This is a genomic window from Geodermatophilus sp. SMS 5-13, from assembly GCF_059428245.1.
This window is the reverse complement of the sequence record NZ_CP165729.1, coordinates 115344-1016322: the sequence shown is the minus strand read 5'-3', so window position 1 is coordinate 1016322 and position 900979 is coordinate 115344. Positions and strand designations below refer to the sequence as shown.

The following is a 900979-nucleotide window of genomic DNA, read 5'->3' as shown; positions in this document are numbered from 1 at the left end:
GCGGGTCAGGATGTTCAACCACATGGTGACGTTCCGCGGGTCGTCGGGCTGACCCACGCCATTCGCGTCGAAGCCGAGCTCGTAGATGCGCATGAAGGCGTCCATGACCGCGGTGAGCCACTTCGACCGGTCGAGTTCGACCGCGAGAGCACCGAGAGCCGTCAGCCGGTCAAGGACGACGGCGACGTCGTCGTCTCGCTGCTCCGATCGCAGGCGGGCGACCTCGCCGGGAGCGCGTAGCAAGAATCGACGCAGCGCGATGTCGTCGTCGGCGCGCAGCAACTCGACCGCGGCGGCATCGAACGTCTCTGCGTCCAGCTGCCACGTGAAGGCGCCCACCGGGCCACGGGAGACGCGTTGCCCGGCCTCCCCCGCGCTCAGGATCTCGCGGAGATCCTCACGCATCTCGCGGCGCCATTCCTCCCGACGGGTCGTAGCGAAGCGCTCGAGCCGATCGTCTGCATCCGCGCCGTTCCACCGGATGCTCGCTGTCCCGCGCCGGACGAACACCTCTCCGGGCCGGAACAGGGGCTTCCCGCCGCTGACGCCTTCAACGCGAAGTACCTCGAACCCTCGCGCCGCGGGGCCGATGTGGATCAACGCGAACGTGTGGCCGTCCACCGTGTGGACGCCGGACATCAAGGTCAGGGGTTCCGTCAGGTACTTCTGGACCTTCGACCGCAGGGTGGCTTCGTCGAAGAACTTCGCCCTCTGCGGATCCGCGAGACCGTCGGTGGGCTTGCCCTGGTCATCGGCGCCGATGACGACGTAGCCACCGAGCGGTTCGGCGCGCATGGCAGCCAGGTCCTTGACGAGTTCGACCACCTCATCGCTGTGGCTCAGGTCCAGCGTCGCCTTGAAGTCGAGGTCTGAGGACTCGTGTCCCTCACGTAGCAGCTCGCGGAGCTTCTCCTCGCTGGCGGTCGGCTCGACGACGAACACACGATGCCCTTCCCCCGCTGTCTTCGTCGGCGAAGTGCCGACCTCACGCATGCGCCGTCACAGTAAGTGATCCGACTGACGATCCGGGGCGGCATGGCGTAGCGGTGGTCACCTCCCTTCCTGCCGTTCTGCCAGCTCCGTCGCCGCGGCCGACGCGCGTATCAAGATCCGCTCCACGTGCGTCGGGGCGAGCGCGGCGTAGTCCAATCACCTCCGTTCCTGCCGTACTGCTGCCCCGACCCTGTGCGAGCTCGGTTCTGTGAAGTTGTGGCGCTCCGCTGGAGCGCGAGGTTCGAGCGGGCGAGCGGTTCACCGTCGGGCTCACCGCAGGCCGCACCAGACACCAGTCCGGGAGCTCAGGGGCGTGTCAATCGCCTGCCGCCGATCCCGAAGCAGGCGACCTACGGGCGAATGCAGCCCCCGCCGGCGCCGGCACCGATGACGGCGCGGATCGTCCGCCGCGGCCTCATCAGGTCGCCAGTCCCTCGGAGGTGCCGGCCTTGTCCGTGCTTCCCGTCCCGTCCGCCGTCCTGCGTCACGAGCCGTGGCATAAGGACCGCGTCGCCACCCTCTCGGACCGCGGGGTCCTGGCCCGGGCCGCGGCTCTGCTCGGCCTGCCCGCCGAGCAGCTGCCCCTCCCCCTGCGCTGGCAGCCCGTCCCCGGGCAGCTCGCCGTCCTGCGCACCACCGCGGAGGTGCTGCTCGCTCGCCTCGAGCAGACCACCGGGGCCTGCTCCGAGTGCGCCGAGACCGACCGGCGTCTGGACTGCGCCCGGGAGCTGGGCACGCTGGAGGCCCGGCTGGCCGCCCTGGCCCACGACGCGAAGCTGGTGCTCGGCTGGCTCGAGGAGACGCCCACGGCGGGGTGAAGCGACGGGTTGCGATCAGCCCACGCGCCTCAAGGGGTGACGCGGACGGGCTCGGGCCCGTTCGCGTCACCCGGCACCGCCGGTGCCGAGGACGTCGATCGGCACGGAGACGCCGATGACCAACGAACACCCCGCGGGTGCGGTTGCACCCGAACCGCTGCATGAGTACAAGCTGCGGAAGCTTCTGACGCGTCGTCAGAAGCTCGCAGATGCAGGCATCGAACTGCTCTGCCACGACCTGCCCGGGGCCGACCTCATCTGGCAGGCGGTCCACCAGGTCGAGGAACTGCTGCGCCGGGACTACCCCGAGGTCTGGGCGAAGTCGAACGCCGAATGGGTGGCCGCCGACGCCGCCCGGCTCCACACCGCGGACAAGCCGGCGCCGGAGGCCTGCTGGATCTGCCGGCAGCGGCAGTCACCCGACGCCGGGATCCGCCCGGCATCCTGACGAACACCATCACCGTGGCCCCTCCCGCAAGGGTGGGGCCACGGCGCGTCGTCGCCCCTCACGACCGCGCCGCCCGCGGTCGATTGACGGGAGGCGTCGTCTCGGGACCGGTACCAGGACCCGGCCGCACCGTGCGGCCCTTACGGTCCTGGAGCCGACCATGTTCTGCCTGCCTGAGCACCTCGCCGCGAAGCTGGCCCCGGAGGTCGCCGACTACATCCCCACGTTCGCCCCGCAGCGCCTGCTCACGAAGGCGCAGTGGGCGCGCTGCTGCGAGGCGGTGTGGACCTCGTGCGCGGCCACGCTGCCGCCCTCCCGCGAAGACGCCAAGACGCAGATGAGCGTCACCTGCGCGTTCCTGGCCTTCACCGACAAGGTCGTCGGGTCGGTCGACCTCACCGCGGTGCTCACCGAGGAGCTCATCGACCGCTTCATGGTCGACACCGAGGGCAAGGTCGACCGCCGGACTCGGCAGAACCGCCGCGGCCACCTGCGTCGCGCGCTCAAGGCGGCGGCCGGCGACGCTCCCCGCATCGCGCGCGGGAACGGCCCGACCGGCCCGGCGCCGTACACACAGGCCGAGCTGAGCAGGCTCGCCGCCGCCGCGGGAAGCCACCCGACGCTGGCCGGGGCGTTGGCCCGCGGCCTCGGCGCCGGGGTCGTGGTGCCCGCTGCCATCGGCACGCAGCCGCCCGAGGCGAGCACGCTGCGCACCGTCACCGGCGCCCTGACGATGGACGACCGGTGGACCGTCCTCGTGTCCGGGCTGGCGTTCAGCGAGGAGGAGTGGGCGCGAGCACGCGCCACCGCCGAGGCCGCCGGCGTCACGCTCACCGCCGCCCGGCTGCGCGCCACCTGGGTGGCCGCACAGCTGTCCGCGCCGCACCCGGTCGCACGGATCGCCCACACGTGCGGACTGACCCGCGCCGACCTCGACAACGCCGCCGGGCATCTGCCTCCGGTGGACCCCCAGGAGGCGCGGCGGCTGCTGCGCGGCTGACCTCTTCGCCACGGCGTCAGGGCCGGCCCGAGACGTTGTCTCGGGCCGGCCCTGACGCGTCTGTGACCTCGCACTTCGCCCCTGGTCGCCGGTGATTGCCGCCAGCAGATGTCCCCGCACGGTCCCGAGCCGCCGCCCCACCGGAGCGGCCGCCGCCCCGCCCCCGGAGCGGTCGCCCATCGAGGCATCGGAGACCGTCCATGTCCCCCCGCAAGATCAGCGCCGCCGAGGCCAAGCGGCAGCGCGCGCAGCTCAACGCCGAGCGCACCGCGCCGCCGACGCCGCTGCCGGACGAGTTCCTCGAGTGGCTGCGGACCGGCTACCGCCCGCAGGACTGCACCCTGCGGGCGCTGTGGCCGAACCCGCTGCTGCAGTTCGTCGAGCAGGTCCTGCTGCTGTCGAAGATCCGCGGCGAGGAGGCGCTGCGTAAGCACGTCACCCACCTGGCGCTCTACGGCGCCTGGCGCCACCAGCGCGGGCTGTCCCTCGACCCGCGGACGGCGATGAACCGCGGCGACGTCGACGAGTACGCCCGCACCGGCATGCCCGGCAGCAGCGAGAAGAGCCGCTCGGACCGCCGCTCCCGGCTGCGGGTGATCAGCGACCACCTCAACCCCGAGCAGGCCCCGAGCCAGGGCGTGGTGATCCCCCGCGAGGCGATCAAGCCGCCCTACACGGTCGTCGAGATGCAGGCGCTGGTGCGCGCCATCCAGGTTCAGCCGACCGAGGAGATGGTCCGGCGGCTGTGCCTGTGCGTCGGGCTCGGCGCCGGCGCCGGCATCGACAGCCCGGACCTGAAGCTGCTCGACACCACCTGCGTCACCGACCACGGCGACGACGGCATCTGCGTGCACGTGCCCGGGACGCACCCCCGCGAGGTCTGGGTGCGGCGCGACTACGAGCACCTGGTGCGCCGCGGCCTGCAGGGCCTGCGCGACGGGCAGCCACTGGTCGGCCGGGTGAAGACCCGCCGCAACGTCGCCGGCGCGATCTACGCCGACGCCGTCTTCCTCGGCTCGCTGCCGAAGCCGGAGCAGTCCCGGCTGCGCACCACCTGGCTGGCCACGCTGATGACCCGGCCGGTGCCCCTGGCGGTCATCCTCACCGCCGCTGGGCTCAAGAGCACCCGCACCCTGTTCGACCTGCTCCCCCACCTCGACGTCACCACCACCGGGTCCACCGGTGCGGCCGTGCTGCGCGACGGGGGTGCCCGGTGAGCACCACCGACATCGCGGAGACCATCACCGCCATCGAGCACGCGGCCTGGATCGTCGACAACGCCTACATCGAGCCCCGCCCGCAGGTCGACGAGTACGGCGTCCTCATCCCGCTCCTGGACCCCACGCCGAAGCGGCTGGCCATCGACGTCATCGAGGAGAAGATCCGCCCGGACAAGCGCGGCAGGAAGCCGGAGGGCCTGACCGTGCGGCTGTTCATGATCCTGCTCATCGTCGCCGCCCGGCAGGGCCGCATCTACGTCAGCGACCTGCACACCCTCGCCGCCGGCGGCCTGCCCGTGGAGATGCAGCGCGACCTCGGCATCCTGTACTGGACCAACAAGAACAGCACCCCGCAGCTGCGCCCGATCAGCGCCAAGCAGCTGTACACGATGGTCGACAACATCCGCGAGCACCTCGACGTCGACCCGGAGTTCAAGCTCACGCCCGAGCAGGAGGCCGAGCGGCTCGCGCTGCTCGACCAGATCAAGGATGCGTTCCTCTACGCCACCCACGTGCTGCCGCTGACCGGCACCTCGGTGGCCATCGACGAGAGCGGCGTCTGGTCGTGGATCAAGGGCGGCCGCAAGCCGGAGCACCTGCCCCTGGTCGACCCCACCGACGAGGACGCCAACCTCGCCGCGGAGAAGCGCGCCGAGCTGGAGAACGCCATCAGCAGCACGCTCACGCGCGATCCCGACGCCGACGAGGACGCCGTCCGCGCCGACGCCATCGACGCCGTCCCCGCCGCCGGCACCGACGAGGCGGCCCTCGACGAGGACGACCCCCACTTCGTCCCCGACACCCCCTTCGCGACCGGGGATCCCGCCGGCGGCGACGCCGCCGAGGAGGACAGCAACAACGGGCAGGACGGACAGCGGACGCCGAAGAAGCGCGGCAAGCGCTGCTGGTTCGCCGCCTGGGGCGTCAAGACGCACAAGACCGGCAAGCGCACCTCGTTCTACGGGTACTCGCTGCACGCCCTGGTCCGGGTGCCCGCGCTGGCCCGCAAGGGCCGGGCCAGCAAGGCCGAGCGCTACCGCGAGCCCAACCTGATCGAGGAGTTCGCCATCAGCGCGCCGGCCACCGACATCGTCGAGCCCAGCCTGGAGCTGGTGAAGAAGCGCCTGGCCCGCAACGCCCCCATCGAGGACCTGCTCGGCGACCGGCACTACAGCTACAAGAGGGCCGAGCGCTGGGCCCAGCCGCTCTGGCAGCTCAGGGTGCGCCCCGTGCTCGACCTGCGGGAGAACGACCACCGCCCGGTCGACTACGAGGGCGCGGTCATCCTCGCCGGCACGCCGCACTGCCAGCCGCCCCAGTCCCTGTGGCGGCTGCCGCGCCCGGGCAAGGGCGCGCCGAAGGAAGCGTTCGACGCCCACGCCGAGGCCATCGCCGAGCGTTAGCAGTACGCCCTCAAGCGGCACAAGACCGCCTGGTCGGGCAACGGCCGCGGACCCGGCGGCGACGGCACCACCCGCTGGCTGTGCCCCGCCGCGGCCGGCACCGTCGGCTGCCCGCGCCTCGAGGGCAGCGTCGAGGTGGCCCGCGCCAACGGACTGCCGATCATCACCCCGCCGGAGAGCGAGCTGAAGTTCTGCTCCGGCAAGCCGGTGACCATCGAGGCCGGCGCGCACATGAAGTACCAGCAGGAGCAGTACTGGGGCAGCCCCGAGTGGCTGCTGTCCTGGAACCGGCGCACCTACGTCGAGGGCGTCTTCGGCAACATGAAGAACTACGCCACCGGCAACATCCACCGCGGCTACATGCAGTTCACCGGCCGCACCCTGGTCACCCTCGGACTCACCGCCGCCGTCGTCGCCTACAACCTGCGAGAGCTGGAGAACTGGCACGCCCGGGCGAGTAAGCACTGCCCGGACAACCCGCTGCTCCGAACCTACGAGCAGCACCCGCTGCACCAGCCCACGAACTGGGTGCACGGCTTCACCATGTTCACCGCGGAGCAGCGCGCGCAGTGGGAGCTCGAGTGGCTCCGGGAGCGGACGCCGGCCGGCCAGGACGCCGACCTGCCCGCCGCGGCGTAGCCGCACCACCACGAGGAGGGGCCCGACCATCCGGTCGGGCCCCTCGCCGTTGCGAGGAGGCGTCTGCCAGGCCGTCCGGCAAGGGCGCACTCCGGGGCCGTCGGCACCGTGTCGCATACCGTCATCCCGTGGCCAGGGCCAAGCTGCTGCGTTCCGGGCATTGCCTCCATGACGCACATGACCGTTGCCCGCACTTCTCCGATGTCGATGTCGGCAGCGTGCGGCGTCCTCGTCCCAGAGCCGAGCACGCCTTGACCCTCTGCGAGTGCGACTGCCATGCCCCATGCCCGCTGACCGGTCGAGGCTCCGTGGCGCGCGGAGTCTGGCAGCAGCAGTGCACCTGTCCGGGGGCCGGCTCGGTCCGGGAGCGCCAGGCGCGAACTGACGAACGACGTCAGGAGGTGGCCGAGGTCGTTGCGGATGTCCGGCGGGAGGGGAACCTGACTCCAGACGAGGTAGAGACCAGGCTCCGTGCGGTCTATCTGCGTCATGGGGAGTCACCACCGCCTGGGCTGACGGGTTGGGCCAGAGTGGCGGCGGCCGGCACTGCGCGACCCGGCACCCGAACACCGCGACTGCTGTGGATGGGCACCCGTGCCGTCGCGCGCACCGTGCGGTGGGCGTGGACTCCCTCAAGCAGCAAGGACGCGGACAACCGCGCCGAAGCACGCAAGGTCTACCGAGCCGTCGGGGTCGTGGCGATGATCGCGGCGCTGCTGACGGCTGCTGCTGCACGGTCGTCGGGGTGGCGTCGCCTTTCCTCGGGCGCTGGCGCCGCGTTCGCCTGGCTCGCCGCGATCTGGGTCACGTCGCTGGGGACGGCCGTCATGCAAGTCGCGCGCTCCGCCGAGCTGCACACAGACCCCAACGGACGGAGCACCTCGCCCCCACCCTGACAGGCCGCTCGGGCCGTTCGGTGTGGCGCCCCGTCAGCACCCGCAGACGCATGTAGGGCCCGGTCTGACGACCGGGCCCTACATGGCTGAGCTGCAGGTTCTCCCCTGGCCAGATTCGGGGAAACGAATCCGGCTTTTCGGGGAGAACCCCTGGGTGGAGGTGGCGGGAATCGAACCCGCGTCCTACGACGCCAGTCCAGGGCTTCTCCGAGCGCAGTCCGCTGTGCCTCTGCTCGGCCCCACCGATCTCACGGACAAGTCGGTGTGACGGGCCCAGTCGCTGTGCGATGTCCCGTACGCGCCCGCGACCGGCACGCACGGTGAGTCATCTAGCTGATGCCAGGATCCGGATCGATGACGAACCCGGGCTGACAGACCCGCTTACGCTGCGTCAGGCAGCGAGAGCGAAGTCAGCGCGACTGGAGTCGGCGCTTGTGTTGTTTGCAACGCGTGGTTAACGAGCTCATCGTTGCCTTCCTCGGCTCGCTTCCCCTGGTCAAACGACCGCAGTCGAGACCATTCACCCCCTGTGTAGTTGTGCAGCCAGCATAACCGCGGCCGGCCGCCGGATGTTCCCCGCCGCGCGCGGCCAGGTGACGTGCTGGAGCGGCCGGGCTTCAGGGGCCCGCGCCGAGCTCGCGAGGCGTGGGGGGAAGGCCGGTCCTCAGATCCAGTCGCGGCGCTTGAAGACCAGGTACAGCGTCAGGCTCACCCCGAGCATCAGCACCAGGGCGAAGGGATAGCCCAGGTGCCAGTGCACCTCGGGCATGAAGTCGAAGTTCATCCCGTAGACCGTCCCGACCAGCGTCGGCGCGAACAGGATCGCCGCCCAGGCGGAGATCTTCTTGACCTCCTCGCCCTGCGCGATGCTCGCCTCGGTCAGCTCGCGGATCTCGTCGTTCTGCCGCTGCGCGACCAGCGTCGCGTTCACGGTCAGGATGTCGCGCAGCTGCAGCCGGAAGCCCTCGACGCGCTCGTTGACCTGGACGACGTGGTCGGCGACGTCGCGCAGGTAGCTGCGCAGCTCCTCGTCGACGCCGTACTTGTCGAACCCGGCGGTGATCGCGGCGAGGATGCCGGTCAGCGGCTGCGCCGCCCGCTGGAAGTCCAGCACCTCCTGGGACAGCTCGTAGATGCGCCGCGACACCCGCGGGTCCCCGCGGAACACCTCGGCCTCGATCTCGTCGATGTCGTTGGACAGGCCGTCGACCACCGGCCGGTACCCGTCGACGACGGCGTCGAGGATCGCGTAGAGCACCGCCTCGCTGCCCTTGGCCAGCAGGTCCGGCTCGCTCTCCAGCCGCCGGCGCACCCGCGACAGATCCGGCGACTCGCTGTGCCGGACGGTGATCGCGAACTCCTGGCCGAGGAAGAGGTGCAGCTCGCCGAACTCGACCTCCTCGAGCTCGTCGACGTAGCGGGCAGCCTTGAGGACGACGAACAGCGTGTCGCCGTACCGCTCGAACTTCGGCCGCTGGTGCGCCTTGATCGCGTCCTCGACCGCCAGCTCGGGCAGGTCGTACTGCTCGGCCAGCTCGCCGAGCTCCGCCGGCTCCGGCCGGTACAGACCGAGCCAGACCAGGCGGTCCTCCCCGTGCGCCAGCTCCTCCCGGCTGTCGGCCGCGGTCGCCGGCGTGGCCACGCGACGGCCGCCGGAGTAGACGGCGTTGTCGACGATCTTCGACGAGGCGCCACGCGGGTCCGCCGTCGTCACGGACACGGGCGGCGTCGGACGCGGCTCCACCCGCGGGCGGCGGGCCAGCGTGGAGAGGGCGGTCAGCGGAGTGCGGCGGTCGGCCATGACGGGCTCCCGGGACGACGCGGGGACGGGGGACGCCGGAGTGGTCCTCCCCCACGCCGACCCGGCGTCAGGCGGGGAGAACCTCGGGACTCGGACTGGGAGGCTCGCTGCGCATCGCTCGGCCCTCCCCTGTCGTCGCGGGCCTTCGTCGCGGAGGCCGTCGTCCATCGTGACACGCCGTGTCCAGCACGCCACCCCCCGGGCGGGTGAGCGCCCGTCAGCCGGCGACCTCGCCGTCCGGCGGCGGCACCCGCAGGGCGACGAGGAAGCGGGACACCATCGCGTACCCGGCGACCAGCGCGGTCAGCTCCACCACCTGCCGCTGGTCGAGGTGCTGCTGCACGGCGGCGAAGACGTCGTCGGGGACGTCGACCGCGCGGGTGGACGCGTCGGTGAACGCGAGGACGGCGGCCTGCGCGGGTGACCAGACCCGCTCGTCGCCCCCGGACCGCAGCACCCGCAGCTGCAGGCCGGCGAGCCCGGCGCGGCGACCGATCGGCTCGTGCGCCGCCCACTCGAACGCCGCGCCGTTGAGCACCGCCACCCGCAGGATCACCAGCTCGCGCAGGTCGGCCGGCAGCGTCGTCCCCGACCGCAGCGCGCCGAGCAGGGCGTTCCAGCCCTCGGCGACCGGCGGGCTGTGCAGCAGCAGCCGGTCCAGCGTGGAGAGCTCGCCGCCGCGGCGGGCCCGCACCAGCTCGGCGACCGGTCCCTCGCCGGAGGCCTCGGGCAGCCGCGGTGCGGTCATCAGCGCCCGGCGAGCAGACCGCTCGGGTAGGCGCCGGCCGCGACCAGCCGGGCGGAGAGCGCCTTGCCCAGTTCGACCACACGGGCGGTGCCCTCGGCGCCGAGGTGCTCCCAGGGCGCCGCCGACATCTCGTCGGTCTCCACCTCGATCTGCGCGCGCAGGGCCGCGCCGTCCGGCGTGAGCTGCCCGTCGGCGAGCAGCCCCCGCTCGGTCAGCGACGCCAGGGTGGCGGCCCACTCCTCGTCGCTCCAGCCGCGGGTCGCCTTGGCGCCGGACTCGGTGAACCCGCGGCCGGTGACCGTGTGCGTGATCAGCGCCTCGAGCCCGGTCAGCCCGGCGCGCAGCAGGGCGGCGAGGTGCCCGTCGCCGCGGTGCTCGCGCAGCAGCGTCGCGCCGTGCCACAGCACCAGCAGCGGCTCCTCCGGCCAGGGCAGGTCGGCGTGCCCGGCGTAGAGCGGCCGCGCCTCGGGAGTGAGCGCGCGGCACGCCTCGCGCACCAGCTCGCCCAGCTCGGCGACCTCCGCGGAGCCGGCCACGTCCGCGCCGAGCAGCCGGGTCAGCGACGCTCGCGCCGCCTCGAACCGGGCCGCCACCACCTGCTCGGGGGCGGCCAGCGTCCAGGCGCGTGGGATGTGCCGGGCGACCAGCGCCGGCGCGAAGTTGTAGAAGGTGGCCGCCACGACGCCGGGGCCGACCGCGCCCATCGGCGCCGCCCGCCCGGCGAAGTAGCACATCCGCCCGGGCCGCAGGCCCACCCCGGTCAGGTGCTCGTCGTGCTCGGGGGCGAAGTAGAGGTGGTTGTGCACCGGCTCCACGGCACGGTGGGCGCGGGCCACCACGCGCGGATCCAGGGCGGGGTGCTCGACGCTGACCATGCGCCGCACCCTAACTACGCGCGGACCGGCGGCAGGGCGCGGGCCCAGGAGACCTGGCTGCGCCGGGTGGTGAAGCCGAGGCCCTCGTAGAGGCGCAGCGCGCCGGTGACGTTGTCGCTGTCGACCTGCAGGCCGGCGATCCGGCAGTCCGAATCGGCGGCCACCCGCATCGACCGCACGATGGCCGCGCTCGCCAGCCCGCGGCCGCGCGCCTCGGGCAGCGTGCCGATCTGGCCGAAGTGGGCCTCGCGGACGCCGGTGGCGCGGGTGTCGGACTCGTAGACGTAGACCAGCGTGTAGGCGACGACGGCGCCGTCGGCGAGCGCGAGCATCGACAGGTCCGGCCGGAAGGCGCGCTGCCCGGTGAACATGACCTCCCACGAGGCCGGGTCGCGCTCGCTGGACCCGTGGTGCTGGGTGAACGCGGCGTTGTGCGCGCGGCGGACCTCGTCGTCGCGGTCCCAGGTGAACGGCACCAGGTCGACGCCGGAGACCGCCGGGACGTCGGGCAGGTCGGTGAGCGGGCGCTCCATCATGCGGTACCAGCGCACCGCGGTGAGCTCCGCGCGACGGGCCAGCGCCTCCAGCGACGGCATCGTGGTGGGGACGGCGACCGCCAGACGGGCCGACGCCTCGGGATGCCGCTCGGCGTGGAGCTCCGCACCCCGTTCGAGCTGCCACGCCAGGAGCGCCCGCCCGATGCCGCGGCCGCGGTGCGCCGGGTGCACCCGCCCCTCGAGGTGGACGGCGAAGGCGTCCCGGAACGTGGGCGGCGCGATCGCGGTGGCGTACCCGAGCAGGGCGCCGTCCTCTCCGTGCACCGCCAGCCCGTCGCGGCGCAGGTCGACCAGCTCGTTGACCCACCACTCGGTGAGGTCGTCGGCGTCGAAGTGCTCGCCGGTGTCGTCGGCCTCCTCGGCGGCCTCGAGCAGCGCGGCGACGGCGTCGACGTCGTCCGGGGTCAGCGGCCGCGAGGTCAGGCCCTCGGGCAGCGCGGGAGCGGTGGGCACGCGAGCGAGGCTAGGGACGCCGCCGTCCCCCGGCCACCGGATTGCTAGCCGCGGGTCCAGAGGCAGAACGGGTGGCCGGCGGGGTCGAGGTAGACCCGGACGCCGTCCTGCGGCTGGAACTCGGCCAGGCGGGCGCCGGCGGCCTCGGCCACGGCGCTCGCGGCAGCCAGGTCGTCGACCTCGATGTCGAGGTGCATCTGCATCTGCTGGTCGCCCGGGCCGGCCGGCCACGCCGGCGGCACGTGGTCGGGCTCCTCCTGGAACGACAGCCCCGGGCCGCCGCCGTCGGGGCGGAGGGTCACCCAGCCCTTCTCGGTCGACCCGAACGGCCAGTCGAGCAGCTCCTGGTAGAAGGTCGCCAGCGCGGCGGGGTCCGGCGTCCCCAGGACGGCGGAAGTGAGCGTGAACCGCGGCATCAGGACTCCACTCCGAACAGTCGGGCGCCGTTGCCCCACAGCACGGCGCGCAGCCACTCCTCCCCCAGGTCCAGCCGGTGCAGCGCCGCGAGCTGGTGCGCGTACGGGTAGGGGATGCTCGGGAAGTCGCTGCCCAGGAGCACCTTCTCGCGCAGCGCCGCCAGCCGCGACCGGTCGGCCGGATCGAACGGCATCAGCCGCTCGGTGAAGTCGGTGGCGAACATCGTCGTGTCCAGGTGCACCCGCTCGTAGCGCTCGGCGAGATCGAGGAACGCGCCGTACTCCGGCATGCCCAGGTGGGCGATCACCAGCCGCAGCCGCGGGTGCCGCTCGAGCAGCCCGGTCATCGGCTCGGGCCCGGTGTGCTCGCCGGCGAGCGGCCCCGAGCCGCAGTGGATCACCACCGGCGTCCCGGTCTCCTCCAGCCGCGTCCACACCGGCTCGAGGAGGGGGTGCCGCGGATCGAAGGCACCGACCTGCACGTGCACCTTGAACACCCGCGCGCCGCGGTCGAGCGCCTCGGCCACGTAGGCCGGCGCCTCCGGCTCCGGGTAGAACGTCGCGGACTGCAGCACCCGCTTGTCCCGCTGCGCGAACTCCGCGGACCAGTCGTTGAGCCAGGCGGACATCCCGGGCCTGTGCGCGTAGGGCAGCGTCGGGAAGGCCCGGACGCCGAGCTGCTCGAGCACCGCCAGCCGCTCGTCGTCGGGGATCGCGTAGGCGATCGGCCAGTGCGCCCCGTAGTGCGCCTCGGCGTCCTCGAAGAACTTCCACACCTTGGCCTGCACGCGGTCGGGCAGGAAGTGCACGTGCGCGTCGATCAGCCCGGGCAGCCCCAGCTCGCGCCAGTACCGCGGGACGTCGGCGTCGTCGGCCGGCGGCTGCACGCTCACAGCGTGACGACGACCTTGCCGCGCACGTGCCCCTCGGCCACCAGCCGGTGTGCGGCGGCCGTCTCCTCCAACGGGAAGGCGCGTGCGATCGGCACCCGCAGGTGGCCGGTGTCGGCCATGCGGGCCAGCTCGCCGAGGCCCTCGCCGTCGGGGTGGACGAACACGTAGGAGCCGAGGTGCTCCGTGATCGCGGTGTCGACGACGGAGGCCAGGCGGATGCCGCGCGGCGGGTCGACCTGCACCGCCTTCACCGCGTCGTGCATCGCCTCGCCGCCGACCAGGTCCAGCAGCGCGTCGACCGGCTCGGCCAGCTGCTCGCTCACCGGACCAGCCGTGTGGTCGAGGACCTCGGCGGCGCCCAGCGACCGCACGTAGCTCTCGTTCCGGGCGCTCGCCGTCGTCACCACCGTGGCGCCGAGCGCGACGGCGATCTGGATGGCGAACGTGCCCACCCCACCGGATCCCCGCGTGATCAGCACGCGGTCGCCCTCTTCGACGTTCAGGTGCCAGGTCAGCGCCTGGTAGGCCGTCAGCCCGGCCAGCGGCAGGGCCCCGGCCTCGGCGAAGGACAGCGACCCCGGTTTGGGCCCGATGCAGCGCTCCGGCACCGGCACGAGCTCGGCCGTGGCTCCCCACTGGACGTCGTCCCGACGGACGTAGGCCATGACCTCCGTGCCGGGTTCCCAGTTCCCGATCGCCGGGCCGGCGGCCTCGACGACGCCGGCCAGCTCCCAGCCGGGAACGATCGGGAAGTGGTGCGGGAACGCGCCGGCCAGCCGCCCGGCGCGGATCGCGAGGTCGACCGGGTTGACGCCGGCGGCCCGCGTGCGCACGAGCACGGTGTCCGGCCCGACCGGCGGCTCGGGCAGGTCGTCGCGCACGGTCAGGACGTCGACGTCCCCGAACCGGTCGTACGCGATGCCTCTCACCAGCGGGTCCCGATCACCGGCGGCCCTTGACGTAGCGGCCGAACGCCTTCTGGATCTCCCGGCGCGAGTCGCGCTCGGCGAGGTCCTGCCGCTTGTCGTAGGACTTCTTGCCGCGCGCGAGCGCCAGGGTGGCCTTGACCTTGCCGTCCTTGAAGTACAGGTCCAGCGGGACGAGCGTGAGCCCGCCCTCCTTGGTCTTGCCGATGAGCTTGTCGATCTCGGCCCGGTGCATGAGCACCTTGCGCTTGCGCCGCGGCGCGTGGTTGGTCCAGGTGCCCTGGGTGTACTCGGGGATGTGCACGTGCTGCAGCCAGACCTCGCCGTTGTCGACGGTGGCGAACCCGTCGACGAGCGAGGCCCGGCCGGCACGCAAGCTCTTCACCTCGGTGCCGGTGAGCACCAGGCCCACCTCATAGGTGTCGAGGATCGAGTAGTCGTGCCGCGCCTTCTTGTTCTGGGCGATCAGCTTCCGCCCCTGTTCACGCGGCATGACCCCAGGTTACCGAGGACGGCGTCCCGCTCGTTCAGCGCGGCAGGCTCTTCTGCACCTTCGACCAGGTCATCAGCACCGCGGACGTCGCTCCCCAGGCGGCCGTGCAGGCCAGCCAGAGCGGCGTGACGGCGACCGCGGTGGCCCGCTCCGCGGCGCTCACCGGCACTCCCCGCAGGGGCAGAGTCCGTGCCACAGGGTGCGCAACCGTTCGCGCATGTCTCGATCAGCCCTTTCCACGCCTTCGGGGAACGCCCGCTAACTACCCGCCAGTAATCCGGCTCACACACCGGTCTCGCGTGGTGATCAGGGTCACGAACGCAGTGTGGCGACACACCGTCGTCGGGACGGTGTGTCGCCACAGGGCGAAGCCGCTTCGTGCGGCAGTTCCCTACATGCGGACGTAGAGGCGCAGCGTCACGTAGGCGGCGATGCCGGCCAGGCCGACGCCGGCCGCGGCGATGATCGGGCTGATCGTCGCGATCGCCCCCCAGTCGACCGGCGGGATGATCCCGGCCTTGATCGGACCGGCGAGCGTCTTGTCGACGAAGAGGACCTTGGTGAGCACCAGCCCGCCCACGGCGAGCAGCGCGCCGATGAGCCCGGCGACGGCGGCCTCGAGGATGAACGGGAGCTGGGTGTACCAGCGGGAGGCGCCGACCAGCCGCATGATGTTGGTCTCGTTGCGCCGGTTGAAGGCCGCGAGCTGGATGGTGTTGGAGATCAGCAGCAACGCGGCCAGGGCTTGCACGACGGCCACCGCGATCGTCGCGTTGCGCGCGCCGTTGAGCAGGCTGAACAGCCGGTCGAGGAAGTCGCCCTCGTCGCGGACCTGGTCGACGCCGTTCTGCCCGTTGGGGAACTCCGCGGCGATGACCGAGTAGCGCTCGGGGTTGACCAGCTCCACGCGGAAGCTCTCCGGCAGCGCGTCCGGCGGCGTGTTCTGGACCAGCTCGGGCTGCTGGCTGAACTGCTGCTGGAAGCGCTGGTAGGCCTCGTCCTTGGACTCGTAGACGTAGCTGGCGACCTCGGGCGAGTCGTCGAGCTGGGCCGCGATCGCGTCCCGCTGCTCGTCGGTGACGCCGTCGGCCAGGAAGATGGAGACCTGCACCTTGTCGTAGTAGATCTCCTTCATGTCGGAGATCATCCCGGCGATCAAGAGGCCGGTGCCCATGAGCCCGAGGGAGATGGCCGTCGTCAGGATCATCGCGACCGTCATGGTCAGGTTGCGACGCAGCCCGGTGGCCACCTCGGAGAGCACGAAGTTGACGCGCATGGAATTCCTGTCGTAGGTGTCGCTCGGTGAGCGGGTGTCAGCGGCCCTGCACCTATCGGCCCACGCCGTAGACGCCGCGCGACTGGTCGCGCGCGATGACGCCGCCGTTGAGCTCGATGACGCGCCGGCGCATGGAGTCGACGATGTGGTAGTCGTGCGTCGCCATGATCACCGTGGTGCCGGTGCGGTTGATCCGCTCCAGCAGCAGCATGATGCCCTCGCTGGTCTCGGGGTCGAGGTTGCCGGTCGGCTCGTCGGCGAGCAGCACGAGCGGGCGGTTGACGAACGCGCGGGCGATCGCCACCCGCTGCTGCTCACCACCGGAGAGCTCGTGCGGCATGCGGCCGGCCTTGCCCTCGAGCCCGACCATCTCCAGCACCTCGGGGACGACGCGCTTGATGGTGCGCTGCGGCTTGTTGATCACCTCGAGCGCGAAGGCGACGTTCTCGGCCACGGTGCGGTTGCGCAGCAGGCGGAAGTCCTGGAAGACGCAGCCCATGGTGCGGCGCAGCTTGGGCACCTTCCACTTGCTCATGGTGTTGAGCGTCTGGCCGTTGACCGTGATCGTGCCCTTGGTGGGGTCGTCCTCCTTCAGCAGCAGCCGCAGGAAGGTCGACTTGCCCGAACCGGAGGACCCGATGAGGAAGACGAACTCGCCCTTCTCGATCTCGGTGGACACGTCATCGAGGGCCGGCCGTCCGCTGGCCGGGTAGAGCTTGGTGACGTGTTGCATTTCGATCACGAGGTTCCACGGTACCGGTCCCCCACCACTCGGCGCCGTGTACGCCACGGAACGCTCCGGAGGTGATTTTCCGAACCCCGTGATCAGCGGCCCGGAACGGTCAGGAGGCGGGCACGGTCTCCTGCTGACGGCGCCAGCGGATGCCGGCCTCGATGAAGGAATCGAGGTCGCCGTCCAGGACGGCGGTGGTGTTGCCGGTCTCCTGCTCGGTCCGCAGGTCCTTGACCATCTGGTAGGGGTGCAGCACGTAGGAGCGCATCTGGTTGCCCCAGCTGCTGCCCTCCCCCTTGAGGGCGTCCATCGCGGCCCGCTCCTCCTCCTGCCGCTTGGCCAGCAGCCGCGCCTGCAGCACGCGCATGGCGGCGGCACGGTTCTGGATCTGGCTCTTCTCGTTCTGGCAGGAGACGACGATGCCGGTGGGCAGGTGGGTGATCCGGACGGCGGAGTCGGTCGTGTTGACGCTCTGCCCACCCGGCCCGGAGGAGCGGAAGACGTCGATGCGGATCTCGTTCTCCGGGATCTCGACGTGGTCGAGCTGCTCGACGACCGGCAGCACCTCGACACCGGCGAACGACGTCTGCCGGCGGCCCTGGTTGTCGAACGGCGAGATCCGCACCAGCCGGTGGGTGCCCTGCTCGACCGAGAGCGTGCCGTAGGCGTAGGGGTGCTTGACCGCGAAGGTGGCCGACTTGATGCCGGCCTCCTCCGCGTAGGAGATGTCGTAGACCTCGACGGTGTACTTGTGCCGCTCGGCCCAGCGCAGGTACATGCGCATGAGCATCTCGGCGAAGTCGGCGGCGTCGACGCCCCCGGCCTCCGAGCGGATGGTCACCAGCGCCTCGCGGGAGTCGTACTCGCCGTTGAGCAGCGTGCGGACCTCGAGCTCGTCGATCTCCTTGCGCAGCCCCTCGAGCTCGCGGTCGGCCTCGGCGAGGCTGCCGGCGTCGCCCTCCTCCTCGGCCAGCTCGTGCAGGACGGCGGCGTCGTCCAGGCGGCGGCGCAGCTCCTCGACCCGGCGCAGGTCGCCCTGCAGGTAGGAGAGCTTCGAGGTCAGCGCCTGCGCCTTCTCGACGTCGTCCCAGAGGTCGGGGGCGGCGGCCTGCTGCTCCAGCTCGGCGATGTCGCGACGCAGCTTGTCGACGTCGAGGACCGCCTCGATCGACTTCAGGGTCGTGTCGAGTTCGTCCAGGGCGACGGAGAAGTCAGCGGCCACGTTCATCGAGGGTAGTCGCGCCTGCCGGAGTGGTCGTTGTGCGCTCAGTCGGCCGTCGAGGGCAACGGAAGGCCGACCGCGCGCACAACCCCGGTCGAGGTCAGCGTGCGGGGGATGCCGACAGCCGCGGCGCGCGGCGCCAGACCGACATCCAGCGCTCGAGCTCGTCGGCCGTCATCGGCCGGGCGATGTGGTAGCCCTGCGCGAAGGTGCAGCCGAGTTCCGCGGCGAGGGCGAGCTGCTCGGCGGTCTCCACGCCCTCGGCCAGCGTGCGCGCGCCGCAGGCGGCGGCCAGCCCGACGACGGCGGCGATCGCCGCGGCCGCCGAGCCACGGCGACCGGTGACGCCGGCGACGAGGCTGCGGTCGACCTTGATCACGCCGGTCGGGATGTTGATCAGCTGGCTGATCGAGGACCAACCGGCACCGAAGTCGTCGATGGAGACCTCGACCCCGCTGCGGCGCAGCGCGGCGAACTGCGCCGCGGCGCGCTCGGGATCGTCGGCGACCGAGGTCTCGGTCAGCTCGAGGATCAGCTGCTCGGGCGGCAGCGCCGCGGCGGCGAGCGCGCCGGCGACGTCGTCCACCAGCGTCCCCGTGGCGAAGTGGCTGGCGCTGACGTTGACGCCGGTGACCAGCTGCAGGCCCCGGCCGTTCCACTCGGCGGTCTGCCGGGCGGCCTCACCGAGCACCCAGCGCGCCAGCGGGGCGACGAGGTCCTGCCTTTCGGCGGCCGCCAGGAAGGCCCCCGGCGGCAGCAGGCCGCGTTCCGGGTGCTGCCAGCGGACCAGCGCCTCGACGCCGCTGCACTCGCCGGTGGGCAGGTACATGATCGGCTGGTAGTGCAGCACGAGCTGGCCGTCGTCGATGGCGTCGCGCAGCTCGGCGGCGAGCAGCGCCTTGTGCTCGGCGGCGTGCCGCAGGTCGGTGGTGAACAGCCGCACCCGGTTGCGCCCGGCCGCCTTGGCCGCGTACATCGCCAGGTCGGCGTCCCGGACCAGGTCGGTGGAGCGGACGGCGGGCGCGCCGTCGGAGCCGGTGGTGGCGATGCCGATGCTGGCGGTCAGCCGCGCGGTGCGCGTGCCGAGCGCGAACGGCTCCTCGAAGGCGCTCTGGAAGCGGGCCGCGAGCGCCTCGGCGCCGGCGGCGTCGCAGTCCCGGCAGAGGACGACGAACTCGTCGCCGCCGAGCCGGCCCACCGTGTCGCCGGCGCGGGTCCGGCCGGTCAGCCGCGCGGCCAGCTGGCGCAGCAGCTCGTCGCCGACCTCGTGCCCGAGCGAGTCGTTGACCTCCTTGAAGCCGTCGACGTCGAGGAAGAGGACGGCGACCGCGCCGCGGCCGCGCCGCTGCAGCTCCTCGTCGATCAGCTCGTGCAGGTGCGCGCGGTTGGGCAGCTCGGTGAGGTGGTCGTGGCGGGCCTGCCAGGCCGACGTCCGCTCGGCGTGCACCCGGCCGGTGATGTCGGTGTGCGTGACGACGATCTGCCCGGCCTCGTCGACCCGGGAGGCCTGCAGGTGGATCCAGCGGGCGCCGTCGGGCCGCGGCACCGCGTAGTCGACGGAGACGGCCCCGCGCTCGCCGCGGGAGAGCTCCCGCAGCGACTCGATCACCGAGCGGGTCGCGGCGTCGTCCCGCCGGCGCAGCGCCGTGTCGAAGTAGTTCTGCTCGACGTCCACGACGATCCGGTCGGAGGCGGGTCCCTCGGTCACGGCGCTCCAGGCCGCGTTGGCCAGCAGCACCGTGCCGTCGGCAGCCAGCAGCAGGGTCGGCGAGGGCAGCGCATCGAGCACCGCGTCGACCCGTACGGCCTGGTTCGCCGCTCGTGCTGGCACGCGCCCTCCCGAATCCGCGGAGCGTCGTCCCCGGCGCTCCTCTCCTGATCACCATCGGCCGGGGGCACCCGGTTGTTCAGTTCCGCCACGCGGTCGGCCCCGATCGGGTGAACCCCGACGGCGTGTCGGTCCGGGACGCGCGGCTCAGGCCTCCCGCGTCTCGGCGGCCAGCCACTCCAGATAGGCGGGGTTGCCGCCGACGACCGGCAGCGCGAGCACGCAGGGGACGTCGTAGGGATGCAGCTCACCGGCGCGGGCCACGATCGCCGGCACCAGCGCGCGGCGGGTGTGCAGCGCGACGCGGGCCTCCGCCTCGTCGTGGACGGCGCCCTGCCAGCGGTAGATCGAGCGGACCTCCCGGATCGTGTGCCCGCAGGCCGCCAGCCGCTCCTCGACCAGCGTGCGGGTGAACCCGGCCAGCCAGTCGACGTCGTCCGCGGTGACCACGACCTCGCAGAACTCCTCGCCGTCCACGCGGCGATCCTGCCGTGGGTGCAACGCCCGCACGTCGGGTAGGGCGCTGGCATGAGCGACTTCGTGACGATGAAGCTCGACGGCGAGGAGTACGTGCTGCGGCCCCGGGAGGGGCAGCTGCAGGTGGGCCGCCGGGTCGCGGGCGACGTGACCTGGCTCGACGAGGTCGACACCAGCGTCTTCCCCGACGCCGCCCGCAGCGCGATCGAGCGAGGCGACGCCTCCGACCCGTCGCTGCTGACCGCGCTGCGCGGCGTCGTCCAGGCCGAGGTGGAGCGCGGCGGCTGAGCCGCCGCGCCCCACCGGGGGGTCACCTCAGCTCGACGACGAGGTGCATGCCCATGACGGCGTGCGGGATGCCGGTCTCCTCGTCGGCGACGAAGCAGAGCAGCACGTAGGTGCCGCGCGGCAGGTCGTAGGTCACCTTGATCCGCTGGCCGGGCGAGACGACCTCGTTGCCGACGGTCGGCCGGCTGTTGTCGATGAACGCAGGCTCCGCCGCGCTCTCGCTCATGAGCGCCTTCGCCACGTCGTCGTCGTCCGTCCCCGCCTTCACCGGCTGCAGGATCATGAAGTGCGGCGTGTCGTCCCGGTTCTCGAACGAGTAGGTGCCCTCGTCCGGCCAGACGCGCGGGGCGCGGAAGCGTTCGTCCACGGTCCGCACGCGCACGTCGCTGCTGACGCCGCCGCGGCCGTGCCGGTCGCCGTCCCCGGTGACCGTGAGCGTCGAGGCCGGCACCGTGCCGCCGTTGTAGGTGGCCAGGTCGATCAGGTTGTAGGTGCCCGGCCGGAGCCTCGTCGTCACGACGAGCGGCGTGTTCCTGGCGACGTCGGCGAGCCCGTGGAAGGTGGCCTCGTCGTCGATCGCTCGCGTCGACGCCGCCGCCTTCTTCAGGTCCGAGCTGAACTGGTCGGCCAGGTCCTTGAAGAACTCGTCGAGCGTCGCGCCGCGATGCAGGCTGAACAGCTCGACCGCGCTGCCGTCCGTCCCGTTGGTCGTCGACACCTCGAACCGGATCGTGCCCTCCCGCACGGTCGCCTTCGTCCCGCCGTTCACGGTGACCGAGTCGCCGTCGCCCACCACTTCGACCGTCTGGATGTCCCCTCCGCGGTGGTTCCCGTCGTGGCCGTCGCCGTGGCCGTCGCCGTGCGCGAGCGCCGCGGGCGCGCCGGTGACGACGAAGGCGGTGGCGGTGATCAGGACGAGGGCATGACGGAGCGTTGCACGTCGCACGGGTGTTCCTCTCGCAGTCCGGACAGTTCGGATCCCCCGCTGCGCGATGCCGGCCGCGACTCAGCCGACGGCGCGGGCAGCATGACAGCGCTCCGCAACCGCCGGAACCCGGAGCGCACGGGGCGGTTCCGCTTCTCCGGCCGGTCGGGGCACCCTGTCCCTCGGCCAGTTCACAGCGCGACGGACCTGCGACTGCTACGGAACGCACGCGCGCGCTGACGTCAACGGTCGCGGAGCCGCCGCACGAACGCCAGCCCGGACCACGTCGCGTCGACCGCGCACACCTTGACGTCGACCAGCCCCTCGGCCAGGCCGAAGTCGCGGATCACGTTCTCGGTCAGGTCGGTCGGCACGCCGCTGCGCTTCTTGGGCCAGCACACCCACAGTCGCCCCGCCGTCTCCAGCCGCGGGACCAGCGCCGGCCAGCGGCTGCGCAGCCGGGCGGCGTCCGGGGCGAAGAGCAGGACGACGTCGTACGGCTCTCGGCCGGGGCGGCGGTGGCCGTCGAGCGGGACGTCGTCCGGTGCGCCGTCCAGCAGCACCCGGCTGCCGGCCTTGATGCCGAGCTTGGCCGGCAGCGGCGTGCCGCTGTAGCCCGCGGTCACGGCCGATCCGGCCAGAGCAGGCGCGCGGTGTCGTCCCAGGCCTCGAGCCCGCGGCCGCCGCCGAGGGCGATGCCGTCGAGCTCGAGGTCGGCGAGCAGCCCCCAGTGGTCGGAGGGCGCGGCCCGCGCGTCGCCCTTCAGCACCACCCGGGCCGAGCGGACGACGACCCGCGGCCGCCAGGTGAACGGCGAGCCGACGAAGACGTAGTCGATGCGGCGGGCGTGCTCCGGCTGGGCGAACACCGCAGCGGCGAACGGCGCGACGTAGGGGTTCGCCGACGACCACGTCGCGGGCTCGCCCTCCCCCGCCAGCGCGAAGGCGTCGGCCCACGAGGTGCTGCGGCCCTGCAGGCTCTGCAGCCCGGTGAGGAACCGGATGCTGGCGGCCTCCGGGGTCGCGTCGAAGTCGCCGGCCAGGATCGGCGGGTACTCGTCGCCGGCGGCGAGCGCGGTGAGCCCGGCGTCCAGGGCGACGACGGCGTCCTCGCGCAGCGCCTCCTGGTGCGGCCAGCCGCGGGCGGTCGTGGCCGAGCAGAACCAGAAGTGCGCCTCGCCCACGGCGACCCGGACGGCGAGCCCCACTCCCCCGTGCGGCAGCTCGATGACGCGCCGGCCGCGGACGGGATGCCGGGTGGCCACCGCGATCCCGGGGTCGCCGCGGTAGTCGCCGTCCCGGCGCTCGAAGACGACCTCGTAGCCGAGCGGGGCGAACAGCTCCTCGGCCTGGTTGCCCGACCCGGGGCCGGCGTCGACCTCCTGCAGGGCGATCAGGTCGGGCGCCAGCAGGCCGACCTCCTGACGCAGCAGCCGGGCCCGGACGTCGTAGGGGCCGCAGCGGGCCCAGATGTTCGCCTGGAGGACGCGCACCCCGCGCAACCTACGGGGTTCCGTCGTCCCGGATCGTGCCCAGTCCGGCGCTGGGGCAGAACGACGTCCGCGAGCCGACGCAGCTGAGGAACGCGGTCTCGCGCGCCTGGTAGGCCGTCTGCGCGGTGTTCCAGGAGCGGACGTGCCCGGCACCCTCGACGCGCACCTCCTCCACCAGGTTCGGGTGCGCCGCCCGCAGCTCGTCGCTGGTGGCGACCGGCACGGTGTCGTCGGCGGTGCCGTGGAAGACCAGCGCCGGCACGTGCAGCCAGTCGCCGGGCAGGTAGTCGACGGCGTCCCAGTCCAGGTCGTAGCGCCAGCCGGCGATCCACTCCGCCGTCGCGGTGAGGACGCCGGGGATCGGCGTCCCGAGGACCGGCAGCTCCCGCCGGCTCGCGCCGTAGGCGACGGCCGCCCGCAGGTCGAGCGCCGGCGCGTCCAGGACCACCCCGCTGACCAGCGCCGCGGACTCCGAGTGCGCCATGAACGACGCGACGATCGCGCCGCCCATCGACGCGCCGAACAGGACGACGCGCTCCGCCCCGTGGTCGACGGCGAACGCGACGGCCTGCTCGAGGTCGCGCCACTCGGTCGCGCCGTAGCCGTACCGGCCGCTCGGGTCGGCCGGCGCGTCGGGGTCGTTGCGGTAGCCGATGAGCAGCACCGGCATGCCGACCGAGATCGCCGGCCCGGCCGCCCGCAGCGGCTCCGTGCGCGAGGAGCCCTTGCCGTGCACCCCGATGAACCAGGTCGCCGTCGGCCCGTGGACGTACCAGGCGGGGCACTCGCCCCCGGCGCACGGGAAGGCGGCGTCCTCGTAGGAGATGCCGTAGGCGGCCCGCGGATCGGCCCAGACGTCGGCCTTCAGCGCCGCGGGGGTGCCCGGGCCGGGCGGCGTCCCGGTGGTGATCCCGAGCGTGCGGGTGACGCGGGCGCCGTCCTGCCCGCTCGGCTCGCCGCTCAGCACGCCGGCGCCGCCGGGCCAGACCAGGCCGTAGACGTCGCCGGTGAGCAGCGGGTCGGGGTCGGGGTCGCCGTCGGTCCGGCGCAGCACGACCGACGACCCGTCCAGTGACACGACGACGAGGTCGTAGTGCTGCGGCTCGTCCGCGTGGTCGGCGGCCAGCGCCTCCGTCTCGATCTGCCCGGCGTAGTACCAGCCGCCCCCACCCAGCAGGACGGCGACCAGCAGCACGAGCACGCCGAGGACGACGAGCAGCCGGCGCTGCCACCGCCGCAGGCGCGGGCGGACGGGCTCGCGGTGCAGGACGCCCTCGCTGACCATGGCGGCAACGTATGCGACGGCCCGTCAGGTGAAGGCCGCCTCCGAGATGCGCGTGTCAGCCCCGATCAGGCGCTGGGTACCCCTGCCAGGACGTTCCCCGTACCGCTGGTCCGCTCCGCCGGAGAGCCGTCGTGGGTGTACCGGACGGTGCGCCACTGACCGGGCGCCCAGGCCCGCATCATCAGCCCGTCCTCCGAGAGCGCGACCAGCGCCGCGCTCTCCGTGACCAGCAGGCCGGCTTCCACCAGCTCGTCCTCGCCACGCGCGTTCTGGATCGTCCACACCGGCATGCGCGCTCCCCCTGGGGTTGATGGAAGCAGGGGCCCCTGCTCGGCACCGATCCTCGAACCCAACCGAGCACGGTGAGTGATTTCAAGGGGGGTGCGGGCGTGCCGTCGCTGCATGTCAACGGAACGACGTGTACCGGAATCGGCGCAGGTCAGGCGAGCGCGAAGGCCTGCCGGTTGACGCGCGGCCGCCGCGTTCAGTAAGCAGCGCCCGAGCGCGGTCTCGGTATCCACGCGGCCTGCTCTCCCATGCATGGACTCGACGAGGAGGAACCGAATGGCCGGACGGGTAGAGGGAAAGGTCGCGTTCATCACCGGCGCGGCACGCAGCCAGGGCCGCAGCCACGCGGTGCGGTTGGCCCAGGAGGGGGCCGACATCATCGCCGTCGACATCGCCGGGCCGGTCCCGTCGATCCAGATGTACCCGCCGGCAACCGAGGAAGACCTCGAGGAGACCGTCCGTCAGGTCGAGGCGCTCGACCGCCGGATCGTCGCCACCAAGGCCGACGTCCGCGACAGCGGGGCGCTCAAGGCCGCGCTGGACGAGGGGATCGCGCAGCTGGGGCGGCTGGACATCGTGCTGGCCAACGCCGGGGTCTTCGAGCTCTCGCCGTCGCTGGAGCTCTCGGACGACGCGTGGCAGGAGATGCTCGACGTCAACCTGACCGGCGTGTGGAACACCTGCAAGGTCGCCCTGCCGCACCTGATCCAGAACGGCGGCGGGTCGATCGTGATCACCAGTTCGTCCGCCGGGCTCAAGGGGACGCCGAACACCATCCACTACACGACGGCGAAGCACGGCGTCATCGGCATCATGCGGACGCTGGCCAACGAGTTCGGCAAGCAGTCGATCCGGGTCAACACCGTGCACCCGACCGGCGTGGACACGGTCATGATCCAGAACCCGAAGGTCTGGGGGCTGTTCACGCCGGACGACCCCGAGCCGACCAAGGAGAAGTTCAGCGAGCTGTTCGAGACGCTGCACCCGCTGCCGGTCCCGTACGTGGAAGCGATCGACATCTCCAACGCGATCCTGTTCCTCGTCTCCGACGAGGCCCGGTACATCACCGGCGTGACCCTCCCGGTGGACGCCGGCTACACCGTCAGGTGAGCCGCCGGAGGGACGGGATGCACCCGCGCCCGTCCCTCCGTGCCGCCCCGGACGTCATCCGGCCACGCCCTCGACGACGCTCATCGGGGACGGCGTCAGCAGCACGCGCGTGAGGCGGTAACCCGCGGCCTCGACCCCCGGACCTCTGTGCCTTCGGCTGTTGTGCGACGCCCTTGGTGCCGATGACTGGCTTCGGCAGCCTCACGCGCTGTTCCTGACGCGTGGACATCCGACAGGGAGACCGAGATGACTGAGCCCACCGGCGGCGAGGACCGCCCGCAGCCGACCGGCGAACGGCCGTCGGCGCCGCCACCGCTGCCGGCAGAGCCACACGCGTCGGTTCCGCCACCGCCCGGCTACGGGTCCCCCGCCGCGGCTGCACAGGGCGCTGCAGCCCCACCCATGGGGCGATGGAAGGGGCTCGCCGCCGCGCTGGCCGTCGGCCTCGTCGTCGGCGGCGGCATCGGCGCCGGCACCTTCGCCGCCGTCAGCGACCCCAGCGAGAGCGACGAGTACCAGGAATTGGCCGCGCAGCTCAAAACGGCGCGCGGGCAGGACGCGACCAGGCCGTCCACCTCGGCGGCCCCATCCAGCAGCACGGCAGCGGATGATGATGAGCCGCAGCTCGCACAGGTGGGGCAGACCGTCAGCAACCAGGGCGTCACGCTCACCGTCACGAACGCTTTCCTCGCCGACACCATCGAGCTGAACGAGACAAATTACGCCGCGGGCTCGGGCTTCGAGGAGTACACGCCCACGCCTCCGGACGCTGGCGGCAAGTTCGTGGTCGTGCAGACCCACGTGCTCAACAACGCCCAGGTGAGCATGGACTTGACCTGCAGCTACCCCATCGCCACGACGGTCGTCGACACTCAGGACCGGCAGTTCGACACCATCGACAGCTTGTACAAGCTGCGGGGCAACCCCGAGTGCAACGACCAACTGCAGCCTGGGTTCGAGGCCGACATGACCTACGTCTACATGGTCCCAATCGACGCCCGGATCGTCGCCTTTGGCTTCGCCGACGCCACCGACTTCAGCAACCCGTCCGCCGACTACACCGGCGTCCAGCTCAACCTGTAGCAGCCGAGCTCCATCGGTCTGGCAGACCACCAACAGGCATTGGAAGGCGCCGGACCGGTTGTGGCAGTGCGCGGCCGGCCTCAGACGGCAACGCCCTCGACGACGCTCATCGGGGACGGCGTCAGCAGCACGCGCGTGAGGCGGTAACCCGCGGCCTCGAACAGCGACGCGTACTCGGCCTCGGTGCGCTCCCGGCCTCCGGTGAGGACCAGCATCGCGATGTCGAGCACCTTGCCGAAGTGCGGCTCGTCCCCCGGCGGCAAGATCGTCTCGACGACGACGAGCCGCCCTCCCGGCGCGGTCGCGGCGCGGCAGTTGCGCAGGATCTGCACGCACCGCTCGTCGTCCCAGTCGTGCAGCACCCAGGACAGGACGTAGGCGTCCCCGCCGGTCGGCACCTGCTCGAAGAAGTCGCCCGCGACCAGCTCGCAGCGCCCGTCGAGGGTCGCGGCCAGCGGGCTCGCCGCGGCCGCGGTGAGGACGTGCGGCAGGTCGAACAGGACGCCGCGCGCCTGGGGATGAGCGGCGAGCACGGTCGAGATGAGCGTGCCCGCGCCGCCGCCGACGTCCACGATGCGCCGCAGGCCGCGCCAGTCGTAGGTCTGCGCGGCGGCCAGCGTGGCCGCCCGGTTGTAGTCGCCCATCGCCCGGGCGAAGACGGCGCCCTGCTCGGGATGGGTGCCGAGGAAGTCGAACAGCGGTGCCCCGAAGACCCGCTCGAAGGCCGGCTGCTCGGTCGCGACGCTGTGCAGCACGTCGGTGAAGGCGCCGAACATGCCCTCGCTGTTCATGATCGTCCAGGCCCGCATCGACCCGGGGACGTCGCCGCGCAGGCAGTCCCCGACGTCGGTCAGCGCGAAGGTGCCCGGCTCGGACTCGGTGAGCACCCCGGCGGCGCCGAGGCAGCGCAGCACCCGGTAGAGCGCCCGGGGGTGGACGCCGGCCTCGGCGGCGAGGTCGTCGCTGGTGCGCGGCCCGGCGGCCAGCCGGTCGGGGACGGCGAGCGACGCGGCGACCGCCAGCGCCTTGGTGACGATGTAGCCGGTGCTCAGTTCCAGCACGCGGGCCTGCGGGGTGATGTCGACGGTGGTCATGGCCGCGAACGTAGGAGCGCCATGGGCCCGGTCTCCATGAGCAGAACCGCCTACTCGGCGGGCTCTGCCACCAGGTCCTGCTCGTGCGCGAACCGCGTGATGCCGGCCCGTCCGCGGATGCCGACCTTCTCGTAGATGTGGTTGATGTGGTTGTCCACGGTGCGCACCGAGATGCCGAGGGACCGCGCGATCTGCTTGGAGCTCTGGCCGGTGGCCACGCGGCGCAGCACGAGGACCTCGCGGTCGGTCAGCCGCGCCGGCCACTCCCCCCGCCTGCGCGGACGCCGGCCCGGCTCCGCGCTCGGGCGGGCGCCGGTGAGGAACTGCTCGATCTCGTCGACCACGCCGTCGATGTCCCCGACGAAGGGCAGGTGGTCCTCGCCGGGCAGCTCGACGAGCCGGGCGCCGGGGATGCCGTCGGCGATCACCCGCGCGCCCTCGATGCGGAAGACGCGGTCGCCGGTCCGGTGCAGGACCAGCGTCGGCACGCGGACGTGGGCCAGGTACGGCCGTACGTCGACGTCGGCGAGTTCCCGGACGATCGCCGCCGCCGTGCCGGGGCTGGCGGCCAGCCGCTGGTAGCGCGCCCACCAGTCGCGGAACCGGGGGTCGGCGAGGCGGCTCGGCGCGTTGTGGGCGAGCAGGAACGACGTCCCCCAGTGCGCCTCGATGTTGGCCACCGTCCGGTCGAGCGCCGCCGGGCTGGCGCCCCAGGGGTAGTCCGGCGCCCAGGTGACCCGCGGGAAGGCGCCGTAGAGGACGAGCGCCGTCGACCGGGTCGGCACCGTCGCGGCGAAGACCGTGCACGTCTGCCCGCTGCCGACGTCGCCACCCAGCAGCGCCGCGCGTTCGCACCCGGCGGCGTCCATGACCGCGGCGATGTCCCGGACGCCGGTCCCCAGCTCGTCCGGGCCGCCCACCGGCACCCGGTCGGAGAGCCCGACGCCGCGGCGGTCCATCATGATCAGCCGGGTGAAGGACGCCAGTCGCCGGCAGAACTTCGCGAAACCCGGGTCCTCCCAGATCGCCTCGACGTGCGAGACCCAGGGCGGCACGAACACGAGATCGCGCGGGCCGTCGCCCACCACCTGGTAGGCGAGGTGGACGTCGCTGCTGCGGGCGTACCTCGTCACGGGGCTGCGGACGCTCCCGGTCACGCTCACGCCGACCCCCGCGATCAGAACAGCCCGAGGTACTCGCGCTGCTCCCAGTCGGACACGTGGGCCAGGTACCGCTCGAACTCGCTGCGCTTGATGGCCGCGTACCAGTCGACGACCACGTCCCCGAGTGCCGCGCGGAACACGTCGTCGGTGGCGAGGGCCGCCACGGACTCGCCGAGGGAGCGCGGCAGCCGATCGGCGACGTCCTCGTACGGGTTCTCGGTCGCCGGCCGCAGCTCCCGCCGCCGGTTGACGCCGTCCATCCCCGCCACGAGCTGGGAGGCGACGTAGAGGTACGGGTTGGCCGACGGCTCCCCCGACCGGTTCTCCAGCCGGGTGGCCGGATCCCCGGCGCCGCCGACGACGCGCACCATGGCGCCCTTGTTGTCGAACGCCCAGGCGATCCGGTCGGGAGCGAGCGAGTACGGCTGGTAGCGCTTGTAGCCGTTGACCGTCGGCGTGCTGAAGGCGGTCGCGGCCGACGCGTGCTCGAGCAACCCTTCGAGGTAGGAGCGCCCGGTGAGCGACAGCGGCCCGGTGTCCTCGGGGTCGGGGACGAAGGAGGGCCGTCCGGTGTGCAGGCTGGTCAGCGACTGGTGCAGGTGCCAGCCGGTGGAGGCGGTGTCGGCGCCCTGCGGCCGCGACATGAAGGTGGCCAGGAACCCGTGGCGCCGGGCGATCTGCCGCACGGCGGTCCGGCAGAGGACCACCGCGTCCGCGGTGCGCGCGGCGTCCGCGGCGTCCATGGTGAGCTCGAACTGGCTGGGGCCGAACTCCAGCTCCAGCGACCGCAGCGGCAGGTCGAGCGCCACCAGGCCGTCGTGCAGCGCCTGGACCAGGACGTCGGCGCCGTCCAGGGTCTCCTCGTGCAGCAGCTGCGCCCCGGCGGTGGTCGGCAGCACCGCCGGTGCCCGGCCCGGGGCACCGGGACGCCCGGCGTCGGGGGCCTCCCCGGGAACCGCGCGGAAGACGTGGAACTCCAGCTCCGCTCCGACGGTCATCGCGTAGCCCCGCTCGGCCAGCGCACCCAGTTGCCGGCGGAGCAGGCTGCGGGTGCAGAACGGCACGGGTGCGCCGTCCGGGAAGTGCACGTCGCAGAGGATCCAGCCGGTCCGGGCCGCCCAGGGCAGCACCCGGAACGACGTCGGGTCGGGCACCAGGACGACGTCGCAGGCGCCGGTCAGCCCGCGGACGCCGACGCCCGGGTTCGCGGTGAACACCGGGAAGACCGACTTGCCCGAGGTGTCCTTCAGCAGCAGGGAGCTGGGCACGGTGAGGCCCGAGCGCATCGCGGCGGGCACGGAGGACCGGGTGAGGGTCTTGCCGCGGATGACGCCGTGGGCGTCGACGAAGCCGAACCGCACCATCTCCAGGCCGAGTTCGTCGATCACCCGCCGCATCTGGGCGGCCTGGGCGTACTGCGCCGCGCTCCACAGATCGTGCCGGTCGATGAAGCCGCCACGGTCCCCCTCGAGCAGCGGCCGGGCGCCGGCACCGCGGCCGCCCTCGGCGACCGGGCGCTCGTCGAGGTTAGGCATCGACGGTCACCTCCGTACTGGCCGAGCCGGCCCACGGTGAGGCGGCCCGGCGCTCCCGTTCGCGGTCGCGCCAGCGCTGCTGCCACCGCTCGCTGTCGGCGATCGTGTCCACGGCGGAGGGGCCGACGAGACGGGCGGCCGACTCCTCGTCCACGGGGCGGCCGGGCAGCGGCTTGCCCGCCTGGAAGGCGTCGATCGCGCTCAGCAGCAGCCGCCGGTTGGCCGTGATGGCCCGGTCGGAGACCCCCAGCCGCTCGACGGTGCGGTCCTGGATGCGGCCCACGCTCTCCGCGGCCCACTGGTCGTGGACGTTGATGTCGAGCCCCATGCCGGTGTAGGTCATCGACCGCTGCTCCTGCGGGTCGAACCCCCAGTCGTTCGCCCGGTTCCGGGTCGGGCGGTAGTCCGGCAGCGTGACGCCCTGAAGCCGCTGGGCCAGCAGCGTCTCGCGGTCGGTCTGCTGGGCGAAGTCGTAGAAGATCATGTACCAGTAGTGGTTCACGTCGTCGACGGGGACGTGCCACTGCGCGAAGACCTGGTCGTTCCCGAACGGCACCACGAACGCATTCGGGAACAGCAGGTTCGTGACCCGGACGTGCGTGATCTCGTCGGTGAGCTGACGGACGGCGAACACCCGCAGCCCGTGGTCCGCTCGCTCGACCTCGATGTCGGGTCGGTAGTGGTCCGCGACGAGCTTGGAGAGCTTCGCGCCGGTGCCCGCGACCTCCTCGCTGAACTGCTGGCCGTAGACCTCCCGCGGATCCTCGTCGAGGAACCGGTGCAGGAACGACACGTGGCTGGGGTCGATCCCGCCCTCGAGGCCCTGCAGCCAGTTGCACTCCCACAGCCCCTTGAACGCGAAGGTGTACTCCTCCGGGGCGGTGAAGCAGTCGTAGGCCGGGAACGGCGGGGGCTCGCCCGCGCCCAGATAGGCGAAGACGATCCCGTTGCGCTCCACGCACGGGTAGTGCGCGATCCGGATCTTCTCGTGGAAGCGGCTGTGCTCCGGCTCCGCCGGCTGCTCGAGGCAGCGCCCGTCCGCGGCGTAGAGCCAGCCGTGGTAGAGGCACCGCAGGCCGTCCTGCTCGAGGCGGCCGTAGGAGAGGTCCACCCCGCGGTGAGCGCAGAACCGGCTGATCAGACCCCAGCCCTCATGCCGGCGGAAGAGGACGAGATCCTCCCCGAGCAGGCGCACCGCCTTCACCGGCCGGGGCCCGGTCATCTCCGACACCAGGGCGGCGGGCTGCCAGTAGGCCCGCATCATGGCGCCCAGCGGCGTGCCGGGGCCGGTCCGGGTCAGCTTCTCGTTGTCCTCGCGCTTGAGCACGGAGGACCTCCCGCGGGGCTCGAGGGGATGCGCGGCTGCCCACCGCATCTTCGAGGACTCCGGCCCGCTGATCGAGGGGCTCGCGCGCGAGACGGCTTCAGCCGTCGATGTAACGGTCCCGCTCGACGACGAACTGGCCGGTGGCGGTGTTGGCGTCGATGAAGTCCGGGAGCAGCGGGATCCGCACGGTCACCGTGACGCAGACGCTGAACTCCTCCCCCGGCGTCAGCGCCGGCGCGTAGGAGCCGGCCGCGTCGCACCCGGCGCCTGCCGGTGCGTAGGCCACCCGGACGTCGGTGGCCTCCACCGACTGGTCCTCCACCGCCAGCTCCGCGGCGCGCTCGGCCCGCGCCCGGCCGGTCGCGACGTCCGGTGCGGTGCCGATCGCCCGCCCGGCCTCCCGCGCCGCCTCGGTCGAGGCGAACACCCCGCGCTGCACCGCCGAGAAGCCGGCCACGATGTAGACCAGCGGCACGAAGACCACCAGCGCGATGAACACGAACTCGACCAGCGCCGAGCCGGTCTCCTCGCGCAGCCGGTCGCGCGGCCGGCTCACGGCTGCTCCTTGACAGCGCGGCCGGCCGCCTCGAGCGGCAGCAGGTTGCCCAGCGCGGCGAACAGCGTCGGCACCGACCCGGAACAGCGCACCACCACCAGCGTCAGCCCGGTCGCGTCGACCTCCTGCGCCGACGTGCACGACAGCCCCTCGGCCGTCTGCACCGACGTCGCCCGCGCCACCACCTCGACCGTGCGCGCGGCCCCGAGCGCGGAGTCGACGTCGGCGTTGGCCGCGTAGCGGGCGCCCTCCTGCGCGCTCGCCGTCACCACGTTGCGCACGTGCACGTAGACCGCGACCTGCAGCACCGCGAGCAGCAGCGCCAGGATCAGCACCGAGACCAGCACGAAGTCGACGACGGCGCTGCCGCGCTCGCCGTCAGAAAGGACCCCTCTGCCCCCCGCCACTCGCAAGCTCGCGGCGGGACCCTGCAGAGGGGCCTCAGCCACCGCTCGTAACGGAGGAGAGCGCGTTCTGGACCGCGGACACGATCGCCTCGCGGAACGGGATGAGGATGGCCAGCACCAGCGCCGCCGTCATCACCGTGATCATGACCCAGCCCGGGACGTCGCCCCGCTCCGGATCGTCCCCGCGCACCCGTTCCGCCAGCGCCACCAGCGCCGCCCACAGCCCCCGCGTCATCTGTCTTCCTTCCTGTCGCGTCCGCGGGCTCACTGCGCCAGCGAGACGATGCTGATCAGCCCCGGGAACAGGGCGAAGAGAACGGTCACCGGCAGGATCAGGAAGACGACCGGGACCATCATCGCGATCTCCTTCCGCCCGCCGGCCTCGAGCAGCCGCCGCTTGCCGGCCTCCCGGACGTCGGCCGCCTGCGCCCGCAGCACCTCGGCCAGCGGGGTGCCGCGCTCCATCGCGACCAGGAGGCCGTCGATGAAGCGGGCGAGCGGCTCGAGCGACGTGCGATCGGCCACCTGCTGCAGCGCCTCGGTCAGCGGCACCCCGGCCCGCGCCCGGCCGAGCGCCGACCCGAGCTCGCGCGCCAGCTCGCCGCCCGACAGCCGGGTGACCCGTGCGATCGCCGCGCTCGGGCTCTCCCCCGCCGTGACCGCCAGCGCCAGCAGCTCGGCCACCACCGGGAACTCGGCGAGCAGCAGCTGCTCGCGCTTCTGGACCTGCTGGGTCAGCCACCAGTCGCGGCCGAGCACGCCGCCGACCAACCCCGCCACGCAGAGCAGGCCCGCGGACAGCACGTTGAGGCTGCCGGTCATCACCGAGCCGACGGTCGCGAGGACGGCGCCGCCGAGCAGTCCCAGGCCGCCCCACACGACCTGCTCGATGCGGAAGTCCTCGACGCTCGCCTCGCCGCCCAGGGCGTCGAGCCGGCGGCGCACCGCCGACCGGCCGCCGAGCACCCGGTCGACCAGCCGCGCCCCGTCACCGACGACCGGGCCGAAGATCCGCCGGACGGCGGTGAGCAGCCCGGGCTCGGTCGCGGTGCCCAGCAGCCGGGACGGCGGAGGCGTGTCGTGCACGTACGGGGCCAGCCGGTCGACCAGCCGCACCGACCGGAACGGCGGGGCGTAGGTCAGCACCAGCACGAAGCCGACCGCGGCCATGAGCCCCAGCAGCATCCCGACCACGCCGGCGCTCACTGCAGCACCCGCACGTCCTCGGGCAGCCGCCCGATCCGCAGCATCAGCCGGTAGGCCACCACGCACACCACGCCGCCGCCGACCAGCAGCGCCGTCCCCACGGGTGAGTCGTAGGCGGCGAGGGTCGTGGACTGGGTTGCCAGCAGGAGCAGCACGACCCAGGGTGCGGCGACCGCCAGACGGGCGGCCGACACGACCCAGCCCTGCCGGGTCTCCAGCTCGGCCCTGGCGCGGGCGTCCTCGCGCAGGAAGGTGGCGAGGGTGCGCAGCACGCGGCCGAGGTCGGTGCCGCCGACCTCCCGCGCGACCCGCAGCGTCTCGACGATGCGGTCGCCCACCGGGTCGGCGAGGTCGTCCTTGAGGTGGTCGAGGCATGGGCCGAACCGCCCGCTCGACCGGTACTCGCCGGCGAACCGCTCGAACGGCGGCCGCAACACCTCCGGCCCGCGGGTGGCCAGCGCGGACAGCGCCTCGGGCAGGGAGAGCCCGGCCCGCACCGCCGAGGCCAGGTTGTCGACCACCTCCGGCCAGACCTCGCGCAGGTCGGCGCGGCGCTTGCCGGCCAGCCGGCGGACCTGCGCGTACGGGAGTGCGAACCCGAAGACGCCGAAGATCAGGCTCACGGTGACGGTCCCCGTGGTGAGCAGGACGACGACCGTCGCGAGCAGGCCCAGCCCGATCTGCAGCGCGAGCAGCTGCGCGGCGTTGATGCCGGTCAGCCCGGCGGCGGCGAGCAGCTGCTCCCGGCGGCCGGGACGGCGGGGATCGGTGCGCCGCCGCGGCGCCCGCGATCCGCTGCGCCAGATCAGCAGCAAGCCGATGCCGAGCCCGAGGCCCAGGAGCGCACCGGTCATCGGAGCAGCCCGGCCAGGTCGAAACCGGCCGCGGCGAAGCGCTCGGGGTGCGGCGGATAGCCGTCCGCGCGGACCAGCCGGCCCTCACGGGACGTGAAGACGTCGGCGGTCTCGATGACGCCGCCCTCGGCCCGGCCGGGCAGCGCGACGATCTCCCGCACCCGCCGCCGTCCGTCGGCGTCGGTGCCGACGTGCACGACCAGGTCGACGCTGGCGGCCACCGTGGGGACGACGAACGCGGTGCCGATGTTCTCGCCGGCCAGCAGCGGCAGGGTGCACATCTTCACGATCGCCTCGCGCGCGCTGTTGGCGTGCAGCGTGCACATGCCGGGCAGGCCCGAGTTCAGGGCGATCAGCAGGTCGAGGCACTCCTCCTGGCGGACCTCGCCGACGACGATCCGCGACGGCCGCATCCGCAGCGCTTCCTTGACCAGCCGGCGCAGCGGGATCTCGCCGGCGCCCTCCAGGTTCGGCTGGCGGGTCTGCATGGCGACGACGTCAGGAAGCGGAACGCGCAGCTCGAAGACTTCTTCGGCGGTGATGACCCGCTCGCGGGCCGGGATCGCGGCGCAGAGGCAGTTGAGCAGCGTCGTCTTGCCGGCCTGCGTGCCGCCCGCGACCAGGATGTTCAGCCCGGCGGCGACCGCGGCCTCGAGGAACCGCGCCGCCTGGGCGGTCAGCGTGCCGAGCGCGACGAGCTCGTCGAGGTGGTGCGCCTGCAGCACGAACTTGCGGATGTTGACCGCCATGTGCCGGCGGGTGATGTCCGGGATCACGACATGGAGCCGGGAGCCGTCGGGCATCATCGCGTCGACGAAGGGCGTGGACATGTCGATCCGCCGACCGCTCGTGCGCAGCATCCGTTCGACCAGGTCGGCGAGCTCGCCGGGCTCGAGGATCGTCGTCGTCAGCTCCGACCGGCCGCGGCGGGCGACGAACACCCGGCCCGGCTCGTTGACCCAGATCTCCTCGATCTCCGGGTCGTCGAGGTAGCGCTGCAGCGGCCCGAACCCGGCCACCCGGTCGAGCACGTCCCGCACGACGGACTCGGCGTCGACGATCGGCGGCAGCGCCGAGGTCAGCGAACGTTCGGAGTAGTCGGCGACCACGTCGCGCACCAGCACGCGCACCGGCGCGGGGTCGGTGAACGGATCCAGGCCACGCCGGCGGATCAGCTCACGAACTTCGCCGTCCACGACGTCCAGCGCAGTCGGCACGGCACCCCCGTCGGCCTCGCACAGTCACCAAAGTCCCGGGGACTGTAAGAGAACGGAGCGGTTCGCGGACGGCCGCGCTCACGATCTGTGGACAACCCGACGCGAGGTCCACTCGATCAGGCGACCGCCGCACCGAGGTGCGCCTCAGGTGTGCGTCCCGGCCGGGGTCACACCCCTGAGGCGCCTCCCTGTGCGGCTGGGCTGCGTAGGTCTGCAGGTACTCGTGAGGTCCGATGACGGAGAGTTACCGTCGATCACCACGCGTGCGACGGCATCGCGAGAGGCCGGAGATTTCGGTACCGGATGACCTCAGCGGCTGGACCGGTCCCGTTCGGCTCTCGACAATGGCCGCCCGACGACATGGGCTGCCGGTCATCAGCGAGGACGGTACGTAATGGGGGAACTCGCAACGATCCTCGGCGCAGGGGCCGTCCTCCTTCTCCTGGTGGCGCTCCTCGGTGGCGGGTTCAAGGTCTTCCAGATCGAGATGGCGCACAGCGTGGGCGTGGCCACGCGCGCAGCTTGTCTGGTCATCTGTTTGGCTCTGGCGGCTGCCGCGGCGTACCTCGTCGTGCAAGAGCGGACCGACCGGCCCTCACCGGATCCGGTTGCGACCAGCACACCGGCGCCGACCATCGTGCCGACACCTCCGGCGTCCACCGTTTCCCGCTCGACTCCCCCGCCGACGACGATGCCGACCCCACCGAGCACGACCGTTCCTCTGCCAACGCCCTCGCCAGAATCGCCGGTGCAGTCGGCGGTCGGCTACATCGAGACAGGCGGTTTCGGGTCCGCGCTGGTCCGGGAGGCGCCCTCGGTGGGTTCCTCGAGCCTGGGTCAGATCCCCCACGGGACACTGGTGTACATCCTGTGCACTGCCCGCGGAGACCGGGTCACGTCTGCGGCGGGCGACGTGACGAGCGACCTGTGGGACTACGTCCCCTCCAGCACGTTCGCGCCGCGCGGCGGCTTCGTTGCCGACACGTGGGTGCTCACCGGCACCAACGACTCGACGATGCCCGACTGCAGCGCCTGCGGTTGCCTTGCGAACGCGTCCGGCCTCGAGGGTCTGGTCGGCGAGCCGACGCGCTGATCGACGCCGAACGCGCGGCGGGCTCACCATCTGCGGACGACGGCACGCCCGGTCCAGCGATCGCCGGGCCGAGATGCGCCTCAGGGGCGGATCCCGGTCGGGGTCACGTGCCTGAGGCGCATCTCGGCGGGGACTACGGCCCGCGGCTCAGAGGGTGTCGGCGAACCCCCTGATGTCGCGCACCGCCGCCTTGTACGACTCCGGCACGGCGGCCCGGAAGGACATGTCCGCCGCGTGCGTGAGCCCCAGGTTGATCCGCCCGACGACCGGCACGCCGGCGCGCTGCAGCAGCCGGAAGTAGGCGATGCCCTCGTCGCGCAGCGGGTCGAGCTCGTTGACCGAGACGACGTGCGGCGGCAGCCCCGCGACGTCGTCCTCGGTCGCGAAGTACGGCCAGGCCAGCGGGTTCTCGGCGTTCTCACCGGTCGGGTCGTAGACCGCGACGAGCATGTCCATCATCTCGCAGTTGATGTAGTGCCCGTCGTTCTCGACCATCGACGGCAGCTCCCGCAGCTTGCGCTCGCGGTCCCAGCCGTAGCCGCCGCTGATGTAGGGCACCATCGCGTAGACGCCGTCGATGTGGTCCAGCCGTCCCTCGCGCTTGGCCTTCAGGGTGGTGGCGATCACGAGGTTCGCCCCGCCCGACTCGCCCTGCAGCACGATCCGGGTGATGCCGAGCTCGTCGCGGTGCTCGTGCACCCAGTCCAGCGCGGTGCTGCAGTCGTCGAGGCCGGCCGGGAACGGGTTCGGGCCCTCGGCGGTCCACGCGTTCCGGAAGCCGACGGTGACGACGACCATGCCGGAGGCGGCGAGGTCCTCGCTCCAGCGGCGGTGCACCGCGTTGTGCGCCTCGAGAATCGCCATGCCACCGCCGTGGATGTAGATCGTGCAGGGCAGCGCCCCCTCGACCCCGGCCGGGCGGAACACGTGCAACGGGATGTCGTTGCCGTCGACGCCGCGCACCGATTCGGTGCGGTACTCGACGTCGGCGCGGACCTCGTCCGGCCAGTCGCTCGGCAGCGCGGCGTACAGGCCCTCGAAGCCGGCGTGCGAGGCCCCGACGAACTCGGCGACCTCCTCGGCCGAGGCGGTGCGGTCGAACGGCGGCGGGGCGGCGTGCCCGTCGAGGCCGAACGCGGCCAGCTGCGCCCGCAGGCCGGGATGCAGCCGGGGATCGGTGCGCAGCTCGACGTCCGGGTCGGCCAGGCGGCCCTCCTGTCGCGCCCGAAGCTCCTGCGTCGTCTCGCTCATGTTGTTCTCCCGGTGCGCCACGTTGCCTGAATGAGGCACGGGACTGTGGCCTGGGTCACGGACGCTGTCAAGGTGACCGGGAGGCGCTCCCCGTGCTGGGATCGCACGCGTGACGGAGACGGACGTCGAGGCGGCCAAGCGGGCCCGCGCCCAGCAGGTCTACGACCGGACGAGCACCCTGGCGACGGGCAACCTCATCGCGCAGGGCGCCAGCGGGCTCTTCGGCTTCGCGGCCAACCTGCTCGTCGACGCGGCCGCCGTCCCCTTCTACGCCCAGCTCTGGAACGAGATCCGCGGCATCTACGGCAAGGGCGAGATCACCGCCGAGGCCGTGAAGGTCTACCTCAAGCCGAACCTCGGCTTCCTGGCGCAGGACCTGCTGTGGGACAAGGTGGTCGGCTCGATCCCGATCATCGGCGTCCCGTTCAACATCGTCTTCGCCAAGGCGCTCACCTGGCGGCTCTGGGCCTGGTTCGGCCTGCTCTCGGCGATCGCGGACGACGACGACAGCGAGGCGCTCACCCGGGCGACGATGCAGCTGACCCGCGAGGTCCTGCCGTCGTCGCGCAGCATCTTCGACTTCGCCGCGCCGGACCGGGACGTCTTCGTGTCGTTCATCGCCTCGATCGACGGCCTGACCACGGACGACGTGCGCAGCCGCACCGAGCGTGCGCTGCAGGCACTGCGGGGCGAGTGATCGGAACCCTGTGACGCGGCGCTCCCACCCGGAAGGGGTAGGCGACCGCCGCAGCACGAAAGTTGCACATCGCAATGAGCCGTTGCCTGGCTGTAGTGAGAACAACGAGGTTCATCGACAGCGAAGCAGTGGAGAAGACGCGATGAGCGAGCACGACGCCAACCGGCCGGTGGAGACGTCGCAGGCCGACGTCACCCTGGTCACCCGCGGGATCACCGTCACCGCGGTCGTGGACGTGTCGAACGAGTTCGGCCTGGTGGTGCGGCCGGCCGGCGAGGGCTCGGCGTGGAAGACGTCGGTCACCACCGGCGACCCCGTCGAGGTGTTCTGGGTCGCCGGCAACGAGGAGCGGACCCTGCCGGCCAAGATGGTCGAGGTCGAGGACGGCGAGGAGCCGCGCTGGCACCTCGCCCCCACCGGCCCCGCCGAGCGCAGTCAGCGCCGCAAGGCCGTCCGCGCCCGCGTCGAACTGCCGGTCGTGATGCCGTGGGCGGACTCGCAGCTCACCGGCACGACCGTCGACCTCAGCGAGGCCGGCATGCGCGCGCTGATGGACGGCTGGGGACTGCCGCCGCAGGCCGGCACCCGCGTCGGCTTCACGATCTCCCTCGAGAACGCCTTCGTCGACCTGCACGGCGACATCGTCTGGGTGGTCGAGCGCGGGCCGAAGTGGCTGATGGCCGTGCAGTTCCACGACGTCCACGAGCGGGACGGCGACCGGCTGCGCAAGCGGGTCTTCGAGGCCCTGCGCGCCGAGCGCGCCGCCCAGGCGGTGAGCTAGTCCCCTACCGGGCGAGGGCGACGGCCGTGTAGATCCCGATGTTGAGCAGCACCAAGCTGCCGAAGAAGGCCGTGACCCCCGAGACGCGCGACCGCACGGCCGTCCGCTTGCTGCCCGGCCGCTGCTGCACCGTCATCCGGCTCCCCCTCGTCGACTTCCGTGGCCTGGCCACCGTCCGTCAGGGCTCGGCGTGGCGCCAAGCGCGGCACGGCACGCGACGGGCCGCGCCGGTGTGTCAGCAACTCCCCCCGACGTACCCGGTCACAGCGGGCCACGCCTCCGCCGGCGTCGTCGGCCAGTCGTAGATCGACACGCCCACCGCGCCCTGCTCGCCGGCCGCCCGCACCATGCCCGCGTAGTCGGCGGCGGTCTCGGCCGTGTCGAAGCCGCCCACGACCGCCACGACCGCGCACTGGTCGCCCAGGTGCGCGCGCAGCCGGGCGACGTTCTCGCCGACGTAGGTGTAGGCGTCGGTCCACTCCGGCTCCGCGCGGTTCGACCAGTACGCCATCGGCAGCCACACGTCGTAGACGTCGCCGATCTCCGCCCACGGGAAGTCCGGCCAGTACCCGGGGTTGAGCACGTCGGTCACCACCGGCGGCAGCACGATCGCCCCCAGGACGGCGTCCGGCGCGGCCTCCCGCAGCCGCCGCGAGAGCTCCACCAGCGCCGCGTTGCGCGGGCCCAGCTCGGCGTCCTCGGTGAACTCGATGTCCACCGCCACCGCGTCGAAGCCCTCGCCGGACGCGCGGAAGTCGAGCATCTCCCGCAGCCGCCGCAGGTCGCCGTCCACGTCGGTGAAGTGCGGCAGGTACCAGGCGACGACCTGCATCCCCCGCGCGTGCGCGCGGACGAGGAACTCCCCCAGCAGATCCGTGCTCAGCAGCCCGGGGAACCGCGGGTCGTCGGCGGCGGGCTGCAGGTAGAGGGTCCGCACGCCGGCGTCGGCCATCGCGTCGACGTCGGCCGGCACGACGGACGGCGCCGGACCGCCGAATTCACGCGTGAACCGGTACCGCGAGAGCCAGGTGCCGGCGCCCTCGTACGGCGACGGTGCGACCTCGGCCGCGCTCGGCGACGCCGGCGACGGGGTCGCGGACGTCTCGGAGGAGGCGCCGCGCGGCTCGCCCAGCGTCTCCGTGGTGACGAGGACGGCGCCGATGATCACCACCAGCACGGCGAGCAGCACCGGCCCGACGTGGCGCGCCCGCCGCCGATGCCGCCCCATGACCACCCCTGTCGCAGCATGGGGGCTCTACCCGTCCGGGGCAACGACGCGCCGCCGTCCCCACGGGGGACGGCGGCGTGTCCGCGGGTCAGGCGCCGGGGCGGGCACCGCCGATGAAGCCGGACCAGCGCATCGAGACGATGCGGACGGTCTTGCCGCTCTCGGGGGCCTCCAGGATGCGGCCGTCGCCGAGCCAGATGGCGACGTGGTAGATCGTCGACGGGTTGCCCGTGTTGCTGGCCCAGAAGACCAGGTCACCGCGCTGCAGGTTGCTGCGCGACACCTTCGGCAGGGCGCGGTACTGGTCGCGGCTGGTGCGCGGGATCGAGATCCCGGCCTGGTAGTAGGCGTAGCGGGTCAGCCCCGAGCAGTCGAAGCCGACGACGCCGGCGTCGATGCCCCACCCCATGCTGGGCCCGGACAGCGAGCCACCGCCCCAGGCGTAGCGGGTGCCGAGCCAGCGCTGCGCCGCGGCGATCGCGCCCTCGGCCCCGGACGACGGGGCCGGCGCGGCGGAGCCGCCGCCGGACGGCGCGGGGTCGGGCGTAGCCGTCGGCGTGGGGGCCGGGGCCGGGGCCGGGGCCGGGGCCGGCGCCGGGGCGGGCGCGGGCGTGGGCTCCGGCTCGTCGGCGACCGCCGCGGCAGCCGCGGCGGCCGCGGCGGCCTGCTCGCGGTCGTAGGCGTCGGCGGCGGAGCGCTCGCCCTGCAGGCCGGCCAGGGTGTCCTGGGCGGCGTCGAGCTGCGCCTCCAGCTGGGCCTGCTGCGTCTCGACGGCGGCGGCCTGTGCGCGGGCGTCGGTCTCCAGCGCGTTGGCCGAGTCGAGGGCGGCCGAGGCCTCCTGCTGCAGGGTGTCGGCGGCGGTGAGCGCGGTCCGCGCCGCGCCCTGGGCCTGCTCGGCCTGCTGCTCGACCTCGGTCACCCGGGTCAGGACGTCGGCGCGGTGGTCACCGGCGGCGTCGAGCAGGGCGGCGCGCTCGAGCATCTGCGCCGGGCTGCCCGAGCTGAGCAGGCCGGTCAGGCGCGAGCTCGTGCTGCCGGACATGTAGCTGTCGCGGGCGAAGGAGGCGACGTCGGACCGCGCGCCGGCCAGGTCGGCCTGGGCCTGCCGTGCGGCGTCGTCGGCGGCCGCGGCGGCGGTCCGGGCCGCCTCGTACTCGGCCTGCTTGGTCAGGAACGTGTCGAGTGCGATGTTGGCCTGCGCGTGCGCGGCCTCGACCTGCGCCTGCGCGGAGGCGATCTGCGCGGAGATCCGGCCGACCTCCGCGGCGGCGGCGTCGGCGGCCGTCTGGGCCTGGCGGAGCTCGCTGTCGGAGGGGTCCTTGGGGCGGGCCGCGGCCACACCGGGCGCGATCCCCAGCCCGACCAGGGTCGCCACGGCCACCCCGGTCGCGCGGGTCGCCCAGCGCAGGAGCCTGCGTCGTCCCGTTCCGTTCTCGACCGGCAGCCGCACCGAAACCGACTCCTTCGCGTTCGTTTCGCATTCCTCGTGAATGCGACAGGAAAGGAATCGACCCCGTCGGGTGAATGCTTGAGCAGTTTTTTCCGGGACAGGTCAATGGGAAATGCGCGATCCCCATGTCGACATGCGGATCGCGCATGCGGCGAATGGTCGTGATCCGAGGCGGAACACCCCGGTCGGATTCGGGACGGCGGAAGGCCCTCCCGGGGAACACCCGCCCGGCGTAGCGTGCCCGCCACCGGAGCCGTTCCGGCCCTCCGCGAGGGAGCGAGAGCCATGGCCGACAAGTCGCCCCACGACGCCCACTCCGCGAAGAAGTCGGGCAAGTCGCTCAAGGAGAAGCGCAGCGAGCGCAAGGAGAAGCAGCAGGTCGCCGCGCAGATGGAGCGACTGCTGCACCCGCGCGAGACGCCGCGTCGCTGACGGCGGTTACGCGCCGAAGGTGTTGTCGGGGCCCATCCGGCCCGCGTCGTCCTTTCCGCACACCGCGCACGAGCGGTAGCGCGCGCCACCTCCCCGTGCTCGGACGAACAGGCGAACTAGTGCCGCGTCAGGCATCCTTCGCCTCGGGCACCGGGCGGGACTCGGTTGCCGATGCCGACCGGTGTCGACTCGTGGCGGTATCGCGCGCCCATGAGACCACCGGGATCCGACACTCGGTGGCATCCGGCAGTCCACCGGCAGCAAGCCAACGACGGGGCGAAGGTCGGAAGCCGCGGCACTAGACGGGACCCCCGCCCCCGGCGCCGCCCATGAACCCGCCGGAGACGGAGTACCAGCCGCCGTGCTCCTTCCTGCACACCGCGCAGGCGACGTAGCGCCCGCCGTCCGGGGTGCTGAACGATCTCCAGTGGTGCCAGTGCAGGTAGTGGCAGCGGAACCGCTGACCGGCGGTGGTGGACCGCACGACGACGTCCTCGGACGAGGTGGACGAGCCGCCGAGCGCGGCCCGCAGCGCGAGGGCCTGGGACAGGACGCCGGTCGCGTGGCGGAGCTGGTCGGACACCGGCAGCCCGCACAGCTCCGCCACGAACTCCGCCTGGTACCGGCGCCGGTCCGCCGGGGTCGGCAGCAGCCGCGCGGCCAGTCCGACGGCCCACCGGGCGGCGGTCAGCGGGCGGGCGGGGGTGGCCATCCGGGCTCCTCGTCACACGCCGCCGGGCGGCATGTCACGGGGGTCGAGTCGCGTAGTCTCCTCGGGGGGCCGGGCGAACGGCTCGTCCTCACGGCCGCAGGACCGGCAGGTGCGGACCCACTGCCCGTCGGGCGCTCCGACGGTCGTCCACCGGTGCAGCCCCAGCCGGCACCGTAGGCGCCGTCGATCCGCGGGGGTCATGTCGGCTCAGCCAGCACCGGGGACGACCTGGATGGCCTTGTCCCAGCCCCCGTGGTCCTTGTGGCACACCGCGCAGGCGATGTAGCGCTCGCCGTCCGGTGTGCTGACCGGCTTCCAGTGGTGCCAGTGCATGTACCGGCAGCGGAACCGCTGGCCGGCGGTGGTGGTGCTCATCGCAGCCTCCTCGGACGGGTGGTGCGAACCGCCCAGCGCGGCGCGCAGGGCGAAGGCCTGGGACAGGACGCCGGCCGTGTGCGGGAACTGGGCGGATACCGGCAGCCCGTACAGCTCGGCGACGAACTCGCAGTAGTAGCGCTCGCGATCGGCGGAGGGCAGCGCGCGCACCGCGACGGCGATGCCCGAGCGCGTGCCGAGGACGGGGGGCCGGGGCGCGCTCACGTCTCCCCCAGCTGCGGACGCAACCCGAGCACCGGCGACGGGCGATGCGCCCGGGCCAGGGCCGCCTTCGCGGCCAGCAGGCCGTCGGCGGTGAGCCGGTAGTAGCGGCGCGGCGGGCGGCCCTCGGCCTGCGGGTCGATGTCCTCCCACCGGGAGGTCAGCCAGCCCACGCCCTCGAGCCGGGCCAGGATCGGGTGGATCGTGCCGCTGCGCAGCCCGGCCAGGTCCCCGATCTCGACGCCGTACAACTCGCGCTGGGCATGGTCCAGCAGCGCCTGCAGCACCAGCTGCGTCGGAATGGTCATCCGGGGCTCGGCCGCCATGGTCGAACTCTACCTAGCCCCCTAGGTAGAGAACAACCTTGGTTGGGGAGGCGAACTACCTTCGGGGCAGGACGGCGTCGATCAGGTGCGGGCCCGGCTCGGCGAGGGCCCGCCGCAGCTGGTCGGCGAGGTCCTCCCCCGTCTCCGCGCGGGTGGCCGGCACGCCCATCCCCTGCGCCAGCGCGACGAAGTCCAGGTCCGGCCCGCCGAGGTCCAGCAGCTGGGCAGCCCGCTTGCCGTCACCGGCGGCTCCGACCCGGGACAGCTCGTGCTCGAGGATCGCGTAGGAGCCGTTGTCGCAGACGATCGTCGTGACGTCGAGCTGCTCGCGGGCGTAGGTCCACAGCGCCGAGATCGTGTACATCGCGCTGCCGTCGGCCTGCAGGCCGATCACCGGCCGGCCGGGGCTGGCGACCGCCGCCCCCGCGGCCAGCGGCAGCCCGTCGCCGATCGCGCCGCCGGTCAGCGACAGCACGTCGTGCCGCGGCGCCCCGGCGGTCAGCTCGGCCAGCCCGACGCCGGAGGTGATCGCCTCGTCCACGACGATCGCGCCCTCGGGCAGCAGCGCGCCGAGCACCGCCGACAGCGAACGGGCGTCCAGTGGGCCGGTCGGCAGCTCGGGGCGCGAGGCCTCCAGCAGCCGCGGCTCCGCGTCCTCGGCGATCGCCTCCGCGAGCGCCTGCAGTCCGGCGACGGCGTTCTCCCCCGGCGCCGCGAGCACGTGCACGGTGCAGTCCTCGGGCACCGGGTGCCCGGGCAGCCCCGGATAGCCGAAGAAGTGCACCGGCGCCGGCGCGCCGGCCAGCACCAGGCGCCGGGTGCCGGCGAGCGCGGCCATCGCCATCTCCGGCGGGTACGGCAGCTTCGGCACGTCGGGCAGCCCGGCCCCGCGCGGCAGGCGGGACGGGAAGGTCTCGCAGAGCAGCCGCGCGCCGGTGCCGGCGGCGATCCGCGCGGCCGCGAGCTGCCCCTCCTCCCGCAGGGCGTCCCCGCCGAGGAAGAGCACCGCCGGTTCCCCCGACGTCAGCGCCGCGGCCGCCTCGCCGACCGCCTCGGGGGCCGGGAAGGAGGCGGGGTGCACCGGCACCGGGTCCGCCACGGCGGCGCCGTCCTCCCACGAGACGTCGGCCGGGAGGATCAGCGTGGCGACCCCGCCGGGCGCGGTCAGCGCGGCCGCCACGGCGTGGGCGGCGTCCGCGCCGACGTCGGCCGGCGTCAGCGACCGGTGCACCCAGGTGGAGAAGGTGCCGGCCACCGCGTCGATGTCGGACTCCAGCGGCGCGTCCAGCCGCTTGTGCGAGCGCGCGTGGTCGCCGACGACGTTGACCATCGGCGTGCGGCCGCGCCGGGCGTTGTGCAGGTTGGCCAGGCCGTTGCCCATGCCCGGCCCGAGGTGCAGCAGGGTCGCCGCGGGCCGCCCGGCCATCCGCGCGTAGCCGTCGGCGGCGCCGGTGGCCACGCCCTCGAACAGGGTCAGCACCCCGCGCATCTCAGGGACGTCGTCCAGCGCCGCGACGAAGTGCATCTCCGAGGTGCCGGGGTTGGCAAAGCAGACGTCGACCCCGGCGCCGACCAGCGTGCGGATGAGGGCGTGTGCCCCGTTCACGGCATCTCGGGCAGGCCGGCCTGCACCTCGTGCACCTCGTAGTGGTACATCGTCGCTCCGCCGGTGGCGAAGTTGGCGACGTCCTCGGCCGCCGCCCTGCCCTCGTTCGAGGCGAAGGCCTTGCCCATCGCCTCCTCGGACGGGAAGTCCAGCTCCACGGCCAGGTACGGCGCCGGCTGGGACGGGTCCAGCGGCTGCGCCCGCCCGACCGTCATCCGGACCAGGCCCGGCATCTCCATCGCCAGCGGCGTGTGGGTGTCGCGGTAGTAGTCGTCGAACGCCCCCGGGTCCTCCGGCTGGCCGTAGTTGACGACGACGCGATGCACCATGATCCGTACCTCCGTTGGTCGCGGGCGTTCTCCCTCGCGCCAGCCAAGCAGCCTCAGAACGTGAGCACCAGCCGGCCGCGGACCCCGCCGCGGGCGAGCAGCCGGTGCGCCTCGGCGGCCTCGGCCGCGGGGAACGTCTGCGCCACGCGCAGGGTCACGACGCCCTGCTCGGCCTGATGGCGCAGCCGGTCCAGCGCGGCCCGGTCCTGCGCCACGCGGCGGACCAGGGTCGGGAAGAACCGCAGGCCCCGCTGCCCGTCGCCGCGGTAGCCGCGCACCGTCGCCACCGCTCCCCCGTCGCGGACGGCGGGCAGCACCAGCGCGTCCTGCACCGAGCCGTCGGCCAGCCCGTCGACGCCGTCGGGGAACTCGGCGCGGATCCGCTCGGCGACGTCGTCCCCCCGCCGGACGACGACGTCGGCACCGAGGTCGCGCACCAGCTGCTCGTCGGCCTCGGCCGCGTCGGCGACCACGGTCAGGCCGTCGGCCTTGGCCAGCTGGACGACGTAGCCGCCGTACGCGCCGGCCGCGCCGGTCACCGCGAGCACCTGCCCCGGCTGCAGCGCCATGAGGTCGAGGGAGAACCGGGCGGTGAGGCCGTTCATCGGCAGCGTGGCGGCCTCGACGTCCGTCGCGTTCTTCGGCGAGCGGACGACGGAGTCCGCCGGCAGCACCAGGCTCTCCCGGTAACCGCCGTGCGCCCCGGTCGGGACGACGACGCCCATCACCGGCGCCCCGATCTCGAGGTCCGGCCGGTCGACGCCCTCGCCGATCTCGTCGAGCACACCGGCGGCGTCCATGCCCGGGACGAACGGCGGCTCCTTGACCGGGTCGCGCTCGGCGTAGGCGCCCTTCACCAGGTGGGTGTCGGTCGGGCTGACCGCCGCCGCCGTCACCCGCAGCCGCACCTGCCCGGGCCCGGCGTGCTCCTCCGGCACGTCGACGATGTGCAGGGCCTCCGGCCCGCCGAACTCGGTCACCCCGGCTGCGCGCATGCCGTCCTCTCTACCCGGTCACTCTGTGTGAGCTCGCTGTGTACAGAGAATGCACAGCCGCCCCCCGGCTTCACTCCAGCTCGCGCCACGACGGTGATCGTCATGCCACCGTTGCTGGAGAGCGCCGCCGTGCGCGCCGAGGACCCCTGCCCCCGGCGCCCCATCCTCGACGTGGTCGTCCCCGTGCACGACGAGGAGGCCGACCTCGAGCGGTGCCTGCGCCGGCTGCACGCCCACCTGTCCGGCCTGCCCTGGCCCTTCCGGATCACCGTCGCCGAGAACGCGAGCACCGACGGCACCCTGGCCGTGGCCGAGCGGATGGCCGCCGAGCTGCCCGGCGTCGAGGTGCGGGTGCTGCTCGAGCCCGGCCGCGGGCGGGCGCTGCGCGAGGTCTGGCTGGCCTCCGACGCCCCGGTGCTCGTCTACATGGACGTCGACCTGTCCACCGACCTGGCCGCGCTCCTGCCCCTGGTCGCGCCGCTGCTCAGCGGGCACTCCGACCTGGCGATCGGCACCCGGCTCTCCCGCTCGTCGCGGGTGGTCCGCGGGCTCAAGCGCGAGGTGATCAGCCGCGGCTACAACCTGCTGCTGCGCGGGGCGCTGGCCACCTCGCTGTCCGACGCGCAGTGCGGCTTCAAGGCGATCCGGGCCGACGTCGCGCACCGGCTGCTGCCGCTGGTCGAGGACACCGGCTGGTTCTTCGACACCGAGCTGCTGGTGCTGGCCGAGCGCGCCGGGCTGCGCATCCACGAGGTGCCGGTCGACTGGGTCGACGACCCCGACAGCCGGGTCGACATCGTCCGGACGGCGAAGGCCGACCTCGCCGGGATCGCCCGGATGCTGCGCGCGTTCGGCACCGGACGGCTGCCCGTGGCCGAGCTGCGCGCGCAGATCGGCCGCCAGCCGCTGCCCGACCCGGTGCCCGGCGTGCCGCCGGGTCTGCTGGCCCAGCTGCTCCGCTTCGCCGTCATCGGCGTGCTGTCCACCCTCGCCTACACGCTGCTGTTCCTACTGCTGCACCCCGCGCTGGGCGCGCAGGTCGCCAACTTCACGGCGCTGCTGCTCACCGCGATCGCGAACACCGCCGCCAACCGGCGGATCACCTTCGGCATCCGCGGCGGCTCCGGCGCCGCGGTGCACCACGCGCAGGGCCTGGTCGTGTTCAGCCTCGGCCTCGCGCTGACCAGCGGCTCGCTCGCCGTCCTGCACGCCGTCGCCCCGGGCGCGTCCCGGGCCGCGGAACTCCTGCTGCTCGTCGCCGCCAACGCCGTCGCGACGCTGCTGCGCTTCGTCCTCTTCCGCGGCTGGGTCTTCCGGCCGCGCCCCGCACCCACCCCTGCCGACGGCCCCCTGGCCGTCCTCGAGATGGAGACCGTTCGTTGACCACCACCCTGCCCGCCGCTCCCGCGGAACGCACCGCGCCGCCACCCGCGCCGCCCACTCCCCCGGCGAGGCCGTCCCGGGCGCGGCGGCTGGTCCGCGGCCGGGACGACGACCCGGGCTGGGTGCGCCCGGCGCTGCTCGGCCTGCTCGCGGCCGCCGGCGTGCTCTACCTGTGGGACCTGGGCGCCTCCGGCTGGGCGAACGCGTTCTACTCGGCGGCGGTGCAGGCCGGCTCGCAGAGCTGGGAGGCGTTCTTCTACGGCTCCTCCGACGCGGCCAACTCCATCACCGTCGACAAGCCGCCGGCGTCGCTGTGGGTGATGGCCCTGTCGGTGCGGCTGTTCGGGCTCTCGTCGTGGTCGATCCTGGTGCCGCAGGCGGTCATGGGCGTGGCCACGGTCGGCGTCCTCTACCTCGCCGTCCGCCGGGTGGCCGGGTACGGCCCGGCGCTGCTCGCCGGGGCGGCCATGGCGGTCACCCCGGTCGCCGCGCTGATGTTCCGGTTCAACAACCCGGACGCGCTGCTGGTCCTGCTCATGACGATCGCCGCCTACGGGGTGACCCGCGCCGTCGAGAAGGCGAGCCTGCGCTGGCTGGTCGCCGTCGGGGCGCTGATCGGGCTGGCGTTCCTGACCAAGACGCTGCAGGCGATGCTCGTCGTCCCCGGGTTCGCGCTGGTCTACCTGCTGACCGCGCCGACGACGTTCGGCAAGCGGATCGGGCACCTGCTCGCCGCCGGCGCCGCGCTGGTGGTCACCGGCGGCTGGTGGGTCGCGATCGTCGAACTGGTCCCCGCCTCGATGCGGCCCTACATCGGCGGCTCGCAGACCAACTCGGCGTGGGAGCTGATCTGGGGCTACAACGGCCTGGGCCGGCTGACCGGCGACGAGACCGGCAGCGTCGGCGGCGCAGGCGGCTGGGGCGAGACCGGCCTGACCCGGTTGTTCAGCGCGGAGATCGGCGGGCAGATCGCCTGGCTGCTGCCCGGGGCGCTGGCCCTGCTCGTCGCCGGGCTCGTCGCCGTCGGCCGGGCCCCGCGCACCGACCGCCGCCGGGCGGCGCTGCTGACCTGGGGGACCTGGCTGGTGGTCACCGGCCTGACGTTCAGCCTGATGGCCGGCATCTTCCACGCGTACTACACGGTGGCGCTGGCCCCGGCGATCGCCGCGCTGGTCGGCATCGGCGCCGGGCTGCTCTGGCAGCGCCGCTCGGCGGTCTGGCCGCGGATCGCGTTGGCGGTCGCGCTGGCCGGCACCGCCGTCTGGTCGTGGGTGCTGCTCGACCGGTCGGTGGACTTCCTGCCCTGGCTCAAGTGGGTGGTGCTCGTCGCCGGCGTGCTGGCCGCGCTCGGGCTGCTGGTCGTCGACCGCCTCGGCAGCGCCGTCGTGGCCGCCGTCCTCGCGGCCGGCATCGTGGCCGGGCTGGGCGGGCCGGCGGCCTACGCCGTCCAGACGGCGGGGACCGCGCACACCGGGTCGATCCCGAGCGCCGGGCCGTCGGTGGTCGGCGCGGGCTTCGGCCCGGGCGGGGGTGGGTTCCGCGGCGGTTTCGGTGCGCAGGCCGGCGGCACCCGGCCGTCGTTCGGGGGCGGCACCGGCGCCATGCCCACCCCGCCCACCGGCGGCACCGGCACCGCGCCCGGCGGGACGACCGGGTTCGGCGGCTTCGGCGGCTTCGGCGGCCTGCTCAGTGCCGGCAGCGTGAGCGACGAGATGGCTGCGGCCCTGTCGGAGGACGCGTCGTCCTACACCTGGGTGGCGGCGACGATCGGCGCGAACAACGCGGCCGGCTACCAGCTGGCCACCGAGTTGCCGGTCATGCCGATCGGCGGGTTCAACGGCAGCGACCCCTCGCCGACGCTGGCGCAGTTCCAGGCCTACGTCGAGGCCGGCCAGATCCACTGGTTCATCGGCGGCGGCGTGGGGATGCGCAGCGACAGCGGCAGCGACTCCGGCCAGGAGATCGCCGCGTGGGTGGAGGCGAACTTCACCTCGGTCACGGTCGACGGCGTCACGATGTACGACCTCACCCAGCCGGCGGCCTGAGTCCTGCCCGGGGACTTTCCGCGCGGAAAGTCCCCGGGCGGACGGGGTCAGCGCTTGAGGGCGTAGGTCTTGAGCAGGCCGCGGCTGATGATCGTCTTCTGGATCTCGCTGGTGCCCTCGCCGATGAGCAGGAACGGCGCCTCGCGCATGAGCCGCTCGATCTCGTACTCCTTGGAGTAGCCGTAGCCGCCGTGGATGCGGAACGCCTGGGTGGTCACCTCGGCGCAGTACTCGCTGGCCAGCAGCTTGGCCATGCCGGCCTCGACGTCGTTGCGCGAGCCGGAGTCCTTCAGCCGTGCGGCCCGCACCATCATCGCGTGCGCGGCCTCGACCTTGGTCGCCATCTCCGCCAGCTGGAAGGCGATCGCCTGGTGCTGGGCGATCGGCCGGCCGAAGGTCTCCCGCTGCTGGGCGTAGGCGATGGCCAGCTCGAAGGCCCGGATGGAGATGCCGCAGGCGCGGGCGGCGACGTTGACCCGGCCCACCTCGACGCCGTCCATCATCTGCGCGAAGCCGCGACCCGGGGTGCCGCCGAGGATGTCGTCGGCGGAGACGGCGAAGCCGTCGAACACCAGCTCGGTGGTGTCGACGCCCTTGTAGCCCATCTTGTCGATCTTGCCGGGGATGGTGAGCCCGGGGAGGACCTCGCCGAAGCCGGCGGGCTTCTCGATGAGGAAGGTGGTCAGGTTCTGGTGGGCCTTCTCGGCGCCCTCGTCGGTGCGCACCAGCGCCGCGACGAGCGTGGAGGACCCGCCGTTGGTCAGCCACATCTTCTGGCCGTCGATGACGTAGCCGCCGTCGGCCTGCCGGACCGCCTTGGTGCGGATGCCCGCCACGTCCGACCCCAGGCCCGGCTCCGACATGGAGAAGGCGCCGCGGACCTCGCCGGTGGCCATGCGCGGCAGCAGGCGCTCCTTCTGCTCCTGCGTGCCGTGCTGCAGCACCATGTAGGCGACGATGAAGTGGGTGTTGATCACGCCGGAGACGCTCATCCAGCCGCGGGCGATCTCCTCGACCACCAGCGCGTAGGTCAGCAGCGACTCGCCCAGGCCGCCGTACTCCTCGGGGATCGTCAGCCCGAAGATGCCCAGCTCCTTGAGCCCGTCGACGATCGCCTGCGGGTAGACGTCGCCGTGCTCGAGCTCCTGGGCGTTGGGGATGATCTCCTTGTCGACGAAGCTGCGGACGGTCGCCAGGATCTCCTGCTGGATGTCGGTCAGGTCGGCGGTCTGCGCCAGGCGGGTCATGCGGGCTCCTCCGGGGACTCCGGTGTCCGTGGGTTACCGGTGAAGTTACCGTCGCCCGGGTGAGCACCCGCTCCGCCCGCGTGGCGACGCTCCTCACGGCGGCCGCCGTCCTGCTGGCCGGCTGCACGGGCGACGGGTCCTCGTCGGAGCCGACCTCCGGATCGGCCGCCGAGACCTCCCCCGAGCCGGCCCCGGCGGAGGCCGAGGCCTCCGCGGAGGCCGCCGCCGATCCCGCCGACGCGACGGACGCGCCGAGCGCGGCGCTGTCGGTCGCGCTGCGTGCCGACGACCTGCCGGCCGGCTGGACCGTGCAGGCCAACCCCGTCCCGGACGGCGACCTGACCGACAACCCGAGCCTGACCGGCATCTGCGGCGGGACATTCCCCAGCGAGGCCGCCCGGACGGCGAAGTTCCCGGTGACCGGGGTGGATCCGGACGGCACGCCCGCCGTGGTCTCCGAGGCGATCAGCTACCGGTCGGCCGCCGACGCCGCGGGTGCGCTCGGCGAGCTGCGGGCGGCGTTCGCGGCCTGCCCCGCCGAGGACCGCACGATCGTCGACCCGCCCCCGCGCGTCGACGGGCTCGCGGAGGACTCCGTCGTGGTGGAGTACGAGCTGGCGTCCGGCGCCCGGCAGCAGGTGGTCGCGCAGGCGCGCGGCGCCGTCGTGTCGGTGCTGCTCGGCGAGGACCCCGCGGCGACCGCCGGCGCGGCGCAGTCCATCGCCGGGCGGCTCGCCGCACTGCCCCCCGCCGCGATCGGCCTGTGAGGCCGGAGGAGAGAGGAAGCGCGATGAGCGGACCTGGCTACGGCCCGCCGTCCGGACCGCCGGTCTACGGGCCGCCGCCGTCGTACGGACCGCCGCCCTACCCGGTCTACGGCCCGCCGACCAACGCGCTCGCCATCGCGGCCCTCGTCTGCGCGCTCACCATCGCCCCCGTCGGGCTGGCGCTGGGCATCGCCGCCCGCAGGCAGATCCGCCGCACCGGCGAGGGGGGCGACGGGCTGGCGCTGGCCGGGATCATCATCGGCGGCATCGTCACGGGCATCTTCGTGCTGATGATCGTCGTCCTGATCATCGCCTGGGTCGCCCTGCTCAACACCGGCTTCGGCCCCTGACCCGTGCTTTGTCGCGATGAAGCGCGCGTGCTTCATCGCGACAAAGCACGGGGGGTCACTCCTCCGGCGGGGTGAAGGACGACGTGCGCTGCATGCCTGCCGCGCGACCCTTGCCGGCGATGACCAGCGCCATCTTGCGGCTGGCCTCGTCGATCATCTCGTCGCCGAGCATCGCCGAGCCCTTCTTCCCGCCCGCCTCCGACGTCGACCACTCGTACGCGTCGAGGATCAGCTCGGCGTGGTCGTAGTCCTCCTGCGACGGCGCGTAGATCTCGTTGGCGGCGTCGATCTGGCCGGGGTGCAGCACCCACTTGCCGTCGAAGCCGAGTACCGCCGAGCGCTTGGCCACCTCGCGGAACGCGTCCACGTCGCGCACCTGCAGGAACGGGCCGTCGATGGCCTGCACGCCGCGCGCGCGGGCGGCCATGAGGATCTGCATGAGGATGTAGTGGAACGGGTCGCCCGGGTAGTCCGGGTGCAGGGCGCCGACGACCAGCGACTTCATGTTGATCGACGCCATGAAGTCGGCCGGGCCGAAGATGATCGTCTCGATCCGCGGGCTGGCGAACGCGATGTCGTTGACGTTGATCAGGCCCTGCGCCGTCTCGATCTGCGCCTCGATGCCGATCCGGCCGACCTCCAGGCCGTTGGCCTTCTCGATCTGGGTGAGCAGGAAGTCCAGCGCCCGCACCTGCGCGGCGTCGGCGACCTTCGGCAGCATGATGCAGTCGAGCTCGGCGCCGGCGCCCTCCACGACCTCGATCACGTCGCGGTAGGTCCACTCCGTCGTCCAGTCGTTGACCCGGACGACGCGGATCTTCTCGCCCCACCCGCCCTCGTTGAGCGCCGCGACGATGTTCTTGCGGGCGCCCGGCTTGGCCAGCGGCGCGCACGCGTCCTCGAGGTCGAGGAACACCTGGTCGGCGGGCAGGCCCTTGGCCTTCTCGAGGAACCGGGGGTTGCTCCCCGGGACGGCGAGGTTGGAACGGCGGGATCGGAGCTCGGCCACGGTGCCTCTTCTCGTGCAGACGACGGCGTCTTCAGCTACCGGAGGGTAGCGACGGTGCGTCGGCGGCCGCGCCGGGGAGTGAGCAACGCCTCAGGTGGCCGGCTCCACCAGGGTCGCAGGCCGGCTCGCCCGGACGACGAGCCCCACCCCCACGACCACGGCGGCCATCCCGGGCAGCGCGAGCAGCGGCGGCAGCTGCCGCAGCAGGACCAGCGCCACGATCAGCGAACCCGGCACCTCCAGCAGGACGGCGAGGCTGACCACCGTCGGCCCGACCGAGGAGAGCACCAGGTTGAGCAGCGTGTGCCCGAGGATCTGCGCGACGACGGTGATCGCGGCGATCAGCCACCAGTCGCGGGCGGAGAACCCGGTCAGCGGCACGCCGACGACCACCGCGGCCACGGCGACCGCCAGCGCGCACACCGAGTAGCAGGTGATCGTGTACGCCGAGGTCGCCAGCCGCTGCCGCGCCCGCGCGCCGGCGAGCACGTAGCCGCCCGCGCAGATCGCGCCCAGGGTGGCCAGGCCGTCGCCGGCCAGCGCCTCCAGGCTCACCGTGACGTCGACGCCGGCGATCAGCGCGGCCCCGACCACGGCCAGCACCAGCCCCCACCAGACCTGCGCGGGCAGCCGCACCCCGCTGATCCGCGCCGCCAGCGCGGTCCAGATCGGCGTCGTGGTGACCAGCGCGATCGAGGCGGCGACCGTCGTCATGGACAGGCTGGGCAGCCAGGCGGCGAAGTGCCCGGCCAGGAAGAGCCCGGCCACCACGGAACTGGTCAGGTCCCGCGGTCGCAGGCCGGCCAGCGTGCCCCGCTCGCGGGTGGCCAGCACCGGCAGCAGCAGCGCCGCGCCGGCGGCGTTGCGCCAGAAGGCGATGGCGAGGAACGGGGCGGCCACCAGCGCGGTCAGCGGCCCGGACAGGGAGATGCCGACCACCGCCACGCCCATGAGCGCGAACTCGCGGCCGCCGGGCCGGCGGACCGCCCAGGCGTCGGCCGCCGAGGTCAAGGCACCCGGATGCGGCCGCTCGCCACCGGCACCACCGCGCCCTGCACGGTCGCCGACTCCGCGCGGCCGGCGCTCGCCGTGACCGTGCAGGTGAGCACCGACGGGCGGCCCAGCTTCTCGCCCTGGCGGATCCCGTAGGACGACGTCCCGTCCGGGGCGACCAGGCCGGTGGCCACCAGCCAGACCCCCGCGCCGAGGGCGGCCGACCCGGTGGCCGGGTCCTCGCCCCACTCGAGGTCGTGCGCGAAGGCCCGGGCATAGGACGTCGCCGTCTCCGCCGTCCATGCGAAGACCACGACGCCCTCCCCGAGGCCGAGCCCGTCGAGCGCCGCGGGATCGGGCCGCGCCTCGTCCACGACCTCCGGGCGGACGGCGAGGAACGTCCACGGCAGCCCGCAGCCGGCGACGTGCGCCGGCAGCCCGACGGCGTCCGCGGCCGACAGCCCCATGGCCTCGGCGAGCGCGCCGGGGTCGGGGCCGTCCTCGAGGGTGGGCCGCCCGCCGGTCAGCGTCGCGCCGTCGTCGTCGACCGCGATCGGCAGGACGCCGGCGCCGCACTCCTGCCGCACCGTGCCCGCCTTCAGCCGCCCGGAGCGCACCAGCGTGTGCGCCGCCCCGACGCTCGGGTGCCCGGCGAAGGGCAGCTCCGCGAACGGCGTGAAGATCCGCACCTTGTAATCGGCGTCGTCCTCGGTGGGGCTCATGAGGAAGGACGTCTCCGAGAGGTGGAACTCGAAGGCGAGCGCCTGGCACTGCTCGGTGGTCAGCGCGTCGGCGTCGTAGACGACGGCCAGGGGGTTTCCGGCGTAGGCCCGCGGCGCGAACACGTCGACGACCTCGTACTCCAGGAACTCCGGGCTGCTCACGGCGCCGACGGTAGCCTTCGGCCGTGGCGACGGCGACGAGGGCGTACGTGTCCCGGCTCGCCGGGCTGACCGTCTTCGACCCCAACGGCGACCGGGTCGGCAAGGTCCGCGACGTCGTCGCCGCCCTCCGCGTCGGCACCGCGCCGCCCCGCGTGCTCGGCCTGGTCGTCGAGGTGGTCGCGCGCCGCCGCATCTTCGTGCCGATGGGCCGGGTCACCGGCATCGACCAGGGGGCGGTGCTGCTGGGGTCGGGGACGCTGAACCTCAAGCGCTTCGAGCAGCGCCGCGGCGAGACGCTCGTGCTCGGCGAGCTGCTCGACCGCGCCGTGTCCCTCCGCGAGTCCGGCAAGAAGGCGACCGTGGTCGACGCCGGCATCGAGCAGACCCGCACCGGCGACTGGCTGCTGACCCGGCTCGCCGTGCAGGAGCCCGGCCGGCTGGGCCGGCGCGGCCAGCTGCACCAGCTCGCCTGGGACGAGGTCGTCGGGCTCGCGCTGGACCCGGGCGGGCAGGGCGCCGAGACGCTGATCGCCACCTACCGCGAGCTCAACGCCGCCGACCTCGCGCACGCGCTGCAGGAGCTGCCGATCAAGCGCCGGCACGAGGTCGCCGAGGCGCTGGACGACGAGCGGCTGGCCGACGTCCTCGGGGAGCTGCCCGAGGCCGAGCAGATCGTTATCCTGGGCACGCTCAGCGAGAGCCGCGCGGCCGACGTCCTCGAGGAGATGGACCCGGACGACGCCGCCGACCTGCTGGCCGAGCTGTCCAACGTCGACCGCAACCGGCTGCTGGAGCTCATGGAGCCCGACGAGGCCGAACCGGTCCGCCAGCTGCTCAAGTACTCCGAGGACACCGCCGGCGGGATCATGACCAGCGAGCCGGTGATCCTCACCCCGGACGCGACGATCGCCGAGGCGCTGGCGCGGGTCCGCGACCCCGAGCTGACCCCGGCGCTGGCCAGCCAGGTCTACGTGTGCCGGCCGCCGTCGGCGACGCCGACCGGGCGCTACATCGGCCTGGCGCACATCCAGCGGTTGCTGCGCGAGCCGCCGTCGTCGCTGGTCAGCGGCGCGCTGGACGACCTCGACCCGCTGCGGCCCGAGGCGCCGCTGGCCGAGGTCACCCGCTACTTCGCCACCTACAACCTGGTGGCCGCGCCGGTGGTCGACCACCAGGGCCGCCTGGTAGGCGCGGTCAGCGTGGACGACGTCCTGGACCACCTGCTGCCCGACGACTGGCGGGAGCGGGCCCGCCGTGGCTGAGGGCCGGCGGCTCGACGTCCCGCGGGGTCACGCGCGCACGTTCGGCAACTTTCTTCGGCTCAACCCCGACGCGGTGGGCCGCTTCGCGGAGGCGATCGCCCGCTTCCTCGGAACCGGCAGCTTCCTCGCCGTCCAGACGATCATCGTGGTCGCCTGGATCGGGCTGAACGTCTTCGCCGTCCGGCTGCAGTGGGACCCCTACCCGTTCATCCTGCTCAACCTGGCCTTCTCCACCCAGGCCGCCTACGCCGCGCCGCTGATCCTGCTGGCGCAGAACCGGCAGGCCGACCGCGACCGGGTGCAGGCAGAGGAGGACCGGGCGCGGGCGGCCAGCACCCGCGCCGACACCGAGTACCTCGCGCGGGAGCTGGCCGCGCTGCGCGTGGCGATCGGCGAGCTGGCGACGCGCGACTTCATCCGCAGCGAGCTGGGCCGGCTGGAGGACCAGGCCGAGGAGCGGGAGAAGAAGGGGAAGAAGAAGAAGGAGAGGGACGCCGCTCAGCCGGTGCTGGCCGACCCGACGGCATAGCGGACGGCGGCCACCGGGTCGGGCGCGCGAGCCCGCGGGCTACCGTCGTCGTGCCGACCCCCGGGAGGCCGTCGATGAGCAGCAGCACCCCGCCGGCCTCGCCACCACCGCAGCTGGTCGCCGAGCCGGTGTCCTCCGCCCGCCTCGAGCTCGAGCCGCTGCGCATCTCGCACGCGGCCGAGGCGGCCCGCGCCTTTGCCGACGAGCGGCTGCACACCTTCACCGGCGGCTCGCCCGCGGACGAGGCCGCGCTGCGCGACCGCTACGCCCGGCAGCTGCGGGGCCACTCCGCCGACGGCCGGGCGACCTGGCTGAACTGGATGGTCCGCCGCCAGGACACCCGCGAGCTGGTCGGCACCGTGCAGGCGACGGTCACCGCGGACGCCGCGGACGTCGCCTGGGTGGTCTCGACCCCGCACCAGGGCTGCGGCTTCGCGCGGGAGGCGGCCGGCGCGATGACCGGCTGGCTGCGCGACCGGGGCGTCCGCAGCTTCACCGCGCACGTGCACCCGGACCACGCGGCGTCCTGCGCGGTCGCGCGGTCGCTGGGCTTCTCCCCCACCGACGTCGTCGTCGACGAGGAGACCCGGTGGACGGGTACGTGAGAACTGTCGGCAGGTGACCTCACAATCTCGGTGTCCGGAGCGTCTACCGGGCATGGAGACCACAACGATGAGCAGGACGCACACCGTGGTGCCCTCGCCGATCGGTCCGCTGACCCTGGTGGCCGAGGACGGCGCGCTGGTGCGGCTGGCCATGTCGCCGCCGTCGCGGTTCGTGGACGCCGAGATCGGCGAGCGCAGCGACGAAGGGTTCGGCGACGTCGTCCGCCAGCTCGGCGAGTACTTCGCCGGCGAGCGGACCGGCTTCGACCTGCCGCTGCGGCCGGTGGGCAGCGACTTCGAGCTGGCCGTGTGGGAGCAGCTGACCCACATCCCGTACGGCGAGACCCGCTCGTACGGGTACGTGGCCAAGGCGGTCGGCGAGCCGGGCGGCGCCCAGGCGGTGGGTGCGGCGAACGGCCGCAACCCGCTGGCGATCGTGGTGCCCTGCCACCGGGTGATCGGGGCCGACGGCAGCCTGGTCGGGTTCGGCGGCGGGCTGCCCCGCAAGCGGTTCCTGCTCGACCTGGAGCAGCGCGGCGACCGGCTGTTCTGACGTGCGCCTCGAGCCGTTCGAGGCGGTCGTGCGGCGGCACGGGCCGACGGTGCTGCGGGTCTGCCGCGCCGTCGTCGGCCCGGACGCCGCCGACGACGCCTGGTCCGAGACGTTCCTCGCCGCACTGCGCGCCTATCCCGACCTGCCGCCGGGCAGCAACGTGGAGGCGTGGCTGGTGACGATCGCCCACCGCAAGGCGGTCGACCAGCTGCGCGCCGCCGCCCGCCGCGCCGTCCCCGTCGCCGAGCTGCCGGAGGTGCCCAGCGCCCTCGGTCTGCCCGGCGACTCCGACGGGGAGCTGTGGGCGGCGCTGGCCGCGCTGCCCGACAAGCAGCGGCAGACCGTCGCCTACCACCACCTCGCGGGCCTGTCCTACGCCGAGGTCGCCGCCCTCGTCGGCGGCACCCCCGAGGCTGCCCGCCGCGCCGCCGCCGACGGCGTCGCCGCCCTGCGCCGCTCCTACCGAGGAGAGCTCCGATGACCCTGGACCACCTGACCGCGCGACTGGCGCTCGCGGCCGACGAGGCCGGCCTGCTCGACGTCGCCTTCACCACCCTCGACTCCCCCGTCGGCCCGCTGCTGCTCGCCGCGACCGACCAGGGGCTGGTGCGCGTGGCCTACGCCGCCGAGGACCACGACGCCGTCCTCCAGTCGCTGGCCGACCGGATCAGCCCGCGGGTGCTGCGCGCCCCGGCCCGGCTGGACGTCGCCGTCCGGCAGCTCGACGAGTACTTCGCCGGCCGGCGCACCGCCTTCGACCTGCCGCTGGACTTCCGGCTGTCGGCCGGCTTCCGCCGCGACGTCCTGACCCGGCTCCGCGAGGTCGGCTACGGGACGACGGCGAGCTACGCCGCGCTGGCCGCCGCCGCCGGCAGCCCGCGGGCGGTCCGCGCCGTCGGGACGGCGTGCGCCACCAACCCGCTGCCGGTCGTCGTCCCCTGCCACCGGGTGGTGCGCAGCGACGGCGCGCTCGGCAACTACGTGGGCGGGGTCGCGGCCAAGCGCACGCTGCTCACCCTGGAGGCGGCGGCATGAGGGACCGTGTGGACGCCCTCGACTGGGCCGCGCTGACCGCGGAGGTCGACGCGGCGGGCAGCGGGCAGACCGCGCCGGTGCTGACGCCGGAGGAGTGCCGGGAGATCACCGCGCTCTACGACGACGCGGGCCGGTTCCGGTCGACGATCGACATGGCCCGCTACCGGTTCGGCAGCGGCCAGTACCGCTACTTCGACCACCCGCTGCCCGACGTCGTCGCCGCGCTGCGCCAGGCCTTCTACCCGCACCTGCTGCCGATCGCGCGGGAGTGGGCGGCGCGGCTGGGGCGCCCGGCGCCGTGGCCCGACAGCCTCGAGGAGTGGCTGGACCTGTGCCACGAGGCCGGGCAGAAGAAGCCGACGCCGATCCTGCTGCGCTACGGCGCCGGCGACTGGAACGCCCTGCACCGCGACCTCTACGGCGACCTGGTGTTCCCGCTGCAGGTGGTCGTCGGCCTCGACGAGCCGGGCGTCGACCACACCGGCGGTGAGTTCCTCACCGTCGAGCAGCGCCCGCGCGCGCAGTCCCGTGGCTACGCGGCGACCCTGCGGCAGGGCTGCGGGATCGTGTTCACCACGCGGGAGCGGCCGGTGCGCTCGGCCCGCGGCTGGTCGGCGGCGCCGATGCGGCACGGGGTGAGCACCGTGCGCTCCGGTGTGCGCCACACCCTCGGCCTCGTCTTCCACGACGCGGCCTGAGCTGTGTACACGCTGCTCGGCGCCGACGGCCGGCCCTACCGGAGCGAGACCAGGGGAACGCTCGGCGGCAACTCGAAGCTGCGGATCTACGGGCATCTGGACTGCTGGAGCGCACTCGCTGCGCTGCCCAGGGGATACGCCACGATCCGCGTCTTCTTCGCCGACGAGGCCACCGCGATCGCGGCCGGCTACCGGCCGTGCGGCCACTGCATGCGTGCCGAGTACCGCGAGTGGAAGAGCCGTCAGCCCAGCACGCCGTAGAGGACGTCGAGGCCGCGGTCGGCCAGCCAGGTCATCGGCACGACAAGGAAGGCGCCCCACAGGCGGGTGCTGCGGTGCCGCGGCAGCAGCAAGATCAGCACCACGACGGTCAGGACGTCGACCAGGCCCTGCACGAGGTGCGGCCCCGACCAGTCCCCCGTCGCCCAGTACCAGAGCCGCTGCGCTCCCTCACCACCGAGGACGGTCCCTGCCGCCGCGGCGATCAGCACGCCGGGCAGCGGGCCGGCCCGCCGGGTCGCCCACTGCGCGGCGACGGCGGTGACCGGCACCGCCGTCCCCGAGAGCAGGAGCCACGCCCACAGCAGCCACGTCCAGCCGAAGCCGAGGACCAGCGCCGCCCACGCGTAGTAGGCGACGCTCATCGCGGCGAAGAAGACCGCCGACCGCGCCGCCGCGGCGAACGGGGTCGGCGCCTGCCGTCCGATCAGCGCCACCGCCAGCACCCACGCGGCCGGGTAGGTGCCGAGATCGGCGGCCCAGGTCCAGGAGGACTCGTCGGCCGCCTTCGCCGCGATCCCCGCCAGCGCACCGAGGACGGCGAGCAGCACGGTCGTCCGGCGCCGGACGAACGCGGCGGTTCCGGTGTTCATCGGGTCCGATGCTCGTTCCCGCGGCGCCGGAACGCGACGCCGACGCGCCGTACCGTCGCCGGGTGCCCGCATGGCAGCCGGAGCGCGTCGTCGACACGGCCCGTGCCGAGGCGCTCATCGGCACGGTCTTCCCGGCGCTGCGCAGGCTCCCGGTCACCCCGCTCGGCGAGGGCTGGGACAACACGGTGTTCGCCGTCGGCGGCGCGTGGGTCTTCCGCTTCCCGCGCCGCGCGATCGCGGTGCCCGGCTTTCGCCGCGAGCTCGCCGTCCTGCCCGTGCTGGCGCCGCGGCTGCCGCTGCCGGTCCCGACGCCGGTCTGGGTCGGCACGGACGAGGACCCGGTGGAACCGTGGCCGTTCGCCGGCGCCCGGCTGCTCCCGGGCACGGAGCTCGCCGATGCCGCCCTGCCCGACGCCGACCGGGTGCCGGCCGCCGTGGAGCTGGGCCGCTTCCTCCGGGTCCTGCACGATCCCGCCACCCGCGCCGGGATCGACGCCGCGCTCCCCGTGGACCCGCTGCACCGGGCGGAGCCGGCAGCGCGGGCCGAGCAGACCGACGCCGCGCTCGAGGAGCTGACCGCGCACGGCGCCTGGCCCGGCGACCCCGCGGTGCCGGACCTGCTCACCGAGGCGCGCCGGCTCGGCCCTCCGACCGGCGACGCGGTCCTGGTCCACGGCGACCTGCACGTGCGCCACCTGCTGGTCGACGCCGACGGCCGGCCCACCGGGGTCATCGACTGGGGCGACGTCTGCCTCGCCGACCCTGCCCTCGACCTCGCCCTGGCCTTCGCCGCCTTCTCGGGTGCCTCCCGCGCGGCCTTCCTCGACGCCTACGGCGAGGTCGACGCCGACCGGGAGCTGCGGGCCCGCGCGCTCGCCGTCCGGCTCTCCGCCCTGCTGGCCGGCTACGCGGCCGCCGACGGCCGCCCGGGACTGCTCGCCGAGGCCCTCGCCGGCCTGCGCCGCGCGGTGGGGTGACCGGTCAGCCGCCCCACAGCACGTGCACCAGCGCGCCGGTCGCCCCGGCGAGCAGGAGGACGAGGATGAACGGGGCCCGCAGCGCCAGCGCCACCGCGGCGACGGCGAGACCGGCCAGCCGGCCGTCCACCACCAGGTCGTGCCCCGAGGCGACCGCCTGGACGACGACCAGCGCGGCGAGCAGCGCGGCCGGCACGAAGTCGACGACGCGGGTCACCCACGGCTGCTCCACCCACGCCGCGGGCACGGAGAGCCCGGCCAGCTTGAGCAGGTAGCAGCCCAGCGACCCGGCGAGGACGACGGTCCACAGCACGCCGCCGCTCATGCCTGCTCCCCCGCCGGGCGCCGGGGCCGCCCGGCCAGCGCCACCGCGACAACCGCCGCGATCACCTGCACGCCCGGCGGGACGAACGGGGTGAGCACGAGGGCGACCACCGCGCCGCCGAGCGCGACCCGGCGCTGCACCGCGACCTCGGGGAACGGCGCGCGCAGCCGCGGCCACAGCAGGGCGAGGAAGGCGGCCGGGACGACGGCGTCGAGGGCCGCCTTGGCCGCTCCGCCGAGCGCCGCGGCACCGAGCGCGCCGACCAGCGTCGTCGCGTTCCACATCAGGAAGATCGAACCGCCGCCGACCAGGAAGGCCAGCCGGGCCAGCCCGCGGTCGGGCGCGGCGATGGCCAGCGCCGTCGTCTCGTCGATGACCCAGTGCGCCGTCCCGAACCGCCGGATCCCCCGCGGGGCCAGCAGCGGCAGCAGACGGACGCCGTAGACGGTGTTGCGGGTGCCGAGCAGCAGGGCGCTGCCGACCGCGGCCAGCGCGCTGCCGCCGGCGCCGAGCACGCCGACGAGCGCGAACTGCGAGGCGCCGGTGAACATCAGCAGCGACATCGCCGAGGCCTGCCAGGCGGACAGCCCGGCCGAGACGGCGGCCGCGCCGAACGCGGCGCCGTAGAGACCGACCGCCAGCCCCAGGCCGAGGGCGTCGCGCAGCGTCTCGGAACGGGAGCGGGCGGCGGAGGTCACTCAGCCGACACTAACCCGCCGATCACGCGGCGTCCGGCAGCGCGTCGTGCAACTGCGCGTGCAGGGCCTTGGCGGTGGCGAGGAGACCGTCGACGTCCTCCGACCCGGCCTGCGCCCGGTCCAGCAGCCGCACGGCCGCCGCGAACTCGCGGACGGCCACGACGCCGGGGGCGCTCGTCAGGGGGATCCCCGGCTCGGACCCGAGTGCGCCCGCCGCCCGCCGCGCGACCGCCGCCAGGGACAGCAGCGTCCGGCCGGTCGCGGTCCGGCTGTCGAAGGTGTCGGCGGCGTCGTCGGCCGCGACGGCGAGCGCGTCGTGCAGCAGCGCGCGGAGGAGCTCGGCGCTGGAGGCGGTGCCGGTGGTGGTCTCGCTGCGGATCATCGTCGTCGTCATGGCGACGACGATCGTTCTGAGGGGTGGCCCCTGGCATCGGGCGATCGGGCAGATCTCCGGTCGCCGCGGCACTCGGTCCGGGTAAGGGGGCACTGAGGGCCTCAGGCGGGCGGTGCGCAGCAGATCACCCCGCCGACCGGCGGCCGGTTCCGTCGGCGGCCGTACAGTGGCGGGTGATCAGGTCCGCGCCGGTCGCCGCAGGCGCACCGGGCACGGGCCCCGTCGAAGGAGACACACGCACTGATGTCGGACACGCTGACCGGCTCCCCGGCGCTCGACGCCGTCACCGCGGCCCTGGCCACCGTCCAGGACCCGGAGATCAACCGCCCGCTGACCGAGCTCGGCATGGTCAAGGACGTGCAGATCGGCGCCGACGGCACCGTCCGCGTCGAGGTGTACCTGACCGTCGCGGGCTGCCCGATGCGCGAGACGATCACCAACCGGGTGACCGAGGCCGTCTCCGCCGTCCCCGGGGTGACCTCGGTGCAGGTCGGCCTCGACGTGATGAGCGATGAGCAGCGCGCGGAGCTGCGCCGCACCGTCCGCGGCACGGACGCCGCCGACCCGGTGATCCCGTTCGCCCAGCCCGGCTCGCTCACCCGCGTCTACGCGGTCGCCTCCGGCAAGGGCGGCGTCGGCAAGTCCAGCGTCACCGTGAACCTCGCCGCCGCCCTGGCCAAGCGCGGGCTGTCGGTGGGCGTGGTGGACGCCGACATCTACGGCCACTCGGTGCCGCGCATGCTCGGCGTCGACGACCGGCCCACGCAGGTCGACAACATGATCATGCCGCCGCAGGCCCTGGGCGTGAAGGTGATCTCGATCGGCATGTTCACGCCCGGCAACACCCCGGTGGTGTGGCGCGGGCCGATGCTGCACCGCGCGCTGCAGCAGTTCCTCGCCGACGTCTGGTGGGGCGACCTCGACGTCCTCCTGCTCGACCTGCCGCCCGGCACCGGTGACGTCGCGATCTCCATCGCGCAGTTGCTGCCCAACGCCGAGATCCTCGTGGTGACGACACCGCAGCAGGCCGCCGCCGAGGTGGCCGAGCGGGCCGGCGCGATCGCCACGCAGACCCACCAGCAGGTGGTCGGCGTCATCGAGAACATGTCCTGGCTGGACCTGCCCGACGGCAGTCGCATGGAGATCTTCGGCTCCGGTGGCGGCGAGGCGGTCTCCGACGCGCTGACCCGCACGCTGGGTGCGCGGGTGCCGCTGCTCGGCCAGATCCCGCTCGACACCCGGCTGCGCGAGTCCGGCGACGCCGGCGCCCCGATCGTGCTCGCCGAGCCCGACTCCCCCGCGGCGCGGGCGCTGAGCACGATCGCCGACGGCCTGGCCACCCGCCAGCGCGGCCTCTCCGGAATGAGCCTGGGCCTGACCCCGGTTCGCCACTGAGAAAGGACCCGCCTGTCCCCCCGCACCTCGCAAGCTCGGCGGGGGCCCCTACAGGCGGGCCGCTCAGGTCGCGTCGACGTCGAAGGGCGGGGGCGTGCCGGCGTCGCGCGGCTTCGCCACGGCGGCGGCCACCGGGGCGCCGCTGGGCGCCGGCGGGGCGTCGTCGTCGGCCAGCAACTGCTCGCGGATGAACGTCCGCGGGTGGTATTTGCGCAGGTCGATGTCGCGGAGCTGGGCCAGCTCCTCGGGCATCGACTCGTTCATCTGCGCGCGGACCCCGGTGATGGCCTCGCGCACCTTCTTGATCCCCTGCGCCGCGTCCTTGGCCAGGGTGGGCAGCCGGTCCGGGCCGAAGATGAACAGCGCAGCGAGCGCGAGGACGACGATCTCGCCCCAGCCGATCGAGTCGAACACTCGCCCGCTCCCGTTCCGTCGTCCGTTCGCCGCCATCCAGGGTAGAGCCCCCTCCGGCTGAGGGCTGTCCCCCAATTCGGGCCGGTTCAGGCCTGGTCGAGCGTCGCCTCGAGCTTCTGCGACGAGCCGTTCCGGACCACCTCGACGCTGACCCGGTCGCCCGGCTTGTGCGCATCGATGGCGACGGTGAGCTCCTCGGAGCTGCCGACCGCCTGGTCGTCGACGGCGATGACGACGTCCTGCTCGCGGATGCCGGCCTCGGCGCCGGCGCCGTCGGGTTCGACGTTGAGCACCAGCGCGCCGTCCCGGGTGCCATCGGTGACCGACCGGGTGTTGATCCCGAGGGTGGCGTGCACGGCCGTGCCGGTGGAGATCAGCTGCTCGGAGATGGTGCGCACGGTGTCGATCGGGATCGCGAAGCCCAGGCCGATCGAGCCGCCGGTGGTGCCGTTGCCGCCCAGCGACGCGATCGCGGTGTTGATCCCGATGACCGCGCCCGAGCCGTCGACCAGCGCGCCGCCGGAGTTGCCCGGGTTGATGGGGGCGTCGGTCTGGATCGCGCTGATGACGGCGTTGGTGTCGCTGCCCTCACCGGAGAGGCGGACGGGGCGGTCCAGCGCGCTCACGATGCCGCTGGTCACCGTGCCGGCCAGGCCCAGCGGCGAGCCGATGGCGACCACCGGGTCGCCGACCACGACGGAGTCGGAGTCGCCCAGCGACGCGGTGACCAGGCCGGGCTTCTCGACCTTGAGGACGGCGATGTCGCTGGCCGGGTCGCGGCCGACGATGCGCGCCGCCGACCCGCTGCCGTCGGAGAACACCGCCCGGATCTCGGCGTCCTCGTTGCCGTCGGCGCCCGAGACCACGTGGTTGTTGGTGACGATGTAGCCGTTCTCGCCCTCGACGACGACGCCGGAGCCGGTGGCGCCGGAGTTGCCGAGCCGGACCTCGATGGAGACGACCGCCGGCATGATCCGCTCGGCGATGTCGGCGACCGAGCCCGGCTCGCGGCTGACCCCGGGGTCGACCTCCGACAGTTGCGTGCCGGGGGCGAGCAGCGGCTTCTCCGCGGCCTCGCGGGTGATGTACCAGCCCACGCCGCCGCCGATCGCGCCGACCAGCAGGACGGCGAGGACGATCAGCACGGAGAGCCGGATCGACAGGTCGCGCAGCCGGACCTTCCGGCGCCCCTGGGCGTCGACGACGATCGGCCCCTCCTGCTCCTCCTCGTCGTAGACGGCGGGGGCGCCGAGGCCGGCCGGCGAGTGCGGGTCGCGCCAGGGGTCGGAGGCCGCGTCGGGCTTCCACCAGGGACCGGCGGCGGTGCGCCGGCGGCCGGGGCGGCCACCAGGCGGCTCCTGCAGGCCGCGGCCCGGTCCGGACGGCGCGAACGCACGCAGCACCGCCTCCGGAGGCGGCGGCGGGGCCGGGCGCGCGGGCGGCACGGGGCGGTCGCCGGCGAAGCTGCCGGCCACGCTGGCCGGGCGGCCGAACGCCGCCTGCTGCGCGGGGCTCGGGTCGGGGACGGCGCTGCGGCGGGGGCTCAGCCGGTCGCCCGGCGCGTCGAAGGAGCCGGTCGCACCCTCGGGACGCCCGAAGACGTCGTCGTGCTCGTCCCCCGCCGGCCGGCGGTCCCCGGTGCTGCTCAGGGGGTCCCGCCCGGGGCGGACGCGGGCAGGTTCGCCTTGCCGAAGGTGAAGGCACGGACGACGGGCGGCACGACCTCAGTCTGCTCCTCGGGCGCCGTCGGCCGGGCGACCGGCCCGGACGGCGTGCCGCGGCCGGCACCCGTCGCGGGCAGGCTCAGGGCCAGCGCGGCGACACCGAGCCCCAGGCCGGCGAGCGTGCCGGTGACCCCGCGGCGCAGCCAGCGGGTGGTCGAGTCCGAGCGGTGCGGACGGTGCGGACGCAGCGAGTGCGACCACGAGCCCGCATCACCCGAGACGGTCAGCGAGTCCGGCCCCGCGGCCAGCGTCCCCGAGCCTCCGCTCCCGGGTACGTCGGTCGTGAAGGGGATCGCGCAGAGCCGGGAGAGCAGGTCCCCCGGGACGGCGACCTCCTGCGAGCGGTGCAGCGCCTCCTTGGCCTCGCGCTGCGCCTGCACCGCCATCCGGCAGAGCGCGCAGCCGGAGAGGTGCGCGGCGGCCCGCCGGGCGGGGCCGGGGGGCAGCTCGCCGTCGACGAGGGCGGCGATCGCCTCCTGTGCGAGGTGGCTCTCGGGAATGGTCATGCGGCGCCTCCCTCCACAGCGACGTCGTCCGCGGCGGGACGGCGGGGCGCCAGGTGGGCCAGCGCCTCGCGCAGCTGCACCCGCCCGCGGTGGATCCGGCTGCGCACCGTCCCGAGCTTGATGCCCAGCGTCGCCGCGATCTCCTCGTAGGTCAGCCCCTCGATGTCGCACAGGACCACGGCGACGCGGAACTCCGGCGAGAGCGCGTCCAGCGCGGCCTGGATCTGCGGATCGAGGTGGGTGTCGGCGTACACCTGCTCCGGGCTCGGCGTGCTGCCCGGCAGCCGCTCGGTGTCCTCGGGCAGCGCGTCGAACCGGATCCGCTGCCGGCGCCGCACCATGTCCAGGAACAGGTTCGTGGTGATCCGGTGCAGCCAGCCCTCGAACGTGCCCGGCGTGAACTCCGCCAGCGACCGGAACACCCGGACGAAGGTCTCCTGGGTGAGGTCCTCGGCGTCCTGCGCGTTGCCCGACAGCCGGTAGGCCAGCCGGTACACCCGCGCGGAGTGCTCGCGCACGACCTGCTCCCAGGTCGGGGCCACCCAGGCCTCGGGGACGGCGGGCTCGGACACGTCCTCAGGATCGCAGACGAGTGCCGTCCCGACGCCCTCCTCGGGCGCAGGGGTGGGCGATGCCGATCGGATCAGGCGCACATCGCCGTCAACGGACGGGGCCCGCGGGGGTGTTCCCGCCCACAGCAGACTCCCAGCCGGCTTCTGCCCGCACACCCGTCACGCCGCAACCCGATCACGACGTCGCCGCCCACTAACCTCGGCCGGTGATGAGCGCCGAGGGACCGCCGGTCAGCGCGGAGGCCGCCGCCTACGCCGACCGGTTCGCCACCGAGTCCCCGGCGATGCTGGCCACGCGGGCCCGGCTCGCACACCGCCCGGGCGCGGTGTCCGTCGAGCCCGCGGCCGGTGCCGCGCTCGCCGTCCTCGCCGCCCAGGGCCGCGCCCGCTCCGTCGTCTCGATCGGCGGCGGCGGGATCGCCGGGCTCTGGCTGCTCAAGGGCATGCGCCCCGACGGCGTCCTGACCGCGCTCGACGGCGATCCCGAGCAACTGCGCGCCGCCCGCACGGCCTTCGCCGAGGCCGCGATCCCGCAGGGCCGCACCCGGCTGATCTTCGGCACCCCCGGCGAGGTGCTCCCCCGCCTCTCCCCGGGCGCCTACGACCTGGTCTGCTGCGCCGGCGCCCCGCGGGAGTACCACGGCCACCTGCCGGCGCTGCTCGACCTCATCCGCACCGGCGGCAGCCTGGTCTGCCACGGGCTGCTGGCCGGCGGCCGGATCGCCGACCGGGCCGCACGCGATCCGCAGACGGTCGCCTGGCGGGAGCTGGCCCGCACCGTCCGCGAGGACGAGACCCTGCTCTCCGCCGTCCTGCCGGTCGGCAGCGGCCTGCTGGTGGCCACGAAAGTGAGCTGACTCGGCAGCGCCACATCCGTCGGCCCCGTCCAGGGACCCGCCCTGAGCTCGCGAAGGGTGGGGAGGACGGGTCCTTCTAGAGAACCGCGCGGACGCCCTTGCCGAGGACGGCGACCCCGCCGGCGGAGACGTGGTAGTTCTTCCGGTCGGCCTCGTGGTCCACCCCGATCCGCGCCCAGGCCGGGACGACGACGTTCTTGTCCAGGATCGCCCGCCGCACGTACGCGCCCTCGCCGATGACGACGCCGTCCATGAGCACGCTGTCCTCGACCCGGGCGCCGCGCTCGATCCGGACGCCCGGTGAGACGACGGAGTGGTGCACCGAGCCGCCGCCGATGATCGCGCCCGCGCTGACCATCGACTCCTCCGCGCGGCCGCCCAGCACGAACTTGGCCGGGGGCAGCTGCGGCGGAGAGGTCAGGATCGGCCAGCGGTCGTTGTAGAGGTTGAAGATCGGCGTCACGGACACGAGGTCCATGTGCGCGTCGAAGTAGGAGTCGATCGTCCCGACGTCGCGCCAGTAACCGTGGTCGCGCTCGGTGGCGCCCGGGACGATGTTGGTGGAGAAGTCGTAGACCCACGCCTCCCCGGCGTCGGCCAGCATCGGCATGATCGAGCCGCCCATGTCGTGCGCCGACGACTCGTCGGCGGCGTCGGCGCGCAGCGCCTCCAGCAGCGCGTCGGTGGTGAACACGTAGTTCCCCATGGAGGCGAAGCTCTCCTCCGGGGAGTCGGGCAGGCCGGGCGGGTCGGCCGGCTTTTCCAGGAATCCGCGCACCTTGCCCGCCGCGTCGGCGTCGATGACCCCGAACCCGGTCGCCTCGTGCCGCGGCACCCGCAGCCCGGCGATGGTCACGCCGGCCCCGGTCTGCAGGTGCTGGTCGATCATCTGGCCCGGGTCCATCCGGTACACGTGGTCGGCGCCGAAGACCATGACGATGTCCGGCCGGGCGTCGTAGATGAGGTTCAGGCTCTGGAAGATCGCGTCGGCGCTGCCGGTGTACCAGCGCGGGCCGAGCCGCTGCTGCGCCGGCACCGGGGTGATGTAGTTGCCCAGCAGCTGGGAGAGCCGCCAGGTCGTGGTGATGTGCCGGTCGAGGCTGTGGCTCTTGTACTGGGTGAGGACGGCGATCTGCCGGACCTCGGCGTTGACGAGGTTGGACAGCACGAAGTCGATGAGCCGGTAGTTGCCCCCGAAGGGGACCGCAGGCTTGGCCCGGTCCTGGGTCAGCGGGGCGAGCCGTTTGCCCTCACCACCCGCCAGGACGATGCCGAGCACTCGAGGACCGCCGCGCATGGTCGGCAACGTAGCCCGTCATCGCGCGATCCGTCCCGCTGGACCAGTGCCTTCCGCCCCCTAGGGTGACGCCGTGCGCATCGGGATCGTCACCAGGGAGTGGCCGCCGGACGTCTACGGCGGCGCCGGAGTCCACGTCGAGCAGCTCGTGGGGGCGATGCGCTCGCTGCCCGCGGGGCCCGACATCGACGTCCACTGCTTCGGCGGGCCCCGGCCGGACGCGGTGGGCCACGAGGTCCCGGCGAATCTCAAGGACGCCAACGGCGCCCTGCAGGCGGTGGGGATCGACGTGGAGATGGCCGCCGGGCTCGGCGATGTCGACCTCGTCCACTCCCACACCTGGTACGCCAACCTGGCCGGACAGCTCGCATCGCTGGTGCACGGCGTGCCCCACGTCGTCAGCGCGCACTCGCTGGAACCGCGGCGGCCGTGGAAGGCCGACCAGCTGGGCGGGGGCTACCGGCTGTCCTCCTGGGTGGAGCGGACCGCCTACCTCGCCGCCGACGCGGTGATCGCGGTCAGCCGTGGCATGCGCGACGACGTCCTCGCCGTCTACCCGGATCTCGACCCGGCACGGGTGCACGTGATCCACAACGGCGTCGACGCCGAGGCCTACAGGCCCGTCCACGACCCCGACGTCGTCCGCTCGCTCGGCGTCGACCCCGACCGGCCGTACGCGCTGTTCGTCGGCCGGATCACCCGGCAGAAGGGGCTGGTCCACCTGCTGGCCGCGGCCGAGCAGCTGCCGCCGGAGGCCGGGCAGCTGGTGCTGTGCGCCGGAGCCGCGGACACCCCGGCCGAGCGGCAGCAGGTCGCCGACGCCGTCGCCGAGCTGCAGGCCCGCCGGGGCGGGGTGGTGTGGATCGAGGCGATGCTGCCGCGCGAGCAGCTGGTGCCGCTGATCACCGGCGCCACGGTGTTCGTCGTCCCGTCGGTCTACGAACCGCTGGGCATCGTGAACCTCGAGGCCGCCGCCTGCGGCACCGCCGTCGTGGCCAGCGCGGTCGGCGGCATCCCCGAGGTGGTCGCCGACGGCACGACGGGCCTGCTGGTCCCCTACGACCCCGAGGACGTCGCCGGCTTCGAGGCAGGCCTCGCCGCCCGGATCGCCGAGCTGCTGGCCGATCCCACCCGAGCGGCGCAGATGGGGGCGGCCGGACGCGAGCGCGTGCTGAGCGAGTTCGGCTGGCCGGCGATCGCCCAGGAGACGGTCGGGTTGTACAGCGCCGTCCTGGAGGCTCGCGGTTAGTCGCGCGAAACCTCGCGAGGTTTCGCGCGACTAACCGCGGAACCGCACGACATCCCCCGGGCGGAGCTGAGCCGCGGCCGGCAGGTCGGCGGTGAGGACGACGGCGAGCACGGGGTAGCCGCCGGTCACCGGGTGGTCGGCGAGGAACAGCACCGGCGCGCCGTCGGGCGGCACCTGCATGGCGCCGGGCACCAGGCCCTCGCTCGGCAGCTCGTCGTCGCGGGCGCGCCCCAGCCGGGGGCCGGTGAGCCGGATGCCGACGCGGTCGCTGTCGGCGCTCACCGTCCACTCCGCGGTGACGAGCCGGGTCCACGCCTCGCCGGTCAGCCAGTCGCGCCGCGGGCCGGGCTGCACCCGCAGCACCGGGGACGCCGCCGGCGCGGGCACCGGCGCGACGTCGACCACGGGCTCCTCCCCCGCCTCCGCGCCGACCGCCACCAGGTCGCCGGCGGTCAGCGGCTCCGGACCCAGTCCGCTCAGCCGGTCGGTGCTGCGCGAGCCGAGCACCGGCGGCACGTCCACGCCGCCGCGAACGGCCAGGTACGAGCGCAGCCCGACGGCCGGCATCCCGAGCACCAGTTCCGCACCGGCGGGCACCGTCGTCGGCGCGTTCATCGACGCCGGGCGGCCGCCCACGGTGAGCGCGACCGGGGCGCCGGTGACCGCGACCAGCACCGTCCGCTCCGCCCGTGCCCGGAGACCGCCCGCGGTGACCTCGACGGTGGCCGCGCCGGGCAGGTTGCCGACCAGCCGGTTGGCCAGGTCGTGCGCCGCCCGGTCCGCGGCCCCGGAGCGCGGCACGCCGATGCCTGCCCAGCCGGTGCGCCCGGCGTCCTGCACGGTGGCCAGCGGGCCGGGCGCGAGGATCCGCAGCACGTCAGCGCACCTCCCGCAGGCGGACGCGCGTGCCAGGGCTCAGCAGCGCCGGCGGGTCCCGGTCGACGTCGAACAGGACGGCGTCGGTGCGGCCGACCAGCTGCCAGCCACCGGGCGAGGCGCGGGGGTAGGCGCCGGCGAACGGCCCGGCCAGGCCGACCGAGCCGGCGGGTACGCGGGTGCGCGGCGTGCTGCGGCGGGGCACGTGCAGGTGCTCGGGCAGCCCGCTGAGGTAGCCGAAGCCCGGTGCGAAGCCGCCGAAGGCCACCGTGAGCTCCACGCCGGTGAGCTCCTCCACCAGCCGGGGCACCGGCCGGCCGGTCAGCTCGGCCACGTCGGCGAGGTCGGGGCCGTCGAAGACCACCGGCAGCTCGATCGACCGGACCGCCCCGCCGCCGGCCGGCGCGGTCAGCGGCAGCCGGCGCAGCCGGGCGGTGTCGGTGTCGACCGGCGCGCGGTCGAGGAGCACCAGCACCGTGCGCGCCGCGGGGACCAGGTCGAGCTGACCGGGCAGCGGCTCGCGCTCCAGCGCGCCGCGGACGGCGGCGACCGCGTCCAGATCGCGGACCTCCACGAGCAGCGCGCGGTCCCCGCAGGGCAGCACGGTGATCCCGTCGTCCGCCGCCATGCCGCAATGATCCCGCCGCCGGCCGGGGACCGCCCCGCAGCGCCGGGCGCCGCCGGTTGGCGGACAATCGACGGGTGACCATCGCCGGACGGTTCGAGGACGCCCTGGTGGCGGCGACCGAGCCCGGCACGGAGGGCCCGGAGCTGCTCCCGATCCGGCTGGCGCGCGCCGTGGCCCGGATGCTGCCGGTGGACGGCGCCGGGATCAGCCTGACCGGTCAGCACGGACGGCGGATCCCGCTGGGCGCGAGCTCCGACGTCGCCGCCATCGCCGAGGGGCTGCAGTTCACGGTCGGCGCGGGACCGTGCATGACCGCGGCGCAGACCCGGGAGCCGGTGTTCGCGCTGACCGCCGACCTGCGGCGCCGGTGGCCGGCGTTCGCCGACCTGCTCGAGGAGCGGACGCCGTACTGCGCGGTGGTCGCCCTGCCGCTGCGCGAGGCGATCGCCGGCCTGGGGGCCATCGACCTCTTCTTCGCCCGCGAGGACGCCGTCGCCGAGCTCGACGTCTTCGAGGCCCTGGCCGTCGGTGACCTGGTGACCTCGGCGCTGTCGGAGACGGCGGTCTGGTCCGACTGGTCGCCGGCCAGCGGCCCGGCGTGGCTGCACGCCCCGTCCGCCCGGCGGCGGGCGGCGGTCTGGGAGGCGATGGGGACCGTCGCGCTGCACCTGGACGTCGACCCCGCCGAGGCCCTCGCCGTCCTCCGCGGCGCCGCCTACGCCTGCGGCCGCAGCGTGGACGACGTCGCCGCGGACGTGCTCGCCGGCCGGATGGAGCCCGCCGACCTCGACCCCCGGAGCAGCCGCCCCCAGAGCTGACCCGCCCTCCGCTCAGGCGGCGAACGGCCCGACCTGCAGGCCGGCGCGCTCGAGCGCGGTCCGCACGCCCCGCGCCAGCTCCACCGCGCCCGGGGTGTCGCCGTGCACGCAGACCGAGTCGACGGCGACGTCCACCGTCGTCCCGTCGACCGCCACCACGACGCCCTCGGCCGCCATCCGCACCGCCCGCTCGGCCACCGCGCGCGCGTCGTGCACCAGCGCGCCGGGCGAGCGCCGGGACACCAGCGTGCCCTCGGGCGTGTAGCCCCGGTCGGCGAAGCCCTCCGCCACGGTGCGCAGGCCGGCCGCCTCCGCCTTGCGCAGCAGCACCGAGCCGGGCAGGCCGAGGACGGGCAGCCCGCGGTCGTAGGCCGTGACGGCCTCGACCACCGCCTTCGCCTGCGCCTCGTGCGTGACGACGGCGTTGTAGAGCGCGCCGTGCGGCTTGAGGTAGCCGACGCGGCCGCCGCTCGCGCGGGCGATCCCGTCAAGGGCGGCCAGCTGGTAGAGCACGTCGTCGGCGAGCTCGGCGGGCGCGACGTCGATGAACCGGCGGCCGAAGCCGGCCAGGTCCCGGTAGGACACCTGCGCGCCGATCGCCACGCCCGCCGCGACGGCGCCCGCGCACACCCGGCGCATCGTCGACGGGTCGCCGGCGTGGAACCCGCAGGCGACGTTCGCGCTGGTGACGACGCCGAGCAGCGCGTCGTCGTCCCCGAGCCGCCAGACGCCGAACCCCTCTCCGAGGTCGGCGTTGAGATCGATGGCCCGGCCGTCGGATTCGGTCACCGGCGAAGTCTGGCACCGGGTGCGCGGTCGGCTCCTGTCGTGGGTATCCCCTGGCGCGACCCGACCGGAACCGGATCGAGGACCGTCATGACCAGTACGGACCAGGCGACCACGGCACGCAGCCCCCGGAAGGTGATCGTCGCCAGCCTGATCGGCACGTCGCTGGAGTGGTACGACTTCTTCCTCTACTCGACCGCCGCCGCCGTGGTGTTCAACCGGCTGTTCTTCCCCGACTTCGCCCCCGCGACGGGGACGCTGCTCGCCTTCACCACGGCTGCCGTCGGCTTCGTCGCGCGGCCGCTGGGCGGCATCGTCTTCGGGCACCTGGGCGACCGCCGCGGCCGCAAGCAGGTCCTGGTGATCACCCTGCTGATGATGGGCCTCGCCACGATGCTCATCGGCGCGTTGCCCACCTACGACGCGATCGGCATCGCCGCGCCGCTGCTGCTCGCGCTGCTGCGGTTCGTCCAGGGCCTCGGCCTCGGCGGTGAGTGGGGCGGCGCGGTGGTGATGACGCTCGAGCACGGCGCCGAGGACCGGCGCGGGCTCAACGCGAGCTGGCCGCAGGTCGGCGTCCCGATGGGCAACCTGCTGGCCGCCGGCATGCTCGGTCTGCTCGGCGCGGTGCTCAGCGAGGACGCGTTCCTGTCCTGGGGCTGGCGCATCCCGTTCCTGCTGTCGGGCCTGCTGGTGCTCGTCGGGCTGTGGATCCGGATGTCGGTGGCGGAGAGCCCGCTGTTCGCCGAGGTCGAGCGCGCCGGGGCGAAGGTGAAGTTGCCGCTGGTCGAGGTGGTCAAGCGCCATCCCCGCCAGCTGCTGGTGGCGATGGCCGCCCGCATCGGCACCGACGTCGCCTTCTACACCTTCACCGTCTACAGCCTGGTGTTCATCACCGACAGCGTCGGGCGGGAGCGCAGCGTCGGGCTGACCGCCGTCCTCGTCGGCTCGGCGTTCCAGCTGGTGCTGATCCCGCTGTTCGGCGCGCTGTCCGACCGGTTCGGGCGGCGGCCGGTCTACGCCGTCGGCGCGGTGGCGGCCGCGGCGTGGTCGTTCGCCCTGTTCCCGCTGCTGGAAAGCGCCTCGACGGTGCTCATCGTGTTCGCCGTGTCCGTCGCGCTGCTGACCCACGCGGCCATGTACGGGCCGCAGGCGTCGTTCATCGCCGAGCTGTTCAGCACCGAGCTGCGCTACAGCGGCGCGTCGATGGGCTACCAGCTCGCCGGGGTCCTGGGCGGCGGCATCGCGCCCATCGTGGCGATCGCGCTGGTCGACGCCACGGGCACCTCGTACGCCGTCTCCCTGTACGTGCTCGCCATGCTGCTGCTGACGCTGATCGCGCTGGCGGTCGCGCCGGAGACCTCGGCGCGGTCGCTGCGGCAGGACTCGCAGGTCGCCGCCACCACCCGCTGACCGGCCTCAGAGGAAGGCCGCGATCGTCGAGCCCAGCCAGCCGGCGACAGTGGAGAGCGGCCCGAGCAGCCCGGTCGCCGCCGTGGCGAGGGCACCGGCCGCGTAGAGGATCTTCGTCAGCCGCGAGACGTGCTCCGTCACGCGGTCCCGGTCGGGCTCCGGCCGGCTCATCTCGCGGTCGATCTCGCGGACCCGCGCCTGCGCCTCCTGCTGCACCGGACCCGGGAGATCGGTGCGCGCCAGCACGTCCCCGAGCTCGCCCACCGCCCGCCGGGCGTCGGCGAGCGCGACGAACTGGCCCGACTGCGGACCGGTGTAGAGCGTGCCCTCGACGTTGTTGATGTTGACCGCGTTCTGCGAGCCGATGTGCACGCGGACCTCCTCAGCGGTACCGGTACGGAGCGGGGAAGCGCTGCTCCACCTGCCGTCTGCGGGCGGTGGCCGTCACGTGCAGCACGATGCCGACGACGATGAGGACGGCGCCGGCGAACCCGGCGACGTAGCCGCCGAGCAGGACGGGGCCGAACAGGTCGATGTCGCCAGGGGCGGGCTCGGTCTGATTCGACACGGCGTCGTTGATGGTCGCGAGGAACGGCAGCAGCTTCGACAACACCGCGGCGAGACCGCCCACCAGCAGGATCAGGCCGAGCCAGACGAACCACCGTGCGCGGGTGCGGGTCGCCGCGACCTCGCGCAGGAAGCTCTCCCGCGCCTGGACGTACTGGATGTTGTCGCCCTCGTGGTTGTAGATCTCGTACGCGCTCTGGCTGGGCACGACCATGCCGGCCGGCGGCGGAGGGGGCGGGACGGCCCGTCCGCCGGACGGCGCAGCGGCGGGGTACGCCTGCGTCGCCGGGTGGCCGGCCCCCGGCGGGCCGTCGAGGCGCAGCCGCTGATGGCCGACCCCGATCAGCGCACCGCCGCCGACCTCCGTCGACCGGGTGATCCGCAGGCCGCCGACCGTGGTCCCGTTGGTGGAGCCGAGGTCGTGGACGAACCAGCGGTCGGCGATTCGGGAGAGCTCGGCGTGGTGCCAGCTCACGCCCCGGTCGTCCAGCGGCAGGTCGGCCTGCGGGTCCCGGCCGATCAGGAGCCGGTCCTTGCCGAGGACCACCGACCCCGCCGGCGTGCCGTCCGGCGCGAGCACGACCAGGCGCGACGCGAGAGTCTCCACCACGGGGCACCTCCCGGCGCGGGGATCGGGTCCCCGACGCTAGGGGCGCCCCCGGGAGGCGGCCCAGGGCCCTCCGGCTCTGACGGGCCGGGCAGGTCAGCCGGTCTGGCCGGTGTCCGCGTGCGCCACCCCGACCGGCTTGGACTCCGGCGAGCCACGCTGGCGCAGGTAGACCGAGAAGATCGCCATCGACCCGACGGCGAGCATCTCCGACTGCCAGTTCTGGAAGGACCGGTTCCAGAAGTCGGCCTCGACGAGGTAGCCGCCGAAGCTCACCGGGTCCTGCCGCTGGCCGATCTGCTCGCTGTTGAACGCGGCCCACCCGGCGACGGCCGAGGCGACCCAGGTCAGCAGGAACAGGGTGCCCATGAGCAGGCCCAGCGACCGGGAGAACAGCGTCGTCCGCCAGTTCCCCGCCTTGGCCCACCCGGGCGACTCCGCCTCGGCGTGCGGGCCGACCTTCTGCTCCTCGTCGGACTCCGTGCCCTCCTCGCCGGGCTGCTTCGACTCGGCCGAGCCCTTCTGCACGAGCCAGACCGTGGCGAAGATGTAGAGGAGGAACTGCAGGTACTCCGACTGCCAGTTCTCCATCACGTCGACCATGAAGGACGACGACGTCACGTAGTCCAGCAGCGAGACCGGCTCGAGGCCGTTCGCGATCTGCTGGGCGTTGAAGTCGGCGACCCCGGAGAGCGCCTGCCCGACCAGCGTGACCAGGAAGAGCGCCCCGAAGGCGAGGCTCAGCGCGTTGTTGCGGACGAAGCCGTAGCTCGGCTCCTTCGTGGTCACCGCCCGGTCACCCCTAGCACGAGGGCGTAGGCGATGCCCACGAGGATGATCACCAGGTAGGTCACGAAGACGGCACGGACGCCCTTCACGGCCCCTCCACCTCGCAGTCGTAGGGCGCCTCGCCCCGCGGCTCGCAACCGGCCGCGGTGACCCGCCAGCCGGCGTCGGTCTCGGTCAGGAAGACGGTCTCGCCGCCCAGCCGGACCTGCGCGTCACCGCCCCACACCTCGACCGCGGTCACCTCGCCGCCGGGCAGCGGCACCTGCGTCAGGGCGTTCTCGCACGGTGTCGACTCCTCGGACTCGAAGGCGGCCAGCGTCGCCGGCGCGAGCAGGCCGCAGCGGGCCTGCGGATCGCCGGCGGGGTCCTCGAACGTGGTGGCCACGCGCGCGACATCCGGCTCGGATGCGCTCGAGCACCCGGTCAGCAGGAGGGCGAGCACCGCGCCTGCGCCGAGGAGCGCCCCTCCCGGAACGAGTCCGGACCTTCGCGTGCGCACGGCCTCCTCCTCGGGTCGGCGGCCCAGGGAAGACCCGGTGCACCCGGCGGACCGCGCAGCGATCCCGGCCTGGGCTCGACCGGGCACCGCACCGCTACCCCCGGTTGCTCCCCCGGCAAACGATCATCACCCGGGCGGGCGACCCGACCGGCCGATCTACCGTGGCCGCGTGGCACGGGTCGTGGTCGTCGGCGCGGGGCTCGGCGGGCTCGCCGCGGCGGCCCGGCTGGCCGCGCTCGGTCACGCGGTCACCGTGCTGGAACAGGCCGTCGAGGTCGGCGGCAAGCTCGGCTGGTTCGCCCGCGACGGCCACGGCTTCGACACCGGGCCCAGCCTGCTCACCCTCCCCCAGCTCTACCGGGACCTGTTCGCCGCGACCGGCGCCCCGCTGGACGACGTCCTCGACCTCGTGCCGCTCGACCCGGCGGCCGAGCTGCGGTTCCCCGACGGCACCCGGCTGGTGGTGCCCGGCCGCCGCGCCGAGGTGTCCGCCGCGATGGACGCGGCGCTTGGCGCGGGCGCCGGCGTGCAGTGGGCCGCGCTGATGGCGCGCGCGGAGCGCATGTGGCGGGTCGCCGAGCAGCCGTTCCTGCGCGCGCCGCTGGCCGGGGCCGCGACCCTCGCCCGGCTGGCGCGCGATCCGCGCGACGTCGCCACCATCGCGCCCTGGCAGACGCTGCGCGGGCTCGGTTCGCGCTACCTGCGCCATCCCCATCTGCGCACGGTGCTCGACCGGTACGCCACCTACTCCGGCTCCGATCCGCGGCAGGCCCCGGCGGTGCTCGCCACGGTGCCGTACGTCGAGCAGGAGCACGGCTCCTGGTACGTGCGCGGCGGGCTGCGCCGGCTCGGCCTCGCGGTGGCCGATCGGGCCGCCGAGCGCGGCGCGGTCGTGCGGACGTCGTCGCCGGTGGCGTCGGTGGTCGCCGAGGGCGGCCGGGCGGCCGGCGTCCGGCTGGCCACCGGCGAGGTGGTTCCCGCCGACGTCGTCGTCTCCGCCGCCGACGCGACCGCCCTCTACCGCGACCTGCTGCCGGCCGACCGCCGCACCCGAGCGGTCCGCGCGGCGCTGGCCCGGTCGACGCCGTCGCTGTCGGGCTTCGTGCTGCTGCTGGCGCTGCGCGGGCGCACGCCGGGGCTCGCCCACCACACCGTGCTGTTCCCGGAGGACTACGACGCCGAGTTCGATGCCGTCTTCGGCGTGGGCGGCCCGCCGCGGCCGGTCGCCGACCCGACCGTCTACGTCAGCGCGCCCGACGACCCCGCCACCCGCCCGGACGACGACAGCGAGTCGTGGTTCGTGCTGGTGAACGCGCCGCGCCACGACCCGGACGGCGGGGTGGACTGGGACGCCCCCGGTCTGGCCGACGCCTGTGCCGCCCGGGTGCTCGACACGATGGCGCGGCGGGGCCTGGACGTGCGGGACCGGCTGCGCTGGTGCGTCGTCCGGACGCCGGCGGACCTGGCCCGCGACACCGGCAGCGTCGGGGGCGCCATCTACGGGACGTCGAGCAACGGCACCCGGGCGGCGTTCCTGCGCCCGGCCAACGCCTCCCCCGTCCCGGGCCTGTTCCTCGCCGGCGGCTCCGCCCACCCCGGCGGCGGCCTGCCGCTGGTCGCCCTGTCGGCCGAGATCGTCGCGGGGCTGATCGGCCGCGCCTGACCCCGCCCGGCCCTCCGGGAGACTCGGAGCCGTACAAGGTGGGCGCTATCTCTCGTAGACGAGCTCGCCTAGCATCGCAGCATCCCGCCCTCGGAGATGCATTTGGTTCTGGATTGTCGGCCGAAACGGCATGACCGTTTGGGCAACGAAGTCCATGACCGCACCGGCAGAAAGTTTCCAGATTTCAACTGGAAGCAGGTCCGGACCCCAGGTTGCGCAGAAAATCCCCCCCGTATTGCGACTTATTCGATACAAGTTGCCCTCATCAAGATGCGTGATCACGAAGTCAGCCAACGGCCCTGGTCGGTCACTGCACAGGTATTCACAAGGATCACCCTCCGCGGTTCTCGCGTCCTCCAGTTTGGGATTGGTGACGAGCGCATGGCCGAGCCCATCGGCCAGAATCAGTTCCTTGAGTCTGCCCTTGAGGAGGATGCTCTTCACCGGAGGTTGCAGGCGATCGGCCAGCCCCTGCGCGCGCAGCACAGCTTCGCGCGCCCGCGCCAGATCCTCGGGCAACGGGGCCGAGTGCACCAAGCCGCTCCCGATCTTCCGGATCTCGCTGAGCAGCGGGAGCCAGGCAATCCTGTTCCGCGTCGTGCGAGCCAGGACAGCCTGCACCCGCTCGAGCACGACATCGGTCGGCACGCTGTAGGCCTCCTGCACCTCGATTTCGCTATCGAGGGTTGCGAAGATGAAACTGCGATGCCGTCTGATCTTCGCGAAGTCCGACTGCAGGAGCATCCGGCGGCCATAGTCGACGGTGAATAGTGGATTCGCGCGGTGTACCGCCTTGATCTCATGGCCACCGCCGTCGACATCCACTGCATCCACCCCCTGGCGGGATGCGTTGGGGGTCAGGCCGCAACGTGTGGCGACGATCCATTGACTCAGCAGCCCCGGCCGAAGCAATTCAAGGTTCGGGTGAAGTCGCCTTCCGGCCTCGCGGGCTTCGAGGAGGTACATCCGAATCTCGTCCACGGCGGCGGAAAGGGGGAAGTTCGCCATGGATCGAACCTAATCGGACGACTGCGCATCGCACGCCCGCACGGCCTCGCACTCCCGAGTGCTGAGGCGGCGGGGGCCCTACTCACCGCCGTGCCGGTTCAGGGTGGTCCTGCGTCGCGTCGGCGGCGCCTGACAAGGTCACGAGGTGCGCACCGATCCGCCGAACTCCGGTTCCGAGCTCGAGCTGCTCAGCGGCTTCCTCGACTTCCTCCGCGAGACCGTGCTCCTGAAGACCGAGGGGCTGACCCGCGAGCAGCTCGCCCAGCCGCATGCGCCGTCGTCGCTGACCCTCGGCGGCCTGCTCAACCACCTGGCGCTGGTCGAGGACTGGTGGTTCCGGGTCAACGTCCTCGGCCTGCCGTACGTCGAGCCGTGGGCGGGCGTGGACTGGACCGCGGACCCCGACTTCGAGTTCCGCACCGCGGCCGATCTCGAACCGGAAGAATTGCGCGCCCGCTACAGGGAGGCGTGCGACCGGAGCCGCGAGGTGGTCGCGGGGGCCGAGAGCCTCGATCAGCCCACCGTGCAGCCACCGCGCGAGGGCGGCACCCGGAACCTCCGCTGGGTGCTGATCCACATGATCGAGGAGACCGGACGCCATGCCGGCCACGCGGATCTGCTCCGTGAGGCGATCGATGGAAGCACCGGCGAGTAGCGGCCTCAGCGGCCCGTCGTGCCCTTCCAGATCCCCTGCGCCGCGTCCTGGGAGCGCGGCGTCGCGCCCTTGGTGGCCACCTGGTTCAGCTGTCGCTCGATCTCCAGGTTCCGGGACCACCGGGCGCGGTGCATCTCGCCGCCGCGCAGTGGCGTTGCCCCGCGCTTGCGGGCGTCGCGGTCCAGTCACCAGGAGAGGAGGCCGATGCCGCCGAGGAACGCCGCCACGCCACCCCACACGATCCACACCATGTCGCGGATCCTGACAGTTCCGTAATCGCGGTGTCCATCACCGCCTCGCCACGGCCATGCTGGCGCGATGCCGGAGCCCATCGATCTCGCCGCCGTCCTCGCCACGTTCGCCGAGCCGTGGCAACCGCGCACGGTCGCCACGCTGAACGACTACGACGTCCGCGTCGTGCACACGCGTGGCGAGTTCACGCGGCACAGCCATCCGGAGACCGACGAGTTCTTCCTCGTCCTGCGCGGTTCGCTGACCATCCGGCTCGACGACGGCGACGTCGAGCTCGGTCCCGGCCAGGCCTACGTGGTCCCTCGCGGTGTCCCCCACCAACCGGTGTCCACGGACGGCGCCGAGGTGCTCCTGATCGAGCCCAGCGTGACCGTCAACACCGGTGACCGCCCGGGCGAGCTGACCGCGGAACGCCGTGTGGCCAGGTGAACGCCCCGCCGTCGCTGACTGAAGACCATTACGGACGATCAACGTCCCGATTACGCCGAGTGGCGACGCTTCGAGAAGAACTTCTCCCGTCAAGAACGCGGGCCCAGTGGCCCTGTTGGCGTCGGCCCCCTACAGGTGCTAATGGGACAACTTCCGCCCCTGGACCACCCAGGGGGCACACGAACACGTCGGGGGACCACATGCCGCAGGCCGTAATGCAGAACGCTCGGGGGCTCGAGGGCGCACGCGTGCTCATCGTCGACGACCACCGAACGTTCGCCGAGCTCCTCAGCGGCGCCCTGGCCTCGGCGGGCATGCAGCCCATCGGGACGGCGTCCTCGGCGGCCGAGGCGATCGCGATGGTGGAGCAGCTGCGCCCCGACGTGATCGTCATGGACATCGAGATGCCGCGCCAGGACGGGCTGGCCGCCACGCGCCGCATCCGCGAGGTCTGCCCCGAGGCGATCGTCGCCGTCGTGACCGCGCACCGTGACCCCGAGTGGGTCATGCGGGCGGCGCAGGCCGGCGCCTCGGCGTTCGTGCCCAAGGACGGCTCGCTCGTCGAGATGCTCGACGTGCTGCGCAACGTCCACGCCGGCCAGATGCTCGTCGCCCCCTCCGCCTTCGGCCGCACCGGTGCGTCGTCCGGGCCCGCCCCGCGCGACCCCGCCGTCCCGCAGCTGACCAAGCGCGAGCAGGAGGTGCTGGAGTACCTCGGTCAGGGCATGCAGGTGAAGGGCATTGCCCGTGTCCTCGGGATCACCCTGGAGACGTGCCGCGGCTACGTGAAGTCGCTGCACGCGAAGCTGGACGCGCGCTCCCAGCTGGAGGCCGTGGTCAAGGCCCAGCGCCTCGGCCTGCTCGACAAGCGGGACGCCTCCTGAGCTGAGGCCTCCTCAGGCACCACCTGCACGAGCGGCGCGCGTCCGGTACGGACGCGCGCCGCTCGTGCATGTCGGGACCGCCGCCCCCTGACACTCCGGGCGGTGTCGCGCCGATCCCCCAGCTTGTGGGGGGTGTCCACACCCCAGGTGGCGGCTGGAACGAGGCGCATCGCCCCGGCACAGTTGTCCGCAGCAACGAGCCCGTGACCGAGCGAGGGGAGCCCCGACATGGAGACAGCCGCCGTCGAGTTCTCGGCCGCTCGGGTCCGCGCCGCGCGGACCACGGCGCGGTGGTCGTGGACCGCGATCACGGCGCTCGCGGCGACGGGTGTGCTGTACCTGCTCGTCGCCGCCCGCCACATCGACCACAGCGCCGGGCTCCTCGGCCTCTTCCTGCTCGTGGCCGCCGGCCAGGTCGGCGCGGCCGGCCTGCTGTTCGTGCTCACCCGGCCCGGCCTGCGGCCGTCGACCGGTCTGCTGACCGCGGGCATCGCGGGCACCGTGATCCTCATCGGCTTCTACCTCGTCGCGCTGCGCACCGGCCTGCTCACCGACCTCGGCACGAGCGGTGCCGCCGCGGGGCAGCACGCCGGCCACGGGAGCGCGGCGCCGGCGGGCTCGGGTCTCCTCGATGCCGCCGTCCTCGCTCTCGAGGTCCTCACCGTGGTCGCGCTCACCGCCCTCCTCCCCCGCCCCTGGCGCGGCCGGGTGGTGGACGGCCTCTGCGCGCTCGGCGCGCTCACCTGGCTCCTGTGGCTCACCGGCGTGCTCGGTTGAGTCCTCCCCCCGGAACCCCGGGCTCGGCGGCCGTCCCCCCCGTGCGGTCGCCGGGCCCGGTCCGGGTTCTGCGGCGGGTCGGGACCGTCGTCCTGGTCCTGCTCATGCTGCTCGTGGTCGGCTCGGTCACCGGGGTGCTGCCCCTGCGGCTCGAACGCGTCGGCTCCGGCAGCATGGCCCCGACCATCACGCCGGGTGACCTGCTGATCGTCCGCGACTGGGGCGGCCCGCCCCAGCGGCGCGACGTCGTCACCGTCCCCGACCCCGACGGCGGCGCGCTCCTGGTCAAGCGGGTCGTCGCCGTGGGTGGCGACACGGTCGGCATCGAGGACGGCGTGCTGGTGGTGAACGGGACGCCGGTGTGCGAGGCCGCCATCGACCCCGCCCTGATCGACGGCGTGTTCTTCGGCCCGGTCGACGTCCCGCCGGGGCAGGTCTTCCTGCTGGGTGACAACCGGGGCGGATCCATCGACTCCCGCACCTTCGGGCCGGTCGCGGCGGCGGACGTGGAGGGCGAGGTCGTCGGCCGCGTCTGGCCGTCCCCGGGCTCCCTGCCCGACCCGCGCTGCTGAGCACGATCAGCTGCGGGCGGCGCCATAGCCGAGCAGCGCGGCGAGACCCAGCGCGCTGCGGGCCGCGTACGGCATGCGCCACAGCCCGCCGTGTACCGCGAGGTTCGCCTCGTCCTGCCACGGGTGCTCGTGCGCGGGACCGCCGTCCGTGTGCAGGTCGTGCACCAGCAGCGCGGCCATGAGCTCGTTGGACGTGGAGGGCTCGAACACCTCGACGCCGAACCGGTGCGCCCCGGCGTAGGCCGCGGCCAGCGCCCGGTTCTTGACCACCGAGCGGGTCCGCGTGGGCGGGGCGACGTTCATCGACACCGTCGTCCCGGCGGCCCGGGCTGTCGTCGCCCGCCAGCGCTGCAGCCGCTTGGCCAGCGCGTAGTTGGGGCCCTGCTGCGCCACCAGGACGTCGCTGATCCCCGGGTCGGCGCCGGGCACGTAGGCGCGGCGCAGCAACCGGCCGGCCGACAGCGTGCGCAGCGGCCGGCTGACCAGCTTGGCCCGCGCCGAGCGGCCGGCGTAGGCGGCGGCCGAGTGCGCCACCGCCGCCCCCGGGACGGCGAACACGTCGGTGGGCGTGGCGAGGAAGGCCAGCGCCAGCTCGGGGCGGTCCTGCTGCAGCCGCACGGTCAGCGCGTCGACCGCCATCGACACCCGCACGTTGGCGGCGCCGTCGGCGTAGACGTAGTTGCCGAGCACCGGCGTCCCGGGCAGGCCGGCGAGCCAGTCGCCGATCGCCGGCACCTCGGTGACCAGGTCGGCGCCGGCGTGCCCGGCCGCCTGCCGGTCGTCCGGATCGCCGCCGGACGTGACCGGCAGCAGCAGGGTGCCGGCGTTGCGCCGGGCGGTCTCGACCACCCGCTGCCACAGCGGCGGCCGGGGCAGGTCGACCCCGGCGACCCGCGCGCCCCAGCGCAGCAGCGAGGGCAGCGGGCCCATCTCCGCCCCGGCGCCGAGCACGACGACGGTGGTGTCCGGCAGCGCGAGCCACTCCGGGTGGGCGACGACCGCCCGCACCGCGTCGGCGGCCGAGGGCTCCAGCACCCCTGCCTCGACCCAGCGGTCGAGCCGGCGCAGCAGGTCGTCCCCGCGCAGCCGCCGCCCGGCGTAGGGCAGGGAGAACTCCTCCTCGCGCTCCCCGGTGCCGTGCACCTCGACGGTGCCCAGCGACCGCGGCGGCGGCGCGGTCGCCCAGCGGTCCAGCGGGACCTCGGCGTTCCCGGGCAGGGCCACGCACATCCGCGCGTGCAGCGAGGCGAGCCCCGCCGTGGCGATCGAGCGGGCGGCCTCCCCCGACGCCAGCCCGGCCTCGACGAGCCGGCGGAAGTGCACCAGGTAGCCGGACCGCCAGTTGGTCTCCTGCTCGGCGGCCAGCGCGCCCGCCGGGTCGACCGGGCGCAGCGCGTCGGCCACGACGGCGCGTCCCAGGGCGGCCGTGCTGCGCCGTCCGTCCGGGCCGGCGGGGAAGACGACGCCGCTGTCGTCGGTCATGACACTCCCTGTCCGTGCCGGCCCGCGCCGGCCGCGAAGCGGGCCGCGCCGGGCAGCGCGTCGACGGCGAGCGACCCGAGCGCCCGGCCGGTGCCGACGATCCGCGGCAGCCGCACGGTGCCGCCGTCGATGAGCGGCACGCCCCAGCGCCGGCAGTAGGCGCCGAACACCGCGCTCTCGTCGGCGATCCGCAGGTCGCACCAGAGCGCGAGCTCCAGCTCGCCGGCGACGGCGTGCCCGGCGATGGCGGCCTCGTCGTCGGCGTCGGCGTCGCGGCCACCCGTCAGGGCCCCGCGCCGAGCGTGCGAGGTGTGGGGGGAGGGGTGGTCCTTCTCCGCCCCGGACCGCTCGACCGTCACCGCGCCCATCAGCGCTCCAGGACCGACGGCGGCGGAGCCACCGGTGCGCCGGCCTCCAGCCACCGCACCAGCGTGCGGGCGCCGAACCCGGTGCCGCCCTTGACCACCTCGGCGTCGTCGGAGGCCGCGCGGGCGGGGCCGGCGACGTCCAGATGCGCCCACGGCAGGTCGCCGGCGAACGGCCGCAGGAACAGCGCCGCCGTCGTGCTGCCCGGGTTGCCGGGCGCGTTGTTCGCGTCGGCGACGTCGCTGTCGAGCAGGTCCCGGTGCTCCTCGGCCAGCGGCATGCGCCACAGCGCCTCGCCGGCGTGCGCGCCGGCGGTGGTCAGCGCGTCGGCGAGGCCGTCGGTGGTGGCGTACAGCCCGGCGGTCTTCGTGCCGAGCGCGATCTTCATGGCACCGGTGAGCGTGGCGACGTCGACCAGCGCCGTGGCGCCGAGCTCGAGGCGGGCGTAGGCCAGCCCGTCGGCGAGCACCATCCGCCCCTCGGCGTCGGTGTTGAGCACCTCGGTGGTCCGCCCGCCCACGTGCCGGACGACGTCGGCCGGCCGGTACGAGGAGCCGGACACCGCGTTCTCGGCGGCGGGGACGACGGCGGTGACCGCGACCGGCAGCCGCAGCCGCGCCGCGGCGTCGACGGCGGCGAGCACCGCGGCCCCGCCGGCCATGTCGGTCTTCATCTCCCGCATGCCGGCGTTGGGCTTGATCGAGATGCCGCCGGTGTCGAAGGTGATGCCCTTGCCGACCAGGACCGGGTGTTCCTCGCGCGCGCCGGCCGGCCGGTACGCGGCGACGATCACCCGCGGCGGCGTGGCCGAGCCGCCCCCGACGGCGAGGACGCCGCCGAAGCCGCCGGCCCGCAGGTCGTCGGGCTCGAGCACGGAGACCCGGACGTCGTCCAGGCCGGCCAGCCGCTCCCCCGCCTCGGCGGCCAGCCAGGCGGGGTTCTTCGTGTTGCTCGGGGTGTTGACCAGGTCGCGGGCCCACGCGACCGACTCGGCGGTCACCTGCCCGGCCCGCGCGGCGGCGGCGAGGTCACCGGCATCGGTGGCCACCACGGTGACGGTGTCCAGGCGCGGCGGGTGCGGCGTCGACGTCTCGCGGAACCGGTAGCCGGCCAGGAGGGCGGCCTCGACCGCGGCGCGCACCTCGTCGGCGCCGGCCGGCGCGACGCTGGTGTCGACCGGGAGCACCAGCCGGCGCGCGCCGTGCTCGGCGAGGGTCTGCGCGCGGCGGGCGGCGGCCGCGGCATACCCGCGCACGTCGGGCACCGTGCCGTCGCCGACGCCCACCGCGACCACGGTGCGCGGTCGGCGGCCGGGCACCGGGACGTCGGTGAGCCCGCCCGGCTTGCCGCCGTTGCCGGTGTCGGCCAGGACGCCCGCGAGGTAGTCGGCGCCGACCTCGGCCGGCAGCCATGCGGGCAGCGCGCCGCGGGCCCCGACCGGGACGGCCAGGACGTCGTCCCCGGTCAGCTCGGGGAGCGCGGCGAGGAGTTCGACCCGCGGCAACGGCGCGGCCCCGGTCGCCGGCGGTCTGCCGGCGGCCGGGGCCGTGTCGTCGTGCGCGGGGCTGCCCGGGGGCAGGCTCGCGGCGCTGGTCAGCTGGTCGCGCCCTTCAGTGCCTCGGACAGTGCGGCCGCCTCGTCCGGCGACAGCTCGACGACCAGGCGACCGCCGCCTTCGAGCGGTACGCGCATGACCAGCCCACGGCCCTCCTTGGTGACCTCGAGGGGACCTTCACCCGTGCGCGGCTTCATGGCCGCCATGCGTGCCTCCTTCGCCGGCCGTCCGCACTCTCCCGCAGGAGAGCGAACGGCATCCGTCGCTGCTGACCTCTCCGGTCAATGATCCCGTATCGCGAGCATCCGTCCAACACGAGCCCCCTCAGCGGGTGGCGCGGAAGCAGGTGGCGACGTGGTCGTCGACCATGCCGGTGGCCTGCATGAGGGCGTAGGCGGTCGTCGGGCCGACGAAGACGAAGCCCCGCCGCTTGAGCTCCTTGGCCATCGCGACCGACTCGGGGCTCGTCGCCGGGACGTCGGCGAGCGTGGCCGGGCGCGGGCGCGGGGCCGTGGGCGCGAACGACCACAGCAGGGCGTCGAGGCCCTCCGACAGCTGCTGCGCGGCCCGGGCGTTGCGGACCGCGGCGGCGATCTTGGCGCGGTTGCGCACGATGCCGGCGTCGGCCATCAGCCGCGCCTCGTCGTCCTCGGTGAACTCGGCGACCGCGTCGATGGCGAAGCCGGCGAACGCCGCCCGGAACGCCGGCCGCTTGCGCAGGATGGTGATCCAGGACAGCCCCGACTGGAACGCCTCCAGGCACACCCGCTCGTAGAGCGGGTCGTCGCCGTGCAGCGGCGTCCCCCACTCCTCGTCGTGGTAGGCCACGTACTCCGGCGTACTCGTGGCCCACCCGCAGCGCGCCGTCCCGTCGTCCACGGCGGGCACGCTAACCCGGGGCGGCGACAGAACCGTCCCGGCTACCGTTCCGGCTCGTGACGACGCTCGCCGAGGACACGCGGACGGCCGACCGCGCGCCGGTGGCCTGGGCGCCGCTGGCCGCCCTCTCGGCGGTGCTGACCGTGCTGCTGCTCGCCGTCGCCGGCCGCTACGGCTACCACCGCGACGAGCTGTACTTCCTCCGCGCCGGCCGGGAGGCGGCGTTCGGCTACGTCGACCAGCCGCCGCTGACCCCGCTGCTCGCGCACGCGATGGACGCGCTGGCCCCCGGGTCGCTGGTCGCGCTGCGGGCGCCCTCGGCGATCTCCGCCGGGCTGGTCGTGCTGCTCACCGGGCTGATCGCCCGCGAGTTCGGCGCCCGCCGGGCCGGTCAGCTGCTCGCCGCGGCGTCGGTGGGGGTCGGCGCGGTGTTCCTCGCCGTCGGCCACCTGCTGTCCACGACCACCCTCGACGTGCTCGCCTGGACGGCCCTGTCGTGGCTGCTCGTGCGGGCGTTCCGCGACGGCGGCGCGGTCTGGCTGGCCGCCGGCGCGGTCGGGGGTCTCGCGCTGCAGAACAAGACGTCGCCGGCGTTCCTGCTGGCCGGTGTGCTGGTGGGCGTGCTGGCGGTCGGGCCGCGGCACGTGTTCCGCTCCCCGTGGCCCTGGGCCGGCGCCGCGGCGGCCCTGCTGCTGTGGGCCCCGAACCTGGTCTGGCAGGCGGCACACGGCTGGCCGCTGCTGGACCTCGCGGGGGCGATCGCCGGCGGCAGCTCCGGGACCAGCGAGCCCTGGTACCTGTTCGTCCCGATGCAGCTGGTGCTGGTCAGCCCGCTGCTGGTGCCGGTGTGGGCGGCCGGCTGGTGGCGGCTGGCCCGCGACCCGGCGCTGCGGCCGTGGCGGGCGTTCGCCGTCGCCTACGCCGTCCTGACCGTGCTGTTCGTGGTCACCGGGGGCAAGCCGTACTACATCGCCGGGCTGTACCCGGTGCTGCTGGCCGCGGGGGCGGACCCGGTGCTGCGCTGGGCCGAACGCGGTGCCGGCGCGCTGCGCCGGCGGCTCGTCGGGGCCGCGCTCGTGCTGAGCCTGGCGATCGCCGCGTTCCTGTTCCTGCCGCTGGTGCCGGTGGCCGCGCTGCACGCCACCCCGGTGCTCGCGGTGAACTACGACGCGGGCGAGACGGTCGGCTGGCCGCGGTTCGCCGCGCAGGTCAGGGACGTGCGGGCGGACCTCCCGGCCGGCGAGCGGGTCGCCGTCCTCACCGCCAACTACGGGCAGGCCGGCGCCGTCGACCGCTTCGCGCCGGAGCTCGGCCCGGCCTACAGCGGGCACAACTCCTACGGGACCTGGGGGCCGCCGCCGGACGACGCCGCGACGCTGATCGTGGTCGGCTACGACCGCGCGACGCTGGAGCGGTGGTTCGGCGAGGTGCAGCCGGCCGGGCGGATCGACAACGGGGTCGACCTGGACAACGACGAGCAGCGCACGCCGCTGTGGATCGTGCGCGACCGGCTCGAGCCGTGGTCGGAGCTCTGGCCGCAGGTCCGCCGGATCGGTTAGGGCACGGGCGTCTCGACGGCGTCGGCGGCCGGCCTCGGCGCGCTGCGGCGAGTGGCGAGCACGCAGCCGACGAGCACCAGCGGCAGCCCGAGCGCGATGCCGAGCGTGAAGTCCTCGCCGAGCAGCAGCACCCCGAGGAGGACGGCGACCGCTGGGTTGACGAAGGTGATGACCAGCGCCCGCTGCGGCCCCACCTCGCGGATGAGCAGGAAGAAGACCGCGAGCGCGAGGGCGGTGCAGACGACGCCGAGGCCCGCGACCGCGAGCAGGGCCTTGGCCGGCGCGTGCACGGCCTCGTCGAGGTCCGGGATCGCGAACGGCGCGTAGACGATCCCGGTGACGGTGAGCGCGAGCGCGCTGGCCGCGACCCCCGGCACCTCCGGCAGCGCGTGGGTGACCACCATCGGCCCGGTCGCGTAGCCGACCACGACCACGGCGACCGCCACGATCGGCACCAGCTGCGCCCCGCTCACGTCCAGGCCCAGCAGGGCGACGATCCCCACGACGCCGAGCGCCATCCCGGCCAGCCGCACGGCGGTGAGCCGGTCCTCGTCCCCCGCGATCCGCCCGGCCGCCGCCGCGACGAACGGCGTCGTGGCGACGAGCAGCCCGGTCAGCGAGCTGGACAGCGACGTCTCCGCGTAGGAGAGCAGGAGCCACGGCACGGCCATCTCGAGCGCGGCGAAGAGCAGCAGCGCCTTCCAGTGCCGCAGCGCCGGGCGCAGCCAGCCCTTCGCGGCGGCCCACGGGAGCAGCAGGACGGCGCCGACGAGGCAGCGGCCGAAGACGACGAGCACCGGCGAGAGGTCGGTCACCGCGACCTTGATCAACAGGTACGGGATCCCCCAGATGACCGACATCGAGAGGAACAGCACCCAGCCACGGCGACTCACGGCCCGATCCTCCCAGCCGGGTCGGACGGTCAACGTTGCGCTCCCCTGCCCAAAACCGCTGGGATCGTGCCCATGGACCCCGAACAGCGGTTCGCCGCCCTGGTCGAGGCCCTCACCACACGGCCCGGGGTGGGGCCGCCCGGCGCCGGCGGACGGCGCGGGTTCGGGTCCGCCGCGCTGACCGTGGACGGCCACATCTTCGCGATGGTCGTGGGCGGCGGGCTGGTGCTGAAGCTGCCGCGGCACCGGGTCGAGGGGCTGGTCGCCGCGGGCACCGGGCTGCCGTTCGCCGCCGCCAACGGCACCCCGATGCGGGAGTGGGTGGCGCTGGACCACGGCACGCCGGAGTCCGACCTGGCCCTGGCGGAGGAGGCGCTGGCGTTCGTCCGCGGCTCGTAACGTGGGTTCGTGGACTGGTCCGCCTACGCCTCGTTCCTCGGCCTGGCGACGCTGCTCGTGCTCGTGCCGGGCGCGGACTTCGCCGTCGTCACTCGCAACGCCCTGGTGGGTGGCCGCGGGCGCGGCTGGTGGAGCGCGGTCGGCGTCACCACGTCCAACGTCGTCCAGGGCGCCGCGGCCGCGGCCGGGCTGGCCGCCGTCATCGTGCGGATCGAGCCGCTGTTCGAGGCGATCCGCTGGGCCGGGATCGCCTACCTGCTCTGGCTCGCCGTCCAGGCGCTGCGCTCGGCGGTCCGCGGCGAGTACCCAGCGGCGCCCGACCCCGAGGCCTCCCCCGGCCAGGCGTTCGCCGGCTGGCGGCAGGGGTTCCTCTCGAACATCACCAATCCGAAGGTGCTGGTGTTCTACCTGGCGGTGCTGCCCCAGTTCCTCGGCCCGGACGCGCCGCTGTGGACGCTGCTGCTGTTCGCGTTCACCCACGCCGTCGTCGGCCTGGTCTACCTGTTCGTCCTGGTCGCCGGCGTGCACCGGGCCCGCCGCTGGCTGGCCCGCCGGCGGGTGCGCCGGTCGCTGGACGCCGCGACCGGCGTGGCCCTGCTCGGCTTCTCCGCCCGCCTCGCCGTCGACTAGGGGACTTTCCGCGCCGAAAGTCCTTACTCGGGGCGGCTGAACATCCAGGCGGCGACGGCGAGCAGCAGGCCGCCGACGCCGGCGACGATCACCACGTCGAGCCAGACCGGCACCGTCCACGAGCCCCAGTGCAGGGCGACCGCGGCGCCGGCCTGCGGGTCGACGTAGTGCAGCACCAGCCGGCGCACCGCGTCGACGCCGTAGGTCACCGGGTTGACCAGCGCCAGGAAGTGCAGCCAGGCCGGCAGCGCGCTGCTGACCGGGAAGAACGCCCCCGACAGGAACATCAGCGGCGCCAGCAGCAGCTGCACCCGCGGCATGACGGTCTGGATCGACTGTACCCGCACCGCCAGCACCAGCCCGAACGCCGTGATCGAGAACGCGATGATGAACAGCAGCACGAGGCAGCCGATGAGCATCAGCGGCGCGTACGGCACCCCGACCAGGCCGGCCAGCGCCAGCAGGACGACCGACTGCAGCGTGGCCACGGTCGCGCCGCCGAGCGTCTTGCCCAGCACGATGCTGGTGCGGCTGACCGGGGCCACCAGCATCTCGCGGAGGAAGCCGAGCTCCCGGTCCCAGACGATCGAGATCGCCGAGAACACCGCGGTGAACATGACCGAGGTCGCGAGCACCCCGGGGAAGAGGAACGTCGAGTAGTCGGCGTCGCCGAACGCGTTGCCCGGGATCGAGGCGCCCAGCCCCTTGCCGAGCACGAACAGGAACAGCAGCGGCTGGGCGAAGCTGGACAGGATCCGCCCGCGGTCGGTGCGGAACCGGTAGAGCTCGCGCTGCCAGACGACCTTGGCCGCCCGCGCCTCGTGCCGCAGCCCGCGGGTCGCCACCCGCACCGGCGCGATCGTGGTCATCGCCGTCCCCCGAACATGAAAGCGGTCATGCGGTTCCCGGCGGCGGCCTGGCGGTCGGCCATCCGGGCGCCGGTGTAGGCCAGGAACACGTCGTCCAGCGTCGGCCGGGAGACGCTCACCGAGCGCACCGTCAGGCCGAGCTCGAACAGCCGGGGGACGAACTGCTCGCCGTCCGGGGTGAGGACGACGAGCGCGCCGCCCTCCCGGGTGGTCTCCACGCCGAGCCGCTCGCGGATCAGCGCCTCCGCGGCCTCGTCGTCCGTCGTCACCACGCGGACCCGGTCGTGCCCGACGCTGGCCTTGAGCGCCGAGGGCGTGTCGAGCGCACCGATCGTTCCCGCGTCGATGATCGCGATGCGGTCGCAGCGCTCGGCCTCGTCCATGTAGTGCGTGGTGAGGAAGACGGTGATCTCCTCCGCGGCGCGCAGCTGGTCGACGTAGCGCCACAGCGTCGCGCGGGACTCGGGGTCCAGGCCGATCGTCGGCTCGTCGAGGAAGAGCACGCGCGGGGAGTGCAGCAGGCCGCGGGCGATCTCCAGCCGGCGCTTCATGCCGCCGGAGAAGGTGCGCACCTTGGAGTCGCGACGGTCGGTCAGGCCGACCATCTCCAGGACGGCGTCGAGCCGCGGGCCGACGCTCGCCTTCGGCATGCCGTAGATCTCAGCGTGGAAGCGGAGGTTCTGCTCGGCGGTCAGGTAGTCGTCGAGCGTCGTCTCCTGGAAGACCAGCCCGATGTGCCGGCGCACCTCGGTCCGATCGCGGACGACGTCGAAGCCGGCCACCCGCGCCTCGCCGGCGGTCGGCTGCAGCAGGGTGCAGAGGATCTTGATGGTGGTGGACTTGCCCGCGCCGTTGGGGCCCAGGAACCCGAAGAGCTCCCCCGCCCGCACCGAGAGGTCGATGCCGCGCACGGCCTCCACCTCGTCGTAGGTCTTGACCAGGCCGCTCGCCTCCACCGCCGGCGGGCGGTCGACGGCTGCTTCCCCGGCAGGGATCCCTAACGCTGTTAGAGCCACTCCCGCAGCTTGCTCTAACACCGTTAGAGTGTCAACCGTGCCGATCACACGGAACGACGTCGTCCGCGCGGCGATCGAGGTGCTGGACGACGAGGGGCTGGCCGGGCTGACCCTGCGCGGTGTCGCGGCCCGGCTCGGCGTCAGCGCGCCTACGCTCTACTGGCACGTGAAGGACAAGCGGCACCTGCTCGACCTGGTGGCCGAGCAGGTCCTCGCCGAGGCGCCGGACAGCGCCCGCGCACCGCGCGAGGGCCAGTCGATCTGGGAGTGGCTGGCCGAGAGCACCCGCCTGCGCCGGGCGCTGCTGCTGGCGCACCGCGACAGCGTGCAGGTCGTCGCGGGCAACCGACCCACGGACGAGGGCCGGCCGGGCATCGAGCGGACCCTGGAGGTGCTGGTGGCGGCCGGCCTCGAGCCCGGGGAGGCGGTGCGGGTGCTCACCGCGCTGGGGTCGTTCCTGCTCGGCGACGCCCTGGAGACCCAGGCGGTGCGGGACCGCCCGCTCGAGGAGCTCCAGGACGGCGACCTGGGCCGCTTCCCGCTGCTGACCGCGGCCACCCGCACGGTCGGCGGGGACGACGAGCGGTTCGAGGAGGGGCTGCGGCTGTTCCTCGAGGGCCTGCAGGCGCGCCTCGACCGCCGCCGCGCAGTCGCCGCGACGCCGGTCGGCGAGATCGCCCCGGCCTGACCGGGATGCACGCAGACCCCCATGGGGAGGCGCCCTGGGCGATGCAACTGGTGGCGCACATCGAGAAGAGCGCCCCGCCGACCCGGACCGCCGTCTGCGCGGCCGCGGCGGTCGCCGTCGTCCGGTTGCTCGCCGACGACCGGGCCGGCCCGGGCGGTGAGTGGTTCCCGGAGGTCCGGCGGTGGACCGACGGGCGGATCCGCAAGCACTGCCGGCGAGCCCGGGGCGTGGCCTGGGAACGGCTGCGGAGGCTGCCGGGTGTCACCGCGGAGGTGGCCGGTGCCGAGGTCCGCGCGCTCGTGCCCACCTCGACCGACGAGATCCCCCGGGAGGTCGCGAAGCTGCAGCTGTCCGGCAGCGAGCTCGACGACCCGGAGGCGTGCCCGGCGGTCGATCCGGCGCCCGGCGGCCCCGTCGTGGTGTCGATCTGCCCGGAGCCGTTCCTGCCGCTGGGCAAGGCCGCCGCGGCCGCCGGGCACGCGGCGCAGGTGGCCGCGCTGCGGATGCCCGCGCACCGGCTGGCCGCCTGGTCGGACGCCGGCTTCCCGGTGGCGGTCGAGCACCCCGGCATCGCCCGGTGGGCACAGCTGCGCCCGTACGCGCCGGTGGAGATCCTCGACGCGGGATTCACCGAGGTGGCACCCGGGACCTGCACCGCGCTGGCCCGCTGGGCCTAGCCGACGGGGGTGCGCGTCACCGGGTCATCCGGCCCGGCCGCGACTACCGTCCGACCATGAGTGAGAACTCGCTCGCCGACGCCCACCGCCGCATCGCCGACGCCGAGCACCGCGTCGAACGGAAGATGCTCGACCAGGCCGCCGACGTGTCGGACCCGGCGGACATGCGGCAGCGCGCGCACGAGATCTCGGCGAACGCCCGGGACCACGAGAAGTCGGCGGAGCGCATCGACAGCCGCGATCAGGAGAGCGGCGGATGACCGCGCTGGAGGACGCGGCGGCCCTCGCCGCCCGCGAGCACGGTCTCACCGTGGTGGCCACGCTGCGCGCCGACGCCACCATCCACACCTCCGTGGTGAACGCCGGCCGGTTCGCGCACCCGCTCACCGGGCAGCCGGTGCTCGCGTTCGTCACCTACGGCCGGGTCAAGCTGGCCAACCTCCGCGCCCGCCCCCAGGTGACCCTGACCGTCCGGTCCGGATGGGAGTGGGTCGCCGTGGAGGGCCGGGCCGAGCTCGCCGGCCCCGACGACCCGCAGCCGTGGCTGACCGGCGCCGACCGCCTGCGGCTGCTGCTGCGTGACGTGTTCACCGCCGCCGGCGGGCAGCACGACGACTGGGCGGAGTACGACCGGGTCATGGCCGAGCAGCGGCGCACCGCCGTCCTGGTCGAGCCGGCCCGGGTCTACTCCAACCGGTAGCCGCCGGCGAACGCCGCGAAGCGGCGCAGCGAGAACCGCATCCCGGCCCGCATCCCCGGCTCGACCAGCGGCCAGCCGAGCCAGCCCAGCCGGCCGAGCGGCAGGTCGACCTGCTCGGTCCAGACGAACGTCGAGTGCGCCCCGTGCGGCCGCACCTCGAAGATGCCCGCCCCGCGCACCACGCGTCCGGTGTGGCGGACGTCGATCCGGGCGGGCGGCTCCCAGCGGACGATCTCCATGGTGTCGACGACGCCGAGCCGCCGGCGCCGCGGCAGCGGCAGGCCGGTGACGGCGACGAGCCGGCCGCCGACGCCCCGCGCCGGCCCGACCACCGGGCGGACGTCGGTCGCCACCATCCACTCGCCCTGCCGCGCCCAGTCGGTGAGCGCGGCCCACACCTGCGCCGGCGGGGCGTCGACGTCGACGCTCTCGGTCAGCTCAGGCATCGCTGCGCTCCTCGTCGGCCGGCGCGGCGTCGTCGGCGGTCTCCGGGGTGGGGGACGGCGCCTCCCCCAGCCGCGCCCGCAGCGCCGCCAGCTCGGTGTCGCGCTCGTCGAGCGTCTGGGCGAACTGGCCGAGCAGCCAGTCCACCTCGGTCATCCGGTAGCCGCGAAAGGCGACCGAGATGCGCAGCGCGCGGATGTCGTCGCCGACCACCGGCCGGTCGTCGGGCAGCTCGACCGGTGAGCGGTCCAGCTCGGCCGGCGGCTGGGTCTCGCCGCGGCCGAGCAGCACCGAGCCGACGAGGAAGAGCAGGCCCCCGACGAGGAGCACCCCGACGACGAAGAGCAGGAAGGACAGCACGTCAGCCCTCGACGGGCCCGCCGGCCGGCGGCTGGCCCGACCGGACCCCGTGGTTGCCGACCGGGGCACGCATACCGCCCCCGCTGTCGCCGGCGGCCTCGCGCTCGGCCTCGGCCTTCTGGATCACCCGCACCGCCTCGCCGACGTCGTCGGTGACGTGCAGCAGGTCGAGGTCCACCGGGCTGATCGTGCCGGTCTCGACCAGCGTCGTGCGGACCCAGTGGACCAGCCCGCCCCAGTACTCGGAGCCGTAGAGGATGACCGGGAACCGGGTGACCTTGCGGGTCTGCACCAGGGTCAGGGCCTCGAACAGCTCGTCGAGGGTGCCGAACCCGCCGGGCAGGATCACGAACGCCTGCGCGTACTTGACGAACATCGTCTTGCGCACGAAGAAGTAGCGGAACGAGATGCCGACGTCGACCCACTCGTTGAGCTCCTGCTCGAACGGCAGCTCGATGCCCAGGCCCACCGACAGGCCGCCGGCCTCCGACGCCCCGCGGTTGGCGGCCTCCATCGCGCCCGGCCCGCCGCCGGTGATCACGGCGTAACCGGCGTGCGCGAGCGCCGCGCCGAGGGCGACGCCGGCGCCGTAGTGCGGGTGGTCGCGCGGGGTGCGGGCGCTGCCGAAGACGCTGACCGCCCGGGGCAGCTCGGCGAGCAGGCCGAACCCCTCGACGAACTCGCTCTGGATGCGCAGGACGCGCCACGGGTCCGTGTGCACCCAGTCGGTCGGCCCGCGCCGGTCGAGCAGCCGCTGGTCGGTCGTCGTGCCCACGTAGGCCGGGTCCGGCTCACCACCGCGCAGCATGATCGGGCCGCGGTGGCGGGTCGGCCGGGGACGGCGGCCGTTCTCAGGGGGGTGGGTCATTCGGTGCTCCGGGACAGGTAGGCGGTCAGGGCGTCCTCGGCCGGCTGCAGGGCCGCGACGCGGACGGATTCCTCGCGGGTGTGGGCGAGCTGCGGATCCCCGGGGCCGTAGTTGACCGCCGGGATGCCGAAGGCGGCGAAGCGGGCGACGTCGGTCCAGCCGAGCTTGGCTCGCGCCGGCCGGCCGACGGCGGCGACGAACGCGGCCGCGGCGGGCTCGGCCAGCCCGGGCAGCGCGCCGCCGGCGTTGTCGGTCACGGTGAGGGTGGCGCCGGCGGCGAGGGCGTCGGCGAACACCTCCCGCACGTGCGCCTCGGCGGCGTCCTCGTCCCGGTCGGGGGCGTAGCGGAAGTTCACCGTCACCGAGCAGGCGTCGGGGATCACGTTGCCGGCCACCCCGCCCTCGATGCGCACCGCGTTGAGCCCCTCGCGGTAGGTGCAGCCGTCGATCTCGACCTCGCGCGCCTGGTACCCGGCGAGCGTGGCCAGGACGCCGGACGCCGCGTGGATCGCGTTGACCCCGAGCCAGCTGCGGGCGCTGTGCGCGCGCCGGCCGGTGAACTCGAGGACGGCGCGCATCGTCCCCTGGCAGCCGGCCTCGATCTCGCCGTCCGTGGGCTCGAGCAGGATCGCGAGGTCGCCGTAGAGCCAGCCCCTACGCTCCCGCGCCACCCGGCCCAGGCCGTTCTTGGCCGACTCGACCTCCTCGTTGTCGTAGAAGACGAACGTCAGGTCGTGCGCCGGCTCCGCCCCGGGGACGCCGAAGCGCGCGGCCAGCCGCAGCATCACCGCGTCGCCGGCCTTCATGTCGCTGGTGCCGCAGCCGAACAGCCGGTCGCCGTCGAGCGTGCTGGGCACGTTGTCGGCGATCGGCACGGTGTCCAGGTGCCCGGCGAGGACGACGCGGCCGGGCCGGTCGAGGTTGGTGCGGGCGAGCACGGCGTTGCCGACCCGCTCCACCTCCAGGCCGCCGAGCCCGCGCAGCGCCGCCTCGACCGCGTCGGCCAGGACGTCCTCGGTGCCGGACACCGAGGGGATGTCGACGAGGGCGCGGGTGAGCTCGAGGACGTCGGCGGACAGGTCCAGCTGCGGGTTCCCCACGACCGTCGAGCCTACGGGCGCGGTCCGGCTCCGGCCGGAGGTGGACACCGACGCCTCGGTAGCGTCGTGACCCGTGACGAACGCCGAACCGCAGCGCGCCCACGGGGTGGGCCTGGCCACCGTGACCGCCGACGGGACCGTCCTCGACGTCTGGTTCCCCTCACCCGCCCTCGACGCCGGCAACGGCAAGCCGGGCACGCACCAGATGGGCACCCTGGAGCTCGGCGGCGCCCTCGGACCCGACTACTCGGGTCTGGTGCGCAGCGACGAGGCCCGCGGGGTGCACGTGATCCCGGTGCAGACCACGATCGAGGACCTCGCCGCGCCGCCCGCGGACACCTACGACGTCTGGCTGCGGCTGCACCTGCTCTCGCACCGGCTGATCCGGCCGCACGGCGCGAACCTCGACGGCATCTTCGGCCTGCTCACCAACGTCGCGTGGACCAGTGCCGGCCCGGTGCTCGCCACGGAGGTCCAGCCCCGCGCCGCCGCGCTGCGCGCCGCGCACGGGTACGTGACCGTCTTCGGCGTCGACAAGTTCCCGCGGATGGTGGACTACGTCGTCCCCACCGGTGTGCGGATCGCCGACGGCGACCGGGTGCGGCTCGGCGCGCACCTCGCCGAGGGCACCACGGTCATGCACGAGGGCTTCGTCAACTTCAACGCCGGCACGCTCGGCCCGTCGATGGTCGAGGGGCGGATCAGCGCCGGCGTCGTCGTCGGGGCGGACAGCGACGTCGGCGGCGGCGCGTCGATCATGGGGACGCTGTCCGGCGGCGGCAAGGAGGTCGTCTCGATCGGCAGCGGCTGCCTGCTCGGCGCCAACGCCGGCGTCGGGATCTCCCTCGGCGACAAGTGCGTCGTCGAGGCCGGCTGCTACGTCACCGCCGGCTCCCGGGTCACGCTGCCCGACGGCTCGGTGGTGAAGGCCCGCGAGCTCTCCGGCCGCGACGGGCTGCTGTTCCGCCGCAACAGCGTCAGCGGCGCGCTCGAGGCGCTCCCCCGCGACGGCGACTGGGGCGCGCTGAACGCGGCCCTGCACGCGAACTGAGCGCGCGCTTTATCGCGATAAAGCGCGCGCAGGTCCTACGCTCGCCGCACCTTCGAGGCGGAGGGACGCCATGGCCGGGACGCAGACCAAGATCCTGCTGGACGAGTCGCAGCTGCCGACGCAGTGGTACAACGTCGTCCCCGATCTGCCGAGCCCGCCGCCCCCGCCGCTGCACCCGGGGACGCTGCAGCCGGTCGGGCCGGACGACCTGGCGCCGCTGTTCCCGATGGACCTGATCCTCCAGGAGGTCACCGGGGAGCGGTACGTGGACATCCCCGGCGAGGTGCTCGACGTCTACAAGCTGTGGCGGCCGTCGCCGCTGTTCCGCGCGCACCGGCTGGAGAAGGCGCTCGGGACGCCGGCCCGGATCTACTACAAGTACGAGGGCGTCTCGCCGGCGGGGTCGCACAAGCCGAACACGGCCGTGCCGCAGGCCTTCTACAACGCCAAGGCCGGCGTTCGGAAGCTGACCACGGAGACCGGCGCCGGTCAGTGGGGGACGGCGCTCGCCTTCGCCAGCGCGCTGTTCGACCTCGAGTGCGAGATCTGGATGGTCGGCGCCTCCTACGACCAGAAGCCGTACCGGCGCACGATGATGCAGACCTACGGCGCGCAGGTGCACCGCTCGCCCTCCGACCTCACGCAGGCCGGCAAGACGATCCGCGCCGACAACCCCGACCACCCCGGCTCGCTGGGCATCGCGATCAGCGAGGCGGTGGAGGTCGCCGCGCAGGAGCCGGACACGCGCTATGCGCTGGGCAGCGTGCTCAACCACGTCCTGCTGCACCAGACGGTCATCGGCGAGGAGGCGCTGCTGCAGCTGGCCGCGGTCGGCGAGCAGCCGGACCTGATCGTCGGCTGCACCGGCGGCGGCTCCAACTTCGGCGGGATGGCGTTCCCGTTCCTGCGGGAGAAGCTGGCCGGCCGGATGGCGCCGACGATCCGGGCGGTCGAGCCGTCGTCCTGCCCGTCGCTGACCCGCGGCGTGTACGCGTACGACTTCGGCGACACGGCCGGCATGACGCCGCTGCTCAAGATGCACACCCTGGGCCACCGGTTCATCCCGGACCCGATCCACGCCGGCGGCCTGCGCTACCACGGGATGTCCCCGCTGCTCTCGCACATCTACGAGCTCGGGCTGATCGAGGCGATCGCCGTGCCGCAGACCGAGTGCTTCGGGGCCGCGCTGCGGTTCGCGAAGACCGAGGGGATCGTGCCGGCCCCGGAGCCGACGCACGCGCTGGCGGCGTGCATCCGCGAGGCGCTGGCCTGTAAGGAGTCCGGCGAGGAGAAGGTCATCCTCACGGCGCTGTGCGGGCACGGCCACTTCGACCTGGCCGCCTACGACGCCTACCTCTCCGGCCGCATGGTCGACGAGGAGGTCCCCGACGAGCGCTTCGCCGGCGCCCTCGCCGAGCTCCCGCAGGTCCCCGCCGGCGCCTGAACGGTGCTTTATCGCGACAAAGCACGCGTGCTTTGTCGCGATAAAGCACGCTAGGCCGAGGGGGCGGGTTGCTCGGCGGGGACGTCGAGGTGCTCGAGCAGGGCGACGACGAACTCCTGCGGCCGCTCCACGTGCGGCGAGTGGCCGACCTCGGGGAAGACGACCTCCCGGTAGGACCCGCCGGCGGCCGCGTACCGGTCGAGCACGGCGCGGGTCTGGGCGATCATCGGCTGCGGCGGGAACTCCTCCGCGCCCGGCCAGCCCGGGACGGCGCCGACCGAGCCGAGGAAGGCCAGGTCGAAGACCGACGTGTCGGAGACGATCTGGTCGGCGTCCCCGCGCAGCCACAGCACCGGCGGCTTCTCGGCCAGCTCCACGATGCCCGAGAGGTCGAAGACGGTCGGCGCCATCGTGTTGAGCACGCCCCGCTCCCCCGGCGCCGCGCCCGGCCAGCTGTCCACCACCTGCGCGTCGCCCGGGTAGTGGTCGGCGCCGCACCGGGTCGTGTTCATCGACGCGACGAAGATGTCCTCGAGCTGCGGGTCGATCGGCAGGGAGCCGGGCGCCACGTAGAACGTCCGCAGGATCGACCGGGGGCTGGTCGGGCTCGCGTCCGTGCTGTCCCCCGCCTCCAGCGCCGCGACGAACTCCGGGTTGGCCGCGCCGCCGCCGGAGCCGCAGCCGGCCGGGTGCACGAGCCGTCCGTCCTCGCCCGCCGTCCCGCCGAAGCCGTACGGCGAGACCGGGGCCACCAGCGCCACCGAGGCGACCGTCGCCGGGTGGTCGAGCAGGTACTGGAGGACGACGCCCGCGCCCATGCTCCAGCCGACCAGGTGCACCCGGTCCAGGCCCAGGGTGTCGACGAGCGCGGCGACGTCGTCGGCCCAGTCGCGGACGCCGCGCCGGGCGTCGATCGGCAGCGGGTCGGTGCCGCCGTAGCCGCGCAGGTCGACGGCGAGCGCCCGCACCCGGCCGGTGTCGGCCAGCGCGAGCAGCGGCTGCTGCCAGAACAGCGAGGAGCTGACGTTGCCGTGGACGAAGAGGACCGCCTCCCCCGGACCGGAGAGCTCGGTGCCCTCGGCGGCGAGGACCTGCTGGGTCAGCCGGGGTGTCTCGACGCGGGTGGCGGTGATCCCGGGCAGCAGGTGGTCGGCCATGGCGGCTCCTCTTCTCGCAGGTCGGCGGCTCACCGTAACGATGACCGGCCCGCGGCGACAGCGACTCGTGTCCGGCACGACGTCCTCGGCTGACCGGGACTGACGGCCCCCGCACCTACAGTCGACGGTGATGAGCCCCGCACGCACGGTCGCCCGCCGGCCCGCAGCCCGGAGGACGACAGCGAGGCCCGGGGTCCGCCGCCGTCCGGTGCGCCGGCGATCGAAGGCATCGCGGTCGAAGGCATCGCGGTCGAAGGCATCGCGGTCGAAGGCATCGCGGTCGAAGGCGTCGCGGCTGAGCAAGCTGCGGCCGGCGCAGCTCTGGCCCGCGATCCTCGTGCTGCTCGTCGTCCTCGTCGGGTTGGCGTGGGACTCCGACGGGCAGGACGTCCCCGTGGCCACCGCCCAGTGCACCCTGCCGGCCACCGGCCTGACGCTGACCGGTGAGCAGATCGCCAACGCCCGGACCATCGCCCAGGTCGCCTACGACCGCGGGCTGCCCGAGCGGGCGGTGGTCATCGCGCTGGCGACGGCGATGCAGGAGTCGCGGCTGCGCAACCTCGACTACGGCGACCGCGACTCGCTCGGGCTGTTCCAGCAGCGGCCGTCGCAGGGCTGGGGCACGCCGGAGCAGGTGCAGGACCCCGCCTACGCGGCCGGGAAGTTCTACGACCACCTCGTGCAGATTCCTGATTGGCAGACCGGGGAACTCACCCGCATTGCCGACGGCGTTCAGCGCAGCGCGTTCCCCCTCGCCTACGCCAAGCACGAGGACATGGCCGTCGAGCTCGCGGCCGCGCTGGGCCACGACAACCTGCCCTGCGGCTGACCGACGCGGACGGGATGTGCGGTTACGCGGACAGGTCGGCGTCCAGCAGCCGCACTGCACCGGCACCGTCCCAGGCGGCGAGGCTCCCCGCCTCCCGGGCCAGGTCCTGTTCCGCGGTCGCGATCCTGAGCTCGAGGACGACGTCCTCGCCGCCCCGCCGCGCGGGACCCGTCGACAGCCGTCATCGCGGCGACCAACCCGGGCGGGACGACGCCCCCGCCGGTCACCTGCCCAGGCGCTCGACGGCCGCGTCGATCCGCTCGTCGGTGGCGGTCAGCGCCATGCGCACGTGCCTCGCGCCGGCCGCGCCGTAGAAGGTGCCGGGCGCCGCGACGATGCCCAGGCCGGCCAGCCAGTCGATCGTCGTCCAGCAGTCCTCGTCGCGGGTGACCCACAGGTACAGCCCGGCCTCGGAGTGGTCCACCCGGGAACCGGCCCGGCGGACGGCGGCCAGCAGCCGGGCCCGCCGCGCCCGGTAGCGCTCCTTCTGCTCCGCGACGTGCGCGTCGTCGGCCAGCGCGGCGGCCATCGCCTCCTGCACCGGCCCCGGGACGAGCAGCCCCAGGTGCCGGCGCACCTCCCAGACCCGCCGCACCAGCGCCGGGTCGCCCGACAGCAGCCCGCCGCGGTACCCCGCGGCGTTGGACTGCTTGGACAGCGAGTGCACGGCGAGCAGCCCGGCGTGGTCGTCGCCGGCGATCGACGGGTGCAGCAGCGACCGCGGCTCGACGTCCCAGCCGAGCGTCACGTAGCACTCGTCGGCCACGACCGGCACGCCGTGCGCGCGGCCCCAGGCGACCCAGGCGCGCAGCTGGTCGTCGGTCAGCACGCGGCCGTGCGGGTTGCCCGGCGAGTTGAGCCAGACGAGCACGACGCCGGTCGCGTCGTCCGGCGGCAGGTCGGTCCGGTGCGCGGCCAGCCCGGAGAGCACCGCGCCCACCTCGTAGGTCGGGTAGGCGACCTCCGGGATCAGCACCGTCCCGCTGCCGGACAGCCCCAGCAGCGTGGGCAGCAGCGCGACCAGCTCCTTGGAGCCGATCGTCGGGACGATCGAGGGATCGGGGCCGTGCGGGTCGGCGATCTGCACGCCGAGCCGCCGGCGCAGCCAGTCCGCCGCCGCCGTCCGCAGCGCCGTCGTGCCCAGCGCCGTCGGGTAGCCGGGCGAGTTCGCGCCGGCGGCCAGGGCCCGGGCCAGCACCGCGGGCGTGTCGTCGACCGGGGTGCCGATCGACAGGTCGACCACCCCACCCGGGTGCCGGGCCGCGCGGGCCCGCGCCTCGGTCAGGGCGTCCCAGGGGAAGTCGGGCAGCCGCCGCGCGGCCGCGCCGGCTTCAGCGGTGGTCAGTGCTCCTCGCCCTGCGGCGGCAGCGCCGCCACCAGCGGGTGGTCCTTGGCGATCTTGCCGGTCTTGGCGGCGCCGCCGGGGCTGCCCAGGTCGGAGAAGAACTCCACGTTGGCGTTGTAGAAGTCCTTCCACTTGTCCGGGACGTCGTCCTCGTAGTAGATGGCCTCCACAGGGCAGACCGGCTCGCAGGCGCCGCAGTCCACGCACTCGTCGGGGTGGATGTAGAGCATCCGGTCGCCTTCGTAGATGCAGTCCACCGGGCACTCGTCGATGCAGGCCTTGTCGAGGACGTCGACACAGGGCTGAGTGATGACGTAGGTCACGGTGGTTCCCTCCCGGGACGCGCGGGCAGCGACCGCCGGCCGCAGCCGCGATCAGGTTTGTCGCGGCAATAAGTATCACCTGCCGCGGACGGGCGAGCGCGACGCCCTCCCCCCGGGCCGGCTCTCCCCCGGAGGGGTGGTGCCGGGAGAACCGGCTCAAGCACCGCGGGCCGGTGCCGATCTCGCCAGCGTGACATCGGTCCAGGCTCGGCGGGCAGTGGGGACGCGGCCGCGCATCCCCGCGCCGCGCCCCGGCCTGCCGCCGCACCGGCCGTCCGGGCCCACCCCGCCCTACGACGCCCAGGCGGCGCTCGACCACGAGCTCGACCGGCTGAGGAGAGCGCTCGGCGCCTCCCGCGTCACGGTCTGGGTGCACGAGGCGACCACCGGCACGGCCGCTCCGTACCGCCTGTCGGTCTGCACCGGTGCCGACGTGGCCGACGACCCGCTGCTCCGGAACCCGGTCACGGTGTCGCGCTCGCCGTTCGTCTCCGCGGTGATCGACGGCCGCCGGCCGGTCGTCGTCCGCGCGGACGGTCGCCGGGCCGCCGACAGGGAGGCCGCCCGCCACGGCATCCGGTCCGCGCACGGCGAGCCGCTGATCCGCGACGGCGAGGTGGTCGGCGTCCTCACGATCGAGCCGGCCGCGGCTGCCTCTCCCACTCCCCTGCGCCAGGCCGTGCCGGGCATCGCGCTGGCCCTGACCGAGGCCTGGCGGCGGCGCACCGAGCGCCGCCGGCTGGACTCCGCCGAGGTCCTCCTCGGCCTGGTCGAGCGGGCCCACCAGGCGGACTCGATCGAGGACGTGCTGTCCGTCGCCTGCCGTCAGCTCGCCGAGCTCGGCGAGGTCGAGCGCGCCTGCGTCTTCCTGCTCGAGGACGGCCGGCTGGTCCCCCGCATGGCCGGCTACGCCGACGGTCGGCGGGACGAGGCGGAGTGGCAGACCTTCCGCACCGCCGCGGCTGCGCTGCCGCTGGCCGAGACCGTGCTGCGCAGCGGCGAGCCGACCGCCGCCGACCGCGACTCCGAGCTGCTCGCCGGGTGGTGGGCCGACACCTTCGACATCGCCTCCGCGCTCGCCGTGCCGCTGGGCCGCGCGCCCGACGTGGCCGGCGTCCTCACCCTGGACAGTCCCCGGCTGCGCCCCTTCTCCGAGGAGGTGCGCCGGATGGCCTCGGCCGCCGGCGCCTACCTCGGCGGCGTCCTCGAACAGGTCCGCACCAGCCGGTCCCGCACGGCCTCGCTGGCCACCGCCGAGGTGGTCCGCCAGCTCCTGGTCGACGGCGCGCACGCCACGAGCGTGCCGGAGGCCGCCGAGGTGCTGGCCCGGGCCGTCCAGGGGCTGGTGGGCACCGAGCGCAGCGCCGCCTACAAGGTCGACGCCGACGGCCTGATCGAGGACGTGCGCCACCTGGGCTGGCCCGACGCGCACAAGGAGGTCATCCGGCAGCGGGTGATCGGCAGCCCGGCGGCCGACGTCAAGCTCTGGCGGCACACCGTCGAGGAGCGGCTGCCGGTGTTCGTCGAGGACGCCGCGGCCAGCGACCTCATCGACCCCCGGCTGGCCGAGGCGCTGGACCTGAGGTCCTACGTGAGCATCCCGCTGCTGGCCGGCGACCGGCTCATGGGCCTGATCGTCACCGGCTCGACCACGGCGACGGGCACCTGGTCGCCGGAGCTCCGCGAGGCCGTCCGCCAGGTGACCCTCGAGGGCGCGCTGGTCGTGGAGAACGCGGTGCTGCGCGCGGTCGAGCGGCTGCGCCTGAAGCAGCTGGCCGACGAGGCGCACCACGACCCCCTGACCGGCCTGCCCAACCGCCGGAAGTTCATCGAGGAGCTGGAGCGCACCGTCTACGACGACGCGGCCCGCAGCTGCGCCGTCCTCATGGTCGACCTCGACCGCTTCAAGGAGATCAACGACAGCTTCGGGCACAGCGTCGGCGACGACCTGCTGTGCCTCGTCGGCCCGCGGCTGGAGAAGGCGCTGCAGCCCGGTGACCTGCTCGCCCGCATGGGTGGGGACGAGTTCGCCGTCCTCTTGCCGGACGCCGACAGCGCCCGGGCGCACGAGGTCGCCCACCGGCTCGGTGCCGCGCTGCGCGACGCCTTCGTCCTCGACGGGATGTCGCTGCACATCGACGCGAGCATCGGCATCGCGCTCTGCCCGGACCACGGCCGCGACCGGTCCCTGCTGCTGGCCCGCGCCGACACCGCCATGTACGCGGCCAAGCGCGACCGGCACGGCTTCGAGCTCTGGGCGCCCGACCGCACCCCGGACTCCCGCAACCGGCTCGAGACGCTGGAGCAGCTCCGGTCGGCGCTCGACACCGAGGAGCTGGTCCCCCACTACCAGCCCAAACTGGACCTGCGCACCGGCGCGGTGATCGGCGTCGAGGCGCTGGTGCGCTGGCAGCACCCGCGGCGCGGGCTGCTCACCCCCGACGTCTTCCTGCCCCTGGCCGAGCAGGCCGGGCTGATGCGCCGGCTCGCGCTGCGGGTCCTGGAGCGCTCCCTGTCGGACCTGCGGTCGTGGCGCGCGGCCGGCCACGAGCTGTCGGTCGCGGTCAACCTGTCGGTCTCCAACCTGCAGGACGTCGCCCTGCCCGACCAGGTGGCGATGCTCCTCGACAGCCTCGACGTCCCGGCCGAGGCGCTGACGCTGGAGATCACCGAGGACGTCCTCATGGCCGATGCCGCCCGCACCCAGCAGGTGCTCGACGGCCTGCGCCGGCTCGGTGTGCGGCTGTCCATCGACGACTACGGCACCGGCTACAGCTCGCTGGCCTACCTGCGGGCGCTGCCGGTCCACGAGCTCAAGCTCGACCGCAGCTTCGTCCGCAACCTCACCTCGGACCCGCGGGCGGCGGCGATCGTCCGCAGCACGCTGCAACTGTCCCGCGACCTCGGGATGACCATGGTCGTCGAGGGCGTGGAGGACGCCGACGCGCTCGCCGCGCTGTGCGCCTGGAACTGCGACATCGCGCAGGGCTTCCACGTGGCCCGGCCGATGCCCGCCGAGCAGTTCCTCGACTGGCTGACCGCCCGGTCCCTGCCGGCCGACCTGCACCGCTGAGGCACCATCCCCTCGTGCCGTCCGTCGGAGAGCTCGAGCGGATCTCCGCGGAGAGCTGGCGAGGTCTGGAGCAGCAGCGCTACGGCGACTGGCTGCTGCGCGCCGGCGGCGGCTTCACCGGCCGGGCGAACTCGGTGCTCGTCACCGGTGCGCCGCCGACCGCGCTGCCCGACGCGGTGGCCTCCGTGACCCGCTGGTACAGCGAGCGCGGGCTGCGGCCGCGCGCGCAGGTGCCGCTACCGGGAGCCGAGGCGGCCGATGCCGCGTTCGCCGCCGTGGGATGGTCCCGCGACGAGGACGTGCTGGTGCTGACCGCGCCGCTGGCCGGTTGGCCCGCGCCGGCGGTCGCCGTCGACCTGGCGCCCGAGCCGGACGACGCCTGGCTGACCGGCTACCGCTACCGCGGCTCGGCGCTGCCGCCGGTCGCCCGGGACGTGCTGCTCGCCGCGGAGGAACCGGCGTTCGCCGCCGTCCGCCTGGCTGCTCCGCCGGCGCCGCCGGCCGCCGTCGCCCGCGGCGTCGTCGTCGACGGCTGGCTCGTGGTGACCGCCGTGACCGTCGACGAGCGGCACCGCCGCCGCGGCCTGGCGACGGCGGTGATGGCCGCCCTCGCCGGGTGGGCGGCCGCGCGCGGCGGGCACTCGTGCCTGCTGCAGGTCACGACCTCGAACGCGCCGGCCCTGGCGCTCTACGACCGGCTCGGGTTCAGCGAGCACCACCGCTACCACTACCGGCTGGCGCCGTTGCCGTCCTGAACCGGCCGTGGCCGCGGCGCGGCCAGCACCCTGCCGACCGCGAACGCCGCCGCGACCACGCCGAGCCCCAGGAACGCCAGGCCGACGTACCCCAGCGCACCGGTCCCGACGACGACCAGGTCGCCCTCCGGGCGGCGCCGGGTCGCGGCGATCGCCACGGCCACCCACGCCAGGGCGGGCAGGACGGCGACCACGCGGGACCCCGACCAGCGGTACGCGGTGCGGACCACCAGCAGGTTGCCCACGACCGCGGCCGGCACCGAGACCGGGACCAGCACGCCGCCGACCCGCAAGGGCAGCCAGAACACCTCGACCAGAGCCAGCCAGGTGCCGACGACGAGGGCCGCGACGCCCCAGCCGGCGAGCCTGAGCAGCCTCATCCGGTCAGGCCGGCGAACAGGTCGTCCTCCCAGCCCTGCTCCCCCGGGCCGGCCGGGCCGCGCTCCCCCCGGACGAGCCGGTAGTACTCGGTGCCCAGCACCTCCTGGCCGAGGTTGTTGGACAGCGCGAAGAACGGCCCGTCGACGGTGATCTGGGTGGGGTGGGCGCGCAGGGCGGCGTCCTTGCGGCCCGCGTAGGCGCGGGCGTCGACGGCGGCGGTGATCGCCTCGTCGGAGACGACGAAGTCGACCTCCTCGATGTCGCCGAGGCCCTCGAACGGCGACGCCTCGCCGAGCGCGGCCATCGCCTCGATCCCCTTGCGCACCACCGAGCGGGGCAGGGCGCACCAGTAGACCTTGGCCACCTGCCACGGCTCGCCGAGCTCGGGGTGGAACGCCGGGTCCGCGGCGGCCTCGACCGCGCGCATCGCGACCCGGTGCGCCTGGATGTGGTCGGGGTGGCCGTAGCCGCCGTTCTCGTCGTAGGTGACGAGGACCTGCGGGCGCACCTCGCGGACGACGGCCACCGCGTGCGCCGCCGCCTCCTCGAGGTCGGCGTTCCAGAAGGCGCGCGGGTGCTGGTTGGCCGGCGTCCCCATCATCCCGGAGTCGCGGTAGCGGCCCGCCCCGCCCAGCCAGCGGTGGTCGGTCACGCCGAGCTCGGCCATCGCGGCGGAGAGCTCGCCGATCCGGTACCCGCCGAGCTGGTCGGCCTGGTCGGCAGCCAGCTGCGCCAGCTCGGGGACCAGCACCTCCCCCTCCTCACCCAGCGTGCAGGTGAGCAGGGTGACGCCGACGCCCTCGTCGACGTAGCGAGCCATGGTGGCGCCGTTGTTGATCGACTCGTCGTCCGGATGGGCGTGCACGAGGAGGATCCGCCGGTCTGAGATCACGCCGGCCATCTTGCTATGACACTGCGACCCTCCGGGTCGCAACCGCGGCCACGTGCCGTCCCCGGGTCGTGCGGAGCGCACCCCTCGAACCCGGCGGAAGCCCTCCGGGCCTCGCGCCGGGTCCGACGCGTCTCACAGGACCGTGAGGGTCGCCGCTCTCACAGGACCTTGATCGCCTCCGCGTAGTGGCAGGCGTTGGGGTGGCCGGCGCCGCGGTCCTCGAGCGCGGGCTCCTGGTTGATGCACAGCTCCCGCTCGCTGTCGCTGAGCACGTTGGCGAACTTCTGGCAGCGGGTGCGGAACCGGCAGCCGGACGGCGGGTTCGCCGGGCTGGGGACGTCGCCGCTGATGATGATCCGCTGGCGCTCCCGCTCACGGCGGGGGTCGGGCAGCGGGATCGCCGAGAGCAGCGCCTGCGTGTACGGGTGGGCCGGCCGCTCGAACAGCTCGTCCCGGCCGGCCACCTCGATGATCTTGCCGAGGTACATGACCGCGATCCGGTCGGAGATGTGCCGGACCACCGACAGGTCGTGCGCGATGAACAGGTAGGACAGGCCCAACTGGTCCCGGAGGTCCTCGAGCAGGTTGATGACGCCGGCCTGGATCGACACGTCGAGCGCGGAGACCGGCTCGTCGAGCACCAGCAGCTTCGGCTCGAGGGCCAGCGCCCGCGCGATGCCGATGCGTTGCCGCTGGCCGCCGGAGAACTCGGCCGGGTAGCGGTTGGTGTGCTCGGGGTTGAGGCCGACCTGCTCCACCAGCTGGCGCACCCGCTCGCGCAGCTCCTGGTCGTTCTTCGTGAGCCCGTGGATGATCAGCGGCTCGGCGACGATGTCGAACACCGGCAGCCGCGGGTTCAGTGAGGCGTACGGGTCCTGGAAGACGATCTGGATGTCACGCCGCAGCGGCCGCATCTCCTTGCGGCCCAGCCCCACGAGCTCGCGGCCCTCGAACTTCACCGAGCCGCCGGTGGCCGGCTGCAGGTTGAGGATCGCGCGGCCGGTCGTGGACTTGCCGCAACCGGACTCGCCGACCAGCCCGAGCACCTCACCGGGGTAGAGGTCGAGGTCCAGCCCGTCGACGGCGCGCACCGCCCCGACGGTGCGCTTGATCAGGCCGCCGCCCTTGATCGGGAAGTGCTTCTCCAGCCCGCGCACCGACAGGATCGGCTGGCCGTTGCTGTGCGGGGCAGCGGCGCGGTCTGCGGTGGGGGCACTCACGACTGGGTTCCCTTCGGGCTGACCACCGTGCCGGTCTCGTCGTCGGCGGCGGCGGTGGGCCCGGTCTGGTCGTCCGGCGGCGTGGTCCGGACGTCGGTGTCGCGGCCGCCCTCCGGCGCCGTCGTCGCCGCCTCGACCGGGTAGGCGTCGTCCCCGAGCAGCGTGTCGGCGCTGGTCTCGTCGAAGACCTCGGCGGCGTGGCCGTGCGCCTGCTCGACGATCTCGGTGCGGATGCACGCCGCGGTGTGCCCGCGGCCGACGTCGAACAGCGGCGGCTCGGCGGCGTCGCACTCGGGGATGTGCAGCGGGCAGCGGGGCGCGAACGGGCACCCCGGCGGCATGTTCACCAGGGACGGCGGCGAACCGACGATCGGGGTCAGCCGCTCCCGGCCCGTGCTGTCCAGGCGGGGCAGCGAGCCCAGCAGGCCGAGCGTGTACGGCATCCGCGGCTCGTAGTAGATCTCCTCCACGGTGCCGATCTCCACCGGCCGGCCGGCGTACATGACCAGCACGCGGTCGGCGACCCCGGCGACGACGCCGAGGTCGTGGGTGATCAGCACCATCGCGGCGCCGGTCTCCTCCAGCGCGGTGTCGAGCACCTCGAGGATCTGCGCCTGCACCGTCACGTCGAGCGCCGTCGTCGGCTCGTCGGCGATGATCACGTCCGGCTCGTTGGCCATCGCGATCGCGATCACGACGCGCTGGCGCATGCCGCCGGAGAACTCGTGCGGGAAGGACCGGATCCGGGCGGCGGCGTTCGGGATGCCGACCAGCTCGAGCAGCTCGACCGAGCGGGCCTCCGCCGCCTTGCGGGAGAGCCGCTTGTCGTGGACCCGCAGCGTCTCCTCGATCTGGTAGCCGACGCGGTACACCGGGTCCAGCGACGTCATCGGGTCCTGGAAGATCATCGAGACGCCCTTGCCGCGTACTCGCGACATCGCGGGGTCGGCCTGGCCGAGCAGCTCCTGGCCGCGGTAGCGCACCGAGCCGGTGATCTGCGCCGACGCCGGCAGCAGGCCCATGACGGCCAGCGACGTCACCGACTTGCCGGAGCCGGACTCGCCGACGATGCCGAGCACCTCGCCGGAGCGCAGCGTGTAGTCGACGCCGCGGACCGCGTGCACCAGGCCGTCCTGCGTCGGGAAGCTGACCCGCAGGTCGTTGACCTCCAGCAGCGGTGCGCTCGGGTCGAATCCGGGCAGGCTGTGCGCCCGCTCGGGCTGGAGGGTGCCGGTCGAGGTGGCACCCGCCGGGGCGGTGGTCATGGAGCCCCTTTCTCAGGCCCGCACGCGGCGGTTGCTCGGGTCGAAGGCGTCACGGATGCCGTCGCCGATCAGGTTGATCGACAGCACGATGATCAGCAGCGTGATGCCCGGGAAGTAGAACAGCCAGGGTCGCGTGCTCGCGGCCTGGACGCCGTCGGACACCAACCGGCCGAGGGAGGTCTGGTTGGCCCCGTTGACGCCGAAGCCGAGGTAGGTCAGCGACGCCTCCAGGATGATCGCGGTCGCCGCGGCCAGCGTCGTCCACACGATCAGCGACCCCAGGGCGTTCGGGATCAGGTGCTTGAAGATGATCCGGGAGCTGGACGCGCCCAGCGCGTGCGCCGCCTCGACGTACTCCTTCTCGCGCAGCGAGAGGAACTGGCTGCGGACGATCCGGGCGAGGTCAAGCCAGCCGAACAGGCCCAGGATGATGCCGACGCCCAGCGGCGTGCGCGCGCCCGGGAAGTTGCTGGCCACGACCAGCAGGACGACCAGCAGCGGCACGGTGAGGATCAGGTCGACGAACCGCATGAGCACACTGTCGACCCAGCGGCCGAAGTAGCCCGACAGCGCGCCGACCAGGACGCCGAGCGGCAGGGCGATCACCACGAAGAGCAGCACGATGAACATCGACCGCTGCACGCCCTGCATGAGTCCGGCGAGGACGTCGCGGCCGATCTCGTCGCTGCCCATGATGTAGCCGGCGGTGCCGGGCGGGACCGACTGCGCGTCGCGGTTCTGCGTCGCGTAGTCGACGCCGTGGATCACCGGGCCGAGGAACCCGAACAGCAGCATGATCACGAAGATCACGAGGCCGGTCATGCCGACCTTGTTGTGCAGGAAGTGGCGGATGACCTGCTGGCGCTGGCTGCGCGCCTGGACGGTGAACTCGCGGTCGACGCCGCCGGTCGGCGGGGTGCCGGCCTCGGCAGGCAGGGCCTGCGTGGCGGTGCTGGCCTGGGTGGTGGCCATGTCTCTCTTCTCTCTCGCGTGACCGGGCCGGTCAGGCCAGGCGGATCCGCGGATCGAGGACCGCGTAGAGGATGTCGGCGATCAGGTTGAACAGGACGATCACGGTGGCACTGACGATCAGCCAGCCCAGCACGACGTTGATGTCGTTGTTGGCGATGCCGTCCTCGAGCAGGTAGCGCCCCATCCCGTTCCAGACGAACACCCGCTCGGTGATGACCGCGGAGCCGAAGAGCGTGCCGATGCCGAGGGCGACCACGGTGGTCAGCGGGATCAGCGCGTTGCGCAGGCCGTGGCGGTACACGGTGCGCCGGTAGGTCAGGCCCTTGGCCCGCGCCAGGCGCATGTAGTCCGAGCCCAGGACGTCGAGCATCGACGCGCGCTGGAACCGGCTCCACGCAGCGAACGTCAGCAACGCGAGGCTCAGCGTCGGCAGCACGAGGTGCCCGAGCCGGTCGGTGAAGATCTCCCAGTCGCTGGTCGCGAACTGCTGGATGCCCGGTGTCTCCTCGCCGATCGTGTAGAGCACCTGCTGGCCGAACAACTGGTTGATCTTCACCGCCAGGAACTCCTTGAGCAGCGCGGCGAACCAGAAGGTCGGCAGCGCGATCAGGATGTAGGCGATGAAGGTGAAGACGTAGTCCGAGGGCTTGTACTGCCGCACGGCGCCGATGACGCCGACGATGACGGCCAGCAGGACGGCGAGGATCACGGCCGCGAGCATCATGCGGCTCGTCACGCCGGCCCGGGTGATCAGTTCGTCCCCGACGGGGGTGCCGTTCACGCTCGTGCCGAAGTCGCCGGTGACGACGCCGCGCAGCCAGTCCCAGTAGCGGACGAAGAACGGGTCGTTGAGACCCAGCTGGTTGGCGACGTTGTCCAGGAACTCCTGCGAGGGCGGCGGCTGCCGCTGGCGGTACTTCGACAGCGGGTCGAAGCTCGCCGCACACAGGGCGAAGACCAGGAGAGAGCTGGCCAGCAACACGAAGACGGATCCGATGATCCGTCGGATCGTGAAGAAGAACATCAGCGCACCTTACGTCGGGGGGGCGAACGTCCTCCGCGGATAGGTTCCCACCCCGGAGGTACCCCTGCAGATCGCGCGCGAGACCGGAGAAGTTCGCGCATCGAGGCGGAATCCGGGCCCTCGCACACCCCTGCCACAGCGGGGACGCGGAGGGAAGTGGGCAGACCGCGGCCCCCGGGGCGGAGCGCTCCGGGGGCCGCGGACGTGCTGGCTGCCGGACGGGCCGGCGGGGGTGGTCGAGCGCGCCGGCAGCGCGCCCGGCCACCTCATGTCACTGGGCCAGCGCCCACTTCTCCGCGTTCCAGAGCGGACCCGCCTGGCTGGCGTTGTCCTCGACGTTCTGGATCGTGTTCTGGTACGCGATGAAGGTCGGCTTCTGGTACAGCGGCAGGGTCGCCATCTGGTCCCACAGGGCCGTGTCGACCTGGTTCGCGAGGTCGGCGGACTTGTCGGGGTCGGGCTCCGACACCATCTGCGCCAGCAGCGTGTCGATCTCCGGGGTACCGGTCCGGGTGTAGTTCTGGCCCAGACCGTTGGCCGGCGAGTAGTAGATCGACTGGTTGCTGCCCACGAACGGGGAGGACACCCAGGCGAACAGCGCGGCCTGGAAGCCGCCGGCCACGAGGCTGGTCGGCTTGTCGACGTCGGCGAAGATGTCCGGGTTCGCGTTGAACGTGGCCTCGATGCCCGCCTTCTTGAGCTGCGGGATCATGACCTCGATCGTGGTCTGCCGGAGCGGGTTGTTCGCCGTGGTGTCGATCTGGATCTTCAGCGGCCCGCGCTGCGGGTGGGTGTAGATGCCGTCCGGGCCGAGCGTGTAGCCGGACTGCTCCAGGAGCGCCTTGGCCTGGTCGGTGTTCTGCTCCTTGTACTCCTCGGGAGCGTTGTCCTTGTACTGCGGCTGGTTGTTCACGTACAGCCGGTTGTCGAGGACCTGCGCGTCAGAGGAGAACTGGGCGACCGTCTGGTCGACGATCTCCTGCCGGTCGAGCGCCATCGCGAACGCCTTGCGGACGTTCGGGTCGGCCAGGTGCACGTCCTGGGTGTTGAAGTCCAGGTGCTCGAACGACAGACCGAAGGTGATGGTGCTGGTGACGTTCGGCTTCAGCCCGTCCACCTGGTCGACCAGGTCCAGCTGCGGCTGGGGGTAGATGACCCCGAGCTCCTGGTTCTGCAGACCCTGGACGGCGGTCGTGGGGTCGTTGCCGATGTTCTGGATGACCAGCTGGTCGAGGCTCGCCTTGTCGCCCCACCACTTCGGGTTCGGGGTCAGGACGACGACCTGGGCACCGGCGTCGATGTTCTTCTTCAGCAGCTGGAAGGGGCCGCCCGAGATGTCGCTGGGCAGGCCGTCGGTCACCGGCCAGCCGGCCGTCTCGGTCTCGCACTGCTTGACCGGGTCGGGGTCGGCCATCAGGTGCGCCGGGAGCAGCCCGGTGAAGAGGGCCTTCCAGTCGGCGTACGGCTCGGCGTAGGTGACGGTCACCGTCTTGCCGTCGTCCGAACCCTCGACCGAGGCGATGTTGGCGTAGCCGTTCGTCGACAGCAGCGAGGCGCAACCACCGTCGGCCGGGTCGGCGCTGCGCTGCGCGTTCCAGCTGTAGATGAAGTCGTCCGCGCTGATCGGCGTCCCGTCGCTCCAGACCGCGTCCGGGTTGATCTTGTACGTGTTGACCTGCGTCCCGCCGGTCGTGTCGAGCGTCGGCTCCTCGGCGAGGACGTTCCGGTCCCACTCCACCGAGAAGTCGGGCTGGACGTTGTAGGTCGACGGCAGGATGCGGGCGAGGATGTTGAACGTCGACGTCGCGTTGCCGGCAGAGATGTACGGGTAGAGGTTCTCCGGAAAGTCGGTGGACTCGCCGTAGATGACTCGGCCGCCCTGGGCCGAGCCACCCTCGTCCCCGCCGCCGCTGCCACCCCCACAGGCGGTCAGCGCCATCGCACCGGCGATGCCGGTGGCAATGAGCGCGGCGTAGCGCTTGCTCAACTTCACGTGCAATGCCTCCCTCGTCCCGCGCGCGCGGGGGGAACGGACTGGTCGGCCAGTCGCCGGGCCACGAGTACCCGGCGCTGACTCACTCGAAAGGCGCGCCGAGCAGGCAGAGGCCTGCTCCGCACGTCGGGGCGACCCTAGGCACGGCCTCGACGGAGCGTCCACGTCCGACACCGATTTGTGACCTGCACCCACAATCCGCCCCGCCTGCCTCAACTTCCGCTCGTGTCACGGGCGTGGAACGAGACCACTTCCTGCGCACACCCCCCAGCTCCGCAGACCTTTCAGCAGATCGCGGCGGCGGCTGCGTGTGTCGGCGCCGGATCGGGCGGGTAGCACAACGGCTCCGGCGGATCAGAGGAGGTCTCATCCGATGAGCGACAAGATCGAGAACAAGGCGCAGGAACTGGCCGGCCGGGCGAAGTCCGCAGCCGGCGCAGCCACCAACGACCGCGACCTTCAGGCCGAGGGCGAGAAGGACAAGACGGCCGGCAGCCTCAAGCAGGCCGGCGAAAAGGTGAAGGACGCCTTCAAGTAGGCCCTCGTCACTGACGAGCACGCGGAGGGCGCCGGTCCCGACCATGGGGGCCGGCGCCCTTTTCGGGCTATCCCCTGGGGTTTATCGCGATCAAGTACGCGCACTTTGTCGCGATCAAGTCCGGCTGAATCACCCGGGCGCGGACTCGGCGAGGAGAGCCCGGATCCGCGCGACGACGTCGTCCAGGTCTCTCAAGTCGGACGAACTGAGCCGCAGCACCCGCCAGCCCGCCGCGACGAGGTGCTCGTAGCGCGCGTCGTCCCTGCGGATCTGCAACTCGTCGAAGTGGTAGGCACCCTCGTACTCGACGATCACCTTCGCCTCGGGCCAGGCCAGGTCGACCTTGCCGAAGAAGACGCCGTCCTCGTACACGTGGAACTGCGGCACGGGGTGCGGCAGGCCCGCGAGATGGCAGGCGACGCGCACCTTCGACTCGGGCGGGCTCATCGCCCTGCCGTCCACCAGCGGAAGGACGGCCTGCGCCCTCTTGCTGCGCCACTGCCCGCGCCGTGTCGTGAACTCCAGCGCCAGCAGCGATTCGCTCAATTCGCCGTCGTTGAGCTGCGCATCCCGGAGCATTCCGTCGAGCATCGCCACCGCCGTCAGCGTGGTCTCCAGCGTGGCGACCTCCCACGCGGTACGCCGCGCGGTGGTGAGCCGGACGTCGTCGTCGCTGGTCCACAACTCATGCGGCCGAAGGTCCGTCCGGTGCACCTGAACGCCACGCGGTCCCGTCCAGCGGCAGTCACGGGGGACGACGACCAGGACCGGATCCGTCGCGGTGCTGAACGGCGCGCCGAACCAGGCGGCAGCCGACCGGCCGCCGATGGCGGCTTCGGGCGGCATGAGCAGGGCGGCGGCACGCGCCCTGAGCCGGTGGTCCTGGACCCCACCGGCCTCCGCGTACACGTTGTGCAGCAGGCGGCGGAACAGCCCGGAGTCCAACTGCCGCTTCGTGAACAGCCCCTCGGCCACGGCATGTGATCCGAGGAAAGGGCCTCCGTTGTAGTGGCGCGTCACCGCGGCACTGTGGCGCAACCCGGCGGCGCAACGATCGCGTCGTCCACAGGCGTGCTTTATCGCGATAAAGCACGCGCGCTTTATCGCGCGAAAGTGCCGTCAGGGGTGGGTGAGGAGGGACTTGACGGCGGGGAGGAGGGGGCGGTCGGCGGGGATCCACTCGAGGTCGTCGAGCTCGTCGGCGCGCACCCAGCGCAGCTCGGCGTGCTCGCGGGCCACCAGCTCTCCCCCGGCCAGCCGCGCCCACCAGACCCGCAGCGTGGAGGCGCCCGGTTCGCCGCCCGCGACGACGCCGTCCAGCAGCACCTCGCCGACGAACGCCTGAGGGACGACGTCGACGCCGAGCTCCTCGCCGATCTCGCGCACCAGCGCGGACAGGTCCGACTCCCCCGGCTCCACCTTGCCGCCCGGGAACTCCCAGCAGCCGTCGTACGGGCCGCCGGACCGCTGGGCGACGAGCACGCGGTCACCCTCCACGACCGCGGCACCGACCACCTGCACCACCTCGAGCGCGCGCCGTGCCGCGGCGGCCGCGTACAGGTCCAGGTGGGCCTGCATCGCCCGCAGGATCCGCCGGCGCAGCACCAGCTGGTCGACCAGCCCGCCGAGCGGTCCGCGCAGGCCGGTCTCCCAGTCCACCTGCTCGTCGACGAGCGTGCCGGCGCCGGTCGCGGAGAACCGCCGGGAGTGCGTCAGCCAGCCCCGCCCGCGCCGGACGGCGTAGACGTCGCGCTCCGGCCGGACCGACACGACCTCCTCGAGCGGGTCCGTCCAGGGCCGGCCGAGGGTGCGCGCCACGTCGAATGCGACGGTCAGCGGCGCCTCCACCAGAGTGGTGAAACGCAGCTGGAACACGGATGCACCTTCCCAGACAGGGCAGGATGGACCCGCAGCACCCGGGAGAAGGAGCACCGTGCGCATCACCGCCCGCGTCGACTACGCCGTCCGCGCCGCCCTCGAGCTGGCGGCGGTCGCACCCGACGCGCTGACGTGCGACCGGATCGCTACGGCGCAGAACATCCCGAACCGCTTCCTCCAGGCGATCCTCGGCGACCTGCAGCACGCCCGGCTGGTGACCAGCCAGCGCGGGCGCGAGGGCGGGTACCGGCTGGCGTTGCCGCCGGAGGAGATCTCCGTCGCCCGGGTCATGCGGGTGGAGCAGGGCTTCCTCGCCGACGTCCACGGGCAGCGACCGGAGGACGTCGAGTACCCCGGCGCGGCGGCGCCGCTGGCCCAGGTCTGGGTCGCCGCGCGGGAGGCCTACCGGCGGGTGCTCGACGAGGTCACGCTCGCCGACGTCGTCGCCGACAAGTTCCCCTCCCACGTCGCCGAGCTGATCGCGATGGAGAGCGCCTGGCGCTCGTTCGGCGACGCCGGCACCGGCTGACCGGCGGTTCCGGACCCTCAGGAACACTGGGCGCCATGTCCGACGGCGTCACCGTGTTCCTCACCGGCCTGTCCGGGGCCGGCAAGTCCACCATCGCCGACGCCCTCGTAGCGGATCTCGAGTCCGACGGCGTCCCGGTGACCGTGCTCGACGGCGACGTCGTCCGGACCCACCTGTCCAGCGAGCTGACCTTCTCCCGCGAGGACCGCGACCTCAACATCCGCCGCATCGGCTTCGTCGCCGGTGAGGTGGTCAAGCACGGCGGCACGGTCGTCGTCGCGGCGATCGCCCCCTACGAGCAGGCCCGCGAGGACGCGCGGAAGCTGGTCGAGCAGCACGGCCGGTTCGTCCTGGTGCACCTGTCGACCCCGCTCGAGGTCTGCGAGCAGCGCGACGTCAAGGGCCTCTACGCCAAGGCCCGCGCCGGCGAGCTGCCCGCCTTCACCGGGGTCAGCGACCCCTACGAGCCCCCGGCCCGCGCGGAGGTCACCATCGACACGTCGGTCATCCCGCTCGAGGAGTCGGTCGCCCGCATCCGGGCGGCGATGAACGGCGGAGTGAGCTGAACCACTCCGGCTGTGTTGCGCGAGTGTGACACCATGGAGCGCATGACGGACCGTGGCGCTCTGCTCGTCGCGCGTCTGCACATCGACTTGGCGCTCGTCTCCAGCGCCGTGTGTCGCGCTCCGCGCTGACACCGGTCCCCTCGCGCGACGCTGCGCACCCCGATCTGGCCCAAGCGCACCTCCCCGCCCGGGTTGCTGCCCCGTGCGCGGACGGCGCAGGAAGAAGTCCGACGTGACCACCCCACCCCGCACCAGCACCCGGCCCAAGCGCGGCGAGGGTCAGTGGGCCCTCGGCTACCGCGAACCGCTCAACCCCAACGAGCGGGTCAAGAAGGACTCCGACGGCCTCGACGTCCGCCAGCGGATCCTCGACATCTACGCGCACACCGGGTTCGACGGCATCGACCCGACCGACCTGCGCGGCCGGTTCCGCTGGATGGGCCTCTACACCCAGCGCGCCCAGGGCATCCCCGGCGGGAAGACGGCGACGCTCGAGCCGGAGGAGCTCGAGGACTCCTTCTTCATGATGCGGGTGCGCACCGACGGCGGCGCACTCTCGTCCGAGCAGCTGCGCACGGTCGCCGACATCAGCACGGAGTTCGGCCGCGACATCGCCGACGTCACCGACCGGCAGAACATCCAGCTGCACTGGATCCGCGTCGAGGACGTCCCCGAGATCTGGCGGCGGCTGTCCGCCGTCGGCCTGCAGACGACCGAGGCCTGCGGCGACACCCCCCGCGGCATGCTCAACTGCCCGCTCGCCGGCGTCCTCGCCGACGAGGTCGTCGACGCCAGCGAGGTGCTCGCCGAGACCGTCGCGAAGTACGTGGGCAGCCCCGAGTTCAGCAACCTGCCGCGCAAGTGGAAGACGTCGATGTCCGGCTGCCCGGACCTGTGCACCGAGCCGGAGATCGACGACGTCTCCTTCAACGGCGTGGTGAACGCCGACGGCGAGGTCGGCTACGACCTGTGGGTCGGCGGCGGCCTGTCGACCAACCCGAAGTTCGCGCAGCGGATCGGCGTCTTCGTCCGGCCCGATCAGGTCACCGACGTCTGGGCCGCGGTGACCAGCATCTTCCGCGACTACGGCTACCGCCGGCAGCGCAACCACGCGCGGATGAAGTTCCTCATGGCCGACTGGGGCCCGGAGAAGTTCCGGCAGGTGCTGCAGGACGAGTACCTCGGCTACGCGCTGCCCGACGGCCCGGCGGCCGCGGCGCCGAAGCACGACCAGCGCGACCACGTCGGCGTGCAGAAGCAGAAGGACGGCGCCAACGCGCTGGGCTTCGCCCTGCGCACCGGCCGGATCAGCGGCACCGTGTTGCGGCGCATCGCCGACCTCGCCGACCAGTACGCGCAGGGCCGGACCCGGACGACGACCCAGCAGAAGATGGTCATCCTCGACGTCCCCGACGAGAACGTCGAGCCGCTGATCGAGGCCCTGGCCCGGCACGACCTGCAGGTCCGCCCGAGCGCGTTCCGCCGCGGCACGATGGCCTGCACCGGCCTGGAGTTCTGCAAGCTCGCCATCGTCGAGACCAAGCAGCACGCCCAGGACCTCTACGCGGAGCTCGAGAAGCGGCTGCCCGACTTCGACACGCCGATCGGGATCAACGTCAACGGCTGCCCGAACAGCTGCGCCCGGTTCCAGACCGCCGACATCGGCTTCAAGGGCTCGATGGTCCGCGACGACGCCGGCGAGATGGTCGAGGGCTTCCAGGTGCACCTCGGCGGCCACCTCGGCGGTGCGGACGCCACGTTCGGTCGCAAGTTCCGCGGCCACAAGGTCACCAAGGCCGAGACGGCGGACTACTGCGAGCGGGTGCTGCGCGGCTACGTCGAGCGGCGCCAGGACGGCGAGTCGTTCGCCGCCTACGTCGCCCGCGCCGAGGAGGCCTGGTTGCTGTGAGCGAGGGTGCGCCGGAGGGAACGCGGCACCTGCCGGTGTTCTTCTGCCCCTACTGCGGTGACGAGGAGCTCGCGCCGCACGAGGAGCCCGGGGCCTGGCGCTGCAGCGCGTGCCTGCGTGCGTTCACCGTCCGCCTGATCGCGACAGGAGTGCAGCAAGGATGACGACCGCCGTCCGGCCGACGCCCGAGCTCGCCGACGAGGCCGATGCCCGTTTCGAGGGCATCGCCGACCCGGTCGAGCAGGCGCTCGCCGTCCTCACCTGGGCCGGGGAGACGTTCGACGAGGACTTCGCGATCACCTCGTCGATGGCCGACGGGCTGCTCGCCCACCTGGCCGGTACCGCGATCCCCGGCGTCAAGGTCGTCTTCCTCGACACCGGCTACCACTTCGCCGAGACCGTCGGTACCCGCGACTGGATCGCCAGCGCCCTGCCGATCACCCTCGTGAACGTCACGCCGCCGCAGACCGTCGCGGAGCAGGACGCCGAGTTCGGCGCGAAGCTGCACGACCGCGACCCCGACCTGTGCTGCTCGCTGCGCAAGGTGCAGCCGCTGGCCACCACCCTCGCCGGCTTCGCCGCCTGGGGATCGGGCGTCCGCCGCGACGAGTCCCCGACCCGCGCGGGCACCCGGCTGGTCGACTGGGACGCCAAGCGCGAGATGATCAAGGTCAACCCGCTCGCGGCCTGGACCCAGGACGACGTCGACGCCTACATCGAGCGCCACCAGGTGCCGGTGAACCCGCTGTTCGAGCTGGGCTACGGCTCCATCGGCTGCGCGCCCTGCACCCGCCCGGTCGCGCCCGGCGAGGACCCCCGCGCCGGGCGCTGGGCCGGCCGGAACAAGACCGAGTGCGGCCTGCACACCTGAGAAAGGACCCCGTACCCCTCACCCTTCGCAGGCTCAGGGTGAGCCTCCGGACGGGGCCGAAACCGCGGGACCCTGGAACGAGGCCGCCCCGGCACGGCACCATGGCCGCATGGCAACGCGCCTCTCCCCTGACGAGCTGTCGGCCGCCCTGCACGGTCTGCCGCTGTGGTCCGGCGACGGCGAGGGCATCCACCGCAGCGTCGAGCTGCCGAGCTTCCGGGACGCCGTCGCCGCGATCGGGTCGATCGCCGACGTCGCCGAGGAGCTCGACCACCACCCGGACGTCGACCTGCGCTGGCGCACGCTGCACCTGCACCTGGTCACCCACTCGGCCGGCGGGGTCACCGACAACGACCTGACGCTGGCCCGCCGGATCGACGAGCTGCTGCCGGGCTGAGGCCTAGAGGGGGCAGAACAGGTCGACCCGGTAGCCGTCGGGGTCGGCGACGGTGGCGTAGCGCTGACCCCACGGGGCGTCGAAGGGCTCGTGCACGACGCTGCCGCCCGCGCCGGCGGCCCGCCCGGCGGCGTCGTCCACCTCCCCCGGCGAGTCGAACAGCACGGCGAAGCCCGCGGTGTTGCCGGGCCGCGGCGGCTCGCCGTGCAGCCCCTCCAGCAGCGTGGCGGTGTCGATCATCAGCCGGACGCCGGCCTCGGCCTCGACGTGCTCGGTGTCGGCCTCCAGCGGCGGGAACCGGAAGCCGAGGCCCTCGTAGAACGCGACGGTGCGGGCCAGGTCGGTGGCGCTCACGGCCACGGCGGCGATCTGCATGACCGGGGTCTACACCCGCTCGGTGACAGGACGGCTCAGCTGCGGCACTCCACGTTGGTCAGCCCGCTGTCGGCACCGGATTCGGTGTTGTCGCAGGTGACGGTCGTGCTCTCCCGCATGCCTCGCGGGCCGGCGGCGTTGATGCCGTAGCCCGGCCCCTCGACGTGCGCGGTGTTGCCGCGGAAGACGTTGCCCCTCCCCCAGCCGTCGACCACCTCGTGCACCTGGAAACCGTCCTCGGGGCTGGTCGTGCCGACGTTGTCCTCGATGACCCAGCCGTTGCCCTTGACGTCGACCCAGGAGTCCCCTTCCACCATCCCGGCCCCGTCGAACCGGTTGCCGCGGACGACGCCGTCGCTGGTGCCCTCCTTGACGTCCACGGACTCCGCGGTCGTGGCGGCGATGTCGTTGCCCTCCACGAGGTTGCGGTCGCTGCGGTCGGGCCGGCACGCGGTGAGGTCGCACCAGTTGCTCTCGGCGCTGCCGACGTACACGCCCTCCCCGAACTTCGCCTTGCGCAGCCCGGTGTCGCGCACGGTGTTGCCGCGGACGACGTTGTCCGTGCTGCCCGTCCGCAGGTGGATCGCCTCGTCCCCCACCGACTGCACCAGCAGCCCCTCCACCAGGTTGCCCACCCCGGCGTCCACCATCAGCCCCTTCTGCCCGCCCGTGAGGGTGAGGCCGACGACCCGCCAGTGCGCGGCGCCGTCCAGGTGCAGCGTGTAGCCGCCGTCGACGTCCCCGCCGTCCAGCACCGCGCCGCGGCCCCCGCAGAGGGTGATCGGGGCGTCGGCCGTGCCCTGGGCCGTGCCGACGAACGTGCCGCGGTAGCGGCCGTCGGCCAGGTGGATGGTGGTCCCGGGGCGGGCCGCGGCGAGCGCCGCGACCAGGTCGTCGGCGGTGCGCACCTCCACCGCCCCGGTCGGCTCGCAGGTCGCGGGCGGCGGCGGGGGCGGTGCCGCGGTCGACGCGGACGGGCCGGCCGGCTGCCGGGACGGTCCGGACTCCGACGGGGAGGGCGCCGCGCCGGTCCCGCCGGGCCCGCAGGCGACGAGCAGCAGCAGGGCGACGGCGAGCGGGGCCAGACCCCGCGGCCCCCGGCTCATCCTCCGCCGCCTCCTCCGGACGCGGCCGGTGCGGCGGCTGCCCGCGGCACGAAGACCGGCGCCGCGCGCAGCTCGTCGGTGTAGGGCAGCGTGCCCGGCGCCGGCCGTCGCCGCCGGCCGCGCAGCGAGGCCAGCACCGGCACCAGCAGGACGACGACCCACAGCACCACCATGGGGTGCCGGGGGACGAAGCGGGACCAGTACACCCAGTCGTCCTCGTCCACCGTCCAGCGGTCGGTGTCGTTGCCGGCGACCCGGACCTCGGCGTCGCCGTCGAGCCGGTAGGTGTCCACCGCGGCCGGGCCGCGGCCGGTGACCGTGTTGGCGACGACCGAGGCGGCGGACGCGCCCGACACGGAGACGCCGTAGTGGGCGGCCGCCCGCACCTCGTTGGCCCGCACCGCTGCGTCGGCGTCCTGCAGCCGGATGGCGGTCCGGCCGCCGCCGATCCGGTTGCCCTCGAGCCGCGCGACGCCGTCCTGCAGGGAGATCCCGAAGCGGCGGGTGCCGTGCACCACCGTGTCGCGGACCGTGGTCGGGTGCCGGGTGCCCACCAGGACGACGCCGTCCCGGCCGCCGCGGACGGCGAGCCCGCTGATCGACACCGCGGAGCTCTGCACGATCCGCACCGCGGTGCGGCCGTTGCCCTCGGCCCGCCCGCCGGTGACGGTGAGCCCGCCGAAGATGCGGGTGGAGGCGCCGCCCGCGGACGGTCCCTCGGCGAGCGGCGCGCCGCTGAAGGAGATGCCGGACACCCCGTTGCGCGAGGCGTCGACGCCGGTCAGCCGCACGTCCTCGGAGCCGAGATCGGCCGAGACGCCGTAGCGGCCGTTGCCGGTCGCGCGGCCTCCGGTCACCTCGGTGCCGACGGTGCGGCGGTGCAGCGCCAGCCCGTCCACGGTGTTGTCGGTGAACGCGGAGCCGGTGATCGCCAGGCCGAGGGCGCCCGAGGCGAACACGCCGTAGTGGCCGCGCGCGAACGTCGACCCGTGCACCGAGCCGCTGGTGGCGGCGCGCGGGCTGCCCGTCCACGCCACCCCGCCGGTGCGGCCGGACCAGAAGCCGAGATCGCTCGCCTGCACGAAGTCCAGGGTCATGCTGCCGCCGGAGGTGCGCACGTAGGACCGCCCGTCCACGGGGCTCGGATCCGCGGTGGCCGGGCCCGGGCTCCAGCTGGTGATCCGCAGCGGGGCCCCGGACCCGCCGGCGAGGACCAGCGAGGCCTTCCAGGCGACCAGCGAGACGAACCGGCGGCCGTCGCTGCGCAGTCGCAGCGTGGTCCCCGGCGCGACGACCCGCAGGCTCGCGCCCGGGGCGACGAGGACGTGCCGGACCACGTCCACGCCCCCGTCTGGCGCGCGGACGGCGGCGCCGAGCGCCTCGAGATCGGCCAGCCCGTAGTCGCGGCCGATGGGCGTCAGCACCAGCGTGGCGTCCCGGCCGGCGCCGGCGGTGTACGGCGGTGCGCCGAACGGGACCGCGGCGACCAGGTCGAGCAACCGCCGGTCCTCCGCCTCCAGCAGGCGGCTCTGGCGCTCCGCCCGGACCCCGGCCAGGTCGTGGCGGAGGACGGCGAGGCGCGAACCCTGGGCGTGCGCGTCCGGCACGCGGTCGCCCGGCCGGGGACCGGCGGTCGTCGGCAGGACGGCGGCACCGCTGACGACGGCGGCGGTCAGCACGAGCAGGCAGCTCAGCGCGACGCGCGAGGGGGCCCGCGACCCGCTCACGAGGACACCGCCACGCCCTCGGCCCGGGCCGGCCCGGGCTCGAGGCTCGCCTCGTCCTGGCCCTCACCCCCGACGAGCGCCGAGCGCCGGGTGAGCCACCCCTGCCGGTTCATCGTGAACAGCGCGAACGTCTTGATCGGCAGGGCCACCAGCGCGATGACGACGACCACCACCGGCAGGAGGACGACGTCCGCGGGCTTGCGGCGCAGGTGCGAGAGGCTGCGGATCGCGCGGCCGATCAGCAGCCAGGCCCCGGCGAGGACCAGTCCGCGCACTCCGGCCGGGCCCGTTCCGGCCAGCACGACGTAGTAGATGGCGGCGAACATGGTCACCGGCGTGAAGAGGATCTGCAGCACCGTGACCTGGCTGACCAGGGGCACCTGCCACAGCCAGCCGTTCCAGGCGGCGGTCAGGTAGCACCGGTAGGAGTTGCGGCTCCAGCGCACCCGCTGCTTGCAGAACGCCCGGAACGTGTTCGGGAACATCGACATCGCCCGCGCGCTGCTCTGGTGCACCGTCCGGTAGCCGCTGGCCAGGACCAGCCAGGTCAGCCGGCCGTCGTCCCCGGCGATGCAGCGCCGGCCGAGGAAGAACTCGTGCTCCAGGTGCTCGAGCACCGGGACCACGGCGCTGCGCCGGTAGGCCGCCGTCCGGCCGGAGACGCAGACGACCGCGCCGGCCAGGCCCGTGGCCGGCACGTAGTCCAGGTACCGCAGGTCGATGATCCAGTCCGCCACCCGCCGCCACACGTTCCAACCCGGCCGGTAGACGTTCTGCCGGGTGCTGACCGCGCCCACCCGCGGGTCGGCGAACGGCATCTGGACGGCGGAGAGCAGGCCGGGCTGCCAGGCCGTGTCCGAGTCGCACAGCACGAGCACCTCGCCCCGGGCAGCGCGGATGCCGACCCCGAGTGCGGAGCGCTTGCCCCGGTGCGGGAAGACGATGACACGCAGCCGCGGGTCCACCCGGTCCCCGAGCCGGCGCGCTGCCTCCCGGTCCCCGACGTCCAGGACGACGATCACCTCGGTCGGCCGCTGGGCCAGCCAGGTGTCGAGGCAGCGCTCGAGGACCTCGGGGTCCTCCCGGAACGAGGGCACGACGACCGACGTCGTCGTCCGGAAGTCGTTCACCACCGACCGGTAGCGGTTGGACATCAGCTTGCGGATCAGCCAGATCGACCAGGACAGGATCCCGATGACACCGATCGGTACGAACAGGTGCCAGTCACGGGCGAAGGCGGACAACAGGTCGGACACCAGGCGCTCCCCCATCGGCGGACGCCGCCGCTGCCCCATCCCCCCGTTCCCTCGGGAAGCGACGCGCAGGCTCCGCGATACGTCTTCGTCTCGGCAACGGGTCGGGAGCGTAGAGGCAGGTCCGCGGCGCGGGCCACCGTTCCGGCCCTGGTCAGATCCCCTCCCGGCGGCCGCTCACGCTCAGCATGCCGACACGAGGGGGCCGCGGGTGACTCGTCGTGAGCGGCCCGGTACGGATTCAGGGCTGAACGGGAAGCTCCGGACGGCGCCGTCGGCGGACGGCGACGAGCAGCAGCAGACCCCAGAGCAGGAACCAGGGATCCCAGAGGAGCACGTGCCAGCGCAGCGCCCGGGGGGCCGCCGGCTCGCCGAGCAGGCCGGTCAGCGCGAGGCCGCCCAGGAGCATCTGGGCGCCCCCGTACAGGACCAGGACCACGCCGACGGCCCGTGCGGTGCGCTCCAGCACGAGCGCCGGCACCCGGGCGCCGAACGGCCGCACCAGCGCCAGAGCCAGCACCGCGCCGGCGACCTTGGCCAGCACGGTGACCAGTCCCAGCACTACGCCGGCCGCGCCGCCGCCGCGTGCCAGGCGCTCCGGTCCGCCGCCGACCGTGTCCAGCAGCGCCGTGCCGCCCGCCGACCAGTAGGCGCTGACCGCGGCGTAGGCGAACGCGAGCGCGGCCGCCGCGTAGGCGGGACCGCGGGCCGACCTCACCGCTCGACGGGCAGGACCAGCAGCCGGAACAGCCGGTCGGCCTCGGCGTCCGGGTCGTCGGTGAGCCCGGTGTGCACCGGTCCCGGCTGGACGACGGTGCTGCGCGGCGCGGTCAGCCAGCGGAACCGCGAGCCCAGCGCCTCCCGGCCCGCCGCGCCGGCGACCGGATCGGCGGCGCAGACGTCGGCCGCAGCCTGCAGCGCCCGCCCGATCGCGCCGGCGTCCGCCGTGGGGTCCAGCGCCCGGAGCCGGTCGGCGTCGAGGTGCACCCGCGAGCCCAGGTAGTCGCGCTGCCGGCAGTACACGAGGACGCCGGCGTTGAGCACCTCACCCCGCTCCACCCGCGGCACGACCCGCAGGACCGCGTACTCGAAGGTGTCCCTCACCGCTGGGTCACCCCCTCGGGCGGCGGCGGCCCGAGCCACCCCGGCCGGTTCTCCCCGCGCGGCGCCCGCCGCCGTCCCGCACCGCCGGCGCGGGCGGCGTCGAGCAGGCCGGGCAACCACGCATCACGGGCGCCCAGGCGGGCGAGCAGCTGCGCGACGTAGCGATCCCGCGGTCCCTCCTCGTCGAGCCAGTCGTCCGGAACCCGCGCGAGCACGTCCTCCAGCAGCGAACGGGTCACCCGACCGGCGAGCGCGTCGTCGGCCGCGGCGACGTCCGGCGAGCACTCGATCAGCGCGTGCTGCGTCGCGTCGTAGGGCCGCTCGACCGCGGCCGCGGCGCCCGGCCAGTGGTGGTGGAAGGTGAGCGCGGCGCCGTGGTCGATCAGGTACAGCGAGCCGTGCCAGAACAGCATGTTCGGGTTGCGCCAGGACCGGTCGACGTTGCCGATCAGCGCGTCCAGCCAGAGCACCTGCCCGGCCAGCGCCGGCTCGACCGACGCCACCCCGGCCTCGAAGTCCAGCGCGCCGGGCAGGTAGTCCAGGCCGAGGTTGCGGCCCGCGGAGCGCTGCATCAGCTCCTGCACCTCGACATCCGGCTCCCCCACGGCCAGCTCCGCGGCGACGTCGACGGTCACGAGCGCGGGCACGGGTAGGTCCAGCGCGCGGGCGAGCTCCCCGCAGACCACCTCGGCGACCAGCACCTTCACGCCCTGGCCCGCGGCCCGCCACTTGACCACGTAGGTGCCGAGGTCGTCGGCCTCCATGAGCCCCGGCAGCGAGCCACCCTCACGCAGCGGGGTGACGTAGCGGGTCGCGGTGACGTCGGGCAGCACAGTGCGCGAGACGTTACCGGGCAGGCAGGGGGCGGTCAGACGTCGCGCCGCTCGAGCAGCAGCGCGGCGAGCGCCCACGCCGCGAGCGCCCAGCCGCCGACGACGGCCAGCCCCACCGGCCAGGCGGTGCCCACGGCGAGGAAGGCGTCCTCGCCCACCCGCAGCGCGGGCAGCGCCTGCGAGGCGCGCTCGGCGCCCGCGATCGCCAGCACCGGCGGCAGCACGAACACCAGCGCCAGGCCGAGTCCGGTCCCGCCCGCGGTGGAGCGCAGCAGCGTCCCGAGCCCGACCGACAGGACGGCGACCAGCACGGCCCACACCACCTGCAGGAGCAGCTGCCGCAGCACGGCCGGCGCGGCCAGGTCGACCCCGCCCGGCACGGCGGTGAGCGTGCGCGCGGCCAGGCCGCACCCGGCGGCGGCGACGGCGGTGAGCAACCCGCACCAGCCGGCCACGACGGCGGTCTTCGCGACCAGCAGCCGGCCGCGCCGCGGCACGGCGGTGAACGACGCCACAGCCAGGCCTGTGGTGAACTCCCCGGCGCCGGCCAGCACCCCGAGGACGACGAGCACCAGTTGGGCGAAGCCGAAGCCGGTCAGTGCCCCGGAGACGGCGACCTCCGCGCTGGGCGCCCGGTCGGTGGTCGCCGCGGCCAGCCAGCCGAGCGTCAGCGCGACGAAGAGGTAGCCGCCCGCGCACCACCAGGTGGACGACAGCGAGCGCAGCTTCGTCCACTCGGCGGCGAGCAGCCTCATCGGGCCACCGCCCGGTACTCGACCTCGTCGCCGGTCAGCGCCAGATAGGCCGACTCCAGCGACGCGGTGACCTGGGTGAGCTCGTGCACGGGCACGCCGGCGGCGAAGGCCACCTCCCCGACCGCGGCCACCGCCATCCCCGAGACACGCAGCGCGCCGTCGTCCTCGAGGGCCACCTGCGCGCCCGACCGGGTCAGCGCGGCCGCGAGCAGCCGGGACCCCGGCGTGCGCACCCGGACGACCGCCCGCGCGCCGAGCAGCTCCTCGATCGGGACGTCGGCGAGCAGCCGCCCGCGGCCGACGACGACCAGGTGGTCGGCGGTGTCCTCCATCTCGCTCATGAGGTGGCTGGACACCAGCACGGTGCGCCCCTCCGCGGCGAGGTCGCGCAGCAGCTCGCGGACCCACCGGATGCCCTCGGGGTCCAGGCCGTTGACCGGCTCGTCGAGCAGCAGGACGTCGGGGTCGCCGAGCAGCGCCGCGGCGATGCCCAGCCGCTGGCCCATGCCGAGGGAGAAGCCGCCGACCTTCTCGTCGGCGACGTCGCCGAGCCCGACCAGGTCCAGCACGTCGTCGGCCCGGTGCCGCGGCAGCCCGTTGCTCTGCGCCAGCGCCAGCAGGTGCGCGTACGCCCGCCGCCGGGGGTGCCGGGCGCGCGGGTCGATCAGCACCCCGACCCGCCGCAGGGGCGAGTCCAGGTCGCGGTAGGGCACGCCCAGCACGGTCGCCGTCCCCGCCGTGGGCCGGGCGAGGCCGACGATGCAGCGCATCGTCGTCGTCTTGCCGGAGCCGTTCGGGCCGAGGAAACCGGTGACCCGGCCGGGCTCGATCCGGACCGAGAGGTCGTCGACGGCGACCCGCGCACCGTAGCGCTTGGTCAGGCCGTCGAGCTCGATCACCCCGACAGCATGGCCAGCGCGGCACCCGTTCCGTGTTCCGCCACGCGGGAGGGTCGTTTGTCCTGCTCACCACGTCGGGTAGCGCGGGCGGGACGCCGACAGCCGATTCCAGGAGTTGCCATGCCCCCCGCACGCCGTCCCGACCAGAAGGCCCCCGCAACGTTCAGCCCCACCGGGGTCGGTTACGAGGGCCCGAAGACCGGCCGAGACCCGCGCGAACAGGCGGGTGACGCCCTGACCACGCCGAACGGGGTGCGCATCCCCGACTCCGACCACTCGCTGAAGGCGGGCCCGCGCGGTCCGGTCCTGCTCGAGGACTTCCACCTGCGCGAGAAGATCATGCACTTCGACCACGAGCGGATCCCCGAGCGGGTGGTCCACGCCCGCGGCGCCGGAGCGCACGGCGTGTTCACCGCCAACGGCGCCGCGGCGAAGGTGACCCGGGCCGCCGTCCTGGCCGAGAAGGGCCTGCAGACGCCGGTCTTCGTGCGCTTCTCCACCGTGCTGGGCTCGCGCGGCTCGGCCGACACCGTGCGCGACACCCGCGGATTCGCGACGAAGTTCTACACCAAGGAGGGGACCTGGGACCTCGTCGGCAACAACATCCCGGTCTTCTTCATCCAGGACGCGATCAAGTTCCCCGACATCATCCATGCGGGCAAGCCGCACCCGGACGTCGAGATCCCGCAGGCGCAGTCGGCGCACGACACCTTCTGGGACTTCGTCACCCTCCACACCGAGGCCACCCACCACACGATCTGGAACATGAGCGACCGCGGCATCCCGCGCAGCTACCGGACGATGGAGGGCTTCGGCGTCCACACGTTCCGGCTGGTCAACGCCGACCGCGAGACCGTGCTGGTGAAGTTCCACTGGAAGCCCAAGCTCGGCGTGCACTCCCTGACCTGGGAGGAGGCGCAGATCGCCGCCGGCGTCGACCCCGACTTCCACCGCCGCGACCTCTACGAGGCGATCGAGGCCGGCGCGTTCCCCGAGTGGGACCTCGGCATCCAGGTCTTCCCCGACACCGAGGACGAGACCTTCGAGGGCATCGACCTGCTCGACCCGACCAAGATCGTGCCCGAGGAGCTCGCGCCGGTGCAGGTCATCGGCACGCTCGTGCTCAACGGCAACCCGACCAACTTCTTCGCCGAGACCGAGCAGGTCGCCTTCCACACCGGGCACCTGGTGCCCGGCATCGAGTCGACCAACGACCCGCTGCTGCAGGGCCGCAACTTCTCCTACCTCGACACCCAGCTCACCCGGCTGGGCGGGCCGAACTTCACCCAGATCCCGATCAACCGCCCACACGCGCCGGTCAACGACAACACCCGCGACGGCTTCCACCAGCACGCGGTGCACACCGGGCAGGCGCCGTACACGCCCAACTCGGTCGACGACGGCGCGCCGTTCCCGTCGGAGTGGCCGGATGCCGGGTACGTCAGCGTGCCCCGTCGGGTCGACGGGAACGTGGTCCGCGAGGCGCCCGCGTCGTTCGCCGACCACTTCTCGCAGCCGGCCATGTTCTACGCCAGCCTGACCTCGGTCGAGCAGCGGCACATCGCCGACGCGTACACCTTCGAGCTCGGCAAGTGCTACGAGCAGGCGATCAAGGAGCGCGCGCTCACCGTGCTGGCGCGGATCGACGCCGAGCTGTGCGCGGCGGTGGCCGCAGGGCTCGGGCTGCCGGCGCCGACGCCCGACGTCGCGGAGCACGGCGAGTCCCCGGCGCTGCGGCAGATCAAGCCGACGCCCTTCCCCATCGCCGGCCGCAAGGTCGGCGTCGTCGCCGGGCCGGGCGCCGACCTCGCCGGCATCGCCGACCTGCGCAAGGCGCTCGAGGCGGAGGGCGCGCAACTGCTGGTCATCGCCCCGCACGGCGGGCAGATCACGTCCGGCCGGAAGGTCGAGATCGTCGAGCGCACCTTCACCACCGGCCGCTCGATCGAGTTCGACGCGCTCGTGGTGGCCGACGGCGCCCCGAAGGACGGCGACTTCCGGGCGATCGTGATGCTGCAGGAGGCCTTCCGGCACCTGAAGGCGGTCGGCGCCTGGGGCGACGGCGTCGAGGTGCTCGCCGACGCCGGCATCCAGCCGGACTACCCGGGCGTGCTCACCGGCAGGAAGGCCAACGCCAAGCTGACCGCAGGGCTCGTCGCGGCGCTCGGCACCCACCGGGCCTGGGACCGCACCCCGCTGATCGCCGCCTCGATGATCCCGCCCGCGGCCTGATCGCCCGCGCGAGATCTGCACACTCGTCGTCATCAGCAACTGGTGCGCGCGAGTGTGCAGATCTCGGCGCGGCGAGAGGCAGGATCGTCGGCATGGACCGCGACCTGCCCGACTTCGCGACCGGGCTGGTCCGCGAGGCCGGCCGGGTGGCCGCGGCGCGCTTCGCCACGGGTAGCTCGGCGACGGAGAAGGACGACGGCACCGAGGTGACCCCGGTCGACATCGAGGTCGAGGAACTCCTGCGCGAGCGCATCGTCGACCGCTTCCCGCACGACGCGATCTACGCCGAGGAGGGCGGCGAGACCGCGGGGACCTCCGGCCGGCGGTGGGTGCTCGACCCGATCAACGGCACCAGCCTGTTCGTCCGCCGGATCCCGACCTTCAGCATCATGCTGGCGGTGGAGGACGGCGACGGCCCGGCGGTCGGCGTCATCGGCTCGCCCGTCGTCGACCAGGTGGTGCACGCCGGGCGCGGGCTCGGCTGCTGGCGTCAGCACGGCGACGCGGCACCGGAGCGGCTGCGGGTCAGCGCCACCGCGCGGCGGCGCGGCGCGACCGTGGAGACGCTGAACCAGGTCACGTGGTCCGAGGAGCTCGTCGTCGCGCTGCACCGGGAGCTGTTCGTGCTGCCCGCGATGGGCGGCGCCATCGACGTCGCCGCCGGGGTCACCGACGCGCAGGTCGTCGCCGGCTTCCCGATGGGCTACGAGGACCGCGCGCCGCTGCCGGTGATCATCGGGGAGGCGGGCGGGCGGGTCACCGACCTCAACGGCGACGACGTCCTCACCGGCGACGGCAGCGTGCTGGCGAGCAACGGGCTGCTGCACGACGGGCTGCTCGAACTGGTGGCCGGCGTCCCGCACGGACGCGACTTCCGCACCCACTTCGCCGGCGACGCCTAGCCTCGCGCGTGTGCCGCCGCTGACCACCCTGCACGTCTGGGGGGTGCCGGGCCGCGCGGTGCCCGGCGCGCTCCTGCGCATGGCCGCCGACCGGCGGCCGCTGCGCCGCGCGCCGGGGCTGCGGTTCGCCAAGCTGCTGGGGACGGGCAGCGGCCGGACGTTCACCCTGAGGGACGCCGAGCCGCGGCGCTGGGCGCTGCTCGCCGTGTGGGACGACGACGCCGCGGCGGACGCCTTCGCCGACGGTGACGTCGTCCGCCGGTGGCGCCGGCTCGCCGACGAGGAGTGGACGGCGCGGCTGCGCCCGCTCGCCGCCCGCGGCCGCTGGTCCCGGCGGGAGCCGTTCGGCCGGCCCGCACCGCAACGGTGGGACGGGCCGGTCGCCGCGCTCACCCGCGCCCGGCTCGTCCCGCGCGCGACGCTGCGCTTCTGGCGCGCCGTCCCGCCGGTGTCGGCCGACCTGCACCGGAGTCCCGGGCTGCGGCTCGCCCTCGGCGTCGGGGAGGCGCCGATCGGCCTGCAGGGCACCTTCAGCGTCTGGGAGTCGGCCGCCGCGCTGAACGCCTTCGCCTACGGCCGGGCGCCGCACGCCGCCGTGGTGGCGCGCACCGCGCGGGAGGGGTGGTACGCCGAGGAGCTCTTCGCCCGCTTCGGGGTGATCTCGTCGTCCGGCACGGTGACCGGGCGGGACCCGCTTCCGACAGGCTGTGACGGCTGGCCGGGAAAGATTCCGTCCCGCTGAGCGCGGAACTGCGCCGTCCTCTAACTTCGCGCCCTGTCGGGGGTCCGACCTCTCGCTGGAGCGGCCATGCATCGCAGAGCAGCAGTAGTGGCAACCATGACCCTGTCCGCCGTCCTCGTCCCCGGCGTCGCCGGCGCGCACGAGAGGGACGGGGACTTCACCCCCGGCGCGGTCGGGATCGGGGACCCGTACTTCCCCACCGACGGCAACGGCGGGTACGACGTCGAGCACTACGACATCGACGTCCGGTACGACCCCGCCACCGACCTGCTCACCGCGGTCACCACGATCGAGGCCGAGGCCACCCAGGACCTGTCGAGCTTCAACCTCGACTTCGACGGCCTGACCGTCCGGAGCATCACCGTGGACGGCCGGGACGCCACCTGGACCCGCGACGGCGACGAGCTGACCGTGACGCCCGAACGCGGCCTGCGCAACGGCAGGGACTTCGAGACCGAGGTCGCCTACGACGGCGTGCCGCAGACGATCAACGACGCCCTGGGCATCTCCGGCTTCATCCACACCGACGACGGCGCGATCGTCGCCGGCCAGCCCTACGTCGCCGCCACCTGGTTCCCCTCCAACGACCACCCGCGCGACGCCGCCTCGGTCTCGGTGACCGCGACCGTGCCCGCCGGCCTGGAGGCCGTCTCGAACGGCGAGCTGCGCGATCAGCGGTCCCGCGACGGGTGGACGACGTGGTCCTGGCGGGCGCGCGAGCCCATGGCCACCTACCTCGTGACCGTGGCCATCGGCCAGTTCGACCTGCGCGAGTACCGCGCCGACGGCATCCGCTTCTGGGACGCGGTCGACCCGGACCTGGCCACGCTGGACGTCAACCCGGACGAGGCCGCGGTCGCGCTGGCCGGACCGGTGGCCGACGCGTCGCTGGCCAAGCAGCCCGCGATCATCGACTTCCTGTCCGGCTTCTTCGGCCGGTACCCGTTCCGGTCGTCCGGCGCGATCGTCGATGACACGATCGACCTGCAGTTCGCGCTGGAGAACCAGACCCGGCCGGTCTACTCACCGCTGTTCTTCTTCGACCAGGTCTCCGGCGACACCGTGGTCGTGCACGAGCTGGCCCACCAGTGGGTCGGCGACCTGCTGCGCCTCGACTCCTGGCAGCACGTCTGGCTCAACGAGGGCTTCGCCACCTACACCGAGTGGCTGTGGCTCGAGCGGGAGGGGCTGTCCTCGCCGCAGCAGCAGTTCGACGACATCGCCGCCAACGCCCCGCCGGAGTTCTGGCAGCTCGCCATCGGCGACCCGGGCGCGGACGTCGGCAAGATCTTCGACATCGCGGTGTACTTCCGCGGCGCGATGACCCTGCAGGCGCTGCGCACCACGGTCGGCGACGACGCGTTCTTCGAGATCCTGCGGGAGTGGGTGGACACGCAGGCCGGCGGCACCGTCACCACCGACGAGTTCATCGCTCTGGCGGAGAAGATCTCCGGCCGGCAGCTGGACGACCTGTTCCACGTCTGGCTGTTCACCCCGGAGAAGCCCGCTGAGCTCGCCTGAGCCGGACGTGCCGGCGCCCCTCGAACCGGCATGGGGCGCCGGCACGCCGGGCCTGCTTCGGCTGCCCTCGGGGCGGGTGGTCCGTGGCCGCGGCCTGCGCCGGCCGCTGCCCGACGGCCCGCTCCCCCAGTTCGGCGTCTACCTGCTCGGCCGGGCGCCCGAGGTGGCGTGGGAGTCGGTCTGGGTGCGCTGGCCGGACTTCCGGCTGCCCACCGACCCGGCCGCGGCCCGGGCCGCGTTCGAGCAGGCCTGGGCGCGGGCGGCGACCGAGCGGGTCGAGGTGGCCTGCGGCGGAGGAGTCGGCCGCACCGGCACGGCGCTGGCCTGCCTCGCCGTGCTGGACGGCGTGCCGGCCGACGAGGCCGTGGCGTACGTGCGCGCCCACTACCACCCGCGCGCCGTCGAGACGCCGGGGCAGCGGCGGTTCGTCAGCGCCTTCGGCTGAGCGCGGCCGGCCCGGTGTCCGGGCGGCCGGTCAGGCCGACGGCCCGGCGGGGCGGCCCGCGGCGAGCACGGGCACGTCGTCGACGAACGGGATCTTGGTCGAGTACTGGTGGAACAGCTTGACCGCGTCGTCCAGGGAGAGGTGGCCGAACTCGAGCAGCGTGGACAGGCCCTCCAGCTCGGTCTTCGCCGCCTCCGCGGTCGTCAGCCGGTTGAGCGCCGCCTCGTGCGACTTGGCCAGGTTCGTCATCACCGCGGCGGCCACGGACACCAGGAGGGCCAGCAGGCACAGCGTCCGCCAGACGTAGGAGTCGCTCGACAGCCCGAAGATCTTCTGGACGCCCTCGGCGAAGGTCTCCCCGCCGACCGCCGGACCGACGGTGAACACCGCGGCCAGCGAGCTGAGCACGATGACGATGTTGGCCCGCCGGCGGATCCCGGGCCGGTTCTCCCGCAGGAACTGTGCGACGGACCCCCGCCGCGCCTCGATGCGCGCCAGCAGGTCCCGCCGCAGTTGGTCGTTCTCGTCCATGGTCGCCTCCCCCGCGGCAGCGTCCTCCTCGCGGGGAGACGGCGACAACCCGTTCCGGAACGTCACACACACCGGTGCACGGCGGCCCAGAACTCGTCGGGCTCGTCCTGCGCGCTGGTCATCATGCGCTGGGTCAGGAGGACGGCGGCCAGGTCGCGCGACGGGTCCACCCAGGCGCTGGTGCCGGTGCCGCCGTCCCAGCCCCACCGGCCCGGCGAGCGCCACGGCCGCACCCGTTCGGTGTCGACGCCGACCTGCAGCCCCCACGACCGGCCCCGGCCCAGGAACTCCCGGCCGGCCGCCCGCTGCTCGGGGCTCAGGGCGTCGCGGGTCATCGCGGCGGCCGACGCGGCGGAGAGCACCGGCCCGCCGCCGTCGGCCAGGGCGGACAGGAAGGCCAGCACCTCGGGTGCGGTGGAGACCAGCCCGCAGGACAGGCTCTCGAACCGCGGCCGCCCGGCGAGGACGCCCTCCGGTGGGTCGACGACGTCCAGCCCGCCGTCGGTCGGCCAGTACAGCGGGGGCAGCCGGTGCGGATCGACCGCGCGGAGACCGGTGTCGGCCAGCCCGAGGGGGCCGGTCACCTTGTCGGCGAGCAGGTCGGCGACGCTGCGGCCGGTCGCGCGGGCGAGCAGGACGGACAGGACGTCGCTGCAGGTGTGGTAGTTCCAGGTCTCCCCCGGCTGGCCGGACAGCGGCAGCTCCCCGAGCCGGGCCAGGTACTCGTCCGGCGGCAGCTCGGGCGGCAGCGCGCTCGGCCCCACCCCGCGGTCGTTCATCGCCTGCTCCAGCGGGCCGAGGCCGGACGCCCACCCCAGGCCCGCCGTGTTGGTGAGCAGGTGCCGGACGGTGATCGGCCGGACGGCGGGCACGGTCTCCTCCAGCGGCCCGCCCCGGCGGGCGGTCACCCGCGGCTCGGCCAGCTCCGGCAGCCACCCGCCGACGGCGTCGTCGAGGCCGAGCACGCCGTCCTCGACGAGGGCGAGGGTGAGCGCGCCGCCGAACGGCTTGGTCACCGAGGCGAGCCGGAACAGCGTGTCCGGCTCCATCGGGGCACGGCCGTCGACGGCGAGCTGCCCGCCGGCGAGCACCTCCGTGACCCCGTCGTGGCGCACCGCGGCGACGAAGCCGGGCAGCCGGCCGGAGTCGACCTGGGCCTGCAGGACGTCGGCCACCGGCCCGAACCTCCGCGTCATGCAGCAAGAGACCCCGCCGCCGCGCGGAACTCATCGCCCCGGCTCAGCCCGACGGCCCGAACCGCTCCACGCGGATGTCGTGGTCAGGCACGCCGACGTCGATCAGCAGCTGGCTGGCCGCCTCGGCGAAGCGCGCCGAGCCGCAGACGTAGGCGGTCCCCCCCGGCTCCCACAGCGACCGCAGCTCGTCGGCCATCAGCCGCGCCGCCGCCCGATCGCCGTAGGGCTCGCGGGTCAGCACGATCAGGGCGCCGGCGTCCATCAGCTCCATGGCGTAGGGCAGCTCGACCAGCGTCCGGCTGGAGACGGCGATGCGCAGCAGGTCGGTGCGGCCGAGCCGGCGAGCGTGGCGCAGCATCGCCAGGAGGGGCACGACCCCGGTGCCGCCGCCGACCAGCAGCGCCGGCGACTCGCCGTCCCAGACGAACCAGCCGCCGATCGGCCCGCGGACCTCCAGCTCGTCGCCGGGCCCGACCACGTCGGCCAGGTAGGTGGACACCTCGCCCTCGTCCAGCCGCTCCACGAACAGCTCCACCTGGGCGTCCCCGGGCGCGGACGCCACCGAGTAGGAGCGCTGCGCCCGGTAGCCGTCGTCAGCGGTCAGCCGGACCACGTAGTGCTGGCCGGCGAGGTGCTCGACCCGGTCCGGGACGTCGAGCCGCAGCTCCACCGTGCGCGGGATCGGGTGGCGCACGGTGGCGACGGTCGCCGTCCGCCAGCCCCCGCTGGGCGCCGACGGACGGGTCGGGAGCTCAGTCACCTTGGTACCTCTGCTCCCGCCACGGGTCGCCGCGGTCGTGGTACCCGTTCTGCTCCCAGAAGCCGGGCTGGTCCCGGTGCATCAGGGTCAGCTTGGTGACCCACTTGGCGCTCTTCCAGAAGTAGAGGTGCGGCACCAGCAGCCGCACCGGCCCGCCGTGCTCGATCGGCAGCGGCTTGCCGTCGAACTCCCAGACCACCCACGCCTTGCCGCCGGTGACGTCCTCGAGCGGGAGGTTGGTCGTGTAGCCGGTCTTCGACGTCGCCATGACGAAGTGCGCGTCGGGCAGCGGCTGCGCCGCCTCGAGCAGCGTGTCGACGCTGACCCCGGCGAACCAGGTGTCGAACTTCGACCAGGTGGTGACGCAGTGGATCGCGCCGCGGTACTCCGCGGGCGGCAGCGCGTGCGCCTCGTCCCAGGTCCACGTGCGGGACTGCGCCACCCCGCCGTCGACGGTGATGCTCCACGTCTCCGGGGCGATCCGGGGCGTCGGCTCGGCGGTCAGCACCGGCCAGTCGCGGCCGACGTCGTACTGGCCCGGCGGCAGCCGGGGGTCGCGCTCGCGCCGGCGGCCGAGGAAGCCGCGGGTGGTTCCGGCCATGTCGAGGGTCCTCCTCCGCGCCCGCGGGTCGAGGGACGGACGAACCCTAACGGTCGGAGGTGGGTAAGGGTGCCCTTATATGGGCTTGATCACCTCGTGTTGACATGGCCGCAACCCCTGCGGCGGCTTAGCGTGAGATCTCGTGGCAACGGTGACTTCTTCGGGCCAACGTCGGACCCCGAAGGTAGCGAAGACCAACTCGGTCGCGAAAAAGATCGTCATGGCGATCAGCGGCATCATCCTGGTGCTGTTCCTGATCGCGCACATGATCGGCAACCTGCACGTCTACCAGGGCCGGGCGGCATTCAACGACTACTCGCACTGGCTGCGGACCTTCGGGGAGCCGGCGCTCGGCTACCGCTGGTTCCTCACCATCCTGGAGGTCATCCTCCTCGTCGCCGTCGTGGCGCACATGTGGGCGGCGTTCACGTTGTGGCGGCAGGCCCGCGCGGCCCGCCCCGAGCGCTACGCGGTCAAGAAGTCGCTCACGCAGACCTACGCCTCGCGGACCATGCGCTGGGGCGGCGTGATCATCGCGCTGTTCGTCGTCTACCACCTCCTCGACCTGACCTGGGGCGTCGCCAACCTCGACGGCACCGACTCCACGCCGTACGACCGGCTGGTCGCGAGCTTCTCGAACGTGGTCCCGACGATCGTCTACGTGATCGCGCTGATCGCCCTCGGCTTCCACCTGCGGCACGGGATCTGGAGCGCCACGCAGACCCTCGGCCAGAGCAACCGCCGTCGAGAGAAGACGGTCAACGCCTTCGCGATCGCGTTCTCGGTGCTCCTCATCGCCGGCTACCTGATCGTGCCGTTCTCCGTGCTCTTCGGGCTCGTCGACTAAGGACCTCCATTGCCTCTCGATCTGTTCACCGTCGGCAACCCGATCGCCGACACCAAGGCGCCCACCGATGTGCCCATCGACGAGCGCTGGAGCGAGCGCCGCTTCCGCGGCCGCCTGGTCAACCCGGCCAACCGGCGCAAGCTGACCGTCATCGTCGTCGGCACCGGGCTGGCCGGCGGCTCCGCCGCCGCGACGCTCGGCGAGGCCGGCTACAAGGTCAAGTCGTTCTGGTACCAGGACAGCCCGCGCCGGGCGCACAGCGTCGCGGCACAGGGCGGCATCAACGCGGCGAAGAACTACCGCAACGACGGCGACAGCGTGCACCGGCTGTTCTACGACACGGTCAAGGGCGGGGACTTCCGCTCCCGCGAGAACAACGTGCACCGCCTGGCCGAGGTCAGCGTCAACATCATCGACCAGTGCGTCGCCCAGGGCGTCCCGTTCGCCCGCGAGTACGGCGGCCTGCTCGACAACCGCTCGTTCGGTGGCGCCCAGGTCTCGCGGACGTTCTACGCGCGCGGCCAGACGGGCCAGCAGCTGCTCTACGGCGCCTACCAGGCGCTGGAGCGGCAGATGGCGGCCGGCAACGTCGAGCAGTTCTCCCGCACGGAGATGCTGGACCTGATCATCGTCGACGGCCGGGCCCGCGGCATCGTCGCCCGCGACCTGGTCACCGGCGAGATCAGCACGCACTACGCGGACGCCGTCGTCCTGGCCACCGGTGGCTACGGCAACGTCTTCTACCTGTCGACGAACGCCAAGGGCTCCAACGCCACGGCGATCTGGCGGGCGCACAAGCGGGGGGCGCTGTTCGCCAACCCCTGCTACACGCAGATCCACCCGACCTGCATCCCGGTCAGCGGCGACTACCAGTCGAAGCTGACGCTGATGAGCGAGTCGCTGCGCAACGACGGCCGCGTGTGGGTGCCCAAGGAGCGCGGCGACACCCGCGACCCGCGGGACATCCCCGAGGGCGAGCGCGACTACTACCTCGAGCGGATCTACCCGGCGTTCGGCAACCTGGTCCCCCGCGACATCGCGTCCCGGCAGGCGAAGAACGTCTGCGACGAGGGCCGCGGCGTCGGCCCCAACGGCCTGGGCGTCTACCTCGACTTCGGCGAGGCGATGCAGCGGCTGGGCCGCACGGCCATCGAGGCCAAGTACGGCAACCTCTTCGACATGTACGCCCGGATCACCGGCGAGGACCCCTACGAGGTCCCGATGCGGATCTACCCGGCCGTGCACTACACGATGGGTGGCCTGTGGGTCGACTACGACCTGCAGTCGTCGATCCCGGGCATGTTCGTGATCGGTGAGGCGAACTTCTCCGACCACGGCGCCAACCGGCTGGGCGCCAGCGCGCTCATGCAGGGCCTCGCCGACGGCTACTTCGTGCTCCCGGCGACGATCAGCGACTACCTCGCCGATGGGCCGTTCGAGAAGGTCGACGACAGCCACCCGGCGGCCGCCGAGGCGATCGACGGGGTCAAGGCGCAGATCCACAAGCTGCTGACCATCGACGGCTCGCGCAGCGTGGCCTCGTTCCACCGCGAGCTCGGCCGGCTGATGTGGGACCTCTGCGGCATGGAGCGCTCCGAGGAGAGCCTGCGCAAGGCGCTGGACCGGATCCCCGAGCTCAAGCAGGAGTTCTGGACCAACGTCAAGGTCGTCGGCGACTGGAGCTCGTTCAACCAGAACCTCGAGCAGGCCGGCCGGGTCGCGGACTTCATCGAGCTCGCCGAGCTGATGTGCATCGACGCCCTGCACCGCAACGAGAGCTGCGGTGGGCACTTCCGCGCGGAGAGCCAGACGCCCGAGGGCGAGGCCCTGCGCGACGACGAGAACTTCGCCTACGTCGCGGCGTGGGAGTGGACGCCGGACGGCCAACCGCCGGTCCTGCACCGCGAAGCCCTCGAGTACGAGTACGTCCACCTCGCGCAGCGGAGCTACAAGTAATGAACCTGACCCTGAAGATCTGGCGGCAGAAGGGTCCGTCGGTCAAGGGCAACCTCGTCACCTACCAGGTCAGCGACATCTCCCCGGACATGTCGTTCCTGGAGATGCTCGACGTGCTCAACGAGAAGCTGATCATCGACGGCGACGACCCGGTCGCCTTCGACCACGACTGCCGCGAGGGCATCTGCGGCATGTGCGGCGTCATGATCAACGGCATGGCGCACGGTCCCGAGCAGACCACCACGTGCCAGCTGCACATGCGCTCGTTCAAGGACGGCGACACGATCGTCATCGAGCCCTGGCGGTCGCGGGCCTTCCCCGTGATCAAGGACCTCGCCGTCGACCGGCGGGCGTTCGACCGGATCATCCAGGCCGGGGGCTACATCAGCGCCCCGACCGGGACCGCGCCCGAGGCGCACTCGATCCTGGTGGACAAGAAGTCCGCGGACGCGGCCTTCGACGCCGCGACCTGCATCGGCTGCGGCGCCTGCGTGGCGGCCTGCCCGAACGGCTCGTCGATGCTGTTCACCGCGGCCAAGGTCACCCACCTCGGGCTGATGCCGCAGGGCCAGCCGGAGCGCAACGACCGGGTGGTCAACATGGTCGCCCAGCAGGACCGCGAGGGCTTCGGCGGGTGCACCAACATCGGCGAGTGCTCGGCGTCCTGCCCGAAGGGCATCTCGATGGAGACGATCTCCCGGCTCAACCACGACCTGCTCGGCGCCCTCCGCGCCGGCGCCCGTCCCAAGAGCTGAGAAGACGCCCGGTCGGGGGGCGGGGATCCTTCCGGGGTCCCCGCCCCCCTCGCGTTCGGCTACCCCGGGTGGCGCCCGCTGAGTTCAGTGTGCGAACCTAGGTGTCATGACGGCTGAGATCGCCCCCGACCTGTCCCCTACCGCGTGGGGCGAGGCCCGCTCGCGCACGGTGGCCTGGCACGACCCGCGGATCACCGCCGCCGGCGCCCTCGAGCGCTCGGGCCTGGAGACGCTGCAGGCGATCCGGGACGGCGAGCTCCCGCCGCCGCCGATCGCGCAGCTCATGCAGTTCGACATCGTCGACCTCGCCGAGGGCCGGGTCGAGTTCGCCTGCCGGGTCGACGAGTCGGTCTACAACCCGATCGGCGTCGTCCACGGCGGGCTCGTGTGCACGCTGCTCGACACCGTGGCCGGCTGCGCGGTGCACACGACGCTGCCGCAGGGGCTGGGCTACACGTCGATCGAGCTCAAGGTGAACTACCTGCGGCCGGTGCACGCGACCAGCGGTCCGCTGACCGCGATCGGCACCGTGGTCAAGCCCGGCCGCCGGGTCGCCTTCGCGGAGGGCGAGGTGCTCGACGCGGCCGGCCGCACGGTGGCGACGGCGTCCAGCTCGCTGCTGGTCTTCCCGATCCCGCAGCCCTGACCCCGGGCTCTCGGTACCGAATGCCCGTCAGGCCGACGGGACGACGGCGGCCGGCGAGTGCTCGGCCAGCCAGGCCCACAGCGCGTCCGGCGGCAGCGGCCGGCTGAGGTGGTAGCCCTGCACGATGTCGCAGCCGAGGAAGGTCAGGGCGTCCAGGGTGGCCTGGTCCTCGACCCCCTCGGCGACGAACGTCAGCCCCATCGCGTGGGCGAGCTGCAGCGTCGAGGTGACGATCGACTCCGCCCGCGGGCTCTCGGCCATCTCGCCGACGAAGGCCCGGTCGAGCTTCAGCTCCGTCACCGGCAGCCGGGCCAGGTAGGCGAGGCTGGAGTAGCCGGTGCCGTAGTCGTCGATGGCCACGCCGACACCGGCGTCCCGCAGCCGGGCGAGCACCCGCTCGGCCCGCTCGCGGTCGGCCATGAGCAGTCCCTCGGTCACCTCGAGGACCAGGACGCCGGACGGCACGCCGTGCGTGGCCAGCAGGCACGCGACCTCGTCGGGGAACTGCTCGTCGACCAGGTTGGAGGGGCTGACGTTGACCGCCACCGTCAGCCAGCGGCCGAGGTCCGCCCAGGCGCGGCACTGGGCCAGCGCCAGCTCGATGACCCGGGTGGTCAGGGGGCCCATGAGCCCGGCGGACTCCGCGAGCTCGATGAACTGGTCGGGGTAGACCAGGCCGCGGGCGGGGTGCTGCCAGCGCACCAGCGCCTCCACGCCGTCGACGGCGCCGGTGGCCAGCGCCAGCTTGGGCTGGTAGTGGAGGACGAGCTGGTCCTCGGCGATGGCCTGGCGCAGCTGGGCGACGTCCTCCAGCCGGTGCCGCCCGGAGCCGTCGCGGGCCTCGTCGTAGACGGCCGCGCCGGCGCGGCTGCCCTTGGCCGAGTACATCGCCAGATCGGCCAGCTGCAGCAGCTCCTCCGCCGTCGTCGCGTGGCCCGGGCCGACGGCGATGCCGAAGCTGGCGTCGACGGTCAGGCCCATCCCGCCGTGGCGGAACGGCCGCTGCAGCTCGCCGCGCAGCCGGCCGGCGAGGGCGAGCGCGCCGTCGGCGTCCAGGTCCTCGGCGAGGACGACGAACTCGTCGCCGCCGAGCCGGGCGAGCAGGTCGCTGGACCGCAGCAGGCCGGTCAGCCGTGGTCCGACCTGGCGGAGCACCGCGTCGCCGGCGGCGTGGCCAAGCGAGTCGTTGATCTCCTTGAACCGGTCGAGGTCGATGATCAGGACGGCGAGCGACTCCCCGCGGGCGAGCCGCTCGTCGGCGGCCGCGAGCGCCTCGTACACCGTGCGCCGGTTGGCCAGGCCGGTGAGCTCGTCGGTGCGGGCCTGCCGGCGGCTGTCGGCCAGGGCCCGCACGTCGCGGAAGGTGAGCGCCGTGCGCGCCAGCGCCGCCAGGACGGCGCCGAGCGCGAGCACGCCGGCCACCGGGTCGCCGCCGTTCTGGTAGCCGTGGAAGAGCAGCCCCAGCGCGGCGAAGGCGCAGGCGGCGGGGACGACGAGGGCGGTCATGCCGTCGGGCCGGCCGGGCTCCCCCTCGCCGGAGGGCAGGCACGCGGCGACGCCGAAGCAGACCAGCGCCAGCCCGTACCCGGCGTCCAGCGAGCCGGCCTGGTAACCGCCGTGCACGACGGCGTAGGCGAAGAGCGTGTCGGTCGCGGCGAAGAGCACCATGCCGCCGGCCAGCCACCACCAGCAGCCGCCCGCGGCGCGGCCGATGATGACCAGCGCACCGCCGACGAGGACCAGCAGCAGCAGGTCGGCGATCGGGTAGGCGGCGCCGGCCGCGACGACGGCGAAGCTGCCGCCGGTCAGGCGCAGCGAGGCGCCGAGGGCGAAGGCGGCCGCGAACGCCGCCGCGGTGAGTCCGGTGACCACGCCGTCCAGCAGCATGCTGGGGGTCAGCCGGCGCACGCGGGCGCGCAGCATCAGGAACACCGCGGCGTACGTCAGCGGGTAGAAGGCGATGAACCCCGCGTCGGACCAGGACGGGCGCGGGACGGTGGCCGCGCCGGCGTAGAGCACCTGGTAGACGACCGCCCCGCCCAGGTAGGCGGCCACGCCGGCGGCGAAGCAGAGCCAGGCGGCGCGGTCCTCGCCGGCCCGGCGCGCGCGCACCGCCAGGACGACGACCAGGCCCACCATGAACAGGATCTTGCCGCCGCCGGCCAGCAGCGCGACGACCCCCGTGGCGCCCAGCGCGGTGGCCAGCAGGCACAGCAGGTAGGTCCCGCCGAACGCGCCGGCGAGCGCGCGCACGCCGCGCAGCGACCGGTCGGCTTGCCGCCGCCGGCCGAGCCGTCGCCGGGGGACGCCGAACCGCATCAGGACCATGCGGACAGGGATCGGCCGCTCCCCCGCCCTCCTGCAGACCCCCCGGCCGCCGATTCCTCCCGAGGGGGGAGAACGGGCACCCGCCCCCGCCTCGCCCGGCAGGGTGACTCGTCGCGACGCCCTGCTGACACACAGCGTTGTGAGTGCGCTACTGAGCGTGCTGCCCAGGGAGTGGGTGGCATCTGCCCTCACGGAGAAAGCGCAGGCAAGTCCATGAAGTCCTCGACCGGAGTGCGGCCGTGAGCCGCAGGGGCCCCGGCCGCCGCACCGTGAGCGCGCTCGCCGCGCTCACCACCGGCACGCTGGCCTCCGTCGTGCTCGCGGGGCCCGCCCAGGCTGCCGATCCCGGCTACGACACGAGCGGTAAGGGGTCGCTCTACAACATCGCGCAGGTCGTCGGCGCCCACGGCTCCTACGCCGCCGGGTACACGGGCAAGGGGATCGGCGTCGCGCTGATCGACACCGGCGTCAGCGAGGTGCCGGGGCTCGACACCGGCAACGTCTGGCAGGGCCCGGACCTGTCCTTCGACAGCCAGTACCCCGAGCTGGCGCACCTGGACGCCTACGGGCACGGGACCCACCTGGCCTCGATCATCGCCGGGCGGGACCAGGCCGGGACGCCGGCGTCCTACCTCGACCCCACCCGGTTCACCGGCATCGCGCCGGACGCGACCCTGATCAGCCTGAAGGTCGGCGCCCACGACGGCGCCGTCGACGTCAGCCAGGTGATCGCGGCGATCGACTGGACCGTCGAGCACCGCAACGACCCGGGGCTGAACATCCGGGTCATCAACCTGTCCTACGGCACCGACTCGACGCAGGACCCGGCGGTCGACCCGCTGGCCTTCGCCGTCGAGAACGCCTGGAAGCACGGCATCGTCGTGGTCGCCGCCGGCGGCAACGACGGGTCGTCGATCTACTCCCTCGCCAACCCGGCCCGGGACCCGTACGTGGTCGCGGTGGGCGTCGACGACAGCAAGGGCACGGTCGACACCCGCGACGACGACGTCCCGGCCTGGGGCACCCGCGGGACCAACCAGCGCCACGTGGACGTCGTCGCGCCGGGCGTCTCCGTGGTGGGCCTGCGCGTGCCCGAGGGATTCGCCGACCAGGAGCACCCGGAGTCCCGCGTGGGCAGCCGGTTCGCCAAGGCGTCCGGCACCTCGCAGGCCGCGGCGGTGGTCAGCGGCGAGGTGGCGCTGCTCCTGCAGGAGAACCCCTCGCTCACCCCCGATCAGGTCAAGAAGAAGCTGATGACCACGGCCGAGTCCGTGCCGCGGGAGAGCGCGCAGTACCGCGGCAACGGGGTCGCCGATGCCCGGATCGCGCAGCTGACCGGCGACGGGGCGGCGCGCCAGTCCACGGCGTTCTTCGGCACCGGCACCGGCTCGCTGGAGGCGTCGCGCGGCTCGTCGCACGTCTCCGACGGCGTGGCGCCGATCTCCGGAGAGGTCGACGTCTTCGGCCACGCCTGGGACGGCGCGGCGTGGGCCGCGGCCACCGCGAACGAGACCGTCTGGGACGGCGGCACGTGGCGCGGCCTGCCGATGACCGGCAGCGGCTGGGACGGCCGGACCTGGCGCACCGCCGACTGGTCGGGCCACAGCTGGACCGGGCACAGCTGGACGGGCATGAGCTGGAGCGGGCACAGCTGGACCGGCATGAGCTGGAGTGGCCACAGCTGGACCGGCATGAGCTGGAGCGGCCACAGCTGGACCGGCATGAGCTGGACCGGCCACAGCTGGCGGACCGCGGATCTCGCGAGCGCCGCCTGGCAGTGAGGCGGCACCTCACCCCTCGGGGGTGACCGGGCATCGGCAGGGGCGGGGAGGACTACAGGTCCTCCCCGCCCCTGCCGTTGTCGTGCGGGAGGAGGTGGGGCCCGTGAGCGGTAGCAGCACGGTCGGACGGTTCGCCGTCCGGCGTCTCCGCCTGCGCCGGGAGCCCCTGCTCGTGCTGGCCACCACCGCCGCGCTGCTCCTGGTCGCCACGGCCACCGGCCGCCCGCTGCTCGACGCCGCCCCGTACCTGGCCGGCCTCCCGCTGCCGTGGTGGGCGCTGGCCGTCGCCTTCGCCGCCACCGAGATCTCGGTCGTGACGATCCAGATCAAGCGGGAGGGCCGGTCGATCTCGCTCAGCGAGCTGCCGCTGGTCCTCGGCCTGTTCTTCGCCTCGCCCCTCGCGCTGATCGCCGGGCGGTTCGTCGGCTCTGTGGTCGCGATGGTCCAGCGGCGCACGCCCGTCCTGAAGTCGACGTTCAACCTCGCCCTGTTCACCGCCGAGACGACGATCGCGCTGGCGCTCTTCCGGGCGCTGGCCCCGGAACCCGCCGACGGCGCCGGACCGGGCACCTGGGTGGCCGCCTACGCCGGGGCGCTGCTGGCCACGCTGTTCGGTGCGCTGGCCATCTGCCTGGTGATCGCCATCTTCGACGGGGGCGTGCGACCCCTCCGGCTGGTGCGCGACGTCTTCGCCGTCGGCCCGACCGCACCCATGGTCGTCACGGTCGCCCTCGTCGCCGTGGCCAGCCTCGCCGCGGACCCGGAGAGCGCCTGGCTGCTGATCGGGTTCGGCACCCTCCTCCTGGTGGCCTACCGCGGATACGCCGCGCTGGCCCACCGGCACCTCAACCTCGAGCGGCTCTACCGGTTCAGCCAGGCCGTGAGCAGCGCGCCCGAGATCGACGGCGTGCTGACCAGCGTGCTCGGCGAGGCCAAGGAGCTGCTGCGCTCCGAGCGCGCGTCGGTTGCATTCGTCTCCGAGGACGGCCACGTCGCCCGGGTGCGGCTGGGTGCCGGCAACCGGATCTTCCGCACCGAGGAGCCGTCCACGCCCGAGGACGCCTGGCTGACCCGGCGGGTCGTCGAGGACGGCGAGTCCCAGCTCCTCCCCCGCGGCACGAAAGATCCCGGCGCCCGGCGGCTGCTCGACCGGCACGCCATGCGCGAGGCCGTCGCGGTGCCGCTGCGCGGCGGCGCCGGCGTCATCGGCGTGCTGCTCGTGGCCGACCGGCTGGGCGACGTCCGCACCTACGACCAGGACGACGTCCTGCTGCTCGAGACCGTCGCCAACCACGCCAGCATCGCGCTGCGCAACGGCCAGCTGATCGGCCAGCTCCGCCACGACGCCCAGCACGACGCCCTGACCGGCCTGCCGAACCGGGTGTTCCTGACGCGCGGTCTCGCGGCGGCGCTCGACGAGGTCGCCACGGGCGCCACCGCCGGCGCCGCGGTCATGATCCTCGACCTCGACGAGTTCAAGGAGGTCAACGAGACCCTGGGCCACCAGCAGGGCGACCGGCTGCTCGTGGAGGTCGGGGCCCGGTTGACCACCGCCGTCGGCACGGCGGGCACCGTCGTCCGGCTCGGTGGCGACGAGTTCGCCGTCCTGGTGCCCGCGACCGCCGACGAGGACCGGGTCCTGCACATCGGCCGCCGCATGCTGCGGGCCCTGGAGCAGCCGATCGCGCTCGACGGCCTCGAGGTCGAGATCGGCGCGTCCGTCGGCGTGGCCCTCGCTCCCCTGCACGCCACCGACCCCTCGGCGCTGCTCAAGCGGGCGGACCGCGCGATGTACGACGCCAAGGTCTCGACCCGGCGGCTGCGGGTCTACGAGCCCGAACTCGACCACGAGAACCCGCGCCGGCTCACGCTCGTCTCCGCGCTGCGCACCGCCCTGCAGGACGGCGGCATCTCCGTGGTCGTCCAGCCCCAGGCCCGGCTCGCCACCGGCGAGGTGGTCGGCGGCGAGGCGCTGGTCCGCTGGACGCACCCGGAGCTGGGCCCGATCTCCCCCGACGAGTTCATCCCGGTCGCGGAGCGCAGCGGCCTGATCGGCCCGCTCACGACGCTGGTCCTCGACTCCGCGCTGGCCGCCTGCGCGCAGTGGCGCGCCGCCGGCGCCGACTTCGGCGTCGCGGTCAACCTCTCCGCACGCAGCCTGCACGACGCCGACCTGGTCGAGGAGGTCACCCGGCTGCTGCGCCGGCACGGCGTCCCCGCCGGCCGGCTGACCCTCGAGGTCACCGAGAGCTCGGTCATGGCCGACCCCACCCGCGCGGTCGCGCTGCTGCACGCGCTGCGCGACCGCGGCGTCCGCCTGTCCGTCGACGACTTCGGCACCGGCTACTCCTCGCTGTCCTACCTCAAGCGGCTCCCGGTGCACGAGGTGAAGATCGACCGAAGCTTCGTGAGCGGGCTGCGCGAGCAGGGCGAGGACGTCGGCATCGTCCGGGCCATCGTCGACCTCGGCCGGCACCTGGGCCTGGAGGTCGTCGCCGAGGGCGTCGAGGACGCCGACACCCACGAGATGCTGGTCGAGATGGGCTGCGACCTGGTGCAGGGCTGGCACCTGGCCCGGCCGATGCCGCCCGAGGAGTTCCTGCCGTGGCTGGCCACCCGCGCGCACACGGCAGGGCGGCGAGGCCTGCGCGTCGTCTGAACCCCGCCACGGCGCTCGGGCGTGCCAGCATGCGCGGGACCGTTCCGAGCGAGGGAGGCAGCCGTGGCGACCTGGGACGACGTCCGCCGTGCCTGCGCGGCGCTGCCCGAGACGAACGAGAGCCGCTCCGGCCAGGGCACCCGGCAGTGGCGGGTCAAGGACAAGCTGATCGTCTGGGAGCGCCCGCTGCGCCGCCGGGACCTGGAGGAACTCGGGGCCGACGCCCCCGATGGGCCGGTCCTGGGCGCGCGCGTGCCCGACGAGGGCGCGCAGCTCGCGCTGATCGCCGAGGAGCCGGGCGTCTACTTCACGACGTCCCACTTCGACGGCTACCCGGCGGTCCTCTGCCGGCTCGACGCGCTCGACCCCGCCGGGCTGGAGGAGCTGGTCAGTGAGGCCTGGGCCTGCCGGGCCCCGAAGCGGCTGCTCGCCCAGCACCGCCCCGGCGACTAGGTTTCGGCGCATCCACGACGGCCCTGGGGGCGCGATGGAGGTCCGGCTGCTCACCGCGGACGGCGTCCGCGCGGCCAAGCCCGGGGACCTCCCGGACCTGCTCGCCGCCGGGGCCGGCGTCGTGTGGGTCGACGTGCCGGACGGCGATCCGGACGCCGCCGCGGTGCTCACCGACGTCTTCGGGTTCCACCCCAAGGCCGTGGCCGACAGCCTGGGCCGCAGCCCGGTGCCGAAGGTGCACGTCTACGCCGACCACGTCTTCGTCGTCCTGCACGCGCCCGAGCCGGGGCGGGGCGGCCACATCCACTACGTCGAGCTCGACCAGTTCGTCAGCGAGCGGTACGTCGTCACCGTGCACGGGCCGGTGAACCCCGCCGTCCCGCCCGCGGCGATGCTGGTCGAGACCGAGGCGGTCGCGGCCCGCGTGGCGGGCGGCCGGTTCCGGCCGACCACGGGCCACCAGCTGTCCACCGCGATCGTCGCGGCGCTCACCGGGCGGATGCGCGAGCACGTCAGCGCCCGGACGGCGGAGGTGTGGCAGTTCGAGCAGCGGGTCACCGCCGACCACCTGGCCGATCCCGAGCAGTTCCTCGACGGGATGTTCCGGGTGCGGCACGGGCTGCTCAGCGTGCGGACCATGGCCGCGCAGAGCGCGGAGGTCTACGGCCGGATGCACGCGCTGGGCGTCTACGGCCCCGAGGGCCAGCGGCTGCTGGACGACAACGTCGACCAGTTCCGCCGGATCGCCACGATGGCCCGCAGCCAGGAGGACTACCTGCGCGGCGTGATCGAGTTCTACCAGACCCGCACCAACACCAAGATGACGATCGCGGCCGAGCGGCTGGCGGTCATCGCCGCGGTGACCCTGCCGATCACGGCGCTGTCCTCGGTCATGGGCATGAACGTGATCGTCAACAGCAGCACCCACTGGGCCACGCTGGCGGTCCTGCTGGTGATCATGGCGATCTCGTCGGTGCTGCTGCTGATCTGGGCCAAGCGCCACGGCTGGTGGTGACGAGCGCACTTTCGCGCGCGAAAGTGCGCGGGGTTTCGCGCGCGAAAGTGCGCGGGGTTTCGCGCGCGAAAGCGCGGGCCGCCGCGAGCTTGCGGAGATCTTGCGGCTTCCTCGCGGGCAGGCTGCGGTCCGGGGCCGAGAGTCCGATCTGCCGGCTGGCGCCCGCCGGGCGGCTCGGATCGACAAGGAGCACATCGGCATGCGGATCAATCGTCCCGGGCGGGCGCGCGCCGCCCGGAGGGTGGCCGGTTCGGTCGCCGTCCTCGGCGTGGCCGCCGCGGTGGCCGCCCTGAACACGTACGGCACCTTCACCGACAGCAGCAGCCCGGTGAACACCGACGTCGCGACCGGCGTGCTGTCCCTGTCGCTGGCCGACGGGAACGGCGCCACCGCGATCCAGCCCTTCCCGGGCGGCGGCCTCATGGCCGGCGACTCGGTGACCCAGCGGCTCGACCTGGTCAACGACGGCAGCACGGCCTTCGGCTCCGTCACGATGAGGATGACGGCGACCGTGTCGAGCATCCTCGACACCGACACGAACAGCGGCCTGCAGCTGTCCGTGAAGTCCTGCTCGGCGCCCTGGAGCGGCTCCGGCTCGTCGTGGTCGTGCGCCGGCACCCAGTCGTCGGTGTACGCCGGCCCGATCGTCATGTCCAAGGCCCTGGGCGGCGCGGCCAGCCTCGCCCCGGGTGGGGTCGACCACCTGCTGCTCACCGCCGGCCTGCCCGCTTCGGCCAACGGCGATGCCTTCCAGGGCAAGGCGAGCACTCTCAGCCTGGTCTTCGACGGGGTGCAGCGTGCCGGCGCCGGCCGCTGAGCGCGCGGAGGTCACGTACCTCGCGACGGTTCAGCTGCCCTACCGCGACGTGCGCAGCGCGACGCTCGGCCTGCGGGCGGAGCTGCGGCACCGGGTGTCGGTGGTCGGCGGCGGGGCTCCCGACTGGGACAGCCTGGTGCTCCGGGGCCCGGCTCCGGTGGTCGACGGCCGGGGACGGCGGTGGTTCGAGTACACCGCCACCGTCCGCGGCCCGGGGGGAGGGGAGGTCGCCGTCCCTCAGATCTGAGAGACGGCGGCGGCCACCGCGGCCAGGTGCCGCTCCTGGTCCGCGGGCGGCAGGAAGCTGGCCCGGAAGCTGTTCTCGGCCAGACGCCGGCGTGCCTCCGGCGTCAGGCCGAGGGCGCGGGTGACCGCCGCGACGTTGTCGTGCAGGTACCCGCCGAAGTAGGCCGGGTCGTCGGAGTTGACGGTGGCGACCAGGCCGGCGTCGAGCATCGCGCGCAGCGGGTGGTCGGCCAGCCGGTCGACGCAGCGCAGCGCCACGTTCGACAGCGGGCACACGGTGAGGGGCACCCGCTCCTCGCGAAGCCGGGCGACCAGCGACGGGTCCGCCATGCTGCGGATGCCGTGGTCGATCCGCTCGGCGCCGAGTCGGTCGAGCGCCGCGGTCACGTAGGACGGCGGCCCCTCCTCCCCGGCATGCGCCACCCGGTGCAGCCCCTCGTCGGCGGCCATCGCGAAGACCCGCTCGAACAGCTCGGGCGGGCGGCCGGCCTCGGCGCTGTCCAGGCCCACCCCGATCACCAGGTCGCGGTAGGGCAGCAGCCGCGGCAGCAGTGCCTCGGCCTCGGCCGGGTCCCGGTCCCGCAGGAAGCAGGCGATCAGCCGGGCGGACATCCCGTGCCGCTCCTCCGCCGTCCCGAACGCCTCCCCCAGCCCCTCGAGCACGACCTCCAGCGGCACCCCGCGGGCGAGGTGGGCCTGCGGGTCGACGAACACCTCGGCGTGCCGCACGCCCTGCGCCGCGGCGCGGGCCAGGTAGGCCTCGGCCAGGTCGGTGAAGTCCCCTGGCTCCCGCAGCACGGCCATGAGCTCGTAGTACAGGTCGAGGAACGACTGCAGGTCGGCGAAGTCGTAGGCGCGGCGCAGCTCGTCGAGGGAGTCGAAGCGCAGCCGCACGCGGTTGCGGGCGGCCAGGCGCAGCGCCAGCTCCGGCTCGAGGGTTCCCTCGATGTGCAGGTGCAGCTCGGCGGTCGGCAGCGGCGGGAGGTCGTCGGCGGGCACGGTCCGATCCTGGCTCACGTGGCGGCCGGTTCGGGCAGGCGCCGCACGTCCCGGACCGCCACGGCGAGCGCGGCGAGGGTGAACGCGACGCTGACCAGCAGGCCCCGCGCGTAGGCGGAGCCGTAGTCCGCCTCGCGGGCCGCCCCGCCGGGCGCGGCGCCGGCCACCGAGGCGTAGAACACCGCGCTGATGACGGCGGCGCCGACGGCGTTGCCGATCCGCTGCGAGGTCTGCAGCATGCCGCCGGCCGTCGACCCGCCGCGGACGTCCACCTCCGCGAGCGACAGCGCCTGGTTGGGCGTGATCACCGCGCCGCCGCCGAGCCCGGCGACGAACAGCGCCGGGGCCATGAACAGCGCGACGGAGCCCGCGTGGACGCTGCCGGCCGCGGAGGCGGCGATCAGCGCGGCGGCGCCCACCCCGAGCCCGAAGAGCACCAGGGCGGCGACGAGCACCCGCCCGCCGACGCGCGGCAGCAGCCGGCCGGCGATCGGTGCGGCCAGCGCCGACCCGACGGCGTAGGAGGAGGCGGTCAGGCCCGACTGCAGCGGGGTGAAGCCCAGCCCGTCCTGCAGGAACAGCGCCAGCACCAGCGGCGTCCCGGTGTAGGCGCAGAAGAACAGCACCGCAAGCACGACGCCGTCGGCGTAGGAGCGGATCCGGAACAGGTCCAGGTCGATCAGCGGGTGCCCGCGCCGCCGCGCCGGGCCGCGCTCCCACGCCACGAAGCCGGCGAGCACGGCCAGCGCGGGGACGACGAGGACGAACAGCCGCGCGTCGTGGCTCGCGTCGAACTCGACGACGGGGAACAGCAGCCCGAACACCCCGACGGCCAGCAGCGCCACGCCGGGCAGGTCGAGGGCGGGCGTGTGCGTCCGCGGCGGCGGATCGGGCAGCAGCCGCCGGCAGAGCAGGAACGCGACGACGCCGATGGGCACGTTGACGAGGAAGCACAGCCGCCAGCCGAACTGCTCGCCGCCGAGTGCGATGATCGCGCCGCCCACGACCGGCCCCGTCGCGGTGGCGATGCCCACCGCGGCACCGAGCGCCCCGAACGCCTTGCCCCGCTCGGCCGGCGCGAACAGCTGCTGGATCAGGCCGGACACCTGCGGGTTGAGCAGCCCGCCGGCCAGGCCCTGCAGCACCCGTGCGGCGAGCAGCACCCCGGTGGTCGGCGCCAGGCCGACGAGCGCACTGCACGAGACGAAGGCGCCGACACCCAGCAGCAGCATCCTCTTGCGGCCGCGGTCGTCGCCGAGCCGCCCGCCGATGATCGGCACCATGCCGAAGGCGAGGGCGTAGCCGGAGACGGTCCACTGCAGCTCGGCCGCGTCGGCGGACAGGCCGCGGCCGATCGAGGGCAGCGCGACGTTGACGATGCTGATGTCGAGCAGGGTCAGGAAGACCGCAGTGATGCACGCGGCGAGAGCCGGCCACCGGCGAGGATCGAGGTCGCCGGCAGCCGAGGTCACCGTTGCATCCTGCAACGCTTCCCTGTGCCGGCGGGGACGCCCCCGCCGGCCGGAGCCCTACAGGCGGACGTCGGCCAGGCGGCCCAGCCCGAGGTACTGCGGCCGGCCGGTCACCTCCTCGTCCGCCGACCGGGCGAGCGGGTCGGCGTCCGCGTAGGCGGCGAGGTCGTAGCCGGTCGCGTCGGCCAGGTCGCGGACGGCGATCTGGAACGTCCGGTAGGCCCCGAGCTCGAACCCCTCGACGGCCTCCGTGCGGTCCCGCTGCTCGAGCAGCTCCCGGATCAGGTCGCCCTGGCTGAGCAGGTAGGCGGTGGCGTGCAGCCCGGTGCCGTCGCCGTCCCGCATGACCACGAGCTTCCAGAACTCCCGCGGCACGAGGACGCCGGGCTTGATCTCGGGGTCGTCGTCCCGGACGACCGGGCCGGTGAACACGCACGCCCGGAACCCGTGGGTGCGGGCGCTGTCGAGGATGTAGTTCTCCAGCCCGAGCCACAGGTCCCTTCCCCGGTTCATCTCCTCGTGCTGCGGTGCGGCGTTGGTGTAGTGGAAGGTGTCGCCGTCCGCCCGGCGCACCAGGGCGGTGGCATCCGTCTGGCCGGCCGCGGCCGGGTCCCAGTTGGGGTCCTCCCGGCGGACCAGGTGCCCCCGGTCGATCTCCGGGTCGTCGTAGTCCGACTCGCGCAGCTGGCTGCCGGCCGGCAGCCGGCCGTCGGCGAACCAGCGGTCGTCCCCGCGCTTGATCCGCACCGAGGAGGCCCCGTCGATGTTGACCGCGGTCATGAGCGGCTGGCGCCGGCCGGTCGAGAACCGGACGCCGAAGTGCGTGTACCGCAGCTCGAAGGGCTGGTCGGGGCGCTCGTCGCTGGGCCGGGCGAGGTCGGCCAGGACGGCGCCGGGCAGGCCGGGCCACGGCGCGGCCAGGTCCTGGCCCAGGAAGGCCGGGTCGTAGCCGGACCGGTCGGCGAGCTGGTCCGGCGTGTGGACGCCGTCCGCCGCCTCGGTGTCGTCGCCCGGCCGCCGCGGCACCGGGACCACCGCCGGGCCCGTGCCCGCCAGCGCCGCCTTGAGGCTGCGCACGCCGACCGCGCTGTTCTCCACCCCGTAGACGCCGGCGAAGTGCAGCCCGACGACCCGCCCGGTGTCCAGCGAGATCAGCGGCGATCCGGAGTTGCCGCCGAGGCTGGTGCAGTCGTGCGTGAGCTCGGTGCCGGCGGACAGCGCCTGCATCACCCGGCCGGGCGCGAAGCGCTTCACGTCGAACAGGTCGTGGAAGTACTGCGCCTGGGCGTCGACGTCGTTGCGGCTGTCGAAGGCGGGGTAGCCGATGAGCGCCACGAGGTCCTCCACGCCGGCCTCGTCGTCGGCCAGCGGCAGGGGGTCGGGCAGCCCCTCCCCCACGATCCGCAGCAGCGCGACGTCGGGCGCCGTGTCGTCGGCCAGGTAGACGATCTCGCGGACGGCGAACGGGCGGGCGTCGGCGCGCAGCGACCCGACCTCCTCCTTGAAGTCGAGGTTCACGCCGTACCGGCTGCCGGTCGACGGCGAGCGCAGCAGCACCCCGCGGCCGTCGGCGGCGCGCCGGGCGACGAGCTTGGCGACGTGTCGGTTGGTGGCCACCACCCGGGAGTCGGCGTCGGTGCCGATCACCCAGCCGGTGCCGCCCCAGCTCATCCGGTGGTTGACGAACTCCACGCGGCCGACGGAGAGCACGTCGGCCTCCACGGCCTTGATCCGCGCGTCGGTCCCGGCCGGGAAGTCGGGCAGCGGCTCGAGCTCGACCGCGTCGTTGCGCACGAGCAGCGGCGGGCGGCCGACCCGCTGCACGATGGCCTCCAGGGCGTCGGTGGGGACGACGCTCTCCAGCGGCTCGCGGTCGGCCTGGAGCACGTCGGCCGCCTCGGGCGGGATCACGTCCCGGGCCGCGGCCGGCACCGTGCCCGCGGCGACGGCCGCCCGGACGGCCGCCTCCAGCGCGGGGTTGTTCGCCAGCCGGGCGCGGACGCCTTCCAGCCTGTCCTCGGCGATGGTCATGCGCGCTTCTCCTGTCCTCTACAGCTCCCGGTGGACCAGCAGGACGGCGAGGGGTGGGGCGAAGGCCGCGGGCACCCGGCGGCGCAGCAGGACGGCGGCGACGGCGGCCACGCCCTCCGGCACGGCCTCGCGCGCCGCGAGCAGCGCGCCGGGCAGCCGGCGGGCGATCCGCCCCGCCGGGTCGGGGCGGTCGTCCCCGGTCCAGGCGGCCAGCTGCTCCCGGCTCGCCGCCGTGGGGTCGCCGGCCGCCTCGAGCGCGACCAGCCGGTCGGCGAGGGTGACGTCGAGCGGGCGGGACCAGGCGTCCCACGTCGCCGGGGGCGGACCGTAGGACCACTGGCCCGCCACCGTCCGGCGCCAGCGCTCGGCGCTCTGCGCGATCAGCCGCAGGTCGGGATCGCGCAGCCGGAACGCCGCCGCGCCGGCCCACTCGGCGAACAGGCCGAGCGCGGCCAGGCCGTCGACCGGCTCGACCGGCTGGGCGGGGACGGCGGACGGCGGCGCGCCCGCCGGCGGCAGCCCGCCGAGCGCGGCGAGCCCGCGGTCGGCCGCGGTGGCGTGCCGCTCCGGCGCCGGGTCGCCGCGGACCCGGCCCAGGGTGACCGCCGCGTCGACGTAGGGCGTCAGGACCGCCAGCAGGCGGGCGGCCCCCGGCGGCGCGTCCGGCGACACCGGCCCGAGGCGGCGGGCGAGCCGCTCCCCCGCGGCGGCCAGCGCCGGCGCCACGCCGCCCTGCTCCAGCCAGGTCGCTGCAGCCGCGCCGACGGCGTCCGAGCCGTGCCACGCCGACGCCCGCGAGGACAGGCCCACCCGCCGCGCGGCGAACCCCAGCGCGCCGTCGCTGAGCTCGGAGCGCAGGCCGCAGTAGGCGACGTCCTGGACGACCCGGGCCAGCCGCTCGTCGCGGCCGAGCGCCCGGACGAAGGCGGCGAAGGTCAGCTCGGCCCGCATCTCCAGCCGGGGCGCGGCGAGGTGCGCCGGCAGGTCGGCGAGGTCGGCGTCGTCGGGGCGCGGCCGGTCGCGCTCGCCGAGCAGCCGCCGGGCCGCGGTCCACCGGCCGGCCCGCCACAGGAAGGCCAGCGCCGCGTCGGCCACCGCCGAGCGCGGCTCGAACTCCCGCCCGGCGACGGCGCGCTCGTACACGTAGCCGGCCTCCAGCCAGTCGCCCCGCTCCACGAGCGCGGCCAGCTCCGCCGCCGCATCGGGCACCGGCGCGCCGGCGGGCACCGGCCCGCCGCGGGCCAGGGAGGACCGCTCGCCGCGCGCCCGCCGGACGAGGTCCTGGGCCCGCGGCGGGAGGTCGGCGAGGCTGCGCGCATCGAACCGGCGCAGGACCGCGCGGTCGATCGCCGGCGGCGCCGTGTCCCGGCGCATCAGCTGCAGGCGGTGGTAGGCGGCCTCGACGGCGGCCCAGGACTCGGGGCGCCGGGCGAACCAGCGCGCGGCGGCCCGGTCGATCGCCGCGGCCTGCGCGGGCCGGCTCTCGTACACCTGCCGGAGCAGGAGCCGCCGGACCTCCGGGCGGTACCGGAGGAACCCCGTGGCGACGGGATCGGGGACGACCAGCCAGGTCTGCCCGGCCAGCTCCTCGAACAGCTCCGCGGCGCGACCGGCCTCGACCCGGCCCAGCCCGACGTGCGGTCCGACGACCTCGGCGAGCACCGCGGCGTCGAACCGCCGGACGACGAGGCCCGGGAGCAGCAGCCGGCGCACCCGCTCGTCGGCGAGCGAGGCGCGGGCCCAGCGGCCGAGCAGCGCGGCGTCCGGCCCGTCGTGCCGCGGCGCGGTGGCCGCGCCCATCTCCCGCGCCACGGTCGCGGCGACCTGCAGCAGCGACGGGTTGCCCCCGGCCGCCGTCCGGACGGCGGCGGAGCTCTCGGGCGCGACGTCGAGGGTGGCCAGCATCTCGTCGGCGCCCGCGTCGGGCAGGCCGCCGAGGTCGATCCGCCGCCCGATCCGCTGCGGAGCGCCGTCGAGGGCGTCGCCGCGGCCGGCCGCGAGGACGGCGACGGGGCGCAGGCCGAGCCGGACCAGGGCGTCGAGCCAGTCGAAGACGCGGGCCGGATGCGTCTCGCCGCGGGCGCGCAGGGCCTCCAGCGTGTCGAGGACGAGCAGCACCGGCCGGCCCGCGCCGCGCACCTGCTGCCCGATCGCCTGCCCCAGCCGGACCGGCAGCCGTTCGCGGGACCTGCCCTTCAGCCGCAGGGGGCCGGCCACGGGTGCCCCGGCCGCCGCCAGCCGGGCCTCGCGCAGCGCGTGCGTCTCCCGGCCGGTCTCCGCGGCCAGCTGCCGGGCCAGCTCGACGGTCAGGCCGGTCCGGTCCTGCGCGTCGAGCCCGGCGCGCTCGAAGTCCAGCCGCACGGCGAGCCAGCGCTGCGGCCCGGCGCGCGCCCGGCGGACCGCCTCCTCCAGCAGCGTGGACTTGCCGAGCCCGAGCGGTCCGCCGAGGAACAGCGCCCGGACCGGTGGGGCGAGCGCCGGCGTGTGCAGCCACGCCACGATCGCGGCCAGCTCGTCGTCCCGGCCGGCGACGCCCCCGGCGAGCAGGGTGCCGCGGCGCTCGTCGGCGTCCAGCCGGGCCAGCGCCGCGCGGACGTCGTCGAGCTGGTCGGCGGCCGGCGCCGGCGGGCCCGCCCGGTCGAGGGCGACCGCCAGGCGAGCGAGCGCGTCCCGCGGACCGCCCGCCGCGACGGTGCCCCGGACCGCGGGGGGCGCGAACGAGCCCGCGCCGACCAGGGCGTCGAGCAGCTCGCCGGTCTCGCCGTCCGCCGTCCCCAGGCCGCGGCGCCAGGCCACCGCGTCGGCGATGCCGCGCCGGTCCGCGACGTCCGCGAGGGCCCACCGCCGCTCCACCCCGCGCATGAGCCAGGCGCCCTGCCGGGTGTCGCAGACGCGGGCGAGCTGCGCGCTCAACTCGACCAGCCGGTCCGGATCCGGCAGGCCGCCCTGGACCGCGCGCAGCGCGTCGCCCGGGTCGAACACCCCCGAGAGCGCGGCGTAGTCGCGCAGCTCCCGCTCCTGGAGGTCGGGCGCCAGGCTGGTCATGCCGTGGCCCCGCGCTGCTGCCGCCACGCGCGCAGGTCCGCCCGCAGCGCCGTCACGACCGTCTCCACGTCCTCGGCCCGGTAGATGCCGTTGAACGAGGCCAGCGGCGTCAGCACCCGGTCGGCGATCGCGTCGAGGACCGCCGGGTTCGCCGGCCGGCCGGTGAGGTCGGCGTACGCACGGGTGAGGAAGTCGAGGACGGCGCCGCGCGGGAACCCGCCGAGGTACTCGACCACCAGCCCGGGCGGACCGGTGCCCGTGGCCGCGGACGGCGCGGCGAACTCCTGACCCGGCAGCGCGACGGTCTCGAACCCGGCCACGACCAGGCGCAGGTGCGGCTGCAGCAGCCCCGCCGCGACGAACCCGTCGAGCAGCAGGCGGGCGGGCTCGGACAGCGCGACCGAGGGGTTGTCGAAGAAGAACCACACGGTGCGGTCGGTGGCCGCGGCGGCCTCCTCGACCGCGGCGGCCAGCTGGCGGGCCCGGTCGCGCGCCGCGGTCTCCGGCGTGACCGGCCCGGGTCCGACCGGGTCCGGCAGCGGGTGCAGCGGCAGGCCCGCGGCGGCGACCCGGCGGCAGATCTCCCCGACGAGGTCGGTGACCAGCTCGTCGAACCCGATCCGCACGAGCGTGGAGCCGGCGCCGTGGCGGTGCAGCAGCTGCCCCAGCAGGTCGTGGGAGAACGCCAACCCCGTCGTCCCGCCCGCGACGTCGCGCCGCTTGAGCCGCAGGCCGCGGACCCGGCCGGTGACGGCACGGGCAGCCGCGACCGCCTCGAAGAAGAGGTCACGGCCCAGGACGAGGGCGCCGGTGTCGGTGCCGTCGAGCGACCACAGGGCCGTCGGGCCGGTGTCGGCCGCGACCAGCGGCTGCAGATCGGCCAGGAACCGGGACAGCGGGACCAGCCGCCCGCCGCCGTCCCACTTGCCCTGGTGCACGCCGGCCAGCTCCAGGGTGGCGCCGAAGCAGGCTCCCCCCGACGAGCCACCCCTGGTGGTGATGTCGTGCCGCCAGCGCGCGGTGACGTTGCGGATCTTGGTCAACTGCCCCATGCCGTAGCCGCGGTCCGCGCCGTCCGGGTAGTGGACCAGGAACAGCACGCTGTGCGTCGCCGTCGCCGGGGCCGTGGCGGGCAGCCCCGCGAAGCCCAGGTGCGCGGCGGCCGGCCGGCGCATGACCAGGACCGCGACGTCGTTGCGCCCCTCGACGTCGGTGTCCCGCCGCGGCGCCCGCCCGTCGTACTCGGCGTCCCCGCAGAAGGAGGCGAAGCACGGCGGGACGATCACGTCCTGCTCGGTGGAGTCGGCGAGGGCCACCCGGATCGACGGCGCCGGCTCCTGGGGTCCGCCGGGCGGGCCGACGGCGACGACGTGCCAGGCGGTGAGCACCAGGCTCGGCCCGATCAGGCAGCCGCTGCCGGCCACCGCGCCGTTGACCAGGACCCGGCAGCGGAACGACTGCGCCCGGGCGCTGAACACGGTGAACGTCGCGGGGTCGACGTGGTCGGCGAAGTCCGCCGTGTCCGGTGGGGTCAGCGGAACGCCCTGGCCCTGCAGCGAGGCGGCGAAGGCGTCGACCAGCAGGCGGTGCTGCAACTGCTCGAGCCAGAGCTCCGCGGGATCGCGGCCGAGGAGGTCGGCCGCGGCGGCCAGGCTGTCCGCCGTCAGCCGCGGACCGGCGCCGTCCTGGACCGCCGCGAGCGCCGCGCCGGCCTCCAGCGGGTGTCCCCGGATGGCCTCGGCCAGCTCGGCCTCGTCCCACATCCCCCGGCCCCGCCGATCACCCGACGGGAGGGCGAACGGTCGGCGCCATGGCAAATCGCCTCGATCCCCCAGCGATGAGGGCACACACTGTCCGCCCCCGCGCCGGGACGCGGAAGTGATTTGCGCGCGATCCGGAACCGATCGGGAACGCCCGGGCTCTTCATGATCACCTCGGGCCCGGCGCTGTCTCCGCGGACGGGAGGCACCGCTGAACCCGAGGTGATCATGAGGCGCTCAGGCGGGGTCGGTCATCGCCTGCGCGGTCAGGGTGACCGAGCGCAGCCGCTCCTCGGTCGTGGGCGACTGGTGGGCGACGATCAGCTCGTCGGCGTCGGCCAGCTTGGCGAAGCCCTCGAGGTGGTCCCGGACCTCCTCGGGGGTGCCGACCGCGCTGTAGGTCAGCATCTGCTCCACGTGCCGGCCGGCCGGCGACTCGAGCAGGAGGTCGGCCTCCTCGTCGGTGTAGGCGTGGTCGCGCCGCCCGAACAGCCCGGTCGCCCGGATCCGGCGGGTCTGCTGCAGCTGCCGCTGCGCGTCCTCGGTCGTGTCGGCGGCGAGGACGTTGACGCCGGCGATCACGTACGGCCGGTCCAGCTGCGCCGACGGCCGGAACTCCGCGCGGTAGGCGGAGACGGCGCGCTCGAGCATCGCGGGCGCGAAGTGCGAGGCGAACGCGTAGGGCAGGCCGAGGGCGGCGGCGAGGGTGGCGCCGAACATCGACGAGCCGAGGACGTAGAGCGGGACGCGCGAGCCCTTCCCGGGGATGGCGTCGACGCCGGGGACGCGGGTCTCGCCGGCGAGGTAGGCCTGCAGCTCGAGGACGTCCTGCGGGAAGCGGTCGGCCGAGCGGTCGTCGCGGCGCAGCGCGTACATCGTGTTCTGGTCGGAGCCCGGCGCCCGGCCGAGGCCGAGGTCGATCCGGCCCGGGTACATCGCGTCCAGGGTGCCGAACTGCTCGGCGATGGTCAGCGGCGAGTGGTTGGGCAGCATGACGCCGCCGGCGCCGAGCCGGATGCTGCGCGTGTGCGCGCCGACGTGGGCGATGAGCACGCTGGTCGCCGAGGAGGCGATGCTCGGCATGTTGTGGTGCTCGGCGTACCAGACCCGCGAGTACCCCGTCTCCTCCGCGCGCTGGGCCAGCGCGACGCTGGCCGCGATGCTCTCGTGCACGGTGCTGCCCCGGGCGATCGGGGCGAGGTCGAGGACGGACAGGGGGATGCGCATGAAAGATGCCTTTCCGAGGGGTTACCTCCTGGGCAACCCCTCGGAAAGGCATCCGCTTCCCGTGTGCGGTTCAGCCGACCCTGCGGGGCCTGCGCGGCCCGGCGTCCAGCCGGCCGCCGCGCAGCGCCACGACCCAGCCGACCAGGACGACGTTGGCGACCAGGTCCAGGCCCGCGCCGATGCGGGCGCCCAGCAGGTCGGTCTCGAGGCTCTTCTCGCGGGCCTCGGCGGGGTCGATGTGCAGCCCCGACCCGCCGTCGCCGGTGGCGTGGTTGGCGTGCTGGACCTCCACCAGCTCCGACTGGAACCGGTAGTCCATCGCCGCGCTGATGCCGACCTCGGCCGTGCCGATCAGCGCGGCGGCCGTGGCGATCAGCAGGGCCGCCGGCACGACCTTGCGGGCCGAGTGCAGCGCCGGTCCGAGGCGGCGCCGGGCGACGGTGAACGCGCCCAGCACCACGGCGAAGAAGACCGGCAGCGTGAGCGCCGTGATCTGCAGCCAGAAGAGGAACGGCCCCTGGGAGCGCTCGATCGCGCCGACCGCCCCCTGGACGGCGGTGAGCACGAACCCGTCGGCAGCGGCGAGGAGCACGGAGAGGACGGTGACCGTGCCCCACGGGACGGGCCGGGGGCCCGGCAGCGCTCGGGGGCGCTGCCGGATCGCCGGAACCGGCAGGGTCGCCGTCATCACACGATCTCCCAGCCGAACATCATCGCGTGGTCCTCGTGGGCCAGGTTGTGGCAGTGGGCCACGTAGGGCCCGACGAAGTCCCGGAAGCCGCGGTAGATGATCACCGACTCGCTCGGGTCGAGCGCGACGAGGTCCTCACGCGAGTAGTCGTCCGGATGCCCCGGGCTGCCGTTGCGCGCCGACACGTCCTTGCCGTTGCGCATCACGGTGCGGTGCTCCTCCATGTGCAGGTGGAAGGGGTGCACCCAGCCGCCGCCGCCGTTGCGGATCTCCCAGAGGTTGAAGCTGTTCTTCTTCGGCGTGGCCGGCAGCACCTTGCCCGCGGGGTTCTTCAGGCTGGTCGCGGGCTTGCTCGGGTCGAACGCCTGGCCGTTGATCAGCCACTCGGTCTCGCCACCGGCGCTGCCGCGCTGCACCTCGAAGACCAGCCGGTTGTCCAGCATCGACTTCCAGTTGCTCGGCAGCGGCGGCAGCTCGCGCAGCGGCGTGCCGTCGGTGACCGCGCTGTTGTCCTTCTCCTCCGCCGGCGGGTCGCCGTCGATGATGATCTTCATGAGCGGGACCTTGTACTGCGGGTCCGGGGAGAAGCGGGACGAGTTCGACCACATCCGGCCGGTCGGCATCTTCATGACGTTGGTGAGGTAGAGGACGTCGTCCTTGGTGGTGGGCGAGCCGTCCATGTACTGCGTGAAGTCCACGACCATCTCGCGGCGCTTGGCCGGCCACAGCTCGAACGAGTCACGGTTGAACGCGAACGGCACGAGCCCGCCGTCCGAGGCGACCTGCAGGAACCTCATGCACTGCTGGCCGTCGGGGATGCGGTACTGGCCCTGCAGGTCGTCGTCCTTCATGCCGAGGTCGCGGGCGGCGACCGGGCCCTTGCTCGACGTCATGAGCTTGAGCTCGTAGATGCGGGCGATCGAGCAGTCGAGGAACCGGAAGCGGTACTTGCGCCGCTTGACCCGCAGCGTCGGGTAGGCCGTGCCGTTGACGGTGAAGATGTCGCCGACGAAGCCGTGGTTCGGGAAGTGCTTGAAGAAGGTCTTGCCCCACCACTCCGGGTGCGCCTTGTTGCCCGACTCCGGGAAGTCGGAGTCGTGGAAGTCGTGGTGGGTGGTCACTCCGTCGTCGAGCCGGCAGTCGTAGAGGGCCAGCGGGATGTCGTACTTGACGTCGAAGGACCCGTCGGAGTTGTCCTTGCGGATGCCGGGCAGCCGCAGGCCCTTGGTCTCGTCGCCGGGGTCCAGCTTCGGGTCGTAGATCGGGTAGAGCCCGACCATGCCCTTGTAGACGTTCGAGCCGGTCTGGTCCATCCGGTGGTCGTGGAACCAGAAGAAGCTCTGCTTCTCCCGGTCGTCGCCCCCGGCCGGCCAGTTCAGGTACAGGTTGTCGCACCACATGCCGGGCCGGTAGCCCTCGTACTTCGGGCCCTTGCGCATCGAGTAGTGCGGGTTGCCGTCGCTCTCGGGAGCGGTGTGCCCGTTGTGCAGGTGGGTCAGGAACGAGTAGTCCGGGGTGCCGAAGTCCTGCCGGTCCAGGTTGAGCGGGTTCTCGTCCAGGTGGTTGGCGAAGCGCACCAGCGCCGGCTTGCCGTACTCGGCGTTGATCATCGGCCCCGGGAAGGTGCCGTTGAAGCCGTAGATCGTGCTCGGCGGCAGGTCGCGCAGCGTCCCCGCGGCGACCGGCTTGCCCGCCGGGTCGAACGACTGCGTCGGCTGCCCGGCGGAGTTGATGGGCAGCACCTTCGACTTGGTGAACGAGTGCGTGTTCACCCGAATGTCGATCTTGTAGACCAGCGGGTCGGGCGAGCCGACCAGCGGGTTCGAGGGCCAGATCTGGTGCTGCTCGTTGTTCAGCGAGGACTGCTGGCCCGGTCCGGAGCCCGGCGCGCCGCCGGGCAGGCCGGGGATCTCCGAGCTCGCGACCGGCGCGAGCGCCTTCGGGATCGGCAGGTCGTCCGTGAACGGCTCGAGGATCAGCGGGCTCGTCGGCCACACCTCGGTGTAGACGGAGTCGGCGATGGCGATGGACGCCGCGCCGAACACCCCGTCGGGAGAGAGCAGACCGCGCGCACCGAGGTTGGGCGCGAGGGCCGACCCGGCGGCGTAGAGGCCGACGGCGGCGGCGCCGGTCGCGCCGAACCGGAGGAACATCCGCCGGGAGACCTCGTGAGGGCTGAGCGCCTCGCGGGTGGTCGTGACGGTGGCGGCGGCGGTCTCCGTGACGGCCGTTCCGCGGAGGGTGTCGGAGCGCTTCACAGGGGCTCCCCTTTCGATTCCGCCCCGTGAGTGGGTCGAGGAAAGCGTTCCGCCCGGGCGTGTCGCGGGGCAGCCCGTCAACTGGGGGATGCCACACCCGAAAGTTGGGGAGGCCAACTGCATTACGCTCGACGCCGGTTGCGGACGGTCACCCGGCGGCTGTGCCGGCGCCCGGGGCGACGGCCGTCGCGGCCGCGAGGCGATCGGTCCGGAACGGTCACCGTGGGCCGGTCACGGACGGCCCGCGCCGCTCACAACCGGGAACGACAGCGGTCCCCGGGCAGCACTCGGCGCACCCGGCCTGCAGGCCGGGTGCGCCGAGGGACGAGGTCGACCGCGGAAGGGCCGCGCCGACCTCCTTCTGGTCGTGGACGTGGTTCTCGTCGTGGACGTCGAGCACGTGCCGGGCACGGTCAGCGTCGTGCCGTCGCTCAGGGGTCCCGCGATCAGGGCTCCCGGCGCCGGGGCGCGACGTCCAGCCGCCCGCCGCGCAGCGCCACGACCCAGCCGACCAGGACGACGTTGGCGACCAGGTCCAGGCCCGCGCCGATGCGGGCGCCCAGCAGGTCGGTCTCGAGGCTCTTCTCGCGCGCCTCGGCGGGGTCGATGTGCAGCCCCGACCCGCCGTCGCCGGTGGCGTGGTTGGCGTGCTGGACCTCCACCAGCTCCGACTGGAACCGGTAGTCCATCGCCGCGCTGATGCCGACCTCGGCCGTGCCGACCACGGTGGCGGCCGCGGCGACCAGCAACCCGGCACCCACCACTTTCCGGGCCGAGTGCAGCGCCGGCCCGAGGCGGCGCCGGGCGACGGTGAACGCGCCCAGCACCACGGCGAAGAACACCGGCAGGGTCAGCCCGGTGATCTGCAGCCAGAAGAGGAACGGCCCCTGGCTGCGCTCGATCGCGCCGACCGCGCCCTGGACGGCGACGAGCACGAACGCGTCCGCGGCGGCCAGCAGGACCGCCAGCGCGGTCACCGTCCCCCAGGGAAGGGGCCGGCGGCCCGGCAGCGCCGCAGAGCGCTGCCGGACCGCCGGAGTCGGCAGGGTCGCCGTCATCACACGATCTCCCAGCCGAACATCATCGCGTGGTCCTCGTGGGCCAGGTTGTGGCAGTGGGCCACGTACTGGCCGACGAAGTCACGGAAGCCGCGGTAGATGATCACCGACTCGCTCGGGTCGAGCGCGACGAGGTCCTCGCGGGACTTGTCGTCCGGGTGGCCCGGACTGTTCACCGTCACGTCCTGGCCGTTGCGCATGACCGTGCGGTGCTCCTCCATGTGCAGGTGGAAGGGGTGCACCCAGCCGCCGCCGCCGTTGCGGATCTCCCAGAGGTTGAAGCTGCCCTTCTTCTGGGTGGCGGGCAGCATCCGGCCCGCCGGGTTCTTCAGGCTGGTCGCCGGCTTGCTCGGGTCGAACGCCTGGCCGTTGATCAGCCACTCGGTCTCGCCACCGGCGCTGCCGCGCTGCACCTCGAAGATCAGCCGGTTGTCCATCAGGCTCTGCCAGTTCGGCGGCAGCGGCGGCAGCGGGCGCAGCTTCTTGCCGTCCGCGATGTCGCTGTCGTCGGGAGCCATCTCGGCGCCGTCGATGACGAACTTCAGGATCGGGACCTTGTACTGCGGGTCGGGCGAGAACCGGGGCGTGTTCGACCACATCCGACCGGTCGGCATCTTCGTGACGTTGGTCAGGTAGATCTCGTCACCGTCGCTGGTCGGCGAGCCGTCCTGGTACTTGGTGAAGTCGATGACCATCTCGCGGCGCTTGGCCGGCCACAGCTCGAAGGCGTCCCGCTCGAAGGCGAAGGGCAGGAGCCCGCCGTCCGAGGCGATCTGCAGGAACCTCATGCACTGCTGGCCGTCGGGAATGCGCCATTGCCCCTGCAGCTCGTCGTCGGCGTAGCCGAGGTCCTTGGCCGCCTTCGGGCCCTTCGTCGAGCTCAACAGCTTCAACGTGTAGATGCGGGCGATCGAGGCGTCGAGGAACCGGAAGCGGTACTTGCGCCGCTTGACCCGCAGGGTCGGGTAGGCGACCCCGTTGACGGTGAAGATGTCCCCGACGAAGCCGTGGTTGGGGAAGTGCTTGAAGAAGGTCTTGCCCCACCACTCCGGGTGCGCCTTGTTGCCCGACTCCGGGAAGTCGGTGTCGTGGAAGTCGTGGTGGGTGGTCACGCCGTCGTCGAGCCGGCAGTCGTAGAGGGCCAGCGGGATGTCGTACTCGACGTCGAAGGCGCCATCGGCGCGGTCGGTCCGCTTGCCCGGCAGGCGCAGGCCCTTGGTCTCGTCGCCCGGGTCCAGCTTCGGGTCGTAGATCGGGTAGAGCCCGACCATGCCCTTGTAGACGTTCGAGCCGGTCTGGTCCATCCGGTGGTCGTGGAACCAGAAGAAGCTCTGCTTCTCCCGGTCGTCGCCCCCGGCCGGCCAGTTCAGGTACAGGTTGTCGCACCACATGCCGGGCCGGTAGCCCTCGTACTTCGGGCCGTTGCGCATCGAGTAGTGCGGGTTGCCGTCGCTCTCGGGAGCGGTGTGCCCGTTGTGCAGGTGGGTCAGGAACGAGTAGTCCGGCGTGCCGAAGTCCTGCCGGTCATAGTTCCCCGGGTTCTCATCCAGCATGTTGTTGAACCGGACGAGAGCCGGCTTGCCGTACTCGGCGTTGATCATCGGGCCGGGGAACGTGCCGTTGAAGCCGTAGATGCAGCTCTCCGGCAGGTCGATGCCCTTGGTCGGGTCCACGGTGACCGCATTGCCGTTCGCGTCGAAGGCGTTGGTCGGCAGACCCGCGCTGGTGATCGGCAGCACCTTCGACTTGGTGAAGGAGTGGCCGGCGACCTTGATGTCGATCTTGTAGACGATCGGGTCGGGCGAGCCGACGCGAGGGTCGGTGGGCCAGATCTGGTGCTTCTCGTTGTTCAGCGAGCTCTGCTGGCCCGGTCCGGGGCCCGGAGTCTGCGCCCAGGACTTGAAGTCGGTGCTCGGCGCGAGGGCCTTGGGGACCGGCAGGTCGTCCTTGAACGGCTCGAGGATCAGCGGGCTCGTCGGCCACACCTCGGTGTAGACGGAGTCGGCGATGGCGATGGAGGCCGCGCCGAACACCCCGTCGGGCGAGAGCAGGCCTTGGCGGTCGAGGCCCGGCAGCAGGGCGTTCCCCGCGGCGTAGAGGCCGACGGCGGCAGCGCCGGTCGCCCCGACCCGGAGGAACATCCGCCGCGAGACCTCGTGGGCGCTCGGCAGCGCCTCGCGGGTGGTCGTGGTGGTCGCGGCGGCCTCCGCGGTGGCCGTTCCGCAGTCCAGGGTGTCGGAGCTCACGGGGCTCCCCTTTCGATCGCGCCTCGTGGGTGTCGGGGAAAAGGGTCTCCGGCCGGGCGTGTCGCGGGGCAGCCCGTCAAGTGGGGGATGGCACACCCGAAAGTTGGGGAGGCCAACGGCAGTCCGACCCGGTTCCGTCACCGACGGTCACCCAACCGCTCTGCAGCGCATCCGAGGACCGTCACCGAGGGCACGTCGTCCCGACCGGACGCCGCCGTTCTCCTTGCCGCAGGTTCCGGCCGGGACTAGCGTCCGCGCGCATCGCAGCGGGGGGCGGCCGCACCACGACCACTCGGGAGCACCCCATGCTGAGCGACAGCCGAGTCGAGGCGAACATCCCCGCGGCGGACCTCGGGCGCGCGCGGGACTTCTACGCGGACAAGCTGGGCCTCACCCCGGTCCACGAGTTCGACGGCGTCCAGCTGACCTACGAGACCGGCGGCGGCACGCGCTTCAACCTCTACCAGACCGAATACGCCGGGCAGGCCGGGCACACCATCGCGCAGTGGCACGTGGCCGACATCGAGGCCGAGGTGCGGGACCTGAAGGCCAAGGGGGTGGCGTTCGAGGTCTACGAGGGCATGCCGGGTGTCACGTGGGACGGCGAGATCGCCGCCCTGCCGGGCATGGGGAAGGCGGCCTGGTTCAAGGACAGCGAGGGCAACATCCTCTGCGTGGACCAGCCCGAGGCCTGAGGCGGACGACCCTGGCCGGTCGGTGTACGAATCCCCTTCCTCCCCCGTCTGGACAGGAGTAGACCTGCCGAGTCCGCGGGGGTCGGATACCGAGGGGGTAGCACGGTGAGGCAGACGTATCGAGCGCTGGCCGGGCTGATCGCGCTGGGGGTCGTGGTGCAAGCCGCAGCCATCGCTTTCGGCTGGTTCACCGCGATCAGCGACGTGGACGGCGGCCTGGTCATCGACCAGAACTACGAGGGCAACGGCGGCCACGCGCTGCACGGGATCATGGGCTTCTTCGTGATGCCCGCGCTCGGCCTGATCTTCCTGATCGTGGGGCTGGTGGCCGGCCGGGCGGTGCCGCACGGCCGCATGTGGGCCGCCATCGTGTTCGTCGCGATCATCGTCCAGGTCCTGCTGGCCATGTTCGCGTTCGGCGTCCCCGCCATCGGCGCCCTGCACGGGATCAACGCGCTGGTCATCCTGGGAACCGCGGGGCGCGCGGCGCAGCTGGCGAGCACCCCGGCCGCCGCGGTGGGCCAGCCTCAGGCCGGGACGTCGCTCCCTGTCTGACCGGCCCCGCCGCCGCTGGCGGCTGTACGTGCCGCTGGCCGTCGGCCTCCTCGTCCTGGGTGGGCTGGGCTGGTACTGGGCGGCGAGCCTGATCCCCTCGACCTACTCGGTCATGGACATGGGCTACGTCGACTCCGGTGGCGGGCCCGCGCACGCTCACAGTGCCGGCCGCAGCGTCGCGGAGCTGACCGGCCCGGAGACGGGCCGGCCGGACCTCGCCCTGGAGCTCGAGGCACGCCGGGGACCGGTGCGCCTGGCGAGCGGCGAGGTGGTGCAGGGCTACACGCTCAACGGCACGTCGCCGGGGCCGGCGCTGGAGGTCACCCAGGGTGACCTGGTCGAGGTCACGCTGGTCAACGTCGACGTCCCGGACGGCGTCACGCTGCACTGGCACGGCGTCGACGTCCCCAACGCCGACGACGGCGTCGCGGGGATCACCCAGGACGCCGTCGACCCCGGGGACAGCTACGTCTACCGGTTCGTCGCCGAGGACGCCGGCACGTACTGGTACCACTCGCACCAGGTCTCGCACGAGCAGGTGCGCGGCGGGCTGTTCGGCACCCTCGTCGTGCTGCCGCCGAACGGCGTCGGCGAGACCGACGTCGTCGCCCCGGTGCACACCTACAGCGGCCGGCGCACGCTGCGGGGCGGCACCGGGACGACGGAGGTCGACGCCGACGCGGGGACCGCCGTGCGCGTGCGCCTGGTCAACACCGACTACGGCCCCCTGCGGGCGTGGGTCAGCGGCTCGCCGTTCCGGGTGCTCGCCGTCGACGGGTCCGACCTGGTCGGGCCCACCGACCTCACCGACGAGGGCGTGGTGGTGACCGCCGGCGGGCGGGCGGACCTGCTGGTCACCGCGCCCGCCCGGGTCGACGTCGGCGGCAGCGCGGCGCTGGTGGTCGGCCCGCCGGGCACCGCGGTCGAGGCGCGCGCGGCGCCGTCCCGCCAGGTCGACCTGCTGGCGTACGGCACCCCGGCCGCACTCCCCTTCGACGCCGAACACCCGGACCGGCGCTTCCGCTACGACATCGGCCGCCGGATCGGCCTGCTCGACGGCCGGCCCGGGTTCTGGTGGACCATCAACGGCCACCTCTACCCGGACGTCCCGATGTTCCACGTCGAGGAGGGCGACGTCGTGCGGATGACCATCCGCAACGACAGCGGCGACGTCCACCCGATGCATCTGCACGGGCACCACGCGTTCGTGCTGTCCCGCGACGGCGTCCCGTCAACGGGCAGCCCGTGGGAGGTCGACTCGCTCAACGTCCTCGACGGGGAGACCTACGAGATCGCCTTCGTCGCGGACAACCCCGGTATCTGGGCCGACCACTGCCACAACCTCGAGCACGCCAGCGACGGGCTGGTGGCCCACCTCGCCTATGCCGGCGTCACCGAGCCCTTCCGGGTGGGGGACGACGCCGGGAACGACCCGGAGTGACGCCGGTCAGCCCCGCTGCTCGACCACCTCGGCGGTCACGATCGGGTGCTCGGAGGTGCTGTCGGACAGCGGCATCTCCCGGGCCACGTTGCCCTGCGCGGCAGCCTGCTCCGAGGCGGGGGCGGCCCGCTGCGCCGGCGTCCGGATCGGTGCCACCGGCAGGGCCGACGGCTCCGCGCGGCCCCACTCCGACTCGACGTCGGTGAGCAGGGCCTCCAGGTAGGCGCGCAGCTGCGTGCGGCAGGCCTGCGCGAACGCCTTGAGATAGGCGACCTGCTCCTCGAGCTGCTCGGTGGTGGCGCCGCGCTCGGGGGCACCGGCCGGCTCGGTGGTGGCGGGTGCGCCGACGCCGGACATGCGGGCGGCCTGCTCGTGCGCGGCCTGGATGATCGCGCCGGCGCTCTCCCGCGCCGTCCGGAGCGACTCCTCGTAGCGGGCCCGGGCGTCCGCGGTCATCTGGCGGCTGAAGTCCTCCGCCTCGGAGACGTACTGGTCGGCCGTCTGCTGGGCGGTGGCCAGCAGCTTCACGGCCTGGTCGCTCGGGGCCTCGTGAGTCACGGCCTCCTCGACCTGGTCCTGCAGCGCGCGCACCTGCGCGCGCAGGTCGCCCTTCTCGGCGTGCAGCAGGCTGACCTCCTGCGCCACCCGGTTGAGGAAGCGGTCGACCTCCTCCTCGTTGTACCCGGGACGCAGCATGGTGCCGCGGGAGAACTGGACGTTGTGCAGGTCGTTCGGGGAGATCCGGCGTCCCCGCTCGCCGGATCCGCGCTCGTTCGTGGTCATTCGGTCACGTCCCCTTCAACGTTGGGTCCCTGTCGACTGGCGGCGAACACCTCAGCGCGGATGCGCTCCCGTTTCAGGCCGTGCCCCACGAGCCGGGACTCCGTGTCCTCGACCATGGGCGCCGGCCCGGCGACGTAGACGTCCCGGCTCAGCCACGGGCCGTGCCGGAGAACGACGTCCCCGATGTCTCCGTGTTCGAGCGGTGACTCCTTGTCATCGGAGACAGCGTATGTGACGGACAACCACGGATGTTCCTGCACCATGCGGTCGAGGTCGGCCCGGTCGTAGAGCTGGTCCTCGATGCGGGCGCCGACGAACAGGTCCACGCGGCGGGCCGGGCCGTAGCGCGCGACCTGGTCGACCAGCGACTTGAGCGGCGCCAGCCCCATACCGCCGGCGACGAGCAGCAGGTCACGGTCGGATTCGTCGTCCATGCCGAGATGGCCGAGCGGCGGGCCGAGGCGCACCCAGTCCCCCACCCCCGCCTGACGCACGAGGGCCGAGCTGACCGGGCCGCCGTCCCGGGCCTTGATGTGCAGTTCGATCTGCCCGTCCGGGCGTGGCGCGTTGGCCGGCGAGTAGTAGCGCCAGAGCTTCGGCCGCAGCTCGGTCTCGATGGAGATCGACTGGCCGGCCGCGAAGGGCAGCTCCTTCTCCGGCCGCAGCCGGAGGACGGCGATGTCGAACGTCCGGCGCTCGTGCCCCACGATCTCGGCGTCCCACCAGGCCGGCTGGTCCTCCGCCGCCAGCGCCGCGTCGATCATGACCTTGGCGACCAGCTGGTAGGCCGCCGTCCAGTCCTGGGCGAGCTGGGGATTCCACTCCTCGTCGAAGTGCCGGAGCGTGGCCAGCAGGCTCTCGCCGACCGGGGGATAGTGCTCGGCGACCGTGCCGAACTTGCGGTGGTCGCGGCCGAGCGCCTGGAGCACCGGGATCACGCTGTCGAGGTCGTCGAGATAGTTCACGACGTCCCCCAGCGCCTGGAACAGCCGGTCCCGCTGGTGCGCCATCGAGACGGGGAACAGCCGCCGGGTCTCGGGGTGGGTCAGGAACAGGTGGGAGTAGAAGTACAGCGGGGCTTCGTCGCCGGCGGCCGCGGCCTTGGCGAAGTTGGCCCGCATCGCAGCGATGTCCACGCGGCAGAGCTCCTCCGGACGGCGGTCAGCAGGCCGCGCCGAGCGCGCGGACGAGGGCGTGCGGGGCGAGCCCCGGATGATCGCGGGCCCCGGCCCCGGCCGGCCCGCAGGTCTGCTTTCTGCGTGGTCGTTCGTCGGTCGACATCACCTGCTCCGCCTTCTCCCCCGTGATGTCGGTGGCCTCCACCCTGACATGGCGATCGAGATCTCACGACCTGAGCTGCGGGGACGACGGCGTGTCCGGCCGATGTCGGCAGGCAGCGGCCGGACTCAACCCGAGACCCGCGAGAAGGCATCCGGCGCTCTTCGTCAGATCGTGGCCGTGTGCCCCGGCCGCCGCAGGGCAGCCGTCCCGCATCATCGTTGGGCGCTGGCAGGAGGCCGCGCCGCAACATTTCTCCAAGGAGGACGCCGGTGCACATCCGTGCCTGCACACGGCGTCCGATCGTCGGCCGGCCCACCGCGCGACGCCGTCCCGCCGGCCGGGGCCGCCCGCTGTGGGTGCACTCCGGGACGCGCGCGGCGGCCGACCCCGGCGGCGACCGCGGCCTGGCCGACCCCGCGGCCGAGGACTTCCGCGACCACAGCTGGCGCGGCCCGATCCGCTAGGACGTGTCTGGCTCATCCCGCGGGCCCGCTGATGGGCGCGGTCACCAGCGGGACGCCGAAGCCGTCGAGGATCCGCACGGTCTCCGCGGCGCGGGAAGGCAGCGGGGCGACCCCCGCGCCGTCGACGAGCGGCACCGTGGCGGCGAGCGTGCCGTCCAGGAGGAGGACCTCGGCCCGAGCCCCGGCGCTCGGCCCGCTCACGACGAGGGAACCGGACAGGCGCAGGGCGAACACCCGGTCGAGCACCGCGGGTCCGGCCGGCGCGGGCCGGACCAGGGTGGAGTAGGTCGGCGGGCCGGGGGCGGACCGCGGGTCCGTCCGGTAGGTCGCGACGTAGGCGGTGGTGGCGCCCGAGGGGAACGTGCCACCCACGAGCAGCGCGCCCGGGGTGCTCAGGAGCAGGGTCAGGGCGATGTCGTCGGCGTTCGCGCCGTACTGCGCGGCCAGAACGCCGACGGCGAGGTCGAGCCGGCCGTCCGGGACGGCACCGCGCAGCCCGCGCGGATCGGCCGGCTGCACCGGGAAGGGCCGCTGGTCGCCGTCGGAGCGGTCGGTGAACTCCGGGGAGAACGGGGCGACGCCCCCGCCCGGCCGCAGCACGCGTACCGGCGGCGTCCCGAGCCGGCTCGCCAGCGGGTCCACGCGCACCGCGCCGGCGCCGTCCTCGCTGGGGACGTGCGCCCAGCGCTCCTGCGTCTGGCCGGACGCCGTGACCGTCCGCCCGGTCACGACCTCGATCTGGTCGCCGGGGAAGGACACCACCGTGACCACGGCGCTGGCCGCCTGGGAGGGGACGTCCCACAGCGCCAGCGGGTCGTGCGGCGCCACCTCCGCCGGTCTCGCGGCGAGCCGCATGTCGTCGGGCTCGGCGTTCTCGGGGCCGGTGAACCAGGCGTGGAACACCACCGCGCCCTCGGGGCGCGCGAGCAGCAGCGCGACCCGTCCCCCGGGGACGTCACCCGCGAAGGCGACCGTGCGGGTCCCGGCCGGCGGCTCCACCGGCTCGCTCGCCGGCGCCACGCCGGCCGGGTCGGACCACCCCCAGCTCAGCGCGGCGACGCCGGCCAGCCACCGCCGGTCCCCGGCCAGCGAGCCCCGTGCCGGCTGGTCGATCAGCGCGGCCCGGACGTCGGGGTGGTCCGGCTCCTCCGGGTGCGCGGCGGGCTCGGCCCGCCGAGGCTCGTCGACCCCGCCCCTCAGCAGCGGCACGGCGAGGAAGGGCAGCAGGACACCCAGGCCGGCGGCCACCAGCCACCGCCGGACACGCCGCTGCCGGCGGGCGTCGTCCCCGGGTCCCATGTGGTCCCCCGGACGCGGGTTCCGGCGGCGCTCAGGCCGACGGCAGGCCGCGGTCGCGTGGGAAGCCGAAGAAGCCCCGCTTCTTGATCAGCTCGGCCACCTCGGTCGGCACCTGCGACTCCCAGCCGGTGTCCTCGGTGGGGATCCGCCGGAGCACGTCCCGGCTGAGGATGGGCAGGAAGTCGGGCTTGTAGTTGTCCAGGCAGACGAAGCTGCCGCGGCGGTAGAGGTAGTCGAACAGCGGCCGCAGGTCGTCCGCGACCTCGACGGTGTCGACGGTGACGACGGCGTCGTCCCGGAGCATCGGGTAGACGAACAGCCGCAGGTCGTTCTTGAACAGCCGGCCGAAGCTCTCGAGGATGCCGCCGGGCAGGTCGGCGTGGTGCGACTCGTCGAACAGGCCGAGCAGGCTCGGGACCCCCATGACCATGCCGAGCCGGCCGTCGGTGCGCATGGCGAGGTAGGCCGCGAGCCGGTGGTAGGCGAGGAAGTCGCTGACCAGCACGGTCAGGCCGCACGCGGAGAGCAGGTCCGCGCGGGCCAGGAAGTCCTTGCGCGAGACCTCGCCCTCGGCCCGCAGGTTGGCCATGGTCAGCTCGGTGAGCAGCAGGACGTCGCGGCCGGCGACGGCGGGATCGGCCTCGAACTTCTCCCGGGCCGCCTCGAGCATGTCGATGTTGACGACGGTCGGCGGCCGGAAACTGCCCCGCTCGACCAGGATCGCCTTCTTGCGCAGCACCTCGCTGGGCTGGAGCACCTGACGGTCCGGCGCGAACATCGCCGCGCCGCTGAGCCCGAGCTGGACGAGCTTGAGCGCGAGCAGGCGGTTGTCGACCGCGCGGAACTCGATGCCGCGCATCTCGATCAGGTCGATCTCGATGCGGCCGGTGGTCAGCTGGTCGAGCAGGCTCTCGACGACGCGGTCGGGCTCGTGATGCTGGAAGAAGGCGCCGTGCAGCAGGTTGATCCCGACGACGCCGAGGGCCTCCTGCTGCTGCCCGGCATCGTCGTCGAGCATCCGCACGTGCAGGACGATCTGGCTCGGCTCGTCGCGCGGGTGGGACTGGAACTTCACGCCCATCCAGCCGTGGCACTCGTTGCCGCCGCGGTAGCTGCGGGCGACCACCGTGTCGGCGAACGCGAAGAAGGAGGTGTCGTCGCCGCGCTGGTCGCTCAGCCGCTCGAGGTTGAGCTCGAACTCGTGGTCGAGCATCGCCTGCAGCCGGCCCTTGGAGACGTAGCGGTCGGACTTGCCGTAGACGGCGTCGCTGACCGCCATGTCGTAGGCCGACATCGTCTTGGCGACCGTGCCCGCCGCGCCGCCCGCGCGGAAGAACCAGCGCGCGACCTCCTGACCGGCCCCGATCTCGGCGATCGTGCCGTACCAGCGCAGGTCGAGGTTGATCTGCAGCGCCTTCTGCAGGGTGTCGACGCCGGCGTCCATGCGGGCTCCCCTTCCGGTACCCCCGCGGGTGGCGCGGAGCCTAGTGCGAGGCGGTCGTCACCGCCCCCGGAGCGCGCGCCCGATCCGCCACCACGAGGCGCCGTCCGCCCGGGCTCGCGCGACGGACCTGCCGATCTCCCGGTCGAGCTTGCGCCGGACGGCCGTCCGGGCGGTGACCAGCTTCTCGATGCGGACGAGGGCACGCCGGCCCGGTTCCCGTCGGTTCACGGCGCCGCCTCCTCCCCGGCCGGAGCGGCCCGCCACGGAGCCCGCCACTCCGGGGCGTCCCACCCCTCGGTCCAGTAGATGGTCTCGCAGGAGACCCGGTCGCCGCGGAACTCCAGGATGTCGACGCCGAAGCCCCACGGCCCGTCGCCGTAGCGGACGCCGAACTCCGCGACCCAGACGTCGCCGGCGCCGCGGACCCGGCGCAGCTCGAGGTCGACCGACGGGGCGGGGTACTGCCGCCGCCACTCCTTGAAGTTGGGGACGCCCTCGAACCGCTCCCCCGACTGCGGGAACTCCAGCACGGCGTCGGGGGCGTAGATCTCGTGCGCGGCGTCCTGGTCGCCGGCCGCGCTCCGGTCGATGTAGTGCTGCAGGGCGGCTCGGACGGCTGCGGCCTCCATGACTCCCCCTACGGAACGGGGCGGTACCGGGCGAAAGTACCGCCGTCCGTGCCTCGCGAGAACGGTGCGCCGCGCCGCCGTCGCGGCACTACGGTCCGCCGGGTGACCCCGCCCCGCGAACGCCCGCCCCGGATCGCCGACGAACGGACCCAGCTGATCGGCTGGCTGGAGCTGCAGCGGGCGCTGGTGCCCTACAAGTGCGCCGGGCTCTCCGAGGAGGACGCGCACCGGGCGCTGCTGCCCACCTCGCCGCTGTTGACCGTCGCCGGGCTCGTGTCGCACCTGCGCTGGGTCGAGCACTGCTGGTTCGAGGTGGTCTTCCTGGGCCGGGGGGAGGAGGAGAACCCGCAGTTCGGGGACGTCGACGACGCCGACTTCATGGTCGACGACGTCCCGCTGGCCCGGCTGCTGGACGAGTACGCCGCGCAGTGCGCGGTGTCGAACGAGACGATCGCCGCCGCGTCGTTCGACGACGTCGGGCGGCATCCCGAGTACGGCGCCGAGACGCTGCGCTGGATGCTGCACCACATGCTCGAGGAGACGGCCCGGCACGTCGGGCACCTGGATCTCCTCCGCGAGCAATTGGACGGCACCAAGGGTTACTGGTGAGACGACGGCGTGGCCGACGCCACGACGCCGAGGTCCCCGGGGCGGGGCGGCGGTCACCCTAGAGTCGGTGCACCGCCGGCCCCGAGGGCCGCGCACCCCTTCCTCCCTCCGCGAGCGGCACTGTTGTGCCCTTGGTCGGCAGTCGACGACAGGAGCTCTCCGCGTGGCCCGGCACAGCGTCCAGCAGGTCCTGGCGGCAGCCAGGGCCGCCGACCCGCGGGTCGTCGCGCCGGCCCGCCCCGGCCGGGCACAGCCGCCCCGCCCCCTCTCGACGGGCAACCTGCTGGCCGACTGCGAGCGGTGGTGCCGCGACCACCTGGCGCCCCGGCCCACCCGGATGGGCGTGGTGGTGGAGCTGACGCGGACCAGGGCGCCGGAGCGGTAGGGATCACGCTGCGCCCGGAGCGCTGACCGCGGACAGCAGGAAGGCCCCGTAGCCCACGACCCGGCGGGGGTCCACGCCGACGTCGGCGGAGGTGGCCAGCCGCAGCGGTTCCACGGCGAGATCGCGTTCCGCGGCCAGGTGCAGCAGGCCGCGTAGCGGCCAGTACCCGCACGCGTCGTCCGGCCGGAGCGCGGACACGTCCCGGGCGAGGACGGCGGCGGCGGTGCGGTCGTCCCGTGCGCGGGCGGTCCGCTGGTCGAGGTAGTGGCTCAGATCGGTGGAGACGACGGCGACCGTGCCGGGCTCGAGCAGCCGGCCCAGCAGGGCCGCCACCGAGGACGGCGATGTGCGGCCGACCACGACGGGCAGCACGCGGACGTCCGGGTCCAGGCTGCGCTGGAGGAACGGAAGCTGGGTCTCCAGGGAGTGCTCGGGCGCGTGCGGGGCGTCGTTCACCGCGACGTCGGCGGACCCGGCGGCGACGGTTCTCGCGTCGTCGTCGATCCCCACCTCCCCCAGTGGGCCGGCCCAGGCGTCGACGCCGGGGACGGCCATCCCCTCCAGCGGCACGAAGTGCGCCGGCCCGAGGACGACGACGCGGGTGATCTCGTCGCGCCACGGGACGAGCTGCGCGTAGGCGTGTGCCGCCACCGCGCCGGAGTACTGGAAGCCGGCGTGCGGTGCGACGACCGCGGCCGGCCGGGCGCGGGGCTCCTCCGCCGGCACGTTGCCCAGCAGCTCGTCGACCAGGGCGGCGAGGGCGCCGGGGTCGGCGGGGTAGAACCGGCCGGCGACCGCGGGCGGGCGGACGCGCATGGCTCAGCTGCGGGCGAGGGACACCGGCAGCCGCCGGGCCCCCCACCGGCCGACCGGCCCGTCGAACCGCCCCGGGACGGCGGTGCCGCACGACCTGCAGCGCCCGTCGTCGGTGAGCCGGTAGCCGCCGATGACGTACCAGTCCCGCTCCACCACGGCCTGGCCGCAGCCGGGGCAGGTGGTCCGTCCGCCGTCGGCGTCGTGGACGTTGCCGGTGTAGACGAAGCGCAGGCCGTGGCGCAGCGCGATCCGGCGGGCCCGGGTCAGCGTCGACGGCGGGGTCGGCGGGACGTCGCGCATCTTGAAGTCCGGGTGGAACGCGGTGAAGTGCAGCGGCACGTCGAGGCCGAGGGCGGCGGCGATCCAGGCGCACTCGGCGTCGATCTCCTCGTCGGAGTCGTTGTGCCCCGGGATGAGCAGCGTGGTGATCTCGAACCACACGTCGGTCTCGTGCCGCAGGTGGGTGAGGGTGTCGAGCACCGGCTGCAGGTGGCCGGCGGAGATCCGGCGGTAGAAGTCCTCGGTGAACGCCTTGAGGTCGACGTTCGCGGCGTCGACGTGCGCGTACAGCTCCCGCCGGGCGGCGTCCCCGATGTAGCCGGCGGTCACGAGGACCGACCTGATGCCCCGGGCCCGGCAGGCGTCGGCGACGTCCACCGCGTACTCGAGGAAGATCGTGGGGTCGTTGTAGGTCATGGCGACGCTGCGGCAGCCGAGCCGCTCGGCGGCCTCGGCGATGTCGTCCGGGCCGGCCGCGTCGGCGAGCCGGTCGATCTCGCGGGACTTGGAGATGTCCCAGTTCTGGCAGAACCGGCAGGCGAGGTTGCAGCCGGCGGTGCCGAACGAGAGCACCGCGCTGCCGGGCAGGAAGTGGTTGAGCGGCTTCTTCTCGATCGGGTCGACGCAGAATCCGCTGGACCGCCCGTAGGAGGTCAGCACCACCTGGTCGGCGACGCGGCCGCGGACGAAGCACAGCCCGCGCTGGCCCTCGTGCAGCCGGCACTCCCGCGGGCAGACGTCGCACTGCACGCGACCGTCGTCCAGCCGGTGCCAGTGGCGACCCGGAACCGTGTACCCGTCGTCGAGGCTGATCTCGGTCATGGCACCCCCGGCCCTGAGTCCTCAGTGTGCGCCCGGGGCGCGTGCTCCGACCGGACCGACGGCGTCAGGCGCGGAGGTAGGTCAGGACGGCGAGCACGCGCCGGTTGCTGTCCGCCGCCTCGTGCAGGTCCAGCTTGGTGAAGACGCTGCGGACGTAGGCCTCCACCGTCTTGGGGCTGAGGAACAGGCGGTCGCAGATCGCCTGGTTGGAGCGCCCCTCCGCCATGACCGCCAGCACCTCGCGCTCGCGGGCGGAGAGGACGTCGAGCGGGTTGTCCGCCCGGCGCCGGCCGAGCAGTTGTGCGACGACCCCGGGGTCGATCACGACGCCGCCGCCGGCGATGCGCCGCAGGGCATCGGTCAGCTCGGTGGGATCGGTGACCCGTTCCTTGAGCAGGTAGCCGGCGCGGGACGCCCCCGACTCGATCAGCTGCATCGCGTAGTGCGGCTCGACGAAGGCGGAGAGCACGAGCACCCCGACCTCGGGGTGGCGGGTGGCGAGGGCCCGCGCGGCCTGCAGCCCCTCGGTCGTGTGCGTGGGCGGCATGCGGATGTCGACGACGACCGCGTCGGGCGGGTCGCGCTCCACGGCGTCGAGGAGCGACGCGGCGTCGCCGACCTGCGCGCTGACCTCGATGCCGGCGTCGGTCAGCAGCCGCGAGACGCCCGCCCGGAAGAGGGCCGCGTCATCGGCGACCATCACGCGCACGGCAGCGTCGCGGTCACTCGGGTGCCGCCGCCCCGCGGGCTGTGCACGTGCAACCGGCCACCGAGCGCGGCGACCCGGTCGGCCAGTCCGCGGAGCCCGGACCCGGTCGGGTCGGCGCCGCCGACACCGTCGTCGATCACCTCCACGCACAGCCCGCCGACGTCGTCGCGCACGTCGATGGCCACCGTCGTAGCGTTCGCGTGTTTGACCGCGTTGACCAGTGCCTCGGACGCGACGAAGTAGCAGGTCTGCTCGACCGGGCCGGGCCAGCGCCGGGCGGGCATCGCGCCGAGCGTCGCCGCGATCGGGGCGCGGTCGGCCAGGGAGGCCAGCGCCGGGCCCAGCCCGGCGTCGGTGAGCAGCACCGGGTAGATGCCACGGGCCAGCTCGCGCAGCTCGTCGAGCGCGCCGGCGAGCTCGGCGTTCGCCTCGTCCAGGAGTGCGACCACCTCCTCGGGCGAGGCCGCGCCGACCTGGCTGCGGGCCAGCCGGAGCGCGAGCGCGACGGTCACCAGCCGCTGCTGAGCGCCGTCGTGCAGGTCGCGCTCGACGCGGCGGCGCGCCGCGTCGGCGGCCTCGACGATGCGGGCCCGCGACGCGGAGACCTCGCGCAACTGGTTGCGGACCTCGGCGTGCAGCCGCTCGTTCTGCACGGCGAGACTCGCGCTGGCCGCGACCGCGGCCACGAGCTCGGGGTCCGAGGTGAGCGCGGGGTCGTGCCGGAGCACCGCGATCCGCTCGCCGTCCCGGTCCAGGTAGGTCACCGCCCGGCCGTCCACGGGTTCCACGACCACCGGGGCGCCGCGTGGGTCGACGAACGCCCCCCGCTCGGGCAGCCAGAAGGCCAGCTCCAGGGACGGGTCGTGCAGCGTGCGGGCGAGGATGCCGCGGAGCCGGGCGGGTTCGGGCACCCCCGCCCCCAGCTCCACGACGAGCCGGCCGACGGCGGAGCGGTCCAGCTGGCTGCGCAGCAGGCCGAGCAGCAGCGCCAGCGGCCACAGGACCAGGACGACCTGCGCCGACCAGGCGAAGACGACCCCGAGAGCGGGGGGCAGGAGCAGCAGGATCGCCGTCCGCTCCACCAGGATCGCCAGCACGATCACCGCTCCCCCGGCCACCGCGGGGCCCAGGCTCCGGCGCAGGGCGGGGCCGGCCGCGCGCCACCGTCCGAACACGATGGCCAGCACGGTCAGGAACAGCAGCACCACGACGCCCTGGACGGCGAGGTCGACGCCGGTCGGGGCGAACTCCCCGTTGGTCGGCAGGATCACCAGCCCGTTCGGGGGCGGCCCTTCCCCCAGCCCCCGGTCGGCGGAGAACACGGCGAGGAAGAACAGGTCCAGCGGGGCGGAGAGCAGGTAGCCGACGGTGACGACCACCCGTTCCACCGGGCCGTGCAGCCGCCCGTCGGGATAGGTCACCAGCAGGTGGACCAGGACGCTCAGGTACACCGAGCCGAGCAGGACGCCGACGACGAACGCCGGGTACACCGCGACCGCGACGACGTACCGGGCGAACCAGGCGAAGCCGAGCGCCACCATGAGCGCGCCGGTGCGGCTGCGCGGCCGGCCGGTCCACGCGACGGCGCCCATCGCGATGAACGACCAGCCGACTGCGAGACCGAGCACGAGGGTGGGCGGCAGCAGCTGGGCCGGGACGTCGTAGCCGCCCCACACCAGCGCGGCGGCCGCGGCTGCTCCGGCGACGAGAGCGGCCAGTCCGATCCACCAGCGGGCCCGCCGGCTCAGCGGGTGCACCCGTTCGCCCTCTCCGGACCGTCGATCACCTGCCACAGGGTCTCGCCGGAGAGCTCCGCCTTGGCGATGAATCCGCGCGCGCAGCTGGAGGCCACCCGGTGGCCGTAGTCGAGGCGGGCGCGGCTGGAGACGAGGACGACGATCGGCGCCTCCCCCCGGGCGGCGAGCTCCTCGGCGACCGCGAAGCCGTCCACGTCCGGGAGCTGCACGTCGAGGAGGACGACGTCGGGCGCCAGGTGTCGCACCGCGTCGAGCGCGTCGGCACCGCCGGCCGCCTCGCCCACGACCTGGAACCCGGCCAGGTCCAGCAGCCGGCGGGCCAGCGACCGGAAGGGCGCATGGTCGTCGACGATCAGGACCCGCGCGGCCATGGGTCGATGCTGGCACCGCTCCCGTACCGCGACTACGGGGACAGCCCCGTAGTCCCGCTCCAGGGATGGCCCGCTACCCAGCCCGCGGCCCGAGCGACAGCCTCGTCTCGTCCACTTCCCGTCCGCCGGAGGCCGTCATGACCTGGGTTCGCCACCACCGTCTCGCCGCGTTCTTCGTCCTGGCCTACGTGTTCGCCTGGGCGCCCTGGCCGCTCGCCGCCGCCGGTCTGATCCCGTACGGCTTCTCGTTCTTCGCCGGCGCTCCCCTGGTCGCGGCGATCGTGGTCATCGGGATCGCCGAGGGCCGTGCCGGCTACCGGGAGCTGCTGTCCCGGTTGCTGCGGTGGCGGGTCGGCTGGCCCTGGTACGTGGTCGCCATCGGGCTCCCCGTCGTCCTGGTCCTCGTCACCGGCCTGGTCAACGCGTGGTTCGGTGCGCCGGCCCTGGGCCTCGCCGCGATCGCCTGGACGGACGTGGCGCTCCTGCTGGCGCTGCGCCTGGTCGATCCCACGGACGGCGCTCTGGGCGAGGAGCCGGGCTGGCGCGGCTACGCCCTGCCCCACCTGCAGTCCCGGTGGTCGCCGATCGCCTCCGCCGCGGTGCTGGGCGTGCTGGCGGCCGGCTGGCACTTCCCGCTGGTGCCGCTGGGCAACCTGACGTGGATCGGGCTCCCGACCACCGTCGTCATCACGTTCCTGTACGTCTGGCTGTTCAACCGGACCCGCGGCAGCCTGCTCCCGGTCATGCTCTTCCACGCCAGCCAGGGGGCGCTCACCCACGGCATGCTCGGGTTCTCCGGCGCCGACGCCCGCCGGGCCGACCTGATCTACCTGGCCGTCGTGGCCCTCGCCGTTGCCGCCACGATGGTGTTCGACCGCAGCGCGTGGCGCACCGCGTCGCCGTCCGCCGTCGCCGCCGCGCGCGAGCCGGCCGCGGTCGCGGGAACGGGCGACGTCCGAGCCCGGTGACGACCCCGGCACGTGACCACCGCTCCCCGAGGGTCACCACGCGCCGCGCGCTCCCTGATCACGCGACGCATCGACTCCGGCCGGTGGGCGCCGGTGCCAGGGTGGGGGCCGCTCCCGTCGCACCGCGACGGGAGCGGCCCCTCAGGGGCGAGCGCATGCACGCCGGCGACCGTCCACCAGGACTCCGGCCGGAGGGGGCCCGGCCGGAGCGATGCGCACGGCGCGGTCGACGGCCCGCCGGGTGGCCCGGACGCCCGGCCCACCGCCCCCGCCCGAGAACGAGGTCCGGAGACCAGAAGGAGTCCACCCGATGACCGAGTTCCAGCGTGGCCGTGTCGCGGCGAACGGCCTGACCTTCGAGTACCTGGAGGCGGGTGACGGCCCGCTGGCGCTGTGCACCCACGGCTTCCCCGACACGCCGCACAGCTACCGCTACCTGCTGCCGGCCCTCGCCGAGGCCGGCTTCCACGCCGTCGCCCCGTTCATGCGCGGGTTCGCACCCACGGAGCTGCCGGCGGACCGCCACTACGTGCACACCGCCACGATGGTGGCCGATCACATCGCCCTCGGGCGGGAGCTCGGCGGCGGCCCCGACGCCCTCCTGGTCGCCCACGACTGGGGTGCGGTCGGCGCCTGGGGCGCGCTGAGCCGCGCACCCGACACCTTCGGCCGGGCGGTGATCCTCAACATCCCGCCGCTGGAGATCCTCGGCGAGAACTTCGGCACCTACGAGCAGATCAAGAAGAGCTTCTACTTCTGGTTCTTCCAGATGCAGCAGGTGATCGAGGACCGGCTCCGCCAGGACGACTGGGAGTTCATCCGGAAGGTCTGGAACGACTGGTCCCCCGGCTACCCCGCCGACGAGGACGTCGACCGCTTCGGGGAGGCCCTCTCCGACCCGGAGCACCTGCGCGCCGCGCTGGGCTACTACTGGTCGATCGCGGACCCGCCGCGGTACGGCACCCCGGAGTGGGCGGCCGAGCAGGGCGCGGCCTGGGGCGGCACCGTCCCCCAGCCCGTCCTCTACCTGCACGGCACCCGCGACGGCTGCCACGGGATGACGCAGGAGCAGGTCGAGCGCGTCCTCCAGTACTGCGGGCCCGGATCGGAGTCCGAGCTGATCGAGGGGGTCGGCCACTTCCTCATGCTGGAGAGGCCCGACGAGGTCAACGGGCGGATCACCCGCTGGCTGGAGCTGACCTCGGGGCGCGTCCTCGCCGGCGTCGGCGGATAGCCACCCATCGCCGCGACCGATCCCTGGCCGGTGCGCCGGGCGGGGATCGGTCGCCCGTGCCCTGGTGCTCGGGAACCGAGCGGCCGCGTCGCGCTGGACGGGCCGCGCCGTTGCCGCACAGAGCATGCTGTCCGGGTGCCGGAGATGCGCAGCGAGCGGACGGCGACCGGCGTCGGGCCCCCCGTCCCGGCCGCGGCCCCGGCGGTCGCGCCGCGGGAGTCGCGGCGCAGCGCCGCACAGCGGGTGCTCCGGCGGACCCTGGGCAACGCCTGGAACGACGACATCTTCAGCGAGTCGGCGTCCGCGGCGTTCTGGCAGACGCTCTCGGTGCCGCCCCTGCTGCTGGGGCTGTTCGGCACGCTGGGCTTCGTCGGGCGGGTGTTCGGCCCCGACACCGTGGAGGCGGTGCAGCGGTGGATCATCCAGCTCACCGGCGGCTTCTTCAGCGAGGAGGCCCTGGACCAGATCGTCGTCCCGACGGTGGCGGACATCCTGAACACGACCCAGGCGGGTGTGGTCTCGGTCGGGTTCTTCCTCTCGTTCTGGTTCGGGTCCTCGGCGATGGCCGCGTTCGTCGACGCCATCACGCGGGCGTGGGGCCAGTACGAGATCCGCAACCTCCTGTGGCAGCGCGTCCTCGCGGCGATCATGTACCTGGTCAGCCTGCTGACCGGGATCATCGCCATCCCGCTGCTGACCCTCGGCCCCGAACGGCTGTTGCCCGTGCTGCCGGACTCGTGGGAGCCCACGGTGCAGGCGGTCACGACCGCGCTCTACTCCCCGCTGACCGGCGTCGTCCTGCTCGTGGCGCTGACCACGCTGTACAAGGTGGCGCTGCCGCTCAAGCCGCCCTGGTACCGCGGCCTGCCCGGCGCCTTCCTGGCCGCGCTGGTCTTCTTCGCGGGAACGACCGGTCTGCGGCTCTACCTCGACTGGATCTCCTCCACCGGCTACACGTACGGCGCGCTCGGCGCGCCGATCGCCTTCCTGCTCGCGACGTTCTTCATCGGGTTCGCGATCATCCTCGGCGCGCACCTCAACGCCTCGATCCAGGCGCTGTGGCCGGCCCCGCTGCGCGACCGCCGGGGCCGGCGGGCGAGGTCCGGCCCGGGGACGCCGGCGCTGCGCCGGGCCGTCCGGGCGGACCCGGAGGCCGCCGCGGCGATGCTCGAAGAACTCGACTACACCGTCCAGCGACCCGCGCCGCCCCCCGACTGAACGGACGGCGCGGCATCATGGACCGCCTCTCAGCCGAGCCGCCGCGATCGGGGAGGACGCCATGAGGACAGCAACCGTCAGGTCGAGCGCCACCGGGGCCACCGCGACCGGAGCGGCGGCGACCGGGGCCCGCAGCGTCGTCTTCGCGGCCGTGGCGGCGTTCGCCTCCGCGGCCTCGGCCTTCGCCGCCGTGGCGATCTGGCACCTGGTGATCCGGAAGCTGGCGATCGGCCAGATGAAGGTGGACCGGCTCGAGATCGACGACCTCACCGTGCGCCGGCTGCACGTCCTCGAGCGGGAGTGACGGCGCGCCGCGTGCCGTGAGCGTCCCGCCGGAACCCCAGACGCGGTACGCGCGGCTCGGCGACGAGCGCATCGCCTACCAGGTCGTCGGCAGCGGGCCGCCCGACCTCGTCCTGTCGTCCGGGACGTTCAGCAGCATCGACCTGGACTGGGACGACCCGGAGCTGGTGGCCATGTACCACCGGATGAGCCGGTTCTGCCGGCTCATCCGGTTCGACCGCCGCGGGTCGGGCGTCTCGGACCCGCTTCCGCTGCACGCGCTGCCGCCGTGGGAGTCGTATCTGGAAGAGGTCCTCGCGGTCATGGACGCCGTCGGCACCCGGCGCGCGGCGGTCATGGGGGTGTGGGACGCCGGCCCGATGGCGGCGCTGTTCGCGGCCACGCGCCCCGACCGGACGAGCGCGCTGATCCTCGCGAACACCGCCGCGCGGGTCCTGAGTGCCGACGACTACCCGATCGGCACCACACCGGAGCGCGCCGCCGCCGTCGTCGACCAGGTGGTCGAGACCTGGGGCACCGAGGACCACGCGCACCTGCAGGTGCCCAGCCACGCCTCCGACGAGCACTTCCGCCGGTGGTTCGCGCGCTACACCCGAAGCATCGCCAGTCCGGGCGCGGTCCGGGCCTACCTGACGGCGATGCTCGACGCCGACGCCCGCCCGGCGCTGCGCAGCGTCCACGTGCCCACGCTGGTGCTGCACCGCAGCGACTACGCGATGTACCGCATCGAGCACGGCCGCTACCTCGCCGAGATCGTCGAGGGCGCGACATTCGTGGAGCTGCCGGGGCGCGACGGTCCACTGGCCTGGGAACACCCGGAGCTGGCGGTCGACGCCATCGAGGAGTTCCTCACCGGCGCGCTGCGCAGCACCGCGCCGGAGCGCGCGCTCACGACCATCGTCTTCACCGACATCGTCGGATCCACCGGGCTCGCCGACGCCCTCGGTGACGCGCGCTGGCGGCAACTGCTGGACCGGCACGACGAGACGGCGCGACGGGTGGTGGCGGCCTTCGGCGGCCGGCTGGTCGAGACCACCGGGGACGGCGTCCTGGCCACCTTCGACGGCCCGGGGCGCGCGGTCCGGGCGGTGCTGGCGCTGCGGGAGGACGTCGGCCGGCTCGGCCTGCAGATCCGGACCGGCGCGCACACCGGCGAGGTGGAACTGCGCGGCTCCCACGTCGGGGGCATCGCCGTCCACATCGCGGCCCGCGTCATGCAGGCGGCGGGCGCCGGCGAGATCCTCGTCTCCCGGACGGTGCGGGACATCCTGGTCGGATCGGGGCTGCACCTCGCCGAGCGCGGGCCGCACGCCCTCAAGGGCGTCCCGGACGAGTGGGAACTGTTCGCCGTCGAGCCGTGAGGCCCCCTCAGCCGAACTGCCGGTCGTAGTCCGGTCCCACGCCGGTCAGGACGGCGAGCGCGCGCGGGTGGCGGCCGGTGTTGCCGACGCTCCAGATGGACCGGTCCGCGTGCGGCCAGGCGTAGGCCGGGGCGCCGTCGTCCAGCAGGCCGGTCAGGCGCGGTTCACCCAGAGCGGCGGCCGAGAACGCGTACAGGTCCGGGAGCCGGGGCGCGATCACGCCGTAGTCGAGCGCGCGGGCGAGCGGCTGCTCCCGGGCGATCGCCTCCGCCAGCGGCATCCGCAGCGGGTAGTGGCTGGGGAAGGAGCGGCGCAGGTCGAGGAAGAGTCCGACGGTCGGTCCGCGCGGGTCGGCGAGCACCGGGCCGAGGAGGCGCAGCGGGCCGAGGGCGAGCCGCGGCCGGGCGACCAGCGCGTGGGTGTAGAGCACCCGCAGCAGCGCGACGTTCATCATGAACCGCTCCACCGGCAGCTCGTCCGCCGTCAACCGCTCGTGCTCGAGGTAGCCGGCCACGACGCTGGCGTTGTGGGCGCGGTACCAGGCCGCCGGCGCCGGGTCGCGGAGGAACCGCAGCCACAGTTCGACGCGGGCCGCGCTGGGCGTGCCCGGTGCGCCCCCGGCCAGCAGATCGGCCTCCACCTTGTCCCGCAGCAGCCGCTCGTTGACCGCCCGCCACCAGGGGCTGCCGGGCGGCTCGGCGTCCGGCGGCGCCAGCACACCCCGGGCGAGCGTCCAGCGCAGGAAGCCGAGCTCGGCCGGGGCGTACCGCCGTCGCGGTCCCGTGGCGCCCCGGTAGAACCGCGCCGCCAGCGCGTAGCGCGCCGCCGGCTCGTCGCGGACCTCGGCCACCCGCGCAGCCGCGGTCGCCGCCGCGTCGGCCATCGGCGTCAGAAGCGGTAGTGCAGGACGACGGTCCCCTTCCGGGACCAGGCCGTGCTGTGTGCCGAGAGCCGGTAGTAGAGACGCAGGCCCCGCGGGAACCGGTCGACCTCGGGTTCCCGGCTGAGCAGGATCTCCCTGACGAGGTGCAGCCCGGGGACCCACCGTTCGTGGGCGCGGGGGTCGTCGACGCCGGGGAACTGCACCAGGTCGGCGACCGACCTGGTGCCGCGGGAGCGCTTGGCCGCCCGGATGCCGAACCGGGTGTAGCTGTTGAAGACCATCTCCCCGCTCGGGAAGTGGCCGACCAGGCGCCTGAGCAGCGAGACCCACTCGTCCTGGGTCAGGAAGGCCATCAGCCCGTCGGCGACGATCACGGCCGGCCGGCCGGTGGGGACAGCGTCCAGCCAGTCGGCGTCCCGCACGTCCGCGGCCAGGGCGTGGGCGTGCGCACCCGCCGAGATCAGGCGCCGTCGCGCGTCGACGACCCCGGGGAGGTCGACGTCGTACCAGTCGACCGTCGAGGGCGGGGCGATGCGCAGCACGCGGGTGTCCAGGCCGGCACCCAGGTCGAGCCCGACGGCGTCCGGGTGCCGGGCCACGAACGCCGACGCCACCTCGTCGAGCTTCTTGGCCCGGACCGCGACGTTGAGGAGCAGGTTCGTGTCGATGTGCAGAGGGCCGTAGTCGTAGCCGAGGGTGCGGACGATCTCGTCGGCCGTGGCATCACCGAGGACGGGATGCGGCGAGCGGTTGTCGAGCGCCCGGCAGCAGAGCGTGAGGAACAGGCTGTCCTCGAGCGGCGTGAAGGCCGGCAGCGTCGTCCCCATCCGATCGGCCCTCCTGGTCAGGCGGCGGACCAGAGCACGACGACCGCGGCGACCGAGCCCACGATCGCCGCGCCGTAGCAGAGCACCGCGACGAGCCGCTTGTTCTTGATCTGCAGCCCGTCGTACAGCGTGTACCGGAAGCGGTGGGCGCTGTGCACCAGCATCAGCACGAACAGGCCGAGCAGGACCACGAAGGTCAGCGGGTGCCCGACGACGGCGCGCAGGTGGGCGTAGTCCAGATCGAGCCAGCCCAGCGGGACCAGCAGCCCGAACAGCAGCACCAGGATCGGGAGGAACACCGCGGCCAGCACCCCGCCGCCGCTGAACATCAGCCACACGAGCGGCTCGACCCTCCGCTTGCTCACCGGGTCACCAGCCAGAGCACGAACAGGGAGACCACGACCAGGCCGGTGTACTGCCCGGCGAGGATGTGGAAGTCCGGCACCTTCCGGCCGTCCAGCCGGACCTCCATCGCCTGCGGGGTGAGGGCGAACCAGGTCACCGTGTGCAGCAGCACGAAGACCAGCGCGAGGACGTTGAGGGCGATCACCCACGGTGCGGAAGCCCAGTCGAGGAAGCGCTGGTACGCCGCCTCGCCCTGGCCGACGGCGTAGATCAGCAGCAGCAGGTACACCACGAACCAGGCGATGAAGACGCTGCTCAGCTCGCGCAGCACGAAGACGAGGTAGGTGCGCTTCCGGGTCCACCACCAGGTCGAGACGCGCGGCCGGTAGAGGCGCAGATCGGTCATCGGGCGCCCCGCGGGAGCAGGAACGCCTTCACCGTCTGCAGCGCCGTCTTCAGCTTGTAGCGCTGGATGGCCGACGCCGGGTCCACGTGCTTGGGGCACACCCGCGTGCACTCGCCGACGAACGTGCAGCCCCAGACGCCCTCGTGCTCGATGAGGACGTCGAGCCGCTGCCGCCCGCCGTGATCGCGGGAGTCGAGGTCGTACCGCTCGGCGAGCGCGATGGCGGCCGGTCCGATGAACTCGGGGTCGAGGCCGTACACCGGGCAGGCGGAGTAGCAGAGCATGCAGTTGATGCACATGCTGAACTGCTTGTAGGCGTCCAGCTCCTCCGGTGTCTGGAGGTACTCGACGTCGGGCTCCACGTGCCGGTGCGGGTCGTCGTCCGGGCGGATGATCCACGGCTTGACCCGGGGCAGCTTCGCCATGAAGTCGGACAGGTCGACGACGAGGTCGCGCACCACGGGGAAGTTCGCGAGGGGCTCGATCGTGACCGGCCCCGGCGCGTAGTCGGACAGGAACGTCGCGCAGGTCAGCTTGGGCTCGCCCTCGACGTTCATGCCGCAGCTGCCGCAGATGCCCATGCGGCACGACCAGCGGAACGACAGCGTGGTGTCGACCTCGTTCTTCACGTGGTTGAGGCCGTCGAGGACCGTCCACTCCTTCCGCATCGGGACCTCGTACTCCTGCCAGTGCGGCTCGGAGTCGGTGTCGGGTCGGTACCTGGACACCCTCAGCCGGATGCTGTCCGCCATCGCTACCTGCCGTAGATCCGTTCACCCGGAGCCCACCGGGTGATGGTCACTGGGGCCCGCTCGACCCGCGACGTCCCGTCGGGATTGCGGTACACGAGCAGGTGGGTCAGGAAGCGTTCGTCGTCGCGGGCCGGGAAGTCGGTGCGCTGGTGCGCCCCACGGGACTCCTCCCGCTGCATCCCGGCCGTGAGGATGCACTCGCTGATGTCGAGCATGTTGGCCAGCTCCAGGGCGGCCAGGAGCTCGGTGTTGAAGGAGCGGCTGGTGTCCGCGAGGCCGACGTTCGCGACGCGCTCCTGCAGTGCGGCGAGGGTGTCGGAGCCCTTGGCCATCTCCGGTCCGGTCCGGAAGATGCCGGCGGCCTCCTCCATCGTGGCCTGCATGTCGTCGCGGATGGCGGCGATGCTCTCGGTGCCCGGTCCCTTGCCCAGCAGGTCGTGCTCGAGGCGGCGGACCTCGTCGTCGGCCTGGGCCTCGATGACGGACGGCGTCGTCCCCGCGGCGGAGGCGTACTCGGCCGCCGCCCGCCCGGCCCGGGCACCGAACACCAGGCACTCGGGCAGCGAGTTGGAGCCGAGGCGGTTGGCTCCGTTGATGCTCACGCACGCGGTCTCCCCCGCGGCGTACAGGCCGCCGAGCGGGGTCGCGCCGTCGATGTCGGTGGAGACCCCGCCCATCATGTAGTGCACCACCGGGCGGACGGGGATCAGCTCGTACACGGGGTCGATCCGCTCGTACTTCAGGCACAGCTCGCGCACGAAGGGCAGCTTCGTGTCGATGAGCTTCTCGCCGAGGTGGCGCAGGTCGAGGTGGACGACGTCCCCGTAGGGCGACTCGACGGTCCGGCCCTTCTCCATCTCGTGCACGAACGCCTGCGACAGGCGGTCGCGGGGGCCGAGCTCCATGCTGCGGAGCTGGGGCGCGTAGGTCGGCGTGCCCAGGTCGTAGTCCTGCAGGTAGCGGTAGCCGTCCTTGTTGAGCAGCCAGCCGCCCTCGGCTCGGGTGGCCTCCGTGATGAGGATGCCGGTGAACGGCAGGCCGGTCGGGTGGTACTGGACGAACTCCATGTCCTTGAGCGGCGCGCCCGCGCGGTAGGCCAGGGCCATGCCGTCGCCGGTGTTGATGCTGGCGTTCGTGGTGAACGGGAAGACCTTGCCGCAGCCGCCGGTGCAGAGGATGACCGACTTCGCGGTGATCGCCTGGATCCGCCCGCTCATCAGGCCGATCGCCACGACGCCGTGCACCCGGCCGTCGTCCACCAGCAGCCGGGTCACGAACTCCTCGTCGTACCGGCGGACCTCGCCGAACTTCAGCGAGGTCTGGAACAGCGTGTGCAGCATGTGGAAGCCGGTCTTGTCGGCGGCGAACCAGGTGCGCATCTTCTTCATGCCGCCGAACGCGCGGACGGCGACGCGCCCGTCCGGCCGCCGGCTCCACGGGCAGCCCCAGTGCTCGAGCTGCAAGAGCTCCTCCGGGGCCTCCCGGACGAAGGCCTCGATGGCGTCCTGGTCGCCCAGCCAGTCGCTGCCGGAGACCGTGTCGTAGCAGTGCTCCTCGAGGCTGTCGTCGTCGGCGATGACCCCGGCCGCGCCGCCCTCGGCCGAGACCGTGTGGCTGCGCATCGGGTAGACCTTCGAGATCACGGCCACGTCGAGCCGGGGGTTGGTCTCGGCGATGGCGATGGCGGCGCGCAGGCCTGCGCCGCCTCCTCCCACGATCAGGACGTCGTGCGTGGCGCGTATGACGCTGTCACTCACCTCGCCACTCCTCGTCCGCCAGAACCTTTCCGTTGTGGTGGACGACCATGCGGTGACAGCTGCCGTCGTGGAACTCTTCCCGGGCGCTCCGGCACCCGCAGGAGTACCGGAGTTCCTCGGTGATCAGACCCTCGTGGTCCTCGGTCAGGTACTTCTCGCCGCCGTGCGTGTGCCCGCACGGGGCGAGCCTTGGGTCAAACGGAGCCGCGACGGCACTCACGGCTCACCTCCCCTACTGCGCAGGGACAGTGACCTCCGACCAGCAGGACCGAGCGTGCCCCGCGCCGCCCGGATTGGGAAGGGCTGCCCCTCCGGTCGTCCCCGGGAGCGGCGTCTGCTCCAGAACCGCTCCTCAGGTCCCGGGCCGAGGCTGGAGAACCCTGGCGCCGAGGAGGTGGCAGGCCTGCAGGGCCAGCGCCAGGTCGAGCCGATGGCCGTCGATGGAGCCGCCTCGCTCCTCGAGCACCTTGCTGACCCGGTACTTCACGGTGTTGCGGTGCAGGACCAGCAACTCGGCGGTCCGCGAGTAGTTGTCGCCGGTCAGGAGGAAGACCCGGATCGTCTCGCGCAGGGCGGCGGTGTTCTCGTCGTCGACAGCCAGCCGTCCCAGCACCTCCGCCACCCACGCGCGGGTGCGTGGCAGATCGCCGGCCATGACGGCGACGATGGCGACGCCTTCGTCGCCCGAGGCCACCGCGGCGGGCAGCCTGTCCCCGGCCATGAGCGCGACCGACCTGGCTGCCTGCGCCTGTTCGTGGGTCCGCCGGAAACCTGCCTCCCCGAAGGCGGGCGGCCCGAGGGTCATCCGCGTCCGGCCGTTCCTGTCCGCGAAGGTCCGGACGGCGGTCAGGTCGAGCGACCGCGACCGAGTGCCGTCGGCAGCGGCCCGCATGGGCAACCAGGCCCACGCGGTGGAGCGGTCGACGGCGGTCACGAGGGGCGCCCGGGGGCACCCCAGGCTGCCGGCCAGCCGGCGCACGAAGCTCTCCAGTGCCTGGTGCTCGTGGACCGCGCTGTCCATCGGCATTCCGACGGGCGACGCCGGAGACGCCGTCCAGACGACGAGGCCGACGTGCCACTGGTCGAGCCGGTACCCGGTGCCCTCCTCGAAGCCGGCCGCGTCCACCTGCTGGCCGGCGATGACCGCATGGATGAGGGACGAGCGGACCGTCTCCTCGCTGGACAGCCACCGGGCCCGCTCGCGTTCGTACTCGCCGATCAGGTACTGGGTGATCCAGTCGATGTAGCGATGCAGCACCGCCGAGATCCGGTCCATCGCGAGCAGCCTCAGCTCCGGCGGATGCCCCCCGCGCTGCACCTCCGCGAAGCTGCGCTGGCGAAAGTTGTCCTGGCCCATGTGGTACGCGCGGATCAACGACGCCGCGGGGATGCCACGCTGCGCGAGCCGCAGGGCGTACTCCACCGCGGCCGTCGTGGGCCGCAGGTGCTCCACGGGGATGTTGTTCGCCAGGATGTGGATCAGCGTCTTGGTGTTGCCGTCGACGCTCGCCCCGAGCAGTTCCACCAGCCGCGGGTCGCCGTCGAGGTCGGTGATCTCCCGCGCCAGCAGGTCGCTCATCGTGCGCACGAGTTGCGGCTGGCCGGCGTCGAGCCGGCGAGCGGTCTCGGCAACGACCTGGAGGACCCGTTCCTCGGACAGGTCGTCGCCGTCCCGCGGAAGGGCCCCCAGGCCGCTGCTCATGACGCCTCGGTCAGCCCGCCCGGCCGCCCGGAGTGCCGGAGCCGACGAACCTCAGGGCCGAGCCGGCGGCGCCGTAGCCGCACATCCCGTGCACGCCCGGACCGGGCGGCGTGGCCGAGGAGCACAGGAACACGCCGGGCACTCCCGTGGCGTACGGATCGGCGGCGATCCGTGGCCGCATCGCCACCTGGAGCACGCTGTTGGCCCCCACGTTGATGTCCCCACCGACGTAGTTCGGGTTGTACCGCTCCATGTCCTCCACCGATCGGACATGGGTGCCCACGATCCGATCCCGGAAACCGGGCGCGAACCGTTCGATCTGCGCGGTGACGGCCTCGGTCGCGTCGCCGGTGAAGCCGTGGGGCACGTGCGCATAGGCGTAGAACGGATGGATGTTCCCGACCGACCGTGAGGGGTCGGCCAGGTACTGCTGACCGGCCAGCACGAACGGCCGCTCGGGCATCCGGCCCCGAGCCGTCGCCGCCTCGGCGGCGGCGATCTCCTCCCAGGTGCCCCCCAGGTGCAGCGTGCCCGCAGCCCGGGCGTGCTCGTTCGTCCACGGCACGCCGCCCTCGACCGCGTAGTCGACCTTGAACGCCGCCGGGCCGTACCGGTAGCGCCCGTAGGCCCGGGCGACGCGGCGCGGGAGGCGCTCGCCGAGGATCGACAGCGCCGCCTTCGGCGACACCGACAGCAGGACGACGTCCGGCTCGTCGAGCTCGGCGAGGTCGGTGACCGTCACGCCCGTCTCCACCTTGCCGCCGACGTCCTCCAGCATCGCGGCCATGGCGGTGGCGATCGCCTGCGATCCCCCGACGGCCACCGGCCAGCCCGCGGCGTGGCCGGCCGCGCCGAGCATGAGACCGATCGAGCTCGACAGCGGCGTCGACAGCGAGCCGAAGGCGTGCGCCGCGGCGCCGGCGAACAGGCCGCGCGCCTCCGGGGTCCGGAAGCGGCGCACCGTCCAGGACGCCGGCATGAGGGCCTGCACCCCGAACTCGGCCAGTGCGAGCGGGTGGCGCGGCACGTGCGCGACGGGCCGGAACACCTCGCCGGCGAGGACGTCGAAACGCTTCGCCGTCCGGCCGAAGATCCGGCGCCACGCGCGACCGTCCTCACCCAGCGCGTCCGCCGTCCGCTCGACGTCCCGCCACAGCGCGCCGGCGCTGCCGCCGTCCAGTGGATGGGCCAGCTGCACCTCCGGCTCCGCCCAGGCCAGCCCGTACCGCTCCAGCCCGAGCGAGGCGAGGAACGGGGAGGCCGCACCCGTCGGGTGGAACGCGGCGCAGTCGTCGTGCAGCAGGCCCGGCAGGATCCGCTCGGTGGTGCGGGTGCCGCCGCCGATCCGGTCGGCGGCCTCCAGCACCCGCACCTCGCAACCGGCCCGGGCGAGCCGGATGCCGGCAGCGAGCCCGTTGGGCCCGCTGCCGACGATCACGGCCGTCGTCATGCGCTCAGAGCCGCCGGGGTGCGCTGCTGGTCGTCGTCACCCGCGGGGGTGTACCCAGCCATGCGCCAGGTCACCGTGTGCGGGATCGGACCGTTGGGCAGCCACGGCTGCTCGGCGACGGCGTCGGCCACCTTCCAGTAGCCGCGCTCGACGACACCGAGGGCGGCGTCGATGACCTTGTACTGCTGCGTCGGCCTGTGGATCGGCTGCGACTCCACCCAGGTGATCACGCACTCCCCCGGCTCGAAGTTGCAGCGCTTCTGCACCGCCTGGATGGTCTGCTCGTTGTGCAGGTGGGCGTCGCCGAACTGCCAGCCCACCAGGGTCGTGCAGACGAACTCCGCCTCCCGGATGCGGTAGTTCTCCAGCCGGTCGAGGTGCCGCATCATCAGCGACATCAGGCCGCGGCCCTGGCTGTGCATGGTCCGCCAGGCCATCGCCTTCTGCATGAAGATCTCGGCGATGTCCTTGCCGAAGGCGCCGGCCAACTGGTCCACCTGGTTGGGGTTGTACTTCACGAGGTGGCGGTTGAGCTTGTCCTCGGCGTCGTCACCCCGGAAGGCCCAGGTCGCCGAGGCCCAGTTGCCCGCGTACTGCCGCATCGACGGCAGGAAGGACACCAGGTCGGGGCGCAGGTTGCCCAGGATCGGGAAGAAGACGAAGACGGCGAGGATCGGCAGCAGCAGCCACGGTGAGCTGATGTCGGTGACCGCGTAGCCGGAGCCGGCCGGGAAGGCGCCGAAGAGCCAGGCCGTCGCGAACATGAAGAAGACGTTCCACTCCAGCGGCACGGCCAGCGGGAAGGTCGAGGTGATGAAGATGTGGAACACGATCATCCCGACGATGGCCAGCCAGGTGATGGTCGCGTTGGGCGAGAAGAGCAGCACCAGGGGCAGGACCAGCTCGACGACGGTGCCGCCGATGTGCGCGAAGCCCCAGGCGACCTTCGAGGGCCGCAGGTCCCGCGGGAAGTCCTGGTAGAGCGCCCGCTTGAACGTCAGCGAGGTCAGCCACGGGGTGTTGCTCATCATCGGCGGGACCACGTTGGTGAAGTGGTGGCCGAACTTGGACACACCGGCGCCGACCCAGATGGTCACCATCGCGATCTTGGCGGCCAGGATCATGTCGACGTGGTTGGACAGGATCCCGAAGAAGAACATCACGGCGACGTACTGCTCCGACCGCGCGGCGAGGAAGACGACCTTGTCCCGCAGCCCCATGACGACGATCAGCGCCACGTAGGTCAGCAGCGCCCACTGGGGCAGCAGACCGGCGGTGCTGCCGGGCAGCGCCGCGGTGGGGACGCCGGGGCCGAGCAGCAGGACCAGCAGCGTGGCGACGATGACGCCGTAGAGGGCGACGTCGAAGGTCGTCCGCTCGTCGCCCTTGGTGAAGGGCACCTTGCCCGGCCACGGGGGCACGCGCAGCGTCTTCCGCCGGATCCAGTAGAGGCAACCGCCGATGAACGGCTTGAACTTGAAGGCCAGCGGGCCGGACGACGACGCGAAGCCGAGGATCTCGAACAGCACCGTCCAGACCATCAGCTTCTGGTAGACGATCGGCTCGCCCCACCAGGCGGCGAGGTCGGTGAAGCCGCCCAGGCCCGGAGTGGTCAGGCCGACGATCGCGAATCCACCGAGGATGTAGAGCAGCAGCTTGTAGACGTAGAGCATGTGGTTGCTCTTGGGGCCGCCGAAGCCGTAGTCCACCCAGTGGGTGGCGAGCATCCGCATGCGCTCCATGAACGGCATCGACTCGTACTGGGCCGGGTCCACCGGCGGCATGTCCGCGGTCTTCATTCCCACGGTCGGGGGTTCCTCTCTCGGTCGGTTGGGTCGCGTGTCAGGGCACGTCGGGATCGCCTCGTGTCGCCCGGTCGGGCGGCGAGGCGTGCGGGAAGGGGTGGGGACTGGCGGGGTGCGCCCGCTCAGGTGAGGACGAGCGCCTTGCGCAGCGTCGGCTTGTCGATCTTCCCGACGGGGTTCTTCGGCAGGCTGTCGACCAGGTCGATCTGCACGGGCACCTTGACCTTGGTCAGGTCACGCCGGCAGTGCTCCATGAGCTCGTCGGCGTCGACCTCGGCGCCGGGGTACGTGGTCACGTAGGCGACGGGCAGCTCGCCGTAGCGAGCGTCGGGCCGTCCGATGACCGCGGCCTCCAGCACCGCCGGGTGGGTGTGCAGGACCGACTCGATCTCCTTGGGGTACAGGTTCTCCCCACCACGGATGATCATGTCCTTGATGCGGTCGACGAGGGTCAGGTAGCCGTCCTCGTCGAGCCGGCCGACGTCGCCGGTGTGCAGCCAGCCGCCGGCCAGCGCCTTCTCGGTCTCCTCGGGGCGGTTGAGGTAGCCGAGCATCACCGTCGGGCCCTGGATGAGCACCTCGCCCTCCTCGCCCGTCGGCAGGAACCGTCCCTCGCTGTCGGCGATCGCGAGCCGCTGGCCGGGCAGCGCCGGGCCGACGGTGCCGAGCTTGCGGACGCCGTCGACGGGGTTGCACGCAGAGGCGCAGGTGCCCTCGGTGAGTCCGTAGCCCTCGACCAGCACGATGCCGAAGCGCCGCTCCACGGTCTCGAGCAGCTCGCGGGACACCGGGGCGGCGCCGCAGATGGCGAAACGCAGCGAGGAGACATCGGGTCGGACCGTCTCGGGCAGCTCCGCCAGCCGGGCGTAGATCGTGGGGACGGCGGAGAAGTAGGTGGGCCGGTAGCGCTCCACCGCCGCGAGGAACGGCTCGGGGGCGAACCGGGCGAGCACGGTCAGCTGCCCACCACGCAGCATCATCGCCAGGAAGCTGACGCAGATGGCGTTGACGTGGAACAACGGCAGCACCAGCAGGCAGTGGTCGTCGGCGGTCAGCCGGCAGTGGGTCGCCATCGAGCCGGCCATCGCCGCGAGCCGCTGGTGGTCGAGGAGCACGCCCTTGGGCCGGCCGGTCGAGCCGCTGGTGTAGATGATCAGGGCCAGGTCGTCGGCCGAGGTGACCGGCGCGGGGGCACCGCCGTCGGGCGTCGTGGCCAGCTCGTCCACGGCGATGGCCGGCCGGCCGCCGCTCGGCGCCTGCGGTCCCTCGTTGACCACCAGGACGGCACCGGAGTCGGTGATCTGGTAGTCGGCCTCGCTGGCGGTGAACACCGGGTTGATCGGCGTGACGGCGGCGCCGAGGCGCCAGGCGGCGAACAGCACGAGCAGCAGTTCGATCCGGTTGGGCAGCATGACCGCGACGACGTCCCCACGCCCGATGCCCTGCTCGGCCAGCTGAGCGGCGATGGCGGCGACCTGTCGGTCGACCTCGGCGTAGGTCAGTTCACGCCGGATATCGCGCAGGCACGGCCGGTCGGCATCGATCGGGGGACGCTGCCACGGGAGGTAGTCCAGGGACACGGTGCTCTCTTCTGCGGGATGCGGTCTTCGTCACCGACGACGCTAGAGAGACTTCCGTCACGCAACCATGTCGCTCCTGGACAGACCCTGCGGGGGCGTCTGTGCGTCATGCACAGCTCGGTGGCCGGTGCGTCACTGCCCGCGGGGGCCAGGCTGCGACGGCAGGAAGGGATCGTCGACGACCGGGGGAAGCCGGATGGGCCTGTTCCGCACCACGACGCCCGAGCAGCTCGCCGGCGCCCCGTTCACCTATCCCGAGGTGGGCGCCACGCGGTCCGCGCACCTGCCCGCGGGCTACGCGCACACCGAGCGGCGCGCCACGGTGGGCGTCGGCCGGACAGCCTGGGAGCGGGCGGTCGAGGCCGTGTTCGCGTGGCGAGCGCAGCGCGGCGCGGGACTGCGGGTGCGCGCGAGCGGCTCCGCCGCCACGCCGGGCACCGTCGTCCTGCTCACTGCGGGGCTGCCCGCCTTCGGCTACGACATCCCCTGCCGGGTGGTCTGGTCGGTGACCGAAGGGGCGGAGCAGGGATTTGCCTACGGCACCCTCCCCGGCCACCCGGTGCGCGGCGAGGAGTCCTTCGTCGTGGCCCTCGGTCCCGAGGACGACGTCGTCTTCACGGTGCGGGCCTTCTCCCGTCCGGCGACCGCCCTCTCACGCCTCGGCGGACCCGTCAGCCGGGCGGTGCAGTCGCTGGCCCTGGACCGCTACGTCGCCGCGATCCGCCGAGCCGCCGGCGAGGAGACCACCAACCGGTGAAGCGAGGTGCCACCCGCAGGGCTGCTCCGTAGCGTCGGTGATCACCCGTCCAGGCCGGACACCGGAGTGAGTAATGGCGTTCATGCTCGGCATCTTCGACTTGCTGGCATATGCGATACCGGGATCGCTCTACCTGACGACGTTCGCGTACGTGTCCGACCGGGCCGGCTGGATCGATGTCCCGGGCCTTCTCGGACTTCCCTCTCTGCTGCTGCTCACGGCCCTCGCCGTTGCGGCATTTCTGACGGGGCAGGCGTCGCACCCGCTCGGAATCATGGTCGACCGATTCAATCCCTTCGGCTCGAAGGAACCGTCGGAAGAGGCCAGGGAGGAGTTCCTTCGACGCAACGCCATCGCAAGCCGGCGCACATTCCTGCGACTGGATCCGTTCACGCTGCTCGCCGCGCTCGAGGCGGACGACCGGGAAGCCGCTGCTGACGTCTCCCGCCTGAGATCTGTCGGCCTGATGCTCAGTCGCTCGGTGCCGGCACTCGCACTGGGCACCGTGACAGCCGTCGTGGAGATCTTCACCGGCGGAGTTCCGCTGTTCGCCGGACTGACCGGTCTCGTCCTCGCCCTCGTCACCACGGGGTGCCTCTACCAGTCTGCGAAGTTCCGCAGGTGGGCAATCCTCAGGACGTACGAGTTGTCGTTCTGGAACGACGACCTGGACGAACGATTCCCGGATGAGAATTGATCGGCCAGACCGGCCGTTGGAGACTCTTCCCTCGCAGTCCGGCACCCGCAGGAGTTCCGGAGCTCCTCGGCGATCAGACCCTCGCGGTCCACGGTCAGGTACTTCTCGCCGCCGTGCGCATGCCCGCACGGCGCGAGCCTTGGGTCAAACCAGGAAGAGCGAGCGCTCCGCGCGGCCCGGTATGGGAAGGGCTGTCCGACTGGTGGTGGTCCCCCGCCGCGGCCCTACGGTGAGGCATGCGCGGCCGGCGGGGTTTGCTGATCGCAGTCGCGATGCTCGCCGCCTGCGACCAGACGCAGCAGTCAGGAGCCCGGCCAACCTCGGACGCGCCGGGCACGATCGACGTCGCCAGCCCAGCGTTCGCCGAAGGCGCGGCGATCCCGGAGGAATTCACCTGCCGCGGGTCCGGCGGCTCCCCGCCGCTGTCGTGGACCGGCCTGCCCGACGGAACCGGATCCGTCGCGCTGGTCGTGGACGATCCCGACGCACCGCGCGGCACCTTCATCCACTGGGTGCTGGTCGGGCTGTCGCCGGCGCCGCAGGAGCTGGCGGCGGGGACCGTGCCCGACGGAGCCGTCGAGGCCCGCAACAGCGGCGGTGGGGTGGGCTGGACCCCGCCCTGCCCTCCGAGCGGCACGCACCACTACTCGTTCACGGTGTACGCCCTGGACCGCCCCGTCGCGCTGTCGAGCGACGCGGACCCGGAGACGGCAGTGCGCTCCGTGCAGGACGCGGCCATCGCCCGCGGAACTCTCACCGGCATCGTCACCGCAGGCTGATCGCCCTCAGACGTTGAAGCGGAACTCCACGACGTCGCCGTCCTGCATGACGTACTCCTTGCCCTCCATGCGGACCCAGCCGCGGGACTTCGCCTCGGCCATCGAGCCGGCCTCGACGAGCTGGTCGAACGACACGATCTCGGCCTTGATGAAGCCGCGCTGGAAGTCGGTGTGGATCACGCCGGCGGCCTGCGGGGCGGTCGCGCCGATCGGGATTGTCCAGGCCCGCGACTCCTTGGGCCCCGCCGTCAGGTAGGTCTGCAGACCGAGGGTCGCGAACCCGACCCGCGCCAGCTGGTGCAGCCCGGGCTCGTCCTGACCGACGGCGGCCAGCAGCTCGGCGGCCTCCTCCTCGGGCAGCTCGGCGAGCTCGGCCTCGATCTTCGCGTCGAGCAGGATTGCCTCGGCCGGCGCCACCAGCTCGCGCAGCGACGCGATGGTCGCCTCGTCGGCCAACTCCTCCTCGTCGACGTTGAAGACGTAGAGGAACGGCTTGGTGGTCAACAGCGACAGCTCGCGCAGCGGCTCGAGGTCGATGCCGGCGGAGAACAGCGTCCGACCCTCGTTCAGGATCTGCTGCGCCTCGACCGCGGCCTTGTGCAGCGCCGCCCGCTCCTTGTCCTTGCGCGACTCCTTCTCCAGCCGCGGGACCGCCTTCTCCAGCGTCTGCAGGTCGGCGAGGATCAGCTCGGTGTTGATCGTCTCGATGTCGTCCTTCGGGCTCACCTTGCCCTCGACGTGGACGACATCCGGGTCGGTGAACACGCGGATGACCTGGCAGATCGCGTCGCTCTCGCGGATGTTGGCCAGGAACTTGTTGCCCAGCCCCTGACCCTCGCTGGCGCCGCGGACGATGCCGGCGATGTCCACGAACGACACCGTCGCCGGGATGATCTTCTGGCTGCCGAAGATGTCGGCGAGCCTCTGCAGCCGGCCGTCGGGGACGCCCACCACGCCGACGTTCGGCTCGATGGTCGCGAACGGGTAGTTCGCGGCCAGCACGTCGTTCTTGGTCAGCGCGTTGAACAGCGTCGACTTGCCGACGTTGGGCAGGCCGACGATCCCGATGGTGAGACTCACGGGAATCCAGCCTACGTGGCCTCCGCTCGGCGCCTCAGAACGTGCGCGGGTAGTACTCCCCCTCGCCCAGCGTGGCGATCTGCGACCGGAAGTCCGACTCGAACGGCCAGACGTCCTCCTCGCCCTCCACCGGGCCCTGCGCGAACCGGCCGGCGGGTCCGCCGATCCGCTCGTTGCTGACCAGCGAGTACGCCTGCCGCCGGTAGGTCCAGTTCTCCGGCTGGAGGCGGTGGCAGGCGTTGAAGTGGGCGATCGCACGCTCCCGCCGGCCGGTACGCGACAGGTGGTCGGCCAGCTCGAAGTGCGCGGCGGCCTCCGACACCGCCTTCGGCCGCGGCTGCGACCGGGCGACGACCTCGGACGGGCTCAGCGCGTACGCGCTGTCCACGCCCCGCTCGACCCAGTCCCGGATCGCGTCGGCGTAGGCGGCGCGGTCCTGACCGGTCCTGGTCAGGGTCCGCGTGTCGAGCGCGCCCTCCGGCGTCGGCGGCGCGGTCCTCGCCCGCCCGAGCCGGGGCATCGACTCGGCGATCGTCGTCGGCATGTGCGACTTCCCGTCCGGCCAGCCCGGCTCCGGCGGCCGCACGATCACCCCCTGCTCGTCGATCCAGATGACGTTCGGGATGTTGACGACGCCGAACAGCGCGTCCATGCGGTGCGTGGGATCGAGCAGCGACGGGTGTTCCGGCCGCGCCGCCTCGATGTGCGGCCGGGAGGCCTCGGGGCCGGAGAGCTCCAGCGAGACCGTGACCACCTCCAGGCCGCGAGGGTGCAGCTCGGCGCGCAGGGCCTGCCACCCGGGCAGGTCGAAGGCGCAGCCCTAGTAGGGCGCCCAGGCGACGAGGACGACCTTCTGCCCGCGCAGCGAGGAGAGGCGGAACTCTCGGCCGTCGAGTCCGTCGAGCACCAGCTCGGGGGCCTCCGCGGTGATCAAGGCCCGGTCGCCCAGCGATTCCGGCCCGAGCGCCCAGAGGCCGGTCTCCTCGTCGTGCACGAGGGCCATGCCCAGTCGCTCCGCCGTCCGTACGAGGTCGAAGCCGGAGCGCTCCAGCGGAACGCAGACCTCGGCCTTGCACGCGCCTTCCAGCTTGATCTGCCAGCCCGTGCCCGTCGCGAACCGCTCCGGAGAGACGTCGAGCGAGTCCAGGATCACCCGGGCGACCGTAGTCCACGGTGACGTCCGGAAACCGCCAGTCCTCCGTCGCTGGGCGGTGGCAGGCTGCTGCCGTGACCGAGGCCCTGGACCACGAGCGCTGCTACCGCGCGGTCGCCAGCCGCGACGCCCGGTTCGACGGCTGGTTCTTCACCGCGGTGCACACCACCGGCATCTACTGCCGCCCGTCCTGCCCGGCCCGCACCCCGCTGTCCCGCAACGTCTCCTTCTTCACCACCGCCGCCGCGGCGCAGGCGGCCGGGTTCCGCGCCTGCCGCCGCTGCCGGCCGGACGCCGCCCCGGGCTCACCCGAGTGGGACGTCCGCGCCGACGTCGTCGCCCGCGCCATGCGGCTGATCGCCGACGGCGAGGTCGAGCGCTCCGGCGTCCCCGGGCTGGCCGCGCGGCTCGGCTACTCCGAGCGGCAGCTGCACCGGCTGCTGGTCGGCGAGCTCGGCGTCGGCGCCCTCGCGCTGGCCCGCGCCCGCCGCGCGCAGACCGCCCGCGTGCTCATCGAGACCACCGACCTGCCCATGGCCGACGTCGCCTTCGCTGCCGGGTTCGCCAGCATCCGCCAGTTCAACGACACCGTCCGCGAGGTCTTCGCCGCGACGCCGACGACCCTGCGGCACAAGCGCCGCGGCGCCCCGGGCACCCCCGGCGAGCTCACCCTGCGGCTGGCCGCCCGCGCTCCCTACGACGCGGCCGAGGTGCTCCTCTTCCTGGGCGCGCACGCCGTCCCGGGCCTGGAGGAGTGGGACGGGACGACGTTCGCCCGCGTCCTCGACCTGCCCCACGGGCCCGCGGTGGTGCGTCTCTCCCCCGCCGACGGCTCGGCCGTCACCGCCCGGCTGCGGCTGACGTCGCTGCGGGACCTCGGCGCGGCGGTCACCCGCTGCCGCCGGATGCTCGATCTGGACGCCGACCCCGCCGCGGTGGACGACGTCCTCGGCGCCGACCCCGCGCTGGCCGGGCTGGTCGCGGGTGCCCCCGGCCGCCGCGTGCCGGCCTCCCCCGACGCCGCCGAGCTCGCGGTCCGCGCGGTGCTCGGCCAGCAGGTGTCGGTCGCCGGCGCCCGCACCCTCACCGCGCGGGTGCTGCGCGCGGCCGGCACCCCGCTCCCCGAGCCGGTCGGGACGCTCAGCCACGCCTTCCCCCGCGCCGACGCGCTGGCCGACGCCGATCTCACCGCCGTCGGGCTGACCGGCACCCGACGCCGCACCGTGCACGCGCTCGCCGCCGCCCTCGACCGCGGCGACGTCCCGCTCGACCCGGGCGCCGACCGGGCGGAGGCGGCCCGCGCGCTGGTCGCCGTCCCCGGCATCGGCCCGTGGACGGCGGCGCTCGTCGGCCTGCGCGGCCTCGCCGATCCCGACGTGTGGCTGCCCGGCGACCTGGCGCTGCGCCGCAGCCTGGCCGCGCTCGGCAGCTCCGACCGCGAGGCGGCGGGACGCTGGCGGCCGTGGCGCTCCTACGCGGTCATGCACCTCTGGGCGCTCGCCGTCCCCTCCCTGTTCACCCGTTCCGCCCTCCCGGAGAGCGCCTGATGACCGCCCGCCACGCCACCGTCGCCACCCCGCCCGGGCCGTTCACCGTCGTGGTCGCCGAGGACGACGTCGTCCTGGCCGCCGGGTGGACCGCGGACGTCGGCGACCTGCTGCCGGTGGTGCACCGCTCGCTGCGGCCGGCCGCCAGTGAGCGCGTCGCCCGGCTGCCCGTCCTCGACGCGGTCGAGGCCTTCCACGCCGGCGAGGTGACCGCCATCGACGACATCGCGGTCCGGCAGCGGTCGGGGCCGTTTCTGCAGGAGGCGTGGGAGGAGCTGCGCCGGATCCCGGCGGGGAGGCCGGCGACCTACGCCGCGTTCGCCGTCCGCTGCGGCCGGCCGACCGCGGTGCGCGCCGCCGCCAACGCCTGCGCGCGCAACGCCGCGGCGCTGTTCGTGCCCTGCCACCGGGTGCTCGGGTCCGACGGCGGCCTCGGCGGGTTCCGCTGGGGCACGCCGGTGAAGCGGTGGCTGCTCGACCACGAGGCCTCACACGGCGCAGCCTGACCGGAACTGTCGGTGGCGTCCGGCACCCTGCCGGACATGGACGCCGCCTCCCTGCTGCTCGGGCTCCTCTTGGGTGCGCTGCTGGCCACCGCGGCCACCCTCGGCGTCGTCGCGCTGCTCTCCCGCCGCCGCCCCGCCGAGGCCGGCCTCGAGCCGCTGCACGAGTCGCTGGACCACCTGCACCGGCTGCTCACCGGCATGGAGCGGGCGCGCGCCACCGCCCACGGCGAGCTGCGCGAGCAGATGGGCACCGTCGGGCACGCCTCGGCGCAGCTGAAGCAGGAGACGGCCGCGCTGGTCACCGCGCTGCGCACCCCGCACGTCCGCGGCCGGTGGGGCGAGGTGCAGCTGCGCCGCGTGGTCGAGGTCGCCGGCCTGCTCGAGCACTGCGACTTCGTCGAGCAGCCCGGGTCGACCAACGACGAAGGCGCCGGCGTCCGCCCCGACCTCGTCGTCACCCTCGCCGACGGGCGGCAGGTGATCGTCGACGCCAAGGTGCCGTTCACCGGCTACATCGAGGCCGTCCAGGCGCCCGACGAGGCGGTGCGCGTGCAGCGGGTGGCCGCGCACGCCCGGCAGCTGCGCGCGCACGTCGACGCGCTGTCGGCCCGCCGCTACCCGACCGCGTTCCGCCCGGCGGCGCCGTTCACCGTCCTGTTCGTCCCGTCCGACGGCTTCCTGACGACGGCGCTGGAGGCCGAGCCGGGGCTACTCGAGTACGGCTTCGCCCGGGACGTCGTCCTGGCGACGCCGAGCACGCTGCTGGCGCTGCTGCGCACCGTCGCCTACTCGTGGCGGCAGGAGCGGCTGGCCCGCGACGCCGACCAGGTGCTGGAGGTGGGCCGCCGGCTGCACGCGCGGCTGACCACGCTCTCCGGCCACCTCACCCGGCTCGGGGCCGCGCTCGGCTCGACGATGACGCGCTACAACGAGACCGTCGGCTCCTACGAGACCTCGGTGCTCGCCGCCGCCCGCCGCTTCGACGACCTCGGTGTGGGCGAGAAGCCGGTCCCCGAGCCCCAGCCGCTGGAGGCGACCGTGCGGGCGCTGCGGCCGGCCGACCCCGACCTGCTGCCGCCCTGCGAGGAGGACGCCCGCGACGGCACCCACGGCTGACGACTCCCCGCGGGGCACAACCCGAGCCTTCCACGCGTTGCACGGTCGGACTGCGGGTATCCGCAACTCTGTGGTCACCTGCCGTGTCGACTTCGGCACTTGTTGACAGGGCGACTCGGCCTCGGCGTCCCGCCGGGTCGCGGTCGGACTGGCTACCGTGACGAACCGGAACGGGGTGACCGCTCGGGTTGCCCGCGACGGGACGGGAGGGCGCCATGGCGGTGAACGCAGCCGACGCCTGGCAGCACAGCGGGGTGCCGGTCGGCCGGCCCTCCCGGGCACGCGCTGACCGCGCGATGGCCGCCGATCGACCTTCGCGTCCGCGCGGCGCCGTGCCGCCGCGTCCCCGGCCGGCCGACCGCTCCCGCGGCCGGGCCGACTACGCCGACGAGTCGCCGAAGTACTCCCGTCCGCCGGTGCCCCGCCGCTCGGCCGAGCCCGGCCGCCCCGTCCGCGCGAGCGACCGGGAGCGCTACGAGGACGAGCCGCGGGCCGTCGCCCGGCCGGCTCGGCGTCCCGCCCCGGCGGTGGAGGCCGGTGGCAGCAAGCTGCGCGGCGTCCTCGCCGTCGTCGCCGTCTTCCTCGTCACCCTGGCCGCGGCCGGCGCCGAATCGTTCCTGGCCACCGGCCTGGGCATGATCACCCTGGTGGCCCTGGTCGTCTCGACCGTGATCGCCGCCTTCGTGGTGCGCCGCCGCGACCTGCTCAGCGTCGTGGTGAGCCCGCCGCTGGTCTTCACCGCCGTCGCCGCCGTGAACATGATCGCGGCGCCGTCGGTGCACCTGTCCGGCGTCAAGGCGTTCGGGCTGCTGATGGTCACCCTGCTTGTCCAGGGCTTCCCGACCATGGCCGTGGCCACCGGCGCCGGGATCGTCGTCGCGCTCATCCGGCTCGCTGCCCGCCGCTGACCGCCTCGGCCGGCGCGCCGGCCAGCGTGTCCTCCCCCGCGCTCGCCGCGATGTGCTTCGCGGTGTCGACGTAGTGCCGGAAGCGGCAGACCCGACCGGACTCGTCGAACGTCCACAGGTGCAGCTCCTCGTCGGCGAACCGGCCGCCGCCCGGTAGCTCGAACGACGCGCGGATCTCGGCGACCACCTGCGGGCCCTCACCGATCAGGTCCAGCACCTCGAACTGCCGCGGCGTCCACGCGCCCACGATGGCGAAGAACCCGGCGACCTCGTCCCGCCCGCGCCGGGGCGTCATGTGGGGCACGCCCGCCCGCTGGACGAAGTTGTCGCTCCACTCCTCCCACGCCACGTCCTCGGTGAGCCGGTCGAGGATCGCCGGGACGTCGCCGCGCCCGAAGGCCGCGTAGATCTCGCCGACGGTCGTCTTGGTGCTGCTGGTCATGGGGATCGCCTCCGCTGGTCGGGATCGAGCGCGGGAAGCGTCGCGCCGGCCGGCGGGGTGGGCATCGGTCGTTCGACCTACACCGGCAGCAGCCCGTGCTCCATCGCGAAGACCGCCGCACCGGCGCGGGTCCGCCGTCCGGTCTTGTCGAAGACGTGCGCGAGGTGGTGACCGACCGTGCGGTCGGAGACACCGAGGTGCCCGGCGATCGCCCGGTTCGACAGCCCGCGCGCGGCCAGCCGCAGCACGTCCACCTCGCGGTCGGTGAGGTCACACGGCCAGGCCGACCGCGGGCGGGGCAGCCCCGCGCCGGCGACCACCGCGGCGCAGGCGTCGGCGTCCAGCCGGCCGGCCGCGGCCTCCGCGGTCAGCAGGCCGGCCGCCTCGGCCGGGGTGGCCGCCCGCCGGTGCGGGCGGCTCTCGGTCAGCGCCGCGAACACGTCGGCCGCGGCGAGCAGGCGTGCCGCCACCGGCAGCTCGGCGCCGCCCACCCCGCGGTGGTAGCCGCTGCCGTCGCAGCGCTCGTGGTGACCGGCCGCCACCCCGGCCAGCGGCGCGAGCCCGCTGCACCGGCGCAGGATCCGGTCGGTCCAGTACGGGTGCAGCCGCACCCGCTCGACGTCGGCCGCGCCGAGCGGCCCCGCCCGGTCCCACACCGCGCTCGACACCACCGCCCGGCCGAGGTCGTGCAGCAGCGCCGCGGCGCGCAAGGTCCGCCGCTCCTCCTCCGGCAGCCCCGCCGCCGCGGCGCCGGCGTCGGCCAGCTCGGCGACGTGCGCCGAGTGCCCCAGCAGGTGCCGGCCCTTGAGGTCGACGACGGCGGCCAGCGCCGAGCACAGCCGGTCCAGCTCGGCCTCCCCCAGCGCCGCGGCCGGCGCCGGCTCGACCGCGAGGACGGCGGCCAGCAGGTCCGGCACGTCGAGCACGGCCAGCAGCTCGTCGACCGAGCGCAGGAACGCCTCAGCGAGGTCCGGGTCGAGCTGGCCGCCGGCCCGCCGGCCCACCTCCGCGACCACCGCCGCCCGGCCCCCGTCGGCCGCGGCCAGCACGGCCTGCTCGGCGACGTGGACGACCCGCATCACCGGCGAGATCTCCCCGCCCCGCCGCCGCCCCGGCAGACCGCCGCCGTCCCACCGCTCGTAGACGTCGTCCAGCGCGTCGACGACGGCGTCCGCCAGGCCCAGCTGCCCGCCGAGCGCCCGGCTGGCCTCGCAGCCGCCGGCGCTGGCCCGCGGCCCCTCGGTCGGGGCGACCGACACGAAGCGGCGCGCCATGGCCACCTGCCGGCCGGGCACCCAGCTGCCGAAGTCGGCCAGCTGCGCGGCCAGGACGGCGGGGTCGCCGGGGTCGAGCCGACTGAACGCGGCCTCGAACGCGGTGTCGTCCTGGAACAGCGCCGCGTTCTCCGACGCGTGCGAGGTGCAGCCGATCGAGCGCAGCAGGGCGGTGTGGAACACGGCGGCGCGGTCGTGCTGGTCCAGGCCCAGCGTCCCCGCGAAGGCGGTGGCCAGCGCGCAGGTGCGCAGCCCCTTCTCGAACGGCAGCCCGGTGGCCAGGTCGGTGGTCAGCGAGAGCGCGGCGAAGACCTCGGTCACCCGGACCCGCGGCATGCGGGGAGGGTAGGCGGACCGGACGGCGCGCGGGGCCTCAGCCGGCGCGCCTCAGCCGGCGGTGCCGCGGCGGGGGCGCAGCTCGTGCGGCAGCGCGAACACCAGCCGCTCCTCGGCGGCCTTGACCGTCTCGACGTCGGGGTAGCCGCGTTCGGCCAGCCAGTCGAGCACCTCGCTGACCAGCACCTCGGGCACCGACGCGCCGCTGGTGACGCCGACGGTCGCGACGCCGTCGAGCCAGGCCGGGTCGATCTCGGTGGCGAAGTCGACCAGGTGGGCGTCCCGGGCGCCGGCCTCCAGCGCGACCTCGACCAGCCGCACCGAGTTCGACGAGTTCGTGGAGCCCACCACGATGACCAGGTCGCACTCGCCGGCCATCTGCTTGACCGCCTGCTGCCGGTTCTGCGTGGCGTAGCAGATGTCGTCGCTGGGTGGCGCCTGCAGCGTCGGGAACCGCTCGCGCAGCTGGTCGACGGTCGACAGCGTCTCGTCGACCGACAGCGTCGTCTGCGACAGCCAGACCACCTTGTCGGGGTCGCGCACCTGCACGTTCGCGACGTCGTCGGGGCCGTCCACCAGCTGGATGTGCTCGGGGGCCTCGCCGGAGGTGCCCTCGACCTCCTCGTGGCCGCGGTGGCCGATGAGCAGGATGTCGTAGTCGTCCTTGGCGAAGCGCTTGGCCTCGGAGTGCACCTTGGTGACCAGCGGGCAGGTGGCGTCGATCGTGCGCAGCTGCCGGTCGGCGGCCTCCTGGTGCACCGCCGGCGAGACGCCGTGGGCGCTGAAGACGACGACCGAGCCCTCGGGCACCTCATCGGTCTCGTCGACGAAGACCGCGCCGCGCCGCTCCAGGGTGGCGACCACGTGCTTGTTGTGGACGATCTGCTTGCGGACGTAGACCGGTGCCCCGTGGATCTCCAGGGCCCGCTCGACGGCGACCACCGCCCGGTCCACCCCGGCGCAGTACCCGCGCGGGTCGGCCAGCAGGACGCGTCCGCGCTGATCAGCCATGGCCCCCATGGTAAGTGGGGCGGCGGCCCGGCTCGCCGGACTGAGACGAGCGCCACGTAGGGGTGGATCGGCGGCTCCCGGGTGTGTCGCCCGCACGGTTGTGGGGCAGGGTGTGCGCATGTCCCGTGAGATCCCCCAGGTCGTCCGCGCCGCCGCCGGGCTGGCCGCCACCCTGCTCGACGAGACGCGCAAGCTGCCGCAGACGCTGCCCGGACTGCCGGTCCGGCTCGCCGGCCTCGCCATGCAGAAGGCGCTCTGGCTGCAGCAGCAGTACACGGGCCTGGTCGCCCGCGGCGACGAGCTGTTCACGGGGATCCGCGGCGAGGACGAGCCGGGCCTGGCCACCTTCGACGAGGACCTGCCCGTCGAGGAGACAACCGCGCGCGGCTTCCGCGCGTCCGCCTTCGACCGCGTCGAGGACCCGGTGACCGAGGAGGACCTGCTCTCCGGCCTGGCCGACGACGCCGCGGCCGAGACCGCCGTCCTCAGCACCGAGGACATCGCCGAGAGCGCCGACGGCGCCGAGGAGATCCTCGAGGAGCTCGCCATCGAGCAGCTCGTGGACGACGAGCTCGCGGGCCTCCCGCCGGAGCCGGCGCCCGCGGAGGTGGTCGCCGCCGTCGAGGACCTCACCGCCCAGGTCGACGCGGCCGGCCTCGCGGCCCCGGCCGAGGACGACGCCGCGGACGCCGCCGCCGTCGAGAACGCCCTGCTGGAGGCCGACGCGACCGAGGCCGCAGCCGAGCCCGGAGCCGCGGACGCCGGCGTCAGCACCCTGGTCGACGTCCCCACGCCGGACGGCGGGGTCACGACCGTCGAGGCCACCGTGACCGACGAGGGCGTGGCGGCGCCGGAGCCGGCCGTCGAGGCCACGGACGAGGGCGGGACGCCGGTCGCCGCGGCCACCGGCGTGCGCACCGACGTGGCAGAGTACGCCGGGCCCGCCGACGACGAGGGCACCGCCGGGTCGCAGGCCGCCGGCACCGCGCCGATCGAGGGCTACGACGGCTGGTCGATCGCCCAGCTGCGCGGCCGCCTCCGGGGCTACGCGCTCAGCACCGTGCAGGACCTCGTCGCCTACGAGGAGGCGACGCGCGCCCGCGAGCCCTACCTGCGGATGCTGCGCAACCGGCTGGAGAAGCTCCTCGAGCAGGCGGTCGAGTCCAGCCCGCTCGCCCCGCGCGGCGCCTGAGCCGTCGGGGGCGGATGGCACCCTCAGGGGCGTGACCGCTCCCTCCTCCCCCGAGGCGCCGTGGCCGGTGCGCACCGTCGCCCGCAAGGTGGCCGACTGGATCGGCCGGCTGGGCGAGGTGTGGGTCGAGGGCCAGGTCGCCCAGCTGTCCCGCCGCGGCGGCGCCGCGACGGTCTTCCTCACCCTGCGCGACCCGGCGGCCGACCTGTCCATCCCGGTGACCTGCGCGCGCGACGTGGCCGACCGGCCGGGGCTCGAGCTCTCCGAGGGCGCCCGGGTGATCGTGCGCGCCCGGCCGGACTACTACATCGCCCGCGGCTCGTTCAGCCTGCGGGCCACCGAGATCCGCGCCGTCGGCCTCGGCGAACTGCTCGCCCGCATCGAGCGGATCCGCCGGCTGCTCACCGCCGAGGGCCTGTTCGACGCCGCCCGCAAGCGGCCGCTGCCGTTCGCCCCGGCGGTCGTCGGCGTGATCACCGGCCGCGACAGCGCCGCGGAGCGCGACGTCGTGGTCACCGCGCGGCGACGGTGGCCGGCGATCCGGTTCGAGATGCACCACTGCCTGGTGCAGGGGCCGAGCGCGGCCGCGTCGGTCATCGACGGCCTGCAGCGGCTCGACCGCGATCCCGACGTCGAGGTCATCGTGATCGCCCGCGGCGGCGGCTCGGTCGAGGACCTGCTGCCGTTCTCCGACGAGGGGCTGGTGCGGGCGATCGCCGCCTGCCGCACGCCCGTGGTCACCGCAGTCGGGCACGAGACCGACACGACGCTGGTCGACCACGCCGCCGACGTCCGCGCCGCCACCCCCACCGACGCCGCGCACCGGATCGTGCCGGAGATCGGCGAGCAGCGGCGGCTGGTCGAGGGGCTGCGCGCCCGCGCCCGGCACCTGCTGGCCACCCGGCTGGAGCAGCAGGCGCGGTGGCTGGAGTCGGTGCGCAGCCGGCCGGTGCTCGCCGCCCCGGAGCGGCTGCTGCACGGCCGCGCCGACGACGTCGCCGCGCTGCGCGCCCGGGCCCGGCGCACCGTCACCCACCGGCTCGAGGGCGCCGAGCGCGACCTCGAGCACGCCCGCGCCCGGGTGGCCGCCCTCTCCCCCGCCGCGACCCTGCAGCGGGGCTACGCCGTCGTCCAGCGGGCCAACGGCGACCTCGTCCGCGATCCCGACGCCGTCGCCGACGGCGAGCGGCTGCGCGTGCGGGTCGCCGGCGGCCGGCTGCCCGTCCGCGTCGACCGCAGCACCGATGCCGACCGCAGCACCGATCAGGAGGAACCGTGAGCACGCCGGAGCCGACGCAGACCTACGAGCAGGCCCGCGAGGAGCTGGCCGAGGTGGTCCGCAAGCTGGAGGCGGGCGGGCTCACGCTCGAGGAGTCCCTGGCGCTGTGGGAGCGCGGCGAGGCGCTGGCGGAGCTGTGCCAGCACTGGCTCGACCGCGCCCGCGAGCGGCTGGCCGCCGCCCGCCCGGAGGACAGGCCGGAGTAGGTGCGCTCGGCGCGCGGCAGGTCAGCGGCGGACGGCGTCGACGAAGCCGAACACGCGGTCGCGGAGCTCGTTCGCTCGTTCCACCACGACCTCGGCCGGGTTCCGCTCCTGCAGCCACGGCGGGATCTCGGTCCGCACCCGGTGGGAGCACCGGAGGTCTGCGCACACGTAGGTGCCGACGGTGTTGCCGTTGCGGCCGGCGTCGCCCACCCGCTTGGCCGTGAACAGGGAGACGGCGTCCCCGGGCTGCGTCGTCTGGCACAGCAGGCACATGGCCGCCGTCCTGCTCGACATGCGGGTGTCGGCGGCGCGAAGGGCGATGCCCAGCGGCTCCTCGTCGATCTCCACCACGAGGTACCCGCGCAGCGGCGCCTTCGGGTCCCGCCAGCCCAGCACGTCCAGCTCGGCCCAGTCGAGGTCGTCGAAACCCTTCGGCAGGACCAGGGCCTTGGCCTCCCCGCGCGAGCAGTTGACGAGCGAGCGCCGCATCTCCAGCTCGGTCAGCGCGCGCACCGTGCCTCCCTTCTCCGCTCGTCCGGGGATCAGCCGGAGTAGGGACGCACCGCGCCGGCGACGGTCTCCAGCTCCGCGTCGGACGCCGAGCCGCTGATCACCACGGTCACGCCGTCGCGCTCGCGGGAGAGCACGGTCTCGGTGTCCCGCTCGTGCTGGCGGGTCGACCGGGTCCACGTCTCCCCGGCGATCTGCACGCTGCCCGCCTCGGTCGCGTCACCGAGCACCGCGGTGACGGCGTCGGCCCGCGGGTCGTCGCTGACGACGAAGCCGGCGAACTCGTCGGCCGGGGTCACGTAGCCGATCTGCAGGGTGACCGGGTCCCCCTCGCCGGCGTCGCCCGCGTCGGTGCGGGCGCTGGTCGCGACGTACCCGCCGGGCAGGTCGGTGGGTACCGGCAGCGGGTAGCTCGCCCGGTTCGCGGCGAGGCTCACCGTGCTGTCGAGGTTCTCCACCGGCTTCACCGGGTCGACGTCGGAGGTCTGCCGGAACGTCGTCCACGCGACCACGGCCAGCACGATGACGACCAGCGGCAGCAGCGACCGCAGCATGTTGGCGAAGGTGAACCGGGCCGACCGGTCCGTGGCGGGCGGCGCCTCGGTGGCCACCGCCCCTCCGTCGTCGAGGGTCGGTTGCGCGCGATCGTCCGTCGGGCCGTCTCCGGTCATGCCCCTAGGATCGCAGCACCCGGTGGACGGAACCTGGAGGTCCTGTGTCGCTGCCCGAATCGCTGGCCCCGAACCCCGCCGAGGGCTTTCGCGCGGACCGGCCCGCCCCCGACCGCAACCTCGCCCTCGAGCTGGTGCGCGTCACGGAGGCGGCCGCCATGGCCGCGGGCCGCTGGGTCGGCCGCGGGGACAAGAACGGCGGGGACGGCGCGGCCGTCGACGCCATGCGCGCCCTCATCGGAACGGTGAGCATGAACGGCGTCGTCGTCATCGGCGAGGGCGAGAAGGACCAGGCGCCGATGCTCTACAACGGCGAGCAGGTCGGTGACGGCCAGGGCCCGGAGTGCGACGTCGCCGTCGACCCGATCGACGGCACGACGCTCATGGCCAAGGGCATGCCGAACGCGATCGCCGTCATGGCGGTCGCCGACCGCGGCGCGATGTACGACCCGTCCGCCGTCTTCTACATGGACAAGATCGCCACCGGGCCGGCCGCCGCCGACGTCATCGACATCACCGCCCCGGTCGCCGAGAACATCCGCCGGGTGGCCCGGGCCAAGAACGGCTCCCCCGGCGACGTGACCGTCTGCATCCTCGACCGCCCGCGGCACGAGCAGCTGGTGCAGGAGGTGCGCGAGGCCGGCGCCCGCATCAAGTTCATCACCGACGGCGACGTCGCCGGGGCGATCGCCGCGGCCCGCGAGGGCACCGGCGTCGACCTGCTCATGGGCATCGGCGGCACGCCGGAAGGGATCATCGCCGCCTGCGCCCTGAAGTGCATGGGCGGTGCGCTGCAGGGCCGGCTGTGGCCCAAGGACGACGAGGAGCGGCACAAGGCGATCGACGCCGGACACGACCTCGACCGGGTGCTGTGCCTGGACGACCTGGTCCGCGGTGACGTCTTCTTCGTCGCCACCGGCATCACCGACGGCGAGCTGCTGCGCGGCGTGCAGTACCGCGCCGGCGGGTGCACCACGCAGTCGCTGGTCATGCGCTCGCGATCGGGCACGATCCGCCAGATCGACAGCCTGCACTCGCTGGCCAAGCTGCGCGCGTACTCCGCGGTGCAGTTCGACGCCACCGACCAGCTCGACTGAGCTCCACTGAGCTCGTCCCGCCGGGTCAGGCGGGCGGAGGCGGCGGACGCCGGTCGGCCAGCCGGTCGAGCAGCGCCCGCCACCGGCCGGCCGCCTCGCCGGGGGCCAGGCTGCGCAGCCGCAGGTCGCCGAAGACGCTGCGGCCCCGCACCTCGACGTGCGGCGTGCCGGCCAGCCGGGGTACGGCCGCCAGGTCGATCTTCCGGCTGCCGAAGACCGTCCACCCCTCGAGCACGGCGTCCACGCCCTCGGGGACGACGACGTCCACGTCGCCGAAGACGCTCCACAGCTCCAGCTCGATCCGCTCGGCGTCGGTCCGCAGGCCGCGCAGGTCGATCCGGACGTCGCCGAACACGCTCCCGGCCCGGCGCGGCACCGGGGACCCGCCGCCGATCCGGATGTCGCCGAAGAACTCCACCAGCGTCTCGGGGCCACGGGTGCCGACGAGCTCCCCGGCAGTCTGCGCCGGCAGGTCGGCCACGACGGGCTCGAGCTCGGCGGTGGTCCGCGCCGCGTAGGCGGCCTCGGCGCGCGTCCGGAACTCGTCGACGTCGATGCGCCCCTCCGCGAGCGCCCGCTCCAGGCGGGCCACCACCGCGTCGCGCTCGGCGTCCGAGGCCCGGATCCCGGCCTCCTGTCCCCGCTGCTCGGTCATCGGTCGCCTCCCGTGCCGGCCGGTGTTCCTCCGAGCAGCGTGGCACGACTCGCGGCGCAGGAACATGCCGCCGGTCCCGCGACGACGGACGGCCCGGCTCCTCGGAGGAGGAACCGGGCCGTCCGGGTGGTCGCAGCGGGGGTCAGCCCGGGAAGGCGTCGACGCAGAAGACCTGGGTGCCCTCGGGCTGGCGGCCGGCGCAGGTGTCGGCGTACCGGGTGTAGTTCTCCAGGGCCGGGTCGTCCTGGGTTCCCTGGAACAGGGCGTCGCAGGCCTGCATGACGCCCTCGTAGCAGGCCTGGGCGAACGCGTCCCAGGCCGGGTCGCCGCCGAGGTCGGTCGGGGGGATCGTGGCCGGCGGGATGTTCCCGGCGGGGGCGCTGGACTCGGTCTCCTCGGTGCTGGTCGAGGTCTCCTCGCTGCTGGGCGAGGAGGACGACGAGCTCGACGAACTGGTCGTCGTGGACGACGCCGTGGCGCTGCTCGCGGCCGGGGAGTTGTCGTCGCCGTTGCCGAGCAGCAGGAACAGCGCGACCCCGACGCCGGCCAGCACGAGCACGCCGGCGATGACCAGCGCGATGATCGTGCCCTTGTTGCTCTTCTGCGGCGGCTGACCGTAGGCGCCCGGCTGGCCGTAGGGCTGCCCGTACTGGCCGGGCGGGCCGTACTGCGGCTGCCCGTACTGCCCGTACTGGCCCGGCTGGCCGTACTGCGGCTGCCCGTACTGGCCCGGCTGGCCGTACTGCGGCTGCCCGTACTGACCGGGCTGGCCGTAGCCGCCCTGCTGGCCGTACTGCGGCTGGTCGTACTGGCCCGGCTGCCCGTACTGGCCGGGCTGGCCGTACTGCGGCTGCTGCCCGTACTGGCCGGGCGCGCCCGGCGGCGGGTACTGGCCCGGCTGCGGGAACTGCGTCGTGTCGTCCCGCTGCCCCTGGCCCGTGGACCCGAACTGCTCCGTCGGCTCGTCCTGCGGGGACTGCCCCCAGCCCTGCTGCCCCGGCTGCTGACCCGGCTGCTGACCCGAGGGGTCGTCACCGCCCTGCGGCGGGTACGGCGGCTGTGACATGGTCCGGATCTCCTCGGGTCGGGGTGTGCGGATGGTAGGTAGGTCACCCGACGCGGGTCAGCTTCCCCCTAGCGACGCATCCGGTGGGCGGCGTCGTGCGCGCCGCATCAGTCGCCCAGGTCGGTGCAGAGCGGAACGGTGTACTGCTTGACCCGGCCGCCGCAGGTCTGCGCATAGCCCTCGTAGTCCGACAGCGGCGGTGACTCGTAGAACAGGTCGTCGCAGCTCTGCAGGTCCCCGTCGAAGCAACCCTGTGCGTACTGGTCGAGCACCGGGTCCGGGCCGGGCACCGGCGGCACCGGGTCGGTCTGCTCCGCCTCGCCCGGCGGGTACGCCGACCAGCCGTAGTCCTCGGACAGCAGCCCGCCCATCGACTCCTCGAGTGAGCGCGTCATGCCCTCGCCGATCGACGTGCCGATCTCCTCGCCCATGCCGCGGGCCATCTCACGGCCGATGTCCTCCGCGCTGCTGAGGATGACCGCGCTGACGAGGAACGCCGCCGCGATCGCGCCGGCCAGGGCGCCACCCGCCCCCACCAGGACGAGGACCAGCCCTCGCCGGCGGCCGGGCGCAACCGGCGGGGCCGGGACGGCGGCAGGACCGGCCGGCGGCGCCCAGGACGGCGCCTGCCAGTACGGGGCGGGAGCCGGCGGGACGGCGTCGTACTCGGCGGGCTGGGGCCACCCCTGCGGGTACGCGTCGGGGGCGCCCGTGGGGGGCTGCGGCTCGGACATGGGCCCTCCAGGGCTCTCGGCGTCCGGCGGAGCGTAGGTGTCGCGCGCACCGCAACCCGGCAGCGCCGCCGGACCCGGTCCGTCCCGTGACCGAACGCCGGACCGGGCGTCGCTCTGACCCCATCGGCCCCAGGCGGTCAGTCCTCCAGATCGGTGCAGAAGGCCACGTCGAGCGGCTTCACCCGGCCGCCGCACGTCATCGCGTACTGCTCGTAGTCCGACATCGGGTCGGAGAGCTCGTACAGGTCGTCGCAGGCCTGCAGATCGCCGTCGTGGCAGCGGCCCGCGTAGCCGTCGAGCCCCGGGTCGTCGCCCAGCCCGGCCGGGTCGGACGGCGGCAGCGTGCTGGTCGGGACGGCGGTGAGCAGATCGCCCTGGCTCCGGCCCACGTTGATCCCGGCGATCACGACGACCGCGATCAGCGCGGCCGCGAGCAGCCCGCCCCCGACCACCCAGGCGACGGTCTTGCGGCTCGGGGAGCGGCGGCCGGACGGCGGCGGACCCCAGGGACCGGGCGTACCCCAGGGACCGGGCGGACCCCAGGTCGGCGGTGCCCCGTACGGCCAGGGCGGTCCGCCGTAGCCGTACGGCGCGGCCGGGGGCTGCGGGCCCGGCCAGGTCGGGCCGACGTCGCCGGACTCGTACGGCGGCGGCTGGGTCATGGTTCCTCCGGGGGCTGCGGGTCCGGCGCAGCGTAGGTGCCGGGAGCGCCGCATCCCGGCCGCGCCGCCGGGAGGCAGCCCCCGTCGCCGTCCGACCGGGGATCTAGGGTCGCTCCCGGAACACGGACACCACCCACACCACACGGGAGCGCAGCAATGGCCCAGCAGCCCGCCCCTTCGCAGGACGGCACGGAGTACCGCATCGAGCACGACTCCATGGGCGAGGTCCGGGTGCCGGCCTGGGCCAAGTGGCGGGCGCAGACCCAGCGGGCCGTCGAGAACTTCCCGATCTCGGGCACCCCGATCGAGCGCGAGCTGATCGCCGCGCTGGCCGCCATCAAGGGTGCGGCCGCCACCGTCAACGCCGACCTCGGCGTCCTCGACAAGGAGGTGGCCGCCGCCGTCTCAGACGCCGCCGCCGACGTCGCCTCCGGGACGTGGGACGAGCACTTCCCCATCGACGTCTTCCAGACCGGCTCCGGGACGTCGAGCAACATGAACACCAACGAGGTCATCGCGACGCTGGCCACCGAGGCGCTCGGCAAGCCCGTGCACCCGAACGACCACGTCAACGCCTCGCAGTCGTCCAACGACGTCTTCCCCTCGGCCATCCACGTCGCGACGACGCGGGCGATCGTGCGCGACCTCAACCCGGCCCTGCGCCACCTCGAGGCCTCGCTGTCGCGCAAGGCAGAGGAGTTCGCCGAGGTCGTCAAGAGCGGCCGCACCCACCTCATGGACGCCACCCCGGTGACCCTGGGCCAGGAGTTCGGCGGCTACGCGGCGACCGTCCGGTACGGCGTGGAACGGCTGGAGGCCTCGCTGCCCCGCATCGGCGAGCTCCCGCTGGGCGGCACCGCCGTCGGCACCGGGATCAACACCCCGCCCGGCTTCGCCGCGGCGATCATCGACACGCTCGCCGCCGAGTTGGACCTGCCGCTGTCGGAGGCGCGCAACCACTTCGAGGCGCAGAGCTCGCGCGACTCGCTCGTGGAGGCCTCCGGGCAGCTGCGCACCATCGCCGTCGGCCTGACGAAGATCGCCAACGACCTGCGCTGGATGGGCTCGGGCCCGCGCACCGGCCTGGGCGAGATCAACCTGCCCGACCTGCAGCCGGGCAGCTCGATCATGCCGGGCAAGGTGAACCCGGTGATCCCCGAGGCGACGATCCAGGTGGCCGCCCAGGTGATCGGCAACGACGCCGCGGTCGCCTTCGCCGGCACCACGGGCAGCTTCGAGCTGAACGTGACGCTGCCGCTCATCGCGCGCAACGTGCTCGAGTCCATCCGGCTGCTGGCCAACGTCAGCCGGATCCTGGCCGACCGCACCGTCGACGGGATCACCGCCAACGTGGAGCGCTGCCGCGAGCTGGCCGAGTCCTCGCCGTCCATCGTCACGCCGCTGAACAAGTACATCGGCTACGAGGAGGCGGCGAAGGTCGCCAAGCAGTCCCTGGCCGAGCAGAAGACCATCCGCCAGGTCGTGGTCGAACGCGGCTACGTCGAGCAGGGCAAGCTCACCGAGCAGCAGCTCGACGAGGCACTCGACGTCCTCTCCATGACCCATCCCTGACCCATCGGAGGCTGCGGAGCGCGGAAACCTCGCTCCGCAGCCTCCGATGGCGGGGGGCCGAGCCGCGCAGCCGCGGCGGGAGCAGTAGCGTCACAGGTTGATGAGCGAGACAGATGTAGCCCTGCGCTACCCCGGTGGAGAACTGCCCCTGCCCGTCGTGCGCGCCAGCGAGGGCGCCGACGGCATCGACACGAGCAAGCTGCTGTCGACGACCGGCCAGGTCGCCCTGGACATCGGCTTCGTCAACACGGCGTCCTGCACGTCGGCCATCACCTACATCGACGGGGACGCCGGGATCCTGCGGTATCGCGGCTATCCGATCGACCAGCTCGCCGAGCGGTCCAGCTTCCTGGAGGTCACCTACCTCCTGATCTTCGGCGAGCTGCCCACGGCCGACGAGCTGGAGGCCTTCGACCAGCGGATCCGCCGGCACACGCTGCTGCACGAGGACCTGAAGCAGTTCTTCAACGGGTTCCCGCGCGATGCGCACCCGATGCCGGTGCTGTCCTCGGCGGTCAGCGCGCTGTCGACCTTCTACCAGGACTCCCTCGACCCGTTCCACCAGGAGCAGGTCGAGCTGTCGACGGTGCGGCTGCTGGCCAAGCTGCCGACGATCGCGGCCTACGCCTACAAGAAGTCGGTGGGCCAGCCGTTCCTGTACCCGGACAACTCCTGCGGGCTGGTCGAGAACTTCCTGCGCATGACCTTCGGCTTCCCCGCGGAGCCCTACGAGGTCGACCCGGACATGGTCAAGGCGCTGGACATGCTCTTCGTCCTGCACGCCGACCACGAGCAGAACTGCTCGACGTCCACCGTCCGGCTGGTCGGCTCCTCGCAGGCCAACCTGTTCGCCTCGATCTCGGCCGGCATCAACGCCCTGTTCGGACCGCTGCACGGTGGCGCCAACCAGTCGGTGCTCGAGATGCTCGAGGCCATCCAGCGCGACGGTGGGGACATCCCGCGCTTCGTCGAGCGGGTGAAGAACAAGGAGCCCGGCGTCAAGCTGATGGGCTTCGGGCACCGGGTCTACAAGAACTACGACCCGCGCGCGGCGATCGTGAAGAAGACCGCCGACCAGATCCTCGGCAAGCTGGGCGGCAACAACGAGCTGCTCGACCTCGCCCAGCAGCTGGAGGAGATCGCGCTCAAGGACGACTACTTCGTCTCGCGCAAGCTCTACCCGAACGTCGACTTCTACACCGGCCTCATCTACCGGGCGATGGGCTTCCCGACCCGGATGTTCACCGTGCTGTTCGCGCTCGGCCGGCTGCCCGGCTGGATCGCGCAGTGGCGGGAGATGATCGCCGACCCGGCGACGAAGATCGGCCGGCCGCGCCAGCTCTACACCGGCGCGACCGAGCGCGACTACGTCGAGCTCGAGAAGCGCTAGATCCACCTGCTCGGGGCCGGCGTCGCGGACGCCGGCCCCGAGGCGCGTCCGCGCCCGTGTCCCCGCTGGTCGGGGGCCCTACGGTGGATGCGCCCGCGCATTCCTGGAGGACCGTCCATGGCCGAACCGCCCGCCGAGGACGTCCTCATGCTGCCGCCGATCCCGCTGGCGACCGGCAGCGTGCTGGAGCCCGAGGACGACGGGAAGCCGGTGCGGATCACCAAGCTCGAGTTCGTCGTCTCCACCGAGGACGGCGGCGAGCTGCGCATCCCGCTGGTCCACCGGCACGGCGCCTGGTGGGCGCCCTGACCTTCCTGTCCACCGATCGGGCGACATCGGCCGAGATTCACCCTCCCCCCATGGGGTGAGCGCCCCCCGCCTCCCCCTCCTGCGCCTCCCGCGCGACGTCGATGGACGGCTAGCGCTCCGCTGCGATCCGCGGCCGGAGCCGGCCAGTCCGGACGACGAGACCGCGGGGGGACGCTGTGCCTGGCACGCGCACGACCGCGCCCTCGGCCCGGAGCCGAGCCGCCACGTCCGGGACGGCGGGTCGGCCGGTCCTCTCCGCCGCCGAGGCGCAGGCGCTGCGCCGGCTGCTCGCGGAACGCGCGGCCGCCGAAGACCGTCCTGCTCCCGCTGCCGGCGGCCGACCGGTCTCCCGGCAGCCGGCCCGCCGCGCGTCCACCGCCCGCACCCCTGCCGCCCGCACGACCACCGCCCGGAAGCCCGCTGCCCGGAAGCCCGTCGCCCGCAAGCCCGTCGCCCGCAAGCCCACAGCCCGCAAGCCCACAGCCCGCAAGCCGCGGACCCGTGCCGCGCGCGAGGCCCGCAAGGCGCAGCGCCGGCTGACCCGCCGCCGCTGGGCCCGCCGCTTCCTCGTCACGGTGAGCGCGCTCGCCGTCCCCGCCGTCCTCGCGCTGCTGCTGCCGGCCGGCCCGCCCCCGCACGGCACCACCGGTCCCACCGACGCCACCTCGCTGGCCCTGACCGCGCAGACCACGCTGCTCGACGCCGCCGGCCGCTACCGGCAGCTGGAGCAGCAGGTCACCCAGCGTCGCGCCGAGCTGACCGCGGCCCGCACCGCCGAGGAGGAGGCCCGCGCCCGGGACGCCACCGAGCAGGCCGTTGTCGGCGGCTCCGCGGCGGACCTCTACCGCAGTTCGGCGACCGGCCGGTACCCGCTGCTGGGCCTGGACCTCACCCATCCCGACGCCACGGCCGGCACCCTCTACCGGCAGGCGCTGGCCGACCGCGCCGACGAGGCGCTCGAGGGCGCGGTCGTGCGCGCCGAGCGCAGTGACGCCGCCGCGGAGGCCGCCGCCGAGAACGTCGCCGACGCCGAGGCGGCCCTGCGCGCCGCCGAGCGCCGCGCGGCCGCGCAGCTGGCGCACGTGCGCACCCAGGTCGACGGCCTGAGCACCGAGGTGACGCTGACCCTCGCCGGGCTGAGCACCCCGGTCGCCGGACCGCAGCAGGACCGCAACGCCGCCGCCCTGCACCGCTGGCAGGACTACCTCGCCCGGCTCGACGCGGCCGGCATCGATCCGCCGTCCGCCCGTGAGCTCGCCGACCCCGGCAACCTGCCGGCCGGCTTCTCCGCCGCGCTGGACGACCAGGGCGAGCCCATCCCCGGCGTCGCGTGGGCGGTCATCGGCAGCAGCCCGGTCACCGTGCTGCCGGCCGAGACGGTCGCCGCGGTCAGCTCCGCGCTCTCTCAGCTCGGCAAGGGCTACGTCGCCGGCGCCACCGGCCCCGACACCTACGGCTGCGGCGGCTTCACCGCGGCCTCCTGGCTGCTCGCCGGCTACGCCGTGCCGGTCACCCCGGCCGAGCAGTGGTCCGCGGGCGCCGCCGTCCCCGTGGCGCAGCTGCAGGTGGGCGACCTCGTCGTCACCGACGGCGGCCAGGATGCCGGCATCTACCTCGGCGACGGCGAGATGGTCGGCGCCTCGGCCAGTGGCTTCTCGGTGGCGGTGCGCTCGCTCGGCGCCGACGTCCACGCGGTCCGGGTGACCCTGCCGTCGCCGGACCAGCCGAACGCGGCGCTGACCCCGGCCGCCGGCATGGGCGCGTGCGGTGCGCCGCTGCCGCCGCCGGGCATCGTGGACCCCGCGTGGGGCGGCTACGCCAACGGCCGGATCCCTGCGTCGGCGCTGTGCCGCCTCGGCGTGGCCGGGCACGTCCTGCGCTGCGACGCCGCGGCCTCCTACGCCGCGCTCAGCGACGCGTTCCGGGCCGCCTTCGGCACCCCGCTGTGCATCACGGACTCCTACCGGTCCTACGCCGCGCAGCTGGCCGCCTACCGGGCCAAGCCGCGCCTGGCCGCGTGGCCGGGCACGTCCAACCACGGCTGGGCGCTGGCGGTCGACCTGTGCGGCGGCGTGAACATCGCCGGGAGCCCCCAGTGGACCTGGATGCAGGCCAACGCCGGCCGCTTCGGCTTCGTCAACCCGCCCTGGGCCCGCCCGGGCGCGGAGAAGCCGGAGCCCTGGCACTGGGAGTTCGGCAACTTCGGCTAGGGCCAAAATGGCCATTTTGGCCCCCGGGGGTCACGCCCAGGGGAGGTCGGCGAGGGAGCGCCAGGGCAGGACCACGCGGGCCTCCCCCGTCTCCCCGGCCAGGCGCGCGGCGACACCGGCCCCGGCGCAGGCGACCGGACGGCGCGGCGTCACGACCACCGACATCTCGCGCAGGTCGAGCCCGGCGGCCGCGAGGCGCTCGATCATCCGCTCGGGGGCGACCAGCGCGGCCGTGGCCAGCAGCGGCGCCGTGGGGTGCGACCAGAGCCCGACCGGGCCCTCGATCCGCAGGTCGAGCTCCACGTCGTGCGCGCGGCCGGTCGCGGCCGACCGGGTCCGGTGCACGAGGGAGGCGTCGGCGGACGGCGACGGCGTCCACGGCACGAGCAGGTCCCCACGGCGGACGACGACGCGCCAGCCGACGGCGGTCTCGCGCGGGTCGGTCCAATCGAGGACGGCGATCCCGTCGGCGGCCGCGGCGGCGTCGGACACCGGCCGGTGCGCCACCCAGGTGGACAGCGCCGCGGCGAGGGCCTCCGGGGTCGCGCGGACGCCGGCGTCGGTCATGTCCGCGGCGAGGTCGGCCAGGTGTGCCCGCACCCGCCGCTCGCGCTCCTCGAGGACGACGACCGCCCGGTCGAGCACCGAGATCCGCAGCTCCGCGGTGGCGAGCTCCGGCAGGACGGCGTCGGCGGCCTCCCGCAGGTCCTCGACGCTCACCGGCTCGGCCCGCCGCCGCTGCAGCAGGCTCATCGAGGAGCGGCCGAAGGGGCTGCCCATCAGGCGGCTCCCCCGCCCAGCACCGACCGGAGCGCGTCGGGCAGGCCGGGGACGGCGAGCACGCTGGCCACCTCCGCGGCCGAGAGGCGGACGGCCAGCACGTCGGCGTCCCAGCCGGTGGCCAGGCGCACCCGGGCCGCCGACGCGGGCCAGACCGCGTCGCGGGCGGCGGCGACGTGCAGCTCGGTGAGCACGTCCTGGAGATGGATCGCGGCGACCGGGTGCACGGGGCAGGTGGCCAGCGCCTCGCCCACCGCGGCGGCCAGCTCGGCCCGGTGCGCGGCGGTCAGCCAGTGCGGCACGAGGACCGGGGGCAGCGACTCCTCGGCGGGCAGCGCGCTCATCGGCGCACCCCCTCCGGACGGCCCGTCGTCCCGGCTGCTGTGCAGCGGCTGGGAGTCGGGCGCGGTGTCACGGCTTGGATATCGGCAGTGGAGTGGCCCCATCGACCCGGGTCACGGGCGATTTCCGACAGCATCTGCGGCCGATTCCCGTAACCGCTCGGCTCGTCCGCGTCCGCGAACGCGATCGGGCCCCCTCCGAGGTTCCGGAGGGGGCCCGAGGGGCGCGGGGTGCGTGCGGCGTCAGTCGGACAGCTCGGCGAGCCGGGCCTTGAGCGCCTTCTCGACCCGGTCGGCGTAGACGTTCATGTTGCGCACCGAGGTGTTGAGCTCGGCCGACAGCTGGGTCTTGGTGCGCCCGCCCCAGGTGGTCAGGTACCAGGTGGCCCAGCCGAGCACGTTGGGCTGGCCGGCCCGCTGGTCGCGGCGGGCGTCCGGGTCCGGCGCGCAGGCGGCCGTGAGGGCGTGCGAGAGCAGCGTCTGCTCGGCCTCGCCCATGATCTCGTCGGGCGCCTCCGAGGAGTCCGGCAGCAGCACCTCGGTGGTGTCCGGGCCGCCGTCGAGCGACTGCAGGTTGCGCAGCCCGTTGAGGGTCGCCACGGTCTGCGAGTTGCGGCGCAGCGTCGCCACGCTCTGCCCCATGAACGCGGCCAGCTCCTTCTCGCTGGGCCGCCGCTGGTGCTCGGCGATGAAGGCCGCGATCGCCTTCTGCTGCTTGTGCTCGGTGTCCGCGGCGGTGCGGCCGTGGGCGTTGCGGCCCAGGTCGTGCACCCACTTGGACAGCTGCGTGGCGAGGAACGCCCCGAACGGGACGCCCTTGGCCTCGTCGTAGTGGCCGACCGCCTTGAGGACCCACTCGAAGACCTGCTGGCCCAGGTCGTCCGGGTCGGGCAGGTGCAGGCGGATCGTGCTCATGTTGCGCTGCAGCCGCTTGAGGCTGACCGGCCCGTAGTGCCGGCACAGGTCGGCGAGGAAGTCCGGCGGCAGGTCCCGCGGCGTCCGCCGGCGGACGTCGGTCTCCGCGCGCAGGCCCACGGTCGTGCAGCCGTGCCGCGCACACCAGGCCCGCACCCACTCGGCGAGGACCGAGGCCGACCCCGGGGCGCCGTCGACCCGGTAGAGGCCGTCGCCCTGGTCGTAGCTCACCGTCACGCCGTCGGGGGCGTCGTCCCGGAACTCCTCGAGCGGCAGCTCGCGGTCGGTGCGGAAGTGCACGCGGTCGCGGGGGGTGATCGGCGCCAGCGCCCACCCCTCGGCCTCCGGGATGCCTCCGAAGACGAGCGGGGCGCGGGTCGCGGTCGCGGACGTGGAACGGGACGGGGAGAGCGCACGATCGGACACCGGAACTCCTGGTACTGCGTGGGGAAGAAAGGAGGTGCGAGGAGAGACGGCGGTCAGGCCGGGATGCGCTCGGCGAGCAGCGCCTCGCGCGGAGCGGGCACCGGCTGCGCGGCGCCGCGGGCGGCCGTCTCCAGCAGGGCGGCCGCCGCGGCGCGCTCCTCGGCGCTCGGCTCGGCGGTGTAGACCGGCATGTGGTCGTACAGCGAGGTGAACATCGCGCTGACGAAGGCGTAGGCCTCCTGCGCCTGCGGCGAGAACTTGGCGATCGCGGTGCGCGGGCCCAGCTCGACGCCGACGGTGAGCCGCACGACCCGGTCGTCCTTGTTCACGCCGCTCACGGCGAAGGCGACCGACTCGTGCTCCGCGGCCAGCGCGGCCAGCGCCGCGAGGCACTTGCGGGTGGCGCCGCGGCGCGGCCTCAGCTGCACGTGCACGACCACGGTCTCGTTGTCGACCGCGACTGCGCTGTCCGTAACACTGCGTTGCATGGTGATCGCCCCCTGTTCCGTGCCTGGGGGAAATCTGCCGCATGAGGAGCCGGACACCGGCACAAGACTCGCCGTGTCCTACGCAGTTGTGAGGGGTCCGGTTCAGCAGGTCTTGCCCGTGTCGCACGACCATGGGGCCGACGACCGGGACGCGCTGGCGAAGCCTGCCAAACCTTCCGGACCCCGCGCCCGACATCTGTCAGGCGGAGGGCTGCTGCTCTGTCTCCGGGGCCGCAGGGGGCACGAAGGCGGCCAGCGCGCCGAGGGTGTCGGCGGTGACCTGGGCGGCCAGCAGGTTCGCCTCGGCGATCTGCCGGTAGACCTCCTCGCGGTGGATCGGCACCTCGCGGGGGGCCTTGAACCCCAGCCGCACCGTGCCGCCGCGGACCTCGACGACGTGCACCTCGATGTCGTCGCCGATGCGGATCGTCTCGCCGACGCTCCGGGTGAGTGTGAGCATCTGTTACCCCTCCATGGGTTGTGGTGGCCTCCTGGCACGGGCGGTTCGACCGCCCAGCATCGTTATCGGCGCAGGGGACGCCGGATCGGATGCCCCCCGTCGGCGAGCACGACCTGGCGGGCGCGGCCGGAGACGGGATTGATCACCACGGGAGCCCGGAGGTTCGCCGTGGCGGCGCCGACGTCCCCGCGGGGAACGGTCAGCAGGCAGTACAGCTGCGCGTCGGCGGGGTCCTCCAGGTCCAGCTCGGCGCAGACGGTCGGGGGCAGGGACGGGGCGTAGTCCGGGAAGAACGCGGCCGGGGGCACGGCCAGGAACCGCGGACCGTCGGGGTCGACCGACTGCAGCCAGAACAGCAGCCCGTCGGTCGCGGCGACCAGGGCGTAGTCGCGGTGGCGCGGGAAGCCGGGCAGCGGCTCGGACAGCCCGAGCACCACGACGGATGCGGGCAGGGTCGCGGCCGGCGCCAGGGTCATCGGGAGGCGTCCTGTTCGATCAGCGGAGGAAGTCGAGCAGCGTGGGCTGGACCACCTGGGCGGTGGCCTGCAGCGCGGCCTGGTAGCCGACCTGCTGCATCTGCAGCTCCATGATCGTCTTCGGCAGGTCGATGTCCTCGGTCGCGGAGAGCTGGCTCTTCAGGTTCAGCGCCTGACTGCTGTTCACCAGGCCGGCCGTCTCCAGGCGCGTCGCTCGCGTGCCGACGTCGGCGGCCGCGGCGAGCAGCCCGTCGATGACCGTGTCGAGGTTCTTCAGGTCGTCGGTGAGCGCCGTCGTGTCGTCGACGTGCGAGACGACCGCGTTGACGACGGAGAACAGGTCCTTGCCGCTGGCCGGGTCCCCGAACGCCTCCGGGCCGGTGATGTCCACGCGGATCGTCTCGACGTCGGAGATCCGCCGGGTGAGCGGGTGGACGGCGACCCCGCCGGCTCCGCCGACCCCGATGTAGCCGCCCGTCGCGTCGTACGCACGGGTGCCGGTGGTCACCCCACCGAACAGCGGCCGGCCCTGCACGACCTGGTTGGCCTGGCCGAGCATGCTCTCGCGGATGCCGCCGACCTCGGTCGCGATCGCCTGCTGAGACTGTTCCGACTGCGCGCCGCCGTTGAGCGCCTGGACCGTGAGGTCCCGGACCCGGCGGACCTGGGCGAGCATGTCCTGCAGCGCCGAGTCTGTCGCGTCGAGGAACGTCGTGCCGTCGGTGATGTTGCGGGCGTACTGGGCGTTGCCCGTGATCGCCTGCCGGGTCTGCAGCGAGGTGTTCGTGCCCGTCGGCGAGTCCGACGGCTTGCTGATCGTCTTGCCGGACGTGAGCTGCTGCTGCAGCTTGGCGACCGCCGACAGGTTGCTGTTGAGCCCCTGCAGGCTGGTCTGGACGACCGCGCGCTGGGTGATCCGCATCATCGTCTACGTCACCGCACCATGTTGATCAGCGTGTCGAGCATCGAGTTGATCGTCGAGACCAGCTGGCCGGCGGCGGCGTACCCGTGCTGGAACTGCAGCAGGTTGCTCATCTCCTCGTCGAGATTCACGCCGGAGACCGACTCCCGCGAGGCGTCCACCTGGCTGCTGATCACGCTCTGCGTGGTGAGCCGGTTGGCGGCCGTCGCGGCCTCGACCCCCAGCGAGACGATCATCTTCCGGTAGGTGGCGTCCGTGCCGGTCGACGTCAGACCGAGCTGGTAGATCCGGTCGGCGTTGGAGTTGTCCCCCGACGCGACGGTGCCCGTGCCGCCGGACGGGTCGGGCACCGGCGCGAGCGAGGCCGCCGCGAGCTTGCGCGGATCCGAGATCCGCATCGTCAGGTTGGCCGCGGTGATCTTCGTGAGGTCGACCGTCGCGGCGCCGCTGCCGTCGTCCAGGAGCGGACCTCCCGGGTTCCCGTAGTCGTCGTAGCCGTCGTCGTGGACGTCGTTGAGCTGGGTCGCGAGCTGCCGGGCCAGGCCGTCGATCGCCGTGCGGTACTGCGGGATGGTCGACGTCATCGCGGTGAGCTTGCCCTCGGCGGTACCGCCCGCCCGCACGAGCATGTTGCCGGGCGAGGTGGCGATCCGCGGCGGGTCGCCGGCCAGGTCGTCGGGGTCGCTGCTGCCGAGCAGGGCGAGCTTCAGGGTCGAGCCCCCGGAGACCAGCGTCGCCCCGCCGACGGCCAGGGTGATGGCGCCGTCCTCGGCCGGGCTCGAGGTCGCACCGACCTGCTGGGACAGCTTCAGGACCAGCACGTCGCGCTTGTCGGCCAGCTCGTTGCTCGGCAGGCCGGACTGGGTCGCCCGCCGGATCGCCACGTTGAGGTCGGCGATCGACTTCGCCGTCGCGTTCACGTCGTCGACCAGGGTCGAGAGGTGGTCGTAGTCGTCGGTCCACTGCTGGTCGAGCGCGGCCCGCGTGGTCCGCATGCCAGCAACGAGCGTCTCGGTGCGCTGCAGCACCTCGCTGCGCGCGCCCGGGTCGGTCGAGTTGTTGTGGACGTCGCCCCAGGCGGCCCACATGTCCGACAGCTGCGCCTGGATGCCGGTGTCCCCCGGCTCGCGGAGCGCCTGCTCGATCTGCGCGAGCGTGTCGTCGGCGGCGCTGAGGGCGGCGGTGGTCGCCTGCTCGGTCTGCGCCCGGCCCTCGAGGAAGGTGTCGCGGATCCGCGCGATCTTCTCGGCGCTGACACCCTCGCCGACGTTGTTGCTGACCGCGTAGGTCGCGGGGACGGCGGTGCCGCCGAGCGACTGCAGCTCGGCCCGCTGCCGGGAGTAGCCCTCGGTGTTGATGTTGGCGATGTTCTGGCCGGTGATGTCCAGCGCCCGCTGCTGGGCCCACAGCGCCGTCCGGGCCGTGTTCAGCCCGCTGAACGTCCCGCTCACAGGGCACCGTCCAGCGTGACCGCACGGGAGCCGCCGGTCTGCGCGCGGCCGGTCGACCCGTAGGTCCCGGCCGACGGCGTCCGCACCGAGAGGAGCGCGTCACCGAGCACGGCCATGCCACCCTCGATCAGCTCGCGGTTGGCGTCGGACAGGCTGCGCAGGTCGGTCACCAGGACCAGCAGCGCCTCGTGGTGTTTGGCGAACAGATCGTTCCACGGGGCCGGCGCCTTCTCGGCCAGCTGCCGCAGCGACGGGTTCGCGCCCAGGCCCAGGCGGACGGCGAGGGCCTCGGTGGCCGCCGCCCGCTCCACCTCCAGCGTGCGCAGCTGGTCGAGCACGATCTCGATCTCGTGCGCGATGCGTGCCAGCCACCGGGTCTTGCCCGTGAGGATCAGGTACTGCTTCTCCTCGGCCTTGAACAGCAGCAGGTCGAGCAGCTCCTGCTCGCGCCAGAGCAACGTCGACAGATGCTGGTAGTCCACGCTCTCCACCGCCTTCCTCTTCTCGCCTTGTCGACAGGGGCATCGGCATTCCCGCGGGAGGGCTCAAGCCGAAATCGCGACACGACCGGGTGAAGCACTCAAGGACCGGAGGAAATCTGCCGACGACGGTGCGATGGGCCGCCGAACATGCCGAGAGAGAACGGCGTGAGACCTGCACGTGCCCTGGTGACCGATCGCGCCGGCACCCGACCGCCGCATGACCAGCGGTCGGCCCGCGACGTCGACGCGCTCGTGACCGAGCACCTGCCCCTGGCGCACTTCGCGGTGAACGCGGTCGCGTCGAGGATCTCGCTGCCCGGTCACGTCAGCCGCGAGGACCTGATCTCCTGCGCCCAGGTGGCCCTGGTCGAGGTCGCCCGCCGCTTCGACCCCTCCGCCGGCGCGTCGTTCGCGACCTACGCGCTCGCCCGGCTGCAGGGAGCGGTGCTCGACGAGCTGCGCAGCGGGGACTGGGCCAGCCGCTCGGTCCGGGCCGCGGCCCGGCGCACCGACGCCGCCGCCGACGCCCTGGCCATCTCCCTGGGGCGGCCGCCGACGAAGGCCGAGCTGGCCGAGAGCCTCGGCGTCGCTCCCGGCGAGCTCGACGCCCTGCAGGTCGACGTCCACCGCGCCGTCATGGTGAGCATCGACGCCGACCACGGCGGCGAGAGCGGTTCCCTCGACATTCCCGACACCGGCGAGTCCCCGGAGCGGGCGCTGCTGCGCACAGAGCGCAGCCGGCATCTGCAGGACGCGATCCGCGCGCTCCCCGACCGGCTCGACGAGGTCATCGAGCGCAATTTCTTCGGTGACGAATCATTGACCGAGATAGCGGCCGATCTCGGGGTCACGCTCTCGCGGGTTTCACAGATGCGCGCGCGTGCTCTGGCGCTGCTGCACGCCGCGATGAGCGAGGTCTGGGAGGGCCGGCCGGTGCCGGCGGACGGCGGCGTGCGCGCCCGCAACCAGCAGCGCATGTACGTCGACCGCGTCGCCGGCCGGAGCCCCGCGTCGTCCCTTCCCCGCGCCCGTTCCCTGTGGCAGGGGTCGCCGGCCCACGCGGCCGCGCAACTCGCCTGAGGAAATCGAGAACTTTCGTCCCGTTCGCCTCAAGGACGAGTCCTCCCCGGCCGTAACCAGAGATGTAACACCCCGCAGCACGGATGCAGCGGGCTGAACAGGAAATGCCCCATCCAAGGAGGATCACCATGGGCATGAGCGTCAACACCAACGTTGCGGCGATGAACGCCTACCGCAACCTCTCGACGACGAACAGCTCGATGAGCAAGTCGCTGGAGCGGCTCTCCTCGGGCTTCCGCATCAACCGTGCCGCCGACGACGCTGCTGGGCTCGCGATCTCCGAGGGCCTGCGTTCGCAGATCGGCGGCCTGACCCAGGCCGTCCGCAACACCCAGGACGGCGTCAGCGTCGTCCAGACGGCTGAGGGTGCCCTGAGCACCACCACGTCGATCCTCCAGCGGATGCGTGACCTCTCTGTGCAGGCCTCCAACTCGGGCAGCCTGAACAGCGACGCCACCGCCAGCATCCAGAAGGAGATCGGCCAGCTGAAGGAGGAGCTGTCGCGCATCGCCAGCACCACCACCTTCAACGGCACGAAGCTGCTCGACGGCAAGTTCAACAGCGCGTTCCAGGTGGGTGCCAACGCCGGTGAGACCATCTCGGTCGCCATCGGCACGCCGGGCAAGGGCATGGACGCGCTGGGTCTCGGCGTCTCCGGCGTCGACGTCACGGGCACCAGTGGCCCGGCGGGGGTCGTCACCGGCGCCATCTCCGACGACCAGGGCGCCCCGACTGCGGGTAAGTCCGTCGTCGCCGGTGACTACAGCACGGCTGCCACGCTGGCCACCAACTTCGCCGCGCTCAAGGGCACCCTGTCGTACAACGGCAAGAGCCTGGACCTGTCGACGGTGGACTACACCGGCGCCAGCACGGCGGCGAACTACCTGGCCAAGGTGCAGACCGCCCTCGACGGTGCGTTCGGCGCGGGTGCCATCACGGCCACCACCACCGGTACCGCGAGCATCGACTTCACCGGCGCTGTTCCGGCGGTGAACTCGACGGCTGCGGACGCCGCTGCTCTGACCCCGACTTGGTCGAAGCAGTCCGGCGCCACGGCGGCCATCACGGCGATCGACACGGCCATCAAGACCGTGTCGGCTACCCGCGCCGACCTCGGTGCGAAGCAGAACCGCTTCGAGCACACCATCAACAACCTGAACGTTGCCATCGAGAACACCACCTCCTCGGAGTCGCGGATCCGCGACACCGACATGGCGTCCGAGATGACCAACTTCACTCGCGCCCAGGTCCTGACCCAGGCCGGCACCTCGATGCTGGCCCAGGCCAACCAGTCCACGCAGAGCATCCTCAAGCTGCTGGGCTGACCCTGAGCGAGTACCGCTAGCACCACCCGGTGAGGGGGGAGGCCCCGGCCTCCCCCCTCACTGCGTGCACCACCGATCCCGTCGAGAGAGAAGGAACCACGATGGCAGGCGTCAGCCTGGGTACCGGACTCACCTCCGGGATCGACTACAGCACCATGATCAGCCAGCTGATGCAGATCGAGGCCCGGCCGCAGGACCAGCTGAAGACCCAGCTGTCGGACACCAAGGAAGACGCCACGGCGTTCCGCGACATCAACAGCTCCTTCGCCGCCCTCGCCACAGCGGCGGAGGCACTGACGAAGCCCGCCACCTGGACCCCGGCGAAGGCGACCAGCTCGTCGTCGACCGTCTCCGCCACCGCGGCGAGCGGGGCGCTGAGCGGCAGCCTCTCCTTCACCGTCGACAAGCTCGCCACGTCGCACTCGGTCGTCACCGGCGCCAACTGGACCGCGTCCACCGACGCGTTCGGCCTCGGCTCACCGCTCACCCTCACGACCTCCGCCGGCTCGTTCACCATCACGCCGACCGACACCGACGCGAACGGCACGGTGTCCCTCGCCGAGGCGGCCAACGCCATCAACGCCGCCGGCAAGGGCGTCACCGCGACGCCGGTGAACACCGGATCCGGCTACCGGCTGCAGCTGACCTCGACGGGGACCGGCACGGCCAGCACCTTCAGCCTCACGTCCCCGACCATGCCGAGCGATACGTTCAGCACGCTGCGGGCCGGGCAGAACGCCGAGATCACGATCGGCGGCACCGGCGGCTACAAGGTGACCTCCGCGACGAACACCTTCGCCGGCGTCATGGACGGGACCACCTTCACCGTCAGCCAGGCGGGTACGACCGAGGTGACGATCGGCGTCGCCACGGACACCACGGCCATCACCGGCGCCGTGCAGTCGCTGGTGACCGCGGCCAACGCCGCGCTCGACAAGATCGCCGGCTACACCTACAGCAGCAGCACCGCAGCTCCGCTCAAGGGGAACTACAACCTGGTCAGCCTCAGCGGCCAGGTGCTCGAGGCCGTCTCCACCGCGGTCGGCAGCACCTCGGCCGGGCTCGCCGGCCTGCAGCTGACCAAGGACGGCCGGCTCACGTTCGACTCGGCGAAGTTCGCCGAGAAGCTCAAGTCCGACCCCGCCGCTGTGCAGAAGATCTTCAGCGGGACGGCGCTCGTGGGCACCGACAACGTGGCCAGCACCCCGGACGACGTCGTCGGTGTCGACGGCATCGGCGCGCGGCTCGCCGTCCTCGCCAACCGGGCCAGCGACGAGGCGACCGGTACGCTGATCAGCCTGGCCAAGGGGCAGGACACCCGGGCCGAGGACCTCCAGGACCAGATCGACGCCTGGGACCTGCGCCTGGAGCTGCGCGAGAAGACGCTCACGGCCCAGTTCTCCGCCATGGAAAGCGCGCTCGGGACACTGCAGAACCAGATGTCCTGGCTGAGCTCCCAGATCAGCTCGCTGCCGAAGTGGTCCTCGTCCTCCGACAGCTGATCACCCCCGCCCTCCCTTCGATCGACCCTCCGTCCCCCAGGAGACCCTGAACGATGAGCACCGCCTCCCTCCGCGCCCGCTACCTCGGCGACCGCATCGCCACCGCCTCGCCGCAGCAGCTGCTGGTGATGCTCTACGACCGGCTGGCGCTGGATCTGGAGCGTGGCGAGGACCTGTTGGTGCGCGGTGACCGCGAGGCCGCGCGGCAGCAGATCCAGCACGCGCAGGAGATCATCCTGGAGCTGCGCGCCACGCTGAAGGTCGAGGTCTGGGAGGGCGGGCCGCGGCTGGCCGCGCTCTACGCCTGGCTCGTCCAGGAGCTGATCCAGGCCAACCTCAAGGGCGACATCCGGCGCGTCCGCGACTGCCGCAAGGTCGTCGAGCCGCTGCGCGACGCGTGGCGCGAGGCGGCTGCTTCGCTGGCGGCCCTTCCGGCATGAGCGCCGAGCAGGCCGGGACCGTGGGACCGAGCACCTGGCACGAGGCCCTCGATGATCTCGAAGAGCAGGTGCTCGAGGCCGAGGAGACCCTCGCCCGCAGCCGCGCGCACGAGATCGCCGCGTGGGGACGGCGGAACACGGACTGGGTGCCACCGTCGGCGATCGGGCCTCTGCCGGACGAGCTGCGCGAGCGCGCCGCCCGCCTGCTCCAGCACCAGCTGGCCGTCGCCGAGCGGTTGATCGAGCGCATCACCCAGTCGCAACGCCAGCGCGAGGTCGCCGCGCGCATGTCCTTCGGGTCCGGCCGGCCGGTTGCCGCGTTCATCGACAAGGCCCTGTAGCCACTCCTCCCCCACACGGCAGTTCCGACGAGATCTGCACAGTGGTGGCCATCAGTCCCCTGATGCCCACCAGTGTGCAGATCTCGTTGCATTTCGGGCCCGGGAAGCCCTCGCCGGCTCACTGATCACACCCGCACCAGAGGCGCCCGGAGACAACTTCACCCCCTCGTGTGCCGCTCGCCTGGTCAGTCGGGCCCCCCGGGGTGCCGATAGGGAGAAGGCACGGACAGCAACGTCTCGCCACGGATCGGCGGACCCTGCGCCTGCGCGCTCGCGCGCGGGTGCCCATGCCGCGTATCCGGAGGTACCTCGTGTCGTCCTGCGCCTTCCGCCGGCGGTCCCGAACATGTTGATCGAGGACCGGACCATGACGGCGCTGCACAGCGCCCTCTCCGGCCTGGCCGCACGTCAGCGGGTCACCGCCGACAACATCGCCAACGTCAACACCCCGGGGTTCCTGGCCGGCCGCACCGACTTCGAGACCGCGCTGAAGGGCGCCGTCACCAGCGGCGACACCCCGTCGATCTCCGGCGGCACGGTCGCCCGGTCGCTGGAGCCGACCAACACCAACGGCAACAACGTGAACCTGGACAGCGAGACCGTCATCGCCACCGAGACCGGTCTGCGCTACCAGCTGGCCCTCAACGCGCTCGACGGCAAGTACACGCTGCTGCGCAACGCGCTGGCGACGAGCTGACATGGCGCTCTTCGACGCGATGAGCATCGCCGGCTCCGGCATGCTGGCGCACCGCAAGTGGCTGGACGCAGTCTCGGACAACATCTCGAACATCAACACCGTCTCGGCGACCAACGAGGACGCGTTCAAGGAGCGGTTCGTCGACGTCCAGGCGGTCGACTACGGCTCGGGCTCGGGCGGCGTGCGCGTGGCCGGGGTCGAGTTCGGCAGCGGCGAGGGCCGGATGGTGTACGAGCCCGACCACCCGCTGGCCGACGCGAACGGGTACGTGAAGTACCCGGACATCGACCTCGGTGACCAGATGACCGAGCTGATGATGGCCCAGCGCGGCTACCAGGCCAACGTCGCCGTCATCGAGCGGGCCAAGGACGCCTACACCGCTGCGCTGCAGCTCGGGAAGGGCTGACCGTGAGCTCGCCCATCCCCGGCATCTCCCTCGCCGGGTTCACCGGCGTGGCCGCGCCCAGCAGCGTCGGCAGCACCTCCGCGGCCTCGAGCAGCAGCGGCGCCGACTTCGCGTCGGTCCTCGCCTCGTCGCTCGACAAGCTGCAGGGTGCGCAGTCCACGGCGGACAACCTCGCCACGCAGGCCGCCACCGGCGATCTGCAGGACGTGCACGACTACATGATCGCGAGCAACGAGGCGTCACTGGCGACGCAGATGGTCGTCACGATCAAGAACCAGGCGGTTAACGCCTTCAACGAGATCATGAGGATGCAAGTCTGATGCCTGCTGCGCTCGCCGGGCCGTTGGCGCGGATCCGGTCCGTGCTCTCGACGATCAGTCTGGGGCAGAAGGTCGTCATCGGCCTGCTCGCCGTCGGGCTGATCCTCGGCGGGTTCTTCTTCTACAACTGGATCACGGCGCCGACGTACTCGCCGCTGTTCTCCAACCTGGCCTCCACCGACGCCTCGGCGATCGTCGACGAGCTCAACGCCCAGGGCGTCTCCTACGAGCTCACCGACGGCGGCGGCACGATCATGGTGCCCAACGACCAGGTCTACGACCTGCGCCTGTCCATGAGCGGCAAGGGGCTGCCGGCCGGCCAGGACACGGGGTACGCGCTGCTCGACGAGCAGGGCATCACCACCAGCGAGTTCCAGCAGCAGGTGACCTACCAGCGCGCCATCGAGGGCGAGCTGGCCAGCACGCTCGAGGCGATCGACGGGGTCAACACCGCGGTCGTCCACATCGCGCTGCCCAAGGACGAGGTCTTCGTCGAGGACCAGGGCAAGCCGACGGCGTCGGTGCTGCTCGACCTCGCCGCAGGCACCGACCTCACCGGCGAGCAGATCAACGCAGTCACGAACCTGGTCAGCTCGAGCATCGAGGGCATGGACCCGACCGACGTGACGGTCGCCGACTCCAGCGGCAAGGTGCTCTCCGCGGCCGGCACGGGGCTGACCGCCGCGGCCGGGGACCAGCGCTCGCAGATGGAGCAGGAGTACGAGAACCGGCTCGCCGCCAACGCGCAGAAGATCCTCGACCAGGTGCTGGGTCCCAACCGCGCCGTCGTCTCGGTGCGCGCCGACCTCGACCTCTCGCAGCGGCAGTCGACGTCGGAGACGCACACCTACAACCAGGGCACGCCGCCGGTCTCGGAGAGCACCTCCAAGGAGACCTACTCCGGCGACGGCACCGGCGTGGGCGGCGTGCTCGGGCCGGAGAACACCGCGGACGCCACCACCGGCAGCGGCAACTCCAGCTACGAGAAGCAGGAGTCGACGGTCAACAACTCCGTCGACACCACCACGACGACGACGCAGGAGGCCCCCGGGGCGATCAACCGGCTCACGGTCTCGGTGGTCATGGACGGCACCGTCGCCGGCAACCTCAACCAGCAGCAGGTCCAGTCCCTCATCGGCAACGCCGTGGGCCTGGACACCGCGCGCGGCGACGCGATCACGGTCGCCGCGATGCCGTTCGACACCACCGCCGCCGACCAGGCGGCCGCCGAGATCGCGGCCGCGAAGAAGGCCGAGCAGCAGGCCCAGATGTGGTCGCTGATCAAGACCGGCGGCATCGGCCTGGGCATCCTGCTGGTGATCCTGCTCGTCTGGCTGCGCTCGCGCCGCCGCGGCGAGGTCGAGGAGGAGTACGAGCCCCTCGAGCTCTCCGACGACATGCTCGCCGAGCTCGAGCGGCTGCGGGTGCAGAGCATCCGTGACGAGCCGCCGGTGATCGACACCGCCGCCCTCGAGCTGGAGGCCGCGGAGCGCCAGCGGGTGCGCGGCGAGATCTCCTCGATGGTCGCGGAGAAGCCCGACGAGGTCGCGGCCATGCTGCGCGGCTGGCTGTCCGAGTCCAAGTCAGGAGCGTCGGCGTGAGCCCGAACCAGAGCGGAGCGACCCGATGAGCATCGCGTCGGTGGAGCAGCTCGTCGGGCTGGGCGGCGGCGCGGCGAACCTGCCCGCGACCACCGCCCAGGTCACGCCGGCGCGGCCGGAGCTGCCCGGGCTGCGCAAGGCGGCGGTCTTCCTCGCCCAGATGACCAAGGAGGAGGCCGGCATCCTGCTGGCCAAGCTGCGGCCACGGGAGGTCGAGTCGCTCACCCGCGAGCTCATGCGGCTGAACGCGGTGGAGCCGGAGGACGTCGACGGCGTCCTCAACGAGTTCCACCAGATGATGACCGCGCAGCGCTTCGTCGGCCGCGGCGGTGTCGAGTTCGCCCGCGAGATCCTGGCCGCGGGGCTCGGCGAGGACAAGGCCGACGGCATCCTGTCGCGGCTCAACGTCGTCTACACCGAGGTGCCGTTCGCCTCGCTGCGCAATGCCGACGTCCGCCAGCTGGTCACCTTCCTCAAGGACGAGCACCCGCAGGTCATCGCCCTGGTCCTCGCCCACCTCACCGCGGCGCAGTCCGCCGAGGTGCTCTCCGGCTTCGCCCCGGAGCAGCAGGCCGAGGTGGCGCACCGCATCGCGACCATGGATCGCACGTCGCCGGAGATGGTGCGGCTGGTCGAGGAGGAGCTCGGCCGGCGGATGGGCTCGCTGCTCGCCCATCAGGACATGACCACCGTCGGCGGCGTGGAGACCCTGGTCGAGATCATCAACCGCTCGCCGCGGCCGACCGAGCGCTCCATCCTCGAGTGGCTGGACAGCACCGACCCGGAGCTGGCCGACCAGGTCCGCAGCCAGATGTTCGTGTTCGAGGACATCGTCACGATCGACGACCGCTCGCTGCAGCTGGTGCTGCGCGAGGTCGAGGCCAACGACCTGGCCACCGCGCTCAAGGGTGTCCGCCCCGACGTCCGGGACAAGGTCGTCCGCAACCTCTCCGAGCGCGCCGCCGAGAACCTGCTGGAGGAGATCGAGCTGCTCGGCCCGGTCCGCACCCGCACCGTCGAGGAGGCCCAGGCCAAGGTCGTCGGCGTCATCCGCACCCTCGAGGAGCAGGGCGTCCTGACCATCAGCCGCGGGGGCGACGATGACTTCGTCGCGTGAGGGTGCGCTGCTGCGCGGCGCCTCCGCGGCCAGGGCGGTGTCCTACCGGGACGTCATGCCGTACCAGGCCCCGGCTCCGGTCCAGGCTCCGGCTGCGTTCCCGGTCGCCGAGCTGCCCCGGGACTCCGGGCCGTCCCCCGAGAACCGGCGGACGACGATCCGCCGGGCGGCCGACCAGCCGGTGCCGCCGGAGACCCCGGCCGACGCGCCGGTCACCGGGCGGCCGTCGTTCCGGCTCGGCGACGTCTACGCCGAGGAGCTGGAGCGGCTGCGGCAGCAGGCGCACGCCGAGGGGTTCGCGGCCGGTCACGCCGAGGGGCTGACCGCTGCCGAGGAGGTCGTCGCGCAGGCCGAGCGGGCGGCCGCCGAGCGCCTGGCCGAGGTGCAGGCCCGCTGGGAGCGCCGGCTGGTGTCGGCGACCGCCGCGCTCGGCGCCGCGGTCACCCAGCTCGACCAGGCCGCGGTGCCGGTGGCCGAGGACATCCGCGAGTCGATCCTCTCCGCCGTCCTCACGCTGGTCGAGGACCTCCTCGGCCGGGAGCTGGCCCTGGCCGAGTCACCCGGCCTGGACGCCGTCCGCCGCGCGCTGACCCTCACGCCGACCGACAGCCCCGTCGTCGTCCGCGTGCACCCCGACGACCTGGCGGAGATCCCCGCCGAGGCGCTCGAGGCGCTCCCGGCGCACGTGTCGGTGCTGGGCGACCCGTCGGTCGAGCGGGCCGGGGCGGTCGCCGAGACCGGCCCGCAGCGCATCGACGCGCAGCTCGGTGCGGCGCTCGAGCGGGTCCAGGCGGTCCTCGCCGTATGAGTCTGGAGATCCTCCTGCCCCGGGCCCGGGCCGCGGCCCGGCCCCAGGTCACCGGCCAGGTGGTCGGCGCCATGGGCCTGACCCTCTCGGTGGACGGCGTCGTCGCGGCCGTCGGCGACCTCGTCGAGGTCAACCCCGGCGCCCCGCGCGCGCTGCTCGCCGAGGTGGTCGCGGTGGGCCGGGACAAGCTCACCTGCATGCCGCTGGGCGACCTCTCCGGCGTGCACGCCGGCGCCCCGGTGCGCAACACCGGCCGGCCGCTGCAGGTCCCGGTGGGCGCCGGGCTGCTGGGCCGGGTGCTCGACGGGCTCGGACGGCCGGTGGACGGCGGCCGCCCGCTGTCTGCCGGCGTCTCCTGGGTCGACCTGTCCAGCGAGACCCCGCACGCGCTGTCGCGGACGCGGGTGGACCAGCCGCTGACCTTCGGCGTCCGGGCGCTGGACACCCTCGTGCCCTGCGGCAAGGGCCAGCGGCTGGGCATCTTCGCCGGCTCCGGCGTGGGCAAGTCGACCCTGCTGGCGCAGATCACCCGCGGCACCGACGCCGACGTCCGGGTGATCGGGCTGATCGGCGAGCGCGGCCGCGAGGTGCGGGAGTTCCTCGAGGAGACCCTCGGCGAGGAGGGCATGGCCCGCACCGTCGTCGTCGTCGCCACCTCCGACGAGCCGCCGCTGGTGCGGCTCAAGGCCGCGTTCGTCGCGACCCGGATCGCGGAGGGCTTCCGCGACCAGGGCCTCGACGTGCTGTTGCTCATGGACTCGATCACCCGGACGGCGATGGCCCAGCGCGAGGTCGGGCTCTCCGCGGGCGAGCCGCCGGCCACCCGCGGCTACCCGCCGAGCGTCTTCGCGATGATGCCCAAGCTGCTGGAGAAGGCCGGCACCGGCGCGACCGGCTCGATCACCGGGCTCTACACCGTGCTGGTCGAGGGCGACGACCACAACGAGCCGATCGCGGACACCGCCCGCGGCATCCTCGACGGGCACATCGTGCTGACCCGAAAGCTCGCCACGACGGGGCACTTCCCCGCCATCGACGTCCTGGAGTCGATCTCCCGGGTCGCCGGCGCCGTGGTCGCGCCGGAGCGGATGGCCGACGCCCGCGAGGCCCGCCGGCTGATGGGCGCGCTGCGCGACGTCAAGGAGCTCATCGAGATCGGCGCCTACCAGGCCGGCAGCGACCCGACGGTCGACCGCGCCCGCGCGCTGGCCCCGGCGATCGACGCCTTCCTGCAGCAGCCGGTCGGTGACGGCACGCCCCCCGAGGAGTCCTGGGCGTGGCTGCACCGGATCGTGACCGGCCAGGCTGCGTAGTGGGCAAGCGTGCCGCCTTCCGGCTGCAGCCGGTCCTCGAGCTGCGCCGCACCCAGGAGCGCGCCGCGGCCGAGGCAGCCGCGCAGGCCATGAACGCCGCCGCAGAGGCCGACCGGCGCGCCACCGAGCGGGAGCAGTCCCTCGCCGGGGCCCGGCCGCCCGCCTCCGCGCCCCCCGGCGTCTTCCTCGCGTCCATGGCGCTGCTGCGCGTGGCCGCCGAGGACGCCGCCGCCCAGCGGGCCCTGGCCACGGCCACCGCCGAGCAGGCCGAACTGGTCCGCGCGCAGTGGACGGCGGCCGCGCAGCGGACCAAGGGGCTCGAGCGATTGAAGGATCGGCACGCCGAGGCGATCCGGTTGGCCGATCAGGCTGCCGAGGAGAGAGCCGTGGACGACCTCGTCACCGGCCGCGCCGGCCGCCCGCGCACCGGGGAGGTGCCGTGGACGGAGTGACCGCGGTGCAGTCCCGCATCGCCGAGATCCAGCAGCGCTTCGTGCTGCGCGCGCAGACGACGGCGAGCACCAACTGGGCGTCGGCGGCCGCGTCCGCCGGCCTGTCCGGCACCGACACGAGCTACGCGACCGGGACCGCCGGGACGGCGTCCGAGCAGGGCGTGGTCAGCGAGGCGATGAAGTACCTGGGCGTGCCGTACCTCTGGGGCGGCACCGACCCCTCGAAGGGCCTGGACTGCTCGGGCTTCACCCAGCTCGTCTACGGCAACCTCGGCATCGACCTGCCGCGGACCTCCTCGCAGCAGGCCACGTCCGGCCAGGCGGTCGCCTCGCTCGCCGACGCGCGCCCCGGCGACCTGGTCTTCTTCGACTACAGCTCCTCGCGGCCGGGCGTCGACCACGTCGGCATCTACCTCGGCGGCGGCAAGATGATCGCCGCGCCGCAGGAGGGCGAGACGGTCAAGGTGCAGGACGTCGGCACCCCGACGGTGATCCGCCGCGTCCTGCCCGCGTCGTCCTCCGCGTCGGCCACCGCCTCGAGCAGCGCGCTCGCGGGCGTCCCGTACGCGAACCTGTTCACCAGCGCCGCGGCGCGCTACGGCGTGGACGCCTCGGTGCTGGCCGCCGTTGCCTCCCAGGAGTCCGGCTTCGACTCCCAGGCGGTCTCCCCCGCGGGCGCCCAGGGCCTCATGCAGTTCATGCCGGCGACCGCCCAGGGCCTCGGGGTCAATGCCTTCGACCCGGCGTCGTCCGTCGACGGCGCCGCGCGTTACCTCGCGTCCCTCACCCAGCAGTTCGGCTCCACCGACCTCGCGCTGGCCGCCTACAACGCCGGCCCGGGCAACGTCAGCCGCTACGGCGGCATCCCGCCCTTCAGCGAGACCCAGAACTACGTCCGTGCCGTGATGAGCAAGGCGGAGGCCTACCGATGAGCGCTCCTGTGATTCCCGGCATGCCCGCGGTCCGGCCCGCGTCGACCCCCGCTCCCGGCGGGTCCGGGGCCGAGGGCTCCGCCGCGTTCGCCTCGGCCCTGGACGGCGCCCTCTCCGCCGGCCGCGAGACCGCCCCCGGCCGGGTCGTCAGCGAGGCCGCTCACCAGCGCAACGACGAGCGGGCCGCCGAGCGGGCCGCCAAGCCCACGCGCGGCCGCGCGGTCGGGCCGCGCGACGACCGGCCGGACGGTTCCGCCCACGCCGAGAAGGCGACCGACGAGACCGCCGCCGAGGACGAGGAGACGGCGACCGCGCCGGATCCGGTGACCGCCGCACCCGGCGCCGTGTGGGCGCTGCTGGTCCAGGGCGCGCTGAGCGCCGCCGCGCAGCCCGCGGTCGCCCCGAACCCGGTCGCCGGCACCCCCGTGGTCGGCGAGGTCGCTGCCACGGTCGCTCCGGCGGCCCCCGCGGTCACCGGCCTGCCGTCGGCCGCCGACCTCCCCGCGCCCGCCGCCCCGGCCGGTCCCCACCTCCCGGCCGCCGCGCCGGCAGCAGCCGCGGCCCCGACCGTCACCGCCGCGGTCCCGGTGCAGGCGGCCCCCGCCCCGGCAGCCGCCGCTCCGGCCGCTCCGGCGCCCTCGGCCGACGGCGCACCCCAGCCCGCCGACGCCGCGGCCGCGCTGGACGGCGTGCCGGTGGTGGTCACGACCGCGCCGGCGGCACCGGCCGCACCGGTCGCCGCGACGACGCCGGCCGCCGACGTGCAGGCAGCCGGCGCGACAGAGGACACCGCCGCCGCGGCGCCCGCGGAGCGCGCCACCGCGGTCGCCGAGGCCGACGGATCCCTGCCGACCTCCACGGGCGGGGGCTCGGAGCAGGCGCGGTCCGACGGCGACGGGTCCGCACCCGCCCCGGCTCAGGTCGTGGCGGCCGCGGCACCGGCCGCTCCCGCGACGGCGCCGACGGCGGCGGCGCCGGCACCGGCCGCCCCGGCCCAGCAGCCCGCGGTCAGCACCCAGGTCGCCCAGCCGGTCGCCGTCCTGGCCGGCCGGCCGGACGGCGCCCACACCATGACCGTGGTGCTGACGCCGGACGACCTCGGCCCGGTGCAGATCCAGGCGACCGTCAGCAACGGCACCGTCGACCTCACCCTGCACGGCTCCTCCGAGCACGGCCGGGCGGCGCTGCTCGACGCCCTGCCGGAGCTGCGCCGGGAGCTGCAGAGCGCCGGCGTCACGTGCTCCCGGCTCGACGTCTCGCGCGACACCGGCTCGTGGTCGGCGACGCAGCAGCAGACCGCCGGCCAGTCGCAGCAGGGCTCGCAGCAGCGCGGCGAGGGCCGGCCCGGCCCGTGGCTGCGCACGCCCGACCACGGTGAGGGCCGGCCGGTCCCCACCTCCACCTCGTCGTCCACGTCGACCGGCGTGGACGTGCGCGTCTGACACACGGAGACGACGAATGACAGCCCCGGTGAGCGGCACGAGCGCGGTCGCGACCAGCACCGCGACGTCCACGGTCAGCCGCGACGACCAGATGGACAAGGACACGTTCCTCAAGCTGCTGGTGGCGCAGATGCGCTACCAGGATCCGAGCAACCCGGCGGACACGACGCAGTTCATGTCCCAGACGGCCACCTTCACCCAGGTGGAGAAGCTCGAGCAGCTGGTCACGCAGAACGCCTCCCTGGTGGCGCTGCAGAAGTCGATGAGCGCCGGCTCGCTGGTCGGCCACACCGTGACCTACACCGACGACACCGGCGTCGAGCAGACCGGCAAGGTCACCTCCGTCGTCCTGGGCGACGACACCACCGAGTCCACGGCGACCATCGACGGCCAGTCGGTGCCCATGGGCCGGATCACCGAGGTCGCCTGACCTCCCCCCGCTCCCGTTCCCCGATCCGACCCGATAGAGGAGTTCCCTCCCATGCTCCGTTCGATGTTCTCGGCCATCTCCGGCCTGCGCGCCCACCAGACGAAGATGGACGTCGTCGGCAACAACATCGCCAACGTCAACACCGTCGGCTTCAAGAGCAGCAGCACTGTCTTCGAGGACACGCTCTCGCAGGTCCTGCGCAACGGCTCCGCCCCGACCGCGGACACCGCCGGCACCAACCCGGCCCAGGTGGGTCTCGGGGTCAAGGTCGCCAGCATCTCGACCAACTTCGGCCAGGGCTCGACGCAGAACACCGGCCGCTCGACCGACTTCATGATCAGCGGCGACGGCTTCTTCATGACCCAGTCCGGCAACGAGACGCTCTACACCCGCGCCGGCTCGTTCGACTTCGACGGGGTGGGCAACCTGACCACCCCGGACGGCGCGATCCTCCAGGGCTGGATGGCCAACGGCGGTGTCATCAACACCAACGGCCCGGTGGACGACCTGAAGATCCCCTACGGCCAGATCGTGGCGCCGGTCGCCACCACCGGCGGCGCCGCCGCGGGCAACCTGTCCGCCGAGGCGGTGTCGACCGACGCGCCGGTGCAGACCCAGGTCACGATGTACGACGCCCTCGGCAACGAGCACCAGATCAGCTACGTGTTCACCAAGGACGCCTCGCCGGCCACCACCTGGACGATGAAGGTGATGGAGGGCGCCACGCAGTACGGCACCAACCAGAGCCTCGACTTCAGCGCGACCGGCGTCATGACCACGCCGGCGGCCAAGCAGATCACCGGGCTCGCCGTGCCGTGGGGCACGGTGGACATCGACCTGACCAAGGTCACCCAGTACGGCGGCAAGAGCACGGTCACCGCGACCACCCCCGTGGACAGCGGGTCGGCCCTCGGCACGCTCGAGTCGTTCTCCCTGGGCAACGACGGCACGATCACCGGCATCTACTCCAACGGCCGCCGGGAGCCGATCGGTCAGCTGGCGCTGGCCACGTTCACCAACCCGAGCGGCCTGAGCAAGGCCGGCAACAGCTCCTACCGGGTGGGCGACAACTCCGGCAACCCGCTGGTCGGGGTCGCCGGGACCGGCGGCCGCGGCACGCTCACCGCCGGCGCCCTGGAGATGTCCAACGTGGATCTCTCCGAGGAGTTCACCGGCCTGATCGTCGCCCAGCGCGGCTTCCAGGCGAACAGCAAGGTCATCACGGCGTCCGACGAGATCCTGCAGGACCTGGTCAACCTCAAGCGCTAGCGGCACCGGCACCGATCCCCCGTCGGCGCCTGCCTCGGCCCCGTCCCGGGTCCCACCCTGAGCTTGCGAAGGGCTGGTGGCCCCGTCCAGAGGCTCGCCGCGAGCGTGCGAGCGGTGAGGAGGACGGGGTCCTTTCGAGGGGTCCTTCCACCGACGGCCCGGTCGCCCGCAAGGGCGCCGGGCCGTCCGGCGTCGCGGCGCGCGTGGCGGCGCGACCCGAATCCCGACGGGTGAACAGGCCGTTCGGCTCAAGCCTGGCCGGTTTCGAGCCGATACGGAGAGTGCTGTCCCTGCCCCACCGTCGGGGCCCAGTCCCCTGAGCGAAGGACCCACCGTGATCCGTGTGACGCGCCTCAACGGCGAGGGATTCGCGCTCAACCCCGACCTCATCGAGCGCGTCGAGGCGCACCCCGACACCGTGGCGTTCCTCGTGGACGGCACCAAGTACGTCGTGCGGGAGAGCGTCGAGGAAGTGCTGCAGGAGATCCGCGAGTACCGGGCGAGCATCCTCGCCACCTCCTACGAGATGGACCGCGGCGAGTACCGCACGTCGTCCTCCGACGGCCCGGCCACCGGCTCGTCCGTCGTCCCGTTCCCGACCCGAGAGGAGCGCTGATCCATGGATCCGGCGACTCTGATCGGCATCGCCCTCGCGATGGTCGCCCTCCTGGTCACCATGATCATGGAGGGCTCCAGCCCGATGGCGATCATCCTGCTGCCGCCGCTGATCCTGGTGTTCGGCGGCACGTTCGGCGCCGCGATCGCCGGCTCGGCCATGGCCGACGTCAAGAAGATGGGCGGCTGGTTCAAGCAGGCGCTGATGCCGGCGAAGGTGCCGCCGATCGCCGACCGCATCCAGACCCTGGTCAGCCTCGCGGAGAAGGCCCGCAAGGAGGGCCTGCTCGCGCTGGAGGCGCAGGTCAAGGAGATCGAGGACCCGTTCCTCAAGCGCGGCCTGCAGATGGGCATCGACGGCACCGACCCCGAGGAGCTGCGCGGCGTCCTCGAGAGCGAGATCGCCGCCAAGAAGGCCGAGGACAAGGTCGCCGCCAAGTTCTTCACCGCCATGGGCGGCTACGCGCCGACCGTCGGCATCATCGGCACCGTCGTCGGCCTGATCCACGTGCTCGAGAACCTCTCCAACCCCGAGTCCCTCGGCCCGTTGATCGCCGGTGCGTTCGTCGCCACCCTCTGGGGCGTGCTCTCGGCCAACATCTTCTGGCTGCCGATGGGCGCCAAGATCACGCGGATCAGTGACCTCCAGGCGGCCCAGATGGAGCTGCTGGTCGAGGGGATCACCGAGATCCAGGCCGGCACCAGCCCGCGCGCCGTCCGCATGAAGCTCACCTCCCTGGTGCCGCCGAGCGAGGTCAAGCAGCAGGAGGCGGCGTGAGTTCCGGCGGCCACGGCCGCCGGCGCAAGCGCAAGGGCCACGAGGAAGAGGAGCACGAGAACCACGAACGGTGGCTCGTCTCCTACGCGGACATGGTCACCCTGCTGATGTGCCTGTTCATCGTGCTGTTCGCGATGAGCCAGATCGACAAGGAGAAGTTCGCCGCGCTGGCCAGCGGCCTGTCGGCGAGCTTCGGTGCCCCGGTCAGCGCGATGGACACCAACGCCACCGGCTCCACGGACTCGGTGCTGGACGGCCTGCCGAACCCGGTGGACATCGCCGCGGGCGTCGGCCAGACGAAGACCTCCCAGGGGCTGTCCCAGGAGCAGGTCGACGCGGCCGCGGCTCAGGCGGCGCTGCAGCGGGCGGAGGCGATCGAGGCCGAGGCCACCACCGCCTACGACGAGCTCGCCGCCGCCCGTGACCGGATCGACGCCGCCCTGGCCGCGGCCGGCTACCCCGGTGCGGCGAAGTACGAGATCGACGAGCGCGGCCTGGTCGTGCACGTGGTCTCCGACGGCGTCCTCTACGACGCCGAGTCCGCGGCGCTGCGGGCCGACGGCGTGCGGGTGCTCAACGCGATCGCGCCGGAGCTCGTCGCGCTGCCCAACCAGATCCGGATCGAGGGCCACACCAACTCGATCCCGGTGACGCCGGGCGGCCCGTACCCGTCGAACTGGGAGCTCTCGACCGACCGCGCGACCGCCGTCGTCCGGTACCTGATCACCCGCGGACTGCCCGCGCCCCGGGTGTCGGCCACCGGCTACGCCGACACGCAGCCGCTGGTCCCGGACTCCGACCCGGCCTCGGTCACCGTCAACCGGCGCGTCGACGTCGTCGTCCTGTCCACCGCCTCCGCCGAGGCCAACGCACAGCTGGCGGCGCTCGACGCCGCGCACGGCAACTAGGAGAAGAAGACACATGGCAGACAAGTCCAAGTCCGAGGCCGAGGAGACCCCGGCCAAGGGCGGCAAGACGAAACTGCTGGCCGTCGTCGCCGTCCTGCTCGTCGCCGCCGGTGCGGCCGCCTACTTCTTCCTCTTCTCCGGCAGCGGGGAGGCGGAGGCCGCCGAGCCGGAGCCGGGCGAGGTCGTCGTCCTGGACCCGATCGCGGTCAACCTGGCCGGCGGCGGCTACCTCAAGATCGGCATCACGCTGCAGCTGACGGCCGATGCGGCGTCGGGCCACAGCGGCGGCGAGGTCGACGGGTCCAAGGCCCTCGACCTCGTCATCTCCTCGTTCTCCCAGGCCAACCCCGCCGACGTGACCGGCGCGCGGGACGCCCTCAAGGAGGCGCTCGAGAAGAAGATCGTCGACGCCTACGAGGAGGACGGTCACGAGATCGTCATGAGCGTCTACTACAACGAGTACGTCACCCAGTAGCGGTCGACCTCCTGCGCGAAGTGCCAGTTCCGGACGCCGGGACTGGCACTTCGCGCATGCGCTGGTCCCAGTAGTCACAGCCCTCCCGCGGGCCGACGGCAACAACCGCCAGCCGGTCAGGGTGCCCCCCTCCCCCGCCGATGAGGGGGGACGTGACCCGACCCGAGACCGGCGCCGCCTCCGGGGCAGGCCCGTTGTCCCAGGCCCTGGGGTCGCGGTCCCGCCGCAGCGAGCCCCGCACGTACGACTTCCGCCGGCCGACGAAGCTCTCCCGTGAGCACGTGCGGGTCCTGCAGATCGCGCAGGAGGCCTTCGCCCGCCAGGCGACCACGCACCTGACCTCGATGCTCCGGGCCGGCGCCCGCCTGGAGCTGGCCGGCATCGAGCAGTTCTCCTACGACGACTACATCGCCACGCTGCCCGAACCGGTCTACATCGCCACGTTCACGATCGAGCCGCTGGCCGGCAAGGGGATGCTCGCCTACCCCCTCGACATCGCCATGGCCACGGTCGACCACATGCTCGGCGGCTCCGGCACGGCCGAGCAGCCGAACCGGCCGATGACCGGCATGGAGAGCGCGATCCACGGCCACCTCCTGGACCGGCTGCTCCACGAGTTCGCGGCCTCCTTCGCGCACATCACGACCGTGCAGCCCGAGGTCGACAGCATCGAGTACAACCCGCAGCTGGCCCAGGCCGCGTCCGGGTCGGACACGGTCATGGTCGCCTCGTTCACGCTGGCCATCGGGCAGCGCGAGGGCCAGGCCACGCTCGTGCTGCCGTTCTCCTCGTTCGCGCCGGCGCTGAACAACGCCGCCTCGCCGCAGCTGTCGGAGTCGGCGCTGCGCAAGCGCAAACGGGCCCAGGAGGCCCTGGCCGCCCGCCTCAACCTCGTGCCGGTCGACGTCAGCGTGCGCTTCGCCCCGCTGACCGTCTCCTCGGAGGACCTGCTCTCCCTCGCCGTCGGTGACGTGCTGCTGCTGCGCCACCCGCGCGACAGCCCGCTCGAGGTCACCACGAACGACGTCACGTTCGCCTATGCGATCGCCAGCAACCACCGCCGCCGGCTGGCTGCCGCCATCGTCCCCACCCCCGCTGCTGCCGTGAAGGACACCGCATGACCGCCCCTCGCACCGCCGAGCACTCCGACTCCGAGACCGTCACCGCGGTGGTCTCGGCGGCCGCGCGTGCCGCCGCCGCGCTGGTGCCCGCGACCGCCGAGCTGGTGCCCGGCGCCCCGGTCAGCGACCCGGACACCGTCCCCCTGCCGCCCGCCGCCGCGTCGGCGATCACCGCGGGGCTCTCCGGCGAGGTCAGCGGGGACGTCGTCCTCGTGGTGTCGGCCGACGTCGTCGAGGCGCTGTCCAACTCCCCCGTCGGCCGGATGGACGTCGCCGCCGCCCTGCGCCCCGCGCTCGAGGCCGCCGCCGCGACGCTGGGCCGGGTCCGCGTCGCGTCCGAGCGGGTGGAGGAGCCGGTCGCCGCCCTCGACGGGCTCCGCGACAAGGGCATGTTCGTCGCCGTCCCCCTGCTGGCCGACGGCGAGCACCAGGCGACGTTCGCGCTGCAGGTGAACCTGCCCCGCCCCGCCACCGGCGGCCAGCGCGGCAGCCTGGACCTGCTGCGGCACGTGGCCATGGAGGTCACCGTCGAGATCGGCCGCACCCGGATGACCGTGCAGGAGCTGCTGTCCCTGCACCCCGGCGAGGTGGTCGAGCTCGACCGCGCGGCCAGCGCCCCGGCCGATCTGCTGGTCAACGGCACGCTGATCGCCCGCGGCGAGGTCGTCGTCGTGGACGAGGACTTCGGCCTGCGGATCAGCGAGATCGTCACGGACGCGGCCGAGGCCCTCTGAGATGACGTGGATGATCATCCGGCTGTTCCTGTCGCTGGCGTTCGTCGGCGGCGTCCTGTGGTTCGCCGCGCGCCTGGCCAAGAAGCGCGGCCTGGGCCAGGGCAACGGCCTGATCGAGGTCGTCGCCCGGCAGCGGATGGGGCGGTCCAGCACCGTCAACGTCGTCCGCATCGGCGACACCTGCCTGGTGGTCGGAGCCACGGAGGAGCAGGTCACCCTGCTCGCCGAGGTGGACGCCGAGACCGTCGAGGCCGCCGTCGGCGCGCGGCAGGCGGCCCGTCCGGCCCGGACTCCCGAGGACGGCGAGCAGCAGCCCGTCGCGCCGCCGCGGGTCGTGGCCCGGACGTCGTCCGGTGCGCTGAGCGGCACGGTGTTCGACCGCAACGGCTGGGGCTCGTTCGTCAGCGAACTGCGCGAGAAGACGGTCCGGCGCCCGTGAGCGAGCGTGCGAGCTCACGCATGAGCACAGCAGCGCTGGCGGTCACCTCGTGAGCGCGACCGGAACGCTGAACGCGTCCCGGCGTCCGCTGCTCACCCGGCGCCGGCTGGCGCTGGTCCTGCTGCTGACCCTGGCCGCCGTGGTGGTCGTGCTGCTGGTGGCCGGGCCCGCGCACGCGGCGCCGACCGACCCGGTGGCGCCCACGGCCCCGGCCGACCCGGCGGCCCCGGCCGTGGACGGTGGGGTGGACATCTCGGTCGGCGGGGGCAGCCCCAGCACGTCGATCACCCTGATCCTGGCGATCACGGTGCTGTCGGTGGCGCCGTCGGTGCTGCTGCTGTGCACCTCGTTCACCAAGATCGTCGTCGTCCTGTCGCTGGTCCGGAACGCCCTGGGCCTGGCCCAGTCGCCGCCGAACCAGGTCATGACCGGCATCGCCCTGTTCCTCACGCTGTTCGTGATGGGCCCGGTCTTCTCCGACATCAACGACGTGGCCGTGCAGCCCTACCTCAACGGCCAGGCGTCGGTCTCGCAGGCCTACGACGCCGGTGTGGTGCCGCTGCGGGAGTTCCTCCTCGACAACACCCGCGAGGACGAGCTCAAGCTGATGATCGGCCTGTCCGGCGAGGATGCACCCGCGAACAAGAGCGAGGTCAGCATGACCACGCTCATCCCGGCGTTCGTCCTGTCGGAGCTCAAGAGCGCCTTCATCATCGGGCTGGTCGTGTTCATCCCGTTCCTGGTGCTGGACATGCTGGTCAGCGCGGCGCTCATGGCGCTGGGCATGATGATGGTGCCGCCGGCGATCGTCTCGCTGCCGTTCAAGCTCCTGCTCTTCGTCATGGTCGACGGATGGGCGCTGATCACCACAGCGCTGGTCCATTCCTACGGAGCGGGGTAGCCATGAGCAACGCGAGAACGACGCGCGAGCGAGCATCGCAGGGAGCGCCAGCGACCGAGGAGCGGAACGAGCGCGGAGTCGAGCGATGAGTGACGCTGACGTCACCGAGATCGCGGCGCAGACGATGCTGCTCGCCGCCAAGGTCGCGGCGCCGGTCCTGATCACCGCGCTGCTGGTCGGCTTCCTGATCTCGCTGTTCCAGGCGGCGACCCAGATCCAGGAGCAGACGCTCTCGTTCGTGCCCAAGATGATCGCCGTCGCGATCGCCCTGCTCGTGTCCGGCAACTGGGTGCTCAACGAGATGGTGAGCTTCACCCACACGCTGTTCGACATGCTGCCGGCGCTGCTCGGCCGGACCTGACCGGCCGTGGACCTCTCGGTCCCCGCGGTCACCCTGGTCGGGCTGCTCCTGGCCACCGCTCGAGCCGCGGGCTTCGTGCTGCTCGCGCCGCCGTTCAACTCCCGCAGCATCCCGGCGGCGGTGAAGGGGGCGCTCGCCCTCGCCCTGTCCGTCGCGCTGCTGGACCGGGTGACCGCGGGGCTGCCGGCGTCGCCGTCGCCGGCCTTCGTCATCGTCGGCGCGGTCACCGAGGTGGCGATCGGCGCGGGCCTGGGCTTCATCGTCCAGTTGCTGTTCACCGCGGTGCAGATCGCCGGTGACCTGCTCGACCTCACCGGCGGCTTCTCGCTGCAGCCCGCCTACGACCCGCTGGCCATGACGATGACCAGCAACATCGGCCGGCTGCACTACATGCTGGCCACCACGCTGCTGTTCACCAGCGGCGGCCACCTGATGCTGGTGCGCGGCTTCGCGACGTCGTACCAGGGGCTGCCGGTCGGCGGCACCGTGCCGACCGACCAGCTGGCGTCGGTGCTCATGACGGCGCTGTCGATGATGTTCCTCGCCGCGCTGCAGATCGCCGGCCCGATGGTCGCCGTCCTGCTGCTGGCCGACGTGGCGCTGGCGCTGCTCAGCCGGGCCGCGCCCGCGCTGAACATCTTCTCGCTGGGCTTCCCGGTGAAGATCATGCTGACGCTCACGCTGCTGGGGCTGACCTTCCCGCTGCTGCCCCCGGCGCTGGACACCCTGATCGAGCACGCGACCCGCGCGATCGTCTCGCTGAAAGGCGGGTGACGCGTGGCCAAGGACGGCCCGGGTGGTGAGAAGACAGAGAAGCCCACTCCGAAGCGCCTCAAGGAGGCGCGCAAGGAAGGGCAGATCCCACGGACGCCGGAGCTCGGCACGTGGGCCGGCGTCGCGGCGGCCAGCGTGCTGCTGCCCATGCTGGTGAGCTCGGGATTCACCAAGGTGCAGGCGCTGTTCGTGCAGATCGGCGCGGTCGCCCAGCGACCCGAGGCGGCGGCGATCTCCACGCTGATGGGCGAGGCGCTCTCCGTCTTCCTCACCAGCCTGCTGCCCACCGCGCTCGGGCTCATGGCGGTCGGGTTCGCGACGTCGGCGGCGCAGGGCGGCGTCACCTTCGCGACGAAGGCGGTCAAGCCCAGCCTCAAGAAGCTCAACCCGCTGAACGGCATCAAGAAGATGTTCGGCGGCCAGGGCCTCTGGGAGGCGGCGAAGTCGCTGATCAAGACGGCGGCGCTCGCCGCGGTGGTCGGGGTGACCAGCGGGCGGGCGAAGGAGCTCGTCTCGTCGTCCGGGTCGCTGCCGCTGTCGTCGGTCGTGGCGACGTTCACCGACTGCGCCGTCCTGCTGATGCGCACCGTCGCGATCACCGGCCTGGTCATCGCGATCGCCGACTACATGATCGTGCGGCTCCGCACCATGAAGCAGCTCAAGATGAGCCGGTACGAGATCCAGCAGGAGCACAAGCAGTCCGAGGGCGACCCGCACATGAAGGCCCAGCGGCGCTCGATGCAGATGTCGATGTCGCGGAACCGGATGATGAGCGACGTCAAGGAGGCCGACGTCCTCCTGGTGAACCCGACGCACGTCGCCGTCGCCCTGAAGTACGAGGCGGACAAGGGCGCCCCCCGGGTGGTCGCCAAGGGCGCCGACGAGATCGCCAGCAAGCTGCGCGAGATCGCCACGGAGGCGCGCGTGCCGCTCGTGCAGGACATCCCGCTCGCCCGGGCGCTGCACGCCTCCTGCGAGATCGGCCAGGAGGTGCCGGCGCAGCTGTTCACCGCGGTCGCCCGGGTGCTGGCCTTCGTCATGCACCTGTCGGCGCGCGGCGTCGTCGGCGGCTTCCACCGGCCGGGGTTTGAAGCGCCGGACGTCGAGGACCTGCCCAAGGCGGGACGGCGGCGGACGGCCCCCGCGTGAGACACAAGCAGGGGGACGGCGGACTGGCAGAAGTAGCTGAATGATCCTGCGGTAGGTACCGGGGGCGTCGGCAACTGCCGATGTGTGCCGACGTGAGCCGAGTGTCGAAGGTCGCCGTGCCCATCGGCGTCGTGGCGATCGTGCTCATGCTCGTCGTCCCGCTGCCGGCGGCGGTGCTCGACCTGCTCATCGGCCTCAACATCACCGCGTCGCTGCTGATCCTGCTGGTCGCCATGCAGATCAAGCGGTCGCTGGACTTCGCCGTCTTCCCGTCGCTGATCCTCATCGCCACGCTGTTCCGGCTGGCGCTGAACGTGTCGTCGACGCGGCTGGTGCTCACCGACGGCTACGCCGGCAAGGTCATCGAGGCGTTCGGCCACTTCGTGATCGGCGGCTCGCTGATCGTCGGCCTCGTGATCTTCGTGATCCTGACGATCATCCAGTTCGTCGTCATCACCAATGGTGCCGGCCGCGTGGCCGAGGTCGGCGCCCGCTTCACCCTCGACGCCATGCCCGGCAAGCAGATGGCGATCGACGCCGACCTCAACGCCGGCCTGATCGACGAGAAGACGGCGCGCAGGCGGCGCACCGAGGTCACCTCCGAGGCCGACTTCTACGGCTCGATGGACGGCGCCTCGAAGTTCGTCAAGGGCGACGCGATCGCGGCGATCATCATCACGCTGATCAACCTGATCGGCGGGTTCGCGATCGGCGTCATGCAGAACGGCATCGCGCCCGCCGACGCCGTCACGACCTACTCGCTGCTGTCGGTCGGCGACGGCCTGGTCTCGCAGATCCCGGCGCTGCTCATCTCGACCGCGACCGGCATCATCGTCACCCGCTCGGCGTCCGAGAGCGACATGGGCAGCGACCTGCTCGGCCAGCTGGGCCGCTACAAGCAGCCGCTGCGCATCGCCGGCGGCGCGGCGGTGGCGCTGTGCCTGATCCCCGGTCTGCCGAAGCTGCCGTTCCTCATCGTCGGCGGGCTCTTCCTGATCATGGCGGCGCGCATGAAGGAGGCCCCGGTCGAGGACCCGGAGGCCGAGGCGCTGGCGCTGGCGGCCGAGAACGAGCCCAAGCCGGACTCGCCGGAGGCGATCGCCGAGAAGATGCGGGTCGACCCCCTCGAGCTGGAGGTCGCCTTCGACCTGGTCGACCTCGTCGACAGCTCCCGCGGCGGCGACCTGCTCGACCGGGTCAAGGCGCTGCGCCGGAAGGTCGCCATGGACACCGGCCTGGTCATCCCGCTGGTGCGCACCCGCGACAACCTGGACCTGCCGTCGTCGCAGTACGTCATCTGGCTCAACGGCGTCCCCGCGGCCAAGGGCCTGTCGCCCGCCGGCACCGTGCTGGCGATCGGCGACAACCTCGACGGGCTGCCCGGCAAGGCGACCCGCGAGCCGGTCTTCGGGCTGCCTGCCAAATGGGTGCCGATCGAGTTGCAGCGCCAGGCGGAGATGTCCGGCGCGACCGTCGTGGACCGCTCCTCGGTCATCACCACGCACCTGGCCGAGGTCGTCCGGCAGAACGCCGCCGACCTGCTCGGCCGCGAGGACGTCAAGCTGCTGGTCGAGATGATCCGCCGCTCGCACCCGATCGTCGTCGAGGAGCTCACCCCGGCACTGCTCACCCTGGGCGAGATCCAGCGGGTGCTGCACGCGCTGCTGGAGGAGAACGTCTCCATCCGCGACCTGGTGCGCATCTTCGAGGCGCTCTCGGTGCGGGCGAAGACCTCCACCGACCTCGACGGCCTGGTCGAGGCGGCCCGCTCGGCCCTCGGCTCGGCGATCAGCCAGCCCTACGTGACCGCCGACGAGCGGCTGCACGTCATGACCCTCGAGCCGGCCTTCGAGCAGCGGCTGCTGGAGTCGATCCGGCTGACCGACGGCGGCCAGGTGCTCGCTCTCGACGCCGGCACCGTGGACGCCCTCGTCCACGGCTGCTCCGGAATGCTGGAGGAGGCCGAGCGGTCGGGCCTCTCCCCCGTCCTGGTGTGCTCCCCGCAGGTGCGGGCCGCGCTGGCCCGCCTGGTGCGCCAGGTCCTGCCCAGGCTGCCGGTGATCTCCTACACCGAGGTGTCCCGGACAGCGCAGATCGAGTCGCTGGGAGTTGTGAGCGGTGCCGTTGCGATCCGTTGAGGCCGCCACGCGTGACGACGCGATCGCCGCGGCCCGTGAGCAGTTCGGGGCCACGGCGCGGGTCGTCGGCGTCCGGCGGGTGCGCTCGGGTGGGGTGCTCGGGTTCTTCGCGACCGAGCGCTACGTGGCCGAGGTCGACCCCGAGGTCCCGGCCCGCCCGGAGCGGACGGCGCCCGCCGCCGCCCCCGCCGCATCGCTGGAGGAGCGGGCCCGCGCGGCCGCCGAGTCCATCGCCCGGTTCACCGCGTCGCAGGACGACAAGGTCGACGAGCTCGCCGGTCTGCTCGCGCCGGAGTCCGCGGCCGAGCCGGTCCCGGTCTACACCCGCAGCGCCTTCCAGCGGGCCCCCACCGAGAGCGCCCGGAAGTCCGCCGCGGCCCCGGCCGCCAAGGCCGCCGCGAAGGCCACGCGCACGTTCACCCCGGAGCCGGTGACGGCGGTTCGTGAGTGGCCCACGGTGGAGACGGACGACGAGGGACCGGTGGTCTCCAGCACCGGCGAGTCGTCGTCCCCCTCCCCGTTCACCGCGGCCCTGGCCCGCATGGTGTCGGGTGACCGTGAGGTGCGTCAGGCGGTCCAGGACGCCCTGCAGGAGACCGCGGACGACCGCGGCGAGACCGAAACACCCCGACCGAACTGGGCGGCGATCGTCCGGGCGGCGGAGAAGTCAGCACAGCAGGGTGCGGCGCACCCGGAGGAGGAACCGGTGGACGAGCAGAACGAGCAGTCCCCGGACGTGCGCCCGATGGCCTTCCCGGCCTGGGCCGCGGAGCCTCCGGTGGCCGAGGTGGCCGAGGTGGCCGAGGCCGCGCTGCCGGCCGCCGAGGCCCCGTCGTCCTCCCCCCGCGAGGACGTCATCGCAGACATCCTGCGTGCCGCTCTCGCGCAGGGGCAGTCGGACGAGGCGCTGGCCGACATCCTGCGGACGGTGCTCGCGGGGTCGTCCCCCGCCGCGGCGTCGATCGCGTCGCCGGTGGACGTGCCGGTCGAGCTCGTGGCCGAGCTTGTGGCCGAGCCGCCGGCCGAGGTGCCGGCGGAGCTGCCCGCCTGGGACCCGGCGCCGGCCGCCGAGCCGCTGTGGGCGGACCCCGCTCCGGCCGAGCCGGTGTGGGCCGACGTCACGCCCGAGGCAGCGCCGCTGGACATCGCCGTCGACGAGCCGATCTTCGCCGAGGTCGTGCTCCACGAGCCGGCCGCGGCCGGCTCGGAGCCGGCACCCCTGGTCGTGGAGCCCCCGGTCGTGGAGCCCCCGGTCGTGGAGCCCCCGGTCGTCGAGGCCGTCGTCCCGGCGCCGGTCGAGCTCGTCGCCGAGCCGGTGGACGACGTCGCCGCCGAGGTGCCGATGGCAACCCTGGCCCGGACCGCCAGCGACCCCGCGCCGCTGCCCCTGGACGCCACGACGGTGATGCCCCCGCTGTCCCTGCTGCCGCCGCTGCCCTCGGCCGCCCGCCGCGGTGGGCTGCCGCCGGTGCCGCCGGCCGCGTCTCGCCCGGCCGTGCCGTCCCCCGCTGCCGCGTCCTCGCGGGCGTCCGCTCCGCTGACCGCGCCGATGGCGTCGTCGGCGCCCGCCACCCCGCTGGCCACCGTGGTCCGCCTGCCCTTCGCGCCGCTGCCCGACGTCGACTTCGTCGAGCCGGCGTCGACCGAGGTCGAGGAGACCGACGTGCCCGCACCCGCCCCCGCCGCCGAGCCGCTCGCCGCCGTCCCGGTCGTGGAGGAGCCCGTCGCGATCGGGGAGCCCGCCCCGGTGCCCGCCGTCCCCGCGCCGACCGGCGACGTGGCGGCCCGGCTGGTGTCCTTCGGCATCCCCGCCGACGTGCTGGGCGCGGACTTCGCCGCCGCGGCCGCCACACAGGGCACCTACGCCGCCCTGACCGCGGCCCTGGCCGGCCGGCTGCCCGTGGCGCCGGCCCTGCCGACGGGCCCCGGCGAGGTGCTGTTCCTGGTCGGCCCGGGCGTGGAGACCCTGCGCGCGGCCCGCTCGCTGGCGGCCTCGCTGCGGCTGGACCCCGAGCGCGTGCAGTGGGCGACCCGCGGCGACCTGGCCGCGCTGGCCCCGAAGGGCAGCCGGATGACCACCATCAAGGCGGCCATCGACCGGTGCCAGGACGCCGCCCGCGCCGGCACCATGACGATCGTCGCGGTGGACGCGCCGCTGCGGACCGACGCCTACTGGATGTCGCAGATGCTGGCGATCTGGGGGCCGTCGGCGGTGTGGGCGGTCGTCGAGGCCACCCGCAAGCCCGAGGACCTCGAGCAGTGGCTCGACGGGCTGCCCCGCGTCGACGCGCTGGTCGTGCAGGACGCCGACCTGTCCGCCGACCCGGCCGCCGTCCTCGCGCGGGTCGACACCCCCGTGGCCCTCCTCGACGGCGTCCCGGCGACGCCGCACCGCTGGGCCTCGCTGCTGTGCGAGCGGCTGGAGACGCTCGAGGCATGAGCCCGCTCCGCTGGGACGTCCTCGGGGTCGGGTTCCTGCTGGCCCTGCCGCTGCTGGCGTTGTACCTGCACGGGGACCTGACGGTCGAGGAGATGACCGGCCGCCTGCCGTGGTGCCTGGTCGCCGGGTACGTCGTCGTCGCCCTGCTGCGCTGGGCCGGACGGCCGCGCGACGTGGTCCCGGCCGCGGACATCGACCCCGCCGAGACCGAGCCCTCCCCCACCCTCTAGCCCCGGCGCTCTTGCGGTGTTGCTGCCGCTCCTGCGGTGTTGCACGACCGCAGGAGCGCGCAATGCACCGCAAGAGCGGTCGTCCACAGATGCGCCGGGAGCCGCGACCGCGGGGGCGCGCCGCGCGACGCTCGCGTCGTGACCGACCTGCTCCGCCGTTCCGATGCCCTCGCCGACGGGTGACCGACGGCGAACTCGCCCGGCTGGTGCGCCGCCGGGAGCTCACGCGACTCCAACGCGGCACCTACCTGCAGGACGCCGCGACCTTGGAGGGCGAGGCGCGGCACGTCGCGGTGGTCCGGGCGACGGTGGCCGGCCTGCGCGTGCCCGCGGTGGTCAGCCATGTCTCCGGCGCGGTGCTGCACGGTCTGCCGCTGTGGAAGGTGTCGCTCGGGCGGGTGCACGTCACCCGACGCCCACCGGCGCACGGCAGCGGTTCCGGGCGGGTGCACCTGCACGTCGCCCGCCTGCCCGACGACGAGGTCGCCTTCGCCGACGGCCGCAGCGAGACCCCGGGCGAGAGCCGCAGCCGCGTGCTCATGCACCGGCTTCGCCTGCCCGCACCAGATCTGCAGTTGGAGCTCTACCGGCCCGACGGCAGTGAGGTGGCCCGCTGCGACTTCGGCTGGCCCGAGCAGCGGACGGTGGCCGAATTCGGCGGACGGATCAAGTACGGGCGCCTGCTGCGCCCCGGGCAGGACCCGGGCGACGCCGTCTTCGAGGAGAAGCTGCGGGAGGAGGACGAGATCCGGGACCACGGCTGGAAGGTCGCCCGCTGGACCTGGCGCGAACTGGACAGCCCGCCGGTCATCGGCGACCGCCTGCGCCGGGCCTTCGCGCGCCGCTGACCGCACTCTTGCGGTCTTTCGCATGCTTCCGCGGTCGTGTGCAGCACCGCAGGAGCGTGTGGAAGACCGCAAGAGCGCAGGGGGCCGGCGCTACAGCGGGAGGTCCTCCAGCATCTCGGTGACCAGGGCGGCGATCGGCGAGCGCTCCGAGCGGGTGAGGGTCACGTGCGCGAACAGCGGGTGGCCCTTGAGCGCCTCGATGACCGCGGTGACGCCGTCGTGCCGGCCGACCCGCAGGTTGTCCCGCTGCGCCACGTCGTGGGTGAGCACCACCCGCGAGCCCGACCCCAACCGGGAGAGCACGGTCAGCAGGACGCCGCGCTCGAGGGACTGCGCCTCGTCGACGATCACGAACGAGTCGTGAAGCGAGCGACCACGGATGTGGGTCAGCGGCAGCACCTCGATCAGCCCGCGGTCGGCGATCTCGTCCAGCACCGCCGGGGAGACGAGCGCGCCGAGCGTGTCGTACACCGCCTGCGCCCAGGGTGACATCTTCTCGCCCTCGGTGCCCGGCAGGTACCCGAGCTCCTGCCCGCCCACGGCGTACAGCGGGCGGAAGATGACCACCTTCTTGTGCGCCCGCCGTTCCATCACCGACTCCAGGCCGGCGCAGATCGCCAGCGCCGACTTGCCGGTGCCGGCCCGACCGCCCAGCGAGACGATGCCGATCTCCGGGTCGAGCAGCAGGTCCAGCGCCACCCGCTGCTCGGCCGACCGCCCGTGCAGCCCGAACGCCTCGCGGTCGCCGCGGACCAGCCGCACCTGCTTGTCCGGCGTCACCCGCCCGAGCGCCGACCCGCGGGAGGAGAGCAGCACCAGCCCGGTGTGCGGCGGCAGCTCGGCGGCGCCCGGGACGAAGACCTCGCCGGACTCGTACAGCGCGTCGAGCTCGGCGTCCTCCAGGGACAGCTCGGCCATGCCGGTCCACCCGGCGTCGACGGCGTCAAGGACCCGGTACTCGTCGGTGTCCAGGCCGACCGCCGCCGCCTTGACCCGCAGCGGCACGTCCTTGGTGATCAGGCAGACGTCCCGGCCCTCGGCCCGCAGGTTGAGCGCCACGACCATGATCCGCGAGTCGTTGCTGTCGCTGCGGAACCCGGCCGGCAGGACGGCGGCGTCGCTGTGGTTCAGCTCGACGTGCAGCGTGCCGCCGGCGTCGCCGACCGGGACCGGCGCGTCGAGGCGGCCGTGCGCGACCCGCAGGTCGTCGAGGATCCGCAGCGCCTGACGGGCGAACCACCCGAGCTCCGGGTGGTGCCGCTTGTCCTCCAGCTCCCCGATCACGACGAGCGGGAGCACCACGTCGGAGTCGCCGAAGCGCAGCAGCGCGCCGGGGTCGGAGAGCAGGACGGAGGTGTCGAGGACGTACGTGCGGCGAGTACTCACGAGTCGACTCCCTGGGGCGCGTGCTGCGCCCCGGCTCGAAGGTGACCGGGACCCGGCACAGGGGCCGGGCACCGGCCCCCCTGGTCGACGAACGCGTCCGCACCAACCGGGCCTCCCGTGGACGGCGAGGTGTGCTCGCCCTCCAACGGCAAGGTAAGTCCGCCCACCGACAAGAGCGCCGTTCCGACCCGGAATGGAACACAACGTTCACCCGAAGGGGGCGCAACCGTCCCAGCAGACCCAGGCTGCTCAGCTGGATTCGCGCTTGAACCGCCGCACGCCGAACCCCCAGCCCAGCACCGCCAGGACGACGGTCAGGCCGAGCCCCCACCACGCCGTCGGGGTCGAGTAGTCGCCGGCGAAGAACGACCGCGCCCCCTCGACGATGTGCTTGAAGGGGTTGACGTCGCTGATCCCCTGCAGCCACCCCGGCGCGAGGCTCATCGGCAGCAGGATCCCCGACAGCAGCAGGATCGGGAACACGACCGCGTTGAGCAGCGGCGCGAACGCGTCCTCGCTCTTCAGCGTCAGGGCCAGCGCGTACGACACCGCCGAGAGCGCCGCCCCGAGCAGGGCGACCACCACCAGGGTCAGGACGACGCCGACGAACGGCGCGCGCAGCCCGAGCGGGATCGAGACCAGCACGAGCAGCGTGCCCTGCACCAGCAGGACGACGACGTCGCGCAGCACGCGGCCGAGCAGCAGCGCCGTCCGGCTGGCCGGGGTGACCCGCTGGCTCTCGATGACGCCGGCCCGCCACTCGGCGATCAGCCCGAAACCGACGAACAGCGCACCGAACATCCCGACCTGGATCAGGATCCCGGGCACGAAGATCTGGTAGGCGTTGCCCGTGCCCAGCGAGCCGGACAGCGGCTTGAGCAGCGGCCCGAACAGCAGGATGTAGAGCACCGGCTGGGTCAGGCCGATGACCACCCAGGTCGGGTTGCGCAGCGACAGCCGCATCGCGCGGGCGAAGATCGTCCAGGTGTCGCGAGCCACGCTGCTGCCCATCACGGGAAGGGTCATCGCAGGGCTCCTTCCGGTTCCGGGGCGGCGGCGGACGTCGGGGCGCCCTCCTCGCGCAGCGACCGCCCGGTCAGCTGCAGGAAGACGTCGTCCAGGCTGGGCCGTCGGCTCTCGATGCCGGCGACCTCGATCCCCGTGGTGTCCAGTTCGCGGACCAGGCGCACCAGCGCCGCGCCGCCGTTGGGCACCCGGCCGATGACCCGGTCGTCCTGCACCTGCGGCGCCTCCGCGCCGGGCAGCGCTCCGACCAGCCGGGCGACCTCGGCGGTCGAGGCGGGCTCCGCGACGGTGACGGTGAGGACGTCGCCGCCGACCCCGGACTTCAGCTGGTCCGGCGTCCCCGACGCGACGATGACGCCGTGGTCGATGACGAGGATCCGGTCGCAGAGGGCGTCGGCCTCGTCGAGGTAGTGGGTGGTGAGGAAGACCGTCGTCCCCCGCTCCTCCCGCAGCCCGCGGATGTGCTGCCACAGGTTGGCCCGCGCCTGCGGGTCGAGACCGGTCGTGGGCTCGTCCAGGAAGATCAGGCCGGGCTCGTGCACCAGCCCCATCACGATGTCGAGCCGGCGGCGCTGGCCGCCGGACATCGCCTTGGGCTTGCGGTCCCAGAGCCCCTCGAGGTCGAGCTCGGAGAACAGCCGCTGGCCTCGGGCGGTCGCGTCGGCGGTGCTCATGCCGTAGAGCCGGGCGTGGTCGACGACCTCCTCGCCGGCCAGCGCCTCGGGCTGGGTCGAGCCGCTCTGCGAGACGTAGCCGATGCGCCGGCGGACGCCGACCGGATCGGCCAGCAGGTCGCAGCCGGCCACGGTGGCGGTGCCGGCGGTGGGCACGAGCAGCGTCGTCAGCATGCGCAGGGTGGTGGTCTTGCCGGCGCCGTTGGGCCCCAGGAAGCCGACGATCTCGCCGGCCGCCACGTCGAGGTCCACGCCGTCGACGGCGCGCACCTCCTGCTTCTTCTTGCGGAACGTGCGGACGAGTCCGCGGGCGTGGATCACGCGCGCGAGTATTCAACTTTGACTAGAGGAGGGTCAAGGCGTTTTCCGGGCGGCACGTCGGCCAGGACGGCGGGCGGCCAGACGCCGGCGTCGGGGCGGTCCGGCGCCCCCTCCTCGCCCGCGAAGCGGTAGTGGCCGGCGTCGATGCGGGCGCACACGTCGCGCACCCAGGCCCGCTCGCCGGCCACCCACGCCCCGATGGCGTGGAACAGCTCGACGGTGCTGGCCGGCGCCATCCGCGACGACTCGACGCTGCGCACCGCCGACGCCATCCCCGACACCGTCGCCTCGAGCACGAGGTCCCGGGCGCGCAGCGCCTCCCGGACCTCCGCGCGGGGCAGGGTCGTGAAGAAGCACAGGCCGGCGAGCAGCCGGCCCGGGTCCCCGGGCTCGGGCTGACGCAGGGCGGTGCCGAGCAGCCGCTGGTACTCGACCTCGCCGTCGGCGGTGAGCCGGTAGGACACCGGGTCGCCGGGCAGCTCCTCGAGCAGGCCGTGCGCGGTCAGCGTCCGCAGCCCCGAGTAGATCGACCCCGGCTTGACGTGCGCCCAGTCCTCCACCTGCCAGCTCAGCAGCTCGCGGCGCAGCAGGTACCCGTGGACCGGCTGGAAGATCCGGACCGCCCCGAGCAGCAGCAGCCGCGTCGTCGACATGCGCCCACTGTGCCCCGCCGCAGCCTCCGCGGACAGCGGGCTCACTCCTCGCGGCGATCCCGGGGGACGTCGGGCCGCCACGGCAACTCGCGGGTCGGCGGCAGCTCCCGCCGCGGCTCCCGCGGCTCCCGGGGCCCGCGCGGCTCCGGCGGCCACGGCTCACCGGCGTCGCCCCTCCGGACGGCGGCACGCCCACCCCGCGGCCGGACGGCGACCAGCGCCCAGAGCCCGGGCACCAGCAGCACCGGCCACTGCAGCGCGAGGTCGCCGAGCCACAGCAGCAGGACGAGGAGCAGTCCGAACAGCCACGCCGCCGTCCACAGCCCCAGGACGCGGGCCTGCCGCGGAGTGCGCCGTGCCATGGGCTCAGGCGGCCCGCAGCTCGCCGGCCACCACGGCGGGCGTCAGCGGCTCGTCGAGCAGCCGGAGGAACCGGTCGGCCACCGGCTGGCCCGCCGGCCGGGCGGCCAGCCAGCGGGAGAGCAGGTCGAAGCCCTCGACGTAGGTGGAGATGTAGGCCCGCCACAGCGGATGGGTCAGGAAGCGCAGCTGCTGCCGCGCCCGCTCGGTGCTGACCAGCGACCACCGCTGGAGGAACGCCACCACGTCGTCGGCGTCGGCGCCGCGGTCGTGCAGCAGGATCGCGGCGTCCTGGCGGACCCGGTTCAGCGGCGCGGCGGCCGCGGTCACCCGCTCGGCGAGATCGCCGTCCAGGCGCAGACCCAGGTCGGCCAGGATCTCCGCCGCCCACGGCCCCCAGCCGTCGCCGACGGACGCCTCGACGCCGAGGTCGGCCAGCCCCTCGGCCATGAGGCACTCCGGGGTGTTGACGAGGAAGACGGTGTGCTCGGGCCGGTCGGCCAGCTCGACCAGGCCCATCTCCTTGCGGCAGTGCTCGGTGTGGTGACCGGGATAGGACTCGTGCGCCACCAGGTGCGGCAGCTGGCCGAGGCGGTGCGGCAGGTCGGCGTTGATCGCCACGCGGGAGCGGAAGGCGCCCTCGTAGTAGTTGAACCCGGACCACGGCTGGTCGGTGACGACCTCGTACTTGACGGTCTCGGCGTCCGGCAGGCCGTAGTCCAGCCGGACCCGGTCGCGCAGCGCGCTCGACAGCGCGAGCACGGCCTCCTCGAGGCGGTCCGGCGGGCACTCCTCCCGGCGGCGATGGACGGCGAAGCGCTCGGCCAGCGTGCCGCTGCCCGGCAGCAGCGCCTCGAGCTCGGCGTGCGCGGCCGCGTAGACGGCCGGATCGCCGAGCTCGACGTCGACCTGGAAGTAGGCGGCCACCTCGTCGAGGAAGGCGACCGGCTCGTCGCTCATCTTCCGCGCGGTGCACTCCAGGCCGGTCAGCTGCCCGCGGAGGAACGCCGTCCGATCGGCCGGCAGGTCGGCGGACTCGAGCTCGCGCAGCAGCCCGCGGGCCTGGTCGCGCAGGCCGTGCGGGGTCGGGGCCGGCTCGTCCACGACCTCGGCGCGGATCCGCGGATCGCCGGTGTAGGCGTCGACGAAGCCGGACTCCAGCCGGTCGAACCGCAGGCCCAGGCGAACGTACTCGAGGGGGACGTCGACCATGCCGCGAGTCTGTCAGCTCCCGAACCGGCGATGCCGTGCGGAGTAATCGCGCAGCGCCCGCAGGAAGTCCACCCGCCGGAAGTCGGGCCAGTAGACGTCGGTGAAGTAGAACTCCGCGTGTGCGGTCTGCCAGAGCAGGAAGCCGGACAGCCGCTGCTCGCCGCTGGTCCGGATGATCAGGTCGGGGTCCGGCTGTCCGCGCGTGTAGAGGTGCTCGGCGATGTGCTCGACGTCGAGGACCTCCACCAGCTCGTCGAGGCTGGTCCCGCGCTCGGCGTGCTCGGCCAGCAGGGAGCGGACCGCGTCGGCGATCTCCCGCCGTCCGCCGTAGCCGACGGCCAGGTTGACCGTCGCCCCCGGCCGGTCCCGGGTGAGCTCCTCGGCCTGCTTGAGGACGACGACCGTCTCGGCCGGCAGCAGCTCGAGGGCACCCACCGCCCGCAGGTTCCAGCGCCGGTGGACGGCGGAGAGGTCCTCGGCGACCCCCTCGATGATCCGCAGCAGCGGCAGCAGCTCCGGCTCGGCGCGGGAGAGGTTGTCGGTCGACAGCAGGAAGAGCGTGACGAGCTCGACGCCGGCCTCGTCGCACCAGCCGAGGAAGTCGACGATCTTGTCCGCGCCCACGCGGTGCCCGGCGTTGACGTCGTCCAGCCCGATCGAGCGGGCCCAGCGCCGGTTGCCGTCGATGATCACGCCGACGTGACGAGGGATGTCCGCGCCCTCGAGCGCCCCCGCGAGGCGCCGTTCGTAGACCCGGGTCAGTACGTCGCGGACCCTCTGGCGCGCCCCCACGAGGGGTCACAGTAGGCCCCACCCGGTCCGCTTCCCGGCATGCCCCGCGACCTCGGCGGATACCAGCGGCAGCCGGCAGGAAAGCTCACAGCCGGCTCATGGTGCCGACCGACCTACGGATCCGTAACCTCGGTGCATGAGCGCGCTCCCCCCCGACCAGGAACCCGTCCGGGTGGAGGCCGACGAGGCAGAACTCGAAGCTCCGCGCGCGCAGGCCGTGACCGCCGTCCTCGAGGAGGGCGAGCAGGTCCAGCAGACGTGGACCGCCGCCGACTTCGCCGACGACGACTGGGACCACCCCGACACCCGGCCGCGGCTGCGCGGCTGGCTGCACCTGTTCGCGTTCTTCGGCGCGATCGCCGCCGGGGCCGTGCTCATCCCGCTGGCCGCCGTGCTCGGCGCCCGGGCCGGCTTCTCCGTCGCGATCTACTGCCTGACGATCTGCGGGCTGTTCGGCACCAGCGCGCTCTACCACCGCCGCCGCTGGTCACCGCGCGGCTGGAAGATCATGAAACGGCTCGACCACTCGATGATCTTCCTGTTCATCGCCGGCACCTACACCCCGTTCTCGCTGCTGGCGGTCGACCAGCCGGCCGGCTACTGGGTGCTGGGCATCGTCTGGGTGGGTGCGCTGGCCGGGGTCACGCTCAAGCTCACCTGGCCCACCGCGCCGCGCTGGATCGGCGTCCCGCTCTACGTGGCGCTCGGCTGGGTCGCCGTCTTCGTGCTCACCGACATCCTGCACATCGCCGGGGTGACGTCGATGGTGCTGCTGGCGGCCGGCGGCGTCCTCTACACGCTGGGCGGCGTGGCCTACGCGATCAAGAAGCCCAACCCGTGGCCCGGCGTCTTCGGCTACCACGAGGTCTTCCACGCGATGACCATCGTCGCCGCGATCTGCCACTACATCGCCGTCTACTTCGCGATGTACAACAGCCCGTTCGTCGCCTGAGCTTTATCGCGACAAAGGACGCGTGCTTTATCGCGACAAAGCACGCGCGCTTTGTCGCGATGAAGCTCAGGTCCAGGGCGGGCGGGGGTCGCGGCGGGTCGACCACGTGCCGGCCCGGCGCCACACCCGGGCGACGACGTCGGCGTCCTCGTCGGTGACCAGGTTGCCCATGACCCGCAGCGCGATCGTCATCAGCACCCGCGAGCGCATGCCGACCGGCCCCGCCGCCGGCAGCAGCCGGGGCAGCGTGAGCAGTCCGGCCAGCCGGCGGGCGATCGAGAACGCCGCCCCGTAGTTGCGGCGCAGGGTCGCCGGCCACGCCCGCGACCAGTCCGCCTCGTCGAGCAGCCCGGCGAGGTCGCGGCCGGTCTCCAGGCCGTAGTCGATCCCCTCACCGTTGAGCGGGTTCACGCAGCCGGCCGCGTCGCCCACCAGCGCCCAGTTGCGCCCCGCGACCCCGGACACCGCGCCGCCCATCGGCAGCAGGGCGGACGCCGGCGCGCGGACGTCGCCGTCGAGCTGCCACTCCTCCCGGCGGGCCTCCGCGTAGGCCGCCATCAGCGCGCGCAACTGCACACCGGCGGGACGCTTCGCGGTCGCCAGCGTGCCCACGCCGATGTTCACCTCGCCGTCGCCGAGCGGGAACACCCAGCCGTAGCCGGACAGCAGCTCCCCGTCGACGCCCCGCAGCTCCAGGTGCGAGGAGATCCACTCGTCGTCGCTGCGGCCCGAGCGGATGTACCCCCGCGCCGCCACGCCGTACGCCGTGTCGCGGTGCCACTCGCGGCCGAGCACGCGGCCCAGCGGCGAGCGCGCGCCGTCGGCCACCACCAGCCGCTCGCAGCGGATCGTCGTCCGGACGCCGTCGCCCCGGTCGAGGACGACGCCGGTCACGCGGTCGCCGTCCCGCTCGACGTCGACGGCCCGCGCGCCCTCCACCGGGACGGCGCCGTCGGTCAGGGCCACCTCGCGGATCCGGGCGTCGAGCTCGGTGCGCGGCACCGCGCCGCCGTGGTCGGGCAGCGTGCCGCCGGGCCAGGGCAGCAGCAGCTCCTGGCCGAACCCGGCCGCGCGCAGGCCCCGGTTGCGGCCGCGCTTGCGCACCCACTCCCCCAGGCCCAGCAGGTCGAGCTCGGCGATCGCCCGCGGCGTCAGCCCGTCACCGCAGGCCTTGTCGCGCGGGAAGACCGCCGCGTCGGCCAGGACGACGTCGCGCCCGGCCCGCGCCGCCCAGGCCGCCGCGGCCGATCCGGCCGGCCCGGCGCCCACGACGAGGACGTCGGTCGAGGTCGGCTCGGCGGCACTGGCTGGCACGCGCCCCAGTGTCCCCGACGTTCAGCCGAACAGCGGGATCCGGTCGGCGAGAGCGCCCAGCTCGGCGCGGTCGGCATCCGACAGCGGCTCGCGCGCCGTCCGCAGGAGTGCCGGGTCGGCCATGCCCGGAGCGTGGCAGGTCAGCTCAGGTTCGGCCCGCGCGAGCGCACCTCCTCGACCGAGGCCATCGCGTCGCGCAGCTCGCCCAGCCACTCCTCGGCGTGCTGGCCGACCAGCCGGACCGCCCAGGCCAGCGCCTCGGAGCGGGAGCGCGCGACCCCGGCGTCGACCAGGGTGTCGAGGACCAGCCGCTCGGGCTGCCGGAGCCGGGTCATGACCGGCACCGACAGGTTGGTGAACACCTCCCGGGTGTCGCCGCAGACCGCGCCCCAGGCGACCGACCGGCCGTACCGCTCCTGGGCGGCGTCGTGGATCGCCATCCGCTGCTCGCGGGTCTCCTCCCGGAACCGCGCGATCCGGCCGGCGCGCGCGGCGGCCGGATCACCTTCGCCCGCCTCCGGCTCGGCCAGCGTGCCGAGCACGGTGATCTCGTCGCGGTCGATGACCAGCTCGACCGGCCCGGTGAACCACCCGTCGGGCAGCCGGCCGGCCAGCCATCCCGCGACCTCTGCCCGGTCGACCGGCGGCGACGCCTCGGCGCCGCGTCCGCGGCCGCCGAACCCGCGGCCCCGGCCGCCCCAGCCGCGGCCGAACTCCCGGCCGAACGGTCCCCCGGCGAATCGATGTGCGTGCATGACGCCCTCCCGGCATCCGTGCTGATTACACAGTTACACGGTAAGCCGGTCGGTGGCCGTCAGGAAGAAGCCATCGCTGCGCTCAGAGCGGACACATCCGTGACAGGCGCGGAGCAGACGAAGCCGCGGCACACGTACGCGGCCGGACGGCCGCCCACCAGCGGCCGGTCGGCGAGCAGCGGTACCCCCGGGGTGCCCGGCTCCCCGGCGACGACGACCGCGCCGGGACTGGTGGACGCCCGCGCCGCCGCGGCGAGCGCGTCCCGCTCCGGCCCGGCCGGCCCGCTGACCGCCACCTCCAGCGGCCCGGCGAGCAGCGCCTCCCCCACTGCCGCCGCCCAGCCCGCCGCCCGCGGTGCCCGCTCCACCAGCCGCGCCAGCCCGGCCAGCGCGGCCTCGCCCAGCTCCCGGTGGCGCGGCGAACCGGCGAGCGCGCCGTAGCCCACGGCGGCGCCCGCCGCGGCCGCGACGCCGGCGGGAGTCGGGCCGTCGGTCGGGTCGTAGGGCCGGTGCACCAGCGCCTCGGCGTCGGCGGCCGTGTCGTGCCAGCCCTCGGGGTCGACGAACTGCTCGGCGACGACGTCGAGCAGGTCGCCGGCCAGCTCCAGCCAGCGGCCCTCGGCGGTCGCCTGGTGCAGGGCGAGCAGCCCTTCGGCCAGGTCGCCGTAGTCCTCGAGCACGCCCGCCGGGGAACCGGCGACGCCGTCCCGGGAGACGCGGCGCAGCCGCCCGTCCACCCAGTGCGTCCCGGCGAGCAGCTCGGCGGCGCGGCGGGCGGCATCGATCGACTCCGCGGAGCCGGTGAGGACGCCGTGGTCGGCCAGCGCCGCGATGGCCAGCCCGTTCCAGGCGGTCACCACCTTGTCGTCGCGGGCCGGCTGCGGCCGCCGTCCCCGCGCCTCGAGCAGCCGGCGCCGGACGTCGGCCAGCCGGTCGACGTCCTCCGGGTCCGCGAGCAGCTGCAGCGTGGAGGCGCCGTGCTCGAAGGTGCCGGCGGCGGTCACCCGGAAGGCCTCGGCGGCCCACCCTCCGTCGTCCGCACCGAGCACCTCGACGAGCTGGTCCGGCGTCCACACGTAGGTGAGCCCCTCCACCCCGTCGGTGTCGGCGTCGAGCGCCGAGGCGAAGCCGCCCTCCCGGGTGGCGAGGTCGCGCAGCAGGAAGGCGGCGGTCTCGTCGGCGACGCGGCGGGCCCAGTGCTCGCCGGTCGCCCGCCACAGGTGCGTGCAGGCGCGCAGCAGCAGGGCGTTGTCGTAGAGCATCTTCTCGAAGTGCGGCACGACCCAGCCGGCGTCGACCGAGTACCGCGCGAAGCCGCCGGCGAGCTGGTCGTAGATGCCGCCGCGGGCCATCGCCTCGAGGGTGCCGCGTGCCATGCCCAGCGCGCGGTCGTCCCCGGTGCGGGCGGCGTGGCGGAGCAGGAACTCCAGCAGCATCGACGGCGGGAACTTCGGCGCGGTGTCGAAGCCGCCGGCGCGCCGGTCGTAGCTGCCCTGCAGCGCGTCCACCGCCGTGTCGAGCAGCTCCGCCGACAGGGGCGCGGGCTCGAGCTCGAGCCGGTTGGAGATCGCGGCGGCGACCCGGCCACCGGCGTCCTCGACCTGGTCGCGCTGGGTCCGCCAGGCGTCGGTCATCGCGGCGAGGAGCTGCCGGAAGGCGGGCATGCCGTGGGCCGGCCGGGGCGGGAAGTAGGTGCCGCAGTAGAAGGGCCGGCCGTCCGGGGTGGCGAAGACGGTCATCGGCCACCCGCCCTGCCCGGTGAGTGCCTGGGTGGCGGTCATGTAGACGTTGTCGACGTCCGGGCGCTCCTCGCGGTCGACCTTGACGCAGACGAAGTGCTCGTTCATCTGCGCGGCCGTCGCCGCGTCCTCGAACGACTCGTGCGCCATGACGTGGCACCAGTGGCAGGCCGCGTATCCCACACTCAGAAGGACAGGTACATCGCGGCGCCGCGCCTCCTCGAAGGCCTCGGGTCCCCACTCCCACCAGTCGACCGGATTTTCCGCGTGTTGCAGGAGGTAGGGGCTGGTGGCTGCGGCCAGACGGTTGGTCACGAGCAGCCCTCCTTCTCACGTCGACTCACAGAACCGGCGGCGCAGCCACCATGATTCGCTCACACCTGGCGCTCACACGAGCCGCCGCAGACAGGTGCTGGGTGCAGACTCCCAACTACCGCTGAACGCCCCGTTGTCAACCTCGCCGGCCACGAGTCGCGGACCGCTGCCGTAGCAGCAGCGAGGCAGCGACGTGGGCCGGAAGGCATCGACGCCCGACACACCGACGACGCTGACACCTGAGTCCAGGTCTGGTCCGGCCACAGCCGAGCAGCAGGCCCACACAGGCGGCCGTCCCCCGCACCAGCGGGAGCGGCCACCTGTCGTCCGTCAGCGGCGTCGTGCCGTCGGCGTGAGTGTGTGGTCGCCGTAGCTGTTGTCGTCCGGGTTGAGCGTCACCCCGGGGGCGACGAGCTTGTCGATGCGGTCGAGCACCTCCGTCGACAGCGCGATGTCCGCCGCCGGCAGGTAGGACTCCAACTGCTCCATCGTGCGCGGGCCGACGATCGCCGACGTGACGCCGGGGTGGTTGAGCACGAACGCGATCGCCATCTCGATGAGGCTGATGCCGGTCTGCTCGGCGAGCTGGGCGAGGTCCTCGACGATGTCGAGCTTGCGCTGGTTGGCGGGGCTACTCATGTCGAACCGGGCGCTGGGCCGGGCGGCCGACGTGGGCGTTCCGGCGGCGTCCTTGCGCCAGCGGCCGGACAACCAGCCGCCGGCCAGCGGGCTGTAGGTGAGCGTCCCCATGCCGTACCGCTGCGTGGTCGGCAGGACGTCCTCCTCGATGCCCCGGACGAGGATCGAGTACGGGGGTTGCTCGGTGACGAACCGCTCCAGGTGCCGCTCGCGGGAGGCCCACTGCGCCTCGACGATCTGCGAGCCCGAGTACGACGAGGAGCCGATGTAGCGGACCTTGCCCTGCCGGACCAGGTCGGTCAGCGCCCCGAGGGTCTCCTCGACGTCGGTGCTCGGGCTGGGCCGGTGCACCTGGTACAGGTCGATGTAGTCGGTGCCCAGCCGCCGCAGCGAGTTCTCGACCTCGCGGATGATCCAGCGGCGTGAACCGCCGCGTGAGTTGGGGTCCTCGCCCATCGGCATGAAGAACTTGGTGGCCAGGACGACGTCGTCGCGCCGGCCTTGCAGGGCCTCGCCGACGATCTCCTCTGAGACGCCGGCGGAGTAGACGTCGGCGGTGTCGACGAAGTTGATCCCGGCGTCGAGCGCCCGGTGGATGATGCGGATGGAGTCGGCGCGGTCGTCGTTGCCCCAGGGGCCGAACATCATCGCCCCGAGGCACAGGGGGCTGACCTGAACGCCGGTGCGGCCGAGCGGTCGGTACTGCATGGTGGCTCCTTCTTCCGGTGTGACGGAGTGCGGGCGGCGCCGCCGTCGGGCACCGCGCAGGCCAGTGGTCGACGGCTACCGCCGAGAACGACGTCCCGGCGGGCAGCCGTCGAACGCGGTCAGGGACGAACCAGCACCTTGAGCGCCTCGCGGGAGTCCATCGCCTTGTAGCCCGCAGGGACGTCGTCCAGACCGACGGTGCGGTCGAACACCCGGCCGGGCTCGATGCGGCCCTCGAGCACGTCGGGTAGCAGCTCCTCGATGTAGGAGCGCTGCGCCCCCGGGCCGCCGGTGAGGGTGATGTTGCGGCCGAACAGGTCGAAGCCGGCCGGCGCCTGGTCGTACTGCGGGACGCCGACCCGGCTGATCACGCCCCCGGCGCGTACGACGCCGCGGGCCTGCTCGTAGGCGGGCAGATGCCCGACGCACTCCAGGACGGCGGAGCTGCCGTGGCCACCGGTCAGCTCGCGGACCGCCGTGATGCCCTCCTCACCGCGGGCGGCGACGACGTCGGTGGCGCCGAACTCCCGGCCGAGGTCGGTGCGTGCCTGGTGGCGGCCCATGAGCACGATCTGCTCGGCGCCCAGCCGCTTGGCGGCCAGCGCGGCGAGCAGGCCGACGGCGCCGTCGCCGATGACCGTCACCGACGAGCCGGGGCCGACCTGGCCGCGCACGGCGGCGTGGTGGCCGGTGATCAGCACGTCGGACAGCGTGAGCAGCGAGGGCAGCAGCGCGGAGTCCTCGCCCACCGGGGCCTTGACCAGCGTGCCGTCGGCGAGCGGCACGCGGACCGCCTCGGCCTGCGCGGTGCGGAAGAAGCCGCCGTGCTCGCAGGAGGTCGACAGGCCCTCGCGGCAGAAGACGCAGGTGTTGTCGAAGTAGGCGAAGGGGGCGATGACGAAGTCGCCGCGGCGGATCGTGGCCACCTCGGAGCCGACCTCCTCGACCACGCCGATGAACTCGTGGCCCATCGGCGTGCCCTGGTCCGAGGTCGGCATCGAGTGGTAGGGGTGCAGGTCGCTGCCGCAGACGCAGGTGCGGACGACCCGGACCAGGGCGTCGGTGGGCTGTTCGACGACCGGGTCGGGCAGCTGCTCCACCCGCACGTCGCCGGCGCCGTACATCACTGTTGCTCGCACGAGGTCGTGCCTTTCTGTTCGGGGGTCGGGCTCCAGGCAACCCCGGGCCGCGGCGGCGCGGGAGTGCCTGTCGTTCGGGGTACTGGTAGTGCCCCCCGGGGCCGGTCAGCGGGCGAGGCGTGCCAGGTCGTCCTGCACCGCGGGCGGTTCCTCGGCGACCGGCGGCTGGGTGGCGGGGTCGCCGGCCGCGTCCAGCGCGCCGGCGGGGTCGGGCGTCAGAGCGCCGAACAGGCCGGACCAGTCCGTCGGGGCCGGGCCGGCCTCGGCGAACAGCTCGAAGGTCCGGCCGGCCGCGGTGTCGGTGAGCAGGCTGCGGACGAGGACCTCGGCGAGCTGGTCGCGGCCGATGCCGCCGTTGCCGGTGTCGGTCTGCTCGAGGACGAGCCGGTCGTCGCCGGCGCCGACGGCGTCGAACCAGCCCGGGCGGACGATCGTGTAGGGGGCGCCGCTGGCGCGGACCAGCCGTTCGGAGCGCCGCTTCCAGTCCAGCAGCTGGCCGGTGCTGCCGCCGTAGGCGCCGCGGCGGCTGACGCCGATGGAGGTCATCAGCGCGAGCCGGGGCGTGCGGCCGTCGAGGGCGTGCAGGACGGCGGCGACGCCGCCGTAGTCGATGCGGCGGGCGGCGTCGGGGCTGCCGTTGCCGCCGTGGGTGAACACGACGGCGTCGACGCCGGAGACGGCCGTGTGGAGGGTGTCGGGCTTCTCGAGGTCGCCGGGAACGAGGTCGGCGCCGGGCAGGAGCCGCTCGGCGCTGGCCGGGTCGCGGACGAGTGCGCGGACGTCGAGGCCGTGCCGCTGCGCGGCGGCGACGACCCGGCGGCCGATGCCGCCGGTGGCCCCGACGACGAGCACGGACGTGGGTGAGCTGGGCATGGGATCTCCTGGGGACGGCCGGAGCCGCTCGGTGGTGGGTGGGGTGGGCGGCGCGCCGTCAGTCGACGGGGTCGACGCCGGTGAGCCGGAGTTCTTCGAGGTCGATCCGGGTCTGCACGCGGCGCGCCACGGAGTCGTCGATGGCGCCCTCGCGGCGCAGCCGGAGCAGGACCTCGCGCTTGCGGTCCAGCAGGGCCAGGCGGAGCCGGCGGTACTCCTCGTCGCGGGCCAGCGGCGACGCCTCGGCGAGCGCCACCGGCTGGGGCACGGGCACGAGCCCGGCGGCCGCATCATCGTTGACGTCGGTCCGGACCGGACCGGACGTGCGGCGACGGTCGGCGTGGTTGGCCTCGACGATGCGCAGGTGCTCGGCGTAGTCGCGGCCGACCCGGTCGCGGACCTCGTCGCTGATGCCGTGCTCGTCGGCCAGCTCACCGATGGCGGTGACCGTGGTGGTGGTGAGCGCCCGCTCGGCCAGCTCCAGCTCATCGTCCAGGGCGGAATCCGCCGGCAGTCGCGCCCACCGCACCACGACCGGCAGCAGCGGGCCCTGGACCAGCAGCGTCAGGACGATGACCCCGGTGGTGACGAACACGATGTCGTCCCGCCCCGGGAAGGGTGCCCCGTTCTCCAGCGCCAGCGGCACCGACAGCGCGATGGCGAGCGAGACGGCGCCGCGGAACCCGGCGACCGCGCTGACCACGCGGGCCCGGTAGCTCATCCGCCGCGCCCGCTGGGAGGGCCGGCGGTCCAGCAGCCGGATCAGCGCGACGCTGAGGGTCTGGAAGACGAACCGGACGACCAGCAGCCCGACCCACACCGCCACCACGACCCCGAGCAGCCGGCCGACGTCGGCGATGCCCAGCTCCCGGACGACGACCTGCGCCTCCAGCCCGATGAGCACGAACAGCGCGCCGTTGAGCAGTTGCGCGCCCAGCGGCCAGGCCGACTCCGTCTGCCGGCGGGACGCCGCGGTGCTGATCCGCGCCGAGGCGTACCCGACGGCGAGGCCGGCGACGACGACGGCGAGCACGCCGGAAGCGCCGATCAGCTCCGCCAGGAGGTAGGCGACGAACGGGACGAGCAGCAGGCCGATGTTGATCGGCGTGGCATCGCGCAGCGGCCGGAGCAGCAGGTACGCCGCGCCTGCCACCGCAGCCCCGACGGCCAGCCCGCCGAGGTAGGACCGTGCGACGAGTCCGGTGACGTCGAGTGCGGTGTAGTCGCCGCCGACCGCGATCCCGACGGCGATGGCGTAGACCACGAGTGCGGTGCCGTCGTTGGTCAGGCTCTCGGCCTTGAGCAGCATGAAGTTGCGGTGCGGCAGGGTGCGCCCCAGCGCGGCGACGGCGGTGGCATCGGGCGGCGCCACGGCCGCTCCGAGCACCAACGCGGCAGCCCACGGGATGCCGAGGGCGTGCGCGATGCCGGCGACGGCGAAGGCGGTCGCGACCACCAACAGCGTGCTCATGATCATGATGCCCCGGAAGTCCCGCCGGATCGAGCGCAGGGACGTGGTCAGGCTCTCCCAGAAGAGCATCACCGGCAGGAAGATCAGCAGCACCATCTCCGGGTGCAGCTCGATGTGGCGCAGTTCGGGGACGAACCCCAGCGCGACCCCCAGCAGGAGCAGGAGCAGCGGGGTCGCCATCCGCAGGCGGGGTGCCAGCACCGTGCCAGCGAAGACCGCGGCGCCCAGCGTCACGGTGATCTCGAGGCCGTTCATGGCCTGCCCTCGGTTCCTGTCGTCGGTGTGCGGGCGCTGGCGGTCAGTGCCAGGTGGAGGCGACGGTCCCGGCCGCGACCCATGCGGTGCCGTCATGGGCGAAGGAGATGCGCAGCTGGAGCGGCCACGTGCCGGTCGCGCCCCAGATGGTGGCCGCCGCGCGCGTTCGCGCGGTGACCACCGGGGCCTCCCCGGACACGTCGACCGACACGTCGACGTCCTCCACGGAGTGGTAGGTCATCTGCCCGGACCGGACGTCGGAGAGCCACTCGGCCTTCGGCTGCCGGTAGCCGGTCATGTGGACCAGCGTGAAGTCCTCGGCCAGCAGCGCGCCGAGCGCGCCGGCGTCCCCGGCGACCATCGCCTGGCACTGCGCCGCGTAGTTGGCGAGGACGGCGTCGCGGATGCCGGTGGCGGTCTCGGTGTTGCCGTTGTCCACGCTCAGGCCTCGGGGATCTCGCGGCCGAAGTTCGCGCGGGTGATGTCGGCCGGCTCCGGCCCACCGCGTACTCCGGTGTCCAGGGCGTCGATGGCGGCGAGCTGCTCGCCGGTGAGCTCGAAGTCGAAGACGTCGAAGTTCTCCGCGATGCGGGACGGGGTGACCGACTTGGGGATCACCTGGCGGCCCTGCTGCAGGTGCCAACGCAGCATGACCTGCGCGGGCGTCTTGCCGTGCGCGGCCGCGATCTTGCCGATGGTCGGGTCCTGCAGCGTGCTGCCGTGCGAGCCGTCGCGGTAGAACGTGATGCCGCCGATCGGCGACCACGCCTGGGACAGGATCCCGTGCTCGGCATCGAGGTTGAGCAGCTGGGACTGCCGGAAGTACGGGTGCACCTCGATCTGGTTCACGGCGGGAACGACGGTCGTCTCGGCCAGCAGCCGGGTGAGGTGCTCGGGCATGAAGTTGGAGACCCCGATCGCCCGAACGTCACCGGCGGCCAGCAGCTTCTCCAGCGCCTTGTAGGCACCGATGGTCAGCTCGAACTCACCCGGCAGCGGCTGGTGCAGGATGAGCAGGTCGACCTGGTTGAGTCCCAGCTTCCCGGCGCTCTTGTCGAACGCGTGCAGCGTCTTGTCGTAGCCGTAGTCGCTGATCCAGATCTTGGTCTCGACGAAGACCTCCGACCGGTCGACGTCGGAGCGCCGGAGTGCCTCGCCGACCTCCCGTTCGTTGCCGTAGGCCGCGGCGGTGTCGATGTGCCGGTAGCCGACCTCCAGCGCGGTCTGCACGGCGGTGACCGTCTCATCCGGCGGGGTCTGGAAGACGCCGAACCCGACGGGCGGGATCTGCACGCCGTTGTTCAGGGTGAAGGAAGAGCTGCTCATGACTCCAGCCTCTGCCCGCTGACGCGGGCCTGGCAGTGCCTGTCGTTCGGGGTACTGGCAGTGCCCCCCGGCCGGTGCGTACCCATCAGGCGGCCGCCCGGACGGCCGGCCGCTCATCGGCGGTCGAGCGCTGCTCACGGTGGCTGCGGGCGGCCGGCACCAAGACGACGAGGACCACGAGCAGCGCCACGGCCAGCAGCACGCTGCCGGCGGTCAGCGCGGCGCCGACGTGCTCGGCCACGGCCGCCGGGCCGGTGAGGCCGGCACCCGCGCCGGCGACCGCGGACAGCACCGCCAGCCCGAGCGCCATCCCGAGCTGGTGGGCGGTGTTGACCAGCCCGGATGCGGCCCCGGCGTCGGTTGGGGCCACCCCGGCGATGCCCGAGCTGGTCAGCGGGGCGAACGCCAGGCCCTGCCCCACACCGACCAGCACCATCGGCAGCGCGACCGAGGTCAGGTAGCCCTCGCCGAGGCCGGCGCGGCTGAGCCACGCCATGCCGACCAGGGTCAGCAGGACGCCGGCGGCGAGCAGCACGGCGTCGGGCACCCGGGTGCGCAGCCGCGGGATCGCCAGCGCGACCCCGAAGTTGACCAGCGACATCGGCAGGAAGCCGAGGCCGGCCTGCAGCGGGGTGAAGCCGAGCGCGTCCTGCAGAAGCTGGGTGGTGAAGAAGAAGAAGCCGATCATCGCGCCCATGTAGAGCGCGCGGGCGGCGTAGGCGCCGCTGCGCTCCCGGCTGGCGAACAGCCGCAGCGGCATGACCGGCTGCGCCACCCGCGCCTCTGTGACGACGAGGGCGGCCAGCAGCACCACACCGACGACGAGGGCGGCGACAACCCGGGCCGAGCCCCAGCCGGCCTCGCCGGACTCGATGATCCCGAACACCAGCGCGCCCATGCCCAGCGTCGCGCACAGCGCGCCGACGATGTCGAAGCGGCCGCGCTGCCGCGGCGTCTCGGTCAGCACCGCGCGGGCGCCGACGATCATGGCGACCGCGATGGGCACGTTGACCAGGAACGCGGCCCGCCAGGAGATGAGGTCGGTGAGCGCGCCGCCGACCAGCAGGCCCAGGCTGGCGCCGATGCCGGCGGTGGCGGCGTACCAGGCGACCGCGCGGGTGCGCGCCTCGCCCTCGAAGTAGGCGGTGATCAGCGCGAGTGACGTCGGGGCGACGATCGCGGCACCGACGCCCTGCAGCGCGCGGGCGGCGATCATCCACCAGCCCGCCGGGGCCAGCCCGATCAGCAGCGACGCGGTGCCGAAGACGGCCAGCCCGATGACGAACAGGCGGCGCCGGCCGATGAGGTCCCCGGCCCGGGCACCGAGCAGCAGCAGGCCGCCGAAGACGAGCGTGTACGCGTCCTGCACCCAGGACAGGCCGGTGGGGCTCAGGTCCAGGCCGGCGCGGATGCTGGGCAGCCCGGTGAAGATCACCGAGTTGTCGAGCAGGATCATGAAGTAGCTGATCAGGATGATGGCCAGGATCGCGGCTGGCCTGCTGTTGCGGGGCACGTGACCAGTGCACGTCGCGCTGCTCGTGCGCGGGAGTCACGGTCGTTCCGGGTACTGGCAGTGCCTCCCAGCCCCGCCGGCGCCTGCCTACCGTGGAGCCGTGAGCAAGACCGACCTGAACGCGGAGATCCGCGACTTCCTGAGCACCCGGCGCGCCCGCATCACCCCGGAGCAGGCCGGACTGCCGGCCTACGGCGGCAACCGCCGGGTGAAGGGACTGCGCCGCGAGGAGGTCGCGATGCTCGCCGGCGTCTCGGTCGACTACTACGTCCGCATGGAGCGCGGCGGCCTCGGCGGCGCCTCCGAGAGCGTGCTCAACGCCCTGGCCGACGCCCTCCGCCTGGACGAGGCGGAGCGGACCCACCTGTTCGCCCTCGCCCGGGAGAGCGCGGCGCACGGCCGGTCGCGGATGCGCACCGCCCCGACCTCCGTCCGTCCGGGGATCCAGCAGGTGCTCGACGCGATGACCGACGCGCCGGCGTGGGTGCGCAACGGCAGGCACGACATCGTCGCGATGAACCAGCTCGCCCGGGCGCTCTACTCTCCCGTGCTCGCCGAGACCCGTCGTCCCGCCAACACCACACGCTTCGTCTACCTGCACCCGGAGCAGGCCCGGGAGTTCTTCGTCGACTACGACCGCATCGCCGACGACGCCGCCGCCATGCTGCGGCTGGAGGCATCCCTCCACCCACACGACAAGGCCCTCATCGCGCTGGTCGGGGAGCTCTCCACCCAGTCGGAGACCTTCCGCCGGCGGTGGGCCTCGCACGACGTCAAGTTCCACCGCAGCGGACAGAAGCGGCTGCGCCACCCCGTCGTCGGTCAGCTCGACCTCGACTTCGAGTCGATGCCGATCTCCTCGGCGCCCGGTCTCCAGCTCAACATCTACACCGCCGCGGCCGGCACGCCGTCCGCCGACGGGCTCAAGCTCCTCGCGTCCTGGGCGGCCTCCCAGGAGAACTTGCCCACCGAGGCCGCCGCGACGCCGGCGGGCTGACTCCCAGCAGTACGCACCGCCACCGACGAACCCACGAGTCCAACCCACGACTGTCTGAACGGGTCGGCGCGAGTCGTGACGCGACGACACCAACTGGCACGCTCATCCGGTGCGAGATGGGCTTCGACCTGCACGTTCAGGTGCCTTCGACACGAACCGGCACGCAGCGGCACGAGCCGTCAACGGCCCACCGACACATGGCACCAGTGGCAGGCGGCGTAGCCGATCGAGATCAGCAGCGGGACGTCGCGCTCGCGGGCTTCGGCGAAGGCCTCCTCCCCCCACTCCCGCCAGTCGACCGGGTTGTCCGCGTGCTGCAGCAGGTAGGGGCTCGTGGCGCCGGCGAGACGGTTCGGCATGCATCTGAGCTTCCCTCACCGGCCCACGCGCGAACGAGTGCAGATCCCGGCCTCGAGGACCGACACGACCTCAGTGCGGCGGGACCGGTGTCCCCGTGCGGGCGGCCTGGACGACGTCGTCGATGGCGTGTGCCGACTGCTGCGCGCCCCGCTCCTCGTCCAGCAGGCCGCCGTGGCCGGCGTCGCCGGTGCGGTGGCTGCTGTTGGTGGACAGGGCGGCCATCCGGTCCTGGGCGGCGTTCCAGGCTGCGTCCGACCCGTGCCCGGCGGCGGTGAGGACCACCAGCGGCGTGCCGCCGAGGGTGGACAGCCCCTGGGCTTGGCCGAGCAGCGCCGGCATGGTGGCGGATTCATCCACGGTGTTGCGCCAGCGGCGGGGGCTGCCGGCGAACGCCTTGTACTGGCTCGCCGCCGGTTCGGGCAGAGCCGACCAGAAGGACGTCGGGACCAGGCGTCCGACGCCGAGGCGCGCCAAGCTGGGCAGCACGGCAACCGGGCCGGGCGGGCCGGCGTGGGATGTGCCGGCGGCGGTCCGGTAGGGGTCTGTGGCGTCGAGCAGCACCATCCCGGCGACCTGCTCGGGGTAGCGGTCGGCGTAGACCATCGCGTAGTCCCCGCCGATCGAGTGCCCGACGAGCACGTACGGGCCGTCCTCGCCGGCGCGGTCCAGCAGTGTGTGCAGGTCGGCGGCGGCCTGCAGCCCGTCCTGCGCGTGCGGTGCGCCGTCGCTCCACCCCTGCCCGGCGCGGTCGTAGGCGCAGGTCCGGCTGGTACCGGCCACGGCCGGTGCTATCCGGGCCCAGCCCGCCGAGAACCCACCCAACCCGCTCATCAGCACGACCGTGGGGCCGCCGGAGCCGGTGCAGTCCAGGTGCAGCCGGTGGCCGCCGACGTCGTAGAGCCGACCCGGCATCGCGTAGCTGCGCTGATCGGAGGCCAGGCCGACGGTTTCGACGGCGCCGCCGACGGCCGCGGCGGCCATCACGGCCACCAGGGGGTAGAGCAGCCAGCGGCCGGTGCCCGAGGCCAGGGAGCGGCGCACCCGGACACCCGCCCACACGGCGAGCGCCATCAGCAACGGCGGCCACACCCAGCCGGCGGCGGTCAGCGCCTGGTCGTCCGGAGTCGTCACCAGAAGTCCCAGCCCGACCGCCCCGAGCGCGGCAGCCGGAACCCGAGCCCACCGCTGTGGCTGGGTCGTCATCCGGGTGGACAGCACCGCCAGCATCGCCCAGCCGGCCGCGAAGCCGAGCAGGGCCGAACCGGTGATGACGGGCTCAGGGCCGCCGCCGAACACCACCACGGGGAGAACGGCCGCCAGGACCGCCCCGGTCACCAGCGACACGGCGATGATCCGTCGGATGGGGCCGCGGCGGGATCCGCGCTCGGTGGTCGACACGGCCGCGGCGGCGGTCGGTGCGGTAGCGGTCATCGTGCGGCCCTCCTGGCCGGGTGGGGTGGACGGTCGGGGTTCGGCGCGGGCGGCGGCCGAGCCGCTCGACCCGGTCGGTTCGCCAGGTGCTCAGGAGAGGAGGGGGACGCCGGCCGCGATGGCCACGGCGATGAGGCCGGCCGCGACGAAGTCGACGGCGGCGCAGAACGGCGGCCACCAGCGGGTGTTGGCCACGAACTGGGTCCGGTGCTGCCAGAGGTCCTTGAGGCCGTGGCCGACCAGCCCGGCCACGATCAGCCAGGCCGACCCGGTCACCGCCGCCGCGGCGACGACCACGAAGACCGACGCGACGACGGTCTCGACGGCGAGGACGTGCCGGCGCCCGTCGGCCACGGCGAAGCCGATGTAGACCGCGGCGATCAGCGGGAGCCCGAGGGCGTAGACGGTCGCGGAGTCCAGCCAGAAGAAGGCCAGCGGCGAGGCGGCCTGAAGGACACCGAAGACGACGCCCCACGCCACGGGTGTGCGCAGGCCACGAACGGAGCGGGCTGGGACGGCGTTGACGGTGCTGGTCATGAGGGACTCCGGCTGGGGCGGTGGTGGGCCTCGCGGTCTGCGGTCGAGGGTCGATGCGGCCGGACATCCTCGGACCGGTGATGTCGCCGGGTGTGCTCACCGGATGGCCCGGCCGGAGATGCCTGCGCGCGGGTGACGTGGGCGGCGTCGTCGGCGACGAATCCGAGCAGCGCCGAGCCGCGGGTGTGCTGCCACGGCAGGCCGAGGAAGTACAGCCCGGGCACGTCGGTCACCCCGCGGGTGTGGACGACGCGGCCGTCCCGGACCAGGCCGGGGACGTCCAACCACGAGTAGTCGGGTCGGTAGCCGGTGGCCCAGACGACGACGGCCACCTCGCAGCTGCTGCCGTCGGCGAACCGCGCGATGCGACCGGCAGCGTCGACCATCCGCGGCCGGACCCGCACGCCGGTCCGTTGCAGGCTCCGGCGGCTGCTGCCGATGAGGAACTCGCGGGTCTGCATCCGCCGGCCGAGCCGGGACTCGGCGGTGACCCGCATCAGGCCCAGTCGGGTCAGCCACCAGAACAGGTCCCGGCCGAGCAGCCGCTGCGGCAGGGCCGGGTTGGCCGAGCCGACCGACAGCTCGACCGGCCGGGTCCGGGCCAGCTCCTCCGCGATCTGGAAGCCGGAGTTGCCGCCGCCGACGACCAGCGCCGGCCCCTCGGGGAGAGCATCGGGGCTGCGGTACTCGCTGCTGTGCACCTGGGTCACCGAGCCGTCCAGCCCGGCGGCGAGCGGCGGGACGAACGGATCCTGGAACGGTCCGGTGGCCACGATGACCTGCCGGGCGGTGTAGGTCCGATCGGCGGTGTCGAGCCGGAAGCCGCCGGCCGTGCGCTGTAGCCCGGTGACCCGCGCGTTCAACTTCACCGGCAGGTCGAAGTCGGCGGCGTAGTCGCGCAGGTACTCGGCGACCGCCTCCTTGCCCGGGTAGGTGCCGACCGGACCCGGGAACGGCCGGCCGGGCAGCGCGTCGTGCTCAGCCGGGGTGAACAGCCGCAGCGACTCCCACCGCGTGCGCCACGTGTGCCCGAGTTGTTCTGCCGCCTCCAGGACGAGGAACCGCATGCCTTGCCGGCGCAGGTGCCAGGCGGCGGCGAGACCGGCCTGGCCGCCGCCGACGACGACGACGTCGAACGGCTCGACCGCGGCGGTCATCGGGTCGCCCCCCGGTCCACGGTGAAGCTGAACATCATCCCGGAGTGCATGTGCTCGGCGATGTGGCAGTGCGCCATCCACAGGCCGGGGTTGGTGACGTCGAGCAGGATGTCGACGGTCTGCCCGGTCGGGACGAGCACGGTGTCCTTCCACACCAGGTTGGGCTCGGGCGCGCCGTCCCTGCTCAGGACGAGGAAGCGACCGGCGCCGTGGATGTGGAACGGGTGGTGCATCGGATGGTCCGAGTCCATCTCGTTGACCAGCCGGATCTTGACCCGCTGCCCGGCGGTGAACCGCCAGTCGACCGGCAGCCCGTCACGGCCGGCAGTGCGGTCCAGCAACTTCCAGCGCATCGTCTCCGTGGTCGTGGCCCGGTTCGTCTCGGCCATCTCGTCCTCCCACTCGATCCCGTCGGCAGTGGCGGAACCGTGATGGTGGGCGTGCGCGTGTTCGGCGTCGTGGCCGGCACGGGCGCCGGTCGGGGGCGCCACCAGCAGCTTCATGCCGCACTTCGGGCAGCGCCCGGGCCGGTCACTGACCACCTCGGGGTGCATCGGGCAGGCGTAGGTCAGCGGCCCGGCCGCAGCGGCGGCCGCCGAGTCGTCCATCTCGGCCACGATGGCGAGGACCTTGCCCGGCGGCCCGGTCAGCCACGGGTCGAGCTGCTCCCGCTCGGCGGTCAGTTCCGGCGCGGTGCGCAGCATCTCGAACCGATCGCTCAGCGGCGGCTCGGCTACCTGACCGCTGACGGTGATCGTCGCCAGCCGGTAGGTCCGGTTCGGCGTGTGGTGCTCCAGCGCGTACTCGTCCGCCCGGTCGAACAGCACGTCCACCACGGCCCGCTCGGAGGGCGCCAGCACCACGTCGGCGACGAACTCCTCATGCTCCATCCGGCCGCTGTCCCCGCCGACCAGCTTCATCCGGGCCCGGGGCACGTCGACCTTGAAGACGCGGCTGTTGGCGGTGTTGGTCAGCCACAGCCGAACGACCTCGCCGGTCCGCGCGGTGAACGCCGGAGCGGTCTCGCCGCCGGTGAGCATCACGTTGCCGTAGCGGCCCATCGCCGCGTAGTTGGTCTCGGTGCGGCTGAACGGGGCGATCACGCCGTCCTCGAGCAGCAGGTCGTCGAGGGTCAGCACGACGTCGCGGTGCGCCGGTGGCCAGTAGTCCGGCTCGGTCGGCTCGACCAGGATGCTGCCGTAGAGGCCCAGCTCCTGGGTGACGTCCTCGCGGATGTGCGGGTGGTACCAGTACAGGCCCGGGTCGGGGAACTGGACGCGATAGGTGAACTCCCCGGCCGGCGGGATCGGCGCCTGGGTCTCGTGCGGTACACCGTCGAAGCGGTTCTCCAGGCGTAGCCCGTGCCAGTGCACGGTGGTGTCGAGGTCGGTGTCGTTGCTGACGTGCACGACGACCTCGGAGCCCTGGCGCACCTTCAGCGTGGGGCCGGGGATCGAGCCGTTGTAGCCGAGCATGCGCACCGTGGCATCGCCCAGCCGTTTGGCGACCGGGCCGGGCCGCAGCTGGAGCTCGTCGCCCTCGTCGAGCTCGAGCACCTCCGGCCGGCTGGCCTCGGGCAGGTCGGTGATGTCGGTGGAGAAGAAGGCGGTGTCCACGGGAGGACCTCCCATTCGGGTGGGTGAGGGCTGCGGGGTGTCGTCGAGCGAGTCGGCGGCATAGCCGGCGACGGCGAGGGCCGCGATGAGAGCGGCGGGGGCGGCCGAGCCGCTGACCTGCACCGTCTGCGTGGCCAGGTCCGCCTGGAGGGCCCGCACACCGGGGACGTCGCTGATCCGGGCGCTGACCGCCCGCACGTCCCGCCGGGAGCGCATCCCCGGTACGCGGACCACGATCACGGCGCCTCCTCGTACAGGTCGGTCGGCTCCACCGTGGCGCCGGGCGCTGTCCGCGCGCTGTCCGCTCGCTGACCACGGCGATCCGGCGTCCGGTGCACGAGCTCGTTGTGCCGGCCGGGCCGCGCGGCCGAGAATCGCGGACTTCGGCGAGACGAACTCGTCCCTGGAGGCCGGCCATGCAGATCCGCGTCCTCGGGCCGGTCGAGGTCCTCGTCGACGGGCATGCTCGCCGGCTGCCTGGAGCCGGGGAGCGGGAACTGCTCGCGGTGCTGGCGCTCGCCGCCGGTCGCGTCGTCCCCGTGCCGGCCCTGATCGATGCGCTGTGGGGTGAGCAGCTGCCGGGTAATCCCGGCAATGCGTTGCAGGTGCGGGTGTCCAAGCTGCGCCGCGTCCTGACGGCCGCGGGCCTCGACGACGTGCTCCTCACCCGCCCGCCCGGCTACCTGCTCGACGTCGATCCGCGGTCCGTGGACGCGCTGCGCTTCGCCGATCTGGTCGCCGCGGCCCGGGCGGCCGTCGGCATCGACCCGGAGACGTCCGCCCGCCGCTACCGGGAGGCCCTGGCGTCGTGGCGGGGAAGCCCGCTGGCGGAGTTCGCCGGGACGAGGTGGGCCGGGCCGGAGGCGGCCCGGCTGACCCAGCTGCAGCTGGCGGCCCGGATGGAGCTCGTCGACCTGGAGCTGGCCGCGGGGCGGCACACCGACGTGCTCGGCGAGCTCGAGGCGCTCACCGCTGCCCATCCGCTCCACGAGCCGCTGCACGGCCGCCTGATGCTGGCGCTCTACCGCGCCGGCCGACAGGCCGACGCGCTGGCCGCCTACCAGCAGGCCCGTGCGGTGCTCGATGCCGAACTCGGTCTCACGCCCGGCGCGGAGCTGCGTGCTCTGCAGGAGGCGATCCTGCGCCAGGACCCCGATCTGCGGCCTCCCGCCCGGGCCGCAGCACCGGTCGAATCCCCGCCGTCAGCGCCGTCTCCGAGGCAAGCGGGGCGGCGACTGCCTCCCCGGCTGACGTCGTTCCTCGGCCGCGACGCGGACCTGCACCGGGTCAGCGAGCTGCTCGGCACCGCGCGGCTGGTCACCGTCACCGGCCCCGGCGGCGTCGGGAAGACCAGCCTCGCGCTGGAGGCCGCACGGGCCGCCGCCGACCGCTTCCACGACGGGGTCGCGTTCGTGCGGCTGGCCGGTGTCACTGATCCGGTCCAGGTTCCGCAGGCCGTGCTGGCCGCGCTGGAGATCCGGGACGTGGCCACGGCCACCGCGGAGGACCAGCTGCTCGGCCACCTGCGTGACCGCTCCCTCCTGCTCGTGCTCGACAACTGCGAACACCTCGCCGACGCCTGCGCGCTGCTCGCGGAGCAGTTGCTCGAGTCCTGCCCGCGTGTGCGGCTGTTGGCCACCAGCCGCGAGCCGCTCGCCGCCCGCGGGGAGGTCCAGAGCGCGGTCGATCCGCTGCCCGTCCCACTCCCGACGGCCGACGCGGCGGAGCTGACCGGGAGCGCCTCCGTCCGGCTCTTCCTCGACCGGGCGAGCGGCGTCCTGCCGGACTTCGAGCTCAGCGAGGCGAACCACTCCGCGGTCGCCGACGTCTGCCGGCACCTCGACGGCATGCCACTGGCCATCGAGCTCGCCGCCGCCCGCGTCGCGGCCCTGCCGCTCGCCGAGCTGGCCCGGCGGATGGGCGACCGCTTCGCGCTGCTGACCACCGGCCCGCGCACCGCGGAGGCCCGGCAGCGCACGCTGCGAGCCACCGTCGACTGGAGCTACCAGCTGCTGACCGACCCCGAGCGGGTGCTGCTGCAACGGCTGTCGGTGTTCCGGGGCAGCTGGACGCTCGACGCCGTGCAGGCCGTCGCCGGCGGCGAGCCGCTGGACCCTGCGGCTGTCGTGGACCTGCTCGGCCGGCTGGTCGACCGGTCGCTGGTCGTGGTCGACCGCACCGGCGTCCGCTACCACCTGCTGGAGACCATCCGGGAGTACGCCGCCGAGCGCCTGGCCGGATCCGGCGAAGCCCACCGGATCGCCCAGGCGCACGCCGGCTACCTCACCGACCTGGCCGAGCGGGCCGAGACGGAGCTGCGCGGCGACGGGCAGGCGCGGTGGCTCCCGCGGCTCGCGCTCGAGCGGAACGACATCGACGCCGCGCTGGCCTGGTGCACCGCGCACGCCCCCGATGAGCCGGACACCGGGCTGCGGCTGGTCGCCCCGCTGGGCTGGTACTGGTACTTCGCGACCCACCCGGACGGCGGCCGACGCGTCGCCGCGATGCTCGGCGCGGCATCCGGTGGCTCACCTGCGGCGCGGGCGCGGGCGCTGCAGGCGCTGGCCGTCGCCGGCCGGCCCGGCGCCTGCATCGTCCACCCCGACCCCGACTGCGCCACCGCGGCCGCGCAGAGCCGGGAGCTGTTCGCCGACCTCGGGGAGGAGTTCCGCGCCGCGCTGTCGGACACCCTGCTCGCCGTCGAGGCCATCGGCAGCGGCGCCGCGGCCGAGGCCTTCGCGCTCCTCGAGCGGGCCGACCGGCAGTTCGCCCGGGACGGCGACGCCTGGTGCGCCGCGCTGGCGGACTTCGTCCGTCTGGAGCTGCACGCCGGCACCGGCGACCTGGACGAGGCCACCGCCGTCGGTTCCCGGGCGCTGCTGGCCTTCCGCGCGCTCGGCGACCAGTGGGGAGTGTCAGCCATCCAGTTCCACCTCGGCATGGCCCTGCATCGCGCCGGCCGACTGGCGGAGGCGCTGGGCATGTACGAGGGCGCGCTCGCCAGCGTCCGTGATGTCGGCCCCGCGAACACCGTCCAGTACGCCCTGGCCGGCGCCGGGCACGTCACCCTGCTGCTCGGCGACGCCGACCGGGCCGCCGCGCTGTTCGCCGAGTCGCACGCCGTCGCCCGGCAGCTCGGCGCCGAGGGCAATCCGCGGGCTGCTGTGGGCGACGGGCTGCTCGCCCGCGAACGCGGCGACCTGGAGGCAGCGCGGCAGCGTTTCACCTTTGCGCAGCACCTGCTGGCCGGGCTGACCGAGCCGGAGTGGACCGCCGCCGCCCTGGTCGGCCTGGGTCACGTCGCCGAGGCCGACGGTGACCTCGCCAGCGCGGAGTTCTTCCACCGCCAGGCGTGGCGGACCGCGCCCGGGCACGCCGCCGCGCTGGAGGCACTGGCCTGCGTGTCCGTGGCCCGCGGCGACAGCACCGAGGCGGCGCGCTTGCTCGGCGCGGCCGAGGCCTGGCGCCGGCGGCGGCACCGGCCCGCCAACCGGCTGGACCGCGCCGACGCCGAGCGCGCCCTGCACGCCGCCCGCGCCGTCCTGGGCGGCGGGGAGTTCGACGAGGTCTACCGCGCCGGCGCGGCCCGGCCCGAAGCCGTCCTCGGCGACGCCGACCAGGTGCCCGCACGGCGCTGACCACCCCCGGGGGCGGCGGACTCCGACGACCTGCTCCCCTGCCCCGTGACGGCCCCGCAGCTCCAGGCCTCCGGTTCGGGGAGCAAGGCCTCCGCCGGGCGGGACCTTCGGTCGGTGCCCCGCCGGCGAGAGCGGCGCAGTCTCGAGAACGACCGCCGGCCCGGGATCGGCGGGGCACGGGAGCTGAGGCGATGGGCTGGTACGGCTGGAACCACATGAGCGGCTGGGGCTGGTTGGGGATGACCTCCGGCAGCGTGCTGGTCCTCGCGCTGCTCGCTCTCGGCGTCGTGCTGCTCGTCCGGGCACAGCGCCCGCCGGCCGAGCCGCGGTCGGCGGATCAGATCCTCGCCGAACGGTTCGCCCGGGGCGAGATCGACGAGGAGGAGTACCGGCGCCGGCGTGCAGCCCTCACGGAGCAGTCCACACCCTGAGGCAGCCCGGGGTCGTTCACCGCCGTCCTCGGGGCTACGCCTCCTCGGGCTCGCGCTCCTTGCGGCGCAGCAGCCACGACGTCACCCCGAGCAGGAGCACCAGCACACCGAGGACGCCGATCTCCGCGAGCCGCTGTGTGAACTCGTCGCCGCGCCCGATGACGCCGGCCGCCTCGACCGAGAGGACGACGATCTCCTTGATCGAGGCGATGATGCCGACGATGAGGAAGGGCTCGGCGACCAGCTCCCGCCGCTCCACCGTGGCGCGGACGGCGAAGAGCAGCTCGACGAAGATGAAGACGAGCAGCAGGATGTCGAGCGCCTCGAGCAGCGGCGCCTGCGAGAAGTCCGACAGCATGCCCAGCGTCGTCCGCGCCGCCAGCACCAGCAGGGCCAGCGCTCCCGCGAGCAGCAGGACGGCGATACCGGCGTAGACGACGTTCTCGGCGACCTCCAGGGCCCGCGTGCCTGCCCGCCCGAAGCCGGGCGGCGGTAGTCGCTTCTCCGGATCGTCGCGCCCGCGCTGGCCCACGGTGTGGATCTTCGTGCACCGGCGGTGCTGTGCGCGCGCCGGGCGCCGGCCGTCACCGACGGTGAGGCCCCGGTCGCCCTAGCGCGCGACAGGCAGGAGGGCAAGCAGCCACGCCGTAATCACTATCAGGAGATGCCAAGGGAATGCTCAGCAGTTCGTGATCTCGGTAACAACCTGCCTATATCCACGAGGAACGTGTCGGCGGATTCTGACGGCGGCGCCAACCACAGGAGGTCCGCCATGAGAACCCCTCTCCGCCTTCTCGTTCTCAGTCTGACGAGCGTGCTGGCCGCGCTCGCCCTCACCGTCCCCGCCCAGGCCGCCACGGACCCGTACTGCGGCATCACGTGGGGATCCCTCGACAAGAGCCGCTCCGCCGGTGGCGGGGGCTTCGTCGACGACGTCCGCGCGGGCCGGCACGCCTGCTACGACCGCCTGGTCATCGACGTCCACGGCACCCGCAGCTACGGCACCTGGCACGCGGGCTACGTCGACGAGGTGCTGGCCGACCCGTCCGGCCTGCCCGTGCCGCTGCGCGGCGGCGCGTTCCTGCAGATCTCCCTGCGCGCACCGACGTACACGCCCAGCGGCACGCTCACCTACGCCCCGGCCGACGACCGGCACCTGGTGAACGTCGCCGGCTTCCGCACCTTCCGCCAGGTCGCCCTCACCGGCTCGTTCGAGGGCGTGACGACCATCGCGCTGGGCGTGCGCGCCCGCCTGCCGTTCCGCGTGGTCGCGCTCACGGGCATCCCCGGCACGGCGAACGGCACCCGCGTCGTCCTCGACGTGGCGCACCACTGGTAACGCACTCCGACGGCGTCCCCGGGCTCGGTCCCGGGGACGCCTCCCCGGCGCACCCGCCGCGCCGACCCCCTCCTCCCTCCGCCTCCAGGAGCACACCGTGTCATCGATCAGCACCCGCCTCCGACTCCTCGTCGTGGCGCTGGCGACCCTGGCCGGGCTCGCCGTCGTCGCCCCCGCCCAGGCCGCCGCCCCGTACTGCGGCATCACCTGGGGCTCGCTGGCCAGGTCAACCGGCAGCTTCACCGACGCCGACATGGTCCACGGCGTCCGCGCGGGCCGGCACGCCTGCTACGACCGCCTGGTCATCGACCTGCGCGGCGAGGACACCAGGTTCAGTTCCTACGACGTCCGCTACGTCCGCGCCGTCACCGCCGACGGGTCGGGCGCCGTCGTCCCGCTGCGCGGCGGCGCCTTCCTGCAGGTGACGGTGGGCGCGCCGTCCTACGACGGCGACGGCCACCCGACCTTCGCCCCCGCGAACCGCCGCGAGGTGGTGCCGGTCGGCGGGTTCCGCACGTTCCGCCAGGTCGCCTGGGCCGGCTCCTTCGAGGGACGGACCGACTTCGGCCTCGGCGTCCGGGCCCGGCTGCCGTTCCGCGCCTTCGTCCTCCCCGGGGTGCCGCAGTCGGACGCCGGCCCACGCCTGGTCATCGACGTCGCGCACGCCTGGTAGGCCCGTTCCCCCGACGGCCGGTCACCCCTCGCGAGTGGCCGGCCGTCGACCGGTCAGCCCCGCGCGTCGGGGTCGGCCGGCCGGTCGTCCCGCGGCGGCTCGATCGCCCGCGGCGCCCGGCGCAGCGTGTCGAGCAGGTCCTGGCCCGGCTCCGGTCGCTCCTCGAACAGCTCCGCCGCGTCGTCCGGGACGACGACCTCCGGCCGGTCGAAGCTCGCCGGCACCCGCTTGAGGTGCCGGCTCATCGACTTGACGAGGAAGACCACGGCGATCAGCAGCAGCACGATGAGCAGCAGGCCCAGCGGACCGGCCTTGCCGACGTCCTCGGGCAGTTGCTTGTCGGCGGCGACGATGACCAGGTTCATCGCACTCCCACCTCGCTGCGGATCCCGGCGAACAGATCGTCCTCCGGCACCGGGGCGTCGACCAGGGACCGGGCCAGCTCGTAGTCCTCGGTCGGCCAGACCTGCTGCTGGACCTCCATCGGGCAGGCGAACCAGCGGCCGGTCGGGTCGATCTGGGTGGCGTGCGCGATGAGCGCCTCGTCGCGGACCGGGAAGTACTCGGCGCACGGCACGCGGGTGGTCACGCGGTGGGACACGTCGCGGGCCGGGTCCCAGTTCGCCAGCCACTCCTCGTACGGCGACTCCGCGCCGCTGGCGAGGATCGCCTCGTGCAGCGCCCGCGTGCGGTCGAGGGTGAAGCTCATGTGGTAGTAGAGCTTGCTCGGCTGCCAGGGCTCGCCCAGCTCGGGATAGCGGTCGGGATCGCCCGCGGCCTCGAAGGCGTGCACCGAGATCTCGTGGGTCCTGATGTGGTCCGGGTGCGGGTAACCGCCGCGCTCGTCGTAGGTCGTGATCACCTGCGGCCGGAACCGGCGGATCAGCGCGACCAGCGGCGCGGCCGCCTCCTCGAGCGGCACGAGGGCGAAGCAGCCCTCCGGCAGCGGCGGCAACGGGTCGCCCTCGGGCAGGCCGGAGTCGACGAAGCCGAGGAACTCCTGCTCGATGCCGAGGATCTCGCGGGCCCGCGCCATCTCCTCGACCCGGATCTGCGGGAGCCGCTCCCACACCTCGGGGCGGTCCATGGCCGGGTTGAGCACCGAGCCGCGCTCGCCGCCGGTGCAGGTCGCCACCAGCACGCGCGCGCCCTCGGCCACGTACTTGGCCATGGTGGCGGCGCCCTTGCTGGACTCGTCGTCGGGATGGGCGTGGACGGCGAGCAGGCGCAGCTGGTCGGGCGAGGTCACCCCGGCATTGTCCCCCGCCGCCGCGAGCGGGCGGCGGACCCCGCGCGGAGCCCGGCGGCCGCCGGCGCGCAAACCCCCTGTTCGAGTGCTCCGCCAGGGTGAAAGGTGGTACTCGTCACGGGTCGATCCGGTACGGTTCCGCATTCCACGGGTCGGGTCAGGACCGTGCATCCGACCGGATGACGGTGTTAGCTTGACCCGGATCGAACTTGAGGCCGTTCCCTTCGGGGGGCGGCTTCCCGACTTTCAGGAGTACCCCCACGTGTCCACCACTGACGAGCAGGACCAGGGCGTCTGGCTGACGCAGGAGGCCCACGACCGGCTGAAGGCCGAGCTCGACGAGTTGGTGGCCGCCCGCCCGGCCATGGCCGCGGAGATCAACGCCCGACGCGAGGAGGGCGATCTCCGGGAGAACGGCGGGTACCACGCCGCCAAGGACGAGCAGGGCAAGCAGGAGGCGCGCATCCGCCAGCTCACCGACCTGCTGCGCAAGGCCAAGGTCGGGAACGCGCCGACGACGGCCGACAAGGCGGTGACCGGCACCGTCATCACCATCCGGTTCCAGGGCGACGACGAGACCGAGAAGTTCCTGCTCGGCTCGCGCGAGATCGCCGGGACGACGGGCCTGACCGTCTACTCGCCCGAGTCGGCGCTCGGCTCGGCCATCCTGGGCGCCAAGCCGGGGGCGACGGTGACCTACCAGGCGCCGAACGGCCGCGACATCACCGTCGACGTCGTCGCCGTCGAGCCGTTCGTCCCCTGACGGGCAGGCGGGTGACCGGCATGGCCGGGCACGTCCGCTCGCGCCGGGCCGAGAACACCGCGTTCGTCTGCGGCCACTGCGCCGCGGACGTGCCGGCCAACACCGACGGGCACTACCGCAACCACTGCCCGTTCTGCCTGTGGTCGCGGCACGTCGACGACCTGCCCGGTGACCGCGCCAGCGAGTGCCGGGCGCTGATGGAGCCGATCGGGCTGGTCGAGAAGTCGGGCAAGGGCTGGCAGGTGGTGCACCGCTGCACGGCGTGCGGCCACCGCCAACCCAACCGGCTCGTCCGGGACGGCGACGCCCCCGACGACCTCGACCTGGTGCTGCAACTGCCCTGGTTGTAGGCCGCGGCGGCGGCTCTTGCCGTGATCTGCTCGCTTTCCAGGTCATGCAACACCGCAGGAGCACGTGAACGACCGCAGGAGCGGTGCCGAGCCCGCCGTCAGGCGACGGGGGCCAGTCCTCGTCTCCGCAGCAGGGGCGCGGGGTCGGCGTCGCGGCCGCGGACGGCGCGGAACGCGGCCAGCGGGTCCACCGAGCCGCCTCGGGAGAGCAGCCGCTCGCGGAAGGTGTCGCCGTTCTCGCGGCGCAGCCCGCCGTTCTCCTTGAACCACTCGACGGTGTCGGCGTCGAGCACCTCCGACCAGATGTAGCTGTAGTACCCGGCCGCGTAGCCCCCGGCGAAGATGTGCTGGAAGTACGTCGTCCGGTATCGCGGCGGCACGAGGTCGGAGGCGACGCCGGCCTTCTCCAGCGCGGCGCGTTCGAACTCGATCGGGTCGCCGATCTCGGTCTCCGGGGTGATCCGGTGCCAGGCCTGGTCGAGCAGCGTGGCGGCCAGGTACTCCAGGGTCGCGAAGCCCTCGCCCCACAGCGACGCCGCCTCGATGGCCTCGACCACGCTCGCCGGCAGCGGCTCCCCCGTCTCGACGTGGCGGGCGTAGTGGGCCAGCACCTGCGGCCAGCGCGCCCACATCTCGTTGACCTGGCTCGGGTACTCGACGAAGTCGCGCGGCACGCTGGTGCCGGCGAACCGCGGATAGGTCACCGCCGAGGACAGCCCGTGCAGCGCGTGGCCGAACTCGTGGAAGAGCGTGTTCACCTCGTCGAGGGTGAGCAGGGTGGGCTGGCCGGCCGCGGCCTTGGTGACGTTCAGGTTGTTCAGCACCACCGGCCGGGTGCCGAGCAGCCGCGACTGCGTGACGAAGGAACTCATCCAGGCGCCGCCACGCTTGCCCTCGCGGGCGAAGAAGTCGCCGAGGTACAGGCCGACCGCGGCGCCGTCGGCGTCGGTGACCTCCCAGACCCGGACGTCGGGGTGGTAGCCGGCCAGCTCGGGCCGCGGCGTGAACCGGTAGCCGTAGAGCCATTCCGCGGCGGCGAAGACACCGTCGACGAGCACCCGGTCCAGCTCGAAGTACGGCCGCAGCGCCGTAGTGTCGACGGCGTAGCGCTCGGCGCGCACCTGCTCGCTGTAGAACGCCCAGTCCCAGGCGGCCAGCTCGACGCCGTCGCGCGCGGCCGCCTCGGCCAGCGCCTCGGCCTCCGCCTCCGCGTTGGCGACCGACGGGCCGACCATCGACGTCAGCATGGTGTCGACCGCCTCGACCGTCTTCGCGGTCTGGTCGGCGACGACCAGGTCGGCGTGGGTGTCGAAGCCGAGCAGCCGGGCCCGCTCGGCCCGCAGCCGGGCCATCTGCGCGGCCACCGGCCGGTTGTCGTGCTCGCCGGAGGACGCCCGGGACACCGAGGCCTCGAATACCCGGCGGCGCAGCTCGCGGTTGCGCAGCTTGGCCAGCACCGGCTGGCCGGTGGGCAGCAGGAGGGTCAGCAGGTAGCCGTCCTGCCCGCGGTCGGCGGCGGCCCCCGCGGCGGCGGCGACCTCCTCGTCGTCCAGGCCGTCGAGCTCGGCGGCGTCCTCGACCCGCACGGCCGCGGCCTCGGTGGCGATCTGCAGGTTCTGACCGAACGTGGTCGACAGCGCGGACAGCTCCTGGTTGAGCTCGGTCAGCCGCGCCCGCCCGGCCTCGTCCAGCTGCGCGCCGGAGAGGACGAAGTCGAGGTGGTAGCGCTCGACAAGGCGGACCGCCTCGTCGTCCAGCCCTGCCTCGTGCCGCTGGGCGTGCACCGCGTCGATCCGGGCGAACAGCGCCGGGTCCAGCCGCAGCGCGTCGTTGTGCGCGGCCTCCAGCGGCGCGAGCTCACGCTCGATCTCCCGCAGCCGCGGCGTGGACAGCGACGAGGCGAGGTTGCCGAAGACCAGGGCGGCCCGGGTCAGCAGCTCACCGGACCGCTCCAGCGCGACGACGGTGTTCTCGAAGGACGGCGGCGCGTCGGAACCGACGATCGCGGCCACCTCCGCCCGCTGCGCGGCCATGCCGGCCAACAGCGCCTCTCGGCAGTGCTCCAGGGAGATGTCGGCGAACGGAGGGAGCCGGAACGGCAGGGACGACGGTGCGGCCAGCGGGTTGTCGGCGGGGAGGGCCGGCGCGGCGGTGGCGGAATGGGAGGCGCTCATCGGCGCCCATCCTCCGCCTCGGCGGCCTCACGGGTGCGCGGACCCCACCGGATCGCCGACACTGCCCCCCGTGCGGACCTACGCCGACGCCGTCGCCGGCCGGGTGCGCGACGTCCTCGGTCCGCGGCTGGTCGGCGTGTGGCTGGTCGGCTCCGCGGCCCTGGGCGACTTCGACCCGCGACGAAGCGACATCGACATCCAGGCAGTGGCCGACGGGCCGCTGCCGCTCGCCGAGCGCCGGGACCTGGCCGCGCGGCTGGCGCACGCGGCCCTGCCCGTTCCGGCCCGCGGACTGGAGTTCGTCCTGTACGCGGCCGGCGAACTGGCCGCCGAGGGCGGACCGCGCTTCCAGCTCAACCTCAACACCGGCCCGCGGATGGACGCACACGTGGCCTACGACGCCGCCGTGGACCCCGGTTTCTGGTTCACCATCGACGTCGACATCGCGCGCAACACGGCGGTGCCCCTGCTCGGGCCGCCGGCCGCCGACGTCTTCCCCGACCTGCCGCGGGAGCTGGTGGCGACCGCCGTCCTGCAGGGCCTGGACTGGTGGTCGGAGCACTCGGGAACCCCGACGCAGACGCTGCTCTCCGCCTGCCGCTCGTGGGCGTGGGCCACCGACGGCCGCTGGCGGTCCAAGAGCGACAGCGCCCGCTGGGCGATCGCCCGGCTGCCGGAGCCGGCCGGCGTCGAGGCGGCCCTGCGCCACCGTGCCGGTGAGGGCGCGCCACCCCCGAGCCGCGACGACGTCGAGACGGTCGTCGCCGCGGCCCGGGCGGCGCTTCAGCGGCTGGCTGTGCGCTGGTAGATCCGCACCGACAGCGGCACGAAGATCGCCAGCAGCAGCGCCATCCAGATGATCGTGTAGGTCACCGGGTGCTGCATCGGCCAGGCATCGGAGGTCTCCAGCCCCGGCGCGGTGTTGCCGAACAGCTCCCGCGTGGACTGCACGACCGCCGAGACCGGGTTCCAGTCGGCGAACGTCTTCAGCACCGGCGGGAAGTTGTTGGTCGGCACGAAGGTGTTGGCGATGAACGTCAGCGGGAAGATCACGATGAAGCTGGCGTTGTTCACCACCTCCGGCGTCCGGACCAGCAACCCGACCGTCGCCATCAGCCAGCTCATCGCGTAGGCGAACAGCAGCAGGAGCAGGAACCCGAGGGCCGCCTCCGGCACCGAGGAGTGGATCCGCCAGCCGACGATCAGTCCGGTGATCACCATGACGACGATCGAGACGGCGTTGAGCCCCACGTCGGCGCCGGTGCGGCCGACCAGCACCGCGGAGCGCGCCATCGGCAGCGACCGGAACCGGTCGATCAGCCCCTTCTGCAGGTCCTCGGCGAGGCTGTAGCCGGTGATCGTCGACCCGAAGATCACCGTCTGGGCCAGGATGCCCGGCAGCAGGAACTCGGCGTAGGAGATGCCCTGGAGCGGGATCGCGCTGCCGAAGACGTAGACGAACAGCAGCACGAACATGATCGGCGACAGCGTCGCGAAGACGAGCAGGTCGGGGACCCGCTTGACCTTGATCAGGTTGCGGCGGGTGATGGTCAGCCCATCGGAGACGGCCACGCCGAGGGAGGTCATCGCGCTGTTCCTTCCATGCCGACAGGTTCGGGTCGCGCCCCCCGGTCGCCGGCGCCGTCCTCGGCGGCGTGCCCGGTCAGGGTCAGGAAGACGTCGTCGAGGTCCGGACGGCGCAGCCCGACGTCGACCAGCTCGGCGTCGCTGCCCTCCAGCAGCCGCAGCGCCGCGGCGAGCACCTCGGCCCCGCCGCGCACCGGCAGGGTCAGCCGCCGGATCTGCTCGTCGATCTGCGGCTCGTCGACCCCCAGCGGCCGCAGCCGCTCGGCGACGTCGGGCAGCATCGCGGCACTGGTCACGGTGAACTCCAGCCGCTGACCGCCGACCTGCGCCTTGAGCTCGTCGGCGGTGCCGCGCGCGATGACGCGGCCGTGGTCGATGACCACCATGCGGTCGGCGAGCCGGTCGGCCTCCTCGAGGTACTGCGTGGTGAGCAGGATCGTCGTCCCGCCGTCGGCGAGGTCGGCGATGAACTCCCACATCGCGAGCCGGCTGCGCGGGTCGAGGCCGGTCGTCGGCTCGTCGAGGAAGAGCACCCGGGGACGGGCGATGAGCGAGGCGGCGATGTCCAGCCGCCGCCGCATGCCGCCCGAGTAGGTCTTGGCGGTGCGGTTCGCCGCGTCGGTGAGGTCGAAGCGCTCGAGCAGCTCCCCGGCCCGCTTCCGGGCCTCCCGCTTCGGCAGCCGGTAGAGCCGGCCGACCATCTCCAGGTTCTCCTGGCCGGTGAGGTACTCGTCGACCGCGGCGTACTGGCCGGTCAGCCCGATGGCGGCGCGCACCCGGTCGGCGTCGCGCACCACGTCCAGCCCCGTCACCTCCGCGCGCCCGGCGTCCGCGGTCAGCAGGGTGGTCAGGATGCGCACCACGGTGGTCTTGCCGGCCCCGTTCGGGCCCAGCAGGCCGAGGACGCTGCCCTCGGCGACGGTCAGGCTCACGCCGTCCAGTGCTGTCGTGTCGCCGAACCGCTTGACCAGGCCGTCGACGACGATCGCGTCGGTCATGACGTGCACGCTAGGGCCGAGGGGTGACGGTTTCCGACCGCATGTCGCCAGGGGCGTATCGCCAGATCCATGCCCTCAACGACCGCGCGGGACCGGCGAACTCATCGCCGCTCACTCCGGGGTCGGCGCGTAGCCGGCGCGCACCAGCGCCGCGGTCACCTCCGCGGCGTGGTCCGGCCCGCGCGTCTCCAGGACGACGAAGACCTCCACCTCGCCGACGTGCAGGCGCGCCCCGGTGCGCTCGTGCTCCACCTCGAGCACGTTGGCGCCGACGGCGGCCAGCTCGCTCAGCACCGCGGCCAGCGACCCCGGCCGGTCGGGCACCCGCAGCCGCAGGGAGAGGTAGCGCCCGGCCGCGGCCATGCCGTGCTGCACGACCTTGAGCAGGAGCACCGGGTCGATGTTGCCGCCGGAGATCACCGCGGTCACCGGTGGCGCGAAGGCCGTCGGATCGGCCAGGACGGCGGCGACCGCGGCCACCCCGGCCGGCTCGACGACCAGCTTGGCCCGCTCCAGGCAGAACAGCAGCGCGCGGGAGAGGTCCTCCTCGCTCACCGTGCGCACCTCGTCGACCAGGTCGCGGACGTGGGCGAAGGTCAGCTCGCCCGGCGCCGGGACGGCGATGCCGTCGGCCATGGTCGCCATCGACGACAGCGCCACCGGCCGGCCGGCGGCCAGCGAACCGGGGAACGCCGCGGCGCCCTCGGCCTGCACCGCCACCACCCGGACGTCGGGACGGCGGCTCTTCACCGCGGCCGCGATGCCGGACACCACTCCCCCGCCGCCGGCGCCGACGACCACCGTCGCCACGTCGGGGCACTGCTCGACGACCTCCAGGCCGACGGTGCCCTGACCGGCGATGACGTCCGCGTGCTCGAAGGGGTGGATGAACACCGCCCCGGTCCGCTCGGCGTGCTCGGCGGCGGCGACCAGCGGCTCGGCCAGTGTCTGCCCGAGCAGGTGGATCTCCGCCCCGTAGGACTTCGTCGCCGCGACCTTCGGCAGCGGCGCGGTCTCCGGCATGAACACCGTCGCCCGGGCGCCGAGCAGCTTCGCGGCCAGCGCCACGCCCTGGGCGTGGTTGCCGGCGCTGGCCGCGACGACGCCGCGGGCTCGCTCGTCGGCCGTCAGCCGGGCGATCCGGGTGTAGGCGCCGCGGATCTTGAACGAGCCGGTGCGCTGCAGGTTCTCGCACTTGAGCCAGACGGGGCCGCCGACGCGCTCGGCCAGCCCGCGCGAGTGCTCGAGCGGTGTCCGGCGGACGACCCCCTCGAGCAGCGCGGCCGCGGCCTCGACGTCGGCACCGCTGACCAGGGGGACCTCGGCAGTCGACACGCCGCCGATCCTCGCATCGACCGCGCGGCGGACCGGTGACCGGAGACACCTCCGGGTCGTACCGTGGCTGAGGTGACGGACCCCGTGCTGCAGCCGGCCACCTCTTCCCCCGCACCCACGACTCTCGGCGACCTCCGCGACAGCGGTGCCACCTACCGCACGGTCAAGGCCGAGATCCGCGCCAACCTGCTCGCCCGCCTGGGCGACGGCACGCCGAGCCTGCCGGGGATCGTCGGGTTCGAGGACACCGTCGTCCCCGAGATCGAGCGGGCTCTGATCGCCGGTCACGACGTCGTCCTGCTGGGTGAGCGCGGCCAGGGCAAGACCCGGCTGATCCGCACCCTCGTCGGCCTGCTCGACGAGTGGACGCCGGTCCTCCTCGGCAGCGAGCTCAACGAGCACCCCCTGCACCCGGTCTCGGTGTGGGGGCGCCGGCAGATCGCCGAGCACGGCGACGCCACCCCCGTCGGCTGGCTGCACCGCAGCGACCGGTTCGGCGAGAAGCTGGCCACGCCCGACACGAGCGTCGGCGACCTGATCGGCGACGTCGACCCGATCAAGGTCGCGGAGGGCCGCACGCTGGGCGACCCGGAGACCGTCCACTACGGCCTGGTGCCGCGCACCAACCGCGGCATCTTCAGCGTCAACGAGCTGCCCGACCTCGCCGAGCGGATCCAGGTCGCGCTGCTCAACGTGCTGGAGGAGCGCGACATCCAGATCCGCGGCTACCGGGTGCGGCTGCCGCTGGACCTGCTGCTCGTGGCCAGCTCCAACCCGGAGGACTACACCAACCGCGGGCGGATCATCACCCCGCTCAAGGACCGCTTCGGCGCCGAGGTGCGCACCCACTACCCGATCGAGCTCGCCGACGAGATCCGCCTGCTGCACCAGGAGGCGCTGGTGTCCTGGGGGACGACGCAGCTCGACACCCCGATCATCCCCGAGCACCTGGCCGAGATCGTCGCCCGCTTCGCCCGGCTGGTGCGGGAGTCCAGCCACGTCGACCAGCGCTCCGGCGTCAGCGCCCGGTTCGCCATCGCCGGCCTGGAGACGATCGCCGCCTCCGCCGTCCGCCGGGCCGCCGTCGCCGGGGAGACCCGGCCGGTCGCCCGGGTGGTCGACCTGCCGAGCATCGTCCCGGCCAGCCGGGGCAAGGTCGAGTTCGCCGACGCCGGGTCCGATCCGGACGACGAGCGCGAGCTGGAGGTGCTCGAGCACCTGCTCCGCCAGGCGACGGCGCAGACCTTCCGCGCCCGCTGCGCCGGGCTGGACCTCTCCGGGCTGCAGGAGCACTTCACCGGCGGGGAGACCGTCGAGTCCGGCGAGCTGGTGCCGGCGGCCGCGCTGCTCGGCCAGCTCGGCACCATCCCGAAGCTCGCCGAACTGCTCGGCCGGCTCGGCGTCCCGGAGGGCGAGCAGTCCGCCGAGCAGGCCGCGGCGGCCGTGGAGTTCGCGCTCGAGGGGCTGTACCTGACCCGCCGGCTGGCCAAGGACACCGACGGCGGCCGCACGGTGTACGGAGCCTGACGTGGCCATCCGGAGGGGCAACCGCGGCTACCGGTACGGGCGGTGGCACGGCGGCCCCGACCCGCTCGCCCCGCCGTACGACCTGGGCAACGCCGTCGACGAGATCGGCGACTCGGTGCTCGGCGGCAGCGGCGTCCGGGAGGCGCTGCGCGAGCTGCTGCGCCGGGGCATGCAGGGCCGCCGCGGCCTCGACGAGCTGCGCCGCTCGGTGCGCGACCGGCTGCGCCAGGCGCGCACTGCCGGCCGCATGGACGGCACCCTGCAGGAGGTCCGCGAGCTGCTGGACAAGGCCCTGACCGCCGAGCGGCGGGAGCTGTTCCCGGACCCGGACGACAGCGCGCGGCTGGCCGAGGCCGAGCTGGACGCGCTGCCCGACGACACCGCCGGCGCCGTCCGGGCGCTCAAGGACTATCCGTGGCGCTCGGACGAGGCCCGCCAGGCCTACGAGCAGATCCAGGACCTGCTGCGCCGCGAGGTGCTCGACAGCTCCTTCTCCTCGATGAAGCAGGCGCTGGAGAACGCCAGCGCGGAGGACATGCAGGCCGTCAAGGACATGGTCGCCGACCTGTCGAACCTCCTCGACGCGCACAACCGCGGCGAGGACACCGACGAGATGTTCCGCGACTTCATGGACAAGCACGGCCAGTTCTTCCCGGACAACCCGCAGAACATCGACGAGCTGATCGACTCGCTGGCCCGCCGGGCGGCCGCCCAGGAACGGATGATGGCCGGGATGTCGCCCGAGCAGCGGGCGGAGCTGGCCGACCTGATGGCCCAGACCATGCAGGACATGGGCCTGGCCAGCGAGATGGCGCACCTGCAGGACGCGCTCCGGCAGGCCCGCCCCGACCTGCCGTGGGGGCAGCGCGGCCAGGTGCCCGACGGCTCGCAGCAGCTGGGCCTGGGCGATGCCACGACCGCGGTGGCCGAGCTGGCCGACCTCGAGGCGCTGTCCAACCAGCTCTCGCAGGGCTACGCCGGCGCCTCGCTGGCCGACGTCGACGAGGAGCTGCTGCAGCGGGCGCTCGGCCGCGACTCCGTCGACGACCTCGCGGCGCTGCGCCAGCTGGAGCGCGAGCTGGAGCGGCAGGGCTACCTCAACCGGTCCGACGGGAAGCTGGAGCTCTCGCCCAAGGCGGTCCGCCGGCTCGGCGCCACCGCGCTGCGCCGGGTGTTCGCCAAGCTCACCGCCACCGGCCGCGGCGACCACGACGTCGCCGACGCCGGCGCCGCCGGGGAGCTGACCGGCAGCTCGCGGGAGTGGCGCTTCGGCGACGAGCAGCCGCTGGACGTCGTCCGGACGGTGAAGAACGCCGTCCTGCGCACCGCCGCCGAGCCCCGCGCGGAGGGCGACCGCGCGGTCAAGATCGCCGTCGACGACTTCGAGGTGGTCGAGACCGAGCGGCGCACCGGCGCCGCGGTCGCCCTGCTGGTCGACCTCTCCTACTCCATGGCGCTGCGCGGCACGTGGGGCGCGGCGAAGTCGACCGCGATGGCGCTGCACTCGCTGGTGACCACCCGGTTCCCGCAGGACGCCATCCAGATCATCGGCTTCTCCTCCACCGCCCAGGTGCTGCGGCCCGAGACGCTGGCCGAGCTGTCGGTGGACACCCTGCAGGGCACCAACCTGCAGCACGGTCTGATGCTCGCCCGCCGGTTCCTGGCCCATCACCGGGACGCCGAACCGGTGGTGCTGATCGTCACCGACGGCGAGCCGACCGCGCACCTGGAGGACGACGGGACGCCGTTCTTCTGCTGGCCGCCGATGCCCGAGACGATCGCCCGGACGGTGGCCGAGGTGGAGCGGGTGGCGCGCACCGGGGCGACGGTGAACGTCTTCGCGCTCGACCCCGACCCGGGGCTGGTGCACTTCGTCCACGACCTGACCCAGCGCGCGGGCGGGCGGGTCTTCCAGCCCGACAGCGAGCGGCTCGGCGAGTACGTCGTCGCCGACTATCTGCGCACCCGTCGGGGGCGCCGCGCCCGCTGAAGGGACACTGGGCGGGTGGGCTCCGAGGCGCTGACCGGCACGATCACGATCGAGAAGGTCGACGCCGCGGCCACCTACGCGCTGCGCATGCAGGAGCTCCGGGAGGGCCGGTCGCCGGAGATCGAGGAGGACGACGCGCCCTACACGCTGCACCTGGCCGCCCGCCTCGACGACGGCGGGATCGTCGGCGTCGTCCGCTTCCACCCGCGCGACTGCCCCTGGCGGGACACCGAGGGCTCCTGGCAGCTGCGCGGCATGGCCACCGATCCGCGGGTACGCGGCCACGGGGTCGGGCGGGCGCTGGTGGCCGAGGGGCTGATCCGGGTGTCGGCGACGTCCGGGCAGCTGGTGTGGTGCGACGCGCGCAAGGCCGCCGTCGGCTTCTACGAGCGGATCGGCTTCACGATCGTCACCGAGGAGTACGACCTGCGCCCGGTCGGCCCGCACCGCGGCATGCTCATCGAGCTCCCGATCCGCTGACGCCGGGCATGGGAAGCCACACATGCGTTTCGCGGCCGAAGACACACGTTTCGCTTCCCATGCCTAGGACGGGGCGGGGGCGTCGCCGCTGGAGGTGATCCCCGGGATCACCCCGGCGCGGAAGGCGTCGACGAAGAGCCGGTGGTCCTCCTGCGTCCGGCGCGCGTAGTCGTGCGCGAACCCGACCAGGTCGGCGAGGAACTCCTCGCGCCGCTCGCCGATCATCGCGGTGATCGCCTCCTCGGTCTGGAACGGCACCAGGTCGTGGTCGCTGTCGGCGTCACCGACGCAGTGCACCTTCGCCGTGGCGCGCCCGAGCTGCGCCATCACCGGGCGGATCTCGTGCGGCTCGGTGAGCTCCTCCCAGTCCAGGTCCAGCTCGTACGGCGAGAGCTCGGCGACGAAGAAGCCGGTGCCGTCGATCTCGGTGTGGCCGACGAACTGCGACGTGTGCGCCTGCAGCGCACGCTGGCTCAGCGCCGTCCGGTGCCCCTCGTGGTCGAAGTGCTCGCGGATCTCCGCATCGGTCACCACCCGGCTGGGGGCGGCGACGTTGCCCTGCTTCAGCGACAGGACGACGTCGTTCTCCAGCGCCTGGTCGTAGCCGTCGAGCAGCACGTTGTAGGCGGGCAGGCCGGCGCTGCCGATGCCGAAGCCGCCGGTGCCGACGACGTCCTTCACGTCGAAGGCCACGTCACGCCGCCGCGCGGGCGGGTACACCGTCTCCCGGTAGCGGTCGATCGCGGCGAGCACCTCCGCCCGCTCGTCGTCCTCGAGCCGGCGGTTGCGCGGGCTGTCGGCGAACCGGCGCTCGAACCGCTCGACGACCGTGAGCCGGTCGAGCAGGGCGATGCGGGTGCGGGCCGTCGTCTCGAGGATGGCGTCGTGCACCGCGCCCTCGGTGTTCTCCCGGACGAGGGCGAACGTCCGGTCGTCGGCGGAGCGGGTGAAGGCGGTCACCTGGTCCAGGTAGGAGGTGAGGTAGCCGCGCAGCAGGTCCTCGATGACGTCGTCGGACAGCGCCTTGCTCCAGGCCAGCAGCGCGAAGCTGGCGGCGAAGCGGCGCAGGTCCCAGCTGACGTGGCCGAGGTAGGCCTCGTCGAAGTCGTTGACGTCGAACACGATGCGGCCGGAGCCGTCCATGTAGGTGCCGAAGTTCTCCGCGTGCAGGTCACCCTGGATCCACACCCGCGACGTCCGCTCGTCGCTCCACGGATCGTCGAGCGTCGTCATGTCGGCGTAGAACAGGCAGGCCGACCCCCGGTAGAACGCGAACGGGTCGGCGGCCATCTTGCGGAACTTGGTGCGGAAGGCGTCCGCGTCGGCCCGCATGAGCTCGGCGAAGGCGTCCACCAGCACGTCCACGATCACCTGCGCGCGGTCGGACCCACTGTCGGGGGATACCGGTACCGAGGACGAGGACACAGAGTCACCGTAGGGGGCGGTTAGCCTGCGAGTCAGGTGATCGACCACCCGAGAAAGAGGACGGGGACAGGGTGACGCGGGCGAGCACAGCGCGACGGCTGGCGGCGGGGGCCGCATACGGCGGTGGCGGCGTCGGCCTGCTCGGCGCGGCGCTGCTGGGACTGCTGCGGGAGCAGGCCCGGTCGGCGCGCCGCAAGGTCGAGGCCCGCACCTCCAAGGACGACCCGCCCTCGGGGAACGGCCTCTACGGCCGCGGCCGCGGCAAGCCGCTCGTGTTCGCCGTCCTCGGGGACTCCAGCGCCGTGGGGCTGGGCGTGGAGCGGGCCGCCGAGACCCCGGGAGTGCTGGTCGCCGCGGCCCTGGCCGAGCTGGCCGAGCGCCCGGTGCGCCTGGTGCGGCTGGCCGTCTCCGGCGCGGTCTCCCGTGACCTGGACGACCAGGTCACCAAGGCCCTGGCCGAGCAGCCGGACGTCGCGGTGATCATGATCGGCGCGAACGACGTCACCAGCCGGACCAAGCCGGCGGTCTCGGTGCGGCACCTCGCCGACGCCGTCTCGCGGCTGGTCGAGGCCGGCTGCGAGGTCGTCGTCGCCACCTGCCCGGACCTCGGCACGATCCGGCCGATCGGCCAGCCGCTGCGGCTGCTGGCCCGCCGGTGGAGCCGCCAGATGGCGGCCGCGCAGACCATCGCCGTCGTCGCGGCCGGCGGGCGGACGGTGTCGCTGGGCTCGGTGCTCGGGCCCTCCTTCGCCTCCGACCGCACCCTGTTCAGCATCGACGAGTTCCACCCGAGCGCGGCCGGCTACGCCGCCGCGGCGGCGTGCCTGCTGCCCTCGATCGCCGACGCCGTCGGCGTCTGGCCCGCGGCCCCCGAGCGCGGGCTGCGGCCGCTGCGCCGCGAGACGGTCAAGCCGGTCGCCCAGGCCGCGGCGCGTGCGGCCAGCCGGCCGGGCACCGAGGTCCAGGCCACCGAGGTCCGCGGCTCCGACACCGGTCCGCGCGGGCCGTGGGCGCAGCTGCGCCGTCCCCGGCCGACCGAGATGCCCACGCCCGAGCAGGCGGAGGAGGCGGCCGAGGCCCCGATCGGGGGCTGAGGTCCCCGGCCCGGTCGCGTTACCCGGGAGTAGTTTCGCGGGTGTTCCGCCGTCCGGTGCTCCAGCGTCGGAGCCCGACCTTCTCGTGGAGGACCCCATGCCCGAAGCAGTCATCGTCGCGACCGCGCGTTCACCCATCGGTCGCGCGTTCAAGGGGTCGCTCAAGGACCTGCGGCCCGACGACCTCGCCGCCACCATCGTGCGGGCCGCGCTGGACAAGGTGCCCGCGCTCGACCCGGCCGACATCGACGACCTGATGCTCGGCTGCGGCCTGCCCGGCGGCGAGCAGGGCTTCAACATGGCGCGCGTCGTCAGCATCCTGCTCGGCTACGACCACCTGCCGGGGACGACGATCACCCGCTACTGCTCGTCCTCGCTGCAGACCACCCGCATGGCCATGCACGCGATCAAGGCCGGCGAGGGCGACGTCTTCATCTCCGCGGGCGTCGAGATGGTGTCCCGGTTCGTCAAGGGCAACTCGGACTCGCTGCCCGACACCCACAACCCCGCGTTCTCCGAGGCCGAGACCCGCGTGGCCAAGGTCGCCGAGAGCGGCGCCGACACGTGGACCGACCCGCGCGAGAACGGCGACGTCCCCAACGTCTACATCGCCATGGGGCAGACGGCCGAGAACCTGGCGCTGCTCAAGAACGTCTCCCGGCAGGAGATGGACGAGTTCGCCGTCCGCAGCCAGAACCTGGCCGAGGAGGCCATCAACAACGGCTTCTGGGAGCGGGAGATCACCCCGGTCACCGCGCCCGACGGCACCGTCGTCAGCACCGACGACGGCCCGCGCCCCGGCACCACGCTGGAGGGCATCTCCGCCCTCAAGGCCGCGTTCCGTCCCGACGGCCGGGTGACCGCCGGCAACGCCTGCCCGCTCAACGACGGCGCGGCCGCGGTGATCGTCATGAGCGACACCAAGGCCCGCGAGCTCGGCCTGACCCCGCTGGCGCGCATCGTCTCGACCGCGGTCACCGGCCTCTCGCCGGAGATCATGGGCTACGGCCCGGTGGCGGCGTCACAGCTCGCGCTGCAGCGGGCCGGCATGACCATCGACGACATCGACCTCGTGGAGATCAACGAGGCGTTCGCCGCGCAGGTGATCCCGAGCTACCGGGACCTGAACATCGACATCGACAAGCTGAACGTGCACGGCGGCGCGATCGCCGTGGGCCACCCGTTCGGCATGACCGGCGCCCGCATCACCGGCACGCTGATCAACGGTCTGCAGACCCGGGACAAGACGTTCGGCCTGGAGACCATGTGCGTCGGCGGCGGCCAGGGCATGGCGATGGTCATCGAGCGCCTGAGCTGAGCCCACCACCCGGGCTCCCGGTACGGAGAGCCCGGTCACTTCCGGAGCCGACGAACCGCTCCGGACATGACGGTGGCCCGGCCCCCTCGGGGGGACCGGGCCACTGTCGTGTGGAGCCGGGGTCAGGTCACTCGCGGAAGTAGCTGAGCAGCCGGAGGATCTCCAGGTACAGCCACACCACGGTGACCAGCAGGCCGAAGGCGATGTACCACGCGAACTTCGCCGGAGCGCCGCGGCGGATCGCCTCGTCGGCCATGTCGAAGTCGAGCAGCAGGCAGAACGCCGCCACGCCGATCACGACCAGGCTGAAGACGATCGCCAGCGTGCCGCCGTCGCGCAGGCCCAGGCCGTTGTCGGACCAGAAGTAGGCCACCCAGTTGGCCAGCGCCAGGACCAGGACGCCGACGAGCGCGCCGATGATCCACCGTGTGAGCTTCGGGGTCACCCGGATGGCACCGGTCTTGTAGACCACCAGCATGCCCGCGAAGACGCCGAGCGTGCCGATCACCGCCTGGATGACGATGCCCTCGTAGACGGTGTTGAAGGCCTCGCTGATCGCGCCGAGGAAGACACCCTCAGCGGCGGCGTAGGCCAGGGTGGCCGCCGGGTTGGCGATCATCTTGAAGGAGATGACCAGGCTGAGCACGAAGCCGACCAGGATCGCCGGGAGCGCCAGGCCCCAGCCGGTCGTGCCGGGCAGCGCCCAGATCCCCGCGGCGGCCAGGACGGTGACCAGGAAGGAGATCCCGGTCTTGGTGACGACGTCGTCCATCGTCATGTAGCGGGTCGCCGACTTGGCGTACGGCGACGGGGCTGCGTAGGGGTCGTACTGCGTGGGGGCGCCGTACTGAGGCGCCCCGTACTGCTGGGTGGCACCCCAGCCGCCGTACTGCCCGCTCCGGGTGGCGCTCTGGAAGCCGCGCCCGAAAGCCGGGTTGCTGCTGGGCATCGTCATCTCCTCGAAGGTGACTGGTCGGTCTGGGAGTCCACGGTGGCGGACTCCACGCGGTCAGGTCAACGCCCCGCGCCGCCTGCGCGTTCCCGGACGCCGGCGGTCACCCCGACGGGGGTGCACGTGCCCCCGGTCGGGTTCGAACCGACACTGGGACCCTTTTAAGGGGCCTGCCTCTGCCAGTTGGGCTACGGGGGCGGTGTGCGCACGGTAGCCCGGCGGACGGCGGCCGCCGCCGGCACCGGCCCGCCCTGCCGGGAACCGCCCGAGGAGCGACCTACCGTGTCGGGGAGTTCGCCGTCGTCCCCGGAGGTCCCATGCCGCGCACGCCCCACCCGCCGTCGGTCACGATCATCGGCGCCGGGTTCGGCGGGATCGGGATGGCCGTCCGGCTGCTGCAGGCCGGCGTCCGGGACGTCACGCTGCTCGAGCGGGCCGATCGCGTCGGCGGGGTGTGGGCGGCCAACAGCTATCCGGGCGCGGCCTGCGACGTCCCCGCGTCGCTGTACTCCTTCTCCTTCGCGCCCAGGACCGACTGGACCCGGCGCTACCCGCCGCAGGCGGAGATCCGGCAGTACCTGGAGGACACCGCCCGCCGGTTCGGCGTGCTCGAGCGGACCCGCTTCGGCACCGAGGTGGTCGGCGCCCGCTTCGACGACGCCCGCCGCCGGTGGGTGCTCACCCTCGCCGGCGGCGGCACGCTCGAGGCCGATGTCGTCGTCGCCGCCTGCGGCCAGCTCAGCCGCCCTGCCGTCCCGGCGATCGCGGGGCTGGAGACGTTCGCCGGCACCGCCTTCCACTCCTCGGCCTGGCGGCACGACCACGACCTGACCGGCCGCCGGGTAGCCGTCGTCGGGACCGGCGCGAGCGCGATCCAGTTCGTGCCGCACGTGGCCGAACGGGCCGCCGCGACGACGGTCTTCCAGCTCGACGCACCGCACGTGATCCCGAAGCCCGACCGGCCGTACGGCCCGCGGCTGCGGGCGGCGTTCCGGCGGGTCCCGGGGCTGCTGGCGCTCAACCGGGCCGCCACCTACGTGCAGTACGAGACGCGGGCACTCGGGTTCACCCGCTGGCCCGGCCTGATGACCCTGATCGACAGGCAGGCCCGGGCTCACCTGCGCCGTCAGGTGAGCGACCCCGCCAAGCGCGCGGCGCTGGCCCCGCAGGGGACGCCCGGCTGCAAGCGGATCCTGCTCTCCGACGACTACTACCCGGCCCTGGACCGCCCGTCGGTCGAGGTGGTGACGGCACCCCTCACCGCCATCGGACCGGGCGGGATCCGCACCGCCGACGGCCGCGAGCACCCGGTCGACACGATCGTCTGGGGCACCGGCTTCCGCGCGACCGATTTCCTCGTGCCGATGGCGGTGACCGGCCCCGGCGGGCGCGACCTGCGGCAGGCGTGGGCCAACGGCGCCGAGGCCTACCTCGGCGTCGCGGTGGCCGGCTTCCCGAACTTCTTCCTGCTCTACGGGCCCAACACCAACCTCGGCCACAACTCGATCGTCTACATGCTGGAGAGCCAGATCCGCTACGTCGTCCAGGCGGTGCGCCGGCTGGCCGAGGGCGCCGCGACGGTCGACGTCCGGCCCGAGGTGCAGCGCAGGTTCAACGACTGGGTGCAGGCGCGGATCCACGAGACGGTGTGGGACCGCGGCTGCTCGAGCTGGTACCGCACCGCCTCCGGCCGCAACACCAACAACTGGCCGGACTTCACCTTCGCCTACCGCGCCCGCACCCGTCGGTTCGACCCGGCCGACTACCGGATCGAGCCTCAGCCGGCCTGAGCGCGGGGCTCCGTGGCCTGCGGCGGCGGCGGCAGCGCACCCGGCCGGCCGGTGTTCGCGGCGGACACGAACTCGCGGCGCGGATCTTGCAGCTGGCCGAGGGAGACGACCTCCCGGCGGAACAGCAGTGCCATGGTCCAGTCGGCGACCACCCGGGCCTTGCGGTTGAACGTGGGCAGCCGGCTGACGTGGTAGGTGCGGTGCATGAACCAGGCCACGAAGCCCTTGAGCTTGATCCCGTAGACCTGGGCGACGCCCTTGTACAGGCCCAGGCTGGCCACCGAGCCCGCGTACTCGTGCCGGTAGGGCCGCGGCTCGGCACCGGAGAGGACGGCGACGATGTTGTCGGCCAGCTGCTTGGCCTGCCGGACGGCGTGCTGGGCGTTGGGCGCGGTGGTCGCGGACGGGTCGTCCTTGGTGACGTCCGGGACGGCGGCCAGGTCGCCGGCGGCCCAGGCGCCCTCCCGCCCGCGGACCTGCAGCGTCGGCTCGCACTCGATCCGGCCGCGGCCGTCGATCGGCAGGTCGGTCTCGGCCAGCATCGGGTTGGGCTTGGTGCCCGCCGTCCAGACGAGGGTGTCGCTGGCGAACTGCTCGCCGTCGGAGAGCCGGACCACGCTGTCGTCCGAGATCGACTCGAGCCGGGTGTTGAGCCGGACGTCGATGCCGCGCTCGGTAAGCTGCCGGACCGTCCACGCGGCCATGTCCAGATCGACCTCGGGCATGATCCGGCCCATCGCCTCGACCAGCACCCAGCGCATGTCGGCCGGCGACAGCCGCGGGTAGTAGTGCCGGATCGCGTACCGGGCCATGTCCTCGAGCTCGGCGAGCGCCTCGATGCCGGCGTAGCCCCCGCCGACGAAGGTGAAGGTGAGCGCCCGCCGGCGCACGGCCGGGTCGTCGGTCGAGCTCGCCGCGTCCAGCCGGCCCAGCACGTGGTTGCGCAGGTAGATGGCCTCACCGACGGTCTTGAACCCGATCCCCCGCTCGGCCAGGCCCGGGATCGGCAGCGTCCGGGCCACGGAGCCCGCGGCCATGACCAGGACGTCGTAGGAGAGGTCGAACTCCTTGCCGACCAGCGGGGCCACGTGCGCCTTCCGCTGGGCGTGGGACAGCCCGGTGACCGCGCCGGTGATCACCCGGCAGCGCGGCAGCGTGCGGCGCAGCGGCACAACGACGTGCCGGGGCTCCACCGAGCCGGCGGCCGCCTCGGGCAGGAACGGCTGGTAGGTCATGTGCGGCTGCGGGTCGACCACGACGATCTCGGCCCGCCCGTGGGAGAGCCGCTTCTGCAGCCGCAGAGCGGTGTAGAGGCCGACGTAGCCGCCGCCCACGACGAGGATCACCGGACGCTGCGCTGGCGCACCCATGCGGGGAGCGTAGGGGGCCCGGGCCCGGTCAGGCGACGGTCGCGGCCAACTCGGTGGCCCGGGACAGGACGGCGTCCAGCATCGGCTCGGTGAGCTTGCCGGTGAACGTGTTCTGCTGGCTGACGTGGTAGCTGCCCAGCAGGGTCAGCGGTCCGCGCGGGCCGGCCAGCTCCACCTCCACGCCGTGCCCGAACGCCGGCCGCGGCCGGGGCAGCGCGTAGCCGGCGGCGCCGAGGATCGGCCACAGCGCCGTCCACCCGAACCCGCCGAGGACGACGACGACCCGCAGCCGGGGCAGCAGCGCCAGCTCGCGGGCCAGCCACGGGGCGCAGGTGTCCCGCTCCTCCGGCGTCGGGGCGTTGGCCGGCGGCGCGCAGCGGACCGAGGCGGCCACCCGGACGTCGCTGAGCTCGAGCCCGTCTCCGATGTGCGTGGACGTCGGCTGGTTGGCCAGGCCCGCCCGCCACAGCGCGGCGAAGATCCAGTCGCCGCTGCGGTCGCCGGTGAACACCCGGCCGGTGCGGTTGCCGCCGTGCGCGGCTGGTGCGAGCCCGACGACGGCGATCCGCGCGTCGGGCGGGCCGAGCCCGGGCACCGGCCGGCCCCAGTAGTCCCAGTCGCGGAACGAGGCGCGCTTGACCCGCGCGACCTCCTCCCGCCAGGCGACCAGCCGCGGGCAGGCCCGGCAGCCGGAGACGCGGGCGTCGAGGACCGGCAGCTCGCGGGCGCCCGCCGCCGAGCGCACGACGCCCGCGGCGCTGCGCGTGACCGGGAAGCCGCCGGCGTCGAGCACCACGCCTCGAAGCAGACCACGACCGGCTTGACGACCTCGGCACGGGGTCGGCGATATTCGCTGCGTATGCGTCCGGCCGCATGCGATGGTCGGACGATTCAGCCGGCGCGCTTCGACGAGCCGCCGTGGTTGAGCTGAAGCGGTGTGCGGATCCGGCGCGTTCCCGACGAGGACATGCGCCGTTCCCGCACACTGCTGACCCTCCGGGCGCCCGGTTCAGCCGCGGGCGAGGCGCAGCGCGATGCCGTCGAGGATGTCGTGCTCGCTGACCACGACCTCGTCGATGGCGAAGGCGTCCATGATCACCCGCAGCACCAGCGCGCCGGCGCCGATGACGTCGACCCGGCCGGGGTGCATGACCGGCAGCGCCGCCCGGCGCTCGTGGGAGGCGGTGAGCAGGCCCGCGGTCACCGAGCGGACGGCGCCGACCGGGATCCGCGAGCCGTGGATGGCCACCGGGTCGTAGGCGGGCAGCTGCAGCGCCAGCGCGGCGACGGTGGTCACCGAGCCGGCCAGGCCGACCAGCGAGGCCGCGTCGGCGACCGGCACCTCGTCGACCACGACCGCCAGCGCAGCGCGGATGTCGGCCTCGGTGGCGCCGATCTCGTCGGCGGTCGGCGGGTCGCCGGCCAGGTGCCGCTCGGTGAGCCGCACGCAGCCGATGTCCACCGACCGGGCCGCCCGCACCCCGCTGGAGTCGCCGAGGACGAACTCGGTCGAGCCACCGCCGATGTCGACGACGAGGAACGGCGGCCGCGGCGGCGGGTTGCCGTGCGCCTGCGCCGCCTTGTCGAGGGAGGCGGTGGCGCCGAGGAAGGACAGCTCGGCCTCCTCCCGGCCCGGGACGACGTCGGGCTTCTGGCCGAGCGTGGCGACCACCATGTCCTCGAAGTCCGCCCGGTTGGCGGCGTCCCTGGTGGCGCTGGTGGCGACCATGCGGACGGCGGTGGCGCCCAGCTCGCGGCAGGTCTCGGTGTAGTCGGTGAGCACGCGGCGGGTGCGCTCGATCGCCTCCGGCGCCAGCCGGCCGGTGGCGTCGACGCCCTGCCCGAGCCGGACGATCTCCATCCGGCGGACGAGGTCGGTGTGCGGGCCGCCGTCCTCGGGGACGTCGGCGACCAGCAGGCGCAGCGAGTTGGTGCCGCAGTCGATCGCGGCGACCCGGGTCACTCGTCCTCCCGGGCGCAGGGGCCGTGCGCCCACCACTCCCCCATCTCGGCCACGGCGCGGTCGCCGATCGGGTTGACCCCGGAGCCGGCGGCGAGCGCGTGCCCGGCGAGGGCGTGCAGGCACTTGACCCGGTCGGGCATGCCGCCGGCGGTGGTGCGGGTGGGCAGCTCGCCGCGGGCGTCCCGCTCGGCGAGGTAGGCCTCGTGCGCGGCGCGGTAGCCCGCCGCCAGCTCCGGGTCGGTGGCCAGCTCCGCCTGCCACTCGCGCATCCGGCCGGCCGCCTCGAGCCGGCTGGCCGCCGCGGTCGCCCGCGGGCAGGTCAGGTAGTACAGCGTCGGGAACGGGGTGCCGTCCTCCAGCCGCGGCGACGTCTCGACCACGTCGGGCTGCCCGCAGGGGCAGCGGTGGGCGACGGTGACCAGGGCGCGGGGCGGCCGGCCGAGCTGGCGGGCCACGATCTCCCGCTCGGCGGGGGTGACGGGGGTGCGCTCAGCCACCGGACCCCGCAGGGTCGCCGTCGGCCGTCGCGAGGGACTCCATGAGCCCCTCGTACCACGGCGGCCGCTCGGCCGAACCGCTCTCGCCGGACGGCAGCGTGCCGGCGTCGCCCTCGACGGTGCGCCCGTCGACGACGACGACCAGCCGGTCGTCGGGCAGCACGAAGGTGAGCCGCTCGCGCGCCTCCCGGACGGTGTAGGCCGGGTCGGCCTGGCGTTCGAGCTGGTCCTGCAGCTCCTGCGCGCGCTGCTCGAGCCGGCTGCGCTCGGCGGCCAGCTCCACCAGCTGGGCCCGGCCGGCGAGGAACTGGCGGACCGGCCCGGCGAGGGTGAGCGCGAGCAGCAGCACGAGCGCGCCGAGCAGCACCGCCCGGCCGGTGAACAGCGGCCGGCGCCGGGCGGCGCCACTGCGCCCGGGCCGCCGTCCCGAGCGCCGCTGGCCCGGCCGGCTCGGCGCGGTGGAGCGGGCGCTGCGGACCGGGCCGGTGTGCACCGGCCCGGTCGCGCGGGAGACCCCCCGGCCGGCGGCCCGCCGGGCCGCAGGCGCCGCGCCGCGGCGGCCGCGGACGCTGCTCATCGGTGTCGTGGGCCCATCGGCGGATCGGACCTCACGCGTCGGGCGCGGCCAGCCGCGGGAAGGCCGCGGCACCGGCGTAGCGCGCGGCGTCGTCCAGCTCCTCCTCGATCCGCAGCAGCTGGTTGTACTTGGCCACCCGCTCGCTGCGCGCCGGGGCGCCGGTCTTGATCTGCCCGCAGTCGGTGGCCACCGCCAGGTCGGCGATCGTGGTGTCCTCGGTCTCGCCCGAGCGGTGGCTCATCATGCAGCGGTAGCCGTTGCGGTGCGCCAGGTTCACCGCGTCGAGGGTCTCGGTCAGGGTGCCGATCTGGTTGACCTTGACCAGCAGCGCGTTCGCCGCGCCCCGGGCGATGCCGTCGGCCAGGCGCGCGGGGTTGGTGACGAACAGGTCGTCGCCGACCAGCTGCACGCGCTCGCCGAGGGCGTCGGTCAGGGCGATCCAGCCGTCCCAGTCCTCCTCGGACAGCGGGTCCTCGATCGAGACGATCGGGTAGGCCTCGACCAGCCCGGTGTAGTACTCCGCCATCTCGGCCGACGACAGCTTCCTGCCCTCGAAGGCGTAGGCGCCGTCGGTGTGGAACTCGGTCGCGGCGACGTCGAGGGCGAAGACGACGTCGCGGCCGACGGAGTACCCGGCCTGCTCGACGGCGCGGCCGATGAGGTCCAGCGCCGCCCGGTTGCTCGACAGGTTCGGGGCGAAGCCGCCCTCGTCGCCGAGGCCGGTGGACAGCCCGTCCTTCTTCAGCACGGCCTTGAGCGCGTGGTAGGTCTCGGTGCCCATCGCCAGCGCCTCGGCGAAGGTCGCGGCGCCGATCGGGGCGATCATGAACTCCTGCACGTCGACGTTGCTGTCGGCGTGGGCGCCGCCGTTCAGGATGTTCATCATCGGCACCGGCAGCAGGTGCGCCGACGGGCCGCCGACGTAGCGGAACAGCGGCAGGGCGGCGGCGTCGGCCGCCGCCTTCGCCACGGCGAGGCTCACACCGAGGAGGGCGTTGGCGCCGAGCCGCGACTTGTCCGGCGTCCCGTCGAGGTCGATCAGGCGCTGGTCGATGAGCCGCTGCTCGCTGGCGTCATAGCCGACGAGCTCCGGGCCGATGACGTCGAGCACGCCGTCGACGGCCTTGGTCACCCCCTTGCCGCCGTAGCGCTCACCCCCGTCGCGCAGCTCCACGGCCTCGAAGGCGCCGGTCGAGGCGCCGCTGGGGACCGCCGCGCGGGCGATCGTCCCGTCGTCGAGGGCGACCTCGACCTCCACGGTGGGGTTTCCGCGCGAGTCGAGGATCTCCCGCGCGCCTACGGCGTCGATGCTGGGCACGAGTGGCAGCCTAGCCAGCCCGGCGGCCCGCCACCGCCAGCCGCGTCGAAGTGGATCGCCGCCTGCCACGATGGGCGGTGATGAGCACTCCCGCCGCGCCACCCCGGCCGCACCGGCGAGCCGCGGCCCAGCTGCTGCTCGGCTACCTGCCGCTGCTCACGGTGGGCGTCGTCCTGCTCGCCGTCCTGGCCGTGCGGCTGTCGGCGGCGCGGGAGCCGCTGGCCGCCGCCACCGCCACGGCGACCGCGAGCGTCGTGGACGCGGGGCAGCCGCCCGAGGGACGCGGCGTGTCGGTGACCTTCGAGGACGACGACGGTGCTCGGCGTGCAGGGGTGCTGGTGCTGCACGACCCGATCCAGGTCGAGGCCGGGCGCCAGGTCACCGTGCAGTACGACCCGGCCTCCCCCGCCGACGACACGGCGGTGTACGCCAACGGCGACGCCGCGCACCGCGCGGTCGAGGACGTGCTGTTCGGGATCGTCGCGACCCTGTTCGTCGTCCTGCTCGCCTCGCTGGTGACCGGGGTGCGGTTCCTCGCCCGCCGGCGGCTGCGCCGCGCCCCGCTCACCGACGCCACGGCCAGCCGGGTCGTCGTCCGCCAGGGGCTCGTCGTGCGCAGCTGGCTGGAGCTGGCCACCGCCCGCGGGGAGCGCTGGGTGCCCGTGCACTGGTCGCCGGAGCTCGCGGCGCTGGAGCCGGACAGCCCGATCGAGCTGCGCGGGGACGTCGCCGGGCGGGCGGTGCTGCCGGTGGTGGACGGCGCCGAGGTGTGGCCGTCGGGCCGGCTGCGGTCGCGGGCGCCGCGCGGCGAGCGCCGGGTGGCCGTGCCGGCCGACGCACCGACGCGGCCGGCGACCTGGGGCCGCCAGGTGCGCAGCGACCTCGTCGTGGTGTTCGCCGCGCCGCTGCTGGGGCTGCTCTGGGCCTACGTCGACGGCAGCGGGGTGGGAGGGTTCGTCTTCGCCACCGCGCTGTCGGCCGCCCTGCTGTTCTGGCTGGCCCAGCTGCTCGGCTCCGACCCGAGCCCGCCCGAGCGCCGGGGGCTCTAGCCCGGAGAACCGGCGGCGGCGTCCAGCTCGCCGGCGTAGCGGCGGACGGCCTCGCGCAGCGCGTCCTCGGCGTCCCAGCCGCGGCCGGTGGCGGCGACGACCAGGCCGAACAGCTGCTCGCCGAGCGCCTCCGGGCTGTCGACGGACAGCTCGGCCGGCGCCGGGGTGGGCAGCCCGGCGCGCCCGGCCCGGCGCACCAGGGCGGCGCCCCACGAGGCGGCCGGCTGCGAGCGGGAGACCCCCTCGGTCGGCGACCGGCGCTGCTTCTCGGCCTTCTTGATCTCCTCCCAGCCCGCCTCGACCTGCGCGACGTCGCGGGGGCCGGCGTCCCCGAAGACGTGCGGATGCCGGCGCACCAGCTTGTCGACCAGGTCGCCGGCGACGTCGTCGATGTCGAACCGCCGTCCCGGCCCGGCCTCGGCGCCGAGCCGGGCGTGGAAGACGACCTGCAGCAGCACGTCGCCGAGCTCCTCGCGCATCGCGGGGGCGTCGTCGTCGACGATCGCGTCGTAGGCCTCGTGCGCCTCCTCCAGCAGGTATCCGCGCAGGGAGGCGTGGGTCTGCTCGGCGTCCCACGGGCAGCCGCCGGGCGAGCGCAGGCGGTCCATCACCCGCACGACGTCGAGCAGCCGGGCGCCGGGCGGCTCGGGCGCCCCGGCCACGAGGGGGACGCCGGGCAGGTCGGCCAGCTCCGCCGCGGTGGCCAGGCACACGACGTCGTCCGGGCGGCCGAGGGCGGTCGCGGCGCCGTCGACGTCCTCGACCGGCACGTCCGCCGCCCGCAGCGCGTCCGCGGCCGCGGCGGCGCCGGGCAGCGCCAGCACCGGGCGGTCGCCCGTGACGGCGCGCCAGCCGGCCGGCGCGAGCAGCTCCGGCAGCCGCGCGCTGACCTCGACGACGAGCGCGACCGGCACGCCGATCAGCCCCCGGTCGTGCCCGACGGGGTGGCGGGCGCCCCGCTGCTCCCGGTGGAGTCGTCCTGGAGGATGTCCACGACGCCGTCCTCACCCTCGACGACGGCGTTCTCCTGCAGGACGCCGTAGCGCGGGTTGACCCGGACGTCGAGGTCGTCGCGGAAGTCCCGCACGGCCTTCTGCGCCTGGTCGTCGACGGCGGACTCGGCGGCGGCCTGCAGGTCCGGCCGGACGTCCTCGAACGACCGCACGGTGGCGTCGGCGACGAAGGTCACCACCACGCCTGCGCCCTGGACCGGCACGCTGAAGGCGCTGCCCGGCTGCGCGGCGCGCACCTGGTCGGCGACCACCGACGGGATCTGGTCGGCGCTGCGCGGCTCGGGCTGCGGCAGGGTGATCTGGCTGGGGAAGGCGGCGGCCGCTGCCGCGTAGCTCGCCGGGTCCGCCGTCAGCTGGGCCACCACGGCGTCGGCCGTGGCCTGGTCGGGCACGGCGATGAACCCGAGCGTGTACTGCTGGTACTGGTCGCGGTTCTGCTCGTACTGGTCGCGCAGCGCCGCCTCCGAGAGCGGGTCGTCCAGCCCCTCCGCCGCGGCGATCTTCTGCCGCACGAGCTGCTGGCGGACGTTCTCGAAGACGTCCTGGCGGGAGATGCCCTGGGCGGCCAGCTGGGCGTAGACGGTGTCCGGGTCGTTGCCGGCGAGCAGGGTGTCGATGCGGTCGCGCACCTCGTCGTCGGTGACGGTGACGTCCCAGTGGTCGGCGGCCGCCGCGTACACCTCCTCGCCCACGAGCAGGCCGAGGACCTGGCGGGCGAACGCGTCCTGGTCGTTCTCCGCGAACGTGGCGATGGCGTCGTCCTCGAGCCGGGTGTCGATCGCGGTCTGCAGCTCCGCGACGGTGATCGTCTCCTCGCCGACGTAGGCGGCGACGTTGGGCGAGGTCCGGCAGCCGGCCAGCCCCGCGACGGCGAGGACGGCGGCGGCCCCGGTCAGGACGATCCGGGGAACTCGACGCATGTGCACGCCGCGAGACTCCCACACGCGGTGTGGCGCGCCTCGCATGCACCGGGTGTTGCGGAGTGTGGGGGCGCAGGTTTCCTGCGCTCCCACACTCCGACTAGCTCGCGGCCTTGACCGGTTGCTCGAGGACCGAGGTGAGCAGCGCGTGCAGGTTCTCCAGCAGCGCGACGTCGCGCAGGGGGGTGCGCCGGTCCGAACCGACCGGCACCTTGAGCGAGATCGTCTCGACCGCCGCCTTGTAGGTCGCGCCGTCGGCCAGCCTGGCCAGCCGCATCTGCTTCGACTCCGGCAGCGGGACCGGCGAGATCCGGATGGCGCGGCCCTGCAGGGAGACCTCGGTGACCCCGAACTTCCGCATGGCCGCGCGGAAGCGGGCGACCGCCAGCAGGTTGAGCACCGGCGCCGGCGGGGCGCCGTAGCGGTCGGTGAGCTCGTCGAGCACGGCGGCGGCCTGGTCGTCGTCCTGGACCGAGGCGACCTTGCGGTAGGCCTCCATGCGCAGCCGCTCCCCCGGCACGTAGTCGTGCGGCAGGTGGGCGTCGACCGGCAGGTCGACCCGGACCTCCAGCGGCTCGGCCGGCGCCTCCTCGCCGCTGATCTGCGCGCGGTAGTCGGCGACCGCCTCGCCGACCAGCCGCACGTAGAGGTCGAAGCCGACCCCGGCGATGTGCCCGGACTGCTCACCGCCGAGCAGGTTGCCCGAGCCGCGGATCTCGAGGTCCTTCATCGCCACGGCCATGCCGGCGCCGAGGTCGGTGTTGTGCGCGATCGTGGTCAGCCGGTCGACCGAGGTCTCGGTCAGCGGCCGGGTGGGGTCGTAGGTGAAGTAGGCGTAGGCCCGCTCGCGGCCACGGCCGACGCGGCCGCGGATCTGGTGCAGCTGGGAGAGGCCGAAGGTGTCGGCGCGGTCGACGATCAGGGTGTTGGCGTTCGGGATGTCCAGGCCGGACTCGACGATCGTCGTCGCGACCAGGACGTCGTACTCCTTCTCCCAGAAGCCGACCATGATCCGCTCGAGCTCGTGCTCCTTCATCTGCCCGTGGCCGACCGCGACCCGCGCCTCGGGCACCAGGTTGCGGATCTTCGCCGCCGCCTTGTCGATCGACTGCACCCGGTTGTGGATGACGAACACCTGGCCGTCGCGCAGCAGCTCGCGGCGGATCGCGGCGGCCATCTGCTTGTCGTCCCACGCACCGACGTAGGTCAACACCGGGTGCCGCTCCTCCGGCGGGGTCAGGATCGTCGACATCTCCCGGATGCCGGTCAGCGACATCTCCAGCGTGCGCGGGATCGGCGTGGCCGACATCGACAGGACGTCGACCGCCGTCCGCATGGTCTTCAGGTACTCCTTGTGCTCGACCCCGAAGCGCTGCTCCTCGTCGACGATGACCAGCCCGAGGTCCTTGAACCGGGTGGTCGGCTGCAGCAGCCGGTGGGTGCCGACCAGGATGTCGACGGTCCCCGCGGCGAGCTCCTCGAGGATCTGCCGCGACTCGGCGTCGGACTGGAAGCGGGAGAGCACCCGCACCGTCACCGGGAACTGCGCGACCCGCTCGGAGAAGGTCTTGAAGTGCTGGTTGGCCAGCAGCGTCGTCGGCACCAGGACGGCGACCTGCTTGCCGTCCTGTACCGCCTTGAAAGCCGCCCGGACCGCGATCTCGGTCTTCCCGTAGCCGACGTCGCCGCAGATGATCCGGTCCATCGGCACCGGCTGCTGCATGTCCGCCTTGACCTCGTCGATGGCGGCGAGCTGGTCGGGGGTCTCGTGGAAGGGGAAGGCGTCCTCGAGCTCGCGCTGCCAGACGGTGTCGGGACCGAACACGTGGCCCTTGGTCGCCATCCGCGCCGAGTACAGCCGGATCAGCTCGGCGGCGATCTGCTTGACCGCCTTGCGGGCCTGGCCCTTGGTCTTCTGCCAGTCCGCGCCGCCGAGCTTGGACAGCGCCGGGGACTCCCCGCCGACGTAGCGGGTCAGCTGGTCGAGCGCGTCGGTGGGCACGAACAGCCGGTCCGGCGGCTGGTTCCGCTTGGACGGCGCGTACTCGACGATCAGGTAGTCGCGCTGCCCGCCGTTGACGGTGCGGCTGACCATCTCGACGTAGCGCCCGATGCCGTGGTGCTCGTGCACGACCAGGTCGCCGGGCTGCAGCTGCACCAGGTCGACGGCGTTGCGCCGCCGCGCGGGCATCTTGACCGCGTCGCGCATCGTCGTCCCGCGCGAGCCGGTGAGGTCGTGCTCGGTGAGCAGCGCCAGCCCGACGCCGGGGAAGGCGAAGCCGGTCTCCAGGTTGCCCTGGGTGACGTGGGTCAGGCCCGCGTCGGGGGCGGCGGCGATGTCGGGCACCAGCCGGACACCGAGGTCGGCCTCGGTGAACTGGTCGGCGGCACGCTGCGCGGGGCCGGGGCCGGCGAAGGTGACGACCACCCGCCAGCCGTCGCGGTGCCAGGCGCGCTGCTGCTCGACGGCCTTGCCCTGGTCGCCGTGGAAGCGTTCGACGGTGGTGGCGTCGAGGGTGACCTGCGTGTCGTCGTCCTCGGCCTGGAGGGTGAAGGCGCCCGTCGTCCACCACGGCAGGCCGCGGCCGCGGGCGGCGGCCTCGACCTCGGCCAGGTCGCGGAAGGACGACGCCCCGAGGTCCAGCGGCGCCTCGCCGGCCTCGGCCGCGGTGGCCCAGGACGCGGCGAGGAACTCCTCGGCGGTGCGCACGAGGTCGGCGGCGCGGCTGCGCACCCGCTCCGGATCGCAGACCAGCACGTGCGTGCCGCGGGGCACCAGGTCGGTGAGCAGGTCCATCCGCCCGGTGATCAGGGCCGGCGTCAGCGACTCCATCCCCTCGACGGCGATGCCCTCGGCCAGCTTGCCCAGGATCTCCAGCAGGCCGGGATGGAGGGCGGCCAGCGCGGCCGCGCGGGCGCGCACCTCGTCGGTGAGCAGCAGCTCGCGGCACGGCGGGGCCCACAGCCGGTCGGGCCGCTCGTCGAGGGAGCGCTGGTCGGCCGCGGAGAAGTAGCGCAGCTCGTCGACCTCGTCGCCCCAGAACTCGACGCGGACGGGGTGCGGCTCGGTCGGCGGGAAGACGTCGAGCAGGCCACCGCGGACGGCGAACTCACCGCGCTTCTCGACCAGCTCGACCCGGGTGTAGGCGGCGTCGACGAGCGCGCGGGCGACGTCGTCGAGCTCGGCGGCGTCGCCCGGCTTCAGCTCGACCGGGGTGAGGTCGCCCAGCCCGGGAGCGAGCGGCTGCAGCACGCTGCGCACGGGCGCGACGAGGACGTCGATGGTCCCGTTGGCGCCGGGATGGGTCAGGTCGCGCAGCACCGCCAGCCGGCGGCCGACGGTGTCGGCGCGGGGCGAGAGCCGCTCGTGCGGCAGGGTCTCCCAGGCGGGGAAGGTCTCCACCCGGCGCTGGGGCAGGAAGCAGCGCAGCGCGTCGGCGGTGGCGTCGGCGTCGCGCTCGCCGGCGGTGACGACGAGCACCGGCACGCCGGCGCCGGTGTCGGTCGCCGCCAGCGCCGCGGCGACCAGCGGCTGGACCGGCGGCGGTGCGGTGACGGCCAGCTCGGCGGCCCCGGCCGAGGCGACGACGCGCGCCATGCCGGGATCGGTGAGGACGACGTCCAGCACGCCGCGCAACGTCACGGGGATGTTCCTCCTGGGGTGGGGAGGCCGCGGCGCCGGACGCGGCGGGGGCCGGTTCCCAGGTTATCCCCGGGAACCGGCCCCCCGCCGTCCTCGGCGAAGGACCCCGCTGCCCCCCATGACTCGCAAGCGCGCCATGGGCCCCTGCAGCGGGGCCGCTGGTCAGGAGGTGAGGGCGCGGGCCACGCGGCCCACCGGCTCCTGGGCGTCGATGGCCACCAGCGCCTTGCGCAGGATCGTGCTCGAGGTGTGCATGGTGTACGGGAAGTACCGCACCTCGACGCCGACCGCGGCGAAGTCGAGCTCGAGCTTCTGCCCCTTGGGCGTCCCCCGCCAGTCGTCGCCCTTGAAGATCACGTCGAAGCCGACCTGGCGCCAGGTGTCGATCTTGTCGGGCACGACCTCGGCGTGCACGTCGTCCACGAAGCGCAGGTTGCGGACGATCTCCAGGCGCTCGGCCAGCGGGATCACCGGCAGCTTGCCCTTGCTCTGCAGCAGCATCTCGTCGGAGACGACCCCGACGATCAGCCGGTCGCAGTGCTCCTTGGCGTGCTTGAGGATGTTCAGGTGCCCGATGTGGAACAGGTCGTAGGCACCGGGCGCATACCCGATCACGGTCATTCTCGTTCTCCCCCGTTGCGTTCTGCGGTCCGCGCCGGCGGCACGCATCCACCTGACTGTGAGTGATGTCAGATGACGCCTGCAGACGCTCGACGGCTTTCCGACCAGGGAAATTACGGGAACAGAGGTGACGCAGGGTGAGGTTCGCCGGTCACTTCACCCGTTCGGATGCGGCTGCGGCAGGGGCCGGTGCCGTCGCCCGCCCCGAACGGGTGACCTCGCCCGCGGAACGTCCGGGAACGCCCTGTTCGGCCTCTAGCATCCGGAACTCGAGAGGCTCACGGACAGCGGGGGTGCCGGCCTCGGAGCACTGCTCCCGGCTGCCCTGTGACAGGCAGCATCGGGGACGGTTATGGAACTGACGGACTACCTTGCCGCGATTCGTCGCTACTGGCTCACCTGGGTCGGCATCACCGTGCTCGGCGTCGTCCTGGGCGCGGCCGCCTTCCAGCTGACGCCGCGCACCTACGAGGCGACGGCGCAGGTCTTCGTGTCGGTGTCGCCGTCGATCCCGAACAGCGCGCAGTTCGTCGCGCAGCGGGTCAAGACCTACCCCGACGTCGCCGTGAGCGCCGCCGTGCTCCGGCCGGTGATCGATCAGCTCGGCCTCGACGAGAGCCTCGCCGAGCTGCAGGGCCGGGTGGCCGCGGACGTCCCGGTGGACACCTCGCAGGTGCAGGTGACCGTGTCCGGCGGCGACCCGCGGGAGGCCGCGGAGATCGCCAACGCCGTCAGCGACGAGCTGACCGCCGTCGTGGAGGAGCTGGAGACGCCGTCGTCCGGCAACCGACCGGTGACGCTCACGGTGAGCGACCCGGCCTCGGTGCCGACCCACCCCGTCTCCCCCGTCGCGCTCTACGACCTCGGCCTGGGCCTGGCCGTGGGCCTGTTCCTGGGCCTGGCCGTGGCCGTCGTCCGCAGCCGCCTGGACACCACCGTGCACACCGAGCAGGACGTGCTCCGCGCCTGGGGCACCGAATCGGTCGTGGAGGTGCTCGCGCCGCGCCGCGGCCGGGCCCGCCGCAGCGCCCTGACCGGGCGGTCGGCCACCGAGCTGGCCCGCCGGCTGGAGTTCACCGCCGGGGGACGGCGGCTGCGCGTCGTCCTGGTCTCGCCCTCGCCGGCGGACAAGGCCGCGCCGCGCGCGCTGGCCGACGAGGTCGCCGGCGAGCTGAGCCGGCGCCGGCTGCCCACCACGGTCACCGGCCCGGAGGCCGCCGCCCGCGCGTCGGCGGAGGAGGGTCCCGGCGTCCAGCTCACGGTGGCCGACCCGCTCGCACCGCTGTCCTTCTGGCGCCAGGTGGCCGAGCACTACGACGGCGTGGTCCTGGTGGCCGCCGCCGGCCGGGTGGACGCCGCCGAGCTGCAGGAGATGCGCGTGCTGCTGCGCGCGACCGGCGTGCAGACCCTCGCCGTCGTCGTCACGCCGCGGCGCACCCGCCCGGCGCCGGCGGCCGCCCAACCCGTCGCGGCCGACCGGACGGCGGCCGCGGCGCCGGCGCCCCGCCCGGGCAACGCCCGGCCGGCGCGGGCCGAGGCCGGCGAGCCGGCGCGCACCGGCCGCTGACCGGAACGGGCGCCTAGGCACCTGTCCTGCGCATTCGGTGCGCCGCGACCGCTGCCGGCATCCCTCGACGGCCCCACTCTGGGCGACTCGGTGGCGACCCCGTCGAGATTCGCGGTCTCGTGGCTACCCGGCCCCGGAAGCCACGAGACCGCGCACCTCGCCGCGCGGACAGGGCGCCCCGAAGCGGCCCACCGTGGGACACCGCTTGGACCCCCGGCGATGCTCCGGCGGGAGCGCCGTCTCGAGGCGACGGAGGGCGCAGAGGCCGGGTTTCACACGCTGGAACCCGGCTCCAGCGCACTTCGTTCGCGTTGTCTCCGAGGCCGCCTGCAGGGACGCGTGTGGCGGCGCACAAGATCAGACAGGACGGGCCCTAGGCCGACCGGACCGGCGGGAAGACCTCGTCGACGTCGACGTTCATCGCGACCTCGCAGTCGCAGAAGCCGCCGTACTCCTCGAGGCCTGCGCGCAGCCGGGCCGGGTCCACGCCCTCCCGGACGGCCCAGGCGTCGGTCGCCGCACGGGTGAGGCCGCAGCCGTCGCTCGCCACGGCGGAGTCCACGTGCGCGAGCAGGGCCGTCAGCTGGCCCCGGTCCAGGGGCAGCCGAGCCGGCCCCGCAGCCCGCTCCGCCCAGTCCGTCGACGCCATCGCCTCGCCCCCTCCGATCCGGCCCGACGTCCTCATCGGCAGGCAGCGGGAAGGGTCGTACGGGCGGGTCACCGCCCCGCGGCCTCCAGCGGGCGGGCGGGCGCCTCCGGCGCGGAGCGCAGCTCGTCGGACAGCCGGTCGCGGGAGCCGCCCTCGGCCAGCAGCGACACCGCGAAGAAGGCCAGGAAGGCCGGTGTCGCGTCGAACAGGCCGCTCTCCAGCAGGCTGCGGCCGACCACGAACACGACGACGCCGAGGAACAGCACGCGGTGCGGGTGCGGGGCGCGCAGCGCACCGCGCAGCACCCAGAGCACCCAGCCGACCGCGACCAGCAGGCCCAGCACGCCGGCCTGCACCAGCAGGGACACCCAGCTGCTGTCCAGCGGCTGCTCGTTCCACCACTGGCCCTTGACCTCGATGATCTTCACCGACAGGCCGCCGCCGAACACCAGCTGCCAGCCCGTCTCCGCCCAGGTGGCGGCGGCCCGCCAGGCGATGAAGCGGGAGTCGAGGGTGCTGGTGCCGGTGCCGTCGCGCTCGGCGAACGAGGTCAGCACCCCGGTGCTCAGCACCGCGACCGCCCCGGCGGCCGCCACCACGAGGGCGCCGACGACGAGTCCCACACGGGCCCGGCGGATGTGCAGCGCCATCACGGCGATCGCGACGACCAGCATGAGCAGACCGGTCCGCGAGCCGGTGACCCAGATGACGCCCAGGGCCGCCACCGCGGCGCCGGTCCGCAGCCACCCGGCCTCACCGAGGACGGTGCGCCAGGCGACGTACAGGACGACGACGCCGGCCAGCAGGGCCAGCTCGTTCGGGCTCAGCGGCGGCACGCCCCCGGCCAGCCGCCCGGAGGACAGGGTGGGCGCCCCGGTCACCGCCGCGGCCAGCCCGACGGTGCCGCAGGCCAGCGCGAGCGCGGAGAACGCCTCGCCGACGGTGGCCGTCCGGAGGAGGAAGAAGACCGTCAGCGCCAGGACGGCCACGCGGACGCCGACCAGCCCACCGGCCGCCGGCGTGCCGTGGGTCAGCGCCCCGAACACCGAGCCGCCGAGCAGGGTGGCCAGCACCCACAGCGAGCCGGTGCCCAGCGCCCGCCGGGTCCCTGCCTGGGCGGCCAGGAACGCGATCAGCAGCGCCACGGCGGACAGGCCGCCCTTGGCCAGGACGACGGGGTCCAGCGAGCCCGAGAAGTACTGCGCACGGCGCCAGCCGACCGTGCTGGCCACGAGCAGGAACGCCACGAGGAGCTGTCCCAGCCGACCGGAGGGGAAGCCCGGCCGCATGCCGCCCCTGCCGGAGGCCTCGTTGGTCACGCCGCGGGATGCTACGGGCACGCGCCGTCCACGAGGGGCGAAACACGGGGAATATCAGGCTTACGGAGGACCGCGGCGGCGCACCGGGGGCGGAATGGCGAACTCCCCGCCATTCCTGTCCGTTCCCGCCCCTCTCGCGGTGGCGGTCGTCACGCCTCCCAGCCCTACCCGTTGGGGTCAATCGACGTTCCGAGCTGGCCATTCGCGGCTCTATCTTCGTCTTCGACGGGGAAATTCCTCGCGCCCGGACACACGTGGCACACCGCGCTCGGAGGAAGAGCAAACGATGTTCAACTCATGGATCGATCGAGCGGAAGAACTCTCCAGCGAATTCCGGGAGGCCCGTCCCTTCCCGCTGCTGGTCATCGATGACTTCCTCGACAACGCCGTCGCGGAGAGCCTGCTCGAGGAGTTCCCCGCGCCGGACGCGATGCCCAAGTCCCGCGACTACCTCTTCGGCGACAAGCACGAGCTGTCGAGCGTCGCCGAGCAGGGCCCCACCAGCAAGGCGTTCTACGACGCCCTGATGGGCGAGCGGTTCCAGAAGTTCATCAGCACGCTCACCGGGATCGACCTCTTCGTCGACCCGGCCTTCCACGGCGGCGGGTTCCACCAGAGCGGTGACGGCGGCTTCCTCGACACGCACGTCGACTTCAACATGCACCCGCTGCACCCGAACTGGCGGCGGACGCTGAACGTGCTCCTGTACCTGAACAAGGACTGGAAGGCCGAGTACGACGGCCGCCTGCTGATCAAGTCCAGCCCCGACGAGGAGCCCCGGGCCATCGAGCCGCTCTTCAACCGCGGCCTGATCATGGTGACCGACGACCACACCTACCACGGCTTCAAGAAGATGAGCCTCCCCCCGGGCGTGACCCGCAAGTCCATCGCGACCTACGCCTACGAGCTGGTGCCCGAGGGCAGCGTGGTGGCTCGCACCACCGGGTGGTCGCCGGAGGCGGCCGGTCCGCTGAAGCGGGTCTTCGCCCGGCACTACGACACGGCCGTGAAGGTCAAGACGAAGCTGTTCGGGAGCGCGACCGCCAACAACCGGTGACCGCGTCGCCTCCGGGGCCACGCCCCCGGCAGGCCTAGCCGCGACGGATCGGCCGGCGTCCCCTCCGGACGTCGGCCGATCCGCGTCCCGACGAGCGGCCGCCGACCGCCCTCGCACCACTCCCCCTCGCTGACGACCTTCCGGCGAGCACCGACACCGCGGCTGATTGGAGACTCGCTGTGGCCCTGCGGCGTTCCGGCCGGACCATCGCCGTCCACCCGCATGCCGACCTGTACGGCAGCGACCGGATGTTCCTCGAGAGCGTGGCCGCACTGGGTCCCGACGTCCTCGCGGTCGTGTCCAAGGACGGCCCGCTGGTCGACGCGCTGGAGCAGCGGTCGATCGCGCACGAGATCAAGGACTTTCCCGTTCTCCGCAAGGTCGATCTCAGGACGCCGCAGAAGGCAATGCGCTTCGTCCTCCACTTTCTCCGCTCGCTGGTCTCCTTGACGTCCTGGCTGCGCGCACACGACGCCGACGTCGTCTACGTGAGCACCATCGCCGCACCGGAATGGCTTTTCGCCGCACGGCTGAGCCGCGCCCGGGTCGTCTGCCACGTCCACGAGAGCGAACCGCAGATGTCCCGTCCCGCGAGCGCGCTGCTGCTGCTCCCGCTGCTCGCCGCGCACCGCGTCATCGCCAACAGCGAGGACACCCTCGCCTGGATCAGGGCGTCCCTCGGGAAGCGCCTGGGCCGTCGCACCCGGGTCATCCTCAACGGCGTGCGCGAACCCGACGGGACTCACGGCGTCCCGTCGCCGACCACCGCGCGCAGCCTCGTCGTCGTCGGCCGGCTGGCCGCCCGCAAGGGCCAGCACACGGCGATCTCGGCCCTCGCGCTGGTCCGGCGGGCGGGCTTCGACGTCACGCTCACCCTCGTCGGCGACAGCTATCCCGGCTACGAGGACCACGCCGACGCCTTGCGCGCCCTGGCGGTCCGCGAGCAGGTCGGGGAGAGCACCGTCTTCGCCGGCTTCCAGGACCCGGCGCCCTACGTCGCGGCGGCCGACGTCGTCCTGGTGCCGTCCCTGATCGAGCCGTTCGGGCTGGTCGCCGCCGAGGCGCTGCTCCTCGGCCGGCCGGTCGTCGCCTCGCGGGTCGGCGGTCTGCAGGAGGTCATCCGGGACGGCGAGACGGGGCTGCTCGTCGACCCGGAGGACCCGCGGGCCCTGGCCGACGCGATCGTCCGCCTGCTGTCCGATCCGGCAGGCGCCGCCGAGCTCGGGCGGGCCGGCCAGGCCGACGCCCGCGCCCGGTTCTCCATGGCGGCGTACTCGGCGCAGCTGTCGGACGCCGTGCTCGTGAAAAGCGCCGCACCGCTCGGCGGGTGAGGGCCGCGCACCCCGCCCGACCGCGATGAGTTCGGGCGGGGTCTGCAGTCCGTTCTGGTGACCGTCGTAGGACGCCGGGCGACGCCGCCCGGCGGAAGCTCCACGGAGGACACCATGACGACCACGCCGGACGCCCCGACCACCGCGCGGCCCGGCCGCCCGCCCGCCGTCGACCTGGCCACCTGGCAGGTCGCCCGGGACGAGCTCCTGGTCCGCGAGAAGGCCCACACCCACGAGGGCGACGCCATCGCGGCGGCCCGCCGCCGGCTGCCGATGGTGGAGCTGGACGGGACGGTCGAGGTGGTCGGACCCGACGGCCCGGTCCCCTTCGTGGACCTGTTCCAGGGCCGCGACGAGCTCGTGGTCTACCAGCACATGTGGTACGACGGCGCGCCGCACCAGGGGCAGTGCGAGGGCTGCACCACCACGGCCTGGCACGTGCAGGACGCGGCCTACCTCAACGCCCGCGGCGTCTCGTTCGCCGTCCTGACGACGGGCCCGTGGGAGGAGGTGGCCGCCTACGTCGAGTTCATGGGCTACCGCCAGCCCTGGTACTCGGTACGGGGCGTGGAGGCACCGAACGGCGTCGACCCGGGCCGCCTCGCCTGCTACCTGCGCGAGGGCGACCGCGTGTTCCTGACCTACTCCACGACCGGCCGGGGCAACGAGCGGGTCAACGCGTCCCTGGGCCTGCTCGACATGACGCCCTACGGCCGCGGGGAGGCGTGGGAGGACACGCCCGAGGGCTGGCCCGAGGGCGGCGCCGCGTGCTGGTCCTGGCGCTCGGACGCGGACGGCAACCCGACCTGGGGCCCGACCAGCCGCCCCGTGCCGCAGTGGACCCGCCCCGGCGCGACCCCCGTGGAGACCCTCGGCCGGCACGGCCACCACCACTGACGTCAGGCGGCTGCCGCGGTCACCGCCGGGACCGCCGTCGTCCCCCGCAGCATCGGCGAGAGCACGTGCCGGCGAACGGCCGCCGCGGTCAGCAGTGGCCCGGCCGCGAGCGCGAGCGGCGCCCAGGTCTGGCCTCCGTCGACGATGTGCACCAGGACGACGACCAGGACGAGCGCGGCGAACTCGAGCGACCGCAACGCCAGCACCCGCCGCTGCCGGCGGTGCACCGTGGCCAGGCCGCTGTAGGGCAGCAGGAAGGCGCCGGCCACGGCGTAGGCGCTCCAGCCGGCGACGGCGAGGATCGGCACGGGGTACTCGCCGCCGGTGAGCAGCGACTCCACGAGCGGCTGGAGGACGACGGCCAGGACGCCGATGCCCGCGACCGCACCGGCCAGGCCGAGCGCCACCCGGTCCGCCGCGCGGATCGCCTGGGCGACCGGCCGGTCGCGGGTGGCCACGTAGTGCGGCAGCAGGTAGGAGCCCAGGCCCGCGACGACCACGAGGGTCGGCGCGGTGTACACGCGGGCCGCCTCGAGCGGGCCGTACGCGGCCGCGCCCACGGCGAGGACGACGACCAGCCGCAGGCAGGTGAGCAGGCCGGGCCGGACGGTCTGCCCGGCCGCCCGCCAGACGCCGAAGGAGAGGACCGCCCGCAGGTCGGGCGAGCGCCACGGCCCGCGCGGCCGCTCCCCCGGGGAGGCGCAGCACCAGGCGACGACCGCGGCGGTGGTCTGCCCGGCGACCAGCGCGACGAGGAACGAGCTGAGCGTGAGCGGACCGCTCAGGGCCCACAGCAGCAGGGCGCCCAGGGAGAACACCAGGCTGGTGGCATCGACCGCGGGCAGCGACCAGAAGCGGCCGGTCGCCATGAGCAGCCGGCGCAGCACGTCCTCGACGACGTAGGCGGTCACCGCCACGGCGAGCACGAGGACCGTCCACGACGAGACGACCCCGGTGACCGCGGCGACCGCCGCGCCCAGGCCGCCGGCCCCGACGGCGACGACCACGGCCACGACGTGCAACCCGGCGCGCACGCCGCGCTCCTGGCGGTCGAGGACCGTGAGCGAGTCGCCGACCAGGCCGCTGGACACCGCGGTGACCAGGACCATCGCGCCGTAGATCAGGGAGAAGGTGGCCAGCCCCGCCGCCCCGAGGTAGCGCGCGGCGGCCACCTGCAGGACGAGGCCGGCCAGGGCCTGGGTCACCTGGCCGGCGACCGCGCCGGCGGCGGGCCGGCGCAGGAGGAAGCCCAGCCCGCGCGTCATGCCGATCATCCTCCCAGCGCGAAACCGCAGCTCAGCACGCTGAAGCCGGCGTCTCACCCGAAGATCCCCCCACCGCCGGGGCGGTGGGGGGATCGATCGGATCGGCGGACGACGTCAGGCGGCGGGCACGACGACCAGGTCGTCGAACCGCAGCGTCACTCCCGACGTCGCGCTGCCGGAGAGGTAGCCCAGGAGACCGACGGAGCCGGGCGCCTGCAGCGAGGCGGTCGTGTCCGTCCGCGTCAGCGTGGGCGTCGTGGGCTCCGGGGTGCCGGCCGGCCAGACGGTGACCGCCAGGTCGGTGGTCCCGGTGCCCCGGACGACGAAGCGGACGTTGAGCACCTCGCCGGTGGTGTACGCCTCGGGCAGGATCACGTTCGTCCCGATCTGGGTCTCGCTGGACGTCCCCGCCAGCCGGGTGACGGCGACGCCGATGCTGCCGTCGGCGAGCAGCCGCACGCGGGCCCGGTACTCCTGGTTCGTCCCGACCCGCCGGCCGACGAGGTAGACGTACGTGCCCGAGCCGCTCGGGGTCTGCGTCGAGGACAGGGACGCCGTCATGTCGACGTCGGTCCGCGACACGGCCCCGAGGTAGGACCCGGTGTTCGTGCCCGGGGTCATCGCGAAGACCGCCGTCCCCTCCGACACCGACTGCCGGGCGCCACCCGCGGAGACGGTCCAGGGACCACCCGCGTCGGCGATGCCGAGGCCCCCGGCCGCGGTCCGCTGGAAGGCATCGGCCGCGAGCACGGCGCCGGACACGTGCAGCGTCCGGCTGACCGTCGAGGTCGCGCCGTCGTCGTCGGTGACGGTCAGGACGACGGTGTAGTCGCCGTCCGCGGCGTACGCGTGGCTCGCCGTCCGCCCGCTGCCGGTCTCGCCGTCCCCGAACGCCCACGCGTAGGACGCGATCGCGCCGTCGGTGTCGACGGACCGCGCGGCGTCGAACGCCACCGTCCGGCCGGTGGCCGTGGCGTCGAACGCCGCGGTCGGCAGGACGTTCGGCGGGGGCGTCGTCGTCGTCACCAGCGCCGTCGTCGTCGCCGTGGCGCCGTCGTCGTCGGTCACGGTCAGCGTCACGGTCCAGGTGCCCGCCCGGCTGTAGGCGTGCGCCGGGGCGCGGCCGGTGCCGGTGGCGCCGTCGCCGAAGTTCCACGCGTAGGACGCGATCGTGCCGTCCTTGTCGGTGGAGGTGCCGGCGTCGAACGTCGCGTCGAGATCCTTGACCGAGGAGGCGAACGCCGCGGTCGGCGGGACGTTCGGGGCGGTGCCGGTGCTGCCCAGAACGTAGTGGTTGGCCAGCTGGGCGGCGCTCAGCGCGGTCGGGTAGACCGCCACCTCGTCGATGCGGCCGGTGAAGGTCGCCGAGGGGCCCCAGTTGATGTCCGACCCGATCCGCCAGTAGCCGGTCATCGCCTGACCGCGGGTGACGTCGGTGCGCGACGCGACCAGCTTCCCGTCGAGGTACAGGGCCATGCCCTTCGAGCTCAGCGTCGCCGCGACGTGGTGCCACTTGCCGTCGTTGTAGACGCCCGTGCTCTGGACCGTCCGGATGGCGCTCGGCCACACACCGAAGAACACGTGCCCGGCGGCGTCGAGGTAGATGTGCCGGTCGTAGTTGACGCTGGTCCCGGTCGGCTGCGTGCCGAAGCCGAGGATCCGCCCGCCGGTCTTCGACGTGGTCTGGAACCAGGCCTCCGCGGTGAACACCTGCGGGGCCGCGATGGCGGTCGAGATCGCGGCGCTCGCCGTGGCGGTGCCGTTGAAGGAGTACGCCGCGTCGGTGTCCCCGGCCAGTGCGCCGGCGGCGCCGCGGGTGACCCCGGCGGCCGGGACCAGGTCCGAGAGGCCGCCGTAGTCCACGGAGTTGCCGGACCGCTCGCCGAGGGTCCACTGGCCCACGGGCCCGTCAGCGCGGACCGCGTCGACGTACGGGCGGTCGGCGGCACCGGTGGCCACGGTGGCGCTCACCGACGCCGAGCTCGCCGTGTTGCCGAACGGGTCGGTGGCGGTCACCCGGTAGGTGTGCTCGCCGGCCGCGAGGCCGCTGTCGGTCAGCGTGACGGCCGGCCGCGTCCACCACTGCGAGGCGCGGACGGTCTCGAAGATCGGCGTCTTCGTGTCACCGTCGCGGTAGAGCCGGTAGGTGAGGTTCTCGTTGTCCCGGTCGGACGTCGTCGTCCACCGGATCCGGACGGCGCCGGCGCCGCTCGCGGACACCGTGGGCGCGTCGACGGGGTCCGGGCCGATCTTGTTCGGCGCGATCGTGGGCAGGGCGTAGCGGACCAGGCCCTGCTGGCCGACGCCGTTGACCCGCGGGAACTCGCCGCCGTAGGAGAGGTACTGGCCGGTGCCGGTCACGCTGAAGCCGGCCTGGAACTGGCCGGTGTACTCGCCCGGCGTCATCGTCGGCCACCACGGCAGCATGGTCGGGGCGGGCGTGTTCGCGATGAGCTTGCCGCCGAAGGTCGCCGTCCCGTTCCGGCCGGTCGCGGCCAGGGTGTAGGCGACCCCGAACTTGTGCACGCGTTCGGGGGTCTGCTCCGGGAAACCGCCGGCGTTGCCGCAGTTGTGCGCGTGCGAGGACACGTACAGGACCCCGGCCATCGGGAAGCTCGAGTAGCTGTCCCCACGGCAGTCGGAGAACCAGCGGGGCGTCCCGCCGGCGGCGGTCGCGATCCACGGGCCCTCGAAGTTGCCCGTGCCGCCGTAGTGGTACGTCGTGCCGTAGACCGTCGTCCCGTCGGTGTAGAGGCTCAGCACCGCGGCGTCGGCACCGTTGTTCGTGATGGTCTTGTTGACCGCGAACGGCAGGACCGCGCCCGTGGTCGCGTTGACGGCGGCCACGGCCGGGTTGACGGCCTTGTTGACGTAGTAGAACCGACCGCCGATGACGACCTGGGTGTTGTTGCTCGTCACGGCCAGGGCCAGCACCTCGTTGGCGCCGTTGACCGGTCCGTTGCCCGGGACCGGCGCCCACGACAGCAGCGCGCCGGTGGTGGCGTTGACCGCGGCCACGCGGGTGCGGCTGACCTTCCCCACGGCGCTGAAGGCGCCGCCGAAGTACACGGTCGTGTTGGTGGTGGCGATCGCCCGCACCATGCCGTTGATGCTGGGCGCGAACGTCGTGATCAGCGCGCCGGTGACGGCGTCGAAGGCCGCGAGCCGGTTGCGGATCACCCCGTTGGCCTGCGTGAAGTCACCACCGACGTAGATACGCTTGCCGTCGGGCGAGGCCTTGATGACGCGCACCTGGCCGTTGACGCTCGGCGCCCAGCCGGGGATCAGCACACCGGTGCGGATGTCGTAGGCCAGCAGGTTGTCGCGCACTGTCTCGTTCGTGCCGAGCGGCGCGCCCGCGGGGCGGGCACGGGTGAAGGAGCCGGCGACGTAGACGGTGTTGCCGACGGTGACCTGCGACCAGACGACCCCGTCGATCTGCACGGTGGGGAGCCCGTCGGCGGAGACCGTCGTGGGCGTCGTCGTGCTGGTCGGGTCGAGGGGCGCCGAGTCGGCCAGGGCCGCTGCCGGGACGGCGAGCTGGGCGCCGCCGACCAGGAGCAGGAGTCCGAGCAGACCGGCGACAGCGCGCCGGGCCGCGCTGGACGCGCGTGCGGGCATGGGTGTTTCCCCCGTGATTCATCGTTTACGAAGGCCGGAGCAGGCCGAGCAGAATCGATACTAAGAGTGACGAAATGAGGAAAGCCAGGGGTGAGGTGATCACCCGATACGGTGCTCGACCTGCGGCGCGGCCCGAACGGGTGGTCCGATCTGATCACTCACAGTGACTTTCATGGTGCCCGGTCGGACGACGCGGACCGGTCGGCGCGGCAGCCGGACGACGCCGTTCCCGGCCGCCTCGAGGGGCGGCCGGGAACGGCGTCGGAAGGGTCCGCGGTCAGCGGACGGGCGTCACCGACAGGCCGGTGAACCGCACCGCCAGCGGCGCCGTGGCGCTGCCGGACAGGTAGGCCGACAGGGCCGGTCCGCCCGGCGCCTGGAGTGCCGCCTCGGCGTCGGTCCGCGTCACCGTCGCGACGCCGGGCTCCGGCGAGCCGGCCGGCCACACCGCGGCCGCCAGCTGCGTCGTGCCGGTGCCGGAGACCTGGACGCGCACCGAGAGCGGCGTGCCCGGCGTGTAGGTGAGGCCGGGAACGGTCACCTCGCTGCCGATGACTGTCTCCGCGGACGTGCCGGCCAGCTTGGTCAGCGCGAGCCGCACCGAGCCGTCGGCCAGGAACCGCAGCCGGGCGCGGTACTCCAGGTTGGTCCCCACCCGACGGCCGGTGACGTACACCGAGGCTCCGCTCCCGGTCGGCGCCGCCGACAGCGAGAACGTGGTGAGCACGTCCGCGCTGGTCTCGGCGACCTGTCCCAGGTAGGAGCCGGTGATGTTGCCGGCCGCGTCCAGGCGCAGGGTGGCCTCACCCGGCGCCACCGACTGGCGGGTGGTGCCGTTGGACATCGTCCAGGCGCCGCCGACGTCGGCGGTGCCCAGGCCGCTGGCCACCGTCCGGTCGAACGCGTCCGAGGCGAGCACCACCGGGACGTAGATCGTCACGTCCTGGCCGCTCGTGCCGGTCGCGCCGTCGTCGTCGGTCACGGTCAGCGTGACCGTGTACGTGCCGTCGGCCGCGTAGGTGTGCGCCGCGGTCGTCCCGGTGCCGGTGGCGCCGTCACCGAAGTCCCAGCGGTAGGAGGCCACCGTGCCGTCCGGGTCGGCCGACGCGGCCGCGTCGAGGCTCACCGTCCGCTCGCTGACCGCGGTGGTGAACGACGCCGTGGGCAGCCGGTTGGCCACCACCGTCACCGGGACGGTCGTCGTGCCGGTCGCGCCCCGGTCGTCGGTGACGGCCAGCGTGACGGTGTACGTGCCCGCCGCGGCGTAGGTGTGTGCGGCGGTCTTCCCCGTCACGGTGGCGCCGTCGCCGAAGTTCCAGGCGTAGCTCGCCACCGTGCCGTCGAGGTCGACGGACGGCGACGCGTCGACCGCGAGGTCGAGGTCGTCGGTCACGGTGCCGAAGCGGGCCGTCGGGGCGACGTTCGCCGGCTTGCCGTTGCGGCCGAGGGTGGCGTGCGCCGCCACCTGCTGGGCCGACAGCACCGAGCCGTAGAGCGCCACCTCGTCGATCCGGCCGGTGAAGGTGCTGGCGCTGCTCGACATGCCGCGGTCGGCACCGACCCGGAAGTAGCCGTTGTAGGCCAGGCCCGAGGTGGTGTCCGCCCGCGACCCGACGAGCACGCCGTCGACGTAGAGCGCCATGCCGTTCGGGCCCATCGTCGCGGCGACGTGGTGCCACTTGCCGTCGCTGACGCTCGCGGTGCTGGTGACGAGGCGGTCCTGGGTGAAGATCCAGAGCACCGTCTGCTTGACGCCGAACACGATCCGGCCCTGACCGTCCAGGTAGACCTGGCGGTCGTAGGTGCTGCTGCTGCCGGTCCGCGCGTTGCCGAAGCCCATGATCCGCACGTTCTTGGAGCTGGTCTGGAACCAGGCCTCCTCGGTGAACGTGCCGGGCGCCGCCGTGGCGGTCGGCGTGGCCAGGCTCGCCGACGGGCTGCCGGTGAACGAGTAGGCGGTGTTCGCGTCGCCGGCCAGGGCGCCGGCGACGCCCTTGGTGACTCCGCTGCCGATCGTCAGCGCGGCGCCGCCGATGCTGTCGGCCGCCGTGGACCCGGAGGTCTCACCGAGCCGCCACTGGTTCGTGGCACGGTCGGCGCGGACGAGCTCCGGGTAGCTCTGCGCGGTGCCCGGGGCCGGGACGCCGGCGACCTCGACGGTGGCCGCGCCCGAGGTGACCGTGTTGCCGAACGGGTCGGTCGCGGTCACCACGTACCGGTGGGAGCCGCCGGTCAGGCCGGTGTCGGTGAACGTCATCGCGGGCGTCCTCCACCACATCGAGGCCTGCAGCGCGGTGTACACCGGCGTGGTCTCGCCGTCGCGGTAGACGCGGTAGGTGAGGTTCTCGTTGTCCTGGTCGCTGGTCGCCGTCCAGGTCAGCTTGGCGCTGCCCGGCCCCGCGGCCGTGACGACCGGGGTGAGCGCGTCGGAGGCGGCCGGGCCGACCTTGTCCGGGGCGATGTCCGGGACGGCGAAGCGGACGAGGCCCTGCTGCCCGACGCCGTTGACCCGCGGGAACTCACCGCCGTAGACGACGTACTTCCCGTTGCCGGTCACGCTCCAGCCGGCCTGGCCCTGGCCGGTGAACGTGCCGGGCGTGATGGTCGGGAACCACGCCAGGTTCGACCCGGACGGCGCGTTCAGGAAGTTGGAGCCCTTGAGCAGGTGCGTCTTCAGCGTGCCGGTCGGGGCCAGCGTGTAGGCGGTGCCGAACTTGTGCACCCGGGTGGGCTGCTCCGGGTAGCCGCCGATCGCCGCGCAGTCGTGGGTGTGGCTGGCCACGTAGACGACGCCGTCGGTGACGTAGCTCGAGTACGTGTCGCCACGGCACTCGTTGACCTCGACGATCGCGCCGCCGTCGGCCTTCGCGACGAAGGAGCCCTCGAGGTTGCCCGGGCCGTAGTAGTCGTAGCCCGTGCCGATCACCAGGTCGCCGGAGGTCGTCAGGCTGTAGATCGCCGAGTTGATGCCCTGGTTGGTGATCTTCTGGTTGGCCGCGAACGGCCGGGTCGCGCCGGTCACCGGGTCGAGCGCGGCGACACCGGTGGCCTTGACGCCGTTCATCGAGTCGAAGCGGCCGGCCGCGACGACCTGGCTGCCGTTCCCCGTCACGACGAGGGACATGACCTGGTCGCTGGTGGCCTTGTTGCCGTCGCTGTTGCCGGCGGTGGAGCCGACGCCAGGGACCGGCGCCCACGGCAGCAGGGCGCCGTCGGCCGCGCGGACGGCGGCCAGCCGGCTGCGGCTCACGCCGCCCACGGCGGTGATGCTGCCGCCCAGGTAGACGGTGTCGCCGGTGGCCGCGATCGCGCGCACCTGGCTCTGCATGTTCGGGTGCCAGGTGCTGAGCAGCGTGCCGCTGGCGGTGTCGAACGCCGCCACCCGCTTGCGGACCTGGCCGTCGACCTCGGTGAAGTCACCGGCCACGTAGACCCGCGAGCCGTCGGGCGAGGCCGTGACCGCGAGGACCTGGCCGTTGAGGTTCGGCGCGAACGAGGTGATCAGCTCACCGGTGCGGATGTCGTAGGCGAGCAGGTTGTACCGCGGCGTCTCGTTCGTGCCCGCGGCCGCGCCGGCCGGGCGGGCGGAGGTGAACGAGCCGCCGACGTAGACGGTGTTGCCGACGACGGCCTGCGCCCAGGCGACGCCGTCGATCTGCACGGTCGGCAGCGCGTCGGCCGCCACGGTGGGCGGCGTGGCCGCGGACGCGGTCAGCGGGCGCGAGTCGGCCTGCGCCACCCCGGGCAGGAGGGCCGTGGCGCCGGCGGCCATGAGCAGAGCTACGAACCCGGACAGGGCGCGCGTGGACCTGCGCGCCGGCAGTGCAGACATGGATGTTCCCCCGTGTAGTCCCCCATCGCCGGCCCGGCGAACCGGATCGACGCGTACTGAGAGTGACGATGACACGAAGATCGACCTCCCCGCACCACACGAACGGGCGAGGAACTGCGAGAATCCGCCGTTCGAGGGACCCACATCTCACTCTGCGTGGTGGTGCCCGGTGGCCGCACAACGCGAGGAGGCGGCACACCTGGGAAAGGTGTGCCGCCTCCTCGGGACGCGGTTCTCGGTGCCCGGACGGGCGATCAGCGCACCGGGCCGGTGAACAGCAGGAGCGGGGCGCCGGCCTGGTAGCCCACCTCGACGGTGACCGCGTCGCGGGCGTCGGAGGGCACCGTGAACACGTAGACGCCGTCGGCCGACCCGCCGGGAGCCACCATGTCGACGCCGAACGGCCGCTGCGACGGGTCGTCGAGCGGCGACGCCGGGGTCTTGTCCGCGCCGTAGTACATGTTCACGGCGGCGCCGGCCAGCGTGATCGGCTCCGCCGTCCCGTTCTCGACGTGCACGGTGACCCGGATGGCCGGCCCGGCGATGTTCCCCGGCCCGTTGGCGGTGCCCTGGACGGCCTCGATCCCGGTCAGGGTGGCGACGACGCCGTTGCCGACCGCGGCCGGGGAGTCGAGCGGGACCTCCGGCAGCGCCGCCGGCAGTTCGTCGACGTTCTCCGTCGGGCCCGTCGGGGTCGGCGTGGGCGGGTTGGGGACGACGCCGGTGTCGCGGGTCGCCGTGGTGCTCGCCGCGGCGGCGCCGTCCGCGGCCTCCGCCGTCCCCTCGTCGCGGTTGATCACCAGGAGCAGCGCCACGAGCGCGGCGGCCAGCACGACCGCGGCGCCGGCGAGCAGCAGACCCCGGCGGCGGCGGGCGCCGTCCGGCGCCGGGCCCTTGGTCGACGGGAGGGTCTTGGTCACTGCGGCCTTCTTCCCGGCGTCACCCGTACGGGCGCCGCCGTCGTCACTGGAGGTCATCGGGGCAGGCGGCCGATCTCGCGGAACCACTTGACGCAGGCGAGCAGCAGGTAGCCCGCCGTCGCCGCGAACAGCGCGGTGTAGACCGAGAAGAAGGCCAGGGGTGCGCCCATCAGCAGGAAGACGCAGCAGAGCAGCCCGTAGTCGGTGGGCACGACGAGCAGCGAGCGCAGCACGCTCGGCCGCTCCGCGGTGCGCTGGGCGCGGGTGACCGCCCCGTGCCGCTCGCGCAGCGCCTCGTTCAGCATCGTGGCGAAGAAGAGCACCGCCGCCACGACGCAGAAGCCGATCGGGACGAGCAGCCATGCCCCCCGGTCGACGGTCTGGAAGCGGTAGGCGCCGATGAGGACGGCGAGGTGCAGGCTCGAGATCTTGGCCGCGTCGATCATGTGGTCCAGCCACTCCCCCGCCGGCGAGCCGCCGCCGCGCAGCCGGGCCAGCTGGCCGTCGGCGGAGTCGAGGGCGTAGCCGAGCACCAGGCAGGCGGTCACCAGGACGCCGACCGGCCACGACGGGCGGACCAGCGCGACGAGCGCGATCGCGGTCGCGGTGAAGCACGCGCTGATGGCGGTGACCATGTTGGGCGTCAGCCGGGCGTGGAAGGCGAGAGCCGCGAGGACGCGGCCCAGCCTCCGGTTGACGAAGCGCGAGTAGGCCGGCGCCCCCTTGGTGCCCTTCTGCGCCGCGGACAGCCGCCGCAGGGTCTCGGGCAGCGTCTCGGTGACCGGTGCGACCGGCCGGGCGGTGGCGGTCACTGCTGCGCTCCACCGGAGGCCAGCCGCGGCTGCGGCAGCGTGAGCCGGCCGAGGTCCTCGACCGCCGGCGCCGGCGCGGGGACGAGCAGCTCCTCGAGCGGGACGACGTCGTCCTCGCGTCGCCGTCCGTCGGGCCGGCGCTTCGGGTAGGCGCGCGCGGCGAGCCGTTCCGCCAGGCGCTCGTAGCCGTCGGCAACGTCGTCCCAGTCGTAGCGGCCGGCGAGCACGCGGGCCACGGCCCCGGCCTCCACGACGGCGTCGGGCGCGGCCTCCGCCTCCTCCAGGCGGGCGGCGACGTCGCCCGCGTCGGCGAAGTACCAGCCGGCGTCGGCGGCGACCTCGCGGTTGAAGTCCACGTCGTAGGCGACGATCGCGCTGCCCGCGCCGAGCGCGCGCAGCAGGGAGGGGTTGGTCCCGCCGACGGAGTGCCCGTGCACGTAGGTGTAGGCGTGCGCGTACAGCTGGTCGAGCTGCACCTGGTCCCACACCCCGCCGAGGAAGCGCACGCGGTCGTCGGCCAGGCCGTGCACGCGGGCGGTGTACTCGTCGGCGTACGGAGCCGAGCCGACGACGACCAGCGGCTTGCGCGCCGCGCTACGGCGGTAGCCGTCGACGATGACGTCGACGTGGTTCTCCGGCTCGAACCGGGCCACCACGAGGTGGTAGCCGCCCGGCTCCAGGCCGAGCTCGGCCAGCCGGTCCGATCCGGGCGCGATCAGCGGCGCGCCGTAGGTCAGCAGCGTCGTGGGCGCGCCGAACTCGCGCCGGTAGTAGTCGGCGATCCCCTGCGCGTCGGCGATGAGGACGTCGGACCAGCGGACGGCCAGGCACTCCGCCGCCCGGTAGTAGCGCTGTCCGGCCGGGCCCCACTTCGCGCGCTTCCACTCCAGGCCGTCCACGTGAGTGGCGACGGGGATGCGGGCCAGGCGCAACGCCGGCAGGAGCGGGGAGTTGGCGGCGTTGAACACGAGGGCGGCGTCGGTGCGGTGCGCGAGCAGGTGCGCGATCGACAGCGCCGAGTGGCTGAGGGTCTCCAGCGCGCGCTTGCGGGCGGCCGGGAGGTGCACCAGCCGCATCCCGAGGTACTCGGCGGGGCGCTCGGTCTGCCCCGTCGTCGTCCGGCAGTACACGACGACGTCGTGCCCGCGGGCCACCAGGCGGCGGCCGACCTCCTCGACGGCGGTCTCGAAGCCGCCGTAGCGGGCGGGGACACCGCGTGTCCCGACCATGGCGATCCGCATCGTGCTCCCCGTCCGTTCGTCCGGCGCTACCGTCCGCGCCCGGCCGACCCGGGGTCGGGACCTCGAACGCCTGACCAGCGTGAGCGATGCGGTGCCGATACGACCCCGAACGCCAGGAGGGCGTCACCCCCGCGGGTGACGCCCTCCTGGAGCCGGTGACCGTCCGGTCAGTACGCACCGGAACGGCTCAGCACCGCCCGGCCGGTCTTCCAGAGAATCAGCAGGTCCAGCGACAAGGACCAGTTCTCGACGTAGCGGAGGTCCAGCCGGACCGCCTCGTCCCACGGCAGGTCGCTGCGGCCGGAGATCTGCCACAGCCCGGTCAGCCCGGGCTTGACCAGCAGGCGGCGGCGCACGGACGTGTCGTAGCGCGCGACCTCGCTGGGCAGCGGCGGCCGGGGACCCACGAGGGACATGGAGCCGCCGAGCACGTTGAACAGCTGCGGCAGCTCGTCGAGCGACAGCCGGCGCAGGACGCGGCCGACCGGCGTGATCCGGGGGTCCTCCCGCATCTTGAACAGCAGGCCGTCGGACTCGTTGCCGTTCCGCAGCGCCTCGAGCCGCCGGTCGGCGTCCGCCACCATGCTGCGGAACTTGATCATGCGGAAGGTGCGGCCGTGCACGCCGACCCGCTCCTGGTGGTAGAAGACCGGTCCCGGGCTGGAGAACCGCACCGCCGCCGCGATGGCGAGCAGCACCGGTGCCAGCAGGACGATCGCCAGCGCGGCCACCGACCGGTCGACCCCGACCTTGACGACCCGGCGCCACCCCTCGAACCGCGGCGCCTCGACCGCCAGCAGGGGCAGGCCCTCGAACGGCCGGATGTGCAGCCGCGGGCCGGCGACCTCGATCAGCCCCGGCGCGACGAGCAGCTCCAGCCCCGTGCCCTCCAGCTGCCAGGACAGGCGGCGCAGGTACTCCGCGGCGGTCTCGCTGGCCGACGTCACCGCGATCGTGTCGGCACCGTGGCGCACGGCCATGTCCACGACGTCGTCGAGCCCCGCGACCGGGAGGCCGGCGGAGTCCCGCACGGCGCGCTGGTCCGCCGGCGTCACGCAGGCCGCGACCACCCGCAGGCCGGCGTACGACGCCCGCTCCAGGCCCGCGACCAGGTCCAGGACCGCCCCGCCCCGGCCGACGACGACCACGCGCTTGGTGCAGTGCCCCCGGCCGCGCAGGCGTCCCAGGCCCTTGCGCGCGGCGAAGCGCAGCAGCACGGTGCCGAGGGCCAGCGCGGGCACGGCGACGGCGACCAGTGAGCGGGAGAGGTCCAGCCCGGCCGCGTAGGACAGGAAGCCGGCGGCGGCGAGCAGCAGCAGTCCCGCCCTGACGACGCGGCGGTACTCCTCGCTGCCGGTGCCGAACACGCGCTCGGAGTGCGCGCCGACGGCGGCGAGCAGCACCGGCCAGACGGCGACGAGCGCGCAGGACGCCCAGAACAGCACGCTCCCGACGGGCGCCTCGGCGTGGACGAGCAGGACGCCACCGGCCGCGGCCGCGGCGGCGAGGACCTCCAGCGCGATCAGCACGGCGCGGTAGCGGTCCACCCACGCGCGGCGCGGCGAGCGCCACGGGAACCCGAGGCGTTCGGCGCCCAGCTGCGACAGCGGCGCCGAGCGCAGTTCGGGGACGGCCGCCGTCCCCCGTTGTTCGACAAGCAATGTTCCCCCCGTTGCCGACGACTACTCACCGTGGTCGGAGCAGGCGCGGATCGCGGGGGCTGGGTCACCCGAAAGGACCCGACCAGCGACAACCGAGCCGCCTGCCAGGAAGAAACCTCACTGTGCGTGACGTGGCTGGTCAACCCGGAAGGGCCGTGTTCACCCTTCGGGGGCGGCGTGATCACCCGCGCGGGCAGCCGGTCAGGTGCGCGGGTGGACGTCGTTCTGGGCCGCCTCCAGGCCGCGGGCGAGCAGCAGCTCGGTGGCGTCGGCGGCCTCGGAGAGGAGGAACGGCAGTTCCTTGCGCTCGGTGGCGGAGAAGTCCTTGAGCACGAAGTCGGCGGGGTCCTGCCGGCCGGGTGGGCGGCCGATGCCCACGCGCACCCGCAGGTAGTCCTTGCTGCCGGCCGACCGGGTGATCGACCGCAGACCGTTGTGGCCGCCCTCGCCGCCCCCGCGCTTGAGCCGGACGCTGGCGAACGGGAGGTCGAGCTCGTCGTGCAGGACGACGAGGTCGGCCCGGTCGAGGTGGTGGTAGTCGAGCAGGCCGCGGACCGGACCGCCGGATTCGTTCATGTAGGTCGTCGGCCGGGCGAGGACGACGCGGCGCCCGGCCAGCCGGCCCTCGCCGGACAGCGCCCGGGCCCGTGCGCCCTTGCCGGGCGAGAGGCGGATGCCGGCGCGCTCGGCCAGCTCCTCGAGCACCATCACGCCGACGTTGTGCCGGTTGCCGGCGTAGCCGGGTCCGGGATTGCCGAGCCCGACGACCAGGAAGGGGCCCTCGGGCACGACGACGGGGGCGCCGGCCGTGCCGGCGCCCCCGCGGGTCCTGCTGTCGGTCAGCGCCAAGCCTCAGTTGTCGGCGGACTTCTCGGCCGACTCCATCGACTCGCCGCTGCCCTGGTCCTGCGGCTCGGGAACGACGTCGCCCTCGCCGGCGCCCTCGGCCGCGGCGTGCGACTCCTCGCGCTCGATGCCGGCCTCGGCCTCGGCCTCGGCGAGCTCGGCCTCGAGGGCCTCGGCGCTCTGCGCCGCCTGGAACGCGACGGCGACGGCGGCGCCGTCGGTCACCAGGGTGGCGCCGGACGGCAGCACGAGGTCCGCCGCAGTGATGCTGTCCTGGGCGGTCTTGCCGGTGACGTCGACCTCGATGGTCTCGGGGATGCGGGTCGCGTCGGCCTCGATGGAGACGGTGTTCAGCTCGTGCAGCACCAGCGTCTCCGGAGCCGCGTCGCCGACCACGTGGACGGGCACGTCGACGGTGACCTTCTCGCCGCGGCGGACGATGAGCAGGTCGGCGTGCTCGTGCTGGCGGGTCAGCGGGTCGCGCTGCACCGACTTGGTGAGCGCCAGCTGCTCCGTGCCGTCGAGGACGACGGTCAGCAGCGCGTTGGCCCCGCCGTTGCGCAGCGCCGCGGCGAACTCGCGGGCGGGCAGCGACAGGTGGACGACGTCCTGGCCGTGCCCGTAGAGGACGGCGGGGATGCGGCCCGCGCGACGGGTCCGGCGGGCGCTGCCCTTGCCGAACTCGGTGCGGGCCTCGGCGACGAGGCGGAAGTCAGCCACGGTGGTGTGCTCCTAGGTATCGGGTGTTCGGCGGTCCGGCGCAGGCGCGCGGCACACCATCAGGAGCACAGCACGTCGATCACGGAGCGCGGTACGAACCGCCTCCCTCGCCGGGCGACGCAACCAGGCTACCTCAGCGTCCTGGAACGCCGTCCCCGGGCTTTCGGTACCGCGGTACCGAAGGCCCGGAACTCAGCTGGCGCCGCCGAACAGACTCGTCACCGAGCCGTCCTCGAAGACCTCCTTGATCGCGCGCGCCAGGAGCGGGGCGATCGACAGGACGGTCAGCTTGTCGAACTGGCGGGACGGCTCGATCGGCAGCGTGTTCGTGACGATCACCTCGCTGACCCGGCTGTTCTTCAGCCGGTCGACCGCCGGGCCGGAGAGGACGCCGTGGGTGGCGGTGACGATCACGTCGGCCGCGCCGGCCTCGAACAGCGTCTCGGCGGCCTTCACGATCGTGCCGCCGGTGTCGATCATGTCGTCGACCAGGATGCAGACCCGGCCCTCGACCTCGCCGACGACGCGGTTGGCGACGACCTCGTTGGGCCGCATGGGGTCGCGGGTCTTGTGGATGAAGGCCAGCGGTACGCCGCCGAGCTTGTCGCTCCACCGCTCGGACACGCGGACGCGGCCGGAGTCGGGCGAGACGACGGTGAGGTCGTGGTCGCCCCACCGCTCCTTGACGTGGTCCACGAGCAGGTCGAGGGCGAAGAGGTGGTCGACCGGGCCGTCGAAGAAGCCCTGGATCTGCGCGGTGTGCAGGTCGACGGTCATCAGCCGGTCGGCGCCGGCGGTCTTGAACAGGTCGGCGACCAGGCGGGCGGAGATGGGCTCGCGGCCGCGGTGCTTCTTGTCCTGCCGGGCGTAGGGGAAGAACGGCGCGACGACGGTGATCCGCTTGGCCGACGCGCGCTTGAGCGCGTCGACCATGATCAGCTGCTCCATGAGCCAGGTGTTGATCGGCGCTGCGTGGCTCTGCACGACGAAGGCGTCGCAGCCGCGGACGGACTCCTCGAAGCGCACGAACAGCTCGCCGTTGGCGAACTCGTACGCGGCCGTGGGCGTGGTGGTCACGCCGAGGTGACCAGCGATCTCCTCGGTCAGCTCGGGATATGCCCGGCCGGAGAAGAGCATCAGGCTCTTGCTGGTCGTCTGCCGGATCGCGCTCATCGGCTGTTTCGCCCCTACTGGTCGTCCGTCGCGGAGCTCCCGGGCTCATCGGAGGTGGTCGCCCGGGAATCGGCCGCTGCCGCAGCCTCCGCCGCGGGCGTCCCGGCCCGTCGGCGGCTCACCCAGCCTGCCACATTTTGCTGCCGGGCCCGCGCCACACCCATGGCGCCCGGGGGGACGTCCTCGGTGATCACGGAGCCCGCCGCGGTGTACGCGCCGTCCCCGATGGTGACCGGCGCCACGAGCATCGTGTCGGAGCCGATGCGCACGTGGTCCCCGATGGTCGTGTGGTGCTTGTGCACTCCGTCGTAATTCACAAAAACAGTCGCGGCACCCACGTTCGCGCCGCGCCCGATGGTGGCGTCGCCGACGTAGGACAGGTGCGGCACCTTCGAGTCCTCGCCGACGTCGGCGTTCTTGGTCTCGACGAACGCGCCCACCTTGGCGCCCCGGCCCAGCCGGGTGCCCGGCCGCAGGTAGCTGAACGGGCCGACGGTCGCCTCCGGACCGATGACCGCGCCGGTGCAGTGCGAGCGGACGACGCTCGCCCCCTCCCCCACCTCGCAGTCGGTGAGCGTGCTGTCCGGACCGACCACGGCCCCGGCGGCGACGGAGGTGCGGCCGAGCAGCTGGACGCCCGGCTGGAGGACGGCGTCCGGCCCGACGGTCGCGGTGACGTCGACCCATGTCGTCGCGGGGTCGACGATCGTGACCCCCGAGACCATCAGCTCGTCCAGGACGCGGTCGTTGAGCGTGCGCCGGCGGGCGGCCAGCTCGCGCCGGTCGTTGCAGCCGAGCACGTCGGCCGGGTCCTCGGCGATGTGCCCGCCGACCCGGGCCCCGTCGCGGACCAGCAGCGCCAGGACGTCGGTCAGGTAGATCTCGCCCTGGTCGTTGTCGCCCTTCACCTCGCGCAGCGCGTCGCGGACGGCGGCGATGTCCCCGAGGTAGACGCCGGCGTTGACCTCGCGGATCTCGCGCTGGCGTTCGTCGGCGTCCCGCTCCTCGACGATCGCGCGCACGGCCCCGTCACGGTTGCGGACGATCCGCCCGAGACCCGTGGGGTCGTCCACCACGGCGGTGAGGACGGTCAGCGAGTTGCGGTCCTCCCGGTGGGTGGCCACGAGGTCGAGGACCGTGGCCTCGCGCAGCAGCGGCGCGTCGCCGTTGACGATGAGCGCGGCGCCCTCGATCCCGGAGAGCGCGTCCAGGCCGATCGCCGCGGCGTGCCCCGAACCCAGCTGCTGGTCCTGGAACACGGCCAGCGCCTCAGGAGCGATCTCGGCCAGGTGACGCTCGACCGCCTCGCGGCCGGCGCCCACGACGACCACCGTGCGCGTGGCACCCAGCGGCTCGGTGGCGGCGAGCACGTGGCCGAGCATCGAGCGGCCACCCAGGCTGTGCAGGACCTTCGGGGTGGCCGAACGCATGCGGGTGCCCTGGCCGGCGGCGAGGACGACGACGGCGGCCACGGCCGCCGGGGAGGACTGCGGGCTCACGGAACTGGGCGCCTTTCGAGCGATCGCGTGGTCGGCTGCGGCCGGGACGCCGTCCCGGCCGGCTCGCTGGTGGGACCTTCTCGCTGGTGGGACCTTCTCGCTGGTGGGATTTTCTCGCTGGTGGGACCTTCTCGCTGGGGGACTCGGACTCGAACCGAGACTTCCCGGCTCCAAAGGCCGGCGGGCTGCCGATTACCCCATCCCCCATCGACCGGCTCCGGACTGCGCCGCAACGGCCGGCGGGCGCCGGTTCTGCCCCGGCCCCCGCGACGAGCCTAGGGCCGCGCGCCGTCGGAGGCGCGGACGGTTGGAGAGTCCGAATGGCGGGCATCCCTACGGGCACGTAGGTTACGGCGACGTAGCTTTCTCCGGCAGCGGGTCTTCCGCGGCCGTCTCCCCGTCCCGCTCAGCACCTCGGAGGCCCCTTGTCTGCTCCCGCCCTCGACCGGCCCGCGACCCGCCCTCGGGTCGCCCGCGCGGTCGGCCCGGCCGCCCCGGACGCCGGTCTCCCGGCCAACGCCCTCGGCGCCGAGAAGGGCGCTGTCGAGCAGATCGCGCTCTACGTCTTCGTCCTCGTGCCCTTCCTCGCCCTGGCCGCGGTCGTGCCCGCGGTGTGGGGCTGGGGCCTGTCCTGGACCGACGTCACCCTGTTCGTCGTCTTCTACGCGGTCGCCTGCCTGGGCATCACCGTCGGCTACCACCGGTACTTCACGCACGGCTCGTTCAAGGCCCAGCGGGGCCTGCGGATCGCCCTGGCGATCGCCGGCTCCGTCGCCATCCAGGGGCCGGTCGTGCAGTGGGTGGCCGACCACCGGCGGCACCACGCGTTCTCCGACCGGGCCGGCGACCCGCACTCCCCCTGGCGCTACGGCGACGACCTGCGCGCGCTGACCAAGGGCATGTTCCACGCCCACATCGGCTGGCTGTTCGACCGCCGGCAGACCAACCCGGAGCGCTACGCCCCGGACCTGCTCAAGGACGCCGCGCTGCGCCGCACGAGCCGGCTGTTCATCCTCTGGGCCGGGATCGGGATCTTCCTGCCGGCGCTGATCGGCGGCCTGGTCACCATGAGCTGGACCGGCGCGTGGACGGCGTTCTTCTGGGCCGGTCTGGTCCGCGTGGCCCTGCTGCACCACGTGACCTGGTCGATCAACTCGATCTGCCACACCATCGGCTCGCGGCCGTTCGCCGCCCGCGACAGGTCGACCAACTTCTGGCCGCTGGCGATCCTGAGCGCGGGCGAGTCGTGGCACAACCTGCACCACGCCGACCCGACCTGCGCCCGTCACGGCGTGCTCCGCGGCCAGATCGACATCAGCGCGCGGACCATCTGGCTGTTCGAGAAGCTCGGCTGGGCCCGCGACGTGAAGTGGCCCGACCCGGTCCGGCTGGCGGCCAAGCGCCGGACCCCGGCCGAGGCCTGAGCGTCCCCGCCACTCCTCCGCCCGGGCGATCCGGCCCCCGCCGATCGCCCGGGCGGACCCCGTCGAGGGGCACGATGAGGACCATGACCAGCAGCGCAGGCCGGCCACGGGTCCGGATGACCGGTGCCCAGCGGCGCCAGCAGCTGCTCGACATCGGCCGCGAGCTGTTCGGCCAGCGGGGCTACGAGGCCACCTCCATCGAGGAGGTCGCCGCCCGCGCCGACGTCAGCAAGCCGGTCGTCTACGAGCACTTCGGCGGCAAGGAGGGGCTCTACGCCGTCGTCGTCGACCGCGAGATGCAGCTGCTCCTCGACCGGTTCGCCTCGGCGCTGTCCACGCCCGGCTCGCCCCGCGAGCTGCTGGAGCGGGCCGCGCTGGTGCTGCTGGACTACATCGAGGACGACACCGACGGGTTCCGCGTCCTCACCCGCGACTCCCCGGTCACCAGCGGGACGGGGACGTTCTCCTCGCTGATCGGCGAGGTGGCCCGCAAGGTCGAGCACATCCTCGGCGACCAGTTCGCCCACCGCGGCTACGACCCGCAGCTCGCCGAGCTCTACAGCCAGGCGCTGGTCGGCATGGTGGCGCTGGTCGGGCAGTGGTGGCTGGACACCCGGTCACCGGGCAAGCGCGAGGTCGCCGCGCACCTGGTGAACCTGGCCTACAACGGCCTCTCCCACCTCGACCCGTCCCCCGGCCTGGTGGAGGACCCCGCCGTCCCCTGACTGCGGCGCCACGGGGCGATGGAAGCGGTTCAGCCCACCAGGCGGGCGCCCGGCACGGGGCCGTGCACCACGCGCACCGTCCGGAAGACGCCCTCCCCGGACAGCGCCGCGGCCAGCCGGACGGCGGCGTCCTCGTCCTCGGCCAGCGCCGCGACGGTCGGCCCGGAGCCGCTGAGGAAGGCGGCCAGCGCCCCCGCGTCGGTCGACGCCCGCATCGCCCGCCGCAGCTCCGGGCGCAGCGCGACCGCGGGCGCCTCGAGGTCGTTGGCGAGCACGGCCGCCACGGCCGACGACGGGCCGCCGCTGAGCGCGGCGATGACCGGTTCCGGGGACGGCGTCTCCGTGCCGTCGGAGAGACGGCCGGTGGCCCGCAGCCGGTCCAGCTCCGCGTAGACCGCCGGCGTGGACAGCCCCTCCCGCGCGATGCCGAGCACCCAGTGCGTCTGCCGCCGGGCCAGCACGGGCGAGAGCCGCTCCCCGCGGCCGCTGCCGAGCGCGACCCCGCCGAGCAGGCTGAACGGGACGTCGCTGCCGAGCTGCGCGGCCAGGCCGGCCAGGTCGCCGCGGGTGGCGCCGGTGTTCCACAGCGCGTCGAGGGCGACCAGTGCGGCGGCGGCGTCCGCGCTGCCGCCGGCCAGTCCGGCCGCGGTCGGGATCGACTTCGCGATGTCGATCGAGGCGTGCGCCTTGACCCCGGCCTGCTCGGCCAAGAGGACGGCGGCCCGCCAGACCAGGTTGCGCCGGTCCGTGGGCACCCGGTCCACCGACGAGCCCGGCGCCGACCCCTCGCCGGCGACGCTCAGCGACAGACCCTCGCCGGGCCGGACGGTGATCGTGTCGAACAGCGACACGGCGAGGAAGACGGTCTGCAGGTCGTGGTAGCCGTCGGGCCGCAGCGGGCCGATGGACAGGTGGACGTTCACCTTCGCCGGTGCGCGGGCCACGACGGCGCCGCCCCCGGCGATGCGCCCCGGCCCTCCGGACGTCGACCAGCTCATGGCCGTTCATCCTGCGGCACGGGCGTGGCCGCGAGGCGGGCGAAATCCGTGACGGAGAGCTGTTCGCCCCGCATCGCGGGGTCGATCCCGGCCGCCCGCAGGCGCGCCTCGGCCGCCGCGGGGCTGCCCGCCCAGCGGGCGAGCGCGGCCCGCAGGCTCTTGCGGCGGGTGGCGAACGCGGCGTCGACGACGGCGAACGTCGCGGCCCGGTCACCGGGCGGGGGCGGACGACGGACCAGCGCCACCAGGCCGGAGTCGACATTGGGCTCGGGCCAGAACACCCGGCGGCCGATCGACCCCGCGCGGCGCACCTCGCCGTACCAGGCCGCCTTGACCGAGGGGACGCCGTAGGCCGCGCTCCCGGGCGCGGCGGCCAGCCGCTCGGCCACCTCCGCCTGCACGAGGACGAGCGCGCGCTCCACGGTCGGCAGCAGCTCGAGCAGGTGCAGCAGGACCGGCACGGCGACGTTGTACGGCAGGTTGGCCACCAGCGCGGTCGGCGGCGGGCCGGGCAGCTCCCGCACCCGCAGGGCATCGGCCTGCACGACGGTCAGCCGGTCGGCGAGCCCCGGCGCGCGCTCCGCGACGGTGTGCGGCAGCCGGTCGGCCAGGCGCGGATCGATCTCGACGGCGACCACGGCCGGCACCGCGGCCAGCAGCCCGAGGGTCAGCGAGCCGAGTCCCGGTCCGATCTCGAGGACGACGTCGTCCGGGCGCAGCTCGGCCGTGCGCACGATCCGCCGGATCGTGTTCGCGTCGTGCAGGAAGTTCTGCCCGAGCGTCTTGGTGGGTCGCAGCTCGAGCTGCCGGGCCAGGTCGCGGATCGCGGCCGGGCCCAGCAGCGCGTCGGGCTCCGGGGTGGTGCTCAGCGGGATCCGATCAGCCGTGCAGGCGGCTGCCGCAGGCCGGCCAGGGCGAGGTGCCGCGGGCGGCGTAGGTGCGCTCCCCGACGGCGATCTGCTGCTCCCGGGTGGCGAGGTCCGGCCGCGGGGCGAACTCGCCACCGCCGTAGGCGTTCCACGTCGAGACGTTGTACTGCAGGCCGCCGTAGTAGCCGTTGCCGGTGTTGATCGCCCAGTTGCCGCCGGCCTCGCACCGCGCCAGGGCGTCCCAGTTCAGCCCGCTCGTCGACGCGGGCGGGGCGGGGCGCTCCTTGGTGCCGACGGTGACCTGCTCGTCGACCGGCTGCTTCGTCACCGTCTGCGAGACCTGCTCCCGGCCGCTCTCGACACCGTCGGTGACGGTGACGCGGATGACCGTCGAGGTCTCGCCGTCCTCGCCCGGCTGGGTGACGGTCTCGTCGCCCTCGAACGCGTTGGGGTCCTCGGTCTCGGCCCGGCCGTGCGGGATCGGGGTGGTCTCGGTGACCTCGCTGACCTGCACGCGGAAGACCTGCAGGCGCATGTGGTCCAGCAGCGCCTGGGTCGGGTAGAGGCTCGTGCGGTCGGTCGGGCTCAGCGTGATGCCCTGCTCGGCGAGCAGGTCACCGGCCGTCGCGGCGGTGGTGGTCACCACGCGCTCCTGGCCGTCGGCGAGGAGCGTGACGTCCTTCGGCGTGGTGATCGACAGCTGCATGCCGTTCAGCGGCAGGCGCTCGCTGCGGCTGGCCGAGAGGACCAGGTCGTCGGCGCGGTAGCCCAGCTGCTCGAGCGCCTCGTCGACGGAGAGCGCGGTCACGTAGACCTGGCTGCTCACGCCGTCGACGGTCAGCTGCAGGGGCCGGGCCCGGTTGAGGACGACGGTGTCGCCGTCGGAGACCTCGGCGTCCTCGGCCGGCAGGACGACGTCGTGCGCGGCGGGCACCAGCCCCTCGTCCTCCAGGACCTCGCCGACGGTGCCGGCGTAGGTGCTGACCGAGCGGGCCTGCCCGTCGACGGTCAGGGTCAGCGACTTCTGGCCCAGGTAGTAGGCCACCGAGCCGCCGACGAGCCCTACGAGCACGAGGGCGAACAGGGCGAGCTGGAGAGGACGGCGCACGACACTTCCACGGGGTCAGGGAACCCGGGCAGGAGGGCCGCGGACCCGTCCGGAGACGGTCCGCCGCCGTGCTGGCCGATTCCAGGCCGCGCGCCACCGGGACGTGGAGTACCCGGTCGGTCGACGCCGCCCGGGTCGGTCTCCACCCCGGCTGTCAGTCACGACACGATAACGAACACGGTGCGAGGAGCAAGGTGCGTGCGCAGTCAACCAGAGGGCCGTCATGTCGCTATGTGGACGCGCCGACACGCAGTGTCACGGACGTGCCGGGTGATGCCGGTGGGACGGCTGCGCACGGTGAGTGTTCGCCGTGACCAAGCCCACAGTGTGGCCGCCCTCGCATCGGGGCAGCGGCGGCCGGCTGTCAGCCGGCGAGCGCGCGCTCGTTGGAGCGCACCGGGCGCAGCCAGGTGAGCAGGAAGCCGGCCACCGCGACACCGGCGGCCAGCGCGGAGAAGCCGCCGGCGACGAGGGCCACCGGCAGCAGGTCGAACCCCTCGGACACCCGGTCGCCGCGCTCGATGCCGGCCAGCAGCAGGAGCGCCCCCAGCGGCAGGAGCGCCAGCACGCTCGTGGCCGCGACGACCAGGTGGGCGGTCCAGGTGCGCAGCGCCTCGTCCACCGGCACGTCGGCGCCCTCGGCCGGCAGGGGGCGCAGGAGGATGCGCAGCAGCGCGATCTCGGCGAGCACCCAGACCGCGAGCGGCACCGTGAGGGCGACCCAGCCGACCGCATCGGCCAGGTGGTCGTCCCGCCACAGGACGACGGCCGTGACCACCTCGGCGACGACGACGGCGCGCATCGTCCACAGCAGCCACGCGGAGATCTGCTCGCCGCGGCGCGGCCGTCGGACCGGGGTCGCCGACTCCCAGCGCGGGCGCGGGCGGGTCGCCTCGGCCAGCACCACGCCGACGAGCAGGCCGATCGCCAGGGCCGGCACCCACAGGAAGACCGACGCCTCCGCGAACAGCACGATGCTGCCGACGATGCCCAGGACGCCGAGCAGGAGGCCCAGCCGGCGCACCCGCCGTCCGTGCTGCGCCTGACGCTGCAGCGTCGCCGTCCCCTTGGGGGTGGGGGCGGCGAACTCCACCGCGGCCACGGCTACCGCGCGGCGGCCGGCGGCCAGCCACCACCCCCGGGCGAGCAGCACACCGGGGACCAGCACGGCGATGAAGAGCACGACGGCGATGAGGCGGCCCACGGGACAAGTGTGCATCCCCTGACGCGGCGGAGGGACCGGAGTGCTCTCCACATCGCTCACGGCCGCCGCCGGCCGCGGGGGCCTATCCCTCCCAGGGGCCGAAGACGCGTTCCGCCGTGCTGGTCAGGGCCTCGCAGAGCGGCGCGAGCTCGACCCCGGTGACCTCGGCGAGCGCACGCACCGTGTGCGGCACCATCCGCGACGCGTTGGGCCGGCCGCGGTGCGGCATCGGGGTGAGGAACGGCGCATCGGTCTCCACCAGCAGCTGGTCGACCGGGGTGAGCGCCGCGGCCTCGCGCAGGTAGCCGGCGTTGCCGAACGTCAGGGTCCCGGCGAAGGAGAGGACGTAGCCCCGCTCCACACACGCCTGGGCGAAGCGCGCGTCCCCGGAGAAGCAGTGGAGGACGGTGTGCTCCGGGGCGCCCTCGTCCTCGAGCACCCGCAGGATCTCCTCGTGCGCGTCCCGGTCGTGGATGACCAGCGCGACCCCGCGGTCCTTGGCGATGCGGATGTGCGCGCGGAACGACGCCTCCTGCGCCGCCCACCCGTCCGGCCCGGTGCGGAAGCGGTCGAGGCCGGTCTCCCCCACCGCCCGCACCCGCGGCAGCGCGGCCAGCCGGTCGATCTCGGCCAGTGCGTCGTCCGTCGCCCGCCCGGCGCCGGCCTCGTTGGGGTGGACCGCGACGGCGGCGAGCACCGACGGGTGCCGGTCGGCCAGCGCCGCCGACCAGCGCGAGGAGGGGACGTCGACGCCGACCTGCACCAGCCGCGGGACGCCGACCGCGGCCGCCGCGGCGATCTCGGCCGCGATGGCGTCGTCGTCCGGCCAGCCCTCGTCACCGGCGCCGTGAGCCGGCCGCTCCCCCACGACGATGTCGAGGTGGGTGTGGCTGTCCAGGGCCGGGGACGGCAGCGGCTCCGGGGACGGCGGCGGCTCCCCGCGCCGGTTGGCGCGGGCCGCGGTCGAACGACTCATACCAGCGCCTCGCCTGCGCTCGGCGCCGGCATTCGCCGTCCGACTGCTGTCCCCCTTGGTGAGCTCGCGAGCTCGCTCACTTGGCCTCGGCCTCGAGACGGGCGAGCTCCTCCTCCACCACCGACTCGTCGAGCTTCTTGAACACCGGCGTCGGCGGCTGCAGCGGCGTCCCCGCCTCCAGGGGCCGGGAGGCCCACACCGCCTCGGCCGTGGCGTAGTCGCCGGTGATGATCGGGTACGGCGAGCCGTCGTCGAGGTCCGTGCTCTCCACCACCTGCGGGGCCGGCGACCACACCCCGGTGCCGCCGAGCAGCTCGTGCACCTGCTGGGCCGAGTGCGGCAGGAACGGGGTGAGCAGCGTGTTGCAGTCGCTGACCGCCTGCAGGGCGGTGTGCAGGACGGTGTCCCGGCGCGCCGGGTCCTCCTTGAGCTTCCAGGGCGCCTGGTCGGACAGGTACTTGTTCGCCTCGCCGACGACCCGCATCGCCTCGGTCGCCGCGGCCTTCTGCCGGTTGCGGGCGAGCAGGTCACCGACGGTCCCGAAGGCACCGGAGGTCGCCGCCAGCAGCGCGCGGTCGGCGTCGGTCAGCTCCCCCGGCGTCGGGACGGCGCCGACGTTCTTCGCCGCCATCGAGACGCTCCGGTTGACCAGGTTGCCCCAGCCGGCGACCAGCTCGTCGTTGTTGCGACGGCGGAACTCCGACCAGGTGAAGTCGGTGTCCTGGGTCTCCGGCCCGGCGACCGCGATGAAGTAGCGCAGCGCGTCGGCGTCGTAGCGGGCGAGGAAGTCGCGGACGTAGATGACCACCTGGCGGGAGGAGGAGAACTTGCGCCCCTCCATGGTCAGGAACTCGCTCGAGACCACCTCGGTCGGCAGGTTCAGCCGGCCGAGCGACCCCGGCGTCCCGCCCTTGTCACCCTCGCCGTTGTAGCCCTGCAGCTGCGCCGGCCAGATCTCGGCGTGGAAGACGATGTTGTCCTTGCCCATGAAGTAGTAGGCGCCGGCGTCCGGCGTCTGCCACCACTGCCGCCACGCGTCGGCGTCGCCGGACCGGCGGGCCCACTCGATCGACGCGGACAGGTAGCCGACCACGGCGTCGAACCACACGTAGATCCGCTTGTCCGGCCGGTCGATCCAGCCCTCGAGCGGCACCCGCACACCCCAGTCGATGTCGCGGGTGTAGCTGCGCGGCTTGAGGTCGTCGAGCAGGTTCTTGGCGAAGTTGAGCACGTTGGGCCGCCAGCCCTGGCGGCTGTCGAGCCAGTTGCCGAGGGACTTGGTGAACGCCGGCAGGTCGAGGAAGTAGTGCTCCTCCTCGACGAACTTCGGGGTCTCGCCGTTGATCCGGCTGACCGGGTTGATCAGGTCGGTGGGGTCGAGTTGGTTGCCGCAGTTGTCGCACTGGTCGCCGCGGGCGCCGTCGTAGCCGCAGATCGGGCAGGTGCCCTCGATGTAGCGGTCGGGCAGCGTGCGCCCGGTCGACGGGCTGATCGCGCCGAGCGTCGTCCTCGGGAAGACGTAGCCGTTCTTGAGCAGGCCGAGGAAGATCTCCTGGCTGATCGCGGCGTGGTTCTGCGTCGTCGTCCTGGTGAACAGGTCGTAGGACAGCCCGAGGCTGGCCAGGTCGCCCACGATGATCCGGTTGTTGCGATCGGCGATCTGGCGCGGCGTGACCCCCTCGGCGTCGGCCGCGACGGTGATCGGCGTCCCGTGCTCGTCGGTGCCGCTGACCATCAGCACCCGGTTGCCGGCCATCCGCTGGTAGCGGCTGAAGACGTCGGAGGGGACGCCGAAGCCGGAGACGTGGCCGATGTGCCGCGGGCCGTTGGCGTAGGGCCAGGCCACGGCGGTCAGGATGTGCCGCTCACTCACGGCACGAGCGTAGTGAGGCGCGTCGAGCGACTTCCGCTCAGTGCGTGCTGGAGGCGACGCTGCCGGGCGCGTCGGGGCCCGCCCCCACGGCCGGGGCGACCAGTGCGACGGCGCCCAGGGTCAGCGCGATCACGGCCAGCGTGGCCGTGCACAGGCCGCGGTGGGCGGCCACCGGGTCGGTGCGCCGCTCCCGCGGTCGGGGGCCGGCGGCGACCCAGGCCAGCGCGGTCGGCGACCCGGCGAGCAGCAGCTTCCCGGTCGGGACGGCGAGGGCGAGCAGCGCGACCGCGGGCAGGGGCAGCGCCGCCGGCAGGTAGCCGTCCAGGCGGGTGGTGAACAGGCCCACGAGGAGCAGCAGGCCGACCAGGGCCAGCTCGACGTAGGCGATCCAGGCGAAGATCCCGCGCCCGGCGCCGTCGACGAGGGTGGCCGCGCCGCCGGCGCAGCCGACGATCCAGCCGGCCAGGGTCAGCAGCACCAGCGCGACGACCGCGCCGGACGGCCGGTGCGGCGAGGTGAGGACGCCGTCCAGGCCGGTGAGCGCACCGGCGAGCAGGGCCACCGCCTCGACCACCCCGAGCGCGGCGGCGCCGACGACGGTGGCCGGCAGGCGGCGGACCGCCTCGGGCACCGCCACGCGCGGTTCGCGGACGTCGAGGGCACTGCTCGCCACGGGGAGCTCCTTGACCGGGGACTGCTGTCCCCGGTTGCGTCGGCGCTCCCCGCCAGACGCTGAACGGGCGCCCGGCGGGCCTCACCCCTCGGGGGGAGGTCAGGTGCGTGTGGACTCCCTGGCCTGCTCGTTGCCGGGCGCGAGCCGGCTGTGCCGCCAGCTGTAGAAGAAGTAGACGACCAGTCCGACCGCCATCCAGACGGCGAACCGCAGCCAGGTCTCGGCGGGCAGGTTGAGCATCAGCCACAGGCAGGCCAGGGCGGAGAGGATCGGCAGCACCGGCACCCCGGGCACGCGGAACGCGCGGTGCAGCTCGGGCCGGGTCCGGCGGAGGATGATCACGCCGATCGACACCAGGATGAACGCGAACAGCGTGCCGATGTTCACCAGCTCCGCCAGCGTCCCGAGCGGGACGAAGCCACCGAGCAGCGCGACGACGACGCCGGTCGCGATGGTGATCCGGTAGGGCGTGCCGTACTTCGGGTGCACCCGCCCGATCGGTCGCGGCAGCAACGAGTCGCGGCTCATCGCGAAGATGACCCGGGACTGGCCGAGCATCAGGATCATGACCACCGAGGTCAGCCCGGCCAGCGCACCGACGGAGATCAGGGCCGAGAGGAACGGCAGCCCGACGCTGCGGAACGCCTCGGCCAGGGGCGCGTCGGTGGACAGCTCGCGGTAGTTCTGCATGCCGACGACGACCAGCGAGACCGCGACGTAGAGCAGGGTGCAGATGGCCAGCGAGCCGAGGATGCCCCGCGGCACGTCCCGCTTGGGTTCCTTGGTCTCCTCCGCGGCCGTGGCCACGATGTCGAAGCCGATGAACGCGAAGAAGACGATCGCCGCTCCCGCGAAGATGCCGCCCACGCCGAACGTGCTCGGCGTGAAGCCCGCGAGGAGCTGGATCAGCGGCGCCGTCAGCCCGCTGCCCGACTCGCCGGACTCGGCCGGCGGGATGAAGGGCGAGTAGTTGTCGGCCTGGACGTAGAAGAAGCCGACCACGATCACCAGCAGCACGATGGCGACCTTGATCGCGACGATGATCCCGGTGACCCGCGACGAGAGCTTGATGCCGAGCACCAGCACGCCGGTCATGAGCAGCGCGATGAAGATGGCCGGGATGTTGACCGTGGCCGTCTCACCGGCGATCGACGTCGGCAGGGGGATGCCGAGGTCGCCGAGCAGCTGGTTGAGATAGCCCGACCAGCCGACCGACACGGTGGCGGCGCCGAGGGCGAGCTCGAGCACGAGGTCCCAGCCGATGATCCAGGCGATGAACTCCCCGAAGGTGGCGTAGGAGAACGTGTAGGCCGAGCCCGCGACCGGGACCGTCGAGGCGAACTCGGCGTAGCAGAGCGCCGCCAGCCCGCAGACGATGCCGGCGACGACGAAGGAGAGCGCGACGGCCGGTCCGGCCTGCTCCTTCGCCACCACGCCGGTGAGCACGAAGATGCCGGTCCCGATGATCACGCCGACGCCGAAGACGGTCAGGTCGAGCGCGGAGAGACCCTTCTTGAGCTGGTGCTCCGGTTCCTCGGTGTCCCGGATGCAGTCCTCGACGGACTTGATCCGGCGGTTCGCAGCGGTCACGGCGTCCCTCCCTCTTCCGGGTGCGTGATCGACTTCCCGGAAGGCGCCACGGCTAACCACATCCGGCGGACCTACGCTGACCGGGCCACACACCGCCCGTCGCCCGTGCCGCCGAGGAGGGACGCCGATGAGCACCACCGACTCCCCCGGCACGCCGCTGGGCCTGCCCCCGACCATGCGGCCGCGCCCGGCCGGCGCGTCCCGGCCGGCGCCGGGGCGCCGGGTCTCCGAGAGCACGATCGTCGACTGCGCCGTGTACGTCGACGGGCACCGCCAGCCGCACGTGTCACCGGACGACGCGCTGGCGGTGGCCGTGGACCGCGGCGGCTTCGTGTGGCTGGGCCTCTACGAGCCGACCCAGGCGGAGCTCGACGAGATCGCCGAGCGGTACGAGCTGCACCCGCTCGCGGTCGAGGACGCCGTCGAGGCGCACCAGCGGCCCAAGCTGGAGAGCTACGACGACGCGCTGTTCATGGTGCTCAAGACCGGCCGCTACATCGAGCACGAGCAGCTGACCGCGACCAGCGAGGTGGTCGACACCGGCGAGGTCATGGCCTTCCTGGGCCGGCACTACGTGATCACTGTCCGGCACGGGGAGCACAGCGGCCTGGCCGAGCTGCGCCGGCGGCTGGAGGACCAGCGGGAGCTGCTCTGCCTGGGCCCGTCCGCGGTGCTCTACGCCATCGCAGACCAGGTCATCGACAACTTCACCGACGTCGCCACCGCCGTCGAGGAGGACGTCGACGAGCTCGAGGCCTCGGTGTTCAGCCCCGAGCGCACCGACGACATCGGCCGGATCTACCAGCTCAAGCGCGAGCTCATGCAGCTGCGGCGGGCGGTGGCGCCGCTGGAGATCCCGCTGCAGCGGCTGGCCGAGCGACAGATCGACGTCGTCCCGGAGACGATGCGCTCGTACTTCCGCGACGTCCTGGACCACGCGCTGCGGGTGCGCGAGCAGGTGAACGGGCTGGACGAGCTGCTCTCGTCGATCCTGCAGGCCTCGCTGGCCCGCACGTCGCTGTCGGACAACGAGGACACGCGGAAGATCAGCGCGTGGGCCGCGATGATCGCCGTCCCGACCCTGATCACCGGCGTGTACGGGATGAACTTCCAGTTCATGCCGGAGCTGAGCTGGCGCTACGGCTATCCGGCGGTGCTGCTGCTCATCCTCGTCGTCTGCTCGGTCCTCTACCGCGGCTTCAAGCGCAACGGCTGGCTCTGAGCGCCGTCCTTGGGCGTCGTTGGTCACTTCCCGGGGTCTCCCGTCGCCACGAGACCCCGGGAAGTGACCAACGCGGGAGCCCTGTGGACGGCGTCAGCCCGAGAGGGACCCGGTGCGGGAGGGTGCCGCGGTGCCCGTCCCTGCGTCCGTCCCGCCGTCGCTGCGCAACAGCTTCTTCCGCGGGTCAGCGGCGATCCGAGCCGGCCTGCTCACCGCGGACCAGCTGCGCAGCAGTGCGTGGCGCCGCCTGTTCCGGGACGTGTACGTCGACGCGGCTGTGCCCGACGGTCATGCGCTGCGCGCTCGCGCCGCCGCGACGGTGCTCGTCCCCGGCGCGGTCGTCACCGGACTCAGCGCCGCCGTGCTGTGGGGCGTCGAGCTCGCCGGCGTCGAGGACGACGTCGAGCTGACTGTGCCGGCCGGCACGTCCCGGACGCGCGTTCACGGGCTGCGGGTCCGGCGCCGTGCGCTTCCCGAGGCCTGGCTGTCCCGGCGGCGTGGTGTCGCCGCGACCACGCCGGAGGCCACCGCCCTCGAAGTCGCCTCGCTGTTGCCGCTGGACGACGCCGTGGTGGCCGTCGACCGCATGCTGGCCTCGGGCATCGTGGATCTCGCCCCTCTGCGCGCGCTGTCCGTCCGCAGCACAGGGGCCGGCTCGGCCCAGAGGCAGGCGGTCTGCCGGCTCGCCGACGAACGGGCCGAGTCGCCGCAGGAGACCCGGCTTCGACTCCTCATCGGCCGCAGCAGTCTGCCGGCACCTGTCGCTCAGTTCGTCGTGCGGGACGGTGGCCGGCGGATCGCGCGGGTCGACCTCGCCTGGCCCGACCGCAAGGTGGCGCTGGAGTACGACGGGTTGTGGCGCGGCGAGCCGGGCCAGTTCGCCCGCGACCGACAGCGCCTCAACCGGCTGCACGCCGCCGGCTGGACCGTGGTCTTCGTGACCGCCGCCGACCTGCACCGCCCCGCCGAGATCCTCGCCAGGCTGACCGCCCTGCTCGTGGACTGAACTCAGGGAGCCTTGGAGCTGACGACGGCGTCGTAGACGGTGCGGCGGGGCAGACCCGTCCGGACGACGACGGCGCGGATCGCGTCCTTGCGCGTGGCACCGGCGGCCTCCTCGGCGGCCACCGCCGCGGCCAGTTCGGCGGCGCCCAGCTCCACCGGCGCCGGCACCGCACCGGCCACCACCAGCGTGATCTCACCGCGCACGCCGTCGGCAGCCCATGCGGCGAGCGAGTCCAGCGGGCCGCGGCGGATCTCCTCGTGCGTCTTGGTCAGCTCCCGGCAGACGGCGGCCTCGCGGTCGGCCCCGAACGCGTCCGACGCGTCCCGCAGCGCGTCGGCCAGCCGGTGCGGGGACTCGAAGAACACCATCGTGCGGCGCTCGTCGGCCAGCCCGGCCAGCCGCGACCGCCGTTCGCCGGCCCGGCGCGGCAGGAATCCCTCGAAGCAGAAGCGGTCGCAGGGCAGGCCGGACACCGCCAGCGCCGTCGTCACCGCGGACGGCCCCGGCACCGAGGTCACCGGAACGCCGGCCTCGATCGCCGCCCGCACCAGCGTGTAGCCCGGGTCCGAGACCGAGGGCATGCCGGCGTCGGTGAGCAGCAGCACCGTGGCGCCGTCGGTCAGCGCGCCCAGCAGGCCGGGCAGCCGCGCGCGCTCCACCGACTCGTGGAAGGTCACGATCCGCCCGGTCAGCGCGACGTCCAGGTCCGAGGCCAGCCGGTGCAGACGGCGGGTGTCCTCGACGGCCAGGACGTCGGCCTCGGCCATCGCCTGCCGCAGCCGGGGGCCGACGTCGCCGGGCTGCCCCAGCGGGGCACCCCCGAGAACGAGCCGTCCGGTCACGGACACGAGCCTGTCACGGCCGCGTCCTCAGCCCGTCCACCTACCCTGACCCGCATGGCCGTGCCGGTGGAGACAGCAGCGCCCGCGGCTGTCCCCGACACCGTCCGCACGCCGCCGCCCGCGCGCCGCTGGCCCCTGCCCCGCCCCCGCCGCGACCGCATCCCGCCGTTGCCGACCGACCGCCGGTCCTCCTGGCTGCTCGCGCTCGGGCTGGGCCTGCTCAGCCTCGTCGTCCGCCTGTGGGACATCAGCTACCCGAGCGACAAGCTCTTCGACGAGGCCTACTACCCGCCCGAGGCGCACGAGCTGCTGCGGTGGGGGTTCGAGTACAACCGCGGCTACACCTTCATCGTCCATCCGCCGCTCGGGAAATGGCTGATCGCGCTCGGCGAGGGCCTCTTGGACTACGACTCGCTGGGCTGGCGGTTCCCGTCGGCGGTGGCCGGCTCGATCGCCGTCGTCGTCCTGGTCCGGCTGACCCGGCGGCTGACCGGGTCGACCTGGCTCGGCCTGCTCGCGGGCCTGCTGCTGGCGCTGGACGGGTTCTCCTTCGTCCTGTCGCGCATCGGCCTGCTCGACATCTTCCTGCAGCTGTTCGTCGTCTCGGCGGTCGCCTGCCTCGTCGTCGACCGCGACAAGGTCCGGCAGCGGATCCGGGAGCGCGGGGCGGCGGTCGCCTTCCGGCTCGGCCCCCGCGGCTGGCGGATCGCCGCCGGGTTCCTCTTCGGCTGCGCCTGCGCGGTGAAGTGGAGCGGCATCTACTTCCTGGCCTTCTTCGCGGTCCTCTCGCTGTTCTGGGACCGCACCGCCTGGCGCGACGCCGGCGTCCGCCGCCCCACCCGCGCCGCCGCGCGGTACGGGCTGCCCGGCGCGCTCTGGGCCCTGGCCGTCCTGCCGGTGCTCACCTACGTGGCCAGCTTCACCGGCTGGTTCCTCGGCGAGACCAGCCAGGGCCGGCACTGGGCCGACCAGCACCCGGAGACCGACTTCCCGTTCGTCCCGGGCGCGCTGCGCTCGCTGTGGCACATGCACGGCGAGTGGTGGAGGTTCCACAACGGCCTGTCCAGCCCGCACCCGTGGGAGTCGGGGCCGTGGTCGTGGCTGGTCGACGGCCGGCCGATCCTGCTGTGGAACCCGCAGGGGCTGACCGACGGGTCCGGCGGGCAGATCGTCCGCTACATCCTCATGGTGGGGACGCCGACCCTCTGGTTCGCGTTCGCCCCCGCGATGCTGTGGCTGCTCTGGCGCATCGTGGCCCGCCGGGACTCCGCGGCGATCACCGCCGGGGTCGCGATCGCCGCCGGCTGGCTGACGTGGTTCCTCAACCCCGAGCGGACCATGTTCATCTTCTACATGGCACCGGCCCTGCCCTTCTTCGTGCTCGCGGTGACCCTCGCGCTGCAGGACCTGCTCGGCACCGGGCACCCCGAGGGCTGGCGCCGCCAGGCCGGGCTGGGCGCCGTGTGCCTCTACGTGGCGGTGGTCGCCGCCACCTTCGTGTTCTTCTACCCCGTGCTCACCGGCCAGCCGCTGTCGCGGGCCGACTGGCTGGCGCGGATGTGGTTCCCGTCCTGGTTCTGAAAGGACCCCCTTCCTCCCCACCCTTGGCAGGCTCAGGGCGGGCCCCTGGAAGGGGGCCGTTCCAGCATGTCCGCGCATCGGCTGGCGCCGATACATAGTTGGGTGTTACAACTGACGCCGTGGATCCGGAGGAACTCGCGGGACAGCTGGACGACGCCGTCGTCGCGCTGCGCTCGGCCACCCTGCCGCGGGCGGGGCTGAGCCTCACCGCGGCGGGCACCCTCGCCCGCCTGCAGCGCTCCGGCCCGGCCCGGCTCACCGAGCTGGCCGTCGCCGAGGGGATCACCCAGCCGTCGATGACCGCGCTCATCGGGCGGCTGGCCGACCAGGGGCTGGTGTCCCGTGCCGCGGATCCGCGGGACGGCCGCGCCGTCGTCCTCTCCCTCACGGCGGCGGGCGAGGCGCTCCTGGCGCAGCGGCGCGCCGAGCGCACCCGCCGCATCGCCGGCCCCCTGGCCGACCTGTCTCCCGCCGACCAGCGGCGCATCGCCGAGGCGCTGCCCGCACTCGTCCGTCTGGCCGACGCGCTGCGCCGGCCCCCCGTCCCTGTGGAGGTGTCGCGGTGAGCTCGGCTCAGAGCGCGAGCATGTTCAAGCAGCCCAAGGCCGTCTTCGCCGTCGCGTTCGCGTGCGTCGTCAGCTTCATGGGCATCGGCCTGGTCGACCCGATCCTGCCGGCGCTGTCGGTGCAGCTGCACGCGTCGCCGAGCCAGGTCAGTCTGCTGTTCACCAGCTACCTGGTGGTCACCGCGGTCGCGATGCTCGCGACCGGCTGGGTCTCCAGCCGCATCGGCCCGAAGCGCACCCTGATCACCGGCCTGGCGATCATCGTGGCCTTCTCCGCGCTGGCCGGTCTCTCCGGCTCGATCAGCGGCATCGTCGGCTTCCGCGCCGGCTGGGGGCTGGGGAACGCGCTGTTCATCGCCACCTCGCTCGCCGTGATCGTGGCCAGCGCGACCGGCGGCTTCGCCGGCGCGATCGTCCTCTACGAGGCCGCGCTCGGCCTCGGCATCGCCGCCGGTCCCCTGCTCGGCGGGCTGCTCGGCGACATCAGCTGGCGCGGCCCGTTCTTCGGTGTCGCCACGCTCATGGCGATCGCGCTGATCGCGACCGTCGTCCTGCTCGACCCGACCCCGAAGCCGGCGAAGCCCACGTCGCTCGGCGCCCCGCTCAAGGCGCTGCGGCACCGCAGCCTGCTGACCATGAGCCTGACCGCGGTGCTCTACAACTGGGGCTTCTTCACCATGCTCGGGTACGCGCCGTACCCGATGGAGCTCGACGCGGTCCAGCTCGGGTTCGTCTTCTTCGGCTGGGGCCTGCTCGTCGCGATCTTCTCGATCTTCGGCGCCCCGAAGCTGCAGGCCCGGTTCGGCACGGCGCCGTCCCTCTACGGCGCGCTCGGCTTCTTCGCCGTCCTCCTGCTGCTCATCGGGCTGTTCACCGACGTCCGCTGGGCGCTGATCGTGTGCGTGATCGCCTCCGGCATCGTCGTCGGCATCAACAACACACTCACCACGCAGGCGGTCATGCTGGTCGCCCCGGTCGAGCGGCCCGTCGCCTCGGCGGCCTACGGCTTCGTGCGCTTCATCGGCGGCGGCCTGGCGCCCTTCGCCGCCGGCAAGATGGTCGACGCCTGGAACATCCACGTGCCGTTCGTCGTCGGCGCGGTCGCGGTGGCGCTCGGCATCGCCGTGCTGGCCACCGGGCACCGCATGCTCACCCGCGCCGACGCCGCGATGGCCGCCGACGGGCACGGGACGCCGGACGACGAGATCGCCGGGGAGGTCGCCGACGAGTTCGGCGGCGCTCCGGGCGCCATCGACGACGAGCTGCACGTCGCCCGCTCCTGACGCGCGTCCGCCTTGCCGCCCCCATACGGTGGGCGGCGAGGCGGACGGCGGAAGGACGGCGATGACGAGCACGCAGGAGCGGCCGCGGGTGCTGACCGAGGTCGACGGCGACGTCTATCGGATCACCCTCGACCGGCCCGAGGCGGGCAACGCCCTCGACCCGGCGCTGGCCCACCAGCTGGCGCAGGCGCTGCGCGAGCGCCCCGAGGAGACCCGCACGGTGCTCCTGGTGGCCAACGGCAAGCGGTTCTGCGTCGGCGGCGACATCTCCTTCTTCGCCGGCGCGGAGGACCCCGGTGAGGCGGTCGGCCGGCTGGCGCACGACTGGCACGAGGTCGTCCGGCTGCTGATCAACACGCCCGTCCCGGTCGTCGCCGGCGTGCAGGGAGCGGTCGCGGGGGCCGCGGTCGGGCTGATCGGGGCGTGCGACATCGTCGTGTGCGCCCGCTCGACGAAGATCGCCCCTGCCTACGGCGGCCTCGGCTTCTCCCCCGACGGCGGCTCCTCCTGGGCGCTGACCCGGGCACTGGGGGCGCCCCGCGCGCTCGAGCTCATGCTGACGAACGGCTACCTGAACGCCGCTGAGGCGCACACGTTCGGCCTGGTCAGCCGCCTGGTGGAGGACGACGAGCTGCACGCCGAGGCGATCGCCCTGGCGCACCGGGTCGCCGCCGGCCCCGTCCGGGCGATGGTCCGCACCCGCGCGCTGGTCCGCAAGGCCGCCGTCCGGACGCTCGACGAGCAGCTGGACGACGAGGCGCGGCTGATCGCGGAGTCCGCCGCCGACCCGGAGGGCCGGGAGGGCGTGCGGGCGTTCCTCGAGAAGCGCACGCCCGACTTCCGCGGGGCGGTGTGATCGGAGGCCGCGCCCTGGGTGGCCGGGCAGTGGGGATGCCCTGCCCGGCCGCCCGGGGACAGGCCCCGCCGCGCGGTCAGGTGCGCCGGTCGGTGACCACGCCGGTGGCCGCGGTCCAGGTGATGTAGCCGCGCTCGAAGTTGGTCCGTCGGCCACCGGGGATCGCGAACTCGTCGCTGGTCGGGTAGCCGAGGTAGGACCGCTCCCAGCCCAGCTGCGACCAGCGGGTGCGGATCGCGCCGTGCACCTCGTGGGCGCCGGTGCGCGGCGTCCAGTAGACCGAGCCGGCCTCGAAGTGGTTGAAGTGGCCGACGCGGTCGGGCGCCGTCGTCTCGTTGCTGGTCGGGAAGCCGAGGACCCCGGACTCCCACCCGAGCGCCCCCCACTTCTGGTAGATCGCGCCGTAGACGCTGCGCGCCCCCAGCCCGGGCAGCCAGTAGATGCCCCCGTTCTGGAAGCTGTTGTAGCGCCCGCGGCCGTTGGGGGTGCCCAGCTCGTCGGTCTTCGGGTAGCCGTGCGGGCTGCGCTCGAAGCCCATCGCCTTCCACAGCGTGGCGATGTCCCCGTAGACGGCGTGGGCGCCGGTGGACGGCGACCAGTACACCGAGGCGTTCTGCAGGGCGAAGTGGTTGAAGCGGCCGACGCCGTCGGGGGTCGCCGTCTCGTCGGTGATCGGCTCCCCGAGCTTCACGTGGCCGCCCACGGCCAGGTAGTCGGTGAGGATCGAGCCGTGCACCTCGTGCGCCCCGGCCCGCGGTGACCAGTACAGCCGGCCCTTGGCGTAGGTCCGCCAGCGCACCGCGGCGTCCCCGGCCTCGGGCGCCGTGGGCGCGCCCAGCAGGGTGCGCAGCACCGGTTCCGCGTTGTACCGCCGGTCGATCGGCGTCAGGTACGTCGCGGTGAGGGTCAGGTCGGCGTCGGGCATCACCTGCGTGCGCTCGCGCGCCGCGCCGTCGCTCCACCGGTCGAAGGTGGCCACGTTGTCGGAGGCGGTCACCGGCGCGATCACGGACACCCGCGCGCCCGCGGTGACCTGCGCGGTGGCGCGCGCGGCTCCGTTGACGGTGATCGCGGCCGGCGTGCTGGCGGCGATCGTCAGCGTCCGCAGCCGCGGCGCGGCTGTGAAGGTCTGCTGCGTCCGGACGCCGGCGCTGTCGGTGGCGCTGACGTTGATCTGCAGCCGGGTGTCGTCGCCGTGGTCGTCGAACGGCCGGTCGAACGTCGGGCCGGTGAACGTCTCACCCGGGTGGTTGTGGCAGTAGCCGCCGCTGCAGTGCACCAGGACGACGCTCCAGGTGACGTCGAGCGGCCCGTCCTCGGCGTCGGTGGCCGTCGCGCTCGCCTGGACCGCCTCGCCGACGGCGAACTGCCGCGTGGCCGGCGGTGCGGTCAGGCTGATCACCGGCACGTTGTTGGCCGGCGCCACGGTGAACGTCGTCGTCCCGGTGGCGCCCTGGGCGTCGGTGACCGTGAGCCGGCCGGTCCGCACCGTCGCGTCCGGGTACTGGTGGGTCGCCTGCGCGCCGGTGGCCGTGGCGCCGTCCCCGAACTCCCACCGGTAGGTGAGCGCGTCGCCGTCCAGGTCGCTGGACCCCCGCCCGTCGAACGCGACCGTGCGGGTCGCCGGGTCGGTGGTGAAGACGGCGCCGGCGGTGGGCGCCCGGTTGCCGGCGGCGTAGCTCAGCCGCTTGAGCACGCTGCCGCCGATGTCGGCGTAGACGATGTCGCCGTTCGCCGGGTGGGCGGCGAACCGCACCGGCGCGCCGTTGCCGGTGCCGAAGCCGCCCGCCTCCGGCTGCCGGGTCAGCACGCCCTGGCTGTCGTAGCGCAGCGTGTAGACGCGGCCCGCGGCGTAGTCGCCGAAGAAGTAGGCGCCCTGGTACGCCGCCGGGTACGCCGACCCGGTGTAGACGATCCCGCCGGTGACGCTGGTGCCGAGCGGGCCGTGCACGTAGGTCCACAGCGGCGCGGAGTTGCCGACGCCCTGGCAGCCGGCGAGGTCCTTGTAGCCCGGGGTCTGGGTGTTGCCCTCCCAGCACGGCCAGCCGTAGCTCGCGCCGGGCCGGATCAGGTTCACCTCCTCCCAGGTGTTCCAGCCGACGTCACCGACGACCGGCCCTCCCGTCGTCGGGTCCAGGCTCAGGCGGAAGGGACTGCGGAAGCCGCTGGCGTACACCCGGCTCTTGAACGACGACGGGTTGGCGGCGTCGTAGAAGGGGTTCGACGGCACCCCGCGGCCGTCGGGGAGGACGTGCAGCAGCTTGCCGTAGCCGGTGTTGACGTCGAGGGCACGCAGCGCCAGCGGGTCGACGAAGCGGAAGTCGGAGCTGTCGCCGATGGAGACCCACAGCGTGCCGTCCTCGGCCGCGACGATGCCGGTGGTCGCGTGCACGTCGGAGCCGTTCGGCAGGTCCCAGATCACCCGCTCGGTGCCGATCCCGGTCGGCTCCGGTGCGCCGGTGACCGTCCAGGAGGACAGCCTCATCGTCCAGGCGTTGTTCACCAGCAGGGTGCGGGCGAGGTAGATCCGCTTGCTCGTCGCGTAGTCGGGGGCGACGGCGAGCCCGACCAGGCCGAGGTCCTGGGTGGTGACGACGGGCAGGGTGGCCAGCGTCCGCGGCGCGCCGGCCGCCGACACCCACGCCACGCGGCCGTTCTTGCCGATCGTGAAGTAGCTGCCGTCGGGCAGGAACGCGAAGTCGGTCAGCGTGTCGGTCTGCCCGGAGGGCATGTCCCGCACCGCGAACCCGGCCGGCAGGGCGGCCTGCGCCGTCGCAGGGACGACGACCATCGCCCCGAGGACGACGGCCGCGACCAGCCCGATGCGGAGCAGGCCCGCGCGCAGCAGACGGGGCATGCCCCGCCGGAAAGTTCCCCCGCTCGTGATCATGACGGCGGAGTGTGAGGGTGGTTACACAGCGCCACAAGTCACTGTGCGTCTCCCCCCGGAAATTCACCCGAGTCAGCGCCGGACGCCCCGCACATCATGACTCTGCGTAAGGGGTGGGACACCGTGTGACGACCGGAACGGCCAGGTGAGCGGCGGTGTCGTTCTAGACGGTGGACTCGTCGAGCGGGAGCGCCGTGAACCGCGCCTGCGCCTTGATGCCGACACTGTCCGTGACGGTGGCCCGGATCTCCAGCCGGGTTCCGGGCCCGTGGTCGTCGAACGGCCGGTCGAACGTCGGGCCGGTGAACGTCTCGCCCGGGTGCTCGTGGCAGTAGCCGCCGCTGCAGTGGATGAGGACGACGCTCCACGTCACCTCCAGGGCGCCGTCCTCCACGTCGGTCGCCGTGGCACTCGCCCGCACCGGCTCCCCGACCGCGAACCGGTGGTCGGCCGGGGGTGCGGTGAGCGTGATCACCGGGACGTGGTTGGCCGGGACCACCGTGAGGGTGGTCGTCCCCGTCGCGCCCTGCGCATCGGTGACCGTGAGCCGTGCCGTGAGCGGCGCGGTGCCGGGAGCGGCGTAGGCGTGGGTGGCCTTCACGCCGGTCCCCGTGGCGCCGTCACCGAAGTCCCAGGCGTAGGTGATCGCGTCGCCGTCGAGGTCCGAGGAACCGCTGCCGTCGAAGGTGACGGTGCGGGTGGCCGGGTCGCTGGTGGTGGTCGCATTCGCCGTGGGCGCCCGGTTGCCCGGGGCCGCGACCAGCCGCTTGAGCACCGCCCCGGCGATGTCGGCCCAGACGACGTCGCCGTTCTCGGGGTGCGCGGCGAACTTCACCGGCGCGCCGTTGTCGGTGCCGAAGCCGGCCGCCTCGGGCTCGCGGGTGAGCGCGCCGTCCGCGTCGTACCGCAGCGTGTAGACCCGCTGGGCGGAGTAGTCACCGAAGAAGTAGGCGCCCTGGTAGTCCGCCGGGTACGCCGTCCCGGTGTAGACGATGCCGCCGCTGACGCTGGTGCCGAGCGGGCCGTGGGGATAGGTCCACAGCGGCGTGGAGTTCTCGGCGCCCTGGCAGCCGGGCATCTCGGCGTACCCCGGCGTCGCGGTGTCGCCCTCCCAGCACGGCCAGCCGTAGCTGGCGCCCGGCCGGACCAGGTCGACCTCCTCCCAGCTGTTCCAGCCGACGTCGCCGACGATCGGCCGGCCGGTCGCCGGGTCGAGGCTCAGGCGGAACGGGCTGCGGAAGCCGCTGGCGTACACCCGGCTCTGCCACGACGCCGGGTCGGCGGGGTCGAAGAACGGGTTGGCCGGCACGCCCTGCCCGTCCGGCAGCACGTGCAGCAGCTTGCCGTATCCGGTGGCCGTGTCCAGCGCCCGCAGGGCCAGCGGGTCGGCGATGCGGAAGTCGGCGGCGTCCCCGGTCGACACCCACAGGGTTCCGTCCGGATCGGCCACGAGGCCGGTGATCTGGTGGACGTCGGAGGTCTGCGGGAGCTCCAGCAGCACCCGCTCGGCGTCGATGCCCGTGGGCTCGGGGGCTCCGGTCACGGCGAACGACGACACCCGGGTCATCCGGGCGCCGTTCACGTCCAGCGCACGGGCCAGGTAGATGCGCTTGCTGGTCGCGTAGTCGCTCGCGACGGCGACGCCGACCAGCCCGAGGTCCTGCTGCGTGGCCACCGGCAGCGTGGCCAGCGTCCGGGGGGCGCCCGCGGCCGAGACCCAGGCGACCCGGCCGTTCTTGCCGGTCGTGAAGTAGCTGCCGTCGGGCGCGAACGCGAAGTCGGTCAGCAGCTCGCTCTGCCCGCTGGGCATGTCCACGACGGCGAAGCCGGCGGGCAGGGCCGCCTGCGCCGTGCCCGGTGCTATCGCGATCCCTGTGACGACGACGACGGCGGCGACCAGCGCGCTCCGCAGCGACGACCTGACCGCACTCCCACGCTGGATCATTCCCCCTGGCACACCCATGGCGGGGCAGTTTTCGGGACGCCGACGGGGCGAAGCAAGGGACGACGCCGGACGCGAACGCCGGACGCGGAACACTCCGGCTCGTGCTGACCGAGGGTGCCGGTGCGCGTGCGCTCGGCCAGTCGCGGCGGACTGTGACGGAGCGGCACACATAAGTACCGTCACGGGGCCCCGACGCACGAACGCCGCCGGGGCGGAATGCCCCGACGGCGTCGGTGAGGTGCACGGGTGGAGCTGAGGGGATTTGAACCCCTGACCCCCTCGATGCGAACGAGGTGCGCTACCGGACTGCGCCACAGCCCCGCGACGGACAGATTACCCGTCGAGCGCTCGGGCGCCGCCACCGGGGCGGCGCCGGAGCGTCGGATCAGCCGTTGACCACCCGGGCGGGGCGGTACTCGTCGATGTCGGCGAAGCCGATGTCGTCGTCGTCCAGCCCGACGACGGCGCTGTGCTGCCAGCCGGCCGGCGCGGCCGTGCGGGCGGCGACGACGCGGCCCGGGCGCAGCGGGTGCACGGGGGCCAGCGGCAGGCTCGGGTGCGGCAGCGCCGGCAGCGCCTCCTGGGTGGCCGTGGCGTGCTCGGCCTCCGCGACGGCGGCGGCCCGTCGCTCGGCCGCCGCGGCCAGCCGGGCCTCGCGCGCCGCGGTCCGGGCGGCGCGGCGGGCGGCCATCCGCTCGCGGCGGGCGGCCTTCCGGAGCACCAGCACGTAACCGACGACGGCCAGGTCGAGCAGGGCCTGCGCCGGCCACATCCAGGAGCTGAGGAAGAGCGCTCCCGCGAGGGCCAGCAGGGCCGCGGCGACGAGCCCGCCCAGCACGCGCCGGCGCAGCTTGTGCACGTCGACCTTGAGCTCGCCGCTGGTGCGCAGGGCCTCGCGGTCGATCGTCACCCGCTCGGTCTCGGCCGAGACGACGTGGTTGGCCGTCCGCCGTCGCTGCAGCGTCCGCCCGGACGAGGCCGGCTCGCCGCGGCCGGCATGCGAATCACCGCGGGTCACCACCATCGGCACCAGCACGACGAACCACAGCACGACCAGAGCGGCGAGAAGCGCGCCCGATCCCATCCAGAACACCACCTGTCACACGAGTCACCGGCTTCGGCAGGTTAGGCAGCGAGATCACCCGAATCGGGGAGGCGCGCTGGAGTGTCGCGTGCGAGTTCTGGAACTGGTGTGACGACCGGCGCGGCGTGTCGACAAGAGGACACCGCCGGCGAGGGGTCAGCGTGGTAGGGACTCACGCCAGCGGGCGAGCACGCCGGCCGGCACGTCCTCGGCGAGGAGGGCGTAGGTGAGGTGATCGCGCCAGTCGCCGTCGATGTCCAGGTACCGGCGCAGCAGCCCCTCGCGGGAGAACCCGAGCCGCTCCACCAGCCGCTGGCTCGGCCCGTTCTCGGGTCGGATGTCGGCCTGCAGGCGGTGCAGCCCGACCGGGCCGAACGCGTGGTCGCAGACCAGGGCCACGGCGAGGGAGGCCATGCCGCGACCGGCCGCCTCGCGGTCGATCCAGTAGCCCAGGTGCCCCGAGCGCATGGCCCCGCGGACGATGTTGTCGACCGTCACCTGGCCGGCCAGCCGGCCCTCCACCCGGACGGCGAACGGCAGCGAGGTCCCCGCGCGGGCGCGGCGGGCCACCGCCCGGCGCATCGCCCGGTAGGCCCCCGGGGTGTGCCGCAGCCGCCAGGGCAGCGGCGCCGACGGCTCCCACGGCGTCAGCCAGTCCTCGTTGGCCAGCCGCAGCCGGGCCCACTCCGCGGCGTCCCGGCGGCGCAGCGGGTGCAGCTCCACCGGCCCCCAGGCCAGCCGTACCGGCCACCCCGGGTGCAGGACCGGATCGCTCATGGGCCCTCGGTCAGCCGCCGAGCAGCAGCGGCATGACCGTCACCAGCCCGCCGGGGGCGACCTCGGTGACGTCCTCGTCGACGACGATCAGGCAGTTGGCCCGCGCCATCCGGGCGAGCTGCGCCTCGCTGCCGTCGCCGACCGGCTCGACGACGTAGCCGCCGTCGGGGTGCCGCATGACGGTGCCGTGCAGGTACTGGCGGTAGCCCAGCGGCGACACCAGCTGCTGGGCCGAGATCGCCTGCACGGTGCGGCGGAAGAGCTGCCGCTTGCCGAGCATGAGCCGGATCGCCGGGCGCACGAACACCTCGAAGGACACCAGCGCCGACACCGGGTCGCCGGGCACGCAGATCACCGGGACGGAGTCGCGGCCGAGCCGGCCGAAGCCCTGCACGGGGCCGGGGTGCATCGCGATGGAGGTGAACGTCGTCGGGCCGAGCTCGGCGAGCACCTGCGGCACCTGGTCGAATCCGTCACCGGCGAAGGTGCCGGAGACGAGCACCAGGTCGCTGCGCAGCAACGCGCTCTCCAGCCGCTCGGTGAGCCGGTCCCGGTCGGTCGGCAGGATCCCGCCGCGGTAGGCGTCGGCGCCGGCGTCGCGCGCGGCCGCGGCCAGCGCGTAGGAGTTCACGTCGACGACCTGCCCGGGGGCGGGGTCGGTGCCGACGTCGACCAGCTCGCCCCCGGCGGAGAGGACGGTGATCCGCGGCCGCGGCCGCACGTGCACCCGGTCGCGGCCGACCGCGGCCAGCAGGCTGATCTGCGCCGGCCCGATCGGCGTGCCGACCTGGACGGCGGAGTCCCCCACGGCGACGTCGTCCCCCGCCCGGCGCACGTAGCTGCCCGACGGCGGCGCGGCGTGGACGGCCACCCGGACCTCGCCCTGGTCGGTCCACACCGCGGGGACGACGACGTCGGCGCCGGCCGGCAGCATCGCCCCGGCGGTCACCTTCTGCGCCAGGCCGGGCCCGATGGAGGCGGGCGCGCCGCTGCCCGCGGTGCTCTCCCCCACGACGGCCAGCTGCACCGGCGCCTCGAGCGTGGCGGTCGCGACGTCCTCGGCGCGGACGGCGTAACCGTCGAGGGCCGCCTGGTCGAAGGCCGGCAGCGCGCGCTGGCTGACCACGTCCTCGGCGCACAGCAGGCCCTGCGCGTCGAGCACCGCGAGCTCGATGGGGTCGACCTGCGGGGCGGCGGCGAGGATCTCGTCGAGGTGCCGCTCCACCGTCGGCACCTGCGGCGTCGCCGGCGCGGGCGGCGGCGAGGGGATGCGCTCGAGGTCGATCTGCGTGGTGTCGCGGAACGTCCCGGTCTCCGGCTCGGGGACGGCCTCCTGGACGGCGATGCCGTGCCGCAGGTCCATCTGCGACGTGTCGCGCCGCGACCCGAACCCCCCGCTCGTGCTGTCGTCCGTCATGCCCACGCGCTCGATGGTGCCCTCTGTCGCCCGCGCTCAGGCCGGCGACGCGCCATCGGCGGGCAGGTCGGCGACGAACTCGGTCAGCCACGCGCGCAGCGGCGGGCCCAGGTCGTCGCGCTCGCTGGCCAGCCGGATGACCGCCTTGAGGTAGTCCAGCCGGTCGCCGGTGTCGTAGCGCCGGCCGCTGAAGACGACGCCGTGCAGCGGCTCACCGCGCTCGACCAGCGTGGCCAGCGCGTCGGTGAGCTGGATCTCCCCGCCGCGGCCGGGCGAGGTGGTGCGCAGCACCTCGAAGATCTCCGGCGCGAGCACGTACCGGCCGATGATGGCCAGGCTGCTCGGCGCCTCCTCGACCGGCGGCTTCTCGACCAGGCCGGTGATCCGCACGACCTCGTCGCCCTCGCCGGTGTGCCCGCTCGGCTCGACGGCGACGGCGCCGTACTTGTCGATGTTCTCCCGGCCGACGTCGAGCAGGGCGATCACCGATCCGCCGTGCTCGGCCTGCACGGCGAGCATCTGCTCGAGCAGGTGGTCCCGGGCGTCGATCAGGTCGTCGCCCAGCAGGACGGCGAAGGGCTCGTCGCCGACGAACGCCGCGGCCTGCAGCACCGCGTGCCCGAGCCCCTTCGCCTCGCCCTGGCGGACGAAGTGGACCTGGGCGACCTCGGTGGACGCGTGGACGGCGGCGAGCCGGCCGGCGTCGCCCTTCTTCTCCAGCGCCGTCTCGAGCTCCGGCGTCCGGTCGAAGAAGTCCTCGATCGCGGACTTGTTGCGGCCGGTGACCATGAGCACCTCGCGCAGGTCGGCGCGCGCGGCCTCCTCGACGATGTACTGCAGCGCCGGGCGGTCGACCACCGGGAGCAGCTCCTTGGGCACGGCCTTGGTCGCCGGCAGGAAGCGGGTGCCCAGCCCGGCCACCGGGATGACCGCCTTGCGGGTCGGTCGGGAACTGGCAGTCGGCATGCAGGCAGCCTAACTAGGCTCCCGAAGTGATCACTCACGGCGAGCCGGTCGAGGCCAAGGCGGCGCTGCGGCAGCGACTCCTCTCCCGCCGCCGTGCCCGCACCCCGGCCGAACGCGCGGCGGCGGCGGCCGCGGTCAGCGCGGCGCTGCTGCGCGGCCTCGCCGGCACCCGCACGATGGCCGCGTTCGCGCCGGACGAGATCGAGCCGGGGTTCGGCCGGCTGCCGGCGGCCTACACGCAGCTCGGCGCGCGCGTGCTGCTGCCGATCACGCCGGCCGACGGCGAGGAGCTGTCGTGGGCGGTGGACACCGGCCGGCTCGCGCCGGGGCGCTACGGGCTGCTCGAGCCGGTCGGCCCGCGGCTGGGCCCGACCGCGATCGGAGCGGCGGAGGTCGTCGTCGTCCCGGCGCTGGCCGTGGACCGCGGCGGCGTCCGGCTCGGCCGCGGCGGCGGCTACTACGACCGCGCCCTCGTGCACGCCCGCGCGGACGCCGTCCTGGTGGCGGTGGTCTTCGACGACGAACTGGTCGACGCGCTGCCCGCCGAGACCCACGACCGCCGGGTGACGGCCGTCGTCACCCCGTCCGGAGGCTGGCAGGCGGTATCCCCGGGGCACTGAGACAGTGGACCGATCCACCCCCCGACGTCGTGGGAGGGGCTTGTGTCCCCGGAGATCGTCACCATCATCGGGCTCGTCGTGATCTTCGCGATCGCGTCGTTCCTGCCCATCAACATGGGGGCGCTGGCGTTCGTCGCCGCATTCCTCATAGGCACCCTGTCGGTGGGCCTGTCCACCGACGACATCCTCGGCGGCTTCCCCGCCGAGCTCGTGGTCACGCTGATCGGCGTCACCTACCTGTTCGCCATCGCCCAGAACAACGGCACCGTCGACCTGCTGGTCCGAGGCGCGGTCCGGATGGTCGGCGGCCACGTCGCGGCGATCCCCTGGATCATGTTCTTCGTCACCGCGCTGCTCACGGCGATCGGTGCGCTCTCCCCCGCCGCGGTCGCGATCATCGCGCCGATCGCGCTGACCTTCGCCGCGCGGCACGGGATCAACCCGCTGCTCATGGGCATGATGGTCATCCACGGCGCCCAGGGCGGCGGCTTCTCCCCGATCAGCGTCTACGGCGTCACGGTCAACACGATCGTCGAGGACGAGGGTCTGCCCGGCAGCCCGCTGGCCGTGTTCCTGGGCAGCCTGTTCTTCAACCTGGCGATCGCCGTGGTGCTGTTCGTCGTGCTCGGCGGCCGCAAGCTGCTGGGCCGCAAGGTCGGGGTCACCGCGGGCGTCGAGGCCGAGGCGGTGCACGCGGGGTCCGGCCCCGGCGTCCGCGGTTACGGCCCGGCGGCCGGCGCCGGCCCCGCGCCCGGTGCGGTCGTCGGTGGGGACGACGCCCCGCGCGCCGACAGCCCGCCGCCGGTCACGCCGGACCAGGTCATGACGCTGATCGGCCTGGCCGCCGTCGCCGTCCTCGCCCTGGCGTTCGACCTCGACATCGGCTTCGTCTCCATCACCGTCGCCACCGTCCTGGCGCTGTTCGCCGCGGCGCGCCACAAGGGCGCCGTGAGCCAGATCAGCTGGTCCACGGTGCTGCTCATCGCCGGCGTCCTGTCCTACGTCTTCGTGCTGCAGGAGGCGGGCACGATCGACTACGTCGGCGAGGCGGTCATCGGCCTCGGCGTCCCGCTGCTGATCGCCCTGCTGCTCTGCTACATCGGAGGGGTGGTGTCGGCCTTCGCGTCGTCGACCGCGATCATCGGGGTCGCCATCGCGCTGGCGGTGCCGTTCCTGCAGGCCGGGGACATCGGCGCCGTGGGCGTGGTGGTCGCCCTGTCAGTGGCCTCGACCATCGTCGACGTGAGCCCGTTCTCGACGAACGGCGCGCTGGTCCTGGCCAACGCGCAGGACGTCGACCGCGACCGCTTCTACAAGCAGATCCTGGCCTACGCGGGGATCGTCGTCGCCGTCGGGCCGATGCTGGCCTGGCTGGTGTTCGTCGTCGTCCCCAGCTGGCTCTAGACGATCGGAGACCCCGTGTCCGGACCCCTCGACGGCGTCCTCGTCGTCGATCTCACCCGCGCCCTCGCCGGGCCGCACGCCGCGATGATGCTCGGCGACCTCGGCGCGCGGGTGATCAAGGTGGAGAACCCCGGCGCCGGGGACGACACCCGCGGATGGGGTCCGCCGTTCGTCCAGCCCGAGGGCGGGGACCGGGAGTCGACGTACTTCCTGTCGGCCAACCGGAACAAGGAGTCGATCACCCTCGACCTCAAGGACGCCGGCGACAAGGCGCTGCTCACCGAGCTGCTGCGCCGCGCCGACGTGCTGCTGGAGAACTTCCGGCCCGGCACGCTGGCGCGCCTCGGCTTCGGCACCGACGTGCTGGCCGAGCTGAACCCGCGGCTGGTGACCCTGGCGATCAGCGGCTTCGGGCACGACGGCCCGGAGGGCGGCCGCGCCGGCTACGACCAGATCGCCCAGGGCGAGGGCGGGCTGATGTCGGTGACCGGCCCGGGCCCCGACGACCCGCAGCGGGTCGGCGTGCCGATCGGCGACCTGCTGGCCGGGATGTACGGCGCCTACGGCGTGCTCGCCGCGCTGCTCGAGCGCGAGCGCACCGGCCGCGGCCAGGTGGTGCGCACCTCGCTGCTCGCGGCGATCGTCGGCGTGCACGCCTTCCACGGGACGGCGTGGACGGTGGCCGGCCAGGTCGGCCGCGCGCAGGGCAACCACCACCCCTCGATCGCGCCGTACGGGCTGTTCCACTGCGCCGACGGCAGCGTGCAGGTGGCCTGCGCCAACGAGTCGCTGTGGCGGCGGCTGTGCGCCGAGTTCGGCTTCGACCCGGAGGCCCCGGGCATGGCCAGCAACGGCGAGCGCGTGGTCAACCGGCAGAAGGTGATCGACCTGCTCGAGGGCGCCTTCGCCTCGATCGCGGCCGAGGACCTGCTCGCCCGCCTCAACAAGGTCGGCATCCCGGCGGGCAAGGTCCGCACGATCGACGACGTCTACGCCTGGGACCAGACGGCGTCCCAGGGCCTGCTCCTCGACATCGAGCACGCGACGCTCGGCCCGCTGCGGATCCCCGGTCCCCCACTGCGGTTCTTCACCCCCGGTCCGGACGGCGAGCGCGAGACCACCCGCCGCGACCACCGGCCCCCGCCGGTGCTCGGCTCCTCGAACGAGGCGATCCGGGCGTGGCTCACCGACGGCGTGCCGCAGCCGGCCGAGGACGACGTCGAGGACGGGCACGCCACGTGACGACGGCGCGCCCGGCCCGTCTCGACGCACGGGCACTGCGGGACCTGGTGCTCGACCCGGGGTCCTGGACCTCGTGGGACACCCCGATCCAGCGCCGCGACGCCGACCCGGGGTACGCGAAGGACCTCGCCGAGGCCGCGGAGCGGACCCACCAGGACGAGGCGATCGTCACCGGCGAGGGCCGGCTGCGCGGCCGCCGGGTCGCGGTGATCGCGGGCGAGTTCGGCTTCCTGGCGGGCTCGATCGGTGTGGACGCCGCCGAGCGGCTGATCGCGGCGGTCGAGCGGGCGACCGAGGAGGGGCTCCCGCTGCTGGCCGCGCCGGTGTCGGGCGGGACGCGGATGCAGGAGGGCACCGTCGCCTTCCTGCAGATGGTCGGCATCACGGCCGCGATCGCCCGGCACAAGCAGGCGGGGCTGCCGTACCTGGTGTACCTGCGCAACCCGACGTTCGGCGGCGTGCTGGCGTCGTGGGGGTCGCTCGGGCACGTGACGATCGCCGAGCCGGGGGCGTCGATCGGGTTCCTGGGGGCGCGGGTGTACCAGGCGCTCTACGGCGAGCCGTTCCCCGAGGGCGTGCAGACCGCCGAGCACATGGCCGAGCGGGGGCTGCTCGACGCCGTCGTCCCGCACGAGGAGATCGGCGACGTCGCCGACCGCGCGCTGCGCGTGCTGGCCGCCCGGCAGACCTGGCACCTCGACGTGCGGGGCGCGGAGGGGCCGCGGCCGGAGGACGGCACCGACGCCGACGACCCCGAGGACCACCGCAGCGCGTGGGACGTGGTCACCGCCTCCCGCCGAGAGGACCGGCCGGGCGTGCGGCGGCTGCTGCGGACCGCCGCCACCGACGTCGTCGGCCTGTCGGGTACCGGCGCCGGGGAGAAGGACCCCGGACTGCTCCTGGCGCTGGCCCGCTTCGGCGGCGCGCCGTGCGTGGTGCTCGGGCAGGACCGGCGCGGGCAGTCGCTGTCGGCGCCGCTGGGCCCGGCGGCGCTGCGCGAGGCCCGCCGCGGCATGCACCTGGCCGAGGAGCTCCGGCTGCCGCTGGTCACGCTGATCGACACCCCCGGCGCCGCGCTCTCCCGCGAGGCCGAGGAGGGCGGGATGGCCGGCGAGATCGCCCGCTGCCTGCAGGAGCTGGTGATGCTCAAGGCGCCGACGCTGGCGGTGCTGCTGGGCCAGGGCACCGGGGGCGGCGCGCTGGCCCTCGTGCCGGCCGATCGGGTGCTGGCCGCCGCCAACGGCTGGCTCGGCCCGCTGCCGCCGGAGGGCGCGTCGGCGATCGTGCACCGCGACCTCGACCACGCCGGGCAGATGGCGCAGGAGCAGGGCGTGCGGGCCACCGACCTGTGGCGGGCCGGCATCGTCGACCGCGTCGTCCCCGAGCGTCCCGACGCCGCCGACGAGCCGGTGGAGTTCTGCGGCCGGCTGGGCCGGGTGCTCGGCGAGGAGCTGGCCGGCCTGCTCGGCCGCGACGACACCGAGCGCTTCCGCAGCCGGCTGCACCGCTACCGGCACCTCGGCCGCTGAGGAGCCGGTCCTACTCCTCCAGGTCCCGGCCGTGCTCGACGCGCAGGCTGTGGTCGGGGTCGAGCCGTTCGAGGACGGTCTCGAGCACCTCGCAGAGCGCCTCGGTCTGCTCGCCGGTGAGCGGATCGAACAGCGCCGTCCGGACGGCGTCGGCGTGCCCGGGTGCCACCGAGCGGACGACGTCCCACCCGGCGTCGGTCAGCACGGCGACGTTGCCGCGGCCGTCCTCGGCCGAGCGCTCCCGGCGCACCCAGCCGCGCTCCTCGAGCCGGGCGACGGTGTGCGAGAGCCGGCTCTGGGACTGGTTGGCCCGCCGGGCCAGGTCGCTCATCCGGCGGCTGCGCCCGGGCGCCTCCGACAGCATCGCCAGGACGACGTAGGCGGCGTGGGTCAGCCCCGCGTCGCGCTGCAACTGGGCGTCGAGCACCCGCGGCAGCAGCTCCGAGGCCGTCAACCAGGCGCGCCACGTGCGCTGCTGCTGCTCGTCGAGCCATCGCTGCGCCACGTCGCCGACGGTACCCGGCGGATCTTGGAGGCCGGGCGCACGACGTCACGCCGCAGCGCAATCGTTCGCATCCGCGCGGCCGGAACTCGAACCGCCCCTGCAACGGTCCCCACGCTTTCCGGAACGACCGTTACAGTTGCTAACGTTATGTGGAGTACCCGACCACGCAAGGTGAGCATCGTCGCCGCCGTGCTGCTGCTGGTGATCACCGGTGTCCTCACCTTCCTGACCTGGCGGGTCACCACCCACAGCGAGCAGCGGCTGCTCAGCCGGCAGGTCGCGCAGGTCGGGACGCTGCTCACCAACCAGGCGGCGGTCCTGCAGGTCCAGCTCGCCGACATCGCGCAGGTCGCGGTGAACACCCACGCCAACCCGGCGGCCTTCGCCCGGTTCGCCGGCCGCGAGCTGGAGGAGACCGGGCAGTCGCTGTCGCTGTGGCGGGCCGCCGACGGACAGGCCGAGCAGCTGGCCGTGCAGGGCGTCGAGCCGTGGCTGCCCGCCGACGGGGCCGGCGCGCTGGCCGCTCTGGAGCCGACCGGCGACCTGGTGATCCTGGGCATCCTGCCCGGCGAGCGGGATCGGCTGGCCTACGCGCTCATGCCGGCCGATGGCGACACCGACCTCGTCGTCTACGCGGAGTCCCCCCTTCCCGAGGGCCGGCGGATGGCCGTGCCGCCGAACTCCCCGGTGGCCGGGCTGGACCTCGCGCTCTACCTGGGCCGGACGACAGAGCCGGCGCGGCTGCTCCAGGCGACCGCGCCCACTCCGATCGACGGCGAGACCCGGCGCGCGACGGTGCCGTTCGGCACGAGCACGGTCACCATCGTCGCCACCTCGCCCACCCCCCTGGCCGGCGCGCTGTCGAGCGCCCTGCCGTGGATCGTGCTCGGCGCCGGCTGCGCCCTGGCCGTCGGAGGGGCCGCGACGGTCGAGTTCGTGTCGCGCCGGCGAGCGGTCGCCGAAGGGCTCGCCGAGGAGAACGCACGGCTCTACCGCCAGCAGCGCGGCATCTCCGGGACGCTGCAGCACGCGCTGCTGCCTGCCGTGCCCGCGCTGTGCGGGGTGGACGTCGCCGCCCGGTACGTCGCGGGCGTCGACGAGCTCGAGGTCGGCGGCGACTGGTACGACGTCATCGAGCAGCGGCCCGGCTGCTGCGTGTTCGTCGTCGGCGACATCTCCGGCCGGGGCCTGCCCGCGGCGACGACGATGGCCTCGCTGCGGTTCGCCGTGCGCGCCTACCTCGCCGAGGGGCACTGCATCGAGACCGTGCTGACCCGGCTGCGCTGCCTGCTCGACATCCACGTCGACCACCAGTTCGCCACCGTGCTGCTCGGCGAGCTCGACGTGACCGCGGGCCGGCTGCGCCTGGTGTCCGCCGGCCACTTCGGCCCGCTGCTGGTGACCGACGGCCGGGCCGAGTTGCTCGACTGCCCGGTCACACCGCCGATCGGGGTGCCGAGCACGACCCCGCCGGTCGTCACGACCGTGCACGTGCCGCAGCCGGCCACGCTGCTGGCGTTCACCGACGGCGCGGTCGAGCGCAGCGGCGAGGACATCGACACCGGCCTCGAGCGCCTGCGCTCCGCCGCGGCCGCGCGCGAGCACGAGTCGCTGGAGCCGATGCTCGACGGCCTGCTGAGCACGCTCACCGCCGACGGCCGGAAGGACGACACCGTCCTCCTCGGGCTGCGCTGGGCCCGCTGACCGGGCGCTGCTGACCGCCGGCGGATCAGCGGCCGGTGCGCTCGCGGTACCGGGCCGCGCGCTTGGCTGCCGCGGCCCGCTTGCGCTCGCTCTCCTGCTTCTGCCGCACCAGGGCACGCTGGTCGCGGTACGCCTGGGCGGTGCCCACCGGGTAGCCGGCCTTGACGACCCGGTTCTCGGCGGTCTCGGTCATGTAGGCCAGGGAGTAGATCATCGCCAGGAAGATGCCGCCGCCGGCCGCGGCGGCGCGCAGGCCCCACCCGGCCGGCAGCAGCGTCAGCACCAGCACGATCGGGATCGACATCTGCACGAAGGTGCGGGCGACGTGCCGCAACGCCCAGGTGCCGGTCGTGGTGTCGTAGAGCACCCAGCCGCGGTGGCGCCGGGGCAGCCGGCCGCCGAGGGCGTACCAGAGCCAGCGGTGCGGAGCCGGACGGACGATCGGCTCGGCCGGGACGCCGGGCTGCGCTTCGGGTTCCCCCATGACGACTCTCTCCTGGTCCGTGAGGCTCACATCCCCATGGTCCCCCAAGACGCTAGGGGCACCAAGGATTGGGGCACCAAATGTCAGCGGGCTCACACCTCAGGCGACGGTCGCCTCGGTGGTCGCGGCCGGGGCCCCCAGCGCCCGCTGCGAAGCGCCGATCACGCGGGTGAGCGCCCCCTGGAGGGCCATCAGCTCCTCCACGGGCATGCCGAGCCGTTCGACGATGCCGGCGGGGATCTGCTCGGCCTGCGCGCGCAGCGCCCTCCCCTTGTCGGTCAGGGCCAGCGCGAGGTTGCGCTGGTCCTTCGGGTCCCGCTCCCGCCGCAGCAGGCCGGCCGCCTCCAGCCGCTTGAGCAGCGGCGAGAGCGTGCCGGGGTCGAGTTGCAGCAGCACCGAGAGGTCCTTGACCGAGAGCGGCCCGTGCTGCCACAGCGCGAGCATCACCAGGTACTGCGGATGGGTCAGCCCCAGCGGCTCCAGCACCGGCCGGTAGACCGCGACCACGTTGCGAGCGGCCACGGAGAGGGCGAAGCACACCTGCCGCTCGAGGGCCAGCATGTCCTCGGACGCGACGGGCTGCGGGGTCGTCTCACCGGTCGTCACCACCTCAGCGTAGAACCCGTGGTGGCCCAAGCGTTGGCCCGCCAAGCAGAGCCACCCCGGGCTCAGGACGACGGGTCGCGGTCGGGATACCGGGCGCGGGCGAGCGCGTACACGCCGAAGGCGGCGAACCCGACCGCGACCCCGCCGAGCAGCCACGGCCCGCCCGGCGCGTCGACGATCGCGGTCATCGCACCGTCCAGACCGGTCGCTGTGGAGAGGTCGGCGGACGCGGCGGCCTGCCACAACAGCACCCCGACCAGACCGAAGGCGATGCCCTTCGCGGCGTAGCCGATCCGCCCGACCGTCTCGATCCACGGCTCGACGCTGTCGGGGGCGGTCGGCAGGTCGATGTCCTTCATGAATCCGCCGGTGAGCCCGCGGACCACGCTGTAGAGGCCGGCGGCGACCACCGCGACGGCGACGACCTCCACCAGCACGGTTCCGCCCGGGATCTGCAGCGTCCGTCCGGTGAGCGCGCGCAGCCGCTCGTCGGCCTCGTAGTCGAGCCCGACGGCGAACAGCAGCGCGGTGACCCCGAGGACGGCGTACACCGTGGCCTTGGCCAGGCACTTGGTGCAGACGAACGCCGTCCGCTTCCGGTGGGCGCGGTCGAACAGACCGCGCCACCACAGCAGCACCTCGCCGGCCTGCCAGAGGGCCAGCGCCAGCAGGCCGAGGCCGATGACCCACAGCAGCACCAGCCCGCCCGGTGAGTCCGCGACCGTCTGCAGCGCACCGGTCTGGTCGGCGTCGGTGCGGTCGGCGCCGCGCGCCAGCTGCAGCGCCAGCCAGCCGATGAGCAGGTGCATGACGCCGTAGGCGATCAGGCCGACCCGGGCCACCGCCTCGAGCACCGGGTGGTCGGTGACCTCGCGGGCGTGCTCGACCGCGCGATGCACGCGGTCGAACAGGGAGCGGGCGGCGGAGGTCACCGCACCGATCCTGCGGTACCGGGCGCGCGTCCGCATGTGGCGCGAGGTCGCTCGGCCCCGCCACCTGCGGCCGCAGCGACCGCCGACCGCTGGGGTCTCACCGCACCGTCACCCGCCGGGCCGGAATGCCGCCCCGCAGCAAGGCGTTCTTCTCACCGCGGACGTCATCCGCCGCACGCGTCACCCTCCCGAGGACGGCACGCCGGACACTCCCGTTTCGGGCGTGGACGAAGTGCACCGTGAGGGCGCATCATTGGCACTCGACAGGGACGAGTGCCAAACCAGGCTCACCCGACGAGGAGCGCAACCGCCGTGCCCACGTACCAGTACGTCTGCACCAACCCCGATGCCAAGCACGAGTTCGAGCTCGTGCAGTCGTTCACCGACGCGCCGGCCAGCGAGTGCCCGAGCTGCGGCAGCACGGTCCGGAAGGTCTACGGCTCCGTGGGCGTGGTGTTCAAGGGCTCCGGCTTCTACCGGACCGACAGCCGCGCCGGGGCGTCCTCGAGCAACGGCTCCTCGTCCTCGAGCAGCTCCTCGTCCTCGAGCGGCTCGTCGTCCGGCGGGTCCTCGGATTCCTCGAAGGCATCGTCGTCCTCCTCGACGTCGGGCAGCGCGGCGAAGGCCGCCAGCTGACCCTGCTCCCGCTCCACCGGTTCCGGCCCCGCGCTGTCCACAGCGCGGGGCCGGTTCCACAACCGGCGCCGTCCGCCGCCACGCCGCCCGCGGGGTGAGCACGCTGCGGGAGTGCTCCGCTTCCGCCGCCCCCGCTCCCCCGTCCACACGCTCCGGCGTGCCCTCGCGGCGCTGCTCGCGGCCGGCGCTCTCCTGCTCGCCCTGCGCTCGCCACCTCCGGCCGCCGTCGCCGGCCAGGCCACCGTCGCGGTCGCCGTCACCGCGGCCGACCTCCCGGCTGGCACACCGCTGGCCCTCTCGGACCTGACCGTGGCGCGGCTGCCGGCCGGTGCTGCACCCGCCGGCACCGTGGCCGACCCCGGCGAGCTCGTCGGCCGGCGCCTGGCCGGGAGCGTGCGTGCCGGCGAGCCGGTGACCGACGTGCGGCTCGTCGGGCCGGGCCTCACCGCGGGCCTGCCGGAAGGACAGGTGGCCGCGCCCGTCCGGCTGGCCGACCTCGCGGTCACCGGGCTGCTGCGCACCGGCGACCGGGTCGACGTGCTGGCGACCGCGCCCGACACGGAGCGCGCCGAGACGGTGGCCGCCCGGGCGCTGGTCCTGGCCGCGCCCCGCCCGCCGGCCGATCCCTCGGCCGCGGGTGACGACGCCGGCCTGCTGGTGCTCGCGGTGGACGCCGCGACGGCCGCCCGGCTGGCCGCGGTGGCCACCACCTCGACCCTGACGGTGAGCCTGCCGCCACCCTGACCGGCCCGTTGCCTGGCCGGGGCCGCCCCGATGTGGCTGGATGACCGGGTGCTCAAAGGCTTCAAGGACTTCCTGCTCCGCGGCAACGTCGTCGACCTCGCGGTCGCGGTCGTCATCGGCACCGCCTTCACCCTGGTGGTGAGCTCGTTCACCAACTCGTTTCTGACCCCGCTGATCGGACTGGTCACCGGCGGCGGCGAATTCGGCGGCACGTTCACCATCAACGGCCAGACGTTCACCTACGGCGCGTTCATCAGCCAGGTCATCACGTTCGTGCTGACCGCGGCGGTCGTGTACTTCGTCGTCGTGGTCCCGATGAAGACGCTCATGGAGCGGCGCAAGCGCGGCGAGGAACCCGGCCCGGTGGCGCCGACGCAGGTCGAGCTGCTGGTCGAGATCCGGGACCTGCTGCGTGCCCAGCAGGGCTCCGGACCCGGCCGGGATCCGTCCGGGCCGGGGACGACGGCCCTGCCCGGTCAGCTGTGAGCGGCGGTCAGTCGCTGCCCCAGTGCGGCGGCCGGTTCTCGAGGTAGCGCCGATCATCGTCGCGGGCGTCGTCCGGGCGCTCGCTCCAGCCGATGTCGGTGTCGTCGGGTGCCCGCGGCGGCGCGGAGCGCGCGGGTGCCGCCGGCCGCGGCTCCACGGGCTGGCCGAGGCCCTCGAGCACCTCCGCGCCGGGGAGCCTGGCGAGCAGCCGGCCGGGCACGGCGAGCTTGCTGCCGCGCGTCCCCGAGCCGATCACGACGAGCTCGGCGGCGGCCACGGCGGCGTCGACGAGCACCGGCCAGCCCTCCGGCAGCCCGATCGGCGTGATGCCGCCGTAGGCCATGCCGCTCTCGGCCACGGCGACGTCCTGCGGAGCGAACGAGGCCTTGCGGGCGTCCAGGTGCCGCCGCACCAGCCCGTTGACGTCGGCCCGGGTGGTCGCCAGCACGACGCAGGCGGCGAGGCTGGTCTGCCCGGCGCGGCGGGCGGCCACCACGACGCAGTTCGCCGAGGCGGTAGGCGGTACCCCGTAGGCGTCCATGAAGGCGGCGGTGTCGGCGAGCTCGTCGTCGATCTCGGCGACCCAGACCTCGCCGGGCAGCGCGGCCAGGGCCGCCGCGACGGGCGAGCCGAGCAGCTCGGGGTGGTCGGCGGCCGGCCGCCAGGACAGCGAGCCCAGCCGGGGCGCGGTCATCGGGCGGCGACGGGTCGGCGAGCGGCGACGGGTCGGCGAGCGGAGCGCATGCCCCGATCGTGCGGCACGCCGCGGCGTCGCCGCAGGCCGGGTGGCCGGATCGCTGCGCCGCGCGGCCGGGATCCGGCTGTCGCGCTCGGACCCCGTGTGGTCAGGATGGGGCCATGATCGGCCAGCTGCACTCCGTCGTCATCGACGCACCGGACGCCCACGCGCTCGCCACCTTCTACGCCGAACTGCTGGGCATGGAGGTCAACGGCTCCCCCGGCGACGACTGGGTGGTCGTCACCGGCGCCGGACACCGGCTGGCCTTCCAGCAGGCGCCGGACCTCAAGCCGCCGGACTGGCCCGATCCCGACCGCCCGCAGCAGTTCCACCTCGACGTCTTCGTCCGCGACATCGACGAGGCGGAGCCGAAGGCGCTCGCGCTGGGCGCGACGCGGCTGCCCGGCGAGGGCGGCGACTTCCGCGTCTACGCCGACCCGGTCGGGCACCCGTTCTGCCTGGTGTGGGATGCGGCGTGACCGTCGAGTTCCCCTCCCCCGACCTCGCCTCGGCCAGCCGGTTCGTCGCCGCCTCGGGCTTCGTGGTCACCGAGTTCACCGGCTCGCGCGTGGCCGGCCACCTCGACCTCGGCCCCGACCAGCACACGCCCTGGGGCGTCGTGCACGGCGGCGTCTACTGCACGGTCATCGAGTCCGCGGCGTCCATCGGCGCCAGCATGGCGGTGGCCGACCGCGGCCAGTTCGCGGTCGGCGTGAACAACCAGACCGACTTCATCCGCCCGGTCACCGAGGCACGGGTCGACGTCCTCGCCGAGCCGATCCAGCAGGGCCGGACCCTGCAGCTCTGGCTCGTGACGCTGACCCGCGCGGACGACGGCAAGATCGTCGCCCGCGGCCAGGTGCGGCTGCAGAACGTGCCGCTGCCGCAGTCGGCTCAGTAGGCGCGGGCGACGACGGCGAGGGCGCCGGGGCTGTCGTCGTCCGCCGGCAGGCCGCCGTCAGGCTGGACGAGGCAGCGGACGGTGACGCCGCGCTCGGCCAGCCGCGCCTCGCCGTCCGGCCCCAGCCGCGCCCACTCCATGCGCGCCCAGCCGTCCTGAGCGGCGGCCAGGGCGTCGTCGGGCGTGCGGACGTCGACGGTCCGGTCGGCGAGCCGGGCCCGTGCCTCCTCGAGCAGGCGCGCCTGGTCCTCGTCCAGCGCGCCGACCACGTCGTCGACGACGCTGGGCAGGGCCACCGGCGCCCGGGTGCCGGCGATCCGGCGGACCACGCTCGCCCGGCCGTCGGCGAGGTCGCGGGGGCCGAGGTCGACGCGCACCGGCACGCCCTTGAGCTCCCAGTCGACGGCCCGCCGTCCGAAGGGGACGTCGGCGCGGTCGTCGAGCTCGACCCGCACCCCGCGCGCCCGCAGGCCCTCGGCCACCGACCGCGCCGTATCGACGACGCCGTCGCCGGCCCGCGCGACCACGACCACCACCTGGACGGGCGCGAGCCGGGGCGGCAGGCGGAGCCCGGCGTCGTCCCCGTGGCCCATGATCAGGCCGCCGACCAGGCGGGTCGAGGAACCCCACGACGTCGTCCACGCGAGCCGCCGCTCGCCGTCGGCGGCGAGGAAGTCGATGTCGAAGGCCCGGGCGAAGTTCTGCCCGAGCTCGTGGCTGGTGCCCATCTGCAGCGCCTTGCCGTCGCGCATCATCGCCTCGCAGGTCAGCGTGTTCACCGCACCGGCGAACCGCTCCCGGCGCGTCTTGCGGCCGGCGACGACCGGAAGGGCCAGGACGTCCCGCATGAACGACGCGTAGACCTCGTGCAGGATCCGGCGCGCGTACGCCCGTGCCTCGTCCTCGGTGGCGTGCGCGGTGTGCCCTTCCTGCCACAGGAACTCGGTCGTGCGCAGGAAGATCCGCGGCCGCAGCTCCCACCGGACCACGTTGGCCCACTGGTTGAGCAGCAGCGGCAGGTCCCGGTGGCTCTGCACCCACCTGCCCATGTACTCGCCGACGACCGTCTCGCTGGTGGGGCGCACGACGGCCGGCACCTCGAGCTCCCGGCCGCCGGCGTGGGTCACCACGGCCAGCTCGGGGCTGAACCCCTCCACGTGCTCGGCCTCGCGGCGCAGGTACGGCTCGGGGATGAGCAGCGGGAAGTAGCAGTTGCGGGCGCCGGCCGCCGTGATCCGTCCGTCGATCTCCGCCTGGATCCGCTCCCAGATCGCGTACCCGTACGGCCGGATCACCATCGTCCCGCGCACCGGCCCGTTCTCGGCCAGCTGGGCCTTGGCGACGACGTCCTGGTACCAGCGCGGGAAGTCGGCGGACTGGCGCGCGAGAACGGTTGCCACGACGAGACGCTGCCACAGGGACGCGGCGCGGCACCCCCGGTTTTCAGCCGCGGCCGGGCACCTGCGCCGGGTCGAGGACGACGGTGAACAGCGCCCGCGGGTCCTGCAGGGTCGCACGAGGCCGGGCTGCGGAGCGCGGCACCACACGGTCCCAGCGGGCCGGCCGGCGGTGCGGCAGCAGCTCCCGCCCCTGGAACAGGTAGTCCCCGACGACCTCGCCGAGCAGCAGACCGGCGCCGTGCTCGATCGGCACGGCGACGGGGTCACCGGGGCGCATCTCGTCCAGGAACGCCGAGAGCTGGCGCAGGTCCTTGGCCGGCCGGCGCCCCGAGAGCTCCCTGGCCAGGGCGCGCAGCTCGGCCGGGGACAGCCCGGTCGCGTCGACGTCCACGCCCGACTGGGTGCCCAGGCCGACGACGCCGGCGGCCAGGCAGGCGCCCAGCTCGCCGTGCGCCCGCGGGCGCACCACCCACACCCGCACGCCGTCCGGCTCCGGCGCCACGGGGACGTCGTCCGGTTCCGGCCAGACGTAGGGCAGGTCGTCGGGCTCCGGACCGAAGCGCTCGGCGAAGCGCGCCCGGTAGAACTCGGGGTCCTTGGCCAGCAGGTTCGACCGGTGCGACCGGTGCAGCGCCTCGTCGCCGACCCAGGACGGCAGCAGCCCGGCGCCGGCCAGCTCCGTCTGCGAGCGGCCGTCCACCTCCGGCGCGAACTCGGCGATCGGCGCCGCGGTGGTGTCGGCGAAGCCGCGCTCGCGCCACACCCTGACCATCGCCAGGCCGTAGGCGACCAGCGCGGGGGTCCGGCCGCGCCACATGCGGACCGCCGGGTGCGACGCCCAGCCGTAGTCGGGCAGCTCGAGAGCACGCAGGATCTGGAGGGTCTCGACGCGCTGCTTGCCGAGACGCGGCGAGTCGAGCAGGCGGGCGCTCTCCTCGAAGTCGGCGACGGGGACGAAGGTCTGCATCGGCGACCATCCTCGCCGAGGCCGCCCCGGACCGCCGGTCGGTCAGGCGGCGGCGGCCAGCTGCCGGGCGAGCGCGGGCAGGACGTCGCCCAGCGGCGCGTCGAGGCGCACGTCGGCCCTGACGTCCCCGCGGGTGGGCCCGACGTTGACGATCGCGACCGGGATCCCCTGCTTCGCCGCGTGCAGCACGAACCGGTAGCCGCTCATGACGGTCAGCGAGGAGCCCAGGACGAGCAGGCAGCCGGCGTCGTCGACCAGCCGGAAGCAGCCGTCGACCCGGTCGCGCGGGACGGTCTCGCCGAAGAAGACGACGTCGGGCTTGAGCGGCCCGGACCCGCAGGCGAGGCAGTCGACCATCACGAACCCGTCGAGCACCTGGTCGGGCAGCTCGGCGTCGCCGTCCGGGTTGATCTCGTCGGTGCGCGGCCCGAAGTCCGGGTTCGCCGCGCGCAGCCGCTCGTCGAGGGCGGCCCGGCTCGCGACGTCCCCGCAGGCCAGGCAGATCGTGCGGTCCAGCCCGCCGTGCAGCTCGACCACGCCGCGGGCGCCCGCCGCCTGGTGCAGCCCGTCGACGTTCTGGGTGATGACGCCGGAGACCAGGCCGGCGAGCTCCAGCTCCGCGACCGCGCGGTGCCCGGCGTTGGGGCGCGCGCCCCGGATCTGCCGCCACCCCACGAAGCTGCGCGCCCAGTAGCGGTGCCGGCCGCGGGGATCGCGGGTGAACGTCTGGTACGTCATCGGCGTGTGCCGGCGCAGCGAGCCGGTGGCCCCCCGGTAGTCCGGGATTCCCGAGTCGGTCGACAGCCCGGCGCCGGAGAGGACGACGACATCGCCGTCGGCGACGAGCTCGGCCAGGGCGTCCAGGGCGTGCCCCGGAACGGCGCCCTCCCCGCTGCTCGGGAGGGCGGTCGGCGCGGCGGTCACCCCGCCATGGTCCCTCGCCGGCGGCCGCCGTGCCGGGAGCTCACGCCAGCTCGCGCTCCAGCCGGGTGAGCAGCTCGCCGTACACCCGGCGCAGCCCCTTCGGCGCGAAGGTGCGCTCGAAGAACCCGCCGATCCCGCCCGCCCCGTTCCAGGTCGTCCGCGCCCGTACGGTGGTCACCCCCGCGTCGGCGGGGCGGAGCGTCCAGGTGGTCACCATCGAGGAGTTCACGTCCCGCTCCACCACCGTCTCGGCGTCGGGCTCGGTGACCTCGACGAGCTGGTCGCGGACCCGCTTGGACGTGGCGGCGAAGCGCCAGTGCACGCGGGTGCCGGCGCCGGTGCCACCGGCCTCCACCCGGTAGTCGCTGAACTGCTCGGGCATGGCCCGGCGGCGGGCGCCCTCGTAGTCGGTCAGTGCGGCCCGGACCCGCTCGGCCGGTGCGCGGACGACGTGCTCGGTGGTGGCGACGACCTCGCTCATGGCCTCCAGTCTGCCGATCGCTCACCACGGAGCCCGACCGAGGGATCCCCAGTTGTCGCACGGCGCCGTGGCCCTGACCGACCCGGCGCACGGATCCGGTACCGGCTGCTCGGACCCGCCGGCGGTGCGAGCCGGTTTCCAGCGGTTGGTGAACAGCTCGCAGTCGAAGTGCGCGCCCCGGGCGATCTGCCGATCGATCAGGCTCATCGCCTCGGCGCCCGCCGGTCGCGCCGGCGCACCGCCATGCGCAGCGTCCCGTCACAGCCGAACGCGCTGACCATCCGGTGCACGTAGCAGAGCACGCACTCGCCGGGATGGGTGCTCATCGCCAGCGCGCCGGCCCGCCACTGCTCGAAGTCGTCGTCCATGCCGCCGGTCTACCGACGGAACAGGACGGCGGGCCGGCGCCCGTCCACAGCGGGGAGCGCCGTCCCCAGGTTCAGCAGCCGAGTTGCGCCGCGAGGTCCTCGACCGAGTCCGCGACCACGAGACCGGGGAGGTCGGGCGGCTCCTCGGCGACGCCGGTGCCCCACTCGTCCGGACGGCGAACGAACAGCGGCCGCAGCCCGACCTCGGCCGCCGCGCGCAGGTCGTCGGCGTGCGCGGCGCCCATCCCGACCTCCTCGGGGGCGCAGCCGAGCAGCTGGGCCGCGCGCCGGTAGACGCGCGGGTCGGGCTTGTAGCTCTCGGCGAGCTCCGCGGAGAGCACGGTGTCCACCCGCCAGCCGCCGTACCGGAGCAGGTCCACGAGCAGTGCCACGTGCCCGTTCGAGAGCGTCGCCGTGGCCAGCCGGGCGCGGAGCCGCTCCAGCCCCGGCGCGGAGTCCGGCCACGGCGGCAGCCGCCGCCAGGCCTGCACGAGCCGCTCCCGCTCGGCGGGCGGGAGGTCCACGCCGTGCCGGGCCAGGACGTCGTCCAGGGTCTCCCGCTGCAGCGCGTCGAGGTCCCGCCACACCGGCTCGCGTCGGGCCCGCGCCAGCGCCGGCGGATAGGCCCGCCGCCAGTCGTCGACCACGGCGGCCCAGTCGGCGACGGCACCGGTGCCCTCCGCCTCGGCGAGCACGCTCGACCGCCAGTCGACGAGCGTGCCGAAGACGTCGAACACCACCGCGCGCAGCTCCGCCACGACGCCACCTTGGCAGGGGAGAGTGGGCGAGGTCACCGCTCGGCCGGACGACGGCGGGGGTACCCAGGAGAGCGATGTCCGTTCTTCCCCTCCCCGCGCCCCTGTACGTCGACCGCTCCGGCTCCGGCCCGGCCCTGCTGCTCCTGCACGGCATGGGCAGCTCGCGCCGCGACTTCGCCGCCGTCGTCCCCCGCCTCCGACAGCACTTCGACGTCCTCGCGATGGACCTGCCCGGGTCCGGGAACTCGCGGCACCTCGACGAGCGGCCGACGGTCGCCGCGCAGGCCGACGCCGTCGAGCGGACCCTCGACGCGGAGAACGTCGGCACCGTGCACGTGCTCGGCAACTCACTCGGTGCGCGGATCGCCCTCGAGCTGGCGGTCCGCGGCCGCGCGCGCTCGGTGGTCGCCATCGCGCCGTCCGGCCTCAACGTCCCGCCGGAGCGCCTCTACCAGAGCGGGGGCATGGCGCTGGCCCGCGTCGCGATGCGATCCATCGCGCCGCTGATCGAGCCGCTCTCCCGCTCGGCGCTCGGCCGGACGGCCCTGCTCGCGCCGCTCAAGGCCAGCCCCTGGAGCACCAGCCGCGAGGAGGCGATCGGCGCCCGCGACGGGTTCGCAGACGCGCGCGACTACTGGCGGACCCTGTTCCACGGGCTGATGCTCGACGTGCCGCGCGGCCTGGACCGCATCGAGTGCCCGGTCACGCTGGTGCAGGGCACGGCGGACTGGGTCGCCTCCGGGCAGACCGTCCGCTACCTCCCGCTGATCCCCGGGTCCCGGTTCAGCCCGCTGCTCGCCGCCGGTCACGCCCCGCAGTCCGACCGGCCCCGCACGATCGTTCGGCTGGTCCAGGAGGCCGCCGCCCGCGCGGGTCAGGTGCCCGCCGGCGTCACGCCCGTGGCGACCCGGTGGTCAGCGTGACTCCTCGGCATTGAGGTACGAGCACCGGAAGCGGGCGTTCGCCATCGCCTCGGTGAACCGCGCCTCCCAGGCGGGGTCGGTCGCCGGGAACGTGTCGAACACCCGCTCCTCAAAGACGGCGGGGCGCCCGTCGAGCCCGGTGTAGCTGCGGCGCAGCAGGATCCGGGTCGTGCCGTCGACCTCGTCGTGGGCGGCCGTCCAGCGGGCATTGGCGATCTCGCCGGCCAGCCACGTCCGGTCCCGGAGCGGGAGCCGTGGGGTCGGCCCGCTGAGGACGCCGGGCTGCAGCACCCGCCAGGCCCCCCAGACCCCGAGCCCGAGCAGGCCGAGCACCAGCGCGATGAGCGCCAGCTGCATCAGCACGCCGCCGACGGTAGTTCGCCCGGCCGGGTTCCGGGGAGGACGGCGTCGCGATCGGGCAACGGCGACCGGCTACCCTCTGCGGCGTCCCCGACGGGCCCCACCCGCCGACGCCCTCGTAGCTCAGGGGATAGAGCAACCGCCTCCTAAGCGGTAGGCCGCAGGTTCGAATCCTGCCGGGGGCACCACACGGTGCTGCTCCGCCGGCCCGACGGCCCCGAGGCGGCACTTCATCGGGGGCCGGGCGTGGAGCAGGCGGTGGAGACCACCGGCCCTACGACGCCGGAGCGCGATGCGCGGCCGCAAGCCGGCGGGTCACGCCGGGGAGCCCGAGCTCGGCGGCAAGCCGGTCGGCGCGCTCCGCGTGGTCCCCATCGGCTCCGAGCAGGGCGAGCTGCAGGTGACTCTCTGCCTCCCACGTCCGCGCACCGAGCCGCCGGTGCACCGCCAGCGCCTGCTCCAGCCAGCCCTGCGCCTCCTCGCGACCCAGGGCAGCGGCGACGACGCCGGCCCACTGCGCGTTGCCGCCCATGAAGCACGCCAGGGAGCCGCCGACGCCGCAGCTGCCGGTGACCGGTCGCAGTTCCTCCAGCAGTTCCGCGCACAGTGCCCGGTTGCCCAGCCCTACCGCGGCAGTCGCCATCCCGCCGACGAAGAGTGGCCACAGGTAGGAGCGGTCCGCACGCCACGTGCCGGCCGCGACCACGGTGTCCAGGGTCCGGCGCGCGGCCTCGAGGTCGTCGGGGCCGCCCGCGAGGGCGAACAGGCCGGCGGCGAGGGCGGGTGCGTTCGCGGGGACACCGATCCAGCACCGGATGGCCTCGTCGGCGACCGCGCGGAGCAGGACCGGCTCGCCCCGGGCCCACGCCAGCGCCAGGCGGTGTCCGGTCCGGACGTTGATCGTGTCCGGCTCCGAGATCCGCTCACCCAGCGCACTGGCCGCGTCGATCAGCTGGCCGGCCTCGTCGAGTCGGCCGTCGATCAGGGCGAGGGTGGCCCGCCGGGTCATGGCCATGTAGTCGTACCGGGGCTGGCCGAAGCCGTCGGCGAGGGTGAGGTACTCGGCCAGGGTCGCCCGGAACGCCGCCGAGCCGTCCTCGAGCTGGGCGGTGGCGAGCAGCAGCAGCCCCTCGGCCTCTCGCTCCGAACTCCCCGTCCGCCGGGCGAGGTCGACGATCTCGGACGTCACCGCGATCCGCTCGGCGGCGCGACCGGGTGTCCAGAGGATGTCGTGGCGGGCCAGCAGTGCCGCGGCGAGGGTGGCCGGGTCGTCGTGCTCGCGGGCCAGGGCGAGGGCCTGCTCCGACAGCGGCCGCGCCCGCGCCCGGTGCTGCGGCACGGAGTGGCTCAGCTCCTGCGCGAGGCCCCCGGTGACCTGTGCCTCCAGCAGCGTGCCGGTCCCCTCCAGCGCCCTCCGGGATCTGTCGAGCAGCTCGACGACCGCGTCGTGCGGCATGGCGAACCGGGCACCGAGCCGCTGCACACCGAGGCCGACCGACCCGAGCCGCTGGGCGTCGCCGAGCGCGTCGGCCCGGCGTGCGGCGTCGGCCAGCAGGGCACGTGCCTGGGGCGGGTCTCCGGCCCGGGCACGGGCGTCGGCCTCCTCGACCAACAGATCGACGAGCGGTCCTCCGGCGGACGCGCTCCCGGAGTCCTCGATCGCGCGGCGGGCCCGAGCGAGGTGCGCGGCGGCCTCGGTGAAGCCCAGCCGGGCCAGTTCGGCTTCTGCCGCCGCCCTGGCCCAGCGGATCGCCCGATCCGGGCCGACCAGCGCGACCGCGGCGGCGCAGTGCCGGGCCAGGTCGGCCGGTTCGACGGGGATTCCGCGGGCGAGGCGGTGCTCGAGCGCGTCGGCCACCCGCTGGTGCACATTGATCCGCTGCGCGATCCCGAGCCGGAGGTAGATGGCCTCGCGGAACAGGTCGTGCGCGAGCAGGGTCCGGGTGCCTTCCGGATTTGTCACGAGGACGCCGGCCTGCAGGCCTTCGGCGATCCGGGCCACCACCGTGGCCGCATCGACCTCGCACACCTCCGCGAGCACGTCCGGCAGGAGCTCGTTGCCGGCCACCGCGGCGGCCTCGACCAGCTCGCGGCAGCCGCTGGAGAGCTGCTCCACGCGCCGGGCCACGAGGTCGTGCGCGGCCGCCGGCACGCCCCCGGACGGAGAGGCCGGATCGGCGAGCAGCTCCGCGAGCTGGCGGGCGAGGAACGGGTGACCCGCCGTGCGTCGGTGGACCTCGGCCCCCCAGCGCTCAGCCACATCGCGTCCGAGCGCGTCGGCGACGAGCTCGAACACCTCGTTCGACGACAACCCGTGCAGCTGCAGCTCCTCGCCGTGGACCCCGATCTTCGCCAGCGACCGGGCGGTGTCGGGGTCGAGCTCGTCCTGCCGGTATGCGCAGACGACCAGCAGCGGCACCGGCCGCGGGTTCTGCGTGACGAACTCCAGAAGCTGCAGCGACGACCCGTCGGCCCACTGCAGGTCGTCGAGCACGACGAGCACCGGCCGGTGGCGGGCCAGCCGGTCCAGGAAGCGGGCGACCGCGTCGAACAACCGCAGCCGTGCCGCGTCGGCGTCCTCCGGCGCACCGGCGCGGCCGGGAGGTTCGCCGGCGAGCTCGGGCAGGAGGCGGGCCAGCTCGGCGGTGTCGGCCCGGGCCGGCTTCCCGGCCGCCGGGCCCACGCCGGCGCGCAGCTGGCGCAGGGCCGCGGTCCAGGGCCAGAAGGCCGGCGTCCGCTCGGACTCGGCGCAGGTCCCCCACCCGACGAGCAGGCCGCTGCGGGCGGCCGCCACCCGGACCAGGGTCGTCTTGCCCATCCCGGCCGCGCCGGTCACGAGCGCGAGACGCGCGTACCCGTCCGCGACGTCCTCTGCGGCGGCGAGCAGGCGGGACAGCGCGTGCTCCCGGCCCACGAAGGTCCCTCCCATGGAGGTCCTCAACGGTGGGAACTGCCGGTCCATCCCGTCAGCGGCGAGCTGGTAGAGCTGCACCGGCTGCGGGATGTCCTTGAGCCGGTGCCAGCCCAGGTCCAGCAGCGACACGCCCGACGGCAGGTGGCCACGAAGGATGCGCTGCGTGGCCTCGGTCAGGACCACCTGGCCGCCGTGGGCCGCGGCGGCGACCCGCGCCGCCAGGTGGACGTCCAGCCCGACGTAACCGTCCTGGTGCCGCACCGGCTCGCCCGTGTGCAGGCCCATCCGGACACGCACCCGGCCACCCGCCGGCCACCCGTGGCCGCCGAGGGCCCGCTGGGCATCCACGACCGCGTGGACCGCGTCGCCGACGGAGGAGAAGACGACGAAGAACCCGTCGCCTTCCGTCGCGAGCTCGTGTCCCCGCCACCGCTCGAAGGCCCCGCGCAGGAGCGAGCGTTGCGTCGACAGAACGTCGGCGTAGCCGTCGCCCAGCCGCTGCAGCAGGGCCGTCGATCCCTCGATGTCGGTGAACAGCAGGGTGAGTGTCCCCGACGGAAGCCGCGGATCCACGACCCTCAGTATCGATCACCGGGACCCTGCAGAGCGCCGACGGCCGAGCGCGGAGGCAGGAATCCCGCCGACTCTCCGAGAGACGGTCGTCGTCCTCCTCTTCAGCTCGACCGCCTTCCTGCCGATCACCCGGTCAGGTGACGCAGGACCGCTGCGCCACCGCGCGCAACGGCGGGGAGGTGGGACGGCGATGCCGAAGGCTGCTCGCGGTCTCGCCGTGCCGCCGGGGACGGGGACGCCGCGAACCGGCCGCGGGGACCGCCCCGACGGTCACCGGCTCGCGCTGCTCGGGCACGCGGCCGCCCTCGCCGCCTGCTTCCTGGCGTTCGGCGTGGACCCGGTCCTGGGCTTCCTGGCCGGCGCGCTCAACGTCGTCTTCGCGCTGTACTTCTTCCGCCACCTGGCCTTCGCCGTCTGCGCCGCGCGCTGGGCGGGGTCGGACCTGCTGGCCGCCGACGTCGACCTGACCGGCTACGCACCGCCCGTCGCCGTCTTCGTCGGCTGCAAGAACGAGGAACTGGTCGTCGACGGGATGGTGACGGCGCTGCTCGCGCTGGACTACCCCGGGGACAAGCTCACGATCGTCGTCGTCGACGACGGCTCCGACGACCGCACCGGCGAGATCCTGGACCGCCGGGCGTCGGCGGACCCGCGGCTGCGGGTCCTGCACCGCCGCGCCGGGGCCGGCGGCGGGAAGTCGGGCGCGCTGAACGACGCCCTCGCCGGCGTGGACGCCGAGATCGTGCTCGTCTTCGACGCCGACCACGAACCCGATCCGCACGTGCTGCGCCGCCTGGTCCGGCACTTCCGCGATCCGCGGGTCGGCGCGGTGATGGGCCGCTGCATCATCCGCAACGGCCAGGAATCGACCATGGCGACGACGGTCTTCGTGGACTTCCTCTCCGGCTACCTGGTCAACGAGTACGGCCGGCAGGCCATGTTCGAGCTGCCCGCGTACGGCGGGGCCAACTGCGCGGTGCGCATGTCCACGCTGCGCGCGCTCGGCGGGTGGAACCCGCAGACGGTCACCGAGGACACCGACCTCACGCTCCGGGTGCTGCTGCGCGGCCAGCGGGTGCGCTACGACGTCTCCGCCGTCGACTACGAGGAAGCCGTCATCAGCGCGCAGCGCTTCTGGACGCAGCGCTACCGCTGGGCCCGGGGGCACCAGAAGTGCTTCCGCGACTACTGGAAGCCGATCCTGCGCTCGCCGCACCTCTCGCTGGTCGAGAAGGGCGAGTCGATGATGTTCCTGCTCGGCTACCACGTGCCCGTCCTGACCGGCATCGGCGTGCTGCTCAGCGTGCTCCGGGCCTTCGACATCGGGAACAGCCCGATCGTCGGCCTGCTGCCGCTGTCCATGCTGCTGTTCGTCGGCCCGCTCGCCGAGCTGTCGGTCGGCCTGCTCGTCGGCCGGGTGGAGCGCCGGGCGGCCTGGTCGCTGCTCGGGTTCCTGCCCGCCTTCGCGCTGTCGATCTGGATCACCACCCGCGCCTACCTGGACGGGATGCTGGGCCGGCCCTACACCTGGGTGAAGACCACCCGGTCCGGGTCCACCTCGACCGTCGTCCCGGCCGCGCCGCAGCCGGCAGGTGCCCGGTGAGCGGCCGGCACCGGCAGGGACGGCGGCTGCCGGGGGGCACCGGGAGCGGCCGGCGACGGCTGTCGGTGCTCGTGGAGCTGATCGCGGCGGCGGCCGTCTGCATCGTCGGCTACACCCTCGCCGCGCCGTGGTTCCAGGAGAACGAGGCCCGGTGGGTCGTGGGCGCGCTGCGCCTCGTCGGCGTCGACCAGGTGTCGGACGCGCTGGCCGGCCGGATCCTGATCTTCCGGGCGGACGGCGAGCTGCTCAACGCCGAGGTCACCGCCTCCTGCTCGGCCGTGCTGTCGGTGTTCGGCCTGACCGCGCTGACCCTCACGGTGCTGCGCAGCCGCCGGCTGCACGCGCTCGCGGGCCTCGCCGCCGCGATCGTCGGCGTCGTCGTCCTCAACGACCTCCGGCTGGCCGCCTCGACGCTCGCCGGGCTCTGGTGGGGGCACGGCGCGCTGGTCCTCTTCCACGACTGGGCCGGCACGCTCTGGACGTTCGCCTCCACGCTGGCCGGCTTCCTGCTCATGGTCTGCCTCACCCTGCCGGCGGCCGAGCGCGCCGAGCAGAACGTCGCCGGACACCACACCGCCCGCCGCCCGAGCAGCTGGGCCCGGCCCGGCCTGGGCTACCGGCTGCCCGATCTGGACGGCGTCACCCCCGGCCGACGGCGCCGCACGCTGACCAGCCTCGTGTACCGCTACCTCCTCCCCCGGCGGGTCTCCCGCCGGCTGGGCGCCCGCCGCGAGGCCGGCCGGATCGACTACCGGATCGGCCACCTGCCCGCCGAGGAACGGGTGGCCCGGGTGCGGGCGCTGGCCGGCGCCGGGCTGGGCGTGCACACGGCGACCCTGCTCGCGGTCGCCACCTACGAGCAGGACCCGCAGGTCCTCGACGCCCTGGCCGAGGCGGTCGCCGCCCGGCAGTGGGAGCCCGTCGTCAACGACCGGGTCGCCGCGCTGCGCCTGTGGGCCCGCGGCTGGCTGTTCCACCGGCCGTCGCCGGTGGCCGGATCGGCCGAGGACCTCGACCGGCGCTTCGCCGCGCTCGCCGCCGCGGTCGCGGCCGGTCCCGTGCCCACCGACCCCTCCCTCCCCTCCCGTCCGACTCCCGAGGATCCCCGATGACCCTGTCGCCGCCTCTTCCCCCGGCGCCGCTGCCCGCAACGTGGCCCGGCCGGCCCGCCGTCCTGGTCACCGGCGCCGGCGGCCCAGCCGGGATCGCGGTGGTGCGCCGGCTGCTCGCGCTCGGCGAGCGGGTCGTCGCCGTGGACGCCGACCCGGCCGCGGCCGGGCTCGCCCTTGCGGACGTCGGGCTCGTCGTCCCCCGCGCCGACTCCGCCGGCTTCCTCGACGCCCTCCTGCTCACCGCCACCGTGCACGGCGCCGACGCGCTCGTGGCGACAGTGGCCGAGGAGCTGCCCGCGCTGACCGCGGGCGCGGACCGGCTCGCCGCCGCCGGCGTGGCGACCTGGCTGCCGGATCTGCCGGCGGTCGACCTGTGCTGCGACAAGGCCGCGTTCGCCGTCCGCCTGCTGGCGGCGGGCGTGCCCTCCCCGGCCACGGCGCAGGACCCGGCCGGCGCCGCCGCGGTCCCCGGTCCGTGGATCGTCAAGCCGCGCTCCGGCCGCGGCAGCCGGGGCGTCCGGGCGCTGGACGACGCGGCGGCCGTCGCCCGCGCGCTCGCGGCGGATCCGTCCCTGATCGTCCAGCACCGGCTGGCCGGGCGGGAGTTCACCGCGGACGCGCTCGTCGCCCGCGACGGCCGGCTGCTCGCCGCCGTCCCGCGCTGGCGGGACGAGACGAAGGCCGGCATCTCGGTCAAGGGGACGACGTTCACCTCCCCCGCCGTCGTCGCGGTCGTGGGCGCCGCCCTGGCCGCGGTGGGCCTCACCGGGCCGGCCAACGTGCAGGGCTTCGTCGCCGGCGACGGCACCGCGACCGTCGTCGAGATCAACCCCCGGTTCTCCGGTGGCCTGCCGCTGACCCTCGCGGCCGGCGCCGACGTCGTCGCCACCTACCTGGCCGGCGTCCGCGACCCCCTCGCCCGGCTGCCCCAGCTGACGTTCCGCCCGGGCGTGCGGATGAGCCGCTACTTCGCCGAGACGTACTCGAGCGAGGACGGCGCCCCGGTGGCCGACCCCTGCGCGCCGGCGGCGGTGCTCGCATGACCCGCACCCGGCACGTGCTGGTCCCCTTCGGCACCCGCCCGGAGGTGGTCAAGCTGGCCCCGGTGGTCGCGGCCGTGGCCGCGGCCGGGCACGAGGTCACCGTGGTCGACACCGGCCAGCACACCGACCCGGCGCTGAGCTCCTCGCTGCAGGAGGCGCTGGGCCTGGCGGTGACGCACCGCTTCGCCCTGCCGCCGGAGCCCGCAGCCCGCGTCGGCGCGCTGCACGCCGACGCCGCGACCGCGGTGCAGAAGTTCACCCCCGACCTGGTGCTGGCTCTCGGCGACACCAACACCGTGCCGGCGTACGCCCTCGCCGCGCGGGCTGCGGGCGTGCCGTTCGCCCACGTCGAGGCCGGGCTGCGCAGCTTCAACGCCCGCAGCGTCGAGGAGGTGAACCGGCGCGTCGCGGCGGCGGTGGCCCAGCTGCACTTCGCGCCCACCGCCCGCGCCGCCGCCTTCCTCGCCACCGAGGGCGTGCCCGTCGACCGCGTGTTCGTCGTCGGGAACCCGGTCATCGACACCCTCGTCGACCGCGGCGTCCGGCCGGTGCCGGTGCCCGACCGGGCCGGCGTCCTGGTCACCGCGCACCGCCCGACCAACGTGGACGACCCCGTGCGGCTGGCCCGCCTGGTCGGCGTGGTCCGGCAGCTGGCCGACCGGATCGGCCCGGTCACCTTCCCCGTGCACCCGCGCACGGCCGCCCGGCTCGCGGCCGCCGGCCTCACCGACGACCTGGCCGGGCATCCCGGCGTCACGCTGACCGGACCGGCCGACTACGACACCCTGCTCACCACCCTCGCCGGCTCGCGGCTGGCCGTGACCGACTCGGGCGGCATCCAGGAGGAGGCGGCCTACCTCGGCGTCCCCGTCGTCGTCCTGCGCGGCTCCACCCCGCGCTGGGAGGGGGTCGAGGCCGGGACGACGACGCTGGCCGGGCTGGCCGACGACGGCGCCGCCGCCGCCGTGCTCGCCGCGGCCACCGCCCACACCGGCGCGGCCGCGCAGGCCCGGGCGGCGGCGACGCCCTGCCCCTACGGCGACGGCACGACCGGTGCGCGGATCGCCGCCGTCCTGAGCGACCCGGCCACCGACGCCCTGCTGGCCCTGCCCGAGCCGGACTTCACCGACGGGCGGCTCCCGTGGTGACCGCCCCGCCGGTCGGGGTGGTCGTCGACCTCGACGACACGCTCTACCCGCAGGCCGAGTACCTCGCCGGCGCCGCCGCCGCGGTCGCGCACGCGGCGGCCGAGGCCGGCCTGGACCGCGCGGCCGTGCACGCCGCGCTGGCCGCCGAGCTGGCCGCCGGCTCCGACACCGGCGGCACCATCGACCGCGCCCTGCTCGCCGCGGGCGTGCCCGACGCCGCCCTGCATGGTCTCGTGCCCGGTCTGGTGGCCGCGTTCACCGGGCACCGACCGCGGCACCTGGCGCTGTATCCCGGCGTCCGCACAGCCCTGGCGTCCCTGGCCGCCGCGGCACCGCTGGCCTGCCTGACCGACGGCAACCCGGCGATCCAGGCGGCGAAGCTGGCCGCGACGGGGCTGGGCGACCTCCTGGACGTCGTCGTCGTCACCGACGCGCTGGGCGGGCGGGCGCTGCGCAAGCCGCATCCCGCCGGCCTGCTCGCCGTCGCCGAGCGGCTCGGCGTCCCGGCCGACCGGCTGCTGGTGATCGGGGACCGTCCCGGCAAGGACGTCGCCGTCGCGGCGGCCGTGGGCGCCCGGTCGATCCGGGTCCGGCAGGGCGAGTACGCGACCGCACCCGACGAGCCGCGCGCGGACGCCGTGGTCGAGTCCTTCCCCGCAGCCGCGGCGCTGGCGCTGGCCGCGCTGGAGCAGGCGGGCGTGGCCACCGTCGTCTGACCCCTTCGGGTGAGCTGACCCCCGCGCGGCTCTCCAGCCGCGGCCGCGACGTGCCGATGCCGACCGCGACAGGAAGTGGACCGGCGGAACCCGAGGACACAGGTGGACGGCAGACGCAGCACCCCAGGGGTGTTCGGGCGACTCGCCCGCCACGCGGCGCTGGCGCTCGCCGTTCTGGCGGCGATCGTCGCCACCCCCGGCCTCGCGGCCGCCGTCCCCGGCCACGGCGACGTCGTCCCCGTGCTGGACTGCGTCACCCCCGACGGCCGCGGCGGCTTCACCGCCTGGCTCGGCTACCGGAACACCGGCACCGCGACCGAGCAGATCGGCTTCAGCTCGGACAACCGCATCACGCCGAGTCGCTACGACGGGGATCAGCCCACGAAGTTCAGGTCGGGGTCCCAGAGCCGCGTCTTCTCCCTCACCGTCACGAGCGGCAGCGTGACCTGGACGTTGGACGGCGACACGCTCACCGTGAGCGCCGCCGGCTCGCCCCGGTGCGGCGGCACCACGACCACCCCGACGCCGACCCCGGTTCCCGACCCCGGTTCGGTCACGCCGCTGGTCGACTGCATCGAGCGGGAGACCTCCTGGACCTACACCGCGGTCATCGGCTACTCGAGCACGTACAAGACCGCGGTGACCCTCCCGCTCGGCTCGGACAACTCCCTGCTGCTCTCCCAGGACGAGCCTCCGACCGTGTTCTCCCCCGGTGTCCACCACGGCGTGGCGAGCCTGTCGATCACGGCCCTCGGCGCGCTCTGGACGCTGGACGGGACGTCGCTGTACATCGCCCCAGGTCGCGCGCCCGAGTGCCCGGCCGAGACCACGATGCCCGCGGAGGGCAACGACACCGCCGCCGCGTTCGCGCTGGCCGGTGCCGCCGCCGTCGGCGCGCTGGTGGTCCGGCGCGCCCGTCGGCGGGCGAGCGGCGGCAAGACCACCACCTCATACCCGGAGGACGGGAATGCGTAGCGTGCTGGCCGTCGGGGCGCACCCCGACGACATCGAACTCGGCTGCGGGGCCACCCTGCTGGCGCATGCCGCCGCCGGTGACCGCGTCACCATGCTGGTCGTGACCGGCGGGGAGAACGGCCCCGGCGACGCCGGCCAGGTCAGCGGCCGCCGGACCGAGCAGATCTCGGCCGCCCGCACCCTCGGCGCCGCGCTGCGCTGGGGCGGGCTGCGCGACTGCGCGATCCCCAACGACAGCAGCACCGTCGCCCTCGTCGAGGAGGTCCTCCGGGACACCGACGCCGACCTGGTCTACGTCCACGCCCCCGAGGACAGCCACCAAGACCACCGCACGGTCGCGGCGGCCACCCTGGCCGCCGCCCGGCGGCTGCCGCGGGTCCTGCACTACCAGAGCCCGTCGACACTCACCTTCACGCCGAGCGTGTTCGTCGACGTCACCGCCCACCTCTCGGGCAAGCTGGCCGCCCTGCGCTGCCACGCCTCGCAGGTCGACCACTCCGCCATGGTGGAGCCCGACGCCGTCGTCGCCTCCGCGAGGCACTGGGGGGCGCACGCCCGCATCGGGTACGCGGAGGCCTTCTCGCCCACCCGGATGGTGCTCGACCTGGCCCCGGCGCCCGGCTCCGCGCGCGCCGTCCTCTCCACCCCCGACCGGCTGCCGCGGCTCGTGCCGCACGCCTGAGCGGCGGCCGACCCCGACCCACCTGGTCTCCGGCGGGAAGCGCCGGGCCGGGCTGCGGCGTTGCCGCCCACGGTGCCGCGAGGTGCGCGGCCCGCGGAGCGGAGGAGCAGCCCATGTCGATCGTCGTCACCGGCGCCACCGGCCACCTCGGCCGCCTCGTCGTCGAGGCCCTGCTGGCCCGCGGCGTCCCGGCTCAGGACATCGTCGCCACCGGCCGGCGCGTCGAGACGCTCGACGACCTCGCCGGGCGCGGCGTCGTCGTGCGGCGGGCCGACTACACAGACCCGGCGTCGCTGCGGGCCGCGTTCGAGGGCGCCGAGAAGCTGCTGCTCGTCTCCGGCAGCGAGGTGGGGCAGCGCGTCGCGCAGCACGGCAACGCCATCGCTGCGGCGAAGGACGCCGGCGTGCGCCTGATCGGCTACACGAGCATCGCGCACGCCGACTCCTCGGCCCTGCTGCTGGCCCGGGAGCACCGCGCCACCGAGGAGGCACTGGCCGCCTCGGGTGTGCCGCACGTGCTGCTGCGCAACAGCTGGTACCTGGAGAACTACACCGGCCAGCTCCCCGACTACCTCGAGAACGGCATCGTCGGCGCCGCGGGCAGCGGCCGGGTGAGCGCCGCGACCCGCGCCGACTACGCCGAGGCGGCCGCCGCCGTGCTCACCACCGAGGGGCACGAGGGCGCGGTCTACGAGCTCGGCGGCCGGGCGTTCACCATGGCCGAGCTGGCCGAGGCGGTGTCCGAGGCCACCGGCCGGACGGTCACCTACACCGACGTCCCCGTCGAGCGGTACCGGCAGAATCTCGTCGAGGCCGGCGTGCCCGAGGGCGCCGCGGCCGTGTACGCCGACGGCCAGCGAGGGGTGGCCGACGGCGAGCTGTTCGTCGAGGGCGGCGACCTGGAGAAGCTGATCGGCCGCGCGCCCACCTCGCCGGCCGAGGCCCTCGCCGCCGCAGTCGCCCAGCGCTGAGTCGTGGGCGCTCGTGCGCTGCGTGCGAGGAGCATGCAGCGCACGAGCGTCGGCCGGCACCAGAGGCCTCTCCGTCGTCCTGCCCCAGGCCGGCGCCCCGCGCCCGCGGCTTCGATGTGACCGAGGACTTCCGCCCCGGCGAGCCGCTCCGGTCCTGACGGAACGCAACCGTTCGCATACACAACGGGTAGGTGGGTGAACACGGACGGTTGACTTCGCTCGTGGCGGGGAACAGTCGCGACACCTGACACGTCGGTCTTGAACAACAGGGCCGACGAGCGGTGCCCGGGTTACCGTGCTCGGGCACACGTCCCGTCCCGGCAGCGGCGCCGGGCGACGGAAGGTGGACGAAGGACGATGGAGACGACTGTGGTCGACGTCCCCGAGCGGGGACGCTTCGAGATCCGGCTCGGCGACCGCGTGGTCGGCCTGGCGAGCTACCACATCGAGAACGGCACGATGACCCTGCCGCACACCGAGGTCGACCCGAGCGTGGGCGGCCGCGGCATCGGCACGGCGCTCGTGGCCGGTGTGCTCTCGGCCGCGCGCGAGCGCGGCCTGCACGTGCTCCCCTACTGCTCCTTCATCCGGCACTACATCCAGCGCCATCCCGAGGACGTCGACCTCGTCGCCGAGGACGACCGGCCGCACTTCGGCCTGGAGCCCGCCACCCGCTGACGGCGGGTTCGTCGCGCGCAACCTGATCCGACCCGGTGCCCGAGGGACACACGCTGCACCGCCTGGCCCGCCAGCAGACCACGCTGTTCGCCGGCCGTCCCGTGCACGTGACCAGCCCGCAGGGCCGGTTCGCCGCCGGCGCCGCGCTGCTCGACGGCCGGGTGCTCGACCGCGCCACCGCGCACGGCAAGCACCTGTTCGGCCACTTCGGCGGCGACGTGCTGCACGTGCACCTCGGCCTGTACGGGTCGTTCACCACCGGCGCCGGCGTCCCGCCGCCGGCCCGCGGCGCCCTGCGCATGCGGTGGGTGGCCGACGGCCCGGACGGCGCCGGCGTCTGGACCGACCTGCGCGGGGCCACCGTCTGCGAGGTGCTCCCCCGGCCCGAGGTCGCCGGCATCCTCGCCCGGCTGGGCCCGGACCCGCTGCGGCGCGGGGCGGACGGCGGCGCCGCGTTCCGCCGCATCTCCGCCAGCCGCACCGCCCTCGGGGCGCTGCTGATGGACCAGACGGTGCTCGCGGGCGTCGGCAACGTGTACCGCGCGGAGCTGCTGTTCCGGCACCGGGTCTCCCCGTTCCGCCCCGGCCGCGCCGTCGACGCCGACCTCTGGGCGCGGATGTGGACCGACCTGGTGGCCCTCATGCGGGCCGGCGTCCGGCTCGGGCGGATCGTGACCACGCTTCCCGCGGACCGCGCGCGGCGGCGGGGCGCGGTGGACCCGGCCGACGCGCACTACGTCTACCGGCGCACCGGGCTGCCCTGCCGGATCTGCGGGACCGAGCTGCGGACGGAGCTCATGGTGGGCCGCAACCTCTACTGGTGCCCGGTCTGCCAGGCCGTCTGACCGGCCGCCCGGCGCGCCCCCCAAAGGGGGTCGGTCAGGCCCTCGTACCGGCCGCTGCCGGACCGGATCCGTGTACCGTCCGAATCGATGAGACGAGCGCTGCGGGCACTGCTCGTCGCGGGGGCAACCGCCGTGGCCCTGGTCCTCGGCCTTCCCGCGACGAGCGCCTCCGCCGCGCCGTCGAACGGGGGCCACGACGTCTCCCACCCGCAGTGCGGCGACCCGCTGCCCACCGGCCAGGCCTTCGGGATCGTCGGGGTCAACGGCGGCCTCGCCACCACCGCGAACACCTGCCTGGCCACCCAGCTCCGCTGGGCCTGGCGCTCCTCGGGCGAGGTCGACGAGCAGCCGCCCGCGCAGGTCTACGTGAACACCGCCAACCCCGGCCAGGTCCGTGACGACGTGACCACCTGGCCCTCGTCGGGCAGCACCCCGTACGGCGCCTGCGACGGCCGCAACACGACCGCCTGCTCGTGGCAGTACGGCTGGGAGCGGGCCCGCACCTCGGTGGGCTCGATCTTCGTCCCGGCCGCGCAGGACGCGGGGGTGGACGAGGACCCCGCGCACTACACGTGGTGGCTCGACGTGGAGGACGCCAACACCTGGCAGTCCGGCTCCGCCGCCGCGCAGGCCCGCAACCGGGCGGCGCTCGAGGGCATGGCCGCCTACCTCAACGCCCGCGGCGCGGTGGTCGGCCTGTACGCCGTCCCGGCGCAGTGGCGGCAGATCACCGGCGCAGTGCCCGCGGAGAGCAACCTCTACGGGCTCGACAGCTGGCTGCCCGGGGCGAGCACGTTCTCCGGGGCGTCGGCGAACTGCCGGAGGGCGCCGCTGACGGCCGGGGGCCGGGTCACCCTCACCCAGTACGTCAGCGGCGGCGTCGACCGCAACCTCTCCTGCGGCTGACGGGCTACAGCGACCCCTTCTGCCCGTCCCCGGCCGGCACCGCGGTCAGCCGCCGGACGACCGGCGGGCCCTGGACCTTGCCGGCCAGCGCGGCCCCGAGCCCGGTGAGCGCCGGGGCCGAACCGTGCGCCCGCAGCGCCTCGGGGCTCTCCCAGCGCTCCACCATCCAGAACTCGCCGTCCCCCTCGTGCAGGGCGTAGAGCTCGCACCCGGGCTCCTCGTGCACCTGCGGGATCGTGCTGAGCAGGGCCTCGCGGACGGCGTCCTCCTCGCCGGGCTTGGGGGTGATGGTGGCGACGACGACGACCGGCACGGGAATCCTCCGAAGGTGGACGGGGCGAGGGGTGGCCTGGTGCACACCCACTGCGCCGGGTCAGGATGCCAGGCGTGACGAACGACGGCGCCGGACCCGCTCCCTCCGCCGACCGACCGCTGCGGGTCGCGGTCATCGGCGCCGGCCCGGCGGGCATCTACGCCGCCGACGCCCTGACCCGGCAGGACGACGTCCCGGTCGCGGTCGACCTGGTCGACCGGCTGCCCACCCCGTTCGGCCTGGTCCGGCACGGCATCGCGCCCGACCACCCGAAGATGCGGGCGATCCGCGAGACGCTGCACCGGTTCCTCGACCACCCGCGCGTGCGGTTCGTCGGCAACGTCGAGATAGGCCGCGACCTCACGCTGGACGAGCTGCGCCGGCACGTCGACGCGGTCGTCTACACCTACGGCTCGGCGCTGGACCGGCAGCTCGGCATCGACGGCGAGCACCTCGCCGGCAGCCTGGCCGCCACCGACCTGGTCGCCTGGTACTGCGGGCACCCGGACGCCGACCGGGCGCTGGTCGAGGACGCGGTGGCGCACGCGCGCTCCGTCGTCGTCATCGGGGTCGGCAACGTCGCGCTGGACGTCGCCCGGGTGATGGCCCGCACCGGTGAGGAGCTCGAGCCGACGGAGATGCCGCAGCACGTGCTGGACGCGCTGGCCGCGTCGCCGGTGCGGGAGGTGACGATCCTCGGCCGCCGCGGCCCGGCGCAGGCCGCGTTCACCACCCAGGAGCTGCGCGAGCTCGACGGGCTGGACGGCGCCACCGTGCTCGTGGATCCGAAGGACCTCGAGCTCGACCCCGACGCGGAGGAGCGCGCGCAGGCCGACCGGGTGGTCAGCCGCAACCTCGCGGTGCTGCGGGACTGGGCCGGCCACACCCTCGAGCCCGGCCGGATCCCGCTGCGGCTGCGGTTCTTCAGCCGGCCCGCCCGGATGCTCGGCACCGACCGGGTCGAGGCGATCGAGATCGAGCGGACCGCGGTGGACGGCGACGGGCGGGCCGTCGGCACCGGCGAGTTCGAGGTGCTGGCCGCCGACCTCGTCATCCGCTCGGTCGGCTACCGCGGGTGCCCGCTGCCGGGCCTGCCGCTCGACGAGCGCAGCGGCACCGTGCCCAACGTGGAGGGGCGGGTGCACCGCGACGGCGCGCCGTCGGCCGGCGAGTACGTCGCCGGCTGGATCAAGCGCGGCCCGACCGGCGTCGTCGGCACCAACAAGCACGACGCCCGCGAGACGGTCGCGCACCTGCTGGCCGACGCCGCCGACGGCACGCTGCGGGTCGGCGGGCCGGCCGACGACCTGGTGCAGACGCTGGTCGACCGCGGTGCCGAGCCGGTGCTGCTCGAGGACTGGCAGGCGATCGACGCCGCGGAGGTCGCGCTCGGGGCGACCCGCGGCCGGGCCCGGACGACGCTGCACGAGCGGGAGTCCCTGCTGGCCGCGGTGCGGGAGGCGGCCGCCCGCCCGAGGTAGTCGCCGTCCTGGCTCACCGCACCCGGCCGGCCCCGGCGGCGGCCACGAGGCCCTCGAACAGCCGCCGGTCGTCGCCCACCTCCGGGTGGCCCTGCACGCCGATGACGAAGCGGGCGCCGTCGAGCTCGGCGGCCTCGACGGTGCCGTCGTCCGCCCAGGCCACGGCGGACAGGCCGGCGCCGAGCCGCTCGACGGCCTGGTGGTGGTGGCAGGCCCAGGTGGCCTCGGTGCCGATCAGCCCGGCGAGCCGGCTCCCCGGCGCGATCCGCACGCGGTTGTCGCCGTAGACGCCGGGCGACGGCACGTGCGCGTCGGTGCCGACGACGTCCGGCAGGTGCTGCACCAGTGCGCCGCCGCACGCGACGGCCAGCAGCTGCAGCCCGCGGCAGACGGCGAGCACCGGCAGGTCGCGCTCCAGGGCGCCCGCCAGCAGGGCGAGCTCGGCGTCGTCGCGGTGCGGCTGGGCCGGGCCGGTGCGCGCCGCCCGGTCCGCGCCGTAGCGGGCCGGGTCGACGTCCGCGCCGCCGGCGAGGACGAGCGCGTCGAGCCGGTCGAGCACCTCGGCGTCGCCGGGCAGCGGAGGGAGGAGCACCGGGACGCCGCCGGCGGCGGACACCTGCCGCACGTAGTCGGCCGGCACCAGGACGGCGGGGCAGTTCCACACCCCCCACCGGGCGGTCTCCTGGTAGGTGGTGATCCCGACGACCGGGCGCGCGCTCACAGCGGCGTGACGTAGGCCCCGGAGATGCCGCCGTCGACCAGGAACGTCGACGCGGTGATGAACGAGGCGTCGTCGGAGGCGAGGAAGGCCGCCGCCGCGGCGATCTCCTCCGGCTCGGCGAACCGGCCCATCGGCACGTGCACCAGCCGGCGGGCGGCGCGCTCGGGGTCCTTCGCGAACAGCTCCTGCAGCAGCGGGGTGTTCACCGGGCCCGGGCACAGCGCGTTGACCCGCACGCCCTGCCGCGCGAACTGCACGCCGAGCTCCCGGCTCATCGCCAGCACCCCGCCCTTCGAGGCGGTGTAGGAGATCTGGCTGGTCGCCGCGCCAAGGACGGCGACGAACGAGGCCGTGTTGATGACCGAGCCGCCGCCGTGCTCGAGCAGATGCGCAATGCCGTACTTGCAGCACAGGTACACCGAGGTCAGGTTCACCTCCTGCACCCGGCGCCAGGCGTCCAGCTCGGTCTCCAGGATCGAGTCGTCGTCCGGCGGGGAGATGCCGGCGTTGTTGAACAGCACGTCCAGCCCGCCGAACCGCTCGATCGCGGCCGCGTACATGCCCTGGACGTCGTCGGCGTCGGTGACGTCGGCCCGCACGAACAGACCGCCGATCTCCTCGGCCAGCGCCGTCCCGCCGTCCTTGTCCAGGTCGGCCACGACGACGTGCGCCCCGTCGGCGGCGAACCGGCGGGCGCTGGCCCGGCCGATGCCGCTGGCCGCCCCCGTGATGACCGCGACCTTGCCCTCGAGCCGACCCGCCACCAGTCCTGCCTCTCAGTCCGGTCGCTTCACTCAGTCGCGAGGAAGACGTTCTTGACGTCGGTGAAGGAGTCCAGCGCATCCGGACCCAGCTCCCGACCCAGGCCCGACTGTTTCATCCCGCCGAACGGCGTCCAGTACCGCACCGACGAGTTGGAGTTCACCGAGAGGTTGCCGGCCTCCACCGCCCGGGCCACGCGGAGCGCCCGGCCGAGGTTCTCCGTCCAGATCGAGCCGGACAGCCCGTACTCGGTGTCGTTGGCCAGCCGGATCGCCTCGGCCTCGTCGTCGAACGGGACGACGGCGACGACCGGGCCGAAGATCTCCTCGCGCCAGGCCGGCGAGGCGGGGTCGACCGGCGCCAGCACGGTCGGCGGGAACCAGAAGCCGGGCCCCTCGGGCGCGCTGCCGCGGAAGGCCACCGGGGCGTCGTCCGGCACGTAGGCGGCCACGCGGTCGCGCTGCCCGGCGCTGATCAGCGGGCCCATCTCGCTGTCCTCCGAGCGCGGATCGGTCACCCTGAGGCCGGTGACCGCGCCCTCCAGCCGGGCCAGGAAGTCGTCGACCACCGACCGCTCGACCAGGATGCGCGACCGGGCGCAGCAGTCCTGCCCGGCGTTGTCGAAGACCGCGTACGGCGCCGCGGCGGCCGCCTTCGCCAGGTCGGCGTCGGCGAACACGATGTTCGCGCTCTTGCCACCGAGCTCCAGCGTCACCCGCTTCACCTGCTCGGCGCAGCCGGCCATGATCCGCTTGCCGACCTCGGTGGAGCCGGTGAAGCACACCTTGCGCACCGCGGGATGCGTGACGAACCGCCAGCCCACCACCGAGCCCTTGCCGGGCAGCACCTGGAAGACGCCGTCCGGGATGCCCGCCTCGCGGGCCAGCTCGGCCAGCCGCATCGCCGTCAGCGGGGTGAGCTCGGCGGGCTTGAGGACGACGGTGTTGCCTGCGGCCAGCGCGGGCGCGAACCCCCAGCCGGCGATCGGCATCGGGAAGTTCCACGGCACGATGATCCCGACGACGCCCAGCGGCTCGGCGAAGGTGACGTCGACCCCGCCGGCCACCGGGATCTGCCGGCCGGCCGCCCGCTCCGGCGCCGCCGAGTAGTAGGTCAGGACGTCGCGGACGTTGCCGGCCTCCCACCGCGCGTTGCCGATGGTGTGGCCGGAGTTGGCCACCTCCAGCTGGGCCAGCTCCTCGACGTGCGAGTCGACGAGGTCGGCGAAGCGGCGCAGCAGCCGGCCGCGGTCGCCCGGCGCCACCGCGCGCCAGGCGGGGAAGGCGGCCGCCGCCCGCTCGATGGCGGCGTCGGTCCGCTCGAGCGAGAACTCCTCGACGGTGGTGACGATCTCCGCGGTGGCCGGGTTGACGACGTCGAATGCAGTGCTCACAGGCGCTCGAATCCCCGCACTCTCTCCCAGTCGGTCACCGCGGCGTCGTACGCGGCGAGCTCGACCCGGGCGGCGTTGGTGTAGTGGTCGACGACATCGTCCCCGAACGCCGCCCGCGCCACCCCGCTCTTCTCGAACAGATCGGCCGCGTCGCGCAGCGTGGCCGGCACCCGCGGCTTGTCGGAGTCGTAGGCGTTGCCGGGGAAAGCGGCCTCGAGCGGCAGATCGTTCTCGATGCCGTGCAGCCCGGCGGCGAGCACCGCGGCCAGCGCCAGGTAGGGGTTGACGTCGCCGCCGGGCACCCGGTTCTCCACCCGCAGCGACGACCCGTGACCGATCACCCGCAGCGCGCAGGTGCGGTTGTCGAAGCCCCACGCGATCGCCGTCGGCGCGAAGCTACCCGCCGCGAACCGCTTGTAGGAGTTCACGTTCGGCGCCATGAGCAGCGTGAGCTCCTGCTGGCAGGCCAGCTGACCGGCGAGGAAGTGCTCGAACACCGGCGAGAAGCCGTGCGGCTCGTCCCCGGCGAACACCGGGGCGTCGTCGCCGTCACGCAGGCTGACGTGCAGGTGGCAGGAGTTGCCCTCACGCTCGTTGAACTTGGCCATGAAGGTCAGGCTCATCCCGGCCTCGGCCGCGATCTCCTTGGCGCCGTTCTTGTAGACGACGTGGTTGTCGGCGGTGCCGAGCGCGTCGCGGTAGCGGAAGGCGATCTCGTGCTGGCCGAGGTTGCACTCCCCCTTGGCCGACTCGACCGTCATCCCCGCCCCGGCCATGCCGTTGCGGATCGCGCGCAGCAGCGGTTCGACCCGCGCCGTGCCGAGCAGCGAGTAGTCCACGTTGTACTGGTTGGCCGGGGTCAGGTCGCGGTACGCCCGCGACCAGGCCTGCTCGTAGCTGTCCCGGAAGACGATGAACTCCAGTTCCGTGCCGGCCATCGCCGTCCACCCGTGCTCGGCGAGGCGGTCCAGCTGCCGGCGCAGGACCTGCCGCGGCGACGGCGCGACCGGGGCGCCGTCGAGCCACTCCAGGTCGCCGAGCAGCATCGCCGTCCCGGGTTGCCACGGCACCCGGCGCAGGGTGGCGAGGTCCGGGCGGACGGCGAAGTCCCCGTAGCCCTGCTCCCACGAGGAGATCGCGAACCCCTGGACGGTGTTCATGTCGACGTCGACGGCGAGCAGGTAGTTGCAGGCCTCGGTGCCGTGCGCGAGCACCTCGTCGAGGAAGAACCGCGCGTGGAACCGCTTGCCCTGCAGCCGGCCCTGCATGTCGGGGAGAGCGAGGACGACGGTGTCGACCTCGCCGCCGTCGACGAGCAGGGTGAGTTCCTCCGGCGTCACGCGGTCTCCTCCGCCAGCTCGATGTCCCGCTCGACCACGGCCAGCTCCTCCGCGGTGCCCTGGACCTTGGGCCCGGTGAACCAGTTCTTGGCCGAGACCGCCCACCAGATCCCGGCGAAGCCGAGCACCACGAGGACGGCGAGCGGTGTGTAGTTGAAGGTCGTCGCGTCGATCGGGTTCACGGTCGGCAGCATGAACAGGATCGTGATGAACACGACCCAGACGACGGCGATGGTGCCGATCGGCCGGCTCCAGCGGCCGAGGTGCCACGGCCCGCGCTGGAAGTCCTCCCCCGCGCGCAGCCGCAGGAAGGTGGGGATGACGTAGGCGATGTAGAGCCCGATGACCGCGATCGAGGTCACGGCCGTGTACGCGGTGGTGTTGAACAGGTAGGGCAGGCCGAGGATGAAGGCGCCACCGGCGGCGAGCCAGATGGCGTTGGTGGGCGTCCGGGTGCGGGGATTGATCCGGTGCCAGAACGCCGAGGCCGGCAGCGCGCCGTCCCGCGAGAACGCGTAGATCATCCGCGAGTTCGCCGTCACCGACGACATGCCGCAGAACAGCTGCGCCACGATGCAGATGAGCAGCAGCAGCTTGCCCCCGGTGAGCCCCACCGCGTCGATGAAGATCTGCGCCGGCGGGACGCCGGTGGAGGAGTCCAGGGCGCCCTGGTAGCTCTGGATCGCGAAGGTGACGCCGATGAGCAGGATCCAACCCGCGATCACCGAGACGACGATGGACATGACGATGCCCTTGGGGCCGGCGGTGTCGGCCGAGCGGGTCTCCTCGGTCATGTGCGCCGACGCGTCGTAGCCGGTCAGCGTGTACTGCGCCAGCAGCAGGCCCAGCAGGGCGACGTAGACGGTCGAGCCCCAGCCGGTGTTGTTGACGAACTCGGTGAAGACGAAGTCCGCGGACTGGTGCTGGTCGGGCACGATCGCGAGCACCCCGACGATCACGGCCACACCGATGACGTGCCACCACACGCTGATGTCGTTGAGCAGCGCGACCAGGCGCACGCCGAAGGTGTTGAGCAACCCGTGCAGCGCCAGGATCAGCCCGAACAGCAGGATCGTGTGCCACGGCCGGGCGTCGAAACCGAACTGCAGGTCGAGGAAGGCGTTGAGGAACAGGGCGGCGCCGAAGTCGATGCCGGCGGTCACCGCGACCTGGCCGAGGAAGTTGAACCAGCCGGTGAACCACGACCACGCCGCCGGGTTGCGCCGGGCCAGCTTGGCCGACCAGTAGTAGAGCCCGCCGGCGGTCGGATAGCTCGAGCAGACCTCGGCCATGGCCAGCCCGACCATCAGCACCATGATCCCGACGATCGGCCAGCCCCAGACGATCATCACCGGACCGCCCTGGTTCATCCCGACCCCGTACAGGGTCAGGCAGCCGGACAGGATCGAGATGATCGTGAACGACACGGCGAAGTTGGAGAAGCCGGACATGTGCCGGCGCAGCTCCTGGGCGTAGCCCAGCTGATGCAGGCGGGTCTCGTCGGTGCGGTCGGGCGGGGCCTGCCCGGCGGTCGTCTCGGCGGGAGTGCGCGGGTCCACGGCGTCGCCTTCCTCTGCGTCCGCCTGCCGGGGCGGACGCCGTCGAGAGGAAGGACGCCGCCCGTGAGCGCGGGCGGCCCGGTCGGCGGTGCCACAGCATGCGTCGGTGGCCAAGGGGGGACCCATTCACGTGCTGGACGCCGCCGGCTGTCAAGGGGAACGGCCCCGAGAGCGCAGGTCAGGCGAACGCGCGGAGCAGCTCCTCGGCGGTCTCGCGGCTGTCCGCGGCGACGAACCGGATCAGTCCCTCGGTGTCCGGGCGCAGCCGGACCTCGCCGCCGTCCGGGGTGAGCGCGACCCCGCCGGCCGCGGCGAGCAGCGCCAGTCCCCCGGCCACGTCGTGCACGTGCGCGCCGCTGCGGTCCAGGTCGTGCCAGGCCGCGGCCGAGCCGTCGGCCACGAGGCAGAGCTCGACCGCGGTGCAGCCGGTCACCCGCACCCGGCGCGCACTCGCCGGCACGGCGACCGCGTGCCCGCTGGGCGCGGACGGGACGACGACGGTGCTGCCCGCGCGCGGGCGCACCGGCAGCCCGTCGCGCCAGGCGCCCTCGCCGTCGGCCCACCAGCGCCGGCCCGAGGAGAGGTCGACCACCACGCCGGCCAGGGCGCGCCCGCCCTGCACCAGCCCCGCGGAGAACGCCCACGGCGGCAGCCCGGCCAGGAAGTTGCCGGTGCCGTCGAGCGGGTCGAGCACCGCCCACGGCGCGCCCTCGGGCACCCGCCGGTCGGTGCGCTCCTCGCTGAGCACCGGCACCCCGAGCTGCCCGATCACCTCCGCGGCGGCCACGTGCGCGGCCTCGTCGGCGGCGATCGAGGGGCTGCCGTCGGCCTTGACGCGGTCCTCGCCGGCGCCGCGGGCGAGGGCGACCGCCGTCTCGACGCGGGTGGCCGCGAGCGCCGCCAGGTGCAGGAACCGCCGTGCCACCGGGACGTCCGGCCCGGGCAGCGGCACCGGCACCACCCCGCGGCCCCCCGGCCGGTCGCGGACGCGGTCGCAGCCCCACGCCGCCGCGGTCGCGAGCACCGCGGGGGTGTCCGGCCCGATCCCCGAGGCGGCCAGCAGCACCGCCTCCGCGATGCCCTCCGCCGTCCACTGGCGGCGCAGCAGGACCGCCGAGTCGTCGTCCCCGACGAGGACGCGGTAGGCGGGATCGCTGACCGCCGGGGCCAGCGCCGCCGGGGCGAGCGCGAGGGACGCCGCCGCGCGGGACAGCCCCGGACCGCCGGTGGCGACCCGGTGCTCAGCCACTGTTGCGCAGGGCCGTGGCGATGCCGTTGATGGTCAGCTGGATGTTGCGGCGGGTCAGCTCGTCGTCGTCGCCCCCGCGGCGGCGGCGCAGCATCTCGACCTGCAGGTGGTGCAGCGGTTCCAGGTACGGGAACCGGTTGCGGATCGAGCGGGCCAGCGAGGGGTTGTCGGCGAGCAGCCGGTCGTCGCCGGTGACCGCCAGGAGCATCCGGGAGCTGCGCTCGTGCTCGGCGGTGATCTGGTCGAAGACGCGGTGCCGCAGCCGGCGGTCGGGCACCAGCTCGGCGTAGCGGGCGGCGAGCCCCAGGTCGGTCTTGGCCAGCACCATGCCCATGTTCGAGAGCACCGTCCGGAAGAACGGCCAGCACCGGTGCAGCTCCTGGAGGCGCGCCAGGCGGCCGTCGTCGCCGTCCACCCAGGATTCGAGCGCCGTGCCGGTGCCGTACCAGCCGGGGAGCATGATCCGCGCCTGCGACCAGCTGAACACCCACGGGATCGCGCGCAGGTCGGAGATCGAGTCGCCGGCCTTGCGCGACGGCGGCCGGCTGCCGATGTTCAGCTCGGACAGCTCCCCGATCGGCGTCGCCGCGCGGAACCAGTCGACGAAGCCCGGCGTCTCGTGCACCAGCGCGCGGTAGGCCCGCTGCGCGCGGGCGGCGAGGTCGTCGAACAGCGCGTAGGTGGCCTCGGCGTCGTCCCCCAGGCCCTCGATGTCGAGCAGCGTCGCCTCCAGGGTGGCCGCGACCATGGCCTCCAGGTTGCGGCGCGCGCGGTCGGGCTCGCCGTACTTGGCGGCGATGACCTCGCCCTGCTCGGTGAGCCGCAGCTGCCCCGCGACCGCGCCGGGCGGCTGGGCCCGGATCGCGTCGTAGCTGGGTCCGCCGCCGCGACCGACGGTGCCGCCGCGGCCGTGGAAGAGGCGCAGCCGGATGCCCTCGCGGCGGGCGACCTCGACCAGGGTCAGCTCGGCGCGGTAGAGCGCCCAGTTGGCGGCGAGGTAGCCGCCGTCCTTGTTGCTGTCGGAGTAGCCGAGCATGACCTCCTGCACGTCGCCGCGGGCGGCGACCAGGGCCCGGTAGAGCGGCTGGTCGAGGACGGCGGTCATCGTCGCGCCGGCGTGCTGCAGGTCCTCGATCGTCTCGAACAGCGGCGAGATGCCGACCGGGCAGGTGGGCCCGTCCTCGCCGTCCGGGTCGAGCAGGCCGACCTCCTTGAGCAGGACGGCGACCTCGAGGACGTCGCTGACCGACGCGCACATGCTGATCACGTAGTTCGGGACCGCCCGCGGGCCCAGCAGCGCGACCTGCGCGGCGGCCGCCTCGAGGACGTCGAGCTCCCCGCGCGCCTTCTCCGACAGCTCGGCGCCGGGGCGGACCAGCGGACGGCGCAGCCGCAGCTCGGCGGCGAGCAGCTCGACCCGCTGCTCCTCGCTCAGGGACGCGTAGTCGGGGGTGACGCCGGCCCAGGCGAGCAGTTCGGCGATCACCTCCTCGTGCACCTCGGCGTTCTGCCGCATGTCCAGCCCGCAGAGGTGGAAGCCGAACACCTCGACCGCCTCGCGCAGCCGGGCCAGCCGGTCGTCGGCGAGCGCGCCGGCGCCGTGGCTGCGCAGCGAGGTGTCGACGGTGTCGAGGTCGGCGCGCAGCTCCGCGGGGTCGTCGTAGGGCGCCAGCTCGACCTCCGGCTCCGGGCCGTGGATGTGCCCGACGGCCCGTTTCGCGGTCGCGGCGACGCGGGCGTGCACGCCGGTCAGCGCCCGCCGGTACGGCTCGTCGGCGCGGAACGGGGAGTCGTCGCGGCTGGCCTCGGCCAGGTGGTACAGCTCGCGGGTCGGCGTCACGAGCCGGTCGGACATCGACAGCTCGTTGCGGAGGGCGCCGGTCTCGGCGAGGTAGAAGCGCAGCGCCGTCTCGGCCTGGCGGGTGGTGGCCGTGCGGAGCGCGTCGGCGGTGACGAACGGGTTGCCGTCGCGATCGCCGCCGATCCACGAGCCCGGCAGCAGCATCGGCCGCCGGAACAGGCCGGCGTCGGGCCAGCGCTCGGTGAGCGCGCGCCGCAGCTCGGCGTTGATCGCGGGGATGACCTCGAACAGCGAGAGCTCGTAGTAGCGCAGCGCCTCGTCGATCTCGTCGCCCAGCCGCAGCCGGGAGAGCCGCAGCAGCGCCGTCTGCCACAGGGTGAGGACGGCGCGCCACAGCTCGGCCGACCACTCGTCGTCGGCCGCGTCGAGCGCCGCGCGGTCGCGCGCCCGGATCAGGTCGGCGACCTGCCGCTGCACCTGGGAGATGGTCTTGCGCCGGACCTCGGTCGGGTGGGCGGTGACCACCGGGCAGACCAGCGCCCCGGCGAGCTCGCGGGCCACCGTGTCGGCGTCGAGGTGGGCGTGGTCGAGCAGGCCGAAGGTGGCGGCCAGGCTGCCCTGCTGCGGCGGCGAGCCCTCGCGGCGGTGGAACCGGCGGCGCCGCTCGTGGTGGATGTCCTCGGCCAGGTTGGCCAGCAGGGAGAAGTGGCTGAAGGCGCGGATGACGTGGTTGGCCGAGCGGATGTCGAGGCCGTCCAGCCGCGCGGCCAGCTCGTCGCGCTCGACCTCGGAGCGGCGGATGCGGAACGCCTCGACACGGGTCGCCTCGACCAGCTCCAGGACGTCCTGGCCGGCCTGCTCGCCGATCACCTCGCCCAGCACGCGGCCGAGCAGCCGGATGTCGTCGCGCAGCGGGGCGTCGTCGGCACGGTCGTCGGAGGTGTCGCCGTTGTGGTGACGCAGGTCGGCGACGTCGACAGTTGCTTCGGACACCCGGGGATCATCCCCCGCACATGTGAACGGCTCATGTCGACGCCGGTCCACGCGACGAGATCTGCACAGTGGTCGCCTTCAGGGCCCTGAAGGCGACCACTGTGCAGATCTCGCCCGGTCTAGGGAGCCAGGGGGCCTTCGAACTGCTCCAGGGCGCGCAGGGCCAGGTCGTCACCGGCGGCCACGCCGAGGCGGAACTGCTCGACCGCGCCGTCGACGTCCCCGCGCTCGACGAGCAGCAGCCCCAGGTTGTGGTGGCAGAAGACGTCGCCGGCGCGGATGCCGGCGCGGTAGGCCTCCTCGGCCGCTTCCTCGTCGCCGAGCTCGTCGCAGTAGAGGTTGCCCAGCGGCAGCCAGGACTCGGTCTCCCCCAGCTTGGCGCCGTGCTCGAGCACCCGGCGGGCCTCGTCGGTGCGCCCGGTGTCGCGCAGCAGCCGGCCGAGGTCAGCCCGGGCCGAGGGGTAGTGCGCCGCGCCGGCCCGAAGGTCGGGCTCGAGGAGCGGGTCGAAGGACGTCGCCCAGCGCCAGCTCGCGACGACGGCCCCGGCGACGGGGTCGCCGAGCGCGGCGCCCCGCTCCGCGGCGACGAGGGCCTCCTCGCGCTCCCCCTGCTCGCGCAGCAGGAAGGCCAGGCCCAGCCAGCCGGTCGCGTCGCCGGACTCCCCGGCGCCGCGGTAGGCGCGCATGGCTCCGGCGAGGTCACCCAGCTCCTCGAGCACCAGCCCGAGGTTGCGCCAGGCGTCGGACTCCCCGGCGGCGAGCGCGGCCTGGTAGGCCTCGACCGCCTCCTCGCAGCGGCCCTGGGCGGCCAGCGCGTTGCCCAGGTTGAACAGACCGACCGAGTCGCCGAGCTCGGCGGCACGGCGGAAGCACAGCTCCGCGTCGCGCTGCCGGCCGGCCTCGGCCAGGTCGCAGCCCAGGTCGATGAGCTCGGCGGAGTCCCCGGAGGCCCGGAGCCGCCGGAGGCGCCGGTCCAGGTCCTCTCGCACGCAAGAGATCATCACCGGGCGAGCCGCCCGGCGGGACGGCTCAGCCGTCGACCTCACCCGATGGAGCGGGCACGGCGTCAGCTGCCGAAGGCCTCCCGCCAGGCCGGCATCAGCGTCGAGCGGCTCCACTCGAGGAACGGCGCCTGCTGGTCGCCGCCGATCTGGACCAGGGCCAGCTGGGTGAATCCGGCGTCCGCGTACTCCTTCGCCGCCTCGATCACGGCGTCGACGTCGTCCCCGCACGGGATGCTCTCGGCGACGTCCTCTTCCCTCACGAAGGACGACGCCGAGTCGAAGGCCGGCGGCCCGGGCAGCTCGGCGTTGACCTTCCAGCCGAGGCCGAACCAGCGGAACAGCGCGTGCGCCCGCTTGACCGCGGCGTCCTTGTCCGCGTCGTAGCAGACGGGCAGCTGCCCGACCCGCGGCTTCCCGGCGCCGCCGGCCGCGTCGAACATCTCCCCCAGCTCGCCCTTCGGCTCGACGGCGATCATGACGTCGGCCAGCTCGCCGGCGACCTCCGCCGACTGCTGCCCGCTGATCGCGATCCCGATCGGCACCCGCTGCTCCGGGAGGTCCCAGAGCTTGGCCGACTCGACGTCGAAGTGCTCGCCCCGGAAGTTGACGTAGCCGCCGTCGAACAGCTCGCGGATCACCCGGACCGCCTCGACGAACGCCTCCTGCCGGACGTCGGCGCCGGGCCAGCCGCCCCCGACGATGTGCTCGTTGAGGTTCTCGCCCGAGCCGAGGCCCAGGGTGAACCGGCCGCCGGAGAGCAGCTGCAGCGTCGCGGCCTGCTGGGCGACGACCGCCGGGTGGTAGCGGAACGTCGGGCAGGTCACGTAGGTCATCAGCGGGATGCGGTTGGTGGCCTGCGCGGCGGCGCCGAGGGTCACCCACGCGTTCGGCGAGTGGCCCATCTCGTCCAGCCACGGGAAGAAGTGGTCGCTGCTGACCGCGAAGTCGAAGCCGGCCTCCTCGGCGCCCACCACGTGGCGCACGAGGTCGGCCGGCCCCGCCTGCTCGGTCATCATCGTGTAGCCCAGCTGCATCGCCATGCCGCCCGGCTACCCCGGGCCGGCGGCGCACAACCGGGTCAGGCGCGCTCGGCCTGCAGCGCCTCCCGCATCTTGATCTTGCCGCCCGTGCGCAGCAGCGCCCCGGCGTACACCCGGCCGCCGAGCCGCACGATCAGCCCGATCGCCACGAGCATGAGGACGACGGCCACCACGACCTCCCACCACGCGGCCTCCCCCGCGGCCATGCGCACCGGCATGACCATCGGCGACAGACCCGGGATGAACGAGGTGACCGTGGCCAGCGTGCTGGTCGGGTTGCCGGCCGCCTGGATCGCGATGATGAAGCCGACGACCAGCAGGATCGTCGTCGGGGTCAGCACGCTGCCGAGGTCCTCCTGCCGGCTGACCAGCGAGGCCGCGACGGCGAAGATCGAGGCGTAGAGCGCGTAGCCGAGGATGAACCAGGCCACCACGGAGACGACCGTGCCGATCACCTGACCCGGGACGTCGACCACGTCGAAGGCGATCGCGCCGGCGACCCCGACGACCGCGAGCACCACGATCTGGACCAGCCCCAGGATGCCGAGGCCGAGGATCTTGCCGGCCAGGAGCTGCCAGGGCTTCATGGTCGCCAGCAGCAGCTCGACGACCCGGCTGGACTTCTCCTCGACCACGCCCTGCGCCACGAACTGGCCGAACAGGATCAGCAGGAAGTACAGGAAGCTGACCCCGACGACCGCGACGACGGTCGCCTGCGTGCGGTCCTCGGTGTCGGACTCGAGCGGGACGACGGCGACCCGCGGCGGCGGCTCCAGGGCCACGTTCGCCCGCTGCAGCTGGTCGGCCGTGGACAGCGCGGCGACGGCGCCCTGCACGAGCTGCTCCTCGGTGCCGCCCTCCTTCTCCACGATCAGCCGCGGGTCCGAGCCCTCGGGGTCGATCACCGCCGCGTCGACGTCGCCGTCGTCCACGGCCCTGCGCGCCGCGGCCTCCGATGCCAGCTCGCGCACCTCGACGTCGGTGCCGAGGACCTGCCCCTGCGCCACCAGCACCTGCTCGACGTTCCGGCTGCTGCCGACGACGCCGATCGTGCTGTTCGACCCGCCGCTGTTCACGATGACCTGGAAGACCATCGCGCCGATGATCAGGACCAGCAGCACGGCGGTGCTGATCAGGAAGTTCTTGTCGCGGAGCCGCGTGGAGATCTCGCGGCCGGCCACCAGGCGGACCAGCGTGGCGCTGCCCAGCTGCTTCGGCTCGCTCATGCGGCCACCCCCTGCGTCTGCGTCTGCACCGGCTCGGCGACCGCCTCGCGGAACAGCTCGACCAGGCTGGGTTCGCGCCAGGCGAAGTGGCTGACCCGGCCGGTCTTCAGCGCCGCGGCGAGCACCTCCTGGTCGTCGGTGCCCGGGTCGAGCTCGAGCAGGGTGTCGCCGCCCTGCTGCGAGACCACCCGCACGCCGGGCAGCCCCTCGGCCCAGCCCCGGTCGGCATCGGGGACGACGACGCGCAGCACCCGCCCGGCCTCCCGCCGGCGCAGCTCCTCCACCGTGCCGGAGGCCACCATGTGGCCGCGGGCGAGGATGCCGACCGAGTCGCACAGCCGCTCGACCAGGTCGAGCTGGTGGCTGGAGAAGAGCACCGGGACCCCGGCGCGGCACTGCTCGAGCAGCGCCTCGGCGAGGGAGTCGACGCCGACCGGGTCGAGGCCGGAGAACGGCTCGTCGAGGATGAGCACCTCGGGCCGGCTGACCAGCGCGGCGGCGAGCTGGACCCGCTGCTGGTTGCCCAGCGACAGCTTCTCCACGCGGTCGCCGCGGCGCTCCCCCAGCCCGAGCCGGCCCACCCACTCCTCGCTGGCGCGGGTGGCCGCGGCGGCGTCCAGCCCGTGCAGCCGGGCGAAGTAGGTGACCTGCTCGCCGACCCGCATCTTCGGATAGAGCCCGCGCTCCTCCGGCATGTAGCCGATCCGCCGCCGGGCCGCCTCGTCGAGCGGGCGCCCGCGCCAGCGGACCTCACCGGCGTCGGCCCGCGCCAAGCCCATCGCGATGCGCATCGTCGTCGTCTTGCCGGCGCCGTTGGCCCCGCAGAAGCCGAACATCGAGCCCGGCGGCACCGTGAAGCCGACGCCCTGGAGCACGGCGTTGTCGCCGTAGCTCTTGTACAACCCGTCGAACTCGAGCACCCGCGCTCCTCCGTCTCCGCTGTTCCGGCACGTGACCGTAGCTGGTCGCCGCGTCACTTTCCAGATCGGAAACTCGCGTGTCGGCAGAATTTCGAGGCGATACCGTGCCGGTGTGCGGGACGTCGGGACGCGGCTGCCTGCCGACTTCTGGCGGGTGTGCGTCGCCGCCGTCGTCTCGCACCTGGGCAGCGGCGCCTCCGGCACGGCGGCCGCGCTGCTCGCCGCGAGCCTGACCCGGGACCCCCGGGCGGTCGCCCTCGTCGGCGTCTGCGCGGGGCTGCCGTGGCTGCTGTTCGCACTGCACACCGGCGCCCTGGCCGACCGGTGGGACCGAAAGCGGGCGATGTGGCTGTGCGACCTGGCGTCGGCGGCGCAGTTCGCCGTCCTGGCGGTCACCGTCGTCACGGGCCGGGCGAATCTCTGGGTGTTGTGCGCGGTCACGTTCGGCACCGCCACCGTCTCCACGCTGTTCGACAGCGCCTCGCAGGCCGCGCTGCCCTCGCTCGTGCCGGCACCGCTGCTCGACCGGGCCAACAGCCGCTTCTACGCCGGCACCGTGCTCACCGGCTTCCTGATCGGCCCGCCGCTGGGCAGCTGGGCGTTCGGGGTGGCCCCGGCGCTGCCGTTCGGCCTGGACGCCGTCTCCTTCCTCGGGTCGGCCGCGCTGGTCGTCGGCGTCCGCGCGCGGATCCGCGCGACCGTGGAGGCGGCCGAGGACCGGGCCGGGATCACCCGGCAGATCGCCGTCGGCCTGCGCTGGCTGTGGCGGCACCGGCAGCTGCGCGCGCTGGTCGTGCTGCTGACGCTGTGGAACCTCGCGGAGAACGCGACGATCGCCGTCCTGGTGCTGTACGTCCTGGAGGTGCTGCACGTCGGGCCGTCCTTCTTCGGGCTGCTGCTCTCCGGGCTGGCGGTCGGCGGGCTGGCCGGGTCGGCCGCCGCGCCGGGGCTGCGCCGCCGTCTGGGCACCGGCGGGGTGATCGCGGGGACCGTCGTCCTCAGCGTCGTGGCCTACCTGGCGCTCGCCCTGACCACGACACCGTGGGTCGCGGTCGTGCTGCTCGGCCTGATCGGGTTCGCCGCGTTCGCGTTCAACGTCGTCTCGGCGTCGTACCGCGGCGAGGCGGTGCCCGACCACCTGCGCGGGCGGGTCTACAGCGCCTACCGATTCGCGACCTGGGGGGTCACGCCGATCGGGGCCGCGCTCGGCGGCCTGGTGGCCGCGGCGTTCGGGCTGCCGGCGGTGTTCGCCGCGACGGCGGCCGTGCTCGCCGTGGTCGCCGTCCTGACCCTGCCGTCGCTGACCAACGCCCGGCTGGCCCCGTAGCGCGCTGCGGTCGGCTGCGGTCTCATCAGGCCATGAGCGAGCGCAACGGTGTGGCGCAGCCGCCGTCGGGTGTCGGGCTGGACGGGCTGCGCCAGGCGGCGGCCGGCTGCCAGGCGTGCGAGCTGTGGGAGCCGGCGACGCAGACCGTCTTCGGGGAGGGGCCGGAGACCGCGCGGGTGGTGTTCGTGGGCGAGCAGCCCGGTGACCAGGAGGACCGCAAGGGCGAGCCGTTCGTCGGCCCGGCCGGCCGGCTGCTGGACAAGGCGCTGGCCGAGGCCGGCATCGAGCGGCGCGACGTCTACATCACCAACGCGGTGAAGCACTTCCGTTTCACGCCGACGCCCAAGCGCCGGATCCACCAGACGCCCGGCCCGGAGCACCTGCGCGCCTGCCGGCCGTGGCTGGAGGCCGAGTTCGAGGTGCTCAAGCCCGAGGTCGTCGTCTGCCTCGGCGCGACGGCGGCCAAGGCGCTGATCTCGCCGTCCTTCCGGATCACCAGGGACCGCGGGCAGCTGCTGCCCTGGACGCCACCCGGGTCGGCGGCGGAGGACGACGACGAGGACGCTCCGCACCAGGCGTGGATGCTCGCGACCACGCACCCGTCGGCGGTGCTGCGGACGCCGGACGATTCCCGCGGCGCCGCCTACGACGCCCTGGTCGCCGACCTCACCGTGGTCGCCGGCGCACTGGCCTGAGATTCGAGAAAGGACGAGCATGGACCGGCTCTACACGGCAGAGGCGACCGCCTACGGCGCGCGCACGGGGGCGGTGGTGACCTCCGACGAGCGGCTGGACCTGCAGCTGTCCCGGCCGGCCGACATGGGCGGGGACGACGGCCCGGGGACCAACCCCGAGCAGCTGTTCGCCGCGGGCTACGCCGCCTGCTTCCACAGCGCGATGCGGTACGCGGCGAAGGAGCTCGGCCTGCCGCCCGGCGCGATGGAGGGCTCGCACGTCACCGCGCGGGTGCACTTCCTCAAGGCGCCGCCGCTCGAGTTCAACCTGGCCGTCGAGCTCGAGCTCACCGCCCGCGGGCTGGACGCCGAGCAGGCGCGCGCCGTGATGGAGCGGACCCACCAGATCTGCCCCTACTCGCGGGCGACCTCCGGCAACATCGAGGTGCAGCTGCTGGTGGCGGAGCCCGCCGCGCCCTGAGCCCGTGGCGAGCGGAATGCGCCCTCGGCGCACATCGCCACACCCGGTGGATACCGCATCATGATCAACTCGGGTCCAGTGCTGCCTCCGGGACCGTGAGGCACCGCGGAACCCGAGGTGATCGTGGATGAGGCCGCCTACTGCGCCGAGCGGGAGGCGCGGAAGTAGCGGAACGACGGGACGACCAGAGCCACCACCAGCATCGCCAGGACGACGGCGATCCCGCCGGACACCATCGCGACGGTGACCGACGTGGCGCTGGCCAGCGCGCCGGCCCGCAGGTCGCCGAGCCGCGGGCCGCCGGCCACGACGACGATGAAGACGCCCTGCATCCGGCCGCGCATGTTCTCGGGCGCGGCCAGCTGCAGCATCGACGTCCGCAGGACGGCGCTGACCATGTCGGCGCCGCCGGCGACGGCGAGGCAGGCCACCGCCAGCCACAGCGCCGGGGCGAAGCCGAAGCCGATGATCGCGAAACCCCACACGACGATCGCGACGAGCACCACGGCCCCCTGGCGGTCGACCCGGGCCACCCAGCCCGAGGTGAGTCCGCTGAGCAGGGCGCCGATCGAGATGCCGGCGAACAGCCACCCGAGGCTGTTCGCCGAGTCCGCGAAGCGGGTGGCGGCCAGCTCGGGGAAGACCGCCTGCGGCCAGGCGAAGAACATCGCGCAGATGTCGACGACGAAGGTCATGAGCAGCACCGGCTGGGTGCGCAGGAAGGCGAAGCCCTCCCAGACGCCGCGCACCGCCGCCCCGATCCGCAGCGGCCCCGCGTCGCCGCCGGGCGGCAGCGGCGGCAGGCCGCGGAGCAGCAGCAGCGCGACCAGGAAGCCCACGGCGTCGACGGTGTAGGTGACGAACAGGCTGCCGGCGCCGATGAGCAGGCCGGCCAGCAGCGGACCGACGATGACCCCGACCTGCCGCACGGTCATGGCCAGCGCGTTCGCAGCGGCCACGCCCTGCGGCCCGACCAGCGCGGGGATCACCGCCCCGCGGGTCGGCTGGTTCACCGCGGCAAAGCCGCTGACCGCCGCGGTCAGCAGCCACAGGACGACGAGGTTCCCGTCGCCGGGCAGCGCCGCCTGCACCGCCAGTAGCGCACTGGTCACCGCGGCGCCGACCGAGGTGATCAGCATCAGCCGGCGGCGGTCCATGGCGTCGGCGATCGCGCCCCCGAGCAGGCCGAAGACGATCAGCGGCACGAGCGCCACGATCGAGGTCACGCCGACCAGCAGCGACGAGCCGGTCACCTGGTAGACCTGGTACGGGACGGCGACCAGCGTCATCTGCTGGCCGAGCATCGTCGCCGCCGTCCCCCAGAACAGCCGCCGGTAGTGCCGGTTGCGCAGCGGCGCCGTGTCGATCGCCCAGGCGCGCGGCCGGCGGGCCGGCTCGTGGCCCTGCTGCAGGTGCCCGCGCCGAGCGTGCGAGGTGTGGGGGGCAGCGGGGTCCTTGTTCACGGGGCGAGCCGCTGGACGATCCAGCCGCCGCCCTCGGCGTCGTCGCGGACGAAGCGCAGCCGGTCGTGCAGCCGGTCCGCACCGCCCTGCCAGAACTCGACCCGCTCGGGCACCAGGCGGTACCCGCCCCAGATCGGCGGCCGCGGCACCGGGCCGCCGGTGGTCTCCTCGTCGAGCAGCCGCACCCGGTCGGCGAGCTCCTCCCGCGAGTCGACGACGGTGGACTGAACGGAGGCGACCGCGGCCAGCTGCGCGCCGCGCGGGCGGGGGTTCCACAGGTCGTCGGAGGCCGCGTCGCCGACCCGCTCCACCCGGCCGGTCACCCGCACCTGCCGGTGCAGCGCGTGCCAGGGGAAGACCAGCGCGGCCCGCGGGTTGACCGCCAGCTGCGCACCCTTGGCCGAGGCGTAGCTGGTGACGAAGACGAACCCGTACTCGTCGTAGCCCTTCATCAGCACGATGCGGGCGTCGGGGGCGCCGTCGGCATCGGCGGTCGCGACGACCATGGCGTTGGGCTCGGGCAGCTCGGCGGCAACGGCGTCGGCGAACCAGCGGTCGAACTGCTCGACCCAGGTCGCGGCCAGCCCCTCCTCGCGCAGGCCGTCGGCGCCGGGCGAGCCGTAGTCGGTGCGCATGCGGGAGAGATCGGGCACGTCGCCATGCTGGCACCGCATCCGGCGCCGCGCCGCGCCGCGCGCACGTCACGGGCGGTGAGCACCCTCACACAGCGGGCCCGGATGGAATCAGCGCCGTTCCACGGCCTAGATTCCACCCAGTCGTGCGCGCACTTCGTCGCGCACATGTCCCGCGCGCAGAGGAGCATGCGAGATGGCCGACGACTTCGTACCCGGTCTCGAAGGCGTCATCGCCTTCGAGACCGAGATCGCCGAACCCGACAAGGACGGCGGCGCGCTCCGCTACCGCGGCGTCGACATCGAGGATCTCGTCGGCAAGATCACGTTCGGCAACGTATGGGCCCTGCTCGTCGACGGCAAGTTCGGCCCCGGCCTGCCGCCGGCCGAGCCGTTCCCGATCCCGGTGCACACCGGTGACGTCCGCGTCGACGTGCAGGCCGCGCTGGCGATGCTGACGCCGATCTGGGGCTACAAGCCGCTGCTGGACATCAGCGCCGAGGAGGCCCGCGAGGAGCTCGCGCGGGCCGCCGTCATGGCGCTGTCCTATGTCGCCCAGTCCGCCCGCGGGATCGGCGTCCCGGCCGTGCCGCAGCGGCGCATCGACGAGTGCAACACGATCGTCGAGCGGTTCATGACCCGCTGGCGGGGCGAGCCCGACCCCCGCCACGTCGCCGCCGTCGACGCCTACTGGACCTCCGCGGCCGAGCACGGCATGAACGCCTCGACGTTCACCGCCCGCGTCATCTCCTCCACCGGCGCCGACGTCGCCGCCGCGCTCTCCGGCGCGATCGGCGCCATGTCCGGCCCGCTGCACGGCGGCGCCCCCTCCCGCGTGCTGCACATGCTCGACGGCGTGGAGCAGGTCGGCGACGCCGAGAAGTACGTCAAGGACCTGCTGGACCGCAAGGAACGGCTGATGGGCTTCGGCCACCGCGTCTACCGCGCCGAGGACCCGCGCGCCCGCGTCCTGCGCAAGGCCGCGCAGGAGCTCGGCGCGCCGCGCTTCGACGCCGCCCTCGCGCTGGAGCAGGCCGCGCTCACGGAGCTGCGCGAGCGCCGTCCCGACCGGCCGATCGAGACCAACGTGGAGTTCTGGGCGGCGATCGTCCTCGACTTCGCCGAGGTGCCCAGCCACATGTTCACGTCGATGTTCACCTGCGCCCGCACCGCCGGCTGGTGCGCGCACATCCTGGAGCAGAAGAAGACCGGCCGCCTCGTGCGCCCGTCGGCCCGCTACATGGGCCCCGGCCCGCGCAAGCCCGAGGAGGTCGACGGCTTCGACTCGATCACCGTGAAGTCGATCACCGCCGCAGCACCCGCCTGAACCGTGCACTGACGTCTCGACGGCCCGGGTCCGCGCTCGCCGCGACCCGGGCCGTCGTCATTCGGCCCGACCACCCCGGAGAGAGGCACCGCCCGCATGACCATCCAGATCCCCGCCGAGCTCCTGCCCGCCGACGGACGGTTCGGCTGCGGTCCGTCCAAGGTCCGCCCCGAGGCCCTGCGGGCCCTGGCGGCCGACGGCGCCGCGTTCATGGGGACCTCGCACCGGCAGGCGCCGGTGAAGGGCCTCGTGCGGCAGGTCCGCGAGGGGCTCACCACGCTGTTCGACCTGCCCGAGGGCTACGAGGTGGTGCTGGGCAACGGCGGGACGACGGCGTTCTGGGACGCCGCGATCTTCGGCCTGATCCGCGACCGCAGCGCCTTCGGCACCTTCGGCGAGTTCTCGGCGAAGTTCGCCTCCGGTGCCGCCGAGGCGCCGTTCCTCACCGACCCGGTGATCGCCAAGGCCGAGCCCGGCACGCTGGCGCTGCCCAAGGCCGAGGCCGGCATCGACGTCTTCGGCTGGGCGCACAACGAGACCTCGACCGGCGTCATGGCCCCCGTCGTCCGCCCGGCCGACGCCGACGACGACGCGCTGGTGCTGATCGACGCGACCAGCGCCGCCGGCGGCCTGCCGGTCGACGTCGGGCAGACCGACGTCTACTACTTCGCGCCGCAGAAGAACTTCGGCGGTGACGGCGGGCTGTGGCTCGCGCTCATGTCGCCGGCCGCGCTGGCGCGGGTGGCCGAGATCAAGGCGTCGGGCCGCTGGATCCCCGGCTTCCTGGACCTGTCGATCGCGGTCGACAACTCGAGCAAGGACCAGACGTACAACACCCCCGCCGTGGGCACGCTGTTCCTGCTGGTAGACCAGATCCAGTGGCTGCTCGGCCTCGGCGGGCTCTCGGGCGCGGTGGAGCGGACCCGGGAGTCGTCGAGCCGGCTCTACCAGTGGGCGGAGAAGTCGGAGTACGCGACGCCGTTCGTCGCCGACCCGGCGCAGCGCTCCTACGTCGTCGGCACGGTCGACTTCGCCCAGGGCGTGGACGCCGCCGCGATCGCCAAGACCCTGCGCGCCAACGGCGTCGTCGACGTGGAGCCGTACCGCAAGCTCGGCCGCAACCAGCTGCGGGTGGGCATGTTCCCGGCCGTCGACCCCGACGACGTCAGCGCGCTGACCGCCTGCATCGACCACGTCGCCGAGCGCCTGTGAGCCGAGTGGATCCGTGGGCGTGACGCCCACGGATCCACTCCGCTACAGGAGCAGCCAGGTGTCCTTGAGCGCCTGGCCCGTGGGCTGCGTCGTGGGGGACGGCGCCACGCGGGTGAGCGGCGCCGGCAGGACGGCGGTGCCCGCGCGCCCGGTCACCGAGAACACCCGCAGGTCCACCGGCCGCGGCGACACGACGCCGTCGACCAGCGTCGGCGCGGTGGAGAGCTCGACCGGCTCCGCGGCGACGAACCGGTGCGGCGCCGCGGCGACCTCGGCCTGCAGCTGGGCCAGCTCCGCCGCCGAGCACTGCGGACCGGCGACCGCGCCGCCCCCGCCGTAGGCGCCGACCGGTGTCAGCACCAGCTCGTGCAGGCGGTCGCGGACCTCCGCCCACTGCGCGGGGTCGGCCAGCACCCAGGTGCGCACGGAGCCCACCAGCGGCTCCTCGCCCAGGTAGAAGCGGATCAGCCGCGGCACGACGGCGTACGTGGCCGGGTCGTCGGCGAGCGCGTTGCCGGGCACGTTGGCCAGCCCGAGCGTGCCGCTGCGCACCCCCTCGGCGAGCAGGGGCGCGAGCTGCGTGCCGGCCGGCGTCCGGTGGGCGGGCAGCTCGGCGTCGGCGAAGCGCCGGTACAGGACGTCGATCGGCAGCCGCCGGTCGTCGACGACCGCCTCGATGCCGCCGTCGGTCCGCGGCCAGAGGTCGGCGGCGCGGACCAGCGGGACGCCGAGCGCCTCGGCGAGCAGCCGGTGCTCGAACCAGGCGGGATCGGTCTCCCCCACCGTGAGGACGGCGGTGCGCGGGGCGCCCGGGCAGGCCGGCGGCGCCGCGTCGGCCAGCGCCGCCCGCAGCACCGGGACGGCGTCCCGCGGATCGGCGACGCGCACCCCGCCGGCGAACAGCTCGGGGACCGCCGCGCGGGCGCCGGCGCGGGCGGCCAGCGCGTAGCCGAGGCCGGCGGGCGCCCGGAGGTCGTCGGCGAGCACCGTCCAGCCGGTCGCGGTGCGCACCACGTCGGCGGCGGCGACGGTCGCCCGCGGCTGGCCGGGCCAGGCCAGCCCGACCGCCCCGGGATCGCGGCCGGGGCTGTGCGCGACCGCCCACGCCGGGAGGACGCCGGCGCGCACCACCTCGGGGTCGCGGTCGGCGTCGCCGCGGCGGCGGCCGGCTGGCCGGTAGGCGTCGGCGAGGAAGGCGAGGAGTGCCCGGTGCCGCTGCGCCACGCCCGCGGCCAGCTCCGCCCAGGCCGCGGCGTCGACCAGCCGCGGCACCGGGTCGATGGGCACCGGCCGGACCGACTGGCGGCCGTCGGCCCAGCCGGCGACGACCACGCCGCGGCGCTCCCGCTCGGCGGCCAGGGCGGCGGCCGCGGCGGTCAGCCCCGCCGTCCCCAGCCGGTCCAGCACCGACCCGAGGACGGTGTCGTCCTCGAAGACAGAACTCACAAGTGTCGATCGAACCAGGCCGCGACCCGATCGCTCAGCTCCACGAGGTGGTCACGTCCCACGATGGTGTGACCTTCACCCGGCAGGAGCAGCAGCTCGCTGGGGCCGCCGCGGGCCTGCAGCGCCTGGTGGGCCTGCACCGATTCGGCGACCGGCACGTTGGTGTCCCGGTCGCCGTGGCAGAGCAGCACCGGCGAGATGAGCCGGTCCAGGTGGGTCATCGGCGAGATCGCGGCCAGCATGTCGCGGTCGGCGACGGGGTCGCCGTACTCGGTGACCGAGGCCGCGGCCATCCACCGCTCGGTGCCGGCGAAGAAGCTGCGCAGGTCGCTCATCCCGGCCAGCGTCGCGCCGGCGGCGAACAGGTCCGGCCAGCGGGTCAGCGCCACCAGCGTGAGGTACCCGCCGTAGGACCAGCCGTGCGCGCCGACCCGGCCCGGCGCCGCGATGCCGGCGGTGATCAGGGCGTCGACGGTCGCCGGCACGTCGTCGAAGGACGCCTCCCGGGCGGGGCCGTCGTCGGCGGCCATGAATGCGCGGCCGGAGCCGCCGGAGCCGCGCACGTTCGGCGCGAAGACGGTGAACCCGGCCGCGACCAGCGACTGCGCGACCGGGGACCAGGCCGGGCGCTCCTGACCCTCGGGGCCGCCGTGGAAGCTGACCACCGTGCGGTTGGGCCCGCGGACGCCCTTCGGGACGTACAGCCAGCCGGAGAGCTCCAGGCCGTCGGCCGCCCGGTAGCGGTGCAGCACCGGCTCGACCAGCAGGTCGGGGTTGGGCCGGGGCGGCGAGGAGGGCAGCGGCCGGGGCACGCCGCCGTCCAGGGGCACCACCCACAGGGCCCGCGGCGCGCAGGGGCCGGTCAGCTCCGCGACCAGCGCGCTGCCGTCGGCGGCCAGCGACCAGCCCGGCATGACCGGCTCGGGCAGCGCCACCTCGCGCACGACCGCGCCGTCGGCCAGGGTGTGGATGCGCAGCTGGGTCGCCCCGTCGGCGGTCCAGACGGCGAGCACGGTGCCGTCGGCGCGCACGGCGTAGCCGTCGAGGTCGGCGTCCGGGCGGTACAGCAGCACCCGACCCTCGCCCGGCACGCCGTCCTCGGACAGCGGGACGGCGACCAGCCCGGCGCGGTCCGTTCCCGGCTCGCCCGGCAGCGACGCCCGGACGAAGACCGACCGGCCGTCGGGGCCGAACCGGCCGTCCTCGGAGGCGATGCCGCCCGGCGCGTCCAGCGGCAGCACCCGCCGCTGCTCGCCGGTGGCGACGTCGATGAGCACGACGTGCCGGAAGCCGCGCGGCCCCCGGCGGGCGAGCACCCAGCGCTCGTCGGCCGAGACCGAGGTGACGGCGAGGAAGCCGCCGCAGGCCAGCGTCCGGTGCGCGCCGCTCTCGGCGTCGACCAGGACGATGTCGGCGTCCGGGCCGTCCCCGGGCGCGAGGGAGCAGACGTAGTGCCCGGGGCGGGTCCAGCCGCCGGCGAAGACGGTGGCGAACGGGTCGGCGCCGGCGACCACCCGGTGGTCGGTGCCGTCGGGGCGCACCACGTGCAGCTCGGCGCAGATGGAGCCGCCGGGGCTGACCAGGTAGGCCAGCCAGGCCCCGTCGGGCGACCAGGCGACGGAGACGACCTCCTCGTCCGGGCCGGAGAGGACGGCCGGCGCCGTCTCCTGCCCGAGCAGCGCCGTCTCCAGGCGCGGCAGCCCGGAGCGGTCGCTCACGTAGGCGATCCGGTCGCCGTCGGGCGAGAGCGCCGGGCACCACGCGCCGGCGGCCCGGGCGATCTCGGTGACCGCGAGGCGCACCTCGGTGGAGAGGCCCTCGGCGGGGCCTCTGACGGGGCTCGTCCGGGGGTCGGTCAGGGGGCTGGCCATCGCAGTTCCTCGGCTCGGAGTTCTCGCATCCGCCCGCAGAGCGACGGGGAGAGCGGCAGGATTCCACGCCGGAGGCGTGACCCGGCTCACCCGGCGCCCGCCGTCGCCGCTGCCGTCCCAGCGTCCCCACCGCCCGTTTCCGACACGTGACATCCGGAGCGGACACGCGCCACGCCGGGCGTGCCTGCCGGACCGGGTCGCGCGGCGCGGATAGCCTCGGACCCCAGGTCTCTCTCCGGGGCCGTCCGCCGTCCCAGCAGGAGGTCGCCTTGCGCACGCTGCGCCTCGTGGCGCTCTCGGACGACGGCAGGAGCCTGATCCTGACCGCCGAGGGCGTCGACGGCTCCGACGAGGTCGAGCGGTTCGAGCTGCCGATCGACGAGCGGGTCCGCGCGGCCGCCCGTGGCGACGCCCGCCTCGGCGCGATCGAGGACCTCGGCAACACGCTGCCGCCGCGGGTCATCCAGGCCCGCATCCGCGCCGGCGAGACCCCCGAGCAGGTGGCCGAGGCCTCCGGCACGCGGGTCGAGCGGATCATGCGCTTCGCCCACCCGGTGCTGCAGGAGCGGGCGCGGGTCGCCGAGCAGGCCCGCGACTCCCGGGTGCGCCTGTCCGAGGGGACGACGACCACGTCCCTGGAGAAGTTCATGAGCGGCCGGCTGCGGCTGATCGGCGGCGACCTCGACGGCGTCCGCTGGGACGCCCACCGCACCGACGACGGCTCCTGGCTGGTCACCGCCGCGTGGAAGGCCGGCGGCAAGTCCGGCACCACCCTGTGGACCTACGACATCCCGGCCCGCACGGTCACCCCGCTCGACGCCGCGACGATGGACTTCGCCGAGGGCACCCGCCTGGTGCGCGTCGTCCCCGACGTGCCCGCCGGACCGCTGGGCGCCGCGCCCGCCGGCCGGCCGGTCACCGTCGTGCGCGACGAGGAGCCGCCCGCCCCCGCCCCCGCGCCTGCCTCGCCGCCCGCCCCGGCGGCGCGGGACGAGGACGACGACGAGCACGTGCGCGACGTCGTCCCGGCCGACGGCTCCCCCGCGGGCGACCCGTTCGACGAGGACCCCGAGCTCGCCGAGCACGACACCGTGGTGCTGGGCCGCTCCGGCGAGGACTCCGAGGACCCCCGCGCCCGCATCCCGGCGTGGGAGGACATCGTCTTCGGCGTCCGCCGCCACCGCTGAGGGACTTTCCGCACCGAAAGTCCCTCCGCGCGCATTTTCGAAACTCGTTCGCCAGCGTCAGTACCTCCGCCTAGCCTCGGGGCACCATGGCTGCCCCCTCCCCCGGCAGGCTCTCCGCCCTGCGCCGGCTGCTGCCGTTCGCCCGCCCGTACCGCGGGCTGATCTGGCTCACCTTCGGCTCGGCCCTTCTCGCGACGCTGGCGCAGCTGACCGTGCCGCTGGTCACCGCGGCCGTGGTCGACGGGCCGCTGGCCCGCGGTGACCGGGAGGGGCTGTGGCCGCTGCTGGCGCTCGCGCTGGTCTTCGGGGTGGCCGAGGCCGGACTGTTCTTCCTCCGTCGCTGGTCGATGGGCAAGAGCAGCCTGCGGCTCGAGCGCGACCTGCGCCAGGCGCTCTACGAGCGGCTGCAGCGGCTGCCGGTGGCCTTCCACGACCGGTGGGCGTCGGGCCAGCTGCTCTCCCGGGCGACCAGCGACATGTCCACGATCCGGCGATTCGTCGGCTTCGGCGCCGTCTTCCTCGCGGTCAACCTGATCACCTGCGCCGTCGTCCTGGTCCTGCTGTTGGTCAGCTACTGGCCGCTCGGCCTGGTCGTGCTGCTCACCACCGTGCCGCTCACCGTCGTCGGGCTGCGCTGGGAGAAGCGGTACAACACCGAGTCCCGCCGGGCGCAGGACCAGCAGGGCGAGCTGGCCACCGACGTCGAGGAGGCCGTACAGGGCATCCGCGTGGTCAAGTCGCTCGGCCGCAGCCGGCTGGTCTACGAGCGCTACGACGCCAAGGCCCGGCACATGCGCAAGCATCAGCTGGCCAAGGTGCGCACCCTGGCGCTGCTCTGGTGCATCTTCGAGTTCCACCCGCAGCTGACGCTGGCGATCATCCTGGTCGGCGGCGCGCTCGCGGTGAGCGGCGGCGCGATGACCGTCGGCGGCCTGGTCGGCTTCGTCGCCCTGTTCACCGTGCTGCTGTGGCCGATCCTGTCGCTGGGCTTCCTGCTCGCCATGGCGCAGGAGGCGGCCAGCGCCTGCGACCGTGTCGGTGAGCTGCTCGACGAGCCGATCACCGTCACCGACCGCCCCGGCGTGCGGCCGGCCGCGATCGGCCGCCCGGCGCGGCTGCGCTTCGAGGGCGTGGGCTTCGCCCACCCCGGCTCGCGCACGCCGGTGCTCGACGGCGTCGACCTCGACGTGGCCCCCGGCGAGACGGTCGCCCTCGTCGGCGCCACCGGCTCGGGCAAGACGACGCTGACCGCGCTGGTCCCGCGGCTCTTCGACGTGACCGCGGGGCGGGTCACCCTCGACGGCGTCGACGTCCGCGACCTGCCGCTCACCCAGCTGCGCCGCGTGGTCGCCACCGCCTTCGAGGACGCGACGCTGTTCTCGATGAGCGTCCGCGAGAACCTCACCCTGGGCCGGCCGGACGCGACGGACGACGAGGTCACCGAGGCGCTGGCCGTGGCCCAGGCCGCGTTCGTCCACGACCTGCCCTGGGGCCTGTCCACCCGGATCGGCGAGCAGGGGCTGTCGCTGTCCGGCGGCCAGCGGCAGCGGCTGGCGCTGGCGCGCGCGGTGCTCGGCCGCCCGTCGGTGCTGGTGCTCGACGACCCGCTCTCGGCGCTGGACGTGCACACCGAGGCGCTGGTCGAGGCGGCGCTGCGCGACGTCCTCGCGGGGACGACGGCGCTGGTGGTCGCCCACCGGCCCTCGACGGTGCTGCTCGCCGACCGCGTTGCCCTGCTCGAGGGCGGCCGGATCACCGCGGTCGGCAGCCACTCGGAGCTGCTCGCCGAGGTGCCCGCCTACCGCGACCTGCTGGCCCAGGAGAGCGAGCTGGCGGAGGTGCTGCCATGACCGCCGACCAGAGCTGGCGCGGCGTCGCCGCCGAGGACGACTTGAACCTCTCCGCCGGCGCCGGCCTGTTCCTGCGCGCCCGCTCCCGGCGGCTGCTGGGTGAGCTGGCCGCGCCGCACCGGCGGTCGCTGTGGGGGCTGCTGGCGACGATCACCACGCAGAACGTCGCCTGGCTGGCCGGGCCGTTCCTCGTCGGCGTCGGCATCGACGTCGCCGTCCCGGCCCTGGTGGACGGCGATCCCTGGCCGCTGGTGCTCATCGCCGGGGCGATGGCCGCGGCGGCCGTGGCCGACACCGTGCTGCGCTACGTCTTCATCACCTGGTCGGGCCGGGTGGGCCAGGCGGTGCTGCTCGAGCTGCGCCGGCGGGTGTTCCGGCACGTGCAGCGGCTGCCGCTGTCGTTCCACGAGCGCTACACCTCGGGCAAGACGATCAGCCGGCTCACCAGCGACGTCGAGGCGCTCTCCGAGCTGCTCGACGAGGGCCTGGACAACCTGCTCTCCGCGCTGTTCAGCGTGGTCGCCATCGGCGTCGTCCTCGTCGTGCTCGATCCGCCGCTCGGCCTGGTCGTGCTGCTCGGCTTCGCGCCGCTGTACTGGGTGGTGCGCTGGTTCCAGCGGCACTCCACGGCGGCCTACCGGCGCACCCGCGCGACGATCGCCGCGCTGATCGTGCAGTTCACCGAGACCTTCGGCGGGATCCGCGCCGTGCAGGCGTTCCGCCGCGAGCCGCGCAACGACCGGCTGCACGCGGCGCTCAACGAGGAGAACCGGCTGGCGCACGACCGGGCGTTCTGGCTGATCGCCGTCTTCGCGCCGGCGGTGACGCTGATCGGCAACCTGGTGACCGTCGCGGTGCTCGGCTACGGCTCGCTGCGGGTGCTCGACGGCAGCCTCGCCGTCGGCACGCTGGTCAGCTTCCTGCTCTACCTGCGCCGGTTCTTCGACCCGCTGCAGGACGTCGCGATGTTCTACAACTCCTACCAGTCGGCGACGGCGGCGCTGGAGAAGCTCTCCGGCGTCCTGGATGAGCAGCCGACCGTCCCCGAGCCGGCCGACCCGGTGCCCCTGCCCGAGCCGCGCGGCGAGCTGGTCTTCGACGGCGTGACGTTCGGCTACACCGAGCGCACCGTGCTGCCGCAGCTGGACCTGCACGTCCCGGCGGGGCAGACGGTCGCGCTGGTCGGTGCCACGGGCGCCGGCAAGTCGACGCTGGCCCGGCTCGCCGCGCGGTTCTACGACCCGGTCGACGGCCAGGTGCGGCTGGACGGCGTCCCGCTCGACCGGCTGGCCGACGCCGACCTGCGCCGCGCGGTGGTCATGGTGACCCAGGAGAGCTTCCTGTTCTCCGGCTCCGTCCGGGACAACATCGCGTTCGGCCGGCCTGAGGCGTCGCAGGAGGAGATCGAGGCCGCCGCCCGGGCGATCGGCGCGGACGCGTTCATCGGCGCGCTGCCCGAGGGCTACGACACCGACGTCAGCAAGCGCGGCGGGCGGCTGTCGGCCGGCCAGCGGCAGCTGGTCAGCTTCGCCCGTGCCTTCCTCGCCGACCCGGCGCTGCTCATCCTCGACGAGGCGACCAGCTCCCTCGACGTGCCGAGCGAGCGGCTGGTCCAGCGGGCGCTGCAGACCCTGCTGGCCGACCGGACGGCGCTGATCATCGCCCACCGGCTCTCGACGGTGGAGATCGCCGACCGGGTGCTGGTGATGGAGACGGGCCGGATCGTGGAGGACGGCTCGCCCGCCGAGCTCGTCGGCGGTCTCGGCCGGTTCGCCGATCTGCACCGTGCCTGGGCCGACAGCCTGGTCTGAACAGGCCACACTGCCCGTGACAGGGGAACGTGGCCGAGCGGATCGGAGTTGGTCAGGGCATGTCAGCGTCGGTGTCGATGCCGCTCGGCGGCGTCCAGGTCGGGTCCTACGACAGCTACGAGCAGGCACAGGCCGCGGTCGACTACCTCTCCGACGAGAAGTTCCCCGTGGAGAACGTGACCATCATCGGGTCCGACCTGCGGATGATCGAGAAGGTGACCGGCCGGCTCACGATGGGCCGGGCGGTCGCGGCCGGGGCCGCCGGCGGAGCCTGGTGGGGCCTGTTCGTCGGCCTGCTGCTGGGCATCTTCTCCAACAGCGGGTCGGCGTGGGTCGGGTCGGTCCTCACCGGGCTGGCCATCGGCCTGGTCTTCGGTGCGGTGTTCGGGGCGATGGGGTACGCCGCCACCCGCGGACGGCGGGACTTCACCAGCACCAGCCAGATCGTGGCCAGCCGCTACGACGTCATGTGCAACCCGGCGCACGCCGAGGACGCGCGGGCGATGCTCGCCCGCTTCTCGCTGCGCGGTTAGTCAGGCGCTCCCGAACCCGCCGGTGAACCGATCCGGCTGCATCGCCCCGCGGTGCGCCTCGGGATCGGCCTGCGGCGCGGTCACCCCGCGGGCCATCGCGCCCGGGTCGTTGAGCCGGGCGCCGCGGGCCTTCGCCCGGCGGTCGGAGAGCCACATCGCGGCCAGCACGACGGCGACGACGACCAGGACCCATCCCCAGAGCGGCATGCGCGCACGGTAGCGGCACGGAACCGTTCCGGCCAGAACCTCAGCGCAGCAGGCTGAACGCGATCGCCGCGGCCGCCGCGACGCCGAGGGAGTCGACGTCGGCCCGCATGGGGATCCGCGCCCGCACCCGCGCCGCGGTCTGCGCCTGCGCGGTGAGCCCCGGCCCCTCGGCGCCGAGCAGCACCGCCGTCCTCGGGTGGCGGCGGGGGTCGACGTCGGCCAGGTCGACGGCGTCGGCCGCGGGGGTGAGCGCCACGGTCAGGTAGCCGGCCTCGTGCAGCCGGCCGAGGTCGCCGGGCCAGTCCGGCAGGACGGCGAACGGCAGCGCCAGGACGTGTCCCATCGAGACCCGCACCGCCCGCCGGTACAGCGGATCGGCGCAGCGCGGGTCGAGCAGCAGGCCGTCGATGCCGAGCGCGACCGCCGAGCGCGCGATCGACCCCAGGTTCTCGGCGTCGTTGAGCGCCTCCAGCACGGCCAGCCGCCGCGGTGCCGCCGGGTCCGGCCCGGTCAGCAGCGCGCCGAGGTCGGCGGGGGGACGGCGGTCGGCCGACGCGAGCACGCCGCGGGTCAGCCGGAAGCCGATCACCTCCGACAGCACCCACTTGTCGGCCTCGTAGGCGGGGACGTCGTCCGCCAGGTCGAGCGCGGCCACCCGCCCGGGGACGCCGAAGACCGCGCGGACGCGGTACGGGGAGGCCAGCAGCCGTTGCACGGCCGGCACTCCCTCGACGATCACCGGCCCGGTGCCGCGCGGCGTCCCCGGCCGCCGGTCACCGGCGACGAGGTCGCGGAAGTCGGCCACCCGCGGATCGGCCGGATCGCTGATCAGGACGGGCGCGGGCACGCCGCCGATCATGCTCGACGGCCCCGTCCAGAGGCTCGCCCCGAGCGTGCGAGGGGTGAGGAGGACGGGGTCCTTCTTCAGATGAGTTCGACCTCGACCCTGGTGTCGGAGAACGTCGGGGCGTTGCCGAGGTCGGCGAAGACGAACGGGTTGACCGCGTTCACCGTCGACTGGTCCTTGGCGTTCTTGGGCCAGGCGCCCATCGGCGACATCACCACGCCGGGGGCGATCTCGTCGCTCACCCGCGACAGGACGACGAACTGCCCGCGGTCGTTGAACACCCGGACGTACTGCCCGTCGCCGATGCCCCGGTCCTCGGCGTCCCGAGGGTGGATGGTGAGCGCCGGCTCGCCCTGCACGCGCTTCTGGTAGGCCTGGTCGCCGGCGCTGGAGTTGAGGAAGGCGTGCGACTTCGGGGAGATCAGGTTGAGCCGGTAGGCGGTGTCGGCGGTCTCCCGGGGCGGGATGTAGTGCGGCAACGGGTCCACGACCCCGCCGGGCTGGAACTCGTTCGACCCCTGCCGGAACAGCGGGACGACGAAGTTCCCGGCCTGCTCCGCGACGGACGAGCGGAACTCCGTCTTCCCCGACGGGGTCGGGAAGTTGCCCTCCGCGTGCGGCGCGTACTCGTCCGCCGACGGCAGGTTCAGCCGCGCCCAGCCGGTCCGCCGCAGCGACTCGACGGTGATGCCCTGCATCGCCGGGGCGGTCCAGTCGAACGCCTCGGCCACCATCTCCTCGTCGCTGCGGGTGAAGCAGGGCTCGGTGAACCCCATCCGGGCGGCGAGCCGGCGGAACAGCTCGGTGTTGGGCACCGCCTCGCCCAGCGGCTCGATCGCCGGGGTGTTCAGCGAGACGTAGAAGTGGCCCCAGCTGAACATGATCTCCAGCTGCTCCAGCTGGGTGGTCGCGGGCAGCACGATGTCGGCGAAGCGGGCGGTGTCGGTCAGGAAGTGGTCGCTGACCACCGTGAACAGGTCCTCGCGCGCCAGCCCGGCGGCGACCTTCTCCTGCTCCGGGCAGACCACCATCGGGTTGGAGTTGTAGACCATCAGCGCGGTGATCGGCGGGTCCAGCCCGAGCTCGCCGGTCAGCGCCCGGCCGAGCAGGAACTGGTTGACGATCCGGGTGCCCGGGGTGGCCAGCTCCGGATGCATCAGCGCCGGCCAGTTGACCGGGAACGCCCACAGCGGCAGCTGCAGCAGGCCGCCGCCGACGTGCCGCCAGGCGCCGACGAGCGCGGGCAGGCAGGCGATGGACCGCACGGTCTGCCCGCCGCCGGCCTGGCGCTCGATCGCCACGCCGATGCGGATCATCGCCGGCTGGCTGGTCGCGTACTCGCGGGCGAGGGTGCGGATGTCCTCGACCGGGATGCCGGTCTCGCCCTCGGCCCACTCCGGCGGGTACTGCCGCACCCGCTCCGCCAGCTCCTCGTAGCCGGTGGTGTGGTCCCGGACGTAGGCCTCGTCGGTCAGCCCCTCGGTGATGATCACGTTCATCATGGCCAGCGCGAGGGCGCCGTCCGTCCCCGGCCGGATGGGAATGTGCCAGTCGGCCGCCTTCGCCGTGCGGTGCCGCAGCGGGTCGATCACCACGACCTTGGCCCCGCGGCGCTGGGCCTCCAGCACGAACGGCCACAGGTGCAGGTTCGTGGAGATCATGTTGCAGGCCCAGATGACGATGTAGCGGGAGTGCACCAGGCTCTCCGGGTCGACCCCCGCGGTGGCCCCCATGGTCATCGTGTACGCGGTGCAGGAGCCCGAGTCGCAGTAGGTGCGCTCGCTGATCGTGGCCCCGAGCTTGTTGAAGAACGGGTCGCCCACGTTGAGCCCGTTGAGGATCCCCTCGGTGCCCAGGTAGCTGACCGGCATGATCGCCTCGGCGCCGTGCGTGGCGATCGCCTCGCGGAAGCGGCCGGCGATCTCGTCCAGCGCGTCGTCCCACGAGATCCGCTCGAACCGGCCGCTGCCCTTCGGGCCGCTGCGCCGCATCGGGTACAGCAGCCGGTCGGGGCTGTAGACCTTGTCGACGTAGTTGTTGACCTTGACGCACAGCCCGCCCCGGGTGAAGGGGTGCTCCGGATCGCCGCGGACCTCCAGCGCCCGCCCGTCGGCGACCGTGACCAGCATGGCGCAGGTGTCGGGGCAGTCGTGGGGGCAGGCGGCCCGCACGGTCGAGGGGACGACCGGCAGTTCGGTGGCTGTCATCGCAGGGCTCCCGCAGCTGAGAGGGGACGGACGCCGGCGCGGGCAGCGTAGGTCCGCCGCCGCGGGCGCGAGCAGGGACCAAAGCCCTCGTTGACGGCCGCGAACAAACTCATCTAGCGTTGAGTTCATCGTCCGTTGAGTTATCCGGAGGTGCCCGTGGACAGCGCCGTCTCCGTCACCGACCTGGTCGTCGACCGCGGCGGCCGCCCGGTGCTGAAGGGCCTGTCGTTCACCGTCCCGGTGGGGCAGGTGAGCGGGCTGCTCGGCCCCAGCGGCAGCGGTAAGACGACGCTGATGCGCGCGGTCGTGGGCGTACAGAAGGTGCGCTCGGGGGAGGTCGCCGTCCTCGGCGAGCCCGCCGGGTCGCCGGGGCTGCGCGCCCGGGTCGGCTACGTCACCCAGGCCCCGAGCGTCTACGCCGACCTGACCGTCCGGGAGAACGTCCGCTACTTCGCCGCGCTCTACGGCATGGGCGCGCGGGAGGCCGACGCGGCGCTGCGGGACGTCGGCCTGGCCGACCACGCCGGGCAGCTCGTGCGCAACCTGTCCGGGGGCCAGATGGGCCGGGCGTCGCTGGCCTGCGCGCTGGTCGGCGCCCCCGAGCTGCTGGTCCTGGACGAGCCGACCGTCGGGCTGGACCCGGTGCTGCGGGTCGAGCTGTGGGAACGGTTCCACGCCCTGGCCGCCGTCGGGACGACGCTGCTCGTCTCCAGCCACGTCATGGACGAGGCCGCCCGCTGCGACCGGCTGCTGCTGCTCCGCGAGGGCGAGCTGCTCGCCGACTCCACGCCGGCGCGGCTGCGCGCCGACTCGGGCACCGACGACATGGAAGAGGCGTTCCTGTCGCTGATCCGCAACCGCGAGCAGGTAGGGATGAGCGGACAGGGGCGTGAGCATCGCAGCGAGGAACGAGCGAGGAGCGGAGCGCCCCGCGGGAGCGAGGAGGCACGAGCATGAGCACGCTCGCCCGCACCGACGTCGTCCAGCCCTCGGCGTTCAGCCCGCGGTTGACCGCGGCGACCACCGCGCGGGTGCTGCGGCAGCTGCGGCACGACCACCGCACGATCGCGATGATGCTGCTGCTGCCGAGCCTGCTGCTCGGGCTGCTCTACCTGCTGTGGCGCGACGTCCCCACCCCGCCCGGGGTGCCGAGCGTGTTCGACCAGGTCGGGCTCACGATGATCGCGATCTTCCCGTTCGTGGTGATGTTCCTGGTCACCAGCATCGCGATGCTCCGCGAGCGCACGTCCGGGACGCTCGAGCGGCTGCTCACCACGCCGCTGGCCCGGCTCGACCTGCTGCTGGGCTACGGGCTGGCGTTCGGCGTCATGGCGGCGCTGCAGGCCGGCATCACGGTGACCGTCGCGACCACGCTGTACGACCTGGACGTCGCGGGCTCGCTGTGGCTCGTCGTCCTGATCGCCGTCGTGGACGCCGTCCTCGGCGTCGCGCTGGGACTGCTCGCCAGCGCCTTCGCCCGCACCGAGTTCCAGGCCGTGCAGTTCATGCCGGTGATCGTGCTGCCGCAGTTCTTCCTGTGCGGGCTGCTCATCGCCCGCGCGGAGATGGCCGACTGGCTGCGCTACATCAGCGACGTCCTGCCGCTGACGTACGCGGTCGAGGCCCTGCAGGAGGTCGGCCGGTCGGCGGCGGAGACGGCGACGATGTGGAAGGACGTCGGCATCGTGGCCGGCGTCGCACTGCTCGCCCTCGCCCTCGGCGCGGCGACCCTGCGGAGGAGGACGAACTGAGCGCACCGCAGCGCCGGCGGGCGCTCCGGCCGACCGGCCGGCGCCCCGGCCATCCCGACACCCGCGAGACGGTGCTCGCCGCCGCCCGCGCCGCCTTCGCCGAGCGCGGCTTCGACGGTGCCACCATCCGCGGGATCGCGACCGCCGCCGGCGTCGACCCGGCGCTGGTGCACCACTACTTCGGCAACAAGGACCGGCTGTTCCTGGCCGCGGTGCAGGCGCCGGCCGATCCGGGCGAGCTCCTGCCCGAGGTCCTGGCCGGGGGCGAGGACGCGCTCGGCGAGAACCTGCTCCGCATGTTCCTGCGGCTCTGGGACGGGCCGATCCGCCCGGCCGGTCTGGCGCTCATCCGCTCGGCGGTCGGCAACCAGTGGACCGCCCGGCTGCTCCGCGAGTTCCTCGTCAGCCAGGTGCTGCGTCGCGTCGTCGGCACCCTCGACCTGCCGCAGGCCGAGCGGGACGCGCGCGGCGCCCTGGTCGCGTCGCAGCTGGTCGGCCTGGTCATGACCCGTTACGTGCTCGAGCTGGAGCCGATCGCCTCCGCGGAGCCCGCCGCCCTGGTCGAGGCGTACGCGCCGACGCTGCAGCGCTACCTCACCGGGGACGTCGCCCTCCCCGGGTGAGTGTCGTGTCCCGTCTGTGACCGCCAGCACCTAGAGTGCCGCCTCGATGACTGGTCAGGAAGGGTTCCGGTTCGCCGCTGACCCGCTGGCCGACCCCGTGTTCCGCACGCCCGGCACCGAACCGGCCGACGGCCCGGCGGCGGTCTGCAGGGACGTGGTCAAGACCTACCGGACGGCGACGGAGTCGGTGACCGCGCTGGACGGGGTCAGCCTGGCGATCCCGCGCGCGCGGGTGACCGTGGTGGTCGGCCCGTCGGGGTCGGGCAAGTCGTCGCTGCTGCGGCTGCTGGCCTGCGTCGACCGGCCGGACTCAGGCGAGGTGCGGGTGGCCGGCCGGCGGGTGGACACCCTGCGCGCGCGGGCCCGCCGCAAGCTCCGGCAGCAGCAGGTGGCCTACCTGTTCCAGCGGCCGGGCGAGAACCTGCTCCCCTACCTCGACGCCGTGGCGCAGGTGCGGCTGGCCGCGCAGCTACGCGGCGCCCGGGTGAGCGACGCCGCGGTGCACGAGCTGCTCGACCGGCTGGGGCTCGGCGCCCGGGCCGACCACCGGCCGGCGCAGCTCTCGGGCGGGGAGCAGCAGCGGCTGGCCGTGGCCTGCGGGGTGGTCGGCGACCCGGCCCTGGTGGTGGCCGACGAGCCGACCGCGGAGCTGGACACCGCGGCCGCCGAGCGGGTGCTCACCGCCATGGAGGACCTCACCGCCTCCGGCGTCGGGTTCGTGATCTCCTCGCACGACCCGCGGGTGATGGCGATCGCCGACGGCTTCGTCCGCCTCGACCACGGCCGGGTGGTGGAGGGATGAGCGAGCTTGCGAGCTCATCGACGGGCAGAGCAGCGGTGCCGCGACCGACAGCGACGAGCGCCAGCGAGGAGCTGTCATGAGCGGCTTCACCGGCGTCGCGCTGCGCAAGACGTTCACTCGCGGCACCGAGCCGGTGCACGCCCTCGACGGGGTCGACCTGCGGGTCGCCGCCGGGGAGCTGGTGGCGCTGGTCGGCCCGTCCGGATCGGGCAAGAGCACCCTGCTGGCGCTGCTGTGCGGGTGGGAGACCGCCGACTCCGGCACGCTGACCTACGCCGGGACACTGGCCGGGCGGCCACCGGCCACGCTGGGCTGGCCGGAGCTGGCCCTGGTGCCGCAGGCGCTCGGGCTGGTGCCCGACCTCTCGCTGGCCGACAACGTGCTGCTGCCGGCCCGGCTGCGCGGCGGCCTCGGCGACGTGACCGAGCGCGCCGGGCAGCTGCTCGCCGACTTCGGCCTCGGCCACCTCGCCGACCGCTATCCGCACCAGGCCTCCCTCGGCGAGCAGCAGCGGGTCGCCGTCGCCCGTGCGCTGCTGCTGCGCCCCGCCGTCCTGCTCGCCGACGAGCCGACCGCCCACCAGGACCGCGGCCACGCCGACGCCCTGCTCGACGCGCTCACCGCGCAGGCCCGGGCGGGCTCCGCGGTGCTCGTCGCCACGCACGACGAGATCGCCTGGTCGCACGCCGACCGCGTGCTCTCGATGCGCGACGGCCGGCTCACCGAGGGGGCGCCGGCATGAGGGGCTTGTGGCGGCTGCCCCCGTGGCGCCGCGCCCCGCTGCTCGGGCTGCGCTCCCCGGCCGCCGTCGTCGCCGTCCTGGTGACGACGGCGATCCTGGCCTGCGCGGTCGCCTCGGCCCCGCTGTTCCTCTCCTCCGCCCGCTCCGCCGCGCTGCAGGAACAGCTCGCCCCGCAGTGCGCCGAGGCCGGCTGGCCGCAGATCGGCACGGCCGTGGACCTGCCCGAGGCCATCGACCCGGCCGAGGTGCAGGACTTCATCGACGGCTACCGCCGGGCGTGGACCGGCCTGGGCTACCAGAGCGACCGGGTGCTGCTCGTGCAGCGGGCGATCGGCTCGGCCGGCAATCCGCAGCGCGGCATGATCGTCAACGACCCGGCCGGCGAGCGGATCACCCAGCCGGCCACCGTGATGTGGCGGCCGGACATCACCCGGCACGTCGAGGTCGTCGACTCCTCGGACACGGCCGGTGTCTGGCTGCCGGCCACCTACGCCGAGGACGCCCGCGCCTCGGTCGGCGACACGATCACCATGGGCGGCCGGCCCGTGGCGGTGGCCGGCATCTACACCGACCTCTTCGAGACCGATCCCGGGTCGTACTGGTGCGACTACGGCCGGCTCTACCTGAACCTGGCGTCGGCCAACACGCCCCCGCCCGCACTCGTGCTGGCCACCGACGAGGACACCTTCGCCCAGCTGGCCACGGCGGCCAGATCGGTCGAGGTGCGCGAGCAGATCCCGCTGGACGCCGGCACGCTGTCCTCGGCCGACGCCCGGCGCTGGGTGGACCGGCAGGAGCGCGCGCAGGCGGCCGCGCCCTTCCCCGACGTGGACTTCGCGCGGCTCAACGACAGCCTGCCGGAGGCGCTGGATCGCGCGGAGACGGTCGAGCGCGGGCTGCAGGGGCCGGTGCTGCCGGTGGCGATCGCGGGCGGGCTGCTGGCGCTGGTGCTGGTCGCCGCGGCCGGCAGCTTCTGGGCCGACCGCCGGGCCAACGAGGTCCGGCTGCTGGCCGCCCGCGGCGTGGGACCGGTCCCGCTGGCCGGCAAGGCCGCGCTGGAGCTGGCGCTGCCCGCGGTGGTGGGCACCGCGGTCGGCTGGGGCGTCTCCCGGCTGCTCATCGCGAGCCTGGGGCCGGCCGACGACCTCGACCCCGCGGCCACGACCACCGCCGTGTGGTCGGCGGTCGCCGCCTTCGTGGTCGGCCTGGCCTGCGCCGCGGCCGTGGCCGGGCTGCGCGCCCGCGGCACCGCCGAGCGGCCGCTGGGCGCGGCCCCCCGCTGGCCGGCGATGGTGCCCTGGGAGCTCGCCCTGCTGGTCGCCGCCGGCTGGTGCTGGGTGCTGCTGGAGAGCCGCGACGCGATCGTCGGCGATCACGGCGTCGCCCAGGTCAACGGGCTGCTCGTGGCCTTCCCGCTGCTCGGCATCGCCGGCGCCGCCGTCCTGCTCACCCGGCTGCTCACCCGCCTGCTGCCGGCGGTCCGGCGCCTCGCCGCCCGCCGCTCCCCCGCCGTGTTCCTGGCGGTCAACCGGCTGGCCGCGGCCCGCCTGGCGACGGCGACGCTGCTGGTCGCGGTCACCCTGCCGGTCGCCGTCCTCGGCTACACGGCGACGCTGACCTCGAGCAGCCAGCGGACGCTCGACGCGAAGGTCGGCGTGCAGGTCGGCGCCGAGCGGGCGGTGGTGACCGTCGCCCGGCTGTCGCGCGACGCGCGAACCGCGGCCGTCGGCACGGTGGTCGACCGCTACAAGGGCAGCGCCGCCGGCGCGGGCGGGGGCCGCGTCGAGGTGCAGGTGCTCGCCGTCGACCCGGCCACGTTCGCCGGCACCGCGTTCTGGGACGACAGCTTCGCCGAGGAGTCCCTCGACGACCTCGTCGCGGCGCTCTCCGGCCCCGAGGTCGACGGGCGGCTGCCGGTCGTCGCCGCCGGCCTGCCCGCCGGCGACCCCGGCCTGCGCCTCGGCAACCAGGAACTACCCGCCGACGTGGCCGCAACCGCCCGCGTGCTGCCCGGACGGCGGACCGCCGACCCGGTGGTGCTGGTCGCCGCCGACCGGCTGCCCGACATCCCCCGCAACGCCCACGCGGACCGGACGTCGGAGCTGTGGACCGACGTCCCGCGCGCGCAGGCGGTCGACGTGGCGACGGCGGCCGGCGCCACGGGGCCGCGGGTGATCGAGCCCGACGACGTCTTCACCACCGCCAACTTCCTCGGCATCACATGGACGTTCGGCTATCTGTCCGCGCTGGCCGTGTTCGTCGGCGTGATCGCGGTGGGCGGGCTGCTGCTCTACCTGGAGGCCCGCAGCCGCACCCGGGTCTCCGGCTACGTGATGGCCCGCCGGCTCGGGCTGTCGAAGGGCGCGCACCTGCGCTCGCTGGTCGTCGAGCTGGCCGGGGTGGCGCTCGCCGGCCTGGTGCTGGGCGCGGTGCTGGCCGCCGTCGCGGTCGCGGTCGTCTACCGGCGGCTGGACGTCGACCTGGTCCGCCCGCCGACGCCGCTGCTCGACGTCCCGTGGACCGCGGTCGGCTCCACCGCGCTGGCCGCCGTCGTGGTCGCCGTCCTGGCCGCCGCCTACGCCCAGCGCGCCGCCGACCGGGCCGACCCCGCCACAGTCCTCCGCGAGGACGCCTAGCGCGCTTTATCGCGACAAAGCACGCGTGCTTTGTCGCGATAAAGCGCACTCACCGGGGCAGGGGCGCGCGGGCGAGCTGACGGCTCTGGGCGACCAGCCGGCCGGTGGAGTCCCAGATCCGGTAGTCCTCGTCGAGCCAGCCGCCGGCGATCTCCCCCGCCCGCGCCTCGACCAGGCACCAGCCCGGTGCCGGCAGCGCTCGTACGAGCACCTGCAGCTGCACGGTCGGCGCCCACCCGAACTGGCCGATCCCCCAGCTGGTCGGGGGCAGCACGTCGGCGAACAGGATCAGCGCGAACGGATCGGGCGCGCCGCCGTCGGCCAGCCGCACCCACGCCCGCATGAGCGGCTCGCCGGACGGGCGGCCCACGGCCCAGCCCGCCGTCGCCGGGTCCATCCGCGTCTCCACCCGGTGGCGGATCCCGACCTCCGGCACGGGGTGCCCGCCGAGGTCCGCGCCCGCCTGGGCGACGAGGCAGTCCTCCGGGCCGGCGACGTCCGGCATCGGCGAGGAGTACACGGGGACGTCGTCGCCGAGGGTCGCCGTCGTCGCCTGGACGGCGAGCGTGGGCCCCTCGGCGGTCCCGAGGACGACGGAGGAGTGCGCCAGCGTGCGCCCGGCCGACCCCGGCGTGACCGTGAGCGTGGCGAGCCCCGGGCCGGTGGCGCGCAGGTAGCTCGCCGAGAGCGCGACCGGGTGCGGGTGCGGGCTGTCGAGCACCGCCGCGCGGGCGGCGACGGCGAGCAGGTAGCCGCCGTTGAGGATGCCGCCGCCGACGTCCCAGCCGGGGTCGAGGTCGGCGACCAGGCCACCGCCCTCGGCGCGGGTCACGGCGGTGGCGGCGTCGAAGTCGGGGCAGGAATCGGTCTGCGGCACGACGGCCAGGGTGCCAGGGTGATCGCCATGGAGTACACGCACCTCGGTCGCAGCGGCCTGTCGGTGTCCCGCCTGTGCCTGGGCACGATGAACTTCGGCTGGCAGACGCCCGAGGAGGAATCGCACGAGATCATGGATCGCGCGATCCAGGAGGGCATCAACTTCTTCGACACGGCCAACGTGTACGGCTTCTCCGAGGGCAAGGGCCGCACCGAGGAGGTCATCGGCACGTGGTTCGCCCAGGGCGGCGAGCGCCGGGAGAAGACGGTGCTGGCGACCAAGGTCTACGGCGGGATGTCGGACTGGCCCAACGACACCTTCCTCTCCGCCCGCAACATCGTCCGCGCCTGCGACGCCTCGCTGCGCCGGCTGCGGACCGACTGGATCGACCTCTACCAGTTCCACCACGTCGACCTGCGGACGCCGTGGGACGAGATCTGGCAGGCCTGCGAGACGCTGGTCGCCCAGGGCAAGGTGCTCTACGTCGGCTCCTCCAACCACGCCGGCTGGCAGCTCGCCGCGGCCAACGAGGCGGCGGCGCGGCGCAACTTCCAGGGCCTGGTCAGCGAGCAGTCCATCTACAACCTGCTCACCCGCCAGATCGAGCTGGAGGTGATCCCGGCGGCGGAGCACTACGGCGTCGGCATCATCCCGTGGAGCCCGCTGCACGGCGGCCTGCTCGCCGGCGCGCTGGAGCGCTCGGACGAGGGCAGCCGCCGCTACGAGGGCCGCGCCAAGCAGGACCTCGAGGACAACCGCCCGGCGCTGGAGCAGTACGAGACGCTGTGCCGGACCCTCGGCGAGAGCCCGGCGGACGTCGGCCTGGCCTGGCTGCTGCACCAGCCGGCCGTCACCGCCCCGATCGTGGGCCCGCGCACCATGGCGCAGCTGGAGGGCTCGCTGCACGCGCTCGACGTGACGCTGGACGCCGGGGCCCTCGAGCGGCTCGACGACATCTTCCCGGGCTACAAGCCGGCCCCCATGGAGTACGCCTGGTGAAGCCGGCGGCGCCTACGAGGCGATCGGCCAGGTGGCGACCGTCTCGTAGCGCGGCGTGGGGCCGAGGTGGCTGCGCAACAACAGCAGCTCGGGCACCGGCCAGTCCGGCCCCGCGTAGTCGGCGAGCCGATCGGTCAGCGCGCCGTCGGCCGGCCGCCCCGGGCGCCACCGGCCGATGGTGAGGTGGGCGCGGAAGGGCCGCTCCTCCACGGGCAGGCGCAGCGACCGGGCGGCGGCCGCCAGGCGCCCGGCCAGGTCGGTCAGCGGTCGCACGTCGCCCGTCAGCCCCGCCCAGGCGACCTGCGGACGGCGCCGGGATCCGAACCGCCCGCCCCCGGCCAGCCGCAGGGTCATCGCCGGGGTCGGCGCCACCGCCGGGCCCGCGGCCTCGATCAGCGGCGGCACGCGGTCGGCGGGCACGGTGCCCAGGAACAGCAGCGTCAGGTGCCAGCGGTCGGGGTCGGTCCAGCGGGGCTCACCGACCGCGCCGTGCAGCGGCCGCAGCGCCTCGGCCAGGTGCGCCCGGGCCTCCGGGGACGGGTCGACGGCGAAGAACAGCCGGGGATCGGCGGAGCTCAGCCGCGCACCACCAGACCGGCCCCCTCCAGGGCGGAGACCACCCGCAGGCGCTCGATGTCCCGCGGGATGCCGACAGGGGCGTCGGGCAGCGTGTGCGGGATCTCGAGCACCGCGGCCGCCTCCATGAGGACGGCGTCGTAGGCGCTCCACAGGGCCCGCCAGCGGACCAGCGGCGCCCCGGCCGGCACGAGGGCGAACTGACGGGAGAGCCGGCGCAGGTCGGCGGCGACGAGCTCGATGGGCCGGCCGGTCGGCGCGGGCGGCCGCTGCACGTGGTTGCCCCGCAGCACGAACCGGCGGCGGCGCGCGGCCCAGCGGCCGTGGAGCACGAAGCGGTCGAGCAGCGGCAGCTCGAACCAGAACATCGTGAGCAGGAGGAGGACCCCGAACGGCAGGAGAACGGCGGACATGCTCCCCTCCCGGTACGCAGGACGGCTGAGAAAGACGGTACCGCGCAGTGCGGCGGAACGGCGTCCGCGCAGGCGGGGATGGACATCGGCGGCTGATCGACGCTGAGATGCGCCCATGAGCCGACGCACCCGCCCGTGGCCGCCCGGCATGCCCTGCTGGGTGGACCTCACCGTGCCCGACGTCGCCGTCGCCCGGAGCTTCTACACCGCCGTCCTGGGCTGGACGCTCCAGGACACCGGCGAGGAGTTCGGCGGGTACGCCATCGCCCAGGTCGACGGCGCGGCCGCCGCGGGGATCGGCCCGCAGCAGCAGCCGGGTGCGCCGGCCGCCTGGACCCTCTACTTCGCCAGCGACGACGTCGACACGACGGCCGCCGCGATCACCGAGCACGGCGGCACGCTCCTCCTGCCGCCCGGCGACGTCGGTCCCCTGGGCCGGCTGTGCATCGCCGCCGACCCGTCCGGCGCCGTCTTCGGCGTCTGGCAGCACGGCGTGCACATCGGCGCGGGGGTCGTCAACGAGCCGGGCAGCGTCACCTGGGAGGACCTGCGCTCCACGGACCCGCAGGCGGCCAAGGCCTTCTACACGGCCGTGCTGGGCTGGACCACCCAGCCGTTCACGGCCGCCGGGCCCGACTACGACCTGTTCCACCTGCCCGGGGACGACGCCCCGATGGGCGGCGTCGGCGGGATGATGGGGGCGCCGGAGGGCACGCCGTCGCACTGGGTCGTCTACTTCGCGGTCGCCGACACCGACGCCGCGGTCGCCGCGGTCACCGCGAACGGCGGCACCGTGCTGATGAGCCCGATCGACACGTCCTTCGGCCGGATGGCCGCCGCGCGGGACCCGGCCGGGGCCGCGTTCTGGCTCGCCCAGACCGACGGGTCCGACCAGCCCGACCGCGGGGACTGATCGGTCAGCCGCCGGCGGCCCGGGCGCCGGGAGCCGACCCGGCCGCCGCCTCCTCGGCCGCCCGCAGCGACGCCGACGGCACCGCCGCCGCGACCGGCCGGCTCACGTGCAGCGCCAGCCGCGGCGGGGCGACGTGCGCCTCCAGCCGGACCCGCCGTCCCCGGGCCAGGTACAGCCCGGCGCCGCACCCGGCGACGACGACGAGGGCCCCGCCGAGCAGCAGCCCCCACGGCGCACCCAGGTGCTCGGAGACCCAGCCGATCAACGGGGCGCCCAGGGGGGTGCCGCCCATGAAGCACATGAAGTACAGGGCCATGACCCGGCCGCGCATCTGCGGGTCGGCGCCCAGCTGCACGTAGCTGTTCGCGGCGACGCTCAAGACCAGCGCGGACGCACCGGTGGGCACGAGCAGCACGGCGAACGAGGCGTAGGTCGGCATGAGGCCGGAGACGACCGTGAGCAGGCCGAAGACGATCGAGGAGATCACCAGGAAGCGCTGCCTCGGTCGCGCGCTTCGCCGGGTGGAGAGCAGCGCCCCGGACAGCGACCCGACGGCGAACGCGGTGGACAGCAGGCCGAAGTCCTGGGCGCCGAGCCCGAACTGCTCGCGGGCCATGAGCGCGATGGTGACCTGGTAGTTGAAGCCGAAGGTGCCGACGAGGAACACCAGCGCCATCGCCAGCACCAGGTCGCGGTGGGCCACGGTGTAGCGCACCCCCTCGCGCAGCTGGCCCTTCCTCCGGCCGACCGGCGCGCTGCGGCGCAGCTCCCCGGCCCGCATGCCGGCCAGCGCCGCGATCGTGAACGCGAAGCTGGCCGCGTTGACGAAGAACGCCGGGGCCGTGTTGCCCGACGAGGCGCCGATCACCAGACCGGCGACCGCCGGCCCGACCAGCCGGGCGCCGTTGAAGATCGTCGAGTTGAGGCTGACCGCGTTGGGCAGCAGCTCCGGGCCGACCATCTCCGACACGAACGCCTGGCGGACCGGCGCGTCGATCGCCGACACCGCGCCGAGCAGGCCGGCGAGCACGAAGACGTGCCACAGCGCGATGCCGCCGGTGGCCACCAGCAGGCCGAGCACCAGCGCGAGCACGCCCATGAGGAACTGCGTCACGAGCAGCACGCGGCGCTTGTCGTACCGGTCGCCGAGCACCCCGCCGTAGGCGGACAGCAGGAGCGAGGGGCCGAACTGCAGGGCGGTGATCAGGCCGAGCGCGATGCCGCTGTCGCCGGAGAGCTGCAGCACCAGCCAGTCCTGGCCGATGCGCTGCATCCAGGTACCGGTGTTGCTGACCAGGTTCGCCGAGGCGTACAGCCGGAAGTTGCGCACCCGGAGCGAGCGGAACACGCCGCCACCCGGCGCTCGGTCAGCGCTCGTCTACCTCACCCACTGGCCAGCTTGTCCATGATCACGGCCGCCTCGCGCAGCACCGTCCGCTCCTCCGCGGTCAGCTGCTGCAGCTGCCCCGACAGCCAGGCCTCGCGCGCCCGCGCCTCGCCCGCCAGCAGCTCGTCGGCCGCCGGCGTGAGCCCGATGACGACCTGCCGGCCGTCGGTCGGGTGCGGGGTGCGGGTGACCAGCCCCATACCCTCCAGCGCCACCACGACACGGGTCATGGACGGCGGCTGGACCCGCTCCTGCGCCGCCAGCTCGCCCGGGCTCATCGGCCCGTGCCGCTTCAGCGTCGAGAGCGCGGCCAGGTGGGTGAGGGTCACCGAGGTGTCGACCCGCTGGTTGCGCAGCCTGCGGGAGAGCCGCATGACGGCCAGGCGCAGGTCGTGAGCCAGCGCCGCGGTATCCAGCGTCGTCCGGCTCACGATCCTTAGCCTAACTCAGAAAATCTGCTGCAACGGCTCCAGCGCGAAGTAGATGACGAAGAGCACCGCGATCAGCCACATCAGCGGGTGGACGTCGCGCCGCCGGCCGGTGACCGAGCGCAGCAGCACGAAGCTGATGACGCCGGCGCCGATGCCGTTGGTGATCGAGTAGGTGAACGGCATCAGCGCGATCGTCAGGAACGCCGGGATCACCAGCGACAGGTCGTCCCAGACGAGGTGGCGGACCTGGGTGATCATCAGCGCGCCGACGATGACCAGCGCGGGCGCGGCGGCCTCCGACGGCACGATCTGCACCAGCGGGCTGAAGAACATCGCGACGAGGAACAGCACGCCGGTGACGACGCTGGCCAGGCCGGTGCGCGCGCCGTCGGCGACGCCGGACGCGCTCTCGATGTAGGTCGTGTTCGACGAGACGCTGGCCGCACCGCCGGCCGCGGCGGCGAGGGAGTCGATCAGCAGCACCGGCTGCGACTTCGGCAGGTTGCGGTCCTCGTCGAGCAGGTCGCCCTCGGCCCCGACGGCGGTGACCGTGCCGACGGTGTCGAAGAAGTCCGCGATCATGATCGAGAAGACGATGAGCAGGGCGGCGATGATGCCGATCCGCTCGAACCCGCCGAACAGCGAGAAGTTCCCGACGATCGACAGGTCCGGCGAGCTGACCACGTCGGAGGGCAGGGTCGGCACCTGCAGCGCCCAGCCGTGCGGGTTGGACCCATCGGGAGTGCGTGCGCCGATGTCGGCGATCGCCTCGACGACGATCGCCAGGATCGTCGTGACGACGATGCCGATCAGCAGCGCGCCCTTGACCCGGCGGACGACGAGCACGCTCATGAGCAGCAGGCCGACGATGAACACCAGCAGCGGCCAGCCGGCGAGCTGGCCGTTGACGCCGAAGCTGATCAGCGGGGTGCCCGGGCGGATCACGCCGGCGTCGGCCAGGCCGATGATCGTGAGGAAGAAGCCGATGCCGACCGCGATCGCGGTCTTCAGCTGCGGCGGGATCGCCTCGAACACGGCCTTCCGGAAGCCGGTGAGCACGAGCACCGTGATGAGCAGGCCCTCGAGGACGACCAGGCCCATGATCTCGGGCCAGGAGAGCTGGGTGGCCGCGTAGACGGCGACGATCGCGTTGATGCCGAGACCGGTGGCCAGCGCGAACGGGTAGCGGCCGACGACGCCCATGAGGATCGTCATCACGCCGGCGACCAGCGCGGTCACCGCGGCGACCGCCGGGAACGGCAGCGTGTTCCCGTCGATGTCGGCGCCGGACAGGATGATCGGGTTGAGCACCACGATGTAGGCCATCGTGAAGAAGGTGGTCAGCCCGCCGCGCGCCTCCCGGCCGACGGTGGAGCGCCGAGCCGTGATGCTGAAGTAGCGGTCCAGCCCGTTCTTGGGCCGGGCCCGGGGGCCTTCGCTGCGCCGAGGTGACTGCGGCGGGGCGTCCACCACATCGGCCGGGGTCCCGGTGTCGGCACCCGACGCGCGGACCTCCGTGGTGCGACGGGACTTCTCGGACATGACGGCGACTCCTGGGCGGCGGGGATCGAGCGGCGACAGCGTGCCACACCCTGGTTTCAGGCATGTGCGCTGGTGACCGAGCTGAGATCTAGGGTTTCCCACGTGCCCCGCCGTCCTCAGCAGCATGGTCCACAGCCGCGCGTCCCGCAGAAGCAGGCCCCGCCGCCGCTTCAGGTCGACACCGTCCGTGTCGTCCTGGCCGGGACGGCGCTGTGGTCGGTCGCCCTCGTCGTCCTGCTGCTGCTCGGCGACCGGGTGGACCCGCTGTGGACCTGGACCTGCGTCGCCGGCATCGGCCTCGCCGGCATCGGCCTGGCCATCATGCGGGCACAAGGGCAATTGCATCGTCGTCCTACCGGTCGACAACCGCGGCCAGGTGCCGTCCCCCCGACCAGCTGAGCCGCTGCTGCCGCGTCCCTCCTCGGGCCCCTCCGGGCCCCGCTCGTCGGTCGCAGCCGACGATGTCAGAGCACGTCGAAGTCGGCGGTGTCGTAGCGCGCCGACGTCACGACCTCGGTGGCGTCCTCCGCGACGAGGGTGGCCTGGCTGTGCGCGCCGCAGCCGTAGTCGACGGTGACCACGCGGCCGTCGGCCGGTGAGTAGGCGTTGCCGCAGGCGCCGAGGCGGCCGCGCAGCGAGCCCGCGAGGGGCAGCCAGAAGCCGCAGGTGCCGCAGGGGCCGGGGGCGTGCCGGGCCATGGCCGCGCGCGGCCCGAAGTCGCCGGCCGCCCAGCGGCCCGCAGCCTCGTTGCGGCCCTCGGCGGACATGACCCGCTCCCGGCCCAGACCGAGCTCGGCGGCCACGGCCTGCGCCTCGGGGTCCCGGGCGGCGTCGTCCTCGACCGCGTAGCTGGGCACCAGGCGCGGATCGTCCTCGGTGGAGGGCAGCACGTCACCGACGGAGAGGTCACCCGGGCGCAGCCGCTCGTGCCACGGCACCCAGGCGGGGGCGAGCAGCGCCTGCTCGCCCGGCAGGAGGACGACCTCGTCCACCGTCACCTCGTCGGCGCCGGGGACCCGGGCCAGCGTGACCGCCCAGTGCCAGCCCGTGTAGCCGGCCAGCCGGCTGGCGAAGCTGTGCGTGACCACCTCGCCCAGCGCCGCCGGCAGGTGCTCCCCGGTCGGCTCGCGGACGGCGCCGAGGTGCTCGCCGACCAGGTCCGGATCACCGGCGGTCTCGGCCGCCGTGGCACGGGCCTGCTCGACGGCGACCAGCAGCAGGTCACCGGATGCGACGTCGGCGGGCGGGAAGGAGTCGGGCACGCACCCATTGTCCCTGACGCGGCAACGACCTCGGCGCCCGCGCCCAGTTTCGTGGGGCACGATGGACCGGTGTCCGCTGATCGTTCTCCTGGTGCGCGCCGGCGGTCCGGCCTGCGCCGCCGCCCGGAGGACGAGCAGACCGGGCACATGGACACGACCCCGCTGCCGCTGCCGCAGTGGGCCGCCCAGCAGGGGCCGCCATCCGGCGGGTACCCCGGGAACGGTCAGGGCGGTTACGCCGCCACCGTGCCGGACGCCGCACCGCCGCCCCCACCTCCGCCGCGGGCGACCGTCACCCGTGTCGCCGCGGCCCGCACCCGCGAGCTGACCGGCGCGGCGGTCCGCCGCGTGCAGGCCGCCGGCCGGGCCGACGGCGCGGCCGAGAGCGGGCTCACCCAGCTGCTGTGGCTCAACGCCGTGCACATGGCCGGCGACGCGATGATCGCCGTCTCGCTGGCCGGCACCCTGTTCTTCGCCGCGGCCACCGACGCCCAGCGCGGCAACGTCGCCCTCTACCTGCTCGTGACGATGGCGCCGTTCGCCGTCCTGGCCCCGGTGATCGGCCCGGTGCTGGACCGGCTGCAGACCGGCCGGCGCTGGGCGCTCGCGGCCAGCACCATCGGGCGGGCCGTGCTGGCGCTGGTGATGGCGCGGCACTTCGACGACATCTGGCTGTACCCGGCCGCGCTCGGCGTCCTGGTGCTGTCCAAGGCGCACAACGTGCTGCGCGCGGCCGTGGTCCCGCGGGTGCTGCCCGCGGCCATGTCGCTGACGTCGGCGAACGCGCGGCAGTCGGTCTTCGGGCTGCTGACCGCGGGGGTGTTCGGCGGTCTGGGGGCCGGGATCGCCAAGCTCTTCGGCTTCGAGGTGGAGCTGTGGGCCACCGCGCTGGTCTTCGCGGTCGGCGGCGTGCTCGCCGTCCGCCTGCCCAAGCACGTCGACGTCCCCACCGGGGAGCTGCCGGCCGACGTCCTGACCACCGCTCCCCTGCCGGCCGGGCGGCGCCGCCGCCGGGTCAGCGCCACCGTCGTCCTGGGCCTGCGCGCGAACGCCGCGCTGCGCGGGCTGGGCGGGTTCCTGACGATCTTCTCGGCCTTCCTCGTCGAGGAGACGGTCGAGGGCGGCTGGCCGGCCACGCTCGCGCTCGGCGGCATCGCGGCGGCGGCCGGGATCGGCAGCGTCCTCGGCACGGGGATCGGCAGCCGGCTGCACGCGGTGAGCCCAGACCGGCTGGTGCTGATCTCCGCGGGCGCTGCGGCGGTGATCACGGTCGTCGCCGCGATCTTCTTCAGCCTGCCCATGGCCGCGCTGGTCGCGGGCGTCGCCGCGGTCACCAACGCCCTGGGCAAGGTCGCGCTCGACGCGATCATCCAGCGCGACGTCCCCGAGTCGCTGCGGGCGTCGGCCTTCGCCCGGTCGGAGACCTGGCTGCAGCTGGCGTGGGTGGCCGGCGGCGCGATCGGCATCGCGCTGCCGGCGATCGGCTGGCTCGGCTTCACCGTCGCCGCGGCGCTGCTGGTCCTCGCCGTCGGCCTGATGGTGTGGAGCCTCTACCGCGGGCGCAGCGGCCGGCCCGCTGAGGTCCGCCCGGACGCGCCGACCACGCCGCTGGACGAGCAGTGGGGCTGAGCCGCGCGACGGCTGCGGGCACGGTGCTCCTCGCGGTCCTGACCGGGTGCGGCCGCGATGCGCCGGCCGGGCCGCCCGACGTCACCGTGGACGTCAGCGGCCAGACCGTCGACCTGCGGCCCACGCAGTACTGTCTCGACGGCACCGGGCAGCGCTACGACGTCTCGCCGCCGATCATCGAGGTCTCCCCCGACACCACCATCACCCTCACCGTGCCCGACGAGCTCGCCGAGCGGGGCTGGAGCGTGCAGGTCTTCGACGAGAAGCTGGACCAGAAGCTCGGCGAGGTGGACGTCGACGAGGGCCAGGCGGTGTTCGACGAGATCAACTCGTCCGACGTCGTCCCCCCGGCGTTCTACCTGGTGGTCGTGGAGGACAAGGGCGGCGACTGCGGCCTGTTCACCGGCGCCTGGCCGGTCGGCTTCATCCGCGCCGGCGGCGAGGCCAGCGGCAGCACGACGCCGAGCCCGCCGGCCGGCTGACCGCCGTCAGTTCTCCAGGTCGGTGGCGACCGCCCGGAGCACCGCGGCGACCTTGCGCGACTCGGCGCGGTCGGGGTGCCGGCCCCGGCGCAGGCTGTTCGAGACGTCGTCGAGCAGCTTGATCAGGTCCTCGATGATCGGGACGAGCTCGTCGGGCTTCTTGCGGGACGCCGCCGCGTGCGTGGCCGCGACCGACGGCAGCGGGTCGAGCACCCGCACCTGCAGCGCCTGGTCGCCCCGCCGCCCGGCGACGATGCCGAACTCGACCCGCTGGCCGGGCTTGAGCTCGGTGGTGCCCGCGGGCAGGGCGTCCTTGTGCACGAAGACGTCCGGACCGTCCTCGCGGGACAGGAAGCCGAACCCCTTCTCCGGGTTGAACCACTTGACTCTGCCGGTGGGCACGTTGGATCCCTCAGTTCTCGGGGCGGTCCGGCGCTCGGCCGGAGGACGGCGCGGCGCGCCGGCCGCTCGCTCACAGGTTAGTCGCCGCCCCCGCCGCCCGGACCGAACCAGCGCCCGCCGACCTCACCCCGCGGTGAGTTCGGCGCCGACGAGTCCTGCGGTGTGGGGACGCGGCTCCAGGGGCCGAACTCGCGTCCCGGGGGTCCTGCAGGACCCCCGGAGGGCGAACTCGACCCCGGGAGCGGCGGACGAGTGCGGGGGATCGCATCCCGCCGCTGCGGACCGAGAGGTCTTGCGGCGCCTCGCACGCTCCTGCGGTCAGGCATCGCGGCAGAAGGGTGCAGAACACCGCAAGAGCCGGCGTCGAGGACTTCCGGAGGCGCCCCCGGGATCGGCGGGGAACCCTCAGCAGCCGGTGGCGGCCGGCTCGATGACGCCCAGCCGCTCGATGAGGATCAGGAAGACCGCGGCGAAGTCGTTCCCGGCCACCTCGCGGCGCACCCGCTCCCAGTCCACCTGCTCCCGCATGGCGCGGGCGACCGGGATGATCCGGCCGAAGTCGCAGTAGTGCTCCTCGAGGGCGAGCAGCTTGGTGACGACGATGTCCGTCGCCTCGAGCACCGGCATCTGCACCGACAGCACCGACAACGTCTCGGCGCGGTCGATGAGCTCGTTCTCGACCGGGTGGCCGCAGGTCCGCCAGATGACGTCGACGAAGGACCGCTCGCCGACGACCTTGGTGAGCCAGTCCTCGGCCGGGGGGACGACGTTCAGCCCCGCGTCGCCCAGCGCCTTCGTGGCCCGCTCCGCGTCCTCCTCGGCCACCAGGAAGTCGGCGTCGTGGTCGGGTTCGGGCGCACCGCGGACCCAGGCCGCGTAGCCACCGCACAGGGCGAAGGGCACTCCTTCCTGCTTGAGCGCGACGGCCGTTCGCTTGAGAAGGTCGCGGATCTCGTCCCGCTCCGATGGCTCCACGAACACCTGCTACCCCCGGCGGCTCGGCGGACGAACCTCGGGCGGTAGATCGCGTCCGGTCGGGGCACAGGAGGCGACGTGCGCATCGCGACCTTCAACATCCTGCACGGGCGCTCGCTGGACGACGGGCTGGTCGACTGCGACCGGCTCGCCGACGCGGTCAAGCAGATCGACGCCGACGTCCTCGGGCTGCAGGAGGTCGACCGCGACCAGCCGCGCTCCATGAACGCCGACCTCACCGCGGTGGCCGCCGAGGCGATGGGCGCCGTCGACTCGCAGTTCGTCGCGGCGCTGTCCGGGACGCCGGGCGGCACCTGGATGGCCGCGACCGGCGACGAGCAGCCCGGCTCGGCCAGCTACGGCATCGCGCTGCTGTCCCGCCTCCCGGTGGTGTCCTGGCGGGTGGTGCGGCTGCCGGCGCTGCGGGCGCGCGTGCCGATGTGGTTCAAGGGACGACGGCGGCCGATCATCGTCAGCGACGAGCCCCGGGTGGCGGTGGCCGCGGTGCTGGAGGGCCCCGACGGGCAGTTCACCGTGGCCAACACCCACCTGTCGTTCATGCCGGCCTGGAACGCGCTGCAGCTGCGCCGGCTGGTGCGCTCCCTCGCCGGCACGATCGAGCCGCTCGTGGTGATGGGCGACCTCAACATGGAGCCACGGCAGGCGACCCGGATCAGCGGCCTGCGATCGATCGCGGCTGCGGACACCTTCCCGCTCGACGAACCGCGCCGGCAGCTCGACCACGTGCTCGTCCGCGGACGGCTGCGGGCCACCGGCCCCGCCACCGCCCTGCGCCTGCCGCTGTCGGACCACCGCGCCCTCGTCGTCCCCGCGGCGGCCTCCTGAGCTGCGCCGACGCGCGCCCCGGGAGATCATGACCCGCATGGCGCGATGGTTCAGCCTGGCAGCCGCCGCGGTCCGCCTCGTCGGCGCGATCGTCGGCGCGGTGATCCTCGTCTACGCGGTCTTCGTGCTGTTCGAGGCGAACCCGGGCAACCCGCTGGTGGAGTTCACGCGGTCCTGGCGGGAGAACCTCGGCTGGTTCACCCTCGGCCTGTTCTCGACGGACACCCCGAAGATCGGCGAGGCGATCAACGCCGCGCTGGCCGCGCTGATCTACGTCGTCCTCGGCAGCCTGGTCTCGAAGCTGATCGTGCGCCTGTCCCCCGCCCCGAGGGCCACGACCCGGTCCTGACGCGCTTCATCGCGATGAAGCACGCGTGCTTCATCGCGATAAAGCGCCCTTCAGGCGTTCCGGACGGCGGCGGCGGACTGCAGGCCCAGCTCGTCCACCGACACCTGGCGCATCTCGACCTTGCGGATCTTGCCGGTGACCGTCATCGGGAACTCGTCGACGATCTTGACGTACCGCGGGATCTTGTAGTGGGCCAGCTTGCCGGTGCAGAACTCGCGCAGGCTCTCGGCGGTGAGCGGCTCGGCGCCCGGCCGCAGCCGCACCCAGGCCATGAGCTCCTCGCCGAAGCGCTCGTCGGGGACGCCGATGACCTGCGCGTCGACGATGTCGGGGTGGGTGTAGAGGAACTCCTCGATCTCCCGCGGGTACACGTTCTCCCCGCCGCGGATGACCATGTCCTTGATCCGGCCGACGATGTTCAGGTAGCCCTCGGCGTCCATGACCGCGAGGTCGCCGGTGTGCATCCAGCGCGCCCGGTCGATGACCTCGGCGGTCTTCTCGGGCTCGTTCCAGTAGCCGAGCATCACCGAGTAGCCGCGGGTGCAGAACTCGCCGGTCTCCCCGCGCGGGACGGTCAGCCCGGTCTCCGGGTCGACGACCTTCACCTCCAGGTGCGGGTGCACCCGCCCGACGGTCGAGGTGCGCCGGTCGAGGTCGTCGTCCGCCCCGGTCTGCGTGGAGACCGGCGACGTCTCGGTCATCCCGTAGCAGATGGTCACCTCCTCCATGTGCATCTCGGCGACCACCCGCTTCATCACCTCCACCGGGCACGGCGAGCCGGCCATGATCCCGGTCCGCAGCGACGAGAGGTCGTAGTCGCCGAAGGTGGGCAGGCCCAGCTCGGCGATGAACATCGTGGGGACGCCGTACAGCGAGGTGCACCGCTCGTCCTGCACCGCCTGCAGGGTCGCGGCCGGGTCGAAGCCGGGCGCCGGGATGACCGCGGTGGCCCCGTGCGAGGTGCACGCGAGGTTGCCCATGCCCATGCCGAAGCAGTGGTAGTAGGGCACCGGGATGCAGACCCGGTCGGCCTCGGTGTAGCCGCAGCCCTCACCCACGAAGAAGCCGTTGTTGAGCAGGTTGTGGTGCGTGAGCGTGGCGCCCTTCGGGAAGCCCGTCGTCCCCGAGGTGTACTGGATGTTGATCGGGTCGTCGGCCGACAGTTGCGTCTCGCGCTTGACCAGCAGCCCACGGTCGCCGGTGCGGCCGAGGGCCATCATCCGTTCCCACTCGGGGTCGCCGATGAAGAGCACCTCGCGCAGCTCCGGGCAGTCGCCGCGGACCTCGGCCACCATCGCGCGGTAGTTGCTGGTTTTGAACGACGGCGCGCTGACCAGCACCGAGATGCCCGCCTGCTTGAGCACGTAGGCCAGCTCGTGCGTGCGGTAGGCCGGGTTGATGTTGACCAGGATCGCGCCGAGCTTGGCCGTGCCGTACTGCACGAACGCCCACTCCGCGCAGTTGGGCGCCCAGATGCCCACCCGGTCACCCTTGTGCACGCCGAGGGCGTCCAGGCCGAGGGCACAGGCGTCGACCTCGTCGATCAGCTGCGGATACGTCCAGCGCCGCCCGGTGGCGCACTCGACCAGCGCCTCGTGGTCCCCCACCCGCGCTGCCGTCCGGTCCAGGTTGGCCCCGATCGTGTCCCCGAGCAGGGGAACCGTGGAGGTCCCGCTCGAGTAGGACGGCAACGCGGGTGCGGTCATGGTTACTCCCCTGCCATCAGTCCGGCGCGGTTGGGCTTGTCGGTCGGGTGCGCGTAGCGAAGCCGGTCGACCGGGATCGGAAAGGCGTGGTCCTCGCCGAACGGGGACAGCGGCCCCGCCGGCTCCGCGGTGAACTCGCTGACCGGCGGCCCGCCGGCCTCGTTGCGGCCCCAGGTGGGCTCGACCAGGTGCGGGTTCTTCGCCTTCTTCGCCATGTCGCCTCCGTGTGTCCGGCGCACCGAGCCGGTGCGCGCTCGGACACCATCTTCCCGCGCAGCGCACCACAACTGCAGGAGGACCGGTAGTCCCCTGCAACGTGGGTGTCACCTTCGGCGCGGAACCGTCCGGGCGCCGACCAGCGTGCCCAGTCCGTCGGCGGTGAGCACCCACTGGGTGCGGCCCACCGGCGCGGCGAGGATCTCCGCGCCGTCGAGCCGCTGGATCGCGCGGGTCCGCCAGATCGCGGTGCTCAGCAGCCGCAGCCGGACCTGTTCGTCGTCCGGGTCGAGCTCGTCGTAGCCCTCGGGCTCGAAGGCGACGATCGCCGGACCGGCGATGCGCAGCCGGCCGGTCCGCCAGGTCGTGCCGGTCAGCGCCCGCCGCCAGCGGGTGGTGCGCACCAGCGCGCCGGTCCCGGCGATCATCGCCGCGATCCCGAACAGGACGAGCGCGAGAACGGCGAACCCGAGGATCGAGTAGCTGCGGCCGGTGTTGTGCGCGACGGCGACGGTCGCGGTGCCGAGCACGACGCCGAGGACGACGGCCATGACGCCGCCGCCCAGCCACCGCAGGGCGCCGGCCTGGTGGGCGGCCAGCGCCGACGCGGTCTGCGGGTCCTCCGCGGCCGATCGCACCCCTCCATGCTGGCGCACGTCCGGGCGGCCCGGGGCGGCGCGGGGGACGACGACGTAGCGTGGACCGGATGTCCGCCGACGGCCCCGCCACGCTCGCCGCCTGGCTGCGCACCCGCAGCGACGAGCAGCTCTCGGCGCTGCTGGCCGCACGGCCCGACGTGGCCCGCCCCGCGCCGAGCGACGTCGTGGCGCTGGCCAGCCGCCTCGCCGTCCCCGTGTCGGTCGACCGCGCGCTCGACGAGCTGGACGCCGCCACGCTGCAGGTGCTCGACGTCGTCCTGCTGGCGCCCACCGACGGCGTGCCCGCCGACGAGCTGCCGGCCCGGCTGCCGGAGGTGCCCGACGACGTCCTCGAGGCGGCGGTGACGCGACTGACCGACGGCGCGCTGCTCTGGGGGGACGACGTCCTGCGGGCACCCGAGCCGGTGCGCCGCGCCGTCCGCTACCCGGCCGGGCTGGGCCGGCCCGCGACCGAGATGCGCCTGGTGCTGCCCGCGGACCTGCCGAAGGCGCTCGGCGAGCTGCCGGCCGACGAGCGGGCGGTGCTCGAGCGGCTGGCCGGCGACCGCCCGGTCGGCCACCTGCCGGACAGCCCCGGCAACGGGCAGGCGACCCCGGCCCGGCGGCTGCTGCAGCGCGGGCTGCTGGCCCGCATCGACGCCCTCAACGTCGAGCTGCCGCGGGAGATCGGCCTGGCCCTGCGCGGCCCGCGGCCGTACGGACCGCCGCGGCTGCGCCCGGAGCCGGCCGTCGTCACCCGCGACCCCGCGGTGGTCGACCGGTCGGCCGCCGGTGCGGCCCTGGAGACGATCGGCCGCATCGGTGAGCTGCTCACCGCCCTCGAGGAGGAGCCGGCCGGGCTGCTGCGCAGCGGCGGGCTCGGGGTCCGCGACCAGAAGCGGCTGGCCCGGACGCTGAAGGTCAGCGAGCCCGACGCGGGCTGGCTGCTGGAGCTGGCGCACGTCGCCGGGCTGCTCGACGTCGGCGGACCGCACCGCGACGAGTGGCTGCCCACCCGCGGCTACGACCTGTGGCGTGAGCTGGACCTGCCGGCCCGCTGGGCGGCACTGGCCGCCGGCTGGCTGACCAGCATCCGGCTGCCGTCGCTGGTCGGGCAGCGGGACATGGCCGGCAAGGCGGTCAACGCGCTCTCCCCCGACCTGGTGCGGCACACCGCCCCCGCGATCCGCCGTCCGACCCTGGCCGTCCTGGCCGAGTACCCGCCCGGGTCGGGGCTGGCGCCGGAGGACCTGGTGGAGCTGCTGCGCTGGCGGACCCCGCGGCGCGGCGACCGGCTGGCCCCGGTGCCCGACATGCTCACCGAGGCGGCCCGGCTGGGCGTCGTCGTGGGCGGCGTGCTCTCCACCGCCGGCCGCGGGCTGCTCAGCGACGGGGAGGACGGCGCGGCCGACGGCATGCGCGGCCGGCTGCCCGACCCGGTCGACCACGTGCTGGCCCAGCCGGACCTGTCCCTGGTCGCGCCCGGGCCGCTGGTGGCCGACCTCGCCGACACCCTCTCCGTGGTCGCCGACGTGGAGTCCTCCGGCGGCGCGACGGTGTTCCGGGTCTCGGAGTCGAGCGTGCGCCGGGCGCTGGACGCCGGGTGGTCGGCCGGCGACCTGCACGAGTTCTTCGCCCGCGCCTCGCGGACGCCGGTGCCGCAGTCTCTGGACTACCTCATCGACGACGTCGCCCGCCAGCACGGCCGGCTGCGGGTGGGCGCGATCGAGTGCTACGTGCGCTCCGACGACACGGGGCTGCTGTCGCAGGTGCTCAACGACCGGCGGACGGCGGCGGCCGAGCTGCGCCGCCTCGCGCCGGGGGTGCTGATCAGCCCGCTCGGCGCCGACGAGGTGCTGACGGTGCTGCGCGAGGCGGGCTACGCGCCGGCCGGGGAGTCCCCGGGTGGCGCCGTCCTGACCCGGCCCCCGGGCCGGCCGCGCGCGGCGGGCCGGCGCACCGGCACGGAGGCGCTCGCCGTCGGCCGCCCGCTGACGCCGGACGAACTGGCCACCACCGTGCGGGAGATCCGGGCCGGCGACGCCGCCCTGTCGGCCCGGCGCAGCGAGGCGGTGCGGCAGGTGCCCGGCGTGACCACGGCCGGCACCCTCGAACTGCTCTCCCGGGCCGTCCGCGAGGGCCGGCCGGTGTGGCTGGGCTACGTCGACGCGCAGGGCAGCGGCAGCCAGCGGGTGATCCGGCCGGTGTCGCTGGCCGGCGGCTTCCTGCAGGGGTTCGACGAGCGGCGCGGCGAGGCCCGCACCTTCGCCGTCCACCGGATCACCTCGGTGGCCCTGGTGGACGAGGACGCCTGAACTCCGCTACGGATCCAGGCGGCGGACCCGCCACACCACGCCGAGCGCGGGGTCGCCCGTCGGGCTCGGTTCGATGCGCTCCACGGGGAAGCCCTCGCGCTCGTAGAACGCGCCCGCGCGTTCGTTGGCGGCGAAGTGCTCGACGTAGAGCCGATCGACGTCCGCGGGGAGCTGGCCGATGAGGGCATCGAGCAGTCGCGGGCCCAGTCGTCGGCCGCGGTGCCGCGGGTGGAGGTAGAGCTTCCAGACCACGTGGTCGGGCCCGTAGTGGCCGCGCTGTCCCACGCCGACCACCTGCCCGTCGACCTCGGCGACCACCACCAGGCCTTCGGCCACCGCCGCGCCGACGTGGTCCTCGTTCCACCAGGTGCGGACCTGTGCCTCCGCGGCCGCCGCGCCGATCAGCGGCGCGTAGTGCGGCCCGACGTGCGCCTCGCCGAACCGGCAGATGGCCGCGACGTCGTCGTCCTCGGCGTCCCGCACGACCGGTTCGACTCCCGACGCCATCACACGCTCCCTCGGCGACCTCGGCCGATCTCTGACCAGCGCCTCATCGGGTCAGCAGCACCGCCAGGGCGACCAGCCCGAGGACCACGATCGCCGAGCGGAGGACCGCGGGCGGCAGGCGCCGGCCGAACCGGGCGCCGGTGTAGCCGCCCAGGATCGCGCCGCCCGCGACCAGCGCGGCCGCCTGCCAGTCCACGCGGTCGGTCGCCACCAGCACGTACGCGGCGGCGGCGACCGCGTTCACCGCGGTGGTCAGCACGTTCTTCACGGCGTTGAGCCGCTGCAGGGACTCCCGCAGGAGCAGGCCGAAGATGCCGATCTGCAGCACGCCCTGGCTGGCGGCGAAGTAGCCGCCGTACGTGCCGGTCGCGTAGGCCCCGGCCAGCAGGGCGGCCAGCCGGCCGGGACCGATCCTGGGCTCGCCGCCGTCGTCGCCGGCCCCCCGGCGCCGCGCCAGCGCCCGCTGCACCGCCGGCTGGACGGCGACCAGCACCACCGCCAGGCCGACGAGCACCGGCACGATCGCCTCGAAGGCCGACGCCGGGAGGTGCAGGAGGAGGAACGCGCCGGTCAGCGCCCCGAGCACCGACGCGGGCAGGAGCCGGACCAGCAGGCGCCGCTGCCCGCGGAGCTCGCGGCGGTAGCCGATCGCCCCGGTCAGGTTGCCCGGCACGAGGCCGAGCGAGTTGCTGACGGTCGCGGTCACCGGCGGCAGGCCCACGGCCAGCAGCACCGGGAAGGTGACCAGGGTGCCCGAGCCGACGACGGCGTTGATCCCGCCGGCGGCGAACCCGGCCGCCGCCACCGCCACCATCTGCCAGCCGGTCATGCGTCCATCGCGAAGCAGCCTCGCACAGCAGCCCGCCTCGTCTTCCGACCGCACCGACCTGCTCGTGGACTGCCCGGCATGCGGCTGACCGTCCGAGGCCGGGACGCTCGTTCGCCCACCCTCTCCGTGGTGGCCGACGTGGAGCTCGGCCGCGAGCCGCGAGACGGCGCACCGGCTCCGAGGCGCTCGCCGTCGGCCGCCCGCTGACGCCGGACGAGCTGGCCGGCGGCTTCCTGCAGGGGTTCGACGAGCGGCGCGGCGAGGGCCGCAGCTTCGCCGTCCACCGGACCACCTCGGTCGCCCTCGTCGACGAAGACGACGAGCTGCCGGCGGGCCACCACGGCTGTCAGCGCGGCCGGGCCGGCCACGCCGAGGATCGCCGTGCGCGGCTGGCCGGCAACGCGGCGCCGTCACGGCCGTCGGGCTGGACTGGGCCGACGACCCGGTCGTGCTGCTCGCCCCCAACGACCCGGCCGAGGCGGAGCGGTCGCTCGGCCGGTTCCCGGCGGACACCGCCACCCTGCTCGTGCTACGGGCGACCACCCGGATCGTTCCGGATGAGCTCGCCGTCACGGGCTGGGATGACGGGCCCTCGGGGCTCCAAGCGCATGAGGATCCGCGGGAACCCGCCCGCGACGGCGTCGGTGTCGGCCGCCTTGGTGAACCCGGCCTTCTCGAACAAGCTCCGGGTACCGACGAAGGCCATGGTCAGGTCGACCTTCCTGCCCTGGTCGTCGACCGGGTAGCCCTCCACGGCCGGGGCGCCGTTGGAGGCGGCGTAGCCGGCCGCTCCCCGGACCAGCTCGTGCGCGATGCCCCGGCCACGGTGACCCGGGCGCACGCGGACGCACCAGATCGACCACACGGGCAGGTCGTCGACGTGCGGGATCTTCGTCGAGCGCTCGAACGGCAGCTCCGACCGCGGCGCGACCGCCGCCCAGCCGACCACCTCGCCGTCGTCGTACCCGAGCACGCCGGGCGCCACCGGCCGGCAGGTGAGCTCGCGGACGTACTCGCCGCGCGCCGGCCCGACGAGTGCGCGGTTCGTCCGCGACTCGATCCCGATGGCCACCGGGGCAAGGTAGCGGAGGTCTCGGAACGGCTCCGATGAGAACCGCGGTCGGGCATCGTCTCCTCCACGACACCGTTTCCGGCAAGCGAGGAGCACCCACAGTGGGAGCCATCAAGGTGCACGAGTTCACCACCGTCGACGGGGTGGTCGACGTCCCGATGTGGACGGCCGACTACGGGTTCCCCGACGACCTGTCGGCCTCGATCGGTGCACTCACCGGCTCGTCGAAGGGCATCCTGCTCGGCCGCCGCACCTTCGAGATGTTCGCGCCGGCCTGGTCGACCCGGACCGTGGAGGACGACCCGGGCGCGTCCTTCTTCAACGACACCACGAAGTACGTGGTGTCCTCCACGCTGTCCGACGCCGAGGGCGTCTGGCGGAACTCGACAGTGGTCGGCTACGACGTCGACCGCCTGCGGGCGCTCAAGGACGAGGCCGGGGACCTGTACGTGAGCGGCAGTGCCACGCTGGTGCGGTCGCTGGTCGCCGACGGGCTGCTCGACGAGCTGCATCTGTACGTCTACCCCGTGGCGGTCGGGTCGGGGATCCGACTGTTCCCGGACGTCGGTCCGAAGACTCCGCTATCCCTGCTGGAGGTCGACCGGCTGAGCAACGGCGTGGCGCACCTGGTCTACGGTCCGGCGGCGTGAGCGACCCCTTCTCCGCCTTCCGGTCGGCCGTCGAGGCCGGCGAGATCGACGCCGCCGTCGCGCTGTTCGCCGAGGACGTCGTCTTCCACTCGCCCGTGGTGCACCCGCCCTATGTCGGGCGCGAGCCGTTGCGCGCCATCCTGCGCGCGGTCACCACGGTGTTCGAGGACTTCCGATACACCGCCTCGTACGGCGGGGACGACGGACACGTCCTGCGGTTCACCGCGCGGGTGGGCGAGCGGGATCTGGAGGGCGTGGACATCCTGCGGGCCTCCGACGGGGTGCTCACCGAGCTCACGGTGATGGTGCGGCCGTACTCCGCCGCTACCGCCCTGCGGGAACGCATGGCCGCCCTGCTGCAGTAGCGGCGCGGGCGGAAGGACCTGTCCGCGGGCGGCGTTACCTTGGGTGATCCGGCGCTCCCCTGCGCCCTCCCCCTTCCGGTCTGCCCCAGAGAGGCTTGCGCGTGTCAGACGGCCCGCTGATCGTCCAGTCGGACAAGACCCTGCTGCTCGAGGTCGACCACCCGCTGGCCCGCGAGTGCCGGGCGGCGATCGCCCCGTTCGCGGAGCTGGAGCGCTCCCCCGAGCACGTTCACACGTACCGGGTGACGCCGCTGGCGCTGTGGAACGCCCGCGCCGCCGGGCACGACGCCGAGCAGGTGGTCGACGCCCTCGTGCGCTACTCCCGCTACCCGGTGCCGCACGCGCTGCTGGTCGACGTCGCCGACACGATGGACCGCTTCGGCCGGCTCAGCCTGGCCAACAACCCGGTGCACGGCCTGGTGCTCACCACGTCCGACCGGGCGGTGCTGGAGGAGGTCATCCGCTCCAAGCGGGTCGCGCCGATGCTCGGGGTGCGCATCGACGAGGACACCGTCGTCGTCCACCCCTCGGAGCGCGGGCGGCTGAAGCAGGCGCTGCTGAAGATCGGCTGGCCGGCCGAGGACCTCGCCGGCTACGTCGACGGGCAGGCGCACCCGATCGAGCTGGACCAGACCGGCTGGCACCTGCGCGACTACCAGCAGGAGGCGGTCGAGGGCTTCTGGTCCGGCGGCTCCGGCGTCGTCGTCCTGCCGTGCGGTGCGGGCAAGACGCTGGTCGGCGCGGCGGCGATGGCCGAGGCGAAGGCGACCACGCTGATCCTGGTGACCAACACCGTCGCCGGCCGGCAGTGGAAGCGCGAGCTGATCGCCCGGACCTCGCTGACCGAGGAGGAGATCGGCGAGTACTCCGGCGAGCGCAAGGAGATCCGCCCGGTCACCATCGCGACCTACCAGGTGATGACCACCCGCCGGAAGGGCGAGTACCGGCACCTGGACCTGTTCGACGCGCAGGACTGGGGCCTGATCGTCTACGACGAGGTGCACCTGCTTCCGGCGCCGATCTTCCGGCTGACCGCCGACCTGCAGTCCCGGCGCCGGCTCGGGCTCACCGCCACCCTGGTGCGCGAGGACGGCCGCGAGGACGACGTCTTCTCCCTCATCGGGCCCAAGCGCTACGACGCGCCGTGGAAGGACATCGAGTCGCAGGGCTACATCGCCCCGGCCGAGTGCATCGAGGTCCGGGTCAGCCTGGACGACGACGAGCGGATGACCTACGCCGTCGCCGAGCCCGAGGAGCGCTACCGGATCGCGGCCACCGCGACGTCGAAGATGCCGGTGATCCGCCGGATCCTCGACCGCCACCCCGAGGAGCAGAAGCTGGTCATCGGCGCCTACCTCGACCAGCTCGAGGAGCTGGGCACCGCCCTCGACTGCCCGGTGATCCAGGGCTCGACCACCAACCGCGAGCGGGAGAAGCTGTTCGACCTTTTCCGCTCGGGCGAGCTGCGCACGCTGGTGGTGTCGAAGGTGGCGAACTTCTCGATCGACCTGCCGGAGGCGGCCGTCGCCGTCCAGGTGTCGGGGACGTTCGGCTCGCGCCAGGAGGAGGCGCAGCGGCTGGGCCGGGTGCTGCGGCCCAAGGCCGACGGCCGGCAGGCGCACTTCTACACCGTGGTCAGCCGCGACACCCTCGACGCCGAGTACGCCGCCCACCGGCAGCGCTTCCTCGCCGAGCAGGGCTACGCGTACACGATCGTCGACGCCGCCGACCTGGCCGGCCTGGGCGAGGTCAACGGCCCCGACTGGACCGACGAGCCCGCCGACTGAGCGGTCCCCGCGACGCTCGTGCGCTGCTTGCTGCGGTCAGCAGCGCACGAGCGTGCCGGGTGGGGACGGCGAGACCGGCGGGGCGTGACGGGGCGGTCCGGCACGGACGTGGGAATTGCCACACGCATTCGTCCGGGCTGAGGAAAACCGCAGGTCACGAGCGTGACCGAACGTCCCCATAGCCGACCCGGGCATGGCACGCCCGACCGCGGGCGGTTGGGCGTGTTGCTCCGGCGCCCCGCAGAATGGCTCCCGTCATGGGGAGTGCAGCACGAGCGGAGGCCTTCGGCCCGCAGACCACCAGCCGACCGCTCCGGGCCTGGCAGCAGGCCGCGCTCGAGCAGTACGAGGAGCACTCCCCCAAGGACTTCCTGGTCACCGCGACCCCGGGCGCCGGCAAGACGACGTTCGCGCTCACCCTGGCCGCCCGGCTGCTCTCCCGGCGCGAGGTCGCCCGGGTGATCGTGGTCTGCCCCACCGACCACCTGCGGCTGCAGTGGGCCGAGGCCGCCGACCGGATGGGCATCGTCCTCGACCCCAACCTCACCAACGCCGTCGGCCCGGTACGCGCCGGCACCCAGGGTTACGTGACCACCTACGCGCAGGTCGCCGGCAAGCCGATGCTGCACGCCGCGCGCGCCACCGCGGTCAAGACGCTGGTGATCCTCGACGAGGTGCACCACGCGGGTGACGGTCTGTCCTGGGGTGAGGCGGTCGAGGAGGCCTACGGCTTCGCCGCGCGCCGGCTGTGTCTGACCGGGACGCCGTTCCGCACGAAGCCCGACGAGCGCATCCCCTTCGTCCGCTACGAGGAGGACACCTTCGAGGGCGACGACGGCGAGGGCGGCGTCGGGCTGGTCAGCCGCGCCGACTACACCTACGGCTACAAGGAGGCGCTGGCCGACAACGTCGTCCGCCCGGTCGTCTTCGCCGCCTACACCGGCACCTCGCGCTGGCGGAACTCCGCCGGTGAGGTGGTCGCCGCCTCGCTCTCGGAGGCCGGCACCCGCTCGGTGGAGATGGCCGCCTGGCGAACGGCGCTGGACCCCAAGGGCCAGTGGGTGGCGCACGTGATCGCGGCGATGGACGACCGGATCACCCACCTGCGCGAGAACGGCATGCCCGACGCCGCCGGGCTGATCCTGGCCAGTGACCAGGACGACGCCCGCGCCTACGCGCGCATCGCCAAGCGGATCACCGGCAAGCCGCCGGAGCTGATCCTCTCCGACGACCCCAAGGCGTCGAAGAAGATCGAGCGGTTCGCCACCGGCTCGGCACGGATCGCGGTCTGCGTGCGCATGATCTCCGAGGGCGTCGACGTCCCGCGGGCCGCCGTCCTGGCCTGGATGACCTCCTACCGGACGCCGCTGTTCTTCGCGCAGGCCGTCGGCCGCGTCGTCCGCTCCCGGGCGGCGCACGAGACGGCGACGGTCTTCCTGCCGGCCGTCCGGCCGCTGTTGTCGCTGGCCGCCTCCATGGAGGAGCAGCGCAACCACGTCATGCCGCCGCCCAGGAGCCAGCCGGAGGAGGAGCTGGAGGCGCTGGACCTGCCGCCGCGGGAGCCGAAGGAGGGCGGCGCCAAGGAGTGGGAGGCCCTCGAGGCCGACGCCCGCTTCGCCCACGTGCTGCACAGCGGGACCGCGCACACCGGCGACGGCGCGGCCGTCGCACCGCTGGTGGCCGAGGAGGAGGAGTTCCTCGGCATCCCCGGCCTGCTCACGCCGGAGCAGACCGCATCCCTGCTGGCCAAGCGGGACGACGAGCTGCGGCTGCGGGTCGAGGCCGCCCGCCGGCTCGCCGACGACGACAACTTCATGATCGTCGAGGACCACCCGGAGGAGGACGACGCCGGCCGGTCCTGGCGGGACGCCGCCGAGCTGCGCCGGGAGATCAACCGGCTGGTGAGCCGGGTGTCGGCGAAGACGTCGACCCCGCACGCGGTGGTGCACACGCAACTGCGCCAGTCGGTGCCCGGGCCGCCGTCGGCCTCCGCGTCGGTCGACGTGCTGCGCGCCCGCCGCGAACGCCTCCGCACCATGTTGTGACCGGTGCTTGTGCTCTGCCCGGCATGCTGGGCAGAGCACAAGCACCCCCGGCAGACAGGGGCCACCCGGAGCGGCAGAACCAGGGACGGATCCGGGCGTTCCCCGATGCCGCGAGGCCGCCGCAACGACGACGCTTCTGGTCATGACAGCGATCCCCCCGGCCGTGGACCACCAGCCGACCGCCGAGCAGCCCCCGCCCGCCCCGACCCCGCGCCCGCAGCTGCGCCGCAGCAGCTCCGAGAAGATGCTCGGCGGTGTCTGCGGCGGCCTGGCCGAGTACAGCGGCGTCGACCCGCTGCTGTGGCGGGTCGGCTTCATCGGCCTCACCGTCGCCGGAGGCGCCGGCATCCTGATCTACCTGCTCCTGTGGGTGCTCATGCCGAGCGGACCCGCGGGCCCCGACGACCGCACCAACGTGCTCGACGAGTGGGTCGCGCGCCTGCACGACAAGCTCACCGGCAACCGGACGACGCCCGGCCGCTGAGCCCCGGCGGCCGGCTCAGGCCGGCGGCAGCAGCCCGCGCTGCGCGGCGATGGCCACCGCCTCGGTGCGGCCGCCGGCGTCGAGCTTGGCCAGGATGTTGCTCACGTGCACGCTGGCGGTCTTCTCGCTGATGAACAGCGCGGCGCCGATCTGGCGGTTGGTGCGCCCCTGCGCCAGCAGCGCCAGCACCTCGGCCTCCCGCGGCGTGAAGACCGCCGCCGGATCGACGGCGCGGCCGGCACCGGGCAGCCCCAGCTCCAGCCGGCCGCGGCGGGCGAGCCCCTCGACGCCCGAGCGGAGCGGGGCCGCCCCCAGCCGGACGGCGACCTCGTGCGCGGCCCGGAGCTCGGCCCCGGCGGCCTCGCGGTCGTCGGCGCCGAGCAGCGCCTCGGCCAGCCGCCAGCGTGAGCGGGCCTCCTCGTAGACGTGGCCGAGCCCGGCGAAGGCGTCGACCACCGCCTGCCACGCCTCGACCCCCGGCTTCCCGGTCAGCCGGGCCTCCTCCGCGGCGACCCGGAGCTGCCACGCCCGGCCCTCCGGCCCCACCAGGAAGCCGGCGGCGGTGTATGCGTCCACGGCCTCGGCGGCCAGGGCGCCCAGCCGTTCCCCGTCGGCCACCCGGCGATCGGCCGCGGCGGTGTCGCGGACCAGCCGGGCCGCCGCGGCGGCGTCGGCCGCGGCACCGAGCGCCATCGCGACCAGTCGGACGGCGGCCATCCGGTCGACCTTCCACAGCTCGGCCAGCCGCAGCACCGCCTCCTCGGTTCGCCGCACCGCCGTCTCGGCGTCCCCGGCCCACCCGGCGAGGTCGATCTCGGCAGCGGCCAGCGAGATCATCAGCATGACCTGGGTGCCGAGCCGCCCGCTCAGTGTCCGGGCCCACGCGATCCGGGCCTCGGTCGCGGGATCGCCCCGGCCGACCTGCACGAGCAGCCCGGCGGCGCGCACGTGGGCCGCCATCTCCGGCACGCGGGCCAGCTGGTCGGCGGCGGCCAGGCTGAGGTCCCAGTCGCCCGTCATGTAGCCGGCCACGACCTGCAGGTGCCGCAGCTCGGCGGCGTAGAACGACCACTCGACCCCGACGGCGCAGGCCCGCTCCACGGCCGCGGTGCTGCGCCGCAGGGTGTCGGCCAGGTCGCCGCCCTCGTAGGCGACGATCGCCTGGTTGAACAGCACCCGCATCTCGACGTCGAGGTCACCGGACCTTCGGGCGCGGGTCAGCGCCTCGGCGAGGCGGGCCTGCACCGCCGCGTAGTCGGCCTCGTCGCGGAAGCGCACCACCGACACCGCGGTGTCGGCCCACGCGCTGTCCAGGCCGAGGGCGTCGGCGGCCGCCAGCGCCTCCTCCGCGGCGGCGTCGGCCTCCGGCCCGCGGTCGACGTAGTAGGCGGCCCGGGCGTGCGTCGCGGCGGCCCAGGTCCGCTCCGGGCTGGGCGGCTCGGCGGGGACGAGCGCCATGGCCGCACTGCTCTCGCGGTAGGCGCCGGTGTGGTCGTCGACCCAGATCAGCGCCTGGGCGAACGTGTAGTGCACCCGCGCGCGGACCAGCGGGTCGCCGTCAGGGCCGAGCGTGTCGCGCGCGGCACGCAGGAGCGCGATGCCGCGGCTCAGGTCGCCGCCGGCCCGCGCCGCGGCGGCGGTCTCGATCAGCAGCGCGATCTGGCTCCGCCCGGCGCGCTCGGCGGCGTCCGGGACGGCGGACCAGAGGGCCAGCGCCGCCTCCAGCTGCTGCAGCTGCTCGGCCGGCGCCCCGGCCCGCTGCGCCTCTGCCGCCGCTTCCAGCGAGGCGGTCAGGGCGCCGGGCAGGTCGTTGCTCTCGCGGGCGTGGTGGGCACGCTCGGCCGCGGTGCCGGCGGACGGGTTCGCGGTCAGGTAGGCGGCCACGGCCGCGTGCAGCCGCACCCGTTCGCCGGGCAGCAGGTCGGCGAGCACGGCCTCGCGCAGCAGCGCGTGCCGGAAGCGGTAGCGGCCGCCGTCGGAGACCACGAGCAGGTGGTGGTGCACCGCCTCGGCCAGCGCGCCCTCCAGCTCGCCGGTGCCCAGCCCGCTGACGGCGGCCACGAGCTCGTGCCGCACCCGCCGGCCGGCCACCGCGGCGACCCGCAGCACCTGCTGCGCGGCCGGGCTGAGCAGCTCGACCCGGGCCAGCAGGACGTCGGTCAGGCCGAGGGGCAGGGTCTCCCCCTCCAGCCCCGCGGCCAGCAGCTCCTCGGCGTAGAACGCATTGCCCTCGGCGCGCGCGACGACGTCGTCGACGGCCGCCGAGTCGGCGCAGCCGGCCTCCGCGGCCAGCCGGCGCACGAGCTCCTCGACCGCCCCGTCGGGCAGCGGGGCGAGCTCCAGCCGCTCCACGCCGGGCAGCCGGACCAGCTCGGCCAGCAGCGGGCGCAGGGGGTGCCGGCGGTGCAGGTCGTCGGAGCGGTAGGAGGCGACGATCGCCACCCGCTCGTCGACCAGTCGGGCGAGCAGGTAGCGGAGCAGGTCGCGGCTGGACCGGTCGGCCCAGTGCAGGTCCTCCAGGACGACGAGCAGCGGGGCCGCCGCGGCCAGCTCCCCGAGGAGCGCCGCGACCGACTCGAACAGCTGCAGCCGGCCGTCGTCGACCGCCGGGCGCAGGCTGCGGTGCGGGATGCCGCGCCCGAAGTCCCCCGCGTCGGCGGACTCGGCGGAGACCACGCCCGGCCGGCCGGCCAGCAGGTCGGTCGGCGCGGGCAGGCCGGACGCCGCCGGCGCGAGCTCGGGGTCGGCGGCGACCGGCCGCAGCAGGTCGACGAACGGCAGGTAGGGCAGGCCGACGTCGCCCAGGTCCACGCAGTGCCCGGTGAGGACGCGGACGCCCCGCTCACCGGCGCGGGCGGCCAGCTCGTCGAGCAGCCGGGTCTTGCCGACACCGGCGTCGCCGGCCAGCAGGACGGCGGAGGGACGCCCGGCCGCGGCCCGGTCGACGTGCGCCAGCAGGTGGTCGAGCTCCTCGGCCCGGCCCACCAGAGGTCCGTCGTCCCATCGCGGCACGTCGAAGATCGTGGCACGACCTGCCGACAGGACGAGCCCCGCCAGGGGCTCGGCGACGGCGGTCAGAGCGACGGCCGGCGGCGAGGCAGCCAGCGGCGGCCGCGAGGTCGGCTGCCCGCCGCCTGGAGCAGCTCGCGGCGGTAGGCGAGTTCCGCCTCGAGGGCCGGGTTGCTGTAGTTCGACATCGTCTTCTCCTTCTCCGCTTCGGACGAGGAGAAGATTCGTGCTGAGGGGTGGCCCCCGGCATCGGTCGACCGGGCAGTCCTCGGCGACGCGGACCGGCTGAGTGCGCCTAAGGGGCCTCAGACGCCGGCTCGCGGTCACCCGTCCGGGTGTACCGCGCGTCCGCTCCGATTGGCCCTGGGTGCCGGGGGCATCCGCCGCTCCAGCGGCGACCGCCGCCGGTCCCGGCTGCCCGGGAACTGGACTGCGCCAGGGACCGCCACGAAGGGAGTCAGCATGCGACTCGGCACTGCGATCGTCCTGCTCGCGCTCGGAGCGATCCTGACATTCGCGCTGCGCGTCGACGTCAGCGGCATCGACCTGCAGGTCGTCGGGTGGATCCTCATGATCGCCGGAGCCCTGGGCATCGTCCTCGAGCTCGCCGTCTGGGGGCCTCGTCAGCGCCGGCGGGTCACCCGCACCGACGCCTACGGGCAGCCGCCCGCGGGCGGTCCGGTCCAGCGCACCACCACCGACGAGACGTACTGAGCGACCGGCACGGCACGACCGCCCCGTCCCCCGGGACGGGGCGGTCGTGCATCCGGGCGAGGAGTGTCAGCGCAGCTCGGTGCCGTTCGTCTCCCGCATGGTCAGGATGACGGAGAACGTGATGGCGGCGGCGATGGCGACGTACCAGAAGAACCACAGCGGGTGCCCGGCGTCGGACAGCCAGGTGATCACCAGCGGCGCGGTGCCGCCGAAGGTGGCGACCGTGAGGTTGTACCAGGCGCCGATGCCGGTGGCGCGCAGCTCGGTCGGGAACAGCTCGCTCATGATCGCCGGGGCCAGCGAGGCCATCAGGGCGTAGAGCCCGAGACCGGTGCAGAAGACGACGATCAGCGACAGCAGGTTGTCCCGGACGAGGAACGACAGCGGCACGATGAGCACCGCCATCGCACCGGACCAGACGAGCAGCTGGGGCTTGCGCCCGAACCGGTCGGAGAGCTTCCCGAACGGGTAGCACAGCGCGACGAACAGCGCCGTGCCGATCGAGAGCGCGACGAAGACGTCGGTCTTGTCGGCGTCCCGGAAGGAGATCGCGAAGGGCGTCAGCGCGCTGAAGAACGTGTAGTACGACAGCGTGTTGAGCAGCGTGAGGGCGACCAGCTGCAGCACGGCCTTCGGGTGGTGCTTGATCGTCTGCAGCAGCGGGTGCTTGGTCGCGCGGGCCTTCTCCGCGTTCTCCTCGAACTGCTCGGTCTCGGCCAGCGAGCGGCGCAGCCAGAGGCCGACCAGGCCGAGCAGGCCGCCGGCGAAGAACGCGATCCGCCAGCCGTAGCTCTCCAACTGGTCCTGGTCGAGCACGCTGGTCAGCAGCACGCCGAGCAGCGAAGCGGCCAGCAGCGACGAGCCCGTGGAGATGTAGAAGAACGAGGAATAGCGGCCGCGGTACTTCGGCGGCGCGATCTCACCCAGATAGGCCGACGCGTTGGAGACCTCGCCGCCCAGCGACATCCCCTGCGCGATGCGGGCGATCAGCAGCAGGATCGGCGCCAGCCAGCCGACCTGCTCGTACGTGGGCAGGATCGCGATGACCATCGACCCGCCGGCCATGAGCAGGATGGTCAGCAGCATCCCGGCCTTGCGGCCGCGCAGGTCGGCGAACCGGCCGAGCAGGATGCCGCCCAGCGGCCGGAAGAAGAAGGCCAGCGCATAGGTCGACGTCGCCCCGATCAGCGCCAGCGCCTCGTTCTCGGCCGGGAAGAACTGGCCGGCGAAGAAGACGACGAAGGTGGCGTAGACGGTCCAGTCGAACCACTCCACCGCGTTGCCGATGCTGGCCGAGACCAGCGTGCGTACAGGCAGCCGGTGCCGCTCGGTGTCGAGAGCTCGGCCCTGCCGGAGGGTGTCGGCCATGGTCGTCGGCCTTCCGTGGGGGGTGTCGGTTCCGTACGGAACTAACCCGGCCGAAGGCGTTGCACACACCAACGGCCCCGATTCCCTGCAGGGATCGGGGCCGTCCTGCCGTCGAGGCCCGGACCGGGTGCTGGCCGCCTCGCGGCGAGAAGCACAACGCGGCTCCAGCCCCCGACCGCGAGGCCGGGGCGGTATTCCGCGAAGGCGATAACCAATTGGCACCCGGGGGCACAGATCACCCGGTCCGGACGTCTTCGACCATACCCCGCTTGCGGCCACCGGGCGGCCCCGCTGCAGGGCCCGCTGCAGGGCCCGCCGCGAGCCTGCGAGCGGTGGGGGGCAGCGGGTCCTGCTAGTTGAAGCCGCGGTCGTCCTGTTTGAGCGCGGTGTCCACGGTGAGCGCCGAGGCGATGACCATGCTGGCCAGCGGCTCGGGCAGGCGGAAGTGCACGTGGACGACGTAGTTGTCGGCCGTCGTGAACAGCGTCCGGGCCACGCCCTCCCAGGTCTTCGTGATCCGCGCCACCTCGGTGCCGGCGGCGTCGATGATCGCGAAGTTCCACGCCCGCCAGTTCTCCGCCTGGATGGCGCCGACCAGCTGGCCGCCCGCCACCAGGTCGAAGCGGATCTTGCCGAACACGTTGGCCTGCACGATCTCGCCGACCGGCGAGCCGTCCGGCCGGGTCACGACCACCCGTGACTTGACCAGCTTGGCGGGGCGGGTCAGGACCAGCACCACGCCGCTCGCGTCCCGGACCTCGAGGCGGTGGGTCAGGAACTGGTCGAAGTCGGACACGAAGCGCAGCGCCTTCTTGATCGCGCTCTGGCCGACCTGGACCACCGCGCCGATCTGCTGCCCCTGCGCGTCGTACACCGCGTACTCGTTGGTCAGCTCGATCAGCTTGGTCCGCTGGCTGACCACGATCACCGGCTGCTCGTAGAGCGAGGCGCCCGAGTGCGCGACCGCCTGCTGGACGACGCCCGGTTGCGCGGCGGGCGAGTGGGACGGCGTCTGCTGCGGAGGCGGCGGGGGCGGAGCGGCGGGCGCCTGGACGTGCTCGGTCCAGCCCTGCCCGTTCCACCACCGGCTCCCTCCGCTGCCGGCGGGATCGGGGTACCAGCCCGGCGGGGGCGGCGGCTGCGTCACGGGCGCCACGCTAACCCGGCCGGGCGGGCGGCCGGGTCCGCACCGCCGCGGCCCGTCCGGTGGCCGTGCCACACTCCGCGCCGTGGCGGACCTGACGACGGCGGAGCAGCGGGCGCTCGACGCCGTCGACGAGGACTGGCTGGTCGACCGGCTGCGGCGGCTGGTCGCCGTCCCCTCGGTGGGCGGGACCGCCGCCGAGAGCGAGGCGCAGCACCTCGTCGGCGACTGGCTCGAGGAGCTCGGCTGCGACGTCGACCGCTGGCCGATCGACCTCGCCGCGGCCGCGACCGAGCCGGACGCTCCCGGGCAGGAGGTCGTGCGCACCGAGGCGTGGGGCGTCGTCGGCACCACGCAGGCGGACGGCGTCCCGGCGCTGGTCCTCGCCGGGCACACCGACGTCGTCCCGGCCGGGGACCGGGCGCTGTGGCCCGGCGACCCGTTCGACCCGCGGGTGGACCGCGCCGCCGTGCACGGGCGCGGCTCGTGCGACATGAAGGCCGGCGTCATCGCATCGCTGGGCGCGCTGGCCGCCGTCCGGACGGCGGGGCTGCGGCTGGCCCGGCCGGTCGCCGTGCACAGCGTGATCGGCGAGGAGGACGGCGGCCTCGGGGCGTGGGCGACGCTGCGCCGGGGGCACGGGGGCGAGGCCTGCGTGATCCCCGAGCCGACGGCCGGCGCGCTGGTGACGGCGAACGCCGGCGCGCTGACCTTCCGGCTGGAGGTGACCGGGCGCGCGGCGCACGCGGCCTACCGCGACGAGGGCGTGAGCGCGGTCGAGCTGTTCGCCGAGCTGCACGCCGAGCTCCGGGCGCTGGAGGCCGAGCGCCAGGTGGGCGCCGACCCGCGGTTCGGCGGCACCCGTCTCCCCTACGCGCTGTCGATCGGCAAGGTGTCGGCCGGCGACTGGGCGAGCTCGGTGCCCGACCGGCTGGTCGCCGAGGGCCGCTACGGCGTCGTCGTCGGGGAGCCGGTCGAGACCGCCCGCCGCACGTTCGAGCAGCGGGTCGCCGCGTTCTGCTCGGCGCACCCCTGGCTGGCCGAGCACCCGGTGCGCCTGACCTGGACCGGCGGCAGCTTCGCCAGCGGCCAGCTGCCCGCCGGGCATCCGCTGGCCGGCGACGTCCGGCGCGCGGTCCGGGACGCCGGCGCCTGCGACCCGGAGGAGAAGGCCATCTCCGCCGGAAGCGACCTGCGCCAGTACGCCGCGGCGGGCATCCCGACGCTGCACTACGGGCCGGGCGACCTGCGGCTGGCGCACGGACCGGACGAGCGGGTGCCGGTGGCCGACCTGGTCACGGTCGCCCGGGCGCTCGCGCTGCTGGCCGTGCGGACGGCGGGCGTGCGATGACCGTCCGGTTCGAGGACTGGGCGGCGCTGGCCGGGGACTCCCCCACCTCCCGCACCGAGTGGGCCGCTCTGGTCGAGGCCTGGAGCGAGCCGCACCGCCGCTACCACGACCTCGCGCACCTCGCGGCGGTGCTCGGCATCGTCGGGGAGCTGGCCGGGGCCGCGGCCGACCCCGACGCCGTCCGGCTGGCCGCCTGGTACCACGACGCCGTCTACGACCCGCAGCGCGATGACAACGAGCAGGTCAGCGCCGTCCGGGCGCGCGCCGGGCTGCGCGGGCTGGTGGACGACGCACGGATCGCCGAGGTGGAGCGGCTGGTGCTGCTCACGGCGGGCCACGACCCCGAGCCGGGGGACGCGAACGGCGCGGTCCTCTGCGACGCCGACCTCGCCGTCCTGGCCAGCCCGCCGGAGGCCTACGCGACGTACGCCTCGGCGGTCCGCGAGGAGTACCGGCACCTGTCCGACGAGGTGTTCACGGCGGGCCGGGCCGCCGTCCTCGAGCGGCTGCTGGCCCTGCCGGCGCTCTACCGGCTGCCGGCCGTGGCCGACCAGTGGACGGCGCGGGCGCGGGCGAACCTGACCGCGGAGCTCACCCTGCTGAGGGCTCGTGGTTCTTCTTCCGCCGCAGACCCGCCGCCCGCAGCCGGCTGAGCAGCTCGCGGGCGCCGACCGCCTGCGCACCGGCGGCGACCGCCACCTCGTAGAGCTCCTCGGGGATGTCGTAGTGGTCGCCCTGGAACGCCCGGCGCGGGATGCCGAGCTCGGCCGCGACGAACGCGTGCAGCTCCTCGTAGGAGACGTCGCTGACCAGGTGCGACCACTTCCGGCCCCGCCACGGCCACACCGGGGGGTCGATCAGCAGCGCCACGCGGGTCAGTCTGCCGTGCACCGGAGTCCGGCGAGCGAGGAAACCCCGTACGTCGGCCTCCGCTAGCGTCCCTGCGGTGACCGAGGAGATCCGCTGGGGCGTCGTGGGGCCGGGCCGCATCGCCGAGCGGCTGGTGCAGGACTTCGCCGTCGTCGACGGGGCCCGGGCGGTGGCGGTGGCGTCCCGGTCGTCGGCTCGCGCGGAGGACTTCGCCCGCCGGCACGGCCTGGAGCGGGCGCACGGCTCCTACGCCGCGATCCTCGCCGACCCCGACGTCGACGTCCTCTACATCGCGACGCCGCACGCCCAGCACCACGCCATCGCGCTCGGCGCCCTGCGCGCGGGCAAGGCGCTGCTCGTGGAGAAGGCCTTCACGGCGACCCTGGCCGGCGCGCAGGAGGTCGTCGACGTCGCCCGCGAGACCGGCGTCTTCGTCATGGAGGCGATGTGGACCCGCTTCCAGCCGGCGATCGTGCGGCTGCGCGAGCTGATCGCGGACGGCGCGATCGGCGAGGTCCGCGCGGTGCAGGCCGACCTCGGCGTGATCCGCGAGTACGAGCCGAGCGACCGGCTGTTCGACCTGACGCTCGGCGGCGGCGCGCTGCTCGACCTGGGCGTCTACGTGGTGAGCTTCGCGCAGATGCTGCTCGGCGCCCCGGCCACGGTCACCGCCACCGGGTCGCGGTTCGACAGCGGCGTCGACGCGGAGGCCGCGCTGCTGCTCGGCTGGGACGACGGCCGCAGCGCCGCCCTCACCACGTCGCTGCGCTTCGGCATGCCGGGGCAGGCGCGGGTGTTCGGGACGGCGGGCTGGATCGACGTCCTCCCCCGCTTCCACCACCCGGACACGATCGTGCTGCACCGCACCGGCGCCGAGCCCGAGACGATCGCCCGGCCGCACGTCGGCGACGGGTACGCGCACGAGCTGGTCGAGGTGACCGAGTGCGTGCGCGCCGGGGCGAGCGAGAGCGCGGTGATGCCGCTGGCGGACACTCTCGCCGTCCAGGCGGTGCTGGATGAGGCCGCCGCCCAGCTGGGCGTGCGGCACGCGGAGGACGCGGAGGCCTTACCCACCCGAGCAGGGACTTAAGTCCTCAAACGTTCAAGTTGGGTGGGGTGGCGGCCGATAGACGTGAGGCCGGTCACCTCGGGCCGGTTTCCGTCATCGCCCCTCCGGGGCCGGCCGCACAGGAGTACCGACATGTTCCTGCTCGAGGGGCTCGCCGCTGTCGCGGCCAAGATCGCATCCGCCTCCACCGTCGCCCAGATCGCCACCGGCGTGGGCATCACCGTCGCCGGCGTGACCGGCGCCGGCGCCGCGGGGGTCCTGCCGGGCGCCGTCCAGGACGGCGTCGCCGGCGCCGTGGAGGCCGTCTCCCCGTTCGACCTGCCGGACTCCGCCGACGACCGCGTCACCGGCGTCGACGACCACGCGCAGGAAGCGGAGACCGACGACTCGGGCCGGGACGGCGTCGACGACGTCCCCGGTGCCGACCCGACCCAGGTCCCCGTCGTGTCGCCGCCTGCCGCGCCGAGCACATCGCACGAGACCGAGTCCGAGTCCGAGACCGAGCACGGGGTCGAGGTCGAGGCCGGTGACGACGACGGCATCCATCAGCACCGCGGCGGCCGCACCGAGGAGCCCACGACGGCCGTGCGCACGGACAACTCCGGACCGGGCAGCGTGAACAGCGGCCGCGACCACGCCGAGGACGACGACCGCGCCGGCGCGACCGCCCCCTCCACCGTGGACACCCCCGAGGTCGAGGACGAGAGCGACGACGACGGCGGACGCCACGGCGGCAACTCCGGCTCCGGTTCCGACGACCGGACCGACGACTCCTCCCGCCACGGCGGCGGGGACGACGACTGACGTCCGCCCCGGTCGGACGGCGACCCGCTACGCGGCGGCCCAGGCCAGGCCCGAGGCCTGCTCCGGCGTCGGCACGCGGGTCGTCCTCCGGCCGGTGGCGTGCACCGCCTCGGCGAAGGCGACGGCGTCGATGACCGCCGCCCCGCCGGGGTCGTTGTTGAAGTACACGACGACGTCCTCCTCGTCGGTCCAGGTCGCGGCCAGCCGCTCGGCCCAGAGCCGCAGCGTCTCCGGCCGGTAGCGCGGCCACGGGTCCGCGACGCCGGTGTGCAGCCGCAGGTAGGCCCAGTCGGCGGTGCGCCACAGCGGGACGATCGGCTGCTCCTCGCGGTCGGCCCAGCACAGCGCCGCCCCGTAGCGCTCGAGCAGCGCGCGGATCTCGTCGGTCCACCAGCTGTCGTGGCGGGGCTCGACGGCCACGCGCACGCCGGGCGGGAACCGGGACAGGCACTCGCGCAGCAGGTCGGCGTCGGCGCGCAGGGTGGGCGGCAACTGCAGCAGGATCACGTCGAGCTTGGCGCCCAGACCGACCGCCCGCTCCATCAGCCGCGCCACCGGCTCCTCCGGCTCGCGCAGCCGCTTGATGTGGGTCAGGTAACGACTGGCCTTGACCGCCCAGCGGAAGTCCGGCGTGGTGCGCTCGCGCCACTTCTCGAAGGTCGCGCGCTCCGGCAGCCGGTAGAAGGCGTTGTTGCTCTCGACGGTCGCGAAGTGCTGGGTGTAGTGCTCGAGCCACAGCCGCTGGGGCAGCCGCTGCGGGTAGAAGCGGCCGCGCCAGTCGCGGTACTGCCACCCCGACGTCCCGATCAGCACGGTCACCGCGCCCGCCTACCCCGGTGTCAAGCCCACGACGCACGGCGACCCGGGACATGCCCCACTTTGGGGTGAACGGGTCCCCCACGCAACGGCTGCCTGTGAGCGGCCTGATAGCGGACCGTGTCTCCGGGCCTCCTCACCCGAGCGGGGCACCTAGCGGCTCGACTGCGGAGAAATCATGACTACGACACGACCGAGCAAGTACGGCGGTCGCGGAGGGGGGACTGCGGCTGCAGCTCCCTCCGCGTCGCCACAATCCCCACGCGGCAAGCGGGCACGCCGCGTCCTCCTCGCCGGCGCCCTCGCGGCCGCCTCGGCCACGAGTTCCTTCGTGCTGGCATCCCCGGCCGAGGCGGCCCCACCGGCGTTCCCCAACAACGTCGTGGTCTTCCCCGACCGCGACTTCGTCAGCGTCGAGGGCTTCCAGAACCGGGTCGGCCAGACGGCCACGCTCGAGGTGATCCGAGGCACCCAGGTCGTCGGCTCGGCGCAGGCCGTCGTCGCCGCCGGCGACGTGGCCTTCGAGGTCAACCACCCCGGCGGCGCCTGCTGGGGCGCCGGCACCGACCTCAAGGTGACCCCGAACATCGTGGCCGGAGACAAGGTGCAGATCCGCTTCGGCACCACCGTCCTCGGGGACACCGTCGTCCAGGACACGGCCGTCAACGCCGACGCGGTCCGGAGCGGGAACACCGTCACCGTCCGGGGCTACCTCAACGACGGCGTCAACGCCGCCCAGGTCGAGCAGCGCATCATCAACGCCGACCTGAAGGACACCTCCGTCGGCCGCCGCGACGTGCGCGCGGTGCCGGGCACCACCACGGACACCGGCTATACCTCGACCCTTGCCATCGACGAGGCCGCCAACACCTTCACGGCGACGTACAACTTCACGGGCCCGGACGCCGCGACGGTCGCCGACCTGGTCGCCAACGCCGACCTCGGCGAGCGGATGATGTCCTGGCAGGTGCAGGACGCCGCCGGCAACCGGCAGGGCCTGACCATCGCCGAGTTCGGCGAGCTCGGTGGTCCGGGCCTGGGCGGCTGCCCGGCCGGCCCGGCCGACGCGGCCGCTCCGGCGGGCACCTACTCCGCGGTCAAGTCGACCACGGACCCGACGAAGACGACGGTCTCCTGGACCCCGGCGACCGCCGTGCCCGGCGCGCAGGCCGTGACCGGCTACAGCGTTCTGGCCATCGAGCCCTCGGCGACCGCCGGCGGCCCGCAGGCCCAGACGGGTATCCGCCTGGGTGCGACGGCCACGAACACCACGCTCACCCTCGACCCGGCGAAGCAGTACCAGATCGAGGTCCGCTCGATCGCCGGCGGGCGGATGAGCGAGCCGTTCGCGGGCGGTGCGACCGCCGGCGGGACGGCCGGTCAGGACGGCGTCGGCCCGACGCTGACGACGACCCCTGCCCTCAACGGCAACACGGTGGTCAACGCCGCGAGCGTCAGCGTGGCTGGCTCGACGGACATCTACTACACGACGGACGGTACTGCCGTCCTGTCCGGTGACGTGCCGTCTGCCACCGCCAAGGTGTACGCGGGTCCGATCCCGATCACCGCGGCCAACACGCGGGTCAACATCCTCGGGTACGACGCCGCTGGGGACTTCAGCACCCTCACCGGCCTGGTCTCGCCGGCGCCTGCTGCTGCGGCTGCGGTCCCGGCCGACCTGAGGGTCGAGAGCACCAGCCCCGCGGGTGCCGACGCCGCCAACCCCCAGGGCAAGGTGAACCTCAGCTGGACCGGGGTCCAGGACGCCACGGACTACCGCGTGCAGGCCTGGACCGTGGTCGGGACGGGCGCGAGCGCGGTCGCCACGCGCGCGCCGCAGTTCGACAAGACCGTGACCACGTCCACCGCCGAGATCACCAACCTGCCCAAGAACCCCGACGGGCAGCGGTACCGGTTCCGGGTCGCCTCCCGGACGCCGGCGGCCACCACGTACTCGGGCAACTCGGCTCCCGTGGACGCGACGGTCACGGGTGACGCGGTCACCATCGACCTGGCCGACTACAAGACCGGCACCCAGTTCCGGATCCGCGGCACCGCCACCATCGTGGGTGCCACGATCACCGTCCTCCGGTCGAACGCGGCGGGCACCGCGCCGACCACGACGGTCCTCGGAACCGCTCCGGTCACGGCCGCCGCTCCGCCTGCGGTCGGTGGCGAGTGGGAGCTGCGTCTGCTGGCTCCGCTGCCCACCAACCCGGGCAAGGTGTTCATCAAGTCCAGCGAGGGCGGTGTCGCCGGTCCGTTCGACGTCACGGTCTCGTGACCGCCTCCCGGCCGGTCCGACGCCCCCGCCAGGGCTGAACCCGGCCGGGAAGCACCACAACTGAACAGCACCGAGGGCCCGTCACCGACCGGTGGCGGGCCCTCGGCGTGGCCGTGTGCTGAGGTCGGGTCATGACTGCGCCCGCCCGCTTCAAGGACCTCTGCCTCGACGCCCGTGACCACCAGGCGCTGGCCGACTGGTGGTGCGCGGCGCTGGGCTACGTCCGCCGCGAGGCCGACCGGCCGGCGACCGACCCGGTGGCGATCGAGGACCCGACCGGCGCCGGACCGGCTATCTGGTTCAACGCGGTGCCCGAGCCGAAGACGGTCAAGAACCGGCTGCACTTCGACGTCGACGGGGACCGCGACGCACTGCTGTCCGCGGGCGCCACGCTGGTGCGCGCGCAGGACGACGACATCGGCCGGGACGTGCTCGCCGACCCCGAGGGCAACGAGTTCTGCTGCTTCGCGCCCGACGAGGGTTGAGCCGCGCGGCCGACCGTCTGACCGGGCCACGGCGCGGCTCCACGGCCGCCGGGGCGGCTCGAGCCGCGCCCCGGAACGCCGACAGGGGCGGCCCGCTCGAAAGCGGACCGCCCCCGAAGGTGACGTTCTGGAACGGCCCCCTCGCAGGGCCCCGGGATGCGCGAAGCGGATTCCGGGGAGCGAGGGGGTCCTTTCTCAGAAGTCCATGCCGCCCATGCCGCCGTCGCCACCCGGAGCGGCCGCGGCGGCCTTCTCCGGCTTGTCGGCGACGACGGCCTCGGTGGTGAGGAAGAGACCGGCGATCGACGCGGCGTTCTGCAGCGCCGAGCGGGTCACCTTGGCCGGGTCGATGATGCCGCTGGAGACCATGTCCACGTACTCGCCGGAGGCGGCGTTGAGGCCCCAGCCGGTGTCGGAGTTGCGGACCTTCTCCACCACGACGCCACCCTCGAGGCCGGCGTTGACGGCGATCTGCTTCAGCGGGGCCTCGAGCGCGACGCGCACGATGTTGGCACCCGTCGCCTCGTCACCCTCGAGCTCGAGCTTGTCGAACGCGACGGCCGTGGCCTGCGCCAGGGCGACGCCACCACCGGCGACGATGCCCTCCTCGACGGCGGCCTTGGCGTTGCGCACCGCGTCCTCGATGCGGTGCTTGCGCTCCTTGAGCTCGACCTCGGTCGCCGCGCCGGCCTTGATGACGGCGACGCCGCCGGCCAGCTTGGCGAGCCGCTCCTGCAGCTTCTCGCGGTCGTAGTCGGAGTCCGACTTCTCGATCTCGGCGCGGATCTGGTTGACGCGACCCTGGATCTGGTCGGCGTCACCCGCACCCTCGATGATCGTCGTCTCGTCCTTGGTGGTGACGAACTTGCGCGCGCGGCCGAGCAGCGACAGGTCGGCGTTCTCGAGCTTGAGACCGACCTCCTCGCTGATGACCTGGCCACCGGTCAGGATCGCGATGTCCTGCAGCATGGCCTTGCGGCGGTCGCCGAAGCCCGGGGCCTTGACGGCGACGGACTTGAAGGTGCCGCGGATCTTGTTCACGACCAGGGTCGCCAGGGCCTCGCCCTCGACGTCCTCGGCGATGATCGCGAGCGGCTTGCCCGACTGCATGACCTTCTCCAGCAGCGGGAGCAGGTCCTTGACCGAGCTGATCTTGCTGTTGACGACCAGGATGTACGGGTCGTCGAGCACGGTCTCCATGCGCTCGGGGTCGGTGACGAAATAGGCCGACAGGTGCCCCTTGTCGAAGCGCATGCCCTCGGTGAGCTCGAGCTCCAGGCCGAAGGTGTTGCTCTCCTCGACCGTGATCACGCCCTCCTTGCCGACCTTGTCCATCGCCTCGGCAATGAGCTCACCGATGGCGGTGTCGGCGGCGGAGATCGACGCGGTCGCGGCGATCTGCTCCTTGGTCTCGACGTCCTTGGCGGTCGAGAGCAGGTACTCGGTGACCGACTCGACGGCCTTCTCGATGCCCTTCTTCAGCGACATCGGGTTGGCGCCGGCGGCGACGTTGCGCAGGCCCTCGCGGACGAGCGCCTGGGCGAGCACGGTGGCGGTGGTGGTGCCGTCACCCGCGACGTCGTCGGTCTTCTTCGCGACCTCCTTGACCAGCTCGGCGCCGATCTTCTCCCAGGGGTCCTCGAGCTCGATCTCCTTGGCGATGCTCACACCATCGTTGGTGATGGTGGGCGCGCCCCACTTCTTCTCGAGGACGACGTTGCGGCCCTTCGGACCGAGGGTCACCTTGACGGCGTCGGCGAGGGTGTTCATGCCCCGCTCGAGGCCGCGGCGCGCCTCTTCCTCGAAGGCGATCATCTTGGCCATGTGGTGGTGTCCTCCATGCATGGATCGCTGCACGGCCGGGCCGGCGCCCGCGACGGACGACACCTGCCGGCGTGGGCGCTCCGATGGCCCACGGACCGGTGCCTCACCGTTCCGACCATGATTGGCACTCGGAGACCCCGAGTGCCAGAAACGAGTTTGGCACTCGACCCTGCCGAGTGCAAGGAGAGGGTCTGAGAGACGCCTGAGAGAGGGACTCGGCCGGCCGACGAAAGCAGCGAGGCCCGGCTCCCTGGTGGGAACCGGGCCTCGCTGTGAATCGGTCTCAGGCGGTACGGACGGCGTCCGCCTGCGGCCCCTTCTCGCCCTGGACGACCTCGAAGGTGACCCGCTGGCCCTCGTCGAGGCTCTTGTAGCCGTCCATCTGGATGGCGGAGTAGTGGACGAAGACGTCCTGGCCGCCGTCGACGGCGATGAAGCCGAAGCCCTTCTCGGCGTTGAACCACTTCACGGTGCCCTGTGCCACGTGTGCTCCCACGTTTCGTGCGTGCGGACGATCCCCCCTCCGTGGAGAGATCGGGTTACTCGCTCTTCCGCCCGCAGAACACGCGCGTGGAACTCGAACCGCGCGAGACGGTACAGCACAGGACACGCCGAAAGCGCAACTCCACGCACGGCGAATAACCGGTTTCAGCAGGAATGTCGTCTCCGCGGGTGAACCGGTTCCCCGGAGACTACGCCCCTACCCGATGAGCCCCGCGGCCCGTACCGACTTCAGCGACGGGTCCACCCGGTGGGTGAACCCGACGACCGGCTCCAGCGGGTCGAGGGTCTTGAGCCCCTCCCCCGTGTTGAGGACGACGGTCTCCTTGGTCGGGTCCAGCCGCCCGTCGGCCACCAGCTGCTTGAGGACGGCGACCGTCACCCCGCCGGCGGTCTCGGCGAACACACCCGTGGTGCGGGCCAGGTCGCGGATGCCCTGGACGATCTCCTCGTCGCCGACCCGGCCGACCGAGCCGCCGGTGCGCCGGATGGCGTCGAGCGCGTACGGGCCGTCGGCGGGGTTGCCGATGTTGAGCGACTTCGCGATGCCGAACGGCTTGACCGGCTTGACGACGTCCCAGCCGTTCTCGAAGGCCGTGGCGATCGGGTCGCACCCGGCCGACTGCGCGCCGAAGACCGTCCACTCCGTCGCCTCGACGATGCCGGCCGCCGTCAGCTCGCGCCAGGCCTTGTCCACCTTGGTCAGCAGCGAGCCGGACGCCATCGGGATGACCACCTGGGCCGGGATGCGCCAGCCGAGCTGCTCGGCGATCTCGTAGCCCATCGTCTTGGAGCCCTCGGCGTAGTAGGGCCGCACGTTCTGGTTGACGAAGGCGGTGTCCTCGAACTCGTCGGTCTCGGCGAGCTCGCTGGTCAGCCGGTTCACGTCGTCGTAGGAGCCGTCGACGGCGACCAGGGTCTGGCCGTAGACCGCGGACTGCACGACCTTGCCCGGCTCGAGGTCGCTCGGGATGAAGACGAAGGACGGGATGCCGACGCGGGCGGCGTGCGCGGCGACCGAGTTGGCCAGGTTGCCGGTCGAGGCGGCGGCGATCTTCTGGTACCCGAGCTTCTTCGCGGCGGTGGCGGCCAGGCTGACCACGCGGTCCTTGAAGGAGTGGGTGGGGTTGGCGGAGTCGTCCTTGACCCACAGGCCGCCGGTGATGCCGAGCTCGGCGGCCAGCCGGTCGGCGCGGATCAGCGGGGTCATGCCCGGCTCGAGGGTCACCCGCTCGGCGGGGTCCTGGCCCACCGGCAGCAGCGGGGCGTAGCGCCAGATGCTCCGCGGGCCGGCCTCGATCTGCTCCCGCGTGACCGCCTTCATGATGTCGGGGTCGTAGTCGACCTCGAGCGGGCCGAAGCACTCGGCGCAGGCATGCTCGGCGATCAGGCCGAACGTCGCGCCGCAGTTGCGACAGACCAGGCCGCGCGCGGGATTGGCGGCGAAGGCGGGGGTGGGAGCGCTCAGGGTCATGCGACGACTACCTCCTCATCTTCCCCGCGACGGGCCGTCGAGCCGCGCGGGACGGAATTGGCACCTCCCCGCCTTGCTGGCGGCGGTTGCCGGGGCTTCACCGGGCCGTGTCCCTCTGCCCCTCTGGATGAGTGGAACGCCCCGACTGTACCCAGGTCGCCGGAGCGTTCCGGCGCGCGGTCAGGATGGCGGTGTGGTCACGGGGATCGTCTACACCGACATGGACGGCACGATGGTCGGCCCGCGGGGCTCGTTCTGGCACAACGCGGCGCGCGAGCTGACCGCCGAGCCGGCGACCGCGCTGCTCGAGCTGCACCGCGCGGGCGTGCCGCTCGTGCTGGTCAGCGGCCGCACCTACAACCAGCTGCTGGAGGCCGCGCGGCTGTTCGCCGCCGACGGGCTGATCGCCGAGCTCGGCGCGCTGGTGAGCTGGCAGACCGGCCGGGAGGTCGAGCTGCTGCCCGGCGAGCTGCCCGGGTGCTACGCCGGCCGCGCCCCGATCGAGGTGATGACCGAGCTCGGCATCGTCGAGCGGCTGCTGGCCGAGCATCCCGGTCTGCTCGAGTGGCACGAGCCGTGGCACGCCGACCACGCCGCCGACGCCATGCTCCGCGGCCGGATCGACCCGCTGGCCGTCGACGCGTGGCTCGCCGAGCAGGGCGCCGGCTGGCTGACGATCAAGGACAACGGCGCCATCCCGGCGTCGTCCCGGATGACGCTGGCGCCCGAGGCGCTGCCGCCGCGGGTCTACCACCTGATGCCCCGAGGCCTCTCCAAGGGCGCCGCGATCGCCTGGGACCTGAAGCGGCGCGGGATCGATCCGGCCGACGCCGTGGCGATCGGCGACAGCGCGAGCGACCTGGAGATGGCGCCCGCGGTCGGCCGGCTGTGGATCACCGCCAACGGCGCCGCCGTCCCCGGCATGGCCGAGCGGCTCGCCGCCGTCCCCAACGTCGAGGTGACCGACGCCCCCATGGGCGAGGGCTGGGCCCAGGCCGTCCGCGCCAGCCTCTAACGGCGTGGATTCGTGGGCGTCACGCCCACGAATCCACGCCGATCACGACGTGACGTCGCGGCGGGCGAAGTGCCGGAAGCCGAGGAAGGTGAAGACGGCGGCGTAGACCAGCGACTGGACGACGCCGCGGAACAGGTCACCGGAGTCGACCGGCGTCTGCAGCAGGTCGGTCCACGCGAACTCCTCCGCGGTCGGGAAGTAGTCGCGGATCGAGCCCAGCTGCTCGACCTGGTCGAGGATCGCGAAGACGAACATGGTGAACACCGCGCCGCCGACGGCCGCCAGCGGCGCGTCGGTGATCGTGGAGAACCAGAAGGCGAGCGTGCCGACGACGAGCAGGTGGACGGCGAGGTAGCCGACCATCCCGGCCAGCCGCAGCAGCCCGTCGCCCTGGTCGAGGGTGACCCCGACCGGGGTCTGGATGTCCTCGAAGCCGAACGCGACCCCGCCGGCGACCAGCGCGGTGAGCACCAGCACCACCAGCGCCCCGACCGAGAGCACCAGCGCGGCGTACCACTTCTGCCGGAGCAGCCGCATCCGCGGCACCGGGGTGGCCAGCGTGTAGCGCAGCGAGCCCCACTGCGCCTCGCTGGCCACGGTGTCGCCGAAGAACAGCGCGTAGACGACCACCAGGAAGAAGCTCGTCGTAGCGAAGAGCACGAACAGCGTGAAGTTCAGCCCGCTCGACGTGGCGACGTCGACCAGGTTGATCCGGCTGTTCTGCTGCGCGTCCTCGCTGGCGCCCAGCTGCAGCGCCGCGATGAGCACCAGCGGCAGCCCCACCATGAGGATCAGCACGCCGATGGTCCGGCGCCGCTTGAACTGCCGGCGCAGCTCCACCCACAGCCGCAGCGTGCGCTCCGGGCGGTAGCCGGCGACGGCCCCGGTCGGCTGGACGTGCTCGGTCGCGGTCACTGGACCGGCCCCTCTCCCACCAGTGCCAGGAACGCGTCCTCCAGCCGCCGCCGCGGCGTGAACTGCTCGACCGCGATGCCGTCGACGATCAGCGCGTGCAGGGCCGCGGCGCGGCTGGTGCCACCCAGGTCCGCGACCAGGCCCTCGTCGGTGCGCTCGGCGGTGACCCCGGGCAGGTCCGACAGGACGGTGATCGCACGGGCGGTGTCCTCGTCGTGCGCCAGGCCGATCAGCACCGCGCCCCCGGTGCCGACGATCTCCTCCACCGTGCCCTGTGCGATCTTCTGCCCCTTGGCCATGACCACGACGTGCGTGCAGGTCTGCTCGATCTCGGCGAGCAGGTGGCTGGACACGATCACCGTGCGGCCGGTCTGCGCGTAGGAGCGCAGCACCTCGCGCATGGCGTGGATCTGCGGCGGGTCGAGCCCGTTGGTCGGCTCGTCGAGGACCAGCAGGTCGGGCAGGCCCAGCATCGCCTGGGCGATGGCGACCCGCTGGCGCATGCCCTGGCTGTAGCGGCGCACGGGCCGGTCGATGGCCGCGCCGAGGCCGGCGACCTCGATCGCCTCCTCCATGTGCGCGTCCTCGGCGGGACGGCCGGTCGCGGCCCAGTACAGCCGCAGGTTGTCCCGCCCCGACAGGTGCGGCTGCAGACCGGTCCCCTCCACGAAGGAGCCGAGCCGCGACAGCACGGGGGCACCGGCGCCGGCGGCGTGGCCGAAGATCCGGATGGTGCCGGCCGTCGGCCTGATCAGCCCCATCAGCATGCGCAGGGACGTCGTCTTGCCGGCGCCGTTGGGTCCCAGCAGGCCGAGCACCTGGCCGCGGCGGACCTCGAAGGAGAGATCGCGGACGGCGACGAACTTGTCCTTGTAGGCCTTGGTGACGCCCTCGAAGCGCAGCGGCACGTCCTCGCCGTCCGGGTCGACCTCGGAGATGCGGCGTCGCCGGTACCGGCCCCACAGCAGCGCGGCGATCCAGCCGAGCAGGAGCAGGCCGACCACGACGGCGAGCAGCACCCACCAGCGCGACGAGCCCGCGGGGTCCTCGGTGTTGCCCGACACCTGCGGGAGGGAGAGGTCGGCGGCGGCGTCGCCGAGCCCGGCGGCCAGGCCCACCCCGTAGACGGTGGCGTCGGCGGGCAGCGCGTACGCCTGGTCGGTGGAGGAGACCACTACGCGCAGGGTGTGGCCGGCCTCGAACCGGTGGTCGATGGCCGGGAGCGTCACCGGGACGACGGTGGGCGCGGCCGGATCGGCGGACACGCCGGTCAGCGCGAGCGGCGCGACGAGCCCGGAGGGCAGCGTCATCGACCCGTCGGGGCCGACGTCGTAGAGCTTGGCGAACAGCGTCGCGGCGCCGGTCGGTGAGGTGACGGCGAGGTCGATCGCCGGCGCGCCGACCACCTCGACGGCCGCGTCGAGCGGCGCGCTGTCGAAGGCCGCGAACTGGCCCGGGATCTCCACGGTCTGCCCACCGAGCGCGCTGCCCAGGGCACCGAGCCCCGGCACCGTCGTGATCGCCGCGGGAGTGCCGCCGGCCGGGGTGACCAGCGGCTGGGTCGGCCCGCTCACCTGCACGGTGCTCCGCCGCGCCGGGTCGGCGCCGGCCAGCCCCGGATAGGCGTCGGCGACGACGGTCTGGCTGCCGCCCTGCACGAAGCCGCCGCCGGTGCCCCCGAGCCCGGTCGGCGCCGGGAACTCGAAGCCGGTGCCGGGGTCGGTGCCGCGGTCGGGGTCGCCGTCGGGCCGCAGGTACCAGTCGAACCAGCCGGCGATCTGCTCGCGCAGCCGCTCGGTGACCCGGTCGGAGGCGCCGGTGTCGTGGCCGCCGGCGTACCAGACCACCTTCACCGGCGTGCCGTTCGCGGCGATGCCGCGGGCGTTCGCGTCGGCCTGGCCCAGGCCGAACAGCGAGTCCTGGGTGCCCTGCACCAGGAGGGTCGGCGCGGTGATCCGGTCGAGCACCGACGCCGGGCTGCTGCGCTCGAGGACGGCGAGGATCTCCGGCGTCAGGGAGCCGCTGGCTGCGGCGACCTGGTAGGCGGCGCAGACGTCGGCGCGGAACCGGCCGCAGAGCAGTGCCTGCTGGACGGCCTGCGGGTCCACGGAGGCCGGGTCGACCTGCGGGATGCGCTGCGCCGCCCCGTCCGCGGCGGCGACGTCGTCCTCGCCGTCCCCGGTCAGCGCGCCCAGCAGCCCCGCCGAGCCCTCGCCGAAGAAGATGCCGGCCCACAGCCGCTTGTAGACACCGGACCCGGTGCCCTGCGGGACCGCCGCGACGGTCTGCGCGCCGCCCCCGGCCCCGGTCTGCGAGGGGAACAGCGCCGCGGTCAGCGAGTTCCAGGTGATCTGCGGCGCGATCGCGTCGACGCGGTCGTCGTAGGCGGCGCCGAGCAGGGACAGCGCTCCGCCGTAGGAGGCGCCCGCGACGCCCACCCGCGGGTCGCCGGCGCCGTCGGAGAGGACGTCGTCGCGCGCGGCCAGCCGGTCGATGAGCGTGGAGAGGTCGGCGACCTCGAAGCGGGGGTCGTCCAGCCCGATCTGGCCCGTGCTGCGCCCGAAGCCGCGGGCGGAGTAGGTCAGGACGACGAAGCCGCGGTCGGCCAGGAAGGTGGCGTCGTCGGCGACCGAGTCCTTGCTGCCCCCGAAGCCGTGCGCCAGGACGACCGCGGGCGCCGGGTCGTCCGCCGTCGCCGACGACGGGACGTAGAGGGTGGTGTCGAGCTCGACCGCGTCGGCTCCGGAGCCGGAGGGGACGCGGGCCTCCTCGGTCCGCACGTCGTCCGCGGCCGCGGCCGGCGCGGCCGGCACCAGGACGACCAGCGCCCCGGTGAGCAGCACCGCCAGCAGGGCGGCGAGGGACGGGCGGCCGCCGGATCGCGGGCGGGCAGGCCGCAACCCGCGGAGTCGACGCACGCAGCGGCCAACGGCCGGCGGCTGGGGCGTGTTCCGCGCGTGCGGGATCAGGGCTGCCAGTCTCCGGCCACGACGACGACCAGGCCAGGCGTGGGCTGGTCGGGCACCTCGAAGAAGCGCGGCGTCGGCCCGCCGGTGATCTGCGGGAACTGCTCGACCAGCTGCACCGCGGCCTGGCGCTGCGTCTCGTCGCCCTCGGTGAAGAACACCGTGGTGACGGGGACGTCGCCGCCGGTGTAGCCACCGGTCGCGGGGGCCTCCCAGCCGCCACCGGTGAACTGCTCGGCGACCCGGCCGGCCAGGCCGGTGACGTCGGTCGCGTTGAGCACGGTCACCGGGACGCGGACCGGCGTCGCCGGGGCTGCCGGCTCGACCGGCGCGGGCTGCACGTCCAGCGGCGGGAGCGTGGCGTCGGCGACCCCGCTGGGCGGCGCCGCGGCGCTGGTGCCCGCCGTCCCGCCGGACGCGGTCTCCTGCGTCTCCGGCGAGGTGAAGGAGTAGACGCCGAGGACGCCGAGCGCGACCACGGCGACGGCGACCAGGGCCATCACCAGGCGCTTGGGCGCCCCGCGGCCACCGGCGTCGTCCTTGCCGTCGAGGTAGTCGCGCGCGGTCAGCGTCTCGCCCTGGCGCCTGAGCTCCTTGCGGCGCTCGACGTCGACCGCCTGGCGCGCGGCGCGGTCGGCCGCCCGGCCACCGCGGACCTGCGTGGACGGGCCGGTGCCCGGGTCGGTCAGCGGGCCGCCGTCGGTCCTCGGCCCCGACGAGCGGTCACGGACCGGCTCGTCGTAGTAGTCCTCGCCGGTGTACGCCTCGTCGGCGTAGTCCTCGTCGGCCGCGTCGTCGTAGCCGTCGTAGGCGTAGTCGTAGTCGTCCTCGTCCACCCGGGCCCGGCCGCGGGAGATCTCCCGCTCGGGGATCGCCGACGTGGCCGGCGGTGCGGCGAGGCGCTGCTCGGCGGGCTCGGGGGTGGACCGGCTGGGCCGCGTCCAGTCGCCGTAGACGGGCCCGGACGGGTGGGTAACGCCCTGCCCCGGGCGCACGCCGGCGGCGAGCCCGGCGGCCAGCGCCGCCGAGACGGGCCGGGGCTGCGCGCGGACGCCGGCCGGACCGGTCGACCAGGGCGCGGAGCCCTCCTCGTCGCGCGCGGTGCGGGCGGGGGCGGGCTCGGCCTGGGTGGGCGGGCCGGAGTACGGGTCGGCCTCGGGCTGGGCCCGCCGGGAGACGGGCCGCTGGGGAACCGGCGCCGAGGGGTGGCCCTCCGGCAGGGACGGCGCCGGCGTCCGGGCGGACGAGGGCGCCGGCCGGGCGGAGCCGGCGAGCGGCAGCCCGGACGGCGGCGAGCCGGGCAGCGGGGTCTCGGCCAGCCGCTCGGGCGAGTACCTGTCCGGCTGCGCCTCGGGGGCGGCCACCGCGAAGGGGGCGACCGTGGTGTGCGGGGCCGCCGCCCGTCGCGGCGCCGCCGGAGGTACCGGTGGGCGGCGGGTGAGCGGTGCCGGCATCTCGGACGCACGGTCGTCGGGACCGGGCACACGCGGCAGGCGGGCGGACTCGTCCCCGAGCTCGCGGCGACGGTCCGCCCGACGCCGTCCCGGCGTGGTGGGGTGGTCGCTCAGCTCGGCATCCGCGGGCGCGCGCCGCTGGTTCTCGGGTACGTCGGTACGGCGACGACCCGGCACGGGAGTGCTCTCCCGGTCCGGTCCCCCGTCACTGCCTGGCGCGGCGTGCCTGCCCACGGTGAGCAAATCTAAACGGCCGGACCGCCGTTGCCCAGGATCTCCGGTGAACGACCGCGTCGCCGGGCGCTGCGCAGCCTCCGGAGGCGCCGGACGAGCAACGGATCGGCCTCGAGCGCGGCGGGTCGGTCGACCAGGGCGTTGAGGACCTGGTAGTAGCGGGTGGGCGTCACGCCGAACTGCTCGCGGATCGCCGTCTCCTTGGCACCCGCCGAGCGCCACCACTGCCGCTCGAAGGTGAGCATCTCGTGCTCGCGGCGGCTCAGCCCCGCGGGCGGTGGGGTCGTCTCCCCTGGACCCTCGACCCGTGGCGGGGAGACCACGGGGGCCGGGTCGGTGTTCATGGGTGGTGTTCTCCTGACCGGCGTCCACCGCCCCGAGCGGGGGCGGTGCGGATGGGCACGACGGTAGGCCGGAGGGCCGACACTTTCGACCCGGGACGGCGCGCCGGGCGTCAGACGGCGGCGGCCACCGGTTCGGCCGGGCGACGGCTCGCGGCCCGGGCGGCACGCAGGCTGTCGACGGTGAACACGCCCAGCGCCACCCAGACGATCACGAACCCGGCCAGGCGGGCCGGGGGCATCGGCTCGTGGCGGACGAAGACGCCGATCGCCAGCTGCATGAGCGGGGTCAGGTACTGCAGCAGCCCCACCGTCGACAGCGGGATGCGCCGGGTGGCAGCCGCGAACAGCAGCAGCGGGATCGCCGTCGCGACGCCGGAGCTCATCAGCAGCAGGAAGTGCCCCGCTCCCGCGCTGACCGCCGTCCCGTCGCCGGAGGCCTGCAGCACGCCGACGACGACGGCGGACGGGAGCGCGACGATCGCGGTCTCGACGAACAGGCCGGGCGCCGCCTCGACCTTCACCAGCTTCTTCATCAGCCCGTACAGGCCGAAGGTCGCCGCGAGCACCAGGGCGATCCAGGGCGGCCGGCCGTAGTCGACGGTGAGGACGACGACGGCGACCGCGGCGATGCCGACCGCCGTCCACTGCAGGGGACGCAGCCGCTCCGAGAACACGACCACGCCGAGCAGCACGCTGACCAGCGGGTTGATGAAGTAGCCGAGCGAGGTCTCGACGACGTGCCCGGAGTTGACGCCGTAGACGAAGACGAGCCAGTTGACCGCGATGAGCGCCGCGGCGCCGCCCAGGACGAGCAGGGTGCGGCGGTCCCGGACGGCGGCGCGCACGCGCGCCCAGCGGCGGACGGCGGTGAGCAGGACGGAGATGAACAGCAGCGACCAGAGCACCCGGTGCGCCACGATCTCGACGCCACCGGCCGGCTCGAGGAGCGGGAAGTAGAGCGGGAACACGCCCCAGAGGGCGTAGGCGGTGATGCCGGCGGCGACTCCGGTCCGGCGCTCGTCCACGCCCTGCACCGTACGCCGCCGCGCACGGGCGATTCGTTAGCCGGGCTGAGGATCCTCCGCGGTCAGGGGTGCTGGATGTAGTCGACCAGCGACGCCCGTTCGGACTCGAGCTCGTCCAGCCGAGCCTTGACGACGTCCCCGATCGAGACGATGCCGATCAGCCGGCCCCCGTCGACGACCGGCACGTGCCGGACCCGGTGGTCGGTCATGGTCTGGGCGAGCTCGTGCACGCTCGCGGTCGGCGGGCAGGTGTGCACCTCGGCGGTCATCACGCTCGACACCGGTTCGGCGAGCAACCCCGCCCCGCGCTCGTGCAGCCCGCGGGCGATGTCGCGCTCGCTGAGGATGCCGTCGATGCGCTCGCCGTCGGCGGAGACGACCAGCGCGCCGATGCCGTGCCCGGCGAGCAGGGCGAGCGCCGAGCGCACGCTCTCGCCCGCGTCGACGGTGGCCACGTCGTGGCCCTTGCGGCGCAGTACCTGGCTGATCTGCACGAGAACCTCCTCGCCACGTGCTGCGCAGTGTGGCCCCCGGCCTGGCTCGCGGCAACGCGTGTGCACCCGATCCGGGGACGGCCCGACAGGCCTACCGTCGTGGTGTGCGCACCCGGCACGGACGGCGACCCAACCCGCTGCAGTGGATCTGGTATGCCTTCGGCGGCGGGCTGCCGCGCGAGCTGGCGCCGTGGGTGCTCGCCGACACGACCGCCCGCACGTGGTGGCTGCGGCACATCGCGCGCGCCGTGGTGCAACTGCTGCCGCTGATGGTGATCTGCGTGGTCGCCGTCCCGGTGCCGCTGGCCTACCGGCTCAGCGCGGCCTTCGGCGGGCTGATCCTCGGCCTGCTCTTCTCGCTGGCGTTCATGACCGAGACCACCGAGCACCGGGTCGCCAAGGCCGGGTACGAGGCCGGCACGGCCGCCCGGCTCCGCGAGGAGCGGGCCGAGCGGGAGCGCGTCGAGCGCCTCTCGCCCTACCGCCGGGACGGCGCCGGCAGCTTCGACTAGTCCTCGACCCGGAAGCCGATCTTCAGCGTGACCTGGAAGTAGGCGACCGCGCCGTCGGCGACCTGGCCGCGGACCTCCTTGACCTCGAACCAGTCGATGTTGCGGACCGTCTGCGAGGCCTTGGTGATCGCGTTCTTGATGGCGTCGTCGATGGTGGTCCGGCTGCTGCCCACGATCTCGCTCAGCCGGTACACGTGGTCGGTCACGGGTCGCCTCCTCGCGTGCCCGCCGCCGGTCGGCAGCGCGGCGCCTGAGAGCCTGGCACGCCCGGCCACCGGCGGAAACCTGGAAAGAGAGCCGACGAGGGGACTCGAACCCCTAACCGCCCGATTACAAGTCGGGTGCGCTACCAATTGCGCCACGCCGGCGGGACATGGGAACAAGTCCCGGGACAAGGATAGGGACAACGCAGGGGACATCTCCGGGGCGTCCGCCGGAGATCGGCCCGGGCGTCGTGCGCCGCAACCCGACCGCGCCGCCGAGCGGGGCGCCCCTACCGGTCGCCCGGGGAGCCCGGATCCGAGTTGACCCGGATGGCGCGACGCGGTCCTCGCACCAGCCATCCGAAGACGGCGGGCCAGATCACCCACCAGACCACCGCACTCCAGGAGAACTCCCCCGCGCGCACGGTCATCCAGTACAGGCCGGCCGCGAGGACGCCGATCAGGCCGAGGAGCACGGCGATTCGTCCCGATCGCGAGTGGATCCGACGGCGCGCCTCGGTCTGCTCGATCAGCTGCCGGGCCCACTGCACTGCGGCCCGGCGCAGCCGCTCGTCGTCCAGCCGGCGCCCCCACGTCACCGCGGACTCCACCTGCGCCGTCTCCTGCGGTGTCAGGCCGAACTGGCGCATGGCGTCGCCCCACGGATCGGGATCGGCCCCTGGACGCAGCCGCGACCACACCCGACGGCTGCCCACCCACCAGGCCAGCAACGGCAGCCCCAGCAGGATCGCCACCACGACGATCACCGCACCGGTCACCGGCCCCCGCTCCCACCGGCCGGCAGTTCTGCCTGGAGTCGTCGCGCAACCCGGAGACGCCGCTCCGACCAGCGGTAGGCGGCCACCCCCTCGGCAGCCACGACGATCGCCACCATCCACACGCCCCAGGCGTTGTCGTTGGCGACGACCGCCGCCAACCCGATGACGCCGACACCGATGACGGCGAAGACCACGGCGAGCCACCGCTGGCTGTTCCACTCCTGCACCTCAGCGCGCAGTGCCCGCCGCCAGACGTCGGGATCGGCGTCGGGTGGAAGGACGCCTGACCTCATCGCCGGGGCGACCAGCTTCGACTGCCGGGCACGGACCTGAGCGGAGGGGCTCTGTGGAAGGCGGCCGCGGTCGACTGCTCGCCGGACCAGCCACATGGCCGGCGGCGCGAGTAGGGCCCATCCCAAGCCGTACACGGCCATCTCCGCCCATTTCCACGGCTCGCCACCCACGAGGCCACGCACCGCCTGGTTGATTCCTCCGACGAAGACCCCTGCGGCAACCCCGAGCATCAGCAGGAGGCCCCACCGCGGCCCCCGCCGCTCCTCGGTCACCGGGTGATCATCGAGACGACGCCGTCCGACCGCCACCGGTCAGCTGCTCGGTTCACCCAGCCGAGCGCGTGAGCGGGAGTCGGTGCGTCGTCGACCGACCGCTTCTGCCGCTATCGCTGCCACCGGCGCAGTGGTTCACCTCCTCTCGGGCACCGGGTCAGCTCGCGCGGCGGAGACACGACCGACATCGCTGCTCCCCCACCGGCGCGGCACATCACCTCCTTCGGTGCGCCGGTGCGAGCAGCGTGTCGGCGTCACCACGCCGCTACTGCGTTCGTCTCTGTTCAGTTCGTCGGAGCGGAGCCCCGTGGGCGGTGGCCGTCCAGCTCGCCTTCCTCGAGCCAACGGGCACCGTCCGACGCGCCCCTCGGTCGTCAATGGGCACCGTGACCCGCTCAACGTGCCCGCCGTCCGGCGGACCTGGTCCGCCCCTCAAAACTGCAGCGTCTAGCCTGCGAACAGGCTTCGGACGAGCGTGACGCGGCTACCCTCCGTCGCCGAGACCTCCGGGAGACGCACGATGACGAGCCCCGACGCGCGGGACGCGCCCGAGACGTCACGCATGCAGGACGCGGTGCGCCTGCTCCTGCTGATCGCGAACGCCTCGGAGGACCTGCCGTCTCCGCCTCCTGATGAGATCCCATCTGCTGCTGTGGCGGTCCTCCGCACCCAGGTAGTGCTGCAGAAGATGGACTTCTGGCTGCGCAACCCGGACTACCTGGCCGAGTTCCTGCTGGACCGATTCGAGGAGACCGGCGATCTCGCGTTCCGTGAACAGGCGCGCACCATCCTCAGCTCGGAGGAACCGGAGGTGCGCCGCTATCCGATGTTGCGCTACCGGTTCGGGGCCTACGAGCCGCTCGACGAGGCGCTCTCCGTACTGGCGGCCGCTGGCCTGGTCTTCCGCCGCCGCGAGGGGACTCCCGGCCACACCCGCCAGCACAACTACTACCTCACCGACACGGGGCGGTCCGTCGCGCGCGACATGCTCGCCGAGGTGCCCGAGCTGAAGTACTACGTCGACCGCGTGGAGCTGCTCGTCGAGCTCACCGGCGGCATCGGCCCCAGCGCCCTCAAGGACATGCAGTACGCGCAGCCGGAGTACGCCGACGCGGAGTGGCACAGCCGCATCCAGACGATCGCCCCGCGCGTGCGTGAGCGGCTGGCTGCCCTCGACGCGCAGGAGCAGGAGTCCTCATGACGATGAGCGCTTCGCACAGCGCGCTGGCGCAGCGGGTGGCCGCACGTACCGGTGTCCCCGCGTCGCACGTCGAGGGGGTCATGGCGACGCACGGTGTCGCCGCGGTATCGACACCAGCAGCGCGGCGGTCGATGCGCGTCCTGCGGCTGCGGATCACGGGCACGAAGGACGAGAGCGTCGGCGGAGGTGCGTTCGACCGGAGCTTCGTCTTCCCGGCCGGGATCTCGATGGTCGTCGGCTCGAACTTCGTGGGGAAGACGAGCGTCCTGGAGATCATCACCTGGTGTCTGCGGGGCGCCCCCCGCGAGCTGCAGCCCGACGTGGCGGCGTGGCTGGAGTCGGTGGAGTGCGACGTCGAGGTCAACGGTCGCGCCCTCGGGATCCGGCTGCGTCTGCATGCCGGCGATCTGGTCACCGGCACGGTGCACGAGGCGGCGACGGTCGAACAGCTCGACCGGGCGTTCGCCACGGCGCGGCCGCTGGTCAGCGCCTCTGCCCAAGCCGAGTACGCCGACGCCGTCCAGGGGCTCATGCTGGATCGGCTGAGCCTCGAACCGCTCCATGCACACGACAAGAAGAACGAGCTGACCCAGCGCCACGGCTGGCCGACGTACTTCGGCGCGATCTATCCCCCGGCCGGCGGCGACAAGATCCTGATCGGTGAGACGGCGATGGCCGGTCTCGCCGGCCGACTGCTGAAGGTCTTCCTCGACCTCCCCCGCGCCGCCGTGCTGACGCGGGTCCAGGCGGCCCGCGACGGGCTGCGGACGTCGCTGAAGAAGGTGGGGCTCCCGGGCCTCCCGGACCTGCAGGCCCGAGAGCAGACCGCGCTCACGACGGCTCGCTCCGCGCTGGCTGCGCTCCCGTCAGCATCGGCTCCATCGGCGACGGAGGCCGCTGACCGTGTGCGTACACTCGCCGCCCGCCTTGCCCGGGCCGACGAGCGGTGGGCACAGCTCGGACAGGCTTTCCGGCTGGCGAAGGCAGCACGGCAGGCCGATGAGCGTGCGCTGACCTCTCAGCGGGAGACCGTCGTCGCCGCGCAGTTGTTCCACGGCCTCAACCCCTCCAGCTGCCCCCGCTGCGAGGCGCCGGTCACCGAGGGCCGACGCGTCCGTGAGGACGCCGACCACGTGTGCGCGGTGTGCACGACCCCCTTGATCGGGGACGAGGACGAGGCGGCAGACCTCATCGCCGAACGGCAGGACGCCCTCACCGCATCGACCGCCGCGGAGACGGCTGCGCTCGCTGCCCTGGAGCAGGCGGAGACCGAGGTCAGCGACCTGACCGCCCAACTCGAGGCGGCACAGGCGCAGCTCGCCGCGGCAGAGGCTGCACGCCAGGTGGGCGATCGCGCCCGGCTGGAACTCGAGGTGGCTCGCGCCGAAGGTGCCCTGGCCGTCCTCGCCGAAGCCGACCCCAGATCGCTCAGCGACTCGGAGGAGGACGTCGGTGGTCTGCAGGGTGAGCGGCTGCTGGCCGTCCTCGAGGCTCTCGTAGCCGAACTCGAACAGGAACAGGCCGCAGAGTCGGAGGACCTGATCAAGGCGGTAGGCGACGAGATCGCCGAGCTCGCGCGCACCTTCGGCATGACGGCGGTGACCGGCGCGAAGATCCGGCTCAACGGAACCATGCTCGTCGACAAGGGCGGCGTGGCGGGCCAGACCTTCAGCAGTCAGAGCGCCGGCGGACGGCTGCGGCTGCGGATCGCCACGATCATCGCGCTGCTGCGCGTCGGGGCCCGCCGCGGAGTTGCGACCCACCCCGGCCTGCTGATGCTGGACAGCCTCCGTGCGGAGGAGGTTCAGGACGAGGACGCCCACGAGATCCTCGACGCCCTGATCGAGGTGGCCGCGCAGACGCCCGGGCTGCAGATCATCACGACGACCGCGGACCAGTCCCTGCCGGATGGACGGCTCGACGCCGACCATGTACTGCGGCCGGTCACCCCCAGCGCGCCGCTGTGGTGACCCGTCGTCGAGTCCTCCGAGCACACTCGTGACCGGCCCGGTGGCGCAGGCCCTGGTGACCGCCGAGACCGCCGGTGAGACGTGCGATGTGGCCAGCCTGGGCAGCCTCACCGACGTCGCGACCGAGCTCGTCCAGCTCGCCGACACGCCCCTTGCGCCTCTCGCGGCCGCGGCCCTCGTCGCGGCCATCTCCGACGGTGCGGACGCGTGGACCGCGGCCACGGTCGAGTTCGCGGCGCGCCTTCGGCAACAGACCAGCTACCTGGCCCTACGCGACAGCCTCGACGTGCTGCTCGACGACCCGATCGCCGCGAGGACGGTGGCCGCCCCGCTGCACACAGCGCTCCTCGAGGGGCACCGCACCAGCCTGGACCCCAACCCGCTTCTGGCGGCGGCCCACCTCGAGGGAGCCCTTCGGCTCGCCGTCGCCGGTGCCGTGACCCCATACCTGGTGCTGCACAGCCTCACGGACCTCGGGTCGGCCATGTCCGAGGACTACGTCGAACGGCTGCCGAAGTTGATCGGCGTCGCGCTGGACGCCTGGGACGACGACGCCACCCTGACGGCCCCGCTCACGCAGGCGCTGCACGTGCTGCAGGGCCTGGATGTTTCCGCAGCGGATGCCGCTCACGAGCTCGCCTGCGCCCGCATGCGCGCCGCGCTGCGGCAGACCGACGCGACAGCCGCGAGCGGTGGGCTCCTCGCAGCGGCCGATCAGTTCAGCGCGGCGTACTCCCTCGACGACACCCGGGATGACGCGGCCGCCTACGCGGCCGTCTGCACGGCTGTCGCCGCCTTCGGCGCAGCCGACACCGGCCCGCTCATGGAGGCCGTCGACGAGCTGGAGACCGTCATGCGGCGACGGAGTGCTTGGACACGGAACATGCACGAGCCGGCGTGGCGGAGACCCAAGCTGGACGCCGAAGTCGAGTGGCTCGGGATCGTGCTCGACCTGCGCCGCGCCGCCGCTCGACTGGCCGAGCCGAGCTGGCTCGAGGCGACCGCCGCCGTCGGCCACCTCGCCCGCGCTTACACGGCTGAACGGTCGACCACGCCGGCCGCGGGGCTCGCCGCGGTCGTGCGGCCGGCAATCGAGAACCCCGTCGCGGCCAACGCCGTCCTCCTCGACCAGCTGACGCGGACGATCGACGCCGACCGGCAACGGGAGGAGCCAATGCTCCCGCCGGCCGCCGAGCTGCTGCTGCACGCCGTGCGCGAGCACCGGCCCGCCGGCGCCGCGCGAGACCGAGACCTGCCCGGGGACACCGATGCGGAGGACGACGAAGCCCTCGACGTCCGAATCGACCGCTTCGCCCCCAGGCTCCGCGACGTGGACGCCGCCATCGCCCGCGCCTTCGCCAGGCAGGTCGATGACGAACAGCTCGCGCAGCTGGGCCGCGCCCTCACCGTCATGTTCGCCTCCGGCACGGCTGAACATCCAGCGCTCGGCCGGGTACGCGACGAGATCATCGAAGAGCTCTCCACCCACCCGGAGTTCGTCGGCGAGCCCCGCGCCGCCACGATTGCCCTGCTCGACCGCACCCTGACGTTTCTGCACGACCGGTACGAGCGCGCAGGCCCGTTCCTCCCAGGCCGGCCGAACATCCTGCGCCGCCTCAGCAAGGACGAGAAGCGGCCGAAGGAAGAAGACCTCCAGTGGGAGTTCTACTTCTGGCTGGCCAACTCCGAGACGTTCGCAGGACGGACCCAGTGCGAGGTGTCGCAGATCGCCGCCGGACGCGTCGACGTCATCGTCCGCGTCGGGGAGTTGAAGCTGGTGACCGAGGTCAAGCGTGAGCTCACCGATGCCGGCAGGGATTCGCTCGACCAGTACGTGCCTCAGTCCGCGGCCTACTCCGGGGCGAACGTGCCGTTCAGCCAACTGCTTGTCCTGGACCTTACCGACCACCCCGACGGCGTCCCGCGTCTGCGGGACCTTGCCTGGGTGAGGGAGCACAGAGCCCGCCCTGACGCCTCCCCGCAGCACGTCGTCGTCGCAGTCGTGGTCGGCAACCGGTCGACACCCCGTCAACTGTCCGACGCCCGCACGCCAGCGAGGAGGCGTCGCCCTGCTCGGGAGAGCGAGAGCCCCGAATCCGTCGTCGCAGCGGCGGACGATGACACCGCTGCAGGACAGCCCACACCGACGGTGTGAACGTCGTCGCGCTCAGGCGGGGACGGTCTGCCGGACGCCGGAGGTGCGGGTCTCGGCGAGGAGGTCCACGAGGTCGCCTTCCGTGAGGACCTCGATGCGATGGCCCTTCTCCCGCCAGTGCACGGCCTTCGCCGCCTTGCCGGTCCAGAAGTCCGCCGGGTCGTGACCCGTGAACCCGTCCCCGACGACCAGCATCGTCGTCCGCTTGTTGACGCCCTTCTCCACGACGGCGCCGCAGCGGGCGACGGCGTCCCAAGCGTCCTGTCGGCGGATGCTCAGCGCGCCGGTGAAGACCATGACCTGCCCGTACAGGGGGTGCTCCGGGTCGGCGTCGGCCGCGACGTCGGGCAGCTGCGGTCCCGTGTAGGTCGACGTGCCGCGGCAGCCGGCCCAGGCCGCGGCCTCCAGGCGGCCAGTGAGCACCTGCAGGCCGGCGAGCAGGTCGCCGAGGTTGTCGGCGCCCCGGCGGCGGGCGATGTCCAGGACGACATGCGCGCAGGCCAGCGCGTCCGAGCCCGCCTCGTGGTGCGCCGCGAGATCCACACCGCACTCGGCGGCCACCATCGGCAGCCGGTAGGAAATCAGGTCCAGCGCCCGCCGGGCCATGATCAACGAGCACGCGTAGTCGGTTGTGGGCCACTCCCGGTCGACAGCGACGCAGGCCTCGCGCAGCGCCCCGATGTCGAAGGCGGCGTTGTGCGCGACCAGCGGCAGCCCGCCGGTGAGCTCCAGCAGCTGGTCCAGCCGCTCGGCGAAAGTCGGCTGGTCGGCGACCATGTCGGGGGTGATGCCGTGCAGGCCGACGTTGATGCCGTCGAAGTGGTCCAGCCCCGCTGGGGGCCGGGTGAGCCACGAGTGGGCGGAGACGACGACGCCGTCACGGACGACGGCCGCGCCGATCGCGCAGATGGAGCCGCGCCGGGCGTTGGCGGTCTCGACGTCGATGGCTACGAAGTCCAGCCCGCCGGCAGCCGAGCCGGGTCCGTCCTCCAACGCCCGCCGGGGCGCCGGCAACAGCCCCGTCACGCCGCGACGCTCGGCGACGCGTCCCGGATGACGGCGGGCAGCGGCCGGTCGGCCGGGCCGCCGAGCTCGCGCATGTAGCTCCGCTTCAGCCGCTCGTCCTCAACCGCGTCCCAGGCCCGGCACAGGTCGTTGAGCCACCGGGCGATGCCCAGGGCGCGCCCGGTTCGGGGGTCACCGCCTGGCACATGCACGGCCTCGATGTCCAGCGGCTCGGGCAGAGTCGGCCACCGCGGTGCGGTCAGGTTCTTCTTCGTGGTGGCGGCCTCCTTGTAGGCGGCCTGCAGCTCGTCGCGGACGGCGATCACCGCGACTAGGGTCGCCTCGGGGTCGAGCACCCGTTCGGTGTCGACCTTGTGCTCCTTCAGCGCCATCTCGCCGTCGGCGGTGAACAGGGCGACGCGGGTCGCGGTCAGCGCCTGCAGCGTCTGCCCGCGATCGGCACCGTCGACTACCCACGCGCCGCTCAACCGGGACATCCCGGCGACGCGGGGGCCGAGGTCGACCCACCACACGACCGGAGCGCCGTCCATCGCGTCGACGATCGCCAGTACGGAACTGCCTGCGTTCACCATTTCCTCCCCCGCATGCGGTGACGCACGGTATCTCGGCCGTCACAGGAAATGTGTGAAGCGCCCTCCTCGGCGAATGCAGCCGGGAATGGTGCCAGCACGGTGCGCGCCGTCCGGGGACGTGTGGGCCCCGGTCCGGAGGCGATCTGTGGCACGCAGGATCACCGGCCTCCCGAACGGCGAGTACCGCGCTGTTCAGGGTCCGGCCGGCACGCTGGACGACGAACTCGCCCTCGCGCTGGAGCAGTGGCGCACGGCCGGGACGCACACCGACGGGACGCTCGCGCGGCTGACCGAGACGACCGCGGCGTTCGCACGGCGGCTGCACGCGCAGGGCATCGGGTCGTTCACTCAGGTGACCGCCGCGGACGCCGCGGCGTTCGTGGCGGCCCGTACCCGGCACGGCGCGGCGCCGGAGCTGGCCACCCGGCATGCGCGCCGCACGGCGGTGCGCACCCTGTTCCGCACGCTGCGCGGCCTCGGGCTGCACACCTCCGACCCGACGCTGGACCTGGTCCTCCCGCCGCGGGGCTTGCTCGTCGCCCGCCCGCTCACCGACGACGAGGTGGGCCTGTGCCGGGCAAGCGCCCAGATGGGCGCCGGAGCCCGGTCGCAGATGCGGGCCGTGGCGTGGGCGCTGGGCGAGGCCACCGCCCTGTCCAGCGAGGTCACGATGGTCCGCGTCCGGGACCTCGACGACCTGCACCGGCCCACCGCCGTCCAGCTGCCCGGGACCCGCGATCTCGATGGCCGCCGGGGTGAGCTGTCCGTCTGGGGTCGGCATGTGCTGCACCGGCGCGTCGTCACCCTGCTGGAGAGAGGCGCGACCGCCGACACGCTCCTGTGCTACGCCGGGTCGGCGCCGCCGGGCGGGGCGAAGGCGCAGGCCTCGGCGTGCAACGCGCTGCGCAACGTGCTTGCCTCGGCGGGCCTCGGCACCGAGCCGGACGTGCGGCCGGCGTCTCTGCGGCACTGGGCCGGCCGGCGCCTCTACGACCAGGGCGACCGGATCGAGCAGGTCGCCCGTGCGCTCGGGCATCGCAGCCTGGACATCACCGCCGCGCACATCGGCCTGGACTGGCGGGGCGCCCGATGAGCCGGCGCAGGGCCCGCAGCACCGGGCTCACGACGATCGAGCAGGTCCGGGCGGTGTTCCGGCTGCCGGCGCTGTACCAGCTCGGCGCCCTGGTGGAGCGGCGGCCGGTGGGCCGGCGCGCCGACTTCCCGCCGTACCTGCTGCTCGGCTACGGCGTGCTGGCCCGGGTGTTCCGCTCCGGCGCCCGGGTCGAGATCGAGCTCGCCCAGCCGGCGACGTGGTCGGTCATCGTCGACACCGTCGAGGAGATGCGCCGGGAGCGGCCGGACCTGGAGATCACCGCGCCTCCGCGGCGGGCGCCGGGCTGGGACGCCTACCGGTACGCCCGCAACCGGCGGTTCACCGCCGAGGGCGTGCTTGAGGAGCTGTGCGAGGAGTTCACCGAGCTCGCCGTCGTCCAGGCCCAGGACGCTGGACTGCTGCGGGCGGACGGCCCCGGATCGCTGTGCCACCCGGACCGCAGCCGCGTCGTCTACGGCGACGGGACCGTCGTCTCGCCGATGTACCGGCCACCGGCGGCCAAGCGCGTGAAGGACGAGAACGGCGAGACCCACACCGTCTACCTCGACGCCGACGGCAACCCGATCGACGCCCCGCGGAAGCGGTACGACCCGGACAGCGCCGAGCACCACGGCCACACCGGCCCTGTCCACGGGCAGTCGTTTGTCGGGCTGTACGTGCGCGGCGACAGGCCTCATGAGCGCGTCATGCTCGCCGTCGACCGGGTTCCCCGCCCCGGCGCCGAGGCCGACACCGCCGTCGCCCTCCTCAAGCGGCTGCACGCCGTCGCCGGCGCTGGCATCCAGGCGGTCGTCTACGACTCCGCACTGCGCGGGCGGCACATCACCGACCTCATGGAGAGCTGCGGCGTCGTGGTCATCAACCGCGTGCACGGCACCTCCCGCTCCCCCGGCCGCCGGCGCACCACTCCCGCCGCGGGCAACCCGCGCTGGTACGCCCTGGGCACCTGGGAGCACGACACCGGAGCCGGTCCGTGCCGGCACACCCTCGCCGCGGTGGACGGCGCGGTCAGCGAGGTCGGCCTGGACACCGAGGGCACCCCGGTCGTGCTCGCCAGGCTGGTGCGTCGGCAGGTGAAGCGGCCGCGGCGCAAGAACGGTCGCTATCACTTCACCGCCGGCTACACCGTCCCCTGCCCGGCCGGGGAGTTCCTCGCGTGGATCAGCCCGCATCCGCAGCACTCCGGCGACGGAGGCCGGCCCGACGCCGTCCGGCTGATCGCCGAGGGCGAGCCGGACTTCACGCGGTTGTTCCACCTGCGCAGCGACAGCGAGAGCCACAACAGCGGCTTCAAGCGCACCCTCCTGGTCGACCGCGCGGCCAGCCTCGGCGGCCGCCGCCAGCTCCTCGACTTCCTCAGCTACGGGCTCCTCACCAACGCCATCACCGCCCACCACGCCGCCTCCACGGCCGTGGTGCCCCTGCGCCGCGCCGCCTGAGCGACCGGCCCAACGGAAGGACGTGCCCATGTCCGCCCACGCCCCCCGCACCCTCGAGCAGGTCCTCGATCTGCCCGACGCCGCCGTCCTGCAGCTGCTCGCCGACCGGCTCCCCCGCCACGTCGCCGACACCGTCGACGGCCTGCACCGGCGCCCCACCGCGGTGCCGGAGGCCTCGCTGGCCCGGGCCCGCTACCTGCTGCTCCTCTTGGCGGCCGACCTGGACTCGCCCGCCTGCCCCGACTGCCACCCCGACCTGGACCCCGCGCTCGCCTGCGCCACCGAGCACGGCGCGCTGATCGCCCGCGCCCAGAACCAGGCCGACCGGGCCGGCCGACGGCTCGCCGACATCGTCGTCACCGGCACCACGAACCGCTGGGACTGAGCCGCTTGCGGGCCCGAGAGGCGCGGCGACGGTGCCGTCGCGAGCGGACATCCGCTCCGCGCCCCCGGCGCTCCCGCCGGCCACAGCGCCACCCAACGGAGGTACCGATGACCCACCCGCAGCTCGACTCCACCAACCGGCTGCGCCGCCACCAGCTGCTCGCCCACCGCGAGGAGCTCGCCACCGCAGCGGTCGAACACCTCGGCCACGACCTGCCCGGCGCCGACGTCCTGTTCCGCGCCGTCCACCTGGTCGAGGAGCTGATCCGCGTCGAGTTCCCGGCCACCTGGCAGGAGCACTACACCGAGTGGATCCACCGCGACGCCGACCGGCTGCACGGCCCCGACAGGCCCCGTCCTGACGCCTTCCGGGTCTGCCGTACGGCCGCCGCCGTCGCCTCGCGCAACGACGTCGCGCCGCCCTCTGCGGCCTGACCGCACCACCCACCTCGACGGGCCCCGGCATCCGCCGGGGCCCGTCGCCGTCTCCGGCGCGGGCTACCGCCGGCTGCGACTGCCCAGCGCGCGCACCTCCCGGACCGGTCCGGGACGTCCCATCCCGACGTCCCGAAGGACCGCACCGATGCACCGCCTCCGCAAGCCCTGGACCGGCGCCTGCCACATCCAGTTCACCGCCAGCAGCCCGGCCACGCCGTTCACGGTCGACGACCGGCCGACCCTGACCGACCTGCCGCTGCCCGGTCCGCGCCGCCAGAAAGAGGGCCGCGGCGGAGCCACCGCCCGCCTCGTCGTGCTCCGCACGATCATCCGCGGTCCGCTGCTGGCGGCCTTCGCCGCGGCGATCCCCTCGGCCAGCGGCGGGCGCCCCACGCCCCTGCCCGACCTGTACTGGGTGTTCTACGGCATCGCCATCCGCGAGTTCGCCAGCAACGACCAGCTCGACCAGGAACTGCCGCAGGTGTGGACCGAGATCCGCAAGGAGTTCTGGTTCGAGCACGGCATCCTGCTGCCCGACGCCGGGCCCAACGGCGAGATCCCCGGTGGCAGCGACAGCTACCGCGCCTGGCGCACGCGCCGCATCATCGCTCCCAAGAACAAGACGAGCCCGCTCCCCGACCTCGTCGGCAAGCTCACCGACGTCTCGATCCCGCTGGCCCTCGCCGTGCGCGCCGCCGAGGGCGGCGACGCACCCCGGGACCTCATCGACGCGCAGGTGTGGGACGTCGTCGCCATCGACGGCACCGTCCTCAACGCCCCCTCCGACGTCCGCGAGGTTCTCATCACCGACGAGAACGGCGAGGTCGTCGACCGCATCTACCCCGGCAGCCGCGCCAAGACCGGCAAGCCGCGGGTGCACCACGAGGTCACCCACGTCGCGAAGGAGCACGGCGCGCCCGACGGCCTATACAACGTCGTCGCCACGACGAAGGGCGAGGACAGCTACACCCGCGTCGTCCTCGGCGTCGACATCGGCCAGCCCCACGAGGGCGAGGCCCCGGTCGCGATGCGCGTCCTGCGCGGCATCTACGACCGCGCCGGCCACCAGTTCCCGGTGCTGGCCATCGACGGCGTCGGCAACCCCGGCATGTACCAGGACCTCCTCGCCGAGTACGGCGTCTACGTCGTCAACGCGCAGGCCGCCCGGAAGGGCCAGGCCCCCGAGGGGGGCCAGGACGCCGAGGGCCGGCCCCTGCCGGCCGCCGGCGCCAGCGTGCGGAACTACGGCGTCAAGGCCGGCCAGCCCAAGCACAGCTACGTGACCCCGCTGGACTCCGTGTGGCACGAGGTCGACGGGGAGGCCCATCAGCACCACCTCGTCGCCGACGACGGAGCGGTGTACGAGACCAACCGCGCCGCGACGCGCGGCAGCCGCGTCCTCAAGCTCGGGATGCTGACCCCGACCAGCGTGGAGCGCCGGCAGGAGCGCACCGGCGAGTTCTACCTGGTGCTCACCCTCACCGGCGTCTGCCAGCACGGCGACACCTTCACGACCGACCTGGAGCTGCGCTGGAAGACGCCCGGCAAGGACGGACGGGTGCCCTGGCGGTCGCTGGTCGCCAACGTGCGCGTGCTGCCCGAGGCCCTCACCGAGCGCTACGCGGCGACGTTCAGCAAGCGCAACCAGATCGAGTCGTTCTTCAGCTGGCTCGAGCGGCGGTTCCACGTCAAGGACCGGCACGCCAGCTGGGGCCGCGACGCCCAGCTGCTCGACCTGGTCTTCGCCGGGCTGCTGCACAACACCGAGACCTGGGCGCATCTGGCCTACCGGCACCCGGCGGTCGCCGCCGACCTCGCCCACACCCTCGCCGACCTGGACCGGGTTCCGGTCGACACCGCCGGGCTCGGTGCCTGACCGCAGGCGACTGCGCACCACGTAGGGGCTCCGAACGGTGAGCCGCGTCCTCCCGACGCGCCTCACCTTCGGAGCCCCTCGTGCTTACGCCCAGCGCCCACCGCTACGACCACCGCCTCCTGCTGTGCCGCACCGACCCCGCCATCGCTCCGCTGTCCCCCAGCGACCTCGACCCAGCCGTCGACGTCACCGCCGAGATGACCGGCGACCTCACCGCGACCCTGCCCGCGATCGCCGACATCTGGCAGCAGGTCAGCCCCGACCCCAACACCACCACCCAGATGCTCGGCGTCCTAGCCACCTTCACCGCTGCGGCGGTCGCCACTGGCGCCACCACCTGGCACGACGTGTCGACCGAGGCCATCACCCAGTTCATCCAGGCCCCGGGCCCCCACGCCGAAGACACCTGCCGGCTGCGCAAGAACGCCCTCCACGGCGCCGTCATCGCCCTGGACGATGCCGGAGTGCTCGACATCGACACCTTCAACCCGACCGCCGGCATCGACCCCGTGCCCGGCCAGATCCGCACCGACGAGCGCGGACGGCGACGCGGCAACCCTCAGCCCGTCAGGATCAGGAAGCCGGCCGCCGACAGCATCGCCGTGCGAGCCGCCACCCACGACGAGATCGTGATCGTGCGACTGGCCACCCGGCGCGCCGTCACCTCCCAGACCATCAACCTCCCGGCCGCCGCCGTCGCCATCTGCTCGTCTTCGGCGACCACGACCGAGGCCCCCCAGGTCCTCTGGGGACACGTGGACACCACCGGGGACGTCCCCCAGATCGCCCTCCCCGGCAGCCCCCTCGCCGCCGAGCCCAACGAGTCCCGCATCGCACCGCGCAACGTGGTTCTCGACTCGTGGAACGCCGAGGTGCTCACCGACTGGCACGCCGAGCGCCGCGCGAAGGACAAGCCCGGCAGGGCCTCGAACGTCGACCCCACGACGTCCGTCCTCTTCACCGGCAAGAAGCCGCTCGACAGCGACAGCGCGCAGAAGGCGGCCGACCAGCAGATCCGCAAGGCGTTCGCCATCGCCGACCTCGGCCGCGAGCTCGGTTTCTCTGCCGGCTCACTCCGGTTGTGGGCCGCCGCCCGCCACGTCACAGACGGGCCCAGCCTGTTCACCGGCGCCGACATCGCGGGTATCGACCCGTTCGTCCTGCACCGGAAGGTCATGCGGCCGTATGGACAGCGCTGAATGGCTCAGCCACCGCTACCGGAGCGGCCCGGTCAGGGACCGCCCCGCCGCGAAGGCGAACGTGGACCGCTGTTGAGCCGTACGGCTCGTCTTGGCCCCGTCTGCCAGCGCCACCCCACGACCCCGTAGCCACCCAAGACGACGAGGTTGAGCCAGTTGCCCCAGGGCCAGCGTCCCTCGGCCGCCGAGAACACGAGGAAGCCGACCAGGACTGCGCCGAAGGCGGCGTAGAGCACCACCAGCCACAGCGGGAGCAGCCGGCGTCCGCCTCCCGGTCCTGTCTGTCGCTCAGCCAGCTCCACGACGGCCGCCCGGAGCCGGTCATCCTGCAACTCACGGCCCCAGGTGGCAGCACGCTCCACCACGGGCACTTCACTCCCCCTGGAGTTCGTGACGCCGCTTCATCTCCAGGGGGACGTATGCGTCCGCCGCCGTCCGTGACCGTCGCCAAGACTGACGGCCACCAGCCCACCACGCGACCAGCGGGATGCCCACCAGCACGAGCACCGCTGCCGCGATCCCGATCACCACGACGAGATCTTGGCCGAGCCTCGTCGGCGTCGAAACTCGTAGGCCACGCCGTCGCCCGGACGTGTGGCCCTGCATGCAGCCGCACGTCGACACCGCCCAAGCCGAGTCCGGCCGCGTTCCACGTCACACGGATCCGCGTTCCACCGCTGAAGGCGGCGCGTCCCCAGACGGCTCAGGGCATCGGGCGGTGGACCTCGAGAAAGCGCAGGTCACTGGGGTTGTTCCCATACGCCACGCCGGCGGTACGTGAGGACTGGCCCCGAGGACAAGTCTAGGGATACCGCCGGGGACGTCTCCGCGGCGCAGTCCGACCGACTCTTGCGGTCTTGTGCGCGCTCCGGCGGCGTTGCACGACCGCACGAGCGGCAACGACACCGCAAGAGCGGCGGGTCAGGGGTGGCGCTCAGCGCAGGGCGACCTCGGCGAGCAGGTCGACCTGCGAGGGGTCGCTCACGGTCGGGTCGAGGATCAGCTCGTCCACCCCGGCCTCCTCGAACGCGGCGATGACGTCCCTGACCGCCTGGGGTGAGCGGTGCGCCGAGCCGGCGATCATCTCGGCGGTCTCAGGCCCGAAGACGCCGTAGTAGTCGCGCAGGTAGCCCCGCGACTGCTCCTCGGTGTCGCCGAGGGAGAAGTAGTTCAGCGCCACGATGCGGGGCGACCCGTCACGGCCGGCGTCGCGCCAGGCTGCGCGGAGGCGCTCCAGGAACGGCGGGAGCATCTGCGGCGGCGCGCCACCCGCCGTCCAGCCGACGCCGAACTCGACGGTGCGGCGGATCGCGGCGTCCGACGTCCCGCCGATCAGGATCGGCACTCCCCCGGTGAGCGCGTCCGGCACCACCGGACGTGAGTCCGCCAGGAGGGCTTCCCCGGCCAAGGCCCGCCGCAGGTCGGCCAGCTGCTGGTCGAACAGCCGTCCGCGGCTGCCGAAGTCGCGCCCGGTGAGGACGAAGTCGTCCTCGCGGGCGCCGACGGCCAGGCCCAGCGTCAGCCGGCCGCCGGTCAGCTCCTGCACCGAGGCGGCCTGCTTCGCGAGCTCCGCGGTGCTGCGCGTCGGCGCCAGGAGCACGTCGGTGACGAACCTGATCCGCTCGGTCACCGCCCCGGCGGCGGCGAAGACGGTCAGCTCCTCGAAACCCGGATACGCCACCCGCCCGATCGAGCCCAGGCTCGAGAAGCCGGCGGCCTCCGCTCGCCGCGCCCACTCGAGCAGCTGCGGGCCCGTGGTGCCACGGACGGTGTTCGGGATGCCGATGCCGATGTCCACCCTGCTGTCCTCTCGTCAGGTCGTGCTCGCCCAGCCGGACCACCGTCGGGCGGAGACCACGAGGAGCAGACCGGACGGCGGCTCCGCGCGGTACTGCGGGAACCGCTGGACGGGCGCGCGGATTCCGCGGTGATCCGGTCGACCCGTCAGCCCTGGGGCGCGGCAGGTGTCGCGACCGCCTCAGCGGTCGTGGCCGCCGTCGTCGCCGCGGAGTCGGTCGTCGCCGAGTCCGTCGCCGCGGAGTCGGTCGCCGCGGAATCCGTCGCCGCCGTGGCGGGCGACGGCTCGATCGCCGGGGGCGACGTCGGAGGGTCGGACGGCGGCGGCGTGGTCGGGTCGGACGGCGGCGTGGTCGGGTCGGACGGCGGCGTGGTCGGGTCGGACGGCGGTGGCGGAGGCGTCGTCGGCGGCGGCGGGGTGGTCGGATCGGGGGTCGTGGGCGCCGGCGTCGTCGGCGCCGGCGTCGTCGGATCGGGAGTCGCGGGCGCCGGGGCCGTCGGCGCAGGAGTCGTGGGGGCCGGCGTCGTGGCCGCCGGCGTGGTCGGCGCAGCCGGCGCGAGCGCCGGCGCGGGCAGGTCCTCGGCAGCGGCCGGCGGCGGCCCGGGGTTGGCCGGGGGCAACGCCGGGTCGGGTGGCTCGATCGTCGTGGGGATGACCGGTGGCGCCGTCCCCGCGTAGGTGGCGGCGAGGGTCAGGACCGTCGCCACGTAGCTGTCGGAGTGGTTGTAGGCCAGCACGGCGCGCGTCTGACCGGCCACCGAGGACAGGTCCCCACCGGCCCGGCAGAGGTAGGCCGCGGTCGCCGCGGCCGCGTCGTCGATGTCGAACGGGTCGCGCTGCCCGTCGCCGTCGCCGTCCCGGCCGTAGGAGGACCACGTGGAGGGGATGAACTGCATGGGGCCGACGGCGCGGTCGTAGACCGTGTCACGGTCCAGCCGGCCGCCGTCGGTGTCGCGGATGAGCGCGGTGCCGACGCCGTCCAGGGCGATCCCGATGATCGGCGGCGTCGAGCGTCCGTCGGTGCGCAGCTCGGCGCCGGCGAACCGTCCGTGGTTGGACTCCACGCGCCCGATCGCGGCAACCAGCGGCCAGGCGATGTGGCACGAGGCGGGAGCGGCCTCGGCGGCGTGCTGGTAGGCCGCGAGCGCGACCGACGGGATGCCGCTGGCGGCCAGCGGGGACACGGCCGCACTCGCGCTCGTGCTCGCCGCCGGTGATCCCACCACCGCCGACTCCGCCCCGACGGCGGTCGCCTCGGGGGCCCCCGCGGGGAACGGCTCAGCGCCCGTGGCGCGGGCGGGCGCATCGGCGGGCAGCGGCGTGGTCGGCCCGACGGAGGCAGCGGGTCCCCCGCGCGCGACGGCGAGCAGGGCGGCAACCGTGACACCGATGGCCAGCCGGCGCCGGAACGCCGCCAGCTCCTTGCGTGCCACCATCGACGCCGGCTCCGTCCGCGGGCCCGCCGCGATCCGTGCGGCGAGGGGTGCCCGGCGTCCTGGACCAGCCGGCTCCGGTTCCCACGCTAGGAAGCGGGTCCGGAAGCGGACACCCCCTCACGGGGGGCCGACCCCCACCCCATTCGACGGCCCCTCGCGGCCCGCGCTCAGCCGGTCTGACCCCCCGCGGCCTTGCCGCGCACGTAGCCGGCCGGGTCGCTGCCCGGCTGGGGGCCGTCGGCGAGCCAGCGCGCGAAACCCTCGGGATCGCGCCGCTCGAGCTCGTCCAGCGCCTCCTGGCGGCGGCGCACCAGGGACTCCCGCGCGGCCGGTTCGAGCCAGCCGGCCAGCGCGGCAGTGGTGCGCACCCACTCGCGGCCCAGGGCGGCGGTGGGCAGGTCCGACACCGGGGCGGTCAGCCGCGCGGCGCCCGGGTCGGGGCGCCCCGCCGGTGCCACCGGGGTGCCGTACCCGAGCCAGGTCGCCACCGGCCGTGGTGGCGCGACCGGGCGACCGCCGCCCGGGTCCGCCGGCGCCGACCGGCCCACGGCGGGCCGCGCCGTGCGCGAGCTGCGCAGCAACCACACGAGCAGCGCGACGACCGCCGCCGCGGCGCCCACCAGGACGGCGGCGAGGCCCCCACCGATGGCCGCGGTCCCGGCCACCACCATGAGCGCGCCGACCGTCCAGGCCCCCGCGCGTGCCGCGGCCGCGAGCGGTGGCGTCCGATCGGGCCCGGTCGTCTCGCGGGCCAGCCCCGCGGCCAGGCACGCGGCGACGGCGCCGGCGAGCACGACGGCGATCACCCCCGACGCGCCCAGGACCACACCCCCGGCGAGCGCGACGACGACGGCGCAGAGGATGCCGGCACCGAGAAGGAGCCGGGCGAACGGACCGCGAGTGGGCACGGGCAGCCTCCTGTGGGCAGGCCGGACACGAGTGATCCGCGGTCGCTCACGCCGCCGTCCGGATTTCCGTCCGATGGGTCGCTCCCGCGCTCAGATTCCGGCCCTACCCAGACCGCATGCGGCTTGCACTCACAGTCCGCTCTTCCGTCGAACGGCCCCGGCGAGCAGGCTTCTCCCGGAAGCCGACGCCGCTTCCGGCGCCGGACCTCGTTGCTGTGGGGGGTGCCCCGTGACGACCTCGACCTCGCCCGGTCCCGTCGACCGGAACGAGCCCTCCGCTCCGGCCGAGGCGCGGCCGGGCGCCGGTGGCCCCTCCGCCCGCGACGTCGTCGTCGGGGTGGACGGCAGCGAGGTCGCGATCTCGGCGGTGCGCTGGGCGGCCCGCGAGGCCGCCGCCCGCGGAGCACCGCTGCGGATCGTCCACGCGGCCGACTACCTCGGGGAGCCGGCGTCCCCCGGCGCGCCCCCGCCGGAACTGCCGCACGCCCGGCGGATCACCGCCGCCGCCTACACCGCCGCCCTGCACGCGGCGCCGGGGCTGACCGCCTCGACCGAGGTCGTCCCCGGTGAGCCGATCGCCGCGCTGCTCAAGGCCGCGGCGGCCGGCCAGCTGCTGGTCCTCGGCATCAACACCACCGGCGCGGCCGACGAGCTGGTGATGGCCCCGGTCGCGCAGCGGGTGGCGTCACGCTCCCCCCAGCCGGTCGTCGTCGTCCCGCGGTCGTGGCCCGACGCCGCGGACGACCGCCCCGTGGTCGCCGTCCTCGGGCTCGGCGACCCCGCGGAGGACGACGCAGTCGCCGCCTTCGCCGCGGCTGCCGCCCGGCGGGGCGGCCGGCCACTGTCGCTGCTGCAGACCCGCGACCACACCGCGGCGGACGACGACCGGGCCGGCCGGCTCGGCGACGTCGAGGTGCAGGAGGTCTCGATGCCGGGCGCCCCGGCCGTGGACCTGCTCGGCGTTGCCTGCCCGACGCCGCTCATGGTGCTGAGCACCGGGCACGGCGGCCGGTTCCACCGGGCGCTCGACGGCCTCCACCGCTGGCTGCTGCGTCACTGCACCTCGCCGATGGCCCTCGTCCCGGCGACCGGCCGCGCCGCCGACCGCGCCCCGGAGGAGGCGACGACCAGGGCCTGAGCCACGTCCAGCGGACTCACAGGTACCGCCCAGCACCAGATCAGCCCTCGCACCGACAGTAGGTGCAGAAACGTTCGGCCGGACGGCCGGGCAGAGGGAGGACTGGAGCAGTGACCGAGCACGGACACCCGGACACGTCCGGGCAGGACCCGCGGACCACCCCGGCCGGGACGCCCCCGGCGCAGCCGGCGTACGGGCAGCCGGCCGCGCACGAGGCGACCGCACACCCGGCGACCGAGCGCCCGACCGCCCCGACCGCCCCGGCGCAGCCGGGTGTCTGGCCGCCGCCGCAGGCGCACCAGCAGGTCCGTCCCCCGGCCGGCCAGGTCTTCGGCGTGCCGGCGTACCACGGCGCCGTCCCGCCCGGCGGCACCCTGCCGCCGTCCACGGGGCTGCCCACCGGCGCGCCCGGCTTCCCGCCCCCCACCGGCACCCTGCCGCCGCAGGCCCGCCGCTCCGGGCGGCTGCGGATCGGCATCGCCGGCCTGGTCGCCGGCGCGGTCATCGGCGGCGGCGCCGGAGCCGGCGTCGTGGCCCTCATGGACCAGCCGACCAACCCGACCTCGGCGGCCGCCGCCGCGCAGAGCGTCGTCATCAAGGACCCGGACTCCACGACGAGCGCCACCGCGGCCGCCGCCAAGGCCGCCCCCAGCGTGGTGACCATCTACGTCACCGGGTCCTCGGCCGCGGGCAGCGGCTCGGGCGTCGTCCTGACCGACGACGGATACGTGCTGACCAACAACCACGTGGTCACGCTCGAGGGCGAGGCCTCGAACGCCGACATCCAGGTGCGCACCGCCGACGGCACGCTCTACGACGCCACCGTCGTCGGCACCGACGCATCCAGCGACCTCGCCGTCGTCAAGCTGGACGGGGCCAGCGGGCTCACCCCGGCCACCTTCGCCAACTCCGACAAGGTGCAGGTCGGTGACCTCGCCGTCGCCATCGGCGCGCCGCTGGGCCTGGAGAACACCGTCACCGACGGCATCGTGAGCGCGACCAACCGCGCCGTGCAGACCGGCTCCAGCCAGAGCGACGCCACCGTGATCGACGCGATCCAGACCGACGCGGCGATCAACCCGGGCAACTCCGGCGGCGCGCTGGTCAACGCCGCGGGCGAGGTGGTCGGGATCAACACGGCGATCGCCTCGGTGGCCTCCTCCGACCTGCCGGGCCAGCAGTCCTCGCAGAGCGGCAACATCGGCGTCGGCTTCGCGATCCCGAGCGACACCGCCAAGCGGATCGCGACGGAGATCATCAAGACCGGCAAGGCCAACCACGCCGTCCTCGGGGTCAGCGCGCAGACCGCGACCGACGGGCAGAACACCGAGGTCGGCACGGGCGCCGAGGTCGTCCAGGTGCAGGCGGGTGGCGCGGCGGCCGACGCCGGGCTGCAGTCGGGTGACGTCATCACCGCGGTCGACGACCGGCCGGTGACCACGTCGACCGAGCTCACCGCCGCCGTCCGCAGCGCTCCCCCCGGCGAGAAGGTGACGCTGACCGTCCGCCGTGGCAGCGACACGACGACCGTGGACGTCACCCTCGGCACGTCGACCAGCTGATCCGGCTGCGTCGTCCCGACCGACGGCCCCGGCACCTGCCTCGCGCGGGGCCGGGGCCGTCGTGCGTCCCGGCAGCCCTCGGCCGCGGTGCCTAGGCTGGGGGAGGTGCCGGCTCTCCGACCGCTCGCGCCCCTGGCGGGCTCCCTCGACGATCCCCAGCGCGCCCGCGACCTCGCCCGCATGAAGCGGCTGGCCACCGGCCTGTTCCTGGTCGCGGCGGCCGTCTTCGTGGCCTGCGTGCTGATCGGCTCGGACGCCGGGGCGTGGGTCGGCTACGTCCGGGCCACCGCCGAGGCCTCGATGGTCGGCGCGCTGGCCGACTGGTTCGCCGTCACGGCCCTGTTCCGGCACCCCATGGGGCTGCCGATCCCGCACACCGCGATCATCCCGCGCAAGAAGGACCAGATCGGGGCCAGCCTGGGCACCTTCGTCCAGGAGAACTTCCTCACCCGCTCGGTCGTCGAGGACAAGCTGACGACGGTCGACGTCCCCGGCCGGCTCGGGGACTTCCTCGCCGCGCCGGGTCGCGCCGAGCGGCTGGCCGGCGACGCCGCTGCGGTGCTCACGGCGTTCACCGGCCTGTTGCGCGACGAGGAGCTGCAGCCGGCCGTGGCCGCGCTGGTCGACCGCAAGCTGCACGGCACCCCGGCCGCGCCGATCGTCGCCCGCGCGCTGGAGCTGGTGGTGGACGGCGACCGGCACCAGGAGGTCCTCTCGGTCGCGCTGCGCGGCCTGGCCCGCTTCCTCGAGGAGAACCGCGTCGTCTTCCGCGCCCAGCTCGGGGACGCCTCCCCCGCCTGGGTCCCGGACTGGGTGGACGACCGGCTGTTCACCAAGGTCTTCAACGGCGTCCAGCAGTTCCTCGAGGAGGTCGGCGCCGACCCCCAGCACGAGCTGCGCCGCGCCTACGACGCCCGGCTGCGGGTCTACATCCACGCGCTGCGCACCGATCCGTCGACCGCCGGGCGCGTGGAGGAGGTCAAGAAGGAGCTGCTCGAGCACCCCGCCGTCCGCCACTGGTCGGGCTCGCTGTGGAGCAACGCGAAGAACGCCGTCCTCGCGGCGGCCGCCGACCCGGACTCCGAGCTGCGCGCCCGGATGACCGGGATGATCGGCGAGCTGGCGCACAACCTGCAGACCGACCCCACCCTCCGGGAGCTCGTGCAGCGGCACGCGCACACCGTCGCCGGCTACCTCGTGGAGCGGTTCTCCGGCGACATCGCCGACCTGGTGGGGACGACGGTGGAGCGGTGGGACACCGAGGAGACCAGCCGGCGGATCGAGCTGCAGGTCGGCCGGGACCTGCAGTGGATCCGCGTCAACGGCACCGTCGTCGGCGGTCTCGCCGGCCTGCTGATCTACACGATCGCCCAGCTCATCGGCTGAGCGGAGGGCCACGGCGCGGAAAACGCGCCCGCGGCACTCCGCCTCAGCGCCGAACCTGGGCGGCCTGGTAGAGCGCGATGCCGGCGGCGACGCTGACGTTCAGCGACTCGGTGTCGCGCGAGATCGGGATGCGGACGACGACGTCGCAGCGCTCGCGCACCAGCCGGGACAGCCCCGCGCCCTCGGCGCCGACGACCAGCGCCACGGGGTCGGCGAAGCCGTCGTACTCGTGCAGCTCGACCTCGCCGTCGCCGGCCAGGCCCACGGTCATCAGCCCGGCGTCCTGGTAGCCGGCCAGCGCCCGCGCCAGGTTCACCGCCCGCGCGACCGGCAGCCGGGCGGCGGCGCCGGCGCTGGTCCGCCAGGCCGAGGCCGTCATGCCGACCGCCCGGCGCTGCGGCACGACGACACCGTGCGCGTCGAAGGCGGCCGCCGAGCGCACCACCGCGCCGAGGTTGCGCGGATCGGTGACGCCGTCCATGGCGACGATGAGCGGCGGCCGGCCGGAGTCGTGCGCCGCGGCGAGCAGGTCGTCGGGGTGCGCGTACTGGTAGGGCGGGACCTGCAGGCCGATGCCCTGGTGCAGGGCGCCGCCGGACATGCGGTCGAACTCGGCCTTGCCCACCTCGAGCAGCGGGAGCCCGCGGTCGGCGGCCAGGTGCAGCGCCTCGGTGATCCGCTCGTCGGTGCCGCCACGCGTCTCGCCGGTGACCACGTACAGCGCGGTGGCCGGGATCTCCGCGCGCAGCGCCTCGACCACCGGGTTGCGGCCGAGCAGCAGCTCCGGGGCCTCCTCGCCGCGCTGGCGCTGGCGGGCCCGGTCGGCCCGCTGCCGTGCCTCGGCCGCCGCCCGCCGCTGCGCGGGATGCCCCTTGCGCATCTCGGCCGGCGGCGTCGCCCCGCGGCCGGCCAGCGCCCGGCGGTTCTTGCCGCCGGTGCCGGCGGTGGCGCCCTTCTTGCCCGTTCCGCTGCGCGCGCCGCGGCGCTGGCTGTTCCCGGCCACCCACCCTCCCTCATGTACGTGCTAGATGGCATGACCATCGCACGTTGTCGGGAGCACCCCTATCCGGGGTGTCCAGTGCCTACGCCACGCCTGCGCGACCAGCCTGGACGTTGGTCACGTCCAACCGAACCCGCACCGCGCCATGCGTCCCGCCAGCATGATGCGCGCGGGGTCGGGCGATTCCGCATCATCAGGGAGTCAGCGGGCCAGCTCCCAGCGCGGCCCCTGCGGGGTGTCCTCGACGACCACGCCGAGGGCGGCGAGCTGGTCGCGGATCGCGTCGGCGGTGACGAAGTCCTTGCGGGCCCGCGCCGCCTGGCGCTGCTCGAGCGCGAGGGCGACCAGCCCGTCGGTCACCCCACCGAGCTTCTCGTCGCCTCCGCCCGCCCACTGCGGGTCGAGCGGATCCAGCCCGAGGACGGCGAGCATCGCCCGCACCGAGCCGAGCGCTCCGGCGACGGCGGCGTCGTCCCCCTCGGCGAGAGCCTTGTTGCCCGCGCGCACGGTCTCGTGGATCGCGGCGACGGCGGCGGGTGTGCCCAGGTCGTCGTCCATGGCCTGGGTGAACTCCGCGCAGAGGGTCCGCGCTCCGGCGTCCTCCCCCACCCGCTCGGCCGCGCGCCGCACGAAGGACTCCAGCCGCTGGTAGCCCGCGCCCGCCTCCTCCAGCGCGGCGTCGGTGAACTCGACCATCGAGCGGTAGTGCGGGGCGACCAGGTAGTACCGCAGCTCCACCGGGCGCACCCGCTTGACCACCTCGTCGATCAGCGCTGTGTTGCCCAGCGACTTGCTCATCTTCTCTCCGCCCAGGGTGACCCAGCCGTTGTGCAGCCAGTACCGGGCGAACCCGTCGCCGGCCGCCCGCGACTGCGCCTGCTCGTTCTCGTGGTGCGGGAAGCGCAGGTCCAGACCGCCGCCGTGGACGTCGAACTCCGGGCCCAGGTAGCGCTCGGCCATCGCCGAGCACTCCAGGTGCCAGCCGGGGCGGCCACGGCCCCACGGCGTCGCCCAGGACGCGGTCTCCGGTTCGCCGTCCTTGTGCCGCTTCCACAGCGCGAAGTCGCGCGGGTCGCGCTTGCGCTCGTCGCTGTCGGTGTCGGCGGCCGGCTGCAGGTCCGCCAGCCGCTGCCCGGTCAGCGCCCCGTACTCGGGGAACGAGCGGACGTCGAAGTAGACGTCGCCGTCGACGGCATAGGCGTGCCCGGCGTCGATCAGCCGCTGCATCATCTCGATCATGTCGGGCACGTGGCCGGTGGCGCGCGGCTCGTAGGTCGGCGGCCGCACCCCGAGGACGTCGTAGGCCCGCGTGGAGGCGCGCTCGTTCTCGTAGGCCCACGCCCACCAGGGCACGCCGTGCTCATCGGCCTTCGCGAGGATCTTGTCGTCGATGTCCGTGACGTTCCGGACGAGCGTGACGTCGAGGCCGTGCCCGTGCTCCAGCCACCGGCGCAGCACGTCGAAGACCAGCGCCGAGCGGACGTGGCCCACGTGGGGCGGCCCCTGGACGGTGAGCCCGCACACGTACATGGAGGCCCGCCCCGCACGCAGGGGCGTGAAGTCACGCACGGCACGCGCGGCCGTGTCGTACAGGCGGAGGCTCACCGCTCGGAGTCTACGGACGCCGTCCTGACCACCAGCGCGGTCGCCACCGCGGCCCGTCCCTCGCCGCGCCCGGTGAGCCCGAGCCCGTCGGTGGTCGTGGCGCTCACGCTGACCGGCGCACCCAGCGCGGCCGAGAGCGCCGCCTCCGCCTCGGCCCGCCGCGGACCCACCTTCGGCGTCGGCGCGATCAGCTGCACCGCCGCGTTGCCCACCCGCCAGCCCGCGGCCGCGAGGGTCTCCCGGACGTGCTCGAGGATCGCCACGCCGGACGAGCCGGCCCACCGGGGGTCGCCCGTGCCCAGCAGCCCCCCGATGTCACCCAGCCCCGCGGCGGAGAGCACGGCGTCGGTGAGCGCGTGCGCGGCGACGTCGCCGTCGGAGTGGCCGGCGCAGCCGTCGGCGCCGGGCCACTCCAGGCCGGCGAGGAAGCACGGACGGCCGGCCTCGATCGGGTGGACGTCCGTGCCGAGTCCGATACGGGGCAGGTCGGTCACCGGGTCACCTGCAGCTCGGCCAGCGCCAGGTCGTGCGGCACGGTCACCTTCGCGGCCCGCTCGTCGCCCTCGACGGTGTGCACCGGCACGCCCGCGGCGCGCACGACGGCGGCGTCGTCGGTGAGCTCGGCGTCGGCGGCCAGCGCGGCGTAGGCGGTGAGCAGGGTGGCCCGGTCGAACCCCTGCGGGGTCTGCACGCGGCGCAGCGGCGCCCGGGGGACGGCGTCGGTGATCAGGCCGTCGGCGTCCACCACGACGGTGGTGTCCACGACCGGCAGCACCGGGACGACGGCGCGCGCCCCGCGGGCCAGCGCGGCCAGCACGCGGGCCACGACGGCGGGCGGGGTGAGCGGCCGGGCGGCGTCGTGGACGAGGACGGCGTCGGCGCGCTCCCCCGCCGCGGCGAGCGCGGCGCGCACCGAGGCGGTCCGGGTGCTGCCGCCGGCGACGAGCCGGACGTCGCTCGGCAGAACGGCTGCGAAGGCGGCCTGCTCATCGGCCGGCGCCGCGACCACGACGTCGTCCACCCCGCCGTCGCGCAGGGTGTCGACCGCCCAGCAGACCAGGGCTCGGCCGGTCAGCGGAACGAGCGCCTTCGGGCGATCGGCCCCCAGACGCACACCACTCCCGGCCGCTGCGACGATGCCGACAGCGTGCACGGGAGTGGTCGGGAGGTGCGGTGCGAGCTCGCGGGCGAGCTCAGCTGGCGAGGACCTCGTCGAGCAGGACCTCGGCCTTGTCCTCGTTGGTGCCCTCGGCGAGCGCGAGCTCGCTGACCAGGATCTGGCGGGCCTTGGAGAGCATGCGCTTCTCGCCGGCGGACAGACCGCGGTCCTTGTCCCGGCGCCACAGGTCACGGACGACCTCGGCGACCTTGTTCACGTCACCGGAGGCGAGCTTCTCGAGGTTGGCCTTGTAGCGGCGCGACCAGTTGGTCGGCTCCTCGGTGTGCGGGGCGCGCAGGACCTCGAAGACCCGGTTCAGCCCCTCCTGACCGACGACGTCACGCACGCCGACGATCTCTGCGTTGTCGGCCGGTACGCGCACGGTCAGGTCGCCCTGAGCGACCTTCAGCACGAGGTAGGCCTTCTCTTCGCCCTTGATGACGCGCTTCTCGATCGCCTCGATGAGCGCCGCACCGTGGTGCGGGTAGACGACGGTCTCGCCGACAGTGAAGCCCATGTGTGTGTGACCCCTTTCGCTGCATCCAGACTATCACGGAAGACTGACGGGCGGTTCGGCCTCCGGCCGTAAATCTGCAGGTCAGAAGGCACATCAAGTGGTTGAGAGGGGTTGACACCGCGTGACCGATGTGCCTGCGGGGCGGCCACGGGCCCTGGCGACGGCACGCGGCCTGGTGCTCGCCACCCACGCCGGACCGGCCGGCGCGGTGACCGTGGTCGCGACGCTCCTGGCGGTCGCCGCCGGGGTCGGACCGGGTCGCACCGCCCTGCTCTGCCTGGCCGTCCTCGCAGGTCAGGCGTCGATCGGGTGGAGCAACGACTGGCTCGACGCAGACCGCGACCGGGCCGTCTCGCGGGCCGACAAGCCGGTCGTCCAGGGGGCGGTGAGCCCCCGGCTGCTGCGCTCGTGGGCCCTCGGCGGGGTGGCGCTCGCCGTCGTCCTGTCGCTCCTGCTGGGCGTCGTCCCCGGGGTCCTCCTGCTGCTGCTGGTCGTCAGCGGCTGGGCCTACAACGCGGGGCTGAAACGCACCGCGTTCTCGGGCGTGCCGTACCTCGTCGGGTTCGGCGCCCTCCCGGCGGGCGTGGTCGCCGCGGCGCCGGGGACGCCGGTCGCGCCCTGGTGGCTGGTCGGCGCGGGCGCGGTGCTCGGCGGCGCGGCCCACCTGGCCAACGTCGCCCCCGATCTCGAGGACGACCTGGCCACCGGGGTCCGCGGGCTGCCGCACCGGCTGGGGGCGACCGCCTCCGCCGTCCTGGGGGCGGTCCTGCTGGGGACGGCGTCCCTGCTGCTGGTGCTGGGGCCGCCCGGAACGCCGACGACGGCGGGCTGGGCCGGGTTGGTCCTGGCCCTGCCCGCCGTCGTCCTCGCGGCGCTGGCCGGGACGGCGCGCTGGCGCCGCCTGGCCTTTCCGGCGGTGATGCTGCTGACGGTGCTGGACGTCGTCCTGCTGCTCGCGGGTGGCGCCGCGGTCAGCTAGTAGGCGTCAGCGGTCGTTCCCGTGGCCGGAGTTGCCGTTGCCGCGGTTGTTCCCGTGGCCGGAGTTGCCGTTCCCACCCGCGTTGCCGTGGCCGTTGCCGGAGTTGCCCCGGACGGTCGTGGTGCCGGTCTCCTCCCGGGTCACCTCGGCCTCGGGCTCGGGCGTGTCATCGCCGGAGTCCTCGACCGGGGCCGTCCCCGACGTCTCCTCGTCGTCCCCGGGCCAGTGGATGTGCTTCTCGCGGGCGAAGCGGCTGATCGTCGCCCCGTTCGCGTACCCCTCCCGAGCCCCGGCGCTGACCCAGGCACCGAAGGTGGGGTAGCCGTCCGGGCCCGCCTCCCACTCCTCCAGGGACAGCTCGTCGTCGTCGGCCTCGTCCTCGGCCGGCGCCGGCTCCTCGACGGGCTCGGGGGCCTCGGCCACCGGCTCGGCGCCGCCGTCCTCCGTCGTGGCGGGCTCCTCGGCGGGCACCTCCTCGGCGGGCACCTCCTCGGTGGGCTCCTCCTCCTCGGCAGGAACGACGTCCGCCGGGTCGGTCGCCTGGACGCCGACCGTCTCGGCGACGGTCGCGAACCCGTGCTGCAGCGGGTCGGGGAGGACGCCGGCGGACCCGGCGCCGGTGAAGGCCACCAGGACGATGCCCGCGCCGGTGGCGGCCTGGGCCACCGCGCCGGCGGCGAGGAACTTGGCGATCAGGGCGGGGAAGAACATGGCGAAACGTCTCCGTCTCCGGTTCCGGGACCGCGACGGGTTCCCGGCCGTGGGGGCCGTCCTGGTGGACGGGCTCGACTGGTCGGCGAGAAGACCGTCGGCGAACAGGTCGGCGAGGGCGGCCGAGGGCCGCCCGGGCCGGTCCGCCGTCGCCCGGACCGCCTCGGTGAAGGCGGCCACGCCGTCGGACCGGCCTGCCACCCCCGTCGGGACGGACCGGCCGGCGAGGGCCGCCTCGAAGGCGTCCTCGACGGCTGCGTCGTCGGCTGCTCTGGTCATCTCGCCCCCGTCATCGCCGGGCGGGCCGGAAGGGGTGCGCCGCGCCGCGAACTTTCTTCCGGAAGCGTCTCGATGCGGTCCCGCAGGGTGCGCAGGCCGCGCCGCTGCAACGCCTTGACCGACCCCACGGAGCGGTCCATCACCTCCGCGACCTGCTCGACCGTGAGGTCGGCGAGGATGCGCAGCAGCAGCACCGACCGCTGGTCGGCCGGCAGCCCCGCGCAGAGCTCGTGCACGGTCGCGGCGCCGACCCGCAGCAGGACGTCGTCCTCCACGTCGCCACCCGCGAGCTCGACGAGGTCCCCGGGGTCGTCCGCGAGCTGCGGACGACGGCTGCGCCGCCGCCAGTCGTCGAGCAGCCGGCGGTGCGCGATGGTGAACACCCACGACCGCAGCCCGGCCTCGTCGCCGCTGAACCCGGCCAGGCCGGTGAAGACGCCGAGGAAGGTCTCGCTGGCCAGGTCGTCGGGCTCGACGGCGCCGTGCAGCCGCAGGTAGCCGGTCACCGCGGGCGCCAGGTCCCTGTAGAGCTGCTCGAACGCCCAGCCGGCGCCGGCCTGCGCGGCGGTCAGGACGTCGTCGAAGGCAGGCCCGATCGCCATCCGTCCCCCCTTGTCCGAGTCGTACCTCTCCCTTTCATCGGCGGGCCGGCACGGGAACTGGAGGACGGCGACGCGGCGGCCCTTCCCTGCGGGCGATGCCCGGAAGTCGACCGTTACGCTCGGCCCCATTCGGGAACTGATCCCGTCGTGCCACCGGCGACCGGTGGTCCGCACGTCCCTGGGAGGTCGACGGCTGTGAACCGCGCACTGCGCGCTGCCACGGTGGGTGTCCTGCTCTTCACGCCGGTGGCGCTCTCCGCGTGCAGCGCCGGCCAGGTCAACCAGACCTCGTCCCAGCTGCGCGACAAGGTCGGCCCCGAGGCGGTGGTCGGCGACCTCGAACTGCGCGCGGTGCAGCTCGCCTACCCGACCAGCGGCTCCTACTCGGCCGGGGACGACGCCGAGCTCAACATGGCCGTGGTCAACGACGGCACCGAGGACGACACCCTCACCGGGATCAGCGGCACCGGCTTCGAGCGCGTCCGCGTGACCGGCTCGCCCAGCGGCACGGGAGCGCCCGCCTCGCCGACCGCCACCACCTCCGCGGCGCCCGCCTCGCCCTCCGGCGGGCAGCGCCCCGTGAACATCACCGTGCCCGCCGAGTCGACGCTGTTCCTCGGCCAGAACGGCCCCACGGTGACCCTGGTCGGGCTGAGCGAGGACCTGACCCCCGCCCAGACGGTCGAGCTGACCTTCACCTTCGAGCGCGCCGGGGACGTGACCATGCAGGTGCCGGTCGCCGTCCCGTCGCGGGAGGTCGCGCGCGGCAGCGCGTTCAACTTCCACCAGGGGGAGAACGAGAGCAACGAGCCCGGCAACGAGGCCGCCGGCGGCGCCGCGGAGGAGACCGGCAGCAACGGCTGACGCCGTCCCCGCCGGGTCCCCGGAACTGTCGGACGCCGGCGTTACCGTCGGCGAGTGCCACCTGCCGGAGTGAAGTCCCGTCCCGCCCACCGCTGCACCGAGTGCGGCTACGGCTCGGCCAAGTGGGTCGGCCGCTGCCCCGAGTGCCAGGCCTGGGGCACGCTGCAGGAGGTCGGCGCCCCGGCGTCGCCGCTGCGGGCGGTGGCGGCCGGTCCGGTGTCCGCGCCGGCCCGCCCGATCGCCCAGGTCGACCTGGCCGAGGCGCGCGCCGTGCCCACCGGCATCGCCGAGTTCGACCGCGTGCTCGGCGGCGGGCTGGTGCCCGGTGCGGTGCTGCTCGTGGCCGGCGAGCCGGGCGTGGGCAAGTCGACCCTGCTGCTCGAGGTGGCGCACCGGGTCGCGGCCACCAACGGGCCGGCGCTGGTCGTGTCCGGCGAGGAGTCGGCGGCGCAGGTCCGGCTGAGGGCCGAGCGGATCGGCGCCCTGCACGAGCGGCTCTACCTCGCCGCGGAGACCGAGCTGTCCGCCGTCCTGGCGCACGTCGAGGACGTCAACCCGACGCTGCTGGTCCTCGACAGCGTGCAGACGGTGCGCTCCCCCGCCGTCGACGGCACCGACGGCGGGGCCACCCAGGTCCGCGCCGTGGCCAGCGGGCTGACCGGCGTCGCCAAGGCTCGCGGGATGACCACGATCCTGGTCGGGCACGTCACCAAGGACGGCGCGATCGCCGGCCCGCGGGCGCTCGAGCACCTGGTGGACGTCGTCATCTCCTTCGACGGCGAGCGGCACTCCACGCTGCGGCTGATCCGGGCGGCCAAGAACCGCTTCGGTCCGGCCGACGAGATCGGCTGCTTCGAGATCGGCGATGCCGGGGTCGTGGGCGTGCCCGACCCGTCGGCGCTGTTCGTGTCCCGCCGCGCCACCCCGGTGCCGGGCAGCTGCGTCACGGTCACCCTCGAGGGCAGCCGGCCGCTGCTGGCCGAGGTCCAGGCGCTGGTCGCGACCTCCGGCGGCGGCGGCTCGCCGCGCCGCGCGGTCAGCGGGCTGGACTCGCAGCGGGTCGCGATGGTCAACGCCGTCGTCGAGCGCCGGGGCGGGGTACGGCTGGCCGACGCCGACGTCTTCGCCGCCTCGGTGGGCGGCGTGCGCATCGCCGAGCCGGCCGCCGATCTCGCCCTCGCGCTGGCGATCGCCTCCGCGGCCAAGGACCGCCCGCTGCCCCAGGGCGTGGTCGCGCTCGGCGAGGTGGGGCTCTCCGGCGAGATCCGCCGGGTGGGCGGCACCGGCCGCCGGCTGGCCGAGGCCGCCCGGCAGGGCTACCGCGTCGCGCTGGTCCCCGAGGACGCCGGCACGGCGCCGCCCGGGATGCGGCTGATCGAGGTCCCGGACCTCGGCGCCGCCTTCGCCCGGCTGTTCTCCGACTGAATGCCATGAAGACGGGGGCCTCCCCCCGGATCACGCTTGCGGTGAGAGCCGGCAGGTGTGGCGGAAGGAGGCCCGGTCCTCATGTTGCACGTTGGGTTGGATCTGAGCAGGACTCGTTTGGATGTGCATGTCATGGACGAGGCGGGCGCGCCGTTGGCGGTGACCACCGCGGCGCCGGATGCCGGTGGGCTGGCCTCGCTGGCCCACCGGGTGGCAGAGATCGGCGGGCCGGTGGCGGCGGCGATCGAGTCGATGACCGGCGCCCGCTTCGTTCATGACCAGTTGGAGTGGCACGGCTGGGTGGTGCAGATCGCTGACGCGCTAAAGGTCAAGGGGTTCGCCCCGTTGGCCTGCAAGACCGACAAGATCGATGCCTGGGTGCTGGCCGAGCTGTCGCGGCGGGAGCTGGTGCCGGCGATCTGGCTGCCCACCCCCGGCATCCGGGCCGAGCGGGAACGGGCCCGCTGGCGGCTGCACCTGGTGCGCCACCGCACGGCGCTGAAGAACCGGATCCACGCCACCCTGCTGACCTTCGGCCATCCCTGCCCGGTCTCGGATCTGTTCGGCGCCGCCGGCCGGCGGTTGCTCGACAGCCTCGAGCTGCCCGAGCCGTGGGCCGCCGACGTGGCCGCCGCGCTGCGGCTGATCGATCTCCTCGACGGCGAGATCGCCGACTGCGAGGCGGCGCTGCGCCGGGCCGGTGCCGATCACCGGTATGTGCCGCTGCTGATGAGCGCACCGGGCATTGGCTGGGTGCTCGGCTACACCATCGCCGCCGAGATCGGCGACATCGGCCGGTTCGCCACACCGAAGAAGCTGGTCGGCTACACCGGTCTGTGCCCATCCGTCGATCAGTCCGGCGGGCACGACTGGCGCGGCGAGCTGGCCAAGAACGGCCCGAAGTATCTGCGCTGGGCGCTGATCGAGGCGGCCACCCACGCCGCCCGCCACCCGGTCTACGCCGAGCGCTATCAGCGCACCAAGACCCGCCTGGGCAAGCAGCGCGGGGCGAAGGTCGCCCGCGTCGACATCGCCCGCAGGCTCGCCGAGGCCATCTGGTGGATGCTCACCACCACCAAGCCCTTCGCTCCGGCAGGCGCCCCGCGCACGGCTCTGGCCGCCTAGACGGCCCACGACTGAGATGCGCCACCGGAGCGAAGCCCCTCCCATCCGGCCTGGTCCTCCCCATGAGGAGGCGATAGAGAGATGAGCCCGGCTCCCCGCTCACCCGAGCGCAGCCCGCCCGGCGCAAGGCCACTCGCCCTCTCCGGCGGCTCAGCGATCCTGCCACCGATTCGTCACGCCTCCAGGTCGTTCGTCCTCGCCGCTACGCGGCTGCGGGCGCTCCACCCGGACCCGCTCCTCACCGCCGGCGATCAACCCTTGCCGCGGAAAGGAACAGATGACTCAAGACCCACTTGACCCCGGCCCCCGTCTTCATAGAGAGCCGGCGCCGCGCGTTCCACGTCCGCAGGGTCCCGAGCCCGACTCCCTGCCGTTCGTGCACGTAGACTCAGCCGCCGCAACGTCTCGACCGTCAGGAGCGCTCGTGCCCGCCGCTGTGGACCCCGAGGCCGCTTTGCGCGAACTCCTCGGCCGCATCGCACCGGGGACCGCGCTGCGCGACGGGCTCGAGCGCATCCTCGCCGGCCGCACCGGCGCGCTGATCGTCCTCGGTTACGACCGCGTGGTCGAATCGCTGTGCACCGGCGGGTTCGCCCTCGACGTGGCGCTCTCGGCGACCCGGCTGCGCGAGCTGGCGAAGATGGACGGCGCGGTCATCGTCTCCTACGACGGCACCCGGATCGTCCGCGCGGGCGTGCACCTCATGCCCGACCCGACGATCCCCACCGAGGAGTCGGGCACCCGGCACCGCACCGCGGAGCGGGTGGCGATCCAGACCGGCTTCCCGGTGATCTCGGTCAGCCAGTCGATGCACATCATCTCGGTGTACGTGGCCGGCCGGCGGTACACCCTCGAGCACCCGACCACGATCCTGGCCCGCGCCAACCAGGCCCTGGCCGCGCTGGAGCGCTACAAGCTGCGCCTCGACGAGGTCGCCAGCACGCTGTCGGCGCTGGAGATCGAGGACCTGGTCACCGTCCGCGACGCCATGAGCGTCAGCCAGCGGCTGGAGATGGTCCGGCGGATCGCCGACGAGATCGAGGGCTTCGTCGTCGAGCTGGGCACCGACGGCCGGCTGCTGGCGCTGCAGCTGGACGAGATGCTCGCCGGCGTCGAGGAGGACCGCGGCCTGCTGGTCCGCGACTACCTGCCCGGCGGCGGCCGCCGTCCGCGGACGATCGACCAGGTGCTCACCGACCTGCGGGCGCTGTCGGCCACCGAGCTGCTCGACCTGTCGGCGGTCGCCCGCTGCTACGGCCTGCCGACGTCCCCCGACGCGCTGGACTCCCCGGTCAGCCCGCGCGGCTACCGGCTGCTGGCCCGCGTGCCGCGGCTGCCGGCGGGGATCATCGACCGGCTGGTCGACCACTTCGGCGGGCTGCAGAAGCTGCTGGCCGCCACCATCGAGGACCTGCTCGCCGTCGAGGGCGTCGGTGAGGCCCGGGCCCGCGGCATCCGCGAGGGGCTCTCCCGGCTGGCCGAGACCTCGATCCTCGACCGCTACAGCTAGCCGACCGTGAACGGGGCGTCGGGGCTGACCGCGGTGTCCAGCCGCCCCCGCAGCACATAGGCGCCCGGCGCGAGCGGCGCCCGGGGCGCGGTGCAGGTCGGCTCGCTGGACAGCCCGCCCCACACCACCGGGAACGTCACCACCTCACCGGGGGCGAGCGTACGCAGGTCGCTGCTGGTCTCCGGGAAGCAGTCGTTGCTGCCCCAGACCCGGGCGCCCGCGCCGTCGAGCAGCACGAGCTCCTGCAGCTGCTTGTCCAGCGCCCGCACGCACGGGACGGGCGAGATGTTGGTGACCGCCAGCTCGAAGGTGGGCTTTCCGCCGACCGGCGCGCTGCCCGGCGTCCGCACCTCCAGGCCGATCATGTCGTCGGTGCACGGGCCGCCCGGTGCCGGCGCCGGCGGCGCGGGCGGCGGGGTCTCGTCGGCCGGCGGAGCGGTCGTCGTCGCCGCGGTCGGCGTCCGGACGCCGGCCAGCGAGGGGAGCACCCGCTCCAGCGCGGGGACGGCGATCGTGGTGCCCGCCGGCCGGGTGGAAGACGCGGTCGCCGTCGCGTCGGTGAACCGTCCGGTGGCGACGGCCCAGCCGGTCCACCCCCCGCCGCCGACGACGGAGAGCAGGAGGGTGAGCACCAGTGCGCGTCGCCGCCAGTAGACGGCGGCCGGAAGCGGGCCGACCGGGTGCAACACGCCGGGAACGGTAACGGGCGCGCCGGATCGGACCGCTCCGGCACGCCGCTGCCGGGGAACGGCACACTGGACCGTCGTGGGCACACCGACGAGCGACACCGGCGAGGTCCTCGTCGACTGGTACGCCAACGCCGCGCGCGACCTGCCGTGGCGCCGGCCGGGCGTGGACGCCTGGGCGGTGCTGGTCAGCGAGGTGATGCTGCAGCAGACCCCGGTGGCCCGCGTGGAGCCGGTCTGGCGGGCGTGGACGGCGCAGTGGCCCACCCCCGCCGCGCTGGCCGCGGCGACGCCGGCGGAGGTGATCCGGGCGTGGGGGAAGCTGGGCTACCCGCGGCGCGCGCTGCGGCTGCGGGAGACGGCGGTCGCGCTCACCGAGCGGCACGGCGGCGTGGTGCCCGACGACGTGGCCGCGCTGGAAACGCTGCCCGGCATCGGCACCTACACGGCCCGGGCGGTGGCCTGCTTCGGGCACGGGCGCCCGCAGCCGGTGGTCGACACGAACGTGCGCCGGGTGCTGGCGCGGCTGGTGCACGGTCGCGCCGAGGCCGGCACCGCGCGCGCGAGCGACCTGGCCGACGTCGCCGCGCTGGCCCCGGCGGACCCGGCGCGGGCGGTGCGCTTCTCAGTCGCGGCCATGGAGCTCGGCGCGCTGGTCTGCGTGGCCGGGACGCCGCGGTGCGCCGTCTGCCCGGTGCGTGACCGCTGCGCCTGGCGGCTGGCCGGCTGTCCCCCGCACGAGGGGCCGCCGCGGCGGGTGCAGAAGTTCTCCGGCACCGACCGGCAGGTGCGCGGGCGGCTGCTGGACGTGCTGCGCGCGGCGGCGCACCCGGTGGAGGCGGCCGAGCTGGACGCCGCCTGGGACGACGCCGTCCAGCGGTCCCGCTGCCTGGACTCGCTGCTGGTCGACGGCCTGGTCGAGCAGACCCCCGACGGCCGGTTCGCCCTTCCGCAGAGTTGACCATCGGCGAATGGCTGCCCGACACGCCGGCAGGGGCAGCCACTCGCCGATGATCAACTCCGGAGACGGCAGAGGCCGCTCCACCCGGCGGGTGGAGCGGCCTCTGTGCGCGCCTATCGAGTCACTCGGCTGCCTTGGCGGCCGGGCCCTCCTCGTCGCCGCCCGAGAGGGCGACCGGCGGGGTGTCGGGCACGTCGATCGGCTTGGCCTCGCCGCGGAAGGTGAACTTCTGCTGCGCACCCTCGGCCTCGTCGACGTCCACCACCACGATCTGGCCGGCGGCCAGCTCGCCGTAGAGGATCTTCTCGCTCAGGGCGTCCTCGATCTCCCGCTGGATCGTCCGGCGCAGCGGCCGGGCGCCCAGCACCGGGTCGAAGCCGCGGTGGGCCAGCAGCTTCTTGGCCGGCTCGGTGACCTCGAGCGCCATGTCCTTGTTCGACAGCTGGCTCTCCACGCGGGCGAGCATCAGGTCGACGATCCGGATGATCTCCTGCTCGGTCAGCTGGTGGAACACCACGATGTCGTCGATGCGGTTGAGGAACTCGGGCCGGAAGTGCTGCTTGAGCTCGTCGTGGACCCGGGTCTTCATGCGCTCGTAGTTCGACTGCGTGTCGTTCCCGGCCTGGAAGCCGAGGCCGACCGCCTTCGAGATGTCCCGCGTACCGAGGTTGGTCGTGAGGATCAGGATCGTGTTCTTGAAGTCCACGATCCGGCCCTGACCGTCGGTGAGCCGGCCGTCTTCGAGCACCTGCAGGAGCGTGTTGAACACGTCCTGGTGGGCCTTCTCGATCTCGTCGAAGAGCACCACCGAGAACGGCTTGCGCCGCACCTTCTCGGTCAGCTGGCCGCCCTCGTCGTAACCGACGTAACCGGGAGGCGCACCGACGAGACGGGAAACGGTGAAGCGGTCGTGGAACTCGCCCATGTCGATCTGGATGAGCGCGTCGTCGTCACCGAAGAGGAAGCTCGCCAGCGCCTTCGCCAGTTCGGTCTTACCGACACCCGAGGGGCCGGCGAAGATGAACGAACCGCCCGGACGGCGCGGGTCCTTGAGGCCCGCACGCGTGCGCCGGATCGCCTGGCTGACGCTCTTGATGGCCTCTTCCTGGCCGATGATCCGCTTGTGGAGCTCGTCCTCCATGCGGAGCAGACGGGTCGTCTCCTCCTCGGTGAGCTTGAAGACGGGGATACCGGTCCAGTTGGCCAGAACCTCGGCGATCTGCTCGTCGTCGACCTCGGCGACGACGTCCATGTCGCCGGCCTTCCACTGCTTCTCGCGCTCGGCCTTCTCGCCCAGGAGCTGCTTCTCCTTGTCGCGCAGAGACGCGGCCTTCTCGAAGTCCTGCGCGTCGATCGCCGACTCCTTCTCGCGGCGGATGCCGGCGATCCGGTCGTCGAACTCGCGCAGGTCCGGCGGGGCGGTCATCCGCTTGATCCGCATCCGGGCACCGGCCTCGTCGATCAGGTCGATCGCCTTGTCCGGCAGGAAGCGGTCGGAGATGTACCGGTCGGCCAGCGTCGCGGCGGCGACCAGCGCGCCGTCGGTGATGCTGATCCGGTGGTGCGCCTCGTAGCGGTCGCGCAGGCCCTTGAGGATCTCGATCGTGTGGGTCAGCGTCGGCTCGCCCACCTGGATCGGCTGGAAGCGCCGCTCGAGGGCGGCGTCCTTCTCGAGGTGCTTGCGGTACTCGTCGAGCGTCGTGGCGCCGATGGTCTGCAGCTCGCCGCGGGCCAGCATCGGCTTGAGGATGCTGGCGGCGTCGATCGCGCCCTCCGCGGCACCGGCCCCGACGAGGGTGTGGATCTCGTCGATGAACAGGATGATGTCGCCGCGGGTGCGGATCTCCTTGAGGACCTTCTTCAGCCGCTCCTCGAAGTCACCGCGGTAGCGGGAACCGGCGACCAGCGCGCCCAGGTCGAGGGTGTAGAGCTGCTTGTCCTTCAGCGTCTCGGGCACCTCGCCCTTGACGATGGCCTGGGCCAGGCCCTCGACGACGGCGGTCTTGCCGACGCCGGGCTCGCCGATGAGGACCGGGTTGTTCTTGGTCCGCCGCGAGAGGACCTGCATGACCCGCTCGATCTCCTTGCCCCGCCCGATGACCGGGTCGAGCTTGGAGTCGCGGGCGGCCTGGGTCAGGTTGCGGCCGAACTGGTCGAGGACCAGCGAGGTGGACGGCGTGCCCTCGGCCGGGCCACCGGCCGCGGCCGGCTCCTTGCCCTGGTAGCCCGAGAGCAGCTGGATGACCTGCTGGCGGACGCGGTTGAGGTCGGCGCCCAGCTTCACGAGGACCTGGGCGGCGACGCCTTCGCCCTCGCGGATCAGGCCGAGCAGGATGTGCTCGGTGCCGATGTAGTTGTGGCCGAGCTGCAGCGCCTCGCGCAGGGACAGCTCGAGCACCTTCTTGGCGCGCGGGGTGAAGGGGATGTGCCCGGACGGGGCCTGCTGCCCCTGGCCGATGATCTCCTCCACCTGCTGGCGGACGCCCTCCAGCGAGATGCCGAGGGACTCGAGCGCCTTGGCCGCGACACCCTCACCCTCGTGGATCAGGCCCAGGAGGATGTGCTCGGTGCCGATGTAGTTGTGGTTGAGCATCCGGGCCTCTTCCTGGGCCAGGACGACGACTCGGCGGGCTCGGTCGGTGAACCGTTCGAACATCTGCTGCTTCTCCTCTGACCGGCTGGTCCGGCTCGTTCCTCCGGTTGCCCGTACGGAACATCCGACTGGAGTCGGCGCGCTGGCGCACCGGTCATTCCACTGTAGTCACGGACCACGCCGTCCCGTCGGCGGAAGCCCTGGGACGGTGGGTGGCTGTCCGGTTGAACCGATGCTGGCGCAGAGGTGTTCCACCCGTGTTACGCCGTCAGCGGACACGCCGCCGACGCGCCGGCCGCCGTCCATCCCCTCCCGCCCGCACCGCCTACCCCTCGGTAGGACGGCGACGGCCCGGCTCCCCCAGGGGGAACCGGGCCGAACCCGACCAGAAGGACCTCGTCCTTCTCACGACCCGCTTCGCGCGCCGTCAGCCTCGGGACGAGGCCGTCAGTGGGCGGCCTCGTAGGCCTCGACGACGCTGGCCGGGATGCGGCCGCGGTCGCTGACCTGGTGGCCGTTCTTGCGGGCCCAGTCGCGGATGGCACCGGCCTGCTCACGGTCCATGCGGCCGCCACCGGTGGCACGCGAGCGGCCCCCGCCCGAGGCGCGGCCGGCCGCGCGGCCCACCTTGCGCGCCGCCTGCACATAGCGCGAGAAGGCGTCGCGCATCTCCTGGGCGTTCTTGTCGGACAGGTCGATCTCGTAGTTGGTGCCGTCCAGGGCAAAGCTCACGGTCTCGTCCGCGGAGACGTTCTCGTCGAGGTCGTCGCTCAGGATGACCTGAACCTTGCGCGCCATTCGTTCCTCATTTCGTCGAGCCGCCCGGGCGGGGCCAAATTCACCCGGGTCGGATGCGGCTCATTCCACCACAACGGCCGACCATTTGACCAATGCCTGACGCGTGGCGTCACTTAGGAGAATGAAGATTCCGCCATCGGACGACGAGTTTCGGAACGCACAGCGTTCTCTCAGGTGGAAAGCGGGCGCACCAGAGGGAAGAGAATGGTCTCGCGGATGCCGAGCCCGGTCAGCGTCATCATCAGCCGGTCCATGCCCATGCCCATGCCACCGGTGGGCGGCATCCCGTACTCGAGCGCCTCGAGGAAGTCCTCGTCGAGCACCATCGCCTCGGGATCGCCGGCCGCGGCGAGCAACGCCTGCGCGCTGAACCGTTCCCGCTGCACCACCGGGTCGACGAGTTCGGAATAGGCGGTGGCGCGTTCCACGCCGCCGATGTACAGATCCCACTTCTCCGCGAGGCCCGGCGTGCTGCGGTGGGCCCGCGTGAGCGGCGAGGTGTCGACCGGATAGTCGACGACGAAGGTCGGCGACTGCAGCGTGGGCTGGACGAGCGCCTCGAAGATCTCCTCGACCACCTTGCCGGGCAGCCACGCGGGGTCGACGCCGACGTCGTGCCGCTCGGCGACGGCGCGCAGCTTCTCCACCGGTGTCTCCGGGGTGATCTCCTCCCCGACCGCCTCGGAGACGGCGGAGAACAGGGGGATCTGGGGCCAGACGCCCGAGAGGTCGACCTCGGTGCCGTCGTGGTGGCGCGCGACGTGGTCGCCGAACAGCGCGACCGAGCACTCCTGGATCAGCTCGCGGGTGAGCGTGGCCATCACCTGGTAGTCGGCGTAGGCCTCGTAGCACTCGAGCATCGCGAACTCGGGCGAGTGGGAGCTGTCGGCGCCCTCGTTGCGGAAGTTCCGGTTGATCTCGAACACCCGGTCGAGGCCGCCGACGATGCAGCGCTTGAGGAACAGCTCCGGCGCGATCCGCAGGTACAGGTCGAGGTCGAAGGCGTTCATGTGGGTGCGGAACGGCCGTGCCGCCGCCCCGCCGTGCACCGTCTGCAGCATCGGCGTCTCGACCTCGAGGTACCCGCGGGAGGTCAGCCCGGTCCGCAGCGTCCGCATGACCGTGGCGCGCTGGCGGACGGTCCGTCGCGCCTCGTCGCGGACGATCAGGTCGACGTAGCGGCGGCGGACCCGCAGCTCCTCGCTCATCGGCTTGTGCGCGACCGGCAGCGGCCGCAGCGCCTTGGCGGTGAGCTGCCAGCGGTCGGCGAACACCGAGAGCTCGCCGCGGCGCGACGTCCCGATCTCGCCCTCGACGAACACGTGGTCGCCGAGATCGACGTCGGCCTTCCACGCGGCCAGCGACTCCTCCCCCACGCGGTCGAGGGAGAGCATGACCTGCAGCTCGGCGTCGCCCTCGCGCAGCGTCGCGAAGCACAGCTTGCCGGTGTTGCGGACGAAGATCACCCGCCCGGTGACCCCGCCCCGCTCGCCGGTCATCGTGTCCGGCTCGAGGTCGGGGTGCTTCTCCCGGACCTCGGCCAGCGTGGCCGTGCGCGGCACCACCACGGGGTAGGGGTCGACACCGGCCTCGCGGAGCCGGTCGAGCTTGGCGCGGCGGACGCGCAGCTGTTCAGGAAGGTCGTCGCCGGGGGGTTCATCGGTCATGACGCCGCACAGCCTACGGGGAGGGCGGACGCCGTCCTGCCGCCTGATGCCGTTCGAAGGCCAGCCGCAGTCCGTGCACGGTGAGGTCGGGCTCGCGCTCGCCGATCGACCGGCAGCTGTCGACCACCACCGGCGAGAGCCCGCCGGTGGCGACGACGACCGGGGCGGCCCCGAACTGCGCGACGATCTCGGCCGCGATCCGGGCGACCAGCCCGTCGACCAGCCCGGCGAACCCGAGGACCAGCCCCGACTGCAGCGCGGCGACCGTGTTCTTCCCGATCGCCTGCGAGGGCACGGTGAGCTCGACCGAGCGCAGCTGGGCGGCCCGGTTGGCCAGCGCGTCCAGGCTCACCTCCACGCCGGGGGCCAGGGCGCCGCCGAGGAACTGCCCGTCCGGGCCGACGGCGTCCACGTTGGTGGAGGTGCCGAAGTCGACGACGACCACCGGCCGGCCGCGGCCGTCGGGCCAACGGCCGAACAGCTCGTGCGCGGCCAGCGCGGTGACCACGCGGTCGGCGCCCACCTCGCGCGGGTTGTCCACGTGCAGCGGCACGCCCGTGCGCACCCCCGGCCCGATCAGGACGACGGGCACGTCGAGGGAGTCCAGCAGCTGGCGCAGCACCGGCAGCAGCGCCGGCACGGTGGAGCAGGCGGCCACCCCGGTGACCTCGGTGTCGCGCAGCAGGCCGCGCCAGAGCATGCGCAGCTCGTCGGAGGTCGCCCGCGGCTGCGTCGTGACCCGCCAGCAGCCCACCCGCCGCGCGCCGTCGAAGGTCGCGAGGACGGTCTGGCTGTTGCCGACGTCGACGGTGAGGAGCACCGGTCACCCGGCCCGCAGGTCGAGGGCGAGGTCGAGGATCGGCGAGCTGTGCGTCAGCGCGCCGACGGACAGGTAGTCCACCCCCGTCTCGGCGACCTCGCGGGCGACGGCCAGGGTGAGGCCGCCGGTGGCCTCCAGCTCGGCCCGCCCGCCGACGAGCTCCACGACCTCGCGCAGGACGGCCGGGGGCATGTTGTCGCAGAGCAGGAAGTCGGCCCCGGCCTCGACGGCCTCCACCGCCTGCGCGGGGGTGTCGACCTCGACCTGCACGGTCACCCTCGGGGCGCGCTCGCGCACCGCGGCGACGGCGGCGGCCACGGACCCGGCGGCGGCGACGTGGTTGTCCTTGATCATCGCCACGTCGTAGAGGCCCATGCGCTTGTTCGCGCCGCCGCCGCAGCGGACGGCGTACTTCTCCAGCGGCCGCAGCCCCGGCGTCGTCTTGCGGGTGTCGAGGACCCGCGCCTTGGTGCCCTCGACCGCGTCCACCCAGGCGCGGGTGTGCGTGGCGATCCCGCTGGCCCGGCTGGCGATGTTCAGCGCGCTGCGCTCGGCGGCCAGCAGCGCCCGCACCGGGCCGCGGACGGTGAGCAGCACGTCGCCGCGGCGCACGCGGTCGCCGTCGGCGGCGACAGCGGTGAGCGTGGCGCCGGGCGCCAGCCGCAGGAACACCCGGGCGGCCACGGGCAGGCCGGCGACCACGCCGTCCGCCCGGGCCACCAGGTCGGCGGTGCCGAGCCGGCCGGCCGGGATGGTGGCCGAGCTGGTGACGTCGTGGGCGACGGCGAGGTCGGGCGGCCCGGGCAGCGGCGCGCCGCCGGTGAGGTCCTCGGCAAGGGTGCGCTCGACGAGCTCGGCCACCCAGGCCTCGGACAGGCCGGTGCCGGTGAGGTCCGCGGGGTCGCTCACCAGCCACCTCCGACGGGGGCGCCGACCGGGCGGCGGGCCAGCTGCAGCCGGCCGTCGTCGTCGAGGCGGACGTCGAGGTGCACCCGCCACGCCTCCTCGGTGCCTGGGTGGTCCTCGCGCCAGTGGCAGCCGCGGGTCTCCTCGCGGGCGGCCGCGGCGGCGGTCAGCGCGCTGGCGACGGTGAGCAGGTCGGTGGCCTCCCAGCTGTCGACGCCGGGCGGCAGCGGGCTCAGTCCCCCGGCCAGGGCGGCCAGGTCCGCGGTGGCCCGGCCCAGCCCGTCACCGTTGCGCAGCGCGCCGACGTGCTCGGACATCGTCCCGGTGACGCGGTCGCGGCCGGCCGCGTCCAGCAGCCCGGACGCCGACGGCTCCTCCGGGCGCGCCGGCTCGGGCGGCGGCAGCTCGCGGGCCAGCGAGTCGCCGATGCGCGCGGCGAAGACCAGCCCCTCCAGCAGCGAGTTGGAGGCCAGCCGGTTGGCCCCGTGCACGCCGGTGCACGCCGCCTCGCCGCACGCGTACAGGCCGGGCACCGTCGTGCGGCCGGACAGGTCGGTGGCCAGCCCGCCGGAGGCGTAGTGGGCGGCGGGGGTCACCGGGATCAGCTCGGTGACCGGGTCGATGCCGGCCGCGCGGCAGCTGGCCACGATCGTCGGGAACCGCTCGGTGAGACCCGGCACGTGCCGGGCGTCGAGCCAGACGTGCGGCACGCCGTCGCGCAGCTGGATCCGGGTGATCGCCTTGGCGACGACGTCGCGCGGCGCCAGCTCGGCCAGCGGGTGCACGCCCACCATGAACCGCTCGCCGGCGCCGTCGACCAGCACCGCGCCCTCGCCGCGCAGCGCCTCGCTGACCAGCGGCTGCTGCCCGCGCGCGCCCGGACCGCGGTACAGGGAGGTGGGGTGGAACTGCACGAACTCCAGGTCGGTGGCGACCGCGCCGGCACGCAGGCCGAGCGCGACGCCGTCCCCGGTGGAGACCGACGGGTTGGTGGTGGCCGCGTAGACCTGCCCCATGCCGCCGGTGGCCAGCACGACCGCGCGGGCGCGCACCGCGCCGACGCCGTCCGCACTGCCCTCCCCCAGCACGTGCAGGGTGACCCCGGCGGCGCGGCCGTCGGCGTCGCGGAGCAGGTCGAGCGCCATCGCGTGCTCGACGAGCGTGATGCCCGGGTCGGCCAGCACGGCGGTGCACAGCGCGCGCATCACCTCGGCGCCGGTCGCGTCGCCGCCGGCGTGCACGATCCGGTTCGCGGAGTGCCCGCCCTCGCGGGTGAGCAGCAGGTGGCCGAGGGAGTCGCGGTCGAAGGCGGCGCCCCAGCCGATCAGCTGGCGCAGCCGCTCCGGGCCCTCGTGCACCAGGGCGTCGACCGCGGCCGGCTCGCACAGGCCGACCCCGGCGACGAACGTGTCGCGAGCGTGCGCCTCCGGGCTGTCCGCGGGGTCGAGGACGGCGGCGATCCCGCCCTGCGCCCACCGGGTCGACCCGTCGTCCACCAGGACCTTGGTGACGACGGCGACCGACAGCCCGGCCGCCCGCGCGTGCAGGGCGACGCAGAGCCCGGCCACCCCGGAGCCCACGATGCAGACGTCCGCCGCCAGCTCCCAGCCGGGGGCGGGAGCGGCGAGCCGGAGAGGGAGGCCGGTCGCGGTGAGGGTTGTCACCCCTGAATCGTGTCGCCGCGGACCTGTCCCAGAACACCCGGAGACGGCGCGGCGGGGTCCCCGCCCAGCTCGACGATGCGGTTGGCGCCGTCGACGTGCACGACCTTGGGGAGGTAGCTCTTCGCCTCGGTCTCGTCCATGACGCCGTAGCTGATCATGATCACCAGGTCGCCGGGGTGGACGAGGTGCGCGGCGGCGCCGTTGATGCCGATCACGCCGCTGCCCCGCTCACCGGGGATGACGTAGGTCTCCAGGCGGGCGCCGTTGGTGACGTCGACGATGGCCACCTGCTCGCCGGGCAGCAGGTCGGCGGCGTCCAGCAGGTCCTCGTCGATGGTGACCGAGCCGACGTAGTGCAGGTCGGCCTGGGTCACCGTCGCGCGGTGGATCTTGGACTTGAGCATCGTGCGCATCATCGGTGGGCTCCGAGGGTGACGGGGGCGTTGTCGATCAGGCGGGTGCTGCCGGCGCGGGCGGCGACCAGCAGGCGGGCGGGGCCGGCGGCGGGCGCCGGGCCGAGGTCGGGGTCGGTGAGCTCGAGGTAGTCGAGGACCAGCCCGGGCGCGGTCGCGAGGACCTCGTGCGCCGCGGCGAGCACCGCCTCGGCGCCGTGCGGACCGGCGTCGGCGCCGGCACGCAGTGCTCGTGACAACGCCGCGGCGGTGGACCGCTCTTCCGCCGACAGGTAGCGGTTGCGGCTGGACAGCGCCATGCCGTCGTCCTCGCGGACCGTGGGGACGCCGACCACCTCGAGGCCGAGCGCGAGCTCCCGGGCCATGGCGCGGATCAGCGTCAGCTGCTGGTAGTCCTTCTCACCGAAGACGGCGACGTCGGGGCGGACCAGGCCGAAGAGCTTGGCCACGACGGTCAGCACGCCGGCGAAGTGCCCCGGCCGGACGGCGCCCTCGAGCAGGCCGCCGACCGGACCGGGCTGCACGGTCACGCCGAGCGACCCCGGCGGGTAGACCTCCTCGACCGGCGGGTGGAAGACGACGTCCGCGCCCTCCTCGGCCAGCGCGGCGAGGTCGGCGTCCCAGGTGCGCGGATAGCGGTCGAAGTCCTCCCCCGGCCCGAACTGGGTCGGGTTGACGAAGACCGAGACGACGACGCTGCCGCCGCGCTCCCTGGCGGCACGGACGAGGGTGCGGTGTCCCTCGTGCAGGGCGCCCATCGTCGGCACGAGCACCACCGGAGCCGGCAGCTGCGCGCGCAGCCGGGCGAGCTCCGCGGTGGACTCGGCGACGGCCGGGGTGGTGGTGAGGCTCACCGCGAGCTCGCGGTGTCGGCGGCGTCGTAGAGCAGGTCGAGCAGCGGAGCCGCCTCGTGCCGCTTGAGCCGGCCGGCGCCGAGCGCCCGCTCGGTGGTCCGCTGCGCCATGACGACGTAGGCGGCCACGGACGCGGGCGCGCGGTCGTTGAGCGTCTCGAGGTGGTCGGCGACGGTGCCGACGTCGCCGCGGCTGACCGGGCCGGTGAGCCCGCGGTCCCCGCGGCGCAGGCCGTTGTCCAGCGCCGCGGTGAGCAGCGGCGTCAGCACCCGCGCCGGCTCCTCGACGCCGGCCGAGCGCAGCAGGTCCGCCGCCTCGGCGACCAGCGTGACCAGGTGGTTGGCGCCGGTGACCAGCGCGGCGTGGTAGAGCCGCCGGTCCTCCTCGGCGACGTAGAACGGCTCGCCGCCCATCTCCAGCACGAGGGTCTCGGCGACGGCGCGGTGCTCGGGGCGGCTGGTGACGCCGAACGGGGCACCGACGAGCCGGTCGACGTCCTCGGGGGCGCCGGTGAAGGTCATCGCCGGGTGCAGCGCCAGCGGCAGCACGCCGGCGAGCTGTGCGGGCGCGAGCACGGCCAGCCCGTGTGCCCCGGACGTGTGGAAGGTCATCTGCCCGGGGCGCCAGACGCCGGTCTCGGCGAGGCCGGCGACCAGGCCGGGCAGGGTGTCGTCGGGCACCGCGAGGATCACGAGATCGCTGGCGGCGACCAGCTCGTCGGCGTGCAGCAGGGGGACGCCGGGCAGCAGGCGGGCGGCCCGCTCGGCGGAGGCGGTGGACAGGCCGGCGGCCGCGACGACGTCGTGGCCCGCGGCGGCGAGTGCGGCGCCGAGCACGGCTCCTACGCGGCCGGCACCGATGACGCCCACGCGGAGGCGGGCGGGAGCGGTGGCGGCGGGCGCGAGGCCGGCAGCGCGATGGGTCCTGCGGGCAGCAGGCATCGGTGCACCTCTCGTTCCAGTCCCTCGCGGGTACCGGACTCAGGGGCGGGTCCACGCCGTCGTGGACCTCGGTGGGCAGCGCTGGTCTCGCTGGGTGGTTCCGGCGCCGTCCCCGCTGCAACCCGGATGTGTCACGCGGGTGTGGCGCCGATGGCGAGTGTGTGACCACCGTGCGCCCCCCGCAACGGATCCGGAGTGTGGGGTGCCTCACCCTGGGGTGCGCACCTACGCTCCGCGCGGCGACGGGGCCGACGAAGGAGGATGCGTGTCCGCAGGCAAGCCCTCGATGGAGGGGCGCACCGCGCTGGTGACCGGCGGCAGCCGGGGCATCGGCCTGGCCATCGCCCGCAGCCTGGTCGACCGCGGTGCGCGGGTGGTGCTGACCGCCCGCAAGCCCGAGGTGCTGGCCGAGGCGGTGGAGGCGCTGGGCGGCGCGGAGGTGGCCGTGGCGGTGCCCGGTCACGCCGGCGACGCCGAGCACCGCGCCGCCGCCGTCCGCACGGCCGTGGAGACCTTCGGCAGCCTGGACATGCTCGTGGGCAACGTCGGCGTCAACCCGGTGTACGGGCCGGTCGTCGACCTGGACCTGGACACGTTCCGCAAGGTGCTGGACACCAACGTCGTCTCGTCGCTCGGCCTCGTGCAGGAGGCGTGGCGGGCGTGGATGGCCGAGCACGGCGGCTCGATCCTGATCGTCGCCTCGGTGGCCGGGCTGCGGTCGTCGGAGAACATCGCGGCCTACGGCGTCAGCAAGGCGGCGCTGATCAACCTCACCACCCAGCTGGCGGTGGAGCTCGGCCCGAAGGTCCGGGTCAACGCGGTGGCGCCGGCGGTGGTGAAGACCCGCTTCGCCGGCGCGCTCTACGAGGGCCGCGAGGCCGAGGTGGCCGCCAACTACCCGCTGAAGCGGCTCGGCGTCCCGGAGGACGTCGGCGAGGCCGCGGCCTACCTGCTGGGCGACGGCGCCGGGTGGATCACCGGGCAGACCCTGGTGATCGACGGCGGCGGCCTCTCCAAGGGGCCGCGCTGAACGCTCGGAGTGCGAGCGCGCAGGTTTCCTGCGCGCTCAGCCTCCGTTCTCGCCGAGGACGCGGGCCAGCACGTCGTCGGGCTCGTCGTCGTCGCGGTAGCGCCGCCGGCGCCGGCCGCCCGACGGCGGCTGGACCTCGCGGTCGGCGAGGATCTCGGCCAGCCGCTGGTGGCCGGCGGAATCGGCCTCCTCCTGCAGGAGTGCCGGCGTGGGCGTCGGGCGCGGGCGGGGCGAGGGCCGGGGGGACGGCGACGGCCGGACGATCGGCTCGTAGCTCGTCGCCGGGGTGGCCGGGCGCTCCTCGGTGTGGTCGTCGAGCGGCTCGTCGGTGCGGCGGCGGCGCTGCGGCACCGGCGGCAGCAGGTCGGCCGGCAGCGCGCCGGACCGGTCGTGCGGCGTCGCCACCTCCTGCCACGCCGGGGTCTCGCGCCACGCCGAGGTCTCGCGCCACGCGGGCGCCTCGTGCCGTGCCGGGGGCTCGTGCCGGGCGGGTGCCTCGTGCCCTGCCGGGACGTCGGCCGGTTCGGCGGCGGCGTGGCGGGAGTGGCGCGGCGTCACGTCCGCCGGCTCGACGAGGGCGCGGTCGGCCAGCCACTCCAGCGGCGTGGGCGGCGGTGGCGTGGGCCGGGCGGGAACCGGCGGCGTGCTCAACGCGGCGGCCGGCTGCTCCGCCGTCCAGGAGGCCGCCACGGGCCGGCTGCCGGGCGAGGGCAGCGGCCGGTCCACGCGCACCCGCTCGGCCTGCCGCGTCTCCGGCAGGTCGTCGAGGCGGACGGCGGGCCAGCCACCGGTCAGCTCCAGCGGCGGCCGGTCGTCCTCCCAGAGCGCCGGTGCCTCGACGGTGCGCGCGACCTCGGCGGGGCCGGAGTCGGCCGGCGTCCGGCTCGACTGGGTGCGCAGCAGGATCCGCTCGACCAGCATCTCGCCGTTGAGCTGCTCGGTGAGCTCGGTGCGCAGCCGGCCCATGTCGGCGCGCAGCTCGGTGAGCTGGGTGAGGTCCTCCCGGAGCGCGGAGAGCGAGGCGACGTCGGAGCGCAGCGCCGCGATCCCGGCCAGCTCGTCGCGCAGCGCGGACACCCGGGCGATCTCGTCGCGCAGCGACGACACGCGGGCGACCTCGTCCCGGAGCGCGGAGACGCGGGCGATCTCGTCGCGCAGCCCGGACAGGCCGGAGATCTCCTGGCGCAGCGCCGTGAGCTCCGCGCGCATCAACTGCTCGGTCTCGCGGCGCAGCTGGTTCTCCAGCTCGAGCTCGTACGCGCGGTGGGCCGCGGCCTCCCGGTCGAGCTCGTGCTCGTAGCTGCGCCGGATCTCCGCCTCGCGCGCGGCGACGGCCTGGGTCTCGGCGCGGCGCCGGCCGGCGAGGAAGGCGGCGAGCACGAACGCCCAGGCGGCCACGATGACGGCCAGCCGCAGGTGCTGCGGGTTGTCGGTCAGGAAGACGACGGCGGTGGCCGCCACCGCGAGGACGAAGCCGGCGACGAGGCCGTAGGTCCGCAGCGCCGAGGACGCCGGACCGTCCGTCCGGCGGTCCTTCGGGGCGGGGTGCCAGGCGACGTCGTCGTCCTGCTGCCCCCGCATGGTGACAGCGTAACGGCGGACAGTGATCTCGGCCGGGAGGAAGCGGCTCAGGGGCGAGCGGCGTCGGGCACAGTGACCGCATGTCGCTGTCCCTGCTCGACTGGCGCCGCCGGGTGACCGCCCTGTACGCCGCGGCCCGCTCGTCGGCCGATCCCGAGGCCGGCTGGCGCGCCTGGCGCGACGGCCGCGACGAGCTGTTCGCCACCCACCCGGACTCCCCGCTGGACGCCGCCGCGCGCCGCGGCTTCCCCGGCCTGCCGTTCGCGCCGTACGACCCGGCGCTGCGGTTCGAGGCGACGCTGGCGCCGGCCGCGCCGCGCCGGCTGGAACTGCCGACCGACGCCGACGGCGTCGTCCCCCTGGACCGGATCGGCACCGTCACGCTCGGGCCGCTGGGGTCGGTCGACGTCTGGTGGCTCGGCGGTTACGGCGGCGGGGTCTTCCTGCCGCTGCGCGACGGCAGCGCCGGACGGACGACGTACGGCGGCGGCCGCTACCTGCTGGACACGATCAAGGGCGCGGACCTGGGCGGGACCGGCGAGCGGCTGGTGGTCGACCTCAACTTCGCCTACCACCCGTCCTGCACCTACGACCCGCGGTGGTCCTGCCCGCTGGCGCCGGACGGGAACCGGACCACGGTCCCCGCCGACGCCGGCGAACAGTTGCCCCCCGGCGGCTGGTACTGACGCGGAGTGGATCCGTCGGCGTCACGCCGACGGATCCTCCGCGTCCGCGTCAGCCCTGGGCGAGGGCGCCGTCGGAGCTGAAGACCAGGCCGATCGAGACCTCGCCCTGCTGGATCGCCGCCTTGGTCAGCGGGCCACCGGCGTCGAACTCCTGGAAGCCCGCGAACTTCAGGCCGTAGGTCTCCTCCAGGCCGGGCTGGCACGCCGGCCGGGTCGGGCACTCACCGGGGCCGCCGAGGGTCAGCGACCCGTCGCCGCAGGCGTCGGCCAGCTCGGAGAGCGTCGTGACGCCGAGGTTGTCGGCGAAGTCCTTGGTGACGGCGAAGGCGTTCTGGTCCGCGGCCTCGGCCGGGTCACCGAAGACCAGCCCGACGCCCTCGGCCAGGGGCGTGAGGGCCGCGACCGTGGCGTCGACGTCCCCGGAGGCGACCTGGGTGGAGTCGTCGCCCTCGATGAACTCGGTGACCGTGGCCAGGTACTCGGGGAAGGCCTGGATCTCGCCGCGCTCGAGCGCCGGCAGGTACAGCTCGCGGTTGCCGACCGTCTGCACGGTGGCCTGGAAGCCGGCGGCGTTGAGCACGTCGGCGTAGACCGTGGCCAGCACCTGCGACTCGGTGAAGTCGGCGGCACCCACGACGACCGGGCCGCTGCCGCCGGTGACGCCGGAGTCGAGGCCCTTGTCGCTGACGAAGCCGGACGCGACGTCCGCGACGCTCTGCCGCTGGACGTCGACCGCGGCGTTCATCGCGATCAGGTCGTCGGTCGTGAGCACCGCGGAGACGGCGTTCAGCGAGTCGAGCAGAGCCGGGTTGGCCGCGGCCGCCGCGGCGTTGACCGCCGGGATGACGTTGTCGGCGTTCTGCAGGTGCTTGTCGTCCTCGAGCACGACCAGCTGGTCACCGGCCACCGGGGCGCAGGCGTCGCCCGCGGCGGTTCCGCCGGCGCTCTCGGTGCTGCCGCCGGTGCCGGAGGAGCCGGACTCGCCGCAGGCCGCCGTGGCGAGCACGGAAACCAGCGCGAGAGGGATGAGATACCGGGTGCGCGTACGCATGGGCCCGCCTTCTGTGTCCCGGGCGGCCCGGGTGCTGCCGCCACGCGTGTCTGGCGGGAGATGTCCCGCGGCGAACATCGAACCCCGCCCTCCTCCATCGAGGCAATGCGGGTCAGCAGCCTTTGCCGATCTGTTACGGGCTTCACAGCGGCACATCGGCCGCCGCCAGCTCCGGCGTTCCCGGAGCGGGACGGCGGCGCGCGGCCCACGGCCACCGCTTCTGCCCCGGGGCCAGGGCCCACGACAGCCCGGCCAGGACCAGCTCGGTGAGGATCGCGAGCGCGGCCACCAGGATCGCCCCGGCCAGGACGGCGCCGTAGTCCTGCTGGCGGAACCCGAGCGTGATGATCCGGCCGAGCCCGCCGCCGGCCACGAGCGCGGCCAGCGTCGCCGTCGCCACGACCTGCACCGCGGCGGTGCGCACGCCGGTCATCAGCAGCGGCGAGGCCAGCGGCAGCTCGACGCGCAGGGCCACCTGCCGGCCGCCGAACCCCATCGCGCGGGCAGCCTCGACCACGTCGCGGTCGACCCCGCGGTACCCGACGTAGGTGTTGGTGAGGATCGGCGGGATCGCGAAGACCGCGAGCGCGATCGTGGTCGCCGTCGGGCCGAACCCGATCGGCGTGACGGCGAAGAGGGTGAGCAGCGCGAGGGTCGGCACCGCGCGTGACACGTTGGACAGCGCCACCGTGAAGCCGCCACCGCGGCCGGTGTGCCCGAGCAGGACGCCCACCGGGATGGCGACCAGCATGGCGGCCAGCACGGCGAGCGCGGAGATCCGCAGGTGCTCGGCGAGCAGGTCGAGGATGCCGTTCGGGCGCGTCCAGTTGAACGGGTCGTTGAGGTAGACGAAGGCGTCGCTGAGGAGGTTCACGCGCGCACCCGGCTCGCCCAGGGGGTGAGCAGCCGCTCCACGCCGACCAGCAGCAGGTCGGCGAACAGCGCCAGCAGGACGCAGCCGACCGCGCCGGTCACGATCTCGGCGCGGTAGAAGTTGGCGGCGAAGCCCCCGGTGATCAGCTGGCCGAGGCCGCCGTGTCCCACGATCACGCCGACGGTCACCAGCGCGACCGTGGACACGGTGGCGACGCGGATGCCGGCCATGAAGGCGGGCAGCGCCAGCGGCACCTCCACCTGCCAGAACAAACGGGCCTGGCCGTAGCCCATCCCCCGCGCGGCCTCGCGCACGTCGGGGGGCACCGACTGCAGCCCGGCGAGGAAGTTGCGGACGAGGATGACCAGCGAGTAGAGCACCAGGCCGACCAGCACGGTCGTCGTCGTCAGCCCGGTGACCGGGGCGACGAAGGCGAACATCGCCAGGGACGGGATCGTGTAGATGACGGTCGACAGGCCGAGCACGGGGCCGGCCAGCCAGCGGCTGCGCCGGGCCAGCACGGCCAGCGGCAGCGCGATGACCGCCCCGAGCAGGACCGCGGAGACGGTCAGCCGCACGTGCTCGCCCAGGTAGCTCAGAATGGACGACCAGTTGTCCACGACGTAGGAAGGGTCGAACCACGGGTTCGGGGCGGCGTCGGCCGCCAGCACCGCGCTCAAGAACGGACGCTTCCCAGGAGGGGCACGACGTGGACGCTACTGCGCTGCCGGACGACGGCGCGACGGCGCGGAACGCCGGCTCCGCCCAGGAGATCCGGCTCGAGGGGGTCAGCAAGGTCTACCCGGACGGCACGGTCGGCGTCGCCGAGCTCGACCTGACCTTCGCCGCGGGCGAGCTGACCGTGCTGGTCGGGCCGTCGGGCTGCGGCAAGACGACGACGATGAAGATGATCAACCGGATCATCGAACCGTCGACCGGGCGGATCCTGCTCGGCGGCGAGGACGTCACCCGCGTCGACCCCGATCAGCTGCGCCGCCGCATCGGCTACGTCATCCAGAACGTCGGCCTGTTCCCCCACCAGACCGTGCGCACCAACGTGGCGACGGTGCCGCGCCTGCTCGGCTGGGACAAGCGGCGGACCCGCGAGCGGGTCGACGAGCTGCTCGACTCGGTCGGCCTCGACCCGGGCGTGTACGGCGACCGCTACCCCGCCCAGCTCTCGGGCGGGCAGCGGCAGCGGGCCGGCGTCGCGCGGGCGCTGGCCGCCGACCCGCCGGTGCTGCTGATGGACGAGCCGTTCTCCGCCGTCGACCCGATCGTGCGCGAGCGGCTGCAGTCGGAGTTCCTGCGGCTGCAGGCCGACGTCCGCAAGACGATCGTGTTCGTCACCCACGACATCGAGGAGGCGGTCCGGCTCGGCGACCGGATCGCGGTCATGAGCCAGGGCGGGCACGTCGAGCAGTTCGCCTCCCCCGCCGAGCTGCTCGGCCGGCCGGCCAGCCCGTTCGTGGCCGACTTCGTCGGCGCCGACCGCGGGCTCAAGCGGCTCGCGGTCACCGGCATCGACGTCGACGACCTCGAGCAGCCGCCGGTGCTGCGGGCGACCGACCGCCTTCCCGACGCCCGCGCAGCGCTGGAGCGGGCGGGCGCGCGCTGGGCCGTCGTCCTCGACGACCAGGGCACCCTGCACGGCTGGCTGTCGGCGGAGCGGGCGACCGGCGACGGCACGGTCGGCGCCGCGGCGCGGCGGATGGAGGCCTGGGTGCCGGTCGACGCGACGCTGAAGACGGCGTTCTCGACCATGCTGCAGCTGGAGGCGGGCTGGGTGGCCGTGCTGGACGGCGACCGGTTCTGCGGCGTGCTCACCCCGACCTCGCTGCACGCCGCCCTTCGCCGCTCCGTCGAGGGCGTCGAACCCGAGACCGCCGGCGCCGCCCTGTAGGGACTTTCCGCGCGGAAAGTCCCGCTACGCGTGCGGGGCGAGGGGCGGGGGGTCGTCGTCCCCGCCCGGGGGGACTCGGCAGACCGACTCGAGCCGCAGCGCCGCCCAGACCAGCGCGGCGGCCAGGACGACGCCCAGCACCGCCGCCAGCGTGTCGCCGCCGGCCGCCTGCAGCGAGCCGATCTCCGGGGCGACGTGCAGCAGCACGCCGGTCCAGATGCCGACGAAGACGGCGCCCACCCACGCGCTGGCCTGGGCCAGGACGGCGAGCCGGGCCACCAGCATCGGCTCGACCGGGCGGGTGGGTCCCGCGGTCCGCCCGGCCGCGGCCGTTCCGCGTCGCTGCGCCGACCGGGCCGCGCGCTCGGCGGCCAGCCGGGCGCCCAGCGTGCGGGCGCCGAGTGCCTCGGCGAGCGCGAGCACACCCAGCGGGACGCCGAGCCACCAGTCCAGCCGCGGCAGGTCGCCGTAGAAGGTGCGCACGAGCAGCCACGCCGCCACGGCCAGCCCGACCGCGGCGACGGCGAGGTCGCGCCGGTTCACCGGCTTCACTGCAGGTGCTCCCACGTCACGACGGCGGCGACGTCCTCGGGCGGCAGCTGGGCCAGCAGGTCGGCGACCTTCCCGTGCCCGGGCAGCTCCGCCGTCGGGTCCAGGGTCAGCCACGGCACCAGCACGAACGCCCGCTCGTGGGCCCGCGGGTGCGGGAGGGTGAGCGCCGGGTCGTCGGAGCGCACGGGAGCGCCGTCGTCCCCGGTCACCGCGACCACGTCGACGTCGAGCGTGCGGGCGCCCCAGCGGACCTCGCGGGTGCGCCCGGCGGCCTGCTCGAGCTCGTGCGCGCGGGCCAGCCAGCCGGCGGCGTCCCGCGGCCCCCGGACGATCGCGATCGCGTTGAGGTACGGCGGCTGCTCGACCGGCCCCCACGGCGGGGTCTCGTAGAGGACCGAGCGGGCGACCAGGCCGTCGGCCTTCAGGGCGGTGATCGCGTCCCGCAGGGTGGCGGCGCGATCACCGAGGTTGGCGCCCAGCGAGAGCACCGCGCGGGTCACGGCCGCACGCGGCGGATCGCCACCGTGACGTCGTCGAAGGGGACGCCGAGCTCGGCCTCGGGCTTGTGCACGGTGATCTCGACGGCGTCGACCAGCGGGTCGGCCAGGCAGACGTCGGCCAGCCGCTGGGCGAGGGTCTCGAGCAGGTCCACCGGCTCACCGGTGAGGACGGCGTGCAGCCGCTGCGCGAGCTCGGCGTAGTTGACCGTCTTCTCGAGGTCGTCACCGGCGGCAGCGGGCGCGGTGTCGACCTCCAGGACGGCGTCGACGCGGAAGGTCTGGCCGCGCTCCCGCTCCCAGTCGTACACGCCGTGGTGGGCGTGCGCCGAGATCCCGCGGACGGTGATGCGGTCAGGCATCGCGCACCGCCCGCACCGCGGCCACGACCCGCACCGCGTCGGCCGAGGCCGCGGCGTCGTGCACGCGCACGCCCCACGCCCCCGCCTCGGCGGCGAGCACCGTGGTGGCCAGGGTGGCGGCGTCCCGCTGCTCCGCGGGGCGCGGCTCGCCGCCCGGGCCGGCCAGCAGCCGGCCGAGGAACGTCTTGCGGGAGGCGCCGACGAGCACGGGCAGCCCCAGGGCGACGATGCGGTCGATGCCGGCCAGCAGCGCCCAGTTGTGCGGGGCGTTCTTGGCGAAGCCCAGGCCGGGGTCCAGCACCAGCTGGTCGGCGGCCACGCCGGCGGCCAGGGCGTCGTCCCGGCGGGCGGTGAGCTCGGCGCAGACCTCGGCGACGACGTCGTCGTAGTGCGCCTCCGCGTACATCCGCTTGCTGTGCCCGCGCCAGTGCATGAGCACCCAGGGCACCCCGGCGTCGGCGACCAGCTTGGCCATGCCCGAATCGGCCAGCCCGCCGCTGACGTCGTTGACCAGCACCGCCCCGGCGTCCAGCGCCGCCTCGGCGACCTCCGCGCGGGTGGTGTCGACGCTGACCCGCACGCCCGCCGACGCCAGCTCGGCGATGACCGGCAGGATCCGCCGGCACTCCTCGGCGCCGTCCACCCGGTCGGCGCCCGGGCGGGTGGACTCCCCGCCCACGTCGACGTAGTCGGCGCCGGCCGCGTGCATCTCCAGGCCGTGCGCCACGGCCGAGCCCGCGTCGGCGTAGCAGCCGCCGTCGGAGAAGGAGTCGGGGGTCACGTTCAGGACCCCCATGACCACGCAGTGGCCGGGGCGCGGCAGCTCGATGCGGGTCACCGGCCCAGCACGAGGCTCATCGCCTCGCTGCGGGTCGCCAGGTTCTCCCGGAAGATCCCCCGTACCGCGGAGGTCACGGTGCGCGCGCCGGGTTTGCGGATGCCGCGCATCGCCATGCACAGGTGCTCGGCCTCGATGACCACCAGCACCCCGCGCGGCTTGAGGACGTCGGCCAGCGCGTCGGCGATCTGCGAGGTCATCCGCTCCTGCACCTGCGGGCGGCGGGCGTAGACCTCGACCAGCCGGGCCAGCTTCGACAGCCCGGTCACCCGGCCGTCGTCCCCGGGGATGTAGCCGATGTGCGCCACCCCGTGGAACGGCACCAGGTGGTGCTCGCAGGTCGAGTACATCGGGATGTCCTTGACCAGCACGAGCTCGTCGTGGTCCTCGTCGAAGGTGGTCGAGAGGATCTCTCCCGGGTCCTGCCAGAGGCCGGCGAAGACCTCGGTGTACGCGCGGGCGACCCGCGCGGGGGTGTCCTTCAGCCCGGGGCGGTCGGGGTCCTCCCCCACCGCGATGAGCAGCTCGCGGATCGCCGCCTCGGCGCGTGGCCGGTCGACGCCCTTCAGCGCCCCCTCGATCCCCCCGTGCAGGTCTTCAGTCACCGCTGAACGGGTGCGCCGACGTCACCGACCGGGGAGGTGTCGTCACTGACGTGGCCGTTGCCGTTCTGCGCCGCCCGCTCGGCCGGCGTGAGCACCGGCGGGAGATCGGAGGGCGTGCGCTTGCCGAAGCCGCTGTACGGGGCGAGCGACGGACGCTTCTGGACCGGCGCGCAGATGCGGGCCATGTCCTCCTTGGACAGCGTCTCCTTCTCCATCAGCTCGAGCACGAGGTTGTCGAGCACCTGCCGGTACTCGACGAGGATCTCCCACGCCTCGTCGTGCGCGGCCTCGATCAGCGCCCGCACCTCGGAGTCGATGTCGGCGGCGACGGCCTCGGAGTAGTCGGGGTGCGAGCTCATGTCGCGGCCCAGGAACGGCTCGGTGTCGTCGCGGCCGTACTTCACCGCGCCGAGCTTGGCGCTCATGCCGTACTGCGTGACCATCGCCCGGGCCATCGCGGTGGCCTTCTCGATGTCGTTGCCGGCGCCGGTGGTGGGCTCGTGGAAGACCAGCTCCTCGGCCGCCCGGCCGCCCAGCGCGTAGGCCAGGGTGTCGATCATCTCCGAGCGGGTCTGGGTGTACTTGTCCTCGGTCGGCAGGACGAGCGTGTGCCCGAGCGAGCGGCCGCGCGGCAGGATCGTCACCTTGTGCACGGGGTCGAGGTTGGGCAGCGCGTGCGCCACCAGGGCGTGCCCGCCCTCGTGGTAGGCGGTGACCTTCTTCTCCTTCTCGCTCATCGCCCGCGTCTTGCGCTCGGGGCCGGCGATGACGCGGTCGATCGCCTCCTCGAGGGTGGCGTCGTCGATCAGCGAGCGGTTGTTGCGCGCGGTGAGCAGCGCGGCCTCGTTGAGCACGTTGGCCAGGTCCGCGCCGGTGAAGCCGGGGGTCCGGCGGGCGACGGTCCCGAGATCGACGTCCGGCGCGAGCGGCTTGCCCTTGGCGTGCACGGCGAGGACGGCCTTGCGGCCCTCGAGGTCGGGCCGGTCGACGGCGATCTGCCGGTCGAAGCGGCCGGGGCGCAGCAGCGCCGGGTCGAGGATGTCCGGCCGGTTCGTGGCGGCGATCATGATCACGCCGCCCTTGACGTCGAAGCCGTCCATCTCGACGAGCATCTGGTTGAGGGTCTGCTCGCGCTCGTCGTGCCCGCCGCCCATGCCGGCGCCGCGGTGCCGGCCGACGGCGTCGATCTCGTCGACGAAGATGATCGCCGGGGCGTTGTTCTTGGCCTGCTCGAACAGGTCGCGCACCCGGCTGGCGCCGACGCCGACGAACATCTCGACGAAGTCCGAGCCGGAGATCGAGAAGAACGGCACCCCGGCCTCGCCGGCCACCGCGCGGGCCAGCAGCGTCTTGCCGGTCCCGGGCGGGCCGAACAGCAGCACGCCCTTGGGGATCTTCGCGCCCACGGCCTGGAACTTGACCGGGTTCTGCAGGAAGTCCTTGATCTCGTGCAGTTCCTCGACGGCCTCGTCGGCGCCGGCGACGTCGGCGAACGTCGTCTTCGGGGTGTCCTTGCTGACCACCTTGGCCTTGGACTTGCCGAAGGCCATGACCCCGCGGCCGCCGCCCTGCATGGAGTTGAACAGCCAGAACAGCAGCAGGAGGAGGACGACGAACGGCAGGAAACTGACCAGGATCGAGACGAAGACGCTCTCCTGGGTCACGGTCGTGTCGAACTTCACGCCGTCGCCGTTGTCGGCGCCCGTGCCCGACACCACGTCGAAGATGTGCTCCGAGGCGCCGATCGGGTACGAGGAACTGATCTTGTCCGTGCCGTCGACCTCGTTCTTCAGATCGAGGTCGAGGGTCTGTTCCTTGTCGTTGATCGTCGCCGACTCGACGTTGCCCCTGTCGAACTGCTCGAGCGCCGTGGAGGTGGACACCTCCGTGTAGCCGCCGTTGCCGCGGAACAGGGACGAGAACGCGACCGCCAGGAGAACGACGAGCACGACCCAGAACCACACGGAGCGGAAGATCTTCTTACGTTCCATACACCGAGACCGGGCGGCCGGTCGCCCCGGCTGCCCGTCGACCCTCCTGATCGTCCGGGGACACCGCCGGCGACCCGGTCACCCCGGCGCGCGGCTCGGCGTCGTCGTGCTCGACGGTACACCGGGGATGCTGTGCATTCCCTGGTCACGAGCCGTCAACAAGCCCGAACGAATGAGGGTTGCCCGGTCGCGGGGCCCGGAGGGTCCCCGAGCGGTCCACGGCAGCGGCCGCAGCGGCTCCACGGCGGTCGGGACGGCCCCTGGCGGCGGTGTCGCCCGGAGGGCGACGATGTGATGGCGGTGGCGGCCGGTGGGCCGACGGATCACTGGGTGTAGACCTCGGGCCGCAGCGTCGCGATGTAGGGCAGGTCGCGGTAGCGCTCGGCGTAGTCCAGGCCGTAGCCGATCACGAACTCGTTCGGGATGTCGAAGCCCACGTACCGCACCGGCACCTCGACCTTGACCGCGTCGGGCTTGCGCAGCAGCGCGCAGACCTCGAGGGAGGCCGGCTGCCGGCCGCCGAGGTTCTTCAGCAGCCAGGACAGCGTCAGGCCGGAGTCGATGATGTCCTCGAGCACGAGCACGTGCTTGCCGGTGATGTCCCGGTCGAGGTCCTTGAGGATCCGGACGACGCCGGAGGAGCTGGTGGCCGACCCGTAGGAGGAGACGGCCATGAACTCCATCTGGGTGGGCAGCTGCAGGGCCCGGGCGAAGTCGCTCATGAACAGGACGGCGCCCTTGAGGACGCCGACCAGCAGGACCTCCTTGCCGGCGTAGTCGCGGGCGATCTCCTCCGCGAGCTCGGCGATCTTGCCCTGGATCTGCTGCTCGGTGAGCAGGACGTGGTCGATGTCGGGGCCGTAGCCGTGGTCGTTCCCCAGCGCTCCGGTCACGGTCGCAGGCTTCGTCACGGACGGTGCTCCTCGGGAGTGCGGCGGATCAGCCACCGCCGGCGGTCCGGGCGGGGCGCAGCACCAGCCTGCCAGACGCCCGGACCACTCCCGCACCGCCGGGTAGGTCGGCCCGGCCCTGGCCGCGCCAGGCCACGAGCAGCCGGTCGACCGCGTGCAGGTGGACGGCGTGCAGGTCGGCGACCCCGCCGGCGCGCAGCCACGAGCGCAGCACCCGCCGGCGCAGCGCGGCCGGCAGCGCGGCCGCGCCGGGCGCGTCGAGCCCGTCCGGTCCGGTCAGCCGGGCGCCCTCGGCCGCGGCGAGGTCGTCGAGCGCGTCGAGGTCCTCGCGCAGCAGCGCCGCGGTGCGGGCCAGCGCCGGCGCCACCCCGCCGCCGAGGACGTCCTCGAGCAGCGGCAGCGCCTCCCCGCGCAGCCGGGCGCGGGTGTAGGCGGGGTCGACGTTCCACGGGTCGTCCCACACGGGCAGCCCCTGGTCGGCGCAGGCCTGCCGGGTCGCGTCCCGGCGGACGCCGAGCAGCGGCCGCCACCAGATCTCCCGCTCCTCGACCATGCCGGCGATCGAGCGCGGCCCGGAGCCCCGGCCCAGGCCCAGCAGGACCGTCTCGGCCTGGTCGTCGAGGGTGTGCCCCAGCGCCACGCGGGCGCCGTGCTCGGCCGCGGCGGCCTCGAGCGCGGCGGTCCGGGCGGCGCGGGCGGCGGCCTCGGGTCCGCCGTCCGCGCCGACGTCGACGGTCCGGACGGCGACCGGCTCGAGCCCCAGCTTGCGCAGCAGGCCGGCCGTGGCCTCGGCCCGCTCGGCCGACCCCGGCTGCAGGCCGTGGTCGACCGTCACCGCCCCGGCCGGGACGCCGGCCCGCGGCGCCTCGAAGGCGATCGCGGCCGCCAGCGCGAGGGAGTCCGCTCCCCCGCTGCAGGCGACCAGCACCGGCCGGGCGGAGCGGGTCAGCCCCGGGCGGACGGCGGAGCGCAGCCGGGCGACCGCCGGGCTGGGCCCGCTCACGGGTTCAGGCGGTGATGGCGGGGCGGCCGAACACCCGGTCCACCCACTTCTCCGGCGCGGTGAGCTCGTCGATGAGCGGCAGGTTCGCCGGCCCCTCCCAGACCCGGTTGAAGCCCTCCATGCCGACCAGGTCGACCACGCCGCCGACGAAGTGCCGGCCGTCGGCGTACTGCTTCATCTTCTGCTCGAGGCCCAGCAGCCGGCGCAGCACGCGGTCGAACGGGCCCCGGCCCTTGCGCCGCTGGGCGAACCGCTTGCGCAGCGTCTTGACCGAGGGGACGACGTCCGGGCCGACGCCGTCCATCACGTACTCGGCGTGCCCCTCCACCAGGCTCATCGCGGCGGTGACCCGGTCGAGCACCTCGCGCTGGCGGGGGTCGCGGACCAGCGCCAGCAGCCCCTCGCTGTCGCCGTCACCGCCCCGGATGGCGTCGCCGAGGCTGCGCAGGACGTCGGCGAGCCGCTCCCGGAGCACGTCGGGGGTGAGGTCGGTCGCCTCGACGAACTCGGCGATCTGCGCCTCGAGGTGGGCCTTGAGCCACGGGAACGCGGTGAACTGCAACTGGTGGGTGACCTCGTGCAGGCACACCCACAGCCGGAAGTCGCTCGGGTCGACGCCCAGCTTGCGCTCGGCGTCGACGATGTTCGGCGCCACGAGCAGCAGCCGGCCGCCGGTGCCGAAGACCTCGTACTGGCCGAGCACCCGCGAGGACAGGAACGCGAGGATGCCGCCGGCCTGCACGCCGGTCGCACGCGCGCCGATCGCGGTGGCCAGCGGGCCCGGACGGGTGCCCTGCTTCTCGGCCAGGGCGTCGACCAGGGGGTTCAGCAGCGCGGCCATGCCCTTGGCGTTGGCGTCGATCCAGCCGGGCCGGTCGACGACGGCGACCTCGGGCACCGGGCCGCCCTCGGCCGGCTTCAGGCCGGTCAGCCCCTCGACGTGGGCGACCGCCCGCGCCGCGGCGTCGTGCAGCTCGCGGACGACGCTCTCTGCTTCTTCCCGGGTGGTCTCCGGGCCGGGACCGACCAGCTTGCGCGCGGTGCGACCGGCGAGATCCCAGTCGACCATCGAGGACGGGCTGCTCATCGCCTCACCGTACGCGGAAAGGCTGTCCCAACGCTTTGTGCGATCAGCGGCAGCCGCACTCCGCGAGGGCAGTGGCGACGTCGTCCAAAGCCGCCTCGGCGCTCTCGACGCTGCCGGCCGCCGCGTCGGCGAGGACGGCGAAGACCAGCAGCCGGCCGTCCTCGGTGACGACGGTGCCGGCGAGGCCGTTGACGTTCAGCAGCGTGCCGGTCTTGGCCCGGACGGCGCCCGGCGCGGTGGCCGGGTCGTCGTCCCCGCGGTCGGCGAGCGTGCCGTCGTAGCCGGCGACGGCCAGCCCCGACAGGATCGGCGCGGCCTCGGGCAGCGTGCCGTCGGCGGCGTCGGTGAGCAGCCCGGTCAGGAGGTCCACCGGCACGCGGTCGTCCTGGGACAGACCGCTGCCGTCGGAGAGCTGCACGCCGGTGGTGTCGACGCCGGCGTCCTCGAGCGCAGCGACGACCGCCTGCGCGGAGCCCTCGAAGGAGGCGGGCAGGTGCCGCGCGATGGCGACCTGGCGGGACAGGGCCTCGGCGAGCATGTTGTCCGACTGGGACAGCGCCTGCTCGACCAGCCGGGCGATCGACGCGGAGTGCACGGTGCCGAGGGTCTTCGCCTCGGCGGTGGCCGTCCCGAGGGAGATCGAGGCGCCCGAGGCGCCGAGGGCGTCGGCGAGGGCCGCGCCGGCGTCGATGCCGGGCTGGCCGCTGCGGGCGTCGGAGCCAGGGGTGACACGGGCGCCGTCGACGGCGGTGGCGGTGACCGGGGCGGCGTAGCTGGACGGGGCGTCGCCGGCCCCCCACCCGCTCGCGGTGAGCGGGCCGGTGTAGAGGGAGTTGTCGACGACGACGCTGGTGATCGGCGTCCCGGCGGGCACCGCGGCGAGCACCTGGGTGGCGAGGTCGGCCATCGTCGGGGCGCCCGGGTAGCTCTGCGACGGCGCGGTGCGCGACAGGGTCGGGTCGCCCCCGCCGACGAGGACCACCTCGCCGGGCGACGAGCCGGCGACGACCTTCGTCTCGAGGGTGTCGTCGGGGTCGAGCGTGGTCAGCGCGGCGACGCTGGTGAGCAGCTTGGCCGTCGAGGCCGGCGTGGACGGGGTGCTGCCCTCCTGGTCGAAGAGGGTGTCGCCGGTGGCCACGTCGACCACCCGGGCGGAGACGCCGGTGCCGAGCGCGACCGCGGACAGCAGCGGGGTCAGCTCGCCCTCCAGCGCCGTCGGGTCCGGCGCGGGGGCGTCGGACGACAGCGCGGCGAGGACCGGGGTGGCGTCCCCGAGGTCGGGCAGCTGCGCCTCGCCGGCGGCCGCGGCCACGGGCGTGGTGGCGTCGTCGTCCCCCGTCGTGACCAGGACCGTTGCCACGATCGCGAGGACCAGGACGAGCACGCCCAGACCCGCGACGATCAAGCGGCGACGGAACCTCGAGTAGTTCGCTGTGACGACGGTCGAACCGCTCGACGTGATGGTGCCCACCCCCCAGAAGGCGACCTCCGCCGATTGCGCGGGGTCGCCGTGGGCCACACTACGTGCGTGCAGTTCGACGTGACGATCGAAATCCCGAAGGGCCAGCGGAACAAGTACGAGCTGGACCATGCCACCGGACGCATCCGGCTCGACCGGATGCTGTTCACCTCGACCCGCTACCCGGCCGACTACGGGTACATCGAGCACACCCTCGGCCAGGACGGTGACCCGCTCGACGCCCTGGTGATCCTCGACGAGCCGACGTTCCCCGGGTGCCTGATCACCTGCCGGGCCATCGGCATGTTCCGGATGACCGACGAGAAGGGCGGGGACGACAAGGTCCTCTGCGTGCCGGCGACCGACCCGCGGATGGCCCACCTCACCGAAATCACCGACGTCCCCGAGTTCGACCGGCTGGAGATCCAGCACTTCTTCGAGACCTACAAGGACCTCGAGCCGGGCAAGTCGGTCGAGGGCGCGGAGTGGGTCGACCAGAAGTCCGCCGAGGAGGAGATCCGCGCGTCCCTGGAGCGCGCGAAGGAGCAGAACTACCACACCTGACCGGCGCTCCCCCGGCTCTGTCGGACCGCGCCGAGCGCACGCATGCGACGGCGGCGCCGCCCCTCCCCGGGGGGCGGCGCCGCCGTCGCGCGCGTTCAGGACGCGGTGCCGTGCTCCGGTGCCGGGGGCGCGAGACGGGTGCGCCGCCGCCCCGGTCCGGCCATAATCCGCTGACCGGTCGGGACGGCGTCCGGCACCGGTGGCGTATCTGGCCGCCACCGACCCCGCCGCGACGTGGCCGAGGGTGGTCGGGAGGTGGCGGCCCGTGCCTGATGCGAGGCCTGCGTGGCAGCGTGAGCGCAAGGAGATCGGCGACGACGTGCTCGCCCTGCTCGAGGCGTTCACCCGCCCGCGCGAGTCGCCGTCGGGCAACGGCCCGCCGCCGACGACGCTGAACAAGGCCGCCGAGGAGGTCGCCCGCCGGCCGCGCCCCGACGTGGCCGCCGAGCGCCAGCAGCTGCGCGCCCTCGGCCGGTACCTGGCCCCGGACACCGAGACCCGCGAACCGATCGAGCTGCACGGCAAGCCGGGGCGCCGCGGCACCTTCGCCACGCCGGAGGCGCTCCGCATGGCCCAGGCGGTCCGCCTCATCCGGCGCGGCCGGGAGCGCGAACTGGCGCGCCGTCGCGAGCTCGAGGACATCCAGCTGGTCAGCGCGGTCGACCAGCGGGTGCTGCGGATCGGCGGCCGGCAGTCGCACTACGAGCGCTTCCTCGGCGTGCTCGTCGGTCGCCTGCACACCCACTTCCCCTGGGTCCGGCTGGAGCTGCGGCTCGTCGCGGTCGACGGGACCGACGCCGACCTCGGCCGGCTGTTCCACGGCGGGCCGCCGGAGATCGACTACCTGCTGGTCGAGGACGACCACCCGGAGACCTGCTACGAGTACACGCTGCGCGTCGTGGGGACGGCGCCGGAGCTGGCGCGGCTCGGCGGCCGGGAGGGGCGGCCGGCGGACTGCCCCGCGCACCTGCTCGACAGCGAACCGCTGCTCGCCGCCCCGCCCGGGCACGCCTCCCGCGACCGCCTCGACCGCATCCTGCGCCGCAACGGGGTGTCCCCGGCGCGGGTCGTCGACGAGCCCAGCCCGCTCATGCGCTACGTCCGCGCCCTGGCCGGGGAGGGCTTCGCCGTCCTGTCCGACGAGTACAGCGCGGTCGGCAGGGCCGGCGCGGCCTTCCCCGCCCTGCTCGACTCCGGCCACCGCGCCACGCGGAGCGTCCGCCTGCTGGGCCGCGAGGAACTGCGGGGCGGCGTGCACAACGCCCTGCAGTGGGAGGTCACCCAACTGCGCTCCGAGGAGGCCGAGCAGGGCTGGGAGGGCCGCCCCGCCGCGCTGGGCTGAGCGGCGCCGCCGGCCGCCACCGGTGGGCCTGTGCCGGCCGGTCCGGTCGGCCGATTTGGCGGTCCGCCGCCGTCCTGGAGCCGTTCCGGATCCGCCGGTGCGCGTGGTCAGGTGGTCGGGTGAGACGGCTGGCTCTGGGGATGGCGGGCGCCGTGGTCCCGATGCTCGCACTGACCGCGTGCGCCGAGGAAGCGGCCCCGGCGCCCGCGGCCTCCAGCCAGGACTGCCCCCGCGTGGTCACCGCGCGGCTGGACGCGGATCAACCGGCGAAGCGGCACGACGTCTACCTGCCCGACGTCAGCAACAGCGGCGGCGCGAGCCTGCAGTCGCTGCGGCCGCAGCTCGAGGGCATCGTCACCGACGCCGTCCAGGGGCAGGCCAGCCTGACCGTCACCGTGATCGGCGACTCGGCGACCGACACCACGACGATCCTCGACTGCCCGGCTCTCGCGCCCCAGGTCAACGACGAGGACGCCCGCTCGCAGGTCACGAACAACCTGGTCACCGCGGTCACCGACGCGGTCCTGGCCGCCTATCCGGAGCGGGACCAGCGGCACGGGTCGGACCTCTACGGCGCGCTGATCGCCGAGAGCGACCGGCTGCCCGACGACGGCGTGCCGGTGCGGATCGTCAGCACGTCCGACGGCATGCAGGTCGGCTCCACCGACCTCCCGCTCGAGCTGCCCGGCGTGACGGTCGAGCTGTACGGGCTCGGCCGGCTCGCCGACCAGGGCCTGGACAGCGTCGCCGCCACCGCGCTGCGCGACACCTGGACGCAGCTGCTGGAGAAGGCCGGCGCCACCCCGGTCATCCGGTTCACCGCCTACGTCCCCGGTCAGGTGGGCCGGTGACCGGGCCGCCGCGCCCGCGGGCGCTGCCGGGCGAGGGGCGGACGGCGGCCGAGAACGCCGCCGGGTCCGCGGCCGTCGAGGGCTCGCTGCGCGCCCTGACCGCGCGGCTGGTGCCGCTGAGCCGTCGGGCCCGCCGCCGGCGGGGCCGGGTGGCCGCCTGGACGACGCCCACCGTGCAGTTCTACGCGGCGCTGGACAGCTCGGTGGAGGCCGCCCGCCGCGCCGACGCCCACCGAGACGAGACGCCGCCGCGGCCGACGCCGTGGTCGCTGCCCACGTTGCTGCTGGTCATGGCCGTGCTGACCGCCGGCGACTACCTCGGCGTCAACGCCATCCTGCGGGCGGCGAACCTGCCGGCGCGGGCCAGCTTCACCCTGCCGCTCGTCATCAGCGTGACGATCCTGGTCACGGCCAAGGTCCTGGCGCACTGGGACCTCGGCTCCGTCGTCCCCAAGCGGCAGGACGACGAGGACCGGCCGGCGGAGGACGCCGGACTGCCGGTCGTGGCGCCGCGCGGCGCGGCGGCGGGCGTGCGCCCCGGCGCCTACGAGGAGAACGAGCGCCGGCTGCAGGCGCTGGCCGGGCCGGTGGCGCGGCGCAAGCGGACGGTCCTGTACGCGGTGCTGCTGCTCACGCTGCTGGGCGTGATCGGCCTGATCGCCGGCCTGGGCGCGCTCGGCGGGCAGCTGTCGGGCAGCCTCGGTCTCAACGACGGCGAGCACGACACCCTGCTGCTGGTCTGCACGTTCGGCCTCACCTCCGGGATCGTGCTGCTCAACGTGTCCGCCGCCTTCGCGCTGGCCTACGGGCAGTACGTGCCCGGCTCGGCCGAGTACCGCGCCGCCGTCCGCAACGCGCTGGTCAAGCGGGCGTGGGTGCGGCTGCTCTGCCTGACCGCGCGGCCCGAGCGCGGCTCCCGCCGGCTGCTCGAGACGCTGCGCGCGGAGGGCGAGCGGGCCGACGTGCGGGCCGCCCTGGGGACCTCCGCGGGCCTGCAGGACGTCTTCGACCTCCAGCCGGCCCGTGAGTCGGTCGAGGCCGGCGAGCTGCTGGAGGACATGGTCGCGCGGGCGCGGGCGCAGACGCCGGCGGAGTTCGGCAGCGGCTACGACGACCGCGTCGACGGGCTCGGAGGGCACCTGCGGCGGGCCCCGGCGCAACCGCAGGACGCGGGCGTCGCATGACCCGCCGCGGGCGGCGGCGATGGGCGGCGAGCCTGTTCCGCCGCCTGGAGATGCACAGCCGCCACGGGGTGCCGACGGTGCGCCGGGTGCCCGTCCGGCGGGCCGCCCGGGTGCGCCGCGACCGCCGCGTCCCGGGCTGGTTGTTCCCGCTGCTCGCCGCGCTGCTCGCGCTGGGCACGCTCGCGGTGGTCTGGCCCTTCGACACCTCGCCCGAGGCCGCACCGGCCCGCCTCGGCGACGCCCAGCTCGGCGGCGACCGCGCCCTGACCGGCCGCGCCTGCGTCGTCCTGGCCTCCGACCTGTCCGGGTCGATGCGGCAGTTCGCCCAGGACCGGCGGGAGGCCCTGCACGACCTCGTCGACTTCTCCCGCCGCGTGCTGCGCCCGGACGACGTCGTGCTGGTCGTCACCTACGCCGACACGATGACCGTCGCGCTGCCGCCCACGCAGGTGGCCGACCTGCCGACCGGGGACCTCCCCGAGCCCGATCCCGGCAGCGACGGCACCGCGCTGACCCCGGTCCTCCAGGGGACGGCGGAGCTGCTGGCCGGGCAGCACTGCGCGGCCACCGGACTGGCCGGCGTCACCGACGGCCTGCTCCAGGACCACGCCGCCACCCTCGACGCCGCCGTCCGGGAGGCCGGGGTCGCCCAGGTGCACCTGCTCGTGCCCGGCGGCTCCGGACGCCCCGGACCGCTGAGCTCGCCGCTGCTCGACGACATCGCGGTCGGGCACTTCCGGCCCGGGGACACCGAGGAGCTGGGGCTGGCGTACGGCCGGCTGCTGGCCCTGCTGACCGGCCAGGAGCTGCGCGGGCGCTGACGCCTCATGCGCGGCGCGGCGGCCCCACGGACTCGCGCAGCCGCAGCGGCATGGCGACCCGGTGCTCGTCGCCGCCCGGCCCGTCCACGCCCAGCAGCAGGTCGACGGCGGTGGTGGCCAGCTCGCGGTGCGGGAGCGCGACGCTGGAGAGCGCCGGCTGCAGCCACACGGCGAGGTCGGAGTCGTCGAAGGAGATGACCGAGACGTCCTCGGGCACGCGGAACCCGCGCGCCGCCAGGGCCTGGTAGACGCCCAGCGCGACCCGGTCGTTGAAGGCGATGACCGCGGTGGGCCGCTCGCCCCCGTCCAGCAGCGCGCCGGCCTGCTCGAAGGCCGACTCCGGCCACCAGGCCGAGGACACGGTCCCGGCCAGCCGGACGCCGGCGGCGCCGAGCACCTCCTCGATGCCGCGCAGCCGCTCGACGGCGGCGATGACGTTCGGCGACGGCTCGCCGACGAGCCAGATGCCGTCCCGGTGACCGGCGGTGAGCAGCGCGCCTGCCGCGGAGCGGCCGGCGGCCACCTCGTCGGGGACGACCGAGGCCAGGCCGCTGCCCGGTGCCCGGCAGTTGAGCAGCACCACCCGCTCGTCGCGGAGCGCCTCGGGCAGCCGGACCTCGCGGGTGAAGAAGGTGGCGTAGAGGAACGCGTCGACGTGCCGGGCGAGCAGCTCCTCGACCAGCCGCTGCTCGAGGCCGGGGTCCTCGGCGGTCTCGCAGACGAACAGCAGGTGGCCGTGGGCGACGGCCGCGGTGAGCGATCCGTACACCAGGTCGCCGGCGTAGGCCTCGGTGGCCACCGCATCGGTGACCAGCCCGATCGTCCGGGTCACGTGGGTGCGCAGGCCGCGGGCCATCAGGTCGGGCCGGTACCGCATCTCGCCGGCAGCCCGCAGGACACGGCGCCGGGTGTCCTCGGCGATGCGCATCTCGCGGTCGCGGCCGGTGAGGACGTAGTGCGCCGTCGTCCGCGACGTCCCGGCCCGGTCGGCGACGTCCTGGAGGGTCACCCGTCCCGCCACGCGCGGAGTCTGGCACGCGGGCCGCCAGGAGGTTCCCGGCCGTTCCCCCGTTCGGGTTGACAGGCCTGGGTTGAGACCCTTCACTGTGCGCTGAATCCATCCAGCGACAGGTGCTTCGCCCCGATCCGAGCGGACGGACGAATCGACGATGAGCGAGCGGGTCACCTGGGAGACCTGTCCCCACTGCGGTCGCAGCGCGGCCGTCGGCTGGCTCGACGGGCGCGCCGTGGAGGTCGACTGCCCGGGCGGGTGCGCCCTGCCGTCGGCGGAGTTCGCCCGGGAGAAGGCGAAGGCCGAGGGCACGACGTCCTCCGTCGAGCGCTGGACCGCCGCCGTCGACAGGTGGCTGTAGGCGGCCCCCTCCCCGGTCAGGCGCCGACGTAGGCCGCGAGGTGCTCCCCGGTGAGGGTGGCGCGGGCGGCGACGAGGTCGGCCGGCGTCCCCTCGAAGACGACCCGGCCGCCGTCGTGGCCGGCGCCGGGGCCGAGGTCGATGATCCAGTCGGCGTGCGCCATGACCGCCTGGTGGTGCTCGATGACCAGCACCGACTTGCCGGAGTCGACCAGCCGGTCGAGCAGGCCGAGCAGCTGGCGGACGTCGGCGAGGTGCAGGCCGGTGGTCGGCTCGTCCAGGACGTAGACCCCGCCCTTCTCGCCCATGCGGGTGGCCAGCTTGAGCCGCTGGCGCTCGCCGCCGGACAGCGTGGTGAGCGGCTGGCCGATGGCGAGATAGCCGAGCCCGACGTCGGCGAGCCGCTCGAGGATCGCGTGCGCGGCGGGCGTGCGCGCCTCCCCGGCGCCGAAGAACTCCTCGGCCTCGGTGACCGGCATCGCGAGCACCTCGGCGATGTTGCGGCCGCCCAGCGTGTACTCCAGCACCGCCGCCTGGAACCGCTTCCCCTCGCACTCCTCGCAGGGGGACTCGACGGTGGCCATGACGCCGAGCTCGGTGAAGATGACGCCGGCCCCGTTGCAGCTGGGGCAGGCGCCCTCGGAGTTGGCGCTGAACAGCGCCGGCTTCACCCCGTTGGCCTTGGCGAACGCCTTGCGGATCGGCTCGAGCAGGCCGGTGTAGGTGGCGGGGTTGCTCCGTCGCGAGCCCTTGATCGCGCCCTGGTCGACGGTCACGACACCTTCGCGGTCGGCGACCGATCCCTGGATGAGGGAGCTCTTCCCCGACCCCGCGACGCCGGTGAGCACGACGAGCACGCCGAGCGGGATGTCGACGTCGACGTCCTGCAGGTTGTGCGTGCTCGCGCCGCGCACCTCCAGCCGGCCCTTCGCCGTCCGCACCGACGGCTTGAGCGAGGCCCGGTCGTCCAGGTGCCGGCCGGTGAGCGTGCCGCTGGTCCGCAGCTCCTCGACGGTGCCCTCGAAGACCACCTCGCCGCCGCCGGTGCCCGCCCCGGGGCCGAGGTCGACGACGTGGTCGGCGATGGCGATCGCCTCGGGCTTGTGCTCGACGACGAGCACGGTGTTGCCCTTGTCCCGCAGTTGCAGCAGCAGGTCGTTCATCCGCGCGATGTCGTGCGGGTGCAGCCCGATCGTCGGCTCGTCGAAGACGTAGGTGACGTCGGTGAGCGACGACCCGAGGTGGCGGATCATCTTGGTGCGCTGGGCCTCGCCTCCGGACAGCGTCCCCGCCGGCCGGTCGAGCGACAGGTAGCCGAGCCCGATCTCCTCGAACGAGTCCAGGAGGTGCCGCAGACCGGTCAGGAGCGGGGCGACCGACGGCTCGTCGAGCGCGTGGACCCACCCGGCCAGGTCGCTGATCTGCATCGCACAGAGGTCGGCGATGCTCCTGCCCTGGATCGTCGACGACCTGGCCTCCGGCGTCAGCCGCGTCCCGTCGCACTCGGGGCAGGTCTGGAACGTGATCGCGCGCTCCACGAAGGCACGGATGTGGGGCTGCATCGCCTCGAGGTCCTTGGAGAGCATCGACTTCTGGATCCTCGGGATGACGCCCTCGTAGGTCAGGTTGACGCCCTCGACCTTGATCTTGGTCGGTTCCTTGTAGAGGAGGTCGTCGATCTCCTTCTTCGTGTACCTGCCGATCGGCTTGTCCAGATCGAGGCCGATGCCGACGAAGAGGCGGCCGTACCACCCGTCCACGCTGTAGCCGGGCACGGTGAGCCCGCCCTCGCGCAGGGACTTCGACTCGTCGTACAACGCCGTGAGGTCGAAGTCGGAGACCGAGCCCATGCCCTCGCAGCGCGGACACATCCCGCCCATGTAGACCACGTCGCGCACCACGGCCTTCTCGACCCGGCCGCCGGCCTTCTCGGTGCTCATCACCCCGCTCGCCTTGCGCGTCGGGACGTTGAACGAGAACGCCGTGGGAGGACCGATGTGCGGCGTGCCGAGCCGGCTGAAGAGGATGCGCAGCATGGCGTTCGCGTCGGTCGCGGTGCCGACGGTGGAGCGCGGGTTGGCACCCATCCGCTCCTGGTCGACGAGGATCGCCGTCGTCAGGCCCTCGAGGAGGTCGACGTCCGGCCGCGACAGGGTCGGCATGAAGCCCTGCACGAAGGCGCTGTAGGTCTCGTTGATCAGCCGCTGCGACTCCGCGGCGATCGTGTCGAACACCAGCGAGCTCTTGCCCGAGCCGGAGACGCCGGTGAACACCGTCAGCCGGCGCTTCGGGAGCGCGATGCTGACGTCCTTGAGGTTGTTCTCGCGGGCGCCGTGCACGCGGATCAGGTCGTGGCTGTCAGCGAGGTGCTGCGTCGGCGCGTCCGGCTCGGTCCTCGTGGCCGTGCTCATCGGGCGGGTCTCCATGGTCGGCTGTCTACCTCATCGGCGGTGGCGGGGGCGAGCCCCGGGGAGCCGCCGGCGACGAGCCCCGGGAACGACGAAGCGGCCCCGCCCCTGGAGGGCGAAGCCGCTGGTCACCTGCGAGCCGCCTGTCGGAATCGAACCGACGACCTTCTCATTACGAGTGAGATGCTCTACCGACTGAGCTAAGGCGGCGGACGTGCTCGGACAGCCTACGGCACCCGCGCCGCCGACCGGTGCAGGGGCGCCGGCTCAGGCGGCGGGGAGTCGCAACGCGACGGTGAGCGCCTCCAGCGCCACCTGCGGCTTCACGTTCTGCTCGAGCGCCTCCCGGCAGGCCAGGATCGCGTCGATGCGGCGCAGCGCGCCCTCCGGGCCGAGCCGGCGGGCCAGCTCCTCGGCGTCGGCGCGCCGGTCGGGATGGCTGAGCGCGGGCGCCTGCTCGCCGGCCGCCGCGAGCACCAGCGCGTCCCGGTAGAGAGCGGCCAGGTCGACCAGTGCCCGGTCCAGCGAGTCGCGGCCGATCCGCGTGGCCCGGGACTTCTGCTTGCGCTCAAGCTCCTTGAGCGCGCCGGCGCCACCGCGGGTCGCCGCGGTGACGCCCGGGCCGCGGGCTCCGACGCCCAGGCTCGCCTTCATGGCCTCGGTCTCGGCGCTGTCGAGCGCCGCCGTGGCCGCGTCGGTCTCCTCCTTCGCCGACCCGACCAGCTCGTCGGCGGCGTCCAGGCAGGCCGACAGGGAGACCAGCGACCGCGGGATGTCGAGCACCGCCTTGCGCGCCAGCCGGGCGTCCTCGTCGCGGGACAGCCGGCGGGCGCGGCCGACGTGCCCACCGGAGGCCGCCGCGGCCCAGGCGGCGAGCGCCGGGTCGACGCCGTCGCGGCGCACGAGGACGTCGGCGACGGCGTCCACCGGCGGGGTACGCAGGCTGACCAGGCGGCAGCGGGACCGGATGGTGACCATCACGTCGTCCGGGTGCAGGCTCGGGACGCACAGCATCATGACCGTCCGCGTGGGCGGCTCCTCGATCATCTTGAGCACCGCGTTCGCCGCGTGCTCGGTCATCCGGTCGGCGTCCTCGACCAGCACGATCTGCCACCGGCCCTGCGACGGCGCCCGGCTGGCGCCCACGACCATCTCGCGGGCCTCCTTGGCCCCGATCGACAAGCCGTCCGGAACGATGATCTTCACGTCGGCGTGCGTACCGGCCAGCGCGGTGTGGCAGGCGTGGCAGTGCCCGCAGCCGTTGTCGGGGCACTGCAGGGCGGCGGCGAACGCGCGCGCGGCGACGCTGCGACCGGAGCCCGGCGGGCCGGTGAACAGCCAGGCGTGCGTCATGACCGCCGGGTCGGCCACCGCGGCGCGCAGCTCGGCGACGACCGCGGGCTGGCCGATGACCCGCGCCCAGACGTCCTCGGTGGCCTCGACGGTCGTCACGGGTGCAGCTGCGGGGTCGAGCCGGTCTGGGCGTGCGGATGGTGCGGAACGGCGCCGGCGACGTCGGCGTGCCCGTTGACGTCGGCCTTGGCCCGCCGCTGCCTGCCACCGGGCAGCGTCTGCAGCGGCAGGCCGGAGAGCAGCTCGGTGACCCGCACCCGGATCGCCGCGGCGAGCTCGTCGGGCGAGGACTGCGCGTCCAGCACCAGGTACCGGTCCGGCTCGGCCTCGGCGAGGGCGCGGAAGGTCTGCCGCACCCGCTGGTGGAAGTCCAGCGACTCCGACTCGAGCCGGTCGGCGGCCGCGCGCCCGCGCGCCCGGGCCAGCCCCACCTCCGGCGGGAGGTCGAGCAGCACCGTCAGGTCGGGCACCAGGCCCTGGGTCGCCCAGCGGGACAGGCCCCGGACGTCCTCCATCGGGATGGTCCGCCCGGCGCCCTGGTAGGCCAGCGAGCTGTCGACGAAGCGGTCGGTGATCACGACCTCGCCCGCGTCCAGCGCCGGCCGCAGCACGTCGTGCACGTGCTGGGCGCGGTCGGCGGCGTAGAGCAGCGCCTCCGAGCGCGGGGAGATCCCGGCGTGCGCGCGGTCGAGCACGATCGAGCGGATGCCCGCGCCGGAGGCCGTGGCACCCGGCTCGAAGGTGGCCCGCGCGACCAGCCCCTCGTGGGTCAGCCACTCCTGCAGCCGCTTGACCTGGGTCGACTTGCCCGCGCCCTCGCCACCCTCGAACGCGATGAGCACCCCGCCCTTGGCCAGCCGGCGGCGGGCGGTGGTGTCACGGCGCAGCGCGGTGACGACGTCCGCGACCAGCGGCACCGGCCGGCCGTCGTCCATCTGCCGGTAGGCGACGATCCCGACGCCGGCGGCGAGCAACCCGGCGACGAACAGCATGATCCGGTCGCCGGTGACCGCGAACGCCACCGCGCCCAGGTCGACGCCGTGCCGGCCGAACAGGCCCACCCCGAAGGGGACCACCGCCAGGCTGAGGATCAGCGCGGCCCGGACCAGCGACTGCACCAGGGCGAAGGTCCGGCCGCGGACGGCGTCGTCGATCTCGGTGCCGAGCAGCGTGAAGCCGGCGAGGTAGGCGATCCCGGCGAAGAAGCCCATCAGGACGACGAGCAGCAGCGAGATCCACAGCGTGAACGACCAGGACAGCAGCAGCAGGGCGACGCCGGCGCCGACGATGGCCACGCCGAACAGGCGCTCCCGGGAGAGGTCGCGGGCGATGCTCGGGCCGACGCCGATGCCCAGCCCCAGGCCGATGAAGACCGCGCCGAAGAGCAGGCCGTAGGCGGCGTCGCCACCGCCCAGGGACGCCGCGTACGCCTGCGCCGTGGCGATGACGACGCCCGCGGCCATGAAGGCGCCGGTGATGCCGATGACCAGCCCGCGGACCAGCCGGGTGTGCCCGGCGAAGGAGAGGCCGCTCTTCAGCGAGCCGAGGAAGCTCTCGGTCTTCACCTGCGCGCCGGCCTCGCGGCGGCCGCTGATCGAGGGCAGGTTCCAGATGACGACGGCGGCCACGAGGAACGTCAGCGCGTTGAGGTAGAGCGCGAGATCGGTCTCGGACAGCCACGGGAGCTGCATCGATCCGCCGAGCGAGGTCAGGACGGCGAACACGATCGCCGCCGCGACCGGCGTCAGCCCGTACGTGGTGACCAGCGAGAGCTGGTTGGCCGGCTCGATCTGGTCCTTGCGCAGCATGTTCGGGACGGCGGCATCCTTCGCCGGGATCCAGAACAGGCTGATCGCCTCGATGAGGAACTGGGCGACGAACAGCCAGATGAGGTTGTCGACCAGCGGGATCGAGGCGAACAGCCCGAACCGGAGGACGTCGGAGACCACCATCGTCTTGCGCCGGTCGAACCGGTCGGCGAACGCGCCGGCCAGCGGGCCGAGCAGGATCGCCGGCAGCAGCCGGAAGGCGAGGACGGCGCCCAGCGCGAAGTTCTGCAGCGCGAAGCTGTCCACCAGCGACGTGGCGGTCGCGGTGATCGCCAGCAGGCCCAGCCAGTCGCCGAAGCTGGAGAGCGCCATCGACTCCCAGAGCCGGCGGAAGTCGCGGACCCGGAGGACGGCGCGGACCTTCGCCGCCAGGCCGACCGCGCCGACGGCGTCGCCCGGGTGCAGCCCGTCGGCCGCGTCCCCGTCGTCCCCGGTGTCCGCGCGGGGCCGGTCGGCGCCGGGCGCCGGCTCGTCGGCCGACGCCTCGAGCTCCGCCACGGGGCTCGCGGTGTCCACGGGCACCGGCGTGCCGCCGTCCGGCAGACCGTCCGCGGGTACGACGGTCCGCGCGTCCGGCTGCGGCGACGGCCCCTCGGTGGGCGGCTGCGCCGGCGGGGGCGGGTCGGACCTGATCGGGGCTCCCGTGGGTCGGGGTGGTGGGCGGAGCTGGCCCTCGGCTGCCTCACGGTACCGGGCGGAGGTGACCGTTCCCCGAACTTCGTCACGCGACGGGGCGTCGGGCGCGACACATCGGAGGAGGCCGGCGCCGTGGGCGACTAGGGTCCCGGCCGGTGGACGCCTGGGACCCCTCGACCTACCTGCGCTTCGCCGACGAGCGGGCGCGGCCGTTCGCCGACCTGATCGCCCGGGTCCGCGCGACCGACCCGCGGGTGGTCGTCGACCTCGGCTGCGGCGAGGGCGCGCTGACCGCCTCCCTGGCGCAGCGGTGGCCCGGCGCGCGGGTCACGGGGATCGACTCCTCCCCCGAGATGCTCGCCGCGGCGGCCGCGCACGCGGTGCCGGGCCGGGTCGAGTTCGCCGCGGGCGACGTCCGGGAGTGGACGCCGGCCGAGCCGGTCGACGTGCTGCTCACCAACGCCGTCCTGCACTGGGTGCCGGGGCACGACCGGCTGCTCGCCCGGTGGGCCGGTGCGCTGGCCCCCGGGGGCGAGCTCGCCGTGCAGGTGCCCGGCAACTTCCGGGCGCCGACGCACGCGCTGCTGGCCGGGCTCTGCGCGGCGCCGCCCTGGGCGGACCGGATCGGCGACGCGGCCCCGCGACCGGACGCCGTCCTGGACCCGGCCGGCTACCTCGACGTCCTCACCGCCGCGGGGCTGACCGCCGACGTGTGGGAGACGACGTACCTGCACGTGCTGACCGGCGAGGACCCGGTGCTCGGCTGGGTGCGCGGCACCGTGCTGCGGCCGGTGCTGGCCCGGCTCGGGGACGACGACGCGGCGGAGCTGACCGCGGCCTACGCCGCTACGCTGCGCGCGGCCTACCCGCGGCGGGCGGACGGGACGACGCTGCTGCCCTTCCGGCGGGTCTTCGCCGTGGGGCGCCGACCCGGCTGATCAGGCGGGCACGAGCCGGTGCGCTGCCGTGACGTACGGCAGCTCGAGCTCCGCGCGGCCGCGGGTGTCGGGGTGGGTGGCGAGGAGCTCGCGGATCCGGCCCAGGAAGGCCTCGCGCGCGGGCCGGTCCATCGTCGCGACGTAGCTGCGGGTGGCGATGCCGGCGACCACCTGCTCCGGCGTCACGGTCTGCACGATGCGGGACTCCAGGTACTCGTCCCGCGCGCCCAGCTCCTCGGCGAACTGCGCGACGACGGTCTGGTCGGCCTCGTGACCGCGGGCCTCGTCGGCGAGCAGCTCGCCGAGCGCGCCCACCCAGGGCACGCGCTCGTCGCGGGTGTTCCAGATCAGCCCGACGACGCCGCCCGGCCGCAGCACCCGCCGCATCTCCCGGGCCGCGGGGGCGACGTCGAACCAGTGCGCCGCCTGGCCGGCCACGACGGCGTCGACGTCGCCGTCGGGCAGCGGGATCCGCTCGGCCGGGCCGACCTGCGCCACGACGTCGGGATGCCGCGCGGAGAGCTGGGCCAGCATCTGCGCCGACGGCTCCACGGCGACGACCTCGTGGCCCGCCGCGACCAGCCGCTCGGTGAGCAGCCCGGTGCCCGCGCCGAGGTCGAGCACCCGCCGTGGCGCGTCGCCGAGGAGGAAGCGCACCGCGTCGTCCGGGTAGCTGGGCCGCAGCGCCGCGTACTCGGCGGCGACCGAGCCGAACGAGCTGCGGCGGCTGTCCCAGCTGGCCGGGTCGAGGGACCCGGTCCCCGTCGGCCCGGCGCCGCCCATCAGCCCGCGTTCACCGGCTCGGCGGTCTTCTTCGCCGCCGCCTTCTTCGCGCCCGTCGTCTTGGCCGCGGTCTTCTTCGCCGTCTTCTTGGCGGCCTTCTTCTTGGTCGCCGGACCGCGGGCGCGCCGGTCGGCCAGCAGCTCGGCGGCGCGCTCGATGGTGATCGACTCGACGTCGTCGCCCTTGCGCAGGCTGGCGTTGGTCTCGCCGTCGGTCACGTACGGGCCGAAGCGGCCCTCGCGGACGGTGACCTGCCCCTGGGTGACCGGGTCGGGCCCGAGCTCCTTGAGCGGGGCCTTGGCCGCCGCCCGGCCGCGCTGCTTGGGCTGGGCGAAGATCGCCAGCGCCTCCTCCAGCGTGGTCGTGAACAGCGCGCCCTCGCTCGGCAGCGACCGGGAGTCGGTGCCCTTCTTCAGGTACGGCCCGTAGCGGCCGTTGAGCGCCTGAATCTCCTCGCCGTCCGGCGCCGAGCCGACGGTGCGGGGCAGGGTGAGCAGCTTCAGCGCGTCGTCGAGGGTCACCGTCTCCGGCGACATCGAGGAGAACAGGCTCGCCGTCCGCGGGCTGTCCTTGCTGCCCTCGGGCACGACCGTGGTGACGTACGGCCCGTACCGGCCGGCCTTGACCACGACGGGATGGCCGGACTCGGGGTCGGTGCCCAGCTCCCGGTCACCCGACGGCGCGGAGAGCAGCTCCTCCACCTTCTCGGTGGTCAGCTCGTCCGGCGGCAGGTCCTCGGGCACGCTGACGCGCGGACCGTCCTCGCCACCGGCCTGCAGGTACGGCCCGTACCGGCCGACCCGGACGACGACCGGCTCCGCGTTGGGACCGGTGGCGCGCAGCGGGATGGAGTTGATGCCGCGGGCGTCGATCTCCTCCAGGCGCTCGTTGATGACCTGCTTGAGCCCGCCGGAGGCGGCGATCCCGCCGGCGTGCCGGCCCTCGCCGCCGAAGTAGAACTCGGTCAGCCAGTCGACCCGGCCGAGGCTGCCGCTGGCGATCTCGTCGAGCTCGTTCTCCAGCGTGGCGGTGAACTCGTAGTCGACCAGGTCAGCGAAGTGCTGCTCCAGCAGGTTCACCACGGCGAACGCGATGAAGGAGGGCACGAGGGCCGCGCCCTTCTTCCACACGTACCCGCGGTCCTGGATGGTCTGCATGATCGAGGCGTACGTCGACGGACGGCCGATGCCGAGCTCCTCGAGCCGGGCGACCAGGCTCGGCTCGGTGTAGCGGGCCGGCGGGGTGGTCGTGTGCCCCTTGGGCTCGAGCTCGCGGGTGTCGAGGCGCTGGCCGCGCTCGACGCGGGGCAGGCGGCGCTCGGCATCGTCCCTGCCGGGCTCGTCGTCGCCGTTGGCCGCGCCCTCGTCGCGGGACTCGACGTAGGCCCGGAGGAAGCCCGGGAAGGTGATGGTGCGGCCGCTGGCGGTGAACTCGACCGCCTCGTCGGTGCTGCTGCGGCCGGCCAGCCGGATGCTGACGGTCTGGCCGACGGCGTCGGCCATCTGCGAGGCGATGGTGCGCTGCCAGACCAGCTCGTAGAGCCGGAACTCGTCGCGGGCCAGCTGGCCGGCGAGCTGGCCGGGCGTGCGGAAGTGGTCGCCGGCCGGGCGGATCGCCTCGTGCGCCTCCTGGGCGCCCTTGGCCTTCTTCGCGTAGCGCCGGGCCTCGGCCGGCACGTAGGCGTCGCCGTAGAGCTCGCGGGCCTGCTGCCGGGCGGCGTTGATCGCCTCGTTGGACAGGTTGGTCGAGTCGGTCCGCATGTAGGTGATGTGGCCGTTCTCGTACAGCCGCTGGGCCACCCGCATCGTCTGGGCCGAGGACCAGCCGAGCTTGCGGCCGGCCTCCATCTGCAGCGTGGAGGTGGTGAACGGCGCGTACGGGCGGCGGCGGTAGGGCTTCTCGTCGACCCGGCTGACGGTGACCTGGCGGCCCTCGAGCCGGGCGGCCAGGCCGCGGGCACCGGCCTCGTCGAGGTGGACGACGTCGCCGGTGACCCGGCCGGTGGCCGGGTCGAAGTCGCGGCCGGTGGCCACGCGGCTGTCGTCCACGCTCACCAGCCGGGCACGGACGGTCGTCGGCTCGCCCTCGTCGGAGCCGCTGCGCTGCTCGGCGACCGCGAAGGTGCCCTCCAGCGACCAGTAGTCGGCGGAGTGGAAGTTCATCCGCTCCCGCTCCCGCTCGACCACGATCCGGGTCGCGACCGACTGGACGCGACCGGCCGACAGCTTCGGCAGGACCTTCTTCCACAGCACCGGCGAGACCTCGTAGCCGTAGAGCCGGTCGAGGATCCGCCGGGTCTCCTGGGCGTCGACCAGCGCGGTGTCGAGATCGCGCGGGTTGGCCACGGCGCGGGCGATCGCCTCGGGGGTGATCTCGTGGAAGACCATCCGGCGGACCGGGACGCGCGGCTTGAGGGTGTCCACCAGGTGCCAGGCGATGGCCTCGCCCTCGCGGTCCTCGTCTGTCGCGAGGTAGACCTCGCTGGCGTCCTTGACCAGCGCCCGGAGCCGGCTGACCTGCTGCTTGCGGTCGGGGCTGACGACGTAGAGCGGCTCGAAGGCGTTGTCGACGTCGACGCCCAGCCGCGCCCACGAGGCGCCCTTGTGCTCGGCCGGCACGTCAGCGGCGTTCCGCGGGAGGTCGCGGATGTGCCCGACGCTGGCCTCGACCACGTAGCCGTTGCCCAGGTAGCCGGCGATCTTGCCGGCCTTGGTCGGGGACTCCACGATGACCAGCGGCTTGCCCCCGGCCACGGCGGAGCGCCGCCGGGTGGGCGTGCTCGACCCGGTGGCGGTCCCGGTCGCGGGCTTGCTGCCGTTCTTCGCGGTCCTGCTGGGCACGGTGCTCCTGTCGGTGGTGCTGGGGTGCGGGCGCCGGGCATGCCGACGGTCGCGGACGCCATCGCTGTACGCCCCTAGGCGGGCCACGGTAGGCCACGTCTCCGACGAACGTCCGGGTGCGGACACATCGTGGGCGTGCCGTCACCCTCAGAAGCGATTCCTCCGGGGCGCTGTTCCCGAAAGGGGTGAGACGGCGCGCCGTCCGCATCCGGCGGTTCACCGCGGCCCGGTGCCCGCCACGACCTCGCCCATCGCGCCGAGGGTCGGCCGGTCGAGGTCGAAGTAGTCCCAGTGCGCCGTCCAGGGGGCCACCGGCAGCTCGACCGCCCCGAACGCGTCGGCCCACGTGTTCTGCCCGTAGTAGCCGGACCACGAGATCGGATCGGCCAGGGAGGCCGCGTCGTACACCTGGGCCGCCTCCAGCCGGCCGGCGTCGCGGGTGAGCCCCGGGCTGCCGAGCAGGACGACGGCGTCGGCCGCCAGCTCCCCCTCCGCCCCCGCCGCCTCGTCGACGACCACGGTGCCGTAGCTGTGCGCGACGACCGTCGTGCGCGGGTCCGGGGCCGCGAGCGCCTGCCGGGCCGCGTCGAGCCCGTCCAGCGCGCCGTCCAGGGCCGCGCCACCGCGCTGCGCGTCGCCTCGCGTGAGGGTCGAGCGCAGCCCCTGCGGCGTCCGGTAGCCGATCCACGCCAGGGCCGCGACCGTCAGTCCCGGTGCCGCCGCCTCGGCCTCGGCGGCCAGGTCGCGGGCGTGTGCCACCTGACCGGTGAGATCGTCCTCGGGGGTGGTGAGGATGCCGGGCACCAGGACGCCGACCGCGTCGGCGGTGTCGAGATCACCCACGGCGAGCGCGACCAGGTCCTCGCCGGCGTCGAAGGTCCACAGCTGCACGTTCCGGCCGGCCTGCTCCTGGCGCGCGATTTCCTCGGTGACCACGGTGGCCAGCTCGCTGCCCGCGGAGAGCGCCGAGGCGAGCAGGAGCCGGTTCGCCCGGTCCCGCGCCCAGGCGGGGATGCCGTCGAGGGCGCCGACGAGGTCGGGCGCGGAGGTGATCGCGGCGCGCTGGTCGGCTGCCGAGAGCGCGGCCCACCGGCGCGCGACGCCGTCCGGCGGGAGCCCGACGGGCACCACGGGGACCACGACGGCGTCCGGGACGCGGCCCGCGAGCTCGGCGAAGTCGGCCGGCGGTCGCGCATCGACGACGCCGACGGGCAGCAGCGCGCGATCGGCGTCCTCCGCCGCGGCGCCCACGGCAGCTGCCGCCTCCATGGCCCGGGCGGCCAGCGCGCCCACCCGGGCCACGACCTCCGCCCGCTGCGCCACGGCGGCGACCTGGTCCGGCGCCATGGCCCGGGTGAGCTGCGGTGGCAGGACCCGGCCGTCGTCGTCGAGCGCGATGTCCTCGGCGGCGGCCAGGGCGAGGGCGGTGGCCGCCGCGTCCTGGGCGGCCTCGGCGGCCCCGAGGACGAGCCCGAACGCCGCGAGGGACTCGCCCAGGGCCGAGGACACGGCGGTGCTGACCGTGGACAGCTCGAGCAGGGCGCCGGTCGCGGTGCGGGCGGCCGGCCCGGACCAGACCTCCGCCGTCTCCAGGTCCCGGCCCACGGCCTCCACGTGGGCACGCCAGGCGGGCAGCCGGTCCGCGACGCCGTCGAGCGTGCTGATCGCGCTGCGCAGGAGCGCGACGTCCCAGTCCGCCACGGCGGACAGCGACGCGGCGCTCATCGCGCGATCGCCGTCGCGCCGAACGGGCCGGGGCCGACGCGCTGGGCGAGCGCGGTGTCGGCGTCCCGGTAGGCGACCACGGCCCGGGACAGCGTCGTGGCGACCGCGTCCGTCCGCTCCGCCAGGAGGCCGAGCAACCCGGCCCAGCCCTGCCCGGCGTCGCCGATCCGCTCGCCGTCCCGGCCGCCCAGGGACGCGGACAGCGACCGGGCCGAGGACGTGCAGAGCGGCCCCTCCGCCGACAGGGTCACGGACAGGCTGGCCAGCTCGGCGGCGAGCGCCGCTACGTGGTCGAGCTGGACGGAGATGAGCGCGGACATCCATGCCTCCCGGCGTCGGTCGGCGGTCCTCGACGGGACCGACGGCGGCGGACGCTAGGAGCGGGCGGGGACGGCGAGAGCGGCGCCGTCCACAACGGACGACGGCGTCCACAACCGACACCGGGACCCTCGGCCGGCGCGGTGCCGGCCCGAGGATCCCGGTGTGCGGATCAGGTGGACGCGATCAGGGCGCGGTCGCGGTCAGCGACTCCTGGCTGGAGCTCGGGGCGCCGCCGACGACCACGGACCGCCGCTTGGAGACGACGACGGCGCCGATGATGACCGCCACCGCCGCGAGGGCGATGACCGTGCGCACCGCGGTGTTGGCGTCGTCGCCCACCGACAGGCCCACGACCGCGGGCGCGATGAGCAGCGCCACCAGGTTCATCACCTTGATCAGCGGGTTGATCGCCGGGCCCGCGGTGTCCTTGAACGGGTCGCCGACGGTGTCGCCGATGACGGTGGCCGCGTGGGCCTCGCTGCCCTTACCGCCGTACGCGCCGTCCTCGACCATCTTCTTGGCGTTGTCCCACGCGCCGCCGGAGTTGGCGAGGAACACCGCCATGAGCGTGCCGGCCGCGATGGCACCCACCAGGTAGGCCGCCAGCGGGCCGAAGCCGAGCCCGAAGCCGACCGCGACCGGGGCCATGACGGCGAGCAGGCCGGGGGTGGCGAGCTCCCGCAGCGAGTCCTTCGTGCAGATGTCGACCACCGCGGAGTAGTCCGGCCGCTCGCTGTAGTCCATGATCCCGGGCCGTGTGCGGAACTGCTCCCGCACCTCGAAGACCACCCGGCCCGCCGCGCGCGAGACGGCGTTGATCGCCAGCCCGGAGAAGAGGAACACCACCGCGGCGCCGACGACCGCGCCCACGACGTTCTTCGGTGTGACGAGGCTGAAGGCGTCCCCGAGCGAGCTGCCGGCCTCGGTCAGCGCGGTGCGGATCTGCGCGTTGTAGGAGCCGAACAGCGCGGTGGCGGCGAGCACCGCCGTGGCGATCGCGATGCCCTTGGTGATCGCCTTGGTGGTGTTGCCGACCGCGTCGAGATCGGTGAGCGTCCGCGCGCCCTCCTCATCGAGGTCGCCCGACATCTCGGCGATGCCCTGCGCGTTGTCGCTGACCGGTCCGAAGGTGTCCATCGAGACGATGACACCGGCGGTGGTGAGCAGGCCGCAGCCGGCCAGCGCGACCGCGTAGAGCGCCGCGCCGCCGCCGATCAGGAAGGCGACGTAGACCGCGCCGCCGATGAGCAGCGCGGCGTAGACCGCCGACTCCAGCCCGAGCGAGATGCCCGAGAGGACCACGGTGGCCGGACCGGTCAGCGAGCTGCGGCTGACGTCGCGGACCGGCTTGCGGCTGGTCTCGGTGAAGTAGCCGGTGAGCATTTGGATCGCGACGGCCAGGACGATGCCGGTGAGCACCGAGAGGAAGCCGAGGACCTGCGGGCTGACGGCGAGGTCCTGCGCCTCGGAGACGCTGGGCAGCACCGTGAAGGAGGCGGCCGCGACCAGCAGCAGCGAGACGACGGCGGAGGTGAAGAAGCCGCGGTTGATCGGCGCCAGGCCGTTGCGGTCGGCCTTGCCGGGGTTGCTGGCGAGGATGCCGACGACGGAGGCCACGACGCCGATGGCGGCGACGGTGAGCGGGAAGACCATGCCGACGGCGCCGAAGAAGACCTGGCCGAGGATCAGCGCGGCCACCAGGGTCACCGCGTAGGACTCGAACAGGTCGGCGGCCATGCCGGCGCAGTCGCCGACGTTGTCGCCCACGTTGTCGGCGATCGTGGCGGCGTTGCGCGGGTCGTCCTCGGGGATGCCGGCCTCGACCTTGCCGACGAGGTCGGCGCCGACGTCGGCCGCCTTGGTGAAGATGCCGCCGCCGACGCGCATGAACATCGCGAGCAGCGCGCCGCCGAAGCCGAAGCCCTCGAGCACGACGGGGGCGGTCTCGTCGAACAGCAGCAGCGCGAGCGCGGCACCGAAGAGGCCGAGGCCGACGGTGATCATGCCGCAGACCCCGCCGGTGCGGTACGCGATGCGGAAGGCCGTGCGGTAGCCGCCGGTCCGCGCGGCCGCCGCGACCCGGACGTTGCCGCGGGTGGCCAGCGTCATGCCGATGAAACCGACCGTCGCCGAGAAGAGAGCGCCGATCAGGAAGAACACGGCCCGGCCGAGACGGGTGCCCCAGCCGCCCTCGGAGACGGGCAGGGCGACGAGGAGCAGGAAGACGATGACGGCGAAGACGCTCAGCGTCCTGAACTGCCGTCGCAGGTATGCCGCGGCGCCCTCCTGCACCGCCCGGGCGATGTCGCGCATCGTCTGCGTGCCCTGGTCGGCGGCGATGACCGCCCGTACCAGGAAGCCGGCGAAGGCGAGCGCTGCCAGGGCGACGACGAGGACGACGGCGACCAGCGCCATGTCCCCGCCGGACAGTGCACTGTCGGGCATGTGGTTCCTCCCAGCGTTCGGCAGCCGCCCGGCCCGCGCGCCGGGACGGCGAGGTCACGCCCAGTGCGCGCCGGAGGGCTCCGTCGACCAAGGGACGCCGCGTGATTGTAAGGGAGATCACACGCTGTACCGGAACCTGCGACGGTCTGTTGCCTTCATCACATCTCTGTCATCTCGGGGTGCTCGAATGTCGTCCGCGGGTGTGACAGTGGAGGCGTGACCACGCTCCACCCGGTCCGCCCGGCTCCCCCTCCCGGCGCGGACCCGGTTCTTCCCGGGGCGGACCTATTGGCGAGCCTTCTGGCCGGCACGTCCGAGGACGAACAGCCCGTCACGTACGTGCACCGGCTCCCGATGCGCCGCAGCGACTCCCGGCCCTGGCCCGACTGGGTGGACGCCGGCCTTCGTGCCCGGCTGATCGAGCGCGGCGTCCCGTCGCCCTGGCGCCACCAGGTCGAGGCCGCCCAGCTGGCGTGGGACGGCGCCCACGTCGTGGTCGCCACCGGGACGGCGTCCGGCAAGTCGCTGGCCTACCAGCTGCCCGCCCTCGCCCGGCTGGCCGCCGACCCCCGCGCCTGCGTGCTGTACCTGGCGCCCACCAAGGCGCTGGCCCGCGACCAGCTGGCGTCGGTGGCCGCCCTGGCCGACCCGTCGGTGCGGCCGGCGGCCTACGACGGCGACACCCCCGCCGAGGAGCGGGACTGGGTCCGGCGGCACTCACGCTGGATCGTCACCAACCCGGACATGCTGCACCGCGGGATCCTGCCGGCCCACCAGAGGTGGTCGAGCACGCTGCGGCGGCTGGCCTACGTCGTCGTCGACGAGTGCCACGCCTACCGCGGCGTGTTCGGCTCGCACGTCGGCCACGTGCTGCGCCGGCTGCGGCGGGTCTGCCGCCGCTACGGCACCGAGCCGGTGTTCGTGCTCGCGTCGGCGACCGTGGCCGATCCGGCGCAGGCGGCCACCCGGCTGGTCGGCGCTCCGGTCGCGGCGGTCACCGCCGACGGCTCGCCGCGGCCGGGCGCCACCTTCGCGCTGTGGGAGCCGCCGCTCACCGAGCGCACCGGCGAGCACGGCGCTCCGCTGCGCCGGTCCGCCGCCGCCGACGCGGCGACCCTGCTGGCCGACCTGGTGGAGCAGGGCGCCCGGACGCTGGCCTTCGTCCGCTCCCGACGAGGCGCCGAGTCGGTGGCCGACCAGGCCCGCCGGCTGCTGGCCGACCGGGGCCGGGCCGACCTGGTCCGCCGGGTCGACTCCTACCGCGGCGGCTACCTGCCCGAGGAGCGGCGCGAGCTGGAGCGGCTGCTGTCCTCCGGCGAGCTGCTAGGGGTGGCCACGACCAACGCGCTCGAGCTCGGCATCGACATCGCCGGCCTGGACGCGGTGGTGCTCGCCGGCTACCCGGGCACGCTCGCGTCGATGTGGCAGCAAGCCGGGCGGGCGGGGCGCGCCCAGCGGGAGTCGCTGGTCGTCTTCGTCGCCCGCGACGACCCGCTCGACCACTACCTGGCCCACCACCCGCGGGCGGTGTTCGGCCGGCCGATCGAGGCCACGGTCACCGACCCGGGCAACCCGTACGTGCTCGGGCCCCAGCTGTGCTGCGCCGCGGCGGAGCTGCCCCTGACCCCTGCGGACCTCCCCGACTTCGGCGGCCCCGCGGCCGAGGCGCAGCTCGAGGCGCTGGTCGCCGAGGGAGCGCTGCGGCGGCGGCCGACCGGCTGGTACTGGGCCGGCCGGGGGCGCCCCGACGTCGACATCCGCGGCAGCGGTCTGGAGCCGGTGTCGATCATCGAGGCGGGCACGGGCCGCCTCCTCGGCACCGTGGACGGCGACGCGGCACACACGACCGTGCACGCCGGCGCGCTCTACGTGCACCGCGGCGAGACCTACGTCGTCGACGAGCTCGACGTGGACGAGGCCATCGCCGTCGTCCACGCCGAGAGCCCGGAGTGGACGACGGTGGCGCGCGACGTCACCGACCTCTCCGTGGTCAGCACCGAGCGCACCCGGGCACTGGGCACGGTCACCGCGCACACCGGCGTGGTCGATGTGACCAACCAGGTCGTGGCCTACCAGCGCCGGCGGCTCGGTACCGGCGAGGTGCTGGCCGAGTTCCCGCTGGACCTGCCGCCGCGCCAGCTCCGCACCCGCGCCGTCTGGTTCACCCTCGACTCCCGAGCGGTGCAGCGGGCCGAGGTGGACGAGATCGCGCTGCCCGGCTCCCTGCACGCCGCCGAGCACGCGGCGATCGGCATCCTGCCGCTGCTGGCCACCTGCGACCGCTGGGACCTGGGTGGGCTGTCGACCGCGCTGCACCCGGACACCGGCGCGGCGACGATCTTCGTCTACGACGGCCATCCGGGCGGGGCCGGCTTCTCCGAGCGCGGATACGCCGTGCTGCGCGGTTGGTTGCAGGCGACGCGGGCGACGGTGGCCACCTGCGAGTGCGAGAGCGGCTGCCCCTCCTGCGTGCAGTCGCCCAAGTGCGGCAACGGCAACGACCCGCTGGACAAGACCGGGGCGGTGCGGGTGCTCGACGTCGTCCTGGACGAGCTGGCGACCGCCGAGCGAGAACCCGCCGGCGACACCGGAACCGTGCCAGACTCCCCCGCGCCACCGGACGCCGAGGACGAGGACGACCTGGTCTTCTGAGCCCGCGCCGCTCACCCCGCGCCCACCGGCCCGGCGCGGGCCCGCCCGGCCGCGCGGAACAGCCCGAGCGGGCCCAGGCGGACCGGCACGGCGACGGTGAGCTCGACGACGGCACCGCCGCCGACGGCGCAGGAGGTCAGCTGCGCCCCGTTGTCCGCGGCGGCGCGGGCGGCGGCGGCGCAGGCGACCGGCTCGCCCTGCGCCGCCACCAGCGCCGCCGCGAGGGCTGATAGGTCGGCCGCGGTCCCGGCCCGGTGGCGGGCGGTCACCGCGGCGCCGACGAGCACCGCGGCCAGGCCCACCGCGGCGAGCACGCCCGCGAGCGCGAGCACCCACACGGTCGCCGACCCTCGTTCGCGGTCACCGCGAACCCTCATGGCCCCGGCTCCGTGCCGGGCTCACGCTGCGCGACCGCGTCGGCGCGCACACCGATCCGCAGCGGGACCGGCCCGAGGGGCGCGACGTCGGCCGACACGGTCACCCGGACGGCGTCTCCGGCGCCGCCCACGTCGACGACGGCGCCGTCGGGCGCCGCCTCGGCCGCCAGTGCGGCGACGACGGCGGCCGGCTCACCCCGCGCCGTGGCCCGGGCGGCCTCGCGCGCGGCGTCGACGCAGCGCAGCTGCGCCCCGACCACGGTCACCGCCGCGACCGCCCCGGCGAGCACGAGCAGCAGGACCGGGAGGACCACCGCGGTCTCGGCGGTCACCATCCCGCGCTCCCCGCGCAGCCGGGTCAGCCGACCGGCCACGGTCAGGACAGCGTGGCCAGCGCCGACTCGACCAGGCGGCCGAGCGCGTCGACGATCGAGCCGCCGGTGACGACGCGGTACAGCACCGCCGCGAAGGCACAGGCGGCGACGGTTCCCACGGCGTACTCGGCGGTGCTCATGCCCGCCTCCCCGGTGGCACGGACACGCGCCCACCGCCGGGCGAGCGCACGGCCGAACCGGCGAATGGGTGCGGATCGGGTCTGTTCCACGGCTGCTCCTCGGTCGGGGCCCGCCTTCCGGGCCGTGCTCCCGACCTTCGCGATCCCGGAGCCGCCGTCCCAGCGCCCGCGGGGATCTGTGGAGTGCGCCACCGGCTGTGGACGGCGGCGTCACCGGAACACCTCCCCGGCGATGCCGAGGACCAGGGGCACCACGCCGAGGCAGACGAACGCAGGCAGGAAGCACAGGCCCAGCGGCGCCAGCACCCACACGCCCGCCCTGCGGACGTCGGCCTCGATCCGGCCGCGGGCGGCGGCCCGGCCGTCCGCGGCGAGAGCGCGCAACGCGGGCCCGACGGCCGAGCCGGACTCCCCCGCGCGCACCAGGACCCGGGCGAGCGGCACCACCTCGGCCGGGACGTCGGACCAGGCCCGGCGCGGCTCGGCGCCCAGCCGGTACAGCCCGGCGACGCCGCGCAGCACCCGGGCCAGCGGCTCGCCGACCGCCTCGGCGACGGCGCCCACCGCGACACCTACCGGCATCCCGGCGGCGAGGCAGACCGCGAGCAGGTCCGCGACCGCGGGCAGCTCCCGCTCGCGCGCGGCCCGCCGGTTCCGGTCGTCGGTGCGGTCGCCGCGCAGCATGCGCTCGCCGGCGAGCCCGACCGCGACCGCGGCCACCGCGCCGGCCAACCCGCCGACGAGCAGGCCCACCGCGCAGCCCGCGGCGCCCGCGAGCAGCCGGCGCTGCCAGGGCGCCCCGGCCGCCGGCACGCGGCCGGGGCTTCTCCCCCGCGGCGCCACCGCCGCCAGGCCCCGCGCCCGTGCGGTGGTCCGCGCCCCGGCCGGCGACCAGACGGCCAGGACGGCGGCGAGCGCCAGCAGCGCCGGCCAGCTCCCGCTCATCGGGCGGCCGGCGGGGCGTCCCGCGTGGCCCGCGCCACGAGCCGCCGCGACCACGTCACGCCGGCGACCTCCAGTCCCACGCCGGCGACGAGCAGGACCTGCCCCGTCCCGGTCGCCGTCAGCACGTGCCAGGGGTCGGCGCCGACCCCGCTGCCCATGGCGAGGCCGAGGACCGGGAGTCCGGCCAGCAGGGCGGCGCTCGCCCGCGGGGCCGCGACCGCCGAGCGCAGCTCGAGGCGGTGCCGCTGGCGGGCGCGCAGGTCGTCCTCCACCGCCGTGACCACGTCGGCCAGCGAGGCGCCGGTGCGCGCGCTGAGCCGCACGGCCGCCGCCAGCCGATCCAGGGCCTCGTCCACCGGGCCGGCGCGGGCACGCGCGCCGGCCGCGGGCTCCGGCGCCCGCACGGTGCGCAGCAGCGCGCGGCCCAGCTCCTCGTCCCCGCCCGAGCGCGCGGCCGCCGCCGCGGCCACCTCCGGCGGCATCCCGCTGCGCAGCTCCGCGGCGAGCACCCCGAGCGACTCCGTCACCGCGCTCGCGCGGGCGTCCTCCCGGGCACCGCGCCGGCGCCCTGCCCAGGATCGCGCCGCCAGTCCGGCGCAGCAGGCGGCCAGGACGGCGACCAGCGGAGTGCTCGCCGCGGCCGCGAGGGCCGCGGCGGCACCGGCCGCGAGCGCCGGCCCGCCCACGGGGCCGAGCTCCGGCACGGCGGGGAGCCGGCGCCGGGGCCGGCCCAGCCGCGCCCGGCGCAGGGCGGCGGGATCGGGCCACGCGAGGAGCCCCGCGGCCAGGCAGAGCAGGGCGGCGGTCACCGGTCGCCGCCCTGGTCGAGCAGGGTCCGCAGCGCCTCCCCGGCGGGGCACGGGCTCCCGTCGGCGCGCCAGCCCGGCTCGACGACCACCCGGTCGTCGGCGCGGTGGACCACGCCGATCTCCTCCACCCGCCGGCCGGCCGGTGTCCGCCGGACGTGCACGACGACCGACAGCCCGGCCGCGGCCTGGCTGTGCACGGCGGCCCGGTCCAGGCCCGCCGCCACGCCCAGCGCCTCGAGCCGGGCCGGGACCTCGGCCGGCCGGTTGGCGTGCAACGTGCCGCAGCCGCCGTCGTGGCCGGTGTTCAGGGCGGCCAGCAGATCGGTCACCTCGGCGCCCCGGACCTCCCCGACCACCAGCCGGTCCGGGCGCATCCGCAGCGCCTGGCGGACCAGGTCCCGCAGCGTGACCAGGCCCGCGCCCTCGACGTTGGGCGGACGGCTGAGCAGGCGGACGACGTGCGGGTGGGCCGGGCTGAGCTCGGCCGCGTCCTCGCAGAGCACCATCCGCTCCGCCGGGTCCACCAGGCCGAGCAGCGCCGAGAGCAGGGTCGTCTTCCCGGCGCCGGTGCCGCCGGTGACCAGGAAGGCATGCCGCCGGGCGACCAGCGCGCGCAGCAGCCGCTCGCTGTCGGCGGGGAACGCACCCGCCGCGGCGAGCGCGGCGAGGTCCGGCGTCACCCGGCGGAGCACCCGCAGCGACAGGCAGGTCCCGCTGCCCGAGACCGGGGGCAGGACGGCGTGCAACCGGGTGCCGTCGGGCAGGCCGGCGTCCACCCAGGGCGCCGCGTCGTCGAGCCGGCGCCCGGCGGCGGCCGCCAGCCGGACGGCGAGCCGGCGGACGGCGGCGTCGTCGGGGAACCGCAGCGGCGTGCGTTCCAGCCCGGCGCCGCGGTCGAGCCAGACCTGGTCGGGTCCGTTGACCAGCACGTCGGTGACGCCGGGCAGGCGGAGCAGCGGCTCCAGCGGCCCCGCCCCGGCCAGCTCGTCCACCGCGTCCCGGACCGCGCGCAGCACGTCGTGCTCGCCGAGGAGCCCCCCGGCCTCCTCGTGCACGAGCGCGGCGACGGCGGCCCGCGTCGGGATCCCCGTCTCGGTCGCCAGCCGGGCCCGGACCCGCTCGAGCAGCGGCAACCCGGTCACGCGACCGCCTCCCCGCGGCGGGGCAGCTGCGCCAGCAGCCGCCGGGCCAGGACACCGAGCGGCGCGCGCGCCGACACCAGCGGCGGCTCACCCCGTTCTCCCCGGGGCACGGCCGCCCGGTCGTGGCCGAGCTCGGCGAGCACCGGGCGGCCGACGGCGTGGGCGACGTCCTCGCGGGACAGGCCGCCGGGCACCGGCCGCGCCACGACGACTGCCGCGGACCACGGCGCCCCGGGCGCGAGCAGCAGCCGGGCGGCCGACGCCGCGCGCAGCCGCGCGGGGACGACGAGCACCGCCAGATCGGCCTCGGCCAGCACCGCCTCGGCGAGCGCCGGATCGCCGCGCGGCAGGTCGACGACGACCGGGGCGCCGGCCGCGCGGCCGGCGAGGGCGACCGCGGTCAGCGCCTCCGCCGGCAGGGGGACCGCCGTGTCCCGGGAGGCGGCGAGCACGTGCACCCCGTCGGTCTCCGGCAGCGACGCCAGCAGCGCGTCGCCGACCACGCGCCCGCGCAGCCCGGTCAGCTCGGGCCAGCGCAGCCCCTCCGCGTGCTCGGCGCCCAGCAGCAGGTCGAGGCCCCCGCCGCCCGCGTCGCCGTCGACGAGCAGGGCGCCGGGAGCCGCGGCGAGGGCCAGCGCGGCCGCGAGCGTGCTGGCGCCCGCGCCGCCGCAGCTGCCGCCCACGGCCACCAGCCAGCCGTGCTCCACCGGCGAGCGCACCGCCGCCGCGCACCGCGACAGCACCCACGCCTCGTCGGCCGGCAGCAGCGCCACCCGCTCGGCGCCGAGCTCCACCGCCGTCGCCCAGTCGGCCGCGGGCAGCTCGGCTCGGGACACGACCACCACCCCCGGGCGCCGCGGCAGCGCCTGCACCGCGGCGGTGGCGAGGACGTCGGCGCCGATCAGGACCAGCGGGGCGGCGCGCTGTGCACGGCGCAGCGCCGGTCCGCCGGTGGCCAGCTCGGCCTCGGCGCCGGCCGCGGCGAGCAGCCGCAGGAGGTCGTCGACGAGCCCCTCGTCGGCGCTCACGACGAGCGGCCGGGCGGAGCGGGGCGCGGGCGGGGACGGGCGAGACGCGGCGAAGGACACGCACCCACCCCACGGCGGCGCGGGCAACATCTGCCAGCGGCCGCCGGGATCTGTGGATGACCCGTTCGGGTGTGGACGGCGCGCGACCTGCGTCACAACCTGCGGATCCACTTACAGTCGTGCCTTGTGACCCGCGCTGCGGCGTTCTTCGACCTCGACAAGACGGTCATCGCCAAGTCCAGCACCCTGGCCTTCGGACGACCGTTCTTCCACGGTGGGCTGATCAACCGCCGCGCCGTCCTCAAGGCCGCCTACGCGCAGTTCGTCTTCTCGCTGCAGGGTGCCGACGCGCAGCAGATGGAGCGACTGCGGGCGCAGATCACCGCGCTCTGCACGGGCTGGGACGTTGCGACGGTGCACGACATCGTCGGCGAGACGCTGCACGACATCGTCGACCCGCTGATCTACGCCGAGGCCGCCGACCTGATCGAGGAGCACAAGGCGGCGGGCCGGGAGATCGTGATCGTCTCGAGCAGCGGCGCCGAGGTGGTCGAGCCGATCGGCGCGCTGCTCGGCGCCGACCGTGTCGTCGCGACCCGCATGGTGACGGTGGACGGCCGCTACACCGGCGAGATCGACTTCTACGCCTACGGCGAGAACAAGGCGGCGGCGCTGCGGGAGGTCGCGGCCGAGGGCGGTTTCGACCTGGCCGACTGCTACGCCTACAGCGACTCGATCACGGACCTGCCGATGCTGTCGGCCGTCGGCCACCCGACCGCGGTCAACCCCGACAAGGGCCTGCGCCGGGCGGCGCTCGACCGGGGCTGGCCGGTGCTGGAGTTCAGCCGGCCGGTGTCGATGCGCTCCCGGTTCTCCGTGCCCCCCGCGCCGGTCATGACCGGGGCCGCGGTGGGCGTCGGGGCCGCCGTCGTCGGATTGGCCTGGTACGCCCGGCACCGGGCACTGCGGCAGGGAGCGGCGACCGCCGAGCCCCGGCCCCTGCCCGGCCGCTGGCGGCGCCGCGGCGCCTGACGGCGCCCTCGTCAGACGCCCAGCCGCTCCCGGACGCCGTCGACCAGCGAGCGCACGCCCGAGACGGGCGTGAACGACCGCGCGGCCGCGGTCAGCGCGGCCTGCTCGTCGTCGGTCAGGGCGTTGTCGGCAGCGGCCGCGTTGAACTCCATCTGCTCGACGCTCGAGGCGCCGGGGATCACCACGACCCGCGGCAGGCCGATCAGCCAGGCCAGCGCGATCTGCGCGGGCCTGGCGTCGCGCGCCGCGGCCACGTCACGGAGGACGTCGAGCAGCGGCTGCACGCGGCGGAGGTTCTCGGTGCCGAAGAGCGGGTTGGCCGCCCGGACGCCGCCCGGCCGGTTGCCCGCGGAGTACCGGCCGCCGAGCAGGCCCTGCGCCAGGGGGCTGTAGGCGATGACGACGCGGCCCTCCCGCTCGGCGAAGGGCACCAGGTCGTCGAGCGGCCGGGAGGCGGCCAGCGAGAACTGCACCTGGTTGCTGATCACCGGCCGGCCGAGCGCCGCGTCGGCGGCCCGCCAGCGGGCCAGGGAGTAGTTGGAGACGCCCGCGGCGCCGATGCGGCCGGCGTCGAGCAGGTCCCGCATGCCCGGCATGGTCACCGAGTCGCGGATCAGCGGATTGGGCTGGTGTACCTGGTACAGCGGGATCCGGTCCAGGCCGAGCCGCCGGGCGCTGCCCGCCCACCGCTGCCGGACCACCGGCGGGAACGGCGCCACCGGGAAGATCTTGCTGGCGACGACGACCTCGCCGCGCTCGTCGGCGAGCGCCTCGCCGAGGATCCGCTCGCTGCGGCCGAAGGCGTAGATCTCGGCCGTGTCGAACAGCGTCACGCCGAGCTCCCGGGCGCGGCGGACGATCTCCTTCGCGCCGCGCTCGGCGTAGTTGTCGCCGTAGCCCCACTCACGGGAGCCGAACTGCCAGGTGCCCAGTCCGATCCGGCTGACCGGGCCCAGCCCGTCGACGTCGAGGTACCGCATGCGAGCAGTCTGCCGGGCTCAGCCGCGCAGGATCGCCTCGGCGATGGCCAGGCCCTCGACCGCGCCGTGCTCGGTCGCCCGGCAGCAGTGCACCAGCCAGCCGGCCAGCCCCTCGGGCTCACCCGAGCCGTAGCCGGCGAGGACCGCGGCGTAGGCGTCCCGGCCGAGCTCGGCGAAGCCCACCTCCGGCACCGACACCGCCTTGGGGTCCAGGCCGCGGGTGATGCCGGTCAGCCGGGCGGCGGCCCGGGCGACGACGCCGTCGGCGGCCCCGAACGGCGCCATCGCCGCCAGCTCGCCGTGCACGAGAGCGGCGACCAGCACCGCCGGGATCGTGGTCTGCACGGCGACCAGCCCGAACAGCCCCGCCAGCCGCGGGCCGGCGTGCGGGGCCGGCCGGCCCAGCGCCGACCGGTCGACCAGGTCGGCGGCCGCGAGCACGTGCAGCCGCGCGAGCACCTGCCCCGGCGCCCGCGGCCACGTCTCGACCATCGAGCCCAGCGCGACCGACACCCGCAACGCCCCCTGCACGACCGGGTCCTCGACCGCGCCCGCTCGCAGCTCGGCCAGCGGCACGTCCACGCCGTCGAGCGCGGCCGAGGCACGGGCGCCGCGCAGGGCCGACTCGGTGCTGACCTCCGCGGAGCGGTTGCGCATGAGCCGGTGCGCGAGCAGCCGGTCGATCGCGGCCCGGGCCGAGCCGGCGGCCTCCGTCACGCCGGGGAGCTCGATCAGGTGGGCCAGCGGGTCGGGTCCGCTCGGTCGGTCGGCGGACCGGGCGGCACCGGGCCGGACGGGGATGGTCACGGGGACGACGGTACGAAACGCGGGCGCACGCCTCCGCCGCGCCCTCGCCTACGCTCCGACCACGATGACCGGCCCGCTGACCCTGCTGCTCGTCCGCCACGGGCAGAGCGAGTGGAACGCCGCCGGCCGGATGCAGGGCCAGACGGCGCACGTGCCGCTGACCGCCCTGGGGCACGAACAGGCGGCGGCCGCCGCCCGCGAGCTGGCGGCGCTGCGCCCCGGCGCCCTGATCTCCAGCGACCTGCACCGGGCCGTCCAGACCGCCGAGCACTGCGCCCGGGCCACCGGCCTGCCGGTGACCACCACGCCGGCGCTGCGCGAGCAGGGCTACGGCGTCCTCGAGGGCCGCCCGTCTCGGGAGCTGTGGGACGTCGTCGACTGGACCGATCCGCACTGGGCGGCTGAGGGCGGTGAGAGCCTCGCCGGCCTGCACGCACGGGTGGCGGGCTACCTGCGCGAGCTGCGGGACCGGCCCCCCGCGGGGGTCGTCGCCCTCGTCACGCACGGCGACACCATCCGTGCGGCCCAGGCGGTCGCGGCCGGCCTGGGGCCGGAGGCGATGCCGGCGGTCACCCCGCACAACGGCACGGTCACCAGGCTGGAGTTGTGAGCAGGGTCCTGGTGCTCGGCGGCAGCCGGTCGGGCAAGTCGGCGCACGCGGAGTCGCTGCTCACCGGCGTCCCCGACGTCACCTACCTGGCCACCTCGGTCCGGGCGGACGGCGACGCCGAGTGGGCCGCGCGCGTCGCCGCGCACCGCGCCCGCCGCCCGGCCGGCTGGACGACGGTCGAGACGACCGCCCCCTCCGAGCTGCTGCGGGGCGGCACGATCCTCGTCGACAGCGTGACCACCTGGGTCGCCGCGCTCATGGACGAGACCGGGGTCTGGGCCGACGAGCCCGGCGCGCTCGACCGGTTGGCCGGCCGCTGCGACGCGCTGGTCAACGCGTGGGCGATGACACCGGCGCACGTGGTGGCGGTCAGCGACGAGGTCGGGCTCGGGGTCGTGCCCGAGACACGGTCGGGCCGGCTGTTCCGCGACACGCTCGGCGCGGTCAACCAGCGGCTGGCCGGCACCGCGGACGAGGTCTGGTTCGTCGTGGCCGGCCTGCCGCAGCGGCTGCGATGAGGTGGACCGGCCCGCTGGAGTCCGCCGCGCTGCTGACCGTGCTGCGGGTGCCGGCCGCTGCGGCGGCGAGCACCCGCGGCGTGCTGCCGTGGGCACCGCTGGTGGGGCTCGTCCTCGGGGCGGTCGCCACGGGCATCGGCGTCCTCGGCGCGCGGCTGGTCTCGCCGTTCGCCGGGGCGGTCCTGACCGTCGCCGTCCTCGCCGCCCTGACCCGCGGGCTGCACCTGGACGGCCTCGCCGACACCGCCGACGGGCTGGGCCCGCTTCGGGGCCGGGAGCGTGCGCTGGAGGTGATGCACCAGAGCGACATCGGCCCGTTCGGGGTGCTCACCGTGCTGCTCACGGTGTTGCTGCAGGTCGCCTGCCTGACCGTGCTCCTGCCGGGTCAGTGGGCCGCGCCGGTCACCGCCGTCGTCACGGCGCGGCTGGCCATGGCACGCACCGGCCTGCCGGGCACGCCGATGGCCGCCGGCTCCTCGCTCGGCCGTGCGGTCGCCGGCACGGTCTCCCCCGGCTGGCTGGCGGGGTGCGGTGTGGCGGCGGCGGTCGTGGCCGGTGCGCTGCAGTGGCTGGTCAGCGGCCCGGCGGACGCCGCCCGGCTGGTCGCCGCCGCCATCGCCGGGCTGCTCGCCGCCGAGGTGCTGAGGGCGCGCGCGTCCACCCGCCTCGGCGGGGTCACCGGCGACGTCATGGGTGCGATGGGTGAGGTCGCGGCGGCGGCCACGCTGCTGGTCGCCGCCGCCGTGGTGACCTGACCATCCGGCCCCCTGCAGGGTCCCGACGCGAGCCTGCGAGCGTTGGGGGGCAGGGGGTCCTTCTTCAGGAGGCCATTTCCTCGCAGGTCCGGCAGCGCAGCACGCCGACCGTGGGCTCCGTCCAGTCGCGGTGGGGCAGCGCGATCACGTTCGTGCCGCAGAGGGCGACGTCCTCGGCCGTGCGGAACAGGCGGGTGACGGCGTGGGCCACTCCCGCCGGCTTGTCGTCGGCGCGCACGCCGACGGCGGACGAGGCGCCGACCGCCACGATGCGCTTGGCGCCGGTCATGTACTTGCTTCTCACGATTACAGGGTGCCCCGATCGGGTGACAGTCCGCTATGACGAGCGCCATGTACCGCCGAATTCAGCGCCGGCCGCTCCGCGCTCAGGCGCGAGCCCCCGCGGGGGTGTCGCCGCCCTCGAGGTCTCCCTCGGTGTCGAGGTACGCCTGCTGCAGCTCGGCGAGCAGCGCAGGATCCGGTGCCGCCCACATGCGGCGGTCCGCCGCCTCGAGCAGCCGTTCGGCGATCCCGTGCAGCGCCCAGGGGTTGGCCCGCTCCAGGAACTCGCGGTTCTCCGGGTCGAGGACGTAGGTCTGCGTGAGCTTCTCGTACATCCAGTCGTCGACCACGCCGGTCGTCGCGTCGTAGCCGAACAGGTAGTCGACCGTCGCGGCGAGCTCGAAGGCGCCCTTGTAGCCGTGCCGGCGCATCGCGGCCAGCCACTTGGGGTTGACCACGCGCGCGCGGAACACCCGCGAGGTCTCCTCGGTCAGCGACCGCGTGCGCACCGACTCCGGGCGGGTCGAGTCGCCGATGTAGGCAGCCGGCGCGGAACCGGTCAGTGCCCGGACCGTCGCCACCATGCCGCCGTGGTACTGGAAGTAGTCGTCGGAGTCGGCGATGTCGTGCTCGCGGGTGTCGACGTTCTTCGCCGCGACCGCGATCCGCCGGTAGGCCGCCTCCATGTCCGGCCGCGCGGCCACCCCGTCCAGGTCGCGGCCGTACGCGTACCCGCCCCAGACCGCGTACACCTCGGCGAGGTCGGCGTCCCCGCGCCAGTTGCGGGAGTCGATCAGCGGCAGGATCCCGGCCCCGTACGCGCCCGGCTTCGAGCCGAACACCCGCGTGGTCGCCCGACGCCGGTCGCCGTGCGTCGCCAGGTCGGCGTCGACGTGGGCCCGCACGAAGTTCTGCTCCGAAGGCTCGTCCAGCCCGGCCACCAGGGTCACCGCGTCGTCCAGCATGGTCACCACGTGCGGGAAGGCGTCCCGGAAGAAGCCGCTGATCCGCACCGTGACGTCGATCCGCGGCCGGCCGAGCTCGTCGAGCGGGATGGGCTCCAGCCCGGTCACCCGCCGCGAGGCGTCGTCCCACACCGGCCGGACGCCGAGCAGCGCGAGCACCTCGGCGACGTCGTCGCCGGAGGTCCGCATCGCCGATGTCCCCCACACCGACAGCCCGACCGACGGCGGGTACTCCCCCGTGTCGGCCAGATAGCGCCCCACCAGCGACTCGGCCATCGCCTGACCGGTCTCCCACGCCAGCCGCGAGGGCACCGCGCGCGGGTCGACCGAGTAGAAGTTCCGCCCGGTCGGCAGCACGTTGACCAGCCCGCGCAGCGGCGAGCCGGACGGCCCGGCCGGGACGTAGCCGCCGGACAGGGCGTGCAGGACGGCGGTGAGCTCGTCGGTGGTGCGCTCCAGCCGCGGCACCACCTCGTCGACGGCGAACCGGAGGACGGCGGCGACCGCGTCGTCGGAACGCCCGAGCACCTCAACGACCACAGAGGGCACCGCGGACGACGTCCACCCGGCCGACTCCATCGCCGCTACCAGGGCGTGCGCCGTCGCCTCGACCGCGTCCGTGTCGACGCGGGAAGCGCCCTCCGGCAGGCCGAGCGCCTCCCGCAGCCCGGGCAGCGCGACCGAGCCGCCCCAGATCTGCCGCGCCCGCAGCATGGCCAGCACCAGGTCGACCCGGTCGGACCCGGTCGGCGGGACGCCGAGCACGTGCAGCCCGTCGCGGATCTGCGAGTCCTTGATCTCGCACAGCCACCCGTCGACGTGCAGCACGAGCTCGTCGAAGTGGTCGTCCTCGGGCCGCTCGTTCAGCCCCAGGTCGTGGTCGAGCTTGGCCGCCTGGATCAGCGTCCAGATCTGCGCCCGCACCGCCGGCAGCTTCGCCGGGTCCATCGCCGCGACGTTGGCGTGCTCGTCGAGCAGCTGCTCCAGCCGCGCGATGTCGCCGTAGGAGTCGGCGCGCGCCATCGGCGGCACCATGTGGTCGACCAGCGTGGCGTGCGCCCGCCGCTTGGCCTGCGAGCCCTCGCCCGGGTCGTTGACCAGGAACGGGTAGACCAGCGGCAGGTCGCCGCTCGCCGCGTCGGGCGCGCAGGAGGCGGAGAGGCCGACCGTCTTGCCGGGCAGCCACTCCATGTTCCCGTGCTTGCCCACGTGCACGACCGCGTGCGCGCCGAACTCCGACCGCAGCCACCAGTAGGCGGCCAGGTAGTGGTGCGAGGGCGGCAGGTCCGGGTCGTGGTAGATCGCGATCGGGTTCTCGCCGAAGCCGCGCGGCGGCTGCACCATCACCACGACGTTGCCGGCGCGGAGCGCGGCGAAGACGATCGCGTCGTCGTCCACGAACAGCGAGCCCGGCGGCTCGCCCCAGTGCGCCACCATCGCGTCGCGCAGGTCGGCGGGCAGCGTGTCGAAGAACGCGCGGTAGGACGCCGCCGGGATCCGCACCGGGTTCCCGGAGAGCTGCTCCGACGTGAGCCAGTCGGCGTCCTGCCCGCCGGCGGCGATCAGCGCGTGCACCAGGGCATCGCCGTCGAGATCGGCCACGCCCGGGAGAGCAGCAGGCCCGTCGAACGGGCCGATGTCGTAGCCCTCGCCGTGCATCGCGGCCAGCAGCCGGACGACGGACGCCGGGGTGTCCAGGCCGACGGCGTTGCCGATCCGCGCGTGCTTGGTCGGATAGGCCGACAGCATGAGCACGATCCGCCGCTCGGCCGGCGGCGTGGACCGCAGCCGGGCGTGCGCCACCGCCGTCCCGGCCACCCGCGCGGCCCGCTCGGGGTCGGCCACGTACGACGTCAGGCCGTCGGCGTCGGTCTCCTTGAACGAGAACGGCACGCTGATCAGCCGGCCGTCGAACTCGGGGATCGCGACCTGGTTGCCGACGTCGAGCGGCGAGAGGCCGTCGTCGTCGGCCAGCCACTCCGAGCGCGAGCGGGTGAGGCACAGGCCCTGGATCACCGGCACGTCCAGGGCCGCCAGTGCGCCGACGTCCCAGGCGCCGTCGTCCTCACCGGCCGACGCGGTGGCCGGACGCGAGCCGCCGGCGGCGAGCACGGTCACCACCAGCGCGTCGGCGGTGCGCAGGGTGTCGAGCAGCTCGTCGGGGACGCTGCGCAGCGAGTTCACGAACACCGGCAGCGCGCAGCCGCCGGCGTCCTCGATCGCCGAGCACAGCGCCTGGACGAAGGCGGTGTTCCCCGCGAGGTGGTGCGCCCGGTAGTAGAGGACGGCGATCCGCGGACCGGCGCCGGCCGACATGTGGTCCGGCACGCCCCAGTCCGGCGCGACCGCCGGCGGCTCGAAGCCCTCGCCGGTGAGCAGCACGGTGTCGGAGAGGAAGCGGTGCAGCTGCACCAGGTTCGCGGGGCCGCCCTGCGCCAGGTACCCGTGCGCCTCGGTCGCGACGCCCATCGGAACCGTGGACAGCGCCATCAGCTCGGCGTCCGGCAGCTGCTCCCCGCCCAGGACGACGACCGGCGCCGGGCCGGCCAGGAGCGGCGCGAGCAGTTCCTCGAACTGCCGCCGCACCCCGAGCAGCCGGACGACGACCAGCGCCGCCCCCTCGACCAGCGCCGCGATGCCGGCGTCGTCGAGCCGGGCGGGGTTGCCCAGCCGCCAGCCGGCGCCGCTGGCCCGCGCGGAGAGGAGGTCGGTGTCGCTGGTGGACAGCAGGGTGAACACGCGCTGGTCGCTCATCGCGGGCGACGGTAGTCGGGGCGGCCGGACGCCCAGGACACGGCCTTGGCCGGGGGCACCTTTAACCCCGGGCACCCGTCCGGACACTCCCAGGTGTGCGAGAGCTGAGGAGTGCCGGTGAGTGAGCGGGAGCAGCGCTTCGACCGGCTCTGGCGCGACCACGCCCGTCGTGGTGCGCTACGCCCGCCGGCACGTCCTGCCCGACGACGTCGAGGACGTCGTCGCCGAGACCGATCGAGCAGATGCTGACCTCGCTGCGGCAGGTGCCCCGCGACGACCCGCGTCTCGAGCGCTACGGCGAGAAGTGAGCGGCGCCCGCCGGGGCGTCAGGAGACCTGCACCAGGTCCAGCACGAAGACCAGCGTCGCCCCGCCGGGGATGGGGCCGGTCCCCTGGTCGCCGTAGCCGAGGTCGCTGGGGATGGTGACCATCCGGCGACCGCCGACGTGCATGCCCTCGAGGGCCTGCTCGAAGCCGGGGATGACCCGCCCGGCGCCGACGGGGACCGGCAACGTCTCGTCCGCGCCCCGGCTCCACGAGGAGTCGAACTCCTCGCCGGTCTCGTAGAAGGCCCCGACGTACTTCACCTCGGCCGTCGTCCCGTCGACGGCCTCCGCGCCGGTACCCACGACCACGTCGCTGATCACCAGGTCGCAGGGCGGCGGGGCGTCCGAGGCCGGCACGGTCGGGGCCACCGAGAGATCGTCGGACACCTCGGCCGGCGCCGGCTGCGTCGCCTCGCGGCTCTCGCACGCCTGCGCCGAGGCCGAGGAGGCCGCGCTCGATCCGGACTGCGCCGACCCGTCGTCCCCTCCGCCGCAGGCGGCCAGCGAGGCGGACAGGGCGAGGACGAGCAGCAGGCGCGGGGTGGTGCGGCGGTTCATGACAGGTCTCCTGTTCGACGTCCGCCCCAGCACAGCACAGCCCGCGTCGGCGTCAGGCACGGGTCGCGTCCAGCAGCTGCAGCAGCAGAAGGACCTCGTCCTCCCCACCCCTCGCAAGCTCGGGGCGGGTCCCGGGACGAGGCCGGGCGATGATGCCCATCCGGTGCACGCGGCGGAAGTCGCGGTAGACGAAGCCGTCGCGCGCCTTGGTGTCCTCGGTCACGCCCTCCGTGAGCGCGAGGTGCCAGGCGCCGTACTCGCCCCAGGAGTGGCTGGCCAGGTCGTCGTTCTCGTCCTCGGCGGTGGGCTGGACCCGGCCCCACTCGCTGCGCAGCACGTACCGCCGGGCCGCGATGAGCTCGCGCGCGTGCGCGACGCCGGCCTCGTTGACCAGGTACTTCGCCATGGGGTCAGTCCAGGAGCAACCGGTCCACCGCGTCGACCAGGAAGTCGACGTACTCGTCGAGCGACCAGCCGCGGACCCGCATCAGGTTGTCGGCCGGCACGTGGGAGAACAGCGCCCAGAAGATCTCGGTCGCCCGGTCGACGTCGAGGTCCGCGCGCAGCCACGGGGCGAAGGAGCCGATCAGCAGGCGGCCGTCCTGCAGCCGCCGTCGCTCGTACTCCGCCCAGGCCTCGGCGATCTCGGCGTCGCCGGCGGCCGCGTCGGCGAACACCCGGATCATCGGGATCGTCAGCGGCACGTAGGCCCGCGCCATCTCCCGCGCCGCGTCCAGCTTGGCCGCGCGGTCCGGCGCCTCGACCAGGCGGGTGAACCGGTCGCGCTGCCGGAGCGGGACCTCCTCGTCGTCGCCCACCACGGCCCGGTCGACGCAGGCGAGCAGCAGCGACGCCTTGCTGCCCTGCCCGAAGACGGTCTGCGCCGAGACCCCGGCCTCCGCGGCGACGTCCTTCATCGTCGTCGCCGCGTAGCCCTTGCCGAGGAAGCAGCGCCCCGCCGCGTCGAGCACGGCGGCCCGCGTCCGCTGCGCCTGCTCGGCCCGCAGCGGCGAGTTGTAGACCCTCTTGCCCGCCGTCACGGTTTCACTCTAGCATCGCGCTATTCGTTAGAGTGCTGATCTACTCAAAGGAGAGCAGTCGTGACCGCCGCCACCGCCCACCCGACCCAGCTGATGCTCGAGGGTCAGTACGCCGCACCGGAGGGCCCGGTCGACCTGGCCGGCATGTACCTGATGCACCGCGCCTTCCGGCGGGACCTGAACCTCTTCGCCGAGGTCGCCCCGGTCGTGCCGGCGTCCGACCGCGACCGGTGGCGGCGGATCGAGCGCCGCTTCGGCCTGTTCGCCTCCGTGCTGCACAAGCACCACCACGGTGAGGACGTCGGCCTGTGGCCGCTGCTGGCCGAGCGGGGCGCCGACGCCACCGTGCTCGACGCGCTGGAGGCGGAGCACAGCGTCATCGACCCGCTGCTGGCGTCGGTCACCGCGGACCTGCGCGCGCTGGCCGACGGCGCCGGCGACGAGTCCACTCGCGACCGCCTGGCGCGCACCGCCGCCGAGCTGCGCGACGCGCTGCTGGCGCACCTGGCGCACGAGGAGAGCGACGGGATGACGCTGGTGCAGCAGCACCTCACGCCGGAGGACTGGACGCGGCTCGACGAGGAGGTCTTCGCCAAGGACTACACCGCGCGCGAGATCCCGGCGGTGATCGGCTGGATCGCGTCGGGCTGCCCGACCGAGGCGCTGGGCCGCATGCCCGGCGCGAACCCGGCCCTGGTGCTGCTGGCCCGGGTCATGGCCCGCCGGTTCGACCGCCGCGAGGCCCGCATCTTCGGCGGTGTGCGGTGAGGACGACGCGCATCCTCACCGCCATCAACAAGGTCGGGGTCTTGGCCAAGTACGGCCCACAACTCCACGTCGCGATGCACCGGCGCTCCGGCGGCCGGCTGGTCCGGACCTTCCGCGGCGGCGACGTCGTCCTGCTGACCCACACCGGGCGCAGCTCGGGCCGGACCTTCACCACCCCGCTGCTCTACGTCCGGGACGGCGACGACCTCGTCGTGGCCGCCTCCAACGGCGGGCTCGACCGCGAGCCGCAGTGGTGGCTGAACCTGCAGGCCGATCCGCGCGGCGCCACGGAGATCGGCGGCCGGCGCACGGAGGTGGTCGCGGCCCAGGTGCCGGAGGCCGACCGGCAGCGGCTGTGGGATGCGCTCATGGCCAGGTGCCCGACCTACGACGACTACCAGGCCGTGGTGTCCCGGCGGATCTCGCTGGTCCGGCTCTCCCCGGTCGCGGCGGAACAGGCCGCCTAGCAGGACGCCTGCTTGCGCGTGACGGCGCCGTTCCGCAAGGTGGCGCCGTGCGCGAGCAGGGGACGACGTCGAGGACCAGCCTCCGCGCCGTCTTCGCCGGCCGCCGCGGCCGCCTGCTGGCCGCCCTCCTGCTGGCCGAGTTCGCCGCGGCCGTCCAGGGCATCGCGTACGCGACGGTGCTGCCGCTGGCGGCGCGCGAGCTCGACGGCGGGGCGCTCTACGGGGCGACCCTGTCCGCCGGCTTCCTGACCGGCATCGTCGTCCTGGCGGCCGGGCCCGGCGTGACGGCGCGGCTGCCCCCGCGGCAGAACCTCGCGCTCGCGACCGTGCTGTACGTCGCCGGCGTGGCCGTGTCCGCGACGGCGCCGGCGATGGGCTGGCTGCTCGCCGGCGGCGTCCTGCGGGGCGTCGCCGGAGGCCTGCTCGCCGCCTTCGGCCTGTCCGCGATCGGCGGGCTGTTCGAGGACGACGTCCGCCCGCGGGTGCTCTCCCTGTTCGCCCTGGTGTGGCTGCTGCCCTCGCTGGCCGGCCCGGCCGCGAACGCCGCGATCGCGGTGTGGGCCGGTTGGCGCTGGGCGATGGCCTGGCCGGTCGTCGTGGTCGTGGTGGCCCGGGTGCTCATCGGCCGCGACGCCGGATTGATCCCCGCGCCGTCCGGCCGCCGGGAGACCTCGCTCGGTCCGGGCCTGCTGGTCGCGGCCGGCCTGGCGGTGGCCTCGGCGGCGACCACCCGCGGCGCCTGGGGCGTGCCGCTGCTGGCCGCGGGCCTGCTCGTGGCCTGCGGCGCCGGGGTGCGGGTCCTGGCCCGGGCCACCGCCGACAGCCGGCGACGGACAGCCGTCGTCCTCTCCTTCGGCGGGCTGATCACGGCGTTCTTCGGCGGCGACGGGCTGATCCCGGTCGCCGTCGTCGAGGGGCTCGGGCGCGGTGTGGTCGCCGGGGCCGTGGCGCTCGGCGCGGGGTTGGTGGCGTGGTCGGTCACCGGGCTGCTGCCACCGGCGCCGGCCGGCCGCCGGCCCGACCGGAGCACCGTCGGCACGGTCCTGGTCGTCCTGGGCCTGCTCGCCGAGGCGCTGGCGCAGACCGGGCTCCTCGGGCCGACGGCGGCGCTGGTCCTCGCCGTGGTGGCCTGGGGCGTCGCCGGCTTCGGCATCGGCCTGGCCTATGCGCGGATGTCGGCGCAGGCGTTCGACGACCTCGACCCCGAGCGGGTCGCGGCGGTCGCCGGCGCCGTGGCGTTCGCCGAGACCGCGGCAGTGGTCGTGGGCTCGCTGCTCGGCGCGGGCAGCTACTCGCTGGCAACCGGCCTGGACGCCGATCCCGGGACCGGCATCACGGTCGGCTTCCTGCTGGTCGCCGCGGTCGGTGCGGCCGCCACGGCCCTGGCGGCCCGCAGGGGCTGACCTCAGGCGGCGCCGAGGGCGTCGGCCATCCGGTGGTGGACGGCGGCCTCGGCGGCGCGGCTCTGCCGCTCCAGGGTGCGGGCCAGCGCGCGGCGGGCCCAGCCGTTGGCCGGGGCCAGCTCCACCAGCCGCGTGAGGGTCTCCTCCGCGCGCCCCAGCTGGGCGGATCCGAAGTAGGCCCGCGCCAGCAGCTCGAGGGCGGCCTGGTTGGCCGGCTCGGCCTCGACCACCGCGGTCAGGATGCGGGCGGCCTCGGTCGGCTGCCCCATCGCCAGGAACAGGTCGGCGCGCAGGTACTCGGAGTGCAGGTCCAGCTCGAAGCTCGTGCTCACGCGGGGTGCAACGGCAGCGAGCGCCTCCGGCTTCCCGCCGGCGTCGGCCCGTGCCCTCCCCGACCGACGTAGCCTCGTCCCGCCATGACCGCTCCGCGCCTGCGCGCCGACGCCTGCCCCGGCGCGCTGCAGACCCACGCCGCCGCCGACGGCGCGCTCGCCCGCGTCCGCGTGCCCGGGGGCCGGCTCACCGCCGGGCAGCTTCGCGTGCTCGCGGCTGCGGCGCGCGAGCTGGGCGACGGGGCCCTGGAGATGACCAGCCGCGGCAACCTGCAGCTGCGCGGGCTGGCGGCCGGCGCCGAGCCCGAGCTGGGCGACCGGCTGGCCGCGGCGGGACTGCTGCCCAGCGCGACGCACGAGCGGGTCCGCAACGTGCTGGCCAGCACGCTGTCCGGCCGCGCCGGCGGGCTGGTCGACGTCCGGCCGTGGGTGGTCGCGTTCGACGAGGGGCTGCGGGCCGACCCGGCGCTGGCCGACCTGCCCGGCCGGTTCCTCGCCACCCTCGACGACGGCCGCGGCGACGTCTCCGGCCTCGGTGGGGACGTCGGCCTGCTCGCGCTGGCCGGCGGCTCGGTCGCGCTGCTGCTCGGCGGCGCCGACAGCGGCCTGCGCGCGGTCCCCGAGGACGCCGTCGACCTGCTGCTCGCCGCCACCCGGGCCTTCGCCGACGAGCGGGCCGCCCAGGGGGGCACCGCCTGGCGGCTGACCGAGCTGGACGACGGCCGAACCCGGGTGGCCGCCCGGCTCCACGGGCCCGTCGGCGAGAGGGTCGAGGTGCCGGCCGCCCCGGTGGTCGGACCGGTCGGGGCGGAGACACAGGGGGACGGGCGGATCGCGCTGATCGGCGTCGTCCCGCTCGGCCGGTTGAGCGCAGCACAGGCCGTCCTCCTCGCCCGGCTCGCCGACGAGGTGCAGGTGACCCCGTGGCGCAGCGTCGTCGTGCCCGACCTCGCCGAGGACGCCGTCGACGACGCCGCGGTCGACCTGCACCGCACCGGCATCGTCTTCGACGCCGGGAGCGCGTGGCTGCGGGTGAGCGCCTGCGCCGGCCGGCCCGGCTGCGCGAGGTCGCTCGCCGACGTCCGGGCCGACGCGGCCGCCGCCGTGGCCACCGGCACCCTCCCGGCCGGCGGCGCGCGGCAGCACTGGGCCGGGTGCGAGCGCCGCTGCGGCCGCCCCCGCGGGGACGTCGTCGACGTGGTCGCGACCGGCACCGGCTACCGCGTGGACTGAGCCACCGCCCGGCTCAACCCGCGTCGTCGTCGGGGTCGGGGAAGCGGGCGCCGGCCTCGATCGCCGTCCCCGGGTCCAGCCGGGCCGCGCGGCCGACCAGCGTGATGTCGCCGTCCCCGCCGACGGAGCAGCCCTTCCCCACGTCGACGCCGTCGTCCAGCACCGCCCGGGTGACCGTCGCGCCCGACCGCACCCGGACCCCGGGCAGCAGCACCGAGTCGACGACGGTGGCACCGGGCTCCACGACGACGCCCGGCGAGAGCACCGAGCCCCGCACCGCGCCGGCCACCCGGGTGCCGCCGGAGAGCAGGCTGTGCTCGACCTGCGCCCCGCGCAGGACCCGCCCCGCGCTGTGCCGGCCGCCGCGGGTGTGCACCGGCCAGCCGGGGTCGTCGAGGTCGAGCGGCGGCTCCTCGGCCAGGAAGTCCTGGTGCGCCGCCCAGTACGCCGGCACCGTGCCGACGTCGCGCCAGTACCCGTCGAGCGGGTACGCGCGCGCGGCGCCGTCCTCGGTCTGCGCCGGCAGCAGGTGGCTGCCGAGGTCCTCGAGGCCCTCCTCGCCGACGTCGGCGGCGAGCGCCTCCAGCCGGTCGAGCGTCGCCTCCGGCGAGAACACGAAGACCTCGTTGGTGGCGGTGGTCGTCGCCGGCTCGTCGGGCTTGTAGGCGTAGTCGACCACCCGGTCGCCCTCGACCCGCACGATGCCGTAGCGCGACGCGTCGTCGGCCGCGACCTCCGTGGTCACCATCGTGACCTCGCCGCCGGAACCCAGGTGCGCCTCGGCGACCTCGCGGTAGTCGAGCTTGTAGACGGCGTCGGCGCTGACCACCACCAGCGCGTCGGCACCGAACCCGCGGATCAGCTCGGCCTGCCGCCACAGCGAGTCCGCCGTCCCCTCGTTCCAGCCGCCGCGCTCGGTGCCCTGGTACGGCGGCAGCGTCATCAGCCCGCCGTAGGTGCGGTCGAGGTCCCACGGCCGGCCGTTGGCCAGGTGGTCCGACAGCGACGCCGGGTGGAACTGCACCGACACCCACGCGTCGGCGATCCGCGCGTGCTGGCAGTTGCTCATCGGGAAGTCGATCAGCCGGTAGACCCCGGCGAAGGGGACGGCGGGCTTGGCCCGGTGCTCGGTGAGCAGCTCGAGCCGGCCGCCTGCTCCGCCGGCGAGGACGAGGACGAGGATCCGGGGCAGCGCCATGCACCGCCGCTACCCGCGCCCCGCGCCACGTAGCCTCCCGTACCGATGTACGACTACGAGAAGGACGGCGCCGCGATCTACCGGCGCTCGTTCGCGACGATCCGCGCCGAGGCGGACCTCGCGGGCCTGCCCGAGGACGTCGCGCGCGTGGCGGTCCGCATGATCCACGCCTGCGGGCAGGTCGACCTCGTCGCCGACCTCGCCTTCTCCCCCGACGTCGTCCGCCGGGCACGCGAGGCCCTGGACGCCGGCGCGCCGGTGCTGTGCGACGCGGAGATGGTCGCCTCCGGCATCACCCGCCGCCGGCTGCCCAAGGACAACGACGTCGTCTGCACGCTGCACGACGAGCGGACCCCCGGGCTGGCCGCCTCGCTGGGCACCACCCGGACGGCGGCGGCGCTGGAGCTGTGGCGCGACCGGCTCGGCGGCGCCGTCGTCGCGATCGGCAACGCCCCCACCGCGCTGTTCCACCTGCTGGAGATGGTCGCGGCCGGCGCCCCGCGGCCGGCCGCCGTCCTCGGCATCCCGGTGGGGTTCGTCGGCGCCGTGGAGTCGAAGGAGGCGCTGGCCGCCTCCGACCTGCCGTTCCTCGTCGTGCGCGGGCGGCGCGGCGGTTCGGCCATGACCGCCGCGGCCGTGAACGCGATCGCGAGCGACGTCGAATGAGCGGCCGCCTCTACGGGGTGGGGCTGGGGCCCGGCGACCCCGAGCTGGTCACGGTCAAGGCCGCCCGGCTGATCGGCGCCGCCGACGTCGTCGCCTTCCACGCCGCGCGGCACGGCCGGTCGGTGGCACGGGCGCTGGCCTCGCCCTACCTGCGCGAGGGACAGATCGAGGAGCTGCTGGTCTACCCGGTCACCACCGAGACCACCGACCACCCCGGCGGCTACCAGGGCGCGATCGAGGAGTTCTACGCCGACGCCGCGGCCCGGCTGGCCGCGCACCTCGACGCCGGCCGCGACGTCGTCGTCCTGGCCGAGGGCGACCCGTTCTTCTACGGCTCCTACATGCACATGCACAAGCGGCTGGCGCACCGGTACCCGACCGAGGTCGTGCCCGGGGTGACCAGCGTCAGCGGGGCCGCGGCGGTGCTCGGCCGGCCCCTGGTCGAGCGCGACGAGGTGCTCACCGTGCTGCCCGGCACGCTCTCGTCCGAGGAGCTGGCGGAGTGGCTGGCGACGACGGATGCGGCCGCGGTGATGAAGCTCGGCCGCACGTTCCCCGCCGTGCGCGAGGCGTTCGAGGCCGCCGGCGTGCTGGACCGCGCCTTCTACGTCGAGCGCGCGACGACGGAGCAGCAGCGCGTGCTCCCCCTGGCCGACGTCGACCCCGCGACCGTGCCCTACTTCTCCCTCGCCCTGCTGCCCAGCCCGCTGACCGGGCCGCAGCCGCAGGCCGAGGAGCACGCTCCCGAGCCGCACGCCGGAGAGGTGGTCGTCGTCGGGCTGGGCCCGGGCCAGCGCTCGTGGACGACGCCGGAGGCCGCCGACGCGCTCGCGGCCGCCGACGACCTGGTCGGCTACGGCCCGTACCTGGACCGGGTGCCGGCCAATCCGCGGCAGACCCGCCACCCCAGCGACAACCGGGTGGAGGCCGAGCGGGCGGCGCACGCGCTGACCCTCGCGCAGGCCGGACGCCGGGTCGCCGTCGTCTCCAGCGGCGACCCGGGCGTCTTCGCGATGGCCGCGGCGGTGCTGGAGGTCGCCGAGCGGCCGGAGTTCGCCGGCGTCCGGGTGCGGGTGCTGCCCGGGCTGACCGCGGCCCAGGCGGTGGCCTCCCGGGTGGGCGCGCCGCTCGGCCACGACTTCGCCGTCCTGTCGCTGTCCGACGTCCGCAAGCCGTGGGAGGTCGTCGTCGAGCGGCTGCGCGCCGCGGCGTCGGCCGACCTGGTGCTCGCGCTGTACAACCCGCGGTCGAGGGCCCGCCCGCACCAGCTCGGCGAGGCGCAGAAGGTGCTGCTGGAGAACCGGTCGCCGGACACCGTGGTCGTCGTCGGCCGGGACGTCGGCGGGCCGGAGGAGGAGGTCGTGGTGACCACCCTCGGCGACCTCGACCCGGAGACCGTCGACATGCGCTGCCTGGTGCTCGTCGGCTCCTCGCGCACCCGCGTCGGCCCGTCCGGCGCCGTCTGGACCCCCCGCACCCACGAGTAGGAGGAGGGCCGCGGGGAAGGCACGCCGGGCGGCGGGAATGCGGGCGCCGTCGAGGGCCTTGGCGATGTCGTGCCGAGCCGCCGACTGTCCCGACCGGCCGCGTTCTGGTCGGTCGCCGTCCTGCTGGTGCTCATGCTCGCGGCGTCGGGTGTCCCGTCTCCGCTCTACCGCGTCTACCAGCAGGAGTTCGGCTTCAGCTCCGGCGTCCTGACGACGATCTTCGCGATCTACGCGTTCGCGCTGCTGGGCTCCCTGCTCGTCGTCGGCGGGCTGTCCGACCACGTGGGACGCCGCCCCGTCATCGCCGCCGCCTTCGCCCTCGAGGCGGTCGCGATGGCGCTGTTCCTCGCCGCGGACGGCGTCGGCTGGCTGCTCGCGGCCCGGGTCGTGCAGGGCCTGGCCACCGGAGCGCTGACCAGCGCCCTCGGCGCGTGGCTGCTCGACCTGCAGCGCGCCGAGCGGCCGCTCGCCCCCTTCATCAACGCCGCCTCCCCCGGCATCGGGCTGTCCCTCGGGGCGGTCGGTGCCGGGCTGCTCGTGCAGCTGGTCCCCTCCCCGACCGAGTGGGTGTTCGGGGCGCTGACCGCCGTCTTCGTCCTGGCCGTGCCCGGGGTCCTGCTCCTGCCGGAGTCCTCGCCGCGGGTGCCGGGCGCGCTCCGCTCGCTGCGGCCGCGGGTGGAGATCCCGCCGCGCAACCGGGCCCCCTTCCTGGTCGCGCTGCCGGTGGTGGTCGCCGCGTGGGCGCTCGGCGGGCTCTACGCCTCGCTCGGCCCGTCGCTGGTGGCCGAGGTCTTCGGCGTGGACAACCACGTCGTCGGCAGCCTGCTCATCCTGGCGCTCAACGGCACCGGCGTCTTCGGGTCGCTGGCCATGCGGTCGGTCGCGCCGGAGAAGGCGCTGGTCGCGGGCTCGCTGACCTTCGCCGTGGGCGTGGCCGGCACGGTCACCGCCGTCCTGGTGGGCTCGCTGGCGCTGCTGTTCGTGGCCGCCGTCGTCACCGGGTTCGGCTTCGGCGCCTCGTTCCTGGGCGCGATCGCGATGATCACGCACGGCGTGGAGCCCGGGCACCGGGCCGGCCTGCTGGCCGCCACGTTCGTCGTCGGCTATCTGGCGTTCAGCCTGCCGGCGATCGCCGCGGGCCTCGCGGTCAGCGGCATCGGGCTCGGGCGGACGACGGAGATCTACGGCGGCGTCGTCATCGTCCTGGCCCTGGTCGCCGCGGCCAGCGTCACCGTGCGCCTGCGCCGGGCCGGGACGTCCGCCGAGGAGTCCACCCCGGAGACCGAGCCGCTCGCCGCCTGAGCGGCTCCCGGGAGGCGGCCGCCGGATCTTGCGCGTTCCTTGCGGATCCGTCGTGGTGGCCCTGCGGTCGGGCGGTCATGGTCGGTGCTGTCGGCGGGAGACCCCGCCCGCACGGCCTGATCTGGAGACGATCGTGACCCTCGCCCTCGACCGGCCCGACCAGCTCGATCACCCGACCGCCCCCGCCGCGCCGCGGGTGCTGGTCGTCGACGACCACCGGACCTTCGCCGAACTGCTCTCCGGCGCCCTGGCGGCCGCGGGGATGGACGTGGTGGGGACGGCGCACTCCGCCGCTGAGGCCGTCACGACGGCCGAGGACCTCCAGCCGGACGTCGTGGTCATGGACATCCAGATGCCGCGGGAGGACGGGTTGTCCGCCACCCGCCGGCTGCGTCAGGTCGCGCCGGCCACCGTCGTCGCCGTGGTATCCGCGCACCGGGATCCGGAGTGGGTGGTCCGCGCGACGCAGGCGGGCGCGTCGGCCTTCATCCCGAAGGACGGCTCGCTGGCCGAGATGCTCGACATCATCTCCCGGGTGCGGGCCGGCCAGATGCTGGTCGCGCCGTCCACGTTCTCCGCCGCGCCGACCGCCGGTGCCCCCGTCGCGCCGGTCGACGAGATCCGGCCGCAGCTGACCCGCCGGGAGCAGGAGGTGCTCGACTGCCTGGGCCGCGGCATGCAGGTCAAGGGCATCGCCCGGATCCTCGGGATCACGCAGGAGACCTGCCGCGGCTACGTGAAGGGGCTGCACGCCAAGCTCGGCGCCCGCTCCCAGCTGGAGGCGGTGGTCAAGGCCCAGCAGCTCGGACTGCTGGGCACCGCCGCGGCCTGAGCGGGGCGACGGCCGTCAGCTGTAGGGGTTGGCCTTGAGCAGCCGGGCCAGGTGCGCGGCGTTCTCGGCCAGGGTCTGCGTGGCCTGGGCGACCGGCTCCGGCGTCTGCTCCACGTCGAGGTAGTCGACGCCCTGCATGGCCTCGCCGTTCCAGTACGTGACGCCCTGCGCCGGGATGGTGAAGCCGACGTCGGCGAGCGCCTGGAAGGCGTCGGCGCTGATGTGGTGCGCGCCGTCCTCGTTGCCGACGACGGCCACCACGGCGACCTTGCCGGCGATCAGCGGCCGGCCGGAGTCGTCGGTCTCCGACAGCTCGGCGTCCAGCCGCTCCAGCACGCCCTGGGCGATGCTGGTCATGTGGCCGACCCAGGTCGGCGTGGCGAGGACGAGGATGTCGGCGGCGAGCAGCTTCTCGCGGATCGCCGGCCACTCGTCGCCGTCCCCCATGTCGACCTCGACACCGGGCTTCACATCGTGGTCCACCACCCGGACCACCTCGTGCGACACCCCGAGCTCCCCGAGCGCGTCGAGCACCTCGCGCGCGAGCTTCTCGCTGCTGGACGGCGCCGGCGACGGCTTCAGGCTGCAGACGAGGGCGAGCGCGTGGAGGCTCGGGTTGTCTCTCATGCCGGGCGCTTGCCCATCCGGCCTCGGGTTCCACACATGGGGCCCGGCGACCCTTCCGCGGGCGCGCCCGGACGGTGACCATGGCCGCGACTCCCCCGGGGGGTGCGAGATGGCCGAGTTCCCTGACCGGCCGCGGGGACGGTTCCTCCTCGCGGTGATCGACGCCGGTGGCACCCTTCCGCCCGCCATGGGCCTGGCCGCGGAACTCGTCCGCCGGGGTCATTCGGTCCTGGTGCTCGGCGACCCGACCGCGGAGGCGTCGGCCCGGGCCGCCGGCTGCGGCTTCCGCTCGTGGCGGACGGCGCCACACCTCGACTCGATCGCCGAGCAGACCGCGCTGATCGCCGAGCTGGAGAGCGGCAACGGCCTGGCTCAGCTCCGCGCCGCCCGGGACCACTTCATCGTCGGCCCGGCCGCGGGCTTCGCGGCCGACGTGGTGGCCGCCGTGCGGGAACACCCGGTGGACGTGATCGTCTCCGACTCCCTGCCCGGGATGCTGATCGGCGCCCAGGCGACCGGCCGGCCCACGGCCGCGCTGATGGCCAACATCTACCTGCGCCCGACCCCGGGGCTGCCGGTGATGGCCTCGGGCTGGCTGCCGCCCCGCGGACCCCTCGGGCGGGCCCGGGACGCGGTCATCCGGGCCGCGATGCGGCGGCTGCTCCACCGGTTCCTGCGGGGCCTGAACCCGGTGCTCGCGGCCAACGGCCGACCGCCGGTCCGCGACATGTTCGAGCTGTTCGACCGCTGCGCCGAGGTGCTCGTCCTGACCAGCCCGTCGTTCGACTTCTCGTCGCCGCACATCCCGGCGAACGTGCACTTCGTCGGCCCGCAGCTCGACGACCCCGACTGGGCCGCCGGCGGCGACTGGCGCCCCGAGGGTGAGCTGCCGCTGGTCCTGGTGGCGACCAGCTCGGTGTTCCAGGACCAGGTCGACCTGCTCCGCCGCGTGGCCACGGCGCTCGGCGGGCTGCCGGTGCGGGCGGTGCTCACCACCGGCCGCGCGGTCGACCCGGCGGACGTCCCGGCTGCGGCCGACGTGCGGGTGGTCCGGGCCGCGCCGCACCGCGCGGTCCTCGCCGAGGCCGCCGCCGTCGTCACGCACGCCGGCCACGGCAGCGTGCTCAAGTCGCTGGCCGCCGGTGTGCCGCTGGTCTGCATCCCGATGGGCCGCGACCAGCGGGACAACACCGTCCGCGTGCTGCGCCTCGGCGCCGGCGTCCGGGTGGACAGGACGGCGCCGCCCGAGCGGATCGCCGCGGCCGTGCGCCGGGTGCTCGACGACCCGGCCTACGCCGAGGCGGCCCGGCGGTTCGCCGACGTCCTCGCGGTCGAGGCCAAGACCCGGCCGAGCGCCGCCGACCGCGTCGAGGCGCTGCTGCCCGGCTGACGGTCAGGACGCCGCCCGGCTCACCGCCGCGCAGAAACGGCGGTGGGCCTCGCCGGTCTGCGCCAGCGGCTCGAGCACCTCCTCGCGCGCCACCTCGGCGATCCGGTCGGTCAGCCGGCGCCGCGCCTGCCGGGCGCGCCGCCGGGCGCGGAGCAGCACGAACGGCCGCGCCACGAGCGCCACGAGCGCGCCGGCCAGGAGCCCGGCGCCGAGCAGCAGCGTCGGCACGGGCAGGCCCTGCACCCGGGGCAGCGGGACGACGTCGTCGAGCTGCAGCCAGCCGAGGACGACGAGCACGAGCAGCCACAGCGCCCCGGCCAGCGCGGCCAGGGCCAGCAGCCACTGCAGCCCGCCGACCGCGCGCTGCCAGAGCGGCACCCGGTCGGGCCCGAGGTCGGTGCCGGCCACCGCGCGGTCGAGCCGGTCGGCCAGCCGGCCCTCGCTGACCTCGAGGGTGCGCCGCAGGTCGTCGCGCCAGGCCTGCGGCAGGCCGTCGCCGGCCGCGGTCCGCTCCCGGCGAAGCGCCGCGGTCAGCGCCGCCTGCTGGACCGCGCCCGCCGGGGGCAGGGACGTCCGGGCGCGCTCGTCGCCCAGGTGCAGCCGCCGCAGCGGGTCGGGCCGCAGCCGGGCGGTCCAGCGCACCAGCGGCCAGCCGGTGCGCGCCGTCCCCTCGCGCCGCGCCGACCGCTCCACGGCGCCGACCACGGCGGGCACCCCGGCGGCGTCGGCGAGGGCGTCGGTCAGCCCGTCGCCGCCGTCCCGGCCGCCGCGGTCGGGGCTGTCGGGGTCGCAGTGCGCCGCCAACTCGGCGGCGACCCCGCGGACGTCGGCCGCCAGCCGGTCGGACGCGGCCCGGCGGGCCGCCACCCGGCGGGCGAGCTCGGCCCGCAGCTCCGCCAGCCCGCTGCCGGTCCGCGCCGAGGTGGGCTGCACCGGCGTCGCGGCGAGCCCCTCGGCGTCCAGCAGCCGGCGCAGGTCGGCGACGCACGCCTGCACGGCGGGCGGGTCGAGCCGGTCGGTCTGGTTGAGCACCACGAGCAGCACCCCGGCGTGCCCGGCGAGCGGGGCCAGGTAGCGCTCGTGGACGGCGGCGTCGGCGTACTTCTGCGGGTCGAGCACCCACACGAGGACGTCGACGAGCTCGACCAGCCGGTCGACCTCGAGGCGGTGCTCCAGCCGGACGCTGTCGTGGTCGGGGAGGTCCAGCAGCACCAGCCCGTCGAGCGCCGGATCGGGATCGGGGACCCGGTGCCGCCGCGGGACCTGCAGCCAGTCCAGCAGCCGGTCGCTGCCGTGCTCGCCCCACACCGAGGCGTGGGCCACCCCGGTGGTCGGCCGGCGCACCCCCGGGCTGCTCACCTCGGCCCCGGAGAGCTCGTTGAACAGCGTCGACTTGCCGCTGCCGGTCGCGCCGGCCAGCGCGACCACGGTGGCGTCGCCCAGCGCCTCGCGCGCCCCGGCCTTCGCCAGCAGCCGGCGGGCGGAGCCCAGCTCGGGCAGCTCCAGCCGGCCGTCGGCGACCTCGACCGCCTCCCGCAGGGCGGCCAGCCGGTCACCGAGCGACGGCTCCCGGCGGGCGAGCAGCCGGGTCACCGCTCCTCCCGCCGGGCGCCGGCAAGCGCGCGGGCCGCGGCGCGCAGCTCCCCCGCGCTGCCGGGTGGCGGGGCGGCGTCGTCCACCAGGACGTCGAACCGGTCCTGCTCGCCGCGCAGCAGCCGGTCGGTGCGGCCGTCGAGGTCCGAGCGGGCGCGCGCGGCCAGGCCGCGCACCGCCGCGTCGCCGAAGACGGCCTCCAGGACCCGCTGCCCGACCGCCGTCGTGCCGCCGGCGACGGCGACCTCCCCACCGGTCAGCCCGCCGGTCTGGGCGAAGATGCCGACCATCACGACCGCGCCGGCCCCGTTCACGCCCCACGACAGCGCGCGGGCCTTCGACCGCTTGCCGGCGCCCTCGGCCCGGACCAGCTCGAGCACGTGCCCCTGCCAGTCCCGGACCTCGTCGGCGGCCGCGTCGGCGAACTTCGGCGAGCAGCGGTCGAGCTCGCCCTCCCGGCCCGCGAGCAGGCCGGGCCCGCCGGGCAGCGTGCGCCAGCCGAGCACCGTGCGCTCGGCCGCCTCGTCGGCCTCGGCCCGCAGCAGCACCTCCACCCCCGACTCCAGCGCGTCCTGCAGCCCCGCCGCGGGCGTCGGCCGGCCGGTGAGCGCGGCCGTGGCCCGGTCCCGCAGCCGGCCCACCTGGCCCTGCAGGCTGCGCATCCACTCGCCGGTGCCCACGAACTCCTGCCAGCGGGCCAGCACCTCCCCGCGCAGCAGGCTGCCGTTGGCGACCCCCTCGGCCACCTCGGCCCGGGCCCGGTCGTAGGTGGTGGCGGCGGCGGCCCGCAGCGCGTCGGCGGCCGCGGCCTGCTCGTCCACGGCGGCGGCCACCCCGGCGACCCGCCCGTCCAGGCTCTCCAGCGCCCCGGCGAGGGTCTGGCGGACGACGGCGGCGCGCTGCTCCTGGTCGGCGGCCAGCCCGTGCAGCCAGGACCGGAGCGGGCCGAACTGTTCCTCGGGCAGCAGCCCGTCGACGAGCGGCCGTTCCTCGATCACGAACAGGGCCGCGGCCGCCAGGCCCGCGCGGCGCAGCATCCCCGCCAGGTCGTCGGCGACCTCGCGCACCGCCTCGGGCGGCACCCGGTCGAGCACGACGGCCAGCGCCGTCCCGCGTTCCTGGGCGGTCCGGAGCAGCTCCCACGGCACCGCGTCGGCGTACCGGGCGGCGGTGGTCACGAAGATCCACAGGTCGGCCGCGGCGAGCAACTGACCGGCGAGATCGCGGTTGGCCTCGACGACCGAGTCCACGTCGGGGGCGTCGACCAGCGCCAGGCCGGTCGGCAGCGCGTCACTCGTGACCAGGCGCAGGCCGCTGGTGCCGTCGCCGTCGGCACCGGTCGTGCGCGCCAGGTGGGGCAGCACGCGGTCGCCCGCGAAGGCGGCCCGGTCGGCCGGCGCGCACACCAGCACGGGTGCGCGGGTGGTGGGCCGCAGCACGCCGGCCGGGCTCACCGCCGTCCCCAGCAGGCTGTTGACCAGCGTCGACTTGCCCGCGCCGGTGGAGCCGCCGACGACGGTCAGCAGCGGCGCGTCCAGGTCGCGCAGCCGCGGCAGCAGGTAGTCGTCGATCTGGTCGACCACGGCACGGGCGGTCCGGAGCGCGGGATCCCGGCCGGCCGTGGCCAGCCGCAGGGGCGCCGCGGCGACGCGGTCCCGGAGGGCCTCGAGCGCATCGGGCAGGCGCGGGGCGGCGGACACGCCTGCCTTCCTGCCCCTCCGCGCCCCGGCTCACCCCTGGCGGACCTCCGCCAGCGCGGCGGGAACCTCCGCGGGGGTGGCGGCGACGAGCGCGCCGGCCTCCGCCAGCTCGCCCGGCGGGGCGGGGCCCCAGCCGGCGCCGATGCAGGGCAGCCCGTGCGCGGCGGCGCCCAGGACGTCGTGCGCCCGGTCGCCGACCAGCACCGGATCGCGCCCGCCGGGGTGCGCGGCCAGCGCGGCGCCGACCACCTGGTCCTTGTGCCGGACGGCGCCGTCCAGGGTCGCGCCGTGCACCGAGGCGAAGAACCGCAGCAGCCCGGTGTGCTCGAGCACGCGGACGGCGAAGGTCTCGGGCTTGCTGGTGGCGACGGCCAGCGTGGCGCTCGCGGCCAGCCGGCCCAGCAGCTCGGGGACGCCGTCGTACACGCGGACGTCGAGCAGCGCGCCGGCCGAGTAGTGCGCCCGGTAGGCGGCCACCGCCCGCGGGACGTCGGGCAGCGGCACGCCGAGGACCAGCGCGAACCCGTCCTGCAACGGCGGGCCGACCATCGCCGTGAGCTGCCGCTCGGTCGGGTCGGGCAGCCCGAGCCGCGCCGCCGCCACCCGCACCGACGCCCAGATGCCCGGCGTCGAGTCGACCAGCGTGCCGTCGAGGTCGAACAGGACCAGCCGATCCCCTTCCGCATCCGCCGGACAGCTGCTTGCATGAACTCTCAAGGACTCGGGCACGCCTGTTCCCTCTGGAGGACCGTCGAGATGACCCGCACCGCCGCCGCGCCCGCCGGCACGGCCACCAGCCAGCGCCCCCTGCAGGTCGCGGCGGCCCTGTCCCTGCTCGCGCTGCTCTGGCAGTTCGCCACGGCGGGGCAGCTGCTCGGCGGGTCCGACGTCCTCGGGGCGCACGGCGCCGGGGCGATCGCGCTGCACGTGACCACGGGCCTCCTGCTGGCCGCGACCGCGCTGCACTGGCGCCGCTCCCGGGGTCCGCTGTGGCCGGTCGCGCTGGCCGGGCTGGTGTTCGTCGCGACGTTCGTGCAGGCGGCGCTCGGCTCGGCCGCCGTCCTGGCGGCGCACGTGCCCGGGGCGATGCTGCTGACCGTCGGCACGGTGTGGCTCACGGTCTGGGCGTTCCGCGGGAGCCGCTCGGCCTGATCCCCAGCCACGCCAGCGCCTCGTCGACCGTCCCCACCACCGGCATCCCGGGCGGCAGCGGCGGCCGGCGCACCACGACCACCGGGATGCCCAGCTCGCGCGCGGCGGTCAGCTTCGCCTCGGTGAGGTGCCCGCCGGAGTCCTTGGTGACGACCACGTCCACGGCGTGCTCGCGCATCAGGGCGAGCTCCTCCTCCACCGTGAACGGCCCCCGCTCGAGGACGGCGGTGGTGCGCTCGGGCAGCGGCGGCTCCGGCGGGTCGACCGAGCGGACCAGCACCTCCTGGGTCAGCCCCGCGAAGGCGCCCAGGCCGGTGCGGCCGGTGGTGAGGAAGACGTGCGCGAAGCCGGCCACCGCCTCGGCGGCCGCCTCGAGCGAGTTCACCCACCGCCAGTCGTCCCCCGGCTGCGCGCGCCAGCCCGGCCGCTGCAGCCGGAGCACCGGCGTCCCGGTGGCCCTGCCCGCCTGCGCCGCGTGCGCGGTCATCGCGGCGGCGAACGGGTGCGTCGCGTCGACGACCGCCCGCACCGGGTCGGTCCGGAGCCAGTCGGCCAGCCCCTCCGCGCCGCCGAACCCGCCGATCCGCACCTCCCCCGGCGGCAGCACCGGGTGCGCCGTCCGGCCGGCCAGCGAGCTGAGGACGTCGACCCCCGCGGCGGTGAGCGCCTCGGCCAGCCGCCGGGCCTCCCCCGTGCCCCCCAGGAGCAGCACCTTCTCGGTCATGCCGGCCTCCCAGGCAGACTTCTCCCGTGACGGGCGGGCTGCGGTACGGGTGGACGACGGGCGCGTGCGCGACCGCCGCCGCCACCGCCGCGTACACCGCGCTGCTCACCGGCGAGTTCCCGGACCCGGTGCCGATCGACCTGCCGCGCGACAAGCACCCGTCGTTCGCGCTGGCCCGCGAGTTCCTGGGCGAGGGCACGGCCACCGCCGGCATCGTCAAGGACGCCGGCGACGACCCCGACGTCACCCACGGCGCGCTGGTGTCGGTGACCGTGACCCACGGCGCCCCGGGCAGCGGGGTGACGTTCCGCGCCGGGGAAGGCGTGGGCACGGTGACCAAGCCCGGGCTGCCGCTGGCCGTCGGGGAGCCGGCGATCAACCCGATGCCGCGGAGGTTCATCACCGAGCACGTGGCCGCGGTCGCCGCGCGGCACGGCGGCACGGGCGACGTCGTCGTCACCGTGTCGGTCGAGAACGGCGAGGAGCTCGCGCGCAAGACCTGGAACCCGCGGCTGGGCATCCTCGGCGGGCTGTCGATCCTCGGCACGACCGGCGTCGTCGTCCCCTACTCGTGCTCGTCGTGGATCGACTCGATCCGCCGCGGCATCGACGTCGCCCGCGCCGCCGGGCACACGCACGTCGCCGGGTGCACCGGGTCGACGTCGGAGCGCGTCGTCACCGAGCTGTACGGCCTGCCCGAGGACGCGCTGCTCGACATGGGCGACTTCGCCGGGGCGGTGCTGAAGTACCTGCGCCGGCATCCGGTGCCGCGGCTGACTGTCGCGGGCGGCATCGGCAAGCTGGCCAAGCTCGCCGACGGCCACCTCGACCTGCACTCCGGCCGCTCGCAGGTGTCCTTCGACTCGCTGGCGTCGCGGGTGCGCTCGGCCGGGGGCGCGGCCGAGCTGGTCGAGGGCGTGCGGACGGCGAACACCGCGCTCGACGCCCTGCAGCAGTGCACCGCGGCCGGCCTGCCCCTGGGCGACCTGGTGGCCACCGGCGCCCGCGAGACGGCGCTGGGCGTGCTGCGCGGCGCGCCGGTCGAGGTCGACGTCGTGGTCATCGACCGGGTGGGCGCCGTCGTCGGCCGCGCCTGAGTGGAGTCGCAGGAGCGCGGAAACCGTCATCGAGCCACTCCGCTACCGCGCGCGCGTGGTCGAGTAGAGGTGGCTGTCGGGGAACTGCGCGGCGGTCAGCACCGGGCCGACGATCACCACCGCTGTCCGCCGCACGCCGGCCTCCTGCACCTGTCCCGCGATGTCGGCGAGGGTGCCGCGCAGGACCAGCTCGTCGTCCCGGCTGGCCTTCGCCACCACCGCGACCGGGCAGTCGTCCCCGTAGTGGGCGGCCAGCTCCGGGGCCAGCTCGTCGAGCCGCTGCACCGCCAGGTGCAGCACCAGCGTCGCGCCGGTCGCGGCGTAGGCGGCCAGCGACTCCCCGGCCGGCATCGGCGTCGAGCGCGCCGACGTCCGGGTGAGGACGACGGTCTGCCCCACGCCGGGCACGGTCAGCTCGCGCTTGAGCGAGGCCGCCGCCGCCGCGAACGCGGGCACCCCCGGGACGACGTCGTAGGGCACGCCGGCGGCGTCCAGCCGGCGCATCTGCTCGGCCATCGCGCTGTAGACCGACGGATCCCCGGAGTGCAGCCGGGCGACGTCGAGGCCGGCCTCGTGCGCGGCGACCAGCTCGGCGGTGATCCGGTCGAGGTCCAGGTCGGCGGTGTCGACCAGGCGGGCGCCGGCCGGCGCGGTGTCGAGCAGCTCGCGGGGCACCAGCGCGCCGGCGTAGAGGCAGACCGGGGCGGCGGCGATGATCCGCGCCGCGCGGACCGTGATCAGGTCCGCCGCCCCCGGCCCCGCCCCGATGAAGTGGACGGTCACGGCGCCGCCACCCCCGTGCGCTTTCTCGCGATTAAGCACGCGCACTTGGGCGCGATGAAGTCCCCGCTCACCGGGTGACCGACCAGATGGTCACCGGCATCGCGGGCTTCCAGCCGGTGAAGCCGCCGATCGGCTCGGCGCGCTGCACCGCGACCCGCACCAGCTCGCCGCCGACGCGCGCGTGCCACGCGCCGAGCACCGCCTCGCTCTCCACGGTGACCGCGTTGGCGACCAGCCGGCCCCCCACCGGCAGCGCGTCCCAGCAGGCGTCCAGCAGCAGCGGCGTCGTCAGGCCGCCACCGACGAAGACGGCGTCGGGCGCCGGCAGCCGGGGCAGGACGTCGGGCGCGTGCCCGTGCACCACCCGCAGGTACGGCACGCCGAGCCGCGAGGCGTTGCGCACGATCCGCTCCGCCCGCTCCGCCGACGCCTCGACCGCGACGGCGCGGCAGGTCGGGTGCGCCCGCATCCACTCGATGCCGATCGAGCCCGCGCCCGCACCGACGTCCCACAGCAGCTGCCCCGGCACCGCCGCCAGCCGGGCGAGGGTGATCGCGCGGACCTCGGACTTGGTCAGCTGCCCGTCGGACTCGTAGGCGCCGTCCGGCAGCCCCGGCGTGGTCGGCAGCGGCATCGTGCCGCGCTCGGCGCGGCACTCGACCGCGGTCACCACCAGGGACGGCGCCGGCTGCGACCAGCCGGCCGCGGTGCCGGTCCGCACCTCCTCGTCCGGGCCGCCCAGCCCGCCGAGCACCGTGAGCACGCTCTGCCCGTAGCCGCGGGCGGCCAGCAGCGCGGCCACCTGGGCCGGGGTCCCGCCGTCCGAACCGAGGATCAGCAGCCGGCGGCCGGGCTGCACGTGCGGGTGCAGCAGCTCCAGCGGCCGGCCGACCAGGCTGACCACGTCCGTGTCCTCCACCGCCCAGCCGAGCCGGGCGCAGGCCAGCGACACCGACGACGGCGCCGGCAGCACCCGCACCCGCTCGTGCCCGAGCAGCCGGGTCAGCGTCGTGCCGATCCCGGAGAGCATCGGATCGCCGCTGGCCAGGACGACGACGGCGCGGTCGGCGTGGGCGTCGAACAGCCCGGGCAGCGCCTCGCTCATCGGCGAGGGCCACGGCACCCGCTCCGCGGACACCGACGGCGGGACCATGTCGAGCTGGCGGGTGCTGCCCATGAGCACCTCGGCCCGCTCCACCTCGGCGCGGGAGGCCGGCGACAGCCCGTCCCAGCCGTCGGCGCCGATGCCGACCACGACGACCGGCGTCCGGGAGACCGGGGTCTGCAGCAGCTCGCTCACGCCGGCAGCTCCCCCTCCGGCCCGGCCGCCTCGGCCAGCAGCTGCTCCCGCTGCGCCTCGGGCAGCCGGTCGACGTAGACGGTGCCCTCGAGGTGGTCCACCTCGTGCTGCAGGCAGCGCGCGGCCATCCCGGTGGCCTCGATGGTCACCGGCTGCCCCGACACGTCGACGCCGTCCACCCGGGCCCGGAAGGCGCGCGCCATCTCCGCGTACGGACCGGGCACCGACAGGCAACCCTCCTCGGTGACCTCCTCGGCGGGCTCGTCGCCGACCTGGCCCGGCAGGGTCAGCACGGGGTTGACGACGTAGCCGACGACGTCCTTGCCCTCGGCGTCCGGGCAGTCAATGACGAAGATCCGCGCGTCGACGCCGATCTGGTTGGCGGCCAGCCCCACCCCGTCGGCGGCGTGCATGCTCGCGAACATGTCCAGCACCAGCCGGCGCAGGTCGCGGTCGAAGTCGGTGACGGGCGCGCACGGCCGGTGCAGGACCGGATCGCTGCCGTAGGTCACGATCGGCCGGGCGGTGCCGTCGTAACGGCCGGGCAGGCGCATGTCCGCAGATCCTAGGGACGGCGCACCGGAGGGAGGTCGGCACGATGTCGACCGTGCGCTCCTCCACCGCGGCCGGGCTGGCCCTCGGCGCCGCCGCCGACCTGCTGCTCGCCGACCCCCGGCGCGGCCACCCGGTCGCCGGCTTCGGCACCGTGGCCGCCGTGCTGGAACGCCGGGTCTGGCGCGACTCCCGGGCGGCCGGCGCCGCCTACGCGGGCGGGCTGGTCACCGGCGCCGCCGTCCTCGGGCTCGCCCTCGACCGGGCCACCCGCCGCCGGCCGGCCGCGCGACTGCTCGTCACGGCCGCCGCCACGTGGACCGTGCTCGGCGGCACCTCCCTGGGCCGGGCGGCCGGCACCCTGCAGCGGCACCTGGCCGACGGCGACCTGGCCGCCGCCCGCGCGGCGCTGCCCACCCTCGCCGGCCGCGACCCCCGCGGGCTGGGCGAGGCGGAGCTGGCCCGCGCGACCATCGAGTCGGTCGCCGAGAACACCGCCGACGCCGCGGTCGGCCCGCTGGTCTGGGGCGCCGTCGCGGGGCTGCCGGGGCTGCTCGCCTACCGGGCGGCCAACACGCTCGACGCGATGGTCGGCCACCGCTCCCCGCGCTACGCGCGCTTCGGCTGGGCGGCAGCCCGCACGGACGACGTCCTCGGCTGGCTGCCCGCCCGGCTCACCGCCGCGCTCACCGTGCTCTGCGCTCCGCTGGCCGGCGGCTCGGCGGCCGGGGCGCTGCGCACCTGGCTGCGGGACGGCGCCGCGCATCCCAGCCCCAACGCCGGACGGTGCGAGGCAGCGACGGCCGGGGCGCTCGGCGTGCGGCTGGGCGGCCGCAACGTGTACGGCAGCCGCGTCGAGGAGCGCCCGGTGCTCGGCCGCGGGCGGGCGCCGGCGGCCGGCGACATCGGCCGCGCCGTCCGGCTCTCCCGCGCCGTGTGGGTGGTCGCGGCGGCGGTCGCCGCGGGGGCCGCTGCGATGCGCGGGAGCGCAGCGGAGCGCTGACTCGACGTAATCGGACGGTGACGGCTCGCTCGGACGGGCCGGAGTGCAATGTCCCGTTCCGTCCTGCCGTGCGCAACGGCGGGGGTGGACGTACGGTCCTCTCCATCGGAGCGACCGGCCCCGCGCGGGCCGGTGGATGCGCGATGTCGAAGCAACGGCAGCGAGCTCCCGTCGCCCAGGGCCGGCGCGCCTCTGACCAGGAGTTTCCCATGGTTTCACCGGCTCCGCCCCGTTCACGCACCGCGCGTCGCCCGCGTTCGGGCCTGTCCGGTATGACGGCCGCGCCGCCCCGGCCGGACGCCGTCCCCGCAGACCGCTCCGGACTGACCGGCCGGTACCGATTCGACACCCACACGAGGGCCTGGTGGTGGTCGCCGGAGATGTACGACCTGTTCGGGCTGTCCCCCGACGGCACGCACCCGTGCACCGAGCTGCTGCTGCAGTTCCAGCACCGCGAGGACCGCGCGCGCATGATCGCGGCGATCGACCGTGCGATCACCGGCCGGCCGTTCGCGCTCGAGACCCGCGTGCTCCGCTCCGACGGCACGCTGCGCGTGATGGTGCTGCTCGGTGAGCCCCGGCCGGGTGCCGACGGATCGGTGTCCGCCGTCGAGGGGGTCTGCGTCGACATCACGGGCGGGCGGCTCGTCCACGACGACGACATGGTCACCGCCCTGCAGACCGAGGTGAGCCAGCTGCGCACCGCGATGGCCAGCCGGGCGACGATCGAGCAGGCCAAGGGCATCCTCATGCTGCTGACCAACTGCAGCGACCAGGTCGCCTTCGAGCTGCTCACGCACATGTCCAGCCACACGCACCGCAAGGTGCGCGACGTCGCGCAGTCCATCACCGAATCGGCCGCGGGGCGCGCGCCGCTGCCCGACGACGTCCGCGCGATCCTGCGGGACGCCTGCCCACCGGCGCCGCGGCTGCACTGACCTCCCGGCGCGCCGCGCGGCCGGCGGACGGGCCGCGCGGCGGCGTCCCCGCCTGCGCCGCGGACCGCCGTGGGAACGCCCCGGAGCGGTTCGAGAGAATGCGCGCGCCGGGCGTTCCGGGGAGCTGCCGCTCCCGGCCGGACACCGCCGGCCCGAGGAGGAGAAGCGCCGCGTGTTCTACATCCTGGCCCGGTTCGTCATCCGGCCCCTGATCTGGCTGCTGTTCCGGCCGCACGTGACCGGCCGTGAGCACGTGCCGCTGACCGGCCCCGTCATCTTCGCCAGCAACCACCTGTCGTTCATCGACAGCATCGCGATCCCGACGATCGCGCCGCGCAAGGTGCACTACCTGGCCAAGGCCGAGTACTTCACCGGGCACGGGATCTCGGGCTGGTTCTCCCGCACGATGTTCAGCGCGCTCGGGGCGCTGCCCGTCGAGCGGGAGACGCACCGGGCCGCGCAGGCGGCGCTGGACACCGCGCTCGGCGTGCTCAAGGACGGCGAGGGGTTCGGCATCTACCCGGAGGGCACGCGGTCCCGTGACGGCCGGCTGGCGCGGGGCAAGACCGGCGTCGCCTGGCTGGCGCTGACCGCCGACTGCCCCGTCGTCCCGGTTGCCGTCGCGGGGACGGACAAGGTGCAGCCGGTCGGCGCGCGGTGGCCGCGGCTGCACCGCATCTCGGTGACCTTCGGCGAGCCGCTGACCTTTCCCGAGCAGCACGGCCAGGCCGGCAACGGCCGCGCCCGCCGGGTGGTGACCGACCGGATCATGTACGCGATCGCCGACCTGTCGGGGCAGGAGAAGGCCGGGTGGGGCACCCCCGCAGCACCAGCCGCGTGACGCGCGGCACCTTCCCCGTGATCATCGGCGGATGGCTGCCACCGGTCGGCGCGTCGCCGGCCACTCGCCGATGATCGACTCCGGTGGTCGTGCCGTGCTGGTCGCCGGGACGACGTCGGACGCCGGCAAGTCGGTGGTGACGGCGGGCATCTGCCGGTGGCTGGTGCGCCAGGGCGTCTCGGTGGCGCCGTTCAAGGCGCAGAACATGAGCAACAACTCCATGGTCACGCCCGCCGGCGCGGAGATCGGCCGGGCGCAGGTCATGCAGGCCGCGGCGGCGCGGGTCGAGCCCGAGGCGGCGATGAACCCGGTGCTGCTCAAGCCGGGCGGCGAGAACTCCAGCCAGGTCGTCGTCCTCGGCCGGCCGGTCGCCGACGTGACCGCGCTGTCCTACCGGCCGATGAAGGCCGGTCTGCTGGCGACCGTCCTCGACTGCCTCGCCGACCTGCGCGCCCGCTTCGACGTCGTGATCTGCGAGGGCGCGGGCTCCCCCACCGAGATCAACCTGCGCGACGACGACATCGCCAACATGGGCCTGGCCACGGCCGCGCGGCTGCCGGTGCTCGTGGTGGGCGACATCGACCGCGGCGGGCTGTTCCCGGCGCTCTACGGCACGGTCGCGCTGATGCCGCCGGCCGACCAGCGGCTGGTGGCCGGGTTCCTGGTGAACAAGTTCCGCGGCGACGTCCGGCTGCTGTCCCCCGGGCTCGATGCGCTCGCCGGGCTGACCGGCCGGCCGACGCTCGGCGTCCTCCCGTGGGTGCCGGGCCTCGACCTGGACGTCGAGGACTCCCTCGGCGTCGGGGCGGCGGCGCGGCCCGCCGGGCCGCCTCACGGCGAGGAGGTGCTGCGGGTCTCGGTGGCCCGGCTGCCGAGGCTGTCGAACTTCACCGACCTCGACGCGCTGGCCGCCGAACCGGGGGTGCTGGTCCGCTACGCGACCCGCCCGGAGGAGCTGGCCGACGCCGACCTCGTCGTCCTCCCCGGCACCCGCTCCACCGTGGCCGACCTGGCCTGGCTGCGCTCGACCGGCCTCGCCGACGCGGTGGCGCGGCGGGCGGCGTCCGGCGCTCCCGTGCTCGGGATCTGCGGCGGGCACCAGATGCTGGCCCGCACGATCACCGACGACGTCGAGTCCCGCGCCGGCACGGTGCCCGGGCTGGGTCTGCTGCCGGCCGACGTGCGCTTCGCGCCGGTCAAGACCCTCGGCCGGCCCACCGGTGCCGCGTTCGGGGAGCCGGTGCACGGCTACGAGATCCACCACGGCGTCGTCACGGTCGACGACGGCGCGGAGCCGTTCCTCGACGGTGCCCGCGCGGGCGCGGTGTTCGGGACGACGTGGCACGGGGCGCTGGAGAACGACGACTTCCGCCGCGCGTTCCTCACCGAGGTCGCCGCGCTGACCGGGCGCCGGTTCGTGTCCGCCCCGGGCACCGACTTCGCCGCCGTCCGCGAGGCGCGGCTGGACGCCCTCGGCGACCTGATCGCCGAGCACGCCGACACCGATGCGCTCTGGCGGCTGATCGAGGACGGCGCCCCCGCCGACCTGCCGCTGCTCCCGCCCGGCGCCGGCCGCTAGACCGGAGGCGCGGCCAGCCGCTCGCGGACGTCGTCCGGCCACGGCACGGCCGCGCCCTCGGCCACGCACACGTAGGTGTTGCGGACGACGCAGCAGACCCGCTCGCCGACGCGCACGGTGAACCGCGCGGTGGCGCTGGTGCGGCCGACCTTCTCGGTCTCGGCGTCGACGGTCACCGTGTCGCCCCAGCGGGCCGAGGAGCTCCAGTCCAGCGTGCTGGCCTTGACCACCGGCTCGATCCGGCGCTCGGAGAGCTCGGCCCAGGTGAGCTGCTGCGACGTCCACCAGCCGTTCGAGGCCTCGTCGGCCCAGGTGAGGTAGTGCGCGTTGAAGACGATGCCCTGCTGGTCGCACTCGACGTAGCGGACCGGGGAGCTCCAGACGATCGGCACGGCGCGAAGCTACCGTCAGCCCATGGACGTCGATGTGCTCGCCGGCTACCGCACCCCTTCCCAGCTGGTGCGGGACAAGGTGATCGACCACGTCGACCAGCACTGCCGGGCGTTCATCGAGCTCTCGCCGTTCGCGACGCTGGCCACGGCGGACGCCGACGGCTGGCCCGACGTCTCACCCCGCGGCGGCGACCCGGGCTTCGTCAAGGTCCTCGACCCGCACCGGCTGGCGCTGCCCGACCGGCCCGGCAACAACCGGGTCGACAGCCTGCGCAACCTGGCCGCCAACCCGCGCGCGGCCCTGCTGTTCTTCGTGCCCGGCATCGAGGAGACGCTGCGGGTCTTCGGGACGGCGTCGCTCGTGCCGGCCGACGCCGACGTGGACCTGACGGAGTTCGGCCGGGCGCCGCGGTCGGTGCTGGTGCTCGACGTGCGCCGGGCCTTCTTCCAGTGCGCCAAGGCGGTCATGCGCTCGGGGCTGTGGGACCCGTCGCGGCAGGTGCCGCGGTCGGCGTGGGCGCCGTTCGGCGAGGTGCTCAAGGACCACTGCCGGCTGACCACGCCGCTGCCCGACGACGCCACGATGCGTGCGGAGCTGGCCACGGAGCTGTGAGAACCGTCGCCGGGCTGCTCTACGGTGCGGCTCCATGGCGACGGATTTCCAGGTGGTCATCGACTGCGCCGCCCCGCACGAGCTCGCCGACTGGTGGGCCGAGGCGCTGGGCTGGACGGTCGAGGCGCAGGACGCGGCGTTCATCCGCCGGATGATCGAGGGCGGCCACGCGACCGAGGACCAGACGACGACGCACAAGGGCGCCCTGGTCTGGAAGGAGGGGGCGGCGATCAACTCGCCGGAGCCCGGGCGGCCGCGGGTGCTCTTCCAGCAGGTACCCGAGGGCAAGACGGTCAAGAACCGCATGCACCTGGACCTGCGCGTGGGCGCCGAGCACCGCGAGGCGGAGGTCGCCCGGCTGGTCGCCGCGGGCGCGACCGAGCTCTGGCGCGCCTCGCAGGGGCCGCACGAGTGGGCGACCCTCGCCGACCCGGAGGGCAACGAGTTCTGCATCTCGTGACGGCCCCCTGCAGGGTCCCGCCGCGGCCTGCGAGCGGTGGGGGCAGGGGGCCCTTCGCTAACTGGCGAGGAGATCCCGGGCCAGCTTGCGGTAGGCGACGGTGCGCTCGGTCATGAGCCGCACGCGTTCCCGCTGGGTGCGCCGCTCGCTGCCCAGGTAGCGCGCGTCCTCCACGAGCTGGAAGGCGGCGAGGACGCTCGCCTTCACCTCGCGGGTCCGCGGGGCGGCCGGTCGCACCGGTTCGGCCGAGTTCATGGAGCCCCCCTCTCCCGGGGAGCCGCGTCAAGACCACCCCGTGACTAGATGGTGCCCTCGTATCGGCAACTCCAAAACATGTCGTGACCATTTGGTACCTCAGTGTCACGTGAGTCTCGTGGGACGTGTCCGTACGGTGGGGCCATGGCGCGCGCGGGCTTCGGAGAGCGGCTCGGCCGGCTGGTGCGCAGCCTGGTGCGCCCGTCCGCCGGGGGGGCACGCCCGGTCCGCTCGGTCGAGCGCGGCCCGGCGACCGGGGACCGGATGGGCTACAGCCCGCGGGCCGACGGCGCTCCCGATCCCGGCGAGGTGGTCTGGGCGTGGGTGCCGTTCGACGAGGGCGACGGCCGCGGCAAGGACCGCCCGGTGCTCGTCATCGGCCGGCGCGGTGCCGACCTGCTCGCGCTCATGCTCACCAGCAAGGACCACGACCGGGACGCCGCCGACGAGGCCCGCTTCGGCCGCTACTGGACCGACATCGGCCGCGGCCCGTGGGATTCCCGCGGCCGGCCCAGCGAGGTGCGCCTGGACCGGTTGATCGTGCTGGACCCCGCCGGCGTCCGCCGGGAGGGCGCGGCGCTCGACCGGGTCCGCTTCGACCAGGTCGTCGCGGAGGCCCGGCGCGTCCAGGGCTGGTGACCGGCCTCACCACCCTTTCGCAGGCTCAGCGCCGGCCCCGGGACGGGGCCGTCAGAACGCGACCTGCCGGGCCAGCAGGCCGGTGCCGGTCCCGCGGCCGGCGACGACGCGGCAGAACTCGACGGCGTCCAGCTCGAGCTCGGGCCCGCCCGTCCCGGCGGACCACTCCCCGCCGGCCGGCCCGGTCAGCCGCAGGCGGTGGGGCTGCCCGTGCCGGGCGGCCCATTCGGCGACGACGCCGGCGACGATCCGCCCGTCGTGCTCGGCGGTGAGGTGCGGCTCCCGCCCGACGGCCCGGGCGATGTCGATGCGGTGCATCCAGGGGTCACGGGTGAGGACGACCCCGACGAGGAAGCCGAGCGTCCACCGCTCCCGCCGGCCGCCGACCACCTGCTTCTCCGGCAGCGGCAGCCGGCCGGCCCGGGCGAGCCGCCACCGCCCGCGCAGCGCCCGGGGAGCGAGCTCGGCGAACCGGCGCACGAGCTCCTCGGGGCTGTGCGCGGCCTCCTCGCGCACCTGGACCGCCGTCAGCGCGTCGACGCCACCACCCGCCCGCACGGCCGCGAGGTTCTGCCGGACGAGCCCCCGCAGGGTCGAGACCATCGCCAGCTCGCCCACGAGGTGGCCGGCCACGGCCCGCACGTCCCAGGCCGCGCAGTCGGTGGCTCTCGTCCAGTCCGCCGGCTCCAGCGCCCTGAGCTGGGCGAGGAAGCGGTCGTACTCCTCCGCGGCCAGGCGGTGGACGCGAGCCCGGTCGGGCGCGGGGAGGGTCAGGGTGGGAGGAGCGCTCATCGGTCGTGCCTCTCAGGAGGGCGCCCGTAGTGGGCCAGCCACATGGCGACCACGTCGGGCAGCGTGCGCGTGAAGGAACCGGTCTCGAACGGCTCGCCGGGTGCGTTGGCCAGCTGCTGGGTGATCACCCCGGTGGTGACCGCGGTGTAGGTCCGGAAGGCCAGGTCGAGGTCGGTGTCGGCCCGGAGCACCCCTCGGTCGCGCAGCCCGGCCATGCGGGCCCGACCCCACCCCGTCAGCTCGACGGCCGGCGCGTAGGCCTGCTCCGAGGGCGCGAATCCGGGCACCGGCCGCCAGAACATCAGCGGCGCGTAGGCCGGGTGCTCCACGGCCCAGCGGACGAACGCCGCGGCGTACGCGTGGGCCTCGGCCACCGGATCGGTCCCGTCGAAGCCGTCGGCCACGTTTCGCACGGCGTCGCCGAGCAGCCGCCAGCCGCGCTCGAACAGCACGTCGTAGAGGGCGTTCTTGCCGTCGAAGTAGACGTAGAGGGAGGGCGGCCGGATGCCCATCCGGCGGGCGACCTCGCCGAGCGTCAGGCCGGCGACGCCCTGGTCGGCCATCACCTCGACGGCGACGTCGAGCACCTGCTCGATCGTCTGCTGCCGCCGGTGGTGCCGGCGGTCGAGGTGGGCCGGTTGGACCATGCGCGGCAGTGTTCTCCTAAGGGTATTAGGAAGTCAATACGGTCATAGGTAATCGGTCGCGCGCCGGGACGGCGATCGGGCAGGATGGGCCGCGATGAACGCCGTCGACGTCTTCTGGGCCCTGCACTCCGACCTGCCGCGCGAGGGTGTCGGCTCGGACCCGACCACCCGCGCGCTGCTCGACCTGGCCCGGCCGCTGCCCGGCCGTCGCGCCCTGGACATCGCGTGCGGCCCGGGCCGCTCCGCGCTGGTGCTGGCCGAGGAGGGCCTGCGGGTCACCGCCGTCGACACCCACGAGCCGTTCCTCGACCGGCTCCGGGCCGCGGCCGCCGAGCGGAACCTGCCGATCACCGTCGAGCGCGTGTCGATGCGCGAGCTGCCGTACGCCGACGGCTCGTTCGACCTGCTGTGGTGCGAGGGCGCCGCCTACCTCATGGGCGTCGACGCGGCGCTGGCGGACTGGCGCCGGCTGCTCGCGCCCGGCGGGGCACTGGTGCTCACCGAGGTCGGCTGGACGACGCCGGCGCCGTCCCCCGAGGCGCGCGCGTTCTGGGCCGCCTACCCGGCGATGCGCGACGCGGCGGCCACCGCCGCCGCGGCCGAGGCGGCCGGCTACGAGGTGGTGGCCACCCGGCTGCTCCCGGACTCCGACTGGGAGGACGAGTACTACGGCCCGCTGGCCGCCCGCATCGACGCCTGGCCGGAGCCGGATCCCGAGACGGCCGCGGCGCTGGCGCGGAACCGGGCGGAGATCGACCTGCGCCGGGAACACCCGGGCGACTACGGCTACACCGGCTACGTGCTCCGGCGGGCGGGCTAGTTACGGCGCAGGTGGTAGACGCCGGTCTGCTCGGTCAGCGACTCGAGGTCGTACCGGTGCACCACCTTCGGGCCGCCGTGCAGGTGGACGTGGGTGATGGTCGGCAGGGGCTCGCCGTGCCGCGCCGCACGGATCTCCACGCGCCCGTCCAGCGGACCGCCGACGAAGAGCAGGACGGCGTCGTCGACGCCGACCTCGTCGGTTTCCCCTGCGTGCTCGGACAGCGCGGCCTCCTCCGAAACGGACCCGGACCAGCCAGCGTAGGCGCGTCACGCACCGCGGTCACGCGGATGCGGCGGTCCGCTACGCGTGCTTCCCGCCACGCAGCAGCCACCGGGCCAGCAGCGGCGCGGACAGCAGCATCACGTAGAGCCGCAGCACCTGGACGGCGAGCACGAAGGTGGCGTCGGCGCCGCTGTCGCTCGCCGTGGCGAGGACGGCGAACAGGCCACCCGGCGTCGTCGCCAGGTAGGCGTCGAGCTGCCCCACCCCCGCGGCGGGCGCGAGCACCGCGCCCAGCCCGGCGCACGCCGCGATCAGCCCGGCGATGATCGCCAGCGCGAGCGGCAGCGCCCGCCCGACCGTGCGCAGGCTCTCCCGGGTGAAGCTGACCCCCACCTGCAGGCCGATGACGAGGAACGCCGCATTCGCCACCAGGTCCGGCACCTCGGCGCCGCGGGAGAGGCCGGAGAGGTCCGCCACGGCGGCCACCAGCATCGGGCCGAGCAGCGCACCGACCGGGATCCGCGCGAGCCGGCCCAGGACGATGCCCACCCCGGCGCAGACGACGGTGAACAGCAGCCCGGCCGGCCAGCCGGGCCCGGCACCGGCGGCGGCCCCCTCGCCGAAGCCGGGCCTGGCGCCGTAGACCGCCGTCGCGGCCACCGGCATCAGGACGACGATGAGCAGCACCCGCAGGTACTGCAGGACGGCGACCATCCGCTGGTCGGCGCCCAGGTCGCGGGCCATCGCGGTGATCCCGGAGGCGCCGCCGGCGATCATGCTGAACGCGCCGGTCACCGGGCTGATCCCGCGCTGCAGCCGCAGCAGCTGCCCCGCGGCGACGCTGAGCAGGAGCGTCCCGACGGTCACCAGCAGGACCGGCAGCCAGTGCTCGCCGATCTCGGCCAGCGTGTCCAGGCGGACGAGCGCGCCGATGGTCACGCCGACCACCGCCTGCGCCCCGGTCATCGCCGGCCGCGGCACCTCGAGCCGGCCGGGGACGGCGAGCGCGCGCACCAGCCCGGCGAGCAGGCCACCGAAGAGGGCGGCCGACGGCACGTGCAGCAGGGACAGCAGCAGGCCTGCGAGCGCGCCGCCCGCGACGACGGCGGCCGCGTCGAGCAGCCGCCGTCCGTCCGTCACGCCGTCACTGTCCTCCTGCGACCGGCGTCACCCGCCGGTGATCCGGCGCAGCTCGGCCACGTGCGCGGCGAACGCCGTCCGCCCGGCCCTGGTCAGCACCAGGCTGGTGCGCTGGCGCGAGGCGATCGTCGCCTTGCGGACCTCGACGTAGCCGGCGTCCTCCAGCTGCTTGACGTGCTTGGAGAGCACCGAGTCGCTCACGCCCACGGCGTCCCGGACGGCGGCGAACTCCATCGTGTCGACGGCGGCGAGCAGGCCGCAGATCTGCAGCCGCGGCGGCGCGTGGACGACCGCGTCGAACCGCGGCTCGACGGCTGTCACAGCCCCTCGCGCAGCTCGGCGACGTAGATCCGGGAGAACCACCGGCTGATCAGCGCGATGCCCACTCCGAGGACGGCGCCGCCCACGACCATCGCCCCGTGCCACCCCAGCCCGTACTCGGCGCCGGCGGCCAGCGCCAGGACGACGCCGTAGAGCACGAACCACAGGTAGACCAGCTTGCGGGTGCGGCCCGGGCGCAGCCCGCTGACCCAGAAGCCGGTGATCCGCTCGTAGACCTTCCGCAGGCCGAACAGGCCCGCGAAGAAGAACGGCAGCACCGCGACGGTCACCCATGGATAGCCGAAGGAGTACGACGCGAGGAAGGCGAAGACCAGCAGCCCCAGGGCTGCGTCGTACCACCACGGCTGCATCGCGCGGTCGGCGATCGCGGCGCGGTCGGCCCGCAGGGCCTCGAGCTGGGCGACCGCGGCGGCGACGTCGTCTCTTTCCATAGCGGAAAGTGTGGCTATCGCTTTCCGTTCCGTCAAGTGACGGGGGCTGTCGGTGCGGCGAGGGCTCGTGGTCGAATGTGGCCGAACTGCGACGGCAGTGGAGGAAGCCGGTGGAACTCCGGCGCGGTCCCGCCACTGTGAGCCGGCCCCGCGCCGGTCAGCCAGGAACTCCCGCCGTCGCCTCCTGCCACCTCCGGGCGCGGACACCCGGGGAGAGGATGCGTGGTCGCACTTGATCTTTCCCTTCGGCGCCGTCGTCGGCATGGACGACATGCGGCTGGCGCTCCTGCTCAACGCCGTCTCCCCCGCTGTCGGCGGCGTGCTCGTCCGCGGCGAGAAGGGGACGGCGAAGTCGACGACGGTGCGCGCGCTGGCCGCCGTCCTGCCCCCGGTGGCCGTCGTCCCCGGGTGCCGCTTCGCCTGCGACCCGGCCGCGCCGGACCCCGCCTGCCCCGACGGCCCGCACGACGCCGGCGTGCCGGGGCCGACCCGGCCGGCCCGGCTGGTGGAGCTGCCGGTGGGCGCGTCGGAGGACCGCGTCGTCGGCTCGCTGGACCTCGAGCGGGCGCTGACCGAGGGGGTCAAGGCGTTCGAGCCGGGCCTGCTGGCCGCGGCGCACCGCGGCGTCCTCTACGTCGACGAGGTCAACCTGCTGCACGACCACCTGGTCGACCTGCTGCTCGACGCCGCCGCGCTGGGCACCGCCTACGTCGAGCGCGAGGGCGTCTCGGTCCGGCACGCCGCGCGGTTCCTGCTGGTCGGGACGATGAACCCGGAGGAGGGCGAGCTGCGCCCGCAGCTGCTCGACCGGTTCGGCCTGACCGTCGAGGTGGCCGCACCGCGGGACCCCGACGTCCGCGCCGAGGTGGTGCGCCGCCGGTTCGCCCACGACGCCGACCCCGCCGGGTTCGCCGCCGCCTGGGCGGCCGAGGAGGCGGCGCTGGCCGCGCGGATCGCCGAGGCCCGCGCCCGCCTGCCGCACGTCGTCCTCTCCGACGACGCGCTGCGGCAGGTGACCGCCGTGTGCGCCGCGTTCGACGTCGACGGGCTGCGCGCCGACCTGGTGACCGCCCGCGCGGCGATCGCGCACGCGGCGTGGTCCGGCCGCGACGCGGTGACCGAGGACGACGTCCGGGTGGCCGCCCGCCTGGCGCTGCCGCACCGGCGCCGGCGCAACCCCTTCGACGCCCCCGGTCTCGACGAGGACACCCTCGACCAGGCGCTCGAGGACTCCCGCCCCGAGGAGCCGGAACCGCCGGACGACGACGGTCCGGACGGCGACGCCCCGCCCCCACCCCCCGATGGAGTCGGAGAAGCGCAGGAACCGTCACCCAGCGACTCCGCTGAGCCGGCTCCGAACGCTCCCGCACCCGACCGCGCTGCCGTCGCCCCGGGCGAGCCCTTCCGCGCCCGCCGGCTCGAGGTGCCCGGCATCGGCGCGGGCGCGGCGGGCCGGCGGTCGAAGTCCCGCTCGGAGCGCGGCCGGGTCGTGGGGTCGCAGCGCCCCATCGGCACGGTCACGCGGCTGCACCTGACCGACACCGTCCGCGCCGCCGCGCCGCACCAGGTGGCCCGCGGCCGCAGCGGCCCGGGGCTGCGGATCCGGCGCGAGGACCTGCGGCAGGCCGCGCTGGAGGGCCGCGAGGGAAATCTCGTGCTGTTCGTCGTGGACGCGAGCGGGTCGATGGGGTCACGATCCCGCATGGCCGCGGTCAAGGGCGCCGTCCTGTCGCTGCTGCTGGACGCCTACCAGCGGCGCGACAAGGTCGGGCTGATCACCTTCCGCGGCGCCGGCGCCGAGCTCGCGCTGCCGCCGACCTGGTCGGTGGAGGCGGCGGCCGCGCGGCTGGCCGAGCTGCCCACCGGGGGCAAGACCCCGCTGGCCGCCGGGCTGCTGCGGGCGCACGAGACGCTGCGCGTCGAGCGGGTGCGCGATCCGCAGCGCCGTCCGCTGCTGGTCGTGGTCACCGACGGCCGGGCCACCGGCGCCCGCGGCGGCAGCCACCTGGCCGACGCGCACGCCGCCGCCGGGCTGCTGGCGGCGGCCGGCACCGCGGCCGTCGTCGTCGACTGCGAGTCCGGACCGGTCCGGCTGGGGCTGGCCGGCACGCTCGGCACCGCCCTCGGCGCGCCGACGCTGCGGCTCGAGGAGCTGGCGGCCGACGCGCTCGCGGCCACGGTGCGCACCGCGCGAAGGGCGGCATGAGCATGCCGAAGGGACAGGTGGCCGTCGTCCCGGACGACGGGCTCTCCACGCGGCAGCGGCGCAACCGGCCGCTCCTCGCCGTCCACACGGGCGAGATGAAGGGCAAGTCCACCGCTGCCTTCGGCATGGCGATGCGCGCGTGGAACCAGGGCTGGCCGATCGCGGTCTACCAGTTCGTCAAGAGCGCGAAGTGGAAGGTGGGCGAGGAGAACGCGCTCACCGCGCTGGGCCGGCTGCACGAGCAGACCGGCGAGGGCGGTCCGGTCGTGTGGCACAAGATGGGCAGCGGCTGGAGCTGGTCGCGCCGGCAGGGCACCGAGGTCGACCACGCCGCCGACGCCGCCGAGGGCTGGGCGCAGATCCGCCGCGACCTCGCCGCCGAGACGCACCGCTTCTACGTGCTCGACGAGTTCACCTACCCGATGAAGTGGGGCTGGGTGGACGTCGACGAGGTGGTTGCGACGCTGCGCGAGCGCCCCGGCAACCAGCACGTCGTCATCACCGGCCGCGACGCGCACCCGAAGCTGGTCGAGGCCGCCGACCTCGTGGTCGAGATGACCAAGGTCAAGCACCCGATGGACGCCGGCCAGAAGGGCCAGCGGGGGATCGAGTGGTGACGACGACGCCGCGCCCGACGGCCGACTGCGCAGTTGTGGTCGTCCGCGGCGGCGTGCCGGGGCGTGTCGGCGGGCGCAACTGCTCACTCGGCCGGAGCGCGTCGTGAACGTGCCGCGGGTCGTCCTGGCCGCGCCGTCCTCCGGCGCCGGCAAGACGTCGATCGCGACGGGACTGGTCGCCGCGCTGACCGCCCGCGGGCTGACGGTGAGCCCGCACAAGGTCGGCCCCGACTACATCGACCCCGGCTACGCCGGCCTCGCCGCCGGCCGGCCCGGCCGCAACCTCGACCCCTGGCTGGTCGGCGAGGAGCGGATCGCGCCCCTGCTGCTGCACGGCGCCCGGGGGACCGACGTCGCGGTCGTCGAGGGCGTCATGGGCCTGTTCGACGGGGCCTCGCACCCGAGCGTCGAGCCCGGCTTCGCCTCCACCGCGCACGTGGCGCAGCTGCTGGGCGCGCCGGTCGTGCTGGTCGTCGACGCGGCGAGCCAGGCCCGCAGCGTGGCCGCGCTGGTGCACGGATTCGCCACCTTCGAGCCGGGCGTGCGGATCGGCGGGGTGATCCTCAACCGGGTCGGCAGCGACCGGCACGAGGCGATCCTGCGCGACGCACTGGACGCCGCCGGCGTTCCGGTGCTCGGCGCGGTCCGCCGGCTGGAGGCACTCGGCACGCCGTCCCGCCACCTCGGCCTGGTCCCCGCCGCCGAGCGCACCGCCGAGGCGGTGCAGACCGTCCGCGCGCTCGCCGAGGTCGTGGCCTCGTCGGTCGACCTGGACGGCGTCCTGCGGCTGGCCCGCTCCGCCCCGGACCTGACCGCCGCGCCGTGGGACCCGGCCGCCGAGGTGACCGCAACAGCCGCCCGCCCGCGGATCGCCGTCGCCGGCGGCGCCGCGTTCACCTTCGGCTACGCCGAGCACGCCGAGCTGCTGGCGGCTGCCGGCGCCGAGGTCGTGCCGGTCGACCCGCTCACCGACGAGGCGCTCCCCGAGGGCACCACCGGACTGGTGATCGGCGGCGGGTTCCCCGAGGTCTACGCCGCGCAGCTGTCGGCCAACGAGCCACTGCGCGCCGACGTCGCCGCGCTGGCCGCGCGGGGCGGCGCGATCGCCGCCGAGTGCGCCGGCCTGCTCTACCTGGCCCGCAGCCTGGACGGCGTCCCGATGTGCGGCGTCCTCGACGCCGATGCCGCGATGACGCCGCGGCTGACCCTCGGCTACCGCGCCGCCGTCGCCCCCGCCGACTCGGCGCTCGCGCCGGCCGGCGCGCGGGTGCGCGGCCACGAGTTCCACCGGACGGTGTGCACGCCCGGCGCCGGGACCACGCCCGCGTGGCAGTGGTCCGCCGCCGGCCCCGAGGGGTTCGTCGCCCGCGGTGTGCACGCCTCCTACCTGCACCTGCACTGGGCGGGAAGCCCGGCGGTCGCCGAGCGGTTCGTCGCGGCCTGCGCCGCGGTGGGGAAGGAGATCGAGCGTGCACATCGCTGAGGGATTCCTGCCGCCCGCGCACGCGCTGGGCTGGACGATCGCCGCCGCACCGTTCGTCGCGCACGGCGCGCGGGCCGTGGTCAAGGAGGTGCGCGAGCACCCCGAGTCGACGCTGCTGCTCGGCGCGGCCGGGGCGTTCACCTTCGTGCTCAGCGCGATCAAGCTGCCGTCGGTGACCGGCAGCTCGAGCCATCCCACCGGCACCGGTGTCGGCGCCGTCCTGTTCCGACCACCCGTGATGGCGCTGCTCGGCACGATCGTGCTGCTGTTCCAGGCGCTGCTGCTGGCGCACGGCGGCATCACGACCCTGGGCGCCAACGCGTTCTCCATGGCGATCGTCGGGCCGTGGGCCGGGTACGGCTCCTACCGCCTGGTCCGGCGGCTCGGGGGCGGCCTGCTGCCCGGCGTGTTCGTCGCCTGCCTCGTCGCCGACCTGGCCACCTACGTGACGACGGCGCTGCAGCTGGCCTGGGCGCACCCCGACGCCGCGACCGGCTTCCTCGGCGCCGCGGTGAAGTTCCTCGGCGTCTTCGCGATCACCCAGATCCCGCTGGCGATCGGCGAGGGGCTGCTCGGCGTCCTGCTGTTCCGGGTGCTGCTCACCAACGCCCGGCCCGACCTGGAACGCCTCGGCGTCGTCCCCGCCGAGCCGGAGGAGGTCCGGTGAACCGCCGCCGGCTGGTCACGGCCCTGCTGGTCCTGGGCATCGTGGCGCTGTTCGCCGTCCCCCTGGCGCTCGACCGCGGCCGCTCGGACTTCACCGGCACGGACAACCAGGCGACCACGGTCATCGAGCAGAACGACCCCGGCTACACCCCCTGGTTCTCCTCGATCTTCGCGCCGACGTCGCCGTCGGTGGAGTCGGGACTGTTCGCGGTGCAGGCGGCGCTCGGCGGCGGCGTGCTCGGCTACGTGCTCGGCCGGCTGCGCGGCCGGCGCAAGGCCGAGGAGCAGCTGGAGAAGCTGGAGAAGAAGGACGCCGGGCCGTGACCGGGCTGGCGATCGACGACGCCGCGTGGGCGAGCGCGTGGCGGCGCCGCTCCCCCGGCGACAAGCTGCTGCTCTGCCTCGGCCTGGTGATCTGCGCGCTCGTCCTGCCGGTGTGGCCGGGCAGCGCGCTGATCGGCGTGGCCGCCGTGGCGCTGGCGCTCGGCCCGGCCCGGGTGCCCGCCCGGACCTACCTGCGCGCGGTCCGGCTGCCGTTCGCCTTCGTCGCGATCGGCACGGTGACGACCGTCGTCCGGGTGGACGGCGACGGCATCGGCTGGGCGCCGGACGCCGCGGCGCAGGCCGGCTCGCTGGTCGGCCACTCGCTCGCCGGCGGCGCCGCGGTGATGCTGCTGGCCACCACGACGCCGATGTCGGACCTGCTGCCCGCGCTGCGCCGGCTGCGGGTGCCGTCGGCCGTGATCGAGGTGGCGAGCCTGGTCTACCGGCTGCTGTTCGTGCTGCTGGAGAGCCTGCGCACGATCCGCGAGGCCCAGACGATGCGGATGGGCTACTCGTCGGTGCGCCGCTCGTACCGGTCGTCCGGGGCGCTGGCCGCCGCCGTGCTGACCCGCTCCTGGGACCGCGCCCGCCGGCTGCAGGAGGGGCTGGCCGGCCGCGGGCTGGACACGGGGCTACAGGTCCTGCCCGAGGCGCTGCCGTCGTCGAGGGGGTTCCTCGCCGCGACGGCGCTGGGGCTCGGCGCCGTGGTCGGCCTGAGCGTGGTGATCGCATGAGTCACCGGACGCTCGCCGCGCACGGCCTGGTCGCCGGCTACGAGCGCGGCCGCCGCGTCCTGGACGGCGCCTCGCTGCACATCCCCGCCGGACGCCGGCTGGCCATCCTCGGCGCCAACGGCTCCGGGAAGACGACGCTGCTGCGCTGCCTGTCCGGCGCGCTGCAGCCGACCGCCGGCGCGGTCAGCGTCGACGACGTCCCGCTGGAGCGCTCCCGCCGCGGCCTGCGCGCCCACCGCCAGGAGGTGCAGCTGGTCCTGCAGGACCCCGACGACCAGCTGTTCTCCGCATCGGTGGCGCAGGACGTCTCGTTCGGCCCGCTCAACCTCGGCCTGCCCGAGGAGGAGGTGCGGGAGCGGGTCGCCGAGGCGCTGCGGCTGCTCGCCGTCGACCACCTCGCCGGCCGCCCGACGCACCAGCTCTCCTACGGCGAGCGCAAGCGGGTCGCGATCGCCGGGGCGGTCGCCATGCGCCCGTGCGTGCTGCTGCTCGACGAGCCGACCGCCGGCCTCGACCCGTCGGCGGTGGCCGAGGCCCTGGCCGCGCTGCGCCGGCTGCAGGAGGCCGAGTCGACCGTCGTCATGAGCACGCACGACGTCGACCTGGCGCTCGCCTGGGCCGACGAGGTCGCCGTCGTCGTCGACCGGCAGGTCGTCCAGGGTCCGCCGCAGGAACTCCTCGGGGACGACGACCTGCTCGCCCGCGCCCGGCTGGACCGCCCGTGGGCGCTGACCGTCGGCGCGCGGCTGCGCGCGCTGGGCCTGCTGCGCGAGGGCGCGCTCCCCCGCGACGCGGCCGGGCTGCTCGCCGCCCTGCCGGAGCGGCCCGGGGTGACCGCGTGATCACCGTGGGCGTGGGGGCGTCCTCCGGTGTCACGGCCGAGGAGGTGCTCGCGGCGATCGACGCCGTCCTGCCCGCCGGGCGGACCGATGTCCAGCTGTCGACCCTGACGAGGCGGGCCCTCGAGCCGGGGATCATCGGCGCCGCCGCCGCGCGGGACTGGCCGCTGTTCGGCCACGACGCCGACGAGCTGGCCGCCGTCGCCGTGCAGGACCCGTCGTCGCTCGTCGCCGAGGCCGTCGGCACCGCGTCCGTGGCCGAGGCCGCCGCCCGCCTGAGCGGCGGCCGCCTGATCGTCGGCAAGACCGTGGTCGGCCGGGTCACGGTGGCGGTGGCCGCCTCGTGAGCGAGCTTGCGAGCGAACCAGTGGGCGCAGCGACCTTCGGGCCCCGGCCGACGAGCGCCAGCGAGGAGGTTGGGATAGAGCTGCACCACCACGGGGACGACGAGCTGGCGCCCGGCCTGGTCGACCTCGCGGTGAACGTCCGCGCCGGGACGCCGCCGGACTGGCTGCGCGCGGTGCTGCACGAGGCCGTCGACGCGGCCGCCGCCTACCCCGACGCCCGCCCGGCGCGGGCCGCGGTCGCCGCCGCGCACGGCCGCGACCCGGCCGAGGTGCTGCTCACCGCCGGCGCGGCCGAGGCGTTCGTGCTGCTCGCGCGGGCGCTGGCGCCGCGGCGCGCGATCGTCGTCCACCCGTCGTTCACCGAGCCCGAGGCCGCGCTGCGGGCGGCCGGCCTCCCGGTGGAGCGGCTGCTGCTGGAGCCGCCGCACTATCGGCTGCGCGACGTCCCCGAGGACGCCGACCTCGTCGTGCTGGGCAACCCGACCAACCCCACGTCCGTGCTGCACCCGCACGACGACGTCGCCGCGCTGGCCCGCCCGGGCCGCGTGCTGCTGGTCGACGAGGCGTTCGCCGACACCGTGCCGGGCGAGCCCGAGTCGCTGGCCGCCCGCAGCGACCTGCCCGGCCTGCTGGTGGTCCGCAGCCTGACCAAGACGTGGGGCCTGGCGGGGCTGCGGGTCGGCTACGCGCTCGGGCCGGCGGAGCTGATCGCCGCGCTGGCCGCCCAGCAGCCGCACTGGCCGGTGTCCACGCCCGCACTGGCCGCGCTGGTCGCCTGCACGACGCCCGCCGCCCGCGCCGAGGCCGAGGCCGCCGCGGTCGAGCTGGAGAGCGCGCGGAAGTCGCTGCTCGCCGTCCTGCCCGAGGGCGCCCGGGTCGTCGGCGAGCCGCGCTCGTCGTTCGTCCTGCTCCGGGTGCCGGACGGCGCGCGGGTGCGGTCCGAGCTGCGCGACGCCGGCTGGGCGGTCCGCCGCGGCGACACCTTCCCCGGGCTCTCGGCCGACCACCTGCGGGTCGCCGTCCGGGACCCCGAGACCTCGCGCGCGTTCGCCGCGGCGCTCACTGCGATCCTTGACCCTGCCCGCCGCCCCGAGGAGTTCCGCTGAGCACGCTGCTGGACCAGACCATCGCCGCCGTCCGCCCCCGGGACGCCGCTGCCGAGCGGGCCGCCCGCGAGCGCCTCGGCCGGATGACCAAGCCGCCGGGCTCGCTCGGCGTGCTGGAGGACGTCGCCGCGCAGCTCGCCGGCATCGCGGGCGCGTGCCCGCCGCCGCTGCCGGAGCCCGCGACCGTCGCCGTGTTCGCCGGCGACCACGGCGTGCACGCCCAGGGCGTCACGCACTGGCCGCAGGAGGTGACCGCGCAGATGGTCGCCAACTTCGCGGCCGGCGGCGCGGTCGTGAACGCCTTCGCCGCCCAGCTGGGGGCCGAGGTCGTCGTCGTGGACGTGGGCGTGGCCGGCGTCCTCGACCCCGCGCCCGGACTGCTGGACCGCAAGGTGCGCCCGGGCACCGCCGACCTCGCGATCGGCCCGGCGATGACCCTCGACGAGGCGCGGCGGGCGGTCGAGGTCGGCATCGAGGTGGCGACGACGCTGGCCGCCGGCTCCGGCTGTCTGATCACCGGCGACATGGGGATCACGAACACGACCGCGTCGGCAGCACTGATCTGCGCGTTCGCCGGCGCGTCGCCGGCCGAGGCGACCGGCCGCGGCACCGGCGTCGACGACCCGACGCTGGCCCGCAAGGTCGACGTCGTGGCCCGGGCCGTGGCGCGGGTGCCCTCCCGGCCGGCCACCCCGGAGGAGGCACTGGCCGCGCTCGCCGAGGTGGGCGGCCTGGAGCACGCCGCGCTCGCCGGCTTCGTGCTGGGCGCGGCCGCGGCACGGACGCCGGTGCTGCTGGACGGCGTCATCGCGGGCTCCGCCGCCCTCGTCGCCGGCGTGCTCTGCCCCGCCGCGCTCGACCACGCGCTGGCCGGGCACACGTCGGCGGAGCCGGGGCACTCGATCGCGCTGCGGACCCTCGGCCTGCGCCCGCTGCTGGGCCTGGATCTGCGGCTGGGCGAGGGCACCGGCGCGCTGCTGGCCCTGCCGCTGGCGCAGAGCGCCGCCCGGGCGCTGCGCGACGTGGCCACCTTCGACTCGGCCGGCGTGACCGAGAAGAGCTGATGAACGCCACACCCGTCGACCCGGCGTCCGGCGTCGTCTACCCCGTCGGCCTGCGGCTGCTCGGCCGGCGCGTGGTCGTCGTCGGCGGCGGACAGGTCGCGCACCGCCGGGTCGCCGGGCTGCTGGAGGCGCGGGCGCTGGTCACCGTCGTCGCGCCCGACGTGACGCCGGCGCTGGAGGCGCTCGTCGCCCCCGGCTCGATGACCTGGGTGCGCCGGCGGTACGAGCCGGGCGACCTCGACGGCGCCTGGTACGCGGTCGCCGCGACGAACGACCCGGCGGTGAACGCCGCGGTCGCCGCGGAGGCCGAGGCGCTGCGGATCTTCTGCGCCCGCGCCGACGACCGGTCCGCGTCGTCGGTCTGGACGCCCGCGGTCGGGCGGCAGGGCGACCTCGTCGTCGGAGTGCACGGCGGCGGCGACCCGCAGCGAGCGGTCGGGGTCCGCGACGCCGTCGTCGCCGGGCTGACCGACGGGTCGATCGCCGACCGCGCCGGCCGGCCCGGGCCCGAGGGCGGGCCGGGCTCGGTGGTGCTGGTCGGCGGCGGCCCGGGCGATCCGGGCCTGATCACGGTGCGCGGGCAGCAGGCGGTGTCGCAGGCCGACGTCGTCCTGGCCGACCACCTGGCGCCGCAGTCGCTCCTGGCCTCCCTGCCCGCGGACGTCGAGGTCATCGACGCCTCGAAGCTGCCCCGCGGGCGCTCGATGGCGCAGGAGCAGATCAACGAGCTGCTGATCGAGCACGCGCGGGCCGGCAAGCGCGTGGTGCGGCTCAAGGGCGGCGACCCGTTCGTGTTCGGCCGCGGCATGGAGGAGCTCGAGGCCTGCGTGGCGGCGGGCATCCCGGTCGAGGTGGTGCCCGGCGTGACGTCGGCGATCGGCGTCCCCGGGCTGGCCGGCGTCCCGGTGACCCACCGCGGGCTCACCCACGAGTTCGTCGTCGTCTCGGGGCACGTGCCGCCGGGGCACCCGCAGTCGCTGGTCGACTGGCCGTCGCTGGGCCGGCTGCGCGGCACCCTCGTCGTCCTGATGGGCGTCGACACCGCGCCGTCGATCGCGGCGGCGCTGATGGAGCACGGGCGGGCGCCGGACACGCCGGTCGCCGTCGTCACCGACGGCTCCACGCCGACCCAGCGGGTGGTCCGCACGACGCTGGACCGGCTCGCCAAGACGATGGCCGAGGAGGGCGTCCGCCCGCCCGCGGTGTGGGTGGTCGGCGACGTGGTCGCGCTGGCCGGCGCCGCCCGTCACGTTCCCGCGGGAACGTCCGACGACACCGAGGACGAGGACTAGCTGTATCAGGCAGCCTTCGCCCTGTCGTTGGCTCGCCACCGGCCCCGTGACGGCCGAACCGCACCGATGCCACCGGATGTCGGATCGTGGTGGTCTCGGGGGCGCGCGACACCACCACGAGTCGACACCCGGTGGCGTCGGCAACCGAGTCCCGCCGCCCCCGTGCCCAAGCACGGGTTGCCGGTCGCGGTACTAGCTGTATCGAGATGCGCCTGAGTGCTGTCATCCGGTCCGGGAGGCAGCACTGAGGCGAATCTCGGTTCCGCAGCTCAGACGACGGTCGCGGTCGAACAGCGCGCCTCCCGCGGCCTGCGCGTACCCGAGGACGACCGGTCCGCCTTGTCAGATGTTGGCGCCGTCCGGCGGCGGGCCCTCGGGCAGCGGCGCGGCGAAGCCGACGCCCTCGGCAGTCGGCGCGTCCATGCCGACGGTGTACGCCGTCATCGACAGCGAGCCGTAGGCGTAGCCGTCGACCAGCACGTCGGCCGGCGTGCCGGTCGCCCCGGCCACCCCCGCGACGTAGAGCAGCGGGATGAAGTGGTCGGGCGTCGGCACGGCCAGGTCGTAGTCGCGGTGCCCGTCGAGCCGGCCCAGCTCGGTCGGGTCGGTGAGCATGACCTCCTTGGCCGACTGGTCGAACCGCTGCGCCCAGTCGAAACCGGCGTCCGGCAGCGCCCGCGAGACACCGCCGAGGTTGTGCACCACGTTGCCGCTGCCGATCACCAGCACGCCGTCCTCCCGCAGCGGCGCCAGGGCCGCCCCGAGCTGGAGGTGGTAGTCGGTGGACTTGAGCGCGTTGATCGACAGCTGCACGACCGGGATGTCGGCGTCCGGGAAGGCGTGCATCAGCACCGACCAGGTGCCGTGGTCGATGCCCCAGCTGTCCAGGTCGGCGCCCACCCACGTCGGGTGCACGATGTCGGCGACCTCCTCGTAGAGCGAGGGCAGCCCGGGCGGCTCGTAGCGGACGTCGAACAGCTCGCGCGGGAAGCCGAAGAAGTCGTGGATGGTCCGCGGCCGCGGCATCGCCGTCAGCGCCGTCGCGTGCACGAACCAGTGCGCGGAGATCACCAGGATCGCCCGCGGCCGGGGCACGCTCTCGCCGAAGGCGCGCCAGGCCTGCGTGTACCGGTTCTTCTCCAGCGCGTTCATCGGGTTGCCGTGGCCGAAGAACGCGGCAGGCATGACGGTCATCGGAGCTCTCCCCCTACCTCGGTGCACTCCGGTCCCGACGGATCATCACCCTCCGGTCGCCGATGCGCGAGACCCGGAAACGAAACTGTCCGGATCCGCCCGCGTCGCCCCCTGGGTCACCCCGCGTTGCTGACCGGCGGCACCCGGCGCAGCAGCGGCGACAGCCACCGCGCCCCGGGGCCGGCCGACGCCGCGACATCCCCGGGGTTGGACAGCGCGCACGTCCCCAGCGACAGGCAGCCGCAGCCGATGCACGAGTCCAGCCCGTCGCGCAGCTGCACCAGCGCGGCGATCTGCGCGTCCAGCCGGTCCCGCCACCCGCTCGAGAGGCGGGCCCAGTCGCGGGCCGTCGGCGGCCGCCCCTCCGGCAGCGTCGCCAGCGCGTCCCGGATCTCGGCCAGCGACAGCCCCACGTTCTGCGCGGCCCGCACGAACGCCAGCCGGCGCAGCACCGACCGGGGATAACGGCGCGCGCCGCCGCCGGTGCGGGTCGCGGCGATCAGCCCCTGCTCCTCGTAGTAGCGCAGCGCGGAGGCGGCGACGCCCGACCGCGCGGACACCTGCCCGATCGTCAGCTCCACCGACAACCCCTTGACCTCAAGTCGGCTTGAGGTTCCACGGTAACCCCATGACCTCCACCGCACTGCTCACCGGCGCCTCCCGCGGCCTCGGACGAGCGCTCGCCGCCGCGCTCGTCGACCGCGGCTGGCGGCTGGTCGTGGACGGCCGGGACGCCGACCGGCTCGCCGCCGCCGTCGCCGGCCTCCCGCGGCCCGGGCTCGTCACCGCGATCCCCGGCGACGTCGCCGACCCCGCCCATCGCACCGCCCTCGCCGAGGCCGCGGGCGGGACGCTGGACCTGCTGGTCAACAACGCCAGCGACCTCGGCCCGAGCCCGCTGCCACCCCTGGCGCGGCTGGCCCCCGACGACCTCGCGCGCGTCCTCGCCGTCAACACCGTCGCCCCGCTGGCGCTGACCCAGCTGGTCCTGCCCGCCCTCGGCCCCGGGAGCCGCGTCCTCAACGTCAGCTCGGACGCCGCCGTCGAGGCCTACGAGGGCTGGGGCGGCTACGGCGCCAGCAAGGCCGCGCTGGACCAGCTGTCCGCCGTCCTCGCGGTCGAGCACCCGCGCTTGCGGATCTACGCGGTCGACCCCGGCGACATGAACACCGACATGCACCAGGCGGCCGAACCGGGCGAGGACCTCAGCGGCCTGCCGTCCCCGGAATCCGTCGTCCCCGCCCTGCTCCGCCTCGTGGACGACGACCTGCCCAGTGGCCGCTACCGCGCCGCCGACCTCGCGCCCGTGGCAACCCGATGAGCGTCGCGTTCACGCTCCCCCGCGACGCCGAGGCGACCGCTCCCCCGGAGTGGACCGGCACGCCACGGGACGGCGTCCGGCTCATGGCGGTCCGGCCGCGCGGGATCAGCTCGCACCTGTTCCGCGACTTGCCCGAGCTGCTGGAGCCCGGCGACCTGGTCGTCGTGAACACCTCGGCGACCCTGCCAGCGCGCCTGGACGCCACGCGGGCCGACGGCGTCGCCGTCCCCCTGCACGTCGCCGGCACGCTGGACGACGGGCACTGGGTGGTCGAGGTGCGCCGCCCGGACAACGACGGGCCGGACCTGCGGGTCGAGCCCGGCGCGGTCCTCGCGCTGCCCGGCGGCGTCCGGCTGCACCTCCTCGAAGGTCACCCCGTTCCCGGGCACCCGTCCCGCCTGTGGCGCGCCGGCCCGGAACCGGCCGTCGGGGCCGTCGAGCTGCTGGAACGCCACGGGCAGCCGATCCGGTACGGCTACCTGACCGGCAGCTTCCCGCTGTCGGCCTACCAGACCGTCTACGCCGCCGAGCCCGGCAGCGCCGAGATGGCCAGCGCCGGCCGGCCGTTCAGCGAGGCGGTGCTGGTCCGGCTGATGGCGCGGGGCGTGCCCGTCGTCCCGCTCGTGCTGCACGCCGGCGTCTCCAGCCCGGAGCTGCACGAGCCGCCCACCGCGGAGCGCTTCGCCGTCCCCGAGGTCACCGCGCGGCTGGTGAACAGCACGCGGCAGGCGGGACGGCGGGTGGTCGCCGTCGGCACGACCGTCACGCGGGCGCTGGAGACCGCCACGGACGACGACGGCGTCACCCGGCCCGCCGCCGGCTGGACCGACCTCGTGCTCGGCCCCGACCGCCCGGCCCGCGCGGTGACCGGGCTGATCACCGGCCTGCACGCGCCGGAGGCGAGCCACCTGCAGCTGCTGGAGGCCGTCGCCGGGCCGGACCTGGTGGCCGCCGCCTACCGCGCCGCCGTCGCCGGGCACTACCTCTGGCACGAGTTCGGCGACTCGATGCTCTTCCTGCCGTAGCCGTCCGCCATGCTGGGCGGCGATGAGCACGCACGAGGAGGCGCCCGGCGCGGAGGCGGTCCGCGAGCGGCTGCGCATGCTCGCCGAGGCGGCCGGCCAGCCGGTGCCGCGGCTCGTCGTCGGCCGGCCCCGCGCGCAGGAGCGGCCGCCCTCGGCCCACGAGGCGAACGGCGAGCGGACGGTCGTCGTCCCGCCGTCCCTGCTCACCGCCGACCCGGCCGGCCAGCTGTGGCACCTGGCCGCCTGCCTCGGCCGCTGGACGTCGCCGGTCCCGCGGCAGCGCCACCGCCTCGGCGGGATCCTTCTCGCCGTCCTGCTGGTCGCCTACGTGGTCCTGCTGTTCCTGCTGGCCCCGTCCGTGCCGTGGCTGTGGATCACCGTGCTGCTGCTCTACCCCGTGGGTGCCTGGACCCTGCGGTGGGAGCGGCAGGCCATGGAGGACGCCGGGCGGAGCGTCCTGGCGGCGGCGGGGCATCCGCCCGTCGAGGTGGCGCGGGCGGCGTTCGGCGACGAGCCCGACCCGCCGTTCCTCAAGCGGCTGCTCTCCGGCGAGCCCGCGCCCAGCAGCCGGATCGCCGCCGCGCAGGCCGACGCCGCCTGACGTTCACCCGACAGGAGCACGTCCCGGCCGGTTCCGGGCCGAGATGGTCCGGATCCGCCATGCTCCGCGGGATGGACGCGGCCGAGGAACCACCCGCCCAGCGCGTCCGGGCGGCCCCACCGCCGGATTGAGCGGTCACATCCGCTCGGCGGCGTCCTCGAGCAGGATCTGCCGCTCGGCCGGCGGGCGGTGTGGGCACGAGGTGCACATCGGCTCGTGCGGCACCCGGTAGAGCAGGCAGCACGACGCCCGCCGGGTGAACCGGGCGCCGGCGACGTCGACGTAGCGCGGCGCCGGCAGCGGCGCCCCGATCGCGGCGGCCAGCGGCCCGGCCAGCGCGGTCGCGGCGGGCACGTCGCCGCGCGCGCGGCCCAGCGCCAGCAGCCGGTTGGCCAGCGAGTCGGTGGCGATCGCCCACAGCGGCCGCTCGCGCAGGCCGCCGGCCTCGGCCACGGCGGCGATCACGGTCGCCAGCGACTCCCGCAGCCCGTCGGCCGGGTCCGCGGCGGCCGCCGACGACACCGCCGCCACCGGCAGCCCGCCGGAGAGCGTGAACAGCGTGGTGTCGGCCAGCCGGGCCGACAGCGGGCGCCCGGTCACCAGCCCGGCCAGCGGCGGCGTGAGCAGCACCGACGACGCCGAGTACCACCACACCGTCGCCAGCACCCGCCGGTCCTCGATCCCCTGCGGAACCGACCGGCGGTCCAGCACCGCCGCGGTCCAGGCGGCGTCGGCGAGCAGCGTCGCGGGCAGGCCGGCGGTGCCCGGCGGTGCGACGAGGCCGAGCGCCGCCGCTCCCGGCAGCCGTGCGGCGACGGCCGCCTGGGGATCGCTCACGAGCAGACAGTCTCGCTGAGGTTGCACGGGAGGACGCCGGGCGGGCCGGGGTCATACGGTGTGGTCGGTGTCATGTGGCAGGAAGCCATGTCGATGGAGGTAGCGCATGAGCGAGACGAGCGAAGCCGCGACCCGACGGTTCCCGCCGTCCGACGAGCTGGCCGCCCAGGCCAACGTGGGCCCGGACGTCTACGAGGACGCCGCCCGCGACCGGCTCGCGTTCTGGGAGCAGCAGGCCCGGCGGCTGACCTGGGACAAGGAGTGGGACCGGGTCCTCGACTGGGACAACCCGCCGTTCGCGAAGTGGTTCGTCGGCGGCCGGCTCAACGTCGCTTACAACTGCCTCGACCGGCACGTCGAGGCCGGGCACGGCGACCAGGTCGCCTACCACTGGGAGGGCGAGCCCGGCGACTCCCGGACGATCACCTACGCCCAGCTCAAGGACGAGGTCTGCAAGGCCGCCAACGCCCTGGTCGAGCTCGGCGTGCAGACCGGCGACCGGGTGGCCATCTACATGCCGATGCTCCCGGAGACGATCATCGCGATGCTGGCCTGCGCCCGCATCGGCGCCGTCCACATGGTCGTGTTCGGCGGCTTCTCGGCCGACGCCCTGGCCAGCCGGATCACCGACGCCGGCGCCGTCCTGGTGATCACCTCCGACGGCGGCTACCGCCGCGGCGCGCCCAGCGCGCTCAAGCCCGCCGTCGACGAGGCGCTCAAGCGCACCGAGGGCGTGCGCAACGTCGTCGTGGTCAAGCGGACCGGCCAGGACGTCGAGTGGAACGAGGGCCGCGACCTCTGGTGGGACGACGTCGTCGAGCGGCAGTCGGCCGAGCACACGCCCGAGGCGTTCGACGCCGAGCACCCGCTCTACATCATGTACACCTCGGGGACGACGGCGAAGCCCAAGGGCATCCTGCACACCTCCGGCGGCTACCTGACCCAGGTCGCCTACACGCACTGGGCGACCTTCGACCTCAAGCCCGACACCGACGTCTACTGGACCGCCGCCGACGTCGGCTGGGTCACCGGCCACAGCTACATCGTCTACGGGCCGCTGGCCAACCGGGCGACGTCGGTCATGTACGAGGGGACGCCGGAGACGCCGCACCGCGGCCGCTGGTGGGAGATCATCGACAAGTACAAGGTGTCGATCCTCTACACGGCGCCGACGACGATCCGCACGTTCATGAAGTGGGGCGAGGACGTCCCGGCCGGCTTCGACCTGTCGTCGCTGCGGGTCCTCGGCTCGGTCGGCGAGCCGATCAACCCCGAGGCCTGGCTCTGGTACCACGAGCACATCGGCCACGGCCGCTGCCCGATCGTGGACACCTGGTGGCAGACCGAGACCGGTGCGCACATGATCACGCCGCTGCCCGGCGTCACGACCCTCAAGCCGGGCTCGGCGCAGACGCCGTTCCCCGGGATCTCGGCCAAGGTCGTCGACGACGAGGGCAACGAGCTCGGCGACGACACCACCGGCCTGCTGGTGCTCACCGAGCCGTGGCCGTCGATGCTGCGCACCATCTGGGGCGACGACGACCGCTACGTCGACACCTACTGGTCGCGGTTCGGGAACAACGTCTACTTCGCCGGGGACGGCGCCAAGAAGGACGCCGACGGCGACATCTGGCTGCTCGGCCGGGTGGACGACGTCATGAACGTCTCCGGCCACCGGATCTCCACCACCGAGGTGGAGTCGGCGCTGGTCAGCCACAACGCGGTGGCCGAGGCAGCGGTCGTCGGCGCCAGCGACCCGACGACCGGGCAGGGCATCGTCGCGTTCTGCATCCTGCGTGGGGACGCCGTCGACTCCGGTGAGGACCTGGTCACGGAGCTGCGCCTGCACGTGCGCCGGGAGATCGGCCCGATCGCCAGCCCGCGCCAGATCATGGTCGTGCAGGAGCTGCCGAAGACGCGCTCGGGCAAGATCATGCGGCGCCTGCTGCGCGACATCGCCGAGAACCGGGAGCTCGGCGACGTCACCACGCTCACCGACTCCTCGGTCATGGACCTGATCAAGGAGAAGCTCCCCGGCTCGCCGTCCGAAGACTGAAGAACACCCCTCGCCCCCACCCCTCGCAGGCTCGCTGCGGGCCCCTGCGAGGGGCGGGGCGCGCGCGACCTGCGGGGATCGGGCACGATCATGCCCAGACCGTCATCGTCGAGGGAGGAGCCCGTCGTGGCCCACAGCGCAGCGTCCAGCCGGACCACCGGGGCCCAGGAGCCCTCCGTCGGCGCGCTCGTCCAGAGCGCGATGGCCGACATGTCCACGCTCGTGCGTGCCGAGATCGAGCTGGCCAAGACGGAGATGAGCAAGTCGGCGAAGAAGGCCGGTATCGGCGCCGGCGCCTTCGGCGCTGCCGGCGTGGTGGTGGCGTTCTCGGCGTTCTTCTTCGGCATCGCCTTCGCCGAGTTCCTCACCTGGCTCGGCCTCGAGCGCTGGATCTCCTACCTGATCGTCTGGTTCCTGCTGGTCCTCATCGGCGCGGCGGCCGCCCTGTTCGGCCGCCAGACGATCAAGAAGATCGAGAAGCCGGAGCGGACCATCGAGTCGCTGCGCGAGCTGCCCGAGGTCCTGCACCGCGAGGAGCCCGGCCGGCGCCGCCGCGACCTGCCGGTCGTCGCGCACGGTCAGGTCACCAAGCGCGACCCCGACAGCTACCTGGTCTGACGGGCCCGCCAGCCGCTGCCGGTGCCCACCCCGGACGACGTCCTCCCCGACGCCACCAGCGTCCTGCTGCCCGGGCCCTGGACCCACCGCGACATCTCGGCCAACGGCGTCCGACTGCACGCGGCCGAGGCCGGCGAGGGCCCGCTGGTCCTGCTGCTGCACGGCTTCCCGCAGTTCTGGTGGACGTGGCGGGCGCAGTTGGTCGGGCTCGCCGCGGCGGGGTTCCGGGTCGTCGCCCCCGACCTGCGCGGGTACGGGGCCAGCGACAAGCCGCCCCGCGGCTACGACCTGCCCAGCCTCTCCGCCGACGTGGCCGCGCTGGTCCGCGCGCTCGGCGAGCAGGACGCCGTCGTCGTCGGTCACGACTGGGGCGGGCTGCTCGCCTGGACGACGGCGGCGCTGCACCCGCGCAGCGTCCGGCGGCTGGTGGTCTGCTCGATGGCGCACCCGCGGCGGCTGCGGGCGGCGGTCGCCGACGGCGCCCAGCGCACGGCCCTGCGCCACGCGCTGCGCTTCCAGCTGCCCCGGCTGCCGGAGCGGCGGCTCACCCGGGCCGACGACGACCCGGTCGCCGAGCTGATGCGCCGCTGGGCCGGGCCCGCGTGGACGCACACCGCCGACTTCGCCGAGGCCGTCGGCCGCTACCGCGCGGCGGCCCGCATCCCGCAGGCCGCCTACGGCGCGATGGAGTACTACCGCTGGGCCGGCCGCTCCCAGCTGCGCCCGGACGGGCTGCGCTACGCCCGCCGGATGGCCGCCCCGATCTCGGCGCCCACGCTGCAACTGCACGGCGGCGCCGACCGGTACATCCTCCCGACCACCGCCGAGGGCTCCGGCCGCTACGTCGCCGGCGCCTACGAGTGGCGCACCCTGCCCGGCATCGGCCACTTCCTCCCGGAGGAGGCCCCCGACGAGGTCACCGCCGCGGTCGCCGCCTGGGCGAGGTGACCTGCTGCCTCGGGGGTCCTTCTACTCACAGGGGCCGGTGTCGGCGGGGCTCTGGTTCGTGGCGCCGCGGGTCGCGGCGTTGGCGACCTCGTCCGCGGTGAGGGCGTAGCCGGTGTTCGGGTCGTCGATCGCCGAGGCGAACACGACGCCGAGCACGCGCCCCTCCGGGTCGAACAGGGGTCCGCCGGAGTTGCCCGCGCGCACCTGGCCGTTGAGCGCGTAGACGTCGCGCACGACGGTCTGCTGGTTGCGGAAGTCGGGCCCGCTGATGTCGACCCGGTCGCGCACGCGCGCCGGGCCGACGAACAGGCCGCCGCCGCCCGGGTAACCCATGATGATCGCGTCGTCGCCGGTGTCGACGTCCTCCGCCGCGAAGGACAGCGGTACCTGCGGCAGCCCGGGCACGGCGAGGACGGCGATGTCGGTCTCCGGGTCGACGTAGACCGGCACCGCGTCGTAGTCCTCGCCCTCGGCCTCGACGACCGGGTTGGTCACGCCGGCCAGGACGTGCGCGTTGGTCATCACGCGGTCGTCGGCGTAGACGAACCCGGAGCCGTCGATCTGCCGCGAGCACGACGGCGCGACGCCGCTGATCTTCACCACCGACCCGGAGACGTGCTCGACGACGGGGCTGGCCTTCAGCGACGGGTCGGGCGCCTCGACCTGGCGGGCCTGCGTCGGGGTCAGCGGGTCGAGGACGTCGGGCAGGCCGCGGCGGTCGATGGCCTCGCGCAGGTTGTCGTAGACCGCGCGGACGCTGTCGGGCACGGCGGCGTCCACCGCCTGCACCAGTGCCGACTGCCGCACCTGGCTGGCCACCTGCGGGAACGGCGAGCTGGCCAGCGGCGTGGCGACCATCCACGCGACCAGCAGGACCGCGGCCGCGGACAGCACCGCCCCGGCCACCGCGTCGACCATCTTGGCCGGCTCCCAGGTGACCCGGCGGCGCACCGCCCGGCCGACCGCGCCGGCGAGCAACTGCCCGAGCAGGGCGCCGGCCAGCACCACGACCAACGCGACGAACACGCGGGTCACGCTCGAGCCGTTGATCCGGTCGGCCACCGGCCCGGACAGCTGCGCCCCCAGCACCGCGCCGCCGAAGAAGCCGAGGAAGGAGGCGGCCGAGACGATGAGCCCCTGCCGGAACCCGGAGAAGGCGAACAGCAGGGCCAGCGCGATGAGGATCAGATCGACGATCGACATGGCTCACCCACCGACTGTCATCGTGCCGACCTGGCCGAGCTGGGTGTGGAAGCTGCACTCGAACGGATAGTCGCCGGGCGCGGTGACGGTGAACTCGATCGTCTGCCGGTCGCCCGGCGCGAGCAGCGGGATCTCGGCGGGAATGGGCTCGGGAAGCGCGTCCGGGGTGAACCGGAAGTTGTGGGTCAGCTGGGCGGCCACGTTGATCACGGTCAGCCGGACCGGGCCCGGCTGCACGGTGAAGTGGTCGGGCGTGAACACGTAGTCGTCCTGGGTCTGCAGCGTGACCTCCTGGACGCCCTCGGCGTCCGTGGTCACCGTGCCGAGGTCCGCGGCCGTGGACGACGACGCGGCGGGCGAGCCCCCGCCGGTTCCGCCGCCGCAGCCGGACAGCACCCCTGCTGCCAGCACCACTCCGACCACGAATGCTCCGCTCCACCGCGCCGCCGGGCCCGGTCCCCCCAGAACCGTCATCGCGGGCCGACCGTACGCGTCGGCGGGCCGTCGGGTGCGGGGTCGGCGACCGTCGGCGCGGCGTCGTCCTCGTCACCGCCCTCGCCGAGCGTGCCCGGCAGGGCGGCCGAGCGGGCGCCGGGCTCGGGCAGCGGGCGGACGTCGTCCCGGTTCCAGGGCACGCCCAGCCCCGCCGCCTCGAGGATCGCGTCGAGCAGCCCGGCCGTGAAGCCCCAGACGACCATGTCGGCGACACCGAAGGCCGGGCCGATGTACCCGGACGGGTGCGACACCCGGAACCGGTTGGCCGGGTCCACCAGGTCGGCGAGCGGGACCCGCGCCACCCGGGCGACCTCCCGCGGGTCGCCCACGGTGACGTCGCGGGGGTCGTCCCACCACGCGACCACCGGGACGACGAGGTTGTCCGACGGCATCAGGTAGAGCTCCTGCAGCGTGGCCAGCACGCGGACGCCGTCCGGGTCGATGCCGGCCTCCTCCTCGGCCTCGCGCAGCGCCGTCTCGATCGGGTAGTCGTCCTCGGGATCGGCGCCGCCGCCGGGGAACGCCGGCTGCCCGGCGTGCCGGCGCAGCGCGGTGGACTTCTCGATCAGCAGCACGTCCGGGCCGGCCGGGCCCTCGCCGAACAGGATGAGCACCGCCGAGCGCCGGGCGGTGGCGCTCGGCCGGGGCGCGGCGTGCCGCAGCGGCAGGTCCACCGTGGCGTCGACCAGCCGCAGCAGGTAGTCCGGGACGCCGTCCCAGCCGTTCCCGCCGCTCACACCTGCACCCCGAGGTGCTCGGCGACCAGCGTGCGCAGCTCGTCGAGGGAGTCCACCGGCCCGACCTGGGTGTAGGTGATCGCGCCGTCGGCGTCGAGGAAGTAGGTGTAGGGCAGCGCGTTGAGCCCGAGCCCGGTCATCAGCTCCCCCTCGCCGTCGAAGGCGCTGGGAAAGCTCGCGCCGGCGTCGGCGGCGAACGAGGTGGCCTGCTCCGTGCCGTCCTTGCTCACGACGCCGACCACGGCCACCTGCCCGCCGGCGGTGTCGGCGAGCCGCTGCATCAGCGGCAGCTCCTCCCGGCACGGTGCGCACCAGCTCGCCCAGAGGTTGACCACGGTCGGGACGCCGGGGGCGCGGCCGAGGTCCAGCGTGCCGCCGCCCAGGCAGTCGAACGCCAGCGGCGGGAGCAGCTCGGCGCCGGCGGCGGCGGTGCCGGTCGGCTCGGGGCAGGGCAGCAGGTTCTCGCCGGCGGCGTCGGCCGGGTCGACGCCCCGGCCGGCCACCGGCGAGGGGGTGTCGGACGGGCCGCAGCCGGCCAGCAGCCCGGCCAGGAGGAGCGCCGCGAGCGCGGCCGAGCGCGGCCGGCTCATTCGGTGTCCGACGCGGCCGGGGACTTGACCAGCTTCAGCGCCAGCTCCGGGTCGGTGGGGCCGATGCCGTAGGAGGGGCACCACTGCGCGAGGCCGCAGGCGCCGCAGGCGGCCTTCTTGGCGTGGCAGACCCGCCGGCCGTGGAAGATCACGCGGTGGGAGAACATCGTCCACTCCCGCTTGGGGATCAGCTCGGCGATCTCCGCCTCGACCTTGACCGGGTCCTCCTCGGCGGTCCAGCCGAACCGCCGGACCAGCCGGCCGAAGTGCGTGTCGACGGTCAGCCCCGGGACGTCGAAGGCATTGCCCAGCACGACGTTGGCGGTCTTGCGCCCCACGCCCGGCAGCGTCACCAGGTCCCTCATCCGCCCGGGCACCTCGCCGTCGAACCGCTCGACCAGCGCCCGGGCGAGCCCCTGCACCGAGTTGGCCTTGGCCCGGAAGAAGCCGGTGGGCTTGAGGATCGTCTCCAGGTCCTCGCGGTCGGCGCCGGCGAGGGCGAACGCGTCCGGGTACTTGGCGAACAGGACCGGTGTGACCTTGTTCACCATCTTGTCCGTGGTCTGCGCGGAGAGCACGGTGGCGACCAGCAGCTCGAAGGCGTTGGTGAAGTCCAGCTCGCAGTGCGCGTCGGGGTGGATCACCGCGAGCTCGCGCGCCATGCGCCGCGCGCGCCGGGTGCGCGCCAGCGGCGTCTCGTCGGGGTCGAACGGCGATCCGCCAGGCAGGGCACCGCGGCCGGGACGGCGGACGGCGGCCGGACGGCCCCGCTGAGGGCGCGCGTAGACGGGCGTGGACACGCGGTCGAGGGTATGCGGACAGCCTGACATCGACCGGTCATGTCATCATCGAAGGCCGCTGGAGCCGCCGAGGCGTTCCCCGTCGGATGCGCGGGTATCCCTCCCCCGCAGACGAACCGGCCGAGGAGGTTCGCATGGTCGCCCTCATCGTCATCCTCTTCCCCCCGCTGCTGATCGCGTTCCTGCTCGTGATGGAGCGGGTCGAGGAGCCGCTGCGCCGTCCGGCCACCGGCCGCGAGGTCGACGAGTTCCTGTCGACGGCCACCCCCGGCGAGGTGGACACCCTGGCGACGTCGGGCATCCGGCGGGCGCTGAGCCGCTGGCGGCGGCGCCGCAGCAGCCGGGCGCGGAGATCCACGGCACCGCTCATCTGACCTGCGATGTGACGGCGAACACTCGCCCGTCGGGGGCATGTTCGGCCATCTCGAACGGGTGATGATCCGCACAGCCCCCTAGACTCACCCGTCGGACACGGATGCCGCGGGCGTCCGATCGAGAATTCGGTGTGAGAGGACGCGTAGTGGACGACGTGCTGGCCCAGTCCGGGCTCTTCCAGGGACTCGCGGAAGACGCGGTGGAGCCGGTCGCGAGCCGCCTGGAGACGCAGACGCTCCCGCGCGGCCGGGTGGTCTTCAACGAGGGCGAGCCGGGCGACAGCCTCTACATCGTCATGTCCGGCAAGATCAAGCTGTCCCGCCGCTCCCCCGACGGGCGGGAGAACGTGCTGGCGGTCATGGGCCCGTCCGACCAGTTCGGCGAGCTCTCGGTCTTCGACCCGGGCCCGCGGACGGCGACCGCCACCGCGGTGACCGACGTGAAGCTCGCGCGCATGCCCCAGTCGGTGCTGCGCCCGTGGATCGAGGCGCACCCCGAGGTCGGCGAGCGGCTGCTGCACGTGCTCGCCCGCCGGCTGCGCCGCACCAACGACTCGGTCGCCGACCTGATCTTCACCGACGTCCCGGGCCGCGTGGCCAAGGCGCTGCTGCAGATGGCCGACCGCTTCGGCAGCCGCGACGCCGAGGGCCTGCGGGTCCGCCACGACCTCACCCAGGAGGAGCTGGCCCAGCTGGTCGGCGCCTCCCGCGAGACGGTGAACAAGGCGCTGGCCGACTTCGTGCACCGCGGCTGGATCCAGCTGCAGGGCAAGTCGGTCGTCGTCCTCGACGAGGAGCGCCTGCGCCGCCGCGCGCGCTGACCCTCCGAACGCCTGAGGCCCGGAACCGCCGCGGTTCCGGGCCTCAGCCGTTCAACGCCGTCGCTCCACGTAGGCGGCCTACGCCTAGTGCGGGAGGGGCGTGACCAGACGGATCCGCGTGCCGTCGGGCAGCACCGCCCAGCGGCCGTCGGGGGTCTCCTCGAAGGTCGGGCTGATCGGGTGCAGCGGCTCCGGCGGCGACCCGGCGAGCGCGGCCGCGACGTCGGGGAACGGCTCCAGCTGACCGAGCGTGTGCTGCGTCGGCGGCAGCATCGGGCGGGTCCCGGACTCCGCCTCGGCCAGCGCCGCGGCCGGTGTCAGCCAGCTCGCCTCGTCGGCCTCGCCGGACACGTGCCGGGCCTCCTGGCCCACCGGCAGCGCGGCCGCGAAGAACTTCGTGTCGTAGCGCCGCGGCTCCACCGGCGGGGTGATCCAGTGCGCGAACGGGCGCAGCAGGTCCGAGCGCACCGCCAGCCCGCGCTCGGCCAGCAGCTCGGCGAGCGAGAGCTCCCGCGAGAGCAGCGCCTGGCGCCGCTCCTCCCAGTCGTCGCCCGAGACGTCCGGGACGACGTCGCTGCCGTCGGCCGAGCCGGCCAGCAGCACGCCGGCCTCCTCGAAGGTCTCCCGGACCGCGGCGCACACCAGCTCGCGCGCCATCCGCTCGTCGCAGCCGAACGCCGCCGCCCAGTCCGCCGGCGAGGGCCCGGCCCAGGCGATCTCGGTGTCGCCGTCCCGGTCATCGACGCCGCCGCCGGGGTAGGCGGTCATGCCGCCCGCGAACGGCATGCCCTTCGTGCGGCGCAGCAGGTAGACCTCGAGCCCAGGGGCACCGTCGCGCAGCAACAGGACCGTCGCCGCCTGCCGCGGCTCTGCCGTCATGCCTTCAGCTCGACCGTGAGCTCGACCTCGACGGGGCTGTTCATCGGCAGCTCCGCGACGCCGACGGCGCTGCGGGCGTGCTCGCCGGCCGGGCCGAAGATCTTGCCGAGCAGCTCGCTGGCGCCGTTGACCACCCGCGGCTGGCCGCTGAAACCCTCGGCGCTGGCCACGTAGCCGACGACCCGCACGATCCGCGCGATGGAGTCCAGGCCGACCAGGTCGTCGATGGCGGCCAGCGCGTTGAGGGCGCACAGCTTGGCGTCGGCCGCGGCGTCCTCGACCTCGACCGAGCCGCCGACCTTGCCGGTGCGACGCAGGCCGCCCTCGACGAAGGGCAGCTGGCCGCTGGTGAACACCAGCTGCCCGCTGCGCACGGCCGGCACGTAGGACGCGACCGGGGCGGCCACCGCGGGCAGCCGGATGCCGAGTTCGGTGAGCCGGGCGCGCCAGCTCTGCGCGCCGGAGTCCGAGGGGGTGGGGGCACTCATCGGGGCCTCAGTCCGTCGGGCGCTTGAGGTAGGCGACCAGCTGCTCGGCGCCGCCCGGGCCGGGGAGCACCGTCACCAGCTCCCACCCGTCGACGCCCCAGGAGTCGAGGATCGCCTTGGTGTTGTGGACCAGGAGCGGGATCGTGGCGTACTCCCACTTGCGCCGAACCGGTTCGCTCATGGCCAGGACGCTAGCGCCCGCACCTGGGGCGCGGCGTCTCCGGGTGCGCCTACCGGACGGGGCCGCGCGCGGGAGCTGCTCCTAGGCTGGGTGTCGTGAGCTCCGATCCCCTGCCCGTGCGCTGCCACGTGGTCACGGGCAAGGGCGGGACCGGCAAGACCACCGTCGCCGCCGCCCTGGCCCTCGCGCTGGCCGCCGAGGGACGCACCGTGCTGCTCATCGAGACGGAGGGGCGGCAGGGCATCGCGCAGCTGTTCGACACCCCGCCGCTGCCGTACGAGGAGCGACGGGTCGCGGTCACCCGCGGGGGCGGCGAGGTGAAGGCGCTGGCCATCGACGTCGAGGAGGCGCTCCTCGAATACCTCGACCTCTTCTACAACCTGCGGCGGGCGGGGCGGGCGCTGCGCAAGATGGGCGCGATCGACTTCGCGACGGCGATCGCGCCCGGCCTGCGCGACGTGCTGCTCACCGGCAAGATCAAGGAGGCGGTGACCCGCCGGCACGACGGGCGCCGGGTCTACGACGCCGTCGTCGTCGACGCGCCGCCCACCGGCCGGATCACCCGGTTCCTCAACGTGACCAACGAGATGGGCCAACTCGCCCGCTCCGGCCCGATCAAGACGCAGAGCGACGGCGTCATGGCCGTGCTGAAGTCGCCGCAGACGGCGGTGCACCTGGTGACCCTGCTGGAGGACATGCCGGTGCAGGAGACCGCCGACGCGATCGAGGAGCTGACCGCGGCCGGCCTGCCCGTCGGCAACGTGATCGTGAACATGGCGACCGAGCCGCTGCTGCCCGAGGCCGGCCTCGCCCCGGCCGCCGAGGGCCGGCTCACCGGCGCGGAGCTCGCCCCCGCGCTGCAGGCGGTGCACCTGCCGGGCGCGCTCGCCGACGCGCTGGCCGCCGAGGCGATCGAGCACGCGCAGCGCTGGGCCGCCCAGGACGCCCTGCGCGGGGACGTCGAGGCGCTGGGCCGGCCGGTGATCGAGCTGCCGCTGATGCCCGGCCCGATGGACGTCGGCTGCCTGTTCGAGCTGGCCGCGCGGCTGGAGCCGCACGTCCGCGCGAGGGCCGCGGCGTGACGCAGCCCGCGCCGATGGACCTCGACGCGCTCATCCGGGACCCCGCCACGCGCATCGTCGTCTGCTGCGGCGCCGGCGGCGTGGGCAAGACGACGACGTCGGCGGCGCTGGCGCTGGCCGCGGCGGAGGCCGGCCGCACCGTCGTCGTCCTCACCATCGACCCGGCCCGCCGGCTGGCGCAGTCACTCGGGCTGGTGGAGCTCGACAACGAGCCGCGCCGGGTCGACGTCCCGGGGGTGGACGGCGAGCTGCACGCGATGATGCTGGACATGAAGCGGACGTTCGACGACGTCGTGTCCGCCCACACCAGCCCCGAGCGGGCCCAGCAGATCTTCGAGAACCCCTTCTACCAGGCGCTGTCCTCGTCCTTCGCCGGGACGCAGGAGTACATGGCGATGGAGAAGCTGGGCCAGCTGCGGGCCACCGAGCAGTGGGACCTGATCATCGTCGACACTCCGCCGTCGCGGTCGGCGCTGGACTTCCTCGACGCCCCCAACCGGATGGGCCGCTTCCTCGACGGCACGATGATCCGGCTGCTGACGGCGCCGGCCCGTGCCGGCGGCCGGGCCGGGATGCGGCTGGTCGGCGCCGGCTTCATGGTGTTCAGCCGGATCATCTCCAAGATCCTCGGCGGCCAGCTGCTGCAGGACATCTCCGCGTTCGTCGCGGCGCTGGACACCATGTTCGGCGGCTTCCGGGAACGGGCCACGGCCACCTACGAGATGCTGCGCATGCCGGGGACGTCGTTCGTCGTCGTCGCCACGCCGGAGCCCGACGCGCTGCGCGAGGCCTCCTACTTCGTCGACCGGCTCTCCACGGAGGGCATGCCGCTGGCCGGGCTGGTGCTCAACCGCACGCACCCGCCGGCGACCATCGCGCTGTCGGCCACCCGCGCCGAGGCCGCCGCGGAGGAGGTCGTCGACGCCGGGGCCGCGGGCGCGAAGCTGGCTGCCGGAGCGCTGCGCGTGCACGCCGAGCGGATGACCCAGGCCGCGCGGGAGCAGCGGCTGGCCGACCGGTTCACCAGCGCCCACCCGGAGGTCGCCGTCCGGACCGTGCCGGCCGCCGCCGGCGACGTCCACGACGTGGACGGGCTGCGGGTCATGGGCGAGGAACTGACCGGCCCCGACGACGACACCCCGACCGGCACGCCGAGGACGCGAATCCTGCCCGCGCGCCGTCCCTGAGCGCGACCGCGTCCGAGCCGCGGGCCACGTACCCTGGCCTGCGATGTCGGATAATGCGCGATTCCGGACCAGGCTGCTCGCCAAGCTCGCCGGAACGATCGTCCTGGCCGGTGCCCTGCTCGCCGGCGTCCTGTTCCCGTGGATCGGCGGAACGGGCCTGGTGGCCCGCAACTCCGCCTCGCTGCTCGACGCGCTGCCCAGCGAGCTGACCGACCGGACACCGGCCGGCCCCAGCAAGGTGGTCGCCGCGGACGGCTCGCTGATCACGAACTTCTACACGAACAACCGGACGCCGGTGGCGAGCGACCAGATCGCCGACGTGATGAAGCAGGCGCTGGTCGACATCGAGGACTCGCGCTTCTACGAGCACAACGGCCTCGACGTCCAGGGCACCCTGCGCGCCCTGGTCACGAACGTGGCCGCGGGCTCGGTGCGGGAGGGCGGCTCGACGCTGACCCAGCAGCTGGTCAAGCAGACCCTGCTGCAGACCGCGGCGACGCCGGAGGAGCGGCGGGCGGCCACCGAGCAGACGCCGGGCCGCAAGCTGCGCGAGGCCCGGCTGGCCCTCGCCCTGGAGGAGAAGTACTCCAAGGAGGAGATCCTCACCCGGTATCTGAACATCGTGTACTTCGGTGAGGGCGCGTACGGCATCCAGGCCGCCGCGCAGCGCTACTTCAGCGTCAACGCGGCCGACCTGAACCTGCCGCAGGCGGCGATGCTGGCCGGCCTGGTGCAGAGCCCGACCAACGACGACCCGATCACCAACCCGGAGAACGCCAAGGCCCGGCGCGACCAGGTGCTGCAGCGGATGAACCGGCTCGGGCACATCGACGACAAGGAACTCGCCGACGCGACCGCCGCGCCGGTGCAGGTGATCGAGGGGCAGAGCCCGCCCAACGGCTGCATCGACGCCGCGGTCGGCGGCTTCTTCTGCGCCTACCTCAAGAGCTACCTGGTCAACACGCTGGGCCTCACCGACCAGCAGATCAACGACAGCGGGCTGACCATCCAGACCTCGCTGCGCCCCGACATGCAGGTCGCCGGCGACCAGGCGGTGCTCAACACGCTGCCGATGGGCGCGTCCCTGGCCGGCATGTACACCGCGGTCGAGCCCGGCACCGGGCACGTGCTGGCGATGAGCGTCAACCGCCGCTACGGCTGCGACGCGCAGGAGTGCGAGTCCGTCGTCCTCAACACCGCGGCCAGCCAGGGCTCGGGCTCGACGTACAAGGTGTTCACCGCGGCAGCCGCCCTCGAGGAGGGCTACTCGCAGTACTACACGCTGACGACCGGCAACCGGTACACGTCGCGGGTCTACAAGAACGGCGGCGGCGCCTACTCCGTCGAGAACGCCGGCAACTACCCGAGCACGCTGGACATGGTGCGGGCGCTGTACATGTCCTCCAACACGTACTTCGTGGCCCTGGAGGACGCCCTCGGCAGCGTCGAGAAGCCGGTGCGGATGGCCCAGCGGATGGGCCTGCACTCCATCGACGGGATCGCCGACCAGATCATCGACGAGGAGCGCGGGTCGTTCACCCTCGGCGCGGAGCCGACCAGCCCGCTGGACCTGGCCAGCGCCTACTCGACGCTGGCCGCCAGCGGCACCCAGTGCGACCCGACGCCGGTGGTGCAGATCCTCGACCGGTCGGGCCAGCCGCTCACCGACGACGACGGCAACCCGGTGATCACCGACGACAACTGCCACGCCGACGCGATCCCGAGCGGCGTGGCGACCACCCTGAACCAGATCCTCCGCAAGGACGTCGAGCCCGGGAACTCGGGCCAGACCGGTGCCCGTGCCTACGTGCCGGGGCACCAGATCGCCGGCAAGACCGGCACCTCGCAGAGCAACTTCTCGGCGGCCTTCGTCGGCTACACGCCCGAGTACACGGCCAGCGTCATGGTGCTCAACCCCAAGGAGAACCAGAACGTCGGCGGCTTCGGCGGCAACAAGCCGGCGACGATCTGGCACGACGCGATGGCGCCGATCCTCAACGCCGCCCCGACCGCGGACTTCCCGCCGGCCGACCAGACCGTCATGAACGGCAACACGCGCGTCGTGCCGAACTGCGGGTCGGTCAGCCGCTGCAAGTCGGTGCTGGAGTCGGCCGGGTTCCGCTACGACACCGCCGAGGTGGAGAGCGACGAGGAGGAGGGCACGTTCGTCGGCCTGAACCCGCCGTCGGGCTCGCGGGCCACGCAGGACCAGACGATCACCATCCAGGTCAGCGACGGCTCCGGCTTCGTGGCGGAGCCGGCCAACCCGGCGCCGCCCGCCGAGGGTGACAACTCCCAGGACGGCGATGCCGGCAACGGTCCCGGCACCGGCGGCGGCGACAACTCCGGTCCGGGCAACAACAACGACGGCGGTGGGGGCGGCGGGAACGGCTGACGGGCCGGTCCGCCGCAACGGTCAGCCGAAGCCGAGCTGGCGGCGCACCTCCGCCGCCACGCGTGAGCCCTCGGCCCGCCCCGCGACGGAGGCCTGCGCCGCGCCCATGACGCGGCCCATGTCCTTGATGCCGGACGCCCCGGTCTGCGTGATGACGTCGGCGACGAGCGCGGCGAGGTCGGCGTCCTCCATCTGCGCGGGCAGGTAGCCGGCGAGGACCTCTCCCTCGGCCCGTTCCCGGTCGGCCTGCTCGGCGCGGCCGGCCTCGGCGAAGGCGTCGGCGGCCTCACGCCGCTTCTTGGCCTCCCGCCGCAGCACCGCCTGCACCTCGTCGTCGCTGAGCTCCCGGGCCTCCTTGCCGGCGACCTCCTCGGCGCTGACCGCGGCCAGGGCCATGCGCAGCGTCGCGGTGCGCAGCTCGTCGCGGCTCTTCATCGCGGTGGTCAGGTCGGCGCGCAGCTGGTCCTTGAGCTCGGTCACGCTGCCAGCCTGGCACGGCACGTCCTGTGACGAGAGCCCGTACCCTGGGCTCTCGTGCGCTGGTACACCGCCCTGCCCTCCGCCGCCGTCGCCGCCGGGACGGCGACCGTCGCCTACGCGAGCCTCTACGAGCGCACCCGGTGGACGCTGCGCCGCTTCGACGTCCCGGTCCTCGCGCCCGGGTCTCGCCCGCTGTCGTTGCTGCACCTGTCCGACCTGCACATGACCGCCGGTCAGCGGGACAAGCAGGAGTGGGTCGCCGGGCTGGCCGAGCTGGAGCCGGACCTGGTCATCGACACCGGCGACAACCTGGCCGGCTTCGACGCGGTGGCGCCCACGCTCCGGGCACTGGACCCGCTGCTGGACCGGCCGGGCGCCTTCGTCACGTCGTCCAACGACTACTTCGCGCCCAGGCCGAAGAACCCCCTGAAGTACTTCAAGAAGAACCACAAGCGGGTGCACGGCGAGCGGCTGCCGTGGCGGGACCTCCGTGACGGGCTTGTCGAGCGCGGCTGGCTGAACCTGACCAACGCGCGCGGCGAGCTCACCGTCGACGGACGGCGGATCTCCTTCGCCGGGCTGGACGACCCGCACCTGAAGCTGGACCGCTACGAGCGCGTCGGCGGCCCCGCCGACCCGACGGCGGACCTGCGCATCGGCCTCGTGCACTCCCCCGAGCCGCGGGTGCTCGACCGCTTCGCCGCCGACGGCTACGACCTGCTGCTGTGCGGCCACACCCACGGCGGCCAGCTGCGGGTGCCGTTCTACGGGGCCCTGGTCACCAACTGCGGCATCGACCGCGACCGGGTGCGGTGGCTGCACCGCTGGGCCGAGCCGACGCAGAGCAACCCGAACGGCACCTGGCTGCACGTCTCGGCCGGCCTGGGCACCAGCCCCTACGCCCCCGTGCGCTTCGCCTGCCCGCCCGAGGCGACGCTGCTGACGCTGACCGCGCGGGAGTGCTGAGGCCCGCTGCCGGGTCCGCCGCAGCGGCGGGTTAGACTCGTCGAGCACCTCGGGGTGTGGCGCAGCTTGGTAGCGCGCGTCGTTCGGGACGACGAGGTCGCAGGTTCAAATCCTGTCACCCCGACTTGAGTGCTCAGGGGCCGCCGATGGCGGCCCCTGAGTCGTTCTACGAGGAGGAATGCGTGCCCGCCGTACCCGACGCCCCTGCCCTGTCCCCCGAGGTCACCGCGCGCTGGCAGGCGCGGTTCCGGGCGCCGCGGGTGAGCCTGCCGCAGTGGGCCGACGACGCGCCCGACCGCTGCCTCTACACCTCGGACGTGAGCGGCGTCGTCGAGCAGTACGCGTGGGACCGCGCCACCGGCACCCACCGCCAGGTCACCGACCGGCCCAACGGCACGCTGATCGGCACCATCTCCCCCGACGGCGAGACGATCTGGTGGTTCGCCGACACCGACGGCGACGAGTTCGGCACCTGGCGGACCCAGCCGTTCGCGGGCGGCCCGGACGCCGAGCCGCTGCCCGAGGTCGGCCCCGCCTACCCCGCCGGGCTGGAGATCGGCCGGTCCCTGGTGGCGGTGGGCCGCTCCACGGACGACGGCAGCGAGCTGTGGCTGGCGCCGTCCGCCGGCGCCGCCCGCGTGGTCTACCGGCACGAGGACCCCGCGTCGGTCGACGCCCTGACCCGGGACGACGAGCTGCTGGTCATCTCCCACTCCGAGCACGGCGACCCGCGCTACCCGGCGCTGCGCGTGCTGCGCACCGCGGACGACTCCGTCGTCGCCGACAAGTGGGACGGCGAGGGCCGCGGCCTGCACGCCCTGGAGTTCGGCCCGCTGCCCGGCGACCGCCGGCTGCTGGTCGGGCACGAGCGGCGCGGCCGCGAGGAGCTGCTGATCTGGGACCTCGCCACCGGCGAGGAGACCGAGCTCGCCCTGGACCTGCCCGGCGACGTGACCGCCGGGTGGTACCCGGACGGGTCGGCGCTGCTGGTCGGTCACGACTCGGCCGCCCGCAGCGAGCTCTACCGCTACGACCTGGCCGGCGGGACGCTGCTGCGCCTGGACACCCCGCAGGGCGTCGTGCGAGGCGCCACGGCGCGGCCGGACGGCACGGTGGAGCTCGCCTGGTCCTCGTCGGAGAGGCCACCGGTGATCCGCCGGGCCGACGGCCCCGTCGTCCTCTCGGTGTCCGAGGATGAGCCGCCGGCCGCCTACCCGGTCGAGGACCGCTGGGTGCCCGGCCCGGGCGGCGACGTGCACGCCCTGCTGGTCCGCCCGGAGGGGCCGGCGCCGTACGCGACGGCGTTCCTGGTGCACGGCGGTCCGGAGTCCCTCGACGACGACTCCTACCGCGCCCGGCGGGCGGCCTACGTCGACGCCGGCTACGCGGTCGTGCACGTGAACTACCGCGGCTCGGTCGGCTACGGCAGCGAGTGGCGCGACGCCCTCACCGGCCGGCCCGGGCTGACCGAGCTCGAGGACGTCGCCGCCGTCTACGACGCGCTGGTCGCCGAGGGCGTGGTCGACCCGGCCCGCGCGCTGCTCTCGGGCGGCTCCTGGGGCGGCTTCCTGACCCTGCTCGCGCTCGGCACGCAGCCCGAGCGGTGGGCGGCCGGCATCGCCGAGGTGCCGGTCGCGGACTACCTGGCCGCCTACGAGGACGAGATGGAGGGGCTGCGGGCCTACGACCGGGCGCTGTTCGGCGGCTCCCCCGACGACGTGCGCGACGTCTTCGTGCGGTCCTCCCCGATCACCTACGTCGAGAAGGTCGCCGCGCCCGTGCTCGTGGTGGCCGGGGCCAACGACCCGCGCTGCCCGATCCGGCAGATCGACAACTACCTCGGCGAGCTGGACCGGCTGGGCAAGCCGCACGAGGTGTACCGGTTCGACGCCGGCCACGGCTCGCTGGTCATCGAGGAGACGATCCGGCAGGTCGAGGTGGCGCTGTCGTTCGCGCTGAGGACGGTGCCGCCGACCCGCTGAGCCGTCGCACCGGCAGCACGGCCAGCAGGGCCAGCACGATGACCGCGTAGACGTCGTCGGCGAGCAGCCCGAGCAGCCCGTGCCGGTACCCCTGGCCCGGCACGCCCTCCACCCCGAACCACATCACCGACAGCCCGAACGCCAGGACGACGGCGAGCACGGCGACAGCCGCCCCGGCCCGCACCGGACGCTGCCGCGCCGGCACGACGCCGCGCACCGGCGTCCCGGCCGCCACGTCGACGAGGACGACGGCGGCCGGCAGCACCCAGTAGAGGTGGTGGGTCCAGGTGATCGGGCTGACCGCGCACGAGGCCAGGCCGACCAGGGTGAACGCGACGAGCTCGTCGCCGGCCCGGCAGGCCCGCACCGCGCGCCGCAGGGCGAACACGAGAACCGCTGCGGCGAGCACCGCCCACAGCGCCCGGTTCGGCTCGTCCGTGACGGTCGCCCGGGCCAGGACGCCGAGCAGGGACTGGTTGGTCTGCTTGCTGACCGGACCGACCCGGGAGTCGTCCCAGAGGTCCGCCGTCCAGTACGTCCAGGACGCCCGGCCGTCGGCGAGGAACCCGATCAGCGTGGCGGCGAGGAAGGTGCCGATCGCCGTGGCCGCGGGCCGCAGCCGCCGGGTCAGCAGCAGGTAGAGGACGAACAGGCCGGGGGCCACCTTCAGCGCCGCGGCCAGCCCGATGCCGACCCCGGCCCACGGCCGTCCGCGCTGCAGCGCCACGAGGTCGGTCAGGACCAGCCCGAGGATGAGCATGTTGATCTGCCCGTAGCCGAGGGTCTCCCGGATCGGCTCGAGCGCGAGGACCACCGGCACGGCCAGGGCCACGGTGAACGCCGGTGGCCAGCCGTGCCGGCGTGCGACGGGGACGAGCAGCACGGCCGTGATCACTGCGACGGCCACCAGGTTGGCGGTCAGGACCACCGCCACGGCCACCGTCAGCGGCACGAGGGCCAGCGGGACCATGACCAGCAGGGCGAACAGCGGATAGGTGAACCCGTACCGGGTGTCGCCCAGGCGGAAGTCGTAGAGCGGACGGTCGGCGAACCACCACTGCACCGAGCCGCGGTAGACGCGCAGATCGAAGAAGTCGTGCCAGACCGGGCGCTGCGAGACGTGGAAGACCACGAACCAGGCCGCGGCGGCCACGGCGGCGACGGCGAGAACCTGCAGCGCCGTCCGCACCAGGGCCGGCGTCCTCGTCTCGGACGGCGCGGCCCCGCTCATGCTCAGCGGGACTGCGCGACGAGCTCGGCGATCTGGACGGTGTTGAGCGCTGCGCCCTTGCGCAGGTTGTCGTTGCTGACGAACAGCGCCAGCCCGCGGCCGTCGGGCACGCCGGGGTCCTGGCGGATCCGGCCGACGTAGCTCGGGTCCTGGCCGGCGGCCTGCAGCGGGTTCGGCACGGTCGTGAGCTCCACTCCGGGCGCGCCGGTGAGCAGCTCGGTGGCCCGCTCGACCGACAGCGGCCGGGCGAACTCGACGTTGAGCGACAGCGAGTGGCCGGTGAAGACCGGCACGCGCACGCAGGTGCCCGACACGAGCAGCTCCGGGATGCCGAGGATCTTGCGGCTCTCGTTGCGGAGCTTCTGCTCCTCGTCGGTCTCGAAGCTGCCGTCGTCGACGAGCGAACCTGCCATCGGCAGCACGTTGAACGCGATCGGGCGGACGTACTTGACCGGCTCGGGGAAGGTGACGGCCGCGCCGTCGTGGGTGAGCTCGGTGGCCTTGTCGGCGACGGACCGCACCTGGGTGTCGAGCTCCTCGACGCCGGCCAGGCCGCTGCCGGAGACCGCCTGGTACGTGCTGGCGACGATCCGGGTCAGCTGCGCCTCGTCGTGCAGCGGCTTGAGCACCGGCATCGCGGCCATGGTCGTGCAGTTGGGGTTGGCGATGATGCCCTTGCGCATCTCGGCCAGGGCGTGCGGGTTGACCTCGGCGACGATCAGCGGGACGTCGGGGTCGCGCCGGAACGCGGAGCTGTTGTCGATGACGGTCACGCCGGCCTCGGCGAACCGCGGGGCCTGCACCTTCGAGGTGCTGGCGCCGGCCGAGAACAGCGCGACGTCCAGGCCGGTGGGGTCGGCGAGCGCGGCGTCCTCGACCTCGATCTCCCCACCGGCCCACGGCAGGGTGCTGCCGGCCGAGCGCGCGGAGGCGAAGAACCGCAGCTCGCTGACCGGGAAGTCCCGCTCGGCCAGGATCTGCCGCATCACGCCGCCGACCTGGCCGGTGGCGCCGACGACGCCGACCCGCAGCCCGTTGCCCCTGAAGATGCTCATCGTCCGGTCCCTCCGTAGACCACGGCCTCGACCTCGTCGGTGCCCAGGTCGAACGCGTCGTGCACCGCGCGGACCGCGACGTCGACGTCGGTGTCGCGGCAGACCACGGAGATGCGGATCTCCGAGGTGCTGATCAGCTCCAGGTTGACCCCCGCGTCGGCGAGCGCGCCGAAGAACTTCGCCGAGACGCCGGGGTGCGAGCGCATGCCCGCGCCGACCAGCGACACCTTGCCGATGTGCTGGTCGAAGCTCACGTCGGTGAAGCCGACGGTGTGCTTCACGTTCTCCAGCGCGGCGAGCGCGGCCGGGCCGTCGCTCTTGGGCAGCGTGAAGGAGATGTCGGCGAGCTTGCTGGCCTCGGCCGACACGTTCTGCACGATCATGTCGATGTTGATCTCGGCGTCGGCGAGCACACGGAAGATCTGCGCCGCCTCGCCTGGGCGGTCCGGCACGCCGTAGACGGTGATCTTGCCCTCGCTGCGGTCGTGCGCGACGCCGGTGATGATCGCCTGTTCCACCGAGAGGTCCTCCATCGAGCCGGTCACGATCGTGCCGGGGAGCTGGGAGTAGGAGCTGCGGACGTGCACCGGGATGCCGTACCTGCGGGCGTACTCGACGCAGCGGAGCATGAGCACCTTGGCGCCGGACGCGGCGAGCTCGAGCATCTCCTCGTAGGTGATGGTCGAAAGCCGCCGGGCGTTGGGGACGATCCGCGGGTCGGCGGTGAAGACGCCGTCGACGTCCGTGTAGATCTCGCAGACGTCGGCCTCGAGCGCCGCGGCGACCGCCACCGCGGTGGTGTCGGACCCGCCACGGCCGAGCGTGGTGATGTCCTTGGTGTCCTGGCTGACGCCCTGGAAGCCGGCCACGATGACGATCGAGCCCTCGTCGAGCGCCGAGCGCAGCCGGCCGGGGGTGACGTCGATGATCCGCGCCTTGCCGTGGCTGGACGTGGTGATCACGCCCGCCTGCGAGCCGGTGAACGAGCGCGCCTCGTAGCCGTGCGTGGAGATGGCGATGGCCAGCAGCGCCATCGAGATGCGCTCACCGGCCGTGAGGAGCATGTCGAGTTCGCGGCCGGGCGGGTCGTCGGTGATCTGGCTGGCCTGGTCGAGCAGCTCGTCGGTCGTGTCGCCCATGGCGGAGACCACGACGACGACGTCGTGGCCGTCCTTCTTGGCGCCCACGATCCGCTCGGCGACGCGCTTCATGTGCGCTGCGGAGGCGACGGACGAGCCGCCGTACTTCTGGACGACGAGAGCCACGGGTCAACAGGCTACCGTCGCCGCGTGCAGGATCCCGAGCAGTGGCTGCTCAGCGCCGAGGAGCGCGGCAACCCGGCGACGGGCATCCCGGCCTGGACGGCGGGCAACCTCGCCGAGCCGCTGATCCACGGCGCCGCCTACTTCGACCGGCTGGTCGAGGAGGTGGAAGCGCTCGGTCCCGGTGACCAGCTGTTCTTCACCGACTGGCGCGGCGATCCCGACGAGCGGCTACGCGCGGAGGGCCCGACCGTCGCCGAGCTGTTCACCGCTGCCAGCCGCCGCGGCGTGTGCGTCCGCGGCCTGGTGTGGCGGTCGCACTGGGACAAGCTGTCCTTCAGCAAGGAGGAGAACCGGGCGCTGGACAGCGAGATCGAGCACGGCGGCGGTGAGGTCCTGCTCGACCAGCGGGTGCGGCGCATGGGCAGCCACCACCAGAAGTTCGTCGTCCTGCGGCACGCGGGCGACCCGTCCCGCGACGTCGCGTTCGCCGGCGGGATCGATCTGTGCCACTCGCGCCGGGACGACGCCACGCACGCCGGCGATCCGCAGCCGCAACCGATGGCCCAGGCCTACGGGCCCACCCCGCCCTGGCACGACGTGCAGCTCGAGCTCCGCGGTCCGACGGTCGCGGTGCTGGACACGATCTTCCGCGAACGCTGGGACGACCCGGACAGTCCCGACTCCGACCACCCCCTCGCGTGGATCCGGGACCACTGGCGGCACGCCCGGCTGCGCGCCGATCCCCTGCCGCCGCAGCTCCCCCCGCCGCCGGAGTGCGGCCCGCACGTCGTCCAGCACCTGCGCACCTATCCGGCGATCCGACCCCGGTACGACTTCGCACCGGACGGCGAGCGGTCGGTGGCCCGCGGCTACTCGAAGGCAGTCGAGCGGGCGCGGCGGCTGATCTACCTCGAGGACCAGTACATGTGGTCGGCCGACGTCGCCCGGCTGTTCGCCAAGTCCCTGGCCGAGCACCCCGACCTGCACCTCGTCGTCGTCGTGCCGCGGGTGCCGGACCAGGACGGCGCGTTCGCCGAGCGGCCGCAGTACGTCGGGCGCTGGCAGGCGATCGAGATGTGCCGGCGCGCGGGACGGGACCGCGTGCACGTCTTCGACGTGGAGAACCACGAGGGCACGCCGGTGTACGTGCACGCCAAGGTCTGCGTCGTCGACGACGTCTGGGTCAGCGTCGGCAGCGACAACTTCAACCGGCGCTCCTGGACGCACGACAGCGAGCTGTCCTCCGCCGTCCTCGACACCACGCTGGACCTCCGTGAGCCCCGCGACCCGGCCGGCACCGGCGAGGGGGCGCGGGTGTTCGCCCGGAACCTGCGGCTCACGCTCGCCCGCGAGCACCTCGACCGCGACCCCGGCGGCAGTGAGGACGACGACCTGCTCGATCCGGCGCGGTTCGTCGCCGCCCTGAACGCGAGCGCCGACGCGCTGCGGGCGTGGCACGAGGGCGGCCGCCGCGGACCACGCCCACCCGGCCGGCTGCGCCCGCACAGCCCCGAACGGCTCTCGCTGCGCACCCGCGTCTGGGCCACGCCGATCTACCGGCTCTTCGACGACCCGGACGGCCGCCCCCTCCGGCTGCGCCTCAAGCGCGAGTTCTGAGCCCTTCCCCGCAGCCCGGCCGGAGGCCTCGCCCACCACCAGTTCCGGCCATGCTTGTGCTCTGCCCAGCATCGTGGGCAGAGCACAAGCATCGTCAGAACACTCCCTCGCGAGGCACCATCCACAGATCGGCGGGCGACCGCCCGCTCGCCCCCGCACTCCCCTGACGCTGTCCGGGTGCCGTTCTCCCTCTCCGGTGCGGTTCGCCGGATCCGACGCATCGCCGACCTCTCACAGCGGGAGCTGGCCGCTCGTCTCCGCGTCTCGAAGTCCGCCGTCGCGGCCGCGGAGAGCGGTGCGGGCGGCTTCGACGCGCGGGTCCTGGCTGCCGCGGCAGAGCTCGCCGGGCTGCGGCTCGCCTTGCTCGACGCAGCCGGCGTAGAGGTGACGGGTATGGCCGACGGTGCCGTGAGGGACCAGGCGGGACGCCGGTTCCCGGCCCACCTCGACACCCGTTACGGGGACCAGTACTGGTGGCACGGCGACGAGCGCTACAGCCGGGAGCAGCCCTGGTACACCTTCGACCGCGTCCGCGAGTGGCGCGATCTCCGGCGCGACCGTCTCGGCACACCGGGTGACCACCAGCTCCCCCAGCCCGGGGACTCGCCGCGGCAGCGCAGCGAGGCGCGTCGGCTGGCGGCGAAGCGCCGGCGGCGGGAGGAGCACCAGCGGCGGTGGGCCGCCGGTGAGCTGCGCGGGTGGCCGGAGTGGGTCTGCGCGTGCCCACCGGAGTGCGCCGAGCTGGACCTCGGCGAACGGCCGGTGCACGCCGCGGAGTGCCCATGTGGGTGCGACGTGGACTGACTCGCTGCTACCGTGGGGGCGTGCGCGGCAGCCTCCTGCTTACCCGCCGCGGCGAGGCCCTCTCCTAGGTCGGCCCCCTCGCCGCGGAGTCCGTGCGTTCCCGGCGCCTGCTGACCGCCCCACCGGAGCTGAGTCCAGCCCGCGCCTCAGAGGAGCCCAGACCGTGAGCAACCCCAGCACGCACCCGCACGTACGCAATGCGCAGCAGCCCTCGCGCATGCCGATCCACCGCTACGCGCCGTTCACCCCGATCGAGCTGCCGGACCGCACCTGGCCGACCCGCGTCACGACCGTCGCCCCGCGCTGGTGCGCCGTCGACCTCCGCGACGGCAACCAGGCACTGATCGACCCCATGACGCCCGACCGCAAGCGGCGCATGTTCGAGCTGCTGGTCCGCATGGGCTACAAGGAGATCGAGGTCGGTTTCCCGGCGGCCAGCCAGACCGACTACGACTTCATCCGCCAGCTGGTCGAGGAGGACCTGGTCCCCGACGACGTCACGGTCCAGGTCCTGACCCAGGCCCGCGACGAGCTGATCGAGCGGACCTTCGAGTCGCTGCGTGGCGCGAAGCAGGCGATCGTCCACCTCTACAACTCGACCAGCACGCTGCAGCGGCGGGTGGTCTTCAACTCCGACCGCGCCGGCATCGTCGACATCGCCGTCCACGGCGCGCAGCTGGTCCGCAAGCTGGCCGAGGACATGGGCGACACCGAGATCCGGTTCGAGTACTCCCCCGAGTCCTTCACCGGCACCGAGCTGGACTTCGCCGTCGAGGTCTGCAACGCCGTCACCGACGTGTGGGAGCCGACGGTCGACCGGCCGACGATCATCAACCTGCCGGCCACCGTCGAGATGGCCGAGCCGACCGTCTACGCCGACCAGATCGAGTGGATGCACCGCAACCTCGGCCGCCGCGACGCGGTCGTGCTGAGCCTGCACCCGCACAACGACCGCGGCACCGCCGTCGCCGCCGCCGAGCTGGGCTACCGCGCCGGCGCCGACCGCATCGAGGGCTGCCTGTTCGGCAACGGCGAGCGCACCGGCAACGTCGACCTGATCACCCTCGGCCTGAACCTGTTCAGCCAGGGCGTCGACCCGCAGATCGACTTCTCCGACATCGACGAGATCCGCCGCACCGTCGAGTACTGCAACCAGATCGGCGTCCACGAGCGGCACCCCTACGGCGGCGACCTGGTCTACACCGCCTTCTCCGGCTCGCACCAGGACGCGATCAACAAGGGCTTCAAGGCCCTGGAGGTCGACGCCGCGGCCACCGGCACGCCGGTCGACGACATGCCGTGGGCCGTGCCCTACCTGCCGATCGACCCCAAGGACGTCGGCCGCAGCTACGAGGCGGTCATCCGGGTGAACAGCCAGTCCGGCAAGGGCGGCGTCGCCTACATCATGAAGACCGAGCACCACCTCGACCTGCCGCGCCGGCTGCAGATCGAGTTCAGCGGCGTCATCCAGCGGCACACCGACGACGAGGGCGGCGAGGTGACCGCCCAGCAGATGTGGTCGGCCTTCAGCGCCGAGTACCTGCCCGACCCGGCGGCGCCGTGGGGCCGCTTCGCGCTGACCGGGCACCGGCACCGGGCGCACGGCGAGCAGCTCGACGAGATGACCGTGGAGCTGACCGACCAGGGCGTCCCGGTGAGCATCTCCGGCCACGGCAACGGCCCGATCGCCGCCTTCGTCGACGCGCTGAAGAGCCTGGGCGTCGACGTCCGCGTGCTGGACTACGCCGAGCACGCGATGTCCGCGGGCGGCGACGCCCGCGCGGCCGCCTACGTCGAGTGCGCGGTCGGCGACCGCGTCCTGTGGGGCGTCGGCATCGACCCGAACATCGTCACCGCATCGCTGCGCGCAGTGGTCTCGGCGGTCAACCGGGCCCAGCGGTAGGAAGAGTTCGGGCAGGGGCGTCGGAGAAGCGGGCGCCCGGACGACGACCGGACATGAGCAGCAGCCCGGGGTCGCGCGCGGTGGGTCCACCGCCCGACCCCGGGCTGCTGGCCCGCCGCGGTCCGTGCCCAGGCGACGAGGCGTTGCTGGTGCGCGCCCGCACCCCCTTCCGCCGCGCGTACGTCCTCACCGGGGGCAGCGATGCCTGACCCGTTCACCCAGCTGCGGCGAACCGCCGACCGCGTGGAACCCGCCCCGCCTTCGCCGCTGAACTGCGCGAGCGCCTGCGCCGTGCCCTCCTCCAGCAGCCCCGTCCCACCGAGCCCGAGCCCACCGGAGGTCCCGCCATGTCGCACCTGACGCCCTACCTCGCCGTCCGCGACGCCCGTTCGGCGATGACCTGGTACGCCGAGGCCCTGGGCGCGCGCGTGGTCGGTGACCCCTACGTCATGGACGACGACCGGATCGGCCATGCCGAGCTCGAGATCGGCGCCGCGACCTTCTACCTCGCCGATGAGTACCCCGAGATGGGCCTCGTGGGACCGCAGGACGGCCAGGCGTCGGTGTCGCTGCACCTCTCCGTCGAGGACGTCGACGCCGCGGTCACGCGGGCCGCCGAACTCGGCGCGACCGTCGAGCGCCAGCCGGCCGACGCCCCCTACGGCCGGACCGGCGTCATCGTCGATCCGTACGCGCACCGCTGGATGCTGCAGACGCCGAACCCCGCGCCGCCGAGCGAGCCGCGGCCGCCGGTGCGCCCCGGCGACGCGGTCTACCTGACGCTGCAGGTGCCCGACGGCGCCCGCGCCCGCGACTTCTACGAGGCCGTCCTCGGCTGGTCCGCCGTCCCGGGGCGAGTGCCCGACGGCTGGCAGGTCGAGGGCCCGGTCCCGATGGTCGGCATCGGCGGCGGGTCCGACGAGCCGGGCATGGTCCCGATGTACGCCGTGGACGACCTCGAGGTCGCCGTCGCGGCGGTCCGGACGGCGGGCGGCCGGGCCGGCGACATCGAGCAGCAGCCGTACGGGCTCACCGCCCTGTGCCGGGACGACCAGGGCCTGCCGTTCTACCTCGGCCAGCCGAGCTGACGTATCTGGCGGCGGTGCCCGCCCTCTGTCCGCGTGATGGACGGGGAGCGGGCACCGCAGCGAGGGGGGTCAGCCCTCGGCGACCTCGGCTGCCGCGAGCCAGTCGGTCTCCACCCGGTCCTTCTCGGCGAGCAGCTCCCGCAACTTCGCGTCGAGCTCCATCACCGTGGCGTGGTCGGTCGCGGCGGCGGCCAGCTGCGCGTGCAGCTTCTCCTCGTCGGCGCTGAGCCTCTCCAGCCGTCGCTCGAGGCGGGCCGCCTCCTTGCGGGCGGTCCGGACCTCCGCCGCGGAGGGACCGGAGGCGGGGACGACGCCGGCCGGCGCCGGTCCGGTGCCGCCGGCCGGGCGCAGCTGCGCCTCCCCGGCCGCGCGGCGGGCCAGGTACTCCTCGACCCCGCCGGGCAGCGCGGCCAGCGAGCCGTCGCCGAGCAGCGCGACCACCGAGTCGCAGACCCGGTCGACGAAGTAGCGGTCGTGGCTGACCACCAGCACCGTGCCCGGGAACGAGTCGAGCAGGTCCTCGAGCGCGGTCAGGGTGTCGATGTCGAGGTCGTTGGTGGGCTCGTCGAGCACCAGCACGTTCGGCTCCCCCATGAGCAGCCGCAGCAGCTGCAACCGGCGCCGCTCGCCGCCGGAGAGGTCGCCGACCGGCGTCCACTGGCGGGCCGCGGCGAAGCCGAACCGCTCGGCCAGGGACGACGCGGAGATCTCCTGGTTGCCCACCCGGGCGATCCGGGCGACCTCCTGCACCGCCTCGAGCACCCGCAGCCGCCCCGGCAGCTCGGTGACGTGCTGGGAGAGGTAGGCCTCCGCCACCGTCTGGCCGCGCACCACCCGGCCGCGGTCGGGCTCGAGCTCGCCGACCAGCAGCCGCAGCAGCGAGGTCTTCCCGGCCCCGTTGACGCCGACGACGCCGATCCGGTCGCCCGGGCCGACGTGCCAGGTGAGGTCGCGGAACAGCGTCCGCTCCCCGTCGTCCGAGCGGACCGCGTAGTCGACGTCCTCGACGTCGTAGACGGTCTTCCCGAGCCGGCGGGCGGCGAAGCCCTTGAGGGCGAGCGACTCGCGTGGCGGCGGCTCGTCCGCGATGAGCGCCTCGGCCGCCTCGATGCGGAAGCGCGGCTTGCTGGTGCGCGCCGGCGGTCCGCGACGCAGCCAGGCCAGCTCCTTGCGGACCAGGTTCAGCCGGCGCTCCTCGGTGACCGCCGCGATCCGCGCCCGCTCGGCGCGGGCGAGGGTGTAGGCGGAGTAGCCGCCCTCGTAGGCGAAGACCTTGCCCTCGGCGACCTCCCACGTGGTCGAGCAGACCTCGTCGAGGAACCACCGGTCGTGGGTGACGACGACCAGGGCGCCGACCCGGCTCTTCACGTAGTCGGCCAGCCACGCCACCCCCTCGACGTCGAGGTGGTTGGTCGGCTCGTCGAGCACGAGCAGGTCCAGGGGGCGGATCAACTGGGCGGCCAGTGCCACCCGGCGCCGCTCGCCGCCGGACATGGGTGCCACGGGGGCATCCAGGCCGAGGCGGTCGAGCTCCAGGCCGGTGAGCACGCTGCGCACGGCCGGATCGGCCGCCCACTCGTGCTCGGCGGCGAACAGGGTCTCCGGCAGCACGACGTCGCGGACCGTCGTCCCCGGCGGCAGCGTGCCGGACTGGTCGAGGACGCCGACGGCGAGGTCCCCGCGGCGGGTGACCCGGCCGGAGTCGGCGTCCTCCCGGCCGGTGAGGACGCCGAGCAGCGTGGACTTCCCGCTCCCGTTGCGGCCGACCACACCGATCCGCTCCCCCGCGGCGACGCCGAGGGAGACGTCGTCGAGCAGGACGGTCGTGCCGTGCGCCTTGGACACGCGCTCCAGGGCGATGAGGTTCAGCGGCGCACTCATGAGAGCCCCAGTATTCCCGCCCCCTAGTGAGCCCCAAGAGCACCCCAAGTGATCCCCGACAAGGTCAGCACCGAACAAGGCACAGCGCCCCTCTCCGGGGCCGGAACGGGAGGACGGTCCATGAACGCGGCGGTCGCACTGCAGGACTCCGACGGCGCACGGGCGAACCGGCGGCCGGGGCTGCGCCGGGTGCCGCCCCCGGCGCCCGCTCCGGCCACCGTGTGGCTGGCCCGGCTGGCCCACCGCACGGCGGGAGGCCCGGCCGAGCACTCGCTGGTGCTGGTCAACTCCGACCGCTTCCCGGACGGCACCCCGGTGGACTTCAGCGCCCAGGACGCCCGCGGCCGCCGTCCGGCCGGCTGGCTGGTCGACGTCCGCTACCGGGCCTGCGACGGGCGGATCCTGCGGATCGACGTCGCCGAGTCCGTGGCCGCACCCGAGCCGCCGCTGTGGTTCGCCGAGATCGGGCACGCCACCAGCGGCGTGCCGTCGGTCTCGCTGGCCGCCTTCGCGGGCGGGGCCTACCCGGCCGGCGCACTGGTCGGCCCGCACGACGTGGCCCGCCGGGGCCTGCGGATGAGCGACCGGGTGGGCGAGATCCGCTGGTGGACCCGCTCCGGGGTCGTGGAGACCGTCACCGTCGAGCCGGTGTTCCGCCGGCAGGGCATCGGCCGGGTGCTGGTCGCCGCGGCGGAGGGTGTGCGGACCGTGCGCAGCTGGGCGCCGCTGACCACCGACGGCCGGCTCACCGACGCCGGCGCCGACTGGCTCTCCGGAGCCCCCGCGTACTGGCGGCCGCGCCTCGCCGAGCGGACCGCGCACCTGCCCGAGGACGACGAGTCCGAGGGGCCGACCGGCGTCGCACGCCTCCTCCGCTGACGCGGCGCCGGTCAGCAGGTGCTTTATCGCGACAAAGCGCGCGCGCTTTGTCGCGATAAAGCACCGTTCAGGCGAGGCGGGTGACCTCCACGGTCACGGCGTGCCCCTCGCTCGTGGGGCCGGAGAACAGGCCCTTGAACGGCGGGACGTCGCCGTAGTCGCGCCCGCGGCCGATCGTCACGTGCCGCGGCCCGATCTCGACGGCGTTGGTCGGGTCGAAGCCGGTCCAGCCGCCGTCCCACCACTCCACCCACGCGTGACTCTCCCCCGTGACCGGCGCCCCGACGGCGGCGTCCGGCCGGGGGTGCAGGTACCCGGAGACGTAGCGCGCCGGCAGGCCGAGCGCCTGCAGCAGCCCGATCGTGACGTGCGAGATGTCCTGGCAGACGCCCTTGCCGGTGGTCCAGGCCTGCATGGCGTTGGTCTTCACGTTGGTGGCGCCGGAGAGGTAGGTCATGCGGTCGCGGACGAACCGGCAGACCAGCGCACCGGCCTCGTGCGGGTTCGCGCCGCCCACGGCCGCCCGGGCCTCCTCGACGACCGACTCGTCCATCGCGGTCAGCCGGGTCGGGGTGAGCAGCTCGCCGAACCGGTCGCGGACGTCGCGGGCGGCCAGCTCCGGCCAGCCGAGGAAGCGGTGCAGCGCCGGCTCGGGCCCGGCCTCGACGATCGACGTGCCGGTGATCAGCAGCTCGCTGTGCGGCACGTGCAGGTCGAAGGCGGTGACCGTCGTCCCCCAGTAGTCGCGGTAGGGGTAGGCGGTCGCCGCGGGCTCGATCTCGATCCGGGAGCGCAGGGTCGTCTGCCGGCTCGAGTTCTCCGGCGTCAGCCGCGCCTCGTTGTAGGACGAGCGGACCGGCCCGCTGTAGGAGAAGCGGGTCCGGTGCACGATCTGCAGCCGCCACCGCTGCCCGGACAGCCGCGGCGCCTGCACCTGCGTCTGGGTCTGCGCCTGGGCCTGGCTCATCCGACCTCCTCCGGCACCCACACCTGCGGCGCCTGCTCGGTGAAGAACCGGTGCGTCACCGCGGCGCTGGCCGCCGAGCAGGTGCGCTGCAGCTCCTCCAGCCGGGCCGGCAGCCCGGCGAGCAGCTGGTCGGGGGCCATGAACTCCAGCATGGTGCGGGCGCGGCCGACGATCCGGTGCGCCTCGCCGGCCACGCCGACCCGGGTCGCGTCACGCACCGGCGCGCGTTCCAGCTCCGCGAGGCAGGCCTCGGCCTGCTCGAGCGAGGCGAACACCGACCGCGGGAAGAGCCGGTCCAGCAGCAGGAACTCCGCGGCCCGGCCCGAGTTCACCACCCCGCGGTAGGTGCGCAGGTAGGGCTCGTACGCGCCGGTCGAGCGCAGCACCAGCGTCCAGGACGGCGCGGCGTCCCCCGCCAGCACGCGGGTGGAGATCATCCGCGCGGTCATGTCGACCCGCTCCAGCGAGCGGCCGAGGATGAGGAACAGCCAGCTCTCGTCGCGGCTCATCGTGGCGTCGGCCAGGCCGAACACCATCGCCGAGCGCTCGCGGACGAACCGGAACAGCGAGTGCGGGCCGTACCGGCGGGCCATCGTGCGCTGCTGCGGCAGCGCGTTGTGGGTGACGTTGAGCGACTCCCAGATCTCCGCCGAGAGCACCTCGCGGGCGCCGCGCGCGTTCTCCCGGGCGGCGGACAGCGCCCCGACGATCGAGCTGGGGCTGGACCGGTCGAAGGCCAGCGTGTCGAGCACCCGCTCGGTGTCGGCCTCGCCGTCCGGGGCGCCCATGAGCGCGAGCAGGTTGGCGCAGGCCCGGCGCTCGTCGATCCACGGGTCCTCGACCAGCCGCTGGGTGTGCACGTCGAGGATGCGGGCGGTGTCGTCGGCCCGCTCCACGTAGCGGCCGATCCAGAACAGCGACTCGGCGATCCGGCTCAGCACCGTGCACTCCGGGCAGGAGCCGCGCTCTCAGCCGTCTGCTGCTGCTGTTGCGACTGGCCGACCGCCAGGTCGGTGAGCGGGCCGGCGTCCGGGGTGACCCCGGGCAGGTCCTCGGCGCTGAACTCGATGCGGGTCAGGTCGGGCTCCTCCGGCTGCTCGGTGGCCGGCCGCGGCGGGCTGATCACCCAGGTGTCCTTGGAGCCGCCGCCCTGGCTGGAGTTCACCACCAGCTCTCCCTCGGGCAGGGCCACGCGGGTCAGCCCCCCGGGCAGCACCCACACGTCCGAGCCGTCGTTGATCGCGAACGGCCGCAGGTCGACGTGCCGCGGCGCGATCCGCCCACCCACCAGGGTCGGCACGGTCGACAACCCGATCGGCTTCTGCGCGATCCAGTCCCTCGGTGTCGCGCGGACCTTGGCCGCCAGCTCGGTCAGCGTCCGCTCGTCGGCGCGGGGGCCGATCACGATGCCCTTGCCGCCGGAGCCGTCGACCGGCTTGAGCACGAGCTGGTCCAGCGAGTCGAGCACCCAGGCGACGGTGTCCTCGTCGTCCAGCCGGTGCGTCTCGGCGTTCTGCAGCACCGGCTCCTCGGCGAGGTAGTAGCGGATCAGGTCGGGCACCCAGGTGTAGAGCAGCTTGTCGTCGGCGACGCCGTTGCCGACGGCGTTGGCGATGGTCACCCGCCCGGCGCGGGCGGCGTTGAGGACGCCGGCGCAGCCGATCACCGAGTCGGGCCGGAAGTGCACCGGATCGAGGAACTCGTCGTCGATGCGCCGGTAGATGACGTCGACGCGGCGCTGGCCGTCCGTCGTCCGCATGCTCACCTGGTTGCCGGCGCAGACCAGGTCGCGGCCCTCCACGAGCTCGACGCCCATCTGGCGGGCGAGCAGCGCGTGCTCGAAGTACGCGGAGTTGTAGACGCCGGGGGTGAGGACGACGACGGTCGGGTCGGTCACGTTCGACGGCGCCGAGGCCTTGAGCGCCGCGAGCAGCCGGGTCGGGTAGTCGTCGACGGGCTGGATGCGGTGGTCGGCGAACAGCTCGGGCAGCACCTGGCTCATCGCCGACCGGTTGGTGATCACGTAGCTCACCCCGGACGGCGAGCGCAGGTTGTCCTCGAGCACCCGGAAGTCGCCGGCCTCGTCGCGGACCAGGTCGATGCCGGCGACGTGCACCCGCACCCCGTTGGGCGGCACCAGCCCGTGCGCCTGGCGGTGGAAGTGCGCGCTGGTGGTGACCACGCCGCGCGGCACCACCCGGTCGGCGAAGACCTCCCCGGCGCCGTAGACGTCGGCGAGGAACGCCTCGAGCGCCAGCACCCGCTGCGCGACGCCGCGCTCGATGACGTCCCACTCCTCGGCCCCGATCACCCGCGGCACGATGTCGAGCGGGAACGGCTGCTCCTCGCCGGCGTGCGCGAAGGTGACGCCGGCGTCGCGGTAGGTCTGCGAGAGCAGGTCGGCGCGGGCGGCCAGCTCCTCGCCGGCCATGGGCTGCAGGGAGGCGAAGAGACCGGAGTAGGCGGGCCGCGGAGAGGTGGGCGCGCCGAACATCTCGTCCCACTGCCCACCCAGCGGGTAGCCGTCGAAGAGGTCCGCCATGGAGCGCAACCTAGTTCGGCCATGTGTCGATCGCGTTTCGAAACGACGACCTGGTCAGCGCCGTCGTGCGTCGCCCGCGCACCTCGTCCCGCGACGGATCGATTCCCCCGGCGCGAGGGGGAACACTGGGGCGCTCGACAGCGCTACAGTGCGCACTAGTTGAGCTCTCAACCGAGGAGGCCCGGCATGCCGGCCATCACCGTCGAGGACACCACCACCCTTCCCCGCGTCCCCGTCCCGGCGCCGGGCACGGTTCAGCGCCGGGTCCGGTCGGTCACCACCGCGCCGTCGGGCTTCGAGGGCGAGGGCTTCCCCGTCCGCCGGGCGTTCGCCGGCGTGGACCTGCGCGATCTGGACCCGTTCATCCACCTGGACCAGATGGGCGAGGTCGAGTACGCGCCGGGCGAGCCCAAGGGGACGCCGTGGCACCCGCACCGCGGCTTCGAGACCGTCACCTACATCATCGACGGCACGTTCGAGCACGCCGACTCCCACGGCGGCGGCGGCACGATCAGCAACGGCGACACGCAGTGGATGACCGCCGGCGGCGGCGTGCTGCACATCGAGCGCCCGCCGGAGCACCTGGTGATCACCGGCGGCCTGTTCCACGGGCTGCAGCTGTGGGTGAACCTCCCCAAGGCGCAGAAGTGGGTCGAGCCGCGCTACCAGGACCTGCGCGCGCACGACTCGGTGCTGCTGGCCAGCCCCGACGCCGGCGCCTTCCTCCGGGTCATCGCCGGGGACGTCGCCGGCCACACCGGCCCGGGCAGCACCTACACCCCGATGGCGATGGTGCACGCGACGATCGCGCCCGGCGCGACCCTCGACCTGCCCTGGCGGCCGGACTTCAACGCGCTGGTCTACGTGCTCTCCGGCGCCGGCTCGGTCGGCATCGACAAGCACCCTGTGCGCACCGGCCAGCTCGCCGTCTTCGGGCCCGGCGACATCATCTCGATCCACGGCGCGCTCCAGCAGGAGTCGCGGACCCCGGCGCTGGACGTCGTCATCCTCGGCGGGCAGCCGATCCGCGAGCCGATCGCGATGTACGGGCCGTTCGTGATGAACACCCGGCAGGAGGTGCAGGACGCCTTCACCGACTACCAGGCCGGCCGGCTGGGCGTGATCCCCGCGCAGCACGTCCCGCACGCCGCCGTCCAGGGCGAGACCGGGCAGCCCGGCTCCGCGGAGTGACCCGGTGAGCAACCTCGACCGCCGGCCCGAGCCGCGGGAGCTGGGCGGGCTGGAGCAGACCTCCGCCCGCCCGGCGCTGGAGCTGCTGCCGGGCCGGGAGGTGCTGCTCGGCGAGAGCACCCGCGTCCGCCGGCTGCTGCCCACCCTGGGACGGCGGCTGGTGGGTGCGTGGGCGTTCGTCGACCACTACGGCCCGGACGACATCACGTCCACGCCGGGGATGCAGGTGGCGCCGCATCCGCACACCGGGCTGCAGACGGTGTCCTGGCTGCTGGAGGGGGAGGTCCACCACAAGGACTCCCTCGGCAGCGACGTCCGGTTCCGGCCGGGCGAGCTGGCGCTGATGACCGCCGGCCACGGCATCGCCCACTCCGAGCAGTCGCCGGCGGACCACCCGCGGTTCCTGCACGGCGCGCAGCTGTGGGTGGTGCTCCCCGACGCCTCGCGCGACGTCGCGCCGGCGTTCGAGCACCACGGCACGCTGCCGGGGTTCACCTCCGACGGGCTGTCGGCGACCGTGCTGATGGGCTCCTTCGGCGGGGCGACGTCCCCCGGGACGGCGTACACCCCGCTGGTCGGCGTCGACCTCGACCTGGCCGCCGGCGCCGACGTCGAGGTGCCGCTCGAGCCGGGCTTCGAGCACGGCGTGCTGGCCGCGTCGGGCTCGGCGACGATCGAGGACGTCCCGCTGGCGCACGGGACGATGGCCTACCTGGGCACCGGCCGGCGGACCCTGCGGGTGCGCGCCGACGAGCCGGCCAAGCTGCTGCTGCTCGGTGGCGAGCCGTTCGAGGAGCGGATCGTCATGTGGTGGAACTTCGTCGGCCGCTCCGGCGACGAGATCACCGAGTTCGCGACGCAGTGGAACGAGGACGGCGGCCGCTTCTCGCCGGTCGTCGGCTACGACGGCGACCGCATCGAGGCCCCGCCGCTGCCCCCGCTCGCCCTCATCCCCCGCGGCCGCGCCGGCTGAAGGGACTTTTTCGGGCTCAAGTCCCCGGACTTGAGCCCGAAAAAGTCCCTACGGGGCGTCGGCGCGGAGGGCGGCGAGCTGGGCGCGGCGGCGGGCCTGCTCGTCGGGGTCGGGCACCGGCAGCGACGCGAGCAGCCGCTGCGTGTACGGGTGCTGCGGCGCGCCGAGCACCTCCTCGCCGGTCCCCTCCTCGACCAGCTGCCCCCGGTAGAGGACGGCGATCCGGTCGGCCAGCAGGTCGACCACGGCCAGGTCGTGGCTGATGAACAGCGCCGCGAAGCCCAGCTCGCGCTGCAGGTCCTCGAACAGCTCGAGCACCTTTGCCTGCACCGAGACGTCGAGCGCCGAGGTCGGCTCGTCGGCGATGAGCAGCTCCGGGAACAGCGCCAGCGAGCGGGCCAGCGACGCCCGCTGCCGCTGGCCGCCGGAGAGCTCGTGCGGGTAGCGGTCGCCGAAGCTCTTCGGCAGCTGCACCGACTCCAGCAGGTCGTCGACCCGCTGGCGCGCGCCCGCGAGGTCCTTGTGCCGGCCGTGCACGATCAGCGGCTCGGCGACCGCCTCGGCGATGGTCAGCAGCGGGTTGAAGCTGGTCGCCGGGTCCTGGAAGACGAACCCGATCCGCTCGCGCACCGGCCGGAACGCCCGCTCCCTGACCCCGTTCATCTCGGTGCCGAGGACCGTGAGCGACCCGTCGGTCACCCGGGTCAGCCCGGCGATGGCGCGGCCGATCGTCGTCTTGCCGCTGCCGCTCTCGCCGACCAGCCCCAGCACCTCGCCCGGGCGGATGGCGAAGCTGACGCCGTCCACGGCGGTGAAGTCGGGACGGCGGAACCGCCCCGGGTACACGATCCGCAGGTCGCGGGCCTCGACGACCGGCGCCGCGGACGCCCATTCCGGCTCCCGGCGGGCGGCCCGCTCGGCCGCCCGTGCCGTCCCCTGCCCGATCCGCGGCACCGAGCCCAGCAGCTGCCTGGTGTAGTCGTCCTGCGGCTCCCGGAACAGCGTGCGGACGTCGGCCTCCTCGACGATCCGGCCCTGGTACATGACCGCCACCCGGTCGGCGAGGTCGGCGACGACGCCCATGTTGTGGGTGATCAGCACGATCGCGGCGCCGAACTCGTCGCGGCAGCGACGCAGCAGGTCGAGGATCTCCGCCTGCACGGTCACGTCGAGGGCGGTCGTCGGCTCGTCGGCGATGATGACGCCGGGGTCGAGCACCAGCGCCTGCGCGATGACGATCCGCTGCTTCTGCCCGCCGGAGAACTGGTGCGGGTAGTAGTCGATCCGCTCCTCGGGGTCGGGGATGCCGACCCGCCGCAGGACGTCGATCGCCTTCGCGCGGGCCTCCGCCCGGGACAGCCCGCCGTGCGCGCGCAGCCCCTCGATGATCTGCCAGCCGACCTTGTAGACCGGGTTGAGCACGCTGCCCGGTTCCTGGAACACCATGGCGGCGTCCCGGCCGCGCACCTCGCGCAGCTGCTTGCCCGACAACGAGACGACGTCGTGCTCCGCCGCGCCGTCCTTGCGGGTGAGGACGACGGCGCCGCGGGTGGACGCCGTCTCCGGCAGCAGACCCAGGATGCTGCGGGCGGTGACGGTCTTGCCGCTGCCGCTCTCGCCGACGATCGCCAGCACCTCGCCGGCCTCGACCGAGAGGCTGACGTCCTTGACGGCGGCGACCGTGCCGGCGTCGGTGGCGAAGGAGATCGCCAGGTTGTCGATGTCGACGACGCTCATTGCTCGACTCCGCCCTCGTTCCACTCCTCGCTCGTTCCTCGCTGCGATGCTCGCTCGGGCGTCGTCCTCGCGACGCTCATCGGTTTTCCCCCAGGGGCTCGAGTCCGCTCAGGCCTCCCGGCGCGGTCAGCGTGCCGCCGGGCACCACCGCGACCTCGGCCAGCGCCTGCGGCTCGCCCTCCGCCGCGCGGCGGCGGGTGCGCAGCCGCGGATCGGCCAGGTCGTTGAGGCTCTCGCCGACCAGGGTCAGGCCCAGCACGGTGAGCACGATCGCCGCGCCGGGGAAGACCGACGTCCACCAGATGCCGCTCGTCACGTCGGAGATCGACCGGTTGAGGTCGTAGCCCCACTCCGCGGCCGCGGTCGGCTGGATGCCGAAGCCGAGGAAGCCCAGCCCGGCCAGGGTCAGGATCGCCTCGGAGGCGTTGAGCGTGAGGATCAGCGGCAGCGTGCGGGTCGCGTTGCGCAGCACGTGCCGGGTCATGATCCGCCAGTTGCTCGCGCCGATCACCCGCGCCGACTCGACGAACGCCTCCGACTTCACCCGCACCGTCTCGGCGCGCACCACGCGGAAGTACTGCGGGATGAACACGACGGTGATCGAGATCGCCGCGGCGAGGATCCCGCCCCACATGCTCGACTGGCCGCCGCTGATCGCGATGGCGACCACGATCGCCAACAGCAGGGACGGGAAGGCGTAGATCGCGTCGCAGAGCACGACCAGGACCCGGTCGACCCACCCGCCGTAGTAGCCCGACACGAGACCGAGCAGGACGCCGGCGACGAGCGAGAGCAGGACGGCGACCGCGATGACCAGCAGCGCCGTCCGGGCGCCCCAGATGACCCGGGACAGGACGTCGAAGCCGCCGACCGTCGTCCCCAGCCAGTGCTCGGACGACGGGGGCTGCTGGGCGCCGAACGCGCCGTCGGCGTCGCGGAGCTGGTTGTACTCGTAGGGCGCGAGCAGCGGCGCGAAGATCGCCGCGATCACGAAGACGGCCATGAGCACCAGACCGGCGATGAGCATGCCGCGCTGCAGGCCGACGCTCTGCCGCAGCTGGTGGACGACCGGCAGCTGCTTCCAGGACCGGCGACGGCGACCGGCCGGCGCCTGTTCGGCCTGGGAGGTCGCGGTGGCCATCAGTACCTCACCCGGGGGTCGATGAGCGCGGCGATGATGTCGACGATGAAGTTGGTGACGGCGACGATCACCGCCAGGAGCGCGACGATGCCCTGCACCGCCACGAAATCGCGGGCCTGCAGGTACTGGGCGAGCTGGAAACCCAGCCCCTTCCACTCGAAGGTCGTCTCGGTGAGCACGGCGCCGACGAGCAGGATGGCCACCTGGAGCCCGATCACCGTGATGATCGGGATGAGCGCCGGCCGGTAGGCGTGCTTGCGCAGCAGCCGGTACTCCCCCACCCCTCGGGAGCGGGCGGCCTCGACGTAGCCGGCGCCCAGCGTGCCGATCACGTTGGTGCGCACCAGCCGCAGGAAGATGCCGGCGGTCAGCAGGCCGAGCGCCAGCGCGGGCAGGATCGCGTGTTGCAGCACGTCCTCCACCACCGACGGATCGCCGGTCTTGAACGCGTCGATCAGGTAGATGCCGGTCGGGTTGTCCACCGTCTGCAGCTCGATCTCCGCGCCGGTCGAGGCGCGGCCTGCGACGGGCAGCCAGTCCAGGCCGACGGCGAAGACCAGCTTGAACAGCAGGCCGAGGAAGAAGACGGGCGTCGCGTAGAAGAAGATCGCGAACACCCGGAACACCGCGTCGGGCGCGCGGTCGCGGTAGTAGGCGGCGAGCATGCCGAACGGGATGCCGACGAGGAAGGCGACGATCAGCGCGTAGACGGTGAGCTCGAGGGTGGCGGTGCCGAAGGTCGTGAGGACGTCGAAGACCGGGCGGCGGTCGCTGATCGTCGTCCCGAAGTCCCCGTGGGCGATGCCGCCGAGGTAGTCGAGGTACTGCGCCAGCAGCGGCCGGTCGTAGCCGGCCTGGTGGATCCGCTCGGCCAGCTGGTCGGCCGGCAGGCGGCCGCCGAGCGCCGCGGTGATCGGGTCACCGGTCGACCGCATGAGGAAGAAGACGGTCGTGACCAGGATGAAGATCGTCGGGAAGATCAGCAGGAAGCGGACCAGGAGGTAGCGGCCGAAGCCGCCGCCCCGGCGGCGGGTGCGCCCGGGCGGCGTCCCGGCGCCGCCGTCGAGGTCGGAGCCGTCGGTCAGCTCGGTGGTGGTGGTCGTCATGGCTCCCCAGCCGTTCGGCACCGGCGGTGGCCGGCGGCCTTCTCGGGTGCGGCGGTGGCCGCAGCTGATCAGAATGCGCTCGGGTCGGGCGCCGCACGGCACCGGGCCCCGCGCGGCTCGCTCGAGGCGAGCCACCCGGGGCCCGGAGGCCGGCCGATCAGCTGCTGCGGGACAGCGCTCCGTAGCGGAACTTGAAGGACGCGTCGAGCGTGTCCTGGGCTCCGTCGACGTCGGCGCCGGTCACGGCGACCTGGGCACCCTGCAGGTACGGCACGGTGGACAGGTCCTGCGCCTCGAGCTGCTGGATCTGCTCGATCAGCGCCTGGCGAGCGGCCGGGTCCGGCGTGCTGGCCTGCTGCAGGATCAGGTCGTTGACCTGCTGGTTCTGGTAGTGGTTGCTGAGGAAGTTCTCGTTCAGGAAGAACGGCGTCAGGTAGTTGTCGGCGTCGGAGTAGTCCGGGAACCAGCCGAGCTGGTAGGCCGGGTACACGTCGGCGACGCGGTCCTTGACGTACTGGACGTACTCGGTGGACTGCAGGTTCACCGTGAACAGCCCGGTCGCCTCGAGCTGGTCCTTGATCAGGGCGTACTCGTCACCCGACGACGGGCCGTAGTGGTCCGGGTTCCACTGCAGGTTCAGCTCGACCGGCGTCTGCACGCCCGCCTGCTGCAGCGTCTGGGCCGCCTTGTCCGCGTCCGGGCCGCCGTTGCCGTCGCCGTAGAGGTCCTTGAGCGGGGTGATGGCCCCGGTCAGGCCGTCGGGCACGTAGGAGTACAGCGGCGTGTAGGTGCCCTTGTAGACCTGGTCGGCGATCTCCTCGCGGTCGAGCAGGTCGGCCACCGCCTGCCGGACGGCGAGCGCCTTGGCCGGGTCGGCCTCGGACGTCGTCGCCCCGAAGGGCTGGGTGTTGAAGTTGAAGACGATGTACCGGATCTCACCACCGGGGCCGTCGACGACCTTGACGTTGTCGTCGCCGCGCAGGTCCTCGATGTCGGTCGCCGTCAGGCTGCGGAAGGCGACGTCGATGTTGCCCTGCTGGACGTCGAGCTTCAGGTTCGACGCGTCCGCGTAGTACTTGACGTTGACCTTGTCGGTCTTCGGCGCGCCGAGCAGGCCCTGGTAGTCCGGGTTGGCCTCGTACTGGATCAGGTTGTTCTTCTCGTAGCTGGTGATCGTGTACGGACCGGCGAACGCCTTGCCCGCGGCGATGTCCTCGTCGGCGGTGATCGCGTCGCCGGAGAAGACGTCCTCGTCGACGATCGGGCCGGCCGGGCTGGAGAGCACCTGCGGGAACGTCTGGTCGTTGGCGCTCTTGAGGTGGAAGACGACGGTGGTGTCGTCGGGCGCGTCGACGCTGGCGAGGTTGAACAGCAGGGCGGCCGGGCCGTTCGGGTCGTTGATGGCCACCATGCGGTCGAACGTGAACTTGACGTCCGAGGAGGTCAGCTCGTTGCCGTTGGCGAAGGTCAGACCCGACTTGAGCGTGACCGTGTAGTCGGTCGGCGAGGTGTACTCGGCCGACTCGGCGATGTCGGGCTCGGGGTCGGGGCTGCCGAACGGGGTGTTCATCAGGAACGGGTAGACCTGGTTCATCACCGCGAACGAGCCGTTGTCGTAGGACCCGGCCGGGTCGATGCTGGTGATCTTGTCGCTCGTCCCGATGGTCAGCGCGTCGCCGCTGCTGCCGCCCGAACCGCCGTTGTCGTCGCCGCCGCCGCCGCACGCGGTGAGCGCCAGGGCCGTGACCGCGATGCCGGACGTCGCGGCCAGCACGCGCCGGCCACCCCTCGAAACGGATCTCATCCGCTACCTCGTCTTCATGGGAGCGGACACCGGGCGCGGGGGCGCCCCACAGCGGCCGCCCGTGGCTATGGAGGGCTCATGCCTAGCACACAGCATTTCCCGTGCAGCAGGCCTGGGGAGTTGCTGTTATCCGGTCGTGACCGGCGCAGGCCGGATGGCTTGCACCGGTGGCCGTCCCGGTGCCGACGGGCGCGTCCTCGGGGCAGGCTGTCGGCATGGCCGCCCCGGATCCCCGCCTGCTCGCCGTCCTCGCCGACCACCGCTGGGGGGTGCTGGCGACGCTCAAGCGCGACGGACGCCCGCAGCTGTCCACCGTCGGTTACACCTACGACACCGACGCGGACTTGGTCCGCATCTCCGTGACCGACGACCGCGTCAAGACCCGCAACCTCCGGCGCGACCCGCGGGCCACTCTGCACGTGACCGGCGCGAGCCTCTGGACGTGGGTGGCGGTCGAGGGCACCGCCGAGCTCACGCCGGTCGCGGCCGATCCGCACGACGCCACGGTCGAGGAGTTGATCACCTACTACCGGGGCACCGCCGGCGAGCACCCGGACTGGGACGAGTACCGCGCGGCGATGGTCACCGACCGGCGGCTCGTCGTCCGGCTCCGCCCGGAGCACGCCTACGGCCAGCTCGGCGGGTGACCGAGCCGGCCGTGGGCGGCGGCGTCAGCCGGCCGGCGCCTGCATCAGCTCGAACGGCGCGCCCCAGGGGTCCTGGACGACGGCGAAGCGGCCGAACGGCGTGTCCGTCGCCGGGGTCGTGACCTTGCCACCCGCCGCCTCGACGGCGGCCACGGCGTCGTCGGTGGACGCGACGGAGAAGCAGACCAGCCAGCCCGTCGGCGCGCCGGGCTGCGCGCCGCCGAGCCCGCCCAGCGGGTAGTCCGCAGCCCGGTCGCCCGCACGGAAGGTCGTGTAGCCGCCGGCGCCGGGCACTTCGTCGTAGCTGTAGCCGAAGACCGCCGCGTAGAAGGACCGGGCGGCCTCCGGATCGGCGAGTGCCGCCTCGTTCCAGGTCACCGACCCGGGCTCGTTGTAGCGCCGGAAGCCGGTGTGCTCGCCGGCCTGCCAGAGCCCGAACGGGGTGCTGGTCGGGTCGACGGCGATCGCCATGCGCCCGTACGGCGCGACGTCCATCGGCGGGACGACGACGGTGCCACCGGCCTCGGTGATGCGGGCGGCGGTGGCCTCGGCGTCGTCGGTGGCGAAGTACGTCGTCCAGGCGACCGGGTCCGACTCGTTCATCCGGGGCCCGAGGCCGGCGACCAGCAGGCCGTCGCGGGCGGCGTTGAGGTAGCCGCCGTACTCCTCGCCGCCGCCGCTGAACTCCCAGCCGAGCAACTCGCCGTAGAACGCGCGGGCGGCCGCGATGTCGGGGGCGCCGTAGTCGACCCAGCAGGGCGTGCCGTTCGGCCAGGCGGTGTCACGGGTGGGCATGTCTCCTCCTTGGGGACGGGGAATCAGACCCTGCTCCCGGGCACCCACAGTTCCGGGCTAGAAGTCGCCGCCACCGAAATCGCCGCCACCGAAGTCACCGCCACCGAAGTCACCGCCGCCGAAATCGCCGCCACCGAAGTCACCGCCGCCGCCGGCGAAGCCGCCGCCGAAGTCGTTGTCGTGGTCGCCGAACAGCAGCCCGCCGAGCACGAGGCCACCCAGGCCCCAGCCCAGGCCGCTGCCCATCCCGCCGCGGCGGCCGTATCCACCGCCCCAGCCGCCGCCGTAGCCCTGACCGCCGTAGCCGCCGCCCCAGCCGTAGCCGGTGCGCTGCGACCAGCGCTCGACGTCGTCCTGGGCCACGTCGAGGGCGTAGCGGGCGAGCTGGTCGGCGTGCTGCGCCTCGCGCAGGGCCCGGACCGGGTCGTCGTAGGCCTGCCGCGCGGCCGCCTCGAGGTGCCGCTCGGCCTCGGCCAGCCGGGTGCGGGCCTCGCTGCCGACGGCGCCGCGGCGGGTGCTGATGAAGTCACCGGCCGCCGCGACCGCCGAGCGGGCGGTCAGCAGCGCCTGCTCCAGCGCCTCGGTGGCGCGCCGGCGGTTGGTCTCGGCGTCGCGGGCGCTCACCAGCGCCTGCTCGAGCGCGGCGTCGGCGTCCTCGATGCGGCGCAGCGCGGCCAGCGGGTCGGGCTTGCCGCCGTCGGCCGGGCGCAGCGCGGCTTCCGCCGACGCCAGCTCGGCCTGCGCGCGGGCGACGTGCGGCTGCAGGCCGTCCCGGTCGCCGCGGTCCATCAGCGCCCGGGCCTCGGCCAGGTCTGCCTCGGTCTCGGCGCGGGCGGCGGCGATCCGGTGCTCGGCGGCGCCCAGGTCGTCGGCCAGCCGGTCGATCGCGTCGAGCAGGGTGGTGCTCTGCGTCACGGCGTCCTCGGCCGGGCGCAGCCGGCCCACGGCCTGCCCCGTCTCGCCGGCGTCGTGGGCCTGGCGCGCCTGCCCGAGCAGCTCGGCGGCCGCGGCCAGCCGGGCCCCCGCCTCCTGGACGTTCACCGCGACCGGGGCGAGCGCGGCCGGGGCGTACCGGTCGGCCAGGGCGGCCAGCCGGCGCTCCTGCTCCGGCAACCGCTGCCGCAGGGCCTCGATGCGGCCGCCCAGCTGCTCGATCGCCTGGGGTGCGGCGGCCTCCTGCGCCCGGAGGTCGTCGAGCGCCTGCGCCTGCTCCTGGAGGCGGGTGCCGGCGGCGTCGGTGAGCGAGAGCAGCTCGGTGAGCATGCGCCGCTGCGTCGGCTCGTCCTCGGGGATCTCGTCGTCGAGCTCCTGCCGGATGGTGAAGGCGCGGGCCAGCTCGCCGCGGGTGCGCTCCAGCGCCTCGTCGGCGCCCGGGACGGCGTCCGCGCCGAAGTGCGTCCGCGCGAAGTCCACGTTCACCTGGGCGGTGCGGACGCGCTCGTCGAGGTCGAGCAGCGCCTCGCTGGCGCGGCCGTTCAGCTCCGCCGTCGGCGTCCCGGCGTGCGGGTCCGGGGGCGCGAGCTGCGCCTGCTGCTGTGCTGCCTGGAGCTCCCGCTGACGGCGGTTGCGGCGGGACCGGAAGAACAGATAGCCGCCGCCGGCCACGAGCACGAGGACGGCGACGACGGCGAACGTGGCCAGCCCCGATCCGGATCCCGAGCTCGCACCGGTGGACGACGAGGACGACGAGCCACCCAGCGCGTCGGCCGCGGTCGTGACCACGCCGGCCCAGTCCTCGTCGTTGACCTTGGCGCCGAGATCGGAGGACACCTTGCTGAGCTCGGACTGGTCCGCGGCGGGGCCGAAGTAGCCGCCGTCGTGGTCGCTCGTGGCGACCGCGAGCACGACCTGGTTGCTGCCGAAGTTCGACGCCTGGAAGGTCTGCTGCGCCCAGGTGTGCCCGGCGATGCCGTCGAAGCTGTCCACGTAGACGACGTAGAGCTGGGTGCCGGTGTCGGACTGCAGCTGGTCGACGGCGTCCTCGACCTCGGAACGATCACCCCCGAGGACCCCCGCCTGGTCGGTGACCTGGTCGCTCAACGCGAACGGGGCCTCGGCCAGGGCGGGCCCGGCCCCGGCGAGCAGGACAGCGGCGAGGACGCCGAGAACGATCGTCAGCCGACGCACGGTTGCAGACCTCCAGTTGGATGGGCCGCCCCAGAGGACGTCCCGGACCTCATGCACGCGCGGGAGCCCTGCGGGGTTCCCGCGCCGACCATGTCAGAACCGGCCGCCCCCGCCGTGCCGGCGGCCGCCGCCGCTCCTGGTGACCGAGCGGCCGCCGCCGTGCGAGCGGTGCGAGGAGCGGTATCCACCACCGGACCCGCCGAACCCGCGATGTCCGCCACTGCTCCAGCCGCCGCTGCTCCAGCCGCTGCCGCGGTAGAGGTCGCCCTCGGCCTGCTGCTGCGCGGTCGCGGCCAGCGACGCCGCCCGTTCGGCCGCGGCGACTGCAGCGACGGCGTCGAGGGCCGCGGCGGCCTCGGCCTCGACGAGGTGGCGGCGGGCCTCCGACAGCGCGGTGCGGGCGTCGGGGCCGATCCGGCCGCCGCGCGTCGCCACGAGGTCCGAGGCACCGGCGACCCGGGCCCGCGCGCCGGACAGCGCGCGGTCGAGCCGGGCCCGCGCGGCCTGCTGCCTCGCCTGCTCGTCGCGGGCGCGGGCCAGGGCCTCGTCGAGCGCGCGGTCGGCGGCCTGCAGGCGCTCGAGGGCGTGCAGCGGGTCGGGCGGTGTGGCGTTCGCCAGCGCATCCACCTCGGCGAGCGCCTGCTCGGCGCGAGCCACCGAGGCGGCCAGGCCGGTGCGCTCGGCGCCGGACGCGGCCAGGGGCCGCGCCTCGGCGAGGTCGTGCTCGGCGTCGGCGCGGGCCCCCGGCAGCGTGGCGGCGGCGTCCTCGAGCTCGCGCGCCCGCCGGCCGATCGCGTCCAGCAGCGTCGTCGCCTGAGTGACCGCCTCCTCCGCGGCGCGGACCGCGGGCGCGGCCATGCCGGGGCGGCCGGCGGCGAGCTCCCGTCGGCCGCCGTCGACGGCATCCTGGGCCGCGGTCAGCCGCGCGCGGGCCTCGTCGTCGTTGTCGTCCTCCGGCGCCAGCGCCGTCCGTGCCCAGCGCTCGCGCAGCCGGCCCAGCGCCGCCTCCTCCTGCGGGAGGCGGCCGGTGAGGGCGGCGATCCGGCCGGCCAGCTCGTCGAGCAGCCGCGGCGCGTTCTGCTCCAGGTCGCGCAGCTGCGCGAACGCCTCGGCCTGCGCGTCCAGGCGGGCGTCGGCCGACTCGGCCAGCCGCAGCAGCTCGGCGAGCAGCTTCCGGGTCGCGTCGTCGTCCTCGGGGTGCTCGTCGTCGAGCCGCTGGCGGACGGCGAAGGCCTGCTCCAGCTCGGCGCGCGCCTGCGCGAAGGCGGCGACGGCGTCGGCGACCGCCGCCTCGCCGTACTGCAGCCGGGCGAAGTCGAGGTCGACCTGCGAGCCGCGCAGCGCCTCGTCGACCTCGAGCAGCGCGGTCGCCGCCCGGCCGCGCACCGACTCGGTCGGCTCGCCGGGGAACGGGTCCTCGCGGCGCCGGCGCTCCTCCTCGGCCCTCCTCCGCTTGCGCCGGCCGTTGACCTTCACCAGGGCGGCGAGCAGCAGGATCACCACGGCGACGACGGCCACGGCCGGCCAGACCGACCGCGGCTGCAGCCCCTCGGCGAACGCCACCGCCGCGCCGGCCCAGTCGCCGTCGGCCAGCTCCGGTTCCACCTCGTCGGCGATGAGCTGGTCGACGTCGTCGGCGTCGCGGTCGGAGGCGGGGTCGAACCAGTAGCCGTAGGCACGATCGTCGACGGCGACGGCGAACAGGACGTCGTTGCCGCCGAGCTGGGATGCCCGCGCGGTGTTCTCGGCCCACGTCGTCCCGTCGGCGCCGTCGAAGGAGGAGACGTAGACGACCCACAGCTGCGTGCCGTCGCCGTCCCGCAGCTCGGCCAGCGCCCGGTCGACGTCGTCCTCGTTGCCGGAGAGGGCACCGACCCGGTCGGTGACTTGGTCGGCGAGCCGGAACGGCGGCTCGGCCAGCGCGGGGAGGGCCGCGGGCAGCAGCAGCCCCGCGAGCAGTCCGAGGACGACGAGCAGCCGGCGCACGGCAGGCACCTCCAGCGGGTCGGGGGCGGGCGAGCCCGGACCCTAGCGGCGGCGGGGGTCGCACGGCGCGTTCGTGGGTAGGGCGCCGCGGTGAACGACGCCGACAGCATCCCCGCCGCCGATCTGCCGCCCGGCGCGGTCCGCCGCGTCGGCGAGTGGGCGGTCGGCAACGCCGGCGGACAGTACTTCGCGGTCTCGCGGCGCTGCCGGCACCAGCTCGCGGACCTGGCCGAGGGCAGCGTCGACGCCGACGGCTGCCTGGTCTGCCCGTGGCACCAGAGCCGTTACGACGTCGGCACCGGCGAGATGGTCGAGGGGCCGACGGGCTTCCTCGGCTACCACGGACCGACCCCCGTCTACACGCAGTTCGTCCGGGCGTACGGCCGCTGGCTGCGCCTGCGCGTCCGCCGAGCCGTCCGGCGGGGGGACGAGGTCGTCGTGGAGTAGCGGCTCAGGCGTCGATGCGGCGGCGGCCCTCGAAGGCCCGGCCGAGGGTGACCTCGTCGGCGTACTCGAGATCGCCGCCGACGGGCAGGCCGCTGGCCAGGCGGGAGACCGCCAGCCCCATCGGGGCGACCAGCCGGGCGAGGTAGGCCGCGGTGGCCTCGCCCTCGAGGTTCGGGTCCGTGGCGATGATCAGCTCGGTGACCTGGCCGTTCATCAGCCGGGTCATGAGCTCCTTGACCCGCAGGTCGTCGGGGCCGACGCCCTCGATCGGGCTGATCGCGCCGCCGAGCACGTGGTAGCGGCCGCGGAACTCGCGGGTCCGCTCGATCGCGACGACGTCCTTGGGCTCCTCGACGACGCAGATGACGTCGTCGGAGCGGCGCGGGTCGCGGCAGATCCGGCACTGCTCGCCCTCGGCGACGTTGTAGCAGGTCACGCAGAAGCGGACCTCGGCCTGCACGCGCTGCAGGGCGGCGACCAGCCGGCCGACGTCGGCGCTCTCGGCGGCGAGCAGGTGGAAGGCGATGCGCTGGGCGCTCTTGGGCCCGACGCCCGGCAGCCGGCCGAGCTCGTCGATCAGGTCCTGGACAGCACCCTCGTACACGGTGGGATTCCTCGGGTTCGGGTCGTGCGGGGACGAAGGCTCAGAAGCCGGGCAGGCCCAGACCGCCACCGAGCCCGCCGGCCAGCGGGCCCATCCGGCTGGCGGCCAGGTCGTCGGCGGCGCGCTTGGCGTCACGGACGGCGGCGACGACGAGGTCCTGCAGGGTCTCGACGTCGTCCGGGTCGACGGCGGCCGGCGCGATGGTCAGCGCGGTGAGCTCACCGCTGCCGGTCATCGTCGCCGTGACCAGGTTGCCCCCGGCCGAACCGGTGACCTCGGTGCTCGCGAGCTCCTCCTGCGCCGCGACCAGCTGCTGCTGCATCTGCTGCGCCTGCTTCAGCAACGCGGACATGTCGGGCTGGCCGAAGGAGCTCATGCACCGAGCGTAGGCCGCGGTAGCGACAGCGGCGGGACACGCGGACCCGCTCGGAGTGCCACGGCGCGGAAAACGCGGCCGCGGCACTCCGCGTCAGCCGTCGACGGGGCGGGCGCCGAGCTGCGCGCGCAGCAGCGCCAGCGCGGCCTGCTCGGGATCGACCGCGGGCGTGTCGTCGACCGGCGCACCCGCCGCCTCGGCGGCGTGCTGGGCGACCAGCTCGCGCTCCTCGCGCTCCTCCGCGGCGCGCGCCGCCTCGCGGGCCACCTCGGGCGAGACCTTGGCGCCGGCCGGGGCGCTCGCACCCTCGACGATCGCCTCGACCTTCCAGCGGACGCCGAGCAGCTCGTTGAGCGCCTCGCGCAGCACGTCCTTGTTGAGGTCGTCACCGATCCGCCGGGCCAGCGCCGGCGAGTTGGTCGACAGGGTCAGCACGCCGTTCTTCAGCTCGTGCACCTGCGCGCTCTTGAGCATCGCCTCGGTGGTGCGCTTGTGCCGCTTGACCACCGACAGCAGCTCCGGCCAGATCCGGCGGACGTCGCTGGTGGTCAGGTCGCCGCCCGAGGCCGGCTCGGGCGGGTTCGCCGAGACGACCGGCGTCGGCTCGCCGCCGCGGGGTGCGGGCGCCGACTCGGCCGCGGCGCGCGGCGGGGCGGCCGGCGCGGCGGGCGCCTCGGTGCGGGCGGCCGCGGCCTGGGCGGCGGCCGGGCGGGCGGGGTGCGGCCAGTCCTCGTCGTCGGTGGGCTCCGGCGGCAGCGGGATGTCCGGCTCGCCGGTCGCGACCCGCGGCCCGGACGGCGCGGCAGCCGGGGGCTCGTCGGCGGGCGGAGCCGGGGCGGGGCTCGGGGCGGGCCGGGGTGCCCCGCCGGAGCCGGGCGCCACGGTCTCGGGCCAGTCGTCGTCCGCAACCGGAGCGGCCGCGGCGGCGGGCGCGGGCGCTGCCGGGGACGGCGGCGGGGCCGCCTGCTGCGACTTGCGGACGAACTCGCGGCGCGGGGCGCCCGGGGCCTCCGCCCGCGGCGCGGCGGCCGGCGGCGGGGCGGGGGCGGCGGCCTGCGGCGCCGAGGGCGCGGCCGGGGCGGCGGGCGCGCGGTGCACCGGCGCCTCGAACTCCTCCACGGGCCGGCCGGCGTGCTCGCCGGCGATCGACAGCCGCCGCTCGAGCCGCTCCAGGCGCTGCAGGGTGGCCGCCGCCGAGCCGTCGGTGGCGGGCAGCAGCATGCGGGCGCAGACCAGCTCGAGCAGCAGCCGCGGCGCCGTCGTCCCGCGCATCTCGGTCAGGCCCTCGTGCACGGTGTCGGCCATCCGCGACAGGGTGGCCGAGCCGAGGGCCTGCGCCTGCGAGCCCATCAGGTCCAGCCGGTCCGGCGGGCAGTCGAGCAGGCCGTTGCCGCCGGCGTCCGGCACGGCGTCGAGCACGATCAGGTCGCGCAGCCGGTCGAGCAGGTCGGTGGCGAAGCGGCGCGGGTCGTGGCCGGCCTCGACGACGCGGTCGACGGCGCGGAACACGGCGGGCGCGTCGTGCGCCGCCAGGGCGTCGATCGTCTCGTCGAGCAGCGCGTCGTCGGTGACGCCGAGCAGGCCGACCGCCGTCTGGTAGGTGACGCCCTCCGGGCCGGCACCGGCGAGCAGCTGGTCGAGGATCGACAGCGAGTCGCGGACCGACCCGCCGCCGGCGCGCACGACGAGCGGGAAGACCGTCGGCTCCACCTGCACGCCCTCGGCGGCGCAGGTCTTCTCCAGCAGGCCGCGCAGCGTGGTCGGCGGCACCAGCCGGAACGGGTAGTGGTGGGTGCGCGAGCGGATGGTCGGCAGCACCTTGTCCGGCTCGGTGGTCGCGAACACGAAGACCAGGAACTCCGGCGGTTCCTCGACCACCTTGAGCAGGGCGTTGAAGCCCTGCGTGGTGACCATGTGCGCCTCGTCGACGATGTAGACCTTGAAGCGGCTGTTCACCGGCGCGAAGAAGGCGCGCTCGCGCAGGTCGCGGGCGTCGTCGACGCCGCCGTGGCTCGCCGCGTCGATCTCGATGACGTCGATCGAGCCGGGGCCGTCGGGCGCCAGCGAGACGCAGGACGTGCACACACCGCACGGGGTCGACGTCGGGCCCTGCTCGCAGTTCAGCGACCGGGCGAGGATCCGCGCCGACGACGTCTTGCCGCAGCCGCGCGGGCCGCTGAACAGGTAGGCGTGGTTGATCCGGCCGGAGTCGACCGCGTTGACCAGCGGGGTGGTGACGTGCTCCTGCCCGACCACCTCGGCGAAGGTCGCCGGACGGTACTTGCGGTAGAGCGCCAGAGCCACGCAGGCAGGTTACGTGCCGGAGGTGACGAAGCCGCGGACCTCGGGCGAGATCTGCACACCGGCACCATTCGGCCCCGCGGTGTGGGCCACTGTGCAGATCTCGCCCGGCTGACCGGAAAAAAAGGGACCCCCCGCGCACCCGTCAGAGCCCGCTTATCCTTGCTGCCTTCCGGCCCTGGGGAGGTTCACAGGGTGACGCCACACGAGGGGTCTGCACTCACTGTACGGGAAAGCGCTCAGGGATCCGACGACCCGCCCGCTACCCTCGGCGCCATGCCGCCCCGCCGCGCACTCGTCCTGCCCCCTCCCCGCTCCTGACCGGAGCGCCGCGGGGCTGACCGCTCCCCCGCCCGGGTCCTGACGACCCGGGCGTCCTGCTGCGCGCTCCGGACCGAGCCCCCTCACCGGATCTCGCCCCAGGAGCGTCATGACCCCCTCGTCCCCCGCGTCGCGTCGCGGGTTCCTGCTCGTCGTCCTCGCCGCCCTCTGCTGGGGGACGTCGGGCATCAGCGGCCGGATCGTCGCCGCCCGCACCGATCTCTCCCCGCTCGACATCGCCTGGTACCGGCTCGCCATCGGCGCGGTGCTGCTGCTGGCCGGCTGGGCGCTGACCGCCCGGCGGCGCACGGCATCCGTCCCGCTGACCCGTCCGGTCGCCGTCCGCCTGGTCCTGGTCGCCGCCGGCCTGGCCGCCTACCAGCTCGCCTACTTCAGCGCGGTGGCCCGCGCCGGGGTGAGCATCGCCACGCTGGTCGCCCTCGGGCTGGCGCCGCTGCTCATCGCCGTCGGGGCGGCCCTGCTCGGGCACGGCCGGCCCAACCCGGCGACGCTGGCGGCACTGGCCGTCGCGCTGGTCGGGCTGGTCCTGCTCGTCGGCGTGTCCGCCGGCGCCGGCACCGGCACGGCGGTGCTGCTCGGCGCACTGCTGGCCACCGGGTCGGCGCTCGGCTACGCCGTCGTCACCCTGACCTCCGGCGGGGTGCCGGCCGGCGTCCCGGTCACCCTGGCCGGGTTCGCCGGCGGCGCGGTGCTGCTCACCCCCGTCGTGCTGGCCGCCGGGCTGCGGTTCCCGGGCGACCCGGTGGCGATCGCCGTCCTGCTCTATCTCGGGCTGGTGCCCAGCGCGCTGGCGTACGGGCTGTTCTTCACCGGCGTCCGGACCGTGCCCGGCGCCGTCGCCTCGATCGTCACGCTGCTGGAGCCGCTGACGGGAACGGTCCTGGCGACGGCGTTCCTCGGCGAGCGGCTGGCCCCAGGCGCCGTCGTCGGCGGGCTGCTCATGCTGACCGCGGTCGCCGGGCTCTACGTCCGGGAGCTGGGCCGGGCGCCGGAGCTGGAATCCGCGGGCTGAGCGGTCACACCACCGGCGAGAGGCCGCCGTCCACGTTGACGGCCGTGCCGGTGAGGTAGCCCGCCCGGGGGGAGAGCAGGAAGGCGGCCAGATCCGCGAACTCCTCGGTCCGGCCGGCGCGGCCGAGCGGGATCCCCAGCTGCCGGGCCCGGTCGCGCTCGTACTCGTCCTGTGACACCCCGGCGTCGGCGGCGGCCCGGGTCCACTGGTCGCTGCGGACGAACCCGACCAGCAGGGCGTTGACCCGGATCCCCCGCTCGGCCAGCTCGTTGGACAGCCCCTTCGTCAGGGCCAGGCCCGCGGAGCGGTACATCGAGCTGGGCATGGACCGGGCGGGCTGGAATCGGGCGAAGATGCTCAGCACGTTGAGCACGGCGGCGCCGTCCGAGCGCGAGAGCAGCGGGACCGCCGCGCGCACGGCCCGGACGGCGGCCAGCACCTTGAGCTCGAAGTCGGTCTGCCACTCGTCGTCCGACGTGTCCAGGAACGCCTTCGCGGTGTGCACGCCGGCGTTGTTGACCAGCCCGTCGAGCCGTCCCCACCGCTCGCCGGCCGCGTCGACCACCCGCGCGAGCTGCTCGGCGTCGGTGACGTCGGCCGGGACGGCGAGGACGTCGCCGCCGTGGCCGCGCAGCCCGCGGGCAGCCGCCTCCAGCCGCTCGGCGTTCCGGCCGCAGATCGCGACGTGCGCGCCCTCCCGCGCCAGGACGTCGGCGACGCCGAGGCCGAGCCCGCTCGATCCGCCGGTGACCAGGTAGCTGCGGTCCTTCAGTTCGAGGTCCATGTCGATCCCTTCGTGCGTTGTCGGCTACCCGGCCGGCTATGCCTGGTCGAGGAGCCGGCGGAGCCCGGAGTCCTCGAACGGAACCCCCGCGGTGGCGGCATTCTCCGCCGCCCCGCTGAGGTAGCGGCGGACGTTGGCCAGCTTGATCTCCTCGTATCCGCGCACTTCCCCGGCCCGGTCCGCCAGCGCGCACAGCCGGTCGTAGTTCTCCGTGCTGAGCCGGTCGGCCAGGTCACGGGCGAGCGTCTCGTAGTGCTGCACCAGGGCCCGCTCCACCCGGCGGACCGTGCCCAGGCCGAACACGTCGACCGGGGTGCCCCGCAGGCCGCGGGCGGCCCGCAGGCCCACGAACGCCGGCCGGAACCAGGGCCCGAGGGTGATCTTCTTCTTCATCCCGAGCGCGCGCAGCACCGGCGGGTGCAGCTTCCACGAGACCTTCGCCCCGCTGCCGAACTCGGACTCGACCGCCGCGCGGGCGCTGTCGAGCAGGTGCAGCCGGGCCACCTCGTACTCGTCCTTGTAGGCCATGAGGCGGTGCAGATTGCGGGCCACGACCTGGGCGAAGTCGTCCCGGCCGAGCGCGTGGTCGGCCCGCACCGCGAGCGCGACGGTGTCGGCGTAGCGGCGCGCGTAGGCGTCGTTCTGGTACGCGGTCAGGTCCGGGATCCGGACCTCGAGCAGGCGGGCCAGCTCCCCGGTCGCGCCGGTCTCGTCGATGAGCCGGGTGGTCGCCGGGTCGGTCACGCCGCCACCGCGGGGACGGCCGCCGAGCCCGAGCCGCTCCACGACCCCGGGATCGGCGACGACGGCACGGCCCCAGCGGAAGGCCAGCAGGTTGTCCTCGACCGCGACGCCCTGGTCCCGGATCGCCTGCTCGATCGACTCCGCGCGCAGGGGCAGGGCTCCGGCCTGGAACGCCGCACCCAGCAGCAGCGCGTTCGCCGCCATGTGGTTGCCGAACAGCGCCGACGCCAGGCCCTCGACGTCGAGGTAGACGTTCTGCTCGGCGCGGGTGACGCCGTCCAGGGTGGCCCGGAGCTCGTCCGCCGAGGGGTAGGGCACCGTCGGGTCGAACGCCATCTGGGCGGTCGGGACGGCGCTCGACGAGGCGACGGCCACCGTCCGGCCGGGCGCCGCGGGCGCGAGGTTGGCCGGCGTCATCGCGCCCAGCAGGTCGAAGGCGAGGAACAGGTCGGCCCCGCCCTCGGCGATGCTGGCCGACGGCGTCGGGCCGCTGTGGACCTGCAGCTGGGAGACGACCGGGCCGCCCTTGATCGTCGACCCGGTGAGATCCAGGCTCCGGACCCGGCGTCCCTCCGCGGTTGCCGCGGCGCCGACCAGCTGGCTGACCGAGATCACCCCGGTGCCGCCGATGCCGGTCATGTGGACGGCGAAGTCGTCGGCCGGGACCACCGGGACCGGATCCGGCGCGGCCGGCGGCTCGGGGACGCGGCGCTGCTCCTTGCGCGCCCCCTTCGTCTCCACGACGAGGAAGGACGGGCAGTCGCCGTCGGTGCAGCTGTAGTCGAAGTTGCAGGACGACTGGTGGATCGCGGTCTTGCGGCCGAACTCGGTCTCGACCGGCTGCACGGACATGCACTGCGACTGTCGGTTGCAGTCCCCGCAGGCCTCGCAGACCCGCTCGTTGATCATGACGCGCTTCGTCGGCGTCGTGCCGGTGCGGCGCATCCAGCGCCGCTTCTCCGCGGCGCACATCTGGTCGTGGATCAGCACGGTGACGCCGGGAACGGCGGCGAGCTCCTCCTGCACGCGCACGATCTCGTCGCGGTGCAGCACCCGCACCCCGCGCGGCAGGTCGCGCCGCTTGTGGCGGGAGGGCTCGTCCGCCGTCACGACGACCCGGCGCACCCCCTCGGCGAGCAGCATCCGGGCCAGCGCGCCGACGGACATGCCGCCGCGCACGTCCTGACCGCCGGTCATCCCGATCGCACCGTTGTAGAGGATCTTGTAGGTGACGTTCACCCCGCTGGCCACGGCGAGCCGCAGCGCCAGGCTGGCCGAGTGGTGGAACGTGCCGTCGCCGACGTTCTGGAAGATGTGCTGCGTCGTGGTGAACGGCGCCATGCCGACCCACTGCGCGCCCTCGCCGCCCATCTGCGTGTAGCCCGAGATCTCGCCGTGCTCCTCGCGGGGGCTGAACAGGCCCAGCAGGTGGCAGCCGATGCCGGCGGCGACCGTGCTGCCGGCCGGCGCCTTGAGGCCGGTGTTGTGCGGGCAGCCCGAGCAGAAGAAGCCGGCGCGGTTGGTGGACAGCGGCAGCAGCGTGAGGGTGCGGCGCTGCGTGCGGAGGTGGGCCGCCACGGAGGGGACGTCGAAGCGCCGCAGCAGCCGCTCGCCCAGCCGCCGGGCCAGCAGCTCGGGATCGAGCTCGCCGTACCCGGGGAGGAAGGGGTCGCCCCCCTCGTCGGTCCGGCCGTGGACGGCGGGCCGCTCGGGCACCGCGTAGAGGGCGTCCTTGAGCGCCGTCTCGAGGACGGGCCGCTTCTCCTCGACGACCAGCACCTCCTCGAGGCCGTCGGCGAACTCGCGCCACTCCTCGGGCGCGATCGGGTACAGCGCGGCGACCTGCTTGACCCGGATGCCCAGCCGCACCAGCTCGGCGTCGGTGAGGCCGAGGGTGCGCAGGGCCTCCCGGAGGTCGTAGAACGTCTTGCCGGGGGCGACGATGCCGACGGTGGCCGAGGGCGGGTCCACGACGACCGGGTTCAGCCGGTTCTCGCGGACGTACGCCGCCGCCAGCCGCAGCCGCGCGGCGTGCAGGTCGCGCTCGGCCTCCCGCATGCCCTCGCCCGCGTCGTTCACCCGGAGCGTGGGGGTGAACGGCGCGCCGTCCAGGGTGACCGTGGGCAGCACCGGCCGGACGTCGGCGGGCGTCACCGAGCCCGTCCCGTCCGCGACGCTGGTGACCATCTTGAACCCGACCCACAGCCCGGCGGCCCGGGACAGCGCGTAGCCGTGCAGGCCGAGCTCCACGACCTCCTGGGCCGTGCCCGGGTACAGGACCGGCATGCCCCACGCCTGGAACGCCGTGGTGCTGTCGGTGGGGAAGACCGTCGCGTTGGGCTTCGGGTCGTCCCCCGCCACCACCAGGACGCCGCCCCGCGCCGCCGTGCCTCGGATGTTGCCGTGCCGCAGCGCGTCACCGGCGCGGTCGACGCCCGGCGCCTTGCCGTACCACATGCCGAACACGCCCTCGACCGTCGCGCCCGGCGTGGCCGCCACCGTCTGCGCCCCCCACACCGCGGTGGCGGCCAGCTCCTCGTTGAGCCCCGGGGAGTGCACGATCCGCTGGGCGCCGAGCTCGGCGGACCGGCGCTCCAGCACGTCGTGCAGCCGGCCGAGCGGCGAGCCCGGGTACCCGGAGACGAAGCCCCCGGTCCGCAGCCCGCCGCGCGCGTCGGCCGCCGCCTGCTCTGCGAGCACCCGGACGAGCGCCTCGACCCCGGTCAGCCGCTCGGCGCGGGGGGTGGACGGCGGGTCGGCAACCGTCTGCGCCGGCGAATCGATCAGCTCGGTCACGTCGTGCGTCTCTCCTGTGCGGGGGCGGGTGCTCGGTCTGCTCAGACCTGGGCGGGCTGGACGGCCGGGGCGGGCTCGGCCGCCGCGGCGGCCGCGACCTTCCGAGCCGAGGCCGGGCGGGTCTCCCGCGCCAGCAGGCAGGCCGTCAGCGAGATGGCGCCGAGCACGATCAGGTAGAGCGAGATCGACCAGGTCTTGCCGCCGGACCACTCCATGAGCAGCACCGCGATGACCGGCGCCGTGCCGCCCGCGACCGCGTTGCACAGCTGGTAGCCCAGGTTCGCGCCGGTGCACCGGACCTCCGGCGGGAAGAGCTCGGTGTAGTACGCGGCCTCCACCTGGTAGCAGAGGTACTGCGCGAGGTTGCCGAGCAGCAGGCCGAGCACGAGGAGCACGAAGACGCCGGTGTCGACGAGCCAGAACAGCGGGAAGGCGATCACGATGAGCATCACGCAGCCCGCGGCGAAGACCTTCCGTCGGCCGATGCGGTCGGCGACGATGCCGATCGTCCAGGCGTAGCAGAGCGCCAGTGCGGTGACGATCGCGATCGCGCCCATCATCGTGGTCGGGTCCAGCCCCTCGCGCAGCGTCGCGTAGGAGAGCATGAAGGTGGCGACGACGAAGGCGATGGTCGTCGTGCCGACGTGCATGCAGAAGGTCAGCAGCACGGTGCGCCACTGCGTCCGGAGCAGGCGGACGATCGGCATCTGGGACGACGCCTCGGCGCCGGCGACGCGCTCGACGAACGTCGAGGTCTCCTCGACGCGGCGTCGCACGTAGAGGCCGATGCCGATCAGGACCACGCTGGCCAGGAACGGCAGCCGCCAGCCCCAGGCCAGGAACGCCTCGGGGGACAGCACCGACCGCAGGCCCATCACGGTGGCGAGGCCGAGCAGGAACCCGATGCCCGAGGAGTAGGGCACGAAGCTGGCGTAGAACGCCCGCTTCTGCTCCGGCGCGTGCTCGACGATCATGGTCGTGGCGCCGGAGAACTCACCGCCCAGTGCGAAGCCCTGCACGACCCGGAGGAAGGTCAGCAGGATCGGCGCCGCGACGCCGATCGTCGCGTAGGTCGGCAGCAGCCCGATCGCCGCCGTCGCCACGCCCATGAGGGTGAGGGACCAGACCAGCAGGGTCCGTCGGCCGAAGCGGTCACCGAAGTGGCCGAGGACGACGCCGCCGAGCGGGCGGGCGATGAAGCCGGCCGCGAAGGTGGACAGCGACGCGATGGTGCCGGTCACCGGGTCGAGGGCGGGGAAGAAGACCACGCTGAAGACGCTGGCCGCGAGCGTCGCGTAGATCATGAAGTCGAACCACTCGATCGCGGTTCCGATCATCCCGCCCACGGTGGCGCGCCGGGCCATCCGCAGCTGCGCGGGTGTGTGCGTGGTTGGACTGCTCATCGGTGAGACTCCAGGGGTGAGGACCGGACTGCTCGCGATGCGAGGAATGTCACGAGGATGGCTGCTCCGCAGTGCGGATTTGAGTGAGAGAAGCCACAACCGCGGCGGCCGACTTCGTGGTTTTCACGGGAGGACGGCGTGACGCTCACCGAATTCGAGGCGCTGCTGGCGGAGCTGGCGGGTGAATCCGACCAGCTCACCGCGCGGGTCGTGGCGAGGATCCGGGCCGAGGTGCCCGGCTACCGGGACTTCCCCATCGAGGAGCACCACCGCGACGTGCTCGCGGGCATGGTCGAGACGTTCGAGGGGCTGCGCACACGGCGTCCGCTGTCGGCCGAGGCCGTCGCGTACACGCGGGGCATGGGACGCCGCCGGGCCCAGTTCCGGCTGAACCTCGCCGACGCGGTCGAGGCCTACCACATCTCCTACCGGGAGATCTGGAACGAGCTGCTGCGGCGGGCCACCACGCTCGGGCCCGACGCGGTGGCGGAGCTGGCGAGCACCGTGGCGCTGCTGTGGAGCTACGTCCACCGGCACAGCGCCGCCTTCGCGGAGGCGCATGCGGAGGAGTCCCGCATCCAGGCCGCGACACTGCAGGCGCAGCGGGCCCGCTTCGTGGAGCAGCTGGCCGCCGGCGGGGCGGACGACGAGGGCGGCGCCCGGCTCGCGCGCTCGCTGGGCTTCGACCCGGACGCGGAGTTCTGCGTCGCCGCGACCCCCGCGCCCGACGGCGCCCACATCGAGGAGGTCAACGCCGCGCTGGCCGCCTCCGGCGGGACCGGCCACTTCATGACCGGCGTCCTCGGCGAGGGACTGCTGATCGCGCAGGGGCTCGCGGACGACGAGGTGGTGGCGTGCCTGAGCGTCGGCGCACCGGACGCCCGCATCGGCATCGGCCTGCCCCGCCGTGGCCTGACCGGCGCCGCGACCGGCCTGCGCGACGCCCACCGGGCGCTCGGCCGCACCGGCGAGGAACGCCGCGTCGTCCGCTTCGCCGACGACTGGCTGATGATCGCGCTGGCCGGGGAACCGGAGACGCTCGAGCCGCTCGTCGCACCGGGGGTGCAGGCGGCCCGGCGCAATCCCGAGCTGGCCCGCACGGTGCGGGCCTTCGCCGACCACTCCTACTCGGTCTCGGCGTGCGCGCGGTCCCTGCACATCCACCCGAACAGCGCGAAGTACCGGCTCGACCGGTGGCGCACGCTCACCGGCTGGGACGTGCACACCGTTCCCGGTCTCGTCCTGTCGCTGCTGGCCGTGCAGGGCTGCGACTCCCCGCCGACCGGCGCGTGACGCCCGATCTGTCGTCTCGGCGGGATGAGGTGGTCGGTCACCGGCGCACGGACGATGCCCGGATGGCGACCGAGGTCCCGGAGACACCTGCTCCGCCGGCCGGCACGGGCAGCCGCCTGCTCCCGCTGCTGCTCGCCATGGCCATGTTCGTGCTGGTCGTGGACACGTCGCTGATGAACGTGTCGATCTCGGCGGTCGTGGAGGACCTCGGCACGACCGTCTCCGGGGTGCAGTCGGCCATCGCGCTCGAGGCGCTGGTCTCCGCGGCCTTCATCCTGGTCGGGGGCAAGGTCGGCGACCTCATCGGCCGCAAGCGGGCCTACGTGCTCGGCCTGCTCGGCTACGCCGTCGGGGCGGTGGCCATGACGCTGGCGCAGAACCTGGTCGCGATCATCGTGTTCTGGGCGCTGATCGGTGGGCTCGGCGCGTCGCTGCTGCTGCCGGCCATGCAGTCCCTGGTCCACGGCAACTTCGACGGCACGGCCCGGACGAAGGTCTACGCCCTCGTCGGGGCGGCGGCGGCCATCGCCGCCGCGGTCGGCCCCCTGCTGGGCGGCGTGATCACGACCTTCCTGTCCTGGCGGGTCGGATTCCTGCTCGAGGCGGTGATCATCGCCGTCGTGCTCGCGGGCATCAAGCTCGTCCGCGACGTGCCCTACACCGGTCCCCGGCAGGTCGACGTCGTCGGCTCCGTGCTGTCGGCGCTCGGCATGGGCGGGATCGTGCTGAGCATCCTGGTCTGGCAGGAGGGTGGGGAGGCCGTCGGTGCGCTGGCGTTCGTCGGCGTGGTCGCGATGGGAACGCTGGTGTGGTGGCTGCGCCGCCGCAAGCGGCAGGGCCGGTCGACGCTGCTCGACCCGGGGCTGTTCACGTCGAAGTACTTCCGGTTGGGGGTCTCCGAGCAGCTGTTCCAGCAGATCGCGCTCGGCGGCACGATGATCGTCCTGCCCATCTACCTGCAGATGGTGCTGGAGTACAACGCGCTGGAGGCCGGCCTGTCGATCGCACCGCTGTCGCTGAGCATGTTCGCGATCGCGCTGCTCGCCGGCAAGCAGGCCGGGCGGCGCCGTCCGGCGACCGTCGTGCGGTGGGGCTTCGCGATGCTCACCGCCGGGCTGGTGCTGCTGCTGCCGCTGGTGCCGCGGGCGACCTCCGGCTGGTACCTGGTGGTGCCGCTGCTGATCGCCGGCTGCGGGCTGGGGCTGCTGGTCTCGCAGCTGAACAACTACACGCTGAGCCCGATCTCCGACGAGCGGGTCAGCGAGGCCGCCGGGGTGAACTCCGCCGCCGGGTCCTTCGGGCTGTCCTTCGGGCTGGCCTTCGCCGGCGCCATCATGCTGGCCGCGCTGTCCACGACGTTCACCCGCGAGGCCGAGAACAGCCCCGTCCTGTCGCCCGCCGAGCAGCAGCAGGTGGCGGCCGTGCTGGACGAGGACGCGCAGCTGATGAGCAACACCGGGCTCGAGCAGCTGCTCGCCGGTCAGCCCGACGACGTCCGGGCCGAGATCGTCCGGATCAACACCGACACGCGGCCCCTGGCGCTGCAGATCGCCCTGGTCATCCCGATCCTCGCCGGGTTGGCGGGGCTGGGGAACTCCTTCCGCATGGCCGCACTGCCCGACCCCACCCCGTCCGGCGCGGCAGACGGCCTCGTGCTGGGCTGACCGGCCGGGCCGACCCGGCGCCCAGGACGCGACAGGCCCCCGGCGCGACGCCGGGGGCCTGGTCACTGCGGAGGATGGGAGATTCGAACTCCCGAGGGGTTGCCCCCAACCCGCTTTCCAAGCGAGCGCCATAGGCCACTAGGCGAATCCTCCAGTGGCGCCGATCGTACCGGGCGGCCCTGGACCGGTCAGCCGCGACACCACCGGCGCCGCCCGCCGGGGCCCGGGTGCGGCATCCTTCCCCGGGGTGGTTGGCTAACCGATCACCGGGGAAGGCCACGGGGGCAGTTCGGCGGAGGAGGGCGTGTCGTGAGCGAGTTGGGCAGCGAACGGGACGACGTGCGACCCGAGGTCGTCGACGCGATCCTCGGCGTCCTCAAGGGCGGCGATCCCGAAGGGCTGCCGCCGTCGGCGACGCGCGCCGAGAAGGCCGCCGCGCAGGACCGCTACCTCTCGGAGTTCGCCGCCGAGCGCAGCAAGCGCGACCGGCAGACCCAGGCCTGGGAGCTGCTGCTCACCCGCAGCTACGACGAGCCCCCGACCTGGCAGCGGCTCTTCGACGACCTCGCGCCCGAGTCGGTCGAGGAGCTCGGAACGCTCTACGACGCCCTGCCCGCCGGCGCCCAGGAGGAGTACACGCGGCGCTTCGGGATGCCGTCCGCCGTCTGACGGCGGGCGCCCATGACCGCACCCCCCACCCGGCCGGGACGGCTCGTCGCCGGTCGCTACCGGCTCGTGTCGCAGATCGGCGGCGGCGGCATGGGCACCGTGTGGATGGCGCACGACGAGCTGCTCGGTCGCCAGGTCGCGGTCAAGCAGGTGCTCCCGCGGACCGGCGCCGACCCGCACGAGGCCGAGCAGCAGCGGCAGCGGGCGCTGCGGGAGGGCCGGATCGCCGCCCGGCTCAGCCATCCGCACGCCATCTCCGTCTTCGACGTCGCCGTCGACGACGGCCTGCCGTGGCTGGTGATGGAGTACCTGCCCTCGCGCAGCCTGGCGACGGTGCTGAGCGAGGACGGGCTGCTGCGGGTGGACCAGGTGGCGCAGATCGGCGCCCAGGTCGCCGACGCGCTGGCGGCCACCCACGCGGCGGGCATCGTGCACCGCGACGTCAAGCCGGCGAACATCCTGATCGGTGAGGGCGAGCGGGTCGAGGGCCTGGTCAAGATCACCGACTTCGGCATCTCGCACGCCAGCGGCGACGTCACGCTCACCCAGACCGGGCAGATCACCGGGACGCCGGCGTTCCTCTCGCCCGAGGTCGCCCAGGGCCAGGAGCCGGCGCCGCCCAGCGACGTGTTCTCGCTGGCCGCGACGCTCTACACCTGCCTGGAGGGGCAGCCGCCGTTCGGCCTGGGCGAGAACTCGCTGCAGCAGCTGCACCGGGTGGCCGGCGGGGAGATCATCCCGCCCCAGCGGTGCGGGGCGCTGACCGCGCCGCTGCTGCGGATGCTCGCCGCCGACCCGGCCGCGCGGCCGCCGATGACCGAGGTCCGCGACCAGCTCGCCTCGCTGGTCGCCGACGACGGCGACACGACGACGGTGCTGATGGCGCGGGCGAACCTGCGCTCGTCGGCCCCCGACCGGCAGCGGACGGCGACCTTCGCCCCGCCCGCGCCGGCGGCCGCCCCGTCCGCGCCCACTCCCCCGCCTCCCCCGCCGCGCCGGCCCGTGGTCGTCGACGCCCCCGACCGCCCCGTGCGGCCCGCCGGCGAGCGCCGGCGCCCGGCGCCGTGGCTATGGGTGGCGGCCGGCGCCCTGGTCACCGCCGCGCTGATCCTCGGCGGGGTGCTGCTGGCCGTCTCGGGCCGGGACGACGGGAACGCGAACGCCGGCGGGACGACGACGTCCGCCACCGCACCGTCGTCGTCCGCCGCTCCGGAACCGACCACGCAGTCCTCCGCGCCGGCCACCACCACGACCGCCGAGCCGCCACCGACGACGACCGCCTCCAGCCCCCCGGCGGCGCCGGTCCAGGCCCGGGACGTCCGCGACTTCCTGCGCGACTACCACCGGCTGGTGGCCGACGACCCCGAGGAGGCCTGGCAGATGACCGGGCCGACGCTGCGCGGCAGCATCAGCGAGCAGGACTACGTGGACTTCTGGTCGCAGTTCAGCAGCGTCAAGCTCTCCGGCGTCCAGGCCGAGGACGGGTCGCTCACCGCCACCGGTCAGCTGGAGTTCCGCTCCGAGGACGGCGACCGCGAGCGCGAGGAGCACCGGTTCACCCTGGTCGTCGGGGAGGACGGCGAGCTGCTGCTGGACAGCGACGTCGCGATCTGACCCCCTGACATGCGAGAACGGCGGCGCCCGGTGGGGCGCCGCCGTTCTCGGCTGGCGGTGGCGGTGGGATTTGAACCCACGGAGGCTTGCACCTCACACGCTTTCGAGGCGTGCTCCTTCGGCCGCTCGGACACGCCACCGCCGAAGAGATTACAGGGCCCGCTTCGCGTGGAAGAACGCGCGTAGCAGCGTGGCGGACTCCTCGGCCCGGATCCCGGCCGTGACCTCGGGCCGGTGGTTGAGCCGGCGGTCGCGGACGACGTCCCACAGCGAGCCGACCGCGCCCGCCTTCGGGTCGTCGGCGCCGTAGACCACCCGGTCGACGCGCGCGAGGACGCTCGCACCTGCACACATGGTGCAAGGCTCCAGGGTGACGACGAGCGTCGCGCCGGTCAGCCGCCACCCGTCGCCGTGCCGCAGGGCGGCCTCCCGCAGTGCCAGCACCTCGGCGTGCGCGGTCGGGTCGCCGCGCCTCTCCCGCTCGTTGGCCGCCTCCGCCAGGACCGTCCCGTCGGGCCCGAGGACGACGGCGCCGATCGGCGTGTCGCCCCACTCCTGGGCCTGCGCGGCGAGCTCGAGAGCGCGGACCATCGCCGCGTCGATCACCGCTGCGGCCTGGGTCACCAGGGTGTCCTCGCGACGCTTGTGCTCTGCCCACCAGGGTGGGCAGAGCACAAGCGTTCCAGGAACAGAGTGGTCACCGGGAGGCGCCGTCCAGCGGAAAGCCGACCAGCTCCGACAGCTCGGCCAGCGCCAGGGCGGGCTCGACCACCTTGATCGTGCGGAAGCCCAGCTCGCGGGCCGGCTTGAGGTTGATGCCGAGGTCGTCGAGGTAGGCGCAGTCGGCCGCGGCGATCGGGCGGCCCACCGCGTCGGAGAGCCGGGCCAGCGCGCGCCGGTAGATCTCCGGCTCCGGCTTGCGCACGCCCTCCAGCGAGGACTCGACGATCGCGTCGAAGAGCCCGAGCAGCTCGCCGAGGTCGCCGGTCCGCTCCATCGGCGCGACGTTGTTCGACAGCAGGCCCAGCGGCAGCCCGGCGTCCTTGAGCCGCCGGACCGCCGCGACCATCTCCGGCCGCAGGTCGCCCCGCAACCCCTCCAGCACCCGGGCGGCGTCGAGGGTGTGCCCCGCGGCCAGCGCCTCGGCCTCGAACGCCGCGCTGAACCCGGCCACGTCGAGCTCGTTGCGCTCGTACCGCGCCCACGCGTTGGTGTCCGGGTTGGTGCTGTTGAGCCGGCGGATCAGCCCCTCGGGCAGGCCGGCCTCCTGCTCGTAGGCGGTGAACGCGTGCAGCGGGCTCTCGGTGATCACCCCGCCCAGGTCGAACACCACCGCCCCGACCAGCGCGCTCACGGTGCCACCACCGCCAGCAGCTGGTCGGCGAAGCCGAGCCGGGCCGCGATCCGGGTGACCATCTCGTCGGCCCACAGGTCGTCGGCGGTCACGATCGGCCGCAGCTCCTCGGCGGGCAGTCCGTCGTCGGCGAACACGTCCAGGTCACCTCCGGGCCAGCCGGACTCGTCGTCGTCGAAGGCGCCGTCGGTGTCGACGCCGATCCCGTAGCGCTCGACGACCTCCGCGGCCAGCACCCACTCCTGCATGGTCGCGTCGGAGATCAGCGCCCGCACCATGCCGCCCGGGCCGTGCCGGAGGACGACGAAGTACAGCCGCGAGTCGACGACGACGACGAACGGCGCCGGCCAGTCGCTGCCGGGCTCGCCCAGCGCGCGCTCGAGCACGGGCAGCTCGTCGGCGGCGTCGGCGGCCAGCAGCTCGACCGCCCAGCGGGTGCCGGAGCGGCTGACCCGCACGGCGTAGCTCGGCCGCAGGGCGGCGCCGTCGCTCATCGCTTGCGCAGCAGGGTCAGGCCGTCGGAGACCGGAAGCAACACGGTCTCCCAGCGCGGGTCCGCCGCCAGTGCCGCGTTCAGCTCGACGAGGGCGTGGTCGTCGGCGTTCTCGGGGGCGAGCACCCGCCCGTTGCGCAGCGTGTTGTCCAGCAGCACCAGCCCGTTGTCGGCCAGCCGCGGGTGGAGCTGGTCGACGTAGTCGGCGTAGCCGGTCTTGTCGGCGTCGACGAAGGCGAGGTCGAACACCGGCTCGGCGGGCAGCTCGCGGAGGGTCTCGTGCGCGTCGCCCAGCCGCAGCTCGATCCGGTCGGCGACGCCGGCGCGCTCCCAGTACCGGCGGGCGATCGCCGTCCACTCCCCGCTCCGGTCCAGGCAGACCAGCCGGCCGTCCTCGGGCAGGCCGCGGGCCACGCACAGCGCCGAGAGGCCGGTGAACGTCCCGATCTCGATCGCCCGCCGCACGCCGAGGGCGCGGGTGATCAGCTGCATGAACGCGCCCTGCTCCGGCGGGATCTGGAACGTCGGCGGCACCTCGCCGCTGTCGGCCAGCCGGGCGGTCTCGTCGATCAGGTCCACCACGACGTCGTCGGGCGGCTCGGAACCGGCTCGCACGTAGTCCCCGAGCTGCGGCGTGAGGAGGAAGGACCGGGGGGTCATAGGGTCCGATCATGGACGACGTCCCGGCCGAGCTGTTCGCCCGGCTCGCGGCCGACCCGCTGGCCGGGCATCTCGGCATCACCCTGGAGCAGGTCCGCCCCGGCTACGCCCGCGCCTCGATGACCGTCGGGCCGCAGCTGCTCAACGCCGTCGGCATGGCGCACGGCGGGGCCACGATGGCGCTGCTCGACGTCGTCCACGCGGCGGTGAGCAACAGCCACGGCACGGTGGCCATCGCGCAGGACGTGCACACGGAGTTCCTCGCGGCCGGCGCCGAGGGCGACCGGCTGGTGGCCGAGGGCGTCGAGGTCCACCGCAGCAACCGGACCGCCGTCTACCGGATCGAGGCCCGCGCCCAGGACGGCCGGCTGGTCGCCACCGCGCTGGCCCGGGTCTTCCGCACCGACCGGCCGTGGGAGACCGCATGATGCCCGTCCCGCCGGTGTCGGTCGTGGGCCTCGGCCAGCTCGGCGGCTCGCTCGCGGCAGCGCTGGCGGCGGCGGGCCGCCCGGTCACCGGCTGGGACGTCGACCCCGCGGCCCGCGACGCCGCGGCGGCCCGCGGCGTGCGGATCGGCCGGGAGCTGGACGGCGTCGTCGTCCTGGCCGTGCCGCTGCCGGCGATGGCCACCGCGCTCGACGACCTCGCCGTCGCGCCCGATGCGACGATCACCGACCTCGGGTCGGTGAAGACGCCGGTGCTCGCCGAGCTCGGCGCCCGGTACGGCGGGCGGTTCGTCGGCGGGCACCCGATGTGCGGAACGGAACGGTCCGGCCACGAGGCGACCGAGCCCGCCCTGTTCACCGGCGCGCGGTGGGCGGTCTGCCTGGAGCCGGGCACCGACCTGACCCGCTGGCTGCGGGTCGCCGAGGTGGCGCTGCAGGCCGGCGCCGAGGTCGTCCCGGTCACCGCCGCCGAGCACGACGACGCCGTGGCCACGATCAGCCACGTGCCGCACCTGCTCGCCGCCGCGCTGGCCGCCGCGGCGGGCGAGGCCGGGCCGCTGGCGCTGAACCTGGCCGCCGGCAGCTTCGCCAGCGGCACCCGGGTGGTCGGCAGCGACCCCGCGTTCGTGACCGCGATGGTCGAGGGCAACGCCGGTCCCACCGCGGCCGCGCTCGACCGGGTGCGGGCGCAGCTCGCCCGGCCGTGGCCCGAGCTGGTCGCGGCCGGGCACGCCGTGGCGGCCCGGTCCGGCGGCCGGCGGGAGGTCCGCGTGCCGGTCGACCGGCAGGCGCTGCTCGCGCTCGGCCGCGCCGGCGGGGCGGTCACCCGCCGGCTGGCCGCGTTCCTCGAGGGCTGGGTGCCCGAGCAGAGCTGACCGTTTCCGTGACAGGACCCGGGGGCAGGAGGACGCCGTGGACGAGAAGGACATCCTGAGCCGGATCTCGGCGCTGGTCGACGAGGAGCACAAGCTCCGGGACAGCACCGAGCACACCGACGAGCAGCGGGCGCGGCTCTCCGAGCTGGAGGGCCACCTCGACCAGTGCTGGGACCTGCTGCGCCAGTGGCGCGCCAAGCGCCAGTACGGCGAGGACCCGGACGAGGCCACGCCCCGCCCCGAGCCCGAGGTGGAGAACTACCTGCAGTAGGCGCTCACCGGCGCGCCGCCGCGTTGAGCCGCGCGGCCTGGCGCGTGAGGTGGTCGCGCTCGGGGAGGTTGGGCGCCGATCGGGCGGCCTCGGCGTAGAGCCGGGCCGCGGTTCCCGGGTCCCCGTCCCGCTCGTGCAGGTACGCCGCGACGGCGGCGTGGCGCGGGAGGGCGGGGTCGAGCTCCGCCAGGGCCGCCAGGCCGGCCCGCGGACCGTCGGCCTCGCCGACCGCGACGGCCCGGTTGAGGCGGGCGACCGGGCTGCCGGTGAGCCGCACCAGCTCGTCGTACCACTCGACGATCTGCACCCAGTCGGTCTCCTCCGCGGTGCGCGCGTCGGCGTGCAGCGCGGCGATGGCGGCCTGGGCCTGGAACTCGCCCAGGCGGTCGCGGGCGAGCGCGGCCTGGAGCACGCCGACGCCCTCGGCGATCAGTCGGGTGTCCCACCGGGTGCGGTCCTGCTCGGCGAGGGGCACGAGGCTGCCGTCGGGGCGGGTCCGGGCCGGGCGCCGCGCGTGGTGCAGCAGCATCAGCGCGAGCAGGCCGGCCACCTCCTCGTGGTCGATCCGCGCCGCCAGCTGGCGGGTGAGCCGGATCGCCTCGGCGGCGAGGTCGACGTCGCCGGAGTAGCCCTCGTTGAAGACCAGGTAGAGCACGCGCAGCACCGTGGCGACGTCGCCGGGCCGGGTGAACCGGACGCCGGAGACGGTCCGCTTGGCCCGGCTGATGCGCTGGGCCATGGTCGCCTCCGGCACGAGGTAGGCCTGCGCGATCTGGCGGGTGGTCAGCCCGCCGACCGCGCGCAGCGTGAGCGCGACCGCCGAGGCGGGGGACAGGGACGGGTGCGCGCACAGGAAGTAGAGCTGGAGGGTGTCGTCCACCGCCTCGCCCGGGCCGGGCGCCGGCTCCGCGTCGACGAGCTCCTCGCGCCGCCGTCGGGAGGTGTCGGCGCGGGTGGCATCGAGGAACCGGCGCCAGGCGACGGTGACCAGCCAGCCCTGCGGGTCCCGCGGCGGGTCCTCCGGCCACACGCGGACGGCCTCCACCAGGGCGTCCTGCACGGCGTCCTCGGCCGCCGCGAAGTCGGCTCCGCGGCGGCCGAGGATCCCGATCACGGTGGGGACGATCGCCCGCAGCAGGGTCTCGTCCACCGGTGCGGTCACTCCGTGATGGTGGGCAACGCGCCCAGGAACGGGCGCAGCTCCAGCCACTCGTGGATCGGCTTCCCACCCGCGCCCGGGGCGGCCGACAGCTCGGCGGCCAGTTCGAGGGCGCGGTCGTAGCTGTCGACGTCGATCACCATCCAGCCGGCGACGAGGTCCTTGGTCTCGGCGAACGGTCCGTCGGTGACCGGCGGGCGGCCCTCGCCGTCGTAGCGGACCCACGTGCCCCCGGGCGCGAGTGCCTTTTCGTCGACGAACTCACCGGTCTCCTGGAGCTTGGCCGCGAAGTCGTCCATGTACTGGACGTGGGCCGAGATCTCCTCCGGCGTCCACTTCTCCATCGGCACGTCGTTGACCGCCGCCGGAGCGCCCCGGTAGTGCTTGAGCAGCAGGTACTTCGCCATCGTGTTCTCCCGGGTGAGGTGCGGCCCAGTGTGGCCGCCTGCACCCGGGGGACGGAGCCGCCCGCCGGTTCTCGACATCCCGCGCCGAGGATTTTCTCCGGCGCTCAGGCGGAGCGGGCGGGGTGGCGCTGCCGGGCGCCCAGCAGCGCGAGCTGCCACTGCAGCCGGGCGCGGGGATCGGTGAGCTTGCGGCCGGTCACCGCCTCGATCCGCCGCAGCCGGTGCATGACCGTGTTCCGGTGGCAGTAGAGCTCGTCGGCGGCCCGCGTCGGGGAGCCGTCGGCCGCCAGGAACGCCGCGAGGGTGTCCAGCAGCATCTCGCGCTCGTCGTCGGGCAGCTCGAGCAGCCCGCCGAGGGTCTGGCCGACCAGCCGGGAGCTGATCTCCGGTGAGTTCGACAGCAGCGCCTCGGGCAGCCGGTCGTCGATGGTGACCACGCGGGACGCGCCCACCGGCAGCGTGCGGGCGGCGGTCTCGGCCAGCCGGTAGGCGGCCGCGCAGCCGGCCGCGCCGTCGACGACGGCCGAGACGCCGACCGGGCCGGCGGCGAGCGCCGCGAGCCAGGCCTGGACGTCGTCCGGGCAGCGCGGGCCGAGCGCGACGAAGCCGACCTGCGCGCCCGAGCGGGTGCCCCACACCGAGCGCACCCCCCGGCGCAGCAGCGCGCCAGACGGGTCGGCGAGCGCCGCCTCACCGTCGGGGTCGGGCAGCGCGACGACGGCCAGCAGCCGGCCGGCGAGCGGCACGGCGAGCAGCTCCGAGGCGGTGCGCACGAACGCCGGGTCGCCCCCGCGGCCGTCGAGCAGCCCGTCCAGCACGTGCTGGCGGGCCTCCTCGTCGACGCCGGCCAGCCGGCGCTGTTCCTCGCGGTAGCTCTCGGCCACCGCGCCGCACTCGAGGTCGTTGGACCGCCAGATCGAGCCGGCCACCTCGAGCAGCAGCGGGTCGTGCCCTCGGCCGGCCACCCGAGCGACGTCGAGCAGCCCGTCCCAGATCACCTGCCCGGCGTACCGGTAGGCGCGCAGCACCGCCTCGAGCGGGATGCCCTGCGCCGCCCGGCGCCGGCCCACCTCGCGGGCCCCCGCTATCGAGGCCCCGCGGGGCAGCGCCCCGATCAGTGCCCGCACGCCGCGCTCGAGCCCGGCCCGGGTCGAGGTGCGCAGCTCGGTCGCCGAGTGCCCGGCGAACTGGCGGTAGGCCGGCTCGTTGCGCAGCAGCAGCTCGATCATACGGTCGTTGAGGTCCCCGAGCCGACCGAGCAGCAGGGGAGTCAGTTCGACGAGGCGGGCGGTCACTTCCGGGCGGAACGCCTGCACTCGGCCTCCTTCTCGGTGGGGCAGCGCCGCGCACAACGAAGCTGTGCGGAAACTGTGCGGCCAGCCCATTGTGACTGCCCTCACCGGCGGGGAACGTCAGGGGGACGTAGCCGTGACCCAATCGTCGCCGAGCGCTTCCCGGCCGGGCGACCTCCCCGACGAAGAGGAGACGTGGGCCTGTTGGCGCAGCCGCCCGAGCGACCTGTCAGTAATACGGAACCGATTCGGCCGATAGCCGACCGCGCGCCCGCCTCCCGGCTCGAGATGACCGGGATCACGGTCACCTTCGGCGGCGTCACCGCGCTGTCCGACGTCTCGCTCACCGTCGAGCCCGGGCAGGTGCACGGCCTGATCGGGCCGAACGGCGCGGGCAAGACCACGCTGTTCAACGTCGCCTGCGGGCTGGTCCGCCCGACCGCCGGCCGCATCGTCTGGCGCGGCGCCGAGCAGCGCCGGCTCAAGCCGGCCGCGCTGGCGGGGATGGGCATCGCCCGCACGCTGCAGGGCGTGGGCCTGTTCACCGGGCTGACCGTGCTGGAGAACGTCATGGTCGGCGCGCACCGGCACGCCCGGGCCGGCTTCGCCTCCGCCCTGTTCGGCCTCGGCGAGAAGGACGAGCAGGCGCTGCGCGGCCGCGCGCTGGCCGCCCTCGAGGAGCTCGACGCCGTCGACTACGCCGGCCGCCACCCCAGCAGCCTCCCCTACCCCGTGCAGAAGCGGGTCGCGCTGGCCCGCGCCCTGGTGAGCGACCCGGAGCTGCTGCTGCTCGACGAGCCGGCCAGCGGCCTGTCCGAGGAGGAGATGCACGAGCTCGGCGACCTCATCGGCGCGCTGCAGTCGCGGATGAGCGTGCTGCTCGTCGAGCACCACATGGACCTGGTCATGCGGGTCTGCGACCGGGTGACCGTGCTCGACTCCGGCCTGCAGATCGCGGCCGGCACCCCGGCGGAGGTCCAGGCGGACCCCGCGGTGACCGAGGCCTACCTGGGCGAGCAGGTCGACGCCGAGGCCGACGCCGCCGAGCTCGCCGCGCACGAGGGAGGGTCCCGTGGCTGAGCCGCGCGCCCACGGCGGCACCGCGGTCTCCGCCGCCGACGCGGACGGCGCCGCCGTCCTGGAGGTCCGCGACCTCACCACCCACTACGGCCCGGTCCGCGCCCTGGACGGCGTCTCGCTGCGCGCCGACCGCGGGCGGATCACCGCCGTGCTCGGCGCCAACGGCGCGGGCAAGACGACGCTGCTGCGCACGGTCAGCGGGCTGATCCGCCCGGTCCGCGGTCAGGTGCTGCTCGACGGCGACGACATCACCAGGGCGCCGGTCGAGGCGATGGTCGGCAAGGGCATGTCCCACGTGCCCGAGGGCCGGGGCGTCATCGCCGAGCTCACCGTCGACGAGAACCTCCGCGTCGGGGCGCTGTTCCGCGGCAAGCCGCCCAAGGAGGAGTTCGACCGGGTCTACGAGCTGTTCCCGCGGCTGGCCGAGCGCCGCACGCAGCCGGCGCACAACCTCTCCGGCGGCGAGCGCCAGATGCTCGTCGTGGGCCGCGCGCTGATGGCCCGGCCGCGGGTGCTGCTCCTGGACGAGCCGTCCCTCGGGCTGGCGCCGCGGATCGTGGCGCAGATCTTCGGGCTGGTCCGGCACCTGGTCGACACCGAGGGCCTGTCGGTGCTGCTCGTCGAGCAGAACGCCCGGAGCGCCCTGTCGGTCGCCGACGTGGGCGTGGTGCTCAACCTCGGCCGCGTCGTCGTCACCGACTCGGCCCGGACCCTCATGGCCGACGAGGACCTCCGGCACGCCTACCTCGGCTTCTGACCCCGGCGACCAGGAAGGCAACCCCCCTCCGTGCAGCAGTTCATCACCCTCACCGTCGCGGGTGCGGTCCAGGGCGCGATCTTCGCGGCCTTCGCCCTCGCGCTGGTCCTCATCTGGCGGTCCACCCGGATCGTCAACTTCGCGCAGGGCTCGATGGCGGCGGCGACGACGTTCATCGCGCTCGCGCTGATCGAGGCCGGCCAGTCCTACTGGGTCGCCGTCCTCGTGGCGCTGGTCAGCGGGTTCGTGCTCGGGGCGGTGATCGAGCGGGTGGTGATCCGCCCCGTGGAGGGCGGCCCCGAGCTCAACGCGGTCATCGTCACGCTCGGCCTGTTCATCGCGATCCAGGCGGTGATCGCGATCGTCTTCGGCAACAACGAGCGGGCCTTCCCGCCGCCGTTCGGCCGGGTGGGCTTCACCGTCGGCGGCACGAACATCGCGCTCACGCCGAACAACCTCTACACGATCGGCGGGGTCCTGCTCACCCTCGCGCTGCTGATCGCGCTGTTCCGCTACACCCGCGTGGGCCTGGCGATGCGGGCCTCCGCCTTCGGCCAGGAGGTCGCCCGGCTGCTCGGCGTCAAGGTCGGCCGGATGCTCACCCTCGGCTGGGCGCTGGCCGCGGTCGTCGGCGCCATCTCCGGGGTGCTCATCGCCGGCGAGGGCTCGTCGCTGACGCCGACGTTCATGGACGCGCTGATCGTCTACGGCTTCGTGGCCGCCGTCCTCGGGGGGCTGGACTCGCCGATCGGCGCGGTGGTCGGCGGGGTCGCGCTGGGCCTGCTGCTCGGCTATGTGCGCGGCTACCTCGGCGACGAGGTGGTCAGCCTGGCGGCGCTGGTGATCCTGGTCGTCGTCCTCCTGGTCCGCCCGGGCGGGTTGTTCAGCGCCACCAAGGCCCGGAGGGCATGAGTCGATGAGTGACCTGCAGACACCCGGTCAGGCGACGGACGACGTCCCCACGGTCGCGACCGCCGCGGCCGACGCGCCCACCGCCACGGCCGGCGGACGGCGGCGGAGGTGGGGCCTGCCCCAGGCGGCCCTCCCCCGGCACGCGGCGCTGCTCGTGCTGGCGCTGGTCGCCGGCATGCTCCTGATCGAGGCGACCGACCGGTTCACCCACACCCAGATCGCCGCGGTGGGCTACTACGCGGTGGCGGCGGCCGGGCTGACCGTGCTGACCGGCCTCAACGGGCAGATCTCCCTCGGGCACGGCGCGCTGATGGCGGTCGGCGCGTACACCACGGCGCTGTTCCTGGAGTACCAGGACGACCCCTGGCCGCTGCCGGTGATCTTCCTGGTGTCGATCGCGGTCACCACCGTCGTCGGGGCGATCGTCGGGGTGGCGGCGGCGCGGCTGCACGGCCCCTACCTCGCCGGGGCGACCCTTGCGCTGGCCGTGGGTCTGCCCGGGCTGGCGCTGGTCTTCCCGGAGACGCTGGGCGGCAACCAGCCGATCACCTTCCGCCGGCCGGAGCCGCCGGCGTGGTGGCAGGACTTCTCCTTCTTCCTCTCCGGCACCCAGCCGACCAACCAGAAGTGGCAGGCCTACCTGGGCCTCCTCGGCGTCCTGCTGACCTTCTTCCTGCTGGCCAACCTCTCCCGGAGCCGGATCGGCCGCACCTGGCGGGCGGTCCGCGACCAGGAGGTGGCCGCCGAGCTGGCCGGCATCCGGCTCGGCCACTGGCGGGTGCTTGCCTTCGTCGTCAGCTCGGCCTGCGCCGGGTTCGCCGGCGCGCTGCTGGCCTTCGTGCTCGGCTCGGTGTCGACGCTGTCGTTCACCCTCGTGCTCTCGCTGTCGCTGCTGACCGCGATCGTGATCGGGGGGCTGGGCAGCCTGCTGGGGGCGCTGCTCGGCGCGGTCATGCTGGTCTTCCTGCCCGAGCTGGCCCGCAACGCGGGTTCGGGGCTGGACCTCAGCGACACCGAGGCCGCGCAGCTGTCCCCCCTGGTCTACGGGATCGTGCTGGTCCTCGTCATGCTGTTCGCCCCCGCCGGCCTGGTCGGCACGATCCGGCTGCGCTGGCTGTCCGCCCGCGCGAAGCGCGCGGGTGCGCGCGCAGGCAGGGGGTGAGGGCCCGGCCGCCTTCCCCCCTCCGTCCATCAGACCTCCGGGCAGCGGTGCCCGGATCGCACAGAGGAGAACAGTTGCGCACATCCTCACGGGGCCTCGTGTCATTGCTGGCCGCGGCCACCGTCGTCTCGTCCCTCGCCGCCTGCGGCGCGGGCCAGGACCGGGAGAGCGGCGGCGACACCGGCGGGGCCAACGAGGCCTCGGACGTCGGCATCACCGCGGACAGCATCAAGATCGGCGCCCACTACCCGCTGACCGGCGTCGCCTCGCCGGGTTACAGCGAGATCCCCACCGGCGTCCAGGCGTACTTCGACTACGTCAACGACAACGGCGGGGTCAACGGCCGGAAGATCGACTACGTCTACCGGGACGACGGCTACAACCCGACGAACACCGCGTCGGTGGTCAACGAGCTCGTCCTGGACGAGGAGGTCTTCGCGATCATGGGCGGCCTCGGCACGCCCACGCACAGCGCCGTCCTCGACTTCCTCAACGGCGAGCAGGTGCCCGACCTGTTCGTCGCCTCCGGCTCGCTGCTGTGGGACGACCCGGAGAACAACCCGTACACCTTCGGCTGGCAGACCGACTACGAGAGCGAGGGGAAGGTCATCGGCAACTACATCGCCGAGAACTTCCCGGACGCCAAGGTCGGGCTCTTCCTGCAGGCCGACGACTTCGGTGAGAACGGCGAGAAGGGCGTCCGCCAGTACATCGACGACCAGATCGTCGCGGCGGAGAGCTACGTGCCCGGCAACACCGACATCACCGCGCAGATCGCCTCGCTGCAGGCCGCCGGCGCCGACTTCGTCGTCGGTTTCAACGTGCCGAGCTACACCGCGATCTCGCAGCTGACCGCGCTGCGGCTGGGCTACAAGCCGCAGTGGTTCTACTCGAACGTGGGCTCGGACCCGGGCCTGGTCGGCGCGCTGCTGGCCAACTTCTCCCAGGGCCAGGTGAGCGACGCCAGCCTGCTCGACGGCGCCTTCACCACCGAGTACCTCGCCGGCGTCGACGCCCCGGACGACCCGTGGGTGCAGCTGTGGCAGAAGGTCTGGGACGCCTCCGGCCAGGAGGGTGAGCTGACCAACTTCCGCGTCTACGGCATGGCGCAGGCCTACACGACGGTGCAGGCACTGCTCGCGGCCGGGCAGAACCCGACCCGCGACAGCCTGGTCGAGGCCATCGAGGAGAACGGCCAGGACTGGGAGGGCCCGGCCTTCGCGCCGTTCCGCTACTCGGCGGACCGGCACGCCGGCATCAGCGGCATGAAGGTCGTCCAGCTCAACGGTCTGGTCGGCGAGGACAAGACCGGCGTCCTGGTCACCGACAACGGGGACGCCGAGATCGAGGAGTCCGACAGCGCGGAGTCCACGCCGCCGGACGGCGGCATCCCGCAGGCGTAACCCGCTTCCGCACCATCGACGGGCCGTCGGCTCCCCACCCGGGAGCCGGCGGCCCGTCCGCATGAGCGAGAGCGCATCCGCCCGGTGGGACGGCGCAGCCCTCCGGGAGCGGCCGACTACTCTCGGTCGGCGGCCTCAGGGCCCGCACGGAGTCCGCACGATCGAGAGCGAGCATGGGCCGTCACGCCGATCCCTCCGCCGCCCGCCGGTTCCACCCCCGCGCCGTCGTGGCCGTCGTCGCCGTCCTCGGGCTGCTGGCCGGCGGGATCGTGTGGTGGGCCGTGGCCTCCGGCGGGGACTGCCGGCAGCGCACCGTCCGGGTGACCGTCGCCCCCGAGCTCGGCGCGCTGGCCCGGGACGTGCTGCGCGGCCCGCAGGAGCTGGACGACGGCAGCTGCGCGGTGGCCGCGGTCGAGACCCAGGAGCCGCTGCAGACCGTCGCCGACCTCGGCGCGCTCGAGGCCTCGGCGCTGCCCCACGTGTGGGTGCCCGACTCCTCGCTGTGGCTGGCCCGCGCCCCGGAGGGCGCCGCCCTGGAGATGACCAGCACGCTGGCCCATTCGCCGGTCGTGCTCGCCACCAGCCGGGCCGCCGCCGACGCGCTGGGCTGGACCGACGCCCCGCCGACCTGGGCCGCCGCCCTGGCCGCGCAGCACCCCATCGCCGTCCCGGACCTGGCCGAGAGCGCCGAGGGGATCGCCGCGCTGGGCGCGGTGCGGGCCGGGCTCGGCGGCGGTACGGACGCCGACAACGCGATCGTCGAGGCGGTCCTCGCCGCGGCTCGCGGGCCGGCGGTCAGCGTCGCCGATGCCCTGGCCGCCGGCGGCGCGGGCGACGCCGACGCCCCGCTGGTGCCGGTGAGCGAGCAGGAGGTGTACGCCGCCACCGCGGCCGCCGGCGACTCGCAACTGGTCGCCGTGTACCCGAGCGACGGGTCCCCTCGGCTGGACTACCCGGTGCTCCGGGTCGCGTCGACCCCGGTCGAGAGCGCCGCCGCGGTGGACGCGATCGTGGGCCGGCTGACCTCCGCGGCGGCGTCCGAGCGGGCGCGCGGGGCCGGGTTCCGCGACCCGGAGGGCGCCGCACCGTCGCACGCCGCCGACGCCGGCCTGCCGGACGCGGCACCCGAGGCGATCGCGCTCGACCCGGCCGACGTCCGTGCGCTGCTGGCCCGGCTGGCGAGCCTGTCCGCACCGTCCCGGATCCTGGCCGTCTTCGACGTGTCGACGTCGATGGAGGCGCCGGTCGGCACCAGCACGCGCGCGACCCTCGCCAGCGACGCCGCCAGGAGCGCGCTGACCCTGATCCCGGACACCTCGGCGATCGGGCTCTGGAACTTCGCCCACCATCTCGACGGGGACCAGGACTTCGCCGAGGTCGTGCCGACCCGCCGGCTGGACATGCAGGTGGAGGGCCGGCCGCAGCGGGTCGCCCTCGACGAGCAACTGCGCCAGCTGCCCGACCGGCTGCGCTCCGGCGGCACCGGGTTGTACGACACCACGCTGGCGGCGGTCCGGGCGGCGCAGGCCGACTACAGCCCGGACGCGGTCAACAGCGTGCTGATCGTCACCGACGGCGCGGACGACGACGACCAGAGCGTCGGCCTGCCGGAGCTGCTGGACACGCTGCGCGCCGAGGCCGACCCCGACCGGCCGGTGAAGGTGATCGGGGTGGCCCTGGGCCCGGACGCCGACCTCGACGTGCTGCGGCAGATCGCCGAGGCCACCGGCGGCGCGGCCTACTCCGCCGAGGACCCGGCCGACCTGCAGGACGTGCTCTTCGACGCGATCCGCCAGCGGCAGTGAGCTGATCCGCATTTCGGCGGACGGCGTCGTCGTCACCTGGCGTTTTCCCGCCGGCGGCACCGGATGTGGCGGGCGTCACGGCGACAATGCACATAACAGGCCGTAGCGTTTTGGCTGCGCTCAGCTAAACAAGAGCGTGGAGCCGGTCCGCCAAACCCTGCCCACCGGCTGCCATCCCGAACAGTTCAGGGCAGGGGTGGGGGACCCACGTTTCCACGGCGCGCCAGGCCTCGGGCCGCGCGCCTCGGGGTGAAGCCGCGCACCGCGGCCGGGCACCGATCGCCCGAACCCGACAGCTCACCTCGCCGGCGTCATCGGAGATCACTCACACCATGCCCAAGCACCGCGCGCCCCGTTACGTCCGCACCAAGAAGGTCATCTCCCGCGCCCCCGTCGCCGCCGGCGCCACCGTCGTCGGCATCGGCGTCCTGAGCTCCCCGGCCCAGGCCGCCACCAGCCACGACTGGACCGGCGTCGCCGAGTGCGAGTCGGGCGGCAACTGGAGCATCAACACCGGCAACGGCTACTTCGGCGGGCTGCAGTTCAGCCAGTCGACCTGGGCCGGCTTCGGTGGCACCGACCTCGCCCCCCGCGCCGACCTGGCGACCCCCGCCCAGCAGATCCAGATCGCCGAGGAGGTGCTCGCCGGGCAGGGCATCGGCGCGTGGCCGACCTGCGGCAAGCGCCTGACCGACGGCACCACCGCGGCCGCCGCCGAGGCGGCCCCGGCTCCGGCTCCGGCTCCGGCCGCGCCCCCCGCTCCGGCCGCCGACACTGCCGCCGCCGAGAAGGACACCGCCGCCGCCCCGGCCGGCGACTACACGGTGAAGCGTGGCGACACGGTCGCGAAGATCGCCGCCGCGCACAGCGAGCCGTGGCGCGAGCTCTACCAGCTCAACGCCCACGTCATCGGCGGCAACCCGAACCTGATCTTCCCGGGTCAGGTGCTGCTGACCTCCGGCTCGGCGCAGGCCGCTCCCGAGGCCGCGGCGCCGGTCGTCACCGCGCCGGCCGCGGCGCCCGTGGAGGCGGCGCCCGCTGCCGCTCCGGCCGCGCCCGCGCCAGAGGCCGCGCCCGCGCCGGAGGCCGCGCCCGCGCCGGAGGCCGCTCCTGCGCCGGCCAGCAGCACCGCGAAGATCACCAACACCGCTGGTGCCATCAAGCCGCGGGCCCAGGCGGCCGCCGACGCAGTCGTCTCCAACGTGCCCGGCGCCGACGCCATCACCCTCGGCGGCACCCGGGCCAGCGCGCGCGACCCGCACGGCCACCCGTCGGGCCTGGCGATCGACTACATGGTCCTGGGTGACCGCGCCCTCGGCGACGCGATCGTCACCTACCAGGTCGCCCACTGGGACGAGCTCGGCGTCGAGTACATCATCTGGCAGCAGCGGATCCTCACCTCGCCGAACGGCTCCTGGAAGCAGATGGCCGACCGCGGCAGCCCCACCCAGAACCACATGGACCACGTGCACACGAACTACGGCGCGTGAGCCGCGCGGAAGGCCGTACCGGTCTTCCGCCGACCCCGGACCGCCCCGCCCGCATTCCGCGGACGGGGCGGTTCGTCGTTTCCGGGGGGGGTCACGCGGGCGGCGCGCAGTCCTCGTCCCCGGCAAGCCGGGCGCCAGGCGGTCGGCCACCCCGCCGAGCTGCGACGTGCCCGGGAGCGGTGGCCACGACCTTCTCCCACCCGGCGTCGGTGAGCGTCGCGTGCGGTGGCCCGCTTCGACGGGTTCGTCTTCGTCACGCCCGAGTACAACCACGGCATCCCCGGGTCGCTGAAGAACGCGATCGACTTCCTCCACTCGGAGTGGGCGAACAAGGCGGCCGGCTTCGTCGGGTACGGCGTCACCGGCGGCAGCCGGGCGATCGAGCAGCTGCGCCTGGTGCTCGCGGAGCTGCGGGTCGCCACGGTGCGGGCCGGCGTGTACCTGAGCATCTTCACCGACTTCGAGAACATCACCGAGTTCACGCCCGGAGCGCACCAGGTGCCGTTCCTCGAGCAGACGCTCGACCAGGTCGTGGAGTGGGCGACCGCACTGGCGCCGCTGCGCGCGGAGGCCGAGAGCGGCGCGGCGGCCTGACCTCGGTTCCGGCCACGCTCGTGCTCTGCCCACCCTGGTGGGCAGAGCACTAGCGAGCACGGAGCAGGGAGTCCAGGGCCTCGGTGACCTCGGCGACGGTCACCTTCGCGAGGGCGGGGTCGAGCTCGGTGCCCCAGGGGTCGCCGGCGCCGTCCCCGTGCCAGAGGACGACGTGCTGCTCGCGCGGCGGCGGACCCCACAACGCGGGCGACACCGGGCCGAACAGCACCACCGACGGGCGCCGGTAGGCGGTGGCCAGGTGCGCGACGCCCGTGTCGCCGCTGACCACCACGCGGGCGGCCGCGACCACGGCGGCCAGCTCGAGCGACGACGTCCGCCCGGCGAGGACGGCGTCCTCCCCCAGCCGGGCCCCCTCGGCGACCGCACGGGCCAGTGGCTCCTCGGCCGGCCCGCCGGTGATCCGGACGTCGTGCCCGGCCCGCGCGAGGAAGCGGGCGACGGCGGCGAACCGGTCGGGCGGCCACCGGCGCCCCGGGAAGGCCGCGCCGGGGTGGACGACGGCGGCCCCGATCACCGGCGGCGGCACGGCCGGGACGGCGAGGTCGAGCGCGTCGGGATCGGCGGGGACGCCGAGCCCCTCGGCGACCAGCCGGCACCAGCGGTGCACCTCGTGCTCGTCGGGCCGCCAGACCGGGCCCGGGTAGCCGGGGCTGGCGAAGGTCAGCAACCGGTCGGGGTGCAGCCGGCCGACGATCACGTGCGACGCCGGCCCCTTGCCGTGCAGGTCCACGGCCAGCTCCGGCGGCGGGCGGTCCCAGTCCAGCGGCTCCAGCTCGCGGGAAGGCAGCACCTCGTCGACGGCGTCGATCAGCGCCGCGAGCGGCTGCAGCGCCGCCGTCGTCGCGAGGACCAGGTGGTGCTCCGGGACGGCTCCCCGGATCGCCCGGATCGCCGGCACCCCGGTGAGCAGGTCCCCCAGTCCCAGCGGCCGCAGCACGACCGCGGTCTTCATACTCGCGAGCGCTCGACCAGCGCGGTCGTCGAGTGCCCGTCGAGGTAGGGCAGGACGACGGCCTGCCCACCCCACCGCCGCAGCACCGCGGCCTCGGGCAGGTCGGCGCCGGCGTAGTCCCCACCCTTGGCCCAGACGTCGGGACGCAGCCGGTCGAGGATCTCCGCGGGGGTGTCCTCGTCGAACACGACGACGGCGTCGACGAACTCCAGCGCCTCCAGCACCCGCGCCCGGTCGGGGGCGCTCACCAGCGGCCGGGACGGCCCCTTGAGCCGGCGCACCGAGTCGTCGGAGTTGATGCACACGACCAGGCAGTCGCCGAGCCCGCGGGCGGCGCGCAGCGTCGCCACGTGGCCGGGGTGCAGCAGGTCGAAGCAGCCGCCGGTCGCGACGACGGTGCCCCCGCCGGCGCGCACCCGGGCGAGCAGCGCGTCGACCGACGAGTCCGCCACGACGTTCGGCTCCTCGGCCTCGGCGTCCCACGCGGACGCCCCGCCCCGCGCGACGAACGCCGAGGCCGCGGCGACCGCAGCCGCCACCGCCTCGCCGGTCACCGCGCCGTCGGCCAGCGCCAGCGCGGCCGCGGCGGCGAAGGAGTCGCCGGCACCGCACGGGTCGCCCCCGGTCACCGCGACCGCCGGCACGACCATCGGCGCGCCCTCGCCGTAGGAGAGCAGCGCGCCGCGCGAGCCCAGGGTCACCGCGACCGCGCCCACGCCCCAGCGCCGGATCAGCGCCTCGGCCCGGGCCCCGACCGCGGCCAGCCCGTCGCCGGTCGCATCGCAGCCGGCCGCGGCAGCCACCCGGGCCGCCTCGGACCCGTTCGGCGTCACCAGCCGCGCGCTCGGCACCGGGTCGGCGCCCCGCGGGTGCGGGTCCCACACCACCGGCCCGCCCGCCTCGGCCAGCGCCGCGCGCACGTCCGCGGCCGACGTCGTCCCCCGGCCGTAGTCGGCGACGAGCACCGCGGCGGCCGACCGGATCACCTCGGCGGCCGCGGCCGGCAGCGCGCCCAGGTCGGCCACCGGGCTGCCGCTGTCGATCCGCACCACCGAGTGGTCGCCCACCCGCACCCGCTGCTTGACCGCGGTGCCGCCCGACGACGGGATCTCCACCAGCCGCACCCGCCCGGCCAGCAGCGCGCGCAACCGGTCGGCGCCCTCGTCGGAGTCGACCGGCGCGACGAGCACGACCTCGCGGCGGGTGGCCGCCGCGGCGATGACCGCGGCCAGCGCCGCGCCGCCGGGGCGCTCCCGGCGCTCGACGTCCTCGACGACCGGCACGGGCGCGTCGGGGGTGAGCCGGGACGCCGAGCCGACCAGGTCGACGTCGAGCAGCGCGTCGCCGACCACCACCAGCGGCTTCACTCCACCACCTGCACGCGGTTGGCGGTCGACACCCGCGCCGGCTCGCTGAGCACCGCCGCGTCGAAGGCGGCGCAGACCAGGTGCAGCGCCACCAGGTGGCACTCCTGCACGGTCGCCGTCCAGGGCGAGTCGATGCACACCGCCTCGTCCGCGGCCGCGGCCAGCGGGTTGGGCGCCGGGCCGGTCATGGCCAGCACGGTGATGCCGCACTCGCGCGCCCGCCGGGCGGCGGCCACCGCGTTCGGCGACCGGCCGGACGTCGACAGCAGCACCAGCACGTCGCCGGCCCGGCCGTGCGCCTCCACCTGGCGGGCGAACAGCTCGTCGGCCGGGTAGTCGTTGGCGATCGCGGTCAGGCTCGACGTCTCGGCGGTCAGGCAGATCGCCGAGAACGGCGGTCGGTCGGCGCGGTAGCGGCCGACCAGCTCGGCGGTCAGGTGCTGCGCCTGCGCGGCGCTGCCGCCGTTGCCCGCCGCGAGCAGCCGCCCGCGCCCGGCGCCGCAGAGCACGTCGGCGAGCAGCCGGCCCCAGCGGTCGAGGGTCTCGACGTGGGCACTGACGTCGCGCAACGCGGCGGTCAGCGAGGCCACGTGGTCCTGGCCGGTCAGGTGCGTGCACGCGTCGGGCGAGACGACCTCGGCGGTCGAGTGCGGCGCTCTGCTGAGGGAGTCGAGACTCACCGGGCGACCTCCACGAGTCGGGGGGCGGACAGGACCTGGCGGTACACGGCCTCGGTGTCGGCGACGACCCGGCTCCAGCGGTAGCGGGCCCGCGCCCGTTTCACGCCGGCCGCGCCGTAGGCGGCGCGGCGGTCGTCGTCGGCCAGCAGCGCGCCGACCACCTCGGCCAGCCGCCCGGGGTCGCGGGGCGGCACGAGGTCGCCGGTGACGCCCTCCGCCACGCTGTCGACCAGCCCGCCGACGGCGGTGGCGACCACCGGCCGCCCGCAGGCCATCGCCTCCAGCGGGGTGATGCCGAACGGCTCGTACCAGGGCGTGGCGAGGACGACGTCGGCCGACCGGATCCAGGCCGGCACGTCGGCGCGGGACACCGAGCCGGTGAAGACGACGCGGTCGGCCACGCCCAAGGAGCCGGCCACCGTCCGCAGGTGCCGGACGAACGGGTCGTCGTCCAGCCGGTCCGCGGGGGGCCCGCCGACGACGACCAGCTCGGCGTCCGGGATCCCGGCCAGCGCGCGGACGGCGTCCTCCTGGCCCTTGCGCTCGACCAGCCGGCCGAGGACGAGCAGCCGGGGGCGCGCGGAGCGAGCTGCCACCGGACCACGTGGCGTGAAGACGGCGGTGTCGACGCCGCAGGGCACGATCGAGGCGCGGTCGGTGGGCAGGCCCAGCCGGCGCAGCTCGAACACCTCGTCGGAGCAGGTGGCCACGACGTGCGTGACGTTGCGGCACAGCGCCCGCTCGAGCTCGACGCGCTGCGGCGGCGAGGTGTCCGCGGCGCCCTGGTGCCGGCGCTTGACCGAGCCGAGCGCGTGGAAGGTCTGCACCACGGGCAACGAGCCGCGCGCGGCGACCGAGGCCAGCCCGCTCATCCAGAAGTGCGCGTGCACGAGGTCCGGCGGGTGCTCGGCCCACGTGCGGCGCAGGAAGGAGGCGAATTCCGGCATGTGCCGGAGCAGGTCGTCCTTGGGCAGCGCGTCCGCGGGGCCGGCCGGCACGTGCACCACGTTGTAGCCATCCTGGGTGACCACCTGCCGCGGCAGCGCCTCGTCGTCCCGGCGGGTGAACACCGTGACCTCGTGGCCGCGGGTGGCGAGACCCGCTGCGAGCGCGGCGACGTGCACGTTCTGACCGCCGGCGTCCACGCCGCCGATCGCCGCCAGCGGGCTGGCGTGCTCCGATACCAGGTCGATCTTCACCGGGTCACCTCCTCCAGCAGCGCGTCCCAATCGCGGAGGAACCGGGGAAGCCCGTAGCGCTCCAGCGCGGCGGCGCGGGCCGCCTTGCCGGCCAGCCGGGCGGCGTCCTCGTCGTGCACGAACTCCCGGACGGCGGCCCACAGCCGCTCCGGGTCCGTCGAGAGCACCCCGGCCTCCGCCGGCACCGCCTCGACCGCCTCGGTGGTGGCCAGCCCGACGACCGGCATCCCCAGGTGCATGGCCTCGAGCAGGGAGAGCCCCAGCGAGGTCCAGCGGACCGGGTGCACGTACACCCGGCGGCGGGCCAGCTCGGCGTGCATCGCGGCCTGCGGCGGGTCCTCGTGCAGCGCGACCCGGTCGGGGTCCAGCCCGTGCTGCTCGTGCAGGCCGGACAGGCCCATGCCGAAGACGTCGACCGGCGCGGCGGCAGCCAGCCCGGGCAGCAGGTCCGCGCCCACGTACCGGCCGCGGCGGACCGGCTCGTTGGTGACGACGGCGGCGCGGGCCAGCTCGCCGGTGTACCGCTCCCCCGGGTCGACGATGCCGTGCTCGATCACGGTGGTCGGCGCGCGGCCGCTGTCGTAGAAGAGCCGGTTGAAGTGCGTGACGTGCGCGATCGGGATGTCGTCGCGGTCGGCCAGCGGGTGCCGCGTGTTCGGGACACCGCCGTCCGGGGCGTTGTGCTCGAGGAAGACGGCGGGCAGGTCGCGGCCCGGCTCGCGGCCGAGCCATTCGCGGACCAACTCCAGGTCGCGGATCCGCTGCAGGACGACGACGTCGACGTCCGCCGCGCGCAGCTGCTCGGGGGTCACCTCGCGCGCGGACGCCGGCCAGTCCCACGTGCGGGCGCGGCCGAGGCCGTCGGGCCCGCGATCCGGTGTCACCGGCAGGAGGTACTCGTGGTGCCCTTCGACGAACGCCGTCGTCCACGAGCCGTGCACGTGCCAGAGCAGAACCTTCACAGGCTCACCAGTTTCTCGACAGCAGCGACGACGTCGGCCGGGCTCACCGAGGTCAGGCAGGGGTGGCCGGGCACCGGGCACTCGCGGGCCCGGGTGCCGCGGCAGGGGGCGCCCTGGTCGCCGAGCAGCACGGTAGGGACGCCGTAGGGCGCCCACCGCTCCGCCGGGACGACCGGGGAGAACAGCGAGACGACGGGGGTGCCGACCGCGGCCGCCAGGTGCGCCGGGCCGGTGTTGCCGACGACGACGGCGGCGGCGCCGTCGAGCAGCGCGGCCATCTCTGCCAGGGAGGTCGCCCCGCCGAGGTCCACGCCGCGGCGGCCGGCGACGAACGCGGTCAGCTCCCGCTCGGCCGGCCCGCCGGTGACCAGCACGCGGTGGCCGGCGTCGGCGAGGGCCTCGACCGCCTCGGCGCACTGCGCGGCCGGCCAGGCGCGGGCGGGCACCGAGGCACCGGGGTGCAGCACCACGTACCCCGGCTCGTGCGGGGTCGGCGGCAGCGGGCGGCACACGGCCAGCCGGCCGTCGTCGCCGTCCGGGAGCTCGAAGCCGGCCGCGCGGGCGAGGGAGAGCGCCCGCTCGGGCTCGGGCAGGTCGTCGTCCACCCGGTGCCGGACGTCGAGCAGCGAGCCGGGGTAGTCGACGCTGATCGCCGAGAGGCGCGGCACGCCGGCGGCGCGCAACAGCAGCGCCAGCGGAAGCGGCGACTGGTGGAACGACGTGGAGAGCACCGCGGCGTCCGGGGCGAGGGCGCGGACCCGCTCGGTCAGGGCGGCGAGGTCGGCCGGGTCGACGGCCGGCGGCTCGCCGAGGATCCACGGGCACGCCCAGGTCCAGACCTCGTCGACGCCGGGCAGCAGCCGCGCCGCCTCGGCGCCGGCCGGCCCGGCGAGGAACACCACCCGCTCGGCGCCGGCCGCGACCGCGCGGACCAGCGGGCCCTGGAGCAGCACGTCGCCGGCGTTGTCGAGCCGGGCGATCAGGACGGTTGCCGCCATCACCACCTGCCCGCCAGCACGTCATCGACGGCGGCGGCCAGGTTCTCGGCCGTGTGGGTGGCCATTCCTTCTCGAGCCTTGGCCACCTCGGACCTCCGGGTGACCGGGGTGGGCACCATGACGCCGGTCGCGCCGGCGGCGGCCGCGGCGTCGACGTCGGCGCCGATGTCGCCGATGACGACGGTGCGGGCCGGGTCGACGTCGAGCGCGGCGCAGGCGTCCTTGACCATTCCCGGCGCCGGCTTGCGGCAGGCGCACCCGTCGTCGGGGCCGTGCGGGCAGTACCGGATCACGTCGAACGGCCCGAGCAGCTCCTCGAGCCGGGCGTTGCACGCCCGGACCTGCTCCTCGGTGATGAGCCCGCGGGCAACGCCGGACTGGTTGCTGACCACGCCCACCCGCACGCCGCGGGCGCGCAGCCGGTCCAGCGCCTCCGTCGCGCCCTCGACCGGGCGCACCCACTCCGGGTCGCCGTTGTACGGGAAGTCGTGCACGAGCGTGCCGTCGCGGTCGAACAGCACCAGGTCGGGCAGCCCGCGCCACGGCTGGACCGCGCGGTGCCGGACGACGCCCTTCAGCCAGTGCCAGGTGGCCAGCGCCGGGATGGCGGCCGACGTCACGGCCATCGTGGCCACTTCGGCCCTCGTGCGCGGGCCGGGCTCGATCCGCCGCCAGGCGAACTCGGCGGTGCCGGCGAGCCAGGCGCCGGCGGCCAGTGCCGCGGCGCGCGGGCGGCGGGCCACGGCCAGGGCGAGGGCCGCGACGCCGGTGGCGGTGACCGCCAGGTGCTGGGGACGGCGGCCCAGCGGCGCGTCGGCCCGCTGCCGCCAGTCCGGCCCGTGCAGCCGGCGCATGAGGACGTCGTCGGCGTTGCCCGCCTGCACGCGCAGGCTGACCCAGCGGTCGACCGGCCGCACCGGGTGGGTGATCCAGCGCTGCCCGCGGACCAGCCGGGCGCCGGTGTCCGTGACCCGCAGCGCCAGGTCGGAGTCCTCGCGGAAGGCGCGCGGGAAGCGCTCGTCGAAGCCGCCGACGCGGGCGAGCGCGGCGCGCCGGTAGGCGAGGTCGGCGGTGATCCAGCTGCTGGTGGCCAGGCCGGCGGTGCCGCGCTCCCAGTCGGTGGGCCTGCGGTCCTCGGGCAGCGGCACCCGCACCCGGCCCTGGCTGCCGGCGACGTCGGCGGGCAGCTCGCCCAGGTCCTGCTCGAGCCGTCGGTACCAGTCGGCGTCGGGGACGACGTCGTCGTCGAGGAAGGCGATCCACTCGGTGCGGGCGCTGCGCCAGCCGAGGTTGCGGGCGCGGGCCGGGCCGCCGCCGCCGGTGCGGACCACCCGCGTCGGCGGCAGACCGGGGCGGTCGACGGCCAGCGGCTCCCCGGCGGGCCGGTCGTCGACGACGAGCAGCTCGGCCGGGCGCGGGCCGGGCGCGGTGGCGAGGGCGTCGAGCAGCACGTCCAGCGACGGCCGGCCGATCGTCGGTACGACGACCGTGCACTGCGCGAGCATGATCGCCCGGTATCCGGACCGGAGCGGCCGAAACACTACGGGCTTGAAGTTTTCCGGGGGTTGTCCGGGGGGCTACCCCCGTCGACGGAGCGCCTAACCGCCTGCGCGGCGTGTCCGTGACGGTCGGTCAGCGGCGGGAGCGCGCGGCCGCCGAGACCCGGGCCAGCGCGTCGGTGACGACGGCGGCGTCGTCCCCGAGCAGGGTGAGCAGGTGGGCGACCAGGTCGTCGTGCGTGCGGACGGCGGCGTCGACGCGCTGCCGCCCCGCCGGCGTGAGCCGGGCGTGCAGCAGCCGCTTGTCGCCCTCGGCCCGCTCGCGGACGACGAGCCCCTCGTCGACCAGGCGGGTGATCGTGCTGGTGACGCCCGGGCGGGACAGGCCCAGCGCCTCGGCGACCTCGCCCATGCTGGCCCGCTCCCCCGGCGACTCGGCGAGCAGCCGCAGCGCCTCGAAGCCGGTCAGCGACAGGCCGTGCTGGCGGTGCAGCGCGGAGTCCACGCGGTGGGTGATGCGGTCGTGCACCTGGACGATGCGCAGCCACGTCTCCGCCGGCCGCGGGTCCGCGCCGGGAAGGCTGGAGGTGTCGCGGGGTATCCCGCGCGCCAGCGCGTCCTCGGCCGGGTGCACGGTCCCATCCTTCCCTGGCGCGGCGTCAGGCGCCTGCCGTCGGCGCGCCCCGGCGGTGCCGGCGGGCGCCCTCGCGCACCAGCGCGCCCGCGGCGCCGACCAGCGAGATCCCGGCGAGCGCCAGAGCCCAGGGCGGCCCCTGCGGGGTTGCCGGCGTCCCCGGCACGTCGGCGACGGCGACGTCGGCCTGCAGGTCCAGTCCCCCGGCCGGCGCCTCCGCCGCGACGCCGCCGCTCGTGGTCTCCGCGTCCTCCGCCGACCGCCCGGGCACGGTCGCCGGGGCCTGCGACGCACCCGCCCCGGGCGGGGCGATCGCGGCGCAGTCCTCCTCGGCGGGCCGGGTGAAGCTGAACGGCACCAGGTCGTCGGCGAAGGTCTCCCCCGAGCCGTCGAGCGCGGTGAACTCCAGCCGGCTGTCGATGGTCTCGCCCCAGCCGACGTCGCCGGTCCGCAGCAGGACGGTCTGCCCGGGCGTCAGCTCGGCGGAGTCCTCGCCGTCCGGCCGCCGGGTGGTCGCGAGCACCACCGCGTAGGGCACGGTGCCGGCCGTGACCTCGATCTGCACGCCGCCGGGGTGGCAGCTCGGCCCGGAGGTGACCCGGTAGTCCGGCTTCGTGAGGTCGTCGACGGCCGCGGCAGCCGGGGCCAGCGCGACGCCGGCGCCGAGGAGCAGCCCCAGCAGTCCCGCCGTCCTGCGCGCACTCGTCAGCGTCGGCCTGGCCGGCACGGCGTCCCCCTCGAACTGCTGCCGCGCGCCCTGTTCCCTGCTGCGGGATCCCCCCTGAGCTGCCGGCCCGCCCATTGTGCACGGGTGTGACGGAACGTCGTCCGGCCGTCACGGTCCCCGTGGGCGTGTCGTGCGGCGTGTCGGCAGAAAGGGGGCCGGGAGCCCGCCGGGCCGGTGCTCACTACGGTGCCGCTGTGGACTCGGCAGCGGGCATGGGACGGCGGCGGCAGGACGCGATCTACCGCGCGGGCGTGTACGGACGGCGTCCGCGCGTGCCGACGACGGCGCGCGGCCTGCAGCGGCTGGCGAAGCGGAAGCTGAACCCGCGTGCCTACTCCTACGTCGCGGGCGGCGCCGGCGACGAGGCGACCCAGCGGGCCAACCGGGCGGCGTTCGACCGGTGGGCGATCGTGCCGCGGGTGCTGCGCGACTCCAGCGCCCGGGACACCTCGGTGGAGCTGTTCGGACGGCGGCTGCCCGCGCCGCTGCTGCTGGGGCCGGTGGGCGCGCTCGAGCTGGTCGACCGCGAGGCCGACCTCGCCGTCGCCCGGGCTGCCGCCGCGACCGGCGTGCCCATGGTCTTCTCCAACCAGGCGTCGGTGCCGATGGAGACCTGCGCCGCGGCCATGGGCGACGCGCCGCGCTGGTTCCAGCTCTACTGGTCGACGTCCGACGAGCTGGTGGAGAGCCTGCTGGCCCGCGCCGAGGCGGCCGGCTGCGACGCGGTCGCGGTCACCCTCGACACCACGATGCTCGGCTGGCGGCCGCGCGACCTGGACCTGGGCCACCTGCCGTTCGCGCTCGGCAAGGGCATCGCGCAGTACACCTCCGACCCGGTGTTCCGCCGGCTGGTCGAGCAGCGGGTCGCCGGCACGCCCGCGCCGGTCGACGCGGGCGCCTCCGCGGCGCGGGACCGCCAGCCGTTCCCGACGCCGTCCGCCGTCCGGGCGCTGGTGGGCATGGCGCGGGCCTGGCCGGGCCCGCTGCTGGACAACCTCCGCTCGCCGCTGCCGCGGGCCGCCGTCGAGACCTTCCTCGGCATCTACTCCCGGCCGTCGATCTCGTGGGCCGACCTGGCGTGGCTGCGCGCGCGGACGCGGCTGCCGATCGTGCTCAAGGGGATCCTGCACCCGGACGACGCCCGGCGGGCCGTGGACGAGGGCGTGGACGGCGTGGTCGTGAGCACGCACGGCGGCCGGCAGGTGGACCGCTCGATCGCCGCCCTGGACGCGCTGCCCGACGTCGTGGCCGCGGTCGACCACCAGGTGCCGGTGCTGATCGACAGCGGGATCCGCAGCGGGGCCGACGTCTTCACCGCCGTGGCGCTGGGCGCCCGCGCCGCGCTGCTCGGCCGGCCGTTCGCGTGGGGGCTGGCGCTGGCGGGCGAGGCCGGCGTCCGGCAGGTGATCGAGGACGTGCTCGGCGAGTTCGACCTGACCCTCGGCCTGACCGGCCACACCCGCGTCGACCAGCTCTCCCCCGCCGTCCTCCGCCGCGTCGGCTAGGGACTTTCCGCGCCGAAAGTCCCTCGTTCCTCCGGACTTTCGGCGCGGAAAGTCCGGCGACACGCCCGGGGCGATTGGACACGCCGACGGGGGTTGACCCGCGCGAGTGACGGCGCTCACAGTGTGTGTGGGCGGGGGTAGCCGGCAATGAGTGGCCACCGACTGCTCGGTGGACCGACCAACGCGGCCAGACCGTCAGGACCGGCCCCCCGCCCCTCATCCCACATCCCTCTAGCGACCGGGCGCTGTCACATCGGCGCCCGGTCGCGCGTCTTCCTGGCACCACCGCACATGGGAGGACGCCGTCATGACCGCACTCGCCTTCAGCCGGAGAGGATCCGGCGCGCCGCTGGTGCTCCTGCACGCCCTCGGCTCGTCCCGGGCCGCCTGGGACCCGGTCCTCCCGGCCCTCGCCGAGCACTGCGACGTCGTCGCGGTGGACCTGCCCGGCTTCGGCGACTCCCCGCCCCTGACCGGCGAGCCCAGCCCGCGAGCGCTCGCCGCCGCCGTCGCCGGGCTGCTCGACGACCTCGGCCTCGAGGTCCCGCACGTGGCCGGCAACTCGCTCGGCGGCTGGGTGGCCCTCGAGCTCGCGGCGCTGCGGCCGCTGGCCTCGGTGACCCTGCTGTCCCCGGCCGGGATGTGGCGCGGCGACACCCCGCTGTACTGCCGGGTCAGCCTGCGCGCCTCCCGCTGGATGTCCCTGCACGCCGGCCGGCTGCTCGAGCGCGCCGTCGAGTCCCGGGCGGGCCGCATCGCCGTCCTCGGGCAGACCCACGGCCGGCCCGCCCGCATGAGCCCGGCGCGGGCGAAGGGCGCGGTCCGGGCCCTCGCGACGGCGCCCGGGTTCGACGCCGCCTTCGCCGCGACCCTGCACCGGCACTACGCGGCGGGGGTGCCGTTGCGCGCGCCGGTGACCGTCGCCTTCGGCTCGCGGGACCGCCTGCTGATCCGCCGGGCGTACCGCCGGACCGACCAGCTCCCGCCGGGCACGCGGGTGGGGAACCTGCCGGGGTGCGGTCACGTCCCCATGGCCGACGACCCCGCCGCGGTGGCCGCGCTCGTGCTCGCCTCCGCCGGCCGGGACGTCGTCCCCACCGGCTGATCGCGCTGCACCGGTCCGGCGGGCAGGCGCAGGATGGGGGCACCCCAGCGGAGGAGGTCACCATGGCCGATCTGTACGCCGACATCCCGGGCCTGACCCGCCCCGTCCCGACCGGCCTCTACATCGGAGGCGAGTGGCGCCCGGCCGCCGGCGGCGCGACGTTCGCGGTGCACGACCCCGCCGATGCGTCGTCCTTGGCGCGGGTCGCCGACGCGACGCCCGACGACACCGCCGCCGCCATGGACGCGGCCTACGCCGTGCTGCCGGAGTGGGCGGCGACCCCGCCGCGCCAGCGCTCGGAGATCCTGCGCCGCGCGTTCGAGGCGATGCACGACCGCGCGGACGACATCGCGCTGCTCATGGTCCGCGAGAACGGCAAGGCGCTGCCCGACGCCAAGGCCGAGCTGACCTACGCAGCGGAGTTCTTCCGGTGGTTCTCCGAGGAAGCCGTGCGCATCGACGGCGACTACCGGATCGCGCCGGCCGGCGGCACGCGCACCGTCGTCACCCGGCAACCGGTCGGCGTCTGCCTGCTGATCACGCCGTGGAACTTCCCCGCGGCGATGCTCACCCGCAAGCTGGGCCCCGCGCTGGCCGCCGGCTGCACGTCGCTGGTCAAGCCGGCCGCCGAGACCCCGCTGACCGCGCTGCTGCTGGCCGAGCTGCTCGCCGAGGCGGGCGTGCCGGACGGCGTGGTGAACCTGCTGCCCACCAGCAAGGCCAGCGACGTCAGCAAGGGCGCGATGGCCGACCCACGGCTGCGGAAGATCAGCTTCACCGGATCGACCGAGGTCGGCAGGGTCCTGCTCAAGCAGGCCGCCGATCAGGTGCTGGTCAGCTCGATGGAGCTGGGCGGGAACGCGCCGTTCATCGTCTGCGCCGACGCCGACCTCGACGCGGCCGTGGCCGGCGCGATGCTGGCCAAGCTGCGCAACGGCGGCGAGGCGTGCACCGCGGCCAACCGGTTCTACGTCGAGGCGCCGGTCGCCGAGGAGTTCGGCCGCAAGCTGGCCGAGAAGATGGGCGCGGTCAAGGTCGGCCGCGGCGACGAGGACGGCGTCGGCCTCGGCCCGCTGGTCAACGAGGACACCGTCGAGAAGGTCGAGCGGATCGTCCGCGAGACCGTCGGCGCCGGCGCCCGCACCGTGATCGGCGGCGAACGGCCGGACGGGCCGGGGTACTTCTACCCGCCGACCGTGCTGCTCGACGTCCCCGCCGGTTCGGCCGCGACCGAGGAGGAGATCTTCGGGCCGGTCGCGCCGATCGTGACGTTCGAGTCCGACGACGAGGTGCTGGCGAACGCCAACGGCACCGAGTACGGCCTGGTCGCCTACGTCTACACCGGCGACCTCGCCCGCGGCCTGCGGCTGTCGGAGGCGCTCGAGTTCGGCATGGTCGGCGTCAACCGCGGCGTGGTCAGCGACCCGGCGGCGCCGTTCGGCGGCGTGAAGCAGAGCGGCATCGGCCGCGAGGGCGGCCACGAGGGCATCGCCGAGTACCTGCAGACGAAGTACGTCTCCTTCCCGCTCTGACGAGAGGAGCGGTCGCATGACCGAGCAACGCCGCAGGAGCGAGTGGCCGCCGCCGTTCGGCCGGCTCGACCGCATGTTCGAGGAGTGGTTCCGGACCCTGCCGACGCGGCGCCCGGAGTGGCCCGGGCACGGGGAGGACCTGATCCGGGTCGACGAGTACCGCGACGGCGACACCCTCGTCGTCCGCGCCGAGCTGCCCGGCATCGACCCCGACCGGGACGTCGAGATCACCGCCGGCGACGGGATGCTGCGGATCAGCGCGGAGCGGCGGGCCGAGGAGGACAGCGCCGACCGGCAGTACTCCCGCCGCGAGCTGCGCCACGGCACGCTCACCCGCTCGCTGCCGATCCCGGAGGGCGCCACCGAGGGCGACATCTCGGCGTCCTACCGGGACGGCATCCTCGAGGTCCGGATCCCCGTGGCCGAGCCGCCGCCGTCCGAGCCGACCCGGATCAACGTCAGCCGCGGGTGACCCGGGCCGCCGTCACCGCAGGGCCAGCACCAGGCACACGACGGCCAGGACCAGCGCCACGGGCGTCATCACCAGGCGCTCGGGGCGGCTGCGCGAGGCCGCGTTCATGGCGATGCCGACCGCGAAGTAGGCCGTCAGCACCCAGATGGCGACGTCGGCCAGGCCGTCGGGCAGGACGGCGACAGCGCCGGCCGCCTGCAGGATGAGGACGGCGAAGAGCCCGTACAGCGCGATGGCGACCGCGCTGCCGATCCGCAGGCCCGTCGGCAGGACGGCGTACTGCCCGCCCCAGGCGAACCGGCCCAGCGGCGCCCCGGCGACGAGGAGCAACTGGAGGACGGCGAGGGCGCCGAGCAGCGCGGCGCCCGCGAGGGCGGCAACCATGATCACACCCGCACGGTAGTGGGCCGGTCACGATCAGCTGAGCTGATCCCACGGCGTCCTGGCTCACGGTGCACCGTGAGCCAGGACGCGTTGCGGTGAGCTCAGCTGATCGTGGCCGTCAGTCCCGGGTGAGGACCAGCGGCTCGTCCACACGCGGCCGGGGGACCTCCACCGAGGGCGCCGGCACCGGCTCGTGAGACAGCCTCGGCAGCCAGTTCAGCCACCGCGGCAGGTACCAGTTGCGGTCGCCGAGCAGCTGCATGACCGCCGGCAGCAGCAGCGCACGGACGACGGTGGCGTCCAGCAGCACCGCGACGGCCAGCCCCAGCCCGATCTGCTTCATGTTGGTCGTCGACAGCGTCACGAAGGTCGCGAAGACGAACACCATGATGATCGCCGCGCTGGTCACCACCCCGGCCGACGAGGTGATGCCGTTGGCGATCGCCGCGCGGGTGGACAGACCGCGGTCGTAGCCCTCGCGGATCCGGCTGAGGATGAAGACGTGGTAGTCCATCGACAGCCCGAAGAGGATCACGAACAGGAACAGCGGCACCCAGGTCACGATCGCGCCGGTGGAGTCCAGTCCGATCAGTGAGCCGCCCCAGCCGTGCTGGAACACCAGCACCAGCGTGCCGTAGGCGGCCGCGACGGAGAGCAGGTTGAGCACGATCGCGGTCACCGCGACCACGACCGAGCGGAACGAGACCAGCAGCAGCCCGAACGCCAGCACCAGCACGAAGGCGAACACCCACGGCGTCCGCTCGGCGATCAGGTCGCGGAAGGCCACCGACCCGGCGGTGTCGCCGGTGACGACGGCGGTGGCGCCCTCCACCCGGCCGACTGTGTCGGCGGCGATGGCCTCCAGCTCGTGCAGCGCGTCCACCGACGCCCGCTCCTCGCCGTCCCCGGCCAGGGGCACCGACACCGCCGCGACCTCGCCGTCCCTGCTGGTCTGCACGCCGATCGGCTCGTTCATCCGGCCTGACTCCAGCGCCCGGGCGCGCAGCTCGCCGATGGCGGCCTGCACCTCGGGCGCGGCGACGTCCGGCGCCTCGACGACCACCTCGGCCGGCGACGAGCCGCCCGGGAACGCCGCGCCGATCCGGTGGTAGGTCTGGATCACCGGCAGGTCCTGCGGCAGGTCGCGGATGCCCTCGTTGCGCAGCTGCAGGCCCGCCGTCGGGACGGCGAGGGCGACCAGCGCGCCGCCGGCGACCACGGCCGCGACCACCGGCCGGCGCAGCACCGCGCCGAGCACGACCGACCAGAACCGCGACGGCCCGGCGGTGCGGCGGTGCAGCACCGGGATGCGGCCCTTCTCGATCCGGTCGCCGAGCCAGCTCATCAGCGCCGGCAGCACGGTCAGCGACCCGAGGACCGAGGTGGCGACGACGAGGATCGTGGCCACGCCGATCCCGGTGAAGATCGCCGAGCCGGTGAGGAAGACCCCGGCCATGGCGACCATGACGGTCAGGCCCGAGATCAGCACCGACCGGCCGGACGTCGCCGCGGCGATGTCCAACGCGTCGACCGGACCGGCGCCGCGGGCCCGCTCCTCGCGCTCGCGCTTGAGGTAGAAGAGCGAGTAGTCGACCCCGACGGCGAGCCCGATCAGCAGCATGACCGTCTGCGCGGTGGCGTTGACGTGCCAGATCTGGCTGGCGACGGTCAGCAGCCCCAGCGCCCCGACGAACGCGGTCAGCGCGAATGCCAGCGGCAGCAGGGCGGCGACGATCGCGCCGAAGGTCAGCAGCAGGACGGCGAGGGTGATCGGGATCGCCAGGTACTCGGCGCGCTGGAAGTCGGCGTCCAGCGCCTCGTTCAGGGCCGCGTCGGCGCTGGTGCCGCCGAACTCCTCCACCCGGACGTCGGGGTGCCGGTCGGCGACCGCGCTCACCGCGTCCTGGATCGGGCCGATCTTCGTGTCGGCGTCCTCGGGGTCGCCGGCGATGTCGAAGGTGACCAGCGCGGACCGGCCGTCCTCGGACACCAGCGGCGCGCCGGAGAGCGGGCTGGCCACGTCGGTCACGTCCGCGGTCCGGCCGAGCGTGTCGACGACGTCGGTCAGCGCCGCGGTCGCCGCCGACTCGGGGACGCCGTCCGCCCGCTGGACGAGGACCATCTCCGACGCCGGCTCCTCCCAGCCGTGCGCGTCGAGGATCCGCTGCGCCTGCGCGGTCGGGCCGATCTCGGACTCCGCCCGCGTCAGCTCGGCCCGCGGGATCAGGCTGCCGAGGGTGATGGCCAGGGCGACGAACGCCAGCCAGCCGAGCACCGCCGTCCGCCGGTGCCGCGCGCTCCACCGCCCCATGCGCGCCGCCAGATTCTGTTGCACGTCCTTGCCTCCCCTGTCTCCTGCGGTTTCGCCGCGTCGAATCTGCCGTCGGGCGGGGCGCGCGCCCATCCCGCCACCTGGCCGGTCGGCGGTCGGGCCAGCCCGAACACCGCCGCGGGGAAGCCTGGCGGCGGGGCACCCCGGCCGGCCATCGGGGAAGGCCCCCATCCGCCCCTGGAACCGCGCGCACGGCGAGCTCCGGGTACGTCCTGAGGCGGAGGAGGAGGGCCGGCTCAGGTGAGGACGGCGGGCAGCTCGGTGCGGGAGGTGATGCCGAGCTTGCGGTAGGCGCCGGAGAGGTGGACCTCGACGGTCTTGGTCGTGACGAAAAGCGCCTGGGCGATGTCGCGGTTGCTCATCCCCTCGGCGGCGAGCCGGGCCACCCGCCGCTCGCTGGGCGAGAGCGCCTCCAGCCCCGTGCGCCGGGGTGTGCGCGGCCGGGCTCCCGCGGCGGCGAGCTCCTCCACCGCCTGCCGCACCAGCGCGGTCGCGCCGCACCGCGCGGCGACGTCGAGCCCTGCGCGCAGCGGCTCCCGGGCGTCGGTCCGCCGGTTGGCCCGCCGGAGCGCCGCGCCGAGCTCCACCAGCGCCCGCGCGTGCTCGACCCGCGCGGCGGTGGCGCCGAGCGCCTCGACGGCCCGGCGCAGCGCGTCCAGGTCGTCGGTGAGCAGACCCAGCGTGCGCAGCGCGACCCCCGTCTCCACCGGAGCGGCGTACCGCCGGGCCGCGGCCACCGCCTCGCTCGCCCGCTCCCGCGCCTCGGCCTCGCGCCCGAGCGCGTGCAGGGCCAGCGCGGACTCGGTCCGCCACGGCAGCCACCCGGGGTGCCGCCAGCCCCGGTCGTGCAGGCGGGCGCCGACGTCCTCGAGCAGCTCGAGCGCCTCGGCCGGCCGCCCCTGGGCCCGTCGTACGCAGCCCACGGCCGTGAGCAGGGCGACGTGGTGGACCGGCCGGGAGAGCGCGTCGACCTCCGCGCCGGCGGCGTCGAGCTCACCGCGCTCCACCAGCAGCGGCAGCAGGAAGCTCAGCATCAGCCGCTGCGGGTAGGCGACGGCGGCGCCCCGGGCCATCTCCAGCGAGAACCGGATGTCGGCCTCGGCCTCGAGCAGATCGCCCCGGCGGCGGGTCACCTCGGCGCGGGCGCCCAGGGCGGCACCGAGCTCGACCGGCGCACCCCGGCGGCGGGCGTCGGCGACGGCGGCGTCCGCGGCCGCGCAGGCGTCCGCCAGCTCCCCGGCGGCCGCGAGCACGGGGTTCACCTGGTAGAGCACGCCGACGACGAAGGCCGCGCGGTCCGGCCGGAGGACGCCGCGCAGAGCGGCCCTGGCCTGGTCGACCGCCTCCCCGACGCCCCCCGGGTCCTGCAGCCGCTCGACCGCGGAGGCCGCGAGCAGCGTGCACCCGGCAACGGTGTCGGCGCGGGCATCCGGCCGCAGCCGCTCCAGCCGGCGCAACGCGTCGTCGCGCAGCTCCGGCCGCGTCCGGGCGACGCCGACGTACTCGGCCTCCAGCCGTTGCCGCACCTCGGGGTCGAGGTCGGGAGCGCGATCCGCCTCGAGAACCGCCGCGCGGAGCACCCCCAGCGCCCGGGGCAGCTCCCACGCCGACTCCAGGCCGCGGGCCAGACGCAGCGCCACCCGGGCACGCGCCGTCGCCCCGGTGGTGACCGCCAGCGCGTCCGCCAGCCGGTCCAGCCCGCCGGCCGGTCCCTGGAGCGTCTCGGCGTCCCCGAGCTCGAAGAGCACCTCGGGCCGGATCGCCGGGTCCGGCGGCTCGGCCATGGCCCGCCGCAGGTAGCCGACCGCCGGGTCCGGCGCACCCTTGGCCATCGCCTCGCGCGCGGCCGTGCGCAGCCGGCGGACGGCGTCGGGATCGCGCAGCGGCTCGACCTCCAGCAGGTGGGCTGCGACCGCCTCGGCCGGGGCGCCGTCGGTGGCCAGCTCGCGGGCCGCGGCCCGGTGGGCGCGGTGCCGCTCGCCCGCCGTCATGTGGTCGGCGACCGCCTGCGCGACGAGCGGGTGCACGAACGCCGGCCCCGGCACCGCGAGCTCGGCCGCGACCAGCCGGTCGACGCCGTGCGCCGCGGCCTCCGGGTCCAGCCCCGCCACCGCCGCCAGGTGCCGCAGCCGGGCGCCCTCGCCCAGCACCGCCAGCGCGCGGGCGACCGCGACCGCCTCGCCCGGCAGGTGGCGCAGCCGGGGCAGGACGAACGCGCTGACGATGGACGGCGCCCGCTCGCACACCGCCGCGACGTGCTCCTCCGTCGGCGCCACCCCGGCCTCGGCCAGCGAGCGGGCCAGCGCGTCGAGCAGCAGCGGGTTGCCGGCGGTCACCTCGGCGCAGGCGGTGACGAACCCGTCCTGCCCCTCGGCGCCGAACACCCGGCGCAGGACCACCGCGATCGCCGCCGGCGACAGCGGACCGGGCCGGACCACCACCGCCCCCGGCTCGGCCGCCAGGTCGTCCAGCAGCTCCCCGGGCCGGCTGCCCGGCTCGGACGGACGGGCGGTCACGGCGAGCAGGACGCGCAGGTCCTGGATCCGATGGGCCAGGTGCCGCAGCGCCCGCAGCGACGGCTCGTCGGCCTCGTGCGCGTCGTCGACGGCGAGCAGCACCGGCGTCCGCTCGGCCAGCCCGGCCACGAACCAGTAGACGCCGTGCAGCACGGAGAAGGACGCCGGCGGCGCCTCGCCGGCGTCGAGCACGGGGGCGGCCAGCCGCGCGGCGCCGTCCAGCAGCGCCGTCCGGTCCACCGTGGAGGCCGAGCGCAGCACCGGCTCCAGCAGGGCGCGCACCACCCCGAAGGCGAACTCCCGCTCCAGCGGGCTGGCCCGGGCGGCGAGCACCCGGAACCCGCGGTCGGCGGCCGCCGCGCGGGCGACGTCGAGCAGCCGCGTCTTGCCGATCCCGGCCGGCCCCTCGACCACGAGCACCCCGCCGCAGCCGGTCGCGGCGCCGTCGAGGGCGGCCACGATCGCCTCGACCTCCGCCTCCCGCTCCAGCAGCGGGTCGGCATGCGGAACCGTGCGGGTCATGGACCGCAAACGTTAGGGACGTCCCCCGAGGCGCGACAGGCCCTCCGGCGCGTGGGATCGGGGCATGACCCAGACGATCATCCCCAGCCCCGTCCCGCCGGTCGCCGTCCCGGACGTCGACCTGCCGGCGTTCCTGCTCGGCGGCGCGGCCGCGCGCGGCGACCGGCCTGCCTACGTCGACGGCCCGACCGGCCGGTCGGTCTCCTACGCCGCCCTCGAGCGCCTGGTCCGCCGGTTCGCCGGCGCGCTCGCCGCCCGCGGCTTCCGGCCCGGCGACGTCCTGGCGATCCTGGCCCCGAACCTGCCGGAGTGGCCGGTCGCCGCGCTCGGCGCCCAGCTGGCCGGCGGCGCGGTCACGCCGGTCAATCCGCTCTGGACGGCGGAGGAGATCGCCTACCAGCTGCGCGACGCGGGGGCGCGCACGGTGCTCACCGTCGGACCGTTCGCCGAGAAGGCCCGCGCGGCCGGCGCGACCGACGTCGTCATCACCGGGGAGGCCCCGGACGGGACGACGTCCTTCGCGGAGCTGCTGGCCGCCGACGCCCCGTGCCCCGCGGTGCGGGTGGCCCCCGCCACCCACGTGGCGCTGCTGCCCTACTCGTCCGGCACCACCGGCCTGCCGAAAGGGGTGCGGCTGACCCACCGCAACCTGGTCGCCAACACGTGCCAGGGATCGGCGCTCCTGCCGGTGCGGGACGGCGACGTGCTCATCGGCGTCCTGCCGTTCTTCCACGTCGCCGGCTTCTTCTGCCAGATCGGGCTGACGCTGTCCGGCGGCGGGACCGTGGTGACCGTGCCGAGGTTCGACCTCGAGGCGGCCCTGCAGCTGGTCGAACGGCACCGGGCGACCGTCCTGCCGGGCGCACCCCCGGTGGTACTGGCGCTGGCCCGATCCCCGCTGGTCGACCGGTACGACCTGTCCTCGCTGCAGCTGGTGGTCAGCGGCTCGGCACCGCTGTCCGCGGAGCTGGAGCGGGAGGCCGCGCGCCGGCTCGGGCGCCCGGTGGTGCAGGCGTACGGGCTGACCGAGATCAGCACGGTCGCGTCGATCTGCCGCCGCGACGGCCGCGGCCACACCCCCGGCGCGGTGGGCACGCTCGTGCCGGACACCGAGGCGCGGATCGTCGACCCGGCCACCGGCGCCGACCTCGGGCCGGGCAGCACCGGCGAGCTGTGGTTCCGCGGGCCACAGGTGATGGCCGGCTACCTGGGCAACCCGGCCGCGACGGCGACGGCGATCGACGCCGGCGGCTGGTTCCGCTCCGGCGACCTGGGCACGGTCACCGAGGACGGCGAGGTGGTGGTCGTCGACCGGGTCAAGGAGCTGATCAAGGTCAGCGGCTTCCAGGTGGCGCCGGCCGAGCTCGAGGCGCTGCTCGTCACGCACCCCGCCGTCCTCGATGCGGCGGTCATCGGCCGCCCGGACGCGCGGACCGGTGAGCGGCCGATGGCGTTCGTCGTCCCGCGCGGCGCCCTGGACCCGGCCGAGCTGATCGAGTGGGCCGCCGTCCGCACCGCGAGCTACAAGCGGCTGGCCGACGTGGAGGTCGTCGAGGCGGTGCCGCGGTCACCGGCGGGCAAGATCCTGCGCCGCGTCCTCCGCGACGGCGCGACCGCCGCCGTGCCCGCCTGAGGCGCGCTTTGTCGCGATCAAGTACGCGTACTTGATCGCGACAAAGCGCCGGGGGCGGGTCAGGCCAGGGCGGGCTCGGCGTCGGTGAGGCCGGCCCGGACCTGCTCGCGGAGCTCCGGGGTGTTCTCGTGCCCGTGCTTGTCGACGGCGTGCATCACGGCGGCGTCGAGGACCTCTTCCTCCTCGCCGGCGATCGTGAGGGTGCAGCCGATCTCGCTCGGCATGGTGCGGCAGTCGACCATCTTGCGGGTCATGGCAGTGCCTTTCGAGGAGGGCCTTCGAGGAGGGCCGCCGCTCAGCGGCGGGTGTTCAGGCTGCGGCCGAAGAGCTGGGCATCACCCGCGCTGCGCTGCACTACCACTTCAAGGGCAAGGCCGAGCTCGGCCAGGCGCTCATCGAGCGCTACGCCGCCCGCTTCGCCGCGGCCCTGGCCGAGCTGGACACGACCGCTCCGCACGCCGCGGCGAAGCTGCGCGGCTACGCCGACCTCTACCTCGACGTGCTCAGCCGCGACCGCATGTGCCTGTGCGGCATGCTCGCCGCCGAGTACCGGACGCTGCCCGAGCCGCTGCAGGCCGCGGTGTCGGGCTTCTTCGCGCACAACACCGGCTGGCTGCGCGAGGTGCTCGAGCAGGGCGGCACCGATGGCAGCCTGCGCCTGGCCGGCAGCCCGGACGACGTCGCGGCGATGGTCCTCGGCGGGCTGGAGGGCGCGATGCTGATCACCCGCCTGGACGGCGACGTCGCCCGCTTCGCCGCCGCGGCCGACCGCCTGCTCGACGGCCTCGCCGCCGCCCCCGCGTGACGTAGGCGCTCCGGCGCGAGAGGCTCGGGCCAGCCGTGCAGTCGGCCGACCGAGGGAGCGGACATGGCTTCGTACGTGCAGACGGGACCGGTCAACACCTGGTACGAGGAGCACGGGGACGGCCCACCGCTGGTGCTGCTGCACGGCGGACTCGTCGACGCCCGGTTCTTCGAGCCGAACCTCGAGCCGCTGGCCGAGCGGTTCCACGTCTACACCCCCGAGCGGCGAGGGCACGGGCACACCGCGGACGTCGAGGGGCCGATCACCTACCAGCTGATGACCGACGACACGATCGCCTTCCTCGACCAGGTGCTCGGCGGCCCCGCGAACCTGGTCGGGCACAGCGACGGCGCCTTCATCGCCATGCAGGTGGCGATCCAGCGCCCGGACCTGGTGAACCGGCTGGTGATGATCAGCGGCGGCTTCGACAAGTCCGGCGAGGCCACGCCGGACATGGAGTTCGACGTCGACCAGGTGGTGCAGTTCCTCGGCACGTCCTACGGCGAGGTGTCACCGGACGGCGAGGCGCACTTCCCGACCGTCGTCGCGAAGATCGGCGAGCTGATGAAGACCGAGCCGCACCTCGACATCGCCGAGCTGGGCAAGATCCGCGCCCGGTCCCTGGTGATGTTCTCGGACGACGACCTGGTGACGCTCGAGCACGCGGTGGCGATGTTCGAGGCCATCCCGGGCGCGGAGTTCGCCGTCGTCCCGGGGACGTCGCACTTCCTCACGCAGGAGAAGCCGCACCTGGTGAACGCGCTGGTGCTCGACTTCCTCACCCACGACCCGGTGCCGACCGTGGCGCCGATCCGGCGGGCTCAGAAGGAGTGGGCCTCGTCGTAGCCGTAGTCCTGGTCGAGCTCGGGGTTGCGGTGCGCCGGGGAGCGGCGGGGCTCGGGCTGTGGTGACGACTCGGTGCGCTGCGGCCGGCGGACGTCGGCGTGCACCTCGTCGTAGCCGTAGTCGCCTTCGGGCTCCTGGTTCGTCGGCTCCATGGCCACTCCTCGCAGACGGCGCTGATGGCGGCCATGGTGGCGCGCAGGGCTGCCGCCCACAACCGGCGCCGGGAAAACGCGCGGCCCCGCTCCTGTCGTCACAGGAACGGGGCCGCGGCGCTGTCTCAACCAGACGCGCGCCCGAAGGGACTCGAACCCCTAACCTTCTGATCCGTAGTCAGATGCTCTATCCGTTGAGCTACGGGCGCAGCACCGCTCGAGCGGCGCGGGCTCCAGTGTAGCGGGCCTCGTCGGGGCACCGACCGGGGGCCGACGACGGGCCGCGGCCACCCGCGAACGGGCGGTCGGCCACCCCCCACGCGGGAGTGCCGTCGGGGCCGCGCGTCCGCCACGATCCGGCGGAGAGCGGCCGAACCGTGCGCCGCGTCGGACGAGGAGCGGGATGGACACGGGGCAGCAGGCCGACCGGCAGGCCGCGAAGCGGCAGGTCCTGGCGCGGCGGATCGCGGAGCTGCAGGACTGGTGCGGCGCGGCGCTGACCGTCGTCGGCGGGATCGGTGAGGACGTCGGCCCGTGGACGGTGCAGGTCTACGGCGTCGTCGACCAGGCCGACCTGCGCGGTTCGCCCGACCGGGCCGCCCGGTCGCTGGTCCGCGAGGTGACGGCGATGCAGGCCCGCGTCGAGGAGGCGCTTCCGGTCTGGACGGCCGAGGGGCTGACCGTGCTCCGCGGCACCCTGGAGCGGGCGTCCGGCGGCGAGGAGCGCCCTGCTCCCGTGCTGGTCGCCGGAGCGCCGGCGCTGACCGACCTGCCGACCGCGCTCCTCGGGTTCCGAGCGGCCAAGCCGCTGCTGGGGCTGGTGGCGGTGGTGCGCGGCTACGTCCTGTCCGCCCCCGGGGACGCCGGGCAGGGCGGGACGCCGGAGCGCTCCACGACGTGGCTGCCCGGCGGCCCGGCGTGGCCCGCCGACGCCTCGGAAGGGCAGCCGGCGGTGGGCGCGTTCGCCGCCGACCGCCACGGGACCACCGCGATGCTCGCCGTCCCGATGGCCGGCGCCGGCCGGCAGCTGCGGGCCGGCACGGAGAACCGGCTGGTCGACCTCGAGCGGGCCTCCGGCGGTGCGCTGGCGTACCCGACCCCGGCGGCCAGCCCGCCCGTCGTCCTCGGGCTGGCCTGCGGGCACCGCAATCCGCTGCCGCCGGAGGTCCGGTCGCTGCTCCCCCGGCCCGGCTGGGTCGTCGGCCGGTGGGTGCTGCACGAGGCGTGGCAGGCCGCGCAGGCGTGGACGGCCGACCCGGCCACCCCGGTGGCCCTGCCCGTGCCGCCGTCGGCCCTGGCCGACGCCACGTGGGCCGCGATCCGCGCCGACCAAGCCGGTCCGCGGCGGCTCGGTCCCCTGCTGCGGGCCGCGGAGGCGCGGCTGCTCGCCGAGCCGCTGCTCGCCGAGGCGTGCATCGCCCGCAGCCCGGCGCAGGCCTGGCTGTGGCGGTCGCTGGAGCAGACCCTGGGCGGTACCGCGGAGGGCCGGGCGCTGCTCGACGACGTGACGGCTCAGTGGCAGCGGCGGCCGCAGCTGCACGAGCCGGACGACTTCCTCGGGGCGGCCGCGACCCCCTACCGCTAGCGCCCACCGCCGTCGCAGCGCGACGCCACCCACACGGCCTGCCGACCCAGCGTCAGCCCCCGGCGAGGACGGCCTGCCAGAAGGCGTGGGCGACCGCGGGGTGCGCGATGTCGCTGTGCGCGCCGGACGGTCCACCGCCGTTGCGGATCACGTCGCTGGCCTCGATGTTGAGCACCCGCCCCGCGGCGAGCTCGTAGCGCTGGCGGTCGTCGGTCATCGTCTCGTCGCCGGCGTCCTTGACGCCCTGCGCGCCGAACGAGCCGACCCCGCCGTACTCCGGGAAGTCGTCCCCCAGGACCCGCTGCCGGGCGACGCCCGCGCCGAGGGGGTAGAGCTTGCCGACGGCGGAGTCGAACCGGGAGCGCGTGGTGACGAGCGCGCCGCTGACCAGCTGCTGCTCGACCAGCCGCCGGAAGTACCCGGCCGTGCCGCGCTGGTACGGGATGTCGTCGGTGAACGCCCACAGCGACAGGGCGCCCTGGACCAGGAACAGGGTGGTGACCGGGCGGCGGACCGACCGGTCGGAGGGGGCTCCGGCGACGGCGGCCGAGACGACGATGCACCCGAAGCTGTGCCCCATCAGGTGGATGCGGGCCTCCGGCGCGGCCTCCTGGAGCTGCCGCACGAAGTCGTGGGCGCCGCGCTCGCCGAACTGCCGCGCGCGGTCCTTCATCTTCCAGAACGACAGCTGGCGCAGCGGCATGCGGACCAGGTCCAGCAGCTGGTCGCCGAACCCGCCGAGCACCGCCGGGCCCGAGTCGGCCGCCTCCGCCCGGGCGTCCGCGACGATCCGCTCGGGGACGAACTCCCGCTGGTCGGCCCCCGGCGCAGCGCCGGCGCCCTCGGTCGTGAGCCCGGACTCGGCGAAGAGGACGGCGTAGGCGGCCTCGACCTCGGCCGGCAGGACCTGCCCCTCGTCGGCCGGACGCGCCGAGACGATCGTCCGCAGCGCCTCGCGGGCCGCGGGCGTGTCCGCGATGCGCCGCGCGTAGGCCTCGACCAGCGCCGCGTCGTCCATGGCGTCCTCGGCAGCGAACTCGTCGTCCTCCTCGGCGTCGCCGGACAGCAGCCCGGGCCCGCCCGGGATCCGCTCGTTCCCCCACGGCTTGCTCGGCCAGTGCAGCCCGACCACCATCGACCGCCAGTCCGGACGGCGGGCGTGCGCCGCCTCGCGGTCGGCCCGCTGGTCGTACACGACCCGGAGCCAGCGGTCGTACTGGCCGATCGCCCCGGGGACGTCGCCCATCCAGCCGTGGCTGACGAGGAAGACGTCGGACGGCGGCTCGGCCCGGGCCGCCGCGAGCACCTGCTCGCTGTAGCGACCGCCGTCCTCCCGCCGTTCGCGGCCGTCGTCGTCGAAGGTCAGCAGGTGGTAGGCGAGGTCACGGTCGGGGACCTGGCGCAGCGGCACGGCTCTCCTCCTCCTGGTCAGCCCGCGCGGCGCACCAGCGCCGGTGAGACGGCGGTGTCGCCGTCGCAGTGCACGGCGTAGATGAGCCCGAGCGGGTTGCGGTGCTGGGTGACGAACTCCTGGCAGAGCCCCCGGACGATCTCGCCGAGCGGCTCGCCGTCGAGGAGGCGGTCGAAGAACCGCCCGGCCCACTCCTCGGCGAACAGGGCGGGGATCTTGCACTCGGTGCCGATGACCCCGCGTGCGCCCCGGGCCATGAAGTAGGGCACGAAGCCGTCGTAGAACAGCGGGCTGAGCTCGCTGGACTCGCAGGCGTTGACGAACACCAGGGGGTTGCCGGCGAGCGGTGTGTCCGGAGGCGCCTCGCGGTAGAGGTCGGCGAGGGTCAGGGCGCCGTCGCTGAACTCGACGGAGGAGGCGCGGATCCCCCCGGCGTCCCCCGGCGCCTTCGCCGTCGCGTGGCAGTAGAGGTAGAAGACCTGGTCGGCGCAGTCCTGCGCGGCGAGCGCGGCGAGCACCTCGCCCTTCTGGCTGCGGCCGATCACCCGCAGGTTCGACCGGTCGGCCGACGTGCGCTGCCACCAGTCCTGCTGGTCGGCGACGAAGCGCGCCTGCATCTGCTGGTCGATCGCGGTGTTGAGGTTGACGCTGACCGCCAGCTCCGGGCTGTCGCTGGCGATCGAGGTGACCACCTCCGGGAAGCCGTTCCCCAACGGGATGCGCTCCATGACGCAGCGCAGGCCGAGGAAGTTCTCCCAGCGCAGCTCGGCGCCGCCCTTGACCTCGCCGAGGTAGACCAGCGGCCACGGCACGGGGACGTCCAGCGAGACGATCTGCAGCTTCAGCGGGGCGCCGTCCCGCAGGGCCACCTGCCGCAGGCCCCGGCCGATGTTCTTCGCGTCCTCGCCGGCCGCCGGGTGCCAGAAGAGCCGCTGGAAGAGGTCGGCGCCGGCGAAGGCGAGGGTCTGCAGGGCGAACTGCTCGGCGGCCTCGGGGACGTCGAGGCCGTCGCTGAACGGGAAAGCGGTGTCCTCCCGGTGGTTCACGACCTGCATGAGCGCCGCCCGCACCTGCTCGGCGGCGTCGGCGAGCTCCTGGTCCCTGATCGGCAGCTCGGCGTAGCCCGCCGTCCGGCCCGTGACGAGGCAGGTGTAGCCGTCCCGCCCCGGGCTCAGCTGGAGCGAGAGCTCCCGGGGACCGCGCAGCTCCCCCGCGACCAGCTGGCGGCCGACGGAGGTGAACCCGGCCGGCTGGGCGGTCCCCTGCCCGACGGGGAGGGTGATCGTCAGCCGGTGAATGAAGTTCCCCTCCCGGTGCAGGGTCGCGATGATCGTCCCCGGCCCCTCGTGCAGCGGGACGATGTCGAACCGGGCCTTGTTCAGCGAGCGCCCCGTGCGCGGCACCCGCAGCGGCCGGCTCTGGTCGGAGACCTGGAAGTCCTTGGTGTCGAGCTGGACGGTGAGCTCGACGACGGCCGTCTCGCTGCCCGGCGCGAACAGCTGCGCACCCGCGACGGAGGCGCGGGCGAGCGCGGTCGGCGGCGGCTCCGGCGCGATGGCCAGCGCCAGCGTGTAGCCCTGGCCGACCTCGAGGGGCTGGTCGCGGTCGTGGTCCTCCAGCTCGGCGAAGAAGCTCCGCGTGTCCTCGCGCACCACCGGCTCGGGCTCGGGCGCGGCCTCGTCGGCCGGCGCCCTGGGGGCCGGCACGGGCGCGGCCGCAGCGGGCGGCGGGACCACCTGACCCGGCGGGGTGTCGGTCCCCGCCGGCGAGAGGACGCGCGGGCCCTCCTCGACGGGCTCCTCGACGGGCTCCTCGACGGACTCCTCCCCGAACGACGGCGCCGCGAACGACGGCGGCGCCGCGTGCAGCACCAGCGCGCGCGGACCCTCGTGCGCCACGACCGCGAAGTCGCGGACGTCGGCCGCGGTGGCCTCCAGCGCAGCGACCAGCGGGGCCGCCGCGGCGTCGGCGGCGAACCACGAGGTGAGCGAGACGTCGCCGGAGCGCCCCAGCATCCAGCCCAGCGCCCGGGCCCCGGCGGGCGCGAGCGCCGCGGCAGGCCCGTCCGGGCCGAACGCGCGCCAGGCCTCCGCGACCGCGGTCGGGTCGGGATGCGCGCCGGGCGCCAGGGGCTCGATCAGGGCGACGCACTCGTCGAGCAGCTCCCCGGGATCCCGCACGCCGTCGGCCAGGGCGGTGGCCAGCCGGCGGACCAGGTCGGTGGCGAACGCGGACCCCTCGCCGTCGCCGAGCGCCTCGAGGTCGCGGACGTCGATCGTCGACGCCGGCGAGCCCGGCCACTCCTCCAGGATCCGGCGCGCCGAGGTCAGCGCCGAGGAGTCCCCGGACACCTCCGTCGGTCGTGGTCCGCGCTCCGGCGTCGTCGCCATGGTTCCCCCACTCGGCCGAGTGGGGCGACGATCGGGAGCGGCCGGCCCGGGCGGCAAGGGGCGCGTGAGCGAGGCGGACCGGGCAGTGCCGTTCGGTCGGCGCGCCAGCCCCGTCCGTGACCGGACGATGGCACGCAGAGCAGCGCGACGGCGCTGCCGGCAGGGGCGGAGGCTCCGGGATTTGAACCCGGGATGGGGATTAACCCAAACCGCATTAGCAGTGCGGCGCCATAGACCGGACTAGGCGAAGCCTCCTGGGGACCCGAGCGGGTCCGCCGAGGGGCAGGTTACCAGCGAGCCGCCGCCGTCCCCCAGCCACCTCGGACGGTGCCGCGAGTGAGCAGTTGGGGACGCCGACACGCGCCGGCACGCCGGTCGCGACGACGCAACTGCGCACTCGGCCGGGTCAGGCGGCCACCGGCGCGCGGTCCACCGCCACGGACGGACGGCGACCCGGCACCAGCGTCAGCGCCACGGCCAGCGCCGCCCCGACCGCGGCCAGCACCAGCGACGCGGACACCCCCAGCGACGTCTCGATCAGCGCCCCGCCGACGGCGGCCCCGATCGCCGAGGCGCCGAACGCGATCGTCGACAGCCAGGTGAACGCCTCGGTGGTGGCGTGCGCCGGCGCGATGGAGCTGACCAGCGAGCTCTGCACGGTCAGCGTCGGGGCGATCGCCGTCCCGCCGAGGAACAGCAGCGCACCCAGCACCAGCGGGCTGGACACCGTGGCCAGCGGCGCGAGGCCGATGGTCACGCCGAGCAGCCCCCAGCGGTACTGGCGCGGCAGCGAGACGCTGACCACGCGGGCGCCGAACCACAGGCCGCCGGCGACCGAGCCGAGCGACCACACGGCCAGCAGGACGCCGGACATGCCGGGCGTGCCGGCCTCGTCGGCGAACGCCGGGACGGCGACCTCGAGCGCACCGAAGCCGAGCATGAGCGCCGAACCGCTCGCCAGGATCCGCGGCATGCCGGGCGCCAGCACCGTCGAGAGCAGGCCCCCGGGGCGCTCGGCCGGCGGCGCCCAGCCGCGCATCGCGGCGCAGGTCGCGATCGCCACGGCGCCCGAGACCGCCAGAGCGCCGGCGACGCCGACCGCGATCGCGGGGGTGGCGAGCACGGTCAGCGCGGCGACCGTGGTCGGGCCCGCGACGAAGACCAGCTCGGTGACGGTGGCGTCCAGCGCGTAGGCGGTGCCCCGCACGGTCGGGTCGGCCCGCGACCACAGCGCCCGGACGGTGCCGGACACCAGCGGCGTCGACGTCCCGGCCGCGAACGACGCCGCCACGATCGCCCCCGCCGGTGCCCCGCCGAGGACGACGGCGACGAGCAGGCCGAGCAGCACCGGGTAGACCGCCGACTGCGCGAGCAGCACCCGCCGCGGGCCCCGCCGGTCGGCCAGCCGGCCGAGGATCGGGGCCATCAGCGCCATCGCGATGCCGTGGGTGGCCGACGCCAGGCCGGCGATCGCGTAGGAACCGGTCTGCTGCTGCACCATGAGCAGCAGCGCCAGCGGCACCATCGCGGACGGCAACCGGCCGGCGAAGCCGGCCACCAGGAGCACCGGGGCGGAGGGCAGCCGCCAGACGGTGAGGTACGCACGCACGGTAGAGCTCGTTTCGCAGAACTTGCCGGAAAGGAATCCGTAGGGGGTCAAGCACCGTTGACCCCCTACGCAACCCCGACGGTATCCAGCCACGAGTAGGGAGTCAAATGGACTACGACACCTACGGGTCGAGTGCCGTCGAGTTGGCCATCGACCTGGCGAACGCCGAGCTCGAGACCCCGGAGATCTTTCTCACATCGCACGCCGAGTGGTTCTCACCCGGCACACCCCTGGAGCTGACCGGCCGGGACGCGACGAAGGTCCGCGAGACGTCGAACCTGGTCCGCGCCGTGGCCCTGGCCGCGTCGGAGAAGGACGTGCTCGACCGGCTCAACGAGCTGCTCGCGCTCGCCCGGCCGCGGCCGTACGCCACCGACCACGACGGCGAGCTGCACCTGCACTACGCCAGCGCCGACGCCCCCGCGCTCGAGCAGCTGACGACGACGGTGGCGATGGGGCTGTCGCAGGTCGTCGTCCAGCACGGGTGGCAGCGGCTGGGCGTCTGCTCGGCCGAGGGCTGCGACAACGTCTACGTCGACACCTCGCGCAACGCCAGCCGCCGCTACTGCTCGAACACCTGCGCCAGCCGCTCCACGGTGGCCGCCTACCGCGCCCGCAGCCGGAGCGGAGGAGATTCGCCGAGGTAACGCGCACCGATCTCCTCCACTAGCGTCGCGCGCATGCCTCACCCGCGGACGTGGGACGCGCGCCTGCACGCGCTCGTCGGTGCGCTGCCCGCCTCGCCCGCCGACCGCTGGCTGCGCCGGCTCTCGATCGCGGCCAACCACGGCCGGCTGTGGATCGTGCTGGCCGTCCTCCTGGGGCTGAAGAAGGGCTCGCTGCGGCGCGGGGCCCTGCGCGGGATCGGCTCGCTGAGCGTGTCGAGCCTGCTGGTCAACGTCGTCCTCAAGCGGATCTTCGGGCGGGTGCGGCCGGACATGGCCAACCTGCGCGCCGACCGGAAGCTGCGCCGCTCACCGGTCACCGAGTCCTTCCCCAGCGGGCACTCGGCGTCGGCGGCGGCGTTCGTCACCGGCGTCGCGATGGAGAACACCCTGGCCGGCGCGGCGCTCGCGCCGGTCGCCGCCGCCGTCGGCTACTCGCGGGTGCACGTCGGCGTGCACTACCCCGGGGACGTCGTCGCCGGGTTCCTCGTCGGCGGCGCGGTCGCGATCGGCAGCCAGCACTGGTGGAAGGTGCGGCCGAAGACCCCGGCGCGGGTGCGCCCCGCGCACGAGGCGCCGGCGCTGCGCGAGGGCGAGGGCCTGGTGGTCGCGGTCAACCCTCGGTCGGGCGACGACGAGTACGACCCGGGCAAGGACGTGCTGCGGCTGCTCCCCCGCGCACAGGTCCGCGAGATCAGCGAGCAGCACGGCGTCACCGAACTGCTGCAGGACGCTGCCCGCTCCGGCGCCCGGGCCCTCGGTGTCGCAGGCGGCGACGGCAGCGTCGCGGCCGCCGCCGCGGTGGCCCTGGAGCACGGGCTGCCGCTGGCCGTCGTCCCTGCCGGGACGCTCAACCACTTCGCGCGGGACGTCGGCGTCGACACCCCCGAGGACGCCGCCGAGGCGGTGACCTCCGGCTCGGCCGTGCAGGTCGACGTCGCCGAGGTCAACGGGACCCCGTTCCTCAACACCGCGAGCATCGGCGCCTACCCCGAGATGGTCGAACGCCGCGACCGCCTGGCCGGCCGCATGGGCAAGTGGACGGCGATGACCGTCGCGGTGGCGCAGGTGCTGCGCCGCGGGACGCCGGTGTCGATGCTGCTCAACGGTCGCCCGCTCGAGGTCTGGATCCTCTTCGTGGGCAACTGCTGCTACACCCCGCGCGGGCTCTCCCCCGCCTGGCGGCCGCGGCTCGAGGACGGCCTGCTCGACGTCCAGTACCTGCGCGCCGACGTGCGGTTCAGCCGGACCCGCGCGGTGCTGGGCAGCCTGTTCGGCATCAGCGACCGCAGCTCCGGCTACGAGCAGCTGCAGGTGGAGTCGCTGGACGTGGTCTCCCGCTCGGGCCCGCAGCAGGTGGCCTTCGACGGCGAGACCGGCGAGGCGGCGACCGAGTTCCGCTTCCGCAAGGGCGCGCACCTCACCGTCTACTGCTGCCGCACCGACTGACCCCACCGGCGCACGGTCACGAGCAGCACGAACGCCGACAGCGCCTCGCCCAGCTCCTCGACGAAGGTGCTCACGGCCTCCGAGAGGGCGCCCACGTGGGACTGGGCGGCGGCGACGAGAAAGGTGACCGCGTCCAGCCCGATCGCCGCCCCGGCGTAGAGCGCAAGCGCGCCCACCACCGGCCCGGTGCCGGCCACGCCCCACCGCCGTCCGAGCACCCACAGTACGATCAGCGCGGCGACGGCCAGCCCGACGCTGCCGGCCAGCGTGAGCACCGCCGAGTCGGCCTTGGCCAGCGAGTGGGCGCTGACCAGCTTCAGCAGCGCCAGGACGGCGCCGGCCGCGGCGATCGCCGTCCACCAGAGCCGGTGGCGGCCGGCGGCCCTGCGCGCCGTCCGCCAGGCGAGGACGGCGGTGACGACGAACATCGCCGTCGTCACCAGCCGCGGCAGGCCCCCGAGTCCGTCGAGGTCGAGGAGCCGCGCCGCCGGCCCGCCGCACCGGCCGAGGCCGGTGCAGCGGACCCGCACCAGCAGGCCGGCGCCGAACAGAGCGACGAGCGCCACCGCCGCGCCGTACACCCACCAGGCCCGGCGCCGTCCCGGTGGCGCGTCCGTCTGCATCGCTCGATCATGCGGGGCGCAGCCCCCTACCGGGGCGTGGGCTGCGCCGCTACCTCACCGACGGCTGGCCAGCGGGAGGGTGAACCGCTCCACCGCGCCGAGGCGAGAGGTGGCGGTCGCCCCCGCCGCCGGCACCGGCGTCGGCGCCGCGAACGGCACGTCCTGGCTGCACACGGTGCCGGCCGCCGGCAGCGTGAGGTCGACCAGGTAGGCCTCCGTGGCGGTGTCGATGCAGGCCGAGTTGCCGCCGTAGGCGGTGTGCCCGTCGCCGTCCATCGTCAGCAGCCGGGCGTTGCCGAGCTGGTCGGTCAGCTGCTGGGCCCACTGGTAGGGCGTCGCCGGGTCGTAGGTGTTGCCGATGACCAGCGGCGTCGGCGAGCCGTCCGGCACGGTCCACGGGCCCCCGAAGGCGTCCCCGTCGTGCACCGGCCACAGGCTGAAGCTCACGTCCGGGTAGCCGGTGTTCCACCAGAAGTGCTGGAACGTGGCCCAGGCGTTCGCCCCCTCGCCCAGGTAGAAGTCGACGTCCCCGGGGAACTCCTGCTCGGTCCCGGCGATGGTGAAGAAGCGGTCGCCGCCGGGGTCGAAGGTGCCGTCCGGCCGGCGTCCGTAGAAGGCCTCGTCGACGGCGGCGCGCATCGCCGAGCCGTCGCCGGCCGCGGTCTGCGCCAGGATCGCGGCGAGGTCGCCCCAGAACTGCTTGGCGTACATCGCGATCACCGTGACGGCGCGGATGTCGTCGCCGTCCACCGGCCGCGGGTCGGGCGCGTAGTTGGGCGCCGGGATCGGGGCGGCCTCCGCCGCCTCGACCAGCTGGTCGTAGGCCAGCCGCGGGTCGGCCCCGCCGAAGCCCGAGCACGCGGTCTGGTCGGCCGCGCACGCCCCGAGGAAGTGCGAGAACGCCCGCTCGAACCCCTCGGTCTGCTCGAAGCCCAGGCCCGACGTGTCGTGGATGTACTCCTGCGGGTCGATGGCGCCGTCGAGGACCAGCGCGCGGTAGCGGTCGGGGAAGAGCGTGGCGTAGGTGCTGCCCAGGAACGTGCCGTAGGAGAAGCCGAGGTAGCTCAGCTTCTCGTCGCCGACCGCCGCGCGCAGCGCGTCGAGGTCGCGGGCCACGTTGGCCGTCGAGACGTGCGCCAGGATGTCGCCGTTGGCGGCCAGGCAGGCGTCGACGTAGGCCTGCGACTTGGCCACGTGCGCCGCGGGGTCGATGTCGAGCGGGGTCGGGAAGGGCTGCGAGGCCAGCCCGATCGCCTCCTGGTCGACGTGGCAGTCGATGGACGGCGTGCTCTGCCCGACACCGCGCGGGTCGAAGGCGACGAGGTCGAAGCGCTGGTTCAGCGTGGCCAGGAAGCCCGCGCCCGCGGCCTGCAGGAAGTCCACGGACGACGCGCCGGGACCGCCGAAGTTGAAGAACAGCGAGCCGATCCGGTTCGCCTGGTCCACGGCCGGCACCCGGGCGACGGCGATCTGCACCTGCGCGCCGCCGGGGTCGTCGTAGTCGAGCGGCAGGCCGGCGGTGGCGCACTCCACGCCTGCCGCGGTCCCGTCCGGGGTGGTGCCGCACGGCGCGAAGGTCAGCGTGGGAGCCACGGTCGCGGGATCGACCGTCGCCCGCGCCGCCGTCGCGCTCAGCATGACGAGCAACAGCGCCAGCAGAGGGACGACGACGCCGCGCCGGAGGGGGGTGGGGATCGGCCTGCTGTCGGACATGGGCGGGGTCCCTTGTCTCAGGCGCTCGTCTGTGCGCGTGCTGTCAGCCTGCGCTGGGGAGCCAACCTCCGCTCGGTGAACGAGGCAACATTTCGTGACGGAGCGGTCCGGCTCGGTTTGCGCCCGACGGCCGGTCGATGCCGATGCGTGACCGCGCCCCGCCGGATCCGTGAGCACGCCGTGCCCCGGCGTGCGCGGCTGTCCCCCGTTCGGAGGCCCCGCCCCCGCGGCGGGGCCGGGACGGCGGGGCCGGCTGGGAGGATGCCGGCGTGAAGGTCCTGCACGTGATCACCGGCCTGGCCGCCGGCGGGGCGGAGACGCAGCTGCGGCTGCTGATCGCGCACAGCCGGCACGACGCCGAGGTGGTCGCGCTGTACAACGCCGGCTCGGTCGCGGCGCAGCTCCGCGCGGACGGCGTCGGAGTCACCGACCTGGGCATGCGCAGCAACAAGCAGCTCGGCGCGGTCCTGCGGCTGGCCGCGCTCATGCGCCGGGGCAGGTACGACGTCGTCCACACGCACCTCTACCGGGCCTGCCTCTACGGCCGGCTGGCCGCGCGGCTGGCCGGCATCCGCACCGTCGTCGCCACCGAGCACTCGCTGCTCGACGACCAGCTGGAGGGCCGGCCGGCCACCCGCGGCGTGCGGCTGCTCTACCGCGCCGGCGAGCGGCTGGGCCGGGTCACGATCGCCGTCTCCGACACCGTCCGGGCCAACCTGCTCCGCTGGGGCGTCGCCCCCGACCGCGTGGTCACGGTCCCGAACGGGCTGGACCTCGCCGCGCTGGCCTTCGACGACGACGCGCGGGCGTCGGTGCGCGCGGGTTTGCGCATCCCCGCGGACGCCGCGGTGATCGGCGCGGTCGGCCGGCTGCACCCGGGCAAGCGGTTCGACGTCCTGCTGCGGGCCCTGGCCGAGCAGCTGCGCGGGGGCCGGCACCTGCTGGTGGTGGGCGAGGGCGACGAGCGGGGGGCGCTCGAGCGGCTGGCCGCCGAGCTGGGCGTCACCGAGAACGTGCACCTCGTCGGGGAACAGCCGATCGCCGCTCATCTCGCCGCGATGGACCTGCTGGTCTCCCCGTCGCGGTACGAGACGTTCGGCCTCGCCGTCCTGGAGGGCCTCGCCGCCGGGCTGCCCGTCCTGTACCGGCGCTGCCCGGGCCTCGACGAGCTGGCCGCGCCGCCGCCGGCCGCCGTCCCCCTTCCCGAGGACGACGAGGAGCTCCCCCGGCTCGTGGACAAGGCGCTCGCGGCGCCGCCTGCGAGCCGGGACTGCCCCGGCGAGCTGCGCCCCCTCGGCATGACCGACGTCGCCGCGCGGGTGGACGCGATCTACGAGATCTGAGGCGGAGCAGGGGGTGGCCCCCGCCGCTACGGTCGCCGGCAGGGGATTGTCGCGGGCGGGTGCGGGGAAGCAGGGTCGGCGACGATCATGAGCTCCACCGATGGAAAGAGGGTCCACCATGTTGGTCCGCCGGATCGCCCGGCCGCTGCTCGCCGCCACGTTCGTCTACGGCGGGATCGAGACCCTGCGCAATCCGCAGAGCCGCGTGCCCGCCGCGCGGCCGGTCGTCGAGAAGGTGACCGAGACGGCGGACAAGCAGCTGCCGGTGCAGGTGCCCCGGGACGTCGAGCAGTGGGTCAAGGCCAACGCCGGCGTGCAGGTCGCCGCCGGGTCGCTGCTCGCGCTCGGCCGGCTCCCGCGGCTGTCGGCGACGGCCCTGGCGGCGAGCATCGTCCCGACCACCCTCGCCGGGCACCGGTTCTGGGAGAAGGACGGCGCCGACCGCACCGCCCAGCTGATCCACTTCCTGAAGAACCTCGGCCTGCTCGGCGGGCTGCTGATCGCCGCCGTCGACACCGAGGGCAAGCCGTCGGTCGGCTGGCGGGCGCGGAGGGCGGCGCGGCGGACCGCCGACGTCACCGAGAAGCAGCTGGCCAAGGCGCAGAAGAAGGCCGCGAAGGTGCAGAAGCAGGCCGCCAAGCAGGCCAAGGCCGCCCGCAAGGAGGCCAAGAAGCAGGCGAAGAAGGTCACCTCCTGACCGCTCCCGACCCCGCGGGCGCGCTCCGGAGGATCGCCTTCCTCCTGGAGCGCGCCCGCGAGCCCAGCTACCGGGTGCAGGCGTTCCGGTCCGCGGCCGCCGTCGTCGACGCGATGGACGACGCCGAGCTGGAGCGGCGGATCCGCACGAACACCCTCAAGGACTTGAAGGGCATCGGCCCCAAGACGGCGGCGGTCGTCGTCCAGGCCGCGAAGGGCCAGGTGCCGGACTACCTCCTCGACCTCGAGGAGAAGTTCGCCGAGCTCGTCCCGCTCGCCGACGACGTCGCCGAGTTCCGGGCGCTGCTGCGCGGCGACCTGCACGCGCACTCGGACTGGTCCGACGGCGGGTCGCCGATCCGCGAGATGGCCGAGGCGGCGATGGCGCTGGGCCACGAGTACCTGGCGCTGACCGACCACTCCCCCCGGCTGACCGTGGCCAACGGGCTGACGCCGGAGCGGCTGGAGAAGCAGCTGGACGTGGTCGCCGCGCTGAACGAGGAGCTGGCGCCGTTCCGGATCCTCACCGGCATCGAGGTGGACATCAACGTCGACGGCTCGCTCGACCAGACCGACGAGCTGCTCGGCCGGCTCGACGTCGTCGTCGCCAGCGTGCACTCCGACCTGCGCGCCGACGCGGCCAGCATGACCGCGCGGATGCTCACCGCGATCGCGAACCCGCACACCGACGTCCTCGGGCACTGCACGGGCCGGCTGGTGATCGGCCGCCGGCAGCGCAACGGCAGCCAGCGGCCGCGGCCGGAGTCGCAGTTCGACGCCGAGGCGGTGTTCGCCGCCTGCGTCGAGTTCGGCACCGCGGTCGAGATCAACTCTCGCCCCGAGCGGCTGGACCCGCCGCGCCGGCTGCTGCGCCTGGCCGTCGAGACCGGCTGCGAGTTCGCGATCGACACCGACGCGCACGCGCCCGGTCAGCTGGACTGGCAGGGCAACGGCTGCGAGCGCGCGGTCGAGTGCGGCGTCGACCCCGAGCGGGTGGTCAACACCTGGACGGCGGACGAGCTGCTCAGCTGGACGGCGAGCTGACCGCCTGCGCGGCCGACAGGGCCTCGCGCACCCGCCGCCGCCGGTTGTGCGCGCCCAGCAGCACCCCGCGGGTCAGCGTCAGGGCCAGGCGAGGCCGGCGCAGCGCGGACGACAGTGTGAAGGCCAGGCCCGGCGTCCCGTACGCGACGTAGAAGCGCACCGGGGTCCGGCGCCCGGCGGCCAGCCGCAGCAAGGCCGCGGCCGGCATCCCGAGGAGCAGTTCGACCTCGGCCGAGGACGGCTTCTCGTCGAGGATCCGGCCGAGCAGGACCGCGTCGTGCCCGGCGAGGCCCACGGGCGTGCCGCCGGCGGTCAGCCGCGCGACCAGGTCCGCGTAGGCCGCGCGCATCGCCTCCTCGCCCTGCGCGCCGCCGCCGGGCGGGCTGTCGGCCCACTGGCCCTTGACCACCCGCGCCGACAGGCCGTCGAGGGTCGCGGCGTCCGCCGCGCTGCGGGCCCAGCGCGCGGGCAGGGCGACCCCGGCGTCGGCGCCCAGCGCCTGCGCCGACCTCGCCAGCTGCAGCGTCCGGTCGGCGTCCTCGGGCGCGTGCGAGTCGAACACCAGGCCCACGCCGGCCGCGCGGGCGGCCTCGGCGAGGCGGGCGACCGCGTCGGGGTCGAAGCCCAGCACCGGCGCCTTGACCGCCACCTGCGGCCGGCCCGGCCAGCCGGCCAGCTCGGCGATGCAGGCACGCAGCTCGGCCTCGACGCTCGCGCGCGTCTCCTCGGGGGCGTTCCAGAAGGCGATGGTCACGGCGAACCCGCAGGCCACCAGTCGGCCGGCCACGTCGAGCGCGGACCCGCGGGTGGGCCCCGCCAGGAACGCCCGCCCGGCCCGGCGGATCACCGGCGACAGCAGGGCGAGCAGCACCCGGCGGACGACGGCGGTCACGCCTCCTCCCGCCGACCGCGCGGGCGGCGCAGGCGGGCGGCGACGGCGCGGGCCACCCGCGGCGAGAGCTCGGCGGCCACCGCCGCGGCCGCCGGCAGGCTCCACAGCGAGAGCGGGTAGACGTGCAGTTCGGCGCACGGCCGCACCGACGTCGACCACATCGCCGTCCAGGGCTCCTCGACGCCGAGCAGCTCGACCGACTCCAGCCCGCGGCCGGCGGCCCAGGCGGCGACGTGCAGCATCAGCAGGGTGCCCGGGGAGCAGCGGGCGAACTCCTCGACATAGCCGATCTTGAAGATGCTGTAGCGGCCGCCGTACTCGGCGGCCAGCTGCATGGCGACCGCCCGCCCGTCGATCCGCAGGGTCGCGAAGCGGAGGGTCTTCTCCTCGGCGGCCAGCCGGCCGTACCGGCGGTAGCACTCGCGCAGCCGCGGCTGGGCGACCAGGGAGGTGCCGGCACGGGTCTTCCAGCCGGCCGCCTCGACGGTGACGAACTCGTCGAGCAACCGCTCGGCGTCCTCCGGCGTCGTCGGCTCCTCGACGGCCAGCGTCACCTCGCCGAGCTTGTCGGCACGCCGCCGCGCCGCCCGGAAGTCCTGCCGGCGCTTGGCGCTGAAGTGCGACTCCGGCGCCTGCCAGCTCTCGTCGAGCGCGATGGTCGGGGTGCCGGCGGTCGGCCGTTCCAGCACGAGCGCCCGGCCCCGCAGCCGGCGCCGCAGGGCCGGCACCAGGGGCGAGCTCGCCGGCAGCCGCTTCAGCCGCACCGGCAGGCGCCGACGGGCGAGGACGTCGGCGAGCTGCGCCACCGCCGCCTCGTCGGCCCACCGGGCGTCGGTCGGCTCCAGCAACTCGCGCACGCCCAGGGTCTCGAGGAACCACGGCCGGCGCCGGGACCGGACGAGCGGGAGGACGGCGTCCGGAGCCGCGTCGCTCCCGGCGACCGCCACGGCGGGCCGGTAGCCGCGCCCGTAGGCGGCGAGCCAGGCGCGCACCCAGGCGCTGCTGCCCACGGGTCCGGTCGGCGCGATGAGCCCGTCCCACGCCGGGAGCGAGGCGGTGACCTCGGCGGCCGTCGTCAGCAGCCGTCCCCGGCGCCCTGCGGCCGCCATCAGCCGGACCGGCGGGCGGTCAGCCGGTCACGCACGCCGCGCAGCCACGGCGCCCGTTCGCGGGCCAGGCGCCGCGCGGCGGCGTCCCCGTGCACGAGCGCGAGGAACCCGGCGGCCCCGATGCGCCCGGGCCGGGCGAGCAGCACCCGCTCGTTGCGGATGCGCTCGGGGTGCCACTGGCTCTTGTAGGGCTCGTCGCCGCGCAGGAACGAGAACCGGGGGGCGCCCTTGTCGACGGCGAAGCCGAGGTTGGCGCGCACGAGCATGCCGGCGACGTCGACGCGCGTCCGCAGCCGCGGGTCCACACCGGCGATGTAGGACCCGACGAACGTCGGGCCCGCCATGACCAGCTCACTGGCCATGAGCTCGCCGTCCACGATGTACCGGACGAGGAGCGCATTCCCGTCGGCGACCATGACGGGCAGGGCCTCGCGGAGGAACGCGGCGAAGCGAGGGCGCAGGTGCTCGGGGGTCACGGCCCGGCCGCGCCACTGCGCCTCGTGCAGCCGGAGCAGGTCCCCCACGGCCGCGGGCACGTCGGCGGGCGTCGCGGTGCAGACCTCTACGCCGAGGGCGTCGATCTTGCGCATGTGGTTGCGCACCCGGCGCGCCGCCTTCGCGGGCATCTGCTGCAGAAGCTCCGGCAGCGGCAGCGCCGGCAGCTCGAGGCAGACCCCGGCCGGCATCCGGTCGACCCGGGCGGGCCACGTGCCGGCCAGGTCGTCCGCCGCGGAGCCGGGACGCACCTCCGGCAGGTCCACCACCCGCCAGGACCGCTCGGCCAGGAGGGCGGCGACCAGCGCGTCCCGCGTCCCGTCCGGTGCGTCCGCGGCGACCAGGACGTCGGTGAAGTCGCTCAGCGACCCGCCCAGCGGCGCGAGCACCGGCCACGGCCCGCGCCGGCAGAGGTGCAGCGGCGCAGCAGCGACCAGCCGGTCGCCGTGGCGCACGAGGACCACCCGCAACCGCCCCGCCGGGGCGTACGCCCGGGCCCACGCCGCGAGCCAGGCGTGCGCCTGGAACGGGGTGGCCGTCGGGCACGAGACCACCAGCGCCGTCCACTCCTCCGCCAGGGAGTCGAACGCCGGCTGCTCGCGCACGACCTCGGCCCGCAGCCCCGCAGCCACCAGCGGCTGCGCGGTCGACGCTGTGTCCGTCACCGGTCCCCCTCCCGCGGGGACGCCACCGCCGCGGCCGCCCTCCGCCCACCCTGCCGTCCGTGGCCGCGGGCGTCGCTCCGTCCACGTGCAAGGTCACTCGTTCGTGCATTCCGAATCCGCACAGGGGCTTCGCGCGCCGCGTGCTCGTCCGGGTCCAGGACGTCGACGGCGAGACCGTCGGTCGTGAACGCCGTCAACCCGCTTCCCTTCGCCGGCAGCCGATCAGCCGGCCTACCCCCGTGGCTTCCGGATGCTCCGGACCCGCACGGGATCTTGCCCGCCGGCAGCGGTGCCCACCAGGCCGTTCGCCGCGTGACGCCCGAACGGGCGACGACCGACGCCGCGAGGACCGCCTGATCCGTGCGCGCGCAACTATCGGGAGCGCTCAGGATCGTGAAGGAACGGTTCGTCTGCGCTAGCTTCCCTCGCGTGTCGACCAAGCCCCGGACGGCCACCCGCCACCGCGCGCCCCGGCGTCTCCGGATCCGGCGGCTCCACCTGCCCCTTCTCGGGATCGCCGTCGCGCTCCTGGCGCTGGCCGGGGCGCAGGCGGTCCCCGCCGCCGCCCCCGGTCCCGGGGACGGCGCCGCGTCGGACCTCGTCGACCTGGCGGCGACCGGCCCGGGAGCCATGGCACCGCCGAAGAACGCCGAGCGGTCTGCCGGCGGATCGACCTCGCCGACGCCCGCTCCGTCCCCCGCGCCCGGTCCGACCGGCTCGTCCGGCGCCCCTGCGGGGACCAGCACCGGGGAGAGCACCGCCGGGAACAGCACCACCGCGAGCAGCGCCGTCCCGAGTAGCCCCACCACGAGCAGCCCTGTCCCGAGCAGCACTCCTGTCCCCGAGCCGCCGGCACCGGCCGCTCCGCCGGCCGCCCCGGCCGGGAGCAGCACTCCCGCTCCCGAGCCGCCGGCCCCGGCCGCCCCGGCCGGGAACAGCCCCGCGGGGAACAGCCCCGCCGGGACGAGCACCACGGCCCCGGGGCCGGCGGCACCCGTCGCGCCGGCGGGGGGCCCGGCCGCCGGCCGGACGCTCGCCTTCGGCGACGAGTTCGACGCACTGGACCTCGGCCCGGGCCGCACGTGGGGGTGGCAGACCACCAGCTACGAGTTCGGCGACCACAACCCGAACAACTACAAGCGCGACTGGATCACCCCCGACGCCATGCAGGTCAGCGGCGGCGTGCTGACCATCACGGCCACCCCGCGGGACGACTTCTACTGGAACACCGGCCTGCTGACCACGGAGAACGCGCACGGCGTCGGCGGCAACGGCTTCCGGGTGCAGGCGGGTGACTTCCTGGTCAACCGGGTCATGATGCCGACGGGCAACACCGGGGCCTGGCCGGCGCTGTGGACGTGGGACGGCCCGGGCGGCGAGGTCGACGCCTTCGAGTGGCACTCCGACAACCCGAACCTGCTGGAGCTCACCAACCACGTGCGGTCGGGCGGCACCTACGTCACCGACCCGAACCTGATCGCTCCCGGGCGGTGGGTGTGGATCGGCGTCCAGCTCGGCACCGACGACGACACCTGGTACATCGGCGACACGCTCGAGGGGATGCGCCCGGTGTTCTCCGACGGGACCGGCATCGGCAGCGCCCGGCCGTTCATCATCGCCAACCTGTCGGTCAACGTCTCGCCGTGGCACCCCAGCCCCGCGGGCACGACCCCGATCGTCTACGCGATCGACAGCCTGCGCGTCTACCGCTGAGCCGGTGGGCGCAGCCCCCGGAAGCACCCGGCCGGGGGACAGCCCGCCCCACTGACCGTCCTGAGCAGGCACGATGGGCGGGTGCCGACCCCCCGGTCCGAGGCGCCCACCGCCGAGGACGACCCCGCAGAGACGCCGCCCGCCGCATCGCGGCGGGCGTTCCTGCGCCACCTCTCCTTCCTCCGGTTCGGCATGGCGGGGCAGGCGTTCACGTTCGCGGCGATGGTCGTGCCGATCCTGCTGCGCCAGACCGAGCAGGTCTACGTGCTGGTCTTCGCCTCCGCGGTCGCCGTGCTGCTGGGCAACGCGGCCCAGCTCGCCTTCCCCTTCATCTACCCGGTGCTGCGCGGCCCGCGGATGGCGCGCGTGGCCACGACGTCGTCCCTGACCGCCATGGCGGTGGTGTCCGCGGCGGTGGTGGCGCTGACGCCCCTGGAACCCTCGCTGGACCTGCCCCGGGGCACCTTCGCCAGTTCCGCCGTCCTCACCGGCACGCTGGGCGCCTACGTGCTCCTCATGACCCGGCTGGTCCGGGCCGGGGACAACGACGGCATCGGCCTGGCCCGGCTCTGGTACGGAGTCCTGGTCCTGGCGACGACGGTGGTGGTGTCCCTGGTCTCCTGGGGACCGCTCAGCCTGACCCTGGCCAACAGCGTCGCCTACGCGCTCACGGCCGGGGCGCTCGCCCTGCGACGGCAGCACTGGGGTCCCGCGCTGCCCCCGCTCCCGCGGGCCAGCCGACGGCGACTGCGGCGGACCTACCTCCGGCGGACGTTCCAGCCCGCGATGGCCAGCCTCGTGGGTGGCTGGAGCTCGTTCCTCCCTGGGCTGCTGCTCCCCGGCCTGGGCGCCGCGGCCGCGCCGTGGGCGGTCATCAGCCGCATCTGCGGCGGCTTCTCGACCGTGCTCATCCAGCTCGTCGCCCCGCCCCTCGAGGCGCGCCTGGCCAAGGCGGTCCGCGACCGGGACCCCCACGCCTACACCGTCACGCGCCGGCTGGCCATCGGAATCGGCCTGCTGGTCACCGCTGCGGCCCTGGTGAGCGGCGTCGTCCTGGCCGTCTACGCCACCGACGGGGAGACGGCCGACTGGCTGCTGCCGCTCAGCATCGCCGCGGTGCTGTTCTGGGGGCCGCTGCTGGCCCCGCACCCCATCAACCGGCTGCCCAACTTCCTGGGCCGGGACAGCGCCCGGCTCTACTGGGACGTGGCGCGGGGCGTGGCGCTCACGGTGGCCTTCGTGGCCACCGACGGGATCCCGCGCCTGATCGTGATGGGGGTCGTGCTCACGGTCTCCCTCGTCGTCCTGGTGCCCATGACCAACTGGCGGCCGGCGGAGGCCTAGAACGGAAACGGCCGGTACCACTACGGTCCGGACGCCGGGCGCCGTCCCGGCGGAGAAGAGGAGGAGCAGAGCAGGTGGAGACGATCGAGGTCATCGACGACGCGAGAATCCCGCGGGCTCCCCGCGTGCTGATGTACCACTCGGTCAGCCCGTCGACGGAGCCCGACCCCGACCACCTGCGGGTGCACCCGGACGTCCTCGACCGCCAGCTGCGGCACCTGCGCCGCCGCGGGCTGCGCCCCGTGCCGGCCGGCGAGTACCTCCGCGCCGCGCAGCAGGGACGGGCGTCGCGGCTCGTGGCCCTGACCTTCGACGACGGGTACCGCGACTTCGTCGAGTACGCCATGCCCGTCCTGGCCGCGCACGGGGTCTCGGCCAGCGTCTACGTGGTCGCCGGCAAGCTGTCGGGCGGCGCCGACTGGGTGTCCGGGGGCCCGCTCCTCCCCCTGATGAGCGCCGACGACGTCCGCGCCGCGGAGGCCGCCGGTCACGAGGTCGGCAACCACACCAGCACGCACGCCCGCCTCTCCGAGCTCGACCCGGACGCCGTCCGTCGCGAGGTGACCGAGTGCCACCGGGTGCTGCAGGAGGTCCTCCAGCACGACGTCGAGGGCTTCGCCTACCCGTACGGCGCCTTCTCCCCCGAGGCGATCGACGCGGTCCGGGACGCCGGGCACGGGTACGCGCTCGCGACCGACGACCACCGCCGGCCGCACCGCTACACCGTTCCCCGGTTCTACGTCGGGCAGGACGACGGCGCCCTCCGGCTCGAGGCCAAGCTCGTCCGGCACCGGCTCCGGGCCCTGCTGCACAAGGAGGCCGGCTGAGGCTGCGCCGCGATCAGCGGCGCAGGTCCTCCGTCTCCTGCTGCAGCGCGGCCTCGCTCGGCGTCCCCTCGATGCTGAACCCGTCGACCGACGAGTCGAAGTAGCCGTAGACGGTGAAGGCGGTCACCCAGTCCCAGCCCGCCGCGATCCGGAGGGCGGTCGTCAGGTACTCGGCCCGCTGCGGCTCGGGGACGTAGTACCAGGCGCCGGGTGTGATGTCGTACCCGAACTCGCCGATGACCACGTCGCGCTCGATGCCCTCGTCCTGGGCGACCTGCTCGCGCAGCCGGACCAGCCCGAGCAACGTCATGTCCTTGTCGCCGTACGTCGTGCTCTGATCCGCCGAGCCCGCCGGGGTGGTGGGGTCGTACCCCTCCCCCAACTCCCCGGCGTACGGGTGCACGCCGAGCTGGTCGTAGAAGAACGTGTTCTCCCGGTTCCCGCCGCGCTCGGCCAGCGCCGCGCTGAGCGCCCGCATGTAGCCGAGGTCGTTGTTGCTCAGCACCGCGCCGATGATCTGGACGTCGGGATCGATCCCCTTCGCCTCCGTCCACGTCGCCTTGAGCAGGTCGGCGTAGGCCCCGGCGTCCGGCCCCTGCCGCCAGAAGTCCTCGTTGTTCGGCTCGTTCCAGACCTCGTATCCGGCCACGTCGGTGCCGAAGCGCTCGACCAGCTCGCCGAAGAGCCCGGCCCACCGGCGGACATCGGCACCCTCCGGGCCGTACCAGGTGCCGCGGGGGTCCATCCAGGTGGGCGTGCTGTTGACGTGCAGGTAGACGCGCAGTCCCAGCTCGCGGGCATGCGCCACGAGGGGCTCGAGCGGGCCGGTGTCGCAGCCGCCCGGTTCGCACAGCCAGCTGAGGTCCGCGGTGACGCGGATCCCGCCGGCACCCATGTCGGCCGCGCTCTCCACGTCGGCGAAGGCGCTCTCGACGGTCTGCCTGCCGCCGTCGAGGTCGCCGCCGACCGGGACGACCGGCAGCACCACGACGTCGGCCCGTCCGTCCGGGGAGGTGGGCACCACGCCCGGGCCGGTGGCCGGGCCGGCGAGGACTCCCCAGACCACGCCCGCGGCCACGAGCAGCACGACCAGCGCCCCGATCGCCAGCGCCGGCCGGCGGCTGCGACGGGGACGCCGGTGGCTAGCGGCGCGCCCCATGACCGGCCCGAGCGCGGCACGCACGTGGCCGTCCCGCGCTCCAGGGCAGACCCGTCCGGGGCACCGTCACGTGCATTCCTCCTGGTGAACGTGCCCGCTCTCGAGCCCGTCGTCGCTGGTCGGATGCCATCATTGTGCACTCAACCGGCCCGAAATCGGGCCTCGATGACCTGTGAAGAGGCTACGAAAGGGGGAACCGCGTGGCCTTCCTGCGCCGCAACGCGCTCCGGCCGAGCGTCTGGATCGCGATCGCCGTCCTGGCCACGGCGGTGTCCTCCGCCACCACTCCCGGCGCCGGACCGGCCGTCACCCTCAGCGATCTCGCCCTGGTGGTGGCCATCGCGCTCGCCGCGCTGGAGCTGCTCCGCCGGCCCGGGACGGCGGTGGTGCGCACGGTGCCGGCCGTGGGGTTCGGGCTGCTGGGCCTCGCGAGCCTGCTCATCGCGGTCCTGGCCGTCGACTTCCCGGCCAGCCTCGTCGGCGGCGTGCGGTTCCTGCAGCTGTTCTGCCTGGCACCGCTGGCCGTGATGATCGCCCTGCGCAGCCGGACCGATGCCCGCATCCTGCTCGGCGCCTTCGTCGGGCTCGCCCTGGTGCAGGGAGCGGTCGGCATCTTCCAGACCGCCACCGGGACCGGCGCCGACATCGGTGGACAGCCGATCCGGGCGGTGGGCACGTACGGGGCCTACAACATCGGCGCCCTCGGCGAGCTGAGCGGCCTGGCGCTGGTCGTCTGCCTGGCGCTGGCCGTCGTCCTGACCGGCCGCGCCCGGTGGTGGGCGCTCGCCGGGGCGGCCTTCCTGGTCCTGCCGCTCGCCTTCTCGCTGGGCCGCGGCGCCTGGGTGGCCACGGCCGCCGCCGCAGCCGTCGTCCTGAGCCGCGGGCGGGTGGCCCGGCTGCTGAGCGTGATCGCCGTCGTCGCGGTCGTCGGTGTGGCCGGTGCCGCCGTCCTCCCGGCCCTGGGCGACGACGGCAACGACCTGGCCGAACGGGTCTCCAGCCTGGCGGACGCCGGCTCGAACCCCGACCAGTCCGTGATCGACCGGCTGGCGCTGTGGGGGGCGGCCTCCCAGATGGCGTTCGACCACCCGCTGCTCGGCGTCGGTCTCCGCGCGTTCCCGGAGCACCGCGACTCCTACGCCGATCTGAGCCTGCTCGGCTCGAGCGACATCGCGCAGGGCGGCGACTTCCAGCGCGTCGAGCTGGAGTCCCCGCACAACTTCTACCTGCTGGTGGCCAGCGAGCAGGGCCTGGTGGTCGCCGCGCTCTACGGAACCGTCTTCCTGGTGCTGCTCGGCCGCGGCCTGGTCCGGGCCGCCCGGCGCCGATCGGGCGCGAGCACGGCCCTGACCCTCGCGGGCGTCGGGGTGCTCACCTTCGAGCTGGTGGGGATGATCTCCGGCGACCTCGGCGGTCCGAGTTCCGTCCTCCTGGCGGTCGGGCTCGGGGTGGCCGGCTGGGGTGCGGCCGACATCGATCTCGCCGCGCCGGACCCCGCGAGACGGAGCGCGCCCGCCACGCCCGAATCCCGGGAGGACGCCGTCACCACCGTGGCGGCGCCGGTCCCGGCTGTCACAGGGAGTCACTCATGACCGCGGTCCTCCGCGAGGAACTGCCCGCACCGGACACCGCCCACGGCCTGCCCGGGGTGCGGCTCGTGGTCCGGCGCTGGTGGTGGGTCGCCGCGGGCCTGGTCGTCGGAGTGGCCGCGGGCAGCGCCCTGGGCGCCGCCCAGGACCCCACGTACGAGTCCACGGCCTACCTGTCGGTGTCCGCCGTCGCCGGCGCGGACCCGACGGCGATCGCCCGCGCGGCCCAGGCGCTGGCCCGGCTGGGTGCCGCGCCGAGCGTGGTGGGCCCGGCGCTCGAGGACGCCGGCCTGCCCGACGCCGCCGACGACCCCCGGCGCTTCGTGCAGGTGCAGGCCGCGCCGGACGCGCCGGTCATCAGCGTGACGGGCTCGGCCGCAACGGCGCGCGCGGCGCAGAACGTCGCCGCGACCGTCAGCAGCGCGCTGGTCGACCTCGACGCCTTCGACGCCTTCACCACGACGGTGGCGGCCGCGCCGGAGCTGCCGGACGCGCCCACGGTCCCGGGGTGGGCGGTCCCCGCGGGCGGCGGCGCCGCGGGCGCTGCCGTGGCGCTCCTCCTGGCGGCCGCCGTCGCCGGGCGCCGCGAGGACGACGCCTGACAGCTGGTGGTCGTCAGGTGGCGGTGTAGCCCCCGTCGACGGCCAGGACGCAGCCGGTGACGTAGCCGGCGCCCCGAGACGCCAGGAATGCGTACGGGGCCGCGATCTCCTCGACGGTGGCGCGGCGACCGAGCGGTGTGAAGGTGTTGATGCGCTGGTCCGACGTGGGGGCGTCGTGCGCGGAGACGCCGTCCATGATGTTGGCGACGTAGCCCGGGGCGACGGCGTTGACGCGGATACCGTGCCCTGCCCATTCGGCGGCCAGGGTGCGCACCAGCTGGTTCACCCCGCCCTTGCTGGCCGCGTACGGGGCCAGGGTCGGGATGCCGACGGATCCGGCGATCGAGGAGGTCATCGTGATGGCGCCGCCGCGGCCCTCGGCGATCCAGTGACGGGCGGCGGCCTGCGCCGGCTGGAAGGCCCCGCGCAGGTTGACCGCGAGGACGCGGTCCCACTCCTCGGCTGTGTAGTCGACCGCCGGCTTGATGATGTCGATCCCGGCGTTGCAGACCATGTGGTCCAGACGTCCGAAGACTCGGACCGCCTCATCCACCAACTCCCGCGCCCGGGCGGGGTCGGTGACGTCTCCGGGCAGGCCGGCTACCCGCGGGCGGCCGTCGGCCCGGTGCGGGTGCTGCTCGCACAGCGCGGTGAGCGCGGCGTCGGTCTCGGCCGCGTCGTAGCCGTTGATCAGGACGTCGGCACCCTGGAACAGGAGGGTGCGGGCGATGGCCAGGCCGATGCCGCGGCTGGAGCCGGTGACCACGCTGGTCGTGCCGGACAGGTCGAACAGGGCACCGGGCTGCATGCGCGGGAACCGTACGCCGGCGGTCCGAGCCGCTCGCACCGCACCGAACGCCCTCCCTGGGGCCTGTAGCGCCCCCGCGACCCGCGTTCACCCCCGGAGGCCGCGCTGGGAGCAGTGCTCTTGCGGTGTTGCGCACCCTCTCGCGGCATTGCAGCACCGGGAGAGCGTGCGCACCACCGCAAGACTCCGGCCTGCGGCTGGGTCAGGGACGGCGGGCGCGCCGGCGACGCCGGCGCGCGGCCCACTGCAGCACCGCGATCCCGACGAGCAGGCCGACCAGGGCGGCGGCACCCGCCAGCAGCGCCGGCGACAGACCGCTCGCCTGCTGCGCCGGGACGGCCGTCGTCACCTGCTGGAGCCGGTAGCCCGGCACGGGGTTGTCCGTGGCCTGGGCGAGCAGTTGGCCGGCCACGCCGTTGGCCCAGTCGGACGACCGGGCCCGGTCCGGGCTCGTGATCTGGACGGACACCAGCGCCGCGTCACCGGCCTGAGCCACGGTCAGGCTGTCCGTGAGCTGCTGCCGGGTGGTGTCCAGCGCGGCCGCCGCCCGGGTGAGGACGGCGTCGGAGTTGCCGATCTCCACCCAGATGGACGTGAAGGAGGTGGACAGCGGCGTCGCCGGATCGGTCGGGAGCACCGCGACCAGCGCTTCGCTGGTGTAGGCGGCCGGCCGGGCCTGCAGGTAGGCGAACACGGCGCCGCCGCAGACGGCGGCGAGCAGGAGCGGGACGAGCACGCGCAGGGCGACGGCCCACCGGCGCGGGCGGGGCCGGACCGTGACTCCCGCGGACGGCGCGGAGCCGGGACCGCCCACGGGCAGCGACGGTCGGCCGTTCTTCGCCGGCTGCTTCGTGGCGGTGGCGGGCGCCGGACGCGACGCCTCCGCCACGGAGGAGGGCGGTGCGGCCTCGGTGTTCCGGTTCGTCACCTGCGCGAGCCTAGGTGCCGTATCGGTGCCGGTCAGCAGCACAGCACCCAGGTGGCGCCATGTTCCGCCCGACCGGGTGACCCCGGAGCGGCGCTAGGACCGGCTCGACGTCCGCGCGGTGTTCACCCGTGCCCGGACGTCGCGCAGCCACGGCGCCTTCTCCCGCGCCAGCACGACCGCTCGCGCCCTGCCGTGCACGGCCGCCGCGTACGGGTAGGCGAGGAGAGCGCCCGGCCGGGCCAGGACCAGCCGCCGGCTCACCCGCGCGACCGGCTTCCAGCGGTCCTTGTGCTCCTCCCGGCCGCGCAGCATGGAGAGGACCGAGAGCCCGGCCCGCGCCGTGACCCGGAGGTCGTCCCGCAGCAGGAAGGGGAAGAAGTCCATCTTCTTGTAGACCGCCCGCCGCACGCCGACCAGGTAGCCGCCGGTCATGTCGTGGCCCACCAGGGCGAGCTTGACCCCGACCACCTCGCCGTCGAGCCGGAAGCGGCTCATGACCGCCTGCCCGTCGCGGATCATGGGCCCGAGGGCCTCGGTGAGGTGCTGGGCGAACCGGGGGCGCAGGTGCTCGGGGTTGACGCCCCGGCCGGCCCACTGGTCCGCGTGCAGCCGGATCATCTCCGCGACGCCCTCGGCGACCTCGTCCGACGGCACGTCGACCATCTCGATGCCCAGCGCATCGGCGCGGCGCAGCCGCCGGCGCACCTCGCTGGCGCGCTTCGACGGGAACTGCTCGAGCAGCTCCTCGAGGCTGCCGGCGTGCACCTCCATGCAGGTCGACGCCGGCAGGGTCCAGCGCGGCCCGCGCCAGCCGTCGAGCAGCAGCTCCGCGGCCGCGCCGGGGCGGGCCTCGGGGAGGTCGACGACGTCCCAGCCGCCGGCGGCCTCCAGGGCCGAGCGCAGGGACGCCACCACATCCGGCAGCTGTTCGGGCGGCAGCAGGTCCTCGGCGACCAGGACGTCGGTGAAGTCGGAGATCGCGCCCCCCAGGGGGGCGAGCACCCGCACCGGCCCGCGCCGGCGCACGTGCAGCGGCGCGGCGGCGACCAGCCGGCCCTCGCCGTCCCGGACGACGGCCACCCGCAGGGGACGCCGGCCGCCGTACGCCCGCCACCACGCGGCCAGCCAGGCGTGGGTCTGGAACGGAGTGGCGCGGGGTGCGGCCCGGTACAGGGCGTCCCACTCCTCGGCCAGGGCGGTGAACCCGTCGCCGTCCCGGATCACCTCGGCGCAGAACTGAACGTCCTGCGGCGCCGCCTGCTCCACCCGTGCTCCGATCCCCGCTGCGTCTGTCCATGAGCCCGGCGGTGCGCCGCTGCGCTCGACGGGGTTCCGTGCCCACCAAGTTTCACAGGAAATCCATGGCGAACGACAGTCGCCTGATCCGGTTGTCGAAGTTGGACGGCACGAGCACCGGCTCCCCCGCGGGACGGACGCCGGGCGCGCGGGTCAGCAGCTCACGGAAGAAGACGCGTAGCTCGGTGCGGGCGAGGGAGGCGCCGAGGCAGTAGTGCGGGCCGGTGCCGCCGAAGGCCAGGTGCGGATTGGGCCGCCGGGTGATGTCGAAGGTCTCCGGGTCGGCGAAGACCGCCTCGTCGCGGTTCGCCGAGGCGTAGAGGAGCAGCACGGTGTCGCCGCGGCGCAGCCGGGCGCCGCGCCAGTCGCAGTCGCGGGTGACGTTCCGGCGGAACTGCACGATCGGCGTGGCGCACCGCAGCATCTCCTCCACCGCGCCCGGCAGGTGCGCGTCGAGGTCGGAGAGCAGCAGGGCGCGCTGGTCGGGATGCTCCCCGAGCAGCCGCAGCCCGTGGGCGATCGCGTTGCGGGTGGTCTCGATGCCGGCGATGAGCAGCAGCGAGAAGAACGCGCCGAGCTGCCGGCCGCCGAGGTCGGCGGCGACCAGGCTGGAGACGAGGTCCCCGGTCGGCCGGCGCCGCCGCTCGGCGCCGATGCGGCGCACGAGCAGGTGCAGCCGGGCCAGCGCGGCGAGGTTGCGGCCGGGCATCCGCAGCCGCGGCCGGGCGTCGCCCTCGACGCCGATCAGCTCGGTGGACCCGGTGACCTGGTCGAGGACCATCTGCCTGCGCCCAGCGGGGATGCCCATCAGCTCGCTGATGACGTGCGCGGGCAGGGGCGCGGCGGCGAGCGACACGAAGTCGCCGGTCCCCTGCCGCAGGACGTCGTCCACGATCTCCGTGGCGATCCGCTGGACGGACTCCTCGATCAGCGTGACCCGCCGCGCGGTGAACGCCCGCTGCACGATCCGGCGCAGGTCCGCGTGCCGGGGGCCGTCCATGTTGACCATCGAGTCGCCGAACACCGCGCGCACCCAGCGCTCCGGCGGCGGCGTGGTCACGCTCGGCTCGCTGCTGAACAGGTCCGGGGTCGTGCTCGCCGCGACGACGTCGGCGTGCCGGACTAGGGCGTGGAAGCCGCCGTCCGGGCCGGGGAAGAACTGCGGCCGGTCCAGCCGGCGGAGCTCGGCGAAGGCGGCGTGCTTCTCCTCGGCCGGGCGCGCCCAGAAGGCGGGGTCGGCGAGGTCGACGAACACCGCGGTCACCGGCGCACACCCCCGGACGGGGGACGCAACCGCCCTGCGGGCACCGGAAAAGGGCAGGTCGGGAGAGGATCGCCGTCGTGCGCCCGACGGACTCCTCCCCCGGCACGCCCGACGCCCCGCCGCTGCGGGTCCTGCACGTGGTGCAGAAGTACGCCAGCGGAGTGGGCTCGGCGATCGCCCAGTACACGCGGTCCCTGCCCGAGGCCGAGCACCACCTGCTCTCCGGGACGGCGGTCGACGCCGAGGGCGATCTGGCCGAGCAGGCCGACTTCGCCTCCACGCAGCGCATGCTCGGCGGCCACCTCGCGCGGATCCGCCGGGTGCGGGAGGTCGTCGCCGACGTGCGACCCGACGTGGTGCACGCGCACTCCAGCCACGGCGGCGGCTACGCCCGGCTCGCCGTCCGCCGGGGCGCGCCGTACCTGGTCTACACGCCGCACTGCTACTCCTTCGAGCGCCGCGACGTGTCCCCGGCGGTCCGGGGCGGCTTCCGGCTGGCCGAGGCCCTGCTGGCGCTCAACACGTCCGCGTTCGCCGGCTGCTCGGCCCGGGAGGTGCAGCTGTCGGCCTGGCCCGGACGGCGCCGGGCCCCGCGCGTGCTCGTCCCCAACATCGCGCCGCCGACCCGGCCGCGGACCCGCACCCGTCCGGCCGGACCGCCGCTGGTCGTCGGCGGTGGCCGGCTCTGGCCGCAGAAGGACCCCGAGTTCTTCCTGCGGCTCGTCGAGCGGCTGCGCGCCAAGCTCCCCGACCTGCGGGCCCGCTGGCTCGGCGACGGCGACACGGGACGGGCGGCGATCGAGGCGGCCGGCGTCGAGGTCTCCGGCTGGCTGCCCCGCGCCGCCGTCCTCGAGGCGCTGGGCGAGGCCGACCTGTACCTGCACTCGGCCCGGTGGGAGGGCTTCCCGCTGATGGTGGCCGAGGCCGCGGCGCTCGGGGTGCCCACCCTGGTGCGCCGGCTGCCCAGCTTCGCCGACGTCCCGGCGCCGCTGACCCTGGCCGGCGACGACCCGGCTCCCGCGCTGGACTGCCTCCTCGACGCCGACGCCGCCACCGCCAACGTGCACGGCTGGGCCGACGTGCTCGCGCACAACACCGTCCCCGATCAGCGCGCCGCCCTCCTCCAGGTCTACGCCCCCGCCCGTCAGTAGGCGCCGGAGCTGCGCAGGACGGCCCGGACCGTGCGCCACAGGATGACCAGGTCCAGGCCGAGCGACCAGTTCTCCACGTAGCGGACGTCGAGCTCCACCGACTCGTCCCAGCCGAGGTCGGACCGGCCGCTGACCTGCCACAGCCCGGTGAGCCCCGGCTTGACCAGCAGCCGCCGGTGCATGTCGGGCCCGTACACCTCGACCTCGCGGGTGACGTGCGGCCGGGGGCCGACCAGCGACATCTCGCCCTTGAGCACGTTGAGCAGCTGGGGCAGCTCGTCGAGGGAGTACCGCCGCAGGAAGCGGCCGACGGGCGTCACCCGCGGGTCCCGCTTCATCTTGAACTGGACCTCGTTGCCCTCGTTGAGCTCCATGAGCGCCAGGTCCGGCGGCGCGTCGGCGACCATGCTGCGGAACTTGTAGACCATGAACTCCCGCCCCTGCTTGCCGATCCGGCGGTGCCGGAACAGCGCCGGGCCCGGGCTGGTGAAGCGGATGGCGGCGACGATGGCCAGAGATCCCGGCAGCGTGAGCAGGAGCAGGAACGCGGCGACCGTCCGGTCGAGCGTCGTCTTGAGGATCCGGCGGTAGCCGCGGAACTCCGGCTCCTGGATCTGGATCAGCGGCATGCTGGCCGTGGGGCGGACCTGCAGCCGCCGCGGCGCCACCTCGATCACGCCCGGACCGACCAGCACGTCGATGCGCGTGCCCTCGAGCCGCCACGCCAGCTCCCGCAGGTAGCTGCCCGAGGACTCGCTCGCCGAGGCCACCAGGACGGCGTCGGAGCGGACCTCGTCGAGGACGCGCACCACGTCGTCCAGGCCGCCGAGCACGCGCACCCCTCCGGCGACGAGCAGGCTGGACTCCTTCGGCCGCGGCACGCAGGCCCCGACCACGCGCAGGCCGGCGGTCGGGTCGCGGCGGATCCGCTGGACGAGGTCCAGGACGGCGCGGTCGCGGCCGACGACGACCACGGCCTTGGTCATGTGCCCCTGCGCGCGGGCGCGGTGCAGGCGCCAGCGGCAGGCCACGTGCGCGAGCAGCGAGAGCACCGTGGCCAGCGGCGCGGCGACGAGCACGATGCGGTCGAGGGCGCTGCCGGCGAACGCGCCGGCGATCCCCGTGGCGGCGACCGCGACCAGCCCCGCGAGCGCGACCCGCCGGAACTCGTCGCCACCGGTGCCCTGGCGGCGTTCGGCGTAGGCGCCGGCACCGGTCACCAGCAGCGGCCACAGGACCGCGGCCCCCGCGACGGCCGCCCAGCCGAGGGGAGCGCCGAGGAGCCGGGCCACGAGCACGGCGGCCGCGGCGGCCAGCGCGTCGACGGCGACGACCGCGGCGGTGTGGCGGACCAGCCACTCGGGCGTGGGACGGCGGCGGGCGGCGAACGGGTCGTACACCGGCCAGGCGGTGACCGGGGCGCGCTGGGTCCGCTCGGCGCGGGGGCGCGGCAGCGCAGGCGGCAGCGGCGGCACCGGGCGCAGCGTCTCCAGCCGGTGGACGATGTCGTCCTCCTGCAGCACGGTGGGCTCGTCGATGTCGGTGGACGCCGCCGCGGTCAGGGACGCCAGGTGGTCCTTGCCGACGCCCCGGGTGCGGCGCCGCGGCATGGGGACGTGGGTGTCGCGCTCGTCCGGCGACGACATGTCGGATCGCGCGAGCGACATGGCTAGGCCCCCTTCTGCTGGTCGGGAGAGGCGGCGACGGCCGCGCTCCACGCGGGGCGCAGCATCACGGCGGGCAGGCTGGATGCGTTCGGTGTCATGGAAAGACGAAGTCCTCGGGGATGAGCGCAGGGACAGCGCGCTGATCGGGTGCGGGGCACGACGGGCGTGCGACGGTCGGGACGGCCGGGTCACTGCCGCTCGGGGGACGGCGTGGCACGGGCCCGACGGCGGGAGGGCGGGCGAGCAGCCCTCTGCGCGGAGCGGTCGAGGAGCCCGCTCTAGTCCGGTCGGTCGGCCGGGTCGTCGCTGCTGCGGACGACGCAGCCGGCGGTGTCCGTGGCGACAGCGAGGAGGACGCCGTCCGCGGAGTGCAGGGCGGAGCCGCCGGGCAGGACGGCGAGCGGTCCGTGGGAACCGTTGCCCTGGTTGCTGCCGGAGCCGCCGCAGCCGCTCCCGCCGGCACTGCTGGTCGGCGCGACGGGCGCCGGAGGCACGGGCGGGATCGGGGGCAGCGGGCTCGGCGCGGGTGGCGGCGTGTCTGAGGTGTCGTGGGCCGCGGGGGCGCCGACGGGCGGCACCGGGGCGGCGGACGAGGCAGAACTCGTGCTCGCGACGCGCTCGTGCGGACCGGCGGGCACGGCCGAGGGGTCCAGCAGCGGGATGTCGATCGGGGCGGGCGGCGCGACGACCTCCGCCGGCGGCGCCGGGGCCGCGACGACCGGCTTCGCGACGGGCACGGGCGCGGGCTTGACGACCGGCTTGGCCGGCGCGGCGCACGGGTCGGCCGGCGGCGTCGTCGTGGCCGGGGTCGTGGCCGGCGTCGTGGTGGTCGTCGACGTGGTCGTCGTCGTGGTGGTCGTCGTGGTGGTCGTCGTCGAGGCCGTGCCGGTCGCGGCTGTTGCGGTGGTGGCCGCGGTCGTCGTCGTGCCGGTGGTCGCGGCCACCGTCGTGGTCGCGGTGGTCGGGCACGAGGTGGGCTTGGGCGTGGTCACGGCGGGCTTGGTCGCGGCGGGCTTGGGCTTGGTCGCGGCCGGCTTCGCCGGAGCGGGCGCCGCCGGGGCCACGACCGGGCAGCCGTCGGCCGCGGTGGTGACGGCACCGGCGACGGTGGAGGTCACGGCCGGGCACGCCGGGCCGTCGTCCGCGGGCAGCTCATCGGGAGCCTCGGTGCCGGGGGCGTCGTCCTCGACCGGGATGTCGCCGTCCGGCGACGCCTCGTCCGCCGGCGGCGCCTCGTCCGCCGGCGGCGGGTCGGCCGGGGGCGGGGGGTCGGCCGGCGGCGGCGTCTGGGGCGCCGGGGTCTGGGTGCCGCCGGGGAGCTCGGTCGTGGCGCCGGCGCCCAGCGGCATCCCGTGCGCCGGGCGCTCGTAGCGCCAGTCGGCCCAGAGCTGCTGTCCGGCCGGCCGCGGGGCCAGGCCCTCCTCGGCGCGCGCCCCCTCGGCGAGGAGGGCCAGCAGCACCGAGCAGCCGAGCAGCAGGAGCGCGGCGAGCAGGCCGCGGCCGATCCAGCGAGAGGGGCGACGGGTGGGGACGACGCCGACGGGGACGGCGCAGGAGCGGCCCGCGCCGCTCATGACCGTGTGCACCGTCGCGCCTCCACCTTCCCCGTCGAACAGCCGGTTTCCGTGCCCGGCTGCACGCCTTTCGGTGAGCCGTCGCCCGGGCGAGACTTTGTGAGCGCTCCCGCCGGGTCAAGTGATCTCGTGGTCACGATCAGGTGACCGGCGTGTACGTCACGGAGCGTGATCGCTCAGGGGCGATCCGGACCGTGAGCGGACCGGTTCGCTGGGCAACTCCGCCTCCCCGAGCAGCTACTCTGCCGCACGCTCGCCCGGACGGGCACGTCGTTAGGCGGGAGCAACCCGGCCGTCCGGTGACAGTCAGTGACGGCCTGCTCGTTGAATGTCGAAACACTCCGGGTTTCGGTCCGCTTCGGGACCTTTGTCACGTGGTGAAAGACACGTGCGCGCGGCAGCATGCCGGTTGGAGTGGCGCCCGCCACCTGCGGATTTCTCTCACGGGGCCCCGATGACTTGGCTGTTGCTGGTCGGAGCGTGGATCGCGCTCGGCCTGCTCGCGGCACTGCTGCTCGGGCGGATGATCGCGCGGGCCGAGGCCGAGGAAGCCCGGTCCGCCGCGTGCTGGTCGGCCCGACTGGACGACGCCCTGGCCGAGCTGCAGTCCTCCACCGTGCCGGCACCTCGCCCGCCGTCGGACCGGCCGGTCACCAGGCCTCACCCCTCCGAGTAAGGGTCAGGTCACGGAGCGGATTTCCTTCGTACCCTCGATGGAAAGCACGGGGGACGACGGGGGACCACTTGAACGCCGACGAGTCGAACACGTCCGCGGAGGCCGACGACGCACCCGCCGAGGACATCCCTCCGCGCCGGCGGAAGCTGCTCCGCCGCACGCTGATCAGCGCCGGCGTCCTCGCGATCGTCCTGGCCGTGCTCGTCGGCGGCGGGCTGTGGTTCGTGACCGCGCGCTATGCCGGCAACATCGACCGGATCGACGACGTCTTCGCCGGTCTCGACGAGAGCGACCGGCCGGCCCCCGCCACCTCGGCCGACGAGCCCGGCGGCGACCCGGTCACCTTCCTGCTTGTCGGCTCCGACACCCGCGGGCACCCCGCCTCGGGCGAGGACCCCGACGGCCGCTCCGACGCGATCATGATCGCCCGGCTGTCCGCGGACCGGCAGCACGCCCAGCTGATCTCCATCCCCCGCGACTCGTGGGTCGACATCCCCGGCCACGGGATGAACAAGATCAACGCCAGCTACGCGTTCGGCGGCCCGAGCCTGCTCATCCAGACCGTCGAGCAGCTGACCCAGGTGCGCATCGACCACTACGTCGCGGTCGACTTCGACGGCATCGCCGAGGTCACCGACGCGCTCGGCGGGGTCGACGTCGAGGTCGCCGAGACCACGACCAACGGCGACTACACGTTCACGGCCGGCGTCAACCACATCACCGGCGCGCAGGCCCGCTGGTACCTCGGCCAGCGCTACGGGCTCGACGGCGGTGACTTCGACCGCGTGAAGCGCCAGCAGCAGTACCTGCAGGCGGTCTTCCAGAAGCTGTTCAGCTCGGACACGTTCAAGGACGTCGGCAAGCTCGACGGGTCGCTGCGGGCGCTGACCGACTCGGTGAGCATCGACGACACCCTGGGCAGCACCGACCTGTTCCAGCTCGCGTACTCGATGCGCGACCTGACGCCGGAGAACGTCGACTTCTTCACCGCACCCGTGCTCGGCACCGGCCGGGAGGGCACGGCGAGCGTCGTCTACCTGGACGGCGTCACCTGCGAGCGCATGTGGGCGTATCTGCACAGCGACTCGCTGGCGCAGAACGCTGCGGAGTTCGACAAGCAGGCGCTGCCCGACGTCCCCCGCTGACGGGCGGCTAGGTACTGAGAGCGGTCGGCCGCTCGATCGCGTACGCGGCGCGCAGCCGCGCAGCGGCCGCTCCGGGCAGCCCGGTCCGCGCGTGCGTCTGCAGGAGGGCCACGGCGTCCCGTAGCGCTTCCATGGTCATCGGCGCGAGCTCCTCGAGCCTGCGCATGACGTCGTGCACTTCTTTCACTGGTCCCCCGACCACCCAGGTATTGGAAGGGCGCATAGTGCAGGACCAGCGGCGGGAGGAACAGACAGTTCGCGACGCCGGGCGAAAAGCGCCGTGATCAGCCGGCGCGACGGCCCAGGGCGCGGTACGTCCAGCCGGCCGCGGTCCAGGCGTCCATGTCGAGGGCGTTGCGCCCGTCGAGCACCCGCTTCTGCGCCACGACCTTGCCGAACTCGACCGGGTCGAGTTCGCGGTACTGCCGCCACTCGGTGAGCACGAGGACGGCGTCGGCGCGCTCGGCGGCCTCCTCCGGGGTGGCCACGTAGTCGAGATGCGGCCACTCGCGGCAGCTGTTCTCGATGGCGGCCGGGTCGGTGACGCGGACGACGGCGCCCTGCAGTTGCAGCTGCTGCGCGACGTTGAGCGCCGGCGAGTCGCGGATGTCGTCGGAGTCGGGCTTGAAGGCCGCACCGAGCACCGCCACCCGCTTGCCCAGCAGCGAGCCGTCGAGCACCTCACGGGCCAGCTCCACCATGCGGATCCGGCGGCGCATGTTGATGTTGTCGACCTCGCGCAGGAAGGTCAGCGCCTGGTCGGCGCCCAGCTCGCCGGCGCGGGCCATGAACGCGCGGATGTCCTTGGGCAGGCAGCCGCCGCCGAAGCCGAGGCCGGCGTTGAGGAACTTGCGGCCGATCCGGTCGTCGTAGCCGATCGCGTCGGCCAGCAGCTTGACGTCCGCGCCGGTCGCCTCGCACAGCTCGGCCATGGCGTTGATGAACGAGATCTTCGTGGCCAGGAACGAGTTCGCTGCCGTCTTCACCATCTCGGCGGTGGCGTAGTCGGTGACGACCTGAGGCGTCTTCCGCTCCACGATGGGCGCATACGCCTCGTCGAGCAGGGCGCGGGCGATGTCCCCGTCCGGACCGGACGGAAGGCCGTAGACGAGGCGGTCGGGATGCAGGGTGTCCTCGACGGCGAAGCCCTCGCGGAGGAACTCGGGGTTCCAGGCCAGCAGCGCGCCGGGCACCTTGCTCGCGATGAGCTCGCTCAACCGGGCGGCGGTGCCGACCGGGACGGTGGACTTGCCGGCCACCAGCTCGCCGGGCGCGAGGACCTCGAGCAGCGACTCGGTGGCCGCCTCGACGTACCGCAGGTCCGCCGCGTACTCGCCCCGCTTCTGCGGCGTGCCCACGCACAGGAAGTGGACCTGGGCGCCGGCCGCGTCGGCGAAGTCGGCGCTGAACCGCAGCCGCCCCGACGCCAGGGTGCGACTCAGGAGATCGTCGAAGCCGGGCTCGTAGAAGGGCGTCCTGGCGTGGGAGAGAGCATCGACCTTCTGCTGGTCGACGTCGATCCCGACGACCTCGTGGCCGAGCTCCACCATCGAGGCGGCGTGGACGGCACCGAGATATCCGCAGCCGATGACCGAGATCCGCACCGCACCTCCCACCGATCGCCGGAAACACTTCGCTCCCGAAGTGGATCACGTCGACCCTCCTGCTGCAGGGCGGACGCGCGCACCTATCGTCCCGCCGGCGCAGCGGCGCCGACCAGTCTGGTGAAACCGGGCGGGTCGGACAGCCATGAGGACGGCGGGGGCCAGGGTTGACGGCGGAGCGCCGGGGCACACCACGGTCGGAGGTACACCGTCAGCCTCACTCGAGGACGCTCATGACCTGGGTGCTGGTCATCGGGATGGCCTGCTGGCCGTCTCCGCGATCGCCGCGCTGGCGATCGTGCGCGCGATCCGGGTGGCCGACGAGAAGGAGGGCCGCTCACCCGACGCGCCCCCGTCCCCGACGCGCCTCCGTTGCCGACGACCGAGGGCCTGGCCGCGCACGAATCGGTGACTCCCCCGCTGCGCAAGACCGGCACAGACGGCGCGACCGAGGGGACCGCCGGGTCGCACGGCGGTCGCGTCGTCCCCTTCCGCCGCCGCACGTGACCTGGCACGCTGGTTGCGTGCTCAACGGGACGAGGAGCCGCCCCCACGCGGACCGACACGCAGCCGTGGCGCCCCGCCGACTGGTGCACCTGCACTGGTTCCGCTGGGCGGGCGACGACCCCTTCGGCGGGTCGAGCCTCTACGCCTGCCGCTGCGGGGTCGTGCGTCCGGCTCTCTGACGGCCGTGCTCGGCGGCGCAGCCGAGAGCGCTCGTATCGCCGGCTCAGCCAGGGCAACACGGCAGCTATCTGTGGGCCGGCGTGGGCTCGGACGTGAGGAGACGAACGCGTTTCCAGTCCTGACCTACACAGACTTCCAGGGCGTACTGGTCAGAGTGCCGTGCCCCGGTTCGTGTGACGGCAAGCCGATGTCGAATCGCACGCATGGTGCCTTCGACGGCGGCGCCTTCGGTGCCCGCCCCTTCGAACTCCTGGTCGGGCAGCACCGCGCCTGAGGTCGTGACAAGCCGGTACCTGGCCATGCATGCCGTATACCCGAGCACGCGTGGGTCAATGAATCCGTCGGAAGCGAGTTCGGGCCTGGTCCGGCAGGGTCAGCCGTTGACGTCCCACGCGGCCTGGTGACCGGATGCCCGCTCCGGCAGATCGAGCGTTTGTGCGTCCACCTCGCGGCGCAGTGGCCAGCCGGCCGGCAGCACCAGACGCGGAGCGACACCGGCCAGCACCGCGATGAGGAAGGCGACGCCGGCGAGCGCCTCGCCCGATTCCTCCAAGTACGTCGCCGCCGCGCCCCACCCGGGGTCTGCGATGTTCGAGAGCGCGGACAGGCCGACCGAGGCCACGGCGAAACCGGCCAGCGAGCCCAGGACCCGTGCGCGGTCACGCCGCTCGGTGCGGCTGAGGAACCAGAGCGCCCCGACGACCGCCACGGCCGCGAGGACGCTGAGCGCCGTGGCGGCGGTTGAGCCGACGGCGGCGCTGAGCGCCTGCATGCCGTCCGCGTGCAGAGTGCTGCCGGCCTTCACCGCGGCGATGACGCCAGCGACCAGACCGACGGCGGTCCACCAGGTTCGGCGCCCCGGCATCGCGCCTGCCCCGGCCAGGGCGACGAGCCCCGCGCCGGCAAAGAGCAGCGCGACGAACAGGCGCGGCGCGGAGTACGGCGCGTCCATGGAGAACGCCTGCGATGTCGAACCGTTCAGCCGGAGGATGAAGCCGCCGGTCTCCAGCGCGACGGCGAGTGCCGCCAGCGCGATGCCGACCGGTGGCAGCGGGATGCGCCTGCGCGGCTCACGAGCGACAGCCGAACGAGGGGCGTCAGCCGTGGCCAGGACGCCGTCAGCCGCCTCGTGACGATCGGCCAGCCGGATGCCGCGGCCCACGACGACTCCGACGGCGAGGGCGACCGCGAACCACGCAGCCAGCCCTCCGAGGATCCACCACATCCACACGGTGGACTCATCGGCACGCCGACGCCGAAACCTGAGCAGGCTGCTCAGATGTGCCTGCGCTCAGGGGGCGCCCGAGGAGTTCCCCCCGACTAGCCCGTTGGGGTCGGGATTGCTTGCGAGCCGTATGGGTCCGCCCCGGGAATGCCTACGGTCCAGGAGTGCGCCTGCTCTTCGTCTGCACCGGAAACCTGTGCCGTTCACCGCTTGCGGAGCGGCTGCTGCGCGCGTGGGCACCGGGCGACATCGACCTCGAGGTCTCCAGTGCGGGGGTGTACGCCGACGTCGGTTCGCCGATGGAGCCGCGGGCGGCTGAGGCGCTGCGCGGGCTCGGCGGCGACCCCACAGACTTCCGCGCCCGCGCCCTGACGGAAACCGTCGCGCTGGACGCCGACTTGGTGTTGACGATGACGCGGAAGCACCGCACCCACGTGCTCGAGCTCAACCCGCGGGGCCTGCGCCGCACTTTCACACTCCTCGAGGCGGCGAGCCTGTTACCGCACGCAGACCTCATGGGACTACCGGCACTTCCCGGCTCCCAGCGGGCGCGGGAACTCGGACTGCGTCTCGACGCCGCCCGCCGGTCCCATTTCCCGTCTCAGGACGACGACATGCCCGACCCGATCGGGCTCTCCAGTCGGGAACACCGCGAGATCGGCGAACGAATCGCCCAGGCCCTCCAGCCGCTCGCAGACGCCCTACTGGACATCCATCCGGCGGTCCGACCCCCTCACGAGCACTGAACGAACCGCGCCACAGCCCGCGCGAGAGGCGCTGCGCCATTGCGGCATGACCTCACGCGCGAGCGCCACACTCAAGCGCGTCACGCCGCTCGCAGCGCGCCCGCGGCGAGTTCCTCGATGTACCAGGTATAGGTCTGCTGGAGCCCCTCGCGCAGCCCGATCTCGGCGCGCCAGCCGAGGCTCTGCAGCTTGCTGACGTCCAGCAGCTTGCGCGGCGTGCCGTCCGGCTTGCTGGTGTCGAACTCCAGCCGGCCCTCGTAGCCGACGATGTCAGCGACGAGCTCGGCGAGCTGACGGATGGAGAGGTCCTCGCCGACGCCGACGTTGATCGGCTCGGGCGCGTCGTAGTTCTCCAGCAGGAACAGACAGGCCCGCGCCAGGTCGTCGACGTGCAGGAACTCGCGCCGCGGCGTCCCGCTTCCCCAGACCGCCACCGCCGGCAGCCCTTGTTCCTTCGCCTCGTGGAACCGCCGGATCAGGCCCGGCAGCACATGCGAGTTCGTCGGATGGAAGTTGTCACCCGGCCCGTACAGGTTCGTCGGCATCGCGGAGATGTAGCGCACGCCGTACTGGCGGCGCAGCGCCTGCACCTGGAGCACGCCGGAGATCTTGGCGATCGCATAGGCATCGTTGGTCGGCTCCAGCGGGCCGGTGAGCAGGCTGTCCTCGCGGATCGGCTGGGGTGCCAACTTCGGGTAGATGCAGCTCGAACCCAGGAAGAGCAGCTTCGTGGCGCCGTGCCTGGCGGCCGCATCCAGGACGTTGACCTGCATGCGCAGGTTGTCGGAGATGAAGTCCGCCGGATAGGTGTTGTTCGCCACGATCCCGCCGACCTTCGCCGCCGCCATGACCACGGTTTCCGGACGCTCGGCGGCGAAGAACTCCTCTATTGCGGCTGGGTCGCGCAGGTCGAGCTCTGCGGATGTCCGCGTAATCAGCGAGTCGAAACCCTCCGCCTCAAAGCAACGCAGTACAGCGCTCCCGACCAGGCCCCGATGCCCAGCCACGAAAGTGCGGGCCTCCCGAGCGAGTCGTGCAATCGTCATGTCCGTCCTTCCTTACAACAGCGGCTCGCGAATTCGTCCTTCATGGAGAGCAGGACGCCGCTGCCGTCGCTCTTCTCGCCTGGAGCCGAGGGCGGCCCATCCTGAGTGCGAAGTGGCTCACCCCTTGGACGAGTGAGCGACCCGCCGGTGATCCCTCTCGTACGTGTAGCCATAGCCCGCCATCCGCTCCTTCGGCGGAACGATGTTGAGGACGACGCCCAAGGCCTGGGCGCCGACCCGCTGCAGCGTGGCAGCCGCCTGCTGGAGCTGCTCCTTGCGCGTGCAGCCGTGGCGGACGCTGAGCAAGACCCCGTCCATGTGCGCTGCCAGCCCCGACGCATCAGCGACCGGCAGCAGGGGCGGGGCATCGACGAGCACGAAGTCGCTTGTGCCGCGCAGCTTGTCAAGGACCGAGGCCATGTGCTCGGACATGAGCAACTCACCGGGGTTCGGCGGCAACGGGCCGGCGGCGATGACCTCGAGGCCGTCGCGGTAGGTCTGCACGACGTCGTCGATCTCCGCGTTGCCGGTCAGGACGCTGGTCAGGCCCGCGCCGGAGACGAGACCCAGATACCGTGCGACCTTGGGCCGGCGCAGGTCTGCCTCCACGATCGTGACGCGGCGACCGGCTTCAGCGAGCGCGATGGCGAGGTTGATCACCAGGGTGGTCTTGCCCTCCGACTGGAGGGCGCTCGACACCATGATGACCTTCGGCGGGTCATCGACGTTGAGGAACTGCAGGTTCGTACGCAGTTGCCGGTAGTCCTCTGCGGCGCGGTTGCCGAGCGATCCCTCCACGACATGCCGCTTCTCCAGGCCGCTGTCACGAAACACCGAACCGATGACCGGGGCGCCCGCGAACTCGACGGCCTGGTCAGAATCCTTCACCGAGCGGTCCAGTTGGGCTCTTGCGATCGCGAGCCCCGCTCCTACGAAAAGACCAATCAGCATCCCGAGAGCGACGTTCCGCGAGGTCTGCGGCGAACTGGCGGTCGTAGGGACTCGGGGCTCGTCGGTCACCGCGACCTTGACCGGGGAGGGCCCGCCGTCCGCGGGGGTCTCGAGGTCCGTCGCAAGGATCGAGAATTCACTGCCCAACGCGTCAGCGATGAGCTGAGCCCGCTCGGGAGAGGAGTCGGTGACCGTCACGTCGATGAGCACCGTGTCCACGACAGCGGTCGCAGTGATCTCGTCCCGCAACTCGGATGGCGTCATGTCCAGACCCAGCCGATCGATCACCCGCTCGGCCAGGTCCTCACCCGCGATGAGTCGGGCGTACGAGGTGACGCGTTGCTGGGAGAACTGGCTACCGGCGAATGCGTCCGAGGTCGAGGCGCTGTCCGGCGTCGAGACGAACAGTTGGGTCGACGACGTGTAGCTCGGCGTCTGCAGCAGGCTGACCAACAATGCCGCACCACCGCCGAGCACGAGACAAACAATGGGCAGCCACCTCGCAGCGCGCAGCGCGGCGAGGATTTCTCTCAGTTCCACATCAACCCCGATTTCCGAGCGGTCGGCCTATTGCGCCTATGACCGCCGCGTATGGCGAACGATAGGTGGCGGTAAACGCCGCCGACTCAACAGTTTCGGTTCACGCCCCTCGAATGGGTACGCCGACAGGTTCAGGAGCGGCGCCGTAGAGGGGTGGCGGGGTTCCCGGCGACGACCGCCTTTGCGTCGACATCCTGAACGACAACCGCACCGGCCCCTACGACAGCCCCATCGCCCACGCGGACATCGCCCAAAATAATGGCAGAGGCGCCGATCTCGACCTCGTCGCCGAGGCGAGGCACCGGCCCGCCTCGGAACTTGTTTCCGATGACGATGCCGTTTCGTAGCGTGACATCACGGCCGATTTCGACATGGTCGTTCACGACCAATCCGAAACCGTGATAGATCTTCAGGCCCGAGCCGGCGTGGACCCTCAGCGGCAACTCGAGGCCGAAGAACGATTCGCTTATCAAGCGGTACGCCAAGTCCACGGCGAGCCTAGCGACACGCGGCGCCCGACTGGAGCGGACTGCCTGGCAAGCGCGGAAGAACGCCAAGAACAGCTGGAACTTCGGGTTCCCTTCGTTGGCTCGCCAGTCCTGCCCGATAACCGCACGTAGACCGCCTGGACCTCGTGAGGAACGTTGTGCGGTCAAGACTTCTCCAAAGGTCGTCGCGGCGTCGGTTTCCATTGCTCGGAGCTGCGGTCAGGCCACGCGCCGCACTGCATCTCGGGCCGAGCCGTCAGCGGTCGACGCGGACCAGACGCCCCGAGCGTTCGTCGTCGAGGAGCTTGACGTCAGCATCGACCATGATCTTGACGAGTTCGGGGGTGAGGACCTTCGGCTTCCAGTCCAGTTCGGTCCTGGCCTTGGAGTAGTCACCGATGAGCGCGTCGACCTCGGTCGGGCGTTCGTAGCGAAGGTCGTGCTCGACGTACTTCTCCCAGTCGAGCCCGACGTGCTCGAACGCCATGCGGACGAAGTCGCGCACCGAGTAGGCGGTGTTGGTCGCGAGGACGTAGTCGTCCGGCTTCGGCGCCTGGAGCATGCGCCACATACCCTCGACGTACTCGGGTGCGTAGCCCCAGTCGCGGACGGCGTCGAGGTTGCCCATGTACAGCTTGTCCTGGAGACCGGCCTGAATCCGGGCGACGGCCCGGGTCACCTTGCGGGTGACGAAGGTGGCGCCTCGACGCGGTGACTCGTGGTTGAAGAGGATGCCGTTGACGGCGAAGATGCCGTACGCCTCGCGATAGTTGCGCGTCGCCCAGTAGGCGTAGACCTTCGCCACTCCGTAGGGGCTGCGCGGGTAGAAGGGCGTGCGCTCGTCCTGCGGCGGTGGAGTGGCGCCGAACATCTCCGACGACGACGCCTGATAAATCTTGGTCCGAACGCGTGCCGCTCGAATCGCCTCGAGAAGGCGGATCGCGGCGATGCCCGTCACGTCCCCAGTGAAGACCGGCTGGTCGAATGAGACGCGCACGTGCGACTGGGCGCCGAGGTTGTAGACCTCGTCCGGGTTGATGTCGCGAAGCAGGTTGATCAGGGAGACGCCGTCATTCAGGTCACCGTAGTGCAGGAAGAGGTGCCGATCGCTGACGTGCGGGTCCTCGTAAATGTCGTCGAGGCGACCGGTGTTGAAAGAAGACGACCGGCGGACGAGCCCGTGGACCTCGTAGCCCTTGCTCAGAAGTAGTTCGGCCAGGTACGAGCCGTCCTGCCCCGTAATGCCTGTGATCAAGGCAGACTTAGCCACTGAGCTATTCCTCACTTCCCGTGGACCCAGACCATCGGGCCCTTCCGCTCGACTCGACCGCCGAGTCGGTTCCACTGCTAACCTACGGCCGAATTAGGGCGTAAGACGACGTTCGTGGACTTTGCCCCACTCGACAGGGGGAAAGTGCGGCAAGGCCCGGCTCGCTGCGGGCAATGGTGGCTATGCCGACCCGCCGCGTCGTCGCAGGCCATTGCCGTAGCGCGCACCCGATAACGGTTTCGGAATTACGACCGGCCGTTCCCCGAGTCACGCGCGACGGTCTGACCATCCCGATGCCCCGCCAGTCTCGGTCAAGCGACTGCCCGGGCACGGATCCTTCGAGAGATCCGCAGCGTCTGAAAGACCTCGCAGACTCGCCGCAAGAATGCGACGCGGCGCATCCGGAGCCTGCCGGCTCCGAGCCGCTGCCAGGCAGGATTCCCGCGAGATGGCGGCCGCTCGGATCACGGCATCCGCCAACTCGTCGGGCTCGCGACTGGGGACGCGTATCCCGTTGAGGGGGTAGGCCAGGCTGCTTTCCGGGTCCGCCTCGACCGTCGCAACCACCGGGAGTCCCACCGCGTTGGCCTCGATCGCAACCGTGGGGGAACCCTCGAAGTGCGACGTCATCAACAGCAACCGAGCCGAGGCCATGAGCTTGGCCACTTCCGCGCGAGGTTGAGGCCCGAGTAGCCGGATGTCCGGGCCGAGACCTGCCCGTTGGGCCAAGTCGCGGACTTCCTGCTCGAGTACGCCGTTTCCCACCATGGTCAGGCGAGCCGCGACACCCCTGGAACGCAGCCGGTCGAGGACCTTCAGCGCCAAGACCGGGTCCTTCTGCCAATCGAAACGGCCGACCCAGCACATGTCGACCTGGCCGTCCGCCTGCCCTGCGTGCACCGCGGGGCGGAAAGTCTCGGGGTCGTACCACGTCTGGGCAAGCATCACGTCCGAGCGGATGGCCCGGAGTCGTTTCTCGTCAGCACTGCAGAACGCAGTCACCGTGGCGGCACGCCCGATCGCTGCCTCTTCTACGCGTGCGTGTAGCCAGGGGAGGCGCCGCCACACCGACTCCGAGGCCGGCCCACGCAGGTTGGGCCCCGTGTTGTGCAGGAACAGGCAGACCGGCCCACGACGAAGCGCGCTCAGCAGCAGGCCAGTTTCGACCCGGTGTGCTTGATAGGTCGCCTTCGGCAACCGGCGAACAAAGCGGAGGATTCCGGCCGAGAGCGACATCGAGTCCGGAAAGCACGAGATGATGGACGCCTTGCCGGCTTCGGGCGTCCTCACGACAGGCAAGAACCAGACGGGAAGACCCTCGATCTCCGCTCTTGTCCATCGGCCGAGCTCGACATCCGGGCGCGACGTCGCTCCCACGACACCGAAGCGCAGACCTGGCGGACCGAACTTCACGAAGCCCCTGATGATGGTCTCGATCCCGTTGGCCGAGGCGCGCGCGACATTCACCTGCTCACAGATGACGAGATCGAGGTCCGGAAGGTCCGTGTCGACCGGGCCCACCAGAGCCGCCGTCACGAGCTCACCCGACGCACGTGCGCATGCGCCATGCTGCACACAGCAAGCAGGCGGAAGGCACTCACCAAGATGCGATTCCGAGCCGATCTCCGGCGCAGCGCTCGCCAGCGGGTCGTGATCTCGCGGACCTCATTGAGGCGTCCTCGCCGGGCTGCGGTTCTGAGCAGCGTGTTGACCAAGTAGTTGGCGTACGCCTCTTCGCTCAGCGAGCGCAGACGGTCGAGCCATGCCTGCCAGCCGTCGGTCATCAGGCGGGCATCGTTCCGCGATTGGTCCTCGTGGACGACCAGAGTCACCGCGTCCACCTGACGGATCCGGTGACCGTGCTTCTCCAGGGTCAGGAGCCACGTGATGTCCTCCATGACCGGCAACTGCGCGTCCATCGCATGATGGGCGACAACCCGACGGGCGACGAGTGAGGGCGTGGCCAAGCGGCGCTCGCGGGCGCGCCACGTGTCAGCTCCGTACAGGAAGTCGATCAGCCGGCCACCGCGGAAGACTTCGCGCGGCATGAGCCTGTCTGCTCCGCCACCGCGCAAGACCGCTCGGCTGCTGACGACGTCGAGGTCGGGATCGCCCGCCAACTCCCCGCCGGTCACCTCGAGGTGGTGGGACAGCCAGACGTCGTCGTCGTCCAGGAAGGCGAGCAGCTCGCCACGTGCCGCAGCCATGCCCACGTTGCGCGCCGCCGCGGCACCGACGCCGCCCTCCGTTCGGAGGATCCGGACACGTCCGTCGTCGAGCTCGGCCAGATCCGGCAGCGGACTCTCAGGCGACCCATCGAAGACGACAAGGACCTCTGCGGGCGCCAGAGTCTGACCCAGCGCGGAAGACACCGCCGCACCAAGGGCCGGCCGGCCCACCGTCGGGATGATCACGGACACACTCGGGACTGTCATGTCACGCTCCTGCCTGCACGGCGAGCCCATGAGCTCGGATCCGACGGTTCAGTGATTGCCTCTGCATCGCGAACAAGCTCAGGTCAGCAGTGGCGGACATCGCCGCCCATGCCAGGAGCACGAACTCCCCGCCCCAGGGAACCGCCACCAGAAAGGCCCCGATCGCCAACACGACCTTGGCCACGGACCAGCTGAGCTGTCTCCCCATCTCGTTCGTCAACTGCAGGGTTTGCGACACCGGCCCGATCCAGAAGATGGAAGCCCAGTAGATCGCCGCGGCTATGACGACTCCCTGGACGTCCTCCCACTCCGGGTGAAGTGCGGGCAACAGCAGGGAGACGATCCAGGCGACGACGCCGAACCCGAGGCCTGCGGAGACGAAGAGGCACACCGTCCACCGGGCGTGCCAGCGTCGCAACGCATGCCATCGCTGCTCGCGAGCGTGTCGCGCCGCTTCCGCGTAGAAGATCGGCTGGACCGTGGCGAAGGCGGCGGCCACACCCGCGCTGAACAATCTGCTGCACAACGCCCACGCACCCGCGATCGCCTCGTTGCTCACGGCGGGAAGCAGCACCAGCGGCGACTGCGCAGCCAAGGCCAGGAGCAGGTTGCTCAGCGGCTGGTATCGCACCTGCCGCAGCGCGGTCGCCCAATCGCTGCGTGACGCCGGCTTGAGATCCTGGGCGACGCTCGGCTCGATGCTGATCAGCAGGGCATTGCCCATGACAAGCGACACGACCCAGGCACCGGTGAGCGCGACGAACCCGGGCAAGGGGGAAGCAGCGAGGCTGACGAGCAGGACCGCATTCGTCACCCCCTGGGACATGCGCGAGGCGCTCAGCGATTGAGGAGTCGATTCACGCAGAACGACCACGGTGAGCAGCTGCTGCCAGGCCATCAAGGCGCAGGCGAGTACAGCCATCAGCACGGTGATCCCCAGACTCGTCCCCGTCGTCACGAGGAGCACGCCCGTCGCGCCGAGACCGACGACGAGCAAGCCGGCCGTTGCAGAGAAGGCGACTCTCAGGAGGGCACCCGTGTCGGCACGGTCGACCACGGCGAGACGAGTCTCGACGGCACAGGTGCTGCAGGCGCTCATGATGCTCGCCAAACCGAAGGCGAGGCCATAGAGGGCGAAGTCCCCGGGTTCCAACCAGGCGGCGCTCACCAGGAGCGCCGCGAGGACCGATCCTTGCGCTACGACCGTCGACATCATCAGGCGTGAGGCCGCAGCAGCACGTCCGTGGAATGCCGCCCGGGCGGTCGACGTGTCGGAAGTGAGTTCGTCGCTCAACCGGCTCACCACGAGGTCCGCTCTCTCCCTCGGCCGGTGATCGCTTCTTCCGAACACTCCCGGTCGGGACCTCCCCGAGCCGAGCACATCAATCCCAGGGCCAGCAGCGCGGCCAGGAAGCCGACGGTCCTGACCTCCAAATTCCAGGCGGCTTCGTCAAGGCCTTGGATTGCAGCAGCCAGCGCCAACCCCAGGGCGATGTAACGTCGCGCAGTCCACTGGGCCGTGAAGGCCAGCGCAGAGAGAGCTGCGACGACGAGCACCCAGCCCGTGATCCCCGCCAATGCGAGTACATGAGGCGCCTGGCCGTGCTCGCCGATGACCGCGAATCCGCCGAGCAGAGTGGCTGTTCGCTTCATGGTCTCGGGTCCGGAGCCGACGAACAATGCAAACCCATCGAGTTGCTGGCGCATCGCCCAGTAAATAAGACCCCTGCCGGTCAGAGCGGTCGGCGATGCAAGCAAAAATGTCGCTGTCGAGGCAAGAAAGGCAACCAACGGGGCAAGGCGCCAGAGGATGTGCGGCCTCGTCCCAGACGAGCTCAGCTTTCGATACGCATAGGCTACGAAGACGACGGAAACAGCGATCGTCGCCAGTGCCGTACGGCTACCCGTGCCCAGGACGAGCAATGTCGCCACAGTGAGGGAGAACACCAGGCGGGGAGCGCTGCGGCGGACGAGGACCAAAGGCAAAGTTGTGACCACCAGTGCGGCAGCCGCGTTCTCGTGTGTCGTGAAGCTGATGAAGAGGCTGCCGAAGATCCCACACTTGTCCGGCCGACACGGCGATTGACCAGCCGTCGGGAAGCTCAGCGCGTACACGAGCAGCGCGACCACAGTGACGTCGCGGAGAAGATCCAGCCGAGCCACGGAGAGGAGGGTAGGTGGGCAGCTCGCGACACCTACCGAGAGCAGCACTCCGCTCGACAGCGTGACGATGTCCGCCGTTGTGATCGTGTTGCCCTGGAAGAAGAGAACGGACAACGCCCACCACGAAACGAGCAGCAGCATCGCTGCTGCGTACGGCGTGATGGCCGGGCGGACCCGCGGCGCCGAGAGGATGGCCATGCTCGCGATGGCCACCGCGAGCAACATGAGCCCGACGCCGACCAGTCCACCCATGTTCCCGTTCGCGACCAGCGTCGTGCTGCCGTGAGCATCTGTTCGCAGCCGCCCACCGTCCAGGACCCGAGTCAGAAGTGTGGACAGGAGGACGCTGAGGCCGAGCACCAGCAGAGCCATCCCGCCGTAGTCCGGTGGACTCCGGAAGCCCGCAGGCGCTGGGGCCGCCGAGCAGGGCGATCGAGGAAGCTCGAGACTCAGATACGGCTCCTGCACACCCCGCCTCATGTTCACGATCACGACCGGTGGGAGATGACGGCCCAGATGAAGCGAACGTTGCCGAAGAGGTAGCGTCGCCAGAGGCGCCTCGGCTCCACCGCGAGCCGGAAGAGCCATTCGAGGCCGGCGCGGCGCAGAGCAGGCGGCGCCTCCTTGACGGTGCCTGCCACGAAGTTGAACACCGCTCCCACGCCCGCAGCCGGGCGCCCGGTCGCCTCGGCGAGCGCGGCGGTTGCGAAGTCCTGCTTCGGCGTTCCGAGGCAGACCCAGATCACATCGGGATCTGCCTGCTTGATCGCAGTGCTGGCCTCGGGAATCCAATCATCCAGGTGTGGACTGAACGGCGGCGAGAACGAGCCGACGAACTTCACCGATGGGAAGCGCTCTTCGAGCGTCTTCTGCACCTCCGCCAGGACCTCGGGAGTAGCGCCGAGGAGGTAGTGCCTGAGCCCGTGGGCGACACCCCGCTCGAGCACCTCCAAGAAGAAGTCATTCCCTCGAATCTGGCCTGGCGTCAGACCGTGCTTCCGAGCCCGGAGCCGCATCAACCGTGCCACGGGCAGGCCATCAGGAAAGTTGACGCCGTTGCCGGCCAGCACCGCTCGATAGTCTTCCTCGGTACTGGCGAGCGCCACGCAATAGGCATTGGCCAGGCGTACCGGTACCGGCTGCCTCTTGACGCGACCGGCGAGTGCGGTCGCGACCAGCCATTCGCTGGCCTCGGAGAGCGAGGCCGCAGCAAAGGGAACACTAGCGACGCGCATCGTCGAGAACTCAGCGGGCAAGCGGACAGTTCCTGCAGGGTTCACGGGATGCGCTCATTCCTTCCAGAGGCCACGAGCGCTGTCTTCCTGATGCGGCGCGTCGGACACGAGCAAAACTAGAACGGTTCAGGCTCCGTGGACACCGTCCGATGACGCGCCTCCCTCTTTGGAGGCATCCGGCGCCATTTGGTGACACAGACTGCTCACAGACGAGCGCCCACGCGCTGTTCACCCTGCCGCCCGTCGCGAGGACTCCTGCCTGATCAGCGACGCCTAGCGCTGACTTCCTCACCCTGGAAGGGTGAGATCCAGGCGAGGCCGACATTGAGGTCGTGGGATACTCGGCGAGTGTTGAACGGAGTCCGACTACTCGTGGTCAATGCGGCGTCAAGGTCTGAACTGCTCACAGGCCGAGCTCGACGCATCGCCATGATTCTCGTCGGCCTGCCCGTGGCGGATGTGCTGCTGGAGTCAGGTAGTCGTTTCAGGGGGCTCGACGTAAGAATCGGGCGAAATAGCTACATCAACCATGACTGCTATTTCGATCGAGGTCCGATCTCGATCGGAAAGAACTGCAACGTCAGCGCAGGCGTCAAATTCATGTCGAACGATCATGAAATGGGCGGGTCGATCCGTCGCGCCGGGGCGCTGGTGCAGAAATGCATCACCGTAGGTGACGGAACCTGGATCGGGGCGGGCGCCACCATCCTCGGAGGCGTGCACATCGGAGCCGGCTGCGTGATCGCCGCTGGGGCTGTCGTCACCAGGAGTACTGAGCCGAACGGCGTGTACGCAGGAGTACCTGCTGTGCGAAGGCGGGACCTGCCATAGCGACCAGCTGATCGGCGAGGCTCAAGACCAGCCCGGGAAGACGGCGGGGACCAGAAGCCCGACTGCTCGGCGCCGACCCTCAATTGCCGATCAGGCGCTGACCGAGCGGTGCCAGTGGAATCTCCGGCGGTAGTGCCGCGCTTCGGCGACTCGTCGGTCACTCCTCGGAGCCTGTCCTCGACGCCGGAAGCCGCCGATCCCGGCAAGGGCGGGATGGCAACGCCGTCGAGATGCTGCTACGCCTCGCCGTCGGCGCGCACGCGGACGACGACGACGCTCACATTGTCCTGGGCGCCGCCGTGGGTGGCCTCTGCGACCAGGTGGTCGGCGAGAACCTGGTCGTCGGTGTCGATCGCCATCAGCTGGGCGATCCGCTCGTCGCTCAGTTCGCCGGTGAGGCCGTCGGAGCAGACGAGGAAGCGCTGGCCGGCCTGCACGGGCAGCAGCGTGAAGTCGGGCTCGCCGCGGTCGCCGAAGCCGAGGGCCTTGGTGATCATGTGCCGCTGCGGATGGGTGAGCGCGCGCTCCTCGGTGATTGCGCCGGCGTCTACCAGCGCCTGGACGACGGAGTGGTCGGTGCTGACCCGCTCCAGCCCCTCCCCCGTCCACCGGTAGATGCGCGAGTCCCCGATGTGGAACACCGCCCAGCACAGCGTCCCCTCGTGCTCGGTGAGCGCCAGCCCGGCGACCGTCGTCCCCGGCCTGGTGGCGGCCTCGACCGCCTCCCCGAACGCCATGATGTCCTTGTCCGCCCGCTCGAGCGCCGTGCGGATCGCGTCGACACCGACGGTGGGGCTGCCCGCGATCTCGGCCAGGCGAGTGACGGCGTGCTCGCTCGCCTGGGCGCCCCCGACGTGGCCGCCCATGCCGTCGGCCACCGCGAACACCGGCGGCGCGACCAGGAACCGGTCCTGGTTCTCCGGCCGCAGCCCCGGATCGGTCGCGGCTCCCCAGCTGAGCTCGGGCTGTGGCATCGGTGCTCCTGTTTCGTCGTCCTCCCCGTGACCGCTGGTCCCCCCGAGGGCAGGCGGCCAGAGCCTAAGCGCTGACCAGGTACTCCGGCGCGTCAGGGCCGCAGGTCAGGCCCGTTTCGTCAGAAGCGGGACGCCGAGAGGAACGCGACGAGGACGATCAGGCCGGGGATCACGCCGATGATCCCGCAGACCAGGCCGGCGATCGCCAGGCCGCTGCTGGCCCCGGTCTTCTTCGCCTGCGACATGCCCGCGCCGCTCAGGACGATGCCCGTGCCGGCCAGCAGGAAACCGAGGATCGGGACCCAGGACAGGATCAGGCCCACCAACCCGGTCACGAAGCCGGCGATGCCGACGCCGTTGGCCGGGGCCGCCGGCGCGTACACCGGATAGGCCCCCGGCGCGTACCCCGGCGGCGGCCCGTACGGCATCGGCTGCTGGTACGACGGCGGCTGTGGGGAGTACGGCCCCTGCGGCGCGCCCCAGCCCGGGCCGGCCCCGTACGGCGGCACGCCGTCCTCGGGGCGTTTCGGTTCCTCCGGGTTGGTCCCGTACTGGTCGCTCACGTCAGCTCCTCACCCCGTCGGATCCGGCGCCGGCGACGCCCTGGTTCACAGTGCGGACCTGTGCGCCGCCTGGCAAGCGGCTGAGGCCTGCCGGCACCCCTCCGGGGCAGCGGGGACGGTCAATACGAGAAGGACGACGTCACCGCGACCACCACGAAGAGCCAGGCGATCACCGCGATCAGGCCGCAGACCAGGCCCGCGATGGCCAGGCCCGTGCTCATCCCCTTCTTCCTGCCCTGCGCGATGCCCACCCCGCCGAGCACGACCCCGAGCAGGCCGAGCACGAAACCGACCCAGGGCAGCCAGAACAGAATCAGCCCGACCAGGCCGGTGACGAACCCGGCCACGCCCAGACCGTTGGTGGGTGCCGGGGGCGCGTAGTAGCCCGCGGTGGGCGCGTAGCCGGGCTGCTGCCCGTACGGCGTGGTCTGCGGCGCGGACTGGTACTGCGGCTGCTGCGGTGCCTGGTACTGCGGTCCGCCACCGGGCGGCCCGGCGCCGTACGACGGCTGGCCGGAGCCGGAGGGCAGCGGATCGCCGGGCTCGCGGGAGGGCGGCTGGTCCGGGTTGAAGCCGTGCTGGTCGCTGCTCATGACAGCTCCTCGTGCTGAGGGATACCGGCGCCGGCGACGCCATGATTCACAGTGGGGACCCGGCTCCCGCCTGACAAGCGGCCCGTGCGTCCCGCGGGACCGCACCGGGGCCGGGAACGACGACGGGCCGGCGGCCCGGTCGTCGAGCGACCGGGACGCCGGCCCGCGCCTGCGGCCGAAGCGATCGTCAGAACGTCGAGACCGACGAGGCGACCGAGAGGACGAAGGTCAGCAGGAGAAGCCACGCGAGCACCGCGAGGATGCCGCAGACGAGGCCGGCGATCGCCAGACCCGTGGGGGCGCCCTTCTTCTTGCCCTGGGAGATGCCGACGGCGCCGAGCACGACACCGACGAGGCCGAGGATCATGCCGAACCACGGCACCCAGCACAGGACCAGGCCGACCAGGCCGGTCACGAAGCCGCCGACGCCGATCCCGTTGCCGGGCGCCTGCGGCGCCGGGGCGTAGCCGTAGGGCTGCGGCACGGGGGCGGCGTAGCCCTGCGGGGCATAACCCTGCGGCGCGGCGTATCCCTGCGGGGCCTGCTGGGCGTAGTCCGGCTGGCCGTAGTCCGGCTGGCCGTAGTCCTGCGCCGGCGGCGGGGTCTGCGGGGTGGTCGGGTCGTACGGAGGGGTGGACATGGCGTCCCCGTTTCGGTTCCTGTCGTCGGCTCGTCCGACGTTCCGGGGCAGATTCGTGACGGACGTCGCCGTCCGCAAGGGGGCGCACCGCGCGACTCCTCCCCGAGGGCCGACTGCGGGCACTCCTGTCCCAGCCGTCCGGGCTTGTCCCCTCGGCGGGGTACGCCGGCGCGGTTGCCCGGCCGAACGGCCTGGGTAACTCTGCTCTCCGACGAGCCGGGGTGCAGCAGTCGCCCCGGGATTCCGCACGCCCGCGACTTCCCTCCCTCGTTCCCCGGCGTCGATGCGCAGCCGACCACGGGGCAGCTCCCGCGCGCCGGAACGACCGTGACCCCGTCGTCCTAGGACGGCGGGGTCACGGGCCGGCGCGCCGCGTCCTCCCCTGCGGTCCCAGCCGTCGCAGGCGTTCTGCGGCCTGCCCGCTCCCGGCCGCCGTCCTGCCTAGCGTGGGGACGTGGCGCGAATCGGGACGGACGGCGGGTCGCGCCGCGCCTGGCTCGCCCCGCTGCTGGCGCTGGTGGCCATCGGCCTGCTGCCGGTGCTGGGCCGCTCGCTCGTCTGGCTGGGCACCGCGGCGGCCGACGCCCCGGTGACGACCTCCGCGCCCGTGACGGCCCCGTCCGCCGCCCACCCCGCGACGGCGCCCGCGACCCGCAGCCCGGCCGCCGCGACCACCACGCCTGCAACGCCCGCGACCTCGGCCCCGGTCGTCCGCGCCGCCCGCCCGGCCGCCGAGCGCAGCGCCGCCGTGGAGGAGGCGCCCGCCGAGCCGGTCCCGAGCGCGCCGGAGGTCGTCGTCCCCGCGCCGGTCGTCGTCCCCTCGCGCGAGGACGACGACGCCGTGGCGAGTCCCCAGGACCAGCCGCCGACGTCGTCCCAGCCGGACCCCGACGTGCCGAGGGCGGACCCGCCGGTGGTGGGCGACCCCGTCACCGGGGACCCCGCGCCCGAGCCGGAGCCCCCGGCGGAGCCGGTCGGCAACTGACGCCGTCGTGGCTCCTGTGACGGACGTGCCCGGCGGGTTGCGACACACTCCCGTTCCGGGCCGGTCGGCCGGCAACGCCCCTAGCCTCTCCGGCATGCCCTGTCCCACCTGTGGGGCGACGGATGCGCGCACCCAGCTCCTGCCCGGTTACTGGCGCTGCGACGCCGTCGCCGCGGTCGACGAGCTGGTCGGCGTCGGCGGCGCCCAGCCGGCCCCCGGCGTGCGCTGCAGCACCATCTACCTGCAGGCGCGGGCCGACGACTCCGGCCCCGCGCTGTGCCGCTGCGGCGCTCCCGCGCTCGGCGAGTGCTCGGAGTGCACCCGGCTGGTGTGCGGCGACCACTCCGACCTGTGGCGCGGCTGGCGGGTGTGCGACCGGGACCTCGCCCGCGCCCGGATGCAGGAGCGGGCGGCCGCCGCGGCCGAGGAACGCCGCATCCGCGAGGCCGTGGCCGCCGCCGAGGCCGAGCGCCGGCGACAGCGCCACACCCGGCTGGAGCTCTCCGCCGAGGACGCCCTGGGGCTGCTCTACGTCGACGAGCCGCGGACGGAGCAGGAGATCCGGTCGGCGGCCGACGTCCTCCGGGGGCTGTCCGCCGCGGACTTCACCGCGCTGTGTCTCGCCGTGCTGCCGCAGATCTGCGACCGGGTGAAGACGAAGCGCAGCGGCCTGCAGCGGCTGTCGGGCTGGCCGTTCGCCGGCCCCGACTACCACGACCGGTCGTGGTTCCTCACCGCCAAGGGCGACTGGTACCGCAGCGGCTCCTACGGGGAGTCCGGCGCGGAGCAGGGCCACCGCGGGCGCAAGGTGCGCTTCGACGACACCGAGAAGCGGGCGATCGTCTACGAGATGGCCTGGCAGCAGTCGGTCGACAGCGGCGTCGCCTGATCGTCAGCGGGTGACCGTCGGCGCGTGCCCGTTCTCGCGGGCGGCGAGCCGCTCGCGCTGGGGGACGACGGTGTACTTCGGGTCCTTGGTGCTTTCCACGCCGGCGTCGAAGACGCCGAAGCGGGTGAGCAGCGAGCCGGCCGCCAGCAGCGCACCCGAGGCGACCGCGCCGACCCGGGACCGCCCAGCCAGCACGGTGAGCCCGGCGCCGGCCGCGGTGCACGCCTTGGCCACGCGCAGGAACGTGCCGGCCCGCCCCTCGTGGTACGGCTCGCTGACGATCCCGTGCCCGTTCTCCACCCGGTGCATCGCGGCCAGCTCGATCGCCGCGCCGGCGACGGCCATCTTGCGCGCCGGCCCGGCCTCGGCCACCGGAGAGAACGCCATCGTGATGCCGCCGCCGGCCGCCATCGCCGAGCCGGAGAAGACGAACGGCAGCTCCTCCCCCGCCGCGTGCCACGACGGGACGGCGGTGTTGGCCAGCAGCACCGCGGTGTAGGTCGTCATCGGCCCGCCGAGCACGCCGGCGCCGACCGCGGCGATCTTGCGCAGCGCCGGGAACCAGCCGAGCAGGTGCAGCCCCGCCGTCCCCACGGTGAGCGCGCTGAACGGCGAGAGGATGTACGACCCCACCGACAGCGGCGACGTCGGCTTGAACACCCGCAGCATGTGCAGGAACCGCTCCGGCCGGCCGAGGTCGACGACCAGCAGCCCGACCGAGGCCAGCGCGCCCCCGCCGGCCAGCAGGTGCGCCGCCTTGGTCAGTGTCGGCCGCTTCGTGAACTCCCCGAGCGCGCCGAGCACCGACGCCGACCCGGCCGCGCCGCCCAGGAACAGGTAGAGCGGCACCTCCGGGCTCTTCCACACCGGCGGCTTGAGGATCGGACGCCCGTAGTAGGAGGTGAACTCGACGTCGTCGACCATCGAGACCTCGCCGCGGGCCCCTCGCCCGCGGCCGCTCCTGCGCCGGCGCGCCGGCCCGCGGTCGGCCTGCCGCCACTCGCCCGCGGTCATCCCCAGAAGGGCCAAAATGGCCATTTTGGCCCTCACCGGCGCCGCCACGAGGCCAGGACGGCGGACACCGCCACGCCGACCACCATCGCCGCACCCTTCGCCGCCGCCCGCCACATCGCCGGCAGGTCGCGGGTGGTCACGATCGGGTCCGGCGGCAGCCCGTAGACCTCCGGCTCGTCGAGCAGCAGGAAGAACGCCGCGTTGCCGCCGACGCCGTCGTTCTCGTCGCGCCCGTACAGCCGCGCCGTCTCGACGCCCTGGCTCTTGAGCGTCTCGAGCCGGGCGTCGGCCCGCGCCTGCAGCTCGTCGAGGTTGCCGAACTGGATCGACTGGGTGGGGCACGCGGTCGCGCAGGCAGGCATCAGCCCGTCGGTCAGCCGGTCGTAGCACATCGTGCACTTGAAGGCCCGGCCGTCGTCCTTGCGCCGCTCGATGACGCCGTAGGGGCAGGCCGACACGCAGTAGCCGCAGCCGTTGCAGATGTCGCCCTGGACGACGACGGTGCCGAACTCGGTGCGGAACAGGGCGCCGGTCGGGCAGACGTCCAGGCAGCCGGCGTGCGTGCAGTGCTTGCAGACGTCGGAGCTCATCAGCCACCGGATCTGCGTGTCGCTGCCGCTCTGCGTCGTCTGCGGGTCGTACTCGGAGAGCGCCTCGGCGTTGAGCACCGACTGCTGGGCGTCGGCCTGGCTGTCCTCGTGCCCGTTGGCCGGGGAGGGTCCGCCGTCCCGCCGCGTGTCGCCGGGCCGGCCGAGGGTGGGCATCGGCAGGTCGACCGTGCGGCTCTGCTCGATGAACGCCACGTGCCGCCAGGTGTTCGCGCCCAGCTGTCCGGTGTTGTCGTAGGACATGCCGGACAGCCCGATGACGTCGCGCTTGCCGTGCGAGTCGTCCATCGGCAGCGTGTTCCACTCCTTGCACGCCACCTCGCAGGCCTTGCAGCCGATGCAGACCGAGGTGTCGGTGAAGAAGCCGACCCGCGCCGGGTGGTCGCCGTCGTAGCCCGCCTCGCCCTGGACGTCCGGCAACGGCCCGAACAGCCGGTTCCGCGGGTCCTTGCCGGTGAAGGTCGGGCTCGCCGAGCTGATCGGGCTCACATCGTCTCCTCGCCGGTCGAGGCCTCCACCGGGGCGCGCCCGTTCAGGCCCACGACGCCGGACTGCACGCCGGCCCGCCGCCGGTAGGACTCCACGAGCTCGAGCATCTCCCGCCCGCGCGGACGCCGGCCCGGCCGGATGTCGCAGGTCGACACCTTCGACTCCTGGATGTGGGTGTTGGCGTCGAGCACGATCCCCAGCAGGTCGTTGGCCGAGTCGCCGGTCGAGATGCCGCTGTAGGCCCAGTGGTAGGGCATGCCGATCTGGTGCACCACGGTGCCGTCCCGCAGCCGGATCGGCCGCACCCGCTCGGTGACCAGCACCTTCGCCTCCACCGCCGTCCGTGCGCTGATCAGCGTGGCGTACTCGCCGTTGGTGAGCCCGCGCAGGTCCGCCAGCTCGGGGCTGACCTCGACGAAGAACTCCGGCTGCAGCTCGGCGAGGTAGGGCAGGGTGCGGCTCATCCCGCCGGCCGTGTGGTGCTCGGTCAGCCGGTAGGTGGTGACGGCGAACGGGAAGACGTCGCTGCGGCTCGGGTTCGCGCGGTTCCAGGGCCCCTCGATCAGCTCCAGCGTGGGGTTGGACTGCTGCTTGTAGAACGCGTTCTCGACCACCGACTCGGCCGGCTCGTAGTGCGTCGGCATCGGCCCGTCGACCAGCCCGGACGGCGCGAACAGCCACGCCTTGCCGTCGCCCTGCATCACGAACGGGTCGTTGCCGGCCAGCGCCGCCTGCGCCTGCGCGCCCTCCGGCGGCACATAGTCCGGCCGCTTGTCCGGCTCGAAGTCGGGGACGTCGGCGCCGGTCCACTCCCCGGCGTCCTCGTCCCAGTAGACGTACTTCTTCCGCTCGCTCCACGGCTTGCCGTCGGGGTCGGCCGAAGCACGGTTGTAGAGCATCCGGCGGTTGAGCGGCCAGGCCCAGCCCCACTCCAGCGCGACCGGCCCCTGCTCGCGGCCGGGCTTGCGGCGGGCGGACTGGTTGACCTCGTCGGCGTAGACGCCGCAGTAGATCCAGCAGCCGCTCGTCGTCGACCCGTCGTCCTTCAGCTGCATGTACGAGCTCAGCGCCTTGCCGTCGGGGCCGACGCCGTTGATCTCGCGCAGCACCGCCTGGGCGTCCGGGTCGGCGGTCTCGCCGAGCGTCGGGTAGTCCCAGGTGAGCTCGAGCAGCCCCCGGTCGCGTGGGTCGGTGGAGTCCTTCAGCCGCTCACGCAGGATCCGGCCCAGGTGGAAGTAGAACCACAGGTCGCTGCGGGCGTCGCCCGGCGGCTCGACCGCCTTGTGCCGCCACTGCAGCAGCCGCTGCGTCTGGGTGAAGGTGCCCTCCTTCTCCACGTGCGTGGCGGCGGGCATGAAGAAGACCTCGGTACCGATCGTCTCGGGGGCCAGCTCACCCGTCTCGATCTCCGGGGCCTCCTTCCAGAAGGTCGCCGACTCGATCATCTGCAGGTCGCGGACGACGAGCCAGTCGAGGTTGGCCAGCCCGAACCGGTTCATCCTGCTGTTGGGGTGGCCGACCGAGGGGTTCTCCCCGACCAGGAAGTAGCCGCGGACCTTGCCCGCGATCATGTCGGCGACCGTGCGGTAGGAGCTGTGGTCGCCGTCGATCTTCGGGATGCGGTCGAAGCAGTAGTCGTTCGCGGCGGTCGCGTGCTCGCCGAACCACGCCTTGAGCAGGCTGACCGCGTAGGCCCGCTTGTTGCCCCAGAACCCGACCTTGCCCTCGGCGTCGGCGACGTAGTCGTCGAGCGTCTGGTGCTGCTTCGCGTGCGGCTGCGGCAGGTAGCCGGGCAGCAGGTTGAACAGCGTCGGGATGTCGGTGGAACCCTGGATGCTCGCGTGCCCGCGCAGGGCCATGATGCCGCCGCCGGGCCGGCCGATGTTGCCCAGCAGCGTCTGCAGGATCGAGCACGTGCGGATGTACTGCGCGCCGACGCTGTGCTGCGTCCACCCGACCGAGTAGACCCACGCCGTCGTCCGGTCGCGGGTGCTGTTCTCCGTCACCCACCGAGCGACCTGCTCGAAGACCGCGGGCTCGATGCCGCAGACCTCGCTGACCATCTCCGGCGTGTAGCGGTCGAAGTGCCGCTTGAGGATCTGGAAGACCGTCCGCGGGTGCTGCAGCGTCTCGTCGCGCTTGGGCTTGGCCGGGATCGGCGGCCCGCCGCTGCCGGCCGCCTCGGCCCGGCCGGACCCCCGGACGTCGGGGTGCATCTCGCCGCCCTTGCCGGCCGAGTCCTCGCCCTCCTCGAACTCGTACTGCCAGCTCTCCTCGTCGTAGTGCCGGCTCTCCGGGTCGAAGCCGGAGTAGAGGCCGTCGAGGTCCTCGGTGTCGACGAAGTCCTCGCTCACCAGCGCCGCGGCGTTGGTGTAGGCGACCACGTACTCCTTGAAGTACAGCTCGTGGTCGAGCACGTACTTGATCAGCCCGCCGAGGAAGGCGATGTCGCTGCCGATGCGCAGGGGCACGTGCAGGTCGGCGATCGCGCTGGTGCGGGTGAACCGCGGGTCGATGTGCACGACCTTGGCGCCGCGCGCCTTGGCCTCACCGACCCACTGGAAGCCCACCGGATGGCACTCGGCCATGTTCGAACCCTCGATGACGATGCAGTCGGAGTTCGCCAGGTCTTCCAGGAAGTTGGTTGCGCCACCACGGCCGAACGAGGCACCCAGACCGGGCACCGTGGAGGAGTGCTATATGCGCGCCTGGTTCTCGATCTGGATCGCGCCCAGGGCGCTGTAGAGCTTCTTCATGAGGTAGTTCTCCTCGTTGTCGAGGGTCGCCCCTCCGAGGCTCGCTATCCCCATGGTCCGGTTGACGCGCTGGCCCTTCTCGGTGTCCTGCCAGCCCTTGCGGCGGGCCTCGAGGACGCGGTCGGCGATCATCTCCATCGCCGTGTCGAGGTCGAGGTCCTCCCACTCCGTCGCGTACGGACGGCGGTACCTCACCGTCGTCACCCGGGTCGGGCTGGTGACCAGCTGCTTGCTCGCGCTGCCCTTCGGGCACAGCCGGCCGCGGCTGATCGGCGAGTCCGGGTCGCCCTCGATCTGCACGACCTGCTCGTCCTTGACGAAGACCCGCTGCCCGCAGCCGACGGCGCAGTAGGGGCAGACGCTCTGCACGACGCGGTCGGCCGTGGCGGTGCGGCTCACCACGTTCTCCGTGGCCTTGCTGCGTGCCGCCTTGCCGCGGCCGAGGGGGTCGCTGCCGGTCAGCTGGCGGTACACCGGCCATGCGTCGAGCCAGGTCTTCACGTCACCGAGCCTGCCACCGCTGCCGGGTTACGGCACGCCGACGACCGCTCGGGGTCAGCTCCCGGGGGGCACGTGGCCCCGCGCGCGGTCCTCGAGGACGCCGCCGCGGGTGATGAGGGAGAAGACCGCGGTGGTGAGCACCGCGGCGCCGAACCATGCCCCGAGCAGTACGAGGATCACGCCGGCACCGTGCCCGCGGGCGATGACGGGGCGGGAACGATCGGGCGAACGCCGTCCGTCGCGTCCGCGTACACCTCAGGCCACATCGTGGAAGGACCCCTCCTCGCCGTCGCCCCGGGGCAGCCGGCCGGCGCGCTCACGCTCCTTGACGGTGTCGGCCATGGCCCCGAAGAAGAGGGCCGCGGCGATCGCGAGGACGAACCACGCGATCAGCACCCAGACCCACCACGGCATGGCTCGCACCTCCTCGTGCCCACGAGGAACACGCTGCGCCGATACCGGCCGGTTCACTACCCCCAATGCTGGCTGAGACTTCAAGGACTTTGGTCGTACGACCAGGCACGGAGCGGCCCCCGTGGCGGGGCTACTCGGGGACGGCGGCGCCCTCGGCGGCGAGGCGGGCGCGGATGCGGGCGGCCTGCCGCCGGCGCTGCTCCGCGCGGCGGCGCAGGGTGGCGATCTGCTCCGGGTCGGTGGCGCGGTGGGCCTTGAGGTCCAGGGCGGCTGCGGTCTCCAGGTGGAGCGCCATCGCGCGCAGGTCGGCGGCCGGCGCGGGCCGGCTCTCGGTCCGCTGCGACCGCGGTGTCGCCTCCCGCAGCTCGTCCCCCAGGATCATGCGCCGATGGTGACCGCGCCCTCCCGGCCGCGCGAATGGATCATCGGGACACGAACCGTCGTCGTCCGGTTTCGGTCCGTGCCGGCAGGGGCACCGCCGGTGGATGACCTGGCTGCTCGTGCTGCTGGCCTGGACCGCGTGCGCGGTGCTCGTGGCGCCCGTCGTCGGCCGCGCCGTCGCGCACGGCGGCCGGACCCCGTCGACCCGCCTGCCCGCCGGCGTTCCCGCGCCGCGCGCCCCGCTGCCGCTCCCCTGAGCCCCGCCGTCCCGCGCCGCCGGACGATGTGCGTCTTCGGCGCATGTCCGGCGCGGAAGTGCGCCGAACACGCACACCGTCGCCGCTCCTCTTTCGGGTGAACGGCCGCCACCCACCCTCCAGCCGGCACCGGCCGGTTCCGACGACCGTTGGGTGAGCACTGCGCCCCGTCCGGGGCAGTCCGGCGACGACGCGCGCGGCACCCGCCTCCCGCGCGGCGTCTGCTGGACCCTGCTGCTGGGCGTCCTCGGCCTGGCCGCCGCGGTGCCCTTCAGCGCGCCCGACGGCACCGGCATGCAGTGGGACGAACTCGTCCTCACCGGCATCGCCGCGAGCTCGGCGTGGGCGCTGTTCCGCCGCAGCCGCAGCATGTCCCGCGCCGCCGGCCGCCCGTGGCGGCTGATGGGTGTCGCCGCGACGCTGTTCGCCGTCGCCCAGCTGCTGGCCGGCTCCTTCCCCGGCCCGGAGTTCGACGGGTTCGGCGTCGACGACGTCCTGCTCTTCCTCGGCGCCACCACCCCGCTGGTGACCTGCGCGCTGCTGGTGCGGCGGGTCCGGCGCACCCGCTGGGGCGCGCTGGTCGTCGACGGCGCGATGGTCACCACCGCCCTGCTCGTCGTCACCGAGGTGCTGCGCACCCCGCTGGTCAACCCGGTGGGCGCGCCCGAGGACCTGCGCTCGCTGGTCCTCACCTACGGCGGCTACGCGGCGGCCATGCTCGGCATCGGCACCGCCCTGTGCACCGTCTCCACCGCGCCGCTGCGCCGCGCGGTCACCACGATGGTCCTGGCGGTGGCGCTGCAGGCGGCGGCCGCGTGCTGCGAGGCGATGGCCATCGTCGCGCCGTCCGCCCTGTGGACCGCGGGCTCCGACCTCGCCGTCGCCCTCGCGCTGCAGGCCACCGTGCTCGCCGCCCGGCGCGCGCCCGACACCTTCGACGACCGCAGCGCCCGCGCCTCCGCCGCCCGCGTCAGCCCGGTCGGGCTGGTGCTGCTCGTCGCCGCCGTCCTCACCCTGCCGGTGGCCTTCACGCTGTCCGTCCTGCAGCACGAGCCGCTCACCCGCGGCGCGGAACTGGGCGTCGCCGCGGTCTTCTGCCTGCTCGCCGTCCGGCTGGTGCTGCGCATCCGCGAGGACGGCGAGGTCACCGAGGACCTCGTCCGCAGCGAGGAGGAGTTCCGCGAGCTGGTCGAGTCCAGCTCCGACGGCGTCGCGATCGTGGACGACGAGCTGCGCCTGCTGTTCGTCTCGCCCGCCGCCCGCGCGATGCTGGGCGTGGCCGGCGACGCCGAGGACGTGCCGCTCGCCGGGCTGGTGCACCCCCAGGACCGGGAGCTGGTGGCCGCCGCGCTGCTGCGCCCGGACGGCCCGGAGCTGCACGTCCGCGTCGGAGACCGCGAGCTCGAGGCAACGTCGTCCGAGCGGCCCGGCAGCCGCCGGGTGCTGCACCTGCGCGACGTGACCACCCGGCGCCGCCGCGAGCGCGAGCTCGAGCGCATGGCCTACACCGACCACCTCACCGCGCTGCCCAACCGGGCGCACCTGTTCGAGGAGCTGGCCCTTCCGGCCGACTCCGGCGAGCGCTGCCTGCTGGTGCTGGACCTCGACGGGTTCAAGGCGGTCAACGACGTCGCGGGGCACGAGGCCGGCGACCAGCTGCTGGTGGAGATGGCCCGCCGGCTGTCCACGGTCATCCGGGAGGACGACCTGGTGGCCCGCCTCGGCGGCGACGAGTTCGCCGTCCTGGTGAGCGGCACCCTCGACGAGTCGGTCGAGGTCGCCCAGCGCGTGGTCGACGCGCTCGCCCTGCCGCACCGCACGCGGGAGCGCTCGTTCGCGGTCGGCGCGTCGGTCGGCGTGGCCCGGATCGGCGTCGCCGGCGGGCAGGTCGCCTTCCGCGAGGCCGACACCGCCCTGCGCGCGGCCAAGCGGGCCGGCAAGGGGTGCGTGCGGGTCGCCGGCGAGTCCGCGGCCGCCCACGACGAGCGCCTCGACCTCGCCGCCGCCCTCGCCGCCGGGGAGCTGGAGCTGCGCTACGACGCGGCGACCGCCCCGGACGGCCGGGTCGCGCACGTGCAGGCGCGGGCGGTCTGGCTGCACCCGGAGCTGGGCCGGATCGACGGGCAGGACCTGTGGGCGCTCGCCGAGCGGCAGGGGCTGCTGCTCGAGGTGCAGCGCTGGGGCATCCGCCGCGCCTCGCGGGAGATCGCCGCGATGGACGGCGACGTCGGGCTGGTCCTGCGCCTGCCGGCCAGCCAGCTGCCCGGCGACCTGGTGATCACCGAGATCGCCGCCGCGCTGGACGCCGCCGCGCTGGCGCCGTCCCGGCTGACCCTCACGCTCACCGAGGAGACGCTGCTGACCTCGCCGGCCGGGCTGCTGCCCGCGCTGGAGACCGTCCGCGGCAGCGGCGTCCGGCTCTGCCTCACCGGCTACGGCATGGGGCACAGCCTGTTCGCGCTGCTCGCCCGCGTCCCGCTCGACGTCGTCCGGGTGGACGTCGCCACCCTCGCCGTCCGCAACGACCTGCCGCGCGCCCTGCGGGTGTTGGCCGCGATCGTGCGGACGACGGACGAGTTCGGCATCACCGCCGTCGCCGACGGCGTGGACACCCCGGAGGCGCGGGACGGCGCCCTCGCCGCCGGCGCGCAGTTCGTCGCGGGCCGGGTCGCGCCGACCGACCTGACCGCCGCCGAGGTCGCCGCCCTTCTGGCCACCCCCGCCCTCCTGTCCTGACCGCTCCCGGGGGGCCAAAATGGCCATTTTGGCCCCCCGGAATCAGGGGAAATGGGGTGATCGCCGGATCCGGAGCGTCGGTGGGCCGCTGGATACTGGCGGGCGTGAGCGACCCGGACCTGCACTTCCTCGGCCACTCGACGGTGCGCGTCGAGCTGGCCGGCCGCACGGTGCTCACCGATCCGGTCCTCACCCCCAGCATCGGCCCGCTGCGCCGCGTCGTCCCGCCGCCGGACGCCGCCTCCTGGGCCGGGGTCGACCTGGTGCTCCTCTCCCACCTGCACAGCGACCACCTGCACCTGCCCTCGCTGCGCATGCTCGGCGACGTCCGCATCGTCGCGCCACGCGGCGCCGGCCCCTGGCTGCGCGGCAAGGGCCTCGCGCACGTCGAGGAGCTCGCGCCCGGCGAGACCCTCCGGGACGGCGACCTGACGATCACCGGCGTGCACGCCCGGCACAGCGGCCACCGCTGGGGGCCGCGGCTCGAGCACGGGCCGCAGACCCGCGCCATGGGCCACCTGATCCGCGCCGACGGGTGCACCGTCTACGCCAGCGGCGACACCGACCTGTTCCACTCGATGAGCTTCCTCGGCGGCCTGGGCATCGACGTCGCGCTGCTGCCGGTGTGGGGCTGGGGGCCGAACCTCGGCCACGGCCACCTCGACCCGGTGCGCGCGGCCGAGGCGGTCGCCCGGCTGCGGCCGCGGATCGCCGTCCCGGTGCACTGGGGCACGTTCGCGTTCGGCGGCAGCCACCTGCTGCCCAGGCTGCGGCGGCGGATGCGCCGGGCCCTGGTCGAGCCGCCGCGCACCTTCGCCGCCGCGGTCGCGCGGCGGGGGCTGCCGACGAGGGTCGTGCACGTCGAGCCCGGCGAGCCCGTGCCGCGAGCGGTGACGGCGACATGAGCGCGCTCGCCGCCGGCTGGACCGACGCGTCGTCCCTCGGCTATCCGGTCCTGTTCGGGGGCGTGTTCCTCGGCTCGATCGTGCCCGTCGTCCCGACCGGCGCGGTGGTCGGCGCGGCCGCGGCCGTGGCGGTGAGCAGCGGGGACCTCTCGCTGCCGCTGGTGCTGCTGGTCTCGATGGCGGCGGCGCTCGCCGGCGACCTGGTCACCTTCGGCATCTGCCGGTTCGGCGGGCCGTCCGCGGTGCGCTGGGTGTCGCGGGGACAGCACGCCGACCGGATCGAGGAGGTCCGCGGGCAGTTCCGCAGGCACGGCTGGCAGATCGTCGTCGTCGGCCGGCTGCTGCCCGCCGGGCGGATCCCGGTGCTCGTGGCCGCCGGCGCGCTGGCCTACCCCTGGCGGCGGCTGGTGCCCGCCGCGCTGCTGGCCTCCTTCCTCTGGGCGGTCGCCTACTCGCTGCTCGGCGTGGCCTCCGGCGGGCTGTTCGACAACCCGCTGATCGCCACGCTGATCGCCGCGGTGCTGATCCTGCTCGTCAGCGGCCTGGTCAACCTGGTCGTCACCCGCCGGCGCAGGCGCCGGGCGGAGCGGGAGAAGGAGCCGACCCCGTGAGCGCCCCGGGGGGCGACGGCCGGCTGCTGCAGACCGGCCGCACGCTCGCCCGCGTGCTGCTGACCTGGGCGGTCGCCACCGGCGCGCTGATCGCCCTCGACGCGGGGATGGCCGAGTTCGCCCTCGGCTCGTGGTGGCAGCCGCCGGTGCTCGCGCTCATCCTCGGCGTGCTCGCCGCCGTCGTCTGGCCGCTGGTCATGCGGGTGGCGCTGCCGCTGGCCTTCTTCACCCTCGGCCTGGGCGGGTTCGTGCTCATGGGCGCCGGCGTGCTCGCGATCTCCTTCGCCATCCCCGGCGTCGTCGTCGCCACACTGGGGACGGCGGTGGTCGTCGCGCTGGCGATGGCCGCGGTGGCCGGCGTCATCAGCGGCGTGCTCGCGGTCGACGAGGACGAGGTGTTCTTCCGGCGCGCCCGCCGCCGCGCCGCCCGCTCCGCCGGCCGGGACCCCGCCCCGCCGGGTGTGCTGTTCCTGCAGATCGACGGGCTCGGCCACGACACCGTGCGCCGCGCCGTCCGGGACGGGCTGATGCCCACGCTCGCCGGCTGGCTGCGCTCGGGCAGTCACGTGCTGAGCTGCTGGCACACCGACTGGAGCTCGCAGACCGCGGCCAGCGTGTGCGGCATCCTGCACGGCTCCAACCACGACATCCTCGGGTTCCGCTGGTACGAGAAGGACACCGACCACGTGCTGGCCGCGGCCCGCCCGATGGACGCCGCCGAGATCGAGCGCCGGCACTCCGACGGGCGCGGCCTGCTGGCCGGCGACGGCGCCGCGCACGGCAGCCTGTTCACCGGCGACGCGGCGCACGTCACCCTGACCATGAGCTCGCTGGCGCACGTGGTGCCGCGGTCCTCCCGGCGGGCGCGGCGCGCCCACGACCGGGTCGGCACCGGCTACTACGCCTACTTCGCCAACCCGGTTAACGCGCTGCGCACGCTCGGCGTCTCGGTCGTCGAGGTGGTACGCGAGCTGCGCGCCGCGGCCCGGGAGCGGCGGGCCGACGTGCGGCCGCGGGTCTCCCGCGGCGGCATCTACCCGCTGGCCCGGCCGGCGACCACGGTCATCACCCGCGACGTCGTCGTCTCGGCGCTGATCGAGGACATGCTCGCCGGGCGGGCCGTCGTGTTCGCGGACTTCCTCGGCTACGACGAGGTCGGCCACCACTCGGGGGTGGAGCGCTTCGACTCCCTCGAGGTCCTGCGCAGCATCGACCAGCAGATCGGCCGGCTGCACCGCGCGACCTCGCTGGCGCCGCGGGAGTACCACCTCGTCTGCCTCTCCGACCACGGCCTGACCCAGGGCTGGGCGTTCGCCGACCGGTTCGGCGAGTCGATCGAGCAGCTGGTCGGGCGGCTGTGCGGCGGGGTGCCGCCGGCCGAGGAGGCGCTGCCGCGGCCGGCGTCGAGCCGCCGTCCCGCCGAGGGCTGGCAGGTCACCTCCGCGCTGGCCGAGTCCGGCGGCCCGATCGCCCGGCGGCTGCGCGAGCGGGTGGAGCGCGGGGAGTCCGCCGAGCACGCGGAGCACCGCGACGCCGGGCCGGAGAAGGTCACCCGCGTGGCCCCCGGCGTGGTCTGCACCGTCTCCGGCCACACGGCGATGGTGTCGTTCCCCCGCATCCCCGGCCGGGTGCCGCTGGAGGAGATCGAGCTGCACTGGCCCGACCTGCTGCCCGGCCTGGTCGACCACGACGGCGTCGGGTTCCTGCTCGTGCAGACGGTCGAGCACGGCCCCGTCGTCCTCGGCCGCGAGGGCATCCACCGGATCGCCACCGGCGAGGTGATCGGCAGCGACCCGCTGGCGCCGTACGGCCCGTACGCGCCGGCGCTGGTCGCGCGGACGTCGTCCTTCCCGCACTGCCCCGACGTGGTTATCAACAGCCGGTACGACCCGGAGACCGACGAGGCGTCGCCGTTCGAGCCGCACGTCGGGTCGCACGGCGGCCTCGGCGGCCCGCAGCAGCGCGGGTTCGTGGTGCACCCGCGGGCGTTCGCCGCGCCGGGGGACGTCGTCGGCGCCGAGCAGCTGCACCGGGTGTTCCGCGGCTGGCTGACCGACCTCGGCCATCCGCAGCCGACCGGTGAGGGCGCGACCGTGGGCCCGGACAGCCCCACCGCGCTGCGCGAGGCGACCGCCCCTGTCTGAGCCCAGGTCACAGCGAGGGCACGAATCCCGCCGCGTCCGTGACGAACAGGTGAACAGGGCCGCGCCCACGTGGCGGCGAGACGGGATCGTCCCCGAGAGTGGGCCGATGCGACCCGATGCCCGCGCCTGGTTCGAGCACCGCACGTCGTCGGCCACCTCCCTCGGCGACCTCGACCCCGCCGCCCTGCTGCGGGCCAAGCGGCGCGGCGGCCATCGCGTCAGCGTCGTCCTCCCCGCCCGCAACGAGGCCGCGACCGTCGGCGGGCTGGTTGCCGAGCTGCACGAGCACTGGGTCCGCCGCGTCCCGCTCGTCGACGAGCTGCTCGTCGTCGACTCCGACTCCACCGACGACACCGCCGCCGTGGCCCGCGCCGCGGGCGGCGACGTCGTCGCGACCACCGACGTGCTGCCGGGCCACGGCACCCGCCCCGGCAAGGGCGAGGCGCTGTGGAAGGCGCTGGCCGCGACCAGCGGCGACCTCGTCGTCTTCCTCGACGCGGACCTGCTCGGCGACGTCCGCCACTACGTGCCCGGTCTGCTGGCCCCGCTGCTCACCGACCCGTCGGTGGTCTACGTCAAGGGCTGCTACACGCGGCCGTTGGCGGTCGGCGGCGTCGAGCAGCCGGCCGGCGGCGGGCGGGTCACCGAGCTGACCGCGCGCCCGCTGCTCAACGCGCTGTGGCCGGAGCTGGCCGGCTTCGTGCAGCCGCTCGGCGGCGAGTACGCGGGCCGGCGCGCGGCGCTCGAGCAGGTGCCGTTCGTGTCCGGCTACGGGGTCGAGGTCGGGCTGCTGGTCGACCTGCTGGAGCGGCACGGGCTCGGCGCGCTCGCCCAGGTCGACCTCGGCGTGCGCCGGCACACCTCGCAGAGCCAGGAGGCGCTCGGCGCCATGGCCGGGCAGGTCGTCTCGACCGTGCTCGCCCGCACGCCGGTCCGGGGCGCGCACGGGTTGCTCACCCAGTTCCGGCACGACGGGGCGGGCTTCGTGCCGCGCAGCACCCCTGTCGCCGTCGACGAGCGCCCGCCGTTGGCGTCGGTCCCGGAGTACGCGGCGCAGTGGGCCGAGATCATCGGCTGAGCGCGGCGCGCCCGCCGTCACGTGCGCTTTGACGCGAGAAAGCACGCGCGCTTTGACGCGATAAAGCGCGTTCAGGCGAGAGGGGTGCGGTCCAGGGCGGCGGTGAGGTCGGCGGGGGTGTCGAAGATGTCGATGGCGCCGGCGTCGCGCAGCTCGTCGTCCCCGAAGCCGCCGGAACGGACGACGAGTGCCGGCATCCCGGCGTTCTTGGCGGCCTCGACGTCCCACACCGAGTCGCCGACCATGACGCTGTCGGCGTCCTCCGGGGCGCCGATCTTCGTCAGCGCGACCTGCAGCAGGTCCGGCGCGGGCTTGGACTCCTCGACGTCGTTGCTGGAGGTCCAGGCGTCGGCGATGTCGCGGGCGTCGAGCAGGTCGAGGAACGCGTCGACGTGGTGCTCCTTGCCCGAGCTGGCCAGCACCAGCGGGTGGCCGCGGTCCTTGATCGCGAGCAGCAGCTCCCGGGCGCCCGGCAGCACCGCCATCTCGCCGATGAGCTTGTCGGCCTCCTCGACCTGGCGCTTGCGGGCCTCGTCGCCGATCCGCCGGTCGAGCTCCTCGCCGCCGATCGCGGCCACGAGCTGATCGCCGCCCATCCCGATCAGCCGGTGCAGCCGCCACACCGGGAACGTCTCGCCCAGCGAGCGGAACGCCCGGTACCAGGCCAGCGCGTGGTGGTAGTTCGAGTCGACGAGGGTGCCGTCGACGTCCAGGACGGCGATCACGGGAGCCACGGAGGGCCTTTAGCCCGAAAAAGTCCCTCTCACGCGTGGGCGAGCAGGCCGCGGATCGTCTCGCCGGCGGCCTGGGCGCGGTAGCCCTCGTTGATCTCCTCCAGCGTGTACCGCTTCGAGATCAGCCGGTCGAGCTCGAGCCGGCCCTGCTCGTGCAGGCGCTGCAGCAGCGGGATGTCGCGGAACGGGTTGCACGAGCCGAACAGCGCGCCCTGGATGCGGTGCTCGAACACCGTCGTCACCTGGCCGCGCAGCGTGACGTCGGCGTCGTGCGAGCGGTCGCCCAGCGCGGTCAGCACGAGCGTCCCACCCTTGCCGAGGCACGCCGAGGCCCCGGCCATCACGTCGGGGCCCATCTTCCCGACGGTGACGACGACGACGTCCGCGCCGGTGCCGCGGGAGAGCTCGCGGGCCAGCGCGGCCGCCTCCCCCGCCTCGGTGACGACGTGCGTGGCGCCGAGCGATGCGGCGAACTCCCGCTTCATCGCCACCGGGTCGACGCCGATCACGTGTGCCGCCCCGGCGTGCACCGCCCCCTGGACGGCGTTGACGCCCACCCCGCCGAGACCGACGACGACCACGGTGTCGCCCGGCCGCACCCCGCCGGAGTAGACGGCCGAACCCCAGCCGGTCGGCACGCTGCAGGCCAGCAGCGCCGCGGTGTCCAGCGGCACGTGCGGGTCGATCCGGACGCAGGAGAACTCCGACAGCAGCGAGTGCCGGGCGAAGGCGCCGACCATGCAGAACCCGCCGAGCGGCTCGCCGTCGAGGGTGAACGGCCAGCGCCCGCTCGGCAGCTGCCCGGTGGCGATCGTCGCGCCCTTGTCGCAGAGGTTGGACCGGCCGGCCGCGCAGTAGCGGCAGTGCCCGCAGGCGGGCAGGAAGCTGGTGACGACGTGGTCGCCCGGCGCGACCGCGGTCACCCCGTCGCCGACCGCGAGGACGACGGCGGAGCCCTCGTGCCCGCCGACGATCGGGTACCGGCCGCCCGGGTTGGCGTGCCGCAGGTGCTCGTCGGAGTGGCAGAGGCCGGCGTAGGCCATCTGGACCAGCACCTCGCCGGGGCCCGGGTCGGCCACCTCCAGCTCCACGACCTCGTACTGGGTCTCCGGCGCCCGCAGCACCGCGGCAGTCGTCCTCACCCGGCCATCCTGACCGGCCCCCTCCCGCGGCGGTCGCGGGGGTGCGGCAGGATCGGCGGGTGCCCGCCCCCTCCTCGACCGCCGTCGCCTGCCCCGGCTGCGGCGCCGTGCTCGCCGCCTTCGCAGGGGACGACCGCCCGCACCCCGGCGCCTCGGCCTCCTGCACCCGATTGTTCGAGGTGACGCTGCGCGGCCTGCGCGAGGACGCGGCCGCCGAGCCGCGGGCCGCGGCCGCCCTGCAGCTGGCCGACGACGCCTACGCCCTGCAGCACGCCGACGGCGGGCTCGCCGAGGCGCTCGAGCGGCTGGGCGCCCGCTTCGGCCTCGACCTCGCCCCCGGTGGGCGTCCCGCGGCGTGGCAGTCGACGATCGCCGACGTCGCCGCGGACCTGGACGTGATCGACCTGCCGGTGCTCGTCGAGACCTGGGCGCGCTCTGTCGTGGAGGACTGGTCCATATCACACTCCTGATGACGGATCAGAGGCCTTTCGCTCAGCGATCAATACTTTGCGTCCATACACTTCATACTGTGAGTGAGCTTCAGGACCGTCGCGCCCGCAAGAAGGCGCGGACCCGCGCCGAGATCCGCACCGTCGCCCAGCGGCTGTTCGCCGAGCGCGGCTTCGAGGCGGTGACCATCGCCGACATCGCCGGCGAGGCGGACGTCGCCGTCCAGACGGTCTTCAACCACTTCCCCACCAAGGAGGAGCTCTTCTTCGACGGCCGCACGCCGTGGGTGGAGGGCCCCGCCGCGGCGGTGCGCAACCGGCCGGCCGTCGTGCCGCCGCTGCGGGCGCTGCGCGAGTACCTGGTCGAGGTCGTGTCCGGGCTCGCCGGCGCGCACGCGAGTGGTGAGCGGCGGTGCTTCATCGCCACGATCGAGGGCTCCCCCGCACTGCGCACGCGCGAACTGCAGCTGGTGAACGAGTCCGAGCAGCGGCTCGCCGAGGCCCTGGCCGAGGCCTGGACGGCGGACGACGCCCCCGCGGAGCCGGTGCCGGGCGACCCGGTGACCGCGGCGGCGCTGACCGCGGCCACGTGGCTGTCGGTCGCGCGCGTCCTCCTCGTGAGCCAGCGGTCCGCGCTGCTCGAGCGGGGGGACGCCGCGAATTCGGCCGCGCTCATCGGCTCGCTGATCGACGGGCTGCTCGTCCAGCTGGAGCAGGGGCTCGGCCCGCTGCAGGGGCGCCCGGCCGCGGTCACGGGCTGGCCGGGCGACGTCCGCCGCGCCGGCTGACCGCTCCGGTCAGACCCGGGCGGCCTCGGAGGACGATTCCACGACCGGCATGAGGACGTCATCGACGACCCGCTGCACCTGCTCCTCGGTCATCGCGCCGTCCCCGGCCGCCGTGTAGCGCTGCCACCAGAAGGCCTCGAGCACCGAGCCCAGCAGCGCGAGCCGGCGGCTGTCGATCGGCTCGCCGCGGGCGGCCGAGCGCGCGCCCAGCTCCTGGACGGCGGCGGCCAGCGGCTGCACCAGCGCCTGGTCCAGGCCGGCGCGCAGGTCCTCGTCGTGCCGCGCGGCGCCGACCAGGCTGGCCGCGGCGCGCTCCTCGCGGCTCAGCGGGGCACCCCAGGGGGCGACCAGTGCGAGCAGGTCACCGCGCAGTGAGCCGGCGTCCTCCGGCAGGTCGACCAGCGTGAACCGGCCGACCGCGTGCCGGGCGAGCGCCGCCATCGTCGGCCACCGGCGGTAGATGCCGGCCTTCCCGGCGCGGGCGCGGGCGGCGATCCGGTCGCTGTTGAGCCGGCCCCAGCCCTCCTCGGCCAGGATGTCGACAGCGACGGCGACCAGCTGCTCGGAGAGCTCCGCGCTGAGCGGGCGCCCCGGCGTGCCGCTCACGCCCGGCTCCCGACACGTTCGGTCGTGCTCACCGGGTCATCCTGGCCCCAAAGATGTAGTGACCACAATGACCGCGCGCAACGGGTCGCCCGGACGTGACGGAACCGGAACAGGGACGTCCTCGTCGCTCAGGCGCCGGCGGCGCTCTCGACGTGCACCTGCAGGCTGCCGCCGTCCTCGCTGAGCCAGCCCTTGTCCCGGGCGACGGCGACCATCCCCTGCCACCGCTCGGGCCAGTCCGGCGCGCTGCTCTGCGGCTGCGCGGCCTCCCGCAGCGCCTCGATGTCGAGGAACCCGGTCTCCGAGTCGGGCAGCCGCCCGAGCCCGGCGTCCCGCAGGGACTGGTCGGCCTCCTCGTCGGTGACCGCGCCCAGGGCCAGGTGCAGCCGCGTCAGGTCGTCGACGTCCACGACCTTCACCTGCGGCCGCTCGTCCGTTCCGCCCACCACCTCGACGATCACCAGCGACCTCCTCGTCGTCCTCGTGGTGCTTTAGCCCGAAAAAGTCCGCTCACACGTGCCAGGGGAAGCGGCTGAAGTCCGGATCGCGCTTCTCGAGGAAGGCGTCGCGGCCCTCGACCGCCTCCTCGGCCATGTAGGCCAGCCGGGTGGTCTCCCCGGCGAACAGCTGCTGCCCGACCAGGCCGTCGTCGATCAGGTTGAACGAGTACTTGAGCATCCGCTGAGCGGTCGGGCTCTTGGCCACGATCCGGCGGCCCCAGTCCAGCGCGGTGCGCTCGAGCTCGGCGTGCGGCACCACCTTGTTGACCATGCCCATGCGGTGCGCGTCGTCGGCGGTGTACTCGTCGCCGAGGAAGAAGATCTCGCGGGCGAACTTCTGGCCGACCTGGCGGGCGAGGTAGGCCGAGCCGAAGCCGCCGTCGAAGCTGCCGACGTCGGCGTCGGTCTGCTTGAACCGGGCGTGCTCGGCGCTGGCCAGGGTCAGGTCGGAGACGACGTGCAGGCTGTGCCCGCCGCCGGCCGCCCAGCCGGGGACGACGCAGATGACGACCTTCGGCATGAACCGGATCAGCCGCTGTGCCTCGAGCACGTGCAGCCGGCCCGCGCTGCGCCCCTTGTCGTGCTCGTAGCCGTACCGGCCGCGCACCCGCTGGTCGCCGCCGGAGCAGAAGGCCCAGCCGCCGTCCTTGGACGACGGCCCGTTGCCGGTGAGGATCACGCAGCCGACGTCGGTGGACAGCCGCGCGTGGTCCAGGGCGGTGATCAGCTCGTCGACGGTCTGGGGTCGGAAGGCGTTGCGGACGTCGGGCCGGTCGAAGGCGATGCGGACGACGCCGGCGTCCACGGCGCGGTGGTAGGTCAGGTCGGCGAAGTCGAAGCCCTCCACCGGGCGCCACGCCGCGCTGTCGAAGATCTCGGAGACGTCGTCGCGGGCGCTCATGCCTTGCGAACCTAGTGCGGCCGTTCTCCCGCCCGATCAGGGGACGAGTCCGCCGGCCCCACCGACCACGCCGCCGACCCCGCCGCCGACCGCGCCGGTCGCACCGCTCACCGCACCGGCCGCGCCGCCGACCACGTCGCCCGCGGTGTCGCCGACGCCGTCCAGGACCTCGCCGACGGTGCCGCACAGGCAGTCGTCGTCCCCGCCGCCGGTCGACTCGCCCCCGCCGGTCGAGCCGCCGCCTCCCGTCGAGCCGCCGCCTCCGGTCGAGCCGCCGCCTCCGGTCGATCCGCCGCCTCCGGTGGAGCCACCTCCACCGGTCGAGCCGCCGCCGGAGGAAACGTCCCCCGTGGATCCGCCCCCGGTCGAGCCGCCCGACGTCGACCCACCCCCGGGACCGGCGGGCATTCCGCCCGACACCACGCCACCGGCTGAACCGCCCGAGCCGCCGGCGCCGCCGCCGGTCACCGAACCGCCGCCGCCGCCGCCGGTCACGGAACCACCGGCACCGCCGCCCGGGGCGCCGCCGACGACGAGCTCACCGGCGGGCGCGGCACCGCTGCCGGCCGCCGTGCCGCCGTCCGCGGCGGCCGCCCCACCCCCGGCGGCCGGGCGCGAGGCGGACTCGGTCGCGATCCCCGGCCGGCCGGGAGCCGAGGTGCTGCTCGCACCGCCGCCGGTATCAGCGCCGTCGTCCCCGCCGGAACCGTCGCCGAACACGCCCGAGCTGCCGCCGTCCGAGCCGGGCGGGCCCGAGACGAGCAGCGCGATCGGGGCGGCGACGAGGAGGAAGCCGCACGCGAAGGAGATCAGCAGGAAGGCGCGGGCCCGGCCGCGGCTGCGCAGGGCGTGCCGGGCGTGGCCGAGGCCGGAGCGCCCGGTGGACGCGGTGCCCGCAGCGCGGTGGCGTGGGCTGGACAGGACCGGCTCCTTCGGTCGGGCACGAGCTGGGGCCGACGGCTCATCCCCCGTCGCAGGCAGTGACAAACGGAACTCGGCGTGTCCAGGGTCAGAAGGCGGCGCCGGCGTCGCGCAGCAGGTCCTCCAGGCGGCTCAGCGACGCTGCCAGGCCGGGGTGCAGCGGCACCTCGTCGAGCCGGCGCAGCGCGATCCAGGCCACCCCGTTGCTCTCGCCGTCCAGCCGCAGGTCGGCCGGCTCGATCGAGCGGGCCGGCTGGGCGAGCACCGTCGTGTAGGACCAGCCGCCGTGGTCGTCGACCGACACCGGCCCGAGGACGACGTCGTCCGGCAGCAGCCCGAGCTCCTCGCGGGCCTCGCGCAGCGCGCCGCTCTGCGGCGACTCGTTCGCGTGCAGCGCCCCGCCCGGTGTGCCCCAGGTGTCGCCGTGGTGCGACCACGTCGCGCGGTGCTGCAGCAGCACCTCGGCACCGTCCGCGCCCGCGCGGTGCAGGAACAGCCCGGCGGCGCCGGCCCGGCCCCAGTGCCGGTGCCCGAGCGCGCACGTCGTCCAGCCGTCGGTGGAGGTGAACACGCAGCCAGTGAACCCGCCCGGCGCAACCCTCGGTCCGACATGCTCCGGCGATGCCAGGTTCGCACCCGGACGACGCGCCGCACCTCGGGCGCATCCTGCAGGTCCTCGCTCCGGTCGTGACGGCGCTCTTCGGCCCGGACGAGGTCGCGGACGTCCGGCTGACCCGTCAGCGGGACAGGTCGGGCGACGGAGCGAGGGAGATCGTTCTGGCCGTGACGGTTCGGGACGAGGAGTCCCGGCACCACGTGTGGCGGAACGGACAGGTGGACGAGTCCGTCGAGGACCTGCAGAACCGCATCGCCGGGGAACTCCAGGACTTCATCGCCGAGTCGCGATTCGCCTGGGGCGAGCTCCGTCCCTGGCCGCCGCACTGATCGGCCCCTCGGTGCGGCACGCTCGTGCGCTGCATGCCACTGGTACGCAGCGCGCGAGCGTCCGCGGGGGATGCAGGTCGCCGGCCGAGCGTCATCCCGGGTTGCGAGGATCGGGGCGTGAGCACCGTCCAGCTGCGCCGCTACCGGATGGAGCCCGGGCGGCTGCCCGCGTTCCTCGACTGGTTCCCCACGCTGATCCCCACCCGTGAGCAGTTCGGCTTCCGGCTGCTGTTCGCCTACGCCGACCACGAGAACGAGACGTTCACCTGGGCCGTCGAGCACGACGGCGACGCCACCGCGTTCACCGCCGCCGAGCAGGCCTACAACGGGTCGGCCGAGCGGGCGCAGGTCTTCGAGACGTTCCCCGCCGGTATCGCGGCCACGGAGATCGGCCTCGTCGAGGACGTCCTGCGCCGCTGAGAAGGTTCGGCGGCGGGCTGGCAGGATCGCGGGCATGACGACGACGACGACGTTGGCGGAGCTGCCCGGCCTGGTGGGCCAGGAGCTGGGGACGAGCGACTGGTACGAGATCTCGCAGGACGCGGTCAACAAGTTCGCCGACGCGACCGGTGACCACCAGTGGATCCACGTCGACGTCGAGCGGGCCAAGGCCGAGAGCCCGTTCGGCGGCCCGATCGCGCACGGGTTCATGACCCTCTCGCTGCTGGTTCCCCTGGCCTCGGGGACGTACCGGATCACCGACGCGAAGATGGGCGTGAACTACGGGCTGAACAAGGTGCGCTTCCCGGCGCCGGTGCCGGTCGGCTCGAAGGTCCGCGCGCGGGTCGTGCTGCAGGAGTCCAAGGAGATCCAGGGCGGCCTGCAGAACACCTTCGCCATCACCGTCGAGCGCGAGGGCGGCGACAAGCCGGTCTGCATCGCCGAGTGGGTCACCCTGGCCTACGGGGGCTGACGCCGACCGTGCGGATCGCCGTCTTCACCGGGTCCCAGGCCGGCCCGCCCGGGCACCGGGACGCCGTGGCCGCCTTCGGCGCCGGACTGGCCCGCGCGGGCGTGGGCGTCGTCTACGGCGGGGGGCACGTCGGCCTGATGGGCGTCGTCGCCGACGCCGCGCTCGCGGCCGGCGGCGAGGTCGTGGGCGTCATCCCGCAGCACCTCGTGGACGACGAACTGGCCCATCCCGGCCTGCCGCGGCTCGAGGTCGTGACCTCGATGCACGAGCGCAAGGCCCGCATGGCCGAGCTCGCCGACGCCTTCGTGGCGCTGCCCGGGGCCGCGGGCACCCTCGAGGAGCTGTTCGAGGCCTGGACCTGGGGCATGCTCGGGCTGCACGCGAAGCCGACCGCGCTGCTCGACGTCGACGGGTTCTGGCAGCCGCTGCTCGCCCAGCTGCGGCGCATGGTCGACGACGGCTACCTCGACGCCCGGCGGCTCGACGCGCTGGGCGTGGTCACCGACGCCGACGGGCTGCTGGCCTTCATCGACGGCTACGAGCACCCCGCCCGCAAGTGGACGGCCAGCCCTCCACCGGCGGCCTGACGGGGTTTCGCGCGATCAACCACGCGCGGTTGATCGCGCGAAACCCCTATGGGGGCTGCGGTAACGGTGGCGCAACGCCGGGCTGGTGCACTGGGCCGATGCTCGCGCCGCTGGTCCGGGAGACCCGGGTCGTGCACGGGCACCGGCGGGCGTTCGTGCTCGCCGGCGAGGGGCCGCCGCTGCTCCTGCTGCACGGCATCGGCAACAGCGCGCAGACCTGGGCCGGCGTCCTCGACCGGCTCGCGGCGCACCACACCGTGCTCGCTCCCGACCTGCTCGGCCACGGGGCCTCGGACAAGCCACGGGGCGACTACTCCATCGCCGGCTACGCCAACGGCATGCGCGACCTGCTCAGCGTGCTCGACCTCGAGCAGGTCACCGTGGTCGGGCACTCGCTGGGCGGCGGCATCGCCCTGCAGTTCGCCTACCAGTTCCCGGAGCGCTGCCAGCGGCTCGTGCTCGTCGGCAGCGGTGGGCTGGGCCCCGAGCTGTCCGCCGGGCTGCGCCTGGCCACGCTGCCGGGCGCCGAGGCGGTCCTCACCGCGCTGACCGGGGTGTCGGGCGGGCTGCGCGCGGGGCTGGGCCTGGTCCAGGCGTTCGGCCGGGCGCTCGGCTGGCGGCAGGTGCACGACCTCGCCGAGGCCGGCGACGCGCTGCTCGCGCTCCGGGACGTCGAGGCGCGGCGGGCGTTCCTGCGGACCCTGCGCGGGGTCGTCGACGCGCACGGGCAGGCGGTCACCGCGCTGGACCGGATCTACCTGGCCGACGCCGTCCCCATGCTCGTGGTGTGGGGCAGCCGCGACCCGATCGTCCCCGCCGCGCACGCCGAGACGGTGCGCGCGCTGGTCCCCAACGCCCGGGTGGAGGTGTTCGAGGGCGCCGGGCACTGGCCGCACCTCGACGAGCCCGACCGCTTCTGCGAGGTGCTGCTCGACTTCGTCGCGACGACCACGCCGGCCCGGCACGACCGGGACACCTGGCGGGCGCTGCTCGCGCACGGCCGGGACGGCGTACCCGGGTGGACGGCGTCCTGACCGCCTAGCGTTCGCGGCGTGGAGCGCTGGGACGTCGTCGTCGTGGGCGGCGGTCCGGCCGGTGCGGCGGCCGCGCTGGCCGCTGTCCGCACCGGCGCGCGGGTGCTCGTGCTCGACCGCGCCGACTTCCCGCGCGACAAGGTCTGCGGCGACGCCGTGGCGGCCGAGGCGTTCGACGTCCTGGCCGGGCTCGGCGTCGCGACGGAGCCGCTCGTCGCCGGCTTCCCGCCCGTGCCGCGGCTGGCGCTGCGCTCCCCCGGCGGCGCCACCGTCGACCGCGCGACGGGTCGCCCGTCGTACGTCGTCCCCCGCGAGGTGCTCGACGCCCGGCTGCTCGCGGCCGCGCGGTCGGCGGGGGCGGAGGTCCGCCGGCGGCTGGTCCGCCGCGTCGAGCCGCGGGACGACCGGGTCGTCGTGGACGGCGACCTCCGCGCCGGCGTCGTCGTCGGGGCGGACGGCGCGGAGTCCGTCGTCCGGCGGGCGCTGGGCCTGAGGGCGAACCGGCCGGACCGGATGGCGGTCGCGATCCGCGGCTACGCGCCCACCGGGGACGGCGGCGCGCTGACCCTGCTCACCACCGCCCAGCGGTGGCCGGCCTACGCGTGGTCGTTCCCGGTCGGCGACGGGCGGGCCAATGTCGGCTACGGCGAGCTCGTGTCGGGCGGGGCGACGCGGCAGGGGCTGCTCGACGGCCTGCACCGGCTGCTGCCGGACGCCGCACCGCTGCGGCTGCGCGCCCACCGGCTGCCGCTGTCCACCGGCCGGCCCCGGCAGCCCGACGGGCGGGTGCTGCTGGCCGGCGATGCGGCGAGCCTGATCAACCCGCTGACCGGCGAGGGGATCTTCTACGCCGTCCTCTCCGGGGCCCTCGCCGGGGAGGCGGCGGCGCACGGGGCCGACGCCGGCCGGGTCCTGCGCGCCGCGCTGCGACGGCGGCTGGGCGTGCACCTGCGCTCGTCGTCCACCGCCTCCCGGCTGTCGGCCTGGCCGCGGCTGATGGACGCCGCGTTTCGCGCCGCCGGCGCCGACCAGCGGGTGTTCGACGACGTCGTCGCCCTCGGCGTGGCCGACGGCCGGCTCACCGCGCGCACGCTGGCGGCCGCGGTCCGGCACCTGCCGTAGCCAGTCTTCGGCTCCCGGACGGCACGGTTCTCGCCTGCGGTCACCGTCCCGTCACCTTGCGCGCTGAGCCTGACGGCGTGACCGCTGTGCTGACCGCCCTGAGCGGCGCCCGCTACCGCACCCGGCTCGCCACCTCGGCCGCCGACGTCGAGGCCGCCCAGCGGCTGCGCCACCGCGTGTTCGCCGAGGAGTGCGGTGCGCTGCCGGCCCCCACGACCGCCGCGCTCGACGTCGACGAGTGGGACGACGTCTGCGACCAACTGCTCATCACCGAGGAGCCGACCGGCGAGGTGGTCGGCACCTACCGGCTGCTGCCGCCGGAGCGGGCGCGGGCGCTCGGGCGGACCTACGGCGACGGCGAGTTCGACCTCTCCCGCCACGCCGCCCTGCGCCCCACCACCGCCGAGGCCGGCCGCAGCTGCGTGCACCCCGGCCACCGCACCGGCGCTGTCATCGCCCGGCTGTGGGGCGGCAGCGCGCGCTACGTCCTCGACCGGGGGCTCACCCACCTGGCCGGCTGCACGTCGGTGCCGCTGGCCGACGGCGGGGTCACCGCGGCGGCCGTGTGGGACGTCGTCCGCACCCGGCACCTCGCGCCCGCGGCCCTGCGCGTGGTGCCGCACGTGCCCTTCGACGTCGAGGCCCCGGCCCGGCCGGGCCGCGTCGTCCTGCCGCCGCTGGTGCGCGGCTACCTCTCGCTCGGCGCGCGGGTGTGCGGCCGGCCGGCGCACGACCCGCTGTTCGGCACCGCGGACTTCTACACCCTGCTCTCGGTCGCCGACGTCGATCCCCGGGTGCTGCGCCGCCTGGCCGAGGACGAGCGGTGAGCGTCTGGCTGCCGGTCAGCGACTGCCGGCCGGCCTGCGCGGGCGATCCCGGTCCGCTGGTCGACGACGCCACCCGGCGGTCCCGGGGATGGCGCCTGGCCGCCGCCGTGCTGGCCGCGGCCGTGCGCACCGGCCTGCGGCCCACGCGGCGGGCGCTGGTGTGCAGCGCCGCGGGCGTGCTGACCGCGCTCGGCGTCCGCGTCGAGGTGCACTCCCCGGCCGTCGCCTGGCCGCGCCCGGGCTCCGGGCGGCTCGTCGTCAGCAACCACGTCGGCTGGCTCGACGACCTCGCGCTGCTCACCGTCGTCCCCGGTGCTCCGGTGGCCAAGGCCGAGGTCGCCGGCTGGCCGCTCGTCGGCGGGGTGCTGGCCCGCGCGGGCGGCGTCCTCGTCGACCGCGGCCGGATCCGCGCGCTGCCCGGCACGGTGCGGGAGGTGTCGGACCGGCTGCGGGCCGGCGGCACGGTCCTCGCCCACCCCAAGGGGACGACGTCCTGCGGCGTGCGGCTCGGCCGCTTCCGGCCGGCGCTGTTCCAGGCCGCCGTCGACACCGGCGCCGCGGTGTGCCCGGTGGCGATCCGCTACCGCACGGAGCCCGGCGGGGAGCCGACCGCCGTCGCCGGCTACCTGGCCGACGACCCGCTGTGGCGCAGCCTGCGCCGGGTGATCGCGGCCCGCGGGCTCGTCGTCGAGGTGCACCTGCTGCCGCCGCTGGCGCCGGGGGCCGCCGACCGCCGCACGCTGGCCGCGCTGGCCGAGTACGCGGTCGCCGCGGTGACCGAGGCGCGTCCCCCGGTCGTGGCGGCGCACCCGCGGCCGGTGCGGCCCGCGCCTCCCCGACCGGATGTTCGACCGGTGCACAACCGCCGTTCACCTCGCCGTCCTACCCTTTCGCGGCGCCGCCGGCCTGTCGGATGAGTCGTGCCTGCCGGACGATGAGCACGGGCGACGTCCGTGAGAGGAGCCGGCCGTGACCGTTCAGTACCCCCGCTTCCACGCCGAAGAGGGTCAGCCCGGCGAGCTGATCGACCTGACGAAGTGGCGGCTCAACGCACTGCCCGACGAGGACTCCGACGAGGACTGGGACGACGACCGGGAGCTGTACGGGCCGGACGGACGGCGGGTCGAGACCTGGCGCGAGGGCTATCCGTACGACGAGCGGATGCAGCGCCGCGAGTACGAGGTGGCCAAGCGGAAGCTGCAGATCGAGCTGCTGAAGCTGCAGGGCTGGGTCAAGGACACCGGCCAGAAGCTCGTCATCGTCTTCGAGGGCCGCGACGCCGCCGGCAAGGGCGGCACGATCAAGCGCTTCACCGAGCACCTCAACCCGCGCGGCGCCAAGGTCGTCGCGCTGGACAAGCCGTCGGAGCGCGAGCAGACCCAGTGGTACTTCCAGCGCTACGTGCAGCACCTGCCGGCCGCCGGCGAGATCGTGCTGTTCGACCGGTCCTGGTACAACCGCGCCGGCGTGGAGCGGGTCATGGGCTACTGCACCGACGAGGAGTACCAGCGCTTCCTGCGCCAGGCGCCGCTGTTCGAGCGGATGCTCGTGCGCAGCGATCTCCTGCTCGTCAAGCTGTGGTTCTCGGTCTCCCGCGGGGAGCAGATCAGCCGGTTCATCGTGCGGCAGATCGACCCGGTGCGGCAGTGGAAGCTCTCCCCCACCGATCTGGCGTCGCTGGACAAGTGGGACGCCTACACCGAGGCCAAGGAGGCCATGTTCCTGCACACCGACACCTCCGACGCGCCGTGGACGGTGATCAAGAGCAACGACAAGAAGCGGGCGCGGCTGGAGGCCATGCGGCACGTGCTCACCCGCATCGACTACGACGACAAGGACGCCGGCGCCATCGGCACGCCCGACCCGCTCATCGTCGGCTCGGCCGCCGACGTCCTGGACGACGAGTCGGCGGTCCCCCTCGCCAGCTCCTGACCAGCGGCGATCACCGCCCAGCGGCCAGGTTCGGGCGCTACCGTCGGCGGGGCCTACCCCGGGGAGGGTCCCGTGCTCGGATTCCTGGTCCTGCTGCTCGTCGTCTGGCTCGTCCTGATCGTCGTCGGGGCAGTGGTCAAGGGGTTGTTCTGGCTGGCCGTCGTGGGCCTGCTGCTGTTCCTCGCCACCTCCGCGCTGGGGTGGACCCGCCGGCGCACCTGACGCGGACGAACCCCTGGCGGGCACGGCCCGCCGTGGCCATCCTGTGCCGTCGGCGCGCGAGGGTCGCCGCCGCGGAAAGGGTTGAGCGCACCGAGCAGTGGGGGAACGACCCGAACACGCTGTGGTTCGGCGAGAGCAAGGGCGGGGCCACCGGCGCGGCCGGCGTGGCCAAGGCCCGCTACCGCATCACCCAGGACCGCGTCTGGATCGAGAGCGGGCTGCTCGGCACCCGCACCGAGAGCGTGCCGCTGTGGGCGGTCCGCGACATGGACGTCCGGCAGGCGGTGTGGCAGCGCGGCAAGGACGTCGGCGACGTCGTCCTCGGCCTCGACGACCCCGCGTACGGCGTCCACCAGGACACCTTCAGCCTCACCGGCACGCCGGAGCACGGGACGACGAGCGGGCAGGTGGTCCTCGACAGCATCCAGAGCCCGTACTCCGTCGTCGACCTGCTCACGCCGCTGGTCAGCGAGGCGCGGCACAGGAAGACGATCGAGCGTCAGTCGCAGTACGTGCACATGCAGACCCCCGGCGTCCCCCACGGGATGCCGGCGGCGCCGCCCGCACCGGCGCCGCAGGTGGACCTCGTCGAGCAGCTGCGCAGGCTCGGCGAGCTGCGCGACACCGGCATCCTCACCGAGGAGGAGTTCGCCGCCCAGAAGGCGAAGATCCTCGACTCCTGACCGGGGTCAGCGCCGCAGCGCGGTCACCAGGCAGCCCGCACCCGACTCGGACGCCTCGACGGCGAAGCCGAGCTGCAGGAGGACCTCGGTGACGGCGGCGTTCATCGCCAGCGCGACCGCGGCGTCGGCGTACGCCCCGCGCGAGTGCTGCACGCTCATCCGGTCGTGCGCGTGCCAGCCGACCAGGACGCCGCCGCGCGCGAGCTCGGGGGTGAGGCAGACGCCGCCGGCGGTGCCGCCGGGGGCGGGCGTGCGCTGCGCGCAGTCGTGCAACGGCAGCCCGGCCTCGACCAGCGCCGCGGCCACCTCCACGACGAGGGTGGTCAGCGGGTCGGTGTCGGTGAGCAGCTCGTCCCAGTCGTCGGCCAGCCGGTCCAGCTGCTCGCCGAGGTCGCCGAGCCACGCCAGCTCCTCGGCCGTGGGCCGCAGGATCAGTCCGCCGTCGGCACGGAGCGCGCCGTGCGCCGCGGCGGCCGGGATGCCGCCGGCGAAGGCGGCCCAGTCGGCGTCCAGCCGGTCGGGGAAGGGACCGGCGACGACCTGCAGGCCCGCGCCGTCCTCGGCGTCCTGGACCAGCCACCACCCGGTGCCGGACGGGCCGCCCGCCGGCGGGGCGACCGGCCGGACCGCCACGCCGACGGCCTCGCGCCGGGTCTCGGCGCCGGGGGCGTCGGTGGGCGCGGTCGCGGCCCGGCTGCCCGCCGGGTGGGCACTCGCCCCGCGGGCGGCGGACCGCGGCTGCCGCGGCACCCGGTTGCGCTCGAACTCGTAGCGGGCGGTCGAGCTCGCGCCCAGGGCGACGACGACGCAGATCAGTGCGAGGAAGCCCAACGCAGCCACCGCAGGCCACATCAGCGCCACACCAACGCTCACGCGGGGTCTCCTCACACACGTCCTGGCCGCGACGGGGGAAGGTGTCGCGGACAGCCGGGAAAGTTACGGCTCGCCCGGCCGCGACACGCCCGTTCGCGCAGGTCGGAGCCGCCCCCGTCACCGATTCGTTGCGCCCGGCCCGCCGGGCGGCCGGTGACCCGCCGCACGGGGCACCGCCTTGTCGACAAGCTGCGGTTTTCCCCGCGTGCGGAGCCCGGAAGGCCGGTCGGTCATCCCGACGGAAGACATCGGGGACGGCGTGTCGGCGGCCCGGGCGATCGTGCGCCGGTCCGGATCGGTGTTCCGCCCGCGCTCAGCCGACGACCTGGGGGCTGCAGCCGCCTTCCACGGCGTCCTCACCGACCACGAAGCCGATGCGCCCGCCGGACTGGACGTCCCACGTCGCCTGGGTGGCCGTGTGGGAGACCAGCGCCGCAGCCTCGGGGCTGTCGTAGAAGCTGAACAGCCCGCCCACGTGGGTGCCGCACAGGCGCCCCTCGGGTCCCACCTGCAGGTACCGGTAGTCCGGGCCGAGCGTGTTGACCTCGACGACGCCGGGCTCGGGCTCCATCTGGAAGAGCCCGCCCTGCGCGCAGTCCTTGGCCTGGATCTTCATGTCCTGCCGCGCACCGGCCCGCTCCAGCACCACGCCCTCGTTGCTGAGCTCGAGGCTCAGGGGGCCGTCGAGGACGTCGCCGTGCTGCGGCAGCTTGCTGGTGAAGACCACGCTGGGGGCGTGGATCGTGACCTTCTGGTTGCCGGTGAACGACCGGCCGCCCGCCGTCACCGTGTAGCCCTCGCAGGTGCCGGCCTTCGATGCCTGTGCGGTGCCGCCGGTGAGGACGAGGACCCCCAGCAGCAGGGTCGTGGCGGCGCCTCCGATCAGCCAGCGGCGAGTCCTCGAGGTTCTGGACATTCGGCCTCCTGCGCGGAGCCACGGGGACCCCGATGGCGCTCGATGGAACAGCGGACGCCGGAGCCTTCCTCCGGCGCCGCCGGGGACACGTGCCCGATCGGCCGAGGACTTCGAGGTCGCGGCGGTACCGGACGGCCACCCCTCCCGCGCTCCGGACCGGTTGATCAGGGCTAGCGTCACGTCCGACCCCGATGGGCGTGGGCAGAGCCCGCAAGGGACAGAGGTCTCTCAGCTCAGGGAGTGCGTGCGACGCCCGGCGGGGCTCGCGACCCGGGACGGACCGGCAGCTCGTGGGTTCCCGGCCGAGCAGCGGCCGGCGTCCGCCTCGACGGCAGGTCGAAACACACACACGTCCCTGCCACAGCGTGCCGAGTCCGTGTTCGAGCTCGGAGGAGACCATGGCCCAGGACGTCGACGTCGGGGCACCTCGCAGCGTCGTGCTCGTGGACGGCCGTCGCGCGTCCGAGCGGAAGGACCAGCCGACGCGGCGGGTCCTCGCGCGGATGGCGGTCGGCACCGTGGTCACGTTGGCCACCGTGGTCGTCGGCGGATACCTCGCCAGCGTCCGGCTGGCCGAGCGGGAGGTCCTCGCGAACGTCCGCACGCTGAACGAGGCGGTCGCCCACACCCTCGTCGAGCCGACCGGCGACCGCCTTCGAGACGGCGATCCGGTCGCGCTGGCCGCGCTCGACGGCGCGGTCCGCGGGCACCTGCTCCCCGACACCCCCGTGGACCGGGTCAAGCTGTGGGCCGCCGACGGCCGGATCATCTACAGCGACCAGCAGGCGATGATCGGGCGGGTCTATCCCCTGGAGGACGGCCAGCTGGAGGTCCTGCGCTCGGGCGGGTCCAGCACCGACGTCAGCGACCTGAGCGCTCATGAGAACGAGTACGAGCGCGCCGACGGCGAGACGCGGCTGTTCGAGGTCTACACCGGCGTCCCGACCGACAGCGGCGCGAGCGTGCTGTTCGAGGTCTACGTCCAGTACGACGTCCTCGAGCACCGCCAGGACGCGATCCTGGCGTCCTTCTCGGGCATCGGCCTCGTGGGCCTCGCCGTCCTGGCGGTCTCCCAGCTGTGGCTGGCGACCACCAACCTCCGCTGGTTGCAGCGCCAGCGCACCCGGCTGGCCAGGCGCAGCGCCGAGATCGTCGAGGATCAGCGGCGGCGCGTCGCCCGCGAGCTGCACGACGGCGTCGTGCAGGACCTCATCGGCGCCGCCTACCTGGTCAACGGCGGCGCGGCGCCGCTTCGAGCGGCGGGCCGGAACGAGAGCGCCGACGCCCTGCACGACGCCGAGGCGACGATCCGCACCAGCATCCGCAGCCTGCGCTCGCTGCTCATCGACCTGTACCCGGCCAATCTGCGGACCGCCGGGCTGCGAGCGGCGCTCTTCGATCTGATCGCCCCCATCCAGGCTCGCGGCATCGAGGTGCACCTCGACCTGCCGGAGATGCTCGACCTACCGGATCACCTGGAGGCGGCGCTCTACCGGGCAGCTCGCGAAGCGGTGCGCAACGCTGCGCACAGCGGCGGGGCGGGCACCATCCGGTTGACCCTCCGGGTGCACGCCGAGCGCGTGGAGCTGGTCGTGACCGACGACGGCGCCGGCTTCGACGCGAGCAGGCCTGCCGCGGAAGGTCACCTCGGGTTGCGCACCCTGGCCGACGAGACCGAGGTGCTCGCCGGGGTGCTCGAGTTGACCTCGGCGCCCGGACGGGGGACGACGCTCAGGCTGGTGCTGCCTCGATGATCCGGGTGCTGGTCGTCGACGACCACCGGGTCGTGCTCGCGGGACTGGGCGGGCTCATCGACGCGGCAGAGGACATGCACGTCGTCGGCCTTGCCCCTGACGGCGAGGTCGCGGCCGACCTCGTCCGGCGGGCGACACCGGACGTCGTCCTCATGGACCTCTCGATGCCGAACATGGACGGCATCACCGCCACGCGTCGCATCCTCGACATCGACCCGGACACCCAGGTCCTCGTGCTCACGTCCTTCTGGGACCGGACCCGCATCGTGGACGCCATCCAGGCCGGCGCCGTCGGCTACATGCTCAAGGACAGCGAGCCGGACGAGCTCCTCCGGGGTATTCGCGCGGCGGCCCAGGGTGGCTCGCCACTCGACCCACGGGTGGCCCGGGAGGTGCTCCGCAGTGCGGCCAGCGCCTCGCACCAGGCAGAGCTCACCGATCGGGAGCAGGCGGTCCTGCAGCTGGTCGCCCGTGGGCTGGCGAACAAGCAGATCGCCAAGCGCCTGGGTATCCGGGAAGGCACCGTCAAGTCCCATCTCTCCCGCGCCTTCCAGCGCATCGGCGTGACCGACCGGACGTCCGCGGCCCTCTGGGTCCGCGCCCACCTCCCGGACGGGCCGGGCTAGCAGGAGCGGATTAGGCCGATCGTGCACTGTCGGTGCGCACAGATCTCCCACAGGATCAGGCATCTGCGCGCGACAGCGCTCAGCGACATCTGCTGCCCGTCGGTCAGGAACGACCTCGAGGGCGTCCGCAGCGCCGGGGACAGGGCGACCGGCGCGCCCCGCACGGGAGTGAGCTGATGGACAACACCGACCACGACCGCGACAGCGTCCCCGCGAGCACGCCTCCCGGACCGGTTCGGGGAGGGCGGCTCGGCCGGCGGTCGGTGCTCGGACTCGCGGCAGCCGGAGCCGGGGCCGCTGCGCTGGGTGCCGTCACCGACGCCTGGGCCGGCCACGAGCCGCCTCAGCCGACGCCGGACCGGCCGCCGCCCTCGACGCTGTTCAGCGACGAGGAGACCCGGCTGGCGTTCCGCAACCACGGGATGCACTTCGAGTTCCTCGACCAGCCGATCACGCCGGTCGCGTCGCACTTCCAGCTGATCCACTTCGACGTCCCGCAGCTGTCCGCGGACGGCTACTCGTTCACCATCGGCGGCCGGGTCGCCAACCCCCGCACCGTGACGCTCGACGAGCTGAAGCAGCGACCGAACGTGCAGCAGCCGAGCATCATGGAGTGCGCGGGCAACGGCCGCTCGTTCGAGCACCCCCGGTCGGTCTACGTGCCCTGGTTCAGCGAGGCCCTCGGCGTCTTCGACTACACCGGCACCCCGCTGCGTCCCCTGCTCGAGGAGGCGGGCCTGCTCGAGGACGCCGTGGAGGTGGTCTTCACCGGGCACGACGAGGGCATCGACCTCGGGGTCCGGCACCACTTCGAGCGGGCGCTGCCCGTCGACGAGGCGCTCGCCGACGGCGTCATCCTGGCGTGGGACGCCAACGGGGGCCCGTTGCCGCCCGCGCACGGCTTCCCGCTGCGGCTGGTCGTGCCCACGTGGTACGGCATGCAGAGCGTCAAGTGGCTCAAGGCGATCACCGTCATCGACCACCCGTTCCAGGGCGTCCAGCAGAAGCAGGTCTACCGGCTGACCTTCAATTCCAGCGATGCCGGCCGCCCGGTGCAGAAGAAGTTCGTCCGTGCCGCGATCAAGCCCCCCGGGATCCCCGACCTGATCAGCCGCAAACGGTTCGTCGAGGCGGGTGAGATCGACCTGCGCGGGATGGCCTGGTCGGGCTACGGCCCGATCGAGAAGGTCGAGATCACCACCGACGACCGGCAGACCTTCAGCCCCGCGACCCTCGAGGAGCCGGTGTCCCCGCACGCCTGGACGCCGTGGCGCTTCACCTGGAACGCGACGCCCGGCGAGCACATCCTCGCCGCCCGAGCCACCGACGTCACCGGCAACACCCAGCCCCTCGAGGCCTTCTGGAACCTCCAGGGGATGGCCCAGAACGGCGTCGAGCGCATCGCCGTCTTCGTCTCCTGACCGCGCGCCCTGACCCTTGGAGGGGACATGTCCCGACGGTCAGCCCTTGCCCCGACCGCCCTGCGCACCATCCTCGTCGTCATCTCGGTCGCCGTCCTCGTGCTCGGCGGAGTCGTGCTGGGCCAGCGGCTGCTCCGCGGCGCCGAAGCCCGGGCGCCCGAGGCGCCGCTCGGGCCGGTGGGCCTCGGCTTCTCCACGTTCCTCGGTGGCCTCGAGTGGGACGAGGCCACCGACGTCGAGGTGGACGACGCCGGCAACCGGTACATGACGGGCTTCACCACGTCCCGCGACTTCCCCGAGGCGCGGGCCGAGGGTCCGGGCGGCATCGTGGACGCGTTCGTCGTCAAGATCTCCGCCGAGGGTGCCCTCGTGTGGAGCGTCGTCCTCGGCGGCCACGACCACGACGCCGCCTACGCGCTGGCGCTCGACGCGGACGGCAACGTCTACGTCACCGGCCGCACCGGGTCGACCGACTTCCCCACGGCGAACGCGTTCCAGCCCGAGCTCGCCGGCACGGCGTGCGCGGTGGGCCAGGCCGCGCCGCCGTGCCACGACGCGTTCGTCACCAAGTACGACCCGGACGGCGGCCTGGTCTACAGCACCCTCCTGGGCGGCACCCTCAACGAGGAGGGGATCGGCATCGCCGTCGACGACGCCGGCAGCGCGTACGTCTCGGGCAACACCGACTCCCTCGACCTGCCGACCGTCTCGGCGTTCCAGGAGAAGTTGGGCAGCCCGCCCTGCCCCGGCGACGTGCCCTGCGAGCTGGACGTCTTCGTCAGCAAGCTGAGCCCGGACGGCGGCGCGCTGGAGTACAGCACCTACCTCGGCGGGGAGGCCGGCGACACCAACGCCGGGATCGCCGTGGCCGACGACGGCAGCGCGTTCGTCACCGGCGGGACCCGGTCGACGAACTTCCCGGTCGAGGGCGGCGTGCAGGGCCAGATCAGCGGGACCGCGTGCGGGCCGCCTCCGGGCACGCCATGTCCCGACGCGTTCGTCACCAAGCTCTCGGCCGACGGCTCGACCGCGCAGTACAGCTCGTACCTCGGCGGCACGCAGCCCGATGCGGCCGGTGGGATCGCGGTGGACTCGACCGGCAGGGCCGTGGTCACCGGCAGCACCCAGTCGCCCGACTTCCCGACGGCGCGGCCCGCACAGCAGGCCCTGGCGAACGCCTCGTGCACCTCCGCGGAGCCGGAGGAGTTCTGCGACGACGGCTTCGTCACCCGCCTGTCCCCGGACGGCGGCAGCCTGGACTTCAGCACCTTCCTGGGCGGCGCGGCCGAGGACCAGGGCCTCGGGGTCGCCGTCGACGACGCCGGCAACATCGCCGTCGCCGGACGCACCGACTCCCGGGACTTCCCGACGCTGACCGCCGTCCAACCGGAGCTCGGCGGCTACATCGACGGCTTCGTCACCCTGCTCGCCGGGACGGACGGCGCGCTGGTCTGGAGCACCTTCCTCGGCGGCAGCGAGGCAGACCGGGCCAACGCCGTCACGATCGGCACCGGCACCGTCTCCGCCGTCGGCCGGACCCTCTCCCCGGACTTCCCGACCGCCGCGCCGATCCAGGCCGACCTGCGGGACGACGACTACGACACGTTCCTCGTGACCTACGGCTGACGCGCGACGGAGCGGGCCGGCGGCCGTGCACCGTTCATGATCGTTGTGCGCTCGGCCGGGCCGGAGCACGGGCGGAGGGCCGACTGAGTGCACAGCCTCGCGGGAATCAGGCACTGGAGCAGCACTGGGGACCGTCGCAGGTCTCGCTGAAGAAGGTCTCGCTGTCCGCCAGCACGGTGTAGACCTCCCAGCGCTCGCCACCGGGCGCGCCCTCGACCCAGAACTTGTCCTGCTTGGCGTAGCAGCAGGTGGTGCCGCGCTCCTCGACCGAGGCCAGGCCGTGCTCCGCCAGCCGCGTCTGCTCGGCGTCGACCTCGTCGACCGAGGCCACCTCCACGCCGAGGTGGTTGAGGGTGCCGCCCCGGCCCGGGTTCTCCAGCAGGACCAGCTTCAGCGGCGGGTTCGCGATGGCGAAGTTGGCGTAGCCGGGACGGCGCTTGGCCGGCTCGGTGCCGAACAGCGTGGCGTAGAACGCGGTGGCCGCCTCGACGTCGTCGACGTTGAGGGCGAGCTGGATGCGGGACATGCGACACCTCGCAGGGATTAGACGTTCATCTAACTCGGACGGCGGAGAGACTGCCGACCTCTTTGACGAATGTCAACAGGGTTGGCACCATGAGGGCATGCCGAAGGCCCTGCCTGTCATCGACACGACCGCGCCGATCTGCTGCGCCCCGGTCGCGGCCGCGCCGATGGACGCGGCCGCGGCGCTGGAGGTGGCGGTCCGGCTCAAGGCGCTCGGGGATCCCGTGCGGGTGCGGCTGATGTCGATGCTGCTCGCCGCCGACGAGGTGTGCACCTGCGACCTCGCGCCGGCCGTCGGGCTGACCGAGGCCACGGTGAGCCACCACCTGCAGGTGCTGCGCAAGGCCGGGCTGATCAGCGAGGGTGAGCGCCGCGGGATGAACGTCTACTACCGGGCCCGCCGCGACTCCCTCGGCGCGCTCTGCCGGGTGATCGACCCCGACTGCTGCTGATGGCGCTGCCCCTGCTGGTCCGTCAGGCCACCGCCGAGTTCCTCGGGTCAGCCGGACTGGTCACCGTCGTCATCGGTTCCGGCATCGCGGCGCAGCGCCTCTCCACCGATTCCGGCCTGCAACTGCTGGAGAACGCCCTGGTCACCGGCGCCGGGCTGGTCGCGCTGATCCTCGCCTTCGGCCCGGTCTCGGGCGGGCACTTCAACCCGGTGGTCACCCTGGCCGACCGGATCTTCGACGGGGTGAGCAACCGGCAGGTCGCCGCCTACCTGCCGGCGCAACTGGCCGGCGGCGTGCTCGGCGCGATCGCGGCCAACCTGATGTTCGACCTCCCGGCGGTAGGCGTCTCCACCCACGACCGGTTGGGCGGCGGGTTGTGGCTGTCCGAGGCACTGGCCACTTTCGGGCTGGTGGTGCTGATCTTCGGGCTGGTCCGCGCCGGCCGGGGCGCGCTGGCGCCGTTCGCGGTCGGCGCCTACATCACGGCCGCCTACTTCTGGTCGTCGTCCACCAGCTTCGCCAACCCGATGATCGACGTCGCCCGGATGCTGTCGGACACCTTCGCCGGCATCGCCCCGGCCTCGGTCCCGATGTTCGTGCTCATGCAGCTGCTCGGCGCCGCGGCCGGCGTCGCCGCCGTGGTGGTGCTCTACCCGCGCATCGCCGCGCGCGCCGACGCCGCCGTCGTCCCGCACGAGAACCCCACGACAGGAGAGGAACGATGAGCTCCACGCCCAGCGTGCTGTTCGCCTGCATCCACAACTCCGGTCGCTCCGTGGCCGCCCAGGTGCTCACCCGCCACTACGCCGGCGACGCCGTCGAGGTCCGCTCCGCCGGGTCCGAGCCCGGCGCCGGCGTCAACCCGGTCGTCGCCCAGGTGCTCGCCGAGCGCGGCCTGCCGGTCGCCGATCACATCCCGGCCAGGCTCGACGCCGACCTGGTCCGGGCCGCCGACGTCGTGATCACGATGGGTTGCGGGGAGACCTGCCCGGTCTTCCCGGGCACGCGCTACGAGGACTGGGCCGTCGACGACCCGGCGGGCCAGGACGCCGCCACGGTGCGGCGCATCGTGGACGACATCGACGCCCGTGTGCGGGCGCTGCTCGCCGAGCTGACCCCGATCCGGCCCTAGGGGGACCACACTCGACGGCACCGACGCGCAGGAGCACCGGTCATGTCCCCTTCCGCCCGGGACGGTCGCGAGACGCCGTCCGGCACGGCCGGGACGACGGACGTCGCCGCGCGTCCCCTCCTGGCCGGGATCGCCGCGAACCTGGCGGCCGGAACGCTGTTCGGCTGGAGCCTGGTGGCGCAGGACGCCGCGGCCGGCGCGGGCCTGTCCGCGCGGGGCGCCGCCGCCGTGTTCGCCTCGGCGATCGTCGTCTTCAGCGCGGTGCTGCTGGTGGTGGGACGCGTCCAGCAGCGGTACGGCCCCCGCCGCGTGCTCGCCATGGCCGCCGCGATCGGCGGCTCGGGACTGCTCCTCGCGGCGGCCGCGAGCGGGCCCCTCGCGCTGTGGGCCGGGATCGCGCTGCTCTTCGGCACCGCCAACGGGCTGGGCTACGGGGTGGCGGTCGGGCTCGCGGCGCGGACCCCGGAGCGACGCCGCGGCACCGCCACCGGTCTCGTCGTCGCCGCCTACGCCGCCGGCCCGGTGCTGCTCGGGTTCGTCGCGCCCGCCGCCCTGCGGGGCGTCGGCTGGCGGCCCTACCTGGTCGCCCTGGCGGTCGTCGTGGCCGTGCTGCTCGCCGTCGCCGCGCGCTACGCCCCGGCGGGCATCGATCGGCCTGCCGGGCGGGGAGCCCGGGCGGCCCGTCCCCCGCGCCGGCCGGTGGTCCTGCTGTGGCTCGTCTTCGCCGGCGGGACCGCCCCAGGGCTGGCGCTCTTCGCGCTCGCCGTCCCGCTGGCCGGCGATCGGCAGCTGGGTCCGCAGGCGGCCGCGCTCGCGGTGTCGGCCCTCGCGGCCGGCAACCTGACCGGGCGGCTGGTGGCCGGCTGGGCCTCCGACCGGATCGGGCGGCTGCCCGCGCTCACCGTCGCGCTGGCGACCGCCGCCGTGGCCGTGGGCGGCCTCGCCGGGCCCACGGCGCCCGCGGTCGTGCTCGCCGGGTTCCTCGGCACCGGCCTGGCGTACGGCGCGGTGTCCTCGCTGGTCCCCGCGGCGACCGCGGACCGGGTCGGTGCGGATGCCTTCTCCACCGCCTACGGCCGGGTCTTCACCGGGTGGGGCTGCGCGGGGCTGCTCGCTCCCCTGGCCGGCGCGGCCCTCCTCGGCCTCGCCGATCAGCACGCCGCGCTGCTGTGGCTGGCCGCGGCGCCCCTCCTCCCGGCGGCCCTGGCCGTGCTGGTGCTCGCGCGGCCGGAACCACCGTCGTAGGGCCGAGCGGAGGGCGTGGGATTCGAACCCACGATGGGTTTGACCCCATAGCGGTTTTCAAGACCGCCGCCATCGGCCACTAGGCGAGCCCTCCTGAGGGCTCCGAGGCTAGCCGGTGGCGGACGGCGTGCGAGGTGGCCGGTCGCCGTAGGGCGTGCCGACGACGGCACCGTCCTCCGGACGAGGCGGCACGTCGGCGAACAGGTCGACCAGCGCGTCCCAGCGGGTTCGCCGGTTCGCCGGGAACCGCTCCTCCGACCGGTGGCGACGCCGGGACCCCGGCGGGTACCAGCGGCGGGCCCACGGCGACTGCGGCCGGCCCAGCCGCAGCGCGCCGACGATCGCGACGACCGGCACGAACACGCCGACGACGCCGAGCACCACCCGGCCCTTGAGGATCGCGACCAGTCCGAAGACCAGGGTCACGGCCACCGCCAGGGCGAATGCCCCCTCCCCCGCCGCCGGGTCGGCGTCGAACGGGTTCGCGCCGACCAGCAGCAGACCCCCGACGACGAGGGCGACCAGGACGGCGTCGACCGAGCTGCGGCCCTCCCGGCTCCAGTAGACGTCCTGGAGGTGCAGCCACAGCGCGAACTCGTCGAGCGTCAGCGCCGCGCCCACCCCGAACAGCGCGGCCAGCACGTAGAGCCACGGCGGCCCGGGGCGGTAGGTCAGCTCGACCGTCCCGGTGCCGAGCACCAGGAAGATCCCGTACACCTCGTGGTGGATGTGCACGCCGCCGACGCTGGCGTTGCGGAACGGCCCCCGCCCGCTCCGGATCGCATGGGTGACCAGCCGGGTGACCAGGAAGGTGACGAGGAAGGCCCCGACCAGCCACGCCACGGCCGCACGGCGCCCGGTGAGGTCGGCGAACAGCTCCAGCTGGGCCACCGGCGTCACCTCCGCCCGTTCGCCCGATCGTCCTGCCGGTGTCAAGACGGGCTTGTCCCGGGACTCCCGACGGCGGCAGGGTCGGCGCACCCGAAGGGGAGGAGCCCGCCATGGACGGCGCCCTGGCGATCGATGCCCTCGTGGCGGTCACCGCGGTCGCCCTGGTGGCGCCGATCGTCGTCGGGCTCTTCCCCCGGATGCCGGTGCCGCAGGTGGTGCTCCTGCTGGCCGGCGGCATCCTCATCGGCCCGCAGGTGCTCGGCCTCAGCGATCCCGACTCGGTGCAGGTGCTCGCCGACGTCGGCCTCGGGTTCGTCTTCCTGCTGGCCGGCTACGAGGTCGACCTGCGGCTGTTCGGGGAGGACGCCGGACGGCGGGCGGTCGCCGCCTGGTTCGTCAGCCTGGGCCTGGCCCTGGGCGTGGTCGGGCTGCTCACGGGGGCCGGGCTGGTCCGCGCCTTCGTACCGGTCGCGCTCGGGCTGACCACCACCGCGCTCGGCACCCTGCTGCCGATCCTGCGCGAACGCGGGCTGCTGCGCGGCCCGCTCAGCCGCTACCTGCTCGCCGCGGGTGGCGTCGGCGAGCTGTTCCCGGTGCTGGCGATCGCCCTGTTCCTCGGCAGCCAGAACCGGTTCGTCGCGCTCGCCTCCCTCGCCGCCGTCGGGGTGCTGGCCCTGGTGCTCGACCTGGGCCGCCGGCTGGTGCGCCGCGGGGGGCGGCTGGCCACCGTGATCACGCGGGGTCAGAACGATACGGCGCAGATCACCCTGCGCGGGACGATCCTGCTGCTCATCGCCCTGATCGCGCTCACCGACGAGTTCCACCTCGACGCCGTGCTGGGCGCCTTCCTCGCCGGCGTGGTGCTGCGCCGCTGGGCGGGACCGGGCGCAACGGTGCTGGAGTCGAAGCTCGACGCGGTCGGCTACGGCTTCTTCATCCCGCTGTTCTTCGTCTACTCGGGGATGCGCCTGGACCTGGCCGCGATCGCCGAGGCGCCGCTGCGGCTGCTGCTGTTCTTCGCGCTGATGGTCGCGGTGCGCGGGCTGCCCGCGTTCGCCGTGTACCGCCGCGTCCTCCCGCTGCGGCAGCGCGCGCAGACCGCCCTGGTGACGGCGACGGCGCTGCCGGTGCTGGTCGCGCTGACCGAGATCGGCCTGCGCAACGGGACGATGCTGCCGGAGAACGCCGCCGCACTGGTCGGCGCCGGCGTCGTCACGGTGCTCACGCTGCCCGCGCTGGCGATCGCGATCGACCGCCCTCAGGTCCGCCGCTCGCCGGCGTCCGCCCCCACGAAGCCGGTGCGGTAGGCCCACACCACCGCCTGCGTGCGGTCCCGCACCCCCAGCTTGGCCAGGATGCTCTTGACGTGCGTCTTCACCGTCTCCGGCGACAGCCAGACCCGGCCGGCGATCTCGGCGTTCGACAGCCCCTCGGCCAGCGCCCGCAGGATGTCGGCCTCGCGGTCGGTCAGGTGGGTGGACAGCTGCAGCCGCTCGCGGTCGGGAGCGCGCCGGCCGGCGTAGGCGGTGAGCAGCCGCCGGGTCACCGCCGGCGCGACCAGCGCGTCGCCGGCGAAGACGGTCCGGATCCCGTCGATCAGCTGCTCGGGGGTGGCCCGCTTGAGCAGGAACCCGTCCGCGCCGGCCTCGAGGGCGTCGTCCACGACCTCGTCGAGGTCGAACGTCGTGAGCACGAGGACCCGCGGCCGGCGCGGCCAGGACACGATCTCCCGCGTCGCGGCGACGCCGTCCAGCCGCGGCATCCGGACGTCCATGAGGACGACGTCCGGCCGCGCCGTCCGCGCCAGCTCGACCGCTTCCCGCCCGTCGGCCGCCTCGCCGACCACGGTGAGGTCGGCCTCGGCGTCCAGCAGCGCGCGCAGGCCGCTGCGCACCAGGCGGTCGTCGTCGGCGAGCAGGACGCGGATCACGAGCTCACCCCCGCGCCCACGGGCAGCGTCGCGCGCACGCGGAAGCTGCCGCCGACCGGTCCGGCCTCGAGCTCCCCGCCCTCCAGCCGGGCCCGCTCCCGCATGTTGACCAGCCCCCGCCCGGGCACGAGGTCGACCGGCCGGTCGCACTCGTTGACCACCTCGAGCAGGACCTCGGGGCCGGCCTGCTCGATCTCGACGCGGATCGGCCCGCTGGAGGTGTGCCGGACGGCGTTGGTGAGCGCCTCCTGCACGATCCGGTAGACCGCGCGGGCGCTGCTGCCGGAGAGCTCCGCGCCGTCGGTCCGCAGCTCGACGGGCCGGCCGGTCGCCCGGATCCGTCCGGCCAGCTCCTCCAGGTCGGCGACCGTGGGCGCGAACGGTGCCGCCGAGGCCTTCCGCTCGTCGGGCTGCAGCACCCGCAGCAGCCGGTTGAGCTCGTCCAGGGCGCCGCGGCCGACGGTCTCGATGGACTGCAGCGCCTCGCGGGCGAACGCCGGGTTGTCGGCGAACACCCGCCGGCCCACCCCGGCCTGCAGGACCATCACGTTGACCGTGTGCCCCAGCGAGTCGTGCAGCTCCCGGGCCAGCCGGGCGCGCTCCTGCAGCAGCAGCCGCTCGGCCGCGGTGGCCCGCTGGCGCTCGTCGGCCGCCCGGCGCGCCTCCGCGGCCACGGCGCGGGTCCGGCGGCGGCTGAGCTCCCCGGCCACCATGGAGATGACGAAGCTCGTGACGATCTGGGGCAGCGCGGCGACCGGGTCGGCCCGGTCGAAGGCCACGTACCCGAGGACGCCGAGCCCGGCGAGCGCGGCGCCGGCGACCTGGAGCCGCCGTCCCCCCGCGGCGAAGCAGCTGAACAGCGCGATCCAGGCCGACCAGTCGAGGAAGCCGATCGGCGAGCCGACCGCCGCGGTGGCCGTCACCGCGAGGCTCGCCCCCGCCTGGGCGACCAGCGGGGCGGTCTGGCGCCAGAGCAGCGCCAGCGGGCCGACCGCGGCCAGCAGGACGGTGACCGCGCCCGCCGGCTCGTAGGGAGGCCCGGCCGGGAAGGCGAACACGTAGCCGACCGACACGACCGCGAGGGCGACGGCGAGCACCGCGTCGACGCGGGTGCCGGCCCACGTCGGCCGGGGCCTGCGCAGGGAGGACGGCAACACGCCCCATCGTGGCGCTCCGGCACCACCGGGGGACATACCCGCGCGAGCCGTTCGTCCTCCCTCGCGCGAGGGAGGACGGCGCCGGTGCAGCCACTCCCGCGGGACGCAGAGCCGACCCGCCGGGGGCTGCCGCCGAGGCCGCCTCGGCGGGACGCTGGCGCGGTCCGATCGCCGGCGTCCCCGGAGGAGCCCCCCCATGACCCTCGCCGCGCCCCGGGCCGCCACGTGGCCCACGCGGGCCGCCTACGGGTGGATCTGCCTCAGCGCGCTGGCGATCGCCACGTTCGCCCTGCGGCCGTACCTCACGTCCTCGCTGCGGGAGATGGGCGCCGACCCCAGCACGCTGGCCGCGACCTACATGAACCAGGGACCCGCGGTGCGGACGGCGCTGTACCTGCACGTGTTCCTCGCGGGCGTCGTCCTCGTGCTCTCGCCGCTGCAGTTCGCGGCACGCCTGCGGGCCCGCGCGCCCCGGCTGCACCGGGTGACCGGCCGGATCGTGCTCGGCTCGATCGCGGTCGCCGGCTGCGCCGGGCTGGTCATCGCGCCGTTCAACCGGGCCGGCCTGGTCGGGACCCTCGGCTTCGGGCTGCTGGCGCTGCTGTGGCTGACCTGCGCGGCCGTGGCCTTCCGCGCGATCCGCCGCGGGGACGTGGCCGCCCACCGCCGCTGGATGGTCCGCACCTTCGCGCTGACCTACGCCGGGGTAACCCTGCGGCTCTGGATGATGGCGATCCCCCCGGTCGTCGCGAGCCTGACCGGCGTCGGCGAGCAGGCCGCGTGGGACCGCACCTACCTCGTCATCACGTTCCTGTGCTGGGTGCCGAACCTGCTCGTGGCCGAGCTGTACCTGCGCGCCGGACGGCGCCGGTCCCGGCCGGACGACGTCCCCATCCCTGCTCCGTCCCGTACCCCGTCGCTGCACTCCGGAGGTGCCCGGTGACCACCACCGTCCCGTCCCCTGCCCGCCGGCGGACCCGCACCGCCGGACGCACCGTCGCCCTGGTGTTCGGGGTGCTGCTCCTCCTGCCCGGGATCGGGCTGCTCGCCGGGGGCGGAGCCCTGCTCTGGGCGCACTGGTTCGACCGGTCCGACGGCTTCGTCTTCTCCCCCACGGAGGACTTCGGGTCCTACGGCTACGCCCTGGTGAGCGACCGGATCGACCTGCACGCCGGCCCCGACTGGCTGCCGGTCTCCGCGGCGCTGGGCGACGCCCGGCTCGAGATCACCGGGAACGGCTCGGACGACGTCTTCGTCGGGATCGCGCCGGTCGCCGACGCGACGGCGTACCTGGCGGGCGTGCAGCGGACCATCGTCGACGGGCTCGGCTTCGACGGGCCGGCCACCAGCAGCGACCAGCTCCCGGGCGGCGAGCCGGCCGGACCGCCGGCCGATCAGTCGTTCTGGATCGCCCAGGCCAGCGGCCCGGGGACGCAGCAGGTGACCTGGGAACCGGCCGCGGGCGACTGGATGTTCGTGGTGATGAACGTCGACGGGTCGGCCCCGGTCGACGTGCACGGGCGGATCGGCGCCGAGCTGCCCGCCCTCGGCGGCATCGGCTGGGCGGTGCTCGCCGCGGGCCTGGTCGTGACCGTCCTCGCCGTGGCCCTCATCCGGCCGACGGTCCGGCGGCTGCCCGAGCGCTCCGTCGACTACGCCACGCGCCGGCCGGTGCGCTCCGGCCCGGCCGAGGACCGGTTCGTCGACGACCGCGGTCGGTGAGCCCGCCCGCAGCCGTGAGCCGACGTCAGGCCGGTCCTGGGGCTACCATTCGGGTTGCAGGCAGTGACCGCGGCGCGACCGTCCGTGGGCGCGGAGCGGGGGTTGCCGGTGGACGACGACACCCGCCGGATGCCGCGCGGCGCCGTCCTCCCGCCGCTCGATCACGCGACCGTCACGGTCGACGAGCCGCCGTCCTCCCCTCCGTCGCGCTGGTGGCGCGGGGTCTCCGTGGCCGGCGAGCTCGTCGTCACCGCGGGCGTCGTGGTCCTGCTGTTCGTGGTCTACGAGCTGTTCATCACCGACCTGTTCACCGCGCACGACCAATCGCGGCTGAACCAGCGGCTGCACGACACCTGGGCCGCCGCCGCGCCGCGGCCGGAGGTCGAGCCGCCGGTGGGCCAGCCGATGGCCGTGCTGCACATCCCGCGCCTCGGGTCGGACTTCGAGCGCGTCGTCGTCGAGGGCACCGGCCAGGACCAGCTGGCGCAGGGCCCGGGTCACTACGTCGGCTCGGCGATGCCCGGGCAGCAGGGCAACGTGGCACTGGCCGGGCACCGCGTGGGCAAGGGCTCACCGTTCCTGGACCTGGACACCATGCGGCCGGGAGACGCGATCGTCGTCGAGACGGCCACCCGGTGGTACGTCTACCGGGTGCTCGGCGACCCGGCCACGGGCGACGTGACGACCGACCCGAGCGGCATCCCCGGCATCGAGGTCGTCGACCCGACCGCGATCGACGTCATCTCCCCGACTCCCGACGGCCCGGCCACCGCGGCGCCGTCGGGCGCCTACCTGACCCTCACCACCTGCAACCCCAAGTACTCCGCCCGGACCCGGCTGGTGGTGCACGCGCGGCTCGACGGCGACCCCGTCAGCAAGACCGGCGCCCCCGACGGCCCGCCGGCGCTGCGCGGGGACTGACGAAGGGACCGCTCGTGTACGGCTGGATCTGGCGGCACCTGCCCGGAGGCACCGGGGTCCGCGCGGCGCTCGCGGTGGCGCTGGTGCTCGGCGTCGTCGCGCTGCTGCTCTTCGCCGTCTTCCCGGCCGTGGAGCCGCATCTGCCGTTCAACGACGTGACCGTCGACGGCTGATCCGGCGCCCCGCCGCGCAGAGGGGGCGGGACCCCTCTCGGGATCCCGCCCCCTCCGGGCGGTGGAGCGTGCTGCGTCAGGCGAGGCGGCGCCGGCGGCCGACGACGATCAGGGCGGCACCGAGGGCGACCGCGAGGACGCCCGCGCCGAGGACCGGCAGCGTCTCGAAGCCGGTCCAGGCGAGCGTGCCCGTGGCCTGGGCGACCGTGACCGCCGAGGTGAGGTACCGCGGATTGCCCGAGGCGTCCACACCGGCCGCGACCAGGTGGTGGGCACCCGGCGCCAGGGTCGACGGGATCGTGACCGCCTTGCTGAACGAGCCCGCGCCATCGGTGACCACCGTGCCGAGCAGCGTCGGCGTCGAATAGATGTACAGGCTGACCGTCGAGTTCGGTGCGTAGCCGCTGCCCGTGAGGGTCACCGTCGAGCCCTGCGCCAGACCGCTCGGCGCGCCCGAGGGAGTGCTGAGCGGACCGCTGCCGGCCGGCACGCTGACCGGAGCCGACGGCGCCGGGACGACGTCGCTGACCACGCTGGCCCACAGGCCGGGGTTCGGGCTCAGCGCGACGACCACGACGGTGTACTCGGTACCGGCCGGCACGATGACCGTGCACTCACGGGCCGCGGCGTCCAGCGCCGGGCAGTCCACCTCTCCGTTGTTGGACTGCGGGTCCGCCCCGGGGAGAACCCACGCCCCGTAGCCGACGACGCCGGTCGGGTCGGCCGGCGGCGCCCACGAGATCGTGATCGAGCCTTCCGCCACGGTGGCGTGCACGTTCGTCGGGGCGGGCCCGGCCGGGGCCGCCGACGTCGCGGCGCTCGGCTGGCCGGTGCCGTCGGTGGTCAGGAAGCGGAACCGGACCGAATACGTGTGGCCCGGGGTCAGCCCGGTGATCTCGCCCGAGAACTGGAAGCCGCCCTGGTCGTCCGTGGTCACGGTGGTCCAGGAGCCGCCGTCCAGGCTGTACTGGGTGCCCGTGACCGTGGCGTCGTCGGCCGTCCACAGCTGGAACAGCAGCGAGTGGTCGCCACCGTCGACCCACTGGACGTCGGGCGCCGCCGGGCAGGCGTTCACGGTGCCGGAGATGTTGCCCTCCTCCGCCCAGTAGGCCGGAGCAGGGGTGCCACCGGACACGAGGTTGCTGATCCCGCCGGGGACACCGCCCCCGTCGCCGCCGCCCTCGCCGCCGACGACGCGCAGGAAGGTGCTCCCGCCCTCGACGACGGTGGAGGCGGCGCCGCCGCCACCGCCGAAGACGCCCTGGCCGTCGTCGGAGCCGACCCCGCCGTCGTCGCCGGCGTTGCCGTTGGTGCCGCCGACGCCGCCGGCCGTGTCGCCGTCCCCACCGTGGGATCCGGGGTACAGGGTGAACGTCGTCGCGCCGGTCAGCGTCGTGGTGACGCTGACGTCGTCGCCGGCCGCGCCGGGAGCCCCGTTGCTGTCGGCACCACCACCGGCACCCAGCAGGTACCAGTCGACCGAGCAGTAGCCGGCCGGGACGACCAGGTCGGCGCCCGCGGCGATCGTCTGGTCGGCGCCGTCGGCGGGGTCGGTGGAGAAGGTGAAGTCGTCGAGGTCCGTGGCCGAGGCCACGCCGGTGCCCCCCAGGACGAGTGTGGACAGCCCGACGGTGGACGCGGCCAGGAGGGCAGCGGTCCGTCGGGTGCGGGACGGAATGCGCACGTCGTGCTCCCCGTGCAGTGGCCCGGGACGCCGGGCGCGTCGTCCGGAAGGGCCGGACCCGGCACGGACTGGACCATGACGGCGAATCAGAGCGAGCCAGGGTGGAACCGACATGGGGCGGCCGGGGCTGCAGGGGCAAACGGGGCGCGAGCGGCGCTCGGCCGCCAGAAGTTGCCATACGGGACGCACCCGCTCGCCGTCCGTCTCGGCAGCTACCGCCCAGGTCAGCGGGGGCGCACGGTCCCCACCAGGTGGCCGGCGCCGTTGATCGCATTGCGGACGGCGACGTCCCACCCGCCGCCGGCCTCGGCCGTGGACAGGGCGACGGTCGAGGGCAGGTAGAGCGGCTTCTGGAAGCCGACGTCGACCGAGAAGGCGTCGGGCAGCCGGCCGGTCAGCGCGGCGAGCGCCCGGGCCTTGACCCACATGCCGTGCGCGATCGCCCGCTTGAAGCCGAACGCCTTGGCGGTCAGCCCGGAGAGGTGGATCGGGTTCACGTCGCCGGAGACCTTGGCGTAGCGGCGCCCCGCGTCGTCCGGCATCGGCCAGGTGGCGACCGGCCGGGGCTCCCCCACGTGCACCGCCGTGTCCGACTCCGGCGCGCCCTCCGGCGCCGTCGCGCCCCGGGCCAGGTAGGTCGAGCGGCCCCGCCAGACCTGCTCGCCGTCCACCGTCGCGACCGCGCAGAGGTCGACCGTCGCCCCCTTCGCGTGCCGCGCGAACCGCTCCGCCCACACCTCGAGGTCCAGGGTCTCGTCCGCGCGGATCGCGCGCAGGACGTCGATGCGGTTGCGCACGTGCACCAGCCCGGGCAGCGCCAGCGGGAAGGATCGGTCGGTCATCAGCGCGACCTGCAGCGGGAACGCGAGCACGTGCGGGTACGTGGCGGGCAGGACGTCGGAGAGCGGGAAGCCACACACCCGGTCGTAGGCCGCGAGCTCCCCCGGGTCGACGACGACGCCGGGGCGGGCCACGCGGGCGTCGGGGAGGTCACCGCCCCGGCCCCGCGCGGTGAGCACGGCCCGGGCGAACAGCGCCGGCATCGCGGGCGGGGAGGTGAGCACCGTGCGCGCGTCCATCGCAGCCCCTTCCTCAGGCACCCAGCATGGACTGGCCGCAGACCCGCACGACCTGACCGTTGACGCCCGCGCTGGCCGGCTGGGCCAGCCAGGCGATCGTCTCGGCGACGTCGACCGGCAGCCCGCCCTGCTGCAGCGAGTTGATCCGGGAGCCGACCTCGCGGGTGCCGAACGGCATCTTCGCCGTCATCTCGGTGACGATGAAACCCGGGGCCACCGCGTTGATCGTCGCGCCGCGCTCGGCGAACGCCGGCGCCCACGCCCGCACCATGCCGATGACCCCGGCCTTCGAGGCGGCGTAGTTCGTCTGCCCGCGGTTGCCGGCGATGCCGGACTGCGAGCTGACGCAGACCACGCGGGCGCCGGGCTCGAGCGTCGGGGATTCCAGCAGCGCCTGGGTGAGGTCCAGCTGCGCCTGCAGGTTCACCGCCATGACCGAGTTCCACCGGCCGGCGTCCATGTTGACCAGCAGCTTGTCCCGCGTGATGCCCGCGTTGTGGACGATCACGTCCACCCCGCCGTGCCGCTCCGTCAGGTGCGCGATCAGCCGCTCGGCGGCGTCCGGGGCGGTGATGTCGAGCTGCAGCGCCGTCCCGCCGATCTCGTTGGCGACGTCGGCCAGCGACTGCCCGGCCGCCGGGATGTCGACGGCCACCACGTGCGCGCCGTCCCGGGCCAGGACCTTGGCGATCGCGGCGCCGATGCCCCGCGCGGCGCCGGTGACGACGGCGACCTTGCCGGCCAGCGGCTGCTCGCCGTCCTGCTCCGCCGGGACGTCGGCGGGAGCGACGGTGACCACCTGCCCGTCGACGTAGGCCGACCGGCCGGAGAGGAAGAACATGAGCGGGCTGGCCAGCGACGCCTCGGCGCCGGCCGGCACGTGGAGCAGGTTGGCCGTGGAGCCGTTCAGCAGCTCCTTGCCGATCGAGCGGACCAGCCCGTCCAGCGCCTGCCGGGCCGCGGCCTGCGCCGGGTCGTGCGCCTCCGCGGGCGGGTCGGCCAGGAGCAGCACGCGGCCGCTCGGCCGCAGCCGCTTGATCGCCGGGGCGAGGAAGTCGTGCGCGGCGGCCAGGTCGGCGGGGGTGGTCAGGCCGGTGGCGTCGAGGATCACCGCGGCGAGCTTCTCGCCGTCCGTCGATCCCTCGGCGGCCACCGGCGACACCACGGTCACCCCGGCGTTCTTCAGGACGTCGACCACGGTGTCGCGCAGCCGGCCCTCCCCCGCCGAGCCGACGACCGCCGGCCCGGGCAGCAGCGGCCCGCCGGGCTCGTAGCGGCGCAGCACCGCCGGCCGGGGCAGCCCGAGCCGCTTGGTGATCGTCGTCCCGACGCCGGAGTTGGCGAAGTCGCGGTACCAGTCACTCACGTGCAGAAGCCTCCAAACGGTGGTTGATCCCGACAAAGCGCGCGTGCTTTGTCGCGATAAAGCACGCAGGGTCGGGATCAGGACTCGAGGACGGCGACGACGCCCTGGCCGCCTGCGGCGCAGATCGAGATCAGGCCGCGCTTGCCGGGGCCCGCCTCGTGCAGCTGCTTGGCCAGCGACGCCACGATCCGGCCGCCGGTCGCCGCGAACGGGTGCCCGGCCGCCAGCGACGAGCCGTTGACGTTCAGCTTGGCCCGGTCGATCGAGCCCAGCGGCGCGTCGAGGCCGAGCTTGCCCTTGCAGAACTCCGGGTCCTCCCAGGCCTTGAGCGTGGCCAGGACGGTGGACGCGAACGCCTCGTGGATCTCGTAGAAGTCGAAGTCCTGCAGGGTCAGGCCGTTGCGGGCCAGCAGTACCGGCACCGCGTAGACCGGCGCCATGAGCAGGCCCTCGCCGCCGTGCACGTAGTCGACGGCGGCGGTCTGCGCGTCGACGAGGTGGGCCAGGACCGGGAGCCCCTGCGCCGCGGCCCACTCGTCGGAGGCCAGCAGGACGGCGGAGGCGCCGTCGGAGAGCGGCGTCGAGTTGCCCGCGGTCATGGTGGCCTCGGCCTCGGGCGGCAGGGCCTTGCCGAAGACCGGCTTGAGCGCGGCCAGCTTCTCGAGTGACGAATCCGGCCGCAGGTTCTGGTCGCGGGTCAGCCCGAGGAACGGCGTCACCAGGTCGTCGAAGAAGCCGCGGTCGTAGGCGGCGGCGAGGTTCTGGTGCGAGCGGACGGTGAGCTCGTCCTGCTCCGCGCGGCCGATCTCCCACTCGTGCGCGGTGAGCTGCGCGTGGTCGCCCATCGCCAGGCCGGTGCGCGGCTCGGCGTTGCGCGGGATCTCCGGCGCGAGCATCCCGGGCCGCAGGGCGCCCAGGGCCTTGAGCCGCTGCTGCACCGTCTTCGCGTTGTTCAGCGAGATGAGCGCCCGCCGCAGGTCGTCGTTGACCGCGAGCGGGGCGTCGGAGGTGGTGTCGACGCCACCGGCGATGCCCGACTCGATCTGCCCGAGAGCGATCTTGTTGGCGACCAGGACGGCCGCCTCCAGGCCGGTGCCGCACGCCTGCTGGACGTCGTAGGCGGGGGTCGTGGCCGAGAGCTTCGACCCGAGCACGCTCTCCCGCGTCAGGTTGAAGTCGCGCGCGTGCTTGAGGACGGCGCCGGCGACCACCTCGCCGACCTGCTTGCCCTGCAGCCCGAACCGGGCGACCAGCCCGTCGAGCGTCGCGGTCAGCATGTCCTGGTTCGAGGCCTGCGCGTAGGCGGAGTTGGACCGCGCGAACGGGATGCGGTTCCCGCCGACGATCGCCGCCTTGCGAGTCGTAGCCATGGGGTCCTCCGGAGTCGGGGCCTGTGCGGCCGAGGTGGCCGTTTCGGCTCTTCGCTTTGCTCGGTACCAACAGTATCAGGTACCGTCCGACACATGAAAGTTGAGTCGGTGAGTTCTGCGTCGCAGGACAAGATCGCTCAGGACGACGAGGCCCGCGAGTCGGTGCCGCGCGATCGCCGTGACTCCCGGTGGGACGAGCACCGGGCCCAGCGGCGCCGGGAGCTGGTCGACGCGACGCTGGCCGCCGTCGGCAAGCACGGCGCGGGCGTCGGCATGGAGGAGATCGCGGCCGAGGCCGGCACCAGCAAGACCGTCGTCTACCGGCACTTCGCCGACCGCGCCGAGCTGCACGTCGCCGTCTGCAACCGGGTCGCCTCGCAGCTGCTGCCGAAGCTGCGCGAGGCCATCGAGGCCAACGCCCAGCCGCGGCAGATGATCGCCGCGGCGATCGAGGCCTACCTGGCCTTCGTCGAGGCCGACCCCGAGCTCTACCGCTTCGTCGTCCACCCGCCGCAGCTCGACCGGCCCGACCCGCTGACCAACCTCGCCGACCTCGTCGGCGAGCAGGCCGCGGCCGCCGTCTCGGTCGCGCTGCAGCAGGCCGGTCGCGGCACCGAGGCCGCGGCGCCGTGGGGTCACGGCGTCGTCGGGCTGGTCCGCTCCGCCGCCGACTGGTGGCTCCGGGCCGACCGCCCGATGCTCCGCACCGAACTCGCCGCTCATCTGACGGATCTCGCCTGGGCCGGGCTCAGCGCGATCGGAAGCACCCCCCAGGAGGAGAAGTGACGTCCACCCTGCCGGCGACCGTGGACCCGGCGACGATCCAGGAGGTCCTCGACGGGCGCTGGGGGCACGTGCGCCGCGACGCCCGGGAACACCTCGGCGACCCCGAGTTCGCCCCGGTCTACGGGGAGACGATGCCGGAGGCGCGGGAGCGGATCACCCGGCTGGCGAAGAAGCTGGCCGACTCCGGCCGCGTCGGCCTCGGCTTCCCCAAGGAGTACGGCGGTCAGGACGACGCCGGCGGCTCGGTCGCCTCCATCGAGATGCTCGCCTTCGGCGACCTGTCGCTGATGGTCAAGGCCGGCGTGCAGTGGGGCCTGTTCGGCGGCGCCGTCCAGCTGCTCGGCACGAAGCGGCACCACCGCGAGTACCTCGCCGACATCATGAGCTTCGACCTGCCCGGCTGCTTCGCGATGACCGAGACCGGGCACGGCTCCGACGTCCAGCAGCTGCGCACCACCTGCACGTACGACCCCGCGACGCAGACCTTCGACCTGCACACCCCGCACCAGGCGGCGCGCAAGGACTACATCGGCAACGCCGCCAAGGACGGCCGGATGGCCGTCGTCTTCGCCCAGCTGATCACCCAGGGCAAGAACCACGGCGTGCACGCCTGGCTGGTGCCGATCCGCGACGCCGAGGGAAACCCCTGCCCCGGCGTCACCATCGGGGACGACGGCCCGAAGGCCGGCCTGCTCGGCGTCGACAACGGCCGGCTCACCTTCGACCACGTGCGGGTCCCCCGGGAGATGCTGCTCGACCGCTACGGCCAGGTCGCCGCGGACGGCACCTACACCTCGAGCATCGAGAACGAGACCCGCCGCTTCTTCACGATGCTCGGCACCCTGGTCCGCGGCCGGGTGAGCGTCGGCGGGTCGGCCGGGTCGGCGACGAAGCTGGCGCTGGACATCGCCGTCCGCTACGGCGACGTGCGCCGCCAGTTCGCCGCCCCGGGCAAGGACCGCGAGATCGTCGTCAACGACTACCTCGTGCACCAGCGCAAGCTGCTGCCGGCGCTGGCCACCTCCTACGCGCTGCACTTCGCGCAGGAGGAGCTGGTCAGCACCATGCACGACGTCCAGTACAAGACCCACGTGCTCGGCGAGGAGATCGACGAGGCGGGGCAGCGCGAGCTGGAGTCCCGGGCGGCCGGGCTGAAGGTGGCCAACACCTGGCACGCCACCCGCACCATCCAGCTGTGCCGCGAGGCCTGCGGCGGCGCCGGCTACCTGGCCGAGAACCGGCTGCCTGCTCTGAAAGCGGACACCGACGTCTTCACGACGTTCGAGGGCGACAACACGGTGCTCCTGCAGCTGGTCGCGAAGGGCCTGCTCACCGGATACCGCGACGCCTTCGGCTCGCTGGACGGCTGGGGCAAGGTCGGCTTCATCGCCGACATGGTCCGCGAGACGGTCCTGGAGCGGACGGCGGCGCGCAACCTCATCGCCCGCCTGGTCGACGCCGTCCCCGGCCGGGACGACGACGTCCCCATGCTCAACCGCGGCTGGCAGCTGACGATGTTCGAGTTTCGCGAGAAGCACACCCTCGAGGGCGCGATCAAGCGGCTGCGCCGGAACGCGGCGACCTCCATGGAGCCGTTCGACATGTTCAACGACGTCCAGGACCACGTCCTGCGGACGGCGCAGACGCACATCGACCGCGTGGTCCTGGAGGCGTTCGTCGCCGGGGTCGACCGCACCACCGACCCCGGGGCACGGGCCCTGCTCGACCGCCTCTGCGACCTCTACGCGCTGTGGACGATCGAGCAGGACAAGGGCTGGTTCCTCGAGCACGGCCGGCTCACCCCGACCCGCGCCAAGGTGCTGACGGCGACGGTGAACGCGCTGCTCAAGGAGCTGCGGCCGCACATGAGCACACTGGTCGACGCGTTCGCGATCCCCGCCGCGTGGAAGGCAGCGCGGATCCTCGACGAGGAGGCCGGCCGGCAGGAGGCGATGGCCGTCCGCGACGCCGAGGTGCGCGCCGAGGCGACCGCGACCGAGATGGAGATCGCCCCCGCTTCATGATCTCCGCTGTCGGCGCCGAAAGCTGCGCCGCTTTCGGCGCCGGCAGCGGGATGAATGGTCAGGCGGGCGCGATGTTCTGGTTGCCGCGGAAGACGTTCTCCGGGTCGAACCGGCGCTTGATCGTCGCCAGCCTCGCGTACTTCTCCGGACCGTAGGCCGCCCGGATCCGCTCCTGCCCCTCCTCGCCGATGAAGTTCAGGTACACCCCGCCGTTGGTGTACCGGGCGATGTCGCGCCGGAAGCCGCGCGCCCAGGCCACGTTCTCGTCGGTGTCGGCGGGATCGGACCAGGTGGCGAACGGGTGCGTGATCCATCTGGCGTCCCGGTGCGCCAGCGGCGTGCTGTCCTCGGGCGCCCGCGCGACGGCGCCTCCCCACGGCACCATCAGCTGCTGGCTGATCGGTGAGGGCCGGTCCGCGCCGTACTTCACGTAGACGTCGACGGCCTCGTCGGGCATCGCGTCGTGGTAGTCGCCGCTCCAGTACTGGTGGAACCCGGGCGGGTCGTCGAGCATCGACTGGAAGGCCGTGTAGGGCATCGGGCCGATCAGGTCGACCGCCGGGCGCAGGTCGCGCCACGGGCGCAGGGCCTCCGCACCGTCGTCCGCGTCCCCGGACCACAGGACGGCGATCGCGGCGATGGTCGTCCCCTGCAGCTCCAAGGGGATGAACGGCTCCGGCGGGCCGGTGAGGAACACCAGCGCCGACCCGAGCTCCTCGGGTGCGGTGTAGGCGAGATCCCGGTAGGCGAGGGCGACGTCCCGGCCGACCGTGCCCGGCCAGACCAGCAGCCCGGCGAGGACCTCCGGGCCGACCGGGTGCAACTGGAAGGTGAAGGACGTCGCCACGCCGAAGTTGCCCCCGCCGCCGTGCAGCCCCCAGAACAGCTCCGGCTCCTCGGTGGCGCCGGCGGTGACCGGGACGCCGTCGGCCGTGACGAGGTCGACGGCGAGGAGGCTGTCGCAGGTCAGGCCGAAGCGACGCTCGAGCCAGCCCGACCCGCCGCCCAGCGTCAGCCCCGCCACGCCGGTCGTGGACACCCGGCCGCCGGTGGTGGTCAGGCCCACCTGCTGGGTCGCCGCGTCGAACTGGCCCCACGTCGCCCCGGCGCCCACGGTGACCGTTCGGGCCTCCCGGTCCACCCGGATGTCGGTCATCGGCCGCACGTCGATGACCAGGCCGCCGTCGTTGACGCTGAACCCGGCCACCGAGTGGCCGCCGGCACGCACCGCGACGGCGAGCCCGCCGTCCCGCGCCATCCGCAGCGCGTCGGCGACGTCGGCCGGTGTGGCGCACCGGGCGATCACGGCGGGTCGCCGGTCGATCCCGGCGTTGAAGACGCTGCGGGCCTCGTCGTAGACGGGGTCCCCGGGCCGGATGACGTCCATGTCCCTCTCCTCGCTGTCGACCGGGGCACGGTCCACCGGAGGCCAGGAGGGGCACCAGGGCCCGAGGGCCTGACGATCATCGGCGAACGGCTGGCCGACACGCGGAGTAGGGCAGCCGTCCGCCGATGATCACGGCCAGGTCGCGCCCTACACGAGGGCGGGCTCGCGGGCGGGCGGGGCGGGGAAGCCGCCGACCAGCTGCTCGAACGCGTGCGCGACCTTGAGGCAGGTGGCGTCCTCGAAGCGCCGGCCGACCAGCATCATCCCGACCGGCAGCCCCTCGGAGAGCCCGGCCGGGACGCTGGTCGCCGGGTGCCCGCTCACGTCGAACGGCGCGCAGTTCACGATCATCTCCAGCGCGCGGGCGACCTGGATCTCCAGCGGGTCATCGGGCGCCGGGATCTCCCGGGCCACCATCGGCACGGTCGGCAGCACGAGCAGGTCCACGTGCCCCAGCGCCTGGTCGTAGTGCTCGCGCACCTCGATCGCGAGGTTCTGGGCCATCGCGTAGTGCCGGCTGTGCAGTTGCTCGGTGGACCAGCGCCCGGCCATGGCGACGAGCTTGACCGTCGGCGACCAGCGGTCGGGCACCTCGCGCCGCTGCCGGCCGTAGTACTCGACCAGCTCGGGGTCGAAGAGGCCCTCGTAGTTGTGGCCGTAGCCCTCGCCGTTGATCATCTGCACCGCGGCGCCGGTCGTGGCGATCACGTTCCACACGTGCATCGCGTGCCGGTGCCACTCCAGGTCGACGTCGACGACCTCGATCCCCAGCTCCCCCAGCCGGCCGGCGGCCGCCCGCACGGTCTCGTCGACGCCTGGCTCGGAGAGCTCCGGGATGCCGAAGCCCTGCGCGAGGACGCCGACCCGCAGGCCGGACACGTCGCCGCCGAGCGCGGCCGCGTACTGCTGCAGCTCCAGGCCGGCCGGCTGGCGGGGGTCCAGCCCGTCGCGGCCGGCGATCACGTCCAGGACGGCGGCCGCGTCGGCGACGGTGCGGGTCATCGGGCCGAGATGGTCGAGGGTGAGCTCGATGGGGAACGCGCCGGTGTAGGGCACCAGGCCGTGGGTGGGCTTGTGCCCGACGATGCCGCTGAACGCCGACGGCATGCGGATCGAGCCGCCCTGGTCCCCGCCGAGCGCGAGGTCCACCTCGCCCGACGCGACCAGCGCCGCGCTGCCGCTGGAGCTGCCGCCGGTGGTCCGCGAGGAGTCCCACGGGTTGCGCACCGGGCCGGTGCACGAGGTGTGGCTGCCCCCGGAGAAGCAGAGGTCCTCGCAGACCGCCTTGCCGGCGATCGTCGCCCCGGCGCCGAGCAGCCGGCTCACGACCGTGGCGTCCCGGGCGGGGACGAAGCCCTCGAGGGTGTCCGAGCCGTTCATCATCGGGACGCCGGCGACCTCGATGTTGTCCTTGATCGCGACGGTGCGGCCGGCCAGCGGGCCGTGGTCGGCGCCGCGGATCTCGGTGCGCACGTACCAGGCGCCGAGCGGGTTGTCCGCGTCGTCGGGCCGGCGGCTGGGGCGGTCGGTGCGCGGCGGCGGCGCGATCCCCCCGTACAGCTCCTCGACCGCGTCGTAGGAGTCGAACGATCCGGCGACCATCAGCGCGTAGGTGTCGAGCTCCGCGTCGCTCGGCTGCATGCCGTAGGAGCGGGCAAGTGCGGCGACGTCGTCCCTGTCGGGGCGGGATACGGCCATGACGTCCTCCTGGGCGAGACCGGTGGCGGCCACGCTAGTGAGCCCCGGCCACCTCTGTCACCGCCCCGGCTCAGCCCGCCGCGGGTCGGACCTGCGGCGAGGGCGCGATGCCCGGCGGCACCCGCTGCGGGCCGGCCTCCCGCGGCCGCGGCCGGTCCTCCGGGTGCAGCCGCACGGCCAGGACGGCGACGTCGTCCTCGGCGTCGGGCAGGAACAGCCGGGCGAGCACCCGGTCGCACAGCTCGTCGAGTGGCAGCCCGGCGCAGGTGCGCAGCACCTCGACCAGCTCCGCCGTCCCGGCGTCGATGTCGCGGTCCCGCCGCTCCACCAGGCCGTCGGTGTAGAGCAGCACGGTCGACCCGCGCGGCACCTCGACCACGCGGTCGGTGCGGCTGGTGTCCGGGGCCACGCCCAGGAGCAGGTCCGCCCGGCCGTCGTCGAGCACCCGGACGTCGCCGTCGGGCCCGAGCACCAGCGGGGGCGGGTGGCCGGCGTTGGCCCAGCGCAGGCACGTCGTCCCGGTCCGCGCGTCCTGCTCCAGGCGGGCGACCAGGCAGGTGGCCATCGTGTCCAGCGCCAGGCCCCGGACGGCGCGGTCGAGCTGGGTGAGCGTCTCGGCCGGCGACGAGCCGCTGGAGTAGCTGATCCCGCGCAGCAGGCCGCGGACCTGGCCCATCGCCGCGGCCGCGCGGCTGTCGTGGCCGACGACGTCGCCGATCGCCAGCACCGTGGCCCCGTCGGACTGCAGGAACGCGTCGTACCAGTCGCCGCCGATCTCCGCGCCCGCGGCGGCCGGGACGTAGCGGACGACGATCTCGCTGTGGTCCGGCTCCGGCGGGGCGGTGAGCATGCTTCGCTGCAGCGTCTCCGCCAGCGCCCGCTGCTGGCCGTAGAGCCGGGCGTGGTGCAGCGCCAGGCCGGCCCGGCGGCCCACCTCGACGGCGGTGTCCACCTCGGCCTGCGACAGCGGGCCGCGCTCCGAGCCGGTGAACAGCCCCAGCGCACCCAGCGTCTGGCCGCGCGCGACCAGCGGGACGACCGCGCCCGCGTCCGCGCCCAGGCGGGCGAGGCGCTGCCGGGCCGCCGGGTCGGGCAGCGCCTGCTCCACCCGCGGGCAGTCGATCGTCGGCATGACCAGCGGCCGGCCGGTGCTCGTGACCACCCGGGCGGCGGCCTGGTCGGTCATCGAGGACACCATCGACCGGACGTACTCCTCGACCTCGCCCGCCCGGCGGGGATCGCGGTGCGCGGAGGCCAGGTCGTGCAGCCGGCCCTGGTCGTCGGTGACGACCAGCCAGCACCAGTCGCCCAGGGTCGGGACGACGAGGCCGGCCAGCTGCTCGATCTGCGTGGTGATGTCGAGCGTGCCCGAGAGCACCTGACCGGCGTCGGCGAGCAGCTGCAGGTGCCGGTTGGCCTCGGCCATCGCGGCCACCGCCGCCGCGCGCTCGGCCGCCGCCTGCAGCCGGGAGACCGACAGGGCGATCTGCGCGGCGAGCGCCTCCAGCACCTCGAGGTCGTCGCCGGCGAAGGGGTGCTCCGTCGCCCACACCACCACGAAGCTGCCGAGCACGCGGCCCTCCACCCGCAGCGGCAGCGCGGCCAGCGCGTGCACGCCGAGAACGGCGGTGATCTCCGCCATCTTGGGGAACCGCGCGCGGGCCTCGTCGGGGTTGGAGAGGAACACCCGCCGGCCGTGGCGCGCCGCGTACTGGGTGGGCAGCGAGTCGTCCAGCTCGATCTCGATGCCGTTGGGCGGCAGTTCGACGTCGGCGCCGGCGCGGGCGGCGTCGACGAGCCAGTGCGTCAGGTGCAGCCGCAGCGGGCCGCTCTCCGCGTCGAACACCGCCAGGGCGCTGGAGCTGGCGCCGAGCACCTGCGCGCCGCGCTGGGCGACGTCGGCCAGCTCCTCGACGCGGGTGGCGTTGGCCAGCGCCGCGGCGACCTCTGCGATCGCGGCCGCGCGCTGCACCGCCGTCAGCCGCCGCTCGGCCTGCTCGCGGGCGTCGGTGACGTCGACGACCGTGCCGAGGACGCGCACCGGCTGCCCGCTCGGGTCGACGACGACACGGGCGCGGGAGACCGTCCAGCGCACCGCGCCGTCGGTGCGCAGCACCCGGCACTCGACCAGGAACGTTCCCCGCTCGGCGAGCGCGGTCTGCATCTCGGCCTGGACGGTGGCGTGGTCCTCCGGGTGGATGTGGCTCATCAGCTGGTCGAGCGACTCCAGCTCCACCGCGCCGTCGAAGCCGAAGATGCCCGCGCAGCGCTCGTCCCAGAAGACGGTGCCCGTCCGCAGGTCCCGCTCCCAGATGCCGACCGAGCCGGCCTCGAGCGCCACGTCCAGCCGGGCCGACGTCGCCCCCACCGCCGACTGCGCGGCGGAGAGCTCGAGCTCGGCGACGACGGAGGCCGACAGCTGCTCCAGCAGCCGCGCGGCGTCGTCGGTCCAGGTCCGCGGGACCGGGTCGTAGACGGCGAGGACGCCGACGACGTGCCCCGACGCCGCGACCAGCGGCGCCCCGAGGTAGGCCTGCACCTGCCCGGAGGTGACGGCGGGCAGGTGCGCGACGCGCCCGTCCTCCTGCGCCGCGGGGATGTTCATGGGGGCGCGCCGGCGGACGACGATCTCGGACAGCGCGCCGGTGAGCAGGGCCGGGCCGCCGATGACACCGGCCGGCAGGCCGTAGCCGCCGATGACCGTGTCCTGGTCGGTGAACAGGGTGACCTTCGCGTGCCCGGCACCCACCAGCCGGGCGGCGAGGGCGGAGAGCCGGTCGAACGCGGCCGGGCCGGGCACCTCCACGAGCAGCCGGCGGGCGCTGGCGATGCGGTGCGCGTCCCGCAGGACGTCGGGGGCCGAGGGAGCAGGCAGCGCCGGCACGCGTCGTCTCCCCTCGGACTCGCGGATGGGCGCGGCTGGCCCGTGTCTGCCGTCCATGCTGTCACGCCACGCCGCGCGGAACCGCATCGTCCCGGAGAGTGACGCCGCGCCGCGTCACCCCGGAGGGTGAGACGCCGTCCTCCGGACGTTCACGAGCATGGCTGCCGGGTCGATGCCCTTCCCATGCCGGGGACCCGCGTGCTCGCCCTGCCGGACTGCCGGCCGCTGCTGGCGACCCCCGACGACCTGACCCTGGTCTTTCAGCCCATCGTCGATCTCGCCGGCGCCACGGTGGCCGGGTACGAGGCGCTCGCCCGCTTTCCCGGCACCGCCGGCCCGGACGTCTGGTTCCGCGCCGCCACCGAGGCGGGGCTGGGCGCCGAGCTCGAGGCGCTGGCGATCCACAAGGCCCTGGCCGCCGTCCCGGACCTGCCCGACAACACCTTCCTGACCGTCAACGTCAGCCCGCACCTGGTCGGCACCAACCCGGTCCAGGACGCCCTGGCCACCCGGCGCGACCTGCACCGCGTCGTGGTCGAGCTGACCGAGCACACCCCGGTCGACGACCTGGGCGCGCTCAAGCGGCAGACGGCCGAGCTGCGCGAGCGCGGCGCGCTCATCGCGCTGGACGACGCCGGCTCCGGCTACTCGGGGCTGCAGCAGATGGCCGAGCTGCGCCCGCAGGTGGTCAAGCTCGATCGGGCGCTGGTGACCGACGCCGACAGCGACCCGGTCCGCGCGGCCCTGGCCGAGATGGTGGGCGAGTTCGCCGGCCGGATCGACGCGTGGCTGCTGGCCGAGGGCCTGGAGACCGCCGGTGAGCTGGCCGCCTTCATGCGCCTCGGCGTGCCGCTGGGCCAGGGCTGGGTGCTCGGCCGCCCGGCACCGGGGTTCGCCCCGCTCGCGCCCGAGGTGGTCCGCCTGGTCAAGGCACAGGCCGCCCGAGCGCAGCTGACCGAGAGCGTGGCCAGCCTGCTGCGCCCCGTGCGCCAGGTCGAGGCCGGCGGGGACGGCGCCGAGCCGCCGCCCGCCGTCCTGGTGGGACCGCTCGGCGAGCCCACCGCGCTGCTGCTGCGCGACCTGCGGACGGCGGAGGTCTACCTGGCGCCGGTGTCGCTGCGGGTGCACCCGTCGGCCGGCATCGCCGAGACCCTGCAGCGCGCGCTCACCCGGCCGCCGGCGCAGCGCTTCGACCCGGTGCTGTGCACCGACCCGACCGGCGCCGTCCTCGGCCTGCTGCGGGTGGAGGACCTCGCCTCCGCACGGCACGCGACGTAGTCCCCCCGAGTCCCCGACCGCCCGACCGGGCGGATCGGCCCGACCTCCGACAAGGAGTCCCCCATGAAGACCTTCGCCTGCGGCGACGTCATCCCCGGCTGCAACGCGCGGTTCTCGGCCGCCGACGACAGCGGCATCCTCGCGCAGGTCGCCGGCCACGCCGCCGCCGACCACGGCGTCCACGACGTGACCCCGGAGCTGGTGCAGGCCGTCCGCGACCGCATCCTCCCCGCCTGAAGCGGAGTCGCTCGGTGACGCTTTTCGTCACCGAGCGACTCCACTCACGCCGAGGCGTCGGTCAGCAGCGCGCGCTCGTCGTCGGTGAGGACGAGGTCCTGCATCGGCAGCAGGTCGGCCAGCTGCTCGACGTTGCGGGCGCTGGCGATCGGCGCCACCACCGTCGGCTGGTCGGCCAGCCAGCGCAGCGCCACCGCGGCGCCGGTCACGCCGTGCGCCTCGGCCACCCGGTCCAGCGCGGCCAGCACCCGGTCGCCCTTCTCCCCCACGTACTGCGACGCACCCTCCGCGCGCGGTGAGTCGATGCGCTCCCCGGCGCGGTACTTGCCGGTGAGGAAGCCGCGGGCCAGCCCGAAGTACGGGAACGTGCCCAGCCCGTACCGGGCGGCGACGTCGCGCAGCCCGTCCTCGTAGGCCGGCCGCTCCATCAGGTTGTAGTGCGGCTGCAGCGCCACGTACCGCGTGACGCCCAGCCGCTCCGAGGTCTCCATCGCCTCGGTCAGCCGCGCCGCCGAGTAGTTCGACGCGGCGACGTAGCGGACCTTTCCGCTGGTCACGAGCTCGTCGAAGGCGGTCAGCGTCTCCTCGAGCGGCGTCGTCTCGTCGTCGCGGTGCGCGTAGTAGACGTCGATGACGTCGGTCTGCAGGTTGCGCAGGGACCGCTCGGCCGCCGTCCGGATCTCCGCCGCCGACAGCGGGTGCTCCTTGTCCAGCTTCGAGGCCTTGGTGGCGACGACGACGCGGTCGCGGACGCCGCGCTCGGCCATCCACGCGCCGAGGATCTGCTCGGAGCGGCCCTGGCCGTAGCTCTCCGCGGTGTCGACGAACGGCCGCTGCGCGCCGGGCGTCCCGTCGAGGTAGCGGTCGAGGACGGCGAACGACGTCGGCTCGTCCGCCGTCCAGCCGAAGACGTTCGCACCGAGGCTCAGGTCGCTGACGTCGAGATCGGTCCCGGGGATCAGAGGCACCCCTGAACGCTAGTAAGGGCCCCCGGCCTCCCGCCCGGGGGGCGGCGGAACGGTCCGGTACGGCTGTGACATCAGAGATCTTGAGAGGTCCGCACTGGCGAGATCCCCGGTCGGCATGGCAGCGTGCCCCCGGTCCGGCCTTTCTGCCGAGGTCGGACCGCATCCGGGCGGTCCGCGAGATCCCGCGGGCCCGGGGGAACTCCCTGCCGGCGCTGTCGCGTCCTGGGGGGAGGGGCCGGCCCCGCGCCGCGCCCGGGCACCAGCTCACACACTGACGAGAGGAACCCTGTGAACAAGAGCGAACTGGTCTCTGCCATCGCCAAGCGCGCCGACGTCCCCGCCTCGACCGTGAACTCGGTCCTCGACGGCCTGCAGGACGAGCTCGTCGACGCGATCACCCGCGGCGAGAAGGTCGCCGTCGCCGGCCTCCTGACCGTGGAGCGGACGCAGCGCTCCGCTCGGACCGGCCGCAACCCGCAGACCGGCGAGTCGATCGACATCCCGGCCGCGAACACGGTCAAGGTCACCGCGGGCTCGAACCTGAAGAAGGCCGCCGGCAACGTCCCGGTCTGATCGACCGGCGCCTGCCCCTGTGTCCTCCGCCACCTCGCGTGGGTGAGGATGCGAGGGCAGGCGCCGTCCGACGGAGGACGGCCTTCCTCCTGGGGGTTCGAGCGTGCTGACTGAGTTGAAGGTTGATACCGATCCGGTGGAGGTCGGTCTCGACCCCGACCGCCTGGACCGGCTGGACCGGCGGTTGTCCCGCTACGTCGACGAGGGGCTGCTCCCGGGCTACCTGGTCACGGTCGCCCGGCACGGCCGGCTCGCCCACGTCGGGATCGGCGGCCAGCGGCACGTCGAGGACGGCCTGCCGGTGGAGACCACCACCCGCTGGCGGATCTACTCGATGACCAAGGCGATCACCTCGGTCGCCGCGATGATGCTCTACGAGGAGGGCGCGTTCCTCCTCACCGACCCGATCACCCAGTGGCTGCCCGAGTACGCCGGCACCCGGGTGTACGTCGCCGGCTCCGCGCAGCGGCCGGTCACCGAGCCGCAGACCGAGCCGATCCGCGTCTGGCACCTGCTCAGCCACACCTCGGGGCTCACCTACGGCTTCCACCACGCGCACGCGGTCGACGAGATGTACCGCACCGCCGGGCACGAGTGGTGGGTGCCGGAGGGGTACGACCTGGCCGCCTGCAGCGAGCAGTGGGCCTCGATGCCGCTGCTGTTCCAGCCCGGCAGCGAGTGGAACTACGGCGTCTCCACCGACGTCCTCGGCCGGCTGGTCGAGGTCGTGTCCGGGCAGTCGCTGGACGAGTTCTTCGAGCAGCGGATCTTCGCGCCGCTCGGCATGACCGACACGTCGTTCGGGCTGCGCGAGGACGACGATCCGGCGTCCCTGGCCCGGCTCTACGCGCCCCTCCGCGAGAACCCGCTCGGCCCGCCGGTGGGCATCCAGCCGCTGGACGCGCTCGGCGCGCTCGCCCTGGCCAAGCCGCACTTCCTCTCCGGCGGCGGCGGGCTGGTCTCGACGGCGGCGGACTACCTGCGCTTCGTCGAGATGCTGCGCCGCCGCGGCGAGCACGACGGCGGCCGGCTGCTCGGCCCCCGCACCGTCGACCACATGACCCGCAACCACCTGCCGGGCAACGCCGACCTGGAGACCTTCGGGCGGCCGCTGTTCGCCGAGACACCGCTGCGCGGGGTCGGTTTCGGCCTCGGGTTCGCGACGGTGATCGACCAGGCCCGCTACGGCGTCGTCTCCAGCCTCGGTGAGTACAACTGGGGCGGCGCGGCCTCGACGGCGTTCTGGGTGGACCCGGTCGAGGACCTGACCGTGACCTTCTACACGCAGCTCATGCCGTCGTCCACGCTGCCGGTCCGCACCTACCTGCGCGCCCTCGTCTACCAGGCCATCGTCGACTGACCCCTCGCGCTTTGTCGCGATAAAGCACGCGTGCTTTATCGCGACAAAGCGCACCTACAGGTAGCGGCGGGAGACCGTCGTCGCCACGCAGGCGGGCTTGCTCGAGCCCTCGACCTCGATGGTCACGGTGACGTTCATCTGGACGCCGCCGTCGAAGGGCGTCGCCGAGTCCAGCGTTGCGCCGGCGCGCACCCGGCTGCCGACCGGCACCGGCGACGGGAAGCGCACCTTCTCCAGGCCGTAGTTGACGCCCATGCGGAAGCCGCTGATCTCCACGATCTGCGGCAGGAACATGGGGATCAGCGACAGGGTCAGGTAGCCGTGGGCGATCGGCCCCCCGTACGGGCTCTCCGCCGTGGCCCGCTCGACGTCGACGTGGACCCACTGGTGGTCGCCGGTGGCGTCGGCGAACTGGTTCACCCGCTCCTGGGTGATCGTCACCCAGTCGCTGTGCCCCAGCTGCGTGCCGACCAGGCTCTGCACGCCCTCGACGCCCGCGACGGTGGTCCGTGCCATCTGCGCGGTCCCCTCCGACGCGGTCTGGTTGGCTGACTCCACCACACGGTCGTCGGCGGAGGAGGACGGGAGTGCTCCGGATCGGTGCGCTGGACGTGCCAGACGGTGCGTTCGTGCTGATGGCGATCGTGAACCGGACACCCGACTCGTTCTACGACCGCGGCGCCACCTACGCCATGGCCGCGGCCCTCGAGCGGGTCGACCGGGTCGTCGCCGAGGGCGCCGACATGGTGGACGTCGGCGGCGTCAAGGCGGCCCCCGGCGAGGAGGTCGACGCCGCCGAGGAGATCCGCCGGACCGTCGACCTGGTCGCCGCGATCCGCGCCGCGCACCCGGCGCTGCCCATCTCGATCGACACCTGGCGGGCGGAGGTGGCCAAGGAGGTGCTGGCCGCGGGGGCGGACGTCGTCAACGACGCCTGGGGCGGGGTGGATCCCTCGTTGGCGGAGGTGGCCGCCGCGGCCGAGGCCGGGATCGTGTGCACGCACGCCGGCGGGCTGCCGCCGCGCACCCGCCCGCACCGCATCGCCTACGACGACGTCGTCGCCGACATCGTCGCCCGGACGACGGCGCTGGCGACCGCGGCCGTGGCGGCGGGCGTCGCGCGGGACCGGGTGATGATCGACCCCGGCCACGACTTCGGGAAGAACACCCGCCACTCGCTGGAGGCCACCCGCCGGCTCGGCGAGCTGGTCGGCACCGGGTGGCCGGTGCTCGTGGCGCTGTCCAACAAGGACTTCGTCGGCGAGACCCTCGACGTCCCCCTCGAGGAGCGGCTGACCGGCACCCTGGCGACCACCGCGGTCAGCGCGTGGCTGGGCGCCCGCGTGTTCCGCGCGCACGACGTCGCCCCGACCCGGCAGACCCTCGACATGGTCGCGTCGATCCAGGGCACCCGGCCGCCGGCCCGCACCACCCGGGGGCTCGCATGACGGTCCCGGAGCTGACGCCCGACGCCCGCACGCTGCACGGCTGGTTCGACCGGGACCTCCTGCCGGTGCTCAGCGTCGACCCGGGGACGACGGTCCGCTTCACCACCCTGGACTCCGGCTGGTGGGCCGGCCCGCACGCACCCGGCCGGCGGCGGGTGCCCGAGCACACCGCCGGCGCCGGCCACGCGCTGACCGGGCCGGTCGGGGTCCGCGGCGCCCGGGCGGGCGACGTGCTCGCGGTCCGCATCGGCGACGTCGTCCCCGGGCCGTGGGGCACCACCTACGCCGGCTCCCGCGCCACCGCGTGGAACGTCCGGCTGGGCGTCGAGCAGCCCGCCGTCGTCCCGTGGGAGATCGATGTCGCCGCCGGCACGGCGACCAGCGCCCTCGGCACCGTCGCGCTGCGGCCGTTCCTCGGCGTGATGGGCATGCCGCCGCCCGAGCCGGGCCGGCACTCGACGGTCCCGCCGTACTGGCACGGCGGGAACCTCGACTGCCGCGAGCTGGTCGCCGGCGCCACGCTCTACCTGCCCGTCCCGGTGGACGGCGCGCTGTTCTCCGTCGGCGACGGGCACGCCGCGCAGGGGGACGGCGAGGTCAGCGGGACGGCCATCGAGTGCCCGATGGAGCGCGCCGACCTGACCCTCGACGTCCGGCCGGACCTGTTCGGCCGGCCGCTGACCACGCCGGTCGCCGACACCCCGGCCGGCTGGGTGGCGATGGGCCTCGGCGACGACCTGGACGAGGCCGCGGCCGAGGCGCTGGACGCGATGCTCGGCCTGATCGGGGCGCTGCACGGGCTCGGCCGCTCCGAGGCGATGGCGCTGGCCGGCGTCGTGGTCGACCTGCGGGTCACCCAGGTCGCCAACCAGGTGTTCGGCGTCCACGCGGTGTTCCCGCGGGGCGCCCTGCGTCAGCGGAACAGCGAGGCGGTGAGTTCGCTGTCGTCGGAGCCGCGGTAGAGCACGATCCTGCCGTCGGCGAAGCGCCACCAGTGGTGGAGGTGCTCGGTGGCGCTCCGGCCGGTCGACCGGGCCGTGAAGCCGAACCGGACGACGACCATCACGTCGGTCTCGTTGGCCGCGAACGACAGCGGCATGAACTCGCTGACCTCGACGCTCGACCCCAGTTCGGAGAAGAACCGCGCCACGCCCTCCCTGCCGCGGTGGGGCCCGTACCAGGGGGCCGACCGGGCGGCCGCCTCGGCGCCCCAGTCGACGTCGTCGGCGACCTCGGCGAGGACGGCGTCGACGTCCCCGCGCCCGAAGGCCGCGTACACGCGCTGGATGGTCTGGATCTTGGGATCGGCCACCTGCTGAACGGTCTCTGTCATGCCGGAGACCCTGCTCGGGACGGCGACGCGGTACATCGGGACAACACCCCATCTACGGTGACCGCGTGGCCGCCGCCGTCACGCGGGTGGAGTTCGCGGCGCTGCTCGCCGTCGCCCAGGACCACGCGTTCGGCCAGCCGCCGGGCGCGCAGCTGCGTGCCGCCGTGCTCGGGCAGCACCTCGCCGCCGCGGCCGGCAGCGATCCCGCGGAACGGGCCACCACCTGGTGGACGTCGACGCTGCGCTTCCTCGGGTGCACCGGCCACGCGTTCGAGGTGGCGGCGCTCTTCGGCGACGAGATCGAGCTGCGGGCCCGGTCGCTGCGTACCGACGTCGCGGCACCGCTCGACCAGCTGCGGCTGATGATCGCGCGCGCCGGATCCGGCGGGTCCCGCCTGGGCCGGGCGCCGGCGGTGCTCGCCGTCGTCGCGGGCGGCCGGGCGGCAGCCCGGGACAACTTCCGGGCGGCCTGCGAGGTGGCCGACGCCCTCGCCGTCCGCCTCGGGCTCGACGCACCCGTGCGCGCGGCCCTGGCGGCGAACTTCGAGCGGTGGAACGGCCGGGGCCTGCCCAGCGGGATGCGGGGCACTGCGATCCCCCGGCCGATGCGGATCGCCCAGCTCGCCCAGGAGTTCGAGGCGCTCGCCCGCATGGACGGGCCGGCCGGAGCGCGCGACGTCGTCCGTGCCCGGCGCGGCGGGGCCTACGACCCGGAGCTCGCCGATCTCGTCGTGGAACGGGCCGCCGGCTGGTGGGCCGCGGTCGAGGCGGCCGATCCCTGGGACGCGGCCCTCGCCGTCGCGCCCGCGGAGCGGCCGCTGGCCGCTCCCGCCGTCCGCGAGGCGCTGCTGGTCCTCGCGGACTTCGCCGACCTCAAGTCCCCCTGGACCAACGGTCACTCGCGAGCCGTCGCGGACCTCGTCCGGGAGGCCTGCGGACCCGACGCCGCGGCGGCGGCCCTGCTGCACGACCTCGGCTGCGTCGCCGTGCCCAACACGATCTGGGACAAGGCCGGCCCGCTCACCCGCGACGAGCGGGACCGCGTCGAGAGCCACGCGCTGGTCACCGACCAGCTCCTGCGCCGGGTGCCGTACACGGCGGCCCTGGCCCGGACGGCGTCCGCCGCGCACGAGCGCGTCGACGGCTCCGGTTACCACCGGCGAGTGCCCGGCACGCACCTGGACGACGCGGGGCGGGTGCTCGCCGCCGCGGACTGCTACCAGGCGCTGACGTCCGACCGCCCGCACCGCCCGGGACTCGCCCCACGCGCGGCGGCGGCCGAGCTGCGGGGCATGAGCGCGGCCGGCCGGCTCGACGGCGAGGCGGTCGAGCGGGTCCTCGCCGCCGCGGGGCACCGCCGCGCCGCCCGGGTCCCGCTCCCGGCCGGACTGACCGCGCGCGAGGCCGAGGTGCTCCGGCTGCTGGCGCTGGGCCTCACCACGCGGCAGGTCGCCGCCCGGCTGGTCATCACGGCGAAGACCGCCGACCACCACGTGCAGCACATCTACACCAAGATCGGCGTCTCGACCCGGGGTGCCGCCGCGCTCTTCGCGATCGAGCACGGCCTGCTACCCGCGGACGTGGTGCGCTGACGACGGTTCCGCGACCACGGGAGCGGCGCTAGCGTCGCCGCCGTCGTGTCGTCCGACGACAGGAGGTGGCGAGATGAGCGGCCGGGTCGTGCACTTCGAGCTCCCCTTCGACGACGGGGACCGTGCACGCAGCTTCTACAAGGAAGCGTTCGACTGGCAGCTGCAGGAGATGCCGGGCATGGACTACACGCTGGTCATGTCCGGGCCGAGCGGGGACCAGGGACCGACCGAGCCGGGCTTCATCAACGGCGGCATGCTGTCGCGGTCGATGAGCGCCGCGCCCGGGCCGGTGATCGTCGTCGACGTGGAGAGCATCGACGTCGCCCTGGAACGGGTCGGTGAGCTCGGTGGGTCGACCGTCGTGGGGAAGACGCCGGTCGGCAGCATGGGCTTCACCGCCTACGTCACGGATCCGGAGGGCAACGTGATCGGCCTCTGGGAGACGGCGTCGTCCTGAACACCGGGACTTTCGGCGCCGAAAGTCCGGGGGACTTTCGGCGCCGAAAGTCCCGATCAGTAGGTTGCCCGGCATGGCCGCCACCGGGTTCCACACCGTCGAGCAGCTCAACGACCTGCTCCCGGGCACGCTGCCCGGCCTGCTCGGCATCGTCTTCACCGCGCACGAGCCGGGACGCATCGAGGGCCATCTCGACGTGCGCCGCGACGTCCTGGCCCCGAACGGCTACCTGCACGCCGCGACCGTCGTCGGCCTCGCCGACACCGCGTGCGGCCTGGCCACCCGCGCCCTGCTGCCGGAGGGCTCGACCGGCTTCACCACCATCGAGCTCAAGACCAACTACCTGGGGACGGCGCGCGAGGGGCGGATCGGCGTCGTCGCCACCAACGCGCACGCCGGGCGGACGACGCAGGTGTGGGACGCGACGGTGACCGCCGAGGCGACCGGGAAGACCATCGCGCTGTTCCGCTGCACGCAGTCCGTGCTCTGGCCTAAGTGACCCGGCGGTAACCGCGGGCCGCCGCGGTGTGAGACTGGCGCCACAGTCATCAACGAGGAGGACCCCCCGTGGCGCTGGCCAGCCCCTTTCCCGACGTCGACATCCCCGACCTGTCGGTACCCGCCTTCGTCCTGGCCGCGGGCCGCGAGCGGCCGGAGGCCCCGGCGCTGATCGACGGCCTGAAGGGCGACGTCATCACCCACGGCCAGCTGGCCGGCTACGTCGACCGGCTCGCCGCCGCCCTGCACGAGCGCGGCCTGCGCAAGGGCGACGTCGTCGCCGTCTTCTGCCCGAACACCATCTGGTACCCGGTGGTCTTCCACGGCATCGCCGCGGCCGGCTGCGTGATGAGCCCGATCAACTCGCTCTACACGCCCGAGGAGATCGCCTTCCAGCTGCGCGACTCCGGCGCGAAGATCATCGTCACCATCTCGCTGTTCCTGGACCGGGTCACCGCCGCGGTCGAGAAGACGCCGGTCGACGAGATCATCGTCCTGGACGGCGCCGAGGGTCACGCCTCGCTGGTCGACCTGCTCGGCAGCCAGGCGCCCACGCCGCAGGTCGACATCGACCCGGCGAACGACCTGGTCACGCTGCCCTACTCCAGCGGCACGACCGGCCTGCCGAAGGGCGTCATGCTGACCCACCGCAACCTGGTGGCCAACGTGTCGCAGTGCCGGCCGCTGATCGAGCTGAGCGCGGACGAGCGGATCATCGCCGTCCTGCCGTTCTTCCACATCTACGGCCTGACCGTGCTGATGAACCAGGGCCTGGCATGGGGCGGCGCCGTCGTGACGCTGCCGCGGTTCGACTTCGAGGACTTCCTCCGCACGATCCAGGACCACAAGATCACCCGGGCCTTCGTGGCGCCGCCGATCGTGCTGGCCCTGGCCAAGCACCCGCTGGTCGACCAGTACGACCTCTCCTCGCTGACCGCCATCCTGTCCGGCGCCGCGCCGCTGGACGCCGACCTGGCGCTCGCCGCCCAGAACCGGTTGCGCAAGGGCGCCGACACCGGCGTCACGGTCGCGCAGGGCTACGGCATGACCGAGCTGTCCCCCGTCTCGCACACGACGCCGGACCCCGACCAGCTGCCGGCCGGCGTGACCGACGTGCCCAAGGGCTCGGTCGGGTTCGCGATCCCGAACACCGAGTGCCGGCTGATCGACCCCGAGACCGGCACCGACGCCGCCGAGGGCGAGCGCGGCGAGCTGTGGGTCCGCGGGCCACAGGTGATGAAGGGCTACCTGAACAACCCGTCGGCCACCGCCGACACCCTGGACGCCGACGGCTGGCTGCACACCGGCGACGTCGCCATCGTCGACGAGCACGGCTTCTACACGGTCGTCGACCGCGTCAAGGAGCTGATCAAGTACAAGGGCTACCAGGTGGCCCCGGCCGAGCTCGAGGCCGTGCTGCTCTCCTGCCCGGACATCGCCGACGCCGCGGTGATCGGCGTCAAGGACGAGGAGACGGGCGAGGAGCTGCCGAAGGCGTTCATCGTCCGCGCGCCCGGCTCGACGATCGACGAGCAGGCGGTCATGGACTACGCCGGCAGCCGGCTCGCCCCGCACAAGAAGATCCGCGCGGTCGAGTTCATCGAGGCCGTGCCGAAGTCCGCCGCCGGCAAGATCCTGCGCAAGGAACTGCGGTAGCTCGGGGTGGATTCGTCGGCGTCACGCCGACGAATCCACCCCGTCACGTGCCCAGGACGGCGTCGCGCGCCCGGGCGTAGCGACGCTGGCCCACGCGCAGCAGCAGGCGGGCGCGGGGGTCGGCCTCGGCCACCACGGCCGACAGCTCCGCCGGGTGGCACTGGTCGGCCAGCCACGGCACGAGGAACCGCAGCCGCGCGGTCGGGGTGCCCGCCCGCAGCCGCATCCGGCAGCGGTCGAGCTGGGTCCGGGTCACGTGCAGCCGGAGCTGCGTGAAGACCCGCCCCTCCTCCTCGGCGAGGTGCTTCTCGACCAGGTCGGCGAGCCGGGCGAGCTCCGGGGCCAGGTGCGGCGCCCCGGAGCTGGGACAGCGGGCGAAGATCCGCAGCGCCGACCACGCCCGGGGCAGCAGCTCCGCGAGCTCGGTGTGCTGCGCCGCCAGCGGGGCGAGCTCGGCCCAGCCGTCCGGGGACTGCACGGCCAGCGGCCACAGCGCGGCATCCTCCCGCTCGACGTGCGCGCGGACCTCGGTCAGCACGGCGCCCGCGAACGCGACGATCCCGCGCTGCCGCTCGGCGTCGCAGGCGTCGTCGCGGGCGATGCCGTCGACGGCGCGGGCGAGCAGGCGGGTGCCCGAGCGCAGCGCGCGATGGGCGAGGGTGAACCCGGTGAGGTCGGCGGCGGTGCGGGGAGTCGCGGCGTCCGTCACGGCGGCGGGAGGAACGATCGTCGTCATGACGCACACGGTGGCGGGAGGCGCTGGGGAGCCACTTGCGCGTCACTAGGACGTAGGCTGCCGCCCGCTATGACGGTCGAGTTCGGGGTGCTGGGCGGCGTCTGGGCCACCCGGGACGGCGCCCCCGTCGACCTCGGCGGCCACCGGCAGCGCTCGGTCATCGCCCGGCTGCTGGTCTCGCGCGGCGCCGTGGTGCCCGCCGACCTGCTGGTGGGCGACCTCTGGCACGCCGAGACCCCGCCCCGCGCGCAGGCCGCCCTGCAGGCGCACGTCAGCCACCTGCGCCGCGCGCTCGAACCCGACCGGCCGCCGCGCACGCCGGCCCGGCTGCTGCTCACCGTGCCGCCCGGCTACGCGCTGCGCCCCGACGACGACGCCGTCGACGCGCTGCGCGCCGCCCGGCTGCTCGCCGACGGCGACCGGCTCGCGGACGACGACCCCGCCGCCGCCCGCGACCGCTACGCCGCCGCGCTGGAACTGTGGCGCGGTCCGGCCTACGCCGAGTACGCCGACGACCCGTGGTGCGCGCCCGAGGCCGCCCGCCTCGACGAGCTGCGGCTGACCGCGGTGGAGCGCTGGGCGGCCGCGGCACTGGCCGTCCCCGGCGGCGCCGACCCGCTGGCCCGGCTGCGGGCGCACGTCGCCGAGCACCCGCTGCGCGAGGAGGGCTGGCGGCTGCTCGCGCTCGGGCTCTACCGCGCCGGGCGGCAGGCCGACGCCCTGGCCGCGCTGCGGGAGGTCCGAGCGCGGCTCGCCGACGAGCTGGGCGTCGACCCTGGCCCGGCGCTGCGCGCGCTGGAGGACGACGTCCTCGCCCAGGCGCCGCACCTCATGCACCCCGGGCCGGCACGGAAGGCCGCGCCCGCTCGCGCCCTGCATGCCGGTGGCACGCAGCGCACGAGCACGCCGGGAGAGGGCATCCCCCGGCCGGCCCTGGTCGGCCGGGACGTCGAGCTGGCCGCGCTCCGCGACGCCGCGGCACGGGCGGCGGCGGGGCGGCAGGCGGTCGCGGTCGTCACCGGGGAGGCCGGCAGCGGCAAGACGGCGCTGGTCGAGGCGCTCGCCGCGGAGCTCGGCGCGGCCGGCTGGACGACGTGCCTGGCCCGCTGCCCCGAGACCGAGGGCGCGCCGAGCGGCTGGCCGTGGACCGAGGCGCTGGGCCGGCTGGCCCGCGCGCACCCGCCGGCCGACCCGGCGCGGCTGGCGCCGCTGCTCGAGGACGCCCCCGCCGACGAGGCCGGTGACGCGCTGGCCTCCCGGTTCCGGCTGCACCGTGCGGTCGGTGAGTGGCTGGCCGGCGTCCCGGGGCCGCTGCTCGTCGTCCTCGACGACCTGCACCGCGCCGACCAGGAGACCGCGGCCCTGCTGCTGGACCTGGTGGCGGCGCTGCCCGACGTCCCCGTGCTGGTCGTCGTCGCCACCCGGCCCGAGCCGCTGGCCGAGCTGGACGCGGTGCTCGCCGCGCTCGCCCGCCGCTCGCCGGTGCGGCTCGCGCTGGCCGGCCTGGACGACGAGGCGGTCGGGCGGCTGGTCGACGACGTCTCGGCCACGCCGGTGGACGACGCCGTCCGCGCCGCCATCGCCGAGCGCACCGGCGGCAACCCGTTCCTCGTGCGCGAGCTGGCGCGGCTGGTCTCCACCGGCGCCGACGTCGGCGCGGTGCCGGGCGGGGTGCGCGACGTCGTCCGGTCCCGGCTGGCGGCGCTGCCCGCGCAGACCGGCAGCCTGCTGCGGCTGGCCGCGGTCTGCGGCCGGGACGTCGACGTCGACGTGCTGCTCGCCGCCGCGCGGGTGGACCGGGACGACGACGAGGCGGTCGTCGACGCACTGGAGTCCGCCCTGGTGAGCGGGCTGCTGGTGGAGCCCGGGCCCGGCCGGCTGCGGTTCGTGCACGCGCTGGTGCGCGACACGCTGTACGAGGACCTCTCCCGACTGCGGGCCGGCCGGCTGCACGGGCGGGTCGCGCAGGCGCTGGAGCGGCTGCGCCCGCAGGACGTCACCGCGCTGGCCCACCACTCCGAGGCGGCCGGCCCGTCGCACGCCGCGGCCACCGCGCGCTGGGCCGCGGCCGCCGCGGAGCTGGCCGAGCGGAGGTTCTCCTACCGCGACGCGCTGCACTGGTGGCAGCGGGCATCGGCGGCGACCACGCTGGCCCACCCCGACGACGAGGCCGGCCGGCTGCGGCTGCTGGCCCGCGCCGCACGGGCGGCGACGCTCGCCGGCGACATGCCCGCCGGCCGCGAGCTGCGCGACGGCGCGCTGCCGGCGGCGACCGCGCTGGGCGATCCGCTGGTCACCGCCGAGGTGCTGCTCTCCTGCGACGTCCCGACGCTGTGGGCGCCGCGGCAGACGCCCGCGGAGCCGGCCCTGGTCGCGGCGCTCGAGCGCACCGTCCCCGCGCTGCCGGACCGGCCCGACCTGCGCTCCCGGCTGCTCGGCGTGCTCGCGGTGGAGCTGGCCGGCGCCGCGGACCCGCGAGGCTACGAGGCCAGCCTGGAGGCGGTGGCGCTGGCCCGCGAGACCGGGGACCCGCTGGTGCTGGCCTCGGCGCTCAACGCCCGCTACATCAACACCTACCGGCACGGCGGGCTGGCCGAGCGCGGCGACCTTGGCCGGGAGCTGCTGGAGCTCGCGCAGCGCGAGCAGCTGGGCCTGTTCGAGGCGACCGCCCGGCTGGTGCTCGTGCAGCACAGCTGCGGCGTCCTCGACCTGGAGGCCGCCGACGAGCACGCCACCGAGGCCGAGCGGCTGGCGCTGGCGTACGGGCTGCCGCTGCTGCACGCGATCGCGCTCTGGTACCGCGGGCTGCGGGCGTCGATCGCCGGCGACTACGCCGCGGCGGAGGCCGCCTACGGCGCGGCCGTGGCGCGGGTCGGGACCACCGGCTTCTGGGCCCGGCAGGCGCAGGCGCTGTGGTGGGTGTCGGTCTTCTGCCTGCGGCTGACCGCCGGGCGCTACGACGACCTGATCGCGCAGTCGGAGGACCTGCTCGACGTCGCCCCCGACGAGCTGGCCGAGCTCCTCGCGGTGGCGCTGATGGTGAACGGCCGGACGGCGGAGGCGCGGCGGTTCGCCGCGGTGAAGCCCTCGGTCGGGCAGGACTACTTCACCCCGGTCCTGCTGGGCCTGCGGGCGGTCCTCGGGCTCGGCCTGCGGGACGACGACCGGGTCGAGGAGGCCTACACCGGCCTGCTGCCGCACGCGGACACCGTCTGCGGCGCGTGGACGGCGACGGTCGCGCTGGGTCCGACGGCCACGCTGCTGGCGCGGCTGGCCGCCTACCGCGGGGACGCCGCGGCGGCGGCCGCCCACCAGCGCACCGCCGTCGAGGTCGCGGAGCGGACCGGCAACCCCGACTGGATCACCGCCGCCCGCGCTTTGTCGCGATGAAGCGCGCGTGCTTTGTCGCGACAAAGCACGCTAGCCGCGCACGACGAGGGCGCGGCGGCGGTGCCAGCGGCCCTCGCCGAGCGCGAGCAGCAGCTTGAGCGGCGCCGGGGCGTCGGCGAGCGCGGCCGAGCGCTCCTCGGGCGTGCACTGCGCGATCACCCACGGCAGCACGAAGAGCAGGTGCTTCGGGCTCGAGCCCTTCTGGAACCGCTTCTCGCAGGCGGCGAAGTCCGCGGCCGACACGTGCTCGCGGATCACCGGGAACACCTCGGCCTCCTCCTCGACGATGTGCTCGTCGAGCAGGTCGGCCATCTCGGTGAGCACCCGCCCGAGTGGCGCGGCCGCCGAGACGTCGCCGGCGAACGCGGCCAGCGCCTCCTCGGCGCGGGTGAGGACCGCCTGCAGCTCGGTGTGGTCGTCGGTGAGCGGCTCGAGGTCGACCGCGGCGCCGGCCGAGGCGGCGATCACCGGCCACAGGACGTCGTCCTCGCGGCTGTGGTGGGAGTGGATCTCGCGCAGCACCTCGGTGGCGAAGCGGACGTAGGCGTCGCGGCGCTCCGCCGGGCAGGGCGCGCCGCCGGCGATGGAGACGGCGGCGTCGGCCAGGTCGCGGGTGCCGGAGCGCAGCGCGCGGTGGATGAGCGTGAAGCCGGTCAGGTCGGCCTCGGGCTCGCCGGGCCGGCGCGGGGTGACGGGGAACGGCAGGGCGGGGAGCTGAGTGGTCATGCCCGCACGGTGCGGCCGGCCACTTGCGAACGACTTGCCGGCTACAGCCCGCCGGCGAGCTCGCGGACGACGTCGGCGGCCGGACCGGTGCGGGCCTGGCGGAACCCCGTGCCCGCCCACAGGTGCAGCCGGTCGGCGTCGCCGGCCTTGGCGGCCGCGGTGCGCAGCGGACGGGTCAGGTGGTGGATCTCCGGATAGCCGAGCGGGGCGGAGCCGGTGTGCCGCTCGAGGAAGCCGTTGACCAGGCCGCGGGCCGGGCGGCCGGTGAACGCGCGGGTGAGCTCGGTGTGCGTGAACCGGGGGTCGGTCAGGGCGTCGCGGTGCGTGGCGGAAGCACCGCTCTCGTCGGTGCGCAGCAGCGCCGTCCCCACGAGGACGGCGAGCGCCCCGGCGGCGACCGCGTCGCGCACCTGCGCCGCGGTGGCCAGCCCGCCCGCGCCGAGCAGCGGCAGCGCCGTCACCGCCCGGACCCGGGCCAGCAGCTCGGGCAGCGGCACCGGCGACGGCATCCGCGCGGGGTCGTGCACGCCGCTGTGCGCGCCGGCGTCCGCGCACTGGACGACCAGCCCGTCGGCGCCCACCTCCTCGGCGGCGCGGGCCTCGTCGTCGGCGGTCACGGTCACGAGCACGACGGTGCCGGCCCGCCGGAGCGCGGCGACCACGTCGGCCGGCGGGACGCCGAAGGTGAAGCTGACCACCGGCACCGGATCGGCCAGCAGCAGGTCGATCTTCGCCGTCCACGCGTCGTCGTCCCACCGCGGCTCGGCGGCGGCGAGGTCCAGGCCGTACGGCCGGCCCTCCGGGGCGAGCTCGGCCGCGTACCGGCGGAACTCCGCCTCCGGCATCCGCGCCGGCGACGGCACGAACACGTTGACCCCGAACGGGACGCCGCGGACCTGCGCGATCTCCGCCGCGACCGCGTCGGGCTCCTTGTAGCCGGCGGCGAGCAAGCCCAGGCCGCCGGCGGAGGCGACCGCCCGGACCAGCCCGGGCCCGGACGGTCCGCCGGCCATCGGCGCCGCCGCGACCGGCAGCCCGGCACCCAGCAGATCCGCCGCGTTCATCGCCGTCACCCTAGGGTGCGGGCATGCACGCGGTGACGATCAGCGAACCCGGCGGTCCGGAGGTGCTCGGCTGGGGCGAGGTCCCCGATCCGGTGTGCAGCCCCGGTGAGGTGATCATCGACGTCGCGGCCACCGCGGTGAACCGCGCCGACCTGCTCCAGCGGCAGGGCTTCTACCCGCCGCCGCCGGGCGCCAGCGAGATCCTCGGGCTTGAGTGCAGCGGGATCATCAGCGAGGTCGGCGACGGCGTGGCGGAGTGGTCGGTCGGCGACGAGGTGTGCGCGCTGCTCGCCGGCGGCGGGTACGCCGAGCGGGTCGCCGTCCCGGCCGGGCAGGTGCTGCCCCGCCCCTCCGGTGTGGAGCTGGCCACGGCCGCCGGGCTGCCCGAGGTGACCTGCACGGTGTGGTCGAACGTGTTCATGCTCGCCGGGCTGCGCCGCGGCGACGCATTCCTCGTGCACGGCGGCTCCAGCGGCATCGGCACCATGGCCATCCAGCTGGCCGCGCGCGCCGGTGCGCGGGTGTTCACCACGGCCGGGACGGCGGCCAAGCTCGAGTTCTGCCGCGAGCTCGGCGCCGAGGTGCTGATCGACTACCGCGAGGAGGACTTCGTCGAGCGGGTGACGGACGAGACCGACGGCGCCGGGGTCGACGTCGTCCTCGACAACATGGGCGCGAAATACCTGGCCCGCAACCTCGACGTCCTCGCCATCGGCGGCCGGCTGGTCAGCATCGGGATGCAGGGCGGCACCAAGGCCGAGCTCGACCTCGGCAAGCTGATGCGCAAGCGCGGCGCGGTGCACGCGACGACGCTGCGCTCCCGGCCGGCGAACGGTCCGGGCGGCAAGGCCGAGATCGTGGCCGCCGTCCGGCACGACGTCTGGCCCGACGTCGAGCGCGGCGTCGTCCGCCCGATCGTCGACCGGCGGCTGCCGATGTCCCGGGCCGCCGAGGCGCACCGGACGGTCGAGGCCAGCGAGCACATCGGCAAGGTCCTGCTGCTGACGGAGGAGTGACCGGGCCGGCTCCTCAGTAGACCGGCCCTCCCGGCGCCGGCGCAGGCGCCGAGGACGGCGCAGGCGCCGAGGACGACGAGGACGACGACGCGGTCGTGGTGACCTTCGTGCCGTCGGGCGCCACGGCCCACCAGATGCCCATGAACCCCTGGCCGTTGACCTGCTGCGCGCCGGAGTCACCGGAGAACGTGTAGAGCCGGTGCCCGTCGAGGGTCACCTGCTGCTTGCCGTCGTCGGTGGCCGCGGTGCCGACCTCGCCGGTGACACCGGTGACCGAGGGCGTGGTCGAGGTGGTCGTCAGCGCCGGCCACAGGCCGACGCACGTCCCGGTGCAGGCGCTGGGCGACCCGGCGGTGTCCTTGTCGAACACGTAGACGGTCTGCCCCTTGCCGTCGACCACGATCGCGCCGAGGGGGCTCTCCCAGGAGGCCAGGTCGGTGTTCGCCGCCGGCGAGCTGCTGGGGCCGGTCGCGCCATCCCCGCTCGCCGCCGAGCCGCCCGAGGTCGAGGAGGACCCGCAGCCGGCCAGTGCGAGCGCCGCGGCGGCCGTGGCCGCCAGGATCCAGGTCGTGCGCACAGCGTTCCTCTTTTCCGAGAGGCGCCGGACAGGTGCGCCCGGCGCCGTCACCGGGGAACACGACGGCGGTTCCTGCGGGGTTCAGGAGGTCAGCGCAGGCGGAGGGCGGCGACCGAATCGATCACGTAGCCGACCTCCTCGGCGGTGTTGTAGTGCATCAGGCCCAGCCGCACCGCTCCGCCGGCCTCGTTGACGCCCAGCGCGTCGAACAGCTCGCGGGCGTAGTAGTCGCCGTCCCAGGCGCAGATCCCCCGCCGGGAGAGCTCGGCGGTGACCTGCCGCGGGGTCATGCCCTCCACGGTGAACGACACGGTGGGCGTCCTGTGCTCCGGAGCCCCGAGCACGTGCACGTGTCGCATCGCCCGCAGTGCGTCGTCCAGCCAGCCGAACAGCTCATGCTCGTACTCGGCCACCGCCGCCATCGACACGTGCAGCCGTTCGCGGCGCGACCCGGTCGCCTCCGGGTCCAGCCCCGCGAGGTGGTCGACCGCCGCCGGGACGCCGGCCAGCAGCTCGAACGGCGGCGTTCCGGTCTCCAGCCGGTCGGGCACCCGGTCCGGCGCGGGCAGCACCTTGTCCGGCCGCAGCTGCTCGAGCAGCGCCGGGTCGGCGACGACGGCGCCGACGTGCGGGCCGCACCACGTGTAGGCCGACAGCGCCAGAAAGTCGGCGCCGAGGGCTTTGCGGTCGAGCAGGCCGTGCGGAGCGGCGTGGACGGCGTCGACGTAGACCAATGCCCCCACCCCGTGCGCGCGGGCGGCGATCGCGGGCACGTCCGGAACGGTGCCGATCGCGTTGCTGGCCGCGGTGACCGCCACCAGCCGGGTGCGCTCGGTGAGCAGCTCGTCGTACTGCCAGGCCGGCAGCTCGCCGGTCTCGATGTCCACCTCGGCCCACCGGACCAGGACGCCGCTCTCCTGTGCCAGCTGCAGCCAGGGGCGGATGTTGGCATCGTGGTCGAGCCGGCTCACCACCACCTCGTCACCCGGGCGCCAGGTGCGGGCCAGCGTGCGGGCGAGGGAGTAGGTCAGCGTCGTCATGTTGGCGCCGAGGACGACGCCGGACGCCACCCCGCCGGTCAGGTCGGCGACCGCGGAGCGGGCGGCGGCGACGATCGCCTCGGCGCGCCCGGACGCCGGGAAGACGCCGCCCCGGTTCGCGACCGGCATGCGCATGGCGTGGGCGACCGCGCGCGCCACGCTCTCGGGCATCAGCGAGCCGGCCGGGCCGTCGGTGTGCACGAACCCGTCGGCCAGCGCGGGGAACAGGCCGCGGACGCGTGCGACGTCCAGCCGGCCTTCCCCCACGCTGCGCACCCTAGTGTGCCCCGGGCTTTCGGTGCCGGGCCGTTCCGTTGGCCGCGGCCCGGCCCGACCACCCCGGACGGCGGTCACCGCGACGGGGCAGGATGGGGACATGACTGCACCGGGAACCGGCAGCGAGCGTCCGCAGCAGGTCGTCGTCGTGGGCCCCGACGGTCGGCCGGTCGGCGCGATGCCGATGCCGGCGGTTCCGGCGGGTGACGAGGACGGCCAGGGCGGCATGACCGTCAACGACATGGTCGAGGAGCCGGCCAAGGTCATGCGGATCGGCACGATGATCAAGCAGCTGCTCGAGGAGGTGCGGGCGGCGCCCCTGGACGACGCCAGCCGCAACCGGCTGCGCGACATCCACGCCGCGTCGATCCGCGAGCTGGAGGAGGGTCTCTCCCCCGACCTGCGCGACGAGCTGGAGCGGATCACCCTGCCGTTCAGCGAGGACGCGACGCCGTCCGACGCCGAGCTGCGGATCGCCCAGGCCCAGCTGGTCGGCTGGCTGGAGGGGGTCTTCCACGGGATCCAGACGGCGCTGTTCGCCCAGCAGATGGCCGCCCGCGCGCAGCTGGAGGAGATGCGCCGTCGGGCGCTCCCCGGCGGGTCGCCGCAGGCGCCGCAGCAGCCCGACTTCCGCCCCGGCGGCGGCCAGTACCTGTAGGACGCTGGCCGTGACCATCGGCAGGTGGCTGCCCCCGGCGGCGTGTCGGGCAGCCACTCGCCGATGATCACCGCGTTCACCCGTGCGGGGGAGCCCCCTCAGCTGGCGCACATCGGCGGGTGACCGGCGCCGTTGCCGATCACCCGCCGATGCGGGAGAGGAGCCGCGTCAGAAGCGGAAGCCGCCCACCAGCTCCTCGAGGCGGCGCGACACCGTCGCCAGCTCGCCGGCGGCCTCCTGAGCGGCGCCGACGTGCTGGGTCGTCGACTGCGCGACGGCGGCCACCGCGTCGATGTTCTCCGCGATCTGCCCGGTTCCCGTGGCGGCCTCGCCGACGCTGCGGTTCATCTCGTTGGTCGTCGCGGTCTGCTCCTCGACCGCCGAGGCGATGGTCGTCTGGTAGTCGTTGATCTGCGAGATGACCTCGGCGACCTCGGCGATGGCGCCGACCGCGCTGGTGGTGTCGGCCTGGATGGCCTCGACCCGGCGGGCGATGTCCTCGGTGGCCCGGGCGGTCTCCTGCGAGAGCTCCTTGACCTCGTTGGCGACGACCGCGAAGCCCTTGCCGGCGTCACCGGCGCGGGCGGCCTCGATGGTCGCGTTCAGGGCGAGCAGGTTGGTCTGCTCGGCGATCGAGCTGATCACCTTGACCACGTCGCCGATCGTGCGGCTGGACTCGCCGAGCCGCGAGACGGTCTCCGTCGTCGTCCCCACCGCGACGACCGCCTTGCCGGCGACCGTGGCGGCCTCGTTGGCGTTGTGCGCGATCTCGCGGATCGAGGCACCCATCTGCTCGGAGCCCGCCGCCACCGTCTGGACGCTGCGGGACACCTCACCGGCGGCCGCGGCCACGACGCCGGCCTGGGCCGAGGACTCCTCCGCGCCGACCGAGATCTGCTGGCTCAGCGCGCCGACCCGCTCGCTGGCGGTGCCCAGCGCCCGGACCGCATCGTGGAACGTCGACATGACCTGGCCGATGGAGGCGAGCGCGGTGTTCGTCGAGGTGGCCATCCGGCCCACCTCGTCCTTGGCGGAGACGTCGAGCCGCTGGGTCAGGTCACCCTTGGCGACGGCGGCGAACACGACCTCGGCCTGGGCGAGCGGCCGGGTGATGCCGCGGGTCAGCTGCCAGGCGATGAGCACGGCGAGGACGGCGGCCGCGGCGCAGAACAGCACCATCGTGAGGAGGAAGCCCGAGGCGACGTCGCGGGCGTCGGCCGACAGCCCCTGGTTCATCGCCTCCTCCATGTCGATGAGCACGTTGATCGTGCGCAGCCACTCGACGAACAGCGGCTTGGCCTGCAGCAGCGCCTGCTGCGCACCGATGAAGTCGCCGGTGGACTGCGCCTGCACGATCCGCTCGATGAGCGGGAGCGTCTGCTTCTCGACGTTCTTGATGTCGGTCAGCGCGGTGCGCTCGTCGGGGTTGGCGTTGGACTCGACGGCGAACAGGTCGTCCATCGGGCCGGCCGAGTCCTTGTACTTCTTGGTGAGCTCCGTGATCAGGTCGACCTGGGTCTGCAACTCGGCCGGCGTGGTGGACAGCACGACGTCGCGGACGGCGATCGACCGGTCGTGCACGCTGCCGCGGAAGTTGATCGCGTAGCGCTGCTTGACCGCGTTCAGGTCGTTGATGGTCGTCAGGTGGTCGTTGATGGTGTCGACGCGGGTCACGCCGATGGCGGTGAGCCCGACCATGCTCAGGACGACGATCAGGAAGCCGAGGGCGAGCCGCCGGCTGATCGACAGGTTCTTCAACATCGTTGTCTCCGTGGACCGACGAGGGTGGTGGCGAAGCACCGAGCGGCTTCACCCCTCCTTCTCGGCTGTCACCTGAGAGACTCAACCCAGAGTTGGGCACGGTCCAGGCACGGTCGTCACACCCGTCCCGGCCGCCCCGGCGCTTCGGAGCGAGGCCTCTGAGCGGGGTTTCAGAGGGTGGCGAGGAAGGCCGCGACGCCGTCGTCCTCGTTGGTGCCGGTGACGTCCGTGGCCGCGGCCAGCAGGTCGGCGTGGGCCTGCGCCATGGCCACCGCCCGGCCGCCCGCGTCGCGCACCCAGTCGAACGCGGCGATGTCGTTGGGCATGTCCCCGAAGACGACGACGTCCTCCGGGCCGACGCCGTGCCGGGCGGCCACCCTCGCCAGACCCGACGCCTTGGTGACGCCGGCCGCCGAGATCTCGGCGAGCGCCTCGCCCGAGGAGGTGGTCACCGTCGCCCGGTCGCCCACGACCTCCTCGACGAGGGCGACGAACGGGTCGCGGGCGAGGTCCTCGTGCCGGGCGAGCAGCTTGGCCGCGGGGTTGCGCAGCAGCTCCGGCAGGGGCGCGGCCGCGACGCCGGGCACGTCGACGTCCCAGCGCGGGTGGTAGGCCGGCTCGTGCCGGAACTCCATGCCGTACTCCACGCCGAAGCGGGTGCCCGGCGCCCGCCGGCGCAGCTCGTCGACGAGCTCGCGCAGGATCTCGGGGGCGAGCGGGTCCTCGTCGACGATCGTGAAGCTCTCCAGGTCCAGCAGGACCGCGCCGTTGCAGCAGACGGCGGTGCCGAACTCCAGCACCTGACGGATCCGCTTCATCCAGCGCGGCGGGCGGCCGGTGGCGAGGACGACGGGCACGCCGTCGGCCCGCCAGCGGGCCAGCTCGGCCACGGTGCTCTCGCTGACCGTGTCGTCGGAGCGCAGCAGTGTGCCGTCCATGTCGCTGGCGATCAGCCGCGGTCGCCAGTCAGACACCCAGCACCGCCTCCAGGTAGCGGGCCACGCCCTCGGCGTCGTTCCCGCTGGTCAGCTCGGGGGCCGCGGCGCGGACGGCGGGGTGCGCGTTGGCCACGGCCACCGCCCGGCCGCCGGCCTCGGTCACGGCCAGGATCATCGGCAGGTCGTTGGGCATGTCCCCGAAGACGAGGACGTCGCCGAAGCCGACGCCGTAGCGGGCCAGCGCCACGCCCAGCCCGGTGGCCTTCGTGATGCCGGGCGGCAGCACCTCGATGAAGCCGAGGCCGGCGTGGGTCACCTCGGCGACCGCCGGGTCGACGACCCGCCGGGCGCGGGCGAGCAGCTCGTCCTGGCCGAGGGTGGCCGAGCGCAGGAACACCTTGAGGACGGCGCCCTCCGGCAGCACGCGGTTGCGCGGCAGCAGGTGCGCCGGCTCCGGATAGGGCCAGTTGAAGCCGTGCTGCACGCGCAGCGGCCGGCGCGCCTCGGCCTGCTCGGCGGCGTCCTCCACGGCGAGCACGAGCGGGCCGGCGACGTCCTCGATCTGCTCGATCACCGCCATGGCCTGCGCGCGCGGCAGGCCGACGGTGCGCAGCACCTCGTCGCGCTCGAGGTCGACGACGAACCCGCCCTGGGCGAGGACGGCGATGCCGCGGCCGTCGAGCGCCGCGCGGACGCTGTCGAGCAACCGGGGGCCGCGGCCGGTGACGCCGACGACCGGGATCCCCGCCGCCCAGGAGGCCTCCAGCGCCGCCCGGGTGCGCGCGCCGACCTCGCCCGCGGAGGTGAACAGCGTGCCGTCGAGATCGGTCGCCACCAGCAGGGGGCGCCAGTTCCCGAGGACGGGCGGTTCGACGACGACGTCCGCGCCCGGCGCGGCGTGCCCGGAGGAGGGCAGGGGAACGCTCATGCGGGCCGCCCGACGACAGCTCCGGGAGCATCGCAGCGAGCTCTGCGAGCGAGGAGCGGACCGGGGCGCGGAGTCGGGCTCATGCGGTCGGCGGGACGGCCGCCGCCAGGGTCATCCCGGGGCTGAGCAGCTCGGCGCCGCCCAGCCACGGCCGCAGGGCCTTGGGCACGTGGACCGAGCCGTCGGCGCGCTGGTGCACCTCGAGCAGGCAGGCGATGGTGCGGGCGATCGCGCAGAGGGTGCCGTTGAGCGTCGCGGCGGGCTGCGGCTTGCCGTCGTCCCCGCGGTAGCGGATGTTGAGCCGCCGCGCCTGGAAGGTCGTGCAGTCCGAGGTGCTGGTCAGCTCGCGGTAGGTGTTCTGGCTCGGGAACCACGCCTCGATGTCGAACTTGCGGGCGGCGCTGGTGCCCAGGTCGCCGGCGGCGATGTCGACCACGCGGTAGGGCAGCTCGAGGGCGGTGAGGAACTCCTCCTCCCAGGCGAGCAGCCGACGGTGCTCCTCGGCGGCCTCCTCCGGACGGCAGAAGCTGAACATCTCGACCTTGTCGAACCAGTGCACGCGGATGATCCCGCGGGTGTCCTTGCCGTAGGAGCCGGCCTCGCGGCGGAAGCAGGAGGACCAGCCGGCGTAGCGGCGCGGGCCGGCGGGGAGGTCGAGCACCTCGTTCATGTGCATGCCGGCGAGCGCGACCTCCGACGTCCCGACGAGGTAGAGGTCGTCGCGCTCGATCTTGTAGACCTCCTCGGCGTGCGCACCGAGGAATCCGGTGCCCTCCATCGCCTCGGGCCGCACCAGGGCGGGGGCGACGACGGGCGTGAAGCCGGCGGTCACCGCCTGGCTGACGGCGAACTGGGCCAGGGCGAACTCGAGCAGGGCGCCGGGGCCGGTGAGGAAGTAGAAGCGGGCGCCGGAGACCTTGGCGCCGCGCTCGATGTCGATCGCGCCGAGCGCCTCGCCGATCTCCAGGTGGTCCTTGACCGGGAAGTCGTAGGTGGGGATCTCGCCGACGGTGCGCAGCGTCACCGCGTCGTCCTCGCCGCCGGGCGGCACGTCGTCGTGGACGACGTTGGGGATCTGGAGGTGGACCCGGCGCAGCGCCACGTCGGCGGCGCGCTGCGCCTCCTCGGCGTCCTTGACCTCGGCGGCGAGCGCCTTGGCCCGCTCCAGGACGGCGGGGCGCTCGTCCGGCGTGGCCTTCTTGACCGCCTGGGAGGCCGCCTTCTGCTCGGCGCGCAGGTCGTCGGCGCGCTTGACCGCCTGCCGGCGCGCCTCGTCGGCGGCCAGCAGCTCGTCGACCAGGGACTCGTCGGCACCCCGGGCCCGCTGGCTGGCCTTGACCCGGTCGGGGTCCTCACGCACGAGTCGCAGGTCGATCACCACCCGATCGTAATGAGCCGCCGGGACGGCGCCCGCGTTCACACGTGCGCGGCCGCGCGCAAGGGGCCGTCGAGATCTGCGGAAACCGGCTTTGACCTGGGGATTCAGGTCGCGGCGGGCTTCGATCAGAGATAGTGTTTCGAACAGGTGATCGAGTCATGGAGGAGGTGCTCGTGGACGCGCTCGTGTCGGAGTTCGACGCACTCGTGGCCGAGGACCTCCACGGCCAGGGCCCGGCGCTGCTGGACCGCACCCGCGATCTGGTCGCCCTGCGGAACCGGATCGACGCCGAGCTGGCCCGCACCGTGCGCGTCGCGGACGGCCTGCGGGCGTTCGCCGGGGACGGGATGGCCACGGCCCAGTCCTGGCTGCGCGGGCACTGTCGCCTCTCCGGCAAGGCGGCGTCGCGCGTGGTCCGCACCGGGCGGGCGCTGGAGCAGCTGCCCGCCGTCGCCGCCGCGCACGCCGCCGGGGGGCTGACCGCCGATCAGGTGTCGGTGATCGCCAAGATCACCGGGCCGCGGCCGGTCGCGCTGGCCGCCGCCCAGGGCATCGACCCGACCGAGGTCGCCGCGGTGCTGGCCCGCTTCGCCGCCACCCAGCCGCACGAGGACCTGGTGAAGCTGGTGCACCAGGTGCTCACCCGCCTCGACGCCGACGGCCCCGAACCCGATCCCACCGAGGAACGGTTCCTGTCCTTCGCCAAGCACGCCGACGGCTCGGGCACCGGCCGCTTCCACCTCGACCCGCTGGGCATGGAGAAGCTGCAGGCCGCGATCGAGTCGCTGCTGCAGGCCCACCGGCCCGCCGGCGATGCGCGCACCCGACCCCAGCAGCAGGCCGACGCCCTCGTCCAGCTGGCCGACATCCACCTGGGCTGCGGCACCCTGCCGCTGCTGCGCACCGTCAAGCCCCAGGTCGCGGTCCGGGTGAACAGCGAGGACCTGGCCGACCCGGCCACCGGCAGGGGCGCCGCGCGGGCCGGGTTCGGCGCGATCCTCTCCGCCGCCCGCGCCCGCCAGCTGGCCTGCGACGCCGAGCTGCGCCGCTACCTGCTCTCCGTCGACGGCGAACCG

Annotated in this window: 880 protein-coding genes, 12 tRNA genes, 2 other RNA genes, 3 pseudogenes and 3 riboswitches (2 of these 900 only partly in view); of the genes and pseudogenes, 395 read left to right on the top strand and 502 right to left on the bottom strand. The window is 74.2% G+C overall.

Going from position 1 to position 900979, the window contains the following annotated elements; translation table 11 throughout:
• A protein-coding gene (locus AB3388_RS05015; RefSeq protein WP_495409658.1) for an AlbA family DNA-binding domain-containing protein crosses the window boundary here: on the bottom strand, positions 1–993 show its 5' portion. It extends 612 nt beyond the left edge of the window; 993 of the gene's 1605 nt are visible here — the first part of the coding sequence; its start codon is at positions 991–993; the stop codon falls past the left edge of the window.
• A gap of 449 nt (positions 994–1442) precedes the next feature.
• On the opposite strand from AB3388_RS05015, the gene AB3388_RS05010 reads away from it, so the two are divergent.
• The 6 genes from AB3388_RS05010 to AB3388_RS04985 all read left to right on the top strand — a co-directional run bounded on the left by AB3388_RS05010 (position 1443) and on the right by AB3388_RS04985 (position 6521).
• Positions 1443–1811 (top strand): hypothetical protein, encoded by a 369-nt coding sequence (locus AB3388_RS05010; protein ID WP_495409657.1) that lies wholly within the window; start codon positions 1443–1445, stop codon positions 1809–1811.
• Between the two features lie 115 nt (positions 1812–1926).
• Positions 1927–2259 carry a hypothetical protein gene (locus AB3388_RS05005; RefSeq protein WP_495409656.1) on the top strand — a complete coding sequence of 111 codons (333 nt, stop codon included), beginning with the start codon at positions 1927–1929 and terminating at the stop codon, positions 2257–2259.
• Positions 2260–2419: 160 nt separating this feature from the next.
• A complete protein-coding gene (locus tag AB3388_RS05000; RefSeq protein ID WP_495409655.1) occupies positions 2420–3259 on the top strand; it encodes a hypothetical protein in 840 nt (279 codons plus the stop codon).
• A 200-nt stretch (positions 3260–3459) separates the two neighbouring features.
• On the top strand, positions 3460–4476 hold the full coding sequence (locus AB3388_RS04995; protein WP_495409654.1) for a hypothetical protein: 1017 nt from the start codon (positions 3460–3462) through the stop codon (positions 4474–4476).
• Complete coding sequence (locus AB3388_RS04990) at positions 4473–5882, top strand: hypothetical protein (RefSeq protein ID WP_495409653.1); 1410 nt, start codon at positions 4473–4475, stop codon at positions 5880–5882. Before AB3388_RS04995 ends, AB3388_RS04990 begins: the two co-directional genes overlap by 4 nt.
• A 135-nt stretch (positions 5883–6017) precedes the next feature.
• The gene (locus AB3388_RS04985; protein ID WP_495409652.1) at positions 6018–6521 is read left to right on the top strand and encodes a hypothetical protein; all 504 of its coding nucleotides are present in this window, start codon (positions 6018–6020) and stop codon (positions 6519–6521) included.
• A gap of 1048 nt (positions 6522–7569) precedes the next feature.
• On the opposite strand, the gene ssrA is transcribed toward AB3388_RS04985, so the two are convergent.
• The 15 genes from ssrA to cutA form a co-directional block, all read right to left on the bottom strand.
• Positions 7570–7945: a transfer-messenger RNA gene (gene ssrA, locus AB3388_RS04980) on the bottom strand.
• Between the two features lie 136 nt (positions 7946–8081).
• Complete coding sequence (locus AB3388_RS04975; protein ID WP_495409651.1) at positions 8082–9218, bottom strand: magnesium and cobalt transport protein CorA; 1137 nt, start codon at positions 9216–9218, stop codon at positions 8082–8084.
• 217 nt (positions 9219–9435) lie between these two features.
• Positions 9436–9966, bottom strand: a complete 531-nt coding sequence (locus tag AB3388_RS04970) for a carboxymuconolactone decarboxylase family protein (RefSeq protein WP_495409650.1) — start codon at positions 9964–9966, stop codon at positions 9436–9438.
• Positions 9966–10841 carry an SCO6745 family protein gene (locus AB3388_RS04965; protein ID WP_495409649.1) on the bottom strand — a complete coding sequence of 292 codons (876 nt, stop codon included), beginning with the start codon at positions 10839–10841 and terminating at the stop codon, positions 9966–9968. The genes AB3388_RS04970 and AB3388_RS04965 overlap by 1 nt, the downstream gene beginning before the upstream one ends.
• A gap of 14 nt (positions 10842–10855) precedes the next feature.
• A complete protein-coding gene (locus AB3388_RS04960) occupies positions 10856–11851 on the bottom strand; it encodes a GNAT family N-acetyltransferase (RefSeq protein WP_495409648.1) in 996 nt (331 codons plus the stop codon).
• 44 nt (positions 11852–11895) lie between these two features.
• A complete protein-coding gene (locus tag AB3388_RS04955) occupies positions 11896–12267 on the bottom strand; it encodes a VOC family protein (RefSeq protein ID WP_495409647.1) in 372 nt (123 codons plus the stop codon).
• Positions 12267–13154 carry an amidohydrolase family protein gene (locus tag AB3388_RS04950; protein WP_495409646.1) on the bottom strand — a complete coding sequence of 296 codons (888 nt, stop codon included), beginning with the start codon at positions 13152–13154 and terminating at the stop codon, positions 12267–12269. The genes AB3388_RS04955 and AB3388_RS04950 overlap by 1 nt, the downstream gene beginning before the upstream one ends.
• 2 nt (positions 13155–13156) lie before the next feature.
• Positions 13157–14089 (bottom strand): NADP-dependent oxidoreductase, encoded by a 933-nt coding sequence (locus AB3388_RS04945; RefSeq protein WP_495409645.1) that lies wholly within the window; start codon positions 14087–14089, stop codon positions 13157–13159.
• Between the two features lie 13 nt (positions 14090–14102).
• A complete protein-coding gene (smpB, locus tag AB3388_RS04940) occupies positions 14103–14579 on the bottom strand; it encodes an SsrA-binding protein SmpB (RefSeq protein WP_495409644.1) in 477 nt (158 codons plus the stop codon).
• Positions 14580–14613: 34 nt separating this feature from the next.
• A complete protein-coding gene (locus AB3388_RS04935) occupies positions 14614–14742 on the bottom strand; it encodes a hypothetical protein (protein WP_495409643.1) in 129 nt (42 codons plus the stop codon).
• Between the two features lie 228 nt (positions 14743–14970).
• The gene (ftsX, locus tag AB3388_RS04930; RefSeq protein WP_495409642.1) at positions 14971–15855 is read right to left on the bottom strand and encodes a permease-like cell division protein FtsX; all 885 of its coding nucleotides are present in this window, start codon (positions 15853–15855) and stop codon (positions 14971–14973) included.
• A gap of 52 nt (positions 15856–15907) precedes the next feature.
• On the bottom strand, positions 15908–16588 hold the full coding sequence (ftsE, locus tag AB3388_RS04925) for a cell division ATP-binding protein FtsE (RefSeq protein ID WP_495411437.1): 681 nt from the start codon (positions 16586–16588) through the stop codon (positions 15908–15910).
• Positions 16589–16697: 109 nt separating this feature from the next.
• Positions 16698–17810 (bottom strand): peptide chain release factor 2, encoded by a 1113-nt coding sequence (prfB, locus tag AB3388_RS04920; protein WP_495409641.1) that lies wholly within the window; start codon positions 17808–17810, stop codon positions 16698–16700.
• Positions 17811–17910: 100 nt separating this feature from the next.
• On the bottom strand, positions 17911–19641 hold the full coding sequence (locus AB3388_RS04915; protein WP_495409640.1) for a putative bifunctional diguanylate cyclase/phosphodiesterase: 1731 nt from the start codon (positions 19639–19641) through the stop codon (positions 17911–17913).
• Between the two features lie 144 nt (positions 19642–19785).
• Complete coding sequence (gene cutA, locus AB3388_RS04910; protein ID WP_495409639.1) at positions 19786–20115, bottom strand: divalent-cation tolerance protein CutA; 330 nt, start codon at positions 20113–20115, stop codon at positions 19786–19788.
• 51 nt (positions 20116–20166) lie between these two features.
• On the opposite strand from cutA, the gene AB3388_RS04905 reads away from it, so the two are divergent.
• Positions 20167–20403: a hypothetical protein gene (locus AB3388_RS04905; protein ID WP_495409638.1), complete on the top strand. Its 237-nt coding sequence runs from the start codon at positions 20167–20169 to the stop codon at positions 20401–20403.
• 22 nt (positions 20404–20425) lie between these two features.
• Here AB3388_RS04905 and AB3388_RS04900 read toward each other — a convergent pair whose 3' ends face one another.
• From AB3388_RS04900 to AB3388_RS04880, 5 genes are all read right to left on the bottom strand, one after another.
• A complete protein-coding gene (locus AB3388_RS04900) occupies positions 20426–21349 on the bottom strand; it encodes a hypothetical protein (RefSeq protein ID WP_495409637.1) in 924 nt (307 codons plus the stop codon).
• A 221-nt stretch (positions 21350–21570) separates the two neighbouring features.
• Positions 21571–21954, bottom strand: coding sequence for a hypothetical protein (locus tag AB3388_RS04895; protein WP_495409636.1), 384 nt, complete (start codon positions 21952–21954; stop codon positions 21571–21573).
• Positions 21951–22820, bottom strand: a complete 870-nt coding sequence (locus tag AB3388_RS04890) for an endonuclease/exonuclease/phosphatase family protein (protein WP_495409635.1) — start codon at positions 22818–22820, stop codon at positions 21951–21953. The genes AB3388_RS04895 and AB3388_RS04890 overlap by 4 nt, the downstream gene beginning before the upstream one ends.
• 10 nt (positions 22821–22830) lie before the next feature.
• On the bottom strand, positions 22831–24105 hold the full coding sequence (locus tag AB3388_RS04885) for an alpha/beta hydrolase family protein (RefSeq protein ID WP_495409634.1): 1275 nt from the start codon (positions 24103–24105) through the stop codon (positions 22831–22833).
• A 65-nt stretch (positions 24106–24170) separates the two neighbouring features.
• Positions 24171–24395 (bottom strand): hypothetical protein, encoded by a 225-nt coding sequence (locus AB3388_RS04880; RefSeq protein ID WP_495409633.1) that lies wholly within the window; start codon positions 24393–24395, stop codon positions 24171–24173.
• Between the two features lie 274 nt (positions 24396–24669).
• On the opposite strand from AB3388_RS04880, the gene AB3388_RS04875 reads away from it, so the two are divergent.
• Together AB3388_RS04875 and AB3388_RS04870 are read left to right on the top strand one after the other, a co-directional pair.
• Positions 24670–25503: a mycofactocin-coupled SDR family oxidoreductase gene (locus AB3388_RS04875; protein ID WP_495409632.1), complete on the top strand. Its 834-nt coding sequence runs from the start codon at positions 24670–24672 to the stop codon at positions 25501–25503.
• Between the two features lie 246 nt (positions 25504–25749).
• A complete protein-coding gene (locus tag AB3388_RS04870) occupies positions 25750–26586 on the top strand; it encodes a hypothetical protein (protein WP_495409631.1) in 837 nt (278 codons plus the stop codon).
• Between the two features lie 80 nt (positions 26587–26666).
• On the opposite strand, the gene AB3388_RS04865 is transcribed toward AB3388_RS04870, so the two are convergent.
• The 10 genes from AB3388_RS04865 to AB3388_RS04820 form a co-directional block, all read right to left on the bottom strand.
• Entirely contained in the window at positions 26667–27680 is a 1014-nt protein-coding gene (locus tag AB3388_RS04865; protein WP_495409630.1) for a methyltransferase, read from the bottom strand.
• Between the two features lie 50 nt (positions 27681–27730).
• Complete coding sequence (locus AB3388_RS04860) at positions 27731–28813, bottom strand: alpha/beta fold hydrolase (RefSeq protein ID WP_495409629.1); 1083 nt, start codon at positions 28811–28813, stop codon at positions 27731–27733.
• 44 nt (positions 28814–28857) lie between these two features.
• Complete coding sequence (locus AB3388_RS04855; RefSeq protein ID WP_495409628.1) at positions 28858–30378, bottom strand: glutamine synthetase family protein; 1521 nt, start codon at positions 30376–30378, stop codon at positions 28858–28860.
• On the bottom strand, positions 30371–31705 hold the full coding sequence (locus AB3388_RS04850; protein WP_495409627.1) for a Rieske 2Fe-2S domain-containing protein: 1335 nt from the start codon (positions 31703–31705) through the stop codon (positions 30371–30373). The genes AB3388_RS04855 and AB3388_RS04850 overlap by 8 nt, the downstream gene beginning before the upstream one ends.
• A 97-nt stretch (positions 31706–31802) precedes the next feature.
• Positions 31803–32261 (bottom strand): hypothetical protein, encoded by a 459-nt coding sequence (locus AB3388_RS04845; protein ID WP_495409626.1) that lies wholly within the window; start codon positions 32259–32261, stop codon positions 31803–31805.
• A complete protein-coding gene (locus AB3388_RS04840) occupies positions 32258–32668 on the bottom strand; it encodes a TadE/TadG family type IV pilus assembly protein (protein ID WP_495409625.1) in 411 nt (136 codons plus the stop codon). Before AB3388_RS04840 ends, AB3388_RS04845 begins: the two co-directional genes overlap by 4 nt.
• Before the next feature lie 34 nt (positions 32669–32702).
• Positions 32703–32903 carry a hypothetical protein gene (locus AB3388_RS04835; RefSeq protein ID WP_495409624.1) on the bottom strand — a complete coding sequence of 67 codons (201 nt, stop codon included), beginning with the start codon at positions 32901–32903 and terminating at the stop codon, positions 32703–32705.
• Positions 32904–32932: 29 nt separating this feature from the next.
• Entirely contained in the window at positions 32933–33874 is a 942-nt protein-coding gene (locus AB3388_RS04830; RefSeq protein ID WP_495409623.1) for a type II secretion system F family protein, read from the bottom strand.
• Complete coding sequence (locus AB3388_RS04825; RefSeq protein ID WP_495409622.1) at positions 33871–34728, bottom strand: type II secretion system F family protein; 858 nt, start codon at positions 34726–34728, stop codon at positions 33871–33873. Before AB3388_RS04825 ends, AB3388_RS04830 begins: the two co-directional genes overlap by 4 nt.
• Positions 34725–35945, bottom strand: a complete 1221-nt coding sequence (locus AB3388_RS04820) for a TadA family conjugal transfer-associated ATPase (RefSeq protein WP_495409621.1) — start codon at positions 35943–35945, stop codon at positions 34725–34727. The genes AB3388_RS04825 and AB3388_RS04820 overlap by 4 nt, the downstream gene beginning before the upstream one ends.
• 394 nt (positions 35946–36339) lie before the next feature.
• Here AB3388_RS04820 and AB3388_RS04815 point away from each other — a divergent pair, with 394 nt between their 5' ends.
• Positions 36340–37038, top strand: a complete 699-nt coding sequence (locus AB3388_RS04815) for a hypothetical protein (RefSeq protein WP_495409620.1) — start codon at positions 36340–36342, stop codon at positions 37036–37038.
• A gap of 147 nt (positions 37039–37185) precedes the next feature.
• On the opposite strand, the gene AB3388_RS04810 is transcribed toward AB3388_RS04815, so the two are convergent.
• Positions 37186–38289 carry an alpha/beta hydrolase fold domain-containing protein gene (locus AB3388_RS04810; protein ID WP_495409619.1) on the bottom strand — a complete coding sequence of 368 codons (1104 nt, stop codon included), beginning with the start codon at positions 38287–38289 and terminating at the stop codon, positions 37186–37188.
• Positions 38290–38398: 109 nt separating this feature from the next.
• Here AB3388_RS04810 and AB3388_RS04805 point away from each other — a divergent pair, with 109 nt between their 5' ends.
• A complete protein-coding gene (locus AB3388_RS04805; protein WP_495409618.1) occupies positions 38399–38986 on the top strand; it encodes a hypothetical protein in 588 nt (195 codons plus the stop codon).
• Positions 38987–39128: 142 nt separating this feature from the next.
• Positions 39129–39767: a PilZ domain-containing protein gene (locus tag AB3388_RS04800; protein ID WP_495409617.1), complete on the top strand. Its 639-nt coding sequence runs from the start codon at positions 39129–39131 to the stop codon at positions 39765–39767.
• A gap of 4 nt (positions 39768–39771) precedes the next feature.
• Here the strand turns inward: AB3388_RS04800 and AB3388_RS04795 are convergent, their stop codons facing one another.
• The 3 genes from AB3388_RS04795 to AB3388_RS04785 all read right to left on the bottom strand — a co-directional run bounded on the left by AB3388_RS04795 (position 39772) and on the right by AB3388_RS04785 (position 42445).
• Positions 39772–39903 carry a hypothetical protein gene (locus AB3388_RS04795; RefSeq protein ID WP_495409616.1) on the bottom strand — a complete coding sequence of 44 codons (132 nt, stop codon included), beginning with the start codon at positions 39901–39903 and terminating at the stop codon, positions 39772–39774.
• 99 nt (positions 39904–40002) lie between these two features.
• Positions 40003–40995 (bottom strand): hypothetical protein, encoded by a 993-nt coding sequence (locus tag AB3388_RS04790; protein WP_495409615.1) that lies wholly within the window; start codon positions 40993–40995, stop codon positions 40003–40005.
• 88 nt (positions 40996–41083) lie between these two features.
• Entirely contained in the window at positions 41084–42445 is a 1362-nt protein-coding gene (locus AB3388_RS04785; RefSeq protein WP_495409614.1) for a C40 family peptidase, read from the bottom strand.
• A 285-nt stretch (positions 42446–42730) separates the two neighbouring features.
• Between AB3388_RS04785 and AB3388_RS04780 the strand changes: the two genes are divergently transcribed.
• Positions 42731–42877, top strand: coding sequence for a hypothetical protein (locus AB3388_RS04780; RefSeq protein WP_495409613.1), 147 nt, complete (start codon positions 42731–42733; stop codon positions 42875–42877).
• Between the two features lie 298 nt (positions 42878–43175).
• Here AB3388_RS04780 and AB3388_RS04775 read toward each other — a convergent pair whose 3' ends face one another.
• The 6 genes from AB3388_RS04775 to AB3388_RS04750 form a co-directional block, all read right to left on the bottom strand.
• A complete protein-coding gene (locus AB3388_RS04775; protein WP_495409612.1) occupies positions 43176–43589 on the bottom strand; it encodes a hypothetical protein in 414 nt (137 codons plus the stop codon).
• Positions 43590–43796: 207 nt separating this feature from the next.
• Positions 43797–44189: a hypothetical protein gene (locus AB3388_RS04770; RefSeq protein WP_495409611.1), complete on the bottom strand. Its 393-nt coding sequence runs from the start codon at positions 44187–44189 to the stop codon at positions 43797–43799.
• The gene (locus tag AB3388_RS04765) at positions 44186–44512 is read right to left on the bottom strand and encodes a PadR family transcriptional regulator (protein WP_495409610.1); all 327 of its coding nucleotides are present in this window, start codon (positions 44510–44512) and stop codon (positions 44186–44188) included. Before AB3388_RS04765 ends, AB3388_RS04770 begins: the two co-directional genes overlap by 4 nt.
• A gap of 55 nt (positions 44513–44567) precedes the next feature.
• A complete protein-coding gene (locus tag AB3388_RS04760) occupies positions 44568–46118 on the bottom strand; it encodes an acetolactate synthase large subunit (protein ID WP_495409609.1) in 1551 nt (516 codons plus the stop codon).
• Positions 46115–46447, bottom strand: a complete 333-nt coding sequence (locus AB3388_RS04755) for an EthD family reductase (protein ID WP_495409608.1) — start codon at positions 46445–46447, stop codon at positions 46115–46117. Before AB3388_RS04755 ends, AB3388_RS04760 begins: the two co-directional genes overlap by 4 nt.
• Before the next feature lie 53 nt (positions 46448–46500).
• Complete coding sequence (locus tag AB3388_RS04750) at positions 46501–47442, bottom strand: NADP-dependent oxidoreductase (protein ID WP_495409607.1); 942 nt, start codon at positions 47440–47442, stop codon at positions 46501–46503.
• 102 nt (positions 47443–47544) lie between these two features.
• On the opposite strand from AB3388_RS04750, the gene AB3388_RS04745 reads away from it, so the two are divergent.
• Together AB3388_RS04745 and AB3388_RS04740 are read left to right on the top strand one after the other, a co-directional pair.
• Positions 47545–48825, top strand: coding sequence for a glycosyltransferase (locus AB3388_RS04745; protein ID WP_495409606.1), 1281 nt, complete (start codon positions 47545–47547; stop codon positions 48823–48825).
• Entirely contained in the window at positions 48822–50870 is a 2049-nt protein-coding gene (locus AB3388_RS04740; protein ID WP_495409605.1) for a glycosyltransferase family 39 protein, read from the top strand. Before AB3388_RS04745 ends, AB3388_RS04740 begins: the two co-directional genes overlap by 4 nt.
• Before the next feature lie 47 nt (positions 50871–50917).
• Here AB3388_RS04740 and AB3388_RS04735 read toward each other — a convergent pair whose 3' ends face one another.
• The gene (locus AB3388_RS04735) at positions 50918–52117 is read right to left on the bottom strand and encodes an acyl-CoA dehydrogenase family protein (RefSeq protein ID WP_495409604.1); all 1200 of its coding nucleotides are present in this window, start codon (positions 52115–52117) and stop codon (positions 50918–50920) included.
• A gap of 59 nt (positions 52118–52176) precedes the next feature.
• On the opposite strand from AB3388_RS04735, the gene AB3388_RS04730 reads away from it, so the two are divergent.
• Together AB3388_RS04730 and AB3388_RS04725 are read left to right on the top strand one after the other, a co-directional pair.
• On the top strand, positions 52177–52884 hold the full coding sequence (locus AB3388_RS04730) for a hypothetical protein (protein ID WP_495409603.1): 708 nt from the start codon (positions 52177–52179) through the stop codon (positions 52882–52884).
• Between the two features lie 23 nt (positions 52885–52907).
• Positions 52908–53234, top strand: a complete 327-nt coding sequence (locus AB3388_RS04725) for a DUF4190 domain-containing protein (protein WP_495409602.1) — start codon at positions 52908–52910, stop codon at positions 53232–53234.
• Positions 53235–53289: 55 nt separating this feature from the next.
• On the opposite strand, the gene AB3388_RS04720 is transcribed toward AB3388_RS04725, so the two are convergent.
• The 3 genes from AB3388_RS04720 to AB3388_RS04710 all read right to left on the bottom strand — a co-directional run bounded on the left by AB3388_RS04720 (position 53290) and on the right by AB3388_RS04710 (position 56120).
• Positions 53290–54243, bottom strand: coding sequence for an HpcH/HpaI aldolase/citrate lyase family protein (locus AB3388_RS04720; RefSeq protein ID WP_495409601.1), 954 nt, complete (start codon positions 54241–54243; stop codon positions 53290–53292).
• A gap of 90 nt (positions 54244–54333) precedes the next feature.
• Positions 54334–55254 carry a DMT family transporter gene (locus AB3388_RS04715; protein ID WP_495409600.1) on the bottom strand — a complete coding sequence of 307 codons (921 nt, stop codon included), beginning with the start codon at positions 55252–55254 and terminating at the stop codon, positions 54334–54336.
• Positions 55251–56120 (bottom strand): PhzF family phenazine biosynthesis protein, encoded by an 870-nt coding sequence (locus tag AB3388_RS04710; RefSeq protein ID WP_495409599.1) that lies wholly within the window; start codon positions 56118–56120, stop codon positions 55251–55253. Before AB3388_RS04710 ends, AB3388_RS04715 begins: the two co-directional genes overlap by 4 nt.
• Positions 56121–56143: 23 nt before the next feature.
• Between AB3388_RS04710 and AB3388_RS04705 the strand changes: the two genes are divergently transcribed.
• From AB3388_RS04705 to AB3388_RS04670, 8 genes are all read left to right on the top strand, one after another.
• The gene (locus tag AB3388_RS04705) at positions 56144–57382 is read left to right on the top strand and encodes a magnesium transporter MgtE N-terminal domain-containing protein (RefSeq protein WP_495409598.1); all 1239 of its coding nucleotides are present in this window, start codon (positions 56144–56146) and stop codon (positions 57380–57382) included.
• On the top strand, positions 57375–57911 hold the full coding sequence (locus AB3388_RS04700) for a DUF1003 domain-containing protein (RefSeq protein WP_495409597.1): 537 nt from the start codon (positions 57375–57377) through the stop codon (positions 57909–57911). Before AB3388_RS04705 ends, AB3388_RS04700 begins: the two co-directional genes overlap by 8 nt.
• A 74-nt stretch (positions 57912–57985) precedes the next feature.
• Positions 57986–58516, top strand: a complete 531-nt coding sequence (locus AB3388_RS04695) for a GNAT family N-acetyltransferase (protein WP_495409596.1) — start codon at positions 57986–57988, stop codon at positions 58514–58516.
• 67 nt (positions 58517–58583) lie between these two features.
• Entirely contained in the window at positions 58584–59069 is a 486-nt protein-coding gene (locus AB3388_RS04690; protein ID WP_495409595.1) for a methylated-DNA--[protein]-cysteine S-methyltransferase, read from the top strand.
• Between the two features lies 1 nt (position 59070).
• Positions 59071–59550: an RNA polymerase sigma factor gene (locus tag AB3388_RS04685; RefSeq protein ID WP_495409594.1), complete on the top strand. Its 480-nt coding sequence runs from the start codon at positions 59071–59073 to the stop codon at positions 59548–59550.
• Entirely contained in the window at positions 59547–60104 is a 558-nt protein-coding gene (locus AB3388_RS04680; protein ID WP_495409593.1) for a methylated-DNA--[protein]-cysteine S-methyltransferase, read from the top strand. Before AB3388_RS04685 ends, AB3388_RS04680 begins: the two co-directional genes overlap by 4 nt.
• Positions 60101–60802, top strand: a complete 702-nt coding sequence (locus AB3388_RS04675; RefSeq protein ID WP_495409592.1) for a 2OG-Fe(II) oxygenase — start codon at positions 60101–60103, stop codon at positions 60800–60802. The genes AB3388_RS04680 and AB3388_RS04675 overlap by 4 nt, the downstream gene beginning before the upstream one ends.
• A gap of 3 nt (positions 60803–60805) precedes the next feature.
• The gene (locus AB3388_RS04670; RefSeq protein ID WP_495409591.1) at positions 60806–61063 is read left to right on the top strand and encodes an Ada metal-binding domain-containing protein; all 258 of its coding nucleotides are present in this window, start codon (positions 60806–60808) and stop codon (positions 61061–61063) included.
• On the opposite strand, the gene AB3388_RS04665 is transcribed toward AB3388_RS04670, so the two are convergent.
• Positions 61045–61674: a hypothetical protein gene (locus AB3388_RS04665; protein WP_495409590.1), complete on the bottom strand. Its 630-nt coding sequence runs from the start codon at positions 61672–61674 to the stop codon at positions 61045–61047. The two genes, AB3388_RS04670 and AB3388_RS04665, sit on opposite strands and share 19 nt — an antisense overlap.
• A 62-nt stretch (positions 61675–61736) precedes the next feature.
• Here AB3388_RS04665 and AB3388_RS04660 point away from each other — a divergent pair, with 62 nt between their 5' ends.
• Complete coding sequence (locus AB3388_RS04660) at positions 61737–62651, top strand: phosphotransferase (protein ID WP_495409589.1); 915 nt, start codon at positions 61737–61739, stop codon at positions 62649–62651.
• A gap of 4 nt (positions 62652–62655) precedes the next feature.
• On the opposite strand, the gene AB3388_RS04655 is transcribed toward AB3388_RS04660, so the two are convergent.
• Genes AB3388_RS04655 through AB3388_RS04645 form a run of 3 tightly spaced genes read right to left on the bottom strand, consistent with a single transcriptional unit; the run spans position 62656 to position 64068 of the window.
• Positions 62656–62976, bottom strand: coding sequence for an AzlD domain-containing protein (locus AB3388_RS04655; RefSeq protein WP_495409588.1), 321 nt, complete (start codon positions 62974–62976; stop codon positions 62656–62658).
• Entirely contained in the window at positions 62973–63674 is a 702-nt protein-coding gene (locus tag AB3388_RS04650) for an AzlC family ABC transporter permease (RefSeq protein ID WP_495409587.1), read from the bottom strand. The genes AB3388_RS04655 and AB3388_RS04650 overlap by 4 nt, the downstream gene beginning before the upstream one ends.
• A 22-nt stretch (positions 63675–63696) precedes the next feature.
• A complete protein-coding gene (locus AB3388_RS04645) occupies positions 63697–64068 on the bottom strand; it encodes a hypothetical protein (RefSeq protein ID WP_495409586.1) in 372 nt (123 codons plus the stop codon).
• Between the two features lie 243 nt (positions 64069–64311).
• Here AB3388_RS04645 and AB3388_RS04640 point away from each other — a divergent pair, with 243 nt between their 5' ends.
• Complete coding sequence (locus AB3388_RS04640; RefSeq protein ID WP_495409585.1) at positions 64312–65463, top strand: Mrp/NBP35 family ATP-binding protein; 1152 nt, start codon at positions 64312–64314, stop codon at positions 65461–65463.
• Between the two features lie 63 nt (positions 65464–65526).
• Here AB3388_RS04640 and AB3388_RS04635 read toward each other — a convergent pair whose 3' ends face one another.
• The 4 genes from AB3388_RS04635 to sigE form a co-directional block, all read right to left on the bottom strand.
• Positions 65527–65877 (bottom strand): twin-arginine translocase TatA/TatE family subunit, encoded by a 351-nt coding sequence (locus tag AB3388_RS04635; protein ID WP_495409584.1) that lies wholly within the window; start codon positions 65875–65877, stop codon positions 65527–65529.
• Between the two features lie 86 nt (positions 65878–65963).
• On the bottom strand, positions 65964–67352 hold the full coding sequence (locus tag AB3388_RS04630; protein WP_495409583.1) for a S1C family serine protease: 1389 nt from the start codon (positions 67350–67352) through the stop codon (positions 65964–65966).
• 170 nt (positions 67353–67522) lie between these two features.
• Positions 67523–68107, bottom strand: coding sequence for an anti-sigma factor family protein (locus AB3388_RS04625; RefSeq protein WP_495409582.1), 585 nt, complete (start codon positions 68105–68107; stop codon positions 67523–67525).
• Positions 68104–68679, bottom strand: coding sequence for an RNA polymerase sigma factor SigE (gene sigE, locus AB3388_RS04620; RefSeq protein WP_495409581.1), 576 nt, complete (start codon positions 68677–68679; stop codon positions 68104–68106). The genes AB3388_RS04625 and sigE overlap by 4 nt, the downstream gene beginning before the upstream one ends.
• 209 nt (positions 68680–68888) lie before the next feature.
• Between sigE and AB3388_RS04615 the strand changes: the two genes are divergently transcribed.
• Entirely contained in the window at positions 68889–69536 is a 648-nt protein-coding gene (locus AB3388_RS04615) for an O-methyltransferase (protein WP_495409580.1), read from the top strand.
• A gap of 76 nt (positions 69537–69612) precedes the next feature.
• Here the strand turns inward: AB3388_RS04615 and glgC are convergent, their stop codons facing one another.
• Positions 69613–70833, bottom strand: coding sequence for a glucose-1-phosphate adenylyltransferase (gene glgC, locus AB3388_RS04610; protein WP_495409579.1), 1221 nt, complete (start codon positions 70831–70833; stop codon positions 69613–69615).
• Between the two features lie 73 nt (positions 70834–70906).
• Between glgC and glgA the strand changes: the two genes are divergently transcribed.
• Positions 70907–72082, top strand: coding sequence for a glycogen synthase (gene glgA / locus AB3388_RS04605; protein ID WP_495409578.1), 1176 nt, complete (start codon positions 70907–70909; stop codon positions 72080–72082).
• 30 nt (positions 72083–72112) lie between these two features.
• Here the strand turns inward: glgA and AB3388_RS04600 are convergent, their stop codons facing one another.
• Both AB3388_RS04600 and AB3388_RS04595 read right to left on the bottom strand, forming a co-directional pair.
• On the bottom strand, positions 72113–72958 hold the full coding sequence (locus AB3388_RS04600; protein WP_495409577.1) for a 5-oxoprolinase subunit C family protein: 846 nt from the start codon (positions 72956–72958) through the stop codon (positions 72113–72115).
• A 1-nt stretch (position 72959) separates the two neighbouring features.
• Positions 72960–73586 carry a 5-oxoprolinase subunit B family protein gene (locus AB3388_RS04595; RefSeq protein ID WP_495409576.1) on the bottom strand — a complete coding sequence of 209 codons (627 nt, stop codon included), beginning with the start codon at positions 73584–73586 and terminating at the stop codon, positions 72960–72962.
• 74 nt (positions 73587–73660) lie between these two features.
• Between AB3388_RS04595 and AB3388_RS04590 the strand changes: the two genes are divergently transcribed.
• Positions 73661–74404 (top strand): ANTAR domain-containing protein, encoded by a 744-nt coding sequence (locus tag AB3388_RS04590; RefSeq protein ID WP_495409575.1) that lies wholly within the window; start codon positions 73661–73663, stop codon positions 74402–74404.
• Between the two features lie 12 nt (positions 74405–74416).
• On the opposite strand, the gene AB3388_RS04585 is transcribed toward AB3388_RS04590, so the two are convergent.
• Positions 74417–75193 carry a LamB/YcsF family protein gene (locus AB3388_RS04585; protein WP_495409574.1) on the bottom strand — a complete coding sequence of 259 codons (777 nt, stop codon included), beginning with the start codon at positions 75191–75193 and terminating at the stop codon, positions 74417–74419.
• A gap of 87 nt (positions 75194–75280) precedes the next feature.
• Between AB3388_RS04585 and AB3388_RS04580 the strand changes: the two genes are divergently transcribed.
• Positions 75281–76603: an MFS transporter gene (locus AB3388_RS04580; RefSeq protein ID WP_495409573.1), complete on the top strand. Its 1323-nt coding sequence runs from the start codon at positions 75281–75283 to the stop codon at positions 76601–76603.
• A gap of 6 nt (positions 76604–76609) precedes the next feature.
• On the opposite strand, the gene AB3388_RS04575 is transcribed toward AB3388_RS04580, so the two are convergent.
• From AB3388_RS04575 to AB3388_RS04560, 4 genes are all read right to left on the bottom strand, one after another.
• On the bottom strand, positions 76610–76975 hold the full coding sequence (locus AB3388_RS04575; RefSeq protein WP_495409572.1) for a hypothetical protein: 366 nt from the start codon (positions 76973–76975) through the stop codon (positions 76610–76612).
• 10 nt (positions 76976–76985) lie between these two features.
• A complete protein-coding gene (locus AB3388_RS04570) occupies positions 76986–77777 on the bottom strand; it encodes an FHA domain-containing protein (RefSeq protein WP_495409571.1) in 792 nt (263 codons plus the stop codon).
• Positions 77778–77873: 96 nt separating this feature from the next.
• The gene (locus AB3388_RS04565) at positions 77874–78566 is read right to left on the bottom strand and encodes a DUF6766 family protein (RefSeq protein ID WP_495409570.1); all 693 of its coding nucleotides are present in this window, start codon (positions 78564–78566) and stop codon (positions 77874–77876) included.
• An 85-nt stretch (positions 78567–78651) separates the two neighbouring features.
• Complete coding sequence (locus tag AB3388_RS04560; RefSeq protein WP_495409569.1) at positions 78652–78951, bottom strand: hypothetical protein; 300 nt, start codon at positions 78949–78951, stop codon at positions 78652–78654.
• A 283-nt stretch (positions 78952–79234) separates the two neighbouring features.
• Between AB3388_RS04560 and AB3388_RS04555 the strand changes: the two genes are divergently transcribed.
• Positions 79235–80728: a phytoene desaturase family protein gene (locus tag AB3388_RS04555; RefSeq protein ID WP_495409568.1), complete on the top strand. Its 1494-nt coding sequence runs from the start codon at positions 79235–79237 to the stop codon at positions 80726–80728.
• 45 nt (positions 80729–80773) lie between these two features.
• On the opposite strand, the gene AB3388_RS04550 is transcribed toward AB3388_RS04555, so the two are convergent.
• The gene (locus tag AB3388_RS04550; RefSeq protein ID WP_495409567.1) at positions 80774–81736 is read right to left on the bottom strand and encodes a PDDEXK family nuclease; all 963 of its coding nucleotides are present in this window, start codon (positions 81734–81736) and stop codon (positions 80774–80776) included.
• Between the two features lie 145 nt (positions 81737–81881).
• On the opposite strand from AB3388_RS04550, the gene AB3388_RS04545 reads away from it, so the two are divergent.
• The gene (locus tag AB3388_RS04545) at positions 81882–82391 is read left to right on the top strand and encodes a DinB family protein (RefSeq protein ID WP_495409566.1); all 510 of its coding nucleotides are present in this window, start codon (positions 81882–81884) and stop codon (positions 82389–82391) included.
• 5 nt (positions 82392–82396) lie between these two features.
• Here the strand turns inward: AB3388_RS04545 and AB3388_RS04540 are convergent, their stop codons facing one another.
• Positions 82397–82525, bottom strand: coding sequence for a hypothetical protein (locus tag AB3388_RS04540; RefSeq protein WP_495409565.1), 129 nt, complete (start codon positions 82523–82525; stop codon positions 82397–82399).
• A gap of 184 nt (positions 82526–82709) precedes the next feature.
• Between AB3388_RS04540 and AB3388_RS04535 the strand changes: the two genes are divergently transcribed.
• The 4 genes from AB3388_RS04535 (at position 82710) to lepB (ending at position 85305) form a co-directional block, all read left to right on the top strand.
• A complete protein-coding gene (locus AB3388_RS04535) occupies positions 82710–83072 on the top strand; it encodes a cupin domain-containing protein (protein WP_495409564.1) in 363 nt (120 codons plus the stop codon).
• Between the two features lie 215 nt (positions 83073–83287).
• Positions 83288–83956: a response regulator gene (locus AB3388_RS04530; protein ID WP_495409563.1), complete on the top strand. Its 669-nt coding sequence runs from the start codon at positions 83288–83290 to the stop codon at positions 83954–83956.
• A 228-nt stretch (positions 83957–84184) separates the two neighbouring features.
• Positions 84185–84733 carry a hypothetical protein gene (locus AB3388_RS04525; RefSeq protein ID WP_495409562.1) on the top strand — a complete coding sequence of 183 codons (549 nt, stop codon included), beginning with the start codon at positions 84185–84187 and terminating at the stop codon, positions 84731–84733.
• A gap of 41 nt (positions 84734–84774) precedes the next feature.
• Positions 84775–85305: a signal peptidase I gene (gene lepB, locus AB3388_RS04520; protein ID WP_495409561.1), complete on the top strand. Its 531-nt coding sequence runs from the start codon at positions 84775–84777 to the stop codon at positions 85303–85305.
• A gap of 6 nt (positions 85306–85311) precedes the next feature.
• On the opposite strand, the gene AB3388_RS04515 is transcribed toward lepB, so the two are convergent.
• The 5 genes from AB3388_RS04515 to AB3388_RS04495 all read right to left on the bottom strand — a co-directional run bounded on the left by AB3388_RS04515 (position 85312) and on the right by AB3388_RS04495 (position 89587).
• On the bottom strand, positions 85312–86787 hold the full coding sequence (locus tag AB3388_RS04515) for a hypothetical protein (protein ID WP_495409560.1): 1476 nt from the start codon (positions 86785–86787) through the stop codon (positions 85312–85314).
• Positions 86784–87155 (bottom strand): enoyl-CoA hydratase-related protein, encoded by a 372-nt coding sequence (locus tag AB3388_RS04510; protein ID WP_495409559.1) that lies wholly within the window; start codon positions 87153–87155, stop codon positions 86784–86786. Before AB3388_RS04510 ends, AB3388_RS04515 begins: the two co-directional genes overlap by 4 nt.
• Positions 87155–88657, bottom strand: coding sequence for a leucyl aminopeptidase family protein (locus AB3388_RS04505; RefSeq protein WP_495409558.1), 1503 nt, complete (start codon positions 88655–88657; stop codon positions 87155–87157). The genes AB3388_RS04510 and AB3388_RS04505 overlap by 1 nt, the downstream gene beginning before the upstream one ends.
• Before the next feature lie 89 nt (positions 88658–88746).
• Entirely contained in the window at positions 88747–88914 is a 168-nt protein-coding gene (locus AB3388_RS04500) for a DUF3117 domain-containing protein (RefSeq protein ID WP_012947303.1), read from the bottom strand.
• Positions 88915–89032: 118 nt separating this feature from the next.
• Complete coding sequence (locus tag AB3388_RS04495; protein ID WP_495409557.1) at positions 89033–89587, bottom strand: DNA-3-methyladenine glycosylase I; 555 nt, start codon at positions 89585–89587, stop codon at positions 89033–89035.
• Positions 89588–89643: 56 nt separating this feature from the next.
• Between AB3388_RS04495 and AB3388_RS04490 the strand changes: the two genes are divergently transcribed.
• The gene (locus AB3388_RS04490; RefSeq protein ID WP_495409556.1) at positions 89644–91146 is read left to right on the top strand and encodes a glycosyltransferase family 39 protein; all 1503 of its coding nucleotides are present in this window, start codon (positions 89644–89646) and stop codon (positions 91144–91146) included.
• On the opposite strand, the gene AB3388_RS04485 is transcribed toward AB3388_RS04490, so the two are convergent.
• A complete protein-coding gene (locus AB3388_RS04485) occupies positions 91143–92039 on the bottom strand; it encodes a DMT family transporter (protein WP_495409555.1) in 897 nt (298 codons plus the stop codon). The two genes, AB3388_RS04490 and AB3388_RS04485, sit on opposite strands and share 4 nt — an antisense overlap.
• Positions 92040–92111: 72 nt before the next feature.
• Between AB3388_RS04485 and AB3388_RS04480 the strand changes: the two genes are divergently transcribed.
• Together AB3388_RS04480 and AB3388_RS04475 are read left to right on the top strand one after the other, a co-directional pair.
• Positions 92112–92438 carry a TfoX/Sxy family protein gene (locus AB3388_RS04480; protein WP_495409554.1) on the top strand — a complete coding sequence of 109 codons (327 nt, stop codon included), beginning with the start codon at positions 92112–92114 and terminating at the stop codon, positions 92436–92438.
• Between the two features lie 9 nt (positions 92439–92447).
• Complete coding sequence (locus AB3388_RS04475) at positions 92448–93068, top strand: LysE family translocator (protein WP_495409553.1); 621 nt, start codon at positions 92448–92450, stop codon at positions 93066–93068.
• A 23-nt stretch (positions 93069–93091) separates the two neighbouring features.
• Here the strand turns inward: AB3388_RS04475 and AB3388_RS04470 are convergent, their stop codons facing one another.
• Positions 93092–93937, bottom strand: coding sequence for an ABC transporter permease (locus tag AB3388_RS04470; RefSeq protein ID WP_495409552.1), 846 nt, complete (start codon positions 93935–93937; stop codon positions 93092–93094).
• The gene (locus AB3388_RS04465) at positions 93934–94893 is read right to left on the bottom strand and encodes an ATP-binding cassette domain-containing protein (RefSeq protein WP_495409551.1); all 960 of its coding nucleotides are present in this window, start codon (positions 94891–94893) and stop codon (positions 93934–93936) included. Before AB3388_RS04465 ends, AB3388_RS04470 begins: the two co-directional genes overlap by 4 nt.
• Positions 94894–94990: 97 nt before the next feature.
• Here AB3388_RS04465 and AB3388_RS04460 point away from each other — a divergent pair, with 97 nt between their 5' ends.
• The 4 genes from AB3388_RS04460 to AB3388_RS04445 are packed head-to-tail and all read left to right on the top strand — an operon-like array spanning position 94991 to position 97018.
• Positions 94991–95641: a TetR/AcrR family transcriptional regulator C-terminal domain-containing protein gene (locus tag AB3388_RS04460; protein WP_495409550.1), complete on the top strand. Its 651-nt coding sequence runs from the start codon at positions 94991–94993 to the stop codon at positions 95639–95641.
• Between the two features lie 5 nt (positions 95642–95646).
• Entirely contained in the window at positions 95647–96318 is a 672-nt protein-coding gene (locus AB3388_RS04455; RefSeq protein WP_495409549.1) for a hypothetical protein, read from the top strand.
• Between the two features lie 56 nt (positions 96319–96374).
• Positions 96375–96578, top strand: coding sequence for a hypothetical protein (locus tag AB3388_RS04450; RefSeq protein ID WP_495409548.1), 204 nt, complete (start codon positions 96375–96377; stop codon positions 96576–96578).
• Entirely contained in the window at positions 96575–97018 is a 444-nt protein-coding gene (locus AB3388_RS04445) for a TIGR03618 family F420-dependent PPOX class oxidoreductase (protein WP_495409547.1), read from the top strand. Before AB3388_RS04450 ends, AB3388_RS04445 begins: the two co-directional genes overlap by 4 nt.
• On the opposite strand, the gene AB3388_RS04440 is transcribed toward AB3388_RS04445, so the two are convergent.
• From AB3388_RS04440 to dapE, 4 genes are read right to left on the bottom strand one after another with little or no spacing between them, the layout of a single operon-like run.
• Positions 97003–97464 (bottom strand): SRPBCC family protein, encoded by a 462-nt coding sequence (locus AB3388_RS04440; protein ID WP_495409546.1) that lies wholly within the window; start codon positions 97462–97464, stop codon positions 97003–97005. The two genes, AB3388_RS04445 and AB3388_RS04440, sit on opposite strands and share 16 nt — an antisense overlap.
• On the bottom strand, positions 97457–97822 hold the full coding sequence (locus AB3388_RS04435; protein ID WP_495409545.1) for a DivIVA domain-containing protein: 366 nt from the start codon (positions 97820–97822) through the stop codon (positions 97457–97459). The genes AB3388_RS04440 and AB3388_RS04435 overlap by 8 nt, the downstream gene beginning before the upstream one ends.
• 1 nt (position 97823) lies before the next feature.
• Entirely contained in the window at positions 97824–98690 is an 867-nt protein-coding gene (locus AB3388_RS04430; RefSeq protein ID WP_495409544.1) for an LOG family protein, read from the bottom strand.
• Positions 98687–99790 (bottom strand): succinyl-diaminopimelate desuccinylase, encoded by a 1104-nt coding sequence (gene dapE, locus AB3388_RS04425; protein ID WP_495409543.1) that lies wholly within the window; start codon positions 99788–99790, stop codon positions 98687–98689. Before dapE ends, AB3388_RS04430 begins: the two co-directional genes overlap by 4 nt.
• 73 nt (positions 99791–99863) lie before the next feature.
• Between dapE and dapD the strand changes: the two genes are divergently transcribed.
• Both dapD and AB3388_RS04415 read left to right on the top strand, forming a co-directional pair.
• A complete protein-coding gene (gene dapD, locus AB3388_RS04420) occupies positions 99864–100841 on the top strand; it encodes a 2,3,4,5-tetrahydropyridine-2,6-dicarboxylate N-succinyltransferase (protein WP_495409542.1) in 978 nt (325 codons plus the stop codon).
• 70 nt (positions 100842–100911) lie between these two features.
• Positions 100912–102285 carry a TrpB-like pyridoxal phosphate-dependent enzyme gene (locus AB3388_RS04415; RefSeq protein ID WP_495409541.1) on the top strand — a complete coding sequence of 458 codons (1374 nt, stop codon included), beginning with the start codon at positions 100912–100914 and terminating at the stop codon, positions 102283–102285.
• A gap of 50 nt (positions 102286–102335) precedes the next feature.
• Here the strand turns inward: AB3388_RS04415 and AB3388_RS04410 are convergent, their stop codons facing one another.
• Positions 102336–103442: an alpha/beta fold hydrolase gene (locus AB3388_RS04410; protein ID WP_495409540.1), complete on the bottom strand. Its 1107-nt coding sequence runs from the start codon at positions 103440–103442 to the stop codon at positions 102336–102338.
• Positions 103443–103572: 130 nt separating this feature from the next.
• Here AB3388_RS04410 and AB3388_RS04405 point away from each other — a divergent pair, with 130 nt between their 5' ends.
• Positions 103573–104271 (top strand): hypothetical protein, encoded by a 699-nt coding sequence (locus tag AB3388_RS04405; protein WP_495409539.1) that lies wholly within the window; start codon positions 103573–103575, stop codon positions 104269–104271.
• A 223-nt stretch (positions 104272–104494) separates the two neighbouring features.
• Here AB3388_RS04405 and dapC read toward each other — a convergent pair whose 3' ends face one another.
• Both dapC and fdxA read right to left on the bottom strand, forming a co-directional pair.
• The gene (gene dapC / locus AB3388_RS04400; RefSeq protein ID WP_495411436.1) at positions 104495–105580 is read right to left on the bottom strand and encodes a succinyldiaminopimelate transaminase; all 1086 of its coding nucleotides are present in this window, start codon (positions 105578–105580) and stop codon (positions 104495–104497) included.
• A 32-nt stretch (positions 105581–105612) separates the two neighbouring features.
• The gene (gene fdxA / locus AB3388_RS04395; RefSeq protein WP_495409538.1) at positions 105613–105939 is read right to left on the bottom strand and encodes a ferredoxin; all 327 of its coding nucleotides are present in this window, start codon (positions 105937–105939) and stop codon (positions 105613–105615) included.
• A gap of 217 nt (positions 105940–106156) precedes the next feature.
• Here fdxA and AB3388_RS04390 point away from each other — a divergent pair, with 217 nt between their 5' ends.
• Entirely contained in the window at positions 106157–109012 is a 2856-nt protein-coding gene (locus AB3388_RS04390) for a bifunctional diguanylate cyclase/phosphodiesterase (RefSeq protein ID WP_495409537.1), read from the top strand.
• 14 nt (positions 109013–109026) lie between these two features.
• Positions 109027–109767 carry a GNAT family N-acetyltransferase gene (locus AB3388_RS04385; RefSeq protein WP_495409536.1) on the top strand — a complete coding sequence of 247 codons (741 nt, stop codon included), beginning with the start codon at positions 109027–109029 and terminating at the stop codon, positions 109765–109767.
• On the opposite strand, the gene AB3388_RS04380 is transcribed toward AB3388_RS04385, so the two are convergent.
• The 7 genes from AB3388_RS04380 to AB3388_RS04350 form a co-directional block, all read right to left on the bottom strand.
• Complete coding sequence (locus tag AB3388_RS04380; protein ID WP_495409535.1) at positions 109740–110147, bottom strand: hypothetical protein; 408 nt, start codon at positions 110145–110147, stop codon at positions 109740–109742. The genes AB3388_RS04385 and AB3388_RS04380 overlap by 28 nt on opposite strands.
• A complete protein-coding gene (gene mshB, locus AB3388_RS04375; RefSeq protein ID WP_495409534.1) occupies positions 110144–111049 on the bottom strand; it encodes an N-acetyl-1-D-myo-inositol-2-amino-2-deoxy-alpha-D-glucopyranoside deacetylase in 906 nt (301 codons plus the stop codon). The genes AB3388_RS04380 and mshB overlap by 4 nt, the downstream gene beginning before the upstream one ends.
• A gap of 149 nt (positions 111050–111198) precedes the next feature.
• The gene (locus AB3388_RS04370) at positions 111199–112260 is read right to left on the bottom strand and encodes an ABC transporter ATP-binding protein (RefSeq protein WP_495409533.1); all 1062 of its coding nucleotides are present in this window, start codon (positions 112258–112260) and stop codon (positions 111199–111201) included.
• Complete coding sequence (locus AB3388_RS04365) at positions 112257–113525, bottom strand: ABC transporter ATP-binding protein (protein WP_495409532.1); 1269 nt, start codon at positions 113523–113525, stop codon at positions 112257–112259. The genes AB3388_RS04370 and AB3388_RS04365 overlap by 4 nt, the downstream gene beginning before the upstream one ends.
• A gap of 12 nt (positions 113526–113537) precedes the next feature.
• The gene (locus tag AB3388_RS04360; protein WP_495409531.1) at positions 113538–114497 is read right to left on the bottom strand and encodes an ABC transporter permease; all 960 of its coding nucleotides are present in this window, start codon (positions 114495–114497) and stop codon (positions 113538–113540) included.
• A gap of 31 nt (positions 114498–114528) precedes the next feature.
• On the bottom strand, positions 114529–115521 hold the full coding sequence (locus AB3388_RS04355; RefSeq protein ID WP_495409530.1) for an ABC transporter permease: 993 nt from the start codon (positions 115519–115521) through the stop codon (positions 114529–114531).
• A gap of 271 nt (positions 115522–115792) precedes the next feature.
• Positions 115793–117514 (bottom strand): ABC transporter family substrate-binding protein, encoded by a 1722-nt coding sequence (locus AB3388_RS04350; RefSeq protein ID WP_495409529.1) that lies wholly within the window; start codon positions 117512–117514, stop codon positions 115793–115795.
• 373 nt (positions 117515–117887) lie between these two features.
• On the opposite strand from AB3388_RS04350, the gene AB3388_RS04345 reads away from it, so the two are divergent.
• On the top strand, positions 117888–118052 hold the full coding sequence (locus AB3388_RS04345; protein WP_495409528.1) for a CsbD family protein: 165 nt from the start codon (positions 117888–117890) through the stop codon (positions 118050–118052).
• 129 nt (positions 118053–118181) lie between these two features.
• On the opposite strand, the gene AB3388_RS04340 is transcribed toward AB3388_RS04345, so the two are convergent.
• Positions 118182–119072, bottom strand: a complete 891-nt coding sequence (locus AB3388_RS04340) for an endonuclease domain-containing protein (protein ID WP_495409527.1) — start codon at positions 119070–119072, stop codon at positions 118182–118184.
• A 99-nt stretch (positions 119073–119171) separates the two neighbouring features.
• Positions 119172–119927 carry a (deoxy)nucleoside triphosphate pyrophosphohydrolase gene (locus AB3388_RS04335; RefSeq protein ID WP_495409526.1) on the bottom strand — a complete coding sequence of 252 codons (756 nt, stop codon included), beginning with the start codon at positions 119925–119927 and terminating at the stop codon, positions 119172–119174.
• Positions 119928–119985: 58 nt separating this feature from the next.
• On the opposite strand from AB3388_RS04335, the gene AB3388_RS04330 reads away from it, so the two are divergent.
• From AB3388_RS04330 to AB3388_RS04305, 6 genes are all read left to right on the top strand, one after another.
• The gene (locus AB3388_RS04330; RefSeq protein WP_495409525.1) at positions 119986–120459 is read left to right on the top strand and encodes an RrF2 family transcriptional regulator; all 474 of its coding nucleotides are present in this window, start codon (positions 119986–119988) and stop codon (positions 120457–120459) included.
• 35 nt (positions 120460–120494) lie between these two features.
• Positions 120495–121025, top strand: a complete 531-nt coding sequence (gene cysC / locus AB3388_RS04325; protein WP_495409524.1) for an adenylyl-sulfate kinase — start codon at positions 120495–120497, stop codon at positions 121023–121025.
• Positions 121026–121257: 232 nt separating this feature from the next.
• A complete protein-coding gene (locus AB3388_RS04320) occupies positions 121258–122934 on the top strand; it encodes a nitrite/sulfite reductase (RefSeq protein ID WP_495409523.1) in 1677 nt (558 codons plus the stop codon).
• Entirely contained in the window at positions 122931–123098 is a 168-nt protein-coding gene (locus AB3388_RS04315; protein ID WP_495409522.1) for a hypothetical protein, read from the top strand. The genes AB3388_RS04320 and AB3388_RS04315 overlap by 4 nt, the downstream gene beginning before the upstream one ends.
• Complete coding sequence (locus AB3388_RS04310; protein WP_495409521.1) at positions 123095–123805, top strand: phosphoadenylyl-sulfate reductase; 711 nt, start codon at positions 123095–123097, stop codon at positions 123803–123805. Before AB3388_RS04315 ends, AB3388_RS04310 begins: the two co-directional genes overlap by 4 nt.
• Positions 123806–123914: 109 nt before the next feature.
• The gene (locus AB3388_RS04305; RefSeq protein WP_495409520.1) at positions 123915–124202 is read left to right on the top strand and encodes a 4a-hydroxytetrahydrobiopterin dehydratase; all 288 of its coding nucleotides are present in this window, start codon (positions 123915–123917) and stop codon (positions 124200–124202) included.
• A gap of 3 nt (positions 124203–124205) precedes the next feature.
• Here the strand turns inward: AB3388_RS04305 and AB3388_RS04300 are convergent, their stop codons facing one another.
• From AB3388_RS04300 to AB3388_RS04255, 10 genes and pseudogenes are all read right to left on the bottom strand, one after another.
• Positions 124206–124577 carry a VOC family protein gene (locus AB3388_RS04300; protein WP_495409519.1) on the bottom strand — a complete coding sequence of 124 codons (372 nt, stop codon included), beginning with the start codon at positions 124575–124577 and terminating at the stop codon, positions 124206–124208.
• Between the two features lie 35 nt (positions 124578–124612).
• Complete coding sequence (locus AB3388_RS04295; protein WP_495409518.1) at positions 124613–125683, bottom strand: right-handed parallel beta-helix repeat-containing protein; 1071 nt, start codon at positions 125681–125683, stop codon at positions 124613–124615.
• On the bottom strand, positions 125680–127410 hold the full coding sequence (locus tag AB3388_RS04290; protein WP_495409517.1) for a right-handed parallel beta-helix repeat-containing protein: 1731 nt from the start codon (positions 127408–127410) through the stop codon (positions 125680–125682). The genes AB3388_RS04295 and AB3388_RS04290 overlap by 4 nt, the downstream gene beginning before the upstream one ends.
• Positions 127407–128666 (bottom strand): glycosyltransferase, encoded by a 1260-nt coding sequence (locus tag AB3388_RS04285; RefSeq protein WP_495409516.1) that lies wholly within the window; start codon positions 128664–128666, stop codon positions 127407–127409. Before AB3388_RS04285 ends, AB3388_RS04290 begins: the two co-directional genes overlap by 4 nt.
• Positions 128641–128778: pseudogene (locus AB3388_RS04280) on the bottom strand (IS5/IS1182 family transposase); the annotation flags it as partial. The pseudogene AB3388_RS04280 and the gene AB3388_RS04285, both read right to left, overlap by 26 nt.
• 126 nt (positions 128779–128904) lie before the next feature.
• Positions 128905–129381 (bottom strand): DUF3995 domain-containing protein, encoded by a 477-nt coding sequence (locus tag AB3388_RS04275; RefSeq protein ID WP_495409515.1) that lies wholly within the window; start codon positions 129379–129381, stop codon positions 128905–128907.
• Positions 129378–129767, bottom strand: a complete 390-nt coding sequence (locus tag AB3388_RS04270) for a DUF3037 domain-containing protein (protein WP_495409514.1) — start codon at positions 129765–129767, stop codon at positions 129378–129380. Before AB3388_RS04270 ends, AB3388_RS04275 begins: the two co-directional genes overlap by 4 nt.
• A complete protein-coding gene (locus AB3388_RS04265; RefSeq protein ID WP_495409513.1) occupies positions 129764–130600 on the bottom strand; it encodes a HipA family kinase in 837 nt (278 codons plus the stop codon). Before AB3388_RS04265 ends, AB3388_RS04270 begins: the two co-directional genes overlap by 4 nt.
• Positions 130601–130635: 35 nt before the next feature.
• Complete coding sequence (locus AB3388_RS04260; protein WP_495409512.1) at positions 130636–131355, bottom strand: ABC transporter permease; 720 nt, start codon at positions 131353–131355, stop codon at positions 130636–130638.
• Positions 131352–132254, bottom strand: coding sequence for an ABC transporter ATP-binding protein (locus AB3388_RS04255; protein WP_495409511.1), 903 nt, complete (start codon positions 132252–132254; stop codon positions 131352–131354). The genes AB3388_RS04260 and AB3388_RS04255 overlap by 4 nt, the downstream gene beginning before the upstream one ends.
• Positions 132255–132374: 120 nt before the next feature.
• Here AB3388_RS04255 and AB3388_RS04250 point away from each other — a divergent pair, with 120 nt between their 5' ends.
• The 5 genes from AB3388_RS04250 (at position 132375) to AB3388_RS04230 (ending at position 138096) form a co-directional block, all read left to right on the top strand.
• Positions 132375–134486, top strand: coding sequence for a catalase (locus AB3388_RS04250; RefSeq protein WP_495409510.1), 2112 nt, complete (start codon positions 132375–132377; stop codon positions 134484–134486).
• 92 nt (positions 134487–134578) lie between these two features.
• Positions 134579–135388, top strand: coding sequence for an inositol monophosphatase family protein (locus AB3388_RS04245; RefSeq protein ID WP_495409509.1), 810 nt, complete (start codon positions 134579–134581; stop codon positions 135386–135388).
• Between the two features lie 10 nt (positions 135389–135398).
• Positions 135399–136130 carry a monooxygenase gene (locus AB3388_RS04240; protein ID WP_495409508.1) on the top strand — a complete coding sequence of 244 codons (732 nt, stop codon included), beginning with the start codon at positions 135399–135401 and terminating at the stop codon, positions 136128–136130.
• 96 nt (positions 136131–136226) lie between these two features.
• Positions 136227–137651 carry a M1 family metallopeptidase gene (locus tag AB3388_RS04235; RefSeq protein WP_495411435.1) on the top strand — a complete coding sequence of 475 codons (1425 nt, stop codon included), beginning with the start codon at positions 136227–136229 and terminating at the stop codon, positions 137649–137651.
• A gap of 7 nt (positions 137652–137658) precedes the next feature.
• On the top strand, positions 137659–138096 hold the full coding sequence (locus AB3388_RS04230; protein WP_495409507.1) for a protein-tyrosine phosphatase family protein: 438 nt from the start codon (positions 137659–137661) through the stop codon (positions 138094–138096).
• Between the two features lie 30 nt (positions 138097–138126).
• Here AB3388_RS04230 and AB3388_RS04225 read toward each other — a convergent pair whose 3' ends face one another.
• The 4 genes from AB3388_RS04225 to AB3388_RS04210 all read right to left on the bottom strand — a co-directional run bounded on the left by AB3388_RS04225 (position 138127) and on the right by AB3388_RS04210 (position 141184).
• Positions 138127–138627: a hypothetical protein gene (locus tag AB3388_RS04225; protein WP_495409506.1), complete on the bottom strand. Its 501-nt coding sequence runs from the start codon at positions 138625–138627 to the stop codon at positions 138127–138129.
• Positions 138628–138689: 62 nt separating this feature from the next.
• On the bottom strand, positions 138690–139802 hold the full coding sequence (locus AB3388_RS04220; protein ID WP_495409505.1) for a serine hydrolase domain-containing protein: 1113 nt from the start codon (positions 139800–139802) through the stop codon (positions 138690–138692).
• A 64-nt stretch (positions 139803–139866) separates the two neighbouring features.
• A complete protein-coding gene (locus tag AB3388_RS04215; protein ID WP_495409504.1) occupies positions 139867–140583 on the bottom strand; it encodes an FAD-binding oxidoreductase in 717 nt (238 codons plus the stop codon).
• Entirely contained in the window at positions 140576–141184 is a 609-nt protein-coding gene (locus AB3388_RS04210; protein WP_495409503.1) for a sulfite oxidase-like oxidoreductase, read from the bottom strand. The genes AB3388_RS04215 and AB3388_RS04210 overlap by 8 nt, the downstream gene beginning before the upstream one ends.
• A gap of 142 nt (positions 141185–141326) precedes the next feature.
• Between AB3388_RS04210 and AB3388_RS04205 the strand changes: the two genes are divergently transcribed.
• The 4 genes from AB3388_RS04205 (at position 141327) to AB3388_RS04190 (ending at position 145388) form a co-directional block, all read left to right on the top strand.
• A complete protein-coding gene (locus AB3388_RS04205; protein WP_495409502.1) occupies positions 141327–142031 on the top strand; it encodes a succinate dehydrogenase cytochrome b subunit in 705 nt (234 codons plus the stop codon).
• Positions 142032–142040: 9 nt separating this feature from the next.
• Positions 142041–143987: a fumarate reductase/succinate dehydrogenase flavoprotein subunit gene (locus AB3388_RS04200; protein WP_495409501.1), complete on the top strand. Its 1947-nt coding sequence runs from the start codon at positions 142041–142043 to the stop codon at positions 143985–143987.
• Positions 143987–144742, top strand: a complete 756-nt coding sequence (locus AB3388_RS04195) for a succinate dehydrogenase/fumarate reductase iron-sulfur subunit (protein WP_495409500.1) — start codon at positions 143987–143989, stop codon at positions 144740–144742. Before AB3388_RS04200 ends, AB3388_RS04195 begins: the two co-directional genes overlap by 1 nt.
• 106 nt (positions 144743–144848) lie before the next feature.
• Entirely contained in the window at positions 144849–145388 is a 540-nt protein-coding gene (locus AB3388_RS04190; RefSeq protein ID WP_495409499.1) for a PaaI family thioesterase, read from the top strand.
• Positions 145389–145415: 27 nt separating this feature from the next.
• Here AB3388_RS04190 and AB3388_RS04185 read toward each other — a convergent pair whose 3' ends face one another.
• The gene (locus AB3388_RS04185; RefSeq protein ID WP_495409498.1) at positions 145416–147716 is read right to left on the bottom strand and encodes a putative bifunctional diguanylate cyclase/phosphodiesterase; all 2301 of its coding nucleotides are present in this window, start codon (positions 147714–147716) and stop codon (positions 145416–145418) included.
• A gap of 239 nt (positions 147717–147955) precedes the next feature.
• Here AB3388_RS04185 and AB3388_RS04180 point away from each other — a divergent pair, with 239 nt between their 5' ends.
• From AB3388_RS04180 to AB3388_RS04155, 6 genes are all read left to right on the top strand, one after another.
• Positions 147956–149497 (top strand): S8 family serine peptidase, encoded by a 1542-nt coding sequence (locus AB3388_RS04180; RefSeq protein ID WP_495409497.1) that lies wholly within the window; start codon positions 147956–147958, stop codon positions 149495–149497.
• Positions 149498–149600: 103 nt separating this feature from the next.
• Positions 149601–152156, top strand: a complete 2556-nt coding sequence (locus AB3388_RS04175) for a putative bifunctional diguanylate cyclase/phosphodiesterase (protein WP_495409496.1) — start codon at positions 149601–149603, stop codon at positions 152154–152156.
• Between the two features lie 63 nt (positions 152157–152219).
• Positions 152220–152609 carry an MmcQ/YjbR family DNA-binding protein gene (locus AB3388_RS04170; RefSeq protein WP_495409495.1) on the top strand — a complete coding sequence of 130 codons (390 nt, stop codon included), beginning with the start codon at positions 152220–152222 and terminating at the stop codon, positions 152607–152609.
• 34 nt (positions 152610–152643) lie between these two features.
• Positions 152644–153624, top strand: coding sequence for a magnesium transporter CorA family protein (locus AB3388_RS04165; RefSeq protein WP_495409494.1), 981 nt, complete (start codon positions 152644–152646; stop codon positions 153622–153624).
• Positions 153625–153823: 199 nt separating this feature from the next.
• Complete coding sequence (locus tag AB3388_RS04160) at positions 153824–154441, top strand: hypothetical protein (protein ID WP_495409493.1); 618 nt, start codon at positions 153824–153826, stop codon at positions 154439–154441.
• Positions 154422–154688, top strand: a complete 267-nt coding sequence (locus AB3388_RS04155; protein WP_495409492.1) for a hypothetical protein — start codon at positions 154422–154424, stop codon at positions 154686–154688. The genes AB3388_RS04160 and AB3388_RS04155 overlap by 20 nt, the downstream gene beginning before the upstream one ends.
• Here the strand turns inward: AB3388_RS04155 and AB3388_RS04150 are convergent.
• The 10 genes from AB3388_RS04150 to AB3388_RS04105 form a co-directional block, all read right to left on the bottom strand.
• Positions 154679–155686, bottom strand: coding sequence for an adenosine deaminase (locus AB3388_RS04150; protein ID WP_495409491.1), 1008 nt, complete (start codon positions 155684–155686; stop codon positions 154679–154681). The genes AB3388_RS04155 and AB3388_RS04150 overlap by 10 nt on opposite strands.
• 14 nt (positions 155687–155700) lie before the next feature.
• Positions 155701–157158, bottom strand: coding sequence for an MFS transporter (locus tag AB3388_RS04145; RefSeq protein WP_495409490.1), 1458 nt, complete (start codon positions 157156–157158; stop codon positions 155701–155703).
• Positions 157159–157215: 57 nt separating this feature from the next.
• On the bottom strand, positions 157216–159189 hold the full coding sequence (locus AB3388_RS04140) for a DNA/RNA non-specific endonuclease (RefSeq protein ID WP_495409489.1): 1974 nt from the start codon (positions 159187–159189) through the stop codon (positions 157216–157218).
• An 18-nt stretch (positions 159190–159207) separates the two neighbouring features.
• Positions 159208–162234, bottom strand: coding sequence for an ATP-binding protein (locus tag AB3388_RS04135; RefSeq protein ID WP_495409488.1), 3027 nt, complete (start codon positions 162232–162234; stop codon positions 159208–159210).
• Complete coding sequence (locus tag AB3388_RS04130) at positions 162231–163997, bottom strand: trypsin-like serine peptidase (RefSeq protein ID WP_495409487.1); 1767 nt, start codon at positions 163995–163997, stop codon at positions 162231–162233. Before AB3388_RS04130 ends, AB3388_RS04135 begins: the two co-directional genes overlap by 4 nt.
• A 234-nt stretch (positions 163998–164231) precedes the next feature.
• A complete protein-coding gene (locus tag AB3388_RS04125; protein WP_495409486.1) occupies positions 164232–165221 on the bottom strand; it encodes an LLM class flavin-dependent oxidoreductase in 990 nt (329 codons plus the stop codon).
• A 70-nt stretch (positions 165222–165291) separates the two neighbouring features.
• Complete coding sequence (locus tag AB3388_RS04120) at positions 165292–165909, bottom strand: hypothetical protein (RefSeq protein ID WP_495409485.1); 618 nt, start codon at positions 165907–165909, stop codon at positions 165292–165294.
• The gene (locus tag AB3388_RS04115) at positions 165909–168170 is read right to left on the bottom strand and encodes a multicopper oxidase family protein (RefSeq protein ID WP_495409484.1); all 2262 of its coding nucleotides are present in this window, start codon (positions 168168–168170) and stop codon (positions 165909–165911) included. The genes AB3388_RS04120 and AB3388_RS04115 overlap by 1 nt, the downstream gene beginning before the upstream one ends.
• Before the next feature lie 446 nt (positions 168171–168616).
• Complete coding sequence (locus tag AB3388_RS04110) at positions 168617–169228, bottom strand: hypothetical protein (protein WP_495409483.1); 612 nt, start codon at positions 169226–169228, stop codon at positions 168617–168619.
• Complete coding sequence (locus AB3388_RS04105) at positions 169228–171474, bottom strand: multicopper oxidase family protein (protein ID WP_495409482.1); 2247 nt, start codon at positions 171472–171474, stop codon at positions 169228–169230. Before AB3388_RS04105 ends, AB3388_RS04110 begins: the two co-directional genes overlap by 1 nt.
• Positions 171475–171779: 305 nt before the next feature.
• On the opposite strand from AB3388_RS04105, the gene AB3388_RS04100 reads away from it, so the two are divergent.
• The 3 genes from AB3388_RS04100 to AB3388_RS04090 all read left to right on the top strand — a co-directional run bounded on the left by AB3388_RS04100 (position 171780) and on the right by AB3388_RS04090 (position 174165).
• The gene (locus AB3388_RS04100; protein WP_495409481.1) at positions 171780–172169 is read left to right on the top strand and encodes a VOC family protein; all 390 of its coding nucleotides are present in this window, start codon (positions 171780–171782) and stop codon (positions 172167–172169) included.
• A gap of 105 nt (positions 172170–172274) precedes the next feature.
• Positions 172275–172724 carry a hypothetical protein gene (locus AB3388_RS04095; RefSeq protein ID WP_495409480.1) on the top strand — a complete coding sequence of 150 codons (450 nt, stop codon included), beginning with the start codon at positions 172275–172277 and terminating at the stop codon, positions 172722–172724.
• Positions 172725–172752: 28 nt separating this feature from the next.
• Positions 172753–174165, top strand: coding sequence for a multicopper oxidase family protein (locus AB3388_RS04090; RefSeq protein ID WP_495409479.1), 1413 nt, complete (start codon positions 172753–172755; stop codon positions 174163–174165).
• Positions 174166–174171: 6 nt separating this feature from the next.
• Here AB3388_RS04090 and AB3388_RS04085 read toward each other — a convergent pair whose 3' ends face one another.
• Genes AB3388_RS04085 through AB3388_RS04075 form a run of 3 tightly spaced genes read right to left on the bottom strand, consistent with a single transcriptional unit; the run spans position 174172 to position 176271 of the window.
• Positions 174172–174948, bottom strand: a complete 777-nt coding sequence (locus tag AB3388_RS04085; RefSeq protein WP_495409478.1) for a DivIVA domain-containing protein — start codon at positions 174946–174948, stop codon at positions 174172–174174.
• Entirely contained in the window at positions 174945–176084 is a 1140-nt protein-coding gene (locus tag AB3388_RS04080; protein ID WP_495409477.1) for a globin domain-containing protein, read from the bottom strand. The genes AB3388_RS04085 and AB3388_RS04080 overlap by 4 nt, the downstream gene beginning before the upstream one ends.
• Positions 176085–176109: 25 nt before the next feature.
• Positions 176110–176271, bottom strand: coding sequence for a hypothetical protein (locus AB3388_RS04075; protein ID WP_495409476.1), 162 nt, complete (start codon positions 176269–176271; stop codon positions 176110–176112).
• Positions 176272–176498: 227 nt separating this feature from the next.
• Between AB3388_RS04075 and AB3388_RS04070 the strand changes: the two genes are divergently transcribed.
• Positions 176499–176693 (top strand): hypothetical protein, encoded by a 195-nt coding sequence (locus tag AB3388_RS04070; RefSeq protein ID WP_495409475.1) that lies wholly within the window; start codon positions 176499–176501, stop codon positions 176691–176693.
• A gap of 12 nt (positions 176694–176705) precedes the next feature.
• On the opposite strand, the gene AB3388_RS04065 is transcribed toward AB3388_RS04070, so the two are convergent.
• Genes AB3388_RS04065 through AB3388_RS04050 form a run of 4 tightly spaced genes read right to left on the bottom strand, consistent with a single transcriptional unit; the run spans position 176706 to position 180065 of the window.
• Positions 176706–177992, bottom strand: a complete 1287-nt coding sequence (locus AB3388_RS04065) for a hypothetical protein (protein ID WP_495409474.1) — start codon at positions 177990–177992, stop codon at positions 176706–176708.
• Between the two features lie 31 nt (positions 177993–178023).
• A complete protein-coding gene (locus AB3388_RS04060; RefSeq protein WP_495409473.1) occupies positions 178024–179436 on the bottom strand; it encodes a TonB-dependent receptor in 1413 nt (470 codons plus the stop codon).
• A 57-nt stretch (positions 179437–179493) separates the two neighbouring features.
• On the bottom strand, positions 179494–179664 hold the full coding sequence (locus AB3388_RS04055; RefSeq protein ID WP_495409472.1) for a hypothetical protein: 171 nt from the start codon (positions 179662–179664) through the stop codon (positions 179494–179496).
• Positions 179661–180065, bottom strand: coding sequence for a nuclear transport factor 2 family protein (locus tag AB3388_RS04050; RefSeq protein WP_495409471.1), 405 nt, complete (start codon positions 180063–180065; stop codon positions 179661–179663). Before AB3388_RS04050 ends, AB3388_RS04055 begins: the two co-directional genes overlap by 4 nt.
• A 102-nt stretch (positions 180066–180167) precedes the next feature.
• Between AB3388_RS04050 and AB3388_RS04045 the strand changes: the two genes are divergently transcribed.
• Positions 180168–180674, top strand: a complete 507-nt coding sequence (locus AB3388_RS04045; protein WP_495409470.1) for a DinB family protein — start codon at positions 180168–180170, stop codon at positions 180672–180674.
• Between the two features lie 163 nt (positions 180675–180837).
• Positions 180838–181059, top strand: a complete 222-nt coding sequence (locus tag AB3388_RS04040; protein ID WP_495409469.1) for a hypothetical protein — start codon at positions 180838–180840, stop codon at positions 181057–181059.
• A 3-nt stretch (positions 181060–181062) separates the two neighbouring features.
• On the opposite strand, the gene amrB is transcribed toward AB3388_RS04040, so the two are convergent.
• From amrB to AB3388_RS04015, 5 genes are all read right to left on the bottom strand, one after another.
• The gene (gene amrB, locus AB3388_RS04035; protein ID WP_495409468.1) at positions 181063–181875 is read right to left on the bottom strand and encodes an AmmeMemoRadiSam system protein B; all 813 of its coding nucleotides are present in this window, start codon (positions 181873–181875) and stop codon (positions 181063–181065) included.
• Between the two features lie 3 nt (positions 181876–181878).
• Positions 181879–182976 (bottom strand): AmmeMemoRadiSam system radical SAM enzyme, encoded by a 1098-nt coding sequence (gene amrS, locus AB3388_RS04030; protein ID WP_495409467.1) that lies wholly within the window; start codon positions 182974–182976, stop codon positions 181879–181881.
• Positions 182977–183040: 64 nt separating this feature from the next.
• A complete protein-coding gene (locus AB3388_RS04025; protein ID WP_495409466.1) occupies positions 183041–183676 on the bottom strand; it encodes a response regulator transcription factor in 636 nt (211 codons plus the stop codon).
• Entirely contained in the window at positions 183676–185442 is a 1767-nt protein-coding gene (locus AB3388_RS04020) for a sensor histidine kinase (RefSeq protein WP_495409465.1), read from the bottom strand. The genes AB3388_RS04025 and AB3388_RS04020 overlap by 1 nt, the downstream gene beginning before the upstream one ends.
• The gene (locus AB3388_RS04015; RefSeq protein ID WP_495409464.1) at positions 185430–185813 is read right to left on the bottom strand and encodes a response regulator; all 384 of its coding nucleotides are present in this window, start codon (positions 185811–185813) and stop codon (positions 185430–185432) included. The genes AB3388_RS04020 and AB3388_RS04015 overlap by 13 nt, the downstream gene beginning before the upstream one ends.
• Before the next feature lie 137 nt (positions 185814–185950).
• On the opposite strand from AB3388_RS04015, the gene AB3388_RS04010 reads away from it, so the two are divergent.
• From AB3388_RS04010 to AB3388_RS03990, 5 genes are all read left to right on the top strand, one after another.
• Positions 185951–186781, top strand: a complete 831-nt coding sequence (locus AB3388_RS04010) for a CPBP family glutamic-type intramembrane protease (protein WP_495409463.1) — start codon at positions 185951–185953, stop codon at positions 186779–186781.
• A gap of 310 nt (positions 186782–187091) precedes the next feature.
• Entirely contained in the window at positions 187092–188015 is a 924-nt protein-coding gene (locus tag AB3388_RS04005; protein ID WP_495409462.1) for an alpha/beta fold hydrolase, read from the top strand.
• Between the two features lie 144 nt (positions 188016–188159).
• Positions 188160–189233 (top strand): YihY/virulence factor BrkB family protein, encoded by a 1074-nt coding sequence (locus AB3388_RS04000; protein WP_495411434.1) that lies wholly within the window; start codon positions 188160–188162, stop codon positions 189231–189233.
• A 61-nt stretch (positions 189234–189294) separates the two neighbouring features.
• The gene (locus AB3388_RS03995; RefSeq protein WP_495409461.1) at positions 189295–189537 is read left to right on the top strand and encodes a hypothetical protein; all 243 of its coding nucleotides are present in this window, start codon (positions 189295–189297) and stop codon (positions 189535–189537) included.
• Positions 189538–189553: 16 nt separating this feature from the next.
• Complete coding sequence (locus tag AB3388_RS03990; RefSeq protein ID WP_495409460.1) at positions 189554–190897, top strand: adenylate/guanylate cyclase domain-containing protein; 1344 nt, start codon at positions 189554–189556, stop codon at positions 190895–190897.
• Between the two features lie 7 nt (positions 190898–190904).
• Here AB3388_RS03990 and AB3388_RS03985 read toward each other — a convergent pair whose 3' ends face one another.
• From AB3388_RS03985 to AB3388_RS03935, 11 genes are all read right to left on the bottom strand, one after another.
• A complete protein-coding gene (locus AB3388_RS03985; protein WP_495409459.1) occupies positions 190905–191780 on the bottom strand; it encodes a hypothetical protein in 876 nt (291 codons plus the stop codon).
• A gap of 5 nt (positions 191781–191785) precedes the next feature.
• Positions 191786–192607: a class I SAM-dependent methyltransferase gene (locus AB3388_RS03980; RefSeq protein ID WP_495409458.1), complete on the bottom strand. Its 822-nt coding sequence runs from the start codon at positions 192605–192607 to the stop codon at positions 191786–191788.
• A 17-nt stretch (positions 192608–192624) separates the two neighbouring features.
• Positions 192625–192972 (bottom strand): fumarate reductase subunit FrdD, encoded by a 348-nt coding sequence (gene frdD / locus AB3388_RS03975; protein WP_495409457.1) that lies wholly within the window; start codon positions 192970–192972, stop codon positions 192625–192627.
• On the bottom strand, positions 192969–193358 hold the full coding sequence (locus tag AB3388_RS03970; RefSeq protein WP_495409456.1) for a fumarate reductase subunit C: 390 nt from the start codon (positions 193356–193358) through the stop codon (positions 192969–192971). The genes frdD and AB3388_RS03970 overlap by 4 nt, the downstream gene beginning before the upstream one ends.
• Positions 193355–194110 (bottom strand): succinate dehydrogenase/fumarate reductase iron-sulfur subunit, encoded by a 756-nt coding sequence (locus AB3388_RS03965; RefSeq protein WP_495409455.1) that lies wholly within the window; start codon positions 194108–194110, stop codon positions 193355–193357. The genes AB3388_RS03970 and AB3388_RS03965 overlap by 4 nt, the downstream gene beginning before the upstream one ends.
• A 2-nt stretch (positions 194111–194112) precedes the next feature.
• Positions 194113–195867 carry a fumarate reductase (quinol) flavoprotein subunit gene (gene frdA / locus AB3388_RS03960; protein WP_495409454.1) on the bottom strand — a complete coding sequence of 585 codons (1755 nt, stop codon included), beginning with the start codon at positions 195865–195867 and terminating at the stop codon, positions 194113–194115.
• Complete coding sequence (locus tag AB3388_RS03955) at positions 195860–196087, bottom strand: hypothetical protein (RefSeq protein WP_448625303.1); 228 nt, start codon at positions 196085–196087, stop codon at positions 195860–195862. Before AB3388_RS03955 ends, frdA begins: the two co-directional genes overlap by 8 nt.
• A 132-nt stretch (positions 196088–196219) precedes the next feature.
• Positions 196220–197569 (bottom strand): PucR family transcriptional regulator, encoded by a 1350-nt coding sequence (locus tag AB3388_RS03950; protein WP_495409453.1) that lies wholly within the window; start codon positions 197567–197569, stop codon positions 196220–196222.
• A 10-nt stretch (positions 197570–197579) separates the two neighbouring features.
• Positions 197580–199019, bottom strand: coding sequence for a phytoene desaturase family protein (locus tag AB3388_RS03945; protein WP_495409452.1), 1440 nt, complete (start codon positions 199017–199019; stop codon positions 197580–197582).
• Entirely contained in the window at positions 199016–200818 is a 1803-nt protein-coding gene (locus tag AB3388_RS03940) for a DUF3556 domain-containing protein (protein WP_495411433.1), read from the bottom strand. The genes AB3388_RS03945 and AB3388_RS03940 overlap by 4 nt, the downstream gene beginning before the upstream one ends.
• Before the next feature lie 128 nt (positions 200819–200946).
• The gene (locus AB3388_RS03935; protein WP_495409451.1) at positions 200947–202404 is read right to left on the bottom strand and encodes a class I adenylate-forming enzyme family protein; all 1458 of its coding nucleotides are present in this window, start codon (positions 202402–202404) and stop codon (positions 200947–200949) included.
• Positions 202405–202600: 196 nt separating this feature from the next.
• On the opposite strand from AB3388_RS03935, the gene AB3388_RS03930 reads away from it, so the two are divergent.
• From AB3388_RS03930 to AB3388_RS03920, 3 genes are all read left to right on the top strand, one after another.
• Positions 202601–203161, top strand: a complete 561-nt coding sequence (locus AB3388_RS03930) for a DUF1990 domain-containing protein (RefSeq protein WP_495409450.1) — start codon at positions 202601–202603, stop codon at positions 203159–203161.
• 73 nt (positions 203162–203234) lie between these two features.
• Positions 203235–203858, top strand: a complete 624-nt coding sequence (locus AB3388_RS03925) for a hypothetical protein (protein ID WP_495409449.1) — start codon at positions 203235–203237, stop codon at positions 203856–203858.
• Between the two features lie 236 nt (positions 203859–204094).
• On the top strand, positions 204095–204637 hold the full coding sequence (locus AB3388_RS03920; RefSeq protein WP_495409448.1) for a YbhB/YbcL family Raf kinase inhibitor-like protein: 543 nt from the start codon (positions 204095–204097) through the stop codon (positions 204635–204637).
• A gap of 6 nt (positions 204638–204643) precedes the next feature.
• Here AB3388_RS03920 and ychF read toward each other — a convergent pair whose 3' ends face one another.
• From ychF to AB3388_RS03905, 3 genes are all read right to left on the bottom strand, one after another.
• On the bottom strand, positions 204644–205717 hold the full coding sequence (gene ychF / locus AB3388_RS03915; protein WP_495409447.1) for a redox-regulated ATPase YchF: 1074 nt from the start codon (positions 205715–205717) through the stop codon (positions 204644–204646).
• 34 nt (positions 205718–205751) lie between these two features.
• The gene (locus tag AB3388_RS03910) at positions 205752–206471 is read right to left on the bottom strand and encodes a hypothetical protein (protein ID WP_495409446.1); all 720 of its coding nucleotides are present in this window, start codon (positions 206469–206471) and stop codon (positions 205752–205754) included.
• A 66-nt stretch (positions 206472–206537) separates the two neighbouring features.
• The gene (locus AB3388_RS03905; protein WP_495409445.1) at positions 206538–206870 is read right to left on the bottom strand and encodes a hypothetical protein; all 333 of its coding nucleotides are present in this window, start codon (positions 206868–206870) and stop codon (positions 206538–206540) included.
• A gap of 74 nt (positions 206871–206944) precedes the next feature.
• On the opposite strand from AB3388_RS03905, the gene AB3388_RS03900 reads away from it, so the two are divergent.
• From AB3388_RS03900 to AB3388_RS03885, 4 genes are all read left to right on the top strand, one after another.
• Positions 206945–208417 (top strand): AlkA N-terminal domain-containing protein, encoded by a 1473-nt coding sequence (locus AB3388_RS03900; protein WP_495409444.1) that lies wholly within the window; start codon positions 206945–206947, stop codon positions 208415–208417.
• Positions 208417–208923 carry a methylated-DNA--[protein]-cysteine S-methyltransferase gene (locus AB3388_RS03895; protein ID WP_495409443.1) on the top strand — a complete coding sequence of 169 codons (507 nt, stop codon included), beginning with the start codon at positions 208417–208419 and terminating at the stop codon, positions 208921–208923. Before AB3388_RS03900 ends, AB3388_RS03895 begins: the two co-directional genes overlap by 1 nt.
• A 36-nt stretch (positions 208924–208959) precedes the next feature.
• Positions 208960–210039 carry a DNA recombination protein RmuC gene (locus AB3388_RS03890; protein ID WP_495409442.1) on the top strand — a complete coding sequence of 360 codons (1080 nt, stop codon included), beginning with the start codon at positions 208960–208962 and terminating at the stop codon, positions 210037–210039.
• Positions 210040–210254: 215 nt separating this feature from the next.
• Positions 210255–210947, top strand: coding sequence for a DUF6542 domain-containing protein (locus AB3388_RS03885; protein WP_495409441.1), 693 nt, complete (start codon positions 210255–210257; stop codon positions 210945–210947).
• Here AB3388_RS03885 and AB3388_RS03880 read toward each other — a convergent pair.
• From AB3388_RS03880 to AB3388_RS03870, 3 genes are all read right to left on the bottom strand, one after another.
• The gene (locus AB3388_RS03880) at positions 210922–211389 is read right to left on the bottom strand and encodes a nuclear transport factor 2 family protein (protein WP_495409440.1); all 468 of its coding nucleotides are present in this window, start codon (positions 211387–211389) and stop codon (positions 210922–210924) included. The two genes, AB3388_RS03885 and AB3388_RS03880, sit on opposite strands and share 26 nt — an antisense overlap.
• A 77-nt stretch (positions 211390–211466) precedes the next feature.
• Positions 211467–212999, bottom strand: coding sequence for an HD domain-containing phosphohydrolase (locus tag AB3388_RS03875; RefSeq protein ID WP_495409439.1), 1533 nt, complete (start codon positions 212997–212999; stop codon positions 211467–211469).
• Positions 213000–213050: 51 nt separating this feature from the next.
• On the bottom strand, positions 213051–214010 hold the full coding sequence (locus tag AB3388_RS03870) for a 4-hydroxy-3-methylbut-2-enyl diphosphate reductase (protein WP_495409438.1): 960 nt from the start codon (positions 214008–214010) through the stop codon (positions 213051–213053).
• Positions 214011–214128: 118 nt separating this feature from the next.
• On the opposite strand from AB3388_RS03870, the gene AB3388_RS03865 reads away from it, so the two are divergent.
• Genes AB3388_RS03865 through AB3388_RS03855 form a run of 3 tightly spaced genes read left to right on the top strand, consistent with a single transcriptional unit; the run spans position 214129 to position 216687 of the window.
• On the top strand, positions 214129–215202 hold the full coding sequence (locus tag AB3388_RS03865) for a lipid droplet-associated protein (RefSeq protein WP_495409437.1): 1074 nt from the start codon (positions 214129–214131) through the stop codon (positions 215200–215202).
• Between the two features lie 31 nt (positions 215203–215233).
• Positions 215234–216481: an exodeoxyribonuclease VII large subunit gene (gene xseA, locus AB3388_RS03860; RefSeq protein ID WP_495409436.1), complete on the top strand. Its 1248-nt coding sequence runs from the start codon at positions 215234–215236 to the stop codon at positions 216479–216481.
• Entirely contained in the window at positions 216478–216687 is a 210-nt protein-coding gene (locus tag AB3388_RS03855) for an exodeoxyribonuclease VII small subunit (RefSeq protein WP_495409435.1), read from the top strand. The genes xseA and AB3388_RS03855 overlap by 4 nt, the downstream gene beginning before the upstream one ends.
• Positions 216688–216708: 21 nt before the next feature.
• Here AB3388_RS03855 and AB3388_RS03850 read toward each other — a convergent pair whose 3' ends face one another.
• Both AB3388_RS03850 and AB3388_RS03845 read right to left on the bottom strand, forming a co-directional pair.
• Positions 216709–217200 carry an FBP domain-containing protein gene (locus AB3388_RS03850; RefSeq protein ID WP_495409434.1) on the bottom strand — a complete coding sequence of 164 codons (492 nt, stop codon included), beginning with the start codon at positions 217198–217200 and terminating at the stop codon, positions 216709–216711.
• Positions 217201–217229: 29 nt separating this feature from the next.
• The gene (locus AB3388_RS03845; RefSeq protein ID WP_495409433.1) at positions 217230–217868 is read right to left on the bottom strand and encodes a DUF4245 domain-containing protein; all 639 of its coding nucleotides are present in this window, start codon (positions 217866–217868) and stop codon (positions 217230–217232) included.
• A gap of 44 nt (positions 217869–217912) precedes the next feature.
• Here AB3388_RS03845 and glpX point away from each other — a divergent pair, with 44 nt between their 5' ends.
• Positions 217913–218965: a class II fructose-bisphosphatase gene (gene glpX / locus AB3388_RS03840; protein ID WP_495409432.1), complete on the top strand. Its 1053-nt coding sequence runs from the start codon at positions 217913–217915 to the stop codon at positions 218963–218965.
• A 25-nt stretch (positions 218966–218990) separates the two neighbouring features.
• Here the strand turns inward: glpX and AB3388_RS03835 are convergent, their stop codons facing one another.
• The 4 genes from AB3388_RS03835 to AB3388_RS03820 form a co-directional block, all read right to left on the bottom strand.
• Positions 218991–219620, bottom strand: coding sequence for a DUF1707 domain-containing protein (locus AB3388_RS03835; RefSeq protein WP_495409431.1), 630 nt, complete (start codon positions 219618–219620; stop codon positions 218991–218993).
• Positions 219621–219762: 142 nt separating this feature from the next.
• On the bottom strand, positions 219763–220686 hold the full coding sequence (locus tag AB3388_RS03830; protein WP_495409430.1) for a hypothetical protein: 924 nt from the start codon (positions 220684–220686) through the stop codon (positions 219763–219765).
• A 107-nt stretch (positions 220687–220793) separates the two neighbouring features.
• Complete coding sequence (locus AB3388_RS03825; RefSeq protein WP_495409429.1) at positions 220794–221420, bottom strand: hypothetical protein; 627 nt, start codon at positions 221418–221420, stop codon at positions 220794–220796.
• A 137-nt stretch (positions 221421–221557) separates the two neighbouring features.
• Positions 221558–222082: a hypothetical protein gene (locus tag AB3388_RS03820; protein WP_495409428.1), complete on the bottom strand. Its 525-nt coding sequence runs from the start codon at positions 222080–222082 to the stop codon at positions 221558–221560.
• A gap of 156 nt (positions 222083–222238) precedes the next feature.
• On the opposite strand from AB3388_RS03820, the gene AB3388_RS03815 reads away from it, so the two are divergent.
• The 4 genes from AB3388_RS03815 to AB3388_RS03800 all read left to right on the top strand — a co-directional run bounded on the left by AB3388_RS03815 (position 222239) and on the right by AB3388_RS03800 (position 227563).
• Positions 222239–223654, top strand: coding sequence for a class II fumarate hydratase (locus AB3388_RS03815; protein WP_495409427.1), 1416 nt, complete (start codon positions 222239–222241; stop codon positions 223652–223654).
• Positions 223655–223754: 100 nt separating this feature from the next.
• Positions 223755–225044: a citrate synthase gene (locus AB3388_RS03810; protein WP_495409426.1), complete on the top strand. Its 1290-nt coding sequence runs from the start codon at positions 223755–223757 to the stop codon at positions 225042–225044.
• A gap of 117 nt (positions 225045–225161) precedes the next feature.
• Complete coding sequence (locus AB3388_RS03805; RefSeq protein ID WP_495409425.1) at positions 225162–225353, top strand: hypothetical protein; 192 nt, start codon at positions 225162–225164, stop codon at positions 225351–225353.
• A gap of 176 nt (positions 225354–225529) precedes the next feature.
• On the top strand, positions 225530–227563 hold the full coding sequence (locus AB3388_RS03800; protein WP_495409424.1) for an NlpC/P60 family protein: 2034 nt from the start codon (positions 225530–225532) through the stop codon (positions 227561–227563).
• A 30-nt stretch (positions 227564–227593) separates the two neighbouring features.
• On the opposite strand, the gene AB3388_RS03795 is transcribed toward AB3388_RS03800, so the two are convergent.
• From AB3388_RS03795 to AB3388_RS03755, 9 genes are all read right to left on the bottom strand, one after another.
• Positions 227594–228343, bottom strand: coding sequence for a hypothetical protein (locus AB3388_RS03795; RefSeq protein WP_495409423.1), 750 nt, complete (start codon positions 228341–228343; stop codon positions 227594–227596).
• Positions 228343–228687 carry a hypothetical protein gene (locus AB3388_RS03790; RefSeq protein WP_495409422.1) on the bottom strand — a complete coding sequence of 115 codons (345 nt, stop codon included), beginning with the start codon at positions 228685–228687 and terminating at the stop codon, positions 228343–228345. The genes AB3388_RS03795 and AB3388_RS03790 overlap by 1 nt, the downstream gene beginning before the upstream one ends.
• Positions 228688–228927: 240 nt before the next feature.
• Positions 228928–230025 carry a sigma-70 family RNA polymerase sigma factor gene (locus AB3388_RS03785; protein WP_495409421.1) on the bottom strand — a complete coding sequence of 366 codons (1098 nt, stop codon included), beginning with the start codon at positions 230023–230025 and terminating at the stop codon, positions 228928–228930.
• Between the two features lie 53 nt (positions 230026–230078).
• Complete coding sequence (locus tag AB3388_RS03780; protein ID WP_495409420.1) at positions 230079–230513, bottom strand: hypothetical protein; 435 nt, start codon at positions 230511–230513, stop codon at positions 230079–230081.
• A gap of 199 nt (positions 230514–230712) precedes the next feature.
• A complete protein-coding gene (gene csrA, locus AB3388_RS03775; protein WP_495409419.1) occupies positions 230713–230973 on the bottom strand; it encodes a carbon storage regulator CsrA in 261 nt (86 codons plus the stop codon).
• A 62-nt stretch (positions 230974–231035) separates the two neighbouring features.
• The gene (fliW, locus tag AB3388_RS03770; protein WP_495409418.1) at positions 231036–231449 is read right to left on the bottom strand and encodes a flagellar assembly protein FliW; all 414 of its coding nucleotides are present in this window, start codon (positions 231447–231449) and stop codon (positions 231036–231038) included.
• A 19-nt stretch (positions 231450–231468) separates the two neighbouring features.
• Entirely contained in the window at positions 231469–232374 is a 906-nt protein-coding gene (gene flgL / locus AB3388_RS03765) for a flagellar hook-associated protein FlgL (protein ID WP_495409417.1), read from the bottom strand.
• Between the two features lie 8 nt (positions 232375–232382).
• Positions 232383–233822, bottom strand: a complete 1440-nt coding sequence (flgK, locus tag AB3388_RS03760) for a flagellar hook-associated protein FlgK (protein ID WP_495409416.1) — start codon at positions 233820–233822, stop codon at positions 232383–232385.
• A complete protein-coding gene (locus tag AB3388_RS03755; protein ID WP_495409415.1) occupies positions 233819–234304 on the bottom strand; it encodes a flagellar protein FlgN in 486 nt (161 codons plus the stop codon). Before AB3388_RS03755 ends, flgK begins: the two co-directional genes overlap by 4 nt.
• Positions 234305–234490: 186 nt before the next feature.
• Between AB3388_RS03755 and AB3388_RS03750 the strand changes: the two genes are divergently transcribed.
• From AB3388_RS03750 to AB3388_RS03595, 32 genes are all read left to right on the top strand, one after another.
• Positions 234491–235384 (top strand): sigma-70 family RNA polymerase sigma factor, encoded by an 894-nt coding sequence (locus AB3388_RS03750; RefSeq protein ID WP_495409414.1) that lies wholly within the window; start codon positions 234491–234493, stop codon positions 235382–235384.
• Between the two features lie 134 nt (positions 235385–235518).
• Positions 235519–236709, top strand: a complete 1191-nt coding sequence (locus AB3388_RS03745; protein ID WP_495409413.1) for a flagellin N-terminal helical domain-containing protein — start codon at positions 235519–235521, stop codon at positions 236707–236709.
• 101 nt (positions 236710–236810) lie between these two features.
• Positions 236811–238211 (top strand): flagellar filament capping protein FliD, encoded by a 1401-nt coding sequence (gene fliD, locus AB3388_RS03740; RefSeq protein WP_495409412.1) that lies wholly within the window; start codon positions 236811–236813, stop codon positions 238209–238211.
• A 53-nt stretch (positions 238212–238264) separates the two neighbouring features.
• Positions 238265–238651, top strand: coding sequence for a flagellar export chaperone FliS (gene fliS / locus AB3388_RS03735; protein WP_495409411.1), 387 nt, complete (start codon positions 238265–238267; stop codon positions 238649–238651).
• The gene (locus AB3388_RS03730) at positions 238648–238992 is read left to right on the top strand and encodes a hypothetical protein (protein WP_495409410.1); all 345 of its coding nucleotides are present in this window, start codon (positions 238648–238650) and stop codon (positions 238990–238992) included. Before fliS ends, AB3388_RS03730 begins: the two co-directional genes overlap by 4 nt.
• Positions 238993–239359: 367 nt before the next feature.
• Positions 239360–239689 (top strand): flagellar basal body rod protein FlgB, encoded by a 330-nt coding sequence (gene flgB / locus AB3388_RS03725; RefSeq protein ID WP_495409409.1) that lies wholly within the window; start codon positions 239360–239362, stop codon positions 239687–239689.
• A gap of 1 nt (position 239690) precedes the next feature.
• A complete protein-coding gene (flgC, locus tag AB3388_RS03720) occupies positions 239691–240095 on the top strand; it encodes a flagellar basal body rod protein FlgC (protein ID WP_495409408.1) in 405 nt (134 codons plus the stop codon).
• A 2-nt stretch (positions 240096–240097) separates the two neighbouring features.
• Positions 240098–240415: a flagellar hook-basal body complex protein FliE gene (gene fliE, locus AB3388_RS03715; RefSeq protein WP_495409407.1), complete on the top strand. Its 318-nt coding sequence runs from the start codon at positions 240098–240100 to the stop codon at positions 240413–240415.
• Entirely contained in the window at positions 240415–242016 is a 1602-nt protein-coding gene (gene fliF, locus AB3388_RS03710; protein ID WP_495409406.1) for a flagellar basal-body MS-ring/collar protein FliF, read from the top strand. Before fliE ends, fliF begins: the two co-directional genes overlap by 1 nt.
• Before the next feature lie 25 nt (positions 242017–242041).
• Entirely contained in the window at positions 242042–243133 is a 1092-nt protein-coding gene (gene fliG / locus AB3388_RS03705; RefSeq protein ID WP_495409405.1) for a flagellar motor switch protein FliG, read from the top strand.
• The gene (locus tag AB3388_RS03700) at positions 243117–243941 is read left to right on the top strand and encodes a FliH/SctL family protein (RefSeq protein WP_495409404.1); all 825 of its coding nucleotides are present in this window, start codon (positions 243117–243119) and stop codon (positions 243939–243941) included. The genes fliG and AB3388_RS03700 overlap by 17 nt, the downstream gene beginning before the upstream one ends.
• The gene (locus AB3388_RS03695; RefSeq protein ID WP_495409403.1) at positions 243938–245254 is read left to right on the top strand and encodes a FliI/YscN family ATPase; all 1317 of its coding nucleotides are present in this window, start codon (positions 243938–243940) and stop codon (positions 245252–245254) included. The genes AB3388_RS03700 and AB3388_RS03695 overlap by 4 nt, the downstream gene beginning before the upstream one ends.
• Positions 245254–245706, top strand: a complete 453-nt coding sequence (locus AB3388_RS03690) for a flagellar export protein FliJ (RefSeq protein WP_495409402.1) — start codon at positions 245254–245256, stop codon at positions 245704–245706. The genes AB3388_RS03695 and AB3388_RS03690 overlap by 1 nt, the downstream gene beginning before the upstream one ends.
• Positions 245694–246638: a transglycosylase SLT domain-containing protein gene (locus tag AB3388_RS03685; protein ID WP_495409401.1), complete on the top strand. Its 945-nt coding sequence runs from the start codon at positions 245694–245696 to the stop codon at positions 246636–246638. The genes AB3388_RS03690 and AB3388_RS03685 overlap by 13 nt, the downstream gene beginning before the upstream one ends.
• Complete coding sequence (locus AB3388_RS03680; protein ID WP_495409400.1) at positions 246635–248080, top strand: flagellar hook-length control protein FliK; 1446 nt, start codon at positions 246635–246637, stop codon at positions 248078–248080. Before AB3388_RS03685 ends, AB3388_RS03680 begins: the two co-directional genes overlap by 4 nt.
• Positions 248081–248096: 16 nt before the next feature.
• On the top strand, positions 248097–248510 hold the full coding sequence (locus tag AB3388_RS03675) for a flagellar hook assembly protein FlgD (protein ID WP_495409399.1): 414 nt from the start codon (positions 248097–248099) through the stop codon (positions 248508–248510).
• Between the two features lie 51 nt (positions 248511–248561).
• A complete protein-coding gene (locus AB3388_RS03670) occupies positions 248562–249779 on the top strand; it encodes a flagellar hook protein FlgE (protein ID WP_495409398.1) in 1218 nt (405 codons plus the stop codon).
• 334 nt (positions 249780–250113) lie between these two features.
• Positions 250114–250395 carry a flagellar FlbD family protein gene (locus AB3388_RS03665; protein ID WP_495409397.1) on the top strand — a complete coding sequence of 94 codons (282 nt, stop codon included), beginning with the start codon at positions 250114–250116 and terminating at the stop codon, positions 250393–250395.
• Positions 250396–250398: 3 nt separating this feature from the next.
• Positions 250399–251172, top strand: a complete 774-nt coding sequence (locus AB3388_RS03660) for a motility protein A (RefSeq protein WP_495409396.1) — start codon at positions 250399–250401, stop codon at positions 251170–251172.
• Complete coding sequence (locus AB3388_RS03655) at positions 251169–252080, top strand: flagellar motor protein MotB (RefSeq protein ID WP_495409395.1); 912 nt, start codon at positions 251169–251171, stop codon at positions 252078–252080. Before AB3388_RS03660 ends, AB3388_RS03655 begins: the two co-directional genes overlap by 4 nt.
• Positions 252081–252093: 13 nt before the next feature.
• A complete protein-coding gene (locus AB3388_RS03650) occupies positions 252094–252555 on the top strand; it encodes a flagellar basal body-associated FliL family protein (protein WP_495409394.1) in 462 nt (153 codons plus the stop codon).
• Between the two features lie 152 nt (positions 252556–252707).
• Positions 252708–253676, top strand: a complete 969-nt coding sequence (locus AB3388_RS03645) for a flagellar motor switch protein FliM (RefSeq protein WP_495409393.1) — start codon at positions 252708–252710, stop codon at positions 253674–253676.
• Positions 253673–254410 (top strand): flagellar motor switch protein FliN, encoded by a 738-nt coding sequence (gene fliN / locus AB3388_RS03640; RefSeq protein WP_495409392.1) that lies wholly within the window; start codon positions 253673–253675, stop codon positions 254408–254410. The genes AB3388_RS03645 and fliN overlap by 4 nt, the downstream gene beginning before the upstream one ends.
• Before the next feature lies 1 nt (position 254411).
• A complete protein-coding gene (locus AB3388_RS03635; protein ID WP_495409391.1) occupies positions 254412–254849 on the top strand; it encodes a FliO/MopB family protein in 438 nt (145 codons plus the stop codon).
• Positions 254850–254898: 49 nt separating this feature from the next.
• Positions 254899–255750 (top strand): flagellar type III secretion system pore protein FliP, encoded by an 852-nt coding sequence (gene fliP, locus AB3388_RS03630; protein WP_495409390.1) that lies wholly within the window; start codon positions 254899–254901, stop codon positions 255748–255750.
• Between the two features lie 85 nt (positions 255751–255835).
• Positions 255836–256111 (top strand): flagellar biosynthesis protein FliQ, encoded by a 276-nt coding sequence (gene fliQ, locus AB3388_RS03625; RefSeq protein ID WP_495409389.1) that lies wholly within the window; start codon positions 255836–255838, stop codon positions 256109–256111.
• Between the two features lie 6 nt (positions 256112–256117).
• Positions 256118–256885: a flagellar biosynthetic protein FliR gene (gene fliR / locus AB3388_RS03620; RefSeq protein ID WP_495409388.1), complete on the top strand. Its 768-nt coding sequence runs from the start codon at positions 256118–256120 to the stop codon at positions 256883–256885.
• A gap of 3 nt (positions 256886–256888) precedes the next feature.
• Complete coding sequence (locus AB3388_RS03615; protein ID WP_495409387.1) at positions 256889–258034, top strand: EscU/YscU/HrcU family type III secretion system export apparatus switch protein; 1146 nt, start codon at positions 256889–256891, stop codon at positions 258032–258034.
• 92 nt (positions 258035–258126) lie between these two features.
• Positions 258127–260172 (top strand): flagellar biosynthesis protein FlhA, encoded by a 2046-nt coding sequence (gene flhA / locus AB3388_RS03610; RefSeq protein WP_495409386.1) that lies wholly within the window; start codon positions 258127–258129, stop codon positions 260170–260172.
• On the top strand, positions 260153–262612 hold the full coding sequence (locus AB3388_RS03605) for a hypothetical protein (protein WP_495409385.1): 2460 nt from the start codon (positions 260153–260155) through the stop codon (positions 262610–262612). The genes flhA and AB3388_RS03605 overlap by 20 nt, the downstream gene beginning before the upstream one ends.
• A complete protein-coding gene (locus tag AB3388_RS03600; protein WP_495409384.1) occupies positions 262609–262842 on the top strand; it encodes a hypothetical protein in 234 nt (77 codons plus the stop codon). Before AB3388_RS03605 ends, AB3388_RS03600 begins: the two co-directional genes overlap by 4 nt.
• 179 nt (positions 262843–263021) lie before the next feature.
• The gene (locus AB3388_RS03595; protein ID WP_495409383.1) at positions 263022–263690 is read left to right on the top strand and encodes a hypothetical protein; all 669 of its coding nucleotides are present in this window, start codon (positions 263022–263024) and stop codon (positions 263688–263690) included.
• A 90-nt stretch (positions 263691–263780) separates the two neighbouring features.
• Here AB3388_RS03595 and phoH2 read toward each other — a convergent pair whose 3' ends face one another.
• The 7 genes from phoH2 to AB3388_RS03560 form a co-directional block, all read right to left on the bottom strand.
• The gene (phoH2, locus tag AB3388_RS03590) at positions 263781–265076 is read right to left on the bottom strand and encodes an RNA 5'-3' helicase PhoH2 (protein WP_495409382.1); all 1296 of its coding nucleotides are present in this window, start codon (positions 265074–265076) and stop codon (positions 263781–263783) included.
• 249 nt (positions 265077–265325) lie between these two features.
• Positions 265326–266102: an ABC transporter permease gene (locus tag AB3388_RS03585; RefSeq protein ID WP_495409381.1), complete on the bottom strand. Its 777-nt coding sequence runs from the start codon at positions 266100–266102 to the stop codon at positions 265326–265328.
• On the bottom strand, positions 266099–267097 hold the full coding sequence (locus AB3388_RS03580; protein WP_495409380.1) for an ATP-binding cassette domain-containing protein: 999 nt from the start codon (positions 267095–267097) through the stop codon (positions 266099–266101). The genes AB3388_RS03585 and AB3388_RS03580 overlap by 4 nt, the downstream gene beginning before the upstream one ends.
• Positions 267094–267750: a PadR family transcriptional regulator gene (locus AB3388_RS03575; protein ID WP_495409379.1), complete on the bottom strand. Its 657-nt coding sequence runs from the start codon at positions 267748–267750 to the stop codon at positions 267094–267096. The genes AB3388_RS03580 and AB3388_RS03575 overlap by 4 nt, the downstream gene beginning before the upstream one ends.
• Before the next feature lie 41 nt (positions 267751–267791).
• Complete coding sequence (locus AB3388_RS03570; protein WP_495409378.1) at positions 267792–268112, bottom strand: hypothetical protein; 321 nt, start codon at positions 268110–268112, stop codon at positions 267792–267794.
• 4 nt (positions 268113–268116) lie between these two features.
• On the bottom strand, positions 268117–269322 hold the full coding sequence (locus AB3388_RS03565) for a DUF885 domain-containing protein (RefSeq protein WP_495409377.1): 1206 nt from the start codon (positions 269320–269322) through the stop codon (positions 268117–268119).
• Between the two features lie 12 nt (positions 269323–269334).
• Positions 269335–270114: an isoprenyl transferase gene (locus AB3388_RS03560; protein WP_495409376.1), complete on the bottom strand. Its 780-nt coding sequence runs from the start codon at positions 270112–270114 to the stop codon at positions 269335–269337.
• A gap of 136 nt (positions 270115–270250) precedes the next feature.
• Here AB3388_RS03560 and trhA point away from each other — a divergent pair, with 136 nt between their 5' ends.
• On the top strand, positions 270251–271066 hold the full coding sequence (gene trhA / locus AB3388_RS03555; RefSeq protein WP_495409375.1) for a PAQR family membrane homeostasis protein TrhA: 816 nt from the start codon (positions 270251–270253) through the stop codon (positions 271064–271066).
• Positions 271067–271132: 66 nt separating this feature from the next.
• Here the strand turns inward: trhA and AB3388_RS03550 are convergent, their stop codons facing one another.
• The 10 genes from AB3388_RS03550 to AB3388_RS03505 form a co-directional block, all read right to left on the bottom strand.
• Positions 271133–272380: a geranylgeranyl reductase family protein gene (locus AB3388_RS03550; protein WP_495409374.1), complete on the bottom strand. Its 1248-nt coding sequence runs from the start codon at positions 272378–272380 to the stop codon at positions 271133–271135.
• A gap of 140 nt (positions 272381–272520) precedes the next feature.
• The gene (gene abmR, locus AB3388_RS03545) at positions 272521–273135 is read right to left on the bottom strand and encodes an ATP-binding transcription factor AbmR (protein ID WP_495409373.1); all 615 of its coding nucleotides are present in this window, start codon (positions 273133–273135) and stop codon (positions 272521–272523) included.
• Positions 273136–273194: 59 nt separating this feature from the next.
• The gene (locus tag AB3388_RS03540; RefSeq protein WP_495409372.1) at positions 273195–275189 is read right to left on the bottom strand and encodes a thioredoxin domain-containing protein; all 1995 of its coding nucleotides are present in this window, start codon (positions 275187–275189) and stop codon (positions 273195–273197) included.
• Positions 275190–275519: 330 nt separating this feature from the next.
• Positions 275520–276536, bottom strand: a complete 1017-nt coding sequence (locus AB3388_RS03535) for an aldo/keto reductase (RefSeq protein ID WP_495409371.1) — start codon at positions 276534–276536, stop codon at positions 275520–275522.
• A gap of 119 nt (positions 276537–276655) precedes the next feature.
• Positions 276656–277675: a zinc-binding dehydrogenase gene (locus AB3388_RS03530; protein ID WP_495409370.1), complete on the bottom strand. Its 1020-nt coding sequence runs from the start codon at positions 277673–277675 to the stop codon at positions 276656–276658.
• 105 nt (positions 277676–277780) lie between these two features.
• Positions 277781–278548, bottom strand: a complete 768-nt coding sequence (locus tag AB3388_RS03525) for an SDR family oxidoreductase (protein ID WP_495409369.1) — start codon at positions 278546–278548, stop codon at positions 277781–277783.
• A 58-nt stretch (positions 278549–278606) separates the two neighbouring features.
• Positions 278607–280274, bottom strand: a complete 1668-nt coding sequence (locus AB3388_RS03520) for a Na+/H+ antiporter (protein ID WP_495409368.1) — start codon at positions 280272–280274, stop codon at positions 278607–278609.
• Positions 280275–280317: 43 nt separating this feature from the next.
• On the bottom strand, positions 280318–280713 hold the full coding sequence (locus tag AB3388_RS03515) for a nuclear transport factor 2 family protein (protein ID WP_495409367.1): 396 nt from the start codon (positions 280711–280713) through the stop codon (positions 280318–280320).
• 2 nt (positions 280714–280715) lie between these two features.
• The gene (locus AB3388_RS03510) at positions 280716–281600 is read right to left on the bottom strand and encodes an aldo/keto reductase (protein WP_495409366.1); all 885 of its coding nucleotides are present in this window, start codon (positions 281598–281600) and stop codon (positions 280716–280718) included.
• Between the two features lie 85 nt (positions 281601–281685).
• Positions 281686–283113 carry an MFS transporter gene (locus AB3388_RS03505; RefSeq protein ID WP_495409365.1) on the bottom strand — a complete coding sequence of 476 codons (1428 nt, stop codon included), beginning with the start codon at positions 283111–283113 and terminating at the stop codon, positions 281686–281688.
• A 100-nt stretch (positions 283114–283213) separates the two neighbouring features.
• Between AB3388_RS03505 and AB3388_RS03500 the strand changes: the two genes are divergently transcribed.
• A complete protein-coding gene (locus AB3388_RS03500; protein WP_495409364.1) occupies positions 283214–284110 on the top strand; it encodes a helix-turn-helix transcriptional regulator in 897 nt (298 codons plus the stop codon).
• A gap of 179 nt (positions 284111–284289) precedes the next feature.
• Here AB3388_RS03500 and AB3388_RS03495 read toward each other — a convergent pair whose 3' ends face one another.
• The 5 genes from AB3388_RS03495 to AB3388_RS03475 all read right to left on the bottom strand — a co-directional run bounded on the left by AB3388_RS03495 (position 284290) and on the right by AB3388_RS03475 (position 289451).
• Positions 284290–284469 (bottom strand): DUF255 domain-containing protein, encoded by a 180-nt coding sequence (locus tag AB3388_RS03495; protein ID WP_495409363.1) that lies wholly within the window; start codon positions 284467–284469, stop codon positions 284290–284292.
• A gap of 70 nt (positions 284470–284539) precedes the next feature.
• Positions 284540–285901, bottom strand: coding sequence for an alpha/beta fold hydrolase (locus AB3388_RS03490; protein ID WP_495409362.1), 1362 nt, complete (start codon positions 285899–285901; stop codon positions 284540–284542).
• A gap of 90 nt (positions 285902–285991) precedes the next feature.
• On the bottom strand, positions 285992–286438 hold the full coding sequence (locus AB3388_RS03485) for a hypothetical protein (RefSeq protein WP_495409361.1): 447 nt from the start codon (positions 286436–286438) through the stop codon (positions 285992–285994).
• Positions 286435–287595: a flavin-containing monooxygenase gene (locus AB3388_RS03480; RefSeq protein ID WP_495409360.1), complete on the bottom strand. Its 1161-nt coding sequence runs from the start codon at positions 287593–287595 to the stop codon at positions 286435–286437. Before AB3388_RS03480 ends, AB3388_RS03485 begins: the two co-directional genes overlap by 4 nt.
• Positions 287592–289451 (bottom strand): multicopper oxidase domain-containing protein, encoded by a 1860-nt coding sequence (locus tag AB3388_RS03475; RefSeq protein WP_495409359.1) that lies wholly within the window; start codon positions 289449–289451, stop codon positions 287592–287594. Before AB3388_RS03475 ends, AB3388_RS03480 begins: the two co-directional genes overlap by 4 nt.
• Before the next feature lie 176 nt (positions 289452–289627).
• Between AB3388_RS03475 and AB3388_RS03470 the strand changes: the two genes are divergently transcribed.
• Both AB3388_RS03470 and AB3388_RS03465 read left to right on the top strand, forming a co-directional pair.
• Entirely contained in the window at positions 289628–292849 is a 3222-nt protein-coding gene (locus AB3388_RS03470; protein ID WP_495409358.1) for an AfsR/SARP family transcriptional regulator, read from the top strand.
• A gap of 191 nt (positions 292850–293040) precedes the next feature.
• A complete protein-coding gene (locus AB3388_RS03465; RefSeq protein WP_495409357.1) occupies positions 293041–293280 on the top strand; it encodes an SHOCT domain-containing protein in 240 nt (79 codons plus the stop codon).
• A 34-nt stretch (positions 293281–293314) separates the two neighbouring features.
• On the opposite strand, the gene AB3388_RS03460 is transcribed toward AB3388_RS03465, so the two are convergent.
• On the bottom strand, positions 293315–293812 hold the full coding sequence (locus AB3388_RS03460; RefSeq protein WP_495409356.1) for a phosphate-starvation-inducible PsiE family protein: 498 nt from the start codon (positions 293810–293812) through the stop codon (positions 293315–293317).
• A gap of 282 nt (positions 293813–294094) precedes the next feature.
• On the opposite strand from AB3388_RS03460, the gene AB3388_RS03455 reads away from it, so the two are divergent.
• Both AB3388_RS03455 and AB3388_RS03450 read left to right on the top strand, forming a co-directional pair.
• Complete coding sequence (locus tag AB3388_RS03455) at positions 294095–294619, top strand: AMIN-like domain-containing (lipo)protein (protein WP_495409355.1); 525 nt, start codon at positions 294095–294097, stop codon at positions 294617–294619.
• Between the two features lie 97 nt (positions 294620–294716).
• On the top strand, positions 294717–295292 hold the full coding sequence (locus AB3388_RS03450; protein WP_495409354.1) for an AMIN-like domain-containing (lipo)protein: 576 nt from the start codon (positions 294717–294719) through the stop codon (positions 295290–295292).
• Positions 295293–295345: 53 nt separating this feature from the next.
• On the opposite strand, the gene AB3388_RS03445 is transcribed toward AB3388_RS03450, so the two are convergent.
• Both AB3388_RS03445 and mca read right to left on the bottom strand, forming a co-directional pair.
• The gene (locus tag AB3388_RS03445; protein ID WP_495409353.1) at positions 295346–295657 is read right to left on the bottom strand and encodes a hypothetical protein; all 312 of its coding nucleotides are present in this window, start codon (positions 295655–295657) and stop codon (positions 295346–295348) included.
• Positions 295654–296541, bottom strand: coding sequence for a mycothiol conjugate amidase Mca (gene mca / locus AB3388_RS03440; protein ID WP_495409352.1), 888 nt, complete (start codon positions 296539–296541; stop codon positions 295654–295656). The genes AB3388_RS03445 and mca overlap by 4 nt, the downstream gene beginning before the upstream one ends.
• A gap of 262 nt (positions 296542–296803) precedes the next feature.
• Here mca and greA point away from each other — a divergent pair, with 262 nt between their 5' ends.
• Both greA and AB3388_RS03430 read left to right on the top strand, forming a co-directional pair.
• The gene (greA, locus tag AB3388_RS03435) at positions 296804–297304 is read left to right on the top strand and encodes a transcription elongation factor GreA (protein WP_495409351.1); all 501 of its coding nucleotides are present in this window, start codon (positions 296804–296806) and stop codon (positions 297302–297304) included.
• Positions 297305–297324: 20 nt separating this feature from the next.
• On the top strand, positions 297325–297654 hold the full coding sequence (locus AB3388_RS03430) for an RNHCP domain-containing protein (RefSeq protein WP_495409350.1): 330 nt from the start codon (positions 297325–297327) through the stop codon (positions 297652–297654).
• Positions 297655–297752: 98 nt separating this feature from the next.
• Here the strand turns inward: AB3388_RS03430 and AB3388_RS03425 are convergent, their stop codons facing one another.
• Entirely contained in the window at positions 297753–299828 is a 2076-nt protein-coding gene (locus AB3388_RS03425) for a M3 family metallopeptidase (RefSeq protein ID WP_495409349.1), read from the bottom strand.
• Positions 299829–299898: 70 nt separating this feature from the next.
• Here AB3388_RS03425 and AB3388_RS03420 point away from each other — a divergent pair, with 70 nt between their 5' ends.
• Positions 299899–300636 carry an aminoglycoside adenylyltransferase domain-containing protein gene (locus AB3388_RS03420; RefSeq protein WP_495409348.1) on the top strand — a complete coding sequence of 246 codons (738 nt, stop codon included), beginning with the start codon at positions 299899–299901 and terminating at the stop codon, positions 300634–300636.
• Here AB3388_RS03420 and AB3388_RS03415 read toward each other — a convergent pair.
• The 3 genes from AB3388_RS03415 to ilvA all read right to left on the bottom strand — a co-directional run bounded on the left by AB3388_RS03415 (position 300612) and on the right by ilvA (position 303748).
• The gene (locus AB3388_RS03415) at positions 300612–301415 is read right to left on the bottom strand and encodes an ABC transporter permease (RefSeq protein WP_495409347.1); all 804 of its coding nucleotides are present in this window, start codon (positions 301413–301415) and stop codon (positions 300612–300614) included. The genes AB3388_RS03420 and AB3388_RS03415 overlap by 25 nt on opposite strands.
• The gene (locus AB3388_RS03410; RefSeq protein WP_495409346.1) at positions 301412–302413 is read right to left on the bottom strand and encodes an ATP-binding cassette domain-containing protein; all 1002 of its coding nucleotides are present in this window, start codon (positions 302411–302413) and stop codon (positions 301412–301414) included. The genes AB3388_RS03415 and AB3388_RS03410 overlap by 4 nt, the downstream gene beginning before the upstream one ends.
• Before the next feature lie 111 nt (positions 302414–302524).
• Entirely contained in the window at positions 302525–303748 is a 1224-nt protein-coding gene (gene ilvA / locus AB3388_RS03405; RefSeq protein ID WP_495409345.1) for a threonine ammonia-lyase, read from the bottom strand.
• A gap of 72 nt (positions 303749–303820) precedes the next feature.
• On the opposite strand from ilvA, the gene AB3388_RS03400 reads away from it, so the two are divergent.
• The 3 genes from AB3388_RS03400 to AB3388_RS03390 are packed head-to-tail and all read left to right on the top strand — an operon-like array spanning position 303821 to position 307745.
• Positions 303821–305275, top strand: coding sequence for a sigma 54-interacting transcriptional regulator (locus tag AB3388_RS03400; protein WP_495409344.1), 1455 nt, complete (start codon positions 303821–303823; stop codon positions 305273–305275).
• 1 nt (position 305276) lies between these two features.
• A complete protein-coding gene (locus tag AB3388_RS03395) occupies positions 305277–307265 on the top strand; it encodes a vWA domain-containing protein (protein ID WP_495409343.1) in 1989 nt (662 codons plus the stop codon).
• 15 nt (positions 307266–307280) lie between these two features.
• Entirely contained in the window at positions 307281–307745 is a 465-nt protein-coding gene (locus tag AB3388_RS03390) for a GNAT family N-acetyltransferase (RefSeq protein WP_495409342.1), read from the top strand.
• A 63-nt stretch (positions 307746–307808) separates the two neighbouring features.
• Here AB3388_RS03390 and AB3388_RS03385 read toward each other — a convergent pair whose 3' ends face one another.
• Positions 307809–309110: a DUF2252 domain-containing protein gene (locus tag AB3388_RS03385; RefSeq protein WP_495409341.1), complete on the bottom strand. Its 1302-nt coding sequence runs from the start codon at positions 309108–309110 to the stop codon at positions 307809–307811.
• Between the two features lie 131 nt (positions 309111–309241).
• Between AB3388_RS03385 and AB3388_RS03380 the strand changes: the two genes are divergently transcribed.
• Positions 309242–310264, top strand: coding sequence for an SGNH/GDSL hydrolase family protein (locus AB3388_RS03380; protein WP_495409340.1), 1023 nt, complete (start codon positions 309242–309244; stop codon positions 310262–310264).
• A gap of 97 nt (positions 310265–310361) precedes the next feature.
• Positions 310362–311582: an acetyl-CoA C-acetyltransferase gene (locus tag AB3388_RS03375; protein WP_495409339.1), complete on the top strand. Its 1221-nt coding sequence runs from the start codon at positions 310362–310364 to the stop codon at positions 311580–311582.
• Positions 311583–311709: 127 nt separating this feature from the next.
• Here the strand turns inward: AB3388_RS03375 and AB3388_RS03370 are convergent, their stop codons facing one another.
• Complete coding sequence (locus AB3388_RS03370; protein ID WP_495409338.1) at positions 311710–312531, bottom strand: Bax inhibitor-1/YccA family protein; 822 nt, start codon at positions 312529–312531, stop codon at positions 311710–311712.
• A 127-nt stretch (positions 312532–312658) separates the two neighbouring features.
• Positions 312659–312732: transfer RNA gene (locus AB3388_RS03365), tRNA-Leu, on the bottom strand.
• Positions 312733–312851: 119 nt separating this feature from the next.
• Between AB3388_RS03365 and AB3388_RS03360 the strand changes: the two genes are divergently transcribed.
• Entirely contained in the window at positions 312852–314324 is a 1473-nt protein-coding gene (locus AB3388_RS03360) for a flavin-containing monooxygenase (RefSeq protein WP_495409337.1), read from the top strand.
• On the opposite strand, the gene AB3388_RS03355 is transcribed toward AB3388_RS03360, so the two are convergent.
• The 6 genes from AB3388_RS03355 to eno all read right to left on the bottom strand — a co-directional run bounded on the left by AB3388_RS03355 (position 314312) and on the right by eno (position 320049).
• On the bottom strand, positions 314312–315694 hold the full coding sequence (locus AB3388_RS03355) for an NAD(P)/FAD-dependent oxidoreductase (RefSeq protein ID WP_495409336.1): 1383 nt from the start codon (positions 315692–315694) through the stop codon (positions 314312–314314). The two genes, AB3388_RS03360 and AB3388_RS03355, sit on opposite strands and share 13 nt — an antisense overlap.
• Positions 315695–315722: 28 nt before the next feature.
• Positions 315723–316490 (bottom strand): uracil-DNA glycosylase, encoded by a 768-nt coding sequence (locus tag AB3388_RS03350; RefSeq protein WP_495409335.1) that lies wholly within the window; start codon positions 316488–316490, stop codon positions 315723–315725.
• 213 nt (positions 316491–316703) lie between these two features.
• Positions 316704–317657, bottom strand: a complete 954-nt coding sequence (locus AB3388_RS03345) for a Ppx/GppA phosphatase family protein (protein ID WP_495409334.1) — start codon at positions 317655–317657, stop codon at positions 316704–316706.
• Complete coding sequence (locus AB3388_RS03340; RefSeq protein WP_495409333.1) at positions 317654–318154, bottom strand: DUF501 domain-containing protein; 501 nt, start codon at positions 318152–318154, stop codon at positions 317654–317656. The genes AB3388_RS03345 and AB3388_RS03340 overlap by 4 nt, the downstream gene beginning before the upstream one ends.
• Positions 318147–318731: a septum formation initiator family protein gene (locus tag AB3388_RS03335; protein WP_495409332.1), complete on the bottom strand. Its 585-nt coding sequence runs from the start codon at positions 318729–318731 to the stop codon at positions 318147–318149. The genes AB3388_RS03340 and AB3388_RS03335 overlap by 8 nt, the downstream gene beginning before the upstream one ends.
• A 31-nt stretch (positions 318732–318762) precedes the next feature.
• The gene (gene eno, locus AB3388_RS03330; protein WP_495409331.1) at positions 318763–320049 is read right to left on the bottom strand and encodes a phosphopyruvate hydratase; all 1287 of its coding nucleotides are present in this window, start codon (positions 320047–320049) and stop codon (positions 318763–318765) included.
• Positions 320050–320129: 80 nt separating this feature from the next.
• Between eno and AB3388_RS03325 the strand changes: the two genes are divergently transcribed.
• The gene (locus AB3388_RS03325; protein WP_495409330.1) at positions 320130–321098 is read left to right on the top strand and encodes a hypothetical protein; all 969 of its coding nucleotides are present in this window, start codon (positions 320130–320132) and stop codon (positions 321096–321098) included.
• Here AB3388_RS03325 and AB3388_RS03320 read toward each other — a convergent pair.
• The 4 genes from AB3388_RS03320 to AB3388_RS03305 form a co-directional block, all read right to left on the bottom strand.
• The gene (locus AB3388_RS03320) at positions 321095–322012 is read right to left on the bottom strand and encodes a nucleoside triphosphate pyrophosphohydrolase (protein ID WP_495409329.1); all 918 of its coding nucleotides are present in this window, start codon (positions 322010–322012) and stop codon (positions 321095–321097) included. The two genes, AB3388_RS03325 and AB3388_RS03320, sit on opposite strands and share 4 nt — an antisense overlap.
• 5 nt (positions 322013–322017) lie before the next feature.
• Positions 322018–323031 (bottom strand): peptidylprolyl isomerase, encoded by a 1014-nt coding sequence (locus AB3388_RS03315; RefSeq protein ID WP_495409328.1) that lies wholly within the window; start codon positions 323029–323031, stop codon positions 322018–322020.
• Between the two features lie 100 nt (positions 323032–323131).
• Positions 323132–326674, bottom strand: a complete 3543-nt coding sequence (gene mfd / locus AB3388_RS03310; protein WP_495409327.1) for a transcription-repair coupling factor — start codon at positions 326672–326674, stop codon at positions 323132–323134.
• A 162-nt stretch (positions 326675–326836) separates the two neighbouring features.
• Entirely contained in the window at positions 326837–327295 is a 459-nt protein-coding gene (locus AB3388_RS03305) for an FAD synthase family protein (protein WP_495409326.1), read from the bottom strand.
• Positions 327296–327647: 352 nt separating this feature from the next.
• On the opposite strand from AB3388_RS03305, the gene AB3388_RS03300 reads away from it, so the two are divergent.
• Positions 327648–328862 carry a YveK family protein gene (locus AB3388_RS03300; protein ID WP_495409325.1) on the top strand — a complete coding sequence of 405 codons (1215 nt, stop codon included), beginning with the start codon at positions 327648–327650 and terminating at the stop codon, positions 328860–328862.
• Between the two features lie 373 nt (positions 328863–329235).
• Here the strand turns inward: AB3388_RS03300 and AB3388_RS03295 are convergent, their stop codons facing one another.
• The gene (locus tag AB3388_RS03295; protein ID WP_495409324.1) at positions 329236–329511 is read right to left on the bottom strand and encodes a DUF2695 domain-containing protein; all 276 of its coding nucleotides are present in this window, start codon (positions 329509–329511) and stop codon (positions 329236–329238) included.
• Positions 329512–329579: 68 nt separating this feature from the next.
• Complete coding sequence (locus AB3388_RS03290; protein ID WP_495409323.1) at positions 329580–330830, bottom strand: O-antigen ligase family protein; 1251 nt, start codon at positions 330828–330830, stop codon at positions 329580–329582.
• Between the two features lie 286 nt (positions 330831–331116).
• Between AB3388_RS03290 and AB3388_RS03285 the strand changes: the two genes are divergently transcribed.
• From AB3388_RS03285 to AB3388_RS03275, 3 genes are all read left to right on the top strand, one after another.
• Positions 331117–331887 carry a 2OG-Fe(II) oxygenase gene (locus AB3388_RS03285; RefSeq protein ID WP_495409322.1) on the top strand — a complete coding sequence of 257 codons (771 nt, stop codon included), beginning with the start codon at positions 331117–331119 and terminating at the stop codon, positions 331885–331887.
• Positions 331888–332066: 179 nt separating this feature from the next.
• On the top strand, positions 332067–333218 hold the full coding sequence (locus tag AB3388_RS03280; protein ID WP_495409321.1) for a glycosyltransferase family 4 protein: 1152 nt from the start codon (positions 332067–332069) through the stop codon (positions 333216–333218).
• Between the two features lie 114 nt (positions 333219–333332).
• Complete coding sequence (locus AB3388_RS03275) at positions 333333–334115, top strand: DUF899 family protein (protein ID WP_495409320.1); 783 nt, start codon at positions 333333–333335, stop codon at positions 334113–334115.
• Between the two features lie 2 nt (positions 334116–334117).
• Here the strand turns inward: AB3388_RS03275 and AB3388_RS03270 are convergent, their stop codons facing one another.
• From AB3388_RS03270 to AB3388_RS03215, 12 genes are all read right to left on the bottom strand, one after another.
• Complete coding sequence (locus AB3388_RS03270; protein WP_495409319.1) at positions 334118–335380, bottom strand: MATE family efflux transporter; 1263 nt, start codon at positions 335378–335380, stop codon at positions 334118–334120.
• A 114-nt stretch (positions 335381–335494) separates the two neighbouring features.
• Positions 335495–339001, bottom strand: a complete 3507-nt coding sequence (locus AB3388_RS03265; RefSeq protein ID WP_495409318.1) for a PKD domain-containing protein — start codon at positions 338999–339001, stop codon at positions 335495–335497.
• A gap of 277 nt (positions 339002–339278) precedes the next feature.
• Positions 339279–342833 (bottom strand): PKD domain-containing protein, encoded by a 3555-nt coding sequence (locus AB3388_RS03260; RefSeq protein ID WP_495409317.1) that lies wholly within the window; start codon positions 342831–342833, stop codon positions 339279–339281.
• 254 nt (positions 342834–343087) lie between these two features.
• Entirely contained in the window at positions 343088–343810 is a 723-nt protein-coding gene (locus AB3388_RS03255) for a hypothetical protein (RefSeq protein ID WP_495409316.1), read from the bottom strand.
• Positions 343807–344565 carry a CDP-alcohol phosphatidyltransferase family protein gene (locus tag AB3388_RS03250; RefSeq protein WP_495409315.1) on the bottom strand — a complete coding sequence of 253 codons (759 nt, stop codon included), beginning with the start codon at positions 344563–344565 and terminating at the stop codon, positions 343807–343809. The genes AB3388_RS03255 and AB3388_RS03250 overlap by 4 nt, the downstream gene beginning before the upstream one ends.
• Positions 344562–345794 (bottom strand): DUF1972 domain-containing protein, encoded by a 1233-nt coding sequence (locus AB3388_RS03245; RefSeq protein ID WP_495409314.1) that lies wholly within the window; start codon positions 345792–345794, stop codon positions 344562–344564. Before AB3388_RS03245 ends, AB3388_RS03250 begins: the two co-directional genes overlap by 4 nt.
• Before the next feature lie 179 nt (positions 345795–345973).
• Entirely contained in the window at positions 345974–347467 is a 1494-nt protein-coding gene (locus AB3388_RS03240; RefSeq protein WP_495409313.1) for a sugar transferase, read from the bottom strand.
• A 201-nt stretch (positions 347468–347668) separates the two neighbouring features.
• The gene (gene pth / locus AB3388_RS03235; RefSeq protein ID WP_495409312.1) at positions 347669–348316 is read right to left on the bottom strand and encodes an aminoacyl-tRNA hydrolase; all 648 of its coding nucleotides are present in this window, start codon (positions 348314–348316) and stop codon (positions 347669–347671) included.
• 3 nt (positions 348317–348319) lie between these two features.
• The gene (locus AB3388_RS03230) at positions 348320–349033 is read right to left on the bottom strand and encodes a 50S ribosomal protein L25/general stress protein Ctc (RefSeq protein WP_495409311.1); all 714 of its coding nucleotides are present in this window, start codon (positions 349031–349033) and stop codon (positions 348320–348322) included.
• Positions 349034–349225: 192 nt separating this feature from the next.
• The gene (locus AB3388_RS03225) at positions 349226–350206 is read right to left on the bottom strand and encodes a ribose-phosphate diphosphokinase (RefSeq protein WP_495409310.1); all 981 of its coding nucleotides are present in this window, start codon (positions 350204–350206) and stop codon (positions 349226–349228) included.
• Positions 350207–350220: 14 nt separating this feature from the next.
• Positions 350221–351705 carry a bifunctional UDP-N-acetylglucosamine diphosphorylase/glucosamine-1-phosphate N-acetyltransferase GlmU gene (gene glmU, locus AB3388_RS03220; RefSeq protein ID WP_495409309.1) on the bottom strand — a complete coding sequence of 495 codons (1485 nt, stop codon included), beginning with the start codon at positions 351703–351705 and terminating at the stop codon, positions 350221–350223.
• 134 nt (positions 351706–351839) lie between these two features.
• A tRNA-Gln gene (locus AB3388_RS03215) sits at positions 351840–351912 on the bottom strand.
• 218 nt (positions 351913–352130) lie between these two features.
• Here AB3388_RS03215 and AB3388_RS03210 point away from each other — a divergent pair.
• Positions 352131–353129: an acyl-CoA desaturase gene (locus tag AB3388_RS03210; protein WP_495409308.1), complete on the top strand. Its 999-nt coding sequence runs from the start codon at positions 352131–352133 to the stop codon at positions 353127–353129.
• An 83-nt stretch (positions 353130–353212) separates the two neighbouring features.
• Complete coding sequence (locus AB3388_RS03205; protein ID WP_495409307.1) at positions 353213–353854, top strand: TetR family transcriptional regulator; 642 nt, start codon at positions 353213–353215, stop codon at positions 353852–353854.
• A 29-nt stretch (positions 353855–353883) separates the two neighbouring features.
• On the opposite strand, the gene AB3388_RS03200 is transcribed toward AB3388_RS03205, so the two are convergent.
• From AB3388_RS03200 to AB3388_RS03165, 8 genes are all read right to left on the bottom strand, one after another.
• Positions 353884–354852, bottom strand: a complete 969-nt coding sequence (locus AB3388_RS03200; RefSeq protein WP_495409306.1) for a 4-(cytidine 5'-diphospho)-2-C-methyl-D-erythritol kinase — start codon at positions 354850–354852, stop codon at positions 353884–353886.
• On the bottom strand, positions 354849–355586 hold the full coding sequence (rsmA, locus tag AB3388_RS03195; protein ID WP_495409305.1) for a 16S rRNA (adenine(1518)-N(6)/adenine(1519)-N(6))-dimethyltransferase RsmA: 738 nt from the start codon (positions 355584–355586) through the stop codon (positions 354849–354851). The genes AB3388_RS03200 and rsmA overlap by 4 nt, the downstream gene beginning before the upstream one ends.
• A 145-nt stretch (positions 355587–355731) precedes the next feature.
• Positions 355732–356829, bottom strand: a complete 1098-nt coding sequence (locus tag AB3388_RS03190) for a resuscitation-promoting factor (protein WP_495409304.1) — start codon at positions 356827–356829, stop codon at positions 355732–355734.
• Between the two features lie 364 nt (positions 356830–357193).
• Positions 357194–358033: a hypothetical protein gene (locus AB3388_RS03185; RefSeq protein ID WP_495409303.1), complete on the bottom strand. Its 840-nt coding sequence runs from the start codon at positions 358031–358033 to the stop codon at positions 357194–357196.
• 82 nt (positions 358034–358115) lie between these two features.
• Positions 358116–359009, bottom strand: a complete 894-nt coding sequence (locus tag AB3388_RS03180) for a TatD family hydrolase (protein ID WP_495409302.1) — start codon at positions 359007–359009, stop codon at positions 358116–358118.
• A 76-nt stretch (positions 359010–359085) separates the two neighbouring features.
• The gene (metG, locus tag AB3388_RS03175) at positions 359086–360882 is read right to left on the bottom strand and encodes a methionine--tRNA ligase (RefSeq protein ID WP_495409301.1); all 1797 of its coding nucleotides are present in this window, start codon (positions 360880–360882) and stop codon (positions 359086–359088) included.
• Positions 360883–360919: 37 nt separating this feature from the next.
• Complete coding sequence (locus AB3388_RS03170; protein WP_495409300.1) at positions 360920–361555, bottom strand: hypothetical protein; 636 nt, start codon at positions 361553–361555, stop codon at positions 360920–360922.
• Between the two features lie 99 nt (positions 361556–361654).
• The gene (locus tag AB3388_RS03165) at positions 361655–363145 is read right to left on the bottom strand and encodes an amino acid permease (RefSeq protein WP_495409299.1); all 1491 of its coding nucleotides are present in this window, start codon (positions 363143–363145) and stop codon (positions 361655–361657) included.
• Positions 363146–363272: 127 nt separating this feature from the next.
• Between AB3388_RS03165 and corA the strand changes: the two genes are divergently transcribed.
• Together corA and AB3388_RS03155 are read left to right on the top strand one after the other, a co-directional pair.
• Positions 363273–364367, top strand: a complete 1095-nt coding sequence (gene corA, locus AB3388_RS03160) for a magnesium/cobalt transporter CorA (RefSeq protein WP_495409298.1) — start codon at positions 363273–363275, stop codon at positions 364365–364367.
• A 130-nt stretch (positions 364368–364497) separates the two neighbouring features.
• Positions 364498–365373 (top strand): endonuclease domain-containing protein, encoded by an 876-nt coding sequence (locus tag AB3388_RS03155; protein ID WP_495409297.1) that lies wholly within the window; start codon positions 364498–364500, stop codon positions 365371–365373.
• A gap of 2 nt (positions 365374–365375) precedes the next feature.
• On the opposite strand, the gene rsmI is transcribed toward AB3388_RS03155, so the two are convergent.
• Positions 365376–366215: a 16S rRNA (cytidine(1402)-2'-O)-methyltransferase gene (gene rsmI, locus AB3388_RS03150; RefSeq protein WP_495409296.1), complete on the bottom strand. Its 840-nt coding sequence runs from the start codon at positions 366213–366215 to the stop codon at positions 365376–365378.
• A 54-nt stretch (positions 366216–366269) separates the two neighbouring features.
• Here rsmI and AB3388_RS03145 point away from each other — a divergent pair, with 54 nt between their 5' ends.
• The 4 genes from AB3388_RS03145 to AB3388_RS03130 all read left to right on the top strand — a co-directional run bounded on the left by AB3388_RS03145 (position 366270) and on the right by AB3388_RS03130 (position 370501).
• Positions 366270–367796, top strand: a complete 1527-nt coding sequence (locus AB3388_RS03145) for a dolichyl-phosphate-mannose--protein mannosyltransferase (protein WP_495409295.1) — start codon at positions 366270–366272, stop codon at positions 367794–367796.
• A gap of 119 nt (positions 367797–367915) precedes the next feature.
• Positions 367916–368362 carry a MarR family winged helix-turn-helix transcriptional regulator gene (locus AB3388_RS03140; protein ID WP_495409294.1) on the top strand — a complete coding sequence of 149 codons (447 nt, stop codon included), beginning with the start codon at positions 367916–367918 and terminating at the stop codon, positions 368360–368362.
• A complete protein-coding gene (locus tag AB3388_RS03135) occupies positions 368359–369645 on the top strand; it encodes an MFS transporter (protein ID WP_495409293.1) in 1287 nt (428 codons plus the stop codon). Before AB3388_RS03140 ends, AB3388_RS03135 begins: the two co-directional genes overlap by 4 nt.
• A 61-nt stretch (positions 369646–369706) precedes the next feature.
• Entirely contained in the window at positions 369707–370501 is a 795-nt protein-coding gene (locus tag AB3388_RS03130; protein WP_495409292.1) for an enoyl-CoA hydratase/isomerase family protein, read from the top strand.
• A 76-nt stretch (positions 370502–370577) separates the two neighbouring features.
• Here the strand turns inward: AB3388_RS03130 and AB3388_RS03125 are convergent, their stop codons facing one another.
• The 7 genes from AB3388_RS03125 to AB3388_RS03095 all read right to left on the bottom strand — a co-directional run bounded on the left by AB3388_RS03125 (position 370578) and on the right by AB3388_RS03095 (position 379580).
• Positions 370578–373358 (bottom strand): PQQ-dependent sugar dehydrogenase, encoded by a 2781-nt coding sequence (locus tag AB3388_RS03125; RefSeq protein ID WP_495409291.1) that lies wholly within the window; start codon positions 373356–373358, stop codon positions 370578–370580.
• 196 nt (positions 373359–373554) lie between these two features.
• Positions 373555–375336 carry a PQQ-dependent sugar dehydrogenase gene (locus AB3388_RS03120; protein WP_495409290.1) on the bottom strand — a complete coding sequence of 594 codons (1782 nt, stop codon included), beginning with the start codon at positions 375334–375336 and terminating at the stop codon, positions 373555–373557.
• A 247-nt stretch (positions 375337–375583) separates the two neighbouring features.
• Positions 375584–375657 (bottom strand) — tRNA-Ala (locus AB3388_RS03115).
• 64 nt (positions 375658–375721) lie between these two features.
• On the bottom strand, positions 375722–376420 hold the full coding sequence (locus tag AB3388_RS03110; RefSeq protein ID WP_495409289.1) for a SepX/GlpR family protein: 699 nt from the start codon (positions 376418–376420) through the stop codon (positions 375722–375724).
• Positions 376421–376576: 156 nt separating this feature from the next.
• Positions 376577–377197: a GNAT family N-acetyltransferase gene (locus tag AB3388_RS03105; protein ID WP_495409288.1), complete on the bottom strand. Its 621-nt coding sequence runs from the start codon at positions 377195–377197 to the stop codon at positions 376577–376579.
• A 10-nt stretch (positions 377198–377207) separates the two neighbouring features.
• Positions 377208–378614: a molybdotransferase-like divisome protein Glp gene (glp, locus tag AB3388_RS03100; protein ID WP_495411432.1), complete on the bottom strand. Its 1407-nt coding sequence runs from the start codon at positions 378612–378614 to the stop codon at positions 377208–377210.
• A 36-nt stretch (positions 378615–378650) separates the two neighbouring features.
• Positions 378651–379580 (bottom strand): UTP--glucose-1-phosphate uridylyltransferase, encoded by a 930-nt coding sequence (locus AB3388_RS03095; RefSeq protein WP_495409287.1) that lies wholly within the window; start codon positions 379578–379580, stop codon positions 378651–378653.
• Positions 379581–379606: 26 nt separating this feature from the next.
• Here AB3388_RS03095 and AB3388_RS03090 point away from each other — a divergent pair, with 26 nt between their 5' ends.
• Genes AB3388_RS03090 through AB3388_RS03075 form a run of 4 tightly spaced genes read left to right on the top strand, consistent with a single transcriptional unit; the run spans position 379607 to position 384375 of the window.
• The gene (locus tag AB3388_RS03090; protein ID WP_495409286.1) at positions 379607–380200 is read left to right on the top strand and encodes a 5-formyltetrahydrofolate cyclo-ligase; all 594 of its coding nucleotides are present in this window, start codon (positions 379607–379609) and stop codon (positions 380198–380200) included.
• Between the two features lie 42 nt (positions 380201–380242).
• Positions 380243–381604, top strand: a complete 1362-nt coding sequence (locus AB3388_RS03085) for an SLC13 family permease (protein WP_495409285.1) — start codon at positions 380243–380245, stop codon at positions 381602–381604.
• A gap of 15 nt (positions 381605–381619) precedes the next feature.
• On the top strand, positions 381620–382846 hold the full coding sequence (locus AB3388_RS03080) for a CaiB/BaiF CoA transferase family protein (RefSeq protein ID WP_495409284.1): 1227 nt from the start codon (positions 381620–381622) through the stop codon (positions 382844–382846).
• Positions 382843–384375, top strand: coding sequence for a carboxyl transferase domain-containing protein (locus AB3388_RS03075; RefSeq protein WP_495409283.1), 1533 nt, complete (start codon positions 382843–382845; stop codon positions 384373–384375). The genes AB3388_RS03080 and AB3388_RS03075 overlap by 4 nt, the downstream gene beginning before the upstream one ends.
• Before the next feature lie 10 nt (positions 384376–384385).
• Here AB3388_RS03075 and AB3388_RS03070 read toward each other — a convergent pair whose 3' ends face one another.
• Positions 384386–384880, bottom strand: coding sequence for a MarR family winged helix-turn-helix transcriptional regulator (locus AB3388_RS03070; protein ID WP_495409282.1), 495 nt, complete (start codon positions 384878–384880; stop codon positions 384386–384388).
• A gap of 171 nt (positions 384881–385051) precedes the next feature.
• Here AB3388_RS03070 and AB3388_RS03065 point away from each other — a divergent pair, with 171 nt between their 5' ends.
• Positions 385052–386584: a PP2C family protein-serine/threonine phosphatase gene (locus AB3388_RS03065; protein WP_495409281.1), complete on the top strand. Its 1533-nt coding sequence runs from the start codon at positions 385052–385054 to the stop codon at positions 386582–386584.
• A gap of 25 nt (positions 386585–386609) precedes the next feature.
• On the opposite strand, the gene AB3388_RS03060 is transcribed toward AB3388_RS03065, so the two are convergent.
• The 3 genes from AB3388_RS03060 to AB3388_RS03050 all read right to left on the bottom strand — a co-directional run bounded on the left by AB3388_RS03060 (position 386610) and on the right by AB3388_RS03050 (position 388606).
• Positions 386610–387068, bottom strand: a complete 459-nt coding sequence (locus tag AB3388_RS03060) for a DUF5313 family protein (protein WP_495409280.1) — start codon at positions 387066–387068, stop codon at positions 386610–386612.
• A 99-nt stretch (positions 387069–387167) separates the two neighbouring features.
• Entirely contained in the window at positions 387168–387674 is a 507-nt protein-coding gene (locus AB3388_RS03055) for a MarR family winged helix-turn-helix transcriptional regulator (protein WP_495409279.1), read from the bottom strand.
• Between the two features lie 62 nt (positions 387675–387736).
• Positions 387737–388606 (bottom strand): DUF1206 domain-containing protein, encoded by an 870-nt coding sequence (locus AB3388_RS03050; protein ID WP_495409278.1) that lies wholly within the window; start codon positions 388604–388606, stop codon positions 387737–387739.
• Positions 388607–388879: 273 nt separating this feature from the next.
• On the opposite strand from AB3388_RS03050, the pseudogene AB3388_RS03045 reads away from it, so the two are divergent.
• A pseudogene (locus AB3388_RS03045) lies at positions 388880–389065 on the top strand (FmdB family zinc ribbon protein); the annotation flags it as partial.
• Positions 389066–389079: 14 nt separating this feature from the next.
• Here the strand turns inward: AB3388_RS03045 and AB3388_RS03040 are convergent.
• Positions 389080–389259 carry a hypothetical protein gene (locus AB3388_RS03040; protein ID WP_495411490.1) on the bottom strand — a complete coding sequence of 60 codons (180 nt, stop codon included), beginning with the start codon at positions 389257–389259 and terminating at the stop codon, positions 389080–389082.
• Between the two features lie 94 nt (positions 389260–389353).
• Here AB3388_RS03040 and cpaB point away from each other — a divergent pair, with 94 nt between their 5' ends.
• Both cpaB and mscL read left to right on the top strand, forming a co-directional pair.
• Positions 389354–389986 (top strand): Flp pilus assembly protein CpaB, encoded by a 633-nt coding sequence (gene cpaB, locus AB3388_RS03035; protein ID WP_495409277.1) that lies wholly within the window; start codon positions 389354–389356, stop codon positions 389984–389986.
• A gap of 30 nt (positions 389987–390016) precedes the next feature.
• Positions 390017–390472 carry a large conductance mechanosensitive channel protein MscL gene (gene mscL / locus AB3388_RS03030; RefSeq protein ID WP_495409276.1) on the top strand — a complete coding sequence of 152 codons (456 nt, stop codon included), beginning with the start codon at positions 390017–390019 and terminating at the stop codon, positions 390470–390472.
• 7 nt (positions 390473–390479) lie between these two features.
• Here the strand turns inward: mscL and AB3388_RS03025 are convergent, their stop codons facing one another.
• Complete coding sequence (locus tag AB3388_RS03025) at positions 390480–391166, bottom strand: YbaK/EbsC family protein (protein WP_495409275.1); 687 nt, start codon at positions 391164–391166, stop codon at positions 390480–390482.
• Positions 391167–391330: 164 nt separating this feature from the next.
• Here AB3388_RS03025 and AB3388_RS03020 point away from each other — a divergent pair, with 164 nt between their 5' ends.
• Positions 391331–391690: a VOC family protein gene (locus AB3388_RS03020; RefSeq protein ID WP_495409274.1), complete on the top strand. Its 360-nt coding sequence runs from the start codon at positions 391331–391333 to the stop codon at positions 391688–391690.
• Positions 391687–392112 carry a PaaI family thioesterase gene (locus AB3388_RS03015; protein WP_495409273.1) on the top strand — a complete coding sequence of 142 codons (426 nt, stop codon included), beginning with the start codon at positions 391687–391689 and terminating at the stop codon, positions 392110–392112. The genes AB3388_RS03020 and AB3388_RS03015 overlap by 4 nt, the downstream gene beginning before the upstream one ends.
• Here the strand turns inward: AB3388_RS03015 and proS are convergent.
• The 6 genes from proS to AB3388_RS02985 all read right to left on the bottom strand — a co-directional run bounded on the left by proS (position 392106) and on the right by AB3388_RS02985 (position 397010).
• Complete coding sequence (gene proS, locus AB3388_RS03010; RefSeq protein WP_495409272.1) at positions 392106–393512, bottom strand: proline--tRNA ligase; 1407 nt, start codon at positions 393510–393512, stop codon at positions 392106–392108. The two genes, AB3388_RS03015 and proS, sit on opposite strands and share 7 nt — an antisense overlap.
• 43 nt (positions 393513–393555) lie before the next feature.
• Positions 393556–394479: an MSMEG_6728 family protein gene (locus AB3388_RS03005; RefSeq protein ID WP_495409271.1), complete on the bottom strand. Its 924-nt coding sequence runs from the start codon at positions 394477–394479 to the stop codon at positions 393556–393558.
• Positions 394480–394521: 42 nt separating this feature from the next.
• Complete coding sequence (locus tag AB3388_RS03000) at positions 394522–395403, bottom strand: NAD-dependent protein deacetylase (protein ID WP_495409270.1); 882 nt, start codon at positions 395401–395403, stop codon at positions 394522–394524.
• A 40-nt stretch (positions 395404–395443) separates the two neighbouring features.
• Positions 395444–395884, bottom strand: a complete 441-nt coding sequence (locus AB3388_RS02995; RefSeq protein WP_495409269.1) for an SRPBCC family protein — start codon at positions 395882–395884, stop codon at positions 395444–395446.
• Positions 395885–396087: 203 nt separating this feature from the next.
• Entirely contained in the window at positions 396088–396252 is a 165-nt protein-coding gene (locus AB3388_RS02990) for a DUF2695 domain-containing protein (protein WP_495409268.1), read from the bottom strand.
• Positions 396253–396323: 71 nt separating this feature from the next.
• The gene (locus AB3388_RS02985; RefSeq protein ID WP_495409267.1) at positions 396324–397010 is read right to left on the bottom strand and encodes a haloacid dehalogenase type II; all 687 of its coding nucleotides are present in this window, start codon (positions 397008–397010) and stop codon (positions 396324–396326) included.
• Between the two features lie 74 nt (positions 397011–397084).
• Between AB3388_RS02985 and AB3388_RS02980 the strand changes: the two genes are divergently transcribed.
• Positions 397085–397933, top strand: a complete 849-nt coding sequence (locus AB3388_RS02980) for an alpha/beta fold hydrolase (RefSeq protein ID WP_495409266.1) — start codon at positions 397085–397087, stop codon at positions 397931–397933.
• On the opposite strand, the gene AB3388_RS02975 is transcribed toward AB3388_RS02980, so the two are convergent.
• Positions 397925–398296: a hypothetical protein gene (locus AB3388_RS02975; RefSeq protein ID WP_495409265.1), complete on the bottom strand. Its 372-nt coding sequence runs from the start codon at positions 398294–398296 to the stop codon at positions 397925–397927. The genes AB3388_RS02980 and AB3388_RS02975 overlap by 9 nt on opposite strands.
• 109 nt (positions 398297–398405) lie before the next feature.
• Here AB3388_RS02975 and AB3388_RS02970 point away from each other — a divergent pair.
• Positions 398406–398481: transfer RNA gene (locus AB3388_RS02970), tRNA-Arg, on the top strand.
• Positions 398482–398567: 86 nt separating this feature from the next.
• Here AB3388_RS02970 and AB3388_RS02965 read toward each other — a convergent pair.
• A complete protein-coding gene (locus AB3388_RS02965; protein WP_495409264.1) occupies positions 398568–401780 on the bottom strand; it encodes an ATP-binding protein in 3213 nt (1070 codons plus the stop codon).
• A 190-nt stretch (positions 401781–401970) separates the two neighbouring features.
• On the opposite strand from AB3388_RS02965, the gene AB3388_RS02960 reads away from it, so the two are divergent.
• The 11 genes from AB3388_RS02960 to AB3388_RS02910 all read left to right on the top strand — a co-directional run bounded on the left by AB3388_RS02960 (position 401971) and on the right by AB3388_RS02910 (position 412459).
• Entirely contained in the window at positions 401971–403383 is a 1413-nt protein-coding gene (locus AB3388_RS02960; protein WP_495409263.1) for a glycosyltransferase family 2 protein, read from the top strand.
• Positions 403380–404495, top strand: a complete 1116-nt coding sequence (locus AB3388_RS02955; RefSeq protein ID WP_495409262.1) for an exosortase/archaeosortase family protein — start codon at positions 403380–403382, stop codon at positions 404493–404495. The genes AB3388_RS02960 and AB3388_RS02955 overlap by 4 nt, the downstream gene beginning before the upstream one ends.
• Entirely contained in the window at positions 404492–405538 is a 1047-nt protein-coding gene (locus tag AB3388_RS02950; RefSeq protein ID WP_495409261.1) for an ATP-grasp domain-containing protein, read from the top strand. The genes AB3388_RS02955 and AB3388_RS02950 overlap by 4 nt, the downstream gene beginning before the upstream one ends.
• A complete protein-coding gene (gene wecB, locus AB3388_RS02945) occupies positions 405535–406686 on the top strand; it encodes a non-hydrolyzing UDP-N-acetylglucosamine 2-epimerase (protein WP_495409260.1) in 1152 nt (383 codons plus the stop codon). Before AB3388_RS02950 ends, wecB begins: the two co-directional genes overlap by 4 nt.
• The gene (locus AB3388_RS02940) at positions 406683–407402 is read left to right on the top strand and encodes an HAD family hydrolase (protein WP_495409259.1); all 720 of its coding nucleotides are present in this window, start codon (positions 406683–406685) and stop codon (positions 407400–407402) included. Before wecB ends, AB3388_RS02940 begins: the two co-directional genes overlap by 4 nt.
• 102 nt (positions 407403–407504) lie before the next feature.
• The gene (locus AB3388_RS02935) at positions 407505–408377 is read left to right on the top strand and encodes a hypothetical protein (RefSeq protein ID WP_495409258.1); all 873 of its coding nucleotides are present in this window, start codon (positions 407505–407507) and stop codon (positions 408375–408377) included.
• Positions 408370–409059, top strand: a complete 690-nt coding sequence (locus tag AB3388_RS02930; RefSeq protein WP_495409257.1) for a PIG-L deacetylase family protein — start codon at positions 408370–408372, stop codon at positions 409057–409059. Before AB3388_RS02935 ends, AB3388_RS02930 begins: the two co-directional genes overlap by 8 nt.
• Before the next feature lie 113 nt (positions 409060–409172).
• Entirely contained in the window at positions 409173–410030 is an 858-nt protein-coding gene (locus AB3388_RS02925) for an SDR family oxidoreductase (RefSeq protein WP_495409256.1), read from the top strand.
• 357 nt (positions 410031–410387) lie between these two features.
• Positions 410388–410708 carry a GNAT family N-acetyltransferase gene (locus tag AB3388_RS02920; protein WP_495409255.1) on the top strand — a complete coding sequence of 107 codons (321 nt, stop codon included), beginning with the start codon at positions 410388–410390 and terminating at the stop codon, positions 410706–410708.
• Positions 410709–410743: 35 nt separating this feature from the next.
• Positions 410744–411553: an Fpg/Nei family DNA glycosylase gene (locus tag AB3388_RS02915; protein ID WP_495409254.1), complete on the top strand. Its 810-nt coding sequence runs from the start codon at positions 410744–410746 to the stop codon at positions 411551–411553.
• Positions 411554–411640: 87 nt separating this feature from the next.
• Positions 411641–412459: a hypothetical protein gene (locus tag AB3388_RS02910; protein WP_495409253.1), complete on the top strand. Its 819-nt coding sequence runs from the start codon at positions 411641–411643 to the stop codon at positions 412457–412459.
• 4 nt (positions 412460–412463) lie between these two features.
• Here the strand turns inward: AB3388_RS02910 and AB3388_RS02905 are convergent, their stop codons facing one another.
• Positions 412464–412772 (bottom strand): putative quinol monooxygenase, encoded by a 309-nt coding sequence (locus AB3388_RS02905; RefSeq protein WP_495409252.1) that lies wholly within the window; start codon positions 412770–412772, stop codon positions 412464–412466.
• 74 nt (positions 412773–412846) lie between these two features.
• Here AB3388_RS02905 and AB3388_RS02900 point away from each other — a divergent pair, with 74 nt between their 5' ends.
• Positions 412847–414253, top strand: a complete 1407-nt coding sequence (locus AB3388_RS02900; RefSeq protein ID WP_495409251.1) for an FAD-dependent oxidoreductase — start codon at positions 412847–412849, stop codon at positions 414251–414253.
• 13 nt (positions 414254–414266) lie between these two features.
• On the opposite strand, the gene AB3388_RS02895 is transcribed toward AB3388_RS02900, so the two are convergent.
• The 11 genes from AB3388_RS02895 to AB3388_RS02845 all read right to left on the bottom strand — a co-directional run bounded on the left by AB3388_RS02895 (position 414267) and on the right by AB3388_RS02845 (position 428261).
• On the bottom strand, positions 414267–414974 hold the full coding sequence (locus AB3388_RS02895) for a gamma-glutamyl-gamma-aminobutyrate hydrolase family protein (protein ID WP_495409250.1): 708 nt from the start codon (positions 414972–414974) through the stop codon (positions 414267–414269).
• Positions 414971–415738 (bottom strand): 3-oxoacyl-ACP reductase, encoded by a 768-nt coding sequence (locus AB3388_RS02890; RefSeq protein ID WP_495409249.1) that lies wholly within the window; start codon positions 415736–415738, stop codon positions 414971–414973. The genes AB3388_RS02895 and AB3388_RS02890 overlap by 4 nt, the downstream gene beginning before the upstream one ends.
• Positions 415739–415764: 26 nt before the next feature.
• Positions 415765–417129: an aldehyde dehydrogenase family protein gene (locus tag AB3388_RS02885; protein ID WP_495409248.1), complete on the bottom strand. Its 1365-nt coding sequence runs from the start codon at positions 417127–417129 to the stop codon at positions 415765–415767.
• Positions 417126–418469 carry a glutamine synthetase family protein gene (locus tag AB3388_RS02880; RefSeq protein ID WP_495409247.1) on the bottom strand — a complete coding sequence of 448 codons (1344 nt, stop codon included), beginning with the start codon at positions 418467–418469 and terminating at the stop codon, positions 417126–417128. Before AB3388_RS02880 ends, AB3388_RS02885 begins: the two co-directional genes overlap by 4 nt.
• Positions 418466–420028: an amino acid permease gene (locus AB3388_RS02875; protein ID WP_495409246.1), complete on the bottom strand. Its 1563-nt coding sequence runs from the start codon at positions 420026–420028 to the stop codon at positions 418466–418468. Before AB3388_RS02875 ends, AB3388_RS02880 begins: the two co-directional genes overlap by 4 nt.
• 178 nt (positions 420029–420206) lie before the next feature.
• Entirely contained in the window at positions 420207–421277 is a 1071-nt protein-coding gene (locus tag AB3388_RS02870) for an inositol monophosphatase family protein (protein WP_495409245.1), read from the bottom strand.
• The gene (gene ppc / locus AB3388_RS02865) at positions 421270–424071 is read right to left on the bottom strand and encodes a phosphoenolpyruvate carboxylase (RefSeq protein WP_495409244.1); all 2802 of its coding nucleotides are present in this window, start codon (positions 424069–424071) and stop codon (positions 421270–421272) included. The genes AB3388_RS02870 and ppc overlap by 8 nt, the downstream gene beginning before the upstream one ends.
• Positions 424072–424190: 119 nt before the next feature.
• Positions 424191–425060 (bottom strand): tetratricopeptide repeat protein, encoded by an 870-nt coding sequence (locus AB3388_RS02860; protein ID WP_495409243.1) that lies wholly within the window; start codon positions 425058–425060, stop codon positions 424191–424193.
• Positions 425061–425137: 77 nt separating this feature from the next.
• A complete protein-coding gene (locus AB3388_RS02855; RefSeq protein WP_495409242.1) occupies positions 425138–426115 on the bottom strand; it encodes an LLM class F420-dependent oxidoreductase in 978 nt (325 codons plus the stop codon).
• A gap of 38 nt (positions 426116–426153) precedes the next feature.
• The gene (locus AB3388_RS02850) at positions 426154–427341 is read right to left on the bottom strand and encodes an ABC transporter permease (RefSeq protein ID WP_495409241.1); all 1188 of its coding nucleotides are present in this window, start codon (positions 427339–427341) and stop codon (positions 426154–426156) included.
• A complete protein-coding gene (locus AB3388_RS02845) occupies positions 427338–428261 on the bottom strand; it encodes an ABC transporter ATP-binding protein (RefSeq protein WP_495409240.1) in 924 nt (307 codons plus the stop codon). Before AB3388_RS02845 ends, AB3388_RS02850 begins: the two co-directional genes overlap by 4 nt.
• 112 nt (positions 428262–428373) lie before the next feature.
• Here AB3388_RS02845 and AB3388_RS02840 point away from each other — a divergent pair, with 112 nt between their 5' ends.
• Genes AB3388_RS02840 through AB3388_RS02830 form a run of 3 tightly spaced genes read left to right on the top strand, consistent with a single transcriptional unit; the run spans position 428374 to position 430743 of the window.
• Positions 428374–429588 carry an MFS transporter gene (locus AB3388_RS02840; protein WP_495409239.1) on the top strand — a complete coding sequence of 405 codons (1215 nt, stop codon included), beginning with the start codon at positions 428374–428376 and terminating at the stop codon, positions 429586–429588.
• A 32-nt stretch (positions 429589–429620) separates the two neighbouring features.
• Positions 429621–430283 (top strand): UdgX family uracil-DNA binding protein, encoded by a 663-nt coding sequence (locus AB3388_RS02835; RefSeq protein WP_495409238.1) that lies wholly within the window; start codon positions 429621–429623, stop codon positions 430281–430283.
• A gap of 19 nt (positions 430284–430302) precedes the next feature.
• Positions 430303–430743, top strand: a complete 441-nt coding sequence (locus AB3388_RS02830; RefSeq protein ID WP_495409237.1) for an organic hydroperoxide resistance protein — start codon at positions 430303–430305, stop codon at positions 430741–430743.
• Positions 430744–430880: 137 nt separating this feature from the next.
• Here the strand turns inward: AB3388_RS02830 and AB3388_RS02825 are convergent, their stop codons facing one another.
• Both AB3388_RS02825 and pdxH read right to left on the bottom strand, forming a co-directional pair.
• Positions 430881–432206 (bottom strand): MFS transporter, encoded by a 1326-nt coding sequence (locus tag AB3388_RS02825; RefSeq protein ID WP_495409236.1) that lies wholly within the window; start codon positions 432204–432206, stop codon positions 430881–430883.
• A complete protein-coding gene (gene pdxH, locus AB3388_RS02820) occupies positions 432203–432859 on the bottom strand; it encodes a pyridoxamine 5'-phosphate oxidase (RefSeq protein ID WP_495409235.1) in 657 nt (218 codons plus the stop codon). The genes AB3388_RS02825 and pdxH overlap by 4 nt, the downstream gene beginning before the upstream one ends.
• Positions 432860–433034: 175 nt before the next feature.
• On the opposite strand from pdxH, the gene AB3388_RS02815 reads away from it, so the two are divergent.
• Positions 433035–434165, top strand: a complete 1131-nt coding sequence (locus AB3388_RS02815; RefSeq protein ID WP_495409234.1) for a citrate synthase 2 — start codon at positions 433035–433037, stop codon at positions 434163–434165.
• 96 nt (positions 434166–434261) lie between these two features.
• Entirely contained in the window at positions 434262–435377 is a 1116-nt protein-coding gene (serC, locus tag AB3388_RS02810; RefSeq protein WP_495409233.1) for a phosphoserine transaminase, read from the top strand.
• A 42-nt stretch (positions 435378–435419) separates the two neighbouring features.
• Here serC and AB3388_RS02805 read toward each other — a convergent pair whose 3' ends face one another.
• Together AB3388_RS02805 and AB3388_RS02800 are read right to left on the bottom strand one after the other, a co-directional pair.
• Entirely contained in the window at positions 435420–436823 is a 1404-nt protein-coding gene (locus AB3388_RS02805) for a circularly permuted type 2 ATP-grasp protein (protein ID WP_495409232.1), read from the bottom strand.
• Positions 436820–438694, bottom strand: a complete 1875-nt coding sequence (locus AB3388_RS02800; RefSeq protein WP_495409231.1) for a S9 family peptidase — start codon at positions 438692–438694, stop codon at positions 436820–436822. The genes AB3388_RS02805 and AB3388_RS02800 overlap by 4 nt, the downstream gene beginning before the upstream one ends.
• A 269-nt stretch (positions 438695–438963) precedes the next feature.
• On the opposite strand from AB3388_RS02800, the gene sepH reads away from it, so the two are divergent.
• The 4 genes from sepH to AB3388_RS02780 all read left to right on the top strand — a co-directional run bounded on the left by sepH (position 438964) and on the right by AB3388_RS02780 (position 444075).
• Complete coding sequence (gene sepH / locus AB3388_RS02795) at positions 438964–439881, top strand: septation protein SepH (protein ID WP_495409230.1); 918 nt, start codon at positions 438964–438966, stop codon at positions 439879–439881.
• 86 nt (positions 439882–439967) lie between these two features.
• Entirely contained in the window at positions 439968–441731 is a 1764-nt protein-coding gene (locus AB3388_RS02790; protein ID WP_495409229.1) for an ABC transporter ATP-binding protein, read from the top strand.
• Complete coding sequence (locus AB3388_RS02785) at positions 441728–443542, top strand: ABC transporter ATP-binding protein (RefSeq protein WP_495409228.1); 1815 nt, start codon at positions 441728–441730, stop codon at positions 443540–443542. The genes AB3388_RS02790 and AB3388_RS02785 overlap by 4 nt, the downstream gene beginning before the upstream one ends.
• A 59-nt stretch (positions 443543–443601) precedes the next feature.
• Positions 443602–444075, top strand: coding sequence for a YflT domain-containing protein (locus tag AB3388_RS02780; protein WP_495409227.1), 474 nt, complete (start codon positions 443602–443604; stop codon positions 444073–444075).
• On the opposite strand, the gene AB3388_RS02775 is transcribed toward AB3388_RS02780, so the two are convergent.
• The 3 genes from AB3388_RS02775 to AB3388_RS02765 form a co-directional block, all read right to left on the bottom strand.
• Positions 444076–444282 carry a hypothetical protein gene (locus tag AB3388_RS02775; protein ID WP_495409226.1) on the bottom strand — a complete coding sequence of 69 codons (207 nt, stop codon included), beginning with the start codon at positions 444280–444282 and terminating at the stop codon, positions 444076–444078. It lies immediately after the preceding gene.
• A gap of 40 nt (positions 444283–444322) precedes the next feature.
• Positions 444323–445129, bottom strand: coding sequence for a TrmH family RNA methyltransferase (locus tag AB3388_RS02770; protein WP_495409225.1), 807 nt, complete (start codon positions 445127–445129; stop codon positions 444323–444325).
• 77 nt (positions 445130–445206) lie between these two features.
• A complete protein-coding gene (locus AB3388_RS02765) occupies positions 445207–447336 on the bottom strand; it encodes a molybdopterin-containing oxidoreductase family protein (RefSeq protein ID WP_495409224.1) in 2130 nt (709 codons plus the stop codon).
• A 156-nt stretch (positions 447337–447492) separates the two neighbouring features.
• On the opposite strand from AB3388_RS02765, the gene AB3388_RS02760 reads away from it, so the two are divergent.
• From AB3388_RS02760 to AB3388_RS02735, 6 genes are all read left to right on the top strand, one after another.
• Complete coding sequence (locus tag AB3388_RS02760) at positions 447493–448293, top strand: ABC transporter ATP-binding protein (protein WP_495409223.1); 801 nt, start codon at positions 447493–447495, stop codon at positions 448291–448293.
• Positions 448290–449087, top strand: a complete 798-nt coding sequence (locus tag AB3388_RS02755; RefSeq protein WP_495409222.1) for an ABC transporter permease — start codon at positions 448290–448292, stop codon at positions 449085–449087. Before AB3388_RS02760 ends, AB3388_RS02755 begins: the two co-directional genes overlap by 4 nt.
• A gap of 71 nt (positions 449088–449158) precedes the next feature.
• Positions 449159–449710, top strand: coding sequence for a TetR/AcrR family transcriptional regulator (locus tag AB3388_RS02750; protein WP_495409221.1), 552 nt, complete (start codon positions 449159–449161; stop codon positions 449708–449710).
• 46 nt (positions 449711–449756) lie between these two features.
• On the top strand, positions 449757–450512 hold the full coding sequence (locus tag AB3388_RS02745) for an ABC transporter ATP-binding protein (RefSeq protein ID WP_495409220.1): 756 nt from the start codon (positions 449757–449759) through the stop codon (positions 450510–450512).
• A 76-nt stretch (positions 450513–450588) separates the two neighbouring features.
• Positions 450589–451254: an ABC transporter ATP-binding protein gene (locus AB3388_RS02740; protein WP_495409219.1), complete on the top strand. Its 666-nt coding sequence runs from the start codon at positions 450589–450591 to the stop codon at positions 451252–451254.
• Positions 451251–453890 carry an FtsX-like permease family protein gene (locus AB3388_RS02735; RefSeq protein WP_495409218.1) on the top strand — a complete coding sequence of 880 codons (2640 nt, stop codon included), beginning with the start codon at positions 451251–451253 and terminating at the stop codon, positions 453888–453890. The genes AB3388_RS02740 and AB3388_RS02735 overlap by 4 nt, the downstream gene beginning before the upstream one ends.
• 49 nt (positions 453891–453939) lie before the next feature.
• Here AB3388_RS02735 and AB3388_RS02730 read toward each other — a convergent pair whose 3' ends face one another.
• Positions 453940–454767 (bottom strand): acyl-CoA thioesterase, encoded by an 828-nt coding sequence (locus AB3388_RS02730; protein WP_495409217.1) that lies wholly within the window; start codon positions 454765–454767, stop codon positions 453940–453942.
• 27 nt (positions 454768–454794) lie between these two features.
• Between AB3388_RS02730 and AB3388_RS02725 the strand changes: the two genes are divergently transcribed.
• A complete protein-coding gene (locus AB3388_RS02725) occupies positions 454795–455766 on the top strand; it encodes an aldo/keto reductase (RefSeq protein WP_495409216.1) in 972 nt (323 codons plus the stop codon).
• Positions 455767–455778: 12 nt separating this feature from the next.
• Here the strand turns inward: AB3388_RS02725 and thpR are convergent, their stop codons facing one another.
• Entirely contained in the window at positions 455779–456324 is a 546-nt protein-coding gene (gene thpR, locus AB3388_RS02720) for an RNA 2',3'-cyclic phosphodiesterase (protein ID WP_495411431.1), read from the bottom strand.
• A 17-nt stretch (positions 456325–456341) separates the two neighbouring features.
• Positions 456342–456755 carry a hypothetical protein gene (locus AB3388_RS02715; protein ID WP_495409215.1) on the bottom strand — a complete coding sequence of 138 codons (414 nt, stop codon included), beginning with the start codon at positions 456753–456755 and terminating at the stop codon, positions 456342–456344.
• Between the two features lie 115 nt (positions 456756–456870).
• Here AB3388_RS02715 and AB3388_RS02710 point away from each other — a divergent pair, with 115 nt between their 5' ends.
• On the top strand, positions 456871–457668 hold the full coding sequence (locus AB3388_RS02710; RefSeq protein ID WP_495409214.1) for a VOC family protein: 798 nt from the start codon (positions 456871–456873) through the stop codon (positions 457666–457668).
• 4 nt (positions 457669–457672) lie between these two features.
• Here the strand turns inward: AB3388_RS02710 and AB3388_RS02705 are convergent, their stop codons facing one another.
• From AB3388_RS02705 to AB3388_RS02695, 3 genes are read right to left on the bottom strand one after another with little or no spacing between them, the layout of a single operon-like run.
• A complete protein-coding gene (locus AB3388_RS02705) occupies positions 457673–459016 on the bottom strand; it encodes an MFS transporter (protein WP_495409213.1) in 1344 nt (447 codons plus the stop codon).
• A 35-nt stretch (positions 459017–459051) separates the two neighbouring features.
• Positions 459052–459486, bottom strand: coding sequence for a MarR family winged helix-turn-helix transcriptional regulator (locus tag AB3388_RS02700; RefSeq protein WP_495409212.1), 435 nt, complete (start codon positions 459484–459486; stop codon positions 459052–459054).
• Positions 459487–459501: 15 nt separating this feature from the next.
• The gene (locus tag AB3388_RS02695) at positions 459502–461028 is read right to left on the bottom strand and encodes an NCS2 family permease (RefSeq protein ID WP_495409211.1); all 1527 of its coding nucleotides are present in this window, start codon (positions 461026–461028) and stop codon (positions 459502–459504) included.
• Between the two features lie 102 nt (positions 461029–461130).
• Here AB3388_RS02695 and AB3388_RS02690 point away from each other — a divergent pair, with 102 nt between their 5' ends.
• On the top strand, positions 461131–461427 hold the full coding sequence (locus AB3388_RS02690; RefSeq protein ID WP_495409210.1) for a DUF2530 domain-containing protein: 297 nt from the start codon (positions 461131–461133) through the stop codon (positions 461425–461427).
• A gap of 65 nt (positions 461428–461492) precedes the next feature.
• Here AB3388_RS02690 and AB3388_RS02685 read toward each other — a convergent pair whose 3' ends face one another.
• The gene (locus AB3388_RS02685) at positions 461493–462290 is read right to left on the bottom strand and encodes a DUF3027 domain-containing protein (protein WP_495409209.1); all 798 of its coding nucleotides are present in this window, start codon (positions 462288–462290) and stop codon (positions 461493–461495) included.
• 69 nt (positions 462291–462359) lie between these two features.
• Here AB3388_RS02685 and AB3388_RS02680 point away from each other — a divergent pair, with 69 nt between their 5' ends.
• Both AB3388_RS02680 and AB3388_RS02675 read left to right on the top strand, forming a co-directional pair.
• Positions 462360–463919 carry an MFS transporter gene (locus AB3388_RS02680; protein ID WP_495409208.1) on the top strand — a complete coding sequence of 520 codons (1560 nt, stop codon included), beginning with the start codon at positions 462360–462362 and terminating at the stop codon, positions 463917–463919.
• Positions 463910–464401: a DUF2771 family protein gene (locus tag AB3388_RS02675; RefSeq protein WP_495409207.1), complete on the top strand. Its 492-nt coding sequence runs from the start codon at positions 463910–463912 to the stop codon at positions 464399–464401. The genes AB3388_RS02680 and AB3388_RS02675 overlap by 10 nt, the downstream gene beginning before the upstream one ends.
• A gap of 6 nt (positions 464402–464407) precedes the next feature.
• Here the strand turns inward: AB3388_RS02675 and AB3388_RS02670 are convergent, their stop codons facing one another.
• Positions 464408–464803 carry a cold-shock protein gene (locus tag AB3388_RS02670; RefSeq protein WP_495409206.1) on the bottom strand — a complete coding sequence of 132 codons (396 nt, stop codon included), beginning with the start codon at positions 464801–464803 and terminating at the stop codon, positions 464408–464410.
• Between the two features lie 405 nt (positions 464804–465208).
• Positions 465209–465778 (bottom strand): nucleotidyltransferase family protein, encoded by a 570-nt coding sequence (locus tag AB3388_RS02665; protein ID WP_495409205.1) that lies wholly within the window; start codon positions 465776–465778, stop codon positions 465209–465211.
• 78 nt (positions 465779–465856) lie between these two features.
• On the opposite strand from AB3388_RS02665, the gene AB3388_RS02660 reads away from it, so the two are divergent.
• Positions 465857–466624 (top strand): endonuclease/exonuclease/phosphatase family protein, encoded by a 768-nt coding sequence (locus AB3388_RS02660; protein ID WP_495409204.1) that lies wholly within the window; start codon positions 465857–465859, stop codon positions 466622–466624.
• A 37-nt stretch (positions 466625–466661) separates the two neighbouring features.
• Positions 466662–466973 carry a hypothetical protein gene (locus AB3388_RS02655; RefSeq protein WP_495409203.1) on the top strand — a complete coding sequence of 104 codons (312 nt, stop codon included), beginning with the start codon at positions 466662–466664 and terminating at the stop codon, positions 466971–466973.
• Positions 466974–467023: 50 nt separating this feature from the next.
• On the opposite strand, the gene AB3388_RS02650 is transcribed toward AB3388_RS02655, so the two are convergent.
• From AB3388_RS02650 to AB3388_RS02640, 3 genes are all read right to left on the bottom strand, one after another.
• Positions 467024–468679 (bottom strand): AMP-binding protein, encoded by a 1656-nt coding sequence (locus AB3388_RS02650; RefSeq protein ID WP_495409202.1) that lies wholly within the window; start codon positions 468677–468679, stop codon positions 467024–467026.
• Between the two features lie 2 nt (positions 468680–468681).
• Positions 468682–468894, bottom strand: coding sequence for a hypothetical protein (locus AB3388_RS02645; RefSeq protein WP_495409201.1), 213 nt, complete (start codon positions 468892–468894; stop codon positions 468682–468684).
• 108 nt (positions 468895–469002) lie between these two features.
• On the bottom strand, positions 469003–469533 hold the full coding sequence (locus tag AB3388_RS02640) for a hypothetical protein (RefSeq protein ID WP_495409200.1): 531 nt from the start codon (positions 469531–469533) through the stop codon (positions 469003–469005).
• A gap of 68 nt (positions 469534–469601) precedes the next feature.
• Between AB3388_RS02640 and AB3388_RS02635 the strand changes: the two genes are divergently transcribed.
• On the top strand, positions 469602–471848 hold the full coding sequence (locus AB3388_RS02635; RefSeq protein ID WP_495409199.1) for a helicase C-terminal domain-containing protein: 2247 nt from the start codon (positions 469602–469604) through the stop codon (positions 471846–471848).
• A 6-nt stretch (positions 471849–471854) separates the two neighbouring features.
• Here AB3388_RS02635 and AB3388_RS02630 read toward each other — a convergent pair whose 3' ends face one another.
• The 3 genes from AB3388_RS02630 to AB3388_RS02620 all read right to left on the bottom strand — a co-directional run bounded on the left by AB3388_RS02630 (position 471855) and on the right by AB3388_RS02620 (position 474256).
• Positions 471855–472355 (bottom strand): GNAT family N-acetyltransferase, encoded by a 501-nt coding sequence (locus AB3388_RS02630; protein WP_495409198.1) that lies wholly within the window; start codon positions 472353–472355, stop codon positions 471855–471857.
• A gap of 43 nt (positions 472356–472398) precedes the next feature.
• Positions 472399–473184 carry a sulfite exporter TauE/SafE family protein gene (locus AB3388_RS02625; RefSeq protein ID WP_495409197.1) on the bottom strand — a complete coding sequence of 262 codons (786 nt, stop codon included), beginning with the start codon at positions 473182–473184 and terminating at the stop codon, positions 472399–472401.
• A gap of 529 nt (positions 473185–473713) precedes the next feature.
• Positions 473714–474256 carry a GNAT family N-acetyltransferase gene (locus AB3388_RS02620; RefSeq protein WP_495409196.1) on the bottom strand — a complete coding sequence of 181 codons (543 nt, stop codon included), beginning with the start codon at positions 474254–474256 and terminating at the stop codon, positions 473714–473716.
• Positions 474257–474357: 101 nt separating this feature from the next.
• Between AB3388_RS02620 and AB3388_RS02615 the strand changes: the two genes are divergently transcribed.
• From AB3388_RS02615 to AB3388_RS02595, 5 genes are all read left to right on the top strand, one after another.
• Positions 474358–474906, top strand: coding sequence for a dihydrofolate reductase family protein (locus AB3388_RS02615; RefSeq protein ID WP_495409195.1), 549 nt, complete (start codon positions 474358–474360; stop codon positions 474904–474906).
• On the top strand, positions 474903–475271 hold the full coding sequence (locus AB3388_RS02610) for a nuclear transport factor 2 family protein (RefSeq protein WP_495409194.1): 369 nt from the start codon (positions 474903–474905) through the stop codon (positions 475269–475271). Before AB3388_RS02615 ends, AB3388_RS02610 begins: the two co-directional genes overlap by 4 nt.
• Positions 475272–475372: 101 nt before the next feature.
• Positions 475373–477058 carry a DNA repair helicase XPB gene (locus tag AB3388_RS02605; RefSeq protein WP_495409193.1) on the top strand — a complete coding sequence of 562 codons (1686 nt, stop codon included), beginning with the start codon at positions 475373–475375 and terminating at the stop codon, positions 477056–477058.
• 257 nt (positions 477059–477315) lie between these two features.
• Positions 477316–479103: a DEAD/DEAH box helicase gene (locus AB3388_RS02600; protein ID WP_495409192.1), complete on the top strand. Its 1788-nt coding sequence runs from the start codon at positions 477316–477318 to the stop codon at positions 479101–479103.
• Between the two features lie 142 nt (positions 479104–479245).
• Positions 479246–479587: a PspC domain-containing protein gene (locus AB3388_RS02595; RefSeq protein WP_495409191.1), complete on the top strand. Its 342-nt coding sequence runs from the start codon at positions 479246–479248 to the stop codon at positions 479585–479587.
• Positions 479588–479602: 15 nt separating this feature from the next.
• Here the strand turns inward: AB3388_RS02595 and AB3388_RS02590 are convergent, their stop codons facing one another.
• Complete coding sequence (locus AB3388_RS02590; RefSeq protein ID WP_495409190.1) at positions 479603–482599, bottom strand: helix-turn-helix transcriptional regulator; 2997 nt, start codon at positions 482597–482599, stop codon at positions 479603–479605.
• Positions 482600–482661: 62 nt separating this feature from the next.
• Positions 482662–482784 (bottom strand): hypothetical protein, encoded by a 123-nt coding sequence (locus AB3388_RS02585; protein WP_495409189.1) that lies wholly within the window; start codon positions 482782–482784, stop codon positions 482662–482664.
• Between the two features lie 274 nt (positions 482785–483058).
• Here AB3388_RS02585 and AB3388_RS02580 point away from each other — a divergent pair, with 274 nt between their 5' ends.
• Positions 483059–483310 (top strand): DUF6458 family protein, encoded by a 252-nt coding sequence (locus tag AB3388_RS02580; RefSeq protein WP_495409188.1) that lies wholly within the window; start codon positions 483059–483061, stop codon positions 483308–483310.
• A gap of 66 nt (positions 483311–483376) precedes the next feature.
• Here the strand turns inward: AB3388_RS02580 and AB3388_RS02575 are convergent, their stop codons facing one another.
• Positions 483377–484678: an MFS transporter gene (locus AB3388_RS02575; RefSeq protein WP_495409187.1), complete on the bottom strand. Its 1302-nt coding sequence runs from the start codon at positions 484676–484678 to the stop codon at positions 483377–483379.
• A 352-nt stretch (positions 484679–485030) separates the two neighbouring features.
• Positions 485031–485825, bottom strand: a complete 795-nt coding sequence (locus AB3388_RS02570; protein ID WP_495409186.1) for a phospholipid scramblase-related protein — start codon at positions 485823–485825, stop codon at positions 485031–485033.
• A gap of 82 nt (positions 485826–485907) precedes the next feature.
• Here AB3388_RS02570 and AB3388_RS02565 point away from each other — a divergent pair, with 82 nt between their 5' ends.
• Both AB3388_RS02565 and AB3388_RS02560 read left to right on the top strand, forming a co-directional pair.
• The gene (locus AB3388_RS02565) at positions 485908–487173 is read left to right on the top strand and encodes an ArgE/DapE family deacylase (RefSeq protein ID WP_495409185.1); all 1266 of its coding nucleotides are present in this window, start codon (positions 485908–485910) and stop codon (positions 487171–487173) included.
• Positions 487170–487826, top strand: coding sequence for an HD domain-containing protein (locus AB3388_RS02560; RefSeq protein WP_495409184.1), 657 nt, complete (start codon positions 487170–487172; stop codon positions 487824–487826). Before AB3388_RS02565 ends, AB3388_RS02560 begins: the two co-directional genes overlap by 4 nt.
• Here AB3388_RS02560 and AB3388_RS02555 read toward each other — a convergent pair.
• Positions 487765–488043, bottom strand: coding sequence for a DUF4031 domain-containing protein (locus AB3388_RS02555; RefSeq protein WP_495409183.1), 279 nt, complete (start codon positions 488041–488043; stop codon positions 487765–487767). The two genes, AB3388_RS02560 and AB3388_RS02555, sit on opposite strands and share 62 nt — an antisense overlap.
• A 76-nt stretch (positions 488044–488119) precedes the next feature.
• On the opposite strand from AB3388_RS02555, the gene AB3388_RS02550 reads away from it, so the two are divergent.
• Both AB3388_RS02550 and AB3388_RS02545 read left to right on the top strand, forming a co-directional pair.
• Positions 488120–489133, top strand: a complete 1014-nt coding sequence (locus AB3388_RS02550) for a Gfo/Idh/MocA family protein (protein ID WP_495409182.1) — start codon at positions 488120–488122, stop codon at positions 489131–489133.
• Between the two features lie 111 nt (positions 489134–489244).
• Complete coding sequence (locus AB3388_RS02545; protein WP_495409181.1) at positions 489245–489916, top strand: hypothetical protein; 672 nt, start codon at positions 489245–489247, stop codon at positions 489914–489916.
• A 27-nt stretch (positions 489917–489943) separates the two neighbouring features.
• Here the strand turns inward: AB3388_RS02545 and AB3388_RS02540 are convergent, their stop codons facing one another.
• Entirely contained in the window at positions 489944–490735 is a 792-nt protein-coding gene (locus AB3388_RS02540) for a DUF72 domain-containing protein (RefSeq protein ID WP_495409180.1), read from the bottom strand.
• A gap of 328 nt (positions 490736–491063) precedes the next feature.
• Between AB3388_RS02540 and AB3388_RS02535 the strand changes: the two genes are divergently transcribed.
• A complete protein-coding gene (locus AB3388_RS02535) occupies positions 491064–493016 on the top strand; it encodes a hypothetical protein (protein ID WP_495409179.1) in 1953 nt (650 codons plus the stop codon).
• Between the two features lie 131 nt (positions 493017–493147).
• Positions 493148–493501: a VOC family protein gene (locus tag AB3388_RS02530; protein WP_495409178.1), complete on the top strand. Its 354-nt coding sequence runs from the start codon at positions 493148–493150 to the stop codon at positions 493499–493501.
• Positions 493502–493696: 195 nt separating this feature from the next.
• Here AB3388_RS02530 and groL read toward each other — a convergent pair whose 3' ends face one another.
• From groL to thrC, 3 genes are all read right to left on the bottom strand, one after another.
• Positions 493697–495325: a chaperonin GroEL gene (gene groL, locus AB3388_RS02525; protein WP_495409177.1), complete on the bottom strand. Its 1629-nt coding sequence runs from the start codon at positions 495323–495325 to the stop codon at positions 493697–493699.
• Positions 495326–495608: 283 nt separating this feature from the next.
• Positions 495609–495809, bottom strand: a complete 201-nt coding sequence (locus tag AB3388_RS02520) for a cold-shock protein (protein WP_091109274.1) — start codon at positions 495807–495809, stop codon at positions 495609–495611.
• Between the two features lie 216 nt (positions 495810–496025).
• Positions 496026–497300 (bottom strand): threonine synthase, encoded by a 1275-nt coding sequence (gene thrC, locus AB3388_RS02515; RefSeq protein WP_495409176.1) that lies wholly within the window; start codon positions 497298–497300, stop codon positions 496026–496028.
• A gap of 12 nt (positions 497301–497312) precedes the next feature.
• Positions 497313–497434, bottom strand: a riboswitch (SAM riboswitch).
• A 59-nt stretch (positions 497435–497493) separates the two neighbouring features.
• Between thrC and AB3388_RS02510 the strand changes: the two genes are divergently transcribed.
• Positions 497494–498315: an HAD family hydrolase gene (locus AB3388_RS02510; protein WP_495409175.1), complete on the top strand. Its 822-nt coding sequence runs from the start codon at positions 497494–497496 to the stop codon at positions 498313–498315.
• A 42-nt stretch (positions 498316–498357) separates the two neighbouring features.
• Here the strand turns inward: AB3388_RS02510 and AB3388_RS02505 are convergent, their stop codons facing one another.
• The 6 genes from AB3388_RS02505 to AB3388_RS02480 form a co-directional block, all read right to left on the bottom strand.
• A complete protein-coding gene (locus AB3388_RS02505; protein WP_495409174.1) occupies positions 498358–499230 on the bottom strand; it encodes an ABC transporter permease in 873 nt (290 codons plus the stop codon).
• Positions 499227–502130 (bottom strand): alpha/beta fold hydrolase, encoded by a 2904-nt coding sequence (locus AB3388_RS02500; protein WP_495409173.1) that lies wholly within the window; start codon positions 502128–502130, stop codon positions 499227–499229. The genes AB3388_RS02505 and AB3388_RS02500 overlap by 4 nt, the downstream gene beginning before the upstream one ends.
• 65 nt (positions 502131–502195) lie before the next feature.
• Entirely contained in the window at positions 502196–503650 is a 1455-nt protein-coding gene (locus AB3388_RS02495) for a LytR C-terminal domain-containing protein (protein ID WP_495409172.1), read from the bottom strand.
• A 245-nt stretch (positions 503651–503895) separates the two neighbouring features.
• The gene (locus AB3388_RS02490; RefSeq protein WP_495409171.1) at positions 503896–504228 is read right to left on the bottom strand and encodes a DUF3263 domain-containing protein; all 333 of its coding nucleotides are present in this window, start codon (positions 504226–504228) and stop codon (positions 503896–503898) included.
• A gap of 110 nt (positions 504229–504338) precedes the next feature.
• A complete protein-coding gene (gene rarD / locus AB3388_RS02485) occupies positions 504339–505253 on the bottom strand; it encodes an EamA family transporter RarD (protein WP_495409170.1) in 915 nt (304 codons plus the stop codon).
• Between the two features lie 62 nt (positions 505254–505315).
• The gene (locus AB3388_RS02480) at positions 505316–505747 is read right to left on the bottom strand and encodes a CBS domain-containing protein (protein ID WP_495409169.1); all 432 of its coding nucleotides are present in this window, start codon (positions 505745–505747) and stop codon (positions 505316–505318) included.
• Between the two features lie 104 nt (positions 505748–505851).
• Here AB3388_RS02480 and AB3388_RS02475 point away from each other — a divergent pair, with 104 nt between their 5' ends.
• On the top strand, positions 505852–506259 hold the full coding sequence (locus tag AB3388_RS02475; RefSeq protein WP_495409168.1) for a DUF5313 family protein: 408 nt from the start codon (positions 505852–505854) through the stop codon (positions 506257–506259).
• Here the strand turns inward: AB3388_RS02475 and AB3388_RS02470 are convergent.
• The 4 genes from AB3388_RS02470 to AB3388_RS02455 all read right to left on the bottom strand — a co-directional run bounded on the left by AB3388_RS02470 (position 506256) and on the right by AB3388_RS02455 (position 507807).
• Entirely contained in the window at positions 506256–506465 is a 210-nt protein-coding gene (locus AB3388_RS02470) for a dodecin (RefSeq protein ID WP_495409167.1), read from the bottom strand. The genes AB3388_RS02475 and AB3388_RS02470 overlap by 4 nt on opposite strands.
• Before the next feature lie 89 nt (positions 506466–506554).
• A tRNA-Thr gene (locus AB3388_RS02465) sits at positions 506555–506627 on the bottom strand.
• A gap of 125 nt (positions 506628–506752) precedes the next feature.
• Positions 506753–507241, bottom strand: a complete 489-nt coding sequence (locus tag AB3388_RS02460) for a hypothetical protein (protein ID WP_495409166.1) — start codon at positions 507239–507241, stop codon at positions 506753–506755.
• A complete protein-coding gene (locus tag AB3388_RS02455) occupies positions 507238–507807 on the bottom strand; it encodes a hypothetical protein (RefSeq protein ID WP_495409165.1) in 570 nt (189 codons plus the stop codon). The genes AB3388_RS02460 and AB3388_RS02455 overlap by 4 nt, the downstream gene beginning before the upstream one ends.
• Positions 507808–508327: 520 nt before the next feature.
• Here AB3388_RS02455 and AB3388_RS02450 point away from each other — a divergent pair.
• The 3 genes from AB3388_RS02450 (at position 508328) to AB3388_RS02440 (ending at position 513133) form a co-directional block, all read left to right on the top strand.
• The gene (locus AB3388_RS02450) at positions 508328–509008 is read left to right on the top strand and encodes a hypothetical protein (protein ID WP_495409164.1); all 681 of its coding nucleotides are present in this window, start codon (positions 508328–508330) and stop codon (positions 509006–509008) included.
• Between the two features lie 227 nt (positions 509009–509235).
• The gene (locus AB3388_RS02445) at positions 509236–510978 is read left to right on the top strand and encodes a hypothetical protein (protein ID WP_495409163.1); all 1743 of its coding nucleotides are present in this window, start codon (positions 509236–509238) and stop codon (positions 510976–510978) included.
• A 28-nt stretch (positions 510979–511006) separates the two neighbouring features.
• On the top strand, positions 511007–513133 hold the full coding sequence (locus AB3388_RS02440) for a hypothetical protein (RefSeq protein ID WP_495409162.1): 2127 nt from the start codon (positions 511007–511009) through the stop codon (positions 513131–513133).
• A 12-nt stretch (positions 513134–513145) separates the two neighbouring features.
• On the opposite strand, the gene AB3388_RS02435 is transcribed toward AB3388_RS02440, so the two are convergent.
• A complete protein-coding gene (locus AB3388_RS02435) occupies positions 513146–514159 on the bottom strand; it encodes an exonuclease domain-containing protein (RefSeq protein WP_495409161.1) in 1014 nt (337 codons plus the stop codon).
• Positions 514156–514689, bottom strand: a complete 534-nt coding sequence (locus AB3388_RS02430; RefSeq protein WP_495409160.1) for a hypothetical protein — start codon at positions 514687–514689, stop codon at positions 514156–514158. The genes AB3388_RS02435 and AB3388_RS02430 overlap by 4 nt, the downstream gene beginning before the upstream one ends.
• 187 nt (positions 514690–514876) lie before the next feature.
• On the opposite strand from AB3388_RS02430, the gene AB3388_RS02425 reads away from it, so the two are divergent.
• From AB3388_RS02425 to AB3388_RS02400, 6 genes are all read left to right on the top strand, one after another.
• The gene (locus AB3388_RS02425; RefSeq protein ID WP_495409159.1) at positions 514877–515824 is read left to right on the top strand and encodes a site-specific integrase; all 948 of its coding nucleotides are present in this window, start codon (positions 514877–514879) and stop codon (positions 515822–515824) included.
• Positions 515821–517284, top strand: a complete 1464-nt coding sequence (locus tag AB3388_RS02420) for a hypothetical protein (RefSeq protein WP_495409158.1) — start codon at positions 515821–515823, stop codon at positions 517282–517284. Before AB3388_RS02425 ends, AB3388_RS02420 begins: the two co-directional genes overlap by 4 nt.
• Positions 517285–517312: 28 nt before the next feature.
• Entirely contained in the window at positions 517313–517669 is a 357-nt protein-coding gene (locus AB3388_RS02415) for a hypothetical protein (protein ID WP_495409157.1), read from the top strand.
• 107 nt (positions 517670–517776) lie between these two features.
• Positions 517777–518103 carry a hypothetical protein gene (locus AB3388_RS02410; protein ID WP_495409156.1) on the top strand — a complete coding sequence of 109 codons (327 nt, stop codon included), beginning with the start codon at positions 517777–517779 and terminating at the stop codon, positions 518101–518103.
• A 148-nt stretch (positions 518104–518251) separates the two neighbouring features.
• Positions 518252–519982, top strand: coding sequence for a hypothetical protein (locus AB3388_RS02405; protein WP_495409155.1), 1731 nt, complete (start codon positions 518252–518254; stop codon positions 519980–519982).
• 80 nt (positions 519983–520062) lie between these two features.
• Positions 520063–521181, top strand: coding sequence for a hypothetical protein (locus AB3388_RS02400; RefSeq protein WP_495409154.1), 1119 nt, complete (start codon positions 520063–520065; stop codon positions 521179–521181).
• A 934-nt stretch (positions 521182–522115) separates the two neighbouring features.
• On the opposite strand, the gene AB3388_RS02395 is transcribed toward AB3388_RS02400, so the two are convergent.
• From AB3388_RS02395 to AB3388_RS02385, 3 genes are all read right to left on the bottom strand, one after another.
• On the bottom strand, positions 522116–522979 hold the full coding sequence (locus AB3388_RS02395; protein WP_495409153.1) for an LLM class flavin-dependent oxidoreductase: 864 nt from the start codon (positions 522977–522979) through the stop codon (positions 522116–522118).
• A 146-nt stretch (positions 522980–523125) separates the two neighbouring features.
• The gene (locus AB3388_RS02390; RefSeq protein WP_495409152.1) at positions 523126–524415 is read right to left on the bottom strand and encodes a lytic transglycosylase domain-containing protein; all 1290 of its coding nucleotides are present in this window, start codon (positions 524413–524415) and stop codon (positions 523126–523128) included.
• Positions 524416–524582: 167 nt separating this feature from the next.
• Positions 524583–525323, bottom strand: coding sequence for a hypothetical protein (locus AB3388_RS02385; RefSeq protein ID WP_495409151.1), 741 nt, complete (start codon positions 525321–525323; stop codon positions 524583–524585).
• Between the two features lie 229 nt (positions 525324–525552).
• Here AB3388_RS02385 and AB3388_RS02380 point away from each other — a divergent pair, with 229 nt between their 5' ends.
• From AB3388_RS02380 to AB3388_RS02370, 3 genes are all read left to right on the top strand, one after another.
• Positions 525553–526461, top strand: coding sequence for a universal stress protein (locus AB3388_RS02380; protein ID WP_495409150.1), 909 nt, complete (start codon positions 525553–525555; stop codon positions 526459–526461).
• 110 nt (positions 526462–526571) lie between these two features.
• Positions 526572–528023, top strand: coding sequence for a S1C family serine protease (locus AB3388_RS02375; RefSeq protein WP_495409149.1), 1452 nt, complete (start codon positions 526572–526574; stop codon positions 528021–528023).
• Between the two features lie 105 nt (positions 528024–528128).
• A complete protein-coding gene (locus AB3388_RS02370) occupies positions 528129–529409 on the top strand; it encodes a DUF445 domain-containing protein (protein ID WP_495409148.1) in 1281 nt (426 codons plus the stop codon).
• Positions 529410–529452: 43 nt separating this feature from the next.
• Here AB3388_RS02370 and rlmB read toward each other — a convergent pair whose 3' ends face one another.
• The 5 genes from rlmB to AB3388_RS02345 form a co-directional block, all read right to left on the bottom strand.
• Positions 529453–530412: a 23S rRNA (guanosine(2251)-2'-O)-methyltransferase RlmB gene (gene rlmB, locus AB3388_RS02365; RefSeq protein ID WP_495409147.1), complete on the bottom strand. Its 960-nt coding sequence runs from the start codon at positions 530410–530412 to the stop codon at positions 529453–529455.
• 198 nt (positions 530413–530610) lie between these two features.
• Positions 530611–532014, bottom strand: a complete 1404-nt coding sequence (gene cysS / locus AB3388_RS02360) for a cysteine--tRNA ligase (RefSeq protein WP_495409146.1) — start codon at positions 532012–532014, stop codon at positions 530611–530613.
• Positions 532011–532508: a 2-C-methyl-D-erythritol 2,4-cyclodiphosphate synthase gene (gene ispF, locus AB3388_RS02355; RefSeq protein WP_495409145.1), complete on the bottom strand. Its 498-nt coding sequence runs from the start codon at positions 532506–532508 to the stop codon at positions 532011–532013. Before ispF ends, cysS begins: the two co-directional genes overlap by 4 nt.
• The gene (gene ispD, locus AB3388_RS02350) at positions 532505–533167 is read right to left on the bottom strand and encodes a 2-C-methyl-D-erythritol 4-phosphate cytidylyltransferase (RefSeq protein ID WP_495409144.1); all 663 of its coding nucleotides are present in this window, start codon (positions 533165–533167) and stop codon (positions 532505–532507) included. The genes ispF and ispD overlap by 4 nt, the downstream gene beginning before the upstream one ends.
• Positions 533168–533207: 40 nt before the next feature.
• Positions 533208–533690: a CarD family transcriptional regulator gene (locus AB3388_RS02345; protein WP_097206868.1), complete on the bottom strand. Its 483-nt coding sequence runs from the start codon at positions 533688–533690 to the stop codon at positions 533208–533210.
• A gap of 121 nt (positions 533691–533811) precedes the next feature.
• Here AB3388_RS02345 and AB3388_RS02340 point away from each other — a divergent pair, with 121 nt between their 5' ends.
• Positions 533812–534669 carry a UbiA family prenyltransferase gene (locus AB3388_RS02340; RefSeq protein WP_495409143.1) on the top strand — a complete coding sequence of 286 codons (858 nt, stop codon included), beginning with the start codon at positions 533812–533814 and terminating at the stop codon, positions 534667–534669.
• Between the two features lie 6 nt (positions 534670–534675).
• Here the strand turns inward: AB3388_RS02340 and AB3388_RS02335 are convergent, their stop codons facing one another.
• Together AB3388_RS02335 and AB3388_RS02330 are read right to left on the bottom strand one after the other, a co-directional pair.
• Positions 534676–535659 (bottom strand): hypothetical protein, encoded by a 984-nt coding sequence (locus AB3388_RS02335; RefSeq protein WP_495409142.1) that lies wholly within the window; start codon positions 535657–535659, stop codon positions 534676–534678.
• The gene (locus AB3388_RS02330) at positions 535656–536261 is read right to left on the bottom strand and encodes an RNA polymerase sigma factor (protein WP_495409141.1); all 606 of its coding nucleotides are present in this window, start codon (positions 536259–536261) and stop codon (positions 535656–535658) included. The genes AB3388_RS02335 and AB3388_RS02330 overlap by 4 nt, the downstream gene beginning before the upstream one ends.
• A 195-nt stretch (positions 536262–536456) precedes the next feature.
• Between AB3388_RS02330 and AB3388_RS02325 the strand changes: the two genes are divergently transcribed.
• The 4 genes from AB3388_RS02325 (at position 536457) to disA (ending at position 541185) form a co-directional block, all read left to right on the top strand.
• Positions 536457–537125 (top strand): copper chaperone PCu(A)C domain-containing protein, encoded by a 669-nt coding sequence (locus AB3388_RS02325; protein WP_495409140.1) that lies wholly within the window; start codon positions 536457–536459, stop codon positions 537123–537125.
• Positions 537126–537179: 54 nt separating this feature from the next.
• Complete coding sequence (gene radA, locus AB3388_RS02320) at positions 537180–538550, top strand: DNA repair protein RadA (protein ID WP_495409139.1); 1371 nt, start codon at positions 537180–537182, stop codon at positions 538548–538550.
• Between the two features lie 81 nt (positions 538551–538631).
• On the top strand, positions 538632–539675 hold the full coding sequence (locus tag AB3388_RS02315) for an IS110 family RNA-guided transposase (protein ID WP_495406161.1): 1044 nt from the start codon (positions 538632–538634) through the stop codon (positions 539673–539675).
• A 424-nt stretch (positions 539676–540099) separates the two neighbouring features.
• Positions 540100–541185 (top strand): DNA integrity scanning diadenylate cyclase DisA, encoded by a 1086-nt coding sequence (disA, locus tag AB3388_RS02310; protein WP_495409138.1) that lies wholly within the window; start codon positions 540100–540102, stop codon positions 541183–541185.
• On the opposite strand, the gene AB3388_RS02305 is transcribed toward disA, so the two are convergent.
• Complete coding sequence (locus tag AB3388_RS02305) at positions 541182–541874, bottom strand: MucR family transcriptional regulator (RefSeq protein WP_495409137.1); 693 nt, start codon at positions 541872–541874, stop codon at positions 541182–541184. The genes disA and AB3388_RS02305 overlap by 4 nt on opposite strands.
• 76 nt (positions 541875–541950) lie before the next feature.
• Here AB3388_RS02305 and AB3388_RS02300 point away from each other — a divergent pair, with 76 nt between their 5' ends.
• Positions 541951–542832: an HhH-GPD family protein gene (locus AB3388_RS02300; RefSeq protein WP_495409136.1), complete on the top strand. Its 882-nt coding sequence runs from the start codon at positions 541951–541953 to the stop codon at positions 542830–542832.
• A 121-nt stretch (positions 542833–542953) separates the two neighbouring features.
• On the opposite strand, the gene AB3388_RS02295 is transcribed toward AB3388_RS02300, so the two are convergent.
• From AB3388_RS02295 to AB3388_RS02255, 9 genes are all read right to left on the bottom strand, one after another.
• On the bottom strand, positions 542954–545488 hold the full coding sequence (locus tag AB3388_RS02295) for an ATP-dependent Clp protease ATP-binding subunit (RefSeq protein ID WP_495409135.1): 2535 nt from the start codon (positions 545486–545488) through the stop codon (positions 542954–542956).
• Between the two features lie 384 nt (positions 545489–545872).
• Positions 545873–546223: a histone-like nucleoid-structuring protein Lsr2 gene (locus AB3388_RS02290; RefSeq protein WP_495409134.1), complete on the bottom strand. Its 351-nt coding sequence runs from the start codon at positions 546221–546223 to the stop codon at positions 545873–545875.
• A gap of 170 nt (positions 546224–546393) precedes the next feature.
• Positions 546394–547890, bottom strand: a complete 1497-nt coding sequence (gene lysS, locus AB3388_RS02285; protein WP_495409133.1) for a lysine--tRNA ligase — start codon at positions 547888–547890, stop codon at positions 546394–546396.
• Positions 547891–547903: 13 nt separating this feature from the next.
• Complete coding sequence (locus AB3388_RS02280; RefSeq protein ID WP_495409132.1) at positions 547904–548710, bottom strand: type III pantothenate kinase; 807 nt, start codon at positions 548708–548710, stop codon at positions 547904–547906.
• Between the two features lie 3 nt (positions 548711–548713).
• Positions 548714–549619 carry a carboxylating nicotinate-nucleotide diphosphorylase gene (gene nadC / locus AB3388_RS02275; RefSeq protein WP_495409131.1) on the bottom strand — a complete coding sequence of 302 codons (906 nt, stop codon included), beginning with the start codon at positions 549617–549619 and terminating at the stop codon, positions 548714–548716.
• Complete coding sequence (locus tag AB3388_RS02270; RefSeq protein WP_495409130.1) at positions 549616–551280, bottom strand: L-aspartate oxidase; 1665 nt, start codon at positions 551278–551280, stop codon at positions 549616–549618. Before AB3388_RS02270 ends, nadC begins: the two co-directional genes overlap by 4 nt.
• Positions 551277–551684, bottom strand: coding sequence for an aspartate 1-decarboxylase (gene panD / locus AB3388_RS02265; protein ID WP_495409129.1), 408 nt, complete (start codon positions 551682–551684; stop codon positions 551277–551279). The genes AB3388_RS02270 and panD overlap by 4 nt, the downstream gene beginning before the upstream one ends.
• Positions 551685–551692: 8 nt before the next feature.
• A complete protein-coding gene (gene panC, locus AB3388_RS02260; RefSeq protein ID WP_495409128.1) occupies positions 551693–552547 on the bottom strand; it encodes a pantoate--beta-alanine ligase in 855 nt (284 codons plus the stop codon).
• Positions 552544–553488: a Rossmann-like and DUF2520 domain-containing protein gene (locus AB3388_RS02255; RefSeq protein WP_495409127.1), complete on the bottom strand. Its 945-nt coding sequence runs from the start codon at positions 553486–553488 to the stop codon at positions 552544–552546. Before AB3388_RS02255 ends, panC begins: the two co-directional genes overlap by 4 nt.
• A gap of 265 nt (positions 553489–553753) precedes the next feature.
• Between AB3388_RS02255 and AB3388_RS02250 the strand changes: the two genes are divergently transcribed.
• Positions 553754–554518, top strand: a complete 765-nt coding sequence (locus AB3388_RS02250; protein ID WP_495409126.1) for an SDR family oxidoreductase — start codon at positions 553754–553756, stop codon at positions 554516–554518.
• 36 nt (positions 554519–554554) lie between these two features.
• Here the strand turns inward: AB3388_RS02250 and AB3388_RS02245 are convergent, their stop codons facing one another.
• Positions 554555–556099: a DUF6779 domain-containing protein gene (locus AB3388_RS02245; protein ID WP_495409125.1), complete on the bottom strand. Its 1545-nt coding sequence runs from the start codon at positions 556097–556099 to the stop codon at positions 554555–554557.
• 80 nt (positions 556100–556179) lie between these two features.
• Between AB3388_RS02245 and AB3388_RS02240 the strand changes: the two genes are divergently transcribed.
• A complete protein-coding gene (locus AB3388_RS02240; protein WP_495409124.1) occupies positions 556180–556785 on the top strand; it encodes a DUF1684 domain-containing protein in 606 nt (201 codons plus the stop codon).
• A 49-nt stretch (positions 556786–556834) separates the two neighbouring features.
• Here the strand turns inward: AB3388_RS02240 and AB3388_RS02235 are convergent, their stop codons facing one another.
• The 3 genes from AB3388_RS02235 to AB3388_RS02225 all read right to left on the bottom strand — a co-directional run bounded on the left by AB3388_RS02235 (position 556835) and on the right by AB3388_RS02225 (position 559381).
• A complete protein-coding gene (locus AB3388_RS02235; RefSeq protein WP_495409123.1) occupies positions 556835–557836 on the bottom strand; it encodes a glycine betaine ABC transporter substrate-binding protein in 1002 nt (333 codons plus the stop codon).
• A 142-nt stretch (positions 557837–557978) separates the two neighbouring features.
• Entirely contained in the window at positions 557979–558710 is a 732-nt protein-coding gene (locus AB3388_RS02230) for an ABC transporter permease (RefSeq protein ID WP_495409122.1), read from the bottom strand.
• A complete protein-coding gene (locus tag AB3388_RS02225) occupies positions 558707–559381 on the bottom strand; it encodes an ABC transporter permease (protein ID WP_495411430.1) in 675 nt (224 codons plus the stop codon). Before AB3388_RS02225 ends, AB3388_RS02230 begins: the two co-directional genes overlap by 4 nt.
• Positions 559382–559419: 38 nt before the next feature.
• On the opposite strand from AB3388_RS02225, the gene AB3388_RS02220 reads away from it, so the two are divergent.
• Positions 559420–560613 (top strand): ABC transporter ATP-binding protein, encoded by a 1194-nt coding sequence (locus tag AB3388_RS02220; protein ID WP_495409121.1) that lies wholly within the window; start codon positions 559420–559422, stop codon positions 560611–560613.
• A 24-nt stretch (positions 560614–560637) separates the two neighbouring features.
• On the opposite strand, the gene AB3388_RS02215 is transcribed toward AB3388_RS02220, so the two are convergent.
• The 10 genes from AB3388_RS02215 to dacB all read right to left on the bottom strand — a co-directional run bounded on the left by AB3388_RS02215 (position 560638) and on the right by dacB (position 569864).
• Positions 560638–561156: a DUF3180 domain-containing protein gene (locus AB3388_RS02215; RefSeq protein WP_495409120.1), complete on the bottom strand. Its 519-nt coding sequence runs from the start codon at positions 561154–561156 to the stop codon at positions 560638–560640.
• 5 nt (positions 561157–561161) lie between these two features.
• Positions 561162–561665 carry a 2-amino-4-hydroxy-6-hydroxymethyldihydropteridine diphosphokinase gene (gene folK, locus AB3388_RS02210; RefSeq protein ID WP_495409119.1) on the bottom strand — a complete coding sequence of 168 codons (504 nt, stop codon included), beginning with the start codon at positions 561663–561665 and terminating at the stop codon, positions 561162–561164.
• Positions 561662–562024 carry a dihydroneopterin aldolase gene (gene folB / locus AB3388_RS02205; RefSeq protein WP_495409118.1) on the bottom strand — a complete coding sequence of 121 codons (363 nt, stop codon included), beginning with the start codon at positions 562022–562024 and terminating at the stop codon, positions 561662–561664. The genes folK and folB overlap by 4 nt, the downstream gene beginning before the upstream one ends.
• Complete coding sequence (gene folP / locus AB3388_RS02200) at positions 562017–562862, bottom strand: dihydropteroate synthase (protein WP_495409117.1); 846 nt, start codon at positions 562860–562862, stop codon at positions 562017–562019. Before folP (AB3388_RS02200) ends, folB begins: the two co-directional genes overlap by 8 nt.
• On the bottom strand, positions 562859–563467 hold the full coding sequence (gene folE, locus AB3388_RS02195) for a GTP cyclohydrolase I FolE (protein ID WP_495409116.1): 609 nt from the start codon (positions 563465–563467) through the stop codon (positions 562859–562861). Before folE ends, folP (AB3388_RS02200) begins: the two co-directional genes overlap by 4 nt.
• Positions 563464–565431: an ATP-dependent zinc metalloprotease FtsH gene (gene ftsH / locus AB3388_RS02190; protein ID WP_495409115.1), complete on the bottom strand. Its 1968-nt coding sequence runs from the start codon at positions 565429–565431 to the stop codon at positions 563464–563466. Before ftsH ends, folE begins: the two co-directional genes overlap by 4 nt.
• 350 nt (positions 565432–565781) lie before the next feature.
• Positions 565782–566369, bottom strand: a complete 588-nt coding sequence (gene hpt, locus AB3388_RS02185) for a hypoxanthine phosphoribosyltransferase (protein ID WP_495409114.1) — start codon at positions 566367–566369, stop codon at positions 565782–565784.
• A gap of 28 nt (positions 566370–566397) precedes the next feature.
• Positions 566398–567372, bottom strand: coding sequence for a tRNA lysidine(34) synthetase TilS (gene tilS, locus AB3388_RS02180; protein ID WP_495409113.1), 975 nt, complete (start codon positions 567370–567372; stop codon positions 566398–566400).
• A gap of 4 nt (positions 567373–567376) precedes the next feature.
• The gene (locus AB3388_RS02175; RefSeq protein WP_495409112.1) at positions 567377–568459 is read right to left on the bottom strand and encodes a zinc-dependent metalloprotease; all 1083 of its coding nucleotides are present in this window, start codon (positions 568457–568459) and stop codon (positions 567377–567379) included.
• 43 nt (positions 568460–568502) lie between these two features.
• Entirely contained in the window at positions 568503–569864 is a 1362-nt protein-coding gene (gene dacB, locus AB3388_RS02170; RefSeq protein WP_495409111.1) for a D-alanyl-D-alanine carboxypeptidase/D-alanyl-D-alanine endopeptidase, read from the bottom strand.
• Between the two features lie 123 nt (positions 569865–569987).
• Between dacB and AB3388_RS02165 the strand changes: the two genes are divergently transcribed.
• The 5 genes from AB3388_RS02165 (at position 569988) to AB3388_RS02145 (ending at position 574680) form a co-directional block, all read left to right on the top strand.
• Complete coding sequence (locus AB3388_RS02165; RefSeq protein WP_448625639.1) at positions 569988–570482, top strand: inorganic diphosphatase; 495 nt, start codon at positions 569988–569990, stop codon at positions 570480–570482.
• 265 nt (positions 570483–570747) lie between these two features.
• Positions 570748–571824 carry a hypothetical protein gene (locus tag AB3388_RS02160; RefSeq protein WP_495409110.1) on the top strand — a complete coding sequence of 359 codons (1077 nt, stop codon included), beginning with the start codon at positions 570748–570750 and terminating at the stop codon, positions 571822–571824.
• Positions 571825–571943: 119 nt separating this feature from the next.
• Positions 571944–572675 (top strand): hypothetical protein, encoded by a 732-nt coding sequence (locus AB3388_RS02155; protein WP_495409109.1) that lies wholly within the window; start codon positions 571944–571946, stop codon positions 572673–572675.
• The gene (locus AB3388_RS02150; protein WP_495409108.1) at positions 572672–573859 is read left to right on the top strand and encodes a hypothetical protein; all 1188 of its coding nucleotides are present in this window, start codon (positions 572672–572674) and stop codon (positions 573857–573859) included. Before AB3388_RS02155 ends, AB3388_RS02150 begins: the two co-directional genes overlap by 4 nt.
• On the top strand, positions 573856–574680 hold the full coding sequence (locus tag AB3388_RS02145) for a vWA domain-containing protein (RefSeq protein WP_495409107.1): 825 nt from the start codon (positions 573856–573858) through the stop codon (positions 574678–574680). Before AB3388_RS02150 ends, AB3388_RS02145 begins: the two co-directional genes overlap by 4 nt.
• A gap of 4 nt (positions 574681–574684) precedes the next feature.
• Here the strand turns inward: AB3388_RS02145 and AB3388_RS02140 are convergent, their stop codons facing one another.
• Positions 574685–575701 carry a LacI family DNA-binding transcriptional regulator gene (locus AB3388_RS02140; RefSeq protein ID WP_495409106.1) on the bottom strand — a complete coding sequence of 339 codons (1017 nt, stop codon included), beginning with the start codon at positions 575699–575701 and terminating at the stop codon, positions 574685–574687.
• A gap of 148 nt (positions 575702–575849) precedes the next feature.
• On the opposite strand from AB3388_RS02140, the gene AB3388_RS02135 reads away from it, so the two are divergent.
• On the top strand, positions 575850–576053 hold the full coding sequence (locus AB3388_RS02135) for a hypothetical protein (RefSeq protein ID WP_495409105.1): 204 nt from the start codon (positions 575850–575852) through the stop codon (positions 576051–576053).
• 16 nt (positions 576054–576069) lie between these two features.
• On the opposite strand, the gene AB3388_RS02130 is transcribed toward AB3388_RS02135, so the two are convergent.
• The 4 genes from AB3388_RS02130 to tmk all read right to left on the bottom strand — a co-directional run bounded on the left by AB3388_RS02130 (position 576070) and on the right by tmk (position 582158).
• Positions 576070–578463 carry an ATP-binding cassette domain-containing protein gene (locus AB3388_RS02130; protein ID WP_495409104.1) on the bottom strand — a complete coding sequence of 798 codons (2394 nt, stop codon included), beginning with the start codon at positions 578461–578463 and terminating at the stop codon, positions 576070–576072.
• Positions 578464–578597: 134 nt separating this feature from the next.
• A tRNA-Thr gene (locus AB3388_RS02125) sits at positions 578598–578670 on the bottom strand.
• A gap of 57 nt (positions 578671–578727) precedes the next feature.
• Positions 578728–579912, bottom strand: a complete 1185-nt coding sequence (locus AB3388_RS02120) for a DNA polymerase III subunit delta' (RefSeq protein ID WP_495409103.1) — start codon at positions 579910–579912, stop codon at positions 578728–578730.
• The gene (gene tmk, locus AB3388_RS02115; protein ID WP_495409102.1) at positions 579909–582158 is read right to left on the bottom strand and encodes a dTMP kinase; all 2250 of its coding nucleotides are present in this window, start codon (positions 582156–582158) and stop codon (positions 579909–579911) included. Before tmk ends, AB3388_RS02120 begins: the two co-directional genes overlap by 4 nt.
• A 275-nt stretch (positions 582159–582433) precedes the next feature.
• Here tmk and AB3388_RS02110 point away from each other — a divergent pair, with 275 nt between their 5' ends.
• Positions 582434–583216, top strand: a complete 783-nt coding sequence (locus AB3388_RS02110) for a trans-aconitate 2-methyltransferase (protein WP_495409101.1) — start codon at positions 582434–582436, stop codon at positions 583214–583216.
• Here AB3388_RS02110 and AB3388_RS02105 read toward each other — a convergent pair whose 3' ends face one another.
• The 5 genes from AB3388_RS02105 to AB3388_RS02085 form a co-directional block, all read right to left on the bottom strand.
• Positions 583217–583999, bottom strand: a complete 783-nt coding sequence (locus AB3388_RS02105; RefSeq protein WP_495409100.1) for a class I SAM-dependent methyltransferase — start codon at positions 583997–583999, stop codon at positions 583217–583219.
• Positions 583999–586839, bottom strand: coding sequence for a type I DNA topoisomerase (topA, locus tag AB3388_RS02100; protein WP_495409099.1), 2841 nt, complete (start codon positions 586837–586839; stop codon positions 583999–584001). Before topA ends, AB3388_RS02105 begins: the two co-directional genes overlap by 1 nt.
• A gap of 216 nt (positions 586840–587055) precedes the next feature.
• Positions 587056–588564: an alpha/beta hydrolase gene (locus AB3388_RS02095; protein WP_495409098.1), complete on the bottom strand. Its 1509-nt coding sequence runs from the start codon at positions 588562–588564 to the stop codon at positions 587056–587058.
• Positions 588561–588884: a hypothetical protein gene (locus tag AB3388_RS02090; RefSeq protein WP_495409097.1), complete on the bottom strand. Its 324-nt coding sequence runs from the start codon at positions 588882–588884 to the stop codon at positions 588561–588563. Before AB3388_RS02090 ends, AB3388_RS02095 begins: the two co-directional genes overlap by 4 nt.
• A 184-nt stretch (positions 588885–589068) precedes the next feature.
• Positions 589069–591330 carry a sodium-translocating pyrophosphatase gene (locus AB3388_RS02085; protein ID WP_495409096.1) on the bottom strand — a complete coding sequence of 754 codons (2262 nt, stop codon included), beginning with the start codon at positions 591328–591330 and terminating at the stop codon, positions 589069–589071.
• A 216-nt stretch (positions 591331–591546) separates the two neighbouring features.
• Here AB3388_RS02085 and AB3388_RS02080 point away from each other — a divergent pair, with 216 nt between their 5' ends.
• On the top strand, positions 591547–593982 hold the full coding sequence (locus AB3388_RS02080) for a DEAD/DEAH box helicase (RefSeq protein ID WP_495409095.1): 2436 nt from the start codon (positions 591547–591549) through the stop codon (positions 593980–593982).
• An 11-nt stretch (positions 593983–593993) separates the two neighbouring features.
• On the opposite strand, the gene AB3388_RS02075 is transcribed toward AB3388_RS02080, so the two are convergent.
• From AB3388_RS02075 to ssd, 7 genes are all read right to left on the bottom strand, one after another.
• Complete coding sequence (locus AB3388_RS02075) at positions 593994–594359, bottom strand: Rv3654c family TadE-like protein (protein ID WP_495409094.1); 366 nt, start codon at positions 594357–594359, stop codon at positions 593994–593996.
• The gene (locus AB3388_RS02070) at positions 594356–594733 is read right to left on the bottom strand and encodes a TadE family type IV pilus minor pilin (RefSeq protein WP_495409093.1); all 378 of its coding nucleotides are present in this window, start codon (positions 594731–594733) and stop codon (positions 594356–594358) included. Before AB3388_RS02070 ends, AB3388_RS02075 begins: the two co-directional genes overlap by 4 nt.
• A gap of 2 nt (positions 594734–594735) precedes the next feature.
• Positions 594736–594963 carry a DUF4244 domain-containing protein gene (locus AB3388_RS02065; RefSeq protein ID WP_495409092.1) on the bottom strand — a complete coding sequence of 76 codons (228 nt, stop codon included), beginning with the start codon at positions 594961–594963 and terminating at the stop codon, positions 594736–594738.
• A 120-nt stretch (positions 594964–595083) separates the two neighbouring features.
• A complete protein-coding gene (locus AB3388_RS02060) occupies positions 595084–595818 on the bottom strand; it encodes a type II secretion system F family protein (RefSeq protein ID WP_495409091.1) in 735 nt (244 codons plus the stop codon).
• Positions 595815–596627: a type II secretion system F family protein gene (locus tag AB3388_RS02055; RefSeq protein WP_495409090.1), complete on the bottom strand. Its 813-nt coding sequence runs from the start codon at positions 596625–596627 to the stop codon at positions 595815–595817. The genes AB3388_RS02060 and AB3388_RS02055 overlap by 4 nt, the downstream gene beginning before the upstream one ends.
• Positions 596624–597769: a TadA family conjugal transfer-associated ATPase gene (locus tag AB3388_RS02050; protein WP_495409089.1), complete on the bottom strand. Its 1146-nt coding sequence runs from the start codon at positions 597767–597769 to the stop codon at positions 596624–596626. Before AB3388_RS02050 ends, AB3388_RS02055 begins: the two co-directional genes overlap by 4 nt.
• Positions 597766–598857: a septum site-determining protein Ssd gene (ssd, locus tag AB3388_RS02045; RefSeq protein ID WP_495409088.1), complete on the bottom strand. Its 1092-nt coding sequence runs from the start codon at positions 598855–598857 to the stop codon at positions 597766–597768. The genes AB3388_RS02050 and ssd overlap by 4 nt, the downstream gene beginning before the upstream one ends.
• Positions 598858–598983: 126 nt before the next feature.
• Between ssd and AB3388_RS02040 the strand changes: the two genes are divergently transcribed.
• Positions 598984–599829 (top strand): HAD family hydrolase, encoded by an 846-nt coding sequence (locus tag AB3388_RS02040; protein ID WP_495409087.1) that lies wholly within the window; start codon positions 598984–598986, stop codon positions 599827–599829.
• Between the two features lie 11 nt (positions 599830–599840).
• Here the strand turns inward: AB3388_RS02040 and AB3388_RS02035 are convergent, their stop codons facing one another.
• Together AB3388_RS02035 and AB3388_RS02030 are read right to left on the bottom strand one after the other, a co-directional pair.
• Positions 599841–600809 (bottom strand): aldo/keto reductase, encoded by a 969-nt coding sequence (locus AB3388_RS02035; protein ID WP_495409086.1) that lies wholly within the window; start codon positions 600807–600809, stop codon positions 599841–599843.
• A gap of 18 nt (positions 600810–600827) precedes the next feature.
• On the bottom strand, positions 600828–601616 hold the full coding sequence (locus AB3388_RS02030; protein WP_495409085.1) for a Fic family protein: 789 nt from the start codon (positions 601614–601616) through the stop codon (positions 600828–600830).
• 64 nt (positions 601617–601680) lie between these two features.
• Here AB3388_RS02030 and AB3388_RS02025 point away from each other — a divergent pair, with 64 nt between their 5' ends.
• From AB3388_RS02025 to AB3388_RS02015, 3 genes are read left to right on the top strand one after another with little or no spacing between them, the layout of a single operon-like run.
• Positions 601681–602226 carry a histidine phosphatase family protein gene (locus tag AB3388_RS02025; RefSeq protein WP_495409084.1) on the top strand — a complete coding sequence of 182 codons (546 nt, stop codon included), beginning with the start codon at positions 601681–601683 and terminating at the stop codon, positions 602224–602226.
• A complete protein-coding gene (cobU, locus tag AB3388_RS02020; RefSeq protein WP_495409083.1) occupies positions 602223–602744 on the top strand; it encodes a bifunctional adenosylcobinamide kinase/adenosylcobinamide-phosphate guanylyltransferase in 522 nt (173 codons plus the stop codon). Before AB3388_RS02025 ends, cobU begins: the two co-directional genes overlap by 4 nt.
• Positions 602741–603499, top strand: coding sequence for an adenosylcobinamide-GDP ribazoletransferase (locus AB3388_RS02015; protein ID WP_495409082.1), 759 nt, complete (start codon positions 602741–602743; stop codon positions 603497–603499). Before cobU ends, AB3388_RS02015 begins: the two co-directional genes overlap by 4 nt.
• Before the next feature lie 64 nt (positions 603500–603563).
• Here the strand turns inward: AB3388_RS02015 and AB3388_RS02010 are convergent, their stop codons facing one another.
• The 5 genes from AB3388_RS02010 to AB3388_RS01990 all read right to left on the bottom strand — a co-directional run bounded on the left by AB3388_RS02010 (position 603564) and on the right by AB3388_RS01990 (position 609424).
• Entirely contained in the window at positions 603564–603803 is a 240-nt protein-coding gene (locus AB3388_RS02010; RefSeq protein WP_495409081.1) for a hypothetical protein, read from the bottom strand.
• An 82-nt stretch (positions 603804–603885) separates the two neighbouring features.
• Positions 603886–607500, bottom strand: coding sequence for a cobaltochelatase subunit CobN (gene cobN / locus AB3388_RS02005; protein ID WP_495409080.1), 3615 nt, complete (start codon positions 607498–607500; stop codon positions 603886–603888).
• 326 nt (positions 607501–607826) lie between these two features.
• Positions 607827–608384, bottom strand: coding sequence for an FKBP-type peptidyl-prolyl cis-trans isomerase (locus tag AB3388_RS02000; RefSeq protein WP_495409079.1), 558 nt, complete (start codon positions 608382–608384; stop codon positions 607827–607829).
• A gap of 52 nt (positions 608385–608436) precedes the next feature.
• Positions 608437–608790: a hypothetical protein gene (locus AB3388_RS01995; protein WP_495409078.1), complete on the bottom strand. Its 354-nt coding sequence runs from the start codon at positions 608788–608790 to the stop codon at positions 608437–608439.
• Between the two features lie 4 nt (positions 608791–608794).
• The gene (locus AB3388_RS01990) at positions 608795–609424 is read right to left on the bottom strand and encodes a TetR/AcrR family transcriptional regulator (protein ID WP_495409077.1); all 630 of its coding nucleotides are present in this window, start codon (positions 609422–609424) and stop codon (positions 608795–608797) included.
• Between the two features lie 60 nt (positions 609425–609484).
• Between AB3388_RS01990 and AB3388_RS01985 the strand changes: the two genes are divergently transcribed.
• The 3 genes from AB3388_RS01985 to AB3388_RS01975 are packed head-to-tail and all read left to right on the top strand — an operon-like array spanning position 609485 to position 612062.
• Positions 609485–610192 carry a hemerythrin domain-containing protein gene (locus AB3388_RS01985; protein WP_495409076.1) on the top strand — a complete coding sequence of 236 codons (708 nt, stop codon included), beginning with the start codon at positions 609485–609487 and terminating at the stop codon, positions 610190–610192.
• Positions 610189–610659 carry a nitroreductase family deazaflavin-dependent oxidoreductase gene (locus tag AB3388_RS01980; RefSeq protein WP_495409075.1) on the top strand — a complete coding sequence of 157 codons (471 nt, stop codon included), beginning with the start codon at positions 610189–610191 and terminating at the stop codon, positions 610657–610659. The genes AB3388_RS01985 and AB3388_RS01980 overlap by 4 nt, the downstream gene beginning before the upstream one ends.
• Positions 610660–610706: 47 nt before the next feature.
• Positions 610707–612062, top strand: a complete 1356-nt coding sequence (locus AB3388_RS01975; RefSeq protein WP_495409074.1) for an MFS transporter — start codon at positions 610707–610709, stop codon at positions 612060–612062.
• 2 nt (positions 612063–612064) lie between these two features.
• On the opposite strand, the gene AB3388_RS01970 is transcribed toward AB3388_RS01975, so the two are convergent.
• Positions 612065–612394: a tetratricopeptide repeat protein gene (locus AB3388_RS01970; RefSeq protein ID WP_495409073.1), complete on the bottom strand. Its 330-nt coding sequence runs from the start codon at positions 612392–612394 to the stop codon at positions 612065–612067.
• Positions 612395–612478: 84 nt separating this feature from the next.
• Here AB3388_RS01970 and cobG point away from each other — a divergent pair, with 84 nt between their 5' ends.
• Positions 612479–613627: a precorrin-3B synthase gene (gene cobG / locus AB3388_RS01965; RefSeq protein WP_495409072.1), complete on the top strand. Its 1149-nt coding sequence runs from the start codon at positions 612479–612481 to the stop codon at positions 613625–613627.
• A gap of 13 nt (positions 613628–613640) precedes the next feature.
• On the opposite strand, the gene AB3388_RS01960 is transcribed toward cobG, so the two are convergent.
• Positions 613641–614825: a glucose-1-phosphate adenylyltransferase family protein gene (locus tag AB3388_RS01960; protein WP_495409071.1), complete on the bottom strand. Its 1185-nt coding sequence runs from the start codon at positions 614823–614825 to the stop codon at positions 613641–613643.
• Between the two features lie 45 nt (positions 614826–614870).
• On the opposite strand from AB3388_RS01960, the gene AB3388_RS01955 reads away from it, so the two are divergent.
• From AB3388_RS01955 to AB3388_RS01940, 4 genes are all read left to right on the top strand, one after another.
• Positions 614871–615491 (top strand): precorrin-8X methylmutase, encoded by a 621-nt coding sequence (locus tag AB3388_RS01955; protein ID WP_495409070.1) that lies wholly within the window; start codon positions 614871–614873, stop codon positions 615489–615491.
• Positions 615488–616978 carry a precorrin-2 C(20)-methyltransferase gene (locus AB3388_RS01950; RefSeq protein WP_495409069.1) on the top strand — a complete coding sequence of 497 codons (1491 nt, stop codon included), beginning with the start codon at positions 615488–615490 and terminating at the stop codon, positions 616976–616978. The genes AB3388_RS01955 and AB3388_RS01950 overlap by 4 nt, the downstream gene beginning before the upstream one ends.
• Positions 616979–617047: 69 nt before the next feature.
• Positions 617048–618280: an MFS transporter gene (locus AB3388_RS01945; RefSeq protein WP_495409068.1), complete on the top strand. Its 1233-nt coding sequence runs from the start codon at positions 617048–617050 to the stop codon at positions 618278–618280.
• 133 nt (positions 618281–618413) lie between these two features.
• A complete protein-coding gene (locus AB3388_RS01940) occupies positions 618414–619112 on the top strand; it encodes a response regulator (RefSeq protein ID WP_495409067.1) in 699 nt (232 codons plus the stop codon).
• A gap of 15 nt (positions 619113–619127) precedes the next feature.
• Here the strand turns inward: AB3388_RS01940 and AB3388_RS01935 are convergent, their stop codons facing one another.
• Complete coding sequence (locus AB3388_RS01935; protein WP_495409066.1) at positions 619128–619739, bottom strand: flavodoxin family protein; 612 nt, start codon at positions 619737–619739, stop codon at positions 619128–619130.
• 109 nt (positions 619740–619848) lie between these two features.
• Between AB3388_RS01935 and AB3388_RS01930 the strand changes: the two genes are divergently transcribed.
• On the top strand, positions 619849–621129 hold the full coding sequence (locus AB3388_RS01930; RefSeq protein WP_495409065.1) for a nucleotide disphospho-sugar-binding domain-containing protein: 1281 nt from the start codon (positions 619849–619851) through the stop codon (positions 621127–621129).
• Positions 621130–621132: 3 nt separating this feature from the next.
• Here AB3388_RS01930 and AB3388_RS01925 read toward each other — a convergent pair whose 3' ends face one another.
• Genes AB3388_RS01925 through AB3388_RS01915 form a run of 3 tightly spaced genes read right to left on the bottom strand, consistent with a single transcriptional unit; the run spans position 621133 to position 625151 of the window.
• Positions 621133–622722 (bottom strand): GTPase, encoded by a 1590-nt coding sequence (locus tag AB3388_RS01925; RefSeq protein ID WP_495409064.1) that lies wholly within the window; start codon positions 622720–622722, stop codon positions 621133–621135.
• On the bottom strand, positions 622719–624422 hold the full coding sequence (locus tag AB3388_RS01920) for a GTPase family protein (protein ID WP_495409063.1): 1704 nt from the start codon (positions 624420–624422) through the stop codon (positions 622719–622721). The genes AB3388_RS01925 and AB3388_RS01920 overlap by 4 nt, the downstream gene beginning before the upstream one ends.
• A gap of 30 nt (positions 624423–624452) precedes the next feature.
• Positions 624453–625151 carry an HAD hydrolase-like protein gene (locus tag AB3388_RS01915; RefSeq protein ID WP_495409062.1) on the bottom strand — a complete coding sequence of 233 codons (699 nt, stop codon included), beginning with the start codon at positions 625149–625151 and terminating at the stop codon, positions 624453–624455.
• A 27-nt stretch (positions 625152–625178) separates the two neighbouring features.
• Between AB3388_RS01915 and AB3388_RS01910 the strand changes: the two genes are divergently transcribed.
• A complete protein-coding gene (locus AB3388_RS01910) occupies positions 625179–625574 on the top strand; it encodes a hypothetical protein (protein ID WP_495409061.1) in 396 nt (131 codons plus the stop codon).
• On the opposite strand, the gene AB3388_RS01905 is transcribed toward AB3388_RS01910, so the two are convergent.
• Complete coding sequence (locus AB3388_RS01905) at positions 625537–626298, bottom strand: cobalt-precorrin-6A reductase (protein ID WP_495409060.1); 762 nt, start codon at positions 626296–626298, stop codon at positions 625537–625539. The two genes, AB3388_RS01910 and AB3388_RS01905, sit on opposite strands and share 38 nt — an antisense overlap.
• Positions 626299–626324: 26 nt before the next feature.
• Here AB3388_RS01905 and AB3388_RS01900 point away from each other — a divergent pair, with 26 nt between their 5' ends.
• A complete protein-coding gene (locus tag AB3388_RS01900; RefSeq protein WP_495409059.1) occupies positions 626325–627395 on the top strand; it encodes a cobalt-precorrin-5B (C(1))-methyltransferase in 1071 nt (356 codons plus the stop codon).
• A gap of 42 nt (positions 627396–627437) precedes the next feature.
• On the opposite strand, the gene cobM is transcribed toward AB3388_RS01900, so the two are convergent.
• The 3 genes from cobM to def form a co-directional block, all read right to left on the bottom strand.
• The gene (gene cobM / locus AB3388_RS01895; RefSeq protein ID WP_495409058.1) at positions 627438–628178 is read right to left on the bottom strand and encodes a precorrin-4 C(11)-methyltransferase; all 741 of its coding nucleotides are present in this window, start codon (positions 628176–628178) and stop codon (positions 627438–627440) included.
• Positions 628179–628245: 67 nt separating this feature from the next.
• Entirely contained in the window at positions 628246–629478 is a 1233-nt protein-coding gene (gene cbiE, locus AB3388_RS01890) for a precorrin-6y C5,15-methyltransferase (decarboxylating) subunit CbiE (RefSeq protein ID WP_495409057.1), read from the bottom strand.
• The gene (gene def, locus AB3388_RS01885; protein WP_495409056.1) at positions 629475–630032 is read right to left on the bottom strand and encodes a peptide deformylase; all 558 of its coding nucleotides are present in this window, start codon (positions 630030–630032) and stop codon (positions 629475–629477) included. The genes cbiE and def overlap by 4 nt, the downstream gene beginning before the upstream one ends.
• A gap of 44 nt (positions 630033–630076) precedes the next feature.
• Here def and AB3388_RS01880 point away from each other — a divergent pair, with 44 nt between their 5' ends.
• The 4 genes from AB3388_RS01880 (at position 630077) to AB3388_RS01865 (ending at position 634391) form a co-directional block, all read left to right on the top strand.
• Entirely contained in the window at positions 630077–631033 is a 957-nt protein-coding gene (locus AB3388_RS01880) for a cobalamin biosynthesis protein (RefSeq protein ID WP_495409055.1), read from the top strand.
• Positions 631034–631305: 272 nt separating this feature from the next.
• A complete protein-coding gene (locus AB3388_RS01875; RefSeq protein WP_495409054.1) occupies positions 631306–631971 on the top strand; it encodes a PAS and ANTAR domain-containing protein in 666 nt (221 codons plus the stop codon).
• A 172-nt stretch (positions 631972–632143) separates the two neighbouring features.
• The gene (locus AB3388_RS01870) at positions 632144–632812 is read left to right on the top strand and encodes a lysophospholipid acyltransferase family protein (RefSeq protein ID WP_495409053.1); all 669 of its coding nucleotides are present in this window, start codon (positions 632144–632146) and stop codon (positions 632810–632812) included.
• A gap of 31 nt (positions 632813–632843) precedes the next feature.
• The gene (locus AB3388_RS01865; protein WP_495409052.1) at positions 632844–634391 is read left to right on the top strand and encodes a cobyric acid synthase; all 1548 of its coding nucleotides are present in this window, start codon (positions 632844–632846) and stop codon (positions 634389–634391) included.
• Here AB3388_RS01865 and AB3388_RS01860 read toward each other — a convergent pair.
• The gene (locus AB3388_RS01860; RefSeq protein WP_495409051.1) at positions 634388–634783 is read right to left on the bottom strand and encodes an acyl-CoA thioesterase; all 396 of its coding nucleotides are present in this window, start codon (positions 634781–634783) and stop codon (positions 634388–634390) included. The genes AB3388_RS01865 and AB3388_RS01860 overlap by 4 nt on opposite strands.
• A 22-nt stretch (positions 634784–634805) precedes the next feature.
• Here AB3388_RS01860 and AB3388_RS01855 point away from each other — a divergent pair, with 22 nt between their 5' ends.
• On the top strand, positions 634806–635396 hold the full coding sequence (locus tag AB3388_RS01855) for an MSMEG_1061 family FMN-dependent PPOX-type flavoprotein (protein ID WP_495409050.1): 591 nt from the start codon (positions 634806–634808) through the stop codon (positions 635394–635396).
• Positions 635397–635430: 34 nt separating this feature from the next.
• Positions 635431–635856, top strand: a complete 426-nt coding sequence (locus tag AB3388_RS01850) for a VOC family protein (RefSeq protein ID WP_495409049.1) — start codon at positions 635431–635433, stop codon at positions 635854–635856.
• Between the two features lie 57 nt (positions 635857–635913).
• On the opposite strand, the gene AB3388_RS01845 is transcribed toward AB3388_RS01850, so the two are convergent.
• Positions 635914–636111, bottom strand: a complete 198-nt coding sequence (locus AB3388_RS01845) for a hypothetical protein (protein ID WP_495409048.1) — start codon at positions 636109–636111, stop codon at positions 635914–635916.
• Positions 636112–636255: 144 nt separating this feature from the next.
• On the opposite strand from AB3388_RS01845, the gene AB3388_RS01840 reads away from it, so the two are divergent.
• Positions 636256–636750, top strand: coding sequence for a type II toxin-antitoxin system PemK/MazF family toxin (locus tag AB3388_RS01840; protein WP_495409047.1), 495 nt, complete (start codon positions 636256–636258; stop codon positions 636748–636750).
• A 51-nt stretch (positions 636751–636801) separates the two neighbouring features.
• On the opposite strand, the gene AB3388_RS01835 is transcribed toward AB3388_RS01840, so the two are convergent.
• The gene (locus AB3388_RS01835) at positions 636802–637542 is read right to left on the bottom strand and encodes a maleylpyruvate isomerase family mycothiol-dependent enzyme (protein WP_495409046.1); all 741 of its coding nucleotides are present in this window, start codon (positions 637540–637542) and stop codon (positions 636802–636804) included.
• The gene (locus AB3388_RS01830) at positions 637539–638189 is read right to left on the bottom strand and encodes a TetR/AcrR family transcriptional regulator (protein WP_495409045.1); all 651 of its coding nucleotides are present in this window, start codon (positions 638187–638189) and stop codon (positions 637539–637541) included. The genes AB3388_RS01835 and AB3388_RS01830 overlap by 4 nt, the downstream gene beginning before the upstream one ends.
• A gap of 94 nt (positions 638190–638283) precedes the next feature.
• Between AB3388_RS01830 and AB3388_RS01825 the strand changes: the two genes are divergently transcribed.
• Positions 638284–639009, top strand: a complete 726-nt coding sequence (locus AB3388_RS01825) for a class I SAM-dependent methyltransferase (protein WP_495409044.1) — start codon at positions 638284–638286, stop codon at positions 639007–639009.
• On the opposite strand, the gene AB3388_RS01820 is transcribed toward AB3388_RS01825, so the two are convergent.
• The 4 genes from AB3388_RS01820 to AB3388_RS01805 all read right to left on the bottom strand — a co-directional run bounded on the left by AB3388_RS01820 (position 639006) and on the right by AB3388_RS01805 (position 641147).
• Positions 639006–639182, bottom strand: a complete 177-nt coding sequence (locus tag AB3388_RS01820; protein ID WP_495411429.1) for a DUF8847 domain-containing protein — start codon at positions 639180–639182, stop codon at positions 639006–639008. The genes AB3388_RS01825 and AB3388_RS01820 overlap by 4 nt on opposite strands.
• 130 nt (positions 639183–639312) lie before the next feature.
• A complete protein-coding gene (locus AB3388_RS01815; RefSeq protein ID WP_495409043.1) occupies positions 639313–640374 on the bottom strand; it encodes an AbrB family transcriptional regulator in 1062 nt (353 codons plus the stop codon).
• Positions 640375–640401: 27 nt separating this feature from the next.
• Positions 640402–640695 carry a transcriptional regulator gene (locus tag AB3388_RS01810; protein ID WP_495409042.1) on the bottom strand — a complete coding sequence of 98 codons (294 nt, stop codon included), beginning with the start codon at positions 640693–640695 and terminating at the stop codon, positions 640402–640404.
• Positions 640692–641147, bottom strand: coding sequence for a hypothetical protein (locus AB3388_RS01805; RefSeq protein ID WP_495409041.1), 456 nt, complete (start codon positions 641145–641147; stop codon positions 640692–640694). Before AB3388_RS01805 ends, AB3388_RS01810 begins: the two co-directional genes overlap by 4 nt.
• A gap of 60 nt (positions 641148–641207) precedes the next feature.
• A riboswitch (cobalamin riboswitch) is annotated at positions 641208–641338 on the top strand.
• A gap of 41 nt (positions 641339–641379) precedes the next feature.
• Between AB3388_RS01805 and AB3388_RS01800 the strand changes: the two genes are divergently transcribed.
• The 11 genes from AB3388_RS01800 to cobA all read left to right on the top strand — a co-directional run bounded on the left by AB3388_RS01800 (position 641380) and on the right by cobA (position 651825).
• A complete protein-coding gene (locus tag AB3388_RS01800; protein WP_495409040.1) occupies positions 641380–643353 on the top strand; it encodes a putative cobaltochelatase in 1974 nt (657 codons plus the stop codon).
• Positions 643350–643970, top strand: coding sequence for a cob(I)yrinic acid a,c-diamide adenosyltransferase (cobO, locus tag AB3388_RS01795; protein WP_495409039.1), 621 nt, complete (start codon positions 643350–643352; stop codon positions 643968–643970). The genes AB3388_RS01800 and cobO overlap by 4 nt, the downstream gene beginning before the upstream one ends.
• Before the next feature lie 103 nt (positions 643971–644073).
• Positions 644074–645453, top strand: coding sequence for a cobyrinic acid a,c-diamide synthase CobB (locus AB3388_RS01790; protein WP_495409038.1), 1380 nt, complete (start codon positions 644074–644076; stop codon positions 645451–645453).
• Entirely contained in the window at positions 645440–646120 is a 681-nt protein-coding gene (locus tag AB3388_RS01785; protein WP_495409037.1) for an energy-coupling factor ABC transporter permease, read from the top strand. Before AB3388_RS01790 ends, AB3388_RS01785 begins: the two co-directional genes overlap by 14 nt.
• Positions 646117–646443, top strand: coding sequence for an energy-coupling factor ABC transporter substrate-binding protein (locus tag AB3388_RS01780; protein ID WP_495409036.1), 327 nt, complete (start codon positions 646117–646119; stop codon positions 646441–646443). The genes AB3388_RS01785 and AB3388_RS01780 overlap by 4 nt, the downstream gene beginning before the upstream one ends.
• Positions 646440–647177 (top strand): cobalt ECF transporter T component CbiQ, encoded by a 738-nt coding sequence (cbiQ, locus tag AB3388_RS01775; RefSeq protein ID WP_495409035.1) that lies wholly within the window; start codon positions 646440–646442, stop codon positions 647175–647177. Before AB3388_RS01780 ends, cbiQ begins: the two co-directional genes overlap by 4 nt.
• Positions 647174–648019 carry an energy-coupling factor ABC transporter ATP-binding protein gene (locus AB3388_RS01770; protein WP_495409034.1) on the top strand — a complete coding sequence of 282 codons (846 nt, stop codon included), beginning with the start codon at positions 647174–647176 and terminating at the stop codon, positions 648017–648019. The genes cbiQ and AB3388_RS01770 overlap by 4 nt, the downstream gene beginning before the upstream one ends.
• Positions 648016–648363 (top strand): cobalamin biosynthesis protein, encoded by a 348-nt coding sequence (locus tag AB3388_RS01765; RefSeq protein WP_495409033.1) that lies wholly within the window; start codon positions 648016–648018, stop codon positions 648361–648363. Before AB3388_RS01770 ends, AB3388_RS01765 begins: the two co-directional genes overlap by 4 nt.
• A gap of 20 nt (positions 648364–648383) precedes the next feature.
• On the top strand, positions 648384–649469 hold the full coding sequence (gene cobC, locus AB3388_RS01760) for an Rv2231c family histidinol phosphate aminotransferase CobC (protein ID WP_495409032.1): 1086 nt from the start codon (positions 648384–648386) through the stop codon (positions 649467–649469).
• Positions 649466–650533: a nicotinate-nucleotide--dimethylbenzimidazole phosphoribosyltransferase gene (cobT, locus tag AB3388_RS01755; protein ID WP_495411428.1), complete on the top strand. Its 1068-nt coding sequence runs from the start codon at positions 649466–649468 to the stop codon at positions 650531–650533. Before cobC ends, cobT begins: the two co-directional genes overlap by 4 nt.
• The gene (gene cobA, locus AB3388_RS01750; RefSeq protein WP_495409031.1) at positions 650533–651825 is read left to right on the top strand and encodes a uroporphyrinogen-III C-methyltransferase; all 1293 of its coding nucleotides are present in this window, start codon (positions 650533–650535) and stop codon (positions 651823–651825) included. The genes cobT and cobA overlap by 1 nt, the downstream gene beginning before the upstream one ends.
• Positions 651826–652167: 342 nt before the next feature.
• On the opposite strand, the gene ygiD is transcribed toward cobA, so the two are convergent.
• On the bottom strand, positions 652168–653019 hold the full coding sequence (ygiD, locus tag AB3388_RS01745; RefSeq protein ID WP_495409030.1) for a 4,5-DOPA-extradiol-dioxygenase: 852 nt from the start codon (positions 653017–653019) through the stop codon (positions 652168–652170).
• A gap of 116 nt (positions 653020–653135) precedes the next feature.
• Positions 653136–653600, bottom strand: a complete 465-nt coding sequence (gene soxR / locus AB3388_RS01740; RefSeq protein ID WP_495409029.1) for a redox-sensitive transcriptional activator SoxR — start codon at positions 653598–653600, stop codon at positions 653136–653138.
• A gap of 47 nt (positions 653601–653647) precedes the next feature.
• Between soxR and AB3388_RS01735 the strand changes: the two genes are divergently transcribed.
• Genes AB3388_RS01735 through AB3388_RS01725 form a run of 3 tightly spaced genes read left to right on the top strand, consistent with a single transcriptional unit; the run spans position 653648 to position 655966 of the window.
• On the top strand, positions 653648–654340 hold the full coding sequence (locus tag AB3388_RS01735; RefSeq protein ID WP_495409028.1) for an SDR family NAD(P)-dependent oxidoreductase: 693 nt from the start codon (positions 653648–653650) through the stop codon (positions 654338–654340).
• Positions 654337–655365: an S-adenosylmethionine:tRNA ribosyltransferase-isomerase gene (locus AB3388_RS01730; protein ID WP_495409027.1), complete on the top strand. Its 1029-nt coding sequence runs from the start codon at positions 654337–654339 to the stop codon at positions 655363–655365. The genes AB3388_RS01735 and AB3388_RS01730 overlap by 4 nt, the downstream gene beginning before the upstream one ends.
• A gap of 22 nt (positions 655366–655387) precedes the next feature.
• Positions 655388–655966 carry a hypothetical protein gene (locus tag AB3388_RS01725; protein ID WP_495409026.1) on the top strand — a complete coding sequence of 193 codons (579 nt, stop codon included), beginning with the start codon at positions 655388–655390 and terminating at the stop codon, positions 655964–655966.
• Between the two features lie 135 nt (positions 655967–656101).
• Here the strand turns inward: AB3388_RS01725 and AB3388_RS01720 are convergent, their stop codons facing one another.
• The gene (locus AB3388_RS01720; RefSeq protein WP_495409025.1) at positions 656102–656803 is read right to left on the bottom strand and encodes a (2Fe-2S)-binding protein; all 702 of its coding nucleotides are present in this window, start codon (positions 656801–656803) and stop codon (positions 656102–656104) included.
• 106 nt (positions 656804–656909) lie between these two features.
• Here AB3388_RS01720 and acs point away from each other — a divergent pair, with 106 nt between their 5' ends.
• The 3 genes from acs (at position 656910) to AB3388_RS01705 (ending at position 660425) form a co-directional block, all read left to right on the top strand.
• Positions 656910–658859, top strand: coding sequence for an acetate--CoA ligase (gene acs / locus AB3388_RS01715; protein WP_495409024.1), 1950 nt, complete (start codon positions 656910–656912; stop codon positions 658857–658859).
• Between the two features lie 126 nt (positions 658860–658985).
• Positions 658986–659477: a phage holin family protein gene (locus AB3388_RS01710; RefSeq protein WP_495409023.1), complete on the top strand. Its 492-nt coding sequence runs from the start codon at positions 658986–658988 to the stop codon at positions 659475–659477.
• Positions 659478–659498: 21 nt separating this feature from the next.
• Positions 659499–660425, top strand: a complete 927-nt coding sequence (locus tag AB3388_RS01705) for an alpha/beta fold hydrolase (protein WP_495409022.1) — start codon at positions 659499–659501, stop codon at positions 660423–660425.
• Positions 660426–660446: 21 nt separating this feature from the next.
• Here AB3388_RS01705 and AB3388_RS01700 read toward each other — a convergent pair whose 3' ends face one another.
• From AB3388_RS01700 to nth, 5 genes are read right to left on the bottom strand one after another with little or no spacing between them, the layout of a single operon-like run.
• Positions 660447–661628, bottom strand: coding sequence for a MarP family serine protease (locus tag AB3388_RS01700; protein WP_495409021.1), 1182 nt, complete (start codon positions 661626–661628; stop codon positions 660447–660449).
• A 3-nt stretch (positions 661629–661631) separates the two neighbouring features.
• A complete protein-coding gene (locus tag AB3388_RS01695) occupies positions 661632–662051 on the bottom strand; it encodes a cupredoxin domain-containing protein (RefSeq protein WP_495409020.1) in 420 nt (139 codons plus the stop codon).
• A 47-nt stretch (positions 662052–662098) separates the two neighbouring features.
• A complete protein-coding gene (locus AB3388_RS01690; protein ID WP_495409019.1) occupies positions 662099–662860 on the bottom strand; it encodes an NUDIX hydrolase in 762 nt (253 codons plus the stop codon).
• The gene (locus tag AB3388_RS01685; RefSeq protein ID WP_495409018.1) at positions 662857–663450 is read right to left on the bottom strand and encodes a TlpA family protein disulfide reductase; all 594 of its coding nucleotides are present in this window, start codon (positions 663448–663450) and stop codon (positions 662857–662859) included. The genes AB3388_RS01690 and AB3388_RS01685 overlap by 4 nt, the downstream gene beginning before the upstream one ends.
• On the bottom strand, positions 663447–664250 hold the full coding sequence (nth, locus tag AB3388_RS01680) for an endonuclease III (protein WP_495409017.1): 804 nt from the start codon (positions 664248–664250) through the stop codon (positions 663447–663449). Before nth ends, AB3388_RS01685 begins: the two co-directional genes overlap by 4 nt.
• Before the next feature lie 134 nt (positions 664251–664384).
• Here nth and AB3388_RS01675 point away from each other — a divergent pair, with 134 nt between their 5' ends.
• Entirely contained in the window at positions 664385–664624 is a 240-nt protein-coding gene (locus AB3388_RS01675; protein WP_495409016.1) for a hypothetical protein, read from the top strand.
• 146 nt (positions 664625–664770) lie between these two features.
• Positions 664771–665445, top strand: coding sequence for a Crp/Fnr family transcriptional regulator (locus AB3388_RS01670; RefSeq protein ID WP_495409015.1), 675 nt, complete (start codon positions 664771–664773; stop codon positions 665443–665445).
• An 84-nt stretch (positions 665446–665529) separates the two neighbouring features.
• Here AB3388_RS01670 and AB3388_RS01665 read toward each other — a convergent pair whose 3' ends face one another.
• Genes AB3388_RS01665 through sp36 form a run of 3 tightly spaced genes read right to left on the bottom strand, consistent with a single transcriptional unit; the run spans position 665530 to position 666993 of the window.
• A complete protein-coding gene (locus tag AB3388_RS01665) occupies positions 665530–666324 on the bottom strand; it encodes an NUDIX hydrolase (RefSeq protein WP_495409014.1) in 795 nt (264 codons plus the stop codon).
• Positions 666321–666812 carry a RidA family protein gene (locus AB3388_RS01660; RefSeq protein ID WP_495409013.1) on the bottom strand — a complete coding sequence of 164 codons (492 nt, stop codon included), beginning with the start codon at positions 666810–666812 and terminating at the stop codon, positions 666321–666323. The genes AB3388_RS01665 and AB3388_RS01660 overlap by 4 nt, the downstream gene beginning before the upstream one ends.
• A gap of 7 nt (positions 666813–666819) precedes the next feature.
• Positions 666820–666993: a Sp36 family protein gene (sp36, locus tag AB3388_RS01655; RefSeq protein ID WP_495409012.1), complete on the bottom strand. Its 174-nt coding sequence runs from the start codon at positions 666991–666993 to the stop codon at positions 666820–666822.
• A gap of 95 nt (positions 666994–667088) precedes the next feature.
• On the opposite strand from sp36, the gene bagA reads away from it, so the two are divergent.
• Genes bagA through AB3388_RS01640 form a run of 3 tightly spaced genes read left to right on the top strand, consistent with a single transcriptional unit; the run spans position 667089 to position 671657 of the window.
• Entirely contained in the window at positions 667089–668075 is a 987-nt protein-coding gene (gene bagA, locus AB3388_RS01650; RefSeq protein WP_495409011.1) for an ATPase BagA, read from the top strand.
• The gene (gene bagB, locus AB3388_RS01645) at positions 668072–669262 is read left to right on the top strand and encodes an ATPase BagB (protein WP_495409010.1); all 1191 of its coding nucleotides are present in this window, start codon (positions 668072–668074) and stop codon (positions 669260–669262) included. Before bagA ends, bagB begins: the two co-directional genes overlap by 4 nt.
• A 43-nt stretch (positions 669263–669305) precedes the next feature.
• Positions 669306–671657, top strand: a complete 2352-nt coding sequence (locus tag AB3388_RS01640; protein ID WP_495409009.1) for a transglycosylase domain-containing protein — start codon at positions 669306–669308, stop codon at positions 671655–671657.
• Between the two features lie 21 nt (positions 671658–671678).
• Here AB3388_RS01640 and AB3388_RS01635 read toward each other — a convergent pair whose 3' ends face one another.
• The gene (locus AB3388_RS01635) at positions 671679–672137 is read right to left on the bottom strand and encodes a GatB/YqeY domain-containing protein (RefSeq protein ID WP_495409008.1); all 459 of its coding nucleotides are present in this window, start codon (positions 672135–672137) and stop codon (positions 671679–671681) included.
• 54 nt (positions 672138–672191) lie between these two features.
• Between AB3388_RS01635 and AB3388_RS01630 the strand changes: the two genes are divergently transcribed.
• From AB3388_RS01630 to AB3388_RS01620, 3 genes are all read left to right on the top strand, one after another.
• Positions 672192–673103: a metallophosphoesterase gene (locus AB3388_RS01630; RefSeq protein WP_495409007.1), complete on the top strand. Its 912-nt coding sequence runs from the start codon at positions 672192–672194 to the stop codon at positions 673101–673103.
• A gap of 50 nt (positions 673104–673153) precedes the next feature.
• Positions 673154–673227, top strand: a tRNA-Pro gene (locus tag AB3388_RS01625).
• 58 nt (positions 673228–673285) lie between these two features.
• A complete protein-coding gene (locus AB3388_RS01620; protein ID WP_495409006.1) occupies positions 673286–675085 on the top strand; it encodes a S9 family peptidase in 1800 nt (599 codons plus the stop codon).
• Here AB3388_RS01620 and AB3388_RS01615 read toward each other — a convergent pair.
• The 3 genes from AB3388_RS01615 to AB3388_RS01605 are packed head-to-tail and all read right to left on the bottom strand — an operon-like array spanning position 675012 to position 678636.
• Positions 675012–676316: a glycosyltransferase family 87 protein gene (locus tag AB3388_RS01615; RefSeq protein WP_495409005.1), complete on the bottom strand. Its 1305-nt coding sequence runs from the start codon at positions 676314–676316 to the stop codon at positions 675012–675014. The genes AB3388_RS01620 and AB3388_RS01615 overlap by 74 nt on opposite strands.
• A gap of 2 nt (positions 676317–676318) precedes the next feature.
• Positions 676319–677371 carry an aspartate-semialdehyde dehydrogenase gene (locus AB3388_RS01610; protein ID WP_495409004.1) on the bottom strand — a complete coding sequence of 351 codons (1053 nt, stop codon included), beginning with the start codon at positions 677369–677371 and terminating at the stop codon, positions 676319–676321.
• Entirely contained in the window at positions 677368–678636 is a 1269-nt protein-coding gene (locus AB3388_RS01605; protein ID WP_495409003.1) for an aspartate kinase, read from the bottom strand. The genes AB3388_RS01610 and AB3388_RS01605 overlap by 4 nt, the downstream gene beginning before the upstream one ends.
• 24 nt (positions 678637–678660) lie before the next feature.
• Between AB3388_RS01605 and AB3388_RS01600 the strand changes: the two genes are divergently transcribed.
• The 5 genes from AB3388_RS01600 to AB3388_RS01580 all read left to right on the top strand — a co-directional run bounded on the left by AB3388_RS01600 (position 678661) and on the right by AB3388_RS01580 (position 684048).
• Positions 678661–680253 carry a phospholipase D family protein gene (locus tag AB3388_RS01600; RefSeq protein WP_495409002.1) on the top strand — a complete coding sequence of 531 codons (1593 nt, stop codon included), beginning with the start codon at positions 678661–678663 and terminating at the stop codon, positions 680251–680253.
• 177 nt (positions 680254–680430) lie between these two features.
• The gene (locus tag AB3388_RS01595; RefSeq protein ID WP_495409001.1) at positions 680431–681057 is read left to right on the top strand and encodes a helix-turn-helix transcriptional regulator; all 627 of its coding nucleotides are present in this window, start codon (positions 680431–680433) and stop codon (positions 681055–681057) included.
• Between the two features lie 163 nt (positions 681058–681220).
• A complete protein-coding gene (gene leuA, locus AB3388_RS01590; RefSeq protein ID WP_495409000.1) occupies positions 681221–682960 on the top strand; it encodes a 2-isopropylmalate synthase in 1740 nt (579 codons plus the stop codon).
• Positions 682961–683013: 53 nt separating this feature from the next.
• Positions 683014–683169 (top strand): hypothetical protein, encoded by a 156-nt coding sequence (locus AB3388_RS01585; RefSeq protein WP_495408999.1) that lies wholly within the window; start codon positions 683014–683016, stop codon positions 683167–683169.
• Positions 683170–683307: 138 nt separating this feature from the next.
• Complete coding sequence (locus AB3388_RS01580) at positions 683308–684048, top strand: VOC family protein (RefSeq protein ID WP_495408998.1); 741 nt, start codon at positions 683308–683310, stop codon at positions 684046–684048.
• A gap of 69 nt (positions 684049–684117) precedes the next feature.
• On the opposite strand, the gene AB3388_RS01575 is transcribed toward AB3388_RS01580, so the two are convergent.
• Positions 684118–685929 carry an ABC-F family ATP-binding cassette domain-containing protein gene (locus AB3388_RS01575; protein WP_495408997.1) on the bottom strand — a complete coding sequence of 604 codons (1812 nt, stop codon included), beginning with the start codon at positions 685927–685929 and terminating at the stop codon, positions 684118–684120.
• A gap of 120 nt (positions 685930–686049) precedes the next feature.
• Here AB3388_RS01575 and AB3388_RS01570 point away from each other — a divergent pair, with 120 nt between their 5' ends.
• On the top strand, positions 686050–686808 hold the full coding sequence (locus AB3388_RS01570; protein WP_495408996.1) for a hypothetical protein: 759 nt from the start codon (positions 686050–686052) through the stop codon (positions 686806–686808).
• 67 nt (positions 686809–686875) lie between these two features.
• Here the strand turns inward: AB3388_RS01570 and AB3388_RS01565 are convergent, their stop codons facing one another.
• The 3 genes from AB3388_RS01565 to AB3388_RS01555 are packed head-to-tail and all read right to left on the bottom strand — an operon-like array spanning position 686876 to position 690317.
• Positions 686876–687775, bottom strand: a complete 900-nt coding sequence (locus tag AB3388_RS01565; protein ID WP_495408995.1) for a transglutaminase family protein — start codon at positions 687773–687775, stop codon at positions 686876–686878.
• Complete coding sequence (locus tag AB3388_RS01560; RefSeq protein WP_495408994.1) at positions 687772–688716, bottom strand: alpha-E domain-containing protein; 945 nt, start codon at positions 688714–688716, stop codon at positions 687772–687774. The genes AB3388_RS01565 and AB3388_RS01560 overlap by 4 nt, the downstream gene beginning before the upstream one ends.
• Positions 688710–690317, bottom strand: coding sequence for a circularly permuted type 2 ATP-grasp protein (locus AB3388_RS01555; protein WP_495408993.1), 1608 nt, complete (start codon positions 690315–690317; stop codon positions 688710–688712). Before AB3388_RS01555 ends, AB3388_RS01560 begins: the two co-directional genes overlap by 7 nt.
• Before the next feature lie 186 nt (positions 690318–690503).
• On the opposite strand from AB3388_RS01555, the gene AB3388_RS01550 reads away from it, so the two are divergent.
• Together AB3388_RS01550 and AB3388_RS01545 are read left to right on the top strand one after the other, a co-directional pair.
• Entirely contained in the window at positions 690504–691508 is a 1005-nt protein-coding gene (locus tag AB3388_RS01550; protein WP_495408992.1) for a pirin family protein, read from the top strand.
• Between the two features lie 4 nt (positions 691509–691512).
• Positions 691513–692481 carry a pirin family protein gene (locus AB3388_RS01545; RefSeq protein WP_495408991.1) on the top strand — a complete coding sequence of 323 codons (969 nt, stop codon included), beginning with the start codon at positions 691513–691515 and terminating at the stop codon, positions 692479–692481.
• A 48-nt stretch (positions 692482–692529) separates the two neighbouring features.
• On the opposite strand, the gene AB3388_RS01540 is transcribed toward AB3388_RS01545, so the two are convergent.
• The 4 genes from AB3388_RS01540 to AB3388_RS01525 all read right to left on the bottom strand — a co-directional run bounded on the left by AB3388_RS01540 (position 692530) and on the right by AB3388_RS01525 (position 698239).
• Entirely contained in the window at positions 692530–694218 is a 1689-nt protein-coding gene (locus AB3388_RS01540) for a dipeptide ABC transporter ATP-binding protein (RefSeq protein ID WP_495408990.1), read from the bottom strand.
• A gap of 76 nt (positions 694219–694294) precedes the next feature.
• Positions 694295–695359, bottom strand: a complete 1065-nt coding sequence (locus tag AB3388_RS01535) for an ABC transporter permease (protein ID WP_495408989.1) — start codon at positions 695357–695359, stop codon at positions 694295–694297.
• Positions 695359–696465: an ABC transporter permease gene (locus AB3388_RS01530; protein ID WP_495408988.1), complete on the bottom strand. Its 1107-nt coding sequence runs from the start codon at positions 696463–696465 to the stop codon at positions 695359–695361. The genes AB3388_RS01535 and AB3388_RS01530 overlap by 1 nt, the downstream gene beginning before the upstream one ends.
• Before the next feature lie 157 nt (positions 696466–696622).
• Positions 696623–698239, bottom strand: a complete 1617-nt coding sequence (locus tag AB3388_RS01525) for an ABC transporter substrate-binding protein (RefSeq protein ID WP_495408987.1) — start codon at positions 698237–698239, stop codon at positions 696623–696625.
• 245 nt (positions 698240–698484) lie between these two features.
• Here AB3388_RS01525 and AB3388_RS01520 point away from each other — a divergent pair, with 245 nt between their 5' ends.
• Complete coding sequence (locus tag AB3388_RS01520; protein WP_495408986.1) at positions 698485–698916, top strand: PPOX class F420-dependent oxidoreductase; 432 nt, start codon at positions 698485–698487, stop codon at positions 698914–698916.
• 24 nt (positions 698917–698940) lie between these two features.
• On the opposite strand, the gene AB3388_RS01515 is transcribed toward AB3388_RS01520, so the two are convergent.
• The 3 genes from AB3388_RS01515 to AB3388_RS01505 all read right to left on the bottom strand — a co-directional run bounded on the left by AB3388_RS01515 (position 698941) and on the right by AB3388_RS01505 (position 703824).
• Positions 698941–699711: a VOC family protein gene (locus AB3388_RS01515; RefSeq protein ID WP_495408985.1), complete on the bottom strand. Its 771-nt coding sequence runs from the start codon at positions 699709–699711 to the stop codon at positions 698941–698943.
• A 57-nt stretch (positions 699712–699768) separates the two neighbouring features.
• Positions 699769–701838 carry a TPM domain-containing protein gene (locus tag AB3388_RS01510; protein WP_495408984.1) on the bottom strand — a complete coding sequence of 690 codons (2070 nt, stop codon included), beginning with the start codon at positions 701836–701838 and terminating at the stop codon, positions 699769–699771.
• Between the two features lie 93 nt (positions 701839–701931).
• Positions 701932–703824, bottom strand: coding sequence for a TPM domain-containing protein (locus AB3388_RS01505; protein WP_495408983.1), 1893 nt, complete (start codon positions 703822–703824; stop codon positions 701932–701934).
• Between the two features lie 90 nt (positions 703825–703914).
• On the opposite strand from AB3388_RS01505, the gene AB3388_RS01500 reads away from it, so the two are divergent.
• The gene (locus AB3388_RS01500; protein WP_495408982.1) at positions 703915–704271 is read left to right on the top strand and encodes a Rieske (2Fe-2S) protein; all 357 of its coding nucleotides are present in this window, start codon (positions 703915–703917) and stop codon (positions 704269–704271) included.
• A gap of 4 nt (positions 704272–704275) precedes the next feature.
• Here the strand turns inward: AB3388_RS01500 and recR are convergent, their stop codons facing one another.
• The 4 genes from recR to ffs all read right to left on the bottom strand — a co-directional run bounded on the left by recR (position 704276) and on the right by ffs (position 707770).
• A complete protein-coding gene (gene recR / locus AB3388_RS01495; RefSeq protein WP_448625780.1) occupies positions 704276–704875 on the bottom strand; it encodes a recombination mediator RecR in 600 nt (199 codons plus the stop codon).
• A gap of 40 nt (positions 704876–704915) precedes the next feature.
• Positions 704916–705251, bottom strand: coding sequence for a YbaB/EbfC family nucleoid-associated protein (locus AB3388_RS01490; protein WP_495408981.1), 336 nt, complete (start codon positions 705249–705251; stop codon positions 704916–704918).
• Between the two features lie 93 nt (positions 705252–705344).
• The gene (locus tag AB3388_RS01485) at positions 705345–707555 is read right to left on the bottom strand and encodes a DNA polymerase III subunit gamma and tau (RefSeq protein WP_495408980.1); all 2211 of its coding nucleotides are present in this window, start codon (positions 707553–707555) and stop codon (positions 705345–705347) included.
• Between the two features lie 119 nt (positions 707556–707674).
• An RNA gene (gene ffs, locus AB3388_RS01480) (signal recognition particle sRNA small type) lies at positions 707675–707770 on the bottom strand.
• Between the two features lie 212 nt (positions 707771–707982).
• Between ffs and AB3388_RS01475 the strand changes: the two genes are divergently transcribed.
• Complete coding sequence (locus AB3388_RS01475) at positions 707983–708906, top strand: DMT family transporter (protein WP_495408979.1); 924 nt, start codon at positions 707983–707985, stop codon at positions 708904–708906.
• 4 nt (positions 708907–708910) lie between these two features.
• Here AB3388_RS01475 and AB3388_RS01470 read toward each other — a convergent pair whose 3' ends face one another.
• The 3 genes from AB3388_RS01470 to AB3388_RS01460 are packed head-to-tail and all read right to left on the bottom strand — an operon-like array spanning position 708911 to position 714633.
• Positions 708911–709690 carry an SDR family oxidoreductase gene (locus tag AB3388_RS01470; RefSeq protein ID WP_495408978.1) on the bottom strand — a complete coding sequence of 260 codons (780 nt, stop codon included), beginning with the start codon at positions 709688–709690 and terminating at the stop codon, positions 708911–708913.
• A gap of 36 nt (positions 709691–709726) precedes the next feature.
• A complete protein-coding gene (locus tag AB3388_RS01465; protein ID WP_495408977.1) occupies positions 709727–713230 on the bottom strand; it encodes an indolepyruvate ferredoxin oxidoreductase family protein in 3504 nt (1167 codons plus the stop codon).
• A 41-nt stretch (positions 713231–713271) separates the two neighbouring features.
• Positions 713272–714633 carry an MFS transporter gene (locus tag AB3388_RS01460; protein WP_495408976.1) on the bottom strand — a complete coding sequence of 454 codons (1362 nt, stop codon included), beginning with the start codon at positions 714631–714633 and terminating at the stop codon, positions 713272–713274.
• A 138-nt stretch (positions 714634–714771) separates the two neighbouring features.
• Here AB3388_RS01460 and AB3388_RS01455 point away from each other — a divergent pair, with 138 nt between their 5' ends.
• Together AB3388_RS01455 and AB3388_RS01450 are read left to right on the top strand one after the other, a co-directional pair.
• On the top strand, positions 714772–715926 hold the full coding sequence (locus tag AB3388_RS01455) for a PucR family transcriptional regulator (protein ID WP_495408975.1): 1155 nt from the start codon (positions 714772–714774) through the stop codon (positions 715924–715926).
• Positions 715927–715988: 62 nt separating this feature from the next.
• Positions 715989–717590, top strand: coding sequence for an MFS transporter (locus AB3388_RS01450; protein ID WP_495408974.1), 1602 nt, complete (start codon positions 715989–715991; stop codon positions 717588–717590).
• A 68-nt stretch (positions 717591–717658) separates the two neighbouring features.
• On the opposite strand, the gene AB3388_RS01445 is transcribed toward AB3388_RS01450, so the two are convergent.
• Positions 717659–717743: transfer RNA gene (locus AB3388_RS01445), tRNA-Ser, on the bottom strand.
• Between the two features lie 156 nt (positions 717744–717899).
• Here AB3388_RS01445 and AB3388_RS01440 point away from each other — a divergent pair.
• Positions 717900–718259 (top strand): hypothetical protein, encoded by a 360-nt coding sequence (locus AB3388_RS01440; RefSeq protein WP_495408973.1) that lies wholly within the window; start codon positions 717900–717902, stop codon positions 718257–718259.
• A 12-nt stretch (positions 718260–718271) separates the two neighbouring features.
• Complete coding sequence (locus AB3388_RS01435; protein WP_495408972.1) at positions 718272–719873, top strand: serine/threonine-protein kinase; 1602 nt, start codon at positions 718272–718274, stop codon at positions 719871–719873.
• A 52-nt stretch (positions 719874–719925) separates the two neighbouring features.
• On the opposite strand, the gene AB3388_RS01430 is transcribed toward AB3388_RS01435, so the two are convergent.
• From AB3388_RS01430 to AB3388_RS01410, 5 genes are all read right to left on the bottom strand, one after another.
• Positions 719926–720013, bottom strand: a tRNA-Ser gene (locus tag AB3388_RS01430).
• Positions 720014–720023: 10 nt separating this feature from the next.
• Positions 720024–720497, bottom strand: a complete 474-nt coding sequence (locus AB3388_RS01425; protein WP_495408971.1) for a nucleoside deaminase — start codon at positions 720495–720497, stop codon at positions 720024–720026.
• Positions 720498–720570: 73 nt separating this feature from the next.
• Positions 720571–721227 carry an HAD family hydrolase gene (locus tag AB3388_RS01420; RefSeq protein ID WP_495408970.1) on the bottom strand — a complete coding sequence of 219 codons (657 nt, stop codon included), beginning with the start codon at positions 721225–721227 and terminating at the stop codon, positions 720571–720573.
• Positions 721224–721721: a tRNA adenosine deaminase-associated protein gene (locus AB3388_RS01415; RefSeq protein WP_495408969.1), complete on the bottom strand. Its 498-nt coding sequence runs from the start codon at positions 721719–721721 to the stop codon at positions 721224–721226. Before AB3388_RS01415 ends, AB3388_RS01420 begins: the two co-directional genes overlap by 4 nt.
• A complete protein-coding gene (locus tag AB3388_RS01410; protein WP_495408968.1) occupies positions 721718–722380 on the bottom strand; it encodes an O-methyltransferase in 663 nt (220 codons plus the stop codon). Before AB3388_RS01410 ends, AB3388_RS01415 begins: the two co-directional genes overlap by 4 nt.
• Before the next feature lie 11 nt (positions 722381–722391).
• Between AB3388_RS01410 and AB3388_RS01405 the strand changes: the two genes are divergently transcribed.
• The 3 genes from AB3388_RS01405 to AB3388_RS01395 are packed head-to-tail and all read left to right on the top strand — an operon-like array spanning position 722392 to position 723972.
• Positions 722392–722808 carry a PaaI family thioesterase gene (locus AB3388_RS01405; protein WP_495408967.1) on the top strand — a complete coding sequence of 139 codons (417 nt, stop codon included), beginning with the start codon at positions 722392–722394 and terminating at the stop codon, positions 722806–722808.
• A complete protein-coding gene (locus tag AB3388_RS01400) occupies positions 722805–723701 on the top strand; it encodes a prephenate dehydrogenase (protein WP_495408966.1) in 897 nt (298 codons plus the stop codon). The genes AB3388_RS01405 and AB3388_RS01400 overlap by 4 nt, the downstream gene beginning before the upstream one ends.
• Positions 723702–723738: 37 nt before the next feature.
• Entirely contained in the window at positions 723739–723972 is a 234-nt protein-coding gene (locus AB3388_RS01395; protein WP_495408965.1) for a DUF2630 family protein, read from the top strand.
• Positions 723973–723976: 4 nt separating this feature from the next.
• Here AB3388_RS01395 and AB3388_RS01390 read toward each other — a convergent pair whose 3' ends face one another.
• The 3 genes from AB3388_RS01390 to AB3388_RS01380 all read right to left on the bottom strand — a co-directional run bounded on the left by AB3388_RS01390 (position 723977) and on the right by AB3388_RS01380 (position 726833).
• The gene (locus tag AB3388_RS01390; protein ID WP_495408964.1) at positions 723977–725134 is read right to left on the bottom strand and encodes an RNA polymerase sigma factor; all 1158 of its coding nucleotides are present in this window, start codon (positions 725132–725134) and stop codon (positions 723977–723979) included.
• On the bottom strand, positions 725131–725538 hold the full coding sequence (locus AB3388_RS01385) for a YciI family protein (protein WP_495408963.1): 408 nt from the start codon (positions 725536–725538) through the stop codon (positions 725131–725133). The genes AB3388_RS01390 and AB3388_RS01385 overlap by 4 nt, the downstream gene beginning before the upstream one ends.
• Before the next feature lie 104 nt (positions 725539–725642).
• Positions 725643–726833 carry a PucR family transcriptional regulator gene (locus AB3388_RS01380; RefSeq protein ID WP_495411427.1) on the bottom strand — a complete coding sequence of 397 codons (1191 nt, stop codon included), beginning with the start codon at positions 726831–726833 and terminating at the stop codon, positions 725643–725645.
• Positions 726834–727118: 285 nt separating this feature from the next.
• Here AB3388_RS01380 and AB3388_RS01375 point away from each other — a divergent pair, with 285 nt between their 5' ends.
• The 8 genes from AB3388_RS01375 (at position 727119) to AB3388_RS01340 (ending at position 736033) form a co-directional block, all read left to right on the top strand.
• Positions 727119–727910: an ABC transporter ATP-binding protein gene (locus AB3388_RS01375; protein ID WP_495408962.1), complete on the top strand. Its 792-nt coding sequence runs from the start codon at positions 727119–727121 to the stop codon at positions 727908–727910.
• Positions 727903–728667, top strand: coding sequence for an ABC transporter ATP-binding protein (locus AB3388_RS01370; protein WP_495408961.1), 765 nt, complete (start codon positions 727903–727905; stop codon positions 728665–728667). The genes AB3388_RS01375 and AB3388_RS01370 overlap by 8 nt, the downstream gene beginning before the upstream one ends.
• Before the next feature lie 30 nt (positions 728668–728697).
• Positions 728698–729579 (top strand): branched-chain amino acid ABC transporter permease, encoded by an 882-nt coding sequence (locus AB3388_RS01365; protein ID WP_495408960.1) that lies wholly within the window; start codon positions 728698–728700, stop codon positions 729577–729579.
• Between the two features lie 4 nt (positions 729580–729583).
• Positions 729584–730741: a branched-chain amino acid ABC transporter permease gene (locus AB3388_RS01360; RefSeq protein ID WP_495408959.1), complete on the top strand. Its 1158-nt coding sequence runs from the start codon at positions 729584–729586 to the stop codon at positions 730739–730741.
• Between the two features lie 74 nt (positions 730742–730815).
• Positions 730816–732144: an ABC transporter substrate-binding protein gene (locus AB3388_RS01355; protein WP_495408958.1), complete on the top strand. Its 1329-nt coding sequence runs from the start codon at positions 730816–730818 to the stop codon at positions 732142–732144.
• A gap of 173 nt (positions 732145–732317) precedes the next feature.
• Positions 732318–733949 carry a vWA domain-containing protein gene (locus AB3388_RS01350; RefSeq protein WP_495408957.1) on the top strand — a complete coding sequence of 544 codons (1632 nt, stop codon included), beginning with the start codon at positions 732318–732320 and terminating at the stop codon, positions 733947–733949.
• 159 nt (positions 733950–734108) lie between these two features.
• Positions 734109–734275: riboswitch (cyclic di-AMP (ydaO/yuaA leader) on the top strand.
• A 6-nt stretch (positions 734276–734281) separates the two neighbouring features.
• Positions 734282–735439: a LysM peptidoglycan-binding domain-containing protein gene (locus AB3388_RS01345; protein WP_495408956.1), complete on the top strand. Its 1158-nt coding sequence runs from the start codon at positions 734282–734284 to the stop codon at positions 735437–735439.
• Between the two features lie 225 nt (positions 735440–735664).
• A complete protein-coding gene (locus AB3388_RS01340) occupies positions 735665–736033 on the top strand; it encodes an NADPH-dependent FMN reductase (protein ID WP_495408955.1) in 369 nt (122 codons plus the stop codon).
• Between the two features lie 49 nt (positions 736034–736082).
• Here AB3388_RS01340 and AB3388_RS01335 read toward each other — a convergent pair whose 3' ends face one another.
• From AB3388_RS01335 to AB3388_RS01295, 9 genes are all read right to left on the bottom strand, one after another.
• The gene (locus tag AB3388_RS01335) at positions 736083–737006 is read right to left on the bottom strand and encodes a glycosyltransferase family 9 protein (RefSeq protein WP_495408954.1); all 924 of its coding nucleotides are present in this window, start codon (positions 737004–737006) and stop codon (positions 736083–736085) included.
• On the bottom strand, positions 737003–738373 hold the full coding sequence (gene rfaE2, locus AB3388_RS01330) for a D-glycero-beta-D-manno-heptose 1-phosphate adenylyltransferase (RefSeq protein ID WP_495408953.1): 1371 nt from the start codon (positions 738371–738373) through the stop codon (positions 737003–737005). Before rfaE2 ends, AB3388_RS01335 begins: the two co-directional genes overlap by 4 nt.
• Entirely contained in the window at positions 738370–739053 is a 684-nt protein-coding gene (locus AB3388_RS01325; RefSeq protein WP_495408952.1) for a D-sedoheptulose-7-phosphate isomerase, read from the bottom strand. The genes rfaE2 and AB3388_RS01325 overlap by 4 nt, the downstream gene beginning before the upstream one ends.
• The gene (locus AB3388_RS01320) at positions 739050–740252 is read right to left on the bottom strand and encodes a glycosyltransferase (RefSeq protein WP_495408951.1); all 1203 of its coding nucleotides are present in this window, start codon (positions 740250–740252) and stop codon (positions 739050–739052) included. Before AB3388_RS01320 ends, AB3388_RS01325 begins: the two co-directional genes overlap by 4 nt.
• Complete coding sequence (locus tag AB3388_RS01315; protein ID WP_495408950.1) at positions 740249–741214, bottom strand: glycosyltransferase; 966 nt, start codon at positions 741212–741214, stop codon at positions 740249–740251. The genes AB3388_RS01320 and AB3388_RS01315 overlap by 4 nt, the downstream gene beginning before the upstream one ends.
• On the bottom strand, positions 741211–742212 hold the full coding sequence (locus tag AB3388_RS01310; RefSeq protein WP_495408949.1) for a glycosyltransferase family 9 protein: 1002 nt from the start codon (positions 742210–742212) through the stop codon (positions 741211–741213). Before AB3388_RS01310 ends, AB3388_RS01315 begins: the two co-directional genes overlap by 4 nt.
• Complete coding sequence (locus AB3388_RS01305; protein ID WP_495408948.1) at positions 742212–743717, bottom strand: HAD-IIIA family hydrolase; 1506 nt, start codon at positions 743715–743717, stop codon at positions 742212–742214. Before AB3388_RS01305 ends, AB3388_RS01310 begins: the two co-directional genes overlap by 1 nt.
• Before the next feature lie 127 nt (positions 743718–743844).
• Positions 743845–744345, bottom strand: coding sequence for a MarR family winged helix-turn-helix transcriptional regulator (locus AB3388_RS01300; RefSeq protein WP_495408947.1), 501 nt, complete (start codon positions 744343–744345; stop codon positions 743845–743847).
• A 25-nt stretch (positions 744346–744370) separates the two neighbouring features.
• Entirely contained in the window at positions 744371–745072 is a 702-nt protein-coding gene (locus tag AB3388_RS01295) for a hypothetical protein (protein WP_495408946.1), read from the bottom strand.
• 194 nt (positions 745073–745266) lie between these two features.
• Here AB3388_RS01295 and AB3388_RS01290 point away from each other — a divergent pair, with 194 nt between their 5' ends.
• The 4 genes from AB3388_RS01290 (at position 745267) to AB3388_RS01275 (ending at position 749686) form a co-directional block, all read left to right on the top strand.
• The gene (locus tag AB3388_RS01290; protein WP_495408945.1) at positions 745267–746577 is read left to right on the top strand and encodes an alpha-hydroxy-acid oxidizing protein; all 1311 of its coding nucleotides are present in this window, start codon (positions 745267–745269) and stop codon (positions 746575–746577) included.
• A 307-nt stretch (positions 746578–746884) separates the two neighbouring features.
• Positions 746885–747682: an alpha/beta fold hydrolase gene (locus AB3388_RS01285; protein WP_495408944.1), complete on the top strand. Its 798-nt coding sequence runs from the start codon at positions 746885–746887 to the stop codon at positions 747680–747682.
• A gap of 62 nt (positions 747683–747744) precedes the next feature.
• The gene (locus tag AB3388_RS01280; RefSeq protein WP_495408943.1) at positions 747745–749214 is read left to right on the top strand and encodes an NAD-dependent succinate-semialdehyde dehydrogenase; all 1470 of its coding nucleotides are present in this window, start codon (positions 747745–747747) and stop codon (positions 749212–749214) included.
• Positions 749215–749230: 16 nt separating this feature from the next.
• Positions 749231–749686 carry an Hsp20/alpha crystallin family protein gene (locus tag AB3388_RS01275; protein ID WP_495408942.1) on the top strand — a complete coding sequence of 152 codons (456 nt, stop codon included), beginning with the start codon at positions 749231–749233 and terminating at the stop codon, positions 749684–749686.
• A 12-nt stretch (positions 749687–749698) separates the two neighbouring features.
• On the opposite strand, the gene AB3388_RS01270 is transcribed toward AB3388_RS01275, so the two are convergent.
• From AB3388_RS01270 to AB3388_RS01260, 3 genes are all read right to left on the bottom strand, one after another.
• Complete coding sequence (locus AB3388_RS01270) at positions 749699–750070, bottom strand: hypothetical protein (RefSeq protein WP_495411426.1); 372 nt, start codon at positions 750068–750070, stop codon at positions 749699–749701.
• A gap of 118 nt (positions 750071–750188) precedes the next feature.
• Positions 750189–752405, bottom strand: a complete 2217-nt coding sequence (locus AB3388_RS01265; RefSeq protein WP_495408941.1) for an MMPL family transporter — start codon at positions 752403–752405, stop codon at positions 750189–750191.
• Between the two features lie 233 nt (positions 752406–752638).
• The gene (locus tag AB3388_RS01260) at positions 752639–755440 is read right to left on the bottom strand and encodes a helix-turn-helix transcriptional regulator (RefSeq protein ID WP_495408940.1); all 2802 of its coding nucleotides are present in this window, start codon (positions 755438–755440) and stop codon (positions 752639–752641) included.
• Between the two features lie 64 nt (positions 755441–755504).
• Here AB3388_RS01260 and AB3388_RS01255 point away from each other — a divergent pair, with 64 nt between their 5' ends.
• Positions 755505–757073, top strand: a complete 1569-nt coding sequence (locus AB3388_RS01255; RefSeq protein WP_495408939.1) for an AMP-binding protein — start codon at positions 755505–755507, stop codon at positions 757071–757073.
• 59 nt (positions 757074–757132) lie between these two features.
• Here the strand turns inward: AB3388_RS01255 and AB3388_RS01250 are convergent, their stop codons facing one another.
• On the bottom strand, positions 757133–757327 hold the full coding sequence (locus AB3388_RS01250; RefSeq protein WP_495408938.1) for a DUF1059 domain-containing protein: 195 nt from the start codon (positions 757325–757327) through the stop codon (positions 757133–757135).
• Between the two features lie 53 nt (positions 757328–757380).
• Here AB3388_RS01250 and AB3388_RS01245 point away from each other — a divergent pair.
• The 3 genes and pseudogenes from AB3388_RS01245 to AB3388_RS01235 all read left to right on the top strand — a co-directional run.
• Positions 757381–757452: pseudogene (locus AB3388_RS01245) on the top strand (TetR family transcriptional regulator); the annotation flags it as partial.
• A 15-nt stretch (positions 757453–757467) separates the two neighbouring features.
• Positions 757468–757878: a TetR family transcriptional regulator C-terminal domain-containing protein gene (locus AB3388_RS01240; RefSeq protein WP_495411425.1), complete on the top strand. Its 411-nt coding sequence runs from the start codon at positions 757468–757470 to the stop codon at positions 757876–757878.
• A 63-nt stretch (positions 757879–757941) separates the two neighbouring features.
• Positions 757942–758724 (top strand): alpha/beta fold hydrolase, encoded by a 783-nt coding sequence (locus AB3388_RS01235; RefSeq protein WP_495408937.1) that lies wholly within the window; start codon positions 757942–757944, stop codon positions 758722–758724.
• Here AB3388_RS01235 and AB3388_RS01230 read toward each other — a convergent pair.
• Together AB3388_RS01230 and AB3388_RS01225 are read right to left on the bottom strand one after the other, a co-directional pair.
• Positions 758700–758876: a hypothetical protein gene (locus tag AB3388_RS01230; RefSeq protein ID WP_495408936.1), complete on the bottom strand. Its 177-nt coding sequence runs from the start codon at positions 758874–758876 to the stop codon at positions 758700–758702. The genes AB3388_RS01235 and AB3388_RS01230 overlap by 25 nt on opposite strands.
• 136 nt (positions 758877–759012) lie before the next feature.
• Positions 759013–759085, bottom strand: a tRNA-Arg gene (locus AB3388_RS01225).
• A 194-nt stretch (positions 759086–759279) separates the two neighbouring features.
• On the opposite strand from AB3388_RS01225, the gene AB3388_RS01220 reads away from it, so the two are divergent.
• Positions 759280–760461: a hypothetical protein gene (locus tag AB3388_RS01220; RefSeq protein WP_495408935.1), complete on the top strand. Its 1182-nt coding sequence runs from the start codon at positions 759280–759282 to the stop codon at positions 760459–760461.
• Positions 760462–760513: 52 nt separating this feature from the next.
• Here the strand turns inward: AB3388_RS01220 and AB3388_RS01215 are convergent, their stop codons facing one another.
• From AB3388_RS01215 to AB3388_RS01200, 4 genes are all read right to left on the bottom strand, one after another.
• Positions 760514–761872 (bottom strand): lipase family protein, encoded by a 1359-nt coding sequence (locus tag AB3388_RS01215; RefSeq protein ID WP_495408934.1) that lies wholly within the window; start codon positions 761870–761872, stop codon positions 760514–760516.
• A 17-nt stretch (positions 761873–761889) separates the two neighbouring features.
• The gene (locus AB3388_RS01210; protein ID WP_495408933.1) at positions 761890–764262 is read right to left on the bottom strand and encodes a CHAT domain-containing protein; all 2373 of its coding nucleotides are present in this window, start codon (positions 764260–764262) and stop codon (positions 761890–761892) included.
• 166 nt (positions 764263–764428) lie between these two features.
• A tRNA-Ser gene (locus AB3388_RS01205) sits at positions 764429–764517 on the bottom strand.
• A gap of 151 nt (positions 764518–764668) precedes the next feature.
• Positions 764669–765871, bottom strand: a complete 1203-nt coding sequence (locus AB3388_RS01200) for an MFS transporter (RefSeq protein WP_495408932.1) — start codon at positions 765869–765871, stop codon at positions 764669–764671.
• 107 nt (positions 765872–765978) lie between these two features.
• On the opposite strand from AB3388_RS01200, the gene AB3388_RS01195 reads away from it, so the two are divergent.
• Together AB3388_RS01195 and AB3388_RS01190 are read left to right on the top strand one after the other, a co-directional pair.
• Entirely contained in the window at positions 765979–766518 is a 540-nt protein-coding gene (locus AB3388_RS01195) for a CGNR zinc finger domain-containing protein (protein WP_495408931.1), read from the top strand.
• Positions 766519–766551: 33 nt separating this feature from the next.
• Complete coding sequence (locus tag AB3388_RS01190) at positions 766552–767985, top strand: bifunctional phosphatase PAP2/diacylglycerol kinase family protein (RefSeq protein ID WP_495408930.1); 1434 nt, start codon at positions 766552–766554, stop codon at positions 767983–767985.
• Here the strand turns inward: AB3388_RS01190 and AB3388_RS01185 are convergent.
• The gene (locus AB3388_RS01185; protein ID WP_495408929.1) at positions 767964–768608 is read right to left on the bottom strand and encodes a hypothetical protein; all 645 of its coding nucleotides are present in this window, start codon (positions 768606–768608) and stop codon (positions 767964–767966) included. The genes AB3388_RS01190 and AB3388_RS01185 overlap by 22 nt on opposite strands.
• Before the next feature lie 54 nt (positions 768609–768662).
• Complete coding sequence (locus tag AB3388_RS01180) at positions 768663–770321, bottom strand: alpha/beta hydrolase (protein ID WP_495408928.1); 1659 nt, start codon at positions 770319–770321, stop codon at positions 768663–768665.
• A gap of 269 nt (positions 770322–770590) precedes the next feature.
• Between AB3388_RS01180 and AB3388_RS01175 the strand changes: the two genes are divergently transcribed.
• The 3 genes from AB3388_RS01175 to AB3388_RS01165 all read left to right on the top strand — a co-directional run bounded on the left by AB3388_RS01175 (position 770591) and on the right by AB3388_RS01165 (position 773404).
• The gene (locus AB3388_RS01175) at positions 770591–771664 is read left to right on the top strand and encodes a glycosyltransferase (RefSeq protein ID WP_495408927.1); all 1074 of its coding nucleotides are present in this window, start codon (positions 770591–770593) and stop codon (positions 771662–771664) included.
• A gap of 118 nt (positions 771665–771782) precedes the next feature.
• A complete protein-coding gene (locus tag AB3388_RS01170) occupies positions 771783–772361 on the top strand; it encodes a DoxX family protein (protein ID WP_495408926.1) in 579 nt (192 codons plus the stop codon).
• Positions 772358–773404 carry a PHP domain-containing protein gene (locus tag AB3388_RS01165; RefSeq protein WP_495411424.1) on the top strand — a complete coding sequence of 349 codons (1047 nt, stop codon included), beginning with the start codon at positions 772358–772360 and terminating at the stop codon, positions 773402–773404. Before AB3388_RS01170 ends, AB3388_RS01165 begins: the two co-directional genes overlap by 4 nt.
• Here AB3388_RS01165 and AB3388_RS01160 read toward each other — a convergent pair.
• Genes AB3388_RS01160 through AB3388_RS01150 form a run of 3 tightly spaced genes read right to left on the bottom strand, consistent with a single transcriptional unit; the run spans position 773385 to position 776565 of the window.
• On the bottom strand, positions 773385–774296 hold the full coding sequence (locus tag AB3388_RS01160; protein WP_495408925.1) for a hypothetical protein: 912 nt from the start codon (positions 774294–774296) through the stop codon (positions 773385–773387). The two genes, AB3388_RS01165 and AB3388_RS01160, sit on opposite strands and share 20 nt — an antisense overlap.
• Positions 774293–775405 carry a GNAT family N-acetyltransferase gene (locus tag AB3388_RS01155; RefSeq protein WP_495408924.1) on the bottom strand — a complete coding sequence of 371 codons (1113 nt, stop codon included), beginning with the start codon at positions 775403–775405 and terminating at the stop codon, positions 774293–774295. The genes AB3388_RS01160 and AB3388_RS01155 overlap by 4 nt, the downstream gene beginning before the upstream one ends.
• Positions 775405–776565 carry a GNAT family N-acetyltransferase gene (locus tag AB3388_RS01150; RefSeq protein WP_495408923.1) on the bottom strand — a complete coding sequence of 387 codons (1161 nt, stop codon included), beginning with the start codon at positions 776563–776565 and terminating at the stop codon, positions 775405–775407. The genes AB3388_RS01155 and AB3388_RS01150 overlap by 1 nt, the downstream gene beginning before the upstream one ends.
• 429 nt (positions 776566–776994) lie before the next feature.
• Between AB3388_RS01150 and AB3388_RS01145 the strand changes: the two genes are divergently transcribed.
• The 3 genes from AB3388_RS01145 to AB3388_RS01135 all read left to right on the top strand — a co-directional run bounded on the left by AB3388_RS01145 (position 776995) and on the right by AB3388_RS01135 (position 780449).
• Positions 776995–778278 (top strand): LamG domain-containing protein, encoded by a 1284-nt coding sequence (locus AB3388_RS01145; RefSeq protein ID WP_495408922.1) that lies wholly within the window; start codon positions 776995–776997, stop codon positions 778276–778278.
• Between the two features lie 81 nt (positions 778279–778359).
• Positions 778360–779622, top strand: coding sequence for a hypothetical protein (locus AB3388_RS01140; protein WP_495408921.1), 1263 nt, complete (start codon positions 778360–778362; stop codon positions 779620–779622).
• A 74-nt stretch (positions 779623–779696) separates the two neighbouring features.
• Positions 779697–780449, top strand: a complete 753-nt coding sequence (locus AB3388_RS01135; protein ID WP_495408920.1) for a polysaccharide deacetylase family protein — start codon at positions 779697–779699, stop codon at positions 780447–780449.
• A gap of 13 nt (positions 780450–780462) precedes the next feature.
• On the opposite strand, the gene AB3388_RS01130 is transcribed toward AB3388_RS01135, so the two are convergent.
• Positions 780463–781632 (bottom strand): hypothetical protein, encoded by a 1170-nt coding sequence (locus AB3388_RS01130; RefSeq protein ID WP_495408919.1) that lies wholly within the window; start codon positions 781630–781632, stop codon positions 780463–780465.
• Between the two features lie 176 nt (positions 781633–781808).
• On the opposite strand from AB3388_RS01130, the gene AB3388_RS01125 reads away from it, so the two are divergent.
• Together AB3388_RS01125 and AB3388_RS01120 are read left to right on the top strand one after the other, a co-directional pair.
• Positions 781809–783200, top strand: a complete 1392-nt coding sequence (locus AB3388_RS01125; RefSeq protein ID WP_495408918.1) for an O-antigen ligase family protein — start codon at positions 781809–781811, stop codon at positions 783198–783200.
• Positions 783197–783799 (top strand): YveK family protein, encoded by a 603-nt coding sequence (locus AB3388_RS01120; protein ID WP_495408917.1) that lies wholly within the window; start codon positions 783197–783199, stop codon positions 783797–783799. The genes AB3388_RS01125 and AB3388_RS01120 overlap by 4 nt, the downstream gene beginning before the upstream one ends.
• A 13-nt stretch (positions 783800–783812) precedes the next feature.
• On the opposite strand, the gene AB3388_RS01115 is transcribed toward AB3388_RS01120, so the two are convergent.
• From AB3388_RS01115 to AB3388_RS01100, 4 genes are all read right to left on the bottom strand, one after another.
• The gene (locus AB3388_RS01115; RefSeq protein ID WP_495408916.1) at positions 783813–784607 is read right to left on the bottom strand and encodes an SDR family NAD(P)-dependent oxidoreductase; all 795 of its coding nucleotides are present in this window, start codon (positions 784605–784607) and stop codon (positions 783813–783815) included.
• 202 nt (positions 784608–784809) lie between these two features.
• Positions 784810–785535: a hypothetical protein gene (locus tag AB3388_RS01110; protein WP_495408915.1), complete on the bottom strand. Its 726-nt coding sequence runs from the start codon at positions 785533–785535 to the stop codon at positions 784810–784812.
• A 93-nt stretch (positions 785536–785628) separates the two neighbouring features.
• Positions 785629–786801 carry a GNAT family N-acetyltransferase gene (locus tag AB3388_RS01105; protein WP_495408914.1) on the bottom strand — a complete coding sequence of 391 codons (1173 nt, stop codon included), beginning with the start codon at positions 786799–786801 and terminating at the stop codon, positions 785629–785631.
• Between the two features lie 82 nt (positions 786802–786883).
• Positions 786884–788095 carry a cytochrome P450 gene (locus AB3388_RS01100; RefSeq protein ID WP_495408913.1) on the bottom strand — a complete coding sequence of 404 codons (1212 nt, stop codon included), beginning with the start codon at positions 788093–788095 and terminating at the stop codon, positions 786884–786886.
• 77 nt (positions 788096–788172) lie between these two features.
• On the opposite strand from AB3388_RS01100, the gene AB3388_RS01095 reads away from it, so the two are divergent.
• A complete protein-coding gene (locus AB3388_RS01095) occupies positions 788173–789246 on the top strand; it encodes a glycosyltransferase family 4 protein (protein WP_495408912.1) in 1074 nt (357 codons plus the stop codon).
• Here the strand turns inward: AB3388_RS01095 and AB3388_RS01090 are convergent.
• Both AB3388_RS01090 and AB3388_RS01085 read right to left on the bottom strand, forming a co-directional pair.
• Complete coding sequence (locus AB3388_RS01090) at positions 789240–790913, bottom strand: sugar transferase (protein WP_495408911.1); 1674 nt, start codon at positions 790911–790913, stop codon at positions 789240–789242. The two genes, AB3388_RS01095 and AB3388_RS01090, sit on opposite strands and share 7 nt — an antisense overlap.
• A 278-nt stretch (positions 790914–791191) precedes the next feature.
• Complete coding sequence (locus AB3388_RS01085; RefSeq protein WP_495408910.1) at positions 791192–792487, bottom strand: hypothetical protein; 1296 nt, start codon at positions 792485–792487, stop codon at positions 791192–791194.
• Between the two features lie 454 nt (positions 792488–792941).
• On the opposite strand from AB3388_RS01085, the gene AB3388_RS01080 reads away from it, so the two are divergent.
• Both AB3388_RS01080 and AB3388_RS01075 read left to right on the top strand, forming a co-directional pair.
• Entirely contained in the window at positions 792942–793163 is a 222-nt protein-coding gene (locus AB3388_RS01080) for a hypothetical protein (protein WP_495408909.1), read from the top strand.
• Positions 793164–793231: 68 nt separating this feature from the next.
• A complete protein-coding gene (locus AB3388_RS01075; protein WP_495408908.1) occupies positions 793232–794308 on the top strand; it encodes an LCP family protein in 1077 nt (358 codons plus the stop codon).
• Positions 794309–794315: 7 nt separating this feature from the next.
• Here the strand turns inward: AB3388_RS01075 and AB3388_RS01070 are convergent, their stop codons facing one another.
• The 3 genes from AB3388_RS01070 to AB3388_RS01060 form a co-directional block, all read right to left on the bottom strand.
• Positions 794316–794447 (bottom strand): hypothetical protein, encoded by a 132-nt coding sequence (locus AB3388_RS01070; RefSeq protein ID WP_495408907.1) that lies wholly within the window; start codon positions 794445–794447, stop codon positions 794316–794318.
• Between the two features lie 145 nt (positions 794448–794592).
• Positions 794593–795912, bottom strand: coding sequence for a UDP-glucose dehydrogenase family protein (locus AB3388_RS01065; protein ID WP_495408906.1), 1320 nt, complete (start codon positions 795910–795912; stop codon positions 794593–794595).
• Between the two features lie 1060 nt (positions 795913–796972).
• A complete protein-coding gene (locus AB3388_RS01060) occupies positions 796973–797824 on the bottom strand; it encodes a hypothetical protein (RefSeq protein WP_495408905.1) in 852 nt (283 codons plus the stop codon).
• A gap of 164 nt (positions 797825–797988) precedes the next feature.
• Here AB3388_RS01060 and AB3388_RS01055 point away from each other — a divergent pair, with 164 nt between their 5' ends.
• Positions 797989–798570, top strand: coding sequence for an arsenate reductase/protein-tyrosine-phosphatase family protein (locus AB3388_RS01055; RefSeq protein WP_495408904.1), 582 nt, complete (start codon positions 797989–797991; stop codon positions 798568–798570).
• A gap of 80 nt (positions 798571–798650) precedes the next feature.
• On the opposite strand, the gene AB3388_RS01050 is transcribed toward AB3388_RS01055, so the two are convergent.
• The 9 genes from AB3388_RS01050 to AB3388_RS01010 all read right to left on the bottom strand — a co-directional run bounded on the left by AB3388_RS01050 (position 798651) and on the right by AB3388_RS01010 (position 808719).
• Positions 798651–799616 carry a GDP-L-fucose synthase family protein gene (locus tag AB3388_RS01050; protein WP_495408903.1) on the bottom strand — a complete coding sequence of 322 codons (966 nt, stop codon included), beginning with the start codon at positions 799614–799616 and terminating at the stop codon, positions 798651–798653.
• A gap of 117 nt (positions 799617–799733) precedes the next feature.
• A complete protein-coding gene (locus tag AB3388_RS01045) occupies positions 799734–801107 on the bottom strand; it encodes a tyrosine-protein kinase domain-containing protein (protein ID WP_495408902.1) in 1374 nt (457 codons plus the stop codon).
• A 131-nt stretch (positions 801108–801238) separates the two neighbouring features.
• Entirely contained in the window at positions 801239–801598 is a 360-nt protein-coding gene (locus AB3388_RS01040; RefSeq protein WP_495408901.1) for an LbetaH domain-containing protein, read from the bottom strand.
• Between the two features lie 253 nt (positions 801599–801851).
• On the bottom strand, positions 801852–802865 hold the full coding sequence (gene gmd, locus AB3388_RS01035) for a GDP-mannose 4,6-dehydratase (protein ID WP_495408900.1): 1014 nt from the start codon (positions 802863–802865) through the stop codon (positions 801852–801854).
• Between the two features lie 267 nt (positions 802866–803132).
• Positions 803133–804401, bottom strand: a complete 1269-nt coding sequence (locus AB3388_RS01030) for a glycosyltransferase (protein WP_495408899.1) — start codon at positions 804399–804401, stop codon at positions 803133–803135.
• Positions 804398–805285 (bottom strand): glycosyltransferase family 2 protein, encoded by an 888-nt coding sequence (locus tag AB3388_RS01025; RefSeq protein ID WP_495408898.1) that lies wholly within the window; start codon positions 805283–805285, stop codon positions 804398–804400. Before AB3388_RS01025 ends, AB3388_RS01030 begins: the two co-directional genes overlap by 4 nt.
• 16 nt (positions 805286–805301) lie before the next feature.
• A complete protein-coding gene (locus AB3388_RS01020; RefSeq protein ID WP_495408897.1) occupies positions 805302–806594 on the bottom strand; it encodes a hypothetical protein in 1293 nt (430 codons plus the stop codon).
• Positions 806595–806599: 5 nt separating this feature from the next.
• Positions 806600–807835 (bottom strand): hypothetical protein, encoded by a 1236-nt coding sequence (locus AB3388_RS01015; RefSeq protein WP_495408896.1) that lies wholly within the window; start codon positions 807833–807835, stop codon positions 806600–806602.
• 116 nt (positions 807836–807951) lie between these two features.
• Positions 807952–808719, bottom strand: a complete 768-nt coding sequence (locus AB3388_RS01010) for a WecB/TagA/CpsF family glycosyltransferase (RefSeq protein ID WP_495408895.1) — start codon at positions 808717–808719, stop codon at positions 807952–807954.
• A 408-nt stretch (positions 808720–809127) separates the two neighbouring features.
• Here AB3388_RS01010 and AB3388_RS01005 point away from each other — a divergent pair, with 408 nt between their 5' ends.
• A complete protein-coding gene (locus AB3388_RS01005) occupies positions 809128–809529 on the top strand; it encodes an acyltransferase (protein ID WP_495408894.1) in 402 nt (133 codons plus the stop codon).
• Positions 809530–809765: 236 nt separating this feature from the next.
• Here the strand turns inward: AB3388_RS01005 and AB3388_RS01000 are convergent, their stop codons facing one another.
• From AB3388_RS01000 to AB3388_RS00985, 4 genes are all read right to left on the bottom strand, one after another.
• Positions 809766–810503 (bottom strand): PP2C family protein-serine/threonine phosphatase, encoded by a 738-nt coding sequence (locus tag AB3388_RS01000; protein WP_495408893.1) that lies wholly within the window; start codon positions 810501–810503, stop codon positions 809766–809768.
• Positions 810504–810622: 119 nt separating this feature from the next.
• Positions 810623–811066 (bottom strand): DUF4190 domain-containing protein, encoded by a 444-nt coding sequence (locus AB3388_RS00995; protein WP_495408892.1) that lies wholly within the window; start codon positions 811064–811066, stop codon positions 810623–810625.
• A 119-nt stretch (positions 811067–811185) separates the two neighbouring features.
• The gene (locus AB3388_RS00990) at positions 811186–811659 is read right to left on the bottom strand and encodes a hypothetical protein (RefSeq protein WP_495408891.1); all 474 of its coding nucleotides are present in this window, start codon (positions 811657–811659) and stop codon (positions 811186–811188) included.
• Positions 811660–811846: 187 nt separating this feature from the next.
• The gene (locus AB3388_RS00985) at positions 811847–812299 is read right to left on the bottom strand and encodes a DUF4190 domain-containing protein (protein WP_495408890.1); all 453 of its coding nucleotides are present in this window, start codon (positions 812297–812299) and stop codon (positions 811847–811849) included.
• Between the two features lie 454 nt (positions 812300–812753).
• On the opposite strand from AB3388_RS00985, the gene AB3388_RS00980 reads away from it, so the two are divergent.
• Both AB3388_RS00980 and AB3388_RS00975 read left to right on the top strand, forming a co-directional pair.
• Positions 812754–813284, top strand: coding sequence for a hypothetical protein (locus AB3388_RS00980; protein ID WP_495408889.1), 531 nt, complete (start codon positions 812754–812756; stop codon positions 813282–813284).
• A 94-nt stretch (positions 813285–813378) separates the two neighbouring features.
• Complete coding sequence (locus tag AB3388_RS00975; RefSeq protein WP_495408888.1) at positions 813379–814173, top strand: hypothetical protein; 795 nt, start codon at positions 813379–813381, stop codon at positions 814171–814173.
• Positions 814174–814176: 3 nt separating this feature from the next.
• Here the strand turns inward: AB3388_RS00975 and nrfD are convergent, their stop codons facing one another.
• The 7 genes from nrfD to AB3388_RS00940 all read right to left on the bottom strand — a co-directional run bounded on the left by nrfD (position 814177) and on the right by AB3388_RS00940 (position 820337).
• Positions 814177–815187, bottom strand: a complete 1011-nt coding sequence (gene nrfD, locus AB3388_RS00970; protein ID WP_495408887.1) for an NrfD/PsrC family molybdoenzyme membrane anchor subunit — start codon at positions 815185–815187, stop codon at positions 814177–814179.
• Positions 815188–815219: 32 nt separating this feature from the next.
• Positions 815220–816284, bottom strand: a complete 1065-nt coding sequence (locus AB3388_RS00965; RefSeq protein WP_495408886.1) for a 4Fe-4S dicluster domain-containing protein — start codon at positions 816282–816284, stop codon at positions 815220–815222.
• Entirely contained in the window at positions 816281–818968 is a 2688-nt protein-coding gene (gene fdh, locus AB3388_RS00960) for a formate dehydrogenase (RefSeq protein ID WP_495408885.1), read from the bottom strand. Before fdh ends, AB3388_RS00965 begins: the two co-directional genes overlap by 4 nt.
• Positions 818969–818980: 12 nt before the next feature.
• Positions 818981–819541, bottom strand: a complete 561-nt coding sequence (locus AB3388_RS00955) for a hypothetical protein (protein WP_495408884.1) — start codon at positions 819539–819541, stop codon at positions 818981–818983.
• A gap of 54 nt (positions 819542–819595) precedes the next feature.
• On the bottom strand, positions 819596–819721 hold the full coding sequence (locus AB3388_RS00950) for a hypothetical protein (RefSeq protein ID WP_495408883.1): 126 nt from the start codon (positions 819719–819721) through the stop codon (positions 819596–819598).
• 75 nt (positions 819722–819796) lie between these two features.
• Positions 819797–819955 (bottom strand): hypothetical protein, encoded by a 159-nt coding sequence (locus AB3388_RS00945; RefSeq protein WP_495408882.1) that lies wholly within the window; start codon positions 819953–819955, stop codon positions 819797–819799.
• A 130-nt stretch (positions 819956–820085) separates the two neighbouring features.
• Positions 820086–820337 carry a hypothetical protein gene (locus AB3388_RS00940; protein ID WP_495408881.1) on the bottom strand — a complete coding sequence of 84 codons (252 nt, stop codon included), beginning with the start codon at positions 820335–820337 and terminating at the stop codon, positions 820086–820088.
• A gap of 103 nt (positions 820338–820440) precedes the next feature.
• Between AB3388_RS00940 and AB3388_RS00935 the strand changes: the two genes are divergently transcribed.
• The 6 genes from AB3388_RS00935 to AB3388_RS00910 all read left to right on the top strand — a co-directional run bounded on the left by AB3388_RS00935 (position 820441) and on the right by AB3388_RS00910 (position 828067).
• On the top strand, positions 820441–820593 hold the full coding sequence (locus tag AB3388_RS00935; RefSeq protein WP_495408880.1) for a hypothetical protein: 153 nt from the start codon (positions 820441–820443) through the stop codon (positions 820591–820593).
• 153 nt (positions 820594–820746) lie between these two features.
• Entirely contained in the window at positions 820747–823329 is a 2583-nt protein-coding gene (locus AB3388_RS00930) for a diguanylate cyclase domain-containing protein (protein WP_495408879.1), read from the top strand.
• Positions 823330–823433: 104 nt separating this feature from the next.
• A complete protein-coding gene (locus AB3388_RS00925) occupies positions 823434–824234 on the top strand; it encodes an MBL fold metallo-hydrolase (protein WP_495408878.1) in 801 nt (266 codons plus the stop codon).
• Positions 824231–824845: a DedA family protein gene (locus AB3388_RS00920; RefSeq protein ID WP_495408877.1), complete on the top strand. Its 615-nt coding sequence runs from the start codon at positions 824231–824233 to the stop codon at positions 824843–824845. The genes AB3388_RS00925 and AB3388_RS00920 overlap by 4 nt, the downstream gene beginning before the upstream one ends.
• Entirely contained in the window at positions 824842–826989 is a 2148-nt protein-coding gene (locus AB3388_RS00915; protein WP_495408876.1) for a phage holin family protein, read from the top strand. Before AB3388_RS00920 ends, AB3388_RS00915 begins: the two co-directional genes overlap by 4 nt.
• Before the next feature lie 106 nt (positions 826990–827095).
• A complete protein-coding gene (locus tag AB3388_RS00910) occupies positions 827096–828067 on the top strand; it encodes a glucosyl-3-phosphoglycerate synthase (RefSeq protein WP_495408875.1) in 972 nt (323 codons plus the stop codon).
• A 71-nt stretch (positions 828068–828138) separates the two neighbouring features.
• Here the strand turns inward: AB3388_RS00910 and AB3388_RS00905 are convergent, their stop codons facing one another.
• A complete protein-coding gene (locus AB3388_RS00905) occupies positions 828139–828801 on the bottom strand; it encodes an HAD family hydrolase (RefSeq protein WP_495408874.1) in 663 nt (220 codons plus the stop codon).
• A 29-nt stretch (positions 828802–828830) separates the two neighbouring features.
• The gene (locus AB3388_RS00900; RefSeq protein WP_495408873.1) at positions 828831–829943 is read right to left on the bottom strand and encodes a Zn-dependent alcohol dehydrogenase; all 1113 of its coding nucleotides are present in this window, start codon (positions 829941–829943) and stop codon (positions 828831–828833) included.
• A 59-nt stretch (positions 829944–830002) separates the two neighbouring features.
• On the opposite strand from AB3388_RS00900, the gene AB3388_RS00895 reads away from it, so the two are divergent.
• Positions 830003–830413: a DUF5946 family protein gene (locus tag AB3388_RS00895; protein ID WP_495408872.1), complete on the top strand. Its 411-nt coding sequence runs from the start codon at positions 830003–830005 to the stop codon at positions 830411–830413.
• A gap of 59 nt (positions 830414–830472) precedes the next feature.
• Positions 830473–831180 carry a TetR/AcrR family transcriptional regulator gene (locus AB3388_RS00890; RefSeq protein WP_495408871.1) on the top strand — a complete coding sequence of 236 codons (708 nt, stop codon included), beginning with the start codon at positions 830473–830475 and terminating at the stop codon, positions 831178–831180.
• 9 nt (positions 831181–831189) lie between these two features.
• On the opposite strand, the gene AB3388_RS00885 is transcribed toward AB3388_RS00890, so the two are convergent.
• From AB3388_RS00885 to AB3388_RS00865, 5 genes are all read right to left on the bottom strand, one after another.
• Positions 831190–831786 (bottom strand): TetR-like C-terminal domain-containing protein, encoded by a 597-nt coding sequence (locus tag AB3388_RS00885; RefSeq protein ID WP_495408870.1) that lies wholly within the window; start codon positions 831784–831786, stop codon positions 831190–831192.
• A gap of 128 nt (positions 831787–831914) precedes the next feature.
• Positions 831915–832247, bottom strand: a complete 333-nt coding sequence (locus AB3388_RS00880) for a hypothetical protein (protein WP_495408869.1) — start codon at positions 832245–832247, stop codon at positions 831915–831917.
• Between the two features lie 49 nt (positions 832248–832296).
• Positions 832297–833187: a 1,4-dihydroxy-2-naphthoyl-CoA synthase gene (locus tag AB3388_RS00875; RefSeq protein ID WP_495408868.1), complete on the bottom strand. Its 891-nt coding sequence runs from the start codon at positions 833185–833187 to the stop codon at positions 832297–832299.
• Positions 833188–833223: 36 nt separating this feature from the next.
• A complete protein-coding gene (locus AB3388_RS00870) occupies positions 833224–834174 on the bottom strand; it encodes a hypothetical protein (protein WP_495408867.1) in 951 nt (316 codons plus the stop codon).
• A gap of 22 nt (positions 834175–834196) precedes the next feature.
• The gene (locus AB3388_RS00865; protein ID WP_495408866.1) at positions 834197–834679 is read right to left on the bottom strand and encodes an NUDIX domain-containing protein; all 483 of its coding nucleotides are present in this window, start codon (positions 834677–834679) and stop codon (positions 834197–834199) included.
• A 50-nt stretch (positions 834680–834729) separates the two neighbouring features.
• Between AB3388_RS00865 and AB3388_RS00860 the strand changes: the two genes are divergently transcribed.
• From AB3388_RS00860 to AB3388_RS00810, 11 genes are all read left to right on the top strand, one after another.
• Positions 834730–835053 (top strand): hypothetical protein, encoded by a 324-nt coding sequence (locus tag AB3388_RS00860; protein WP_495408865.1) that lies wholly within the window; start codon positions 834730–834732, stop codon positions 835051–835053.
• Positions 835054–835170: 117 nt separating this feature from the next.
• Positions 835171–835473, top strand: coding sequence for a hypothetical protein (locus AB3388_RS00855; RefSeq protein WP_495408864.1), 303 nt, complete (start codon positions 835171–835173; stop codon positions 835471–835473).
• A 34-nt stretch (positions 835474–835507) separates the two neighbouring features.
• Complete coding sequence (locus AB3388_RS00850; protein WP_495408863.1) at positions 835508–835966, top strand: MaoC family dehydratase; 459 nt, start codon at positions 835508–835510, stop codon at positions 835964–835966.
• Between the two features lie 8 nt (positions 835967–835974).
• Entirely contained in the window at positions 835975–836553 is a 579-nt protein-coding gene (locus AB3388_RS00845) for an LOG family protein (protein WP_495408862.1), read from the top strand.
• Between the two features lie 98 nt (positions 836554–836651).
• Positions 836652–837587, top strand: a complete 936-nt coding sequence (locus tag AB3388_RS00840) for an alpha/beta fold hydrolase (RefSeq protein ID WP_495408861.1) — start codon at positions 836652–836654, stop codon at positions 837585–837587.
• A gap of 18 nt (positions 837588–837605) precedes the next feature.
• Entirely contained in the window at positions 837606–838709 is a 1104-nt protein-coding gene (locus AB3388_RS00835; protein WP_495408860.1) for an NAD(P)/FAD-dependent oxidoreductase, read from the top strand.
• Between the two features lie 77 nt (positions 838710–838786).
• Positions 838787–839536, top strand: coding sequence for a GNAT family N-acetyltransferase (locus tag AB3388_RS00830; protein ID WP_495408859.1), 750 nt, complete (start codon positions 838787–838789; stop codon positions 839534–839536).
• On the top strand, positions 839533–840453 hold the full coding sequence (locus AB3388_RS00825; protein ID WP_495408858.1) for a lysophospholipid acyltransferase family protein: 921 nt from the start codon (positions 839533–839535) through the stop codon (positions 840451–840453). The genes AB3388_RS00830 and AB3388_RS00825 overlap by 4 nt, the downstream gene beginning before the upstream one ends.
• Before the next feature lie 52 nt (positions 840454–840505).
• Positions 840506–841468 (top strand): polyphosphate kinase 2, encoded by a 963-nt coding sequence (gene ppk2, locus AB3388_RS00820; protein ID WP_495408857.1) that lies wholly within the window; start codon positions 840506–840508, stop codon positions 841466–841468.
• Between the two features lie 72 nt (positions 841469–841540).
• Positions 841541–841690 carry a hypothetical protein gene (locus AB3388_RS00815; RefSeq protein ID WP_495408856.1) on the top strand — a complete coding sequence of 50 codons (150 nt, stop codon included), beginning with the start codon at positions 841541–841543 and terminating at the stop codon, positions 841688–841690.
• Positions 841691–841722: 32 nt separating this feature from the next.
• Positions 841723–842373, top strand: a complete 651-nt coding sequence (locus tag AB3388_RS00810; protein WP_495408855.1) for a PH domain-containing protein — start codon at positions 841723–841725, stop codon at positions 842371–842373.
• A 6-nt stretch (positions 842374–842379) separates the two neighbouring features.
• Here AB3388_RS00810 and AB3388_RS00805 read toward each other — a convergent pair whose 3' ends face one another.
• A complete protein-coding gene (locus tag AB3388_RS00805) occupies positions 842380–843246 on the bottom strand; it encodes a hypothetical protein (protein ID WP_495408854.1) in 867 nt (288 codons plus the stop codon).
• Positions 843247–843559: 313 nt separating this feature from the next.
• Positions 843560–844162: a hypothetical protein gene (locus AB3388_RS00800; protein WP_495408853.1), complete on the bottom strand. Its 603-nt coding sequence runs from the start codon at positions 844160–844162 to the stop codon at positions 843560–843562.
• Positions 844163–844560: 398 nt separating this feature from the next.
• Here AB3388_RS00800 and AB3388_RS00795 point away from each other — a divergent pair, with 398 nt between their 5' ends.
• From AB3388_RS00795 to AB3388_RS00780, 4 genes are all read left to right on the top strand, one after another.
• The gene (locus tag AB3388_RS00795; protein ID WP_495408852.1) at positions 844561–845916 is read left to right on the top strand and encodes a sensor histidine kinase; all 1356 of its coding nucleotides are present in this window, start codon (positions 844561–844563) and stop codon (positions 845914–845916) included.
• A complete protein-coding gene (locus tag AB3388_RS00790; RefSeq protein WP_495408851.1) occupies positions 845913–846542 on the top strand; it encodes a response regulator in 630 nt (209 codons plus the stop codon). Before AB3388_RS00795 ends, AB3388_RS00790 begins: the two co-directional genes overlap by 4 nt.
• A 176-nt stretch (positions 846543–846718) precedes the next feature.
• Entirely contained in the window at positions 846719–847963 is a 1245-nt protein-coding gene (locus AB3388_RS00785; protein ID WP_495408850.1) for a sulfite oxidase, read from the top strand.
• A 27-nt stretch (positions 847964–847990) separates the two neighbouring features.
• Complete coding sequence (locus AB3388_RS00780) at positions 847991–849589, top strand: SBBP repeat-containing protein (protein ID WP_495408849.1); 1599 nt, start codon at positions 847991–847993, stop codon at positions 849587–849589.
• 106 nt (positions 849590–849695) lie between these two features.
• Here AB3388_RS00780 and AB3388_RS00775 read toward each other — a convergent pair whose 3' ends face one another.
• Positions 849696–850115, bottom strand: coding sequence for an ArsI/CadI family heavy metal resistance metalloenzyme (locus AB3388_RS00775; protein WP_495408848.1), 420 nt, complete (start codon positions 850113–850115; stop codon positions 849696–849698).
• Between the two features lie 97 nt (positions 850116–850212).
• On the opposite strand from AB3388_RS00775, the gene AB3388_RS00770 reads away from it, so the two are divergent.
• The 4 genes from AB3388_RS00770 to AB3388_RS00755 are packed head-to-tail and all read left to right on the top strand — an operon-like array spanning position 850213 to position 852943.
• Positions 850213–850566 (top strand): Rv2640c family ArsR-like transcriptional regulator, encoded by a 354-nt coding sequence (locus tag AB3388_RS00770; protein ID WP_495408847.1) that lies wholly within the window; start codon positions 850213–850215, stop codon positions 850564–850566.
• Positions 850566–851291 carry an aquaporin gene (locus tag AB3388_RS00765; protein ID WP_495408846.1) on the top strand — a complete coding sequence of 242 codons (726 nt, stop codon included), beginning with the start codon at positions 850566–850568 and terminating at the stop codon, positions 851289–851291. The genes AB3388_RS00770 and AB3388_RS00765 overlap by 1 nt, the downstream gene beginning before the upstream one ends.
• Positions 851288–851698: an arsenate-mycothiol transferase ArsC gene (locus tag AB3388_RS00760; RefSeq protein ID WP_495408845.1), complete on the top strand. Its 411-nt coding sequence runs from the start codon at positions 851288–851290 to the stop codon at positions 851696–851698. Before AB3388_RS00765 ends, AB3388_RS00760 begins: the two co-directional genes overlap by 4 nt.
• Positions 851699–851740: 42 nt before the next feature.
• Entirely contained in the window at positions 851741–852943 is a 1203-nt protein-coding gene (locus tag AB3388_RS00755) for an MFS transporter (RefSeq protein ID WP_495408844.1), read from the top strand.
• Between the two features lie 7 nt (positions 852944–852950).
• Here AB3388_RS00755 and AB3388_RS00750 read toward each other — a convergent pair.
• A tRNA-Ser gene (locus tag AB3388_RS00750) sits at positions 852951–853037 on the bottom strand.
• 14 nt (positions 853038–853051) lie between these two features.
• Positions 853052–853834, bottom strand: coding sequence for a hypothetical protein (locus tag AB3388_RS00745; protein WP_495408843.1), 783 nt, complete (start codon positions 853832–853834; stop codon positions 853052–853054).
• A 110-nt stretch (positions 853835–853944) separates the two neighbouring features.
• Between AB3388_RS00745 and AB3388_RS00740 the strand changes: the two genes are divergently transcribed.
• Complete coding sequence (locus AB3388_RS00740) at positions 853945–855141, top strand: cation:proton antiporter (protein WP_495408842.1); 1197 nt, start codon at positions 853945–853947, stop codon at positions 855139–855141.
• Here AB3388_RS00740 and AB3388_RS00735 read toward each other — a convergent pair.
• Together AB3388_RS00735 and AB3388_RS00730 are read right to left on the bottom strand one after the other, a co-directional pair.
• Complete coding sequence (locus AB3388_RS00735) at positions 855093–855764, bottom strand: response regulator (RefSeq protein WP_495408841.1); 672 nt, start codon at positions 855762–855764, stop codon at positions 855093–855095. The genes AB3388_RS00740 and AB3388_RS00735 overlap by 49 nt on opposite strands.
• The gene (locus AB3388_RS00730) at positions 855761–856921 is read right to left on the bottom strand and encodes a sensor histidine kinase (protein WP_495408840.1); all 1161 of its coding nucleotides are present in this window, start codon (positions 856919–856921) and stop codon (positions 855761–855763) included. Before AB3388_RS00730 ends, AB3388_RS00735 begins: the two co-directional genes overlap by 4 nt.
• 196 nt (positions 856922–857117) lie before the next feature.
• On the opposite strand from AB3388_RS00730, the gene AB3388_RS00725 reads away from it, so the two are divergent.
• The 4 genes from AB3388_RS00725 to AB3388_RS00710 all read left to right on the top strand — a co-directional run bounded on the left by AB3388_RS00725 (position 857118) and on the right by AB3388_RS00710 (position 859737).
• Positions 857118–857864: a DUF2306 domain-containing protein gene (locus tag AB3388_RS00725; protein ID WP_495408839.1), complete on the top strand. Its 747-nt coding sequence runs from the start codon at positions 857118–857120 to the stop codon at positions 857862–857864.
• Positions 857861–858643: a hypothetical protein gene (locus AB3388_RS00720; RefSeq protein ID WP_495408838.1), complete on the top strand. Its 783-nt coding sequence runs from the start codon at positions 857861–857863 to the stop codon at positions 858641–858643. Before AB3388_RS00725 ends, AB3388_RS00720 begins: the two co-directional genes overlap by 4 nt.
• Positions 858644–858751: 108 nt before the next feature.
• The gene (locus AB3388_RS00715; RefSeq protein WP_495408837.1) at positions 858752–859564 is read left to right on the top strand and encodes a class E sortase; all 813 of its coding nucleotides are present in this window, start codon (positions 858752–858754) and stop codon (positions 859562–859564) included.
• Between the two features lie 14 nt (positions 859565–859578).
• Positions 859579–859737, top strand: coding sequence for a hypothetical protein (locus tag AB3388_RS00710; RefSeq protein WP_495408836.1), 159 nt, complete (start codon positions 859579–859581; stop codon positions 859735–859737).
• 76 nt (positions 859738–859813) lie between these two features.
• On the opposite strand, the gene AB3388_RS00705 is transcribed toward AB3388_RS00710, so the two are convergent.
• The 4 genes from AB3388_RS00705 to AB3388_RS00690 form a co-directional block, all read right to left on the bottom strand.
• Positions 859814–861421, bottom strand: coding sequence for a fibronectin type III domain-containing protein (locus tag AB3388_RS00705; protein ID WP_495408835.1), 1608 nt, complete (start codon positions 861419–861421; stop codon positions 859814–859816).
• Positions 861422–861645: 224 nt separating this feature from the next.
• Positions 861646–862500 (bottom strand): MaoC/PaaZ C-terminal domain-containing protein, encoded by an 855-nt coding sequence (locus AB3388_RS00700; RefSeq protein WP_495408834.1) that lies wholly within the window; start codon positions 862498–862500, stop codon positions 861646–861648.
• Positions 862501–862513: 13 nt separating this feature from the next.
• The gene (locus AB3388_RS00695; protein ID WP_495408833.1) at positions 862514–863866 is read right to left on the bottom strand and encodes a 3-oxoacyl-ACP reductase; all 1353 of its coding nucleotides are present in this window, start codon (positions 863864–863866) and stop codon (positions 862514–862516) included.
• Positions 863867–863943: 77 nt separating this feature from the next.
• Positions 863944–865236, bottom strand: a complete 1293-nt coding sequence (locus AB3388_RS00690) for an acetyl-CoA C-acetyltransferase (RefSeq protein ID WP_495408832.1) — start codon at positions 865234–865236, stop codon at positions 863944–863946.
• Positions 865237–865344: 108 nt separating this feature from the next.
• Here AB3388_RS00690 and AB3388_RS00685 point away from each other — a divergent pair, with 108 nt between their 5' ends.
• Complete coding sequence (locus AB3388_RS00685) at positions 865345–866022, top strand: TetR family transcriptional regulator (protein WP_495408831.1); 678 nt, start codon at positions 865345–865347, stop codon at positions 866020–866022.
• Positions 866019–868046: an acyl-CoA dehydrogenase family protein gene (locus AB3388_RS00680; protein WP_495408830.1), complete on the top strand. Its 2028-nt coding sequence runs from the start codon at positions 866019–866021 to the stop codon at positions 868044–868046. The genes AB3388_RS00685 and AB3388_RS00680 overlap by 4 nt, the downstream gene beginning before the upstream one ends.
• A 58-nt stretch (positions 868047–868104) precedes the next feature.
• Here AB3388_RS00680 and AB3388_RS00675 read toward each other — a convergent pair whose 3' ends face one another.
• The 3 genes from AB3388_RS00675 to AB3388_RS00665 form a co-directional block, all read right to left on the bottom strand.
• Positions 868105–869433 carry an FAD-binding oxidoreductase gene (locus tag AB3388_RS00675; protein WP_495408829.1) on the bottom strand — a complete coding sequence of 443 codons (1329 nt, stop codon included), beginning with the start codon at positions 869431–869433 and terminating at the stop codon, positions 868105–868107.
• Between the two features lie 147 nt (positions 869434–869580).
• On the bottom strand, positions 869581–871131 hold the full coding sequence (locus tag AB3388_RS00670; protein ID WP_495408828.1) for an amidase: 1551 nt from the start codon (positions 871129–871131) through the stop codon (positions 869581–869583).
• A gap of 70 nt (positions 871132–871201) precedes the next feature.
• Positions 871202–874015: a SpoIIE family protein phosphatase gene (locus AB3388_RS00665; protein ID WP_495408827.1), complete on the bottom strand. Its 2814-nt coding sequence runs from the start codon at positions 874013–874015 to the stop codon at positions 871202–871204.
• Between the two features lie 183 nt (positions 874016–874198).
• Between AB3388_RS00665 and AB3388_RS00660 the strand changes: the two genes are divergently transcribed.
• Together AB3388_RS00660 and AB3388_RS00655 are read left to right on the top strand one after the other, a co-directional pair.
• Positions 874199–875293 (top strand): EAL domain-containing protein, encoded by a 1095-nt coding sequence (locus AB3388_RS00660; RefSeq protein ID WP_495408826.1) that lies wholly within the window; start codon positions 874199–874201, stop codon positions 875291–875293.
• Between the two features lie 63 nt (positions 875294–875356).
• Positions 875357–875530, top strand: coding sequence for a DUF1059 domain-containing protein (locus AB3388_RS00655; RefSeq protein ID WP_495408825.1), 174 nt, complete (start codon positions 875357–875359; stop codon positions 875528–875530).
• Positions 875531–875574: 44 nt separating this feature from the next.
• Here the strand turns inward: AB3388_RS00655 and AB3388_RS00650 are convergent, their stop codons facing one another.
• Positions 875575–876498, bottom strand: a complete 924-nt coding sequence (locus tag AB3388_RS00650) for an aldo/keto reductase (RefSeq protein WP_495408824.1) — start codon at positions 876496–876498, stop codon at positions 875575–875577.
• A gap of 288 nt (positions 876499–876786) precedes the next feature.
• Here AB3388_RS00650 and AB3388_RS00645 point away from each other — a divergent pair, with 288 nt between their 5' ends.
• Both AB3388_RS00645 and AB3388_RS00640 read left to right on the top strand, forming a co-directional pair.
• Positions 876787–877071 carry an HU family DNA-binding protein gene (locus tag AB3388_RS00645; protein WP_495408823.1) on the top strand — a complete coding sequence of 95 codons (285 nt, stop codon included), beginning with the start codon at positions 876787–876789 and terminating at the stop codon, positions 877069–877071.
• Positions 877072–877174: 103 nt separating this feature from the next.
• Entirely contained in the window at positions 877175–878431 is a 1257-nt protein-coding gene (locus AB3388_RS00640; protein ID WP_495408822.1) for a serine hydrolase domain-containing protein, read from the top strand.
• Between the two features lie 54 nt (positions 878432–878485).
• Here the strand turns inward: AB3388_RS00640 and AB3388_RS00635 are convergent, their stop codons facing one another.
• Positions 878486–878947, bottom strand: a complete 462-nt coding sequence (locus AB3388_RS00635; protein ID WP_495408821.1) for a MaoC family dehydratase — start codon at positions 878945–878947, stop codon at positions 878486–878488.
• A gap of 71 nt (positions 878948–879018) precedes the next feature.
• Here AB3388_RS00635 and folP (AB3388_RS00630) point away from each other — a divergent pair, with 71 nt between their 5' ends.
• Both folP (AB3388_RS00630) and AB3388_RS00625 read left to right on the top strand, forming a co-directional pair.
• Entirely contained in the window at positions 879019–879879 is an 861-nt protein-coding gene (gene folP / locus AB3388_RS00630; RefSeq protein ID WP_495408820.1) for a dihydropteroate synthase, read from the top strand.
• A complete protein-coding gene (locus AB3388_RS00625; protein WP_495408819.1) occupies positions 879876–880841 on the top strand; it encodes an acetamidase/formamidase family protein in 966 nt (321 codons plus the stop codon). Before folP (AB3388_RS00630) ends, AB3388_RS00625 begins: the two co-directional genes overlap by 4 nt.
• Here the strand turns inward: AB3388_RS00625 and AB3388_RS00620 are convergent.
• Positions 880793–881212, bottom strand: a complete 420-nt coding sequence (locus AB3388_RS00620) for a nuclear transport factor 2 family protein (protein WP_495408818.1) — start codon at positions 881210–881212, stop codon at positions 880793–880795. The genes AB3388_RS00625 and AB3388_RS00620 overlap by 49 nt on opposite strands.
• Before the next feature lie 65 nt (positions 881213–881277).
• On the opposite strand from AB3388_RS00620, the gene AB3388_RS00615 reads away from it, so the two are divergent.
• From AB3388_RS00615 to AB3388_RS00600, 4 genes are all read left to right on the top strand, one after another.
• A complete protein-coding gene (locus tag AB3388_RS00615; RefSeq protein WP_495408817.1) occupies positions 881278–882804 on the top strand; it encodes an HD domain-containing phosphohydrolase in 1527 nt (508 codons plus the stop codon).
• Positions 882805–882877: 73 nt separating this feature from the next.
• Positions 882878–883261, top strand: a complete 384-nt coding sequence (locus AB3388_RS00610) for a VOC family protein (protein ID WP_495408816.1) — start codon at positions 882878–882880, stop codon at positions 883259–883261.
• 73 nt (positions 883262–883334) lie between these two features.
• Complete coding sequence (locus AB3388_RS00605) at positions 883335–883760, top strand: PaaI family thioesterase (protein ID WP_495408815.1); 426 nt, start codon at positions 883335–883337, stop codon at positions 883758–883760.
• Positions 883761–883828: 68 nt separating this feature from the next.
• On the top strand, positions 883829–885415 hold the full coding sequence (locus AB3388_RS00600) for a 4-coumarate--CoA ligase family protein (RefSeq protein WP_495408814.1): 1587 nt from the start codon (positions 883829–883831) through the stop codon (positions 885413–885415).
• A 43-nt stretch (positions 885416–885458) separates the two neighbouring features.
• On the opposite strand, the gene AB3388_RS00595 is transcribed toward AB3388_RS00600, so the two are convergent.
• Positions 885459–886151 (bottom strand): hemerythrin domain-containing protein, encoded by a 693-nt coding sequence (locus AB3388_RS00595; RefSeq protein ID WP_495408813.1) that lies wholly within the window; start codon positions 886149–886151, stop codon positions 885459–885461.
• 69 nt (positions 886152–886220) lie between these two features.
• Between AB3388_RS00595 and AB3388_RS00590 the strand changes: the two genes are divergently transcribed.
• Positions 886221–889541 carry an ATP-binding protein gene (locus tag AB3388_RS00590; protein ID WP_495408812.1) on the top strand — a complete coding sequence of 1107 codons (3321 nt, stop codon included), beginning with the start codon at positions 886221–886223 and terminating at the stop codon, positions 889539–889541.
• Between the two features lie 30 nt (positions 889542–889571).
• Here AB3388_RS00590 and AB3388_RS00585 read toward each other — a convergent pair whose 3' ends face one another.
• Positions 889572–890267, bottom strand: coding sequence for a hemerythrin domain-containing protein (locus tag AB3388_RS00585; protein WP_495408811.1), 696 nt, complete (start codon positions 890265–890267; stop codon positions 889572–889574).
• Between the two features lie 41 nt (positions 890268–890308).
• Positions 890309–891331: a nitronate monooxygenase gene (locus AB3388_RS00580; RefSeq protein ID WP_495408810.1), complete on the bottom strand. Its 1023-nt coding sequence runs from the start codon at positions 891329–891331 to the stop codon at positions 890309–890311.
• Between the two features lie 23 nt (positions 891332–891354).
• On the opposite strand from AB3388_RS00580, the gene AB3388_RS00575 reads away from it, so the two are divergent.
• Positions 891355–892347 (top strand): NAD(P)H-quinone oxidoreductase, encoded by a 993-nt coding sequence (locus tag AB3388_RS00575; RefSeq protein WP_495408809.1) that lies wholly within the window; start codon positions 891355–891357, stop codon positions 892345–892347.
• 13 nt (positions 892348–892360) lie between these two features.
• Here the strand turns inward: AB3388_RS00575 and AB3388_RS00570 are convergent, their stop codons facing one another.
• Positions 892361–892924, bottom strand: a complete 564-nt coding sequence (locus AB3388_RS00570) for a COG4315 family predicted lipoprotein (RefSeq protein ID WP_495408808.1) — start codon at positions 892922–892924, stop codon at positions 892361–892363.
• Positions 892925–893013: 89 nt separating this feature from the next.
• A complete protein-coding gene (locus tag AB3388_RS00565) occupies positions 893014–894231 on the bottom strand; it encodes a cysteine desulfurase-like protein (RefSeq protein ID WP_495408807.1) in 1218 nt (405 codons plus the stop codon).
• A 109-nt stretch (positions 894232–894340) separates the two neighbouring features.
• Here AB3388_RS00565 and AB3388_RS00560 point away from each other — a divergent pair, with 109 nt between their 5' ends.
• Entirely contained in the window at positions 894341–894898 is a 558-nt protein-coding gene (locus AB3388_RS00560) for a bacterial proteasome activator family protein (protein WP_495408806.1), read from the top strand.
• A gap of 168 nt (positions 894899–895066) precedes the next feature.
• On the opposite strand, the gene AB3388_RS00555 is transcribed toward AB3388_RS00560, so the two are convergent.
• The 4 genes from AB3388_RS00555 to serS form a co-directional block, all read right to left on the bottom strand.
• On the bottom strand, positions 895067–896659 hold the full coding sequence (locus AB3388_RS00555; protein ID WP_495408805.1) for a methyl-accepting chemotaxis protein: 1593 nt from the start codon (positions 896657–896659) through the stop codon (positions 895067–895069).
• A 170-nt stretch (positions 896660–896829) separates the two neighbouring features.
• Positions 896830–897633 (bottom strand): HAD family hydrolase, encoded by an 804-nt coding sequence (locus AB3388_RS00550; RefSeq protein ID WP_495408804.1) that lies wholly within the window; start codon positions 897631–897633, stop codon positions 896830–896832.
• Positions 897626–898525 (bottom strand): HAD family hydrolase, encoded by a 900-nt coding sequence (locus AB3388_RS00545; RefSeq protein ID WP_495408803.1) that lies wholly within the window; start codon positions 898523–898525, stop codon positions 897626–897628. Before AB3388_RS00545 ends, AB3388_RS00550 begins: the two co-directional genes overlap by 8 nt.
• Positions 898526–898604: 79 nt before the next feature.
• A complete protein-coding gene (gene serS / locus AB3388_RS00540) occupies positions 898605–899903 on the bottom strand; it encodes a serine--tRNA ligase (protein WP_495408802.1) in 1299 nt (432 codons plus the stop codon).
• A 158-nt stretch (positions 899904–900061) separates the two neighbouring features.
• On the opposite strand from serS, the gene AB3388_RS00535 reads away from it, so the two are divergent.
• On the top strand, positions 900062–900979 hold the 5' portion of the coding sequence (locus tag AB3388_RS00535) for an HNH endonuclease signature motif containing protein (protein ID WP_495408801.1). The gene runs 324 nt beyond the window's last position; 918 of the gene's 1242 nt are visible here — the first part of the coding sequence; it begins with the start codon at positions 900062–900064; its stop codon lies off the right edge, out of view.

What these genes read in the sequence shown, in the direction of transcription:
- AB3388_RS05005 (WP_495409656.1), top strand. Translation starts at nt 1,927, where the DNA reads ATGACCAACGAACACCCCGCGGGTGCGGTTGCACCCGAACCGCTGCAT.
- AB3388_RS05000 (WP_495409655.1), top strand. Translation starts at nt 2,420, where the DNA reads ATGTTCTGCCTGCCTGAGCACCTCGCCGCGAAGCTGGCCCCGGAGGTC.
- AB3388_RS04995 (WP_495409654.1), top strand. Translation starts at nt 3,460, where the DNA reads ATGTCCCCCCGCAAGATCAGCGCCGCCGAGGCCAAGCGGCAGCGCGCG.
- AB3388_RS04975 (WP_495409651.1), bottom strand. Translation starts at nt 9,218, where the DNA reads ATGGCCGACCGCCGCACTCCGCTGACCGCCCTCTCCACGCTGGCCCGC.
- AB3388_RS04970 (WP_495409650.1), bottom strand. Translation starts at nt 9,966, where the DNA reads ATGACCGCACCGCGGCTGCCCGAGGCCTCCGGCGAGGGACCGGTCGCC.
- AB3388_RS04965 (WP_495409649.1), bottom strand. Translation starts at nt 10,841, where the DNA reads ATGGTCAGCGTCGAGCACCCCGCCCTGGATCCGCGCGTGGTGGCCCGC.
- AB3388_RS04955 (WP_495409647.1), bottom strand. Translation starts at nt 12,267, where the DNA reads ATGCCGCGGTTCACGCTCACTTCCGCCGTCCTGGGGACGCCGGACCCC.
- smpB (WP_495409644.1), bottom strand. Translation starts at nt 14,579, where the DNA reads ATGCCGCGTGAACAGGGGCGGAAGCTGATCGCCCAGAACAAGAAGGCG.
- ftsX (WP_495409642.1), bottom strand. Translation starts at nt 15,855, where the DNA reads ATGCGCGTCAACTTCGTGCTCTCCGAGGTGGCCACCGGGCTGCGTCGC.
- ftsE (WP_495411437.1), bottom strand. Translation starts at nt 16,588, where the DNA reads ATGCAACACGTCACCAAGCTCTACCCGGCCAGCGGACGGCCGGCCCTC.
- AB3388_RS04905 (WP_495409638.1), top strand. Translation starts at nt 20,167, where the DNA reads ATGAGCGACTTCGTGACGATGAAGCTCGACGGCGAGGAGTACGTGCTG.
- AB3388_RS04885 (WP_495409634.1), bottom strand. Translation starts at nt 24,105, where the DNA reads ATGGTCAGCGAGGGCGTCCTGCACCGCGAGCCCGTCCGCCCGCGCCTG.
- AB3388_RS04880 (WP_495409633.1), bottom strand. Translation starts at nt 24,395, where the DNA reads ATGCCGGTGTGGACGATCCAGAACGCGCGTGGCGAGGACGAGCTGGTG.
- AB3388_RS04875 (WP_495409632.1), top strand. Translation starts at nt 24,670, where the DNA reads ATGGCCGGACGGGTAGAGGGAAAGGTCGCGTTCATCACCGGCGCGGCA.
- AB3388_RS04870 (WP_495409631.1), top strand. Translation starts at nt 25,750, where the DNA reads ATGACTGAGCCCACCGGCGGCGAGGACCGCCCGCAGCCGACCGGCGAA.
- AB3388_RS04865 (WP_495409630.1), bottom strand. Translation starts at nt 27,680, where the DNA reads ATGACCACCGTCGACATCACCCCGCAGGCCCGCGTGCTGGAACTGAGC.
- AB3388_RS04855 (WP_495409628.1), bottom strand. Translation starts at nt 30,378, where the DNA reads ATGCCTAACCTCGACGAGCGCCCGGTCGCCGAGGGCGGCCGCGGTGCC.
- AB3388_RS04835 (WP_495409624.1), bottom strand. Translation starts at nt 32,903, where the DNA reads ATGACGCGGGGGCTGTGGGCGGCGCTGGTGGCGCTGGCGGAACGGGTG.
- AB3388_RS04825 (WP_495409622.1), bottom strand. Translation starts at nt 34,728, where the DNA reads ATGACCGGTGCGCTCCTGGGCCTCGGGCTCGGCATCGGCTTGCTGCTG.
- AB3388_RS04815 (WP_495409620.1), top strand. Translation starts at nt 36,340, where the DNA reads ATGGGGGAACTCGCAACGATCCTCGGCGCAGGGGCCGTCCTCCTTCTC.
- AB3388_RS04810 (WP_495409619.1), bottom strand. Translation starts at nt 38,289, where the DNA reads ATGAGCGAGACGACGCAGGAGCTTCGGGCGCGACAGGAGGGCCGCCTG.
- AB3388_RS04800 (WP_495409617.1), top strand. Translation starts at nt 39,129, where the DNA reads ATGAGCGAGCACGACGCCAACCGGCCGGTGGAGACGTCGCAGGCCGAC.
- AB3388_RS04795 (WP_495409616.1), bottom strand. Translation starts at nt 39,903, where the DNA reads ATGACGGTGCAGCAGCGGCCGGGCAGCAAGCGGACGGCCGTGCGGTCG.
- AB3388_RS04790 (WP_495409615.1), bottom strand. Translation starts at nt 40,995, where the DNA reads ATGGGGCGGCATCGGCGGCGGGCGCGCCACGTCGGGCCGGTGCTGCTC.
- AB3388_RS04780 (WP_495409613.1), top strand. Translation starts at nt 42,731, where the DNA reads ATGGCCGACAAGTCGCCCCACGACGCCCACTCCGCGAAGAAGTCGGGC.
- AB3388_RS04775 (WP_495409612.1), bottom strand. Translation starts at nt 43,589, where the DNA reads ATGGCCACCCCCGCCCGCCCGCTGACCGCCGCCCGGTGGGCCGTCGGA.
- AB3388_RS04765 (WP_495409610.1), bottom strand. Translation starts at nt 44,512, where the DNA reads ATGGCGGCCGAGCCCCGGATGACCATTCCGACGCAGCTGGTGCTGCAG.
- AB3388_RS04755 (WP_495409608.1), bottom strand. Translation starts at nt 46,447, where the DNA reads ATGGTGCATCGCGTCGTCGTCAACTACGGCCAGCCGGAGGACCCGGGG.
- AB3388_RS04750 (WP_495409607.1), bottom strand. Translation starts at nt 47,442, where the DNA reads ATGCGCGCAGCCGGGGTGACCGAGTTCGGCGGGCCGGAGGCCCTGCAC.
- AB3388_RS04745 (WP_495409606.1), top strand. Translation starts at nt 47,545, where the DNA reads ATGCCACCGTTGCTGGAGAGCGCCGCCGTGCGCGCCGAGGACCCCTGC.
- AB3388_RS04735 (WP_495409604.1), bottom strand. Translation starts at nt 52,117, where the DNA reads ATGACCCGCCTGGCGCAGACCGCCGACCTGACCGACATCCAGCAGGAG.
- AB3388_RS04725 (WP_495409602.1), top strand. Translation starts at nt 52,908, where the DNA reads ATGAGCGGACCTGGCTACGGCCCGCCGTCCGGACCGCCGGTCTACGGG.
- AB3388_RS04695 (WP_495409596.1), top strand. Translation starts at nt 57,986, where the DNA reads ATGAGCAGCAGCACCCCGCCGGCCTCGCCACCACCGCAGCTGGTCGCC.
- AB3388_RS04690 (WP_495409595.1), top strand. Translation starts at nt 58,584, where the DNA reads ATGAGCAGGACGCACACCGTGGTGCCCTCGCCGATCGGTCCGCTGACC.
- AB3388_RS04680 (WP_495409593.1), top strand. Translation starts at nt 59,547, where the DNA reads ATGACCCTGGACCACCTGACCGCGCGACTGGCGCTCGCGGCCGACGAG.
- AB3388_RS04675 (WP_495409592.1), top strand. Translation starts at nt 60,101, where the DNA reads ATGAGGGACCGTGTGGACGCCCTCGACTGGGCCGCGCTGACCGCGGAG.
- AB3388_RS04665 (WP_495409590.1), bottom strand. Translation starts at nt 61,674, where the DNA reads ATGAACACCGGAACCGCCGCGTTCGTCCGGCGCCGGACGACCGTGCTG.
- AB3388_RS04655 (WP_495409588.1), bottom strand. Translation starts at nt 62,976, where the DNA reads ATGAGCGGCGGCGTGCTGTGGACCGTCGTCCTCGCCGGGTCGCTGGGC.
- AB3388_RS04645 (WP_495409586.1), bottom strand. Translation starts at nt 64,068, where the DNA reads ATGACGACGACGATGATCCGCAGCGAGACCACCACCGGCACCGCCTCC.
- AB3388_RS04640 (WP_495409585.1), top strand. Translation starts at nt 64,312, where the DNA reads ATGTCGGACACGCTGACCGGCTCCCCGGCGCTCGACGCCGTCACCGCG.
- AB3388_RS04625 (WP_495409582.1), bottom strand. Translation starts at nt 68,107, where the DNA reads ATGACCATTCCCGAGAGCCACCTCGCACAGGAGGCGATCGCCGCCCTC.
- AB3388_RS04615 (WP_495409580.1), top strand. Translation starts at nt 68,889, where the DNA reads ATGAGCGCCGAGGGACCGCCGGTCAGCGCGGAGGCCGCCGCCTACGCC.
- glgC (WP_495409579.1), bottom strand. Translation starts at nt 70,833, where the DNA reads ATGCGCGGCGGTCCTCGAGTGCTCGGCATCGTCCTGGCGGGTGGTGAG.
- AB3388_RS04595 (WP_495409576.1), bottom strand. Translation starts at nt 73,586, where the DNA reads ATGGCGGCGGACGACGGGATCACCGTGCTGCCCTGCGGGGACCGCGCG.
- AB3388_RS04580 (WP_495409573.1), top strand. Translation starts at nt 75,281, where the DNA reads ATGACCAGTACGGACCAGGCGACCACGGCACGCAGCCCCCGGAAGGTG.
- AB3388_RS04550 (WP_495409567.1), bottom strand. Translation starts at nt 81,736, where the DNA reads ATGGCGAACTTCCCCCTTTCCGCCGCCGTGGACGAGATTCGGATGTAC.
- AB3388_RS04540 (WP_495409565.1), bottom strand. Translation starts at nt 82,525, where the DNA reads ATGCACCGCGCCCGGTGGTCCCGGAACCTGGAGATCGAGCGACAGCTG.
- AB3388_RS04535 (WP_495409564.1), top strand. Translation starts at nt 82,710, where the DNA reads ATGCCGGAGCCCATCGATCTCGCCGCCGTCCTCGCCACGTTCGCCGAG.
- AB3388_RS04530 (WP_495409563.1), top strand. Translation starts at nt 83,288, where the DNA reads ATGCAGAACGCTCGGGGGCTCGAGGGCGCACGCGTGCTCATCGTCGAC.
- AB3388_RS04525 (WP_495409562.1), top strand. Translation starts at nt 84,185, where the DNA reads ATGGAGACAGCCGCCGTCGAGTTCTCGGCCGCTCGGGTCCGCGCCGCG.
- AB3388_RS04515 (WP_495409560.1), bottom strand. Translation starts at nt 86,787, where the DNA reads ATGACCGACGACAGCGGCGTCGTCTTCCCCGCCGGCCCGGACGGACGG.
- AB3388_RS04510 (WP_495409559.1), bottom strand. Translation starts at nt 87,155, where the DNA reads ATGGGCGCGGTGACGGTCGAGCGGTCCGGGGCGGAGAAGGACCACCCC.
- AB3388_RS04500 (WP_012947303.1), bottom strand. Translation starts at nt 88,914, where the DNA reads ATGGCGGCCATGAAGCCGCGCACGGGTGAAGGTCCCCTCGAGGTCACC.
- AB3388_RS04480 (WP_495409554.1), top strand. Translation starts at nt 92,112, where the DNA reads ATGGACCCCGAACAGCGGTTCGCCGCCCTGGTCGAGGCCCTCACCACA.
- AB3388_RS04470 (WP_495409552.1), bottom strand. Translation starts at nt 93,937, where the DNA reads ATGACCACGATCGCGCCGGTGCGGGTGGCGACCCGCGGGCTGCGGCAC.
- AB3388_RS04455 (WP_495409549.1), top strand. Translation starts at nt 95,647, where the DNA reads ATGCACGCAGACCCCCATGGGGAGGCGCCCTGGGCGATGCAACTGGTG.
- AB3388_RS04450 (WP_495409548.1), top strand. Translation starts at nt 96,375, where the DNA reads ATGAGTGAGAACTCGCTCGCCGACGCCCACCGCCGCATCGCCGACGCC.
- AB3388_RS04445 (WP_495409547.1), top strand. Translation starts at nt 96,575, where the DNA reads ATGACCGCGCTGGAGGACGCGGCGGCCCTCGCCGCCCGCGAGCACGGT.
- AB3388_RS04440 (WP_495409546.1), bottom strand. Translation starts at nt 97,464, where the DNA reads ATGCCTGAGCTGACCGAGAGCGTCGACGTCGACGCCCCGCCGGCGCAG.
- AB3388_RS04430 (WP_495409544.1), bottom strand. Translation starts at nt 98,690, where the DNA reads ATGACCCACCCCCCTGAGAACGGCCGCCGTCCCCGGCCGACCCGCCAC.
- AB3388_RS04415 (WP_495409541.1), top strand. Translation starts at nt 100,912, where the DNA reads ATGGCCGGGACGCAGACCAAGATCCTGCTGGACGAGTCGCAGCTGCCG.
- AB3388_RS04410 (WP_495409540.1), bottom strand. Translation starts at nt 103,442, where the DNA reads ATGGCCGACCACCTGCTGCCCGGGATCACCGCCACCCGCGTCGAGACA.
- AB3388_RS04405 (WP_495409539.1), top strand. Translation starts at nt 103,573, where the DNA reads ATGAGCCCCGCACGCACGGTCGCCCGCCGGCCCGCAGCCCGGAGGACG.
- AB3388_RS04380 (WP_495409535.1), bottom strand. Translation starts at nt 110,147, where the DNA reads ATGAGGCTGCTCAGGCTCGCCGGCTGGGGCGTCGCGGCCCTCGTCGTC.
- mshB (WP_495409534.1), bottom strand. Translation starts at nt 111,049, where the DNA reads ATGGCCGGCGTGATCTCAGACCGGCGGATCCTCCTCGTGCACGCCCAT.
- AB3388_RS04365 (WP_495409532.1), bottom strand. Translation starts at nt 113,525, where the DNA reads ATGACCACCGCCCCGGCGGGTGCCACCTCGACCGGCACCCTCCAGCCC.
- AB3388_RS04360 (WP_495409531.1), bottom strand. Translation starts at nt 114,497, where the DNA reads ATGGCCACCACCCAGGCCAGCACCGCCACGCAGGCCCTGCCTGCCGAG.
- AB3388_RS04355 (WP_495409530.1), bottom strand. Translation starts at nt 115,521, where the DNA reads ATGTTCTTCTTCACGATCCGACGGATCATCGGATCCGTCTTCGTGTTG.
- AB3388_RS04345 (WP_495409528.1), top strand. Translation starts at nt 117,888, where the DNA reads ATGAGCGACAAGATCGAGAACAAGGCGCAGGAACTGGCCGGCCGGGCG.
- cysC (WP_495409524.1), top strand. Translation starts at nt 120,495, where the DNA reads ATGTCCGACGGCGTCACCGTGTTCCTCACCGGCCTGTCCGGGGCCGGC.
- AB3388_RS04310 (WP_495409521.1), top strand. Translation starts at nt 123,095, where the DNA reads ATGACGACCGCCGTCCGGCCGACGCCCGAGCTCGCCGACGAGGCCGAT.
- AB3388_RS04305 (WP_495409520.1), top strand. Translation starts at nt 123,915, where the DNA reads ATGGCAACGCGCCTCTCCCCTGACGAGCTGTCGGCCGCCCTGCACGGT.
- AB3388_RS04300 (WP_495409519.1), bottom strand. Translation starts at nt 124,577, where the DNA reads ATGCAGATCGCCGCCGTGGCCGTGAGCGCCACCGACCTGGCCCGCACC.
- AB3388_RS04295 (WP_495409518.1), bottom strand. Translation starts at nt 125,683, where the DNA reads ATGAGCCGGGGGCCGCGGGGTCTGGCCCCGCTCGCCGTCGCCCTGCTG.
- AB3388_RS04260 (WP_495409512.1), bottom strand. Translation starts at nt 131,355, where the DNA reads ATGAGGCTGCTCGCCGCCGAGTGGACGAAGCTGCGCTCGCTGTCGTCC.
- AB3388_RS04250 (WP_495409510.1), top strand. Translation starts at nt 132,375, where the DNA reads ATGCCCCCCGCACGCCGTCCCGACCAGAAGGCCCCCGCAACGTTCAGC.
- AB3388_RS04245 (WP_495409509.1), top strand. Translation starts at nt 134,579, where the DNA reads ATGGACCGCGACCTGCCCGACTTCGCGACCGGGCTGGTCCGCGAGGCC.
- AB3388_RS04235 (WP_495411435.1), top strand. Translation starts at nt 136,227, where the DNA reads ATGACCCTGTCCGCCGTCCTCGTCCCCGGCGTCGCCGGCGCGCACGAG.
- AB3388_RS04225 (WP_495409506.1), bottom strand. Translation starts at nt 138,627, where the DNA reads ATGGACGAGAACGACCAACTGCGGCGGGACCTGCTGGCGCGCATCGAG.
- AB3388_RS04210 (WP_495409503.1), bottom strand. Translation starts at nt 141,184, where the DNA reads ATGGCCGGAACCACCCGCGGCTTCCTCGGCCGCCGGCGCGAGCGCGAC.
- AB3388_RS04195 (WP_495409500.1), top strand. Translation starts at nt 143,987, where the DNA reads ATGAACCTGACCCTGAAGATCTGGCGGCAGAAGGGTCCGTCGGTCAAG.
- AB3388_RS04190 (WP_495409499.1), top strand. Translation starts at nt 144,849, where the DNA reads ATGACGGCTGAGATCGCCCCCGACCTGTCCCCTACCGCGTGGGGCGAG.
- AB3388_RS04185 (WP_495409498.1), bottom strand. Translation starts at nt 147,716, where the DNA reads ATGGTCCTGATGCGGTTCGGCGTCCCCCGGCGACGGCTCGGCCGGCGG.
- AB3388_RS04165 (WP_495409494.1), top strand. Translation starts at nt 152,644, where the DNA reads ATGGAGGTCCGGCTGCTCACCGCGGACGGCGTCCGCGCGGCCAAGCCC.
- AB3388_RS04160 (WP_495409493.1), top strand. Translation starts at nt 153,824, where the DNA reads ATGCGGATCAATCGTCCCGGGCGGGCGCGCGCCGCCCGGAGGGTGGCC.
- AB3388_RS04140 (WP_495409489.1), bottom strand. Translation starts at nt 159,189, where the DNA reads ATGACCATCGCCGAGGACAGGCTGGAAGGCGTCCGCGCCCGGCTGGCG.
- AB3388_RS04135 (WP_495409488.1), bottom strand. Translation starts at nt 162,234, where the DNA reads ATGACCAGCCTGGCGCCCGACCTCCAGGAGCGGGAGCTGCGCGACTAC.
- AB3388_RS04130 (WP_495409487.1), bottom strand. Translation starts at nt 163,997, where the DNA reads ATGTGGGACGAGGCCGAGCTGGCCGAGGCCATCCGGGGACACCCGCTG.
- AB3388_RS04125 (WP_495409486.1), bottom strand. Translation starts at nt 165,221, where the DNA reads ATGCGCATCCCCCTGTCCGTCCTCGACCTCGCCCCGATCGCCCGGGGC.
- AB3388_RS04120 (WP_495409485.1), bottom strand. Translation starts at nt 165,909, where the DNA reads ATGACGGCGACCCTGCCGGTTCCGGCGATCCGGCAGCGCCCCCGAGCG.
- AB3388_RS04110 (WP_495409483.1), bottom strand. Translation starts at nt 169,228, where the DNA reads ATGACGGCGACCCTGCCGACTCCGGCGGTCCGGCAGCGCTCTGCGGCG.
- AB3388_RS04100 (WP_495409481.1), top strand. Translation starts at nt 171,780, where the DNA reads ATGCTGAGCGACAGCCGAGTCGAGGCGAACATCCCCGCGGCGGACCTC.
- AB3388_RS04085 (WP_495409478.1), bottom strand. Translation starts at nt 174,948, where the DNA reads ATGACCACGAACGAGCGCGGATCCGGCGAGCGGGGACGCCGGATCTCC.
- AB3388_RS04065 (WP_495409474.1), bottom strand. Translation starts at nt 177,992, where the DNA reads ATGGGACCCGGGGACGACGCCCGCCGGCAGCGGCGTGTCCGGCGGTGG.
- AB3388_RS04060 (WP_495409473.1), bottom strand. Translation starts at nt 179,436, where the DNA reads ATGGACGCCGGCGTCGACACCCTGCAGAAGGCGCTGCAGATCAACCTC.
- AB3388_RS04050 (WP_495409471.1), bottom strand. Translation starts at nt 180,065, where the DNA reads ATGGAGGCCGCAGCCGTCCGAGCCGCCCTGCAGCACTACATCGACCGG.
- amrB (WP_495409468.1), bottom strand. Translation starts at nt 181,875, where the DNA reads ATGCGCGTCCGCCCGCCCGCGGTCGCCGGCCGGTTCTACCCCGCCGAC.
- amrS (WP_495409467.1), bottom strand. Translation starts at nt 182,976, where the DNA reads ATGACCGAGATCAGCCTCGACGACGGGTACACGGTTCCGGGTCGCCAC.
- AB3388_RS04025 (WP_495409466.1), bottom strand. Translation starts at nt 183,676, where the DNA reads ATGGTCGCCGATGACGCGGCCCTCTTCCGGGCGGGCGTCTCGCGGCTG.
- AB3388_RS04015 (WP_495409464.1), bottom strand. Translation starts at nt 185,813, where the DNA reads ATGGCCGCGCGGGTCCTGATCGTCGACGACCATGCGCCCTTCCGGTCG.
- AB3388_RS04010 (WP_495409463.1), top strand. Translation starts at nt 185,951, where the DNA reads ATGACCTGGGTTCGCCACCACCGTCTCGCCGCGTTCTTCGTCCTGGCC.
- AB3388_RS04005 (WP_495409462.1), top strand. Translation starts at nt 187,092, where the DNA reads ATGACCGAGTTCCAGCGTGGCCGTGTCGCGGCGAACGGCCTGACCTTC.
- AB3388_RS04000 (WP_495411434.1), top strand. Translation starts at nt 188,160, where the DNA reads ATGCGCAGCGAGCGGACGGCGACCGGCGTCGGGCCCCCCGTCCCGGCC.
- AB3388_RS03995 (WP_495409461.1), top strand. Translation starts at nt 189,295, where the DNA reads ATGAGGACAGCAACCGTCAGGTCGAGCGCCACCGGGGCCACCGCGACC.
- AB3388_RS03985 (WP_495409459.1), bottom strand. Translation starts at nt 191,780, where the DNA reads ATGGCCGACGCGGCGGCGACCGCGGCTGCGCGGGTGGCCGAGGTCCGC.
- AB3388_RS03980 (WP_495409458.1), bottom strand. Translation starts at nt 192,607, where the DNA reads ATGGGGACGACGCTGCCGGCCTTCACGCCGCTCGAGGACAGCCTGTTC.
- AB3388_RS03970 (WP_495409456.1), bottom strand. Translation starts at nt 193,358, where the DNA reads ATGACCGATCTGCGCCTCTACCGGCCGCGCGTCTCGACCTGGTGGTGG.
- AB3388_RS03965 (WP_495409455.1), bottom strand. Translation starts at nt 194,110, where the DNA reads ATGGCGGACAGCATCCGGCTGAGGGTGTCCAGGTACCGACCCGACACC.
- AB3388_RS03950 (WP_495409453.1), bottom strand. Translation starts at nt 197,569, where the DNA reads ATGAGCAGCGGCCTGGGGGCCCTTCCGCGGGACGGCGACGACCTGTCC.
- AB3388_RS03945 (WP_495409452.1), bottom strand. Translation starts at nt 199,019, where the DNA reads ATGACGACGGCCGTGATCGTCGGCAGCGGGCCCAACGGGCTCGCTGCC.
- AB3388_RS03940 (WP_495411433.1), bottom strand. Translation starts at nt 200,818, where the DNA reads ATGAAGACCGCGGACATGCCGCCGGTGGACCCGGCCCAGTACGAGTCG.
- AB3388_RS03930 (WP_495409450.1), top strand. Translation starts at nt 202,601, where the DNA reads ATGGGCCTGTTCCGCACCACGACGCCCGAGCAGCTCGCCGGCGCCCCG.
- AB3388_RS03925 (WP_495409449.1), top strand. Translation starts at nt 203,235, where the DNA reads ATGGCGTTCATGCTCGGCATCTTCGACTTGCTGGCATATGCGATACCG.
- AB3388_RS03920 (WP_495409448.1), top strand. Translation starts at nt 204,095, where the DNA reads ATGCGCGGCCGGCGGGGTTTGCTGATCGCAGTCGCGATGCTCGCCGCC.
- AB3388_RS03895 (WP_495409443.1), top strand. Translation starts at nt 208,417, where the DNA reads ATGACCGCCCGCCACGCCACCGTCGCCACCCCGCCCGGGCCGTTCACC.
- AB3388_RS03890 (WP_495409442.1), top strand. Translation starts at nt 208,960, where the DNA reads ATGGACGCCGCCTCCCTGCTGCTCGGGCTCCTCTTGGGTGCGCTGCTG.
- AB3388_RS03885 (WP_495409441.1), top strand. Translation starts at nt 210,255, where the DNA reads ATGGCGGTGAACGCAGCCGACGCCTGGCAGCACAGCGGGGTGCCGGTC.
- AB3388_RS03880 (WP_495409440.1), bottom strand. Translation starts at nt 211,389, where the DNA reads ATGACCAGCAGCACCAAGACGACCGTCGGCGAGATCTACGCGGCCTTC.
- AB3388_RS03875 (WP_495409439.1), bottom strand. Translation starts at nt 212,999, where the DNA reads ATGCCGCGGGTCCGGGTGACCGAGGTCTTCGCCGCGCTCTCGCTGACC.
- AB3388_RS03870 (WP_495409438.1), bottom strand. Translation starts at nt 214,010, where the DNA reads ATGGCTGATCAGCGCGGACGCGTCCTGCTGGCCGACCCGCGCGGGTAC.
- AB3388_RS03865 (WP_495409437.1), top strand. Translation starts at nt 214,129, where the DNA reads ATGTCCCGTGAGATCCCCCAGGTCGTCCGCGCCGCCGCCGGGCTGGCC.
- AB3388_RS03845 (WP_495409433.1), bottom strand. Translation starts at nt 217,868, where the DNA reads ATGACCGGAGACGGCCCGACGGACGATCGCGCGCAACCGACCCTCGAC.
- AB3388_RS03835 (WP_495409431.1), bottom strand. Translation starts at nt 219,620, where the DNA reads ATGACCGAGCAGCGGGGACAGGAGGCCGGGATCCGGGCCTCGGACGCC.
- AB3388_RS03830 (WP_495409430.1), bottom strand. Translation starts at nt 220,686, where the DNA reads ATGTCACAGCCGCCGTACCCGCCGCAGGGCGGTGACGACCCCTCGGGT.
- AB3388_RS03825 (WP_495409429.1), bottom strand. Translation starts at nt 221,420, where the DNA reads ATGTCCGAGCCGCAGCCCCCCACGGGCGCCCCCGACGCGTACCCGCAG.
- AB3388_RS03820 (WP_495409428.1), bottom strand. Translation starts at nt 222,082, where the DNA reads ATGACCCAGCCGCCGCCGTACGAGTCCGGCGACGTCGGCCCGACCTGG.
- AB3388_RS03815 (WP_495409427.1), top strand. Translation starts at nt 222,239, where the DNA reads ATGGCCCAGCAGCCCGCCCCTTCGCAGGACGGCACGGAGTACCGCATC.
- AB3388_RS03810 (WP_495409426.1), top strand. Translation starts at nt 223,755, where the DNA reads ATGAGCGAGACAGATGTAGCCCTGCGCTACCCCGGTGGAGAACTGCCC.
- AB3388_RS03805 (WP_495409425.1), top strand. Translation starts at nt 225,162, where the DNA reads ATGGCCGAACCGCCCGCCGAGGACGTCCTCATGCTGCCGCCGATCCCG.
- AB3388_RS03795 (WP_495409423.1), bottom strand. Translation starts at nt 228,343, where the DNA reads ATGGGCAGCCCCTTCGGCCGCTCCTCGATGAGCCTGCTGCAGCGGCGG.
- AB3388_RS03790 (WP_495409422.1), bottom strand. Translation starts at nt 228,687, where the DNA reads ATGAGCGCGCTGCCCGCCGAGGAGTCGCTGCCCCCGGTCCTCGTGCCG.
- AB3388_RS03780 (WP_495409420.1), bottom strand. Translation starts at nt 230,513, where the DNA reads ATGCAACGCAGTGTTACGGACAGCGCAGTCGCGGTCGACAACGAGACC.
- csrA (WP_495409419.1), bottom strand. Translation starts at nt 230,973, where the DNA reads ATGCTCACACTCACCCGGAGCGTCGGCGAGACGATCCGCATCGGCGAC.
- fliW (WP_495409418.1), bottom strand. Translation starts at nt 231,449, where the DNA reads ATGACCCTGGCGCCGGCCGCGACCCTGCCCGCATCCGTCGTGGTGCTC.
- flgL (WP_495409417.1), bottom strand. Translation starts at nt 232,374, where the DNA reads ATGATGCGGATCACCCAGCGCGCGGTCGTCCAGACCAGCCTGCAGGGG.
- AB3388_RS03745 (WP_495409413.1), top strand. Translation starts at nt 235,519, where the DNA reads ATGAGCGTCAACACCAACGTTGCGGCGATGAACGCCTACCGCAACCTC.
- fliD (WP_495409412.1), top strand. Translation starts at nt 236,811, where the DNA reads ATGGCAGGCGTCAGCCTGGGTACCGGACTCACCTCCGGGATCGACTAC.
- fliS (WP_495409411.1), top strand. Translation starts at nt 238,265, where the DNA reads ATGAGCACCGCCTCCCTCCGCGCCCGCTACCTCGGCGACCGCATCGCC.
- AB3388_RS03730 (WP_495409410.1), top strand. Translation starts at nt 238,648, where the DNA reads ATGAGCGCCGAGCAGGCCGGGACCGTGGGACCGAGCACCTGGCACGAG.
- flgB (WP_495409409.1), top strand. Translation starts at nt 239,360, where the DNA reads ATGACGGCGCTGCACAGCGCCCTCTCCGGCCTGGCCGCACGTCAGCGG.
- flgC (WP_495409408.1), top strand. Translation starts at nt 239,691, where the DNA reads ATGGCGCTCTTCGACGCGATGAGCATCGCCGGCTCCGGCATGCTGGCG.
- fliF (WP_495409406.1), top strand. Translation starts at nt 240,415, where the DNA reads ATGCCTGCTGCGCTCGCCGGGCCGTTGGCGCGGATCCGGTCCGTGCTC.
- fliG (WP_495409405.1), top strand. Translation starts at nt 242,042, where the DNA reads ATGAGCATCGCGTCGGTGGAGCAGCTCGTCGGGCTGGGCGGCGGCGCG.
- AB3388_RS03700 (WP_495409404.1), top strand. Translation starts at nt 243,117, where the DNA reads ATGACTTCGTCGCGTGAGGGTGCGCTGCTGCGCGGCGCCTCCGCGGCC.
- AB3388_RS03695 (WP_495409403.1), top strand. Translation starts at nt 243,938, where the DNA reads ATGAGTCTGGAGATCCTCCTGCCCCGGGCCCGGGCCGCGGCCCGGCCC.
- AB3388_RS03680 (WP_495409400.1), top strand. Translation starts at nt 246,635, where the DNA reads ATGAGCGCTCCTGTGATTCCCGGCATGCCCGCGGTCCGGCCCGCGTCG.
- AB3388_RS03675 (WP_495409399.1), top strand. Translation starts at nt 248,097, where the DNA reads ATGACAGCCCCGGTGAGCGGCACGAGCGCGGTCGCGACCAGCACCGCG.
- AB3388_RS03670 (WP_495409398.1), top strand. Translation starts at nt 248,562, where the DNA reads ATGCTCCGTTCGATGTTCTCGGCCATCTCCGGCCTGCGCGCCCACCAG.
- AB3388_RS03660 (WP_495409396.1), top strand. Translation starts at nt 250,399, where the DNA reads ATGGATCCGGCGACTCTGATCGGCATCGCCCTCGCGATGGTCGCCCTC.
- AB3388_RS03650 (WP_495409394.1), top strand. Translation starts at nt 252,094, where the DNA reads ATGGCAGACAAGTCCAAGTCCGAGGCCGAGGAGACCCCGGCCAAGGGC.
- fliN (WP_495409392.1), top strand. Translation starts at nt 253,673, where the DNA reads ATGACCGCCCCTCGCACCGCCGAGCACTCCGACTCCGAGACCGTCACC.
- AB3388_RS03635 (WP_495409391.1), top strand. Translation starts at nt 254,412, where the DNA reads ATGACGTGGATGATCATCCGGCTGTTCCTGTCGCTGGCGTTCGTCGGC.
- fliQ (WP_495409389.1), top strand. Translation starts at nt 255,836, where the DNA reads ATGAGTGACGCTGACGTCACCGAGATCGCGGCGCAGACGATGCTGCTC.
- AB3388_RS03600 (WP_495409384.1), top strand. Translation starts at nt 262,609, where the DNA reads ATGAGCCCGCTCCGCTGGGACGTCCTCGGGGTCGGGTTCCTGCTGGCC.
- AB3388_RS03585 (WP_495409381.1), bottom strand. Translation starts at nt 266,102, where the DNA reads ATGACCCTTCCCGTGATGGGCAGCAGCGTGGCTCGCGACACCTGGACG.
- AB3388_RS03575 (WP_495409379.1), bottom strand. Translation starts at nt 267,750, where the DNA reads ATGTCGACGACGCGGCTGCTGCTGCTCGGGGCGGTCCGGATCTTCCAG.
- AB3388_RS03570 (WP_495409378.1), bottom strand. Translation starts at nt 268,112, where the DNA reads ATGGCACGGCGCACTCCGCGGCAGGCCCGCGTCCTGGGGCTGTGGACG.
- AB3388_RS03565 (WP_495409377.1), bottom strand. Translation starts at nt 269,322, where the DNA reads ATGGTCGACGTCCCCCTCGAGTACGTTCGCCTGGGCCTGCGGTTCGAC.
- trhA (WP_495409375.1), top strand. Translation starts at nt 270,251, where the DNA reads ATGAGCGCGCTCCCCCCCGACCAGGAACCCGTCCGGGTGGAGGCCGAC.
- abmR (WP_495409373.1), bottom strand. Translation starts at nt 273,135, where the DNA reads ATGCACGCACATCGATTCGCCGGGGGACCGTTCGGCCGGGAGTTCGGC.
- AB3388_RS03535 (WP_495409371.1), bottom strand. Translation starts at nt 276,536, where the DNA reads ATGCAGTACCGACCGCTCGGCCGCACCGGCGTTCAGGTCAGCCCCCTG.
- AB3388_RS03525 (WP_495409369.1), bottom strand. Translation starts at nt 278,548, where the DNA reads ATGCCCAGCTCACCCACGTCCGTGCTCGTCGTCGGGGCCACCGGCGGC.
- AB3388_RS03520 (WP_495409368.1), bottom strand. Translation starts at nt 280,274, where the DNA reads ATGAACGGCCTCGAGATCACCGTGACGCTGGGCGCCGCGGTCTTCGCT.
- AB3388_RS03510 (WP_495409366.1), bottom strand. Translation starts at nt 281,600, where the DNA reads ATGAGCAGCTCTTCCTTCACCCTGAACAACGGCGTGCAGATCCCGCCC.
- AB3388_RS03495 (WP_495409363.1), bottom strand. Translation starts at nt 284,469, where the DNA reads ATGCCGAACCGTCTCGCCGGCGCCACGAGCCCCTACCTGCTGCAGCAC.
- AB3388_RS03490 (WP_495409362.1), bottom strand. Translation starts at nt 285,901, where the DNA reads ATGACCGCTACCGCACCGACCGCCGCCGCGGCCGTGTCGACCACCGAG.
- AB3388_RS03485 (WP_495409361.1), bottom strand. Translation starts at nt 286,438, where the DNA reads ATGACCAGCACCGTCAACGCCGTCCCAGCCCGCTCCGTTCGTGGCCTG.
- AB3388_RS03480 (WP_495409360.1), bottom strand. Translation starts at nt 287,595, where the DNA reads ATGACCGCCGCGGTCGAGCCGTTCGACGTCGTCGTCGTCGGCGGCGGC.
- AB3388_RS03470 (WP_495409358.1), top strand. Translation starts at nt 289,628, where the DNA reads ATGCAGATCCGCGTCCTCGGGCCGGTCGAGGTCCTCGTCGACGGGCAT.
- AB3388_RS03465 (WP_495409357.1), top strand. Translation starts at nt 293,041, where the DNA reads ATGGGCTGGTACGGCTGGAACCACATGAGCGGCTGGGGCTGGTTGGGG.
- AB3388_RS03445 (WP_495409353.1), bottom strand. Translation starts at nt 295,657, where the DNA reads ATGAACCTGGTCATCGTCGCCGCCGACAAGCAACTGCCCGAGGACGTC.
- AB3388_RS03430 (WP_495409350.1), top strand. Translation starts at nt 297,325, where the DNA reads ATGGCCGGGCACGTCCGCTCGCGCCGGGCCGAGAACACCGCGTTCGTC.
- AB3388_RS03425 (WP_495409349.1), bottom strand. Translation starts at nt 299,828, where the DNA reads ATGAGCGCCTCCCATTCCGCCACCGCCGCGCCGGCCCTCCCCGCCGAC.
- AB3388_RS03415 (WP_495409347.1), bottom strand. Translation starts at nt 301,415, where the DNA reads ATGACCTCCCTCGGCGTGGCCGTCTCCGATGGGCTGACCATCACCCGC.
- AB3388_RS03410 (WP_495409346.1), bottom strand. Translation starts at nt 302,413, where the DNA reads ATGACCGACGCGATCGTCGTCGACGGCCTGGTCAAGCGGTTCGGCGAC.
- AB3388_RS03375 (WP_495409339.1), top strand. Translation starts at nt 310,362, where the DNA reads ATGCCCGAAGCAGTCATCGTCGCGACCGCGCGTTCACCCATCGGTCGC.
- AB3388_RS03370 (WP_495409338.1), bottom strand. Translation starts at nt 312,531, where the DNA reads ATGCCCAGCAGCAACCCGGCTTTCGGGCGCGGCTTCCAGAGCGCCACC.
- AB3388_RS03360 (WP_495409337.1), top strand. Translation starts at nt 312,852, where the DNA reads ATGCCGCGCACGCCCCACCCGCCGTCGGTCACGATCATCGGCGCCGGG.
- AB3388_RS03355 (WP_495409336.1), bottom strand. Translation starts at nt 315,694, where the DNA reads ATGGGTGCGCCAGCGCAGCGTCCGGTGATCCTCGTCGTGGGCGGCGGC.
- AB3388_RS03335 (WP_495409332.1), bottom strand. Translation starts at nt 318,731, where the DNA reads ATGAGCAGCGTCCGCGGCCGCCGCGGCGCGGCGCCTGCGGCCCGGCGG.
- AB3388_RS03325 (WP_495409330.1), top strand. Translation starts at nt 320,130, where the DNA reads ATGAGCACTCCCGCCGCGCCACCCCGGCCGCACCGGCGAGCCGCGGCC.
- AB3388_RS03315 (WP_495409328.1), bottom strand. Translation starts at nt 323,031, where the DNA reads ATGCGTCGAGTTCCCCGGATCGTCCTGACCGGGGCCGCCGCCGTCCTC.
- AB3388_RS03305 (WP_495409326.1), bottom strand. Translation starts at nt 327,295, where the DNA reads ATGACCGTGATCGGGTATGCGCCCGGTGCCTACGACCTGTTCCACATC.
- AB3388_RS03300 (WP_495409325.1), top strand. Translation starts at nt 327,648, where the DNA reads ATGGAACTGACGGACTACCTTGCCGCGATTCGTCGCTACTGGCTCACC.
- AB3388_RS03295 (WP_495409324.1), bottom strand. Translation starts at nt 329,511, where the DNA reads ATGGCGTCGACGGACTGGGCGGAGCGGGCTGCGGGGCCGGCTCGGCTG.
- AB3388_RS03285 (WP_495409322.1), top strand. Translation starts at nt 331,117, where the DNA reads ATGTTCAACTCATGGATCGATCGAGCGGAAGAACTCTCCAGCGAATTC.
- AB3388_RS03275 (WP_495409320.1), top strand. Translation starts at nt 333,333, where the DNA reads ATGACGACCACGCCGGACGCCCCGACCACCGCGCGGCCCGGCCGCCCG.
- AB3388_RS03270 (WP_495409319.1), bottom strand. Translation starts at nt 335,380, where the DNA reads ATGACGCGCGGGCTGGGCTTCCTCCTGCGCCGGCCCGCCGCCGGCGCG.
- AB3388_RS03265 (WP_495409318.1), bottom strand. Translation starts at nt 339,001, where the DNA reads ATGCCCGCACGCGCGTCCAGCGCGGCCCGGCGCGCTGTCGCCGGTCTG.
- AB3388_RS03260 (WP_495409317.1), bottom strand. Translation starts at nt 342,833, where the DNA reads ATGTCTGCACTGCCGGCGCGCAGGTCCACGCGCGCCCTGTCCGGGTTC.
- AB3388_RS03255 (WP_495409316.1), bottom strand. Translation starts at nt 343,810, where the DNA reads ATGACCTCCAGTGACGACGGCGGCGCCCGTACGGGTGACGCCGGGAAG.
- AB3388_RS03245 (WP_495409314.1), bottom strand. Translation starts at nt 345,794, where the DNA reads ATGGTCGGGACACGCGGTGTCCCCGCCCGCTACGGCGGCTTCGAGACC.
- AB3388_RS03225 (WP_495409310.1), bottom strand. Translation starts at nt 350,206, where the DNA reads ATGAGCGCGATCCGGCAGACGACCAGCAAGAGCCTGATGCTCTTCTCC.
- AB3388_RS03205 (WP_495409307.1), top strand. Translation starts at nt 353,213, where the DNA reads ATGACCAGCAGCGCAGGCCGGCCACGGGTCCGGATGACCGGTGCCCAG.
- AB3388_RS03200 (WP_495409306.1), bottom strand. Translation starts at nt 354,852, where the DNA reads ATGAGCTGGTCGACGTCCGGAGGGCCGGGGCGCATCGCCGGGGGCGGC.
- AB3388_RS03180 (WP_495409302.1), bottom strand. Translation starts at nt 359,009, where the DNA reads ATGAGTCGTTCGACCGCGGCCCGCGCCAACCGGCGCGGGGAGCCGCCG.
- corA (WP_495409298.1), top strand. Translation starts at nt 363,273, where the DNA reads ATGAGCACCACCGACTCCCCCGGCACGCCGCTGGGCCTGCCCCCGACC.
- AB3388_RS03145 (WP_495409295.1), top strand. Translation starts at nt 366,270, where the DNA reads ATGGCCGTGCCGGTGGAGACAGCAGCGCCCGCGGCTGTCCCCGACACC.
- AB3388_RS03130 (WP_495409292.1), top strand. Translation starts at nt 369,707, where the DNA reads ATGACGAGCACGCAGGAGCGGCCGCGGGTGCTGACCGAGGTCGACGGC.
- AB3388_RS03125 (WP_495409291.1), bottom strand. Translation starts at nt 373,358, where the DNA reads ATGCCCCGTCTGCTGCGCGCGGGCCTGCTCCGCATCGGGCTGGTCGCG.
- AB3388_RS03120 (WP_495409290.1), bottom strand. Translation starts at nt 375,336, where the DNA reads ATGATCCAGCGTGGGAGTGCGGTCAGGTCGTCGCTGCGGAGCGCGCTG.
- AB3388_RS03110 (WP_495409289.1), bottom strand. Translation starts at nt 376,420, where the DNA reads ATGGGATCGGGCGCGCTTCTCGCCGCTCTGGTCGTGCTGTGGTTCGTC.
- AB3388_RS03105 (WP_495409288.1), bottom strand. Translation starts at nt 377,197, where the DNA reads ATGAGCGATCCGGTCCTGCACCCGGGGTGGCCGGTACGGCTGGCCTGG.
- glp (WP_495411432.1), bottom strand. Translation starts at nt 378,614, where the DNA reads ATGACGGACGACAGCACGAGCGGGGGGTTCGGGTCGCGGCGCGACACG.
- AB3388_RS03095 (WP_495409287.1), bottom strand. Translation starts at nt 379,580, where the DNA reads ATGCCGACTGCCAGTTCCCGACCGACCCGCAAGGCGGTCATCCCGGTG.
- AB3388_RS03060 (WP_495409280.1), bottom strand. Translation starts at nt 387,068, where the DNA reads ATGGGGGAACCCGAAGCGCAGCCCGGCGTCCCGGCCGAGCCGATCGTC.
- mscL (WP_495409276.1), top strand. Translation starts at nt 390,017, where the DNA reads ATGTGGCTGGATGACCGGGTGCTCAAAGGCTTCAAGGACTTCCTGCTC.
- AB3388_RS03025 (WP_495409275.1), bottom strand. Translation starts at nt 391,166, where the DNA reads ATGACCGCGCCCCGGCTGGGCTCGCTGTCCTGGCGGCCGGCCGCCGAC.
- AB3388_RS03020 (WP_495409274.1), top strand. Translation starts at nt 391,331, where the DNA reads ATGATCGGCCAGCTGCACTCCGTCGTCATCGACGCACCGGACGCCCAC.
- AB3388_RS03005 (WP_495409271.1), bottom strand. Translation starts at nt 394,479, where the DNA reads ATGCAGACCTTCGTCCCCGTCGCCGACTTCGAGGAGAGCGCCCGCCTG.
- AB3388_RS02995 (WP_495409269.1), bottom strand. Translation starts at nt 395,884, where the DNA reads ATGAGCGAGGTCGTCGCCACCACCGAGCACGTCGTCCGCGCACCGGCC.
- AB3388_RS02990 (WP_495409268.1), bottom strand. Translation starts at nt 396,252, where the DNA reads ATGGACGACGACTTCGAGCAGTGGCGGGCCGGCGCGCTGGCGATGAGC.
- AB3388_RS02980 (WP_495409266.1), top strand. Translation starts at nt 397,085, where the DNA reads ATGTCCGTTCTTCCCCTCCCCGCGCCCCTGTACGTCGACCGCTCCGGC.
- AB3388_RS02960 (WP_495409263.1), top strand. Translation starts at nt 401,971, where the DNA reads ATGCCGAAGGCTGCTCGCGGTCTCGCCGTGCCGCCGGGGACGGGGACG.
- AB3388_RS02950 (WP_495409261.1), top strand. Translation starts at nt 404,492, where the DNA reads ATGACCCTGTCGCCGCCTCTTCCCCCGGCGCCGCTGCCCGCAACGTGG.
- wecB (WP_495409260.1), top strand. Translation starts at nt 405,535, where the DNA reads ATGACCCGCACCCGGCACGTGCTGGTCCCCTTCGGCACCCGCCCGGAG.
- AB3388_RS02930 (WP_495409257.1), top strand. Translation starts at nt 408,370, where the DNA reads ATGCGTAGCGTGCTGGCCGTCGGGGCGCACCCCGACGACATCGAACTC.
- AB3388_RS02925 (WP_495409256.1), top strand. Translation starts at nt 409,173, where the DNA reads ATGTCGATCGTCGTCACCGGCGCCACCGGCCACCTCGGCCGCCTCGTC.
- AB3388_RS02920 (WP_495409255.1), top strand. Translation starts at nt 410,388, where the DNA reads ATGGAGACGACTGTGGTCGACGTCCCCGAGCGGGGACGCTTCGAGATC.
- AB3388_RS02910 (WP_495409253.1), top strand. Translation starts at nt 411,641, where the DNA reads ATGAGACGAGCGCTGCGGGCACTGCTCGTCGCGGGGGCAACCGCCGTG.
- AB3388_RS02855 (WP_495409242.1), bottom strand. Translation starts at nt 426,115, where the DNA reads ATGGCGATGCAGCTGGGCTACACGATGATGACCGAGCAGGCGGGGCCG.
- AB3388_RS02850 (WP_495409241.1), bottom strand. Translation starts at nt 427,341, where the DNA reads ATGAGCGAGCCGAAGCAGCTGGGCAGCGCCACGCTGGTCCGCCTGGTG.
- AB3388_RS02835 (WP_495409238.1), top strand. Translation starts at nt 429,621, where the DNA reads ATGAGCGAGCGCAACGGTGTGGCGCAGCCGCCGTCGGGTGTCGGGCTG.
- AB3388_RS02830 (WP_495409237.1), top strand. Translation starts at nt 430,303, where the DNA reads ATGGACCGGCTCTACACGGCAGAGGCGACCGCCTACGGCGCGCGCACG.
- AB3388_RS02815 (WP_495409234.1), top strand. Translation starts at nt 433,035, where the DNA reads ATGGCCGACGACTTCGTACCCGGTCTCGAAGGCGTCATCGCCTTCGAG.
- serC (WP_495409233.1), top strand. Translation starts at nt 434,262, where the DNA reads ATGACCATCCAGATCCCCGCCGAGCTCCTGCCCGCCGACGGACGGTTC.
- AB3388_RS02800 (WP_495409231.1), bottom strand. Translation starts at nt 438,694, where the DNA reads ATGGCCAGCCCCCTGACCGACCCCCGGACGAGCCCCGTCAGAGGCCCC.
- AB3388_RS02790 (WP_495409229.1), top strand. Translation starts at nt 439,968, where the DNA reads ATGGCTGCCCCCTCCCCCGGCAGGCTCTCCGCCCTGCGCCGGCTGCTG.
- AB3388_RS02785 (WP_495409228.1), top strand. Translation starts at nt 441,728, where the DNA reads ATGACCGCCGACCAGAGCTGGCGCGGCGTCGCCGCCGAGGACGACTTG.
- AB3388_RS02780 (WP_495409227.1), top strand. Translation starts at nt 443,602, where the DNA reads ATGTCAGCGTCGGTGTCGATGCCGCTCGGCGGCGTCCAGGTCGGGTCC.
- AB3388_RS02775 (WP_495409226.1), bottom strand. Translation starts at nt 444,282, where the DNA reads ATGCCGCTCTGGGGATGGGTCCTGGTCGTCGTCGCCGTCGTGCTGGCC.
- AB3388_RS02765 (WP_495409224.1), bottom strand. Translation starts at nt 447,336, where the DNA reads ATGACAGCCACCGAACTGCCGGTCGTCCCCTCGACCGTGCGGGCCGCC.
- AB3388_RS02755 (WP_495409222.1), top strand. Translation starts at nt 448,290, where the DNA reads ATGAGCACGCTCGCCCGCACCGACGTCGTCCAGCCCTCGGCGTTCAGC.
- AB3388_RS02745 (WP_495409220.1), top strand. Translation starts at nt 449,757, where the DNA reads ATGACTGGTCAGGAAGGGTTCCGGTTCGCCGCTGACCCGCTGGCCGAC.
- AB3388_RS02740 (WP_495409219.1), top strand. Translation starts at nt 450,589, where the DNA reads ATGAGCGGCTTCACCGGCGTCGCGCTGCGCAAGACGTTCACTCGCGGC.
- AB3388_RS02735 (WP_495409218.1), top strand. Translation starts at nt 451,251, where the DNA reads ATGAGGGGCTTGTGGCGGCTGCCCCCGTGGCGCCGCGCCCCGCTGCTC.
- AB3388_RS02725 (WP_495409216.1), top strand. Translation starts at nt 454,795, where the DNA reads ATGGAGTACACGCACCTCGGTCGCAGCGGCCTGTCGGTGTCCCGCCTG.
- AB3388_RS02715 (WP_495409215.1), bottom strand. Translation starts at nt 456,755, where the DNA reads ATGTCCGCCGTTCTCCTGCCGTTCGGGGTCCTCCTCCTGCTCACGATG.
- AB3388_RS02710 (WP_495409214.1), top strand. Translation starts at nt 456,871, where the DNA reads ATGAGCCGACGCACCCGCCCGTGGCCGCCCGGCATGCCCTGCTGGGTG.
- AB3388_RS02695 (WP_495409211.1), bottom strand. Translation starts at nt 461,028, where the DNA reads ATGTCCGAGAAGTCCCGTCGCACCACGGAGGTCCGCGCGTCGGGTGCC.
- AB3388_RS02655 (WP_495409203.1), top strand. Translation starts at nt 466,662, where the DNA reads ATGGCGCGATGGTTCAGCCTGGCAGCCGCCGCGGTCCGCCTCGTCGGC.
- AB3388_RS02650 (WP_495409202.1), bottom strand. Translation starts at nt 468,679, where the DNA reads ATGACCGCACCCGCGTTGCCGTCCTACTCGAGCGGGACCTCCACGGTT.
- AB3388_RS02645 (WP_495409201.1), bottom strand. Translation starts at nt 468,894, where the DNA reads ATGGCGAAGAAGGCGAAGAACCCGCACCTGGTCGAGCCCACCTGGGGC.
- AB3388_RS02635 (WP_495409199.1), top strand. Translation starts at nt 469,602, where the DNA reads ATGTCCGCCGACGGCCCCGCCACGCTCGCCGCCTGGCTGCGCACCCGC.
- AB3388_RS02630 (WP_495409198.1), bottom strand. Translation starts at nt 472,355, where the DNA reads ATGGCGTCGGGAGTCGAACCGGTCGTGCGGGACGCCGAGGACGACGAC.
- AB3388_RS02625 (WP_495409197.1), bottom strand. Translation starts at nt 473,184, where the DNA reads ATGACCGGCTGGCAGATGGTGGCGGTGGCGGCGGCCGGGTTCGCCGCC.
- AB3388_RS02600 (WP_495409192.1), top strand. Translation starts at nt 477,316, where the DNA reads ATGGGGAGTGCAGCACGAGCGGAGGCCTTCGGCCCGCAGACCACCAGC.
- AB3388_RS02595 (WP_495409191.1), top strand. Translation starts at nt 479,246, where the DNA reads ATGACAGCGATCCCCCCGGCCGTGGACCACCAGCCGACCGCCGAGCAG.
- AB3388_RS02585 (WP_495409189.1), bottom strand. Translation starts at nt 482,784, where the DNA reads ATGTCGAACTACAGCAACCCGGCCCTCGAGGCGGAACTCGCCTACCGC.
- AB3388_RS02580 (WP_495409188.1), top strand. Translation starts at nt 483,059, where the DNA reads ATGCGACTCGGCACTGCGATCGTCCTGCTCGCGCTCGGAGCGATCCTG.
- AB3388_RS02575 (WP_495409187.1), bottom strand. Translation starts at nt 484,678, where the DNA reads ATGGCCGACACCCTCCGGCAGGGCCGAGCTCTCGACACCGAGCGGCAC.
- AB3388_RS02560 (WP_495409184.1), top strand. Translation starts at nt 487,170, where the DNA reads ATGACCGTCCGGTTCGAGGACTGGGCGGCGCTGGCCGGGGACTCCCCC.
- AB3388_RS02545 (WP_495409181.1), top strand. Translation starts at nt 489,245, where the DNA reads ATGTTCCTGCTCGAGGGGCTCGCCGCTGTCGCGGCCAAGATCGCATCC.
- AB3388_RS02530 (WP_495409178.1), top strand. Translation starts at nt 493,148, where the DNA reads ATGACTGCGCCCGCCCGCTTCAAGGACCTCTGCCTCGACGCCCGTGAC.
- groL (WP_495409177.1), bottom strand. Translation starts at nt 495,325, where the DNA reads ATGGCCAAGATGATCGCCTTCGAGGAAGAGGCGCGCCGCGGCCTCGAG.
- thrC (WP_495409176.1), bottom strand. Translation starts at nt 497,300, where the DNA reads ATGACCCTGAGCGCTCCCACCCCCGCCTTCGCCGCCAATCCCGCGCGC.
- AB3388_RS02495 (WP_495409172.1), bottom strand. Translation starts at nt 503,650, where the DNA reads ATGCCGGCACCGCTCACCCGCCGCCCACCGGTACCTCCGGCGGCGCCG.
- AB3388_RS02490 (WP_495409171.1), bottom strand. Translation starts at nt 504,228, where the DNA reads ATGAACACCGACCCGGCCCCCGTGGTCTCCCCGCCACGGGTCGAGGGT.
- AB3388_RS02450 (WP_495409164.1), top strand. Translation starts at nt 508,328, where the DNA reads ATGACGAGCCCCGACGCGCGGGACGCGCCCGAGACGTCACGCATGCAG.
- AB3388_RS02445 (WP_495409163.1), top strand. Translation starts at nt 509,236, where the DNA reads ATGGTCGTCGGCTCGAACTTCGTGGGGAAGACGAGCGTCCTGGAGATC.
- AB3388_RS02430 (WP_495409160.1), bottom strand. Translation starts at nt 514,689, where the DNA reads ATGGACGGCGCTCCGGTCGTGTGGTGGGTCGACCTCGGCCCCCGCGTC.
- AB3388_RS02420 (WP_495409158.1), top strand. Translation starts at nt 515,821, where the DNA reads ATGAGCCGGCGCAGGGCCCGCAGCACCGGGCTCACGACGATCGAGCAG.
- AB3388_RS02415 (WP_495409157.1), top strand. Translation starts at nt 517,313, where the DNA reads ATGTCCGCCCACGCCCCCCGCACCCTCGAGCAGGTCCTCGATCTGCCC.
- AB3388_RS02410 (WP_495409156.1), top strand. Translation starts at nt 517,777, where the DNA reads ATGACCCACCCGCAGCTCGACTCCACCAACCGGCTGCGCCGCCACCAG.
- AB3388_RS02405 (WP_495409155.1), top strand. Translation starts at nt 518,252, where the DNA reads ATGCACCGCCTCCGCAAGCCCTGGACCGGCGCCTGCCACATCCAGTTC.
- AB3388_RS02390 (WP_495409152.1), bottom strand. Translation starts at nt 524,415, where the DNA reads ATGGTGGCACGCAAGGAGCTGGCGGCGTTCCGGCGCCGGCTGGCCATC.
- AB3388_RS02345 (WP_097206868.1), bottom strand. Translation starts at nt 533,690, where the DNA reads ATGGGCTTCACTGTCGGCGAGACCGTCGTCTACCCGCACCACGGTGCG.
- AB3388_RS02335 (WP_495409142.1), bottom strand. Translation starts at nt 535,659, where the DNA reads ATGACCAGAGCAGCCGACGACGCAGCCGTCGAGGACGCCTTCGAGGCG.
- AB3388_RS02330 (WP_495409141.1), bottom strand. Translation starts at nt 536,261, where the DNA reads ATGGCGATCGGGCCTGCCTTCGACGACGTCCTGACCGCCGCGCAGGCC.
- AB3388_RS02315 (WP_495406161.1), top strand. Translation starts at nt 538,632, where the DNA reads ATGTTGCACGTTGGGTTGGATCTGAGCAGGACTCGTTTGGATGTGCAT.
- AB3388_RS02295 (WP_495409135.1), bottom strand. Translation starts at nt 545,488, where the DNA reads ATGTTCGAACGGTTCACCGACCGAGCCCGCCGAGTCGTCGTCCTGGCC.
- AB3388_RS02290 (WP_495409134.1), bottom strand. Translation starts at nt 546,223, where the DNA reads ATGGCGCGCAAGGTTCAGGTCATCCTGAGCGACGACCTCGACGAGAAC.
- lysS (WP_495409133.1), bottom strand. Translation starts at nt 547,890, where the DNA reads ATGACCGATGAACCCCCCGGCGACGACCTTCCTGAACAGCTGCGCGTC.
- panD (WP_495409129.1), bottom strand. Translation starts at nt 551,684, where the DNA reads ATGCTCAAGTCCAAGATCCACCGCGCGACGGTGACCCAGGCCGACCTG.
- AB3388_RS02255 (WP_495409127.1), bottom strand. Translation starts at nt 553,488, where the DNA reads ATGCCTGCTGCCCGCAGGACCCATCGCGCTGCCGGCCTCGCGCCCGCC.
- AB3388_RS02245 (WP_495409125.1), bottom strand. Translation starts at nt 556,099, where the DNA reads ATGCGGGGGCAGCAGGACGACGACGTCGCCTGGCACCCCGCCCCGAAG.
- AB3388_RS02240 (WP_495409124.1), top strand. Translation starts at nt 556,180, where the DNA reads ATGTCGCTGTCCCTGCTCGACTGGCGCCGCCGGGTGACCGCCCTGTAC.
- AB3388_RS02235 (WP_495409123.1), bottom strand. Translation starts at nt 557,836, where the DNA reads ATGCGTACGCGCACCCGGTATCTCATCCCTCTCGCGCTGGTTTCCGTG.
- folB (WP_495409118.1), bottom strand. Translation starts at nt 562,024, where the DNA reads ATGCCTGACCGCATCACCGTCCGCGGGATCTCGGCGCACGCCCACCAC.
- AB3388_RS02175 (WP_495409112.1), bottom strand. Translation starts at nt 568,459, where the DNA reads ATGAGCAGCCCGTCCTCGATGGTCGACTGGGATCTCGCCGGTCGCACC.
- AB3388_RS02145 (WP_495409107.1), top strand. Translation starts at nt 573,856, where the DNA reads ATGACCCGCCGCGGGCGGCGGCGATGGGCGGCGAGCCTGTTCCGCCGC.
- AB3388_RS02135 (WP_495409105.1), top strand. Translation starts at nt 575,850, where the DNA reads ATGAGCGAGCGGGTCACCTGGGAGACCTGTCCCCACTGCGGTCGCAGC.
- AB3388_RS02130 (WP_495409104.1), bottom strand. Translation starts at nt 578,463, where the DNA reads ATGAGCACGGCCACGAGGACCGAGCCGGACGCGCCGACGCAGCACCTC.
- AB3388_RS02105 (WP_495409100.1), bottom strand. Translation starts at nt 583,999, where the DNA reads ATGGGCGGCGCCGGGCCGACGGGGACCGGGTCCCTCGACCCGGCCAGC.
- AB3388_RS02095 (WP_495409098.1), bottom strand. Translation starts at nt 588,564, where the DNA reads ATGAGCGCCGCGTCGCTGTCCGCCGTGGCGGACTGGGACGTCGCGCTC.
- AB3388_RS02090 (WP_495409097.1), bottom strand. Translation starts at nt 588,884, where the DNA reads ATGTCCGCGCTCATCTCCGTCCAGCTCGACCACGTAGCGGCGCTCGCC.
- AB3388_RS02085 (WP_495409096.1), bottom strand. Translation starts at nt 591,330, where the DNA reads ATGCCCGACAGTGCACTGTCCGGCGGGGACATGGCGCTGGTCGCCGTC.
- AB3388_RS02075 (WP_495409094.1), bottom strand. Translation starts at nt 594,359, where the DNA reads ATGAGGGTTCGCGGTGACCGCGAACGAGGGTCGGCGACCGTGTGGGTG.
- AB3388_RS02060 (WP_495409091.1), bottom strand. Translation starts at nt 595,818, where the DNA reads ATGAGCGGGAGCTGGCCGGCGCTGCTGGCGCTCGCCGCCGTCCTGGCC.
- AB3388_RS02035 (WP_495409086.1), bottom strand. Translation starts at nt 600,809, where the DNA reads ATGCGGTACCTCGACGTCGACGGGCTGGGCCCGGTCAGCCGGATCGGA.
- AB3388_RS02025 (WP_495409084.1), top strand. Translation starts at nt 601,681, where the DNA reads ATGACCGGCCCGCTGACCCTGCTGCTCGTCCGCCACGGGCAGAGCGAG.
- AB3388_RS02015 (WP_495409082.1), top strand. Translation starts at nt 602,741, where the DNA reads ATGAGGTGGACCGGCCCGCTGGAGTCCGCCGCGCTGCTGACCGTGCTG.
- cobN (WP_495409080.1), bottom strand. Translation starts at nt 607,500, where the DNA reads ATGAGCGACCAGCGCGTGTTCACCCTGCTGTCCACCAGCGACACCGAC.
- AB3388_RS02000 (WP_495409079.1), bottom strand. Translation starts at nt 608,384, where the DNA reads ATGAACCGCCGCACCACCCCGCGCCTGCTGCTCGTCCTCGCCCTGTCC.
- AB3388_RS01995 (WP_495409078.1), bottom strand. Translation starts at nt 608,790, where the DNA reads ATGGCGAAGTACCTGGTCAACGAGGCCGGCGTCGCGCACGCGCGCGAG.
- cobG (WP_495409072.1), top strand. Translation starts at nt 612,479, where the DNA reads ATGACCGCTCCGCGCCTGCGCGCCGACGCCTGCCCCGGCGCGCTGCAG.
- AB3388_RS01960 (WP_495409071.1), bottom strand. Translation starts at nt 614,825, where the DNA reads ATGGCGCTGCCCCGGATCCTCGTCCTCGTCCTCGCCGGCGGAGCAGGC.
- AB3388_RS01955 (WP_495409070.1), top strand. Translation starts at nt 614,871, where the DNA reads ATGTACGACTACGAGAAGGACGGCGCCGCGATCTACCGGCGCTCGTTC.
- AB3388_RS01950 (WP_495409069.1), top strand. Translation starts at nt 615,488, where the DNA reads ATGAGCGGCCGCCTCTACGGGGTGGGGCTGGGGCCCGGCGACCCCGAG.
- AB3388_RS01935 (WP_495409066.1), bottom strand. Translation starts at nt 619,739, where the DNA reads ATGAGAGACAACCCGAGCCTCCACGCGCTCGCCCTCGTCTGCAGCCTG.
- AB3388_RS01930 (WP_495409065.1), top strand. Translation starts at nt 619,849, where the DNA reads ATGGCCGAGTTCCCTGACCGGCCGCGGGGACGGTTCCTCCTCGCGGTG.
- AB3388_RS01910 (WP_495409061.1), top strand. Translation starts at nt 625,179, where the DNA reads ATGACCCGCACCGCCGCCGCGCCCGCCGGCACGGCCACCAGCCAGCGC.
- AB3388_RS01905 (WP_495409060.1), bottom strand. Translation starts at nt 626,298, where the DNA reads ATGACCGAGAAGGTGCTGCTCCTGGGGGGCACGGGGGAGGCCCGGCGG.
- def (WP_495409056.1), bottom strand. Translation starts at nt 630,032, where the DNA reads ATGCGCCTGCCCGGCCGTTACGACGGCACCGCCCGGCCGATCGTGACC.
- AB3388_RS01880 (WP_495409055.1), top strand. Translation starts at nt 630,077, where the DNA reads ATGTCGACCGTGCGCTCCTCCACCGCGGCCGGGCTGGCCCTCGGCGCC.
- AB3388_RS01875 (WP_495409054.1), top strand. Translation starts at nt 631,306, where the DNA reads ATGACGGCCGCGCCGCCCCGGCCGGACGCCGTCCCCGCAGACCGCTCC.
- AB3388_RS01865 (WP_495409052.1), top strand. Translation starts at nt 632,844, where the DNA reads ATGGCTGCCACCGGTCGGCGCGTCGCCGGCCACTCGCCGATGATCGAC.
- AB3388_RS01855 (WP_495409050.1), top strand. Translation starts at nt 634,806, where the DNA reads ATGGACGTCGATGTGCTCGCCGGCTACCGCACCCCTTCCCAGCTGGTG.
- AB3388_RS01850 (WP_495409049.1), top strand. Translation starts at nt 635,431, where the DNA reads ATGGCGACGGATTTCCAGGTGGTCATCGACTGCGCCGCCCCGCACGAG.
- AB3388_RS01845 (WP_495409048.1), bottom strand. Translation starts at nt 636,111, where the DNA reads ATGAACTCGGCCGAACCGGTGCGACCGGCCGCCCCGCGGACCCGCGAG.
- AB3388_RS01840 (WP_495409047.1), top strand. Translation starts at nt 636,256, where the DNA reads ATGGCGCGCGCGGGCTTCGGAGAGCGGCTCGGCCGGCTGGTGCGCAGC.
- AB3388_RS01835 (WP_495409046.1), bottom strand. Translation starts at nt 637,542, where the DNA reads ATGAGCGCTCCTCCCACCCTGACCCTCCCCGCGCCCGACCGGGCTCGC.
- AB3388_RS01830 (WP_495409045.1), bottom strand. Translation starts at nt 638,189, where the DNA reads ATGGTCCAACCGGCCCACCTCGACCGCCGGCACCACCGGCGGCAGCAG.
- AB3388_RS01825 (WP_495409044.1), top strand. Translation starts at nt 638,284, where the DNA reads ATGAACGCCGTCGACGTCTTCTGGGCCCTGCACTCCGACCTGCCGCGC.
- AB3388_RS01805 (WP_495409041.1), bottom strand. Translation starts at nt 641,147, where the DNA reads ATGGAAAGAGACGACGTCGCCGCCGCGGTCGCCCAGCTCGAGGCCCTG.
- cobO (WP_495409039.1), top strand. Translation starts at nt 643,350, where the DNA reads ATGAGCATGCCGAAGGGACAGGTGGCCGTCGTCCCGGACGACGGGCTC.
- AB3388_RS01770 (WP_495409034.1), top strand. Translation starts at nt 647,174, where the DNA reads ATGAGTCACCGGACGCTCGCCGCGCACGGCCTGGTCGCCGGCTACGAG.
- cobA (WP_495409031.1), top strand. Translation starts at nt 650,533, where the DNA reads ATGAACGCCACACCCGTCGACCCGGCGTCCGGCGTCGTCTACCCCGTC.
- ygiD (WP_495409030.1), bottom strand. Translation starts at nt 653,019, where the DNA reads ATGACCGTCATGCCTGCCGCGTTCTTCGGCCACGGCAACCCGATGAAC.
- AB3388_RS01735 (WP_495409028.1), top strand. Translation starts at nt 653,648, where the DNA reads ATGACCTCCACCGCACTGCTCACCGGCGCCTCCCGCGGCCTCGGACGA.
- AB3388_RS01730 (WP_495409027.1), top strand. Translation starts at nt 654,337, where the DNA reads ATGAGCGTCGCGTTCACGCTCCCCCGCGACGCCGAGGCGACCGCTCCC.
- AB3388_RS01725 (WP_495409026.1), top strand. Translation starts at nt 655,388, where the DNA reads ATGAGCACGCACGAGGAGGCGCCCGGCGCGGAGGCGGTCCGCGAGCGG.
- acs (WP_495409024.1), top strand. Translation starts at nt 656,910, where the DNA reads ATGAGCGAGACGAGCGAAGCCGCGACCCGACGGTTCCCGCCGTCCGAC.
- AB3388_RS01700 (WP_495409021.1), bottom strand. Translation starts at nt 661,628, where the DNA reads ATGTCGATCGTCGATCTGATCCTCATCGCGCTGGCCCTGCTGTTCGCC.
- AB3388_RS01685 (WP_495409018.1), bottom strand. Translation starts at nt 663,450, where the DNA reads ATGAGCCGGCCGCGCTCGGCCGCGCTCGCGGCGCTCCTCCTGGCCGGG.
- AB3388_RS01675 (WP_495409016.1), top strand. Translation starts at nt 664,385, where the DNA reads ATGGTCGCCCTCATCGTCATCCTCTTCCCCCCGCTGCTGATCGCGTTC.
- AB3388_RS01665 (WP_495409014.1), bottom strand. Translation starts at nt 666,324, where the DNA reads ATGACGGCAGAGCCGCGGCAGGCGGCGACGGTCCTGTTGCTGCGCGAC.
- AB3388_RS01660 (WP_495409013.1), bottom strand. Translation starts at nt 666,812, where the DNA reads ATGAGTGCCCCCACCCCCTCGGACTCCGGCGCGCAGAGCTGGCGCGCC.
- sp36 (WP_495409012.1), bottom strand. Translation starts at nt 666,993, where the DNA reads ATGAGCGAACCGGTTCGGCGCAAGTGGGAGTACGCCACGATCCCGCTC.
- AB3388_RS01640 (WP_495409009.1), top strand. Translation starts at nt 669,306, where the DNA reads ATGTCGGATAATGCGCGATTCCGGACCAGGCTGCTCGCCAAGCTCGCC.
- AB3388_RS01615 (WP_495409005.1), bottom strand. Translation starts at nt 676,316, where the DNA reads ATGAGCGGGGCCGCGCCGTCCGAGACGAGGACGCCGGCCCTGGTGCGG.
- AB3388_RS01610 (WP_495409004.1), bottom strand. Translation starts at nt 677,371, where the DNA reads ATGAGCATCTTCAGGGGCAACGGGCTGCGGGTCGGCGTCGTCGGCGCC.
- AB3388_RS01585 (WP_495408999.1), top strand. Translation starts at nt 683,014, where the DNA reads ATGAGCAGCAGCCCGGGGTCGCGCGCGGTGGGTCCACCGCCCGACCCC.
- AB3388_RS01580 (WP_495408998.1), top strand. Translation starts at nt 683,308, where the DNA reads ATGTCGCACCTGACGCCCTACCTCGCCGTCCGCGACGCCCGTTCGGCG.
- AB3388_RS01575 (WP_495408997.1), bottom strand. Translation starts at nt 685,929, where the DNA reads ATGAGTGCGCCGCTGAACCTCATCGCCCTGGAGCGCGTGTCCAAGGCG.
- AB3388_RS01570 (WP_495408996.1), top strand. Translation starts at nt 686,050, where the DNA reads ATGAACGCGGCGGTCGCACTGCAGGACTCCGACGGCGCACGGGCGAAC.
- AB3388_RS01565 (WP_495408995.1), bottom strand. Translation starts at nt 687,775, where the DNA reads ATGAGCCAGGCCCAGGCGCAGACCCAGACGCAGGTGCAGGCGCCGCGG.
- AB3388_RS01555 (WP_495408993.1), bottom strand. Translation starts at nt 690,317, where the DNA reads ATGGCGGACCTCTTCGACGGCTACCCGCTGGGTGGGCAGTGGGACGAG.
- AB3388_RS01550 (WP_495408992.1), top strand. Translation starts at nt 690,504, where the DNA reads ATGCCGGCCATCACCGTCGAGGACACCACCACCCTTCCCCGCGTCCCC.
- AB3388_RS01540 (WP_495408990.1), bottom strand. Translation starts at nt 694,218, where the DNA reads ATGAGCGTCGTCGACATCGACAACCTGGCGATCTCCTTCGCCACCGAC.
- AB3388_RS01535 (WP_495408989.1), bottom strand. Translation starts at nt 695,359, where the DNA reads ATGGCCACCGCGACCTCCCAGGCCGAACAGGCGCCGGCCGGTCGCCGT.
- AB3388_RS01530 (WP_495408988.1), bottom strand. Translation starts at nt 696,465, where the DNA reads ATGACGACCACCACCACCGAGCTGACCGACGGCTCCGACCTCGACGGC.
- AB3388_RS01520 (WP_495408986.1), top strand. Translation starts at nt 698,485, where the DNA reads ATGGCCGCCCCGGATCCCCGCCTGCTCGCCGTCCTCGCCGACCACCGC.
- AB3388_RS01515 (WP_495408985.1), bottom strand. Translation starts at nt 699,711, where the DNA reads ATGCCCACCCGTGACACCGCCTGGCCGAACGGCACGCCCTGCTGGGTC.
- AB3388_RS01490 (WP_495408981.1), bottom strand. Translation starts at nt 705,251, where the DNA reads ATGAGCTCCTTCGGCCAGCCCGACATGTCCGCGTTGCTGAAGCAGGCG.
- AB3388_RS01475 (WP_495408979.1), top strand. Translation starts at nt 707,983, where the DNA reads ATGACCCCCTCGTCCCCCGCGTCGCGTCGCGGGTTCCTGCTCGTCGTC.
- AB3388_RS01470 (WP_495408978.1), bottom strand. Translation starts at nt 709,690, where the DNA reads ATGGACCTCGAACTGAAGGACCGCAGCTACCTGGTCACCGGCGGATCG.
- AB3388_RS01460 (WP_495408976.1), bottom strand. Translation starts at nt 714,633, where the DNA reads ATGAGCAGTCCAACCACGCACACACCCGCGCAGCTGCGGATGGCCCGG.
- AB3388_RS01450 (WP_495408974.1), top strand. Translation starts at nt 715,989, where the DNA reads ATGGCGACCGAGGTCCCGGAGACACCTGCTCCGCCGGCCGGCACGGGC.
- AB3388_RS01435 (WP_495408972.1), top strand. Translation starts at nt 718,272, where the DNA reads ATGACCGCACCCCCCACCCGGCCGGGACGGCTCGTCGCCGGTCGCTAC.
- AB3388_RS01415 (WP_495408969.1), bottom strand. Translation starts at nt 721,721, where the DNA reads ATGAGCGACGGCGCCGCCCTGCGGCCGAGCTACGCCGTGCGGGTCAGC.
- AB3388_RS01410 (WP_495408968.1), bottom strand. Translation starts at nt 722,380, where the DNA reads ATGACCCCCCGGTCCTTCCTCCTCACGCCGCAGCTCGGGGACTACGTG.
- AB3388_RS01405 (WP_495408967.1), top strand. Translation starts at nt 722,392, where the DNA reads ATGGACGACGTCCCGGCCGAGCTGTTCGCCCGGCTCGCGGCCGACCCG.
- AB3388_RS01400 (WP_495408966.1), top strand. Translation starts at nt 722,805, where the DNA reads ATGATGCCCGTCCCGCCGGTGTCGGTCGTGGGCCTCGGCCAGCTCGGC.
- AB3388_RS01385 (WP_495408963.1), bottom strand. Translation starts at nt 725,538, where the DNA reads ATGGCGAAGTACCTGCTGCTCAAGCACTACCGGGGCGCTCCGGCGGCG.
- AB3388_RS01375 (WP_495408962.1), top strand. Translation starts at nt 727,119, where the DNA reads ATGACCGGGATCACGGTCACCTTCGGCGGCGTCACCGCGCTGTCCGAC.
- AB3388_RS01360 (WP_495408959.1), top strand. Translation starts at nt 729,584, where the DNA reads ATGAGTGACCTGCAGACACCCGGTCAGGCGACGGACGACGTCCCCACG.
- AB3388_RS01350 (WP_495408957.1), top strand. Translation starts at nt 732,318, where the DNA reads ATGGGCCGTCACGCCGATCCCTCCGCCGCCCGCCGGTTCCACCCCCGC.
- AB3388_RS01345 (WP_495408956.1), top strand. Translation starts at nt 734,282, where the DNA reads ATGCCCAAGCACCGCGCGCCCCGTTACGTCCGCACCAAGAAGGTCATC.
- AB3388_RS01335 (WP_495408954.1), bottom strand. Translation starts at nt 737,006, where the DNA reads ATGAAGACCGCGGTCGTGCTGCGGCCGCTGGGACTGGGGGACCTGCTC.
- AB3388_RS01310 (WP_495408949.1), bottom strand. Translation starts at nt 742,212, where the DNA reads ATGGCGGCAACCGTCCTGATCGCCCGGCTCGACAACGCCGGCGACGTG.
- AB3388_RS01305 (WP_495408948.1), bottom strand. Translation starts at nt 743,717, where the DNA reads ATGCTCGCGCAGTGCACGGTCGTCGTACCGACGATCGGCCGGCCGTCG.
- AB3388_RS01285 (WP_495408944.1), top strand. Translation starts at nt 746,885, where the DNA reads ATGACCGCACTCGCCTTCAGCCGGAGAGGATCCGGCGCGCCGCTGGTG.
- AB3388_RS01280 (WP_495408943.1), top strand. Translation starts at nt 747,745, where the DNA reads ATGGCCGATCTGTACGCCGACATCCCGGGCCTGACCCGCCCCGTCCCG.
- AB3388_RS01275 (WP_495408942.1), top strand. Translation starts at nt 749,231, where the DNA reads ATGACCGAGCAACGCCGCAGGAGCGAGTGGCCGCCGCCGTTCGGCCGG.
- AB3388_RS01270 (WP_495411426.1), bottom strand. Translation starts at nt 750,070, where the DNA reads ATGGTTGCCGCCCTCGCGGGCGCCGCGCTGCTCGGCGCCCTCGCCGTC.
- AB3388_RS01260 (WP_495408940.1), bottom strand. Translation starts at nt 755,440, where the DNA reads ATGACCCGCACGGTTCCGCATGCCGACCCGCTGCTGGAGCGGGAGGCG.
- AB3388_RS01255 (WP_495408939.1), top strand. Translation starts at nt 755,505, where the DNA reads ATGACCCAGACGATCATCCCCAGCCCCGTCCCGCCGGTCGCCGTCCCG.
- AB3388_RS01250 (WP_495408938.1), bottom strand. Translation starts at nt 757,327, where the DNA reads ATGACCCGCAAGATGGTCGACTGCCGCACCATGCCGAGCGAGATCGGC.
- AB3388_RS01235 (WP_495408937.1), top strand. Translation starts at nt 757,942, where the DNA reads ATGGCTTCGTACGTGCAGACGGGACCGGTCAACACCTGGTACGAGGAG.
- AB3388_RS01230 (WP_495408936.1), bottom strand. Translation starts at nt 758,876, where the DNA reads ATGGAGCCGACGAACCAGGAGCCCGAAGGCGACTACGGCTACGACGAG.
- AB3388_RS01220 (WP_495408935.1), top strand. Translation starts at nt 759,280, where the DNA reads ATGGACACGGGGCAGCAGGCCGACCGGCAGGCCGCGAAGCGGCAGGTC.
- AB3388_RS01210 (WP_495408933.1), bottom strand. Translation starts at nt 764,262, where the DNA reads ATGGCGACGACGCCGGAGCGCGGACCACGACCGACGGAGGTGTCCGGG.
- AB3388_RS01195 (WP_495408931.1), top strand. Translation starts at nt 765,979, where the DNA reads ATGGACTACGACACCTACGGGTCGAGTGCCGTCGAGTTGGCCATCGAC.
- AB3388_RS01190 (WP_495408930.1), top strand. Translation starts at nt 766,552, where the DNA reads ATGCCTCACCCGCGGACGTGGGACGCGCGCCTGCACGCGCTCGTCGGT.
- AB3388_RS01185 (WP_495408929.1), bottom strand. Translation starts at nt 768,608, where the DNA reads ATGCAGACGGACGCGCCACCGGGACGGCGCCGGGCCTGGTGGGTGTAC.
- AB3388_RS01180 (WP_495408928.1), bottom strand. Translation starts at nt 770,321, where the DNA reads ATGTCCGACAGCAGGCCGATCCCCACCCCCCTCCGGCGCGGCGTCGTC.
- AB3388_RS01170 (WP_495408926.1), top strand. Translation starts at nt 771,783, where the DNA reads ATGTTGGTCCGCCGGATCGCCCGGCCGCTGCTCGCCGCCACGTTCGTC.
- AB3388_RS01155 (WP_495408924.1), bottom strand. Translation starts at nt 775,405, where the DNA reads ATGGCGGCCGCAGGGCGCCGGGGACGGCTGCTGACGACGGCCGCCGAG.
- AB3388_RS01120 (WP_495408917.1), top strand. Translation starts at nt 783,197, where the DNA reads ATGACCGCGGTCCTCCGCGAGGAACTGCCCGCACCGGACACCGCCCAC.
- AB3388_RS01115 (WP_495408916.1), bottom strand. Translation starts at nt 784,607, where the DNA reads ATGCAGCCCGGTGCCCTGTTCGACCTGTCCGGCACGACCAGCGTGGTC.
- AB3388_RS01090 (WP_495408911.1), bottom strand. Translation starts at nt 790,913, where the DNA reads ATGTCGCTCGCGCGATCCGACATGTCGTCGCCGGACGAGCGCGACACC.
- AB3388_RS01085 (WP_495408910.1), bottom strand. Translation starts at nt 792,487, where the DNA reads ATGAGCGGCGCGGGCCGCTCCTGCGCCGTCCCCGTCGGCGTCGTCCCC.
- AB3388_RS01080 (WP_495408909.1), top strand. Translation starts at nt 792,942, where the DNA reads ATGACTTGGCTGTTGCTGGTCGGAGCGTGGATCGCGCTCGGCCTGCTC.
- AB3388_RS01070 (WP_495408907.1), bottom strand. Translation starts at nt 794,447, where the DNA reads ATGACCATGGAAGCGCTACGGGACGCCGTGGCCCTCCTGCAGACGCAC.
- AB3388_RS01060 (WP_495408905.1), bottom strand. Translation starts at nt 797,824, where the DNA reads ATGTGGTGGATCCTCGGAGGGCTGGCTGCGTGGTTCGCGGTCGCCCTC.
- AB3388_RS01050 (WP_495408903.1), bottom strand. Translation starts at nt 799,616, where the DNA reads ATGACGATTGCACGACTCGCTCGGGAGGCCCGCACTTTCGTGGCTGGG.
- AB3388_RS01015 (WP_495408896.1), bottom strand. Translation starts at nt 807,835, where the DNA reads ATGGCTCTGCTGGTGCTCGGCCTCAGCGTCCTCCTGTCCACACTTCTG.
- AB3388_RS01005 (WP_495408894.1), top strand. Translation starts at nt 809,128, where the DNA reads ATGATTCTCGTCGGCCTGCCCGTGGCGGATGTGCTGCTGGAGTCAGGT.
- AB3388_RS01000 (WP_495408893.1), bottom strand. Translation starts at nt 810,503, where the DNA reads ATGCCACAGCCCGAGCTCAGCTGGGGAGCCGCGACCGATCCGGGGCTG.
- AB3388_RS00990 (WP_495408891.1), bottom strand. Translation starts at nt 811,659, where the DNA reads ATGAGCAGCGACCAGCACGGCTTCAACCCGGACCAGCCGCCCTCCCGC.
- AB3388_RS00985 (WP_495408890.1), bottom strand. Translation starts at nt 812,299, where the DNA reads ATGTCCACCCCTCCGTACGACCCGACCACCCCGCAGACCCCGCCGCCG.
- AB3388_RS00975 (WP_495408888.1), top strand. Translation starts at nt 813,379, where the DNA reads ATGCCCTGTCCCACCTGTGGGGCGACGGATGCGCGCACCCAGCTCCTG.
- nrfD (WP_495408887.1), bottom strand. Translation starts at nt 815,187, where the DNA reads ATGACCGCGGGCGAGTGGCGGCAGGCCGACCGCGGGCCGGCGCGCCGG.
- AB3388_RS00945 (WP_495408882.1), bottom strand. Translation starts at nt 819,955, where the DNA reads ATGCCGTGGTGGGTCTGGGTGCTGATCGCGTGGTTCGTCCTCGCGATC.
- AB3388_RS00940 (WP_495408881.1), bottom strand. Translation starts at nt 820,337, where the DNA reads ATGATCCTGGGGGACGAGCTGCGGGAGGCGACACCGCGGTCGCAGCGG.
- AB3388_RS00935 (WP_495408880.1), top strand. Translation starts at nt 820,441, where the DNA reads ATGACCTGGCTGCTCGTGCTGCTGGCCTGGACCGCGTGCGCGGTGCTC.
- AB3388_RS00920 (WP_495408877.1), top strand. Translation starts at nt 824,231, where the DNA reads ATGAGCGCGCTCGCCGCCGGCTGGACCGACGCGTCGTCCCTCGGCTAT.
- AB3388_RS00910 (WP_495408875.1), top strand. Translation starts at nt 827,096, where the DNA reads ATGCGACCCGATGCCCGCGCCTGGTTCGAGCACCGCACGTCGTCGGCC.
- AB3388_RS00875 (WP_495408868.1), bottom strand. Translation starts at nt 833,187, where the DNA reads ATGAGCGCCCGCGACGACGTCTCCGAGATCTTCGACAGCGCGGCGTGG.
- AB3388_RS00860 (WP_495408865.1), top strand. Translation starts at nt 834,730, where the DNA reads ATGCCAGGTTCGCACCCGGACGACGCGCCGCACCTCGGGCGCATCCTG.
- AB3388_RS00850 (WP_495408863.1), top strand. Translation starts at nt 835,508, where the DNA reads ATGACGACGACGACGACGTTGGCGGAGCTGCCCGGCCTGGTGGGCCAG.
- AB3388_RS00840 (WP_495408861.1), top strand. Translation starts at nt 836,652, where the DNA reads ATGCTCGCGCCGCTGGTCCGGGAGACCCGGGTCGTGCACGGGCACCGG.
- AB3388_RS00800 (WP_495408853.1), bottom strand. Translation starts at nt 844,162, where the DNA reads ATGTCCAGAACCTCGAGGACTCGCCGCTGGCTGATCGGAGGCGCCGCC.
- AB3388_RS00795 (WP_495408852.1), top strand. Translation starts at nt 844,561, where the DNA reads ATGGCCCAGGACGTCGACGTCGGGGCACCTCGCAGCGTCGTGCTCGTG.
- AB3388_RS00790 (WP_495408851.1), top strand. Translation starts at nt 845,913, where the DNA reads ATGATCCGGGTGCTGGTCGTCGACGACCACCGGGTCGTGCTCGCGGGA.
- AB3388_RS00785 (WP_495408850.1), top strand. Translation starts at nt 846,719, where the DNA reads ATGGACAACACCGACCACGACCGCGACAGCGTCCCCGCGAGCACGCCT.
- AB3388_RS00780 (WP_495408849.1), top strand. Translation starts at nt 847,991, where the DNA reads ATGTCCCGACGGTCAGCCCTTGCCCCGACCGCCCTGCGCACCATCCTC.
- AB3388_RS00775 (WP_495408848.1), bottom strand. Translation starts at nt 850,115, where the DNA reads ATGTCCCGCATCCAGCTCGCCCTCAACGTCGACGACGTCGAGGCGGCC.
- AB3388_RS00770 (WP_495408847.1), top strand. Translation starts at nt 850,213, where the DNA reads ATGCCGAAGGCCCTGCCTGTCATCGACACGACCGCGCCGATCTGCTGC.
- AB3388_RS00765 (WP_495408846.1), top strand. Translation starts at nt 850,566, where the DNA reads ATGGCGCTGCCCCTGCTGGTCCGTCAGGCCACCGCCGAGTTCCTCGGG.
- AB3388_RS00760 (WP_495408845.1), top strand. Translation starts at nt 851,288, where the DNA reads ATGAGCTCCACGCCCAGCGTGCTGTTCGCCTGCATCCACAACTCCGGT.
- AB3388_RS00755 (WP_495408844.1), top strand. Translation starts at nt 851,741, where the DNA reads ATGTCCCCTTCCGCCCGGGACGGTCGCGAGACGCCGTCCGGCACGGCC.
- AB3388_RS00740 (WP_495408842.1), top strand. Translation starts at nt 853,945, where the DNA reads ATGGACGGCGCCCTGGCGATCGATGCCCTCGTGGCGGTCACCGCGGTC.
- AB3388_RS00725 (WP_495408839.1), top strand. Translation starts at nt 857,118, where the DNA reads ATGACCCTCGCCGCGCCCCGGGCCGCCACGTGGCCCACGCGGGCCGCC.
- AB3388_RS00700 (WP_495408834.1), bottom strand. Translation starts at nt 862,500, where the DNA reads ATGGACGCGCGCACGGTGCTCACCTCCCCGCCCGCGATGCCGGCGCTG.
- AB3388_RS00690 (WP_495408832.1), bottom strand. Translation starts at nt 865,236, where the DNA reads ATGGCTACGACTCGCAAGGCGGCGATCGTCGGCGGGAACCGCATCCCG.
- AB3388_RS00675 (WP_495408829.1), bottom strand. Translation starts at nt 869,433, where the DNA reads ATGGACGTCATCCGGCCCGGGGACCCCGTCTACGACGAGGCCCGCAGC.
- AB3388_RS00670 (WP_495408828.1), bottom strand. Translation starts at nt 871,131, where the DNA reads ATGGCCGTATCCCGCCCCGACAGGGACGACGTCGCCGCACTTGCCCGC.
- AB3388_RS00660 (WP_495408826.1), top strand. Translation starts at nt 874,199, where the DNA reads ATGCCGGGGACCCGCGTGCTCGCCCTGCCGGACTGCCGGCCGCTGCTG.
- AB3388_RS00655 (WP_495408825.1), top strand. Translation starts at nt 875,357, where the DNA reads ATGAAGACCTTCGCCTGCGGCGACGTCATCCCCGGCTGCAACGCGCGG.
- AB3388_RS00635 (WP_495408821.1), bottom strand. Translation starts at nt 878,947, where the DNA reads ATGGCACGGACCACCGTCGCGGGCGTCGAGGGCGTGCAGAGCCTGGTC.
- AB3388_RS00625 (WP_495408819.1), top strand. Translation starts at nt 879,876, where the DNA reads ATGACGGTCCCGGAGCTGACGCCCGACGCCCGCACGCTGCACGGCTGG.
- AB3388_RS00620 (WP_495408818.1), bottom strand. Translation starts at nt 881,212, where the DNA reads ATGACAGAGACCGTTCAGCAGGTGGCCGATCCCAAGATCCAGACCATC.
- AB3388_RS00610 (WP_495408816.1), top strand. Translation starts at nt 882,878, where the DNA reads ATGAGCGGCCGGGTCGTGCACTTCGAGCTCCCCTTCGACGACGGGGAC.
- AB3388_RS00605 (WP_495408815.1), top strand. Translation starts at nt 883,335, where the DNA reads ATGGCCGCCACCGGGTTCCACACCGTCGAGCAGCTCAACGACCTGCTC.
- AB3388_RS00595 (WP_495408813.1), bottom strand. Translation starts at nt 886,151, where the DNA reads ATGACGACGATCGTTCCTCCCGCCGCCGTGACGGACGCCGCGACTCCC.
- AB3388_RS00590 (WP_495408812.1), top strand. Translation starts at nt 886,221, where the DNA reads ATGACGGTCGAGTTCGGGGTGCTGGGCGGCGTCTGGGCCACCCGGGAC.
- AB3388_RS00585 (WP_495408811.1), bottom strand. Translation starts at nt 890,267, where the DNA reads ATGACCACTCAGCTCCCCGCCCTGCCGTTCCCCGTCACCCCGCGCCGG.
- AB3388_RS00580 (WP_495408810.1), bottom strand. Translation starts at nt 891,331, where the DNA reads ATGAACGCGGCGGATCTGCTGGGTGCCGGGCTGCCGGTCGCGGCGGCG.
- AB3388_RS00575 (WP_495408809.1), top strand. Translation starts at nt 891,355, where the DNA reads ATGCACGCGGTGACGATCAGCGAACCCGGCGGTCCGGAGGTGCTCGGC.
- AB3388_RS00560 (WP_495408806.1), top strand. Translation starts at nt 894,341, where the DNA reads ATGACTGCACCGGGAACCGGCAGCGAGCGTCCGCAGCAGGTCGTCGTC.
- AB3388_RS00555 (WP_495408805.1), bottom strand. Translation starts at nt 896,659, where the DNA reads ATGTTGAAGAACCTGTCGATCAGCCGGCGGCTCGCCCTCGGCTTCCTG.
- AB3388_RS00545 (WP_495408803.1), bottom strand. Translation starts at nt 898,525, where the DNA reads ATGAGCGTTCCCCTGCCCTCCTCCGGGCACGCCGCGCCGGGCGCGGAC.